The 922,746-nt window shown below is 37.8% G+C and carries 879 protein-coding genes, 3 other RNA genes, 32 pseudogenes and 6 riboswitches (2 of these 920 only partly in view); of the genes and pseudogenes, 255 read left to right on the plus strand and 659 right to left on the minus strand.

Annotation, left to right across the window (positions count from 1 at the left end; genetic code table 11):
- The 9 genes from msrA to ilvA form a co-directional block, all read right to left on the minus strand.
- Window positions 1–464 carry the 5' portion of a peptide-methionine (S)-S-oxide reductase MsrA gene (gene msrA, locus R4Z09_RS16920; RefSeq protein ID WP_338447923.1) on the minus strand. Its footprint begins 73 nt before the window's first position, so the window shows 464 of its 537 coding nt (coding positions 1–464); its start codon is at window positions 462–464; its stop codon lies beyond the left edge, outside the window.
- Window positions 465–500: 36 nt separating this feature from the next.
- A complete protein-coding gene (locus tag R4Z09_RS16925; RefSeq protein ID WP_338453293.1) occupies window positions 501–1,094 on the minus strand; it encodes a YpmS family protein in 594 nt (197 codons plus the stop codon).
- Between the two features lie 9 nt (window positions 1,095–1,103).
- Window positions 1,104–1,934 carry an SGNH/GDSL hydrolase family protein gene (locus tag R4Z09_RS16930; protein ID WP_338447924.1) on the minus strand — a complete coding sequence of 277 codons (831 nt, stop codon included), beginning with the start codon at window positions 1,932–1,934 and terminating at the stop codon, window positions 1,104–1,106.
- Window positions 1,935–2,016: 82 nt separating this feature from the next.
- A complete protein-coding gene (locus tag R4Z09_RS16935) occupies window positions 2,017–2,589 on the minus strand; it encodes an SCO family protein (protein ID WP_338447925.1) in 573 nt (190 codons plus the stop codon).
- 110 nt (window positions 2,590–2,699) lie between these two features.
- Window positions 2,700–4,313, minus strand: a complete 1,614-nt coding sequence (locus tag R4Z09_RS16940; RefSeq protein WP_338447926.1) for a HAMP domain-containing sensor histidine kinase — start codon at window positions 4,311–4,313, stop codon at window positions 2,700–2,702.
- 289 nt (window positions 4,314–4,602) lie between these two features.
- Complete coding sequence (locus tag R4Z09_RS16945) at window positions 4,603–5,448, minus strand: DegV family protein (protein WP_338447927.1); 846 nt, start codon at window positions 5,446–5,448, stop codon at window positions 4,603–4,605.
- Between the two features lie 130 nt (window positions 5,449–5,578).
- Entirely contained in the window at window positions 5,579–6,340 is a 762-nt protein-coding gene (gene tatC / locus R4Z09_RS16950) for a twin-arginine translocase subunit TatC (protein WP_338447928.1), read from the minus strand.
- A 152-nt stretch (window positions 6,341–6,492) separates the two neighbouring features.
- On the minus strand, window positions 6,493–6,705 hold the full coding sequence (locus tag R4Z09_RS16955; protein ID WP_338447929.1) for a twin-arginine translocase TatA/TatE family subunit: 213 nt from the start codon (window positions 6,703–6,705) through the stop codon (window positions 6,493–6,495).
- Window positions 6,706–6,882: 177 nt separating this feature from the next.
- Entirely contained in the window at window positions 6,883–8,151 is a 1,269-nt protein-coding gene (ilvA, locus tag R4Z09_RS16960) for a threonine ammonia-lyase IlvA (protein ID WP_338447930.1), read from the minus strand.
- 334 nt (window positions 8,152–8,485) lie between these two features.
- Here ilvA and R4Z09_RS16965 point away from each other — a divergent pair, with 334 nt between their 5' ends.
- A complete protein-coding gene (locus R4Z09_RS16965) occupies window positions 8,486–8,785 on the plus strand; it encodes a hypothetical protein (RefSeq protein ID WP_338447931.1) in 300 nt (99 codons plus the stop codon).
- A 52-nt stretch (window positions 8,786–8,837) separates the two neighbouring features.
- On the opposite strand, the gene R4Z09_RS16970 is transcribed toward R4Z09_RS16965, so the two are convergent.
- The 3 genes from R4Z09_RS16970 to R4Z09_RS16980 all read right to left on the minus strand — a co-directional run bounded on the left by R4Z09_RS16970 (window position 8,838) and on the right by R4Z09_RS16980 (window position 11,131).
- Window positions 8,838–9,323: a dihydrofolate reductase gene (locus R4Z09_RS16970; protein ID WP_338447932.1), complete on the minus strand. Its 486-nt coding sequence runs from the start codon at window positions 9,321–9,323 to the stop codon at window positions 8,838–8,840.
- 36 nt (window positions 9,324–9,359) lie between these two features.
- Window positions 9,360–10,316 carry a thymidylate synthase gene (locus R4Z09_RS16975; protein ID WP_338447933.1) on the minus strand — a complete coding sequence of 319 codons (957 nt, stop codon included), beginning with the start codon at window positions 10,314–10,316 and terminating at the stop codon, window positions 9,360–9,362.
- A gap of 113 nt (window positions 10,317–10,429) precedes the next feature.
- Window positions 10,430–11,131, minus strand: a complete 702-nt coding sequence (locus tag R4Z09_RS16980; protein ID WP_338447934.1) for an anthrax toxin lethal factor-related metalloendopeptidase — start codon at window positions 11,129–11,131, stop codon at window positions 10,430–10,432.
- A gap of 46 nt (window positions 11,132–11,177) precedes the next feature.
- Here R4Z09_RS16980 and R4Z09_RS16985 point away from each other — a divergent pair, with 46 nt between their 5' ends.
- Both R4Z09_RS16985 and R4Z09_RS16990 read left to right on the plus strand, forming a co-directional pair.
- A complete protein-coding gene (locus R4Z09_RS16985) occupies window positions 11,178–11,555 on the plus strand; it encodes a GIY-YIG nuclease family protein (protein WP_338447935.1) in 378 nt (125 codons plus the stop codon).
- Between the two features lie 123 nt (window positions 11,556–11,678).
- The gene (locus R4Z09_RS16990; RefSeq protein WP_338447936.1) at window positions 11,679–11,918 is read left to right on the plus strand and encodes a hypothetical protein; all 240 of its coding nucleotides are present in this window, start codon (window positions 11,679–11,681) and stop codon (window positions 11,916–11,918) included.
- A gap of 102 nt (window positions 11,919–12,020) precedes the next feature.
- On the opposite strand, the gene R4Z09_RS16995 is transcribed toward R4Z09_RS16990, so the two are convergent.
- The 7 genes from R4Z09_RS16995 to R4Z09_RS17025 form a co-directional block, all read right to left on the minus strand.
- A complete protein-coding gene (locus R4Z09_RS16995) occupies window positions 12,021–12,605 on the minus strand; it encodes a YpjP family protein (protein WP_338447937.1) in 585 nt (194 codons plus the stop codon).
- Between the two features lie 296 nt (window positions 12,606–12,901).
- Window positions 12,902–13,675, minus strand: a complete 774-nt coding sequence (locus tag R4Z09_RS17000; RefSeq protein WP_338447938.1) for a class I SAM-dependent methyltransferase — start codon at window positions 13,673–13,675, stop codon at window positions 12,902–12,904.
- Window positions 13,676–13,747: 72 nt separating this feature from the next.
- Window positions 13,748–14,182 carry a BrxA/BrxB family bacilliredoxin gene (locus tag R4Z09_RS17005; protein ID WP_338447939.1) on the minus strand — a complete coding sequence of 145 codons (435 nt, stop codon included), beginning with the start codon at window positions 14,180–14,182 and terminating at the stop codon, window positions 13,748–13,750.
- A 261-nt stretch (window positions 14,183–14,443) separates the two neighbouring features.
- Window positions 14,444–15,571 carry a conserved virulence factor C family protein gene (locus tag R4Z09_RS17010; RefSeq protein ID WP_338447940.1) on the minus strand — a complete coding sequence of 376 codons (1,128 nt, stop codon included), beginning with the start codon at window positions 15,569–15,571 and terminating at the stop codon, window positions 14,444–14,446.
- Between the two features lie 126 nt (window positions 15,572–15,697).
- On the minus strand, window positions 15,698–17,578 hold the full coding sequence (locus R4Z09_RS17015) for an ABC-F family ATP-binding cassette domain-containing protein (protein ID WP_338447941.1): 1,881 nt from the start codon (window positions 17,576–17,578) through the stop codon (window positions 15,698–15,700).
- A 102-nt stretch (window positions 17,579–17,680) separates the two neighbouring features.
- Window positions 17,681–18,940, minus strand: coding sequence for a coiled-coil domain-containing protein (locus R4Z09_RS17020; protein WP_338447942.1), 1,260 nt, complete (start codon window positions 18,938–18,940; stop codon window positions 17,681–17,683).
- Window positions 18,941–19,328: 388 nt separating this feature from the next.
- A complete protein-coding gene (locus R4Z09_RS17025) occupies window positions 19,329–19,853 on the minus strand; it encodes a hypothetical protein (protein WP_338447943.1) in 525 nt (174 codons plus the stop codon).
- A 130-nt stretch (window positions 19,854–19,983) separates the two neighbouring features.
- Between R4Z09_RS17025 and metA the strand changes: the two genes are divergently transcribed.
- The gene (gene metA / locus R4Z09_RS17030) at window positions 19,984–20,892 is read left to right on the plus strand and encodes a homoserine O-acetyltransferase MetA (RefSeq protein WP_338447944.1); all 909 of its coding nucleotides are present in this window, start codon (window positions 19,984–19,986) and stop codon (window positions 20,890–20,892) included.
- 98 nt (window positions 20,893–20,990) lie between these two features.
- Here the strand turns inward: metA and R4Z09_RS17035 are convergent, their stop codons facing one another.
- Window positions 20,991–21,692: an AIM24 family protein gene (locus R4Z09_RS17035; RefSeq protein WP_338447945.1), complete on the minus strand. Its 702-nt coding sequence runs from the start codon at window positions 21,690–21,692 to the stop codon at window positions 20,991–20,993.
- A 252-nt stretch (window positions 21,693–21,944) separates the two neighbouring features.
- On the opposite strand from R4Z09_RS17035, the gene R4Z09_RS17040 reads away from it, so the two are divergent.
- A complete protein-coding gene (locus R4Z09_RS17040; RefSeq protein ID WP_338447946.1) occupies window positions 21,945–23,285 on the plus strand; it encodes a serine protease in 1,341 nt (446 codons plus the stop codon).
- Between the two features lie 229 nt (window positions 23,286–23,514).
- Window positions 23,515–23,727, plus strand: a complete 213-nt coding sequence (locus R4Z09_RS17045; RefSeq protein WP_338447947.1) for a DUF3892 domain-containing protein — start codon at window positions 23,515–23,517, stop codon at window positions 23,725–23,727.
- Between the two features lie 65 nt (window positions 23,728–23,792).
- Here R4Z09_RS17045 and mntR read toward each other — a convergent pair whose 3' ends face one another.
- The 12 genes and pseudogenes from mntR to R4Z09_RS17105 form a co-directional block, all read right to left on the minus strand.
- The gene (mntR, locus tag R4Z09_RS17050) at window positions 23,793–24,224 is read right to left on the minus strand and encodes a transcriptional regulator MntR (protein ID WP_338447948.1); all 432 of its coding nucleotides are present in this window, start codon (window positions 24,222–24,224) and stop codon (window positions 23,793–23,795) included.
- Window positions 24,225–24,646: 422 nt separating this feature from the next.
- Window positions 24,647–24,776: pseudogene (locus R4Z09_RS31115) on the minus strand (transporter); the annotation flags it as partial.
- 520 nt (window positions 24,777–25,296) lie between these two features.
- Window positions 25,297–26,034, minus strand: a complete 738-nt coding sequence (locus R4Z09_RS17060; protein ID WP_338447950.1) for a peptidylprolyl isomerase — start codon at window positions 26,032–26,034, stop codon at window positions 25,297–25,299.
- A complete protein-coding gene (locus R4Z09_RS17065) occupies window positions 26,034–26,177 on the minus strand; it encodes a hypothetical protein (protein WP_338447951.1) in 144 nt (47 codons plus the stop codon). Before R4Z09_RS17065 ends, R4Z09_RS17060 begins: the two co-directional genes overlap by 1 nt.
- A gap of 181 nt (window positions 26,178–26,358) precedes the next feature.
- Window positions 26,359–27,033 carry a PspA/IM30 family protein gene (locus tag R4Z09_RS17070; RefSeq protein WP_338447952.1) on the minus strand — a complete coding sequence of 225 codons (675 nt, stop codon included), beginning with the start codon at window positions 27,031–27,033 and terminating at the stop codon, window positions 26,359–26,361.
- Between the two features lie 5 nt (window positions 27,034–27,038).
- Window positions 27,039–27,551: a hypothetical protein gene (locus R4Z09_RS17075; RefSeq protein WP_338447953.1), complete on the minus strand. Its 513-nt coding sequence runs from the start codon at window positions 27,549–27,551 to the stop codon at window positions 27,039–27,041.
- 168 nt (window positions 27,552–27,719) lie between these two features.
- A complete protein-coding gene (locus tag R4Z09_RS17080; RefSeq protein WP_338447954.1) occupies window positions 27,720–29,129 on the minus strand; it encodes a HAMP domain-containing sensor histidine kinase in 1,410 nt (469 codons plus the stop codon).
- Window positions 29,119–29,823: a response regulator transcription factor gene (locus R4Z09_RS17085; RefSeq protein ID WP_338447955.1), complete on the minus strand. Its 705-nt coding sequence runs from the start codon at window positions 29,821–29,823 to the stop codon at window positions 29,119–29,121. The genes R4Z09_RS17080 and R4Z09_RS17085 overlap by 11 nt, the downstream gene beginning before the upstream one ends.
- Window positions 29,824–29,986: 163 nt before the next feature.
- Complete coding sequence (locus R4Z09_RS17090; protein ID WP_338447956.1) at window positions 29,987–30,658, minus strand: PspA/IM30 family protein; 672 nt, start codon at window positions 30,656–30,658, stop codon at window positions 29,987–29,989.
- A gap of 16 nt (window positions 30,659–30,674) precedes the next feature.
- Window positions 30,675–31,136, minus strand: a complete 462-nt coding sequence (locus tag R4Z09_RS17095) for a hypothetical protein (protein WP_338447957.1) — start codon at window positions 31,134–31,136, stop codon at window positions 30,675–30,677.
- A 47-nt stretch (window positions 31,137–31,183) separates the two neighbouring features.
- Window positions 31,184–32,458 (minus strand): S1C family serine protease, encoded by a 1,275-nt coding sequence (locus tag R4Z09_RS17100; RefSeq protein WP_338447958.1) that lies wholly within the window; start codon window positions 32,456–32,458, stop codon window positions 31,184–31,186.
- 183 nt (window positions 32,459–32,641) lie between these two features.
- The gene (locus R4Z09_RS17105) at window positions 32,642–34,000 is read right to left on the minus strand and encodes a TrkH family potassium uptake protein (RefSeq protein WP_338447959.1); all 1,359 of its coding nucleotides are present in this window, start codon (window positions 33,998–34,000) and stop codon (window positions 32,642–32,644) included.
- A 246-nt stretch (window positions 34,001–34,246) separates the two neighbouring features.
- Here R4Z09_RS17105 and R4Z09_RS17110 point away from each other — a divergent pair, with 246 nt between their 5' ends.
- The gene (locus R4Z09_RS17110) at window positions 34,247–34,444 is read left to right on the plus strand and encodes an alpha/beta-type small acid-soluble spore protein (protein ID WP_338447960.1); all 198 of its coding nucleotides are present in this window, start codon (window positions 34,247–34,249) and stop codon (window positions 34,442–34,444) included.
- Between the two features lie 85 nt (window positions 34,445–34,529).
- Here the strand turns inward: R4Z09_RS17110 and R4Z09_RS17115 are convergent, their stop codons facing one another.
- Window positions 34,530–36,110, minus strand: coding sequence for a peptide chain release factor 3 (locus R4Z09_RS17115; protein WP_338447961.1), 1,581 nt, complete (start codon window positions 36,108–36,110; stop codon window positions 34,530–34,532).
- A 183-nt stretch (window positions 36,111–36,293) separates the two neighbouring features.
- Entirely contained in the window at window positions 36,294–36,881 is a 588-nt protein-coding gene (locus R4Z09_RS17120) for a cell wall hydrolase (RefSeq protein ID WP_338447962.1), read from the minus strand.
- A 197-nt stretch (window positions 36,882–37,078) separates the two neighbouring features.
- Window positions 37,079–37,190: riboswitch (TPP riboswitch) on the plus strand.
- A 146-nt stretch (window positions 37,191–37,336) separates the two neighbouring features.
- Here R4Z09_RS17120 and R4Z09_RS17125 point away from each other — a divergent pair.
- Genes R4Z09_RS17125 through R4Z09_RS17145 form a run of 5 tightly spaced genes read left to right on the plus strand, consistent with a single transcriptional unit; the run spans window position 37,337 to window position 40,910 of the window.
- Window positions 37,337–38,338: an ABC transporter substrate-binding protein gene (locus R4Z09_RS17125; protein WP_338447963.1), complete on the plus strand. Its 1,002-nt coding sequence runs from the start codon at window positions 37,337–37,339 to the stop codon at window positions 38,336–38,338.
- Window positions 38,339–38,350: 12 nt separating this feature from the next.
- Window positions 38,351–38,641, plus strand: a complete 291-nt coding sequence (locus R4Z09_RS17130; RefSeq protein ID WP_338447964.1) for a thiamine-binding protein — start codon at window positions 38,351–38,353, stop codon at window positions 38,639–38,641.
- Window positions 38,641–39,405, plus strand: coding sequence for an ABC transporter permease (locus R4Z09_RS17135; RefSeq protein ID WP_338453294.1), 765 nt, complete (start codon window positions 38,641–38,643; stop codon window positions 39,403–39,405). Before R4Z09_RS17130 ends, R4Z09_RS17135 begins: the two co-directional genes overlap by 1 nt.
- Window positions 39,402–40,136: an ABC transporter ATP-binding protein gene (locus tag R4Z09_RS17140; RefSeq protein WP_338447965.1), complete on the plus strand. Its 735-nt coding sequence runs from the start codon at window positions 39,402–39,404 to the stop codon at window positions 40,134–40,136. The genes R4Z09_RS17135 and R4Z09_RS17140 overlap by 4 nt, the downstream gene beginning before the upstream one ends.
- 6 nt (window positions 40,137–40,142) lie before the next feature.
- Window positions 40,143–40,910, plus strand: coding sequence for a TatD family hydrolase (locus R4Z09_RS17145; protein WP_338447966.1), 768 nt, complete (start codon window positions 40,143–40,145; stop codon window positions 40,908–40,910).
- A 58-nt stretch (window positions 40,911–40,968) separates the two neighbouring features.
- Here R4Z09_RS17145 and R4Z09_RS17150 read toward each other — a convergent pair whose 3' ends face one another.
- From R4Z09_RS17150 to R4Z09_RS17165, 4 genes are all read right to left on the minus strand, one after another.
- Window positions 40,969–41,109, minus strand: a complete 141-nt coding sequence (locus R4Z09_RS17150; protein WP_338447967.1) for a YjcZ family sporulation protein — start codon at window positions 41,107–41,109, stop codon at window positions 40,969–40,971.
- A 56-nt stretch (window positions 41,110–41,165) separates the two neighbouring features.
- Window positions 41,166–41,273 (minus strand): YjcZ family sporulation protein, encoded by a 108-nt coding sequence (locus tag R4Z09_RS17155; RefSeq protein WP_338447968.1) that lies wholly within the window; start codon window positions 41,271–41,273, stop codon window positions 41,166–41,168.
- A gap of 189 nt (window positions 41,274–41,462) precedes the next feature.
- Entirely contained in the window at window positions 41,463–42,983 is a 1,521-nt protein-coding gene (locus tag R4Z09_RS17160) for an SPFH domain-containing protein (protein ID WP_422392196.1), read from the minus strand.
- Window positions 42,984–42,995: 12 nt separating this feature from the next.
- Entirely contained in the window at window positions 42,996–43,505 is a 510-nt protein-coding gene (locus tag R4Z09_RS17165) for an NfeD family protein (protein ID WP_338447970.1), read from the minus strand.
- Window positions 43,506–43,768: 263 nt separating this feature from the next.
- Between R4Z09_RS17165 and R4Z09_RS17170 the strand changes: the two genes are divergently transcribed.
- Together R4Z09_RS17170 and R4Z09_RS17175 are read left to right on the plus strand one after the other, a co-directional pair.
- A complete protein-coding gene (locus tag R4Z09_RS17170; RefSeq protein ID WP_338447971.1) occupies window positions 43,769–44,074 on the plus strand; it encodes a hypothetical protein in 306 nt (101 codons plus the stop codon).
- Between the two features lie 147 nt (window positions 44,075–44,221).
- Window positions 44,222–45,415 (plus strand): MFS transporter, encoded by a 1,194-nt coding sequence (locus R4Z09_RS17175; protein ID WP_338447972.1) that lies wholly within the window; start codon window positions 44,222–44,224, stop codon window positions 45,413–45,415.
- Window positions 45,416–45,480: 65 nt separating this feature from the next.
- On the opposite strand, the gene R4Z09_RS17180 is transcribed toward R4Z09_RS17175, so the two are convergent.
- The gene (locus R4Z09_RS17180) at window positions 45,481–46,317 is read right to left on the minus strand and encodes a YitT family protein (protein WP_338447973.1); all 837 of its coding nucleotides are present in this window, start codon (window positions 46,315–46,317) and stop codon (window positions 45,481–45,483) included.
- Window positions 46,318–46,548: 231 nt separating this feature from the next.
- Between R4Z09_RS17180 and aspA the strand changes: the two genes are divergently transcribed.
- Complete coding sequence (gene aspA / locus R4Z09_RS17185) at window positions 46,549–47,976, plus strand: aspartate ammonia-lyase (protein WP_338453295.1); 1,428 nt, start codon at window positions 46,549–46,551, stop codon at window positions 47,974–47,976.
- A gap of 535 nt (window positions 47,977–48,511) precedes the next feature.
- On the plus strand, window positions 48,512–49,462 hold the full coding sequence (locus tag R4Z09_RS17190) for an amidohydrolase family protein (protein ID WP_338447974.1): 951 nt from the start codon (window positions 48,512–48,514) through the stop codon (window positions 49,460–49,462).
- 27 nt (window positions 49,463–49,489) lie between these two features.
- On the opposite strand, the gene R4Z09_RS17195 is transcribed toward R4Z09_RS17190, so the two are convergent.
- Window positions 49,490–50,950 (minus strand): transposase, encoded by a 1,461-nt coding sequence (locus R4Z09_RS17195; protein WP_338447975.1) that lies wholly within the window; start codon window positions 50,948–50,950, stop codon window positions 49,490–49,492.
- Between the two features lie 292 nt (window positions 50,951–51,242).
- Here R4Z09_RS17195 and R4Z09_RS17200 point away from each other — a divergent pair, with 292 nt between their 5' ends.
- Together R4Z09_RS17200 and R4Z09_RS17205 are read left to right on the plus strand one after the other, a co-directional pair.
- A complete protein-coding gene (locus R4Z09_RS17200) occupies window positions 51,243–52,271 on the plus strand; it encodes an LLM class flavin-dependent oxidoreductase (protein ID WP_338447976.1) in 1,029 nt (342 codons plus the stop codon).
- A gap of 175 nt (window positions 52,272–52,446) precedes the next feature.
- Entirely contained in the window at window positions 52,447–53,463 is a 1,017-nt protein-coding gene (locus R4Z09_RS17205) for an LLM class flavin-dependent oxidoreductase (RefSeq protein WP_338447977.1), read from the plus strand.
- 68 nt (window positions 53,464–53,531) lie between these two features.
- Here the strand turns inward: R4Z09_RS17205 and R4Z09_RS17210 are convergent, their stop codons facing one another.
- A complete protein-coding gene (locus R4Z09_RS17210) occupies window positions 53,532–54,695 on the minus strand; it encodes a TIGR04053 family radical SAM/SPASM domain-containing protein (protein ID WP_338447978.1) in 1,164 nt (387 codons plus the stop codon).
- A 224-nt stretch (window positions 54,696–54,919) separates the two neighbouring features.
- On the opposite strand from R4Z09_RS17210, the gene R4Z09_RS17215 reads away from it, so the two are divergent.
- The 3 genes from R4Z09_RS17215 (at window position 54,920) to R4Z09_RS17225 (ending at window position 58,055) form a co-directional block, all read left to right on the plus strand.
- Window positions 54,920–56,248, plus strand: coding sequence for a UDP-glucose/GDP-mannose dehydrogenase family protein (locus R4Z09_RS17215; RefSeq protein WP_338447979.1), 1,329 nt, complete (start codon window positions 54,920–54,922; stop codon window positions 56,246–56,248).
- A 100-nt stretch (window positions 56,249–56,348) separates the two neighbouring features.
- The gene (locus tag R4Z09_RS17220) at window positions 56,349–56,876 is read left to right on the plus strand and encodes a phosphatase PAP2 family protein (RefSeq protein ID WP_338447980.1); all 528 of its coding nucleotides are present in this window, start codon (window positions 56,349–56,351) and stop codon (window positions 56,874–56,876) included.
- A 36-nt stretch (window positions 56,877–56,912) separates the two neighbouring features.
- Window positions 56,913–58,055 (plus strand): glycosyltransferase family 1 protein, encoded by a 1,143-nt coding sequence (locus tag R4Z09_RS17225; RefSeq protein WP_338447981.1) that lies wholly within the window; start codon window positions 56,913–56,915, stop codon window positions 58,053–58,055.
- A gap of 79 nt (window positions 58,056–58,134) precedes the next feature.
- Here R4Z09_RS17225 and ssuE read toward each other — a convergent pair whose 3' ends face one another.
- The 3 genes from ssuE to R4Z09_RS17240 form a co-directional block, all read right to left on the minus strand.
- Window positions 58,135–58,662: an NADPH-dependent FMN reductase gene (gene ssuE / locus R4Z09_RS17230; RefSeq protein WP_338447982.1), complete on the minus strand. Its 528-nt coding sequence runs from the start codon at window positions 58,660–58,662 to the stop codon at window positions 58,135–58,137.
- A 96-nt stretch (window positions 58,663–58,758) separates the two neighbouring features.
- Entirely contained in the window at window positions 58,759–59,442 is a 684-nt protein-coding gene (locus R4Z09_RS17235) for an alpha/beta hydrolase (protein ID WP_338447983.1), read from the minus strand.
- A 105-nt stretch (window positions 59,443–59,547) separates the two neighbouring features.
- Entirely contained in the window at window positions 59,548–60,111 is a 564-nt protein-coding gene (locus R4Z09_RS17240; protein WP_338447984.1) for a GNAT family protein, read from the minus strand.
- A 258-nt stretch (window positions 60,112–60,369) separates the two neighbouring features.
- Between R4Z09_RS17240 and R4Z09_RS17245 the strand changes: the two genes are divergently transcribed.
- The 6 genes from R4Z09_RS17245 (at window position 60,370) to putP (ending at window position 65,490) form a co-directional block, all read left to right on the plus strand.
- Complete coding sequence (locus tag R4Z09_RS17245) at window positions 60,370–60,588, plus strand: hypothetical protein (protein ID WP_338447985.1); 219 nt, start codon at window positions 60,370–60,372, stop codon at window positions 60,586–60,588.
- A gap of 139 nt (window positions 60,589–60,727) precedes the next feature.
- Window positions 60,728–61,552: an EcsC family protein gene (locus R4Z09_RS17250; protein ID WP_338447986.1), complete on the plus strand. Its 825-nt coding sequence runs from the start codon at window positions 60,728–60,730 to the stop codon at window positions 61,550–61,552.
- A gap of 303 nt (window positions 61,553–61,855) precedes the next feature.
- The gene (gene proC, locus R4Z09_RS17255) at window positions 61,856–62,704 is read left to right on the plus strand and encodes a pyrroline-5-carboxylate reductase (protein WP_338447987.1); all 849 of its coding nucleotides are present in this window, start codon (window positions 61,856–61,858) and stop codon (window positions 62,702–62,704) included.
- Window positions 62,701–63,825 (plus strand): glutamate 5-kinase, encoded by a 1,125-nt coding sequence (gene proB, locus R4Z09_RS17260; protein ID WP_338447988.1) that lies wholly within the window; start codon window positions 62,701–62,703, stop codon window positions 63,823–63,825. The genes proC and proB overlap by 4 nt, the downstream gene beginning before the upstream one ends.
- Before the next feature lie 50 nt (window positions 63,826–63,875).
- Window positions 63,876–64,028, plus strand: coding sequence for a hypothetical protein (locus R4Z09_RS17265; protein ID WP_338447989.1), 153 nt, complete (start codon window positions 63,876–63,878; stop codon window positions 64,026–64,028).
- The gene (gene putP / locus R4Z09_RS17270) at window positions 64,018–65,490 is read left to right on the plus strand and encodes a sodium/proline symporter PutP (protein WP_338447990.1); all 1,473 of its coding nucleotides are present in this window, start codon (window positions 64,018–64,020) and stop codon (window positions 65,488–65,490) included. Before R4Z09_RS17265 ends, putP begins: the two co-directional genes overlap by 11 nt.
- A 107-nt stretch (window positions 65,491–65,597) precedes the next feature.
- Here the strand turns inward: putP and R4Z09_RS17275 are convergent, their stop codons facing one another.
- Entirely contained in the window at window positions 65,598–65,792 is a 195-nt protein-coding gene (locus R4Z09_RS17275) for a hypothetical protein (protein ID WP_338447991.1), read from the minus strand.
- A 289-nt stretch (window positions 65,793–66,081) separates the two neighbouring features.
- Complete coding sequence (locus R4Z09_RS17280; RefSeq protein ID WP_338447992.1) at window positions 66,082–67,908, minus strand: APC family permease; 1,827 nt, start codon at window positions 67,906–67,908, stop codon at window positions 66,082–66,084.
- Window positions 67,909–68,026: 118 nt separating this feature from the next.
- Window positions 68,027–68,171: riboswitch (cyclic di-AMP (ydaO/yuaA leader) on the minus strand.
- A 113-nt stretch (window positions 68,172–68,284) separates the two neighbouring features.
- On the opposite strand from R4Z09_RS17280, the gene R4Z09_RS17285 reads away from it, so the two are divergent.
- Window positions 68,285–68,437, plus strand: coding sequence for a bacitracin ABC transporter ATP-binding protein (locus R4Z09_RS17285; RefSeq protein ID WP_338447993.1), 153 nt, complete (start codon window positions 68,285–68,287; stop codon window positions 68,435–68,437).
- 44 nt (window positions 68,438–68,481) lie between these two features.
- Here the strand turns inward: R4Z09_RS17285 and R4Z09_RS17290 are convergent, their stop codons facing one another.
- The 5 genes from R4Z09_RS17290 to R4Z09_RS17310 form a co-directional block, all read right to left on the minus strand.
- The gene (locus R4Z09_RS17290) at window positions 68,482–69,930 is read right to left on the minus strand and encodes a tryptophanase (protein WP_338447994.1); all 1,449 of its coding nucleotides are present in this window, start codon (window positions 69,928–69,930) and stop codon (window positions 68,482–68,484) included.
- Between the two features lie 338 nt (window positions 69,931–70,268).
- Window positions 70,269–71,435 carry a tryptophan synthase subunit beta gene (trpB, locus tag R4Z09_RS17295; protein WP_338447995.1) on the minus strand — a complete coding sequence of 389 codons (1,167 nt, stop codon included), beginning with the start codon at window positions 71,433–71,435 and terminating at the stop codon, window positions 70,269–70,271.
- 261 nt (window positions 71,436–71,696) lie between these two features.
- Window positions 71,697–72,038 carry a hypothetical protein gene (locus R4Z09_RS17300; protein ID WP_338447996.1) on the minus strand — a complete coding sequence of 114 codons (342 nt, stop codon included), beginning with the start codon at window positions 72,036–72,038 and terminating at the stop codon, window positions 71,697–71,699.
- A 374-nt stretch (window positions 72,039–72,412) separates the two neighbouring features.
- Window positions 72,413–75,031: a bifunctional acetaldehyde-CoA/alcohol dehydrogenase gene (adhE, locus tag R4Z09_RS17305; protein ID WP_338447997.1), complete on the minus strand. Its 2,619-nt coding sequence runs from the start codon at window positions 75,029–75,031 to the stop codon at window positions 72,413–72,415.
- A gap of 289 nt (window positions 75,032–75,320) precedes the next feature.
- Window positions 75,321–75,650, minus strand: a complete 330-nt coding sequence (locus tag R4Z09_RS17310) for a hypothetical protein (RefSeq protein WP_338447998.1) — start codon at window positions 75,648–75,650, stop codon at window positions 75,321–75,323.
- 70 nt (window positions 75,651–75,720) lie between these two features.
- Window positions 75,721–75,827: riboswitch (SAM riboswitch) on the minus strand.
- A 202-nt stretch (window positions 75,828–76,029) separates the two neighbouring features.
- Between R4Z09_RS17310 and R4Z09_RS17315 the strand changes: the two genes are divergently transcribed.
- Together R4Z09_RS17315 and R4Z09_RS17320 are read left to right on the plus strand one after the other, a co-directional pair.
- On the plus strand, window positions 76,030–76,290 hold the full coding sequence (locus R4Z09_RS17315) for an alpha/beta-type small acid-soluble spore protein (protein ID WP_338447999.1): 261 nt from the start codon (window positions 76,030–76,032) through the stop codon (window positions 76,288–76,290).
- Between the two features lie 241 nt (window positions 76,291–76,531).
- Window positions 76,532–76,717, plus strand: coding sequence for a hypothetical protein (locus R4Z09_RS17320; protein ID WP_150441159.1), 186 nt, complete (start codon window positions 76,532–76,534; stop codon window positions 76,715–76,717).
- A gap of 35 nt (window positions 76,718–76,752) precedes the next feature.
- Here the strand turns inward: R4Z09_RS17320 and R4Z09_RS17325 are convergent, their stop codons facing one another.
- Window positions 76,753–77,544 carry an SPOR domain-containing protein gene (locus R4Z09_RS17325; protein WP_338448000.1) on the minus strand — a complete coding sequence of 264 codons (792 nt, stop codon included), beginning with the start codon at window positions 77,542–77,544 and terminating at the stop codon, window positions 76,753–76,755.
- A gap of 104 nt (window positions 77,545–77,648) precedes the next feature.
- Window positions 77,649–78,467: an adenosylmethionine decarboxylase gene (speD, locus tag R4Z09_RS17330; protein ID WP_338448001.1), complete on the minus strand. Its 819-nt coding sequence runs from the start codon at window positions 78,465–78,467 to the stop codon at window positions 77,649–77,651.
- Between the two features lie 268 nt (window positions 78,468–78,735).
- On the opposite strand from speD, the gene R4Z09_RS17335 reads away from it, so the two are divergent.
- Complete coding sequence (locus R4Z09_RS17335; RefSeq protein WP_338448002.1) at window positions 78,736–80,409, plus strand: AarF/ABC1/UbiB kinase family protein; 1,674 nt, start codon at window positions 78,736–78,738, stop codon at window positions 80,407–80,409.
- A 31-nt stretch (window positions 80,410–80,440) separates the two neighbouring features.
- Here R4Z09_RS17335 and R4Z09_RS17340 read toward each other — a convergent pair whose 3' ends face one another.
- On the minus strand, window positions 80,441–82,144 hold the full coding sequence (locus R4Z09_RS17340; protein WP_338448003.1) for a methyl-accepting chemotaxis protein: 1,704 nt from the start codon (window positions 82,142–82,144) through the stop codon (window positions 80,441–80,443).
- Window positions 82,145–82,447: 303 nt separating this feature from the next.
- Here R4Z09_RS17340 and R4Z09_RS17345 point away from each other — a divergent pair, with 303 nt between their 5' ends.
- Window positions 82,448–83,719: an ATP-binding protein gene (locus tag R4Z09_RS17345; RefSeq protein ID WP_338448004.1), complete on the plus strand. Its 1,272-nt coding sequence runs from the start codon at window positions 82,448–82,450 to the stop codon at window positions 83,717–83,719.
- Window positions 83,720–83,771: 52 nt separating this feature from the next.
- On the opposite strand, the gene R4Z09_RS17350 is transcribed toward R4Z09_RS17345, so the two are convergent.
- The 3 genes from R4Z09_RS17350 to R4Z09_RS17360 all read right to left on the minus strand — a co-directional run bounded on the left by R4Z09_RS17350 (window position 83,772) and on the right by R4Z09_RS17360 (window position 85,754).
- On the minus strand, window positions 83,772–84,554 hold the full coding sequence (locus tag R4Z09_RS17350) for a TPM domain-containing protein (RefSeq protein ID WP_338448005.1): 783 nt from the start codon (window positions 84,552–84,554) through the stop codon (window positions 83,772–83,774).
- The gene (locus tag R4Z09_RS17355; RefSeq protein ID WP_338448006.1) at window positions 84,554–85,129 is read right to left on the minus strand and encodes a LemA family protein; all 576 of its coding nucleotides are present in this window, start codon (window positions 85,127–85,129) and stop codon (window positions 84,554–84,556) included. The genes R4Z09_RS17350 and R4Z09_RS17355 overlap by 1 nt, the downstream gene beginning before the upstream one ends.
- Before the next feature lie 175 nt (window positions 85,130–85,304).
- Window positions 85,305–85,754: a DinB family protein gene (locus tag R4Z09_RS17360; RefSeq protein ID WP_338448007.1), complete on the minus strand. Its 450-nt coding sequence runs from the start codon at window positions 85,752–85,754 to the stop codon at window positions 85,305–85,307.
- A 250-nt stretch (window positions 85,755–86,004) separates the two neighbouring features.
- On the opposite strand from R4Z09_RS17360, the gene R4Z09_RS17365 reads away from it, so the two are divergent.
- Window positions 86,005–86,598 carry a hypothetical protein gene (locus R4Z09_RS17365; protein WP_338448008.1) on the plus strand — a complete coding sequence of 198 codons (594 nt, stop codon included), beginning with the start codon at window positions 86,005–86,007 and terminating at the stop codon, window positions 86,596–86,598.
- Between the two features lie 86 nt (window positions 86,599–86,684).
- Here R4Z09_RS17365 and R4Z09_RS17370 read toward each other — a convergent pair whose 3' ends face one another.
- From R4Z09_RS17370 to R4Z09_RS17380, 3 genes are all read right to left on the minus strand, one after another.
- Complete coding sequence (locus R4Z09_RS17370) at window positions 86,685–87,140, minus strand: DinB family protein (RefSeq protein ID WP_338448009.1); 456 nt, start codon at window positions 87,138–87,140, stop codon at window positions 86,685–86,687.
- 196 nt (window positions 87,141–87,336) lie between these two features.
- Complete coding sequence (locus tag R4Z09_RS17375) at window positions 87,337–87,699, minus strand: group 1 truncated hemoglobin (RefSeq protein ID WP_338448010.1); 363 nt, start codon at window positions 87,697–87,699, stop codon at window positions 87,337–87,339.
- Between the two features lie 132 nt (window positions 87,700–87,831).
- Window positions 87,832–88,206: a DUF488 domain-containing protein gene (locus R4Z09_RS17380; RefSeq protein ID WP_338448011.1), complete on the minus strand. Its 375-nt coding sequence runs from the start codon at window positions 88,204–88,206 to the stop codon at window positions 87,832–87,834.
- A 119-nt stretch (window positions 88,207–88,325) separates the two neighbouring features.
- Between R4Z09_RS17380 and R4Z09_RS17385 the strand changes: the two genes are divergently transcribed.
- Window positions 88,326–88,592, plus strand: coding sequence for a hypothetical protein (locus tag R4Z09_RS17385; RefSeq protein WP_338448012.1), 267 nt, complete (start codon window positions 88,326–88,328; stop codon window positions 88,590–88,592).
- A 289-nt stretch (window positions 88,593–88,881) separates the two neighbouring features.
- On the opposite strand, the gene R4Z09_RS17390 is transcribed toward R4Z09_RS17385, so the two are convergent.
- Genes R4Z09_RS17390 through R4Z09_RS17405 form a run of 4 tightly spaced genes read right to left on the minus strand, consistent with a single transcriptional unit; the run spans window position 88,882 to window position 92,318 of the window.
- Entirely contained in the window at window positions 88,882–89,178 is a 297-nt protein-coding gene (locus R4Z09_RS17390) for a ferredoxin family protein (protein ID WP_338448013.1), read from the minus strand.
- Complete coding sequence (locus R4Z09_RS17395; RefSeq protein ID WP_338448014.1) at window positions 89,178–90,473, minus strand: FAD-dependent oxidoreductase; 1,296 nt, start codon at window positions 90,471–90,473, stop codon at window positions 89,178–89,180. Before R4Z09_RS17395 ends, R4Z09_RS17390 begins: the two co-directional genes overlap by 1 nt.
- Entirely contained in the window at window positions 90,457–91,491 is a 1,035-nt protein-coding gene (locus R4Z09_RS17400) for an electron transfer flavoprotein subunit alpha/FixB family protein (protein ID WP_338448015.1), read from the minus strand. The genes R4Z09_RS17395 and R4Z09_RS17400 overlap by 17 nt, the downstream gene beginning before the upstream one ends.
- 2 nt (window positions 91,492–91,493) lie before the next feature.
- A complete protein-coding gene (locus R4Z09_RS17405) occupies window positions 91,494–92,318 on the minus strand; it encodes an electron transfer flavoprotein subunit beta/FixA family protein (RefSeq protein WP_338448016.1) in 825 nt (274 codons plus the stop codon).
- 314 nt (window positions 92,319–92,632) lie between these two features.
- Between R4Z09_RS17405 and R4Z09_RS17410 the strand changes: the two genes are divergently transcribed.
- Complete coding sequence (locus R4Z09_RS17410; protein WP_338448017.1) at window positions 92,633–93,796, plus strand: acyl-CoA dehydrogenase family protein; 1,164 nt, start codon at window positions 92,633–92,635, stop codon at window positions 93,794–93,796.
- A gap of 95 nt (window positions 93,797–93,891) precedes the next feature.
- Here R4Z09_RS17410 and R4Z09_RS17415 read toward each other — a convergent pair whose 3' ends face one another.
- The 10 genes from R4Z09_RS17415 to R4Z09_RS17460 form a co-directional block, all read right to left on the minus strand.
- Window positions 93,892–94,710, minus strand: coding sequence for a glycerophosphodiester phosphodiesterase (locus tag R4Z09_RS17415; RefSeq protein ID WP_338448018.1), 819 nt, complete (start codon window positions 94,708–94,710; stop codon window positions 93,892–93,894).
- A 232-nt stretch (window positions 94,711–94,942) separates the two neighbouring features.
- The gene (locus tag R4Z09_RS17420) at window positions 94,943–95,659 is read right to left on the minus strand and encodes an ABC transporter ATP-binding protein (RefSeq protein WP_338448019.1); all 717 of its coding nucleotides are present in this window, start codon (window positions 95,657–95,659) and stop codon (window positions 94,943–94,945) included.
- Window positions 95,656–96,801, minus strand: coding sequence for an ABC transporter permease (locus R4Z09_RS17425; protein ID WP_338448020.1), 1,146 nt, complete (start codon window positions 96,799–96,801; stop codon window positions 95,656–95,658). The genes R4Z09_RS17420 and R4Z09_RS17425 overlap by 4 nt, the downstream gene beginning before the upstream one ends.
- Window positions 96,785–98,026, minus strand: a complete 1,242-nt coding sequence (locus tag R4Z09_RS17430; RefSeq protein ID WP_338448021.1) for an ABC transporter permease — start codon at window positions 98,024–98,026, stop codon at window positions 96,785–96,787. Before R4Z09_RS17430 ends, R4Z09_RS17425 begins: the two co-directional genes overlap by 17 nt.
- Before the next feature lie 15 nt (window positions 98,027–98,041).
- Complete coding sequence (locus tag R4Z09_RS17435) at window positions 98,042–99,922, minus strand: zinc ribbon domain-containing protein (protein WP_338448022.1); 1,881 nt, start codon at window positions 99,920–99,922, stop codon at window positions 98,042–98,044.
- 289 nt (window positions 99,923–100,211) lie between these two features.
- Complete coding sequence (locus R4Z09_RS17440) at window positions 100,212–100,430, minus strand: YdbC family protein (RefSeq protein WP_338448023.1); 219 nt, start codon at window positions 100,428–100,430, stop codon at window positions 100,212–100,214.
- A gap of 128 nt (window positions 100,431–100,558) precedes the next feature.
- Window positions 100,559–101,347 carry an ABC transporter permease gene (locus R4Z09_RS17445; RefSeq protein ID WP_338448024.1) on the minus strand — a complete coding sequence of 263 codons (789 nt, stop codon included), beginning with the start codon at window positions 101,345–101,347 and terminating at the stop codon, window positions 100,559–100,561.
- A 3-nt stretch (window positions 101,348–101,350) separates the two neighbouring features.
- The gene (locus tag R4Z09_RS17450) at window positions 101,351–102,124 is read right to left on the minus strand and encodes an ABC transporter ATP-binding protein (RefSeq protein ID WP_338448025.1); all 774 of its coding nucleotides are present in this window, start codon (window positions 102,122–102,124) and stop codon (window positions 101,351–101,353) included.
- Window positions 102,125–102,150: 26 nt separating this feature from the next.
- Window positions 102,151–103,191, minus strand: a complete 1,041-nt coding sequence (locus R4Z09_RS17455; RefSeq protein WP_338448026.1) for an ABC transporter substrate-binding protein — start codon at window positions 103,189–103,191, stop codon at window positions 102,151–102,153.
- Between the two features lie 260 nt (window positions 103,192–103,451).
- A complete protein-coding gene (locus R4Z09_RS17460) occupies window positions 103,452–103,925 on the minus strand; it encodes a CarD family transcriptional regulator (protein ID WP_338448027.1) in 474 nt (157 codons plus the stop codon).
- Window positions 103,926–104,191: 266 nt separating this feature from the next.
- Between R4Z09_RS17460 and R4Z09_RS17465 the strand changes: the two genes are divergently transcribed.
- Window positions 104,192–104,755, plus strand: a complete 564-nt coding sequence (locus R4Z09_RS17465; RefSeq protein ID WP_338448028.1) for a TIGR00730 family Rossman fold protein — start codon at window positions 104,192–104,194, stop codon at window positions 104,753–104,755.
- A gap of 57 nt (window positions 104,756–104,812) precedes the next feature.
- Here the strand turns inward: R4Z09_RS17465 and R4Z09_RS17470 are convergent, their stop codons facing one another.
- From R4Z09_RS17470 to R4Z09_RS17510, 9 genes are all read right to left on the minus strand, one after another.
- The gene (locus R4Z09_RS17470; RefSeq protein ID WP_338448029.1) at window positions 104,813–105,301 is read right to left on the minus strand and encodes a DinB family protein; all 489 of its coding nucleotides are present in this window, start codon (window positions 105,299–105,301) and stop codon (window positions 104,813–104,815) included.
- Between the two features lie 112 nt (window positions 105,302–105,413).
- Window positions 105,414–107,186 (minus strand): ABC transporter ATP-binding protein, encoded by a 1,773-nt coding sequence (locus R4Z09_RS17475; RefSeq protein WP_338448030.1) that lies wholly within the window; start codon window positions 107,184–107,186, stop codon window positions 105,414–105,416.
- 165 nt (window positions 107,187–107,351) lie between these two features.
- A complete protein-coding gene (locus R4Z09_RS17480; RefSeq protein WP_338453296.1) occupies window positions 107,352–108,419 on the minus strand; it encodes an NAD(P)/FAD-dependent oxidoreductase in 1,068 nt (355 codons plus the stop codon).
- Between the two features lie 60 nt (window positions 108,420–108,479).
- A complete protein-coding gene (locus tag R4Z09_RS17485) occupies window positions 108,480–109,652 on the minus strand; it encodes an ABC transporter permease (RefSeq protein ID WP_338448031.1) in 1,173 nt (390 codons plus the stop codon).
- Entirely contained in the window at window positions 109,652–110,335 is a 684-nt protein-coding gene (locus R4Z09_RS17490) for an ABC transporter ATP-binding protein (protein WP_338448032.1), read from the minus strand. The genes R4Z09_RS17485 and R4Z09_RS17490 overlap by 1 nt, the downstream gene beginning before the upstream one ends.
- Window positions 110,335–111,219, minus strand: a complete 885-nt coding sequence (locus R4Z09_RS17495; protein WP_338448033.1) for an efflux RND transporter periplasmic adaptor subunit — start codon at window positions 111,217–111,219, stop codon at window positions 110,335–110,337. The genes R4Z09_RS17490 and R4Z09_RS17495 overlap by 1 nt, the downstream gene beginning before the upstream one ends.
- Before the next feature lie 256 nt (window positions 111,220–111,475).
- Window positions 111,476–112,954: a PAS domain S-box protein gene (locus R4Z09_RS17500; protein WP_338448034.1), complete on the minus strand. Its 1,479-nt coding sequence runs from the start codon at window positions 112,952–112,954 to the stop codon at window positions 111,476–111,478.
- A gap of 177 nt (window positions 112,955–113,131) precedes the next feature.
- Window positions 113,132–113,782: a response regulator transcription factor gene (locus tag R4Z09_RS17505; protein ID WP_338448035.1), complete on the minus strand. Its 651-nt coding sequence runs from the start codon at window positions 113,780–113,782 to the stop codon at window positions 113,132–113,134.
- 3 nt (window positions 113,783–113,785) lie between these two features.
- On the minus strand, window positions 113,786–115,249 hold the full coding sequence (locus tag R4Z09_RS17510; protein WP_338448036.1) for a PAS domain S-box protein: 1,464 nt from the start codon (window positions 115,247–115,249) through the stop codon (window positions 113,786–113,788).
- Between the two features lie 220 nt (window positions 115,250–115,469).
- Window positions 115,470–115,649, plus strand: a riboswitch (Lysine riboswitch).
- A gap of 124 nt (window positions 115,650–115,773) precedes the next feature.
- Here R4Z09_RS17510 and dapA point away from each other — a divergent pair.
- From dapA to R4Z09_RS17535, 5 genes are all read left to right on the plus strand, one after another.
- Window positions 115,774–116,679, plus strand: coding sequence for a 4-hydroxy-tetrahydrodipicolinate synthase (dapA, locus tag R4Z09_RS17515; protein ID WP_338448037.1), 906 nt, complete (start codon window positions 115,774–115,776; stop codon window positions 116,677–116,679).
- Between the two features lie 152 nt (window positions 116,680–116,831).
- The gene (locus tag R4Z09_RS17520) at window positions 116,832–117,680 is read left to right on the plus strand and encodes a carbonic anhydrase (RefSeq protein WP_338448038.1); all 849 of its coding nucleotides are present in this window, start codon (window positions 116,832–116,834) and stop codon (window positions 117,678–117,680) included.
- A gap of 111 nt (window positions 117,681–117,791) precedes the next feature.
- An RNA gene (gene rnpB / locus R4Z09_RS17525) (RNase P RNA component class B) lies at window positions 117,792–118,182 on the plus strand.
- 66 nt (window positions 118,183–118,248) lie between these two features.
- An RNA gene (gene ffs, locus R4Z09_RS17530) (signal recognition particle sRNA large type) lies at window positions 118,249–118,514 on the plus strand.
- A 204-nt stretch (window positions 118,515–118,718) separates the two neighbouring features.
- Complete coding sequence (locus R4Z09_RS17535; RefSeq protein WP_338448039.1) at window positions 118,719–119,438, plus strand: toast rack family protein; 720 nt, start codon at window positions 118,719–118,721, stop codon at window positions 119,436–119,438.
- A 63-nt stretch (window positions 119,439–119,501) separates the two neighbouring features.
- Here R4Z09_RS17535 and R4Z09_RS17540 read toward each other — a convergent pair whose 3' ends face one another.
- The 3 genes from R4Z09_RS17540 to R4Z09_RS17550 all read right to left on the minus strand — a co-directional run bounded on the left by R4Z09_RS17540 (window position 119,502) and on the right by R4Z09_RS17550 (window position 122,314).
- Window positions 119,502–120,260 (minus strand): DUF3050 domain-containing protein, encoded by a 759-nt coding sequence (locus tag R4Z09_RS17540; RefSeq protein WP_338448040.1) that lies wholly within the window; start codon window positions 120,258–120,260, stop codon window positions 119,502–119,504.
- Window positions 120,261–120,343: 83 nt separating this feature from the next.
- Window positions 120,344–120,910, minus strand: a complete 567-nt coding sequence (locus tag R4Z09_RS17545; RefSeq protein WP_338448041.1) for a class I SAM-dependent methyltransferase — start codon at window positions 120,908–120,910, stop codon at window positions 120,344–120,346.
- A gap of 144 nt (window positions 120,911–121,054) precedes the next feature.
- A complete protein-coding gene (locus R4Z09_RS17550; protein WP_338448042.1) occupies window positions 121,055–122,314 on the minus strand; it encodes a benzoate/H(+) symporter BenE family transporter in 1,260 nt (419 codons plus the stop codon).
- Window positions 122,315–122,455: 141 nt separating this feature from the next.
- Between R4Z09_RS17550 and R4Z09_RS17555 the strand changes: the two genes are divergently transcribed.
- The 4 genes from R4Z09_RS17555 (at window position 122,456) to R4Z09_RS17570 (ending at window position 126,834) form a co-directional block, all read left to right on the plus strand.
- Window positions 122,456–123,889, plus strand: coding sequence for a PLP-dependent aminotransferase family protein (locus R4Z09_RS17555; RefSeq protein WP_338448043.1), 1,434 nt, complete (start codon window positions 122,456–122,458; stop codon window positions 123,887–123,889).
- Between the two features lie 174 nt (window positions 123,890–124,063).
- Entirely contained in the window at window positions 124,064–124,633 is a 570-nt protein-coding gene (locus R4Z09_RS17560) for a biotin transporter BioY (RefSeq protein WP_338448044.1), read from the plus strand.
- 108 nt (window positions 124,634–124,741) lie between these two features.
- Window positions 124,742–125,386, plus strand: coding sequence for an MFS transporter (locus R4Z09_RS17565; protein ID WP_338448045.1), 645 nt, complete (start codon window positions 124,742–124,744; stop codon window positions 125,384–125,386).
- A 197-nt stretch (window positions 125,387–125,583) separates the two neighbouring features.
- The gene (locus tag R4Z09_RS17570) at window positions 125,584–126,834 is read left to right on the plus strand and encodes an erythromycin esterase family protein (protein WP_338448046.1); all 1,251 of its coding nucleotides are present in this window, start codon (window positions 125,584–125,586) and stop codon (window positions 126,832–126,834) included.
- A 74-nt stretch (window positions 126,835–126,908) separates the two neighbouring features.
- Here R4Z09_RS17570 and R4Z09_RS17575 read toward each other — a convergent pair whose 3' ends face one another.
- Entirely contained in the window at window positions 126,909–127,310 is a 402-nt protein-coding gene (locus R4Z09_RS17575; protein ID WP_338448047.1) for a hypothetical protein, read from the minus strand.
- A gap of 96 nt (window positions 127,311–127,406) precedes the next feature.
- On the minus strand, window positions 127,407–127,688 hold the full coding sequence (locus tag R4Z09_RS17580; protein ID WP_338448048.1) for a DUF2325 domain-containing protein: 282 nt from the start codon (window positions 127,686–127,688) through the stop codon (window positions 127,407–127,409).
- Window positions 127,689–127,973: 285 nt separating this feature from the next.
- Here R4Z09_RS17580 and R4Z09_RS17585 point away from each other — a divergent pair, with 285 nt between their 5' ends.
- The gene (locus R4Z09_RS17585) at window positions 127,974–128,219 is read left to right on the plus strand and encodes a DUF1450 domain-containing protein (RefSeq protein WP_338448049.1); all 246 of its coding nucleotides are present in this window, start codon (window positions 127,974–127,976) and stop codon (window positions 128,217–128,219) included.
- A 92-nt stretch (window positions 128,220–128,311) separates the two neighbouring features.
- On the opposite strand, the gene R4Z09_RS17590 is transcribed toward R4Z09_RS17585, so the two are convergent.
- A complete protein-coding gene (locus tag R4Z09_RS17590) occupies window positions 128,312–129,826 on the minus strand; it encodes a catalase (protein WP_338448050.1) in 1,515 nt (504 codons plus the stop codon).
- A gap of 238 nt (window positions 129,827–130,064) precedes the next feature.
- Between R4Z09_RS17590 and R4Z09_RS17595 the strand changes: the two genes are divergently transcribed.
- A complete protein-coding gene (locus tag R4Z09_RS17595) occupies window positions 130,065–130,427 on the plus strand; it encodes a PadR family transcriptional regulator (protein ID WP_338448051.1) in 363 nt (120 codons plus the stop codon).
- Window positions 130,399–131,397, plus strand: coding sequence for an HAAS signaling domain-containing protein (locus R4Z09_RS17600; RefSeq protein WP_338448052.1), 999 nt, complete (start codon window positions 130,399–130,401; stop codon window positions 131,395–131,397). The genes R4Z09_RS17595 and R4Z09_RS17600 overlap by 29 nt, the downstream gene beginning before the upstream one ends.
- A 38-nt stretch (window positions 131,398–131,435) precedes the next feature.
- Here the strand turns inward: R4Z09_RS17600 and R4Z09_RS17605 are convergent.
- Window positions 131,436–132,439 (minus strand): annotated as a pseudogene (locus tag R4Z09_RS17605) (PTS transporter subunit IIC).
- A 279-nt stretch (window positions 132,440–132,718) separates the two neighbouring features.
- Here R4Z09_RS17605 and R4Z09_RS17610 point away from each other — a divergent pair.
- Window positions 132,719–133,807 (plus strand): hypothetical protein, encoded by a 1,089-nt coding sequence (locus R4Z09_RS17610; protein ID WP_338448053.1) that lies wholly within the window; start codon window positions 132,719–132,721, stop codon window positions 133,805–133,807.
- 228 nt (window positions 133,808–134,035) lie between these two features.
- The gene (locus R4Z09_RS17615) at window positions 134,036–134,470 is read left to right on the plus strand and encodes a hypothetical protein (protein ID WP_338448054.1); all 435 of its coding nucleotides are present in this window, start codon (window positions 134,036–134,038) and stop codon (window positions 134,468–134,470) included.
- Between the two features lie 78 nt (window positions 134,471–134,548).
- Here R4Z09_RS17615 and R4Z09_RS17620 read toward each other — a convergent pair whose 3' ends face one another.
- Complete coding sequence (locus R4Z09_RS17620) at window positions 134,549–135,913, minus strand: polysaccharide deacetylase family protein (RefSeq protein WP_338448055.1); 1,365 nt, start codon at window positions 135,911–135,913, stop codon at window positions 134,549–134,551.
- Between the two features lie 350 nt (window positions 135,914–136,263).
- On the opposite strand from R4Z09_RS17620, the gene R4Z09_RS17625 reads away from it, so the two are divergent.
- A complete protein-coding gene (locus tag R4Z09_RS17625; protein WP_338448056.1) occupies window positions 136,264–136,839 on the plus strand; it encodes a hypothetical protein in 576 nt (191 codons plus the stop codon).
- A 69-nt stretch (window positions 136,840–136,908) separates the two neighbouring features.
- Here R4Z09_RS17625 and R4Z09_RS17630 read toward each other — a convergent pair whose 3' ends face one another.
- From R4Z09_RS17630 to ssrA, 5 genes are all read right to left on the minus strand, one after another.
- Complete coding sequence (locus tag R4Z09_RS17630) at window positions 136,909–137,439, minus strand: CueP family metal-binding protein (RefSeq protein WP_338448057.1); 531 nt, start codon at window positions 137,437–137,439, stop codon at window positions 136,909–136,911.
- A 244-nt stretch (window positions 137,440–137,683) separates the two neighbouring features.
- Window positions 137,684–139,312 carry a ribosomal protection-like ABC-F family protein gene (abc-f, locus tag R4Z09_RS17635; RefSeq protein WP_338448058.1) on the minus strand — a complete coding sequence of 543 codons (1,629 nt, stop codon included), beginning with the start codon at window positions 139,310–139,312 and terminating at the stop codon, window positions 137,684–137,686.
- Window positions 139,313–139,678: 366 nt separating this feature from the next.
- Window positions 139,679–140,047 (minus strand): cytochrome c, encoded by a 369-nt coding sequence (locus tag R4Z09_RS17640; RefSeq protein ID WP_338448059.1) that lies wholly within the window; start codon window positions 140,045–140,047, stop codon window positions 139,679–139,681.
- A gap of 158 nt (window positions 140,048–140,205) precedes the next feature.
- Entirely contained in the window at window positions 140,206–140,955 is a 750-nt protein-coding gene (locus R4Z09_RS17645) for a hypothetical protein (protein ID WP_338448060.1), read from the minus strand.
- Between the two features lie 290 nt (window positions 140,956–141,245).
- Window positions 141,246–141,599: a transfer-messenger RNA gene (ssrA, locus tag R4Z09_RS17650) on the minus strand.
- A 307-nt stretch (window positions 141,600–141,906) separates the two neighbouring features.
- Here ssrA and R4Z09_RS17655 point away from each other — a divergent pair.
- A complete protein-coding gene (locus R4Z09_RS17655; protein ID WP_338448061.1) occupies window positions 141,907–142,986 on the plus strand; it encodes a PQQ-dependent sugar dehydrogenase in 1,080 nt (359 codons plus the stop codon).
- Between the two features lie 88 nt (window positions 142,987–143,074).
- On the opposite strand, the gene R4Z09_RS17660 is transcribed toward R4Z09_RS17655, so the two are convergent.
- From R4Z09_RS17660 to R4Z09_RS17670, 3 genes are all read right to left on the minus strand, one after another.
- Complete coding sequence (locus R4Z09_RS17660) at window positions 143,075–143,806, minus strand: YjjG family noncanonical pyrimidine nucleotidase (RefSeq protein ID WP_338448062.1); 732 nt, start codon at window positions 143,804–143,806, stop codon at window positions 143,075–143,077.
- Between the two features lie 160 nt (window positions 143,807–143,966).
- A complete protein-coding gene (locus R4Z09_RS17665; protein WP_338448063.1) occupies window positions 143,967–144,305 on the minus strand; it encodes a nitroreductase family protein in 339 nt (112 codons plus the stop codon).
- A 129-nt stretch (window positions 144,306–144,434) separates the two neighbouring features.
- Window positions 144,435–144,734, minus strand: a complete 300-nt coding sequence (locus tag R4Z09_RS17670; protein WP_338448064.1) for a hypothetical protein — start codon at window positions 144,732–144,734, stop codon at window positions 144,435–144,437.
- Window positions 144,735–144,898: 164 nt separating this feature from the next.
- On the opposite strand from R4Z09_RS17670, the gene R4Z09_RS17675 reads away from it, so the two are divergent.
- The 3 genes from R4Z09_RS17675 (at window position 144,899) to R4Z09_RS17685 (ending at window position 147,325) form a co-directional block, all read left to right on the plus strand.
- Window positions 144,899–145,948, plus strand: coding sequence for a UvrB/UvrC motif-containing protein (locus tag R4Z09_RS17675; protein WP_338448065.1), 1,050 nt, complete (start codon window positions 144,899–144,901; stop codon window positions 145,946–145,948).
- Between the two features lie 112 nt (window positions 145,949–146,060).
- Complete coding sequence (locus R4Z09_RS17680; protein ID WP_338448066.1) at window positions 146,061–146,234, plus strand: hypothetical protein; 174 nt, start codon at window positions 146,061–146,063, stop codon at window positions 146,232–146,234.
- Window positions 146,235–146,455: 221 nt separating this feature from the next.
- Entirely contained in the window at window positions 146,456–147,325 is an 870-nt protein-coding gene (locus R4Z09_RS17685) for a LysM peptidoglycan-binding domain-containing protein (RefSeq protein ID WP_338448067.1), read from the plus strand.
- Between the two features lie 93 nt (window positions 147,326–147,418).
- On the opposite strand, the gene R4Z09_RS17690 is transcribed toward R4Z09_RS17685, so the two are convergent.
- The 15 genes from R4Z09_RS17690 to R4Z09_RS17760 all read right to left on the minus strand — a co-directional run bounded on the left by R4Z09_RS17690 (window position 147,419) and on the right by R4Z09_RS17760 (window position 161,521).
- A complete protein-coding gene (locus R4Z09_RS17690) occupies window positions 147,419–148,174 on the minus strand; it encodes an AAA family ATPase (RefSeq protein WP_338453297.1) in 756 nt (251 codons plus the stop codon).
- A 175-nt stretch (window positions 148,175–148,349) separates the two neighbouring features.
- A complete protein-coding gene (locus R4Z09_RS17695) occupies window positions 148,350–148,580 on the minus strand; it encodes a hypothetical protein (protein ID WP_338448068.1) in 231 nt (76 codons plus the stop codon).
- 89 nt (window positions 148,581–148,669) lie between these two features.
- On the minus strand, window positions 148,670–149,575 hold the full coding sequence (locus R4Z09_RS17700; protein WP_338448069.1) for a TIGR01777 family oxidoreductase: 906 nt from the start codon (window positions 149,573–149,575) through the stop codon (window positions 148,670–148,672).
- Window positions 149,576–149,807: 232 nt separating this feature from the next.
- Complete coding sequence (locus tag R4Z09_RS17705; protein ID WP_338448070.1) at window positions 149,808–150,131, minus strand: BC1872 family protein; 324 nt, start codon at window positions 150,129–150,131, stop codon at window positions 149,808–149,810.
- 375 nt (window positions 150,132–150,506) lie between these two features.
- Window positions 150,507–151,595 carry a metallophosphoesterase gene (locus tag R4Z09_RS17710; RefSeq protein WP_338448071.1) on the minus strand — a complete coding sequence of 363 codons (1,089 nt, stop codon included), beginning with the start codon at window positions 151,593–151,595 and terminating at the stop codon, window positions 150,507–150,509.
- Between the two features lie 210 nt (window positions 151,596–151,805).
- Window positions 151,806–152,606, minus strand: coding sequence for an ABC transporter permease subunit (locus R4Z09_RS17715; RefSeq protein WP_338448072.1), 801 nt, complete (start codon window positions 152,604–152,606; stop codon window positions 151,806–151,808).
- A gap of 38 nt (window positions 152,607–152,644) precedes the next feature.
- The gene (locus R4Z09_RS17720) at window positions 152,645–153,442 is read right to left on the minus strand and encodes an ABC transporter permease subunit (RefSeq protein WP_338448073.1); all 798 of its coding nucleotides are present in this window, start codon (window positions 153,440–153,442) and stop codon (window positions 152,645–152,647) included.
- A gap of 6 nt (window positions 153,443–153,448) precedes the next feature.
- Window positions 153,449–154,333: an ABC transporter ATP-binding protein gene (locus R4Z09_RS17725; protein ID WP_338448074.1), complete on the minus strand. Its 885-nt coding sequence runs from the start codon at window positions 154,331–154,333 to the stop codon at window positions 153,449–153,451.
- 16 nt (window positions 154,334–154,349) lie between these two features.
- Window positions 154,350–154,973 carry a TetR/AcrR family transcriptional regulator gene (locus tag R4Z09_RS17730; RefSeq protein ID WP_338448075.1) on the minus strand — a complete coding sequence of 208 codons (624 nt, stop codon included), beginning with the start codon at window positions 154,971–154,973 and terminating at the stop codon, window positions 154,350–154,352.
- Window positions 154,974–155,155: 182 nt separating this feature from the next.
- Window positions 155,156–155,698 (minus strand): glutathione peroxidase, encoded by a 543-nt coding sequence (locus tag R4Z09_RS17735; protein ID WP_338453298.1) that lies wholly within the window; start codon window positions 155,696–155,698, stop codon window positions 155,156–155,158.
- Between the two features lie 506 nt (window positions 155,699–156,204).
- Window positions 156,205–157,920 carry a metallophosphoesterase gene (locus R4Z09_RS17740; RefSeq protein ID WP_338448076.1) on the minus strand — a complete coding sequence of 572 codons (1,716 nt, stop codon included), beginning with the start codon at window positions 157,918–157,920 and terminating at the stop codon, window positions 156,205–156,207.
- Window positions 157,921–158,077: 157 nt separating this feature from the next.
- Window positions 158,078–158,737 (minus strand): hypothetical protein, encoded by a 660-nt coding sequence (locus tag R4Z09_RS17745; protein ID WP_338448077.1) that lies wholly within the window; start codon window positions 158,735–158,737, stop codon window positions 158,078–158,080.
- Between the two features lie 237 nt (window positions 158,738–158,974).
- Window positions 158,975–160,426, minus strand: coding sequence for a DUF4173 domain-containing protein (locus R4Z09_RS17750; protein ID WP_338448078.1), 1,452 nt, complete (start codon window positions 160,424–160,426; stop codon window positions 158,975–158,977).
- A 128-nt stretch (window positions 160,427–160,554) separates the two neighbouring features.
- Entirely contained in the window at window positions 160,555–161,193 is a 639-nt protein-coding gene (locus R4Z09_RS17755) for a hypothetical protein (RefSeq protein WP_338448079.1), read from the minus strand.
- Window positions 161,174–161,521 (minus strand): PadR family transcriptional regulator, encoded by a 348-nt coding sequence (locus tag R4Z09_RS17760; RefSeq protein WP_338448080.1) that lies wholly within the window; start codon window positions 161,519–161,521, stop codon window positions 161,174–161,176. Before R4Z09_RS17760 ends, R4Z09_RS17755 begins: the two co-directional genes overlap by 20 nt.
- Window positions 161,522–161,723: 202 nt before the next feature.
- Between R4Z09_RS17760 and R4Z09_RS17765 the strand changes: the two genes are divergently transcribed.
- On the plus strand, window positions 161,724–162,338 hold the full coding sequence (locus R4Z09_RS17765; protein WP_338448081.1) for an undecaprenyl-diphosphatase: 615 nt from the start codon (window positions 161,724–161,726) through the stop codon (window positions 162,336–162,338).
- Between the two features lie 71 nt (window positions 162,339–162,409).
- Here the strand turns inward: R4Z09_RS17765 and R4Z09_RS17770 are convergent, their stop codons facing one another.
- Entirely contained in the window at window positions 162,410–163,336 is a 927-nt protein-coding gene (locus tag R4Z09_RS17770; RefSeq protein ID WP_338448082.1) for an aldo/keto reductase, read from the minus strand.
- A 363-nt stretch (window positions 163,337–163,699) separates the two neighbouring features.
- On the opposite strand from R4Z09_RS17770, the gene R4Z09_RS17775 reads away from it, so the two are divergent.
- From R4Z09_RS17775 to R4Z09_RS17785, 3 genes are all read left to right on the plus strand, one after another.
- Window positions 163,700–163,825, plus strand: coding sequence for a hypothetical protein (locus R4Z09_RS17775; protein ID WP_338448083.1), 126 nt, complete (start codon window positions 163,700–163,702; stop codon window positions 163,823–163,825).
- Between the two features lie 212 nt (window positions 163,826–164,037).
- Window positions 164,038–165,540: a hypothetical protein gene (locus R4Z09_RS17780; RefSeq protein WP_338448084.1), complete on the plus strand. Its 1,503-nt coding sequence runs from the start codon at window positions 164,038–164,040 to the stop codon at window positions 165,538–165,540.
- A gap of 253 nt (window positions 165,541–165,793) precedes the next feature.
- The gene (locus tag R4Z09_RS17785; protein ID WP_338448085.1) at window positions 165,794–166,144 is read left to right on the plus strand and encodes a DUF805 domain-containing protein; all 351 of its coding nucleotides are present in this window, start codon (window positions 165,794–165,796) and stop codon (window positions 166,142–166,144) included.
- A 47-nt stretch (window positions 166,145–166,191) separates the two neighbouring features.
- On the opposite strand, the gene R4Z09_RS17790 is transcribed toward R4Z09_RS17785, so the two are convergent.
- The 4 genes from R4Z09_RS17790 to R4Z09_RS17805 all read right to left on the minus strand — a co-directional run bounded on the left by R4Z09_RS17790 (window position 166,192) and on the right by R4Z09_RS17805 (window position 170,265).
- Window positions 166,192–166,602 (minus strand): hypothetical protein, encoded by a 411-nt coding sequence (locus R4Z09_RS17790; protein ID WP_338448086.1) that lies wholly within the window; start codon window positions 166,600–166,602, stop codon window positions 166,192–166,194.
- A gap of 370 nt (window positions 166,603–166,972) precedes the next feature.
- Complete coding sequence (locus R4Z09_RS17795) at window positions 166,973–167,896, minus strand: AEC family transporter (RefSeq protein WP_338448087.1); 924 nt, start codon at window positions 167,894–167,896, stop codon at window positions 166,973–166,975.
- Between the two features lie 176 nt (window positions 167,897–168,072).
- The gene (locus R4Z09_RS17800; RefSeq protein WP_338448088.1) at window positions 168,073–169,056 is read right to left on the minus strand and encodes a ketoacyl-ACP synthase III; all 984 of its coding nucleotides are present in this window, start codon (window positions 169,054–169,056) and stop codon (window positions 168,073–168,075) included.
- 174 nt (window positions 169,057–169,230) lie between these two features.
- A complete protein-coding gene (locus tag R4Z09_RS17805; protein ID WP_338448089.1) occupies window positions 169,231–170,265 on the minus strand; it encodes a low specificity L-threonine aldolase in 1,035 nt (344 codons plus the stop codon).
- A 271-nt stretch (window positions 170,266–170,536) separates the two neighbouring features.
- Here R4Z09_RS17805 and R4Z09_RS17810 point away from each other — a divergent pair, with 271 nt between their 5' ends.
- The 3 genes from R4Z09_RS17810 to R4Z09_RS17820 all read left to right on the plus strand — a co-directional run bounded on the left by R4Z09_RS17810 (window position 170,537) and on the right by R4Z09_RS17820 (window position 172,838).
- Window positions 170,537–171,133, plus strand: a complete 597-nt coding sequence (locus R4Z09_RS17810) for a DUF502 domain-containing protein (RefSeq protein ID WP_338448090.1) — start codon at window positions 170,537–170,539, stop codon at window positions 171,131–171,133.
- Between the two features lie 262 nt (window positions 171,134–171,395).
- Window positions 171,396–171,815, plus strand: coding sequence for a hypothetical protein (locus R4Z09_RS17815; protein ID WP_338448091.1), 420 nt, complete (start codon window positions 171,396–171,398; stop codon window positions 171,813–171,815).
- Window positions 171,816–171,998: 183 nt separating this feature from the next.
- Complete coding sequence (locus tag R4Z09_RS17820; protein ID WP_338448092.1) at window positions 171,999–172,838, plus strand: chemotaxis protein; 840 nt, start codon at window positions 171,999–172,001, stop codon at window positions 172,836–172,838.
- 39 nt (window positions 172,839–172,877) lie between these two features.
- On the opposite strand, the gene R4Z09_RS17825 is transcribed toward R4Z09_RS17820, so the two are convergent.
- Both R4Z09_RS17825 and R4Z09_RS17830 read right to left on the minus strand, forming a co-directional pair.
- Window positions 172,878–173,657: a Cof-type HAD-IIB family hydrolase gene (locus R4Z09_RS17825; RefSeq protein WP_338448093.1), complete on the minus strand. Its 780-nt coding sequence runs from the start codon at window positions 173,655–173,657 to the stop codon at window positions 172,878–172,880.
- A 213-nt stretch (window positions 173,658–173,870) separates the two neighbouring features.
- Window positions 173,871–174,011: a hypothetical protein gene (locus R4Z09_RS17830; protein ID WP_338448094.1), complete on the minus strand. Its 141-nt coding sequence runs from the start codon at window positions 174,009–174,011 to the stop codon at window positions 173,871–173,873.
- Window positions 174,012–174,322: 311 nt separating this feature from the next.
- Here R4Z09_RS17830 and R4Z09_RS17835 point away from each other — a divergent pair, with 311 nt between their 5' ends.
- Both R4Z09_RS17835 and R4Z09_RS17840 read left to right on the plus strand, forming a co-directional pair.
- Window positions 174,323–175,102: an enoyl-CoA hydratase/isomerase family protein gene (locus R4Z09_RS17835; protein WP_338448095.1), complete on the plus strand. Its 780-nt coding sequence runs from the start codon at window positions 174,323–174,325 to the stop codon at window positions 175,100–175,102.
- A gap of 88 nt (window positions 175,103–175,190) precedes the next feature.
- Window positions 175,191–175,952, plus strand: coding sequence for an IclR family transcriptional regulator (locus tag R4Z09_RS17840; RefSeq protein WP_338448096.1), 762 nt, complete (start codon window positions 175,191–175,193; stop codon window positions 175,950–175,952).
- Window positions 175,953–176,000: 48 nt separating this feature from the next.
- Here R4Z09_RS17840 and R4Z09_RS17845 read toward each other — a convergent pair whose 3' ends face one another.
- The 3 genes from R4Z09_RS17845 to R4Z09_RS17855 all read right to left on the minus strand — a co-directional run bounded on the left by R4Z09_RS17845 (window position 176,001) and on the right by R4Z09_RS17855 (window position 178,237).
- Window positions 176,001–176,465 (minus strand): hypothetical protein, encoded by a 465-nt coding sequence (locus R4Z09_RS17845; RefSeq protein ID WP_338448097.1) that lies wholly within the window; start codon window positions 176,463–176,465, stop codon window positions 176,001–176,003.
- 128 nt (window positions 176,466–176,593) lie between these two features.
- Window positions 176,594–177,811, minus strand: a complete 1,218-nt coding sequence (locus tag R4Z09_RS17850; protein WP_338448098.1) for an MFS transporter — start codon at window positions 177,809–177,811, stop codon at window positions 176,594–176,596.
- A gap of 15 nt (window positions 177,812–177,826) precedes the next feature.
- Window positions 177,827–178,237, minus strand: a complete 411-nt coding sequence (locus R4Z09_RS17855; RefSeq protein ID WP_338448099.1) for a MarR family transcriptional regulator — start codon at window positions 178,235–178,237, stop codon at window positions 177,827–177,829.
- 463 nt (window positions 178,238–178,700) lie between these two features.
- Here R4Z09_RS17855 and R4Z09_RS17860 point away from each other — a divergent pair, with 463 nt between their 5' ends.
- Window positions 178,701–179,636 carry a LysR family transcriptional regulator gene (locus tag R4Z09_RS17860; RefSeq protein WP_338448100.1) on the plus strand — a complete coding sequence of 312 codons (936 nt, stop codon included), beginning with the start codon at window positions 178,701–178,703 and terminating at the stop codon, window positions 179,634–179,636.
- 218 nt (window positions 179,637–179,854) lie between these two features.
- Here the strand turns inward: R4Z09_RS17860 and R4Z09_RS17865 are convergent, their stop codons facing one another.
- From R4Z09_RS17865 to R4Z09_RS17880, 5 genes are all read right to left on the minus strand, one after another.
- A complete protein-coding gene (locus R4Z09_RS17865; RefSeq protein ID WP_338448101.1) occupies window positions 179,855–180,139 on the minus strand; it encodes a hypothetical protein in 285 nt (94 codons plus the stop codon).
- Between the two features lie 290 nt (window positions 180,140–180,429).
- Window positions 180,430–180,624, minus strand: a complete 195-nt coding sequence (locus R4Z09_RS17870) for a hypothetical protein (RefSeq protein ID WP_338448102.1) — start codon at window positions 180,622–180,624, stop codon at window positions 180,430–180,432.
- A complete protein-coding gene (locus tag R4Z09_RS31120; RefSeq protein ID WP_422392305.1) occupies window positions 180,608–180,733 on the minus strand; it encodes a hypothetical protein in 126 nt (41 codons plus the stop codon). The genes R4Z09_RS17870 and R4Z09_RS31120 overlap by 17 nt, the downstream gene beginning before the upstream one ends.
- A gap of 31 nt (window positions 180,734–180,764) precedes the next feature.
- Window positions 180,765–180,914 carry a hypothetical protein gene (locus tag R4Z09_RS17875; RefSeq protein WP_338448103.1) on the minus strand — a complete coding sequence of 50 codons (150 nt, stop codon included), beginning with the start codon at window positions 180,912–180,914 and terminating at the stop codon, window positions 180,765–180,767.
- A gap of 290 nt (window positions 180,915–181,204) precedes the next feature.
- Window positions 181,205–182,488: an SLC13 family permease gene (locus tag R4Z09_RS17880; RefSeq protein ID WP_338448104.1), complete on the minus strand. Its 1,284-nt coding sequence runs from the start codon at window positions 182,486–182,488 to the stop codon at window positions 181,205–181,207.
- A gap of 658 nt (window positions 182,489–183,146) precedes the next feature.
- Between R4Z09_RS17880 and R4Z09_RS31125 the strand changes: the two are divergent.
- A pseudogene (locus R4Z09_RS31125) lies at window positions 183,147–183,280 on the plus strand (transposase); the annotation flags it as partial.
- A gap of 205 nt (window positions 183,281–183,485) precedes the next feature.
- Window positions 183,486–183,896, plus strand: a pseudogene (locus tag R4Z09_RS17885) (LysR substrate-binding domain-containing protein); the annotation flags it as partial.
- 249 nt (window positions 183,897–184,145) lie between these two features.
- On the opposite strand, the gene R4Z09_RS17890 reads toward R4Z09_RS17885, so the two are convergent.
- The 14 genes from R4Z09_RS17890 to R4Z09_RS17955 form a co-directional block, all read right to left on the minus strand.
- Window positions 184,146–185,654, minus strand: coding sequence for an aldehyde dehydrogenase family protein (locus tag R4Z09_RS17890; RefSeq protein WP_338448105.1), 1,509 nt, complete (start codon window positions 185,652–185,654; stop codon window positions 184,146–184,148).
- 226 nt (window positions 185,655–185,880) lie between these two features.
- Window positions 185,881–186,171, minus strand: a complete 291-nt coding sequence (locus tag R4Z09_RS17895) for an acetone carboxylase subunit gamma (protein ID WP_338448106.1) — start codon at window positions 186,169–186,171, stop codon at window positions 185,881–185,883.
- Window positions 186,172–186,193: 22 nt separating this feature from the next.
- A complete protein-coding gene (locus tag R4Z09_RS17900) occupies window positions 186,194–188,113 on the minus strand; it encodes a hydantoinase B/oxoprolinase family protein (protein WP_338448107.1) in 1,920 nt (639 codons plus the stop codon).
- A 48-nt stretch (window positions 188,114–188,161) separates the two neighbouring features.
- Window positions 188,162–190,291 carry a hydantoinase/oxoprolinase family protein gene (locus R4Z09_RS17905; RefSeq protein ID WP_338448108.1) on the minus strand — a complete coding sequence of 710 codons (2,130 nt, stop codon included), beginning with the start codon at window positions 190,289–190,291 and terminating at the stop codon, window positions 188,162–188,164.
- A gap of 99 nt (window positions 190,292–190,390) precedes the next feature.
- Window positions 190,391–191,149 carry a 3-oxoacyl-ACP reductase family protein gene (locus R4Z09_RS17910; protein ID WP_338448109.1) on the minus strand — a complete coding sequence of 253 codons (759 nt, stop codon included), beginning with the start codon at window positions 191,147–191,149 and terminating at the stop codon, window positions 190,391–190,393.
- A 281-nt stretch (window positions 191,150–191,430) separates the two neighbouring features.
- The gene (locus tag R4Z09_RS17915; protein WP_338448110.1) at window positions 191,431–193,077 is read right to left on the minus strand and encodes a thiamine pyrophosphate-binding protein; all 1,647 of its coding nucleotides are present in this window, start codon (window positions 193,075–193,077) and stop codon (window positions 191,431–191,433) included.
- Window positions 193,078–193,128: 51 nt separating this feature from the next.
- Window positions 193,129–194,337, minus strand: a complete 1,209-nt coding sequence (locus tag R4Z09_RS17920; protein ID WP_338448111.1) for a Gfo/Idh/MocA family oxidoreductase — start codon at window positions 194,335–194,337, stop codon at window positions 193,129–193,131.
- Between the two features lie 20 nt (window positions 194,338–194,357).
- Complete coding sequence (locus tag R4Z09_RS17925) at window positions 194,358–195,086, minus strand: class II aldolase/adducin family protein (RefSeq protein ID WP_338448112.1); 729 nt, start codon at window positions 195,084–195,086, stop codon at window positions 194,358–194,360.
- Window positions 195,087–195,101: 15 nt separating this feature from the next.
- Complete coding sequence (locus R4Z09_RS17930; RefSeq protein ID WP_338448113.1) at window positions 195,102–195,239, minus strand: hypothetical protein; 138 nt, start codon at window positions 195,237–195,239, stop codon at window positions 195,102–195,104.
- A 190-nt stretch (window positions 195,240–195,429) separates the two neighbouring features.
- Window positions 195,430–196,686 carry an aromatic ring-hydroxylating dioxygenase subunit alpha gene (locus R4Z09_RS17935; protein ID WP_338448114.1) on the minus strand — a complete coding sequence of 419 codons (1,257 nt, stop codon included), beginning with the start codon at window positions 196,684–196,686 and terminating at the stop codon, window positions 195,430–195,432.
- 238 nt (window positions 196,687–196,924) lie between these two features.
- On the minus strand, window positions 196,925–197,872 hold the full coding sequence (locus tag R4Z09_RS17940; RefSeq protein ID WP_338448115.1) for a DMT family transporter: 948 nt from the start codon (window positions 197,870–197,872) through the stop codon (window positions 196,925–196,927).
- Window positions 197,873–198,003: 131 nt separating this feature from the next.
- Window positions 198,004–199,017 (minus strand): TAXI family TRAP transporter solute-binding subunit, encoded by a 1,014-nt coding sequence (locus tag R4Z09_RS17945; protein WP_338448116.1) that lies wholly within the window; start codon window positions 199,015–199,017, stop codon window positions 198,004–198,006.
- Between the two features lie 67 nt (window positions 199,018–199,084).
- Complete coding sequence (locus R4Z09_RS17950; protein WP_338448117.1) at window positions 199,085–201,022, minus strand: TRAP transporter fused permease subunit; 1,938 nt, start codon at window positions 201,020–201,022, stop codon at window positions 199,085–199,087.
- A 495-nt stretch (window positions 201,023–201,517) separates the two neighbouring features.
- Window positions 201,518–202,465: a metallophosphoesterase gene (locus R4Z09_RS17955; RefSeq protein WP_338448118.1), complete on the minus strand. Its 948-nt coding sequence runs from the start codon at window positions 202,463–202,465 to the stop codon at window positions 201,518–201,520.
- Window positions 202,466–202,882: 417 nt separating this feature from the next.
- Here R4Z09_RS17955 and R4Z09_RS17960 point away from each other — a divergent pair, with 417 nt between their 5' ends.
- Window positions 202,883–204,097 carry a metallophosphoesterase family protein gene (locus R4Z09_RS17960; protein ID WP_338448119.1) on the plus strand — a complete coding sequence of 405 codons (1,215 nt, stop codon included), beginning with the start codon at window positions 202,883–202,885 and terminating at the stop codon, window positions 204,095–204,097.
- A gap of 95 nt (window positions 204,098–204,192) precedes the next feature.
- Here R4Z09_RS17960 and R4Z09_RS17965 read toward each other — a convergent pair whose 3' ends face one another.
- The 3 genes from R4Z09_RS17965 to R4Z09_RS17975 form a co-directional block, all read right to left on the minus strand.
- Window positions 204,193–204,756 (minus strand): CBO0543 family protein, encoded by a 564-nt coding sequence (locus R4Z09_RS17965; protein ID WP_338448120.1) that lies wholly within the window; start codon window positions 204,754–204,756, stop codon window positions 204,193–204,195.
- 153 nt (window positions 204,757–204,909) lie between these two features.
- On the minus strand, window positions 204,910–205,236 hold the full coding sequence (locus tag R4Z09_RS17970; RefSeq protein ID WP_338448121.1) for a hypothetical protein: 327 nt from the start codon (window positions 205,234–205,236) through the stop codon (window positions 204,910–204,912).
- Window positions 205,237–205,507: 271 nt separating this feature from the next.
- On the minus strand, window positions 205,508–207,061 hold the full coding sequence (locus tag R4Z09_RS17975) for an MDR family MFS transporter (protein ID WP_338448122.1): 1,554 nt from the start codon (window positions 207,059–207,061) through the stop codon (window positions 205,508–205,510).
- A gap of 115 nt (window positions 207,062–207,176) precedes the next feature.
- On the opposite strand from R4Z09_RS17975, the gene R4Z09_RS17980 reads away from it, so the two are divergent.
- Window positions 207,177–207,644 (plus strand): MarR family transcriptional regulator, encoded by a 468-nt coding sequence (locus tag R4Z09_RS17980; RefSeq protein WP_338448123.1) that lies wholly within the window; start codon window positions 207,177–207,179, stop codon window positions 207,642–207,644.
- Between the two features lie 92 nt (window positions 207,645–207,736).
- Here the strand turns inward: R4Z09_RS17980 and R4Z09_RS17985 are convergent, their stop codons facing one another.
- From R4Z09_RS17985 to R4Z09_RS18030, 8 genes and pseudogenes are all read right to left on the minus strand, one after another.
- Window positions 207,737–208,906: a sulfite reductase subunit alpha gene (locus R4Z09_RS17985; protein ID WP_338448124.1), complete on the minus strand. Its 1,170-nt coding sequence runs from the start codon at window positions 208,904–208,906 to the stop codon at window positions 207,737–207,739.
- Window positions 208,907–209,338: 432 nt separating this feature from the next.
- On the minus strand, window positions 209,339–210,277 hold the full coding sequence (locus R4Z09_RS17990; RefSeq protein ID WP_338448125.1) for a magnesium transporter CorA family protein: 939 nt from the start codon (window positions 210,275–210,277) through the stop codon (window positions 209,339–209,341).
- Between the two features lie 373 nt (window positions 210,278–210,650).
- A complete protein-coding gene (locus R4Z09_RS17995) occupies window positions 210,651–210,914 on the minus strand; it encodes an MFS transporter (RefSeq protein ID WP_338448126.1) in 264 nt (87 codons plus the stop codon).
- Window positions 210,892–212,080 (minus strand): annotated as a pseudogene (locus R4Z09_RS18000) (MFS transporter). The gene R4Z09_RS17995 and the pseudogene R4Z09_RS18000 overlap by 23 nt, the downstream one beginning before the upstream one ends.
- Window positions 212,081–212,558: 478 nt before the next feature.
- The gene (locus R4Z09_RS18015; RefSeq protein ID WP_338448129.1) at window positions 212,559–212,894 is read right to left on the minus strand and encodes a hypothetical protein; all 336 of its coding nucleotides are present in this window, start codon (window positions 212,892–212,894) and stop codon (window positions 212,559–212,561) included.
- A gap of 140 nt (window positions 212,895–213,034) precedes the next feature.
- The gene (locus tag R4Z09_RS18020; RefSeq protein ID WP_338448130.1) at window positions 213,035–213,994 is read right to left on the minus strand and encodes a sugar ABC transporter substrate-binding protein; all 960 of its coding nucleotides are present in this window, start codon (window positions 213,992–213,994) and stop codon (window positions 213,035–213,037) included.
- A 126-nt stretch (window positions 213,995–214,120) separates the two neighbouring features.
- Window positions 214,121–215,014 (minus strand): sugar phosphate isomerase/epimerase, encoded by an 894-nt coding sequence (locus R4Z09_RS18025; protein ID WP_338448131.1) that lies wholly within the window; start codon window positions 215,012–215,014, stop codon window positions 214,121–214,123.
- Complete coding sequence (locus R4Z09_RS18030) at window positions 215,011–216,156, minus strand: Gfo/Idh/MocA family oxidoreductase (RefSeq protein ID WP_338448132.1); 1,146 nt, start codon at window positions 216,154–216,156, stop codon at window positions 215,011–215,013. The genes R4Z09_RS18025 and R4Z09_RS18030 overlap by 4 nt, the downstream gene beginning before the upstream one ends.
- 177 nt (window positions 216,157–216,333) lie before the next feature.
- On the opposite strand from R4Z09_RS18030, the gene R4Z09_RS18035 reads away from it, so the two are divergent.
- Entirely contained in the window at window positions 216,334–217,164 is an 831-nt protein-coding gene (locus R4Z09_RS18035; protein ID WP_338448133.1) for an AraC family transcriptional regulator, read from the plus strand.
- A gap of 175 nt (window positions 217,165–217,339) precedes the next feature.
- On the opposite strand, the gene R4Z09_RS18040 is transcribed toward R4Z09_RS18035, so the two are convergent.
- On the minus strand, window positions 217,340–217,738 hold the full coding sequence (locus tag R4Z09_RS18040) for a hypothetical protein (RefSeq protein ID WP_422392306.1): 399 nt from the start codon (window positions 217,736–217,738) through the stop codon (window positions 217,340–217,342).
- A gap of 326 nt (window positions 217,739–218,064) precedes the next feature.
- On the opposite strand from R4Z09_RS18040, the gene R4Z09_RS18045 reads away from it, so the two are divergent.
- A complete protein-coding gene (locus tag R4Z09_RS18045; RefSeq protein ID WP_338448135.1) occupies window positions 218,065–218,556 on the plus strand; it encodes a hypothetical protein in 492 nt (163 codons plus the stop codon).
- Window positions 218,557–218,712: 156 nt separating this feature from the next.
- Here the strand turns inward: R4Z09_RS18045 and R4Z09_RS18050 are convergent, their stop codons facing one another.
- Entirely contained in the window at window positions 218,713–219,120 is a 408-nt protein-coding gene (locus R4Z09_RS18050; RefSeq protein WP_338448136.1) for a hypothetical protein, read from the minus strand.
- A 143-nt stretch (window positions 219,121–219,263) separates the two neighbouring features.
- Between R4Z09_RS18050 and R4Z09_RS18055 the strand changes: the two genes are divergently transcribed.
- Window positions 219,264–219,614, plus strand: a complete 351-nt coding sequence (locus R4Z09_RS18055) for a hypothetical protein (protein WP_338448137.1) — start codon at window positions 219,264–219,266, stop codon at window positions 219,612–219,614.
- Between the two features lie 67 nt (window positions 219,615–219,681).
- Here the strand turns inward: R4Z09_RS18055 and wrbA are convergent, their stop codons facing one another.
- The 4 genes from wrbA to R4Z09_RS18075 form a co-directional block, all read right to left on the minus strand.
- The gene (wrbA, locus tag R4Z09_RS18060) at window positions 219,682–220,293 is read right to left on the minus strand and encodes an NAD(P)H:quinone oxidoreductase (RefSeq protein ID WP_338448138.1); all 612 of its coding nucleotides are present in this window, start codon (window positions 220,291–220,293) and stop codon (window positions 219,682–219,684) included.
- A 204-nt stretch (window positions 220,294–220,497) separates the two neighbouring features.
- Window positions 220,498–220,896, minus strand: coding sequence for a DoxX family protein (locus tag R4Z09_RS18065; RefSeq protein ID WP_338448139.1), 399 nt, complete (start codon window positions 220,894–220,896; stop codon window positions 220,498–220,500).
- A gap of 63 nt (window positions 220,897–220,959) precedes the next feature.
- Window positions 220,960–221,388: a MarR family transcriptional regulator gene (locus R4Z09_RS18070; protein ID WP_338448140.1), complete on the minus strand. Its 429-nt coding sequence runs from the start codon at window positions 221,386–221,388 to the stop codon at window positions 220,960–220,962.
- A 135-nt stretch (window positions 221,389–221,523) separates the two neighbouring features.
- On the minus strand, window positions 221,524–222,486 hold the full coding sequence (locus R4Z09_RS18075; protein ID WP_338448141.1) for a LacI family DNA-binding transcriptional regulator: 963 nt from the start codon (window positions 222,484–222,486) through the stop codon (window positions 221,524–221,526).
- 88 nt (window positions 222,487–222,574) lie between these two features.
- Here R4Z09_RS18075 and R4Z09_RS18080 point away from each other — a divergent pair, with 88 nt between their 5' ends.
- A complete protein-coding gene (locus R4Z09_RS18080) occupies window positions 222,575–222,745 on the plus strand; it encodes a hypothetical protein (protein ID WP_338448142.1) in 171 nt (56 codons plus the stop codon).
- A 66-nt stretch (window positions 222,746–222,811) separates the two neighbouring features.
- Here R4Z09_RS18080 and R4Z09_RS18085 read toward each other — a convergent pair whose 3' ends face one another.
- Window positions 222,812–223,459, minus strand: a complete 648-nt coding sequence (locus tag R4Z09_RS18085; protein ID WP_338448143.1) for a cyclase family protein — start codon at window positions 223,457–223,459, stop codon at window positions 222,812–222,814.
- A gap of 184 nt (window positions 223,460–223,643) precedes the next feature.
- Here R4Z09_RS18085 and R4Z09_RS18090 point away from each other — a divergent pair, with 184 nt between their 5' ends.
- Window positions 223,644–223,874, plus strand: a complete 231-nt coding sequence (locus R4Z09_RS18090) for an ABC transporter (protein WP_338448144.1) — start codon at window positions 223,644–223,646, stop codon at window positions 223,872–223,874.
- 131 nt (window positions 223,875–224,005) lie between these two features.
- Here R4Z09_RS18090 and R4Z09_RS18095 read toward each other — a convergent pair whose 3' ends face one another.
- Both R4Z09_RS18095 and R4Z09_RS18100 read right to left on the minus strand, forming a co-directional pair.
- Window positions 224,006–225,181, minus strand: coding sequence for a DUF4317 domain-containing protein (locus R4Z09_RS18095; RefSeq protein ID WP_338448145.1), 1,176 nt, complete (start codon window positions 225,179–225,181; stop codon window positions 224,006–224,008).
- 247 nt (window positions 225,182–225,428) lie between these two features.
- A complete protein-coding gene (locus R4Z09_RS18100; RefSeq protein WP_338448146.1) occupies window positions 225,429–225,923 on the minus strand; it encodes a CarD family transcriptional regulator in 495 nt (164 codons plus the stop codon).
- 140 nt (window positions 225,924–226,063) lie between these two features.
- Here R4Z09_RS18100 and R4Z09_RS18105 point away from each other — a divergent pair, with 140 nt between their 5' ends.
- Together R4Z09_RS18105 and R4Z09_RS18110 are read left to right on the plus strand one after the other, a co-directional pair.
- On the plus strand, window positions 226,064–226,348 hold the full coding sequence (locus R4Z09_RS18105) for a hypothetical protein (RefSeq protein WP_338448147.1): 285 nt from the start codon (window positions 226,064–226,066) through the stop codon (window positions 226,346–226,348).
- A 78-nt stretch (window positions 226,349–226,426) separates the two neighbouring features.
- Window positions 226,427–226,867, plus strand: a complete 441-nt coding sequence (locus R4Z09_RS18110; RefSeq protein WP_338448148.1) for a MarR family winged helix-turn-helix transcriptional regulator — start codon at window positions 226,427–226,429, stop codon at window positions 226,865–226,867.
- 56 nt (window positions 226,868–226,923) lie between these two features.
- Here the strand turns inward: R4Z09_RS18110 and R4Z09_RS18115 are convergent.
- From R4Z09_RS18115 to R4Z09_RS18150, 8 genes and pseudogenes are all read right to left on the minus strand, one after another.
- Window positions 226,924–227,279: pseudogene (locus R4Z09_RS18115) on the minus strand (DNA topoisomerase IV subunit B); the annotation flags it as partial.
- Window positions 227,280–227,306: 27 nt separating this feature from the next.
- Entirely contained in the window at window positions 227,307–227,942 is a 636-nt protein-coding gene (locus R4Z09_RS18120) for an O-methyltransferase (RefSeq protein WP_338448149.1), read from the minus strand.
- Complete coding sequence (locus R4Z09_RS18125) at window positions 227,929–228,312, minus strand: hypothetical protein (RefSeq protein ID WP_338448150.1); 384 nt, start codon at window positions 228,310–228,312, stop codon at window positions 227,929–227,931. The genes R4Z09_RS18120 and R4Z09_RS18125 overlap by 14 nt, the downstream gene beginning before the upstream one ends.
- A gap of 175 nt (window positions 228,313–228,487) precedes the next feature.
- On the minus strand, window positions 228,488–229,492 hold the full coding sequence (locus tag R4Z09_RS18130; protein WP_338448151.1) for a peptidoglycan recognition protein family protein: 1,005 nt from the start codon (window positions 229,490–229,492) through the stop codon (window positions 228,488–228,490).
- Window positions 229,493–229,673: 181 nt separating this feature from the next.
- On the minus strand, window positions 229,674–230,381 hold the full coding sequence (locus R4Z09_RS18135) for a DNA alkylation repair protein (protein WP_338453300.1): 708 nt from the start codon (window positions 230,379–230,381) through the stop codon (window positions 229,674–229,676).
- A gap of 293 nt (window positions 230,382–230,674) precedes the next feature.
- Window positions 230,675–232,762, minus strand: a complete 2,088-nt coding sequence (locus tag R4Z09_RS18140; protein WP_338448152.1) for a histidine kinase dimerization/phospho-acceptor domain-containing protein — start codon at window positions 232,760–232,762, stop codon at window positions 230,675–230,677.
- Window positions 232,737–233,423, minus strand: coding sequence for a response regulator transcription factor (locus tag R4Z09_RS18145; protein WP_338448153.1), 687 nt, complete (start codon window positions 233,421–233,423; stop codon window positions 232,737–232,739). The genes R4Z09_RS18140 and R4Z09_RS18145 overlap by 26 nt, the downstream gene beginning before the upstream one ends.
- Window positions 233,424–233,744: 321 nt before the next feature.
- The gene (locus R4Z09_RS18150; RefSeq protein ID WP_338448154.1) at window positions 233,745–234,521 is read right to left on the minus strand and encodes a DUF3891 family protein; all 777 of its coding nucleotides are present in this window, start codon (window positions 234,519–234,521) and stop codon (window positions 233,745–233,747) included.
- A gap of 198 nt (window positions 234,522–234,719) precedes the next feature.
- Between R4Z09_RS18150 and R4Z09_RS18155 the strand changes: the two genes are divergently transcribed.
- A complete protein-coding gene (locus R4Z09_RS18155) occupies window positions 234,720–235,052 on the plus strand; it encodes a hypothetical protein (protein ID WP_338448155.1) in 333 nt (110 codons plus the stop codon).
- Between the two features lie 526 nt (window positions 235,053–235,578).
- Here the strand turns inward: R4Z09_RS18155 and R4Z09_RS18160 are convergent.
- From R4Z09_RS18160 to R4Z09_RS18175, 4 genes are all read right to left on the minus strand, one after another.
- A complete protein-coding gene (locus R4Z09_RS18160) occupies window positions 235,579–235,887 on the minus strand; it encodes a hypothetical protein (protein ID WP_338448156.1) in 309 nt (102 codons plus the stop codon).
- A gap of 42 nt (window positions 235,888–235,929) precedes the next feature.
- The gene (locus R4Z09_RS18165; RefSeq protein WP_338448157.1) at window positions 235,930–236,889 is read right to left on the minus strand and encodes a nitronate monooxygenase; all 960 of its coding nucleotides are present in this window, start codon (window positions 236,887–236,889) and stop codon (window positions 235,930–235,932) included.
- A 147-nt stretch (window positions 236,890–237,036) separates the two neighbouring features.
- Complete coding sequence (locus tag R4Z09_RS18170; protein WP_338448158.1) at window positions 237,037–237,834, minus strand: LysM peptidoglycan-binding domain-containing protein; 798 nt, start codon at window positions 237,832–237,834, stop codon at window positions 237,037–237,039.
- 80 nt (window positions 237,835–237,914) lie between these two features.
- Entirely contained in the window at window positions 237,915–238,571 is a 657-nt protein-coding gene (locus R4Z09_RS18175; RefSeq protein WP_338448159.1) for a hypothetical protein, read from the minus strand.
- Window positions 238,572–238,788: 217 nt separating this feature from the next.
- Between R4Z09_RS18175 and R4Z09_RS18180 the strand changes: the two genes are divergently transcribed.
- The 3 genes from R4Z09_RS18180 to R4Z09_RS18190 are packed head-to-tail and all read left to right on the plus strand — an operon-like array spanning window position 238,789 to window position 241,364.
- On the plus strand, window positions 238,789–239,787 hold the full coding sequence (locus R4Z09_RS18180) for an ABC transporter ATP-binding protein (RefSeq protein ID WP_338448160.1): 999 nt from the start codon (window positions 238,789–238,791) through the stop codon (window positions 239,785–239,787).
- Window positions 239,784–240,575: an ABC transporter permease gene (locus tag R4Z09_RS18185; RefSeq protein WP_338448161.1), complete on the plus strand. Its 792-nt coding sequence runs from the start codon at window positions 239,784–239,786 to the stop codon at window positions 240,573–240,575. Before R4Z09_RS18180 ends, R4Z09_RS18185 begins: the two co-directional genes overlap by 4 nt.
- 3 nt (window positions 240,576–240,578) lie before the next feature.
- Window positions 240,579–241,364 carry an ABC transporter permease gene (locus R4Z09_RS18190; protein WP_338448162.1) on the plus strand — a complete coding sequence of 262 codons (786 nt, stop codon included), beginning with the start codon at window positions 240,579–240,581 and terminating at the stop codon, window positions 241,362–241,364.
- A 90-nt stretch (window positions 241,365–241,454) separates the two neighbouring features.
- Here R4Z09_RS18190 and R4Z09_RS18195 read toward each other — a convergent pair whose 3' ends face one another.
- The 11 genes from R4Z09_RS18195 to R4Z09_RS18245 form a co-directional block, all read right to left on the minus strand.
- Window positions 241,455–242,168, minus strand: coding sequence for a gamma-glutamyl-gamma-aminobutyrate hydrolase family protein (locus tag R4Z09_RS18195; protein WP_338448163.1), 714 nt, complete (start codon window positions 242,166–242,168; stop codon window positions 241,455–241,457).
- The gene (locus R4Z09_RS18200; RefSeq protein WP_338448164.1) at window positions 242,165–242,425 is read right to left on the minus strand and encodes a hypothetical protein; all 261 of its coding nucleotides are present in this window, start codon (window positions 242,423–242,425) and stop codon (window positions 242,165–242,167) included. The genes R4Z09_RS18195 and R4Z09_RS18200 overlap by 4 nt, the downstream gene beginning before the upstream one ends.
- A 209-nt stretch (window positions 242,426–242,634) precedes the next feature.
- Window positions 242,635–244,140, minus strand: coding sequence for a glutamine synthetase family protein (locus R4Z09_RS18205; protein WP_338453301.1), 1,506 nt, complete (start codon window positions 244,138–244,140; stop codon window positions 242,635–242,637).
- 48 nt (window positions 244,141–244,188) lie between these two features.
- Entirely contained in the window at window positions 244,189–244,785 is a 597-nt protein-coding gene (locus R4Z09_RS18210; RefSeq protein ID WP_338448165.1) for an aromatic-ring-hydroxylating dioxygenase subunit beta, read from the minus strand.
- 18 nt (window positions 244,786–244,803) lie between these two features.
- Entirely contained in the window at window positions 244,804–246,120 is a 1,317-nt protein-coding gene (locus R4Z09_RS18215) for an aromatic ring-hydroxylating dioxygenase subunit alpha (protein ID WP_338448166.1), read from the minus strand.
- A 137-nt stretch (window positions 246,121–246,257) separates the two neighbouring features.
- Window positions 246,258–247,241, minus strand: a complete 984-nt coding sequence (locus R4Z09_RS18220; protein ID WP_338448167.1) for an ABC transporter permease — start codon at window positions 247,239–247,241, stop codon at window positions 246,258–246,260.
- 20 nt (window positions 247,242–247,261) lie between these two features.
- Window positions 247,262–248,755, minus strand: coding sequence for a sugar ABC transporter ATP-binding protein (locus tag R4Z09_RS18225; RefSeq protein WP_338448168.1), 1,494 nt, complete (start codon window positions 248,753–248,755; stop codon window positions 247,262–247,264).
- A complete protein-coding gene (locus R4Z09_RS18230) occupies window positions 248,752–249,807 on the minus strand; it encodes a sugar ABC transporter substrate-binding protein (protein ID WP_338448169.1) in 1,056 nt (351 codons plus the stop codon). Before R4Z09_RS18230 ends, R4Z09_RS18225 begins: the two co-directional genes overlap by 4 nt.
- A 176-nt stretch (window positions 249,808–249,983) precedes the next feature.
- On the minus strand, window positions 249,984–251,696 hold the full coding sequence (locus R4Z09_RS18235) for a hydantoinase B/oxoprolinase family protein (protein WP_338448170.1): 1,713 nt from the start codon (window positions 251,694–251,696) through the stop codon (window positions 249,984–249,986).
- Between the two features lie 15 nt (window positions 251,697–251,711).
- A complete protein-coding gene (locus R4Z09_RS18240; RefSeq protein WP_338448171.1) occupies window positions 251,712–253,838 on the minus strand; it encodes a hydantoinase/oxoprolinase family protein in 2,127 nt (708 codons plus the stop codon).
- Window positions 253,831–255,003 carry a M24 family metallopeptidase gene (locus tag R4Z09_RS18245; RefSeq protein ID WP_338448172.1) on the minus strand — a complete coding sequence of 391 codons (1,173 nt, stop codon included), beginning with the start codon at window positions 255,001–255,003 and terminating at the stop codon, window positions 253,831–253,833. The genes R4Z09_RS18240 and R4Z09_RS18245 overlap by 8 nt, the downstream gene beginning before the upstream one ends.
- Before the next feature lie 363 nt (window positions 255,004–255,366).
- Here R4Z09_RS18245 and R4Z09_RS18250 point away from each other — a divergent pair, with 363 nt between their 5' ends.
- The 3 genes from R4Z09_RS18250 (at window position 255,367) to ahpC (ending at window position 259,160) form a co-directional block, all read left to right on the plus strand.
- On the plus strand, window positions 255,367–256,083 hold the full coding sequence (locus R4Z09_RS18250) for a FadR/GntR family transcriptional regulator (protein ID WP_338448173.1): 717 nt from the start codon (window positions 255,367–255,369) through the stop codon (window positions 256,081–256,083).
- A 753-nt stretch (window positions 256,084–256,836) separates the two neighbouring features.
- Window positions 256,837–258,366 (plus strand): alkyl hydroperoxide reductase subunit F, encoded by a 1,530-nt coding sequence (gene ahpF, locus R4Z09_RS18255; protein ID WP_338448174.1) that lies wholly within the window; start codon window positions 256,837–256,839, stop codon window positions 258,364–258,366.
- A gap of 230 nt (window positions 258,367–258,596) precedes the next feature.
- Window positions 258,597–259,160 carry an alkyl hydroperoxide reductase subunit C gene (gene ahpC / locus R4Z09_RS18260; protein ID WP_338448175.1) on the plus strand — a complete coding sequence of 188 codons (564 nt, stop codon included), beginning with the start codon at window positions 258,597–258,599 and terminating at the stop codon, window positions 259,158–259,160.
- A gap of 62 nt (window positions 259,161–259,222) precedes the next feature.
- Here ahpC and R4Z09_RS18265 read toward each other — a convergent pair whose 3' ends face one another.
- The 22 genes and pseudogenes from R4Z09_RS18265 to R4Z09_RS18370 form a co-directional block, all read right to left on the minus strand.
- Entirely contained in the window at window positions 259,223–259,768 is a 546-nt protein-coding gene (locus tag R4Z09_RS18265; protein WP_338448176.1) for a 2,4'-dihydroxyacetophenone dioxygenase family protein, read from the minus strand.
- A gap of 102 nt (window positions 259,769–259,870) precedes the next feature.
- Window positions 259,871–260,617 (minus strand): glucose 1-dehydrogenase, encoded by a 747-nt coding sequence (locus R4Z09_RS18270; RefSeq protein ID WP_338448177.1) that lies wholly within the window; start codon window positions 260,615–260,617, stop codon window positions 259,871–259,873.
- Between the two features lie 28 nt (window positions 260,618–260,645).
- Complete coding sequence (locus R4Z09_RS18275) at window positions 260,646–261,713, minus strand: 2,3-butanediol dehydrogenase (RefSeq protein ID WP_338448178.1); 1,068 nt, start codon at window positions 261,711–261,713, stop codon at window positions 260,646–260,648.
- A 33-nt stretch (window positions 261,714–261,746) separates the two neighbouring features.
- A complete protein-coding gene (locus tag R4Z09_RS18280; RefSeq protein ID WP_338448179.1) occupies window positions 261,747–263,024 on the minus strand; it encodes an MFS transporter in 1,278 nt (425 codons plus the stop codon).
- 376 nt (window positions 263,025–263,400) lie between these two features.
- The gene (locus R4Z09_RS18285; protein WP_338448180.1) at window positions 263,401–265,320 is read right to left on the minus strand and encodes a XylR N-terminal domain-containing protein; all 1,920 of its coding nucleotides are present in this window, start codon (window positions 265,318–265,320) and stop codon (window positions 263,401–263,403) included.
- 141 nt (window positions 265,321–265,461) lie between these two features.
- Complete coding sequence (locus R4Z09_RS18290; RefSeq protein ID WP_338448181.1) at window positions 265,462–266,940, minus strand: aldehyde dehydrogenase family protein; 1,479 nt, start codon at window positions 266,938–266,940, stop codon at window positions 265,462–265,464.
- 68 nt (window positions 266,941–267,008) lie between these two features.
- A pseudogene (fdhD, locus tag R4Z09_RS18295) lies at window positions 267,009–267,859 on the minus strand (formate dehydrogenase accessory sulfurtransferase FdhD).
- Between the two features lie 54 nt (window positions 267,860–267,913).
- A complete protein-coding gene (fdhF, locus tag R4Z09_RS18300; protein ID WP_338448182.1) occupies window positions 267,914–269,971 on the minus strand; it encodes a formate dehydrogenase subunit alpha in 2,058 nt (685 codons plus the stop codon).
- A 64-nt stretch (window positions 269,972–270,035) separates the two neighbouring features.
- Window positions 270,036–271,250 (minus strand): formaldehyde dehydrogenase, glutathione-independent, encoded by a 1,215-nt coding sequence (fdhA, locus tag R4Z09_RS18305; RefSeq protein WP_338448183.1) that lies wholly within the window; start codon window positions 271,248–271,250, stop codon window positions 270,036–270,038.
- A gap of 272 nt (window positions 271,251–271,522) precedes the next feature.
- A complete protein-coding gene (locus R4Z09_RS18310) occupies window positions 271,523–272,167 on the minus strand; it encodes a GntR family transcriptional regulator (RefSeq protein ID WP_338448184.1) in 645 nt (214 codons plus the stop codon).
- A gap of 203 nt (window positions 272,168–272,370) precedes the next feature.
- On the minus strand, window positions 272,371–273,732 hold the full coding sequence (locus R4Z09_RS18315) for an MFS transporter (RefSeq protein ID WP_338448185.1): 1,362 nt from the start codon (window positions 273,730–273,732) through the stop codon (window positions 272,371–272,373).
- Window positions 273,733–273,960: 228 nt separating this feature from the next.
- Complete coding sequence (locus tag R4Z09_RS18320; RefSeq protein ID WP_338448186.1) at window positions 273,961–274,722, minus strand: SDR family NAD(P)-dependent oxidoreductase; 762 nt, start codon at window positions 274,720–274,722, stop codon at window positions 273,961–273,963.
- Window positions 274,723–275,424, minus strand: coding sequence for a 4-carboxy-4-hydroxy-2-oxoadipate aldolase/oxaloacetate decarboxylase (locus R4Z09_RS18325; RefSeq protein ID WP_338448187.1), 702 nt, complete (start codon window positions 275,422–275,424; stop codon window positions 274,723–274,725). It abuts the gene before it with no gap.
- Entirely contained in the window at window positions 275,421–276,161 is a 741-nt protein-coding gene (locus R4Z09_RS18330) for a PIG-L deacetylase family protein (protein WP_338448188.1), read from the minus strand. Before R4Z09_RS18330 ends, R4Z09_RS18325 begins: the two co-directional genes overlap by 4 nt.
- A 93-nt stretch (window positions 276,162–276,254) precedes the next feature.
- Window positions 276,255–277,079: an alpha/beta hydrolase gene (locus R4Z09_RS18335; RefSeq protein ID WP_338448189.1), complete on the minus strand. Its 825-nt coding sequence runs from the start codon at window positions 277,077–277,079 to the stop codon at window positions 276,255–276,257.
- 79 nt (window positions 277,080–277,158) lie between these two features.
- A complete protein-coding gene (locus R4Z09_RS18340) occupies window positions 277,159–278,121 on the minus strand; it encodes a hypothetical protein (protein ID WP_338448190.1) in 963 nt (320 codons plus the stop codon).
- An 87-nt stretch (window positions 278,122–278,208) separates the two neighbouring features.
- Window positions 278,209–278,598 carry a RidA family protein gene (locus R4Z09_RS18345; RefSeq protein WP_338448191.1) on the minus strand — a complete coding sequence of 130 codons (390 nt, stop codon included), beginning with the start codon at window positions 278,596–278,598 and terminating at the stop codon, window positions 278,209–278,211.
- A gap of 230 nt (window positions 278,599–278,828) precedes the next feature.
- A complete protein-coding gene (locus R4Z09_RS18350; protein ID WP_338448192.1) occupies window positions 278,829–279,350 on the minus strand; it encodes a 3-phenylpropionate/cinnamic acid dioxygenase subunit beta in 522 nt (173 codons plus the stop codon).
- 49 nt (window positions 279,351–279,399) lie between these two features.
- Complete coding sequence (locus R4Z09_RS18355) at window positions 279,400–280,758, minus strand: aromatic ring-hydroxylating dioxygenase subunit alpha (protein WP_338448193.1); 1,359 nt, start codon at window positions 280,756–280,758, stop codon at window positions 279,400–279,402.
- A gap of 70 nt (window positions 280,759–280,828) precedes the next feature.
- Window positions 280,829–281,737, minus strand: coding sequence for a DUF1932 domain-containing protein (locus tag R4Z09_RS18360; protein ID WP_338448194.1), 909 nt, complete (start codon window positions 281,735–281,737; stop codon window positions 280,829–280,831).
- A 45-nt stretch (window positions 281,738–281,782) separates the two neighbouring features.
- A complete protein-coding gene (locus R4Z09_RS18365) occupies window positions 281,783–282,232 on the minus strand; it encodes a GlcG/HbpS family heme-binding protein (RefSeq protein WP_338448195.1) in 450 nt (149 codons plus the stop codon).
- A 347-nt stretch (window positions 282,233–282,579) separates the two neighbouring features.
- Window positions 282,580–283,221, minus strand: a complete 642-nt coding sequence (locus tag R4Z09_RS18370; protein WP_338448196.1) for a GntR family transcriptional regulator — start codon at window positions 283,219–283,221, stop codon at window positions 282,580–282,582.
- Between the two features lie 208 nt (window positions 283,222–283,429).
- Here R4Z09_RS18370 and R4Z09_RS18375 point away from each other — a divergent pair, with 208 nt between their 5' ends.
- Together R4Z09_RS18375 and R4Z09_RS18380 are read left to right on the plus strand one after the other, a co-directional pair.
- On the plus strand, window positions 283,430–283,849 hold the full coding sequence (locus tag R4Z09_RS18375) for an FUSC family protein (protein ID WP_338448197.1): 420 nt from the start codon (window positions 283,430–283,432) through the stop codon (window positions 283,847–283,849).
- Window positions 283,850–283,905: 56 nt separating this feature from the next.
- The gene (locus R4Z09_RS18380) at window positions 283,906–284,475 is read left to right on the plus strand and encodes a hypothetical protein (RefSeq protein WP_338448198.1); all 570 of its coding nucleotides are present in this window, start codon (window positions 283,906–283,908) and stop codon (window positions 284,473–284,475) included.
- Between the two features lie 20 nt (window positions 284,476–284,495).
- On the opposite strand, the gene R4Z09_RS18385 is transcribed toward R4Z09_RS18380, so the two are convergent.
- Window positions 284,496–285,617: a hypothetical protein gene (locus R4Z09_RS18385; RefSeq protein ID WP_338448199.1), complete on the minus strand. Its 1,122-nt coding sequence runs from the start codon at window positions 285,615–285,617 to the stop codon at window positions 284,496–284,498.
- Window positions 285,618–285,659: 42 nt separating this feature from the next.
- On the minus strand, window positions 285,660–286,127 hold the full coding sequence (locus R4Z09_RS18390; RefSeq protein WP_338448200.1) for an Hsp20/alpha crystallin family protein: 468 nt from the start codon (window positions 286,125–286,127) through the stop codon (window positions 285,660–285,662).
- Between the two features lie 483 nt (window positions 286,128–286,610).
- Here R4Z09_RS18390 and R4Z09_RS18395 point away from each other — a divergent pair, with 483 nt between their 5' ends.
- Genes R4Z09_RS18395 through R4Z09_RS18410 form a run of 4 tightly spaced genes read left to right on the plus strand, consistent with a single transcriptional unit; the run spans window position 286,611 to window position 287,651 of the window.
- The gene (locus R4Z09_RS18395; RefSeq protein ID WP_338448201.1) at window positions 286,611–286,856 is read left to right on the plus strand and encodes a hypothetical protein; all 246 of its coding nucleotides are present in this window, start codon (window positions 286,611–286,613) and stop codon (window positions 286,854–286,856) included.
- Between the two features lie 15 nt (window positions 286,857–286,871).
- Window positions 286,872–287,123, plus strand: a complete 252-nt coding sequence (locus R4Z09_RS18400) for a hypothetical protein (RefSeq protein ID WP_338448202.1) — start codon at window positions 286,872–286,874, stop codon at window positions 287,121–287,123.
- 11 nt (window positions 287,124–287,134) lie between these two features.
- Entirely contained in the window at window positions 287,135–287,371 is a 237-nt protein-coding gene (locus tag R4Z09_RS18405) for a hypothetical protein (RefSeq protein ID WP_338448203.1), read from the plus strand.
- Between the two features lie 43 nt (window positions 287,372–287,414).
- Window positions 287,415–287,651, plus strand: a complete 237-nt coding sequence (locus R4Z09_RS18410) for a hypothetical protein (RefSeq protein WP_338448204.1) — start codon at window positions 287,415–287,417, stop codon at window positions 287,649–287,651.
- A gap of 571 nt (window positions 287,652–288,222) precedes the next feature.
- On the opposite strand, the gene R4Z09_RS18415 is transcribed toward R4Z09_RS18410, so the two are convergent.
- The 5 genes from R4Z09_RS18415 to R4Z09_RS18435 all read right to left on the minus strand — a co-directional run bounded on the left by R4Z09_RS18415 (window position 288,223) and on the right by R4Z09_RS18435 (window position 294,731).
- Entirely contained in the window at window positions 288,223–288,900 is a 678-nt protein-coding gene (locus R4Z09_RS18415; RefSeq protein ID WP_338448205.1) for a CoA transferase subunit B, read from the minus strand.
- On the minus strand, window positions 288,897–289,592 hold the full coding sequence (locus R4Z09_RS18420) for a CoA transferase subunit A (RefSeq protein WP_338448206.1): 696 nt from the start codon (window positions 289,590–289,592) through the stop codon (window positions 288,897–288,899). The genes R4Z09_RS18415 and R4Z09_RS18420 overlap by 4 nt, the downstream gene beginning before the upstream one ends.
- 154 nt (window positions 289,593–289,746) lie before the next feature.
- Window positions 289,747–290,250, minus strand: a complete 504-nt coding sequence (locus tag R4Z09_RS18425) for an acetone carboxylase subunit gamma (protein WP_338448207.1) — start codon at window positions 290,248–290,250, stop codon at window positions 289,747–289,749.
- A gap of 26 nt (window positions 290,251–290,276) precedes the next feature.
- The gene (locus tag R4Z09_RS18430) at window positions 290,277–292,553 is read right to left on the minus strand and encodes a hydantoinase B/oxoprolinase family protein (RefSeq protein WP_338448208.1); all 2,277 of its coding nucleotides are present in this window, start codon (window positions 292,551–292,553) and stop codon (window positions 290,277–290,279) included.
- Between the two features lie 42 nt (window positions 292,554–292,595).
- Complete coding sequence (locus tag R4Z09_RS18435; protein WP_338448209.1) at window positions 292,596–294,731, minus strand: hydantoinase/oxoprolinase family protein; 2,136 nt, start codon at window positions 294,729–294,731, stop codon at window positions 292,596–292,598.
- Between the two features lie 571 nt (window positions 294,732–295,302).
- Between R4Z09_RS18435 and R4Z09_RS18440 the strand changes: the two genes are divergently transcribed.
- The gene (locus R4Z09_RS18440; protein ID WP_338448210.1) at window positions 295,303–297,279 is read left to right on the plus strand and encodes a sigma-54-dependent Fis family transcriptional regulator; all 1,977 of its coding nucleotides are present in this window, start codon (window positions 295,303–295,305) and stop codon (window positions 297,277–297,279) included.
- A 128-nt stretch (window positions 297,280–297,407) separates the two neighbouring features.
- Window positions 297,408–298,652, plus strand: coding sequence for an MFS transporter (locus R4Z09_RS18445; RefSeq protein ID WP_422392307.1), 1,245 nt, complete (start codon window positions 297,408–297,410; stop codon window positions 298,650–298,652).
- A gap of 110 nt (window positions 298,653–298,762) precedes the next feature.
- Here the strand turns inward: R4Z09_RS18445 and R4Z09_RS18450 are convergent, their stop codons facing one another.
- The 6 genes from R4Z09_RS18450 to R4Z09_RS18475 all read right to left on the minus strand — a co-directional run bounded on the left by R4Z09_RS18450 (window position 298,763) and on the right by R4Z09_RS18475 (window position 304,289).
- Window positions 298,763–299,668: a VOC family protein gene (locus R4Z09_RS18450; protein ID WP_338448212.1), complete on the minus strand. Its 906-nt coding sequence runs from the start codon at window positions 299,666–299,668 to the stop codon at window positions 298,763–298,765.
- A gap of 21 nt (window positions 299,669–299,689) precedes the next feature.
- Entirely contained in the window at window positions 299,690–300,169 is a 480-nt protein-coding gene (locus R4Z09_RS18455) for an aromatic-ring-hydroxylating dioxygenase subunit beta (protein ID WP_338448213.1), read from the minus strand.
- Window positions 300,166–301,449, minus strand: coding sequence for an aromatic ring-hydroxylating dioxygenase subunit alpha (locus R4Z09_RS18460; protein WP_338448214.1), 1,284 nt, complete (start codon window positions 301,447–301,449; stop codon window positions 300,166–300,168). Before R4Z09_RS18460 ends, R4Z09_RS18455 begins: the two co-directional genes overlap by 4 nt.
- Before the next feature lie 38 nt (window positions 301,450–301,487).
- Window positions 301,488–302,486 carry an amidohydrolase family protein gene (locus R4Z09_RS18465; protein WP_338448215.1) on the minus strand — a complete coding sequence of 333 codons (999 nt, stop codon included), beginning with the start codon at window positions 302,484–302,486 and terminating at the stop codon, window positions 301,488–301,490.
- A 39-nt stretch (window positions 302,487–302,525) separates the two neighbouring features.
- On the minus strand, window positions 302,526–303,302 hold the full coding sequence (locus R4Z09_RS18470) for an SDR family oxidoreductase (protein ID WP_338448216.1): 777 nt from the start codon (window positions 303,300–303,302) through the stop codon (window positions 302,526–302,528).
- A gap of 171 nt (window positions 303,303–303,473) precedes the next feature.
- Window positions 303,474–304,289 carry an alpha/beta hydrolase gene (locus R4Z09_RS18475; RefSeq protein WP_338448217.1) on the minus strand — a complete coding sequence of 272 codons (816 nt, stop codon included), beginning with the start codon at window positions 304,287–304,289 and terminating at the stop codon, window positions 303,474–303,476.
- A gap of 353 nt (window positions 304,290–304,642) precedes the next feature.
- Between R4Z09_RS18475 and R4Z09_RS18480 the strand changes: the two genes are divergently transcribed.
- Window positions 304,643–305,521 (plus strand): LysR family transcriptional regulator, encoded by an 879-nt coding sequence (locus R4Z09_RS18480; RefSeq protein ID WP_338448218.1) that lies wholly within the window; start codon window positions 304,643–304,645, stop codon window positions 305,519–305,521.
- A gap of 84 nt (window positions 305,522–305,605) precedes the next feature.
- On the opposite strand, the gene R4Z09_RS18485 is transcribed toward R4Z09_RS18480, so the two are convergent.
- The 25 genes from R4Z09_RS18485 to R4Z09_RS18605 all read right to left on the minus strand — a co-directional run bounded on the left by R4Z09_RS18485 (window position 305,606) and on the right by R4Z09_RS18605 (window position 338,329).
- A complete protein-coding gene (locus R4Z09_RS18485; protein ID WP_338448219.1) occupies window positions 305,606–306,325 on the minus strand; it encodes a lactate utilization protein C in 720 nt (239 codons plus the stop codon).
- Window positions 306,326–306,327: 2 nt separating this feature from the next.
- Window positions 306,328–307,737 (minus strand): LutB/LldF family L-lactate oxidation iron-sulfur protein, encoded by a 1,410-nt coding sequence (locus R4Z09_RS18490; RefSeq protein ID WP_338448220.1) that lies wholly within the window; start codon window positions 307,735–307,737, stop codon window positions 306,328–306,330.
- Entirely contained in the window at window positions 307,737–308,462 is a 726-nt protein-coding gene (locus R4Z09_RS18495) for a (Fe-S)-binding protein (protein WP_338448221.1), read from the minus strand. The genes R4Z09_RS18490 and R4Z09_RS18495 overlap by 1 nt, the downstream gene beginning before the upstream one ends.
- Window positions 308,463–308,634: 172 nt before the next feature.
- Window positions 308,635–309,156: a gamma carbonic anhydrase family protein gene (locus R4Z09_RS18500; RefSeq protein ID WP_338448222.1), complete on the minus strand. Its 522-nt coding sequence runs from the start codon at window positions 309,154–309,156 to the stop codon at window positions 308,635–308,637.
- 59 nt (window positions 309,157–309,215) lie between these two features.
- Window positions 309,216–310,676 carry an aldehyde dehydrogenase family protein gene (locus R4Z09_RS18505; protein ID WP_338448223.1) on the minus strand — a complete coding sequence of 487 codons (1,461 nt, stop codon included), beginning with the start codon at window positions 310,674–310,676 and terminating at the stop codon, window positions 309,216–309,218.
- Window positions 310,677–310,732: 56 nt separating this feature from the next.
- Entirely contained in the window at window positions 310,733–312,472 is a 1,740-nt protein-coding gene (locus R4Z09_RS18510; protein ID WP_338448224.1) for a GMC family oxidoreductase, read from the minus strand.
- Between the two features lie 24 nt (window positions 312,473–312,496).
- Entirely contained in the window at window positions 312,497–313,255 is a 759-nt protein-coding gene (locus R4Z09_RS18515; protein ID WP_338448225.1) for a gluconate 2-dehydrogenase subunit 3 family protein, read from the minus strand.
- Between the two features lie 57 nt (window positions 313,256–313,312).
- The gene (tatA, locus tag R4Z09_RS18520; RefSeq protein ID WP_338448226.1) at window positions 313,313–313,531 is read right to left on the minus strand and encodes a twin-arginine translocase TatA/TatE family subunit; all 219 of its coding nucleotides are present in this window, start codon (window positions 313,529–313,531) and stop codon (window positions 313,313–313,315) included.
- Between the two features lie 147 nt (window positions 313,532–313,678).
- A complete protein-coding gene (locus tag R4Z09_RS18525) occupies window positions 313,679–315,043 on the minus strand; it encodes an aromatic acid/H+ symport family MFS transporter (RefSeq protein ID WP_338448227.1) in 1,365 nt (454 codons plus the stop codon).
- Between the two features lie 173 nt (window positions 315,044–315,216).
- Complete coding sequence (locus R4Z09_RS18530) at window positions 315,217–316,410, minus strand: iron-containing alcohol dehydrogenase (protein ID WP_338448228.1); 1,194 nt, start codon at window positions 316,408–316,410, stop codon at window positions 315,217–315,219.
- Between the two features lie 35 nt (window positions 316,411–316,445).
- Window positions 316,446–317,951: an aldehyde dehydrogenase family protein gene (locus R4Z09_RS18535; RefSeq protein WP_338448229.1), complete on the minus strand. Its 1,506-nt coding sequence runs from the start codon at window positions 317,949–317,951 to the stop codon at window positions 316,446–316,448.
- Window positions 317,952–318,090: 139 nt separating this feature from the next.
- The gene (locus tag R4Z09_RS18540; RefSeq protein WP_338448230.1) at window positions 318,091–318,957 is read right to left on the minus strand and encodes a R2-like ligand-binding oxidase; all 867 of its coding nucleotides are present in this window, start codon (window positions 318,955–318,957) and stop codon (window positions 318,091–318,093) included.
- Window positions 318,958–319,089: 132 nt separating this feature from the next.
- On the minus strand, window positions 319,090–319,959 hold the full coding sequence (locus tag R4Z09_RS18545; RefSeq protein WP_338448231.1) for a R2-like ligand-binding oxidase: 870 nt from the start codon (window positions 319,957–319,959) through the stop codon (window positions 319,090–319,092).
- 170 nt (window positions 319,960–320,129) lie between these two features.
- Window positions 320,130–320,993, minus strand: coding sequence for a R2-like ligand-binding oxidase (locus R4Z09_RS18550; protein ID WP_338448232.1), 864 nt, complete (start codon window positions 320,991–320,993; stop codon window positions 320,130–320,132).
- A gap of 388 nt (window positions 320,994–321,381) precedes the next feature.
- The gene (locus tag R4Z09_RS18555; protein ID WP_338448233.1) at window positions 321,382–322,602 is read right to left on the minus strand and encodes a CoA transferase; all 1,221 of its coding nucleotides are present in this window, start codon (window positions 322,600–322,602) and stop codon (window positions 321,382–321,384) included.
- Window positions 322,603–322,782: 180 nt separating this feature from the next.
- A complete protein-coding gene (locus tag R4Z09_RS18560; protein ID WP_338448234.1) occupies window positions 322,783–323,988 on the minus strand; it encodes a hypothetical protein in 1,206 nt (401 codons plus the stop codon).
- A gap of 260 nt (window positions 323,989–324,248) precedes the next feature.
- Window positions 324,249–325,235 carry an electron transfer flavoprotein subunit alpha/FixB family protein gene (locus R4Z09_RS18565; RefSeq protein ID WP_338448235.1) on the minus strand — a complete coding sequence of 329 codons (987 nt, stop codon included), beginning with the start codon at window positions 325,233–325,235 and terminating at the stop codon, window positions 324,249–324,251.
- Window positions 325,236–325,254: 19 nt separating this feature from the next.
- On the minus strand, window positions 325,255–326,022 hold the full coding sequence (locus R4Z09_RS18570; protein ID WP_338448236.1) for an electron transfer flavoprotein subunit beta/FixA family protein: 768 nt from the start codon (window positions 326,020–326,022) through the stop codon (window positions 325,255–325,257).
- A gap of 53 nt (window positions 326,023–326,075) precedes the next feature.
- On the minus strand, window positions 326,076–328,208 hold the full coding sequence (locus R4Z09_RS18575) for an acetate--CoA ligase family protein (protein WP_338448237.1): 2,133 nt from the start codon (window positions 328,206–328,208) through the stop codon (window positions 326,076–326,078).
- Window positions 328,209–328,319: 111 nt separating this feature from the next.
- Entirely contained in the window at window positions 328,320–329,549 is a 1,230-nt protein-coding gene (locus R4Z09_RS18580) for an acyl-CoA dehydrogenase family protein (protein ID WP_338448238.1), read from the minus strand.
- 318 nt (window positions 329,550–329,867) lie between these two features.
- Window positions 329,868–330,644: an ABC transporter ATP-binding protein gene (locus tag R4Z09_RS18585; RefSeq protein ID WP_338448239.1), complete on the minus strand. Its 777-nt coding sequence runs from the start codon at window positions 330,642–330,644 to the stop codon at window positions 329,868–329,870.
- Between the two features lie 26 nt (window positions 330,645–330,670).
- Entirely contained in the window at window positions 330,671–332,755 is a 2,085-nt protein-coding gene (locus R4Z09_RS18590) for a (Fe-S)-binding protein (RefSeq protein ID WP_338448240.1), read from the minus strand.
- Between the two features lie 110 nt (window positions 332,756–332,865).
- The gene (gene meaB / locus R4Z09_RS18595; RefSeq protein ID WP_338448241.1) at window positions 332,866–333,999 is read right to left on the minus strand and encodes a methylmalonyl Co-A mutase-associated GTPase MeaB; all 1,134 of its coding nucleotides are present in this window, start codon (window positions 333,997–333,999) and stop codon (window positions 332,866–332,868) included.
- A gap of 2 nt (window positions 334,000–334,001) precedes the next feature.
- On the minus strand, window positions 334,002–336,167 hold the full coding sequence (gene scpA / locus R4Z09_RS18600) for a methylmalonyl-CoA mutase (RefSeq protein ID WP_338448242.1): 2,166 nt from the start codon (window positions 336,165–336,167) through the stop codon (window positions 334,002–334,004).
- Entirely contained in the window at window positions 336,164–338,329 is a 2,166-nt protein-coding gene (locus tag R4Z09_RS18605) for a methylmalonyl-CoA mutase family protein (protein WP_338448243.1), read from the minus strand. Before R4Z09_RS18605 ends, scpA begins: the two co-directional genes overlap by 4 nt.
- Window positions 338,330–338,535: 206 nt before the next feature.
- Between R4Z09_RS18605 and R4Z09_RS18610 the strand changes: the two genes are divergently transcribed.
- Complete coding sequence (locus tag R4Z09_RS18610; RefSeq protein ID WP_338448244.1) at window positions 338,536–339,441, plus strand: LysR family transcriptional regulator; 906 nt, start codon at window positions 338,536–338,538, stop codon at window positions 339,439–339,441.
- Window positions 339,442–339,723: 282 nt separating this feature from the next.
- On the opposite strand, the gene R4Z09_RS18615 is transcribed toward R4Z09_RS18610, so the two are convergent.
- The 17 genes from R4Z09_RS18615 to sfsA form a co-directional block, all read right to left on the minus strand.
- Window positions 339,724–340,857: an NAD(P)-dependent alcohol dehydrogenase gene (locus tag R4Z09_RS18615; RefSeq protein WP_338448245.1), complete on the minus strand. Its 1,134-nt coding sequence runs from the start codon at window positions 340,855–340,857 to the stop codon at window positions 339,724–339,726.
- A gap of 76 nt (window positions 340,858–340,933) precedes the next feature.
- Complete coding sequence (gene caiB, locus R4Z09_RS18620) at window positions 340,934–342,169, minus strand: L-carnitine CoA-transferase (RefSeq protein WP_338448246.1); 1,236 nt, start codon at window positions 342,167–342,169, stop codon at window positions 340,934–340,936.
- A 276-nt stretch (window positions 342,170–342,445) separates the two neighbouring features.
- Window positions 342,446–343,951, minus strand: a complete 1,506-nt coding sequence (locus R4Z09_RS18625; protein ID WP_338448247.1) for a tripartite tricarboxylate transporter permease — start codon at window positions 343,949–343,951, stop codon at window positions 342,446–342,448.
- An 11-nt stretch (window positions 343,952–343,962) separates the two neighbouring features.
- Window positions 343,963–344,415 (minus strand): tripartite tricarboxylate transporter TctB family protein, encoded by a 453-nt coding sequence (locus R4Z09_RS18630; RefSeq protein ID WP_338448248.1) that lies wholly within the window; start codon window positions 344,413–344,415, stop codon window positions 343,963–343,965.
- 224 nt (window positions 344,416–344,639) lie between these two features.
- On the minus strand, window positions 344,640–345,644 hold the full coding sequence (locus R4Z09_RS18635) for a tripartite tricarboxylate transporter substrate binding protein (protein ID WP_338448249.1): 1,005 nt from the start codon (window positions 345,642–345,644) through the stop codon (window positions 344,640–344,642).
- A gap of 183 nt (window positions 345,645–345,827) precedes the next feature.
- Window positions 345,828–346,808 (minus strand): NADPH:quinone oxidoreductase family protein, encoded by a 981-nt coding sequence (locus R4Z09_RS18640; RefSeq protein ID WP_338448250.1) that lies wholly within the window; start codon window positions 346,806–346,808, stop codon window positions 345,828–345,830.
- A gap of 216 nt (window positions 346,809–347,024) precedes the next feature.
- Window positions 347,025–347,798: an SDR family NAD(P)-dependent oxidoreductase gene (locus R4Z09_RS18645; protein WP_338448251.1), complete on the minus strand. Its 774-nt coding sequence runs from the start codon at window positions 347,796–347,798 to the stop codon at window positions 347,025–347,027.
- 29 nt (window positions 347,799–347,827) lie between these two features.
- Complete coding sequence (locus R4Z09_RS18650; RefSeq protein WP_338448252.1) at window positions 347,828–348,748, minus strand: VOC family protein; 921 nt, start codon at window positions 348,746–348,748, stop codon at window positions 347,828–347,830.
- Between the two features lie 24 nt (window positions 348,749–348,772).
- Window positions 348,773–349,264 carry an aromatic-ring-hydroxylating dioxygenase subunit beta gene (locus tag R4Z09_RS18655; RefSeq protein WP_338448253.1) on the minus strand — a complete coding sequence of 164 codons (492 nt, stop codon included), beginning with the start codon at window positions 349,262–349,264 and terminating at the stop codon, window positions 348,773–348,775.
- A 19-nt stretch (window positions 349,265–349,283) separates the two neighbouring features.
- Window positions 349,284–350,579: an aromatic ring-hydroxylating dioxygenase subunit alpha gene (locus R4Z09_RS18660; RefSeq protein ID WP_338448254.1), complete on the minus strand. Its 1,296-nt coding sequence runs from the start codon at window positions 350,577–350,579 to the stop codon at window positions 349,284–349,286.
- Window positions 350,580–350,608: 29 nt separating this feature from the next.
- The gene (locus tag R4Z09_RS18665) at window positions 350,609–351,487 is read right to left on the minus strand and encodes an alpha/beta hydrolase (RefSeq protein ID WP_338448255.1); all 879 of its coding nucleotides are present in this window, start codon (window positions 351,485–351,487) and stop codon (window positions 350,609–350,611) included.
- A 249-nt stretch (window positions 351,488–351,736) separates the two neighbouring features.
- The gene (locus tag R4Z09_RS18670) at window positions 351,737–352,414 is read right to left on the minus strand and encodes a GntR family transcriptional regulator (protein WP_338448256.1); all 678 of its coding nucleotides are present in this window, start codon (window positions 352,412–352,414) and stop codon (window positions 351,737–351,739) included.
- Between the two features lie 95 nt (window positions 352,415–352,509).
- Entirely contained in the window at window positions 352,510–353,511 is a 1,002-nt protein-coding gene (locus tag R4Z09_RS18675; protein ID WP_338448257.1) for an amidohydrolase family protein, read from the minus strand.
- A gap of 138 nt (window positions 353,512–353,649) precedes the next feature.
- Window positions 353,650–354,438 carry an enoyl-CoA hydratase-related protein gene (locus R4Z09_RS18680; RefSeq protein ID WP_338448258.1) on the minus strand — a complete coding sequence of 263 codons (789 nt, stop codon included), beginning with the start codon at window positions 354,436–354,438 and terminating at the stop codon, window positions 353,650–353,652.
- 235 nt (window positions 354,439–354,673) lie between these two features.
- Window positions 354,674–354,853: an aspartyl-phosphate phosphatase Spo0E family protein gene (locus tag R4Z09_RS18685; protein ID WP_338448259.1), complete on the minus strand. Its 180-nt coding sequence runs from the start codon at window positions 354,851–354,853 to the stop codon at window positions 354,674–354,676.
- A gap of 348 nt (window positions 354,854–355,201) precedes the next feature.
- Window positions 355,202–356,395, minus strand: coding sequence for a chromate efflux transporter (chrA, locus tag R4Z09_RS18690; protein WP_338448260.1), 1,194 nt, complete (start codon window positions 356,393–356,395; stop codon window positions 355,202–355,204).
- A 196-nt stretch (window positions 356,396–356,591) separates the two neighbouring features.
- Window positions 356,592–357,284: a DNA/RNA nuclease SfsA gene (gene sfsA / locus R4Z09_RS18695; RefSeq protein ID WP_338448261.1), complete on the minus strand. Its 693-nt coding sequence runs from the start codon at window positions 357,282–357,284 to the stop codon at window positions 356,592–356,594.
- A 305-nt stretch (window positions 357,285–357,589) separates the two neighbouring features.
- Between sfsA and R4Z09_RS18700 the strand changes: the two genes are divergently transcribed.
- Both R4Z09_RS18700 and R4Z09_RS18705 read left to right on the plus strand, forming a co-directional pair.
- A complete protein-coding gene (locus R4Z09_RS18700) occupies window positions 357,590–358,819 on the plus strand; it encodes an MFS transporter (RefSeq protein WP_338448262.1) in 1,230 nt (409 codons plus the stop codon).
- Between the two features lie 183 nt (window positions 358,820–359,002).
- Complete coding sequence (locus R4Z09_RS18705) at window positions 359,003–359,389, plus strand: globin (RefSeq protein ID WP_338448263.1); 387 nt, start codon at window positions 359,003–359,005, stop codon at window positions 359,387–359,389.
- 116 nt (window positions 359,390–359,505) lie between these two features.
- Here the strand turns inward: R4Z09_RS18705 and R4Z09_RS18710 are convergent, their stop codons facing one another.
- A complete protein-coding gene (locus tag R4Z09_RS18710) occupies window positions 359,506–360,234 on the minus strand; it encodes a creatininase family protein (RefSeq protein ID WP_338448264.1) in 729 nt (242 codons plus the stop codon).
- A 226-nt stretch (window positions 360,235–360,460) separates the two neighbouring features.
- Between R4Z09_RS18710 and R4Z09_RS18715 the strand changes: the two genes are divergently transcribed.
- Complete coding sequence (locus tag R4Z09_RS18715; RefSeq protein WP_338448265.1) at window positions 360,461–361,183, plus strand: CBS domain-containing protein; 723 nt, start codon at window positions 360,461–360,463, stop codon at window positions 361,181–361,183.
- Window positions 361,184–361,267: 84 nt separating this feature from the next.
- Here R4Z09_RS18715 and R4Z09_RS18720 read toward each other — a convergent pair whose 3' ends face one another.
- The 3 genes from R4Z09_RS18720 to R4Z09_RS18730 all read right to left on the minus strand — a co-directional run bounded on the left by R4Z09_RS18720 (window position 361,268) and on the right by R4Z09_RS18730 (window position 363,471).
- On the minus strand, window positions 361,268–361,393 hold the full coding sequence (locus R4Z09_RS18720) for a DUF4395 family protein (RefSeq protein ID WP_338448266.1): 126 nt from the start codon (window positions 361,391–361,393) through the stop codon (window positions 361,268–361,270).
- A 374-nt stretch (window positions 361,394–361,767) separates the two neighbouring features.
- On the minus strand, window positions 361,768–362,943 hold the full coding sequence (locus R4Z09_RS18725) for a transposase (protein ID WP_338448267.1): 1,176 nt from the start codon (window positions 362,941–362,943) through the stop codon (window positions 361,768–361,770).
- A 303-nt stretch (window positions 362,944–363,246) separates the two neighbouring features.
- Entirely contained in the window at window positions 363,247–363,471 is a 225-nt protein-coding gene (locus R4Z09_RS18730) for a DUF4395 family protein (RefSeq protein WP_338448268.1), read from the minus strand.
- A 193-nt stretch (window positions 363,472–363,664) separates the two neighbouring features.
- Window positions 363,665–363,760: riboswitch (guanidine-I (ykkC/yxkD leader) on the plus strand.
- Window positions 363,761–363,824: 64 nt separating this feature from the next.
- Between R4Z09_RS18730 and R4Z09_RS18735 the strand changes: the two genes are divergently transcribed.
- Window positions 363,825–364,166, plus strand: a complete 342-nt coding sequence (locus tag R4Z09_RS18735; protein WP_338448269.1) for a DMT family transporter — start codon at window positions 363,825–363,827, stop codon at window positions 364,164–364,166.
- Window positions 364,166–364,480, plus strand: coding sequence for a DMT family transporter (locus tag R4Z09_RS18740; RefSeq protein ID WP_338448270.1), 315 nt, complete (start codon window positions 364,166–364,168; stop codon window positions 364,478–364,480). Before R4Z09_RS18735 ends, R4Z09_RS18740 begins: the two co-directional genes overlap by 1 nt.
- A 94-nt stretch (window positions 364,481–364,574) precedes the next feature.
- On the opposite strand, the gene R4Z09_RS18745 is transcribed toward R4Z09_RS18740, so the two are convergent.
- Window positions 364,575–365,213, minus strand: coding sequence for an NAD(P)-dependent oxidoreductase (locus R4Z09_RS18745; RefSeq protein WP_338448271.1), 639 nt, complete (start codon window positions 365,211–365,213; stop codon window positions 364,575–364,577).
- Window positions 365,214–365,398: 185 nt separating this feature from the next.
- Here R4Z09_RS18745 and R4Z09_RS18750 point away from each other — a divergent pair, with 185 nt between their 5' ends.
- A complete protein-coding gene (locus R4Z09_RS18750; RefSeq protein WP_338448272.1) occupies window positions 365,399–365,854 on the plus strand; it encodes an Rrf2 family transcriptional regulator in 456 nt (151 codons plus the stop codon).
- A 146-nt stretch (window positions 365,855–366,000) separates the two neighbouring features.
- On the opposite strand, the gene thrC is transcribed toward R4Z09_RS18750, so the two are convergent.
- The 15 genes from thrC to R4Z09_RS18825 form a co-directional block, all read right to left on the minus strand.
- Window positions 366,001–367,413: a threonine synthase gene (thrC, locus tag R4Z09_RS18755; protein ID WP_338448273.1), complete on the minus strand. Its 1,413-nt coding sequence runs from the start codon at window positions 367,411–367,413 to the stop codon at window positions 366,001–366,003.
- Between the two features lie 194 nt (window positions 367,414–367,607).
- Entirely contained in the window at window positions 367,608–369,689 is a 2,082-nt protein-coding gene (locus R4Z09_RS18760; protein WP_338448274.1) for a (Fe-S)-binding protein, read from the minus strand.
- Between the two features lie 56 nt (window positions 369,690–369,745).
- Complete coding sequence (locus tag R4Z09_RS18765; RefSeq protein WP_338448275.1) at window positions 369,746–370,729, minus strand: electron transfer flavoprotein subunit alpha/FixB family protein; 984 nt, start codon at window positions 370,727–370,729, stop codon at window positions 369,746–369,748.
- Window positions 370,730–370,779: 50 nt separating this feature from the next.
- On the minus strand, window positions 370,780–371,550 hold the full coding sequence (locus R4Z09_RS18770) for an electron transfer flavoprotein subunit beta/FixA family protein (protein ID WP_338448276.1): 771 nt from the start codon (window positions 371,548–371,550) through the stop codon (window positions 370,780–370,782).
- Between the two features lie 244 nt (window positions 371,551–371,794).
- Window positions 371,795–372,130, minus strand: a complete 336-nt coding sequence (locus tag R4Z09_RS18775) for a DUF3870 domain-containing protein (protein WP_338448277.1) — start codon at window positions 372,128–372,130, stop codon at window positions 371,795–371,797.
- Between the two features lie 48 nt (window positions 372,131–372,178).
- Window positions 372,179–373,456 carry a HAMP domain-containing sensor histidine kinase gene (locus R4Z09_RS18780; protein ID WP_338448278.1) on the minus strand — a complete coding sequence of 426 codons (1,278 nt, stop codon included), beginning with the start codon at window positions 373,454–373,456 and terminating at the stop codon, window positions 372,179–372,181.
- A 104-nt stretch (window positions 373,457–373,560) separates the two neighbouring features.
- Window positions 373,561–374,517 (minus strand): hydroxymethylglutaryl-CoA lyase, encoded by a 957-nt coding sequence (locus R4Z09_RS18785; RefSeq protein ID WP_338448279.1) that lies wholly within the window; start codon window positions 374,515–374,517, stop codon window positions 373,561–373,563.
- Window positions 374,518–374,585: 68 nt separating this feature from the next.
- Window positions 374,586–375,362: a cupin domain-containing protein gene (locus R4Z09_RS18790; RefSeq protein WP_338448280.1), complete on the minus strand. Its 777-nt coding sequence runs from the start codon at window positions 375,360–375,362 to the stop codon at window positions 374,586–374,588.
- Between the two features lie 41 nt (window positions 375,363–375,403).
- Window positions 375,404–376,288, minus strand: coding sequence for a fumarylacetoacetate hydrolase family protein (locus R4Z09_RS18795; RefSeq protein ID WP_338448281.1), 885 nt, complete (start codon window positions 376,286–376,288; stop codon window positions 375,404–375,406).
- A gap of 154 nt (window positions 376,289–376,442) precedes the next feature.
- Window positions 376,443–377,231 carry an enoyl-CoA hydratase/isomerase family protein gene (locus R4Z09_RS18800; RefSeq protein WP_338448282.1) on the minus strand — a complete coding sequence of 263 codons (789 nt, stop codon included), beginning with the start codon at window positions 377,229–377,231 and terminating at the stop codon, window positions 376,443–376,445.
- A gap of 34 nt (window positions 377,232–377,265) precedes the next feature.
- Entirely contained in the window at window positions 377,266–378,618 is a 1,353-nt protein-coding gene (locus R4Z09_RS18805; protein WP_338448283.1) for an acetyl-CoA carboxylase biotin carboxylase subunit, read from the minus strand.
- A gap of 20 nt (window positions 378,619–378,638) precedes the next feature.
- Complete coding sequence (locus tag R4Z09_RS18810; RefSeq protein WP_338448284.1) at window positions 378,639–378,848, minus strand: acetyl-CoA carboxylase biotin carboxyl carrier protein subunit; 210 nt, start codon at window positions 378,846–378,848, stop codon at window positions 378,639–378,641.
- A gap of 80 nt (window positions 378,849–378,928) precedes the next feature.
- Window positions 378,929–380,506: an acyl-CoA carboxylase subunit beta gene (locus tag R4Z09_RS18815; protein ID WP_338448285.1), complete on the minus strand. Its 1,578-nt coding sequence runs from the start codon at window positions 380,504–380,506 to the stop codon at window positions 378,929–378,931.
- A gap of 118 nt (window positions 380,507–380,624) precedes the next feature.
- Window positions 380,625–381,617: an NADPH dehydrogenase NamA gene (gene namA, locus R4Z09_RS18820; protein WP_422392197.1), complete on the minus strand. Its 993-nt coding sequence runs from the start codon at window positions 381,615–381,617 to the stop codon at window positions 380,625–380,627.
- Window positions 381,618–381,773: 156 nt separating this feature from the next.
- Window positions 381,774–382,946, minus strand: coding sequence for an acyl-CoA dehydrogenase family protein (locus tag R4Z09_RS18825; RefSeq protein ID WP_338448286.1), 1,173 nt, complete (start codon window positions 382,944–382,946; stop codon window positions 381,774–381,776).
- Window positions 382,947–383,622: 676 nt separating this feature from the next.
- Between R4Z09_RS18825 and R4Z09_RS18830 the strand changes: the two genes are divergently transcribed.
- The 4 genes from R4Z09_RS18830 (at window position 383,623) to R4Z09_RS18845 (ending at window position 387,540) form a co-directional block, all read left to right on the plus strand.
- The gene (locus tag R4Z09_RS18830; protein ID WP_338448287.1) at window positions 383,623–384,897 is read left to right on the plus strand and encodes an MFS transporter; all 1,275 of its coding nucleotides are present in this window, start codon (window positions 383,623–383,625) and stop codon (window positions 384,895–384,897) included.
- 39 nt (window positions 384,898–384,936) lie between these two features.
- The gene (locus R4Z09_RS18835; RefSeq protein WP_338448288.1) at window positions 384,937–385,629 is read left to right on the plus strand and encodes an EthD family reductase; all 693 of its coding nucleotides are present in this window, start codon (window positions 384,937–384,939) and stop codon (window positions 385,627–385,629) included.
- 189 nt (window positions 385,630–385,818) lie between these two features.
- Window positions 385,819–386,541, plus strand: coding sequence for an EthD domain-containing protein (locus R4Z09_RS18840; RefSeq protein ID WP_338448289.1), 723 nt, complete (start codon window positions 385,819–385,821; stop codon window positions 386,539–386,541).
- 99 nt (window positions 386,542–386,640) lie between these two features.
- Window positions 386,641–387,540, plus strand: coding sequence for a LysR family transcriptional regulator (locus R4Z09_RS18845; protein WP_338448290.1), 900 nt, complete (start codon window positions 386,641–386,643; stop codon window positions 387,538–387,540).
- Between the two features lie 136 nt (window positions 387,541–387,676).
- On the opposite strand, the gene R4Z09_RS18850 is transcribed toward R4Z09_RS18845, so the two are convergent.
- The 4 genes from R4Z09_RS18850 to R4Z09_RS18865 form a co-directional block, all read right to left on the minus strand.
- Window positions 387,677–388,447, minus strand: coding sequence for an SDR family NAD(P)-dependent oxidoreductase (locus tag R4Z09_RS18850; protein ID WP_338448291.1), 771 nt, complete (start codon window positions 388,445–388,447; stop codon window positions 387,677–387,679).
- Window positions 388,448–388,559: 112 nt separating this feature from the next.
- The gene (locus tag R4Z09_RS18855; protein ID WP_338448292.1) at window positions 388,560–389,303 is read right to left on the minus strand and encodes a glucose 1-dehydrogenase; all 744 of its coding nucleotides are present in this window, start codon (window positions 389,301–389,303) and stop codon (window positions 388,560–388,562) included.
- 60 nt (window positions 389,304–389,363) lie between these two features.
- On the minus strand, window positions 389,364–391,097 hold the full coding sequence (locus R4Z09_RS18860; protein ID WP_338448293.1) for a class I adenylate-forming enzyme family protein: 1,734 nt from the start codon (window positions 391,095–391,097) through the stop codon (window positions 389,364–389,366).
- Window positions 391,098–391,171: 74 nt separating this feature from the next.
- A complete protein-coding gene (locus tag R4Z09_RS18865; RefSeq protein ID WP_338448294.1) occupies window positions 391,172–391,627 on the minus strand; it encodes a MaoC/PaaZ C-terminal domain-containing protein in 456 nt (151 codons plus the stop codon).
- Between the two features lie 538 nt (window positions 391,628–392,165).
- Here R4Z09_RS18865 and R4Z09_RS18870 point away from each other — a divergent pair.
- Complete coding sequence (locus R4Z09_RS18870; RefSeq protein ID WP_338448295.1) at window positions 392,166–393,107, plus strand: LCP family protein; 942 nt, start codon at window positions 392,166–392,168, stop codon at window positions 393,105–393,107.
- Between the two features lie 155 nt (window positions 393,108–393,262).
- On the opposite strand, the gene R4Z09_RS18875 is transcribed toward R4Z09_RS18870, so the two are convergent.
- The 19 genes from R4Z09_RS18875 to R4Z09_RS18965 all read right to left on the minus strand — a co-directional run bounded on the left by R4Z09_RS18875 (window position 393,263) and on the right by R4Z09_RS18965 (window position 413,769).
- Complete coding sequence (locus R4Z09_RS18875) at window positions 393,263–393,805, minus strand: DUF1259 domain-containing protein (RefSeq protein ID WP_338448296.1); 543 nt, start codon at window positions 393,803–393,805, stop codon at window positions 393,263–393,265.
- 198 nt (window positions 393,806–394,003) lie between these two features.
- Window positions 394,004–394,303, minus strand: a complete 300-nt coding sequence (locus tag R4Z09_RS18880) for a hypothetical protein (protein WP_338448297.1) — start codon at window positions 394,301–394,303, stop codon at window positions 394,004–394,006.
- A 182-nt stretch (window positions 394,304–394,485) separates the two neighbouring features.
- Window positions 394,486–394,938: a pyridoxamine 5'-phosphate oxidase gene (locus tag R4Z09_RS18885; protein WP_338448298.1), complete on the minus strand. Its 453-nt coding sequence runs from the start codon at window positions 394,936–394,938 to the stop codon at window positions 394,486–394,488.
- A gap of 75 nt (window positions 394,939–395,013) precedes the next feature.
- Window positions 395,014–395,853 (minus strand): alpha/beta hydrolase, encoded by an 840-nt coding sequence (locus tag R4Z09_RS18890; RefSeq protein WP_338448299.1) that lies wholly within the window; start codon window positions 395,851–395,853, stop codon window positions 395,014–395,016.
- A gap of 84 nt (window positions 395,854–395,937) precedes the next feature.
- Complete coding sequence (locus R4Z09_RS18895; RefSeq protein ID WP_338448300.1) at window positions 395,938–397,848, minus strand: XylR N-terminal domain-containing protein; 1,911 nt, start codon at window positions 397,846–397,848, stop codon at window positions 395,938–395,940.
- An 85-nt stretch (window positions 397,849–397,933) separates the two neighbouring features.
- On the minus strand, window positions 397,934–398,242 hold the full coding sequence (locus tag R4Z09_RS18900) for a 2Fe-2S iron-sulfur cluster binding domain-containing protein (protein WP_338448301.1): 309 nt from the start codon (window positions 398,240–398,242) through the stop codon (window positions 397,934–397,936).
- Window positions 398,243–398,369: 127 nt separating this feature from the next.
- Complete coding sequence (locus R4Z09_RS18905; protein WP_338448302.1) at window positions 398,370–399,218, minus strand: FAD synthetase family protein; 849 nt, start codon at window positions 399,216–399,218, stop codon at window positions 398,370–398,372.
- 162 nt (window positions 399,219–399,380) lie between these two features.
- Window positions 399,381–400,583 (minus strand): acyl-CoA dehydrogenase, encoded by a 1,203-nt coding sequence (locus R4Z09_RS18910; protein ID WP_338448303.1) that lies wholly within the window; start codon window positions 400,581–400,583, stop codon window positions 399,381–399,383.
- A 102-nt stretch (window positions 400,584–400,685) separates the two neighbouring features.
- Complete coding sequence (locus R4Z09_RS18915; RefSeq protein ID WP_338448304.1) at window positions 400,686–401,600, minus strand: catechol 2,3-dioxygenase; 915 nt, start codon at window positions 401,598–401,600, stop codon at window positions 400,686–400,688.
- 357 nt (window positions 401,601–401,957) lie between these two features.
- Window positions 401,958–403,892, minus strand: coding sequence for a sigma-54-dependent Fis family transcriptional regulator (locus tag R4Z09_RS18920; RefSeq protein WP_338448305.1), 1,935 nt, complete (start codon window positions 403,890–403,892; stop codon window positions 401,958–401,960).
- A 143-nt stretch (window positions 403,893–404,035) separates the two neighbouring features.
- Entirely contained in the window at window positions 404,036–405,505 is a 1,470-nt protein-coding gene (locus R4Z09_RS18925; protein ID WP_338448306.1) for an aldehyde dehydrogenase family protein, read from the minus strand.
- A 23-nt stretch (window positions 405,506–405,528) separates the two neighbouring features.
- Window positions 405,529–406,629 carry an NAD(P)-dependent alcohol dehydrogenase gene (locus R4Z09_RS18930; protein ID WP_338448307.1) on the minus strand — a complete coding sequence of 367 codons (1,101 nt, stop codon included), beginning with the start codon at window positions 406,627–406,629 and terminating at the stop codon, window positions 405,529–405,531.
- Window positions 406,630–406,967: 338 nt separating this feature from the next.
- On the minus strand, window positions 406,968–407,624 hold the full coding sequence (locus R4Z09_RS18935) for a DsbA family oxidoreductase (RefSeq protein ID WP_338453303.1): 657 nt from the start codon (window positions 407,622–407,624) through the stop codon (window positions 406,968–406,970).
- A gap of 210 nt (window positions 407,625–407,834) precedes the next feature.
- Window positions 407,835–409,142 (minus strand): MFS transporter, encoded by a 1,308-nt coding sequence (locus tag R4Z09_RS18940; protein WP_338448308.1) that lies wholly within the window; start codon window positions 409,140–409,142, stop codon window positions 407,835–407,837.
- Between the two features lie 133 nt (window positions 409,143–409,275).
- On the minus strand, window positions 409,276–410,142 hold the full coding sequence (locus tag R4Z09_RS18945) for an alpha/beta hydrolase (protein WP_338448309.1): 867 nt from the start codon (window positions 410,140–410,142) through the stop codon (window positions 409,276–409,278).
- A 28-nt stretch (window positions 410,143–410,170) separates the two neighbouring features.
- Complete coding sequence (locus tag R4Z09_RS18950; RefSeq protein ID WP_338448310.1) at window positions 410,171–411,148, minus strand: hypothetical protein; 978 nt, start codon at window positions 411,146–411,148, stop codon at window positions 410,171–410,173.
- A gap of 20 nt (window positions 411,149–411,168) precedes the next feature.
- Window positions 411,169–411,996 (minus strand): FAD synthetase family protein, encoded by an 828-nt coding sequence (locus R4Z09_RS18955; protein WP_338448311.1) that lies wholly within the window; start codon window positions 411,994–411,996, stop codon window positions 411,169–411,171.
- 19 nt (window positions 411,997–412,015) lie between these two features.
- Window positions 412,016–412,498, minus strand: a complete 483-nt coding sequence (locus tag R4Z09_RS18960; protein ID WP_338448312.1) for a flavin reductase family protein — start codon at window positions 412,496–412,498, stop codon at window positions 412,016–412,018.
- An 83-nt stretch (window positions 412,499–412,581) separates the two neighbouring features.
- Complete coding sequence (locus R4Z09_RS18965; protein ID WP_338448313.1) at window positions 412,582–413,769, minus strand: acyl-CoA dehydrogenase; 1,188 nt, start codon at window positions 413,767–413,769, stop codon at window positions 412,582–412,584.
- Between the two features lie 251 nt (window positions 413,770–414,020).
- Here R4Z09_RS18965 and R4Z09_RS18970 point away from each other — a divergent pair, with 251 nt between their 5' ends.
- A complete protein-coding gene (locus tag R4Z09_RS18970) occupies window positions 414,021–415,226 on the plus strand; it encodes an MFS transporter (protein WP_338448314.1) in 1,206 nt (401 codons plus the stop codon).
- Window positions 415,227–415,299: 73 nt separating this feature from the next.
- Here the strand turns inward: R4Z09_RS18970 and R4Z09_RS18975 are convergent, their stop codons facing one another.
- Window positions 415,300–417,162: a XylR N-terminal domain-containing protein gene (locus tag R4Z09_RS18975; RefSeq protein WP_338448315.1), complete on the minus strand. Its 1,863-nt coding sequence runs from the start codon at window positions 417,160–417,162 to the stop codon at window positions 415,300–415,302.
- Window positions 417,163–417,412: 250 nt separating this feature from the next.
- Here R4Z09_RS18975 and R4Z09_RS18980 point away from each other — a divergent pair, with 250 nt between their 5' ends.
- Both R4Z09_RS18980 and R4Z09_RS18985 read left to right on the plus strand, forming a co-directional pair.
- On the plus strand, window positions 417,413–417,793 hold the full coding sequence (locus R4Z09_RS18980) for a hypothetical protein (RefSeq protein WP_338448316.1): 381 nt from the start codon (window positions 417,413–417,415) through the stop codon (window positions 417,791–417,793).
- Between the two features lie 179 nt (window positions 417,794–417,972).
- Window positions 417,973–418,263, plus strand: coding sequence for a HesB/YadR/YfhF family protein (locus R4Z09_RS18985; protein WP_338448317.1), 291 nt, complete (start codon window positions 417,973–417,975; stop codon window positions 418,261–418,263).
- Between the two features lie 96 nt (window positions 418,264–418,359).
- Here the strand turns inward: R4Z09_RS18985 and R4Z09_RS18990 are convergent, their stop codons facing one another.
- Entirely contained in the window at window positions 418,360–419,394 is a 1,035-nt protein-coding gene (locus R4Z09_RS18990; protein ID WP_338448318.1) for a zinc-binding dehydrogenase, read from the minus strand.
- Between the two features lie 26 nt (window positions 419,395–419,420).
- Entirely contained in the window at window positions 419,421–420,929 is a 1,509-nt protein-coding gene (locus tag R4Z09_RS18995; RefSeq protein ID WP_422392198.1) for an aldehyde dehydrogenase family protein, read from the minus strand.
- Window positions 420,930–421,211: 282 nt separating this feature from the next.
- Here R4Z09_RS18995 and R4Z09_RS19000 point away from each other — a divergent pair, with 282 nt between their 5' ends.
- The gene (locus R4Z09_RS19000) at window positions 421,212–421,907 is read left to right on the plus strand and encodes a response regulator transcription factor (RefSeq protein ID WP_338448319.1); all 696 of its coding nucleotides are present in this window, start codon (window positions 421,212–421,214) and stop codon (window positions 421,905–421,907) included.
- Between the two features lie 129 nt (window positions 421,908–422,036).
- On the opposite strand, the gene R4Z09_RS19005 is transcribed toward R4Z09_RS19000, so the two are convergent.
- Both R4Z09_RS19005 and R4Z09_RS19010 read right to left on the minus strand, forming a co-directional pair.
- A complete protein-coding gene (locus tag R4Z09_RS19005) occupies window positions 422,037–423,425 on the minus strand; it encodes a M28 family peptidase (protein ID WP_422392308.1) in 1,389 nt (462 codons plus the stop codon).
- A 250-nt stretch (window positions 423,426–423,675) separates the two neighbouring features.
- The gene (locus R4Z09_RS19010) at window positions 423,676–425,259 is read right to left on the minus strand and encodes an amidohydrolase (RefSeq protein WP_338448321.1); all 1,584 of its coding nucleotides are present in this window, start codon (window positions 425,257–425,259) and stop codon (window positions 423,676–423,678) included.
- Window positions 425,260–425,531: 272 nt separating this feature from the next.
- Between R4Z09_RS19010 and R4Z09_RS19015 the strand changes: the two genes are divergently transcribed.
- Entirely contained in the window at window positions 425,532–426,176 is a 645-nt protein-coding gene (locus R4Z09_RS19015) for an SDR family oxidoreductase (protein WP_338448322.1), read from the plus strand.
- A 226-nt stretch (window positions 426,177–426,402) separates the two neighbouring features.
- Here the strand turns inward: R4Z09_RS19015 and R4Z09_RS19020 are convergent, their stop codons facing one another.
- From R4Z09_RS19020 to R4Z09_RS19090, 15 genes and pseudogenes are all read right to left on the minus strand, one after another.
- On the minus strand, window positions 426,403–427,611 hold the full coding sequence (locus tag R4Z09_RS19020) for an MFS transporter (RefSeq protein WP_338448323.1): 1,209 nt from the start codon (window positions 427,609–427,611) through the stop codon (window positions 426,403–426,405).
- Window positions 427,612–427,807: 196 nt separating this feature from the next.
- Window positions 427,808–428,311: a hypothetical protein gene (locus R4Z09_RS19025; protein ID WP_338448324.1), complete on the minus strand. Its 504-nt coding sequence runs from the start codon at window positions 428,309–428,311 to the stop codon at window positions 427,808–427,810.
- A gap of 63 nt (window positions 428,312–428,374) precedes the next feature.
- On the minus strand, window positions 428,375–428,740 hold the full coding sequence (locus R4Z09_RS19030; protein ID WP_338448325.1) for a DUF2294 domain-containing protein: 366 nt from the start codon (window positions 428,738–428,740) through the stop codon (window positions 428,375–428,377).
- A gap of 103 nt (window positions 428,741–428,843) precedes the next feature.
- Window positions 428,844–431,465: a DUF2309 domain-containing protein gene (locus R4Z09_RS19035; protein WP_338448326.1), complete on the minus strand. Its 2,622-nt coding sequence runs from the start codon at window positions 431,463–431,465 to the stop codon at window positions 428,844–428,846.
- Complete coding sequence (locus tag R4Z09_RS19040) at window positions 431,440–432,981, minus strand: NADH dehydrogenase subunit 5 (protein ID WP_338448327.1); 1,542 nt, start codon at window positions 432,979–432,981, stop codon at window positions 431,440–431,442. Before R4Z09_RS19040 ends, R4Z09_RS19035 begins: the two co-directional genes overlap by 26 nt.
- Window positions 432,982–433,425: 444 nt before the next feature.
- Window positions 433,426–434,163, minus strand: coding sequence for a glucosamine-6-phosphate deaminase (gene nagB, locus R4Z09_RS19045; protein WP_338448328.1), 738 nt, complete (start codon window positions 434,161–434,163; stop codon window positions 433,426–433,428).
- Window positions 434,150–435,355 (minus strand): annotated as a pseudogene (gene nagA, locus R4Z09_RS19050) (N-acetylglucosamine-6-phosphate deacetylase). The gene nagB and the pseudogene nagA overlap by 14 nt, the downstream one beginning before the upstream one ends.
- A 181-nt stretch (window positions 435,356–435,536) precedes the next feature.
- Window positions 435,537–436,970, minus strand: coding sequence for a sucrose-6-phosphate hydrolase (locus tag R4Z09_RS19055; RefSeq protein ID WP_338448329.1), 1,434 nt, complete (start codon window positions 436,968–436,970; stop codon window positions 435,537–435,539).
- Window positions 436,971–437,032: 62 nt separating this feature from the next.
- Window positions 437,033–438,436 carry a sucrose-specific PTS transporter subunit IIBC gene (locus R4Z09_RS19060; protein WP_338448330.1) on the minus strand — a complete coding sequence of 468 codons (1,404 nt, stop codon included), beginning with the start codon at window positions 438,434–438,436 and terminating at the stop codon, window positions 437,033–437,035.
- 253 nt (window positions 438,437–438,689) lie between these two features.
- Window positions 438,690–439,679, minus strand: coding sequence for a LacI family DNA-binding transcriptional regulator (locus R4Z09_RS19065; RefSeq protein ID WP_338448331.1), 990 nt, complete (start codon window positions 439,677–439,679; stop codon window positions 438,690–438,692).
- Window positions 439,680–439,825: 146 nt separating this feature from the next.
- A complete protein-coding gene (locus R4Z09_RS19070) occupies window positions 439,826–440,362 on the minus strand; it encodes an HXXEE domain-containing protein (RefSeq protein ID WP_338448332.1) in 537 nt (178 codons plus the stop codon).
- Window positions 440,363–440,695: 333 nt separating this feature from the next.
- Window positions 440,696–441,244 (minus strand): hypothetical protein, encoded by a 549-nt coding sequence (locus tag R4Z09_RS19075; protein WP_338448333.1) that lies wholly within the window; start codon window positions 441,242–441,244, stop codon window positions 440,696–440,698.
- A gap of 461 nt (window positions 441,245–441,705) precedes the next feature.
- Window positions 441,706–442,047 carry a CBO0543 family protein gene (locus R4Z09_RS19080; RefSeq protein WP_338448334.1) on the minus strand — a complete coding sequence of 114 codons (342 nt, stop codon included), beginning with the start codon at window positions 442,045–442,047 and terminating at the stop codon, window positions 441,706–441,708.
- A 33-nt stretch (window positions 442,048–442,080) separates the two neighbouring features.
- Window positions 442,081–442,227 carry a hypothetical protein gene (locus R4Z09_RS19085; protein ID WP_338448335.1) on the minus strand — a complete coding sequence of 49 codons (147 nt, stop codon included), beginning with the start codon at window positions 442,225–442,227 and terminating at the stop codon, window positions 442,081–442,083.
- A 236-nt stretch (window positions 442,228–442,463) separates the two neighbouring features.
- Window positions 442,464–443,684 carry a benzoate/H(+) symporter BenE family transporter gene (locus tag R4Z09_RS19090; protein ID WP_338448336.1) on the minus strand — a complete coding sequence of 407 codons (1,221 nt, stop codon included), beginning with the start codon at window positions 443,682–443,684 and terminating at the stop codon, window positions 442,464–442,466.
- Between the two features lie 337 nt (window positions 443,685–444,021).
- Between R4Z09_RS19090 and R4Z09_RS19095 the strand changes: the two genes are divergently transcribed.
- Window positions 444,022–444,636: a TetR/AcrR family transcriptional regulator gene (locus tag R4Z09_RS19095; RefSeq protein WP_338448337.1), complete on the plus strand. Its 615-nt coding sequence runs from the start codon at window positions 444,022–444,024 to the stop codon at window positions 444,634–444,636.
- 139 nt (window positions 444,637–444,775) lie between these two features.
- Here the strand turns inward: R4Z09_RS19095 and R4Z09_RS19100 are convergent, their stop codons facing one another.
- The 3 genes from R4Z09_RS19100 to R4Z09_RS19110 form a co-directional block, all read right to left on the minus strand.
- Window positions 444,776–444,919 (minus strand): hypothetical protein, encoded by a 144-nt coding sequence (locus tag R4Z09_RS19100; protein WP_338448338.1) that lies wholly within the window; start codon window positions 444,917–444,919, stop codon window positions 444,776–444,778.
- A 280-nt stretch (window positions 444,920–445,199) separates the two neighbouring features.
- Window positions 445,200–445,628, minus strand: a complete 429-nt coding sequence (locus tag R4Z09_RS19105; protein WP_338448339.1) for a hypothetical protein — start codon at window positions 445,626–445,628, stop codon at window positions 445,200–445,202.
- Window positions 445,629–446,001: 373 nt separating this feature from the next.
- Window positions 446,002–446,451, minus strand: a complete 450-nt coding sequence (locus tag R4Z09_RS19110) for a hypothetical protein (RefSeq protein ID WP_338448340.1) — start codon at window positions 446,449–446,451, stop codon at window positions 446,002–446,004.
- 227 nt (window positions 446,452–446,678) lie between these two features.
- Between R4Z09_RS19110 and R4Z09_RS19115 the strand changes: the two genes are divergently transcribed.
- From R4Z09_RS19115 to R4Z09_RS19140, 6 genes are all read left to right on the plus strand, one after another.
- The gene (locus R4Z09_RS19115) at window positions 446,679–446,996 is read left to right on the plus strand and encodes a hypothetical protein (protein ID WP_338448341.1); all 318 of its coding nucleotides are present in this window, start codon (window positions 446,679–446,681) and stop codon (window positions 446,994–446,996) included.
- A 180-nt stretch (window positions 446,997–447,176) separates the two neighbouring features.
- Window positions 447,177–448,007 (plus strand): ABC transporter substrate-binding protein, encoded by an 831-nt coding sequence (locus R4Z09_RS19120; RefSeq protein WP_338448342.1) that lies wholly within the window; start codon window positions 447,177–447,179, stop codon window positions 448,005–448,007.
- Between the two features lie 63 nt (window positions 448,008–448,070).
- Window positions 448,071–448,733, plus strand: a complete 663-nt coding sequence (locus R4Z09_RS19125; RefSeq protein WP_338448343.1) for an amino acid ABC transporter permease — start codon at window positions 448,071–448,073, stop codon at window positions 448,731–448,733.
- Window positions 448,730–449,452, plus strand: coding sequence for an amino acid ABC transporter ATP-binding protein (locus R4Z09_RS19130; protein WP_338448344.1), 723 nt, complete (start codon window positions 448,730–448,732; stop codon window positions 449,450–449,452). The genes R4Z09_RS19125 and R4Z09_RS19130 overlap by 4 nt, the downstream gene beginning before the upstream one ends.
- Before the next feature lie 11 nt (window positions 449,453–449,463).
- Window positions 449,464–450,660, plus strand: coding sequence for an amidohydrolase (locus tag R4Z09_RS19135; RefSeq protein WP_338448345.1), 1,197 nt, complete (start codon window positions 449,464–449,466; stop codon window positions 450,658–450,660).
- A 251-nt stretch (window positions 450,661–450,911) separates the two neighbouring features.
- Window positions 450,912–451,829, plus strand: a complete 918-nt coding sequence (locus tag R4Z09_RS19140) for a LysR family transcriptional regulator (protein WP_338448346.1) — start codon at window positions 450,912–450,914, stop codon at window positions 451,827–451,829.
- A 75-nt stretch (window positions 451,830–451,904) separates the two neighbouring features.
- Here the strand turns inward: R4Z09_RS19140 and R4Z09_RS19145 are convergent, their stop codons facing one another.
- The 4 genes from R4Z09_RS19145 to fabG all read right to left on the minus strand — a co-directional run bounded on the left by R4Z09_RS19145 (window position 451,905) and on the right by fabG (window position 456,130).
- Window positions 451,905–453,212 (minus strand): MFS transporter, encoded by a 1,308-nt coding sequence (locus R4Z09_RS19145; protein WP_338448347.1) that lies wholly within the window; start codon window positions 453,210–453,212, stop codon window positions 451,905–451,907.
- Between the two features lie 87 nt (window positions 453,213–453,299).
- Window positions 453,300–453,431 carry an FbpB family small basic protein gene (locus tag R4Z09_RS19150; protein WP_338448348.1) on the minus strand — a complete coding sequence of 44 codons (132 nt, stop codon included), beginning with the start codon at window positions 453,429–453,431 and terminating at the stop codon, window positions 453,300–453,302.
- A gap of 47 nt (window positions 453,432–453,478) precedes the next feature.
- Complete coding sequence (locus R4Z09_RS19155) at window positions 453,479–455,071, minus strand: acyl CoA:acetate/3-ketoacid CoA transferase (protein ID WP_338448349.1); 1,593 nt, start codon at window positions 455,069–455,071, stop codon at window positions 453,479–453,481.
- Between the two features lie 312 nt (window positions 455,072–455,383).
- Window positions 455,384–456,130, minus strand: a complete 747-nt coding sequence (fabG, locus tag R4Z09_RS19160) for a 3-oxoacyl-[acyl-carrier-protein] reductase (RefSeq protein ID WP_338448350.1) — start codon at window positions 456,128–456,130, stop codon at window positions 455,384–455,386.
- Window positions 456,131–456,761: 631 nt separating this feature from the next.
- Here fabG and R4Z09_RS19165 point away from each other — a divergent pair.
- Entirely contained in the window at window positions 456,762–457,064 is a 303-nt protein-coding gene (locus R4Z09_RS19165) for a hypothetical protein (RefSeq protein WP_338448351.1), read from the plus strand.
- Here R4Z09_RS19165 and R4Z09_RS19170 read toward each other — a convergent pair.
- The 4 genes and pseudogenes from R4Z09_RS19170 to nagZ all read right to left on the minus strand — a co-directional run.
- Window positions 456,984–457,154: pseudogene (locus R4Z09_RS19170) on the minus strand (DUF2812 domain-containing protein); the annotation flags it as partial. The gene R4Z09_RS19165 and the pseudogene R4Z09_RS19170 overlap by 81 nt on opposite strands.
- A 15-nt stretch (window positions 457,155–457,169) precedes the next feature.
- Window positions 457,170–457,484, minus strand: coding sequence for a PadR family transcriptional regulator (locus R4Z09_RS19175; RefSeq protein WP_338448352.1), 315 nt, complete (start codon window positions 457,482–457,484; stop codon window positions 457,170–457,172).
- A gap of 216 nt (window positions 457,485–457,700) precedes the next feature.
- Window positions 457,701–458,570 carry a hypothetical protein gene (locus tag R4Z09_RS19180; protein ID WP_338448353.1) on the minus strand — a complete coding sequence of 290 codons (870 nt, stop codon included), beginning with the start codon at window positions 458,568–458,570 and terminating at the stop codon, window positions 457,701–457,703.
- A 95-nt stretch (window positions 458,571–458,665) separates the two neighbouring features.
- Window positions 458,666–459,949, minus strand: coding sequence for a beta-N-acetylhexosaminidase (gene nagZ, locus R4Z09_RS19185; protein WP_338448354.1), 1,284 nt, complete (start codon window positions 459,947–459,949; stop codon window positions 458,666–458,668).
- 292 nt (window positions 459,950–460,241) lie between these two features.
- Here nagZ and R4Z09_RS19190 point away from each other — a divergent pair, with 292 nt between their 5' ends.
- Window positions 460,242–460,736 (plus strand): CBO0543 family protein, encoded by a 495-nt coding sequence (locus R4Z09_RS19190; RefSeq protein WP_338448355.1) that lies wholly within the window; start codon window positions 460,242–460,244, stop codon window positions 460,734–460,736.
- A 129-nt stretch (window positions 460,737–460,865) separates the two neighbouring features.
- On the opposite strand, the gene bla is transcribed toward R4Z09_RS19190, so the two are convergent.
- A complete protein-coding gene (bla, locus tag R4Z09_RS19195) occupies window positions 460,866–461,726 on the minus strand; it encodes a class A beta-lactamase (RefSeq protein ID WP_422392309.1) in 861 nt (286 codons plus the stop codon).
- 599 nt (window positions 461,727–462,325) lie between these two features.
- Here bla and R4Z09_RS19200 point away from each other — a divergent pair.
- Complete coding sequence (locus tag R4Z09_RS19200; RefSeq protein WP_338448357.1) at window positions 462,326–464,119, plus strand: BlaR1 family beta-lactam sensor/signal transducer; 1,794 nt, start codon at window positions 462,326–462,328, stop codon at window positions 464,117–464,119.
- A gap of 40 nt (window positions 464,120–464,159) precedes the next feature.
- Window positions 464,160–464,555, plus strand: coding sequence for a penicillinase repressor BlaI (blaI, locus tag R4Z09_RS19205; RefSeq protein ID WP_338448358.1), 396 nt, complete (start codon window positions 464,160–464,162; stop codon window positions 464,553–464,555).
- A gap of 133 nt (window positions 464,556–464,688) precedes the next feature.
- On the opposite strand, the gene R4Z09_RS19210 is transcribed toward blaI, so the two are convergent.
- The gene (locus R4Z09_RS19210; protein WP_422392199.1) at window positions 464,689–464,883 is read right to left on the minus strand and encodes an SDR family oxidoreductase; all 195 of its coding nucleotides are present in this window, start codon (window positions 464,881–464,883) and stop codon (window positions 464,689–464,691) included.
- A 435-nt stretch (window positions 464,884–465,318) separates the two neighbouring features.
- Here R4Z09_RS19210 and R4Z09_RS19215 point away from each other — a divergent pair, with 435 nt between their 5' ends.
- Complete coding sequence (locus R4Z09_RS19215; protein WP_338448359.1) at window positions 465,319–465,804, plus strand: hypothetical protein; 486 nt, start codon at window positions 465,319–465,321, stop codon at window positions 465,802–465,804.
- 147 nt (window positions 465,805–465,951) lie between these two features.
- Here the strand turns inward: R4Z09_RS19215 and R4Z09_RS19220 are convergent, their stop codons facing one another.
- From R4Z09_RS19220 to R4Z09_RS19270, 11 genes and pseudogenes are all read right to left on the minus strand, one after another.
- Entirely contained in the window at window positions 465,952–466,641 is a 690-nt protein-coding gene (locus R4Z09_RS19220) for an ABC transporter permease (protein WP_338448360.1), read from the minus strand.
- Entirely contained in the window at window positions 466,634–467,557 is a 924-nt protein-coding gene (locus tag R4Z09_RS19225) for an ABC transporter ATP-binding protein (protein ID WP_338448361.1), read from the minus strand. Before R4Z09_RS19225 ends, R4Z09_RS19220 begins: the two co-directional genes overlap by 8 nt.
- A 131-nt stretch (window positions 467,558–467,688) precedes the next feature.
- Window positions 467,689–468,624, minus strand: a complete 936-nt coding sequence (locus R4Z09_RS19230) for a sensor histidine kinase (RefSeq protein ID WP_338453305.1) — start codon at window positions 468,622–468,624, stop codon at window positions 467,689–467,691.
- Between the two features lie 2 nt (window positions 468,625–468,626).
- The gene (locus R4Z09_RS19235) at window positions 468,627–469,325 is read right to left on the minus strand and encodes a response regulator transcription factor (protein WP_338448362.1); all 699 of its coding nucleotides are present in this window, start codon (window positions 469,323–469,325) and stop codon (window positions 468,627–468,629) included.
- 475 nt (window positions 469,326–469,800) lie between these two features.
- Window positions 469,801–470,010: a hypothetical protein gene (locus R4Z09_RS19240; protein ID WP_338448363.1), complete on the minus strand. Its 210-nt coding sequence runs from the start codon at window positions 470,008–470,010 to the stop codon at window positions 469,801–469,803.
- Window positions 470,011–470,677: 667 nt separating this feature from the next.
- Window positions 470,678–472,031 (minus strand): annotated as a pseudogene (locus R4Z09_RS19245) (TrkH family potassium uptake protein).
- Window positions 472,032–473,136: 1,105 nt separating this feature from the next.
- The gene (locus tag R4Z09_RS19250) at window positions 473,137–473,886 is read right to left on the minus strand and encodes an ABC transporter permease (RefSeq protein ID WP_338448364.1); all 750 of its coding nucleotides are present in this window, start codon (window positions 473,884–473,886) and stop codon (window positions 473,137–473,139) included.
- Complete coding sequence (locus R4Z09_RS19255; RefSeq protein WP_338448365.1) at window positions 473,887–474,648, minus strand: ABC transporter ATP-binding protein; 762 nt, start codon at window positions 474,646–474,648, stop codon at window positions 473,887–473,889.
- Window positions 474,649–474,796: 148 nt separating this feature from the next.
- Window positions 474,797–474,936: pseudogene (locus R4Z09_RS19260) on the minus strand (DUF1048 domain-containing protein); the annotation flags it as partial.
- Between the two features lie 52 nt (window positions 474,937–474,988).
- Complete coding sequence (locus R4Z09_RS19265; RefSeq protein ID WP_338448366.1) at window positions 474,989–475,330, minus strand: DUF1048 domain-containing protein; 342 nt, start codon at window positions 475,328–475,330, stop codon at window positions 474,989–474,991.
- Window positions 475,327–475,671, minus strand: a complete 345-nt coding sequence (locus tag R4Z09_RS19270; protein ID WP_338448367.1) for a PadR family transcriptional regulator — start codon at window positions 475,669–475,671, stop codon at window positions 475,327–475,329. The genes R4Z09_RS19265 and R4Z09_RS19270 overlap by 4 nt, the downstream gene beginning before the upstream one ends.
- A gap of 739 nt (window positions 475,672–476,410) precedes the next feature.
- Between R4Z09_RS19270 and R4Z09_RS19275 the strand changes: the two are divergent.
- Window positions 476,411–476,809, plus strand: a pseudogene (locus R4Z09_RS19275) ((deoxy)nucleoside triphosphate pyrophosphohydrolase).
- 266 nt (window positions 476,810–477,075) lie between these two features.
- The gene (locus R4Z09_RS19280) at window positions 477,076–477,807 is read left to right on the plus strand and encodes a protein kinase domain-containing protein (protein ID WP_338448368.1); all 732 of its coding nucleotides are present in this window, start codon (window positions 477,076–477,078) and stop codon (window positions 477,805–477,807) included.
- Between the two features lie 16 nt (window positions 477,808–477,823).
- Here the strand turns inward: R4Z09_RS19280 and R4Z09_RS19285 are convergent, their stop codons facing one another.
- The 3 genes from R4Z09_RS19285 to R4Z09_RS19295 form a co-directional block, all read right to left on the minus strand.
- Complete coding sequence (locus R4Z09_RS19285) at window positions 477,824–478,138, minus strand: hypothetical protein (RefSeq protein WP_338448369.1); 315 nt, start codon at window positions 478,136–478,138, stop codon at window positions 477,824–477,826.
- A gap of 153 nt (window positions 478,139–478,291) precedes the next feature.
- Window positions 478,292–478,993: a serine/threonine protein kinase gene (locus R4Z09_RS19290; protein WP_338448370.1), complete on the minus strand. Its 702-nt coding sequence runs from the start codon at window positions 478,991–478,993 to the stop codon at window positions 478,292–478,294.
- Window positions 478,994–479,036: 43 nt separating this feature from the next.
- A complete protein-coding gene (locus tag R4Z09_RS19295) occupies window positions 479,037–479,759 on the minus strand; it encodes a phosphatase PAP2 family protein (RefSeq protein WP_338448371.1) in 723 nt (240 codons plus the stop codon).
- 421 nt (window positions 479,760–480,180) lie between these two features.
- Here R4Z09_RS19295 and R4Z09_RS19300 point away from each other — a divergent pair, with 421 nt between their 5' ends.
- The 3 genes from R4Z09_RS19300 to R4Z09_RS19310 all read left to right on the plus strand — a co-directional run bounded on the left by R4Z09_RS19300 (window position 480,181) and on the right by R4Z09_RS19310 (window position 480,879).
- A complete protein-coding gene (locus tag R4Z09_RS19300) occupies window positions 480,181–480,399 on the plus strand; it encodes a DUF1659 domain-containing protein (RefSeq protein WP_338448372.1) in 219 nt (72 codons plus the stop codon).
- Window positions 480,400–480,433: 34 nt separating this feature from the next.
- Window positions 480,434–480,652: a DUF2922 domain-containing protein gene (locus R4Z09_RS19305; RefSeq protein ID WP_338448373.1), complete on the plus strand. Its 219-nt coding sequence runs from the start codon at window positions 480,434–480,436 to the stop codon at window positions 480,650–480,652.
- An 86-nt stretch (window positions 480,653–480,738) separates the two neighbouring features.
- Window positions 480,739–480,879: a YvrJ family protein gene (locus R4Z09_RS19310; RefSeq protein ID WP_338448374.1), complete on the plus strand. Its 141-nt coding sequence runs from the start codon at window positions 480,739–480,741 to the stop codon at window positions 480,877–480,879.
- 345 nt (window positions 480,880–481,224) lie between these two features.
- Here the strand turns inward: R4Z09_RS19310 and fabZ are convergent.
- A pseudogene (fabZ, locus tag R4Z09_RS19315) lies at window positions 481,225–481,649 on the minus strand (3-hydroxyacyl-ACP dehydratase FabZ).
- A 48-nt stretch (window positions 481,650–481,697) separates the two neighbouring features.
- A complete protein-coding gene (locus tag R4Z09_RS19320; protein WP_422392200.1) occupies window positions 481,698–481,895 on the minus strand; it encodes a hypothetical protein in 198 nt (65 codons plus the stop codon).
- Window positions 481,896–482,453: 558 nt separating this feature from the next.
- Between R4Z09_RS19320 and R4Z09_RS19325 the strand changes: the two genes are divergently transcribed.
- The gene (locus R4Z09_RS19325; protein WP_338448375.1) at window positions 482,454–483,161 is read left to right on the plus strand and encodes an MBL fold metallo-hydrolase; all 708 of its coding nucleotides are present in this window, start codon (window positions 482,454–482,456) and stop codon (window positions 483,159–483,161) included.
- A gap of 13 nt (window positions 483,162–483,174) precedes the next feature.
- Window positions 483,175–483,753, plus strand: a complete 579-nt coding sequence (locus R4Z09_RS19330) for a TetR-like C-terminal domain-containing protein (protein WP_338448376.1) — start codon at window positions 483,175–483,177, stop codon at window positions 483,751–483,753.
- Between the two features lie 553 nt (window positions 483,754–484,306).
- Here R4Z09_RS19330 and R4Z09_RS19335 read toward each other — a convergent pair.
- Entirely contained in the window at window positions 484,307–484,729 is a 423-nt protein-coding gene (locus R4Z09_RS19335; protein ID WP_338448377.1) for a hypothetical protein, read from the minus strand.
- A 566-nt stretch (window positions 484,730–485,295) separates the two neighbouring features.
- Here R4Z09_RS19335 and R4Z09_RS19340 point away from each other — a divergent pair.
- Window positions 485,296–486,132 carry a hypothetical protein gene (locus R4Z09_RS19340; RefSeq protein ID WP_338448378.1) on the plus strand — a complete coding sequence of 279 codons (837 nt, stop codon included), beginning with the start codon at window positions 485,296–485,298 and terminating at the stop codon, window positions 486,130–486,132.
- A 132-nt stretch (window positions 486,133–486,264) separates the two neighbouring features.
- Here the strand turns inward: R4Z09_RS19340 and R4Z09_RS19345 are convergent, their stop codons facing one another.
- On the minus strand, window positions 486,265–487,983 hold the full coding sequence (locus R4Z09_RS19345; protein ID WP_338448379.1) for an ATP-binding protein: 1,719 nt from the start codon (window positions 487,981–487,983) through the stop codon (window positions 486,265–486,267).
- A gap of 550 nt (window positions 487,984–488,533) precedes the next feature.
- Here R4Z09_RS19345 and R4Z09_RS19350 point away from each other — a divergent pair.
- Window positions 488,534–488,674 (plus strand): YvrJ family protein, encoded by a 141-nt coding sequence (locus tag R4Z09_RS19350; protein ID WP_338448380.1) that lies wholly within the window; start codon window positions 488,534–488,536, stop codon window positions 488,672–488,674.
- A gap of 520 nt (window positions 488,675–489,194) precedes the next feature.
- Window positions 489,195–491,879 (plus strand): Mur ligase family protein, encoded by a 2,685-nt coding sequence (locus R4Z09_RS19355; RefSeq protein WP_338448381.1) that lies wholly within the window; start codon window positions 489,195–489,197, stop codon window positions 491,877–491,879.
- Between the two features lie 453 nt (window positions 491,880–492,332).
- Here the strand turns inward: R4Z09_RS19355 and R4Z09_RS19360 are convergent.
- The 8 genes and pseudogenes from R4Z09_RS19360 to R4Z09_RS19395 all read right to left on the minus strand — a co-directional run bounded on the left by R4Z09_RS19360 (window position 492,333) and on the right by R4Z09_RS19395 (window position 500,225).
- Window positions 492,333–492,613 (minus strand): annotated as a pseudogene (locus tag R4Z09_RS19360) (hypothetical protein).
- Window positions 492,614–492,623: 10 nt separating this feature from the next.
- Window positions 492,624–493,012, minus strand: a pseudogene (locus R4Z09_RS19365) (SHOCT-like domain-containing protein).
- 278 nt (window positions 493,013–493,290) lie between these two features.
- Window positions 493,291–494,319 carry an aldose epimerase family protein gene (locus R4Z09_RS19370; protein ID WP_338448382.1) on the minus strand — a complete coding sequence of 343 codons (1,029 nt, stop codon included), beginning with the start codon at window positions 494,317–494,319 and terminating at the stop codon, window positions 493,291–493,293.
- A gap of 162 nt (window positions 494,320–494,481) precedes the next feature.
- Window positions 494,482–494,679, minus strand: a pseudogene (locus tag R4Z09_RS19375) (transketolase-like TK C-terminal-containing protein); the annotation flags it as partial.
- A 63-nt stretch (window positions 494,680–494,742) separates the two neighbouring features.
- A complete protein-coding gene (locus R4Z09_RS19380; protein WP_338448383.1) occupies window positions 494,743–496,131 on the minus strand; it encodes a sugar porter family MFS transporter in 1,389 nt (462 codons plus the stop codon).
- Between the two features lie 292 nt (window positions 496,132–496,423).
- On the minus strand, window positions 496,424–497,848 hold the full coding sequence (gene araA / locus R4Z09_RS19385) for an L-arabinose isomerase (protein WP_338448384.1): 1,425 nt from the start codon (window positions 497,846–497,848) through the stop codon (window positions 496,424–496,426).
- 48 nt (window positions 497,849–497,896) lie between these two features.
- Window positions 497,897–498,592 (minus strand): L-ribulose-5-phosphate 4-epimerase, encoded by a 696-nt coding sequence (locus tag R4Z09_RS19390; protein ID WP_338448385.1) that lies wholly within the window; start codon window positions 498,590–498,592, stop codon window positions 497,897–497,899.
- Window positions 498,593–498,614: 22 nt separating this feature from the next.
- Window positions 498,615–500,225 carry an FGGY-family carbohydrate kinase gene (locus tag R4Z09_RS19395; protein ID WP_338448386.1) on the minus strand — a complete coding sequence of 537 codons (1,611 nt, stop codon included), beginning with the start codon at window positions 500,223–500,225 and terminating at the stop codon, window positions 498,615–498,617.
- Window positions 500,226–500,792: 567 nt separating this feature from the next.
- On the opposite strand from R4Z09_RS19395, the gene R4Z09_RS19400 reads away from it, so the two are divergent.
- Both R4Z09_RS19400 and lepB read left to right on the plus strand, forming a co-directional pair.
- Window positions 500,793–501,881 carry a GntR family transcriptional regulator gene (locus R4Z09_RS19400; RefSeq protein WP_338448387.1) on the plus strand — a complete coding sequence of 363 codons (1,089 nt, stop codon included), beginning with the start codon at window positions 500,793–500,795 and terminating at the stop codon, window positions 501,879–501,881.
- A gap of 1,022 nt (window positions 501,882–502,903) precedes the next feature.
- A complete protein-coding gene (gene lepB / locus R4Z09_RS19405; protein WP_338448388.1) occupies window positions 502,904–503,452 on the plus strand; it encodes a signal peptidase I in 549 nt (182 codons plus the stop codon).
- A 68-nt stretch (window positions 503,453–503,520) separates the two neighbouring features.
- On the opposite strand, the gene R4Z09_RS19410 is transcribed toward lepB, so the two are convergent.
- From R4Z09_RS19410 to R4Z09_RS19425, 4 genes and pseudogenes are all read right to left on the minus strand, one after another.
- Window positions 503,521–503,802 (minus strand): hypothetical protein, encoded by a 282-nt coding sequence (locus tag R4Z09_RS19410; protein ID WP_338448389.1) that lies wholly within the window; start codon window positions 503,800–503,802, stop codon window positions 503,521–503,523.
- A 10-nt stretch (window positions 503,803–503,812) separates the two neighbouring features.
- Window positions 503,813–504,202: an SHOCT-like domain-containing protein gene (locus R4Z09_RS19415; RefSeq protein WP_338448390.1), complete on the minus strand. Its 390-nt coding sequence runs from the start codon at window positions 504,200–504,202 to the stop codon at window positions 503,813–503,815.
- A 12-nt stretch (window positions 504,203–504,214) separates the two neighbouring features.
- The gene (locus R4Z09_RS19420) at window positions 504,215–504,580 is read right to left on the minus strand and encodes a DUF2089 domain-containing protein (RefSeq protein ID WP_338448391.1); all 366 of its coding nucleotides are present in this window, start codon (window positions 504,578–504,580) and stop codon (window positions 504,215–504,217) included.
- A 570-nt stretch (window positions 504,581–505,150) separates the two neighbouring features.
- Window positions 505,151–505,697: pseudogene (locus R4Z09_RS19425) on the minus strand (TetR/AcrR family transcriptional regulator).
- A gap of 171 nt (window positions 505,698–505,868) precedes the next feature.
- Between R4Z09_RS19425 and R4Z09_RS19430 the strand changes: the two are divergent.
- Complete coding sequence (locus tag R4Z09_RS19430; protein ID WP_338448392.1) at window positions 505,869–507,332, plus strand: DHA2 family efflux MFS transporter permease subunit; 1,464 nt, start codon at window positions 505,869–505,871, stop codon at window positions 507,330–507,332.
- A 208-nt stretch (window positions 507,333–507,540) separates the two neighbouring features.
- Here R4Z09_RS19430 and R4Z09_RS19435 read toward each other — a convergent pair.
- Window positions 507,541–507,749, minus strand: a pseudogene (locus R4Z09_RS19435) (DUF6262 family protein); the annotation flags it as partial.
- A gap of 221 nt (window positions 507,750–507,970) precedes the next feature.
- Between R4Z09_RS19435 and R4Z09_RS19440 the strand changes: the two are divergent.
- Window positions 507,971–508,297, plus strand: coding sequence for a PH domain-containing protein (locus R4Z09_RS19440; protein WP_338448393.1), 327 nt, complete (start codon window positions 507,971–507,973; stop codon window positions 508,295–508,297).
- Between the two features lie 75 nt (window positions 508,298–508,372).
- On the opposite strand, the gene R4Z09_RS19445 is transcribed toward R4Z09_RS19440, so the two are convergent.
- Window positions 508,373–508,873 carry a DoxX family protein gene (locus tag R4Z09_RS19445; protein WP_338453306.1) on the minus strand — a complete coding sequence of 167 codons (501 nt, stop codon included), beginning with the start codon at window positions 508,871–508,873 and terminating at the stop codon, window positions 508,373–508,375.
- Between the two features lie 518 nt (window positions 508,874–509,391).
- Here R4Z09_RS19445 and R4Z09_RS19450 point away from each other — a divergent pair.
- Window positions 509,392–509,850: a cohesin gene (locus R4Z09_RS19450; RefSeq protein ID WP_338448394.1), complete on the plus strand. Its 459-nt coding sequence runs from the start codon at window positions 509,392–509,394 to the stop codon at window positions 509,848–509,850.
- 128 nt (window positions 509,851–509,978) lie between these two features.
- On the opposite strand, the gene R4Z09_RS19455 is transcribed toward R4Z09_RS19450, so the two are convergent.
- The 3 genes from R4Z09_RS19455 to R4Z09_RS19465 form a co-directional block, all read right to left on the minus strand.
- Window positions 509,979–510,338, minus strand: coding sequence for a zinc-binding dehydrogenase (locus R4Z09_RS19455; protein WP_338448395.1), 360 nt, complete (start codon window positions 510,336–510,338; stop codon window positions 509,979–509,981).
- The gene (locus tag R4Z09_RS19460) at window positions 510,319–510,933 is read right to left on the minus strand and encodes an alcohol dehydrogenase catalytic domain-containing protein (RefSeq protein WP_338448396.1); all 615 of its coding nucleotides are present in this window, start codon (window positions 510,931–510,933) and stop codon (window positions 510,319–510,321) included. The genes R4Z09_RS19455 and R4Z09_RS19460 overlap by 20 nt, the downstream gene beginning before the upstream one ends.
- Before the next feature lie 723 nt (window positions 510,934–511,656).
- Window positions 511,657–511,932 (minus strand): hypothetical protein, encoded by a 276-nt coding sequence (locus R4Z09_RS19465; RefSeq protein WP_338448397.1) that lies wholly within the window; start codon window positions 511,930–511,932, stop codon window positions 511,657–511,659.
- A gap of 604 nt (window positions 511,933–512,536) precedes the next feature.
- Here R4Z09_RS19465 and R4Z09_RS19470 point away from each other — a divergent pair.
- Window positions 512,537–512,746 (plus strand): hypothetical protein, encoded by a 210-nt coding sequence (locus R4Z09_RS19470; RefSeq protein WP_338448398.1) that lies wholly within the window; start codon window positions 512,537–512,539, stop codon window positions 512,744–512,746.
- A gap of 883 nt (window positions 512,747–513,629) precedes the next feature.
- Here the strand turns inward: R4Z09_RS19470 and R4Z09_RS19475 are convergent.
- From R4Z09_RS19475 to R4Z09_RS19490, 5 genes and pseudogenes are all read right to left on the minus strand, one after another.
- The gene (locus tag R4Z09_RS19475) at window positions 513,630–514,103 is read right to left on the minus strand and encodes a hypothetical protein (RefSeq protein ID WP_338448399.1); all 474 of its coding nucleotides are present in this window, start codon (window positions 514,101–514,103) and stop codon (window positions 513,630–513,632) included.
- A 280-nt stretch (window positions 514,104–514,383) separates the two neighbouring features.
- The gene (locus R4Z09_RS19480; protein WP_338448400.1) at window positions 514,384–514,854 is read right to left on the minus strand and encodes a hypothetical protein; all 471 of its coding nucleotides are present in this window, start codon (window positions 514,852–514,854) and stop codon (window positions 514,384–514,386) included.
- A 440-nt stretch (window positions 514,855–515,294) separates the two neighbouring features.
- Complete coding sequence (locus R4Z09_RS19485) at window positions 515,295–515,795, minus strand: DoxX family protein (protein WP_338453307.1); 501 nt, start codon at window positions 515,793–515,795, stop codon at window positions 515,295–515,297.
- A 323-nt stretch (window positions 515,796–516,118) separates the two neighbouring features.
- Window positions 516,119–516,399: pseudogene (locus R4Z09_RS31130) on the minus strand (zinc ribbon domain-containing protein).
- 387 nt (window positions 516,400–516,786) lie between these two features.
- Complete coding sequence (locus R4Z09_RS19490) at window positions 516,787–517,323, minus strand: DUF1259 domain-containing protein (protein WP_338448401.1); 537 nt, start codon at window positions 517,321–517,323, stop codon at window positions 516,787–516,789.
- Window positions 517,324–517,597: 274 nt separating this feature from the next.
- Between R4Z09_RS19490 and R4Z09_RS19495 the strand changes: the two genes are divergently transcribed.
- From R4Z09_RS19495 to R4Z09_RS19505, 3 genes are all read left to right on the plus strand, one after another.
- The gene (locus tag R4Z09_RS19495; protein WP_338448402.1) at window positions 517,598–517,756 is read left to right on the plus strand and encodes a hypothetical protein; all 159 of its coding nucleotides are present in this window, start codon (window positions 517,598–517,600) and stop codon (window positions 517,754–517,756) included.
- A gap of 361 nt (window positions 517,757–518,117) precedes the next feature.
- A complete protein-coding gene (locus tag R4Z09_RS19500; protein WP_338448403.1) occupies window positions 518,118–518,516 on the plus strand; it encodes a (deoxy)nucleoside triphosphate pyrophosphohydrolase in 399 nt (132 codons plus the stop codon).
- Window positions 518,517–518,660: 144 nt separating this feature from the next.
- On the plus strand, window positions 518,661–518,918 hold the full coding sequence (locus R4Z09_RS19505) for a hypothetical protein (RefSeq protein WP_338448404.1): 258 nt from the start codon (window positions 518,661–518,663) through the stop codon (window positions 518,916–518,918).
- Between the two features lie 362 nt (window positions 518,919–519,280).
- On the opposite strand, the gene R4Z09_RS19510 is transcribed toward R4Z09_RS19505, so the two are convergent.
- The 3 genes from R4Z09_RS19510 to R4Z09_RS19520 form a co-directional block, all read right to left on the minus strand.
- A complete protein-coding gene (locus R4Z09_RS19510) occupies window positions 519,281–519,529 on the minus strand; it encodes a DUF3006 family protein (protein WP_338448405.1) in 249 nt (82 codons plus the stop codon).
- Complete coding sequence (locus tag R4Z09_RS19515; protein WP_338448406.1) at window positions 519,526–521,094, minus strand: S-layer homology domain-containing protein; 1,569 nt, start codon at window positions 521,092–521,094, stop codon at window positions 519,526–519,528. The genes R4Z09_RS19510 and R4Z09_RS19515 overlap by 4 nt, the downstream gene beginning before the upstream one ends.
- A gap of 316 nt (window positions 521,095–521,410) precedes the next feature.
- Window positions 521,411–522,040 carry a DUF421 domain-containing protein gene (locus R4Z09_RS19520; protein WP_338448407.1) on the minus strand — a complete coding sequence of 210 codons (630 nt, stop codon included), beginning with the start codon at window positions 522,038–522,040 and terminating at the stop codon, window positions 521,411–521,413.
- A 453-nt stretch (window positions 522,041–522,493) separates the two neighbouring features.
- Here R4Z09_RS19520 and R4Z09_RS19525 point away from each other — a divergent pair, with 453 nt between their 5' ends.
- Window positions 522,494–522,631 (plus strand): hypothetical protein, encoded by a 138-nt coding sequence (locus R4Z09_RS19525; protein ID WP_338448408.1) that lies wholly within the window; start codon window positions 522,494–522,496, stop codon window positions 522,629–522,631.
- A 279-nt stretch (window positions 522,632–522,910) separates the two neighbouring features.
- Here R4Z09_RS19525 and rpmG read toward each other — a convergent pair whose 3' ends face one another.
- The 6 genes from rpmG to R4Z09_RS19555 form a co-directional block, all read right to left on the minus strand.
- Window positions 522,911–523,060: a 50S ribosomal protein L33 gene (gene rpmG, locus R4Z09_RS19530; protein WP_338448409.1), complete on the minus strand. Its 150-nt coding sequence runs from the start codon at window positions 523,058–523,060 to the stop codon at window positions 522,911–522,913.
- A gap of 41 nt (window positions 523,061–523,101) precedes the next feature.
- The gene (locus tag R4Z09_RS19535) at window positions 523,102–524,286 is read right to left on the minus strand and encodes a GTP-binding protein (RefSeq protein ID WP_338448410.1); all 1,185 of its coding nucleotides are present in this window, start codon (window positions 524,284–524,286) and stop codon (window positions 523,102–523,104) included.
- Window positions 524,287–524,357: 71 nt separating this feature from the next.
- Window positions 524,358–524,579 carry a hypothetical protein gene (locus R4Z09_RS19540; protein WP_338448411.1) on the minus strand — a complete coding sequence of 74 codons (222 nt, stop codon included), beginning with the start codon at window positions 524,577–524,579 and terminating at the stop codon, window positions 524,358–524,360.
- A gap of 282 nt (window positions 524,580–524,861) precedes the next feature.
- Entirely contained in the window at window positions 524,862–525,761 is a 900-nt protein-coding gene (locus R4Z09_RS19545; protein WP_338448412.1) for a TIGR03943 family putative permease subunit, read from the minus strand.
- A gap of 13 nt (window positions 525,762–525,774) precedes the next feature.
- Entirely contained in the window at window positions 525,775–526,782 is a 1,008-nt protein-coding gene (locus R4Z09_RS19550) for a permease (protein WP_338448413.1), read from the minus strand.
- A gap of 161 nt (window positions 526,783–526,943) precedes the next feature.
- A complete protein-coding gene (locus R4Z09_RS19555) occupies window positions 526,944–527,933 on the minus strand; it encodes a GTP-binding protein (protein WP_338448414.1) in 990 nt (329 codons plus the stop codon).
- A 326-nt stretch (window positions 527,934–528,259) separates the two neighbouring features.
- Between R4Z09_RS19555 and R4Z09_RS19560 the strand changes: the two genes are divergently transcribed.
- From R4Z09_RS19560 to sufU, 3 genes are all read left to right on the plus strand, one after another.
- A complete protein-coding gene (locus R4Z09_RS19560; protein ID WP_338448415.1) occupies window positions 528,260–529,297 on the plus strand; it encodes a metal ABC transporter solute-binding protein, Zn/Mn family in 1,038 nt (345 codons plus the stop codon).
- A 388-nt stretch (window positions 529,298–529,685) separates the two neighbouring features.
- Window positions 529,686–530,081 (plus strand): (2Fe-2S) ferredoxin domain-containing protein, encoded by a 396-nt coding sequence (locus R4Z09_RS19565; protein WP_338448416.1) that lies wholly within the window; start codon window positions 529,686–529,688, stop codon window positions 530,079–530,081.
- A 104-nt stretch (window positions 530,082–530,185) separates the two neighbouring features.
- A complete protein-coding gene (gene sufU / locus R4Z09_RS19570) occupies window positions 530,186–530,605 on the plus strand; it encodes a Fe-S cluster assembly sulfur transfer protein SufU (protein WP_338453308.1) in 420 nt (139 codons plus the stop codon).
- Window positions 530,606–531,155: 550 nt separating this feature from the next.
- On the opposite strand, the gene R4Z09_RS19575 is transcribed toward sufU, so the two are convergent.
- From R4Z09_RS19575 to R4Z09_RS19590, 4 genes are all read right to left on the minus strand, one after another.
- Window positions 531,156–531,674 carry a CBO0543 family protein gene (locus R4Z09_RS19575; protein ID WP_338448417.1) on the minus strand — a complete coding sequence of 173 codons (519 nt, stop codon included), beginning with the start codon at window positions 531,672–531,674 and terminating at the stop codon, window positions 531,156–531,158.
- 325 nt (window positions 531,675–531,999) lie between these two features.
- Entirely contained in the window at window positions 532,000–532,995 is a 996-nt protein-coding gene (locus R4Z09_RS19580; RefSeq protein WP_338448418.1) for a DUF3231 family protein, read from the minus strand.
- 666 nt (window positions 532,996–533,661) lie between these two features.
- On the minus strand, window positions 533,662–534,048 hold the full coding sequence (locus R4Z09_RS19585; protein WP_338448419.1) for a YybH family protein: 387 nt from the start codon (window positions 534,046–534,048) through the stop codon (window positions 533,662–533,664).
- Between the two features lie 163 nt (window positions 534,049–534,211).
- A complete protein-coding gene (locus R4Z09_RS19590) occupies window positions 534,212–534,442 on the minus strand; it encodes a hypothetical protein (RefSeq protein WP_338448420.1) in 231 nt (76 codons plus the stop codon).
- Window positions 534,443–535,032: 590 nt separating this feature from the next.
- On the opposite strand from R4Z09_RS19590, the gene R4Z09_RS19595 reads away from it, so the two are divergent.
- Both R4Z09_RS19595 and R4Z09_RS19600 read left to right on the plus strand, forming a co-directional pair.
- Window positions 535,033–535,491, plus strand: coding sequence for a LytTR family DNA-binding domain-containing protein (locus tag R4Z09_RS19595; protein ID WP_338448421.1), 459 nt, complete (start codon window positions 535,033–535,035; stop codon window positions 535,489–535,491).
- On the plus strand, window positions 535,488–535,898 hold the full coding sequence (locus R4Z09_RS19600) for a DUF3021 domain-containing protein (protein WP_338448422.1): 411 nt from the start codon (window positions 535,488–535,490) through the stop codon (window positions 535,896–535,898). Before R4Z09_RS19595 ends, R4Z09_RS19600 begins: the two co-directional genes overlap by 4 nt.
- A gap of 299 nt (window positions 535,899–536,197) precedes the next feature.
- Here R4Z09_RS19600 and R4Z09_RS19605 read toward each other — a convergent pair whose 3' ends face one another.
- The 3 genes from R4Z09_RS19605 to R4Z09_RS19615 all read right to left on the minus strand — a co-directional run bounded on the left by R4Z09_RS19605 (window position 536,198) and on the right by R4Z09_RS19615 (window position 540,193).
- Window positions 536,198–537,172 (minus strand): alpha/beta hydrolase, encoded by a 975-nt coding sequence (locus R4Z09_RS19605; protein WP_338448423.1) that lies wholly within the window; start codon window positions 537,170–537,172, stop codon window positions 536,198–536,200.
- A gap of 531 nt (window positions 537,173–537,703) precedes the next feature.
- On the minus strand, window positions 537,704–538,912 hold the full coding sequence (locus tag R4Z09_RS19610) for a M20/M25/M40 family metallo-hydrolase (RefSeq protein WP_338453309.1): 1,209 nt from the start codon (window positions 538,910–538,912) through the stop codon (window positions 537,704–537,706).
- Between the two features lie 231 nt (window positions 538,913–539,143).
- Window positions 539,144–540,193: a hypothetical protein gene (locus R4Z09_RS19615; RefSeq protein ID WP_338448424.1), complete on the minus strand. Its 1,050-nt coding sequence runs from the start codon at window positions 540,191–540,193 to the stop codon at window positions 539,144–539,146.
- A gap of 235 nt (window positions 540,194–540,428) precedes the next feature.
- Between R4Z09_RS19615 and R4Z09_RS19620 the strand changes: the two genes are divergently transcribed.
- Complete coding sequence (locus tag R4Z09_RS19620) at window positions 540,429–541,529, plus strand: lactonase family protein (protein ID WP_338448425.1); 1,101 nt, start codon at window positions 540,429–540,431, stop codon at window positions 541,527–541,529.
- Window positions 541,530–541,699: 170 nt separating this feature from the next.
- Here the strand turns inward: R4Z09_RS19620 and R4Z09_RS19625 are convergent, their stop codons facing one another.
- Window positions 541,700–542,326, minus strand: coding sequence for a spore coat protein (locus tag R4Z09_RS19625; RefSeq protein ID WP_338448426.1), 627 nt, complete (start codon window positions 542,324–542,326; stop codon window positions 541,700–541,702).
- A 393-nt stretch (window positions 542,327–542,719) separates the two neighbouring features.
- Between R4Z09_RS19625 and R4Z09_RS19630 the strand changes: the two genes are divergently transcribed.
- Both R4Z09_RS19630 and gerQ read left to right on the plus strand, forming a co-directional pair.
- Complete coding sequence (locus tag R4Z09_RS19630; RefSeq protein WP_338453310.1) at window positions 542,720–543,139, plus strand: cell wall hydrolase; 420 nt, start codon at window positions 542,720–542,722, stop codon at window positions 543,137–543,139.
- Window positions 543,140–543,162: 23 nt separating this feature from the next.
- On the plus strand, window positions 543,163–543,630 hold the full coding sequence (gene gerQ / locus R4Z09_RS19635) for a spore coat protein GerQ (RefSeq protein WP_338448427.1): 468 nt from the start codon (window positions 543,163–543,165) through the stop codon (window positions 543,628–543,630).
- 104 nt (window positions 543,631–543,734) lie between these two features.
- Here the strand turns inward: gerQ and R4Z09_RS19640 are convergent, their stop codons facing one another.
- Complete coding sequence (locus R4Z09_RS19640) at window positions 543,735–544,235, minus strand: DoxX family protein (protein WP_338453311.1); 501 nt, start codon at window positions 544,233–544,235, stop codon at window positions 543,735–543,737.
- Window positions 544,236–544,959: 724 nt separating this feature from the next.
- Between R4Z09_RS19640 and R4Z09_RS19645 the strand changes: the two genes are divergently transcribed.
- From R4Z09_RS19645 to R4Z09_RS19655, 3 genes are all read left to right on the plus strand, one after another.
- Window positions 544,960–545,295, plus strand: a complete 336-nt coding sequence (locus tag R4Z09_RS19645; protein ID WP_338448428.1) for a YrdB family protein — start codon at window positions 544,960–544,962, stop codon at window positions 545,293–545,295.
- A 193-nt stretch (window positions 545,296–545,488) separates the two neighbouring features.
- Entirely contained in the window at window positions 545,489–545,824 is a 336-nt protein-coding gene (locus R4Z09_RS19650; RefSeq protein ID WP_338448429.1) for a L,D-transpeptidase, read from the plus strand.
- A gap of 290 nt (window positions 545,825–546,114) precedes the next feature.
- Complete coding sequence (locus R4Z09_RS19655; RefSeq protein ID WP_338448430.1) at window positions 546,115–547,437, plus strand: IS110 family transposase; 1,323 nt, start codon at window positions 546,115–546,117, stop codon at window positions 547,435–547,437.
- A 710-nt stretch (window positions 547,438–548,147) separates the two neighbouring features.
- On the opposite strand, the gene R4Z09_RS19660 is transcribed toward R4Z09_RS19655, so the two are convergent.
- The 3 genes from R4Z09_RS19660 to R4Z09_RS19670 form a co-directional block, all read right to left on the minus strand.
- Window positions 548,148–549,854, minus strand: a complete 1,707-nt coding sequence (locus tag R4Z09_RS19660) for a hydroxysqualene dehydroxylase (protein ID WP_338448431.1) — start codon at window positions 549,852–549,854, stop codon at window positions 548,148–548,150.
- Window positions 549,855–549,961: 107 nt separating this feature from the next.
- Window positions 549,962–552,586, minus strand: coding sequence for a phosphoenolpyruvate synthase (gene ppsA / locus R4Z09_RS19665; RefSeq protein WP_338448432.1), 2,625 nt, complete (start codon window positions 552,584–552,586; stop codon window positions 549,962–549,964).
- 149 nt (window positions 552,587–552,735) lie between these two features.
- Complete coding sequence (locus R4Z09_RS19670; RefSeq protein ID WP_338448433.1) at window positions 552,736–554,418, minus strand: GMC family oxidoreductase; 1,683 nt, start codon at window positions 554,416–554,418, stop codon at window positions 552,736–552,738.
- A 315-nt stretch (window positions 554,419–554,733) separates the two neighbouring features.
- Here R4Z09_RS19670 and R4Z09_RS19675 point away from each other — a divergent pair, with 315 nt between their 5' ends.
- The 4 genes from R4Z09_RS19675 to R4Z09_RS19690 all read left to right on the plus strand — a co-directional run bounded on the left by R4Z09_RS19675 (window position 554,734) and on the right by R4Z09_RS19690 (window position 560,660).
- Window positions 554,734–555,021 carry a heterocycloanthracin/sonorensin family bacteriocin gene (locus tag R4Z09_RS19675; protein ID WP_422392201.1) on the plus strand — a complete coding sequence of 96 codons (288 nt, stop codon included), beginning with the start codon at window positions 554,734–554,736 and terminating at the stop codon, window positions 555,019–555,021.
- 154 nt (window positions 555,022–555,175) lie between these two features.
- Window positions 555,176–557,119: a putative thiazole-containing bacteriocin maturation protein gene (locus R4Z09_RS19680; protein ID WP_338448434.1), complete on the plus strand. Its 1,944-nt coding sequence runs from the start codon at window positions 555,176–555,178 to the stop codon at window positions 557,117–557,119.
- Window positions 557,119–559,059, plus strand: a complete 1,941-nt coding sequence (locus tag R4Z09_RS19685; RefSeq protein ID WP_338448435.1) for a TOMM precursor leader peptide-binding protein — start codon at window positions 557,119–557,121, stop codon at window positions 559,057–559,059. The genes R4Z09_RS19680 and R4Z09_RS19685 overlap by 1 nt, the downstream gene beginning before the upstream one ends.
- A 23-nt stretch (window positions 559,060–559,082) precedes the next feature.
- Window positions 559,083–560,660 carry a SagB family peptide dehydrogenase gene (locus tag R4Z09_RS19690; protein WP_338448436.1) on the plus strand — a complete coding sequence of 526 codons (1,578 nt, stop codon included), beginning with the start codon at window positions 559,083–559,085 and terminating at the stop codon, window positions 560,658–560,660.
- A gap of 98 nt (window positions 560,661–560,758) precedes the next feature.
- On the opposite strand, the gene R4Z09_RS19695 is transcribed toward R4Z09_RS19690, so the two are convergent.
- From R4Z09_RS19695 to R4Z09_RS19705, 3 genes are all read right to left on the minus strand, one after another.
- A complete protein-coding gene (locus tag R4Z09_RS19695) occupies window positions 560,759–560,944 on the minus strand; it encodes a hypothetical protein (RefSeq protein WP_338448437.1) in 186 nt (61 codons plus the stop codon).
- 13 nt (window positions 560,945–560,957) lie between these two features.
- Window positions 560,958–561,158: a hypothetical protein gene (locus R4Z09_RS19700; protein ID WP_338448438.1), complete on the minus strand. Its 201-nt coding sequence runs from the start codon at window positions 561,156–561,158 to the stop codon at window positions 560,958–560,960.
- Between the two features lie 281 nt (window positions 561,159–561,439).
- Complete coding sequence (locus R4Z09_RS19705) at window positions 561,440–562,012, minus strand: TetR/AcrR family transcriptional regulator (protein ID WP_338448439.1); 573 nt, start codon at window positions 562,010–562,012, stop codon at window positions 561,440–561,442.
- 363 nt (window positions 562,013–562,375) lie between these two features.
- Here R4Z09_RS19705 and R4Z09_RS19710 point away from each other — a divergent pair, with 363 nt between their 5' ends.
- A complete protein-coding gene (locus R4Z09_RS19710; RefSeq protein WP_338448440.1) occupies window positions 562,376–562,888 on the plus strand; it encodes a hypothetical protein in 513 nt (170 codons plus the stop codon).
- A 218-nt stretch (window positions 562,889–563,106) separates the two neighbouring features.
- On the opposite strand, the gene R4Z09_RS19715 is transcribed toward R4Z09_RS19710, so the two are convergent.
- From R4Z09_RS19715 to R4Z09_RS19745, 7 genes are all read right to left on the minus strand, one after another.
- A complete protein-coding gene (locus tag R4Z09_RS19715) occupies window positions 563,107–567,609 on the minus strand; it encodes a lamin tail domain-containing protein (RefSeq protein WP_338448441.1) in 4,503 nt (1,500 codons plus the stop codon).
- A gap of 370 nt (window positions 567,610–567,979) precedes the next feature.
- A complete protein-coding gene (fdhD, locus tag R4Z09_RS19720; RefSeq protein ID WP_338448442.1) occupies window positions 567,980–568,789 on the minus strand; it encodes a formate dehydrogenase accessory sulfurtransferase FdhD in 810 nt (269 codons plus the stop codon).
- A gap of 20 nt (window positions 568,790–568,809) precedes the next feature.
- Window positions 568,810–569,172, minus strand: coding sequence for a DUF2294 domain-containing protein (locus R4Z09_RS19725; protein ID WP_338448443.1), 363 nt, complete (start codon window positions 569,170–569,172; stop codon window positions 568,810–568,812).
- A gap of 93 nt (window positions 569,173–569,265) precedes the next feature.
- Window positions 569,266–569,745: a DUF1641 domain-containing protein gene (locus tag R4Z09_RS19730; protein ID WP_338448444.1), complete on the minus strand. Its 480-nt coding sequence runs from the start codon at window positions 569,743–569,745 to the stop codon at window positions 569,266–569,268.
- Window positions 569,745–572,720, minus strand: a complete 2,976-nt coding sequence (fdhF, locus tag R4Z09_RS19735; protein ID WP_338453313.1) for a formate dehydrogenase subunit alpha — start codon at window positions 572,718–572,720, stop codon at window positions 569,745–569,747. Before fdhF (R4Z09_RS19735) ends, R4Z09_RS19730 begins: the two co-directional genes overlap by 1 nt.
- A 310-nt stretch (window positions 572,721–573,030) precedes the next feature.
- Window positions 573,031–573,846: a formate/nitrite transporter family protein gene (locus R4Z09_RS19740; RefSeq protein WP_338448445.1), complete on the minus strand. Its 816-nt coding sequence runs from the start codon at window positions 573,844–573,846 to the stop codon at window positions 573,031–573,033.
- A 1,079-nt stretch (window positions 573,847–574,925) separates the two neighbouring features.
- Window positions 574,926–575,918, minus strand: coding sequence for a DUF3231 family protein (locus R4Z09_RS19745; protein ID WP_338448446.1), 993 nt, complete (start codon window positions 575,916–575,918; stop codon window positions 574,926–574,928).
- Between the two features lie 1,088 nt (window positions 575,919–577,006).
- Between R4Z09_RS19745 and R4Z09_RS19750 the strand changes: the two genes are divergently transcribed.
- Both R4Z09_RS19750 and R4Z09_RS19755 read left to right on the plus strand, forming a co-directional pair.
- Window positions 577,007–577,396, plus strand: coding sequence for a hypothetical protein (locus R4Z09_RS19750; RefSeq protein ID WP_338448447.1), 390 nt, complete (start codon window positions 577,007–577,009; stop codon window positions 577,394–577,396).
- Window positions 577,397–577,436: 40 nt separating this feature from the next.
- On the plus strand, window positions 577,437–577,895 hold the full coding sequence (locus R4Z09_RS19755) for a hypothetical protein (protein ID WP_338448448.1): 459 nt from the start codon (window positions 577,437–577,439) through the stop codon (window positions 577,893–577,895).
- A gap of 313 nt (window positions 577,896–578,208) precedes the next feature.
- Here R4Z09_RS19755 and R4Z09_RS19760 read toward each other — a convergent pair whose 3' ends face one another.
- Entirely contained in the window at window positions 578,209–578,676 is a 468-nt protein-coding gene (locus tag R4Z09_RS19760) for a hypothetical protein (protein ID WP_338448449.1), read from the minus strand.
- A 201-nt stretch (window positions 578,677–578,877) separates the two neighbouring features.
- Between R4Z09_RS19760 and R4Z09_RS19765 the strand changes: the two genes are divergently transcribed.
- Together R4Z09_RS19765 and R4Z09_RS31135 are read left to right on the plus strand one after the other, a co-directional pair.
- On the plus strand, window positions 578,878–579,471 hold the full coding sequence (locus tag R4Z09_RS19765) for a TetR/AcrR family transcriptional regulator (protein ID WP_338448450.1): 594 nt from the start codon (window positions 578,878–578,880) through the stop codon (window positions 579,469–579,471).
- A gap of 138 nt (window positions 579,472–579,609) precedes the next feature.
- Window positions 579,610–579,837 carry a YrdB family protein gene (locus tag R4Z09_RS31135; RefSeq protein WP_422392202.1) on the plus strand — a complete coding sequence of 76 codons (228 nt, stop codon included), beginning with the start codon at window positions 579,610–579,612 and terminating at the stop codon, window positions 579,835–579,837.
- A 161-nt stretch (window positions 579,838–579,998) separates the two neighbouring features.
- Here R4Z09_RS31135 and R4Z09_RS19770 read toward each other — a convergent pair whose 3' ends face one another.
- Window positions 579,999–580,901: a LysR family transcriptional regulator gene (locus R4Z09_RS19770; RefSeq protein WP_338448451.1), complete on the minus strand. Its 903-nt coding sequence runs from the start codon at window positions 580,899–580,901 to the stop codon at window positions 579,999–580,001.
- Window positions 580,902–581,024: 123 nt separating this feature from the next.
- On the opposite strand from R4Z09_RS19770, the gene R4Z09_RS19775 reads away from it, so the two are divergent.
- Window positions 581,025–581,804, plus strand: coding sequence for a class I SAM-dependent methyltransferase (locus tag R4Z09_RS19775; protein WP_338448452.1), 780 nt, complete (start codon window positions 581,025–581,027; stop codon window positions 581,802–581,804).
- Between the two features lie 257 nt (window positions 581,805–582,061).
- On the opposite strand, the gene R4Z09_RS19780 is transcribed toward R4Z09_RS19775, so the two are convergent.
- Together R4Z09_RS19780 and R4Z09_RS19785 are read right to left on the minus strand one after the other, a co-directional pair.
- Window positions 582,062–582,262, minus strand: coding sequence for a cold-shock protein (locus tag R4Z09_RS19780; RefSeq protein WP_338448453.1), 201 nt, complete (start codon window positions 582,260–582,262; stop codon window positions 582,062–582,064).
- Window positions 582,263–582,767: 505 nt separating this feature from the next.
- On the minus strand, window positions 582,768–584,594 hold the full coding sequence (locus tag R4Z09_RS19785) for an APC family permease (RefSeq protein ID WP_338448454.1): 1,827 nt from the start codon (window positions 584,592–584,594) through the stop codon (window positions 582,768–582,770).
- Between the two features lie 255 nt (window positions 584,595–584,849).
- On the opposite strand from R4Z09_RS19785, the gene R4Z09_RS19790 reads away from it, so the two are divergent.
- A complete protein-coding gene (locus R4Z09_RS19790) occupies window positions 584,850–584,999 on the plus strand; it encodes a bacitracin ABC transporter ATP-binding protein (RefSeq protein WP_338448455.1) in 150 nt (49 codons plus the stop codon).
- A 48-nt stretch (window positions 585,000–585,047) separates the two neighbouring features.
- Here R4Z09_RS19790 and R4Z09_RS19795 read toward each other — a convergent pair whose 3' ends face one another.
- The 9 genes and pseudogenes from R4Z09_RS19795 to R4Z09_RS19835 form a co-directional block, all read right to left on the minus strand.
- Entirely contained in the window at window positions 585,048–585,314 is a 267-nt protein-coding gene (locus R4Z09_RS19795; protein WP_338448456.1) for a heterocycloanthracin/sonorensin family bacteriocin, read from the minus strand.
- 501 nt (window positions 585,315–585,815) lie between these two features.
- Window positions 585,816–586,265, minus strand: coding sequence for a C40 family peptidase (locus R4Z09_RS19800; RefSeq protein WP_338448457.1), 450 nt, complete (start codon window positions 586,263–586,265; stop codon window positions 585,816–585,818).
- A gap of 237 nt (window positions 586,266–586,502) precedes the next feature.
- Entirely contained in the window at window positions 586,503–586,889 is a 387-nt protein-coding gene (locus R4Z09_RS19805) for a DUF4262 domain-containing protein (protein ID WP_338448458.1), read from the minus strand.
- Window positions 586,890–587,083: 194 nt separating this feature from the next.
- A complete protein-coding gene (locus R4Z09_RS19810) occupies window positions 587,084–587,443 on the minus strand; it encodes a hypothetical protein (RefSeq protein ID WP_338448459.1) in 360 nt (119 codons plus the stop codon).
- Between the two features lie 137 nt (window positions 587,444–587,580).
- Window positions 587,581–588,066, minus strand: coding sequence for a hypothetical protein (locus R4Z09_RS19815; protein ID WP_338448460.1), 486 nt, complete (start codon window positions 588,064–588,066; stop codon window positions 587,581–587,583).
- A gap of 427 nt (window positions 588,067–588,493) precedes the next feature.
- Window positions 588,494–588,943 (minus strand): DUF1569 domain-containing protein, encoded by a 450-nt coding sequence (locus R4Z09_RS19820; protein WP_338453314.1) that lies wholly within the window; start codon window positions 588,941–588,943, stop codon window positions 588,494–588,496.
- Between the two features lie 626 nt (window positions 588,944–589,569).
- Window positions 589,570–590,866 (minus strand): annotated as a pseudogene (locus R4Z09_RS19825) (IS110 family transposase).
- A gap of 213 nt (window positions 590,867–591,079) precedes the next feature.
- Entirely contained in the window at window positions 591,080–591,538 is a 459-nt protein-coding gene (locus R4Z09_RS19830; protein WP_338448461.1) for a CBO0543 family protein, read from the minus strand.
- 513 nt (window positions 591,539–592,051) lie between these two features.
- A complete protein-coding gene (locus R4Z09_RS19835; protein WP_338448462.1) occupies window positions 592,052–592,525 on the minus strand; it encodes a hypothetical protein in 474 nt (157 codons plus the stop codon).
- Window positions 592,526–593,026: 501 nt separating this feature from the next.
- On the opposite strand from R4Z09_RS19835, the gene R4Z09_RS19840 reads away from it, so the two are divergent.
- Window positions 593,027–593,578, plus strand: coding sequence for a fused MFS/spermidine synthase (locus R4Z09_RS19840; RefSeq protein WP_338448463.1), 552 nt, complete (start codon window positions 593,027–593,029; stop codon window positions 593,576–593,578).
- Between the two features lie 921 nt (window positions 593,579–594,499).
- Here R4Z09_RS19840 and R4Z09_RS19845 read toward each other — a convergent pair.
- The 6 genes and pseudogenes from R4Z09_RS19845 to R4Z09_RS31140 all read right to left on the minus strand — a co-directional run bounded on the left by R4Z09_RS19845 (window position 594,500) and on the right by R4Z09_RS31140 (window position 600,657).
- Window positions 594,500–594,967: a hypothetical protein gene (locus R4Z09_RS19845; RefSeq protein WP_338448464.1), complete on the minus strand. Its 468-nt coding sequence runs from the start codon at window positions 594,965–594,967 to the stop codon at window positions 594,500–594,502.
- Window positions 594,968–595,094: 127 nt separating this feature from the next.
- The gene (locus R4Z09_RS19850) at window positions 595,095–595,223 is read right to left on the minus strand and encodes a hypothetical protein (RefSeq protein WP_338448465.1); all 129 of its coding nucleotides are present in this window, start codon (window positions 595,221–595,223) and stop codon (window positions 595,095–595,097) included.
- An 867-nt stretch (window positions 595,224–596,090) separates the two neighbouring features.
- On the minus strand, window positions 596,091–597,335 hold the full coding sequence (ltrA, locus tag R4Z09_RS19855; RefSeq protein ID WP_338448466.1) for a group II intron reverse transcriptase/maturase: 1,245 nt from the start codon (window positions 597,333–597,335) through the stop codon (window positions 596,091–596,093).
- A gap of 664 nt (window positions 597,336–597,999) precedes the next feature.
- The gene (locus R4Z09_RS19860) at window positions 598,000–598,536 is read right to left on the minus strand and encodes a reverse transcriptase domain-containing protein (RefSeq protein WP_338448467.1); all 537 of its coding nucleotides are present in this window, start codon (window positions 598,534–598,536) and stop codon (window positions 598,000–598,002) included.
- Between the two features lie 570 nt (window positions 598,537–599,106).
- Window positions 599,107–599,673, minus strand: a pseudogene (locus R4Z09_RS19865) (DNA gyrase subunit A); the annotation flags it as partial.
- Window positions 599,674–600,426: 753 nt separating this feature from the next.
- The gene (locus R4Z09_RS31140; RefSeq protein ID WP_422392203.1) at window positions 600,427–600,657 is read right to left on the minus strand and encodes a thermonuclease family protein; all 231 of its coding nucleotides are present in this window, start codon (window positions 600,655–600,657) and stop codon (window positions 600,427–600,429) included.
- 603 nt (window positions 600,658–601,260) lie between these two features.
- Between R4Z09_RS31140 and R4Z09_RS19870 the strand changes: the two genes are divergently transcribed.
- The 6 genes from R4Z09_RS19870 (at window position 601,261) to R4Z09_RS19895 (ending at window position 605,655) form a co-directional block, all read left to right on the plus strand.
- Window positions 601,261–602,889, plus strand: a complete 1,629-nt coding sequence (locus R4Z09_RS19870) for a flavin monoamine oxidase family protein (protein WP_338448468.1) — start codon at window positions 601,261–601,263, stop codon at window positions 602,887–602,889.
- 36 nt (window positions 602,890–602,925) lie between these two features.
- Window positions 602,926–603,468, plus strand: a complete 543-nt coding sequence (locus R4Z09_RS19875) for a Rid family hydrolase (RefSeq protein WP_338448469.1) — start codon at window positions 602,926–602,928, stop codon at window positions 603,466–603,468.
- Window positions 603,469–603,498: 30 nt separating this feature from the next.
- On the plus strand, window positions 603,499–603,732 hold the full coding sequence (tatA, locus tag R4Z09_RS19880) for a twin-arginine translocase TatA/TatE family subunit (protein ID WP_338448470.1): 234 nt from the start codon (window positions 603,499–603,501) through the stop codon (window positions 603,730–603,732).
- A 56-nt stretch (window positions 603,733–603,788) separates the two neighbouring features.
- Window positions 603,789–604,517 (plus strand): twin-arginine translocase subunit TatC, encoded by a 729-nt coding sequence (gene tatC / locus R4Z09_RS19885; protein WP_338448471.1) that lies wholly within the window; start codon window positions 603,789–603,791, stop codon window positions 604,515–604,517.
- Between the two features lie 265 nt (window positions 604,518–604,782).
- On the plus strand, window positions 604,783–605,097 hold the full coding sequence (locus R4Z09_RS19890) for a MerR family transcriptional regulator (protein WP_338448472.1): 315 nt from the start codon (window positions 604,783–604,785) through the stop codon (window positions 605,095–605,097).
- Window positions 605,098–605,202: 105 nt separating this feature from the next.
- Window positions 605,203–605,655, plus strand: a complete 453-nt coding sequence (locus tag R4Z09_RS19895) for a hypothetical protein (RefSeq protein WP_338448473.1) — start codon at window positions 605,203–605,205, stop codon at window positions 605,653–605,655.
- A gap of 196 nt (window positions 605,656–605,851) precedes the next feature.
- Here R4Z09_RS19895 and R4Z09_RS19900 read toward each other — a convergent pair whose 3' ends face one another.
- On the minus strand, window positions 605,852–606,253 hold the full coding sequence (locus R4Z09_RS19900) for a thermonuclease family protein (protein ID WP_338448474.1): 402 nt from the start codon (window positions 606,251–606,253) through the stop codon (window positions 605,852–605,854).
- Between the two features lie 377 nt (window positions 606,254–606,630).
- Here R4Z09_RS19900 and R4Z09_RS19905 point away from each other — a divergent pair, with 377 nt between their 5' ends.
- Window positions 606,631–607,497, plus strand: coding sequence for an amidohydrolase family protein (locus R4Z09_RS19905; protein WP_338448475.1), 867 nt, complete (start codon window positions 606,631–606,633; stop codon window positions 607,495–607,497).
- 453 nt (window positions 607,498–607,950) lie between these two features.
- Here R4Z09_RS19905 and R4Z09_RS19910 read toward each other — a convergent pair whose 3' ends face one another.
- Both R4Z09_RS19910 and R4Z09_RS19915 read right to left on the minus strand, forming a co-directional pair.
- Window positions 607,951–608,769, minus strand: a complete 819-nt coding sequence (locus tag R4Z09_RS19910; protein WP_338448476.1) for a mechanosensitive ion channel family protein — start codon at window positions 608,767–608,769, stop codon at window positions 607,951–607,953.
- A gap of 621 nt (window positions 608,770–609,390) precedes the next feature.
- The gene (locus tag R4Z09_RS19915) at window positions 609,391–609,888 is read right to left on the minus strand and encodes a DUF402 domain-containing protein (protein ID WP_338448477.1); all 498 of its coding nucleotides are present in this window, start codon (window positions 609,886–609,888) and stop codon (window positions 609,391–609,393) included.
- 199 nt (window positions 609,889–610,087) lie between these two features.
- On the opposite strand from R4Z09_RS19915, the gene R4Z09_RS19920 reads away from it, so the two are divergent.
- Entirely contained in the window at window positions 610,088–610,402 is a 315-nt protein-coding gene (locus R4Z09_RS19920) for a metalloregulator ArsR/SmtB family transcription factor (protein ID WP_338448478.1), read from the plus strand.
- A gap of 134 nt (window positions 610,403–610,536) precedes the next feature.
- On the opposite strand, the pseudogene R4Z09_RS19925 reads toward R4Z09_RS19920, so the two are convergent.
- Window positions 610,537–610,764: pseudogene (locus R4Z09_RS19925) on the minus strand (DMT family transporter); the annotation flags it as partial.
- Window positions 610,765–610,872: 108 nt separating this feature from the next.
- Between R4Z09_RS19925 and R4Z09_RS19935 the strand changes: the two are divergent.
- On the plus strand, window positions 610,873–611,370 hold the full coding sequence (locus R4Z09_RS19935) for a DMT family transporter (protein ID WP_338448479.1): 498 nt from the start codon (window positions 610,873–610,875) through the stop codon (window positions 611,368–611,370).
- A gap of 149 nt (window positions 611,371–611,519) precedes the next feature.
- Window positions 611,520–612,548 carry an NADH:flavin oxidoreductase/NADH oxidase gene (locus R4Z09_RS19940; RefSeq protein WP_338448480.1) on the plus strand — a complete coding sequence of 343 codons (1,029 nt, stop codon included), beginning with the start codon at window positions 611,520–611,522 and terminating at the stop codon, window positions 612,546–612,548.
- A 77-nt stretch (window positions 612,549–612,625) separates the two neighbouring features.
- Here the strand turns inward: R4Z09_RS19940 and R4Z09_RS19945 are convergent, their stop codons facing one another.
- The 5 genes from R4Z09_RS19945 to R4Z09_RS19965 are packed head-to-tail and all read right to left on the minus strand — an operon-like array spanning window position 612,626 to window position 618,807.
- On the minus strand, window positions 612,626–613,036 hold the full coding sequence (locus R4Z09_RS19945; RefSeq protein WP_338448481.1) for a Zn-ribbon domain-containing OB-fold protein: 411 nt from the start codon (window positions 613,034–613,036) through the stop codon (window positions 612,626–612,628).
- Window positions 613,033–614,202, minus strand: a complete 1,170-nt coding sequence (locus tag R4Z09_RS19950) for a thiolase C-terminal domain-containing protein (RefSeq protein ID WP_338448482.1) — start codon at window positions 614,200–614,202, stop codon at window positions 613,033–613,035. The genes R4Z09_RS19945 and R4Z09_RS19950 overlap by 4 nt, the downstream gene beginning before the upstream one ends.
- A gap of 13 nt (window positions 614,203–614,215) precedes the next feature.
- Entirely contained in the window at window positions 614,216–615,586 is a 1,371-nt protein-coding gene (locus R4Z09_RS19955; RefSeq protein WP_338448483.1) for an MFS transporter, read from the minus strand.
- A 49-nt stretch (window positions 615,587–615,635) separates the two neighbouring features.
- Window positions 615,636–617,204, minus strand: coding sequence for an AMP-binding protein (locus tag R4Z09_RS19960; RefSeq protein ID WP_338448484.1), 1,569 nt, complete (start codon window positions 617,202–617,204; stop codon window positions 615,636–615,638).
- Window positions 617,205–617,220: 16 nt separating this feature from the next.
- Window positions 617,221–618,807: an AMP-binding protein gene (locus R4Z09_RS19965; protein ID WP_338448485.1), complete on the minus strand. Its 1,587-nt coding sequence runs from the start codon at window positions 618,805–618,807 to the stop codon at window positions 617,221–617,223.
- Between the two features lie 231 nt (window positions 618,808–619,038).
- On the opposite strand from R4Z09_RS19965, the gene R4Z09_RS19970 reads away from it, so the two are divergent.
- The gene (locus R4Z09_RS19970) at window positions 619,039–619,626 is read left to right on the plus strand and encodes a TetR/AcrR family transcriptional regulator (RefSeq protein ID WP_338448486.1); all 588 of its coding nucleotides are present in this window, start codon (window positions 619,039–619,041) and stop codon (window positions 619,624–619,626) included.
- A 111-nt stretch (window positions 619,627–619,737) separates the two neighbouring features.
- Here the strand turns inward: R4Z09_RS19970 and R4Z09_RS19975 are convergent, their stop codons facing one another.
- Together R4Z09_RS19975 and R4Z09_RS19980 are read right to left on the minus strand one after the other, a co-directional pair.
- A complete protein-coding gene (locus R4Z09_RS19975) occupies window positions 619,738–620,790 on the minus strand; it encodes a zinc-dependent alcohol dehydrogenase family protein (RefSeq protein WP_338448487.1) in 1,053 nt (350 codons plus the stop codon).
- A gap of 72 nt (window positions 620,791–620,862) precedes the next feature.
- Complete coding sequence (locus R4Z09_RS19980) at window positions 620,863–622,359, minus strand: aldehyde dehydrogenase family protein (protein WP_338448488.1); 1,497 nt, start codon at window positions 622,357–622,359, stop codon at window positions 620,863–620,865.
- 190 nt (window positions 622,360–622,549) lie between these two features.
- Here R4Z09_RS19980 and R4Z09_RS19985 point away from each other — a divergent pair, with 190 nt between their 5' ends.
- A complete protein-coding gene (locus tag R4Z09_RS19985; protein WP_338448489.1) occupies window positions 622,550–622,750 on the plus strand; it encodes a TetR/AcrR family transcriptional regulator in 201 nt (66 codons plus the stop codon).
- 5 nt (window positions 622,751–622,755) lie between these two features.
- Window positions 622,756–623,121 carry a TetR-like C-terminal domain-containing protein gene (locus R4Z09_RS19990; RefSeq protein ID WP_338448490.1) on the plus strand — a complete coding sequence of 122 codons (366 nt, stop codon included), beginning with the start codon at window positions 622,756–622,758 and terminating at the stop codon, window positions 623,119–623,121.
- A gap of 439 nt (window positions 623,122–623,560) precedes the next feature.
- On the opposite strand, the gene R4Z09_RS19995 is transcribed toward R4Z09_RS19990, so the two are convergent.
- Together R4Z09_RS19995 and R4Z09_RS20000 are read right to left on the minus strand one after the other, a co-directional pair.
- Complete coding sequence (locus R4Z09_RS19995; protein ID WP_338448491.1) at window positions 623,561–624,169, minus strand: hypothetical protein; 609 nt, start codon at window positions 624,167–624,169, stop codon at window positions 623,561–623,563.
- Between the two features lie 276 nt (window positions 624,170–624,445).
- Window positions 624,446–625,201, minus strand: a pseudogene (locus tag R4Z09_RS20000) (SDR family NAD(P)-dependent oxidoreductase).
- 206 nt (window positions 625,202–625,407) lie between these two features.
- Here R4Z09_RS20000 and R4Z09_RS20005 point away from each other — a divergent pair.
- Window positions 625,408–625,788, plus strand: coding sequence for a hypothetical protein (locus tag R4Z09_RS20005; RefSeq protein WP_338448492.1), 381 nt, complete (start codon window positions 625,408–625,410; stop codon window positions 625,786–625,788).
- 376 nt (window positions 625,789–626,164) lie between these two features.
- Here R4Z09_RS20005 and R4Z09_RS20010 read toward each other — a convergent pair whose 3' ends face one another.
- The 3 genes from R4Z09_RS20010 to R4Z09_RS20020 are packed head-to-tail and all read right to left on the minus strand — an operon-like array spanning window position 626,165 to window position 628,514.
- Window positions 626,165–627,562 (minus strand): nucleoside recognition domain-containing protein, encoded by a 1,398-nt coding sequence (locus R4Z09_RS20010; protein ID WP_338448493.1) that lies wholly within the window; start codon window positions 627,560–627,562, stop codon window positions 626,165–626,167.
- Window positions 627,534–628,259, minus strand: a complete 726-nt coding sequence (locus tag R4Z09_RS20015; protein WP_338448494.1) for a FeoB small GTPase domain-containing protein — start codon at window positions 628,257–628,259, stop codon at window positions 627,534–627,536. Before R4Z09_RS20015 ends, R4Z09_RS20010 begins: the two co-directional genes overlap by 29 nt.
- A gap of 12 nt (window positions 628,260–628,271) precedes the next feature.
- A complete protein-coding gene (locus R4Z09_RS20020; RefSeq protein WP_338448495.1) occupies window positions 628,272–628,514 on the minus strand; it encodes a FeoA family protein in 243 nt (80 codons plus the stop codon).
- A 669-nt stretch (window positions 628,515–629,183) separates the two neighbouring features.
- Between R4Z09_RS20020 and R4Z09_RS20025 the strand changes: the two genes are divergently transcribed.
- The 5 genes from R4Z09_RS20025 (at window position 629,184) to R4Z09_RS20045 (ending at window position 632,973) form a co-directional block, all read left to right on the plus strand.
- A complete protein-coding gene (locus tag R4Z09_RS20025) occupies window positions 629,184–629,477 on the plus strand; it encodes an HMA2 domain-containing protein (RefSeq protein WP_338453315.1) in 294 nt (97 codons plus the stop codon).
- Between the two features lie 15 nt (window positions 629,478–629,492).
- On the plus strand, window positions 629,493–630,041 hold the full coding sequence (locus R4Z09_RS20030; RefSeq protein ID WP_338448496.1) for an HMA2 domain-containing protein: 549 nt from the start codon (window positions 629,493–629,495) through the stop codon (window positions 630,039–630,041).
- Entirely contained in the window at window positions 630,034–632,136 is a 2,103-nt protein-coding gene (locus tag R4Z09_RS20035) for a cation-translocating P-type ATPase (protein ID WP_338448497.1), read from the plus strand. Before R4Z09_RS20030 ends, R4Z09_RS20035 begins: the two co-directional genes overlap by 8 nt.
- A complete protein-coding gene (locus tag R4Z09_RS20040; protein WP_338448498.1) occupies window positions 632,108–632,683 on the plus strand; it encodes an HMA2 domain-containing protein in 576 nt (191 codons plus the stop codon). Before R4Z09_RS20035 ends, R4Z09_RS20040 begins: the two co-directional genes overlap by 29 nt.
- A 68-nt stretch (window positions 632,684–632,751) precedes the next feature.
- Window positions 632,752–632,973, plus strand: a complete 222-nt coding sequence (locus tag R4Z09_RS20045) for a hypothetical protein (RefSeq protein WP_338448499.1) — start codon at window positions 632,752–632,754, stop codon at window positions 632,971–632,973.
- Between the two features lie 68 nt (window positions 632,974–633,041).
- Here R4Z09_RS20045 and R4Z09_RS20050 read toward each other — a convergent pair whose 3' ends face one another.
- From R4Z09_RS20050 to R4Z09_RS20070, 5 genes and pseudogenes are all read right to left on the minus strand, one after another.
- Entirely contained in the window at window positions 633,042–633,470 is a 429-nt protein-coding gene (locus R4Z09_RS20050; protein WP_338448500.1) for a metal-dependent transcriptional regulator, read from the minus strand.
- Between the two features lie 12 nt (window positions 633,471–633,482).
- Window positions 633,483–633,746: a metal ABC transporter permease gene (locus R4Z09_RS31145; protein WP_422392204.1), complete on the minus strand. Its 264-nt coding sequence runs from the start codon at window positions 633,744–633,746 to the stop codon at window positions 633,483–633,485.
- Between the two features lie 124 nt (window positions 633,747–633,870).
- Entirely contained in the window at window positions 633,871–634,293 is a 423-nt protein-coding gene (locus R4Z09_RS20060; protein ID WP_338448501.1) for a metal ABC transporter permease, read from the minus strand.
- Window positions 634,268–635,029: pseudogene (locus tag R4Z09_RS20065) on the minus strand (metal ABC transporter ATP-binding protein). The gene R4Z09_RS20060 and the pseudogene R4Z09_RS20065 overlap by 26 nt, the downstream one beginning before the upstream one ends.
- Before the next feature lies 1 nt (window position 635,030).
- Window positions 635,031–635,911, minus strand: a pseudogene (locus tag R4Z09_RS20070) (metal ABC transporter solute-binding protein, Zn/Mn family); the annotation flags it as partial.
- 446 nt (window positions 635,912–636,357) lie between these two features.
- On the opposite strand from R4Z09_RS20070, the gene R4Z09_RS20075 reads away from it, so the two are divergent.
- Both R4Z09_RS20075 and R4Z09_RS20080 read left to right on the plus strand, forming a co-directional pair.
- Window positions 636,358–637,479 (plus strand): YibE/F family protein, encoded by a 1,122-nt coding sequence (locus R4Z09_RS20075; protein ID WP_338448502.1) that lies wholly within the window; start codon window positions 636,358–636,360, stop codon window positions 637,477–637,479.
- Window positions 637,476–638,228, plus strand: a complete 753-nt coding sequence (locus R4Z09_RS20080) for a YibE/F family protein (RefSeq protein ID WP_338448503.1) — start codon at window positions 637,476–637,478, stop codon at window positions 638,226–638,228. The genes R4Z09_RS20075 and R4Z09_RS20080 overlap by 4 nt, the downstream gene beginning before the upstream one ends.
- A 167-nt stretch (window positions 638,229–638,395) precedes the next feature.
- On the opposite strand, the gene R4Z09_RS20085 is transcribed toward R4Z09_RS20080, so the two are convergent.
- Both R4Z09_RS20085 and R4Z09_RS20090 read right to left on the minus strand, forming a co-directional pair.
- Complete coding sequence (locus R4Z09_RS20085) at window positions 638,396–638,545, minus strand: hypothetical protein (protein WP_338448504.1); 150 nt, start codon at window positions 638,543–638,545, stop codon at window positions 638,396–638,398.
- A gap of 281 nt (window positions 638,546–638,826) precedes the next feature.
- Window positions 638,827–639,063, minus strand: a complete 237-nt coding sequence (locus R4Z09_RS20090; RefSeq protein WP_338448505.1) for a spore germination protein — start codon at window positions 639,061–639,063, stop codon at window positions 638,827–638,829.
- Between the two features lie 587 nt (window positions 639,064–639,650).
- On the opposite strand from R4Z09_RS20090, the gene R4Z09_RS20095 reads away from it, so the two are divergent.
- Both R4Z09_RS20095 and R4Z09_RS20100 read left to right on the plus strand, forming a co-directional pair.
- On the plus strand, window positions 639,651–640,124 hold the full coding sequence (locus R4Z09_RS20095) for a flavodoxin (protein ID WP_338448506.1): 474 nt from the start codon (window positions 639,651–639,653) through the stop codon (window positions 640,122–640,124).
- A 15-nt stretch (window positions 640,125–640,139) separates the two neighbouring features.
- A complete protein-coding gene (locus tag R4Z09_RS20100; RefSeq protein ID WP_338448507.1) occupies window positions 640,140–640,940 on the plus strand; it encodes a hypothetical protein in 801 nt (266 codons plus the stop codon).
- A 333-nt stretch (window positions 640,941–641,273) separates the two neighbouring features.
- On the opposite strand, the gene R4Z09_RS20105 is transcribed toward R4Z09_RS20100, so the two are convergent.
- From R4Z09_RS20105 to R4Z09_RS20120, 4 genes are all read right to left on the minus strand, one after another.
- Window positions 641,274–642,962, minus strand: a complete 1,689-nt coding sequence (locus tag R4Z09_RS20105; RefSeq protein WP_338448508.1) for a DL-endopeptidase inhibitor IseA family protein — start codon at window positions 642,960–642,962, stop codon at window positions 641,274–641,276.
- 4 nt (window positions 642,963–642,966) lie between these two features.
- Window positions 642,967–644,382 carry a sensor histidine kinase gene (locus R4Z09_RS20110; RefSeq protein ID WP_338448509.1) on the minus strand — a complete coding sequence of 472 codons (1,416 nt, stop codon included), beginning with the start codon at window positions 644,380–644,382 and terminating at the stop codon, window positions 642,967–642,969.
- On the minus strand, window positions 644,379–645,086 hold the full coding sequence (locus R4Z09_RS20115) for a response regulator transcription factor (RefSeq protein WP_338448510.1): 708 nt from the start codon (window positions 645,084–645,086) through the stop codon (window positions 644,379–644,381). The genes R4Z09_RS20110 and R4Z09_RS20115 overlap by 4 nt, the downstream gene beginning before the upstream one ends.
- A 77-nt stretch (window positions 645,087–645,163) precedes the next feature.
- Window positions 645,164–645,697 carry a sigma-70 family RNA polymerase sigma factor gene (locus R4Z09_RS20120; RefSeq protein WP_422392310.1) on the minus strand — a complete coding sequence of 178 codons (534 nt, stop codon included), beginning with the start codon at window positions 645,695–645,697 and terminating at the stop codon, window positions 645,164–645,166.
- A gap of 229 nt (window positions 645,698–645,926) precedes the next feature.
- On the opposite strand from R4Z09_RS20120, the gene R4Z09_RS20125 reads away from it, so the two are divergent.
- Complete coding sequence (locus R4Z09_RS20125; protein ID WP_338448512.1) at window positions 645,927–646,403, plus strand: C40 family peptidase; 477 nt, start codon at window positions 645,927–645,929, stop codon at window positions 646,401–646,403.
- 564 nt (window positions 646,404–646,967) lie between these two features.
- Here R4Z09_RS20125 and bphC read toward each other — a convergent pair.
- The 7 genes from bphC to R4Z09_RS20160 all read right to left on the minus strand — a co-directional run bounded on the left by bphC (window position 646,968) and on the right by R4Z09_RS20160 (window position 654,500).
- The gene (bphC, locus tag R4Z09_RS20130) at window positions 646,968–647,849 is read right to left on the minus strand and encodes a biphenyl-2,3-diol 1,2-dioxygenase (protein ID WP_338448513.1); all 882 of its coding nucleotides are present in this window, start codon (window positions 647,847–647,849) and stop codon (window positions 646,968–646,970) included.
- Window positions 647,850–647,910: 61 nt separating this feature from the next.
- A complete protein-coding gene (locus tag R4Z09_RS20135) occupies window positions 647,911–648,240 on the minus strand; it encodes a non-heme iron oxygenase ferredoxin subunit (RefSeq protein WP_338448514.1) in 330 nt (109 codons plus the stop codon).
- A gap of 86 nt (window positions 648,241–648,326) precedes the next feature.
- Window positions 648,327–649,307 (minus strand): fumarylacetoacetate hydrolase family protein, encoded by a 981-nt coding sequence (locus R4Z09_RS20140; protein WP_338448515.1) that lies wholly within the window; start codon window positions 649,305–649,307, stop codon window positions 648,327–648,329.
- An 18-nt stretch (window positions 649,308–649,325) separates the two neighbouring features.
- On the minus strand, window positions 649,326–650,171 hold the full coding sequence (locus tag R4Z09_RS20145; RefSeq protein ID WP_338448516.1) for an FAD synthetase family protein: 846 nt from the start codon (window positions 650,169–650,171) through the stop codon (window positions 649,326–649,328).
- 81 nt (window positions 650,172–650,252) lie between these two features.
- Complete coding sequence (locus R4Z09_RS20150; RefSeq protein WP_338448517.1) at window positions 650,253–651,434, minus strand: acyl-CoA dehydrogenase family protein; 1,182 nt, start codon at window positions 651,432–651,434, stop codon at window positions 650,253–650,255.
- 112 nt (window positions 651,435–651,546) lie between these two features.
- A complete protein-coding gene (locus R4Z09_RS20155) occupies window positions 651,547–652,395 on the minus strand; it encodes an alpha/beta hydrolase (protein WP_338448518.1) in 849 nt (282 codons plus the stop codon).
- A gap of 224 nt (window positions 652,396–652,619) precedes the next feature.
- The gene (locus R4Z09_RS20160; protein WP_338448519.1) at window positions 652,620–654,500 is read right to left on the minus strand and encodes a XylR N-terminal domain-containing protein; all 1,881 of its coding nucleotides are present in this window, start codon (window positions 654,498–654,500) and stop codon (window positions 652,620–652,622) included.
- Between the two features lie 491 nt (window positions 654,501–654,991).
- Between R4Z09_RS20160 and R4Z09_RS20165 the strand changes: the two genes are divergently transcribed.
- Window positions 654,992–655,762: an ABC transporter ATP-binding protein gene (locus R4Z09_RS20165; RefSeq protein ID WP_338448520.1), complete on the plus strand. Its 771-nt coding sequence runs from the start codon at window positions 654,992–654,994 to the stop codon at window positions 655,760–655,762.
- 129 nt (window positions 655,763–655,891) lie between these two features.
- Window positions 655,892–656,614 carry an ABC transporter permease gene (locus R4Z09_RS20170; RefSeq protein ID WP_338453316.1) on the plus strand — a complete coding sequence of 241 codons (723 nt, stop codon included), beginning with the start codon at window positions 655,892–655,894 and terminating at the stop codon, window positions 656,612–656,614.
- Between the two features lie 465 nt (window positions 656,615–657,079).
- On the opposite strand, the gene R4Z09_RS20175 is transcribed toward R4Z09_RS20170, so the two are convergent.
- From R4Z09_RS20175 to R4Z09_RS20195, 5 genes are all read right to left on the minus strand, one after another.
- Complete coding sequence (locus tag R4Z09_RS20175) at window positions 657,080–657,355, minus strand: hypothetical protein (RefSeq protein ID WP_338448521.1); 276 nt, start codon at window positions 657,353–657,355, stop codon at window positions 657,080–657,082.
- Window positions 657,352–658,350 (minus strand): aryl-sulfate sulfotransferase, encoded by a 999-nt coding sequence (locus tag R4Z09_RS20180; protein ID WP_338448522.1) that lies wholly within the window; start codon window positions 658,348–658,350, stop codon window positions 657,352–657,354. The genes R4Z09_RS20175 and R4Z09_RS20180 overlap by 4 nt, the downstream gene beginning before the upstream one ends.
- Window positions 658,351–658,578: 228 nt before the next feature.
- A complete protein-coding gene (locus R4Z09_RS20185; protein WP_338448523.1) occupies window positions 658,579–659,754 on the minus strand; it encodes an endonuclease in 1,176 nt (391 codons plus the stop codon).
- A 425-nt stretch (window positions 659,755–660,179) separates the two neighbouring features.
- Complete coding sequence (tatA, locus tag R4Z09_RS20190) at window positions 660,180–660,407, minus strand: twin-arginine translocase TatA/TatE family subunit (protein WP_338448524.1); 228 nt, start codon at window positions 660,405–660,407, stop codon at window positions 660,180–660,182.
- 51 nt (window positions 660,408–660,458) lie between these two features.
- Window positions 660,459–661,898 carry an alkaline phosphatase PhoX gene (locus R4Z09_RS20195; protein WP_338448525.1) on the minus strand — a complete coding sequence of 480 codons (1,440 nt, stop codon included), beginning with the start codon at window positions 661,896–661,898 and terminating at the stop codon, window positions 660,459–660,461.
- A 723-nt stretch (window positions 661,899–662,621) separates the two neighbouring features.
- Between R4Z09_RS20195 and R4Z09_RS20200 the strand changes: the two genes are divergently transcribed.
- Both R4Z09_RS20200 and fabI read left to right on the plus strand, forming a co-directional pair.
- Complete coding sequence (locus R4Z09_RS20200; protein ID WP_422392205.1) at window positions 662,622–664,178, plus strand: IS1182 family transposase; 1,557 nt, start codon at window positions 662,622–662,624, stop codon at window positions 664,176–664,178.
- Window positions 664,179–664,521: 343 nt separating this feature from the next.
- Complete coding sequence (fabI, locus tag R4Z09_RS20205) at window positions 664,522–665,301, plus strand: enoyl-ACP reductase FabI (RefSeq protein ID WP_338448526.1); 780 nt, start codon at window positions 664,522–664,524, stop codon at window positions 665,299–665,301.
- 172 nt (window positions 665,302–665,473) lie between these two features.
- Here fabI and R4Z09_RS20210 read toward each other — a convergent pair whose 3' ends face one another.
- Window positions 665,474–666,682, minus strand: coding sequence for an MFS transporter (locus R4Z09_RS20210; RefSeq protein ID WP_338448527.1), 1,209 nt, complete (start codon window positions 666,680–666,682; stop codon window positions 665,474–665,476).
- Between the two features lie 160 nt (window positions 666,683–666,842).
- On the opposite strand from R4Z09_RS20210, the gene R4Z09_RS20215 reads away from it, so the two are divergent.
- The 6 genes from R4Z09_RS20215 to R4Z09_RS20240 all read left to right on the plus strand — a co-directional run bounded on the left by R4Z09_RS20215 (window position 666,843) and on the right by R4Z09_RS20240 (window position 674,821).
- On the plus strand, window positions 666,843–667,733 hold the full coding sequence (locus R4Z09_RS20215; protein WP_338448528.1) for a LysR family transcriptional regulator: 891 nt from the start codon (window positions 666,843–666,845) through the stop codon (window positions 667,731–667,733).
- Window positions 667,734–667,914: 181 nt separating this feature from the next.
- Window positions 667,915–668,940, plus strand: a complete 1,026-nt coding sequence (locus tag R4Z09_RS20220) for a DUF3231 family protein (protein WP_338448529.1) — start codon at window positions 667,915–667,917, stop codon at window positions 668,938–668,940.
- Between the two features lie 886 nt (window positions 668,941–669,826).
- Complete coding sequence (locus R4Z09_RS20225; RefSeq protein WP_338448530.1) at window positions 669,827–671,890, plus strand: cation:proton antiporter; 2,064 nt, start codon at window positions 669,827–669,829, stop codon at window positions 671,888–671,890.
- Window positions 671,891–672,173: 283 nt separating this feature from the next.
- Window positions 672,174–672,536, plus strand: coding sequence for a Na-translocating system protein MpsC family protein (locus R4Z09_RS20230; protein WP_338448531.1), 363 nt, complete (start codon window positions 672,174–672,176; stop codon window positions 672,534–672,536).
- A gap of 131 nt (window positions 672,537–672,667) precedes the next feature.
- Window positions 672,668–673,687, plus strand: coding sequence for a Nif3-like dinuclear metal center hexameric protein (locus tag R4Z09_RS20235; protein ID WP_338448532.1), 1,020 nt, complete (start codon window positions 672,668–672,670; stop codon window positions 673,685–673,687).
- An 18-nt stretch (window positions 673,688–673,705) separates the two neighbouring features.
- On the plus strand, window positions 673,706–674,821 hold the full coding sequence (locus tag R4Z09_RS20240; RefSeq protein WP_338448533.1) for a hypothetical protein: 1,116 nt from the start codon (window positions 673,706–673,708) through the stop codon (window positions 674,819–674,821).
- Here R4Z09_RS20240 and R4Z09_RS20245 read toward each other — a convergent pair.
- From R4Z09_RS20245 to allC, 18 genes are all read right to left on the minus strand, one after another.
- Entirely contained in the window at window positions 674,818–675,294 is a 477-nt protein-coding gene (locus tag R4Z09_RS20245; protein WP_338448534.1) for a hypothetical protein, read from the minus strand. The genes R4Z09_RS20240 and R4Z09_RS20245 overlap by 4 nt on opposite strands.
- 114 nt (window positions 675,295–675,408) lie before the next feature.
- Window positions 675,409–675,951: a DUF2179 domain-containing protein gene (locus R4Z09_RS20250; protein WP_338448535.1), complete on the minus strand. Its 543-nt coding sequence runs from the start codon at window positions 675,949–675,951 to the stop codon at window positions 675,409–675,411.
- A gap of 275 nt (window positions 675,952–676,226) precedes the next feature.
- Complete coding sequence (locus R4Z09_RS20255; protein ID WP_338448536.1) at window positions 676,227–676,466, minus strand: Fur-regulated basic protein FbpA; 240 nt, start codon at window positions 676,464–676,466, stop codon at window positions 676,227–676,229.
- A 160-nt stretch (window positions 676,467–676,626) separates the two neighbouring features.
- Window positions 676,627–677,166 carry a (2Fe-2S)-binding protein gene (locus R4Z09_RS20260; protein ID WP_338448537.1) on the minus strand — a complete coding sequence of 180 codons (540 nt, stop codon included), beginning with the start codon at window positions 677,164–677,166 and terminating at the stop codon, window positions 676,627–676,629.
- Window positions 677,160–679,424, minus strand: a complete 2,265-nt coding sequence (gene pucD / locus R4Z09_RS20265) for a xanthine dehydrogenase subunit D (RefSeq protein ID WP_338448538.1) — start codon at window positions 679,422–679,424, stop codon at window positions 677,160–677,162. Before pucD ends, R4Z09_RS20260 begins: the two co-directional genes overlap by 7 nt.
- Window positions 679,402–680,277, minus strand: a complete 876-nt coding sequence (locus R4Z09_RS20270; RefSeq protein WP_338453317.1) for an FAD binding domain-containing protein — start codon at window positions 680,275–680,277, stop codon at window positions 679,402–679,404. The genes pucD and R4Z09_RS20270 overlap by 23 nt, the downstream gene beginning before the upstream one ends.
- Window positions 680,278–680,279: 2 nt before the next feature.
- A complete protein-coding gene (locus tag R4Z09_RS20275; protein WP_338448539.1) occupies window positions 680,280–680,921 on the minus strand; it encodes a nucleotidyltransferase family protein in 642 nt (213 codons plus the stop codon).
- Window positions 680,918–681,952, minus strand: a complete 1,035-nt coding sequence (locus tag R4Z09_RS20280) for an XdhC/CoxI family protein (RefSeq protein ID WP_338448540.1) — start codon at window positions 681,950–681,952, stop codon at window positions 680,918–680,920. Before R4Z09_RS20280 ends, R4Z09_RS20275 begins: the two co-directional genes overlap by 4 nt.
- 723 nt (window positions 681,953–682,675) lie before the next feature.
- A complete protein-coding gene (locus tag R4Z09_RS20285; protein ID WP_338448541.1) occupies window positions 682,676–684,931 on the minus strand; it encodes an arylsulfatase in 2,256 nt (751 codons plus the stop codon).
- 17 nt (window positions 684,932–684,948) lie between these two features.
- The gene (locus R4Z09_RS20290; protein WP_338448542.1) at window positions 684,949–685,776 is read right to left on the minus strand and encodes an ABC transporter permease; all 828 of its coding nucleotides are present in this window, start codon (window positions 685,774–685,776) and stop codon (window positions 684,949–684,951) included.
- 14 nt (window positions 685,777–685,790) lie between these two features.
- A complete protein-coding gene (locus R4Z09_RS20295) occupies window positions 685,791–686,564 on the minus strand; it encodes an ABC transporter ATP-binding protein (protein WP_422392206.1) in 774 nt (257 codons plus the stop codon).
- A gap of 16 nt (window positions 686,565–686,580) precedes the next feature.
- Entirely contained in the window at window positions 686,581–687,603 is a 1,023-nt protein-coding gene (locus R4Z09_RS20300) for an NrtA/SsuA/CpmA family ABC transporter substrate-binding protein (protein WP_338448543.1), read from the minus strand.
- Window positions 687,604–687,625: 22 nt separating this feature from the next.
- The gene (locus R4Z09_RS20305) at window positions 687,626–688,561 is read right to left on the minus strand and encodes a formylglycine-generating enzyme family protein (RefSeq protein ID WP_338448544.1); all 936 of its coding nucleotides are present in this window, start codon (window positions 688,559–688,561) and stop codon (window positions 687,626–687,628) included.
- A gap of 5 nt (window positions 688,562–688,566) precedes the next feature.
- On the minus strand, window positions 688,567–690,021 hold the full coding sequence (locus tag R4Z09_RS20310) for an aryl-sulfate sulfotransferase (RefSeq protein WP_338448545.1): 1,455 nt from the start codon (window positions 690,019–690,021) through the stop codon (window positions 688,567–688,569).
- A gap of 114 nt (window positions 690,022–690,135) precedes the next feature.
- Window positions 690,136–690,624 carry a MarR family winged helix-turn-helix transcriptional regulator gene (locus R4Z09_RS20315; protein WP_338448546.1) on the minus strand — a complete coding sequence of 163 codons (489 nt, stop codon included), beginning with the start codon at window positions 690,622–690,624 and terminating at the stop codon, window positions 690,136–690,138.
- A 378-nt stretch (window positions 690,625–691,002) separates the two neighbouring features.
- Window positions 691,003–692,379 (minus strand): allantoinase, encoded by a 1,377-nt coding sequence (locus tag R4Z09_RS20320; RefSeq protein WP_338448547.1) that lies wholly within the window; start codon window positions 692,377–692,379, stop codon window positions 691,003–691,005.
- Window positions 692,380–692,396: 17 nt separating this feature from the next.
- Entirely contained in the window at window positions 692,397–693,647 is a 1,251-nt protein-coding gene (locus R4Z09_RS20325; RefSeq protein ID WP_338448548.1) for an alanine--glyoxylate aminotransferase family protein, read from the minus strand.
- Window positions 693,648–693,662: 15 nt separating this feature from the next.
- Window positions 693,663–694,913 (minus strand): allantoate deiminase, encoded by a 1,251-nt coding sequence (gene allC / locus R4Z09_RS20330; protein WP_338448549.1) that lies wholly within the window; start codon window positions 694,911–694,913, stop codon window positions 693,663–693,665.
- 199 nt (window positions 694,914–695,112) lie between these two features.
- On the opposite strand from allC, the gene R4Z09_RS20335 reads away from it, so the two are divergent.
- The 5 genes from R4Z09_RS20335 to uraH all read left to right on the plus strand — a co-directional run bounded on the left by R4Z09_RS20335 (window position 695,113) and on the right by uraH (window position 700,698).
- Window positions 695,113–696,759 carry a PucR family transcriptional regulator gene (locus R4Z09_RS20335; protein WP_338448550.1) on the plus strand — a complete coding sequence of 549 codons (1,647 nt, stop codon included), beginning with the start codon at window positions 695,113–695,115 and terminating at the stop codon, window positions 696,757–696,759.
- Between the two features lie 176 nt (window positions 696,760–696,935).
- Window positions 696,936–698,261, plus strand: a complete 1,326-nt coding sequence (locus R4Z09_RS20340; RefSeq protein WP_338448551.1) for a nucleobase:cation symporter-2 family protein — start codon at window positions 696,936–696,938, stop codon at window positions 698,259–698,261.
- 9 nt (window positions 698,262–698,270) lie between these two features.
- A complete protein-coding gene (gene uraD, locus R4Z09_RS20345) occupies window positions 698,271–698,771 on the plus strand; it encodes a 2-oxo-4-hydroxy-4-carboxy-5-ureidoimidazoline decarboxylase (protein ID WP_338448552.1) in 501 nt (166 codons plus the stop codon).
- A gap of 38 nt (window positions 698,772–698,809) precedes the next feature.
- Window positions 698,810–700,267, plus strand: a complete 1,458-nt coding sequence (locus R4Z09_RS20350; RefSeq protein WP_338448553.1) for an NAD(P)-binding domain-containing protein — start codon at window positions 698,810–698,812, stop codon at window positions 700,265–700,267.
- Between the two features lie 74 nt (window positions 700,268–700,341).
- Window positions 700,342–700,698, plus strand: a complete 357-nt coding sequence (gene uraH / locus R4Z09_RS20355; RefSeq protein WP_338448554.1) for a hydroxyisourate hydrolase — start codon at window positions 700,342–700,344, stop codon at window positions 700,696–700,698.
- Window positions 700,699–700,809: 111 nt separating this feature from the next.
- On the opposite strand, the gene R4Z09_RS20360 is transcribed toward uraH, so the two are convergent.
- From R4Z09_RS20360 to R4Z09_RS20370, 3 genes are read right to left on the minus strand one after another with little or no spacing between them, the layout of a single operon-like run.
- Complete coding sequence (locus tag R4Z09_RS20360; protein ID WP_338448555.1) at window positions 700,810–701,829, minus strand: ABC transporter substrate-binding protein; 1,020 nt, start codon at window positions 701,827–701,829, stop codon at window positions 700,810–700,812.
- A gap of 52 nt (window positions 701,830–701,881) precedes the next feature.
- Window positions 701,882–702,742 (minus strand): ABC transporter permease, encoded by an 861-nt coding sequence (locus R4Z09_RS20365; RefSeq protein WP_338448556.1) that lies wholly within the window; start codon window positions 702,740–702,742, stop codon window positions 701,882–701,884.
- Window positions 702,742–703,524 carry an ABC transporter ATP-binding protein gene (locus R4Z09_RS20370; protein WP_338448557.1) on the minus strand — a complete coding sequence of 261 codons (783 nt, stop codon included), beginning with the start codon at window positions 703,522–703,524 and terminating at the stop codon, window positions 702,742–702,744. The genes R4Z09_RS20365 and R4Z09_RS20370 overlap by 1 nt, the downstream gene beginning before the upstream one ends.
- A 488-nt stretch (window positions 703,525–704,012) precedes the next feature.
- Here R4Z09_RS20370 and R4Z09_RS20375 point away from each other — a divergent pair, with 488 nt between their 5' ends.
- Both R4Z09_RS20375 and R4Z09_RS20380 read left to right on the plus strand, forming a co-directional pair.
- A complete protein-coding gene (locus tag R4Z09_RS20375; RefSeq protein ID WP_338448558.1) occupies window positions 704,013–704,381 on the plus strand; it encodes a CidA/LrgA family protein in 369 nt (122 codons plus the stop codon).
- The gene (locus R4Z09_RS20380; RefSeq protein WP_338448559.1) at window positions 704,378–705,064 is read left to right on the plus strand and encodes an LrgB family protein; all 687 of its coding nucleotides are present in this window, start codon (window positions 704,378–704,380) and stop codon (window positions 705,062–705,064) included. Before R4Z09_RS20375 ends, R4Z09_RS20380 begins: the two co-directional genes overlap by 4 nt.
- A 123-nt stretch (window positions 705,065–705,187) precedes the next feature.
- On the opposite strand, the pseudogene R4Z09_RS20385 reads toward R4Z09_RS20380, so the two are convergent.
- The 5 genes and pseudogenes from R4Z09_RS20385 to R4Z09_RS20400 all read right to left on the minus strand — a co-directional run.
- Window positions 705,188–705,354: pseudogene (locus R4Z09_RS20385) on the minus strand (chromate transporter); the annotation flags it as partial.
- A 93-nt stretch (window positions 705,355–705,447) separates the two neighbouring features.
- Window positions 705,448–706,626, minus strand: coding sequence for an amidase (locus tag R4Z09_RS20390; protein WP_338448561.1), 1,179 nt, complete (start codon window positions 706,624–706,626; stop codon window positions 705,448–705,450).
- A gap of 131 nt (window positions 706,627–706,757) precedes the next feature.
- The gene (locus R4Z09_RS31150; RefSeq protein WP_422392311.1) at window positions 706,758–706,946 is read right to left on the minus strand and encodes an FCD domain-containing protein; all 189 of its coding nucleotides are present in this window, start codon (window positions 706,944–706,946) and stop codon (window positions 706,758–706,760) included.
- A 113-nt stretch (window positions 706,947–707,059) separates the two neighbouring features.
- A complete protein-coding gene (locus R4Z09_RS20395; RefSeq protein WP_338448562.1) occupies window positions 707,060–707,332 on the minus strand; it encodes a GntR family transcriptional regulator in 273 nt (90 codons plus the stop codon).
- 237 nt (window positions 707,333–707,569) lie between these two features.
- A complete protein-coding gene (locus R4Z09_RS20400; RefSeq protein ID WP_338448563.1) occupies window positions 707,570–707,752 on the minus strand; it encodes a Fur-regulated basic protein FbpA in 183 nt (60 codons plus the stop codon).
- A gap of 272 nt (window positions 707,753–708,024) precedes the next feature.
- Here R4Z09_RS20400 and R4Z09_RS20405 point away from each other — a divergent pair, with 272 nt between their 5' ends.
- The gene (locus R4Z09_RS20405; protein ID WP_338448564.1) at window positions 708,025–709,503 is read left to right on the plus strand and encodes a gluconokinase; all 1,479 of its coding nucleotides are present in this window, start codon (window positions 708,025–708,027) and stop codon (window positions 709,501–709,503) included.
- Window positions 709,504–709,610: 107 nt separating this feature from the next.
- Here R4Z09_RS20405 and R4Z09_RS20410 read toward each other — a convergent pair whose 3' ends face one another.
- Complete coding sequence (locus tag R4Z09_RS20410) at window positions 709,611–710,381, minus strand: SDR family oxidoreductase (RefSeq protein WP_338448565.1); 771 nt, start codon at window positions 710,379–710,381, stop codon at window positions 709,611–709,613.
- Between the two features lie 523 nt (window positions 710,382–710,904).
- Window positions 710,905–712,308 (minus strand): glucuronate isomerase, encoded by a 1,404-nt coding sequence (uxaC, locus tag R4Z09_RS20415; RefSeq protein WP_338448566.1) that lies wholly within the window; start codon window positions 712,306–712,308, stop codon window positions 710,905–710,907.
- 199 nt (window positions 712,309–712,507) lie between these two features.
- Between uxaC and R4Z09_RS20420 the strand changes: the two genes are divergently transcribed.
- Window positions 712,508–713,689, plus strand: coding sequence for an ROK family transcriptional regulator (locus tag R4Z09_RS20420; protein ID WP_338448567.1), 1,182 nt, complete (start codon window positions 712,508–712,510; stop codon window positions 713,687–713,689).
- Window positions 713,690–714,148: 459 nt separating this feature from the next.
- On the opposite strand, the gene R4Z09_RS20425 is transcribed toward R4Z09_RS20420, so the two are convergent.
- From R4Z09_RS20425 to R4Z09_RS20435, 3 genes are all read right to left on the minus strand, one after another.
- Complete coding sequence (locus tag R4Z09_RS20425) at window positions 714,149–715,564, minus strand: glycoside-pentoside-hexuronide (GPH):cation symporter (protein WP_338448568.1); 1,416 nt, start codon at window positions 715,562–715,564, stop codon at window positions 714,149–714,151.
- 350 nt (window positions 715,565–715,914) lie between these two features.
- Window positions 715,915–718,038, minus strand: coding sequence for a glycoside hydrolase family 3 protein (locus tag R4Z09_RS20430; protein ID WP_338448569.1), 2,124 nt, complete (start codon window positions 718,036–718,038; stop codon window positions 715,915–715,917).
- Window positions 718,039–718,268: 230 nt separating this feature from the next.
- Window positions 718,269–720,455 (minus strand): beta-glucosidase family protein, encoded by a 2,187-nt coding sequence (locus R4Z09_RS20435; protein ID WP_338448570.1) that lies wholly within the window; start codon window positions 720,453–720,455, stop codon window positions 718,269–718,271.
- A 321-nt stretch (window positions 720,456–720,776) separates the two neighbouring features.
- Between R4Z09_RS20435 and R4Z09_RS20440 the strand changes: the two genes are divergently transcribed.
- Window positions 720,777–721,067 (plus strand): hypothetical protein, encoded by a 291-nt coding sequence (locus R4Z09_RS20440; protein WP_338448571.1) that lies wholly within the window; start codon window positions 720,777–720,779, stop codon window positions 721,065–721,067.
- Between the two features lie 245 nt (window positions 721,068–721,312).
- Here the strand turns inward: R4Z09_RS20440 and R4Z09_RS20445 are convergent, their stop codons facing one another.
- The 8 genes from R4Z09_RS20445 to R4Z09_RS20480 all read right to left on the minus strand — a co-directional run bounded on the left by R4Z09_RS20445 (window position 721,313) and on the right by R4Z09_RS20480 (window position 729,590).
- Window positions 721,313–721,756 carry a hypothetical protein gene (locus R4Z09_RS20445; RefSeq protein WP_338448572.1) on the minus strand — a complete coding sequence of 148 codons (444 nt, stop codon included), beginning with the start codon at window positions 721,754–721,756 and terminating at the stop codon, window positions 721,313–721,315.
- A 5-nt stretch (window positions 721,757–721,761) separates the two neighbouring features.
- Window positions 721,762–722,601: a DUF3100 domain-containing protein gene (locus R4Z09_RS20450; RefSeq protein WP_338448573.1), complete on the minus strand. Its 840-nt coding sequence runs from the start codon at window positions 722,599–722,601 to the stop codon at window positions 721,762–721,764.
- 15 nt (window positions 722,602–722,616) lie between these two features.
- Window positions 722,617–723,810: a M20 family metallopeptidase gene (locus R4Z09_RS20455; RefSeq protein ID WP_338448574.1), complete on the minus strand. Its 1,194-nt coding sequence runs from the start codon at window positions 723,808–723,810 to the stop codon at window positions 722,617–722,619.
- 367 nt (window positions 723,811–724,177) lie between these two features.
- A complete protein-coding gene (locus R4Z09_RS20460) occupies window positions 724,178–724,708 on the minus strand; it encodes a chromate transporter (protein ID WP_338448575.1) in 531 nt (176 codons plus the stop codon).
- Window positions 724,705–725,286 carry a chromate transporter gene (locus R4Z09_RS20465; RefSeq protein WP_338448576.1) on the minus strand — a complete coding sequence of 194 codons (582 nt, stop codon included), beginning with the start codon at window positions 725,284–725,286 and terminating at the stop codon, window positions 724,705–724,707. Before R4Z09_RS20465 ends, R4Z09_RS20460 begins: the two co-directional genes overlap by 4 nt.
- Window positions 725,287–725,350: 64 nt before the next feature.
- A complete protein-coding gene (ggt, locus tag R4Z09_RS20470; RefSeq protein WP_338448577.1) occupies window positions 725,351–727,006 on the minus strand; it encodes a gamma-glutamyltransferase in 1,656 nt (551 codons plus the stop codon).
- A gap of 136 nt (window positions 727,007–727,142) precedes the next feature.
- Window positions 727,143–727,790: a GntR family transcriptional regulator gene (locus R4Z09_RS20475; RefSeq protein WP_338448578.1), complete on the minus strand. Its 648-nt coding sequence runs from the start codon at window positions 727,788–727,790 to the stop codon at window positions 727,143–727,145.
- Window positions 727,791–728,111: 321 nt separating this feature from the next.
- A complete protein-coding gene (locus tag R4Z09_RS20480; protein ID WP_338448579.1) occupies window positions 728,112–729,590 on the minus strand; it encodes a DHA2 family efflux MFS transporter permease subunit in 1,479 nt (492 codons plus the stop codon).
- Between the two features lie 195 nt (window positions 729,591–729,785).
- On the opposite strand from R4Z09_RS20480, the gene R4Z09_RS20485 reads away from it, so the two are divergent.
- Window positions 729,786–730,346 (plus strand): TetR/AcrR family transcriptional regulator, encoded by a 561-nt coding sequence (locus R4Z09_RS20485; protein ID WP_338448580.1) that lies wholly within the window; start codon window positions 729,786–729,788, stop codon window positions 730,344–730,346.
- A gap of 68 nt (window positions 730,347–730,414) precedes the next feature.
- Here R4Z09_RS20485 and R4Z09_RS20490 read toward each other — a convergent pair whose 3' ends face one another.
- The 5 genes from R4Z09_RS20490 to R4Z09_RS20510 form a co-directional block, all read right to left on the minus strand.
- Entirely contained in the window at window positions 730,415–732,352 is a 1,938-nt protein-coding gene (locus R4Z09_RS20490; protein ID WP_338448581.1) for an LTA synthase family protein, read from the minus strand.
- Between the two features lie 339 nt (window positions 732,353–732,691).
- On the minus strand, window positions 732,692–732,835 hold the full coding sequence (locus tag R4Z09_RS20495) for a hypothetical protein (protein WP_338448582.1): 144 nt from the start codon (window positions 732,833–732,835) through the stop codon (window positions 732,692–732,694).
- Between the two features lie 26 nt (window positions 732,836–732,861).
- A complete protein-coding gene (locus R4Z09_RS20500) occupies window positions 732,862–733,068 on the minus strand; it encodes a capping complex subunit for YIEGIA (RefSeq protein ID WP_338448583.1) in 207 nt (68 codons plus the stop codon).
- Window positions 733,069–733,071: 3 nt separating this feature from the next.
- Entirely contained in the window at window positions 733,072–733,980 is a 909-nt protein-coding gene (locus tag R4Z09_RS20505) for a YIEGIA family protein (RefSeq protein ID WP_338448584.1), read from the minus strand.
- Window positions 733,981–734,219: 239 nt separating this feature from the next.
- On the minus strand, window positions 734,220–734,423 hold the full coding sequence (locus R4Z09_RS20510) for a hypothetical protein (protein ID WP_338448585.1): 204 nt from the start codon (window positions 734,421–734,423) through the stop codon (window positions 734,220–734,222).
- A gap of 245 nt (window positions 734,424–734,668) precedes the next feature.
- Between R4Z09_RS20510 and R4Z09_RS20515 the strand changes: the two genes are divergently transcribed.
- Window positions 734,669–735,622, plus strand: a complete 954-nt coding sequence (locus tag R4Z09_RS20515) for a hypothetical protein (RefSeq protein ID WP_338448586.1) — start codon at window positions 734,669–734,671, stop codon at window positions 735,620–735,622.
- Window positions 735,623–735,723: 101 nt separating this feature from the next.
- Here the strand turns inward: R4Z09_RS20515 and R4Z09_RS20520 are convergent, their stop codons facing one another.
- The 23 genes and pseudogenes from R4Z09_RS20520 to R4Z09_RS20630 all read right to left on the minus strand — a co-directional run bounded on the left by R4Z09_RS20520 (window position 735,724) and on the right by R4Z09_RS20630 (window position 757,649).
- Window positions 735,724–737,016 (minus strand): SLC13 family permease, encoded by a 1,293-nt coding sequence (locus tag R4Z09_RS20520; protein ID WP_338448587.1) that lies wholly within the window; start codon window positions 737,014–737,016, stop codon window positions 735,724–735,726.
- A gap of 284 nt (window positions 737,017–737,300) precedes the next feature.
- Window positions 737,301–737,792 carry an aromatic-ring-hydroxylating dioxygenase subunit beta gene (locus R4Z09_RS20525; RefSeq protein ID WP_338448588.1) on the minus strand — a complete coding sequence of 164 codons (492 nt, stop codon included), beginning with the start codon at window positions 737,790–737,792 and terminating at the stop codon, window positions 737,301–737,303.
- 24 nt (window positions 737,793–737,816) lie between these two features.
- Window positions 737,817–739,064 carry an aromatic ring-hydroxylating dioxygenase subunit alpha gene (locus tag R4Z09_RS20530; protein WP_338448589.1) on the minus strand — a complete coding sequence of 416 codons (1,248 nt, stop codon included), beginning with the start codon at window positions 739,062–739,064 and terminating at the stop codon, window positions 737,817–737,819.
- Between the two features lie 80 nt (window positions 739,065–739,144).
- Window positions 739,145–740,134, minus strand: a complete 990-nt coding sequence (locus tag R4Z09_RS20535) for a dihydrodipicolinate synthase family protein (RefSeq protein ID WP_338448590.1) — start codon at window positions 740,132–740,134, stop codon at window positions 739,145–739,147.
- Window positions 740,131–740,973, minus strand: a complete 843-nt coding sequence (locus tag R4Z09_RS20540) for a hypothetical protein (protein WP_338448591.1) — start codon at window positions 740,971–740,973, stop codon at window positions 740,131–740,133. Before R4Z09_RS20540 ends, R4Z09_RS20535 begins: the two co-directional genes overlap by 4 nt.
- 35 nt (window positions 740,974–741,008) lie before the next feature.
- The gene (locus tag R4Z09_RS20545) at window positions 741,009–741,263 is read right to left on the minus strand and encodes a hypothetical protein (protein WP_338448592.1); all 255 of its coding nucleotides are present in this window, start codon (window positions 741,261–741,263) and stop codon (window positions 741,009–741,011) included.
- A gap of 43 nt (window positions 741,264–741,306) precedes the next feature.
- Window positions 741,307–741,831, minus strand: coding sequence for a cupin domain-containing protein (locus R4Z09_RS20550; RefSeq protein WP_338448593.1), 525 nt, complete (start codon window positions 741,829–741,831; stop codon window positions 741,307–741,309).
- A gap of 17 nt (window positions 741,832–741,848) precedes the next feature.
- A complete protein-coding gene (locus tag R4Z09_RS20555) occupies window positions 741,849–742,382 on the minus strand; it encodes a 3-phenylpropionate/cinnamic acid dioxygenase subunit beta (RefSeq protein WP_338448594.1) in 534 nt (177 codons plus the stop codon).
- A gap of 17 nt (window positions 742,383–742,399) precedes the next feature.
- Window positions 742,400–743,740 (minus strand): aromatic ring-hydroxylating dioxygenase subunit alpha, encoded by a 1,341-nt coding sequence (locus R4Z09_RS20560; protein WP_338448595.1) that lies wholly within the window; start codon window positions 743,738–743,740, stop codon window positions 742,400–742,402.
- A 22-nt stretch (window positions 743,741–743,762) separates the two neighbouring features.
- Window positions 743,763–745,217, minus strand: coding sequence for an aldehyde dehydrogenase family protein (locus R4Z09_RS20565; protein ID WP_338448596.1), 1,455 nt, complete (start codon window positions 745,215–745,217; stop codon window positions 743,763–743,765).
- Window positions 745,218–745,279: 62 nt separating this feature from the next.
- Entirely contained in the window at window positions 745,280–745,717 is a 438-nt protein-coding gene (locus R4Z09_RS20570; RefSeq protein ID WP_338453319.1) for an ATP-binding protein, read from the minus strand.
- A gap of 90 nt (window positions 745,718–745,807) precedes the next feature.
- A pseudogene (locus R4Z09_RS20575) lies at window positions 745,808–745,924 on the minus strand (hypothetical protein); the annotation flags it as partial.
- Between the two features lie 18 nt (window positions 745,925–745,942).
- Window positions 745,943–746,584, minus strand: coding sequence for a LytS/YhcK type 5TM receptor domain-containing protein (locus R4Z09_RS20580; RefSeq protein ID WP_338448597.1), 642 nt, complete (start codon window positions 746,582–746,584; stop codon window positions 745,943–745,945).
- 83 nt (window positions 746,585–746,667) lie between these two features.
- A complete protein-coding gene (locus R4Z09_RS20585) occupies window positions 746,668–748,008 on the minus strand; it encodes a CapA family protein (RefSeq protein WP_338448598.1) in 1,341 nt (446 codons plus the stop codon).
- A gap of 159 nt (window positions 748,009–748,167) precedes the next feature.
- Window positions 748,168–749,286 carry a CapA family protein gene (locus R4Z09_RS20590; protein ID WP_338448599.1) on the minus strand — a complete coding sequence of 373 codons (1,119 nt, stop codon included), beginning with the start codon at window positions 749,284–749,286 and terminating at the stop codon, window positions 748,168–748,170.
- 32 nt (window positions 749,287–749,318) lie between these two features.
- Entirely contained in the window at window positions 749,319–750,308 is a 990-nt protein-coding gene (locus R4Z09_RS20595; protein WP_338448600.1) for an electron transfer flavoprotein subunit alpha/FixB family protein, read from the minus strand.
- Window positions 750,295–751,062, minus strand: a complete 768-nt coding sequence (locus R4Z09_RS20600; RefSeq protein WP_338448601.1) for an electron transfer flavoprotein subunit beta/FixA family protein — start codon at window positions 751,060–751,062, stop codon at window positions 750,295–750,297. Before R4Z09_RS20600 ends, R4Z09_RS20595 begins: the two co-directional genes overlap by 14 nt.
- Window positions 751,063–751,085: 23 nt before the next feature.
- Window positions 751,086–752,570 carry an FAD-dependent tricarballylate dehydrogenase TcuA gene (tcuA, locus tag R4Z09_RS20605; RefSeq protein WP_338448602.1) on the minus strand — a complete coding sequence of 495 codons (1,485 nt, stop codon included), beginning with the start codon at window positions 752,568–752,570 and terminating at the stop codon, window positions 751,086–751,088.
- A gap of 88 nt (window positions 752,571–752,658) precedes the next feature.
- Window positions 752,659–753,966, minus strand: coding sequence for a TRAP transporter large permease (locus R4Z09_RS20610; protein WP_338448603.1), 1,308 nt, complete (start codon window positions 753,964–753,966; stop codon window positions 752,659–752,661).
- Between the two features lie 72 nt (window positions 753,967–754,038).
- On the minus strand, window positions 754,039–754,650 hold the full coding sequence (locus R4Z09_RS20615) for a TRAP transporter small permease (protein WP_338448604.1): 612 nt from the start codon (window positions 754,648–754,650) through the stop codon (window positions 754,039–754,041).
- A gap of 31 nt (window positions 754,651–754,681) precedes the next feature.
- Window positions 754,682–755,722: a TRAP transporter substrate-binding protein gene (locus R4Z09_RS20620; RefSeq protein ID WP_338448605.1), complete on the minus strand. Its 1,041-nt coding sequence runs from the start codon at window positions 755,720–755,722 to the stop codon at window positions 754,682–754,684.
- Between the two features lie 64 nt (window positions 755,723–755,786).
- Window positions 755,787–756,950 (minus strand): cytochrome P450, encoded by a 1,164-nt coding sequence (locus tag R4Z09_RS20625; protein WP_338448606.1) that lies wholly within the window; start codon window positions 756,948–756,950, stop codon window positions 755,787–755,789.
- A 90-nt stretch (window positions 756,951–757,040) separates the two neighbouring features.
- Complete coding sequence (locus R4Z09_RS20630) at window positions 757,041–757,649, minus strand: hypothetical protein (RefSeq protein WP_338448607.1); 609 nt, start codon at window positions 757,647–757,649, stop codon at window positions 757,041–757,043.
- Window positions 757,650–758,104: 455 nt separating this feature from the next.
- Between R4Z09_RS20630 and R4Z09_RS20635 the strand changes: the two genes are divergently transcribed.
- Window positions 758,105–759,019 carry a LysR family transcriptional regulator gene (locus tag R4Z09_RS20635; RefSeq protein ID WP_338448608.1) on the plus strand — a complete coding sequence of 305 codons (915 nt, stop codon included), beginning with the start codon at window positions 758,105–758,107 and terminating at the stop codon, window positions 759,017–759,019.
- 88 nt (window positions 759,020–759,107) lie between these two features.
- Here the strand turns inward: R4Z09_RS20635 and R4Z09_RS20640 are convergent, their stop codons facing one another.
- Together R4Z09_RS20640 and R4Z09_RS20645 are read right to left on the minus strand one after the other, a co-directional pair.
- Window positions 759,108–759,428, minus strand: a complete 321-nt coding sequence (locus R4Z09_RS20640; RefSeq protein WP_338448609.1) for a 2Fe-2S iron-sulfur cluster-binding protein — start codon at window positions 759,426–759,428, stop codon at window positions 759,108–759,110.
- Window positions 759,429–759,456: 28 nt separating this feature from the next.
- On the minus strand, window positions 759,457–760,371 hold the full coding sequence (locus tag R4Z09_RS20645) for a catechol 2,3-dioxygenase (protein WP_338448610.1): 915 nt from the start codon (window positions 760,369–760,371) through the stop codon (window positions 759,457–759,459).
- Window positions 760,372–760,833: 462 nt separating this feature from the next.
- Here R4Z09_RS20645 and R4Z09_RS20650 point away from each other — a divergent pair, with 462 nt between their 5' ends.
- Window positions 760,834–760,965, plus strand: coding sequence for a hypothetical protein (locus R4Z09_RS20650; protein WP_338448611.1), 132 nt, complete (start codon window positions 760,834–760,836; stop codon window positions 760,963–760,965).
- Between the two features lie 141 nt (window positions 760,966–761,106).
- Here the strand turns inward: R4Z09_RS20650 and R4Z09_RS20655 are convergent, their stop codons facing one another.
- From R4Z09_RS20655 to R4Z09_RS20710, 12 genes are all read right to left on the minus strand, one after another.
- Entirely contained in the window at window positions 761,107–761,388 is a 282-nt protein-coding gene (locus R4Z09_RS20655; RefSeq protein ID WP_338453320.1) for an ABC-2 family transporter protein, read from the minus strand.
- A gap of 119 nt (window positions 761,389–761,507) precedes the next feature.
- Window positions 761,508–762,305, minus strand: coding sequence for a PepSY domain-containing protein (locus tag R4Z09_RS20660; RefSeq protein ID WP_338448612.1), 798 nt, complete (start codon window positions 762,303–762,305; stop codon window positions 761,508–761,510).
- A complete protein-coding gene (locus tag R4Z09_RS20665) occupies window positions 762,302–763,657 on the minus strand; it encodes a sensor histidine kinase (protein ID WP_338448613.1) in 1,356 nt (451 codons plus the stop codon). The genes R4Z09_RS20660 and R4Z09_RS20665 overlap by 4 nt, the downstream gene beginning before the upstream one ends.
- A gap of 2 nt (window positions 763,658–763,659) precedes the next feature.
- A complete protein-coding gene (locus tag R4Z09_RS20670) occupies window positions 763,660–764,346 on the minus strand; it encodes a response regulator transcription factor (RefSeq protein ID WP_338448614.1) in 687 nt (228 codons plus the stop codon).
- A gap of 16 nt (window positions 764,347–764,362) precedes the next feature.
- On the minus strand, window positions 764,363–765,814 hold the full coding sequence (locus tag R4Z09_RS20675) for an SLC13 family permease (protein ID WP_338448615.1): 1,452 nt from the start codon (window positions 765,812–765,814) through the stop codon (window positions 764,363–764,365).
- Window positions 765,804–766,997 carry a glycerate kinase gene (locus R4Z09_RS20680; protein WP_338448616.1) on the minus strand — a complete coding sequence of 398 codons (1,194 nt, stop codon included), beginning with the start codon at window positions 766,995–766,997 and terminating at the stop codon, window positions 765,804–765,806. Before R4Z09_RS20680 ends, R4Z09_RS20675 begins: the two co-directional genes overlap by 11 nt.
- Window positions 766,998–767,343: 346 nt before the next feature.
- A complete protein-coding gene (locus tag R4Z09_RS20685) occupies window positions 767,344–768,132 on the minus strand; it encodes an ABC transporter permease (RefSeq protein WP_338448617.1) in 789 nt (262 codons plus the stop codon).
- 1 nt (window position 768,133) lies between these two features.
- The gene (locus R4Z09_RS20690; protein WP_338448618.1) at window positions 768,134–768,907 is read right to left on the minus strand and encodes an ABC transporter permease; all 774 of its coding nucleotides are present in this window, start codon (window positions 768,905–768,907) and stop codon (window positions 768,134–768,136) included.
- Window positions 768,897–769,877 carry an ABC transporter ATP-binding protein gene (locus R4Z09_RS20695; RefSeq protein ID WP_338448619.1) on the minus strand — a complete coding sequence of 327 codons (981 nt, stop codon included), beginning with the start codon at window positions 769,875–769,877 and terminating at the stop codon, window positions 768,897–768,899. Before R4Z09_RS20695 ends, R4Z09_RS20690 begins: the two co-directional genes overlap by 11 nt.
- Before the next feature lie 354 nt (window positions 769,878–770,231).
- A complete protein-coding gene (locus R4Z09_RS20700; RefSeq protein WP_338448620.1) occupies window positions 770,232–771,578 on the minus strand; it encodes a TrkH family potassium uptake protein in 1,347 nt (448 codons plus the stop codon).
- A gap of 18 nt (window positions 771,579–771,596) precedes the next feature.
- Entirely contained in the window at window positions 771,597–773,174 is a 1,578-nt protein-coding gene (locus R4Z09_RS20705; RefSeq protein ID WP_338448621.1) for a cation:proton antiporter, read from the minus strand.
- A 230-nt stretch (window positions 773,175–773,404) separates the two neighbouring features.
- The gene (locus R4Z09_RS20710; protein ID WP_338448622.1) at window positions 773,405–774,445 is read right to left on the minus strand and encodes an NAD(P)-dependent alcohol dehydrogenase; all 1,041 of its coding nucleotides are present in this window, start codon (window positions 774,443–774,445) and stop codon (window positions 773,405–773,407) included.
- Window positions 774,446–774,794: 349 nt separating this feature from the next.
- Here R4Z09_RS20710 and R4Z09_RS20715 point away from each other — a divergent pair, with 349 nt between their 5' ends.
- Both R4Z09_RS20715 and R4Z09_RS20720 read left to right on the plus strand, forming a co-directional pair.
- Window positions 774,795–775,211 carry a MerR family transcriptional regulator gene (locus tag R4Z09_RS20715; RefSeq protein WP_338448623.1) on the plus strand — a complete coding sequence of 139 codons (417 nt, stop codon included), beginning with the start codon at window positions 774,795–774,797 and terminating at the stop codon, window positions 775,209–775,211.
- A 254-nt stretch (window positions 775,212–775,465) separates the two neighbouring features.
- Entirely contained in the window at window positions 775,466–775,954 is a 489-nt protein-coding gene (locus R4Z09_RS20720) for a MarR family transcriptional regulator (RefSeq protein ID WP_338448624.1), read from the plus strand.
- A 66-nt stretch (window positions 775,955–776,020) separates the two neighbouring features.
- Here R4Z09_RS20720 and R4Z09_RS31155 read toward each other — a convergent pair whose 3' ends face one another.
- Window positions 776,021–776,617: a CBO0543 family protein gene (locus R4Z09_RS31155; RefSeq protein WP_422392207.1), complete on the minus strand. Its 597-nt coding sequence runs from the start codon at window positions 776,615–776,617 to the stop codon at window positions 776,021–776,023.
- Between the two features lie 248 nt (window positions 776,618–776,865).
- Window positions 776,866–777,474, minus strand: a complete 609-nt coding sequence (locus R4Z09_RS20725) for an HD domain-containing protein (RefSeq protein WP_338448625.1) — start codon at window positions 777,472–777,474, stop codon at window positions 776,866–776,868.
- A 291-nt stretch (window positions 777,475–777,765) separates the two neighbouring features.
- Between R4Z09_RS20725 and R4Z09_RS20730 the strand changes: the two genes are divergently transcribed.
- Window positions 777,766–778,440: a TerC family protein gene (locus tag R4Z09_RS20730; protein WP_338448626.1), complete on the plus strand. Its 675-nt coding sequence runs from the start codon at window positions 777,766–777,768 to the stop codon at window positions 778,438–778,440.
- A gap of 195 nt (window positions 778,441–778,635) precedes the next feature.
- Here the strand turns inward: R4Z09_RS20730 and R4Z09_RS20735 are convergent, their stop codons facing one another.
- From R4Z09_RS20735 to R4Z09_RS20750, 4 genes are all read right to left on the minus strand, one after another.
- The gene (locus tag R4Z09_RS20735) at window positions 778,636–778,761 is read right to left on the minus strand and encodes a hypothetical protein (protein WP_338448627.1); all 126 of its coding nucleotides are present in this window, start codon (window positions 778,759–778,761) and stop codon (window positions 778,636–778,638) included.
- A gap of 10 nt (window positions 778,762–778,771) precedes the next feature.
- On the minus strand, window positions 778,772–779,794 hold the full coding sequence (locus R4Z09_RS20740; protein ID WP_338448628.1) for a DUF3231 family protein: 1,023 nt from the start codon (window positions 779,792–779,794) through the stop codon (window positions 778,772–778,774).
- Window positions 779,795–779,898: 104 nt separating this feature from the next.
- Window positions 779,899–780,435, minus strand: a complete 537-nt coding sequence (locus tag R4Z09_RS20745) for a CBO0543 family protein (RefSeq protein WP_338448629.1) — start codon at window positions 780,433–780,435, stop codon at window positions 779,899–779,901.
- A gap of 93 nt (window positions 780,436–780,528) precedes the next feature.
- On the minus strand, window positions 780,529–780,870 hold the full coding sequence (locus R4Z09_RS20750; protein ID WP_338448630.1) for a hypothetical protein: 342 nt from the start codon (window positions 780,868–780,870) through the stop codon (window positions 780,529–780,531).
- 107 nt (window positions 780,871–780,977) lie between these two features.
- Here R4Z09_RS20750 and R4Z09_RS20755 point away from each other — a divergent pair, with 107 nt between their 5' ends.
- Window positions 780,978–781,139: a hypothetical protein gene (locus R4Z09_RS20755; RefSeq protein WP_338448631.1), complete on the plus strand. Its 162-nt coding sequence runs from the start codon at window positions 780,978–780,980 to the stop codon at window positions 781,137–781,139.
- A gap of 108 nt (window positions 781,140–781,247) precedes the next feature.
- Here the strand turns inward: R4Z09_RS20755 and R4Z09_RS20760 are convergent, their stop codons facing one another.
- From R4Z09_RS20760 to R4Z09_RS20780, 5 genes are all read right to left on the minus strand, one after another.
- Complete coding sequence (locus tag R4Z09_RS20760) at window positions 781,248–782,033, minus strand: hypothetical protein (protein WP_338448632.1); 786 nt, start codon at window positions 782,031–782,033, stop codon at window positions 781,248–781,250.
- A gap of 153 nt (window positions 782,034–782,186) precedes the next feature.
- Complete coding sequence (locus tag R4Z09_RS20765) at window positions 782,187–783,404, minus strand: hypothetical protein (RefSeq protein ID WP_338448633.1); 1,218 nt, start codon at window positions 783,402–783,404, stop codon at window positions 782,187–782,189.
- Window positions 783,405–783,419: 15 nt separating this feature from the next.
- The gene (locus R4Z09_RS20770) at window positions 783,420–784,250 is read right to left on the minus strand and encodes a hypothetical protein (protein ID WP_338448634.1); all 831 of its coding nucleotides are present in this window, start codon (window positions 784,248–784,250) and stop codon (window positions 783,420–783,422) included.
- Entirely contained in the window at window positions 784,247–784,936 is a 690-nt protein-coding gene (locus tag R4Z09_RS20775) for an ABC transporter ATP-binding protein (protein ID WP_338448635.1), read from the minus strand. The genes R4Z09_RS20770 and R4Z09_RS20775 overlap by 4 nt, the downstream gene beginning before the upstream one ends.
- Before the next feature lie 12 nt (window positions 784,937–784,948).
- A complete protein-coding gene (locus tag R4Z09_RS20780) occupies window positions 784,949–785,323 on the minus strand; it encodes a GntR family transcriptional regulator (protein ID WP_338448636.1) in 375 nt (124 codons plus the stop codon).
- 412 nt (window positions 785,324–785,735) lie between these two features.
- On the opposite strand from R4Z09_RS20780, the gene R4Z09_RS20785 reads away from it, so the two are divergent.
- Window positions 785,736–785,984 (plus strand): hypothetical protein, encoded by a 249-nt coding sequence (locus R4Z09_RS20785; RefSeq protein ID WP_338448637.1) that lies wholly within the window; start codon window positions 785,736–785,738, stop codon window positions 785,982–785,984.
- 198 nt (window positions 785,985–786,182) lie between these two features.
- Here the strand turns inward: R4Z09_RS20785 and R4Z09_RS20790 are convergent, their stop codons facing one another.
- Complete coding sequence (locus R4Z09_RS20790; protein ID WP_338448638.1) at window positions 786,183–786,728, minus strand: ECF transporter S component; 546 nt, start codon at window positions 786,726–786,728, stop codon at window positions 786,183–786,185.
- A 255-nt stretch (window positions 786,729–786,983) separates the two neighbouring features.
- On the opposite strand from R4Z09_RS20790, the gene R4Z09_RS20795 reads away from it, so the two are divergent.
- Entirely contained in the window at window positions 786,984–787,832 is an 849-nt protein-coding gene (locus R4Z09_RS20795) for a pyridoxamine kinase (protein WP_338448639.1), read from the plus strand.
- Window positions 787,833–787,915: 83 nt separating this feature from the next.
- Here the strand turns inward: R4Z09_RS20795 and R4Z09_RS20800 are convergent, their stop codons facing one another.
- Entirely contained in the window at window positions 787,916–788,278 is a 363-nt protein-coding gene (locus R4Z09_RS20800) for a winged helix-turn-helix transcriptional regulator (RefSeq protein WP_338448640.1), read from the minus strand.
- A gap of 196 nt (window positions 788,279–788,474) precedes the next feature.
- On the opposite strand from R4Z09_RS20800, the gene R4Z09_RS20805 reads away from it, so the two are divergent.
- From R4Z09_RS20805 to nspC, 4 genes are all read left to right on the plus strand, one after another.
- Entirely contained in the window at window positions 788,475–789,689 is a 1,215-nt protein-coding gene (locus R4Z09_RS20805) for an MFS transporter (protein ID WP_338448641.1), read from the plus strand.
- A 38-nt stretch (window positions 789,690–789,727) separates the two neighbouring features.
- Complete coding sequence (locus R4Z09_RS20810; RefSeq protein WP_338453321.1) at window positions 789,728–790,570, plus strand: aldo/keto reductase; 843 nt, start codon at window positions 789,728–789,730, stop codon at window positions 790,568–790,570.
- Between the two features lie 1,278 nt (window positions 790,571–791,848).
- Window positions 791,849–793,099: a saccharopine dehydrogenase family protein gene (locus R4Z09_RS20815; protein WP_338448642.1), complete on the plus strand. Its 1,251-nt coding sequence runs from the start codon at window positions 791,849–791,851 to the stop codon at window positions 793,097–793,099.
- Window positions 793,089–794,216, plus strand: a complete 1,128-nt coding sequence (gene nspC / locus R4Z09_RS20820; protein ID WP_338448643.1) for a carboxynorspermidine decarboxylase — start codon at window positions 793,089–793,091, stop codon at window positions 794,214–794,216. The genes R4Z09_RS20815 and nspC overlap by 11 nt, the downstream gene beginning before the upstream one ends.
- 196 nt (window positions 794,217–794,412) lie before the next feature.
- Here nspC and R4Z09_RS20825 read toward each other — a convergent pair whose 3' ends face one another.
- From R4Z09_RS20825 to R4Z09_RS20840, 4 genes are all read right to left on the minus strand, one after another.
- Window positions 794,413–795,525, minus strand: coding sequence for a transposase (locus tag R4Z09_RS20825; protein WP_338448644.1), 1,113 nt, complete (start codon window positions 795,523–795,525; stop codon window positions 794,413–794,415).
- A 213-nt stretch (window positions 795,526–795,738) separates the two neighbouring features.
- Complete coding sequence (locus tag R4Z09_RS20830) at window positions 795,739–795,915, minus strand: hypothetical protein (protein WP_338448645.1); 177 nt, start codon at window positions 795,913–795,915, stop codon at window positions 795,739–795,741.
- 341 nt (window positions 795,916–796,256) lie between these two features.
- Window positions 796,257–797,159, minus strand: a complete 903-nt coding sequence (locus tag R4Z09_RS20835; protein ID WP_338448646.1) for a DMT family transporter — start codon at window positions 797,157–797,159, stop codon at window positions 796,257–796,259.
- A 105-nt stretch (window positions 797,160–797,264) separates the two neighbouring features.
- Window positions 797,265–797,534, minus strand: coding sequence for a hypothetical protein (locus tag R4Z09_RS20840; RefSeq protein WP_338448647.1), 270 nt, complete (start codon window positions 797,532–797,534; stop codon window positions 797,265–797,267).
- A gap of 882 nt (window positions 797,535–798,416) precedes the next feature.
- On the opposite strand from R4Z09_RS20840, the gene R4Z09_RS20845 reads away from it, so the two are divergent.
- The gene (locus tag R4Z09_RS20845; protein ID WP_338448648.1) at window positions 798,417–798,989 is read left to right on the plus strand and encodes a TetR/AcrR family transcriptional regulator; all 573 of its coding nucleotides are present in this window, start codon (window positions 798,417–798,419) and stop codon (window positions 798,987–798,989) included.
- Between the two features lie 102 nt (window positions 798,990–799,091).
- Entirely contained in the window at window positions 799,092–801,344 is a 2,253-nt protein-coding gene (locus R4Z09_RS20850; protein ID WP_338448649.1) for a YhgE/Pip domain-containing protein, read from the plus strand.
- Between the two features lie 97 nt (window positions 801,345–801,441).
- Here the strand turns inward: R4Z09_RS20850 and R4Z09_RS20855 are convergent, their stop codons facing one another.
- Window positions 801,442–802,167: an HAD family hydrolase gene (locus tag R4Z09_RS20855; protein ID WP_338448650.1), complete on the minus strand. Its 726-nt coding sequence runs from the start codon at window positions 802,165–802,167 to the stop codon at window positions 801,442–801,444.
- A gap of 97 nt (window positions 802,168–802,264) precedes the next feature.
- The gene (locus R4Z09_RS20860) at window positions 802,265–802,453 is read right to left on the minus strand and encodes a hypothetical protein (protein WP_338448651.1); all 189 of its coding nucleotides are present in this window, start codon (window positions 802,451–802,453) and stop codon (window positions 802,265–802,267) included.
- 221 nt (window positions 802,454–802,674) lie between these two features.
- Here R4Z09_RS20860 and R4Z09_RS20865 point away from each other — a divergent pair, with 221 nt between their 5' ends.
- Window positions 802,675–803,856 (plus strand): MFS transporter, encoded by a 1,182-nt coding sequence (locus tag R4Z09_RS20865; RefSeq protein ID WP_338448652.1) that lies wholly within the window; start codon window positions 802,675–802,677, stop codon window positions 803,854–803,856.
- 165 nt (window positions 803,857–804,021) lie between these two features.
- On the opposite strand, the gene R4Z09_RS20870 is transcribed toward R4Z09_RS20865, so the two are convergent.
- Window positions 804,022–804,633 (minus strand): FMN-binding negative transcriptional regulator, encoded by a 612-nt coding sequence (locus R4Z09_RS20870; protein WP_338448653.1) that lies wholly within the window; start codon window positions 804,631–804,633, stop codon window positions 804,022–804,024.
- 90 nt (window positions 804,634–804,723) lie between these two features.
- A complete protein-coding gene (locus R4Z09_RS20875; protein WP_338448654.1) occupies window positions 804,724–805,713 on the minus strand; it encodes a glycerophosphodiester phosphodiesterase family protein in 990 nt (329 codons plus the stop codon).
- A gap of 163 nt (window positions 805,714–805,876) precedes the next feature.
- On the opposite strand from R4Z09_RS20875, the gene R4Z09_RS20880 reads away from it, so the two are divergent.
- A complete protein-coding gene (locus R4Z09_RS20880; RefSeq protein ID WP_338448655.1) occupies window positions 805,877–806,554 on the plus strand; it encodes an FHA domain-containing protein in 678 nt (225 codons plus the stop codon).
- Between the two features lie 129 nt (window positions 806,555–806,683).
- On the opposite strand, the gene R4Z09_RS20885 is transcribed toward R4Z09_RS20880, so the two are convergent.
- The 3 genes from R4Z09_RS20885 to R4Z09_RS20895 form a co-directional block, all read right to left on the minus strand.
- Window positions 806,684–807,151, minus strand: a complete 468-nt coding sequence (locus R4Z09_RS20885; protein ID WP_338448656.1) for a sugar O-acetyltransferase — start codon at window positions 807,149–807,151, stop codon at window positions 806,684–806,686.
- A gap of 207 nt (window positions 807,152–807,358) precedes the next feature.
- Window positions 807,359–808,462 (minus strand): MBL fold metallo-hydrolase, encoded by a 1,104-nt coding sequence (locus tag R4Z09_RS20890; protein WP_338448657.1) that lies wholly within the window; start codon window positions 808,460–808,462, stop codon window positions 807,359–807,361.
- Window positions 808,463–809,077: 615 nt separating this feature from the next.
- Complete coding sequence (locus R4Z09_RS20895) at window positions 809,078–810,040, minus strand: aldo/keto reductase (protein ID WP_338448658.1); 963 nt, start codon at window positions 810,038–810,040, stop codon at window positions 809,078–809,080.
- A gap of 191 nt (window positions 810,041–810,231) precedes the next feature.
- On the opposite strand from R4Z09_RS20895, the pseudogene R4Z09_RS20900 reads away from it, so the two are divergent.
- Window positions 810,232–810,438, plus strand: a pseudogene (locus tag R4Z09_RS20900) (NADPH dehydrogenase); the annotation flags it as partial.
- 292 nt (window positions 810,439–810,730) lie between these two features.
- Here R4Z09_RS20900 and R4Z09_RS20905 read toward each other — a convergent pair.
- From R4Z09_RS20905 to R4Z09_RS20925, 5 genes are all read right to left on the minus strand, one after another.
- Entirely contained in the window at window positions 810,731–811,747 is a 1,017-nt protein-coding gene (locus R4Z09_RS20905) for a pirin family protein (protein ID WP_338448659.1), read from the minus strand.
- A complete protein-coding gene (locus R4Z09_RS20910; RefSeq protein WP_338448660.1) occupies window positions 811,737–811,877 on the minus strand; it encodes a hypothetical protein in 141 nt (46 codons plus the stop codon). The genes R4Z09_RS20905 and R4Z09_RS20910 overlap by 11 nt, the downstream gene beginning before the upstream one ends.
- Window positions 811,870–812,457, minus strand: a complete 588-nt coding sequence (locus R4Z09_RS20915) for a CBO0543 family protein (protein ID WP_338448661.1) — start codon at window positions 812,455–812,457, stop codon at window positions 811,870–811,872. Before R4Z09_RS20915 ends, R4Z09_RS20910 begins: the two co-directional genes overlap by 8 nt.
- 147 nt (window positions 812,458–812,604) lie before the next feature.
- Entirely contained in the window at window positions 812,605–812,835 is a 231-nt protein-coding gene (locus R4Z09_RS20920) for a YjcZ family sporulation protein (protein ID WP_422392208.1), read from the minus strand.
- Between the two features lie 116 nt (window positions 812,836–812,951).
- Window positions 812,952–813,782 carry a protein-glutamine gamma-glutamyltransferase gene (locus R4Z09_RS20925; RefSeq protein ID WP_338448662.1) on the minus strand — a complete coding sequence of 277 codons (831 nt, stop codon included), beginning with the start codon at window positions 813,780–813,782 and terminating at the stop codon, window positions 812,952–812,954.
- Window positions 813,783–814,034: 252 nt separating this feature from the next.
- On the opposite strand from R4Z09_RS20925, the gene R4Z09_RS20930 reads away from it, so the two are divergent.
- The 3 genes and pseudogenes from R4Z09_RS20930 to R4Z09_RS31160 form a co-directional block, all read left to right on the plus strand.
- Window positions 814,035–814,628 (plus strand): DNA-3-methyladenine glycosylase, encoded by a 594-nt coding sequence (locus R4Z09_RS20930; RefSeq protein WP_338448663.1) that lies wholly within the window; start codon window positions 814,035–814,037, stop codon window positions 814,626–814,628.
- A gap of 25 nt (window positions 814,629–814,653) precedes the next feature.
- Entirely contained in the window at window positions 814,654–814,803 is a 150-nt protein-coding gene (locus tag R4Z09_RS20935) for a hypothetical protein (RefSeq protein WP_338448664.1), read from the plus strand.
- Between the two features lie 40 nt (window positions 814,804–814,843).
- Window positions 814,844–815,011, plus strand: a pseudogene (locus R4Z09_RS31160) (DNA gyrase subunit A); the annotation flags it as partial.
- Window positions 815,012–815,484: 473 nt separating this feature from the next.
- On the opposite strand, the gene R4Z09_RS20945 reads toward R4Z09_RS31160, so the two are convergent.
- From R4Z09_RS20945 to R4Z09_RS20995, 11 genes and pseudogenes are all read right to left on the minus strand, one after another.
- Window positions 815,485–816,759 (minus strand): MFS transporter, encoded by a 1,275-nt coding sequence (locus tag R4Z09_RS20945; RefSeq protein ID WP_338448666.1) that lies wholly within the window; start codon window positions 816,757–816,759, stop codon window positions 815,485–815,487.
- 206 nt (window positions 816,760–816,965) lie between these two features.
- Window positions 816,966–817,870 (minus strand): annotated as a pseudogene (locus tag R4Z09_RS20950) (SDR family oxidoreductase).
- Between the two features lie 224 nt (window positions 817,871–818,094).
- The gene (locus R4Z09_RS20955) at window positions 818,095–819,075 is read right to left on the minus strand and encodes an alpha/beta hydrolase (protein WP_338448667.1); all 981 of its coding nucleotides are present in this window, start codon (window positions 819,073–819,075) and stop codon (window positions 818,095–818,097) included.
- Between the two features lie 71 nt (window positions 819,076–819,146).
- A complete protein-coding gene (locus tag R4Z09_RS20960) occupies window positions 819,147–819,902 on the minus strand; it encodes a type II CAAX prenyl endopeptidase Rce1 family protein (protein WP_338448668.1) in 756 nt (251 codons plus the stop codon).
- A 239-nt stretch (window positions 819,903–820,141) separates the two neighbouring features.
- Entirely contained in the window at window positions 820,142–821,254 is a 1,113-nt protein-coding gene (locus tag R4Z09_RS20965) for a transposase (protein ID WP_338448669.1), read from the minus strand.
- 109 nt (window positions 821,255–821,363) lie between these two features.
- The gene (locus R4Z09_RS20970; protein ID WP_338448670.1) at window positions 821,364–821,726 is read right to left on the minus strand and encodes a DUF4260 domain-containing protein; all 363 of its coding nucleotides are present in this window, start codon (window positions 821,724–821,726) and stop codon (window positions 821,364–821,366) included.
- A 173-nt stretch (window positions 821,727–821,899) separates the two neighbouring features.
- The gene (locus R4Z09_RS20975) at window positions 821,900–822,523 is read right to left on the minus strand and encodes a helix-turn-helix domain-containing protein (protein ID WP_338448671.1); all 624 of its coding nucleotides are present in this window, start codon (window positions 822,521–822,523) and stop codon (window positions 821,900–821,902) included.
- A gap of 178 nt (window positions 822,524–822,701) precedes the next feature.
- Window positions 822,702–823,142, minus strand: a complete 441-nt coding sequence (locus R4Z09_RS20980; RefSeq protein ID WP_338448672.1) for a BsuPI-related putative proteinase inhibitor — start codon at window positions 823,140–823,142, stop codon at window positions 822,702–822,704.
- A gap of 99 nt (window positions 823,143–823,241) precedes the next feature.
- Complete coding sequence (locus tag R4Z09_RS20985) at window positions 823,242–825,521, minus strand: ATP-dependent DNA helicase (protein WP_338448673.1); 2,280 nt, start codon at window positions 825,519–825,521, stop codon at window positions 823,242–823,244.
- A gap of 352 nt (window positions 825,522–825,873) precedes the next feature.
- The gene (locus R4Z09_RS20990) at window positions 825,874–826,032 is read right to left on the minus strand and encodes a hypothetical protein (protein WP_338448674.1); all 159 of its coding nucleotides are present in this window, start codon (window positions 826,030–826,032) and stop codon (window positions 825,874–825,876) included.
- 396 nt (window positions 826,033–826,428) lie between these two features.
- Window positions 826,429–827,334, minus strand: coding sequence for a LysR family transcriptional regulator (locus R4Z09_RS20995; protein WP_338448675.1), 906 nt, complete (start codon window positions 827,332–827,334; stop codon window positions 826,429–826,431).
- Between the two features lie 132 nt (window positions 827,335–827,466).
- Here R4Z09_RS20995 and R4Z09_RS21000 point away from each other — a divergent pair, with 132 nt between their 5' ends.
- The 5 genes from R4Z09_RS21000 to R4Z09_RS21020 all read left to right on the plus strand — a co-directional run bounded on the left by R4Z09_RS21000 (window position 827,467) and on the right by R4Z09_RS21020 (window position 830,466).
- A complete protein-coding gene (locus R4Z09_RS21000) occupies window positions 827,467–828,168 on the plus strand; it encodes a CoA transferase subunit A (RefSeq protein ID WP_338448676.1) in 702 nt (233 codons plus the stop codon).
- A 27-nt stretch (window positions 828,169–828,195) separates the two neighbouring features.
- Window positions 828,196–828,849: a CoA transferase subunit B gene (locus tag R4Z09_RS21005; protein WP_338448677.1), complete on the plus strand. Its 654-nt coding sequence runs from the start codon at window positions 828,196–828,198 to the stop codon at window positions 828,847–828,849.
- A gap of 35 nt (window positions 828,850–828,884) precedes the next feature.
- Entirely contained in the window at window positions 828,885–829,997 is a 1,113-nt protein-coding gene (locus R4Z09_RS21010) for a citrate/2-methylcitrate synthase (protein WP_338453323.1), read from the plus strand.
- A gap of 81 nt (window positions 829,998–830,078) precedes the next feature.
- A complete protein-coding gene (locus R4Z09_RS21015; protein WP_338448678.1) occupies window positions 830,079–830,255 on the plus strand; it encodes an aspartyl-phosphate phosphatase Spo0E family protein in 177 nt (58 codons plus the stop codon).
- A 73-nt stretch (window positions 830,256–830,328) separates the two neighbouring features.
- Window positions 830,329–830,466 carry an FbpB family small basic protein gene (locus R4Z09_RS21020; protein ID WP_338448679.1) on the plus strand — a complete coding sequence of 46 codons (138 nt, stop codon included), beginning with the start codon at window positions 830,329–830,331 and terminating at the stop codon, window positions 830,464–830,466.
- A gap of 867 nt (window positions 830,467–831,333) precedes the next feature.
- Here the strand turns inward: R4Z09_RS21020 and R4Z09_RS21025 are convergent.
- Window positions 831,334–832,113, minus strand: coding sequence for an enoyl-CoA hydratase/isomerase family protein (locus R4Z09_RS21025; RefSeq protein WP_338448680.1), 780 nt, complete (start codon window positions 832,111–832,113; stop codon window positions 831,334–831,336).
- Between the two features lie 119 nt (window positions 832,114–832,232).
- Between R4Z09_RS21025 and R4Z09_RS21030 the strand changes: the two genes are divergently transcribed.
- Complete coding sequence (locus tag R4Z09_RS21030) at window positions 832,233–833,615, plus strand: PLP-dependent aminotransferase family protein (protein WP_338448681.1); 1,383 nt, start codon at window positions 832,233–832,235, stop codon at window positions 833,613–833,615.
- A 71-nt stretch (window positions 833,616–833,686) separates the two neighbouring features.
- Here R4Z09_RS21030 and R4Z09_RS21035 read toward each other — a convergent pair whose 3' ends face one another.
- Window positions 833,687–834,304, minus strand: a complete 618-nt coding sequence (locus R4Z09_RS21035; protein ID WP_338448682.1) for an HAD family hydrolase — start codon at window positions 834,302–834,304, stop codon at window positions 833,687–833,689.
- A gap of 178 nt (window positions 834,305–834,482) precedes the next feature.
- Window positions 834,483–834,878: pseudogene (locus tag R4Z09_RS21040) on the minus strand (flavodoxin domain-containing protein).
- Window positions 834,879–835,295: 417 nt separating this feature from the next.
- Here R4Z09_RS21040 and R4Z09_RS21045 point away from each other — a divergent pair.
- Window positions 835,296–836,519: a benzoate/H(+) symporter BenE family transporter gene (locus R4Z09_RS21045; RefSeq protein ID WP_338448683.1), complete on the plus strand. Its 1,224-nt coding sequence runs from the start codon at window positions 835,296–835,298 to the stop codon at window positions 836,517–836,519.
- Between the two features lie 91 nt (window positions 836,520–836,610).
- Here the strand turns inward: R4Z09_RS21045 and R4Z09_RS21050 are convergent, their stop codons facing one another.
- The 3 genes from R4Z09_RS21050 to R4Z09_RS21060 all read right to left on the minus strand — a co-directional run bounded on the left by R4Z09_RS21050 (window position 836,611) and on the right by R4Z09_RS21060 (window position 837,781).
- On the minus strand, window positions 836,611–836,994 hold the full coding sequence (locus R4Z09_RS21050; RefSeq protein WP_338448684.1) for a DUF1398 family protein: 384 nt from the start codon (window positions 836,992–836,994) through the stop codon (window positions 836,611–836,613).
- A gap of 214 nt (window positions 836,995–837,208) precedes the next feature.
- Window positions 837,209–837,418, minus strand: a complete 210-nt coding sequence (locus R4Z09_RS21055) for a hypothetical protein (protein WP_338448685.1) — start codon at window positions 837,416–837,418, stop codon at window positions 837,209–837,211.
- Window positions 837,419–837,442: 24 nt separating this feature from the next.
- Window positions 837,443–837,781 carry a hypothetical protein gene (locus R4Z09_RS21060; protein ID WP_338448686.1) on the minus strand — a complete coding sequence of 113 codons (339 nt, stop codon included), beginning with the start codon at window positions 837,779–837,781 and terminating at the stop codon, window positions 837,443–837,445.
- A gap of 342 nt (window positions 837,782–838,123) precedes the next feature.
- Here R4Z09_RS21060 and R4Z09_RS21065 point away from each other — a divergent pair, with 342 nt between their 5' ends.
- The gene (locus tag R4Z09_RS21065) at window positions 838,124–839,053 is read left to right on the plus strand and encodes a DsbA family protein (protein WP_338448687.1); all 930 of its coding nucleotides are present in this window, start codon (window positions 838,124–838,126) and stop codon (window positions 839,051–839,053) included.
- A gap of 14 nt (window positions 839,054–839,067) precedes the next feature.
- Complete coding sequence (locus tag R4Z09_RS21070) at window positions 839,068–839,373, plus strand: monooxygenase (protein WP_338448688.1); 306 nt, start codon at window positions 839,068–839,070, stop codon at window positions 839,371–839,373.
- A gap of 312 nt (window positions 839,374–839,685) precedes the next feature.
- Here the strand turns inward: R4Z09_RS21070 and R4Z09_RS21075 are convergent, their stop codons facing one another.
- Window positions 839,686–840,825 (minus strand): 2-methylaconitate cis-trans isomerase PrpF family protein, encoded by a 1,140-nt coding sequence (locus R4Z09_RS21075; RefSeq protein ID WP_422392209.1) that lies wholly within the window; start codon window positions 840,823–840,825, stop codon window positions 839,686–839,688.
- A 149-nt stretch (window positions 840,826–840,974) separates the two neighbouring features.
- Between R4Z09_RS21075 and R4Z09_RS21080 the strand changes: the two genes are divergently transcribed.
- A complete protein-coding gene (locus R4Z09_RS21080; RefSeq protein WP_338448690.1) occupies window positions 840,975–841,838 on the plus strand; it encodes a LysR family transcriptional regulator in 864 nt (287 codons plus the stop codon).
- 241 nt (window positions 841,839–842,079) lie between these two features.
- The gene (locus R4Z09_RS21085; protein ID WP_338453324.1) at window positions 842,080–843,393 is read left to right on the plus strand and encodes a citrate:proton symporter; all 1,314 of its coding nucleotides are present in this window, start codon (window positions 842,080–842,082) and stop codon (window positions 843,391–843,393) included.
- 150 nt (window positions 843,394–843,543) lie between these two features.
- On the opposite strand, the gene yyaC is transcribed toward R4Z09_RS21085, so the two are convergent.
- On the minus strand, window positions 843,544–844,134 hold the full coding sequence (yyaC, locus tag R4Z09_RS21090) for a spore protease YyaC (RefSeq protein WP_338448691.1): 591 nt from the start codon (window positions 844,132–844,134) through the stop codon (window positions 843,544–843,546).
- Between the two features lie 72 nt (window positions 844,135–844,206).
- Entirely contained in the window at window positions 844,207–845,343 is a 1,137-nt protein-coding gene (locus tag R4Z09_RS21095) for an AbrB family transcriptional regulator (protein WP_338448692.1), read from the minus strand.
- 149 nt (window positions 845,344–845,492) lie between these two features.
- On the opposite strand from R4Z09_RS21095, the gene R4Z09_RS21100 reads away from it, so the two are divergent.
- Window positions 845,493–846,359, plus strand: coding sequence for a LysR family transcriptional regulator (locus tag R4Z09_RS21100; RefSeq protein ID WP_338448693.1), 867 nt, complete (start codon window positions 845,493–845,495; stop codon window positions 846,357–846,359).
- Window positions 846,360–846,459: 100 nt separating this feature from the next.
- On the opposite strand, the gene tcuA (R4Z09_RS21105) is transcribed toward R4Z09_RS21100, so the two are convergent.
- Window positions 846,460–847,968, minus strand: coding sequence for an FAD-dependent tricarballylate dehydrogenase TcuA (gene tcuA, locus R4Z09_RS21105; RefSeq protein WP_338448694.1), 1,509 nt, complete (start codon window positions 847,966–847,968; stop codon window positions 846,460–846,462).
- A 380-nt stretch (window positions 847,969–848,348) separates the two neighbouring features.
- On the opposite strand from tcuA (R4Z09_RS21105), the gene R4Z09_RS21110 reads away from it, so the two are divergent.
- Together R4Z09_RS21110 and R4Z09_RS21115 are read left to right on the plus strand one after the other, a co-directional pair.
- Window positions 848,349–848,660, plus strand: a complete 312-nt coding sequence (locus R4Z09_RS21110) for a hypothetical protein (RefSeq protein WP_338448695.1) — start codon at window positions 848,349–848,351, stop codon at window positions 848,658–848,660.
- A 123-nt stretch (window positions 848,661–848,783) separates the two neighbouring features.
- A complete protein-coding gene (locus R4Z09_RS21115; protein WP_338448696.1) occupies window positions 848,784–849,029 on the plus strand; it encodes a hypothetical protein in 246 nt (81 codons plus the stop codon).
- A 585-nt stretch (window positions 849,030–849,614) separates the two neighbouring features.
- On the opposite strand, the gene R4Z09_RS31165 is transcribed toward R4Z09_RS21115, so the two are convergent.
- From R4Z09_RS31165 to R4Z09_RS21120, 3 genes are all read right to left on the minus strand, one after another.
- Window positions 849,615–849,950, minus strand: a complete 336-nt coding sequence (locus R4Z09_RS31165) for a GGDEF domain-containing protein (RefSeq protein ID WP_422392312.1) — start codon at window positions 849,948–849,950, stop codon at window positions 849,615–849,617.
- A gap of 4 nt (window positions 849,951–849,954) precedes the next feature.
- Window positions 849,955–850,089, minus strand: a complete 135-nt coding sequence (locus R4Z09_RS31170) for a diguanylate cyclase domain-containing protein (RefSeq protein ID WP_422392313.1) — start codon at window positions 850,087–850,089, stop codon at window positions 849,955–849,957.
- Window positions 850,090–850,313: 224 nt separating this feature from the next.
- Window positions 850,314–850,814 (minus strand): hypothetical protein, encoded by a 501-nt coding sequence (locus R4Z09_RS21120; protein WP_338448697.1) that lies wholly within the window; start codon window positions 850,812–850,814, stop codon window positions 850,314–850,316.
- Between the two features lie 170 nt (window positions 850,815–850,984).
- Between R4Z09_RS21120 and R4Z09_RS21125 the strand changes: the two genes are divergently transcribed.
- Window positions 850,985–851,758 (plus strand): NUDIX hydrolase, encoded by a 774-nt coding sequence (locus tag R4Z09_RS21125; RefSeq protein WP_338448698.1) that lies wholly within the window; start codon window positions 850,985–850,987, stop codon window positions 851,756–851,758.
- 93 nt (window positions 851,759–851,851) lie between these two features.
- Here the strand turns inward: R4Z09_RS21125 and R4Z09_RS21130 are convergent, their stop codons facing one another.
- Together R4Z09_RS21130 and R4Z09_RS21135 are read right to left on the minus strand one after the other, a co-directional pair.
- Window positions 851,852–852,925 carry a nitronate monooxygenase gene (locus R4Z09_RS21130; RefSeq protein WP_338448699.1) on the minus strand — a complete coding sequence of 358 codons (1,074 nt, stop codon included), beginning with the start codon at window positions 852,923–852,925 and terminating at the stop codon, window positions 851,852–851,854.
- 10 nt (window positions 852,926–852,935) lie between these two features.
- Window positions 852,936–853,574 (minus strand): HAD-IA family hydrolase, encoded by a 639-nt coding sequence (locus R4Z09_RS21135; RefSeq protein ID WP_338453325.1) that lies wholly within the window; start codon window positions 853,572–853,574, stop codon window positions 852,936–852,938.
- Between the two features lie 350 nt (window positions 853,575–853,924).
- On the opposite strand from R4Z09_RS21135, the gene R4Z09_RS21140 reads away from it, so the two are divergent.
- Window positions 853,925–854,071: a hypothetical protein gene (locus tag R4Z09_RS21140; protein ID WP_338448700.1), complete on the plus strand. Its 147-nt coding sequence runs from the start codon at window positions 853,925–853,927 to the stop codon at window positions 854,069–854,071.
- A 46-nt stretch (window positions 854,072–854,117) separates the two neighbouring features.
- Here R4Z09_RS21140 and R4Z09_RS21145 read toward each other — a convergent pair whose 3' ends face one another.
- Both R4Z09_RS21145 and R4Z09_RS21150 read right to left on the minus strand, forming a co-directional pair.
- Window positions 854,118–854,294 carry a hypothetical protein gene (locus R4Z09_RS21145; protein ID WP_338448701.1) on the minus strand — a complete coding sequence of 59 codons (177 nt, stop codon included), beginning with the start codon at window positions 854,292–854,294 and terminating at the stop codon, window positions 854,118–854,120.
- Window positions 854,295–854,795: 501 nt separating this feature from the next.
- Window positions 854,796–855,743: a D-2-hydroxyacid dehydrogenase gene (locus tag R4Z09_RS21150; RefSeq protein ID WP_338448702.1), complete on the minus strand. Its 948-nt coding sequence runs from the start codon at window positions 855,741–855,743 to the stop codon at window positions 854,796–854,798.
- A 176-nt stretch (window positions 855,744–855,919) separates the two neighbouring features.
- Between R4Z09_RS21150 and R4Z09_RS21155 the strand changes: the two genes are divergently transcribed.
- Window positions 855,920–856,843 (plus strand): DUF4405 domain-containing protein, encoded by a 924-nt coding sequence (locus R4Z09_RS21155; RefSeq protein ID WP_338448703.1) that lies wholly within the window; start codon window positions 855,920–855,922, stop codon window positions 856,841–856,843.
- 128 nt (window positions 856,844–856,971) lie between these two features.
- On the opposite strand, the gene R4Z09_RS21160 is transcribed toward R4Z09_RS21155, so the two are convergent.
- The 28 genes from R4Z09_RS21160 to R4Z09_RS21295 all read right to left on the minus strand — a co-directional run bounded on the left by R4Z09_RS21160 (window position 856,972) and on the right by R4Z09_RS21295 (window position 884,592).
- Entirely contained in the window at window positions 856,972–857,625 is a 654-nt protein-coding gene (locus R4Z09_RS21160; RefSeq protein ID WP_338448704.1) for an ABC-2 transporter permease, read from the minus strand.
- The gene (locus R4Z09_RS21165; protein WP_338453326.1) at window positions 857,609–858,478 is read right to left on the minus strand and encodes an ABC transporter ATP-binding protein; all 870 of its coding nucleotides are present in this window, start codon (window positions 858,476–858,478) and stop codon (window positions 857,609–857,611) included. The genes R4Z09_RS21160 and R4Z09_RS21165 overlap by 17 nt, the downstream gene beginning before the upstream one ends.
- A 17-nt stretch (window positions 858,479–858,495) precedes the next feature.
- Window positions 858,496–858,867 (minus strand): GntR family transcriptional regulator, encoded by a 372-nt coding sequence (locus R4Z09_RS21170; protein WP_338448705.1) that lies wholly within the window; start codon window positions 858,865–858,867, stop codon window positions 858,496–858,498.
- A 163-nt stretch (window positions 858,868–859,030) separates the two neighbouring features.
- Window positions 859,031–860,788: a phosphomethylpyrimidine synthase ThiC gene (thiC, locus tag R4Z09_RS21175; RefSeq protein WP_338448706.1), complete on the minus strand. Its 1,758-nt coding sequence runs from the start codon at window positions 860,786–860,788 to the stop codon at window positions 859,031–859,033.
- A gap of 137 nt (window positions 860,789–860,925) precedes the next feature.
- A riboswitch (TPP riboswitch) is annotated at window positions 860,926–861,041 on the minus strand.
- A gap of 93 nt (window positions 861,042–861,134) precedes the next feature.
- Window positions 861,135–863,000, minus strand: coding sequence for a XylR N-terminal domain-containing protein (locus R4Z09_RS21180; protein WP_338448707.1), 1,866 nt, complete (start codon window positions 862,998–863,000; stop codon window positions 861,135–861,137).
- A gap of 164 nt (window positions 863,001–863,164) precedes the next feature.
- The gene (locus R4Z09_RS21185) at window positions 863,165–863,497 is read right to left on the minus strand and encodes a 2Fe-2S iron-sulfur cluster-binding protein (RefSeq protein ID WP_338448708.1); all 333 of its coding nucleotides are present in this window, start codon (window positions 863,495–863,497) and stop codon (window positions 863,165–863,167) included.
- A gap of 42 nt (window positions 863,498–863,539) precedes the next feature.
- Entirely contained in the window at window positions 863,540–864,454 is a 915-nt protein-coding gene (locus tag R4Z09_RS21190) for a catechol 2,3-dioxygenase (RefSeq protein ID WP_338448709.1), read from the minus strand.
- Between the two features lie 32 nt (window positions 864,455–864,486).
- Window positions 864,487–865,512 (minus strand): NADH:ubiquinone reductase (Na(+)-transporting) subunit F, encoded by a 1,026-nt coding sequence (locus tag R4Z09_RS21195; RefSeq protein ID WP_338448710.1) that lies wholly within the window; start codon window positions 865,510–865,512, stop codon window positions 864,487–864,489.
- A 126-nt stretch (window positions 865,513–865,638) separates the two neighbouring features.
- The gene (locus R4Z09_RS21200; RefSeq protein ID WP_338448711.1) at window positions 865,639–865,923 is read right to left on the minus strand and encodes a hypothetical protein; all 285 of its coding nucleotides are present in this window, start codon (window positions 865,921–865,923) and stop codon (window positions 865,639–865,641) included.
- A 22-nt stretch (window positions 865,924–865,945) separates the two neighbouring features.
- Window positions 865,946–867,451, minus strand: coding sequence for a YHS domain-containing protein (locus tag R4Z09_RS21205; RefSeq protein WP_338448712.1), 1,506 nt, complete (start codon window positions 867,449–867,451; stop codon window positions 865,946–865,948).
- 11 nt (window positions 867,452–867,462) lie between these two features.
- Window positions 867,463–867,759: an MmoB/DmpM family protein gene (locus tag R4Z09_RS21210; RefSeq protein WP_338448713.1), complete on the minus strand. Its 297-nt coding sequence runs from the start codon at window positions 867,757–867,759 to the stop codon at window positions 867,463–867,465.
- A gap of 16 nt (window positions 867,760–867,775) precedes the next feature.
- Window positions 867,776–868,897 carry a toluene hydroxylase gene (locus tag R4Z09_RS21215; protein WP_338448714.1) on the minus strand — a complete coding sequence of 374 codons (1,122 nt, stop codon included), beginning with the start codon at window positions 868,895–868,897 and terminating at the stop codon, window positions 867,776–867,778.
- A gap of 312 nt (window positions 868,898–869,209) precedes the next feature.
- A complete protein-coding gene (locus R4Z09_RS21220; RefSeq protein WP_338448715.1) occupies window positions 869,210–871,063 on the minus strand; it encodes a XylR N-terminal domain-containing protein in 1,854 nt (617 codons plus the stop codon).
- 151 nt (window positions 871,064–871,214) lie between these two features.
- The gene (locus R4Z09_RS21225) at window positions 871,215–871,547 is read right to left on the minus strand and encodes a 2Fe-2S iron-sulfur cluster-binding protein (RefSeq protein ID WP_338448716.1); all 333 of its coding nucleotides are present in this window, start codon (window positions 871,545–871,547) and stop codon (window positions 871,215–871,217) included.
- Window positions 871,548–871,592: 45 nt separating this feature from the next.
- On the minus strand, window positions 871,593–872,507 hold the full coding sequence (locus R4Z09_RS21230; RefSeq protein WP_338448717.1) for a catechol 2,3-dioxygenase: 915 nt from the start codon (window positions 872,505–872,507) through the stop codon (window positions 871,593–871,595).
- A gap of 18 nt (window positions 872,508–872,525) precedes the next feature.
- Window positions 872,526–873,551, minus strand: a complete 1,026-nt coding sequence (locus R4Z09_RS21235; RefSeq protein WP_338448718.1) for an NADH:ubiquinone reductase (Na(+)-transporting) subunit F — start codon at window positions 873,549–873,551, stop codon at window positions 872,526–872,528.
- Window positions 873,552–873,644: 93 nt separating this feature from the next.
- Complete coding sequence (locus R4Z09_RS21240; protein WP_338448719.1) at window positions 873,645–873,923, minus strand: hypothetical protein; 279 nt, start codon at window positions 873,921–873,923, stop codon at window positions 873,645–873,647.
- 14 nt (window positions 873,924–873,937) lie between these two features.
- Complete coding sequence (locus R4Z09_RS21245) at window positions 873,938–875,431, minus strand: YHS domain-containing protein (RefSeq protein ID WP_338453327.1); 1,494 nt, start codon at window positions 875,429–875,431, stop codon at window positions 873,938–873,940.
- Between the two features lie 24 nt (window positions 875,432–875,455).
- Window positions 875,456–875,752, minus strand: a complete 297-nt coding sequence (locus R4Z09_RS21250) for an MmoB/DmpM family protein (RefSeq protein WP_338448720.1) — start codon at window positions 875,750–875,752, stop codon at window positions 875,456–875,458.
- A gap of 18 nt (window positions 875,753–875,770) precedes the next feature.
- The gene (locus tag R4Z09_RS21255; protein WP_338448721.1) at window positions 875,771–876,892 is read right to left on the minus strand and encodes a toluene hydroxylase; all 1,122 of its coding nucleotides are present in this window, start codon (window positions 876,890–876,892) and stop codon (window positions 875,771–875,773) included.
- A 272-nt stretch (window positions 876,893–877,164) separates the two neighbouring features.
- Window positions 877,165–877,848 carry a class II aldolase/adducin family protein gene (locus R4Z09_RS21260; RefSeq protein WP_338448722.1) on the minus strand — a complete coding sequence of 228 codons (684 nt, stop codon included), beginning with the start codon at window positions 877,846–877,848 and terminating at the stop codon, window positions 877,165–877,167.
- A gap of 32 nt (window positions 877,849–877,880) precedes the next feature.
- Complete coding sequence (locus R4Z09_RS21265) at window positions 877,881–878,855, minus strand: DMT family transporter (protein ID WP_338448723.1); 975 nt, start codon at window positions 878,853–878,855, stop codon at window positions 877,881–877,883.
- 6 nt (window positions 878,856–878,861) lie between these two features.
- On the minus strand, window positions 878,862–879,098 hold the full coding sequence (locus R4Z09_RS21270) for a hypothetical protein (RefSeq protein ID WP_338448724.1): 237 nt from the start codon (window positions 879,096–879,098) through the stop codon (window positions 878,862–878,864).
- 93 nt (window positions 879,099–879,191) lie between these two features.
- The gene (locus tag R4Z09_RS21275; protein ID WP_338448725.1) at window positions 879,192–880,484 is read right to left on the minus strand and encodes a Rieske 2Fe-2S domain-containing protein; all 1,293 of its coding nucleotides are present in this window, start codon (window positions 880,482–880,484) and stop codon (window positions 879,192–879,194) included.
- A 252-nt stretch (window positions 880,485–880,736) separates the two neighbouring features.
- Complete coding sequence (locus R4Z09_RS21280; RefSeq protein WP_338448726.1) at window positions 880,737–881,543, minus strand: ABC transporter permease; 807 nt, start codon at window positions 881,541–881,543, stop codon at window positions 880,737–880,739.
- Window positions 881,543–882,358, minus strand: coding sequence for an ABC transporter ATP-binding protein (locus R4Z09_RS21285; RefSeq protein ID WP_338448727.1), 816 nt, complete (start codon window positions 882,356–882,358; stop codon window positions 881,543–881,545). The genes R4Z09_RS21280 and R4Z09_RS21285 overlap by 1 nt, the downstream gene beginning before the upstream one ends.
- 44 nt (window positions 882,359–882,402) lie before the next feature.
- The gene (locus R4Z09_RS21290; protein WP_338448728.1) at window positions 882,403–883,425 is read right to left on the minus strand and encodes an ABC transporter substrate-binding protein; all 1,023 of its coding nucleotides are present in this window, start codon (window positions 883,423–883,425) and stop codon (window positions 882,403–882,405) included.
- A 414-nt stretch (window positions 883,426–883,839) separates the two neighbouring features.
- Complete coding sequence (locus R4Z09_RS21295; protein ID WP_338448729.1) at window positions 883,840–884,592, minus strand: IclR family transcriptional regulator; 753 nt, start codon at window positions 884,590–884,592, stop codon at window positions 883,840–883,842.
- A gap of 210 nt (window positions 884,593–884,802) precedes the next feature.
- On the opposite strand from R4Z09_RS21295, the gene R4Z09_RS21300 reads away from it, so the two are divergent.
- Both R4Z09_RS21300 and R4Z09_RS21305 read left to right on the plus strand, forming a co-directional pair.
- A complete protein-coding gene (locus R4Z09_RS21300) occupies window positions 884,803–885,795 on the plus strand; it encodes an ABC transporter substrate-binding protein (protein ID WP_338448730.1) in 993 nt (330 codons plus the stop codon).
- A gap of 15 nt (window positions 885,796–885,810) precedes the next feature.
- Window positions 885,811–886,896, plus strand: coding sequence for a zinc-binding dehydrogenase (locus tag R4Z09_RS21305; protein ID WP_338448731.1), 1,086 nt, complete (start codon window positions 885,811–885,813; stop codon window positions 886,894–886,896).
- Between the two features lie 516 nt (window positions 886,897–887,412).
- Here the strand turns inward: R4Z09_RS21305 and R4Z09_RS21310 are convergent.
- The 12 genes from R4Z09_RS21310 to R4Z09_RS21365 all read right to left on the minus strand — a co-directional run bounded on the left by R4Z09_RS21310 (window position 887,413) and on the right by R4Z09_RS21365 (window position 903,350).
- A complete protein-coding gene (locus R4Z09_RS21310) occupies window positions 887,413–888,105 on the minus strand; it encodes a phosphatase PAP2 family protein (protein WP_338448732.1) in 693 nt (230 codons plus the stop codon).
- 180 nt (window positions 888,106–888,285) lie between these two features.
- Window positions 888,286–889,989, minus strand: a complete 1,704-nt coding sequence (locus R4Z09_RS21315; protein ID WP_338448733.1) for an acyl-CoA dehydrogenase family protein — start codon at window positions 889,987–889,989, stop codon at window positions 888,286–888,288.
- A gap of 2 nt (window positions 889,990–889,991) precedes the next feature.
- The gene (locus R4Z09_RS21320; RefSeq protein ID WP_338448734.1) at window positions 889,992–890,417 is read right to left on the minus strand and encodes a thioesterase family protein; all 426 of its coding nucleotides are present in this window, start codon (window positions 890,415–890,417) and stop codon (window positions 889,992–889,994) included.
- Window positions 890,418–890,432: 15 nt separating this feature from the next.
- Entirely contained in the window at window positions 890,433–891,986 is a 1,554-nt protein-coding gene (locus tag R4Z09_RS21325) for a class I adenylate-forming enzyme family protein (protein ID WP_338448735.1), read from the minus strand.
- Window positions 891,987–892,169: 183 nt separating this feature from the next.
- The gene (locus R4Z09_RS21330; RefSeq protein ID WP_338448736.1) at window positions 892,170–893,345 is read right to left on the minus strand and encodes an acetyl-CoA C-acetyltransferase; all 1,176 of its coding nucleotides are present in this window, start codon (window positions 893,343–893,345) and stop codon (window positions 892,170–892,172) included.
- Between the two features lie 21 nt (window positions 893,346–893,366).
- Window positions 893,367–894,146 carry an enoyl-CoA hydratase-related protein gene (locus R4Z09_RS21335; RefSeq protein ID WP_338448737.1) on the minus strand — a complete coding sequence of 260 codons (780 nt, stop codon included), beginning with the start codon at window positions 894,144–894,146 and terminating at the stop codon, window positions 893,367–893,369.
- A gap of 21 nt (window positions 894,147–894,167) precedes the next feature.
- Window positions 894,168–895,028, minus strand: coding sequence for a 3-hydroxyacyl-CoA dehydrogenase family protein (locus R4Z09_RS21340; RefSeq protein ID WP_338448738.1), 861 nt, complete (start codon window positions 895,026–895,028; stop codon window positions 894,168–894,170).
- A 270-nt stretch (window positions 895,029–895,298) separates the two neighbouring features.
- A complete protein-coding gene (locus R4Z09_RS21345) occupies window positions 895,299–897,512 on the minus strand; it encodes a helix-turn-helix domain-containing protein (RefSeq protein WP_338448739.1) in 2,214 nt (737 codons plus the stop codon).
- A 52-nt stretch (window positions 897,513–897,564) separates the two neighbouring features.
- The gene (locus R4Z09_RS21350) at window positions 897,565–898,017 is read right to left on the minus strand and encodes a DUF3237 domain-containing protein (protein WP_338448740.1); all 453 of its coding nucleotides are present in this window, start codon (window positions 898,015–898,017) and stop codon (window positions 897,565–897,567) included.
- Between the two features lie 231 nt (window positions 898,018–898,248).
- Window positions 898,249–899,505 carry an anaerobic sulfatase maturase gene (locus tag R4Z09_RS21355; RefSeq protein WP_338448741.1) on the minus strand — a complete coding sequence of 419 codons (1,257 nt, stop codon included), beginning with the start codon at window positions 899,503–899,505 and terminating at the stop codon, window positions 898,249–898,251.
- 38 nt (window positions 899,506–899,543) lie between these two features.
- On the minus strand, window positions 899,544–901,826 hold the full coding sequence (locus R4Z09_RS21360) for an arylsulfatase (RefSeq protein ID WP_338448742.1): 2,283 nt from the start codon (window positions 901,824–901,826) through the stop codon (window positions 899,544–899,546).
- A gap of 150 nt (window positions 901,827–901,976) precedes the next feature.
- Window positions 901,977–903,350, minus strand: coding sequence for an aromatic acid/H+ symport family MFS transporter (locus R4Z09_RS21365; protein ID WP_338448743.1), 1,374 nt, complete (start codon window positions 903,348–903,350; stop codon window positions 901,977–901,979).
- 550 nt (window positions 903,351–903,900) lie between these two features.
- Between R4Z09_RS21365 and R4Z09_RS21370 the strand changes: the two genes are divergently transcribed.
- Together R4Z09_RS21370 and R4Z09_RS21375 are read left to right on the plus strand one after the other, a co-directional pair.
- Window positions 903,901–904,305 carry a sporulation protein gene (locus R4Z09_RS21370; protein ID WP_338448744.1) on the plus strand — a complete coding sequence of 135 codons (405 nt, stop codon included), beginning with the start codon at window positions 903,901–903,903 and terminating at the stop codon, window positions 904,303–904,305.
- A gap of 22 nt (window positions 904,306–904,327) precedes the next feature.
- The gene (locus R4Z09_RS21375) at window positions 904,328–905,095 is read left to right on the plus strand and encodes a TerC family protein (RefSeq protein WP_338448745.1); all 768 of its coding nucleotides are present in this window, start codon (window positions 904,328–904,330) and stop codon (window positions 905,093–905,095) included.
- Window positions 905,096–905,150: 55 nt separating this feature from the next.
- Here the strand turns inward: R4Z09_RS21375 and R4Z09_RS21380 are convergent, their stop codons facing one another.
- Window positions 905,151–906,080, minus strand: a complete 930-nt coding sequence (locus tag R4Z09_RS21380) for an MBL fold metallo-hydrolase (protein WP_338448746.1) — start codon at window positions 906,078–906,080, stop codon at window positions 905,151–905,153.
- Between the two features lie 283 nt (window positions 906,081–906,363).
- Entirely contained in the window at window positions 906,364–907,152 is a 789-nt protein-coding gene (locus R4Z09_RS21385; protein ID WP_338448747.1) for a hypothetical protein, read from the minus strand.
- Between the two features lie 312 nt (window positions 907,153–907,464).
- Between R4Z09_RS21385 and R4Z09_RS21390 the strand changes: the two genes are divergently transcribed.
- Entirely contained in the window at window positions 907,465–908,733 is a 1,269-nt protein-coding gene (locus R4Z09_RS21390; RefSeq protein WP_338448748.1) for a flavin-dependent oxidoreductase, read from the plus strand.
- Window positions 908,730–909,023 carry a Dabb family protein gene (locus tag R4Z09_RS21395; RefSeq protein ID WP_338448749.1) on the plus strand — a complete coding sequence of 98 codons (294 nt, stop codon included), beginning with the start codon at window positions 908,730–908,732 and terminating at the stop codon, window positions 909,021–909,023. The genes R4Z09_RS21390 and R4Z09_RS21395 overlap by 4 nt, the downstream gene beginning before the upstream one ends.
- A gap of 68 nt (window positions 909,024–909,091) precedes the next feature.
- Here the strand turns inward: R4Z09_RS21395 and R4Z09_RS21400 are convergent, their stop codons facing one another.
- The 3 genes from R4Z09_RS21400 to R4Z09_RS21410 all read right to left on the minus strand — a co-directional run bounded on the left by R4Z09_RS21400 (window position 909,092) and on the right by R4Z09_RS21410 (window position 911,460).
- Window positions 909,092–909,652 carry a DNA-3-methyladenine glycosylase I gene (locus R4Z09_RS21400; RefSeq protein WP_338448750.1) on the minus strand — a complete coding sequence of 187 codons (561 nt, stop codon included), beginning with the start codon at window positions 909,650–909,652 and terminating at the stop codon, window positions 909,092–909,094.
- Window positions 909,653–909,713: 61 nt separating this feature from the next.
- The gene (locus R4Z09_RS21405) at window positions 909,714–910,982 is read right to left on the minus strand and encodes an MFS transporter (protein WP_338448751.1); all 1,269 of its coding nucleotides are present in this window, start codon (window positions 910,980–910,982) and stop codon (window positions 909,714–909,716) included.
- A 157-nt stretch (window positions 910,983–911,139) separates the two neighbouring features.
- Window positions 911,140–911,460 carry a hypothetical protein gene (locus R4Z09_RS21410; RefSeq protein WP_338448752.1) on the minus strand — a complete coding sequence of 107 codons (321 nt, stop codon included), beginning with the start codon at window positions 911,458–911,460 and terminating at the stop codon, window positions 911,140–911,142.
- A 226-nt stretch (window positions 911,461–911,686) separates the two neighbouring features.
- Between R4Z09_RS21410 and R4Z09_RS21415 the strand changes: the two are divergent.
- Window positions 911,687–912,535 (plus strand): annotated as a pseudogene (locus tag R4Z09_RS21415) (5'-methylthioadenosine/S-adenosylhomocysteine nucleosidase).
- 104 nt (window positions 912,536–912,639) lie between these two features.
- Here the strand turns inward: R4Z09_RS21415 and R4Z09_RS21420 are convergent.
- The 5 genes from R4Z09_RS21420 to R4Z09_RS21440 form a co-directional block, all read right to left on the minus strand.
- The gene (locus R4Z09_RS21420) at window positions 912,640–913,356 is read right to left on the minus strand and encodes a vanadium-dependent haloperoxidase (RefSeq protein ID WP_338448753.1); all 717 of its coding nucleotides are present in this window, start codon (window positions 913,354–913,356) and stop codon (window positions 912,640–912,642) included.
- 195 nt (window positions 913,357–913,551) lie between these two features.
- Window positions 913,552–915,117: a BCCT family transporter gene (locus R4Z09_RS21425; RefSeq protein ID WP_338448754.1), complete on the minus strand. Its 1,566-nt coding sequence runs from the start codon at window positions 915,115–915,117 to the stop codon at window positions 913,552–913,554.
- Window positions 915,118–915,247: 130 nt separating this feature from the next.
- Window positions 915,248–916,339, minus strand: coding sequence for a tartrate dehydrogenase (locus tag R4Z09_RS21430; protein ID WP_338448755.1), 1,092 nt, complete (start codon window positions 916,337–916,339; stop codon window positions 915,248–915,250).
- Window positions 916,340–916,369: 30 nt separating this feature from the next.
- On the minus strand, window positions 916,370–917,824 hold the full coding sequence (locus R4Z09_RS21435) for an aldehyde dehydrogenase family protein (protein ID WP_338448756.1): 1,455 nt from the start codon (window positions 917,822–917,824) through the stop codon (window positions 916,370–916,372).
- Window positions 917,821–918,903 (minus strand): aromatic ring-hydroxylating dioxygenase subunit alpha, encoded by a 1,083-nt coding sequence (locus R4Z09_RS21440; protein ID WP_338448757.1) that lies wholly within the window; start codon window positions 918,901–918,903, stop codon window positions 917,821–917,823. Before R4Z09_RS21440 ends, R4Z09_RS21435 begins: the two co-directional genes overlap by 4 nt.
- A 350-nt stretch (window positions 918,904–919,253) precedes the next feature.
- On the opposite strand from R4Z09_RS21440, the gene R4Z09_RS21445 reads away from it, so the two are divergent.
- On the plus strand, window positions 919,254–920,612 hold the full coding sequence (locus R4Z09_RS21445) for a sigma-54 interaction domain-containing protein (RefSeq protein ID WP_338448758.1): 1,359 nt from the start codon (window positions 919,254–919,256) through the stop codon (window positions 920,610–920,612).
- An 86-nt stretch (window positions 920,613–920,698) separates the two neighbouring features.
- Here R4Z09_RS21445 and R4Z09_RS21450 read toward each other — a convergent pair whose 3' ends face one another.
- Entirely contained in the window at window positions 920,699–921,100 is a 402-nt protein-coding gene (locus tag R4Z09_RS21450; RefSeq protein ID WP_338448759.1) for a carboxymuconolactone decarboxylase family protein, read from the minus strand.
- 16 nt (window positions 921,101–921,116) lie between these two features.
- A protein-coding gene (locus R4Z09_RS21455) for a thiamine pyrophosphate-binding protein (protein WP_338448760.1) crosses the window boundary here: on the minus strand, window positions 921,117–922,746 show its 3' portion. It continues 68 nt past the right edge of the window; 1,630 of the gene's 1,698 nt are visible here — the last part of the coding sequence; its start codon lies off the right edge, out of view; its stop codon occupies window positions 921,117–921,119.

The following is a 922,746-nucleotide window of genomic DNA, read 5'->3' on the forward strand; positions in this document are numbered from 1 at the left end:
GGGTTTTTCTTGTAATAATGCTGATGATATTCTTCAGCCGGATAAAACGGTTTGGCTGGCAGAATTGCTGTTGCAATCGGCTTCGAAAACCGTCCGCTTTGCTCTAATTGGCGCTTTGACTCCTCTGCCATCTGTTTCTGATTTTCATTATGGTAAAAGATGGCTGTTTGGTAAGACTGCCCGCGATCGTAAAATTGACCTCCGGAATCTGTCGGATCAATTTGCTGCCAATAAATCGACAATAGCTTTTCATATGAATAAATCGCTGGATCAAACGTGATTTGTACTGCTTCAAAATGTCCCGTTGTTTCAGAACAAACCTCTTCATAGGTTGGGTTTTCCTTTATTCCTCCGGTATAACCTGATATTACTTTCATAATTCCCGGCTCTTCATCAAATGGTTTGACCATACACCAAAAACAACCGCCGGCAAACGTTGCCAATTCATACTTCTGATCTGTCATCTATAACACCTCTTTCCATTCCTTTTTGCCCAGATTTTATCTATTCATACTTTCATTCATTGGGACTCGTAAAGAAAACAATATATCATCGTTTTTCAACTGAAATTCTTCCACCCTGACTTTAAAATTACTTTTCAATTTCATATTTTGTAATGATAAATAGATTTTTTCTTTGTCCGGTTGGATGACGACCCACTCTGGCACTTCATAACTATCTTTAATGAATTCTAATACTAATGGTACAGGAAGTGATAATTTGCCAATCGACATCGTTTTCTGTTCTAATTCGATGTCTCCATTTTCAAGTGCATGAGGTTCAAAAGTCATTTTCATTTCAACCTCGCTGCTAAAAACAGGGAGTGATCCATATAATTCCACTTCATCTGTTAAAATCAGTTTATAGTCAATTTTTCCGGATAACTCCTCTTCTAAATAATGATTAATTACTTTATTTAAATCCTGTTTATTTGTTCTTACCTGAAAATAAACATCGTTTTGATCCAGTGTTTGCTTTGGAGGCATCACATCTTCAGCAGAACGACTGAACAACAAAGCCCCAAAAACAAAAATAACGATCAACACTGCACCATTTATTCCCAAAAGCAGGTAAAATAACCTTTTCCAGCGCACTGCCTTCAATTAAAGCTCCCCCTGTTGTTGAACTAACCATTTTTGCTCAATTACTTCTTCAATCGCATCTTTCTCTAATTCCTCATACACTTTTCCAGCAATTAATTCATACCCCCGATTATTTGGATGAAAATAATCAGTATATAATAACTCCTCTTCATCATTCTCAAATAGTGACATAATTTCTACATAATATGTATCTGGATATTGCGCCAATATTTCTTGGCTTGTCACATTCCAATCGCTAACCACTTCATTCATCTCTTCTATATCTGGAAACCACTTATGAAAGGGATTATATAGACCAACAAGAACGATATGAATGTCTGGATTCTCACTTTTGATGACTTCTAAAATCGCAGATAAATTTTCCTTAAATAAATCCCGCTGCGCTGTAAAGTCCCCCTTCTTCAAGCTCGTAATATTTTCTCGAACCACTTTCATCATATCATTTCCGCCAATTGTCATAATAACCATATCCGCTCCCTTAATAGCGGCTAATACATCTTTATTCTCCACTTTTTTTACTAATTGATCGGAGCGATACCCCTTTATACCGAAATTTTCAAAGTCGACTTCCTTAATATTCCTCTTTTCCTCAAGTAACGACTGTAAATAAGGCAGGTAGCCGCCTTTCTCGGTAATATCTCCAACCCCTTCTGTCAACGAATCTCCTAATGCAACAATTTTGACATTTTGCGGCTGAACTACTGCAGGGGCAGCCTTAATGAATTGATTGGTCTTTTCAGCTTTATCTACATTTGTAGCGATAAAATATATTCCGATACATGAAAAAATAGAGAGTATGGCAAGAAATAGAAAGATGAGCCTTTTTTTCATCTCCTCACCCGCCTTCTTGAAGTACATTCATTATACCACGTTGTTAATATATATCAGAATTAAAAAAGGCCTAAAAATAGGCCTATTGTAAACTCTTAATATCTTTTATCAGCTGCTCCATAGGGAATTCCGATAAACCGGTGTAATCCTTCAAGACCTTGCCTTCTCCATCAATTAAATAGAAGCTTGTCCCATGTACCACCTGGTCACCGGCTTCAGGTTTCTTCACAAATGCTTTAAAGCTATCTAATGCAAATTTTTCAATATCCGACTGCTTGTATCCAGTAAGGAAATACCAATTGCTGTACTCAGCATTAAACTTTTTCCCGAAATCATATAATACCTGGGGTGTATCCACTTGAGGGTCGACACTGAAGGATACAAATTGAATATTTTCTATACCTTCCTTATTTGTTTCATCCTGAAGCTTTTTCATATTTGCAGTCATCGGAAGACAAACATCTTCACAGTTTGTAAAAATGAAATTCGCTACCCATACCTTCCCTTTTAAATCCTTTAATCCAAAAGGCTCTTCATTTTGATCCGTATAAGAAAAATCTGATACAGGCCAATTATAAGGATTTTTTATGCCGCCGCAAGCCGTCAGCAATAAAGTAGTTGCTGCTAAAATTAACAAAAGAATCCGCCATTTCACATTGTAACCCCCGTTCAAACGATTCATAATTGTTATTATTTTAGCAAAATTTAATGAATAAAAAAAGAGAAATGCTTGTCTGATTTTGAACATCATACAAGCAGCAAATATTATTCACAAATAGGAACAAAAATCTTAAATGTCGTTCCTACCCCTTTTTCACTCTCAACTTCAATTCTGCCTTTCATTCTTTCAATAATTTGATAACATACCGTTAACCCCATACCCGTTCCTTTTTCTTTTAAGGAATAAAAAGCAGTCCCAAGCCGCTGCATTTCTTCTTCGGTCATACCAATTCCGGTATCACTGATTTCAAACACGCCGTACCGGTCTTCTTGATAAAGGCTTAATCGTAATTCTCCTCCGTCCTTCATTGCTTCAATGCTGTTTTTCAACATATTAATTAATACTTGCTGAAGTTCATTTTTAATTCCTTTAACGGTGACATTTTCCAAAACAGGTGTCATCATAATAATATTTTTGGACATCATGGCATAGGAGTTCATTAAATCCATTACTTTTTCAGAGAGCTCTTTTCCAGCTATGCTTTCAGCTTGTTCCATATCCGGCTTTGCTAAGGATAGATAATCATTAATAATCGTCTCAGCACGATTCATTTCCTCAATCATCAGTCGAATATACATCCGCTCTTCTTCGCTCATTTGATCTTTGGCAAGGAAAATTTGTAAAAAGCCCTTTACGACGGTCATTGGATTTCTAATTTCATGGGCAACAGATGCAGCTAATTGTCCAATGGCATTCATTTTCTCGGCCCGCTGCAGCTCACGAATCAGCTTTGAGCTTTCAATAATGTTCTCCACTTCATCAAAAACCTCTTCTAAATTATGTACGGGAATCTGTTGGTCCGATGTTCCTTTTTTATCAGAAGTAGCAGGTAATTTATCAACAAGAATGGACAATTGTTTGACCATTAGATTAAATCGGTCGCATAACATACCCAGATCTGTATTATCTGTCACTTTAAGATTTATATCAAAATTACCGTTACTTACTTCATTAAACCCTTTTATTAATTCATGTACTGGCTCTAAGGCCTTATTAAATCCTGTTTTCAAAATAAAGAAAATAAATGGAGTCATAGCTAAAAACAAAGCAATTAAAAAGAAAGCATATTTCTTTTGCGCCGCTACAATAGAGTCTGCCTGTATATCTACCCCGAACAAGGCAATCATTTTTCCTTCTTTGTTTACGATAGGGGAAAAAGCAGTAATCCAAGATCCATTTTCATCGCGGTATACCTTACTGTGAGCAGCTTCTTTTGATTTCACCGCTTGATTATAGCCTTCCATCCATTCTTGATTCGCTTTATAACTTGTTAATGAAAGCCAGCCGTTCTTTCTTTGTTTTTCATCTGATGTGATAATAAAAACTTCATCTTTTTTTGTAAGTTGACTGTCTACAATAAAGCTATTTAAATAAAGGATATTTTTATCCGTAAAGTTCGACAGACTACTTTTCAATTTTATAAAATCAGCATTCCTCTCATTTTTTGCATTCAAAACGGTTTCGACATCCTCTGATTGGATCGTTGTACTCCATAATGCCGCAGCATCCATTGCATGTTCAGATAAAAGTTCCTCCATTTGCTTGGACTGTAAATAATAACTAAAGGCTGAGGTAATTGCTACAATCATAAACGTAAGGAAAAAAGATAATATAAGTAATTTTTTAAACAGTGATATATTTTTGAGAAAATCTGTCATAAGCTTGTCCTCAATTCCTTTTCACTTGTCTATATACTTCAATTCACTATTGTGAATATTGTAAAAATATCCTTCTAGTAGATTCGACAATCCACGATACAATTCCTTCTAATAAACTTATTTTTTTATTCGCACTATTAATACCATAAATTAAATACTACAGAAAACAACAATACTTAACTTTCATTCTATCATTATCTGTTTTAGTATCAAAAGAAACTTTGTCAACAAAGACTACTTTCTTTAGCACGAAAAACCATTTGAGGCTAGTCAAATGGTTTATTACTAATTATTCAACATAGTACATGAAACCTATTGCACCGGGCCCTGTATGGGTACTGATAATTGGAGTTGTTTCATCTATAGCTATTTCTTCATAGCCTATTGTATCGGAAATAGCGTTCTTAATTTTTCGAGCGAGTTCATTTCCATCAGCATGAACAAGCCCTACGCCCTTAATTATTTTTTCTTCTGAATCTTCAGCAAATCGGGCAGCCAGATATTTGGCTACTTGGGCATGACTTCTTACTTTCGCAGCAGGTGTATATTCGCCATTTTCTAATGAAGCAATCGGTTTGATATTTAACAAGGAGCCAATTATCGCTTTCCCTTTCCCTATTCTTCCTCCTTTAACTAAGTTGTCCAATGTATCAACAACGACAAAAAGCCGTGTATTGCTACGGATTTCGTCTAAACGATTTAAAATCGATTGAACACTTTTTCCTTCCCGTGCCATGGCTGCCGCCTCGATTACTTGAAAAGATAACGCTTTCGAAATAAAGCGTGAATCGACTACAGTTACATTGGTTTCTGTCATTTTAGCCGCACTTTCTGCAGACTGTACTGTACCGCTCATTCCTCCCGTCATGTGAATCGATATCACATCATAGCCCTGTGAACCAAGCCTGTCGTACATTTCGACAAAAGCACCTGCTGAGGGCTGAGAGCTTTTTGGTAATTCTTGTGATGTTTTCATTTTTTTCATAAACTCGCTGGGAGTAATATCAACTCTATCTGTATATGTTTCCCCATCGATACTAATCGTTAATGGGACCACATTAATATCCAATTGATCCAGTTCTTCCTGAGTAAGATCCACTGTTGAATCAGTTACTATTCTAATTTTTTTCGTCAATCCATTCACGCCCCTTTTGCAATTAGTTACCATTATACTAAGAATAGTAATTTTAGGGAAATAATATTTTAAGATAATTTATTGATAGAAAAAGTCTTCGAATCCTACGATTCAAAGACTTTTTCTACTCTTATTCAGTTAGCACTTCTTCATCATCGCCAAATTCAGCTTCCCGCTGCTTTTCCTTTTTTAATTTTCTTTTATAAACAAACTTCGATAAATTCACACTGATTTCGTAAAGGAATAACAGTGGAACAGCAACAATAAAATCTGACATAAAATCAGGTGGTGAAATAACAATTGCTACAATAATTAGAACAAAATAAGCATATTTTCGGATCTTAGATAGGACGTATGGATTCACAATTCCAAGCGATGTTAAAAACATTAACACAACAGGGAGTTCAAATAGTACCCCAAACGGAACGGTTGTCGTTAAGATAAAGCGAAAATATTTTTCCGCTGTAAAGTTTGTGGCCATCATCTCTCCGCCTAGTTCAATTAAGAAACCCATGATGGTTGGAAAAATGACAAAATAACCAAAACAAAGACCGATGATAAAAAGAAAAAATAAAGCTGGAACATATGTTAATGATACTTTTCTCTCAATTGGCTTTAAAGCTGGTTTAACAAAGAGCCAAATTTGCGTCGCCAAAACCGGAATGGTTCCTGCCACAGCAATTACAGTAGCTATCATGAAATAAACCCACAGGATATCACTAGGTCCCAGTACAATAAGCTTTACATCCAAATCCTTTGTTATCCATTGATAGAGCTCTTCAACATAAAAGAAGCCAACGATGAAAAAGACAATAAAAGCGGCAACCGAAATAATAAGTCTTTTTCTTAATTCATCTAAATGATCTATTACATTTAATTCTTTATCTTCCATCTACTTCCCCTGCTTTTTTCTTTAATCACGAAAAAATGTAGGACACTAACAGTTACATTTACAGACTGAGCGATCCCCTTACATCTGGAATGATACATTTAATAATGATACATTTAATATAGAAGAAAAAGGTGTAAGAATAATCTCACACCTTATTTAGTCACTTCTTTCACTTCTTTTACTTCTTTTTTCACTTCTTCTACTTCATCGATAACATCACTAGTGAGATCGCGTGTAGATTTTTTAAATTCACGCAGTGTTTGACCAAAAGCACGTCCGATCTCAGGCAATTTCTTTGGACCAAAAATAATAAGAGCTAAAATAAGGATTAATATTAATCCAGGAACCCCGATATTTGATAACATCTGATACATCTCCCTTTGTCATTACTTGTCTAACTACCATGATTATATTACACTGGCTATCATTTTGGGAAATGAACGGTAAATTTTCATGTAATCTTCACAAAAAACATTATTTATTTACAAAATGTGATGTTTATCATTTTTATTATTTGCAGGTAGAAACCTTCAGCTTAGTGACTAGATTAATAAATGAAAAAGCGTGCTGTCGTTATTGATTACAGTGTAAGTAAAGCCTTTTTTCTGCATTCTGTCAATTAAATCATTATAATCATCTTTGAATTTCAATTCAATACCAACAAGGGCTGGACCATTATCCTTATTATTTTTCTTTGTATATTCAAAGCGAGTAATATCATCATTAGGCCCCAATACTTCATCTAAAAATTCACGAAGAGCACCGGCACGCTGAGGAAAATTAACGATAAAATAATGAAGCAGCCCCTCATATAATAATGATCTTTCTTTAATATCCTGCATCCGGCCAATATCATTATTTCCGCCACTGATAACTAAAACAACTGTCTTGCCTTTAATTTGTTCTTTATAAAAGTCCAATGCTGCAACAGGAAGTGCACCTGCAGGTTCAGCAACAATTGCATGTTGATTATATAATTCTAAAATGGAAGTACATACCTTTCCTTCTGGAACCACAATAATATCATCAAGAAGCTCTTCACAAACAGCAAAGGATTTTTCCCCAACACAGGCAACCGCAGCACCATCAACAAAACTGTCAATTGCATTTAGCGGTGTTACTTCGTGATTTTTAATAGACGATTTCATAGAAGGAGCACCGGCAGGTTCAATTCCAATCATTTTTGTTTCTGGTGAAACACTCTTCATGTAAGTACTCATCCCTGCCATCAATCCGCCGCCGCCAATACTGCCAAACACATAATCGATTTTGTCTTCACAGTCATTCAAAATCTCAACAGCAACTGTCCCTTGACCGGCCATAACCAATTCATCATTAAATGGATGAATAAACGTTCTGCCTTCCTCTTCAGCACAAAGAACAGCCTGATTATAGGATGCATCAAATGTGTCACCAGCCAAAACAATTTCAACATATTCTCTTCCATGCATTTCGACAGAGCTGATTTTTTGTTTTGGTGTTGTAGTAGGCATGAAAATTTTGCCTTTAATTTTTAACTTTCTGCATGCATAAGCAACACCTTGAGCATGGTTTCCCGCACTTGCACATATAACGCCGTTAACAAGCTTATCTTGTGGAAGCATTTTAATTGAATAATACGCTCCGCGCAATTTGAACGAGCGAACTACTTGTAGATCCTCTCTTTTCAAGTAGATATTACACTCATATTTTTCGGATAATCGTTCGTTTTTTTGCAATGGCGTCTGGGTAACGATATCTTTCAGATGTTGGTATGCTATGAGAATATCCTCCACTTGCAACCATTTCTTTTTCATTACTTTCTGTTCCATATCTTCACCCTCAATTCATTCTATATCCTAATATTTTAATCAGTACATTATATCATGAATTTAGAGATTTTCCATTACCCATTCGTAATATAAATAAAATTCTGTTAGCTTTTCTTGAAATATTTGTAAAATAATATTTTTAAAATTTGAAATCATAAAATTTTCTATCAACTTCCTGACGGTTTTTAAAGAATATTGTCTTAATTCGTTGAAGAAAGCGCTATAAATATGATATATATGTTATATACATTAAAAATGTTTTTAATAATTTATCTCTATTAAACATTTTAAAGAATAGAACTATAGTATAGTAAATCTGAGGAGGATATGAGAAATGAGTAAGCTTAAAACAGCAGAAATGGTTGCAGACATGGTTGGATTGGATTATGGATATGTAGTTGAAGCAATTGAATATTTTAAAACAATTGATGAAGCATTTAACTGGGTTTTTCTCTCAGAAGAAAACCCAACACGTCCATATACACAAGAACAATTAATTCAAAAATTAGCTTCTGTAACGAAGGAAGACATGGAGGAATTAAACGCAAAGACGGCTGGTGAATATTTAGTCATTGACGCCGACCATACTTATATTACTCCATATGGTGTAGCTTATATTAGAATTACTAGATAAGTTATAAAATAAAAAGCAGCCCATGTTGGCTGCTTTTTTATTTTTTGCTGTATTATTTACGTTCATAAATAGTAAAGAAGTAATCATATGGGTTTTTCTCATCTTTTTCACCCTTCTCCTGTGAAACTAATACCCAATTTGATTCATTGAATTCCGGAAAATATGTATCTCCGGCAAATTCCTCTTCTATTTTTGTAATATAAAGTCGGTCTGCCACAGAAAATGTCGCTTGAAATAACTCTGATCCGCCGATTACAAATACTTCCTCATCTTTTCGGCTGGATAAATCGAGCAATTCTTTAACAGAATGAATGATTGTACAGCCTTCCTGCTTATACTCTTTATTTCTAGTGACAATAATATTTTCGCGGCCCGGTAGTGGCTTTCCAATCGATTCAAATGTATTCCTTCCCATGATTATAGGATGTCCCATTGTTACCTTCTTGAAAAATTTCAAATCTGCCGGTAAGTGCCACGGCAACTTATTATCCTTCCCGATTACCCGGTTCTTATCCATTGCAACAATAAATGAAATCATCGAATGCCTCCTAAAGTATGTTTTTTTACAAATCCATTACACGGCAACAGGTGCTTTTATTGTTGGGTGTGGGTCATACCCATCCAATGAGATATCTTCCATTTCAATTTCAAATATTGAATGCTTCTCTTTATTAATATGTAAACGAGGCAATGGTTTCGGCTCACGTAAAAGCTGTGTTTCAACTTGTTCTACATGATTAAGATAGATATGAGCATCACCAATTGTATGAACAAAATCGCCGACTTCAAGCCCGCATTCATGTGCAATTAAATGGGTTAACAATGCATAGCTGGCAATATTAAATGGAATACCAAGGAAAATATCTCCGCTTCTCTGGTACAATTGACAGCTCAATTTTCCATTAAACACATAAAATTGAAATAATGTGTGACAAGGCGGCAGCGCCATTTTTGGTGTGAATTCAGGTGACCATGATGAAAGAATCAATCTTCTCGAATCAGGATTACTTTTAATTTGTTCAACTAAATCCTTCAGCTGATCGATTGTCTCTCCTGTGGTTGTTTCCCAGGCACGCCATTGCTTTCCATATACAGGACCTAGCTCGCCATATTGACAAGCGAACCCCTCATCCTCAAGAATTCTATGAATAAACTTGTCCATTTCTCCTTCATACTGCTTGCGAAAGGCCTCATCTGTCTGGCTTCGCAAGCCAAAATCTGTCATATCAGGACCATTATATTCATCGCTTTCAATCCAATTTTTAAATGCCCATTCATTCCATATATGGTTATTATGCTGGAGCAAATAACGGATATTTGTATCACCTTTAATAAACCATAGCAATTCACTTGCAACTAAGCGAAAAGGAATTCGTTTTGTTGTTAGCAATGGAAAGCCTTTTTGTAAATTATACCTCATTTGATAACCGAAAACAGATAATGTTCCTGTCCCTGTCCGGTCGCCTTTCTTATTGCCGTTTTCTAATACATAACGACACATATTTAAATACTCAATCTCTGGATGCTGCAAATCATTTACACTCCTTTTTGTAAAAAAGCCGATAAAATAATATATTCGGTTACTTTTTCAAATCTTCCTTTTTCGTTTTGTAAAAGCAATACTAATATTCATTGTAACAAAAACTACGATAAATTTTGAATCATTTGGAAGGTTTGCGGTGCATTTCTTTTCAGCTCTTCACGATACTGTCCTCCCAGGTAATAATAAGCAAAACATTCAGCAAAATACTCTTCTGGATACGTTAAAAAATAATTCCTTCCTGGGAAGAGCTTTTCTTTTTCTTGATTCCAAATATCCAAATAACTTTGTTTACTGCGAAGTCCATTATATACTTGTTTGTCAATGGAATGGGCTAATTCATGTAGTTCCAAATTGACTGAATCATGGCCATGTCCTTTGTCACTGGACCCAATTTTTACAAGGACTGTTTTCCCTCCTCCCATCCCTGGTACATCATCCCAGGTTGTTTTATGCACATATCCCCGCGGGACCAATTTAGTAAGATGTGATGCAGCTTTATTATCAGTTAACTTACCAGTAAATAGTTGAATGACTATCCCCTTTTCATTAATTTTATCTAATAAAGACTTAGGCAGTTTATCTACCCGAGATATCATTTCTGCAGCTTCCACTTGATTAAAAGGTGTTGAAGGCAGGATAATTATTTGGCTAAGAGCCTGTTCAGACCTTAAATTCATCGAAGTTTTTAAAATGGAATGTTCTGAGAATTTAATTAGCCTTATTCCTGTTTTTTCTGCTTGAGAGTTTCCCATGAGCAGTAAAGAAAGTATGATTAAGAGCAAAAGGAAATGGTTTTTTTTCATTTATGTCAGTCCTTGTCATTGTCAAATCTAGGAGGTTATGAAAAATATGTTTGAATCTATTAATCTCGAACATACATTTTATTCGATCCAGTTATCAATAGCGGAAAATCAGCATATTACAATTGGAAAACTGGGGACGTTCACTTTTCAAAAGGGAACATATATTTATGTAGGCAGTGCCAAAAGGAATATTAGACAAAGAATTGAACGGTATAAAAGAGTAAACAAAAAGAACCATTGGCACTTTGATTATCTTCGTCCATTTGGGGTAATTACTAGAATTATAACATATGATGCTAGTTTTAAAGAGTGTGATCTTGCTGAGAATATTAGGAAACAAATGAACGGTACCCTTCCTTTCAATGGATTTGGCTCTTCGGATTGTAAATGTTTTTCACATCTTATTTTTGTTGAAGACAAATAGGCACCATTTATTCACCGTTTACCCTTCCAATGCATATACTCGATAAGTAACGAATAAACTATTGAATTACCATCTATATAATGGAAATATAATTTAGTAGGATGACATAAAGGGTGAAACAAAATGAGGTTCATGTTTAAACGGGCTGCAAGAGAAGAATTGCAGACCGATTTAAATATTGTTCAACAAACATTAAATTCAGGATATTTTATGCTCATTGATCTATTATTTTGGTCACTTCTGTTAACTATTTTTACAACGCCAGCACACCATTCCTTCCTAATGGCGGTCATTATTTTCTTCGGATATTATATCTCAGGCATCAGTATTTTTTTGTTATTAAGAAGTTTGTTAAAGGAATAGCCTCTAACAATTTCTGAAAGCATATGAATAATAAAGGAGGAATGGATTTCTCATCCATTCCTCCTTACTGCTGAAAAATTTATTTTTTGAGGCCTTTCCCTGTCAACTCATCCATTTAGGAGGTGTATTTTTAGCCCAATTGATACTCCCTAAATCATGATGTGTTTGAAAATGATCGTGACTTGTATGATAGTGAAAGTTAAATACATAATCCTCTTGTGGCGGATGGTCTCTTCTTACATGAAAACGGATTACATCTTTCTTTGTCTGATTATCCATTATATGAAAAATTCTTTCCGATACACCACCGCTTGGAACTTCACTAACAATTAATTGATTTAAATTCTCATCAGGATAATGTGATGTAACTTCGGCTATCGCCTTTTCCATGTTTGGTAAAATGACATCTTTAAATTCATCTTGAATAACCGGTTTAATTCTCGTACCGAATTTTGCAAAAGAATGCTCTTCGGCTGCTCTAACCATTTCATTAATAAACTGCTCTCTGTCAGAAAAAACTTGTGTTTCAAAATAATCTTCATTAATAGACGGGTTGGCTTCATATGTGTCCCGCTTTGCCTGCTTATCTTCGTTAGGAGAATCAGTCAATAATGCTTGTGGCGTTACCAATCCAAATGTTGCAATCGTTACAAGAACCAAAAGCGATTTCCGAAGCCATTTCGGCATTTGATCTCATCTCCTTTTTTCTCCGCTTAAAGAGTTGATAAAAAAATTTCTTATTCATTATTGTACTATATTTTCCTCTATTTCTACGAATAAAAAGACCGTATAGTTTCATTTTTTTCTTGCAGCGTGCATAAAATTGATATGAAATGAAACGTTAAAGTAATAAGCTATTTTTTCATTTAGAAAATAACACAAGGAGGTACATAAATGGATTGGTCCATTACAATCGCCATTGGTATGATTTTACTTATGGGTTACTATATCTATTTGTCAGTCACAGATTAAGGAAACAAGGCTTATTTTTCTAAAATCCCGAAATGAAACTTAGCTGTTTTTCTAATTTGCACGTTAAAGCCAAATTGCTTAAATCTATCACTGCGAAAATGATCTTTTAATACAACACGATCGCTCGCAACCCGGTATGCATGATGGATCGTTTCTTCTGTTAGTGGTTCGTAAACTGCCAGCTTTTTGATTCCCTTAATTCCATCCGATTCAGATATGTTTTCTTCAAACATCGGATCAAAATAAACACAATCATAGCTGTCAGCTGGCAAACCCTTTAATATCTGTAAAGCAATGCTTGCTTTCAATTCGATGCGCTTCATGGCAGCAAGTATAGCTGGATCTCCATCATCCCATGTTTGCAATCCCATACTCATGATATAGGCAAGATAACGATTGCCTTCACAGCCTGTAACACTTCCTTTTTCTCCAACGATGAAGCTAGCTGTGATGCTGTCAGAGCCAAGCCCAAATGTACAGTCAAGCAGCTTCTTTCCAAATGATAGATTGCAGGCTTCAATAAAAGGGTCCCTTTCGCCGTTTTGTAAGCGCTTTATGCGAAACATTGCCGAGTTTGGATGAAAAAAGCATGGTTCCTGTTCGCCTAAAGGAAATAATTCAAGTCTAGTTTTACCAATTACTAAACAATCATCATGGACCTGTTGCTGTACAGCTTGAATAGATCGCTTTAATCTTGGGATATATGGAACCTGAAGGATGTTTGCTGTCTCTTCGGCACGCATAATCATTTCTTCATTTGTTCTCCCAGCAGTTGTTACAATCATACGAGACAATCCTTTCATAACGTTACATCATTTGATAAAAGAAAAAAAGGGTGCTATGCACCCTTTTTTATTTTAACAGTTTTCTGCTAATGCTGTCTGTATATTTTCCATAATCGTTTCTAGTGGCTGACCTTCAATATCATGACGGTGAATAAAGTGAACCACATCTTTTCCTTTTAATAAAGCCATTGAAGGTGAAGATGGTGGAATTTCACCAAAATATTCGCGCATTTTTGCTGTTGCTTCTTTATCCTGCCCTGCAAAAACCGTTACCAGATGATCAGGCTTTTTATCGCTTTCTGCAACAGCGGCAGTTGCTGCCGGACGAGCTAATCCTGCTGCACATCCACACACAGAATTAACAACAACAAGAGTTGTTCCTTCCGCATTATCCATAAACTGTTCAACTGCTTCTACTGTTTCTAATTCTTTAAAGCCAGATTGTACTAGTTCTTCACGCATTGGCTTCACCATTTGTCTCATATATTCTTCATATGCCATTGACATAATTCTCATTCCTCCTCGTTTTTTTCAATATAAGCATACTATAAAGTATGAATATTAGGCAATGTTATCCTTATTTTAAATGGGTCTGTTAAACTTGAATGTTGATTTATGTTCCAGGAACTTCGCTTTCCGCGGGCGACCGCCGAGCCTGTCTCGCTACTCCCGCAGGAGTCTTCGTGCCTTCCACTGCAATCAACATGTGACCAAAACCAACCTTACTCTTATACATAGCCTCAATAAAAATAAAAACAATCTAAGAGTCTATTTCTCCATTCTGGCATCTGTCATTTGCTTCCAGACGGATCCCATTGCTTTTTCTCCTTTTGCAATCCGCTCGATTGCCATCTTTATTTGCAGACTAACTTCAAATTCAGGATCCTTTTCAGCTGCTTTTAAAACAGGCAGCGCTTCTTCATTTCCCACTTCATATAAAAACATCGCTGCCCGCCAGCGTACAAGCTTGCTGTCGTCTTTTAATGCCTCAATCATGGCATCCATCGCCTCAATATATCCCAAATCCGACAAGGTATCCCCTGCTGTCCGTCTAACTGTTACACTTTTATCTTTCAAGGCTTTATATAAATAAGGCAGCACAAGCTTCTCTTCAATCATTCCAAAATAAACTACTGCTAATCTTCTAATCGATGCTTTTTCATCCTGTAATGCTCTTTCAAGAACGGGGATATCTTCTATTGTTGGATCCTCCATTTGCTCTAGTAACTGATAGCGAACTCTCCAGTCCTCTACAGCAAAATCGGATAACTGAACTTTTCTTTTTAATCTGTGCTGATGTTCCTTTTGGCTTTCCGGGTTAATGGCTAATTCTACTAATGTGCTCAGACGGTCCATTGGATAGGCGGCAAGTATTTCTTCAACAACTGTTTTCCCGACCTCATCGATTTCTCCATAACGATTACCGAAATCCTGCCATTTTCGCCCCAGTATATAATTATCCCCTGGAAGCTGTACCTTTTTGACGGATTCAACAAATTGCTCAGATAATCCAAGCCGTTTTTCCTCCTGACCATCCATTAGTTTCACTTGCAGCGGGATCCCTTTGTACATTTGAACTTGAACTTTGATTTCACCATAATGATCATTGATTTTTGTTTGATTTCGTGTTTCCTCAACCTCTTCCCCGAAAGCCTCCCTAACCTTTTGCAAAATTTCCTTCCAATCAAATTTTGCATTTCGTTCCAAAGCTAAAAAGTCTGCGACATGGTAGACACCCTTTACACCATCTATTTGTAAAATTTCCTTTATTACAGTTGGTGCGCCATCTGTCTGATCTTTTTTATAATTATTGCTTTTTCCCATAGGTAATTCTTGGTCAAGAATGACTTTCATTGTATTAGGGCTTGGTGTTGGTTCGATTGATTTAATTTTCAATCCCATCATCCTTTACAACATATTCATATTGTTATATATAGTTATTCTAACACATGAAAAATGGCTGATAAAAATAAACAGCCTGACATGTAAAAATCAGGCTGTTAACAGATAAATTACTACTAACTATATTTGTTCGGCTAATTCAGTTAGATACGTCCATCTTTCAATTAGATATTCCAGTTTTTCATTTAGCTCTGTTTCTTCGTTTGCCAGCTTTTGCGCCTTTTCAAAGTCGCTCCCCGTATTATTTAACTCTACTGATATTTCCTCTAGTCTGTTTTCAACTGCTGCGATATCATCTTCAATCGTTTCGAATTCTTTTTGTTCCTTATATGACATTTTCTTTTTCTTAGGCTTTTCTTGAATCTTTACTTCCTTTGGTTCCTCTTTTTTCTTTTCCGGCTTTATCGTCTGCTTCTCAAGAAAATCAGAGTAATTACCGTAAAACATCTCTATATTCCCTTCACCCTGCAGGACAAGAAGCTGCTCTGCCACTTTATCAAGAAAATAGCGGTCATGGGATACGGTAATGACAACCCCTGAAAAGTCTTCTAAATAGTCCTCTAAAACCGTTAATGTTTGTGTATCCAAATCATTTGTCGGCTCATCTAACAGGAGGACATTCGGTTCCAGCATTAATATTTTTAGCAAATACAATCTTCGCTTTTCCCCGCCAGATAGCTTACGGATAGGGGTACCATGCGTATACGGAGGAAATAGAAAACGTTCAAGCATTTGCGAGGAAGATATCGTTTTTCCATCAGTTGTATGAATGACTTGGGCTGTTTCATTTAAATATTCAATCATACGCTTATTCTCATCCATATCTTCGCTTTCCTGCGTGTAATAAGCGACTTTTACCGTTTGCCCGATTACACGTTCCCCAGAGTCAAGCGGAATCTTACCCGCTAAAATATTTAACAACGTCGATTTCCCTGTTCCATTTTTACCAATAATGCCAATCCGGTCTCCTGGCTTCACAAGAAGATTAAGATGATCAATAATCGTGCGATTTTCAAATTTTTTCGAAGCATCCTTCAGTTCAAATACTTGTTTTCCCAGACGGCTTCCTTTCAATGAAATGTCAAGCTTATCGGTTGACTTCACCGCCGATAATTCTTCATCCAACTGTTCAAAGCGCTGAATCCTTGCCTTTTGCTTTGTTGACCTTGCTTTTGCCCCTCTTCTGATCCATTCAAGTTCCTGTCTAAACAGATTTTTTTGCTTATCAATCGTAGCGGCCTCATTTTCTTCCCGGATCGCTTTTGCCTCTAAGAATGCTGCATAATTTCCTTTATAGCTGTACAACTTGCCGCCTTCAAGCTCAAAAATGCGATTGGTTACAGCATCGAGGAAATAGCGATCATGTGTAACGAGAAGTATTGCACCATGATAGCGACTTAAATATTCCTCAAGCCATTTGACTGATTCGAAATCAAGATGGTTTGTCGGCTCATCTAATATCAATAAATCAGGTGATTGGATCAAGACCTGCGCAAGCGCGACACGTTTCTTTTGACCGCCGGAAAGTGCACCAATTTTATGGTTAAACTCTTCAATGCCAAGCTTTGTTAAAATGGTTTTTGCGTTTGTACTGACATCCCATGCATTCAATGTATCCATTTCTTTTTGTAATTGAAAAAGTCTGTCCTGTATCTCCTTACTCTCTGGCTGTTCATTTAATTGGATAAGAGTTAATTCATAATTCTTGAGTAAGCGAAAGATTGGCGCATCTCCCTCAAAGATTTGCTCAAGAACGGTTAAATCTGGATTTAGTTCAGGCTGCTGGGCAAGGTAGGAAATCTGATAATCCTTTGCATAGACAAATTCACCCTCGTCAGGCAAATCAATACCGGCAATTAATTTGAGCAGCGAAGACTTTCCTGTACCGTTTACGCCAATTAAGCCTACCCGTTCTTTTTCTGATATGATAAATGATATATCTTGAAATAACGTTTTTTCTCCATATGTTTTCGTTACATGTTCTATCGAAATTGTTTTCATTTAGACCATTCCATTCATTGAATAATAATATGTGTAAGTCTATCTATTATAACAGATAACAAAAAGCAGGAGTAAACACTCCTGCTTTTTTCTGTCATTCTATTAATTCATTACTCTCATTACACGTCCATTAAAGGTTTGCGCCCAGTAACCACTTGACATGTTAGCAATCGCGACACCAGTGGAGCTTTGGGAACCGATGAATTTCCCGCCGCCAATATAAATTCCGACATGACCGTCTGTTTTATAAGTATTAAAGAATACCATATCGCCGGGACGCATTTCACTAGCAGATACGCGTGTACCTGTGTTTTTCAATACTTCTGTGCTGGCACCTACCTTTACACCAGCCTGTCCAAACGCCCAAGCAACAAATCCTGAACAGTCAAAACGTCCATTCGCAATATCTGATGCATTTCTTCCGCCACCAAAGACATAGACGGAATTCCCAATATATTTATATCCGGCATTTATTACAGTAGAAATACTGCCGGATGCATTGACAGGTGTTGAACTGCTTGTATCCACTGGAGCGCTTGAACCAGCCTTATTACTGGCAACACTGCTGCTAGTCGAAACAGCTTGAGCAGCTGCTGCTTGAGCTGCAGCTTGAGCGGCTGCTGCTTGAGCTGCAGCTTGAGCGGCTGCTGCTTGAGCTGCAGCTTGAGCGGCTGCTTGCAATTCTGCAATCTGCTGCTGATAGTTAGCAATATCTGCTAATTTATCACTCGCTTGCGAGTCTAGCTGTGCCTTTAATGATTCATTTTGACTCTTTTGCTCTGCGGCTTGCATTTGCATTCCTTCAAGCTCGGTCTTAAGATTCGTCAGATCAGCCAACTTTTTCTCTACTGAAGCCTGCTTCTCTTCTAATTCTTTTTTATCATTTTCATGATCCTGAATGATGCCCTGATCAGCTTCAACAATAGTTACAACTGCACCAATACGATCAATAAAATCACCGAAAGTCTTAGAACCAAGAATCACTTCTAAATAGTTTATTTGACCTCCGTTTTCTTGGAAGGACACAGCACGTTCCTTTAAAATTTCAGCACGGCTGGCAATTCGTTCTTCAACTGCAGTAATCTCACTATTTAATCGATCAATTTCCGCCTGTGTTTCAGCCATCTGGGTATTTGCTTCTTCAATTTTAATCGAATTATCCTTTATTGCTTGTTCCATTCGAGCAATTTGAGCTTCTAAATCCGCTTTTTGTGCTTGAATACTGCTTAAATCATTTTGCGCTTCAGAAATCTCGGTTTTAATACTATCAATTGTATCTGCCTTTACTGCCGGCACGGCTAATATACTTCCCATTCCAAGCATAAAAGTAGTACTGAGGGTAACAAATTTTGTTTTCAACACGAAAATCCTCCCTGCGCTCTGCAGCCAAACCTTTAAGTAATTATGTATGACTCGTTTACAATCTTGTATTTTATGTACAAAACTTATGTATAAAAGATTTAACGCTTCCATTTCATAGTTATCTAATGAATCTCAGAGTCTATTTTTTATAACAGTGCTAGTATAGCATCCTATCTTGTCAGTTTTGTAATAGAAATATTACAATTATATTTCAATTTCTACCTTTTTCGACATTGTTAGTAAAATTCAAAAGGCTTAATCTATTATGATTAAGCCTTTCTCTGTCAATATTTTGTAATAATAGTTACATGAACCTGAGTTTACTTTCAAGCAAACCGTAATATTTTCTATGGATTCAGAGTAAATTGGAACCCATATAAACCTATTTTTACAAGACCTCCTCTAACCTTTCGAGTGTCTGAAGCATGTAATCTGTCATAACGATTAAATCATCGATCTGGTCTTCTGTAATCATGCGGTCAAAAGAAATTTGTGCTTGATAACTCCCTTTTTGTCCGGGTAAAAGAGGTTTATAACTGTAGGTCAGCGTAATCATTCTTTTCTCGCCCCATATTTGCTTTAAAATTGTTTCTATTTCATTTACCTTTAACCCATCAAATGTTTGTTCAAATATAAATTCAATGGTTACCATGCATCCTGCATACTTGTTTGATTGAATGGAGGGCAAAAGCTCTGCTGTTAAGTTTTCTATATTTGCTTTTAAAGAAAACCTGCATGTCACTAAAGGATCGGCCCGAGACAAATGGAAGGAAAGGTCATATGTCCGGGATAACTTAGCTGTGTTGATGCAGTCATTCCGATCGACAATGACCATTTCTCCATTTAAATCCTTATCATAAAAGTTACCTTCCATTACGATTCTCATATTTTCGAAAGCAGTTGGGTCAAACATGAAATCCCCCCGTTTATTTATTAATAAGATTATTATTAAATTTCACTTTACTTGATTAATTAAGATTGCGACAATTGTTAAAGGTTATTATAATGAATTTATTGAAAAAAAGGAAAAGAGGGATGATTCCTTGCCTATAAAGCTACCAAAACGATTACCAGCGCGGGAAATACTTGAAAATGAAAATATTTTTATCATGGATGACGAGCGAGCAAGCCAACAAGATATCCGTCCTTTAAATATAGTGATTTTGAACTTAATGCCAGAAAAAGAAAAAACGGAAACACAATTGCTCAGGCTGCTTGGAAATACGCCTCTGCAAGTTAATATTTCCTTTCTCAAAACGGCAACGTATGAATCGAAAAATACGAGCCCAATGCATTTAGAACAGTTCTACACTACATTTGCTAACATTAAAGAACGTAAATTTGACGGTATGATTATTACTGGTGCCCCTGTTGAAATGATGCCATTTGAAAATGTCGAATACTGGGATGAGCTAATCAAAATTATGAAGTGGACGAAAACCAATGTGACATCCACCTTACATATATGCTGGGGAGCCCAAGCCGCCTTATTTTACCATTTTGATATCGACAAATTTGAACTTCCAGAAAAATGTTCAGGAATCTATTCGCATATCATCAATGATCATTCCGAAAAATTACTCCGCGGTTTTGATGATGTGTTCCTTGCTCCACATTCAAGATATACGGATGTTGCTCTAGAGGATTTAGAAAACTGTCCTGAGATTAAAATATTGTCCTCCTCACCAGAAGCAGGGCCATTTATTATGTGTGCTAATGGCGGTAAACAAATTATGGTTACTGGCCATTTGGAATACGATGCCCAAACGTTAGCGGAGGAATACAGCCGTGATTGCAGCCGGGGAATTGACGTAAAACTACCAGAAAATTATTTTCCGGATGATAACCCTGAAAATCAGCCGTTAAATCGCTGGCGTTCCCATGCCCATCTATTATTTTCAAACTGGCTTAATTACTATGTATATCAAGCAACACCATATGAGTGGAATTGAAAAGGTAAGAAGCTTTTGAGTTCTATTTAAAATAATACAATGAACCCTTGAATTCGTAAGAAAAACGAATCAAGGGTTTTTTATTAATTAAATATAGTTTATCCCATTGAATTAGTCTGCTTTAAATAAACTTCTTCAAACGGTTGAATAACAACAAAGCCATTCCCCGAAAATTTCATTTGAATCGATTCACCGCTTCCCCGGCCAATAAATGTTTTAAAGGAAATATCTGTAACAAATTCAGTCTGCAGATTTCCAGACCAGGCTACCGTTGCATTTGGGTCTGTAAAAACGGGATTGTCAGGGGTAACCAGTAAGGTAAGCGGTTCGTAATGGGAAGTGATGGCAACCAAGCCCTCTCCCTCTAACTTTACATTAAATAAACCGCCCGACAGCATCCCAGCTATTTTCTTCATCAATTTAATATCCCAATCAATGGTTGGCTCAAAAGCCAATAGATCATTTCCATTGACGAATATCGATTCTCCGTTTAATTGCAGAATCGATATTTTCTTTCCTTGATCAGCTACATATAATTTTCCGGTTCCAGTTGCTTTCATCAATGAAGTTCCTTCACCGGTCAGTGTTTTTTTAAACATTTTCCCTAACCCGTGCTCAAAGACACCTTCTCTTTCAAATTTAATATTTCCGCGATAAGAAACCATAGCACCCGCTTTTGTCCAGATTTTATCCGTCAAATTAATTTCTAACAGCCTTTGAGTTTCCAATTCAAATAGACCTTCACCCTTATCCTGTTGTTTTGTTTCTGTGACAAATTCCTGAATTGAATATCTTTCCATCGTGTATCATCCTTTCACGAAGTATTTTCAAATCATTCTTGCAGGATCCTTATGTCGTTTCTCATCATTATATATTCTTTGCCGTTGTTCTAATTCCTTTTATTAACCCGATTCCCCAATCATTACATTCATCACCTGTTTCCCTCGTCTGCTCACGGCTTATTTATTTAAGTGTACAAAATTTATTTATTAATTTTCTTGAATATATTAAATTTGATTATTAGTGCCCATTATCATCCATAAGAGGTGAGCATGATGAAAAAAAGAGCCTTTATTACTGTACCAATCAGTATTTTGCTTATTGCAGTAATCGTAACATCCTTCTTTTTATTTAATATTAAGCCTGACACTTCAAAGATTTCTCAAGCCCAAAAATTATCTGAATATTCAAAACCGGCAGTGGTTCGGATTATTGATTATGCTATTGTAGATTGGCAGTTTTATGATTATTACACGGATGTTGGTCTTGAAGTAGATGCTATTCTGCAGCAGTTAAATTATCAAACGATTGTCGGCGGCTCCGGTTCTGGTGCAATTATCAGTCCGAACGGATACGTTGTTACTAATGCACATGTTGTAGAGACCTCCCAGATGGAAGACGTCGATATTGCAACAGCAGGATTAGAGCAATTGGCAGCAATTGTAGCAGACTATTATCAAGAGGATTATAGTATTGCCTATGAATATTTATGGAATTTCCTCGAGTACACAACGGTAACGAAAGTACAAAAAGTGGTTTTACCTGGCGGGGATATTCTGGATGGTGAAGTCAAAAGCTATGGTGCACCATTTAATGAAGGGAAAGACGTCGCAGTCCTTAAAATTGAAGGAAAAAATCTCCCAACTTTACCGCTTGGCGATTCAGAAACGATCGAGGACCAAAATAATATCTGGGTCATCGGTTACCCCGGTGCAGCTGATTCGGAACTTCTTTCACCTGACTCGGCTTTAGAATCCTCTATGAATGGCGGTCAAATCACAGCTACTTCCAAAGCGCTTGAGCAAGGCGGAAGCCCTGTCATTCAAATCGATGCTGCCGCAACACACGGTAACAGCGGCGGACCAGTTATTAATGAAAAAGGAGAAATCATCGGTTTATTAACTTTTGGTCCTGAAGTACAAGGATTTAATTTTGCTGTCCCTGTTAATACCGTGAAAGAATTTGTCAATCAGGCAGGAGCTAAAAACACAAGCAGCTCTACTAACAAACTCTTTAAAGAAGGTTTAGAACTATATTGGGGCGGCTATTACAAAGATGCATTAGAAAAGTTTGAGGCCGTTCAAAGAATCTACCCTAATCATTCAGAAATCAAGCAATATATTACGAATGCAGAGAAAAAAGCCGGGGATAGTAAAATTCTTTGGTCCGACTATAAATTATTATTCTATATTATTGATGGCGTGTTGGCACTCGTCATAATTTTTCTAATGATTTTTACCTTTGTCCTTAAACCAAAATCAACTGCTGTAGCAGCCGGTCCAACCGTATCCACTGATAACATCCCTGACTTAAACCGGGATGGGAAGATTGATATGGAAGATGTCCTTCTTGCTCTGAAAAAACAGCAGGATGAAGAAAAGGAAAAAGAATAAGATTGTATAGCCATTAAACGTCCCGAGTCCTTGCTTTCTTCTTGGGACGTTTTTAATAGTGAAAAGAAATTATTTATCGATAAAATCCTCCCATTAGGAATAAGCAGGTCACAGGACGAGTATTTGTAATATAAATAGGTTTCACTGCTCTTTATCCTTTTGTGAATGATTAACAGATCTTTTGACCAACATAATGTAATGGAAAAACAAAATGGACTGGAGGAGTATCATGGTTGAACAATTAGTGGCGATTCAGCGTAATTATTTTGGTGAAATTATTAGTTTCCAAACGTCGACAGGTAGAGTGATCTCCTATCGAAAAGCATTACAGGAAGTGGAAGAAGGAATGATTGATGGAGTAAATATTAAAGAAGGTCATGATGGAAGCAGCTACCTTACTCCCGGCATGATCAGTTCTTTTGATGAATATCCATTATTTTAAATCATGACTGCCTTATCTTAATAGTAAAAAATCCACCCTAATTTTTTAAGGTGGATTTTTTTATGTTACTGCTGTTGATGTTCTTCATTTTTTGATTGAATTTTCCTTAATTCTTCGATTCGTTTTTCATCTTCATCAAAATATTGGACCAGATCAACGATGCGGTCAATAGATTCCCAGCTTAAGTGATGTTCAATTCCCTCTACATCCTCATAAATTGTTTCTTCTTTAACACCAATAACACGTAAAAATTGTTCGAGAAGCTCATGACGATAGACTAAACGCTGGCCAACTTTCTTTCCTTTAGATGTCAGACTTAATCCTCTGTATTTTTCATAAACAAGATATTTATCTTTATCCAGCTTCTGGACCATTTTTGTTACGGAAGAGGGATGCACTGATAAATTCTCAGCAATATCAGATACTCGTGCATAACCTTTTTCTTCTATTAATAGATAAATCTGTTCTATATAATCTTCCATACTAGGTGTCGGCAACAATTTTCCCCTCCAAATAAGAACCAAAACTTCAACGAAAATTTGCGGTCATCCGTGTGAAGCAGATGCAATTCACTTCATAACCCATAAGCGGTTCATTCTACTATAAATATTACTATAGAAGTGGAAGGGAAACAAGAACAATTCCAAATTGTTGGTCTAGAGCAAAAATGTTTACCTTATAAAAACACCCCAGTGCATTACTTAGTACTCCTTGACACAATACTTATTTTAATTCTCATCAAGCTTTAAAAAACGTTCTTCATGGAAAGGGAATAATTTTAGCTTTACTGCTTCTTCACGATGGTTTGTGAAGATTTCTTCTACAATTTCATGTGTTGTTTTCCCTTTTGTCTCTATTCCTAACTGTTTTGCGCCATCAAGTATTCTTTTTTCCCTAACCTCATGAGCAATTTGATGAAGCTTTTTCCCTTCGATTGAAATACCCAATTCCCCCGCTTCCTTTTTGATGGAAGTTTCATGTACTTCACGGGACAGGTCTGAAAGCTCCTTCCCTTCTATTTCAATTCCGAGTTCCTTCGCTTTATTCTTTATCGCTGTTTCTCTTACTTCCTGTGCTAACTGCTGAAGCTCCTTTCCTTCTGTCGCAATCCCTAGTTCTTTGGCTTTCTTTTTGATAAAAACTTCCTTAACTTCCTTGGCCAAAGTGTCTGTATCTTTTCCATTTGTATCGATTCCTAATGCTTTAGCTTGTTTTACTAAGTAGACCGCCTTAATCTCCTTTACGATTGTTTCTATATCTTTACCCTCTGTACTGATTCCTAGTTCTTCTGCACGTTTTTTAATAAACTCAGTATTATGCTTAAGTCTATCTCTATGGTTTGCTTTATCGTTGATATGTGCACCTTCACTTAGCTCCATTGCATCAGTATGATGAAATCCAATCATTAACCCTAATGCCAATACAAAAAACATCAATAGCCCTTTCATCTGTAAAATCCTCCTAAGCTTTATATTTATTTACAGATGATAGATTGCCCAGAAAGTATGAAAAAATGATGAACAAAACATGAAAAATTAGAGAAAAGATAAAACTTCTCTCTAACTTGTTTTACTCCTCATTTGATAATGTATTTTTGATGTCAAGTTTTTCTCTTTTTTCAGTAATCCATGTACTGTACTCTGTTTGAAGCTCTTGATCAAATAATGTTTGCTTAATTTCATCTTTATAATCCTTTAATTCCGCTTCTTTTGCTGCTTTTTTATCAGTCACTTTTATAATATGAAATCCATAGTCTGTTTGAACAGGGTCGCTAATGTCCCCTTTATTCATCGAAAAGGCTGCTTCTTCAAATTCAGGTGCCATTTCACCTTTTGAAAAGTATCCAAGCTCGCCTCCATTTTCTGCATTCGAAGTGTCTGTTGAATATTCCTTCGCTAATGCAGCAAAATCCTCTCCTGCTGCAAGCTTTTCTTTTACTACATTGGCAGTGACTTCATCTTCAACGAGAATATGACTTGCTTCAACCTGCTCCGGCTGATTGTATGATTCTTTGTTCTCTTCAAAATAACTTTCAATTTCTTTGTCAGTAATCTCAATCTTTGATTCTAGAAGCTTAACGATCCTTAGATAATTGACGATTTCAGACTCAATATCAGCTTTTGTAACACCTGATTGCTCCAAAGCTGAATTAAATTGTTCTTCTCCTCCGTTAGCTTCTATATACGTTTGCATTTCCTCATCTTTTTCTTTATCCGATATCGTTATACTTTTCTTTTCAGCCTCATGTTCAACAATTTTGTTATCAATTAAATAGCTGATCGTGTTTGTTCCGTATTGTTTTACCATTACATCTCTTTTGTAATTGGGTTCCCTTCAACACTGGCAACCACTTCTTTTTTGGAAAAAGCTATCCCAATGACAACAATTAAAACAACCACTGCCACACCGGCAATAGCTAATAATGATTTTTTATTTTGTAATTTCCTCAAAACAAATAACCTCCATGTATTCTTTGATCCATAATCTTGTACCTATCTTATCGATAAAATATGAACAATTTATTAACAAGTTTTGAATGGGCTGTTAAAAGCAACTATCATTTGCTAAACAAAATAGCTATGGTAAATCCGGTGTGTTCCCCATTTACCATAGCTGAATGAATCATTATCTTTATTTCATTACGTCGGCTTTTTGTTGTTTCACTCTTTCAAGTTCTTTATCTACTTCGTCATTGAACATTTTATCCAGATTATTTAATGGTGCTAGAAGTGATGTATTAGCTAGATGCATACTTGCTTGAGCCCTTGCCTCATATTGTAGAATGCGGTCTTCCATTCTGGCAAATCCTCTTGCCGCTTTTTTAGGTGTATTTGTCATCAGTGTTTTTCCAATTTCACTTGAAATCTTCGCCGCGTTTGCTCGTGAAATGAGAACCAGCTTCCTATTTTGCAGTTCTTCGTATTTTTCTTTTAATTTTTCCAGCTGCTCACAAAACATTTGAGTTTGATTTTGAATGGATGCATACTGTTGCTGATAAACAAGTAGTTTTTCTTCGTGTTTGATTCGGTCTGCAATCGCCAGCTTCGCGATATCGTCCTCGTTCTTTTCAACGGCAAGCTCTGTTTGGCGATTCCTTTTTACGATGATCTGTACCGTTTCTTCTATCATTTTTTCATATTTATGTTCGATATAAAGCTGTTTTGCTAATGCCTCATGTGCTTTATCAATATCATTTTGAAGCTCACGCAAATATTGCTTAAGCATGCTGATTGGATCTTCTAATTTATCAAGCACATCATTTATGTCAGCTGAGGCAATATCTTTTATTCTTTTATATATTCCCATTTTTATTAATCCTCCTTACGAATTGTCTTTTCCCACTCATCAAGGTAATCCTTTGAATAATTCAGACTAGAATAATAACGGTCAGCAGCTATTTCTTCAAGAGTGAATTCTTCTGCAATTGAAGTTTCAGATTTTAATTTTTTATAAGTCAAGTAGAAGATTACGATGATAATAGGTATGGCAAGAATATCAGGCAGCAGCCAAAGAATACCAAGTGAAAGAAGGATGGCACCTGCCAATTTTAGATTCTTGTTTTTTATTAATCCCAACATCAATCCTCCTACTGTAATTAATAGTATTTTGCATATGGAAACCAGCCATCCCAACCCCATAAAAGGAGTAGCTTGCTGTACGATTATATATTGGGAAGCGTGCACTGGACCAAATACTTCACGGTGAAAATGTCCACCCGAATAAAGGGAATGGGCAGCTGCACTATGCTCGCCACTAAAACCAATTAACACCATAAGAAGTAAGATAGGAAGAAAATACAACACAGACTTCATTGCTTTATTCAATTTAATCACCTCCTTGATTAAGCTTGTCTTAATCATAATGAGAAGATATGACGAAATTATTAACAAAGTTTTAATAGCAGTGGAATATTTCAGTACTAAATCTAGTCATTTAAAGGACAACAAAAAAACTGCATGGATGTTCATGCAGTTTTTTTAAAACTCATTTAATTACTTTTTCAAATGATTAATAGGAAACCGAATGATGAATTTTGTTCCCTTTCCTTTTTCACTAACAACGTTAATCTCTCCATTGTGGAGCTGAACAAGTTTTTTCACAATAGATAGCCCAAGTCCAAATTCACCGTAAGGATTGGTCGTTCTTGACAGATCTGCTTTATAAAACCGGCGCCAAATATTTTCTACATCCTCTGGATCAATTCCAATTCCGGTATCCTCAATTTCAATCATTGTTTCTTGATAACCGTTAAGGCCTCGCAATGTAATGATACCGTGATCAGTGAATTGAATGCTGTTCTTTGTAATATTAATCAGAATTTGAATAAGCCGATCATAATCTGCATAAATCATCACATTCTCTTCAACTTCGACTACTATTTCATTCTGTTTTTTCTCAGCTATAATGTCTAATTGATCTTTAATAATCTCTAGCACTTCGACTAGCTCTATTTGGGTTTTGTTCAGTTTCACTTGGTTGGATCGAATCTTTTCATAGTCAAGATTTTCATTCACTAGCCGGATTAAACGATTGGTTTCCTTACTGACTAATCTTATACTTTTTTCTCTCTCTTCATCCGGTATCATATTATTTTTTAATCCTTGAATGACACCGTTAATCGTCGTTAAGGGAGTACGAAGCTCATGGGAAACATCCGCCATAAATTGACGGCGTCTATTTTCCAGACTTTCAATCTCTTCATTTGATTCATTCAGTTTTTGTACCATCTCATTGAAATCCTCTGCCAGTTCACCAATTTCATCAAAATTAGATGCAGGCAGTTTGATACTGTAATCTCCTGCCGAAACCAAAGACGTTGCTTCTTGAAGCCGCTTAATCCGGTTCACATGAACTTTTGACAGCACCCAGCTGAGGATGATGGCTACAATAAGTGCAGCTAATACGGCGTACCATAAGTATTGATTAATTTGTGAAATCATTTCTCTCGAGCCGCTGATCGGAGAAGTCAGCAAGATGCCGCCAATAAATGTACCATGTTGAATATACGGTAACAGTACGAACGTAACGGCTTGTTCGAATCGGTTCCTTTCTTGTTTTACGGTAACGGTCTGCCCTGCCTGTATTTTATTCCATTCTTCATCTTTCAAAAGAATCCGGCCGCCGGTTGGATACACAATTCTACGGCTTTCATCAAAAATCATATATTGTATGTTCCTGCCGCTTAATACATGATTATATTCATCTAATACCTGCTCCCCGCCATCCCGGCTCCGCTGGAGGTCATAGATGATATTTTCACCATACTCCGTTAATTCATCAGCTTTATTCGTATAGATAAGTGTTTCAACATAGTGCGTAAACAATATACTTAAAACAAGGAAAGCGACAACAAGAATACTAATATGACTGATGATTTGCTGGTAAATATACTTAATTTTCATTGGCGGTTACGACCTCGTCAAACTTATATCCTACCCCCCAAACGGTATGAAAAAATGGTTGGTTCGGTGTACCAACTTTTTTTCGCAGCCTTTTAATATGCACGTCCACCGTTCGTTCATCTCCATAAAATTCATAGCCCCATACATGCTCGAGCAGCTGCTCTCTTGAAAAAACCTGTTTCGGATGCTGAGCAAAATAATACAAAAGATCAAATTCCTTCGGTGTTAAGTTGGGAACGGACTCTCCATTAAGAAAAACCTCTCTTGTATCCTTATTAATTTGAAAATGCTTTGTTCTTAACGTACCAGTATCTACCGAATCTAGATGATTGGATCGATAACGGCGAGTCACAGCTTTTATTCGCGCCATTAATGTCAATGGGCTGAAGGGCTTTGTCACATAATCATCTGCCCCCATTTCAAGTCCGAGAACCTGATCTGATTCGCTGTCTTTCGCTGTCAGCATAATGATAGGTACCGAACTTTTCTCTTCCCTAATCTTGCGGCATATCGTCATTCCGTCCATACCTGGAAGCATCCAATCAATGATTAATGCATCCCATTCACCAGATTTATAACGATTATAGCCTTCTAACCCATCCGCAATAAACTCCCCTTCAATGCCTTCTTTTATAAAAAACATCTCTAACATCGATGCAACACTTTCATTATCTTCAATAACTAATATTTTCATCTACTCCATCTCCTAAACCGCACAAATATTTTCTATGTAACAAACTTAAATCGAAATTCATGATTAATCAACTATCTTCTCTATTATTTCCTGTTTCTGACTTTGAACGGCAAAAAAGGAAGCAACTAATGCTCCCTTTTTTATGAGATTTCCATTCCAAAAATCAGACCTGTTTGGCTATACCTTCTTTAAGTTTTGCTAACTCTGCTTCAACCTGGGCATCAACTAAATGAGGTAATTTTTTGCTATTATCTACGGATGATGATTTTATAAAATAATGACTGGCAGAAGCATTAGCTTCCATCTCGAGGATCTTATCTTCTGCACGAGAAAATCCTTTTAAGGCGTTTTCAGGATTTAGTGGAATAATCGATTGATCGAACTGATAAGAAGCTTGTGCAGCCGCAGCTCTTGAAATAAGTGTTAATTTACGGTTCGTTAACTCTTGATATTTTTCCTGAAGCCGTTCCAGCTGCTCTATTAAAACTTCCGTTTGTTTTTTTACTGTATCTAATTGAGTTTGATAGAGTGCTAATTTATTCTCTTGATTAATCTTTTCTTCAAGAAACATTTTCGCCATATCCTCTTCATTTTGACTAATGGCAAGCTCCGCCTGACTCGCTCTTTTTTCAATGGTTTCGTTTGTTTCTACGATTAAAGCTTCATATTTTTTCACAACGAATAATTGCTGTGACAAAGAGTTTTTACCTTTTTGAATTTCTTTTTCTAATTCACTTAAGTATTGTTTCATCATTCTGATTGGATCCTCAATTTTGTCTAAACGATTATGCATATCTGCTGAAGCAATATCCTTCATTCTTTTGAAAATTCCCATTATTTTATTCTCCTTCTTAGCGAACTGTGTTTTTCCATTCATCCAGGATAGCAGCATAATTTTTCTGATCCTCAATTAAAATGGAGTCACTTGTATTTTTCTGTATTCGTTTTTTACGATTTATTTTATGAAATGCATATCCGATAAACGCGGCGAAAATGATCATTAGTACGGCAAAGATACCCGGTAAAAATGATAAGCTTACAGTCAAGAAAAGACCTGCCCCCACCCATTTACCAATATGTTTTGATTGTTTCCACAGGTATAGACCAATTAGAATAAGAATGATTTTTCCAATCAACCTAGCAATCGATGTTCCTAAATCAATGTAATAACTGAATATTTGCCACTTTTCACTGTATGGAAAAGTATTAAACCAGCTGTCTGCCATAGGTAACCAAGTTGCAGTCTTATATCCCAATATAAAAGCGATCGCAATGGCGGTTGGAATGAAAATCCAACTCAATAGCCTCCTCAAAAATTATCACCTCCTTTCAATGAAAGAAGTACTTTCTGTAGATATACTTAATTAGATCCGCTGCTAGTCAGGGTTAGTTCGATGGTCAAATTCTTAATGCCACGATATACGTCTAATGACACTTTATCCCCAACTTCCAACTTACTATATAAATATTTTCTTAATTCATTTGGATTCGTTACTTTCGAACCATTAATTGAAACGATTACATCCTGTATTTGAAGTCCTGCTTTTGCTGCCGCTGAGGCAGGATCAATACTTGTGACCATTGCACCGCCTTCTACATTATTCGAAAGGTTTTGCGTATACATTTGCGGAACTTCTTCAAGACTTGCTAGGCCAACACCGATATATGGACGTTCGACCTGACCCTTTTCCATAATTTCATTGATAATCGGGACAAGATCATTACTTGGAATCGCAAACCCTAGTCCTTCCACTCCATCTTCTGCAATTTTCAAACTATTCATCCCGATAACCTGCCCCGACGTATTGACTAAAGCACCCCCGCTATTCCCTGGATTGATGGCTGCGTCTGTTTGGATTACATTTAAATCCCAATTTCCTGCAGACGTTGGTACAGAAACTGTCCTGTCCACAGCACTGACAATCCCTTGTGTCACCGTATTGGATAAATCTAAACCAAGGGGGTTTCCAATGGCAAGTACTGTATCACCTGCTCTTAACGTACTTGAATCTCCAAATGCCAATGCTTTTTCTGCATATTTAGCATTGATTTTTAACACCGCTATGTCTGTCAGCGGATCTGTCCCAATTAATTCTGCAGTTGTTTTCTCCCCCCCATGCACTGTAATCTCAATCTCTTCAGCACCTTCTATCACATGATTATTTGTTACAATAAAGGCATTGCTATCATCAATTTTATAAATAACCCCGGTGCCCGAACCGCTTGCTACTGCATCCGAGCTATTGTTTGTCCCATTAGGAGAACGAAAGTTTTGCACTTGTGTCTGCATATTGACGATACCAACGATCGACTTTGACGCCTCTTCTACCATATCTGCAATAGATGTAGAAGATGAAGCAGTGTTTTTTGATGCTGCAGTCTTCTGTACAGTAACAGCTTTTGATGAAGAAACATTATTAACTGCTTCTTGAGAAAATTGCGATACCTGCTTCTCAACCGTTGAATACATATCCTCAATATAATTTGTGTGTGGAATGATTGTGATCGTAAGTACAGATCCAATAATGCCACCTGCAAGAGTATTCATAAAACCCTTTAATCTTGACTTTCCCGTTTTTTGCTGTTTCAACTCTTTTTCCATTGGACTCTGTATGTGATGATTATTATAGTCCATGTTAATTTCCTCCTTATCAGTCGATTATCGTATGAAAGAATAATGACTGGTTTATTGCTTGATTTCATCATAAGTTGAAAATATGACCAAATTATTAACAAACTTTTACTAGAGAGAGAATAATGATGAAAAAAAGCGAAAAACGAGCAGGCTGTTGAGCCTGCTCGTTTTTCGCTTTTACTTTTACCCGATGATGATTCTTTCCTTCGGATAATGATAATTTACATCCTGTTCTTTCCCCCGCAGCAATAATAAAAAGGATACCAAACCAATTCTGCCAATAAACATCAGAATCATGATCACCCATTTTCCAAAGGTTGATAAATCTGGAGTAATTCCCATTGACAAGCCGGTTGTCCCAAATGCAGAACTTACTTCAAAAATAATGCTTAACAGTGAATGATCCTCTGTAATCACTAATAAAAGGACAGCGGAAAAACAGATAATAACTGCAAGAATTGTAACTGCCAATGCCTTTGTTATATCATCCTCATGGATTTCTCTTTTAAAGATCTTGATATTACGCTTCCCACGGGCAAAATGGAATAAAAACAGAATGATAAGAGCTAATGTTGTTGTCCGGATGCCACCCCCAACAGAGCTTGGTGACGCACCAATAAACATAAGCAAACTAACCATCAGCAATGTCGGCTCTGAAAAATCACTGATATCCATTGTGCTCAAACCGCCGCTTCTTGTTGAAGCAGATTGAAAAAAGGCATAGAAAAAGGCTTTGTGCCAAACCATATCCTTAAAATAATGATTAAATTCGAGAATAATAATGATGAGCGTTCCAAAGAAAAGCAATGCCGCAAAGGTTATCGTTGTGATTTTGGTAAAAAGAGAAAAGCGAAAGGGCAGCTGGATTGACTCTTTTCGAAATAGATAGTTCTTAAATTCAATTAACACCGGAAAACCAATGGCACCGAGTGTAATCAGGATAACGGTAATTAATTGTACAAAATAATCATTTGCATAAGGCTTGAGCGATGCACCTGTAATATCTAAGCCAGCATTTGTCGTAGCACTAATGGATGCAAATAACCCATGTAAGAAGGCATCTGCTGGATTTGGGTAATAATGGAGAAAATGCAAACCAAGTATGACAGCACCGACAAATTCAATCAATAATATGATTTTAATGATCTCTCGAATAAGGGAAACAAGTCCAGCTAAATTCGGCTGATTATGGTCAATCATGATTAACTGCCTGCCCCGTAAACCAATTTTCTTCCCTAATATCAAATAAAAAAATGTTCCAAGGGACATGACACCAATTCCACCGAACTGGAACACGAACATAAGGACAAAAATGCCAAATGTACTATACGTATCGGCAATATTTAGAACCGATAAACCAGTTACGCTTACAGAGCTAATGGCAGTAAAAATGGTATCGAGTAATGAAACTTCCACTCCTTCTTTATGTACAGCTGGTATTCGAAGTAATAATACTGAAACTGTTACGGCTATAAAATAGAAAGTTATAATAGCTCGCGCGGGTGTAATATTATCAAGGCTATATTTAAGCTTTTTCCACATGTCAGAAATCCTTTCGCTAGTAACTAATCCTATCTTAAAGAATATTATCCGCTTTTAAAAGGACTAAGAGAAATTTCGTCAAAGACATTTTTCACTCTTGTTATTCGTCTAACAAACTTGATAAGTTGTTCTTCTATTTTGTGCGAAAACATTTCCACTTATGTTTTCTATACTTATATCCATAATACTAATACAGAGAAGAATTTCTCTGCATGTAAAAATATAGTCCTTAAGGGGTTGAAACGTATGTCTAGAAGCAGTAATAAGCTGCTTGTTCCTGGTATAGAACAATACCTAGACCAAGTAAAATATGAAATTGCACAGGAATTTGGTGTACATTTAGGCTCTGATACTGTATCACGTGCGAACGGATCAGTTGGCGGTGAGATTACAAAACGTTTAGTTCAACAGGCACAATCCCAATTATCAGGGAGAAATCAGTAATTCAATTTCATATTAAAACGAAAAAGTCCGGCTCTAAACCGGACTTTTTTTATAAACGACATCTATTGGCTCGATTTTTCTCTTATTATGATGATGTGTCCATTGGGTTATATAATTTAATATCCGGATTCTTCTCTTGAAACCATCTTAATGCAAAATCATTTTCAAATAAAAATACTTTATTACCATAACGATCGTTTACAAGTAAACTACGTGAGCTGGATAAAGATTCATCAATATTCTCATTTTCAATCCAACGGGCAATCTTAGATCCTTGGCGTTCCAATACTACATCTACATTGTATTCATTTTTCATTCGATGCTCAAACACTTCAAATTGTAATTGGCCTACCGCTCCAAGCAAAATTTCTTCCCATTTAACCGTTTTATACAACTGAATAGCACCTTCTTGAACCAATTGATCAATTCCTTTATGAAAATGCTTCTGCTTCATAACGTTCTTTGCTGTTACACGAACGAATAATTCTGGTGTAAATTGCGGCAGTTTTTCGTATTGGAAGGAATCCTTTCCTGATGTTAATGTATCACCAATTTGGTACGTGCCTGTATCGTACAAACCAATAATATCTCCACTTACTGCTTCATTAACAGTACTGCGGTCATCTGCCATAAACTGGGTTGACTGTGCCAGCTTAATTTGCTTTCCTGTTCTTGGAAGATTGACCGTCATACCTCTTTCGAATTTCCCTGAACAGATACGAAGGAATGCAATACGGTCCCGATGCGCAGGGTTCATATTCGCTTGAATTTTAAAAATAAATCCAGAGAAATTTTCCGAAAGTGGATCGATTTTTCCAGCTGTTGATTCTCTTGGCTGTGGTGAAGGAGCAAATTGTAGATATGTTTCTAAAAACGTTTGAACTCCAAAGTTTGTCAAAGCACTTCCAAAAAACACAGGTGTTAATTCTCCATTCGCAATCCGTTTACTTGAAAATTCATTACCAGCCTCATTCAAAAGAAGAATCTCTTCCAACGTTTGATCATACAAAGCATTTTGCTTAATGTAATGGTCTCCCTCAATCTCTCCCGCTTCATTTAAATCAAGGAAGCGCTCAGATTCATCAACACGGAATTGCTCAATCCGATTATTGTAACGATCGTAAATTCCTAAAAATTCTTTTCCCATCCCAATCGGCCAGTTCATTGGATAGGATTCAATTCCCATTACTTCTTCAAGCTCCGCTAATAATTCCAGCGGCGGTCTGCCATCACGATCCAATTTATTAATAAAGGTAAAGATAGGAATCCCCCTTAAGCGGCAGACTTTAAAAAGCTTTAATGTTTGTTCCTCAATCCCTTTTGCCGAATCAATAATCATCACGGCACTATCCACAGCCATTAAAGTTCGATACGTATCTTCACTGAAATCCTGGTGACCGGGAGTGTCCAAAATATTAACACGTGCACCATTATAATCAAATTGCATAACACTGGATGTAACAGAGATTCCCCGTTGTTTTTCAATTTCCATCCAGTCACTTGTAGCATATTTTCCTGTTTTTTTTCCTTTAACCGTACCGGCATCACGAATGGCTCCTCCGAATAGCAAAAGCTTTTCCGTTAAAGTCGTTTTCCCTGCATCCGGGTGAGATATAATCGCAAAAGTGCGGCGTGACTGCACTTCATCTATAAATGTTTTCGCCATGAAAATTCCTCACTTTATTCCATTCAAATTTTTCTCATAAGTAAAATCTTATCTCTATAGACGCTAGTTTGCAATAAAAAATAATAGAAATTTAGTATATCGCTATTTCTCATCCTTACAAATACGTATAGTTAAGTAAAGATATTCTATAACATAAAAAATAACCCCGCTTTAAAATCGGAGTTATTTCGTAAACACATGATTTCCAATAACCGCTGTGACAGTTTTAGATTCATGCCACTTACTTTTTACAATATCTGGATTATAGAAATTTAGTGAATCACTATTCTGCCCCTGTTCGACCAGTGCTTCATTCACCGCTTGTTTCGCTTCCGGTGTAGCTGGCTGATTGATCATCCCATTTTCAACCGGTTCAAACTGCCGTTCCTGATAAATAACCTCTTTGATTGTATCAGGATACTGTTCATTTTCAACCCGATTTAACACAACGGCTGCTACCTCCACTTTCCCTTCATATGGTTCACCTTTTGCTTCAGCCGTTACGAGCCGGGCTAACAAATCTTTGTCTTCGTTTGTAATCGATTCAGGAACAATTAATTTTTCCCCTGTTTCAAGTGATGTCTGATCATTTACTTTCTTTAATTCTTGCTCTGAGACGCCATGTTCCATTCCAATTTCATAAAATGAATCGCCCTGTTTTACTTCATATATATCCACACTATCGAGTGTTTTTGCAAATGTTTTAGCATCTGGGTATAAAAAAAGCGGAAGTATGGCGAACAGAGCTGTAAAGATGAATATTTTCTTCATCCTATCTCCTCCTTATCGTTTCTTCTGCCTTAGTACCGTAACATGATTAATGAGCAAAAACCACACCTCAATCATTACCATGGAATGTAAGCGATAATTTTCCATGGTAATCTAAACCAGAAAGTTTTCATCATTATTCCATTTTTCTTTTCAAATTGTCGAAATTTGTTATAATTGGATAGAGTTAATTGAATAGGTAAGAATAGTAGGGGAACTGGAAAGCCGGTTGAGAGTGCATTCTGAATAGATGCTAACCCTTTGAACCTGATCTGGTTAATACCGGTGGAGGAAACATATTCTAGACAATCATGCCATTGTTTTAATATGCACCGGTCCAGTACCGAGTGCTTTTTTTCTGAAATTTTCCACTTGATACAGCACTCCCTGGTTAATCCTTTATTCTGCTCTAAGGCAATTTTCATCAATCAGTTATACATTATAGAGGAGGATTTCAAGTGAAGAAATGGTTCATGATTCTTATCGTGATTCTTTTTGCAGCAGGCTGTAGTACTGAGAAGCCTGACGAAAAGTCCGCTGATACGAATAACAAGGAAGAAAATCTAAAAAAGGTAACGCTTGTCCTTGATTGGACACCAAACACCAATCATACAGGATTATATGCCGCAAAGGATCTAGGCTATTTTAAAGATGAAGGACTTGATGTTGACATTATTATGCCGGGAGAATCGGGGGCAGATCAGCTTGTCGCTTCTGGTAAAGCAGATTTTGGCGTCAGCTATCAGGAAAGTATCACCCAGGCCCGAATACAGGATGTTCCAATTGTTTCGATTGCTGCTGTAATCCAGCATAATACTTCAGGCTTTGCTTCACCTGCTGAAAAAAATATTAAAACACCAAAAGATTTTGCCGGCAAAGCTTACGGGGGTTGGGGCTCCCCTGTTGAAGAATCTGTTATTGCCTCTTTAATGAAGCAGGAAAATGCGAACCCTGAGGATGTTTCAATAATTAATATTGGAGATACAGACTTTTTTACAGCTGTCAAACGGGATGTCGATTTCGCCTGGATCTACTACGGCTGGACCGGTGTTGAGGCTGAGTTGCGCGGTGAAAAGATTAATATGATTTATTTAACTGATTACAGCGACAAACTTGATTACTATACACCTGTACTTGCAACAAATGAAGAAATGATTAACAAAAATCCCGACACTGTTAAGGCCTTTATGAAAGCAGCAGCTAAAGGCTACCAATATGCCATTGATCACCCGGATAAAGCAGCCGATATACTCCTTGCCGCTGCACCTGATCTTGATGCAGAACTAGTGAAAAAGAGTCAGGAATGGCTGTCACCAAGATATCAGGATGACGCTTCCCGCTGGGGTGAGCAAAAACTCGAGGTTTGGGAAAATTACGCTAATTGGATGTATGATAATGGCTTATTAGAAAAACAGCTGAATGCTGATGAAGCATTCACAAATGAATTTTTACCAGAATAAGGAGAGAAAAGAATGGCAAACTCATTAGTTAGTATTCAAATTATCCCAAAAACCCCAAATGGTGAGAATGTTATTCCATTTGTCGATGAAGCAATCAAAATCGTAGCAGAATCAGGGATGAAATATGAAGTGCACCCGCTTGAAACAACAGTTGAAGGAGATATAGCTGCCATCTTTACGATGATCACAAATATGAATGAACGAATGATAGAAATGGGAAGCCATAATGTGATTACACAAATCAAAACATTATATCAGCCATCTGGGATTCAAATGGTTGATTTAACGGAGAAATATCGTTGATGACGTTTTTTACAAAAAGCTGGAGATCCTTATTGGCTCTCCTTCTTTTATTCATATTTTGGGAGATAATTGTAAAGGTATTAGAAGTACCGCAATGGCTTCTACCATCCCCGGCAAAAATTTTTCAAGAAGCAGCCTTACACTGGAGTGAATTTTCTGTTCATCTTATTTCAACACTTCGTTTAAGTTTAACTGGATTTGCCATAGGAACAGTCATTGGACTTTTAACCGCCATTTTATTATTTTTAATACCAATTCTAAAAGATACTTTATATCCATTATTAATTCTGTCACAGAACATACCGACGATTGTGCTTGCCCCGTTACTGGTCATTTGGTTTGGCTTTGGCGTGCTGCCTAAAATGATTGTGATTACATTAGTTTGTTTTTTCCCTGTGACAGTGGCAGCACTTGACGGCTTTAAGCAGACACCAGTTGAATTAAAGGACTATTTAGCCATGGCAGGGGCAAATAAAAGCCAGCTCTTTTGGAAGCTTGAATTCCCCTCTTCACTTCCAGCGATTTTTTCCGGTTTGAAAATTTCTGCTACGTATAGTGTAATGGGGGCTGTAATCTCTGAGTGGTTAGGGGCAAAAGAAGGAATCGGTGTTTATATGACTCTTGCTTCTTCTTCTTTTCGGACGGATCGAGTGTTCGTCGCTATTTTCGCCATTATGATTCTGAGCCTGCTGTTCTTTGCCATAATTATGGTTATCGAGCGGTTTGTTATTCGTTGGAAGACGAAAGGAGACGATTCCGTATGAGTAGTTTATTAAGTTTGACCTCGATTACAAAAAACTTTGGCTCAAAGAAGATTATTGATCATTTATCACTTGATATTCAAGCAGGAGAATTTGTATCTATTCTTGGACCATCCGGCAGCGGTAAAAGTACATTATTCCATTTAATTGGCGGGATATTCAACCCTGACGAAGGGGAGATTCAACTTCATGGAAAACGCATCAATGGACAAAGAGGCTCTATCAGCTATATGCCGCAGTCCCCTTCCCTTTTACCATGGAGAACCGTTTTACAAAACGTTCTTCTTGGACAAGAACTGCAAGGAAAAAAAGATGTTGACACCGCAGTGAAAATGATTGAAAAGGCAGGTCTGTCTGGCTATGCAAATGCCTATCCTTTGCAATTATCTGGGGGAATGAAACAAAGAGTTTCCTTTATTAGAGCCCTATTAAGTCCACAGCCTGTTATTTGTCTCGACGAACCGTTTTCTGCACTTGATGAACTAACTCGGCTGGACATGCAGAAATGGCTCCTTTCCATGTGGGATGAACATAGAAGAACCATCTTGTTTGTAACTCATAATATCGATGAAGCTTTATTTATGTCAGATCGAATTGTCGTTATGTCAGCTCAACCTGCATCAATAACAGCAGAATTTAGCCTTCCCTTTCCAAGACCACGCCACGAGGATTTCTTTCTTACAGAAGAATTTCTTGCTTGGAAGCGAAAGATTTATTATGCAATAAGGAAGTGATGATTCATGAATAAGATTATTGATGCACATATCCATCTTGATCATTATCAACCGCAGGATATAGAAGAGATAATCTTTCGAGATTCCACTGTTGAGGCACTCATTGGGGTTTCATATGACCTGAATTCATGTATTAAAAATCTAGCCTTTACACGAAAATATAAAAAATTCAAGTCTGCCTTTGGGTGGCATCCTGAACAAATGCTCATTTCAGACAACGATTTTTCGCAATTGATTGACTGGATGACAGTGAACAAACAGGAAATGATTGCGATTGGTGAGGTGGGGCTCCCCTTTTACTTAAGGAAAAAAACAGAAATTCCACTCGAGGGATATTTAGAGCGTTTGGAATCCTTTATTCGTTTAGCGAATATATGGAATAAACCGATTGTCCTCCATGCCGTCTATGATGATGCACCGGTTGTATGTAATCTGCTTGAAAAGTATTCGATTAAAAAGGCCCATTTTCATTGGTTTAAGGGAGATGAGCAGACAATTTCTCGATTGAATCAAAATGATTATTTTATTTCTATCACACCAGATGTGACATATGAAAATGAAATTCAAGAGCTTGTCCGCCATTATCCACTAGAAAAAATGATGGTTGAAACAGACGGGCCATGGCCGTTTGAAGGATTGTTTCAAGGTCAACTCACACATCCGACTATGATCCATTCATCCGTCACCGTGATTGCTGAGATTAAAAAACTGCCTATCGGTGAAGTTTACAGGCAGCTCTACATGAACACAAAGTCTTTTTATAAGCTAATATAAATGAAGGAAGGAGGCAGCAAGTCGCCACATCTTCCTTCCCTCTTCTTTCACAAAGTGTTTACCATTTAAAGCATGCTGCACCAACAATGATCAGCAAGATGAATAGAACAACGATTAGCGCAAAGCCGCCGCCATATCCAAAACCGCCGCCGTATCCGTAACCACAGCATCCAGCACCATATCCTCCGTATCCGAACATATAAACGCCTCCTTTTAGATTACATTGAATTAACTTAAAAATTATTTACGAATTACTTAACAAAATCCACCGTAGCCCCAAGAAGCTCCGATAATAATTAACAAAATAAACAACACAACTAATAACGCGAAGCCACCACCGTAACCATATGCTCCATCTGCCATATAAAAAAACCTCCTTTTCTCATTTCCCTATATCCTATTCACCTGCATTCGATATTGCGATAGACAAATACACAATTTTAGGTTTTATCCCCAAAACACAAAAAAACACGCAGACAACTAAACATCTGCGTGTTTTGAAATTCATATTACTTTTTTGGCTGCTGGAACTGCATCTAACACCATATGTTATTAGTATTCTGTTTTCTCCTGTTTCTTTAGCTCTGTCGATAAATCGTCAATGCTTTGACGAATATTTCTTTTTCCCGACAGGTTCTCCAAAAGTTCTTTTACATCTACACCTGATGATGCCTTCAATGACTCCTGCATTGTGGCCATTAAATTGGTTGCATAGCCCGTTACCCGATTAGCACCGCCATTCTGACTATCACTGCCGGTATCAACAACTGTAATTTTATCAATATTATTAAGCGGACTTGCCACCTGCTTTGCATATTCCGGAAGCATTTTAAGAACCATATCCAGGACAGCCGCCTGTCCAAATTGTTCAAATGCTTCAGCAATCTTCCGTTTTGCTTCCCCTTCAGCCAACCCTTTCAAACGAATGATCTCTGCCTCTGACTCCCCTTGTGCTCTTTGTGCATCTGCTTTTGCTAATCCATCTACCCGGACTCTTTCTGCTTCTGCTTTTGCCTGTGACTCAATTCGATACTGATTAGCATCGGCTTCGGCAATTCGCTTACGTTTTTCCGCTTCTGCCGCCTGTTCAACTGCATAACGGTCTGCATCGGCTTTTTTCTTAACCTCTGAATCATATTGACGTTCTCTTCTTAAAATTTCTTTTTCTTCTAATTCAATTTGCTTCTGTCTTTCGATAATCTTGATTTGCATTTCCTGCTCCGTTACTTCCTGCTTGGCTTTTGCTGTTTCAAGATCATACGCCTGGTCGGCACGTGCTTTAGCAATATCCTGCTCACGTCTAAATTCTGCCATTTTCATTTGATTTTCTTTTTCGGATTCAGCAATTTCGGTGGCTCTTTCCAGCTCGGCCCTTTTTGCATCTTTATCTGCTTCAGCCCGCTTAATTCGTGTTTCCTTTTCGGCCTCAGCTGTTGCAATATCGGCATCTCTTTTCACTTGAGCAATTCGTGGTTTCCCCAGTGACTCAAGGTAGCCATTTTTATCACGGACATCTTTAATCGTAAATGATACAATCGTAAGCCCCATTTTGGCCAAGTCCTGTGAAGCAACCCTTTGCACCTCTTGTGAGAATTTATCTCTGTTTTTATATATTTCCTCGACTGTCATAGAGCCAAGAATGGAACGTAAATGTCCCTCTAATACCTCTCTTGCCTCATTTTCACGATCCTCTTTTGCTTTACCAAGAAATTGTTCTGCTGCAGTAGCTATTTCCCCAATTGAACCGCCAATTTTAATAATGGCAACACCATCTGCCATAACTGGAACACCTTGTTCTGTATAGACCTCCGGCGTTGAAACTTCTAGTTTACTAGATAACAGACTTATCGGTTCTGCCTGTTGGAAAACGGGCAGGACAAAAGCTCCGCCTCCGCGAATGATTTTAATTCTGTTGCCTGATTCATCGATGTGAACATTTTTACGACCTAAATAGCTTCCTGTAACAATCAAGGCTTCATCAGGTCCTGCGGTACGATATTTGGCAATAAAGACACCAAGTAATGCAATCAATAAAAAGACGACAATTCCAATGACAATAAATAATCCTAGCATCAAAATTCCTCCTTAATATAAGTCATCATACAAAGAGACATATAATACACCGTTTTTTATTGAAACAATGATTACAGCTTTACCTTCCTGAATGGCTTCATTTTTTAACCCTGCAGCAGGCTTTGCAATTCTTCCGCTGGCATTTTCAATCAATACCTCCCCGTACCCATCCTTCGGAATTGAGGTAATAACCTTCCCTACTCTCCCTTTTAACGATTGTTCCGTATAGGCTAGTGATTCTTCCGCTAAAGAAATAGGTATAAGGACAAAAATGTTTAAGCATGTGTCGATGATGAACGCAATCACACATGATAGAAAAAATATAAGAATACTATTTAATGAAGAATATTGTTCAAATAAATATCCGCTTGCAGAGGCAATTGTAATAAAAGCAAGAATTAATGTCGGATTAAAGATGTCTCCAGCAGCATCTAAAAAATCTCCGAATAACATATAAAGAAGTATGGATATTCCGGATATGATAAGTGCAATTAAGTAAATGGTTTCAATCGATACGACCACATTCGTCCTCCTCCTTTCCTTTTATTGTAAAACTTAATTTATATACGAATTATTTTCAAAAAGGTTCCAATTTTCTACAAATACTATTTATTTTTCGTCGATTTTGAACTATAATTTTAATAATTCTAAATATTCTTCATAATAGCTTATCCATTTATTTTGTCATTTCTTTATCTATTTCAGCATATCGTATTGTTGGGATTCATAACCAGCTAATTTATGCATGCAAGAAACGAACGTATTACAAAAGGGGATTTGATGAAATGCTAAGTCAAAATGAGCAGGTATTCACAGAAACGAAACCGTGGTTTAAACTTTGGTCTGTTTATATACTTGGATTCTTAATTATAATCCTTGTGGGTCTTTATCTTTACTCCCAAAGTTTAATAAGAGTTGAAGCACCAAAAAAAGAGCTTGGTGAAAAGGTCGTTATCACCATGCCATCAGGTAAAACGGTCTATACCTACGAAAACTTAATTGTTGAGGAAGATGGCAAACTTCTTTATAAAGGAGAAATAAACACGATTGATTTAACCGGTGGAGTTGTTGAACATCAAGACTGGGAGTAATATTTTGAAGGGCTTGATTCATTATCCATAATCGAGCTCTTTTTTCGTTTATCAACTGCACGTTCAAACGATTTTAATAATAGCAGGTCAGATATAAATAAGTTACAATATATTCACTATCATATGAAAGAAGGTCCTATATAATTAATGGAAAATATACAGATTAAAGAAAGCAACCAGGGATCCAATAAGATTTGGACAAAAGATTTCAGCTTAATTGTCATGGCAAACTTTTTTATCTTTCTTGGATTTCAAATGACATTGCCAACTATCCCGCTATTTATCGAGCATTTAGGTGGAAATGATCAACTAATTGGATTAGTGGTAGGAATCTTCACCTTTTCGGCTCTTATTATCCGTCCCTTTGCAGGACATGCCTTGGAATCAAAGGGCAGAGCCTTTGTTTACTTAACTGGTCTAGCAATCTTTGTTATTTCGGTAGGATCTTATGCTTTTGCTATGAGCATTACCTTCTTGTTTTTGATGCGGATTGTTCAAGGGATTGGCTGGGGTTTATCAACAACTGCATCCGGAACGATCGCAACCGATTTGATTCCAGCTCAAAAACGCGGCGAAGGAATGGGGTATTATGGACTTTCTGGAAATCTTGCCCTTGCATTTGGCCCTTCACTAGGACTGACGCTGTCGGGAATCCTCCCCTTTCATCAGCTATTCTTCATTTGTGCCGGGCTTGGTTTAGCTGCTTTTCTATCATCCTCTTTTATTAAATACAAAAAAGTCATTCCAAATGAAGAAAAAGAGAAAGCGAAAAAATGGGATTTATATGAAAAAAGCGCAATTCAGCCAGCGGTCCTTATTATGTTTATTACCGTTACCTTTGGAGGGATTGCAACATTTTTACCACTATATACAGCAGAAGAAGGAGTTTCAGGAATTCAGTGGTACTTCCTTTTATATGCCTTAGCACTTATGGTATCAAGAATATTTTCCGGTAAGCTTTATGATAGAAAAGGACACCGGGCAGTTTTTATTCCAGGTACCGCCCTGATCATCATTGCTATGCTCCTATTAGCATGGCTTCCGAACAAAGAAACTTTATTTACTGCTGCTATTCTTTATGGATTTGGGTTCGGCACTGTCCAGCCAGCGTTACAGGCATGGTCAGTTGAAAAAACATCGGTAGATAGACGTGGAATGGCCAACGCTACCTTCTATTCCTTCTTTGATTTAGGGATAGGTCTCGGAGCCATGTTTTTTGGCCAAATCAGTCATTTATTTGGTTATAAAAGTGTCTATCTTTCCGCTGCAACTTCAGTTCTCATAGCCATTCTTATCTATCTTTTATTAGTCATTAAAGGATCGCAAAAAAGGACAAATTAATATAGTCACTGGTAAAAAACAACAAAACTGTGGAAGTTTTGTTGTTTTTTTTTGCAATCAAGCTTTTAATTCCTGTCAAATGCCCCCATTACTTCTTTCGTTTCGGTTATATTAACAAAAGCATGCGGGTCAATTTCACTTATTAATATTTTCGCTTCTGTCAATTGATAGCGGGTAATCACCATCATTAATATTTTCTGTTTCTCACCTGTATAAGCTCCTACAGCGTCTAGAATGGTAATTCCCCGATAGAATTCAGCAAGCATTCTGTCTTTTATTGCGTCACCTTTTTTTGTTACGATCATCAGTGTCAGCTTTATATGCTTTGTATGAATCATATCAACCATTTTCCCTGATGCATAAATTCCTACGAGTGTATGTAATGCTGCATCCCAGCCAAAGATAAACCCAGAAAAAATAACAACAACAGCATTTAATGCAGACAAAATGCTGCCAAGCGGAAAATCCCTTTTTTTCGTTAACAACACGGCAATTATATCAAAGCCGCCGGATGAACCGGATGCCCGAAAAATAAGTCCTCCTCCGAGGCCTGCAATGACACCTCCAAAAATGGAAGACAATAAGGGTTCTGACGAAACGGCTGTAACAGGGATGATGTACAAACCAATCGTCAACACGACGACTGAAATAATGGTATAAATGATAAATCGCTTTCCAAGCTTAAATACACCGATGATTAACAACGGCAGATTTAAAACAAAGTTAATTGTTCCCGTTTCGAATGGTGTAATTAAACCAAGCAATATCGCAATTCCGCTTAAGCCGCTGCTTAATATTTTATGGGGAATAAAAAATAAATTAAAGGCAGCACTAATAATCAATGTCCCTAAAATAATCAATATTAAGTAAAACAGCTCATTTCTTCCTTTTGCCTTTGCCATATAATCACTCCCCCTGTATTATCTGTTTTAAAAATAGTATCTTATTCGTTATTTTGCCTAAAAATGATGCAGTTATCGTGATTTGCGAAATTTCCATAAGAATGTTTAATTGCATTTTTACGTTTTCAAAAGTGTAAACGCTTTAAAAAAAGATAAGGATAAGTTACGATAGTGATATTGTACAGCTATTCAATAACGAATCTAAAGGGGGAGCTTTTCTTGTCGATACCCGTGTCAAATGGATCAAAAAAAAGGATTGAAAAGGATTTCTTAGGTGAAAAAGAAATCCCATATGATGCTTATTATGGGATTCAAACGTTACGCGCAGCTGAAAACTTTCCTATTACACAATACCCGCTACATAAAGAATTAATCCGTGCATTAGCTATGGTCAAGAAAGCAGCAGCCTTAGCCAATATGAAAACAAAAGGTCTTTACGAAGGTTTGGGAAAGGCCATTGTGGAAGCAGCAGATGAAATTATTGCAGGTCATATGCATGATCAATTTATTGTTGATCCCATTCAGGGCGGTGCCGGTACATCTATCAATATGAATGGAAATGAAGTCATTGCAAATCGCGCTTTAGAAATATTGGGTAAGGACAAGGGTGATTATACTCAATTAAGTCCAAACACACATGTTAATATGTCGCAATCAACCAATGACGCCTTTCCTACTGCGATTCATATTTCGACGTTACATTTATTAACGGAACTCCTTGAAACAATGGAATATATGTATTCTGTTTTTCAAGAGAAAGCAAAGCAATTTGACCCAATTATAAAAATGGGCAGAACTCACTTGCAGGATGCTGTCCCAATCCGGCTTGGCCAGGAATTTGAAGCATACAGCCGTGTACTAAATCGTGATATTAACCGCATCAAGCAATCACGACAGCATTTATACGAAGTAAATATGGGAGCAACCGCTGTAGGAACTGGCTTAAATGCAGAGCCTAAGTATATTGACTATGTTGTCGAATTTTTAGTCGATATCAGCGGACTCCCTTTGAAAAAAGCAGAGCACTTAGTGGACGGAACACAAAATACAGATGCCTATACAGAAGTGTCTTCTGCTTTAAAAATCTGTATGATTAACATGTCCAAGATAGCAAATGATTTACGTTTAATGGCTTCAGGTCCGAGGGCAGGATTAGGAGAAATTTCTTTAACTGCCCGTCAGCCTGGTTCCTCGATCATGCCGGGTAAAGTGAATCCGGTCATGCCTGAAATGATTAATCAAGTCGCCTTCCAAGTGATTGGAAACGATCATACCATCAGTATGGCATCTGAAGCTGGACAATTAGAATTGAACGTAATGGAGCCTGTGCTTGTCTTTAACCTCCATCAGTCAATCAGCATTATGAACAATGCATTTCGCGTCTTTACTGACCGCTGTTTAAAAAGTATTGAAGCAAATGAACAGCGCTTAACTGAATATGTTGAAAAGAGTGTCGGGCTTATTACCGCCGTAAATCCACATATTGGTTATGAAGTTGCCGCAAGGATTGCACGTGAAGCCATTGTCAAAGGCCGCTCTGTCCGGGAGCTTTGCCTGCAGTATGATGTGTTAACAGAAGAAGAATTAGATCTTATTCTCAACCCTTATGAAATGACAAACCCAGGTATTGCAGGGGCCTCCTTGTTAGAAAGAGATTAATGAAAAAAGGATGACTTCAAAAAGTCATCCTTTTTTCGAACCGTTCAGTTATTGATCAACATTCATATGTGGTTTACGCTTCCCCAAGCGTTATTCCCACTACCCCTTATTCCATAAAAATATTCCCTTTGTTATGCACGTATTTATTATGACAAGGTTATTATATAATAATTTTGAATTTATTACAAAATATAAACAATATTTTATTTTATGTCATTTCAATTTAGTTTCAAATAATGAAATATTAGATCTATTTATCATTATTTTATGCTTTTTAACTAACATATCTACTATATATATAATGAATTCTATGTGTTTTTAAAATTTTTAGAATATTTACTTTTCAAAATATTATTTTTGGTGTATAGTTTTATCTATAAGATAAAATATTTTATCAATATGTATTGAACTGACTTTTTAAAAGTAATAGGTATCGTTAAAATATACGGAATATTTTTTATATTTATAAGATTTAGTCGACCTTACCTTATTTCAGTCAATAACTATCTTTTATATAAATAAGGAGTGGATTCACATGCATGATTTTCATACTCATTTCATCCCTAGTGAAGTACTAGATTGGATAAAAAATAATAATAATACGGTTAATGCTCGATGGATCGTTAAAGAAACTACGAATGAAGAATCCCTCGTCATAAATGACAAGTACAGAATTGAATTAAAAAAGAATTCCATTCATTTGGAAGCGTTTTTACAAGGTCAGAAAAATGCTGGTATCCGCCATTCCATGGTCTCACCTGTCCCGCAGCTTTTTTTATATGACTTCCCTGCCGATATCAGCACGGAACTATCTAAAGTCTATAACCAGGCTCTAGCTCAGTTGGCAGCTAATCACCCAGATGAGATTTCTGCTTTAGGAATGGTTCCATTAGCTAATCCAGTCAAGGCAGCACAAGTATTAAATGAAGCTGTCAATCACGGCTTGAAAGGTGCGATTATCGGAACTGGATTTGATAAACTTATGCTTACGGATCCTTTCTTTAAAGCATTCTTTGAAGAAGCGAACCGATTGAAGGCCATCCTATTCATTCATCCGTTAGTAAATAATGATCCTCGTCTAAAAAGAAGAATGATGCCTAATTTAATAGGAGAACCATGGGATATAACTGTTTGTGCAACAGATCTAGTATTAAGCGGATTCGCTGATAAATATCCTGATGTAAAAATTATTTTTGCCCATGGCGGCGGATTCCTTCCATACCAAATCGGACGATTAGATAAAGGATATGAACAATGGGAAGTCGTTTCTGTCAATTTACAGGCTCCACCATCCCACTATCTGAAACGTTTTTGGTATGATTCCGTTCTTGGCAGTCAGGAAAGCATTGACCTTTTAATTAAAGCAGTCGGTGAAGACCGGGTCGTTCCTGGTTCAGATGCAAATCCTGCACTCTGGGAAGGCTCCTTAAATATTAGTGATAAAGGTGTTCATTCTTTATTAGCAGAGTCTATGAACCTCTCATGACTAAAGTCACGAGTTTCAGGGTTTATGCTAACGCACATTGACCACTTGAGGCGTGGAACACACAGCCGCTATCCCATTGGTGAAAGCCTTTGGGATTACTTTTCGTAGAATATTTGCTGCTCCGTTGACATCCGCATCTATAAGGAGCAGATTTTTTGTTCGATACATCCCTCTACTTATTCGTTTTCCGCTAAAGATGTGTTTCATAGTATTCCCAGATTGATAGGTTGGAATATCATCCTTATCTAGAAAAATAGCCTTTGATGTATAACTTTCCTCTGTTAAGATCACTGCAATACCTTCAGAGTTTGCCTTGTACGTAATAAGTTCGATTAACAGACAATGAGGAATTTGAACAAAGTTTTGATTATTTTTCTTTCCAAGATGGACTTCTTGTTTCCAATGCTCATTTTTACCAATCACAATGGTATCAATTTTGTTTTCTTTTGCTATTTTAATGATATTAAAACTTACCTTATGCAAGAAATCTTTTACTTTTCTATATCTATACTTATCTAATTCTATCAATCTTTTTGACTGGAAGGACCCATCATGATTCTTTTTACCGTTACGGAGTATAGCGTAATAGTGACTCCGCATCTTGTTATACCACTGATTAATAGATTTTATGATTCCTCCCTTAAATAGAATCGGAGTCATACCTGAATTGGATATAACTGTGCCGATATTATCAAGACCTAAATCAATCCCCATACATCGTTCTTTTTTGGCTAATACTTCTGCTTTTTCTCCATTAAAAATGACCAATTCTACTGTAAAAGAATCATATTTCGGTATGATTCTTACCTGTTGAAAACGGCCATTCAAATGGGCAAGTTTTCCGATGTTCAACTGGAATTTTGTTTTAGGAAACTTTAAATACTTCCCCTCTTTTATTTTACAAATTCGGTTAGAAAGTATGGTTTCTTTCCGACCACCCTTTGGTAAATAACCGGGAATAGAGGGTCTCCTACTATACTTTTCCGGATGAATTTTATAATCTTTTAGGCTTACAAAATAACTTTTCCAGTTTTGAACAACATTTTGGAGGACTTGCTGTTTTATTTGACCTGGTAAAGAATAATAATCTTTTTGTTTCATCGTTTTAAACAAACAATCAAGAAAGTTATAGCCAAGAAATGAATTCTCTTTTGTCGGTAAACCAAATAGATTTTTCTTTATTTCTTTTCGTTTTTCTTTAGGTTTAAGTGCCTCTTTTTGTAATTTTTTAAGGTAAGCATTTGATTGGATGTCATTCATTTTTTGAAGGTTGTTTCGGATCGTATCCATTACTTCTTTTTGTAAGGGTTGCAACTCCTTTACTTGGTTCAAAGCAGTATAGACTTGTCGAATATAGAAGTTAGTTATGTTATAGAGGTTATTGCTATTTAAACAGATTTCATCGAAATATTGATATAATTTATGTCCTTTTTTAATATCTATTTGATAGGTTCGATACTCTTTTTTCACTTCATTTTCATAGCTCATACGTTTATCCCCTATAAGAATATTTTATCAAACAGAACATTTGTTTGTAAAATTATATTCATTCAACGTTTTGAAAAGGCAAAAGCCATTTCATCCCACGACTGAAGTCACGGGTCTTCTTGGCTTTTTTACATAAAAAATTAATCCCCCATCTAGATTCTAGTGATCTCCTTTGGGGGATTATTTTATTTGCATTAATAAAGTATTTTCAATAGAATAAATTATTGTTAGAATATTTGTTATAAAAGATGATTATAAAAATATGACCACAACATAGAAAAGAGATGAACAAATGTCAAATCTAGCACGAAAAAAATTAAGTGATTTAGCCTATTCTGTATTGGACTTAGTTCCCGTATTAAAAGGCGGTTCTGCAGGCGATTCAATAAAAAACACAGTTGATCTGGCCAGACATGCAGAAAAATGGGGATATAAACGCTACTGGATGGCGGAACATCATAATAATCCTGGAATTGCCAGCTCCGCTACTCCTGTATTAATCGGACATGTTGCTGCCCATACTTCTTCCATTCGTGTGGGATCAGGCGGTGTTATGCTTCCAAACCACTCTTCACTCGTCGTTGCTGAGCAGTTTGGAACACTCGAGTCCATGTTTCCAGATCGAATTGATCTCGGTTTAGGACGTGCACCAGGCACGGATCAGTTGACTGCCCAGGCCTTAAGACGTGACTATCGAAGCGATGGTCAAGATTTTCCTGAGCAATTGGCAGAATTACGGGCCTATTTTCAGCCAGATACACATGCGAAGGATACGAGAGTCAGAGCCTTCCCCGGACAAGGATTACAAATACCGATCTGGCTGTTAGGCTCAAGCGGCTTTAGTGCCCAACTGGCAGGTTTACTAGGACTTCCGTTTTCATTCGCAAGCCATTTCTCACCTGAGAACACACTGCCGGCCCTCGCGTTGTATCGAAATAGCTTTAAGCCTTCAGATGTTATTGACAAACCTTATTCAATGGTGAGTGTAAATGTCATTGCAGCTGATAGTGATGAGGAAGCGCAAAGGCTTGCAACCACTTTACAGCAGTATCACTTAAATATCATTCGGAATACTCGCGGTCCACTGGAGCCGCCTGTTGACAATATTGAAAGCATTTGTAACGCTTATGAAAAAGCCTACCTAGATCAAAAGCTTGCCAAGTCCATTATTGGAAGTCCTGTAACGGTAAAAGCAGAGTTAGAAAGATTCTTGGAAGAAACACAGGCTGAGGAAATCATGATTAACAGCCAAATCTATGAACATCAAGCTCGATTACATTCATTTAAAATTGTTGCTGACATCTTAAATAGTGAGGCTTAATATATAGTCAGTGTCCTTAAACAACCGGTAAAAGTACATTCACCGGTTGTTTTTTTTACAAGTTTATCCTTTCTTCTTTGACGATAGCTATAGATTAGTTCCTTTGAATTCATGTGTATTAATTGATAGAATGTTTGTATAGTTCGAGATTAATTAATAGAAAGTAGATGAAATTATGACGAACCCAGCTTTCAGCGTTCCATACTCTGTACTTGATTTGTCGCCAATTATACAAGGCGGCACGGCAGCAGATTCTTTTCAACATACGGTTGATTTAGCGAAGCATGCTGAGAAATTAGGATATAAACGTTACTGGCTGGCAGAACATCATAATATTCCCGGCATCGGCAGCTCAGCTACAACCATTTTAATTGGACATGTTGCCGCTCACACTTCAACAATCCGTGTGGGATCTGGAGGAATTATGCTCCCAAATCATGCTCCGCTCATTATTGCAGAGCAATTTGGTACACTAGAGTCTTTATTTCCAGGAAGAATCGATTTAGGTCTTGGACGGGCCCCTGGTACAGATCAATTGACAGCCTATGCCCTGCGACGCGATCGCAGAAACGATGGTCAGGATTTCCCTGAACAATTGGCTGAACTGGAGGGATATTTCCGAACAGAAACAACTCCAACAAAACCGAGAGTCAGGGCAATTCCTGGTCAAGGCTTACAGATTCCTATCTGGCTGTTAGGTTCAAGTGGTTTTAGTGCTCAACTGGCGGGTCACCTTGGGCTTCCGTTTGCCTTTGCCAGCCACTTTGCACCAGAAAATACATTCCCTGCCCTCCATTTATACCGAAATAGCTTTCGCCCTTCCAACGTATTGAATAAGCCGTATACGATGGTCGCAGTCAACATCATAGCTGCTGACACTGATAAAGAAGCCATAAGATTATCAACGTCGCTTCAACAGCAGCATCTGCATCTCCTTCGAAACAATCCGATACTTTTACAGCCTCCGGTTGATGATATGGATGAGCTTTGCAGCGAATTTGAAAAAGCGATTCTACAACAGAAGCTAAGTCACTCCATAATCGGTGGTCCATTAACGATTAAAGAAAAACTAACCAAATTCTTGCTTGAAACGAAAGCGGATGAAATCATGATTAACGGACAAATTTATGACCATCAAGCTCGTTTACATTCCTATAATATTATAGGAAACATCATGAATGGTTCAATATAAAAACCATAAAGGAGCCTATTTCTAATAAGGCTCCTTTCATCTAGTTATTTTCTATTGGTATCCATAACTTATTGAAGAATGGATTGTTCTCTGCTTCGAAGTGATTCCGGGATATAAATGCAGAATGGTTCGCTTTCTAAATAATCACCTGTTATCGCATAGCTTCTTGACCTGGAACCCCCGCAAATATTCCTGTATTCACACACCCCACATTTCCCTTTGTAGTATTCTGGCTGTCTTAACTCTTTAAATACTTTTGCTTCCCGATAAATAGCTGCCAATGGGGTTTCCCTCACATTGCCTGCTTTAATAGGAAGCAAGCCGCTTGGAAATACATCACCAATATGAGAAACAAATGCAAAACCATTCCCGTCATTTACCCCTTTTGGTGCCCGTTTTAAGCCGTCATTTCTTGAAGCCATATCTGTCGTAATGCTATCCTCATAGTGAATGATGCCTTTTTCGATTTTTTTCTCCCACATTTTTTGTTGTAATACAACACGACGATAAGCTTGAGCCGCAGTTGTTTTAATATCAAAAGGGGCCGTTTTACTTAATTCATACAGCCAAAGAAATACCTTTTCATGCTCAACAGGACTTATGCAGTCATACAGTTGTCCCCTTCCGGTTGGAACCAAGAGGAAAATATACCACATAACCGCTTTTAATTCGGCTACTAATTTTGCCATTTCTTCTAAATGTTCATAATTATAGCGTGAAATCACTGTATTAACTTGGACCGGCATCTTCAATTCATTTAAATATTTTATTTTTTCGATGGTTAGATCAAACGACCCTGGCGTACCGCGAAATTGATCATGAATTTCAGATGTTGGTGCATCAAGACTAAAGCCCCACCGTGCCAAACCTACCTCTTTTGCTTGCTCCATTTTCTCTTTTGTCACATTTTCAGTTGCACTTGGCGTCATCGAAACCCGCATACCTTTATTAACGGCATATTGGGCCAGCTCAAATAGATCCTCTCTTAACATACAATCCCCACCCGTAAAAACAAGCATCGGATTGTTCATTTCATAAATCTCATCAATTAGTTTAAGGCCTTCCTCATGTGTTAATTCCCGCGCGTCTGGAGTTAACTGTGCATTAGCTCGACAGTGGACACATTTCAATTGACACGCCCGGGTTACCTCCCATATGACAATAAAGGGATTTTCGTTATAATCAACTTTGATTCCATGCGGATGTGGATACGGCTGTTTTCCCTGTTTCATTACAATCACCAGTCTTTTAATATTTTCACTACACTATTCCCTTATTTTAAGATAAGAATCAGCTTCTTTAAGCAACTTTTATCACACTTGATCTTTAGAGATAATGTAAACTTTCATATAATGAAAAGAATAATCTTTACAGTTATTTAACAGGAGTTTAAGAAAATAATTGATTTCTCCCAATATAATAAATTGAAAACATTTAATTTATTGAGGGGGATTACATGAGAATTACCATTGCAGGCATTGGTTATGTCGGTTTAGTGACTGGTGTTTGTTTAGCAGAATTAGGGCATGAAATCACCTGTGTCGATCTACAAGAAAGTAAAATCGCCATGCTTAATGCCGGCCGTTCCCCTATTTTCGAACCAGGTTTAGAATCCCTTCTAGCAAAAAATATGTCGTGCGGCCGCCTGCAATTTACAACAAATCCAGAAATGGCTTATAAACAAGCAGAGATCATATTTATTACCGTAGGTACACCCGCTAGCGACGACGGTACGGCAGATTTACGCCACGTTACAGCTGTTGCCGATACCATTGCCATGTACATTAAAAATGATGTAATCATTTGTATAAAAAGTACGGTTCCCGTCGGTACAAATGAAAAAGTAAAACAAACCATCGATCGACAAAAAAACGCTGATAGCAATACAACTGTGATTTCTAATCCCGAATTCCTTCGCGAGGGTTCTGCTATTTTCGATTTCTTTCATGGAGACCGAATCGTCATAGGTTCAGATAACCCAGAAGCCGCAGCAGTGATCGAGAATCTATATGCACCCTTACATATCCCTGTCATTAAGACAAATATTAGAAGTGCTGAAATGATTAAATATGCTTCCAATGCTTTTTTAGCAACTAAAATCAGCTTTATTAATGAAATTGCTGTGATTTGTGAAAAGCTGAATGCCAATATTGATGAAGTGGTTATGGGTATCGGCAGTGATAAAAGGATTGGTGATCAATTTCTGAGAGCAGGAATCGGATACGGTGGGTCTTGTTTTCCGAAGGATACGAATGCTCTCGCACAGCTTGCCGGGAATATGCAGCATCCCTTTGAATTACTAGAAGCAGTCATCAAAGTGAACAATCGTCAACAGTCTTTACCCATTAAAAAGGCTAAAGAAGTTATCACCTCATTAGCAGGAAAAAAAGTATCTGTACTTGGTCTTGCTTTTAAGCCTGGCACTGACGATATACGTGAATCCGCTTCATTGAAAATAATGAAAGAATTACAGCAAGAAAAAGCAATTGTCACGGCCTATGACCCAGTAGCTGTTCCTAATATGAAAAAAGAATTAGGAAATGATTTCTCTTATACAGATGATATCCGCGAAGCGCTTTGGAACAGTGAATTAGCGATCATTGCAACAGAATGGGAACAAATAAAACAGTTCCCGATATCTTTGTATGCTGAATATATGAAGGAACCTATCATTATTGATGGACGGAACTGTTATTCAATTGATGAAGTCAAAAAGCATTCCATCCATTATGTATCAATTGGCAGACCGTCCCATTCTCCTAAAACTCAAAAAGAAAATCTCTAGTCACATTTATATAAAATTAACATTCCTTTATCATTCGCTAAACAACCATTCTGTACCATATAACTATAATTCACACCATGATGGTAAAGGAGTGCAGACCATGCCAAGACTACTATTATCTTTTTATCAATTTGAATGTCTAGTATTTCAAAAGGTAAACTCCCATTTTGATAAAAAAACACTCAATATCTTCTTTAGTACCATTACACATGCTGGAGGAGCTGTATTTATAATTGGTTCTACGATCCTATTAATTTTATTAACATCCAATCAGATAAAAATAACAGCTATTTCAAGTGCTACTGCCTTAGCTGTCAGTCATCTGCCTGTTCAATTGATTAAAAAGCTCTTTCCACGGAAAAGACCTTATTTAACATTAGAAAAGACAAAAGTTCCACTGAATCCATTACAGGATCATTCATTTCCATCAGGGCACACAACAGCCATTTTTTCTGTTATTATTCCCTTTGTCCTGTTAAATCCATATCTTGCGTTGATTCTCATCCCACTAGGATTTTGTGTCGGTTTGTCGAGAATATATTTAGGCCTTCATTATCCGTCGGATGTCATAGCTGGAATACTGCTGGGAACTAGTGTGGGAACCCTTTCTTTTTTGCTATTTTTTTAGCTTAAAGCTTTAAAATCATCTTAAGGGGGTAGTAGGATGAAAGTGGCTATTTTCACAGATACGTTTTACCCGGAAATAAACGGAGTTGCCCGGACGTTAAAGAAATTTACCGATCATTTATCTGAACAACATATTGACTTTAAAGTCTTTGCCCCCAAAACCTCCTCTAGTGAATATGTCACAGAAAATATTCACCGTTTTGGAAGTCTTTCTTTTTTCTTGTATCCCGAGTGCCGTATCGCACTTCCAAATGTGATGAAGATAAAAACGGAATTAGAATGCTTTTCTCCTGATATTATTCATGTTGCAACACCTTTCAACTTAGGACTTTGCGGGATTTATTTTGCAAAAAAATTCGATATTCCGCTTGTCGGTTCCTATCATACTGACTTTGATCAATATTTAGCCTATTATGAGCTCCATTTATTATCCAAATGGGTTTGGAGTTATATGGCTTGGTTTCACAATCAGCTTGAAACCACTTTTGTCCCGTCAATTGAGACACGCCAGCAATTAAAAGAGCGGAATTTTAAGAATTTAAAAATATGGCCGCGTGGAGTAGATTGTCAGCTTTTTCACCCTTTTTACGATAAAAGTTCCGTTCGAAAGAAATACGGCCTTTCAAAAAAATATCTGCTTTCGTTTGTCTCAAGACTTGCACCTGAAAAGGATGTAAACACTCTCCTTCACATAGCAAAAACAATTCCACAAGAAATAAATAAGGATATTGAATGGTTATGGGTTGGAGATGGACCAATAAGGGAGGTTCTTGAAAAAGAAGCACCAGAAAATGTGACTTTTACTGGCTATTTAAAAGGAAAGGATCTGGCCGAAATATATAGTGCATCTGATTTATTTGTTTTTCCATCTCCGACAGAAACCTTCGGCAATGTTGTCCTCGAAGCACTCGCAAGCGGGACACCTGTTATTGGTGCGGATTCCGGCGGCGTGAAAAATGTGATTACTTCAGGAAAAACCGGTTTTTTGTGTGCGCCAGGTGAAGCGGATGAATATAATCAGGCAATCGTACATCTATTATCCCATGACAGCTTACGGTGGCAAATGGGGATGGAAGGGCGAAATTATGCCTTAACACAGCGCTGGGAAAACATTTTTAACCAGCTTCTCAGCGATTATCATCATGTAATAAGGAAAGTAAATCGTGAAATTTATGCCTAAAATAATAAAAAGGAACAGACTGGAGCTTTATCGAAACCAGCCTGTTCCTTTTTATTAGAAAGATGTGATCTCTCTACTATTACTTTATAATCTTACATAATTTTTCAACAGATGCAGTTAAACGATTATTTACTTCCTCTTCTAATGTTACTTTTCCATCTTCCGTCCAAAGGGCTTGCGAATCATGGATAAAGACTCCTGCTTCAATATGATTCGCACCTAAAACGGATAGGACAGGTTTAAGCGCATATTCCATCATAAGAAGATGCGCCTTTGTTCCTCCCATTATAATAGGAAGTAATACCTTATTTTCTAATCCTTTTTCAGGAATTAAATCTAAAAAGGCTTTTAGTATTCCTGTATAGGAGGCTTTATAGATTGGTGTAGCGATAATGACAGCATCAGCATCGGCTATTTGTTGATTGGCTGCTTTAATAACTGCGCTATTCCAATTAGCATGAAGTAAATCCTCTGCAGGTAAATCAACAACATCAATATGATCCACTTGACATCCTTGCTGATTAATTTGTTCTGCTACATAGTCAACGACACCGTGTAGACGTGATGGTTTCGTTGGTGTCCCTGTAATAATAACAATATTCTTCAATAAAATCTCTCCTTATTATTACAATATCAAACAAGATCACAAACTTAGTTACTCATGAATCCTTCTTAAGAATGATCCTACATGGTAGATTACGCTTTAGAAATGATTTTGCTTAACCGGGTTCTCTGGTCTGCTTACTTTTTTTAGTTCATGACGCAGCCATGCCACTACATCAATCATATTATTTCTGGTCACTTTATGCTCTGTAGGATAAATCGTAAATTTTACTGATCCTGCCTTGTCCCGGAAGTAATCATAGTTAGCCTGCCCTACAGGTAACGGGAAAATGGGGTCATTTTCACCCTGACAAAGGAAGACGGACAAATGTTCCAGTGGTTTTAATGAGGATGCTGTTTTAATAAACTCTGGAATATACCCATTCATTGGTACAATCCCATTAATCTTTTCTCCTAACAAAAGCGCTAAACTCATACTAAGAATTGCACCTTGACTAAATCCTATTAAATAAACACGATTCTGATCGATAGGATAGGTTTCAAAAGCATATTCAAGATAACTTTTCAATTTCTCAACTGCGCTGTCAAACTGATCGCGTTCTGGATTTCCATATCCCTTAAGATAGTAATAGGCATAACCTTTTTCATAAGGTAAATCACCACGAACACCAATGATAATATAATCTTCCTGCAGCTCTCCGACAGCATCCATTAAAAACTGCACATCATAGCCAATTCCATGTAGGGCAAAAATAACTGGGTATTCTCTACCGTTTTCGATGTTTTTCGGTAATGTAATGCTATATTCATAGGGACTATTCATCACGATTTCCTCCTATATAGTAAAATAGCCTAAATAATGACTGGTTCCTCGTCTTTAAAGACCCAATACGTCAATAATTCCATAATTTTTTGAAAAAACCCTCTTTTATTTATCCATTTTATCAGAGGCCTGTTTTGAAAAATCCTGCTTAAGTATGGAATACAACATGACATCAATAAAACCATCCTTTGTCTTTTCAGATTGTCGAAGTAGACCTTCGTAAGAAAATCCCAGCCTTTCTAATAGCTTTATTGACCGCTCGTTTTTTGGCGCAACTTTCGCCTCGATTCGATTCAAGTGTAACTCTTGAAAACCATATCTCAACAATGTCATTACGACTTCAGATGCAAATCCCCTGCCCCAATACTCTTTCCCTAAATCATAGCCCACTTCTGCTTTCGCATTATCATAATCAAAATAATTGAAACCACAGCTGCCAATGATTTCATCATTTTTCATTGTGATAATCGTATAGCGGTTTGCCTGTTTCTTTGCCGCAAATTTATTTAACAGATCAATCATTGTAATCGCTTCTTCTACAGTCGTAAACGTTTCAATATTCATATAGCGGGTCACCATTGGATCTGACCAAAATTTGAACAATGCAGGTGCATGTTCTCGTTCTGACTGGACCAGCTTTATTCTTTCTAATTGTAATTGTGATTTCACATATGATCCTCCATTCATGGTGACACAAGGATTTTACATAGTTAAACAGGTAAAAACTCCCTTTTTGATCACTACAATAATTTTACTAAATTTTTCCTAATAATAAAATCAGATCAATGTTAATTTATTAATTATTTGTTAAGGGAACGCAAACTACAGTTTAAAGATTATTAATTATCTGAAAATAACCTTTTTTTTGCCTCTTTAGCCTGTATACTAAAAATGCAATAAATCTTGCAACATTCAAGGAGGTAAACAATGATGAAAAACTTCAAACAGTGGCTTTTAGTTTTATTAGCAACCTTTATGTTTGTAGGTGTTGCTGCCGGATGTACGAACGAGGAACCAACAGAAGGAACAGAAACAGAAGAAAATCAAATTGATGAAGGTACTGAAACAGAGGATGGTACTGAGGATGGTACTGAAGAAGGTACTGAAGAAGGTACTAAAGATAATACTGAAGAAAAAGCTGAATAATTGGAATCAGAGAGCTGAACTCAAAGGAGTTCAGCTCTCGTTCTTTATCGGCAAAATAATTATATGAAAAAGGCATTGCCATAATGAAACTTTTCCTTTAGATTTACGTACTAGTTAGTATTCTATTTAAAGGGAGAACATGCAAGTGACTGAATCTAAAAAATGGTTAACAGAAGAATTAACAAAAGTGGAGTCTTGGGAAAAGGATCAAGGTGATTTATGGTTCTGGGAAAAACTTGGACGGCTTCCGTTTAAAATCATCGATAAATGGACACCTGATTTTATTCAGAAAAAAATTGGTGTCATCATCGATGAATTGGGACAATATGTGCAAACCGGCGGGAGCTACTTAAGCTCTGTCTCTTCCCTCTCCTCCTACTATCCTGATTTATCGGTACATAGCTTAGAGGATGCAGCCAAACTGGACATTTCCACAATGGATCAAGCTGTTGAAAAATTATCAGGCACAAGAAAAAAGCTTGCGACCATACAAGGGGCCAGTACTGGAATTGGAGGGATTTTCACGTTAACGATTGATATTCCCCTCCTCCTCGGTCTGCAATTAAAAACATTACAGGATATTGCTATTTGCTATGGCTACGATCCGAATGATAAAAAAGAACGTTTATTTATTGTAAAATGTCTTCAGTTTGTTTCTGCAGATATTGTAGGTAAAAATGCCATCCTTTCACAATTATCAACATTCGATCTTAAAGATGATACAGCAAAAAGAGAGGCATTATCAGAACTTCAAGGCTGGCGTGAAGTGGTATTCACTTATAGAGATCAAATGGGCTGGAAAAAGCTCTTTCAAATGATCCCTATTGCCGGACTCGTTTTTGGTGCATTTATCAATCGATCGGCAGTCAATGATGTCGCTGAAGCAGGAATGATGCTCTATCGTAAGAGAAGAATTATCGAAAGACTTTCCGCAGAACCTAAAACCGTTTTAGAAGAGTCTTGATTTCCCTCACCTGGAAATCAGGACTCTTTTTTGTCTTTTATGAAGCAAAAAAAGACTAGCTTCTAGGTTTATAACGTCCATTTTCACAAAAATTTAATCTCCATATTCCGTGCTGAGCAGTGATATTTGGCCCTGAGAGCCGATTATACTCATTTAGCATTACATCTCTTCACATATCCTCACTAATTGAATCGAATACTCATAACTTTCGTAAAATTCCTTGATTATGTTTTTTTTGATTGTTAGTATAAGAGCGTTGAAACAAAACAAGAACAAAATTACGAACACAACGGGAGAGGTTGCATGTTAAAAAAGAAAAGTATTGCCTTTATTGGTGCTGGATCGATGGCCGAAGCAATGATTTCAGGGATTGTAAAAGCCGAGAAAATACCGCCAAATCAAATCGTCATTTTAAATCGAAGCAATCAAGAACGTCTGAAGCAGCTCGAAACCGCATATGGAATTAAAGGTGCTGTAATTCACGAACTGGATTTCAGCAAGATTGATATAATAGTCCTCGCAATGAAACCAAAAGATGCACAAACAGCACTACACTCTATTCGTGACTACATTCAACCACATCACATCATTTTATCTGTTTTAGCTGGGATTACAACCTCATTTATTGAACATTTCTTCCCTTCCGGGCAACAGGTGATTCGCGTTATGCCGAATACCTCAAGTATGATTGGAGAATCTGCAACAGGCATTTCTTCCGGAAAGCACACTCTCCAAGACAATCTGTTCATTGCCAAAGAATTATTAGAATGCTTCGGTAAAGTATATGTCATTCCAGAAGACAAAATGGACCTATTTACAGGAATTGCCGGCAGCGGCCCTGCTTATTTTTACTACTTAATGGAGCATATGGAGAAGCAGGCAGTTGCCGGAGGTTTGTCAGAAGAAGCGGCCCGTCAAATCATTGCTCAAACCATATTTGGTGCGGCAAAAATGATTTTGGAACAGAACGAAACGCCGGCTGCCTTAAGACAAAAGGTCACATCACCAAATGGAACTACTGCCAAAGGATTACACGCACTCCACATCAACGGCGCTGGTACCGCAATTAAAATAGCCATTCAAGAAGCATCTGGCCGTTCTAGAGAAATAACTTCAAAGTTTAATAAATTTAATACAGGGGTGATTAGATGACCTCGAATGCAAAGCTGCAGAGAATTGTGATCAAAATTGGCAGCAGTTCTTTAACCAGTCGTCATGGAGAAATTAGTCATAAAAAACTTGAAAAATTAGCAGATGAAATTGTGCATCTTAAGGATCTCGGACATGAGGTTGTACTTGTTTCATCAGGTGCTATTGCAGCCGGCTATCGAAAACTAGGCTGTCTGAAACGGCCCAGTTCATTGCCGGAAAAACAAGCAGCTGCCTCTATCGGCCAAGGTCTCTTAATGGAATCCTATTCGAAGCTATTTCTATCAAACGGCTACGTTGCATCGCAAATATTAATCACAAGAAGCGATTTTCTAGATGAAGACCGTTATAAAAATATGCGAAATACATTAAATGTTTTATTAGAAAGAGGCATTATCCCGATTGTTAATGAAAATGACACCGTAACAATTGACCGCTTAAAATTTGGCGACAATGATACGCTATCGGCAAAAGTTGCAGGAATAATCGATGCAGACCAGTTAGTTATTTTATCAGATATCGATGGGCTGTATGATGCTGATCCAAGTAAACATCTTCATGCATCATTAGTGGAACATGTCAATGAAATTACCGCTGAAATTGAAGCTTCTGCCGGTGGTTCCGGGAGTTCTGTTGGCACAGGCGGGATGAAATCAAAAATTGAGGCTGTCAAAATTGCCATGGCTTCAGGAATCACAACTTTTTTAGGCAACGCAAGCAAGAAAAATATTGTGAAGGATGCTGTTATAGGTAAGGCAAGAGGAACTTACTTTAAAGCAGATACACCTGCCCTTCATTTAAATCAACGAAAAAAATGGATTGCCTTCCATTCACATCCTGAAGGTGAAATCATTATTACCAAAGAGGCAAAAATACGTATGGTGGAAGAACATAAAAGTTTACTGGCATCAGGAATACAAGATTTGAATGGTCAATTTGAAAAAGGTGCAGTTATTCGAATAATTGACACATCTGGTCATGAAGTTGGTTGCGGCGTTGTCAATTACTCAAATGAAGATTTACTTTACTTATCCAAACATAGTTCAGATACAAGAATTAGCCAGCCATATGTAATCGATATTAATCATTTTGTCTGTCATTTAGATGTACCAATTACGGTTTAAAGGCTTCTTCTGACCTCATTACGTCGATATCTTTTAAGGAGGTGATATGAATGGAAGAATTCGCATTGACGGCTGCAACCTGGGCATGGCTACTTATTCCCATGCCATTATTAATCATCCTTTGCATCATTACTTATTTTACTGAAAAAAACTCTTCAAACTATACATTAAAAAAGGAGAGGATGGAACAGAATGGATATTAATATCCCCACGTTAACATCTATTATTATTTATTTAGTCGGGATGATGATCATCGGTATTTATGCTACTATGAAAACAAAAGATTTGTCTGATTATGTGCTGGGCGGCAGACAGCTCGGCGGAGGTGTGGCTGCGCTTAGTGCAGGCGCCTCTGATATGAGCGGATGGCTGTTATTGGGACTGCCTGGAGCCATGTATGTAGGCGGTATGAGTGAAATATGGCTTCCAATCGGGCTCGCAGCCGGCGCTTATCTAAACTGGCAGTTTATTGCTAAACCATTACGTGTCTATACTGAAGTCGCAAATGATTCGATAACGGTACCTGATTATTTTGAAAATCGATTCCATGATCACTCCAAAATTCTCCGCATTGTTTCAGCCATTGTTATTCTTGTATTCTTTACATTCTATACCTCATCAAGCCTTGTCGGCGGAGCAATATTATTAGAGAATTCTTTTGGAATGGACTATAAGCTTGCCTTATGGGTTGGAGCAGCCGTTATCCTTTCGTATACGTTATTTGGAGGGTTCCTTGCAGCAAGCTGGACTGACTTTATTCAAGGAATCTTAATGTTTTTGGCATTACTCATTGTTCCTGCTGCAGCGATCTATGAGCTTGGCGGCTGGAACGAGACGGTCCAAATGATTGGCAGCATTGATACCTCCCATCTTAATGTTTATTCCGGTGCAACTGCTGTTGGTGTTATTTCCTTGTTGGCATGGGGATTAGGGTATTTTGGCCAGCCGCACATTATCGTTCGCTTTATGGGTGTTAAGTCTACGAAGGAAATTCCAAAGGCCCGTTTAATTGGGATGGTTTGGATGATTCTATCCCTTTTTGGCGCTATTTTTGTTGGGTTTGCCGGGATCTCCTACTTTGCAGATTCACCGTTAGAAAACTCTGAAACGGTTTTTATTATGTTTTCCCAAGTTTTATTTAACCCTTGGGTAGCAGGCTTTCTCCTTGCAGCCATTCTTTCAGCAATCATGAGTACAGTAGACTCACAATTACTTGTTTCTTCAAGTGCATTAGCAAATGACTTCTATAAAGCAATGTTTAAAAAAGACGCTTCCCAAAAGGAAGAAATGATTGTTGGAAGAATTGCTGTTTTCGGTATCGCAATTATTGCGATCCTATTGGGCTATGATCCTGATAGTAAAATTCTGGAGCTTGTCAGTTATGCGTGGGCCGGTTTTGGAGCAGCTTTTGGTCCTGTTATTATCCTCAGCTTATTCTGGAAACGTATGACTAGAAACGGAGCCCTTGCCGGTATTATAGTCGGCGCATTAACGGTAATCATCTGGGCCAAGTTGACAGGTGGACTATTCGATATTTATGAGCTAGCACCAGGCTTTTTATTTGGAACTTTAGCCATTGTCATTGTCAGCCTGATTGATAAAGCTCCATCTACCGCTGTGAAAGAAAATTTCGATATGTATAAAGCGATTGTAAAAGAAACCTAATCATATGATTAGGTTTCTTTATTCTTGTACCTACTCTTTTCTTTTTGATTATTCAGGTAATTGTTTATATGGGGGGATTTTTGGTGATGAAGACTTTCTATGAAGTATCAGCTCTGATTAGCAGTGGTTTTCACAAGTTCTTTTTCTTTTACTGGAAGCGGTCTGAAATAGAATAAACGATATACAGCTTTATCCATACAGAATGCACAATTAGTATTATTCTCTGGTGGTACTTTTTCGATATGCGGTGCAGAGATTTCTTTTAATCCATCTGTTACATGATTTCTACAAACTAATAACATTCCGATCCCCTCCAGGAATTTTTTGGACAAATGTCATTTTAATATAGCAAATGAGTTTTCCAATTTAATAGAATAAATATATTGTTTTACGAAGAAAGTATTAAACTAAACCATAAATATCGAGTGTTTATGGTTATATTCTATCAAAATCTCTTAATTATCGTCAAATAAATTTTCCAAATATTTAAAATAGTTAACAACATTTCCATAGTGTAAAGTATTTTAAAAAAATATCAAACAAAAAAGCCAAGGTAAAGTCCTTGACTTTTTTGTTTGATATTAATTTTAGTTATTTTTTTAAATGATATGGTACTGTTGTAATGACTACATTCTTCCGATAAAGCAAAATCGCCCGAATCAAAATACTTGACTGGTTATGAAGTATATTATGCCAGCCCTTCTTCAAAATAAATTGCGGAATGATGACAGTCACGCAGTAGTTGTTTTCTGCTGCTTTATGTTCAACTGTATCGATAAACTTTGTTAATGGTTGAATAATACTACGATAATGCGAGTGTAACGTTACTAACCTCACATCCGGCTGCCAGTTTTTCCACTTTTCCTCCAGTTTCTTTTCAGCATCTCTTTCAAAAGAAACATTAACGGCAATGATCTGATTGGGAGAAAGTGATTTTGCATAGTTTAAAGAGTTCTCCACAACCTTTGTTATACCAGCTACCGGTACAATGATCACATTTCCTTCAATTGGTGTTTTTTCCATACTTTGAGCAATCCTTAATTGTTCTCCAATCGATACATAGTGCCTATTAACTTGATGAAAGATAGCAATGATAATTGGTAAAAAAACTATAACTGGCCAAACCTGCGGAAACTTTGTCAAAAAGAACACAATGGTAACAACAAAGCTGATTAGAGCGCCAAGTGTATTGATGCAAAGCTTTGTTTGCCACCCGGCAGGTTTTTCACGAATCCATTTTACAACCATACCTGTTTGCGCCAAAGTAAATGGAATAAAAACGCCTACTGCATACAGAGGAATAAGATGTTCTGTTTGACCGCCGAATCCAATTATTAATATAATAGAAGAAAGTCCTAGGATGATAATGCCATTTGAATAGCCCAGGCGATCGCCTCTAATCGTAAACATTCTAGGGATAAACTTATCATTTGCCAGATTCACAGCAAGCAGCGGAAAAGCTGAATACCCTGTATTGGCAGCCAGTATTAGAATCAAGGCTGTTGTTCCTTGGATAAAGAAATACATGAAATGACGGCCAAAAATCTCTTCTGCAATTTGCGATACAACCGTTACCTCTTCCCTAGGCGAAATTCCGTAAAAATAAGCAAGGCAGACAATTCCCGAGAATAATGCTGCAAGTAATATACCCATTGCAATAAGTGTCTTTGCTGCATTGTTTGGTGCAGGCTCTTTAAAGTTTGGGATCGCATTTGAAATGGCCTCAACCCCTGTTAATGCAGAGCTTCCAGATGCGAAAGCTCTTAAAAGGATAAATAAGCTGATTCCTGCTACCGGAGTACCAATCGGAGCAGATAGCTCAGGAGACACTCCTCCAGTTATGATTTGATATAAACCAGAACCAATTAAAATAAGGAGTGCCAGCACGAATAAATACACAGGATAAGCCAAAACAGTTGCTGACTCCGTAACACCTCTCAAGTTTAAAATCGTTAAAATGAAAACAAAGAATATTGCAATTGGGACATTATATTCATGTAAAACAGGAAAAGCCGAGGTTATCGCATCCGTTCCGGCAGATACACTAACTGCCACAGTTAAAATGTAGTCTACCAATAATGAACCCCCAGCTATTAAACCAGGGTTTACACCGAGATTTTCTTTTGATACAACATAGGCTCCACCGCCGTAAGGATAAGCAAAGATGATTTGCCGGTAAGATAAAATGAGAGCGGCCAAAAGAATCAAGACGCCCATCGCAATCGGAATTGAATACCAGAACGCGGCTGCACCAATGGTTACTAAAACAATTAGTATTTGTTCAGGACCATAGGCAACCGATGATAAAGCATCTGAAGATAGTATGGCTAATGCTTTTGTTTTATTCAGCTTTTGTTCCCCTAATTCAGTTGATTTTAATGGACGTCCGATCAGTAATCTTTTAATAGAAGAAACCATTTTTATTTCACCATCCAAAAAGCGTAAAAATATACTAAACTTTAAAAATAAAAAAATGCCTACAAGTCATCGAGAAATAGACCTGTAGACATTATGTTTTTTGTCTCACAAGCTCCACCTTCCTTCTCATATAACGCTTACGAGGTTAGCTGTCGGATTCGGGCCATTTGAGTAGCCCTACCTAAAAAGGATTCACCCCATGGATGACGTATCATCCTGTAAAATGGTTCCCCCGCACCTAAAGGTTTCAGCGATTTAAGAATTTGAAACTGATGATTATATTACTCCTGTTAGATAAAAATGTAAATAAAAATTTTCACTCTTTGAATAAATTTCTTCCAGTGTTAGATAAAGTAATAATAATTGGAGGTATGACATGTATAAAGACAATAAAGACAATAAACCTTTATTTTCTGATGAATTTTTAGAGGAGTTAGCCAAGGACATTAATGAACTATATGGCAGCCATCCTGATAAGGACGCAGAGGAGGCTCAGGAACCATTTGAAAAAAATGAAGGGACAGCCTGACAACGTTTAAAACGTTTTTAGGCTGTCCTTTTGTTAAAAAAATCTTATAAACTATCCCCAAAATCAGCCCTGAATTTTCCTACTAAATCCGATTCCCAATTTGAAGTTGTGTCCAATTTCCCAAAGAAGAACCGCAATACACTTGGTTCTTCAACAAATTTCAAGCCCCCGATCAACTTGCGATTTTCATAGAGCCAAGCAATTCTGTCTATTGCATAGTTGACTTGTGACAGGGTATATACTCGCCTTGGCATTGCGAGACGAACCAGCTCCATGTTGGAATACGTTTCATTACCATCTTCGTCCCTTTGTTCAGACAACGTCCCTCTTTCCATCCCGCGGACACCACTCACTAGATAAAGAGCTGCAGCTAATGCTCCTGCAGGATATTCCTTTTGCGGAATATGGTCAACAAATTCCATTGCATTTATATGACAGCCAAGACCTCCTGGAGGCGTTACGACTGGTACCCCTTTTTTCTGCAATTCCTTTGCCATATAAGCAATAAACTCAGGACCCTGATTGATCATTTCTTCATCCATTGTTTCATCAAGTCCTACGACTATAGCTTCCATTTCACGAACGGACATTCCTCCATAGGTTAAAAAGCCTTCATACAGAGTAATATACTCACGCATTTTCATGTAAATCTCTTCATTATTTGTACAAATTCCGCCCCCGCGGGCACATCCAAGCTTTCTTGCGGAGAAATAGATAATATCTGAAAGATCTGCCATTTCGCGTGTAATCTCGCGAATACTATTATTTTTGCAGGCCACTTCACGTGTTTTTATAAAATGAAGATTATCTGCCAGCAAGCTCGCATCAAGGACAAGGATTATTCCATACTCATCACAAACTTTACGAACTTCACGCATATTTTCAAGTGAAAACGGCTGACCACCGATTAGATTCGTTCCCGCTTCAAGGCGGACAAATGGAATATTTTCTTTTCCATTTGTTTCGATAACATCCCTTAATTTTGCAATATCCATATTCCCTTTGAATAGATCATCACTTGTAATTTTCAATGCTTCATCTTTAAAAACTTCCTCTACTCTTCCGCCATTTATTACAATATGGGATTTTGTCGTTGTAAAATGATAGTTCATTGGTACAACGGAGCCTTTTTTCACGAATGATTTCGAAAGAATATTTTCGCATGCCCTTCCTTGGTGGGCAGGAAGGAAATATTTCTTGCCAAAAATCTCGTTAATTTTATTCTCTAGTTTGGTAAAGGTACCGGATCCTGCATAGCTGTCATCTGCTTCCATCATCGCTGCCTGCTGTTTATCACTCATCGCATTAACACCGCTGTCTGTTAACATATCCATGAAAACATCACGGTTCTTTAATAAAAAGGTATTATAGCCAGCTTCTGCAATCGCGTCCAAACGGCGTTCGATTGGCGGTAAATTTAGTTTTTGTACGATGCGCACTTTGTGCATCTCAAGCGGGACATCATTTCCGTAATAAAATTTTATGTTTGACATGGTTTCTCCACTCCCAGATAAGATATTTATTTGTCTAAAATAAAATAAATACAATATGATAATAATAAATCTAAAAATATAAATAGCTGCAATTTCTGTTTTTTATTACTATACTGCGTTAAAGCGTTTATGCAACAAATACCAATTAAAATATTACTATATTATTAAAATTTTTGGAAGAGTTTGCAGAAAAATATATCTAAATTTAACGAATTTTGTAGAATTAACTATTATTATATTCTCTATAGTGCTTTAAAGGATTGGGGGACTGTCCCCCAATCCTTTAAAGCACTAAAAAACGCCTATCAAAACTGATAGGCGCTTTTCCTTTTTTATCTTTATTTCGTTAACATTTTATAGACTTGGTCAACGTCTTTATCTCCGCGTCCGGATAGGTTGATAATGATGATGTCATCTGGAGTTAGTTCTTTAGCAAGCTTGATACCATGTGCAACGGCATGGGAGCTTTCTAAAGCTGGAATAATTCCTTCAACTTTTGATAGAGTTTGGAAAGCATCCAATGCCTCTTGTCCAGTAACAGTCACATATTCAGCTCTACCGCTTGCTTTTAAGTAGCTGTGCTCCGGACCAACGCCAGGGTAATCCAATCCAGCGGCAATAGAGAACACCGGTTTTGGCTCTTCGTTCTCATCAAGTAAGGTATAACTCTTAAATCCGTGAAGAACAGCTGGTACTCCTTCAGACATTGTTGGAGCTTCTGATGGTTCTGCACCGATTAAACGCACACTTTCATCTTCAAGGTAATTGGCAAAAGCACCGATCGCATTACTTCCGCCACCTGTACAAGCAACAACAGCAGTAGGTAATTTTCCTTCTTTTTCAAGAATTTGCTTTCTCGACTCTTTACTAATAACTGCTTGGAAGTGCTTTACGATTGTTGGATATGGATGCGGACCGACCGCCGAGCCGATTAAGTAAAAAGTATTTTCATAGTTTGCCACTAAATCATTTAACGCTTCATCGACTGCATCCTTTAATCTACCTTGGCCTTTTTCAACTGGTACAACCTTTGCTCCTAACAGCTCCATACGGAACACGTTAAGTGCTTGGCGTTCAGTATCTACTTTCCCCATATAAATAACACATTCCATATCAAACATCGCACATGCTGTAGCAGTTGCTACTCCATGCTGTCCGGCACCTGTTTCCGCGATGATTCTTTTTGCCCCCATTTTTTTAGCTAACAGTATTTGACCAAGTGCATTATTAATTTTATGGGCACCCGTATGATTTAAATCTTCTCGTTTTAAATAGATCTTAGCGCCGCCAATTTGTTTTGTTAAGTTTTCAGCGAATGTTAATGGGTTCTCTCGACCGACATATTCTTTTAAATAATAGTCTAATTCCTTTTGAAATTCAGGATCATCTTTATATTTCAAAAATTGTTCTTCAATGATATCCATTACTTTTTGAAGTTCAGCTGGTACAAAGCTTCCTCCAAATTCTCCAAAATATCCTTTGCTTTCTACGCTAGTTCTTGCCATTCTCAACTCGACTCCTTTTATGCCGTTAATTAATAGACTATTAAAATAATTTAACAATTATATAATAGCGGTAAATCATCTATATTCCAAATATTTTATACGATTCGATAGAAATAATAATTTATTATGTTCATATAAAAACCACTTTCCTTTCTGGAAAATGGTTTTAAGTCTATTTATTATATTTTTCATCTTATGCTGAAGTTTTTTTTTCAGCAGAATTGTAAGCGCTTAAAATTAACGAATACCCTATTCACATTTTTATAAAATATAATGTCTGCTCTTTTTTTCATCGCTATATAGTTTTCGGCAAACAGCCACTTTTTCCTTTTTCAAAACAGAAATCTGATCCTGCAATTGTCCGTTATCAGGATCCTGACGCAATTGACGATAAAGATCAAGCAATTCAGTATTTATTTTTCTATGCTCTAACCAAAGATTGTGAATCATTAAGACGGGATCTTCTTCCACTTCATTTTTTTCATAATTATTAAGCGCTTCCAAAATCTCTTGCTGCCATGCTTTATCACCCATTTGTCCTGCAAGCAGGTACAAATCTAAATAATCATCAACCTCTAAACTTACTCCATTTACTAACATCATTATTTTCCCCTTTCGTATACAAAAATGATCTTCTTAAGAAGAGAACTATTTTTGTACAAAAGAGATCTCTTCTTATCCTTCTGACGAAGGTCCTATTAGATTTTTTCCATCCACTTGATTCATATAACTATAGTAAGTTATATAGGATAGTCTCTAAATCGTTTCCATTAAACTTGTAAAGCGCTTTCATATTTGATTAAACTTATTATAACCTTATCTATATATTTATTCAAAGGATTTTGCCTCAATTTTGTCACATTTTTTTTAAAAAAATAGTTGATTTACTTCTATTAAAGATTTATATAAAAAGAAGCCAAGCCACTGGGATTAGTGGTTTGGCTTTTTCTATTAATCAAGTAATCACCATGATCCAATCAAACACCTTTATATGCTTGACGATAGATTTCCGCTAATTCACTAACAAGTGGCAGCTTTGGATTTGCCGTTGTACATTGATCTTCAAAAGCTTTATCTGCCAAAAATTCCACTTTACTTTCAAACTGATTTTTATCAATTCCGTTTGCTTCAATGCTCATAGGAATATTCAAGTCCTTTGCCAGCTTAATTACCGCCTGAATAAAGCTTTCAACCCCTTCCTCTGTTGTACGGGCAGTCAATCCAAGTGATCTGGCAATTTCCGCATAGCGTTTATCTGCGATGAATTTTTCATATTTAGGAAAAGCTGCAAATTTCTTCGGTTTCGCTGCATTGTAGCGAATGACATGTGGTAACAAAATCGCATTTGCACGACCATGGGCAATATGGAATTCTGCGCCTAATTTATGAGCCAAGCTGTGATTAATTCCAAGGAATGCATTTGCAAATGCCATTCCGGCAATCGCTGAAGCATTATGCATTTTTTCACGCGCCTCTTCATCATTGCCGTTTCGGTACGACCTTGGCAGGTATTCAAAGACAAGCTGAATCGCTTTTAAAGCTAAACCATCTGTATAATCATTAGCCATGATCGACACATAGGCTTCTACTGCATGTGTTAACACATCCATACCAGTGTCAGCTGTTACAGCCTTAGGCAAAGACATGACAAATTGCGGATCAATAATGGCAATATCTGGTGTTAATTCATAATCTGCCAACGGATACTTCATATTTGCTTTCTTGTCTGTAATGACAGAGAAGGATGTTACCTCTGAGCCTGTACCAGAAGTAGTTGGAATTGCAACAAGCTGTGCTTTTCTTCCCAATGCTGGGAATTTAACAATCCGTTTTCTAATATCCATGAACTTTTGTTTTAGTCCAAAGAAGTCTGTATCAGGATACTCATAGAACAGCCACATTCCTTTGGCTGCATCAATAGCGGATCCCCCGCCTAATGTAATGATGACATCAGGCTGAAACTTCGCCATCATCTCTGCACCTTTCATAACCGTTTCAATCGATGGATCAGGCTCCACCTCAGAGAACACCTCACATTGAACATAATCCGGACGCTTTCTTAAATAGTAAAGGATTTTATCAACATAGCCCAATTTGACCATCAATGGATCTGTGACAATAAAAGCCCTTGAAATATTTTGCATGGCAGCTAAATATTGTATGGAATTCTTTTCAAAATAAACTTTTGCCGGAACCTTAAACCATTGCATATTTACCGCCCTTTTTGCCATTTTTTTCGTGTTCATAAGATGAATGGCCCCAACGTTTGATGATACAGAGTTGCCGCCAAATGTACCGCAGCCAAGTGTCAGCGATGGCAGAAAGGCATTGTAAATATCACCAATAGCCCCTTGTGATGAAGGTGCATTAACGATAATTCGGCACGCCTTCATTTTAAGACCAAATTCCTTCATGACTTCTTCGTTTGTCGTATGTATCACTGCAGAATGGCCCAAACCGCCGAACTCTAACATTTCTTCCGCTCTGCGAAGCCCTTCATGATGATCATTTACTTTATAGCAGGCTAATACTGGACTTAATTTTTCTCGAGATAGCGGGTAGTGCGGGCCCACACCTTTCAATTCAGCAATTAATATTTTTGTATCCTCAGGCACCGTAACTCCTGCCATTTGAGCAATTTGATAGGCTGGCTTTCCAACAATTTCTGCATTCACGGCACATGATCTTTCATTAATAACTAGCTTCTCAACCTTTACCGTTTCTTCCTCATTTAAAAAGTAACAGCTATTTGCGATCAATTCATTTTTAACTTTTGTATAGATCTCTTTATCAATGATAACAGCTTGCTCAGATGCGCAGATCATTCCATTGTCAAAGGTTTTAGATAAGATCAGATCATTGACAGAACGGCCAATGTTGGCTGACTTTTCAATATAGCAAGGAACATTCCCAGGGCCAACACCAAGAGCTGGTTTTCCAGAGCTATACGCAGATTTGACCATTCCTGAACCGCCTGTTGCTAATATAACGGAAATTTTAGCGTGATTCATTAATAATTGCGTTGCCTCTAATGAAGGCTTTTCTATCCATTGAATACAATTTTCCGGCGCTCCAGCTAGAACTGCTGCTTCTCTTAAGATTCTTGCAGCTTCACTGCTGCATTTTTGTGCAGATGGATGGAAAGCAAAAATAATTGGGTTACGAGTCTTAATCGAAATCAATGCTTTAAACATAGTAGTTGATGTAGGATTTGTCACTGGTGTTACACCTGCAATCACACCAACGGGTTCAGCAATTTCATAGGTTCCTTCCAGTTCGTTTTCATTAATAATCCCAACTGTTTTGTCATATTTGATATTATTGTAGATATATTCAGTAGCAAACATATTTTTAATAATCTTATCTTCATATACCCCTCGGCCTGTTTCCTCTACCGCAAGTTTTGCTAAGGGCATATGCTGATCCAATCCTGCTAAAGCCATTTGTTTAACAATCTCATCTATTTGTTCTTGATTGAAGTTTTGAAATTCCGCTAATGCTTTTTGACCATTTTCAACAAGTTTATTAATCATTTCTAAAGTAGATTCATTTTCTTTTACAACTTTTCCTGTTAATTCTTTTTCTTTTAATGCCATTTTAATCTCCTCCATTTTGTGAAATATTTCACAAGTTGTCTTAAAAAAATAAACCATTGCTAAATTATTCTCCATAAAATGGATTCACTGGCTTTTTTTCACTCCTTTGTTTTTCTATGGTTATAGTATAACACATACATTCTATAAAAGTATGTGAAATATTGAACAAAAAATGAACTTTTTTTCACAAAGTTTTTTTGACAGCTTCCTTTACCTTATTAACGTACTGAGGGACAGTCCTGTGGCGCTTTAACGCGCCACAGGACTGTCCCTAGATATCTGTTTTGCTTTATTTTATTTTGATATGTTGATGTTGTGTTTTCTTTTGTTCATGTTGAATTTGGCGGTTTAATATAAGACGCTGCTGTTTTAAAGCACGGATCTTTGTCATTAAGGCTTCATTAGATGAATCCTCTTGTAATTTGCGATAAAGATCGAGCATTTCCATATTTACTTTTTTGTATTTATTCCAGAGCTGGCGAATCTTTATTGTGTGTTCAGCGATAAATTCGCCATTTCTAAGCTTTTCCATTATTTCGTCTTGCCATAATTCATCTCCAAGCTCCCCTGCAAGATGATATAAATCTAAATATTCATCAACCGTTAAAAGTTTCGTCATATATTTCCCCTTTTCTCATACAAAAATGATCTTCTTAAGAAGAGAACTTTTTTGTATAAAAAGACATCCCTTCTCATCTTTCAAAGCATTGCTTTGCTGGAATTAGCACCATTCAATCTTCTAAATGCGGTTGCTGAGGTTTCATCAGGCCAGTCCCTACACCTCTCTTGATAAGAAAATTATTTTTAGTACAGGATTAGTTTTTACAATCCTAATAAACACACTAGGAATTGTCAAGAGTTATTATGCAAATAATATCATTATTCTTAAAAAATATACAATTTAAATGCTCATGCTTACTTTTCTTTATGGGAATATACATTTTACGAAGTAATTCTCCTCCCCTTTTTAGGGCATTCTAAAATAAGGAGGGATGATCATGACACGAAGAAATAGAAATAAGATCCTTGTTCCAGAGGCAAGACAAGGACTTGATCAATTAAAAGCTAAAGTTTCTGGAGCTAACAGTCCGGAAAATGCAAAATTTGAAGCAGCTGAGGAGGTCGGTGTTCCTCTAACAAATGGTTATAATGGACGGCTCACTTCAGAACAGGCTGGCAAGGTCGGTGGAAGACTCGGCGGAAGCATGGTAAAGGAACTTGTTAAAATGGCACAGGAAAATTTAATAAATAAAAAGTAAGTACTGATTAAGCTCTAACTTAAATACCCTAATGATTCATCATCATTAGGGATTTTTCAATTCCATTTAATAGCTTCATTCGGAACAGGATATCCATAAAAAATGCGATTTTGTTGAAGCAACACTAATCGAAACCGATTTTGCTGATTATTGTAGATAAATTTCCATGATTCTTGGCAGGAAAATCGGTGCTCTTTCGATAAATTATTAAGGAGCAAATTAAGGAAAGGTGGTCATTACTATGAGCTCAGAACCAACCTTACAACAAATCGCAGAAAGCGTGACAAGATCCGTTCTCAATGCCAATGATAAAGATTTAGAGGGCTTTCAAAAAATTATTGATGAATCAATTAAGGTGAGAGAAAGTCATCGAAATTTACAAAAGCTAGTTAAAAATTATTCAAATTCTATGATCCAGCGATCATAAAATAGAAAAAGCTGTTGAAAATTCAACAGCTTTTTCTATTTACCAGCTTTCGCTTGCTTTAGCATTCTGTTAAAGATATTCAAAATAGTCTGTCCATAATTTCCTCCAGGAACAGCCCATTTTCCATTTAAATCTACCCAGTTAGGAGCACTGCCTCTTTTGACTAAATGAAACCGAGGATCAACTAATGGATATTGATTCGGCAGTGGACTTTGTGAAGCATAGGCAAATAAATGCTGAATATGTCCCAGCACCCCGTCACTTGGAGTCTTAAATATAGCTCCAGAATCATCCGGGCCAGTTGAACCTATCCCTGCGAAATTATTTTGATGCGGCTGTACAACTCCTGTAAAACGGAAATAATCTGTTTCAAGAATGGCTTGAGCAAAAGCGATATCCCCTCTTATTCCATAATGGTTGCCAAAATTTACATAGTAACTTCCTAATTCAATCACCAGGGGATTCGTTTCATTTACAAAAGAATTCAATTGTTCTGCCGAAAGAAATATGCCACCCATAATCGATTCTTGTTCTTGTACAGGGTTTTGACTGTCCACAGGGTTTTCAGCAGTAATGAAAGCATCTGCAATTCCGGCATTGATTACTGCCAAAAGCCTTCTTTCGGCATTTTCTCGTACCGAGAACGCGCCTGCCTGAACACGAAACATCTGTTCATCCGAAACAATCGTGGCTTGTACAATAGCTTCAATCCCTTTTGCTTGTAATAACAAAGCACGATTATCAGCATTTTCCTTCATCTTAAATGATCCCGCAATTACTTTGTAAACGATATTTTCTCCTTCAGAGCTTGCATTAGAATTGATCATTACATTTCCCCATTCATTAAAATGATTACTACCATAATATAATATGGGAAAAGGCTGTACCGAGTGTTAAGTATTATCTTTGGATTTATTTATTAGTCCACAAATTATTGAATAAGACGATTCATATTTTTTCCGTAAAAAATTTCATCCATCTCGGTCGTCAAGTTCGCAGTGATCTCTTCAATTTCTTCTGGATTCAGCTTATCTTTTGAATAGGCAAATAAGTAATTATTTAAGTCAAATTCCTTCCGCTTACATTTTGTATGGAAAATGTTTTCCTGATACACATTTACATCTATCATATCGTACAATTCCTTGATATTGTCCGGGATATAATTTTGAATCGAATTAATATCATGATCAATGAACAGCTTATGTCCGTCTTTCGCTCTTGTGAAGCCTCTTACACGGTAATCAATTGACATAACATCTGTTTCAAACGAATGTATCAGGTAATTTAATGCTTTTAGCGGGGAAATTTCTCCGCAGGTGGATACATCAATATCTGCCCGGAATGTACAGATTCCCTCTTCCGGATGGTACTCTGGATACGTATGTACGGTAATATGACTTTTATCTAACTGTAAGACAACGTTGTCCGGGAGCGGACCTGGCGTTTGTTCATAGGTGCCTGTCGGGACTTCAACAACTGGACCTTCGGAAACTAGTACGGTAACGCTGGCTCCCTGTGGCACATAATCCTGTTTTGCAATATTTAAGACATGAGCCCCAATAATATCCGCTACATGCTTTAAAGTATTTGTTAATCTATCTGCATTGTATTGCTCATCAATGTATTCGATATAGGCTTCCCGTTCCTCTCTCGTACGGGTATAACAAATATCATACATATTGAAGCTTAATGACTTTGTTAAATTGTTGAAACCATGCAGTTCAATGCGCTGTTCCGGTGTAAGTTTCATTTCTTTTGCCCCTTTCTGGTAATAGCCTATCTAGAAATCGTGGCAAATTTTTTCTTAAATATTAATATATTGCCCAATCCATATAAAAACACGCATAATAAAAGGAAAAAGGAATGTCACTATTTTATTAATTAGCGTACGAATGAAGAAATATGTTGTATCATAAAAAGGAAGATCATCTTAGACAAACCCTATGACAAAGAAAGAGCCTTGAAGTAATAGTGCGATAAATGAACAGATTAGAAATTCTTGGTTTGGGGGAACAATCATGCTTGGCAAAAGACTAAAACATGCACAAAGATATCAAGAAATCAGCAATGCATTTCTTCGCAATGGATTCAGTCATTTAGTATATCGTTTAGGAATAACGAAGCATAACTTACCGAGCAAAAACCAGGAATCCGATGCCCAATTGAGTAAGAAGTATGCCGGGATTAAGCTTAGAGAGGTACTGCAAAGTTTAGGACCAACATTTATCAAACTTGGACAAATTGCCAGCACGAGACGCGACCTGATCCCCATTGAAATAGCGGAAGAGTTAGAAAAATTGCAGGATCAAGTCTCTTCATTTTCTTTCCAGCAAGCGCGTGAAATGATTGAATTAGAGTTAGGAGAAACCATCACTCAACTATTTCATTCTTTTTCAGAAATACCACTTGCCAGTGCCTCAATTGGTCAAGTACACGAGGCTGTTTTACATACTGGTGAGAAGGTGGCTGTAAAAATTCAACGTCCAGATATCAAACCAATTGTTGAAACAGATTTAGAAATACTCGATGATTTAGCTAGACTCATGGAGCAAAAAATTGCATGGGCCAAAACGTATCAGGTTCGTAAAATTATTGAGGAATTCGCAAACAGTTTAAGAGCCGAGCTCGATTATCAAATTGAAGGAAGAAACAACGAACGAATTGCTCATCAATTCACTCATAAAGCAGAAATTTCTATTCCAACGATTTATTGGCATCTATCAACCAAAAAAATCCTTACAATGGACCTTGTAGAAGGAATTAAAGTCAATAACTTAAAAAAACTGGATGAAAAGGGCTACAACCGTAAACTGATTGCTGAGAGAATTACAGAATCCATGCTTCATCAAATTTTGATTGAAGGGTTTTTCCATGGTGACCCGCATCCAGGTAATATCTACATCCTGCCTGGGAATCACATTGCCTTTTTAGACTTTGGCATGGTTGGGCGATTAAGTGACGAAACGAAATATCATTTTGCTTCATTAGTCATAAATCTTCAGCGTAAAAATACAAAAGGTTTACTAAAAGCCATTTCAGCAATGGGAATACACTCTGAGGAAACGGATTTGACTTCCTTATACAATGAAATAGATGAATTTGTCATGAAATATTCTGATGTCCCATTAAGCAAGTTAAGCATAGGCACAGCCTTGAACGACCTGCTTACGATTATCCATCTTCATCATATCCAAATTCCTTCAGATTTGACGGTATTGGGAAAAACCCTGCTAATTATTGAAGGAGTTGTCAAGGATTTAGATCCTGACCTCAGTATAATGGACACAGTAAAGCCATTTGGAGAAAAATTGATACGTCATCGTTTTGAACCGAAGAAAGTGATACAAGGTACATTGAATGAATTGGTTGAAAATCTCCAATTATTATCAAAGGTTCCAAAAAGTCTTAAAGACTTAACTGCAACGGTCCAAAAAGGAAAGCTGCATTTTGAAGTAAGTGTACCTGAATTTAAACAATTTTTACTCAGACTAGATAAAATTAGTAACAGACTTGCATTCAGTATCATCCTTTTGTCCTTTAGCATTCTAATGGTCGGACTGATTATTGGCGGTGCGATAGCAGGACAACGGAATCTAATATGGGAATTTCCCGCCATTGAAATTGGCTCTATTGTAGCCACGCTCATGTTCTTATTTATTCTTTATGCGATCCTCAAATCTGGTCGAATGTGAAAAAGGACGGAAAACTTTCCGTCCTTTTTTCTTATTCTGTTTTAAATTTCTTAATGATGACCTGTAATTCATCTGCCATATTAGCAAGTAGACTTGCTGAAGCAGAAATTTCTTGCATTGATGCCAATTGCTCATCCGTTGCAGCAGCTACTTGCTGTGTACCGGATGCGGCCGTTTCTGTAACATCCGTGATTAATTGCATTGATTGCACCATTTGTTCTGTTCCTGTAACCATTTGCTGAACGGCTGTTGATACTTTTTGAATTTGTTCATTCACTTCATTAATTGATTCCTCGATATTTTCAAAGGACCCTCCTGCTTCATTGACAATCCCAATACCTGAAGCTACCTCTTTCGATACAATTTCCATTGAAACAACCGCTTTACTTGTCTCTTCCTGAATGGCGGAAATTAACATAGAAATTTGTTTAGCTGAACCTGCAGATTGTTCTGCCAATTTGCGAACCTCATCGGCAACCACTGCAAAGCCACGTCCGTGTTCCCCTGCCCGGGCTGCTTCAATTGCAGCATTTAAAGCTAATAAATTCGTTTGCGCTGCAATTCCAGTAATAACCTCTACAATCTGTCCAATCTCCTCCGAGCGTACACCTAATCCCTTTACTGCTACAGCAAGCCCTGTAACCGTATCTTGAATCGAGTTCATTTGCTGTACAGCAGTGTTTATGGCATGTCCGCCTTCTGCCGCTTTCTCGGAGGCATTCTTTGCCGTACACGTTACATTTTGGGCATTATCAGCAATTTGATAGACACCATCTGATATCTCATTCACTGTCTGTGAGGTTTCTTCTACACTCTGCGCTTGCTTATCCACACTGACAGCCATTTGACTCATTGTGATGGAGATTTGCTCTGTAGCATGGTTTGTTTGCATGGCAATTTGATGCAGATCCTCAGAGGAAGTTGACACACGCTCAGCGCTGGAACTAACCTGCTGTATCACCTCGCGGAGGTTTTTTGCCATAAAGTTTAAGGCATTGCCTAATTCGCCTATTTCATCATTGTTTTTCGTTTTGATGTCTTCAGCCGATAAATCTCCACTTGCAATCTTTTGTGCATATTCAATTAATTGGGTAATTGGTTTAGTCCTTCTTCTAATCATCCAAATGGTGATCATACATGCAATAATCATCGGTAATAGACCTAAAATAACCGTACCCTTCACAGACTCCCATGTTCTTTCCGCAACAATTTTTGCATTGAAATCAATCGCATTAAAAGCAATGATTTCTTTATTTGGATCATGGTCTTCAAAAATCGGAGCATACCCTGTTAAACGTTTCATTCCGCCAAACTTATAGATTTCAGAGTAATGTGGATGTTTTGTTTCCTTTATCGTCTCGATGAGCTTTTTATCAAGATAGAATTTATCTCCCGCTTTAAAGCCTTGCTTTTTCAAGTTTTCATCAGCAGCAACAATAGTGCCGTCCAATAGAATAATATATTGATCTTCAAAAAGCTGTTTATGCTTGACTGTCCAGCTAATAGCCTCTTCTAAATCCTTTCTTGTCGCTTCGTCCCCCTTTAGAACCTTCTTAATATCATCCGGGGAAATCAAACCGGTTGTGATATTCGCACATCCGACAGCTTCAATACCAGCCGCCTCATATGTATTTTTATACGTTACCCAGTAATTGGATAAGGACGTAATCATCATTGAAACAAATAGGACACAAACAATGATGATCCCCAGCTGCCAAGTGATCCCTCTTTTCATTAGTATTTTCTCTCCCTCATTTGTTTGCTAGTTAAATTTCATTCTTTTTGATTTTCCTTCAAATTTCAGAATAGTACTTTTCAACTATAAAAAAAGTGATAAATATCACATCTAATTATGATTTCATCATAAAATTCAAAGTATTTTATTTTTCTCATAACAAATGAAATCAATTGCTGAAATTCATGAGTCTATCTTCCTATCACTTACCCTTTTTATTTGCTATTTTTATCTAGCAAAAAGCTGTGTCTATTTGTATGATTTTATTATAATTTGTGATAATTCTAAAGGCGCGGTGCAGCTATGGATCTTGTAACAAAAGATTTGCTTATTAATTTTTTATTTATACTACTAGCATTATGTTTAATGCAAATCCTGTTTATGATTAAATATGCCTATCGATTAGAAAGTGTACGTGATTGGACTCTCTCAATATTTCCAATCATTTCTCTCATTCTCTGTATGATGTTTCCTGTTTACACAAATGAAGGTTTCATTTGGGATTTGCGTTGGGTTCCATTTATCTTAGGCGGACTCTATGGCGGATATAAATTGGGCTATTTATTAATCCTTTTAACGTTATTAATCCGTTATTTTCAAGGCGGAGACGGTTTTTATACAACCATGGTTACCTTCACCATTATGGGCTTTGTCATAATTTTTATCTCCAAATTTTATGCAAAATTAGTGCTGAAGCATAAAGTAGTGTTAAATCTGATCCTGACTTTTATCGGTATTTCCTTTACACTATTGTTAGCAAAAGTTCAATTCAATTATGAAATTAGTGTTGCCTTTTGGATTGAGCTGGCAGTTATCCATACGATTGCGATGTCAATCGCAACCTTTCTATGGGAAGGAATTAAAACAAATTTTCAAGTACTACAAAAGCTAATTAAAGCGGAGAAATTACAAACTGTCAGTCATTTAGCTGCGAGTATTTCACATGAGGTTCGGAATCCTTTGACTGCTGCACGGGGATTTATACAGCTGTTATCAAGTGATATTCCTGATCGTACACGAAAACAGTATAGTGATATCGCTTTAAAAGAATTGGACCGGGCAACAGAAGTAATTAATGATTATTTAACATTTGCCAAACCAGCACCTGATCGAGTTGAAAAAATAAATATAAATGAGGAAATTCAGCATGCAGTGAACGTTGTCATACCTTTAGCAACGATGAATGGAACTGAAATCAAACTCTCGCTTTTGGATAAGGATTATTTTACAAAAGGTGAAAAAAAGAAATTTCAACAATGCTTAATAAATATATTAAAGAACAGCATCGAGTCCATGAAGTCTAATGGAGAGCTTAAACTCACACAAAGCTTTACAGACGGAAAAATTAAAATTGATATCGAAGATGAAGGCATCGGTATGACGCAGGAACAAATCAATCGTCTTGGTGAACCTTATTTTACAACAAAGGAAAAAGGCACTGGATTAGGAATGATGGTTTCCTACAGTATCATCAAAAGCATGAATGGGACGATACATGTTGAAAGTGAATATGGGAAAGGGACCTGCTTCACATTAATTCTTCCAATCTTTCAAAATGATTACTTCAATAACTAAAACGTTTTCATAAAAACAGAGCACTTCTATTATGAAGAGGTGCTCTGTTTTTTTACCAGCCCCTGCTGGCTCCGCCACCGCCAGAGGAACCGCCGCCACCGCCGCGGGGACCATCTCCACCCCCGCCCCTGCCACCGCCGCGGGACAAGATGGACAGCAGGAGATGGGTAAGGAATCCGCCAAAAAACTTAAAATCTAGAAACAATACGATGACAACAATAATAACTAACAGCCACGAAGGAATGCCTCCTCCTTCATCTTCTGTTGTCTGTACATTTGGCTGTTCAATGGTCGGCTTTCCATCTTCAATGCCATACTCGGTAAATACTTCATTTGCCAGCACTTTATAGGTTTCTGTAATAGCCAAATTCGGCTGTTCATTCTTCAAGTACGGAATCGTGATGTCATCAAGAATCCGCCCAACTTTCCCGTCTGGCAGACGACCCTCTAAGCCATAGCCGACTTCAATTCTTAACGGCCGTGTCTCCATTCCTGGAGAAGGATTCATCCCAATTAGGAGTAATACTCCGTTATTCTCTTCTTCATTACCAATTCCATATTGCCGGAACACCTCGTTGGCGTATTCTTCTACCGTACGCTCACCAATTGAATCAACAGTTAAGACAACAATTTGTGCTGTCGTTTGGTTTTCAACTGACCTACCTATACTTAGTAATTCTTGCTTTTCTTGATCGGATAAAACGCCAGCAAAATCCTGGACATATATATCCCCAATCGGTGAAGGAATTTGAGCATCCTCAGCAGCTGCTATCCCTTGAAAAAAGAAAAAAGGAAGCAGCAGGAATAGGGTGCTGAAGAACCGCAATGCTTTCATTATTGATTGCCTCCAAAGTCCACCTTTGGTGCTTGAGCTGCATTAGGGTCGGCTTCGAAATACTCCTTTTCATCAAATCCAGTCACATTTGCGATGATGACCCCTGGAAAGCTTTTTACTTTTTTATTGTATACTGCAACCTGATCATTGTAGTCTTTACGGGCAACTGAAATTCTATTCTCTGTCCCTGCCAGTTCATCCATTAACTGAGTAAACTGCTGATCTGCTTTCAAATTCGGATAGTTTTCAACGACAACAAGTAATCGGCTCAATGCACCGGATAATTCCTCGTTAGCTGTAGCTTCTTCTTCCGGTGATGCCGCACCTGCCAGCCTTGCCCGGGCGTCAGAAATCTCCGTTAAAACAGCTTCTTCATGTGCAGCGTACCCTTTTACCGTACTGACAAGGTTTGGAATTAAGTCAAGCCGTCTTTGCAGTTGATTTTCAATTTGGGCATAGGATTGGTCAACATTTTCTTCTAAATTGACAAAACCATTATAGCTTGAAGCAAGCATAATTCCCAATATCACAAACACGGCAACAACGATCCCAATTCCGAGAAAGCCTTTTTTCATCAATGTACACTCCTTTCAATTTACATTGTACTTTCTAATCATTTCTAGCTATGCAATCAAACTCTATCTATAGTATATAACACTTAGGAAAAAGCTTTCCTGTTATCGTTTTGAGACATGATTCTTTGAAAAAAAAGAAAAAAGCTGAATGAATATCAGCATTTTTTCTTTCTTCTTACCGTTTTTCTAAAAGCTTTTTCATGGTATGGACTTGTCCGACATGGGTTAATTCATGGAATGAAGTAAAGCTAGCTAATTCACCAAATGTTGAATTACCTAAAACCGGCTCTAGCAGTTTGTCATTAAAACGTTCATTAGGAAGTTCTTTAATCTTTTCAAGCTGTGTCTTTAGCTGTTCAATGAGTGTTTCAACACTTGGCACTTCATTCTGCCAAGCAGATGGCTTTGAACCATATCCAAATAACTCATTATATTGGAAAGGAAGCTGCTTATCCATACCAAATAAAAAGTTATCAGCTGCAGTTAAAATATGTCCAATCTGCCAATGAAGCGTATTTGGAAGTCCTTCAATTTGAACATCAAATAATTCTTTCGGACCATCTTCAATATCTTTAAATAAACTTCCTCGGCCTATTTCAAATTGCTTTTTAAGCAAATCACTCATACGATAAACCTCCACAATCATATTTTCTTCTCTCATTATGGATGAACAAAAAAAATAAAACAACTATTCAAACCTTTTCCATTCTCTCCTAACAAATTCCCTCAAATACCTTCAATGATACATATGCATCTAAGTTGAAATAAAATGACTTTGTTAAGTTGTAAAGTTCAAATATTCACTAAACCATATTTAGAAAAACAGGCGCATACAATTTAGTGTGACAAACAAATCCGTATTGAGGTGATTAATCATGACATTTGCAAGTTTGCTTCGCCTTTTTGGATTAAGTTCGATAGTAGGAGGATTGGTAATAGCATTTGTTCAAGTTTGGTTCTATTTTGATCAGGATTCATTTATAGCAACTTATTTTGATCAGGTTGGATATAGTTTCATTGCCTTTGGAATCATTGGACTTTATTTATCCCAATATAAGAGTTTTGGAGGATTCGGTCTCTTTAGTTTTATCTTCTTATCTCTCGGTATGTCTCTATGGCTTGGCCTTAAATGGTTCCAAACCTTTGCAGTGGCAGATATTACGAAAGGTGCACCTGAATTATTGGAAACGGGTATGCATACGGCCGTACTTGGGATGAATCTTTCACTTTATTCTTTATTGATTGGTGTATTGTTATTCTCAGTGATGTCCTTTTGGAAAGGTGTCGTTTCAAGATGGGGGTCTGCCTTTCTCGTCCTTGCAGTCCTAGCTGAATTAGTTCCATATGGTTCACTAGTATCGCAAATTATTGCTGGAATTGCTTTTATACTGCTTGGATCTTCTTTATGGAAAGGGAACAACGAAGATGTAATAAGAACAAAAAACAATGCCCAGGCAGGCTGGGATTAATCATTTTAAACAGCTTCCATCATCATTTTTTCAAACAAAAGCTGAATTCACATTTGAATTCAGCTTTGTTCACTTTGTTATTTAGATTAGGCTAATGAAGCTTCAACAGTGCGTTTCATAGCCATAATTTGACCTAAATGATATGACTCATGAAAACAGCCGAAAACAGCAAGCTCACCTACTGTTTCATTTCCTAATACAGGCTCTGCCAGTTTTTCATTAAATTTTTCATTTGGAATTGCCTTCATTCGATCATACTGTTCTTCTAATTGCTGAACGAGTGTTGCGATTGTTGGAACCTCACCATTCCAATCAGATGGCTTTGTACGTGGAGCAAATAACTCTTTATACGTTGCCGGCAGGTTACCTTCTTCAGGAAATAGAAAGTTTTCAGTCACTAATAATACATGCCCGATATTCCATCGGATATTATTATTAAATCCTTTCGGTTGAATATCTGCGATTTCATCGGGTATTTCTGCTAATCTTGCATGTAATCTAGTTCTAATAATCTCAAACTCTTTTTTAATAACTTCTCCCATTTTTAAACCCCCATTATCTTTTCCTGCTAATATGTATGAAAACATTTTCACATAAACTAATACTAGTATATCAAGATTTCGCAAATAATTCTAGCTTTTGAAATTTTCATCTTATTCAAAACTAATATAAAACTTTTAAGTATATACAAGCAAAATGCCGGCATTCCAAAAAGACTGCCGGCGTTCCGATACTGCTTTACTTATATAAAATATCATCCTTCAATGTGGCTACTTTGGCCAATGCAGTATCTATATCACTTTCTTCGACTCCAAAATGAGCCAGTGAATCATGTAAATGATTCGCGATTGCTTGAAAATGCTCCGGCTGCAGGTTCATTCCTTCATGGGCCTTTGCCATTGATTTACCGCTATATTGTTTTGGTCCCCCTAAGGCAAAACTGATAAACTTAGTTTGATGACTGCGCTGTTTTTCCATATCGGTATTATCGAAAAAATGTTTAACTGTTTCATCTTTTAACACTAATTCGTTATAAAAATAGTCCACTACCTTTCCAATTGCTTCTTCCCCGCCTACTTTTTCATATAATGATTCTGCCATGCTATTTCACTCCTCCTTGTCAATTTGTACTTGAATATTTTGCCAAAGAGGATGAATTTTTATCCAATAATTATTTTACAAAAAATCCCACCCGCCGGACATTTCCTTTTGAAAACACGGAATAGACTTATTTTATTCAATTTGCTTTAGTCTACGCTGCATTTCTTCCCACAAAACCCGGGCATGATTATGAATGGGATCTTTAGCAGCGTATAATAAAGTTAGTGTTTGATTTATTGACCGTTGGCAAAGCTCCGTAACTTTTTCTGATTTTTGCTTTTCGGTTCGCAGTTCTTCCAAATACCTTATTTTAAATTCTTCAAAAAGCTCTTCTTTATGACAAAACCATTTTCTAAGTTCGCTGCTCGGGGCAATGTCTTTGGCCCATTCTGTTAATTTTGCCGCTTCTTTGCTTATGCCTCTCGGCCATAATCTGTCGATCAGGATGCGGTCTCCATCCGCTTTCTCATACGGTTCGTAAATTCGTTTTAAAAAAATTTGAGCCATCGTATCACCCTTTTCTATTCATACAAGCATTATCCCATTTAGTATATGACTTTTCCTTTAAAAATTTTAAAATCTGGACATACTTATTGAGGAGCATTTTACTAAAGGAGGAACATTTCATGACAAATAAAATTCAAACAAAAATGGAGAATATATGGCAAAGAATTTGCGGATCTTGGGAAAACTGTACTGACACTAACATTCAGTCTTTTTTGGCCGAATGCCTAGAAAGTAATATTGACCCACAGTATTGCATGAGCTGGGTAGAAAAACATAAAGATCAAATTCCCGGATGGTCTTCTGTATCACAAGTATCTCTTGATTGGATGAATCAACATTCAGCAACTGGATCACCTGTTTCAATGAATGATCAAAATATAAAATAAAAAGTGGAGAGCTGCAATACTCTCCACCTTGATGTGACATCCTCTTTATCTAGAAACGCGCTTCCTGTTACAGGTTTATCGTAGAACATTTATTATTTTAAATATTGCTATATATTTCCCGGAAAATATTTTCTGATAATTCAATATAATTAGTGCAAAAGATGCAAGATTATTTCTAGCATGATTCCTTTTCCTCTTACTCTTTTTCATTCCTATTTGACTACTATGGTCAATGAAATAATAATAAAGAGGACTAACTTCCTGTTAGCCCTCAATAATCATATATAGATTATCCTAACCTGAACACAATTCCGTGGCCGCCTTTCGGGTACTCCCATTGAATATTTTGATGCGGGCAGCCAATACGGCAGCTGCCGCATTCATGACAGCCTTCGTAACCGACATGCATGCGAATATCTTCCCATTTATAAATTTCAGCAGGACAGAAAATCGTACAAATTTTATCAGGACATTGGGTTAGACAAATATCTGTATCTTTTACATGGAGATGTGACTTTGTGTCAGCATTAAAGCGAACAAGATACTGTTTTTCTTCGATAGACTGATAGTTTTTCTGATCACTCATTATTTCATCACCTTCCAGGCTTTATACATATCGCGTGCCAATTTCATTTTATCCTTCGTTCCGCCAAGACTGCTCAAGATATTCTTTTGCTTCTGCCATTTAGAAGTCCCGTCAACCGTAAACATTTGACTGAAGGCCTTATTCGCCATTGGAATATACTGCTCAAAATATTGTGGAAACTTATCAAAATGATGAGTAGAATCCTTGTATTTTTTCATATCCTGTCCGACAAAACCATTCAATAGGTTCACTCGGTAGCTGTCAAGACTACCTTCAGAAAAGTCTTCTGCTTCCATTGCCAAAAGAATTGTTTCAGCTGCCAATCTTCCTGATGTCATGGCTAAATTGGAGCCCTCACGGTGAATGGCATTAACCAATTGTGATGCATCTCCAATTACAATCACTCCGTCCCCGACTATTTTTCCCATCGATTTATAGCCGCCTTCAGGAATAAGATGTGCTAAATATTCCTGCGCTTCTCCGCCTTGAATATACGGGCGGATCATTGGATGATTTTTTACATATTCAAGCAATTCATATGGCTTAATTTTATGCTTGATTAAGCCGGAAAGCAGTGTTCCGACCCCGATATTTATCGATTCTTTATTTGTATATACAAATCCTGTTCCAAGGATTCCTTTCGTCGCATCGCCAAAAAGCTCAATAGTACAACCCTGATTTTCTTCCAAATTAAAGCGGTCTTCGATGATTTTTTTATCAAGCTTTATCACTTCCATTGTCGCCAAGGCTACCTCATCTGGTCTATATTCTTTATGAAAGCCTAGTTTCTGCGCCAATAGTGAGTTTACACCATCTGCTAGTACTACAACATCTGCATAAACATCACCTCCCGGCCGGTCCGTACGAACCCCGACAACTTTTCCATTTTCAACAATACATTCTAATACGACAGTCTCATTTATCAGGATGGCTCCCTGCTCGACAGCCTTGTCGGCAAACCATTGATCAAACTTCGCCCTTAAAACGGTAAAATTATTATACGGCTCCTGGTACCACTCCAACCCTTTATAGCCGACTGTTATCGCAGACTCCTTATCCATCATCATAAATCGTTGTTCAACGATTGGGCGCTCAAGTGGTGCTTCCTTATAGAACTCCGGAATAATATCCTCCATCATTTTTCGATAAAGAACACCGCCCATGACATTTTTTGAACCGGGATACTCTCCTCTTTCGATCAGTAATACATTTGCACCGCCTTTTGCTAACTCATAGGCACAAGATATTCCTGCCGGGCCTGCTCCAACGACTATACAATCAAACTTCTCTGACATGTGCTAGCCCCTCTCTTTTTAATGCCGTTTTAAAATGATCAATTAATAATGGTACAATTTCAAAGGCATCACCAACTATTCCATAATGACAAGTATTAAAAATCGGAGCATTACTGTCTTTATTAATCGCGATGATTAATCCGGAATTCTTCATCCCGACGATATGTTGAATAGCTCCTGAAATTCCAATAGCAATATAGATTTTCGGAGTGACCGTTACTCCTGTCTGCCCAACTTGATGGGGATGCTCAATCCAACCAGCTTCCACAACATCCCGGCTTGCCCCCACTGCCCCGCCAAGAACATCGGCTAATTGATGGACAAGCTGAAAGCCCTCACTGCTGCCAAGTCCTTTACCTCCGGCTACGATAATGTCTGCTTCATCAATTCGTACCTTCTTAGTCGTTGCCTCAACAATCTCTAATACCTTTGTCCGAATATCATCTTCCCTTAATGAAATCTCTTCTTCAATCATCGTACCTTTTCTGCCAGGCTGAGGTTCCAGTGCTTTCATGACCTTTGCCCGTACTGTTGCCATCTGCGGCCGGTACTTTTTACATAAAATAGTAGCCATAATATTACCGCCAAAAGCAGGTCTTGAGGCAAGCAATAATCCTGTTTCCTCATCCACATCAAGCTCGGTTGTATCGGCTGTCAAGCCTGTTGGGAGATCGGTTGCGACAGCACTTGCTAAGTCTTTCCCGGTTGAGGTTGCACCAAAGAGAATAATCTCAGGTTTGTATTTATTGGTACACTCTAGGAGCGCTTTCATAAAGGATTCTGTTCGATAATGTTTAAAAATCGGCTGATCATAGACATACGCCGTATCTGCACCGTATTCAAACACAGTATTTGCCAATTGTTTTATGTTTTCCCCTATAATGACACCTGCCAACTCCACGCCCCGTTTGTCGGCAAGCTTTCGACCAGCACCCAGGAGTTCCAGTGAAACCTGGGAAATAACTCCATCCTTTTCTTCGATAAAGACCCAGACACCGTTATAATCTTTGAAATCCATGATCATCCCTCCTTTGTACTAAATAATTCTTTCTTTTCAAGCAGGATAGACAGCAATTCCTCTACCTGTTGCTGCGGATGGCCTTCAATAAAGGTTCCTCCTTCTGGTTTTGGCGGTGCCCATACTTTTGAGACAATCGTTGGCGATCCCTTCAAACCAAGCTGTTTGATATCTACATCCTCCAAATCATCAACAGACCATATATGCGGTTGATATTTTGCTGCTTTCAGCATGTTTTGGAATGATGAATAAGGTACTTCATTGATTGTTTTCTCAACAGAGAATAAGCATGGTAAAGTGGATTGGACCACTTCATATCCATCCTCAAGCTTCCGATGGATAACTGCATATCCCTCATCTTTATTGATTTCGACCACCTTATTCACAGATGTTAATGGCGGTATATCAAGCCGTCGTGCAATTCCCGGACCTACTTGTCCCGTATCACCGTCAATAGACATTTTCCCACAGATTACAAGATCAACAGGCTTAATCTTTGAAATTTTCTCCAATGCTTTAGTAAGCGCGTAGCTGGTTGCCAACGTATCTGCACCAGCAAACCGGCGGTCCGTAATTAAGTACCCTTCGTCGGCACCAATTTCAATACATTTTTTTATCGCTTTCACTGCCGGCGGCGGTCCCATCGATAATACGGAAACCATACCGCCATATCTTTCTCTAATCCGCACCGCCTCTTCTACCGCATGGGCATCATAGGGATTTAATATAGCAGGTGCTGTCCTTCGGTCCATTGTATTTGTTTTCGGATTCATTTTAATAATCTTGGTGTCAGGTACCTGCTTAATGCAGGCAACAATATGTAGCATGTTACCCCCTCCATCTCGTCTAAAGCTTACTGTTTCCCTTTCATAAGTAGAAACATATAAAGCCTGTTTACATTAACTTTATTAAAGAACCACCGTTTACATGCGGAAATTTTAGATATTTTTTCATTAATAAAATTCGGCTTCGAATAATCCCACTCGGTATAACGATTTTTCAAAAAAGAAGAAAACCCCCTGTCCTTCCTTTACTGTAAAAGCTGTTATAATAAAAATATAACTTCAAAAAACATGTGTTCTATAAATGAAAACACAGCATCTATTTTTGGGAACGTAAATCAATAAAGGAAGTGTTGGTCTTGTTAAAAAGCTTATTTATTAAAAATGACTTTCAAAAAGAATGGATACATAAGCTCACACAACAGAAAAAGCTGTTTATGAGCCGATCTAAAGAAACCGATGAAAAAGGAAAATTCCCAAAGGAAAATATCCAAACACTGATAGATATGGGTTTTACAAAACTGCCATTGCCAAAGGAATACGGCGGTGAGGGAATCAACATATCCGATCTCGTGCTTCTTCAAGAAACCATTTCCAGCTTTGACGGTGCGACAGGTTTAGCTATTGGCTGGCATCAAAGTGTAATCGGTGAACTATACGAGAAAAGGCTATGGCAAGAAGAGAAGCTGACTAGCTTTGCAAAAGAGGTTTGTCATGGAGCTTTGGTGAATAGAGCAGCTAGTGAAGCGCAAACAGGCAGCCCTACAAGAGGCGGGCGTCCTGGGACATATGCAGTGAAGAAAGACAACAAGTGGATGGTTTCAGGTCGAAAAATTTTTACAACCATGTCGCCTGTCCTTACTCATTTCTTAGTAACGGCATGGATCGAGGAAAAAGAAGGTACAGGTATTTTCTTAATCGATAAGGACACCGCAGGACTTTCCATCGAAGAAACATGGGATGTTATGTCCATGAGAGGAACTGAAAGTCATGATCTCGTTCTTGAAAATGTAGAGGTTTCTGAGGATAACTTTGTTGAGTTTTTTCAAGCACCAAGGGGAAATAATGTAAACGCCTGGCTGCTTCATATTCCTGCCTGCTACTTAGGCATAGCCCAGGCTGCCCGTGACTATGCTGTCAAATTTGCGACAGAGTATTCTCCAAACAGCATCAGCGGTACGATCAGCCAGTTACCCAACGTGCAAAGTTTAATTGGACAAATCGACCTGGAATTAATGAAGGCAAGACACTTTTTGTATAGTGTGGCTGAAGTTTATGATGATCAAACACGTCGTCCATACTTGACTAATGAGCTGGGAGCGGCAAAGCATATTGTCACAAACTCAAGCATCAAAATCGTTGACCAGGCCATGAGAATTGTAGGTGCTAAAAGTCTTCATCTCTCAAACCCGCTCCAACGATATTATCGTGATGTAAGAGCAGGTCTTCATAATCCGCCAATGGATGATATGATGATCGCAAAAATCGCACAAACTGCCCTGAAAGAGATGGATAACAACTAAAACAAAGTAGAAATATTTTTGCTTTTTTATTTAATTGCCCGACCCCTGAGAAAAACATAAATCCGGGTCGGGCAATCTTTCTATAGAAATGGATATTATTGTAAAAGAACATAATCGGGATAATCCGTTGCGACAGCATCAATATTATAACTTAAAAGAAAATCTGCTGCTTCAGGACTTCGGACTGTCCATGACAGCACTTTCATCCCTTCTTCCTTTGCTGTCCGAACCATGTCGTCTGTCAAAAGCTCAAAGCTTGGATTGTAGTAGTCAGCATAAGAGGAGAAATCCTTTATTGCCTGCTCTGTCGTATTTTTTTTCTTCGAAACTAGAACACCGATCTGTACATCTGGTAAAAGCTGCTTCATCTTTTTCATCGATTTAAAATTGAATGACTGTATGATGATTTTTTTGTGTTTATCCAGATTAAACTGTTTCAGTTTGTTTACAATTTCCTCTTCAATGCCGGGATAGAGCCCTGGTGACTTTAATTCTATTAAAATGCCAATTTTCCCTTTATACCGGGCAAGGACTTCCTCAAATAAAGGGATTTTCGCTCCAGAAAAATGCTTTCCTTTCCAGCCTCCCGCATCTAAACGTTGTAATTCCTTGAATGTTAGATCCTTAACAGCTCCGGCTCCATTTGTTGTACGATTGACAGTTGTGTCATGGATGATGACTAATTTGCCATCCTTACTTCTTTGGACATCGATTTCAATATAATCTGCTTTCATTTCGACTGCTTTGTCAAATGCATAAATTGTGTTTTCAGGTGCATAACCGGAAGCGCCTCGATGAGCAATGGTAAACAAATGCCGGACTTCTCCTGCTGATTTCGGCACAAACACAAACTGAAGCATACTGAATAACAAAGTGAACACCAACACAGATCCAAATATAGTATGTTTCTTCATCGCTGTTCAACTCCTATTTGGATAGTGATCTTACTTTCATATTATTGAAGGTTCATGGATAAAATATGTAAATATAATGTAAGTTTAATGAAGAAACTGTAAAATCATTTCATGTTGATTTAATGAATACTCCACATAATCTTGTAACGAAGCAAATGTCTGTAAGATAAGCTAGACAAAAAAAGAGCCTTCACAAAGTATGCTGAAAGCTCTCTTTATAAAATAAATAATTTTAAGATAATAATTGATAAACCACTTCTTCTATTTTCATCCTATTAGACTGTTCAAAATTACTGCGGGCATCCTCTAATGTTCCGACAAATTGAAGTTCTCCCCTACTTAGAACTCCAATCCGGTCACAAAGATGAATGATTTCGTGAATATCATGTGTGATATAGACAATCGTTTTTCCTTGTTGAGCCAATTTCTTTATATAATCATTTATCTCAAGTTTAGACTGAAGATCAATTCCAACTGTCGGCTCATCCATTAATAAAATGGTTGGATTATGAATTAATGCGACGGCAATATTCAGCTTACGCTTCATACCTCCAGATAAAGTAGAGACTTTTTCATTCCATTTATCATGCAAGGAAACTGCTTCACATAACTCCCATAACCTTTCTTTGGGTGGTCTAACTTTTGCGAATCGACTCCAATAGTGGAGGTTTTCTTTAACAGAGAAATTCTCCCATAAAGCGATTTCCTGAGGAACAAAGCCAATCATTTGGCGTATTTTCTTTTTCTGCTTTTCTATGTCTAAACCATTCATGGTAATAACTCCGGAGGAAGGTTTCATAACGGTGGCAAGAATAGAAATCAAGGTTGATTTCCCTGCTCCATTTGCCCCGACTAAGCCGAAGATCTCACCTTCATTGATGTCCAGTGAAACATCACGCAACAAAAACCGGCTTCCATATTGTTTATTTATTTTTTTAAGACTGATCACCTTATGTTTAACCTCCATACAATCCTATGCCAGAAAAGGAATGAGGATCCAATGATGAGAATAGTCATTCTAATCCATTCAGTATCATCCGTAACTGCGAAAATATGCTGCGGCAGCCAACGTGACACAACTTCAAGTGTCGGCGAAAGCTCGGAAACAGGAAAGAAACTTCCACCAAGGATGGCTATTATAAATGAAATAAGTATACCTGCAACATAGTAGCTTCCTAGATGTTGGATAAGAAAAGCCAGCCAGACGCTTATTGATATTGAAAATAAGATAAAAAGGATCATCGCAACAAGTAAGATGGAATTTTCCTCAATTAAGCCAAAATGTGATAACAGCCAAAGGCTTAGTGCGGCCTGGACTATTTGATAGACGAAATAGGCTCCAGCAGTCTGTATCACAAAGGAAGGTAAGCCTGTGAAGGTACTTCTTACACGGGAAAATAAAATAAAACGTTCCTTCACAATCCAATCACACATAAAAAAACAAGTAACCATGGTCATAAAGCTCCAAATTCCTAAGTAAAGAGACTGAGGAACAGCTTCATTATCGCTTCCATTTTTCTTTATTTCCGCTACTCCATATCTGCTGGCAACATCAATCGTCATTAACGGCTTCGGTTCCCATTGTTGAAGCGCATAATCATAGGCATCTTGCCAAACCGGCAAATCTATCTGCTCTTTCTTATATAATCTCTCTACAGTATTGGCTGCTTTAATAGCACTTGAAATTTTAGTTACCTGACTTGCTACCACCTCTTGAACAATTCCGACAGCAACAGAGCGTGGGGATTTCCATTCCTCAATCACACCTTCCCTCTCCTCATCCAATAATCGATTTTGGAATTGCGGGAGAATCACAAATACACTATCGAGCTCATTCCGTGCTAAAAGACGATCTGCCTCTTCAAGGGATATTTCATGGACAATCAACATGTCTTGCTTTTTCATTTGTTCAATAATTGATTTCGAAAAAGGACTCTGATCCCCATCCACTATCCCGATCGGAACTACTAATACTTTTTGCTGTTTTTCTACAAAGGAACCGATTAAGATCGACACAACAAGAGGGATCATTAGTAATAGCAAAAATCCAGGTCTGAGCAATCTTTTCACTTTTTCAAACAAGATTCTCATGATTAACACCTTTACCTTCCCTAAGATACAATATGAGCCCTGATATCATGCTACAACCTAATGAAAAAAGGAAAAGATAGAGTCCTAACATGGCAGAAGAATGGATTGAATATTCCTCTAACAATGAAAACGTCCATTTAAGAACCCAGCCATTTAGTGAAAACTCGTTCAAATTGAGAAGTCTTTCCGAAAAATAGACAGCAGGAATAAAATGCCCACCAATAACAGCACCTGCAGCAATCAGCAGAATTCCGAAAATCGGATAAATTTTTTCAGAAACAAGCATCGTTTCGATAAGCACAAACAGACTTAGAAAGACGAATGCAATCAGCATCGTTGCACCGGTAAGCTCCGCAATTAGAGACCATTCCTTAAAGCCTTTCCAGAACAAAATCGAAAGGAGTATCACTAGAGAGCTGCAAACAACTAGTAAATACCCGGCCATCATGCGGGAGAATACCAGTTGTAATTTGGTAAAGCCAAGTCCTTTCAAACGGAAATGAATGCTTCTATTTAGATTATTCTTTATAAGAAAAAGACTCATAAAACACCAAATCATAATGAGAAGAATAAAAATCGAAACTGCATAATATTGCCATATATTTTCCTGAAAAAGATAATGTTGCTCTATTTCTGCAAATATTTCTCCTCTTCCTAGTACGTGAAGTCCAAAAGACAGAACATTTCTTTTAAATTGATCCTTTTGATCTTCTTTTGAAAAATCAGCTTCAGACATAAAATGATCAATTGTATTAATCCCGCTTTGGGCAGCAGATGTATAGTTTGCAGCACTTTCCATTACATAAGTAATGAGCCTTGACTGTAAAGGACGTTTACCATTCCCAATGACTATTACTGGTGTATTTTTCCCCTTTGCTACATCTCGGCTAAAGCCCTTTGGTATCTGAATGATCGCAGCTATTTGATTATCACGCAGATAAGACTCTGCTTTGTTTCTATCGACTTCCACTGTAGTAATCAATTTGTTTAAATGTGGACTTTCCGTAAGCTCGCGAACGACAAATTCCGTTTCAATTGTTTGATCTTCATTAACAATAGCTACTTGGAAAGGCTGAACAAATGATTCTTCCTTTAACAATTGCTGGCCAATCAGAGCCGCTCCTAATAAAAAGAAAATAGGTGTCAGCCACAGAAATACGGCTGACTTCCTATTTTTCATAAAGATTTTTAGATAGAGTTCGGTAAGAATAAAGATGTTTTTCATAGAAAACACCCAATTTTAATAATAGTAATCTTCTAAAGGTATATCATAGTATGCATCCATATCCGTTCCATACAGCTCTTCTTCATATCCATAATAGTAATCCTCTGGAATGAGCCCGTATTTTTCTCCGAGCGTTAAAAGATTTGTTCCAACGGCTTCACTTATTTCAAGCATTTGTTCATCAGAAATCTTGACTACATTGATCCCTTCAGCAGAATTCGTGTCAAAGCTTGGTACCGTAACTTTTTCCTCAAGCTTCGTTTTTGAATCAAGGTTTAACGTAAGGGCACCGGAATCATAATCATCTTCCATCAAAAGCTTAATCTTGAACGTTTCATTTTGATAATTTTTCTTTAGGTTTAGATCACTGACCTGTTCGATTTCACCCTTTAGTTCATTTGGAACATCGTAGAAACTGTCTCCGTTAAAGGCAAGGGAAAACTCACGATTAATATCCTGTTTGCTTCCTGCTTCCCCTTTAATATTACTTGTCAAAGTGAACGTAATATCTTCTTTTTCGCCGAATTCTTCCAACATAGCAGATGCCTTAAGTTTTTCGGTAACTGTTTCTTTTCCATTCTTGACATCGTTGCTGATTTGGAAAACCATACTTGAATCCTTGTCTGCTTCCGGAGACAAAGTTAGTTTCCATTCATTAAATTTCTGATTGTCACCGTACGGAACATGCTTGCTAGTTATCTCAGCATTTACCTGTTCACCATCAATACTTATCGCCGCTTTTACGTTTCGGTCAATAATGATTTCATTTTTATCAATTAATAGTGTTGATGTAAAACCGTTCGGATAATCAACCGACTTCATGTCATCCTTTACATCTTTAAGAGCAGCAACCATTTCCTCAATCATTTCATTCTTTTCAGGAATTTCAACATCTGAATTTTCTAATGAAGCAGCTTTCGCGAATTTTTCAATTCTTGTTGCTATCATATTATGAAGCTCTTTATCTTCGATAATATAATCCATGAATTTATTTAATAATGCCTTTGTTTCAGCTTCTGAAAGGGATAGTGTAACCTCCCTAAGTTTCATGCTTTCTCCTTCATACTCATAATCAATTCCGTTTTTAATGTCAAAGTTATCATCCTTTAATTCTCCTAAAAGAAAATCAGCATAGCGTTTTTGCAGATATTCCTTTTCTATATCCGTTATTTTTAACTCCTGAAGATCAAGTTCAGACATCTCTAATTTTTCCGGACCTTCATAATAAGGATCGAGCATACGCATGAAATCTCCATATTCATCTAAGTTTAAATAAAAGAACTTTTCGTATAATAATGGAACCTTTATTCCCATTTGTTCTTTTGATTGGAACATGTCAATATCAATTGCTTTTTCCTTCTCAACATTTAATGCTAATGAATAATGACTTTCTTTTTGAACAGGGTCTTGAACTGTTTTAGCTGAAATGGAAGTTGATTTCAACAATTCCCTTACCATTTCAAAATCAGGATCATCCCTCAACGAATCCAGCTCCATATCACCGCTTAATACCACTTCCGAATTTGACGGTGACTCAAGTAATTTTTCTTGGAATGTGATTGCATCCCCATATTTAGTATCCCACCCCTGCTTCGCCTCCTGATAGGATTTATATTCAGAAAGCAAGTACAACTCTTTCGGAGACTTTTTAAGCAACATTGCAGCTGCCCCCGACGCACCGATGAGTAAAATAATAAGCGCAATGATAATGGGTTTTTTTAGAAAAAAGCCTTTTTTGTTTTTCATTTCTGCATGTTGTGATCTTGTTTCTGCTTCTAATGCTGCACTTGTTTGCTTCTTTGATAGTTGTTCCTCTTGATTGACTGGTGCCCCACAGGATGGACAAAATTTGGTATCCTCTCCTAATGACTTGCCGCATGACTGACATGTTTTCATACTTTCTCCCTCTCTCCCCTTACAAATTACCTAATATCACAGTCGAACAGACCATTATTCATGATATACAACTTTCAACACCAATTCTATATTTTCGCTAAATTTGGACATTTTTCTTCATTTTATTTCCAAAAACTGAATAAATATTAGGGTCTGATGTCTAATATTCCAAACCAAATCATACCAAATATACCAGGTATAATTTATCAGCTATTTTGACTGATATAAATGAAACTATTAAAAAAGCTGTTATAAGTTAGTTATCATCATATAACAGCTTTTTCCGTCATCATTCAATTGTGTTTAATAACTCTTTTAAGGCTTTTAATTCCTGATCCGTTAATGTGACACCTTTTCCCATTTTGCTATGGTCTCTTGCCCAGTCACGCAAATCATATTTAGGTTCATTGCCACTCCAGCTGATTAGGTTCAATTCCTTATTCCAACCTTTCGGTGAGGTTGAGATTGTTCCTATTGTTTTCGTTATTTCAAATTTGATTTCGGCCATGTCATTTCCTCCTCATAAATTTCTCGATTCATTTTACCACATAACTTGGTTATTATTTACATAATTAAAGGGTACAAAACCATTTGATTTTGTACCCTCTACTTATCTTAAAGAATGATCCTAATTTTTTATTTCCACGGAATCAGCTTTCTTTCTAGCCATTGTAACCCTCGGTTAAAGAGCAAACCTAGTAATGAAAGCAGTAACACACCGACCATTAATTTTGTTGTGATCATTAAATTCCCATAATGTAAAACCATTGCGCCAATTCCTTTCTCGGCTGCAATCATTTCCGCAGAAACAAGTAATAACAACGAAGTTCCGGCAGATAATTTTAATCCGGCAAAAATAGTTGGAAGTGCTCCAGGTAAAATAACTTTTCGAATAACATTTAGATGATTGGATCCGAATGTAACGGCAGCTTTGATTAAGATTGGATCGACATTTTTGACACCAGAAAACGTGTTGATAACGACTGGGAAGAATACCCCAAGAGCAATGATCGCAACCTTTGGCATTTCACCAATACCAAACCATAAAATAATCAGCGGCAGTAAAGCTATTTTCGGAATTGGATAAATAGAATACACGATTGGTGTAAATATGGCATCAGCCCATTTAGAGAAACCCAGTATCAATCCAATTATAATTCCTACAATGGCACCAATCGCATAACCCACTACTATCCGGTAGAGACTGGCAAACAAGTTTTCATGCAGCTCACCAGTGCTGATCATTTCCCAGCCAGCTTTAACGATTTCGGTAGGAGCCGGCAGAAATAATGGCGGGACAATTTGCAGTCGGCAGACAATCTCCCAAAGGATCAAAAGAACTGTAATCCCTAATGCGGCTGCGTATTTCGGAATCTTTTGCTCTAAAAAAGCCACCCGGTTTTTAATAACTTGTCTTGATTCCATTTGTTACGCCTCCTTTAGCGCTTCTTGCGCATCGTGGCGTATTAAATTCCAAATCTCATTGGAGTATTGTTCGAATTGGAGGCGGTATTTTTCATTTCCGCGTTCCATTTTCGGCATATCAATATTGATTATACTTTTAATTTGACCTGGATGACGGGATAAAACAATGACTCGATCCCCCAAATATACAGCCTCTTGTATGTTATGGGTAACATAAAGTGTACTTAATCGCGTACGATCCCAAATGGTTAACAACTCTTCCTGCATAAGTGTACGAGTTTGTGCATCTAAAGCAGAAAATGGTTCATCCATCAATAATAAATCTGGTTCAACCGACAAAGCCCGGGCAATCCCTGCACGCTGCTTCATACCGCCGGATAATTGTTTAGGGTAGGCATTTTCAAATCCTGTTAATCCAACCATATCAATATAATACTTGCCTTTTTCTTCGCATTCCTTTTTGCTTGCACCGTTTTCCTGGAGACCAAAGATCACATTTTGATACACAGTCCGCCAAGGGAATAGAGCAATCTCCTGGAAGACAATCCCTAGTTTTGGATCCTTCCCGCTTCCCCCTTCAAAATATACTTGTCCAGTACTGGGTGACATTAATCCGCCGACAATATTTAATAATGTTGATTTCCCACAGCCGCTTGGACCTACAAGCACAACAAATTCTTGTTGTTCAATGGAAAAATTAATGTCCTTAAGTGCTGTTACTTCGTTTTTCTTTGAATCAATAAACGTTTTTCCTACATCCTCAACTACGATTCTCATGCTGTCACTTCCTAACCTCTTACATCCTATTCTTGTAATGCTTCCTCTAACAACTCGGTATTAACAATTTCTTTACTATCAATTGCTTTTTCAATTAATTTCTTCTCTGCATACCAGTCAATCTGTGTTTGAATATCTTCTGCTAGTAATTTACCATCACGGTCCATATATGGCAGGCCTTTTTCAATCAAAGCAGGTTCTTGGTCTGTATATTTAGCAATAATATCAACCACTTCATCGTAATTTTCACCTTTTACAAGCTCACCGTCTTTTTTCGTTAACACTGCATCATAGTAGTAATTTGTTGCTTTTATATATGCCTTTAAAAAACGTACCGCTGCATCTTTATTTTCTGCAAACTTTGGTGAGAAAAAGATTCCAGATGTTTGATAATCCATTTCCTCTCCAACTTGAGTAATGACTTTACCATATCCCTCATCAACAACCATCGAAATATTCGGTTCATTCAATAAAACTGCATCCACTTGTTTACTTTTTAAAGAATCCATTAAACCAGGAATACTGTTTAATGGTACTAATTCAACATCTTCTAATTTTAATCCATGATTTTCTAAAATTCTTCCAGCCATATAATGGAAAGTTGAACCGGTTTGTGTAATTCCGATCTTCTTACCCTTCAATTCTTCAACTTTTGTTACGGCTGAATCACTCGGAACAAGTAATGCTGTAGAAGAAAATCCTTTCTCCTCTCTTCCTTTATCAGCCACAATCCATAGCTTTTGTCCGCCAGCAGCCATGTTATAAAGACTGGCTGTTATTCCGGTTGCACCAACATCAACACTTCCGCCTGCTGTGGCAACAGCGATCGGCTGTGCAGCTTCAAACCATGTTGCTTTTGCATCGATATTCTGCTCTTCAAAAAAACCTTTTTCTAAAGCAATAAATAATGGAGCAGAACTTGTTAGTTTCAGCATTCCGATATCTACCGAAACCTTTTCAGAGGCATCTCCACCTTTAGTCTGGTTTTCCTCCTGCTTTCCACAGCCAGCTAATGCTAGACTGATCGTTAATAGTGCAATACTCAATAAGATTGCTACTTTTTTCACTTTAACCCCTCCATCTTTTCTTTGTTGTATAAGATCACGAAAAACGAAATCTTTAAATCTTTCTTATTCGACATAATTTTCAAAAATCCTTTTCCAAAATAGAATTATTTTATTAAGAATAAGGCATTTCTGTCTAATAAGAAAGATTTATTCCATAAATATGTATATCATATGCACCAAATAAGAATATTATAAAGACAAAAAAGAGGGCTGTTTCAGCCCTCTTTCTTGATTATGGATAAACAAAGATTCCTAACTTCTTAACTAGTTAGTTTTAGGAGATCTGCTGCTTGATTTTCGGTAAGATCTTTTACTAATATCATTTCACTAATCAAAAATCGCTGCACATCATGAAGCATCTTTTTTTCACTTACATTCAGTGTTTTTTCCTTATTTCGCAGTAAGAGATCATGGACTACATGAACTGAATCACGCATATCTCCTGTCTGTATTCTTTGTGTATTTAATTTAAACCTTTCTTTCCATGGAAGAGCATCGTCCTCCTCTAACTGTTGGAAATCTGATAATATCTCATCCATCACTTCCTGATCAACAATTGAGCGAACTCCTAATTTTTTTAAAGAGTTAACGGGGATCATAATGTCCATGTTACAAATAGGAATGTTAATCACACAATATTGTTGTATTTTCCCTAATACAGTTTTTTCTTCTATCGCTTGAACAATACCTGCACCATGGTTTGGATAAAACACCTTTTCACCAATTTGAAACAAATCAGCACCCCCATTTATATTCAATTTATATGGTAACACAATTTCAAAAAATAATCAAATTTATTATTTTAACACGCATTATAATTACATGTCAATATTTATTTTCAACTGTTTTTCATATAAAACAACTTCAAATTTTGAATTTCTGCTGCTATTTTCTTATTTTTCCAAAAAATAATAGTAGGATAATTAATCTTATGAATATCAATCTGTTAGAATAATTTTATATAATAAATGATAGAAACAACTTCAGGGGGTGAATGAACATGAAAGGTTTAGCCGTTTTTTGCGGATCAAGAAATGGAGCTTCTGATGTTTATATTGAAGGGGCCAAAAAACTAGGAAAGGAATTAGCGAAACGAAGTACAACGCTTATTTATGGCGGTTCAAGTGTAGGTATGATGGGGGCTGTGGCTGACTCTGCATTAGAAGCCGGAGGAAGAGTAATCGGTGTGATGCCTCGATTCTTAGATAATCGCGAAAGATCTCATAAACACCTTACAGAGTTAATCATTGTTGAGTCCATGCACGAGAGAAAAGCAAAAATGATTGAGTTGGCTGATGGTTTTATCGCAATGCCGGGTGGTCCTGGAACCTTAGAAGAATTCTTCGAAATTTTTACATGGGCACAGGTTGGCTTACATCAAAAGCCAATCGGTCTTTTAAATATTAATCAATATTTCGATCCAATTGTAGATCTATTTAATCATATGGCCGATGAACATTTCATGGATGAAAAATTTCGTACATTAGCATTGATAGATGAGAAAGCAAGCAGCTTGTTAGATCAATTTTCACATTTTAATGCAAATCTTTACTCCCGAAAATAAATGCGTAGTATGTCTACGAAAAAAGCACCATCCTTTTTAGGATGATGCCTTTTTCGATTATTTATTTTCGAGGTCTCTTAGATATTGAATATAATCAGTCGACGTGCCTTTATACCCGTTGTCCCTAATCATTGATGCAATATTCCCCCTATGGTAGGTCCCATGGTTAGCAAGATGGTGCATAATTTCATCAATATGATTTTTAAAAGTTGTGCCTTTTGTATTTTGATAGACAATTTCAGATAATCCATCATAATGAATTGTGATAGAATCAATCATTATTTGATGAAGTTCTTTAAAACTCTTCTTTGCCTGCTCGATATTGTTAAATGCAATAATATTTTCATTTACTGCAAGGTCTGGAATACATCTTTTAATCCAAATCCGCTGGCCCCTAAAAATATGGTAAAACGTTTCAGCAATTGATGGAAATACACTATTCATTTGTTTATGAAAAAGGTCTTCTGATAAACTGTCGATATGGTCCAATAATTTTATGTTTGCCCAGTAATCATAACGAAGCATATTAATGCCGTGATCTTTCACATTAGTTCCCTCCGATCATTTCTAATATTCTTAGTATAATAACACTAGATTCATTATATCTAAGATTTATTCTTAAAGCCTTATAAATTGACCATTTGTATTCATTTTTTTATCATCCAGCTGCCATTTTCAATCTGTCTGTATTTGATTCTGCTTGTTTCGAATAGAGTTCTTTATAATATCCATTTCGTTTTAGCAGGCTCTGGTGGTTACCACTTTCTACAATTTCTCCATTCTTTATAACAAAAATAGTGTCAGCATTCACAATTGTCGAAAGTCTATGAGCAATAATAACGATGGTTTTATCATGATGAAATTGATTAATCGATTCTTGGACCAGCGTCTCACTTTCATTATCAAGAGCGCTTGTAGCTTCATCTAGTATAATAATGGACGGATCCTTTAAAAATACACGAGCAAGAGCAATACGCTGTTTTTGACCACCGGATAACTTGATTCCTCTTTCACCAATTTCGGTATCGTAGCCTTTAGGTAACAGGGTGATAAACTCATGTGCAAAAGCTTTTTGAGCGGCAGCAAAGATTTCATCCTTTGTTGCATTCGGCTTTGCTATTTTAATATTTTCTTCAATTGAAGTACTGTACAAAAAGTTTTCCTGAGTCACTATTCCCATATGGTCCCGCAAGCTGGAAATCGAATAATCTTTTAAATCCACGTCATCAATAAATACCTTCCCATGTGTTGCATCATACATTCTTAATAGAAGTTGTAAAATGGTGCTTTTGCCTCCCCCGCTTTCACCAACGAAAGCATACGTCTTTCCTTTTTCCATTTTCAAAGAGACATTATTGATAATCGACTTTTTTCCATCATAGGTGAAAGAAACGTTTTTGAATTGAATCGCATGACTAAATTCTTTCAACTCAACAGGATTTACTTTTTCTTTTATGGTTGATGGGGTATGGAAGAAATCAAAAATCCTTTGTAACGCAACGCTGCCTTCTGTAATAGCTGGATAGGCATTCACTAAGGCTGTAACAGGACTTCTCATTTTATCGACATAAGCAAAAAATGCAATTAAACTACCAACCGTTAAACTATCATTAATCACATAAAGACTTGCAATGATAGCGACAATAAAAGGAGTCATGTCACTTAACACGTTGACTGCTGATAGCATCACTGCATTTACCTTAGCATGCCTATCTGTTAGCGTATCGAAATGAACTAAGTGACGATCCAATTGTTCCCTGTCTTGTTTTTCGGAGGAAAATAATTTAGATATGAAAGCACCTTGTATTTTTTCAAATACAAACCCATTCATTACGGAACGGTAACGCATAACGTCTCGGGTTGTTTTCTTTAACCGTTTCGAAAGGAAATGAGCAAGAACAAACTGAATACTTACCAGTACGATAGAAAGAACCGCTAATGTCATATGCATCGTTAGCATGACGACAATAATAAACAATAAAACAATAATTTCAATCCAGATGTTCCCAAACGCTGCAGTTAAATAACCTTTGACCTTTTCGATATCATCGAAAAACCGTGTTCCGATTTCACCACTTTTATTTTCAACAAAATACTTAGCATCCAATGCGTGTACTTTTTTAAATGCATCCTTGCGAAGTTGTTTCATAATATTATTGTTAGCCTTATGAATACAATATTGTCTTACATATTCCATCGGTGTTCTTATTAATAAAAAGACTGCCAACATTCCTACCGCAATAATCAAAAGCTGTTCTAGAATCTCATTTGGAGAAAGGGAGTCATTTTGAAGCAGTTGATCAAAAATATATTTTAAAATCAATGGAACAAAAAGCGGAATAAGAAAACGGAAAATGCTCCCTAAAAAACCTATTAAATAAAATTTACTTTCTCGTTTCACATAGGGTAAAAACAATTTAAATTGATTCAATGGAAAGACCCCTTTTATCAGTATTTGATGATATTATTCTACGAGTTTCTTACCCCATTCGCTCCGCAACTTTTTGAAGCAGTACCGCACTCTTTTTGAACATAATTACCAATTTCTTGAGTCATTCCGCCAAAATTCTTCGGTTTGTACATATAAAAAAACCCATCAATCAAGATGAGTTTTCGTCAGTTTTGAAATTTGTTTTGCCAAATATTCTGCATCATCTCCGACTCCCAAGAGGAGAGCTGATCCTCTGCGGTGTTGCCATGGCATGCCTAAGAAGTATAATCCTTCAATATTAGTAATTCCCCTGTTATACATTATTTTACCGTCTTCATCCAACAATTCCGGTACATCAATCCATGAATAATCCTGGGTATATCCTGTTGCCCAAATAACATTCTGAACCTTTATTTTGGTTTGATCCACAAAGCAAATCTCATCTTTTTCAATGGAAGCGGTTCTACTTTTAACCTTTATCTGTTGGTTCTTTATTCTCTCCTTTAGTTCAAAACCAAATATCGGATCTGGCTTCCCTTGAACTTTTTTACCAATAAATGAATCACGGTTCGATTGTAAAATACCTAATTTTTCACACCACCAAAAGAAGCTTTTATTTCCAATGGATAATGGAAGGAATCGAAGTTTATGACTTACAGATAGGTAAGTTTCATGGGTTTGCGATAATTCCACTGCGATCTGTGCGCCTGAATTTCCTCCTCCAACAACTAATACTGCACCTTCGTTGAGCTGTGACTTGTTTTTATATTGGGAAGAATGAAGTTGAACAACCTGTTCTGGGAGTTCTTTTGCAAATGCTGGAATTCTGGAAGTATGAAAAGGACCTGTTGCAATAACGACTTTCTTTGTTTTTATCACTGTACCTTCATTAGCTGAAATGATAAATAAATCATTTTCATTTTGAATTCGTTTCACATGACAGTTTGATTGAATGGGTAAATCAAAGGTACGAGCATAATTTTCAAGATAATTTGCAATTTCATCTTTTGTTGGGAATCCTGAAGGGTCGCCTTTTAGTGTCAATCCTGGCAATGAGCTGTATGCTCTAGGTGTAAACAAGATCAGTGAGTCATACCTTTTTCTCCACACATCTCCAACCACATTTTGATTGTCTAGAATTATATAAGATAAGCCTGTTTGCTTTAAATAATACCCCATTGATAATCCTGCCTGGCCGCCGCCAATAACAACCACATCATACACCATCGTAATCACTCTCTCTTATATTTTCCAATAATTTATATCTATTAGTAAACTACTTATATAGACTGACTAAATACTTCTCAATGCATCAATCGGATTCAACTTGGAAGCCTTTCTCGCAGGTGCAATTCCAAAAAGAATACCAACTGCTGCGGAGAATCCCAGTGCTAACAGCACTGTCGAAGCAGAAAGTGCAAATGTTGTTCCAATTAGCAAACACACGATATAAGCTACTATTGTTCCGAGTGTTAATCCAATAACACCACCAAAAAGGGATAGAAACACCGCTTCAATTAAAAATTGCTGTTGAATCCTCTTAGGTTCAGCACCTAGAGCCTTTCTCAAACCAATTTCTGTAGTTCTTTCTGTTACAGACACAAGCATCATATTCATAATTCCAATACCGCCAACGATTAGAGATATAGAAGCAATCCCTCCAAGCATAAATGACAGCATACTTGTCATCTTCTTGATAGATGTAAGCATATCCTGCATATTCATGACGGAAAAACCATCTTTTTTATCATTAAATGCTTCATTTAATACCGATTCAATCTCTCTTGTTACTTTATCCGAATGGTTTGAATCTTCCATGTACACATCAACACTTGATATATATCCCGTCCCTAGTAAACTCATTGAAGTGGTATATGGAACGATAACGGCATCGTTTGTAGATGAACTTGAAAAGGAACTTGACTCTTGTAAAATACCAATAATAGTGTAAGTAGAACCGCCAATGATCATCTTTTGACCAATAGGATTCTCACCATAGAACAAATCTCTCATAATATCAGATCCAATCAAACAAACTTGATTTTTATTTTTGACATCTAATATGTTGATACCCCTCCCGGAATCTACAAGAGCTTTTGTTCTTGAAAAATACACCTCATTTTTACCCTGAACGGTTACATTTGTTTTCTCAACCCCTGAGCTGACGATCGTTGTTTTACCTGAGGTGGTTGGCGAAACGCCAGCAACATTTTCGATCTCACCTAGCTTTTGAATGTCACTATCAATAAGTCCTTGCTTAAGCGGGGTTCCCATCGCCTGCACCGTTATTTTATCTGCACCAAAGGAAGCGAACTCGTTTGTCATCTCATTTGTTGAACTTTTTACAATGGTAATCAGTGCAATGATTGAACTAACTCCAATCACAATCCCAAGAATCGTTAGGGCAGACCGCATTTTGTTGTGAATCACATTCATCCAGGCCATTTTTACATTTTCCTTAAACATCACACACACTCCTCGCTAAGCTGACCATCCAAAATATGAACAATCCTGCTTGCATGCGTTGCAATCTCTTTATCATGTGTAATCATAATGATTGTTTTTCCTTCATCATGGAGCTCATGAAAAAGCTCCATGATCTGTTGACCCGTTTTTTGATCCAGCGCCCCAGTCGGTTCATCTGCCAGTAAAATAGTCGGCTCTGTAACCATCGCCCTTGCAATTGCCACTCTTTGCTGTTGACCGCCAGAAAGCTGGTTAGGCAGGTTTTGTAATTTATCAGCAAGACCTACCTTTTGAAGCATTTCCTTCGCACGCTCCTTACGGATTTTTTCCGGCAGTCCTCTGTAGACAAGGGGCAGCTCTACATTTTGCCATGCATTCAATCGCGGAAGTAATTGAAATTGCTGAAACACAAATCCGATTTCTTTGTTTCGAATAGAAGCCAACTTCGATTCATCTAATGTATCTACCTGGTGATTTGAAAGGATATATTGACCGCTTGTCGGAATATCCAAACATCCTACAATGTTCATGAGTGTCGTTTTACCTGATCCTGATGGTCCTAGAATGGCTACAAAATCCCCATTATTTACTGTCAGGTTGATCTGATCTAATACCGTTTGTTCTTCTTCACCCATGTGAAAGTTTTTTGTTATTTGGTCCATTTTAAGAATTTGCCTGTTCATTATTGATTACCTCCCCCGTGCATCGATGCAGCAGCATCGCTATTATTCTCTGAGGTTGTATTTGGGACCATAACCACTTCTCCTAAACGAATTCCACTCTTAATTTCAATAATCGTCCCATCATGGATTCCTATTTCCACATATTGTTTTGCTGGTTCGCCTTTCTCAGAGCCCTTTAAAATATATGGTCTGTTTTTACTATCGAACTGAATGGCTTTCATTGATACAGTCGTAGCATCAACTGCCTTATGCTTTAGTATCTTTACTTCTGCACTCATTCCTAATCGAATAGCAGGATCCTCCTCGAAATCAATCATGGCTGTAAAATATGAAATCCCGTTTTCGTTTATCGCTTCCTTTGAAACAGATTGAACGGTTCCTTTCATGTCTTTTCCCAAAGCGTTCATACGAACATCTACCCTTTGACCAACTGTAACGTATTTTAGGTCATACTCATCAACTTTTACTTTAATCTGTAATTGGCTGTAATCGACAATATCCATCAGCTGTGACCCTTTTAAAGCATGTGAATTACTTTTTGTAAATAACTTAGAAACCTCTCCATCGATTTCAGCTTTTATTTCCTCTCCTTCTGCATTCCTCAACAATACATCACCCGTTTTTACCAAATCCCCTTCATTCACTAAAACTTCTTCAATATGCATTTCCTTCTGACTGATAACATTTTGCTTCTTCGGTGCTTCTACTGCACCGGTAAAACTGTAGTACGTTGTAATGTCCGCTTTTTCAGCTTTTTCTTCTTCAAAAGCACCTGCTCCTTTTGGTGCAAATACAAACACAGCAACAAGAGACAAAAGTAATACTCCGACAATAGACAAAATCATTACTTTCTTTTTACCTGACTTTTTTTGTATGGAATTCATATCCTTACCTCCGAATCTTTATTATGAGCCGTTAATTTTTACAACTAAGGTTCCTCTGATGTATTGGTTAATCTCATTGTACGGCGTCTCTACCCCTTCCAATCCGCAGACATTAAGAGTAACTACCGCAGATATTTCGTGTATTCCCCGCAGATTCTTCGGGACCCACAGCAAGTGTTTTCAGTTCTTGCGCAGGCAAAAAACCTTAACGCAAAGAGTTAAGGTTTGAATGTTATGATTTATTTATAGGGCGTTTTTAAGAAAACTGAATTGGAAAGTCCATTCGAATTGTTACCCCTTGACCTAGGACAGAATCAAACTCAATTTTGCCATTTAGGCTTTGTACACGTTGTCTAATACCCGTTAATCCCATGCTGTGAAATGTAGGATTCAGCTTTTCTCTTTCAAAGCCGACACCATTGTCATAATAGAAAATTTTTAATGAATCTTGTTTACTCATTTTAAAATGCAGCATAGAAGCCTTTGAGTGTTTCGCTGCATTATTCAGCAGTTCTTGTGTGATTCGATAGATTCCGATTGTTAATTCTTCATCTATCGTCAAATGATTGATCATATCCGTTTCGAATGTAATTTTAAATATCGATGAAAGCTGGGTGTATTCAAATAAGTTCTCTAATGCACGTTCAAGTCCGAGTTCTCTTAAAAGAGGAGGCCTTAACTCATTACATGTCATACGAATTTGATGAATAGTATCCAGCAAGCCCTGCCCGATTTCTTTCAGTTGATCTTTCCATTCATATTGTAATTCATTTTGTTTTTGGAGCGCCTCCAGCCTTCTAAATAAATCAACTTGATCCTGTAAAATGGTATCATGTAAATCGCTAGATAAATTTTGACGTTGTTGCTCTTGAAGGTTAAATAACAGCCTTAAGACCCACTGTGGCGTTTCATTACTTTGTATAACTTCTTCCAACTGGTTCATTAGATTCTCTATCACATTTAAATTTTCAAACACCATGACAGTAAAACAAATGAGTGTTTCAAGCCAGATGGAGTCCATTGCTTCATTTATAGATTGTAATTGTAGTACTAATATATACGAATATTCTCTCCGATCACCAATCCTGATATATGTTTTATCTGATATTTGGACAATTTTCCCCATCGATAATTGAGCCAGATGAGCCTCCACCTCCGTAGACAGCCCTTCCTCCACTTTTTGCTCTTCACGATGAAATTTCAATAGATACGGTTTAGAGTTTGGTAATATATAAGTTATTTCTTTTCTGAGTCTTTCCTCAAGATCAGATAATTTCATGACTGAAGAAAGATCCTTTGAAAATATTTTTAAACTATTTTGTAATTCTTCATATCTATTCTTTCTAGTTTCCAGTTCATTTTCCATCATTTTTCGATCTGTTATATCACGAATCGTAACAACTGCAAGTCGATCAGGATGATGGGGTACAGGCATCACTCTTGATTCAAAAAATTTAATTTCCCCATTCGCATCAATCACTCGGTATTCATTTGTTTTAGGAATTTGCAATTTTAACACTTGTCTGTGTGCTTCCATTAGATTTTCTTTATCATCTGGATGTACCGGATCAAATACATTTGTTCCCACAAAGCCTTCATGGTCCAATCCAAAAATAGTTCGTATAGATGGGGTTACATAACGAACAATCTGATTCTCGTCTATGATAATAATAATGTCCAATGTATGTTTTGCGATTGTCTCAAATTCCCAACTGAAATTGTTTGGATTCTCCATCACATCACCACTCATATTATATTTAGAATTTTCAATCATTTATTTATATAAAGTATATCTATAAATCATGTTATTTGAAAATGAGAAACAGAAAAAAAGTCATGGTTTTTTCCTTGACTTTATAAACGTTCGAAAAAGAATTTCGCTTCAAGAATATGTCATATGTTTCATGAAGGTTTACTTCAATTCTTCTTCCGGTATTAAACCTAATTCTTTCGCTTTTACTACCGTATCCACTCTTGTTCTAACCCCAAACTTTTGGTAAAGCGAAGTTAAATTATATTCTAAAGATCTTTGGCTCATGGCTAAGGTCGAGGCAATTTCTCTTGTACTTTTGCCTTTGGCTAGTTCGCTTAGAATCTTTTCCTCTAATTCTGTGAGAATCACTTTTTCTTGTTTATTCTTTCCACTAGAAATAATTCCTGGTCTGCGTAATTCTCTTACCAAAGTAAGCGGTAAGATCACTTGCTGGCGTAAGGCCGCCCTTATCCCTGCGACAAGTTCCTCTCTTGATGAGGTTTTTGATAAAAATCCAGAGGCGCCGGCCTCCACTAATAAATTAAAATGTGGTTTAATATCAAATCCGGTATAGATTAAAATAATCAAGTCCGGGTTATAGGCTAAAGCTTGTTTGGTCAACTCTAGTCCATTAATGTGCGGCATATATAAATCAAACAGCAATACATCATAGTCATGAAGCTTGATCTCATCTATCGCTTTCAATGAACTATTTTCTACCGTTATATGAAAATCAGGCTCTTGTTCTAAAAGCACTTTTGTTCCTTCGATGATCGATAAATGATCATCAACAATAAGAATATTTATCATCTCTCATACATCTCCTAATAACTTAATCGGAAATTTAATCATCACTTTTAACCCTTGACCTGGCTTGGAATCAAATTCTATTTCTCCATTTAGACTTTGAACTCGCTGCATCATACTTGATAAACCCATGCTATGAAAAGACGGCTTTAACTTTTCTAGAGGAAATCCCACCCCATCATCACAATAGAGGATTTGTACAGTTTCATCTATTCTCATCTTAAAATCTAGTAATGATGCCTTAGCATGTTTAACTGCATTGTTCAATAATTCTTGAATGATGCGATAGATTCCAATGGTTACTTCTTCATTTAAGGATAAATTACTTGGATTTTCTGAAAGAAATGTAATTTTAAAAGTTGATGAGATCTGAATGTATTCAAATAAGTTTTCTAAAGCCTTTTCAAGACCAAGTTCCCTTAAAAATGGAGGCCGCAGTTCATTGCAAGTCCTGCGAATTTGATGGATCGAGTCAAGTAATCCCTGCTCAATCCCCGAAAGTGTTTCGATTAATTCCAGCTTAATGTCTTTTCGATATTTGAGTACTTCCAGCCTTCTGAATAAATCAATTTGATCCTGCAATACTGTATCATGTAAATCACTTGATAACTGTAAACGTTGTTGTTCCTGTAAATTGAACAATAGTCTTAATACCCATTGTGGTGTTTCTTTACTTTGTAAAGCCGCTTCTAATTGGTTCATTAAATTTTCCATTACATTTAGATTTTCAAACACCATTACGGAATAACAAATCAATGTTTCAAGCCAAATGAAATCCATCTTTTCCATCATGGACGATTCATTTAAGGACAAGATATAAGCTCTTCCGTTTCGTTCGCCTATTTTGAAGTGAATCTTATTATTAATTGATTCTAATTTTCCTAATGTTAATGAAAGCAAGGTTTTTTCCATTGGATTTTCACTTTCTAAGATGTGAATGACAGGTTCAGAACCTGGTGTGATGGATTTTATTTCTTTCACCAATCTATTTTCCAGATCAGAAACTTTCATAATGGAAGTGAGGTCTTGAGAAAAAACCTTCAGGCTATTCTGCAGGGCTTCATAGCGATTTTTTCTCCTCTCAAGCTCCATCTCCATCTTTTTTCTTTCAGATATATCTCTAATGGATACGACTTGTAGATATTCTTCCGTATCAGGTAAAGGAGTTGTTTTACATTCAAAGTATTTAATGACACCAAATTTATCTATCACTCGATATTCTGTAGAGGAAGGTCTTCCTGTTTTGAGAAGTTTTTTGTGTCTTTCTTCCATGTATTGCCTGTCATCTGGATGAATCGAGCCGGCAAATATATCCTTGTAGCGTAACTCTTCAGGAGTACTGTCAAATATCTCATAAAATGAAGGTGTTGCATATAATACATTTCGCTGTTGATTTACTATTAATAGGATATCTAATGTGTGATTCGCAATGATTTCATATATCCAATTATGTTCGTTCGCTGTTTCCATTGATCGTAATCACCTCTCTTTTTTCATGTCCTTACTATTGAGTTTACACAAAAAAGCATTAGTCTGAACCGAAAAGTTTTTGCGTGAGGATGCAACTTATTGTGGTTTGACCATCGTCATATATTTGAAAGATAAATTATTACTTACTTTGCATTGCATTTCATGTAAAACTGTTATATTATTTAATTAATTATATATTTTCTTATTTCAATACTTTTGAAGTAAGGATAGAGGCGCAAAGACCATAAGTACACAATAGGAGGATAATGAGGTCTGTAGAAGATTGTGGAAAGGGGAATTTGCCGAAGCTGAGAGAATCTCATTCTTCTTGAAGCTGGTTCTGTTATTGAATAAATACAGAACTGTCATATAGGTAACTATATGGAGGGCTATCTTACGCACGGAAACGTTTTTCTTATATGTTTCTACTGCAGCAGCGAACCCTCGGTGCTGCTTTTTGCGTTTACTTAACAAGTGGCCTTCTCCCTCTAATTTTAAAATAATTAAAAGGAAGTGGAGAAGAAATGAATTTCGGACAATTATTAACAGCAATGGTGACCCCATTTGATCAGAACGGTGAAGTTGATTTTACTGCGACAAGAAAGTTAGTGAATTATTTAATTGACAATGGTACGGAAGGTTTAGTGGTAGCAGGTACAACAGGTGAATCACCAACCCTAACTGCGGAAGAGAAAGTTGAATTATTCAAAGTTGTCGTTGAAGTCGTTGATGGAAGAATCCCTGTTATTGCCGGTACTGGCTCATATAACACAAGAGAGTCCATCCACTTAACAAAGCTTGCTGAAAAAACAGGCGTAGACGGAGTGATGCTTGTTGTTCCTTACTATAACAAGCCATCACAAGAAGGCCTATACCAACATTTCAAAGCAATTGCTGAGTCAACCACATTACCAGTTATGCTTTATAATATTCCTGGAAGAACCGGCATTAATATGACTGTTGAAACGACTGTACGTCTTGCACAGCTTCCTAATATTGTTGCAATTAAAGATGCCAGTGGCAATTTAGATGCTATGTCTGAAATTATTAGGCAGACTCCCGAAGGTTTTTCATTATACAGCGGTGATGATGGTGTAACAATACCAGTATTATCGATTGGCGGGGCTGGTATAATTTCAGTTGCTTCCCACGTGATTGGAAATGAAATGCAGACGATGATTAAGCACTTTATGAGCGGAAATCATCAAAAGGCTGCAGAAATGCACCGCAGCCTGTTACCAGTCATGAAGGCATTATTCGCTGCACCAAATCCAACACCGGTTAAGGCAGCATTAAATTTAGCCGGTGTCCCTGTCGGCGGTGTACGTTTACCGATGGTTCCATTAAATGATGCGGAACTCAATGCCTTAAAAGAAGTTTTAAACCGGTTACACGAAAATGATGAAGAAATGGAAGAAGCAGTTAGCTGAGGTTGACTATAAGTTTTAAGAAGGCTTAGACAATTGTCTAGGCTTTTTTTATTTGTCCCCCCTACTTTGGCTTCTGTATAAAAAAGGAACAGAAAACGAATAATGACTTATGTTGTGAAATAAAGACCCCTGCTTCAAAAGGAGGATTTTTGATGAAGACAAAAGCGAAATTATTATCTATTGCTCTGATATTAAGCGGTTTTCTGGCTTCTTGTTCCGAGCAGACGATTCCTATTGAAGAAAATGTTAATGATGTGAAAGCAGAACAAACAACTAGTCAACTGGAAACTGAGGTTAAAGAGGCAAATGGCAGCCATCCTGCTGATTGGTCTTATGAAGGAGATACAGGACCGGAATATTGGGGAGAGTTAGATCCCTCATACGCAGCTTGTTCGAAGGGAAAGGAACAGTCACCAATCAATATTGAATCTTCCCAGATAAAAGATTCTGACACGAAGGCTGATATGACCATACAATATGAGCCAACAACTGTTACACTTGAAAACACCGGATATACGATACAAGCAAACCCTATAACAAAAAGAAATATAATTGTATTGAATAATAAAGAATATGCACTAGAGCAATTTCATTTCCATACCCCTAGCGAACATCAGTTTAATAGTAAAAACTTTCCTATGGAGCTGCATCTAGTTCATAAGGATCCCTACGGAAAACTTGCTGTCCTAGGTGTTATGATTCAAGAAGGAAATGAAAATGAGAAGCTTGCAGCTGCTTGGAATGCATTACCGAAGAAAGCATCAGAAAAGACAATTGTGAAAGAACCTGTGGACGTAAAGTCATTGCTGCCACAAAAACAAACAGCCTTCCACTATGACGGCTCATTGACTACACCGCCATGTACAGAAGGAGTAAAATGGCTTGTTTATGAACAGCCGATTTACATGTCAAAGGATCAAATTCAAGCATTTAAAGAAAGGTTCCCTGATAATCATCGGCCTGTTCAGCCAATTAATGATAGAGAAATCATTAAAAATTAAACTCCTGCATTATCAGGCGATAATTTCCATGTCTGGGAGTGATACACTAGTGACATGGTCCTATTTCATATGATAAATTAATACATGTAAGAGATGAACAACAAAACATGAAATGGTGAGTAGTCGCGGCTCATGTTAGACATGAGTTGAGGAAAGTCCAGGCTCGCCCGGTGCTGAGATGCCCGGAGTGTTCGTGCCATCTGCAAAGGTGGGCAGAGACTTTTAGTCTCTGACGGCGGAAAAATCATGCTAAGTCCTCCTCGAGGATATGCTGAGAGTATCCTGAAAGTGCCACAGTAACGGAGTTCCTCTGGAAACGGAGGAAATGGAACGGGGTAAACCCCACGAGCGAGCAACCCAAACTTTGGTAGGGGCACCATCCGGCGGGAATCATGAACCAAAAGGATGGATCGGTTGAATTCAATCGATAGTTATATGACTACACCTGCAGTGCGAGCTTGGCATCGTTTGAGCACGCAGGAACAGAACCTGGCTTACAGCCATTTCATGAGCCGAAGTCATCTTTTTTAATTGTACACATAACATAGGTATGTTTTTTCTATACATACCGTGCTAGACGGGGAGTTGGCGGTGCCCTGTAACCCGCAATCCGCCATAGCGGGGTTGAATGCCTGCTTGAGGTTTGAACATGTAAGGACTGCCTTGTAAAAGTGGTGTTGACAATTGGGTCCTGCGCAATGGAAACCTATGAATTTGGTCAGGTCCGGAAGGAAGCAGCCATAAGTAGACTATTCCATGTGCCGCAGGGTTGCCTAGTTCGAGCTTTCTTTTACAAGTAACGCTTGGTTGTTCCTATCGAGAGCAGGCGCACGGTGTTTACTGATTTCTATTAAACAAGAAGTACATACAATTCCTAACGATTCAAGAGGTTGGCTAATAATCATAAGTCAGCCTTTTTTCTTTTTAACTTAGCTGCAGTACGTCTCTGGTCTGATTTACAATTAAAGCTCAAGCCGTTTTCTCCTTTTGATTGACTCTCTTACAATAAAAGTACGATGAACAAGGGGGAATTTCAAAATGAATAAGAAAATAGTTGGAAGTATGATAGCAGCTTCATTTTTAGTTATCGCAACGGGATGTGGTACTTTTTTCGATGGAAAAGATGAAAGCAGCACTATCCTGATTGAGAAGGATAAAGCAGATGAATTGAAGCTTGAACTCAATATCGGTGCAGGAGAATTGCATGTCACTGACGGTGCAGCGGAATGGACGGAAGGAACCATTGAATACACGAACAATAAGCTAAAGCCAGATATCACATACAAGCTTAAAGACAACACAGGAAATGCCTTGATTGAACAAGACGATGGAATTTTCAAAAACATCAATCTTGGCGATGTAAAAAACAATTGGGATCTTAAGTTAACTAATGATATACCACTTGAATTGACTGTGAATGCAGGCGCTTCCGAATCTAATCTGGATTTAAAAGGATTGCAAATTCAGGACCTTGAAGTAAATGCCGGTGTCGGTGATATGACGATTGACCTTAGCGGCAGCCACGACGAAAGCATTAATGCCTCCTTACACATGGGCGTTGGAGAGTCTACGATTATCCTTCCGAAAGATGTCGGAGTTAAAATTGAAGCATCTAATGGAATTGGAAAAGCAGATTTTGACGGTTTCATTTCCAAAGGAAACGGAATTTATGTAAACGAGGCATACGAAGACGCCGAGGTTGTTATTAACTTAGATACGGAATTAGGTGTTGGAAAGGCTACCTTTAAAATGGAATAATCCTCATAAAGGGAAACTGGTTAGTAGATCAGGTTCCCCTTATTTGTTATAAAGATTATCCTTTTATAGATTTTTATCTCTAATCTCTGTTAAAACGCCGTCCCATAGCTTTGAGCGTGCTTCCAAGCATTTTTCTCCAATTTCATTTGCCCTTTTAAGTTTTATCGGATCATTTTCACATAACTCCAGCAATAGTTTTTCAGCCAGGGGACCATGATGTTCTTCATCCACTTCAATATGTCTATTCAAATAAAATACTAATCTTTCACTAGAAGCATCAGTCTCCATTAAAGAGTCTACCAATGGTTTGAACATTTCTGGAATCAAGCCTTCACGTCCATAGAAAAAGGCAGCAGCTACTTCATATAGTTCCCCATTCAAGGCTAAATCTAAATTAAATGAAACAAATTGTCTGACACTCTCAGGAAAATTGTTTTCAGCAAAAACAATTTGATAATCTTTGCCCTCTTTCAGTGGGTTTAAGAACGATTCAAACATTTTCGCATCCGCACCACACTCCTCCATTGCTTCCAAATACAAAGCAAAATGACTAGTGTATCCCCCTCTCCCATCAATATCTGATTCCTCTGCCACAACAATTTCATTAATTAAACGGGAAAAAAGCGGTTTTTCATATGGAAACCATGGTACGTCCACAGAAGTGACGGATCTTTGCAGCCTTTTTAATAAACTCATAAAATCCCAGACTGCAAACACATGATGTTTCATAAACACTTTTACTCTTTCAGGTGTTGTGATTTCTTGATAAATAGGGTGTTGTAATAATGTTTTTCTAACAGATTCCAATTGTACTAGACTCATTGCAAGTTCTCCTTTTTCATGCAGATGTATTCAAGAACTATCTTAAACGAAAAAGTTAATCATTTCCATATTTTCTAATATTTTTATTCCTTATGTTTTTTTCTGCAAAAGATGGTTTGTCTACCTTCTAGTTCATTTTCTTCATAATAAAGAACATGCCAGTCTCCAAACTCCGAAAGAAGTTCATTTGATTTCAGTTTGTATTGACTAGATACTTTTTGTTCACTTTTAGGTGAAAGATAAAATGTCTCCATAAAGAAATATCCATTCTCCTTCAAAATCGATTCGACCAACGGAAAAATGGAGCGATCTAAATAATACGTGATGACAACCAGATCAAAGGAATTCTCCAAAAAGTCAAGGCTTTGCCAATCTGTCAAATCGGAGATTCGTGGATGAATGGAAAGCTGCTTTTGATCTGAAAGTAATTGAAGATATTCGATTGCCACTTCTGAGATATCCACTGCCTCTACTCGATAGCCAAGGTTAGCTAGGAATGTGCTGTTGCCGCCAAGGCCGCAGGCAAGATCAAGAGCTGTTCCTCCGTTTAGATAGTTGGACAATTCTTGTAGTCTGACATTTAGGATTGGTTCTTCACTCTTAAGAAGTTTTTCTTTATACTTTTCGTTCCATTTCTTTTTTGCATCCATCTAGCACTGCTCCTTGGGTATTTTCCATTTATACTCTATTGTACCATCCTTATTCAGACATACTAAAAGAACCTCCGACTGAATCAGAGGTTTCTTTTATTAGGAAATTGATTAGACATGGATTTCTAATCTAACTTCTCTATATTAAGCTGTTGTTTCCACTTTTCCTTTTTTCACTGCTTTGACATTTTCGGCTTCTTGCTTTGCTTTCGAGGTGAAGTGGTCCTTCTCAACAAGGAAGGAAACTAATAAGCTTCCAAGAATCGCCCATAACGGAGCTCCAATGTTGAAAAAGGTAATACCTGACATCCCGATGATTAAAGCGAAAAAGGCACCCATTTGGAATTTAGTATCGGAAAAAGCCGTTTTTAGCGAGTTGATCAAAACACCCAGCATCGCAAGTCCAGCGATAGCTGTCACAATTACACTTGGCATAGCAATAACAAATGGAACAACTAATGAAGCAAATAGGCCAAATATAGCAAAGAATCCACCATTTGCAAACGAGGCTGCATAACGGCTGTCTTTTTCCCCTACTTCTTTCGATGAACAAATGGCTGTCATTGGACCAGCGATATTGATCGCATGTCCGCCAAACAATGCACCAATTAGGCCAACAATGGATCCGTTCCAGGCCATCGCATTATTAGGCGGATTGTATCCTTGAGCCATTAGTACACCTGTTGCTTGAGCATTTTCTGTACAAATAATCAGCAAGGCCAACGGAATGCCGATTGAAATGATGGCATCGATACTAAATGACGGCATCACTAATTGTGGTAATATGAGTGTATCCTGAACATTCTGAACCTTGAACGCACCCGTTACAACAGCTAACACAACTGCGACAATTAATGCTGATAACACTGGCGGGACCTTTTTCAAAAACCGTGTTGAAAGCATAAATACAATAATAGCAGCACCAGCCAATAATGGCGAAACAGTAACAGAGTGGATCATATCCGTAGCAAAACGAATCATCACTCCAACAATCATCCCCATAACAATTGGAAGCGGGATGAGCTTCATTACTTTATCGATTAATCCTGAAGCACCAAGAATAATGACAATAACATGGGCGACCAAATAGGCCCCTACCGCCTCATTTATTGTAAAATGAGTTAAAGATCCAGCAACTAACACAGCACCCGCAATGGAATGCGCAACAGAAATCGGCTGCCGGTATTTAACCGCTAAGAACATTCCAAGTAATCCGCTAAAGAAATAAACGGCAAAAATCCAGCTAATCGTTTCTGCATAAGTTAAACCGCCATTTGTCGCACCGCCGATTATAATTAACGCCGGACCGGTACAGCCAAAGATAGCAGCAACTAAACCGGCACTAACGGTATTTACATTAAGGTTTCTACGTAAATCCTTTACGTTTGTACGAAATGTATTCATTTCTATCTCCTTTCGAACATTACTATTTAGTGATAATATGTAATTTATATGATAAGTCAAAAAGTTCTCTTTGTACCCATCCAATTGGCTTGTCCTAGTATAATCCAATTGGATGCATAATTGGCTGAGGTGGTTGATTAAATGGAATGGAAAGTAGATCGCGATGCTGATAAACCACTTTATCAGCAAATATTTGAATATATAGAAGAAAAAATTTCATATGGCGAATATCCGCCTGAAACCCTTTTGCCCTCTGAGCGGAAATTAGCACAGCAATTAAATGTGAATCGGATGACCATTGCGCATGTATATGATGAACTCCAGGCATCAGGGCTTGTTGAAAGAAAAAAGGGCAGTGGAACCCGTGTCAGCTCCCATAAATGGGGTATCCTGCCGAAAGGCGTAACGAATTGGCGCAAATATATTGAAGGCGGCTCCTTTATTCCTTCCTATCCGTTGATTCGACGCATCCGCGGCGAAGCAAAGGTGATGGAGAACGGCTTTAATTTAGCAAGCGGGAAATTATCATCAGACCTATTTCCTTCAGAGTATTTACAGTCTGTACTCTCAGAACACACGTTTCCAAGCGATTTAGGCTATGAGCATCCACAAGGGTTGTTATCGCTTCGTGAGACTATTGCTTCTTATGTGAAAACATATTACAACATCAATACAACGAGTTCTTCCGTTCTCATCACTTCAGGTGCCCAGCAGGCACTGCATTTGATTACACAATGTTTGCTCAATCCCGGTGATGCAGTCGCAATAGAAGCCCCTTCCTATTGTTATTCATTGCCGCTCTTTCAATCTGCTGGTCTGAGAATCTTTGGGCTTCCTGTTGATGCAAATGGAATCAATCCGGATGATATTGTTACATTATACGCGAAACATAAAATCAGGATGATATTCCTAAATCCTACCTATCATAGTCCAACCGGTGCCATTCTTAGTGATGCACGTCGTAAAAAAGTGTTGGATATAGCTGCTGAACTCGGTATACCCATTGTGGAGGATGATCCTGTCAGTTTGATTTCTTTTGACAATGAACAATATGCACCGATTAAGTCTTACGACCGAAGCGGTAATGTTCTATATGTTGGATCGCTTTCAAAAGTTATTGGCTCCAGTTTGCGAATTGGCTGGCTCATTGGTCCGCAATCAGTTATTAACAGATTGGCTGATGCCCGCGAGCAGATTGATTTTGGCTTAAGCGTCTTTCCGCAGATGATTGCCAATCTTTTATTACAGTCACCTGAATACCCAAAACATCTCGTCTTTCTCCGCCAAGAGCTGCTAGAACGAAGAAATGAAATGATAGATGCTCTCCGGGATATCCTAGGCGAAAAAGTTGAGTTTACGATTCCAAAAGGCGGTCTTTTCATTTGGTGTAAAATAAAGAAGAAGGTGGATGATCAAAAACTGGTTGAAGAAGGAATCAAGCATAAAATTCTCTTTATGCCAGGAAGTGTGTATGGGGCGCCGAACGGCTATGTTCGTTTAACCTTTGCTCATTTAAAAAAGGAATCAATCAGAGAGGCTGTTAAACGATTGGCTATTGTGCTGGATCATATTTGAAACTGAAAATAGATAGGATGAGGGATCAACATATGAACCTGTTGGTCCTGTTCCCTTTTCTATGTTATCTATTAAAATAATATTATCTTATTCTATTGACAAATATTTCTGCCAACTTTATAGTTTAAATGTAAACTTTATTTTATTTTAGTTAACATAAAGGAGGTATGTTTAATGACAAAAGATCAAATTAAATTGAGATCCATGATCATGATCGCTTTATTTGCTGCTATAATAGGGATTCTTGCTCAAATCACGATTCCACTGCCGCTCGTTCCAATTACTGGGCAAACGTTAGCCATTGGAATCGCAGCAACCATTCTTGGATCCAGGAATGGTACCTTAGCTGTTCTATTGTATTTAATCATTGGTTCTGCCGGTGTTCCAGTTTTCGCTGAATTCTCCGCAGGAATCTCAAAGCTTGTAGGTCCAACCGGTGGATTTTTAGTCGGTTTTATCCCAGCTTCCTTTATTATCGGTTTTTATATGGAAAAACGAGGTTTTACATTTACAAATGCCCTTATTGCTAATATTATCGGGATGTTCATTACACTTGCTTTTGGTACTGCTTGGTTAAAAATATCTGCTGATCTGTCATGGACTGCAGCATTGGCAAGTGGCTTTACCCCATTCATCATTGTAGGATTGATTAAAGCTGCCCTTGCTTCGTGGATTGGCGTCGTTGTGAGACAACGATTAATTTCCTCAAAGCTTTTAATATCACATACAAATGTGAATATGTAAGACTGCCCACCTGTTGCAAAAGCAGCCATCCATTTTTTGGACGGCTGCTTTTGCTTTTATTTTTATACTTAATAAAAATAATATATTTAAAAAGATACTGTTCAAGTTGTGAATGATCAACAAAAAGAAGAAAAACTCCAAAGAGCAGTTATTTTATATGAGGTAAAAAATAAGAATATTTGGTGGGCAGCACTTGCCTTTGCTTCTTTTACCTTTACATTCTTTTCCTTTAACACCTGGATTACAACTTATTTAACAGAAGAAACCTCTATGAGTCTTATGATCGCAACGCTTATTCCAAGCTTAGTGGCAATATTAACAATGGCAAGCAACCTTTATTCTGGTGTACTGTTGAATAAATTAGGAAATTCGCTGTTCGTTTTTTTAGTTCCTGCCATTGCTTTTACTATTGCATGGCCGATTTTCACATCCAGCTCGCTAGGTGTTCTTTATGGCATTGCCCTTATTCTTGGACTGTTTAGCGGATTTATCCCAACCATTGTTTTTGCTGCCGCTCCACTCTTAGCCGAAAGGAAAGAAACAATCGGTATTGCCATGTCTATCGTCATTATCGGTGAAAACGCAGGAATCCTAATCGGCCCGGAAATATTCGGCTACCTCCGCCAATGGACCGGAGAGTTTACACTTCTGGACACTCTCCATTGCCAGTCTTATCATGATGACCGCCAGCCTAAAAATCTGGAAATCCGGTGTGTTTGCGAAGCAGAGGGACGGTTCTCTTTCTTCCAATAAGGAGCTAGCAGAAAGCTCTACGGCTAACCAGAAGCTGTCGAACTAATACTAAAAATCGTCCATATACAGTTTGACTATCCTCACATGCAAATGTGAATATGTAAGATTGCCAAAGAAAGCAGCAGGAGCATCCAGTTTTTGGACTGTACCTGCTGTATTATTTTTTTGTACATACTACTTCATAGAGGTGAAAAGTATTGCTTAAAACTGTCCAAATAGAAGATGAGATAAAAAAGTATGCTGTTTCTTTTTCATCCTTATCCGAATTAAATCCTTTAGTAACCGAAGCCAGCCAGGCAAAATTCGTCCTTTTCGGTGAAGCGAGTCATGGTACTAGTGAATTTTATACCATTCGTGCCGACTTAACAAAGCAGCTTTTACAGGAGCATGGCTTTTCTTTTATAGCTGTTGAAGGGGATTGGCCTGCCTGTTATGAGGTAAACCGTTTCGTAAAAGGCATAGCTCCAGAGTATTCTTCTGCAAAAGATGTATTAAAGGCATCATTCAACCGTTGGCCTGGATGGATGTGGGCAAACAAAGAAATTGAAGATTTAATCGACTGGCTCTACTCCTATAACCAAACCACAACGAAAAAAAAAGTCGGCTTTTACGGAATTGATGTTTACAGCTTGTGGGAATCAATGGAGGCTATTGTTGACTACCTGCAAAAAAGCAATTCACCTGCATTAGAAAAAGCCTTACAGGCCATTGAATGCTTTGATCCATTTGAACGAAAACCTGAAAAGTATGGAATCTCAGCGGCCTTTTATGGTGAAGATTGTAAGGATGAAGTGTTAGAACTTCTCAATTCAATATGGAAATACAAAGAACTCATCCCAAATGATCCTGATTCAGAGCTTAATATGAAGATTAATGCCATTGTTACAAGTAATGCCGAGCATTATTACCATACGATGATTACCGATGATAACGAGTCCTGGAATATTCGCGACCGTCATATGGTGGAAGCTCTTGACCATATCGCACAATTTCATGGTACAAGTGCAAAAGGGATTGTTTGGGAGCATAATACACATATTGGTGATGCACGGGCTACAGATATGGCTAGCGAAGGACTGGTCAATGTCGGACAGTTAACACGTGAAAAATACGGCCGTGAAAACATTTATGCCGTTGGCTTTGGAACCTATCAGGGAACGGTTATTGCTGCAACCGAATGGGGAGTCCCTCATGAAATCATGGCCGTTCCTAACGGTGCTGAAGGCAGTTGGGAAGAAGCGATGCATCATGCTAATGCATCGAACCAATATCTCATGTTTACAGCACAAAACAGGAATGTGTTTCGTGATGTAATTGGACACCGTGCCATCGGAGTCGTCTATCACCCGCGTTATGAGCATCATGGTAACTATGTTCCTTCACGACTTTCTGAACGGTACAATGCTTTTATTCATGTGGAGATGACAAAAGCATTATCTCCATTGTAGGAGGTATTTTATAAAAAGGTAACCTCGAATCTGTCGGGGTACCTTTTTTGGAATGATATCCTTCTATATACAAATTATAGCGCCAATTTATGTACATAATTCTCAATTTTCAATATTAATGCACGGGTTTCAATAAATTTCTGAGTAAAATGGCAAAATAATTCTTCATCAACCGTATCCAATGCTTCATTAATTTTATATTGAAAATAATTAAGCGATAATTCAATATCCGCAGTTGATACGATTATCCCCTTTGCATAATAGTGTTCCAAGTCTTCAAGTGATAAATAGAATTCATACAAGTTATTCAAACTAATTAAAAAATACCAGCCTTTATCAACGATATATTTGCGATCATTGATGATTTCTATAATATCTCCTTCATGAATAGTAATTCCATGTGCATGAGCTTGATCTCGGCAAAAACATTCTTTTCTATGTTTAACCGTTTTTTTCACAATAAAATGCCGATACATTACCATCTCTCCCTTGCATTCAAACTATTTATCATTTTGAATTTTTAGCATTTTCCATTGATAACAATTCTCATTAAGGAATAAAATTTTTTTAGCCTATATAACTCCTTTTAGTGCTTGATGGATCGAAGACCATGAACGCTTTGCATAAAAAATAGGGATTGATTTATTTTTAGCCCGTCTTTTAATTACCGTTGATAGATTGTGATTTACGTAGTCTGTTAAGACAAGGATACAGCTTATATGTTCGGGAATTTTTTGATTAATCATTTTTACCTTTCTCCCGTTCGTATGTAAAATTTCATCAAAACCATACGAAGATAATTTATCCGGAATTACTCCTAAACTATCTCCACCAATAATAAGCAGGGAATTCACGTCTATCTCCTCCATTTTTATTTTCGGTTATTCTTCTAGATTTCTATTTGTTTGATTTTAATTGAAAATGATTATCATTTATATATTTACTATTCTAAGTGATAACGATTATCATTGTCAACTTTTTCTAAAAATTTAAGTCAAAGAAGCAAAGGAACCGTCCCTCTGCTTCCAATTTAAAAATATTGTGAAATATTTTCAAATGGCTTAAAATGATTAGAAAATAAGGTTTAATTTATTTGATTCGTATTTTGTGAAAACATAGTAGATATGGAGTGTAATAGAATGACAAAACCAAAAATTGAATTTTGTATGTTGAATTTAGAGAGAAAGGATGGATCGAAAAAGGCCCGTCAAATAATTGAGAGGGATTTAAATATAGAAACAACAGCATATGGATGTATGACGAATTGTTATAATTGCGCCAAGTCTTTATATGCAGTTGTAAATGGTGAGTATGTATATGCTGAAACCTCTGAACAGTTGGTTGAAAAAATTTATCAGCAGCTAGAAGTAGAACCAGCTCGTTAAACGATTATACAAAAATTAATACCTATGAATCTTGGTAAAAACCAATGCCCTTCTCCTGTTATAAAAGAAAGGGCATTGGTTTTATCCTTATATTAATTTCCGTTTGCTGCCTCTATTTCACTCATTGGAATGCCAAGTGCTTTCGCAACCCCTTGACCATAAACTGGATCTGCCCTATAGCAGTTGTTTATATGTCTTAATTGAACTTTTTTCGTCGTTCCTTGCATATTACGAGCTGTGTTTTCAAATAATCTTTGCTGCTCGTCTTTTGTCATTAGATTAAATAATTTACCCGGTTGTTCATAATAAAGTTCATCATCATCACGGAAGTTATAAAAATCAACACCGTCTTGAAGATTTAAAGCCGGTTCCTGATGTTCCTTTGAATCCTGCCATTCACCATTGCTATTTGGCGAATAGGATACAACCCCTTCGGTAGCGTTGTGGATTCGCATTGCCCCGTCACGATGATATGGGTGGAAGTTCTTCGTATTTTTTGGATAGTTAACAGGAATTTGCCAGTGGTTAACACCTAGTCGATAACGCTGCGCATCACCATATGAGAACAAACGCCCTTGCAGCATTCTATCAGGTGAGAAACCAATGCCCGGTACAATATTAGTTGGAGCAAATGCTGCCTGCTCTACTTCTGCAAAGTAATTTTCCGGATTTCGATTTAGCTCCACTTCCCCTACTTCGATAAGCGGAAAATCCTTCTTATACCACACTTTGGTTAGATCAAATGGATTATATCTCAGCTTAGAAGCTTGTTCATCTGTCATCACTTGAATGTACATCTTCCATTTTGGATAATCTCCTTGTTCAATCGCTTCGAATAAATCCCGTTGATGACTTTCACGGTCTTTTCCAATGATTTCAACTGCTTTTTGGTCAGTTAAATTCTTTATTCCTTGCTGTGTAACAAAGTGGAATTTAACCCAAACACGTTCATTATTCGCATTCATCATGCTGTATGCATGACTGCCAAACATATGCATATTTCGGTAGGAAGCAGGAATCCCACGATCACTCATCGTGATGGTCACTTGATGAAGAGCTTCCGGTAATGAGGTCCAAAAATCCCAGTTTGACTGCGCACTGTGCATATTTGTTCGAGGATCCCGTTTTACGACGTGGTTCAAATCTGGGAATCTCTTAGGATCCCTAAGGAAAAATACCGGTGTATTATTACCAACAAGATCCCAGTTCCCTTCTTCCGTATAAAACTTCATCGCGGTTCCACGAATATCGCGCTCAGCATCGGCTGCCCCTCTCTCCCCTGCCACAGTAGAAAAGCGGATAAACATGTCGGTTTTCTTGCCAACCTTTGAGAAAATAGCTGCTTTCGTATAGTTTGTAATGTCATTTGTAACTGTAAACGTACCGTATGCTCCCGAACCTTTCGCATGCATACGACGTTCAGGAATGACTTCTCTGTCAAAATGAGCAAGCTTTTCTAGAAACCAAACATCTTCCATTACCAATGGACCTCGTTTACCTGCTGTTTTGCTGTCATCATCATTTGTTACAGGAGCACCAAAGGCCGTTGTCATTTTTTTAACCTGTTTTTTATTTTCATTTTCGTTTTGGTTATTTGTATCAGTCATTCAGAGATATCCTCCTTACTTAGTTAGATTAATTATTAAAAGATATCTAATTTATATGAAAAAAATTCCATTATAAGACAGTATGCAGTTATTGTTCAAGTTATCAATATTATTTTTATTTATTAAATATTTAAGGTTATCGCTGATTTTCAATTGTTGTAGGAACAATAATAGTGTATGATACATAGTATAAGGTATATAGTGTATGACATATAGTATTAATAAATGAGGTGGGTGAATGAGTACATTACTAAATTCATTATTGACAGAACTTAGGAGAGGAACATTAACGTTGGCAGTGCTTAGTCAATTACGGACACCGCAGTATGGCTATTCCCTTGTTCAGTTATTAGAGCAATCAGGAATTTCGATTGATCAAAGTACTTTATATCCCTTGCTTCGCCGATTAGAGAAACAAGAGCTGGTGACAAGCAGCTGGGATACTTCCGAAAGTCGGCCGCGAAAGTATTATGTGTTAAGTGATTTTGGTTTAGAGATTTTTTTACAGCTGAAAGAGGAATGGATTAAGGGCTCTAAGGAGCTTTATGGATTATTACAGGGGGAGGAAGAAGATGAATCTAATTGGGATTTATATTCATGAAGTTACTCGCAGGCTGCCGGAGAAAAATCGTGAGGACATCGGTCTTGAGCTGAGGTCAACCATTGAGGATATGTTACCAGATGATTATTCGGAGGAAGATGTTAAATCCGTTCTTGAAAAATTAGGGAGTCCCGTTTTGTTAGCCAGCCGGTATCGTGATCAGCCCATGCATCTGATTGGGCCGCGATATTATGATGTATATGTCTCGTTATTGAAAATGATTTTACCGATTGCAGGAACGATTGCCCTTATTTCGATGATTGCTGCATATTTTGTCGGCTATAATGGTGAGGAAGCGGTTATGAATGTGATCATCACAATTTTTTCTAAAGGCATTTGGGTACTAATTGAAGTCGGCATGCAAGTCTTTTTCTGGTTTACACTCACTTTTGCGATTATTGAACGAGTCGATAAAAGTAATGATAACTTACCTTTGACAAAAAACTATAAACCATGGACCCCTGATGATCTGAAAGACATCCCTTATATACCAAAGAAAAAGGCTATTACGAAATGTGAAGTGTTTGGTGGTTTTCTATGGACAGCAATTTGGGCCAGTATATATTTTTATGCTGATCATTTAGTTGGTGTCTATGAAGGCGGTGGAGGCCGGCTTGATTTCATTATGCCTGCTTTAAACCAAGAGGTGCTGCTTTCTTATTGGCCGGCTGTTGTAGCTGTTATTGTGATTGAGATTGCGCTATACCTCTACAAGTATATAAAAGGGCAGTGGACACAAAAAATGGCCATATTAAACACTGCTCACGAGATTATTGCTACTGGTTTATTCATTTTCATCATCAGTAACAACGACCTATTACAGCAGGAGTTTGTTTCGTATATGGCCGAAATCTTTTCTATACTGCCAGAACAATTTACTGCATGGCTGACTGGCGGTATCATTCTCATGTTTGTAGTGTTTTCTATTATCACAATCATTGATGGATTCCGGAAAGCTCGAATTCGGTAAAAAATAAAAGAAGCGAACAATTCAGTTCGCTTCTTTTATTAATCAAATGATAATTTGTAATCTTCTGCTTTGATCATTTTTAGTTTTCTTGAGAATAGATAGATTTAAACGACGTTTAATAAGATTGGCAAGATAAACAATGTACTTAACATAATTGAAATATTTTTTAAAGTCCATCCTCCCTCTGCTAAATTGATGTAATTCAACGGTCCAACTAGACCGGAAAGACCGAAACCTGCACTGTATGGTGTGCCTTGCATATTTAAGATACCTGCTAAAGCACCAAGAATCGCCGCCGTAATGATCATTGGAAACGCAATTTTTGGTTTCATAAAAAAGTTCCTCATTTGAATTTTCGGAGACCCAATTACATGTGCCAATGCAGTTCCAAGTGAATTTGCTTTGTAGCTTGCAATGGCTAAACCTACCCCTGCTGCCACAATTCCCAGATTCGCTGCACCCGATCCAATTCCTGATAGCATGATGACAGTTGCCACTCCAACTGTGGATATAGGTGATAAAATAATGAGGCAGAAATTACAGCAATAATCGCTCCCATGAGGACAGGCTGCCATGTTGTTACATTGGCAATTGCCACGCCTAGTATGCCTGTTGTAGTTTTGACATAAGGCAATAATAGGTATCCTACCATCCCTGGCACCAAAATACTTAATGTTGGTAGTAAAAGAATGGAATAAGCTTTTAACTTATTGCCTAACAATTGAACAAATAAGACGGTTAAAGCAGCAGTAATTCCTGTATTGATAACAATACCAATCCCATTTAGAGCAAATAATCCATCAGCTGTTTTTTGGATAGCACGCTTCCGACCATAGCTGCAATCCCGACACTTGCCGTTTGAATCGGTGTCAACTTGAACGCGATCCCGACCATGACACCAATTAAAACAGGTAATAAACTCATCACATACATTGTTATATCAAAAACATGCTGTAATGAAGGAAAATGAGGAATCAATAATTTTAATATCTCCCCTAATAACGCATTTCGGAATCAAAGCTACAACTATTCCAATACTCATCCCGTTTAGTAACTTGCTGAAGAAGTCTTTAAATTTAATCGTCTCCTATTCCCGATAATATATTGGGATAATTATAGAAAGCATTCTGACAAATATCAACAAAAAAATTTAATTACTTTAACGCGTATAAGCATAAAAGTTCAAAAGTAAATTTTTTTCTCAAAAAACAGCATAAATGTTATATAATACTATTAAAACTATCAAAATAGTGGAAATTATCATTTGGATAACTTTTTTAGAACAATAAAAAATTTTTTATGAACATCTAGGAGCTAAAAAATGACTTTTGTACTTTTATTCATTACGATTCTTCTAATAGCTGTTATCGTTAACCTGAAAGTGGACCGTCTGACCATTTCAACTGTTGCAGGTGCGCCAATCATGGCAATGGGCATTATGCTGAAAGGGGTTTTTACGGGGGCAGGTATTCCATTAGTATATGATATTCTTTTTTACTGTCTCATTGGTATTGCCTATTGGGTGATCATCCATTACACGTTTGATCTGCTGCATGGGGTATTTTTTTCCTCACATATAAAAGATCCTCTTGCAAGTTTTGCAACAGGCACCTGGATTGCTGCAACATCCATTATGACTGTTTTACTTACAGACAAAGAGTTTCATCTTTTATCACATATCCTTTTATTTATGAATTTGTTCTTTTGGTCTTTATATGTGGTTTTGGTTATAAGGAATTACCTATTTATCTTCCGAAAAATAAATAATTATCTGCCAAACATTCATGGAGGATTGCTCTTATCATGTGTTGCTACCCAGTCACTTGTCATTTCTGGATATCATTCGTATGGAGATTCATTTCCGCAAGTTTACGCAAATATTCTTCTAACAATTGGCTTCATCTTTTACTTATTGAACCTATGTCTGATTGTCTATCGCTATATCAATATGCAAAATAGGGATTTAACTGACAGCTGGAAAAATACAAATTGTATCATCCATGGAGCGATTTCGATAACAGGGGTATCCTTAATCACTTCACATGTAGAAGCAGTCGGCTTCATTGAATCTATCTGGATCATTTCCTTGACCCTTTTCTTTACCATTGAGGCGATTGAAGTGATTTGGGCCGTTCAGCGTATCAAAAAATTGGGCTGGAAAGAAGGATTATTCATCTATTCCCCCACTCAATGGGCGAGAATTTTTACCTTTGGAATGTTTCTCTTTTTCACAGAAAACCTGCCAATAAGCAATCCATCCCTACTAGAATCTCTGCAAAACCCAGTGCTGTTAGTGTTGCCAATTATTATGATCATCCTCATCCTCATCGAAATGTATCTATTAGCGGCACACTATTACAAGAAGCTGAAACCAAAACACATCCAGCCTTTACATTCTCATGAAATGTGAAGCAATTCCGTTTTCAAAAGCACTGGTTAATTCCAGTGTTTTTTTACATTATCTATTCAAAAGGAAAAATCCCCCTCAATGTAACCATTAGCATTTTTCACCATACTATATCATTGTTTCATTGCATACAGATTCAAAGATATAAATGGACTTAAAAGTTCTGCCTCTTAACCTGCAATCAGTCAGTGCTTCGCAACTTGAACAAATTCAATTGAAGGAGGAACTCCTTTGTATTACATTCAGTATCCTATATTGGTTAGCCCTTATTGCTATCCGCCTGGAATCGTTAATATACCTGTTCGATGTATTCCGGCATACATCCAAGCACCATTACAAAGCTCGCATCAAATACAGCCGCAAAGACAATATCAGTATCCTGAGGTGGATATTCAACAGTTCGAAAAATCTGCCCAAAGTTTTCAGCAGCTCATAAAACAAGCTGATTTACTTATAAATAGGCTGGCAAGATCAAAAGAATTTGCTCGTGAACTAATGTCAGCAGCACAAAAGTCAGATGACAAAAAAGTCAATGAGTTAATTAAGTCAACGGGGATTACCATTAAGGTTAAAACCAGTTTTACTCCAGACGGGATTCGGATCATCTTGGATAACTCCAAGCTTGAAGGACATTGCTGCCAACTATTAATTGCCTTACGCTGGTAATCATTCTGCCGAACAGCTTAGCCGCTGTTCACAGATTTTTTCACAAAAATAGGACAAGGTAGATAAACCTTGCCCCATTTAATTGGAAACTCCATAATATGGACCGATTCCCCTTACCCCCTGTAAAGTAAGCAGTTCGGAAACAGTAACAAATTGGTACCCTTGATTTTCAAGTTCTGTCATTAAAATCGGTAAGGCATCTGCTGTTGATGGATGTATGTCATGTAAAAGTACAATGGAGCCTGGAAAAATCGTTTTCTGTACGATCTTATTGACTCCCTCAGCATTCCGCTTTTGCCAATCAAGGGAATCAACAGACCATAAAATAATCTGCGCGTTATTCTCGGAGGCAACTTTTTCCACAAGGGAATTGTACACACCATATGGAGGACGAAAACACACGGGCGAACGGCCGATGACCCCTTCAATCATTTGATTTGTTCCAACTATTTCCTGCCAAATTTGTGCTTCACTCAATTTAGACAAATTTGCATGACTGCCGCTATGATTCCCAATTTCATGCCCTTCCTCAGCTACTTGCTTAGCAAGTTCAGGATAGTATTGAACCCTATTTCCTAACATAAAAAAAGTGGCTTTTGCTTGATGCTGCTTCAATGTTTCAAGAATCCGCGGTGTCACCGTAGGACTTGGTCCATCGTCGAAAGTAAGCGCAATGTATTTCCCATTAGGATCTAGAGTGCTTTCAAGTTCCTCTGGGGGTGCGATTTGTAATCGAGTCATCATATTCTCGTTTAAATATAAGCGCAATCTTTCAACTGGAACCTCAACTTTGACGAAAGGGTCTTGTGCCTGCAAAAATAGTGTGAAAACATTTTGATTAATATGCCAATTTAATTGATTAGGCCGCTTGAATAACTCCTCCAGCCCTTCACTTCGACTGCTTTCATCTGGAATATATTCTTTTAAAATAGAATAAAACCCATCGAGATTGCTATCATCTAACTGAAAGACGTCTGTTAAACTTAAAATCTTGTTATCTGTTAGGTTCAAATTAAAAATTTTGATCCCATCTTGAAGTTCAGTTTCTTTATTTTTCAAATTGAACGTTATAGTATGTAAGTCATCTGTTACGGCATTTAAATGAACAGTAATATGTAATTTAGCAAGATGTTCTTCATGAAAGTTTCGCTTATTTTTTTCAACAAATGCAAGAAACTGGTCCATTTCCTTTTCAGTCCACATCTGAATGTACTGATTAATTGGTTCACTTTTCGTTAAAATAGTACTTATCGAAAAGTAGTAACTATTTGTTTCTTCTGTACTTGTCTTTCGCTGAAAATCGGGAAAGTCACTTACAACTTCAATATTCTCCGTCGTAACAACTGGAGATCGAACCACTGTTTCCTGAGCAGTACCTGCAAACGCTACCATAATAAATAAAATAAAGCCAGTTCCAACTATCCAACCTATTCTTCTAATCAAAAATTTTCATTTCCTTTCAAATCGGTTATGAAAATTAACAAAATGTTTTTCCCCTCTTCGTTGTAATTCACTCCATTTCTAGGGATAACGTAATGTTATTATCATTATATTTAACTTCAACATTTTCATACTTTGAATCTTTTACTTTTAAAATAATCCCTCCTTTATCAATTTTAACCAAAATTATACAATAAGAATATAGAACAAGAGACCCATCCAAAAGGAGTGCTTTTAGTAGGAAGCAGAGGGACGGTTCCCTTGCTTCCTAGTTATTTGAAAGAAGCGGCAGAACCGTTCCCCTGGAACATTTTTTAGTTTCGTTACGTCCATATAAATGAGGTGATTGTTTTATGAGAAAATGGTTGTTATTTATTTGGATTCTAGCGTTATTTGTATTTGTCAGTGGTTGCGGTACGGAAGGAAAGAGCAGTAATCATCCTGAAAAAGAGTTAGATCATTATGATGTTGTCAATATGAAGGCTGAAGTACAAGAAGGTGATTTTATTTATCGTCTTGTTTCTGAACAAAAGGAATATCTCGATGGTCAGTCTGTTATTTTGTATGGGGAGTTGGAATATGTCGGAGATCAGTCAGAAATGACAATCCAGCATGCAACCTCACCGTTTTATTTTCCAATAGAAGAAAAAATCCGTGGGATTGACATTCCTTATCCCATGCCGGAACCTCTAGTAACTACGACGCTGAAAAAAGGCGAACCGCTTAGAACTGAATATACAGGCGGCGGTGCTTATAGTGAAGAAGACAAGAAAGCTTATGTTGAATTTATGAAAGACTTTATCGAAAATGGTTTTCCTACAGGCTATTATATTGTAAATGGCTATGCTGATTTTCTAGTACCTAAAGATGGCAGTCAAGAACCTGATAAATATTATTTAGAAGCACAGGTTGATTTTAAAGTGAAATAATTTGCAAAATAAAAAACAGCTCAGTCCACTAGAACAGAGCTGTTTTTTATTTTTCTTTTTGCGCATTGCCTACATTAACTGCATGTCAGTAATACAGGTATTATCACCTTTAAACGTGGAAATCTCTGATTCTACCGATTTATCACCCTGTTTAATTGTAACATGATAAGTATTGTCTCGTGGCAGCCACAAGTCAATAAAACCGTTAGCTTGAGACTTCACGGTCTCGTCCATAATCACATTGCCTTCTTTGGCTACAATGTATAAGGCAAAGTCCTGCTCGACCAATTCACCTTGACAACCTGTCAAGTTATGGGCTTGTCAAGGATGGGTCTCATAGATATAAGGAGCAATCGAAACAAAAAATTCTTCTTCCGATAGATTATAGACTTCCTTCGTTTCATCACTGTTCGTTACGATTAATTCATTCGATGTGATGGAAGCTGATTTATCTTTTATGTTTCCTTCAGTGAAATCCTTCACCAATTCCTTGATATTAGCTGTTTCCTTTTCCGTTACTGTTTTTTCTTCATTTGACCCGCAAGCCGCTAATAGGGAAATGCTAACTAATAATAGAATACCAAAGAGCGTTTTTTTCATGTTGTATTCACCTCTCATTCTATCGCTAATTTTCTCCTATACTTTGTAAATGTTAAATCTATTAACCTTGTATAAACTTATTCTATTATAAAATAGTATGATTACAAATTAAAACTTTGTGAAATATCTGTTAACATATCAATTTACTATTATATATTTAAAATATTTCTAGGAGTATCTCCCTATTTGGCATCTTTGGAAGCAAAAGAACCGTCCCCCTGCTTCCAAGGGGGACATTGATTTATTACAGCTCTTTTATTCTTTTCGTAAGCTCATTAAACCTTCTGTCTAATTCCTCGTAGGCTTTATCCTTTGGTGTCATATAGCTGAGCTTTCCCAATATTTCCTGTCTTTCTGTTTCAAGCTTTAAGCGTAATTCTTCCCTATCGTCAATTGTTACAGGCTTTACTTTAAATTGTTTATGAATTTTGCCATTTGCAAGAGTCAATTCAGTATTCGTTGTCTTTTCAAGAAAATAGCGATCATGCGAAACAACTAGCAGTGTACCGTTGTATTGCGATAATGTCTGTTCAAGCTGTTCACGAGATGGCAGATCAAGGTGGTTGGTCGGCTCATCTAAAATCAAGACGTCTTTTTCTTCAAGAATATAGGCCATCAGCTTGCACTTTACCCGCTCACCCATGCTCATATTTCCAATTGACTCCGTCCACTGCGCTGCCGTAAATCCTAAGTGCTTCATTAAATTCTGTACCTTGCCTCTTTCTGCAAAGGTTTCTTTGTAAAAAAGCTCTGCGGGTGTTTTTTCAAAAGGTAAATCAAAAACCTCCTGTGTTAAATAACCAATATTAGCAGCTGGAGAAATCCATACATCGCCTTCAGCGCTTACCTGTTCCATGATGACTTTAAGGAGAGTTGTCTTTCCACTTCCATTAGGCCCAATGATCGCGACCCTCTCACCATGCTGAATAGTAAAATTGACATTTTTAAATAAAGCTAGCCCATCGAAGAACTTGCTTAAATCCTTCACTTCTAAGAACCTCTTCCCGATTTTGTTATTGGCTTTAAGAGAAAACTGTACTTGATAGTCGGGCTCAAGACGTTCAACCTTTGCCTGTTCCAGTTCTTTTTCGAGGCGTTTTCGTTTTGATTTCACCTGTGAATCCAATCGCTTTGCTTTTACACGGTGATATTCTTTAAAGCCCTCCTGTTTCGTCGATTGAGCATGTGCCTTATTCGACCAGGAAGTAAGCTCATGCATTTGTGCCTCAATACTCTCCACCATTTTTTGCTGTTTTTCATATTCGCGTTGCTGCGTCAAGCGTTTCTGTTCCCGGGCCTTCATATAACTAGAATAATTACCCTTATGCTCAATCAACCGTTTATTTTCAATTGACCAGATCTTAGTTGCCACCTCATCTAAAAAATAACGATTATGTGAAACAAAGATAATGGTACCTTGATAACCCTTCATGAGATTTCGAAGGAGTTCCGTACTTTGCTGATCAAGATGGTTGGTAGGCTCGTCTAAAAGTAACAATGGTGCTTCTTGGGCAAACCCCTTTGCCAGTCGTGCTTTTAGCTTTTCTCCACCGCTTAATTGATTAAAATCATGAGCGGGTACATGCATTTTCTCTAATAAGGTTTCTTCTAGAGGTGTCACCTCTGCAAACGAATGAGACTCCGTTTCCTGTTCAACAAAGACAACACTCAATTTGTCCTCAAACCATTGTAACTGTCCTTTTGTCGGCATCATTTGTTTATTCAACAATTGCAGTAAAGTCGATTTCCCGGCTCCATTTTTCCCAATTATTCCGATGATATCACCTTGATGCACACTGGCATTGACGTCTTCAAATATGACTTGTTCCATTATTTCATAGCTGATATTTCTTAATTTAAGTAGTTCTTTCATCCAATCATCCCTTTCTTAAGGGGAGAATTAAAAAATCCTCCCAAATTAATTGGAAGGATTAGTCGCATTTTAATAAGCCTAAATAAGCTATTACATTAGATAGCTCAATAATTTATTATTGAAAAATGGGCAGACTAATCCTATTTTGTTTCATTTGAAATATGCTATTTCAAACTGTTAAAAATAAGATTAGTTAATCATCGTCCACCCATCACCTCTTTAACATTAGTAACCTCATTGTAGCATACCTTTTTTTGAATTTAAACTGTTGTATAAGAATTGGGTTCTTGTTCTTTCCAATCTCATTTTGTTCTGTATCTGAATAAAAAAGCCGGAGTAACCCCATCCGGCTTTTTATCTGCGTACTTATTTTTGTTCCCACAAATATTTTACAACTGCCTCATATTCTTCCTCCGATAGGGACCCTGGTGCTGACATCGGCATTCTTTCCGAAACAAAGGCTAGCAGTTCCTCTTGCGTCTTAAAATTTGATTGGATGACAGCAGAATCTAACCTAGAATTCCCTCCGGATATATCACCAGAACTGTGACAGGAAATACAGCTTTTTTGAAAAATTTCATTCCCTGCAATGGATGACCCCGATTCATTTTTATTATCTTCAACCTGTTCATTCGAGGATTCTGCTGCCTCACCATCAGCCTTCTCATTGCTATTGCATGCACTGATAACAGCCAACAAGAAAAGAAACAATAAAATCCCAAATAGCCTCTTCAAATCAGCCACCTCGATCCAATCATAATAAAAATCCCTAATATCCTGAATATATATGGATCTTATTATTTGAATATTCCTTTAGAAGCAGAGGGACGGTTCTTCTGCTTCTAAAAATAAAAGAAAACGGACTTACTATGATTTAGCAGCCCGTTTACTAATTATAAATAGCACAAAATAGATTTCTCAATCCAATACGTAAATACTGTATTGGGACATTGGTTTTCATACTGCTTCATTTTTAAATACATATCTTTGCCGTCAGATACATCATGCCATAAATCTGTAAAAACAAAATCATAGTTAGCCTTTGGCATGTGTTTTTGCGCGTATTCAAAAGCATCCGCTTTGATAATCTGGACCTTCTCAGGATTTGTAAACTGTGGCAAATTATATTTAGTAAATAAATGGATCACATCTTCATTGACTTCAACAACTGTGATGCTTTCGACATTTTCTTTTTCGGAAACCATGTATGCAAAATAACCCAGCCCAAGTCCATATGTAAGAACATTCCCGAAAGCCTGGTCAACCGCCTCTTTCATCGTTTCGATTTCATTAGGGGTAATGGTCATCCAGATTCGATCATTTTCTAAAATGGCTGGAAACTTGAATTCAGTTTCAAAAAAACCAATTTGTGGAATTTGTCTTCCCTCCTTTGTTTCGATGATATCGTTACAAACAAAACCTTCAAAAGGTTTAAATTGATCATATTTAAGTTCACTATTCCCGATTTTCATCTCCGGGATCTTGATATTTTTATAATAAGGATTTTGATAAAATTCATGTGCATCAAGCTGATGTATCATCTTTTTAAAATAGTTATTAAACAAGTCCTTATCTTCTTTATTATCAACAATATCAAGTCCGAAAGCTGCGGCCAATATGACAGCAAAACTCGTAAGAAACATCGCTTATTGCTATTTCTTCAATTTCTTGTTTGTCTATTTATTCAAGTAATTGCTTAACATGGCAAAAACCTTGTAATTATCCTCTATGATTTCATTTTTTATTATTTTATCGCGTTCCATAACCTCACCTGATTTAATCATTTTTTATCAATCCATCACTAAATTGAAATAGACCAGATGAAGATGCCATCTGGTCTATTACTCTTATCATATTCTATCTAAATCTGAACGTAAGTTATATTTATAATTAATAAATTGTCATATTGTGATGAGCCACCATTGCATATGTATGGTGGAGACGGTGGGAGTCGAACCCACGTCCAAAGATATCGGCACTTAAGCTTCTACGAGTGTAGTCGATATATTTGCATTTCGCCGCACCATATGCCTATCGACGGGCGTCGTGGCTTGGCTAGTCTGATTGTTCTCTTCCTTCTCCCTCAGACGGCGGAATCCGGCGTATCCTGCTAAATTTGAGTCCGCTACCTTACCACGCAGGCAATGGAAGGGCGAACAGCTGACTTAATTAGGCAGCTAAAGAAAGTTGTTTGTTGCCAGTTATAGGCTTTGACGTTTTAACGAGGCCGATCCCCTCGACTCGCAACCTAAGCTCAAACTACCCCTGTCGAATCCGTAGCGTCCCCGTTATGAGAAAATCGCTGATAAAACTAATTATCAAATCGATTTGCGCTAATTGCGCTGACGTTCGGAGGCTCAAAGGCCGAGCAAAGATTAAATGTGTCAGTTCTTGCTGTATTATCATATCACAAATTATGCTCTTTTCAATTGTAAGTTACTGGAAAGCAATCTTATGAAATGTTTCTAACACTGGACTCATATATTTTTATTTTCTTTGTTTTAACCTTTTAATTAGCAGGAATTTATCTTTCATACATCGAAAAACAGATTTACATCTAAGTTTAAATTTTATTCAATGGAGTTGATCGTACATTGAAGAATGCTTTGGTTTTGGTACTTTCCTTTATTGCCATTCTCTTATTTACAGCATGCTCTAAAGAAAACGATAAAAAATCAATAGAGGATGAGCCGGTCATTTCCCCTCAAGCTGAAGTGGAAATCATAACAGATCATCTAGATATTCCATGGTCCATTGCAAAATGGGATGAAACCTTCTATTTATCTGAGAGGACAGGAAGCATTGTTAAGGTGGAGGCTGGAAAAAAAGAAAGGCAAAAGGTTGAACTAAAAAAAGTTTTATCAACCGCGGCTGAAGCTGGGTTATTAGGATTTGTATTGGCCCCTGATTTTTCGAAAACAAATCTAGCTTACGCCTATTATACATATGAAAACAGCTCAGGCCAATTCAACCGAATTGTTACATTACATATGGAGGATAATATATGGAAGGAAGAAAAATTGCTTCTTGATAAAATTCCAAGCGGGCCCGTTCATCATGGCGGCAGGCTTAAGATCGGTCCTGATGGTATGCTCTATGCAACAACAGGTGATGCGGCAGAAGCTTCCATTGCACAGGATACCACAACGTTAGGCGGAAAAATATTGAGACTTAATCTAGATGGATCTATACCGGAGGATAATCCATTCCCTCATGCATATGTGTACAGCTATGGACATCGGAATCCACAAGGGATTGCCTGGTCATCGGACGGCGTGATGTATGCCAGCGAACATGGAAATTCGGCAAACGATGAAATTAACCTCATTGAAGCAAGCAAAAATTATGGCTGGCCGATCATTCAAGGTCCTGAGGAAAAAGAATCTATGATTACACCGCTCTTTACTTCAGGAGATAAAATGACATGGGCGCCGTCAGGAATGGCTTATTTTGAAAACAAGCTGTATGTAGCCGCCTTAAGAGGTAATGCGTTACTCGAATTTAATCTGCAGTCCGGTGAAAAACAAGAAGTGGTTACAGGTCTCGGAAGAATCAGAGATGTTTATGTTGAAGGTCATTCTCTTTATTTTATCAGTAATAATACAGACGGACGCGGCGTGCCGCAAGAAAACGATGATAAACTGTATCGTATATCGCTTTTGGAAAAGAGATGAGGAGAAATTCTTATAACAAAAAAGGACTTACCATTATGGTGAGTCCTTTTTTCTTTTGGAAGCAACAGAACCGTCCCCCTGCTTCCTCTTAAACAGACATGCAATCCTGAGGCTGACGGCCACCTATATTATCTACCCCTAAAATCGTATATAATTCATCTAGCCTTTGAATCTGAAACGTTGGTACTAAATCTGTTCCATTTGATTGTTCTTTCGGATTAAACCAACAAGTGTCGATTCCTGCCTGCTGTCCTCCTTTTATATCCGAGCTCAAGGAATCACCGATAATTAAGGTTTCCTCTGCTGAATAGCCAGGAATCCTTGCAGATACATAATCAAAATACTCCTTCATTGGCTTTTGATAACCTGTGTCCTCGGAGACAAAGATATCCTGGAACAATGGGAATAATCCAGAATCGTGCAGACGTTTTTGCTGTGTTTTCGAAATACCGTTTGTAACAATATATAAATCATATTGTTGCTGCAGATTATGAATTAATTCCAAGGCACCTTCGATGAGCTGATGCCCTTCATCTAAATAGCTGCGGTATTTCTTTTCTAGTAACACTCCATCAACTGCTTGACCTAGCTCTTTAAATAAAAGCGTAAAACGGGTGTTCACAACCTCATCCCGTTCCATTTTCCCTTCTTCAAAGGATTTCCATAGACCTTGATTTATTTTTTTATACTGTTCCTCAAGCTGCGGTGTAAATGTAATTCTTTGTTCCTCAAATAGTAAGCTTAGTGCTGACTTTTCCGCCTCATCAAAATCCAATAACGTATTGTCCACGTCAAATAATAAAGTCTTGTATTTTTTCAATGATGATCTCTCCATTTTTAACATGTCTATGCTGTTTACTATTATACCATGAAAACTATAATCCTCTTGATTCTTACTATAATTGGCAGTTTGATATAGACAAAAAAGGGATTCGCAGTGTACGATTCCCTTTTTAGGTTCAAGCAATAACCATGTTTTATCATAATCTTTTAACTTCGCTTTTTCCCGACAGCGGCAAGAAGACAAACTCCTCCTCACCGTCCAATTCTAATAATTCATCAATTCGCTGTTGGTCATAGATTCCAATAGCACATGCACCAGCCTCGACTGATTCACTGGCAAGATATAGATTTTGACAGACACGTCCAATGTCTATCAATATTTTTTTATGGGCAGAAAAATCGTACTTCCATTCAGAACGATAGGAAGTTGTACTCCAAGCAAATACTACTGCAGCCTTTTTCGCAAAGTTAGGAACAAACGGCTGCTCGAGTGTAATATCATCGATTTTCTGATCTATTTCATCCAACTTAAACATAAATAATAGTTTATGCTCTAGCGGCAGCTACCGATAGCCCCCCTGCTGCAGCCCTTCCACACGCATAATGAATAAATAGGTTTCAAAGGAATGGGTTGCACCGCTGCATGGAACCGTACGAAGGGTCGATCATGATTTATTTGTAGAAGTAATTCCCTGTGTAGCCCTTAAAAGATACGATAGCTCCGAAAGACTAATAGAATCCTGACTATAAAATCTTGTACTTCTTCTTTCTTTTATACACTTAAAAACATTTGAACTCTTAACAACTTCCTCGTTTACAACCGGCAAATCAATGATCGTTGAAGATAGATGATAGGGCTTTACATTCCGTGGTTTTGGGATTCCTTTCATTTTGTCCGTTTTTATCTTCTTAAATTCAAGAAAGTTCGATTTTATGAAATTTTTTTGTTGTTCATATCCTGTCATGTTAAGCCCTCCCGTGATGTCTTTACTAACCTATATCATAACTTCTCATTTATATTTTTCTGTGTCTTTTATCACGGGTATGGCTTGACATATTAAGAAGACACCTTGCCCATTTTAACCTATTCTATTAAAATCAATCTATCATTAAATATGAGGTGGAATTCATGAATCATCTATTCGACAAAGTAAAAAATCTCCCCTCAACACCTGGTGTCTACCTTATGAAAGATTCACGTGCTGATGTCATTTATGTTGGCAAGTCAAAGAATTTAAAAAGCAGGGTTCAATCTTATTTTTATCACTCAAAGGCACATTCCCGTAAGGTTGAAAAGCTTGTAAAAACTTTACAGGATTTTGATTTTATCCAAACGGACACAGAATTTGAGGCATTTATGCTGGAATGCCAATTAATTAAAGAAATGAAGCCTTATTTTAATAAATTAATGAAAAATCCTCTATCTTATACGTATATAGTGATTAAAAAGGATGAAGAGATTCATAGAGTTGAAGTTAGTCATTCTATTAGTAAAAGTAAAAAACAGCTATATTTTGGTCCATTTACAAGTAAAAGTACGGTAGAAAAGGCCCTCGAAGGATTTAAGGATTGTTATAAAATAAACTGCAGTAGTGTTACTTATTCACCCTGCCTTAATTATGCAATAGGCAAGTGTATTGGTATGTGCCGAGGCGGTACTGCAATTGATCAATATCATGCCATTGTTGAAAAACTTATTTCATTACTAGACAGAACCGATATGAGCCTGATTGAGGAAATGCAAGAAAAAATGGCAGCGGCAGCAGAAAGTTTCGATTTTGAAACAGCAGCCAAATACAGAAACACTATAAAGTATTTGACCACACTTATTAATAAGGAAAGAATGATAGAATTTACAGAGGAGAATCATAATCTTATTATGGTCGAACATATAAGTGAAGACTGTTGTAAAATATTCTTAGTAAAAAGAAATAAAATATTATTTAGTGAAACCTATTCTACTAGTGATGATACTATCTTTACAAACATTACATCAAATATTATGAAGTATTTCCGTACACCCTGCTCAACGGAAAAACTCACCCCAGAAGAAATCGATGAGGCTCAAATCATCTATCGCTATTTGAGCAGTACTAACTGCAGCTATAGAATCCTTTCAGAAAAATGTCTCCACTCGGAGAGTTTGCTTGAAAATGAGATTAGTAAGTTATTTTCATAGTTAACAATGCTTTGTGATGCTTTTAGAATCAAAAGAATCATCCCCTGCTTGTATGTTTTTTCTGACATTGTCATAAAATAGAATGTTCAAATACTATGTAGGAGGTTTTATGATGTCGGATATGAAGCAAACCTATAACGGAGCGTATGAGGATAAGTCCCGAATTTTTAAAAACGTTAATCAATCAGCAACGAATTATGTTCAAAATGCGATTGAGAATATGACAGAAACTCAGGATGCAACGCAAAATTTAGTCAATGCTACCATGAAGAAACGAATTAAATAGTAAAACGATGACGATGCTTCTATTGATATAGAAGCATTTTTCTTTGAACACACTTTATATTACATACTTTCCGGATTTTTAATAGATTGTTACATGTTGTTATCTTTCTGTTATGAACGTTATCTAATTAATACCTCCCTGTTCTTATTCTGTAAAACTACTATGTTACTATAATTGACATAAATACGGACAGAACAACACAACTATGGGAGGTACAGAAATTGAAACGAAAATGGCTATCGATTGCTGCAGCATCAGCATTTTTTATAGTAGGGACTACTAATGTACATGCAGAACAAGTTGTTGTACATAAGGGTGATACTTTGTGGGGAATCGCAAAAGAAAATGAAGTATCTGTTGAATCCATCAAAGAATGGAACAATCTATCAAGTGATCTCATTCATCCAAATGATCTTCTTGAAGTATCACCTATTAAACATTTACTTGTCACAAAAGGGGACAACCTTTGGAATATTGCCCAAGTCTATGGCGTGTCAGTCGATGATCTAAAGACATGGAATAATCTCACAACCGATTTAATCCATCCTGGTTTAGATTTGACTATTTATACGAGTGAAAATGCTGTTCCAGTAGCTGAACAAGCTGTTCCAAGCAATCCGGCACCAACAGAATCCGCTGCACAGGCTGCTTCAAGTAATCAAGCACCAACGGAATCCGCTGCACAGGCTGCTTCAAGTAATCCAGCACCAACGGAACCCGCTGCACAGGCTGCTCCGAGCAACCCAGCACCAGCTGAGCCTGCAGCACAAGCAGAAACAACATCAAGCAATGGGCCGACAGGTAAAGAAGTCATGGTTGAAGCAACCGCTTATACAGCTAATTGTGAAGGATGCTCTGGTATTACAAAAACAGGTGTCGATTTAAACGCGAACCCAGATGCAAAAGTGATTGCCGTTGATCCAGCTGTTATTCCTTTAGGTTCAAAAGTCTATGTAGAGGGATATGGTTATGCAACAGCTGCAGATATTGGAGGCGGCATCAACGGTCACGAAATTGATATTTACGTTCAAAACCATAATGACGCGATCCAATGGGGCAGAAAAACAGTAAAAGTGACGATTATCGATTAAATCAGGAGCTTATCTTCTCCTTTTACTCTTAACTTAACAAAGAAAGCCTTGCAGAACTCTCTGCAGGGCTTTTTTATTACTCTAGGGATGGTTCTACTGAAATAGATGATGCAGCATGCGTTCTTTGTCATCGAAAAACTGTTTCATCATAATGTAATGGTTGGTGTTTTCGAGTGTTGTTTCGATTATTCCTTCTTCTGTTAGCTCAAAGATTTTTGCTTTGGGGTATGCCATGATGATCGGTGAATGTGTCGATATGATAAATTGAGATTCTTGATTCACTAGTTCATTGATTCTAGCCAGCAACGATAGTTGTCGCAGTGGGGAAAGTGCTGCTTCAGGTTCGTCTAGAATATAAAGACCTTGGCCTTGAAATCTTTCAATAAAGGTAGCAAAAAATGCTTCGCCATGTGATTGCTGATGCAAGGATTTTCCGCCAAAACGATCGATAATTCTTCCCCCGCCGCCCGGCTCCCTGTCTAATTCCTCGATATTGGTAGCTAAATTATAGTAAGATTCTGCACGGAAGAAAAATTGATCCTCCGCTCTATACACGCCTTTTGCAATGCGAAGATACTGCTCTAGATTGGAATGTGAATCATAGCTTGAAAAATTAAAATTTAATGACCCGCCTTCCGGATTAAAACCTAATGCGATCGCTATCCCCTCAAGCAAGGTCGACTTACCCATTCCATTTTCTCCAACAATATACGTGACATTTGGGTGAAAAAGAATCTCGTGAAAGTTTTTCATAACAGGCAGACTAAGAGGAAAATGATCGAATGAGGAAATATGCTGTTCATTTAGAGATACACGTTTGATATACTGCGTTTCTTTTGTCAGTTTCATCATTTCCAACCTCCCTGCCCCATATCTTACCATATTTTAATTAAGCATGGGCTGTCCATAAACAAAGGTGTCAGCACCACAATATAATATCTAGTATCACTTTGCTTAAAATCGCACATGATATAGATGCTTTGTGGATGCCTGACACCTTTTGGGTCAGCCCTATTTAATCTGTTTAGATACTCTTTTTTACATCCTCTCTGATTGACTCAACGATGTATTCGGATAAATTTGCGGGTAAGGAAGTTCCATCGCCTTGGAATAACCAGGTATTTATGATTTCGAGGTCTGCTTTTCTGAAGGTGATGCTGTATATTTGATTTTCGTGGGTAAAGTCTGTCGTGACGTATTCTTCACCATCAAAATCATCATCGATGATCATGTTATGTATTTCGTATGGCTTCACTTTTATTCTCCTTCTATTTCATTTCTCTCTATATAGGGTTAACGATCCATTTAAGATTATTCATCATTTAAAAGAAACATTTATTCATCCTATTTTTTTACAAGCAAATCCTCTAGGGCATGAAAAAGGAACGGAAACATAAATTCAAAGCCTTCATTCATTAGTTTTTCAGGTATGACATGCTGACCTTCAAGAACAAGTGCGCTTTTTTTCCCAAGAACCATTCTCATGATAAATGAAGGCACTGGAAGCCAATGAGGGCGATGTAAGACAGTACCGATGATTTGACCAAACTGTTCCATTCTAATTGGCTCTGGCGCAGTGACATTTACTGGACCGCTCATTCTGTCATGTTCCATTGCAAAAAGGATAGCTTGTACGACGTCTTTTACATGAACCCATGACACCCACTGTTTTCCAGAACCAACGGTCCCGCCAGCAAATAATTTATACGGCAGCACCATCAGCGGTAACGCCCCGCCTTCATTGCCGAGCACAACGCCAAATCTCATAATTACAGTGCGGACAGAAAACTCATTTACCTTTTGCGCTTTTATTTCCCAATCGGAAACCGTTTTGGCGAGAAAATCCTTTGCTTTATTTGCAGATTCCTCCGTGTATACAGCGTCAATTGAGGCTGGATATATGCCAATAGCACTTGCGTTAATGAATACAGAAGGTTTTATAGGCATCGCTGCAATGATTCTTAACAACTCATCAGTTGCAGTCATGCGGCTCTCATAAATCTGTTTTTGGTGGTTTGCGTTCCATCTTCCCTCATTGATTGAAACACCAGCTAAGTTAATAAATGCATCAGCATGTCTGATTTCTTTTTCAGGGACTGCATCTTCTGAAAGCCATCTAATATATGATACATCTCCGGCTTCAGGCCTTGGCTTTCTTGTTAATATGACGATCGTATGACCATTGGCAAGTAAGTTCTCCATCAATTTATGCCCGATAAAACCGGTTCCGCCAGCAATGACAATTTTCATTTATAGCCTCCCTAATTTTCATATAGAGTACTCATTTTCCATTTATAAATCGGATTCACACGGTATATTTATTCCTATTATTAGCGGATATCATTTGTCGATAGGCTTTTATTTCTATAAAATATTCTATTTTCCTCCTAAGAGACAAAATTAGGTATTGGTTTCAACGTAAAAAAGAAGTTCACTTCCTCGAGGTGAACTTCTTTTACGTTTTTTATTAGATTGTATTTTTTTAGCAAAGTTGTGCCCAAATATCGCTGGTATCTTCTACTGATGTAAGTTCGATGACGTTGTAGGCAGCGTTCGTGATGGCTTCTGGTAATGTATTGCCGATTGCTGTGATGTTATTAAAGCAAACTTCGGTGTTGTCTTTTATTGAAAATTTATAGCCAAACTTTTCTAGTCTCTCTACGATTAGCATGGCATGGCCAAGATTTTGTTCTGGTTGAAAGTCAGAGTCATGAATGAAAATACCATTTTCATTGTCATACCATCTATCCCATCTATTTAACTTCCAACCTAATATTCTACGAGCAATTGAATTTGTTTTTGACATGTTACATTCCCCTTTTCTCTTCATTTTTATTATTAATTTCTTAATATTTTCTTCAGTATGTATGTCATCAGCTGTAAATAAATAATTGATTCTTAAAGGCTAACTAGTCTGTTATATGTCACATCCATTTTTTTGTTTCTGTTTGATTGTTATAGTACAATTTATTAGGATTAATGAAATTATATAACAGTTACGAAACAATTTCTACTATTATTTTGAAATTTTTTGAAAAAATATTATGTTTTGATCCTTTTCTACAAATTTTCACAAAACAATAGGCCCTTTCCGTTCTGAAGGACCTTGCAATGGTTATTTTTCTTTATAAAAAAGAAGCATAAACTATATGCCTCAAAATACAAAGATTTTAACTTATCTCTAATACCCAAATTGTAAATCAATTACCATTACTTCGGATCGGCTGCCCATTCTTAGAGGCGGTCCCCATGTTCCATAACCTGAAGAGACAAATGAGTGTAAGCTTCCTTTTTGTAAATAGCCGCCATCATTTTCAAACAGCATTCCTGTAATCAGATTAGCCGGGGCCAGCTGTCCATTGTGAGTATGGCCTGATACCATGAGATCAACTCCATATCTTTTAGCCTGATCCAATTCGGTCGGCTGATGATCCATCACAATAATCGGTTTACTTTTCTCCATACCTTTTAACAGTGCTTGAATTTCTTTCCGGTCCCCTTCCGCAGGATCTTTTCGGCCAGTTAGATACAATTGATTATGAACAAGGATTGTTTCATCTCGCAGAACTTGTATGCCTGCTTTTTCTAATTCCTGTTCCAGCAGTGGAAGGTCATTCCTATAAACATCGTGATTACCAGAAATAGCATACACACCAAGTGGAGCTTCCAATTCATTCATGAGCGCCTGCATATTTTTTTCGAGAAATGGATCGATATCATCATCAATCGTATCACCGGCAAACAAAATCAGATCTGGTTTCACTTCATCAGCAATGGCGACTAATTTTTGCAGATGCGTGACTCCGACGATCGGGCCTAAGTGCAGGTCAGAGGCAAGCAGGATTTTGATGGACGGCTGCTCAGCTTTCTTCGGAATGTTCACTTCATAACTGCGTACAATTGGACTCCAGGCATTGTACGACCCGATGCAAAAGATGATGACAAAGAACGCGATGATTCCAAGTCCGTACCACTGAATTCCTTTCTTTTTAAAAAGAAAATACAGCAAATTGGCGAACGGCAAGAGAATAAGACTGTACCCGATTACGGCCATCCAATAACCGCTGATCCAGGCAAATAAAGGGAAGGAAAATGCTTGGGCTAAAAACGGGGAAACCGAAAACAAGAAAAGGAGGAGAAGATATCTTTTTCGATATTTCCCTTTTGTATATAGTTTCAGCCATGCCCGGATGTTTTTACTTATGTAAATACAGAGAAGAAAATAGACGATAACGAAAATCAGAAAAAATAAACTGGTAGTTAATGACATGTTTTCTTCCCACCTCTTTTCTTTATAAGGAAGTCACTGTTGATAACATATACAAGTATATACTAGCCTTCTATTGTTAAGCTAAGATTTACTCCGTTGATCAAAAACTAAATGTCTTATAAATAAAAACAGTTGGTATTTGATCTTTTCCTATATTTGCTGGCATTGAAAAAGAAGCAGAAGAACCGTCCCTCTGCTTCCCTGCTCTGTTTAGGCATTTAGGTCTCGTTTTTGGAAAAATGTGTAGGTGATGATGATCAATCCAGTAATTAATACGGCTGACAAAACGATGTAGATGGTTTCAAGGCCGTTGCCAAATATGATATTGGTTGCATCAAAATATTTAAATGGTGTTAAGTATGTTAAGTTTTCGATGTTCTCATTTAAATCGATCGCGACGGAAAGGATATAAGTCAATATTAGAATCCCTGAGGCCTGCGATGCAGCCGTTTTTGGTTTCTTTTTAATGGAAGCAAGTGCTGTTCCTATAACCATAAATAATATTTGGGCCATGAACATGCCAATCATCGTTAGGGTAATGTTTTCATTCACTGCTTCACCATGGGTATTGTATTTACCTAATATAACAATCAATGAAAGAAAGGTTACTAGATTAAAAACCACAATATTGATGAAAGCTGCCATTAATTTCGCTGTAATGATCATATTTCTTGATACGGGCTTAACGAATAAAAACTCAGATGTTTTATCACGTTCTTCTTTAGCAATAATCATGGCTCCAAGCATTGCTGAATGAATGGTTGCCATTAGGAGCAAATAAATAAACAGGATTGAATAGTAGCCATTCAACGTTGATAAATCTACATCACTAAAGCCCAAGACAGCCTTTAATGATTGCGGGAGATTGGCAACCAGATCATTAATTGATTGGCCCTGGGAAGAATAGGCTTCATATTTACCCATTCCTGAAACAACCATGAGAAAAACACCAATACTCCATATAATGAGTGATTTTCTATGAGATTTTAATTCTTTTAGAAAGATATTCATGACGACCCCTCCGTTTAGCTTGTAACCAGGCTATCCTCTTATACAGAATGGATATCCTTTTTAAGATAGATGAAATAAGTTGCCGTTATGGCAAAGACAAAAATGACAGCACCTGCAATGATAAATGAAGTTTCAAAGCTTTCATGCTTTAAAATATAGGCATTGTCAAAATATTTAAACGGTGATAGATATCGTTTCGCTTCCTCTCCCGTTGTATCGCTGAACATACCTAGAAAGTAAAAGGCAAAGACGACACCAAGAGACACAGGGAGTACGGTTTTCATCTTTGGAATCAGAACGGAAAGAATGAACCCAAGTGCTAAGAAAATCAGCTGAATAAAAAACATCGTAAGCGAAAGCATGAGAAATATTTTATAACTAAAATCATCTGACATGACTTGGAAGACCATGATGCTTGCTGTCGCTATATACAGGATATTCGTGATGACAAGGGAAGCCAGCGCTGCCATTAATTTTGCCGTAATAATGGTCGTTCGTGTAACAGGTTTCGTTAAAAGAAAATCAGCTGTTTTCTCACGAACTTCCTTACTAATTATCGAAGTTCCGAGATTCATTGCCTGTATCGCCCCGCAGAGGGTTATAAAGGTTAATGGAAAACAATAGAATCCTAGTATCGAAAAGAATGTTCCCAGGTTAACCCCTAACAGGTTTCGTACTGCTTCCGGATACCCTTCCATTATTTTTGTAAAATCCTCTGCATCTTTTGAAAAGGCAGGATAAAATGACATGAACAACACGACAAGCAATAATAATGATATTGACCAAATGATGGTTGATTTCCCGTTGGCTTTTAATTCATGCAGGAACATGTTCATAGTTTCCTATGCCTCCTTTTCGTAGAAATGCAAGAAGATTTCTTCAAGGTCAGGCTCTTCGATCCAAAGGTTTGCCACGTCTATTTCGGCAATCCTTTTCAAAACAGTATTGATATCTCCTTTGAATAAGAAACTGACTGTCGTACCTTCCACCTCTAATTTTGTTACCCCATCCAGTTGAAAGTATTGTTTATTTAAAATGGTTTTTGTTTCAATTTTGAACTTTTTATAGTTGTTTTCCTGCAGTGTTTTAATTTTTTCAACGGTTACGATCTTTCCTTCCTTAATAATTGCGACTCGATTACATAATCGCTGAACTTCCGTTAAAATGTGGGAGGAAAATAGAATCGTGGCACCTTTTTTATTTTCCTCCTCGAGTAAATCAAAGAATTTTTGCTGCATCAATGGATCGAGCCCGCTTGTTGGTTCGTCAAGAATGATCAGTTTTGGTTCATGAAGCAGTCCTTGAACAATCCCGACTTTCTTTTTGTTCCCTAATGATAAATCATCAATTTTTTTCGTTAGATCAAGATCCATGATTTCCGCTAATTCTTTGATTCTCAGGCTGCAATCCTTTTTATAAAAACTTGCAGAGTATTTTAATAGATCGATTACTTTCATATTGTCATAGTAGAAAACTTCTGAAGGCAAATAGCCAATTTGCTTTTTTATTTCAGGGCCATACTTAACACAATCCTTGCCAAAAATCTTTGCACTTCCACTTGTAGGATAAATCAAGGACAAGAGAGTCCGTATTGTCGTTGATTTCCCAGCACCGTTTGGACCAATGAATCCGAAGATCTCCCCTTCTTCTACAGTAAAGCTAACGTCCGTAATTCCTCTTGCCTTTCCATACGTTTTGGTCAGATTGTTGATTTCAATGACGTTCATCGTAATGGCCTCCCACTTATTTATAAAAACTTCTTTTTAAAACTTTTAAATATTCTTCTGCTTCTAGACGAACTTCTTCATAATTGATTTCATGTCCAGGTGCCAGCTTCGCTTTAAAAAGTGTCTCATCGCTTAATTTTTCGAATGTGAAGGTGATGATTTTTAACATAATGGGAAGATTGACATCATCTCTGAACTTGGTGTAATCGATCCCTTCAAAAAATTTCTCCATATTGATATCGATGAATTCTTTTCTCTTTTTTTCCAGCTCCGCTTTTACTTCTAATGACTCCTCCAATAGAGCCTCTTCCATAAACTTAAAAAGATCAGGATAACTTGTCATCAATTCCATTTTGATCATGATGGCCTCACTAGTTCTTTTAAAGAAATCCTTCTCTGAAAGATCTACCTTATGATAAAACTCCCCCACAATCATGCTATAGCAATAATCAAACAAGAATAAGTACAGCTGCTTTTTGTTCTTAAAATAATGAAACAGCAATCCCTTTGAAATCCCTGCTTCCTTTACGATTTGATTGGTCGATGCTAAATCATATCCTTTCTGGGCAAACTCCTTCATCGCCGCATTGACGATACGGTCTTGTTTTTCCGAATCCAGATTTAAAAACTTTGAATACATAAGCAGCAGCTCCATCCTCTTCATAATCCCTCTAGATGTTGACCACATCAGTCAATTACATTGTAATCCCGCTGACCCATCTGGTCAATAGAATAATAAACACTATTTTCCAACGATCGCAAAAAAGCATGGGGACGGTTCTTCTGCTTCCTTGGAAGCAGAAGAACCGTCCCCATGTTCATTTATTTCGTTAACAATTTTTCTATATCGTTTTGTATTTCTTCTGGTGTAGTGGTTGGAGCGTAGCGTTCTACAACACTGCCATCCTTGTCAATTAGGAATTTGGTGAAGTTCCATTTTATGTTGGACCCTTCAAGGAGTTCAGGAGCGTTCGTGCTTAAGTGTTTGTATAAGCCGCTATTTTTATCAAGATTTTCGTCCTCTGGTGCCTCTTTACGTAGGTATTGATACAGTGGATGAGCATTTTCACCATTTACATCGATTTTTTGGAAAATCGGAAATTCCACTTGATAATTTAGTGAGCAAAAAGAACTGATTTCTTCATTTGTTCCCGGCTCCTGTCCACCGAATTGATTGCATGGAAAGCCCAATACAGTAAAACCTTTGTCTTTGTATGTTTCATATAATTTTTCCAAGCCTTCATATTGAGGTGTTAGACCGCATTTACTTGCCGTATTAACAATTAACATGACTTTTCCCTTATAAGAATCAAGTCCGATTTCCTCTCCGTTTGATAATTTCGCTTTAAATGAATGAACTGACATACTTACACTCTCCTTCTTTTCTTTTTTTACATGAACAGCAAACGTAACAGGTGTCTCATTCGGATGTTGTTCATTTAGATATTCGAGAAAGAATCGGTCATTACCTTCCTTCGGAAATTCAAAGGCATTTCCGGTGCGAATCAAATTGTCATTAGAGGTGGTCACTTCATGAATCCCATTATTCCACAAGTTGATTTGAGCAGTATTTGTAGATGTTCCAGCGGCATATGCTGTGCTCAAATCACCGCAAATGGTCACAATTGAAATGAGGAAGATAAAGATTAACATATTTCTAATCATAGAAAATAACATGATCATCAGGTAGATTGCCTCCAGGTGTTTTTCCAATAGATCGTTATTCCGCAACAATTTAAAGTGATTTTCATTGAGTTATTTTCTCTCATTTTGACCATATATTTACCCAAAAATACAGGACAAAAGGATTTCCTTTTGTCCTGTATTTTTGGGTAAATATATTTTTGGAAGCACAAGAACCGTCCCCCTGCTTATTCAACCTTGAAGGTTATTGATGCTACGGCATCGTAACCACTTCCGTAGAAGTAAATCAATTTATAGGTTGAATCTTGTTTGTAACGGGCAGGATAGATGTTTTTGCTTGGATCATAGGTGAATTTTACCGTTCCATTCGTTACTTGTGTATACATCCACCAAATGGATGCCACTTTTCCTGGATCTTCATTCATTTCATATAAACCGATCCAATCACTTTTAGGTGCTCTAACATTTTCCACCGTAACCTCAACCGTATCTTTTACCCCATTTAAGCTAGCTTTAGAAAGAGTTATGGAGACTTCTTTTCCTTCTGCAGTTTTTCCTAAGACCTTTAAAGAATTTGTACTTTCTTTTCCATAGGCATCAAGAGCAAATACTTCAATTTCATATAAGGTAGCAGGCTTTAGTCCATCAATGGTAAACGTGATAGGATTTGGTACAGGATCTCTATAAAATTCTGAGAAAGCCAGAAATTCTTTTTCTATCATGCCATTATCCGCTCGTCTCGCAACGATTTTATAATCGTGAACAAGAAGATTATCCTTTGCTTGCGTTAACATCAAAGCTATGCTAACAGATGTTGTTTGATCCTGAACGACAGAAATCATGGCATCCTTTGTAAAGTGAGGGGCCATTTTATTCCTTCTTTGTTCTGTGTACTTAAAATTATTCTTGTTTGCCGGTAAGCTGATCTCAAATGGTTCCCCGGTCCAGTCATTGTTATGTATGTCACGCCGCTTTAACAATACTTTATTTTGATATACCTCTACAATTAGTGCTTGATTTAGGAAATCTGCTCCCTCGGGTACTTCCCCTTGAATCCGCCCGGCATCAAGCCATAAATAGGCACCCGTTGAGGTTCCGATACTAGTAAAATCCTCTTGGTGTATAATTCTTGGATCATCTAATGGATAATGCGTATGCCCTGAAAAGGATATAACTTGTGGATATGGTTTCAACGTATCATAGAATAAATCTCTATTTTCATGGAATCCCCATTCGCTTCCATAAACAGTTCCTATTATTGGCTGATGATGGAAAACAAAAATTGGATTTTTCGGGTCGTCAGCAGTGGCTGCTTTCAATTGCTCACCCAGCCATTTAATTTGGTTAACTGAAAATCTCCCTTCTGTTAATCCATCCTCTGTTCCAAGGACGATAAAATGAAAACCGTTGATCACCTTATGAAAGTAAATAGATTCCATGCCAGTTTTATGTAGAAATAGCTTTTGGGCATCTGCTGCAGATAATCCATTCCAATAATCATGATTTCCTATCGCCATTAATGACTCAGCTTGTGATTGTTTACTAGAATTAAAAGCAGACATGAAACGGTCATATTGAGCTGAATCCCCATACTCAGTTAAGTCACCTACTACTACAAAAGCATCATGCTTAGGAGCAACTTTATTCAATTGCTCTAAAGTAGTTTTAAACTTTTTTAAGTTTTGATCATTATCTGAATAAATATGAACATCACTTATAACGGGAAAAACCAAATCTGGTGTATTTCCGTTTGAGTTCATAATAGATGATTTTGATGCTGCACCAACAGTCAATCCATCAAACGATCCTAGTAATGAAACACCTAATGCAGCTCCCGCCATTTTTGTTGTTCTTCCTAAAAAGGAACGCCTGTCCATTCCCTTTTTAAAAAGTTCACGTTGTAGAGATTGATCAACATCAATAGTAAAATCTTTATCTTTCATCTTATGTACCTCTTTTCACATAATATAATTGTTTCCAATCTACTTTTAAAGAATAATCAGAAACTATTAATTTTGTATTAATGCTGAATAAATTTATTGTTTATTTGTAAAAAGAAAAAAGGCATCCAAAAATGAATGCCTTTAATATGATAATGGATTAGATAATCTCTTTTATTTTTGTTAGCAGTTTGATTTGTTTTTCTTTCAGGATGGGATTGATGTGATAATAGAATGGTTTTGTGCTAGATTCAATTCCTTTTATTCGATCTGGGGGTAATTTTAATAAAGCTTCACCCGCTAAGGTTTCGAGAATTCCGTTTGTTCCCCAAGCAAGAAGAATCGGGACATAGGCAGTAGATAATTGGGATTGAAGTTCTTTTTCTCTTTCAACTGAAAATATACTGTGAAAATGAAACCCGCTTGCCTCTGCTTCCTGTATTAGTTTATTAAAATCTTCCGTATTTCCAGCACATAAATCGGATAGGTTTAGAATAGAAACACGTGTCCACCCCTTTATTTTCATTAACCGCATCACTTGATATTGAGTAGGATCCGGTTTTGCCTCAATATAAGGAATACAGCTCGGCAGCTCTAGATTAAGAGTTGGTACAAATGATTCCTTTTTTCTTGGCGAGGATGTTCCAGGATTCATTAGAATCAAGATGGCATTTACTTCATGATTCAGTTGGCTCCCTTTTCGGATTACATATGCATGGCTCCGGCAATAAAAAACCTTCCCTTTTACTTTCTGGTTGTAAAAACTAGCTACGACGTTAAATTCCTTTTTCAGCTGTTCGGCATAAACGTATTCTACCATCTAATACCTCCCATTCTTTCTACTGGAAAAAAACTGTTCATATGCAACTATATAACAAAGTTGGCGCGAAAAATTGCACTCCTTGTATGTAACCATTCAGTTATTTTCCTCATCAAGTGCTTGATTCTAACAATATTTATCAAAATACATCCTTGCCTAAACAATAGAAAAAATAGCAAAGGAACGGTACCTTGGCTTCATGATAACCACAGCACCGTTACCTTGCTTTAAATTAATTTATAAATCTAGTTTTTCAAGCTTTTCATAAACTTTTTCCCTAGTCAGATTATATGACTGCCATGGCCTGTTTGGGGAATATTTTTTTTCTTCTTTTCGTTGTTGAAGCACTTCCTCCAATCCGGTTACGTTTGGATTTTTTTCATACAGGTCAATCAATCCAAGAGTTCCGGTAGGCGACATATAGTTTAAATAATGGATATCGATCTTCCCTGTTTCCTCATAGCGTGCAATATTTCTGTCTACCACCATTCTGTCTATGTTTATTACATTTATGCCCACATAATAAATAAGTGCAGATATGAAATAGAAATGGAACAAGGAAAGCTTTTCTAACCATATTTTCACAAGTGTATAAGCAAAGATGATAAGTAAGAACATCATAAAAGATTGCACCAATACCCTAGTAAATGTAAATCCATATGCGTCCTCATACATGGCCATACGCATGAAGGCGGAGATGAGAAGTACGCCGCTTGACAGGACAAGAATGCTTAGAGCCGCTCGGATTGCGTTCTTTATTATTCCTTGAACACTTTTCGTCAAGCTAATGACCGTTGTCGTTACGGATAAATTTATCAAAGTAACGAAAAGCAATTCAAAGAAACCGCGGCGGGCATATTCTGCATAGGTATAGCCAGCTTCCAGGGTGCCGCTGAAGAAGTATTTAAATTGCACAGCAACAAACAGAATATACACTAAATCCAGGAGAACCAGAACCGTCAAGGCTATGATGCCATCGATCGCCATTGGCATTAATCGAACTTCCTTATTATGACTATTTTTTTGTAAAAGAACCTGCATGTAGCCGAAGAATCCGAAAGTATAGATGAAGATGATGATGACACGTAAAACATAATCGGTACGAAAGCTTAGTAAATCTGGAAGACTGTTGACCAATCTTTCAAATTGAGTGTCTGCTTCAATTAATAAATTAAGGATGATAAATAAAAATGGGACGGAAATCAGGAGCCCGATCAAGATTTTTTTCCAAACAACATACTTTTTACCATCACCGCTTCCCTTAAACATCGTGGTAAAATGCTTTGCAAAAAGGGCATTGTAGCGGATACTGTCAACGAGACGAAAAATCATGTGATAAATGAAAGATAATTGACTCCAGCTCATGTTTTTAGGCGACGTAATCAATGCAAGATGAAAGATAACAAGACCTGGAATCGCAAGGATATTTAATGTATGAAATAACGGGATGTCATACAAAAAATAGCTTGCAGCCAAAACCCAGATAACGATCAATACGAAATATCCAAGCCGCTGGTGCGAGAATGAAAACAAACGGAATTTCCAGAAAAATGCCGAATAAAAAACTACGATAAAGATAAAATAAGAAATTCCAATCTGACCTCTAAAGAAGGCCTCCTCTGCAACAACCCCTAGCAGCAAACACATGAAGAAAAAGACCCAGTCTTGCTTTCTTATTTTCAATTCCATATCGAAACCTCCAATTACTATATTTGATTGATTTAGTACACAGAAATTCTATGTATATAAAGAAAAAAAATAAACAGTATTTGTTTTCTATGTATATAGAAATTCTAGGTAGATTGGCAAAAAAAAGCTTATATTGAAGCTTTTTTTCCCCATTGATAACTAATCAGACAAATCGGGTATAAAAGAATGGTGAGAAATATACAAATGGCCATAAAGGTTTCTGTCAACAAAGGATTAAACCATTTATGCGGTATAATTTGGAAAACGGTTAATACCATTAATGTTAAATTCGGAATTAAGGCTAAAAGGAAAGTTCTTTTCATCAGTTTCTTTCCCTTATGTCCAAAGCCCCTGCCAATTTCATAACCGAGTAACGCCCAGAAAACCATGTAAATCAATGCAATTAAGATTGGAATCGACGTTAACTGAGACCATAGTTTAGTGAGCCATTTCCAATCAAATACATTATGAGCGAATGTGAGAATCGATCCCCCACCGAAGAAAAAGATATTTACCGCAATAAACAGCCATTTCATGTTACTTGGTGTAACAGAGAGCTCCTCTTTCCACATCGCTGCAATCTCTCCTGGTGACCCCAATCTCGTATAAATGTTATCTTGCATTTCAGCTTCATCTTCTATATTTTTAAGTTCAATAAGTAATTCATCAAGATGTGTTTCATACTCAATTAAGATCATTTCTTTTTCCTGGTGGCTGCCAAGACATTCAGCAAGTTCTCTTAAAAAATCATTCTTTAGCCGTTCCATGATTTTTTCTCCCTATTACCTTGTTAATAACAGAAACAAAGTCATTCCATTCACGGGTTTTTTCCTGAAGCATTTCTTTACCCGCCTCGGTAATCTGATAATATTTTCGGGCCGGCCCTTTTTCCTGCTCCTGCCAATAGCATTCGATGTATTCCTGCTTTTCAAGCTTATGTAACGCTGGATAAAGCGTTCCCTCTTTTATAGAAAACTCGTTGCCGCTCCGTTTTTCCAGTTCTTTGACAAGCTCGTATCCATACATATCCCGCTCACCTAAAAGCTGTAACAGCAAAAGAGACGTGCTTCCCTTCACCAGTTCACGATCAAACATTTCATCACCTACCTAGAAATTTTAGGTACATAGAAATTCTATAACTATTCATGAAATTTGTAAAGTAGGTTTTCGGATTTGGGCTCCATATATTACAAATTTGTCATATTTTGCATTGAAATTGTAAGAAGAATCGATGGGGATTCAGATGTCTTTTTTCTAAAATAAAACTATGAGTTTTTTTTGGAAGGAGATGTGTGGTATGGATTGGATAGCAATAAATATTCATTTATTTAGAATGATTAATGACTTAGGGAAAGAATATGCATTCTTAAATCCAGTTATGATTTTCATTGCAGAGTATCTGACATTATTTTTAGCTGCAACGGTAATGCTATTTTGGGTTTCTAGGGGTAATAGGAACAGAATAATGATTTTTTGTGCAGTGATAACGTTTATTTTGTCGGAGATAACGGCAAAAATAGCCAGTTTTATTCACTCCAATAAGCAGCCTTTTGCTGAGTTACCAGACGTAAATCAATTAATTGAAAAGGCTGTAGACAATTCCTTTCCAAGTGATCATACGATTTTGTTTTTTTCATTTTGCGTTACTTTTTCGTTATTTAACAAAAAAATTGGGTTTTTATGGTTGATACCAGCTTGTTTTGTAGGTCTATCACGCATCTGGGTGGGTGTCCATTATCCTTCAGATGTAGTAACGGGAGCATTTATCAGTATTATTACAGCCCTAGTTGTTTTCCTGATCATGCCAAAATTCGGTTTCACATTGAAACTGTTGAACCTTTATGAATCTCTGGAACACTTCGTACTTTCCCCTCTGCAAAAACCAAAAAAATCGAATTCAAAAGACTATTAAATCTATTGTATGTAACACAAAGGGACCTCTACAGGAGAAGTCCCTAATTCTTATTTTATTAAAACCCACTACTATTGAAAAATCCGATCAATCTCTTGGATTTCCTCCTCAGTTAACTGAACCTCTAACGTTTTAAGATTTTGCAAAACTTGGTCTGGCCGTTTCGCGCCTGGAATAATAACATCAATCACATCAAGTGTCAGATACCAGGCAAGAACAACATGGGCTACTTCTGCACCCTTCGTTGACGCTAGCTTACGAAGCTTTTCTACTTTTACTAGGGTAGCTTCAAACAATTCCCTCTCAAAGAACTTCCCGCGTTTTTCCGCTAAATTTGTTTGTTTATCATATTTTCCTGTTAGTAATCCTGAAGCTAATGGGAAGTAAGGAATAAAGGAAATCCTATTTTCTACTGCATAAGGAAACAACTCTTTTTCCGCCGCACGATTTAATAGATTGTACTCATCTTGAATCACATCGACATAGCCATCCTTATTGGCTTCTTTTATTTGTTCTATGGTAAAATTCGATACCCCAATGGCACGGATTTTCCCTTCATCCTTCAGTTGTTTCAATGCCCCGACCGCTTCATCCTTCGGTGTATTAGGATCAGGAAAATGTATGTAAAATAAATCGATATAGTCCGTTTGCAGACGTTGCAATGCTTCCTCTACTGACTGGATTAAAAATGCAGGTGAATTATTAATTTTGATATCATTCCCGATAAATTGGTGCGCAGCTTTTGTGGCAATCACGATTTCAGATCGATTCGCCCTTTCCTTTATAACTTCACCAATAATTTCTTCGGAGCGTTTTGGTCCATACATATAAGCTGTATCAATAAAGTTGATTCCATTTGCTAAGCCTTTACGTACTAATTCTCTACCTGCCTCTTCATCAAGATTTGGGAATATATTATGACCGCCGACTGCATTCGTTCCCAATCCAATCGGATTAACATAAAGCTCTGTTTTGCCAATTTGAACCTTTTTTTCCACTGGTAATCATCTCCTTTTTCCCTCTATAACTATCATATCAAACTGCTTGATCGAACCCAAACAAATCGTTTGTATCCTAACAATATTTAAAAATTGCGCTGAGAGTACATATTTTAAACTGCTCTGATCATTATCTCTTTTGCTATTTTAAGATATTATGGAGATCAAATCTATCAAGTAATGCCTCTATTCCTGAACAAGGACTTAATACAACACATGTACATGGTCATACAGCACTTTTTGGTGTATACGGAGTCCTTGGCATTAGTTTAATGCTGTTCTGTTTAAAAGGTTTGGAAAACGAAATTGCTCAGCTTTGCTTTTTGGTGTATTAATACTGTACAAACCTTTATTTGGCCTTGAATGATAGGAAACACAATTTTTGGAATAGGAGCTCTAGCACTTGGCTGGTTTATTTTAGGTTTAAAAACAGGCTGGTCCATTAAGGATGGGACAAATGAAATAAATCAATCCATTGAAAAAAATTAACATGCCACTTCAGCGGATAGTCACTTATGTGATTGTCCGCTTTTTTATGGACTTTAAGTATGTATCAAAAATGTCTCCTTTTCCTTTCTGTATGCCCCACTTTGTTTTCGGATACGCCTTTTCATCATTTTTCGGAAAAATGGGTTGGTAGCCTTGTACAAGTAGGTCATCTATTACATATTCTGATTTCAGAATGGAAGGGGATGGATCTAGTGGTTAAAAAGAAAAAAGACAATAACAAATTAAAACAAAATATTTATGTTCAATATGGGCGTAATAGCACAAATAATTATGACACAATTTCTAGCGAATATAGTGGAATTGTTCGTTCAAAAGATATTTCTGCAAACATTTGTTCGAATGGTTTTGCTGAAAGCAGCACGCTTTCTGTTAATACGAAACATCATTTTGTTCCAATCAGCTTTCACACTCCTTCTAGTTACACAACAGCTGAAGGAACCTTTTTAGTAGTTTCGGGAACTGGCATGGCTACTGATCCTAAAACAGGAGGACAGACATCAGGAGTTTTTTCACTTTTATTACAGAAAAGTCAAATAGGAAAAAAAGATTTTGCGATGTTTAATTATTCTGGTATTAATCCTATTAGCAAGAAAAATCTATCATTTTCTATTTCAAAGACTCTTGCAGGAGAAAATCTAACCATTTCTCCTATTCCTCACACGAATCGTAATGATAATACGTCTGAAAGCCAAACATTAACACAATTTGCTAATATAATTCATCCGATTCTGCAAGCGATCAATCATAGTTTAGAAAAATTGACTGCTATTAATCTTGAGCTTTCAGGATTGGGTAAACATCAGAACAATGAAATTATGGATCATACGATAACTGGCATTCCATCTGATAAGAATGACGATGTTTCTAGCAATGACATTATTAATGATGTATCCGATGAGGAATTAACAGTGGATGCTCCTGTTGAGGAATCTATCAACGTTACTCCTCCTGACCAATCAGTTACCGCTGAAGCTGATAACGACTTAGGTGCAGTTGCTCCTGTTGTGGAACTTGTCGACGTTGTTCCCCCTGACGAATCAAATGTCGATGGTACTAATAACGACTCAGGTACAGTTGCTCCTGTGGTGGAACCTGTCGACGTTGCTCCTCCTGACGAATCAAATGTCGATGGTACTAATGACGACTCAGGTACAGTTGCTCCTGTGGTGGAACCTGTCGACGTTGCTCCTCCTGACGAATCAAATGTCAATGCTACTAATGATGACTTAGGTACAGTTGCTCCTGTTGTGGAACCTGTCGACGCTGCTCCTCCTAACGAATCAAATGTCGATGGTACTAATGACGACTCAGGTACAGTTGCTCCTGTTGTGGAACCTGTCGACTTTGCTCCTCCTAACGAATCAAATGTCGATGGTACTAATGACGACTCAGGTGCAGTTGCTCCTGTTGTTGACTCGGTGGAAGACTTGTCTGACAATGATACAGCAAATGATTTACCTGGCACCGAAATAGTTGTTATATCTAATTATGAAATAGAGGAAGATTTAACAGTCAGCAACACAACAGAGAATCTACCGGACCTTCAATTAGTTGAGGAAGTCCCTGTCGACGACACCAAGGAAGACCTGCCAGCTATTACGTCTCCAGAAAACATATCAGACCAGCTGACAAAGGCAATAATGATACTACTGCAAATGAAAAAAAGCTTAACTATAGACGATCATAAAGACTGATTATTTCATTATATTTTATAAAGACATGCATTAGCCTTGATGATATGAATTCTAGAGAGTTCTTTCTTAAATTGTTAACACTTATCAATCATTTCATATGCAAATTTCCCTACCCTGTCACACTCACCCTATTCTATAACGCTCTTTTTCTTTTTAACAAATCATTTTGAAAAAAAGTTTGAAGTGATAAGTATGGAATCTCGGACATATATTTTATAGACTTCATCGTTCACTACAGGGGGGCTGTATGCATATGCAATGGTATCTTAAGGTTTTAAAAAATTATGTAGGTTTCGAAGGCAGAGCAACACGTCAGGAATACTGGATGTTTATTCTATTCAATTTTATTGCAGCATGTATCCTATCTATTGTGGAATTAGTACTCGATATCCCTGGAGTATTAACCGGACTTTACGGCTTAGCTGTTTTCCTTCCTTCGTTAGCCGTTCTTGTTCGAAGATTACATGATACTGGTAGAAGCGGCTGGTGGTTCTTGATTTCCTTTATCCCCTTTATTGGAACCATTGTGTTAATTGTATTTGCCTGTCAAGACAGCCAGCCGTTGGAAAATCATTATGGTTTAAATCCCAAGGGTTCTTATTAGTTATGAAAACCGCCTTATATAAGGCGGTTTTATAATTATTCTATGAATTATTTAAATCCTTCCCCGAGGATACCTGCATCTTTTCTTTCAGCAGAACCAAGCAGCTTTTGTTTATGAATATTTTCTTTTTGCTCGATTAACGGTTCCCGTTTGCCTCTATATACATATTTCTTTTTCAGGATTTGTTTTTTCTTATTATAAAATAGGACAAATCGCTTTAATGGTAAATTAGGGTTCGTGTTTATCCAATTAATTTTAAAGGAGGCTGCCTCTTCCCATTCTTCTACAGAAAGCATATGAGCTAAAATCTTTAGTTGTTTTAAATTAAACTCCGGAGTCAAACGCACTTCCCTTTCAAGCAAAAGAGTTGGATCTTCCAGTACCGGCGGCTGTTTCAACACGACATCCTCATCCTTAATCTTTTGTTCTAATTGTGAAAATTCGATTTTTGGATACAATTTACCAATCAACTCCTCATAAAATTTAGCGAAATAATAATTACGAATTAATTTCAACTATAAAAAAATGGATAATAAATCTAATAATGGACAAAATGCTTCTTAAAACTCTATTTGAAACAATATTTGTTTTATACATTTAGTATAATAGTTTTCTTCAGTATTATCATAATATACTTTATAGAAGTTACCAATAGTGATGCTTCTCTTCAATTGATACTTTTTTATTTTATTACACTTCACGATTGTACACTGTTTTTTATTGATATCGCAACATTTCAACTTAAAACCATTAGAAAAAACAAAAAAGACTAACCTGAGTACAGTTAATCTTCTTTATTAACAGCTTTCTGATAAACAAGGTAGTTGATTACTTGACTAGAACGATTAGAAACGGTAATACAATAAAAGATAAGAGGGTTGTCCAAAGAATGCTTTTTGTCACGATTTTTGGAGAGGCATCAAACTTCGCTGCTAAAATCCCTGCATTCACAGCAACCGGCATACATGCCAAAATCAATAATACTCGGAATAAGAGCCCGTCAATTTTAAGTATAGATAAACAAATTAAGGCGATTGCCGGCGATACAAGCAATCTCATTCCTATACCTGCCCAATAAGCGGTATGCGTTTTTCTTTCCAGCTTTTCTGTTTTCACATTCATCATTTGGGCGCCTAAGATAGCTAATACAATAGGGGAATAAGCATCTGCAATCATCGAAAATCCACTTGCTATCCCGCTGGGTAATGGAATATCGAAGCTGCGAAACAAAAATGCCAGTATAGCTGCATAGATTGCCGGTAGAGAAAATACAGACTTAATGGCATTTTTAATATTAAAGTGCGAACGCGCTGCAAAGTAGATTCCTACAGTATTAACAATAATCATTTGCAAAACAATAAACACCGATGCCTTGTCCAGCCCGAGCTGCCCGAACGCGAGTAAAATAAGCGGAATCCCGTAGTTGACACAGTTTGTAAATGCTGAAATAAGCGTAAGGCCTGCAATATCATTTTGTGATAATGCAAGCAGTTTTCCTAATCCATTTGCTGTTCCCCATAGTAAAATTAGATTTAATAGCGAGAAAGCAAAGGTTAAATAAATATCCTCATGGGACACTTCTGCATTTATTAACGTATCGAAGATGACGATGGGAGTAAAATAATATAAAACTAAAACTAAAAGCGGTTTAATATCAAGCTGCTTGTATTTACTAAGCAACGTCCCGGCAATGACGGGTATCGCAAGCGGCACAAGCACTTGAAAAAGGGTGGAAAAGACATTTTGAATCATAAGTAATAAATTCCTCTCTGACTGCTTTATTCTATATTCCAACATTATACTACAATATTCATAATAAAAAGAAGATTAAAGATAGTTACTTATTTAAAACGAAAGGCAGCCTCGAATGGAAACGAGACTGCCTCTATTTATAAATTGATTTTCAAAACATCTGCCATCAGCTTTTATTAGATATTCCATCGTACAATCAATCCTGCATGCGTTAAACCACCACCGAAGCCGTATAATAACAGAATATCTCCATTTGTGATTTTCCCTTCCCGAACCCCTTTATCAAGTGATAATGGAATGGTTGCTGCGGACGTATTGCCGTATTCTACCAGGCTATACAATGTTTTCTCAATCGGAAAATTTGTTTTCTGACAGATTGATTCAATCATCCTTAAATTAGCACTATGCGGCACAAACCAATTTACATCACTTAATGGCATTGATGCTTTCTCTAGAACCTCTTTCATGCCTTTTGGTACGGTGGTAACTGCCCATTTGTATACCTCCCGCCCATTTTGAACAAATTTATCGCTCTTGATAATTTCTTCTTCAAACATTGACTTTGATAAATCGGAACAATATAAGTTTTTTCCTTTTTCCCCTTCAGAACCTAGATGGTAAGAAAGGAAACTTGGCTGTTTTTCATCATATTCTACAAGTACTGCACCACCGCCATCTCCAAATAGAATACAGGTGGAACGATCTTCATAATCTGTAATTTTCGATAGAGTTTCTGCACCAATAACGAGAATTTTCTTGTGTAAACCAGAAGTAATTAAGCCATTAGCTAAATGCAGCCCGTAAGCAAACCCAGAACATGCAGCGTTTAAATCAATCGCACCTGTTTGTTTGATTCCTAGTTTTGCTTGGACTAATGAAGCTGTGCTTGGAGTTTTGAAATCAGGAGTCATTGTACAGGCAATAACCAAATCAACATCTTCTAGGGATTTATTATAGCTTTCGACCAAGTTCAATGCGGCTTTATAACCGATATCACTTGTATGCTCGTCTTCGCGTGCAAATCTTCGTTCTTTTATACCAGTCCGTTTTACAATCCATTCATCATTCGTTTCTACCAATTTTTCTAAATCATCATTTGTTACTATTTTTTCAGGGACATATGAACCAATTGCAGTTATACGAGCTTTTGAAAAAGTCATTGAATACCCCCTTGCTTTTTGAATTTTGACTTTTATTCATTTTACCACTTATTACTAATACTAGATACTAATATGATACCAAAGTAGAATAAAAGAGCAGCATCTTCCATGCTGCTCTTTTAAAGCCTTTTGTAATCTAAATATTTTTATTATTAATCAAAAAAAAAACATTCATTATAACTTGATAATGGTCTTTTTAAGATCATCAATGAATTCCAACACAGCCTCTTCTTTCGTAGCCCATGATGTAACCAAGCGTATCGCAGAAGTACCCGAATCTATTATTTCCCAAATCAAAAAAGCGTACTTCCTTTGAAGCTCAGAAATGATGGAATTCGGCAAAATAGGGAAAATCTGATTTGACGGGGAATGGGTCAGAAACGTAAAACCTGCATTCCTTATTTCATCCCTGATCATATCTGCCATCTTATTAGCATGCATCGCCAGGTCAAAGAACAGATCATCCCGAAAAAGTTCCAAAAATTGAACTCCCAATAATCTGCCTTTGGCAAGAAGCGCCCCCTTCTGCTTAATATGAAAGCGGAAATCATCTTTAAGTGAGTCCCTGCAAATAACCAATGCTTCCCCGAGCAAAGCCCCATTCTTCGTACCGCCAATATAAAAGGCATCTACAAGTATTGGAAGATCACTTATCTTTAGGTCATTTTCTGAGGAACACAAAGCAGAACCTAGTCTTGCGCCATCCATATATAGAATGAGGTTTTTCTCCCTGCAGAATTGACTTATCTGTTCCAATTCCTCCTTATTGTATATAGAGCCTATTTCAGTTGAATTCGATAGGTAAACGAGCTTTGGCTTAACCATGTGTTCATCAGTATGAAAATCAAGTACATTCTGTAATTGCTCAGTGGTTAATTTCCCATCGGCGGTTTCAACCGCTATCACTTTATGCCCTGTTGCTTCAATTGCACCTGTTTCATGGGTGAAAATGTGACCTGTGCTCGCTGCAATCGCTGCTTCATGTGGTCTTAGAAAAGCAGAAATAGCAATTAAATTTGTTTGAGTACCACCTGTTAAAAGATGAATATCCACGTCAGCCTGTCCTAATTTTTGTTTAATAAGTTCGATTGCTTGGCGGGAATAGTGGTCCTCCCCGTAGCCATCTTCCTGGACAAGATTTGATTCCATCAGCGCAGTCAAGATTCTTGGATATGCACCTTCGCTGTAGTCATTTTTAAAACTGTACATATAACCGCTCCTAGCTTGATGTTTTTTACTATTTTACCATAATAACTAAATGTCATATCCTCTGTTCTTAGCCTTATCTATTCTTGTTCTAATACATATAACATTTGCAATTGGAAAAATATCTGAATGGTTCTTGATTTATAGCTGTACATAAGGATTAATAAATAAATAACTATCTTATGATTGTTTTTGACTGAAGCTAAGCTTGATTCAATAACAAGTTCACGAGATAATAATTTAGTTAGGGAAATGTTATAAAGGGAGAAGATGTATGAAAAGGATTTTACAGAATTTTATTAAAGGGTTATTAACGATTGTTCCCATTATTCTTGTGATCTATGTTGTCTTTAAAATTTTTATGTTTTTAGACGGCCTGCTTGGAAATTATTTAAAACCATATTTAAAGGATGCCTACATACCTGGGATTGGATTATTATTTACCTTTATCTTGATCACCATCTTAGGCTGGCTGTCTACTAAGGTATTTACAGGTACCATTTTCCGGATGATTGACAAACTGCTAGAAAAGATTCCGTTTATTAAAACCATCTATTCCGTTATTAAAGATACTTTTCAATCTTTTCTTGGAGAGAAAAAGTCCTTTTCGAAAGTAGCCCTTGTTACGATCCCAGGTACAGAAGTAAAAACAATTGGATTTATCACGACAGAGGACCTTGAAGGCTTTTATCATCCATTAAAGGATTATGTGGCTGTCTATGTTCAACAAACCTTTCAAATTGCAGGTGTTACCATATTAATTCCGAAAGGCCAAGTGGAGATTATTGATATAAAGCCTGAGGATGCAATGAAATTCGTGTTGTCGGGTGGAATGACGTCTAATCAAGGTCAACAATCGCCGGAAAAGTGAAATAACAAAGAAGCTGTCCCCATTAAGTGTCAAGCGTCTACAATTGGTTTATAGACAGTAATAATTTTCAACAGTGATACTTTATGACTTTGACACATAAAAACATGACAGTGAAAAACCGTTTAATTATTGTTTAACTGTTTAACCTAGAGTTAAAGCATTATCCTGTGTCTTTGACTTCATTCTATTTAAGCTGCAATATACTGCTAGGAATTAAGTTCAACTTCCTTTATGTAGTTATTAACATGAGAAGGTGATAGTCGTGTCATTTCGTGGGGATGCTCATAAGTTGTATCTTAAAATGAAGAAAATAGAACTCAATGAATTCATACATACAAAGGAATTGGCGGAGGTTCAAGAAATTCGAACCTTTTACCAATCAGTTGAAACTGCTTTATTAAAATTAATCTATTATCGAATGATCAAAGAGAAAAGTGGTTCGGGGATTATCCCCGTATTCGTTACAGCTATTCCATGGTTTATATTTCTATTTGCAAGCAAGTTACAAGAGTTTCTTTTTCAAAAGGGAGGAATTCTTTGGCTTCCGTTTAGTGTGATTTATATGTTTGTACTAATCATTAGTGTTATTATTCATTATCGCGAAAAGGCCTGGGCCAGTCTGCATATTGAGATCATTCAAGATGTGATTAAAGAGCGAAATGACCCGCACAATGAATCTTGACCGTGCTAATCACAATATCATTTTTTAATTCCATACAGGCTAGAAATGAAATAGTAATTCCTGGACACTTTTTTAGATCCCTCATCCGAATGGTATACTTTTGAATATTCAGTAAAATAGGTCTGTTTTAAAAGGCTGCAGCAATATATATTTAGTAAGACCATTTTTGAGGAGGAATGATTTTTGTCCAAAAAGATTGCTGTGGCCATCATACATGGGATTGGAACACAGACAGATGATTTTGCTCTGGTGATGGAGGAGAAAATAAAAAAACAGTTTATCAAACGTTTAAAGAAATTGAAGCCTTCCGTCACGTCCCCTGATGCACAATTGGTAATTAAACCGATTTGCTGGGCCAATATTTTCGAAGAACCCGAGCACATTCTGTGGGAGAAATTCCAATCAAGCAAACTTGATTATTTGCTTTTGCGTAATGCCATGATTCATGTGTTAGCCGATGCCATCGCGTATCAAAGATCACCCTCTCAAAAAAACTTCTATAAAAAAATCCATACAAAAATAGATGAAAAATTATATGAACTTTCTCGCGAAACTGGTGACGAAGAAGCGCCATTATGCGTTATCGCTCATAGCCTTGGAACGGTTATTACAAGTAATCATTTTTATGATCTACAGCAAGGCAAAAGAATGGCAGATCCGTTGGAAAATCCTCTCGTAAGAGGAGAAACCTTAACACTTTTTTATACAATGGGAAGCCCGATTGCACTATGGAGTATCAGTTACGATGAATTTGACCGGCCGATTGAAGTACCGGCAAAATGGATCCAAGAGTGCTATCCAAATACTGGTGAATGGATCAACTTTTACGACAAAGATGACATCGTCGGCTATCCGCTAGAACCTTTATACGGCAGCCAATATGTTAAAGACCGTCAGTCTGCTGTTGGCGGAATCCTGACCGGCTGGAATCCGCTTTCCCACAATCAATACTGGACTGCTCGCCAAGTCATCAACCCAATCGTTGATGGACTCATCCGAACATGGATTACGATTAATAAATGATTAAAGCATGGGATAACCCCATGCTTTTTCAATCACGTCTTATAACAGTCCTACCATTTGCAGGCCATGGTAAATACCATCTTCTTCAACGGACTTTGTAACAAATTTTGCAGCTTCTTTTACTGTGTCTTCTGCGTTCCCCATCGCAATACTATTTTGTACGGTCGACAGCATCTCGATATCATTCAGCCCATCACCAAAAGCGTATTGATGCTCCGGAGGGAAACCAAGCTTGTCCACAATTTTCTGAATGCCCCTTGCTTTTGAGCCGCCCTTTGGAAGTATATCTACACCAACAGGATGCCATCTAATAAAATCAAAATCGTGAAATTCCTGTTCATATTGTTTCTCTTCCCCTTCCTTACAAAAGAGGAGTGACTGATACAGTTCACGCTCCTTGTAATAATAAGGATCATGGGTAGGAAAACGGTCAATTTTCAATGAATCAATGCCTTCCTTTATGTAAGAATGCTCAGGGACATTCGCTTTCATATCTTTATGGTCCATAAAAACAACAGGATGATTATTATGAAGAGCTGTTTCTGTCAATTTTACAAGCGATGGAATGTTTAAAGGATTTGTATGTAACACTTTGCCATTTAACACGACAAATTGTCCATTATAACTAACATACGTATGAATATCCAATTCTTTTCGCAGATCCTCGAACATAAAGGGAGCTCTTCCAGTAGCAATAGCAACTACATGTCCAGCTTCCTTTAGTTGAAAAATGGCTTCTTTTGTTGCATGAGGCAATTCTTTATCATGGTCAAGCAGAGTTCCGTCTATATCAAAAAAAATTACACTTTGTTCGGTCATTATTCGCCCTACTTTCAAGTAAAATTTGATCATTTGTTTTGAGAATCGCTTTTTCATATAAAACCATTGTTCCTTCAAAACAAAGAATCATGATTCCCATAGAGTTTTCTTTTTTGTTTTCTCATCAATGGTTCGAGTGTAACTTATGAAACCCGTTTCATGTCAATTATTTTGACCAAATCTCTTACTAAAAGCAGGGCGCTGTATGCTTGTTTATTTTTGATCGTTCTTTTGATCAGGATGTGGATTCGCTCGTTCTACGATTTGTCTCAGTTCTCCTTCGTCTCCTTTTGCATTGATTATTTCCATTATTTGATTGAGCCCTGCGCTTGTTTGATCAGTATCATTTTTCAATGGCTGCATCCTGCCTTTCCTATTGTTTTCGTTTTATTATTTCCTCTTCTGCATGGTATATGATTCTGTTCACGTATTTTCGAAAGTATTTTTGTTTATATAAAAAAAGGAAAAATTCACAAAATTAGTTTACAAGGTTGTTTTCTTCTTGATATCATGAAATATGCAAGTTACGATCAGTAAACACTATTCACTAATCGTGAACAACTTTGAAAGTTGATTATCTTGTTTTATCTTTTGAGATTAGTGTTGTTCATATTACATGGATAATGGATTTTGTTTAACAAATAATATTTTATGGAGGATTACATATGAGCTATCAATATTTACTTTGTGATATCGAAAATAAAGTGGCGGTTGTTACGATCAATCATTCACCAGGTAACAAATTAAACACTCAGGTATATCAGGAAATCACTCAGATTATGGGAGAATTGGAAGCGAATCCAGATGTACAGGCTATTGTCTTGACAGGAGCTGGCGATGAAGCATTTGTAGCTGGAGCAGATATCAATGAAATGGTGGATTTAGATACCGTTGGAATGATGAATTTAACCCAAGTTACGAGAGTGTCTTTTTCAAGAATTGAGAATTTGACGAAGCCGGTAATTGCTGCAATCAATGGGGAGGCTCGTGGAGGCGGCTTTGAGCTTGCATTAACATGTGATCTACGGATTGCTTCTGAAAAAGCACAATTTGCTTTTCCTGAAATCAACTTAGGCGTCATCCCTGGCGGCGGCGGTACACAACGGATTCAAAAGGTTGTCGGACAAGGCACCGCGAAAGAATTATTATATTTCGGAAAAATAATCGATGCAGAACGGGCTTATCAGCTGCAAATTGTCAATCTAGTCGTTCCCCATGATCAAGTCCTATCAACTGCAAAAGAATGGGCTGAAGAGCTTGCTCAGAAAGCACCGGTTGCATTAAGAATGATGAAACTAGCTGTTAATACTGGCTCTAATGTTGACCTTGAATCTGCTTTAACAGTTGAAGCTGCATGCTATGACGGTGCTTTTGCAACACAAGACCGCAGAGAGGGCATGGCTGCACGACTTGAAAATAGAACGCCTAAATATGTCGGTAAATAATCATAACGTAAGGCTGTCCATTTAAGCAGGACAGCCTGCTTTTACTTCTGCGATTTAGTTTAAACCCGATCAGAGAGGAAAACGGACCATGGTAAAAGAAGAAACTAAAAGTCAAGGGATACAATCGATTGAAGTCGGTATAACGATATTAAAAAAGATCGCCGAAGCGAGAAAGCCTGTATCTATCTCGGAAATTGCCATATTATGCGAAACATCAAAAAGCAAGCTGCATCGTTATTTGACAAGTTTTGTGAGAACAGGAATGCTAAAAAAAGACCAGAATGCTAAATATATGCTGGGAACCGAAATACTTCGCTTAGGATTGCAAGCATCACAAATGTTAAATATCAAGGATATTGCTGCGCCTCACTTATTGGATATTAAAGAATCGTTGAATGAGACCACTGCCCTTTCGATCTGGGGAGAAACCGGTCCGTTTTTTGTGAGCTGGGAAGAAAGCAATCGGGCAGCAAATATCGGGATCAAAGCGGGTTCCCAGGTCAGCCTTACGAAAAGTGCTACCGGCAGAGTGTTTGCAGCTTTTTTACCAGCAGAAATGACGACCCCTAAAATTAGCGAAGAACTTGCCATATCCTCTATAGATGAACAACAATTTCACGAAATAACAGAGCTGATTAAAAAAAATGGCTATGCCTATGTGAATAGCTCTCTCATTCCTGGAATCAATGCAATAGCCTCCCCAATTTTTGACCAATCTTCCAAACTGGCAGCTGTCCTCTCCGTTGTAGGTATAGAAAGTACATTAGATACATCAGAACATTCACAAGCCGTTCAGTTAATTAAGGTAAAGGCTTCTATCGTGTCAAAAATGTTAGGGTTTTCTATGTAAATCGAAGGGCTGGGTTTACTTGTTTCAAAAGAAAAACCCCAGCCCTTTTTATTGGTTATTATTGTTTTTATTGGTCTGAAACATATTTTTCGACACAGCATTAAGCTTGTTGATAAACCGGTTGAACCCAAATCCAACAAAGAAGGCAATACTGATTTGTGCATAGGGAGTTTCACCATAATCGATGAACTCAATTAACAATATTCCGCTGTCAATTAACAAAACAGCTATGACCGCTGTACCGGTTGCAAAGATAGGATAGAATATATACATAATCCATTCACGGTAATTGGTCAACTCCCCTTTCATGTAGTGTGAACAAAACATGTAGAGATGTCTTAAGGACCCGCCGATTGATCCGGCAAAAAAGTAATACAAAAATACTTTAATCTCTGAAACAAATGGCAGGGACTTTTCTAATGCACCTGTCCATAATAAACCAACCATGATAAAACTGCCAAAAAACAACAGGGAAAGGTAGGCCAGTATGAATACTTTTAACCACGTCTTCACTACATCACCCCCGCCTTGGATAATCTATCCTATGAGGTATGCGTAAAGATCGTTCCACTAGAAAACAGATGAGGCTGTCCCAAAAGGCCTTTATAAAGACCTTTGGGACAGCCTCATCCTTTATTTTATTAACTAACCTGTACGTCTTTTGTATGTTCATTTTCTTTTTGGAGAGATGATGCTTTTTTACCGTGTACAAGATAATATAAGAAGATACCGAGAAAAACAATGGCTGCCATAGTGACATATAAGCTGCGGAACCCTACTAATGGCAAAATAAATCCTAATAAGAAGGGTCCAACCCCAATACCAAAATCGTAGAATACAAAAAAGGTTGATGTTGCTAAACCGCTTCTATTTCTCGGTGCCAGATTAACAGCAACTGTTTGCGCGCTTGATTGGAAGGTTCCAAAACCGATTCCAATTACAGCTCCTGCGATAAGTAGTGTAACAGCATTCTGGGCTTGGCTTAGAATGATCATCCCTGCACCAAAAGCAATAATGGATGGATAGATCACCTTATTTTCACCTTTTGAGTCAAACCACTTACCTGTAAATGGTCTGGATATCAACAGGAAGGCAGCGTACATGACAAAGAAAAAGCTGGCTGCATCCACTAGGTTGATTTCTTCGGCATACGAACTTAAAAAAGCTAAAATACTTGAGTAAACAAACCCAAAAATAGCGACAAGAATAGCAATCGGAATGGATCTCTTTTCAAAATAATCGCTGATCTGAAATCCTTTATTCATTTGAATCTGTTTTGTTCCCATATTCACCTTTGGTATCGTTAAAAATACCGCCGCTGCAATCGCAACAACAGCAAAAATGGATGTCACAACAAAAATGACTGAATGATCGAAGTGTTGACTTATGAATAATCCTATAAAGGGACCTACAGCCATGGCTAAATTCATACTTGTTGCGAAATACCCCATCCCCTCACCACGGCGGGATAAAGGAATAATATCGGCAGCAATTGTACCTGTGGCTGTTGTAGCTATTCCAAAAGCAAATCCATGTAAAAATCGTATAAGGAATAAAAGCGATAGGCTATTAATTGGAAAATACAATAACATCATGATGAGGAATAAACTCAACCCCAAAAGCAACAGCTTCTTTTTCCCCACACGTTCAATGATTTTTCCAGCAATCGGTCTTACAATAACAGCACCAAGGACAAAGATACTAGATGCTAGACCAGCTTCACTTTGAGAAGCATGAAACTTGTCTATCGAATAAACAGCTAATGTTACCATTAAGATATAAAATGAGATAAATAATAAAAAGTTAGAAATTGAAACCATAATAAAGTCTTTAGTCCATAATTTAGTTTTTTGATTCATTTAATCCCTTCCCCATTATCTAAGTTTTTCCTTTAATAGTTGAACGGTTCTCACCGTTGTCTCTAAGTCTGCTATGGAAATTTCCTCCAACAGCTTATTTTCAAACTCTTCGACCACCTTTAATGCTTCCTCATATACAAAATTCCCCTTCTCTGTTAGTTGAATCTTCCGTTCCCGCTTATCCTTACTTGGAACTTTCTCGATTAGCTGCATCTCATCTAACCGATTTACCGTTCGAGTGATCGTAGGTTTTTCTACATCATTATATTGGCTGATCTCCACAAGAGTAGATGCACCAAACTGTTTTAAATAGTAAACAATCATCCATTGTGAATGATATAAACCGACACTCGCTAACTGTTCATTTAATTTTTTTGTAAAAGACCGGGAAAACTGTAAATGCTGGTGAAAAAATGATAGTGCCAAGTTAAAACCTCCGAGCGAAATTAGTTACCTAGGTAACTAATATACTCCTTTTTTCACCATTTGTCCATATTTAGTGGCTCTCGAAGGAAAAATAGACTGTATCCGGCAGTCAGTTTAGTTTTTAGGCTACCGAAATACAGTAATCAGGTCAGGTTTTGGTAGCTTTCAAAAGTTTCACTTTACACTTCCCGCATCTTTTGGCGGTTTTTCTAAATTTTCACTGAATACCTTTATGATAGAAATGAAGACCCATTAACATAAATTATGAAAATAATTTATAAAGTAACTTTTATTCAATTTACTTATACTAAGGAAACATATAGCTTTCTATACAAACGGAGAAATGTTTTTGAACTATCTAAATATTATAAATTAATTGAAGTATCATTCCTACTTCCTATATAATAGAATTATCTCTAAAAATGAAATAATATATACTATTCTATATAAGCGGGGATGAATCATGGACACACCTGTAAACCTTCATCAAATTCAACTTTTTTGTTATGTAGTTGAGTACGGCAGTTATACACAGGCTGCTCAAAGTCTGCATATGACACAGCCAGCCTTAAGTATGCAGATCAAGTCGTTAGAAAATAGATTCGGGGCTAAGCTTTTTGTACGGAAAGGGAATAATATTGAACTAACTGAAGTCGGAGTCCTCGTTCATCAATATGCTTCACAGCTGCTCAGCCTGGATAAACAATTGCGTTCTACCTTAAAAGAATTAATTTCTGGGGAGGCCGGTGAAATTGCCATTGGTAGTAACCGTCCCATTGGCCGCTTCTTATTGCCTACATTCATTCTTAATTTCATGAAAAAATATCCAAAACTAGAAGTAACAACACACTATGATAATACAAAACAGATTTGCCAATACGTTTTAGAAGAGAAAATAAATGTAGGTTTTGTGATGTTTTCCAATGAACAAACGCTTCCTCCAGGACTTGTCACCTACCTGATCCAAAAAGATCACTGGGTACTTGTATGTGCAGCAGGTTCTGAATGGGCCGCATGGAATGGATCGATTCAAGAAATTTTACGAAAAGCCCCCTTGATTGGATCATTGCCTAAAACTGCTCATGGTGAAATCATTGAGATCGAACTGCAAAAACTGGGGGTAAAACTGAAAGAATGTAATATCTCTCTGCGGCTGGATGAAATTGAATCAATCAAAATGGCCGTTATCTCCCAGTTAGGAATCGGCTTTCTTCCCCGTATGACAGTTGAACGAGAGCTTAACAATGAAGAATTAGTTGAAATCCCGATTACGGATACCTATAAACCTGAAATAAATAATTATATGATCATGAAAGAAGATGCGTATTTGACGCCAACTATAAATACCTTTAAAAATTTTATTTTGGAAACAGCAGCTGAAACCCTTCAGTTGATCTAAATTTCAAAAGTTAAATACAGTAAAAAGAAAAAGTCGATTTAACTTTTAGGACTACCGAAAGTTAGATCAACTTTTTCCTTTATTCAGGCAACACATATCCTGCTAATAAACTTGTACATAAATTAAAGTATATAAAAAATAGTAAAGGTTCTATACGTACCTGAAAAAATAAAAAACAGCTGTTTGAAGAATAAGACTTTCAAACAGCCGTTTTTATATTACTTTACATATTCTTCTTCTGAATTCTCATTCCCATCGGATACCATTGTTTTCGAAAACGTAATGATCGGGTTCCAGCTGCCGGATGATTGAGCAGCAGCATAATAGACTGGATTGCAACCCTCATCAAGGAGACCAAACAACATCGCTAAATGTCGGCCGCTCGATTCAACTTTTGCCATACTTGAAAACTGTGGCAGCATATCATAGGCAGCACGATAGTCTTTATACATAATGAAATCAGCAAACTGTTTATCCATCGCATGTTCAGCAAAAGTTGGCATATGATGTCTTCCGCGGACTATATTATGGGCAAGCTGTCTTATTATTCAGGATCTTTTCTAAATACATATCTGAAAATTGTGACTTTCGCTAATATATTATAATTTAGTATTTATCTTTGGTTTTCCGCAATCCTGACAAAATTTTGGTTGGGCGTATATAGATCATTTACTTACGGTAAACTCACTTATTTAGTAGATAGAAAGAGGCGCCCTTTTCCCTGTCTGACATCTACCACTCCAAAATATACATTGGTATGGTTGCACTGATTAGAGAGCCTCTTCGCTCTTTCTTAGATGTTAGAAAGAACCTTTCCACCTTTACAAATTTCATTAATTTCATCCAGGTTAGGGGCATAACGTGTATTCCAATCTTTTGCTACCCCTGACAGTAATCCCCCTTCACTAAACTTATTTTCTTCTTGAGGCAGTTTAATGTTTTCGTTTATCTCTTGATTCCAAATCACACATTTAGGATCCTTCTCCATTCTCCATCTTCTTCAATTCTCTTTGCAGCATTCGTCGAAACATGATAATCCCTTTATCTGAAGTTCCTAGTCTTTCTGTTGTTCGGTCAGCAATCCGGTCTTGAGTAATTCATGCCATCATATTCTGTCCGTCTATATAATCAACGACATACTTTTACCTTTTTTGTTGTGCCAACTTTTTCGACCTCTGAACTTGCCGCAATCGGATGCCAATATCTTCTTAATAATCTCCCCATTGGTGTACCTGAACCAACCTGTGTCAACGTTTTGTTTTGTTCTTGAGTTAACATAAAAAAGCCAACTCATATTTATTTTTACAGATAATTTGTTTTATAAATTTTAAAAATAGTTAATATTCAGTTAATTAATCACATACTGAAAACCATTATCACAGTAGATAGATAGTTTTCATCTTATTTATAGAATAAAACATCACTCGCTATAATTCTAATTTGAATTATGATATATATTTATATAGAATTATTTATGAATCTAGTTAGACAAAATTTTTATCTAATTAGAACTAAAAAGATTCAAACGAGTTTACTTATTGAACATTCTAAATCTTTTACACAATAAATTACCAAGGCGTCCCTATTACCACGAATAAGAGCCATGCTAATCCCGGACCAGCGGCAATGAATACGCCGGTAGTCATCAAGAGCTGTCTGAAAAATACCCTTTCTTTTATCCCTTGTACATTGGCAAGTAAAATGGCACCTGCTGAAGAAAGCGGACTTAAGTCAACGATACTGGATGAAGCAGAAATAGCTGATATTACATTGACAGATGATAAATCTGGATTCATCAAGACTGGTTCTGCAATTGGGATAACAGAAGCTAAGAAACCGGTGGTTGAAGCAAAAGCGGAAACGAATCCTCCAACATATGAAACCGCGAGTGTTGCTAAGACAGGGCTCCCCATATCGGCAATCATATCGGTAACGAATTTCATTACACCTATTTTCTCCATTACCCCGACATAGGTTACAATTCCTGTTACTAAAAAGATAACTCCCCAAGGCATTACTTTCAGCACTCCATCTTGTTTACTAGGAGCGATTAAGGCTAGTACCAACCCCACTAAAATCGCTGCAAAACCAAGATTCATATCAAATCCAATTGATAGAATAGCTAAGACTGCGATCGCTGCCAAGCAAATTCCTTTATATAGATCTAATCCTTTTTTTCTTTCTGGTAGGACATGATCAGCTGGCACTCCTAACGAAGCAACGTATGGCAATCCTGCTGAATCCCGTTTTATTAAGCGAAGTCCGCCAAATAGAAGGAATGCTATTAATGCAACAATACCAAAATAGATGAAACAATTTAGCAGCAAAAGTGCTGGCGAATGCTCAAGACCTCTCGTCTGCATGCCTCCGTTTACAATGACACCAAAAATATTTAATGGAGAGAACGAGCCGGCCTGCATCCCCATAATAATCATGATGCTGATCATGAGCGGGCTAATTTGACATTTATGGGCAATTTTTAACGCAATGGGTCCTAACAAAGTAACAACTGCGATGCCATAGGTTCCAACACTGGCCAAAACTGAACTTAATGCAAACATAAGCCACGGTATTAGGACGAGTTTGCCATTTACCAATTTCAATCCCAAATCGGCAATTAAATCAATTACACCACTCTTTTGAATAATCGCAAACATATAGGTGATTCCTACGATAAAAATAAACAGTTCCACCGGAAATACACTATATACTTCATCCAAGCTAAGACCGCTAATAAGTATCCCAACGATAAAAGTAGCAGCAAGACCTAAAACTCCAATATTTATCGGTAAGATTGCCCCAATGACGAATATAGCCAGTAGTACTAGAATAGCAATGATTTCTATACTCATAAAATTCACTCCCTTTTCTTTCATGTGTTGTCGATCATGAATAAATTTCTATCTGCCATTATAAACGCTTTCATTTTGTTCTTGCCATGATTCCTTCTTAAAAGTGTTTGACTAGTAATACTTGTATAGTCGCTAACTTACACCAGTTAATAAGTATAAGATAAACTTTTGCTGCCTATTCTTTTTGCTTGGTATTTACTCGGGCAGTTGCTGCTTTTGTCAGGATCATATTTGATGAATAAATTTAATGCGAGAAATACCAGCACTTTCATATCAAGGTGGTGGTGTATGATATGTAACTACTATTTTCCTAATAATAGAGGGACCCAACTTGCTTTGTATTGATACCTTGTCATCTAAATACACAACCTAAACGAAAGAATCTATTTATTTTTGACTTACTATATCAATCCTCCTAAATAGCCTGTGAATGATCATTCGCAATTAAAATTTTTACTATTATTAATAATATGAATATAGTGATTAATCTGTAATTTATTATATATTAGTTTAGAGCCATAAATCCAATTAATATTTCTTGATATAGTTATATATGTATATTTATAACTATGAAAAGTGAAATAAAAAGAATTATATATTTAGATTCCAACTAGGATTCAATTATTTTTACTAATTGGCACATGTTTCAGGGGATAAATGGTATAGCTTTACGAAAAGGACTTTCCTGGACCTTTGGCAGTCGTAAAATATCTTGGTCGTTACAACCATCGGATAGAGACTTCCAACCATTGTATCCTTTCGGTTGATAATGAGATCATTAGTGTTTTGGTTTAAATTCTCTTAAAGCGTGACGTTACGATTTGTACAATATATATAAAATTATATATAAAGAAGTTTACTCATTGAGAGTACCATGAGTAAATCCAAATTAAAAACCATTTTAAAAAGCCTCTTTAGTTGGGAGGGGGAAACTATGCCTAAATAAGCATTTTATAACTATGAATCCCACCAATCAGTATCAAAAACGACACATAATACGAAACAAATCTGCCTATACGTATTAGAGGAGAAAATCAATGTTAGTTTCGTTATGTTTTCCAACGAACAATCTCCTCCGCCAGGAATTGTAACCTATTTAATCCAAAATGATCATTGGGTGCTCGTGTGTGCATCCGGTTCAGATTGGTCTGTATGGAATGGATCGATTCAAGATATTTTACGAAAAACCCCCTTGCTTGCATCACTTCCTAAAACTGCTCATGGCGAAATCATTGAGATCGAGCTGCAAAAACTGAAGGTAAACCTTAACAAATGTAATATCTCTCTGCGGTTGGATGAAATTGAATCTATCAAAATGGCCGTAATCTCGCAGTTAGGAATTGGCTTTCTTCCCAGGATGACGGTTGAACGGGAGCTTAACAACGGAGAATTAGTGAAACCCCGATAACGGATACCTATTAACCTGAAATTAATAATTATATGATCATGAAAGAAGATGTGTATTTGACGCCTACGATTAATACTTTTAAAAATTTCATTTTGGAAACACCAGCCGAACAGCTTCAGTTTACGTAACATGCACAACTCATTCAGATCCAAAATAAAAAAGTCAATCTAACTTATTAGCAGGACAGCGTAAGTTAGATTGACTTTTGCTACTTAATTAGGTATTACAAAAGGCTGCCACTTAAACCTTTCACTCAACCATAAAATTAATCGTTTTAACCTGTGTATAACTTAGGATTTCCTCCAGCCCCTCCTCAGAACCAATCCCGCTATTTTTATATCCTTGATAGGGGACACCAATAAAATGTCGTGAACTGCCATTCACCCACACAAATCCAGCTTCAATCCGGTCAACTGTTTCAATTGCTGTAGGGAAATGATTCGTCCATATCGAGGCAGTGAGTCCATAAGGAAGCCTATTCGCCTGTCTAATTACGTCCTCCTTTTCCTTCCAGCGGACAATAGATAATACAGGACCAAAGATTTCATCCGTAAAGATACTCATTTCCTCCGTGACATGGGTAAATACGGTCGGCTCGACAAAGAATCCATCTTTAAACTTGTCACCCTCTGGTTTCCCGCCGCCGTGAATCAATTCAGCACCTTCTTCTTGACCCAATTGAATGTATCGCATCACCTTATCATATTGTGCCTGCGAAACAAGGCAGCCCATTTCTGTTTCCGGCTCAATTGGAAGACCTATTTTTAATTCTTTTATTCTATTAATTAATTTTGAAACAAACTCGTCGTAAATATCTTCATGTAAAAATAAACGAGAAGTGGACCCGCAAGATTGTCCCTGACACCACATAAAGTTCATCCCGCGAACAGCACCTTCCACGGCCTTAGAAAGGTCTGCATCGGGGAAAACAATCATTGCATTTTTTCCGCCCAGCTCTAATGAAAGGTGCTTAATGCCCACCTCTGCCGACGACTTTAATACCGTTTTGCCGGTTTCTACACTTCCTATTAACGCAATTCGTTTTATATCTTTGTTCCGTACCAATTCATCACCAGTCGTTCTTCCGTCACCTGTTATAATATTGACAACCCCTTCTGGTAAAAACTCTTGGCATAGTTCTGCAAATAATAATGAAGAAAGCGGGCATTGATCAGGGGCTTTCAAAACAACGGTGTTCCCCGCAATCAGCGGAGCAATAATTTTAGATGCCGCGAACATTATCGGATGATTGTAGGGAATAATTCTGCCAATTACTCCATACGGTTCTCTTTTGGTGAGGTGCCAATTAGAACCACTTGAAGGAATTGTTTCTCCTTTTAGTTCAGTAACTAACCCAACAGTATATTCCATCATGGCGGCTGCCAATTCAACATCCGATACCATCGCTGAAACAGGATTTCCTCCATCTATAGCATCTAGGACGGCATACTCATCAGCAAGCTTTTTAAATTCTTCAATTAACACTTTTAATATCTTTGCCCGCTCTAATGGAGGTACCATTTTCCAAGACTCAAAGGCTTGTTTTGCAGCTTCAACGGCTAATTCAACATCTTCTTTTTGTGCAAACGGAATATCAGCAAGAAATTCCCCTGTAGATGGACTATATGTTTCATATGTCGTACCGCTCTTGGAATCTACTAATCTTCCGCCGATCAACATTTTCCACTCACGATTTAATAGCCTCTCTTTTAATGCATTCCAATCAATAGAATATGTAGAATTCATTGTACTGCTCATTTTTCTCCTCCTTTAAAACCAAATTGTTTAACCATAACATAGTTGTTGTAAAAATAGTTCAAAAAAAACACAATGAGGGTTATCTTGTTTTTTAAAATCTCGAAAATACAAGATAACCTCCCACTCTTATTAATTTTTATTATATTCAATAGAGTTTCAAACGCTTAATTAATGTATTTATATACATTACGAAAATAGTAGGTTCGCTCTCAGAATATTTATCCTCCTAAACTAATTTTATATCCCAAATTGGTGCTGCACCTTTAACATTGATTTCGGTTTCAAATAAGACTGCACAATTCGGACAATAAAACTGTCTAAATACGATATCTTCATCCACATATTGACGGGAATCATAGTTTTGTGGATTTGCTGATTTAATTGAATCTTCTTTCATGGCCGAAAAAATTTTATAATTTTCGTCTGCTGAGCAAATATAATGAGAACATTTCTTACATTGAATCTTTTTCTCTGGATATCCAGTAATTTGTAAATATTCTGATATTTCCAAAGTCATACAACCCTCTCCTTTCGAATAATTAAGCTAACCTTTCCTTTCGAATTCTTTCCCGCTGCATATGTGTTTTATTTTCGTTAACCTCACCGGTATCATTAATGATTACACCATACACTTCTTTTGCCACTTTATTGCTTACTTTTCCGTTAAGCACATCCTCTGCTACTTTATTAGGATCCCTTTCGAGTGGATCTCCATAACCGCCACCGCCTTGTACGCAATAATAAAATGCATCACCTTTTTGTTGAATTAAATCCGTTTTTGGTGGCAACACCTCCAACTTACCTTGGAGATTAGAAAAATCCTGAGGAATCTTACTTTCTTTGAAAAGTTCAAGAACATTCGTTTGTCTTATAATGTTAACTAATGACGTATTCGAAGGGTATCCACCTGTAATTCCAGCAGAGTTTGGAACGGAGGATCCAAATGAACTAACCGTTAATAACAATTGTTCTGTATCATGTGGTACCCAGGAAAGTTCAACTCCCATACCACCGCGATATTTACCCGGACCACCCGAATCTATTTTCTCACGTCGATACAAGTAAAGAATCGGAAAGAAAAGTTCGTTACTCTCAACATTTGGATATTGACCGCTAGGAGTGCATAGTAACCCGCCTGTATCAACTCCATCTGCAAAGCTCCTTGCACCAAAACCACCGGCCATAGAGTCCATAATCATTGTTAAAAAAGGATTTCCATATTGATCAAGCCCCATCGGATTTACTGTTACCCACGAACCGGCAGTACCTGCCACTAACCGTTCTTTGTGTTCCGAATGACCCATCAGCAACTTTGAAATAGTAATATTCGCACAATTTCCTGCAAGCCAAGCTGATCCCGTTGCACCCATACTTACTCCTGCTGGATGTTCTGCACTTAAGATGGTTCCAGGTTTTGCTTCCACTTTAAAAACGCGCTTAATCCCGCCTACAGACCATGGGATGTCATTACACAATAATTGCAGCACCGCTTGTAAGACTGCTCCAGAAGTACCTGAAATAAGTGGAGCATTAATAATTCCTGTTTGGAGATCTGTTTCTGAATAGTCAAAAACTAACTGATCATCTTCCTTAATCATCGTTAATGCAATTTTGTAGATTCCCCGATCTCCCTTTTGGGAAACATCATGATAATCAATATGTCGAAAAGTTCCATTGGGTAATTCTCTTAAACGATTACGTAAACGAAGTTCAGCATAATCCATTGACTTTTCCATTACGGCCTTTACTGTATCTGCTCCGTATCGATCAATTAATTGCATAAGCCGTGATTTCACTACATTTATTGAAGCTATGTGAGCTCTTAAATCAATGGCTAATAGAGCTGGGGCCCGCGTTTGACGCATCCATAAATCTTCTACATCTGATTGAATTTCACCATTTTTCACAATTTTAATAGGTGGCCATGGCTGGCCCTCCGCGTAAAGGTCATTTGCATCAATACAAAAGCTTCCAGGATTTACACCACCAACATCAACTTGGTGAATCGTTGAGCCTGTCCAAGCAAATAATTTTCCATCAACAAAAATAGGTGCCATCATAGCCATATCATTTTGGTGGAGAGCTCCAATCCATGGATCGTTGCAAAGAAATACATCCCCATCATGAATTCCTGGATTCTCAGAACGGTTTTCTAGGATCCATTTAACCATTGAATCCATCCCGCCCCCTAGCATCACGACACCTGTTCCTAATACAACAATGTCGCCATAGCTGTTTGATATCATGACGTTAAAATCATGTGCATCTGTTGCGATTGGTGATCCGGAGATTTTTTGAATGGTTTTTTCTTGTTCATCTGCAATTTGCCATAATTTATGGAATATGACCTGATAAGTGATTGGATCCACTTTATAGTTGTCATCAATTTTATAAATAGGTGTCTGGTCGGAAATCTTTAATTCTGAATTCTCCTTTAGGGTAAATACAAATTTTGACATACGGACCCTCCCACATATTTTCTGCTCCTCTTGATTTACTAAAGTTTTTTATAGATATACTTCCTTCTCTCCAGCGATAACGCTTTCATTTCTTTGATTACGAACAACAAGACTTCCTAATGGATCTACTGTTACTGATTGACCAGGATAAACTGGAATGGTTGTTGTCGGAAGTTCAATAATGGACGGACCTTCCACTTGAATGTCTAAGGATCGTATATTCCCACGATATACTTTTGTTTCCACATATCCACCTAATTCTCTCCAATATACAGGTCGAACAGTTTCTATTAAATTTGTTTCTACTTTTTTTGCTGCTTCAATAGAAGGCTTAGGGAGTTTCCCATATGAATTGACCCGGTAGCTGACAAGTTCAATCCCTCCTTCTTTAAAGGCTGCACCTTTTCCATACATTGATTCATAACGTTTTTCAAATTCTGATATAACCTGATTGATAACGTTTTCAGTAATTACACCGTTTGGGAAAGGGACATCTACTTGATGAACTTGACCTTTATAACGCATTTCAATCCATCGTTCTAGTTGAATATTTCCTTCCGAGATATTTTCGATAAATAGCTGCTCAACTGCTTTTTTCTCTAGTTTGATAAAGTTCTCACTCACCAATTCCAGATCCCATGGAGCTTGAATAGGGTCTGAGATTTCGTATACATGAGAGATATCTGAACTAGATATTCCAAATGCAGAATACACTGCTGCTGTTTCTCCTAAAGGAACAATCATTTCCTTCACACCTAAATCTCTTCCATAAGCAGTTCCATGTGTTGGACCTGCACCGCCGTATAAGAATAGAGCAAAATCCCTTGGATCGTATCCTCGTTCAATAGACATCTTCCGAATTAAGTCAGCCATTTGTGAGTTAGCAATTTCAACGATTCCAGCTGCAGCTTCTTCTACAGAAAGACCTAGAGGTTTTGCAATTTTTTCCGAAATAGCTTCAACTGCTTTATCTTTGTGAAGTTCAATCGCACCATATAAAAAGTAGTCTGGATCAATAAAACCTAAAACGACATCTGCGTCTGTTACCGTTGGTTCTGTACCTCCTTTTCCATAACAAACTGGTCCAGGACGTGCACCTGCGCTTTCTGGGCCAACATGTAGGGTTGAACCAACATCAACTCTAGCAATACTTCCGCCGCCGGCTCCAATTGATTCGATATCAATCATTGGTAATGAGAGATTATATTGATTCATAACAGAGGTTGAAGAAATGACTGGTTCACCATCAACAATCAATCCAACATCAAAGGTAGTTCCACCAACATCAGTACAAATAACATTTTTATATCCGTACCGGTGCCCTAAAAATTTGGCACCCATAACACCACCTGCCGGCCCGGACATTAATGTTGTAACCGACAACCTTTCAGCTTCATATGCCGGCATTAATCCCCCTATTGATTGCATTATCAGAAGCTTAGAGGTTAGTCCATTCTCCTGAAGTCTTTTTTCTAGTTTCTCAACATATCCTGCCAGCAATGGAGCTGTATAGCTATTTATTACGGTTGTTGCACTTCGCTCATATTCACCGATTTTAGGTACAATTTCACTAGATAAAGAGATTGGAATATGAGGAGCCATTTCTTGAAAGAGTTCCTTAACCTTCTTCTCATGTTCAGGATTCTTAAAAGACCATAATAGTGAAACAGCAATGGAATCGACATCTTGATTTAATAAATTCTGAATCGCCTTTCGAGTATAGTTTATATCGAGAGGGACGACCACACTTCCTTTGTAGTCGATTCGTTCTGGTATTTCTTCAATGAGACTTTTCGGTACAATCGCGTCTGGCTTAAATGTTTTTGATAATTGAAGCTGATTTACTGGCATCCCAGCGGTTCTACCCATGATTCTCATAATATGGAGGGCATCTTTATGACCAAGTGTAGTTAAAAATCCGACTTTTACACCCCTTCTTTCAATCATTGCGTTTGTTGTTACCGTAGTCCCGTGAATAAACTGTACGGTACGAGAAAGCAAATTTTCTAACGATAAACCTATTTTTTCTGCTGTTACTCGAACCGATTCGATTACACCTTCTGAGAAGTCAGGCGGAGTCGAATGACTCTTACCTACTGTAATTTCTCCATTATTATTTACGATGACACAATCAGTAAAAGTTCCTCCCGTATCTACAGCAACAATATATTCCTCCATCTATGACGCTCCTTTCATTTGTCAAATTTGATTAGTAATTTCCCAGCAGAGGTTATTATTCTAGGAACCATCTTGTCGAACCTTAATTAACATTTTTCTTTATAAACGTACAGTCATACCGCCGTCTACATTAAAGGTTTGACCTGTGATAAAACTTGCATCATCTGTACAAAGAAAAACCACCACACCGCTTAAATCTGAAGGCTCTTGCAGCTTTTTTATAGATTGTATTTTCAACAATTCCTTTTTTTGAATTTCACTAACGGTTTCTCTAGGAATTTCCGTATATGTAGGACCAGGGGTTATTGAGTTAACCGTAATGTTAAATTCACCAATTTCTCGTGAAAGTGCACCAGTGAATCCTAAAACACCTGCTTTAGAAGCGACATAATGAATATAATCTGGACGTCCGAGATAAACCGCTGCTGATGAAATATTTATGATTCTCCCATAATTTTGTTTTTTCATTATTGGTACAACGGCCTTACAGCATAGAAAAATCCCCTTTAAATTTACATCTAGAACAGAATCCCATTCACCACCGCTAATTTCTTCCATTTTTTTCATCTTAATTGTTGAAAAAATGGCTGCATTATTAATTAAAATATCAATTTTTCCATATTGTTTTTCTATTTGCTTTGCCATATCGATTGTACTTTGTTCATTTGAAACATCAACTTGTATGGCTGAAGCTTTTAAGTTTAATTCTTTGATTTCATTAGCAACTTGAATTGCCTTGTCCATATTTAAGTCAGCAACTATTACGTGAGCACCTTCTTTGGCCAACCGTCGTGCATATTCACGCCCAATTCCCTGTCCTGCGCCAGTTATAATAGCAACCTTTTCTTTTAATTTCATTATTTTCCCCCTCAGCCTAAAGTAAAAAGATACTTATCCTCATTTTGAATTTTTAGAATATTTAAACTAATTTAAAGTATATTTATTTTAATCTGATTAATCAAATAATTCTTTTGTGGTATAGGCATAAAGGATTGTATATAACCATCGAGCTTTTTAATCCCCTGAAATCCATTAAAAATTATTAAAAAAACACCCCACTCTTAGCACTTCTACACAATTGCATTCAAGAATGAGGTGTTTATGGTTATTAGTTAAGAAATTCTTTATAATTTAATATTCTATTTTGAGACAGCAGGAACCGCTCCAGGAGGGAGACCTTCAAACGGATCTTGGATTACGTCAATAATGGCCGGCTTTCCAGATGAAATAGCACGAATTATGGCTTCATAAAGCTGTTCAGACGATTCCACTCTTTCACCATAGGCCCCTAATAATTCGGCATATGCTGCAAAATCGATATTGTTATAGTGAATGCCTACATATCTTTCATCATGGGCCGTCTTTTGCCGGTCGCGAGTATTCCCATAACAAAAGTTATTTAATACGAGATTGATTACCGGAATGTTTTCCCGAACAGCTGTCTCTAGATCTTGCGCAACCATCCAGAATGCACCATCACCAGTAATATTGATAACTACACGATCAGGATTTGCTAATTGGATCCCCATAGCTGCTGGGAATCCCCAGCCCATCGACCCTCCAGCTGCTGCATAAAAGCCACCGGGCTGAAATTTTCCGAACCGAGTCAGCCAAGGCCCAAACGTAGCAGCATCCTCAACAATGATCGGATTCTTCTCCTTAACGATCTCATTAACGACAGTCATAACAGCTGAAGATTCAACTGGAGAAACGTTTGATGGGATAGGTAAAGTTGTCTCATGAGTATATTTAGGATAGAGACCCTGATACAATTCACGATTTTGAATCTTACCTTTGACAGGACCTAGTTGATCAATGATGTTCCGTATTGTTTCCCTTGCATCACCTAGTAGACCAACATCAGGGACGTAAATCTTCCCTAATTCCTCCTCGTCTACATCTATATGAATTAATTTGGCATCGACTGATATAGCAGTCCATCTCTTTGTTGAAAATTCAGAAAAATGAACACCAACTGCTAATACCAAGTCTGCCTTTTCAAGCATTTCCCAGCACACAGGCGGGCATCCCGGTCCAACATTTCCAAAATAGAGTTCATGATCATTTGGAAACACATTTGGCTTTCTCCAAGTAGTCACAACAGGGATGGATAGTTGTTCTGCCAATTGAACCAGCTCTTCTGTTGCATTTGAAATGGCGACTCCTCCACCTGCTAAAATGACAGGATTTTTTGCCATTTCTAGTAAATTAGCTGCTTCTGGAATTCTATTAAGATCGATAACACGAGAATCTGTCCGATAAACAGGCCGATATGAAAATTCCGCCACTTCTTTTATTTGAACATCTAACGGTAAAGAGACGGCAACAGGTCTAGGTCTTCCAGAAAGCGCGGTTTTTACTCCCCTTTGTAACAATTCCGGAATCCTTTCTGTTTGGTGAATCTCCATTGACCATTTCGTAATTGGTTCAAAAAACTTGACCAAATCCATTTCTTCAAACGCATCTTTATAATAAACACTTTCGGAAACCTGTCCAAGTAAAGCCATTACAGGAACTGACTCAGCATACGCATTATGTACTCCAATGGTTAAATTGGCAGCTCCCGGACCTCTAGAAGCCATGCATACCCCAATCTCTCCTGTTGATCTTGCAAAACCATCTGCCATAAAGGCCGCTATCTGTTCATGACGAACGGAAATATAGCGAATCTCTTTTTCATCATATAACGCATCAAGTAAATGCATAATGGTTGTCCCGGGCAGACCAAAAATATACTTTACCCCTTCCCGTTTTAACGTCTCGATAACCGCTTGTGCTCCATTCATGGAATCTCTCCCCTCCTTCTTCCATTAATTATGCTAGCTGTAATCACCTTTTTAATTAACGGCAGCTTTATCAACAACTGGCACTTGATATTGTAAAAGTAATTCTTTTCTTTCTTTCGAAGATTGCAATGCTTTAATACATACCTCTAAATTCGCTCTCGCCCAATGTCCGTCATGGACCGGCTTTTCCTGTTTCAAAACGGCCCGATACAGCTCATCCAGCACATTTAACCGTCCCGTTTCTTTTTTCGAAATCGGAACCACATATTTCTTATCTTCCCCATATATAAGTAATCCGTCCGGGTGCTGACGGATCACACCTTTTTCACAGCTGACAATCGTTAAGCCGAAGAAAGGATGATGTTTTTCCGCTCCATCATAATTTTTCGTCCGTTTTCCACCATAGCCGGCTTCAGCCTTTAATGCAGCCTCCTGACTTTGCGACCCGGTTTCTTTGATTGCTCTTCGGGATGCAGCATATTGGGTAGCTTTTTGCAGCGGCCCGCCTTCTCCAATATCAAAGGTCAATTCTGTCGTATGGAAATGATCATAGCCATTATAGACAGCTGTTGCGGCAATGCCATTTTCAAATTCTAAAAAGACCGTATGATTCCCTTCCGTTGGTCTTGCTGGATCACATACCCCTGTTACAGCACGGACACTTCTTACTTTGCCTCCGCCCAGCAGCCGGATAATATCAAATTGGTGGGCACCCTGCCGGTACGTAACACCGCCGCCAAGCTCTGTTTGAAGCTCTTCAGGTGTTCGCGGACGGTACAGCCAATCATTGTAATACCAATTGTGAATCATCGTAACTCTCCCAAGTTCCCCGCTTTCAATAATTTCTCTCATTTTTTGAATCGGAGGCTCGAAACTATGTGAATGACCGACAATCAGCTGGACGCCATTTTCTTCTGCTGCCCTAATCATTTCGTCTGCCTCTTCAAGAGTAACGGCTAATGGTTTTTCAACGATAATATGTTTTTTTGCTTCAGCAGCAATTTTTACATGATCTTTATGAAATTCAGTTGGTGTCGCGATATAGATGGCATCGATCGATTTGCTTTTACATAATTCATCTATCGTAAAATAGGTTTCAGCTTGATAATCTTTAGCAAACTTTTCTAATCTTTCTTTATTTCTAGTAGCCACTCCTGCAAGTCTAACATGCGGATGCTCAAGGATCGCTGGTATCATGGATGTACCAGCAATACCGAGTCCTACAATTCCTATATTGATGATTCTTTCTTGATTCGGCATCTCCAAACCCCTCTCTCTGCTTACTTTTCTGATTCTTGTAACTTTTTCACATAATAACGCCAAACCCACTTAGCATTAAACTTTGTACCAAGATCAGGGAGTTCTGCAATATCTTCTTCAGAAATAGGTTCAGCTTCCCTTCCAGTTTTCGCCACTTCCAATGTGATTTTCGCTAATGTATTAAAATTCAAGGCATTAATGGTTGCTTCTTCAATGGTTGCCCCTGTAGCCGTAATGCCATGTCCTTTCATTAAACATATATGCTTATCTCCCATTTTTTCCAGTAAAGGTGCCGCTAATTCAGGTCTTGTGACAAGGTAAGATCTTGGAAAAACAGGAACACCCTCTAAAGCCATCCGCATAGCAGGAATATTAAACGCGCCAAAGATCGGCCGTAATGGAAGGTTTGTAATTCCGCTGATTAACGCAGCAGGTGGATGGGCATGAATCACACAACCCACATCCGGTCTAGCTTTCATGACTTCTCCGTGTATGGATAACTCTTTTGGAACCTGGTAGATTCCTTGTAGATCTTCACCGTTCCCATCAAAATCAACTCTTCTAATCGCATCAACAGTCGTATATCGGACTCCGTTTTCCTCTTCCCCTCTGCAGCGGATCAACATCTCATTTGTACCGGGAATTCTTGCACTGACATGACCCAATGTTTCATCAACAAGGCCTTCCATTGCTAAAATTCTGCATGAAAGTGCTACCTTCTCTCTTAGTTCTGCTAATGACTCTGTCATTCATACCCCTCCTTATTAACTGCTTGCCAGCTCTGGTGCAATAACACGGCTAATTTCTACAATTTCTCCTGTCCAAGAACATTCACTGCAATAACAAAAATAAGCAATGTCGTCTGACACCCAATATTCATTTAATAGACTCTTAGAATTCATCAAAGATTCTCCACAATTTGGACAAAATTTTGGTTTTATTTCGTACTTTTCATTCACAGCCACGGTGACTCACTCCTTTGATAGATAAGAAGAGGCGTGCCCAATAACAATCACTATTCCAAAACGAAAGTCATATATTATGGAATTGTATTGTCTAACATCCCCATTCTGGCAGCCTCTTCTCTCATTCTTATAGGTTAGAAAGAACCTTCCCGCCTTTACAAATATCAATAATTTCATCTAGATTTGGTGCATAACGTGTATTCCAATCTTTTGCAACTCCTGAAAGTAACCCGCCCTCACTAAATTTGTTTTCTTCTTGTGGAAGTTCAATATTATTATTTATTTCCGGATCACGAATGACGCATTTTGGATCTTCCCCATTTTCCATCTTCTTCAATTCTCTTTGAAGCATTCGTCGAAACATGATAATCCCTTTATCTGAAGTTCCTAGTCTTTCTGTTGTTCGGTCAGCAATCCGGCCTTGAGTAATCCATGCCATCATATCCTGTCCGTCTATATAATCAACGACATACTTTCCATTTTCATCCGTAATAGGACACTCGTATAAAGAAATTGGATAGTTCTCCGGCACCTTTACGCCTTCTTTTGGAACAAAGCATGTATACCAGAAATGCAATGTTGTCTCATCATCCATTGGAACGCGGATTTGGAACGAATGCGCGCCGCTGTCACCTACACGAAGCATGGTTGGAAATACGATTGGATGGCCGATAGCCCAATCTTCATTTTCTTCCGTTTGTCCTTCTAACACACGTCTTTTAATAATTCCCCAATCAAATTCGTCAAAACCGATTTTTAAGTGGTGCTTTGTGATTTTCCATTCATCTTGCGGTCTTCCCTGCTGTTCGAAAACATGCTCGAAATAATGTCCGTGCAGCCATTCTAAGTGGGTTGGATCTAAGGAGTTTTCCATGATTTGCAGCCAATTACAAGGGATTTCAGCAAATCCAATTGTACGAATCACATTATCCTTCACAAATAAATCCCATTTTGGCAGCTCTGGTGCAGGAGCAGGTCCCATGTAAGCAAACACTAAGCCTCCTACTTCCCTTACTTCATAGCCGGCAATTTTAATTTTATTTTTGAAATTACTTGTCTCGGGTTCATTTGGCTGGTCCGTACACTGACCTAATCGATCATATAGCCAGCCGTGATATTGACAACGGATTCCGCATTCTGTTGGAAAACCATATTCAAGTGATACGCCTCTATGGGCACATTTGTCTCCAACTAATCCCAAGTTATTTGATTTATCGCGGAATAGGACAAGCTCTTCTCCCAATAACTTCACTTTTTTCGTTGTTCCAATTTTTTCTACTTCTGTACTTGCTGCAATCGGATGCCAATATCTTCTTAATAATTCCCCCATCGGTGTACCTGAACCAACTTGTGTCAATGCTTTGTTTTGTTCTTGAGTTAACATATGAAATCCCCCTCTTTATCAATTATTTTTTAAAATTAGAAAAACATTTAATTTTCAGTTATTTATACTTATTTTATTACTAATTCATTTTCATCTTTTGAAAGGATCCCCTCAAAACTTAAAGCGCTTTATTAACTTATTTATAGTATAAATTATAAGTTGTTATAATTCTAATCAGTATTTTAATACCTTTGTATAAATAATCATTTATAACTTTAGGCAGGTAAAAATTTTTCGACTATAAAATGATTAACGTAATTCCACATAATACGAGAATTATACCTACAATTGTGATGTACGTAACCTTCTCCTGATTCTTGAAAAGAAAATAACTTAAAGGTGTAACCAAAACTGGTGTTGAAAGTGTAATAAGATTGGCAATCGAAATCGGTATATAATGCATCGACGCAATCACTAATATTTGTGCTGTAATCGTAATACAGCCGCTTACAGCAAACAAAGTTACCCCTAACGGATTTGCCTTCTTCATCTCTGTTAAAAAATGACGTGTGTGCTTGTTTGTAATGGTATGTAAAACAAATCCGGCAAACGCTCCAAGAACTCCTCCTAGTATAGGCTCTTGCCAGCTTTGAATAGCAACCCCTCTGACAATATTCCCAAGTGCATAGGATAGTGAACTTAGAAATGCAAGCAATATTCCAGATTGAATAAGCCACTTGATCGATACTACCTGCTTCAGCTGATTCTTAGATGCTAGCTGTTCCCTCCCCGCAGCGGCTTCCTGTTTAGCGGCTGCTTGCGGTACATAGGAAACTAAAAACAAACCAAAAAGAATGAGAATAATAGCGGAAACATCGATCCAATGTAAAATTTCACCGAGAAACAACCAAGCAATGATTGCCGTAAATAATGGATTACTGGTTTGGAAGGCACTTGCCCTTGTGGGTCCGAATTTATCAATCGTTTCAAAGAAAAACCAGCGTCCCAAATATGTGCTAAATACTCCTCCCAGCAAAAAAAGGAAAAATCCCATTGTATTCCATTCCATTTGATCTTGTCTGAAAAATAAGAGTTGTACTGATAACAGCAAAGAGCCAAAAAATATATTCATTCCAACTGAAATGAGAAAGCCTAAATTCATATTTACCTTTGTTGAAGCTATTTTTGTGATAATAATATTGCTGGAGAACAAAACTAAAGCAAAGATAGCTAAAAGTTCACCCATACCTATTTCCTCCTGTTCCTTTCCTTATTCTCCGTATACTCCTCCTTTCTTATCATGAAACAAAAAGGAGAGGATGACATTGCTTTTTCTATTGACTGCCATCCAATCAAATTTATTCCAATGAAGAAACTTTATTTCAATATCCCTACTTCTTTATAAAATTTTTCTGCACCTGGGTGTAAAGGTGCCCCAGATACTTCAGCAATGGTTTCTTCTGTCATTGCTTCAAAGGATTGATGAACTGTGTAAAGATAGTCAAGATTTTCATACATTGCCTTTGTAAGGTTGTATACTACCTCATCTGGAACATCTGAACTTGTTACAAGGATTGTATCAATAGACACAGTTGGAATATCTTCTTTCACAAATGGATACGTACCAGCCTTTATTGTATATGGCTTAGCATCTAATTCTTTTTCCAAATGTTTAATGGCATTATCAGAAAGCGGAAGAACTTTAATTGCCTTGCTAGAATTTAATTCCATAAGATTTCCTGCTGGTGTAGGAAGCGGAGAAACAGAACCATCCATTTTATTGTCTTTTATTTGATCATTTGCTTTTGAGACCGCTGTATACTGGATTTTTCCACCATTTTTTTCTATTTCCTTATAATTGGTACCGTATGCATCAAAAACGATGCGATTTGAGATTTCCATTGGTGAATCTTTTGTATTCACAGCTAAAACAGCCGGAATTTTTTCCTCACCGATTTGCTCAATAGAATTGATTCCTGAATCTTCACTAACGGTGAAGTGATATGGCATTGGATGCAGGAATGCAACGGTTCTTACTTTATCTATTTTTGAAGAATATGGTTTTTCCCCATTATAAGCCCATTTTGCAGCAGCAGCACTGACAATTCCAAAATCGGCTTGTCCTGATGTAACAGTCATAATGTTTGCTCCATCTTGTCCCGGCTGATACGTAAATGTCGTTCCTGGATACTGTCTTTTAAGGGTTTCTCCAATACCCTCCCCAATTGTACTCCACAAGCCGCCTGCTGAACCGCCGGCAATCGTTACTTTCATCTCACTACTTTTGCTATCAGCCTGCGCCGTACTTTTTTCGGTTTTTTCCCCGCCACAGCCTGCAAGCAGCATGATCGACGTTGAAAGAATGGCTAATCCTTTTACGAGTTTCTTCATTTTTTTCCCCCTATAATTTGACTATTTTTTAATAGAACTTTAGAGCGCATTAAAAGTTTGTTATCTTTTACTCAGCAGCTTGCTCTAGTTGGATATTTTGCCCTTTAAAATCTTTTACAAATGCCGGAATTTTAGGGACTAATACTAAACCAACTCCAATTAATCCAATAATGCTGGACAAAATATTTGGATAGATTAATAGAATTCCGCTAATAATAAGGATCAATTGTTCCCATTTTTTCAGCTTTACCCCAAACCATCCCTCTAATCCTGCTGCTAAGGTGATGACGCCAATGGTGGCTGTAATGATCGCAATGATAATAGAAGTTGTCGAACCAATTAACAATAAAGATGGATCGTACACAAACATAAATGGAATGATAAACGCAACCAATCCTAATCGACAGGCCAGGAAGCCTATTTTCATTGGATTCGCATCTGCTATTGCAGCGGCTGCATAGGCAGCAACAGCAACAGGAGGTGTGATAGCTGATAAACAAGCATAATAGAGAATAAACATATGTGCCTGCATCAGATCAATTCCAACTTCAATCATAATTGGTGCAGCTAATACAGCCGTTAGAACATACGCAGCTGGAGTAGGCATCCCCATTCCGAATATAATACATACAAGCATTGTGACCAGCATTGTCATAAAGATACTTCCGCCGGACGCTGCATGAATAAGACTAGAGAATTTCCCTCCCAAACCAGTGACTTGAATGATACCAGCTACTACACCTGCAGCAGCACATACAGCAACTAATGGAGAGATTCTTGTTGTCGTTTCAATCATCGTTTGGAATAACTTTTTTGGCGTTAATCTAGTTTCTTTTTTAAAGTAACTAACAATAATAGTAGCTACAGATGCAAGAATCGCACCCATTACAGGGGTTAAGCCTTGTTCAAGTGTGATAACTAGGACAAGAATCGGAATCATAAATTGTCCCATTTCCTTCATAACACCCTTAACAGTTGGTATCGTCTCATCGCCATAGCCTGCCATTTTCAACTTTTTCGCCTGGAAATGAACCTGACAAAAAATTGCCAAATAGTATAATAACCCTGGAATTAAGGCTGCCATCGCGATAGTAGAATAGGAAATACCTGTCATTTCAGCCATTAAGAAAGCAGCCGATCCCATTACAGGCGGCAAGATACTTCCTCCCGTTGCAGCAGTAGCTTCAATCGCACCCGCATAAACTGGGGAGTAACCGACTTTTTTCATAGATGGTATCGTAAAAGATCCTGTTGTCGCAACATCTGCTGTTGGACTTCCAGAAATAGAACCATACAAACCACTGGAAATTACAGCAACCTTAGCTGGACCTCCAGCAACACGTCCAGTTACAGCCTTTGATAATGCATAGAAGAAGTTTCCGCCGCCCGATGCATTAAATAAATTTCCAAAGAGGACAAAAAAGAAAACATATGTGGCAGCAACACTCGCAATTGAACCATAAACGCCATTAACGGTATAAACCATTTGATCAACAAATTGCATAACGTTATATTGTTCGTGACCAAACCCACCCTTGATTAAATGTCCAAAAAAAGCATATAGAACTAAAACGCTTACAATGACTAACATACCAAATCCTAAGGTTCTTCTAGTAACCTCAAAAACAATCATTAGCATGATCGAACCAACAATAATTTCCATTGTAGTTAATGGATCTGCCAAAGGCCAGCGTGTAAGAAAACGCTCAGAATTTGCCATCATAAATACGCCGATGCCGATTAGTACGAATGAAATGGAAATGTCGTATATCGGGACTTTATTTCCCTTCTTTGTTCCATTAAAAGAAAACACCAGGAACGTAATCGCTAACATGAAGGTTATGAAAATAGAGTTATGTAGGAATGGATCCATTGCTGAGAATAATATTACATAGAATTGGAATATAGTAATTCCAATTATCAGCAATAGCAAAAACTTTCTTAGCCATCCCTCAGGCTCCCTAATAGAACCTGTACTGAACAATGATCCAATTATTTCTTTCATTTGCAGCCTCCTAATTTAATAGTATTTATTAATTTTCTTAATATTTTTTTGTTATTAACTAAACATTAAGAAAATTCTTAATTTATTTAGATTATAAGATAACTTATGTACTATTACAAATAACGAATTTAACACTATCTATATAGTATTATTTATGACCTTTGCTTGTATATTGGAAATTTCAGACCATGTTTTAGTGAAATGTATACTTTTCAATTGAAAGCTTAAAGAGCCGTTCTCCTTCGTAGAGAGAACGGCTTTGAAAGTTCTATTTTATGAGTTCGTTCGATATTATCTTAATCTTGTTCCATGTCCCTTATCAAAATCCTGGTTTATAAAATATTTTTTTGTTCAAGAATAGGCAAAAAATTTCTAAAGGAATCAATATAATAGTCTGCTTCGATTGTTTGATTTTGAAATGAAACGGTAAACAATACAAATAGTCCCTCTATCATGTCAGAGGGACTTCATCATGAATGGATAAGTTACATTTATCTATTGGATTGTTAACACACGATCAGCTTCACGTCCATATCCATCAACTTCTATTCGGTCTTTAAAAACACGAACGATTGAGTAGGAATTCGTATTAGCAGTATCTACCATCCCTTTTAGGTTTACATAATGGATTCCATTTTTCACTCCATAATTCCCTGCATGATTATGGCCATTGAAATAAGCCACAACATTGCCGGCTGCTTCTAATTCTTTTATAACTGCTTCAGAATTCCAAACATTGTGCTCATTTGCAGGATAGACTGGCATATGTGAGATAACAACGACCTTTTCTTGTGTTTGTTTTGCTCTTTCAAGGACGCCGTGAAGCCAGGTTAACTGTTCATTGCTAACTCCGCCATTCCAGGTTTGGGCATTGATAGCATTAGCAGCCTTTAATGAATTGTACATGACTTGTGCTTGTTGGTATTTTTCAGAGCCTGCAGGATTAGCGTAAAGGCTAAGGTCATTTGTATCAAGTACGACAAAGCGCCAGTTTTTATATTTAAAATCATAGTATTGATTTGGCATACCAAGAATGTCAACAACCTGGTCGGTTGTCACAGGAAAATCGTGATTGCCAAGAACATGATATTTCGGACCTTCTATCCTATTGTAGATTGGAAGAATTGTTTCGAAACTAGAGAGATTGCGATCGATTAAATCGCCAGTTTGAATGGTGAAATCAACATCCTCCTCGTTAAATGTTTGTGCTGCCTCTGCAAGCTTGTCCAGTGAATTTCGATAATAACGGATACCACTCGTATCACAATCGCAATATTGAGCATCCGGTACAATACCAAATTCAATTTTTGGTTTTTCTTCACTTTTTGCTGAGGCCGATCCAATTGGACCTAAGGCTGTTAAAGTAATCCCAAGTGCAGCAGCTGCTGTAAGACACCTTAACTTCTTTCTAAATCCTCTTTTTCCCTTTAGATTTGTGACCATATAATTTTCTCCTTTCCCTTGTCAATACATACTCGTCTTTCATGGTAGCCAGTTTTTCTAGAATGTTATCGATTCTACTATATCTATAAATTCTTTATATAATTTTCGATATATGTAAATTAATTATGAAGTGGTACAAAAAAAGTAAAGAAAAATGATAGAAAAGTGTTGGGTTAAACTGATTAGGTTTTGAATGACAATAAGAAATTCGTCTCTTGAATAGGAAAAGTATTAACTATTTTTTACTGAAATCAATTATTTATTAGTTATAAAGAAATGGAATTTAAAATGCTATATTGTTCATAATCGGAATAACAAATTAACATTGTTTTACAAATCCTTTATCTTTCAGCAATGCTCTCTTTTCATTGTCGAATTATGATGAAAAAGTAGTTTTATAGAATGGAGGATTTCAAAATGACAAATCAGGATGTAGTGGATAGACGAAAATTTATTAAAATTGGCGGAATGAGTACACTTGCCTTAACACTTGGAGCTACTGGACTGCCTGGAGATTTATTTAATACGTCTACAACAACCGCATATGCTGCTAGTAACGAAAACATAAAGCTGAAGTTTCAGCCAAATGGAAAATTTAAGATCGTACAATTCAATGATACACAAGACGATGAAAATATTGACCGCAGAACCATCGAGTTAATGGATAAAGTCCTTGATACTGAAAAACCTGACTTTGTTGTCATTAATGGCGATGTAATTACTGGCGGACCTGATACGCCAACAGAAACTAGACAAGCCATTAACAATGTTGCACAGCCAATGGAAAAAAGAGGAATTAAATGGGCCATTACATACGGAAATCATGATGAAGATTCCACACCGAAAAGCGGTCTTAATGAAGAAGACATGCTCCAAATCTATATGTCTTACAAACACAATGTCAACATGCCGAGTGATAAAGGGATCACAGGAACAGGAAATATGAATCTACTTATTCAAAATTCGAAGGGAAGTGACGCTGCCTTTAATTTATGGCTGCTTGATAGCGGCAGATATGCTCCAGAAACAATAGCGGGTCAAGATTTTGAAGGATATCCTACATGGGACTGGGTCCGCGGCAATCAAGTAAATTGGTATTATGAAACATCTAAGAAACTAGAGAATCAATTCGGTCGTAAAATCCCATCTCTTATGTTTATGCATATCCCGTTATGGGAACATCGGTTTATGTGGTTCTCAAGCGTGGACGATAGGTCAGCAGCAGCACATGAACGTGCGGTGATCAAACACAATATTGTCGGAGAAAGAAATGAAGATGAATGTCCGGGTCCATTCAATAGCGGCATGTTCTCAGCCATTTTAGACCGTGGTGATGTCAAAGGGGTCTTTTGTGGTCACGACCATATTAATACCTATCATGGTAATTACTATGGAGTTCTACTAGGCTATGCCGGAAATACCGGGTTTGGTACTTACGGTCTTTCAGGTGCAGAGAGAAATAGACTGCGTGGTGCGAGAGTATTCAATTTAGATGAAAATCAAGAAGGCGTTCTTGTCGAAACCCATATGGTTTTTGCAAAAGACTACGGTATCGATTTAACAGCAAACGACCAAAGTGATAGCCCGGCACCACTTGAAGAAAACAAAAAATTGGACAGAATTCTAAAATAAGAAACATAGGGTTCTCCTGCTTCGCTTTTTATCAAAAGAAGCAGGAGAGCCAGCTTTATAGCAGATAAAATATTCCTAATCGACCATCTTTCCTTCTATGTTAATGGTTCAAAATTTTTCACTTTACTTAGTCTATGCGCAATTAAGTAAATGACAATATAGGCAGGGAAGGAATAATAGATATGCCAATCCTTCATTACATAGAAACCTAACCATAGAAATATCGGCTCACCTACCCATGTACTCACGCCTGCAAAAATCAAACTTTTTAGGAAAGGTGATAATTTTGGTTTTATTTGGATTAAGGTCATAACAAAAACAGGAAGGATAGACCAATCCCACGGTACATAGGAAGGGATTGAAGGAATAACTTTTCCAGTATAATACCACTTCCCATATTGTACTCCTAAAAAATCAAGCCATGATGCAATAATGAAAACAAACATCCCTGAAAATATAAGTCGGTTCGAACTTTCCTTTTTTCGAAACTTAATCCAAAATAGGATCGGCAGAATGGTAAATGATAGGGATAACCAAAAATCCCAATGAAACAAAGTATCCTTTTTCCAAAGATTAAAATATTCTTGATTCGCTGTCGAAACCTGATCGTATACCTTATTAACACTCTTTAACTTTTCATCTGATTGAATTGGTTTCAACTTTATCGTTCCTTACTATTTTTTGTTAGTATTTGAAAATGAAAAATAGTTATGCAACCAGCAATTCTGTTGCAATAAAAAAAGAAGAAGGACATGAACATTCATGCCCCTCCTCTATTCTCAGCTTATGTAACTCGATTTTAACATTCGTTTCTACCACATGATAAAATCTATATAATTTCCCTTTCCTTTCACAATCGAAATTCCTTTGTTCTGTAATTCCTTCCAAATTTTTCGATCTATTTCATATGGATCTTTTCTTTGAAGAGTTTTAATGATGTTTTCGGAAAAAGAGATTTCACAATAGGCTTCATGATATTTGACAATAAATTCATAGTCTTCTAGCTTCATGACCATAACTTCATAATCAATATCCCATTCTTTCAATTGCCGTTCAATATCCGTTGCCACATGAATGAAGAAATCCTCTAGCGTCATATTTTGAGCTAGACTCCTTCTTTCTGGTCCGTTAATTTCCATGAATTACTCTCCCCTTTATAAAACTCAGATTGTGTTGGAGCCATTCATTACATCGTCAAAACTACTTCGCTATCTTATTAATAGGTAAATAGAACTAGACTATATCAATTATTATACAACAATTAATTTTCCATGTCTTTATAATAGTACAATGTTTAAAAATTATATAAAGTTTTAGAAATCTCATGTTCCTAACAAAAAAGAACGGTCTAGCTTTACGAAGAAGCCAAACCGTTCATTTTTCACTTTGTCTATTAAAATACATCATGTCTTAATGGTCTTGAGCCATTTCTTTACTTGGCTGTATGGAAGACTTCTTATTCTGAACCCGAGCATTGCCCATCAGGAAGACAAATACTGCAGAAATGGCAATTGGAATGAGTGCCAGTAAAAACGTAACAGTAATGGACTCAGACATCGCGTTCACGATTGGATCCAGAATGAAATCAGGGATTTTTGCTCTTTCACCTGCTTGAAATAGCAGCTGCGGATCTTCCATTGTCATAGTAGAGGGTATTGCTCCACTTTGTGTTCCTTGCATTCCACTAAAAGCTGCTTTCAGTTTATCTGTAAAAGCATGACTTTGAATGGCACCAAAAATGGTAATACCTAAAGTCATCCCAAAGGAACGAAGAAATGAGTTAGTCGAGTTTGCGGTTCCTCTGTAACGAGGATCCAGATCATGGATGGAAGCAGTCGGTAATAGTGAAAAAGAGAATCCCATGCCGAAGCCCACTACTATCATATAAAGCGTAAGCAAAAATCGACTCGTCTCCGGTGTCAGTGTACTTAGGCACATCATGCCAAGAAAATAAGCGACAACCGAAATAATCATTAAATTGCGGAAACTTGTTTTCGTCTGAAACGCTCCACCTATTCCGCTTCCCACAACGGACCCCAGCATCATCGGGGTTAGGATAAAGCCTGCATTCGTAGCCGATCCCCCATATACGGCTTGAACAAAAATCGGAATATAAACAGTCAAAATGATTAACGTCCCGCCATATAGGAAGGCAAGGATTTGGGATGTAGCAAACAGACGTTTCTTAAACAGCCAGAACGAGATGATCGGATCCTTTGCCCTTTTTTCAATGAAAAAGAAGGCTGCAAAGAAAACTGCAAATACAGATAATAATGTAATGATTGGAATAGAATCCCAAGCATACTCCCCGCCACCTAATTCAAGGGCAAACATAAGGCTGACGACGGCTACGATTAAAGTAGCCGCACCCCACCAATCGATTTTCCGTTCTTGATGCTCAAGAGATTCCTTATAATATTTAAGTATCAAGAATAAGGAAACAATTCCGATTGGAACATTGACATAGAAAATCCAATGCCAGCTGATATAATCCGTTATGTATGCTCCCAATAACGGTCCGAGTACACTAGAGGCTCCAAAAACAGCTCCCAATAGCCCTGTCATTTTCCCACGTTTTTCAGGTGGGAAAATATCAAAAATAATGGTAAATGCAATCGGCATCAACGCACCGCCGCCAATCCCCTGGATGGCACGGAAAATACTTAATTGAACAATGCTCCCAGAAAGACCGCACAATGCAGATCCAAGTAAGAAAACGGTCAAGCCAAAAACGAAGAATCGCTTTCTTCCATACATATCGGAAAGCTTTCCGAAAATAGGCATTCCTGCCATTGTGGCAACCATATAAGCTGACGTTACCCACACAAATTTGTCAAAACCGCCTAAATCAGATACAATCGTCCCCATAGCAGTGGCTACGATTGTATTATCCATAGCAGCCATGAGTATACCCAGCAATAGACCAGTAACGATAAACTTTTGATTATTCTCTTTAATAACCATTTTGATCTCCTTTACTATTTCTAGCCAATGCATTTATTTTAATAATAATAAACACTCGATAATCAATTATCTCGATTATCAAGATAATTTCAAGTGTAATAGGGAGAGTATGTCCATGTCAAGCAATGAAAAGATAAAAGCAGATTTATTAGATGACATTAACCAGCAGCTGCGGAAATTCAGTACCCGTAATGTCCTTTTCCAACAAAATATCGCTCAATCCATGGGGTTAGTACATACGGATTTAAAAACAGCCGATATATTAAATGAAACAGGGCCACTGACTGCCGGTGAAATTTCTCAAATTACTGGGCTGAGTACTGGCTCTGTTACGGCCCTGCTCGATCGCCTTGAACACGCAGGCTTTATCAAACGAGAAAAAGACCCCAATGACCGCCGCAAAGTGATTATCGTACCAATAAAAGAACAGCAGGACCTTATCAAGGCACGCTACTCATCGATTTCAAAAACAACGAAGGAATACTGCCAACGATATGATGAAAAAGAATTAAAATTGATCCTGCAATTTACAACCGATATCACCCATATCATTGAAGAGGAAATCAACAAAGTACGCACATAAGTAGGCTTAATAAGAAAGAGGAAAGATAAATAAAAAAGAGTGATTCCATTTATCCGATAAGGAATCACTCTTTTAATATTATTTACTCGTTCTTAGTAAACATCACGCTGGTAACGGCCTTGCTTTTGCATATCATTTAAATAAGCTTCTGCATCTTCACGTGACATCGCGCCTTCTTTTTCAATTACGTCAATAAGCGCACTGTGGACATCCTTTGCCATTCTTTGCTTATCGCCGCAAACAAAGAAGTATGCTCCGTTTTGAATCCAGTCAAACAAATCTTTGCTGTTATCAAGCATTTTATTTTGTACGTATACTTTTTTCTCAGTATCACGGGACCATGCAGTTTCTAACTTAGTTAAAACTCCATCCCTTTGATACATTTCTAATTCCTCTTTGTAAATGAAATCTGTAGCTTCATGCTGGTCGCCAAAGAATAACCATGATCTTCCAGTTGCTTGTGACACGGCACGTTCTTCAATAAATGAACGGAATGGTGCAATGCCTGTCCCAGGACCAACCATGATAATGTCTGCAGCTTTATCTTCAGGCAGGTGGAAGTGTTTATTTGGCTGTACAAATACTGGAAGTGTATCACCTTCTTGAATACGTTCAGCAACTTGTACAGAGCATACGCCTTTACGGTCACGGCCATGTGCTGTGTAGCGGACAGCACCAATTGTCAAATGAACTTCATTTGGGTGCGCAGCAATACTGCTCGCAATTGAATAAAGACGTGGAGTCATTTTTCTTAATAGCGATACAACATCTTGTGCAGATGCATTCCATGGTCCGAAGTCACGGAGCATATCAAGTAAATCCCGTCCGTTCGTATACTCTTTCAGCTGGTCAGCATTTTCAGCCAATGTTAAATTTTTCAATTCTTCGTTTCCTGTTAATTCCGACGCTTGTAGTAAGATTTTTTTCGATAATAAAGTAATTTCAAAGTAGGATGTCAACGCTTCCTTTAATGGTAGAGTTTCACCCTGCTTATTAATGACAACAGATGTATCTGCATCCCATTTCATTTCTTCAAGAATGGCTGAAACCAATTCAGGATCATTGGAAGGAACAACACCAAGAGCGTAACCCGGTTCATAAGATAAACCTGAACCTTCTAATGATAACTCAATATGTCTTATTTCTTTCGCAGAACCTTCAGCGTTAAGATTTATATTGTTAAGAACCTTAGCAGAGAATGGGTTAGTTCTTGAATAAGCTGCTGATGTTTTATTTTCAGCGTTTAGTACAGTGTTTTGCATAATCTCACCTCAACAAATTATATAAACAAAGGATAACACAGGATGACAAAATACGATATGCCTTTTCGTTAAATTCGAAATAATACGTATAAAAAAACTAGTTCGTCAACATATAATATTATACAAATTTGACCGGCTTTGCTCAATAAAAAAGTTCAGTTTTAGACAAAAATCCGACACATTTCATCAACATAAACCTTTCTACCTAGCCCTTATTATACAGTATTCGCTATTTAGTAAATTATACACCTCTAATTTCAAAGGCGGTAAGTCTGTGAATTTTTGACCAATCATTCCCGCTAAAAATTATTTTACTATAACTAAACTAAAAAGTTCTGTTGCTTCCATAGTACATAAGGAAGCAACAGAACCATTTGGGAAAATATAATTATGTGCTGTAACATTGACTGTATCTTCGGGTATAATTTAAGTTTAAAAAAACCTTTTTTTCCAAAAAATAACTGCTGTAATACTAGATAAAATAAATGAAATGATGATTGCAATGATAAAAGAATAGTTGTGCTCCTGAAAGGGAATTGGAACGTTCATTCCGTAAAAGCTTGCTACCATTGTAGGCAGTGAAAGAATAATCGTAATCGATGTAAGAAATTTCATCACGATATTGACATTATTTGATATCACTGAGGCGAAAGCATCCATCGTTCCGCTTAAAATAGACGTATGGGTCTCCGCCATCTCTATCGCTTGTTGATTTTCAATGATGACATCCTCCAACAATTCCTGGTCATCTTCATACATCTTTAAGTAATTGCTTTTCAACATTTTCTGCATCACAATATTGTTTGACTTTAGCGAAGTTGTAAAATAAACTAAGCTTTTTTGTAAATTAAGCAAAGAAAATAGCTCTTTATTTTTCATTGATTCATGTAATTCTTTTTCTATGGCATCTGTCTTTTTACTAATCTGTTTTAAATACCTCAGATAGCTTGTTGCCATGGAATAGAGTATTTGAAACGAAAATCTTGTCCTTTTATACGTGAAAAAGTTCTTTACTTTCCCTTCTGAGAAAGTTTGAAAAATTGGATTGTCCTTCAAACAAACGGTAACAAAACAGTTTTTTGCAATAATCATCCCTAACGGAATGGTGTCATATATGGGTATATTATTTTCATCTATTGACATCAAAGGAACATTCACGATGATAAGAATATTATCGCCGTCTTTTTCAATCCTAGACCGTTCTTCTTCATCTAACGGGTCTTTTAAAAATTCACATGGTACGTCCAATTGAATGGATAAATCACGAATTTCCTGTTCAGTTGGTGCAATGACATGAATCCAGCACCCATTCTCGATGTTTTCTATTTCGCGTAGAGCTCCTTGCGCATTGGATAGATAAATATTTAACATGGTAAAACCTCCTCTTATTTTGAGGAAGTCAAAAATCTATGCCATACAAAGTTGAATTTTTACCAGTATTCAAACTTTTAAGGAATGGTGCATTCATGACTTCCTTGTTGTTCGAATCGGGTTCAGGTTCATTACCATATTGACTACTCATAAAAACTCAACTCCTTCTCCTATAAAAATATGATTACCCTACAATATTGTACGTTATAATTCCAGGTTTGTAACTAAAAGAATCGATAATCAGGCTTTTGTTTTCGAAAAAGTTTATCTCAGCTCATAAGAAAAAACGTGTGAGCTGACACACGTCATTTCCTATCTTCATTATGATCAAGTTAATCTTTACCATTCCAAAAAAGTCCAAATCTAACTACGATCACTTTTTGCTTTTAAAGTTATCCTCTATTTGTTCTAATGTTAAGCCTCTTGTTTCAGGCAGATATTTGGCTATAAATATTACGCCCAAAATAGCAAACACAGCGAATAAGAAAAATGTTGCAGAAAGTCCAACTTCATTTAAAAGTATAGGGAAGAATAGTCCTACTAAGAAATTGCAAAACCATAAAAACAATACAGCGGTTCCCATGCCTAGACCACGTACACGTGCAGGAAATATTTCAGATAGTGTCATCCATGTCATCGGACCAATCGCACCTTGAAAGAAAGCTAAGTATAGTACTGTCATGGATAAGACTATATATGGAAGTAGGAGAATCGGCAAGTGTTAGAGTCGAAATTCCAATCGAAATAAGCGCTATTGTTACACCAATTAAACCGGTAAGGAACATTGTCCGTCTATTAACCTTGTGCATAATTGACATACCAACAATAACGGCAATAACAGAAATGAATCCGTTAGCTACATTTGCAATTAAAGCTGTTTTTGTTCCAAAACCTGAATTTTGAAGAATTTGTGTTCCATAATACATGATAGAGTTTATCCCTACTAATTGCGATATTGCTCCAATTCCAATACCAAGAATCACAATACGTCGAATCCAAGGGATCTCCAAATCTTTGAATGTTGCTTTTTTCATTTTTTTCTGCTCTGAAATACGTACTTTAATTTCATCTAATTCTTGTTCAGCCATACCCTGATTACGTATTTGTTGAAGTATTTTCATTGCCTCAGCCATTCTTCCCTTGGATGCCAGCCAACGCGGGCTTTCAGGTAAAATTAGGACTCCTAGCCAAAGCGCAACGGCTGGTAATGTAGCAACCACTAACATGTAACGCCATACATGCCCCGTATCGCCAAAAACATTTCCAATTACTGCATTAAAGACATAAGCTAGAAACTGTCCGGTAACAATCATTAATTCATTTTGTGTAACCATCCTACCACGCCGTTCTGAAGGTGACATTTCGGCAAGATAAGATGGAACAATGACCGATGCACCACCAACAGCAAGTCCCAATAGAAAACGGAAAAAACCATGATCGTTGTGTTTGGAGCTATGACGCAGCCAACTGCAGAAAAGAAAAATAATATGGCCAGATACAAAATAGCTTTCCGATGACCTTTATTATCCGATAAGCGGCCGCCAAATAATGAACCAAAAGCAGACCCAATACTAAAGAACTTGCGACTAAACCCTCAGTAAATGGATTTAGATTTAATTGATTAGGCTGAGCCATGAATGGAAGTACACCATTAATGACTCCTGTATCATACCCAAATAATAATCCTCCAAAAGTTGATACAATGGTGACTAATTTCAAAAACTTTTGCGGGTCCTTTTTCTTAGAGAGTTCCATTTGGACTGAATAATCTTCAGATAACTTGAAATTATTGAAATTATTCATATTATTATCCCCCTTTTATTAAAAATAATGATCCATCGAATCATCCCTCGCACCATCAAAAAAATTTCATTATTGAGTTTAATATTATTTTTAAGTTCTTAACTGAAGTAAAATAATAATATTTTCAAATTACAATTTCCTATCCTTGTTATTTCACATCCCTAAAATGGATGCATTTACAATAATCCATCTATTTAACACTAACTAGTTCATTTTTTTGTCTCATCGTCATGTCTCCTTTATTGTTAATGTTTATTGCTACCATGTGTATATTCTATTAAACTATGAAAACGATGTTATTACTGAATATTTGCAAAATAGTATAATATTCTTGCTTTTTAAAATTCTAGTAATACTATTGGTAAATATTCACTATTTAAGAACAGAAAAAATAGAAAAACCTAAATTGCATTCTTCAAAAAATAAAGAAATACAATTTAGGTTTAGTTTTTAACTTGACAATAAATCTGATAAACTTTTATCTCAAAATAGTTTCGCTCCGTTCCTCACTTAAAGGGAAATCCTTTGGCATTGGACTTGGCTTTGAGCATGTACTTTTAAGAGTATAAAACTCTCCAAGAACTGACGATCGTACGATACCTGTCATAGCTTCAAGAGAATGATAGGCCATTTCAGAACTTGCCCGTTCCTTACATGCTTTAGAAATATTGTATTCAGCGGCCTTTTTTTTAGCCTTTTCTATATTTCGGCTAGCACAGGCTTTTATTTGCATGATTTCAAATGTTTCACATGTTTGAAAGTAAATATCACTAATTTCTCCGCAGCCTAAAATTCCTACATTATACTTTTTCAACGTTATCTTTCTCCTTTTCTTCTTGATTGGAAGACTATTTATAATACTAGTTAAATAGATCCTTTTTACCATTTTGTTGACGAAGAAAAATTCGACATGGCCACACACAGCCATGCCGAATTTTTATATTGCTTTCCTTATCATTGAATTTCTTCTAAATGTTCTTTCGCATTCTCTTTTGTAACAACTTTGATTGGTGTTGGAATCCGATTTTCTACTTTCTCGCCTTTAAGAGCTTTGACAGCATTTTCAACACCCATGTAGCCCATATCATATGGACTTTGGGCAACAGAAGCAGCTAGTTTCCCCTCAATAATTAATTTAGTTGCTTCATCTCCTCCGTTTATTCCTACAATTGGGATATTCAATTTCGCTTGACTTGTTGTACTTAAAACACCAATCGCCATATCATCGTTCGCTGCAAAGACTCCTGCTAAGTCGCGGTGATTTTGTAATACTGCATCAATGACACCGGCCGCTTTAAATTTATCACTATCTGCTGGCTGTTGTGCTACAATCTTCATTCCTGCTTTTTCTAATGCCTCTTTAGCACCTCTAATTCGCTCATCTGTAGCTAGATTTCCTTTTGCTCCTTCAACTAATGCTACTTTGTCACCCTTTTTTAACAGGGAAGCAAGATAGGCGCCGCCCTCTTTACCTGCAGTATAATTATCCGTTCCAATAAAAGTGACTTTATCCTTCCAATCTGCATCTGTGTCAACAAGCAGAACAGGAATATCCTTTGCTTTAGCTGAATCAAATACATTTGAAACAGTGGATGGTTGAGAAGGTGAGACGATAAGTGCATCCGTACCTTGGCTTATAGCATTATCCATCATATTCACCTGATCAATTATGTCACCTTCTGATGGCGGACCATTCACTTCCACACTAACCCCTAAATCTTCTCCTGCTTTCTTAGCTCCTGCCTCTACACTTTTCCAATACGGATGACTTAATGTTTTTAACACCACATGTACTTTTAAATCACCTGACTTTTCTTCTCCTGATGCAGTTGTTTCGTTGGATGAATTACTACAACCTACTATTAGAAAAATACTAGTACATAACAATGCAATGAATACTGATAGTCTTTTCATTGGAAAACCTCCTCTAATTAATAAACAACTACAATAGGTGCGCTTACAATAAGTGTTGATCATTCGTGAGAAAATGGCTTTTTCTCACGAATGATCAACATCATTTTTTTGGAATATTCAATAAATTTAACGTACGTTTACTTTCTTACTTATTTTATCTAAATACTCTTTTGTTCTTTTAGCAATTGGGTATGGCTTATCAAACGGCGCAGGATACATATCCTGTTCAACAATGGCCCAGCCATTATATTGAATGTCCTGCAAGACTTCAAAAAACGCTTCCATATCGACAACCCCTAGTTCAGGTTCACACATCACGTCTTCACTAACCGCCTTAGCAAATGACCATCCTTCTTTTTGCATTTTTTCTCTTACCTTTAAGTCACAGCTTTTAATATGGAGATAAGGAATACGGGCATGATGTTTGTGCATAAATGCTACCGGGTCTCCATCTGCATAGGCATGATGACCTGTATCCAAACATAGATCGATATCTGTGTCACGTAATAATCTCTCAATCTCTTCTTCCGTCTCAACATGACTTTGTGCATGTGGATGAAAGACCACCTGAAGACCATATTTCGCTTTTGCGTGGTTTTTGATTCGATTGATATTCTTAATGAACTTGTCCCATTCAGCATCATTTAATACTTTTGGTCGAATAAGTTCACCGGTGAACAGATCTGTATAGCAGTCATCAATTAACACCACATATTTTGCAGTTGGAAATCGCAGTTGGAGCCCTGCCATAGCATCGAGAAGAGCAATCAATTCTGATGTTTTTTCATCAGATGTAAGATCACCGACAAGTGTCGTAGCAGTTAGCTTTAAGTTTCTTTTAGCAAGCTCTTCTTTTAATTGTTCGTAATCATTAGGAAGGTAACCCCAAGGGCCAAGTTCAATTCCTTCGTAACCTGATTGTGCCATTTCATCCATGCAGCGTTCCCATGGAATTTGTTTTTCATTTTGAGGAAACCATACTCCCCATGAATCTGGCGCTGTTCCGATTTTTATCTTCATACAGTGACGCCTCCTTTGTTTTTTACTTGAACCCAATTTTGTTTAGCAACAGATTCCAAAATCGCATCCACCGTTTGATCAATCTGAGCACCAAACTCAAAATCACAAGTGTATGAAGTGTTATTTGTAACAGCTGAAAGCAATTCATGCGCTTCAATTACTTTCATATCGTTATAACCGATGGCTATTCCAGCCGCTGGATAAAATGCACTATATCCCTTATGATCCGGGCCTAAAAATACAGTTCGGAAGCCTCTGTCGGCACTATTATCAGAAGTAAAATATACATTTACTTCATTCATTCGTTCTAAGGAATAATGAACCATACCTTCTGTTCCTTGGATTTCATAGGTTAAATAATTTTTTCTGCCTGCAGCAATTCGGCTTGATGAAATGGTACCTGTGGCACCATTTTCATAGTTAGCTAGGATCACGATCAAATCATCATTTTCTACATCTGCAAGTTCTGTTGATCCAGGTGATACTGGTCTCTGTTTAATGACCGTTTTAGACAATGCGTTAACGCTTTCAATATTACCTAAAATAAACTGTGAAACACTTAATAGATGTGAACCAAGATCCCCTAGTGCCCCTGAACCTGAGAATTTATTAATATGTCTCCATGTAATCGGCAGACTTGGATCAAGCAAGCTATCCTGAGCATATGTTCCAAAAAATCCGATAATTTCTCCGAGCTTCCCTGATTGAACAAGGTCTTTTATATATGCGTTAGCTGGATTCATGACATTATTGTAGCCTACATAATTAACCACACCTTTTTGTTTAGCAAGTTCGGCAAGTTCTAATGATTGTTCCGCAGATAGTGTAAGTGGTTTCTCACAATATACATGTTTTCCATTTTCCAACGCAGCTTTAGCTACTTCGTAATGGAATGCATTCGGTGTTGCGATATCAACAATGTCAACTCTTTCATCTTGGACAACTTCCTTCCAATCAGTTGTCCATCTAGAAAACCCAAGCTGCTCACTTGCATTTTTTGCTGCTGCTTCACTAACATCAGATACTACTTCAAAAACAGGCTTCCCTGCTTCGGGACCAAAAGTCATTAAAGCATTATTAAATGCATTTGTATGTGCCTTACCCATCCATCCTGCGCCAACAAGTCCAACTCTAATTTCCATCATCATTACTCCTTTATTAATTAATGATTATTGCTGCTATGGGTTTATTGTATTAAACTATAAATACAATGTCATTACTGATTATTGGCAAAAAACATAATATTCTTGCTATTAATAAAATGAAACTATTATTATATTAAAATCTTTTGTCAGGAACAAAAAAGGAAGGATGTCTGTATGATTGAAAAAGGAGTATTACCACATTCAAAGATGTTTTTTCATATGCCTAGTGAATTTGCTAAAAAAGCACTTTTTCACTTAATTTACTCAGGTTCCTTTTATTGCACGAAAGAATACATCGTAAAGCGGGATAATTGGGATAGCTATCTGTTTATGTATGTAAGGAAAGGGAGTATGAAGATTCAATATGATTATAAAGAATATATCGCTGCCGAAAACTCATTTGTCTTCCTGAACTGTTATAAACCACATCTCTATCAGGCTGAAGAAGATACGATATTTGATTGGTTCCACTTTTCAGGAAATGCCAGCGAAGATTATTTTGAATATCTTTTTAATAACAGCGGATGCGTATATTCCATTTATAATAATTTTGTAATTACCGATTGCATGTCTAGTATTTTAGATATGGCTGAAAAAGACAATTTAGATGAAGATGATATATCGATCATGATCCATAAAATTCTATTTGAATTAAAGCAGCTTTCCAATCATGCAGAAGAAACCCATATTAGTTCAATTAGAAGCGCTATTAAATATCTCGAAAGTCATTATCAGGATCAAATAACCTTAACTGATCTAGCTGATTGTGCGAATTTAAGTCCCTTCCATTTTTCAAGAGTCTTTAAAAAACACATGAACTGTTCACCTTATCAATACTTAATCAGCTATCGTATTAACAATGCAAAAAAACTTTTACACAATACAAATTTATCCGTTCAAGAAATCTCATATGCCAGTGGGTTTAACAGCGTTCCCCATTTTATAAAAATTTTTAAACAGCATACAAATGTATCACCCAAAAAATTTAGAGAACTACAATTTTAGCAATTTTTTAAAATTTAGCTTTAAAAATAGCGAGATATTAATAAAGTACGATCGATATACAGAATTGTACTTTAAGCATCAGGTGCTTAAAGTAAATAGCATACAAAAAAATCACCGTACGAATGACGATGACTTTTTTGTATGCTATTTACTTTTCTTGAAATCCCCTTACTTATTAGTAACAAGTAAACGATTGGATTTGACGTAAGTCTATTCCATAATAAACCCATCTATATCCAGTCCAACGATATCCTGATACTGAGTTTCGCCCGACAAATGTTGGATAAAACCAAAATTGTTCAAATCCCCGAAGCCATACATATGTGTATCTGAATAAACACCTAGCAATACCGCCGGGGTCAACTGCATATGCCCCTACTTCTTGTGTCTGTGTTGGGACAAAGGATGGCGGTGGTGAAGTTGGCGGTCCACCAGCTGAACCTTGACCCGGTGGTGCGGACGGAGGCATTCCGCCAAATTGTCTTTCATCAGGTGCCGCATAGTAATAATTCCCCTCTTGGAAGGGATCCGAATCTACATAAGCTGGATGACTATATGGATGGTTATTATACAGAGGTATATGCCTATGATACATAATATGAACTCCTTTACTCTTAATCTCACACCATCATATTCTTTTGTTATGATCCGCTCAGCTTGTTTACTGGAAATGTGTTTTTACCTAATGAAGAAGTTATTTTTTAGTGGACTCCATAAAACCTTCAAAGGTCCTTTCTTGTTTTACATTACCTTCACAATTTTCATTACTGATTCCCATTAGCCAAACTATACTGAACGTTTTCTTGGCGCTCATAGGCAGTCACACAGTCATATAGGTATTGACCCACATATGGTATTCCAAGTATATGTATTATCTTTCTTAAAGAAATGGAGGTTTATATGACAAATTTTTATTCTTTTCACGGGACTGTTACGATGATTAATGATTTTCACACAGGTCAACCTGGTATAGGAGAAGGCTGTAATAAATTAATATCAGTAGAAAATGGATTGGGAGCAATAGTGAATTTCGTGGTGTCACCTGCTACTTACTTTGTAGACCATGTATTGATAACAGTAGGAGACCGTGTGACTGGATATTATGACGGAGATGCACCTGCCATTCTAATTTACCCGCCGCAATATCAAGCACTTGTGATGGTAAAAGATAGCCCCTATCAGAATGTTAAAGTAGATTATTTTAATAGTAATTTTGTGAGTAGTGATGGACAATTACAATTAAATATTTCTCCCTATACCCAAGTAGTACTAACAAATGGCCAACTCTTTTCAAAAACCCCTGTGAACCGAAATCTAATTGTTATATACGGACCTGCCACTAAAAGTATCCCCGCCCAAACCACACCCTATAGGATTATCGTTTTGTGTTAGGGATAATTATTGAAAATTCAAGTTTAATATTTTAATTGATCGATAAAACACAAAAGACTCGTCCATTTCGGCGAGTTTTTGCATTTCTATATACCCATAAATACCGCCATTCATCGCAATTTTGTAAATGTACCAATTTGATTCATCGGTATAGTATTAAGATTTAATTACATATGAGGTAATCTCGTTTATCTTTCCGTTTTTCCCTGCACTCGTGAACAGAAAAATATGACAGAAGGCATATTTTTCATTATTTTCATAAGTTGCTTTACCGTCCACCGCACCTGTGTTACCATGTGTAATAATTGTTTTGATTTCGACTTCCAACATTCTCCTGCTGGACATTTGTTGCAGCATTTCTATTACAGATTCTTTTCCTTGGAACTTGTTGTAACCAATAATATTCCATTGAATATTGTCTGAAATTGTCTCTGCTATGAAGCTTATTTCTTTTTTTACAGAAGCGATAACAAAATCCTTTAGAATGATTTTTTTCGGTGCGTTTCCACAATCCTGCCGGCAGAGGATTTTTATATCCCTTTCATCGTTATAATTGGTATCCATTAGATTCTCCTTTCCATTCAATCAAATTTGAATAAGATTTAGAATCGATTTTAATTCGCTTTAAATTTATACATATGTTACCTTATTTAAGGATAAAAGAAAAAGACAGATTTTTTGATACAGATATCAAAGGAGTAAGCAGCATGTTTAAACGAATGGATAATCAGGATATACAAATTTTCTTTTTAATCCTTTTTAGTATAGGATGTTTTGTTCTGACCGCTATCAAAATAATAGTTGATGTATTAGGTTTCCAGGAAGCTGGGCGTATCATTGAGATGATTCTATCCGGGTTCAACGGGGTTGTTATCATCGCTCTTTTACGAAGCTGGAGAAGCCTGAATCAAACGATTAAAAAGGAAGAAGATACATATCCCGAAAACAACGAAAATACCGACGTCATTACCCCAAGTAAGAAACGAATCAAGCTGAACATCTCACTCACTTTATTTCTTACCATAAACATCCTTTCCTTATGGTTAAATTTGTCATAGTACCTCCCCCATGTACATCTGATAAATAAAAAATGCTAATCGAATAAATTCGATCAGCATTTTTTAATCATTGATTTCCTTTTTTCACCCATTCAGCTACTGTTACTGTGCGTTTTGCCTGGTGCTTGACTGCAGCTTGAACGTCCTCAACCATTTTTCCATTTTGGTCTACTGATACGCTTGTTCCGTATGGATTTCCTCCCGCCCCAAATAGAACTGGGTCTGTATAACCAGGAGGTACAATAATCGCACCCCAGTGCATCATGGAAGTGTATAGTGATAATATGGTTGCTTCCTGACCGCCGTGCGGGTTCTGTGCAGATGTCATTGCACTAACTACTTTGTTTACTGTCTTACCTTGTGCCCACAGTCCGCCTTGGATATCAAGGAATTGCTTCATTTGTGATGGCATGTTGCCAAATCGAGTTGGAACACTGAAGATGATGGCATCTGCCCATTCAATATCGTCCCCTGTTGCAACAGGAACATCTTTTGTTGCTTCAACCGTTTTTTTCCATACTTCATTTCTTTCAATAATGGAGGCTGGAGCCAGCTCTTCTACTTTTAATACTTTAACCTCAGCACCGGCTTCTTTTGCTCCTTCTTCTGCCCATTTTGCCAGCTGATAGTTTGTTCCACCCATACTGTAAAAGATCACTGCTAATTTTACATTTGCCATTTTTTCTGTCTCCTTTATGGTTGATTTTCCAAATAAATTGGATAAAAAACCTATTTTATCCACCACCTATTGTGTCAATCCTCTGTGGTACATATTCATTATCCCCTTGTATAACAAAAGTTAACTATTTTTACCTTCAAATGTTTGAAGGGATAATTTATCTTATTTTTACTTTAAAATAAATATTCTTTAATTCGAGATACTTTATAATAAAAATGCATCTAATGCATATTGGCCAGGACCGATTAACGCGATACCAATCGTTACAGCTAGTACTGTTAAATTATATTCATATCCATTTGATGTAGACCATAAACCATTCGCTCCATGCACTTTTACAATCGCCATAACCATTGTCCCAGCAATAATAATACCAGCTAATGGAGTTAATAATCCTACTGCAAACAAGATACCGCCAATCAATTCAGCCAAGCCGGCTAAAAGAGCCAATCTTACTCCCGGTTTTAAACCGATGGATTCGAACCACCCTCCTGTACCCTTTAATCCATAGCCGCCAAACCAGCCAAATAACTTTTGCGCTCCATGACCAATAAATATTAATCCAATAACCAAACGAATAAGTAATAATCCAATGTTTATCATGAAGATTTCCTCCTAAAGTTTTGTGTATTTATCTCGAATTCGAGATATTAGGTTAATAAAAAATTAACTTTCTACTTTTTTCTTTACCTTTTGCAGCAGTTCAACAATCAGTTCTTTTTCATTATTTGTTAACGAAGCAAAAATAGATTCAACTAGCTCCTCATGTTCAGGCATGACCTTTTCTAACGTCTCATTTCCGGCATCTGTTAATGTGACATGAATAGCCCTGCGGTCGTTCGGACAGGCAACTCGTTTCAACAAGCCTTTTTTTTCTAACTTGTCGATCACATAAGTCATTGAACCACTTGATATGAGCACCTTGTTCCCTATTTCGTTAATCGTCTGCCTTCCTTTGTGATAAAGTACTTCTAGCACAGAAAACTCAGTGATACTGAGATTATTTTTTGTCAATTCCAGCCTCATGCGCTCTTGAATTGCTTTAGAGGTTTGCAAAAGAACAAGAAAGGGCAAGTTTGAGCATTTTCTCTCCATATGAATTTGTCACCCCCTAAAATTACCTCGAACCAATTTATCTTTAATTCGAGATAATTGTATAACGTAAATTTTACTATGTCAACTTTTTGTTTTAAAAAGGCGCAAACATACGCCTTTTTAGTTACGCAGTCACTATACTGTTTCTCGTTCAATAAGTTTTACAAAAACCTCTTCATGTGAAGGTTCAGAATTATCAATTGCCTGTAAAAATAGTTTTCTACCTATTTCCACTAAAGGGATTTCTAGTGTGGTGATATGCATAATTTTAGCAATCGGCTGGTTGTCAAATCCCATAATGGCAAGATCCTCTGGTATCTGTATTTCTTTTTCCTTACAAAAAGTCAAAATTCCAGCAGCAACAATATCACTTGTTACCACTAACGCTGTCGGCGGGCTGCTCATTTTCAATAGCCGCTCCACGACATGAACCCCATCCTCAAACTTTAAACAATCATAGAAAATATACTCAGGATTGAATGGTTCATTCATTTCCCGTAAAAATTCCTTGTAGGCTTTTTCCCTTAGTTTACTATTTGTACCCGACTTTCTGAAGATACTGTATCCAATTCTTTGATGTCCTTTATTATGTAAATACATTAACGCTTTAGAGAAAGTTTGATATTGATCAATAAAGATCGATGAAACATTTTTCCCCCTCGCATCTTCACAAAGAACAATCGGTCCATATGCTACAAATTCCTCAATAATATCCATGCCGCAGATTCTCGAGCAGATGATTAGAGCGTCAATCTGTTTGAACTGCAGCATCTGTAATGCTTCGACTTCTCTCTCTTCCTCATAATTGGTTTGAAACAAAACCAGTTTATAGTTATTTTTAACGGCCTCATTCGCAATCCCTTCCAATAACTGGCCAAAATAAGGATGGTTTATAAAAGGAGTCACCACACCTATTAGAAGCGTTTCCCCCTTACTCAAATGAACAGCATTCAGATTCGGCTGATAATTACATTCCACCATCGCACTTCTTACAGCTTCTCTTTTTTCTTCACTTACATATGGATGGTTATTCAATACTCGAGAAACGGTTGTGACAGACACTCCTGCCATTTTCGCAATATCTTTTATATTTGCCATGAACTCACCTTTTTTAAAAACTTTTTCTTGCTCTGAAATGCGTTTCATCCTTTATGCTTTAGATGTAAAAACAAAGGAGGTATGCTAAATGTTTATATTAACTGGAATTTTGTGTCTTGTTTTCTTGTGTGCTTCTATCTTGATATTATCATCATATCCTATTTCTCAATATGAAAAAAACCATCCTGTCCAAAAGAAGGCTAATAAAAATGTGATGGATTATTACAGCAGGTTTTTTGATGTTTATGAAGACCAATGATCATGACCGTGATAGAACAATATAACGGCGCACTGATAGCTATCAAGCTAATCGTGCGCCAAAACACTATTCATTTAATACAGCGACGGCCCGAATCGGCGCTCCATCTGCGTTTTCATATTTGAGTGGCATAGCATAGAAAGTGAAGAGCTCGTTTCCGATTTCCCCTAATCTCGTCAGATTTTCGATTACAACAATTTCGGTTTCAGCAAAAAGCTTATGGTGAATCGTCAGATTTCCATCAGATATAGGGTCAATTCCAATTACATCTAACCCAACACCCTTTTTCTTCGTAAGGATTAAATAATCAGCAACCTCTTCTGTAATAGCTGGATAATCTCCGAAATAAGAATCCGTCCCCCAATGTTTGTCCCAACCGGTATAAAATAAGAGAAATTCCGCCTGATTGGCTTTTTCCTTAACAGCTTCAATCTGTTTCATTGTAATTCTTTGCCCTTCCCCTAGATCACTACAATCAATGACCAGTCCTTTTCCTATGAATTGCTCGACTGGAAAGGCATCTAGCGTTGTACGATATTCAAATATATGCGATGGGGCATCCATATGGGTACCAGTATGAGAAAAAATGGTTAGCAGCGTTTCCTTAAAGCCGCTTTCCTCGTATGTATTTGCCACCTCTAATTTTGGGAGATCGGTGCCAGGATAAACTGGCATATCTTCTGAAATGGTATGCGTTAAATCAATAACCTTCATGTAAAAACCTCTCTTTCAAACCAAATATAGGATGAATACCATTTTACAAGAGTTTAAGAAGAACCAAAATATATAAATCTAATAGTTATTATAAGAATATGCCCATTTTAGTAATATTGATAAACAAGTTTTATTCCAGCAGCATACTTTAATAATGAACTAGCACTTTTAGGAGGTGAATAATATGAGCTTATCTTCCTCCAGCACTTTTGGAATTTTCCTTGGCTTTTTAACAGGTGCAATTTGGTTATTCCTTGCAGTATCAGGAACCATTAGTGGCTTCTTAGGTTTACTGGGACTAACCGGAATACTCCTAACCATTATTAATGTTCTAGTTGCGCTATGCGGTTTCATTTGCTTTCTAGTATTCGGACTATACGTTTTCAAGAGAGCATGGCACCATTGCCGCGACTAAACATGTAGTCATTGCAAGGACTCATCCTAACAGTCTCTTTAATAGAGGCTGTTTTTTTAATATAAAAAGGTTGGCCCCTGTAACCAGAGAACCAACCGAAATGTCATCATATAATAAAACACGGGGAACCTTTAGAGTGTCCCAGATTCTAATTTAAATCCTTCGACAACGACATCCTCATCTACCTCCAGCAGGAGACAGCGTTTACCCTCAAACGTAATATATTTGATATATTTCAGATCTTTTGGGCTGATCGATACATTAGCTACCTTCGTTTCAATTTTAATTGTTTTCGGAACCAAGCTGCTTGCTTTGAATTCATGTGTTTCATCATCTACAACCGCTTTAAAAGCATGTTCGACTTTGGCGGCACTGACATCCTCAACACCGCTGACCGTTAATATGCGTTCGATATCCTGATGATCCAGCATAGGGGCCTCAGGTTCATCCTGTTCTTCCTTCTCATCTTCTTCTTTCTCCTGCAGCATCTTATCGATCTCTTCATAGACATTGGAAATGACTTTCGTATCCACTTCGTCCCCAATCACATTTTTCAAGATAAGCTCGAAGCAGTCTTTCTCTTCCGCAGCCGTGATGAATTCCTCACAATTTAGCACTTCATCAATAAAACCAAAATCTGGCTGATTGGCTTTTCCTGCAGAATAGAGAAGATGATTCACATCCGCTGAATTATCTGTAAAGGCAGGGAATAAAAAGCCTGATAATGGTGAGGCAATATTAATGATCGGATCAACGGTGTGATTTGGTTTGAATTCTTTTTCAATATAATCAAACAAGAGTGTTCTTTTCGGCTGATCAATTTTATTTAAACTGCAAAGGATAAATTGGCTCGTGTAAACCTCATCATCCCCGCCTTCCTCTGAGTCCATATCCCGTTTTCGCGTTGGCTTGCGATATTCTGCACGGATAAACGTCACCACTGTATCAAATTCATATATGGTATGTGTAAACATTTTCATGACAATTTCAAGCATAGATTGGGTCCAATCATCGGTTGTGTCCGCATGTAATCCTTCAAAAAGAATGGCCTGCGTACTGTCCTCCACATCCCGCTTGAATTTCAGCTCAAACAATTTAGAATCCAACTGACCTGTCAAAACTTTTTTAAAGTTTGCCAAAAACAATTCCTGGATTTCCTGCTCCAGCATTTCAAACGGCTGGCTGACATAATGGTAAATCTCTCCTGATTCACTCTTTACATAGACATTAAAAATTTCTCGAATTTGTAGCTTGTAATTATCTAGTTTAAATTCCTTCCGGATATTTGCAATGTCTTTTTTATTCATATGTACTATCAACTCCCATTCCTTGATTATACTGTTCAGACAAGAAAATAGTAATACTTGATATTTTCAGTTCTTATAAGAATTGGATGAGAGATCGTAGGTTGTATAGGATTTAGAAAATTTGAAAGGTTTTACAAAAATAAAACCATTCGCAAAGTCTCACCTCCACAAATGGTTTCTCACTTTTTCTATTCACGATTAATAGTAGAAATCGTTTATTATCTAGAAAAGTATTCCTTAAGTAAAATTATTTCATAATCAGCTTGTTGACCCTGTCAACAATTTCCTCAAAGGGGGTGCACAAAGCTAAGGCTAATTCTTTATACAATATATTTTGAATCGTGTGCAAGAGTTTACGATCTTGATCATATATTCTCTTGTTGTTCAACCTCAGTTCATGGTCTTTTCGCATCAAAGTATTGGCGATTCGGGCAATTTCCTTACGATTTCCAGTTTTAACAAGACTATTATATTTCATGCTGCGCTGTTTAGCTTCCTCAATCCAATCAATCCCCGGCTGTGTAAAAGAATCTAGAATTTCTTCTGCAGCATCGCGTTCCATCGGCTTCATCATAATGACTTTATCATTATCTACTGGTGTACTAATTTTCAATGTCAATTCCGCTAAAGGATGCAATACATAATACGTTCTTGTTATCCCGGCAAACGTTTTATCACAAATCTCATCAATTTGACATAACCCGTGCTCTGAATAGACAATCACATCTCCTATATCAAACATAGCATTTCTCCTATTTTATAATATTATCAACTAAGTTTACAATATTAATTATGGGGTATTTTTCACTAATTGTCAACTCAATTGACAATTAACCATGTGTTTTGTATAGTTAAAAGTGTTGAAAACCAGGAGATGAAATTATGATAACATTCAAAGAAGAACAAAAAAATCAGCCACAGGAGTACGATTCCCTATCGACGATAAAAATCGAAATAGGAGAAAAAGTAACGATAAAAAAGATAGACAGTGAAATGAAAGAAAAAATGGAACCAGAGGATTATTTCTATATAAAGGACTTTGAAAATAAGACGGGTATCATCAGCGAAGAAAATGAAAGTAAATCGGGAGAACATTGCTACCGAATTGACTTTGATGAAAACCATTTTGGGTACTTTTACAGCAAGGATTTTATCTTGCTAGAATAATACATACAATTGTCAATCTGGTTGAAATTACATTCAGGATTTTGTATAGTTGCCTTAAGTTAGAAAGGAATGAGTTTGTTGAGTTCTGAATTTCAGCATTTAGATTTATTTGATATATTAAGTGAACGCCATTATCTGCTGCGGAGCATAACGGAAAAATTATGGAATGACAGCAGTGAAATTTATATTTCAAACTCAGAATGGTTTATTATGGCTAGAATCTATAAAAAACAGCCTACCATCGCTTATGTATCAAAACATGTAGACATTTCACGACAGGCCACTCATAAGTTTATAAAAAGTCTTGAGTCAAAAGGATTAGTTGAGATTCAAAACGTTGAAAATAATAAAAAGGAAAAATGCTTACGTTTAACTCCATTAGGAGAAGAATGCTATGAAAAAAATAAAGCCTTAAAAGCTACGTTGGAGAAAAAAATCGAAGAGAAGATTGGGAAAGAAAAATTGTTCCTCTTAACAGAGATATTAAAATTAGACTGGGGATTATCAAACGAAAAATAGAAATATATAAAACGAGGGTATTCGTTATGGAACACCCTCCTCTTCTGTTTCAGAAACTATACATCCAGATTTTTAACATATAAGGCGTTCTCTTCTATAAATCTGCGTCGTGGTTCTACCTGATCCCCCATCAGCATTTCAACCGTTTCATTCGCTAAAATAGCGTCCTCTATGACTACCTGCAGCAGCGTTCGAGTTTCAGGATTCATCGTTGTGTCCCATAACTGCTTTGGATTCATTTCGCCAAGTCCCTTATAGCGTTGCATATTTGGCTTTGTCAAACTTGGCAGTGACGACAAGACTTCTTCAACTGATGTTCATTATAGGCATAATGAATCTCTTTTCCTTGCTTTACTTTATAAAGCGGGGGCTGGGCGATATAAATATATCCATGTTCTATGGCTGTACGCATGTTTTATATAATTTTTTCGAACAGTGGTTATTTCACTCTTGAAAGAGTCAGCCCGTCACCAATTGGAACAAGTACAGACTCTAATTGAGGATGATTAGCCACCGTTTGATTAAACTGCTTCATAAATTCTGTATGACGTTTCGGTTGGGCATCAGGGTCTGCGACGGTCCCGCCAGCCAATACATTATCAATGGCGATTAATGCACCGGATTCAGCCAATTGAATACAATATTCTAGGTAATTTTCATAGTTTCCTTTATCAGCATCAATAAAGAAAAAGTCGAATCTCTTCTCTTCAGCAACTAGTTTTTCAAGGCTTTGTATAGCTGGCCCTGTTAGATACGTTACTTGATCACTAAAACCGCCTTTTGATAGATTCGTATTGGCCAGTTTAGCGTAGTTTTCCTCTAATTCAAGGGATGTTAATGTTCCCTCGCTACCGAATCCTCTTGCAAGACAAATGCCGCTATAACCGCCGAGTGCTCCAATTTCCAAAACCTTTTTAGCTCCAGAAATAGATACAAGCATAGTCAAAAGCTTTCCTGTTGAAGGTGATACAGAGATGTTTCGCATTCCGTTTTCTTTTATAGACTCAAGGACTTCCTTTAATAAATCATCTTGTTTAGTAAATAGCGAATCAATATAAGTATTAATTTGTTTCATCTCTTTTCGTCCCCTTTTCATCAATGACCAAGCAATCTCTATCTTTTGAAGCAGTTTCGTCAGGATCTTCCTTTTTCTTATTCGGCGTTTCCATTACTTCACTTTCTTCTATTTCAAATAGCTGACTAAATTCGTTCATCATCATATCAATGGCTTTTAATTCGCCTACCAGCACTTGCTGGATTGACTGAAATTCAGGCTTGTCTAACTGCTCCATAATGGTTGCACGTTTTACCTTTAATCTCTCTAAAAAGGCAATCGCTCTTCCGCGCCGAAAGGTTTTTGCCCCGCGGTGGTGAGAATGTTCTTTTCCTATATTACCTGAACGGTGTCTTGATTCACGATGTCCCCCAAAATCATTGTTTTTCATCATTTCAACTCCTATCTTTGTATAATTCGTATACAATATTTAATAATTATAGTGTATACATTTGTATACACTAAGTCAATTATTATTCTAAATCATCAGACATTTATTGCATAAAAAAGCATCCCAAAATCGTTTAACACGAGTTCTTTGGAATGCTTTTATAAAGACAATACTATTATTTCATAGATGCCAATATTTCTTGCATTTTTTGAGACACTAATGGATAAAAATGGCTTTTGGCATCAGCAGTAGAATTACCGCCAAAAAAGCCAGTACCAGGACATGTTTTAATTGCATGACCTTCACCGTTATCCAACACTCTTTCGCCTGAATTAATATCCCACCAATGATGGTATGTGATGCTGTCAATGGTTGGAGTTAAGCCATATTTTATCATAAGCAAGGCAGTGACTGTAATAATCGTTTCCCTTTGCTCAGGGGTCATTTGTTCATCATCAAAGTTTCCTAAATTTTCAATTGCTAATGCATCCGCCTCGATCGCATGCATCACCGTTTTATTAAGTAACCCAAATGAACCTTCTGGAGGTGTATTAAATGGTCTGCCTACCGCCACTGTTCCATCTGGAAATGTCGTCAATTGCTGGCTGATATCACTCCAACCCATTCCATTTACATGATAATCCTTCATTCCGCTTAATAAAGTAAAATGATTGGACCCGTTAAATTGCTGATATGACGGCTGGTACGTATGATGAATCTGAACTTTTCCTACTTTTCGGGTGAACTCATGGTTTAATATCCAATCCTTAAACTCTTCCCTTGTCATTAGAATAAACTGACCTTGCATGTTCAACGGATATGGAGGAATCCTTAGTTGCTGCCCTACATAAATGATATCAGACGTAAGTCCATTTGCTGTCTTTATTAACTGGACCGTGGAATTAAATGTTTGAGAAAGCTTCCACAACGTGTCCCCGGGGACTACCTTGTACATAATAGGTACCCTTAATTTCTGGCCGACTAAGAGAAGATCTGATTGTAATCCATTAATTCGTTTCAGGTCCTTTACTGTGGTCTGATAGGAATTGGCAACTTTCCATAAGGTATCTCCTGACTTTACATCGTATAAATTCCTTAGATTATTCGCTGCAGACGCAGGGGCCACACCCAGCATAATAGAAAAGATTAAACTTAAAACAAGCACAACATATTTTTTCATCTTCACTGTCCTCTCATGATGACTTTAAAACAATACCTTATAATAATCTGTAAATAAAAATGAAATTATTCTGGTTCATTAAGCGTTGGTCCAGTTGTTCTACTTTTATCTTAGTACTAGAGACTTTTCTCTATACAAAAAAAAGCGAACAGCTTAACTCTTCGCAATAGATCATCCTTATTTAACAAATACAAGTCTTCTTCTTTTTTCCAATTCGGTCCTTGAGTTCTACTTTCTTAATATAATCCGTTGCAAGAGGAACCTTACATGCTGTATTGCCGACGTCTACGTACACTTTTCCTATGAAATCTGCGACTTGTTTCGCTTCTTCTGTCAACTCTTTTACAAAGCTGCCGACCGAAATGACAAAACCATTCATTACATACCGTACCCGATTCCGTTCTTCATGAATCGTCTCTTTGATTTGGTTCAATAAAGATCTAATTTCAGCAATATCAAGTAGTTCATCCGGGGTAATGGATAAATAGTTTGCATAGGTACTCCAGCCGCAAACTGCAATCATTTCTTCCTCCGATTTCATCCATTCTTTTGCTAATTCAAGAGCATATTCACTTTCAGCTGCCACTCCGGCAACTGTGTATTCCGCGAGCATATACCAGTATGCTTTTCTAGCCCACTCCTGTATGGTCTCCTTTTTCATTTGCTTCGGATTGATTGAAAGACCAGCCAAATACATGGCATCAGAATTGCCTGAATCATATAATCTCAAGGCCAACTCGTGATCCTTTTTCACATACTTCACCAGTTTTTTTAAATCTCCAACTTTTACGCCAAAACAAGGCTCCTTTACGCCATGATTCGAAAAAGTTCGCTTTGTCTGCTCGGAGCCTAATTCTTCAAGCTTTTGCATGATTTCCTCATACGTCATACTCTTCACCTTCTCTTCACCTTCTCTTACCTTCTTAATTACTTACAGCAATCGATAAAAAGATATCCTCATCATATCACTCAATACCTTACATTAATTCGATGTTCACTGAAAAAGTCCTTTCATTAATAATAGCCTTGTATCGACAGAAATCCATACTCTAAACGAAGTGCAGGTAATCTAGCCGGAAGCCATCGCATTATTGAATCAAGCATCGGAACATAGTTGATTCTACACAAAAGGAACAGGACATCACTTCGATATCCTGTTCTTTCTGAACTTTTACCATTTCACTACTGATGACTTCCTTTGTATTTCGGCATATAGATCACGGCTTTAAATAAATCACCGTCCACTTGTATGAGAAATCTCCCCTTTTGAATTTCAATCAGGCTTTTAGTAATCGATAGTCCTAAACCGCTGCCTTCACTTAACCTGGATTCATCACCTCGTGTAAAACGCTCCATTAATTCTTCCTCTGAGATGTTTAACTCATAGGCTGAAATATTTTTAAAGGTTAGCAAAATTTCATTCCCTTTTTTTTCGATATCGATATACACTCTTGAGCCTTTTAGTGCGTATTTGAATATATTGGACAGCACATTTTCAATCGACCTCCAGAGTAATCTTCCATCTGCAGACAAATAGACTTTCTCCTGTGGATGGTTCATCTTAAAGGTTAATTCGGCTTCTTCGATTTTGTCGCTGACTTCACCTAGGCCCTGATTCATTAGTGATACGATATCAATTTTCTCCAAATGCACAGGAATATTGCCGCTTGAAGCTTTAGCTGCTTCAAATAAATCATCTGTCATCACTTTCAGACGCTTTGACTTCTGCTCAAGCACCTCAATATATTCTGCTATCTTTGATGGGTCATTCTCATGTTTCAATAGATCCACATAAGTAATGATCGAGGTCAATGGTGTTCTTATATCATGTGAGACATTCGTGATCAGCTCCGTTTTTAACCGCTCACTTTTCAGTTCATTATCAACGGCCTTATTCAACCCATCTGTGATGCTATTAATATTCGCTGCAAGTCTGCTAAACTCTCCTTTTCCACTTACCTCAATGCTATGGTGAATATCTCCATTCTTTATTTTCTCTACCCCTTCCTGGATCGCTTGAAATGATTTAATTTTCTTTAGGGCAAACCAAGCTGCAAACCCAATGGTTACCGGGAAGATGAAAAAAGTTAAAGCGATCAGAATCGGATATCCAATAACAAGTAAGACCGTTTTTAAACCGACACTGCCGCTCGCATACACATCCCTAATAAATGAAGCGAACTTATAGAGCAGAATATAGATGAATGAATGCTTCATGAAGGTTCGATTTTTTATATGCCGAACCAATGATAGAACTAACATCAATCCTACTGAAGCAATCGGGACTGTTATGGGAAGAACCCATCTACTGATATTTCCAATTGTAACAGCCTCCATTAAAACAACCCACAGTGTGATAAGTCCTAAGCATAGTGCAATATTGATGTCATTATATAACTTGTCTAAAGGATGTAACTGCACTTCTTCATCCTTAAACGATTTCCGTCCGATTACTAGGATCAAATAGACAAACGATAGAATGAAACCAATGGAAAATCCGATTAAACGATATACGCTTTTTACAGCAGCCGCTTTATTATCCTTCCACTCAGTTATATTTTCTTGTAAAAACTTCTCCGTAAAAGCGATATACATAACATGGCTTTCCGGATCCAATTCATCCATATAAGATATTCTGCTGAACAAATGTTGATTCTCTTCTATTTCTTTAGGATATAACTCTCTTTTATAATTCTCAAACAGCATATAGGACGGATACGTCTTGAAGTATTCTTTTTCGCCTTTTGCACTGTTTGTATAAGTAGTAACACCATCACTTACATAAAATAAAGGGTCCTTGTATTCTTCTATGCGTTGCAGTAATTGATGATAAACCTTTAAATCATCCTTAATTAATTGTTCTTTTTGTTGGCCAATCTTTTCAGCGTATTCTTCTTGAAACATTTCATGATTTTTCGCTTCACTTGCGTCCGGATTGTATTGGAGAGAATTCGCTTGAAAATCGTAAAAAAGATTTTCTTCTGCTAGTCTTAGTTCCTCTTCACTGATCGTTCCGCTATTTACGATATTTTCTTCGCTCTTGTATTCTGTTAATAAAGTGGTCAGGTCGCTAATAAGACCTTCACTTTCCTGCACAAATGAAAGGCTATGAAAGTAATCTTTTTCAAAAACGATACTGAAATTACTATCCCTAATGATAACTACATCAACAAACGCTTTTATGGCACCTGTAAAACAGAGGATCACCATGATAAAAACTAGTATTTTTGTTACTAGTGAATGGCTATATTTTTTCAACTTTGTATCCAACTCCCCACACCACCTTAAGATATCTTGGCTCTTTCGGATTAATTTCAATTTTCTCACGAATTTTTCTAATATGAACAGCTACGGTATTTTCCGGACTATAGGCCGTTTCATTCCATACCTTTTCATAAATCTCCTCAATCGAGAACACTCTTCCCGCATGAGCCGTCAATAGCTTCAAAATTTTATATTGTACCGGGGTAAGATGGACTTCATCCCCATCGACGTTAATAGTTTTGCTATCATCGTCAATCAAGAGACCGCCTGAGTGATAAACATTGTTTTTGCTCTCAAGACCTCCTAATGTGGTATATCTTCTCAGCTGTGATTTCACCCTTGCAATCAGCTCTAACGGATTAAAGGGCTTCGTTATATAATCATCCGCTCCAATATTTAAACCCAATATTTTGTCGTAGTCCTCTGATTTGGCCGAAAGCATTATCAGCGGAATCTTATGATCTTCCCTAATCTTCCTTGTAGCTGCGATTCCATCCATCTTAGGCATCATAATATCCATAATGACCAAATGAATCTCAGTATCATCGATCAGCTGCAAAGCTTCTTCTCCGTTAAAGGCCTTAAGCACTTGAAAGCCTTCATTTTCCAAGTAAATTCCAATCGCATCCACAATTGCTTTATCATCATCACAAACCAAAATGTTCATGAAAAACCACCTCTATATATATAATCGTACATTATCTATCACCTCTGTATTATCATCTAAGAGAATCATATCAAGCAAATCTTAACAAACCCCTCATATAAATCTTAAGATTTTCTTACGATTGGGTCGGAGGGACAGGTCCGTTGATCCAGTATGCCTCTGTTTGGCAAATTATTTTGGGCAGTACACCCAGTTAAGTGCTTATTGGAATGAACATATAAAAACGCATGGATCATAATTTCATCCATGCGCTTTTTTACACCTTGTTCTTCTAGTTTTAAAATCCAATTGGAGTATTGAGTCTAATTCTAATTAATCAGGTTACAATCCCCTGTCTGGAACAATATCTACTTCAACTTCTTCATAAGGAGTTTCCTCATAACTTTTGATAAATCCATTTCTCATAATTTCTTTTTTACTGATTACTTTTTGGATAATCTTAACCGAAACCTTATCTTCAAAAGGAAATGGTCGAATCGAAACGGTATGCTGATCACTCCAGTTAAGCGTCATTTTCTCCGTCACTTCTTTCCCTGGTTCCTTCGGAAGTGCGATTCCATTTTGGAAAAAGTAATGTTCGTTTTCCTTTGAAACACCTGGTTCATTCAAACAGAGGTAAAGGGAAAAATCATCTCCTAATCTTAACATTCCATAATGAAAATCAAACAAATCCGTGTCAAAATCCTCAAGAGATTCTATAATTCGCTGCTGCCGTATCCTCTCTTGTTCAATAAAGGCAGCAGCAGCTGTAGATGAATCATGCAGTAAAAATCGAGAATAATGTCTGCTGCAAAGAAGGGCTGCATAAGGGTCATGTTTTTCCACTTCGTCAATGCCAAACGTATAGATAACCGTTTTAGGTGATAGAGGATAATTTGCAAATGTATACGGTGCCTGTTTATGATCATTCCAAAATGGCTGCTGATCAAAAAGTCTCCAACCGTAGTCATGATATCGAGTGGCATAATCGACGGACTGCCTATACTTCTTTCCATGAAAAAGAGAACCCATCCATTTCTTCATGATTTCACCAGACACGATTGCATGGTTGTCTTGTTCGATCAGAATAAATTCGTTCTCTCGCTCTCTTACAATCATGGTACGTCCCCCTTTTATTCAAAATAACCTTTTTATTTAGATAACCTACTATAATTTCTTCTTTTCGTTCTTAACGATGCATATAGTGATAAGAATCAGTTTTCATTGTCACAGTCATTCCATTTTGAAACTGACTAGTGCTGTGGAACTTTAGTAGCTTCAAGTATTCTATATTCAGCAAAGGATGTGTGGAACTACATGAATTTAAAAGCGTTTATTAAATTATATCAAGATTTTTTACAAGAGAGTGAACAGAAGGGTTGGAAGATTGAAGTTCTAATCGAGGAGTTCGGGAATTACCTCGCATCCATAAAAAATATTGAAGGAATTGAAGTTCAATTCTTTATCGAACTGGACTTAGAAAATAGTGAAAAGCTAAGCGATACAACGAAGCAAAGCAACCTGAATTATGGCGTGATAAGAAAGAAAGGTGAAGGTGATGCATTTGCCAAAGAAGTGTTGGATGCTTTTCACGAATATTGGTCAAAGCATTCAGTAAAACGGAAAACGTTTATCATCTATAAACCATAAGCAATGAATTTTAAGATGTCTTTGGAAAATAAACGAGCGATTCCTCTTAATCGAAGGATCGCTTTTTATTTAAAATACGCTTGCATGTCAGAAATGTAAATCGTCATAAGGATTCCAGTCTTTCATTTTATCGATTAAGTATTGCACTCCCTATAATAAATAGGCTTTATAGTGTAAGTAGAAGAAAAACTGCAAAAGACTTAATCGATTTAGTCGAATGATTTTCAACTTTTTCAATACATCATTGAAAATTAATAATCTCAAATAACAAAACAAATGCCTGAAATAGAATATCGTTTTAAACTACGTTTACCCATTAATAGCATGGTTAACCACGGGATTAATATAATGGACAAATTAAAAACCAAATGCCTCTTTTTTGCCATAGCCCTTCACCTCAACTGCTTATTCTACTCCTTCTTAAAATATCCAATTTCAACAAAAAAACCGCCCTTTTTGAGCGGTCACTATACCTTCCTATCTATTGAAAACAAAAAGAGATGACCATGTTCAGCAATCACTCCCTTTATCTTCTCTTCCCCAATCGATATCCTGTAAGAAAAACAGCTAATGTAAAACCGCTAAATACAAGTATCGGGCTTAATTCTTTCTTATGACGATTCCAAAACTCTACATAAAAACTAACTAATTGATTTTCTGTTATCAAATAATAATGAAAAACAATAACCCCTGCCAAAAAGAGCATAATCGAAAATCTAAACAAAGTTAACCAATCTATCTCATTCTTTTTCTTTCTTCTTTTACTCTTTGATTTTTTATTTTCTGAAGATCTAGGTTGGTCTACTTTTTCTAGAAGAGATTTTCCTTTTGGCATAGATTGACTCCTTTCAAAGGATAATCAACGATTATTTTTTTCTTAAAAAATCTTTCCTAAACGATTGATGCCTTTTTCAGATGTAAGAATCATGTCATCAAACAGCTCTTGAACAGTAGGAATGGTGTCGATCAAACCGATTACCTGTCCTGCCCAGCCAAAGCCTTCTGCTTCATTTCCTTCGTAGATAAAACGGCAATTTGCTGACCCGCTAATCATCTCTTTCAGATTTTCATAGGTTGCACCTCTATGCTCACGTTCGATTATTTCCTGAGCATATCCTGATTTCAGTACCCGTCCCGGTGCTCCTAATGTTTTCTTAATAATCACTGTATCCGTTTCTTTTGCCTGAAGGATCGCCTGCTTATATTTCTCATTTGCATGAATGCACTCTTGAGTAGCAATGAAACGAGTCCCCATTTCAATCCCTTCTGCTCCAAGTGTCAATGCAGCCAATAAACCGCGTCCATCGCCAATTCCTCCGCTGGCTAAGACAGGAATGGATACAGAATCAACGACACGGGGAATCAGTACCATCGTACCAATGTCATCACGTCCTAGATGCCCCCCGCCTTCCTGGCCGACTGCCATAACTGCATCCGCACCAAGTTCTTCCGCTTTTTGTGCCTGTCGGACTCCCGAAACCAGTACGAGCGTTCGAATATTTTCTCCTTTAATCCGTTCAAATACAGGCTGAGGGTTTCCTCCTGTGATCGAAATGGCCGGTACCTTTTCCTCAATGGCTACCTCCAGTAAGTCCTGATATTTCCCATCATGCCGTGCAATGGCAAAATTGACACCGAACGGTTTATCTGTAAGGGAACGCACTTTACGAATTTCTTCACGTAGTTTTTCCGGTGTCCCAAGCGTCGCAGCTGTAATTTGTCCAAGTCCTCCTGCATTCGAAACAGCAGCCGCCAGTTCGGCATATGCAAGGTAAGCAAGACCTCCCTGTACTATTGGGTATTTAATGCCAAAAATTTCTGTTACACGTGTTTTCAAAATGTCTCTCACTCCTTATCGATGTTAAAGCTGTCTGGTTACATATTCGACCCAAAGAGTTAGAATCCTGTCATTATATGTACAAAAAAACAGACTCTGCAAAAAAGAGTCTGTTTTCTTCTTTTATTACGTTTTTTCACTTAAATATTAATAATACACGGTCGTTTTGACTAAATCCTGGATACTTCCATCTTTTGCACTTCTTGTATATACCCAAAGTTCGCCAGTGTTGGATGAAGGATTTCTATCAAATGGCACCGTACTACTAAAAGTTCCATATGCAGGAGCACCAATATCAGCCGTTGTAAAACGTTCGTTTGAAACGATAACTCCGTTATCATCTCTTAATTGATGCAGCACATTGGCCTCAAAAGCCCTTGCTTGCCCTTCTACACTTTGTCCAGAAGTCACTTTTGTTCCTGGCAGCGGGTTCCACACGAAAATATTTCTTGAGGTATTTTGGGGAAGAATTAGCTGGTATCCCGCCCATATCACGTCTGGTTGAAATCCCGGTCGTCCTTGGTTCGCGCTTATGATGTTTTGTAGAGGAATCCCAAACCTCCGCGAAATACTGAACAATGAATCCCCCATTTGAATTTCATAGATAAATGCAGGGATGATTAATGATTGACCAGAGTAAATAATATTTGGATTTTCTATATTATTAATACCGGCAACTAAATCTACAAACGTACGAAACTTATAAGCAATCGAATGTATGGAATCTCCAGGGTTCACAATATAAGAAACCTTTCCTGTAGTCGTTAGGTCTGGAACTGCTAATAGATTTCCTGGAAAGATAAGCCCTGGATCGGTAACAGGAGGAAACAAATGATTTATTCTCAAAATTTCTTGAACAGAGCTTCGATACTTTTGTGCGATTGAATAAAGAGTATCTCCGGGCCGAACGGTATAAAGATAATTTTTCCTCGTGATGATTGGCACAGTTTTCACTCCATTTTAGATTTCATAAAACAAGATTCATCTTGTAATCGTGAATGCAGTAATTTAAGAATGTATTAGAATTAATATTTAAATACCCCAAGGCGGGTAAAATGACGATTACCGAAATCAAATCGAACTGGATATCCATATGCTTCTGTCAGCTTATCTAATAACTCTTGATTAAAATTAAATGCGGCACCAGGAGGGTCATAGATGGAACCTGGCTGAATATGTTCAACATGTATCACACCGAACTTCTTTTCATCCTCTTCCGTTTCCGTATAAACTTGGTAACCCATTTCTGGCCTAATGATATACGGAGTAATCATGTCATGAAGCTGTTGATTTGTTAATTTATTCATCGGATTGGCAGGAGGATGCTCTATCATTTGTGTTTTCAATGAAGTCATACACCCTTTTAGCGACTCCTTACAAGCAGCCAGCTCATTTCGAATCTGATAATAATCTGTTGTAACCGAAAGTGTAAGTGTTTCCTCATCCCAATTCACTTTTGCTCCTACTTTTGAAAACTGTGAAATAGGGACATAAACATAAGGATATTGAGCCCCTTCAGGCTGATAATTAAGGGCTTGATACGGAAATACATTAATATTTTGGTTATTAACATTAACCGGCTGGTCAACTGTATAGGCCGTTACAGGCTTGTATTGCCGATAATCATATCCACCACTACTTGAATACCAGTTCCCTTGTGGAACATATGGGAAGTAATTCATGTCAGGAACTCCTTTATCCACAGAAATTAATTGGCCATATAATGTATTCCCCTATTTTCTTTTGGTTACTAACTGTAAAACAACCTTATATCCCGACTTTTCTGTTTCTACTAAGTGCACCATACTTGCTAGAATACTATCCTCACGTTAAAATTAAATTTTGCGAACATGATTTTCACACTTAAATGTTTTCGTAGTATATCTTAGGGGGATCGACATGAACGTAATAGAGGTTCAGAATTTACGGAAAGAATTCAAATCGCACTTAAGCCGGTCCGGGTTATCCGGGGCATTTCGCGACTTGTTTACAAGAAATTATAAAATCCATGCGGCCGTTGATAATATTTCCTTAACCGTAAAGCAAGGAGAAATGGTCGGCTATATCGGGGAAAATGGTGCCGGAAAATCTACGACAATTAAAATGTTGACAGGGATTCTTACACCCACATCAGGTTCCATTATCGTAAATGGGATGAATCCCCACAAGCAGAGGGAAGAATTTGTTAGAACAATCGGTGTTGTATTCGGACAACGGTCACAGCTATGGTGGGATATTGCCGTTCAAGAATCGTTCCGGTTATTGAAAAAAGTATACCGCGTTTCGGATGCGGAATATAATCGGCATATGGGCCATGTCATCGAAACATTAGAAATTGGTCCATTATTAGATAAACCTGTACGAAAGTTGTCACTTGGCCAACGTATGCGCTGCGAATTAGCTGCCGCTCTGATCCACAATCCTCCCCTCCTCTTTTTAGATGAACCGACAATTGGACTGGATGTTTTAGTCAAATTAAAGATTCGTGAGTTTTTGAAAGAAATCAACAAGGAATATAAAACAACCATATTGTTGACGACACATGACTTAACAGATATCGAAGCTCTTTGTGAACGGGTCGTCTTATTGGATGAAGGTAAAATTATTTACGATGGGAAGCTGAATCAGCTCCAGACCCATGCAGTGGAAGGAAAACAAGTCGAATTCGAATTTTTAGCAGAAATGACAGGAAGCAGTCTGCCAAGTTTGAATCAAGTTCAATGGGAGCAAAAAGATGCGACAACCTGGCTGGCTAATATTGATGGTGACGAACAGCTTGTATCTCATTTAATCAGTTCTGTAGTACAAAAGAATCCAATTAAAAACGTGAGAATCAACGAGATTTCTACCGAAGAGATTGTCCGTAAGATTTATGAAGAAGGAATGGCCCTTTCATGAGTATGTATATCGAAATGATTCGAGTTCGTTTTTTAATGATGCTAGCCTACCGGACAAACTATTACAGCGGCATTCTCATTTACAGTATTAACATCGGAGCCTACTATTTCTTATGGTCTGCGATCTATGGCGGGAAAGAGGAGATTCAAGGATTATCGATTCTGCAAATGACGACCTACGTAGCTATCGCCTGGATGGCGCGGGCTTTTTATTTTAACAATATTGACCGTGAAATTGCGGCTGAAATTAAAGACGGGAAAGTGGCAATCGAAATGATCCGTCCCTATAGCTATTTAGGGATGAAAACCATGCAGGCCTTAGGTGAAGGAATCTTTCGCTTATTGTTCTTTTCTGTCCCGGGTCTGATCATTGTGGCGCTGATTTTTCCAATCAGCTTTTCAGCGAGTCCGTCAACATGGCTGTTTTTCTTCGTCTCGCTCCTATTTAGTTTTATCGTGAATACACAAATCAACCTGCTGACAGGTATAATGACATTCTTTTTATTTAATAACGCAGGGTTAATCCGTGCGAAACGGGTCGTCATCGATTTATTCTCAGGACTCCTGCTCCCGATCTCATTTTATCCTGGGTGGGCTCAGGACCTGATGACCTATTTACCATTTCAAGCAATCAGCTATGTTCCTAGTATGATTTTTACAGAAGGCTTTGCGGGCCAGGAAATTACGAACGCGCTCTTGCTTCAGGCTGTCTGGGTATTGATCCTGCTGATTCCGATTCGCTTGTTATGGTCGCTGGCAAAAAAACATTTAATTGTACAAGGAGGCTGAATCATGTTTTATGTTTCGATGTTCTTTCAATATGCCTCTCAGTATTTAAAAACAAGGTTCACCTATCGTGTCGATACGGCTGTTGAAATCCTATCAGACTTATTGAATCAAGCCGTGAATTTAATATTCATTTTAGTCGTCTTTGGTCACACATCACTATTAAGCGGCTGGAATCGCGATGAAATCATTTTTATCTATGGATTTTTCCTTGTTCCCTATGCATTATTTTCTGCATTCTTTAACATATGGGATTTTAATGAAAGGTATATCGTAAAAGGAGAAATGGACCGCGTCTTAACTCGTCCCGTTCACAGCCTGTTCCAGATCATTATGGAACGGATGGAGCTGGAATCTTTATTTGGAGTGATAACTGGACTTGCCGTAATGGGGTATGCCGGAATGAATTTAGGCTTAGCCTTCACTTGGTATGATGTATTGATCTTTCTTATCATGGTGATTGGCGGGATGTTTATTTATGCCGGTATTTTTCTTTCCATCGCAACAATAGGCTTTTGGTCAGACAGCCGGACTGATATTATGCCGACAATGTATAATATCAGCAATTACGGACGCTACCCTGTTAATATTTATAACAAGATCATTCAATTTGTCTTAACATGGATCCTCCCCTTTGCCTTTGTCGGGGTCTATCCTGCTTCATATTTCTTAAAAAGAGAAGAATGGTATGGATACGCCTTTTTAACCCCTGTCATGGGAGCCGTTTTCTTTGGATTGGCTGTTCTGTTATGGAATACGGGTGTTAAAAAATATCGCGGGGCTGGGAATTAATTTGATAAAAAATTTAAAAACGAGCTAGGGTTTGTATGGACCTTAGCTCGTTTTTAGATAGTTTAGCAATAGCCTTATTTAAATAATTATTCATTGGCAACTCTGGAATTTCTCACATCGTCTCAGATATGATTCAATTAGTATAAAGCTATTGTCATCTACAAGTAATTCTGGATGCCATTGAACAGCAAACAAAGGAACCCCATTATCTTTTAATTCGTATGCTTCCACCAAACCGTCCTCCGCCCAGGCAAGAGGCGTCAGTGCTTCTGCAAGCTGATCAATTCCTTGATGATGATAGGAATTCACCTCAATACTTTCTCCTAGTAAATCCTTCATCCAGCCTCTCATTTCTACGGAATGGACCGGTTTACTATAACTGTCTGAAATATGTGGAATACCACTCCCAACCTCTGAAAGCTCTTGATGCAGCGTACCGCCTAACGCTACATTAATAATCTGGAATCCTCGACATATCCCGAGTACAGGGATTCGTCTTTTTATCGCAAAATGAACAGCTTGAATCTCAAACAAGTCCATTTTTTTATTACAGTTGACCGTTAATGGATGTTTGGCAGCCCCATACAAACTAGGCTCAATATCTTCAAAACCGCCATTTAACACCAATACATCCAAGCGTTGAAGAATTTTCACATCATTATCAATATCAATAATTAATGTTTCGTAACCTAATTTTTGAAAAAAGGTCAATAAACTGGTTGGTACAAATGTAATCGGCAGCGGTGGTGACGCATTATTTAACCAATCTTGACGCCCAATAAAACCAACGACTCCTTTATTCATCTATAATGCTCTAACCTCTTTTCCATACTAGATTTCCATGGCTTCATTCTCACTAATCCATGGATATGCTTCATAATCAGTTCATAATCCTGACGATCAATCGCCAGCCAATTGTCATCCGGAATTTCTTCATATACCGAATAATCCCACACTTCTGCCCCTAGTAAAGCAGAAGTGAGATTTTCATATTTGCTTAATTCCTCTTTTAAACGTTGGTTTTCCAGAAATAGATCCTTTTCCCGTAAATGTTCCTCCATCCTTCCTCTCCTTTCAAAATCAAATTCGCTCCGTGAGAATTTGCGCCCGGAAATTTATCGGGCTCGCTCGATAAATTTCCCTTAAAAAATCCGAGGCATCCGCCGGAGGCTTAACTTCATTCAGCAGGTTTTGAAGCCCTACAGAATCAGAAAGCCTATTTGCATTCATCCCCTTAACTTTATAAGTGAAGGAGTTCTACTGAATGAAGTTAAAGAACTTCAAAGTATTCTCTCTGTTCCCATTCAGTGGTTTCTACCTCGGCATTTGGAATATTTTCTTCTTGAACATATTTTAAATAACGTCCATATTCACTTTCCTTCACAGCCACCATATATTTCACAAAGCTTTCGCCAAACTCTTCTTTAAATAACTCACTTCTCTTCAATTCATTTACCGCTTCTTGTAAGGTGTTCGGAAGCTTTGTACGATCGTTATCATATGGAGTTTCACTTGGTTCACCCGGTTCAATCTTATTATCAACTCCGTATAAGCCTGAAACGATTTGCGAAGCCATATACAAATATGGATTGGCTCCTGGTTCGCCGATACGATTTTCAAAATGAGAGGAAGGATCCCCTGCGTTTCCATGTACATTAATCATGACACCGCGGTTAAAAATTCCCCAAACCGTACTGGTTGGCGCTAATGAATTTGGTTTTAATCTCTTATAGCCATTAATGGTAGGCGTTGTAAAGACGGATGCTGCTCTCGCATTCTCTAGGATACCTCCAATATAATGCCGGCCGAATTCACTGATTGCCTGATTTTCATCCATAAATATGTTGTTCCCCGTATTTTTATCGATAATCGATTGATGTAAATGCCAGCCGCTAGAACAGAACCCTTTCAAATGTGGTCTGCACATGAAAGTCGCCATATACCCATATTTTCGCGAAATTTGTTTCGTTGCAATTTTAAAATACATCATCGCATCCGCTGCTTCCATTCCCTCTAATGGATCAAACACAAATTCATATTGCCCCGGTCCCAATTCATTCTCCATCGTCCGAAGCGGAATGCCCATTTTTAATAGATTCTCCGCCAAAATATCCAGGATTTCGTGAATTTCTTGATTATGTGGCTCCGCTTGATACCATAAACCATGTTCGACCGTACTGACCTTCGGTGCTGCCGGCGGCAAACCTAGATCACCGTTATGTTCGATCGCAAGCATTGGGTCCTCAATTTTAGTCAAATACCACTCAATTTCTAACCCAACCATACTCTCCATTCCCCGCATTTTTAGTTTATCTAAGGCTTTCCGATACACCTGTCTTGCCGAATAAGGAACGGGCTGGCCATCATTGAAATAAATGTCACACATCACCATGGCCTGTCTATCTGCCCATGGAATCAATTTAAAGGAATGAGGATCTGGTACAAGAGTGATGTTTGGACAGCCTGTCATTTCAGGAACACCATAGCCGCCGCCTGGAATGAACGGGTTAAAAACAAGAGCATAGGCAGAATCAAAAATAAAGGTACCTGTGCTAATATTTAAACCATTTTTTAACGACTTAATAAAACCTTCTTTCGGTACTCTTTTACTTTTTAACACCCCTTGGTGATCCACCCATGCAATACGAACAATGAGAAAATCATGATCCTCCAGCTCTGCTACTATTCTTTGAGCCGCTTCTTTTTGCTCCTCTGTCCATAAGCGATGATTACTAATAAATCCACCCTCTAATTTTGATAGAATGGTTTCAGCCATACCTCTCACGATCCTCTCCTATTATTTTTCAATTGGTTATTGGTAGATTTACAGCATAAACGTCATATTTTCATGTCCTTGATCGGAATTAATTAAATTCACCATTTTTACGGCGATTTTCCATTGGTCCTTATCTTTTTGTAATTTATAGCCATACCAGCCGCTGTATTGTCTTAACTCTCCTACTCTCAATTCCGCAAGAGTAAAATTACAGCGGGCAAAGACGGTATCCTGACTATCTCCAAAACCTAATTCAAAGTTGCTAACCAGCCTTCGCGTTCTTGACATCGGCAGCTGGGAATACGCATAGCCCGTACGTAACCGGTAAATGCGGTCTTCCAATCTTCTTCGATCATCAAATGCATGACTAACCTCGATTCGAGGGTCTCCTCCACCAGGTGTAATCGGAATCCAGTAGAGAGATTTGTCGGTATAAAGCGAAAGAAATTCATCAAAACGATATTCATCCAGCAATCGGCATTCTTTAATAATGAGCTTCGTACATTGGTTCACTGTCTTGCTATCGTCCATCTCTAAATCAGTATCCCATATGGCTAATTCTTTGATTAATTCACTGTAAAAGGTATCATTAATATAATAGGAATATAGTGATGTATTCGATTCCTGTGCTTGTTGATTACTCAAAAGTATTTCTCCCTTCCGCTATTTAATAGACTGATAGTTAGTTGCAGAGGCATTGCTCATAATCCTTTTCCATTCATTGAAATATCCTCTCATCGGCAGCTCATCAGTTACTGGTGCGGTAATCACTCCATTTGAATCAATATGATGTGTTTCCGTTAAAGTTAAGCCCCGATTGAAAAATACCCATTCTGCTTCAGGAATAGACAACCCTCTCTGTCCTTCTGCCCAGTTCGTTACATCATCCGGTTCTCCAAAGGCAGGAAAATCTTCTTGCGTTCTCATCCGCAGGTTATTAATTTCATCGGGATGGCCATCAATTGTAGTGGCATACCAAGTAATTTGTGTTTTATCCACAGCAATTGGTTCAATTACTTGTATTTGGTTCCCGACAAAAAGGAGATTCGGGAAAATCGTTAAATTCATTTGTGATCCTACAGCTTGATCTAAATAACGATAAGCTTTTTCTCCATATTTCTCGATCATCTGTTCTTCAAATACCTCTCTTCCCGGCTGTGGTCTTTGCTGATTCCACATACTTCCAGCTCCACCACGATGGGCTGGCCTTTGATCAAGGAAGATATGGCCATTTCCTAGATATTGAACGTACATAGGTCCATCATCTGGCTTTTGAGTAAAATAGACCATGTCTTTATCTTCTATCCCTTCTTCCTTATATCTCTCGTTAATTCCCAGCAAAGAACGATGGGAAAAAGTAACATGATAGCCATCAGCCGCATTATCATAGACAAATTTCCAATTACAGCTCATTAATTTTCGATGCGCATTACTATTCACCCGAAGCTTTTCAGGACCACCGTTATGCTCCATCCATTGATCAATAAGCTCTTTGGCATTACCTAAATATTCCTCCAAACTTGGACCGTTCTCGTTTAAGGTTCCAAAGATTAACCCTTGATACGTTTCGACCCGAATCTGTATTAAGTTAAATTCTGGAGAATGTAATTGATCCCCATAGGCTTTCGGCCAAGGAGCCCCGATAAAGGAACCATCGTTTTTAAAATTCCAGCCATGATATGGACAAGCAAATTGCTTTGAATTCCCTTTTTCCACCCGACAAAGTGTCGATCCTCTATGGGAACAACGATTGAATAACGCACGGATTTTTCCTTTTTGGTCCCTTACAATGATGATTGGTCTTTTTCCGAGATATCCTGTTTTATAGTCATTCATTTTCGGAATTTCACTTTCATGGGCAAGATAGACCCACGTGCTTCTACCGTATATTTGTATCATTTCTTCTTCAAAAAGCTGTGGATCTGTATAAACAGAACGGTGGACCCGATCCTTTTGAACCAACTGTTCCCAATTATGCATACTCTAACCTCCATTGAATCATTATTCATTACCATCACTCTCTATAAAAATACTGAATCTTCTGTCTATTGTAAACTGAATCCATTGTAATAAATCTTTACACCTAGCAGATTTTTATTTATAAGATCAAGGCTATATTAAACTTGTTTTACCTTAAAATAGTTTAATAGGATAGCAAAAATAAGAATTACACCTGTAATGACTTCTTGCCAATAAGAGGATATACCTGATAGACTTAGTCCATTTTGAAGAACACCAATAAATAGAACACCTAAAGTCGTACCAATCACGGTCCCTTCTCCGCCTTTAAAAGAGGTTCCTCCTAATAGAACTGCAGCAGCTACTAATAACTCCATCCCCGAGCCTATGGTAGGAGAAACAGACGCTAACTTCCCAGTATTAATGATTCCGGCAATCCCTGCGTATAGAGCACTAATCCCATAAACAACAATGAGGATGAATGATACCTTAATTCCCGCCAATTTGGCTGCGATTAAATTCCCCCCTACAACATAAATCGCTCTCCCAAATTGGGTGTATTTTAAAAATAAATGGGTCAATACAAATATTGCTGCCATAAGGACGATAGGAACAGGAACCGGCCCAATTGAACCATTTCCTAGAAAACTAACAATTGGAAGATTTTCAGCATACTGAGTTTGGCCATCTGTCCACACATATACCGCACCACGAAACAAAGACATCGAGCCGAGTGTGACTACAAAAAAGTTTAAGCCTAACTTTCCAATCAAAAACCCATTTGTCAGCATCCCAAGCAGCAGGATGGCAATCAATGTTATCGCGATACTTACAAGCTCTGGAACACCAGCGGTCACTAAGTTGACAAGAATTAAACCGCTAAAAGCTAAGGTTGCCCCCACTGATAAATCAAAACCACCAGAGATTAACACCAACGTCATGGCCATCGCCATAATCCAGATAGCCGCAATGGAATTCAAAAGATTAATCCAGTTATTTGCAGTTAAGAAAGAGGGATTCATTAGCGTCATAATGATGCAAAGCAGGATTAATAGCGGACCAATTCCTACCAATTTAAAGGCATTCTTTTTTATCGTATGGTTTCGTTTTTGTAACTCTTGTTCCACAACCACATTATCCATGGTACGCCTCCTATAAAATCTTAATTTCCTGTCGCATAATACATCACCTGTTCTTCGGTCATTTCCTCTTGCTGCAAGATTTTCTGTAAGTTACCGCGGAACATCACCCCTATTCGATCGGCAATGCCGATCGCCTCTGGTAATTCAGAGGTCGAAACAATGACTGTCACTCCTTGCTCTGTTAATTCACGCAACAGCTTATAAATCTCAGCTTTCGCACCCACATCAATTCCTCTTGTTGGTTCTTCCAATAAAAGAAATTTAGGGTTTAACGCCAAGGCACGTGCTAGCACCACTTTTTGCTGATTCCCCCCTGATAAAGTTTTAATTAACGTGTGAATCGAAGGTGCTTTAATTTTCATATTTTCTTTCATCCGAAGAAACAGATCCTTTTCCGCTTTCCTCCCAATCCATTTCCAGAATGCTTTTTGACTGCGATGACTGATCATTGCATTTTCCATAATCGACATTTCAGCAATAATGCCTTCTGCCTTTCTCTCACCAGGGATATACGAAAATCCTTTATCAATTGCCTGCCTTGGGTTCTTAAAAGTTATTGACTGGCCGTTAACCTCTAATCCCCCTTTTGAAGGAAGTACTCCGAATAAACCTTTTAACAGTTCACTTCGGCCGCATCCATCCAAACCGGCAAAAACAAAGATTTCGCCTTTATTAATGGTGAACGAAACATTTCTGACTTGCTTGCAATGAAAATCACGAAAAACAATTACCTGTTCTACAGAAGGAATCTTTACTTTTGGAGGATAATAATCCTTTAATTCTCTCCCTACCATTGAAGATACAATTGAATCTTCATTTAGCTCTTGTTTTTTCAAATGACAAATATAGTTGGAATCCCTTAAAACGGTGACTGCATCACATAAGCGAATATATTCTTTTAAACGATGTGAAATAAATAGAATGGCAAGTCCCTTTGCTTTTAACTCATCTAATAATGTAAAAAGCTTCATCGTCTGGTCTTCTGATAAAGAACTTGTCGCTTCATCTAATAATAAAATTCTCGGATTAGAGGCTAATGCACGTGAGATTAATATTAATTGCTGTTTGTCAGGTGATAAAGTTTCAACAGGACAATCCAAATCGATTCCTGGCACTCCTAAACGTTCTAGATATTCTGAAGCTACCTGCTTATATTTTTTCCAATTCACAAACAGTTTGAAATCACGTCGTTTCCCCATGGCAATATTTTCTGCTACTGAAAGAGAGTTCACTAAAGAAGGTTCCTGCGTTACCATGGCCACTTCTCTCTGAAGAAGTCTATGTGACTCTTTTAAGGGTTGACCGTCATAGACGATCTCCCCCTGATCCTGTTTCTCCATCCCGCTAATGATTCGTAACAAAGTTGATTTACCTGATCCATTTTCGCCCGCGATTCCATGGATGCTGCCCCATTGGATTTTCATGGAAATATGGTTTAATGCCACGACACCTGGATAATGCTTTGTTATATTATTAACATCTAAGGCAAACCGACCGTTTTGTTCAAAAATCATTGGGCACCACTCTCTTTTAGTGCATCATATTGACGATCCTTTACTAAATCTAATTCTTCCTCCCAAGAAACAAATTCATCGACATTGGATGGATCAATTAATGGTGATGGAACAATCATTTCTTTGGCGATTGAATCTTTTGATTTTTCTACTACATACTGGTTGATAAAATCGACTTGAATGGCCCCGCTTTTGACTGGATTTATATTAAAGGTTGCATACACTTTTCCATTTTTCACAGCTTGGATTCCACCTTGTTCTGCATTAAACCCAACGACCATAATTCCATCCTTTTTATCTTCCGAATATAATTTTCCACCAGCATTACTAATCGCCTGTGATGCGCCAATCGCACTTTCATCGTTATAAGCAAATACCGCTTTGATATCTGGATTTGCTGTTAGTAAATTTTTCATTAAAGGTTCTGCACCTGCGATATTATCTGACGGATTATCCTGTTGACCCGCAAAAGTTAAATTGTCATAGTTTTTAAGTTCAGATTTATATTTATCCATGACAAAGAGATTTCCCGGAACAGGAATGGCAAAGCCGATGCCTGCCACTTCTGCGTCTGAATAAGAATCAGCGAATAATTGGGCAACTTTAATGGCAGCTGCCTCACGTCCAAGAATTAATTGATTAACCATTCCATAATCATTTCCGCCTTTTTGCACATTAAAATCAATCCCAAACATCGGAATATTCTTTTGTGCTACGCGGTCTAAAGCAGGCTGCAATGCTTTAGAATCTAATGGCCAGACGATTAATGCGTCAATGTTCTGCCCTAATAAAGTATTAATATTACTCGATTGTTTGCTTGCGTCGCCTTGGGCATCAATTCCCATTACTTCAAAACCATAGACATCAGCCCTAGCCTGGATGGCTTTATACCAGGTCTTAACTGAATTATTCGCCTCCATTGGAATCGAAACACCAATTTTTATATCGGAGGAGTTATTGTCTGTTCCCGAACTCACAGTAGATTCTGTTTTTCCACAAGCAGAAATGAATAAGATACTAATCATAAATATGATCATCAACTTTAGTTTCATATTGTTTCCTCCTAATAGTTAAGAAACGATTCATTCAAATAATCGAGTTTTATAAGGTCGGTCTAGAAAATGCAGTAAGGAAACTACTATCATTTAACACTTTTAAAAATACTTTTAAACCTTGATAGTCCAGCATGGGTCTATCAAGGTTTAAAGTATGTCATGGCGACTATTTATTATCTCAACAGCTGTTCAATTACGCCTTTCTTTTCATCGGGAATCACAACACCATATTTTTCTTTCGCAAACTCTTTTGAGATATATCCATAGCGAACCTCTTTTGCAACAATCTCAGCAGGGCGTTTTTTCGGGTCACCGTACCCGCCGCCGCCTCCAGCGAGTTGTCGATAGACGCTTCCCTTTGGTATATCAGAAATCAAATCCTTCGTAAAACTCTTGTATTCCCTTCCATCCGGAAATTGAATAGTAATATCATTCACAGCCCCATTGGTTCCCCCTAGGATGCCAGGAGCAGCTGTTGCTTCGCTGCCGCCGTCACCAAATACACTGGCTTGAACACCGTCTGCCTGAATCGTGAATTCCACTTCAACACCTAAGCCGCCTCTCCATTCGCCTGCACCGCAGGAATCTTGCGCATATTCATATTTGTGCAGAGTTAGAGGCAGGGTTAATTCAAACATCTCTGGATCCTGTGCAGCTAAAGCGCCCCCAGAAGCAATTAATCCAATATGGTCATAGCCGTCTGCCCCTTTTGTTCCACCACTTCCCCCTTTACTTCCATTTAATAGAATATCAACGAAAGGCTTTTGCGTGCGTTGGTCAGTTCCGTTTAAAATCGCACATAGCAGTGAATTCCATCCAGCTGTCACTTGGTCTGGTAAGGCTTTGGAAAGAGCAATAAAGATAGCTGAACAAATTTGATCACTTAAATGATTCCCAAAACCTGAGGCTGCTGGAAATAAAGGATTCAGCATGGTCCCCTCTAGTACATGGATTGAAATACACCGTTGAATTGCCTCATTATGAGCAATTTCCTGCTCAGTTAGCATGAAGAAGGAAATCATGACCGAGGAAATGGTAACAGGTAACGGCGCATTGACATATCCCTTCGTCTGTTGTGAAGTTCCTGTAAAATCAAAGTGCATATGTTCATCCTCTACGCAAACGGTCACTTTAATTTTCATCTTGGCCTCGTGATCAAAGCCATCATCAACGACTAGCCATTCCCCTTTATAAACCCCATTTGGAATGGTTTTAATGATCGACTTTGCCATTTTTTCTGTAGAATCAAAGATTTCGGAGATCGCTTCATTGACTATTTTCACACTATAATGATCAAGCAGTTTGACGAGTTCCTTTTCACCAACAGTACAACCGCCGACCATTGCTAAAATATCATCACCAACAACAGGCAATCGAACATTCCCCATCACTAAATCCCAAACATCTTTCAGCTTTTTCCCTTGGCTGAAAATTCTTAAAGGTGTGATGCGAATCCCCTCCTGCCATAAATCCGTCGCATATGGATTATAAGAACCTGGAACCGCACCGCCAACATCTGCTTGATGGGCAGTAATAACGGTCCAGCCAAATAATTCTCCCTTGTGAAAGACAGGTTTTAAGACCTTCCAATCGGAGTTTTGGTTTCCTCCTGTGAACGTATCATTATGAAGAAAAACATCTCCTTCATAGACATCACCTTTAAAATATTCCACTACTGCCTTTACGCCAGGTGCTGCTGCATATCCTAATATCGGAATATATTCAGTTTGCTCGATTAATACTCCGTCAGAGGTGTAGATCCCTAAAGAGAAATCTCGTCCTTCGACAAGCAAGGGCGAATGTGCACTTCTTTCAATAACGGCTCCCATTTGTCTCCCAATTGCTTTTAATCTATTAGAAATGACTGATACTAAAATTGAATCCATAGTGGTTATCCCTCCTTAATTGTCGCTGGAAGCAAACAGAAGATTATAATCCTTCATTTGAGACCCAGTATCTTTCATGATAAAATTGCCATTTTCATCTAATTTCATTTCAAATTCACTTGGGACAATAATGGTGGTAGTCGTCAATTCTACAATTGCCGGCCCAACGATTTCAGCGCCTGCTTTCATATAATCACCTTCATACACCGGAACGTCTGCCATAGATTTTTCCACTGGGTCAAACATTTTTCGGTAATGTTTCACCTCAAGTTTTTCTTCCTGAGACATGGCTTCAATTTTTCTTGGTGAAAATGAAACAAAATCTCCACGACACGATAGACGAATATTAATAATCTCGATGTCATGTCCCTTTAAATGAAAACCGTAAAGCTTTTCGTGCTCTTTATGAAACTCTTTTTCTACCAATTCCTTTTGATTTTTTAAGACAATATCTTCATCCACTTCAATGGTCACCTCATAATGCTGACCAACATAGCGCAGATCTAAGCCAACTTTAACAATTTGCTTATCCTTAGAAATCCCTTCAGAAAGCAATGCTTTCGTTCCTTCTTGCTTATCATCAGCAAGGGTAGAAAGAATTTCAGCAAAGTTCGCACGATCCCAGCTTCTATGGAAGCTTTTCACAAAATCATGACGTAATTGAGACGCAAGCATACCGACAGCACAAAGGACAGAAGAGAAGGTAGGAATGATGATTTCCGTAATATCAAGTTCTCTTGCAATCATCGCTGCATGTATCGGCCCGGCACCGCCTGCAACCACAAGCGGGAAGTTTCGCGGATCCTGACCATTTTGGATGGTTACTTCTTTTACCCCGTTCGCCATATTTAAATTCGAGATTTGATAGATTCCAAAAGCCGCTTCCTCTAGACTCATATTCAATGGTTCGGCGATATTTTTTTGGATGGCATGATAGGCTAATTCCTTATCTAACGACATTCCCCCGCCAAGGAAGAAGTCAGGATTCAAATATCCTAATAACAAGTTGGCATCCGAGCAGGTTGGAAGTTCTCCGCCACGTCCATAACACGCCGGACCTGGAGCAGCTCCAGCGCTTTGCGGTCCTACCTGCAGCAGCCCGCCCGAATCAATCCAAGCGATACTTCCACCTCCTGAACCGATGGTATGAATAGAAACCATTGGTAAAGAGATAAGATTCCGATTGATTTCTCCTTCTCTGCGAATATTGACCTCGCCGTTTTCTATAATTGAGGCCTCAAACGACGTACCACCCATATCGATGACAATTGCTTTATCGAAGCCTGATGCTTTTGCAAAAGCACTTCCAGAAACCGGACCTGCAGCAGGACCTGATAAGACAGTCGTTGCCGGGAGCTTTGATACGATAACTGGATTAGTCACCCCGCCATTGGATTGCATGATTAATAGTTCTCCATTTGTAAAACCTTTTGATTCAAGCTTTTCCATTAATTTATCCATATAAGCTTTTAGTATTGGACCGACATAAGCATTCATGGCAGAAGTACTTACACGGTTATATAATCGAATGATCGAGGAAACATCTGTTGAAATGGTTACATACGCTTCAGGCATATACTTTTCGACAATTTGTTTTGTCTTGATTTCGTTTTCAGGATTGGCATAGGAATGCATATAACAAATCGCTATCGATTCCACTCCTTCTTCTTTAAACCAATCCAGGGCTTCTCGTATTTCTTTTTCATCAATTTCTTTCACAATCTTACCTTCTGCATCTGTTCTTTCGTCAATTCCTATGACTAAATCTCGTGTAACAAGCGGTTTAGGAGCCTGATATTTGTTATTATAAAGATGCTGTCTGCTTCGCACCCCTCTTCTCATTTGAAGAACATCACGGAAACCTTTCGTTGTCAATAATCCTGTTTTCGCCCCGTTACTAGTTAAGACGGCATTCGTTGTCACCGTTGTTCCGTGTACAATTAAGGTTGTATTTTCTAATAGCTCTTGTATCGTAATCCCTAATTTTGCTGCAAGATTCTCAAGTCCATTTGTAACCCCAATAGAAGGATCTTTAGGAGTAGAAGAAGTTTTATCAATGATTTGTTCATGTGTATTTGAATTAATCAATAATAAATCAGTGAAGGTTCCACCAACATCAATACCAATTGTATATTTATCCAATTCTTTCACTCTCCTTTTGGGATAAATAAGTCAAATACGGAAGCTTACTTAAGGATTCCGCACCATCCTTTGTAACGATAAATACATCTGCAATACTTGCGCCGAATTCTTCTGTAGCATTTGCAAAGTTCGGGTGTACACTTAGCACCATTCCTTCTTCGATCACTTCTTTTCCGTTATCATAGATAACTGGTAAATCATGATCGACTCCAACACCATGTCCATGCCAAATCCCAATATTGACATCAAGATGTTTAATATGGCTATTAATCGCATCGGCAATATCTCCAACCGTTTTTCCTGGTTTGATCGTCTTTTTCACTTCTTCCATCGCTTGTACACAGGCATCAGCAAGTTCCTTCATCTCTTTACTAATATTTCCTACTGCTATAAGACCGCCTTTTTCAACCCAATAACCATTTTCATCGATTAATTCCACATAACAAGTAACGAGTGCATTTTCACTAATGACTTTCTTAGTTGGCTTTCGAAGGAAAAACGGACCCTCCTCAATAAAGACAAGGGTATCAATTGCACCATTTCCTCTTGCAATTTTTTCGATTTCCCCTGCAATTTCGGAACAAGTTTTACCCGGTTCGATCACTTCCTTGAAAGCAGCATAACTTTTCTCAGCAAGAGTAAACGAATTCTTTACCATTTCAATTTCTTCCTGTGACTTATAACTTTTAATTTTGGCCAACATAGCTGTACCATCGACAATTTCACCTTTAATATGATTCATTAAATACTCATATTGTTTGATATTCATATTTTCTTTCAAACCTACAATGCTAACTCTTTTAGGTGAGGACGCATTAATGACATTAGCAATTTCGACTAATAGAGGATCCTCTGCTTGAATAACATCACCCGTACCAACATAACGAACATCTTTAATCGTCCCTTTTTCTTTTGCTAAGAAATAATCAGCTCTCGTATTGTAATAAGCAATAGGTTCTTGCCCCTTCATTTTGATGACAAAGCCATGTCTAAGGATTGGGTAATAGCCGCCAAAATAATACAAATTTCCATATTGAGTAATGATTCCTTTTCCATATATCAAAACTACATCTAAATCTAATAATTCCATTTCATTTTCAATCTTTTTCCATCGTTGATTCATTATTTCACTTTTAATGATTTCTATTGAATTTGCTGTTGACATTATAGCACTCCTTTAATAATATTATTGTGAATTATCTAAAATATCTGTATATTCAGATATTTTTACTTATTAATCGGCTAGTGATTCTCGATTGATCCATATTTTCTATCCAATTGTTTGACCTCGTTTCTGTATTCTAAATTTACAAAATATTTTGTCACCAATCAACCTGTTTTGCTGTAATAAAACTTTCCACCCTAGCTAGTGTATTGTAATATTTTTTTACAACCTTAAAGATACTTGTGAAAACCAATGAAACAATTGATATATTTTGTTAGAAAAACTCACATGCTAATTTACTTGTGAACAATAAAATTATAATATCTCAAATAATAGAACAAATATGGGAGTGTGAATGGTTTAATGATGTTTTCCAATAATGTTGAATTATTATCAATTCCTGAACAGATCGCTAATTCAATTAAAAAAATGATTATTGAAGGAAAGATTAAACCTGGTGATATGCTCCCATCACAACTAAGTCTTAGTAAAGAATTCGGCGTAAGTAGACCAACGATGAAAGAAGCCTTTAATTTTTTAGTAGAGTGTCACATTATTAAACCCTATGACAGTCAACTAGGCGGATATTTAGTCAATGATTTTCTTCCAGAAGATGTAAGCAATAATATTTATGAACTAATTATGCTTTCACTCCATTCAAAAACGATTACACATCCCGATATATTCGAGCTTAGAAAAACAATCGAAATCCCCTCGGCAGGCTTAGCTGCATTGAGGAGAACAGAAAAGGACCTCCTATTTTTAAAAAATTGTCTAAATGAGATTCGCCATAAACAGCTTACAGTACAAGAAATGTTAAAGATTGATAGTTCTGTTCATTTTCTGCTGGCAAAATCCACTTATAATCCATTAACGGAAGCAATCATGAATGCAATCATTATGACATACCAACAAAATACACCAAATATCCAGGAAGAAGACAAAAAGTATATATTAATAGGGTTAACAGACGTCATTGAAGCCATAATTGATCAAGACGAAATGAGTGCGCAAAAGGCAATGGAGGAACATCTACTATATTCCAGAACCTATTTACAAATAAAACGATTAATGAATTGATAAAATTGATAAGATACTTTAAAAACGAGCTAGGCTTTTTGTAGGGTCTTTTTTATCTTGGCTCGTTTTTTATGTTTATTCTAATTAAGTTATACGCTTGTAATTGAGAATTTTCGAGGTTGGAATCTCAGTAAGTCCAGAACTACTGTTATTCATCTTTCCTTGTCCGAATGAAGCCTGTATTCCGACTCATGCCTCCGGTTTTCAACTTTTCTTGTCTGAATGAAACCTGTATTCTGACTCATATCTCAGTTTTTCAACTTTCCTTGTCTGAATGAAACCTGTATTTGGACTCATGCCTCCGGTTTTCAACTTTCCTTGTCTGAGTGAAGCCTGTATTCGGACTGATGTCTCCCTTTTTCTTCTTTCCTTGTCCAAATGAAGCATATATTTAGACTACTACCTATTTTTCTTAGATCTTTTTACAAAATCGATAATTATTGATAAAAATCAGTGTTTGAAAATTGAGGTTTACTGCATTACCCTGTTACAATTATGAATAAAGCATAATCTTCCATATGGGAAAAAGCTTGTTTCCTAAATTATAATTAATATTGTTAAGAAATAATTATAAATAAACGTTGACAAACAGCGAACATTAATCGATAATAATAATCAGTTAATAATTATTTTAATTTAGAAACAAACTTTAACGATCATAAAATCAATACTACAGATTATGTGTAAACTATCCTAGCTAGGTTAACCTTTTAAACTAAGCCTAGATCTGGTGGAAATAAGGAGGAAAAATAAATGTTACTTGATGCAGATATTAAAGCACAATTAAATCAATACCTTCAAATGATGGAAGGTCCAATCGTACTTAAAGTAAATGCGGGATCCGATGAGGTCTCTAAAAATACACTAGAGCTTGTGAATGAATTAGCTTCCATGTCCTCTCAAATTACAGTTGAAAAAGCGGAACTGCCTAAAACACCAAGCTTTAGTGTCAATCGTCCCGGCGAAGACACTGGCATTACTTTTGCCGGCGTTCCACTAGGACATGAATTTACTTCATTAGTATTAGCTTTATTGCAGGTTAGCGGCAGAGCGCCTAAAGTGGATCAAAAAGTCATTGATCAAATCAAAAAGATTGAGGGCGAATACCATTTTGAATCCTATATCAGCTTAACATGCCATAACTGCCCTGATGTTGTTCAAGCGCTAAATATCATGAGTATTCTTAACCCAAATATTACACATACTATGATTGATGGTGCGGCTTTCAAAGAGGAAGTAGAAAGCAAAAACATCTTGGCGGTGCCAACTGTTTACCTTAATGGTGAAGAATTTGGCGGAGGCCGTATGACAATTGAAGAGATTCTTGCCAAAATGGGTACTGGCCCAGATGCATCTGAGCTGTCTGATAAAGACCCATTCGATGTTCTTGTCATCGGCGGCGGACCTGCTGGTGCAAGTGCAGCAGTCTATGCAGCGCGTAAAGGTATTCGTACTGGTATTGTCGCAGAACGCTTTGGCGGTCAAATCATGGACACATTAGGTATAGAAAACTTTATCTCTGTAAAATATACAGAAGGTCCTAAGCTAGCTGCGAGCCTGGAAGAACATGTGAAACAATATGACGTTGATATTATGAATACACAGCGTGCAAAACGCTTAGAGAAGAAAGATTTAGTCGAAATTGAACTTGAAAACGGTGCGGTTCTAAAGAGTAAGACGGTTATCCTTTCAACAGGTGCCCGTTGGAGAAATATCGGTGTCCCTGGCGAAGCAGAATTTAAAAACAAAGGTGTCGCTTACTGCCCTCACTGCGATGGTCCATTGTTTGAAGGTAAACACGTTGCAGTAATTGGCGGCGGTAACTCTGGGATTGAGGCAGCAATTGACCTTGCGGGTATCGTAAGACATGTTACTGTTCTGGAATTCTTACCAGAGCTTAAAGCTGATTCCGTTCTTCAAGAACGCCTTCACAGCCTGCCAAATGTAACAGTGATTACGAATGCGCAAACGAAGGAAATTACCGGTAATGAAACAGTTAACGGCATTTCCTACATTGATCGTGAAACAAACGAAGAACATCATATTGAATTAGAAGGTGTATTCGTACAAATCGGTCTAGTACCAAACACAGATTGGTTAGAAGGTACGGTTGAGCGTACGAACAGAGGCGAAATCATTGTTGATAACCATGGAGCTACAAATGTTCCTGGTGTGTATGCTGCTGGGGACTGCACAAACAGCGCATACAAACAAATCATTATCTCTATGGGATCAGGTGCGACTGCAGCATTAGGAGCATTTGACTATCTAATTCGAAATTAATGATACGGGAAAAAGCTCCCGGCAATCGCTGGGGCTACCTCCCTTCTATCATTTATCATAACCTGATTGTTTATATTTCGTGTTATTTTTATAAATTTTGACTGAATTTGTCCTTTTCATTTGACAATTTATTTATATTTATAGATAATAATAATTAGTTAATAATTAATATAGTTTATAGGTCATTTTGACTTATTTACATAAAATATTTTTTTAGGAGGAATTTTATAATGTCTCTAATTGGAAAAGAAGTACTACCATTTAAAGCGCAAGCATTCAAAAACGGTGAATTCGTTGAAGTTTCTGAACAATCTTTCAAAGGTCAATGGAGCATCGTTTGCTTCTACCCAGCAGACTTCACTTTCGTATGCCCAACTGAACTTGAAGATTTACAAAATAACTACGAAACATTCAAGCAATTAGGAACAGAAGTATACTCTGTATCAACAGATACTCACTTCGTTCATAAAGCATGGCATGATTCATCTGAAACAATCAATAAAATTACTTATACAATGATTGGTGACCCTAATCACCAAATCAGCCGTAACTTCGACGTTCTTATCGAAGAAGATGGTGTTGCTGACCGCGGTACTTTCATCATCGATCCAGATGGTGTAATCCAAGCTCTTGAAATCAACGCTGGTGGAATCGGCCGTGACGCAAGCACTCTTGTTAACAAAATCAAAGCAGCTCAATACGTTCGCAACAACCCAGGCGAAGTTTGCCCTGCTAAATGGCAAGAAGGCGGAGAAACTCTTAAGCCAAGCCTTGACCTTGTAGGTAAAATCTAATTAAAATAACATCTTGTTATAATATAAAAGAAGCTGGTTTATCATTAACCAGCTTCTTTTGTTTAGATATACAGCTCCTTATTGATCGGAATACCATGCTCACGGCAGTAGCTTTCATAGTGATTGATATACCACCAAACATCGCACGTCTCAAGGAAATTGGCGTCCTCGTCGTAAAACTCGATCGCTCCATTGAGCCAGCCAAACAGCTTCACACCTTCTGGGTGGTCGGTCACTAGCGTATGTGTTTGTCCAGGTGTTTCGTAGATGAAGCCACCAGGACCAGCAACCCAGTCATATTCTAGATAGCGCACGCTTCCTTCCAGGCAAAGCATCACCACCGTACCCCTGTGCTTATGTGTACCGATTACGCCAGGTGACTTAATCCATAGAATGTTACTGAAAGTATTGTTACGGACGTCGAAAGCAAGATGTTTAATGGCAGCATTATCACCGAACGGCACCCATGGGCTATCCTCGTCCGAAACGAATTTACCTTCAACACCATGTTGTTTGATTACATCAGCATAAAGTTCGGGAACATCGACAATTTTGTAAGCACTGCCTGGAGCCGTCATTCTTTTTAAATTGTTTGTTGTTTCTGTCATAATTTTATCCTCCTTGGTTACCTTTAATATTTTATGATTAATAGATTACTAACTCCCAAGAAACGGTATTTCCCCTACTTACTGATCCATTTCATCTTAAATCTATTGAGCGCAATATCCGCCATCAATCAATAGCTGACTGCCAGTTGTGAACTTTGATTCATCCGAAGCCAGATAAAGAATTCCATTTGCAACATCAATGGGTTCTCCAAAATGCCCCACCGGAAGTAAGGACTTTACGTATTCCACATCCTCAACATTTGCCATTAATGGGGTTTGAATATACGCCGGATGAACCGTATTTACCCTGATGTTCAGACCTTCTTTAGCGCAATAAAGAGCGGCAGACTTTGATAATTGATCTACTCCTCCTTTACTTGCGCCATAAGCTACAAGTCCTGGATCACCAACCATTGAAGCGATCGATGAAACGTTTATGATAGATCCCCGCTGCCCCGTTTTCTTCATCGCTTCAATACCATATTTAGTGCCTAAAAAAGGGCCATCAAGGTTTATGCTAATAACTTTATGCCACAGTTCAAATGTTGTATCTTCAATTGTTGCGAATGTACCAATCCCTGCGCAATTTACAACTACATTAAGCTTGTCATAGGTTTGGAGGGTCGTTTGGATTACTGACTTCCATTCTTCTTCCACTGCAACATCATGCTTTATAAATAATGCTTCGCCGTCATTTGACTGAATAATTTCGATCACTTCTTTTGCCATTTCTTCGTTAATGTCGGTTATGACTACTTTTGCACCTTCCTTAGCAAATAAAATGGCTGTCTCTCTCCCGAGGCCCGATGCGCCTCCTGTAATCAATGCAACCTTCTCTCGTAATCTCATTGAATTCAATCCTCTCAAGAATACTCTCTTAAATATTTATAGATTTAGGTGTAACTAGAATCTTCGAGTGAGATTTATCAGTCAAAAGGGTGTTAAAACCTTCTTCAACTATTTGGTCTAAATGAATTTTTTTAGAAATTAATCCCTTTGTATTAATTTTTCCATTTGCTATTAACGAGATTACCTCAGGAAAAACGTGCCGATATGCACAGGAAGAGCGAATCTTCCGTTCTTTTAACACAAGCAGATTCGGATTAAATGAGACGGGATTTTCCCATAAACTTACGATCACTGTTTCCCCATCCGGCTTTACGCTTTCAATTGCATCTAAGAAAGAACTTTCAACTCCAGCGGCTTCATAACTTACATCCACGCCCCGATTGTCGGTAATACGGTGAATCATTTCCACCGTTTTGTCAGTTTTTGGATTAATTACATGGGTGGCGCCTAGTGCTTCTGCTTTTGCTAATCGGCTTTCGGATACTTCCACGGCAATAATTTTGCTGGCACCTGCAGCTTTAGCAGCTTGAATGAGCAACAGACCTATTGGGCCGGCGCCAAACACAGCACATGTATCTCCCACCTTTAAACCACTTTGGCGAACGGCGTATACAGCCACCGCTGCAGGTTCAACTACCGCGCCTTCTTCATACGAAATGTTATCAGGCAGTTTATGTACCAGCTGAGCCGGTACGGTTGTATATTCCGAAAATCCTCCTCCATTTGAAGTAAGGCCGTGAAATCCTAGCTTTGGACATAGATTATAACGTCCGCTTTGGCAATACATGCAAGTCCCACAAGTTAAGACAGGTTCAACGGTTACTCGGTCACCTACTTGCACATTTGACACCCTATCACCTATTTCAACCACTCGTCCTGCAAACTCATGACCTAGGATGACTGGTGCTAACTGTCCTGTCAATGGATGCGGTTCCTTAACAGGGATTGTCATCGGGCCCGATACATATTCATGAAGATCGCTGCCACAAATCCCGCCCCACTCTACCTCTATCTTAACCATTCCTTCACTTACAACAGGTTCTTCTACCTCTACTACCCGGATATCTTCTAATCCGTACCACATTGCAGCTTTCAACTTAATCCTCTCCTATTCCACAGTTAATTGATTTTATATATGAGTCGGATTCTCTGATACAGGAGAATTTTGTAACTCTTCTCTCTTTTTCAGCTTAATTGGTGATGTTTCAGTTAAAAACATTCCGATAAAAGCACTTATAAGAGCAAATCCAGCTGCCATCAGCAATGGAGTCGCAATACCAAAGCGGTCGGCAAGAACACCACTTAATGAAACAATTCCAACGCCACCGATTAATTCACCGGCGCCCATCGTTAATCCCACAGCGGCTCCAATATATTTAGCTGGAAGGGCTTCAGACGGAATAATGGACATATAGAGAGCCATTGGCCCCGGTCCAGCGCATCCGATAATAACAAGTAACATCAACAACCAAAATGGTCCGTTGAAGTATAAGATGGATAATGGTCCCAACATGGAAATTAACGAAAATGTAATCATTGCTGGCTTTCTTCCCCACCGATCAGATAAAGCCGGTACAACAAATCCCCATACGGCTGCACTTAGACCAACAGCCGCCATAACATAACTCATAATATTAGGAGAAACTCCTTTCACTTGAACCAAATACAGTGGAGCAAAAGCAAATAACAGCGTATACCATGGGATTAGGAATACTCCTATAACGGTACATAATACGATATTTTTATTTTTTAACAGCTCCGTGAGACGAACCTTCTCACCTTTGTTTTGACTATCAGTTGACATTGATTCGTTTTGATTTGCAGCTTTTGGTTCACTAACATATTTCCAAATTAAAAGTGCTACGATAATACCAGGAACTATTGTTAGCAAGAACGTACTTCTCCAACCTATTGCCGCGGCAACAGCAACAAGAACGATTGGTCCTAAAATCCCGCCTAAGAAATTAGATGAAAAGTTTTGCAGAAATCCTAAGTTGAATCCACGTCGAGATTCAGACGATTCAACAGCTAAAATGGATGTACCCGCAGGAAAGAATGGTCCTTCAAATAGCCCCATGGCCATACGAATAATGAGTAAAGACATGAAGGATGTTGCAATACCTGTCGTAAATGAGCAAAGTGAAAATAGCAGAACCGTGAAGATTAAAACCGTTTTTCTTTTCCCCATTCGATCTGCTAAGGAGCCTCCAAAATATCCCCCTAGCGCCCAAGTAAATGAAAATGCAGCAGCAATCAAAGTGATTTGGGTGTTTGTCATTTGAACATCTTTAAGAATAAACGGCATTAAGTAATTTAGTCCTAGTCGATCAAAAAATAGAAATCCCCATCCCAATGACAGAATTAAAAGCAGCCTATTTTCGTAATTCCAAAACTTCCTTTTTTCCATGCCTTTTCACCCTTTCATCACTGATTTTCTTTTCATAGATTGTGTGCAAGTTTGTTTTATTTTGTTATTCCTCCCCACTTTGTTTCCGCTTTCATTTTTTAAAAAACTTTTTATGCATCTTTATTTCTTATCTATGATCTCCTCCTTTTTTTAAAAAGTATCGTTAAGTTATTTCTTATATTATTTGAATTTTCTAATAAATAATAGTACAGAAAGTGTTAACATTCATGTCTTCTTTTAGCAATAACTGCTTTTAAGCGTATATTTGTAAAAAAATGAGTCTACCAAAATAACAACTAGTAAACAGGGTTTTCTGAAAATAAATAAAAGGCCAGATAGCTGGCCTTATTGAACACCGAGGTTCTGTATCGGTTGTTTAGTTAAATTTCATCATTCCTAAGAAACTATATACTTGCACGGCTAAATGAGCATCAAAAAAGTCTTGGCTATTTGTTAAATCCAAATCACTGAACTCCTGAATCCGTTTCATTCGGTATCTGATTGCACCCATAGATATATTCAATTCGCGTGAAGTTTTTTGCATATTTCCTTGATTCTCAATAAAATAATAAAGTGTCTTTAATAATTCCAAATTATATTGCTCATCATATGCCTTTATCTCATTTAACAACTCACAGGCATGATTTTCAAGGTCAGCTAAATTCTCAGAACAGAAGATTTTCCCAATGGATCCTAGTTCACCAAAAAAAATCACCCGCAAAGGACTTCTCTTTAATTTCAAAATCTCAATTGCTTTTTCCGCCTCTTCGAATCCCTTTTTCAACGTTTTTATCTGTTTGCACAGGGAACTAATTCCCAGCATAATATTAAAATTTCCAAATCTATTAGTGATGCTGTTAAGGATTGATTGGCCAAATTCATTTACCTCAAGCTTAGACCTTTTGATCATTTCATGAGGCATAAGAAGAACAATTTGATTTAGATTTGTTGACATAAGACAAGGTTCTCCAAAATTTCTTACTTCAGTGTCAATCATTTCAGAAATTTGTTTCTTCACCTTAATAAAATACTCTTCACCCCCTTTGAGCTCATCATTGTACTCTATATTAAATAAGAACACATAATATTCTTGTTTGAGGTTGTATCCTAAAATTCGTATGCGATAAGTAATCTCTTCTTCATTATATGAACCTCTTATCAGTTCATTGAGGAATTCACCTTTTATTTGTTGGATCGTTTCAATTGCTGTCCTTTCGTTTAACAATTGAATGGCACAGATCGTTGAAGCTCTCTCCAAGGAGATGTATTCCATCTCATCATACCTACCAGATTCTTTAAGGAAAGATATGTAACCCAAAATCTCATTTTTTATGACAATGGGTGAGATAAGCCGTTCGTGCTGCCAGCCGAATTGCTCAGGAACAGTTATATGAACTGTTCTTTTTTCATTTATTACTTGATTCATTCGTTTTCTTAGGGTTTGATCATGTTTCGGGAACTTGATAAATTCCATAAAGTTATGATTTTTATATCCTCCATTCGATTCTAATCTATTAAAATTCTTATCCTCTATAATCACAGTATGGTTTAATTCTTCTCCCAAAACTTTAACAACAGATTGCAATCCACCGCCTGCCAGTAATACTTTCGATAGTTTTTCATTGATTTTTAATGCTCTTTTAAAAATTTCTTTTTGTTTTTCGATTCGAAGAAATGCGCGATCCAACTCCTGTGCTAGATTTTCCTCTTCATAATAATGTAATTCAGTTTCGATATCCTCTCCCCAATCTTCAATTGATTTTCCAATTAAACGACAACGCAAATCTCCCTTTCCCACACATTCAATTTCCTTAAAAATAATTTTTCTCCCAACATGGGTACTGACGTAACCTCCTGCAGTACCTACAAGGTTAAAGCAGACTGGTTCGTGATGATTTCCAAATTGTTTAACATGCTGTTCAGCTTCGACAGAATCATACCAGTAGCATTCCGAATAATACTCCTTTGTAGCTGGATCATACTTGAGTTCTTTGACCTCCACCGAAACATAACCAGTCATACCGTGGACATAACCTCCGGCAGAAAGCCAATCAATTTCCGAGTCAAAAGGAAAAATTTCTTTTAATTGCTTTGCAACATTAATTCCATTACTCCATCCATGACGCAGTAAAAAGCCTTTTGCCCTGTCAATGCCTAAAGATGCGATGAGGTCTCTTCGCAGTGTACCGTATGCATCAGCCTCCATTAATATCATCCGTTTATTGTTTAAATGGATCCGACCGGATTCAGGGTAGAATTTGATTATTTCTTCAATATTTTGTGTATTTGTAATCATATGGTACCCCTCTCATCGTAATTGGCCATGTTAAATAAGTATAAAAAATAGAGTATGAGAAAGAGAGTATCCAACCGAATACTCTCTTTCCGAACACCCCAATTAACTTTATCAGAGTGATTAGGATATTAATTTGATAAATTATTCAGGGATATATGGCAGATCTAAAGCATTAGGAACGTTAATAACATGTGAATGAACATAAGATAATAGGCCTTCATCACCGTATTCACGGCCAATTCCTGATTGTTTTACTCCCCCGAATGGGAACCTAACATCTAGGCCCATAATGGCTGCCGTATTAATCATGGTTGTACCTGCCTCTATGCGGCGTGCCACCTGGATAGCATGTTCCTGTTCTCCCCATACTGAGCTGGTAAGGCCATAGATACTTTCGTTTACTAACGCAATAACCTGTTCTTCATCATCGTATGGAAGAATAGGTATCGCAGGCCCAAACTGTTCTTCCACCACAATTCGTTCATGATAATCTGCATTTAAAACTAATGCTGGCTGCATAAAGTATCCGTTCTCAAAGACATCCTGTTCTAGGATCTTTCCGAGCGGAATAACCTTAGCTCCACGGTTTTTGGCATCTTCAAGTAAACCTTTTACGAAATTGAGCTGGGCTTGATTGTTCACCGGTCCCATCGTAGTCTCTTGGTTTAAAGGGTCTCCAATACGAATCCACTTATTGGCTGCCTCTATATACTTCTCCACGAATTGATGATAGATGGAACGGTGCACGTACACCCGCTTGGCAATCATGCAAATTTGACCATTATTGAGGAAATTGGCAATGACTAATCGACGCATTGCTTGCTGGTCGTTCACATCAAATTCAGGAAGGAAAATGGCTGCATCGTTCCCTCCTAATTCAAGGGTCAAATTCTTTATGGTATCAGCAGCTGATTTCATAATATGCTTGGCTGTTTCCGTACCGCCAGTAAATGCAATTTTCGCTACCTTCGGATTGGAGGTTAGTTCCACACCCACATCTGATTCCCCATGCACCATATTAATGACACCTGGCGGGAACTCTTCAGCTATTATTTCGATTGCTTGACTGACAGCAAGCGGAGCGTACGGACTTGGCTTTAACACTACTGTATTGCCAGTTAACAGTGCCGGAGCTATTTTAATAGTTGAAAGTGAAATGGGATAATTCCACGGGAAAATCGCCGAAACAACTCCCATCGAATCATAACTAATAATTGTTCTGCCGTTTTCATGTTCCTGTACTTTTTCCGTTATTACTTCTTTCACTCTGTTGCAGGCATATTCCATCCACATTGTGGATACAAATATCTCCCCTTGAGCATCATAGAGAGGTTTCCCATGCTCACGAGATAGAAGTTCTGATAGCTCAGTCCCTCTATCCTTCAACTTTTGGATAGCACGCTGCATCCGTTCAATCCGTTCATCTAACGATGTTTGTGCCCATGATTTGAACGCATCCGAAGCTGCTTCAATTGCCGCAATTGCATCCTCCCTTGGATTGATTGGGGCATAACCCACGATCTCGTCAGGGTTTGTTGGATTCTCTCGAGAATATTGTTTTTCAGTTGGCTTTTTTTCACCGTTTATGATGGAATGTACAACAAGAGGTTTATGTTCCATAGAATTATTACGCTCCTTCAAATATGTCTATTACAGCGCTATCACCTTTACCTGTTTTGAATAAGCTTCTATCCAATAAACGAACAATTATCTATTTTTTCAGATAAATGAGGATGTATATCGTTCCCTTCGATTCCTTTGATTCTACCAGCATGGGTATAAATATTTAGCGATTCTCCTCTAACAAACCAATTGTTGTTATGCCTAATTCTTCTGCCAGATCTAGTGCCAATTGCGTTGGGGCAGACTTTGATATAAGGATTTCACAACCGACTTTGGCACATTTAATCAAGATTTCAGATGAAATCCGGCCGCTAAATACAAGTACTTTATCAGCTAAAGACAGGTTGTTTTCTAAACAATAACCATATATTTTGTCTACAGCATTATGCCTGCCGATATCCATTCTGGAAACAACGAGACCATTTTTATCGCAAAGGGCAGCATTATGTACACCCCCTGTTTGATGAAAAATAACCGCTGATTCCTGAAGCAGCTCCATCATTCGAAAACAATCATCGATTGAAATAGATAAGGAGTATTGATCCATCACCTTGGCCGTTCTGGCATCATTTAAAAAGTAAAAGCCTGTCCGGCCTTTTCCGCAGCAAGAAGTGATATATCTTTTGGCAAAAAATTTTTTATGAAATTCATTCACGTATGCAGCCTCCACATGGGCTGTACCTTGTTTTTCGTCAACCCATATGGATCGGATATCGTCTACACTCTTTACAAACTTTTCTGATACAAGAAAGCCAATCACTAATTCTTCGATATACTCAGGAGTACATACAATAGTGGTATATTCTTCTCCATTAATTTTGATCGTACAGGCAAATTCTGTGGCAACCTGATCTTCTGTCCACTTTCCTCCATCTTTTTTATAGGAATAAACCTTTCTCTCTACAACAGGTTTAATTTTCAAGCTTTCCACTTCCTTAACGTTTCAGTTTCATCAGCCATTTCAAGACATTTATTGTATAGGCTCTATCTTCACCGCACAGGCTTTAAATTCAGCAGTCCCAGCGATTGGATCGGTTGCTTGTATGGTTAACAGATTCGTGTTCGTAAGTTCAGGAAAATGGAAGCTCATAAAGACTAGTCCCTGGTAGACTTTATTACTAATCCGGACTTTAGTTGTAACGGTTCCCCGTCTGGATGAAACCTCTGCCATGTCTCCATCTTTTAACCCTAATGAAGCAGCATCCTGTGTACTGATTTCGAGGTATTCTTCATTATGTTTGATCTTTTGGTAGTCTTGTGTTTGCACACCCGTATTATAAAAGGATAATCTTCGTCCAGTCGTTAAAAGATATGGATATTGTTCATCTGGCTCTTCCGCAGGCGGTTGATAGTGGGTCGGTTTAAACGGTGCTTTATCCTTCACTTCAGATTCCCATAATCTTGAATGGAGATAACGTGTACCCGGATGTAATTCATCCGGACAAGGCCACTGTAAACCGCCTTCGTTATCTAGGCGTTTGTACGTAATACCGGCAAAGTTTGGGGCCACTTTTCGAATTTCTTCCCAAACATCTTCTGCGCTAGAGTAGTTCCAGGATGCACCCATAGTATTGGCAATGTCCTGCACAATAAAATGATCTTGTCTTGCAGAACCTGGAGCTTTAATTCCAGAACGGACCCTCTGGATTCTTCGTTCAGAATTCGTAATTGTTCCATCATTTTCCGACCAGCCCGCAGCCGGTAGTACAACGTCTGCCATCTGCGCCGTTTTGGTCATTAAGATATCTTGTACCACTATGAAATCAAGTTCATTAAATAAATGTTCCACATGGTTTCCGTCTGCATCAGATTGCACGGGATTTTCACCAATGACATAGAGAGCTTTTATTTCCTTCTTTTCTATGGCCTCAAGCATAGCTGTCTGGTGTTTCCCAGCCTTTTCCGGCACTTCCGCACCCCATACTTTTTTAAATAAGGCCCGGGCTTTTGTATCATCATAATTCCAGCCCCCTGTTAAACGGTTTGGAAGGGCTCCCATATCTCCTCCGCCTTGGACATTATTCTGTCCTCTTAAAGGATTAACACCTGACCCGTATTTACCAATATGGCCTGTCAATAAAGCTAGATTAATAAGAGAGAACACATTTTCTGTTCCGTTATGATGTTCAGTAATTCCTAACGTCCAGTTGATGATGGCTTTGTCAGCCTTTGCATAAAGTCTTGCTACATATCGGATATCTTCTGCAGGTACACCTGTAATGTTTTCGACCGCTTCCGGACTATAGGCTTGAACATGTTCTTTATAGTTTTCAAAATCAAGGGTTGTTCTAATGATAAACTCTTCGTTATAGAGTTCTTCTTCGATAATCGTATAACCCATAGCATTGGCCAAAGCAATATCTGTCCCAACCCTTACAGGCAGCCATGTATCTGCCAGTTTGGTTTGATCGATCTTTCGCGGATCAATCACGATAAGTTTGGCTCCCTTTTTAACTCCGCGTCTCATATGGTTAAAAATAATTGGATGACATTCCTGCGTGTTGCTTCCCCAGGTAATAATCACATCTGTATTTTCAAGTTCTTCATACGAAGTAGTAGCAGCCCCCGTTCCAAATACAGTCACCAGACCGGTGACACTAGGTGCATGTCAGGTTCGGTTGCAGCTGTCGATATTGTTGGTTCCAATCACCGTTCTCATAAACTTCGCCGCTATATAGTTTAATTCGTTTGTTGAGCGGGATGAACTGAAGCAGCCAAAAGCATCTGCCCCATATGTTTCTTTGATAGAAGTAAATTTACTTGCAATCAGCTTTAAGGCTTCATCCCATGAGCTCGGTACAAGACGGCCGTTCTTTTTTATTAACGGTTCTGTCAATCGTTTAGAACTATGGATATATCCCCAGCCCAATGCCCCTTTGACACATGTTTCGCCATGGCTTGATGGATTGCTCTTAAGACCGCGTACCTTAACGATTTTGTTGTCCTTTGATTCAACCACCAACCCACAGCCTGTACCACAAAAGCTGCAAATTGTTTCCGTTGTATGTAAAGGTGTTTCTGTACTCAATTTCTAACCTCCTCCACTTTCCCTAAACGGGGAAATCGACTTTCCCCGTCAGGAACCAAAAAAGTTATCTTACGAGACCATGCGGGTCAATAACAAATTTTCTTGCTACTCCACTGTCAAAAGCCGCATATGCTTCAGGGGCTTCTTCAAGCGAGATAAGAGTTGCATTGACTGCCTTTGCAATTTGGGCCCTTCCATTTAAGATGGACATCATTAAATCACGGTGATATTTCATCACCGGAGTTTGACCGGTAACAAAGGTATGAGCTTTTGCCCAGCCTAAACCAAAGCGAACTTTTAACGTACCCTGTTTCGCGTCATTATCAATCGCACCAGGATCTCCTGTTACATATAATCCTGGAATTCCTAGCTGTCCCCCAGCACGGGTGACTTCCATAATGGAATTAAGCACAGTTGCTGGTGATTCCGCATGGTTCTTACCGTGACCATGTGCTTCAAAACCAACACAGTCAATGGCTGAATCGACTTCAGGCACTCCTAGAATTTGTTCAATTTGCTCACCTAAACGATCATGCTCACTTAGGTTAACGGTCTCACAGCCAAAGCTTCTTGCCTGTGCTAGACGTTCTGCATTTAAATCACCAACAATAACAACGGATGCACCTAACAATTGGGCTGAATGAGCTGCCGCTAATCCAACCGGTCCGGCACCTGCTACGTAAACCGTGGAGCCTGGTTTAACTCCAGCAGAAACAGCACCATGATAACCTGTTGGGAAAATATCCGAAAGCATGGTCAGATCAAGGATTTTTTCCATCGCTTTGTCTTTATCAGGAAACTTTAATAATTGGAAATCAGCATAAGGAACCATCACATACTCAGATTGTCCTCCAACCCAGCCTCCCATATCCACATAACCATAAGCTGAGCCGGGACGATCCGGATTAACATTTTCACAAATATGTGTATTCTGTTCTTTACAGCTGCGGCATCGACCACAAGCTATATTAAACGGAACGGATACAAGATCACCTTTTTTAATAAACTCTACATCACGGCCTACTTCAATTACTTCACCGGTTATTTCATGTCCTAATACCAACCCTTCCGGTGCTGTCGTACGTCCGCGAACCATATGCTGGTCACTTCCGCATATATTCGTTGTCATGACTTTCAGAATAACACCATGTTCACACTTACGGCCGACATTTAAAGGGTTGACACCAGGACCATCTCTTAGAATCAAATCAGGGTAGCTAATATCCTCTACCGCTACACGTCCTTTACCTTTATAAACTACTGCTCTATTACCTGCCATGTTGTTCCTCCCACATCTTTTTTATTTGAATCTGGCTATCTAAAATCTTCTATCAAAAAAAGGAAATATTTAATTCCTTATAAGAAGACGGTTACATTTTTTGAGTTGTTTTCTATAACCTCCTTTTTAATCTATAATGAGTTCTTATTTGTTGAACAATATTGCGCTAGATTAAGTATACTTTTATGATTATTTGTTTGTCAATATTGAATATTTATAATTATCTGAATATAAACTAAGTAGCTGAGAAATGCTTCAACTTCTCTTTTTCATTAAACTAAGTAATTATAGTTACCCTGTATTAATTCACGAAGATTCATTACATGTTTTTTTACGGCTTCCTCACATTTGACTGGATCTCTGCTCTGCAACGATTTTAAAATGGCTCCATGTTCTTTAATAGACTGCTCCTTTCGGCCGGGAACCAGGATCGTTCGAAAATAGTATCGATTTAATTGTGTTTTTATGGTATTAATCATTTTTACAGCTTCTGGATTTTCCGATGCCTCATAGATGATTTGATGAAACATCCGATTTTTCTTTGAATATTCATCAAAGCTGTTCTGTTTAATCAATGTACTCATTTCATTATAAAGTTCCTCAAGCTGCAATAATTGATGATCTGTAATGTTGAGGGCCGCTTTTCTGCCAATTAGTCCCTCTAAAACTTCACGAACTTCTAAATAATTCAACATTTCTTCCAATGTGAAAGACTTGATGGTGGCCCCTTTATTCGTTTCAACATACACTAGATTTTCTTTTTCAAGCATCATCAGGGCCTTTTTGACCGTATTTCGGCTCACATTAATTTCTTCTGCTAGTTTATTTTCTGTTAATTTTTGAGATGGTTTAAAAACTCCATTTAATATTCTTCGCTTAATAAATTCATAGGCAATTCTCGTTTGTGTCGTGGACATAATGAACATCCTTCCCCCTCTCCATGGATTAAACATTATCCCTTTAAGTAATAAAAATAAGGCTGTCTCCAAAGAAAAAGTTAACCAGGCTCTACGATCCAATTATTAGAAAAATTCACTCACTAATAATAAAGATTCAATGGGCACCAGACACATAAGAGACAGCCTCATTCTGTTATAAATTATAATAAGATATGGAACTTTTATTGGCTAACGATTGATTCTGCCTTTACATCGCCTTCTTCCATTACTTTGTCAAAAGAGGCATACTTTTCTTGAACCAGCAGGTAACCAAGAGCCACAAGAATACATGGTACGGCAAACAAAGCAAAAGCCACTTTGGTATCAATACCAGTTGTAATCAGCATAGCGATTAATGTTGGTGCAAGGATGGAACCAATTCGTCCGACAGCTAGCGAATATCCTGATCCAGTAGCACGTATTTCACGAGGATAATATTCGGCAATGTATGGGTTCGCTAGGTTCATGCCTCCAAATGTACCAACACCTGCTAAGAAAATCAAAATGTACACAAATGCAATGTTTGACGTAAGACTCATGCCTATAAACGCAGCAATACCCAATACAAATGAAGTGACAAGAACCCACTTATGTCCTATTTTGTTGGCAAAATAGCCGCCTACCAACGTTCCGACAATTTGACCAAAGCTAACAACCATATTAAATGACAAGCTTGATTTCATACTAAAACCTACATCCTGCATTAATTTTGGTAGCCATGTATTAAGTCCGTATACAATCATCATCGTACAAAATACAGCCATCCAAAAAGCGATTGTACTGAATGCCCGTTTGTTGGTAAACAACTTTTTAACCGGAAAGCCTTTACTTTCATTTGCCGCCTCAGCTAATTTATAATCATATGTTTCTTTAAAATTCCCTTCAGGTTTTACTTTATTTAGGATATCTACGACTTTTCCAATCTGCTTTCTAGCTAAATAATAGGACAACGATTCAGGAAAGTATTTAATAAATAGAGGAATTGTCAGTAATGGAATCCCACCGATATAATACAATACCCTCCAGCTTGTCTGTTGAATCAAAAACATTCCAATTAATGAAGCCAAAATCCCCCCCAAAGCATATCCAATATAAATCGATCCTACAAGGATCGGTCGGTTCTTTTTCGGTGAATACTCTGTCATAAGGGAAATACAATTTGGCATCAAGCCGCCCATTCCAATAGCTGATATAAAGCGCATAACCGTAAACCAAATAAGATTAGGTGCGAATCCGGCTGCTAACGTAAAGGCACTGAATAAGAACATACATAGTACGATGGCATTTTTGCGGCCAAATTTATCAGCCAGAGGAGATAATACGAGTGCTCCCAACATCATCCCAATTAATGAATAGCTTCCTACCGCTCCTGCCTGAATCGGAGTTAAATTCCATTCTGCCATCATCGACGACAGTCCAACACCATACATCGCAATATCATATCCATCAAAACCTATGAGATAAAAACACCAGGCAAAAACCAATAAATGAAAGCGGTTAAATTTACTAGCAGAAACAACGTCTTGTGCATCAATTGTACGCATTCTTATTTCCCCTTTTATTTTTGTATTGTTAAAATGAAAAGAGGCTATTTCAAGATGTCTAGCACTACTATACACTATTAAACAGTAAAATTTACCCATTATAATTATTGTAATTGTCGACACTTTAACAGCCTCTTTAGATAGAAAATCTAATGAAAAATCTATGATATTATTAGCACTACCGATCTAAAAATCGGTTATTTATTAATCTTTTAAATCACACCATTACTAAATCATCAAGCTGCCGCCGTTTACATCTAATACAGCACCATTCACGTAACTTGCTTTATCCGAAACAAGGTAAAGAACGGCATCAGCGACTTCGGCTGGCTGACCTATTCTCCTAAGCGGTGTCCTTAATGCGGCCTGACGGCTCAATTCTTCATCTACACTCTGGGTCATTGGTGTATCAATCCTGCCTGGTACGACTACATTCACTCGAATACCTTTCGGACCATATTCGCCAGCAAGCTTGCGGCTTAATCCTAAAAGTCCAGCTTTACTCGCGGCATAATGCGCAGATGTAACAGGGCTAAAGGTTCTAGATGCTTGTGAACAAATATTAACTATAGCACCTTGGCCTTGATCGACCATCATGTCTAAAGCCGCCTGACTGCAGAGAAACGCACCGTTTAAGTTAATGGAAATAACTCGATTCCAGTCTTCAAATGTAATATCTTTAAAAGGAATAGCACCATTAGGACCCTTTGGTGAGATTCCTGCATTATTAATCAATATATCTACTTTATTGAATCGTTCTTTAATCTTTTCTCTCGCATCGGACACCGATTGAGGATCAGAAATGTCCATCGGAAGAGCCAACACATTGATGTCAAACCTTTTTAGTTTCTCGGAAAGCTCGTCCAAAGCTTCTTTATTGATATCACTTAAAACAAGATGACTTCCTTGCTGAGCCAACTTTTCAGTTATGGATTGTCCAATACCCCCGGCTGCCCCTGTTACCCAACTAACCTTATTCTTCAGTTCCATTTAGGACTCCACCTTCACATTTTCCTTTTCAACATAAGTTACACCTAGATTTAGTAATTTTTCACGAAGTCCATATATATCTAACCCAAGCTCCCCTTTTGCAAGACGTTGTCTAACTTTTGCTTCACGATCTTCACGTTCTTGTGCAGCTTGTGCCACTTTTTCAACATCCTCTTTAGGTACCACTACGACACCATCACGATCACCAATAATGACATCACCCGGGTTTACAATTGCACCTGCACATACAACCGGAATATTTACTGAACCTGGTGTTGCTTTAACTGTACCCTTTGCAGAGAAAGCCTTCGCCCAAACTGGAAATTTCATTTCCGTTAATTCCGTTGTATCGCGTACCCCTGCATCAATGATTAAACCTTCAACACCTTTTGATTGTGCAGATACGCCAAGGAGCTCCCCGAACATGCCATCCGTACTATCAGAAGTTACCGTCACTACTAGAACATCTCCTGGTTGACACATCTCTATTGCCGCATGGATCATCAAGTTATCACCCGGATGAGAGGAAACGGTAACAGCTGTTCCACATACTTTAGCAGTATCATAGATGGGGCGAAGGTACGGGTTCATTAAGCCCGTACGTCCCATTGCTTCATGAATCGTTGCTGTTCCATATGATTTTAACTTTTCAATTGCATTCTGATCGGGCCGCTCGATGTTTTTTACAATAACATGGCTCATACAAGTGTACCTCCTACGGTTGGAAAATGACGTTGATAGGCTTCTGCATATGTGATCTTACTGCCGGAAAGGTTAATTGCACTACCGATGTTACGGCCAGCTTGCATACCGCGGCGCTTCGCTAATTCGGAATAATACTCCCATAGATGTTCTTGTGCATTCATACATTCCATTGCCCTTCGTTTACGATCAAACACTGAAGTAATATCTAAAAAGGCATTAGGTTTAAAATCACATTGTTCTGGTTGATGCGGCTCAAATGAGAAGACTTGAGGGGCTCCCAATATTCCGTGTTCTGAAGGATAGCCTTCTGCTTGTGCAAGAACACGGCATTCAAGAACAAATTCTGCTGTTCGCTTATGGTCAAAATTATATGGATCCTCAAGTGAATGTGTCAGGATGATTTCTGGTTGATGCTCTCTGAATTCATTTACAACAATATCCTGTAATTCTTTAGTTATTTGTAAAGGATAATCCCCTGCGTCTAAGAATCGAATTTCCGCACCTAGAATCTTTGCTGCTTCTTCTGACTCAGCACGCCGTTTTGCTTTGATTTCTTCTAGTGTTTTTCCATCTTTCCATAAACGGGCAGACTCTCCACGTTCACCAAAAGATAAACAGATGACACGTACTTGATATCCTAGATCATGATATAAGGCGATTGCCCCACCACTACGCCAAATAAAATCTGCTGAATGGGCACTTACGACTGTGATTGTTTTTTGTTTATTAGACATAATTTATTTCCCCTTCACAATAATGTTCGAATGTTCAGTCTTTTTATAATTGGCAATACCAATTATAATGATAAGTATACTTTTATTTGATTATTAGTTTTTTAAGGTTTGTAAATCAGCATGTTTTTGTATAAACTGTATAACTTGTTTATTGAATTCTTGCGGAGCCTCACTAGGAAGAAAATGTCCAAAAGGCAATACAGCCATTTTAGAATTTGGAATAAGTGAATGTACTTTCTCACCCATACTTAAGTCATTTACTGGATCCTTTGATCCCCACACTACTAAGGTTGGCACCTTGATATGAGGCAGCCTTCTTTGAAGATTATATCTAGCCCTATGCAAAGGTTGATTCATATGATTTAAGATTTTTTGATAGGCTTCAACAGCATCTGTTATCTTTGTACGCTCATACCATCTTTGAGCCGTTTCTTCTATATTAATGCTTCCTGGTTCAGTCGTTTGCTTAACATGTTGTAAAATGTCTTCGTAAGAAGGCGGAGTAAAAGCGGTCATTGTTGATAAGGTTCGAGTTGAAATGCCACCATTTCCTACTAATGTTAGTGTCCGAACACGTTCGGGACTTTCATATCCAAAAAGGGCTGCCACCCATCCGCCCATGGAATGACCTACTACGTGTGTTGATGAAGCCCCGATAGCATCCTGAAACTCTCTTACAAAATCTGCTAGATACGAAAATGAATACTCTACCGGGAGCCGGTCTCCGTTACCCCATCCGACAAAATCTGGAGCGTATACATGGAAGTACTTGCTAAGTTCTTCTATATTTTTTAACCAATAATCGCCTCCTGTATAGAAGCCAACCCCATGAAGCAGGATCAGCGGCTCACCCTGACCTGCTTCTAGGTAATAAGTTGTCCCGTGACTTAATTGAATCTGCTGCTCTTTAATCTCCATCATGTTCCTCCTTTTCTAGTCTTCTTGTATTATTAAGTAAAGCAAGATCGAGTTTTATTAAGAACTAGATTTATATCAATTACTTCCAGACTGCAAATGTCATTCCTACTCCCGTACCAGCAGGTGAACGGTAGCCTGCAACATATTCTAAGTAATCGATTTTCTTATCTTCTAAAGCTCCCGCTGCAACAATCCAATTCAAAATCTCTCCAGAGGCTCCCTCTAATTTTTCTCTTGGGATAGACTTAAGGACTTCCGCATCTCCTCTTTTTAAACCATCGATTACCACTTCATCTAGTTTTTCATCTAGTTTAAAATGGCTTAGACCACCGGATCCAATGACCACGACACGTTTATCCTCTCCCCAAGATTCGATAGCTTTTTTCAGCGCTTTACCAAATTCATAGCATCGAGCTGGTGTCGGCTTATTTGGCGGGAAGAAACAGTTAACGAAGACTGGAACCATTGGGATTGCTTTATTAGATAGGAGACGTCTCCTTACAAATGTATACGCATGACCGATAGAACGTCCTTCTACTTGTGTTGTACTCTGCGAAACATCAAACCCATCTAGCATCATTTGTTCGATAATATGATTTCCAAGCCCACTATCTGTTGGATAAATATCCATATCTTCTGTGGTATGCCATGCCCAAATGACGGGACGTAATGATGGATGAAGATCATCTAATTTCACAGGAAAATCTTTCAATTCTGTTCCATTGAATACCCCAAAAGTAGGCTTTGCTTCATTCATAAACAGTTCTTCCTGATCATCTCCAATGACAACTAAAATATCAGGATCTGCAGCAAGGATTTCTTTGTTAAGATAATCTACTGCCACATTACACATTTCGTATTTCTCTTGCCAAAGTTTTGGGTCTAAATGTCCTTCCAGCGTTGCAGCCAGCTCCTGTGAACGTTCTTCATAATTTGTCTCAGGATTCAAACGATCCCTGTCTGCATGCATGGACCAAACTTCCGCTGGACTGCTAACTTGAGGACTATGTGAAGAACCAATCCCTAGTACAATTTTTGCCATTTAAACCTCTCCTTTTTACCTTTATATTTTATAAAACAATTAAATTCGTTATCTTCTAAGTCCTTTGTCCATCACTGGAAATGACTATCATTCAGGTAAAACCGCGATAATCTCCAATTGTACTACTGCTCCTTGTCTTAACTGGGTCACTTTAGAATGTCGAGCAGGCCTGCTTTCGGGATCTGGAAACATTTTGATCCACTCTTCATTAACTAAATCTCGAATGCTTTCATCCTGAACTAATACGGTCACTTTCCCAATATGTTCTGGACTCCCTCCAGCAACTTCCATAAAACTGCGAACGTTTTGAAAAACATACTTTACTTGTTCTGCGGGTTCCTCTGGAATCAACCCTGTAGCAGGATTATTACCAGCAATAGCTGAGGAAAAAACCATATTGCCTAGTTTCGAACCCAATGGAATGGGTGTGTTACCATGGGCTACCCCTTCAATTTCAATACTTTTACGATAAGTCATTTCGTCACCTCATTAGCTTAACTCTTTATTATTTTTACGTCTATAAAACGCCCTCATAAATGAGTTCAATATTGTTCAACACTTTTGTGTATAAATTTAGTATATTTTCTAATTATTAATCTGTCAATAAATAATATTTTAAATTTTCTAAATACTTTTTTTAAAAAAATAACATGCCTTAGAGAAGCCATCACATCATGCTTTCACCTCTCAAAGGCAGTCATATCTGTTTATAAAAACGTGCTTAGATTCATAACGGTTAAGATAGATTGGTCAGGGTAAATACAGCGAGAAGCAATTTTCCACTCTCCGTTGACTTTGCGCAGGACATCTACACGCTCACCAAAAATTTCTTCTGCATTGTGATCCGTACCTCTGCTTCGTTTTGTTAAAAAATAGCTTTTTACAATAATTTCATTGTTCTCTAATCCTGGTTCAATTCCAATATTAGAAACAAAATGACGGGTGTGTATAGGCGGATCTTCCGCCCAGGCTGAAGTCGTTCCAAATCTAAGTACACGCGTTGTTAAAGATTTCTTACTTTCTTCAAAATAAGTCATTGCATCGTCTTTACCTGTCAAATCCTTTGATTCCCTTGTTACACGGACAGGCATACGGTAAACAATGTCATCTGTAAGCAATTCCAGCCAATCCTTAAAATTTCGATCGTCTAATAGTCTTGCTTCGTAGTTAAGCAAATTAGTAACCTCATAAAGTACTTCCATATTTATCTTGAGCTCTTGTACTTCCATATACAATCTCCTCTCCCATTAACTACTTTATCAATTAAACGCTTACAACTTATTCATCCCGCTCCGATGACAATAATCCGAGCCAATAATCATGCATCCCCCTTAATGCAAAGTCCGTAAAACAGGTTGGGTAAGCAATACCAGGGCCCGGCCATGATTTGTCCGGCTCAATTTTATCCATGCCCATCATATAATTCAGTACATTATTAAAGATTAGATCACGATCTCGCGCCATTTTTCCTTTACTTGCTTTTGTCACACGGGTCCAAATTTCTGTATCATCTGCTTCCAAGGTTCCTGATGGGCCGAAAGAAGCTACATACCCTTTATAAGAAGCTTGTTTATACTCTTCAGGCGCAGCCTTATCGATTAAAAACCATGCCCAAATTTCAGTTTTATCCGGTGCGATCGGTCTCCAAATGCGTAGTGTTAAATAGTTATGCAAATGGCCTTCGTTTCCATGTACTGGACAGTGGAAAGCAAGATTTGGAAAACAGTTTCCAACGATAACTACTGTTTTTTTATATACTTCTAACTGTTCTTTCGTTAGATTTTTCTCAAACATTGGCCACATTTCTTCTGGAAGCCCTTGATATGGGGGTACATTGAGTCCATTATCAGAAGAACTAACATTGATTGCGTGTCCGTGATTTAATTGAACCTGATGTCCATAGCTTGCATAAAGCGGATCCTGTGGACTGATTCCAAGCTCAACAGTTGATTTATGTGTGGTCGCTACATGGTACGGATCTCCACCAAAGTTTTCTGCCGCAATCTTCCAATTCGTATTGACAACCCAACGCTGCGGGGAGCCGACTACTTCCATCCCGCCATCACTTCGCGCTAGGAATAAATCAAAGTACCATTTAAGTTCACCAAGATAGTCTTCAAGCGGCATCGCATTTTTATCTAAATTTCCGAAGATGAGCCCTTTATAAGTCTCAACCCGTGGAATTTTTCGTAAATTCCATTCTGGTCTTACCATTTTTTCGCCAAAGACTTTATTACCAGCAATGACTCCCATTAATTCCCCATCTGTATTAAAGCTCCAGCCATGGAATGGGCAGGTAAAGGTCTTTCTATTTCCCACATCTGCGGCGCATAAATGAGTTCCACGGTGAGAGCATGAGTTTAAGAATACATTAATTTCACCTTTTTTATTTTTTACTAACAAGACGGGATCGTCCATTAACCATCTTGTAACGTAATCCCCAGGCTCCTTCAGTTCAGATTCATGTCCTAAATATTGCCATGTATAACCAAATACCTTATCCTTTTCTAATTCAAAAATCTCAGGATCACTGACCATCCATTGCGGAAACAATCCTTGGTCAAACTTTTCTCTAATATCCTCTAATTTCTCTTTCGTAAGTACACCATTTGAGTTTGGTTGACGTGTAATACTCACTTAGACTCCCTCCATTTTACAAATATTTAAAATCCCCAATATGAAACTCTCATACTAGCAAACACTCAGTCTATCGTGATTGCTGAACAATATCTTGTTTAAAAATCGCTTCTAAAACCTTGATAAAATGATCTGGACTTTTATAATCAAAATACTCATTCAATCGTAAATCAGCCAATTTCTGTAATTTCTTCTTTGTCGCTCGGGACATCGTATCATCAAGATCACTTTCTCGTATCGTTTCTATCACTTCTGACATTTCTGAAACCCTTCGTTCAGCATGGATAGCTGTTCGGGTCAACAGCATATTGGTCAGCTCTTCAATAGGCTGATTACTCAATGTCTTATTAATAGACTCAATGATTTCCTTTTCAATACCTGACTTATAAGCAGCGGTTAGCGTTTCTAATAAAAGCGAAGTAAATCCCTTCATAAAGATACTCCGTACCATTTTAATTGCAGATGAACTTCCCGCTTGGTCATTAATTACCGTAATATTCATTCCGAAGGGCTGTAATAAGGCATACAATGAGGATGCCCCGGAACCACTTACATAAATTGGAACCCTATGTCCGTGAGGTGGAACAGGGTCCATTACAGATCCATCCACAAATAATCCAGCACCTTTACTAACCATCGAAGAAATCTCTTGTTTAATTTTAGGAGATGCTGCATTCAAATCAACATACATCTGATCTTCTTTCATATGCTGGGCAACTTCTTCAGCGATTTTGAGAGCGAATTTTGCACTCGTTGCACAAAAGATGATACTGCTCTTTACTACAAGATCCTCTAATGTCATTGTTAAATGAACATTTGCTAAGTGAGCTCTTTCCCTTATTCGTTGCCCTATAATAGGATCAGTTGCCATAACATCAAACGCTTGGATTTGTGTAAGACCTTCAGAACCTAATCCTTTACAGATATGATAGGCAGCCTCTCCAAACCCAATAAATCCTATTCTAGGATTAGACATCATGTTTTAGCTCCTTTACCTAGTTGTTTTTCCGAAATACTCAATCATTTAGAAATATACAATCCCTTCTTCCTCTAAAACTTTTTCTATTACCGAAATAGCAGCTTTAGCACATTCACTATCTTCCTCCGCTGTACCGCCGGAAACACCAACTCCACCAACTAACACGCCATTTAAATGAATCGGCAAGCCTCCGCCAAATATGGCTAGGCGTTTGGTATGTACAATCCCATGAAGAAGAGCTGGATTATCCTTAATGGTTGGATACCAATCTTCAGTAGCTCTGCCTGAAGCTGATGTGAAAGCCTTATTTTGAGAAATTTCTAAGCTTAACAAGCTGGCCCCATCCATCCTCGAGAATGATTTCAAATTTCCACCATCATCACAAATAGCTACAGTCACTTTTATATTTAACTCTTTTGCTTTTTTACAAGCTGCAATGATCATTTCCAAGGTTAGTATTTGTGGTAAAATTGGTTTTTGATAGCTAGATTCCATTTTTTCAATCTCCTTTCTATATAGAAACAGCGTTGTGTTTTACGTAACATACTTTTAAAAGATTAACTTAATTAGAGCAAAATTGATTAACAATTTTGTTTCCAATTTGAGTATAAATTCTGCTTATTTACATGTCAATATTAAAACTTAGAATTTTTAGAATTTTTATTTATTTTTGCTCATTGGAAGGCATTTCTATAAATCCTTACCATTTAAAGAATTTAAAGTTTTTTTTGAAACAGAATAAAGCCCTGAGAAAACTTATCCCAAGACTTTTATACATATTACGAGAAAATGCAAACTGTTGAATATCCATAGATAAATAGGGTTCCGTCCTTTTTCTATTTTTACTGAAGAAATTGATAATTGTGGACAATTACTTGCCGTACATGATCAACATGGTGTTCAACAGCTTCAGCAGCTTCTTTCTCATTTCGATTTTTTAATGCCTCATAAATCCTTATGTGCTCCTGCAGCGATTCCTGATTTCTTCCAGGAAGTAATAGGCTTCTAAAATTGATTCTTTTTAATTGGTTTTTTATTGTATTAATCATTTCAACAGCTTGCTTATTTTCTGAAGCTTTATATATAATTTCGTGAAATTCATTATTTAATAATGTATATCGATCGAAATCATTTTCTTCTGTATACGTTTTCATCTGTTGAACAATTTGTTCAAGTACTTGTAAATCTGAATCTGTTATTTTTTTTGTTGCGTTTTTAGCTACTAGCCCTTCTAACACTGCCCTAATTTGCATGTAGTTAACCACTTCCTCCATAGTATAGGACTTAATGGTTGCACCCTTATTTTTCTCAAGCTCTACTAAATTTTCACGAGAAAGCATTAATAACGCTTTTTTGATTGTATTTCTACTAACTCCTACATCTTGAGACAACTGTGCCTCTATCAATTTTTGTGATGGTTTATACGTACCATCTAGAATTCTTTCTTTAATGAAATGATATGCTGTTTCCGTTTGTTGACTCATAATTTTACACTCCACCTGTTTATTATTATCATAAAAGTTCAACAATATTGTTTAAAATTATCTTACATCTTATTAGAATATTTCGTCAACGCTATTTAAAAAATAGTATTACTCGCTTTTTTCACTTATTGTATGTACAATTCATCGAATAAAGGTACCATAATATATCAACACTAACCTTGAATAGAAAGTCTTTGGGAGTAAGTAAATGAAAAAGATAAAATTAACCTTCTTCGAAAAAATAAATCTAATGATAAAACTCGTAATTGGATCAGCAATTTCATGGGAATTAGCTATTTTACTTGGTTCTAAATATCCCTACCTAGCCCCTATTTCTCTGATTCTTTGTTTGCAAATAACGATGATAAAATCGATTCAATTTGGAGTGGCAAGAATTTTAGGCACTGTCATAGGAGTTGCTTTCGTCTCCTTGCTAGCCCCTTCTCTTCATGCGAGCGCCTGGTCAATCGCTGTTATCATGTTCGTCAGCCTGTTGATTCCGCTTTTATTTGGCGCAAATGGTAGAATTCTTCATCAAATTGCCCTAAGTGTCTTACTCGTTCTTGAATTTGAGCATAAGCTGCAAGGCTATGGATTCGATCGAATTAGGGATTCAATCATTGGGTAATAACTGCTCTGGTGCTTCACTGGTTAGTAAGACCGCCAAACTTTACAAAAAGAGTGATGTCAAAGATGGAAGGCTTGCCTTTGCTTTTAGTGGAAAAACTGAAATCTTTAGCTATATGGGTGGAGGAAGGTTTGCCTGAAAAGAACTTATTCGAACAAGATTTAATGTTCATTCGGAAGAAGCTGTTTGAAACAGAAACTCTAATGAAAAAGGCTGAAAAAAGCTTGAAATTCAGCCCTTCAGCCAAAAAAAGCAAACCGTTATTACAGGAAATGGAGTTATTATTAAACACGTTATATCAAATGCATAGTGATATAAAAGCGATGTTTGAAATACTGAATGAGCGGAATAAAATTGTTCCGTTAACAAAAGAAATCAAAGAGGAATGGGTTCATAATCTTTACTTATTAGAAGCTGCTATTCGTAACTGGAATGAAGAGAAAATCATCTCAGATACGAATTTGCTTAAGTATAGTTCGAATGAATCATTACTCTTGCCTGCATTTTGGCATGGTGAGCATCTAATTTCTATTCTTAAACATCACCTCTTCCAACCTTTCACCATAAAGATTCATTTGCTACAAACAGTGATATTTAATAAATGGTCCCTTCCCTTTTGTAGTTGAATGACTAGTTTGGAAACAAATCATTCTGATGAAGATTCTTCGTCAGTAAAGGAATCTTCAATTTGGATTTCAGTGAAAGGCATTTCTGTTTCTGGTGAATATGACTGATTATTCGCTGTGGACTCCTCATCCATAGGGTCGCTTGATTGATCTGGCTTTGTTTGATTTTCCATTTCTTCTTTTGCCTGCTTCATCTTTGCTATATCATCTTGAACCTGCTCAGCTATCGGCATCGGCACGCTTCCATATGTCGCACCAATATTCAGCGCCCCGCTAAGATGATTAATCCCCAGCTGAGCAAAGTTATTATTTTGTTCATATTTATCTAGATAAAGCTTGTCTATATATAAAGTTCTAAAAGCTGGGTCTGAGTGTTCCTCTTTCCCATTATTATTTTGGTAATCCGTACATTTTCCCATCAGATCATTTACTTGTCTAAGCAGTAACGCTTGTCCTTCATTTAACACACGATAATTTTGTTCCAAGGAAAGAAGCCTTTGTTGAATTTCAAAATAAACAGACTCACCGTACTCTTCGCTTTCACTTTCTACGTCCCCATCAAATCGTGACTGTTCAGCCGTAAGCCTTTCAAATTCAGATTCATCAAAACCACTTCCCTGCTGAACCTGAGTTTGTTCATTTTCTACTTCGATCATTTTCGAAACCTTGTCTTCTAACATACGTATTTTGGCCTGTAAGTTTTCCTCATTTTTCTTCATATCAGCAAATTTTTGGGCCAGTAAGCTCTCTACTAGATCCTCCACTTGCTTTTCTATTTTCAAAGAATCAAGATGCCGTTTTTCAATTGAAGGTATATGATCTTGTATAAATTGTTCTAACTCGTCCACTCTTCGGGCTAATTCATCTATTTTTTTCTTAAAGAACATTTCTATTTCAGACGTTTTTTTTGATAAATCCGGTAGATGAGAGCGTTGATTCGAATCGAACTTACGATGTTCAGAAGCCTTTTCCTTCTTGCTGCGTTCAACTGAATGTGACATGGAACGCCGGATCTCATTTTCAAAGTTTAATAATCTCTTTATATGAACTTCATGAGCATTGACTTTTAACATGATTTTTTCGATTTCATTCATATTAATTTTCAATTGTTCCCTTTGTTTATCTTGATTAAAAAATCCCATAAATTGAGCCCTCACATCATTTTTTATTTCATTAAAAGCTGATTACTCAATAGGGACTTCTTCCTCTTGAATAAATTGTCTTTTATAGGAGATGAAAAGAAGTCCATCTTTAAAAGTTGCACGTATTTGATTGGGGAGCGTTGGCTCAGGGAGTTCAATTACTCGTTGAAACGGGCCTATAATTCTTTCCTGCTGCACTGGATTACCTGGAAAAACGGTATTGTTGTTTCCCTTTATTAAAAGCTTTATCCCAGAAATAGATAATTGAATATGCTCTTTTGAATAACCAGCTAATTCTGCTATTAAAAGAACCTCTTGATCCGTTAGGTAGATATCTATCGGAGGAAAGCATTTATTTTTTCCATTTTCAAAAGGAGACTCCGTTCCTGAACTTTCTTGACTATTCATAAATTGTTCAAAGGAGGGGTGCTCAAAGACCTCTTTCCAAAAATCATTGGTTTGATACTTTTTTGCCAAATCCATCCATTGAAATATTTTATTCATATCCATGATGGATCGCCTCCTTGCTGTGCTCGTCATTAAATCAAATTCGCCCCGTCGAATTTGCGTCCGGATTTTTATCACGCTTCAAAACGCCACATCCGCATGTCTAGCCTGTCTAGGACTTCCTGTCCGTCGTCGAGCTCGCTCGATAAATTACCATTAAAAATCGCAAGACCCGCCGGAGGCTTAACTTCATTCAGCAAGGGTTTGAACCCCCACTAAACGAATACCCATTTTCATTCATCCCCCCACTTGCAGAAGTGTAGGACTTATGCTTAATGAAGTTAATGGGTCTATACTTTGTCCATCTATAGTTAATCATATTTATTTTTTATTAATTCATTCTTAAAAGTTGGCTTGAGTGTTTAGTTATCCGTTTATTCATCATGATAACCTCTCGTTTCTTTAAGATTGTTAGTCTAATAACATAATGTAATACTGTTGCGCATATCTTTAAATAATCTGGTAAAAAAGAAAGGATAACTGCTGATGTCATTTATGCCAATCAAGATAAATATTAAGGATATCAAACTGAATAATATTGACCACTTATCTGCTGTATCTTTTGGTGCTACGATAAAGACAAATAGAAATGTCAGTGCAAAAAAAAATCAAGGATTTGGGCAGCAATTTGCAGATGGCAGTATAAGAATCGATACTGCGTCCTCTGTTCTAGATAATGAAACCCTGGATTCCTATAGTCAAAAAACAAATAACAACTTAGCAAAATCATAATGAAGGAGGTATATAATGCCTGGTCCAGTACCATATATCAACATCAATATAAATATTATTAAGGTCAATTCATTCGAAAATGCATCAGCTATTAACGTTGGCCAAAACCTCTTGGCTGAATGGCATAATTCAGATAAAAAAAATATGGGGTTAGGCCAAAATATGGGAGACGGAAGCAATTTCTTTGGTACGAGGAGTTTTGTAGATGACCGGGATCAGCTTGATTCCAATTCTACCTTTGAAACAGCGAATCTGCCAAAGCCCTAAGGAGTGGAAAAATGACATTATTTACACCAGTGGCTATCAATATAATGGCCGTCAAGATTAATGCAGTTGACAATGGTGCGGTTGTCAATTTTGGTCCTAGTGAGCATATGGACATGTTCGTTTCTTATAAAAGAAATCAAGGATTCGGTGAACAAAACGGGGATTACAACCCCATCCTACAGTCTTATTCGTGGGTATGGGATATGGATTTACTCGACAGTTTGTCTTCAAAATCAAGTATCATATAACCATGCCTCTGGACTATCTTTCTAAAGATGGGAGTGCTTTTTTATGGTTTTAATCTCACCAACAGTAGTTAATATCCTTGGCATTAAAATCAATACGCTAGATAATGGAGCCACCTCAAATACAGGCTCACTTCAGATCATCGACCAGCTGGTAACCTATAAACGGAATCAAGGTTTTGGTGAGCAAAACGGAGACCTATCCCCTGCAAATATCATTACCCCTGCCGTAGTTGACCCTGATGTCAGTGATAGTAATGCGGTTAAGAATAGTGTTGTCTGATTGATTCATTATGGTTTAGGACACAAAGAGCTAGGTTTAAAGCTCGGTAGTTCCGATAATGTGGAGAAATCACAACAGAAAAATCAATAGAAATAACAAACAGTTACGCATGGATAAAATAAAATCCATGCGTTTAATTTTTAAATGTATGCTTTAACTTTTTTGTGGACATTGAGTACGTTATTATCATAAATAAATCTAGTTTGGAAAGCTTGTGGACACTGGGTACGTTATTTGCTAAAAATTACGAAAAAATAACAACCTTTCATATAAATATCGGAAATTATGTCCTATAAGAATGTAAAATCACAATTATTCTACAAATAACGGAACGTGTGTGCTGTTAAGATGACAATAGTTATTATCACCATGTTTATTTTGTGTGTTATTTGCTATAATTTTTAATAGGCTAAAGTTCGATATTCATTGAAATAACAAGGATTATAAACACCTAAATTACTTTACGATTTAGCCTGTTAATTAATTCCGTTTCTCCATAAAAACTGAACTACCTAGGTTTAACCTAACTCTTTTTATTAATAATATTCCCACGCATTTTATCCATACTAAACTAATAAGCATCCAATTTTATATATTGATCAATTATAAGAGCAGGCTCCGTAACCGACTGAATATCCTCAATAGTATACCCTTTTGCCACTTCCACTAGCTTTAAACCAGATTCTGATACGTCCATCACTGCTCGTTCTGTAATAATTCGGTTGACAACTCCTTTACCCGTTAAAGGCAAGGTGCATTGTTTTAATATTTTAGGCTTCCCGTTTTTATTTGTGTGATCCATGATAACGATAATCTTTTTGGCTCCATGAACAAGGTCCATCGCTCCTCCCATGCCTTTAATTATTTTTCCAGGGATCATCCAATTGGCAAGGTCACCTGTCTGGGAAACTTCCATTCCTCCTAAAATTGCTACATCAATATGCCCACCGCGAATCATGGCAAACGACTCTGCACTGGAAAAATATGATGCACCCTTACTAGCTGTAATGGTTTCTTTCCCTGCATTAATTAAATCGGGGTCTACCTCTGTTTCTTTGGGGTAAGGACCAATACCAAGCAAGCCGTTTTCAGATTGAAGAACTACCCGTTTATCCTTACTTATTAAATTGGCAATTAATGTGGGCATCCCAATGCCTAGATTCACGTAATTCCCTGATTCAATTTCCCTTTCCGCCCTTTTCGCGATTTTCTCCCTAATATCCAGTGTTTGATCGATTGGAGTACTCATACCCTTTCCCCCACTTTCTGTACGGTTCGTTTTTCAATCCGTTTCTCTTTCCTGCAAACAACCATTCGTTGTACATAAATACCAGGTGTCACAACATGCGAAGCAGGAACATCACCCATTTCTTCCACTTCCGCGATTGTAACTGCCCCAGCTGCTGCCATGATTGGATTGAAATTTTGTGCCGTTTTGCTGTAAATTAGATTTCCCATTTCATCTGCTCGTAACGCTGATACTAAGCTGAAATCAGCCGTCAGTGCGCTCTCAAGGATATAGTCTTTCCCGTTGAATGTACGAACTTCTTTTCCGTCTGCAACAATAGTTCCTACCCCTGCAGGTGTATAGAAGGCGGGGATCCCGGCTCCTCCAGCGCGAATTTTTTCTGCTAATGTGCCTTGAGGCAGGAGCTCTACCTCGATTTCGCCTGATAAAAACTGTCTTTCAAACTCCTTATTTTCACCAACATAGGAACTAATCATCTTTTTGATTTGTTTTCTTTTTAAAAGAATTCCTAAACCCCAATCATCAATTCCGCAGTTGTTCGAAATGACTGTTAAATTTTTTACACCTGTTTCAGAAAGAGCTTGAATCAGGTTCTCAGGAATCCCACAAACGCCAAAGCCGCCAACCATAATTACAGCACCATCTTGTATGTCTTTTACCGCTTCTAATGAAGAGCTGCATATTTGTTTCATTCTCTACCCTCATTTCTATCATCATTATTTTCAAGCATTCTAGTTATCTCCTAAATTAAAGGAAGATTCGGCACTCCTCAGAAGAGCAAAGGAAATAAATAGAGGGAAACCCTTAAGGGTCTCCCATCCTAGAGAATCACCGTTTACAATCTAATTAACTTTTAACCGTTGGCAATGGTTTCTTCAGCCACTCCTTATAGAACGTATCGATATCTGGTTCGAAATCAAGAATAATCGGGTACCAAGGCGGAACGGCTTCAACCTCCAGCTGCGCGGCACATCCCGGGCAGTAATATTCACGAATCACCTGCCACTCGGGATCTGGCGACATCAATTTCGGATAAATTTCATTCATTTTCTCCTCTGTATCGCGGACATAAATTCGTGCTTGCAGCTTCCAATTTTCTCGATAATCACAGAATTCATGACCGCAATCACATTTCACAATACGATCTCCGTTTGCCTTTTGCACGATATAGAGATGCAATCCATATGGCAGCAGAATCGGATCGTCCCAGCTTACACGATCTTGCAGCACTTCGCGATAGATTTCAAACCGCTCAGGGTCTTTGTGGCTTGTCATCATATCTTTTAACTGATAAAATTCCAGAGTTCCATCTATTAATTCACCAATTCTTTTTTTATCGTATTTTGCCACTTTCCTCACCTCTTTGTTTCAATTTATTATTTTTTCTTTTTAAATCGATTGATACGTGAACCTAGTGTTGGTACACCTAAATCATCCTCATAGATCATCCATTCTTCGGGAATGCTCCAGAAGCTCTTGAATTCATTTGTAAACTTTTCACTTAAAGCAAAGCTTTGTGCATACATATGTTTCACCTGGATGGCAGCTTCTTCGTTCATAATCTTCGTTCTTTCGCCTTCCATCCATTCTTTCGTTGGCTGGCTGCGGTTTAAACGTTCCATACGAATTTGCTTACGTTTTTCTTCAGTTGCCTTAAGATCAACTGAATAAACGCCATTTTCCTCTGTAAAAACACATCCGTATACTTGTTCTGCATAACGAAGAAGGATATATTTTTCATTCAAGTCTGTTTCAACTTGCTTTGGATCCCTTTCAAGAGGATCACCAAAGCCAGGACCCCCGCGAAGGTAGTTCATAATCACATCATAGTCGCCAAATTGCTCCTGTGTTGATACCGCCTGTCTGTCACGGTGGATAACCTCGGCCTCCATATTTTCCTCATAGGTTGGATTGTCTGGATCGACATCACCGCCTAACGGGATTGGAAGACCTTTCTCAATTCGTTCTTTGATGTTTGTTTTATTTGCTTGGAATCGATAGCCTGCAGAAGCCGGGTATCCTCCCATGAGACCGCAGTCTGTCGCCATAACTCCAGAGCCGGCAACAAACATCGTCCATTCCTCTGCACCCCATCCTAAACGAAGCGATTGCCAGCCATTTCCGCCACGGTATTTACCAGCCCCGCCTGACCCAGGTAAAATTTGTCTTCCAAGGAAGATCAGCGGTTCAAGCAGTTCCCAAATTTCCATGTCTCCCATGTCTCCCTCTGGATTCCAAAGAGCAGCTGAATGGCTGATTCCATCTTGAACAGCACTTGCCCCAACCCCGCATGAGGAGGTCTCAAAGCTGTTCATAGCAGATAATTGACCATATTGATCATATCCTCCGCCCATCAGCCAGTTAGAGGTATGCGCATTTCCAGCGTTTACTTCCTCCAAATATCCGCGTCCAAAGTAAGATCGGCTCAAGCCGCGCCATAAAGGTGACCATGCTGCCACGAGAGCATGCCATGTATTCGAGTGGGCAGAACGAATATCATCCGGATTAAACCAGGATCCATATGGAATGCCAAACTTACTTGCGTAATAGGCACCATCATTAATCCGGTCATTTGGTACAAGCGTTTGAGAGAGCATGACCCAGATTCCACTCGTAATCGAAACAGGCGTGGCATTGAATGGGTGCCAGCCCCAGCGGTTTGCTCCTTCAAAATCAATCTCAAACTTAGCATCCTTATGAACGGTAATTTCAGAAGGTGTATGAATGATCGTATTCAGCTTCGCAAATGAAGGAAGATCTAAATCTTTAAACGGTACATCAACAAATGATGCTTGACGATATTTTCCTGGAATTAACATTGTTTTTACTTGGTTAACGAAACCGCGGCGTCCATCCTCAATAATCTCACGCATAAATTGTTTATAAGCGTCAACGCCTTCTTCCTTAATGACATCTAGTACAAGGTCACGGATCATGTGACATCCGGCGATACGTGTTTTTTCATCCAGGGTCCAGTATTTAACGGCACGTACGGACCTTGTGCTTTCAAGCAGCCAATCCTTTGATAACGTGTCATTTTGACCAATTTTTCGGCATGTGACTTGATAACCATCATCATATCGCTGTACAGGACCCATTGGCATACTTCCCGGTGCAGAGGCACCAGTATCAATTACGTGCGTTACACCGCCTGCCCAGCCAACCACTTCTCCTTCCCAGAAAATAGGAACAAGGGTATGAACATCACAGGTATGAACATTTCCTACATGGTTATCGTTATTACAGAAAATATCTTTATCGGCAATCCCGGGATTATCCTCATAATCGTTTTCAATCATAAATTTGATCGCGGCACCCATTGTACCTACGTGAATAATAATCCCGGTTGAAGTGACAATCGAATCGGCTTCAGGTGTGTACAAACTAAAGCACAGTTCGCCTTCCTGCTCAACAATTGGCGATGCAGCAACCTTTTTTGCCGTTTCCCTTGCATGAACAACACCGCCGCGCAGCTTGGAATAAATTTTTTCAAAACGAATCGGATCATTTTCTTTAAAAGGAAGTGTGTTTAATCCAGCGTAATGGCCGGTTTCCCTACTAATTTCATCCATTTCCTTCCGCATTTGCTTTAGCGTTTTTCCGTCCCAGCCAATCGTTTTTTTACCTTGAATATCCTCAAGAGTTTTTGCCAAATTTAGTACCCCCTTAAATTGAATTGAATGGATTAAAATCGATTATTTTAATTCCCTTAAATGGAAAATACGATTGCCATCAAGATATGCTTCAAATCCAAGCGGAACAACCAAGGTAGTCGCCGTGGATTCAAGAATAGAGAAGGCTGAAATCCGGTTACCAGGCAGTAATTTTTCCATTTCATAAATTTCTGCTTGCAGGAACTCACCATCCCAATAAATTTCACGGTAACCAATGAAAGCGTCACGAGGCGGTGTTTCACCTGCTAATGGCTCCTGTGGAATTTGCGGTTTTGCTACCTCAACCACACCACGAACAATCGCACCCGTAATAGAATAGCCAAGCTCTGGTGAAAGAGCAGCTTTTGCATAAACACGTGCATAGGTCTCTTCAAAAGTTCTCACAAGGCTTTCCCAATCTTCGACAGAATTAAAGGAAGAAATCGGTGCTTCAATTTCTAAATCATTCAATTGTCCTTGATATTGCATCCGGAATAACAGACGGAAATCAACATCCTCCGGCTGATAATCATTTTTCCTAAATTCCTCTGTTACTTTGGTCTTTAATTCATCCCATGCGGCTTGTAATTCTCTGCCCGCCATCAGTGCATCGGAATCCTCTGCACCATCATCGACATTTAAATCCAATGTTTTGTCATAACGATATTCGAAATCTGCCGCGCCGCAGCCAAATGCTGAGAATCCGGCAGCCCAGGCAGGGATTAGAACATCTTCAAACCCGAGTCCCTTCGTATAGCCTGCTGTGTGCAACGGACCACCGCCACCATATGAGAAGCAAACATATTGAGATGGAGAATATCCTTTTCCTAAAATCATCGACTCAAGGTAGTTTCGAAGCTGTGATTCTAATAATTCAATTACCCCATATGCCGCATCCTCAACGGTTAATCCAAGCGGATCAGCAATTTGTGTTTTAACTGCTTCATAGGCTTTTGCTTTTGAAAGCTTAATCACACCGCCAATGAAATTATCAGGATTGATTAAGCCAAGTACAACGTGACAATCCGAAACAGTCACCGTATCGAGGCCGCCTTCAGGGTTACAGACACCAACGCGTGATCCTGCACTATCAGGTCCTAGCGTAATATTTCCATAGTTCGGATCAATTCGAACAAAGCTTCCAGTTCCCGCACCGGTTGTATCCATGGAAACAAGCGGCAATGACAGCACAAGGCGAGCCATATCAGGACTTGCATTAATCGCTAATTCTCCTTGGGTAATCAATCCAATATCAAAGCTTGTTCCGCCGATATCGGAGCATGCGACGTTTTTCAAACCTAGCTGTTCCGCTAAATATTTAGCACCAACCATACCTCCAATTGGTCCGGAAACGCATGTTCTTGCCAATTCATTTGCTTTGATACTGATCGTACCTCCGTGACTTGCCATAATCCTTAGATCAAAGTCGGTCCCTGCTTCCCTTAATGCTTTATCAATGTTTGCTAATGTTTGACGTGAAGGTTCCGCCGCATAGGCTTCAACAATGGTTGTATTGGTCCGATGCGATTCCTTCCGTACTGGATAATAATCCACTGTTGCAAATACCTTAATGTCTTTATTTGCCTTTGCTACAATTTGTTCCGCAATATCACGAATTCTTCTTTCGTGGGCAGGATATTTATAGGAATGCAGTAGGCTGACAACAATTGCTTCCACATCCTCATCAATCAATTTTTGGATGGCTGGTTCGATCTCATGCTCATAAAGTGGAATCACCACATTTCCGAAAAGGTCTACCCGCTCTGTTACACCGACGGTCCACTTTCTTGGTACAAGAGGCGGGTCAAAGTGATGGGTATTAATATGAATTTTGTCAGAGTAGGAGTAACCAAGAAACGACTGCAGACCTCGTCCCATACGATGGTTATCCTCCATCCCTTTATTAACAACTAGTCCAACTCGCCGCCCAACCCTGGAAACGAGACGGTTGAGCATTGCAGTTCCAGAATAAACCCCTGCAAGCAGGTTCGGGAACTCATCTTCCATTTTTGCATCCCATTGGCTCAAAGCATCTCTAGCAGAGTTTAATAGTCCAATATGTTCGTCTAGCGGAGTTGTTTGTGCCTTCCCGACGACAAAATCTCCTTTTTCATCAATAATGAACGTATCTGTCATAGTACCGCCGGCATCAATAGCAAGAATTTGAGATTTGGCCAAATAAAACGCTCTCCCTTCAATTGAAAGTAAAATGGATTAAACAGCAGTTTATGTAACATGGCAGTCATATTTATGCTGTTACTTTTATATTTGCAAGTAGCGTGCCAATAGTTTGTAATTTTTAAATTTTTTTTAAAGGGTAGAGTTTTATTCGTTGCTTACGCTCATCATCCACAGTGTTGAAACCCTATGTGAAATGTTCATTTCACAGGTTTTTCAGCATTTCTAAAAGGCTGCTGTATTGTCAAAAAAATTAACAATACAATTTACTAATGCAAACGAAAAAGCCTTCCGTCATATTTTAACTAGGTATCCACCATTATTAGAGCTAAATCAAGTTCAATAAAACTGTAGTGTTTTGCAACACTTGTAGCGCTACAGATTGTTTTATCAAAACACACAATAACTCTTGATTTAGCTGACGCACTCGTTTAATATTTTAAATATACTGAATATTTTAAATATTAAACATTCCTGTTATTCTCATTGTTTCAGATCTTTTGTTATACGATGCCTTGAATTCAATGATAAAAAATGTTCTGAATACAAGCCTAAGGAGGTTTCAAGCAAGTTGGATAACCCTTTTCTCTCTATTTTTTCCACACAGGATTTATCGAATAAAGTTAGCGAGATCAAACATAAATGGGAAACCTTCATTACCAATCCTGACAATTACGAAAGCCTGGAAAATGTCGTCCGTCGCGAAATCCTGCATTCATGGAGCCGTTGTCAATCGATCGGGATTAACCCGGAACAAAGACAAGCAAGAACAGCCCTAACCTCTTTTGAACTCGAAACACTTCTTTCAGAATCCGACCTGTATCATGCAGCTAAACCGATAATCGATAGTATTTATGATAAATTAATTGGTACTGGCTACTTAATTACCCTTAATGACGAAAGTGGAAAAATGATTTATTTAAAAGGAGAAAAGGATCTTATAAAGAAAACGGAAAAGATTAATTTTTTGCCGGGAATGGATTGGAGCGAAAGTGCTGCAGGAACGAATGCCATTGGTACAAGCATTGTTTCTAAAATGCCAATCCAAGTATTTTCTGCTGAACATTTCTGTGAAGGCTTCCACCCTATGACCTGTTCTGCATCACCTATATTTCATCCCTATACCAAAAATGCCATTGGAGCAATCGATTTTACAGGATTTTGGCCTAGCACCCAACCCCACACACTTGGATTAGCCGTATCCCTCGCACAGATGATCGAGCAGCAGCTTCTTTTTATCTATCAAAAAAAATATAAACAATTGGAAGAATATTACCACCAATATACATTTAAATGGAAGGAGCATGCTGTTCTTGTCATAAGTAACGAAGCCGTTCTGGTTAATGGCGACCGAACATTAATGAATACCTTACATTTGAAAAAGGAAAAAACATTTGATAACCATGTAAAAATACAAAAACTTCTTCAAAATCCAGCCGATTTCTTTAAACAAGCGAAAGGTTATCAATTCATCCATTTGGACCCGATCATCATCAATCATGAAGAGATTGGTTACCTAGCGATTTTTCAAAAGACTACAGGAGCGTCATCAAGTATGCTAGCCCAATCAAAGGATCAGCAGCACCAGCTGATTGGTGAGTCTCCGGAAATGAAAGAAATTTTACATAAATGCCGGCAGATTGCATCGGTCACCACCCCAATCCTGTTAACCGGTGAAACAGGGACTGGAAAAGAATTAATTGCCAGGTATATTCATGAAGTGAGTTCAAGAAGTGATAAACCTTTTATTGCGATTAATTGTGGTGCCATGCAGAAAGAGCTCATCGGCAGTGAACTATTCGGTTATGAAAGTGGAACGTTTACCGGTGGAAAAAAAGAGGGCAAGAAAGGAAAATTTGAAGAAGCAAACGGCGGTACCATCTTTTTAGATGAAATTGGAGAAATGCCGCTCGATATGCAGGTGCATTTACTAAGAGTTCTTCAAGAAAAAGAGTTTACAAGATTGGGTTCGTCAAAGACAATTAAAATAGACGTAAAAGTGATTGCTGCCACGCACAGAAACTTAGAGGCGATGATTGAAGAAGGATCATTTCGAAGTGATTTGTTTTTCAGGCTGAATGTCATTTCGTTTACCATTCCCTCCTTATCAGAAAGGAAAAGTGATATCATTCCGATCAGCAATCACTATTTACAATTGTTTACCGAAAAATATCATAAACCTTTGTCATTCCGTTTAACAGAGAAAACCAAATGCTTCTTTTTAAGCTACAACTGGCCGGGTAATATTAGAGAATTAAGAAATGCCCTGGAACATGCAGTTATCTTTAGCAGTTCAGCAGAAATTGAACAATGGCATTTACCCGATTATCTTTCCAATTTGCCGCATCAGCAATCACTTGTCGAGGCTGGACACACAAGCTTTTCGATTATGGAAAAAACAGAAATGGAGCAGATAAGAAAGCTTTTAATACAAAGCAAATGGAATATTTCTGCTGTTGCCAAAGAATTGAAAATGGCACGATCCACCTTATATCGGAAGCTTAAAAAGTATCATTTAAAAGAACTGAGTCATGTTGAGATTCAATGAAACAATGCTATTGATTTTATAGGAGGACGTTTTGATTCCAGTTCCTTCGGAAAGAGGTCAAAATGGAATCATACAAAACAGATGAAGCAAAAGCTTTAGACAGAAAGCCCTCATGGGTAAAGAGTTACATGGATTCAAAAGAAAAACAAAGGCAGTTATATCGCCGTACGTTGATTATTGTTGTGATTTCACAAATTTTCGGCGGCGCTGGTCTGACAGCAGGTATAACAGTTGGGGCCCTTCTTGCACAGAATATGCTAGGAGCAGAGAGCTTTACAGGGGTTCCGACAGCCTTATTTACCCTCGGTTCTGCAGGGTCTGCATTTCTTGTAGGACGGATTTCGCAGCGTTTTGGGCGGCGTCCGGGACTTGCAGCTGGATTCTTGACTGGAGGAATTGGCGCGATTGGGGTTGTTATTTCAGCCTTAATGAATAATATCCTCTTACTTTTCGCTTCCCTGCTTATATATGGGAGCGGCACGGCGACCAATTTACAGGCACGGTATGCTGGGACTGATTTGGCAGATTCGAAACAAAGAGCAACAGCCGTCAGTATCGCGTTGGTATCCACTACATTTGGTGCGGTTGCTGGTCCCAATTTGGTTGAGGTAATGGGTGATTTTGCAACGAAGATCGGTGTTCCTGCTTTGGCAGGCCCCTTCATTCTTGCCGCTGCAGCGTTCATTCTTGCAGGGTTGGTGCATTTGATTTTCCTTCGACCGGATCCTCTTATAGTGGCGAAAGCTATTGCAGAAGAACAGAAAATAAATGAGGCGGCTCTATCAAATACAAATACTCAAACACTGGCAATAAACAAACAAGGAGTTTTGGCCGGAGCTTCAATCATGCTCATAACACAGATTATAATGGTTGCCATTATGACGATGACTCCCGTGCATATGCGGAGTCACGGTCATCATTTAAGTGCAGTAGGTTTAGTAATCGGCTTCCATATCGGAGCCATGTTCCTCCCCTCCCTCATTACTGGTATTCTTGTAGATAAAATTGGAAGGGCGAAAATGGCTATTGCATCTAGCATTACACTGCTTGCAGCTGGCGTAATGGCTGCAATCGCACCTGCCGATTCGATGTTTGTCCTTATCATTGCACTTTCCTTGCTTGGTCTTGGTTGGAATTTTGGCTTGATTAGCGGCACTGCCCTTATTGTAGATTCTACCAATTTGCACAACCGCGCGAAGACACAGGGTACTGTAGATGTTTTAATTGCTTTGTCTGGTGCATCTGGAGGAGCACTTTCCGGGTTAGTAGCAGCTCATACGAGTTATGCGGTACTTTCACTTTCCGGCGGGATTCTCTCACTGCTTCTTATTCCTGTGATTATTTGGTCTAGAAGTATCCAAAAGGTTGATTAACAAGAGTTACATTTTTTATATTACAATTAGTAAAGCAATTGTTAAAACTTTTTGTAACTAAATAGAAGCAAGCTTAGGCCTGCTTCTATTACTGTCTATTAAACAAGACTTTATTTTTCTATAAGACTTAACTTTTCCTCAATCTTTCCATATGACGCAAATTCAGGACTTGGTTTGCCACCCCATCGATCCAGCGTCCATGGACTTGGCTCAAGTAAGCGGGCATCTCTGGCATTGTCTTCCGGAAATTCTTCCATCCCAAAACTATATTCCATTGTCATTCCATCAGGATCTAAGAAATAGAAGAAGATGCTTTCAGATGGCTCATGACGTCCCGGTCCAAATGCGATAGGAACATCACTATTTAAAACACGGTTTCTCGCAATTCCAATATCATCAATATCTTCCACCATAAAATTAACATGATGTAATTTATTCTCTGTATTTTTAATCAAAGCAAAGGAATGATGATATGGATTTGGGAAACAGCGCATCCAAACATTTTCACCCAAATGATCTGATACAATAAAGTTTAGCTTTTCGGTAAAAAACTTAATCGTACTATCCACATCGACTACATTTAAAACAACATGTCCCAATCGTTGTATTTTCGTATGTTTCGGAACAAAGTTTTTAATCATATGCATCATTTTGCTGTAAAACTCTAACTCTAATCCTGTATTCGGTTCAACAATACGGAAGGAGCGCCCTTGTTTCAGTTCCTTTTGCTCCTCCTGTGAGACTTCTCTTGGATTTAAACCGTTTTTGACAAACGATTGATAGGCAAGTTCGAGCTGCTTATCATTTTCTAATTGAAAGCCTACTCTTTTGATTCCTGGCTCCTGTGACGGGTACAAGATAACATTATGATGGTCATTGCTGCAACGGAAGAATGAAAGTCCCTTTTCATTTGTCTCAACATGCTGCAAACCAACCATTTTATCATAGAACTCTGTTGATTTCTCAATATCACTTACATTTAATGCTACATAGCCAATTTTTTTATATCTAAACATCTGAATCTCTCCAATCTTTTCTTATAAAATTAAACTTACTTTTCCCTGTGGACGTAAACTTTCAAGCTTCAATACTACTTTCTTTTCCTCAATCTTTAATTCGCCATTTTCGATTACCAATTTAAACTCTAAGACGCCAATGAAAGAATCAAGATCTGCTCGTTTGGATCGATAGGTCGTAAAATTGCATTTCACAGAAATAGAGTTCTCATCCTGGTCCTTAATTCGAATATTATTGTAATTTCTCAGCGTTGAAGAGTGCGGATATTCTACATGGGCCTCTTTTTTTAACAATCGTAATGCCCTTTGCTCAAGCCGTGCTCTATCATCGTTCACAAGATATAGAGACTTAGCTGAGTCTGCATTAGGATTTCCAATCGGCGGGATGAGATAGGTGCCCTTTGCTGAAAATAAAGCCGCCCACTCTTCTAATTTCCACTCATCCAAAAGCTCGGCTTCCAAGTATAAGAAATCCTCTATAGCTTGACGTGTGATATTCATCCTTTCACCTTCTCTTCTTCAACATTTTTAGAAATTGAATTAGTAAGGATTTCATTGTATTTTCTCCAAAATCCACGCATTTGTTCTTCATCATTAGAAAGTGGCTGCTCCCTAATCATTCCTTTAGAAATATCATTCCATTCTACCTCTTGATTGTTTAAGAACCCTTCCTGACAAAGCTCAAGCGCTTCATTATCATCCGGTGTAGCAAAACCGCCAGGGCCAATAAACTCTAGGAAATTATCATTTCTTCTACGTCTAAATTCCTCATTTTCTCCTTTAGCAGCTAAAGCATAGCCTGTCACTTCCATATATCCTGGTTCAATCGGATAGAACGTACGAATAGTGATTGCCATAATATCATTGATAACTAAGTTAGGAAAAATAAGGAGATTGCGATTCTTTTTGGTAATCCTTTCCGCTCTTTCTTTTCCAAATTTATTTTCTAATTTACGTGTGATTTCATCGATTTCCTTTTGACCTTCTTCTCCCCAGGCTGGAATCCAACGTCCGACAGGTCTGCCCCAAGGTGCTGTATATTCCACTACTGCGTGGCCGTTACCTAAATCAAGTCCCACTCCCTGCAGATCACCCTTAGACATTTCACCGCCTCGTGTTGAAACAATTTCAAAATAAGTCTTGTGCGTTGGCATGCCGTGATAGGAATCTACGCTATTTTCAGATAAAAGCTTCCAGTTTGCACGGACACTATATTCCTGTGGATCTAGTAATACTTCCATACCTAATTCTGATTGGTCAGCAACTAAATCAAGATACTCTTTTGCATTTCCTAAATAGTCCTCCAGTGAAATCGCGTTATCATCAAAATTGACAAAAACAAATTCACGATAGGATTCAAGTCTAGTAACCTCTTTTAAGTTTTTGGAACCATTGCAATTAAAGGATTCAGAAAAACCATCTTTACCTGGCATTCCAACTAATTCACCTTTATTAGTAAAGCTCCATGCGTGATAAAAACAGCGGAATACCTTTGTATTCCCTTTGTTTTCGCGACAAACTAATGCACCGCGGTGTGTACAAGAATTATATATTGCTCTAACCACACCATCACTGCCTCTTGTAAATAATAAATTTCTTCCGCCTACTTTTCTGCGAACAAAGTCTCCGTTTTTCGGTATTTCAGATTCATGACCAATATATAACCAACACTTATTGAAGATTTCTTTTTTCTCTCGTTCTAAGATTTGCTGATCTGTAAAAACACTACGATGAACTAAAAATTCAGAGTTCAACTTATCTTCAACAACATACTTTTTCATAAAAACTCCTCCTTAGCATTATATATTTTATTAAAATTTCATAATATTCCGAATATATTGCAGGCATTTTTATACATCAACATTTCTTTTTCTTCTTTACTTAAGTTCAACTCATGAATCCAATGGCCTGGGTTTTCCTCTCTGATTAAAAAAGGATAATCCGACCCTACCATTAATTGACTGGATCCGAACTGCTGGATTAAAAAATGGAGCGTGTCGATGTCATATACTAGGGTATCGTAATAGATTTTCTTGGCATAATAGCTTGGAGGATGAGGACAAATTTTCCTTATTTCCTCCATCTTTTCCCAGCCAAAAGTTAAACGAGGTAATAAAGCAGCGAAAGAGCCTCCGCCATGACTAACGTAAATTTTTAAATTTGGAAACTTTTCTAGGATTCCCCCTGTAATCAGAGAGGCCACAGCATAAGCATTTTCAGTTGGAAAGCCGATTAGAGCTGATAAGGCAGGAGGTCCAACGATTCGCTCTTTACCAATCGGATGCAGGGCATGGATAAAGATTGAAATATCTTCAGCTTCCGCTTCTGCAAAAAATGGTGTGAAAAACGGGTCTCCAATCGATCTACCGTTAATATTCGTACCTATTTCAACGCCTTTTAAACCAAACTCATTTTTTAATCTTTTTAGTTCTTTGGCTGCTAATTCAGGATCTTGTAATGGGACCATTCCAAGACCAATAAAACGATTTGTATCATTTTCGATAAACTTCGATAATTCAAAATTGATATAGCGTGAGTAATCTAGCGTATCCTCTGCTTTAAACCAATAGGATAATAATTCCGGCATAGGTGATAACACTTGAATCGTTACATCCTCTTGATCCATATCTGTTATTCTTCTTTCAGTACTCCAGCATTGGTCGGTAATCGTTCTAAAGCTTTTCCCAGAAATCATGATCTGTTTATGGTGAGTTTGCCCGCATACGCACTTTACAGCAGGCCAGCGATCTCCACCAAACCGATCACCCATGTCAGGTAAGTGTTCAGGTACAAAGTGAGTATGAACATCAACAATCATTTTACCTTCCACTCCCTTCTTTTTAATCTCACTGTGAACTTAAAGCATTGTACTGCCACCATTGACACTTATCACTTGACCTGTAATAAAAGTCGTATTTTTAGATGCTAGAAAAAGAACAGAGTCAGCTATTTCCTCTTCATAGGCACCTCTGCCTTTAGGAATGATATCAATCATTTTCTTCGCTGTTTCCGGTTCTTTTTGTTTATATAACTCTAAAGCTCCTGACTCCACCGCTGGCGGTGCAACTGTATTGACCGTAATATCATAATGTGCAAACTCTCGAGCCAGTCCTGTCGTTAAGGCATGCATACCGCCTTTTGCTGCATTGTAGGCCGAGTGCTCCCATAGTCCGTTTCGGACAGAATCTGCGCCAATGTTAATGATTCTTCCATACTTTTGCTCAACCATATAAGGGAGTACCTTATAACAAGACCACAAGCATGTCCAAAGATTTCGATCGACTGTCGTTTTAAGGGTTTCTGGAGTTTGCTCTAAAAATGGTCTTATAACCCCGCCGCCAGCATTATTAACAAGGATATCAATTTTCCCCCATATATTAACCGTTTTCTCTACCATTGCAGTAACAATTTCTTCAACCGAAAGATCACCAACAAAATAATCAATATCTCCTGCCGACTGTTCAGCAATATCAGCTGCCGCTTGTTTAGTTCGCTCCTCCTCGGTACCCGTTATGAGAACTTTTGCCCCTTCTCTTGCAAAGCTTTTTGCAATGGTCTTACCTATTCCACGCGATGAACCTGTGACAATCACAACTTGACCTGCGAAGGAAGGGTGATTTGTAAGAATTGACATTGCGCAACACCTCTTTATGTTAGATTATGAATTCGCTTACATTTTGCATTTTAGAACTTAACGATTTGATAGAATCGCATGGATATGGCTGCCCGTAAAGGAGTCCTACTCTTATCCATCCTTCCATGCAGGGTCCTATGGCCTTACATGGGACAGCCTCTCCATTATGCATTACTTCCGAAGAAAGAAGTTTTCACAAAGTTCGGCAAATTCGTCCTTTTTCTCAATTTGAGTCCAGTGTCCACATTTTGAAAAAATATGAAGCTCAGAATTTGGAAGTAATTCAAAATATCTTAAACTTGTTTCTTTATAAGGAACGACAATATCTTCCCTTCCATGAATCATTAATACAGGTTGTTCAATTTTCTTAATCTGCTCCTCAGTCAAGGCAAGTTGATTCAGTTTTTCTTGACGGGGTTCAGCAAACATTTTTGAGAAAGCTTCCTGTAAGCCTGGTTGAATACTAGCTTCATATCGTAATTGAGCTAACTCATCTGTAGCAAATTCTTGGTTGTAAGCAAAAATTTCTAGTAATCTCTTCATATTTTCTACACTTGGTTCATAGCCCCAGACTTTATCTAATCCGTAAGTCACCATAAACGGCAGTCCTGCTGCCCCCATTAGGACCATTTTGCTCACTAAATCAGGTCTCTTATTAGCAATATGTAAAGCTAATGCTCCCCCAAGTGAATTCCCGATAATATGAACTCGACTTTCTCCAACCGCTTCGATAAAACTAATTAAGTGATTCGTCCATGTTTCAACTCCATATTGGATATCGTCAGGTCTTTCTGTATATCCAAAGCCTACAATATCTGGTGCATATACATGAAAATTCTCGGAAAGTCTAGGGATAATTAATCTCCAGTTAGCCTCAGCCGTAACCCCTGGTCCTGATCCATGTATTAAAAGAATCGGTTCGCCTTGCCCGCTTTCAAGATAGTGTGTAGAGATGCCATTAACGTCAATGTTTTTAGATTGATACATTGTAATCCTCCTTAAATGTTTAATGAAGTATACTTCTAACTATAAATAGAGAAGCGCATAAATTATTTGTATTACTATTTCGATAATAGGGTTTTGATTATAAGTTATTTGATATTTCACATCCCTACAATTAAAATAGTATATAACTATATTTTATAGATAGAATGATTTGAATTTTCCATCTGTTTGACTTAACTAAAGTATAGCTTCATTTTCTATTAAAATCTAACAGAAAAAACTTATCAGAAATGTAGTTTCCTCTAAGTTTTTCCTTTAGATTATTGTAAATCTTTTCACTTACATTCACACTTTTGATTTTCAAAATAAGTATTCTATGATAAGGAGCACTTTTGATGGACACAGTACAATTAGATACATTTTTTTCGGTTATCGAACATAAAAGTTTTTCCAAAGCAGCAGAAGCATTAAATGTCTCACAACCTACTGCATCAGCAAGAATTAAAAATTTAGAATATGAACTAGGATGTAAATTATTTGAAAAAGATGGGAAAAATTTGACTCTTTCCAAGGAAGGCAAAGTATTTCTGGATTATGCAAAAACAATCATAGCCAATATGAAGCATTCTATTGAGGCTACTCGACATGCTAAATTTCATCATATAAAGGTTGGTTTTTCTCCCGGCTTTTCCTATTCATTTTTAACTGAACTAATCACCTCTATATTATCTATAAAGGATTTAGAGGTTTCTATCTATGAAGGGATAGATTCTCTTCGGTTAAACGAGCAAATTATTTCCGGGGAACTTGATATTGTTTTTACAAGGAATTCCTTCACTCAACAACCTGATATCGTTTCGGAATTTTTATTTGAAGATCAGCTTATCTTCATTTGTGGTAAAGAGCATCGATTGGTAGACAAAGAAATCATTTTACCAGAGGATTTGGAAGGTGAAACGCTGATTTGTTATCAGCGTCACACACCTATTTGGGCTGAAATTGAAAAACAGCTTATCGGGGTACAGCAAATAAAAAGAATTGAAGTTGGAAATAACGAAATGGTGAAATCAATCGTTGGAAGTGGAGTTGGAGTAGGAATTACGGCCTCACTTGGAGTAAATGAGTTTGATAAAATGAAAGTCGTGATGAAACGAATAAAAAAAATTGAAAATGTACCTAATAACATTTATGTACAATACAGAAAAAACTCACGTATTGAACAACCTATAAAAAAGATCATTTATTCTGTTATTAATCATGAAATACAACAGTAATAGAGGGGTTCTCCCCTCTATTTATAGCAATTATAAATACACTGTTTGACTTCCACCCATTATTCACCATTTAGAAAGAGCTTTTTATCGATCATTCAAAACAATATAAGTCGCCTTAATCGGACCATGCACCCCTACAATTAAATTTAATTCGATATCTGCGCTGTTACTTGGCCCCGTTACAAAATCAATACAAGATGAGATCCTTATTCCATTTTGAACCATTCGACTAATATGAGTAGTGGCCTGAGTCATTCTTGGAACAATTGTGCTTTTTGGGATAATAGCAATATAGGTTTTAGGTAGTAAACTAACCAATCTTCCCTTATTTTTATCCGTGAATAAGACCACAGTTCCTGATTCTGCTAGCGTAATATCGCTGAATGTGATCCCGACATCTGCTTGTTCCGCTATTTCGATGTTTTTTTCTTTTAACATTGGATTCCACATGTGGAAGTCAATTCCATAATCATATAATTTTGAAAATAATTGTTCATCTAATCCATAGGTTTTATATCTTTCGTCGTCCCAACTAATCGCCTTATTAACGTCGTATTCTTTAAATACCTTTAATAATTGTTGTGGTAATTCCTTTGAAGTCGTTTCGATTATATCGGTGTGAATCAATTTACATTGATTCCTTAATACTTTCAATAGTTCGTCCTGGGTTAAGTTCTTTCCAACCTCATATTGGGGTATTTTCGACCATGCTGGTTTTATAACCTTTGTGATTCTTGACCGATTTAACTTGGCTGCTACATTGTTTAAGAAAGATTCTCGATGATATACTTGGCCACATCCCATTCTTACTCACCCCTTTTTTTATACCAATCTCGGAAACTTTCTTTGCTAGGAGCAGGCAAATCACGTATTTCGGTCCAGGCCTTTATAGGACCAGACCCCTTTTGTAAACCATTTTCCATATGTCCCATCAAACTTGATACCGTCTTGATCCCAACTTTATAAACTCGAGATGAACTCGTAGCCATTTGATAACCCTTCATAGCCAATTTTTCTGCAAGCGGAGATTTTTTTTCATCCTCTACAATCCTTCTACGGTGTTTAATCAATAATTCATGAAGAGGTATTTTGACAGGACATGCATCTGTACAAGCTGCACATAATGAAGATGCATATGGTAATTCTTTATAATCGTCATACCCTCCTAATAATGGAGTTAATACAGCTCCAATTGGTCCCGAATAAATGGAACCGTAAGAATGACCGCCAATTTGACGATAGACAGGACACACATTAATACATGCAGCACAACGGATACAATGCAGAGCACTTTGAAATTCCGTCCCTAGGATATTAGAACGTCCATTATCCACGATAACCAAGTGAAATTCTTCAGGACCATCCACTTCTCCTTCCTCTTTCGGTCCTGTTAGCCCGGTAATATAACTCGTTAACTTCTGACCGACTGCACTTCTGCACAATAAACTCACTAAAATATCTAACTCTCCCCAAGTTGGAACAATTCGTTCCATGCCCATCACAGTAATTTGGGTCTTCGGTAAAGCTGTTACTAATCCTGCATTTCCTTCATTGGTAACCAAGCAGATGGATCCGGATTCAGCGACAGCAAAATTACATCCCGTTATTCCTACATCCGCACTTAGGAATTCTTGACGTAGTTGTTCTCGGGCAAAAAGAGCAAGCTCTTCAGGCACTTCTGACCTTTCATAGCCTTTTTTCTTTTTAAAAGTATCACGGATTTGTTCTTTATTTTTATGAAGTGCCGGAATGACAATATGCGATGGTGGATCGTGATCATCCAGTTGGAGAATATATTCTCCTAGATCCGTTTCAATCACCTCACAGCCAGCTTTTTCTAATGCCGCATTTAAATGAATCTCTTCCGTTACCATAGACTTTGCCTTTACGACTTTTTTTGCTTGTTTTTTCTCTACGATGGACGTAATATACTCATTTGCTTCTTCCTTTGTTTCTGCAAAAAAGACGTGGCCTCCAAGTCTTGAGATGTTTTCACTTAATTTGTGTAAATAGTAATCTAAATTTTCAATGGTATGGGTTCGAATCTCTTCCCCAAGTTTCCGCCAATCCTCCCAATTTCCAAGTTCTTCCGCTGACGACAATCTTTTACCTTGCATCCTTTCTTGTGCGGCTACAACAGCCTTTCGCATAAATTCATTTTGAACACCTTTATCGACTCGTTCAAAAAAACGGTCTTCACCAATTTTCATTGCCATCAATGATCAACCTCACTATTTAGGACTTCAGCTATATGCATGACCTTTATTGGTTTTCCTTTTCGATTGATTCTTCCCCCAATATTCATTAAACAGCCGCAATCTGCACCAATGAGTACTTCTGCCCCCGTTTCTTCTATATGCTTAATTTTTTCATCTACCATCTGCTCTGAAATGGGACCCATTTTCACTGAGAAAGTCCCACCGAAACCACAACAATCATAATGATTGGATAGTGGTTCCATTTCTAAACCTTCAACATTCTCCAACAATTTCGCAGGCGCATCCTTAACACCTAATAAACGAGTCATATGGCATGAATTGTGATAGGTTGCACGGGCAGGCAGACGAGCAGATACATTTTCTACTTTTAATACGTCAACTAAAAATTGCGATAACTCATATGATTTATTTGCCAGTTTAACAGCCTTCTCTCTCCATTCAGGCTGATTGTCAAATAAATTCTGATATTCATGTAACATTGTGATACAAGAACCTGAAGGGGATACAACATATTCAGCATTCTCGTACGTTTTAATCATATTTTTCGCAACTTCTCTCGTTTCTTTATGATAGCCCGTGTTAAATGCCGGCTGCCCACAACAGGTTTGTTGTTCTGGAAAATCCACTTCACATCCTAGTTTTTCTAACAATTCAACTGTACTTTTTCCGACATTTGGATAAAAAACATCGGCTAGACAGGTAATAAAGAGTGAGACTTTCATGTTCGTCCCTCCATTTCGTAATAGTCTTGGCGAGTGATTAAGAATTCCTTTTATAATGCTTGTCTTCTATATAATGGAAAAAGGGAAGAACTTACGCCTCCCCCTCCCATGGACTTTTATGACTCAGCTTCTGATGACTCTATGAAACTACTTTAAATCTCTTTTAACTTAATTATTCAAGAATGTTTTGATCCCTGAAGCGTTTTCCATTTTTTTGATAAAATTCAGCACCCCTTTTCACTCGATTAATCAGCTCGTTCGAAAGAACTTTTATAGGTTTCGCCGGAATTCCTACGGCGAGCATTTTTCCTTCAATTATTTTCCCTTCTCCAACAAGAGCACCTGCTGACACAAACGCCTGCCTTTTAATAACAGCTCCACTCAGTACGGTAGCATTCATACCGATCATGGCATTCTCTTCAATAGTACAGCCATGGATGACACATTGGTGTCCAATCGAGGCATTTTTTGCAATCGTTGTTGGAAACCCAGTATCTGTATGAATAATCGCACCATCCTGTACATTCGCTCCTTCGCCAATGGTAATTTTCTCGACATCACCACGTAATACGGCATTAAACCAGATCGTTGCATTTTCCTTAATTTCTACATTTCCAATAATCTGGGCACCAGGTGCAATATAAGCAGATGGGTGAATCTTTGGTGAAATTCCATCTAATGAATAAATACCCAAACGGATCTCTCCTTTTCTTAAAAGTGGTTTGGAAAATCTTTCTCCACAACAGCTTCCTATTAAATTGGATATTCTCGCTTTTCCGCCTGAATAGATACCCATTTGGAAGTTGTAAATTCCTCAATAACCCATTCATAACCAAATCGGCCTATTCCACTTTGTTTTACTCCACCAAATGGAACATTACTTTCCTCATTAGCTGTTGCATCATTGACATGCGTAGCACCTGCTTCGATATCAAGCGCTAATCTTTCTCCTTTTTCTATATCTCCTGTCACGATTGCAGAAGAAAGACCATATTCAGTATCATTTGCAAAACGCATAGCCTCTTCATCGGATTCGCATGGAATAATCGTTGCTATTGGACCAAATAATTCTGTACATGCAAGCGGGGCATTATTTGGAACATCCGCAAACACGAAAGGTGAAATAACGTTGCCATTTCTTTCTCCCTCGACAACCATTTTATAACCAGCCTTTTTAGCATCATCTACAAAACCCATAATTTTATCTGCCTGACGTGAATTAATCACTGGACCTATAATGGTATTTGGATTTTTAGGATCTCCGCAAGTTAAGCCTTTTACCCTATCTACGAATTTAGTAATAAAATCCTGATATAAATTTTTATGAACTATAATACGGTTTGTTATGGCACAAATTTGTCCACTGTGAAGGAATTTACCAAATACAGCAATATCGACGGCATGGTCAACATCTGCATCACTTAAAACGAGCATTGGATTGTTCCCACCCAGTTCTAATGCAACCTTTTTCAACATGCCTCCTGCAATTTTACCAATATGTCTGCCGACAGCAGTTGAACCAGTAAAACTAATTAAGGAAGACTGTGGATTAGTCAGGATGGCATCGCCTGTTTCTTCAATATCAGTTAGGATGGAATTGAATACTCCTTTAGGAAGACCAGCTTCCTCCAAAGCTTTCGCAATGATTGAGCCTCCAGTTATTCCTGTTTGAATATCTGGTTTATGCACAACACTATTACCTAATGCAATGGCTGGAAAAATCGTTCTAGTTCCAACATGGGTTGGAAAGTTAAAGGGTGCAATCGAAGTAATTACGCCTACAGGCAACTTATAAACACGATTTACTTTTCCAGGTGTAACAGAAGGATAATCCTTAGGTGTATAGGTTTTATCTACCATTTTTAAGGCCTCATCCAAATCAGAAAGGGCTAACATGAGCTCAAAGCTGGATTTTAGGACGGTTCCGCCTGCTTCACGGATAAGTAATTGAACAATCTCATCTCTATTACTTTCAAGAAATGCTTTCGCATTAAATAATACTTCCCTTTTTTGTCCTGGGGTGGTCTTTGCCCATTCTTTTTGAGCTTTTTCCGCTGCCTCAAAGGCTTCCCTAACTTGATCTACATTTGCTAAACGAACAGTTGTAATAATGGAATTGTCGTACGGATCAGTGATCTCATAATTTCTTTGACTTTTTCCTTCCACCCATTCACCATTAATAAAGCTTTTATTTAAGTTTTCAAAGCGCTGCATACGTCAAACTCCTTTCGAAATCAACAAATTTAGACGGAATTTTCAAATAATACAAATTAAACAGATTCAATTTTTTCTCTATTAACTAACAGTCCGCCGCCATTTTTCAAGTATTCTATCATTCCTTCGGTTGCTCTGTATGTTAATGCCCCTAAGGTAAGGGTTGGATTTGTAGGCCCAAAGTGTGGAAAGGCTGAAGCACCACATACAAATAAATTTTCCATATCCCACATTTGTAAATAGTTATTGACTGCAGATGCCTCTGGGTCATTTCCCATAATCACTCCGCCGCCACTATGCTGAAACACATTTACAGGAAAATGATGTTCAGCTAAAACATTTTCATCAATAATGTCTGCTCCCATTTCCTTTAATATTTCAGTACATTTATCGATCAGAAATCGTGATTGTTTGTGTTCTTGGTCCGTGTAATCCCATGTAACCCGCAGTAATGGATCACCTGAATCATCTTTATAGGTTGGATCCAGGTCTAGGTAGTGATGTTGTCTAGGCATAGTAGCCATTTGAATTATAATGTTTAAAGTGCGGTTAAAATAATGTAAGGACTTTTCCTTAAACTCTTTGCCCCATAATGGAGTACCCCTTGGCACAGGGTTAAAAGCAATTGGTGCATTCATCATATGCCTTACCTCTATATGTCCACCATGGATAAAATCAACTTTTGAATGATCAAAATTATCTGCATTAAAATCTTCTATTGTCATTCCTAAAGTACCGGTTGATACATATAAATTAAATTTTCGATCATTAAAGAAGCCAGTTGAACCAATAGAATAGTGATGATCGACAAAATTCTTCCCTATTACGCCTTCACCAGTTAAAGGATTATAAGGTTTGCCAATTTTCGATAATAATAACAATCTAGCATTGTTAAAAGTAAAACTAGACAAAACTACTATGTTTGCTGGCTGCTCAAATTCCTCACCAGTTTGTGTATCGACATAGAGTACTCCTGCTGCCTTATTTCCTTCATATATTATTCGTTTTACATTTGCTCTTGTACGCAGCTCGAAATTCCCTGTCTTTTTCGCAGTTGGTACAACCGTTACAACTGGATCCGCCTTAGCTCCATATTCACAACCATATTCAATACAAAATGCACAATATTGACAGGCATTCAACTTTTCTCCATCTGGGTTTTCATAAGGTTCTGTCGCTATTGAACTGGGTATGACATAGGGATGATAACCAAGTTTTTCAGTCGCTTGTTGAAATAATTTCATCGCTGGTGTTTTTTTCATAGGTGGATTAGGGTAAGGGCTAGAGCGTTTGGGACCTAATGGATCTTCTTCTCCTGAAGCACCAGCCATTTTTTCAAAACGATCATAGTAAGGTTCTAATTCGTCATAAGTTATACCCCAGTCCTGAAGAGTCATATCCTTTGGAATTTTCTTTTCACCATATCGTTCAATCGTTTTACTACGGATTTCGAAATCATAGGGAAAGTAACGATGTGTCTGGGCACCCCAATGACTTCCTCCCCCACCAACACCTGTTCCTACGGTATAATAAAATTGATCTCTAATCGGTAAAGCAGTTGAATCCAAGTTATTTCTATAGGTAATGGTATCTTTTGACAAGCTATGCATCATTTCTTTTCGATAAGCATACTTTAATTCGTCATGACCATGCATATAATCTTCTACAGATCGATCCTCACCACGTTCTAAACCAACTACCCTATATCCTGCTTTAGAAAGCTCTGCTGCTACAATACCACCAGCCCATCCTACTCCGACTGTAACAACATCTACTTTTTCTAATTTAGTTGCCATCATCTTCCTCCCATGTAAAAAATGTTAATTATGGTGATGTAAACTAATTGGTTCAATCACTTTAAACTCTTCTTCTTCAACCATATGACTATATGATATTTGTGCACCAGGGAACTCCTTCATCTTCCAACCTTCCATATTTTTATTTCCCCCATACATTGGATCTGAATAAGCACCCTCTAATGTAGCTTGTCTTAATAAGGCAAAAAACACAGCAGATGAAACTTTATTCATTTGAACTTTACCGCCCTCAAAAGCTTTTAATATTTCTATTTGCTGATCTTCTTGAAGTTTAATAAAGGGATTACTAAATTGCTTTTTGCTTTCCTCATTTATTTTACGAACACCTTGTAAGAAAATTTCTCCCCTGTTTAAAGGAGATTGCTGGTCAGGATTAAAAAAAGGACCTCTACGGTAATCTTTTGTATTACTCCCCCATTGTCCAGCCAATTGTTTATCAATAAAATATGGCACTCCTAAGCCAATCGCTCCCGGTCCAATCTCATCCTCAGGAAATATGTGCTCTGTAGCCTTTGCTAGGACTTCGAAGTCTTCTTTACGTTTGAAAAACATTCTCGCTTCTTGGTAATCAATAGGTGGTTGAACTGCCTTTTCAGTCGTTGTGACAGGAGCTGTTTGAAAACGATTACCGATAAACCCACCAAAGAGAGATCCAGCAACAACACCTCCGGCTACCATTCCACTATTTTTCAAAAATTTTCGTCTACTGAATTCTTTAAATGATTTTTCCCTCTTATCATTATTTGAATTTTGTTCAGACATGCTTACAGCCCCCTATTAATGATTGTTGTTTACGAGAAAGTCCCTAATAGAGAACATCTAATCATCATTACGATTTTCTATTATGTCAGATGATTCTTCCAATTTTGTTCCACTTTTTAGATCATCATCTAATATTTCTTTTGTGGATTTTCTGAATGCTGTCAAAGTCTCCCCAAAAGCAGCGCCAATTTGAGGCAGTTTCTTGGGACCAAATACAATTAAAGCTATGACTAAAATAAGAATTAATCCCGGTATGCCAATGTTACTTAATCCCATTACAATCACAACCTCACTCTTAAATATGACTTGAATTGAAGCAAATGTTTATCCAAAGATACTTGTAGAAACCCCGAGAAAAAAGTGGTTAGGAGCAAAACTCCTAAAACCACCTTTACTCTATGAACTTAATATCTTTGTTTGTTTTCAATCATTAGTAATAACTGGGTCTTGTGAAACACTTGGATTTAAATCCTTCATATTTTTTGAAGCAGTATCACTACTTCCTTTAATTAATAAATAAGTGATTGCTACAATAACTCCAGGAATGGCTAATATTAGGAAGTTAAATTTGAATGGTAAATTCATCGATAATAAAATCCCGCCTAAAGTTGGTCCTAAAACTGCACCAACACGCCCCATTCCAATTGCCCAACCGACTGCAGTTGATCGCATACTACCAGGGTAATATTGAGAAATATATCCGGTCCCTACTTGATTTGCTCCAGTTGCAGTTGCCCCTGCTATAAAAATTAGAAGATACAAGATAAGAAAATGGGACTTGAAACTTAGTAAAACAAAGAATATAGAAGCAATAATCGAGAAAAGCATAACCACCTTTCGCCCATTCCACTTGTCTGCTAGCCATCCCCCAATCACTGAACCGAAAATAGCACCAAAGTTAAAGAGTAGCAAAAATAGTAAACTTGATCCTAATGGAAAACCACCCATTTCCATTAATTTTGGAAGCCAGGTATTCAATCCATACACCAATAATAAACCCATGGCCATAGCAAACCAGAACAAAAGAGTAGTCATTGCTCTACGATTGGTAAAAAGATTAACAAAAGGAATGGCTGATTTCTCATTATTAGGTATGACAAATTGATCATTTTTTCCAGGTAAATAACTAGGGTTGGTCCGACGTAATGCATTAGCTAACTTATCCTTCTGATTACTCGCTAATAAATAAGAAGGTGAATCGGGTAAAGACTTATACATTATTGGAACAAATAACAATGGAATTATGCCTACTAAAAAAAGCACCTTCCATCCAAATACAGGTAATAACCATATAGCAATCCCAGCAGAAAGTACACCACCTAGGTTATATGCACTAGTAACAATTGTAACTAATATCGTTCGTAGATTCTTTGGAGCATAATCAGTTGTTATGGCAACAACATTAGGCAAGAGTCCTCCAAGTCCAAGTCCCGCTATAAATCTTAAAATTCCAAAACTAGTAGGTGAGTTGGAAAACCATAGCATTGAAGTAAAGACACTAAAAATAATGACGCAAGTAGTAATCACTTTTTTCCTGCCAATTTTATCTGCCAAAGGTCCAAAAAATAATGTACCTATCATGGTTCCAAATAATGTGTAGCTCCCGATTGCACCTACTTGAAGAGGAGAAAGACCCCATTCTTCCATAAGTACTGGAACTACAGACGCAAATATGACAAAATCGTATCCATCAAATATAACAATTAAGCAGCACCAAAATAAAATCATAAATTGGAAGGGACCAAATTTGCTCTCTGCAATTAAATTGTCTACGTTAATTTGTTTCATCTAAAAACCTCACATTCATATTTATTTGTGCATTAATGGATAAACAACTTTTATTCATAACCTCTGTAGGATAGGCATTCTCCTTAATATTTTTTGACAATTCAGAAATTAAACTCAAAAATTTTCCACCCTCATAATTAATTAGAGAGTGGATAAAATGAAACATGGAATATTTAAGCATTAACCGTTAAACCAGATACTTTATAAGCAACCTTTTCAATTACGTTTGCTGGAATTTTATAGCGAGCTGTCGGGTCATTATGAACGGCTTCAACAAAACCTGCTAAGCTATCAATCTTGAAATCAACAAAAGAATTTGGTAAACCTATTTCCGCACTAAATTGTCGAATAAAGTTCACAACTTCAGATAAACATTGTTGATCATTTTCAGATGGATTCTCGATTCCTATTACTCTAGCAAAACTTTTAATTCTTGCCAGATAAAGATTAGGCAGTGATTCCAGTATCTCTGGCAGCAATATAGCATTGGCTAAACCATGTGGTACGCCAAATTTAGCTCCAAAAACATGGGCCATATTGTGAACAGGAATTCCACTAGAAGTCTGAGTAAATGCTAGGATTGCCATCGAACTTGCTAGCAGCATATTGGCCCGAGCCTCAACATTTCCCCCTTCTTTCACCGCTATTGGTAAGTTTTCCAAAATTATTTTTATGGCCTGCAGTGCATATGCGTCTGTCAACGGATTCGCTTTGGATGAGAAATATCCTTCGACCGCATGTGTTAAGGCATCCATTCCAGTAAATGCTGTAATTCGTGGAGGTAGACCAGTCGATAGTTCAGGATCTAATAGGGCAATATCTGGTGATAGATATGGGCTTACCAAACTTGCTTTAACCTTAAGATTTTCATTATAAACCAAGGCTGCAATTGAAACCTCAGACCCTGTGCCCGCAGTTGTCGGAATGGCAATAAACGGAATGTTAATCGGTTCCGCGTCTGGCCACTGTTCTCTAACCATTACAGTTAGACCTTCTTGGATATCAGAATATCCTTTATGAAGTGCCCATCTTACACTTTTCACCGTATCAAGAACACTTCCCCCGCCAAGGGCAATCAATGTATCTCCATTACGTTCTCTTACAAATTGAATAGCACGATTAATATTTTGAGCTCTAGCATCCTGTTCAATGTCATCAAATATACCCGCAAGCTGAATTTGACCTGAAAGCCCACGAAACACCTCAGTGACTTGACTTGTAACACCCGCATTATTGAGACCTTTATCCGTAAATAAAATGACTCGCTTTCCGCCAAGCCCTTGCACGAGACTAGGCAATGTCGTTCTTATTCCAGCCCCGCTGTGGATCGCTGTTCTTACAGCATATTGAAAATAAGATAAATTCATATGATCACCTTTCTCAAATTAAGTTTATAGCCTTATTAAAAAATACTATAGGCTGGTCTTTGGTCTAGTTCACGTGCCAGAGATGTATGAACATGTTTCGTTTGAGTATATTCATACAAAACATCTTCCCCAAGTTCGCGGCCTATCCCGCTTTGCTTATAGCCTCCAAAAGGAGCATCGAATCTCATTGTATGCCAATCATTAATCCAAACCGTTCCTGCCCTTAATTCTTTGACAATCTGTTTAGCTGTCACAACGTCTTTCGTCCAAACTCCAGCAGCCAGACCATAAATAGAATCATTAGCCATTTCAATTGCTTCTTCAAGAGTTGAATATCGGATGACTGCTAGAACAGGTCCAAATATCTCTTCTTGAGCAATTCGCATATCATTGTGAACATCAGCAAAAATAGTCGGCTGAATATAATAGCCTTCTTCAAGACCTTCGACAATAACACGTTGACCGCCATATACTAATCTAGCACCTTCCTGAATACCTACATCAATGTAACCAAGAATGGAATCAAGCTGACCTTTTGAAATAACGGGTCCCATTCCTGTGTCAGGACTTTGAGGATCCCCAACCTTAATCGTTTCTGCACATTTGGCTAAACGGTCGAGTACTTCCTCATAGATGGAATCATGAACTAATAATCGGGTTCCTGACATACATATTTGTCCGGAATGGAAACAAAAACCATGTAGAATGCCTGGAATCGCTATATCCAAATCTGCATCTGGCAGAACAATAGCAGGTGATTTTCCTCCTAATTCCAGAGTCACCCGTTTAATCGTATCAGAGGCTTGTGCCATTATGTTTTTTCCTATTTCTGTCGATCCCGTAAACGCAACCTTATCAACGCTTGGATGCGTTGTAAGTACATCTCCTACCTCCGCTCCGGAACCAGGAACCACATTAAATACACCATCCGGAATACCAGCTTGCGTAGCTAATTCAGCCATTTTTAAAGTGGAAAGAGGTGTATTCGAAGCAGGCTTCACGATAATCGAATTTCCCATTGCCAATGCAGGAACTACCTTTAGCATGGCTAACATTAAAGGTACATTCCATGGAGTGATAGCTGAAACGACCCCAATCGGCTCTCTCCAAACTTCATTATGATTCGAACCAACGGTTGGAAGAAACTCAACATGTGCAAATTGGTGAAGCTTCTTCACCATCTGGTCAATTAAATCTGCTGCCCTAGCAGGATCTGAATATGCTTTACGTCTTGTTGCTCCTGAACTCAGAATATCCAACTGAGCGATTTCATCAATGTTTTTTCTGATGATGCTAGCAAATTGTGTAAGCACTTCTCCCCTTTCTTGATAGGATTTTCTTGACCAAACGCCTGAATCAAATGCCTTTCGTGCTGTAGTTATAGCCTTTACAGTATCATCTTTACTTGCTTTAGATACTTTTGCAATTATTTGACCATTTGCTGGATTATAGACATTAAAAGTTTGATTATCTTCTGCAGATTGCCATTTTCCGTTTATATAAAGTGAAAATTCAATTAATTGTTCCGTTTCATTAGGCATGAACTTCCCTCTTTCTTGTTTTAGCTTTATGATTAATATAGAAAATACTTTAGAAATTACCTTTTATCAGATAAGGGATGACTAATCGGTTGCCTTGATGCTGGTAATAGAATATCCCCTATTCAAATCAGTTTATTTTTTATAATAAATTTGCAATATATTTGTCTGAATCTACTGCTCTCCTTAATACTTCAAGTCTTACATCAAATTGCCGTTTCGCAAACTCATACACTTCACTAATTTTAATTCCAAATGCATCCACTTCAGTTGAATTAATATTGTTATTAAACATCAACTTCTCAGCAATCGGCCACCATTCATTCATTTTATCTTCAACAAATTGGTAGATCTCTGGTTCCTCACGAATTAATTTCTGAAGAAGATAGGTGCCAAAAGAAATATGTCGAGCTTCGTCTCTCTTTATATTCTCGATGCCTTGCATTAAACCAGGCATCAAACCAAGGCGATTTACACCTTCATACATTAAAAAGTAGGCCGTTTCGGCTTGAATACCTTCTTGGAACATATTATAAATGGCTGAGGCTTCTGCTATTTCTTTATTTGTTGGATTGTCTAACAATTTATTCATGATATTTGGCAGGACATTTAACCACATGTCTAAATGTTCTTCACTAGAATAAGCTATACTCCCTGTTTCCCCGAGTTCTTTTAAAATAGTACTAAAAAATTCAACGTGTTTTGCCTCTTCCCATAAGAAAGAAGTTAAATAGATTTCATCTTCTATCCAACCTTTTTTTCCAAGGGCGACAATCATTGGAGTAATTTCATGTGTAACTGATTCTTCTCCAACAAGAAACTTTGAAAATCGTATCCTTAATGTTTCTTGTTGCTCAGGAGTAAGCTTTTTCCAATCTTCTTTATCTTGACTAAAATCAATATCCCTAGGATTCCAGACACCAAATTTTTTAGCCTTTTGAAACAATTGATAGGTGAATGCGCCTTCATCAATTCCTCTAGCTAGAGTTACAATTTTTTCTTTGTTCATAAATATTTCAACCTACTTTCATCATTTTTATAATGGTAAAAAGATATAATAGTTTCTAATTAAATAATTACTTCTCTTCATCATTTCTACCAATAATTATTCAAGGCTCTATATTTAGAACTATACTACTAACTATAGTTGTGCTTTTTCCCTTAATGGGCTGGCATCATAAGACTTCTTGAGAATCGATAAACGAACCTCTAACTGCTTTCTTGCAAATGCTAACATATCAGAGATTTTCATTCCTAATCCATCTGTTCCTCCATTTTGTGCGAGAGTGCCCCATGTGTATTCAGTGATTGGCCACCATTCATTTCTTATTTTGTTTTCAACAAAATGATAGATTTCTGGATCCTCTTCTGTGATTAAACGATGTAAAATATGATTACCAAAGGAAATATGGCGTGATTCGTCATGCTGTAAATTACGGATCCCTTCAAGTAAACCAGGCAGTACATTGTTTTTCTTACAAAAACTAGTAAAAGTGTGATAACTTGTTTCTGCTTGGATTCCTTCTTGATAAATATTATAGATTGCTGCAGCTTCTGCCATGTTTTGTGGGGTGGCATCATTTATTAAGCGGTTCATGATAGTTGGTAATGTTTCAAACCAAGTTTCTCGATGTAAACCAGATGAATAATTAATATCCCCAGGTTCACCAATTGCGTCCATAAAAAGTCTAAACATTTCAACATGCTTCGCTTCTTCAAAAACAAATGTCGTCAAATACATTTCTTCTTCAAGCCAACCCTTTTTTGCACAGGCCATAATCATTGGCAGAATATCCATTGTAACGGCTTCTTCTCCGACTAAATGTCTTGAAACTTTTATTTTGATTGTTTCTTGTGTTTCAGGTGATAACTTTTTCCAATCCTCTTTATCCTGTGAAAAGTCAATATCACTTGGGTTCCAAATTCCAAATTTTTTAGCCGTTTGAAATAACTGGTACGGAAATGATTCCTTGTTAATTCCTTTTGATAAAGATACAATTTCTGTTCTCATAGTTATCCATCCTTTTATAAGTTTTGTATTCTAACTTCTTAACTGTTAAAAGAGGAAATAGCCTTTATTTTATTTGCTTACGATTAAATTATTGTTGATTGTCGACATTTTTAAATATTGTTTAGAAAAGTATTTATCTTTTCCACGATTATTTTATCTATAGTTATTAATTATTTTGTCATATTTAATAGTTCTGTTTCAGTTGCCTTTTTTAAAATACTTAATCGGACATTCATTTCATTTCTAGCATATTCTAAAATATCGGAGATTTTCATCCCGAACCCATCAGTGGCACTATCATCAAGAGCATTTGAACTCCATGCGCCTTCTGCGTATGGCCACCATTCATTACGAAGTTTATTCTCCACAAAATCGTATAATTCGGGCTCTTCTCGAATCAAGCGCTGTAAAATATAGATACCAAAAGAAATATGACGGGATTCATCTGTTTTTAATTTATCAATTCCTTCCATCAGCCCTGGCATGATGTTCATTTTCCGAACGCCTTCATACATCAAATAATAGGATGTCTTAGCTTGAACTCCTTCAAGGAAAAGGTTATACATCGCAGCTGCTTCTGCTATATTTTGTGGTGAAGGATCAGTCAAAAGGCGATTCATGGTACTAGGCAGCATTTCGAACCAAATTTTCTTGTGATCCTCATTTGAAAACGAAAGATCCCCCATTTCACCAATTTCCTTTAAGAAAATATTAAAGAATTCCACATGTTTGGCTTCTTCAAAGATAAAGGAGGTTAAAAACATTTCCTCTTCAAGCCATCCTTTTTTAGCCACTGTCATGATCATGGGAAGGATATCCATGGTGACCGATTCTTCTCCAATAATAAATCTGGATACACGGAGCTTCAAACTCTGTTTCTGTTCAGGAGATAATCTCTTCCAATCTTCTTTATCCTGTGAAAAATCAATGTCACTTGGATTCCATGTGCCAAACTGTTTCGCTTTTTGGAAAAGCTGATATGGAAATGAATTCACATCTATTCCTCTAGATAAAGACATAATTTCTGATCTCATTTATCAAACTTCCTTTCATTCTCATTAAAATCCTTTTCTTTAATGTTGATTGTCGACAATTTTTAAATGCAATAATTTATAAAATATTTATATAAATTTATTCCCTCCCACTCTCTTATTAATCTACCTTTTTTAAATTTTTGTTGAACACTTTCAGATAATAATTTTGAAAGCGTTATTAATAATTGAAAATATTAACATATAGTAAATTTATCTAGAAATACTATTGTTTAAATTTTCATAATATTGTAATAATTCTATACACTATGAATATACTTGTCAAGTATTCAACTAAAATTTAATGGATAATTTAAAGAATATTTAAATAATTAAATACCTTCATGAAAGAGATTTTTTGTTCCTTCATCTTCTTTCTCTAGTAAAATCTTCATTTCATTAATGCTGAAATCAGATGGGATGAACTTTTTGTTACCCCTTTTTTCTCAAGACTCCTTATTTCCTCTTTTGAAAAATTCAAAGTTGAAAGAATCTGATCAGTATGCTGTCCTAATAATGGAGCTGGTGTACGAATTTCTCCTGGCGTTTCTGACAAGACGGTTGGAATACCGATTGTTTTCATTTTTCCAATAACCGGATGTTTGATTTCCTGAATCATACCTCTTTCTAAATAATGCGGATCCTGCATAGCTTCATCAAAACGATTAATCGGTCCTGCAGGAACCCCAGCATTTTCACAGCGAGTTAACCAATAAGTATTATTTTGAAGGACTAGAATGTTTTCGATTTCGCTCTCCAAAAGCTCGATATTTTCCATTCTCTTTGTATTATCCATGTAAAGGGGGTTTTTAATCCAATCTGGTTTCATAATTACATCTGTACAGAATTTTTCCCAATTTCGCTGGTTTGCACATCCTAACATGAGATAAGAATCTTTCGTTTTAAAAGCTTGATATGGAGCTAAGGAACGATGACGATGTCCAGTTGCCTCAGGTACTGTTCCGTTTGTAAAATAGTGGGCAGATTCCCAGGCAAACCAAGGTAAACCTATTTCAGCTAACGACAAATCAATATGTTGTCCTTGACCAGTATTTATTTTATGAATGTATGCAGCCAGGATTGAGTATACAGCCGTAATTCCTGCCCCCATATCATACACGGCAACCCCTGACTTAAAAGGCCTTTTCCCTTTTTCACCCGTCATACTCATCAGTCCCGTCATCCCTTGAGCAACTAAATCGAAACCGCCTTTATGAGAATAAGGACCTGTTTGACCAAATCCAGAAATGGAGCAATAAATAATCCCCTTGTTTACGTTTTTAATTGAATGATAGTCTATCCCTAGCGAAGCTGTTACACCTGGACGAAAATTTTCAACGACGACATCTGCCTCTTTTACTAATCGGAAGAAGATTTCCTTTCCTTCTTCTGTTTTAAGATTTAACGCAATGCTTTTTTTATTTCGGTTTATTTGAAAAAAACTGACGGATTCGCCATTAACAAATGGTCCTGTGAGGCGTGTATCATCGCCGCCATTTACCTTTTCAACTTTAATAACCTCTGCACCAAAATCAGCTAAAACCATCGTACAGTATGGTCCAGCCATAATCTGTGACAAATCAATTATTCTTAATCCATTAAGAGCTCCCAAAAAAATTCCTCCTTTGTAATGTAATTCAACTATTGTTGATTGTCGACATTAATAATATCATATAATTCTGAAATTTTAAAGTATAATTCATTCCGTGACCTATATTTGAATTAATTGAACCTACTCTTTAAATGGTATTGGCGATAAACAAAAAGGGTAAGTGCCCTCCTTTTCACTAACCTAAGAAAATTTAACTGCAGTAAATACAATCAAACTAACTAAAAGAAAATAATATATGCCAAAAACGGTATTCCATTTGGCAACTTGAAGGGAAGAAGAGCCAGTAAAACTGGATATAATGGATGTTGAACCATTAAAAGGACAAACCATAATCCCGATGACCATTGCCGTCATCAACGAACCACCCCATATAACTGGATGTATCCCAATAGTTGAAGGATCCACAATATGCAACACAATAATATATGCGATTAGAGGATGCATTCCCATCATTGAAAACAGAATCACAACCAGCATGAATACACTAACCAGCAAACTAGGATTAAGGTTATTGGATAACCATATGAGTCCGTTCGTTATGAATTCAAATAATTGTGAAGACTCTAGTACTCCTACGAAATAACCCGCACTTAATAGCAGGGCAAACATCCCAAACAGATTAACTAATTCATTTTGAATATAAGAAGAAACCTCTTGGAAATATTCATTCCGTTTCTTCAATAGAACACTCCATACGTATGAAAATGGAATGGATAGTATAGAAGTTAAGTAGATTAAACTTACATTTAAGTTTTCATTAAGGAGTATGATACTTATAACATAGATCGTGATTGGAATACATAACCACATGATAGATTTATATGAGATGTCATTCCCCATACTATTTTGTAGTTGAACAGGAATATAATTCAATCGTTTACGGTCTAATAACTGCCCAAGTATAAGACCTAATACAGAAAGACATAAACCAAATAAAAAAGCAGGTATGAACTTTGCCTCAGTATGATCGACCATTTGTGAAAAACCAATACTCAGTGGACTAAAAAGCATGGACAATGAATATCCTTGTATAATAGCAATTCCCATATATTTATCAGGAATGCTCAACTTCACACTAGATTCTTTCACTAAAGTATGTGTCATGTTCATGGCAGCCATATGAATGACACTCCCTGTAATAAAAGCTAATACTTGAGTAAAAGAAAAAAACTGGCTTGATTTTTTAATTTTTTTCAATGACAATTGTTCAATTGATGAGGCGTAACCGGATAGCTTCACAGGTAATGTTAGTAAGGGTACTAATGCGATAAGAGTAATGACATCAGCCGTATTAGTAAAATAAACCATTTGGTATATAAAATTCTTTTCTTCAATAATCGTAATAACAATACCAAACAATAAAAATATCAATAAAATAGATAACATGATCCCTCTCAATCTTGGTAAAGAGAGTATCATACAAAGGAATGAAAATATTGTTAAAATGACAGAAATCAAAGTAGATGGAAACGGTATACTTAATAAATAAAATATAAAAGTAAAAAGAAAGGATACCGTACAAATTTTTTTATACAACCATTCTCCCCTTCTTCCTTATGATAAGAGGATTGCAAAATGCAAACAGAAAATTGACAATAAGAAATAGTTTATTGCCAATCTACTGTTGAAGATTCTATTCAAAATGTTTAAATAGCATGGGCCTCTGCTAATAGATTTTTTAATTCCTCTGTCAGCATTGGAACCACTTCAAACAAATCACCAACAATTCCATAATCTGCAATCTGGAAAATTGGCGCTTCTGGATCCTTATTGATAGCAACGATGATTTTTGAATTACTCATACCTGCAACATGCTGAATTGCTCCTGAAATTCCACAAGCAATATACAGATCAGGTGTCACCACTTTGCCGGTTTGTCCAACTTGCATCGAGTAATCGCAAAACTTGGCATCGCAAGCTCCCCTCGATGCACCAACAGCTGCACCTAAAACTTCGGCTAATTCATTTAATGGCTGGAATCCTTCCTTGCTCTTGACACCACGACCGCCAGATACGATAATTTTTGCTTCTGTTAAATCCACACCTTGAGTTGCTCGTCGAATTACATCTTTAATAACTGTGCGGATATTTGTAATTTCGGTATCGAAATGAATAACATTAGCTGTAAGACTCGTATCTGCTTCATTTGGCTCAATGTTATTAGGACGAATAGTAGCAAAAATAGTTCCTTCTGCAACCTTCTTCTTTTGGAATGCTTTACCTGCATAAATTGGACGAATAAATTGAATATCGGAATCATTGACCTCAAGACCCGTACAATCTGAAATAAGTCCTAAATCTAATCGTGCAGCCACTCTTGGAGCTAAATCCTTACCAATAGAAGTGTGTCCTAAGATGATTGCATCTGGCTGGATTTCATTAATGATTTGAGTGAATGCTTGTGTATAACCATCTGTTGAATAAGTGTCTAATTGACTATTTTGGACAACATAAACCTCATTAGCGCCATGCTGGGCAAGCTGATTAACATGGTTTTGGGCGTTACTGCCAAATACGGCAGCAATCACTTTCCCTCCGTCTGAGACTTGTTTTGCAGCGGCAATGGCTTCAAAAGTTACATTACGTATATTTCCATCTCGAGTTTCAGCAAAAACTAATACATTTTTACTCATTTTGATCAGCCCTTTCTTTTTATATTACCTTTGCTTCTTTATATAGTAATTGAACTAATTCATTGACTTGGTCAGATAATTCACCACTTAATACCTTTCCTGCCTCTTTTTTAGGAGGAAGATATTGTTCTGTAATAACCGTTTTTGAAGGGATATCATCAGCATCAATATCTAAATCATCCGCTTCAAGTCTTTCTAGAGGCTTTTTCTTTGCTTTCATAATCCCTGGTATAGAAGGATAACGCGGCTCATTTAATCCTTGTTGAGCTGTAATGAGAACCGGTAATGATGTTTCAATGAATTCCGTCTCCCCTTCCACATCCTTTTGAACCTTTGCAGTTCTTCCATCAATTTCTAGACCAGTAACCGTAATGATATGCGGAATATCTAACAACTCTGCTAGTCTTGGCCCTACTTGCGCTGCTCCATCATCCACGGCCATATATCCACCAATAATAATGTCATAGGAATCTCTTTTGATTACAGCAGCAATGACTTTAGAAATTTTATACTCATCTCCAAATAGATCCTCATCCTCAACAAGAATAGCTTTGTCAGCACCCATCGCAAGAGCAGTTCGGAGCGCATCCTCTGCACGATCAGGTCCTACTGTGAGCACGGTTACCTCCCCACCATGTGTTTCTTTTAACTTAACAGCCTCTTCAACCGCAAATTCATCATAGGGATTAATGATAAATTCAACACCATCTTCTTTAATTAAACCATCTTGAATGACGATTTTTTCTTCAGTATCAAAGGTCTGCTTGAGTAACACTAAAATATTCATTTTGTATTTCTCCTTTCGATGAAATCTTATTATTTTTTAAAAATTCCGTAAATTTAATTAACACTTTCTAATACCTGTTTATTCAATGTAATTAAGGCATCAGCTGTCTTAACTCCATTACCTGCTGGATACACCATCACTGGGTTTAAATCCACCTCTTTGATTTCATCTGCATAGTCTATAACAAGGTGACTGACGGAGGTGATCAATTCAGTAAGTGCTTCGATATCTGCTGGAGGCTGCCCTCTTAATCCATTTAAAATGGAAGATCCTTTTAACTCTTGAATCATCGTTAATGCTTCGTTTTTATCAACAGGTGCTTTTCTAATTGAAACATGTTTAAATGCCTCTACAAAAATCCCCCCTAAACCGACCATAACCATGGGTCCAAATTGAGGATCGTTATTTGACCCTATAATCATTTCGGCAACAGGACGATCCAGCATCTCTTGAACTAATACACCTTCAAATTCTGCATCCTGTATCTGCGAAATCGTTTGACGAATGTATCTAAATAATTGAATTACATCCACATCATTCGTAACATTTAAGTGAACAAGATTGGCATCTGTTTTATGTAAAATCTGTGGTGACATACCTTTTAATACGACAGGATATCCAATTTCATTAGCCACTTTAACGGCCTCTCCCTCTGTTTTAGCCATCATTTCAATGGTAACGGGAATATCATAATGTTTTAGTAATGATTTACTGTGTACTTCCGTCAAAATATTCGATTTAAATAATGTGAAATTAAGATTCTTTTTTATCCATTTTAATTGACCTTTTATAGATTGATCGAAATGATTGCCCAAATAGCACAAGGCGTTCGCTACTTTAACCATTGTGATTGGATCATCAAAAACAGGAATTCCCGTTTCATGTATCTTCTTTTTGGTTTCTGGTGTAAACAAAGTTGTCAGCAGCTGCGGAATATGTGGGTATTCTTTTTGGATGTCTTTCATGGCAGATAAGAGTTCCTCAAAAGCTTCTTTTTTATAACCTTGTATGCCTGTAAAGGTAACAATCATATCATAATGTCCGTTATCTAGTATTTCTCTCAAAAATTCCCCAAATATCTTCGGGTTATTGACTAAATGTCCTGTAAAATCAATTGGGTTTTGTACAGATGCAAACGGAACAAGTTGAAGTAGTTTTTTCCTTACATTTTCATCAGGAATAGGTAAATGTACATCTTGGAACGCGAGATAATCTGCCATCATAATTCCTGCTCCACCTGACACGGTAAAAATGGCGATATTTTTTCCTTGTGGGAGCCGTCCAAAAGAACATGCATAGGAAATATCTAATAATTCTTGAATACTTTCTACCCGATAGGCACCAGCTTGGTTGAAGATCGCATCATAGGAAGCATCCTCCCCAACTAATGAGGCTGTATGAGATAATGCCGCCTTACTTCCAATTTCTGATTTACCAGTTTTTAGAATAATGACCGGTTTTTTATTTTTCTTGGCCATTTCTAATGCTGCTATTAACTTTTTCCCGTCTTTACAGCCTTCTAAATAGACAGCGATTACGTCTGTATGTTCATTTTGAGCTAAATAGGCAATGCAGTCTGCTGCATCGATATCTGCTTCATTACCAGTGCCGATAAAATAACTAAGTCCAATTTGTTTTTGGGCGGCTAGTGTATAGATGTATCCGCAAAATGCTCCGCTTTGACTGACCATCCCAATTCTCCCTTTAGGAACCTCTCCTAAAGAAGGTGTGAGCGCAAAATTGGCAATGGCTCCCTTGTGTAAGTTAAACATACCAACTGTGTTTGGTCCTAACACTCTCATTTGATAGTTTTTTGCTATTTTCGTTAGTTCTTCTTGATCTCTTCTCCCTTTATCCCCAATTTCGGAAAAACCAGAACTCATAATGAGAACGGACTTAACCCCATGTGCACCACAATCACGAACAGCTTGTAAAACCATAGAATTTGGCAAGATAATAATTGCTAAATCAACTTCAGCAGGAATTTGATTGATATGGGTATAGCAGGTTAAACCTGCGATTTCGTTATATTTAGGATTGACAGGAAAAATACTTCCCTGATAGTTAAAATCTACTAAATTCTTAATAGGAAGTCCTCCAATTTTGGTTAAATCAGAGGAAGCTCCTATTATGGCAATGCTATTTGGATCTAGTAAGGGCTTTAGCGTATCTAATTCTAATTTCATTGTTTATCTACCCTTTCTAATAGAACCCGCTATGTCTATCATTGTGAATGATTTAAAATCGGAAGGTTTTACAATTTCATCCAATAAAAATTGTAAAACCTTGTCAATTGATTATTGATATACAACGCTGTCCTTTATACTAGGCATTAACTCACTTGGCTTGATTTGTTCATCAAGTAAATGTTTTGCAATCGTACGGCGAAGCATTTCATCTGAACCTTCATATACTCTCCAAACACGTAGATTACGGTACCAGCGCTCAATAGGGAATTCTTTTGTGAAGCCCATACCGCCATGGATTTGAATAGCTCTGTCCACAACACGGTTAACCATGTTCGTCCCATAAAGTTTTGCCATGGAAGCTTGATGTCTAAATTTGATGCTATCATTTTTATCAGAGTTCCAAGAACCTTCTTGATCAGCCATCCATGCGGCACGGAACATGATCCATTTTGCTGCTTCTATTTCAGTTTGAGAATCTGCTATCATCCATTGAATCGCTTGGTTTGTTCCGATTGGCTTTCCGAAAGTAACACGAGTATTCGCATAATCAATACACATTTCTAGTAGTCTTTCTGCAGCACCAACACTTCGTGCAGGAATCACCCAACCACGGTTATGATTGATGAACATCATCGCATATTTAAAACCTTTTCCTTCTTCACCGATGATATTTTCTTTCGGTACACGAACATTATCAAAAATTAATTGTGCAGGCTCCCATGTCCCACCCATTGTTTGAATTGGTTCAGATTTAAAACCCATTTCGCGGTCTACAAGGAATGCTGTCACCCCGCCGCTTCTTCCTTTTGATTTATCAGTAGAAGCGAAAACGATTGCAAAATCAGCTTCCATACCACGTGTGATGAATACTTTTTCACCGTTAAGGATATAATAGTCCCCATCTTTTACAGCAGTTGTGTTCATTTGTGGGTCGGATCCACCACTTGGTTCAGTTAAAGCAAAACAAGGAACCTTATCACCTTCTATAACTGGTACAAGATATTTTTGTTTTTGTTCTTCGTTACAAGCGTATAGAATATTATTGGCATGTCCACCAAATTCAAACGGAACAAATGTTCTATACTGCTCCATTGTAATAATAGCACTTGTAATAGGATCGAGGTTAGCACCGCCGTATTCTTCTGGTGTATTAATTCCCCAGAACCCAGCCTTTTTTGCTTTCAATTGAAGCTCTTTTAATTTTTCTTTGGATAATCCCGGTCTACCTTCACGCTCATTTTTTAGAACGTCCATTTCTAGTGGAATTAACTCCTTATTAACGAAATCCCTTATTGTTTTTTGTACCATTCTTTGTTCTTCAGTTAATCTAAAATCCATTTCAACTTCCTCCTTTTGTTGATTGTCGACTATCATTTTATTATTTTGTTCTTCGTTGATTGTCGACAACTTTATGTTTTTATTATACGATTCATAATACTTAAAGTAAATTAGATTATTCTGAATATTACTTTAATTTTTCTGAAAGATAGAAATTCTGTGAATCATCTTTAAGTGAGAGTATCTTCCACGCTATGATAATTTGTTACGCATATTAGGATCCTATTTTCACAGATATTGAGATGTGCGCTTGGTTAAATGAATAGGGCTGTCCGAAAAGTAAAAGTGCAGACACTTTTTTTGGACAGCCCTTTTTTATTATGCCCGTACTAGCGCAGGTCGATCGTGATTCCATAAGACTTCAACATCTAAATGAAAGAAATCTGATAATCTAGCACTGGTCAAAACATCCTTTGTCTTACCGGTTGCAAATACTTCTCCCTTTTTTAATAACAGAGTATGGGAGAAGACAGGCAGAATTTCATCCACATGATGGGTAACGTACAGTAAGGTCGGTGCGTTTTCAGTTCTGCTTATTTTGTCAATCGTATCCAATAGCTGCTCTTTTGCAACAAAATCTAATCCGTTTGTCGGTTCGTCTAAAATTAACAGCCCCGGCTCGGCCATTAAAGCACGACCTATCAGTACACGTTGTTTTTCTCCCTGTGACAAGGTTCCATAGCTGCGGTTAGCATATGGCATGCAGCCTAGCTGCTCCAATAAAGATATCGCCTTTTCTCTAATTTCCTGTGTCGGCTTTTCGTATAATCCAATTGATGCATAGGCCCCGCTTAAAATAATTTCAAAAGAATTATACGATAGATTAAATTTTTGCTGCAGACTGGATGAAACAAAACCAATTTGTTTGCGCAGCTCTTCACCTAGCATTACCTTGCCAAATTCTCTTCCCAATACCTCCATTTTCCCTTTCGTAGGAAAATTGTAGGCACAAAGTGTATTAAGCAGTGCTGTTTTCCCGGCACCATTTAAACCATATACCACCCAGCTTTCACCTTTATCTACCTTCCAATGAATGTCTTTCAAAATCCATTTACCATCTTTCATTAAAGACACATTTTCCATATCTATAATCATTCTATAATCTCTCCTCTTTACACCTTTTAAAATACTGATTTTTCAAGGATTTCAACCACATCTAATGTTTGGACTTGTCCGTCCACCTCTTTTGCCTTTGTTCCATCATTGATCATGGTCAAGCAATAAGGACAGCCCGTTCCAATCATGGTGGCGTTCGTTTCAAGAAGTTGTTCGGTTCTGGACAAATTAATACGGGTTCCCTTATCTTCCTCCATCCACATCCGTCCACCACCGGCACCACAGCACATGGAATTCTCACGGTGCCTTTCAGGCTCTACTAATTTAACTCCTGGAATGGATTTTAAAATTTCACGAGGTGCATCATATATCTTATTGTAGCGACCTAAATAACAAGAATCATGATACGTAATCACTTCTTCCATTCTGTTCTTCGGTGTTAATTTTCCTTCTTTAATTAATTTTTCTAGTAACTCCGTATGGTGATACACTTCTGCTTCTAGACCAAACTCAGGATATTCATTTTTCAGTGTGTTAAAAGCATGTGGATCGATAGTAACAATTTTCTTAACATCATACTTTTTGAATGTTTCAATATTACCTGTTGCCAATTCCTGGAATAAGAACTCGTTTCCAAGACGACGTGGTGTATCTCCAGAGTTCTTTTCTTCATTTCCTAGAACGGCTACTTTTAATCCAGCCTTATTTAATAGACGTACAAACGATTGCGTTATTTTTTGACTACGGTTATCATAGGAACCCATTGATCCAACAAAAAATAGAATATCAAACTCTTCTCCTGCTTTTTTCAATTCTTTTGCGGTTGGAATCATTACTTCTTCCTCTAACGAATCACGCCAATTAGCCCGTTCCTTACGGTTAATTCCCCAAGGATTTCCTTGACGTTCAATATTGGTCATCGCGCGCTGAGCATCCGGATTCATTTTTCCTTCTGTCAAAACTAGGTAACGGCGTAAGTCAATGATTTTATCTACATGCTCATTCATAACAGGACATTGATCTTCACAGTTACGGCATGTCGTACAGGCCCAAATTTCTTCTTCTGTCACAACATCCCCTATTAAACTTACATTTTCAAGAGTAGCTGCTGCTTCGCTAGAGCCAGCTCCAGCAAGAGCTAGTTGATTAGCTTTTAAGTTTTTGAAGATAAAAGCAGGTGCCCATGGCTGTCTAGAGGTCACTGCAGCACCTTTTTCTGTCAAATGATTTCGCATGTGTACAATGAGATCCATCGGAGAAAGTGTTTTACCCGTTCCTGAAGCAGGGCACATATTGGTACATCTTCCGCACTCTGCACATGCATACAAATCTATCAACTGCTGTTGGGTAAAATCCTCAATTTTCCCGACACCGAACTCTTCAGCTGTTTCATCTTCAAAATCTACTTTCTTTAACTTTCCAACTGGACCGGTTTTTCTAAAGAAAATATTAATCATAGCAAATATCTCATGAAATTGCTTTGACTGTGGTACAAACACAAGAAATGAAAAGACTGTCAACATGTGAATCCACCAGAATACGTAGAACGATACCGTTGCTGCTGTTATTCCAATCCCTGAGAATAATAAGGCAATTAGGCCTGAGAATGGTGCATAAATGAGATTTGGTTCATGACCTAGCATTACCGCTTCAAATCCTAATGCAACGAGAATTGACGAGGTTAGCGTGAATAAGGCAATATAGACAAAAAGTGCTTTTCCGTCTCTTTTCCACTGTAACCTTTTTAGTTTCTCTCCATAACGTCGATAACAGCCATAGACAATTGCTAACATCATCAGAAAGTTAGTCCACTCCTGTAAAAAACTAAAGTATTTATGTGCTTCACCAAAAGGAAATTCATACCCTTTAATAAATCCCTTTATGATTAGTTCGATAAGTCCTATTTGTATGATAAAAAATCCATAGAATAATATTAAATGCATCGTACCGCTTTTTTTATCTTTAAATAATTTGGACTGACCGAAACCATTCACTAATACACCATTGATTCGTTCTTTGAGGTTCGGTTCAAAATCAGCTTTCTTACCAAGCTTGATAAACAAATAACGACTGTATAGCAAATTAGCAAATAGATAAACAGCATATCCACCTACAGCAATAAACGCCAAAAGGTTTATAAGTGCAAACATGTTATCTCCCCTTGCTCTTCAAGATTGATTGGAGGGAAAGAAATATCCGCCCTCCCACCTTAAAATTCTATATATACTCGATTTGTTTTCGTACCTTAATCGATTCCTCTTTAATTAAAAATTTTCTCATATGTTTTCAACAGTTGTTTTGCAGCCATGGTGGCAGACATTTCACCGTTTATCAATGCCTTTTCAATTTCCGGAATGGATCGGCTCACATCTGAATCGTTGAAGAAGCTTGTCCGAAGATAATCTTCCACCATCGTGTACATCCAATCAATGGTTTGCTTCCGGCGCCGCTTCCAAAATACACCTGATTCAGATGTTTTGTTCTGGAATTCTTGAATCACCTGCCAAATATCAGAAATCCCCTCACCCGTTAATGCTGAACATGTATAGGCTTTGGGATTCCAACCTTCTGTTATGGGCTGTAAATAATGCAGAATTCGATTAAACTCAGACTTTGCTGTCAATGCACGCTGTTTATTATCTCCATCCGCCTTATTAACAAGGATCGCATCAACCAGCTCCATGACACCCTTTTTAATCCCTTGAAGTTCGTCACCGCCGCCTGTCAACATGACCAATAGAAAGAAGTCGACCATAGAACGTACAGTCACTTCACTTTGCCCGACCCCTACGGTTTCTACAAGAATGACATCAAAGCCGGCTGCTTCACAAACAAGCATCGTTTCCCTGCTTTTCCGATTTAGCCCACCAAGGGTTCCTCCTGAGGCCGACGGCCGGATAAATGCATTGGGATGACGTGACAGCATTTCCATCCTCGTTTTGTCCCCAAGAATGCTGCCTCTTGTAACCGTACTGCTCGGATCAACAGCAAGAATTGCCACTCGATGTCCTTGCTCACAAAGCATGGTACCCAACGCTTCTATTAATGTACTTTTTCCAGCACCAGGAACACCAGTAATTCCGATTCTTATCGATTTTCCTGTGTAGGGAAGCAGCTGCTTCAACACTTCTTGAGCTTTTTCCATATGCTTTGGGTTATTACTTTCAACCAAGGTAATGGTTTGGGCGATAATGGTCCGGTTCCTTGAACGTACCCCATCGATATAGCCACTAATCGATAAACGATTCCGTCGTGGTGTAAGTAGTGGTGATGCATGATTTACCTTTTCTTTCCGTTTAGAGTCTTCCCCCATAACCCCTTCTACCACTCGAGAAGTGAATTCAGCTCCCCCATCTACTGGTACCCATTCAGGTTTTTTATACTTTTTATCCATACTCAGATCTCTTCCTCAAGACGGCGGTTGATCTCTTCCAATACTTTTTGTGCGGCGGCAGGTATCACTGTACCAGGTCCAAAAATGGCTGATGCTCCATTCTGCTTTAAAAATTCATAATCCTGTGCCGGAATCACTCCGCCTATAACCACAACAATATCTTCACGGCCAAGTTTTCTTAATTCTTCTATTAACTGTGGCAATAATGTTTTATGACCGGCAGCAAGCGAACTCATACCTACTACATGAACATCATTTTCTACAGCCTGCATGGCTGTTTCCTCCGGAGTTTGGAATAGTGGACCGATATCGACATCAAAGCCCAAATCAGCGAATGCTGTGGAAATAACCTTTGACCCGCGATCATGACCGTCCTGTCCCATTTTGGCAATCAGGATCCTTGGGCGTCTCCCTTCCCGTTTTTCGAATTCGTCCGCCATCTTTCTTACTTGCTCAACCTGTTCGTCTTCACCAAACTCCGCACTGTATACTCCGGATATGGAACGAATGACAGCCTTATGTCGGCCTGCTACCTTTTCATATGCATCTGAAATTTCCCCAAGGCTTGCTCTCGCCCTTGCTGCTTCAATCGCTAAAGCTAACAGATTTCCTTCCCCTGTCTCAGCTGCCTTCGTAATGGCATCAAGCGTTGATTTCACTAATGCTTCATCTCTGTTTGCACGCAATTCTCTCAATCTCTGAAGCTGTGCCTCACGTACAGCCGTATTGTCTACTTCAAGAATTTCAAGCGGATCTTCCCGCTCTAAACGGTATTGATTGACACCGATGATTGATTCCTTACCAGAATCAATTTGAGCCTGACGTCGGGCCGCTGCTTCCTCAATCCGTAATTTCGGCAAGCCTGTTTCAATCGCCTTTGCCATACCACCAAGTGATTCAACCTCTTGAATATGTGCCCAGGCGCGGTTTATCAGATCCTTAGTAAGGGATTCCACATAATAGGACCCGCCCCACGGATCGACAACCTTACAAATCCCTGTTTCATCCTGCAAAAATAGTTGGGTATTACGGGCAATCCGGGCTGAAAAATCCGTTGGAAGAGCAATCGCCTCGTCCAGTGCATTCGTATGAAGCGACTGAGTATGACCCAATGCGGCTGCCATGGCTTCCGTGCAGGTCCTTATCACATTATTAAAAGGATCCTGCTCAGTGAGACTCCAGCCGGAGGTTTGACTATGTGTCCTTAAAGCCATTGATTTTTCACTTTTTGGGTTAAACTGCTTGATGAGTTTAGCCCAAATCACCCGTGCCGCACGCATTTTTGCGACTTCCATAAAATAATTCATCCCGATAGCCCAGAAGAAAGACAGCCGAGGTGCAAATGAATCGATATCGATACCAGCTTTTAGTCCTGTCCGAACATATTCCAATCCGTCCGCCAACGTATAGCCTAATTCAATATCCGCAGTCGCTCCCGCTTCCTGCATATGATACCCGGAAATACTAATGCTGTTGAACTTCGGCATATACTGTGAAGTGTAGGCAAAAATATCAGCAATGATCCGCATCGAAGCCTCAGGTGGATAGATATAAGTATTCCGTACCATATATTCTTTTAAAATATCATTTTGGATCGTTCCGGTCAGTTGTGATTGATGAACTCCTTGTTCCTCTGCAGCAACGATGTAGAAAGCCATAATAGGAAGAACTGCTCCGTTCATCGTCATTGAAACAGACATTTGATCCAATGGAATGCCGTCAAATAATATGTTCATATCTAAAATCGAATCGACTGCAACACCGGCTTTTCCTACATCTCCTACTACACGCGGGTGATCGGAATCATAGCCGCGGTGTGTAGCCAGGTCAAAGGCAATCGAAAGCCCTTTCTGACCTGCAGCCAGATTTCGTCGATAGAAGGCATTGCTTTCCTCTGCCGTAGAGAAGCCGGCATATTGACGAACGGTCCATGGCTTTGTAATATACATAGTCGGATATGGGCCGCGTAAAAATGGAGCAATTCCGGCAACATACCCAAGATGTTCGATCCCAGTCAAGTCTTTATTGTCGTATAAAGGCTTGACATCAATCTGTTCCATCGTCTTCCATATATGATCGTCTAAAGCAGCCATATCCATCTGCTCTGTAAAAGCTGATACAGATGTTCCCTTATAATCAATGGCCGTAAAATTCGGATTACTAATCATATTCCAACTCCTTTCCGCTGTTGAAGCTCAAACAGCATGTCATAACAATTCGATTGCATATGAACAAATTCATCCACACCTGCTTGCTTGAATTGTTCCGCTTGTTCTGGATTTGGAAGACCCGCTACGAAAAGAATAATGTCCGGATTTTCCTGTTTAAGCTTTTGTGCCAATTGTGGTACTATTTCAGGATAAGCTGCGTCATTCGAGCAGATTACGACGATGGAGGTACCAGACGTAAGGGCAGCCTGAACTGCTTGATCAACCGTTTCAAAACCGTTATTTGAAATCACTTCAAACCCGCCAACCTCGAAAAATCCAATTGAGAAATCAGCACGCGGTTTATGCTGTGAAAGTGGACCCATATTCGCAAGAAAGACTTTTGGATATGAACCGTTCCTTTCTTTATAGATTTCTGCCTTCACCCTTAAAGCTTCAAAGTGTTCCGCTCCACGGTGTATATTTAATGCTTGAATGGTCGGTGAAATCTCATCAGTTTGGCTAATTGCCTGAATCCATTCGCTTAAAGTGGCACCACCTTGGATGGCTTGCAGAGATAGAGGCACGATTCCTCCTTTAGATATCCTCAATTTATTAAGCATTGCTTCCTTATTACTTCTATCATTTGATCTTCGATTATTTCCTATCTCTACACATCGGGTTTGATAAACATATTGCCTGTCCTCTTTATTCTCTGAAAGCTTTTGTTCACTCAAGTTTGAATACATATTTGTTCCTACAAATTTATCTTTACGCAGACCAATATTGTTAAGCCGCTTGTCTGAAATATCTTTGATCTCCGCTTGCACATAACCGCTGTTAAGTGTCTTGAACATACCGCCTGCACTTTCAATATACTGGAATTCTATCCATGCCTTTTTAGCAAGAGCATCCGTAAGAGATTCAACGTACCAGGAGCCGCCGGATATATCGGCCACTTTCGATAAGTGAGCTTCTTTTTCCAAAATGATTTGCGTATTTCTTGCAATCCGTCGAGAAAATTCATCAGCGGGGCGAATCGCTTCATCAAAAGGTGATACATGAAGACTATCAACCCCGCCAATAATGGCTGCAAAGGCTTCCGAAGTACCACGAAGAATATTGACATACGGATCATACTTCGTTTTGTTCCAAGCAGACGTTCTGGCATGAATGGTCATTTTCTGTGCTTCTTCATCTCCGCCAAATGCAGCAATGATCTGAGACCAAAGTAACCGAGCGGCACGCAGCTTAGAAATTTCCATAAAGAAATTTGAGCCAATCGAGAAAGAAAAGAGGATTTTTGGTGCAATTTCTTCAATTGACAACCCTCTTTTTCGTATTTCCCGAATGTATTCAACACCGGAAGCCAAAGAGAATGCTAACTCTTGAACAGCATTTGCTCCGGCATTATGATAAGGATCTCCCTGTACTAGAATCGTCTTTAATCCTGGGGTTTCTTCTTTCGCCCAAAGGGTAAGGTGGGCCATTAAATCATATGCTTTCTCCATAGAAAACGGGAGCTCACCTTCTTTTACAAGCATTCCAAACGGATCCATACCTATACATCCGCGCAGCTTGTTAATATCCATTCCTGCCTGTTGGGCATGTTCAATAACCATGCAATAAATTGGTAACCCTACACAACCCGCCTGAATAAGAAGCGGTGTTTGTTCAAGGTCAATCCCGGCAAAGGCTTTATTTAGATCCTGTAAGGAACTAATTGATACTCCTCCCTTACCTACTTTTTCAGGTAAAGCCTGATTCGGATCCTGTCCTAAGGAGGAGGCTTGATCGAGTACAAGGTTTAGCATCGTCTGACCTCGTTCCAGGTCATTTTTAGCTGCCTCATTAAATTCTAAAGGGGTACTATAGACAAGCTCTTGACATACCTCCCAGGTTTTTTCTCGATAACCTAATGCCCGTGTTCCACGTACATAAGGGGCAGCTCCTGGCAGCGAAGAAAGATGCGATAGACCCTCTATATCCTCTTTTCTATACATGGGTTGCAGTAATATTTCTTCATAGGTTTTCAAAACAAGCTTCTCTTCAAAGGAGGCGCCTTTTAATGATTGCTCTGCTGCTTTCCTCCACTCTTGATAAGAAGGAAATGGAAATTCACGGAAGAGCTGACTTCCTTCATGTACCTCTTGATCTACTTGCTTATGAATAACTTTTGTCATACGTTATCCTCCTCTCTTTCATCTAAAATCGATTTCACTAATTGGAATATAAAAAATTTGCCTGACAATATTAATAAATTATTTATAAGATAATAGTTGTTGATTGTCGACAATTTTATATATTTATTATATAATTCAAAATAGTCAAAGTAAAGTATATTAATCCGAATATTACTTTAAATTCCCTGAAAGATAGAGGTGGAAGCATGCATATTGAACAAATTGAATACATTGTAGAAGTAGCAAAGGTGGGGTCTATTTCCAAGGCAGCTGAAAACCTTCATGTATCAGTATCTACCATCAGCCAATCCATTACTAGTTTTGAAGAAAGATATAGTGTTCAATTATTTAAACGCTCCAGATTAGGAACTATACCGACGGATCAAGGAAAAAAAGTGATTAATAAAGCCTTTGATGTTTATTTAAAGTTAATCGAATTGGAAAGAGAGACCCAGAACCATCATGATAGTACAAACAATCAATTAAGTATCGTTAGTAGTCCAAGTATACTATTAACTTACCTGCCAGACACCATCCCAGTCTTTCAAAAAAAATACCCAAATGTAGATATTACGATAAAAGAGCATTTGAATATTTTAGAAATTTTAAAACAAAATGAAACGGATATCGGATTTATTTCTTTAAATGAAGTGCACTGGATTGAATGGGCTGCGCAATACAAAAATAACTTCTATTTTGATACTTTATCCCAAGGAAGACTATGTGCATGTGTGAGTAAGGATTCCCCACTCGCCTTTAAAGATAGTATTACACCTGAAGAATTGCTCGATCAGAATCATGTCGTATATTCCAGTACGAAACATGTTTATGAAAATATCAGCCAACAATATGGGCCATTAAAAATCCTTTACGACACCTATAATACAGAAATCTTAAAAAAGTCAGTTCAAAGCGGAATAGCAGTCACACTTCTTTCTGATATTATTATGAAAGATGATCCTAGTGTAAAAAATGGCGAAATCATTCCGATTCCACTTACCAACTATGAAAAGGCTAATTTAACTTATGGAATCGTACGATCTAAAAAGAGGAATTTTTCATCACAAGCTCGTGATTTTATTAAAACGATGAGAGATCAGATCGAAAAGTGAATAATATATAGTAGATAACCGGTTCAGGGAGTATGATTACTTTCTGATAATTATGGAAAATAAAGAAGGGAAACCACTTATATGGCTTCCCCCTTATCAAACCGTACGTGCCTTATTTAGGCATAAGGCTTTCCACATATGTTACAATGTTTATCAATAGGATGCGTTCCAGGCATTCTGCATCTTTTGGAGTCGGTGAGGAGTAAAACTCTACGCCTTTTTCCTTCCATCGCTTATTGCATTTTGTTGTTTAGAACCAAAACTAATTAAAGTAAATCCAAATTAAAATACGATTGGTTCTTCTTTACGATAGGTTTCATCGATTATTATAATTGGTTTAATGGTTTTTCCGCTATTTGAGTCTGCAGCTGCTAGATTAATATCTTCAAATTTGTAAAACTTGACTAATTTATCAAATGGGAATTTCCCTTCTTTATGATATTGAATAAGCTGCGGGATAGCAATCTGTGGAATCGCATCGCCCATTAGGACACCGATTAGCTTACGATTTCCTAGCACTAAGTCCATAAACGTATTCATTTCTAATGAGTTTGGCGTTACTGCTACAGGTGCTGCAGTACCGCCAACACCTAAAACATCAATGGACGCTTTCATAACATCTGAAACCCCGGTTGTATCGACAGAATAATTCACTCCCTGACCACCAGTAATTTCTGCAATACGCTCAGCAAGATTTTCGGTTCTACTATTAATCGTATGTGTTGCACCTAGTTCTTTTGCTATTTCTAAACGAGAATCATGAATATCAATGGCAATTACGTTTGAACAGCCTTCAATAACAGCTGCCATTAGTGCACCAAGACCAACTGCACCTGTACCAAATATGGCAATGGAGGAAGAAGTTTTTGGTTTTAATCCATTCATGACTGTTCCACTGCCGGTTACAAAACCGCATCCTAAAGGTCCTACTAATCGTAAATCTACTTCCGGATCTACTTTAATTAAATTATTTACATTTACAATCGAATACGTGGAGAAAGAACTTTGCGTGTATAAATTGGATACTGGTGTTCCATCTTCTTTAATAAAGGTATGGCTGCCATCTTCGCGAACACCGCTCAAATTCAAGACTCCCCAATGATCACAAGAAGAAGGATGTCCGGTACGACAACCTGGACATGTACCACAATAATTGTAACCAAGCACAACCTGATCGCCTACAGCAAAGTTTTTGACCGCGCTTCCAATTTCTTCAATTATCCCTGCACCTTCATGGCCCAAAACTGCAGGAAGTGCATATGGCGTATGTCCCAGACGTACTGTCTCATCTGAATGACAAATTCCTGATGCAACCATTTTTACAACTACTTCGTCTGGACGAAGTTCCCCTAGTGTTAGTTGCTCTAGTTTGTAATCTTCATTTACTCCATTCAAAACTGCTGCTGTCACCTTCATAATAAATACCCCCTATTTAATCCTAAAAAGTATATAAAACTTATTAATCTATTAATAAAAAACTACGCAGCTTGTGTTATATATTTTGTTTTTCCTTTTCTTTAGACCTTCTTACAGTCCTTTTTTTGTAAAATCGATTAATATCTTCACTAGAGTAACCTAACTCTGTTAAAATCTCTTCATTATCCATTCCTATATCCGGCATCGCTCTCCAGGTTCTTCCTGGATTCTTTTTAAATTTAGGAACAACATTTACACCTTTTATGACATTTCCTTCGTTATCTTCCCATTCAGTGAACACTTCCCGAATCTGTACATGTGGATCTTCTGATAGGCTTTGATAATCCATGATTTTGCTGCATGGAATGCCTGCTTCTAATAGGATTTCCTCCACTTCACTGGCTGGTTTACTTTGACAAAATTCTTTTAATCTCTCTTCTACCATATCCCCCGCAGGTGTATTTAATCTAATCGAGCCTGTGCCTTCTGGTATTAAATCAGTCCCATATTCCATCCCTAATAATGGAAGACCCTTTTTCAATGTACCTGCTCCCATCCAAAAGACATACACATATTCCCCGTCTTGACATGTATACAGCCCAACAGCCGCAAAATCTGTATGGTGATTTCCCTGTCTTCCATATTCCTTCCCTCTAGTTAAATAGTCAGTTGCCCAGTACTGTGCACGTAGAAGGACTTCATATTGTGCAACATCAATGCTTTCACCTTCACCTGTCATTTTTGCACGATATACTGCAGCCATTCCTGCAAAAGCAGCATAAACCCCTGTCATATAATCTCCAGTGAAAGGCTGTGCAGCAATTGGTGGACGATCCGCAAAACCATTGACACTCATATAGCCGCTAAATGCTTGGGCAAGTGCATCGAAGGAAGGGCGTTTGATATATTTGTCTATCCCTGTTTGACCAAAACCGGAAATATGAATGATGACAAGCTGTGGATTGATCTCCCATAAATGCTCATCAGTTAATCCCCATTTTTCATATTGTCCTCCCTTTGCCGCTTCAATAAAGATATCCACTTCTTTAATTAGCTTTAAAAAGATTTCCTCTCCTTCAGGTGTAGGAATGTTTAATGAGATCGTTCTTTGATTCCGACGCTCTTGTGGTGCTTGCATCGTACCTGCAAAACGAGATAAGTCCGGTGTTACCGCATTCTCAACCCAAATAACATCTGCACCAAAGTCAGCAAATAATTGTGCACAGTGCGGACCCGCTAATACTTGGTCAGCATGCAATACTTTTATACCTTGTAATGGACCAAATTCAGGTAAATTATTATTAGCTAACATATAAAACCTCTCCTTTTCTTCTAGAAAACAGATAAGACTGTCCATAGGGTGTCTGACACCTTATGGGACAGACCAGATAAATCGTCAAAGATACTTTTTACCATGTTTGTGTATTAACTAAAGAACTATCCGAATAGTCAAAATTGTAAGAAAATTAATAACATAAATTACCAACTAGTAATTACTAAATCCATAACTATTTAACCAAAACGGTAGAAAAAATTGGGATTTGTGATTTTTATTAATTTCAATATGCATATCTATTAGATTAATAAGTTACATTTCAACATCGCTGGCTAACATAGCTCTTTTATTTTTAATTCCACTTAGGATACTAATTACTAAGACTATAATGGAAATAGTCATAATTGTACCTGAAATTGGTCTGTCAAAGAAAATCATGAAACCATTTTTAGAAATTGAAAGTGATTGTATTAATGATTTTTCAATTTCTGAACCAAGCACAAATGTTAAGATAGTAGCTGCAATAGGGATATCTAATTTCTTCATTAGATAACCGATAATTCCACAAATGATCATTAAGGTAACATCAAATAAGCTACTTCTTAGACTGTAAGTTCCAATCAATGTTAGTGCTAGAATTAGTGGGAACAGCAGTTTATATGGAATCAAAGCAATTCTTGCCCAAACACCAGCTAGCGGTAAATTCATAATCAATAGAAGCACATTTCCAATAAACATACTGGCTATGACACCCCAGACAAACGTTGGATTATTTGAGAATAACGCTGGTCCAGGAGTTAAACCATGCATGACTAAAGCTCCCAACATGATAGCCATAACAGGCGAACTTGGAAGACCTAAGGTAAACAAGGGAATAAGAGCGGCACCGCTATGAGCATTATTGGCTGTTTCCGGTCCTGCAACTCCTTCAATGGCTCCTTTTCCAAAACGGCTTGGATCCTTAGCAATTTTCTTTTCAGCCGAATAAGATAATATTGAAGAAATAACTGTATTTGCTCCCGGTATCAATCCAAGCAGCATTCCAATTCCTGTCCCTCTTCCAATTGAAGCGAGGGTTGGTTTCCATTCCCCACGCTGCGGAAGAAGTCCAGATATTTTTTCTGGTTTCTCCATTTTCATAGACCGTTCAGCGTTGATAAGGATTTCTGAGATAGCAAACAGTCCCATTGCTGCCACTGTGAAATCGATTCCTTCCATTAATTCCGGTTGTCCAAAAGTGAAGCGAATTGCTCCAGACATTGGATCCATCCCAACCATGGCAATCAATAAACCAACGACTGCTCCAATTAATCCTCTCACTAATGATTTTCCCATTAAAGCTACCAACATTAGTAAAGCAAGCATCATAATGGCAAAAAATTCAGGTGGTCCAAATTTCAAAGCAAAATTAGCTAAAGATGGTCCAATAAAGGTTAATGCTAATACTGCAACAATTCCACCAATAAACGACCCGATTGCCGACACCCCTAGCGCTACCCCTGCTCGACCTTGTTTCGCTAATTGATGACCATCTATACAGGTAATAAGAGAAGCGGCCTCACCTGGTACATTTAATAGTACCGATGTGATGGTTCCTCCATACATGGCGCCGTAATAGATTCCTGCAAGCATGATAATAGCAGATACTGGTTCCATGCCAAATGTGACAGGTATTAAAAGAGCGGTTCCTGCCACTGGTCCAAGTCCAGGCAAAACTCCTATTAGCATTCCTATTGTTACGCCAATAAAGCAATATAGAAGGTTCCACCAAGTGAAAGCTGTTTCAAAACCTTGTAATAAAGCGATGAGTGAATCCATTCTATAGCCTCCTAAAATAAAATTCCTTCTATTGGTAGAAGTACCCCTAGTAAATCATTGAATAAGAAGTAGAGTATAAACGTGATACCAGCCGACATTATCAAATTCGTATACCATTTATATCCTTTGAAAAACAATACAAATAAGAAAGCAAAGCAGGCGACAAAGAAGCCAAACAACAAAAATAGTAAAACAAATGCAAATAAAGCGATCAAAAGTAATAATATATTTATTAATTCAGCTTTTTCCGGCCATTTTTCTTCACTTTCATTTCGCTTTTGATAAGACTCAGAAATATATATTACAGAAAGAAGAATAAGCAACCCGCTCAACCAAATTGGAAAAAATCCTGGACCGGGACCTGCATCACTCAAGTACGAGAACTGAAAGGACAGAATGAAAAACACGGTGCTAAAAATCAATAAAACGGTTCCTGCCCACATTCCTGCATTCATTTTACTCATGAAATCACCCACCTTATTATTGGGAAAATTACTTACCCATTAGAAATAAATATTAAATATTATTTAATTGTTAAAATATAATTTTAAGCCTATAGAATGTAAATGCATTAATTTCTTGTAATACAGATAATAGTCATCAGTGGATAATTGACTATTATCTGTATTTTACAAAAACCTTTACTTAAATTTATTAAATCAAAATATTCCGTTTTTAAAGAAGGGAGTTATTTGATCATTCCAATTTCTTTTAAAATTTTCTCATTCATTTTATAATTTTTTGTGATTGTTTTTTGAAAGTCTTCTGGTCCTTCGTAATTAGGTTCAATAAATGTTTTCTTTAATTGGCCTATTACCTCAGGATCTTCAAGTGTCTTTTTAAAAGCGTCATGAAGAATATTCTGTTCTTCTTCTGGTAATCCTTTTGGCGCTACAATTCCGAAAAAGCTATCGAAAGTTTTATCAATTCCAATTTCAGGCAAGAGTGGAATGTCATTAACGTCGTCATTTTTTGTTGCCCCTACATTTACTAATGCACGCACTTTCCCAGCATCTAGTTGCGGTTTAGATGTGATATAGGGAACAATGGCTCCGTCTGTATGTCCACCTAGCAGAGCATTTACCATTTCAGCCGCCGCATCAGTTGAAAGTATATTAGTTTTAACACCTTTTTCTTTATTAATCGCTTCAACTGCAACGTGTCCGTTTCCACCTTTACCGGTTATCGCGAATATGAATTTCCCAGGGTTTTGTTTTACATATTCTAACCAATCATCATATGTTTTCAATGGAGAATCATTTCTTACAAGTAACAAAGTCGGATCAGATGTTACTTTCATAATTGGCGTGAAACTATCATGAGTATAAGTTGCTTGACCATAATGTGGTTGCAATGTAAGTGCAGCCGATTGAACTAAGCCTATTGTATATCCATCGGGTTTTGCGTTGAATACATCAGTAGTCCCAATTATTCCTCCGCCACCAGGCTTGTTAACAACAACAACAGTAGCTTCCTTAGGTAGGTACTTTGTGACTCCATTTGCTAGTACCCTAGCAATCGTATCTGTAGTACTACCTGGACCTAAAGGGACAATTAACTCAATTGGTTTTTTAGGAAAGTCGGATTTCTTTACTGCACCGGATGCTGTATTTTGTGTTGAGTTAGAACAGGCCCCTAATAATAAAGAAAAACCTATTAAGCAAAACAACAAGTATTTAGTAATCTTTTTCATGGAATTCCTCCTATTGTTTATTAAAATTTTTGTAGTAAAAATTTACTCTCTTGAATTCCTCGTTTATATATTTCTTTTATTTAATTTTAGTTAAATAAAAGAATCTGTAAGCGTTTAAACTATTAAACACTCAGCATTTACTTGATTTAATTTGTCTTTGTAATCCCAGTCATTCTTTTACCTCTAGTTAATCTCTAAAATTACCTTACCAAGACTTTTTCTATTTTCTACTAAACTATGGGCATCTGCAGCGTCTTTGAGGGAGAATACCTGTCCAATTTTTATGTTCAATTTTTGGTCAGCTAAATAACCAAGGACTTTATCTGCTGTTTCTTTTAATAGATGAGGGCGCTTATTTCTTGTTGTGGTGATACTGAATCCAAGAACAGATCTACAGCTGGAATGTAAATCCTTTGTTTTGATTTGGGCGATCGATTTACTTGCATTTCCAAATATAACCGTCCGCCCATAACCAGCTAAACATTCCATTCCCTTTTCCGTTACCCAACCAGAGATAGGATCAAGAATGACATTTGCTCCTTCTCCATCTGTTAACTCATTTACCTTGCTGGCAAAATCCTCTTTTTCATAACAAATGACATGATCAGCACCAACTTCTAATGGAGTTGCCATTTTGCTTTCACTTCCAACGGTCCCAATGACCTTTCCAGCACCTAAAATTTGGGCTAATTGAATGGCAGTTGTTCCGACACCGCCAGCAGAAGCATGGATTAGAACGGTTTCACCTGGTTCGAGCCTCGCAACATCAGCAAGGAGCTTATAGGCTGTAAAGGATACTAATGGACTTGCTGCAGCCAGCTGAAAATCAACATGATCAGGCAGAACAAAGGTTAGGTTCTCATCAGCAACGATATATTCAGCATACGACCCATTTTTTGGAAATGCTATGACCCTCTGTCCTACTTTTAAATGTTTAACCTCAGAACCTACTTTTTCAATAACTCCAGCTGCATCTAATCCTGGAATAAATGGAGGTTGTTTACCACCATGATACTTTCCATATCTTGAACCAATATCTGCAAAATTAACACTTGTCGCTACAACACGAATGAGCACTTGATTTGAACTGATAGTTGGAATTTCTAAGTCCCTGTATTGAAGTACGTTCGGTCCTCCAAATTCACTTACTACGATCGCTTTCATTCTTTCAATTCCTCTCTTTTATTCTATAAAAATAACTTAACAATATAGAAATACTGTAAACTAGACAATATAAAACTTTATGATAGCTGCTATCATAAAGAGAATAGGTTCATCTGAAATCATATAGAAATTTCGAGATGAACCAATGTATAAGAACTTTTACTATATTATTAGATAGTGTTCTTACGTACAAACGTTTCATTTTCTTTTCCTATTTTAAAGCATAGTACTTCCACCATTTACACTAATAACCTGACCCGTGACAAAAGAAGCTTCATCTGTTGCTAAAAAGCTTACAACTGCAGCTACTTCACTCATGTTGGCAGGTCTTCCTTTGGGAATAATACTTTTGAATTTCGCATTTAAATCATCATCAATTCTTCGTAAATTGTCAGCCTGTAATTTTCGATCTGTTAACACCTGTGGAGGGGCAACACAATTGGCTGTAATATCATACTCCGCAAATTCCCTGGCAAGTCCAGTAACAATTGCATGAACACCTCCTTTTGCTGCATTATAGCCGGCATGGTTCCACAATCCATTTCGAACTGAATCACCACCAATGTTAATAATTCTGCCATACTCTTTTTCTACCATATGAGGTAGGACAGCTTTACAACCCCAAATAGTTGTCCATAAATTCCGATCAAGCGTCGTCTTCAGTGTTTCAGCAGTATGTTCTAGAAAGGGTAGAATTACACCTCCACCAGCATTATTAACGAGGATATCTACTTTCCCGAAACGATCGATCGCTTTATTGACCATCCCATAGGCATGTTCTTCTTTACTAAGGTCTCCAATATAATAATCTGTATGGACATGATACTCTTCCGCGATTGTCTGGGCATTTGTTACAACCGGATCAGACGTTGCTGCTAATAATACATCCGCTCCATCCTCTGCTAATCTTTTGGCAATGGCAAGCCCAATCCCCTTTGATGCTCCTGTTACAATTGCCACTCTCCCTGCTAATTTTTTGCATGTATTCATATGTTAGAGCTCCTCCTGCTAGACCTAGATTAATTATTCACTAAGCTATTAATCTCTTTTAAATTTTCAACACTTCCAAATGCGGCTTTTCTTGGATCTGGAACCGTTCCCCAAATATCGATTGATTCAATATGCGGCTGCAAATAGCGCGGTTTACGAGGACCATCTTCAGGAAACGCTTCCATCCCCATTGTAAATTCTACTGTTAAATTATCCGGGTCAAGGAAGTAAAGGAAAATACTTCCAGATGGCAAATGACGTCCAGGACCATGGACAATCGGAACATCATTTTTCTCCATTCTTGTTCTACCAATACCAATATCATTTATATCCACTACTTTAAAGGCGATATGATGAAGCTGTGGTTTTGTTCCATTTGCTACGGCAAAAGAATGATGGTAAGGATTTGGGAAACAACGCATAAAGGTAATTCCGTTACCAACCATATCAGATACTTTAAAATTTACTACTTCTTTGTAAAACTTTACGGCTTTTTCGTATTCTGGTATTTTCATAACAACATGACTTAATGTTTCAAATTTCGTGATTTCATTTTTGAATTCATGAGGTAGATGATATTGATAATTGTAAAACTCTAATGTAGCCCCTGAGTAAGGTTCAGTAAAACGAAAGGTTTTTGTTTGCTTTAATAAGCTTTGTTCTTCTTCATCAATGTAATAAGGGTCTAAATCATGTTCTTGAAAATGTTTGAATGCAATTTCAACTTGTTCTTCACTCTCTAGTTCAAAACCAATTCGCTTAAGTCCAGGCTCACGATCTGTTTGATAAAGAATGAGATTATGGTGGTCACTCGTACATCTTAAAAATACTGGTTCGCTTTCTTTAGCTGAAACACACTCTAATCCGACCATTTTCGTATAAAAATCTTTTGATTTTTCAATATCTGATACATTTAGGGCAACATAACCCAATTTTCTATATCTGATCATCCCGCTCTATCCCTTCTACTATATTTATAGAATAATACTAACCTTCCCTTGTGGTCTTAAAGCAGCCAAGTCTAGAACCACTCTCTTTTGTTGAATCTTAATATTCTCTCCGTTGATCACAAGCTTGTATTTGATTTGGCCTACATAGTTATCCATAAATTCCCTTTTAATTCGGTATGTTGAAAAATTACACGTTACATTTGTTACTCCGTCAATCGTATCGTGTACCCGAATATTTGTGTACATATGACGTGTAGTAGAATGAGGATATTCAACATGCGCTTCCTTTTTAAGTAACCTTTTTGCCCTCTGTACTAATCGATGATGATCATCAGCGATTAAGAAAAGGTCTGTTTCATGATCCCCATCCGGAATATCTGTGGATGGTACTAGATACGTACCATCCTCAGTGAATAATTCCGACCACTCTATTAATTTCCAGTCATCTAATAAATCCGCCTCTTCATATAAAAACGCTTCCACTAAATCTTTCGAAACCGTACTTGCAACCGACATTTAAAACGACTCCTCCCTATTATTCTTCTGACATCATTTTTTCCCATTGAAGCCAAAATGCACGCATATGGTATTCATCGTAGTTCTTTGGAATTTCTCCTTTTAATTCCTTATGCATACCCTTTGACAAGTCATTCCAGCCTTCACCATTAGTGGCTTCATACCCTCTATGGCATAATTCAAGTGCTTCATTATCATCAGGTGTAGCAAAACCACCGGGTCCTAAGAATTCTAAGAAGTTATCCAAGCGACGATGTCTTAGCTTTCTGTTTTCCTCTTTTGGACCAATTGCCCATTGTGTTGACTCCATATAGGTTGGTGATTTTGGATAAAAAGTTCGAATCGTGATTGCCATAATACTGTTAATAACAAGGTTCGGGAAGATAATCATATTAAAATCATGCTCGGCAATTCTCTTTGCTCTTTCTTCTCCATAACGGTCTACTAATCGTTGTTTAATCTCGTCAATTTCTTTTTTTCCATCTTCTCCCCACGCAGGAATCCATTTTGCCACTGGACGTCCCCAAGGGTACATACCTGCTTTTTCTGTTACCACATGTCCATTTCCTAAATCTCTTGCTATACTTAATTCTTCTTTATTTTTGTCATATTTAACATTATTTGTTTCAATCACGTAGTCAAAATAGGTTTTGTGTGTTGGCAGTGCATGATAGCCATCAGCACTGTTTTCACAAAGAAGCTTCCAGTTTGCTCTTACACTGTATTCTTGTGTACCACGAACAATTTCCATTCCAATTTCAGACTGATCTGCAACTAAATCAAGATACTCTTTAGCACCAGCAAGATATTCGTCTAAACTTATGGCATCCTTATCAAAATTCACAAAAACAAATCCTCGATAACTTTCTAATCTTGGAACTTTAAATAAGTTCTTTGATCCATCCGCATTATGATCCTCACCGTAACCATTTTTTCCATCTGGAGTTCCTGCTAGTTCGCCTTTGCTATTAAAAGTCCATGCATGATAGAAGCAGCGAAAAACTTTGCTATTTCCTTGACTCTCACGACAAACCATTGCTCCCCGGTGCGGGCAAGCATTGAGAAACGCATTAATTTGTCCATTACTGTCTTTATTAAAAATTAATGGTCGTCCAGCAACCGTTCGTGTTTTGAATTCGTTTTCTTTCTCAACCTCAGATTCATGACCTAGATAAAGCCAGCATTTATTAAAAATCTTATCTCTTTCTTGCTCAAAAATATCTTGATCAATAAAAGCTTTATGTGGCACGTTAAATACACATTTTTCTCTGTCTATTTGCAGATATTTATGTTGAACTTGTAAATCCTGACTCACAATAAAACCTCCCCTTTATGAAAATTAACTCATCCAAGTACTTCCGCTTTAATCCCGAATCTTAGGAAATCAATATGAATTTTATTAAATTCTTCAGGATTCTCCCATTGCGGCCAATGTGCTGCATCCTGCTTCATTAAGTAAAATTTGTGATTTGGAAATTTTTGTGCATGAACTTTTGCTTCTTCCCAAGAAGCACCTGGATTATGGTTGGACCAAAAAACTAATGCTTCTGTTTCAATGTCAGATAGGAAGCTGTTGTCTCGATCAGTTGATTCATTACTAATAACCCCTTCTGTAATTTTGTACATAATCTGTGCAGCACCCGGTTGGTTATAAATGTAATGTCTTAACTCGATTAATTCTTCAGTCACATCATTTGGATCATACATCAGCCATTCTAATCTCTTTTTCACCGCTTCTCTTGACATAGTAGTAGCGGCACCCTTTGCTCTAGTTAGCATATCATTTAGCTCCTTCATCCCTTGCTCAGATCTTGGAGCAATCATTCCCGTGTTAATGACAATTCGATTGACTAACTCTGGATATTTATAGGCAAACACGATTGCTACCTGTCCGCCAAGAGATTCTCCAGAAATATTTACCTTTTCTGCCCCAATGGCTTCAACAAAATCTTTTAGATGCTGAACATAAGTATCGAGATTGTAAACGATGTTTTCAGGCTTATCTGTAAAACCATGACCAATCATATCTATTGAATAAACATGGAAATGTTCAGCGTGAGCTACGATATTTCTAGAGTAAGCTTCAGCGTGTCCGCCAGTTCCATGTAAGAAAATTAACGGTTCTCCCTGACCTGCTTCAATGGCTCTTGTACGAACATTCCCTGCTTGATAAAAAGATTGCTTCACTTCGTGACCGATAAAGTTATTCCAAATTGAATTCATGATTTGCCTCGCTTTCTTCTATTCTTAGAATAGGATTATTATTTTTAGATATTTCATGATAACGCTTTAAAGTGATGATTTGTTTAATTTGTTGATTGTCGACAATCATCATTTAACTCGATTATAAAGACCTCATCCTAATATGTCAATATTTTTTGAAAATTAAAACTTATATATTTCTTTAATCTCCACAAACCATAAAAAAACCGGCAATCCAATTAAGTTTGCCGGCAGGTCTTCTTCTATTAGTTAACACTGTTGTTGAACTTCGTTTTTCTTCTTCAATAAATGGATCTTGATGTTTTTCATAAAAGACTCATTACGATCATTTAAAACCTTTTGAGCTCCAACAAAATCTTCTTTTTCAAGCTTTTGAATAATAAGATTGTGATTAGTATATGGGTTACCATTGTTTTCGTTTTCCAATAATGTAACTAACGATAATGACAATAATAATCTTGCAATACGACTGTACATTGCAATTAATACATCACTCTTAGCTTCTCTAATGATCCGCATATTGAATTCTTGGTTAAGTTTGACGTACTCTCTTGAAGAATTATTCTTCTCCATTTTCCTTTCAATTTCCTTTAAATCCCTTACTAATTCTGAAATCTGGTTACTTTTTTCCAACCTTTCTAAAGCAAGGTCTGTTAGAAATTTTCGTATTCTGACAAGATCCCAAATTTCTTCATCAGTATACCCTTTCACAACACTTTCTTTCCGAGGTATTTTTATGATGATACCTTCGATTGCCAACGTATTAAAGGCTTCTCGAATTGGTGCCCTGCTAACACCAAACTTTTCTGCATATTTCGCCTCAATTAACTTATCTCCTGGCTTTAATTCGCCAAGGATAATATCATTCACAATGTCTTCCATAATAATATTTGAAATAGAATGATTATCAAGATGATGATCAGTCATTTTAACCCCTCCCAAAACCTACGAACAAATCCTAAATATTTTATCTTAAAAATTATTATATACCTTTTAACAAACTAGGTCACTTAGGTTTAAAATTATATGGATATATCTAATAGCCGTAATGCATTCTTATACATAATTTGATCTTTGATCTCTTGTGTTACTTCTAAATTATTAAGCCAATGTCCTGGATTTTCTTCTCTTATGATATAAGGATAATCCGAGCCCACAATTAATTGTGTAGGTCCGTATAAGTCTATTAGATACTTTATTGTTTTCACATCATAAACAAGTGTATCGTAGTAAATCTTTTGTGCATAGTAAGTCGGTGGGTGCGGGCAGAATTCTCTAAATGGGTGATTGATATTCCACCCCTGGTTCAATCTTGGCAGAATTGAAGAAAAAGAACCTCCACCATGACTAGAAACAATTTTTAAGTTTGGATACTTTTCTAATAAACCACTGGTTATTAAAGATGAAATAGCCAAGCCATTTTCGGTAGGAAAACCAACTAAGTTATTGACTAGAGGTGCCCCAATAAATCTTTCTTTTCCTTGTGGATGTATGGCATGAATAAAAATGACCATCCCCTGTGCTTCTGCTTCTGCAAAAAAAGGGTCAAAAAAGGGATCTCCGATTGATTTTCCGTTTATATTTGTCCCCACTTCCACTCCAACCATTCCATAATTCCTTTTTAAAGACCCCAATTCTTTTGCGGCCAATTCTGGGTCCTGAAGCGGTACCATGCCCAATCCATAAAACCGCTTTGGATCTTCAGCGATGACAATAGCTAATTGTTCATTGATATATCGGGAAAAATCTAGAGTATCCTGGGCATTAAACCAATAGGATAATAGCTGTGGCATTGGTGAGATGACCTGAATATCCACGTTTTCCTCAACCATATCAGCAATACGCCTCTCTGGGCTCCAAGATTGGTTTGTGATCGTACGATAGTTTTTCCCAGATATCATGACATGTCTATGGTTAGGCTGACCACAAACACATTGAATCGCTGGCCATTTTTCTCCCCCTACCCGATTAGACATATATGGTAATGTTTCGGGAACAAAATGAGTATGAATATCAATAATCATGTTTTCACTCTTTTCATAATATAAGTTAAGTTATAATTAAAATATTTCAAAAATATTGAACTAAAATCCAGAGTCAAATACCTCTAAGAAGATATAGGTTTTGCCCATGTGCAACTTCACACATGGGCTATTGTTTCATTATCGATAAGTAAACGTTGGTTTCCGTTTTTCTAAAAACGATTTTACACCTTCTTTATAATCACTCGATGTAAAAGACTCAAGGATAATTTGGGCTGATTCTTCTGAATCCTTTACAGCACCTTCTAATATTTCATTGATGATTCGTTTTGAATTGCGCACGGCGAATTGAGCGTTATTGCTAATTAATTTAGCATATTGATAGGTTTCTTCTACAAGATTATCAGAATCAATTATTCGATCAATCAGACCAATGTTTAATGCTTCTTCAGCAGATAGCAAACGACCCGTAAAAAGAATATCTTTTGCTTTAGATGGCCCCACAAGATCAACAACATTCTTGGTCCCAGGTGTGTTATATACCAGTCCTAATTTGGCAGGTGTAATACCAAATACCCCAGATGAATCAGAAAAACGGAAATCACATGCCACTGCAATTTCACAACCGCCTCCAACACAAAACCCTTGAATCATAGCAATACTCGGCTTCATACTTTTAGCTATTTTCTCTTCTAATATCATGGTAATGTCATTATATTCGGCAGCCCCTTCTGCCGTGGAGCGTATCGTACTAAATTCGCTGATATCAGCACCTGAAGAAAACGCTTTTGGAGTGGTGCTTCTAAAAATGATAATTTTCACATCTGGATTCTCATTACATTCATCCACAAGATCAATCAATTCTTTCCACATCTCCAATGAAAGTGCATTCCTTTTTTCAGGACGATTCACATAGATTGTTCCGATTTCCTCTTCTATTTTCATATAAACTTTCTTCGTTTGTTCCAAGTTAATCAGTCCCCCATCCTTTTATTATTATTAACTCTATTAGATCCAAATGGTGGATTGTCGACAATTCATAAATTCATAATATTATTAAAAAAGATATAAGTCAATATAATTTTCAAATAATTTAGAGATATACAATTGTTGTCATTTCAGAATAATCGAGTATCATGATTTAAGTAGAACAAATAGATTTTCAATTCTATTAGAATGATGCATGACAACAAACAATAAGCACCTAAGAGAAATTTTGATTGTTTGTTTTTAAAAGATATTGTTGATAAATTATGATGAGTTGATCTAATTTCTGACTGATACAAATTGTATTTATACTGTTAAAACCAGTTTCAGTTGCAGTATGAATCATTTCTTTTCTCAGCTGCTTGATCCTGTGCTCTAATTCATCTATTAATATCATATAAATGCTCCTATCCTTTCATTAAAGTAAACCCATAATTCAGAAATCACTTTTCAATACTTGAACTCTTCTATTGTTTTTCAGTTAATCATGTCCCAATTAATTACTTCGTTTTTGTTGATTGTCGACGATATAATTATTATATAATTCTGAATACATAAAGTAAATATGATTTTTACGAATATTAATTCAGGTTATTTGAAATAACAGATTGAGTTAGATTTTGGTAAACATTGTTATGATAATCTTTTCCACCCCCCTTTCTTATCTATCTATTTTATATTTGTAATATAATAAAGTTTGAAATAGAAATAGCGGACTACCTAGATAAGATAGTCCGCTATTCCTTTAAAGGAAGGTCATAAGTGAACCGCCGACCGCCCCAGTCACCACAATGATCCATGGCGGAAGCTTCCAATACACTAACATGCTGAATAATATGGCGGCAAAAGCAAAATCAATCGGAACCAATATAGAGCTGGTAAAAATAGGCTGGTAAAAGGCAGCAATTAAAATCCCGACAACTGCCGCATTCACGCCCATTAATGCTCCCATTACTTTTGGATTACGGCGTAATGAATTCCAGAAAGGCAATGTACCAAAGACAAGCAGGAACGCAGGTAGAAATATCGCAGCCGTTGCCAATAATCCTCCCTTCCAGCCATCCATTACAGCTCCAAGGTATGCTGCAAATGTAAATAAAGGACCCGGAACGGCTTGCGCAGCACCATAACCAGCTAAAAACGCTTCCTCAGTTAACCATCCAGAAGGCACAAATTCCCGTTCAAGCAAAGGCAAAACAACATGGCCTCCGCCAAACACTAAGGAGCCTGAACGATAAAAACTATCAAACATGGCAATCCAACGCAAAGAGCTCACTTCTCTTAAAATCGGTAAAAGGAACAGTAAACTAAAAAATAAAATCAAACACGTTACGGCAAATCCCTTCGAAATTGGGAAATGGACGACTGGATTGTTATGATCGAAATGCTGTTTAAATAGAAGAAAGCCAACGATTGCAGATAGGAGAATCACACCGACTTGCGTAAAAGCTGTCTGCCACAAAAGCGTTCCGACTAAGGCAAATAAAGCAATCGCTTTTCTTTTTACATCTGGAGTTAGATTTTTCGCCATTCCTAATACCGCATGTGCGACGACTGCGACAGCTACAATTTTTAAGCCGTGAATCCAGCCGGCATTCCCTATATCAAGACCTTGAAGAATAAGTGCGAAGATAATGAGTGCAATAACGGAGGGAAATGTAAAGCCAATAAAGGAAACGATGCCGCCTAAAATACCTGCCCGCATAACCCCAATTCCGATCCCTACTTGACTGCTCGCTGGACCGGGCAAGAATTGACATAAAGCAACTAAATCAGCATAACTTTTTTCATCCATCCACTTTCTTCTTCGGATGTATTCGTTATGGAAATAACCGAGGTGTGCAATCGGTCCTCCAAATGAAGTGAGACCAAGCTTCGTTGAAACCAAAAGGATCTCTAGAAGAGACTTAATAGCTCTTTTCTCACTAGTTTGTGTCATTAGTATCTCCTTTTATTAGTCTATAAAAATCTTATAGAGTTTCATATGAAGTTAATTCTTGTTTTAGAATGTACAATTTCAATATCAAGAGAGTACCATGATTCATTCAATACTCCAATAAGGGAGCCAGAAAATTTACATAAATTTTACAGTAGAATCTTAGAACACAAGATGACTATTTGTTCACCTATTCTTCTCATGATAAACAAACTGGAATAGGCTGATCCAAAACCAATCCATTATCTGTAACAATTGAATCATAGGCCAATATTTGTACACCCTGGCGTGATGCTTCTAATAAGGCCTTCGTAAAAGGTTCATCCATTAGGCTGTTAGGTGCAAATGAACTACAGCCTTTCATTTGTACGACAAAAAGGATTGCACATGTGTAGCCTTCTTGGACTGCTTTTACTAATTCCAATACATGCTTTGTCCCCCTGGCAGTAGGTGCGTCCGGAAACAAAGCAATTCCATTTTCCTCAAGGGTTACGCCTTTTACTTCAATGAATCCTCTTTTATCATCTTTTTCAAAATAAAGATCGAAGCGGGAATCACCAAAAGTCACTTCTCTTTTTACCAAATTAACCGAAGCAAACTCCTGCAATTTTCCAGCGTTAAGTGCTTCATAAGCAACCGCATTTGGGGCCTGGGAATCAATATTCACCCAGCGTCCGTTTTTATTAGCGGCGATTAGAGAGAACCTTGTTTTTCTCTTTGGATTATCACTCCATTCGAGCAAAACTTCCATATCTGGCTGCATGAGCTCTGTTAAGCGTCCGGTATTTTTAATATGTACCTGTTCTTTTATCCCCTCGATAAAGACCTCTGCAATAAAACGGTTTATCTTTCTATCTAGTCGGCCATGTACCACTTTACCATACTTCATCATTCAAGTTTCTCCTTGGATTTTTTCTTTTAATGGTTTCACTCTTCTTAGTTTTTGCCTTTCGTTCCTATTATAATTTTTAATTTTTAAAAAGTAGAGCCACTGAATTTTTCTTTTCTCAGTGGCTCTTTTAATTCAAAAAAAACAGCTAATTTACCAAACATTAAGGTATACCATTTTTATTGAAAACAACTCTAAATATTTTTTAGAAATAAGAGAAGAATAAATTTGTCATGATTTAAAAACACTTTTCACGTATAAATAATCACTATTTTTAAAAATTGCCTTGAAAGGCGGTCCTAAATATTATGGGTAAAGAAAAAGTTAAACTGTGGACAAACCAATATTTAACCATTGTATTATTGTCTTTAGTAATGTTCGCTTCTTTTTATATGATTACAGCAGGTTTCCCAATTTATGTATCAACCATTAGTGATAATCCTGCGATTGCAGGAACCATGACCATGACCTTAATGTTAGCATCATTAATTACACGCTTCTTTGCTAGTGTAATTATCCAAAAAGTTAATATGAAATGGCTACTCATTATTTCTCTTCTTTATTTTTTAGGCACGATCGGCCTTACCTTTTTAAATGACTCCATCGGATTTTTAATATTCATTAGAGCATTACAAGGTATTGGGTTTTGTATGCTTACGAATTTAGTCTTTACGATATCAAGTAATATTGTTCCTAAATCACGATTAGGTGAAGGCCTTGTTTATTTCGCACTGTCTACAAGCGTTGGGACGACACTTGGGCCGCTAATTGCTATTTCTTATCTTGCAAATTATTCATTCCGATCGATGTTGATGTTAACTCTTGGTCTTATGTTTTTTTCATTTGTGTGCAGTCTTTTCACAAAAAATACGGTTAATAAAGAAAAGGAAAGTCCACAGTCGGCAAATAAAGAACCTTTCTATAAGTACATGTTCGATAAACGAGTCCTTCTTCCATGTATTTTGGTAGCACTCAATTATGTGACAATTGCAGGAACTGTGAACTTTATTGGGGCGTTTGGTAAAGAGATCAATGTTGGCGGAAGAATTTCACAGTTTTTTATCGCACAAGGGATTGCAATGGTATTAGTTCGTATCTTCTCTGGTAAGGTTTTCGATAAATTCGGTCACAGAATCCTTATTATTCCAGCCGCTATTTCAGGGGCTGGAGGTTTAATTCTTTTAGGCTTCTCTACTAGAATGTGGATGGTTTTGGTTTCAGGGGTATTATTCGGAATCGCTTATGCCGTACTCCAGCCAATTATTCAAGCTTGGGCATTAACTCTTGTTCCACCAGAGAAAAAAGCAACAGCCAATTCTATGCTTCTAATTTTTATTGATTCTGGTATGGCCATTGGATCAATCGGACTTGGATTCTTAGCAAAAAGTGTTGGGTACGGCATGACTTTTAGCTATTCTGCAGCACTTATGATTGCTATTCTGATCTTATATCTAGTTGGAAGCAGAAAAACGGCGCCAGCTGAAGCCAAGAAGAAAAAACCATCCTTAACGAAACATCCTAGCTTACGAACGGAATAAATCATAACAAACTGGGGCTGTACCATTGTCAGGATTGACTTTTGGAACAGCTCCTATTTTTGCTAATTCTAATACATAGAACATTTTTAATGCTTCCAACCATTTTTTCTATCGTATGATATAAATCACATCGAAAATAAAATGCTGGTTTATAATATAGAGATAGTGAAAAAGGAGGTTAATATGGTGAATGAATCAAGCTTAAGCACCCTATATAACCAAATCGGTGCAGAAAAAATACAAGAATTAGTTCGTGCTTTTTACCCGAAGGTATACAGCGATCCGGATTTAAGTCCTTTATTTGAAGGGAGCATAAAGGAAATCATGCGGAAACAACAATTGTTTCTGACCCAATTTACAGGAGGCCCTGCTCTTTACAGCCAGGAATTCGGGCCGCCAGCTATGAGGCAGCGTCATCTTCCCTTTGAGATTACTCCATTACGGGCGCAAGCTTGGCTTAATTGTATGAAAGAAGCCTTTGAAGAAGTTGGATTGGATCAACATCCTGCAGGAGAATTTTTTTACAGCCGATTACAGCAGGTTGCAGGAATTATGGTTAATTCAGCATGATACACAGGGATGGTAATCTCATGATGATGGGGAACTTAAAGTTTTTCTTGTGACCCAGGTTGAGATACCATCCTCATTTTTTTACATATCTAGCATTATTTTTCTCCGTAACATCATTAACCGCTATTTTCATTTCCTTCAAAAAACTTCTGAACATCTTTCTCCATTCTAGACACTATTGCCTCCACTATTATTCTCCCCTTCTCTGCTGTTGCCAATGTTGGAAATCCAATGATGCCGCTATCTGTATAATGATTGATACCAAATAGATGTAAAAAGGTTCGATCTTGTACATTCACATCTGCCATATTTTCATTACTTACGAACTCAGGAAAGTATTGAAGTAAAATTGAGGTTTCCAGCTCTCCTCCATGCATGTCACTGCTTCCTTTTGGGGTTTCAATACGAGCACTCACTTTTGCCTCCTTCCATTGCTGGTCAGTGGGAAACAACATCACCTTTGGTCCATCGATGTTCAACTCTTGAGCGAGATTACTCAAAACATAATTACCCCCATGACCATTGACAATGATTAATTGATTAATATTCGATCGATTAAGAGAAGTATAAATATCTTTTATCATCCTTATAAGAGTTTCAGCCGAAATAGATATCGTTCCAAAAAAGCTAGCATGTTCATGGGAACACGAATACGTTATGGGTGGTAATAATAGTCCATTGCATCTTTCCGCAAGCAGTTTGGATAATAAACTTGCAATCAACGTATCAGTTATTAGCGGGAGATGATGTCCATGCTGTTCACAAGACCCGACTGGCAGAACAGCAAATTTCTTATCTTTTATCATTAATTCTTGGTAGGGTTCGGGATTAAGTAGATTAATCATCTAAAAAACGTTCCTCCTGATAAATCTTCGTTTATTTTAGCTCTCTAATAACTATATCCTATATTTCACAAGAAATCTTTTGACAATGCCCACCTGTTAACTTGAACTTGCTACAATTGATAAGCGTGTCATCCTTTGTTAGAATATTAGTACAACATCGATTTCTTACTATTTAAACAGTATTAACAGATAAAGGGAGATTTTTATTTTTGGGGGAAATAAAGAAATGTCAACAGCAGTAGAGAAAAATCTTTCTGAAAGATTTGAAGTTGCTTTTAATCAGATTCATAGCTGGTTAAGAAAAAATATTAGAGACGCTCGTTCAGATAAATTTACAGATTTATTGAAGAATGGCTTTCCACAACATTCATTGATTCGAAAAAATTATCATGATTTAAAGATGTTTGCCCGTTTACGCAATTCAATCGTGCACGAAAAAATTGATCAAGGGTTTTATATTGCGGAGCCTCATGAAAAAGTGGTCGAGCAAATTGAGACGATTGCGTCACTGTTATTACAACCTAAATATGCTCATTTAATTGGTTCTAAACCGGTATTTTATTATCATGAAAATACAGTACTAGTAGATGTATTACGTGTAATGAAATCAAAGCCATATTCCATTTTCCCGATTTATGATGAAACTGGATATAAGTGGCTATTAACAGCAGAATGTATCATTCAATGGCTCGCACTCAATCTATCTGATCAAACCATTCATTTAGAGGATATTCAAGTGAAGAACTTATTTGGCATCAGTAAAGTACGGCCTGTTGAATTTGTTGATAAAGATGCGGATATGTTTGAGGTAGAAGAAATTTTTGAACAATATCATCAAAACAACCAAAGACTAGAAGCTGTCATCATTACAACTACAGGCAATAAAGCGGAAAAACCATTAGCTATCATCACACCTAGGGATTTAGTTGAGATGGATACGATTATTTAGAGAGTTTTATATTGTACTAAAAAAACTGCCTACACAATTCATATACTGAACTTTGTAGACAGTTTTTGATGTTCGAACTCTATTCTAATGCTGTGCACGTCTATATTGATACTGTTTCCATTGGTATAGAATAAAACAACCAATGCAAAATCCCAGAATAGCGATGAATGCGGCTGTCGCAACCATTATCGTAAAGATGTATCTGGCCACATTCCATCCGAATAAAAAGCTTAGAAAGCCTGCTCCTAAACAAAAAAACCGCTATCTTTTGATTAAATTGCTGCTGCTCCCAATCCTCTGGAATATAGCTCTTCATTGGTTTCTATGAACCTCCCCCACCTAACCATTCGGTTTGAGGAAGGGGTTTCTCGTCCTAAGGAATAGACTAGTCGAAACGAAGCAATGCTTCAAGTGTCGTCAACACCTCCAACCAGACTACCCTCTGACAGATAAGAGTGTTCACCCTTATCTAGTGGTGCTTTCGTTAGATGTTTCTCAACATCCAACTCCCACCGTAAGCAACATGCGCGTTTCCCAACTCACAAGGGGCGGTTCTGCCCATCTACTAACGTCCTTTTGGTCAACTACCCCAAAGTTACAGGTCGTAGATACGTTGCACGCTTAATAGGGAGATAGATCATTTTCCCATGCAACTCTTTTGTTAAGATATTTCTTGCACCATGTATATCACGATGCTCCTTGTACCCGCATTTGCATGTATAGTTTCTCCCTTTTGCTTTATTGCGGTTTCCGCAGACAGGACATGTCTGGGATGTATAGGATTCATCCACCTTTTCGATCGTGATCCCTTTTGCCTTTAATTTGTATTTCAATAAATTGTGTATTTTTCCAAAGGACCAATTGGATAATTTTTGAGTCGTTTTTTTTTGTTTTTTCTTTTTCGTCTTTCGTTGAACGCCTTCGGGGTTTCCTATTACAACATGATTTACGTCATGCTGCATACACCAATCAACGAAGTCTTTAGTCGTTTTATGCAGAGCATCTTCTAATTGAGATTGACTTTTTGATCGTACGTAACGTTTAGCACGATTATATTTTTTCCATTGACGACTTCTTTTTTTACAGCGACTCATGAGAATTTGCAGTTCCTTTAATTTCTTATTTCTTAACTGATGGATGCTTCTCATATATCTTCCTGTAATGATACAACTATTCCCTTTTTCTGTTACACTAGCGATCGTATGAATCTCACCAGGATCAATACTTGCTGTAACGCCATCTTCTTTTTGTTTCGGTTCTATCCCATCATCGTAGGAAAGACAGGCATACCATTTTCGATCATAGACTAACTCGACTTCTTTAACCGATTCCGCAGGGACCTTATTCAACTGAATACGCAGAGGTTTTTGTCGTTTGCCCTTCCAATTCCCAAGCGAAAGAATCAATGTTTTTCCCTCAACCGAGAACGAATCATCTACCCATTTAGGATTGAACACTAATTTATGTTTCCAAGGATATCCGACGTTTTTGTGACCCTTTTTCCTTGCCTCTCTTGTCCCCACTCTTGCTGCTAAAAATTTATGGGCTACAGCTTGTATCGTTTGACTGTGAAGGGGATACAGCAGTTTTAATTCTTTTTGCAGTTCGGTTTGTGTGATCCACTTATTCCCCAATCGATAATAATAACGAGCCAGTTCGACACAATCATTCCATATGGTTCCACTTAATCTACGAATATTGAATAATTGCTGAATCGTTGTCTGACTAGCACGAAACGGAGTTTTTAAGGTTCGATACACATTTCCACCTCCTAACATTTGGTATATATCCATTATACCAAACAGAACATGTGTTTGTCTGTAGATTCAAATATTTTTTGGAAAAAGATTGCCGAGATATGAAGCAGGAGAGGTCGAAAAACAAAGAATTTAGTGAGCAGGCTTTATAGGGATAAACTTGGAAATTACATTACGTTCCTAGTAAGTTATACAAACAGATCAATCTGAAAGGTAGCGAGCTTCCCTATTACAATAATAATTGGCAAAATGTCGAGAATCTTTAGGCTATCGCCTAACCGAAATTCTTCTCCCACCTACTCACTGTCATTCCTTGAGGATGGGAGACTTCTTTCGGAAATCCGTTAAAAACTTTTTCGCTAATTGCATTATCGGATTATATCCAAAAAGGATTCCTGATAAGCCAGCCAATAATGGAATGAGCAAAATCCATTCCATATGTGTAAACCATGTTAATAAAACACTTATGACAATAACGGATTGGTTTGTTTTAACCAACGGCCGTGGAATCGAACGAGGAGTTTCAGACATAAAGTCATTCCTTTCCTATTTGTTTTATATATTATATCTCTATTCATTCCTATCGTTACTTATTATACTCCAACCATGAAAATACATTTTTATTGTCAAACATGTCATTTCATTCATGTAACTATTAACATACCTTTTTATTCCTCTTCCATTCATGATTAAATTTGTGTATAATCGATGGTAATTGTATATCTTAAATGTTTTCTAGGGTTCCGCAATCCTTGTATTGGACTGGTCCGAGAGAAAACTCACGCTTGACGTGCCACGGAAGGATAAAAGCCTGGGAGATACTGTTTAACAGTGATCTCTCAGGCTTTTTTGTTTTCGTAAAAATTAATTGGGGGTGCTTTTAAATGAATCGAAACTGGATGAAAGTATTTGTTCCCGCATTTTTGGAAGTTTTTTGGGTAATTGGATTAGCCCACTCATACGACTTTTGGACTTGGACTGGAACCATTTTTGCCATCATTATCAGTAACTATTTAATGATTACTGCAGCGCAAGTTCTTCCTGCTGGAACGGTCTATGCTGTATTTGTGGGATTAGGAACAGCAGGTACAGTCCTATCGGAAATTCTCTTTTTTGGTGAACCATTCAAGTGGGAAAAAATCCTATTAATTCTATTATTGTTAATAGGCGTGCTGGGTTTGAAATTAGTTACAGATGATAAAGTCGAGAAAGGAGCTGAATCCTAATGGCTTGGTTTTCTTTAATCATAGCTGGCTTACTGGAAGCATTTGGTGTTGCCATGATTAATCAGCTGCACATCAAGCGGAATTGGCAGACTGTCGTTTTTTTAATTTTAGGATTTAGTTTAAGCCTTGCACTATTAAGTTATTCCTTAAATTTTATCCCTATGGGGACAGGTTATGCCATTTGGACAGGAATTGGTGTCGTTGGCGGTACCTTAGTCGGGATGATATTTTATGGGGAATCCAAAGATTGGAGGAGACTAGTTTTTATAGCACTGGTTTTATCTGCTGCAATGGGACTAAAACTTGTTTCTTAAACTGTAAAAAAAAATCTCATATTAGCTAAAAAAGATAATCTGTTTACACAACGCAGATTATCTTTTTTAGTGATCCTACTTTAATTACTGCTGATTATTCCGCTTCACCGACAACTGTGAATCGTTCATTTATATGTTGTGGATTTTCAATTTCATCTAATACTGCAATGGCAAAGTCTGCATAGCTGATATAACTTTCCCCTTTTGAATTAACAAGAAGATGATCTTTTCCAGACTGATACGTTCCAGTTCTTTTTCCTTCCGCATCAAATATGGCAGAAGGACTGACAAATGTCCATTTCATATCAGCTGTTTTCTGTAATTCATCCAGGTTTCGTCCTTGTCCTTTTGCTGTAGGTAAAACGAAATCTGGAAAATCAGGTGTGTCCATCACCTTAACGGTTTTATTTTCATCTACATAAAGACTTCCTGCTCCACCAACGATGATTGCTCTTGTATCTGTACCTTTTAGTGCAGCAATTAAAGTATTTCCAGCATCCACGTGTGCCTGCTCTTCACCGAGAGGAGCACCAAAAGCATTCACCACTACGTCAAACGGTTTTACATCATCTGATGTGAGGTCAAATATATTTTTTTCAATCACTGCAACATCTTTATCTTTAATTTTTGAGCCATCTCTTACTATAGCTGTTACTTCATGACCTCGGCTTATTGCTTCTTTCAAAATGAGACTACCTGCTTTTCCACTTGCCCCAATAATTCCAATTTTCATTTTATATTCCTCCAATTGTTTTTACTTGTAACTAATTTAATTACCTGTAATCATAATAATTACATGTGGTTCATTTGTCAATACTCTAATATTATCTTTGGATCAGATTAACGATCGTATACTTGTAATATAACTAATTACAGGTGTACTATAATGATGTGATTAATTAAAGTAGGTGAAGAAAATTGTCTATTAGCAGTCGTTTTGCTGTGGGTATACACATTTTGGCTCTAATTGAAATGAATAAAGATGGAGTTAGCTCTTCGGATTTTTTAGCGCGGAGTGTAAATACAAACCCGGCTTTAATCAGGAAAATTATGGGGATGCTTAAAAACGCAGGATTGGTAAAAGTTCGACCAGGTGTGGCAGGAGCTGAGTTAGCAAAGGATTTATCCTATATTACATTGCTGGATGTGTATAAGGCAGTGAATGTTGTGCAGGAGAAAGAGTTGTTTAGCGTACATGAAAATCCCAATCCTCAATGTCCCGTCGGTAGAAATATTCAAAATGCCATTGTTCCACTTTTTGAAACTGCTCAATCGGCCTTGGAGAAAGCTCTTGGAAATGTAACCATTGAAGATGTAGTAAAGAATATCATGGAAAAAGAGCAATTGAATAATAACACACTATTAAATGATTAATGAACGACATATCTATACAAATGTCGTTTTTTATCTTGTCGGTTCCTCAACAGATTGTCCAGGAATAATTCCATCTGAACATAAAAGTAATAAAAACCAGCAGTTGGAAGCGAACTTCCACTGCTGGTTTTTATCATTAAGATCATTTACTTCACATCTGCAAGAGAAGAACGAAAATGCTTTTCTAATTGACGGCAAATTTCTTCGTTACTTGCCTCAACCACTTCTAGGTATTGTGGTTTATCAAACAAAGCTTTGATTTCTTCTGGATAGTTTTGTTCAATGTCACATTTCTCAATGGATTCATTGAATTTAGCCGGATGTGCTGTAGATAGGGTCACACACACCTCATCTTGACCATTGCATGCTTCATATGCAGCCACACCGCAAGAAGTATGTGGATCTAATAAATATTTCGTATCTTCATAATACTTACCAATTGTGTTCAGGCACTCTTCACCTTGTACACCGTGTGCTGCAAAGTCCGCTTGTACTTGACGCAGCTGCTCTTCATTAACTGTAATTTTACCTTCTGATTTGAACTGATCCATTAAGGCAGAAGTTGCACTTGAGCTTTCTCCCAATAGATAGTATAGATAGCGCTCAAAGTTGCTGGCTACTTGAATATCCATTGAAGGGCTATAGGTACTGTGGAACTCACCTGGCTGGTAGACACCTTCTTTAATGAAACGCTCTAAAATATTATTTTCATTTGTAGCGACAATCAGCTTTCCAACAGGAAGACCCATTTTCTTCGCTAAATATCCGGCAAAAATATCACCGAAGTTTCCAGTCGGAACACTGAAGTTTAAGCTATTAATGTCTTTTTCCTTTGCCACTTGGAAATAAGCATAGAAATAATACACTGTTTGCGCTAAAATCCGGGCAAAGTTGATTGAATTAATCGCACGAAGATGATATTTGTTTTTGAACTCTAAATCAGCAAAGATTTCCTTGATGATTCGCTGGCCGTCATCAAACGTTCCTTCAATCGCTAAATTTAACACACTCTCATCATGAACGGTGGTCATTTGCAGCTCTTGCACCTTACTTACTCTTCCATGAGGATGAAGAATACAAATGCGGATTCCTTCTTTTCCTCTTACTCCCTCAATCGCAGATGCACCTGTATCACCAGAAGTTGCACCGAGAATATTGATCGTTTCTCCTGTCTTCTTCGCAATATAGGAATACAAATTCCCTAAAAATTGCAGCGCCACATCTTTAAAGGCAAAGGTTGGGCCATGGAATAATTCAAGCACATACATGTCATCCTTCAGTTTGACAACCGGAGTGACCTCAGAAGAACGGAAAGTACCATAGCTTTGCTGAATTAATTCCTTCAGTTCGTTTTCTGGAATTTCACCATCAACATAATAAGAAATGATTTCAAAGGCTAATTCCTGATAGCTTAGCTTGGACAATTCTTGAAGCTTTTCTTCGGAAAGCTGCGGAATTTGTTCTGGAACTAATAGGCCTCCGTCTGTTGCCAGTCCCATTAAGACTGTATCAATAAAACCAATTTTGTTTACATTTCCACGTGTACTAATGTATTTCATAACATCCTCCAAGATTTTAAAAAATATATTCTTATCGTTACCTAAAATTCGTTTTGAGTCAATGATAATTATACTGAAATACCAGAATTTTTCTATATTGCTATTAATATTAATTCATTTCTTTCAAAAAAAAAAGACTTCATTTATAGCTGAAGCCTTTTTTTTGAAATTATTTTTTTCATAAAATTGTTTTACTAGATGACTGACCTTTCAAGAATCTCAACAACGTCCAACGTCTTGACTTTTTCTTCCACTTCTTTTGCTTTTGTTCCATCACTGATCATCGTTAAGCAATATGGACAGCCTGTACTAATGATCGTTGGATTAGCTTCAAGAAGCTGCTCAGTTCGTGATAGATTAATACGTGAACCCTGATCCTCTTCCATCCACATTAATCCGCCGCCGGCACCGCAGCACATCGCCGTTTCACGCTTCCGCTCAGGTTCTACCATTTTTACACCCGGAATCGCTTTTAAAATTTCTCTTGGTGCCTCATACGTATTATTGTAGCGTCCTAAATAACAAGAATCATGGTAAGTAATCACTTCATCTACCGTGTTCTTTGGCTGCAGCTTCCCTTCTTTGACCAATTTTTCAAGCAGCTGCGTGTGATGAAAAACCTCTGCTTCTAAACCAAACTCTGGATATTCATTTTTAAATGTATTAAAAGCATGAGGGTCCATCGTCACAATTTTCTTCACATCATACTTCTTAAATGTTTCAATATTGGCATTCGCCAGTTCTTGGAATAAAAACTCATTCCCAAGTCGTCGCGGTGTATCCCCTGAGTTTTTTTCTTCATTCCCGAGGATTGCAATCTTTACTCCAGCCTTATGCAAAAGACGGGCAAAGGACATGGTAAGCTTTTGACTACGGTTATCGTAAGATCCCATTGATCCAACATAAAACAGGTAATCAAACTCTTCTCCTGCTTTTTTCATTTCTTTTGCAGTTGGAATTACCACTTCCTCTAAAGCATCACGCCAATTGACACGTTCCTTACGGTTAAGACCCCATGGATTTCCTTGACGTTCAATATTTGTCATCGCACGTTGGGCATCAGAATTCATTTTTCCTTCTGTTAGAACGAGGTAACGGCGTAAATCAATGATTTTATCCACATGCTCATTTGCAACGGGGCATTGGTCTTCACAGTTACGACAGGTTGTACAGGCCCAAATCTCTTCTTCTGTAATCACATCACCTATTAAACTAACACTCTCCATGGTTGCTGCAACTTCCTGAGCACCGCTGCCCGCTAGAGCAAGCTTGTTGGCTTTTGTGTTTTTAAACGCAAAGGCAGGTGCCCATGGCTGCCTTGATGTAACGGCTGCTCCTTTTTCTGTCAAATGGTCTCTCATTTTTACAATCAAATCCATAGGAGATAATGTTTTACCGGTTCCTGATGCAGGACACATATTGGTGCATCGGCCGCATTCTGCACATGCATACAGATCAATCAACTGGGCTTGAGTGAAATCCTCGATTTTCCCGACCCCGAATTCTTCAGCAGTTTCTTCCTCAAAATCAATCTTCCTTAACTTCCCAACTGGTCCGGTTTTCTTAAAGAAAATATTGATCATCGCGAATAACTCATGGAATTGTTTTGACTGTGGAACAAACACAAAGAATGTGAAAACAGTCAGCATATGAACCCACCAGCAAACATAGAACACCACCGTTCCAGTCATTGTTCCAATCTCTGAAAACAGGAGCGCAATCGCACCGGAGAATGGAGCATAGACTAGATTTGGTTCATGATTCAACATCACTGCTTCAAATCCCAATGTAAGAAGGATAGAAAAAGTCAATGTACATAAAGCGATATACACAAAAGCCGCTTTGCCGTCACGCTTCCATTGCAACCGCTTTAACTTTTCACCATAACGTCGGTAAAAACCATATATGACAGCCAAAAGCATTAGGAATGTTGCCCATTCCTGCAGCAGACTGAAATATTTATGGGCTTCACCAAAAGGAAATTCATACCCTTTAATAAACCCCTTTATAATTAGTTCAATAAGGCCTACTTGAATGATAAAAAAAGTATAAAATAAGATTAAATGCATGAAGCCGCTTTTCTTGTCTTTTAATAATTTAGACTGACCGAAACCGTTGGTTAATACGAGATGGATTCTTTCTTTTAAGTTTGGTTCAAACTCTGCCTTTTTTCCAAGCTTAATAAATAAATAGCGAGTGTATACTAGATTGACAAACAAATAGACTGCATATCCAGCCACGGCTAGGAAAGCAAGTAAATTCAGTAATGATAACATCCCTTATATCCCCCCGATGACAATTCTGGGAGGATTTCACTCCTCCCGCTAATCACTTAGACACCCGCACCAACGGTGATTTTTTTGAATTCTTCCGTTAACAAAGGTACAACCTCAAACAAATCACCCACAATACCGTAATCAGCTACATTGAATATCGGTGCTTCCGGATCTTTATTAATGGCTACAATGATTTTGGAATTGGACATACCTGCTACGTGTTGAATCGCTCCAGAAATTCCGCAGGCAATATATAGATCAGGTGTCACCACTTTACCGGTTTGACCAATTTGCAACGAATAATCACTATACCCTGCGTCACATGCACCACGGGAAGCTCCTACTGCTCCACCTAACACATCTGCTAATTCCTGTAATACAGTAAATCCTTCCTGGCTCTTCACCCCGCGGCCTCCGGATACGATGATTTTCGCTTCTGTAAGATCAACCCCTCCCGCTGTTTTTCGAATCACATCCTGTACAATCGTGCGTAAATCCTTTACTTCAACATTTATGGACGCTACTTTCCCTGTAAGTGATTCATTCTTTTCAAGTACAGCAATATTATTCGGACGGATTGTAGCAAAAATCAGTCCATCCTTGATCACTTTCTTCTCAAATGCCTTCCCCGAATAAATAGGCCGAATAAAGGCAACTTCATCTCCATTTACCTCTAGATTAACCGCATCTGAAATGAGTCCCGCTTTCAACTTTGCCGCCATTCGTGCAGAAATTTCTTTTCCAATTGAAGTATGTCCTAGAATAATAGCATCAGGTTTTTCCGTTTCTACTACCTGTGTAATAGCCTGTGTGTATCCATCGGAAGTATAGCTCCATAAATGAGGATGTTCAGGAATGACAATACGGTCAGCCCCATATTGAATCATCGTTTCGGCAATACTTGCTGCCTCGCTGCCTATTAATACTCCTACTACTTCGCCTCCGTCGGCAATTTGTTTTGCGGCTGCAATTGCTTCAAACGAAACTTGACGCAAATCCCCTTGACGTATTTCACCTAACACTAGTACTTTTTTTGACATATTGGTCCCTCCTCTAATATCTTCTAATTATTGATCTACTATAATACCAGTTAAATTACTTTTGCTTCTGTTACTAATAACGATGTAAGCTCCTTAACCTGCTGTGAGATTTCTCCTTCAAGAATTTTCCCTTCCCCTTTGACAGGAGGTAAGAAACGTTCAACCACTTTTGTTTTTGCTTCAACGCCATCTTCATTGAGATCTAAATCCTCTAATTCTAATTTTTCCAGCGGCTTTTTCTTTGCCTTCATAATACCTGGGAGGGAAGGATAACGAGGCTCATTGAGCCCTTGTTGACAAGTCACTAGCAATGGAAGCGTTGTTTCAATCGTTTCAACATCTCCTTCTGCATCACGTTCAATCACGGCTTTATTCCCCTCAATGGATAACTTCGTAATGGTTGTTACAATCGAAATCTCTAATTCCTCAGCCAGTCTTGGACCAACTTGTCCAGATCCGCCATCAACGGTTACGTTTCCTGCTAAAATAATATCTAAAGCCTTTTCTTTAAAATAAGCGCTCAATATAGCCGTGGTAGAGAATTCATCTCCCTCTTCCAGCTCTTCCTCATCAATTAGAACTGCCTTATCTGCACCCATAGCAAGAGCCGTTCGAAGTTCTTTCTCCGCTTCCTCTTCTCCAATAGTGACAACAGTCACTTCCCCGCCATGCTCTTCTCGTAGTTTAAGAGCTTCTTCAATCGCATATTCATCGTAAGGATTAATGATAAATTCTGCGCTTTCCTCACTGATTTTTCCATTTTGAATCGAAATTTTTTCTTCTGTATCAAATGTGCGTTTCATAACAACATAAATATTCATATATTTTCCTCCTCGTCTTCATTTATTTATTTTTCTATATAGTAAAATTCTGTTACCCAGTTATCGGGTAGTTTTCGATGGTCCATTAAATATTTACTACAACCATAGACTTCCCCCTATTCTCAAACGAATAGATAGAGGCCCAGCAACAATAAGCCTTTGCTTATGTTGCTGGGCCTCTATCTATTATTTAAGAAAGATTTTGGACTTTCCCCATAGATAACCAGCACTTCTTATTCATAATTTATATTGCGTAAACTACTGCCTTCGACTCTTTGTATCGATCCCAAGCCGATTTAATCGATTGGATGACTGCACCTTGTGACGGTGTTAATACACGACTCCGAAGAATATCAATTAAAGGATTAATTCCTTGTTTTAAATCATATCCTCTGACAAGTGAGGTTAAATAATAATTTTGTAAGTCCGCGATAAATGTAAATTCAGCATCTTCAATCACTTCTGTTTCAACATTAATAATTAAAACGACTGCTAGTGATTGATATTTTTCAGACTGCGTAGTTCCTTTTGGAAGCTGAGCAAAGCCAGTGGTTAAGATCGTATTATTATTGATCATCATTATAACCTCCCTGTTATCTATATTTGTATTTTACACTAGTTTAGGTTATTAATTCAATAACTTTTTATAATTTTCCCAATATTCTTTCGAATTTGGGTTGCTAGGAAAAGAAATGAGAAAAGTTGTTCCATTACCCATTTCACTTTTTACTTTTATACTCCCTTTCATTGCCCTCACAATGCCAAACGAAACCATCATACTTAAACCAGTTCCCTTAGGCCCGCTTGTCAAATAATAAGGCTTCCCTAGCTGCTCTAGCTGTTCCGTACTCATACCTGTCCCTTTATCTTTAATTTCAATGATGACATTTGAATGGTGTAGTTGGGTGCAAACAATTAAACTCCCACCTGATGGCATGGACTCAATCCCATTTTTTATAATATTAAATAAGCATTGCCGAAATTTTTTTATATTCCCTGTGATCGTTCCAACTGATAAGTAGCTAGTATAAAAATTAACAGAATGTTCTTCAGCTAATGGCCGCAATGTACTAAGGACGTGATTTAACTCTTGGTTTACATCAATTTCTTCAACTTGTTCCGTAAACTGTCGTGAATAAATCAGATAATCTTTAATAATTAACTCTGCTGAATCCAGCTCTTGCTTTACCATCGTAAGGTATTGCTGCCTTTTGGTTTTATCAACTTCTGTTTCTTGAAGAAGCTGGACAAATCCGATTGCCGTTGTAAGCGGGTTCCTTATTTCATGCGCGATTGCGGCTCCCATTTGTTCAAGTGCAATCGTTTTTTCCGAATCAATGACTCGATTATATAAACGAATATTTTTTAAAGAAAATTCAACTGAATAGGAAAAAATAAAAATTCCGAGAGTTGGAACGAATATATAAGCAAATAAGGCATCAAAATCAAGAGAAACCCAATCAATCAATGGTAAAAGTAATACCGTTAACAAACTAAAAATAATAGCTAAAATAACTGAAAAAGATATCCGTCTTTTTGGATGTTGTCTCATAAACCAAGGATGTAACATTATTAAAAGGAAGGTTAATGAACCGTATATCGTTAAACCCACAAAAAACCCTTGATCCATGCCATAAAAAGCTCTAACAATAAGAACGATTATTGTCAGTAATGGCCCAATTCCGAAATATAAACCGCCAATTAAGACGGGAATCAGTCTTAAATCGTATGAAACATTAGGAATAGGTTGATAAGAAAAAAGAAAACATACTACTATTGAGCAGATGAAACTGCCTATCGTTATAAATTTAGGCATATTTTTTCTTCTTTCTAACCACATTAAATAGAAAAACAAAATAACTAATAATAATGATAAGTTGAATAAAAGATGTCTAGTTATTTCCATGTTTACACCATCCAAGGAGCTATAAAAAAAGCAGCATAATAAAAATTGGAGCAACGCTTCCTATTGAAATGAAGGATAGGACGACGTACTCCAATTTGAGTTCATTAACGCGAAGGCACCTGCCGATAAGAGGCTAAGCTTCCCCCTTTGGCCACCTTACTTGGGAGGTCGCGACCAAGAATTCTTTCTGCTTCCAGGGTTACCTCTATAAGCTTGTCTAAGTCAATTCCAGTTTCAATTCCCAGCTCATGACACATGTGAACAAGATCTTCCGTTGCAATGTTTCCGGCAGCACCCTTTGATCCACCGAATGGGCAGCCACCTAACCCTCCTACGGATGAATCAAAATGTGTGACCCCCATCTTTAATCCAACATAGGCGTTGGCCAGCCCCATCCCACGGGTATCATGCAAATGTAAGATGATTGTTTTGTCCGGCCACCTTTTTTGCACCTCACCGACAAGGTACTCGGTAGACACAGGATTTGCCCATCCAACTGTATCACCAAGTAGGATACGATCCGGATTAAACCCATGTGCGTTTGCCTTTTCAAATGTTCTTGAAATCAGTTGAACCACATGTTCCGGATCAACATGTCCCTCATAGTTACAACCAAAAGCAGTCATAACAGCAACGGTACTCACCGGAACATCAAACTTACGTAAAACGGCAATTCGTTCATCCATTTCATCAAATGTCTCTTCGATGGACCGATTTGTGTTCTTTTTGGAGAACGTTTCACTTGCAATGATACTAATAACACCTTCCAAATCAAATTTCCCAGTAGCTTGGGCCCTCTCAATTCCCTTTGAATTCAGGTAGATACACTGGTACTCTGTACCTGGATTCCTTTTAAAGCCTTTAGCAATCAATTCCGCGTCTGCCATCTGCGGTACCCATTTCGGACTCACAAATGAAGTCACTTCAATCACGGGAAAATTACATTCAGAAAGCAAATCTACTAATCGGATCTTATCTTCCGTAGACACCGCTGTCTTTTCAATTTGCATGCCTTCCCTTGGCCCTACTTCGCGTATGACTACCTTTTTTGGAAATGCCAATATAATCCCTCCAATAAATTCAGGTTATTTAATATGACAGCGTTTGCCATTTTCGTTCAAATAAATGATTAATTCTTTAAATTGATAACAATGTTTCCTGGGTGCCGTGAAGTAACGAACACAACCGACTCAGTATCACTCATATTTTTTTCAATATGCTGTACATTTGGAGGTACATTGAAGAAGTCACCAGACTCCAAATCGACAAATTCTTCATAGTCTTCACCAAAATATATGCGCAACTGTCCGCTGAGTATATAGCCTCCTGACTGTGCCTCACCATGATGGTGTGCACCTGAATCTTTTCCCGGTGCAATGACTTCATAGCCCTTCCATAGGTTCGATGTGTCCAATGCCATCTGCCTTACTATATTTTCTGTTTGAACCGTAGCAGTATTTAATTCATTGGCTTTGACTACGATGAGGTCATCATACTTTTGAGAAAAGACAGATATGTCGTTTACGTCCAAATTGACAACAATATTCCCCTTTGTTCTAGAAGTAATAAATACCACCGGCTCCGTCTCGCTTAATGTTTCCTCAATATGCGGGATAAACGGCGGCACATACAAAAAGTCACCCTTTTCTAAATCAACATACTCTTTATAACCCTCACCATAGTAAATTCTTGTGGAGCCGCTCAGAATATATCCTGCTGTCTCTGCTTCCCCATGATGATGCGCACCTGATACCTTTCCTGCTTCTCCCATTACTCGTCCCATCCAATAATTTGGTGAGTCAACACCTGTGACTCTTGGCAAGTTATCGGATTGGGCTGTCTGCTTCGAAAGATCAGCGGCTTTAACAGCAAGAACTTTCTTGTTACTAGTACTTTTCATAACCATAGAAGCACCCCTCTTTAGTGATAAAATAGATTCTTAGATAATCAAACTTCTAGCTTAATAGATTCATCAACCGTTACAATTCCATTCTTAATACTGCCAATTCCTGAAATCGCTACTTCGATAACATCCCCTGCTCTTAAAAACAACGGAGGATTCCGTTTGGCACCGATACCGCTCGGTGTTCCAGTTAGGATAATATCCCCCGGCAGAAGCGTCATTCCCTTTGAAAGCTCGGCAATAATACGGTTGACAGAAAACATCATTAAATTTGTATTACTTGACTGAACCGTCTGACCATTTACTTTGCAGGTGACCTCTAAGTTTTGAACATCTTCTATTTCATCCTTCGTAACCAGCCAAGGGCCCATAGGACACGATTTGTCCATACTTTTCCCCATAAACCATTGACCGCCATGAGCTTGCTGTACATCCCTTGCAGATAGATCATTCGCACACATGTACCCGAATATATAATCGGATGCCTCTTCTTCCAAAATATTTTTTCCTTTGCGTCCAATGACAACAGCAAGTTCTGCTTCATAGTCAAATTTTTCTGTAAAGTTTTCCGGGAAAGGGATTCCCTCATAAGGACCTGCGACAGACTCTGTGGCTTTTGTGAAGACCGTTGGTTTAGCCGGCAAGTCAATATCCTGGCGGAAACGTTCGTTAAAATGTTCTAAGTAATTCCACCCGACACACATGACGTTTCGTTCTAATTTAGGTATGGGTGATAATAGACTCTCAATTTTTAACGGTTTTCGTTCAACATTAGAATTTAGTATCCTATCAATCTTATCTAGCCCATTACTTCCTGCTTTAATGATGGATAAAACATCGGGAAATTCATGGCTAACATCAACCACAGTATTTTCTTCAACGATCCCGACACTCATTTTATTTTCATTCTGGAAAGAAATGATCTTCATTGGGAAACTCCCCTCCTTTATCATAAATTCTCATCCAACTTAGTTGCTCTCAGAAGCAGACTAAACAAGGTTTCAAAGGGTTTATAACCAATTTGTTATCAATATTATTTTTTATAGCGTTTTAGGTTATAAACCCTTCAAAAAAATTTTTTAATTACCTTCCGCTCCATACAGGCTCTCGTTTTTCGAGAAAAGCATTCATACCTTCCTTTGAATCCTCGGTTTCACCTAAAATAACAACTTGATCACGCAGGTAATTCAATGATTTCTCATAATCCATTCCTTGGATCATCTGCATCGCTTCTCTGCCTAACGTTAATGCAGTTGGATTTCGTTTGGCCAGTTGACGGGCAAATTGGGTTGCTTCCTCTAATAATTCGTTATCAGGATAAACAGTGTTTACAAGCCCGATCTCTTTTGCTTCAAATGCATGAATCTTTTTCCCTGTGTAAAATAATTCATACGTTTTTTTGGAACCAATCGCTCGAATTAATGGTGCACTGATCATCATTCCCCAAAGACCTACATTAATTTCCGGTGCTCCAAACAATGCACCTTCCTTTGCAAAGGTGATATTACATACTGCAGCGAGTCCTAATCCTCCTGCCAATGCATAGCCATTAACTGCGGCAATAATCGGTTTTTTCAATTGATGAATAGCAAGCAGACAATCCCTATATTTTGATACATGTCCCTTATAGGTTAAAATATGCTGCTCATTATTTTCACTCATGCCGCCTAGGTCGGCCCCTGAGCAAAAGGATTTTTCTCCTGCACCTGTCAATAACAGGACACGAACATCAGAGTTAGCATTTAATTCATTTAGAATCGAAACAAAGTCTTCCATCATATCACCAGTTAAGGCATTATGTTTTTCCGGTCTATTTAACGTAATGGTCGCGACGTGATCCTGAATCTCAACTAAAATATGATTCTCTTTCACTTAAAACACCTTCTTCCAATCGAAATATGTGCGATTAATTTACCTTCGTTGCTTTTAAGTAGCTGTCAATAAAATTGGTTGTTGTATTTCCAGCCTTATATTCCGGATGATCTACAATTCTCTTTAAGGTTGGAATATTCGTTTTAATCCCTTCTACTACATATTGATCCAATCCTTCACTCATATTGCTTATCGCTTCGTTACGAGTGTTTCCTTTTACAATTAGTTTGGCAATCATCGGATCATAAAATGGCGTTACTACTGATCCTGATTTAACAGCCAATTCGTGACGAATATTTTCTCCGTAAGGAATACTTAAGTTTGTAATTGTTCCTGGTGAAGGGAAGAACGTATTTGGGTCCTCCGCATATATTCTTACTTCAATCGCATGTCCGTTTAATTGCACATCCTCTTGACGAATGGACAGCGTTTCACCATTTGCAATCCTAATCATTTGTTCTACTAGGTCTAAACCAGTGACTTCTTCTGTAATCGGATGCTCAACCTGTAATCGAGTATTAACCTCTAGGAAGTAAAAATTCTTATTCTCATCCATGATGAATTCTACAGTCCCAGCATTTTCATATCCGATTGCTTTTGCTGCACGAACCGCTGCTCCGCCCATTTCTCTTCTAGTTTCTTCATCAATAAATGGTGAAGGAGCTTCTTCGACTACTTTTTGATGTCTTCTTTGAATCGAGCATTCTCTTTCCCCTAAATAAATCGTATTACCCTCTTTGTCTGCTAATAATTGAATTTCGATATGGCGCGGGTTTAAAATAAGTTTTTCTAGAAACATCGCTCCATCGCCAAAAAAGTCTTTTGCCCGTTTTTGGTTCCCTTGAAATGCCTTTCTAAGTGCTTCTTCATCATCCACTCGCTGCATTCCAATACCCCCGCCTCCAGCAGAAGCTTTTAACATGATCGGATATCCGATATTTTTTGCTTCAAGAACAGCCTCTTCCACATCTGCTAAAGGAGCGTCTGTGCCGGGAACAATTGGAACACCTGCTTGGCTCATTAATTTTCTAGCCTCAATTTTGCTGCCCATTTGTGAGATCGTGGCAGGAGAAGGCCCGATAAAGACAATCTTATTTTCCGTACATTTTCTAGCAAATTCTGTATTTTCAGATAATAAACCATATCCTGGATGAATCGCATCCACGTTTGCGTTTACTGCCACCTCAATAATCTTTTCCATATTTAAATAACTTTCATTAACTCTTGGAGGACCAATTAAATAGCTTTCGTCTGCCATTTCTACATGTGGAGCATGTTGATCGGCCTCAGAGTATACTGCTACTGTTTGAATCCCCATTTTTTTACACGTTCTCATGATACGTGCGGCAATTTCGCCTCTATTTGCAATTAAGATTTTCTTAAACAATGTTTTCTCCCCCTAAGAAGTTATTTCAACTTAATGACAACATCACCATCATTTACGAAATCGCCTTCGTTTACGACAATCTCATCTACAATGCCGCTTACCTCTGCACTTATTGGAATTTCCATTTTCATAGATTCTAAAATCACTACATCCTGACCTTCACTTACTTGATCACCTGGTTGTACAACTACTTTCCAAACGTTTCCAGCCATATTTGTTAATACTTCCATTTTTATTCACCTCATATTTTGTATTGTTTTAAATGTAAGATTCTAGTTTACTTTTTCGCTTTCATACAGCTTGCTGTTTTTTATCCTCTTCTAACAACTGTTTTCTTTTGTGCAATACCTTCTAAAATGTCTCTATTTTGAGTGTATAAATCAAAACGTTGAATCAAGTCCTTACGTAAACGGTCACCCGGTACAACATCATCAATATAAAGTTCTGATGCAGGACTCCACACATTAATGTCATCATTGTATTTTTCACGCTGTTCTTGAATGAACTGTTGACGTTCCGCAGGATCCTCAATGGATTGAATCTTGTTATAATACATGGCATTGACAGCAGCCTCAGGACCCATAATCGCTGGCTGTGCTTGCGGTAGTGCAATACATGCATCCGGCTGCATGGAAGCACCTGACATCACAACATATCCAGCACCATATGCCTTTCTGACAATGACAGCAATTCTTGGAACAGTCGCATTGGCAACAGTTGAAAGCATTCTTGCTCCTCTTCTAATAATCGCTTCCTTCTCCACCTTACTTCCTACCATAAAGCCAGGTAAATCTACTAGGAACAGTAAAGGAATATTGTATGCATCGCAAAGCGAGATAAAATGGGCCGCTTTTTCAGCAGATTCAGGAAAAATAACGCCGCCCTTCACCTTTGATTGGTTCGCTACGATTCCAATCGATCTTCCGCCGATTCTACAAAAACCTGTAATCATTTCTTTTGCATATAACTTTTTAAATTCAAAGAAGGAATCCTTATCTACAATTCTCTCAATAACTGGATACATATCCATTGGAATCCGTTGATTTGCTGGTACTAATTCTTCAATGCTCTTTCCATCAACTGGAGGTTTTGCTTCAACAACAGCTGGAGTCTTTAACCAATTCTGTGGAAGGTAGCTTAAATATTTTTTCGCAGCGTCAAGTGCTTCCTGCTCATTTTCTACTAACATATCCCCTAATCCACTTACTGTATTGTGCATACGGGCGCCGCCCATTTCTTCCATTGACACCTTTTCCCCCGTTGCCATCTCTGCCATTCGTGGAGAACCCAAGTAAACGCTGGCATTTTTATTCACCATGACAACGAAATCACATAATGCAGGTAAATAGGCACTTCCTGCAGGTGATGGACCAAATACTAAAGCAATTTGCGGAATTAAACCTGACAATCTTGCCGTATCATAAAAGATCTTTCCAGCATGACGACGGTCTGTAAATGTTTCAAATTGTTCATTAAGCCTTGATCCAGCTGAATCAATCATATAAATCAACGGAATCTTTCTTTTTTCAGCAAGTTCTTGCATTCGAATGATCTTTTCAATTGTTTTCTTTCCCCATGTTCCTGCTTTAATTGTTAAATCATTCGCGATAATAGCGACTGGCTGACCATTTATTTTTGCCACGAGCGTAACAACGGCGTCACCTGGAAGAAAGTCTTCATCCTTACAGCGTGCGAATAAGCCGTCTTCCACTTCAAAACTATCTTCATCTACTAAATACTTAATTTTATCGCGGACAAACATTTTGCCAATAGGTTTCATTTTTTCATAATATGGACGATTGGCTGATGTTTTGATTTCATTAGCTTTTTCATATACGATTTGATCAATGCTTTTTTCTTTCGTTAAAGTGGTTTTTGTCTCTTCCATTATAGTAACCTCCTAAAATAATCCTCTACTTAGTTATATTTAATATAGTAGATAGTAAAACATGTACCTACTATGATTAATCATGATTTGAATGGTTGCTAATCATATCAGTCAACAGTTAATTTGGATACCATATTTCTTTTCTTGGAAAGGCCTCTTCCCATGCTTTTAAATACTGACCTGGTCCAGTGATACTAATTCCTAATTCACTGGCCGCTTTTAATGGCCAATAAGGATTACGCAATAGTTCTCGAGCGATAAAAATTAAATCTGCCCGATTATTTTTTACGATTTCTTCTGCATGAAGAGGGTTCGTGATTAATCCAACTGCACCTGTTGCTACTCCAGCTTCCTGGCGAATTTTCTCAGCAAGAGGAACCTGATAGCCAGGAAAAACATCAATCTTTGCAGGTACAATGGCCCCTGAACTGCAATCGATTAAATCGACGCCCTGCTCTTTCAGTCTTCTAGCAAAATAGACCATGTCATTAATGCTGTTTCCTTCAGGATGGTATTCATTTACGGATAAACGGACAAATAATGGTCCATCCCAAACCTCATTGATTCCATCTACAATCTCTTCCAAAAACCGATAACGATTTTCTCTAGATCCGCCATAATGGTCATTTCGATCGTTTGATAAAGGTGATAAAAACTGATTGATTAAATAACCATGTGCTCCATGAAGCTCAATCACATCAAATCCTGATGCTTTTGTTCTTCTGGCTGCTTCTTTAAATTGTTGTATAATTTCTTCTACTTGAGATAAGGATAGTTCTTTTGGTACCAGTTGACCTTGTTTATATGGTATAGGAGAGGGAGCGTAAATTTCGCCTTCAACATCTGCCTTCCTGCCTGCATGCGATAGCTGAATCCCTGCCTTACTTCCAAATCGATGAATCTCTTGGACAAGTTCACTCAAGCCTTCGATGTGATGGTCATCCCAGATTCCCAGATCCTTCATAGAGATTCTTCCTTGCGGCTCAACCGCTGTCGATTCAAGGATAATTAATCCAACCTGTCCCATTGCTCTGCTTAGATAATGCATATGGTGAAATTTACTGACATGCCCATCTCTATTAAAGGAAGAATACATACACATCGGTGACATGACGATTCTATTTTTTAGGACGACATCTTTTATCGTAAATGAAGAAAATAACTTTACGATGGTCTTTCACTCCTTTCACAGAGAATGAGTTTTAGTTTCCTCTAGAGATTCAGCATTAGTTTCTAAAGTGAAACGCTTGCATTTTTTTTTTTAGAATTATAAATCCATCTCTTTGGCAATGATTTCCTTTTGAACTTCGTCAGTGCCGCCGCCAATTCTCATTAAACGGGCATCACGCCATTCTCTGGAAATTGGATATTCGTTCATATAGCCATAGCCGCCGTGAATTTGTAATGCTTTATCGGCCACTTCATAATAAACCTTGGAAGCCAATAATTTTGCCATGGATATTTCTTTAACTAACACTTCCCCTTTATCATAGTGAGCAGCCGTATTATATAAAAGAGCACGGGCCGCTTCGACTTCGGTGTTCATTTCAGCCAGGTAATGTCTAAGGACTTGGTTCTTTGACAAGGATCGGCCAAATTGTTCCCGTTCTTTTGCATATTGCACGGCTAAATCCAGACACCTTTGGGCACCCGCAACACAGGCAGTCGCTTGAATCAAACGCTCACCATTTAATTGCCACATCAACTGCTTAAATCCTTCTCCTTCTTTACCTAGCAAGGCACTATCAGGAACAAAGACATTTTCCAGGAAGATTTCGGCAGTATCTGATGCGTGCATCCCGACCTTTTCTAGCTTTCGTCCAACCGTATATCCTTCTAGATTGCTGTCCACTAAAAAGATACTAAATAACGGTCTGCCATTTTTTTCTCCCGTCTTTGCGATTAGGATTTGATAATCAGCTCTTATTCCATTTGTAATAAAAACCTTGGATCCATTTATAATCCAACCGCCATCTGTTTTCGTAGCTGTTGTCCGTAATCCGGCTACATCCGAACCGGCAGAGGGTTCAGTAATCCCAAGTGCAGCTATTTTTTCACCGGCAATGGAAGGCGCAAGATAGTTTTGTTTCTGTTCTTCTGTACCGAATTTCAAAATGGGATTCGTTGCCATTAATGCCTGTACATTAAATGCCATCCCTAAACCTGCACATCCAGATGAAGCAATTTCCTCTGTTACAGTCATGGCTGCGAAATAATCCATGTTGCTGCCGCCATATTCCTCAGGGTAGCGTACGCCAAATAACCCCATTTGCCCCATTTTTCTAAAAATCTCATTTGGAAATCCATTCTTTTCCCATTCTTCAATATTTGGAACAATTTCCTTTTGGACAAATTTGCGAACGGTCTTTCTTAATTGCTGATGATTCTCCATTACTTCATACTTCATTTGAATTCCATCCTTTACCTTTTCAAATTTCATTCAATCATGCTCCATTTATCGGGTTAACAATCCCTATTCCACCTAAGCAACACAAAAAGCCCAGCAAAAAATAGCATAAATGCATTTTTTTGCTGGGCTTATTTACGAAGAGAGATTGGCTTTTTTGAAGAGTCAACCCCAATAAATAACAGCTTTTATTTATTTCTTGACTTTATTTTATAAATAAGCCAGTTTAAAGTCAAGATTATTTTCGGAAAATATCAAAAAATGTAATAATTTTATTTAAATCTATATAAAAAACCGCTTTTCTACTTATATAACTATAGTTCTTTTTAAAACGATAAATTTCATCATTGTTTTATTTTGGATATTGACAATTATAATTATTTATCATAAGATTCTGATAGTTCAAACAAATATGAAAGCGCTGTTATTTACGGGGATATACAAAAATATTTCTCTATTAGTAAATAAGTCCAGCATAAAAGTATCTATTTACTTTATGCTGGACTTATTTTTTTCGGATTTGAAACGGTTGTACCATCCCCTATTGGGATGTCACAATATAAAGCGTTTGTCCAGGACAAGGACACATGCCGGAAATTACATTTCCATAAGTTTTTTTGTCTTAAAGGAGGAGATCTGTTAGTGGACTCTACATAAAAGGCTTTAACTGTATGTATGTATAAAACTAAAAAAAAGGGGTTGAATGATTGTGTCGAAAAAGAGTAAAAAACTACATTATGCATGGTGGATAGCAATTGCCTGCTGTGCCATTTATGCTGGCAGCGTTGGAATTATTGTTGCATGCGCCGGTCTATTCTATAAGCATGTAAGTACTGAATTGGGAGTCGGTACAGCCGATATTGTGTTTTATACGACACTTATGTATTTTGTGATAACCATTACCCTTCCTTTTGCTGGAAAAGTCTTTGACAAAATTAATATGCGCGTTCTATTATCTGTTGCTGCGCTAACGGATGCCATTGCATTTGGATTAATGGGTACCTATACATCTGTTTATCAATTTTATGTTTCTGGTGTAGTACTTGGAATCGCCAACTCCTTTTTAATTTATGCAGCCGTGCCGTTAATTATTAACAACTGGTTTAAGATCAAAATGGGAACCGTTCTCGGACTATCCATGACATTTATGGGAATAGGCGGAGCAATCTCTGCCCCATTTGCCGGATATCTCATTGAAACAATTGGATGGAGACCTTCTTATATGGTGCTTGGAGCGATTGTTGCCGTCATCACCCTTCCATTTACCATTTTTGTCATTCGAAAAGATCCAAAAGAAAAGAACATGACTGCATATGGAGCAGAAATTGCTGAGGAATCCGCTAAAAATGTTGTTGAAGAAACAGGAACTTCTTTGAAACAAGCGATTAAATCCATGCCCTTCTACGCATTATTTATTTTTACTGGATTTTTAGGTCTAGTGGTAACAGTAAATTTCCACATTCCAAATCATCTACTATCAGAAGGATTCTCTACCACATATGCAGCTTCTGTTGTTACGTGTGTCATGATTGGACAAACATCCGGAAAATTCCTTATAGGCTGGTTAAACGATAAAATCGGGATTAAACTTACGAATGTGATTGGAATCGGTTCAGGTATGACAGGAATCCTGCTTATTTTATTTAGCGGAACCTTAGGTGGCGCTTCTATCTATATTGGAGGACTAGCTTTTGGAATTGGTTATTCCTGCAGTACTCTATTACCACCATTCATGATCAAAGAAATTTTTGGAAATCGAGATTATGCATCCATCCTTTCTATGATCATGTCAGCGTCTACTTTAGCAATTGCTCTTGGAACCACTATTTTCGGATTTGCTTATGACTTAACTGGATCCTATTATACTGTATTTCTCAGCGTATTAGCTATACAGGTATTATCTATTCTAATAGGATTCATGGTACTTAGAAGAAAAGCTGTGAGAGCCAATAATGAAACGATTTTAGCTGTTAATGAGAATTAATACATGTTATGCAGGGATTTTGTTAGCAGGAGGAATAATATGTATGTAAGAACCATCATTCTTCAAAAAAAAGATCATATAACAACTGAGGACTTTCAAAAATATTGGCTGGAAAAACACGGACCATTAGCAAAAAAATTATTTTGTGGAGGACTCAAACATTATTATCAAAACCACATAACAACTTCAAGCAGGTTAGGAATTGAGTCTACCAGAAGCAATTATATTGCAGATGGATTCGCTCAGCTATTCTTTGAGGAAGGAACTTCTTTAAAGGAAATGGTAAATGAAGAAGGATTAAGTGTTCTTAAAGAAGATGAAGCTCATTTTATTGGGAGCATGCAGATTGTCATAACAAAACCCAATAGTATTGTTAATCCGAACAGAAATAGACCTTTAATAAAAACAATATCATTACTAAAACGCAAGAAAAATATAGATATTGATAGGTTTAAAAAAGAGTGGTTGCAGATTCATCCAGATCACATTCTTGCAATGTCAGGAGTGGAAGGTTATATTCAGCATTTTGTTGTAGATAGAACGATAGATAAAAAGAATTCAGCCACCTATGATGAAGTTCCTATTGATGGAATCGAAGAACTTTGGTTTGAAGATACGGAAAGCATGGAGAGAGCTTTTCAGTCAGAGAACGGGTTAAAAATGATGGAACATTCAAAGTCTTTCTTGGAAGAAAAAACTACTTTTATCGTTCGAGAACATAAAGTGTTTTAAATCGAAAATAGCAGAATGATCAATTAGTCAATCCATATTTATTTTAATGACAAACTTTTTTTCCTTTGGCTGATTGTATTCAGTCTATGATGGTAAGTGAGCCCAGCCAAAAGAGGTAGAGTTTCCTCACCTCTTTTGGCTGGGCTGTTTTATATTATAGGAAAACAAAATTTTACGGTGGTGTTTTATATGATAAAAACGATGGTCTTACTTGGTGCTAACACTGGACAAGGCAGTGGAAATTTCCAATCCTCTTATCTTAATTCACATGCAAAAAACGTGGCTGGTAATGCCCATATAAAAGAGTATATAGCAAATGTAATCACTGAACCAACGCAGGAATTGATTAATGCAGGCTGGGGCTGGGGCGGAGACGATAATACCGGTATTCTAGCCATTGATGAGGTTTGGACAGACGGTATGATTGATGTTCTTTCTCTTTATAAAGGCATGAACGTTATTGGCGCATACGAAAGCAAACAAATAATCCTACGTCCTTGTTCTCCAAATTGGCCAATTGGAGAAAATTCCCGCTGGATAAAACGAATGGGTTTATTAAAATGCTTTGACGAGCAGCGTCCGGAGGATTTCTTTATGTATTGGGAGCATATCCATGCTCCGAAAGCATTGTTACATCATACCGGCGCAGGAATTTACGCACAAAATCATTTTATCAAAACCATAATACCTGCTTCGACCAAATGGAATGGATCCGTGTCGCTTTGTTACTGGAATCTCGATGCTTTTCAATATGGTCATTTCAGCAGGCCGGATTCTATGGATGTGATCAAAGAAGACGGTTCTCATTTCATGGATGTGTTCAAGGCACTTTATGCAGAGGAATATATCATGAAAAAAGTGCTAGAATGTGATATCACGGTTATGACTGCAGATTCCTGTTCCAAAGTTTAACATTTTTTAGGATAATAAATCCTCTTAGTTTTTATATCAATATATTCATGTATAATAGATTATATATTGACATTATTCAGTATACAAAAGGAGTCCAACATGGAACTTTTACATTTAAAATATTTTCAAACAGCAGCTAAATATGAACATATGACAAGAGCTGCCGCTGAGCTTAACATCTCACAGCCGGCATTAAGTAAAACGATCGGACGATTAGAGGATGAGCTGGGCGCTCCTTTATTTCATAGACAAGGAAAACAGATTTATTTAAATGAGTTCGGGAAAGCTTTCCTTGAACGAGTAAAACGTATTTTTTTGGAATTAAATGAAGGCGCCCTTCAAGTGCAGGATATGAATAGTCCTGATAAAGGGATTATATCGATAGCTATGACTCTTCCGCATATCATGCCCAAATTTTTTGGCGATTTTCTTAAAGATCATCCGCAAGTCAAAATCAAGCATAAACAAGCTTCCATTTCCGAAATGAAATATCAATTAGAAAATGCTGAACTTGACATCTGTATCTCTACCAGTCCAATAATAGGTGAAAATATTGAGTGGGTTCCGTTACGGGAAGAAGAAATATTTTTATCTGTGCCTCCTACCCACCGATTAGCGAACCGTGAAACAATTGATCTTCGTGAAGTTTCCGATGAAAGGTTTATAAATCTATCACAAGGCTATGGATTTAGGGACATTACAGATAAATTTTGTAAAGAAGCCGGATTTACACCTAACGTGGCGATTGAAGTGGAAGAATCCTGGACAATTCAACCATTAGTAGAATTAGGTCATGGAATTTCCTTTATCCCTAATCTCTCGGTACTTCGTGATTCAGCACCTAATACTGTGCGCATTAAAATTAGTCATCCAGATTGTAAAAGAACGATAGGGATTGCTTGGAATCCAAATCATTATCTATCAAAGGCTGCACTAGAGTTTCGTGAATTTTCTATAGAATTTTTTAAACATAGGGTAAATGAATATATCAAACAGTAAATAAAAAGAATCCATTTTGAAAAAAGATTGATCAAAATGGATTCTTTATTGCGTATTTGATTACAATTTTATACAAAAGATAGGTTATTTTCTGTATGCGAAATCTTAATTAATACCTAAAATAAACTTTCACTTCTTACAGAGCTCCCATCCCACCATCTACTCGATATTGTGCACCTGTGATAAACTTGCTTTCATCCGATGCAAGGAATGATACTAATGCCACAATATCGCTTGAATCTCCATAACGACCTAACGGAATCGCTTTAGAATAAGCTCCTTTTACAGATTCAGGATTATCCGGATTTGCTTCGGCTTCTATGGAGCGCATCATCTGCGTATCTACTGGTGATGGGTGGATGGAATTTACACGGACATTTTTTCTCGCTACTTCTAATGCAGCCGTTTTCGTTAATCCTACTACAGCGTGTTTAGAAGCTGCATAAGCCGACATTTTAGGAGATCCCCTTAAACCATCAATAGATGAAGTATTTATGACACTACCATTTTCTTGTTTGATCATGACCGGAAGTACATGTTTAAGACCCAAGAATACACCCCGAGTATTTACAGCATACACTTTATCAAAATCCTCTACTGTCTGTTCGATTAGAGACGTTCTTTTGCCTGTTATACCCGCATTATTAAAGAAAATATCAATTTGTCCAAACTGTTCCACAGCTTTCTGTACATAATTCTTAACATCTTCCTCTTTGGATACATCTGCCTGAACGGTAACTAACTCTCCATAAAGATAAAGCTCATCCTTCACTTTATTAAGAGAATCCTCAAATAAATCGACTAAAACTACTTTGGCACCTTCTTTTAAAAAAGTGACCGCTGCTTCTTTACCGATACCGCCAGCTCCACCAGTGATTACCGCCACTTTACCATCAAATTTCCCCATCACAATCTCTCCCACTCTATATAATCTTAAGGTCTTACATTAATGTGCCTTGTTGCTAATATAGTACAATGTCTTTAGAACAAGGAGCCCCTTGTCCCACCAAACATATACTTTATTGCGCCGTATAACCGCCATCAATGACTAATTCAGTACCAGTGACAAAACGTGACTCATCAGAAAGTAAGTAGATAGCACCGTATGCAATATCTTCTGGTGTACCTAGGTTCGGCCAAGGTGTCTTCTCTTTTAAAGGATGTTGACCGTTTTGTACTTCTGCCATGGCTGTTGCAATAACACCAGGATGAATTGAATTTACTCGAATATAATCTTTCGCTAACTCTATCGCTGCTGATTTCGTCATTAACCTTATAGCTCCTTTAGAGGAATGGTAGGCTAAAGAAGTTGGACTTCCGACAAGACCCCAAATCGAAGAGATATTAATAATCGATCCACCGCCGTTTTTTTTCATTAGCTTAGCACCATGTTTCATTCCTAGGAAAGTACCATTAGTGTTAATGGATTGGATTTTCTCAAACTCTTCAAGAGATGTATTTAAAATACCGTTTCTAATTAATATCCCAGCATTGTTTATTAATCCGTCTAGTCTTCCAAATCTGCCCTCTGTTTTCTCAACAACGTATTCCCAATCCTCTTCCTTTGAAATATCATGTTTTAGCGTGAGGATGTCTTCATGATGATCCTCAATTAATGAAACGGTTTCATTTAGACCGTCCTCATTCACATCTGTTAATACTAGCTTTGCACCATGTTTTGCAAACAATTTAGCTTCTTCTCTACCTTGTCCACCAGCGGCTCCAGTTATTAGGATTACTTTTCCATCTAACCTTTTACTCATTCTTTATCCCTCTTTCCAAATTGAAGTCTTTATACCTCGATATCTGTCAATAACTTTCAATTAAAATACTGATTTGATCTTTTCTTTTTCTTCTAAATACCATTCTTTTAATTTAAACTTTTGTATTTTTCCCGTTCCATTGACTGGAAGTTCCTGTTGGGTTATAAACCTTATATACTTAGGAATTTTAAACCTTGCTAATTTATCAGATACATATGCCAGCATTTCTTCTTTTGCTGCCGTTTCGCCTTGCTCCAAAACAATCCATGCCATTCCAACTTCGCCCATTAATGCATCAGGTACTCCTATTACATAGGCTTGATTTACTTTAGGATGACTTGTAATAATATCCTCAATTTCTTTTGGTGCAACATTCTCCGCACCAATCCGATAAATTTCTTTGATTCTACCAGTCAATGAAATGTATCCGTTCTCATCTATTACACCCAAATCACCTGTATGCAGCCAGCCATCAGCATCGATTGTTTTTAATGTTTCTTCCGGTTTGTTGTAGTAACCCTTTGTTACCATCGGTCCTGTGCATATCAATTCGCCTTCCTTTCCAAATGGAAGGATTTCACCAGTATCAATATTAACTGCCCTAAATTCAATATTTTTTCCATTCAGCTCTTTTAAACCAACATGTCCTCCTGGGATCGGGCGGCCAACATATTGATTTAAATAAGGAAGCTCATCGGTCGGATCCGTTTGTAATACGCCGGCGGCAATTTCCGTCATTCCATACCCCGTATTTAATTCTTCTATGCCCATTTCCTCTTTTAAACTCTTCCAAATATGTGCAGGCACTTCTGAACCAGCACAGTACATCGATTTTAAACTCGTGATATCATACTCTTTTAATCGGTAGGCATTTAGTAGTCTAAGCCCAATCGTTGGTACACATAGAATATCTTCAACTTTGTGTTTCTCAATGATAGATAGGGCTTCATATTCTTCAAAATCACGTTGTATGATGACAGAGCCGCCTACCATCGATACGGCTACAATCCCTACGATATAACCAAAACAATGGTAGAATGGAATCGGCACAAATATTCTTCTTTCTTCTTGATAGCCTCTGCTTATCGCTGTTCCTAGAGCACTTCGCCAAATCATATCATGTGTAACCAATACTCCCTTAGGTAATGAAGTGGTCCCGGAGGTGTACATAATATCTGTTACATCCAATACATGATCGTTACTATCTTTCTGGTATCTTAGTAAAAATTCTTTCGATTGTTCATCGGTTATCGAATAAATTAGTTCATAAAAATCTGTTGTTCCAGTATATTTTTTTCCTTTAGGTGAATAAACAATAATTCCTTTCAAATTTGGAAACTTTGCTGATTTTTTTCCTTCGAATACTTCAGGACAAAGATCTTTTAAAATAGATACATAATCAAATTGATTCCATTTGTCCAGCGTAATAATATAATTAGAGTCTGATTGACTAATTAAATAACTTAATTCTTCCTTTTTTAATCGGTAATTTAATGGCACGGTGACACAACCGGCGATGGCACTGCCCAACTTAGAAAAGATGAATTCAGGGTAATTAGGAAAAATTAATGCGATATGCTCTCCTTTTTTCACCCCTGTATCAACCAAACCTGCAGCTAATTTTATTGATACATTTTTCGTCTCATCATAAGTCCAGGATTGTTCTTCACCGATAATATACACATTTTCTTTATACTTATCTGTCATCCTAAAAAATAGGTCCTGAATAGGTTCTGGACTCCAATTTTTAGATTGATCTTCGAATTTCTTTCTTCTCAACGCAATCGCTTCCATTTTTTCTCTCCCTATTACCATTTTTCTTATTTTGCCTTCTAACGTTACAAATTTAATTTCCTAACTGTTATCGATTAAATAGTCGGAATACCTATCCTTTTCTTCATTAATAAGACAATTTCTCCCTCTGAAACGATTTCTTCTCTTTGGTTAAAAACAAGAACGGTCCTTGTTAGCACACCACGATCTTTTTTTGATGTTTCTTGTTTGTCTTTTACGATAAATTTTGCATAAATGGTGTCTCCAGGAATAACTCCTCTTTTAAATCTCCAATTAATTTCTAATAGACCAAGTGTTGATCCATTTACAATTCCCATCATTGACTGCAAACCTGTTATAACAGACACGGATAATAATCCATGGGCCACTCTTGTTTTATAAGGTGTTTCTTTCGCAAATTCCTCATCAATATGAAGCGGATTATAGTCACCTGAAAGTCCCGCAAACTGTACCACATCCGTTTCCGTTATCGTTCTACGTGGTGTGATCATTTCATCCCCAATATGAAAATCCTCAAAAAACATATCCATTTGATTGCCTCCATTTTTAGTTATAAATTGATAAGATAAAAAACAAATAGGCCCAGCAAAAAGGTGGAGATATCCACTCGTTTGCTGGGCCTATTTACGATACGAGATTGACTGTAAAATCAACCCCAGTAAATAACAGCGATAATCATTTATTTTAGATAAATTAGATTTCTGCTTAATTACAGCCCCTTTCGTAAGTAATTAAAGTAAAAAAGCCCAGCAAAAAAGTATAATAGCTTATACTCATTTGCTGGGCTTATTTACTACATAGATTGACTTTTCACGGTAATCAATCCTCGTAAATAACAGCTTACTATTTAATATAATCTAATATTAAATAGACATTTGAGTTTTGTCAATTATTTTTTGTATTTTTAGAATATTTTAATTATATTTGGGTCGATGAACCTGTCCCCTCGACCCATGTAATCATAATTTCAACATAATGTAATGAAATTTTTAATGGTATGAAATCTTTTTATGGAATAATTATGAATTCGGTAGTCTATCAAAATATATTTTCTAAGGAGGTGAAAGCTTGTCACGAGCAAAAAAGAAAAGAAGAGTAAGATGGGGCAGGATTATTGGTGCCTTCTTTTTCATTGGAATTTTTATGATTGGTCTTTTCAATGTCATTCAGTACATTAGCGAAACGATCATTGCCCTTAACCAGCCATTGAATAAAACGGAAAATACTCATTCCTTTCAAGGAAAGAAAACGGAAAATAAATTAGAACCGGTAAATGTTCTTTTATTAGGAAGTGATTCCCGCGGAGAGGAACAAGCTCGAACGGATACCATAATGGTTGCCCATTATAATCCACAATCCCATAAAGTAAAGCTTATTTCTCTCATGCGTGATATGTATGTCACTATACCTGATTATGGTCAGCACAAACTAAATACTTCCTTTTCACATGGTGGTCCGGATTTACTTAGGGAAACGATTAAAGAAAATTTCGGGCTCGATATTAATTATTACGCCATCGTTGATTTTAAAGGGTTTGAAAAGGCTGTCGATATCCTTGCTCCAAATGGAATTGAAGTTGATGTACCATATGAAATGTCTTATGGGATTGGCATGACGTTAGAACAAGGAAAGCAGCGGCTTCATGGGAACGAACTGCTGGGATATGTTCGTTTTCGTCATGATCGGTTAAGTGATTTTGGACGGATCCAAAGGCAGCAGGAAGTGATTTCGAAATTAAAGGATGAGGCGGTAAGCTTAAATAGTGTTGCGAAACTACCAGAGTTATTAGATCTTTTACATACATATGTAGATACGAATATAGAAACTTCTACCCTTTTGCAGATCGGAAAAAGTATCGTAACGGACAAAAGCGGCGCGATCGAAACATTACGTATTCCTGAGGATGGCAGTTTTCAAAATAACCGTTATGAAGGAATTGGAGAAGTTTTAGAAGTTGACTTTGATCAAAATAAGGAAAGCATTAATAAGTTTTTGGCTAAAGATGAGTAATATTAATTTAAGAATGGAAAAGTAAAAATAATTAAACAGCCTAGGAATATATTGGTTATTTGTGGAGTTGAGGGACAAATTTGCCCCTCAATTTTGCCTTTTATAAACTGCATGACTTTAATAAGTCCGGTCAGGACAATGTCACTATGTTCCACTTAAAACAAGCCGGCTGCTTTTGCAGCTTCAAAGCTCATTCTTGCAAATTCGAATGGGTCTCCAACATTCTCCCAGTGCATATACATTAAACGCGGCTCTTCAAACAGCCAGTGGTTATGGAGTGCTGTCACAATGATTCCTCTTTTACGTAACTCGGTGATGAATGGATTAATTTCCTTTTGAAGAATAACCGTTTCTCCTAGATTAAGTGTATTTCTGCTATGATCTTCAAAGGAAAGTGCAAATGGCAGGGCTAGCGGGGATTGAGTACGACGGCCTAAAATCGTTGCATTAATATCCCGAAGCCGCTGCACTAGACAGACAGGGGTACTTGTAATCACTTCTCCTCCAATAATGTCTGCAAGCTTCTGGCATGTAGACCGATTGATTCCTTCAACATTCCCATGTGAATCCCTTTTGTGACGCTTTCTTTCATCAAAATCAGATTGGACATCAGAACTTTCATCGAAATTTTCATGAGGATGAGGACGGCGACGATTTGAACCTCCGTACATAAAATTCCAAAAATCTCTTTCTTCCATTTAATACAACCCCTTATTTCAGAATCTTTAAATCTTTAATTAAGGTATTCAATCCTTTTGGACATGCATAGTCTACATACCTACGAAAATTAAGGTTAGGTTGCAAAATGGACAAATGTTTTCTTCTTACTCGAAACTTGAAAAATAGCACTAAAAAGAGATGCATCTTTTCTCAGACGCATCTCTTTTTTAATTTTTTTACATTTCAATAAGTAACACAGCTTTGTTTTCGCCTTGAGTAGTTAACACAATCTCATACGGCAGATCAACATCTTCTTTTCCAACGACTGACACGGTGATCTCACCGTTATTTTCCAACACTTCTGGAAGGGGTTCCACAGGAGTCAGGATATCCAATTCATTTCCTGCTTCGTCGTATGCTTTCAGACCTGGATTCAATAGATCAGATCCTGTTTCATTTATAATTTTTAACGTTCCTTGTAAATTAAAGAATCCGCCAAATTCAAAAGCAATGCCATTTTCTTTGTTAAAATACATAGTTCAAATCTCCTTTAATAATTTTGAAAGTTTACACTATTATTATATATTTTAATCTAATAATATTCAATTTTTAAAGTAATATATATTTTGAAAAAACAAATCTATAAAGAAAGCTTTTCAATCGCTTCCCTATCAAAAAAAATAGACCCCCTATTAAAAAGGGGCCTAAAATAAATTCTTTATTCTTTTGAACTTAATAGTTGATAAACTTCATCATCTAATTTCTTAGCTAATTGTGGATCATATGTTTTTTCATATTTAGGAAGGACTGTTAATTTTCCTCCATAAAACATAACGTCTTCTACTTCTTCCACATCAACTGTAATGACCCGATACTTCATAGTTCCTGTATGAATGTCAGATACGGATGCTTGGCCTGCCACTGAATAGCAGCTTTCAGGTCCGATAATTCCTAGGGTAACAAAAGGATCTGCTTGGATGTTATTGATGCTAGAACCTTTATGCCCAACAGCAATTTTAATTTGTTTTCCATCTTCCGTTGCAAGTACCCATGATACGACTGTTAGCTCCGGTCTTTTGGTTTCAGAATTAATCGTAATTAAATTAACGATTGTTTCCCCTTTTAACAATTCAATGATGTTAGAATCTAATACTGTTTGAACTTTAGACATAATTATCTCTCCTCGTGTTGAATAGTTGAACTACATATATATAATAAAAATTTTACAAACAAGTTAGTGTTCCGCTCATACTAGATTGGCTGTTTCTGGTTGATTCAAAAATCCAATCACTTGAGCAATAAATTCCTGAGTTTTCTCTATTTGCACCCAGTGTCCACAGTGTGGAAATACATGAAGCTGAGAATTCGGGATTAACTGAGCAATTTTCCAGCTTGTTTCTTCTAGAGGAATGACTTTATCCTCTCGTCCATGAATTAGTAATACGGGCTTCTTAATGCTCTTTAGTTCATCATCTGTCAATGCCATTGCATCTAAATGTCTTTGTCTTGGTGCTGGGAACATACTAGAAAAAGCCTCTTGGAAACCTTCTTGAATACTAGCCTGATAGCGCATTTCTACTAAATTATCATTTGCCGCATTACTTTGATCATAGGAGAAGATCTTAATAAGATTTTTCATATTTTCAAAGCTTGGTGTATACCCCCAAACGGCATCCAAACCATCTGAAAGCGTTGACTTATTTCCTACACTTCCCATCAAGATGACTTTATTGACAAGATCAGGACGACGATTAACTAAATGAAGCGCAATAGCTCCCCCAAACGAATTCCCAATAATGGAAACTTTACGTTCACCAATAGCTTCTATAAAATCTATCATATGATTGACCCATACATCAATAGAATACTCCTGTCCCTCTGCTCTTTCTGTATACCCAAAGCCAACAACATCTGGTGCGTAAAGATGGAAATGCTCTGAAAGTGCTGGGAAAGCTAAACGCCAGTTCGCCCATGCTGAAACCCCTGGACCAGAACCATGGATTAAAAGAAGCGGTTCTCCCTGCCCATCCTCATGATAATGTGTTTGAATTCCTTTGACATTAATATATTTTCCTTGTTCTACCATTTAAAATTCTCCTCCCATTTCGTTCCATCTACAATGTATCATTATTAATCAATGGAACAGTCATTTCATTTCTTCTATATATAATTAACCATTATCACTTAAGTCAGTTGAAGTGCTCACATCTATATCCAATTCACCCCAATAAATCATGAGTTTAAGCGATAAATAAATTTGATAGCCCACATCAGGTACATTTATATCCGCTTCAAGCAGTTCATTTATTTTTTGAAGACGATATCTGAGACCGCTGATCGAAAAATTCATGGCCCTTCCTGTTTTATTAATATTACAGCCATTATTTAAATAGTGAAAAAGGGTTTTGGTCAGTTCCATATCCTTTTTCTTATCTTCCTCTATTAAAGTCCCTAATTTCTTTTTAATAAATTTTTGCAGACGATCATTTTCCGCTTGAAAAATGATTCCTTCAATCCCTAAAAATTCAAAGAAAACAACCTTTCGATAATGGTTGGCAATTTGTAATGCTGAGGTGCTCTCGTCATATAATTGGGAAGCCTCTTCGATCTTGGAGGAACTTGAGCTAATACCAAATTTAAAATCATATGATGGATACTTCTTTGAAAAATAAACTTGCATGGACTGACAGATCTTTTTCTTACTATTTTCACTTTTCAGCGCCAAATCTTCGGATAATAGGATAATCATTTTCCCTGATTTTTGCCCCAACAATGCATTGATTTTTCTATCCTTAAGGAATTGAGATATGTCATTAATTAAGCGATCATTCAACTCTAGTTCGTCCCTTATCGTTAACTTTTCCTGATTAGGACAAATAGCAATCATGAAATAAGGAGCGTTTATTTGAAAGCCCACATAATAGGCCTTTTTAGATATTTCTTCAAACGTCATTCGATTGGAAAGAATATTATCCAGAAGGTTGCCTTGCATACGTAGCTCAGTTTGAATTCGTGTACGCTCATGAAACAAATAGAGAGAACAAGCCAAGGCCCCTTGTTCTAAAATGAGCTTATCAACCTCCTGTGGCTCTGCATCTGTATATAAAAAGGAGCAGTATGCTACTACTTCTTTTTGAAGGTAAATAGGCGTAATCAGCCTTTTATAATCATCAAAATCAGTTATCAATTTAGCCCTAGTTATTTTGTTTAAATCTTTATTCCTTTTGTTATGCATGAAATGGCTTAATTGTTCAGAATAAACGTTACCCTTTTCCTCACAAATTCCCGCTGCTGCTAGAAGATCCAACGTTACGTCCTCAATTAGAACAGGTAATTGTGTATGTTGATAGAGGGCATTTGCTACTCCGTTCAAGTCATTCTCTTTTAGTAATTCTTCTACCATTTTTTGATGCACATCATACGCTTTACTTAAATTATCTCTTTCAATTTTAAGCTTTCTAAACGTATCGTTTAGCTCATCAATAATAGATTCTTCTTCATAATATTTTAATTCTAGTTCAATTTCTCCATTCCATTCTTCAACCGTACGGCAAAGAACCTGACAATGTTCATGGCCCATCGCTTGACATTTTACTTCTTTCGCAATGACTTTTTTTCCGAGAATGGTAGTTAGGTAACCGCTCGCATAACCTGTCAATGTGTGGCAAACAGGTTCATTACTATAGCCGTACCTCTTTATATGCTCCTGTGCTTCATATGAATTTCTCCATATGGCTTCGTGATAAATGTTTCCTATATGAAAATTTGCTTCTGCTCTAAGATTGGGTGCTTCTTCAATATAACCGTGCAATGTATGCATTTTAGGACCAGCTAACAACATCTCACGTGGATCCTGCCAGGATAACTCCTTCACCTTTTCTGCATCATACGCTCCTGTATGCCATCCATACCTTAGAAGAAACCCTTTTGTTCGTTCCAGTCCAATCGTTTCAAGAAGCTCATGCCGAAGCATTCCTATTGAAGCTGCTGGAATGGAAACCATTCTTTCCCGAGGATCCTTTTGATTAAATGGATTTGATTTTTTATAAAATTGTTCTAGCTTTAGTTCATCAGCTTTCAAAATCCCACCACCAAGTAAAAAGAATATATCTGCTTATCAAGCTGACAAAACCTTTGGCATCTAGAGCTAGAGCATTTTTCTCAACTTAGCTGCTCATCTTTTCGTTTTGTCTAGATAGATCTAATTGTATCTGTATATTACCTTTTGGATATGTTTTACAAGCGAGTGAATAGTTACGTTCTCTTTCGTCATGAGGCAATACAGCTACTGAACTTGGCCCTCGTTCAAATTCGCCATTTTCAATCCGTATTTTACAAAGCCCGCAGCCACCGCCTTTACAGGCATAAGGGATTTTCACTCCATTCCTTTGTGCTCCATCAAGTACGCTTTCCGTTTCACTACTTATCCATTGAACATTAGCTTTATCGTTATCGGTTATTTTGATTGTATACATGGGTATCCCTCCATCTATGTATCAATTCATCGAAAGGGATTCCTACTACTATCATAAGTCAATTGAATAAAAAATTCAAATATTCTCTATTTTTCGACTTAGATCCCCTTTTTTGTTAGCTATTCCTTTACATTTGCTTCAATTGAGCATTCTCTATCTCAAAACTTCTAATCCATTTTAATTTAATGGTCTGGTATTCTTGATGTTTAAATGAACCATCTAAAGAAAGTTTTATTTTATTGGCGTATACAAGTGCACTTCCTTGATAAATATGATCTCCCATATCCATCTCTATTTCATAGATACCATTTGATGGTAAGGTATAATAGGGAAGGGTCGAAATATCCGCATAAAAACGTTTTCCTATTCGACTGCGATAATAGGAAACAACTTCTCCCCTTGTTTCATAATAATCCCCAAGATACGAGGCAATTTCATTCACCTTACCATTTGATAATAGATTCCTTATGGAAGTCGAACTGATTTTTTGACCTCTATAATCAAGTTTAGAAATGACGGTTACAAGAAATTTACCCTCACCGTCCGTGCTCATTGTTTTCATGTTTCCTTTTCCTTTTTGACCATACGTAAAATCAAAACCTGCGACAACATGTTTCACGCCAAGACCTGTTACATAGGTATCAATAAATTCTTTTGGGGAAAGTTCGGCAAAGAATTGGTCAAATTTAATGACATAGACAATATCAACCCCAAGCTTCGAAAATCTATTTAATTTGACTTCTAACGGAGTTAAATAATTCATCTTTTCCTTTCCACAGCTAAGAACTTCTTTTGGATGAGGGAAAAAGGTCATGACTGCCAGTTTAACCTTTCTTTTTCTAGCTATCTTTTTAGCCTCTAAAATCACTTGCTGATGTGCCATATGAACTCCGTCAAAAAAACCCATTGCCATGACACAGGGCTCTGGCTTTGGTAAAAAAGATTCCGGACCATGGGTAAGATAGACAGTTTGCAAATCCTTCAGCCCCTTTTTACTGGAACAGTTATTTTACTTTGTTGATTCTTGGCTCATTTAAATACATATATGAGCCAAGAATCTTTGTATCTATTCATCTATTTTCATTCATTTCATTGTTTACAAAGCGTTTATTTATTAATATTTAGGTGTGAAATTTAATTACCAAGTCGGATGTGCCGGTCCGCCAAATTGCGTACTTCCGTATGAGCCCATCGCATCCTCCCAAAGCTGTGTTGGATGTGAAGCAAATGCGATGACATCCCTTACAAATAACTCGACTGGGTCTCCTTTGAAGATAGAAGTTCCGCCTAGTGTTATAATCGCTTTCAAAGCCATTTCTGCAGCCATTTTAGCAGCCTGTGATCGTATCGCAAACAATTCCATACGTTCTTCTTCAGTGGCAATGGTTCTTCCTTCCTCTTGGAATTGTTCAAGTACTTCAATATAACGATTCATCAGACCCTCTACTTGACGACGTTGAATTTTCATTTCAGCGAGGACACGTTGACTGCCAGAACCGTTCTTCTCGTTCTTGCCTCCATTAAAGACCCGAACACGTTTTTCGGTACGTTCTTGGAAAATTTCAATGATACGATCCATGGCACCTAATGACGTAGCAGGGAACGCTGCCAAGAACATCTGCATAAATGGCATACGGTAAATAGGGTCTTGTGGATCATATTCTCCGCCCGCCGGTTTTCCGAGACCAAATATATCTTTCCCACGTAAGATGAGATGTTCAGGGATATATGCACCTTCCACATGAACCCCATTACTTCCTGTACTGCGTAACCCGAGTGTATCCCAGTTTTCAATCAGTTTAAGGTTTGGATCTGAGGTTCTTAGTACAGGCATAACATACTCAAGACCCTCTCCTAGATCAGCCATTGCACCTAGACCAATCCATTCACTCCATAAAACACCGCTGGCAAAGTTCCATTGACCGTATAGGCGGTACCCATCTCCATCCTTTTCCATACGTCCAAGCGGCGCAAAAACATCCGCAATTAATTCATGTTTACCAAGAACGTCTTCTCTGCCTTTTGGAGGAAGATAACCAGGCCAAATATCATGTATCGCGAAAAAGTTTGTTAACCATGCTGCAGCCATACTATGACTTGCAACCTTTCTCACAATTTTTGTAAAAGGTTCTACACCGATAAATGTACCGCCATATTGTTCTGAACGCATTAATTTATTAATTCCGCCTTCAACAATCGCTTCCGCAACCTTTGGAGAAAAATGACCATTTTTATCGGCCTCTAATGCTTCTGCCTCCGCAACTTGACCAATTCTTTCCGCTACTTCTAACCAGTGCTTCATATCTACCGTTTCTTTAGTTAATTGATTTGTCATTGTCATTTAAAATTCCTCCTCTATGGTATATGAAATATTTTTTCTAATCATCAAAGGGTAGTAAACGTTTTCAATTTTCTCCTATATTTATAGACTTTAAACAAACAATTAAGTAAGCGCTTTAACAAAAGAGTCAATCATTTCTTTTCTATGATAGAAGATTCCATGTGCAATTTTATCCTCTGTCCAAGTAATGGTAGGAAAATCTGGATAGGTGATATATCCGCCGGAATAGGCTTCGTTTCGGTTTCCAGATGGATCAAAGAAATAAATAGTTTCTGCTCTTGTAATGGCATGACGAGTTGGTGTGACTTCAATCGGTACATCATATCTTGACAAAAGGTCAGCTGCCTTTAACACGTCGTACCAATGTTCAACCTTGAATGCGGCATGGTGCAATTTAGCATCCGGCCCTTTAATAAAGGCAATATCATGAGCCTTTCCATTTTGAGCGTGCATAAAGCTTCCAACCATATCTTCGCCATCCAAAGTCATGATTTTTTCACTTTGGAATATCTCTAACGCTTCTGTGAAGAATCTCGTAACCGTTTTCACATCATCGCCAGTTAATAGAACATGATCCAAACGATGTGGAGCAATCCCTCTTACTTCATCCGGCCATGGATGTGGATTTAAAGTACCTGTCTTCTTTCCCGTTTGTTGAATGTCGTGATAAAGTTCCATTTGATGTCCTGTTGGCAGCGTCACGCGAATCGCTTCTCCTTCAGCTAGCCGTGTTCCTTTAGAAATACGTTTCGTTGTGCAGCCGAATTGCTCGATTTTTCTTTCGTAATATTCAAGATCCGTTTCACTTCGCACTTTAAAACCAAAATGGTCAAGACCCGGTGAATCCGCTTCTTGCAGAACAAGGCTATGATGATCATATTCATCCCATGCCTTTAGATATGCTCTACCTTGGCTTCTTCCAACTACTTCTAATCCTATAATATTTGTATAATATTTTATTGATTCTTCAAGATCGAGAACTCTTAATTCAGCTCTACCAATACGCATGATTGTCATGTTCATCTACTCCTTATCTTGGTTCGTTATGTGTTTATTTTATAATTTTAAATTTTCAGAATATACACTTAATATAACTAATTTTCTGATAATTTATTGGTTTTTTTAGTATGTTTTATACTAAATTTATTATTAAAGGAGATACTTTGAGCTTATTTTCAACTTTTTTTTGCACATCCCACTTTAATATCAACCTATCTTCACCCTCTTCGTAGCCTTATTCCAGGTTGAACCGCTCACTCTTTACAAAGAAAAAAACCTAATTAAGCAAGGCTTTTGTTACACCAAAGCCAATGCGTAATTAGGTTTTCCTGTCTGACAGAACAATCTATCAATAAAAACATCTCCGTGCCCTTTCTACGTTAGTTGGTACTTTTTCATTTTTTTATATAATGTCCCTCGAGAGATTCCCAGTTGTTGGGCTGTTTTGGATATATTATACCGATTCAAACTCAGGGCTTCTGCAATTTGGGCCTGCTCGTTTTCAATCGGGGATATTAAATGCCCTTGTGATTGTTCAATATTCTTATTCAATGATTCCCTTATGTAGTCTGGTAAGTGCCATGGATGGATCTGGTTCTTGTCAGCGAAAACAACGGCATATTCCATTACATTTTTTAGTTCTCTAACATTTCCCGGCCAATTGTACGAACGCAATAGTTGAATCGTCTCCGGCATTAAGTCATAATCAATCAGGTCTTGGTTATCATTACTTAAAAAGTGCTCTGCTAACAGGACGATATCTTCCGGACGTTTCCTAAGTGGCTGAACCTTTAATTCTACTACATTCAACCGGTAATAGAGATCTAAGCGGAATGTTCCTTCTTCTGTCATTTTCTTTAGATCTTGATTCGTTGCAGCAATGATTCGTACATTCACAGGACGAGGACGATATTCTCCGATACGGGTTACTTGTTTTTCTTGCAGCACCCTCAGCAGCATCGCCTGAATCGGAAGCGGCAGTTCAGCAATCTCGTCAAGAAACACTGTTCCGCCATCTGCTGCTTCAAAAAGACCCGCTTTCCCTTCCTTTACTCCACCTGTAAATGTACCAGGTGCATACCCAAACAATTCGCTCGCCACAAGGTCATGTGCAAAGGTAGCACAGTTAACGGCTGCAAACGGTTTGTTTTTTCTCAGGCTATTTTCGTGTATGTATTGCGAAAGCACTTCTTTTCCTGTCCCGCTCTCTCCAATCAAAAGCACAGACATATTACGGTTGGCAACCTTTTGTAATTTTTCCAGTAAAGCTAGCCATTTAGGAGAATTTCCTAGCACATGATGCTTGATTGTATCATTAACTTTGTTAGATGAAAGCCCACTATGATTCTTTACCGTTTGATTCATCGTTCGCGTTGGCTGCCGGCGTATTTGGATAAGAGCACCAACGATCTGCTCACGAAAATACACGAGTTGTAGAAAGCCTTCTGATGAATCTGATGAAAAAGGCAATGGACGCTCATTAGGCAAGACCGAGGCAGAAGGTTTCAATATTGTTTGTTCTTGACTTGTTTGAAAGAAATGATGCCAATCAAATTGTCTTGTCCAATCCTGCCCCTTAATATAATCCGGATGATTGCTCCGAACAATCTGCCCGTCCAGATCAACTGCGATCAGAATATCATCAGAAGTCCGTAAATCTTTATCCAAATAAGAATTTTCGAGATATAGTCTATGAATCTGCATTTGACTAAATACTTCCATCTCCAAACTTTTGGCTAGTGTTTCTGTTATTTCCAAAGCAGTGACTGGAAAATCCTCAGGAAAACTAGTTAGGTCCAAGACACCGATAATGTTTCGGTTAGTTGGATGAAAAATCGGGACACCTGCACAGGAAATGACCTTCCAATTCTCACAAAAATGCTGCGCATCCTGGATCACAACTGATTTACCGGCAGCAAGCGTCGTTCCAAATGCAGTCGTGCCGCATATATCCTCACTCCACACCCCGCCTGGAATCGCATTGAAGGTTTTAAGCAGCTCCATCAAGCCCTCCTTTGCATAGACACTAAGCAGTCTTGCTTCGTTATCTGCTAAAAGGAAGGAATAATTCGAGTTGGAAAATGATTTAATTTTTGGAATAAGCGTTTGAAAGGCATGGTAAAGCAGGCTGGATGTCTGTAATACTTGGGTTTCCGTTGAAGAAAGTACTTTAGGAGATTTGGTCAAATGGAAATCTACATTATACGATAAACTACGATTCCAAGATTCAGCGATAACCAATGGAGTATCAGAATCTATTTGCCTGCGGGTGAGGAAATTCTCTCTAGCTAGAATCCGATTATTCTTCATGGCAATGCTCCCTCCAATTTCTTCTATTAAACTATTATAGCGTACAATTATTATTATCATCCACTTGTAAACCTGTCTGACATCATGAAAAAAAGAAAGTCCCTCGGTCAAACCAAGGGATTTTCTTCCTATCATACAGAGTCTTAGAACGGAAACGGACGGTTCTCCTTCTGTACAGATACCCAGCGTGTCGTCGTAAACTCCTCAAGAGACCAATGACCGCCATAACGGCCTAATCCAGAGGATTTTTCACCTCCAAATGGAACGTTTGACTCACAGTTTACACTTTGGTCATTCACATGGATCATACCAGTGTGTATTTGTAATGCAACCTCCACACTATGTTCTAAATCACCTGTAAAAATGGAACCGCTTAAACCATATTCACTTTCATTCGCGATTGCAATCGCATCTTCTTCACTTTCTGCTGGTATAATGGCAGCAACAGGTGCAAATTGCTCATTCCTTGCGATAGCCATATCATTTGAAACATTTGTTAGAATGACAGGCTCCATTAATGTTCCTTTCACATTGCCACGTTGGATGCATATCGCTCCTTCACGGATGGAATCATCAATCCATGCTTGAACTTTATCTATTTGTTTCTTAGAAATTAACGGTCCAACGAATACTTCAGGATCAGCAGGATTTCCCGATTTGATCATCTCCGTTTTTGCCTTAAATACTTTAACAAATTCATCATAAATATTCCGATGTACGATGATTCGATTCAATGCCATACAAATTTGGCCTTGATGTAGAAACTTTCCAAACACCGCCGCACTAGCTGCCTGATGGATATCAGCATCCTCAAGGACAATCATCACATTATTTCCACCGAGCTCTAATGCAACTTTTTTAAGGTTTTTTCCACATAATTCACTGATATGTTTCCCAACTGATGTGGATCCAGTGAAGGAGATTACTTTTGGAATAGGATGCTCAACAAATGAATCCCCAACTTCCGAAATATCAGCAACGATAACATTAAAGAGACCCTTAGGAAGTCCTGCTTCTTCTAGTATGCTCGCAATGATAAGACCACCCGATATAAATGTTTGTAAATCAGGTTTAACCACCACACCATTCCCGGCAGCTAAGGCCGGAGCTATAGCACGCATTGATAAATATAATGGAAAGTTAAATGGGCTAATCACACCCACTACTCCGACTGGCAAATGATACACACGGTTTTCTTTACCAGGGATTACAGATGAAACAACTTCCGTTTCCATTTGAAAGGGCAATCCTGCAAACTCATTTATATCAGCAATCGAAAAGTCCACTTCAGCGTTAGCTTTGGCAAAACTGCTTCCAGATTCTGTAACAAGAATCTGGACAATTTCATCTCTGCGATTTTCTAACACTTCTGCTGCTTTTTTCAAGATAGCTGAACGTTTTTCCGGACTTGTTTTTTGCCAGTCCTTCTGAACTTTTGCTGCTGATTGGTACGCAGCATCAATGTCCTCAACGGAAGCTAATTGAATTTTTACTAGCTCAGAGTGATCAAATGGATTTTGATTACTATTTACACTATGACTTTGCCCTTTTCTCCATTCTCCTCCAATATATTGGTTACTCCATTGAGTAAATGTTGTAGTTATTGTTGTCATATCTTACAATCCCTCCTAAGTTTTTAGCCCATTTTAATGATTGGTTTGATGGTTGTACCATTTTTAGAATCTATAACAGCCTGGTTAATATCTTCAAAGTTATAAAACTTCACTAGTTTATTAAACGGAAATTTTCCTTCTTTATATAACGAGATTAATTGAGGGATGAAAATCCGCGGAATGCTATCCCCTTCAACGACTCCTGTGATGGTTTTATTTAATAGCAGCAGGTCATTCACATCTATTTTTTCATCTGTTCCAAGCGGCGGCGCTCCAATTTGGCATACCACCCCGCGAATACCTAGAGAATCAACAGCTTGTCTTAAAATACCCGGAACTCCCGCTGTTTCAACGGCATAGTTCACACCCCCGGCGACAATCTTTTTCACTTCTTCCGGAACCTCAACATGACGTGCATTAATGGTGTGTGTTGCTCCTAATTCTTTCGCAAGCTCAAGTCGGTTGTCATGTACATCCACAGCGATAATCGTTCTGCATCCTACTGCTTTTGCAGCCATGAGTGCACTAAGACCAACTGCTCCTGTTCCAAAAACAACGATGCTGGAACCGGTTTCAGGTTTTAAACGGTTTAATACAGCACCGCTTCCTGTTTGAATGCCACAACCAAGAGGTCCAAGCAAAGCCAAATCGACATCTTTGTCCACCTTCACAACGTTACGCTCATTTACAACTGTATAGGTACCGAACGAAGACTGACCGAAGAAAATAGATAAATCATCATTTGAGTGATTGTGATGACGGCAAGTTCCATCCTCCATTTTTCCGGCAAAATTCAGTTCAAAAAACCTCTCACATACATATGGATGTCCTGATAAACATTGGTTACATTTTCCGCAATGAGCAAATCCCATAACCACATGGTCCCCAGGTTCTAATGTTGATACACCAGGTCCTACCTTTTCGACTACTCCAGAACCCTCATGTCCTAAAACGGCCGGGAGGGGAACCGGGTATTCTTGATGCTGGGCCACCATATCGGTATGACAAATCCCTGATGCGACAAGACGAATTAGTACTTCCCCTGCTTTCGGCTCATCAAGTGTAATCGTTTCAATACGAAAATCCTCACCTTTTGAACTTGTGACTGCTGCTTTAATTTGCATATATCTTCCTCCTTAGGATTTTTTAACATAAAAAGTGTGAGAATATTTTTTATCTCACATTGTATATATGCAATTCCCGTGCCAATTAGTTAATTATTTAGATTAAAAATAATTTTCTGAATCGTAATACCGTGGCTAGTACGTCTATTTTTAATGAAAAGATTCTAGTCGGGGGTGATTTAGGTGAATAAACAAGTGTACATTCTGTTCACTTTGAACAATCTGTTCATCTGAGGGTGAACAAATTGTAAAAGAGCATGGGTTCTCCTGCTGACTAATACAGGAAAACCCATGCTCTTTTCAAACTACGCACTTTATTAAAAAAAAGGAAATTAAATCTAATCCTTTTTAGGAATTTCACAACCATTCTCATCACAGTTCAGTCCGTCTTGATTGTTCAAAACGACGATCTCATCTTCTACGATCACCTTTTTCAATGCCTGTACAAACGTCTCTGTTGGCTGGGCACCGGTTAAAGCATATTTTTTATTAATAAGGAAGAATGGGACGCCTGTTACACGGTACTGTCGCGCTAATTGTTCTTCTTCCCTAACGACATCTGACATTGCTTCGCTTGAGAGCATGTTCTTCACTTCATCCCGGTCAAGCCCTACTTCTACGGCTAATTCTGTTAGAGTCTCATGGTCTCCAATATGCATGGATTCAGTAAAATAGGCACGCAGAATCCGGTCTGTCATCTCTTTCATTAAGCCTTTAGTTTTGGCATACATCGTTAAACGGTGCGCATCAAAGGTATTGGTTAAAATCAGCGTATCCATCTGATAATCTAAACCAACTTCCTTTGCCATTTGAACAACGTTTTGCGTATTCGCTTTTGCTTGGTCTATAGTCATACCATATTTCTTAGCTAAGGCCTCGTACATATTTTCTTTTACATCTTTTTCCATCGTTGGATCCAATTCAAAGCATCGATACGTCACTTCGATTGGATGATCAATTTGTTTAATAGCGTCCTCCAGACGCTTTTTGCCAATATAGCAAAATGGTCAAGCGAAGTCTGTCCACATTTCGATATGCATTACAATCCCCCCTACTCGGTTACTCTCAACTATTATACGGGAATATCTTTTGTTTTACACATGATATGACTTTAATGGCGCACTAACTTCTTCTTTTACAAAATAAGAACAAAACAAAGAACGCTTGAGTGTGTGTTGTACTCAAGCGTTTTACTGCAAACTATTTCAAACAGTTTCCTGTAATTCTTGGCCGGTAACAGGAACTTCAGACTTTTTCGGTCTTACGAATGCCCATACAAGCCCGCCAAAAACAAGCAATACCACTCCGCAAACAATAAAGGCAAATTCAAACCCTGCAGCAGCGCTTGAAGAGTTTTCGATTAAATAGCCGGTTACATAAGGACCAACAATCCCGCCTAGTGAAGTAATGGCCATGAACCAACCTTGAATTTTCCCTTGATGTTGTTTGGGAACAAGCTCCATTAAAATGGCTGGGCCTAATACCAACGTAATACAGCCAAATGTTAATCCAAGTGATAATAAGGCAATGGCTAGAAGATTCGAACTTGTCATGGACCCGATAAAATAACAAACTGCTCCAGTTGCCATGACGGGACCTAGTACGAACACACGGCCTTTTACAACACTCTTCGTTTTATGAAAAAGACGATCCGAAATCATCGAAAAAGATATTTGGGACAAAGTAATTAATATCCATGGAAGCGCAACGACGATTGATAATATTTCTGGACTTAACTTACGAACATTTTCCAAATAATTAGGCAGCCAGTTTAAACCAATTGTAAATGACCAGTATGTAGCAAATCCACATAAAGCAATGATGATAAAGTTTTTTGACAGAAGGACAGATAAAAATTTAGTATTCCCTTTGTCTGCTGACTGGTTTACATCTAATTTCGATACAATGGATTCCTCCGCTGATTCCTTTTTCTCCTTAACAATCCACAACCAAACAACGACCCAGATCGCTCCAATGATTCCAGTTACAATAAAGGCTGAACGCCAGCCATAATTGGTAATCATACTCATTAAAATAGGAGCGGAAATGGCTACTCCCAATGGTCCGCCAATGGAAATAAATGAAATCCCGATTCCTCGTTTTTCCTTCGGCAGCCATTTGGATGCCGCTGTCATGGCTAGAGAATAGGAAGGTCCTTCACCAGCACCCAAAATAATTCTTGTAATCAATAAAAAGGCAAAGCTTGACACAAAGATTGTTGAAACTTGGACAACTGACCATACAATGACCATTCCTGCAATAACAACTCTTGTTCCAACTTTGTCAGCAAGCATCCCTCCAAGGACAGCTGAAAGCGAATACAAAAGAAAGAAAACACTGCCGACTATTCCCCACTGCTCAGCGTTCAGCCCTAATTCATCCATGATAGGAACAGAGGCAAATCCGATGATCGCTTTATCTGCATTACTGATAACCGTTAATAAAAATAATAAAGTAATGACAACCCATGCTGTCTTGGATAGTTTGGATTTCTCCGCACTTTTCTGCTCCATAAAGTTAAACCTCCTATTTTAAGAGAAACTATTTAATTCTAAAGATTCAGATAATATAATCGAAAAAAGTAAGAGAAAAACAAATCATTGTTCTTCTCTTATTCTAGGTGTTTTTTCAAACAGCTTCTATTTATTACTGAACAGCAACTTTTGTGGTTTCCTCTAACAAGAAATTGATCACAATTTCATTAAACTCTTCTGGCTTTTCCCACTGTGGCCAGTGTCCGGCATCCTTAATGACAATAAATTCACTTCCAGGAATCATTTCCTGCAGCGGTTTTCCTTCTTCAACCGTTGAGGTTGGATCATGATCTGTCCACGCTAGCAACGTAGGACAATTGATTTTCCCGCACCAAGAAGAATCCCATGAATACTTTTCTCTTATTTTAATGTCTTGCAGACAAACGATATTGTAAACTGCTTCCCTGTATTCTGGTCTTGTATAGATATTATAACGGCATTGAATAAGCTCTTCTGTTACTTGACTTTTGTCATACATTAACCATTCAAGTCTTGTTTTCACATTTTCATAGTTCGCTTCAATCACTGCTTTAATCGTTGATTCCTTTAATTTTGCCATCACTTCTAGCTTGTTTTTCACATTTCCAGGTGTATTTAAAACCATCGCTTTCACATACTCAGGATGTTCAGCCGCAAACCATGCTGCTACCCAGCCGCCTAATGATTCACCTGACAGATAGACTTTTGATAAACCAAGTGCTTGAATGACGCCTAAAAGATGTTCACTATAAAAATCAATTCCATATTCACGATTTGGCTTATCCGTATAACCGTGACCGACCATATCAATACAAATCACACGAAATTTTTCACTTAATCCTTTCATGTTTCTAGCATATGCTTCAATATGACCACCTGTACCGTGAAGCAAAATTAACGGTTCCCCTGTACCTGCTTCCAATACCCTTGTCTTAATTCCGTTTGCATCCAAATAATATAATTTATATTCGATATCTGCTAGATCTGTCCAAATTGTCATTTTCAACTCTCCCTATTATTAAAGTATTTTAAACACTCATTGTTTCAGCTGTTGACGGCTGTTTTTGCTCAATCACATTCGCAAACTGCACAATCGCCATGCCAGTTACCCATTCGGGGATTGGCTCATAAAAAGCCACTTGGTTTTCAAAGTTTTGCAGTGCTCCCATAAGAACAAGCCAATTGTGAATTTCCTGTCCGCCATTGCCCCCATTTTCTTCAATATAATCGGAAGTCCAGCTTCTTAAAGACTGATAATCTTTTTCCGTAATCAGATTTAAAAATTGACGATCCCATTCTTCATTCACAGGCCCTGTTTTCAGGCTCGTCACTCTTGTTTTTCTTGTTTCTAAATATTCATCAAGCTGCTCAATTTCCTGACGGCCATTTTTTAAAATTTGAACCAAGCCCTGATCTTCTTCTTTTTGACTATCTATTTTAGGAATCGGAACCCAGTGTGATAAACCTCCTGAAGCCACAATCGCTACCTTTTTATCAGATTCCCAGGATTCAATGGCTTTTGTCACCAATTCTCCTACTTGGAAGCAGCGATCCATGGTTGGAAGAGGAGGTGCGGCAGTATTGACTGCAATAGGTACAACAGGAATATCTAACTCTTCATTTAAGAAATAGATGGCCTGTGTATGACCATGGTCCACTTTCATCCTCATCGTAAACGCAAAGTCAACATTACTAGCCAATCCTGTGTTGAGAATATGCTTCGCTAAATCTTTTTCAACCGGAATATCATATTCTGGAATTTGCCAATCACCCCAACCCTCACAACGATCAATTCCAATCGTAAATGATGGCATATGGTCATAAAAATAACTATTAAAATGGTCATCCGAAATCAGAACGATAATCTCAGCACCACTTTCCTTTAACCACTTCTTCATTTCGGCAGCCTTTTGTAGAAAGCGTTGTCCTTTTTCTCCTGCAGCTTCCTCGCTTGTCATAATCATTGGACTATGTGACATCGCAATTCCCGCAATTAACTTCGCCATTTTCTCACTCCCATTTCCATTTAGATGGTTACTAACATTTTTTCATTTGAGATTTCATTATTTGAAATTTGATGGTGCCAAAGGATCGACATTTCCCCTACCAATTGATATGGAAGCTCACTACAGGTCTGAAGCATTGATTCCTTGGTCACAATCAATTCAGTTTCAACAGAATGCAGCCCTTTTTTCATTGTTACTATGTAACGGCCTGGGGCAGGCAGGGTATAATAGGATTCGAGATTGATTGTTATTCCATCCCAGATTCCCTTCACTTCATATGGACGGCCTAGAAAATTGGGAATTTCTTCTACCAATCCTTTTACAAGCCTTTCCCTTATACAGGTGGAGCTAATTTTTTCACCCTTGCAGGCTACTTTTTCTACCTTTGTCACTTCAATCAACCCACCGGAATCATTTTTTAACCGGTCTAGATTTCCAAGCCCGCGCGATCCATAGGAAAAATCAAAACCAGCGACTGCATGGACAACACCGAGCTGTAGCAAATATTGATAGACAAATTGTTCGGGCGATAGGGAACCAAACTCTTTATCAAATTGAACAATATAAAAGATATCCACTCCAAGCTGCTCTAACATCTTTTCTTTTTCAGATAAAGGCATTAAATAGCAAACTTTCTTTTTTCCATTAGTAATAACAGTTTTCGGGTGTGGAAAAAAACTCATAACTGAAAGCTTCATATTTTGTTCCTTTGCCTTTTTTAAAGCAGTTTGGATGACTTTTCGATGTCCTTGATGAAGGCCATCAAAAAACCCTAGTGCCATGACAGATGTTTTCGCTGACCTTTGCCTACTCGCAAGATTTTCTCGGGTTATAAAAATCGTTTCCATGCAGTCACTCTCCTTTTACTTAGTTTGTGACAGGCTGAACACTTAGTAATGAACGGTATCTGCCGCTATAAAAAATAAGTGGCTCTGCCTCATCATCAATATGTATATCCGTCACTTTTCCGATAAACAAAGTATGGTCACCCTCGACGTGCTCAGCAGAAACTTCACAAGCAATTTGTGTCACAGCCCCAGGAATGACTGGCTTTCCATCAAGACGATCAAACTCTACTTCCTTATCTTTTATTTGTCCCGCAAAAATCATAGAGACTTCTTGTTGATCGGCACTTAATATATTGACTGTAAACGTTTGACTTTCCTTGATTTTATTTAATACTTTCGCTTTTTCCCCAATTGAAATGACAACTAATTTTGGATCAAGGGATACGGACATAAAAGCATTTGCTGTCATACCATGAATCCCTTCTCCGGCCACCTCTGTTGCAATTACTGTGACACCTGTTGAAAACTTTCCCATTGCTGTACGAAATTGACGATCATCCATTTTCTATTACTCTCCAAAGTTGAATTTCCATGTACCAAGCCGGTAACTTGAAACCAACTTGGTACATATGATGCTTTCCTTTCTTAACCTCTTACACCTGAATCGAATCCAAATAGTTCTTGGCCATAAGCAGCAACTGAATCTTCATATAAAGAAGTCTTATGAGTTGCAACGGATAAAATATCTCTGATCATAAGCTCAATGACACCGCCTTTATAAAGAGCACCGCCGCCTAGCGTTAATAGGATTCTTACTGCGATATCTGTACATGTTTTCGTAATTTGAGTTCGAATCGCAAAGAATTCGGCACGGCTTGTTTTACGACCATCTTTATCATAGTTTTCTAGCAGTGTTAAATATTTGTCCATTAAGCTTTCAGCAGAATGGAACTGTGTCATAATTTCCGCTATTACCCTTTGACTGCGAGGTGATTCACTTTCTCTTACGCCATCCATTAAACGAACACGATTTTCAGTAGCTTTTTTAAACTCTTCAATTAATCTTTCTGCTCCGCCTAATGCCATGTTTGGAAAACCAAGATAAAAGGCTGGATAAAATGGAACATGGTATAATGGGTAATCCTTATCGTAATCTTCTTCAGGCGGTCTTCCTGTTGCATCCGCTGCAGTTAGGCGTAGGATTCTTTCCATTGGAACATACACATTATCAGCAATGACTTGGTTGGAACCGCTTCCTCGTAACCCAAAGGTATCCCAGTTTTTAACAATTTCAACTTCTGATGCCTTTAACATCGGTAAGCAAACTTCTGGTTTGTCACTATCAGGGAATTGAATCTCTACACCAAGTCCGATCCAATCACTATATAAGCAGCCGCTGGCAAAATTCCATTTACCACTGATGCGATATCCATCCCCATCTTTTTCTGCTTTCCCTACTGCAGCAAAAACATCACAGATTAGTCCGCCTTGGTTGACGATTTCATCGCGTCCTTTTTCAGGGAGATAAGCTGGAAGGATATTGTGTAATGGATAAAGATATGTCAACCAGCCAGCTGAAACATTATGATAAGATACCGTACGAACAATTTTAGCGAACGTTCGTAAGTCAACTTGCGGACCGCCATATTTCTTCGGTAACATAATTCTAGAAATTTGTGTTTCTTTTATAAGATTGACGACGTTTTCAGAAATGGTGGCATTTATTTCAGCTTCTCGTGCTTCCTTTTCAGCTAATTCCCCAATTCTTTTTGCGCCTTCTAATAGAATTTCTTCTACTGATTTTGTTTGAGTTTCAACCATTTGCGTTACCATATGAACAACCCCTTTTTTAAGTAATGTTTATGTGTTTATTGTTATCGCTTTCAACATTTACACTTTGTTTATGTTGTTTTGTTGATTAACTATAGTTTAATTAATTCTTAATTTTCAGACTAGAACAAAAATTATTCATCTTTGATCCTTCCAATGAACACTTTTTGTTCATATTGAAAATTCCCAATTCATTTTACTGAATAGGCATTTTTATCTTGTTATACTATTTCAAATAAAGGAGGGAACTGAATGTGACAAAACCAAAACAGTGGACAAAGGATTTTATCCTTATTTCTTTAAACAATTTTTTCACCCATATTGTGTTCTATATTCTAATGGTTACAATAGCTCTGTATGTCACAAAGGAATTTAGTGCCAGTCCTAGTATGGCTGGGTTATCGATTGGAATTTTCGTACTTGCCTCACTTGCGGCACGCATTTTTGCAGGAAAATATATGGATCGAATCGGTAGAAAACGTGCAATGATTGTGGCTTTAATCGTATTTGTGGTTGCGATGTTTCTTCATTTACAGGTGAATCATTTTGTGCTTTTCATGCTGATTCGTGTGATTCATGGTGCCTCACATGGTTTCATTACAACGATTGCAGGTGCCATTGCAGCAGACTTGATACCAAATGAACGACGCGGAGAAGGAACCGGTTATTATACAACAAGTATGAACTTGGCGATGGCAATTGGCCCGTTTATCGGGTTATACGTCATTGAACATGCAAGCTTTCACATCATTCTACTAATTGGAACCGTGGTCGCTGTCATTGATTTCATTATTTCATTATTTTTGAAAGTACCTGAAGTGAACTCCATCCATGATACAAAAATAACGAAATGGCATTGGAAAGACTTTATTGAACCAAGGGCTCTTCCTATTTCCACTATTCTTTTGATTATTACGCTAGGCTATGCGAGTCTGCTATCCTATTTATCGCTTTATGCTAGAGAAATAGATTTAGTCGAAATATCCAGCTATTTTTTCATGGTATATGCAGCAGCTTTATTAGTATCAAGACCATTTACGGGAAAATGGTTTGACAAATATGGAGAAAATAAAGTGACATACCCGTTAATCATTTGTTTAGCGATTGGGTTCATCCTTTTAAGTCAAACACAGAATGCGTTAGTCTTTTTGTTATCCGGGGCTTTGATTGGAATCGGCTATGGTACGGTCCTTTCAAATTTCCAAGCCATCGCTATCCAGCAATCTCCATCAAATCGAAAAGCATTAGCCACCTCGACTTTTTTTATGTTCCTTGATTTGGCTAATGGGATTGGGCCTTATTTAATCGGGATCTTGATCGGATTCATGAGTCTACAGCATTTATACCTATCGGTAGCCATTTGGATGTTACTTTGTATGGGGTTTTATTTTTTTGCACACGGAAAGAAAGCTTCTATTAAAAGTCCAGTAGAGGAAAAAATGGTAGAGCAGAATGGGTAACTTGTCTATATAATACAAAAGCAAGTAGTGGAAAGCATTCGCCTTCCACTACTTGCTTTATTTTTACGTATTTTTAATCAATAGAAATTTCTCCTAAAGCAATCAGCGCTTTTAAGATTAATAGTAATTGGTGCATTTCTTCCGGATCACGTAAATCTTTTTCTAATAATCCTTCAATTCTTCGTATTCGATGTCTAAGACCGCTCATGGAAAGAACCAGATCACTCATCGTTTGCTCCAACTTCCCGCCATTTGACAGAAATACATATAAAGTTTTCAAAAGCTCGATATTCCTTGGATCATCCAGTTGATAGAGGTCTCCAAGCTCCTTTTTAGCGACCATTTTAATTCCCTTAAGATTATTCGAATTAATTAAAACTCCGACAATCCCCAATGAATCAAAAGAAACAATGTTTTTTTGTAAAGTTAACTTTAACGCAATAGAAGCTTCTTCGTAATAAGCAGCGGCATCCTTGATATCATGCCCCTCATTACTAACCCCTAGTTTAAATTCTCCGTGTGGAAACGCACGTTTCAAAAATTGGTATAGTTCGTCAATAGCTGTTTGAATAGAGAAATTTTTCTGCTGTTTAATCATGAATAATATTAATTTACCTTCTCGCTGACCAATTAAATTTTGATACTTATGATCATTAAAATACTCAAAAATTACTTCTAAAATCTGCTCCTGCAGAAAAAACTCTTCTTCCATCGATAACGTAGATTGTTCCGTTTTCCGATACTCCATGGCCACCACATAATAAGGCTTGTCCAAATCTAGATTTGCATATTTTCCCCTTTGAATGATCTCATGAGCTGGAATTTGTGCTTGGAGAATTTGTTCTAAAAAGTTTCCTTTCATCCGTTCAAACGATTCAAATCTCGTCTTTTCATTTAATAAAATCAATGAGACAGCGTTTGCAAAACGATCTAATATTAAATAATCCTTTTCTTCATTATGAGTTTTCCCATCATTGTATAAAAACGAACAATATCCAAGGACCTTTTTTTCTACATAAATAGGTGAAATCAATTTTTCTTGTCTGTCTGTTTTAATGGTTTTCTTCCCGATTGGTAACAAGTTTTGACTCTTACTCTTCCGCATATATTCTTTCATATCCAAATCTAGTTCACGATACATGTCTTCTGATAAACCTGCGTATGTGATGGTTCGAAGTTCCTTATCTTCAACAAGAATGGGAATTTGTGTGCTGTCATATACCTTGCTGGTAATCGATTCTAAGTCTGTTCCATTGGCAATCTCTTCGTTTAACTTTTTTTGGAATTCTGTTAATTGTGTCAAAAAGCTCTGTTGTTCAAGGAGTTGTTCATAGGTATACTCTAACTCCTCCATGATTGGGGTTTCTTGATAATAGGATAGTTCGTCCTCCATCATACGATCCCATTCTATCTTTGTTCTTGTGATCCAAGTGCAAACGGGATCTCCTTTTCCAACACAAGTGATTTCCTTAGCTAAAACCGTTTGCCCGCATATCGTTGTCATAAAACCGCTTGAATAGCCAATCAATGTATGACAAACTTGCGTGTCCGATAACCCTAATCTTTTCACATGTTCTACAGCCTCGTAGGAATCAATCCAAGTCCCGCTTCCGTGCAATGAAACAACTTCGTCATGCTCATTAAATTCTGCTGAACACTCATGTGTAAATCCACGAATATGTCCGCTCTTCATATGTACGATAGGACCTTGTTCAATCAATGTTTTGACAGAAATATTCTTTTTTAATGCTTCTTTCGCATCATTTACACCCATTTCCCAGCCAAATCGGACTAAAAATCCTTTGATCCTTTCAATTCCGATATTTCTCACAAGCTGGTGCCGCATAATCCCTAAAGCACTTGAAGACGTAGCCATCGGCCGCTCATCTATAACCATTTCATCATTGTATGCTTCATCATTTATATTAATAATCATCTATTACACCTACTTAATAACCAGTGATAAAAAACTTTATATTAACAATTTTCATATATTAAATTATATCATAATAGGTTCATAAGAAGATGGACGAATTAAAAGGTGCCTTCCCCCGCTGATTTATTGGATTATTGCAGCGGAGGTTTGGCGCCTTTTTGTTTTATTAATGGTGAAGAAAAAACTGAGGAATAGGATGAAATGAAACTAATACACATATTAATAGCTTCCTAATTTAAGGGGGATGACGATGAACGAAACTTCAATCCCGTTTTTATCAAATATTTCTTCGTTTGTTAATACTGATGGCTATACAAAGGAAATAACTAAGGATTTGATGATTCTAGTCCCCGCTATAGAGGATTACCTACAGGTTAAATTAACTGCAAAAGTATTGGTGTGCAAATCCTTTATCAGCCATTTGTCTAGATTGCTGGAGCGAATATACGGAAATCAGCTTATTCAAGGGGAGCAAAAGAGGATGAATCCTGTTGTTCGATGTGATTTCGATCGGCACCAGGATAACATACGAATGATATTTAACCTTCTCTTCCCTGATATCGAATTAACGTCGATTGAGATTTATTTTTTAGTACTTTACTTTGCGCGCTTAGAGCATGAGTTAAGTTAAGTTGAGTTATCTACTATAGTAGAATTTATGAATGATAGATAAATTTATATGATTGTTATCGAAATGATTCACATACTGTACACTTTTTATTGGTAATGGTTGTGCTATACTAAATTCAAGAAAAACTTTGTGAGAAAAATCACAAAGTGATTCTTATTATTTTAACGAGGTGAGAAATCATGCAAATTACAATGTCTGAAAAAGTACTAGAATGGTATAAAGAAGATTTATCATTAACTGAAGGTGATTTTGTTCGATTTTATATCCAATATGGCGGTTTCAACTCGTTTGTTAAAGGATTCTCTTTAGGGATTGATAAAGAGACACCAGAGCAGTCCCACATTCTTATTGAGAAAGATGGGATTACATTTTTTATTGAAGATAATGATACTTGGTATTTTGATGATAAAGATTTAATTATTGACTTTAATGAGCAATTAGAGGAGCCTGTTTTTTCACAGGGTATGTAAAAGAATAAAGTGCCAGACACTGTCCAATCTGGATGGTGTCTGGCACTTTTCTTCTACTCGGTCAATGAACCTGCCCCTCGTTCTTTTAAAGATATCTTAAGCAAACTTCGTTACAACAAATGTTCCGGTTGTCGCAAAGTTGCTCATATCTTCAAAAATGGAATTCACTTCTGAAAGGGATACTTCTCGGTTGACCATTCTACCAGGATTTAATCTTCCTTGTGCTACGAGTGGGAGCATCGATTTGAAACGGTGTGCAGGCATCCCTAAGGTGGTCTCTAATCTAATTTCATTCATCACCATTTGGTCAATTGGTAAAGAAATAAATCCTGCTTCCTCCTTTGTCGTAACCCCAATTTGCAAATGACGGCCTTTCTTTCTTAAGCTATTGATAGCATTTACACATGTTTGACTGATTCCTAGTGCATCAACAGAAACATCTGCGCCCCCTTTTGTCAATTCTTTTACTGCTTCAACAGGATTGTTCTCTCTACTATTAATGGTATAAACCGCCCCCATGTTTCTAGCAAGGTCTAGGTTACTTTCATTAATGTCGACGCCAATTACATTCGCTCCGACAGCAGTCGCAATGTTGATCGCAGATAATCCTACACCACCACATCCATAGACAACGACCCATTCTCCAGGTTGTACATTGATTTTACCGACAATCCCTTCAAATGCTGTCATAAAACGACATCCAAGTGCAGCTCCATCTGTAAAACTCACTTCTTCTGGCATATGAATCACGTTACGGTCGCCTAGTGGTACTGCTACATATTCACCATAACCGCCTGAATAGGCTAAACCCGGCACTAAGAATGAATCACAAAGATGGGTATGTCCTTGCTGACAGTGAGGACAGGTTCCATCACTTCCTGAAAATGGAACTATAACTCGATCTCCTCTTTTGAAGTTTCTTACATTTTTCCCAACTTCCTCAACAATCCCGCTTAATTCATGCCCCATAACTCCCTGTGAAATAGGAAGATCACCTGCCCAAACATGCCAATCACTACGACAAACTCCATTGGCTTTTACATTTACGAGCACACCATTTTCGTCAATTGTTGGATCTGGAACATCCTTCACAACCATTTTTTTTACATCTTCTACTACTAATGCTTTCATTTTCTTTTCCTCCTCTATTTAACTATTTAATTTAAATCAATCGTGACACTTTTTGTTTTTGTATAGGCCTCTATTCCTAGATAACCCATTTCTGCTCCAACGCCGCTTTGTTTAAATCCAGCTAATGGAACTGCTGAGTTACTATTCATATAGCCATTCACCCAGATCGTTCCAGCATTCAATTCATTGACGATTTTATAGACTTTATTAACGTCCTTCGTATAAACACCAGCTGCCAATCCATATTCTGTTAAATTCCCACGCTCGATGACTTCATCAATATCATCAAATGGTAAAATACAGAGGACAGGACCAAAGATTTCTTCTTTTACGGCTGTACAATTTTCATTAAGGTCAGCAATAATGGTCGGTTCCAAATAATAACCATCTGCAAGATTGCTATCACTCGGAGATTGGCCTCCCACTAAGATTCTTCCGCCTTCTTTTTTTGCGATTTCAATATAATTTTTTACGCGTTCTAACTGTTCCTTGGAAACTAATGGGCCCATTTCAGATGTTGGATCGAATGGATCACCCACCTTCATATTTTTGGCCATTTTTACTAATCTATCTGTTATTTCATTGTATATGCTTCTTTCCACATAGACACGGGAACCTGCTGCACAGACTTGTCCTTGGTTCATAAAAATTCCCATAAAGGCACCTTGAACGGCCTTTTCTATGTCCGCATCTGCAAAAATGATATTAGGAGATTTTCCTCCTAACTCAAGTGTAATTTTTTTCAATGTATCCGCTGCTTTACGCATAATTCCTTTTCCTACTGAAGTTGATCCTGTAAAAGCAATCTTATCAATATCAGGATGGCTTGTGATCGCTTCACCAATTGTTCCACCTGGACCCGTTACGATATTGACGACACCATCTGGAAATCCTGCTTCTTTGATTAGCTGACCTAAATAGAGTGTACTTAAAGATGTTTGTTGGGATGGCTTTAATATAACCGTATTTCCTGCAGCTAGTGGTGCAGCCAATTTCCAACAAGCCCCAAGCAACGGGAAATTCCAGGAGGTGATTTGTCCACAAACACCGATTGGCTCTCGTTTTGTAAAAGCATGGACATTCCCGCCTGTTGTCAATTCAATCGTTTCTCCATTCAATTTAGTGGCCCAGCCTGCATAATAGCGAATATGTTCTGCGGCTCCTAACACCCATCCATGACGTGATAAAGGTTCAATACTGCCAAAATCGATCGTTTCAATGTAGGTTAATTCGTCCACATGATCTTCAATTAAATCAGCTAATTTATTCAATAAACGAGAACGCTGTGCTGGTGAGTATGTAGACCAAGGACCTTTGAATGCTGCTCTTGCAGCGCGTACTGCTAAGTCCACGTCTGTTTTGTCCCCTTCATAGATTTTTCCAATCACTTTTCCATTCGCTGGATTTATGGTTTCATAGATTTTTCCTGAATTAGATGGTACCCATTCTCCATTAATAAACATTTTTCTAGTTGAAGATAAAAATTGGTTCACTCTTTCCTGTACGGTATCCATAACTTTTTCCAAACTCTTCATCTCCTTATCTAATGAATACGATTGTTCTTTAACCTTGTTTAAACCTTCAGCTTTCTAAAATAAAAAACAATCTGAACTGAAAAGATCAGTTCTTTTTGGTCCTGACTATTATGTTTTTACTCATCCAATCCAATATTGAAAACGTTGTCAAAAAAGGATGAACATTGTAGACAAAATGAAGTTATGAATTTATTGAAATGTCTACCTAAAGGTTATCAATTTGTTTATAATTTTAATATTCCTAATTTTCTATCTATTATATCCCCCAAAAGGAGTGATTTTTTGATCTCTTTCAATACCCTACAAAATAAGGTTAAAGTTTTAGAGACTGTTTCTAGTCACGAAGAACAATTATATAAAATCCTTGAAATCTACATGGATTCCTTTCCTGTCTTAGATGCACATTTATTTCGCTATTCCCCTTTTGGCTATTTAGCAGAAGGAATCCTAGCGATCACTCCTTCTGGATTAATACATATTCGAGAAATGAGAGAAGATATCCGCTCACTCCCAATTATCTATTCTGCAATACAAGAAAGAAAAGCCAAATATTGTTGCGGAGTCGACTATTTAATCCAAACAAACAGCAAATACATTATTTCTTCCAATATCACTTCCATGACAGTAACTCCGATTTGCATGGACTCTGTTGTGATGGGATATATTTGTAGTTCTGAGTTTGAAAACAATACTCATATAGAAGATAGTTGGCTCAATTCTTTATCTCAATATGGAAAACTAATCGGTAAAGTATTTGAGAGATCCACTAAGGCAGACAGTTCTCCTCTTTTAAGTAGAAGAGAATTAGAGGTTATGAAAAGAATTTCATGGGGTGAGAGCAATAAAGAAATGGCAGTTACGATGGGATTAAGCGAATTGACAATTAAACAATATGTCAAAACTGCCATTGATAAAATTGGAGCGCTAAATCGAGCACATGCCGTTTCGGTGCTTTTGAGGAAGGGAATTATTAATTAGATACACGGGGTCGATTTAGCGTTTCTTTTAACATAACGAAGAGTGCCAGCGCCATGAAAATAAAAGCAAAAATTACGTCGTAAGCTGTGAATATAAAGAGGATAGGAAATAATCCTATCCTCTTATCAATTATTCTTCTAATTCTCTTTCCTCAAAATTGTAATCAACTACTTTTGGTGCAACTTTAGCGTTTTTTAATGCAGGTGTATCCGGGCGTAGCACTTGATAGACAGCAGCACCGACGATAGTAGAAACTTCTTTTAGCTTATCTAAACTAATTTTATCTAACGTATCTGCTGGAGAATGATAATGAGGTTCAACCGGTGCATGGATAAACAAGGCTGCAGGCAGTCCTATTTCTGCAAATGGAACGTGATCACTCCGCCCTTCCATCCCATATGGAGTGGCTTCCCCCGTGTTAGATAGACGTGCACCCGCTGCTGCTCCAAGATCTGTCACGATATTTTTCTTCCCATCATTTGTGTACATAATTAATGGACCAGCATCCCTGCTTCCAACCATATCCATTTGGAACATTCCGACTGTGCGATTATAGTCTTCTTCAGTCATTCTATTTACAAATTCATAGGAACCCAATAAGCCATTTTCCTCAGCCCCAAATGTGACAAAACGAATATCCGTATCGGTTGGAGCATTGGCAAATACACGTGCAAGCTCAAGTACAGTTGCGGTACCCGAAGCATCGTCATTTGCTCCCGGCGCTCCATCAACGGAATCATGATGAGCACCTACCAGAACTAATTGATCCGTTGATTTTTGTGTTGCTTTTTTTGTTGCTACGACGTTATGGGAAACAGCCTGGTCTGTTTTTGCTCCATCTACTTTTAAGGTTGCTGTTACGGCACCATCTTTCATAGCTTCTATTAAAGCTGCCCCTTGTTCTTTCGTGATTGCTAGAGCCGGAACGTAACCATCGTTGGGTTCACCAAGGGTTCCGTTAATTACGCCATCTACATTGTTATAAATAATCACACCTGCAGCTCCTGCTTTTGCTGCATTCAAGATTTTTTCAGCGAAGGAAAAGCTACCGCGTTGGATTAGAGCAATCTTCCCTGTTACATTTTTGCCCTCAAAATCACTTGGTGCTCCTATACCAGCGGAGACCAGTTCACTCTTAACCTCACCATTCACACCATAAGTAAAGCCCAATGGTACCGGATCAAAGATCATACTACCAACACTTAATTCTATTAAACTAGGCTCTGTATAACTATAAATATTGAATTCTTGTACTTCCGTATCATATCCGTAAGATTCAAATTGTTGTTTTATGTATTCCACTGCTGCATCCTCGGCTGGTGTACCAGCAACACGCGGTACTTTTGAAAGCTCAGCAATATGATTGTAAATGTTTTCTACCTTAATTCGTTTCACAATCTTGTTATCAAACGCCTGATCCGATTGCAGATTGGCTCCTTGTGGCGGTGCTGCCCATACAGCTGTTCCTCCTAAGGAAAGGCTTGCTGCCAGTAAAATTGATATAGATGTTTTTCGTATCAACTAGGATACCTCCTTCTTTTTTCTAAATTTTCAAAATCTATAACTTACATCAAAATACTAAAGGTATTTCTATAGTTTGTCTAACATAATTTTTCGCAAAATTCAGACATCCATATTGTGGAATTTTGGCTAGGTTAGTGTATTTTTAACTTTAACTGTCGAAACAAGAAAATAAATAAAGGAGTAAAATCGTTATGATCTCACTCCCTTATTTTTGTTCAATTGCTCATTCATGTATTTCAAACTCTTATTGCTTACGCTCAAAAACAATTCTCCCGGCAACAACCGTTTTGACGGCTTTTGCTTCAAGCATTTCTTCTGATGTACCTTTAAATAGATCACGGTCAAAAATAGAGAAGTCTGCTGTATAGCCTGGTTTAATTAACCCGCGTTCATGTTCCTTACTAATGGCTTGGGCACTGCCGACCGTATAAGATCGGATCGCTTCAAAGCGGGATATTTTTTGTTCAGGGATATAACCATTATGCGCGTCACCTGGTTTTTTTCTTTCAACTGCCGCATAAATACTTGCGATTGGATTAATCTCTTCTACGGGTGCATCTGTCCCGGAAGCACACATAATCCCTTTATCTAATAAAGTTTTCCACGCATAGGCATATTCAAGACGGTCTTGACCTAGCCGTTTTTCTACCCATGGGAAGTCAGAAGGCACAAACAAAGGCTGGATGTCCACCACAACTGGTAACTTAGTCATTCTTTCGACTAGATCTTCACGTAAGACACAAGCATGAATTAACCGGTCTCTTTTTCCGCTAGGTACAGGATATTTTTCTAATAGGCCAATGATTTGTTCAGCCCCAGCATCCCCAATGATATGAGCGGCTACAGCTTCATTATACGAACGTGCCAGCTTAATTAACTCTTCTAGCTCCTGGTCTGTTTGAATTAAAATCCCTTGATTATTTGGGTTATCAGTGTAAGGCTTGGATAAGGCTGCCGTTGAACCGCCTAATGCCCCGTCCGTAAAGATTTTCATTGCACCTGGTTCGATAAACGGTTCATCAAAATGGACATGATTTTCCATCATTTCTCCAAACACGGCATGATGACGCAATAGATTGACTCGAAAATGATGCTTTTCTCCAACTGTACGTAAAAAGGCCTTCAATGGATTGGTATAATGACCAAAGTAATGCATATCTTCTGTATGACCGCCTGTTAACCCTTTTGATAACATATCATCAATGCAAAGATTCAGTTCATTCACCAATTCTTGGATATACGCTTCCCCAACCCTTGGGATCGCATTGGTTACAGCCATCATTGCATTATCGTAAAGTAGCCCATTTATTCTTCCTTCAGAACTTCGGCCAATTTCACCGCCCGCAGGTGACGGAGAGTTTTCGGTAACACCACCTGCCTCAAGGGCTGCACTGTTTCCTAATACCACATGATGGCACACTCTTGTTAAAAGGATGGGTTCTTTTCGAATTTCATCTAATTCCTGTTTTGTCGGAATTCGACAATCTCCAAAGTTATTATCGTTCCACCCTTCCCCTAATAACCACTTATCTGGTGGGGTTGCCTTTGCCGCTTCTTTAAGCATTTCGAGCATTTCGTCAGCAGAAGACGCTTTAGACAAATCAAGACGAATTAACTTTTCTCCTTGAAAAATCATATGCAGGTGACTATCAACAAAACCTGGGTACATGGCAGTACCTTGTAGATTGATTGTTTCATCCGCCTGATCCATTAGTACCTCAATAGAACCGACAGCTGTGATTTTGTCATTTTCCACAAGGACAGCTTCAACTGTTTCGTTTTCTTTATCCATTGTATAAATGGTCCCACCATACCAAAGTTGTTTCATAAACAATTTCCTTTCCCGATACATTAAATTAGAAATAGAGTGATAAACCTGTTGTCCCTTTATACCATTCTTTGTACCATAATTTTCAATTTTCTTCCAATGCATTTCTTTTGAATCTACATTGTTGGGGAATTTATTATTATTTGTTTTTTCTAATTTATTTTATAAACATTGCTGGACCGATGTACCCTCGACCCATTCATTTGTACTTCCTAATACACTATGAAATAATAAAAATGATAATAATGAATGGTGGAAAGGGGAAATGGCAGATGAAAGTTTTAGTCGTAGGCGCTAATGGACAAATTGGCAGGCAGCTAGTCGAATTATTGGAGAACAGTTGTGAGCATACACCTAGAGCGATGGTACGAACAGAGGTGCAGGCAGATGCTTTTCAAAAATCAGACATTCAAGCTGTGCTAGGAAATCTAGAAGGCAGTGTCGACGAAATTGCCGAGGCCGCTAAAGGCTGCGAGGCGATTGTCTTTACTGCAGGTTCTGGCGGGAAGACCGGCCCAGACAAGACATTACTCGTCGATCTCGACGGTGCCGTGAAAACGATGGAAGCTGCTGAAAAAGCGGGCATCAGCCGGTTTATTATGGTTAGTGCACTTCAAGCGCACCACCGAGAAAATTGGAATGAAGCGATTAAACCATACTATGTTGCTAAGCATTATGCGGATAAAATGCTTGAAGCAAGCAACTTAAATTATACCATTATCCGCCCAGGCGGACTTTTGAACGATCCGGGAACCGGGAAAGTAGCCATCGCTGAAAATGTCACGCGAACCACGATTCCACGTCAAGACGTCGCAAAAACCATTTTCGCTGTACTAAACAATGAAAATACCTTCAAACGTTCCTTTGACCTCGTTTCAGGCAACACCCCTATTGAAGAGGCGCTACTAAGCTTATAGGAAGCACTCTTGCTTCCTCAGTTCATACCCGTTATAACATATTGATCGTAACTTGTTTGATAAGGATTTTATTCATCCAATATTCCTTATTCGCAAAAAAGCGAACAGCTGGGCTGTTCGCTTTTTTATATGGTTGGCGAGGGAAAACAGGGATAGACCCTTACCAGCCTAGATTCGATCTTATAATTTATTGGGTCGATGCACCCGTCCCTTCGACCCATTTTTTTTAAGCTAACTCTCTTTCTTTTACGCTTTCTCTTAGGCTGCGGCTATCTTTTCCATGCAGGTAGTGATAAACAATTATACCGGCAAGGGCAAATATGGAACTATAAAAATATAAGGAGCTGTATCCAATTTTTGCTCCAAGGATCCCAACGATTACGGAGCCGATCCCGATACCTGCATCCATTGTTGAATAGAAGGTTGCAGTGGCAGCTCCCCTTTTTTCAGGAGCAGCAACTGAGATTGCAATGGTTTGGACAGATGGAAAAATTGTTCCCCACCCGAGTCCGATAAAAGCTGCAGATAATAGAAAAATTAACGCACCGTTCGCTTGACTTAGCAGGAACATACCAATGGCAAAGCTTATTATAGATGGAATGATGATAACATTTGCTCCGTACTGATCGAACCATCTTCCAGTAAACGGTCTTGAGATAATCAGCGCGACCACATAAACAATAAAGAAATAGCTTGCTACCTCTGTCAATTGAAGCTCCTCTGCATAAACGGACACAAATGACACAATCGATGAATACACAATTGCAAAAAAGAAGCAGATCAGTGAAACACGAAAGGCTGACAATTCAATTAAATCATTTATATTCAATCCTTTTTTCTTCAATCCCTTTTCCGTTACAGCCTTTTTCTCTTCTTTAGGAATGCTAATGAAGAGTCCTGTTAACACTCCAATAATCACACTGACGAAACTTATGGCAAACATCATGGATGATCCCCATTGGTTGATGGCGAGAAGTCCAAAAAACGGTCCTAATGCCATGGAAATATTCATCATTAAGCCGTAATATCCCATCCCTTCCCCTTTTCTATGTTGAGGGATCAGGTTTGCCACAATCGTTCCCGTTGTTGTTGTGACCATTCCAAAACCTATTCCATGAATCACACGTAAAATCATTAAACTCATAAGCGATGCGGTAAAGAAATACATAAAGGCCGCACCAATATAAATAATAAGTGAGGCTAGAAAAACCTTTTTAAGACCAAAAGATCCTATCCATTGACCTGCAATCGGGCGAATCACAATCGCAGCCACATAAAACACCAAAACAAGTAAACCTGCTTGTGCCGTATTACCTTGTAAATCCTGAATTAAATAAATCGGTATGGTTACAAGCAAATAATAATAATTTAAGAACATAAAAAAAGTAGTCAAACAGACTAGTATATAATCTTTCGTCCATAGACGATTGACCATGATCATTCCTCCCCGTTCAAACATGTTACTCCTAATGTTATCATAAATTCAAATATATTTAAATAATGTTATTAATGTATTAATAGTGTAATAATAGGCTAAATCCCATTACATGACTCATTACTGAAGATATTCCACACAAAAAAACAGACATGCTAATTGGCACACATCTGTCTTTTTTCAATAAATTGTTTTCTTAAAAAGCTTCAATATCAAACTGTGTTTCGTTATCTTTGCCCAACCGTAATTCTGTAACTTTTACAGAAGACGGCATTAATGGATGGCGGCGAATCACTTCTATTTTGTTTTGAATATCCTCTATCAATCTATAATTTCCTTCAAGCCATTCCCTTATCGATCCTTCCGGGAATTCTGGGTTGGCATTACCAAACAAATAATCTAAAGTATGTTGATTATGTTGCAAGGCTTTGCTTTTCTCCATAATACTTTTAATATCTTCTGACTTCTTTCGATCCTCTTTGTCGTGAACGATAAAAATATCTTCAATATTTTTTTGATATACATGTAAAAGAATATCCCGCATTAAATCGCCGTAGGGTTGTATTCGATCTAGTTCATCGCTTTCTATGATAAGGATCTCTTCTGGAAGAATATGATATCTTTGTTTTACATAACGAAAATCTATTTTCTGTTCCATTCCGACTACAAATAGTACTTTCTTATTCACTTTTAAATGCATCAAATCCCTCCTTGGATCATTCAAGCTGACAGCTATATATGTAATACGATTAAAATAGACCTTTTAAACTAATTGATGTTGTAAATCACCTGACAATTTAAAGATCATGATTCGTTCTCCTGTTTGTGTACTAATATCGGTGTAAAAACTTAAGACATCAAAACCGGTTGTCTCAAAAATAATTTGCTTTAGTTCTTCGACACCGGATTCCACTAAGCTATTTCGGTTTTCTTTTACAGTTAATAGCCCCTTTTTGTCTTTACATAGTGAATATTCAGCAGGAGTTAGGATTCCGCGAAGACTGACAATGATCATATCTCGTAAAATGTCTGATTTGACAGATACCGAACCCCTTCCAAGATAATTCTTCTCCCAATGGGTTAGAGTTTTACTAATTTCTGCTTCAAGGGCCCCTTTTGTTTTATCCATATACCTTCACTTTCCTCTTTCCTAAAATCAAGATAAAAAATTCGTCCAAAATAGTTAATATAATTTACTATAAGCAGAACATACCTTTCAACTGGGAAAGTGGTTAGGACCAGCTTACCCAGTTGCCATCATCATCAATTGACGCAAGACGAATCCATCCGTTATAGACTTTTTGATGAAAGGTATGGTCTTGCTTTAATAACTTTTCGATATACTCCTTAGGAGCCTGGATGACCACTAACAATCTTAATGGAATATGATAAAGCTCATGATCAGAAGTCATGACAGATTGCCATGGAAGTCCTGGTAATAAGTCACTGGAGTTCCCTTGCATCACACCAATACCGGAAGTCACTGTTTGCGTTCTTTTATTCCCGCTTCCATAATAATGCGGAGCAACAGTGGATGCATAATATTGCAGGTTAATCCATTGGGTTACCGTTGCAGGTCCTTTAATAATGTTAGCCAAAATCGTACCATTATTATCCTTCTGCCAGTTATAATTATGGAGAAATGCTCTTCCTTCTAACTGACACTCTTTCGTGAGCTCACGTTTTCCAATAATAAATGCAGCATTACGTGCAAGGCCCCATTCCGGCCGTACCTCGCTCCAATCTTCTGCAAATCTCTCAGCTTCAAGCGTTGGATGTTCCCCTTTATATCCAATATTCGGAAGCTGCATCAACCGTTCCGCACTCACTTCCTCTCTCACCTTAGGCAGTACCGTTTGAATTTGCTCAAATGCTTCCCTTGCTTTTTCTGAAAGCTCTGGGACATAGATGAAGCGTAATTCATCAGTAGATGTTACATGCTCGGCAGCAATAAAAATCGTATCCTGCGGAATGATGATTCCTTCCATTGCAAGAGCCTGCCTTACTTCCTTTAGATTACACAGAGCAGCTAATACTCGTGCATTAAATTCACTGGATGCCCCGCCGCACGCACCACAGTCAAGTGAGGAAGCATATGGATTATTGGTACTGTGACTTCCATGACCGCAAATAACCACTAATGGAGCAAAATTTTCTGTCAGTCCCATCATTTTCAGTGCCTGTCTGGCATAGGTTACTTTTTCCTTCTCAGTAAAGCCGATGGATAACTCTGTATCCGATTGGCCGATGTTGAGTGTGAGTTCCGCAGCAGGTTTACGAAGCCAATTTTCACGAACTTTTCGGAAGGCAGCTCCAGCTCTCCGCGGGACAATACTGCGGGCAAGTGTTTGGAAAGTAAGCCATGGACCGCTTATTTCCGGTAGCATTAAGCCTGCAAGTACATGATGTTTCATGCCCTTAAAAGTACTGCTGGATGCATGTACTGCTCCCAATCGCTGTTGAAATGGTTCCAACTCGGGCTCCCTTGAAATTTCTTTTACTTGCATTTGCGGTTTAAACATCACCGGTAATGAAGGGTGGCGATGTTCACTGCCCAACTTGCACGTTTCGATTGGTAATCCGAAAAATCCGGCTGTTCCAAGGGTCGCAAATGGACCTGATGCTTCGAGCTTACGGCGAAAAGGCTCTGAACGGACATCAATGCAAAAGGCCAATTGTACAAGTGCTGACTGATTTTTGCGTTCGGCTTCATGGTTTACATTGGATGAAATCAATTTTTTCAAATCATCCTCGTACGTTTTTTCCCATGCTTCCAGCCAAAGTCGATTTCGCAGAATATTATCAAAACGATAGGCAAGTGTTAAACGTGCTTTTATTTCAGTCCCAGAAAGTTGAGCCCAAGATTCAATGGGCATATCCCCCCATTGAATCCATTTAGCGATTAACGGCTCTAGTGTCATTTGATTCGCCTGTTTTTGCTGCTGCAAAGGCAAATAAGGTTTAATAATAGCCCATTCCAGCCATAGACGAACAGCTAAATATTCTATTAACAAAGTTCTATCCTCATCTGATTGCTCCGTTCGCCAAAGCATCATGCCCGCCCATCCTGGTAAAGCAAGCAGATGAGCTTCTAGATATTCTTGTATGTCTGTAAAAGGAATTTCTAATCTCAATAAAACTTCCTCCAAAGCACGATCTGCCTCATCTGGTATATTACTTAATCTTTCGCGTACAGTAGGCTTCAGCGCTGGATCATGTTTAACTAGTCCCTTCCATGCAGAATAAAATCCCTCTTTGCGGTTTGGCATCGACCATACAGCCTGTGAATCCAAGTATAATTTACACCACTTGATCATATGGGAATTGAGAACTTTTGCAACCGTCGTCCGCTCTTGATTTTCAAGAAGCTGACTGTAGGTTTGAACTAAATGTTTTTCAGTCATTTTGGGCTTAAAACGATTTAATTTCATTGCCCAATTTTTTAATTCGGCTATTGATATCGATTCAGTAGATGGTTTATCCCCTCTGAGGGCAGCCAAGCAGTATTCTTTTGCAACATCACGGGATAACGCAAGGTTCTGATCATCAAGCCACTTTTCAAGTCCTATTTCAAGAAATTCTTCCTTAATTTCTCCATGTTCCAAGCCTGATTTTATCAAAGATTCATTCGGATAAATATCAACATCGCCAATATTTTTTAGAAAACGAGCGGTCTTCTCAAATGTTTGATGTTCCATTCCTGCCCATGGATGTCTTGCCGCAAACGCGGTGATAGGTCCTAATGGCACGATGACGGAGCTTGCTGTCTCCACCAGTTCATTCACATTCAAATCAAGCTCGTTTAACTTTTTTTCAACATGTAATGTCTTATTTAATGTTAATACTGAATTCATCCTTTTTCCCTCCTTGCGACATGTATTGCGTTAAATACTTAGGATGGCTTTCAACCGCAGCTTGATTTGGTTCTCCTAACTGTACAAGCCAAAGATAGAGAATCGTAAACCCTCTTGAAGTTCGATTTCGAGACAGCCATAGACCGATCGCACTTCCGATGAACAAAATAAACATAAGGCATAGGAAAGCCGGTATGGAAGGCTGTGCTCCTGTTCCAATGGTTTCATGTAACAGATGATGAAATCCTGTATGCACTAGGCCATATACCAATGCACCAGCGATAAATAGTATTAATCCAGAAATCCGACCGATCCGTCCGTGTCCAAATACGATAAGCTGCATCCAAGCAAACGACACGGAAAAGCCTAAGATGATGGCACTAATCAGCTGATAAGCATCTTCAGGAGAGGCCGCCCAAAAACCAATCGCTGCTAAGATTCCAAACATGATTCCCGAAAATTTCCCTATGAATGAGGCTGGCTTTTTTGACTTTTTCAATGGTTGATCATGATGAAGGGCAGAGCCTGCCTGCAAGAAAAGAGTTGATTTAAAGAGACCGTGTAGTACAGCATGAATAATCGCTGCAATATAGGCACCTAACGCACACTGAATCAGCATGAATCCCATCTGTGCAATCGTCGATCCTACCAGCTGTCTTTTATAGTCCACTTGAACGAACATAATGCCCGTTCCAATTAATACAGAAACGGAAGCTAGAATCAGCAACGGAATCTGTGCGATGGATCCGTTAAATAACGGGGCGAAAAGAGTTAGAAGGATCCCGCCAGCATTGACAATACCAGCATGCATAACTGCTGAAATAGGAGTTGGAGCAACTGCTGAGTCTAATATCCAGCGCTGAAATGGCCATTGCCCTGCCGGAATTAAGACAGATATGACCAGCAGCAGGTTAATACAGGTTTTTTCCCATGTCTCTAAAAGTGCTAGACTATCTTGGGTCATCACCTGTGACAGCTGCCAGTATCCTGTTGTTTGAGTTAACCATAGGATTGCTGCAAGCAGGACAAACCAACTAATTGTAAAATAACGACCCATCGTGGATGCAGCCTTTTTTGCTACTTGCCATTCTTTTTTTAATCTGATGGTTAAAGTCAGGCCAAGAAGTGTTGTTCCCCAACAGATTAATAGAAGACGAAGATCGTCGCTGAGCCAAGCAAGTGAGCCGGCAGCCGTAGTAAGTGTCAAAAGAGAAAAGTATTGACGATAGGAGCGGTCACCAACTAAGAAATGAACGGAGAAGCGTTGTACAATGAGACCCACTGTCAGAACAAATACGGCCATCAGCCATGTTAAAGTATTAAAATGTAAAGGTCCCCATATGATATTGTCCACATGAAAAATAAGAGCAAGCAGAGCAACAAGCGGAGGCAGTGTTAGCACTCCAATGTGGATTCGAACATAATTCAATGAGACCTTTGGTATTAATAGAATGATAGAACTGCATAATGAAATGACAAGAAAAATACTGTATAAAATTGGCAGGTATTCTAACATCTTCCCCCCTCCCTTTCATGCATGCGATAATGGTTTTTCAAATCCTTCATGTAGCAACTTCCTTTCAAGCTCATAATCTTAAAAAAACAAAAAACCGACAACTTCAATGATTTAATAGTCAGTTTATGACCATTAAATACATAGGAAATTGTCGGTTTACTATCAACTAGCCCTTTTAAGGCTTTTATCAGTCTACCTTCATATGAAATTATCAGAAGGGGAAATATCCCCAAATTACTTTATCGAATCCCTGTTTATATAGATTTATTTTTTCATCTACTCAATGATGATTCATTAACTAAATGCTAAAATAATCGTATATTGATAGGAAAAATTTATAAAATTAATATAGGTGTTATATTACTCTTGTTCAAAGATTCTGTCAAGTATTGACTTTTGATTTTTTGCTTTTTTTTATACTAGTTCCTCAGACTTTACTTTTGTTTAACAATGAACCTTTTTCGCTGCGAGTGCTGCATGATCCGCAATAATTGTTACGTTTAGATGTTTTTTTAATACAGATACAGGATTTTTTTCTGTTATGTCACCTTCAAGCAGTTGTGCTAAAGCCTCACTCTTTTTTTCGCCTGAAACAAGGAGCAGAATTTCCCTTGCCTTCATAATGGTAGCAATCCCCATTGAAATTGCCTTTGTTGGTACTTGTTCCAGACTGGAGAAATACCTGGCATTAGCTTCCCTTGTAGATGGTGTCAACTCAACTACATGTGTCTTCGAGTCAAATGGCGTACCCGGTTCATTAAATCCGATATGTCCATTGCTTCCAATTCCAAGCAGCTGCAAGTCGATTCCGCTTTTGTCTTCAAGCAGCTTTTCATAGTCCAGGCATTCTTGCTTAATATCACGGGCGTTACCGCGAGGAACATAGGTGTTTGATTTCTGAATATCAATATGGTCAAACAGCTTTTTATTCATAAAATAACGATAGCTGTTCGGATGATCCCCTGCAAGGCCGACGTACTCATCCAGATTAAACGTTGTCACATGGCGATAAGATGTATCATTCTGCATGTAGTCTTCAATTAAATTGCGATAGGTACCTTCGGGTGTACCGCCGGTAGCCAGTCCAAGCGTGATTTTTTTCGATGTATGGATTTTATTGGCAAGATATTCTGCAGCCTTTGCACTCATTTCCTCATAGTCTTTTGCTTCAATCAATTTCATGGCCCATTTCCTCCTTTTTATATGCAAGCACCCCGCGGCAAAATGTCATGACAATGTCCAAGTTCTCATCAAGAATAACGATATCTCCGTCCTTCCATTTTGCAATGCTGCCTTTCCGATCAAAAATGTTTAATTGTTTTGCCGGATTCTCCGAGGCCATTTCAATCACCTCTTCAAGTGTACATCCTGTGTAGTTCAATATATTTTTTGCGGCGGTCCCGAGTTTTAGAATACTGCCTGCCAGTGTCCCATCACGAAGTACAGCTTTCCCATCTTGTATGGTAACGTCCTGACCTCCTAAATCGTAGTGGCCGTTTTTCAAGCATTTTGCCCGCATCGAATCCATAATTAAAATCAGACCATGACTGCCTTTTTGCTTATAGGCAAGCTTCACCTTTTCAGGCCGTACATGAACGCTATCAACAATGATTTCTGCCTTCAATTCATCTGCAGGAAGGCTGCTCCGACGACGCCTGGTTCACGATGGTGCAATCCCCTCATTTGGTTAAATAGATGTGTCACATGAGTAGCTCCTGCCCTACCGCTTCCATTACCTCATCATAGACCGCATCCGAGTGACCGATAGAAGCGACAACCCCTGTTTCTTTTAGATAACGTACCAGCTCATACCCTCCTGTTTGTTCGGGAGCCAAGGTGACTAGTTTATTCTATCCTTTGCTATAGACTGTTATTTCTTAAATAGTTCAAGGTTAGGATCAACAATATGATCTTTTGGTTGTACGCCTGCATTTTTCGGATTGACAAATGGGCCTTCTAGATGAATGCCCATAATTTCCGCTCTGCCAGCCTCTTGTGGTCTTTCCATATACTTGTTTGCATTTGAAAGTGCCTTTTCAATTTCCGAACGGGTTTGTGTATTCGTAGTGGCTAAAAAACTCGTTGTCCCTTCAGCAGGAAGTGCTTTTGTCATCATGTCCAGTGATTCCGAGGTCGCATCCATCTCGTCTGCACCACTCACACCGTGAATGTGGACATCAATGAAACCGGGAACTGCTATATAGTTGGAAGAAAGAGCAATGATCTCACATGGCTCCTCCTCTACTAATTCCTCCAATGGTCCAATCTCGATTACTTTTTGCTCCTTTAGCTTTATATATCCGTACTCTATTTTCCTATTCTCAGAATAAATTTGAATACCCTTTAGTAAAATGGTTCTATTAGGCTGATTCATCTTTATTTCATCCTAACAATTCCGTTCATGCATTTCATCATTTACGCGGGAAGCTCCTTTTGACTCTTCAATTGAAAAAAGGATAGCAAACACACTATCCTCCAAAATGGCTTAACGGTTAATAAAATGATGGTTATAATAAAAAGATTAAATTAACTATGTCAGGTCATTTCATGCCCACTTAACCAAGGTTCCACTTGGTTATCTTAAACTCCCCCTCACCGTGAATGATAATCGTATCGTCCTTTGGATTTGGAAAGTAACGGGCGGTAAAAACCTCTTCACCCTCATTAATAAAAATCTCTAATGAAGAGTGATCCATAAAAATATGAAGATTTGATACAGAAGATATTTTGCAGGTTCTTGTTTCTAAAGCACTAGTCTTTAGATTTCTCCTTTGCAAACGTATTTCCCCTTTATCCGAATCAAGAATGAGGTTGGCTTCATTCCGGAAAGAGATTTGAAATGGTTCTTTTCCCATGTTTAGTAATTCAAGGAGTAATTCGGATGATTGACCCCCTTCAATATGAACAGGTTTTCCTTTCATCTTGTCTATTTTCACTTCTAGCTTATCTTTTCGAAGCGTTTTTAATTCGTCCACCGGAGCTTGATAAATTTTGCCTTCTTTAAGCTGTAATACTCTTGGTATCGTTAAGGCATGCACCCAATGATTAGATATCGTCGGTTGATAGATTTCCATTTCATCTGTTATTCCCATCCAGCCATAAAGAATCGTTCTTCCCGATTCATCTGTAAATGTTTGCGGGGCATAAAAGTCAAAACCTCGATCTAACTCTGTAAAAGACCCATGCTGAAAGTCCGAATGATCATAGTCTAATTCTCCAATAAAATACCCTGATTGAAATAAATTCTGGTATATATAGCCGGATGGCTTCAGCCCCTGTGGTGAAACCAATAATACATCCTTCCCATTTAAATGAATAAGATCTGGGCATTCCCACATATAGCCGAAATCGCCAATCCCATTCATTCCTGAGCCAGCAATGTTTCCTAATTCCTCCCAATGATATAAGTCTTTTGAAGTGAACAAAACGACAGTTCCTTTTTCATCCAACGTCTGGGCACCAACAACCATATACCAGCGATCATCTTTTTTCCAAACCTTCGGGTCACGAAAATGCGCAGTATAGTTTTCCGGAAGCTTTAGGACGGGTCCATGTTTTTCAAAGTGGACCCCATCCGAAGATACCGCTATGCATTGATAGGTTTCTCGTGTACCGTCTTCTCTCTTAACATTTCCCGTATAAAAGAGATAAAGCTTTCCATCCGATTCAACGGCGCTCCCCGAATAACAGCCGTTTCTTTCATACCATTCACTTGGAGCTAGTGCAATGGGTTCCTCCTGCCAATGAACCATATCACTTGACGTGTAATGCCCCCAAAACTTCGCTCCATGCGAGGTCTCAAATGGGTTCCATTGATAAAACACATGGTAAACGCCTTTGTATTGAATTAATCCATTTGGATCATTTAACAAACCAACTGGAGGCATAAGATGATACGCTAATCGGTAAGGATCATTCTTAACTGTTTCTCTGAATTTTTCCACTTCATTGTAAGCCTTTTGAACAAGGAGACCTTCTTTCTCTTTCATGGCTAACCTCCCTAGCTGTGTCTTCAAAAAGAAAAGGCAAGATTGAACTTGCCTTCCCCATCCTATTGTTCAATTTCATTCTTTACTTTATCTGAATAACCGAACATCCAAGTCAGGATAAAGGCTACAGCAATCGCAATGACGTTTACTAAAATATATTGGAGTATTTGTCCATTTAAATAAAGCAGGGCGCCGGGAATCACTGTCACCGCCATACCTGTTGCCTTTAATCCAAGAATTGAGGCAGTAAATCCACCTGCCGCACCGCCAATTAGTCCCATAATAAATGGTTTACCGTAACGCAGGTTAACCCCGAAAATAGCTGGTTCCGTAATTCCTAAAAAGGCTGAGAAAGAAGAAGGCAGGGCCAGTGCTTTTAATTTAGCGGACTTTGTCTTTAGTCCAACTGCTAGTGCCGCTCCACCCTGGGCAGCAACCGCGCAAGTTACAATGGCGTTGTAAGGATTATTTTTGAACTCAGCTAGCAATTGAATTTCTAACATGTTGAAAACATGGTGAACACCTGTTATAACAATAAGCTGATTCAACCCGCCAATTAAAAATCCACTAATCCCAAACGGCCATGAAAGAACGTATGTCGCCACGGTTAAAATTCCTTGTTCCACAGTATGGAAGATCGGACCAATGATTAATAAAGATAAAACAATCATAATTAGAAGTGTAAGAAACGGCGTAATAATTAAATCCAAAGCTTCAGGCACGCGTTTTCTTATCGCTCTTTCAAGTTTTGCTCCAATAATTCCGGCAATAAATGCTGGTATGACAGAACCTTGGTAACCAACAACTGGAATAAAGTCAAAGAAACGAAGGGCCTCTGCATCACCGCCTGCAACCGCATACGCATTCGGTAAAGCAGGTGAAACAAGCATCAGTCCTAGTATTAATCCAATAATCGGTGTTCCTCCAAAAACTCTAAAAGTTGACCAAGCAACAAGAGCCGGCAGGAAAACAAAGGCTGTATCTGTCAACACTTGAGTAAATAGCAGGAAGTTCTGTGAAACATCGTCAGGACTCATGCCGAATAAAGCTAGTATTTGTTCCTGCATGACTAATCCGCGCAGGCCCATAAATAGCCCCGTAGCTACCAGGACAGGGATAATCGGAACAAATACATCCCCAAAGGTTCGAATCGCCCGTTGAAATTTAGAACCGCTTTTTACTGCTTCTTTTTTTAGATCAGATGTGGACTTTGTATCCAGACCAAGGCTGGATACTTCTTCATAAATTTTATTGACCGTACCGGTACCGAAGATAATTTGATATTGTCCGGAATTAAAGAAAGCTCCCTTTACCTTGTTAATCTGCTCAACTTGTTCCTGGTTGATTTTTTCCTTATCATTGACCATTATGCGAAGTCTAGTTGCACAGTGGGCGACCGATTGAACATTCTCTTTGCCCCCGACTGCTTCTATCACGCTTTCCGCAATTTTTCGGTTTTCTGACATGTTATTCCCCCCTATTTTACATTTGAAACCGATTCCATAATTTCTATATAATTTATGAATATCTTTTGGAACGATATTCATTATTATTCTTTTATTTTCGTAGGGAATCGATTCCATACCTTTTAAAAAAATAGAATATTGATTAATATTGAGTTATTTTACGCGTTCATTATGGAATCGATTCCACAAAACTTAAAAATAAAGTGTAATCGTAAAATCCATTCTGCATAGTATGGAATCGATTACACTGTTATTATATACTGGACCGTTCTAGAAGTCTATACTTAATCGTCCTAATTGTTTCATGGTAATTCCCACCATTTATTTGCTCTAACAATAAATTAGCCGCCTCACGCCCTGCATCTTCTATTGAAAAATCGATCGTTGTTAACGCTGGGGTAATAAATTTAGATAGTTCAGACGCTCCCATCCCTGCAACTGCGATATCATCAGGTATAGATAAACATATTTCTTTGATATATTGTATCGCTCCAATCGCCAATCGGTCCGTTACAGCAAGTACTGCATCGGGCTTTTGTTTAGAAAGAGCCATAATAGCCTTCATACTTTGATAACCGGAAACTACGTCAAATTTTCCTTTTTGGATCCAGCTTTCCTCTACAGGTAAATGATTTTCTTTCATTGCATCTAAATAGCCTGATTTCCGACAATATCCAACAGATCTATCCTTTTCGTCTACCCCGATAAAGGCAATGTTTTTATTCCCTTTTTTAATTAAGTAATGAACCATTTCTTTGGAAGCTTGATAGTCATCAAAGAGGACATTGGCTAATCCGGAGATATATTGTCCAACTGTAACAAATGGGATTTTTAACTTGAAAATCTCTTCAACTAATGTCCGATTGATATTAGTCGCTGATAAAATAATTCCATCGACATGTCTGCTTTTTAGCAGCTTTAAATATTCGATCTCTTTCTCAGGTTCAAGATTTGTATTCGTCAGTAGAATTTGATAACCTTCCATTGCAAATATTTCGTCCAATCCCTTTACAAGACGACTCGATGTTTCCGTACTAATTTTAGGGAGAATGACGCCAATCACCTTTGTCTTTTTTGTACGTAATGCCTTAGCATTTTCACTAGGAATGTACCCCGTCTCTTCAATTACCTTTAATACTCTTTTTTTAGCTTCCTCACTAACATAACCAGAGCTATTTAGGACTCTGGAAACCGTTGTCCGAGATACATTTGCCCTTTCAGCTATTTCTTTAATCGTTATCATGTAATGTCCCCCGAACCACAACAATTGTCATACAACTATTTTACACAAATTAGCATAAAAGAAAAGAGGCCAGAAAAGAACCAGAGGGACAGGTCCCTTGTTCCAATTAGTTAGATTTTGGGACGCAGTGCCTGTCCCTGTGTATCTTAATCTGGTAAAATTTTGACTGACAACTGATGACCAAACCATACAATCGCGATACTAATGAGTCCATATGGCAGATTAATAGCCAAATCCATAAAGCTAATAATATCTTCATTCAATAATCTGTAAAATAAGTAGACGGAATACGGCAGCGTAACGATTATGGCACTGCCCACTCCAAGTGCATAAACACCAAAAAATAGGGTTTGACCGATATGAGAAAATATGTGGAGAAAAAATAATACATTTACTCCTAAGAATAAACCGTAAAATCCTTGTTCAGCGGCAAGATACGAAGCGATGATGTAGACAATAAATTGCATAAAGACTGGAATTGAAAATCTTGCAGCATTTGTTTTTGATAAATCCTCAAATACTTTAATCATCCTTCCTGGCACCTTTGGTTTTAACCTTACATAATTCTTTTTAAACCAAGCCTCTACAAAAATAATTTCTTCAAAATCATGCAGTAAAAACGTAATCGGAAAAAACCAAATTAATGTATTCAGGCTAATTTGCGAATGAAGCCATTCCAGCATTACAAGCTCCCCTTTCTTAAAGTTGAACCTGTTCATTAACAGGAAAAGAAATCAACACTTCTCTTAAGTTTATCTAAAGTTATTATACTTTATCTCCAGATTTTACTAATATACAATAATCTTACTTATCCCTCCTTGGCAAGGATAATTAGGCTATCTAAAAAATAGAGCAAAAACCCCTGCTTTCAAAAAGCAGGGGTTTTCATCCTTTCGTCATAAGAGCTTATTCATACCTTTTTGACGGGAAAAATATCGTTAGGGAAAGATCATATTAAATTGAATCAAAGGAGTTTAGGCAGAGACTCCAGGTTTATAGTCCAGTCCCATCTTCTATTATCTGTCATTCATACGGGACAATGAACCTATGTCCTTATTTTTGTGGTGGAAAAGAAGGAACTCATAATACACTAGGAATAGAGAAATAACGAGCAAATAAGTGGGAAAAGAATAGGCCAATCTCCAACCATGATAGGTAAAGACATGTAATCTTACAATGACAAATTCAAAACCAATAGCAAAGAGGGCCCAGCATAAAATATAAAGGACAATCTTCGTTTTCTTCGGTCTAAGCCACTCATAAAAATAAACGCAAAGAAATCCGAACGGAATATAAACTCCACTTAATAGAATATCAAACACTTCATACTTCTCCGAATCATTAAGTCGATATACATCATAGGGAGATATGGCAGCAATGCTATGGTCGATGATGTTCGGGATAGCCAGACTTAATAGGACAATTAAGCAAGAAACTTCGGCTGGCATTCTTTTAGGCAGCTTCACCAGGAAAAGACTCAATATTAGAACAATGATAATAAACCATTCATTTTGATCAAAGTGTTTCGGTAAATATAGAAACATGGGTACCAAAACTCCTTTCACATAAATTCCCTCCTAAATCTCATCCATAAAAAGTAAGAAACGAGCAACGTAAAAGAATTCTCAATAAAAGAATAGACAATATTCCACTTTACCTCATGATAAACTCCCATTTTGAGCAAAGCATATTCATTAAGAATGAAAATGAATATTGCCACAAAAAGAATGGTATATTTTGCCTTTTTTCGATTGAACCTCAACGAAATCTCAAAAAAGATCACTGTCAAAAGCGGAAGTAAAATTAACCTATCATTTGCATAAGTCCAAAAATCCCCTATTTTCGTTGAGATTTTTATCCAAGTTAAATTCACGTATATGATCCAAGATAACGGGTGCATGAGCAGCCATACGACAAGCCAGATAAAAATGATTTCAAAAATATGCATTTTTTTAGTCGTTACACAAAAAGTAATCAAAATGAGTAGAGTGATGGAGGATAAAATGGATATATTCATAAACTCCCCTTATTTCAACAAGTTATGGGATAAATCAAAAATATTCCATAAAATAATAAGCCACGTAATGGAATATGCCCAAGCTAACAGTGGTTTATAATGATGGACCCAAAGAATAACAAACATAACAAGATCAAAAATCAATGACCACCAAATTGTCCATCCGTGGAAATGATGAATCAAATCATACTGAAGATTAATGGCTTCCATGATTATGTAAATGAAAACCAAAAAAAGAATCCAATAGATTTGCTTACTCTTTTCATTGGGAAATTTCCCGAGATAAATCAAGATCGTAGAGGGATAGTTAACTGCCATGACAAGAAAATTGATCACTAAATGTCCAAACAAAATCTAATCTCCAAATATCGTTTCATGATATTCCTACATTCGGTAATCATGCAGTAAAGCGTTCTTTAAAAGATCCCCGCCGATAAAAAATAAGATGGTAGGATAATACATCCTCCAATTTAGCCAATCTCCCCATCTCATAGCTGCAAGTAAAAATAACAACGCATGGAAAAGATGCATATTGTAACCACCCAACTATTTTTCTTAATTATTATCATTATTTCTAAAGAGATAGGAATTAACCAAAGAAATTGTAAAAAGCGGCATAAGCAGTAGAAACTTCCTGTCAACACTCACTTTGTTCATCAAAACAAACTTTTTTAAATCTGCCTACTTCCTGAGAAAAAAGATAAAAGGAAAGGTGCCAGACACACAATCCACTATTGGGACGGTACCTGGCACCTTTTTCCTTCTATTTACCCATCTGCCTTTAATTTCATACCCAAATGCTCTTTTTCTAGTAAAAAGGTAACCATCAGACTTCCAATAATCGCCCACAATGGTGCGCTGATGTTGAAAAAATTCACGCCTGACATGCCAATGATCAAAGCAAAAAAAGCACCCATTTGAAATTTACTGTCAGAAAAAGCGGTTTTCAGTGAATTAATTAGAACACCTAACATGGCCAATCCAGCGATTACCGTCACGATTACGCTAGGCATGGCGATAACAAAAGGAACAACAAGGGATGCCAATAGTCCGTATCCCGCATAAATCACTCCATTTAAGAACCCCGCTGCATACCGAACTTCTTTTTCTCCTACCTCTTTAGAAGCATTAATCGCCGTTGCTGGTCCCGCGATATTGATCGCATGAGCACCAAAGAAAGCAGCAATCACTCCGATAGCTGAACCGAAAATAGCCATGGCATTGTTCGGTGGATTGTACCCTTGAGCCATTAGAACTCCTGATGCCTGTGCATTTTCAGAACAAATGATGAGTAATGCAAGTGGAATACTGATCGATACGATGGCTTCTATACTAAATACCGGCCAGATTACCTGCGGAAGGATAAAAGAACCTCCCATATCTTGAAATTGAAATGCATCCATAAAAAATGCCAACGAAATAGCCACTACTAAGGCTGATAATACAGGCGGTACCTTTTTGAAAAATCGTGATGAAAGTAAAAATGCCAAAATCGCTGAACCTGCAAGAATGGGTGAAATTGTAATCGATGTGATCATATCTATCGCAAATCGAATCATCACACCAACAATCATTCCCATAACAATTGGGATAGGCATCCACTTCATTAGTTTATCAATTAGGCCTGATAGACCGAGTAAAATGACAAGAATATTGGCGACGATATATGCTCCGATCGCTTCATTCAAAGAAAAATGGGTTAAAGACCCCGCCACTAAAACCGTTCCCGCAATCGTATAGGCACCTGTGATAGGCTGACGATACCTTAATGCCAGGTACATACCAAGTAATCCGCTGAAAAAATAAACAGCGAACAACCAACTGATTGTCTGTTCATACGTCAGACCGCCGCTCGTGGCAGCTCCAATAACAATTAAAGCAGGTCCTGTACTGCCAAAAATAGAGGCCACGACCGCTGAACTCACGGTATTGATATTGATTGTATGGCGTAAATCCTTCAAATTCGTCAGGAAATGATTCTCCTTCATAGATGCTTCCTCCCATATTATATTTTGACTATGTATATTTAGTTTTATTTTTAAAATTTGAATATTTCGATTGAAGCAGTTCGCCAATAAACTCGATCGGAACACGAAAAATGGATAAATAGGATAGGACAGATTGTAATACATATCCAAACTACACATTATGACTATTAAAATACAAATATATTTCGAAACGATACGTTCTGTTTTATATTATATATAAAAAGGGAATTTTTGCAATATTAATATCTTTATATTTTTCATTGAGTTTATAGTAACGGATTGTATACAATCATTGTAATGAGGTTGAACGTAGGAACAATATTCATGTAAGCGAGGAATGAAAATGGCTGAAAAAAAACGATCGAAACAGCACTCACCTGGGAGACCGCGAAGTGAGGCGTCTAAAACCGCAATTCTAGAAGCAACCGTTGAATTACTAGAAGAATCGGGATATGCAGCATTGACCATTGAAGCGATAGCTTCCCGTGCAGGTGTTGGCAAATCCACAATCTATCGCTGGTGGTCTAACAAAGATTTTGTTATTTTTGATGCTTTTCTGCTCTCGACCGAAACCACCTTATTCTTTCTTGAAGAAGGCTCACTTCGTGAAAATTTCCGGCAGCAGCTTCAAAGCCTTGCCACAACGTTGAACAGTGCCCTTGGACGAACAGTTGTTGGTCTTGTAGCAGGCAGCGGGGACAAATCAGAAATCGCCGCGGCCTTCCACAACCATTTTCTGAAATCCCGCCGAGAGGACGCTAAACGAGTGATAAAACGTGCCATTACGGAGGGTGAAATCCAATTCACCCCTAATTTGGATATCGTGGCGGATATGTTCTATGGACCCGTCTACTATCGACTGCTTATTCAAAAGAAAAATGTTGATTCCACTTTTATTGATACATTAGTAGATCAAGTAATGAAAAGTATTTGTGGGTCTGAGGTACGTTGACTAGGTCTGATTTTCAATAAATCAAATTTAGGTCAATGTCCTTTCTTCAATCTAAAACAAATAAAAAGGGACCTCGTTGATTCTCGAAAGATTCACAAGGTCCCTTGCTATGAGATAATTTTCATTATTATATTTCCCTTCAGTTTATCTTCTTTGATTTACACTCTTTGAATTGAGTCTGACTGCGAGGGTTCATTTGCTTCATTAGATACTTCAGGTATTGATTCAGGTCAAATTGATCATCCTTAATAAAATGTTTTAATACAGCTTTACTTTTTCTCATTTTCTCCTCCTTCCCACGACTTTCGCTAATTTATTTCTTAGCCTGATAAATTTAAAATAATATTTTATTATGGTACTAGCCCCACCTTCGCCGTAATACCATGATGGCCACGCGCGCCATTTCCCTGTGTTTATTATAAGTGGAAACGTTTCCAGTACTCAAGGATTTCCGTACCTCATGTTTCGACAGGGTCTTTCTACAAGGTTTGAGGCTTTATTGGTTCAATCCATATCAGAAGCCGAAAAACATTCATGATTGTAGTCACCACAAGTGTTTTCGGCTATTTCATTAATAAGTAATAAAAAAATAGATGAATAAGGATTGACACGGCTACCACATTGTACCAATTAATGACGAATTTAGTTTCTTTTGGCTGGATTACACCTAATGCGACGATATTCCAAAATAATTTAGAATAAAGCCACTTTCTTTTTTTTATATCTTTTGATTCTTTTAATTTTCTATTTTGAGTTCTTGCCCATACGATGACAATGATAATGTCAAGAACTGCTCCGATTGTAACAGCTATCATGACAAATTCGTTTGAAACCTTCCACTTTCTCTTATTCTGTTTTTCCACTTCTTGTTGTTTTTCATATATTTCTAATGCATCTTTAAAGGTTGGATCCACTTCTTCTGAAATAATGGATTCATTGATTTTAGGAAAATCAATGAATGTTACACTTGCAATGATGGAAAACATAAACAATTAATAGCCTGCAAAAAATAGGAGCGTCAGGTTGTTTGATTTTTTAGGAAGACTCACCTTTATCAACCTTCCTCTTTAAGTGTTTTAATTTTTTTCTCAAATGTAAAAACGCTTTTGTTTTCTTCCTTTATGGTGGCTAATTCCTTTTCATTTATCTTACTATTTATCTACAAAATAAGTATACATTTCCAATTTTAAATCACTCTTAAGATTAACTTAATTGAAACTTACAAAAAAGTATTGGGCACCATCCAAAAAATGTGAAAGGCAGCTTTTCTTAATCGATCGTTACCTGCTTAATATTCTCGTTAGCAATGTGAGTCATTGCCTTTTCTCCTAAAGGGTCTTGAAATTGAATGATGTAAAATACTCCTTAGGACGTTCCATTGACCTCAAAACGAAGTCCTTCCCCCACATCTTTTATTCCATAATAACCAACGACATTCTTGGACAATTTCACCTCATTTTCTATGAACATTGTTTTATATTTCTCTTCATTTTGAAAATGATACTCTGTTTTAGATTGGATGATATTCAATTCCTGTTTTTCTTGTTCATTCAAGTGTCGAATCACAATCTTGTGCGTTTTCTCCTCTTCAAAATTTACAGTATGCAAATCGTAGCTTTTCTTCTGTACATCAAACGGCAATTTCTTTACATCAGGAATCTTCATTCCTGATTCTTCTTTGACCGTTTCGTATCCGGCATCATAACGGATACTAGAACTCGTTGCCGCTTTGCCTTCTAGAGTGAATGTTAGGAGACAAAGCAGTAGAAGAGCCAGAAATAAACCAGCTATTACGAACATATCTTTTTTTCCCATTAGAAAACTCCCATAGACATGTTTACTCTTACAAAGGGGGAAACAGTTATTTGATTATTCAAAAATTTGCATATGATCTTCATGCAGGCCAAATACTTCCTTACTTTTCTTCGCTTCCCTGCTATAGTAGAATAAGATGAACCATGAAAGATATATAATTGAAGACTGTTACTTGAGTTTTTCTTACTAGTTGTTGGTTTAAAGTATGTTTTTTTAAGAGGAGAATCATGATTAGAAAACTTTTTTTATCATTATTAACTTTATTCTTAATTTCCACGTTATTTGCATGTAACAAAACAGAAGTAAACGAGAAATCCTATGCGGAATACTGGAATGAACTGGACATGAACCAAAAACAATGGATCGTTGCAACTGAATTGGAGAAGTTAAAAGCCATTGGATATACCGTAATTGTAGAAGAATATTATTTTATTGATAGGTTGGATGTTTACTATAACGACAACCCTCCCGGCGATTTACCAGTGCCCAAAGCTTTAAAGAAAATAGGATTTTCTACCGGAACGTTACAAATGTCAGCCAAATGATGCATGGGGACGGTTCTGCTTCCTTTTATGGAAAATACTTACCATAAAAGGAAGCAAGAGAACCGTCCCTTTGCTTCCAAAAAGGTCTTGCACTTTAATTATTATTTTAATAGAATGAATTTATCATTATTCTTTATTCCGCTAAATAAATAAAGTAATAAATTGTTAAAGGAGATTAATATGAAAAAAATTATTCTAACATTCTTATTTGCTGCACTTGTTGTAATCGTTGCAGCTTGTGGTACACAACCAGATTTACCGGAAAATTCAAAAGCCTCAGGGAATGATAGTGAAACGAGCGGGGATACACTTGCTCAAATAAAGGAAAAAGGTGTGCTTACGATTGGTGTGGATGATACATTCCCTCCAATGGAATATCGTAATGATAAAAATGAATTAGTTGGTTATGATATTGAATTTGCTGAAGCACTTGGGAAAGAGCTTGGTGTAAAAGTAAAATTTGTTCCATCTGCATGGGATGGAATCCTTCCAGGCTTGGATGCCAAACGATTTGATATCGTTCTTTCTTCTATGAATATAACGGAGGAAAGAGAAAAAGAAGTGGACTTTGTTAAATATTTCGGTGCTGGGCAAATTATCGCAGTGGCATCAGGAAATCCTTTAAATATCCAATCAGTTGAAGACTTAAAAGGAAAAGTTGTCGGTGTTCAAATGGCATCTACTGGTGAAACAGCAGCTGAATCGATTGAAGGAATTAAAGAAATTAAAAAGTATAACACCAATACAGATGTTTTTAATGATATGGGTCTTGGCCGTGTTGACGCTGCTGTTATCGGAGAAATGGTTGGACGTTATTATATGACGACAAAACCTGGTGCATTTGAAGTGGTAGGAGAATCATTCCAAGTACAGCCAATGGGCATTGCAGTTCGCAAAAGTGATCCTGAGCTTAGCGATGCATTAGAAAAAGCTGTACAAACACTTAAAGACAACGGAACTTTAAAAGAGATCAGCCAAGAATGGTTCGAAGCTGATATTACACAAAAATAAAAAAACATAACGGATAAAGCGGACAACCGGTTTATCCGTTTTATTTTAAAAGGAGCGTAAGAAATGAACGAATTCATATCGTTTTCTGCCACCTACCTGCCCTATCTTTTACAAGGTGCACTCATTACAATAGAAATCGCAGTCATCTCCGTCCTCTGTGGAAGTATTCTAGGAATTTTGGTCGGACTTGGACGAGTTTCAAGGAACCCTATTTTCTCCCAGATTAGTAGATTTTATATTTGGGTCATTCGCGGAACCCCTCTTTTGTTACATTTATTTATCGTCCATTTTGCCATTCCATCTGTCTTCCCTGCCCTTACGATGCCACCGTTTGTTTCAGCCTGTATTGCATTGTCCATCAATGCGGCAGCCTATATTGCGGAAATTGCCCGCGGTGCCATTGAGTCGATTGATAGGGGACAAACAGAAGCGGCACGTTCACTTGGGTTAAGTTCAAGTCAAGCGATGAGACGAATCATCATCCCGCAGGCCTTTCGCCGGATGCTGCCGCCTTTAGGAAATGAATTTATCGCTTTAATTAAAGAGTCATCCCTTGTTTCAACCATTGCCTTGTATGATTTACTCCGTACCGGACAACAAATTATTAGCAGTACGTACCGTTATATGGAAGTCTTTTTACTTGTCGGTATCATTTATCTATTTTTAACAACCATCATGTCTTACATCGTGAAGAAAATTGAGAAGAAAGTGGGTGCATATGAATGATCTCATGCAAAAATGTTGTCAAAACGTTCAATGATCTCGAAGTGTTAAAAGGCATTGATTTAGACGTTGCAGCCGGTGAAGTTGTGGTTATCATCGGTCCAAGTGGTTCTGGAAAAAGTACCTTTCTTCGCTGCATGAATTATTTAGAAACCCCTAATAACGGAACTATTACCATTAATGGAAAAGTAATCGAACCAAAGGAAGCCTCATTAAATCAACTGCGCCAGGAAATCGGCATGGTGTTTCAGCAATTTAACCTTTTCCCTCATATGACAGTGATGGGGAATGTCATTGAAGCGCCTGTTCTGTTAAAGAAAATGACAAAGGATCAGGCGAAAGCAAAAGGCATGGAGCTTCTACAAAAAGTAGGACTAGCTGAAAAAGCAAATGAGTATCCGAACCGATTATCAGGCGGACAAAAACAACGGGTAGCCATTGCCAGAGCATTAGCCATGGAGCCAAAAATTATGTTGTTTGATGAACCAACCTCTGCCCTTGACCCTGAATTAGTCGGTGAAGTTCTATCCGTTATGAAGCAGTTAGCCAAAGAAGGAATGACCATGGTGGTTGTTACCCATGAAATGGGCTTTGCCAAGGAAGTAGCGGATCGTGTAATCTTTATGGATGGCGGTTATATTGTTGAAGAAGGAACCCCGGAAGAAATTTTCGAACGGCCAACACATGAAAGAACAAAAGAATTTTTAGGTCATTTGAAATAGGAGTGTCAAATATGAATCAAGTTTCAACCAAAGAGCTATCCGCTCTAGTAGAGGAAAAAGTTGATCGTTTATTCCCTAGATTAGTAGAAATAAGAAGACATCTTCACATGAATCCTGAACTCAGTAACCAAGAATTTGAAACAACCAAACGAATCAATGAATGGTTAAAAGAATTTGGAGTCCCCCAACTATCAGCAAATGTAAGAACTGGAACGGCCGCTGAAGTTACAGGCAATATAGAAGGTCCAACGATTGCACTGCGTGGGGATATTGATGCCCTTCCTATTCAAGAAGAATCCCCTCTTCCGTTCCGTTCGAAAATAGACGGTGTCAGCCATATGTGCGGCCACGATGTTCACACAACGATTGCATTAGGTGCTGCGATTGTTCTGCAGGAATTACGGGAGATCCTTCCGGGAAATGTCCGGATTTTATTCCAGCCAGCCGAAGAAACCGAAGGCGGGGCCACATCGATGATTGCAGCTGGACTATTAGATGGAGTTTCATCCATCATCGGTCTGCATAATTCTCCCGATCTTCCAACGGGCACGATCGGAATCAAAGACGGATTTTTTATGGCAAGTGTCGACGATTTTACACTTACAATCAAAGGGAAAGGAGGACATGCTGCACAGCCTGAAAGAACCATTGACCCGATCGTCATCGGCAGTGCCGTTGTCAGCCAACTCCAAACGATTGTCAGTCGAAATGTCCCTTCCAAAGAATCTGCGGTTATCAGCATTGGTGCCTTTCAAGCAGGTGCCACGAATAATGTGATTCCAGATAAGGCAATTCTAAAGGGTACCGTTCGAACTTCAAATGAGGAAGTAAGACAAAATGTCTATGAGACTTTTAAAAAGGTCGTCACCAATACAGTAACTGCACTTGGCGGAGAAGTGGAAATCGATTACCAATTTTTAATTCCTGCCGTTGTCAATGATGCCAAAATTACAAAAGTCGTACGTTCCGCAGCAGTATCGGTTGTCGGCGAAGAAAAGACACTTGTGTCTGAACCTAGCATGGGAGGCGAAGATTTTTCCCACTATCAGAAAGTGATACCAGGAAGTTTTGTCTGGCTGGGCTCAAGAAATGAAGAAAAAGGAATCATCCACGGCCTCCACCACCCGCAATTTATGGTGGACGAAGAAGCCATGAAAATCGGCGTCAAATGGATGGTCCAATCTGCCTTTCAGTTACTGAAAGAATAAGGTGAAGGAGACAGCTTGACGGTTCATTTTCCCAAGCAGCCTCTTTTCAAATTCTTTGAATTCGGTTCAATCCTGTCCCTTCTTCTCTCCGAGAAATCGAAAATACCAGTCACCACCCAATTGCTGGATGTCGACTGGTATTTTCATTTGAGATAAAAGTTAATGTTATACCGATATGATTTCCCCTATTAATATAGTAGAATCAAAATGTGATAATATACAAAATGAAAAAATGGTATAAGGATGATCGTATGACAAAAGATTTATCAAGTGAATATCTGAAAGCGGTTGCTGAACATGGAAACTTTTCTAATGCAGCCAGAGCTTTATTCATATCCCAGCCTTATCTAAGTAAATTCGTAAAGAAGTTAGAGGATGACCTGGGGGTTGAATTAATTAATAGAAATGTGACTCCCATCAGCCTTACTTATGCAGGTGAACGATATTTAGCTTATATGAATGAAATCGAAAAAACATATCAAAATATGAAAAACGAAATAGAAGCCATTACCAATATGAAGAAAGGTCGTCTTAAACTTGGAATTAATCCTATATTAGGATCTCATACACTATATAATTTATTACCTCAATTTATAAAGACATACCCTGGTGTGGAGATCGAGTTAATTGAAGAAACCTCTATTGTCATAGAACAATTATTACTTCAACGTAAAATTGATATTTGCTTAAATTTGCTTCCTATTTTTAATCCAGAAATCATGTATGAGAGTTTATTTGAGGAAAAAATATTCCTTGTGATTCCTGAAGGACATAAATATTATCGTCCAGATTTAGATACCAACAAAGTAAATTTCCCTATGGATATCCATAGTTTATCGGGAGAAAAATTTATTTTACTTAAACAAGGACTTGGTTTAAGAAGAATTACAGACCAAATCTTTTATGACTATTCCTTGAAACCTGATATCATCTTGGAAACAACAAATATTGAAAATGCTTATAGATTAGCGAATTATGGTATCGGTCTAACCCTGGTACCAGAGGTAATCCTAAAGAACAACCTACTCTCTAAATCAAATATTTATACAATAGGTAACCCACCTGCTAAATATAATTTGGTTGTTGCTTATAAAAAAGGCGAAGTTTTATCAGTTCCAGCACTAGCTTTTCTCAAGATGGCAAAAGATAATTATAAAATACACAGTTAATTGGCAATAGGAATGGCAAAGCACCACAAATCATTTGTGGTGCTTTTGTTCATTTTCCTTCGTTACTTTTTATTATTAATTAACTTTTTCTAAAGATGAATCTACTTGAATGCTTTGTTGAACTTTGTTTCTCTTCATCATTAAAAGTGGTAGAAAAGCAATAATTAAAAGAACTCCTATAAAAATCATTCCTCCGGATAAATCAAAATATCCTAAAATGGTTGGTCCGAAAAATCCTCCGAGACTCGCAAGCGTATTTACAGCAGCAATTCCGACAGCTGCTTCTTTTTCATTAAATCCGAAGGACAACATCGCAAAAAATGGACCAGTAAAACTATATAATCCCATCGATGCCAATGTAATAAGGACAATAGCTGCCACAGGACTATTTATCAATCCTGTACCGGCAAAACCTACAGCGGCCAAAATCATTGGAAGAATGACATACATTCCCTTGTCTAGTTTTTTATCTGAAAATCTTCCCCAAATCACCATAGAAGGTATAGCGGCAAGTGAAGGAATCATCGCAATGAATCCAATTGTCGTATTCGATAATTGTCCTGAAAAACTAGCAATAATTGTTGGAAGCCAAAACGATAATGCATAAACTCCTGTATAAACGCCAAAGTAAGTAAAAGCAAAGATCCATGTTTTAGCCTTTTTAAATGCAGCCAGCTTAGATGTTTTTACTCCTGTTTGCTTCATTTTTTCATTCTCTAATTCTTTTTCAATCCAATCTCGCTCCTCACTTGTAAGCCACTTAGCGGCTCTTGGACGATCCGTTAAATAAAAGAGACATACGATTCCTAGTACAATCGTTAAAATACCTGCAATAATGAACATCCATCTCCAGCCTGATAAAGAAAACCAGCTAATATTGTCCATAATCCATGTTGAAAATGGAGCTCCAACCAATCCTGCAAGTGGCATAGAAATAAGGAACAAGGAATAAGCACGTCCTCTTTCTTTTGCTCTAAACCAGTAGGTAAGGTAAAGAATAATCCCAGGGAAAAAGCCTGCTTCTGCCACACCAAGTAAGAAACGTACGATATACAGGTGAGTCGCTGATTGAACAAAACCAGTTAATCCAATAACTAATCCCCAAGTAACCATGATTCTAGCAATCCAGATTCTTGCACCAAAACGTTCCATCAATATGTTACTAGGAACTTCAAAAAAGAAGTACCCCACAAAGAATATACCAGAAAGAAGCCCAAAAACTTCAGCCGACAAAGCAAGTTCAGCATTCATTTCAAGTGCTGCATAACCCATATTGACCCGGTCTAAAAAGGCAATAATGTATAATAGTAATACAAAGGGCAAAATACGTTTCATAATTTTTGTAATCGTTCTCTTTTCTAAAGAAACCAACTGATCCTGCATATTGCTAATCCCCCACTTTATTTTATAAGTTTTTTGATTTTAAAAACTTGTGATTATTATGAATTTTTAACATAAAATTTTTACCTGTTATTTTGCTTTACATATATATTTGTTTTCTAATTTTGCTTCAATTTTCTCAATGGCAGATTGATCCTGTAATAATTGAAGCTTATTTTCATTAAACAGTTCCTCCAAGGAACGCTTTTTACGTTTATTCATTTTTTGTTTAGCCCCCTTTTATTCGCCATTTTTATTTACTAAAGAATTTAGTTATACGCAAGAGTAAAGTTTTTCTTTTCCTCAATTATGTCTTTAAGATTTCCCCATTGTTCCTGAAAAATGGCTGGATCCATCATCTTCAAGTTTTTAGCAATTAACGGTCTGAAATCCATCCTTGCAATAATATCTTGTTCCAAGTCCACCCCTGGAGCAATTTCAATTAATCTTAGTTTTCCGTCTACAACATCAAAGACGCCTCTTTCTGTGATATATAAAACCGGAGTGCCTGCTTTCGATGCATATTCACCGCTAAATGTAATCTGCTCTACATGATCAATGATTTTTTTCCCTTTGCCATGGTCTTCGATAATGATTTGACCGTTTTCAAATCTTTCTTTTGATCCGACAGCAAACGTACCCATGAACACAACTTTTTTGGAAGATTGACTAATATTAATAAACCCTCCCGGTCCCATGAGTCTTGGACCGAATTTGCTGACATTGACGTTCCCGTGCTGATCTAGCTGTGCTAGTCCTAAAAATGAAACATCAAGTCCGCCGCCATCATAAAAATCAAACATGTGATCATGATTAATAATGGCATCGGGATTATAAGAAGCGCCAAAATCCATACCTGGGGCAGGTGAGCCCCCGAAAAGACCAAACTCGATCGTTAATGTCATTTCATCAGCAACGCCTTCTTCTGTCGCAACAGCAGAAACGATTGACGGCATGCCAACCCCTAAGTTCACAATCGATTTTGGAGATAGTTCCATGGCCGCACGTCTTGAAATGACTTTTTTCGCATCCAGCTTCACCGGTTTGATGGATTGAAGCGGTACTCTTAGCTCTCCGGAAAGGACTGGATCATAGGCTCTAGCCATTGTTTGATAGTGATATTCCGGATTTTGTGATACAACTACATAGTCAACCATGACACCAGGTACGCGAACCTGTTTTGGATTAAGGGACCCTGCCTCGGCAATTTTTTCAACCTGTGCAATGACAATCCCGCCATTATTTTTAACAGCCGTCGCCAGTGATAGGATTTCAAAATTTGCCACTTCATGTTCCGTTGTAATATTTCCATTTACGTCTGCTGTCGTTCCGCGAATAATCGCAACGTTAACAGGGAGATTATGATAGTGAAGCCATTCTTCCCCATTTAATTCCACCACACTGATCAAATCTTCCTTTGTTACCGAGTTAATTTTGCCGCCCTGTATTCTCGGATCCATCAGCGTATTCAAACCAACCTTCGTGATGACTCCAGGCTTTTTACCTGCGATGGAACGCCAAAGCTGAGTAATCACTCCTTGCGGAAAAAAGTATCCTTCAATTTTATCTTCCGTGATTAATCTTGACATACGGTGAGAGAAACCGGCATGACCAGAGATGACACGCTTGACCAAGCCTTCGTACGCAATGTGATCCATTCCTCTTCCTTCTGTGTTTATTCCAATTCCAGAGCCATTCATAAAAGTGATATTTTTCGGACTTTGCTTTTTTTCATATCTTGCTCCAATGCTGACAAGCAATTCTTCAGGTAAACCGGCTAATCCTGAAGTACCTGTAGTCGCTACGAAGTCATTATCTTTTATTAATTTCGCTGCTTCTTCTGCTGAAATAATTTTACTCATGTTTGTCATTTCCTTTACTTTGTTTTTTGAATATTCAAAAATTTTATCACAAAGGTGTCTTGCTCATTCGTTACAGCAGGAACAAGCAATCTGATATTCTAGCATTTGGATTTTTAATTAACTGAGGCTGGATCCAGATTATTAGATCTTTCTAGCACCTTTAATGGCAGTTGCTGCTAATTCTTCTAAAGGGGACTGTGTTTAATCCGCCAAGAGAGACTCCTACTGCCGTTCTAGCTCCGCTTGTAATAACTGCTTTACTCATTTTGAGCACTCTCTCTATTAACCTAAGAAGACTTTTTGAATACTAAATTACATTAACACTCCACCGTTAACAGATAAGATTTGACCTGTGATATACCCAGCTTGTGTGGAAGCTAAAAAAGCTGTAGCAGCTGCAATATCTTCTGGTTCACCGATTCGATTGACTGGAATTTGAGCAATCATACTACTTTTAATCTCTTCTGGAATTTTATCTGTCATGGGTGTTCTAACAAACCCAGGCGCAACTGCATTGACAGTTATCCCTTTTTTCGCGTATTCGATCGCCATTGTTTTTGTTAAACCAACGATACCAGCTTTTGACGAAGCATAGTTTGCTTGACCAAAATTACCTTGCAGCCCTGAAATGGACGAAATATTGACAATTCTCCCATATCCTTGATCAGCCATCACTTGTAAGACTGCTTTAGAAGTAATAAATGATCCGACTAAATTTGTATCAAGTACGAATTTAAAATCTTCAACGGTCATTTTTTTCATGGTTGAGTCTCTTGTAATCCCCGCATTATTCACTAGAATATCAATTCTGCCAAATTCTTTTACTGTATTTTCAACTAGTTTAGATACTTCGTCTTCATTCGTTACATTTGCTTTAAGGGCAATTACTTTTCCACCTTCTGAAGCAATTCCTTGAACAATCTCTCTTGCCCTTTCCTTTTCAGATTCGAATGGATAATTGATAACTACTGAAGCACCTAGTCTTGCAAAATATTTTGCCATTTCAGCACCAATTCCTTGACTTGACCCAGTTATAATCGCTACTTGATTTTCTAACATCTTAACACCACCTCTATACACTTCTTAAGATTTTGTGATCGTTTTCATTTTCATTTTATAGATTGTTAGATCTACTTTTATAGATATTATCGACTGAACTACTAAAGTAGATTACATAATAATAATCTCAAAATTCCAAACTTTTTAAAAATACCTTTTTCAGCATCAAAACTATAATCAATTTGTTATAAATAAATTGAGTCTTAACACATTTTCCACCATTAAACTTATACTTTTCATTAAATAGTAAAATTCGAACTTACCTCTGTTTTTCTATTCAATTGAAAAGGTATAACAATATAGGAATAGTTTTTATTACTATCTTATTATTGAATTAATTGAACCAAGCATATGAGTAGAATACTTTTCCCACTATCAGAAAGTGATACCAGGAAGTTTTGTCTGGCTGGGTTCAAGAAATGAAGAAAAAGGAATCGTCCACGGCCTTCACCACCCGCAATTTATGGTGGATGAAGAAGCCATTAAAATCGGCGTCAAATGGATGGTTCAGTCTGCTTTTCAATTACTACAGTGAAGCACGGAGACGGTTCTACTGCTTACTTTTATAATGAACCTTTTCCCCTTCTCGTTTGTATAGTTAGCAAAGTAGGAAGATGGGAGTTGTTTAGAGATGGATACAGGTTGGATTGTTTCTTTGATTGTTGCGGGGGTTTTGATGATTTTTATTTTAGCGATTGCAATTCCAATGGATCGCAAACATGTTATCCGTGAAAATGGTAAAATCAATTATAAGAAAACGAAAATATATTTAAGATGGAATGTGTTTGATACACTGACGCTTAGCTTAGCCATTTATTCCATTATCTGTGTTCAGGCTCTTAATTTTTTAATCTCTGGTGGAAAAACGGTGGAGATAATCCACTCTTATTGTCGTATCCTCAGGTTCCGCTCGACGAAATTTGTAACCAAATGATTTGTCCTTTAACTGATAGCCCTGTTTAGCCATTTCGTTTAACCATTTTTCCTCTTTATCAAAGTCAATAAAGTATTTAAATTTTCTCATCTACATCCCCTCACCTTATGAGTTTAATAGATCTTTCGTAATGCTGATCATATGCTGCATTCTAGCAAAGTCTAACTGTAGGACCCCTTTGCCTTTTTCTGTAATGACATATGTTTTCCGCCGCTTATCTTCACTTTTCACAGATTGTATTAATTGCTGCTTAAGTAAATTCTCAATCGCTCCATACAGGGTACCGGCGGCTATCTTTACCTGTTGGTTACTTAATTCCTCCACCTTTTGCATAATAAGGTATCCATGGGCAGCTTCTAATAATGATAAAAGAATATAATAAGTGGTTTCTGTTAATGGTAAATTTTTATCTCGATTCATACGTCTCTCCGATTTACGATCATTATATAGACTAACTATATAGTTCAACTGTATAGTTTTTTTATATACAGTTGAACTGAATATTGTCAAAAGTAAATGTTCTTAAGCCATAAAAAAAGGCGTAATCCTTAAAAAGGACCACGCTGATATCGGAACGATTCTGCCGTTTATTCATGGGTTTATTCTCCAATGATGTAACGGCAGAATCGTCCCTTACTATTCTTTAATCAATGATTTATAAATTTCTAAAACAGTTTTCTCAATATTTGATTGTCCATTCAAATAGAATAGTGATGTATCACTATTACTTAATTCCTTCATAATTTTTTCATAAAAAGAATGGGCAAATACACTTATATTGATAAAAACAGCGTCAACTCGTTTTATCTTTGAAATATCCCGATTTTTCTCATTCACATCAATAAATTCCACGCTTGGCAGGTGCTCTTTTAATTTTTGTCTCCAATTTAGAGGTCCGCCAAATAAAACGACTCTCTTTGATTGGATAAAATCAATCATGGTTTTAAAAGAGAGAGAATGATCCGTTTTCGTTTCCTCCAAATGTTTCGAATGGACATAGTTTCGAAGAGCGTGTACCTCTCTTGTGTGCTCCTCCATATTCTCCATTTGCTGTTCTAGTTTACGAATTTTGGCATACGCTTCACGAAGTTCGCTTTGTAATCCTTCTATTTCTCCTTGTTGTCTTTTAAATGTAAGCTGCCACTCCTGCTGTTTTCGTAAAAGATGAGCTTCCTGCTCGATTATTCTTGCTTCTTTCGCTTTCATTTCTACATAATAATCTTGTTTCGATTGGTCCAAGTACAGCCTTTTTGCTTTTTGAAAATGCATACTTAAACATTTTAGATAGAGACAAGAAATAAAAAATAAGTCTTGATCCTCATTACTGATGTATTTGTACTTTTTTGCATACAACAGTTCCAAAAAGACCATGTCCAAATCTCTTTTAGTAAATCGCATTTGTTCTGTTGCTTCCAACTCATGAATGCCGAGTGTTTTCAACCACCCACCCAATGCTCCTTGTAAAGGATGTTGAGCACCGCCACTGAAACGTACCAAACTTGACATAGTTTAACCACTTAATCTTCATAAGATCAGTCTTCCGCAAACAAACCCGATTGTAAAAGAAGTCATCCTATTAACCCACAAACCTATGCAAATAATTAAGGTAAATAATTATTCAGAAGACTATTGATTGAGTCATTTATTTCATTTATGTTAGGATTTTCTACTGTCGTATCGTTAATGCTATATTTCCTTTTTAGTTGAATAATTCTTTCTATACTTTCATTTAATCTTTGTTCGGAAATTTCCCCATTTTGAACAGCATTTTTTAACGAAGAGATAATTTTTACCACATTATTATAATCATGGCCTACTAAAATAATATCACTTCCTGCCTTCACTGATTCTACCGCTGCTTGGCCAATATCAAAATGTTCTGTAATTGCACCCATTGTCATATCGTCCGTTATGATTACTCCATTGAAACGAAGTTGGTTTCTAAGAAGATCCGTCATGACAGCTTTTGACATGGACGATGGATTGGTTTGATCCAATTCAGGCAATAAGATATGGGCGACCATCACGACATCTGCTCCCTGATCAATTGCACGTTCAAACGGAATTAACTCTAGTTCTTGAAGTTCCTTAAGGCTTTTATTTACAATTGGAAGTTCCAGATGGGAATCAACCGATGTATCTCCATGTCCAGGAAAATGCTTAATGGTAGGGATGACGTTTTGCGACTGAATTCCTTTCATCGTTTGAATCCCAAGGTTACTTACTATTTCCGAATTTTTCCCAAATGATCGATCCCCGATCACAGGGTTATTTGGATTGCTGTTAATATCAAGAACAGGTGCAAAATCGAGATTTAAACCAAATTCTTTTAATTCACGGCCTAAAAGTGTTCCGACTTTATAAGAAAACTCAGGATTATTAACCTGTCCAATCTGACTATTTGGGGGAAAGTTAGCAAGACCTCCTGGCAATCTGGTCACACGTCCCCCCTCTTGGTCAACACTTAAAAAAAGCGGTAGATTCGAAGTATTTCCAGCCTTCAGTTGATTTACAAGTTGAACGGTTTGTTCAGGGGTTTCGAAATTATTTGCGTAAAAAATAATTCCTCCGACATGGAATTGGCTTATTAAATTTTTTGCGTTTTCATCCATCGTGGTCCCAGCAATCCCAGCAAGAATCATCTGCCCAATTTTATCTTCTACACTCATGTTAGAAATTTCTTCTAAAATGATTTGATTTTCTTGTTGATTTGGTGAATTCTGATCATTCTTCGAATCTAATGTTTTTTTACCGGATGGGTCTTTAACTGGCGTCTTCTCGCTGCCGTTTTCTTTGATTGCATAAACGCCAATGATCAAGGCTAATATTAAAAGTGGAATCGTAAAAATAAGTAGCTTATTCCGGGGATTCCTTTGTTTTTCCATTTTTCATTCCCCTTTCTACCATTTTTATGGTGCGATTTAAGTTTTTATTTTACCGTTTATTTGTCATAAAGCCAATCAGTTCCAGCAATATTCCTAGGCGAAATGTTCCTTACATGAAAAAAAGAGCGTTTAATATCATTTTTTATGGAGATTAAACGCCCGTTTGTTGAAGTATAATATTTCACAATTTTTCCTGCCTTCAATATTTTTCTTCAGATCTCCATTTTATTAAAATAATAATTTTAATAAAGCATATATAGAGAAGGGAATACTCATCCATAGAGGTATTATTATGAAAAATCAATCTTTAGAAATGAATATATTAAGGGTTTTGTTAATTTTGGGTATCATTACCATTATAAATTTAATTCGAAAACCACCAGTAAAAGATTGGTTTTTCATATTTGTATTAAAGGGTTGTCTTTCTTCGATTTTAGATACATTAGTTGTAAAAAAGGGGTACATCAAATATCCTGTTACCCTTTTGAAATCTGTTAGTATAAGCTTTGGATTTGATTATTTACTTTATCCAATAGCGTGTGTTTACTATCACCAAATCACTAAAAGCTCCAATATTGTGGGTATTCTTATTAAGGCTTTATATTTTAGCATTCCAATGGCTATAACCGAATACTTTTTAGAAAAGAAAACAAACTTAATCAATTTTAAAAAGGGATGGAACTCGTTTACTAGTTTTTGGACAATGACCATTACTTTTTTAATTTCACGCTTGATTATAGCTTTAGTAAGGAAATGTGATAAAACCCCCATACCAGAAAATTTTTAAAAATCCACCGACATCACCGCCATATCAGTGAATTTTTAAAATTTCAAGTTGCATTGAAAAATGTTGACAAACTATTAGCTGGTTTTGTTAAGGACTCCTAGGATCTAAATTGTCCAAAATTTCCAATCTTTACTTTAGACCGTTTAGAGTAACCTTGGCAGCCTTTGCTATCAGCTCATCGTCATATTTGGCATCGGCCGTATCATGGCGGGACATAATCGCAATAACGATTGGTTCTCTTTTTGGCGGCCAAACAACAGCGATGTCATTTCTCGTTCCGTAACTTCCAGCACCACTCTTATCACCGACTACCCATCCTTCAGGTGCGCCTGCACGAATGAGTGCATCTCCTGTAGCATTGCCTTTTAACCAATCGATAAACAATTCACGTTTGTCTTCGGAAAGTATATCTTTGAGTGCGAAAGCCTGAAGATTGGTGGCAAGAGTTTTCGGTGTGCTGGTGTCTCGAGTATCTCCCGGGGTGAATGCATTTAAATCTGGTTCAAAGCGATCCGCCTGGGTAACGTTATCACCTATTTGACTTAAGGCTTGTTCAAATCCTTCAGGACCGCCCAATGCCTCAAATAGGAGGTTTCCCGCGGTGTTGTCACTGGACCTGGCAGCCGCCTCACTTAATTCCAAAAGGGTCATCCCGGTATCCACGTGTTTCTCTGTAATCGGAGAATAGGGAACTAAATCATCCTCGGTGTAGGTAACCACATTCCTAAGCTCGTCCAAAGAATTCTGTTGCAGCAAGATGGCTGCGGCTAAAGCCTTGTAAGTAGATGCAAAAGCGAAACGTTCTTCTGGTCGATATTCGATCGTCTGATTCGTGCCTGTATCAATTGCATATACACCAATCGAAGCGTCAAACTCTTTCTCGAGTTGGGCAAACTTTTCATCTGTATTTACTCTTTGTTCCACTTCATTCTCCTCTTTAGACGGAGCATTAGTCGAACGGTCTTTTTCCACGCAAGCAGTGAGTGTCATAACTGCGACTAACAGAATAAGTAGTGCAATGCGGAATTTGTGTTTATATGTTTTTATCAAATTGATAACCTCTTTCTAGTTTTTATCTTTCTAATATATAATTGGCTTCTTTTGCCAAGCACTGATGAAGTATGTACTTGTCTTCAATGATTGCCAAATGAAATCATTCATTTGTTGGCTGTCTGCTGTACATTTACTTATAGCACTCATTCAAAATCATAGATGTAGCCATTAATAGCCAATCTTAACCTCCTTCTCATTATTTATCGACTACAACTGTAGTCCAATATTACAACTGTAGTCAATGAAATGTCAATCCTTTTATACTAAAAAAATTGATCGCTCTTCCTTTCAGAAAAGTTCATCATGCTCTAAGGCTATTAGTTCCACCCTTTTTACTAAAAATTGATAGATTGATATACTGATAATGAAGTGTTAAAATTAAATGTTATAACTATAAATGTTCCGGGAAAATAGGAAACAAATTGGTGATCACTTTTATGAAATAAATCACCATAAAAGTTGTTGAAATTTCTTGAAAGGAAACCACGGAAAGTAAAGTATGATAGTGATACTTCTGAAAAAGGAGGTCAAGAAGTATGTTCTTCACTCATTTAGTCACAAGTTTTATTGTATCCTCTACTACTATAGTAGTTATTTTGCTTATTAGGAGATTATTCTCTGGGCAACTTTCAGCAAAATGGCAATACAATCTATGGTTTTTATTGTTAATCGCATTGACACTTCCATTTATACCGAAGCAGTTGATTCATTTTGACAATCACTTTCATTTATTCAATATCAATCAAAGTAATAGTGTTAGTGACTCTTCTATTAACACTACCGAACTTTCTAGGCTCGATAACACAAATTGGATGCAGGACTTTACGGTATCTGTCCATCATCTTAATCTGGATTTCTTGAATGTCGGATTAACTAATATTTGGATTGCAGGCATGATCGTTATGTCTTTTCTGTTCCTGCATGCGTGGTTCAAATTAAAGAAAATTAAAAAGACGACTACAGTCTTGAACAACAAAGACATTTTACAAGTATTTGAACGATGCAAGCATCAGCTCAATATATCTAAACCTTTAATCGCAGGAGAATCACCACTTGCCAAATCTCCAATGACATTCGGTCTGTTTAAAACCTATGTTGTGCTGCCAATACATCTTGACGAATGGATGTCTAAAGAAGATATCAAATACATTTTTATGCATGAACTGCATCACTATAAATACAAAGATATAGTAACGAATTACCTCATGATTATTTTTCAAATTTTGTACTGGTTTAATCCGCTTATATGGATTGCTTTTAAAAAAATGAGGACAGATCGTGAGGTAGCTTGTGATATGGCTGTCTTAAAATCTTTGGATGAGCATTGTTATGTAGATTATGGGAATGCCCTTATTCATTTCGCAGACCTACTATCACATTCAAAAGATTTTACTTGGGTCAATCAGTTTAACGGTCCCAAGAAGCAATTGAAAAAACGAATTGAAAAAATCGCATCCTTTACCATGGAGTCGAAGTGGATGAAGCTGAAGAGCATTTCAATCTTTACCCTTATAGGTGTATTTGTAGCCTGTCAGGTTCCATTTGTTTCTGCCATGACCACGAATAATGACCGGTACGATTTTAATCATGAAAGCACGCTTTATGAAGATTTAAGCGATTATTTTGTTGGATACGATGGAAGTTTTGTATTATATGATATGAAAGCTGGTCAATATAGCATTTATAATAAAGATAAAAGCACGCTGAGAGTTTCCCCGAATTCTACTTACAAAATTTATAGCGCATTAATTGGATTAGAGTCAGATGTCATAACAAGTGACCATTCCACGATGGAATGGAATGGAACGAAATATCCTTATGAAGCTTGGAATAATGACCAAAACCTATCCTCTGCCATGAGAAATTCAGTAACCTGGTATTTTCAGAAATTAGACCAAAGAATCCCGCAAAATACCATCAAAGCTTATCTAGAACAGATGGACTATGGAAATGATGATCTTTCTGGTGGGTCAAACTATTGGCTGGAATCTTCATTGAAGATTTCTCCAGTTGAACAGGTTCAATTACTATCAGCGTTTTATACCAATCAAATTGGTTTCAAGGACAAGAATATCCAAACCGTTAAAGATTCCCTTGCTTTAGAGGTATACGACGGTTCCCGGCTCTCCGGGAAAACGGGTACTGGCAACGTTAATGGCAAGAATATAAACGGTTGGTTCATTGGATATGTAGAAACCAAAGACAATACTTATTTCTTTGCAACAAATATACAAAATGAAGATAATAGTTATGGAAGCAAGGCTGCGGAAATTACGTTATCCATTTTGAGGGACAAAGGAATCTATAAAGGAAACATGCGAATGAGTTGAAGCATGTTGCACGTCATCCATAAGATGGAGGAGGATAAGGTTGAAGAAGGAAATCCCCAATATTTCAGAATCAGAATGGGAAGTAATGAATGTTCTGTGGAAAAAGGCTCCACAAACGGCCAATGACGTTATATCCTCCTTGCAGGAGCATACGGATTGGAAGCCGAAAACGGTACGCACTCTTTTGGATCGTCTCGTTCATAAAAAAGCAATAGGTGTGAATAAAGATCAGAGGGTCTATACTTTTTTCCCGCTTTATTCGCAAGATGAATGTCAGCGCGCCGAAGCACAGTCTTTTATTAAGCGAATTTATGGTGGAGCGCTAAAGTCGATGCTCGTTCAGTTCATCCAGGAAGATTCCTTGTCGGAAGAGGATATTAGGGAATTACGTTCCATTTTGAACGAAAAGCCTAAAAAAGGCAATCCAAAAGTATGATGGTACTTCTCACAGTTGTGAAAGAACAAAAGCCTAAATTCTCATTAATACTGAGAATTTAGGCTTTTTTATTGCTATACAATTAGGTAAAGGTTTGAAGTTATCACAACAAGTACAAATAGACTTAGAAAGATCAGTCGAATAATAATGGACGAGCCATTTTACTAAAGACGCCCCCATCAACCCTTAATGTATGACCGCTGATATAGGATGATTGGTCAGAAGCAAGAAATAAGCAGGCGTTTGCAACATCTTCGATTGTCCCAATTCGGCCAAGCGGTTGGAAAGCAAATAATCTTTGAACCATGCTCGCCGAGTTTTTGTGCAATCCCCTCTCCAATCCCTTTAGCTGCTCCTGTTACAATTGATACTTTGTCTTTTAAGCTCATATCTTGTACCACCTTATGAATTAATCTAGATTTAATTATTTCAAATTTATTCTATAGATCTTGTCATTTTCAGGATCTGTTCACCTATCCTTCTTTTTCATCATTTCGTGTTTACTTGACTCTTAACTGCATTTCCTAAAAGATAATCCATAATTTTCAAATTGTTATACTTATTTTACAGCAAAAATAACAATAATTGCATGTTAGATTACCATTCTATTTGGGTTACGGAATCAATTCGAGGAATGAGGGACATATATGTGTAAAACCACCTATTTATCCATTTTTTTACTTAATTTTGAAAACTCAGATATTCATTTTATATTTTTCATAGTAAAATTTTATTGATTCCATTGGAGAGGAGAATAGATAATGTGAGAAAATGGGTAAAGCATGAGGATCCGGACAATAAATATGGTGCGACCTTTACACTAGGAGATAAACATAGTGACCTTCCCAAAGGTGCAATTGTTTCAGTTACAAGAGGAGAGAATTTTAATATTCCACGGTTAATGATCAATGGAATCCTCAATCAATTTATCATGAAATCTTTAGCTAAGAATGAAAATCTTATCTATGCAGAGCTAACAGGTCAGCTTCAAGGCGGAGTTGGTCAAACTCTAACTGTATGGAGAGATCCGAAGTTGATGAATACGTTCCGAACAAAAGGATTTCATCAATTCTCAAGAAGATTCTTTAGTTGGGTGTTTTATAGCGGAAAGGTTAAAGCCTACTTTCATACATGGAAAGTAGAAAGTATTCCTACCTCACAAGAAGCGGAAGCCTATGCCGTTAAAAATGGTCGTTATTTTGAAGGTGGAAAGCTCATTCGCAAGGCAAATTATCGGAAAATTGACTAATTTGTAGATCTCCTAGACAAGGTGCAAGGCATCATCCATGGCGGAATGTTTTATAAATGGAGCCTAAGTATACAAGAAGTGCATAAAACCTTGTATATCTTAAGCTCTTTACTATTTTACCATTTTGTGTTAAAGCTACCCCTTAGTTTATATATCTACTTTTTCTATGTTCCTGAAGGCGAAGTAGGCGATGAGGCAGCCGATTGCTGCTAGAGCAAGTGGGGTTGCAATAAAGGAGAAGAGACTTGCACCACCTGCAGTAGAGTTAATCAGTGAAACCAAAATAATCGCTGAGATGATCGTTGCCGGAACGGACTTTTTTCTCATTCCTAAGAACAAGGGAATTAATGCGATCCCAGATGAGGCAACCGCGCCAAGTGTCATGCCGGCCAAACTATCCTTTAGTGCTTCGGTTGTTAATGCTTCAGGCATAAAGTGAAAGTAAGAATCGACTAAATAAAACACACTGCCAATCAAGAGATTGGATAAAACAATGGTTAAGAATGTAAAGCACGCCACAATCGTTAGCTTGGCAACCATGATTCTTTTGCGACTAATTGGATACATGAACAGCAGCATAATGGAATTACTTTTATACTCATCAATAATGAGCCGGGAAATCAGCGCCGCTGCAAAGATGATAAACACAGGCCGGACGATAGACTCAATTGCCGCGAACGCCATTTCATAATTGTCAAAGGTGATTATCCCTTCACTTTTTTCGACAAAATACATTAAGGTTAGTAATCCCATGATGGCTATGTTGGCAATGGCCACACCTTTTAGATAGGAAAATAGCTTAAACTTTTTTATTTCAAGTCTGATTAATTTACGCACTGATTCCGCCCCCATTAATTAATGTTAAAAAGTAATCTTCCAGTGAATGGTTCTTCTTATTGATTTCTTCGATCATGACTCCGTTTAGTATTAACTCTTTGGAAATTTCTGATTGGGATATCCCAGTATCATAGATTCTAAAGCGTGATGCTTCGACTGCTTTAAAATTCTTCAGTTTTAGAACATCCGCTAACACATAAAGAGCCCTGTTCATATCGTCAACCGCAAGTTCAATATACTCAGTATTTTGCTTATGAATTTCGTCCATCGAAACTTCCTTGATTAATTTCCCCTCACTAATAACTCCGATCGTATCAGCTATTTGCTCAATCTCGCCAAGGATATGGGATGAAATTAACATCGTAATCCCATATTCCCCGCAGAGCATAGAAAAAAGATCACGAAGCTCCTTAATTCCTAACGGATCAAGACCGTTTATCGGCTCATCTAGAATTAAAACTTCCGGTTTTGTCATAATGGCACGGGCGATTCCGAGACGCTGCTTCATTCCAAGTGAGAAATCTTTCACTGACTTATCCTCAATATTTTTTAATTTGACTAAATCCAGTGCTGTGTCAATGGCCTTCTTGTCATAATAGCCCATGTATTCGCAGTGGAGCTCGAGATTTTCCCTGGCAGTCAGCCGATCATAGAAAACAGGATATTCGATAATGCTTCCCATTCGCTTTAACACTTCATAAGAGGTGTTTGTCAGTTTTTCACCAAAGATTTCAATTTCACCGCTTGTCGGCTTCACCAGATTCGTCAGCATCTTCATGATAGTGGTTTTACCGGCCCCGTTTGGTCCAAGGAATCCGTAAATCTCCCCTTTTTTCACCTTCATATTCACATTGGAAACAACTTCCTTGCCTTTGTAGGCTTTCGTCAGTTGATTGGTTTTAATGATGTAACTCATCAATTCTTCAACTCCCTTTCGTCTTAACTAATCTTATTCTACTCAGCAGAGTTTTCTTTTTTATTAATCAAATCTTACAAAAATCTTAAGAAAGAAAGGGTGCCTCCATTCCCGAGGTACCCTTAGCTGTTCTAATATGTGATTCGCTTTAACTTGACGGTAAAAGTCGTTTTATCATAGGGCTTGCTGGTGAGGAGTATTTGCCCGTCCATTTTTTCCACGAGTCTTTTGGTAATCGTCAGTCCGAGACCGCTTCCTTGGAAGGATTTGTTTCTTGAGTCTTCAAGTGTGTACATTCTTTCGAAAACTAAATCCTTGTGGAGCTCACTGATACCTTTGCCCCGGTCCCACACGTCAACGTAAACAGACTGTTCATCATTCCTGAGTGCCATCCCAAGCATCTTCCCATCACCGCCGTATTGGATGGCATTGGAAATCAAATTATTCAAGACCCGGTCCAGTTCCTCCTCATTCCCAAGCGCATAAACAATCGTTTCCGGCAGCTCAATCGAAACGTCAAATCCTTTTGAGGTCAATACCTCATAAAAATGTAAAATATTTTTCTGGCAGACTTCATTCATATTCACCCTTGTCAACGGAATATTCTTATCACCGGACTCCAGTTTCGCCAAATCAAAGAACTTCTTAATTAACTCCAAAACCTCCAATGTCTTCCTATGAACCTTTAGCAGCAGGCCTCTCGTTTCATCCTTGCTGAATTCCACGTCATTCATCATAATCTCAAGATAACCAAGTACTACCGTGAGAGGCGTTTTTAAATCATGTGAGATGTTGGAGAGCATTTTTCGCATCGAAATCTCCGTTTTATTGTAAGTCGCCATCATTTTTTGATTATGCTCAAGTAGCCGATTAATTTCGATTAAAATCTGTTTTATGTCCTTGTCATCCGTATGTAATAGAAGCTTTTCATCCGTTTGATCATCAATGATCCGCTTCAGCTTCGTATGTATGTAGCCTAAATTACCCTTATGATTTTTTCCCGATTTATATTGAAAAAAATTTAACCCCGCCAAGGTGATGATGATGATGGATAAAAAAATAATCATCATTAAAACTCCCCAAGCTTATAGCCAATTCCCCAAATTGTTTTAATGTACCGCGGTTTTGACGGGGTGTCCTCAATTTTCTCGCGAAGCCTTCTCATATGAACATTAATAACATTTTCATCACCATAATACTCATCTTTCCACACTAGGCTATAAATTTGCGCCTTTGTATAAACACGATTCGGATGTAAGATAAATAGCTTTAAAATATGAAACTCCTTAGCTGTCAACTTAATGTCTTTCCCGTTTTTTTGTAAGGAAAAATTGTCGAGGTCAAGGGTCAAGTCTCCGATCGTCATGACTTGGTTCTCTTGACTCTTTTCCGTTCGTGAATAATGGGTCGCCCTTCTGATGGCCGCTTTCACTCTAGCCGTCAGCTCAATCATGGAAAACGGCTTGGCAATATAATCATCGGCTCCAAAGCCCAGACCTAAGGCTTTATCCAAGTCCCCATCCTTTGCCGACATGATCAGCACAGGGATCATACTTTTTTCACGAATGATTTTTAGAAATTCCATTCCATCAAGCTTTGGCAGCATCAAATCGAGAAGAATCAAATCAAATGGTTCGTTGGCAAAAACCTCAAGCGCCATTTCTCCATCAAACGCCGGAACCACTTCAAATCCTTCCTTGATACATTGCCCCCTGACCATATCGCTGATGGCTACATCATCTTCGACTAATAATATTTTATATTGCATCGACACTTTCCCCCGTTCAATTCACTATAGTGTATTTCCATATCCTTTCTAAAAAATCCTTTTTTTGCTAGAATAGGAAAGACTCATTATACTAACGGAGGAAGGACTGTGAACTGTTCTGAATTTTGGTGATTTTTTTAAGAAGGGATGGATTGATTAAGGTGATTTGTCTTTTACTATAGGCCGTTCGAAAACGAGCATAATCGTCATCACGATCAAGTTTTCCAATGATAATTACTAATATTTATGTAGAATGGATCCCATTTCCTCCATTGTTTCCTTGGATTTCCCCATAAACTATCCCCCTTAGACTTAATGAATAATGCCTCGTTAACAATAATTCGAATAATTAAATTTTACGTAATTTTTTCGAATTATTTAAACAGATCCTAAAAAGGCGTCTCTACTATTGTAGAAACACGCCCTTTCACAGATTCCTCTTGTCATAATTATTTGGTCGGTTTTATCAGAAATCTTAGTATGGATTGTAATAGTGGTGGTGGTGATACGGGTAGTAGTGGTGGTGATGGTATGGGTAGTAGTGATGATGGTGGTACGGATAGTAGTGATGGTACTGTGGATAGCCAAAACCGAGACCTGGAGCTCCAAAACCAAGTCCTGGTGCAAAACCAAATCCTGAACCTAGTCCACCTAAACCAATCCTTGCATTATTGGCATTAATCATACAATAGTCATCCTCCTCAATTCAATTACATTAGAGCATATGCGTTTTTGGGTAAAGACTCTTGGGTATTTGTCTAGAATTCTGAATTTAAATGACCTATGTAACCTCCAACAGATGAAATGGACTTTTTTACCCGGTAAAAATATTAAAATAAGATATATAGGTATCCTGCATCATTCATACCTTCCAGTTGCATAATTCTTGCAGAAGGATAGTGGAAATAGTATTTTTAAATCGATCTAGTTGTAGCAAAAATAGGAAATATTAATTTAATACCATTAAGAGATCGGTGCCTGACACGACCCGAGTTTTACCACCCACGTATTGTCATAATGAATCATCTCCCTTTTATTAACATAACTAATTTTAAATTCAATTCGTCTTATTAAATGATTCATTACTCAAAAGTTATGTCGCTGTGCGTTCTTAAGAGATCAAACAAGCCGATTTCTAATTTGAAATCAGCTTTAAAATTCATTTGTTCAATTAAAGCGCCTCGATTGTTGAATATCTTAATAATAAGGAATAAATATTTTAGTACTATTTCTATTTCTCTTGAACTAACGCCCTCGTTCAAGAAGAAAAGGATTTTCAATACAATCATTACACTTATGTATGTTAATTTACCGTTTATATCCTTTGTAATTGGATTACCTTTGTACATGTTTTATCCTATAATGATGCGCTCTTTTGGATAGTGATACGCATGTTTATCTGCTTTACCTCCCATAAAGAATAAGAATGTAAACATCCCGATTTTCCCTATAAACATTAAAAGCATGCTTACGACCTTCCCACCCGTACTTAATTCCGGTGTAATGCCAAGCGAAAGGCCTACGGTACCAAAAGCAGAGGAAACTTCAAATATAATTTCCATTAAGGAAAATTTTGATTCAATGCACGCAAGAATGATTACTGCCACACTGCACAGAATCATGCTAGTTGTGAAAACGATGAATGACTTGATGATATCTTCCACATCGATCTCTCTTTTGAATATTTTTATTGCTCTGTTCCCAATCGCATAGTTGTAAATGGTAAGCAGCATCACAGCAAACGTAGTCGTTCTTATCCCACCGCCAGCACTGCTGGGGGATGCCCCTATGAACATAAAAATACTCAGTAACAAAATGGTAGGTACTGAAAGTTCGTTGATGTCGCTAATCGCCATTCCGCCAGTCCTCGAAGATGTCGAATAAAACAGAGAATGGAAAAAGGAGCCGAGCCAAGTCTTTTCTGAAAAGGAATGACCATACTCAAACAGATAGATGAAAATGACTCCAATTACAATCAGTATGAAAAAAGTTACGGTTGTAATTTTTGTGAACAAGGAGAACCGAAATGGCATCTTTCCCATATGCCTTAGCCACTCATTTACCTCCATTAAAACAGGAAATCCAAGGGATCCAAAAATAAAGAGTACGATATTAAGGGTCAGGACAAAATAATTGTTTGCGAACGGAATCAGTGATTTTCCTGTGATATCAAAACCAGCATTTGTTGTAGCAGCCACAGAGGCGAAAAAACCCTGCAAATAAGCCTCTTGCCATGTTGGAAAATACTTCAGAAAATATGTACCAAATACAACAGCACCCAATAACTCAATCATGACAAAGAAAAAAAAGATCTTTCGTGTAAACCGAATAATCCCGGAAAGAGTCAAGCTGTTTTGTTCTGTTGTTATGAGTATTCTTTCCCTAAGTCCTATTTTTTTTCCTGATACAAGCCATAGTATGGTTCCGAAAGCCATGACCCCAATTCCACCAAAGTCGAGGATGATTGCAAAAATAAACGTACCGGGAACACTAAGCAACTTGCTTACATCTATAAGTAGATAATCCTGTTACAGTTACCGCACTAATAGAAATGAATACTGCATCAATAAGTTCGAGCTCTGCATTTTGCTTTTGAGTAATAGGTAGTAGCAATAAAATGGTTGAAACCACTACAGCTACTAGGTAATAAAAAACAATTATTTGAGCAGCAGATAGTCGTGTTAAGTTCTTTATTTTATTTTTCATTTCTCTCCAACTTCTATATGCTTTTTGACAAAATTATACCTAATTTTCTATTAACGTACCATTGTACAATTTCAACTTACCATAATTTGTCCACTAAATAAGAAAATAAACTTCCCTATTGCTTAATATCAATTATTTCAAAATAATGCGATTGACCCAATAACCTAATATATTAAATAAGACGCTTTCATTGTTCTGGATAAGCGCCCTTTTGTTGAAGATCGTTATTGAAGTAAAGTCACCTAAAACCGCCTTCAAAAGACCAGGTTTAAAACTATCTATTTGAGCACAAGGATTTCGTAAGCCTGTTATTTTTACAATTGCACTTTTACCAATATACAATATCGTGTCAGTAGGTAGTTCAAGAAGATTTATTCAAGACAGTTGTAATATTTTCACCCATTTGTTCATGTTCTATAGTAAAGCTACTTCCATCATTTACATAATAAATTAGTTTAAACCATTTATAGGATGAAATGGTTCGAGGGTTTAGAAATTCAATTCCCCTAAAACATATATTCCATAGAAAAAGGGGAATTTGTTTTAGAGAAGGCTTAGGAGAACGTAAAAACAACGACTTATTTGTGACTTTCTTTTTTATTTGGCGAATGTAACTTAATGACTAATGCTCAATAAGCCATATTTAATTAAATGGCCCTATAATGAAAAAAGGGCGCTTATCCTTGTTCCAGGATAGCGCCCTATTATGGAATAACTAAAATATGATTTGAACCTCCTACCAAAGAAAAGTAGCTAAATTAAAACTTTTCATATTATAAGGTAGTTCTTTGTAGAGACGTGCACTTTATTTCCTTAAGTTAATGACATTGATTATCAAGTGGACTCTTTACTGTCAATTATACTATGGGCTTTATTCTTTTACTTTCTCCTCCTGCGACAGAGAACTACCCGCTGTAAATTCTTCAAAAGCAATATGGCAAACCTCGAGTTGAATAAGTGATCGATCCGCCTCCAACCACACTATTTTTGAGGGTTTCTATGATTTCATCGATGGTTGCACCGCATTTAAGCAGCCTTCCATGTGTAGCAAATGCATTCATCGCAGCGATTGACTATTGATATGGTTAATCCCATAATGGTGCACTTACCCTAACTGGCGTTTAAATTGTTTACTGGCCAAGAAGTAAGCGATGACCATGATGCCGACGCACCAGGCAAGCGCGATCCAGATATCTTTGCCAACAGACCCTTCATACAAGAGGGCACGAATTGCATTTACGATTGAAGTCACAGGCTGGTTCTCAGCGAACGCACGGACAATTTTGGGCATGGTTTCGGTGGGGACAAAGGCCGAACTGATAAACGGCAGGAAAATAAGCGGGTACGAATAGGCTGTCGCCCCTTCCATAGACCCTGCTTTCAATCCGGGAATGACCGCCAGCCATGTCAGTGCCAAAGTAAACAACCCGAGTATCCCAGCTACCGCGAGCCAATCCAGGATATTAGCGCTGGAACGGAAGCCCATCAAGAGCGCGACAAGGATAACCACCACGACAGTAAGCGCATTGGAAACAAGCGAAGTCAACACGTGAGCCCACAATACCGATGAACGCTTGATGGGCATGGTAATGAAACGCGCCATCAGTCCACTCTTTACATCGTTAAACAGCCGCAAGGAAGTGTAAGCGACGCCGGAAGCGATAGCCATCAGCAGGATTCCCGGCAATAAATAATTCACGTAGTTGTCCGTACCTGTCTCTATGGCGCCGCCAAATACGTAGACAAACAGCACCATCATCATAATCGGCGTAATTGCCACCGTGATTATTGTATCCGGGCTGCGCATGATGTTGCGCATTAAACGCCCTAGTAATACCCCTGTTTTGCTTTTCATTTACATCTCCTCCTTTTTGCCGATGATGGCGAGGAAAATTTCCTCCAATGTCGGCTGCTTCTCGATGTACTCCACTTTCGCTGGCGGGAACATCTCTTTGAGTTCAGTAAGGGTACCGGTCGTGATGATTTTTCCGCCATGCAGGATGGCGATACGGTCCGCCAGTTGTTCGGCCTCCTCCAGGTACTGGGTTGTCAGCAAGATGGTCGTGCCGCCGCCGGCAAGCTCCTTGACGGTATCCCAGACTTCAATCCGCGCTTCGGGGTCAAGCCCTGTCGTCGGTTCGTCGAGAAAAATGACTGCTGGGGTCCCGATCAGGCTCATGGCGATGTCAAGCCGGCGTTTCATCCCGCCGGAATATTTGTCCGCCCGGCGGTTGGCCGCGTCACGCAGGCTGAATCTTGCAAGCAGATTATCGGCGACTTGAGCCGGATTGGAAACTCCCCGCAACTTGGCAATCATCATCAGGTTTTCCCTTCCTGTGAGCATGTCGTCTAAAGCTGCGAACTGCCCTGTCAGGCTGATACTCTGGCGAACATGATCCGGTTGACGCTGGACGTCAAAGCCGCAAATACCTACTTCACCGCCATCGGTCTTAATCAGCGTCGAGAGGATGTTAACCGTCGTCGTCTTGCCCGCTCCATTTGAGCCCAGCAGTGCGAAAATTTCGCCACGCCGCACCTCAAAATCAACCCCCTTTAAGACTTCCTTATCTTTAAAGGATTTTTTTAATCCTTTTACAGCAATCGCTGCATTGCTCATACTTTTTCCCCCTTTTAAAAAGCGCAGCAAGGCGCTCGAATTGCCTATCCTTCACTACTCAGTCTGACTGATAATCTGTATTACTTACTACATGGTTAAAAATATAACTGAATAGTGAAGGTGACACATTACATTTGTAACCAGCTATTCAGTAAGAATTATCTATTGAATTTACTTTTCCCAATCGCTTCATGATACTCTGATTCAAATCTTCACGATACTTGTCAACATAGGTTTTAGCGGTAGCCACTAGTTCGTCGGAAAGGAAGCCAAGTCGTCCCCAGTGACGGTTTGCGTGGTTATTGTCGATGCTAGGCGAAATTCCACTTGGAATTCACCGTTAGCCACGACCAATGGTATCGTTCAACTTCTTGCGATATTTGTCCTTCCAAGTTTGCTCATCCTTCACCAAGTCGTCGCAGAAAGCCGCCACGTCCTCGCCCGTAAGGTCAGTGACTTTCTTGCCTTCCGCTGCTCCTTCCTCGAAGAGGTCGAGAATGCCGACAAAGATACGGCTGCTGCCCTTCCAGTCGGTGGGACCACCACCAGCAGTCCACATATATTTTTGGATAGCTTTGTAAGCGTTGCGGTACTCACTTGGAAGTGCCTTCGCACGTACCTCCATTGCCTTCCATTCCCGCTTGTCATCTAGACTTCCAATAATTTTTTCAAAAATACTCATTTAACTTCTCCTTTTAATTTTATTTTTGTTTTGAGTTCGTTCATTTTACTTGAGATAAATTCCCACTTTTTCCAAAAAACCTCAAGTTGTTCTTGACCTGCTGCGTTGAGTGTGAAAAATTTTCTCGGCGGTCCCATAGTGGATGGCTTTTTCTCGATATTCACCAGATTGTTTTTCTCAAGCCGCATGGTAATCGTATAAACGGTTCCTTCTACTACATCAGTGAAGCCAAGTTCTCGCAGCTGTTGCGTGATTTCATAGCCGTAAGTTTCGCCACGGCTGATGATTTCAAGCACACATCCCTCAAGCACCCCTTTCAGCATTTCCGTGATATTTTCCAATTTTTTACCTCCATTTATATTTTACTTATATTTTTTTTAGTACTCTGTTACACAGGTATTTGGTGATACCGATATTATGTGTTACTGACTACTAGTATATAGTATTGCTAAATAGCATCACTTGTCAATAAAACTTTTCGTCAAAAAAGCCCATTTTTACGGCTTCAAAGGGGTTTTTATCAAATTTGACAGCTTAGACTTTAGCCAGACACGTGATTATTCTCAAGAAGATCTAAATAATTTAAAAATAACTGGTGAAGAGTTGATGACCAAGAACTCGCTCATTTTGGTGGACCTGATTTACATGTTAAAGTGACCAAAATGATGATTAGTCATACATACGGTCTCGACTTCACAAAAAAAACAGGCGACTATTTAGTTACAAACGCATTGAGACAATTTATTTGCTACGTTTGTTATTTTAGCGATAGGCTTATGAATAAGTTTGTGAAGAAATTAACTTAAACTAAACTGCCGTTAATACAATAAGCACAGCTTGACAATTATGTAAAAATATAAGCATCTATACAGTTTCTATTTGAGTATTAATTCAAAATGATTAATAAACATACTGCAAAAAAATATACATCATTTAATTGCCAAAATACAGATTCCGATTCCTCCTATGCTTCTCAGGAAAACTGCTCCGACTATTAATCCTCATGTATGGTGATCAAAATAGTTTCACCTTAAGAAGATTTGATATAAAATACATTCAGCATAAATTTTGGAGGAAAACATGAAAAACCTTTTCAAAGTCGTTGCAGCCATTATTGAAATTGATCAAAACGAAATCTTATGTGCTCTTAGATCCCCAGTGATGTCCATTCCTAACAGATAGGAATTCCCAGGTGGCAAGGTAGAAAAAAATGAAGATATCTATTCTGCGCTAGAACGAGAAATTTCGGAAGAGTTGGGATGTAAAATTGAAACAGATCATCAAGTGTTTAATGATAATACCCATGAATATGACCTATTTACGATTAATCTAATTTCAATTAGATGTAAGATTGTAGAAGGTTCTCCTAAAGCCAGAGAACACTCAAAATTAAATTGGCTATAGAGAGAAAACTTAGAATCACTACAATGGGCTCCTGCTAATATTCCCGCAGTTGAGCAGCTGATGAATGAAAAATAGTTCTCAATTGCTACATTTAGATCCATTACCCGGTAAAAATATGAAAAAAAGATATAGTAAGTAGGTATCCTACATCATTCATACCTTCCAGTTGCATAATTCTTGCAGAAGGATAGTGGAAATAGTATTTTTAAATCGATCTAGTTGTAACAAAAATAGAACAATTTAATTTTTACCATTTGGAGGCGAGAGCAGTTTCAGTTTTACGTGCCATTCGAAAATGTTATCAATTTTTTGTAGACAAACCCATTAAAAAAGGGTTAATTTTGAAAAATCGCTATGAAGTATTACGTGTTATAGGAATGGGAAGCTATGGGATTGTATATCTGTGCAGAGATTTAAATACAAACGAGAATAGAGTGGTCAAACAGCTTCGTCCAAGCAAGCGCCGGAAAGAGGTGGAGATGTTTGAACATGAAATCTCTATTTTACGTATGCTAAACCACAAAAATATACCAGAGCTATATGAAGCCTTTTCAACGAACGGTTCCTTATTTTATGCAATGAGTTTCATTGCAGGCGATAATCTGGAAGATCAGATTTTTTTAAGGGAAAATACTTTTAATGAGAACGAGTCTCTACTCATTCTTTCCCACCTGCTAGATTTAGTGGATTATCTTCACAAAAAAAACATTTACCATCAGGATTTACGTATACCAAACATGTTACTAAGAAACAAGGAGCTTTTTTTGATTGATTTTGGTTTGTCAAAGCACAAAGTGGTACCCTTTCATTCTTCACCTAACAAACATGATGAAATTCTAGAGATGAAACTGCAGGACTACTTTGATTTAGGAGAAATCCTGTTATATTTGCTTTATACGACGTACTCTTCAAAAGGCAAAAAAGCCCTTCCTTGGACAGAAGAACTTTCTTTAGAAAAGGAAACGGTTTATTTGCTAAAAAGACTACTACAACTGAAGGAACCTTATTCAAATACGACTGAAATTTCAACTGACCTTCAGGCTGCGCTTAAAGCAACAGAAAAAAGAAATTAACCAATAGGAAAGAGGCTTAGCTACTGCTTCGGCCTTTTCGTTTGTAGTAGCTACTTCCACTCATTGGAGATTGTTTATAACGTCGGTTACTGCTGCTGCTACCGCGGCGATAGTGATCATGTCTTCGGTCACTACTGCTGCCCCGGCGATAATGATCATGTCTTCGGTCACTACTGCTGCCCCGGCGATAATGATCATGTCTTCGGTCACTGCTGTCTCGGCGATAATGATCATGTCTTCGGTCACTGCTGTCTCGGCGATAATGATTATGTCTTCGTTCGCTGCTGCCTTGGGAAAGTTGCTTAATTTGTTTCATTATTTTTCTAAACATGGTTTACCTCTTTTCATTTTTTAGTTAAATTGTTCATCTATATATTTTTTCATAGAAAAAATTAGAATATCTATTCATTTATCCTCTAAAACCATTTTATCCATTTGAATGATCCACAAAATTGAACTCCCCTTCCCGCCTCTCTCCTGAAAATCACTTATTAAGAATTTCCCTCTTATTTCCTAATCGTTGTAAAAGACGTGTGGTATGATCCATAAACGCTTCAAAAGTAAAAAATTGATTGCTCCTATCATTATATCTTTTTCGAATCTTTTCTATTAATTGGAGTGGAACCTTTTTCCCCTCAATGAAATGGTAATAATGATCATATCCTTCTTTCAAATGCTCCCATCTTAAATCATTTCCTGGCTGAACATATTCGGACACATCAATGATTTTGGCTCTTCCATTTTGCAGTAAAATATTTTTCAAGTGGATGTCACGTGGATTTAATCCTTTTTGACGCGCATATTCCCTTGCTTGATCAACATCTTCAATCACCTGTTTTGGAATTGGAATTCCTTCAAGCAAACAATCATATAAAGTGGTTCCTTTCTCGAAGTTTAGAACAAGGTAATTATCTTTATAACCAAAACAGGTTGAATAATAGGGTGAGTCTTCTAATAATTCATAGACTTTCTTTTCTATATGAATTTTTTGAACTTTATCATTCGCATACATTTTAAATACATAAGCTGGAACATCAATGGATTGAAAAACAGCCGCATCCGTTCCTATACCAATAATCTTTAAATGATCAGAGTATCCATTGATTGATACAGGCTCGTTGTTTGGATTGGAAGAAATTGAAATTTTTGATAAGTGTTTATGAGCAACTATCCACTCCTCTCCCATTAACCACATCTCCTTTTTAAAAGTTTATTTCGTTCGTTTTTAATTAAGATACCTCCGTTTTCTCTTGCATACTTTTTGTAGGATATTTATTTTCTTTATATACATATACAATTTCTAGTAAACTAATACATAAAACGAGCCAAACACTTCCAGCCATGTAGCCAGCCAGTACATCAGAAGGATAATGGACCCCCAAGTAAATACGGCTGATCCCTATCAATAAAATAACTATTCCAAACAATATGACCAAGCCTAACTTTGAAAGAGGCTTGTACTTACTTCGTATCACTAAATAGCCTAAAAATCCGTAATAAGTCATGCTGCCCATCGAATGACCACTAGGAAAACTGAGCCCATCCGCTTCGACGATTCGATTGACGTTGGGACGTTCTCTCCCAAAAAAGTTCTTTAACCAAAGATTTAATAGACCTCCTCCTGCTACAGTAATGAAGCAAAATAGCATGCCCCATAGATTGTTACGTTTCACACATAGCCAAATCATACTAATTACGAGAAGAAGACCAAGCATAAAGGATGATCCCATGTCTGTCATAAACACCATGAACCCATCCATTGCTGGTGAAGCATACAATCTGACTGTATCAATAACTTTTTGATCAAATAGGAACGACCTTTTTTCCATTAAATCATTTGATAAACGAATAAATAGGTATAAACAAGCACCAATAAAAAACAAACCAGTCATTCCCCAAACTGTAACTAGAGGGGAAACAGAGATTCCCACTATACGTTTCCGAAACAGCATACATCACTCCTTCCTATTGATATGTAATCTATTCATTTTTAATAATAAAAAATAGATACCTTCTATAAAATTGAAAAGACCTTTACTATTTGTAGTAAAGGTCTTTAAAAATAAACAGACCTTTACCAACTATACTGGTAAAGGTCTCGCTAACAATGGACATTGCTAACAAAGCCGGAGACTCTCATCCCGAAATGACGACTTTGTTATTAAAGCTACTCCCCTTTAGAGGATCCTATTTAATTACGATACTAATATTGTAACGTGAAAATAGTTAACAATCAAACAATTTCAATTCACATATTTAAAGATATTAAATAAATTTTCATTTTATGTATTTGCACTAAAAAAATAAAAAATTCATGGGACACTTTTAACCTCTTTCTCTATATAAAGAGTACGAAAGGAGAGGATGATGAAAATGGCACAGACATTGATCAAATCTATGAAGCTGCGTTTGACTTACGAGACAGGGATGGACGAAGGTGGGAAACCCATTTTTAAGACGAAGACCTATAGTGGTGTGGTGGAAACGGCTACGGCTGATCAGCTTTACCAGATTGGGCAGGCACTGGCTTCCCTTTCGATCCATCCGCTTGCAACAGTTGAAAAGAATGGTTTGTATGAAGTACTTGCCTAAGAAAGAACGAAGTTAATAGGAGAGGATGACGGATATGGCAAAAACACTCGAGTTGCATTTTACAACGGGTTTGGGGAAAACTTCAAAGCTGACAATTGACTATCCGAAGGAGCCGGTCGATAAAGCAGCTGTAAAACAAGTGATGGATATGATTATTGCAGCCAACATTTTCGGAGGCGGCAATCAAAGTTTTGTCAGCGCGAAAGAAGCGCGTCTTGTCGAGCATAACGTAACAGATTACGAGATTGTGTAAGGGTTCATAAACGTTGAAAACATAAGGGCTGCTTTCCTTTAGGAGGCAGCCCTTTCTACAATTAATGTAGAAATGAGGTGACCATCGTGGAACAATTCATTCCACTCATAAGTGAGGTCGGCTTTCCGATTGCCGTTACCCTGTTCTTGCTTTATCGAATTGAAGCAAAACTGGATAGCGTTGTTCAATCGATTCAAAGCCTTCCGGAACGCTTAAGCGGAAAATAGGTGCCGATGTGATCTCTTTTATTCAAGTTCTATTAAAATATCAAAGCCCTGACATCAATAATTAAACAACTATTTTTTAACCCCGTGCTAAATTTTAGAACGGGGTTATTCTTGGTGTTAAATTAAATAACTACAGTATCCCCATTTGCCGATTTAAATGGATTAGATAATTCCCCCATCCCCACTAATTTTAAACCTAATATTAACATAACCCGCTAAAAATAATGAATTCGTACATACTTAGGCTAGTGGACTACACTAAACTGAACCGTTACTTTGATAAGATTAAAGGTAATCCTCCGATATAGAAGAATTGTACCTGTTAAAAAATAAATAAACCAATAGTTAGTCACCAAATGCAAAAATCAAATCCGTCTCGCATACTATTTCTCCTCAACCGAAGCAATACCCTTACCTTTTCCAATACGACCTTTAATACGGGTAATTTCAACCTCAAGACAGAGTTGATCTCCAGGTGTCACTTGCCTTTTAAAACGGCATTTATCTATACCAGCTAACAGCCCTAATCTTCCTTTGTTTTCTTCTTTAGTTAACATCACTACTGCACTTACTTGAGTTAACGCCTCCACAATTAATACACCTGGCATAACAGGATAATTAGGGAAATGCCCCCTAAAAAAATTCTCATTGGCTGTCACATTTTTTATACCGATTGCTCTTTTTCCTTCCTCTAATTCTAAAATCCTATCTATTAAAAGAAATGGATAACGATGTCTAATTACATCCTTGATTTCTTGAGAATCTAACATCATCACAGCCCCTTTATCCAATATTTGAATCGCATAAAACTCCGGTATTTAATTATATAAGGAATATGTCGCATATAATTCATATGTAAAACCTGCACATGCAACTTTTAAATCCATTGCACCAGTATTGTTAATATTCAGTCTTACCTTAATAGATGAAGCAACGCTTGGGGTTTTGAAATCAGGTGTTAGTGTGCAAACGATAATCATATCAATATCTTCAACTGTTTTGTCATAACGTTCCATTAAATTCTTTACTGCTTTATAGCTTATATCGCTTGTAAACTCATCTTTATTTGTTATTCTTCGCTCTTTACTACCAATACGTTGTACAATCCATTACCTCAAATTTTATATTGGCCACACCATTTTATCACTTATTACTATGACTTAGTACTAATTTTTGGTAAAAAGTTCCCTTCTTTAAAATTTGCATCATAACATAAAGGCTATGCTTCTAAAGCATCTTTCACATAAAGAATTATCTTGTATTTCTAATACAATTGAACTACCCTCCCCTTTACTTCAATAAAAAATGCCATACGCCCGATTGTTGAATATCGTTATTGAAGTAAAGCCCCCGTTTGTTTATGTACAAATCTTCACAAATCTTTTCCTAAACAAGTACTTCCACGTCAATCAACAGTGAGGAAAAGCCACCCAAAAAATTATCTGGATAATAAAGAACCCACTTTAGGAATGAATTTACGGAATAGCTTCAAAAAAAAGGAAAAAAGTTCTTGCTAAAACTAATATCGTTAGTTAAAATTTAACTAATGATATTAGTTAAAGGAGTTAAGGAACATGAGGATGATTAAAAAGGGATATCTATATCAATTAACTTTTATGCCAATTCTTTTTCCGGTCAACTGTTACTTTGTTGAGGAAAAAGAAGGATTGATTTTGATTGACACAGCCCTTGGCTTTGCTGCTAAGGGGATTCTTCAAGCTGCTGAAACGATAGGTAAGCCCATTACAAAAATTGTTCTGACTCATGCTCATGAAGATCATGTTGGCGCACTCGATGCAATTAAAGAAAGATTTTCGAATGTTCCAGTCTATATCTCACAAAGAGATCACCGCTTAATGAATGGAGACCGTTCACTTGAAAGCCACGAAGACCAAACGCCTATTAAGGGTGGAGTGCCGAAGAATTTAAAAACTCGGGCGAATGAGTTATTAAAGGAAGGGGATCAAATTGGTTCGCTTAAGGCTTTTGAAACACCGGGACACACCCCAGGTTCAATGTCGTTTCTTGACATTAGAACAAATGCAATCATAGTCGGTGACGCTTTGCAAGTAAGGGGAGGGATTGCGATTGCGGGGGATGTGAAACCGTTGTTTCCATTTCCTGCTTGGGGCACGTGGAGTAAAGAAACGGCATTAAAAAGTGCTAAGAAATTAGCAGGCATACAGCCAACACTCCTTGCAGTCGGACATGGAAAAATGATTGAAAATCCACTAAAGCTAATGGAAGAAGCAATTGAGAGTTTAGAAAGGAAATTAAAATAAAGGAGTAAATGAAATGTCACCAAGACCAAAAATCGGACTTGATTTAGCGTCAATATTAGAAGTAGCTGGGATTCTAGCAGACCAACATGGAATGCAGGAGGTCACACTTGCAAATCTAGCTAAAAAACTAAAAATTCGTCCGCCTTCACTCTACAATCATTTCAATGGATTGCCAGACTTAAGAAAAAAATTAGCGATTTACGGACTCGAAAAGCTTTATGCTGAATTATCACAGGCAGCGACTGGGGCTTCAGTCCACGACGATATACTAGCGATAAGCAAAGCCTATGTTAGCTTTGCTCGTAAACATCCGGGAATTTATGAGGCAACACTGCTCGCTCCTGATCCTGAAGATGTAAATGTTCAATTGGCAGGAGAAAAAATCGTTGACCTTGCCGTTCAAGTATTAAAGGCATTAGACTTAAACGAGGATTATACCTTGCATGCTGTCAGAGGATTGCGAAGTATACTACATGGGTTTTCAGCTTTGGAGCAAAGAGGCGGATTTAAAATGTCGTTGGATTTGGACGAAAGCTTAATAATAACGATTAAAGCCTTTTTTGCCGGAATGGAAAATATAGGAGGTAGATAGTCTATTTAGCATAGCCCCGAAAGTCATTTCCCCTTCCTCGACAATAGTACGGGAGTTGAATTCTTTCTCGTCTAATTGTTGGCTCAAAGTTAGCAATGATTGAATTACATGCTTTAATTTGCTGAATTATGGCCTCCTTGTTTTCGTTTTCTTTGACAAATTTTAATGTCCTTCTTGTGATTGATGAAATATAGGATGAAAGTAATTTTCGAGCTTCTTCTACATCAATTGGTTTTCTTCCAATATCAATGCTAGAGTCTAACAAATTGGGTGCCAGGCACCATCCAAATTGACACCAAATGCTTATCAGACATCGTCGACACTCCTTTTTAGTTAACTTATAAGTTTTGTGAAAGCAATGGTTAACACATTAATCTTAACGAAAAATAGAGCGACACCCTAGAAAACATCAGGACATTACTCTATTTTTTCTTGTATCTCATATAGGGGAATGGATTACAAGAATTTACTGTGAACTAACTTTGTGAATGGATAATGATTCTTTCGATCTGATTAGGAGTTCCTTTTAGATTAACGACTTTTAGACAACCAGCTAATGCTTGTTCCAATCTTGCAAGAGCGTCAAAAAATGTTCCATTCGACTGTTCTGTAATCTTATCATTCTTTCAATCTGATTAGGAGTTCCTCTTAAATTAGCCACTTCTAGAGAACCAGCTAATGCTTGTTCTAATCTTGCAAGAGCGTCACGAGATGCTCCATTCGACTGTTCTGGAGTAAAATTTCCTTCTTTAAGAATAGAACTTTCGGCATTAATATCATTAGCTAAAGTATTTTCAATGTCGGTAGCAGAGGAATTAAGTTCGCTAAGGCTTTCTTTACATGATTTTTGATCATTGTCGAAATACCATATCCGACTTTCTTTACATGATTTTTGATCATTGACGAAATACCCTATCCGTCTTTCTTTACATGATTTTTGATCATCGTCGAAATACCCTATCCGACTTTGTAACACAGTAATCACATCCATCTATTTTTGTAGTTGCATCTAAAATTTTTTGATTTCTCATTTTTTCATTCCATTTGAAACAAATATACTCATAACTTATTCTTGTTTAGTTAAGAATGTATAAACTATTGTCTTATAGTCTTCATGATTGATTGTAGGATAATAACCTCATGATGTACTGGCAGAAAAAATAAACTTTTTGTAAACGATCTACAAATCCAGTTTACATAACAATTTCAAGAACCAAAACAGCCTTTTTAGGAACCCTGATATACCTGGAAAGGCTTTTTACCATTTGCAAACGAAATTGGAGCGACCATTTTTTTGACGATACAAAAAATAAATAAAAAAGCATGAACCCCTGTTTATGGCACGGGAACTTTGAACATAGTGGCAGCACTTCTCTTCTTACTTTGCGGTCTGTGAAAGCTACGCTGGTACTATCCCTTGTTCCAAATCAATCAAAATTCCAAATTTCCCAAAAATAGGACAAAGATTCCACTATACTACTAGTCCAATATAAAAACGTTTCAATATTATATAAAGTAAATGAAAAAAAGAGGTGAAAGAGAATGAGCGAAAACCAAAACCAAAACCCAGTTGATCCTACTGTTGCGAGTGCTATTACAAGCATTATTAATTCCATCGCAACGGAAGAAAATGCTTTAACGTTTATGATTGCAGAATTAGCTGCTGAAGTAAATGCTGTTGTAGGGACAAATCCAACAAGTCTTACGACATTAACGACAGTTGATAACAATGTAAAAAGAAAGCTGCAACTCATCTTAAAGAAAAATATTGTGTTGGAGAAAAAACTGCGCGATGCTGTTAACTTTTTCCCAAACCTGACATTTCTACCAGGTGAACTGGCGGCTTTAATCACCGCTCTGAATAATGTGATTGGGTCTGTTGCGAATGAAGAAGCAGCCCTTGCAGATCTAATAAGAGCAGAAGCCGCAAAAGTTAGTTTTGTGGCTACCCATCCAACTACTTTTACGGCTTCCGATCTTGTTACTATTAACAATAATGTCGATTCGGTTATACAATTGATCCTCGACAAAAACATTGTATTGGAAGAAAAACTCGAGGATGTGCTTAGGGGGTTTGCAAATTTAGGTATAACGATTACAAACCCTACCTTTGGTCCTTTAATTAGTTCTGCATTGGCAAGTGTTATTACTTCTATTGCGACAGAAGAAGCCAGTTTTGGGGCATTAATTAGCGCAGAAGCAACAAAAATTGGAATTATAACATCGGGTGTAACTAGAGGAACAAATACACCAGCTCAATTGAGCGCTGTGAATGCCAGCGTTGAAAATATGTTGCACGACATCCTGAACAAAAACATTATATTAGAAACAAAATTAAAAGATGTTCTAGATTTTCTGACTCCTCCGACGATGATCTAATTTAGTTTTATATGTGATAAAAAGGACCGCTGTTCTGCTTAAATAAGGTGCCAGGCACCATCCATTTTATGGATGGTATTTGGCACCTTATTTGTCACTTTGATGGTAGAATGAAAAATCTCTAAACTTACTTTATGTAAGTTTTTTTTGGTTCGCTTGAATCGGCAAACAAATTTCTACCTCTGTTCCCTGACCTAACTGACTGGAATAACGAATCGTTGCTTGGTGTTCCGCTAAAATTTTATAACTGACCGTTAATCCCAGTCCTGTTCCTTTTTCTTTCATCGAATAAAAAGGTTCTCCAAGATGTTGGATTCTTTCTTGATCGATGCCACTTCCGTCATCTTTTATTATGACTTTTACGAAGTCATCTTTGGTTTTACTTAGTATAATTTCGATCTTTTTCGCTTCCGCTTCAATAGAATTTTTAATCATATTTATGAATACCTGTTTTAAACTGTTGGGGTCACAATCTATTTCTGGAATAGGGTCCAACGCTTTGATGAACATATTTATACCATTCATGTTAGATTGAGGTGTTAATAAGGTCGTAACAGACTGCATAACTTCTTCAATATTCCCTTTGACCATTTGTAAATTTTGTGGTTTGGCTAGTACAAGAAGTTCGCCAACAATTTGATTGATTCGATCCATTTCCTCTAACATCACTTGATGATAGAAAGAATGGGTTTTGTCTTCGGATTGTAATAATTGGATAAACCCTCGTATAGACGTTAATGGATTTCGAATTTCATGTGCAACACTGGCAGCCAACTGGCCGATAACCGATAATTTTTCTGCATTGTGCAACATTTTTTCTGTTTCTTTTATTTTGGTAACATCTCTACCAGATATAAATGTACCCATAACCTTTCCGTTGATGATCATAGGAAATAATGTTGCGTGAACATCGAGGATGGTTCCATCCTTCGTTTTTATTTGAATATCCTTCCTGGTAGTTAATCCTTTACGAGTTTGTTCAATTCCGTCTTCCATTATGCTGCGACTTTCCTCTAGTAAAAGAGTAGAAGGTTTTTCATAAATAAAATCAGACTGACTATACTTAGTGATGGTCTCAAATTGGGAATTAGATTCAATAAAATGACCTTTCTGATCTAAAACATATATATAGTCAGGAGTGTTTTCAGCTAGAGATTTGTATTTCTGTTGGCTTTCCACATACTCTTTCTCAATTACTTTTTGCAATATGATGTAAGCAATGATAGAAGAAAGTAAAATAATCAGGAAGCTTACTAATATAATAACCTGTTTTACTTTGAAGAGAATATGTTCTACATATTCTAAGGAAAAATCAACACCTATAAATCCATAGACTTTACCTGTTTCATCGTCTTTTATCGGGGTAAAACCAGAAATGATGGGGCCCCATATTTTATCTTGGATGACTTCTTTTGTGTAGATAGGTACCTCATTATTGTATGTTTTTATTTTGAGATCGGACATTCCTTCTTTTACACCTAATACGATACCATCCGCGTCTATTATATAAACAATTTCATCATTAGATACTCGTTTTTCTGTATATATATACTTTGCTCCTGTTTGCTTTTTTAATCTTTCAAAAAGTTTTTGCATTTTATTATAGTAAACCTTATCATAGGATCCTTCTTTGTATTCTTTGGCATCATACAATTTTTTGTATGATGCCAGATCCTGCTCAATAAACTCTGCAATGGTCATCGAAGTATTAGCCGCATTTTTTCCAATTTCATTATTAACTACATCTTTTAAGTGGCTATATAGTGAGAATGCAGGGATGATTACTGAAATGGTAATCACTATAATTAAAAGTATTAAAATGTACTTTTTTTTCCTAACATGTGTGTTCAAACAAATCAATCCTTCTTGTTGACTTATCTCTTTTGTTTAAGGGAAGGGTTTTTATTCTTTCAAAAAGATAATTATACGTTACTATATAATATTATAATAGTACAATGTTACTTTTATATAAATGGATAATTCGAAAGACTCTAACAAGAAAAGATACTACTTATACTTTGGGACAACAAAACCTTGTCCCATGCAAACAAAATCGGCTCGGTTTCTAGCGTTTTTATAGGTGGCCACAGTTCATCCCATAACTAAATTTGGTTCAAAGTGTAACAGTTAAAGAATTCTTTTCTAATATAGAATAGGGACACTTCTGAGATTATGGGAGGATAAAAAAATGGCAGTAAGAAAAGTATCAAAAAGAATTAAGACAGGCAGTAGGCAATCAAAGCTTTGTTAGTGTGAAGGAAGCGCGTCTTGTCGAGCATAACGTAACAGATTACGAGATTGTATAAGGGTATCCCCCTTCATAAACGTTGAAAACAAAATGGCTGCTTTCCTTTTAGGAGGCAGCCCTTTCTGTAATTAATGAAGAAATGAGGTGACCATCGTGGAACCATTCATTCCCCTCATAAGTGAGGTCGTCTTTCCGATTACCGTTACCCTGTTCTTGCTTTATCGAATTAAATCAAAACTGGATAGCGTTGTTCAATTGATTCAAAGCCTCCCGGAACGCTTAAGCGGAAAATAGGTGCTGATGTGATCTCTTTTATTCAACTTCCATTAAAATATCAAAGCTCAGCTGAACCAAAAAAGCAGGTAACATGAACGAAAAATAGACTGTTTTTGGCAATTAATATTTATACAAATTTTGTTACTCTGTGCTTATTGAACAATCGGTCCATTTAAAGGAATAAGCAAAATATTATGATCTTTTAATGAGTGGGTAATCGTTTGCCGTGTAATGAATATGGGCATCTGAGCCATCTTCATTGTATAACGTTTGCTTACTGTAAAATGCCTTACTCCCAGAGTTGCTTCCGACAAATCGCCAATGTAAGGTTCAGGATTGTCCGGAGAGATGGTGTGATATCCGATAACTTTCTCCGGATAGTCCAAGCACAACAATAAAGGAATAATTTTAATTCAAACAAATATAAATATAAAATGATGAATATTACTTTATCTTGATAATTAACTACAGCATAACAATAAATGGAGATTATATATACAAAATAACTAAACCTTTTTATTAAAAGGGAGTGCTTGGAATGCAGACAATTATTTTTATTGGTACCTACATGTCAGGAAGCAGCAGAGATGGAATGAGGGCTGCGAAAGAACTGGGGTATTACAACATTTTATTTACCGCAACCAAACTATATCAAAGGATGAGGGGTGAATTTACGGAAGTCGATGAATTAATTTATCTGGAGGATATGAGTTTAGCAAATTTATATAATCAGTGTAAAGCCATTCAGGAGAAAGGATTCGAAATCAGACTCTGTATGAGCTATATTGACCCATATATTTCAAAAGCCGCAAAGTTATCCGAACAGCTAAATCTTACCCAGGCATCGACAGAAGCGCTGGCTAAAATTGAAAATAAAGCCAATGTGAGGGATATATTAAGGGACCATCCATCCACACCCTTCTTTAAAGTCTATACCGGTAAGGAACCGATAGAGCGTGGTTTACAGGAATACAGTGAACATTTACCATTAGTATTAAAATATCCGGATTCCAATGGATCAAAAAATGTTTATTTCGTGGATTCGGAAGAAAAATTTAAAAATAGACTGAAGGATATGCGGAGTAAACGAAGGAAACCAGTACTCATAGAGGAGTATGTAACCGGAACCCAATATATTATTGAGGTTTTAGTTTATAAAGAGAAAGTTACCATCGCCGGGGTCATTGAACAGGAAATCAATGAACATTTAGTCGTGACCGGTTATTCTTATCCAGCTGTCCTTGAGAAGGAAGAACAATGGAAATTACAGGAGAGTGTGAAAAGCATTATAACCAACTTAGGGCTCCAAACAGGCAGCTGCCATTTGGAAATGAGATGGAGAAATGGCGAATGGAAGTTAATTGAAGTCAATCCCAGAATGTCCGGCCGGGCGGTGAATGACATCATCAAGGAAGGTACCGGAATTGATCTGGCAAAAGAGACCTTGAAATTATATTTGGGAGAAGAACCGGAGGCTGAATTTAAGAGCAAAAAATATGTGTTTGCTCAATATGTAACAGTTAACCAAAAAGGCCGATTGATAAAAGTGACTGGGCAGGAACAGGCATCGAATAGGAAAGGAGTAACCAAAGTATCTGTCATTCCCCGAAAAGGTGACGTTTTAAGACCCCCTACCGTTATGGGTTTTCGATATGCTTATGTGATCGCGGCTTCGGATAATCCGGACCAATCAAAAGCCATTGCTAAACAGGCCGCACAAGAAATAAAGTTCCATCTCCAGCCAATTGGATACAACGAAATTTTACCAAAGGAGACCGCTAAAGAGCACCTTGAATTCCTGCCGAGTTCCCTGACTAAGCTTAACGGTGGCAGAACCAGTTTTATGAAAAATCTATATTTGAGTCAGATTATTCCGATTATTAACGGAAGCATCATTAGCCAAATTGAAAATGACCCTTTAATTCAACATGTCAGTTTTTGGAATTATAATCCAATCACAACCGGTACATTGGTATTTTTCCCTAATAAATCCAGACTGGAAAGGAATCTTAACTTAAAATCCTCTGTCATTGTAACCCAAAATCCCCTTTTGTTTCAGGACTTGAATAAATCTTATACAATTGTGGCGGTTAAGAATTCTAAAGTAGCTTTTGAAAAATTTATAAAATTTTACCGAAGCCTTTTTTCAATCCCGGTTATCGGTATTACCGGAACTGCTGGAAAAACGACAACAAAGGATTTGGTTGCTCACATTTTAGGAGCTGACTGGAATGTAGTAAAAACGATCAGGAGTCAAAATGGCGGTTATCAAAACCTGCGTAATTTACTGCAAGTCAATGATCAGACAGATGCAGCGGTGTTTGAATTTGGGGTAGGGGCACGGGGTGTAATGGATTATTTCTGCAGAATTTTCCAACCAAGCATAGGCGTTATCACCAATATCGCTACAGACCACGGATCAGGTTTTAAATCACAACAGGATTACACCAATGAAAAAGCTAAATTGGCAGCAATTATTAATAAAAATAACGGAACCCTCATATTAAATAGTGATGACCAAAATATTCAGAATTTGGATTTAGGCTATTTTGAAGGACAAATCATCACTTTTGGACTTAGTAATCATGCACAGTTTAAAGCGGATCACATCCGATATACCGAAAATGGCATGGAGTTTTCTGTACCTTACGGCAATGAAGTATATGAATGCAGGATTAATGCTTTTGGAAAACATAATGTCTATAATGTGCTTGCTGCATTTGCAGTATGCAAAAGTCTGGGATTACAGTTAAAAGATATGGTTAAAAGGTTGGAGAGCTTCCACCTTTTGGAGAGACATTTGGAAATTAGAAAAGGAATTAATAATTGTACACTAATTGATGATACATGGAATACAAATTCTATATCAGCTGAAGCTGCTCTTGAAGTTCTCGCAAATCTTTCCAAAGGAAGAAAAACAATTGCCGTACTAGGAGATGTAGAGGAACTGGGGCATTTTTCAGAGAGCGAACATAAAAAAATCGGTACATTTGTTCATAAATATAAAGTCCATACACTTGTTACCGTTGGAAAACAAGCCAAATATATTGCACAACAGGCGAGAAGTCTCGGTATGGACGACAGAAACATTTTTATGCTTGAGAATAAAGAAGGATTGGTTTCATTACTTGAAAATATCTCGGATTCCAACAGTATTTTATTAGTAAAGGCATCGATGAGAGATTCTTTTGGGGATACCATGAACAAACTAATTGCTGAATGAACGTCGATCTTACAAATGTTTTATTAATACAATCGGCTTTGTTCATTGAATAATGAAGGCAATTGGTTTTTATATTTATTCTTTATATATTAATGGCTCCATGTATAAGAACTTGCAAGTATTAATTTTCCTGTAAGATTTAAACTTCTATTACAAAATGTGGTAAGAGCTATAAATGATTACTTCAACAACCGGGCGCTATTGTTGAATAAAACTTAGATATTCAAACGACTTTATCCTTATATTTTTTAGAATAATGAAGTAGCATATATCAAAAATTATACAACTATATTATAACCCCGTGCTAAAATTTTAGAACGGGGTTTTTCTTGTTTGAGCCTTTAAAATTAAATAACTTTAATTGCCTTTTTACCATTTTCTCGGTATTGTAAGCACAACATTATGCTTTTTCTTCAAAATGATATTCAGTGGGTCGGTTTATTCAATAATAAATTATAGTTTAACTTTAACCTCAGTACCGTCCTTAGCGTTGACATCTACTAGCACGATCCCTTTATAATTTTTCAGTTCCTTGACGATAGGCTTTAATATTTTTTGTCTATTAGTGGAAAGGTAAAGTCTATTTTTTTTCTTTCGAAGTGCTCTTTTGTCCAATTGTTTACATTTTGCTGAAAAAGTTTTGAATCCACAATTGAAATAACAACGTTTAAAATAGCATATGGAATTGGGATGGTAAACCGAACATCCTTTGCTTTCACTTTTACATGCATCATAAGCTAATCACTAATCAACGATGACCGAAACGGTATCCCCGTTTGCCGATTTGATATCAACAATTTGGCCATCTAATTCGTTTTCGATTGCTTCAATAATAAGGCTTATGTCTATGTCTTTAACGTATTTTTCCGATTAAGGAATGCTCGCTACGATGCTGTGTCCAGCCATTAATACTACCTTAACAAGTTTTATAGGCAGATTAACCGTGACGTTGTCATTTTCGGCTGATACAACACGAATTTTTAATGTTTTATCTAAATAGTTATTCAGTTTTTCAAGAAACTTCTTACCTACTTCTACTTTCTCTTTTATAATTCAAGCAGTTCTGATCCCTTATCTGCATCAATCTTCCCTTCTTGAACCATTGTTAACACTCTTGTAATTTCCTCTTTCATGATCCTTTCCTCCCTATTCATCTTTTTAGAGCTTAAACCGTATAACTTTCTTTAAAACGGTACATCTTTTTTATAAACGGTACGACTTTATTTAAAATCTACCTATATAAAACTATGTACTATTTCTACTCCTATATAGCGTACTGCCACATAGCCATCAAGTGAAAATTTTGCAGCACCCCCAGAACGAAATTTTAAACCTTCTTCAAACAAAGAAGCCCGTTTTATCGTTTTGGGGTGACCTGTTTTCTTGACTTGATGGGCATGTAGCTGCACACCTAAAAAACTATTTTGTATTTTGTTTGGGAAGTGTATTTCTCGTCTGCAAGAAGAATGATATCTCCAAAATCTTCAAACTCGATAGCTCCTGGAGCAACTTGGGTTTCAAACGTAATTCCACCGTGTTGAATTAATTTTTCTCCGTGCATCATTGGAACACCTTCAACAAAATTCGCAGTATAAACGACTATCGTAGGCTCTTCTGTGTATACCTCAACTTTTATTTTCTCATCAGGACTAATTAATTTCGCTGCAATTTGATAAAGACTTGAGCACGAAAGGAAGAATGGATGATCTATCCCTTGAACCTTTTTCACCTCTGTATCAAAGGAATCAAAGGTTGATTTTAACTTCTTCGGGGTTCGAAAATCATATGGCGTGCCAATTACGCTTCGCTTTTCACCAGTTACTGTGGTATCCTCATTTACTGGTGAAAATTCTTCTGAAAATAATTGTAAGGAATGATCATCGATTGGATTGCTGGGATGTCCTGTTAAGTTAAAATAGACGTGATTGGTCGGATTAAAAATTGTATCTTTATCACTTTTTGCTTGATAGCTCACTGACCAGATATTTAAGTTATCTAATGTATAAGTCACACTTACTTTCAAATTCCCCGGAAAACCATTCTCGCCATCAGGTGATTGGGTTGAAAAGACGATTGATGCATTTTCATCCGTCTTATTCACTTCATAATCCCAGATTTTTTCATCGAATCCAGGGTTGCCACCGTGTAATGTATTCCCTAATTGATTTACAGATGTTTGGTAAAGTGATTCACCAATTGAAAATTCACCATCTTTTATTCTTCCAGCGACTCTTCCTATTGTTGCTCCGTAGTATGTTTCTTTCTTGTAATCCTCAATCGAGTCAAATCCCAATACTATATTCTTATGACCTGATTCCGTTGGAACGAAAAGATTGACGATTCTGGCCCCAAAGTTTGTAACTTCTAATCGCACTCCATTATCATTTTCAATAGAAAATAGGAAGACTTCATCACTAAATGGACTTTTTGTTAATTTCATTTTTTTAGACTCCTTTTATCATTAAATTCTTCCACCATTCTGATAAATAAAGGCCGAAACAGAAGTTCCGACCATTTCTAGAAAGGAAATTAAATGAGCGCATTGAGTCCTCATTGATTTCATATATGATTAAAAACGAGCTGAGGACCAACTATCAAACTTTTATATTATGATATTTTCAACTGTGAAACCAAATTTTTCATAAACAATTTTTCCAGGAGCTGAAACACCGAATGTATCGATGATGACAGCTGCCCCATTTAGCCCTACATATTTGTCCCAACCGAAGCTTGAGCCTGATTCAATTGCTACACGTTTTATAACACTTGATGGTAATACCTCTTCTTTATAGTCAGTTGATTATTTAAATAAGGCCGAAGCAGCAACTCCGGCCTTAAGTAAGGAATCCTATAAGAGGTCTATTTACGCACTCTTTCCGTTAACTTCTCTATTTTCTCCCATTTTTTCAATTTCCTCTAAACTACGACCGCGAGTTTCAGGAACGCGTGTCCGGATAAATAAAACCCCAAGGAAACAAATAACACCGAAGATGGCAAAAACAGCTTCTTGAGCCATCGAAGCGGTCATGATTGGAAATAGCAATCCAACCAAGAAAGAACCAATCCAGTTAAAAGATGAAGCTAATCCTGACGCTCGTCCGCGAATGGCGAGCGGGAAAATTTCTCCAACGATGACCCAAGTTAAAGGAGCCCACGTAAATGAATATAGTGCTACATAAATACTTAAGAAAACAACCATCATCATCGGATTTGCATTAGGAATTAGTACATTCAATATTGCCGGTAAAATAAAGGATAGTCCCATAATCGTTCCGCCAACCGTTAATAAAGTACGGCGATTAAATTTGTCAGCAATCATTAGGAATACAAATGAACCTAATACGAGAATAACTCCTTGAATAATTGGCCACATTAATGCTGAACTAGCTGCATGCCCTGTTGCGTTTTCTACAATCAAAGGAATGTAATAAAAAATTGCGTTTGCACCCTGGAATTGTTGAAAAGCAGCAACACCCACACCGGCAATTAATAAATAACGGTATTTATTACTAAAGAGTGTACCCCATGATGCTTTTTGATTTGCTTCCAATTTGGCAGTTTCTTGAATTTGTTTTATTTCAGAATCAATTTCTTGTTTGTTAGAGCGAAGATACCCCAACACCTTACGAGCTTCGTCAAGTTTATTGTTCTTTATTAGAAAACGAGGTGATTCAGGTAACTTTAACATTCCAACAAATAAGATGATAGCAGGTACAGCAGCCAAGCCAAGCATCAATCTCCATGCCATTGTTTCTGGTAAATCCTTCAATAAATAATCGACAATGTATGAAAGCAACATTCCAGAAACAATCATTGTTTGGTTAATTCCTGACAGACGTCCACGTAAACGTGCCGGAGCCATTTCTGACATATAGGCTGGGACCAACGCAGAAGCAGCACCAACGGCCAATCCCAATAAAATCCGAGCAACAATCAAAAAAAGTATCCCATCATGTGGGGAGATTCCTGACAAGACGGATCCAACAATAAAAATGATAGCAGATAGTAAAATCATTTTGCGCCGTCCTAAACGGTCAGACAGTTGTCCGGCCAGCGCACCTCCAAAAATAGCTCCTAGCATTACCGAAGAGGTAATCCAACCAATAGCGCCAGCGTCATTTTGAAGGCTCCAGTCATGTTGCAGAAAGGGCAAAGCACCCGTCATAACACCTATATCATAACCGAAGAGAATTCCGGCAAAAGCCCCAAAAAAATAAATAAAGCCACTTGAGATTTTCTTTTCATTAACCATTAAAGGTTCCTCCTCCAGGTATTAATATTATATTGTTATAAATCCCACTACTAAAATATTGATGGCTTTTTAAGAAATAATAAAAGTGTTTTTAAACTGTTTTTCCCCATAAATCACCGAGTTTCATTTCGCTATATTAAACGCTTTCATTTTTTTTCAGAAAACCACGAACACACTTACAATAAATAGGATCATGAATATTTTGCTAAAGGTTCCCATTTTCATTCTTCAACTACTGGAATACCTATTTTTTACCTCCAAGGAAGCAGAACCTCCTCGGAGATTAGAGGTATTACTTAATAACTACGTATTCCAGGTCTACTAGCTTTGCATAGGTGATAATTTGGTCTGTTGTTAAATTCAATGAAACAACCGTGTGGTGACCGCCACCATTCTCAACCCATGCTTTCACTCCATCTTGGAAGTTTGGCTTCACTTCCCAAAGTACACGGGCCACTGGAAGATTGGGTGCTGGAACAGTTGGCTCGAATGCAGAAACTTCATTAATCAACAGCTTAAAATGCGTACCAAAGTCAGCCATTGAAACAACCACACCATCTCCTGCTTTTCCGTCGAATACTAAACGTGCCGGGTCTTCACGATCACCAATACCTAATGGAGATACGATAATTTTTGGTTTATTACTTGCTAAAGATGGGTCTACTTCAAGCATATGTGATTGAAGGATTGATTCTTGACCAGCAGCTAATTCATATGTGTAATCTTCCATAAAGCCAGTCGATTGATTATGGCTCATCACTTTCAGTAAGCGATCGAGTGCTGCAGTCTTCCAATCTCCTTCACCCGCAAAGCCATATCCTTGTGCCATCAAACGTTGGACTGCAAGACCAGGAAGCTGTTTCATCCCATATAGATCTTCGAAGTTAGATGTGAAAGCTGTGTAACCACCATCATCAAGGAAACGTTTAATAGCGATTTCATAGCTTGCTTGTACTTTTACGCTCTTCTCCCAGTCTTCATGACTGTAATTACCATAATCAAATTCATAAAGATCTGCGTATTCTGCAAATAAATCATTAATTTCTTCGTCCGTAACAGCATCCACGTATTGAACAAGGTCTCCAATACCAAAGTAGTCAACTGTCCATCCAAATTGGATTTGTGCTTCAACCTTATCCCCTTCGGTCACTGCAACGTTACGCATATTGTCACCAAAACGAGCGACCTTGATGTTGAAGCTTTCGTTATATGCAACTGCTACGTCCATCCAGTCTGCAATTTGTTGTTGTACTTCAGGACGCTCCCAATAACCTACGACAACTTTATTTTGTTTTTTCAAACGGGCATTGATAAAACCATACTCACGGTCACCATGAGCAGATTGGTTCAGGTTCATGAAGTCCATATCAATCGTGGACCAAGGAATGCTTTCATTAAATTGTGTTGCTAAGTGAAGCAGTGGTTTTTGTAATAATTTTGTTCCTCGAATCCACATTTTCGCAGGCGAGAAAGTATGCATCCAAGTGATGACACCGGCAACTTCGTCACGATAGTTTACTTCTTTCATAATACTTGTGATTTTATCAGCACCGACAGCTAAATCTTGTAAAACAAGCGGATAAGGTAAAATAGCGCTTTCATTTAATGCATCGGTCATTGTTTGTGCATGTGCTTTGACTTCTGCTAACGCTTCTTCCCCATAAAGGTGCTGTGAACCTACGACAAACCAAAATTCTTTTTTTCCTGTTGTTAACATAATAATCCTCTTTTCTTAATTTAATAGTTTAGTAGTTTGATGTTGATATTACTTTTGACCATAATAAGCATTTTTTCCATGTTTTCGTAAGTAATGTTTATCTAAAATACGTTGTGGTAATTCTTTTGCAAAATGATTTAATTCTCGTGTAAATAAATTCATTTTCGCAACTTCGTCCAACACCACACTATTCAATACTGCCGATTTTGCGTCTTTGCCCCAAGTAAATGGACCATGACCATGAAGGATGACACCGGGAACTGCTAAAATATCTAACCCACGCTCTTCAAATGTTTCAATGATTACATTACCCGTTTCTTCTTCGTAACCACGATCTATCTCCTCTTGTGTCAGGTAGCGAGCACATGGTATGGAACCATGGAATGTGTCTGCATGAGTGGTCCCCATCGCTGGAATATCAAGGCCTGCTTGAGCCCAGATTGTCGCCCAAGTTGAATGAGTGTGTACAATACCTCCAATTTCTGGATAATTCTTATAAAGTACTGCATGAGTCGCTGTATCTGATGAAGGCCTCAACTCTCCTTCAACAACATCCCCATCTAAATCAACAACCACCATATCATTAGCTTTCATCGTTTCATAATCAACACCACTAGGTTTGATAACGAATAAACCAGTTTCACGGTCAATGGCACTTGCATTTCCCCATGTGTATTTCACGAGTCCATATCTAGGTAAGTCCAAATTTGCTTGAAATACTTTTTCTTTCAGTTGTTCTAACACGTCAATTCCTCCAGTTTTCCATTCATAAAATCAAATGATCTACAGCGGCCTGCTCAATCATTAAACCTTTTTTGTATCGTTCGATAAATGCTTCAAATCCTTCAACATCTAATTGATCAGGATAAATTTCTTGCCCTTCAACCTCTTCAAAGACTTTTTTATCGAGGAAGTCTTCTAAGCTTTCTTCTTGATCTTTGTTCATCATGTAAGAAGCAAGAATAGCCATTCCCCATGCACCGCCTTCTCCAGCTGTTGCCATAACTGATACTGGCGTATTCATTGCTGCTGCAACCATTTTTTGTCCAACAAGAGGGGTTTTAAATAAACCACCGTGAGCTAGAATGCTATCAATTGCAACATTTTCTTGGTTTGTCAAAATATCCATTCCGATTTTCAAAGCACCAAAAGCTGTATAAAGGTGTGTCCGCATGAAATTTGCTAAATTGAAATGACTCTCTGGTGAGCGGACAAATAATGGTCGGCCTTTTTCTAATCCTGTAATATTTTCACCTGAGAAATAACCGTAGCTTAGTAAACCCCCACCATCTGAGTCGGCTTCCAAAGCTTTATTTAACAACACTTCGAATAATTTATTCGTTTCAACCTTTTGTCCCATTGCCTCAGTAAATTCACGGAACAATCCTAGCCAAGCATTGATATCACTTGAGCAGTTATTCGCATGAACCATTCCAACTGGACTACCGTTAGGGGTTGTGACTAAATCAATTTCTGGATATACTTTTGAAAGTTCTTTCTCTAATACAATCATGGCAAAAACTGAAGTTCCCACTGAGACGTTTCCAGTACGTTTCCTTACACTATTCGTAGCAACCATTCCTGTACCAGCATCACCTTCTGGTGGACAAATTGGAATGCCTGGTTGTAAATTTTTTGATTGATCCAGAATTTTTGCTCCAATTTCGGTTAATTCACCTGCTTGCTCGCCTGAAATATAAACTTTAGGAAGAATGTCTTTTAGCTTCCAAGGATAACCTTTGTTCGAAATCAGTTCATCAAACTGCTTAACCATCGATTCATTGTAATTTTGCGTTGATTCATCAATAGGGAACATGCCCGAAGCATCTCCAATGCCAATTGCTTGATTACCAGTCAGTAGCCAGTGAATGTACCCAGCTAAAGTGGTGATATAATCAATGCGAGGCAAATGCTTCTCTTCATTTAATATTGCTTGATATAGGTGAGCAATACTCCACCGTTCAGGGATATTGAATTGAAATTTATCAGTTAATTCTTTTGCAGCAACACTGGTTGTTGAGTTACGCCAAGTTCGAAACGGAACAAGTAGCTCCCCTGTATTGTCAAAAGCCATATACCCATGCATCATTCCAGAAAATCCAATAGAACCAATTTTTCGAATGGTGATACCATAATTTCGTTCAACTTCTTTCTTCATTTCACTGTAAGCTGTTTGCAATCCAGTGATAATATCCACTAAGTTGTACGTCCAAAATCCGTCTTCCAAGATGTTTTCCCACTCATAACTTCCAGTTGCAATTGTTTCAAAACTACTATCAATCAACACTGCTTTAATACGTGTGGATCCGAATTCGATTCCAAGTGAAGTTGCTCCCTCAGCTATCGCTTTTTTTATGTTTACTCGATTCGTTCTCACAATAATCCCCTCTCTGATAGCCATTTTAATTTCTATAATCGAATGGAGGCGCTTTCTTTTTATTTACAACCTCAGTATATTTTTTGTACGTACATTTGTCAATAAAAATAAAAGTTATTCGAACAAATGAACTTCAATGATATATTCTGTCCTTTTTTCTTTCTATTTGTAATAAAAGGGATTCATGTGACATGATTTGTTTTCATGTTAATCCCTTCTCTGACAGCAATTTTAATATCTATAATCAAATGGATACGCTTTCTTTTTTGTTTAACTTTTACAGCCTTAGTATATTTTTTTGTACGTACATTTGTCAATAAAATAAAAATTGTACAATCAAATAAACTATGATGATAAATTCCGACCTTTTTTTCTTAGTACTGTAAAAAATGGATTCAGATGACATGCAACCTAAGTAAAAATAGAAAAAATTGTAATTGTTTGTTAATTTGTATGAAAATAAGGTGAAATCTATTAATTTATTCAAAACTACGATATAATATGTACGTACAAATATATCGATTAAAAAAATTAGAACGTGAACAACTATGAAAGAAGTGAGTTAAAATGAAACCAAAGTATCAGGTCATCATTGATGATATAAAAAGTAAAATTCTTTCAGGAGATTACAGCGTAGGAAATCAAATTCCTACTGAATCCGCCATGCAAGAAGAGTACAAAGTTAGTCGACACACTGTTCGAAAGGCCATTTTAGAACTATCGAAAGAGGGATTCTTAAGAAGTGAAAAAGGATCTGGCACTTATGTTAGTAACCAGTATCAATCAAAATCTGGTGGAAATTCCAATAATAAAACAATCGGTGTAATCACGACCTACATTTCTGATTACATTTTCCCCTCAATTATTCGTGGAATTGAAGGGCGATTGAATGAGAATAATTATTCGTTACTATTAGCTAGTACAAATAATGATGTCAAACAAGAAAAAAAAGCTTTGGAAATGATGTTGTCATTTGGTGTAGATGGTTTGATTGTTGAACCTACGAAAAGCAATCTATACAATCCTAATATTGCTTACTACCTATCGTTCAAGGAACAGGATGTTCCATTCATCATGATCAATGCTTATTATGAAGAATTAGATGTTCCTTTCCTTTGCCTCGATGACGTGCAGTCTGGCTATCTCGCAACAAAAGAATTGATTTCAAAAGGACACACAAAAATTGGACTCATTTCAAAAACGGATGATTTACAAGGAAAGTATCGAATGAAGGGGTATATAAAAGCGCTTGGAGAAGCCAAATTACGATTTCAACCAGAGCATGTGCTTTCGTTCAATACAGAGACGAGGTTGGACCTATACCCTAACTTGAAGGAGTTCCTAAATGAAAATCGAGACGTGTTGACTGCAATTGTTTGCTATAACGACGAGGTAGGGTTGGAAGTGATAAATGTATGCAGACAACTTGATATTTCTGTTCCGGAAAAATTATCAATTATTGGCCAGGACAATTCTTTCATTGCCAAAAATGCTAATATCAACCTAACGACATTGACACACCCACAAGAACAAATGGGACGTGATGCAGCTGATTGGGTCATTAAGAAATTACAAGGAAAGAAGGATTTACCAAACGAAACCTATTATCAACCTGAGTTAATTGAAGGCGAAACTGTACAAGAGTTAGAAAATTGAAACGTCGGAACGTTGCTGTTTCAATAATCAACCAAACTATGCGGAGTTTATTCTCTTCAGGTAATTTTTTGTTTTTCTTCAAGATAAACTTGTACCATACCAAATCCTCAAGCAGAAGCGCGAAAATCGTCCCCACGTTACCCAAAAGAGAAAACTTAGCATCACTGCAATGGGCTCCTGCTGAAATTCCTGCAGTTGAGCAGCTGACGAATAAAAATAGGCTGCTCTATTGCTAATTTGGGCTATTAAATTTTGTTAGTAATATTTGTTCATAGATCCCTTTTCTTAACCATTTGTATTCCTCTTTTCGTGTTACCATGTCGTAATTTTCCGAAAAGTTCTGAAGGATTAAAACAGATAAAAAAACTATTCACGATATGTGAATAGCCCAATAAACAAGTATCTCCTCTGACAACTTTGCTTCACAAAATCATCAAATTAATAATAGTAGTACAATTTCCTTTATGCATTCGTTAAACATGATCATTTATTTTAGTTTAGATAAATCATCCTTCTTAATTCTTACTGTAACATATTCATCCATTACAATATTCCCGTTTGGTACTCGATTTTCATACAAATACATTTCTTCATTTACTACTTACGGCCTCATAAAAAGAATGATAATACTACTAATAACTGTTTAAACGCTAAAAACAAAGAATAAGTTAACCCAGTAACCCACATAGGGATTGTTTATGTATGCTTCTGTCAGGTGTTCTCCTTTAATTCCATATGCAATCAAATAATTACAGACTGTAACAAAAAACAGAATAATCGTTCCAACTAAAAAAATAAAAAAATAATTCCTACGATGTTCCTCATCCTTGCCCGTCCACTCCCAATCTACAATCATCCACTTGTATTATATCATCAAACTATTTTTCTGTAGTATCGTTCATTGGAACAATCAATGACAAATCCCGTTTTTCTACCTACACCTTTTGATACCAGGAATCATCCATATTTTGTATAATAGAATAAAGAATTCTTGCCCAAAAATCATACAATGGAGGAAAAACATGGCGGAAAGCACAAAAAAGGAAATCTATTCTTGGTTAAAAACACTTGGATTTGCCCTCATCATTGCCTTTATTTGCAGAGAATTTATTTTTTCACCAACAACTGTATTCGGAGAATCCATGACACCAACCTTTCAAGATCATGATAGGGTGATGATTAGTAAGACTTCAGAAATTGATAGATTTGATGTGATCGTGTTCGATGCACCGGATGTTCCTGGTGAACACTATATTAAAAGAGTGATCGGACTTCCTGGAGATCGGATTGCGATGCAGGACGATGTGCTTTATATTAATGGAAAAGCATGGGATGAACCCTATTTGCAGCAAAATAAAAAAGACAATCCTTTTCCAAAACTGACTGGGGACTTTTCACTGAAGGAAAAAACCGGAAAAACGATTGTGCCTAAAGATAAGTTATTTGTTATGGGGGATAATCGTTTAATTAGTAAAGACAGTAGAATTTTTGGCTTTATTCCTTATCAATCTGTTATAGGAGAAGTCAAGTTTCGAATTTACCCGCTACAGGAAATCGGTATAACAAAATAAAGTAGAGGCAGCAGGTAACATTCACTATTAGGCGAAAAAGGTGCTTGGCACCTTTTTCAATAAAAGGTTCATAGTTTAACCTTAACCTCAGTACCGTCCTTAGCTTTGACATCCACTAGTACGATCCCCTTATAATTTTTCAGTTCCTTGACGATAGGCTTTAGCATTTTTTTGTCTATTAGTGGAAAGGTAAAGTCTATTTTATTTCTTTCGAAGTGCTCTTTTGTCCATTTGTTTAGATTTTGCTGAAAAAGTTTTGAAGACAAAATCGAAATAACAAGGTTTAAAATAGCATATGGAACTGGGATGGTAAACCGAACGTCTTTTGCTTTCACTTTTACATGCATCATAAGTAAATCACTAATCAATGATGACCGAAACGGTATCCCCGTTTGCCGATTTAATATCAACAATTTGGCCATCTAATTCGTTTTCGATTGCTTCAATAATAAGGCTTATGTCTATATCTTTAACGTATTTTTCCGATTGAGGAATACTCGCTGCAATGCTGTGTCCAGCCATTAATACTACCTTGACAAGTTTTATCGGCAAATTAACCGTGACGTTATCATTTTCGGCTGATACAACACGAATTTTTAATGTTTTATCTAAATAGGTAGTCGATTTTTCAGAGAGCTTATTACTTGTTTCCTCTTTTTCTTTTAACAATTCAATCAGTTCTGATCCTTTATCTGCATCAATCTTCCCTTCTTGAACCATTGTTAACACTCTTGTAATTTCCTCATTCATGATTTATTCCCCCTATTCATCTTTTAAGAGCTTAATGGCTTCTTCTGGTGTGATTTCTCCATTTTCCAACATGGTGATCACTTTTTTCTCGTCTGCTTCATCTTTCTTCTTCTGCACATATCCAAGGGATGAAATGATGTCTGTTAGCTTGCCTCGAACCGTTGGATACGAAATCCCCAGTTCCTTTTCAACTTCTTTTATATTCCCTCTACAGGTTAAAAATACTTCCACAAAATGAAGCTGATCCTTTGATAAAGATGCCAGCTTAGATAATTCAAACTCATTTTCAATCGTCGTGTGACAATGAGAGCACTGCAACTTTGTAATTTTCAATGTTTTACTGCAGACAGGACAATTTGTAATTACTTCATAAGCCATAATGAAATTCCTTCCTTTAATTTGATTCCATTATATAACAATGAATTAAAAATATAAATAATAAAATTAAACTTTTTGATTTTAATAATTAATAATATTAATTTGATAGTTAATTTTATTGATTATCTGTTTTCGTTATTCACTCAAGGATTAAATTTTGGAACTGATCCTTTGGGGATACACGAAATATTCATTCATAAAGGGATTTTGAATCATCAGAGGTTGTAGGAGGAGAGTTATTTCACATGATCTTGTTCATAGTTTGGCAACACAATACCTCAACCATTACCTTTTTATATTTAGGTTAAATAAGTGTAACAGTTGATATTAAAAAGACCACACATTTTAGACATATCTAATATGTGTGGTCAAATTCATTTTCATCTTAAACTAAAGCACCCTTAAGCTTAAGTACACTATTTCACAAACTCAATATAAGGGACCGTAAAACGTGATTGTAATATTTCCACCTTAATTAGGTAACGACCTAAATCCATTACTAGACCTGAATCTCTCATGACTGAAGTCACTGGCGTTCTGGGATAATTCATAAATTTGACTGATTAAGAATCATTGCACTCTGTACATTAAATAAATTTGATCTGAAATATATTCTGAACTATAATGAAGCCCCTTCTGATCCACCACATGATGACGCCTACCAAAGAGGCAGTTTTGATTTCAATCGCAACATACTCCGCAGGTATATCTTTCTCGATATTCTCCCTTCTTGTTTCTATTAACTCCTCTAATAGTAAAAACAATTGCTCCTCAAATTGATTTATATTGAGTAAAGTAAGTAAATAATTTCGATGGATATATAAATAGTCAAGCAGATGTGTTAGTTGTTGTTTTTCTGATAAATCTTTGGCATGTATTAAAGCAACAATTTTATCCGAAAGCTCATTTATAATCTCTTGGGTAATTTGCGTTAATAAATCTTGAATATCCTGGTAATGTAAGTAAAACGTTGTCCGATTTAATCCTGTTTTGCGGCAACTTTTTGCACGTTTAAATTGGAAATGGCAGGATCCTCACATAAAAGAGTAAGAACTGCATTTCTAAACATTTCTTTTGAACGAATTGTACGTGGATCTTCTTTTTTATTACTAGACATTCATAAACTCCTTTGTAGATTTTTATTTGACTTTCCCGACATCATATAATCTATATGTCGATTAGTGAACATTCTCAAACAAACTGTTCATGGTCAGCAAATTATATATTTGTTACTATAGATTTTATCGACATAGTGTTGATAATGCAAATAGGATAAAGGAGTTTTTAAATGGAAAAGGAACTAACAGAAATAAATAAAAAAGTCTTATTAATTGTACTGATTACTGGCTGCTTTTTATCAACATTGAATCAGACTTTATTAAATGTAGCTATGAGTGGTTTTATGGACATATTTCATGTAACAGCTGCAACTGTACAATGGTTATCAACAGGATTTATGTTAGTAAATGGTGTTTTAGTACCGATTACGGCGTTTTTAATGAAACGTTTTTCAACAAGGCAGCTATTTATTAGCTCAATGTTCTTTTTGTTATTCGGGTCTGTACTTTGTGCATGTGCAATAAACTTTGGGATGTTGTTAACGGGGAGAATGATTCAAGCAATTGGTGCCGGGATCATTCTACCGTTATTGATGACAGTTATTTTATATTTATATCCTAGCGAAAAGCGTGGAAGTATTATGGGAACAATTGGATTTGCGATGATTTTTGCACCAGCCATTGCTCCTACATTATCCGGTTTTATTATCGAATACCTTTCATGGAGATGGCTATTTATTGGGTTAACCCCTTTTGTATTGGTCGTTATTGTTCTTGCATTCAAATATTTAATGAATGTTGCTGAAACAACAAAAGCGAAATTAGATATTACAAGAGTTATATTATCAACGATTGGTTTTGGCTCTATTTTATTTGGATTTAGTAGCGCAGGAAGTAAAGGGTGGGAAAACCCTGTTGTCATTACAACAATTATAGTCGGAATAATCGTTACGACTTTATTTTGTTTACATCAAATGAAATCCAACGATCTATTATTAAACTTATCCGTATTTAAGTATAAAATTTTCACTCTCACATCGTTCATAAATGTACTAATTACAATGATTATGTACGCAGATTTAATTCTTTTACCGATATATTTGCAGGATGGAAGAGGTTTTACAGCTTTTGAAGCAGGTTTACTTTTATTACCTGGAGCTGTGATTAATGCCTTCTTATCACCTGTCACAGGTAGAATGTATGATAAATACGGAGCTAAACCACTCTTTGTTACAGGTTTACTTTTTATCATTATTTCCATGTGGGGAGTCATTGATTTAACCGAATCTACAACCTATATGTATTTAATGGTTCGTACCTGTATTTTACGAATTGGATTAAGCTTCATTACTATGCCTTTAAATACAGCAGGATTGAATGCTTTACCAAGAGAATTGGGTTCACATGGTTCAGCAGTAAATAATACTGTTCGCCAATTAGCAGGTGCTATAGGGACAGCGGTTGTGATTACAGTGTATACGGTTCAAGCAACTTCACATGCCTATCAGCTATCTATGGAAAATGAAAACATTTCAGCTATGCAACTAGAAAAACTAGCTTCTATCCTTGGCTCAAGTAATGCCTATATATTTATGTTAGTCTTATCATTTGTGGCGTTTATTTTAGCATGCTTTATGCCTGCTAAAAAAACTGGAAAACAAAAAAGTACGTCTAAAAAAACAGTAATGCAATAAAGCCGAAGTTAATCACATAACGGATTTACTTAACATTACTATCCACCATTTTGAAAAGGTAAGCATATCTGAGATTTGTTTGATATGCTTATTTTTCATGTAATTAAAAATTCAGCAACGCAAGTATTAAGGTGCTTTCTCACTTTCGTTAATGAATTCCTTCACTAAACTTTCGAGAGTCTATAAACCCTTTTTCCTGTTGATTTCATAAGAAATTTATGCGTTCTTTAAGCTCTGAGTGATTATATAAAGTGACTTTACTTATTCCAGCTTCTTCTGCCACGCTATTGAAATTAATCGCTTTTGAGCCCTTCGTAAGGCGTTTTATGGCAGCTTCTACTTTTTCCTTTGTCATTTCTTTTGCTTACGTTTAACGTGTAACTTCCTTATTGGCTCTTCATGTTCAAAATTAGCCATGTTTAACACCATCCCCTTCCTTTCCTTGCCTTCTAACTGTCTCTTCAATTTACCACCCGATGAAACTTATAAATCTTTAAGAACGTATAGTATGGTAATGAACGGAGGGTGATAAAATGTATTTTTCGTCAAAAAAAGACTTATGGATGACAATCATTATTTGATTGTTGGCCTTTCTGTTTATTGTTCCACCCGTTTTTTTTCCAGAGTTTGGCGCTTGGATGACTCCTGAGTTTTTAGACAAGCAATGGATTAAAATTATTATCTTATTTCCAATTGGTTTTGGTTTCATGTGGATTTGGTTCAAAACGGGATATACAATCGAAAACCATTTTCTCAAAATAGAATACGGCCCTATTAAAAAGAAAATAAAGATTGATGAAATTCACAGTATTAGGGAAACCACAAATCCATTTACAGCCCCTGCATTGTCAATGGATAAAATAGAAATTACTTATGCAAGATTTCATACGATTTCCATTTCACCAAAAAAGAAAATGGAATTTGCTCGTCTATTACTAAAGCAAAACCCATATATAAAAACTTGATAAAAACTTTAAAGAACATTGAAACCAAAAAAGCCTTTATTCCTTTTGAGTATAAGGAATAAAGGCTTTTTTAAATTAATGTTCTGCTGAAACTTTACCACCAACATCGGTAGTTTTCTTGTTCATAATGTGACGGATATGAGATAATACCCAACGATCTAGACCGATTTTCCCTGCATTTGTACCAGCCACAAGAAGAAATATGCCTAGTAATGCCATGAGTGCATTCGGATTGGCTACGCCTGAGAATAGAAAAGAAAAGTTCATGACCACTCCAAAGAATGCAGCAGTTGTTGTTAAGCAGCCTAGGATTAATCCAAGTCCGACTATAAATTCACCCCATGGAACTAACACGTTAAATAGTTCGACATTTGGAATGGCCACTCCACCTAGGAAGGATGCCCACCAACTTTCAACTCCTGGATTCTTTACTACCCCTTGCAGGAAGCCTGAAGCATCAAAACCACCGCTGATCTTTTCCCATCCATGAGTCAAAAATGTATATCCTAAGTACAATCTAAATATTGTAAGTATAATAGAAGAAACATGACTTTCTCTTAACCATTTTACCATTATTACCACTCCTTGTATGTTAACTACCTTACAAATAGATTGTACTACATTAGCTTGAATTAAAAATAAGTTTGTTACTCTTTTCACATAATTGAAAAGTATCTTTGACAATTTTTTGAACTATAGTTTTTATCTATTGATTTTTTGTTAAATACCCGTTTAGGTTCCATTAAAAATATGGGATATTGAACAAACGCACCCGTTAATTTAAGTGTAATCCTTTACAATCTCTTCTACACCTTTATAAACCCCTATCCCTATTAAGTGTTGTTCCAGAATCCAGTACAATACAAAAAGACGCCTTCTTATTCAAGAAAAGCTCCCGATTGTGGAATATTGAAAAACACGAAACTAACGTTGTGGGTATTATGTTGTATCAATAACGACGAATTTATGAAAAAAAGCAAAAAAATATCGAATTGAATAATGCACAATGAAAGATTTTCAGCACTAGATGTTTTGACAAACCTTTCTTGACATAATTACATTCGCCTTTTCTCATATTAAGTACCGAGGAGGTGATGACATTGTCAATATTCGATCATAAGAAAAATAAAAAAAGTGGTCAGACAAATAAAGGTCAATCAACCAATGCTAAACCTAAAAGTCAGGAAGAGATTGCGAAAGAGTTCCTTCCTACAAACAGTCAAGCAAGTAGAATGTCAAATGCGTTTGCTTCATTGAAATCACTACCGAAGAGCCCAGAAGAGATTGCGAAAGAGTTCCTTCCTACAAACGGTCAAGCAAGTAGAATGTCAAATGCGTTTACTTCATTGAAATCACTACCGAAAAGCCATCAAGAGATTGCGAAATATTTCCTTCCTACAAACGGTCAAGCAAGTAGAATGTCAAATGCGTTTGCTTCATTGAAATCACTACCGAAAAGCCATCAAGAGATTGCGAAAGAATTTGCCCCTTCTAAAGGCCAAACATTTAAGCATGATGATGGTGCAAATTTGGGTAATCAGAAACCTAAGTAAGGATAATTTTATTTTAAAAATATGAAAGCCTGTGAAATTTTACTTGTTGTAAAATTTCACAGGCTATTTCATTACAGATGAGAGTTTTGTCTCAACCTCTCCACCTTTATTACAAAGAAAACTTATATTTATTCAAATACGGCTACTAAACGACCTTTTACTTCGTGATTTTTTAGTTTTTCTAAGCCTTTGTCGATTTCTTCAAATGGGATTGTGATAAGAGTTGGATTCATTTTTCCAGTAGCGAAGCAATCATATACGCCTTTTAAGTCTTCTACTGTCCCACCATTACTTCCCAGAAGCTTGATTTCTTTTGTAATCATTAAATAAGTATTGATATTGGATTCTAATTTACCCATACCAACAATCACAACTGTTCCTTGTGGTCTCACGGCTTCCAGTGCATCAGCAGTTGTTTGTCCAAAACCAGCAAAGTCAACAATGACATCGCATTCCGCTTCTTTCATATCAAGAATAGTGTCGTACACTTTTTTTACTACCAAGTTCTTCAGCAAGTTTACGAGCTTCTGGAGAAACATCAGTAGCGTACACTTCGCAACCTTTAATTAATGCCATTTGAAGAGCAAATTGCCCAAGACCACCGATTCCGATGATGCCTAACTTTGTACCTGCTTTTGCTTGTCCAATACTGAAAAGAGCACGATAAGCTGTGATTCCTGCATCAGTTGAAGCAGCACCTTCTACAAAGGACACGTCATCAGGAATTTTGACGCATTGATGAGCAGGAACACGCACTTTTTCAGCATAACCGCCGTCATAGTTGTACCCAGCAGTTATTTTCGTTGCTCTATCCATTGGGTTAACTCCAACGCGGTCTCCAACCTTGATATCTTCAACGCCTTCACCAACTTCAATAACAACCCCTGCAAACTCATGCCCCATAATAACAGGACCATTTGGGAAAAGAGGCATCCAACCTGGATCTTGTAATGCCGCAACGTCCGAATGGCAAAGACCAGCAGCTTTCACATCAATAACAACGTGATTTGCAATCGCTTTTGGATCTTCTTTTTCAATCAATTCTAGTGGAATATTTGTGCCTGTAAATTGCCAACCTTTCATACTATTGCCTCCAAATTGATTTACTTCTTTATTGCACGATAGTATTATCTAGGTTATCTTTGATTCAAATACCTTTAATTCATGATATCTTATAAATAAATTTTTCTCTTCATCTTACTATTTGTCATCAAACTAAACTTTTTGTTGTTTCATATCTTTGGAATCATCTTCTCGTGAAACAGCATTTTAACCGATTTCACATCCTCGTTCGTAAATCCCACCGAAACAGTAATTTCCTTATTTATATTCCAAAAGATAGTTATGGTTGAACAGCAATGTCGTATGGTTGTTGAACTTGTGAAAGTATCTTTTTATTCTAGGCAATTTCGAGACCATATGTTAAAAACAACTCGCCATACTGTTTGCCATGTAACAACACCAAAGATGTACTATCACTGCTACTGTCTAAAAAGTTTGTAACTGGATTCACTCATATAAAAACTCCTGAATTTAAGTTTCTCTTACCGGATTTATCATTTACAAAAATGTAGGAATTATACATCCTTTTATCGTTTAAGACTTCAACACAGAACTGATATCTCCCAACTGTTCCTTCAGGGAGTTGAATTATTTTCATGTATTGCATCAGCTTACTTCTACTTCTTTCCTACCCCTTTCTTTACTCCACAAAATGGCCCGATTGTTGAACACAAGTTAAACACCACTTTTCAACTAAACAGCCCCGTTTGTTCAACAAGAAAAAAGACCGCAGCAGCAGCTGTATTATTTGTCTGTTATAAATACGATTTTATAATCTGAGCCTAATTCTTCTCTCATTTTTCCAGCAAGATTTTGCCCGATTGCATTATGTTCATTAATAGGAATTTTCTTATATTGTTTAGTCCATTGATATAATTCATCTTTAAGATTATCTGTCAACGGAAAATCATCAATATCGAGATTCCAGCCACATACGTTGCACCATATTGGGTCAGCCACAAAATCCGCTTCAAGTTTATATGAATTGGTAAATTCGCATTTACACGCATCTTTTAACACAAAAGTCATCTCCCGAAAATCTGATCATTATCTTTAGGTAGAATTTCTCCACCCCAATCTCAGTAAAAACAATCTATTCCCCATCCATTGACAGACACCACTACTTCATCTTTTTTTCCTTCGTTTAAAATAAGACTTGTGAATAATTTAAGATATAATGATTCATCAATTAGTTCTTTTCCACAATTAGGGCAAAACCTTGGTTTCATTGTAAACTAAACCCTTTCATTGGTTATATTTCTCTTAACAATATAACAAAAAAATTTTGTTTTTTACTTCAACTAACCTCCCAGTTAAATAACAAGTATAAAATACTTTTATAAAATGGTAAAAGCAGTGTGATTTCATATGAGAAACCACACTGCCTTATAGTTGTTTTTATAATTACTTTTTTCTATCCTGGTACTTTAAAAGAGATTGGTTGCCCTGTTTTCAAGCGGTTGGACCTATAGCCTATCCTTTTTTGTTTAAAGAAGAAAAAATGGTAATATGTGATTTAAATAATTATTTAGGAAAAAAATAAAAAACGGACGTTTCCCATCACGCAAGCGTGGGCAGCGGATTCATTTGCACCAAAGACAATAAAACAAAAGGGGAGATATAAATGCTCTATAAAACAGCCCAAGTTGAAATGGGTAAGGAAGCAGAAGTTCAAAATTATTTAAACAGTCTCGGTCTAAAAAATGAACCATATACATCTGACGGAACTACTTTTATTGAAATTGAAGCTCCAACTGATTCAATAGTAGAGGAAATTAAGAAATTGGAAGGTGTAAAAAAAGTAAAGGATACTGTTTTCTATTCGGGAAGTTAAAAAAGAGAATAAAAACGGAGCCGCCTCATGTGACCATTTCTAAAAAGACCGAGATGATTCACAGTCTAAAGAAGCCAAAGATATGTTTTCTGTATACACATTAGGGAGTTAAAATCATGATGAAACACGGCTGGCTGGAGGAGCCGCCGCAAATGGAGGACCGAACTCAAATCATAAACAATGGATAAATGAAAAGGCAGCACTTATCATAGTGCTCGCCTTTATTCAGGCTGTTTTTATGCATCAGTTGTACTTCCACTCTTCTGATCGCTACAAATGATACTCATTAAACTAAAGCTACCCGTTTGTTTAAGTGGAACCTTTCACAAACTTTTTTAAAAATGAATACACATGGCTTTAAATTAACCAGTGTATCTCAAATTTTAATATTGTCTTTCTCCGTATGCTTGTATAATTCTGTAAAATATCACCCAAAAACTTTGTACCAATAAATAAATAGCAAAAGAATAATAGATGTTATATCCATTTCGATAATGAAAGATCCCTATATATACACAAAATAACTCTATTCCAACACTTACAAACGCCCACACCAATATGTATAACAAGGAAAAACGTGGCTTTATATTGAAGAAGTCATATATATAAAAGAAAAGATAGCTGAATGGTGCATACATAACATGGGATAAAAAATCCATGAATTGAAAGGAGGAACTATCATTTATATCATAATAACTAACTGGTAACACACCTAAAACGTGATCGAAAAAGAAACCAGTAAACACGCCACATAAGAGATAAACACAGGTTGTCTTTTTTGTAAAACGTTTTGGCAGTATTAACACCAATAGAGTTCCAACGAAGATTGAAATGATGATACACCACTCGTTTGCATTAAAACTATGATCATATCGAATTATATTCATGTTGATTTGAATTCTCCCTTTTCTAAGCCAAGAAACCATCTGGATATGCACCATCCTATGACAATAAATACCCCATACATAATAGCGGAATAGAATTCATTCCAACTATGATAAGTAATGAGCCCAGCCCACAAATATATACGGTCAGCTGCGCATAAGGATGATACGATTGCCAAGGATAAAATCCATTTCCCTTTCGCTTTTAAATGCGAATTGAGTAAGCATACAGACAATAGAATATGAAAAGGTATCACAATAAAACGGTCAATATACATGGCAAATGATCCTTCTACACTTCGAGTGAGTGGAACCAAGTGCAAATTGACATCTAGTATGGTGAATAGGGTAATTGTTATTATTACGATAAGAAAGTACAAAAAAGCCATGTCAGTAAGAGTTAGCCCTTTAGGAACAATAGCGAATACTATCAGCACTAACCAAGCTAACAAGGCTAGAACAGCGATGGACATGGCGTACATCCTTTCTATTGGCAGTTACACATATTATTACCAAATAACTTTAAATTAATTTAGTGCACTAGAGAAACAACGCCTTTTCCTTCTTCAACTAACCTGTCATTTCCTACAACAAAAAACGAGCTGCATAGCAACTCGTGATCATCAACTAAAGCCCCTGTTTGTTAAAGTACATTCCTTCACAAACTTATAAAACTTTGAATAAGAAAATGCTTAACCTCTTTAAAGTAATGTAACAAAAGGGAAAAGAGTTATATTACTGTTGGATTTTTTCTCAATAATTATCCAACAGTTTCTTTTCTAACTTACATATCACCTTATAATAACCTAATAAGATAAGTATAAGAATAGGGATAGCAAATACATCATACCACAACTTCCACCATCCCAAGTGAAAGAATCCCCAAGGTTCAGGAAGTAAGACAAGTGCTTCGTAAACGATAACACCTACAGTCCAACAGGTTATATAAATAGCCTGTTTAAAAAGATTGGAGTTAAAAGGAAACCAACTTAACAGCAGTATGTTTACTGGAGGAATTAATACAGTATGTGCAACAATTCCAATCCAATCTATACCTTTATCAAAATACCAGTACCCATTGTACTTAAATTCAACAATTACATCAAAGACAACCTGAAATGCAATAGTAAAGGTCCATATACTAACATTTCGAATGGACGGTATTTTATTTTTTATTAATGCAATTAAATTGAATAAGAAAATCGAAATAAAAAACAATACCATATTTTTTTCCTTTTTTCCTTTTTTACTTTTTATTATTAAATTATCCTGTACAAATTGATTAATACCTGGCTGGCTCTTATTTAACTATACTGCCCGGTTGAATAAGGATTATAATTTCGTAAAGTATTCAGTAAGCTTTTTATATTCTTTTTCATGCAATCGTTTATTTTCTTCTAGAGAAGCGATAACTACGTTTTGATTGTTTTCGTCTCGTTTTATTCGAGAGTCTATAAACCCTTTTTCCTGTTGATTTCGTAAGAAAAAAAACTGATAAAGACTTTGAAGATTACTAAGGAGAGTTAGTATACTCTTTTAATTTTAGGCTCTGTTAATCATATTGTTGGTTAGCGAGTGAGGACTTCTAAAATTACCGTCTCTTTGTTTCACAACCGAAAAAGCCTTTATTCCTTTTGAGTATAAGGAATAAAGGCTTTTTTTAATTAATGTTCTGCGGAAACTTTTCCACCAACATCGTTTGTCTTCTTGTTCATAATGTGACGAATATTAGTTAATACCCAACGATCTAGACCGATTTTCCCTGCATTTGTACCAGCCACAAGAATAAATATGCCTAGTAATGCCATTAGCGCATTCGGATTAGCTACGCCTGAGAATAGAAAAGAAAAGTTCATGACTACTCCAAAGAATGTAGCAGCTGTTGTTAAGCAGCCAAGGATTAATCCAAGTCCGACTAAAAATTCACCCCATGGAACTAACACGTTAAATAGTTCGACATTTGGAACGGCCACTCCACCTAGGAAGGATGCCCACCAGATTTCAATTCCAGGATTCTTTACTACCCCTTGCAGGAAGCCTGAAGCATCAAATCCACCGCTGATTTTTTCCCATCCGTGAGTCAAAAATGTATATCCTAAGTACAATCTAAATATTGTAAGTATTATAGAAGAAACACGACTTTCTCTTAACCACTTTACCATAATTACCACTCCTTATAAGTTAACTACCTTACAAATAGATTGTACTACATTATCCTGAATTAAAAATAAGTTTGTTACTCTTTTCACATTATTGAAAAGTTTCTTTGACAATTTTTCGAACTATAGTTTTTGTCTATTGATTTTTTGTTAAACATCCTTTTAGGTTCCTCTTGATATTGTTTTTTTCTTTTAAAAAGGCTCTGTTAAATTTTAAAGTTGATAATTGCACAAAAATAATGGAAACCCTATATTAGGGTTCCCTCCATTTTTATTTAACAAACACCCAGTTTGTTTAAGCGTTTTGCAACTTCGATTTTAAAAAAGGATTATGCTTTTTTCCAATGTTTTAGAGTAGGTAATAGTGTTGTCAGTTCTTTTCTTGCTTTTTCTTCGCCCATTGCTTCTCCCAAAACAGGTACAAGCATCTCAATCATTTCTTGCATAGATAGATTGGGGTGAATAAATTTCCATCTTGATAGCAATTTGTACAGTAAATACTTTCACTACCGTCTGGTTCTTTTGCTATGAAATGTGCGTGTTCTTCGTTAAAAGGTAAACCACAACTTTGACACATTGTTACTTTTGTCATTTTTATCATTCCCATCATATGGTAAATAATTTAAATTATTTTAATAAGTTACTAAACACTTTTTCCATCCTTACTGCCCAACCCGAATGTTTGTTCTCAGAAAGATTATACTATGGATTTCGAAAGGTATCAAATATCAACAATATACATTAACAGAGCCTTAAAAAAAGTGCCTGGTACCAACCAATTAGAGCGTAATTTTCTCAGAAAGTTACACTACCTCTTCTATTTCATTAAACAAATATACACTAAACTTTCCCAAAAGATCTAGATTGCTATATTTGACAATCCCAAATTGCGTACTTATGAAAGGAGGAAAAAATTCGATTTATACAAATTTGAACAATAGATGTTTTTACTTAGTAAAACAAAAAGACCTTCCAAGGAAGGTCGAAGTACTGTAATTTAAAAAAGTCCAGCTTCTCTTGCTGCTTCAATACTATTTCTGGCAAATTCAAATGGATCCATTCCAACGTTTTCCCAGTGCATATACATTAACCGTGGTTCTTCAAACAGCCAATGGTTATGAAAGGCTGTAACGATAAGTCCTCTTCTTCGTAATGCATCGAGCATTGGATTAACTTCTCTTTGAAGTAGTACTGATTCGCCTAGGTTAAGACCATTATTTTCAAAGGATAACATAAATGGAAGTGCTAATGGGGAGCGGGTGCGGCGTCCTAAAATAGTTGCTCTGATATTTCTAAGCCGCATAACAACACAAACAGGTGTGGGAGTAACTACCTCACCACCAATAATATCTGCAAGCTGTTGACAAGTTGACGCATTTATTCCACCAACATTACCAGGACTTCTACTTGGACGACTCATTTGGGATCCTGACCTTACTTCTAATTGATTATCAAATTCATCATTTCTTCTGTTGGTATTTGAACTCCTATATAAATTTTGATTTCCTAAATTATCGAATTCATTTCTGTTCATTAAAACATCTCCCTCTTTAATCTTATTAAACAGTTTATTCGGAGATGTTGGACAAGTATAAACTGATACATTAGGAAAGCAACCCTTTTATAATAAAACTTTGTTAAAATTATACAGGTAAATATTACCTTTCCAAAGCTTATTAACCATGTGCTCATCAACTTTTATTAAGTAATATGATGAAAATTTTTTGCCTAATTTATCCATAAAGAATTTCAAAATTATTTGTTTAAGCATATTTTGATATATAAAAATTTGGAAAGAGGTATGACACTTGACATATACCATTGTAACTGGAGCATTTCCTGGTCTTCCAGGATATGATATTGCCCATTATTATCCTGGTTTCCATCATTTCCTTTATCCATATTACTATCACAATCACATAACACATATCGTGCAACCTTATACACTTGTTCCTTATCATCTTTGATACCATAAGAAAATATATTGCTTTCACAATTTGAGAAAATCTATATTACAAGAGCAAGCCTATTTAAATTTCACCCCACCTTTTTGAAATTTAAATTTTGGCTTGCTCTCCTTCTGTTGCGCAATATAGGTCAAATGAGACATATAATTTCCTTCTTACTGGAATACTGCCCGTTAACACAATAACTAGTAAACGTACTGCCAAAATATACATATTTAACTGTCAAAAACACAGATTCCGATTCCTAGTCCTAAGCCCCTCAGGTAAATTATTCCCGACTTTTAAACCTGGCTATTACAATCATTTCACCTCCGAGTTGAAATGTCTTAAAATAGAATGAGCATAATTTTTGGAGGAAAATATGAAAAAGCTTATTAAAGTCGTAGCGGCCATTATTGAAAATGATCAAAACGAAATCTTATGTGCGCTTAGATCACCTGTGATGTCTGTTCCTAACAGTTGGGAATTCCCAGGTGGCAAGGTTGAGAAAAATGAAGATATCTATTCAGCACTTCAACGAGAAATTTTTGAAGAATTAGGATGTAAAATTGAAACAGATCACCAAGTGTATAATAATCATACACATACATACGATATCTATACTGTTAACCTAATATCGATTAAATGTAAGATTGTAGAAGGTGCTCCTAAAGCCAGTGAACACTCAAAACTAATTTGGCTAAAAAGAGAAAACTTAGAGTCACTGAAATGGGCTCCTGCTGATATTCCAGCGGTTGAGCAGTTGATGAGTGAAAAATAGGCTTCTGAATTTCTATTTAGATTAGTAAATTTTTTATTAAATTAACTAGGTGAAAAAGGATAAAACGAATTATAAAGGGATACGATACATGAAAAGACTCTCCTATATTAAACCCCAAATGGAGAAATAAATAAGGTGATAAAAATGAGTTGGATTATAAAGGCAAAACATCTAAATGATGAAAATAAAGTTATTGGATTAGAAGTTGAGGATAAGGAAGGCATTTTTGATGCAAATTTAAGATGGGACGGATTTATGGAGATTAATATACGATCCAAAACCGAAGAAAATAATGAATTTGAGGATACAATCCATACATCTGACATTAATGGACTCATTACTAAGTTAAGCGGCCTAAGACAAGTTTGTGTTGACCATTTTGACAATTGGATAGAAGATTAACATTAAAGGTGCCAGGCAGCCCCCAGAAAGTAAATGTTGTCTGGCACTTGATATTGATCAGAGACTTTCTCAACCGAAAACCCTTTTCTTTAAAGCGGTCTTTTTTATTACCCTTCTGATTACTCGTATTAACCCTACTACTGTACTAACGTTTCTCTAACCTTTTTTACCTCATTTAACAATAGTCCTGTATATTTTACAACTGCCTCATCAGAAAAACTTTCATTTTTAGTATTTTTATGATGGTTCCTCTGTTTATTTGATTTAAAGCTTATTTTTATTGATAAAAAATGAGATTTGTACCTTTGTTTTTCTTTTATTATTGCAAAAAAACCTCTAACCAAAAGATTAGAGGTTTATATTTATTGATTCCTATTTTTCAACTTTTCCATAAGACTTGCGGCTTGTTCCCTTCTTTTCTCAGTCTCCATTTTAAGCGGTGTCGAAGAAATTTTACCATCCTCAATTTTGATTAAAAGCACGTCACTTTGATGAACCGGATGATTAAACTGGTCCCTTTTTACAACTTCTTCAATTTCCTCATTTTCTGCGAAAAGCAGCTTAACCAATCCACTTTCAATTGAATCTATAATGTATTTTCCTTCTCTCATGGTTCACAAGCCCACCCATCATGGTCACGATCCATTTTCGATTGATACGCTGGATGACTGCTGTTTACACCCTTTGGATATACAGCACGTAATTCAGTACAATTGGCAAATCCAGTTTGAATAGGAGGCTGCGGTGTCGGTGTCGGCTGTGGTGTTGGTGCCGGCTGCGGCACTGGTTTCGGTTCCTGTGCTGCCTTCGTCTCTTCCCATTGTAAAGGATCTGCGTTGATCGAATAACTACTACCAATTGAATTAACCGTTATTGTACCTTGTTTATAAGTTGAGTAGATATTTACGTCATATAGTATTAAATCATTTACTACTTGATTATTTGGATGACCATAAGAGTTCTCACCATATGAAAGGATTGCTTCTCGTGGGTCTACAGCTTCGATAAAGTCACCGCTTGTACCTGTATTCGACCCATGGTGTGACACTTTTAAAATTTCCGCTTCTACATCGAAATTCGCCATTAGATAGCTCTCAACTTCTATTCCTGCATCGCCTGTTAGTAAGATGTCTGTCAATCCATATGAGAGCATAATAACAATGGAACCATCATTTAGATCATCTGAATTACTATTTACGGATAATACTTTTGCAGATACATTTGAATCATCTGTAACATTATCACCAATTTGTGGTACTACCGGCTCTATTCCATTTGCATTAATAATATCTAAATAATCCAGGAACGTTTGGGTTGTATGAACTTGACCACTATCAATGACCCTTTTCACTCCATAGTTTGGAATTACATAATTTGCTCCACCAATATGATCAGCATCCGGATGTGTAGCAATAAATGTATCAATCCGGGTGATTCCTTCTGACCTTAGCGCCGTTTCAATCGCATCATCAGAACGGCCTGCATCCACTAGGGCAGTTTTGCCGTTAGGATATTGAATAAAGATGGCATCTCCCTGGCCGACATTGAGGAATTTCACAACCATCGGTGGCTTACTTCTATAGGTAGGTTCCAATGTACGTGCCATAAATGCTGAAAATTGCCCGCGAGTAACTGATTGATCTGGACGATACGTTCCATTCGGATAGCCGCTTGCAATTCCTGAAGCAGATACGTTTAAAATTGCCTGATAAGCTTTCATATTAGACGAGATATCACGAAAGCTATTTGTTTGACCGGTAGTCAGTGGATAAGCCCGATCTAGAAAAATGGCCATTTGTCCACGATTAACGGGTTCGTTCGGACGATATGAGCCATCAGGAAAACCTGTAATAATTCCTTTCTCAACGGCGGACGCAATATATCCTGAGCCTGTTACGTTCGTATTAACATCCGTAAATTGAGTATTTCTCGGTTTCCCGTTTAATCCAAGCGCTCGGCCAATCATAATAGCCGCTTGAGCCCGTGTAACTGGATTATCCGCCTTAAATGATTCATCTGGGAAACCTGTAATAATATTTTTTGACGAAAGGTATAGAACCTCTTCATGAAATATATATTTGTTTGATAAATCATTAAAGCCTGCTGCTTGGCCTTTCATAGGAGTTACTGAACCAATTAATGATACAATGATAACTAACTTAATGAACCACTTCAAAACTCTTCCTCCAGTTTTATATTATATGACTATATTTAATAACATCCCCAAATCAATAAAATATTGACATAATATAAACAAATGAATACATGATATTTTTCCAAAAGATCGAGATTCCTGTATTTTAGCAATAATAAATGCTGTTTATGGCGGTATGTTTTTTTGAAAATAAATAAGCCGAAACTATGGAAGTAATGAATAAAAACTTGTACAGTTTCGGCTTATTAAAAATTGGGGAAATTCAACAAACACTACCGTTTAGTTGAGAACAATGCTTAAATATGAGTTGTCCTAACGACAAAAAAAGATAGCTTATTTAATTTATCGGAGGTATATTTTCCACCATGTCTCCCTCGTTATATGCTTCTTGAAATAATGGTGGCGTTTTCGCTTGAGACTGATTTTGTGATGAGGGACGAATACCATTTTGAGCTAATATATCCAAAATTTTTTGAATATCTTCTTTGGTTGCAGGTGCTTTGTTTGGCTTTACGGTAGTCGATATTTTACCATTGGACTCTAATATCGCCAATTCTACATCTTCGACATTGCCTATGTTTTTTAGGCGAAGTGAACCTTGTAGCTCATCAGTCGTTAGTCTGGCTTTTTTCAGCTCTTCTAATTTCATCTGTCCATCACTAATTAGTACTGATGGTACTCCATTAATAAACTTTCTGGATTTTGGTATCCATATTTGTATTTTCGCTAGTATTACAATTCCTATAATAAGCAAAGTTCCAGCATATATTGCTTGCCATTCATTTTTTAATGCTAAAGGTTGGATTAGTACAGCACCAATCGAAATCCTCAACACCGCTTCCGAAACTGTCGTTTCTGCAAGCGATCTCTTTCCTGCGATACGCAAAAGCATAATTGCAGCAAAAAAAATTAACAATGCCTTAAATATATAAGGTAAGGTAGGTAGATCGTTGAAAAAATCCATCATTTCTCTCATTCCTTTAAATTTTTTGTTATTATTTGTTAAATGCATGCCTAATATGTTGATAGCTTTAGAAACTAGATAATAACAAAAAATTTACATATAGGTGTTTTTTAGAGTAAGAATAAGAGCGAATAACCTAGTTTCTACTTAAACCTGCTCGTTACTACAATATGCCTTCATTAAGCTAAAAAGGGCAATAATTCCTTTAAAAATATGTTTACATAGAGAAGGAATTAAATTGTTATAATCGATGAAAAAGAATAAATCGAGTTTTAAAAGGATACAATACATGAAAAGACACTCCTATAATAAACATCAAATGGAGAAATATATAAGGTGGAAAAATGAAATTAGATCATAAAATCAAAACATGTAAATGATGAAAATAAAGTGATTGGAATAGAAGTTGAGGATGAAGATGGCATTTTTGATGCCAATTTATGATGGGACGGCTTTATGGAGATTCATATACCATCCAAAACTGAAGAAAATAATGAATTAGAGGATATAATCCATACATCTGACATTAATGGACTTATTACAAAGTTATGCGGTCTAGACAGGTTTGTGTTGACCATTTTGACAATTGGATAGAAGATTAACATTAAGAGTGCCAGGCACCCTCCAGATGTTTCCTTTAACTTCCTAATTTGTAGGGGCTTAGGTTGGCACCAACCAATTTTGGTTCCTGCTGAAAATCCAGAAGTTGAGCAACGAATGAATGAAAAATAGTCTTCTCAATTGAGAAGACTTAGGCATTCTAAATTGGTTTTGCATTAAAGTAAGTGTTAAAGTGATTATTCAACAAATTACGCCCCCATCCTTCCCCCCTTGTTAACAACACTCGTTTGTCGATTTCTTCATAACTCATGTTTATTTTGTTTCACGGTGTAAAGTTCGTCTTTTTAATCGTGGACAATACTTCATCAGTTCAATTCTCTCAGGTTTATTTCTCTTGTTTTTTGTTGTGATATAATTACGGTCACCTGTCTCGGTGCATGCTAACGTGATTTTTACTCTCATTTCTTCTTCCTCCTTGATTTTATGTTTTAAAAAAATTTTAATTAAGCAACATGAAAGCTGGGAAACTTATCCTCAAATTGAGCCCAATCCATTTCCATTTCCTCATCTGTTAATAAACATTGATCCAGTTCAGACTCTATTTCCTTTTGGTCCATATCCACCCCAATGAAGACAAGCTCCGTCATTCGATCGCCGAATTGCGGGTCCCATCTCTCAAGTAAGTCTGGTTCGTCCTTTAGGATTTGCTCCCTTTCCTGTTCAGGATAGGCAGCGATCCATTCCCCTGCTCCTTGAAAAACGATGGAGGGGCCTGCTTGGGACAGTAACCCTGTCATATCATTTCGTGATGCAAGCCAAAAGAAACCTTTTGCCCGTATGATTTCAACAGGCCAGTTCTCCATCCATTGCCTCCATCTTTCAGGGTGAAACGGTCTCTGCCTGCGATAAACAAAGGAGGAGATTCCATACTCTTCTGTTTCCGGTGTGTGTTCCTCATTCAGCTCCTTTATCCACCCTGCTCCCTGGCTGGCCTCTTCAAAATTAAATAAGCCTGTATCAAGAATGTCCATTAACAGAATCTCTGAATGAGAACTTTCGATAATCTTAGCTCCCGGATTAAGCTTTTGTAATACTTCCTTTAGTTCAAGTACACTGTCTTTATCCACTAAATCAATTTTGTTTAAGACTAACACATTGGCAAATTCAATTTGGTCAATTAATAAATCCACTACTTCACGAGCATCCGTTTCATCCTTTGCCTGCTTTCGATCTAGCAGGCTCTCTCCCGAGGCAAAGTCATGCCAAAACCGTTTTGCATCAACAATTGTTACCATCGTATCAAGCTTGCAATATTCCGTTAGGTTAATGCCAAGATTCTCATCAATATAGGTAAAGGTTTGAGCAACCGGAATCGGCTCTGAGATTCCCGAGGATTCAATTAAAATATAGTCGATATCACCCGATTGAACGAGCTTTTCCACTTCAATCATTAAATCTTCTCTCAGGCTGCAGCAAATACAGCCGTTTTGAAACTCTACTAATTTTTCATTTGTTCGTGAGAATCCACCTTGTTTGACTAAAGAAGCATCAATATTTACTTCACTCATATCGTTCACAATAACAGCTATTTTTTTATTTTCCCGATTTTTTAATACATGGTTCAATAATGTTGTTTTCCCCGCACCTAAGTAACCACTTAATACGGTTACAGGAATAGTTTTGCTCATTTGTTTCACCTCTATTTGATAATTGAAATCATTACGATTTAAAGTTTATAGACTGCTAACAATTTTTTCTGCTACATGTCTAGCCCCGGATATATTTCTTGCAATCGGTCCACCAGTTCAGCTAGCGGACCCGTTACATAAAGTTGAGGATGCCATTCTAACGTTTTACTTATAATGGGGTATCCACATTTGGCACATGGCAAGTCTAAATCCTTGATGATCTTACCAAGCCAATTAAATCCTGGCGGTGATGGTATAAATCCGGTTGCAAGTAAGATATTATGTACATCCATTTCTTTCTCCATTTTCAATGTAATTTTATTGTTGTTTGCATAAGCTGATTTCACTTCCTTATTTAAATCGTAATAATTTCGATTTAAATTCTACAAAATATCTTTAGTTATAGCAAGTTTTTTTATAAATTAATCTTAATGCCATAGATTTTTGGGTCTGAATAAAAGCATAGATGTCGGAAACCCCTTTATATAACTATTGTCTAATACATAAAAAAACACCAAATATTGGATTCTTCGTGAATGACAGACACCTTATGAGAAAGTGTCAATGAAAAACCATTACTCCGATACTTTTATTAATATTGGATAAATATATGGCTCAGCTGGCTCTTTTATTACTGTCCATTTCTCCGCTTTTATCAATGGTAATTCAATTCCATTGTAGGTGGTTACTTCTAGAGTTCCTTCTATTTCAAGCCACGTGTCTTGATCAAATTCACTAGCTTGGTTAAATTCAGCTATCAATCCAGTGATACTTGCATCCGCAATACAATGGGTGATAAGAAACCTTGATAGTACAAGCTGGTTCTCCTTAAGTCCCTCTTCCTTATAAACAAACCCGCTTACTTTTATTTTCCTTCCTTCAAAATCATTTGGGTTCATATTCATAGCTTCAACATAAGAGGAATACATCCCGTCATTCATTTGAATCACCTTTGATTCCTCCAGTTTTTTCATTTCTTGATTATATTCCTCTTCTGAAAAAAAGTTATTATTTGGTAAGACTCCTTGTTCCTCTTGGATGCCAGTTCGATCGTTTTCTGATACAGACTCCTCTATTCCATTATTTTCATTTCTATTAATCTGTGGCAGAATCGTTCCTTTTTTCGCGGCAATGGTGGAATCCAATACGGTTGGAGCAAATGAAAAGCCAGTCAATAAAGGAAAAATAAGAATGCAGTAACTCATTAACCTTTTGGACAAGGAACCAGAATACCCATGATCATGGGTACAACCTGGTGAACAGTGAACATGGGAATCCTCCTCCTTCTCCCAGATTCGAAAAATCTGAATACAGAAAAAAAGAATAAAAACACCTGCAGCAATCATACTCATTCCATCGTACTTTGGATTGATATACTTTTTTATATCTCCCGTGATATGAAGTCCGATAAAGTAAATAGCAAAGGCGGCTAATACCACAGCTCTTATAAAATGTTGAAAACGGACGCGAATCATCCTAGTTTACCCCCTAAAAGAAACTTATAAGGTTGACACAGATAAATACAATCATAGTGATTAAAAAAAGCAAGATGAAGACAAACTTTGCTCTAAATACACTCAATAGCATGATCGTATTTTTCAAATCTATCATTGGACCAAATATTAAAAAGGCTAATATGGAGGAAGTTGGAAATAAATTTCTAAAGGAAGCACCTATGAAAGCATCTGCCTCCGAACATAGTGATAAGAAATAGGCTAGTCCCATCATCACAGTCGTAGATCCTACAACTCCCTCCCCAAAAAGGAGTAAGGATTTTGCAGATACATAGGTTTGTACAAAGGCAGCAATAAAAGCACCCAGAATTAAGTATTTTCCCATATCAAGAAACTCATCAATGGAATGTTTCATCATTTCTTCTACTCGTTGAATAAAGGACTCTTTCTTCTTTGTATTATCTATAGATGAAGTAAAGTCGGATACAGCATGTTTCAATTGGTTTGACTTAAATAGATAACTAATGATAAGGGTTATAATGAAGGCTGCTACAAAGCCTACCCCCATTCTTAATCCAGCCATTTTACTGTCATTCCCGAAGGCCATATAAGTAGAGAAAATGACAATGGGATTAATTAATGGACCTGTCAGAAGAAAGCCGATTCCAGCATGTATAGGTACACCTTTTGATATTAACCTTCGTACGATAGGCACTATTCCACACTCGCAGGCAGGAAATACAGCTCCTACCACACAACTCATAATGACGGCTAAGAATCTATTTTTTGGAATCAAACGACGAATATGATCTTCCGTTACAAATATTTGAATAAATCCTGCAATGAGAACTCCAATTAAAACAAATGGAATCGCCTCTATTAAAATGCTTAAAAAAATCGTATTTAATTGTAGAAAAGAATCCGGTAAATGAATGGACAACTCTTTTCCAGCTAGTTGACTAATCGTCATAAAATAAATCACTATACCAATAGCTATTATGCTAGTAAAATCAATAAGATATGAATGAATCCAACGCATCATATAGTTCATTCCTCCACCTATTCACTGCTTCGATTAAGATCTTAGATCAATATCCTCATTGTAATAATATGATTATCTTTCTTAAAAAATGTCCAAGCCCCATAAATCTTAGAAGGCATGTCAGAGAATACGAACTCTGTGATCATGCCTTCTTAATCAATTTAAACGCTTTTCGTTTTAAATGTACGATTAAAGCTATGAAGAACTTCTTCAATATTTAATCTATCACCAATTAAGATAATAGTAGGTTGGATGTAAGCGGTCTCTTCCATTTTCTCTACTATTAGGTTACCTGATGAAAACTGAAAATTATAAAGACCTGAGCTGCCCTCTAATTTAATGATTCCCTTACCTCTTAGAACGGTTTTAGGCAGCTTTTTCAACCATGTTTCTAATTCTCTTTTTTTCATTTCAGGTAACTGACTAATCTTTAAAGCATTGATGGTAGAATGATGGTGCTCACTTTTATATTCGTGTACAGGGCTGCTTTCTAAGGTTTTTTCTTGATGAGCTTCCGCTGTATGTACATAATATCTTTTTAATAAGAGTTCTTTTATTGAAATATTTCCAAATGTGGTTCTGAAAATAGGCACTCCAGACTTCACATTCTCTTTTATTTTTTGCTCGATCTTTGATAAGGACTTCTCTTTTACAAGGTCAACTTTGTTTGCTAGAACCATAGTGGAACTTGAAATTTGCTCCTTCAGCAATTGACGAACTTCAGCTGTACTCGAAAAAATGCTTTGATATTCTAAAAAGTGGCTTGCATCTATCAGACTAATGATTGAATGTAATTCATAGTAATCTAAAAACTCAGGGCTCATTAAGGTCTCTTCGATCTCTTGCGGATTGGCAACGCCTGTCCCCTCAATGAATAATAAATCTATGTGATTCCTTTGAATTTCTTCTATAAACTGGCGGAATGTTTCCTTTAAATCATCTTGAATCGTACAACATATACATCCGTTTAATAATTCTTTTACCTGTTGATTGTTAAACAAAAAGCTCTCTACATTGACTTCCCCTAGTTCATTTAAAATAATTCCTGGCCTTTTTTGATTTCTTTCACACTCTTTAATCATATTTAACAGTACAGTTGTTTTCCCACTTCCTAAAAATCCGCTAATGATATATACGGGTATTTTTTTCATTAAAAATGCTCCTTTTTTCGATTCTCTTTATTTTCTATCAGTAATCACTCTTCTTGAGTAGAAGTTGCTAAATCATCATAAATCGTAAGTATTCTGATTTATATTATAAGTAATTACAAATTATTACGTTTTGTTGAGCAATCTAATTTTTTTAGTTGCTTGCAATCTGCGATTATATTTCAGTGCTTTACCGCTAATTACTAAAGTAAAAATATTATCAGACTAAATATAATTATTTTATAAATCAAAATGATTACTATTTACAAATCGTAATCATTACGATAATATAGAGAACGAAAAATTATAAAAGGAGATGTTAACACAAAATGAAATTAAAATACATATCAATTGGGTTTATTTTAGTGCTTTCTATTTTTCTATCAAGCTGTAACACCAAACAGACTTCGAATGAAAATGGAACTAAAACTACTCATCAAGAAGAAGCAGAAACATTAAAAATATACACGACGCTTTATCCATTGGAGGATTTTGCGAAAAAAATTGGCGGCGAGTATGTAACCGTTGAAAGTATAATGCCTACAGGAGCTGATGCTCATACTTTTGAACCAACAACAAAGCAAATGACAGCAATTGCTGAAGCAGATGCCTTTATTTATAACGGCTTGGGAATGGAACCTTTTGCTAAAGCAATGGCCGAAGCTCTTAGTAGCGAAAAAGTTAAAATGGTAGAGGCTACGCATGGTATTGAAACAATCGTTCATGATGAAGAACTGCATTCTGATGAAGCTCATGCTCATGAAGAAGAAAAACATTATGATGAGACTCATGCTCATGAAGAAGAGGCAGAAGCTGAAAGTGATTCACACGGACATGATCATGGTGACTTTGACCCTCATGTATGGCTAGATCCTTATCGTTCTATTTCTCTCGCTGAAAATATAAAAAATACTCTTGTTGAGTTAAAACCGGATGCAAAGGAAGAGTTTGACAAGAATTACGAATCATTGAAAGCCGAGCTTGAAAAGCTAGATGAAGAGTTTCATCAATTAGTGGATTCTAAGAAAAATCCAGAGATGATTGTTTCTCATGCTGCTTATGGATATTGGGAAGAGGTTTATGGGATTCATCAGATTCCAGTAGCAGGTCTCTCCCCTACGGATGAACCATCCCAAAGGGACCTTGAGGAAATTATTAAAGTTGCTAATGAAAAACAAATGAAATATATTCTCTTTGAACAAAATGAAACACCAAAAATAGCTGAGATTATTCGACAAGAAATTAATGCAGAACCTCTTTACTTACACAACTTAGAAACTTTAACAGAAGAAGATAGACAAAATGGAGATGATTATTTTAGTTTAATGAGAAAAAACCTAGAATCATTGGATAAAGCTTTAAAGTAAGTAATAAAGGGAAGTGATCTTACATTGCACTTCCCTTCTATTCTTTAATACTAATACTTCGATGAAAAGAACTTTACCTGAAATATGAGTGCGGTATAGAGTTTTTCAAATATAATCTATTTTATTCAATTCAATTTAACTTTTTAGACAGATAACCTTCATTCGATTCAGAATAATAATAACCATCCTGCTCTTCTATTTGCATTTGACATTAAAAAGAGATAAAATCACAAAATAAATCGTAATTATTACGTTTTATTTTTCATATGCTTTATAAAGAGAGGAGACGTAAATTTGCACACGCTTTTAGGGAGATAGCATTCAAAAAATAAACAATGGTGTCTTTTAAATCGTAATGATATCGTTTTATTAAGGAGGGAATGTACATATGGCGACATGGGATTTAAGCAGTACGATGCATCACATCCTCATATGTAACGGTAGTAGTTGTAATCGTGTTGGGGCAGAGGAACTTACTCAAGCCATTCGGAAAGAAATTTCAGATCGAGATTTAGACAATACCATCCATACCACTCGCACACGGTGTAATGGAAGATGTCATGATAAGTGTGTAGTCATTCATTATCCAAAAGGAACATGGTATAAGGATTTAAATTCTGAGGATGTCTCCCCTTTTATTGAATCAATTCTTATTAACGAAGAGTATTCAGAGAAATTAAGCCATACATTTCATGGAGAAGGTTTTCAACGTTCTCAAGGAGTCATCACTGGGATCCTTAAAGACAAAGAAAGGGTAAGCAAAGTATCAAAAAAACAAGGATAAGTGAACTTGTTTTTATTGGGAGGACTTAGATAAAGAGTCATCACATATTAGAAGTGTACTTGTGTAGAATGATTCACTGACAATGAAGGGAGCAATTGATTACCATGCTTGAAGACCTGTACCGACAAGTGATCATGGATCATTATAGACGAAGGAGAAATTTTGAAGAATTAACAGGAGAAAATGTACGAAAAGTACATTATAAAAACCCTACTTGCGGCGATGTCATGACTTTATTTTTAAATTTTGAACAAGATCGAATTAAAAAAGCAGCCTTCCTTGGTGAGGGCTGCAGCATAAGTATGGCATCAGCATCAATGATGACAGAACTTATACAAAACAAATCATTAAAAGAGGTTTCTTCCCTTCGTCGTGCATTTGAGAATTTAATTCGACATGGAAAGGTACCAGATAAGATAGATTTAGGCGATAGTTTATCGTTTCAAGGAGTCCATAAGTTAAAAGTACGACATAATTGTGCATTAATGGCTTGGCACGCCTTAGACAAGGCTTTAAAAAGTTAAAAACTAATTCTTTTAACCTGGGTGAATAAAGTTATAGAATGCACCTCCTAAAAGTAGAAATAGAAATAAAAAATGATGAAACCAATAATGGATCCATCCTCTCTACAGTGATAAATAACGGATATTTTTAAATATCCGTTATTTAGAATGTTTCTTCTTCATCATTTTACTTTTTTATAAATTCCTTCTTACCTTTTGAATAATCTATCCTTCATAAACAGTATTCGCTATCCAATCAAATACTCCCTTCATTGTAGGAAAAAAGGCCAGGCACCCTCCAGATATTTTTAAAAAAGGTGTCTGGCACCCAGCCACAATTGGAAGTAAAGTTACTCGAGAAAAAGACGACACTACGAGCAGAAAAGTTTTTTTCTGTGAAAAAGTCTGTTCACCAATAAGGGTTTTAAATTTGTTCTTGTATGTTTTTTGAATATAAATAAGCCATAACTATGCAAGTAATGAATAAATACTTGTATAGTTTCGGCTTATCAAAAATTGGGATATTGAACAAACACACCCGTTAATTCAACAAGATCCCTCTAGTTCATTTTCATTCTGCTATTGGAACATTAAAATAAATAACAAAAAATAAAATGATTGGAATGGAGATAAGTAAAGCTGCTGTGGGGTATTTATAATGCAGTCTTAGCATTGAGAACATTATCATATTGAATACAGTTGACCATCTCATTGTCCAACCATGATAATGGGACACTAAATCTAAATATCGCAAGTTTATGTATTCTATTATCGAAAATAAAGCCACCCAGAATAATATCCATATCACAATATTAATTGTCTTCTTTGGGAATCTCCCGAGATAAATTAAAACAGTGGCTGGATAACAAACAAACATAATTAATAACGAAATAACCGTATGATTTGGTAAGAGATTTAGACAAAATATGCTTTCCTTATACTTCCACATGATATAGTCATGGCACAGAAGGTTATAAAGTAAATCACCAAACCATAAGAACAAAATCGTGGAATGGTATTTGTTCCAATTTCTCCAGTCTCCCCATTTTATTCCCGCAATTAGAAACAAACCATTGAAAAGTAAATGCATTTTTTTAGCTCCGTATTCCCATCTTTTTGGAAAAAATCTCTAATTTCCCCATATAATATTTTTCCTGTTCTTTGCATATATATGTATTAGTAATAAAAAATAACTATTAGATTGTACAAATATTTTTATTAATGCTATTGATGTTCGATACAATCATCTTATATCTACAAGCACTTAAAAAAGACTTTCTTGGACCGTCTCGGTTCTTTGACTAAAGCCCCCTTTACTTTAAGTAAAATCATTCACGTACACTCTCCAATAATAGTAATATAGTCCACTTCTTCAGCAAAATAAAAAACTGCCCATTGGCAGCCTTATTAGATAGTCACCTCTCTCGGTCCACTACCTTTGGAGGTTGTTCTATCCATTCTCTTTCAATCATTAAATTCATACCATCTTCCACAAATGTGACTGTTTTGGTTATAAAATTTGCATACATTGCACTTATATCTCTACGCATGGTTGCTGATAACCCTGCACCATAACCAGTGATTCCTAAAGTAGACAGAATGCCAATTATATATAACATAAATTGATCAGAAAAAGGTGCAATAGTGGAATTGGTGATACTCTGATCCCATGACACTCCAATTGGTACATCACTTTCTTCCAATACATCATAAATTGAAGTTGAGATATGCTTACATAATTGCTTCCCTCTTAGGAAATAATCTTGTATTTCTTTATCTTGAGTTACTTGTGAAAAACCAGTACATATTACCTTTCCCATATCATTTTGGATTCCATTAATTGTTAAATGTGTGACTTCAATTCCTAACAATGGACGTCTTCTTCCGAACCAACCTGTGAGAATATTTTCTTTGTTAATAAAGTCAATTTCCGATGGATAATTCATAGAAGGCATTCTTATATAAATTCCTTTTTCCTGCATACAATTAACAACCCTATTGTATAAATGTGAAACGTCATCGATGAATTCCTTAAACATTTTCCTAATATCTTCTCTTGCAGAAATTGTAAAGTTCGCTGTATGTGAAGCAACTCCGAATCTACACATTTGTAAAACAGACTGTATGTAAAATACGTCCGAAAATAGTTTTGGTGCACTAGTGACAACATGTTTATCTACTTTATAACCATTTGGAATAACAATTTTTTCCTTTAAAAATAACTGTTCTACTTCATTTTTATGTTTTTGGGCAAAATGATTGCCCTCCTTAAGTATTTCAAGAATATCAGGGTCATTGCAAGTTTCTAGAAAGTGAGTCATGAAGCAAATTACCACACTTACATTCATATATGTTGACCATAACCCAGAGATTTCCGCACTAGTTAATTTAACTATCTCGACTTTTTCCACTCAATACATTCCCTCCCTTTTTTCTTAACTTCCCCTTATCAAGATGAATATATTCACAATCTACTCAGGCTTCAGTGATTGATATATGATCTTAGCTTTTGTTCCGTAATTTAATAAGACAATTTTGATATTCATTTTCATCTCCAAAATCTAATTATCTGTACCAAAACTAACAATGAGCGAATCCCTGCGAAAAGAATTACATACTCCATTTACTCATATCAATAGGTACAAAACCCATTATTTTTACAATCTTATCTAAGTATGTATATGCATTGAATTAGCAATAAATATAGGGTAACCCTTCTTAAACTTTCCCTGCCCTGATAGTTAAAGCACAACCTTTCACAATCTTTCTTGTAGAAAAAGAAAAAAGGCGACCTTCTTTTGAAGCATCGCACTCGTTACTATAAGCAAAAAAATTTTATATACCCGAATTGACCAAATGCGAAAAAGTGGATGGTGTCTGCACTTGATATTGCATAAGTACTTATCAAAAAAAGCTGAGTACACTCATGAGTGAATTCACAAGCATTCCCGGCTTTTTGATAAATATGTAAAACTTTAATGTAGATATTTGTATACAATTAAGGGGAGCTAATTCTTAAAGGTTCCCCCATTCTTTCCGAAAGTTGAATAACAAAATCCCTATCCTTTTGAACCCTATTAATTGATTAATTCTGTACCATATGAATTATCTATTGCACAAAGCCATTCACCTTGTAAATTCTTCTTAAACACATATGTTGCCCTTCTATCCATTGAAAATTCCGAATCCTCTTTAGCAGCATCAAGAAGAGTTTGAGATAAAACTAAAGCAGTGTCCCCTGCTTCTAAAATAATCATTTCTCCTTGTGTTGGTACTATACTGTTATTAAAATATTTTGCAATTGCAATAAATGCTTTTTTGATTTCCTCTTTGCCTTGTGCAATCATTCCAGGCTTTACTACTAAAATTGCATCATCTGTATAGTAATCCATCAATGTTTCAAAATCCTCTTGCTTTATTGCAAGATCACACTTTTTAATTAGCTCTTTTAAATCGTGTTCCATAAAAGACTCCTCCACCTAAATAGTATAATAGATAAATTTACATCATAACCATCTGTTAAACTACCGATTTATTCATTCTACTGGTTGTGCTAATCAGAATTAGGACTACACATTGAATTTTGTTTCGTATGCTTTTGCTTACACTCTGAAACACTTTAGACTTCTAAGGTGTTTTTTCTTCAAAACCGTTATCGAGATTTTGCACCGATTTATCATTCTCGATTTTCTTCATTTCTAAATCAAGTCTTTTTTGTTCTAATTCCATTTCTTTCATTTTTAATTCATGTTCCAATTCCATTGTTCTTCTTTGTAATTCATATTTCTTTTTATTTTCATGACCATAATAAAGAAGACTAAGCCCGATAATAAATGTAATGTAGAACCACCAATCCAAGATTTTTCACCTCGTTTTTCAAGTCTCTGATTTTCAACAATCTACAAGGTTGTCTATCATAGCCAATCCAAAATGGTTAATACCAATACCTGTATCTTAAACTTTAACATTAAACTAAGTAAATTTGGACTATATTTCCAATCATCTTATCATTCTGTATCCTCCGCTACTCGTGTTTTTTTCAACCAATGGTTTTAACTCATGATACCATTTGTCCTCTGCTCTCCTCGGTAACTGTAATATATGGTCAATAAATATGAACAATTTCTGAATATATTCTCGCTTTAGTTCTTTTTCCTTCATTTTATTCTCTAAAGCACTCACATCATTTTTTATTTAAATTAATATTCTAATTGGAAATATGATTTCGCTTACTCCGTAACTTCCTTTCATGTAAGTTACTAACCATTTTCTTCGGGTTACCGTTCATTTTCTACCACATACTTGAATTGTGAGACTTGTTTGAAATATCCACATATAATTTGATTAGAGTGATATTGAGAGGAGTGATTAATAAAATTTATTGGCAGGCATCAAGTGATTGATTGATTGATCGATTATACTTTTAGATGAAAAGAGGTGTCTGAAGATTGAAACTATTCCTAAATATAGATAATGCATTTCAAGAAACGAAGATTACCATTGAAGGTCCTGAGTTAGATGATCATATTCAGGAACTAATAGACTTCATTCACGGCAGGGAGCAACAATTCCTGATTGCCAAAAAAGGTGAAATGCAACATATTCTTAAGCCCGTAGATATTCACTATTTTCATACAGAAAAAGAACATGTTGTTGCCGTAACAGGGGCGGAATCGTTTATTTTAAAAGAAAAGTTATATGAGCTTGAGGCCCTGCTGCCTTCTACTAAATTTATCCGCATTTCAAAATCAGTTATTGCCAATTTACATGAATTGAGCCGTTTTGAAGCTTCATTTAATGGTACACTCTGCGTTTATTTTAAATCTGGTAAGAAAGAATATGTGTCTCGTACCTATGTCCCTGTGATTAAAAATGCTTTAAAACTTAATAGGAGGAAAACAGAATGAAGACATTAATACTTCGTAGTTTCATCGGTATGTTCTTTGGCGGCTTCATTACGGTGGTTTACAGCAATGTATTAATCCTTTTCGGAGGTTTCGAAATGTTAGATGGGAGCCTATTTGTTAAGAATTCCATAGGTTCCATTCTTTGTGGCTGGTTTTTTACGGTTAGCTCTATGTACTATGAAAACAGAAATTTAAAACTTTATCAACAGACCCTTTTCCATTTTTTTACCATCATGATCCTATACTTTATCGTGGCCATTACAATCGGATGGATTCCATTTACGATTAAAAGTATTTTGTTAACACTCTTAATCTCCATCTTCGTTTTTACAATCTTTTGGTTTGCCTTTTACCTTTACTTCAAGAATCAAGCCCGGAAATTAAATGATGATTTAAAGAAACTATAAGAAATGCCATAAGGACGTTTTTGTTTCTTAGTGAGATATCCTGTCCACAAGATCCTTCCCAATGGAGATTCTAATATTTTATACTAACAATCTTTTATCTTTTTTGAAACCAGGCAGCTAAGCTTCCTGTTCTCTTATTCCGCAAAACAATAAAACAAATAAGGATGTCATTGTCAAAAAGCAAAAAAGGCTGTCCATTCATTAGCAATCACTGACTTTTTGGACAGCTCCTTTCGTTTAGGCACCCGTTAACGGATATTTACTTTACATTAAAAACCTTTCTTCATAATTCCTCACAATTATGAAGAATTAATTGTTTCAATAATTTTTTGCGTAAATTTCTCAAGTTCCTCGTAGTTAGGGGAATGAGCAGATTGTTCAAAAAATACCCATTCTTTATTTGGCGACTGGAGTTTTTCAAAAAACTCCAGTGTGGGTTGGTGAGGGACCGTTAAATCATGTCGTCCCATGATCATTGTAACTGGAACATGGACCAACTGTACCTCATTGTTTAAATCAAATTCTCTGAGTTCAGTAATCATCGTTTTCATGCTAAATAATTGACCTTTCACTTGCCTTGCCAGGTCGAATAGCGTATATTCTTTACTTTTGATTAACTTTTTTACAAAGTCCTTTATCAACTTCCCATCATGGGAAATTCCTCCGCCCAATTCTTCTGTGTATTTTTGATGAATCCTGTCAGATTTTAAATGGTCCCAAGGAGGTTTTCCTATTTCCTTTAGCTTTTTAACTGCCTCTTCATGGTTTCGTTCGATTGCCCTCTCCACCAAGAGGTCGTATGATAAAGCTTCCGCTATACTCATACTTACCACCTGGGAAACACCAAAATAATGAATATAGTGCTCCGAATAGTTATGTATTGCTAACATACCGAGAAGGCTGCCCCATGAATGCCCAACCAAAATTATTTTTTCTTTTTGAAACTCTTCTTTTAAATATACGGTTACATCAATCAAGTCATGTAAGAATTGTTTGATATTCATGGTTTCTACCGGGACTTTTTTGGAATAGGATAAACCAGCACCCCTTTGATCCCAATTAACAACAATAAAATGTTTTTCTAAGTCTTGTTGATAGTCTCTATTAAAGCCAATTTGTGCGGCACCAGGACCTCCATGAACCAATAACAATAAAGGATTGTTTATATTTTCACCTCGAATCAACAGCCATTGCTCCACTCCACCAATTTTGATTTTTCTCAACTCAGATACAGGGTTTATACCTTCAATTTTAGGAGTTGTTCTTCTAAACAAATGGTTTTTCCCCCTTTCTTTTCTCAATTTTACTATCTATGAAAATCTAAATATATTTACAAATTTTGAGTCTTATAGCAAGTTCTTTTGGGATATTTAACGTTATTTTCTTTGATCTGTTACTTTTTGGCAGTAAGACTAATGCGTATATTACAAAATATCTAGTGCAAGAAAAATTCTTTCTAAAATAGTAGGTCATTCTTCATTAAAGTGTATATATTCTATGGAAATTAAAGGAATTCCTTCTTTCGTAAACCTGTCCGTTCATACAATAAGCACAGCTAAACCTTATGTAGGGTCATTCCCATCATTCACCTTCATGAAGATTTAATATTAAACAGGTTTGTGTTGACCATTTTGACAATTGGATAGAAGATTAACATAAAGGGGCCAAGTCCCCCCAAAAAATGGCTAGTACCTGGCCCTTTAATTACAATAGCATTTCAGCATGGTCTGTCGCAGATGCTGGAGTAATAGTGAGGAATGAAATTTCATTGCCCCATTCTCTTCCAAGTAAGAACCCTTGCATGATTATGAAACCCGCTCTCTCCTTTCCCCATTCAGCACCCGCCGCAGCTCATTCCCTTTCTCAAAGAAAGCCTGAATCAATCGCACAGTCCGGTAACAAGCCCGAACATTCAAACACTCATCTTCCGTATGCTCATTGTTATAACCAGCTGAAAGATTCACACTTTGAATTCCATGCTCTGCCCAAATCCTCGTATCACTACTGCCGCCAGCGGTACATTGCCAGCCAACCAGCCCTTGCGATTTTGCAACCTCTTCAATAAATCGGCCATATGGCTCCTCACAAAATGGAATGTAGCCGCCGCAGGATGTGGCGATATCCCCAGTACCGCGCCGTTCAACGACAATGGCTGCGTCCGTTCCCCATAGGAAGTATTCATCCACATTACGTGCACCGACAAGACCAATTTCTTCTTTTACGGTAAAAATGAATTTCACCTTGCCAGAAAAAGACGTTTGAGACAACGTTTCGGCTATATGAAGGATAGCTGCTACTCCCGCTCTGTCATCCGCACCAAGTATGCCCTTGCTGCTTGACCAGATGCCGTTATCTTTTATAATCGTCCGATTCGATACCATTTCTTTCACCGTATCCAGATGGGCATTCAACATAATCGTTGGACCATGCCCGGATCGGTAGTTTTTTTCTGCTAATAGATTTCTGTTACGGTCGACTGTGATATAGTCTACTATCGGTGTTAACTTTTCTTTTACAAACTCTCTGACTCTAGCTTCATTGCCGCTCGCCCCGGGAATGGACAGCAGCTGATCTAACAGATGATAAAATAATTGCTCTTTGATATATTCGTAACCTCGTGTTAGCCACGCTTCTTCAACCAGACTCATTTTTTCAGCCAAATCAAGAAGTTCAGTTTGCTTCATTTGGAACGGGTTTGAATAGCCTTGAGCGGTTTCGCGAATATGCACCCGCTTCATTCCAAAGGCTTTCAGCATTTGGACCAGCTGATTGATGTCCTTTTCATTTTTTACAATCATCACATAAGCCCTTCTTCTGCCATGACCGTCACAGGAGCCGTTTGTATAATAGCCTAGTCGGTTCAGCTGTCGGACCATTCCGCAGATATACGTATCCAGCTCTTTCACTATTGGCTCCTCCTGACCAGGTTCGAACCATAGGAAGCCGCCATGTCCTCTTTGTTTGAAATCAATGGTTTGCAGCCACTCGGCTTCGGAAATGGGGTCACGTTGCATGACCAATGTTTTCTCATCCCACTTATAGGGCACGTTTATCTGGTCTAAACTCTCTAGTAAAAATTGCATGTTTTCTCTGTTTCATGACGACAGTCGAAAACATTCTCTTCCGTTTTTTTGATTAACCAACAGCTTCGTACCAATAAATTGATTCCAGTTTTTCATTCATCATCATCCCTTTCTTCTTTCTGCATTCATTATTGCATAGGGATGATGACAGACCTGTCATCGCTAGAGCGTGAAGCTGTGGTCACTTCGATGAATGATGGTATATGGAATCGTTTGGTTGTAATAATACCCAGTTTGCCCTTGATAGCGTTTATTGGTAATGACCGGATGCGTTCCAGATAAACTCTCTATCTTCTTTTGTATTCGTCTGACATTTTGTATATAGGTATTCGTTGGGATTTCTCCCTTCCCTCGCTGGTTTTCTGAAAATATCCTCTCAAAATGATATTTTGTTGCCGGTGACTGTTCAGTTGTATGAAGGAAAAAGAAACGCAAGATTTCTGCATGATTGATGCTTAAACGGACATTTTTTCGATTGAAGTATAAGGAATGTTCCCCGTCTGAGAAATACAGAATGAAGGTATCTGGCAGCAGATTCTCCACAATGATGTTTTCACATTCTTCCTTCGAACACAGTCTTGATTCACCTGCCGAAACCACTGTAAATGCATGAGCATGGAGGAAGGCTTCGTTTTGACTGATTAGTTGAAACAGCGGTGACTGTTCATAGGAAGGAGCCTTCGCGCTCAATTCTTCAGACTCTATTTCCTTTAAGTAAGCATTAGCTGTATCTGCAATGTAAAGAGCACTGTTTGATTTGTAGAGTTGCGCGTTATACAACTGCTGCTGGTTTAACAGATATACCGTCTGACTGCATTTCTCTTGGTAGTCGATAGCAAGTTGAAAATGGGTAATGGCTTTGAGGTAATCCCTTTGTTTATAGCTTAGGAAGCCATGACGATAATATGCGAGCGGCAGCTCTTTTTGATACATTATTGCTTTTTTCAGTGTACTTGCAGCACTGTGATCATCCTTTTGATATTGAGTTTTTAAATAGGATCCGTAGCGCACTAGATAAGCCACTAACGTCTTTTTAATCTGGTCCAGGCTTGAGGTATACTCACTCTTTCGATCAGCGGAGATTTTCCTGAAGAGTTCTTCGTACAATCTGATCAATTCAACTAATGAATTATCTTTTTCATTTTCCTTTGCCTCGATCAGCTCCTCTTCGAGATCAAGGAGTTCTTCGATGGTTTTGTCTAGCAGCAGCATGTGATCCCTGCTTTCTTTTTTAACTACTACTATCATTAAACATTATAAATAACTATAACTGAAGGTCTAGATTGATTATTAAACTTTGTGATTAAATGCACTAAAAGTTATGATCCGGTTAGCGGAATAAGTGGATGTTAGTCCATCTCTCATTTTGCAAACCAATTTACTTCCAATTTGAGAATTTAAAAGACAAAAGAGCCATATAAAATGATGAGAGGGGGATAGTCATAAAATGAACAATTATTTTCGTGCGCGTGCGAGTATGGTGTACATGATGACCAATAATGAAAGAATGAACCATATCATTGCCTTTTACAGGGACATGAATGGAATGCTTACCTTTGTGGGTTCCTATCCCACTTATGGCAGAGGTACCGGTACAAAAGAAGTCTCGAGTGCAACAGCTAACGACGGTGTGGATCCACTTGCCTCACAAGGCTCCCTTACTTTGTCACGTAACGGACGCTTTCTGTTTACGGTGAACGCAGGAAGCAATAGCATCAGCAGTTTCATCATCAACAACAGCGGAGCACCTGTTCTCGTTGATGTGAAGCCATCAGGAGGAGCTCAGCCTAATAGCATTGGTGTGTTTGGTAACCTTCTCTATGTATCCAATGTAGGGAATGCCGCTAATCAATACTCCTCCAATATCACTGGTTTTCTCATTGATGCACACGGACGCCTCACACAAATTCCAGGATCTACCCATTCTCTTAGCACTAATAATGCTCAACCGGCGCAAGTTCTATTTACTCCAGATGGCAATAAAATCCTTGTCACCGAACTAACATCAAACCATCTTAGTGTATTCCAACTAAATAAAAATGGTACGGTTAGGGAACCGATTGTTAATGATTCTTACGGTCAAGGACCATTGGGCGCTTATTTTCTTTCCTCTGGAATCCTATTAGTTACAGAAGCTGTTTCAAACGCGGTGTCTTCCTATTCTTTGAGCAACGACGGTACGCTTCATGTGATAAGCGGTTCCATACCAAGCGGTTATGAAACTGCTTGTTGGGTTGTCACAACAAAGGATGAACGCTTTGCCTATACGACTAACACCTTGAGCGGCACCATCTCCACCTACCAAATTGATCCAAACGGAGAACTTTCGGTGGTAAGGCATATGACCAGTACACCGAAAGGTACAGCACCAGGTCTTCCAATGGATGTTGGAGTGAGTAAAGATGGACGGTATTTTTACACCCTTAACGGAAATCAAGGTACAGTATCAGTATTTAATATCCAGGATGACGGCAGGCTATTAAGATTGCAGGTTGCTGCCTGGACTAAAGTTCCTTACTCTGGGTCGCAAGGTTTAGCTGTACTTTGATTCTGTTATACAACATACTGTGTCGAATAGAAAAATACAGTAGTTGCTAAAAACAACCGCCAATATATTAGCGGTTGTTTTTATAACAGAGAAGGTGCCAGGTACGTCCAAAAAATGGATGGTACCTGGCACCTTGTTGCTTCCCGTTGCACTGTGATGCTTCCTGCTCCCTATTGATAAAGCTGACCGCTGTTTCCGGCTGTTGGGTTTTGGTAGTTGGCCATGTATTGTTGGATTTGCGGTTGGTTTTCTGGAACAACCTGATACATCGCTCCAATTTTTGCGATATCTGCTGGCTGGGCTTGTTCAACTGGGTAATAGCCTTTGGATGCCATGTACTGCCACGTATCATATGCGTGAGAGCAGCTCATCATAAAAGCGGTTTGGCAGAAGGAACGGATTTCTGGATTGACCATCTCCATCGCAGCCCAGGCATACTCGCGGCCAGCTCTTTTTAACGTTAATAGATAAGCTGTCGCCATTTCACGATCGGTCATATTTTCCACAATCGTTCTTGGCTGAACAGCTGGTGCAGGCGGTGCCATTTGTAAGGCTGCATCTGTAATCTGCCTGTCCTCCTTCAACAAAGGCAGCTCCTTTTTAGCCCCTTGCGTTTTATTTAAAAATTCCACCTTCATATTATAGTCTCTTACATGAAGCGGAAAGTGTCTTTCAAGAATCTTTTTAAAATCAGGATCTTGAACATGATGCAGCATATATCCCATGTTCGTAATTGAGTTTACACAGCTCATTGTTAATTCATTCAAATCAAATAATTCGTGTGCGGCAAATTGCATCTCAAACCCTCCAACGTGTGATTTTCAACAACATATCTTATGATAATGAAAATAGACCGAAAATATTCTGTAATAATGTGAAGATTGATTGAAGTAATGAATCGGCAATACTGGTTCACAGCAAAATTCCTATAAGAACTAAAAAAACTACTGGTTGAATTGTAAATTACTCCGTTTTTGACAACACCAACGTAATTCAAGATGAACACCGTTCAACTCCACATCATTTTTCAAAAATAAGAAAATTAAATATGCTTTTAAGTTGGGCTGATAGGCAAGTTACCAAAATGCTCTTTCGGCAATAAATTACTTGTATAAGCCGAAGGGAGTAAGAAAATGGGTAGACGAATTAAACATACTTCACGTGATGTGGAGGAGTTAGCGAGGCTTATGATGGCCGAGGCGGTCGGTGAAGGAGTCCAAGGAATGAATATGGTGGGATCGGTTGTGGCCAATCGGGTCGAAGCTGACTGTGCTCCCGACTTCAGAGGGTTGCGCAATATCAGACATGCGATCTATCAAACCATACCTGGAACTGGAATTCCCCACTTCGAGCCTGTCTTAAATGGAACATTGTATACACAACGTCCCAGAGAAGCTGACCTCCAGAGAGCTAGGAATCTGTTGCATGGTCATAGGGAACCTCGGGCCAGAATGAATCTGTGGTTTTTTAACCCCAGTCCAGGGAAAAAGTTTCGAGCTCCTTGTACGCCCACGATGCCAAGATCCCCTATGACGAAGTTCGATTTTGCGCATAAGAGTCATTGCTTTTATGTCGCTGTCCCTGGTTATTGCAAAGAGTTTTATAGATGAAATAAAAAGGAGCTAATCTTGTCATGACTTATGGATACTCTAATTATTATCCAATGAATTATTATTCTGGTGTTTATCAACCTTCCACGGTGCGAACCAGTGACCCACAACAATCTGGCGGCACCCCTGCCACTATGCAGCATTCTGGACCCGCGTTTTCCATTCCAGTGATGCCGCTGGGAACTGGACAGCAATTTCCGGGAGGCGCGGTGGAAGAATCATTTATCGAAAATATTCTACGTTTCAACAAAGGTAAGATCGGTACATTCTACTTTACTTACCAAGGAAATAACAAATGGAATGCAATGGTTTACCGCGGGCGTGTAGAAACGGCTGGGCGTGATCACATCATCATCAGCGACCCGTCCAGCGGAAAACGCTTCCTGCTGATGATGGCAAACCTTGACTGGGTAGAATTCGACGAACAAATTAACTATCCTTACAAGGAAATTAATCCAGAAGTCCAGGCGACCCTGACAACATCGGAGTGAGTTTGTAGATCACTAAAAATCCACCTACTTTCTTATTTGGTTTCTACAACAAAAACCGAAAAGCCTTTATTCCTTTTGAACTCAAGGAATAAAGGCTTTTTCAATTAATGTTCTGTGGAAACTTTACCACCAACATTGTTTGTTTTCTTGTTCATAAAGTGACGGATATTAGATAATACCCAACGATCTAGACCGATTTTCCCTGCATTTGTACCAGCCACAAGAAGAAATATGCCTAGTAATGCCATGAGTGCATTCGGATTGGCTACGCCTGAGAATAGAAAAGAAAAGTTCATGACCACTCCAAAGAATGCAGCAGCTGTTGTTAAGCAGCCTAGGATTAATCCAAGTCCGACTAAAAATTCACCCCATGGAACTAACACGTTAAATAGTTCGACATTTGGAATGGCCACTCCACCTAGGAAGGATGCCCACCAGCTTTCAACACCAGGATTCTTTACTACCCCTTGCAGGAAGCCTGAAGCATCAAATCCACCGCTGATTTTTTCCCATCCGTGAGTCAAAAATGTATATCCTAAGTACAATCTAAATATAGTAAGTATAATAGAAGAGATATGACTTTCTCTTAACCATTTTACCATAATTACCACTCCTTTTATGTTAAATACCTTACAAATAGATTGTACTATATTATCTCGAATTAAGGGCAAGATTGTTACTCTTTTCACATATTCGATATTTTTCTCTGACAATTTTATGAACTCTAGTTTTATCTATTGATTTTTACCTAATTTTCTCCTAAGGGTCTGAGGGACAGGCACCTCGATCCATTTTTGATAGTAATGGTGTTCAACACGGTCATTAAATAATAAGGTTTATGTCCAATTAATAACACGATTGATATATCATACAATGTTAGTATCATATTTTCAGAACTTTATGGTCTTTATACTGACAGGTTTTTGTTAAAAAATAACCCTAGAAAAAACTCGTAATTTAAGGGACAGAATAACATTTGCCCAGCATCCAATCCATATTCCCTTTAGGGTAATTGAACTGTTCGAGTTACGGAAAAGTACTTGTTTGTAAGGATAAAACGTACATTTTCTACTAAATATAGTAAATACGCGGAGCTTATGTTCTTCATAATGAAGGGTATTCGACTTCGTTTTTCGTTAGCTTATCACCCTTATTGGCTACCGGAGCAAGACCTTGTTTCCTTGTTCAGTAGCCTATCACACTTATCACAATTGATTTCGGTCATCATCAAATGATATCATGCAGTACCTGTCTATAATCGCTAACGAAGTAACTTTTTCAGCGGTCTCGAACTGTCCAGTTTACCCCACTCCCAGGAGGTTTTTAACGGTGATACTTAAAAATATTAATTTAGTAATAAGATTTCTAATAGAATTGTGCGCCCTAGCATCACTTGGATATTGGGGGTTTATTACTGGAAAAGGAATAGTAGCAAAGTTTTTTCTAGGTATTGGCGCACCTGTCATACTAGCAGTGATATGGGGAGCATTTGGTTCACCTAAAGCGGCAGTCAAATTATCCTTGCCATTCCATTTACTCCTCGAATTAATCATATTTGGCATACCTGCCCTTGCCCTATATGCAGCAGGGAAACCTCAGCTAGCATGGATTTATGGATTTTGTGTGGTATTGAATCGAACTTTCATGTTCATCTGGAAACAATAATAAGAGGGTTTGTTTATGCTTCGTGCAATCCGTTATCGTTATCACAAAGAAATTACCCGCAAAAGTATTAAGGTGCCAGGATCCCCTAGAAAATGGGGATACCTGGCACCTTGTCTCGTATTTTTTTCAAGTTGTCCCTAGTACCTACAGTTTATTAACATCATAAAATATTTAAAAAGCGGAGTTGATCTTCATGGTAAGATGGATTGACGTATCTACATCAAAACATCAATTAAAGCTTTTTGATGGAAACAGACTGATAAAAACTTATCCCATTGCAGTTGGAAAAATATTGTCACCCTCACCTTCTGGGACGTTTACAATTATCAACAAACAACGTAATCCAGGCGGACCATTTGGGGTGCTTTGGATGGGATTGTCAAAACCTCATTACGGGATACACGGAACAAATAATCCTGCTTCAATCGGGAAGAACGTCTCCCACGGATGTATTCGAATGTTTAATCATGATGTTTTAGAATTATCATCAAGAGTTCCAATTGGTACTAGGGTTGCTATTCATAAATGACCTTGCTCAATTTTATTCCTTTCCTGCATAGTGGTTCAAAGTCTTAAAGAAATTAAGGTGCCAGGTACTATCTAAAAATTGGATAGTGCCTAGTATAGTAAATAGGTCAGATATAAGAAAAAAGGCCACCGTTTTCATTGTAACATGGAAGTACCTATCACAGAACTTCCAATATTACTACCCCCACCCAAGGAGTTGAAAACGATGGCATATTCACTATTTAACCATATACAGGTAAAAAAGGAAGCCGATGGGCAGAGTTTCTAAGGGAGACGGGAACAGAGAATCTAATGTTAGTGGCGATCAATGCGGCGAGGTTTACCCAGAAAGCACTGATTTGTACATTTTATGGGGATATTTTAGTAAAACCATTTGAGTTTGATGCATCCATGACAGGTTTCGAGTATCTTAAGAAGATTATTCAGACTGAAAAGGAGAGATACAAACTTAAAGAGGTTGTGGTGGGAATTGAAACCACAGGGCATTATTATGAGGACTTAGTTAGAAGATGTCATTTAGATGGCTATCATGTTAGAACTTTGAATGCAGCGACTACCGCCCAGGAAAGACAAGCCCTTTTAAATTGGTCTAAAACAGATAATCTCGATCTAATGGCAATCGTTCAATCGATGATTCATGGTCGGGGAACATCAAATGAATTAGCCTCTGGTAATGTTCTCACCTTACAAAAGCTTACACGTGCTCGTCGTGAGTTAGTTAACGAACGAACAGCTACGCAAAATTTGATATGTATGCATATGGACCATATTTTCAGAGAATTTCAGGGAAAAAGCATTTGGTTAAATGGAAAACGTACACATGTAAAACCATTTAGCATATTAACTGGTAAAGCACCTCTTTATCTTATGAGATTCTATCCGCATCCCAGTGACATTCTGACACTTGGAGAGAAAGGATTACGAGACCTTTCGATTCGAGAGAACCTTAAATTAAGGGATAAGACGATACAGATTTTAATTGAATTTGCACAACATTCTATATCACAATCAAAAGAGCTATTGGAGGGTGACATCTATCTTTTATCTCAAAAACTAGACCGGTTTGTGCTATTAAATAATCAAATCAACGCACTAGAGCGTAAGATTGAAGATTTATTTGTTGAGATGGAGGGTGCTGTCATTCTAAGCGTTTCTGGTATTGGCGTGGTAACAGGTGCCGAATTATATGCTGAAATGGGGGATATCTCTGATTTCGAACATGCAGGGCAATTAATTAAATTGGCAGGGACAAATCCGATTGTAAAACAATCGGGAGGAAAGAAGCCTTCTTACCACTGTATTTCTAAACAGGGAAGGCGAACATTTCGAAACATCACCTACCAGGTAGGTAAATCCCTAGCAGTTAATAACCCTGAAATGAAACAGAAATATTTGGCCTTAAAGGAACGCGGTAAACACTATCGTCAAGCATATGTTGCCCTAGGAAACCGGATGATTCGTTTAGCCTTTTCAATGATTCGAAAGAAGACCCTATACCGTACAGACCAGGAGAATTACGTATTATTAAATGAACTAAGTAAAAAGCTACGATCAGCTAACCTAAAAAAATTCTATGAATTACACGTCTCTTCAACACAATGTCTATCAGCTTGATATAAAAGTTTAACAGAAATTAAGACTTTTCTTTAAGTATTCCTTTTGATTAAAATGGGGCTCCTCTAGGACGTTAGATCACATTGTTTTTTTGTGCCTGAGGCTCTTGACCTCGCGTGCCAGCGTTATGGATCTTGTCCTGCAAATACAAATAATACGTGAAAATTAGAGTTTACATTTGCTAGGTGGTATCAAATTTAGGACGAAATACAACGCAAGATCCTTTCACGTTCTAGAGGAGCCCTATATAATGTCCTGTGATAGTTGAACCTTCCTAAAAATGGAAAATGGGGGTTCTGCTTAAGATTGGCCTTTTTACTTAAATTAACCCTATTGACTTATTTACCATTATACGCTGGCACCTTAATTTCGATTTAGTATACCAAAATACTATTTCCTATCCTTAATTTCTGGGTGATAGACTACTGAAAAAGAAAAAAGGCCTTGCTTAGGTAGCTTATATGGGTGATAGGCTACTGAAAAAAGAAGAATGATTTTGCTCCGGTGGTAGTCTATAAAAGTTATAAGCTACAGAAAAGGAAGACGCTAAACCTACATTAAGAACAAATGCCTCGCGCATTTACTATATTCAGTAGAATGTACGATTAATCACACAACTTTTTCAGTTGTCTCACACTGGTACCTTTCCCGAGTCGAATGGTCAGTAACTTGGTAACCGGGTCGCGGTGCCTGTCCCCCCGACCCTAAGTCTACGAAAACCACTTGAACTGTTGTAACTTTCCCCAAGCATATTTACCTGCATAAAGAAGTAAATAGATCATCCTTGAACCGAAAGAGGATTCTCCATCCCAGGGAAGCCCTTTCCTGTAGCGCACCCAATCGTGAATGTGCCATGGGGTTAAAAGGTCAAACTGGTACATGTCCCATATTTTGCACTTACGTTTTTTTGAACCAGCCGCATCCAGTATACTATTGACTGCTCGGCGGGCTGCCTCATTTGCTGCTTCCATCGACGCCAGATCCGTGTTTGTACGTACATAATCGGATGCCAGGAAGAAATTAGGAATCCTTGTAAAAGCATAAGGCCGCAAGCTCCACGCAAACACTTTATTGATTAGTAATGGCTCTCTATTGATCATTTTGCCAGAATCATTGAAGTCGATGTCCGGATCCAAAAACCAAGAGTGAACATCCTCATCCCGAAGCAATACCTTTTCGTGATTTAAGGCTTTTTTCAGCTGTGACCATACTTCCTCTTTAATTTCTTCTCTGGTGCATTCAATTGCCTTTTTTCCAAGCAAAATGCCCGGTTTGTTCCATTCGGATATATCAACGGAAATAATGCCCTTAACCTTTCCGTCCCCATACTGCTGGAGATCCTTCCCGCTCCAAAATTGCTTTTGTGAAATGGCCGTAATCGCCCATGGAGAATCCATAATGATCAGATGACCGTTGACAATGGGTATATCCCGTTTCATAAAGAACTGGATTCCGTTCATCCAATCTACATCATTGGCTAGCTGCTTTAATCCTAGCAGTGTCGGGTCGACCCGAAGCATATCAGAGGAGACCAATGGGGCCATTGCTTCCACGGGGAGAGTACTTAAGTAAAAATCTGCCTTGACCAACACGTCTTCTCCATCCTGATGGATCTTGACGCCTGATATGCTGCCTTCTTTAAGCTGAAAGCCACATACAGCTGTATTGGTATGATAGAGCATTCCTTTTTCTTTTAAATAGCTGAGCCATGGTTCAATCCATACCTCATTCGTCGGTCCGTTCAGGACACGGTCCGAATCATTCGTCGGCGTTATGATCCCTAGAAGGAGTTGGGAAAGAACCGTACCAAAGGTCTTGGCGCTTGCTTCGGTTGATTTCGCTGCGACTAATGACCGGGAAATGGAAGCAAACACTTCATGGAAATTCTTTGATTGGTTATCTCCATCCAGATAATCCCACCAGCTAATCCTTTCATATTCATCCATGATGCGTTCCCTGCAGCTCGTCATCACCTGCCAAACCCGCTCCGTGAAAAAAACCACTTCTTTCTCCGAAAGTCCCCAATCGGAATCGAACAAAGCTTTCAGGTTCTTTTTGATACCGGTCATGGATTTCGGAATGGAAGTGGAGATAGCAACCAGCTCATGATCAAAACGGGCCAGACCCATCTCCCGAGCCGTAACTAATTGATCATACACGCTTTCTTCTTGGTCATAAGGGATTCGTTTCATCGTATCCATGATATGGCGGTAAAAACCGGGAAAGCAGCGGAACCCGTGTTCACCGGGGAGATTCTTCCTGCCTCCCTTACCTGAATGCGGAACAGGAATCGACCGGGCTTTACCACCGGGAATCGTTTGGCTTTCATATACCGCTACATCAAATCCTCTTTCAATCAGTTCATGTGCAGCACTAAGGCCTGCAACGCCGCCTCCTAAGATGGCCACTTTCTTCATGGACTCACTTCCTCACATAGTGGATAGATTAATCCATTATATGCATCAGACTTTAGGGGTGATTGAGATTCAGAAACAAGTCATTCAAACGTGGAAGGTACTTTTAATCAAAGCAGTTCGATATACCCTTCCGTACCGTTCACCCGGATTCTCTGTCCGTCCTTTATTAACTTCGTGGCATTTTCCACCCCTACTACTGCCGGAAGACCGTATTCGCGCGCAATGACGGAACCGTGTGTCATCTGCCCGCCTACTTCGGTCACTAAGCCTTTGACAGATACAAACAGCGGGGTCCAGCTGGGATCGGTAAAGGTGGTTACGAGGATATCCCCATCCGCTAAATCAATGTCCTCCATTTTTAACATAACACGTGCGCGGCCCTCAATGATGCCGGATGATACAGGGATTCCTGCCAAGGCACCTTGAGGGATATGGCCGGAGTGATATTCACCTAATATCACCTCGCCCTCTGACGTCATCACCCGCGGCGGGGCCAGCTTCTCATAGACTTCATAAACCGCTTTTCTCTCGAGAATCATCCTATCATCCAAATGGTTCGTTCGAACCGTTTCACGGAGCTCATCAAAGGATAAATAGTAGATGTCTTCTTTTTCTCGGATGACCCCCTTTTGAACAAGGAGAGCGGCCTCCCTCATCAGCGCCTGCTTGTATATGTCAAAACGGCGAATGAAAGCATACTTCGGATACTCCCGATAACCGACGTAATTTCGTAAAACACTGATCATCTTCTTTGTCTTTTTTGCTTTTCGTTTTCCGCCGGGCAATTGCTCCAAGCGTTTCAGAAGCTCCTGCTCCTTCTGATCTGCCTCCCTCCTGCCTTGCTCAAATTTGATTTTGCTTGAATAAGGTTCAACATTCTTAATAAGGCTGAGGATCATCGGGATGAGTGCGGCTGGCTCTTCCCTCCAACGCGTCCTTGTAATATCAATCTCTCCGGTACAGCGCATTCCGTATTTTTCAAGATACCCTCTGAAAGCATCGATGAGTCTATGTCCGTCTTCGAGTTTTGCCATGTCCTCGAAAAAGGTCTCATCATTGGTATGCTGAAGTACTTCAATTACCTCAGAATAGGGGCGAACAATATCCGATAATTCCATGAGGGCAAATCCCATTTCAGATGTAACGTTATTTGGCACCGATTGCGATAGTGTGTCGGCCACGTTCTTTTCCCCCAGCCAGCTTTCGATTTTTTTATTAATCCATTCCCACGCTAAGGCCCCAACAACTATGGCTCCTAAGCCGCGAGGATCGTATAGAAGTTCTATTAATTTCTTAATGTCTTCTTTAATGAATGTAAACAGTTCATCACCCGATAGTTCTGCCATCCGTTTCTGCAGGTCCGTTAAGGATGCCTCGTTTAACGCGATGAGATCCTGAAGAACAGAAGGGTCGTTTTTTCGGTAGAGATTGATCACCTGCATGGGGAGTGTCCAGAATAGCCCTCCAGCACCGAAGCTGAATACTCTTTTTCCCCGCGGCAATGCATGCATGAAATCTTTTCTCCTCATTAGGCTTTGTATGGCATTCTTCATGAGAGAGTCGTGCGATCCTATTGCAGAAAGCAGAATCCTTCGGCCATAGGATGAGGCCAGGTCGTAAGTAACCTCTAAAAACAGTCTTCCACCCGCTTTATGAAATGGAAATGGTTCTGTTATATACTCTAAAAAGGACAACCCCAATGGTCTTATGGCATCTGTCATCATCTGCAGATGACCAAATGACAAATAAACCCTATTCAGCCCATCGCTTCTCTCTGGGATGGGGAATAAGGTTGTGATGGGACGGCTTTGAACGATATAGAACGTTCCTTCAGAAAGGCACCATTCGATGTCCTGCGGGCAGGAAAAATAAGCCTCAATTTTTCTTCCCACTTGTTCTAACTGTAAAATCTCCGAATCTGTCAGGGTTTGCTGATTTTGTTGGTCCCACTCGATTTCTTTTTCTTCTATACCCCCTTCTTCCAATGCATGAATGGCTAGTTTCTTGGCAGAGATCGTCTTTTCCACAATGGTTCCATTCCGAACCTTGAAGTTATCTGCACTCACTAAACCGGAGACGAGTGCTTCGCCAAGTCCAAAGCTGGCATCAATGGATACGATCTTCCTGTTGGAAGTAACCGGATCGGCCGTAAACAAAATCCCTGATGCTTGTGGAAAAATCATCCTTTGGATCACGACAGACAAATAGACATTATGATGGTCGAATCCATTCTGAATGCGGTAGATCACTGCTCTATCTGTAAACAAGGAGGCCCAGCACTTGCGGACATGTCGAAGAATTTCCTCCTGACCTCTAATATTCAAAAACGAATCCTGCTGGCCTGCAAAGGAAGCAAGCGGCAAATCTTCTGCTGTAGCACTCGAACGAACCGCGTATGCCTGCTCCTCGCCAAACTCTGATAAATACCGAACGATCTCCGTTTCGATAGCCAGGGGTATTTCCGCTTTTTCGATCAGGCTGCGAAGCTTTCCGCTCACCACACTGATTTCTCCCCTATCATCTACCCTTATCTGCCTGAGTTGATCGAGGAGATCGCTGAACTCTTTATTATCACCGATGATTTTTTTATAAGCTTCTGTAGTAATGCAAAAGCCATCTGGTACTTGAACCCACTCAATCCTCGACAGCTCCCCCAGGTTCAGCCCTTTGCCCCCAACAGCCGTAAGCTTTGAATCGTCAATCTCGTTAAAACCCAACACATATTTCTTCATCCCAGACCCCTTCCCAAAAAAATAATACCTTCCATTATTTTATGGAAAGTATTATCAAAAGGGTCGGGGCGGACAGGCACCGCGACCCAAAATGGGTCGCAGGGATAGTTAGAGACTGCTGAACAAGTTATCGTAGTACAAGTTCGGACTTATTTTTCATCACGAATAAATTGAACCGCATTTAACCCAATCATTTGGGATGGCATAGAAGTATTGCCATCTGGCAATATAGGGGAAATGGAAAGATCAGCCACTTTCAGATTTCTGGTACCAAAGACATTCAAAAATCCATCTGTGACTCCGTTTCGCATACTTCTGGCCATCCTGCATTGACCTCCAAAGTGAGCGAGATTACGATAAGAAGCTCTGACATACCCTTCTAATTGTTTACGCTGTTCTTCTTTATTCTTTATTTTAAAGACATTTTCCGGCGGGTAGACAACCTTGTAGATACCCTCAGGATCGAGTTCACGGGCTCTTTTCATAATGCGGTAAGTTTCCATATACTGTTCCACCATGAAATCCATGTCATCAGGATCCCCCAGTGGATTAAGGTCAATGGTAGGATAGGCCTCAGGATCGCTATGAGCAGCCGTGATCGTCCCTCTGCTTGAAGGGTTAAGGTCAAAAATCCCAATGCTCATGATATTGCTCTGTTTTGCACGATCAAACCCCCAATGATTTTCCAATACCTCTGAAGTTGGAACAAACGAAGGGGTTGCAGAGCCATATAATTGCAGACGGCGTCCCCCTTGTCTGCCTTCTCCTTTAAAAGCACCCAGTGGAAATGGATTACTCGGGTCAGCGGACATGAGCTCTAAAATTCGATTTGTTTCTACTTCTACACCCAGCCCAACCGTAAAATGAGATTGAAAATTATGCCCTACATTTGGATTGTCAATTAATGTTTCAATGCCTGCTCTAGCCAGATCATCAAAGCTCCCTATTCCAGAACGCTGTAAAATAACAGAGGAAAAATTACCTGCACAAAGGATGATCCCTTTTTTGGCATAAGCAATTTTTGATTTACCGTTTCTTACAAATTTAACGCCCACTGCAACCTGATACCTTCCAGCCTCTTTAAATAGAATTTTATTTACGGTTGTTTTTGCTAAAATGATTAACTTTCTTCTGCCGACACCAACTTCATAGGGGTTAAATTCATTCCCTTGTGTCACAATATTTTTATTTAGGTACCCTGTTGCAGTAGATGAACGAAACAATTGTCCATTTACCTCTTCATTTAAAAACTGTGATTTGTAGAATGTGCAATCCCTTATCCCTGTATTATAGTCTTCAACAATAGGAATCCTTAAGACATCTGATGTTGCTCTAGCTAAGGTTACGGTAAGCCCATCCATAGGAATAGTTTGTTGTCTTACAAAAATGGGACCTTTTCTTCCTCGTTCTTCCGGTTCTTGTGTCCTTCCTGTGTAAGTTTCATTCTTAATGAATAAAGAGCTAACATGGTCGTAACTCCATTGGTGTCCAACGAGACGTGCCCACTCATCATAAATCTCACTGCTTCCCCGTACGGCATACATCGCATTATGCTCTGAGCTTCCCCCTATCGCTCTGCCACTTGATACTCGAAGCTGCTGATTACCAATATTGGGTTCTGCATTTGTCATAATATTGAATGAATGCCTGTTATCCGTGGCTAAAATACCAGCTACTGCACCAGAAGGGTTACTTAACTCTTCAACCATATTTGTTCCTGGTTCAAGGACCAGTACAGAAGTCCTTTTGTCATCAGATAATTCTTTCGCAATTACCCCTCCAGCCGTTCCAGCCCCAATCACGATATAATCAAAAGTATATTTTTTTGACACACGTATACTCCTCTCAAATACTTGTTTTCTTTTCTAAATCTTTGAATTCTAATACCCTCAATATATATATGATTTTGTACACATTTGTGCACTTGTCCCCATCACATTCCGCGCAGCAATGAAGTACTTTTATGATCTCTATCACGTGAAATAGGCTCTTAAAACAGTAACAACGACCTAAAGAAAACATAATTTGTTGATGAGAGGACGGCGTATCGGATGGTTTATGATTTCCTTAACAGAAAACACAAATCAACATCGTTGAAGTCTCTTGTCAAATATTTATCATAATTAAATTCAATGAGGAGGACAAAAATGCAAAATTTTCAAAATGAACTACAAATGTTAGGGATGGATCATTACCAAACTGGTGAATTAATATCTATGGATCAGGGTGTAGATGAGCGCATATTTGGCATGGGTATGGGAATGCGTTGCGGTGGCATGATGTGCGGAGGTTTCCACCGCTGCGGAGGTTTCCATCACTGTGGAGGTTTCCGTTGCGGCGGCTTTAATTGTGGAGGGTTCCGTTGTTTTAGTTGTTTTAATTGTTTTAGCTGTTTTAGCTGTTTTAGCTGTTCCAACTGTTGGGGTGGCTGGTAATTCTATAAAAATATGGTTGTGTAATGAAAAGGTAGTGCCCTGGCATGATCTGCTGCTGGGGCACTTCTTTTTTCGCTATACATATTGGACAAATAATTCCACATAAAATGAATAGTGCATACTTAAGACCGATTTAATTAAAGGTGGGAGCGGAATGACGAAACTAAAATCAACCTCTCGTCTCAAGGTGAAAAGAGATACATTTTATCTGCCTGATCCACAAGGAGGTGTCTACTTTAGAAATAACGTAAGCTCATTCCAAATGGAAGGCACTACCATCTATCAGTGGATTGAAAAACTAATCCCTATGTTCAATGGGGAACAATCGTTAGCAGAATTGACAAAGGGATTAACACCCCCTTATCGGAACAGGGTATATGAAATTGGAGAAACATTGTACAAGAATGGCTTTGTTCGGGATGTGAGCCTCGATCGGCAGCACCAATTAGAAGCAAGAGTGCTGGAAAAGTATGCTTCACAAATTGAATTCATTGAGAATTTTACAGATTCTGGTGCGTACCGTTTTCAAGAATATCGTCAAGCTAAAGTTCTGGCTATTGGCTCTGGACCCTTTCTCGTTTCATTGGTGTCTGCCCTAATCGAATCAGGACTTCCTAAATTCCATTTCATGGTAACCGATTCAGTACCAACCAATCGATTACGGATCATAGAACTGTTACAGAATGCCAGCAAATCGGACTCCAAGGTGGAGGTATTGCAGGTTCCATTTGAAAAAGGAGCAAAGAGAGGCTTTTGGCAGCATGTTTTGCATCCATATGATTGGATTCTGTATGTCTCTCAGGATGGAAATGTAAAAGAACTAAAAGAACTAAATAGTCTTTGTAAAGATCAAAGGAAGTTATTTCTCCCCGCCATCTATTTAGACCAGGTAGGTCTTGCTGGTCCGTTGGTTCAACCGGAATCCGAGGCCTGCTGGGAGTCAGCATGGCGCAGGCTCCATCAATCATCATTACAAAAAGATCGGGAGCCGCAAGCTTATTCTTCGACAGCTGGATCGATTCTGGCTAATGTGACCGTATTCGAATTCTTCAAGAAAGTGGTAGGAATTGCTGGTTCAAGTCAGAGTAATAAGATTTACCAACTTGATCTTGAAACGCTGGAAGGAGGCTGGATTTCCTTCATCACACATCCATTGGTTTCAAATAAAAGATTTTCACCTAAACTGGTGAAAGATCTTGATGTAAGACTGAAGCAAGAACAGAGTGGAAACGAACGGCATAGCTTGGATTATTTCAATTTATTAACCTCAGAAGAAACAGGGATTTTCCATACCTGGGAGGAACGAAACTTGAAACAGCTTCCCCTCTCTCAGTGCTATGTTCAGGCTGTGAATCCAATATCAGAGGGACCCGCAGACCTTCTCCCAGAGATTCTCTGTTCTGGACTTACACATAAAGAGGCAAAAAGAGAGGCTGGGCTCAAGGGAATTGAAATGTATGCTTCACAAATGTTCAAGGACTTCAAAAACCAGAAGAATCAAGCTAATGCGAACCTATCAGAGGGATTTTTTGGAGTAGGTGCTGGAGAAACAATCGCAGAGGCTGTTTGTCGAGGGCTGCAGGAATACCTGGATGAAGAATGGAGAAAAAGAAAGGCAGATCAACAGAATCCCATTTTCATTATCCAGTTGGGAGCCATAGAAGAGCAGCGGTGCAGATTTTATTTACAGGCTCTAACTACCTTGAATGGCAGTGCACCAGCTATCGGCTTACATGAGAATCTAGTCGGCTTCCCTGTCCTATCAGTCTGGTCGAATGGCACTTGGCACACTAGCGCAGGTCTAAATATCACATTGGCATTAGAAAATGCCTTGCAAAGGGCACTTTTGGATGCTCAAAATGGGTTTTATGAAACAGATACGAAAGCAGAGTCAGCTGTGTTTTCGGAACAAGAGCCATTGAAGCTAGACATCCCCTCTTGTGCAGAATTAACAAAATGGGAGCTATTAGACTCTTCCATTCAGATCTTAAACCGAAACAACAAACATCTTTTCGTGTATGATCTTACGTTCGAACCTTTTCTAAAACAAGAGCTGACAGGAGTGTTTGGTGTTCAGGTTCGAGAGGGGGAATCCTAATGGCTGCCCAAATTTTAATTACCGGACATGGTTTATTAGCGGATTTTGTCTATGATCAATTATCTAGACACCATCTTGTTGAGCGTCAAAGCGAATTAGAACAGGTTCCCGAGGAAACAGAATTAGCACTTGTCCTTCATGACTCTTGGTATCCATCGGCACATCAGGAAGCGGAGGAAAAATTCAGGACTGGTGGTATCCCGTGGCTCCGTGGCTTCGTTTCGTTTGGAGAAGGAATCATTGGTCCATTCGTACGTCCTCATACACCCGGCTGTTCTCGTTGTGCCGACTTCCGGCGTATGATTGCTGGACCTGATCGCCAAAAAATGTGGGATTTTCAGATGAGAATGGCATCAGAAGAAAGTGAACGGCAAGATGCATGGGCATCACGAACAGGACTATCGTATTTGGCAGCTTTGATAGGTAACGAAGTTCAAAGGGTTCTAAAATCAGGGCCCAGCCTATTAGAAGAAAGAGTGTTCATTACGAATCTGAGAACATTAACGAACTCTTCTCACCTTTTCTTACCCGATCCTTTGTGTCCAAATTGCAGCGCATTACCCGTTGATACAGCAGAATTAGCTCAAATTAAATTAGAATCTAGTCCAAAAATGAATGGCAGTGGTTATCGGTGCCGATCAATTGATGAATTAAAAGCGGTGCTGGTCAAAGATTATCTCGATTATCGTACCGGGGTCATGAATGGGAAAATGCAGGATGTAAGGCTGCCATTTGCAGATGTTCTGATGAACATGCCATTGTTTGAAGGTGATGAGGGTGTGGCAGGAAGGTCTCATTCTTATGAGATGAGTGAGCTAACTGCCATTTTGGAAGGCTTGGAGCGATATTGCGGGATTGAGCCTCGAGGTAAAAGGAAGATTGTTCGTGATAGTTATGATCACTTAAAGAATCATGCACTAAATCCTACAAGAGTAGGTTTACATGAAAAGGATCAGTATGCTAAGCCACATTTTCCATTTAAGCCGTTTCATCCTTATGAGCCAATGAATTGGGTCTGGGGGTATTCGTTTTTACAAGAACGTCCGATTCTCATTCCCGAGTTACTCGCCTATTACAGTTTAGGCTATAGAGAGGGTATTGTTTACGAAACCTCCAACGGATGTGCATTAGGAGGAAGCATGGAGGAAGCCATTTTCCATGGCATCATGGAGGTCGTCGAGCGGGATTCATTCTTACTAACCTGGTATGCCAGACTTCCCCTTCCCCGTCTTGATCTTCGTTCCGCTAACGATAAAGAGTTACAGCTAATGGTCGATCGTATTCAAGAGGTAGCAGGATATGACCTTCATTTTTACAATTCAACGATGGAGCATGGGATTCCAAGTGTTTGGGCAGTGGCAAAAAACAGAAAATCAACGGGTGTAAACCTCATTTGTGCAGCCGGAGCCAGCCTTGACCCTGTGGGGGCTGTAAAAAGTACCATATATGAGCTTGCAGGAATGATGTTTCGAGATGACCAAAAATTGGAGGAAAACCGACAGAAATATGAAAAAATGCTGGAGGATTCATTCGCCGTACGTACGATGGAAGACCACGGCATGCTGTACGGTCTGCGTGAAGCAGAGGAAAGGCTGAGTTTTTTATTAGATGAGAATCTTCCTTTACGAACGTTTGCTGAGGAATTTAAGCCAGCACCGAAAAATACAGACTTAAAAGATGACCTTCAAGAAATTCTTCAGACATTCCGGGACTTAAACCTTGAGGTCATTGTCGTCGATCAGTCAACACCTATAACGAAACGGAATGGATTATTCTGTGTAAAGGTATTAATTCCAGGTATGCTGCCGATGACATTTGGGCATCACCTTACCCGTGTGAATGGGCTGGAGAGAGTGCTTGACGTACCAATGAAGCTTGGTTTTATGAAGCAGCCGTTATCCTATGAACAGCTTAATCCTTATCCTCATCCATTCCCATAATGAAAAAGCAGGAGGGGATAAGATTGGAACTTGAAGCATTTCTACACGATCTCCATTTTGACTCGGATAAAATTTTCCCTCCGGATTGGCAAGTCGATTGGGAAGACGCACCTCTCCCCTATAAAATATACCGCGGCTTACCAGAGATTCCCCTATCCGGAGAAGTGCCATTAACATTAAAGAGAAGAACTCATGTCAAACCCAGCCTGACAGAGTTAGGTCATTTCTTATGGTATGTATACGGTATTACCCAATGTTCCCAAATGGTTTTGAACCCACAAGAAAAGGCTGTGAGCTATACCCAGTCATTACGCAGATTTGTTCCTTCTGGAGGAGCATTGTACCCCAATGAATTATATGTGTATATTTCGCTTGATGACGCTCCAAAGGGAATTTACCATTACGATGCCGCACACCATCGCCTCCTTTTGCTGCGGAAGGGAAATTACGATTCCTACTTATCTAAAAGTCTTAAAAATCATTGTCCTATTTCAGACTGTTTTTGCACTGTGTTTGTCTCCACTCTTTTTTGGAAAAATTTCTATAAATACAATAATTTTTCCTATAGACTTCAGGGATTAGATGCAGGTGTCATTATTGGGCAAACGTTAGAAGTGGCCAATCGGATGGGGTTATCTTCAACGGTTTGCTACCAATTTCTTGATCGTTCGATCAATCATTTGCTTGGACTATCCGAACAAGAAGAAAGTGTTTATGCGGTTATTCCATTATCTACCAATCAATCGTTCCATTTTGCTAACAGAGATCATACTAGAGAAGAGGTCATGGTTTCTGCTAGTGATTTGTGCCAAGAAATACCGCCGCTTGAGCATGTTACTTATAACCGTTCAAAGAGAATCATCGATTATCCGATGCTGATCAAACTCAATGAAGCTGCAAAATTTGAAACAACCCAATCATTCCTGAAGCTAAAGGAAAAGAATCGAGTCAAGGGCTCCATAGGTTCGGAGATGATTCTCTTGCCCTTTACGAAGTACCTTTCCTATGATTTCACGTCCATTTGCAGGAAGCGGCATTCACCTGATATTGATTTTATCATGGAAAAAGTGAGCCAAATCCAGCTATCTGCTTTGTTCAAAGAAATCTTTTCCTTCTCCTATCGGAATGATCTTGATGCCGCATATGGAAATATTGAGACTCGTGTTTCATTGTTTGCTAGTTTGTATAACGTGGAAGGAGTTCCAAATGGTGCCTACTCTTATGACAGTGGAGCACATGGACTTCAGAGAATAACCCTTGGGGATTACCGGCAATTTTTACAAGAAGGATTAACCATGCCAAATGTAAATATGTATCAGGTTCCTATCTGTATTCATGTGGTTGGAGACAGGGACCACCTCAAAGAAAAATTGGGATATAGAGGATATCGGATTCAACAGATGGAAGCAGGTATTCTGGTGCAGCGGCTGCTCTTAGTATCGAGTGCTTTAGGAATGGGAGGCCATCCACTGCTGGGATTCAATGCGGGACAATGTGATGAACTGTATGGGATCGATTCACAAGGAAAAACAAGCTTGATCCAGATTCCGGTGGGTCACTACCGCCCCCGTGCCTGGTTAAAAGGGAGTTTGCATAGTTAGAAGATAAAGCGCCAGGTATCATTCAGAAAATAAATGTACCTGGCACTTTTGTCTACTTCATTCTCTCTGGGACAACGGACTGTGCCAATGTCCTAGGTTTAGGAAAGCTCCTCTTGTTGAGAAGTAACCCCTGCAGTTTCTTGAGATGATATCTGTTTCTGCGCTTCCGCCACAGGATTTCGCATTTGATGCTGCTTTTTTTCTACAGATTGAGACTCTGTATCGATTCGTACTTTAGGCATTTGTTTTTGTACTAAAGTACCACTCGTTTCGAATTCTTTCAATTTTATATCTCCTTTATCCGTTTTTTGGTTCATCAAGGACCAATGAATCCGTTGGGATACCTGCATCCATTGACACCAATCGGTTTAAATCCTTACTACTTTTATCCGTTGCTTGAGAATCGGAGCTTTCAAATTTTTGATCATCCCTCATTACTGCATCAAGTTCAGCTGAAAATGGACTAGGAATATTGGGAAATTCATTCTCCTTAGGCATTTTTCCACCTCCTTCTATTATTTTCTTCAATAACATTAAAAATATTTTCCTTTTGTCCCAGCTGCTGCTTTTTAATCTTAATAAATAAACCTATGTTACTGGGAATTCATGAGCATTGGTTTTATACATCAAAAAAAGAGACAGTCACCATCCATTTTTCTTGGTAGTGACTGTCTTTTTTACTTCACACAATATCATAGCTAGGTGCCAGGCACCATCCTAACGATCTATTTGTTTAGATTGTTACGGTCTTTTTTCTATTATCAATAAAGCCTTAAGCATCACTTATTTTTAGAAACAAAATCAATCCCTGAAAATATAAACGGAATAGCTGATTGGATAAATTCTTCCGGCGGTATTTGCTGACTATTTCTTCTCCACTCTACAGAAGCTCCGTACATTCCCCAGCTTAGTATGACAGCAGTCATTTTAAGAGTTTCATCCTTTTCTGTTGTATTTTGTTTCAACAGCATTTTATAAAATATGATTTCGAGCTGTTCCTTAATAATACGGGCAATCGTATCTTCGTATCCTCTATGACAACGAGTTGATAGAGACTTTTGAAAGTTCGTTATCGCTATGAAGATACGAATTAATAATTCTTCGTTTATTTCATTTTTCTCGTAGATATGACCATCCAAATTAATCGATAATACTTCTGATAATACCTTATCTAATAAGTCGTATATATCTTCAAAATGATAGTAAAATGTGGCACGATTGATCATCGCCTCTGTTGTAATATCCTTAACGGTGATATCCTTGAATTCTTTTTTTCCCGAAAGTTCAATAAACGAATCCATAATTAATTTGCGAGTACGAAGAACTCGAGGGTCCGTCTTTGGTTGAACCATATCCCTCTACCTCCCATTTTAAACCATTTATTACATATATTGGATAAAAAACCAATCCAATGATCTATAGGTGTCCTGATGGTTTCATTATCGATAAAATACAATCATAAGGCAAGACGATTATAAAGACAAGGTGCCAGACACCATCCAGGTACGGTTGCTTGTCAAAAGAACTTCATGCATGCAATATTTACTCAATAACCTAAGATCACGCTCTTCCCTTTTTCAAAAATGAAGTGCTTTAACTACCAGCCAACAAGTTCCCTCGAATTAATAATAATTTCAAATTCATTTCATTTTATTTGTTATGAATCTCTCAATTACTTCATATGTTTTACTAATTAACAATAAAGGGGATATTCTATGCAAAGAGTATTTACAATGCAATTGAAAAACGCAAAAAGTATTGCTTCCTTCGTTGAAACCGATTCTTCCTTTCGATTAACTATCTTTAAATCTTCTTACAAAGATGAATATTTCCAAACACCTTCTAATTCAATTACAATAAATGGAGAAGATTCTGTTAAAAGGCTTTATAAATTTTTGGTCAAAGCTGATTTAGAAGATTGTTTTAGGGAAGTAGAAAGTACAAATAGTTTAAAATATGACTATGAAACTGTACAAACCCTTAGTCATAACCAACCTACCATTGTATGTTGTATTTCTAGTGGAATCCTAACCTTTTACGAAGCTGATGACACTAGCGGCGATACTTATAAACCAACCAAGGAAATTAATCTAAACGGACAAGAAGTAATTAAAATTTATTCACTACTAACTTATATCTTTGGTTCGCCACTATCAGTAAAAAGAAAAGCTGGTTACAGAGAAATTAGAAAAGAAAAACAACCATCCGGCTGGGAGTTATTGAAGTAAAGGGCAAATTGCCTTTTACTTTTTTGTTCCACTAGAAAAGGGGAAGCAATCCGAAATTTTTTAAATGGGTTTCTCTAAAAGAACCTAAATTTTTCATATCCAAAAGGATGACTTTTTAGAAGCGTGGACCTCTATTTCTTAAAAAAAAGGAAAACCAGTCATGTTATTGACCAGTTTTCCACTTTACTTTATTACCTCACATTATAGAATTCAAACTTCTAATTTTTCGAACGATTTCCATCACCAGTGGTAAAAGTCCAAATGTCGGAAACGGTTCTTCCTGTGTAGTCATCCTCGACTACAGCATACCAGGCATAACGTTTGTTTAATTCTAATTGATTCCATGGAACTTGTACGTCTTTTCCGCTTTTCACGTTATTCTTCTGGCCGATTAGTGTATCTGTGTAGACATTGACCGTAAAGTTATCAGTTGCAATTCTCTTTTGCTGTGCTTCAAGGGTCAAATCAATCACAAACTCGTCTTTTTCCGGATACTTGTCATTATCATAAAAATTATAATCGTTCATGTATGGTGAATACGTATTAACGATGATTCGGTTTTGATCTTGATCAAAGTGAAGCAGACGCATGTATCCTTGACCGCCTTCAGGACCTGCTTGATAGTCAGCAAGCAATTGATATACCTTACGATCTGGATTTCCGTCCCCGTCATCATCAATCGAATCGACTAAGGTTTGGGCTTCATGATAGTGTCCTGATAAAACAGCTATGACATTTTTGTTTGGAACGACGATTTGGTTGTATAGCTTATCGCCCAGCGGGTGTCTTGTCCCGGTTGAAAGTAAATATTCATGGAAGTTCAAGATTGCTTTTCGGTCTGGGTGCTCAGCTAACACTTGATTGATCCAGTTAATGGATTCATCATCCACTCCCCAGCCCATATACACCATGATATAGTCATTGCCGTTTGCTGAAATTAAATCATAGTGGCCGCGGTTATTTTTGTACGAACCTCCATAGTAAGGACGGTCTTTATAGCGGTCCTCTCCAAAGAAACGGTAAAATTGGGTATAATCAGATGTTTTATGATCCACATCATGATTTCCCGCCAAAACTCCATTTGGAATGTTCGCATCATCAAGAGTTTTCATAAATTGATCAGCGTTATTCCATTGCTCTTCCTTATCACTTTCATCAACTAAATCCCCTGTATGGAATACATACTTAATCTTCATAGCCTCTTGATTTTCTACAATCCATTGGGTTTGACGGTCAAATATGTACGGAAAGCTTTCTGAATAATACTGGGTATCCGACATCCAGACAAATGTATAATCGTAGTCATCTGGAGAAACTGGAATTTCATCTTGTACAAGAACATTGATTTTACGATCCTTGACAAATTCCCCTGCATTCACATTTTCCTTCAAGGTAAAATCTTCTTTTCCTGCGATGTGGTGATCAAGCATGATCCATTCATTTTTTTCATGGCTCCACGCATACATAGATACTTTTCTGCCTTCTAATGAACGGCCTTCCCATACCAGTTCCACCGTATCAGATTCATCAACAGAATCGTCAATCGTTACATCAAAACGATGATACGGAAATTGAGTTTCGGAATCTGTGACTAAATAGTCATCGTCAGATGCAGAGATTTTTGAAATTTCCTCTTCTACAAGTGCTGTCTCCCCTGCAGGAACCATTTCATTTGGAGGTTCAATATCGGCAGCGTTTTTAAATACCTTTACTTGATCCGTATTCGCTGCGTTGTACTGGAAGCCTTTATAAAAGGAAACCATTAGATTATCGTTCGTTGGATCGGTTACATTGATTTTTAAATGGGCCGTTTGTTTCTCATCATTGGCTCCGGCCTGTGGTGAAATGAGTTTCGGTTTTGCAGGTAATTCATCTACAACCGAAAATGGCACCTCTAGCTCTGTTTTGTTTCCAATTTTATCCTCAGCTGTAATCGTCAATGTATGTTTCCCTGGAGATAATTGAGCAGATGACGTTTCATATGGTACTGTTATGACTTCATCATCCAGTTTAATTTCCGTTGTTTCCACCCCGGCTAATGCATCATGAATGTTTGCTTCAATCGTAAACTTCCCTTTATATTCTTTATTTTTTTCCACGTTCGTTGCAATCACAGGTGCCGTGTTATCCACTTTCACTTTTACATTCACTTCAGGATTCACAGCATCTTCCGCATGGATTGTATATTCACCATCCTCTGCTGTTGTGGTATCCCATTTATATGTTTTTGATAACATTTTTTCTGCTGGAATGTTCATCGAGAAGTCAACTGCCGCATTCGCATCATTCATGGCAATCACTTCTTCCGGATTCTTGTAGCTTGAATCTTGAATCACCGTGCCATCCGCTAACACAAGCCGTACGTTACGTAAGCTGTAATTATCACGGTTTTCGCCATTTTCTGTTGGAAATGGTGTCGCTTTATCCCCTGAACGAATCGTAAAAACATTGGCCCCTTCTTTTAATTTATCCGGCTGGATCGGAACGGTGATGGTTTTCCATTGCGGAATCCAATCGTCAAAAATGCGAAGGACCTCATCGCCCATTGTTACACCATTTTGGAAGAAGGTATTAACCCCGCTGACTTCAAAAGCAAAATAGCTCTCACCTTCAAGGGAACGGTACGTGTTGTCCGTGATTTCCTTTTCAGCGATAAAGAGTTTCACCTTTTCGGGTGCCGCCGCATTAGATGTTGCTTTTACTGTTTTTTCTCCTGAAAGAAATTCTTCATTTTTCAAATTGAGTCTTAAAGGATCAGGATTTTGATCACTAGTGATATTGACTTTATACGTTTCGGTTTTGAAAATATTTTTACCATCCGAGACCATATAGTAGTATTCAATAGATTGTTTTGCAATTAAATCAGGTGAATAGACGGTAAAATGATAGAGCAGATCATTATAATCCTGCTGTAACAGTACCTTTTTATAGTCGGATTGCTCATTATTTTTATAAAAAAGAGCAACTGTTTTTACCATTTGATCATCTTTAGCATCGGCAGTTAAGATTAAATCTTCTTTTTGATTGTTTTCCGTCTTTCCTGTTAGATCTTCTATTGTTGGTGCACTCGTATCATCAGGAACTTGTACGGTTTTGGCTGGAACCTGCGCCTGCGAAACCTTACCAGGAGTTGCTGCTTCTTTGCCTGCACTCATTTTAACCATTTGATTCGTTCCATCAACAGGGTATTTGTAGAAGATTCCCTTATCGGCATTGGTATCGTCTACACCTGATTCTTCATTATAGTAAGCAACAGAGCTTTCCATATCGGTATTCGTTGCCACCAATATTCCTCTGGTGCTGCCATTAGCCATCCCTGCTGAGTGAATTTTAACAATATCCTTATTTTCTACAATGTTTGTTTTGTAATGGGCATTAAAATCAGCTACTGTTTTCTTCCTATTTTTATCATTGATAATCCAGAACACAACGGTTCCCTTTGATGGAATTTCAAAGTCATCAGGCACCGACTCCCAAATCACATCGGTTTCAGGATCTGTACCATAACGATATTGAATCTTGTAATCTTCAAATTTTATTGACTGATTGGTATTATTATAGATTTCGATAAATTCATACCCGTCCGCACCGTCCACATTCGCAGAATCCGGCACTACTTCTGTCACAAGCAAGGCTGGTATTCTATTAAAATCAAGATTCGGCTGAGCAACGGTGATTTGATGTTCTTCCGTTCTGCTTGAATTCTTCCCATCTGATGCCTCGATATAATAAGTCAGATTGGATTCGACATCCATACTCGGAATGGCTATAGTAAAATGGGCAGGATTTTCTGCAGCCGCCTTCATTGATAACGCAGTGAAGGTTTCATCGCCCTCTTTTTTATAGTAAAGAGTCGCATATGGAACAGACAGATCATCTGTTATTTTGGCTTCCACCACAATATCTATGTAGGCCTCACTACCTGTCACCGGTGTATGTTCAATCACTGGTGCTACAAGATCTTCGGGAATCTCATCCAGATTCACTGGTATAGCAGGAACCTGAATTGACTCAGATGTTCCTGGTGTCGGATTGGCTAGTGTGGCCAGCTTGTCCATTTCTGTATTTGTTTTTGGATATTGATATTGAACGACCTTGCCGGCACCGGTTTCACCAGGTAGATAGCTGGCAGAAACGATTGTCTGACCTGCTTTATTTTTGATTGCTAATCCCCTGTTTCCCCCATTCGAAAAACCAGGAAATTGGTCTTTATAAGAGATGATTTGCTCTTCTGGCAGATTGGTATTAAAAAAGGCATTAAAATCAGCTGGAGCCTTTCCTTGATTGTTAAACCAAAATACCAAGGTCTGTTGCGGCTGGATCACAGTGTTTTCCGGAATCGGAAAAGCTTTGTCCGCAGAACCTCCATCTGTATACACATAAGAAAACGTATAATTATTTAAAGATAGCGGTTGATTGGTATTATTATAGACTTCGAAAAACTCGTAGTCATCACTGCCCGCTGAATCCGGTGAGATTTCCGTAATCAACAGAGGCGGATAGACATTGGAATTTTCCTGAACTGCAGATGGTGAATTTATATCTGCTGCAGTTGAATTTGCTGCCTCTTTCGTCGACTTCACTTCAGTATCATTTGAAGATGGATTCTCTCCTCCCTCTTCAGCATGGACGATTGATACAATTGGTGTTAGTTGAATAAAAATAAGACAAAAAACGATTAAATACTTGAAAAATAAATTCATTTCCCCTTTTTTCTTCATGACATCCTCCTAGTTGTCCTGACAAAATATTTACACTTGTCAATTTTACTTAACAATTTCTAATAGAATGTTAATTCCATGTTAAGTAATGTAAAGATGGAGGGTCAGAGGGACAGGCACCGCGACCCAAAATGGGTCGCAGGTACCTGTCCAAGAGTATGTGTGCAGCATCTATTTATGCTTCTTGCATTTGGATAAAAAAACTCCAATATTTAGATAGTATGAATAGGATCATTTATCTCCCAGTTACTCAATGGCGATGGGCGTTCGTATTCCTTGAAACGGGACTCTTCCTAGGAAACCCTTCCCCATAACTCAATATTACTTTTTTTTGGTAAATGACCACTTTGCTTAGATAGAGTGGCAGCTGTTATTTCGCCATCTCAGACGTGATAATTCGTTCAGGATTTGTATAGATATTTAAAGTTTTGTTACGAATAAAACCGACTGTGGTAATACCAAGTTCTTCTGCTAAGCGCAATGCCAGTTCAGTTGGTGCAGATTTTGAAAGGACAATCCCACATTTAATTTTTGCTGCCTTTAATAATATTTCTGATGAAATTCGGCCGCTGAATGCAATGACTTTATCCTCTATTGATATAGAATGTTTAAGACAATAGCCATAAATTTTATCCAATGCATTATGTCTGCCAATGTCAGACCTGGCGACAACTATGTCATTTTCATCACATAGGGCTGCATTATGAACACCGCCCGTATTTTGAAAAACCGTTGATGATTTTTGCAATTTCTCCATGAGGCGAAAGCAATCCTGAATGGAAAGCACTTTATTTTTTGTTTCAATCGGCTTTACCGTTCTTGCATCATTATAAAAGTAAAAACTCTGACGGCTCTTGCCACAGCACGATGTCACATACCGCTTGGAGTGGAACATTTCATTCAATTTATTTACACGATTTGTCGTAACAATAGCCTTGCCTATTGTTTCAATCACTTGAATCTCCTTTATATCCTCATAGCGGCTAATAATCCCCTCTGATGCCAAAAATCCGACTACAAGTTCCTCCATATCTTCTGGACTGCATACTAAGGTCGCAAATTCTTGACCATTTAACATAATTGTAACCGGAAATTCTGTTACGATTACATCCTCAACAAGGTGAACTTCTCCATTTTCAAAACGCAACACTTGGTTGGTTACGAGCATTTGCCGATCCATAGTCCCTGCCCCCCCTTGTCTCATTTGGCTTTTAGATCAACTGATTGATCGAATACAAAAACAGTCATCGCAATATCTTCATCAATATTAATATCTGAAAAAAGCCGCAGCACCTTTGCTCCAACTAATGCTTCGAACTTATCAATTACCTCTGGCTTCTTATAGATTTCCTTTACCATTTTAGTCCGTGCCTCATGTACCATTTGCTTACCCTGTTCAGAGCTAATCATAAACTTTTCAACATTAGTGAGGTTCCCTTTCATCTCACTAATTGCCCAGTTTCCAACAAAGCGGGTACTGATTTCCTTCGGTCCATTTCCAACAAATTCCTTTCTGATTTCCCGAACAAGCATACTAAATTGATGTTCCAAATTTTTCCCCATTGTTTGCATCCCCTTGTCTGCGTCTCCGAATAGTTTCTAACCATACATGGAAATCCATTCGTTCAGTCATAAACAAATGGATTTCCTTCCTTCTTATTCCTTTAATCCTTCACCGACACCTTTTAGGAGATTTAAACCGAATCCAATGGCACGATTCAGGTCCGGATCCTTTAATGCCTTCATTAATCCTAGTATGCCAACTTTTGAATTAGATTTAAGTCCTTGTTCTGCTTTTTCCAATCCTTTTTTCACACTTCCCATTAACTTCTTTGTCATCTCAGGATCAAGCTCCGTTAATGCTCCGCCAGCAGCCATTGCATTATTAATAATGTTCGTAACTGGCTCGCGTGTCATTTGTCCAACAGCAATTTTTGCCACTTCCTCTTTTGCTTTAACAAGACTGTTAATGGCCTCTAAAATACCGCTGTTGTGAAGTTCCTGTAATAGGTGGAGAGTATCTAGCAGGGAATCTTTATTTTCTGCAACCTCAGAGAGAAGACTCTCCAAGGATTGCGACTGTTTTTCCTCTTCACTAAGCTCGACTTTTTTTATCATTTGAATCGGTTTTGCCATTACGCATTCCTCCTGTCATACAAACCAGGTGTTATATGTTCGTTAATACTTGCGATAGGAACATAGTCACCGCGTTCCCATTTTCGGTAAATTTCAAGACCCATTTGCGGTGTGCGTGTTGCGTTCCGTGGGTTGAATTTCGGAAGTGGATTTTCCCCCTCTGCTTCAAGAACTTCCATTCGAACCTTCGTTTGTTTATATGCAGGTGTGTGTGTCACGACATCCACTGCGCCCCCTGTCAGTAGATTCACTGCGCTCTCATGGCTTGATGAGTGCATGGGTACATAGACCGTTTTGCCTTCCATACGGTCTGTAACTAGTACAGGAACCCGAATGGCACCATATGGAGAGACCAGACGGACAAGCGCCCCATCCTTCACACCGCGTTCTTTCGCTAACTCAGGTGAAACTTCGACAAATACCTTTGGAAACTTGTATTGAAGCCCTTCTGATTTATGTGTCAGGTTTCCTTCATGAAAATGTTCAAGCAAACGACCGTTATCTAGTGACAGATCGAACTCTTTCGGGAATTCAACTGGCGGCACATAGTCAAACAAGCCGAAACGGGCCTTCTTGTCAGGGAAGTTAAAGCCGTTAAGGTATAACACTGGAGTATCTGTTCCGTCAGGTGAACCCCAAGTAAAGCTGTTCCAGCCTTCAAGTACATCGTAGTTACAATGAGAAAAGAATGGCGTTAAACTAGCCATTTCCGCAAAGATTTCACTTGGATGCTCATAGCCCCAGTTAAAGCCCATGCGATTTGCGACCGCTTGAAGAATCCACCAGTCTGGCTTGCTGTCACCTGTAAGCTCTAATGCCTGGTATAAACGCTGTACACGGCGTTCCGTATTGGTAAATGTCCCTTCTTTTTCAAGGGAAGGTGCTCCAGGTAAAATCACATCCGCAAATTTAGCCGTTGTTGTTAAGAAGATTTCTTGAACCACAAGGAAATCGAGTTTAGAAAGCATGTCTTGTGTATGGTTGGAATCGGCATCAACCCATGCCATATCCTCACCGACAATATACATAGCTTTCATTTGACCTTTTTCAATGGCTTCAAGCATTTCAATATTATCAAGGCCCTGTTTTGCAGGAAGTGTCACACCATATGCCTTCTCAAACTTTGCACGAATTTCGTCGTTCACTACTGACTGATATCCAGGGAAGATATTTGGCATCGTCCCCATGTCTGCTGCACCTTGTACGTTGTTATGACCACGAAGCGGGAACGCACCTGCATTCTTTCGCATCATATTTCCTGTTGCAAGAAGAAGGTTTGCAATGGCAACAGATGTATAAGAACCGGCAATGTTTTGGGTAACACCCATACCCCAGCAAATCGCAGTGCCGTCAGCAGCACGAATCATTTCAGCCATTTGGATCAAGTTCTCTTTTGAAATACCAGTAATCTTCTCCGCTTCCTCTAACGTATAGGGAGAGATCATGTTTATAAATTCATCATATTGATTCACATGTTGTTGAATGAACGTTTCATCATGCCATCCTTGATCAATCATGTACTTCGTAATGGCGGATAGCCATACATAGTCAGTCCCTTGCTTTGGACGAACAAACAAATCAGCACGGTCTGCCATTTCATGTCTGCGTACGTCCACTGTAATTAATTTTTGGCCATGAAGCTTATGCGCACGCTTTATGCGTGTAGCCAGTACAGGGTGGCCCTCCGCCGGAGCACATCCAACAAGGATCACAAGTCCAGCACCGGCAATGTCTTTAATCGATCCAGAGTCGCCCCCGATTCCGCCTGTTTGCTGCAAGCCCCATGAAGCTGGTGATTGGCAATAACGGGAACAGTTGTCCACGTTGTTTGTGCCAAATACTTGACGGGTTAGCTTTTGAACTAAGTAGTTTTCTTCATTTGTCACTTTAGAAGAGGAGATAAATCCTAGTGCATCGCTTCCGTAAGTATCTTTAATACCGCCTAATTTTTCTGCAACAAGATCTAATGCCTCTTCCCAGCTTGCTTCAACAAACATATCACCTTTACGAATTAATGGTGAAGTAATCCGCTCTGGTGAGTTAACGAAATCCCAGCCGAATTTTCCTTTGACACATGTAGAGACACTGTTAACCGGTGCGTTTTCAGATGGTTCAATTTTTAAGATTTCGTGATCTTTTGTCCAAACCTCAAATGAACAGCCTACACCGCAGAAGGTACAAACGGTTTTTGTCTTTTTTGTACGCGTATCACGCATCGCAGCCTCTACTTCAGAAACCGCAAAGATTGTTTTGTAATCAGGCTCTACCGCTTTTACAAGATCAATCATTGGTGTAAGTAAGTCATCATTCATCGATGTCATAAAGCCTGCATTTCCGAGCATAGATTTTTCCATTAGTGCATTACAAGGACAAACGGTGACACATTGTCCACAAGAAACACACGAAGATTCGTTAATACTTTTTCCGCCATCCCATAAAACACGGGGCTGGCCGCTTTCCCAGTTAATAGATAATGTTTCATTCACCTGCAGGTCTTGACAGGTTTCAACACAGCGTCCGCACAAAATGCATTGGTCCGGGTCGTAGCGATAAAATGGATGTGACATATCCACTTCATAACCCTTAGAGCGATGCGGGCGTGATTGATGTTCGACTCCCATCATTTCGGCTGTATTATGGACACGGCAATTTCCGTTGTTATTATCACAGACCGTACAATATAATAAATGATTTTCTAAGATTCGGTCCATCGCTTCTTCTTGCGCATTCTTTGCAATCTCAGAGGAAGTAAGAATATTCATTCCTTCCTCTATCACAGTAGAACAGGCCCGCATAATACTGCCATTTACTTCACACATACATGTATCACAGCTTTGAACCGGACCTAGTACTTCTGAATAACAAATATGCGGATGCTGTATCTCCTGAGAAATAAGGTAATCTAAAATTCTTGTTCCCTGCTCAACCTCATGAGCGATTCCATTTATTAAAACATTCACTTTTTCCGACAAAATAATTCCCTCCTATAAGCAAAAAAACCCCATAAAACAGCCTCTATACCTTCATTGGTAGAGCCGTTTTGTGGGGGGAGAATATCTAAGCATGTTCTATACTAGCGATCGTACCCGCCATATCATGTGTAAGGAACAGGATATCAAAGCAATACCTATTACTCGACCTCAATGTTCCTTCACTATTTATTAACATCATTAACACTATTAATATAGTATTTTTATTTTTTGCGAACTTAATAAAACCGATCATGATAACGAAGTTTTATCATGAACAGCTTCTCTATACAATATATTATTCTATTAAAATAAATTACACTGCACTCTTCATTCTTTCCTCTACTTGAGATTGAATGCTTCGTAGTGACTCTTTATAAACCATCCAGTACATCAAACCGACGAATACTCCTCCGCCGATCGCATTGCCAATAAACACTGGGACTAAGTTAGAAAAGTAATCTGTCCAGCTCAAGCTGCCTGCAAAAATGGCAGCAGGGATAACAAACATATTTGCAACCACGTGCTGGAATCCGATAGCAACGAATCCCATGATTGGGAACCAGATCGCTAGTATTTTTCCACCAATATCTTCTGCACCATATGCCATCCATATAGCTAAACATACTAGCCAGTTACATCCGATTGCAGACACGAAAGCTTTAATAAATGTATCATCGATTTTTGCCTGAGCAATCGCGATTGTTTTCGTTAAAAAGGGCCCTGTTTCCGTTAGACCAACAACATGACCAAAGAAATAGGCGACAAATATGGCCCCAGCAAAATTACTTACTAGAATAAGTAACCAATTTCTCCCTAGCTGACCTAATGTAGCACGCTTTGCTAATATCGCCATCGGCAATGCTAACATATTCCCCGTTAGCAGTTCTCCCCCGGCAATAACAATCAGCATAAGTCCGATTGGAAAAACAGCCCCTCCAAGCAGCGAGCTGAAAGAACCCCATTCCTCTGGCAGGTTTCCGATTACACGAATATCTAATAGAAACCCTAGTGCGATAAATGCTCCACCTAAAAATCCTAATATCAATGTGTTACGAACCGGCATTTTTGCTTTTTTTGCACCAGCATCTACCACTTGCTGGACAATATGATTTGGACTATTAAATGCCATATTCCATCTCCCTTTATGCGCTTTTATTTCCTCTTTATCTTTTTCCGACAGAAGACTCCCACTTCAATTTTGTGCAGGGCATAGCCCAAAAATAAGTGGGAGATGAATGCCGGTTGGCGATAGGTAAAACACTTGTTCGCATGGTATAATATTCCTGTGAGTTGTTCTTTGAAAACTGGATATATAGGGTTAGTGCGAGAAAGGCTTCGCACTGTAAAATATCCAAGCACCATTCGCCTCCACGCACACCGAAGTTGCGAAAACCAAGCTAAAGTAGGGTGCGTGGCGAGTTCAACGTACAAGTTTGAAACACTTGCAGGAGGCTCACGCCACTTGTACTGCTAACCGTCGGTGCGACGGGGATAGCCTGCTAAATAACTAAGGGATACCTCGGTGTTCCCAGGAATCTCCATCTTCAAATTTTCGTTAGAAAATTAAGGTGGAGTAGTTCAATCAAATAAACATCATCCCTTTAAAAGATAGATCGATAAAAATAATGGGTCGATTACTCTTTTATAAAAAATAATATCTATCTGGTTCATGCAACAGTCATTTATTTCTGGCTATTAAAGCAAAAAACCCACCATAAAGCGGTTTCTATGCAAAATGATTCGCATAAACCGTTTTATGGTGGGTTAATATCTAAGCATTATGTAATACCAGAAATCCATCCCGCCACTATAGAACTAGAAAACCAGGATAAAGATGCAACTCTTTGTTACATTTCATCAATGAATTTCTACTTCCTAATAACATTATAATATATTATCACATTTCCATATAATTTGTGAATAAATTGTGACGCTTTTTAAATTTTAAATTTTGTCTGATAAAATAGTCAGAGAGTCAGAGGGACAGGCACCGCGACCCAAAATTATTTTCAAACAAGAACAGTCCATCTCGATCTATTGTTTCAAAAAAACCCCGAACCCTTTACTGTATTTGATACAAAAGGGCATCAAAAAACCTCCAGTGTTGCAGGATTGAAATAACTATATCTAAATTTAGCTCTGTTTAGTTAATAATTTCCACTTTGGGTCAACGGACCTGTCCCTTCGTCCCATTCCTTAATTCTGTAATCATTTGTCATGGTCGACTGCTTGTGGAGGTTCCTCCATCCAGCCGTGTTTAATCATAATATTAGCTCCATCCTCGACATATAGCGCGACTTCTGGAATCAATGACATATATTTAAGTCCTAAATCTCTCCTTAGACTTGCTGCTATCGCCGTTCCATAATATCCAATTCCTGCTGCAACCATGGTTGTAGTATGAAACATCATTAGCTTATCTGAAAAAACACTTGCGGTTGTATCTAAAACAGCCGAACCTAAACTTATAGGGGCAGGCAGATCCTCCTTGGTTAAAAAATTGCTAAAACTATCTACATATTTTTGGGCAAGTTCTTTTCCTCTTAAAAAATACTGTTTTACATCTTCGTTTTGAGCAGTCTGGGCAAATCCCGTTACTAATTCTTTACCGATAACATTTATTAGGGTATTTAAGTATAAATGAGTGATTTCATGTGAATTAATTGACCTCTTTTTCCCAAAAAAACCGGTTAAATAATATTGTTTTTCTACAAAATCCACCTTATCAGGAATAGGTATAGTAGGAGGTTTTACATATATCCCTTGTTTTAGCATTAAATCGCGTGTTCTGTCCTGCAATTCGACCCCTTTATTCAATATACGTTTATGAAAAGTAATAACATCTGGACGTGTCGAAACTGTTAGTGCCGCACTGCTGGCTGTCATTGCAAATACAGCCAGTTGACTTAAATGCTTTAAGATAAAAGTATCTGTAAAAAGTCTTGGAGCCTTTGTATTGACATCTTGTTCTGTAAATCCAATGGGTATCGGGAAATTCTCTTTTTGAAACAATTCCTGCATAATGGAAATATTCTCTTTTGCTGTATCAAGTGTCCATTCAATAATAGGACGTATTTCTTCATCCTCTACTTTTTCCAAGAAATAGCTGTTCATACAAACAACTATTGTATCGCCTATGTATTGAGTCCATAAACCAGCCATTTCCGCAGCAGTTAAATGAATATTGGTTTTATCTTCCATTAAGAAACCTCCTATTCAACTCGTCAAAGAATAATATCTCCAGAATAGGAAAAAATATGAATGAACGACCTATACAATACGTCGAATGAAAAAGGGTCTTAGCAAATTAACTAGCTAAGACCCTTTTTGTTTATCTTCAATCTTTGACTTATCTATTTTTTGGAAAAAGATCACTAAAATAGATTGATATTCAGTAAGGTTATTGATGTTTAAAAAGCAGTCGGGTGAGAAAATCGAGCTCCAATAGGTGGTATTGATGGCCGAAATAGCGGGTTCATAAAAAATTCGTGCTCCAATACGAGTTATTGAAGCCCGAAAAGGCGAGTCCAAGAGAAAAACGTGCATCAATAAGAGGTATTGGAGCCCGAAAATGCCAGCGCGAGAGAAAAACGCACTTCAATAAGGGTTATTGATATCCGAAAAAGCAAAATTAGTTTTATTAAAAAGATTGATCATTTTTACCTGTATTGCTCAATAATCACACTTTTTCTGTAATAAGCAATAGGCCTATTACGAATTTCCCCCAAAGCTAGGTAAACTTATTTGCTCTTATTTTCATTGTTTCAAAAAAATAACCGAACCCCTTACTGTATTTGATACAAAAGGACATCAAAAAAACCTCCAATGTTGCAGGAGGTTTGAAATAACTATATCTAAATTTATGCTCTATTTAGTTAATATTATCCACTTTGGGTCAACGGACCTGTCCCCTCGTCCCATTCACTGTAACAATTTCTAATAGAATGTTAATTTTAAGTTAAGTAATGTAAAGTTATCATTCTTTTTAAACATGGGGACGGTTGTCCCGCTTCATTTAATTGGAGCTTATTCCCAAGGTAAATAGCGGCAGGCACCATCCATTTTCTCAATGATCTTCTCATCAATTTCCAAAAAATTAATCTGTTCTTTTTTAAATTTCTTCTAAAAATGTATCAAAAATATATTTTTTGTTACTAAATACGGAATCCTTTCATACATTAGATACTGGTTAGTTTGTATTTATCTAACCATGGTTGTCGGGATGTGTTGAGCGTGGACGGGAAGGATTATCTTGTGAGCTATTCTAATTTCAAAGGAGGAAAGGGAGAGTGAAAAAGCTAAAAAAATCTCTTGTTCTTTTGTTGGTTGGTTTTGGTTTAATTTTCGGTCTTTCAACCCAAACAAGTGCAGATACTTGGAACTTTACTACTCATGATGGAAAATGGGACGGTGCAGCTAATCCAACTTATAGTAAGCCGAATGTACAAGTGGATGTTTATCCGTTACAGGGGGAGATTGGTAGACCTGGTTTTGAGTTAGAGGTTCGCTTATGTAATGCTAATACAGGTAATTGTACAGTCTTTAAAAATGTCCAATGGATTAAAAGTGGTTATGGAAGAGTACATTTTACAAATATGAAACCTGGAAAATATTTTGTAGATATTTGGGATAATGTGCCTGGTCCAGTGAGTGGCATTACCACCACGGTTGAATATTAAAATAACTTAAAAGTAACAAAGGCGATAAAGGAGAGAGGAAATGTTTACTAATTTGTCTCAAAAATGTAGTTGGAAGAAAATGATCGTATCTTTTGTTATGGTTTTCGTTGCACTCGTCGCTTTCGTGTTTAGTTTTGGTAAACCAAGTTACGCAGATACTTATTATCAGGAAACTTGGTTTGCTACGGAAGACGGTAGATGGGATAAGACGATTAAAACAACTAGTACGGATAACGATGTTCGTGTTAAATTCGGAAAATTATGGAAAGTTAATAAAAGTACGGGTTACACCATTTTTTATGCCAGTGACTATCTTCCACTAGAGGGAAGGCTTTGCAATGCGTATACAGGGGCTTGCACCCAATACAAATCCTTTAATGGTAATGACTTTGGAGCCATTTCATTCACAGATATGAAGCCCGGAACTTTCTATCTTGATGTCAGAGATTGGGAGTCAGGATACACCTATCAAGGGTATGTATCAGCCTCTGTAAAATAAAAACCTATGTAGCCTTTAAAAATTGATTAATCTTATGAAGTGATAAGTGAAGGTGGCTGCTCTTTTCGAAGGGTGGCTCTTTTATTTTGAGGAATGTAACAAAAATTCATATTTTTATATAATTTTTCCTGCAACTAAATTGAAAAAATAGTGGAAAAATCCTCGCTGTACAAACACTATCTTTTGCTGGGGAAACTTTTTCTTGTTTAAGTATGTTAATGGACGTAACGGTTAGAATCCACATAATAACCGATAAAAAATTAAAAAGATAGCCTACTTAACAAAGCAGGCTATCAGTGATGATCATAAGATCTTAGTACCAATTACCGTGAGATGCAGACCAATAAGCCGTATCCCCATATACAAATCCTGGATTATAATAGTCTTTTATATCTAGTCGATATGTTCCAGGTATCATGTTACTAAAAACAGCTCTAGCATTATAATTATTACCCTTTTGGGCAAATCCACTATAGCCTGTACAATTTCCCGTACTTGCACTACAAAGTCTAACGGCTAAATTATGATGACTTGCAAGACCTGCGCCACCTGATGATGAAGTTTTATAACGTAAGCTACTTACATCTACATCGACTACAACATATTTGTTCGTGCGAGTTGTCGTTACAGTCCCATCCCATTTTCCATCTGATGTGTGGAAATAACCCCAACCATTAGAACCGGATGCACTTGCTTCTTGAGTTGGTGCAGCCAATGTGAAACCAGTTGCTAACAGTGTGACAGCAGCTATCATCATTGCCCATTTAATAAGCTTTTTCAATACAAATCTCACCTTTCCCCCATTTAACGTGCACAAAGTCGATAAATGGTTTATTTTTCTTTAGACAAAAGTTCTAATTCATACAAACTGATTCGTATTTATTGTATTAACGATTTCCATTTTCATTAATAAAAAAATTGAATTTTCACACTTTTTAACGTAATTTTAATAATACAATATACTAAAAGGAGTTTTTGCCGTGTGAGATACAATACTGGAGAAGAAACGAAAGCAAATATTATTAATGCTGCTTTTAAGTTATTTGGAACAAAAGGATACGACGGTACAAGTATAGATGACATTTTAAAAGAAGTAGGAAAGACAAGAGGTGCGTTTTACAGTCATTTCAAAAGTAAGAAAGAATTGTTGTTGAAAGTAATGCATCTTCGAATGGAGATTCATATCGATGATTTAGAAATTATGTTTGAGCAGCGAGTCAACCAAGGTTCATTTGAAATTAAATCTTTTATTGAAGAATTTCTAAAAATAGCATTTGCTACAACTACCACTCGTCCTTATTGGACAGGCGTTTATTTAGAATTGATTAAACAAAGTAGTGAATATAAAGAGATACAGGAATGCATTAATTATGCATATGAAAGTTGGATTGCTCTCTTTATGAAAATATTTAACAAATCGAAAGAAATAGGTCAGCTTAGATCAGACGTAGATGAAAAAATATTAGCCACCTCATTAGTAGCACTATATGAAGGATACGAAATTCATAAGTATATCAATCCAAGTGTTAATTTGCATGATCAAATCATGATTCATGAATGGTTATTAACAAACTAGTTTTGCAAATTCTATAAATATGTAAGAATAGTAAAATTAATTATAAAACCATGAACTGTCCACTTGACCCACTCCCAGGAGGTTTTTAACCATATACTTAAAAATCTAAATTTAGTATTAAGATTTCTATTAGAAATTGTGCGCCTTAGCATCCCTTGGATATTGGGGGTTTCTTACCGGAAAAGGTATTGTGCAGTTAAGTTTTTTCTAGGTATTGGTGCACCTGTCTTACTTGCAGTGATATGGGGAGCATTTGGTTCACCAAAAGCGAAAATTAAGTTATCATGGCCCTTACATTTATTCCTAGAATTAATCGTATTTGGCATACCTGCCTTGCACTATATGCAGCAGGGAAACCTCAGCTAGCTTGGATTTATGGAATTTGTGTGGTAGTAAATCGAATATTTATGTTGCTATGGAAACAATAATGAACCTGGATTTGTTTGTTTTTATGGAAAACCATCATAATAATTAGATATAGAGGATAAATGGGTTTACCGTATGCATATGGTTCACCCATTTATCCTCTAATCCTTTTGGGTCAGACCTATCCCCTCGTCCCATTCCTTCGAAATCAATTTTTTCATAAATCGAATAAACGTAATAGCTTCAAACGTTTCTACTTTTGTTAGTACATATGTAAATGATCGTGGCGGCAAGATTTTATCTGGCTTTATTTGAATCATTTTATCTTCATTTATTTCATCTATAACCATTGAAAGTGGTAAATATGATGCCCCAAGCCCTTCTTCAATGAATCGCTTAGTTACTTCTACTTGGTTAACAGTCATCGTTTGCACCTTTGGATAATGCCTTTTCACATTATTTAATAGACTATCCCAATAGTCTGGGTGATTATGAGTAATCAGCCGATATGTTTGCAGAATCGTATTTTCGGATGGATCGCTATTCCCCTCATTTGGACCGACTAACACTACAGGTTCCTCATGCACAATCTCACTTTTGATATTGGGTTGAATAGGCAGAATTCTGGTCAATCCAATATCAGCCTTTGATAAGCTAATTACCTCACCAATCTCATAAGAGTTTACAATGTTGATGGTCACTTCGATATCTGGATATTGATCAATAAAACTTCTAAGTATTGATGGTAGAAAGGATGAAGCAATTTGTGGTGCAGCCGCAATAATTAGCTTTTGATTATATCCCTGTTTCCACGATTCAAACTCCTCCATCCCCTGTTCATATTTGGCTACGATTTCTTTAGCAACCGGAAGGAATTTAAAACCTGCGGGTGTAAGCGTCACAGCTTTTCCTATTCTATGAAATAATTCAATTCCAAGATGTTCCTCAAGCCTTTTGATATGCTTTGTGATAGCTGGTTGAGTTAAGAAAAGGTCTTCAGACGCCTTTCTGAAATTCTCATACTCAGCTGCAATCATAAATGTTTTAAGCCATCTTATATCCATGAATACTCTCCTAATTACAAATCGTTATTAATTTCTTCATTTTTTGTTATTTTTCATTATAACTCCTGTGAAATATAATGAAAAGTAACAACATTATGAAAATAGCTTTAGGAGGGAATGAGTATGAATAACCACAGGATTACTGATCAATGGGATGCCAATTTATATGACAACAAGCATGCATTTGTCTCGAAACTAGGATCTGATTTAATTGATCTGCTTGCACCGCAGAAAGGTGAAGACATTCTTGACCTAGGCTGTGGAACAGGTGATTTGGCAATGAAATTATTTGACTTTGGAGCTAACGTAACGGGTGTTGATCAATCAGAAAACATGATCCATACTGCCAAAAATAAATACCCCTTTATCCAATTTATCGTTCAAGATGCAGTAAACTTAAATTACCATCATGAATTTGATGCCGTTTTTTCAAATGCCACCCTTCACTGGGTAAAACCGCCAAAACAAGCTTTACAGGGTATATTTAACGGATTAAAGCATGGAGGCAGATTTGTTGCCGAGTTTGGCGCAAAAGGCAATGTCAAAACCATTACAGATGAAATCATCAAAGCGATTAAAAGATTCGGGTTTGAATATAAAATGGAGCACTTTCCATGGTATTACCCAAGCTCTGGGGAATACACAAGCTTAATGGAAGAGGTAGGATTTGAGGTTGTTTTCGCACAGCTTTTTGAAAGACCGACATCCCTAGAGGGTGAATATGGTTTAAAGAACTGGATCGAAATGTTTGGGAACAGCCTATTTGAAGGGATACCAGAAACCTCCAAAAGGGAAATTATTACAAATGTGGAACAAAGATTAATGCCTGATTTATATAATCAGGAGGCTCAATGTTGGGTCGCTGATTATAAAAGAATACGTGTTATTGGAATGAAAAAATAATGAAAAAAATAAAAAGGTACCACAGTCCATCTACAGTGTGCTATAATTAGTCTACCATTTTTACTATTACTGATTGTGTTTCATGATTGTTGCATAAGCCCTATTCATTAATTGAATAGGGCTTCTTTTCTGTTGTTAAAATCTCTTGTTCCGTTTATCATCTTGAATCGGCAATCCTACTTTCCATTCATCCAGATAGAACAATTTAAGCAAATAAAAAACAGACCCATAATTTATGGGTCTGACATCTGCCATTATTAAGCTTTTTGAACGTTTGTAGCTTGTGGTCCACGTTGACCTTGTTCAACTTCAAAAGTTACACTTTGACCTTCGTCTAAAGATTTGAAGCCTTCGCCTTGGATTGCTGAGAAATGTACGAATACGTCATCTCCTGCTTCACGCTCGATGAATCCAAAACCTTTTTCTGCATTAAACCACTTAACTTTACCATGTTCCATAATTGTAGCCTCCTCGTGTGGGTCTCCACACATTGTGTTACTATCCTTGCTCAAATACCTTAGACGAAAAACAAAATCTATCTGAAAAAGTGAACAAAAATAATTCTTCCTAAGAATAACAGACTCATCATGAAAAAGCAAATGGTATAATTCTAATTTCCGATGAAAATCATCCTATATAATCTGAATTTAAATTATTTGCCTGTACCACTGTTACTAAATCTAGGCTATCATCCCACAAAATGCTTCAATTATGGAAAGTTTGTTCAATATGAAATAGGCATCACTTTTTAACTACTCCACCTTAATTTTCTAACCGAAAATTTGAAGATAGAGATTCCTGCGAACAAATGTTTCGTCTATCACCAACCGACATTCATCTCCCACTTATTTTTGGGCTACGCCCTGCACAAAATTGAAGTGGGAGTCTTCTGTCGGAAAAAGATAAAAAGGGATGCCCAAGTCATAACAAAAAAATATAACCATACTACAAGAGGATTACATATTATTTTTTTAAATGATAAGGTACTGTTGTAATGACCAAGTTTCTTCTAAACAACAATAAGGTACGAATCATTGTGCCTGATTGATTATGAAGAATATTGTGCCATCCCTTCTTCGGTATAAATTGCGGGATGACTACTGTGACTTGGTAATTTGCTTCACTCGCCTTATTTTCGACTGTATCAATAAATTTAGTAAGGGGATTAATGATACTCCTATAATGAGAGTGCAGCGTTACCAGCCTTACATCAGGCTGCCACTTTTTCCACTTTTCTTCTAGTCTTTTTTCATCCTCTCGATTAAAAGAAACGTAAACCGCAATAATTTGGTCAGGTGAAAGACCTTTGGCATAATTTAATGAATTCTCCACTACAGTCGTTATTCCAGCAACCGGAACGATCACCACATTTCCCTCTATAGACAATGTTGACTCTTTTGTTCTAATCCTAAGCTGATCGCCTACATCATCATAGTGCTTTCTAATTCGATGGAAAACAATAACGATGATTGGGACAAAAACTAAGATCGACCAAACCTGTTGAAATTTGGTCATAAAGAACATGATCGTTACGACAAAACTGATGAATGCTCCAATCGTATTAATAATAAATTTTAAAACCCAGCCTTCAGGTTTTTCGCGTAACCATTTTACCATCATTCCTGATTGAGACAATGTAAACGGAACAAAGACCCCTACTGCATACAATGGAATAAGATGCTCTGTTTCTGCCTGAAAGAAAAGGATTAACATAATGGACGCCAACCCAAGTATGATAATGCCATTTGAGTATCCTAAACGGTCCCCTCTGCTAAGAAACATCCTCGGGATAAATTTATCCTTTGCCAGGTTGACCGCAAGTAATGGAAACGCAGAATAGCCAGTGTTTGCAGCAAGAATTAAAATCAACGCAGTTGTACCTTGAATAAAGAAATACATGAAATTTCGTCCAAAAACGGACTCTGCTATTTGTGAAACAACGGTTACCTTGGGACTTGGTGCAACGCCATAATTGTAGGCTAAAATGACAATGCCTGAAAAAAGGATCGCCAGCAAAAGCCCCATCGCCATTAATGTTTTCGCTGCATTTTTAGGTGCCGGCTCCTTAAAGTTCGGAATGGCATTTGAAATCGCTTCGACTCCTGTTAATGCGGAACTTCCTGAAGCAAATGCCCTTAACAAAATAAATAAAGTAATTCCCTGAACAGGTGTACCAATTGGGCTGTGTAACTCAGGAGGAACGCTGCCTGTAAGAATGTTATAGATTCCAGCCCCAATTAAAATAAACAAAGCTACAACAAATAGATACACGGGGTACGCTAAGACGGAAGCAGATTCCGTTACACCTCTTAAGTTTAAAATCGTAATAAAAATCACAAATATAATCGCAATTCCCACATTATATCCATGTAAAGCAGGAAAGGCAGATGTTATCGCGTCTGTACCAGCAGACACACTAACAGCAACTGTAAGGATATAATCCACTAACAGGGAGCCTCCGGCAATTAAGCCTGGATTTACCCCTAAATTACTTTTCGAAACAACATAAGCTCCTCCTCCATGTGGATAAGCATAGATGATTTGTCTATAGGACAAGATGAGGGCTGTTAAAAGAATTAATACCCCAATCGCAATGGGAATCGAATACCAAAAGGCTGCTGTTCCAAGTGTAAATAATACGATCAAAATTTGTTCTGGACCGTATGCCACTGATGATAAAGCATCAGATGAAAGAATCGCTAATGCTTTCGTTTTCGTTAATTTCTGTTCTCCCGCTTCAGTAGATTTTAAAGGACGGCCAATTAAAAGCCTTTTTGCTGTTAGGATCATTTTTGTTCACCTTCTATGTAGGATTAATAGGTTTATGGTGCCCAATTTCCAATCATTTCTCAAAGGATTTATTTAACACAATAAAAAAAGTGCCTACAAGTCATAGTAAATAGACCTGTGGACACCCTATTTTTTAGCGTCATAAAAATTATTTGTTACAGATTGAAATCCTGGAAAAACGGATAGGTTAGTAAGGCAGATATTCTTTTTTCTTTAGAAAATTTTGAAAAGTTCTAACATCAAAGGAGAATGTACGTGGTCAAAGAGAAAAAACCTTTACTATCCGAAGAATTTTTATGTGAGTTAGCTGAAGAGATAAATGAGTTGTATGGGGGACCCAATTACGAAAAAAATGCTGAAATTGTAAATAATAATGAAAAAATCAGTCCAATAAATATAGAATAACAAAAGCTGCCTTCTGTGGCAGCTCCAAACTTAACTATCCAAAATTCCTTAATCAGATTCATCTTTTACCAGGGGTTGAGTAGGTTCTGGGGATTCGGGAGGTTGTCCCCCACACCTAAAACAAGTATAGCAGCTACTAGGGCATCTACTTACACATTGTTTACCGCCAATGTCAATATCAATGTCTATATGGATGTGGATATCATTTTCGCTTCCTCCGCTGCCGCCACTTCCTTTAGAAGCAAGATGAATTAACTTACCAACTTGAAAATCGTCCATTCCCAAATCGTGTAGTTCGTCTTGGAAATTCTGCATTTTTTCCCTTCTTTGTATATCATAATTAGGTTAAACATGTAATCTGACAAAAAAGAGTTAGATATTCAGATTTGTAAAAATAGATCAGAAACTGCTTGTACCTCTCTTTCAATTTAATATGACTCCTTTGACCTTTTTGACTGATTTAAAGGTCTATTATTCGTTCGTTTCTTAGCAGGATTGCTCAGGATCGAGGCACTTTTGTTCCAAGGGCTAAATAATATTGCTTGTTTTCATGCTATGCTGAGAAGATCGAGAGAAGGTCTTACTAGGCATCTATTTAGTAATTGTTTTCACTTTGCACATCCAGACTCCATGGTGAAATGCGGGGACATTCTCGCATTTAAAAAGCTCCAATATTCCTAATGGGAAACGTCAGAACCGTCCCGACGTTTCAGAAATGACGTCTCTGTCAGATAAAGGAAAAGAAGAGTGTCGACTTGGTCAATACTCCATGCGACTGCCCGTCGCACAAAAAAAGACCATCGTCAACGATGATCTTTATACTCGCTTTACTCCAATATATCTAGAATGCCAATATGGGTTGCTAGTGTAGGTTATAATGACCCCTTTTGAGGAAGATGCCATGATCATTTTCCCATATCCGATATAGATGGCAACATGAGTTGGGGCACTTGCTTTAGTCGGTGCATAGAACAGTAAGTCACCTATCTGCAAATCAGATGGCCTATATCCGTTTCCATAGTACATTTGGGCAGCGGTGCGATTTAATGTTATTCCCGCTTTTCCGTAAGAATACTTCACCAGACCTGAACAGTCAAATCCGCTCGACGAAATCCCGCCCCATCTATATGGAACCCCGAGGTTTGCTTTAGCAATGGAAATTGCTTTTGTATGATAATATGCCGCTTCCGCTTTATCACCCTCGGCGGTGAACAAAGAGCCACAAAAAGCTAAAATGGTAAAGGCTACGATGAATTTCTTTAGCATGATTGTTTCCTCCTAGAGCGATTTGATAGGTTAACAATACTAGAAAGGTATAACAGACTCATCACAGCAATATGATAATTTCATTACAAAGTGATTCTAATATAATTTTAAAGCATTGGATAATTATTCTTTAGCATGTTCAGCGTCGTATTCTTTTTCCATTAACCTGCACCGTTAGAGCTCAATAAAAAAAGGTACTTAATCCTTCTTAAAGATAAGCACCCGTTCAATAACATTTTAATCATTACCATCAAAATCATAGTCATCAAGCTGAGTTTTATAATACTCATCACAATTCTCTTCAGTTGGAAGAATTCCGTCTTCATCAGGTAAAAGAACCCTTAACACGTCCCGTCCCATTTCTCTATACTGTTTAAACGTCACTTTAAAGCCTTCTAATATGTCAGAGTATTCTTTGCCTTCTTCAAACCTTTTACCTTTGTTTATGTCATCAATCAAAGTAAAGAAAATATCATTTGCCACTTCAGGGTCCATATTAAGCACTATTTGAAAATCCATATGATTAAAGTTCTCTTGAACTCCGTGTGTATGATAATTAGCGTGTATTTCATCGTATTCTTCAGCAAAAATGGCATCCATATACCAGCCATATTCTTCTAACATCTGTTGTTCCCATTGTTCATTAAGTGATTTACCCCCAAAACATTTTCTTACTTATAACATTCGTTGTTCAACAAACTTGCCAGTTACTTCAATAAAAAAGATGCTGCCCGTAACAACACCTTGTCTCACTCAAGCTACTCGTTAGTGAAAGAAGGACATTTCAACATCGTCTCAGGGTTTAAGTTAAAAATTTGTCATTTTTCCCGATATGCTGAACAATGTTCATCAGAAATACGGTAATTTTCCCTGCCTGTTAAAGCTGCTACTTCCACTAATTTATGACCAAGACTGTCCCATACCGAAACTGCATTCAAGGATTCCCATTCAAGATTTCCCCGTGCAAGCCGAAAGGAATAATAATCATTATCTGTTGTTACCAAGACTTCTTTATAAGTAATCTGCTTGTTTTTTCGGTTTTGAATCACCAAAACAAAGTCTAGCTTTTCTTCTTCTTTGGGTATCTGGATAATCCGTGCTACAAACATTCCGTTAGGGTTCTTCTTTGTTATATAAATTTTTTCTGCTTCTATTATTAGTTCTGGTCTCCCCTTCATAATCTCTCCCTCCATACTTATATTTTATCCGATGATTTGTACAAATTCCCAGCCAGTCATAATAATCCACTTTCAACTCCCTGAACCGTTACTTAGAAGAAGAAAAAGGCATTACCGTTGATCCAGTAATGCACCAGTTAGTTCAATAATAAATTTTTCACTAGCTTTTTTGAAAGTAACCCTAAAAACCAAGGAAAGAAGAATCTGTAAAATATAAAATAAACAGGTATCCCATACCAAGTTTCCCAATTTTTATTTTCCATGTATCCAACTTTAACTAAGCCAATTTCCAAAACAAAAGATAATAAGGTAAAAATAGACGAAAAAATTAAACCTTTCTTAAAATTATAGAAATTAACATAAATAGTTGAAATACATGCAGGAACAAAGCTAATTAAAAAAGCATCACTAAGCTCTATTGTGTTTTTCTTTGCAAGGTCAAAAAGGTCAAATGCACCGCCTACAAGGGAATCACTAATCCAAGTCAAATGCCCAGCTACACCCAATGTAATGAATACTCCAATCCATGTTAAATTTTTTTTGGGCATAAGTAATACAGTAAATACTGAAATTATCACTAATATCCAGACATACCACTCACCTTCATACCTCATAAATTCCATAAAATTACCTTCTTTCTTCTCTATATCCACTTTTGTTAAAATCTTAATTTTATATGTTTATCTTGGTTGAATTAGTTAAGTAATATACCAATACTACTTGAACTAAACTGCTTCTATAGTTTGAGTATATCCCTTCACAGTCTCAATCAATTTTAACAAAAATACCCCATAATCTTTTGGGGAAGATCCTCCAGAATCTGGCCCTAGAATGAAAACGAGCACCAATTTCTCATGAATGGCGCCCTATTCTAGAAGATCAGAAGATCATTATGTAAGATAAAGGATCCACAGATGATAAAGAAAAGTATCCTTTAGTTGAAGAAAGAATTTTCTTTTTAACAATAAGGTAATTATTTATTTCTAAGCCGTTAAGGCATTTAATTACTTTTCTCTTTGGTCAACTTTTATTTATATTTCTAAAAACTCACTAAACTCCAAACTGTTTTAAATGATGGTTAAGGTGCTTGTATATTCCTTTTCCCCATTGCTCGGAAGTAAGTTTACCGAAAAAAGGATGTGGATGAGTCGTACACTTCTCTGGACCATTATTTTGGAAAGTAATAATTTTTTGTTTCAGTTTTTCCTTCTCTGTTTCAAATTCTTTTTCATCTACAATCAAAATGGTCGGAATTGTGGACATATTTTGGGCTAATGGCTTGTCGTTATAAAAAATTGGTTTCACAAAGTTTCCTATTAATATTCCTAACCAACCTCTCGCTGGAAAAGAATGTCCCATTGCAATATCTTGAAAGGATGAGCAATGTGCTAGCATTTGGGCAACATCCATTTTACCCCATTGGGGTTTTGAACTTGGGCTTAATTTGTCAATACGGTTTAAAATTTCCTCTGAATGCAATTGATTAAAAATATTTTTGATTTGTGCACCTCCCTCTACCAATCTACCTCTACATCACTACAAAAAATCATTTATTCTGTTCTGCTTCTGTTTCTTTAGATAGCAATTTTTTCTCCAAAATCTCAAAACAATAATAACATAATAATCCAATTTTGTTCGAAAATCTTATTCCATTAAATGGCCCCAATTGTTGAATAAAAGCTAAAGACGATTCTTCAACTAAACTCCCTCAATAAACAAAGTGAAAACTCGCGTTTTCTCCAGTATTCTCAGTATTTTATAAAATGTTATTTTGATGTTATACTCTCGCGGTCGTGGTTGGATTTATCTTTTAAGGATAAATTTGGGCCATTGAAGCCAAAAGACTGATCGCTCACTAGCCACACACTTACAATAAATGGTGGATGAGTTAAAATATGATCGCACTGGTGGATCTCCACATATCTCATGGAGGTCAACCCTCCCATGCCTCACAGAGTCTTTGCTCTCAAATTCCTTCGTCCAACCTTTCCACGAGGTGGATGTCAGTCATGCTGCCCCACAGGGTCCTTGCCCGAAGTTTAGTTGCTTTGCTGACTAATCCGTGCTTCAAATGTACGAGACTTATAACACTAAAAATCCTTTTGTACTCTACTTTTCCTACTGAATTAAGCTGCTTTTTCAACTTCTATTTTTGCTCTCATATGAGGGATATCCTTTAACATTCTCTCTTCACTAAACTCAAATTGTTTCTTTCCAATCGCAAAGAGTATGCGTATTAGTTTATTACACAAGGCAATCAGAGACTGCATTTTCTTTAGAGGATTGTCCGGACGCTGCGTGTAATAGGCATGCAGAGCTTTAAAGGCCGAGTTCTTCGCGACCATAATCATACATACCCTGAAGAGGAGAGCCCTTAGCTTCTTTCTTCCCCTTTTTGTGATCTTTGTTCGCCCTTTATGCTTACCAGAAGTGTTCTCTTTCAAGCTTAATCCAGCTAACTTTATGATTTGTCTAGGGTGCGAATACTCTTGTAGATCTCCCACTTCTGCAAAGAAGCCGGCAACAGTATCTCTTCCCACTCCCTTGATGGCTAACATTTGCTGGACACCTGGGATATGTTCAATCAAGTTATCTATCTTCTGATCCAGTTCTTCGAACTTCTCTTGTATCAAGTCATATTTATCAAGCAGAGTGGCCAGTTCTAATTTGGCCATACCAGAACCTTGACAAAGTCCGATGGACTCTTTAGCTGCTTTTTTTAACTCTTGTATTTTGTTTAGTCCTACACTGCGACTAACTGCTTTCCGTAAATGATCCAATAAGTATTGATCAGAGAAACGGATCAGTTCATGCGGTAAGGCCCCTAGCCTTAAAAACTGCAAGGCTGCTTTCCCTTCCCAACTCTTAAAGACAGTTAAAAACTCAAGAAAATAGCGGTCTAGCCAGTTGTGAATCTGGCCTTGTACCGTTTGAAGGTCATCAGTTAGGAGATCACGTATTTTTTTCGCCACACGGAGTTCTGCATAAACACCTTGTGGAATTGTTGGTTCAGCATATCTCCCGTCCTTGACCAGCTGTGAGATAACTTTAGCGTCTTTCACATCGTTTTTAGTCGGTGAGTTACCGTCGAGTTCCTTACTTTTCTTTACATTGTAACGGGTTTACTGCCACAAATTCTATATCGTTTGCTTTTAGAATGTGGGCTAGGTTTAACCAATAGTGGCCCGTAGGTTCCATACCAACAACCACTTTATTCATGTGTTGTTCTTCTTTTATTTTGAGGATCCACTCCAGAAATATCTGAAATCCCGCCTTTGAATTCTCAAAATAACAAGGAGATCCAAATTCTATTCCTCGGAAGTCCTGTGCTCGTGCCACATGCTTGAACTTCGCAATATCTACACCTATAATAAGAGTCTGAGAAGTAATTTGAGCAATCTTTTCATTTTGGTTATAATTCATTTTATAAGCCTCCTGGTAATTGAGTTTGTCCTTTTTGCGTGCCGGCTTTAGGACTCTCTCATTCTACCAAGAGGTTATTTTTTTGTTCAAACTCCATTTTCCTTCATTACAGGAATGCTGCCCCCTTAGTGGAACAAGAAAAAAGAGTTGCAGAAGCAACCCCCTATTTAACTCTTGCACATTTTATCTGTAAAAAGCCCCAAAGTTAGCTTTTTATGCCTTCTTTTTATGTTCTAACCAACGTATTAATTTTAGGTTTCCTATTAACAAAGCGTATAAAAAAGGATAAGAAATAGCAGATAACCAGATATTCCAATTCTTATGATATAAGAATCCCATTTTTAGACATAACCATTCGTAAAGGGTAGAAAAAACAGACCAAAATAATATGTAGTAAAGCTTATTTATTAATGGACGGTTGAAGGGATACCAATTAATAATAAGCATAGTTGCAGCTGGGTAAATCCCTAAAATAACAAGTAAAGACTTAGCTTCTATAAAATATGGTTCGAAAAATCCATACATATTATATTTATCCGTAAATCTATCAGCTAACTCGGCATTAAATAAGCCCCAAAAAATACTTGCATAATACTCAATAGGACGTAATTTTTTTTTCATCAGAAATGCAGTCATGTTAAACAAAACAATGGATACATAAAGAAACAACACAGAATACATCCCAATCTTAAACACAAAATTAAGTTCTTTTATAGGATATACACCTAAGAATCTTTTTATTAAAAAATTCATGTGACATTAGTATTGTTCAACTAACCTCCTCCGTTAGCCATCCATGCAGCCGAACTGCACCACAAAGAATGAAAATGGTTAAGAACTGTCAATACTGATATTGACCTTAATCCAGTCACGCCCTCCTCTTTTTTTTGACGATTGAGCAGGGTCTTCTTAAGTATTGCCTTTTTTCATATCTGAAGGAAACTTATTTTCATGGTAGTTTAAGTGAAATTTTTTACAATAATATTATGAAAGTGAAAAAAGAGCTACCTAAGTAGCACTTAATAAAGGAATTTTGATTAAAGTTCCTTACCATTTGATGTTATAACGTTTTTGCACCAAAAAAATGACTTACGTTGCCGCTCGGTAAAACACCAGGTGTACGGCTTTTCAAGAAGAAATTAAGTACAAAGGACTATCCAATTAAAGATAATCCCCCGTCTGCCATTACAATTGGATATGCGTTACTACAAATGAAAATGGCATTAAACTTGGAGTTTGTTCTATAGTTGCTCCAAATACGGAAGCCAAAATTTCCAAGGTATATACATGTTGACCAATGGGGGCGGGAACATCTGCCCAAATCGGGGTTAGTGCAATACGTTGATATTCAGTTTCAAAAGAATTGGAAAGTGCAGTATTACCGGTAAAGATTTGTTGCCCATCTCGAAGGAAGCTCATATTAAGGTTCATACTAAATGGTTCTGTTGTCCCAATCGGGGCATAAACTTCGAGAGCAGTTGAGGCTTCTAACTTTACTACTTGATTTGGTCTTGTAATATCAAGAGAAACAGGAATACTTATTTGAGCAGAAAAACTACCACTACCATCAGGAGTAAGGGGAGTAGCAGTAGTAGGTTCCCCTCTCACAACGACATTTAGAACACTACCACTAGGAACAGGTCTTGCCGTAATAACCACCTCCTTTTCAATTTATACTATTTATTTAATGTTTACACCGAATAATTGCTTATGTGTTAAACCTGCTTGTCCAAAATAATATAAAAATGAATAATACGTTTAATGGGAGCACTCAAATTGCAAACAAATAAATGCTTATTCTTATACTAGATACTATATAAGACGTAGGATGCACCCGCCTTATCTGACTGACTTTTTATAGTCAATTTTTTCAATAGAACTTACCGTATCAATACTTATGTTTAACTGATTAAACTAAATTGCCCCGTTAGCGATCCATGAGATACTAAAATATATAGTTTTCAATAAGAGTTGGTACAGATTAAGTTAGTAGGGTTAAAGTGGATTTTGCATCACGTAATCCTAACCGAGCCCCCATTTGTTAATAGGAGGGCATTTTTTTAAATAGAATAGATTTTTCCTATGAACTCTATGCTATTTATTCAATCGAGTATTTGACAAATGAATACTCTATAGTGAGCAAGCTATGGAGGTGTAATTATGGATCAGTTAAATAGAGAAGAAGATTTAGAAATATATATTTCTAGTTCTGGTTCAAAGTTGATTTATAATGATTCAAGCTCTTATCAAAATATATACGTTATAGATCGAAGTGAATTCAGTGGAATGCGAGGAAAATTTCGAATACTGCAATTTACTTCCGATGCTATCCAAGGAATAATGAATATGGAACAACCGGATCGCCCGATTGCTGAATTCACTCGAATCACAGTTGATCTAATTGATCACTATGCCCCAAATTTAAAAAAAGGATTTATTATTGGTCATGGAATTGGCACCGTAAGCTCTTATTATTCGCATAAATATTTATTAACGGCGGAAATTGACCCTCTCGTCGTTGAAGTATCTAAGAAGTACTTTGGTCATACAGGAAAGAACGTGATAGTCGGAGATGGACTAGCGCTATTAAAAACAGAGGGGGATCAATCTCAGGATATCATTTTTTTAGATGCGTTTAGCAGCACTGATATCCCGTTGCACCTAACTACGAAAGAGTTTTTTTCTCTGACAAATGAAAAAGTTGACCGATAAAGGAATTCTAATCATGAATTATATAGGACAGTTAAAAAATGATATTCAATTGGAAACGCTATATGCTACGATTTCAGGAGTATTTCCCTACGTTAAGCTGTTCGCTACCAATCCTATGATAGAATTGCAACAAAATATATTTTTCGTTGCAAGCCGGCGAGTTCTAAAAAACAATAATTCCATTCATATTTCATCTTTTCCACCCAATGAGAATCTTTGTTTAAACATTAATTATTAATGTACCTAATTTTTCTTCAACTATCCTGCATCGTTTTACAAGAAGCGATTGCTCTAATTGAACAATCGCACCGGTTAGTGAAAGAAATGATAATAAAGTGCAACGAGATAATTAACAATTATAAAAATGGAATAAATTTCAAATATTAATACAAAAATCCCTTTGTCTTTTCGTGTGAAAATTACGTAGCCTATACAAAATATCAGTTGGATATTATACAAAGGGGCTACTGCAAGACTTGAGTATAGTTCATCAAAAGATGTTTCCATAATCTTGTCATTCACTTGAAATTCTCTCCTAAATTATTGCTACCCGTTAGCTTAATTACACTCTTTCACAAAGTCACATATTTTCGTTTGAACCTGGAACAAGAAAAAGAGTTGCAGCAACAACTCTAAAAGACTCATTGTTTAAGAAATACTCAACAATTTTAGTATCTTGGATATTAACGTTGATGTCTTTTTGATTTTTTCCTTTGATACAAATAAATTGTTTGAAGTAATAAAATGATAATAAAAGCTAAATCAAAATAATCTGCATAATCCTTATATAAAAATCTGCCAATAACTATAATACCAAGTATAAATAAAAAATATGGGTAAAGATTAGGTATCCTCAGCAAGATTAACACCATCCAAAAATCCATAATATATCTTAACAATGGCAATCTGACTTTATGTTTGCTAATTATTTTTTTCTTCCCAAACTTTCATTAAATTATTGTGAAATTCCTTTGGCTTTTCGATTAAAATCCAATTAATTGAATGTGCAGATGTTGGCAGAAACTTCTTACGACGCATTCTTATTTTTTTGTGATTTGTATAGTGAGGGTAAATTACAGTAGCCTTTGAAAAACTGGTGGTACTACTTTTAAAAAATTGAATGTCTTCAATTTCATCCCAATAAACCTTATTTCCTTTTAAGTCGATTACAATTCCTTCATCATCCCAATAAAATCCTTTACCTTCATTTCTTTTTCGCCAAAGATAAATTGAAGAACCTATCGTGAAAGTTGAAAAAATAACCATCAAAATTGACATAATGGGGGCAGCCCTTAAAGCCATAATGGACAATATAAACAATAATATTCCTGCAACCATAAAAACCAATATTAATAGCAGAGATATTCTGTACAATCTTACTTGTCCCACAAAATAACAACACCTTTTTAAATTTGATTTATAGCTATTTTATCAGTTGTTCCTCTTCAATTAAACTGCCCCGTGAGTGAAAAAGCGTTCCTGCTTTTTGCAGAAACGCACGGTTACTTAAATATTCTTACTTTTTCACTTTCTTGAAAATTTTAATTAAAAACACAATCAATGAAATCAACAGTACAATTATAAAAATTTGATAACCTACATCAAACCAGTTAATTTTGCTTCCAACATTAATTACTTCACCCAAAGAAAAATCTCCCCCAGAAATACTTAAATAATATGGCAACTAAAATTTAACCTTTTAATGTCCCCTTTTCAATTTGGAATTTTTTCCAATTATTCCCGATTTCCTATTCAACTAGTCGAGTAGAAGGGAATCTCTCTACCTCACGGTAGATTGTATTCCTCTCCCCTCACAGAACCGTGCTTGCGCAATTAACGCACACGGCTCCTCCTAGTTATCATTCACATAATGTAGCTAATCTCTTTTCTTAAGTCATATATGTTAACCTTAATTCTTGCGTAAGGTAATGGGTATTTATTAAGAAAGAGTCTGAATTTATCCCAATTAAATGATTTCCTTTGATCTCTTCTATTGAGCCATTTATACAGTAAGTATCCGATTTTGTCTCTGAATTTGTTTACACTTTGGGTATTATCTGTGATGCAATAATAATGGTAATAACCTATAAGAGAGCGTCTAAATCTATCCATAATGATATGAATATCTTTATTTCTATTAATCTTCAACCATTGCTTAGATTCTTTGAGTTTGCCTTGGACTTTCTTCCTACTTGACTTCCGTTTCACTCGGAACTTACCTTGTTTGCTTTTCCCACAATAGTGTGTAAAAACTAGGAATTCAAAGGTTGAGGGTTTACTGTTTCCCTTTTATTTTGCATCTTTCTCCGCAAACCTTCCGAAGGGAATAATTTTAGTTTTATCCTCAGCTATTTCTAAGTTAAATTTCTTTAGTCTCAATTTTAATGATTCAAAGAATTGTTCAGCTTCACTTTTAGATTGAAAACTACAAACAAGGCAAGTAGACCACTGGAACCTCCCCAGTAGCCCCTCTCAGAACCGGACGTGAACCTCTCAGCTCATCCGGCTCCCATTATTCAGCCGTAGGTTTAATACCTATTTCCCAATGTTTAAATAACTTGGGATTCTGATTTGCAATTCTACCTAAGAAATGTTCTGCTCTTTTCTTGTGACGAGCTAACCTTTTGTATTTCTTTCTTGCCCACATTATTAAGGCTTTGTTGATGTGCCTTAATGTTGGGTACATTTCTGATTTGTAGAATTTCCCATAGAAATTTATCCAGCCTATTATCTTTGAGTTAAACATATTTGATAGGTCAGTAAGGTCCTTATCAGCTTTTAACTGTAGCTTCCAATCCCTTACTTTTTGCCGAATTGATTTCTTAGATTTGTTACTAATCGCTGGTGTAAAGTTAATAAAATGCTTTCCCCATCTATTCTTAGAACGTCTTGGCCTGAACGTATATCCTAGAAAATCAAACGAAATATTTTCGTGATATTCTTTCCTAACTGCATCTTTACAATATACAATTCTTGTTTTAGTTGGATGTAGTTCAAGTTTACATTCGTTCATCCTATTGCTTAATGATTCAAGCAGTCTTATTGCCTCAGCTTCTGACTTGCAGTGAATGACAGCATCATCTGCATATCTCGCAAATGGATTATTAGGATGGTTAATTGTCATCCATTTATCAAATGTGTAGTGTAGAAATAGGTTCGCAAGAACTGGACTTATGACTCCACCTTGCGGTGTGCCAGAAGTACGTTCTTTTACTCCTTCTTTTGTTTGAAAAGGTGCCTTTAGCCATCTTTCAATGTATAGCTTCACCCATTTAATACTTGTGTGTTTTTCCACTGCTTTCATTAATAACCCATGATCAATGTTGTCGAATAAGCCCTTAATATCAAATTCCAGAACCCAATTGTATCTCCAACATCTTTTACGAGTTATTTCCAATGCTTGGATGGGACTTTTATTTGGTCTATAACCATAAGAGTCCTCATGAAAGAAAGGTTCCACTGAGGGTTCAAAATACAGTTTCACAACCATTTGTGCAATTCTATCTGTAACAGTTGGAATTCCTAATGTCCTAGTGCCACCAGCTTTCTTTGGAATCTCTACAGCTTTAACTGCTGGTGGAAAGTAACTACCTGAGGACATTCTGTTCCACAGTTTGTAGAGATTATCCTTTAGGTTCACTTCAAATTCCTCTATTGACTCATGATCAATTCCAGCTGACCCCTTGTTTGCTTTAACTCTAAGAAAGGCTTCATAAACTGCCTTTTTGGATATATTGTACGGCTTTGTCTTATTCATAAGTTCCTCCCAATTTAATGGTTGACCTGTTAATAAAACTGAATAACATAACCCCTTTGCTCCATCTCCGTTAGAAGGTTTCATAGCTACTACGAGTTATTCCGCCCCTATACATGGCATTGGTACTCTGATTCTTGTGGGGCTCCCACTTGAAATCTCTCCCTTAGCATCCATGTCGTAGGTTCCCACGTTCCACACCCAAGCCTATATTAAGTTCACGCCGCCTTTATACCGGTCACCGAACGGACAGTAAACAGGTTTCCTCCGAACTTATCCTGAGTTAACGACTCCCCCTCAGTTTTGATGACATCCTTACGCTTTCGATACTTCTTCAGCGGTTCAGTGGTTTTCGTCTCCTTAATACGTACCTGACAGAGTCTTGCTCTGCCTTTTCCCTAACGCTCAATACCATAGCTTTTGACTACAGCACCTTAGGGTGGTTTGCAATCTCTACCTGTATAGCGATTGCGAGAGGCCTACTCTCATCTCAAGTGCAGCATAGCTTATTGGGGGTGCCGTTAGGCACACTTTCCTTGCTTTCGTGGCACACAATCATCTGCATATCTCACTATGTATGCTTGTCCTTTGCACTGTTTTCTTACCCTTTTCTCAAACCATAGGTCTAGGACGTAATGGAGATAAACGTTAGCTAATATCGGAGATATTACTCCACCTTGCAGAACTCCATCATCCATGTGTGGTCAACGTTGTCGAAGAATCCTTTGATATCTACATCAACTATATAATTTACTGATCTCTTTTCAATGTAATAGTTCAGTATTTTCAAAGCATCATGGCAATTACGGTTTGGACGGAATCCAAAGGAACAGTCTAGAAAATTATTCTCATAGATCGTATTTAATATCTTTGTAATGCCTTTTTGTACAACTTTATCTTCATGTTCTGGTATTCCCAATGGTCTTTTTTTGTCTGAATTGAGCTTTGGAATATACATTCTCCTTACTGGAACAGGACGATAACTTTTGCTTTTAAGCCTATTTACTAAATCCTCTATGTTTTCTTTAAGATTTTCACTGTATTGCTCTTTAGTTGTACCATTAACCCCAGTTGCCTTTTTGTTAGGTAACTCATGATGACATTGAATTAGTGATTGCTCATTTAATAAATGCGTAAGAGATGTAAATTTCATTTTAGGATCAGATTTTGCAAACTCTGCTATCCTTAGTAGTTTTGTTTCCATTTATTATCCCTACCTCTGTGTGTAGTAAATGTGTCCCTAGTAAGGGTGATAACTGGTAGCTAGCCTTTCCTCCATTGGCATTACCCAACTTCATTGGTACTACGCTGCTATCCGACTCCCTAATCGGCATTTGGTTTCCTTACTTTGTATCGCTTGTACACCATACTCTTCTAACAAGAAAAGACCGATAGGGTCTCCCGAGTTGCCGTATCATATCAATGTGTAACGTGCCAAGGTCTCTGACCCCAGAGAGGTTCCATTCTTCTTGCCATTACGAATAATGAAATGTTGCTTTCTGTCGCAGTTAAAACATCAGCCCTCTCGATTTACTAACATTATGAGGCTCAATCCCTTCAACCATATGGCTTTCGGCCCATTACCTAACTGTCTACGCTTAAAGACTAAAGTTACCTTTAGCCCTCCAAGACTCGCTACGAGTGAATGGCTAGTTCTTGCTCGACGGGAATCCCACCCGTTATATGATACGACCTATGCTCGGCCGCACAACTACCAGTTAGTTGAACAACTCCATGTTTTATTTAAACTGTTAATAATTTACTTAGGATTAGAGATACTTCGCATCCCTCTACGGTCAGACTCATCACGAAGATCCGTTATTCCATCGATTTTCTTCTCGCGTACCAATTCAGCAATTCTTTCAATAAGTTTTGCCTTATTAACCTGATATGGGATCTCATTAACGATGATAACTTCTTTTCCATTCGATTTTTGCTCAATTTCAACCTTAGCACGAACTTTTATCGTACCTCTGCCTGTTTCATAAGCTTTTCGGATACCGCTTCGTCCAAGAATCATCGCACCTGTAGGAAAATCCGGACCAGGAATAATATCCATAAGCTCCTGCACTGTGATCTCTGGGTCATGGCTGACAGCAAGAACTCCGTCGATAACCTCACCAAGCTGATGCGGCGGGATATTCGTCGCCATTCCAACCGCAATCCCGGAAGTACCGTTCACAAGCAGGTTAGGAAAACGAGATGGCAATACAACAGGTTCTTTCTCTTCGCCATCATAGTTATCTTGATAATCAATGGTGTCTTTATTGATATCTCTTAATAACTCCATTGATATTTTAGACATACGCGCCTCTGTATAACGCATGGCAGCTGCTGAGTTCTTAATAAAAATAGTTGCCCCATCCTTAAACAATTTTATATAAGCTTCTTCATTCATATTTGAATGTAGGAGGGCTAATAGGCATACATCCAACCCAAGCTTTGACCCTGAGAATAAACTGGTTATATGTCTAATTTCAATAAGGAGTGAACCTCGAATTATGGTATATATACGACAAAATCCAACCTATGCGCAGAGTCCCTGGGGTCTTGAAAATTGTATCTTTCGTTTCACGTATTTGTGGCTTAGAAACGGAGACAATTTCTGGTTTTTTTTGACGACTGTCGGGCATCAAAGAGTTTATGGCTATAGGTTTTTCGGCGGAAGATGGAATCAATATTCGGTTGCTTTAAGAGATATTGTTAACTTCCATTGTTCTCATCCAACTCCAACTCTATATTAAAACACTGCTCCTGACCTTCTAATCGTATCGTTCAGTCTTACTTTAGAAGCGTCTGGGCTTTCGCATAATCAGAGATCGTTTTATTGAATCTAATACTGTGATCAATCCGCCACCTACGTGTCCCCTTCCATCATGTATAGAACGTTAATCATATCGGTTAGCGTTCTTTATAATGAAATTAGAATATATTCCAAAATTAAAAATTCAATTTGTTATTATTCTAGGGGTGGTTAAAGTAATCCTTCTTAAAGTAAACTGCACCGTTACTTTAATTACATTGCTTCACAATCTCCTTTAAAATCTTCAATTTAAAAAGTTGGATATGATCATTTATTACATATTTAGTTGTGTTACCTTCCCCTCCATATCCCAACTCTCTTTTCCTGGGACTTCCTTTGAATGACCTTGAACATTTTACCATCAATACGCACATACGCCAGCAAGTGCCCGTATTTATCCCGTTCACATACATCTAATTTAATCCGGATTATTTTTCCATCAAGAGCGATACCTCTAACATAGGAGCACGATACTTTTCCGTATGGCTGCACCTGTTTTTCAGGACGTACGCTCTCCGGCATATCAAAGGGTACCTTAACTTCAAAATGCTAATGGTAATATTCTACCATTTTTAGTCTCTACAACAGAGTTCCTTCAAATTTCTTTTGAATTGGTCAACAAATCATAAGGTGGCAATACTAAAATCAGTTCCTTAATCCTGGGTGTTTAACAGTAAACCTGCGGTAATAAATGATCCTGTGTTTACAATAGCAATCACAGATAAACATCCTATTTTATAAACCTTTGATTAACCTTTCCATTTAAAGTTTCCATCCATCTTCTATCATCCATTAGGCATACCAGATTACCATCCCTTCTCCCCATAAATGAGTGACCAATATTACATACTCCCCTAATAATATCAGCCAAATAGTTTTAAATACGATTTCTCATTATAGTCTTTTCGTTCCTATAATTCTTTCTTTTATGATCTAAAACTATGAAAAAATAACCTATTCTAGCATTTTTTCATTCATAATTTGCAATGTTATATTTTCTCACATGATTTGAGACACTTGGAGTTTTTCGAACTATAATCAGCTTGTAAATCTACTTAACACAGCAATAATCGAATAAAACTTGTTGTGTTACTAGATTTAATTTATAACCAGGGGTGATGGCAAATGGAAAACAATCAAAGTAAAGTCATTACAAGAAGAGATTTTCTTAACTATGCTGGAAAAGTCGGTGGTACGGTAGCCGTTTGGGGAGCCATGGAATCCTTAGGTTTGTTAGGTCACTCTTTGGCAAGTGCCGAAGAATTCCAAGCGCCGAAGAAAAGTGATTTAACGATGGCCAATAAAAATGGCAAAAAAATTATCATTTTAGGTGCAGGTATTGCTGGAATGACCGCAGCTTATGAATTAAGAAAGGCTGGTTATGATTGTACAATCCTTGAAGCAAGAGATCGTACCGGTGGCCGAAACTGGACGGTTCGAGGGGGGACAACTGAAACAGAAATTGGCGGTGTGAAGCAAACCGCTAAATTTGATAAAGGACTTTATATGAATGCAGGTCCTGCCCGAATTCCACAGCATCACATCACGATTGATTATTGCCGGGAGCTAGGGGTTGAACTTGAAGTTTTCGCGAACTCAAATGAATTCACTTACTATTATCAAGAGAATGCAGGTCCCCTTTCCAATACCAAAATCCGAAAAGGGACCATCAAAACGGATGCTCGCGGGTATGTATCCGAACTATTAGCAAAAGTGGCAGATAAAGCCTCCCTTGATGCCCCACTCTCAAAAGATGATATTGATAGATTAAGAGATTATTTAAAAAGAGAAGGTGGACTGTCGAGTGATTTTACATATCACGGGTCAAACCGCAGGGGGTATAAAATTTTGCCTGGTGGAGGACTTCAGCCAGGAGAAGTCGATACCCCTTATAACTTTAGCCAGCTTCTTCAATCAGGAATGATGAATAACATTAGTGGTGATTATAGCTTCCAACAGCAGCCAATGATGTTCCAACCGGTTGGAGGGATTGATCAAATACCAAAGGCACTTGAAAAACAACTGCCTGGAGTCATCACTTTTGGTGCTGAAGTTCAAGAAATTAGACAATCTTCGGATGGCGTTCGGATTGTTTATCAAACAAAAGCAAACGGAAACACAAAGGAAATCACAGGAGATTATTGTATTTGTACCATCCCGCTCCCTGTACTGAAAAATATACCAGCCGATTTTACAGAACCTATGAAAAATGCGATTAAGAATATCCATTATGCGGAAACGGGAAAAATCGCCTTCCAATTTAAAAATCGATTCTGGGAGAATGAAGAACGTATTCTTGGAGGAATTACCACCACAAATATGGACATCGCACAAATTTGGTATCCATCTAGCGGCTATTTAACACAACAAAAAGGTGTGTTGATTGGATATTATAATTTTGGTGAAAATGCTGTGAAATACGGTAATCTATCCCTTTCTCAAAGAGAAGCTCTTGCATTAGAACAAGGTGCCAAAATACATCCACAGTATAAGAAAGAAGTTGAAAATTCCTTTTCGGTTGCATGGCATAAAATTCAATATAATCAGGGCGGATGGGCTGAATACACCGAATCGGATCTTAAAAACTACTACCCTATTTTAAATGAACCTCAAGGCCGAATCCATCTAGCTGGAGAACATCTTAGCTATTTAACGGGATGGATGGCAGGTGCTTTTGAATCAGCCCGAATTGTGGTAAGCCGAATTCATAAAGAAGTGTTAAAAGAAGGCAAGTCTCCTGCTACTGTGGGCTAAACCAAAATAATTTAAATTGGATAAGGAGCTAATTTTATGAAAAAAAATACGAAATCCATGATTGCTGCAACGATTATGGGGGTAAGTGTCATAGCAGGTGCCACCATGGCTTCTGCAGGGAATGTCATCGACCTGCTAAAAATCAATAAAGTCACCTTTTTTGGCTCACCGACTTCATCCATTTCTAGTTCAGTAGCTGTTCCGCAAAATTATAACCGAATTTCGTATAGTGGAACCGTCCCTCCCCTTTTAGATAAAAACGGAATAACAACCTATGAAAAATATGGGAATACTAAAACACAAGCCATCGGCATTTTAACGAAATTGGAAGAAGACTTGGCGCAAAAAGGTCTTTCCCTTAACGATGTGACCTATCTTCGTGTGTATGTTGCCCCAGATCCAAACAAAGGAAATAAACCAGATTATCAAGGCTGGTTTGATGCTTATGCCGAGTTCTTTAATACAGAAGAAAATCCAGTGAAAACAGCTCGTTCTACAGTTGGTGTGGAAAGTCTGGTAAGCCCTGATTATCTGATTGAAATCGAAGCTGAGGTTACTTTTAAAAATAAGAATAAGTAATATCCGAAACTAGAAAGGAAGTGAATCCTATTGTTACAAAATATTGGGGTACCCGGTTTAATTATCATTCTCATTATCGCCCTTGTTATTTTTGGACCATCTAAATTGCCTGCTATCGGACGAGCCTTTGGTAATACATTAGCCGAATTCAAGAATGCAACGAAAGGTCTGGTTTCCGAGGATGAAAGTGAAATTAAGCAAGAAAAAATGAAGCCTGAATTAATAGCCGTTGAAAAGAAAGAAGAAAAATCAGTTGTATCCTAATTTAATCATGGGGTAGACGGGTCAACCGTCTACCTTTTTTCTAAGGGGGCATTAGGGTGAATCAGAAAGAGCTGAATCTCCTTGAACATTTAGAGGAACTTCGGAAACGAATCATCGTGGTTTTAATCGCATTTCTGATCTTTTTTGTGGGAGCATTTATCTTTATCCAGGATATTTATCAATGGATTCTTCGAGACTTCGATGGGAAACTAGCCGTTTTGGGCCCGAGTGATATTTTGTGGTTATACATGATGCTCGCTGCTGTCGTTGCAATAGCAGCAACCATCCCTGTATTTGTCTATCAAACATGGAGGTTCATTGTTCCTGGATTGACAAAACAAGAGTCAAAAATCATATTAAGTATGATCCCTGGATTCTTCCTTTTATTTATCATCGGCATAGGCTTCGGTTATTTTGTTTTGTTTCCACTTGTACTTGGATTTTTAGTCAATCTTTCTGCGGGTCAATTTGAAACGATGTATACAGCAGATCGATATTTCAAATTTTTGATTCACATTAGTTTACCATTTGGCTTTCTGTTCGAAATGCCATTAATCGTATTATTGCTAACAAGGCTAGGAATTCTCAATCCAGTGAGGCTGGCAAAAGCACGGAGAGTTTCCTATTTTGTTCTCGTTGTCGTTTCTATTGCCATTACTCCCCCAGATATCATCTCTGATTTCTTGGTCACTGTTCCCCTCCTACTGCTATACGAATTAAGTGTTGGCATTTCTAAGATCGTTTATAAAAAGAAGGTATCAACAGAGTTGGGAATGGCCAATTAAATACACGTGATGGTTTAAGTACCAAGGAAACACTTACTTCAGGACTCAAAATGGTTTTAGCCCGTTGCAAACACATGCTGGGGAGGAACGTGTTGGTATTTACGGCAGAGGATTAGCAGAACTTAGACTTCCCACCAAATTTTAAAAAGATAAATATTGATAATTAAGAATACAATCTTAATATTTTTAAGGATAGATTTCTAATTATAAAGAAAAATCAAAAAACTATTGACATTGGAGTCAACTCAAATGATATTCTGGATTCATGGAAAAACATTACTCAATACAAGAGGTTTCGCAGATAATTGGGGTGTCCAAGGAAACACTTCGGTATTATGACCGGATTGGGCTCGTATCGCCGACTCGGAAAAGCAATCGGTACCGCTGGTATTCAAGGGACGACCTCATAGACTTGATGAATATTCAGATTATGCGGTATGCAGACTTTTCTCTTGACGAAATCAAAGAAAATTTGAGTTTCCGCAAGATGGAAAATATCTATTCTGCGAAGAGTTTGCTGCGTTCCTCGATGCAAAAAACGCAGAAACGCGCAAGAAGATTAACCATCTGGAAAAGGTGAGCCAACTGCTTAACATTGCTGCTGATACATTAAGGGATTTTAATAACGAAAGCGATCAACGGTTGGCAGAATTCGTCCGAGAGCTCTACAAGGATATCCATGAGAATGAACCGGGAATTTCTATGGAGGGTTGTGATCCACATCAAGATTAGGAATTTTTATTATCTGATTGCTGGCCTTCTTGCGATGCTGTTCGCCGTCACGCATGCATGGAATGGGCATTCCTCGCTCGACATTAGGGGGATGTCCATGGACTCCCGGGTGGTGTTCATGTATGTTTGGCACATTATCACGGCGGAAAACCTGGTCTTCGGGATCGCATTCATATTCATGTCATTCCAAAGTGAGCGATTAAAGATCCGTTTTGCCGCATGGATGATCGTAGCGATTCTGTGCGTCCGACTGATCGTCATACTTGGCGTAACGGCAATACTTGACATTTCGGCTCTTACGGATACGGTAATAGATCTGATTGCCATCGTTATTTATGTTGCATTGATCATACTAGGCACAACTATGAAGAAAAAAAGTCCAGCAATTAACACCAAAGATGTCTAAATACAGATTTAACATAAAGACACAATATTTGTCATTTCCCCCTTTGGATATGCTTTGTCTAAAGGGGGTTTTTGGATATCAGAGTTATGAACCTCCCATGTTTGAAATCACAGGTTTCAGAGTTAGTGAACTGCACATTGACCACTTTGTTTTTAAGATTACAAGATGAAAGTTTTTTGCTCACCTTTCTAGATTATTATAGTACCTTCCCCCAAATCCCCACTCCTCGCTCCTGAGCCTTCCGTTCAATCTTCCTAAATCTCTCCACATACCTTGTGTTCGGTGGAAACACATATGCCACTCGCGCCAGTCCCTTTTCAAGCAGTAACTCATTGAGCATGATGCCATCCACATACACATATGCCAGCAGGCGTCCATACTTATCCCTTTCACATACGTCTAATTCAACCTGAATTTCTTTTCCAATTGGGGCAAGACTCCTGACAAAGAAGTACGATCCTTTGCCGTATGGCTGCACCTGTTTTTCAGGATGAACACTCTCCGGCGAATCGACAAGCAGCAAGCGGATGGTTTCCTTTTTTCCATTAAGGTTGATCGTTAAGGTATCACCGTCGGAAATGAACAGAACGATTGGCATTTTTTTAAGTTCCCTTTTCCGATTCTTCAGTCATCCTCATTTTTCAGACTTCTTCTTTCTGAACTATCGTTTTATCCACTTCACTCACCAGCATTCATTTGGATTTTGTACAAATGCAGAAGTTACTCGAGACATTGATATAGTTCTGACTCCAATCCCCTTAAGCGCCTTTTCCTTTTTGGGTCAACGGACCTGTCCCTTTGTCCCAGGTCGAGCTGTCCCTAAGTTCTTCCCATCCGAAAATAATTAATTAGTAGTTGCTCTTCATTGCTTCATATGATGATATCATGATTAATATAGATTTATTGTACTTGATATGTGATACGTTAAGCAGATAATGAAGAGAATGATATGATCATTCAGAGAAGAGGATGAATATGATCGTTGATTGCCATTTTCATATAGATGAAACGATGTTGACACTAGAAAAAATGATAGAAGGGATGGATCAAAATGATGTAACGAAAACGGCCTTGATTGCGCCAATGAACGAAACGATGTTTGAAGTGGATAGCACCATTCAACACCATATACAAAACCTATTCCGTTTCCTCATCCTACATGTTCCTCCTATAGGTTTTCCTATTTATGATGGATTGGTTCGTGACGGCTTTTTCAACCTTTATGGCCGATCATACAAAATCTATAAGAAACCAAACAATGATCTCGTAGCTGCGGCAATCAGGCTATTTCCAGATCGTTTTCTAGGATGGGCAGCCGTGAATCCTAAGATTCCTGAATCCGTGGAAGAAGTCGAATACTTTCTCAAACAACCAGGTTTTATTGGAGTCAAGGCTCATCCATTTATGCATCAATATTCTATTAGGGCACTTGATCCTGTTGCGGCTATGTGTGAAGCAAAAGGAATTCCAATGATTATTCATCTGTCATCTGAAAGAGATTCCTATAAATACTTTCCGGAACAATACCCTGAACTTAAGGTCATTTACGCACACGCTGGACTCCCATTTTGGAGGAAACTATGGAAATATACAAGAGATAAATCAAATGTATTTGTTGACACCTCAAGCGATTATCTGACACCATCGATTGTGCAGGAGGCAGTGGATACCTTAGGTTATCGAAAAATTCTTTATGGCTGTGATGGTCCCTATGGCATGAAACAATTTAATCAAGATGATTATGGTGAAAAGAGAAGCTGGATCGATTCACTTCAAATTCCTGTTCTTCAAAAGGAATACATACTAGGAAAAAATTTTTTGGAGCTGATTGATTCATTCTAAGACCTTTATTTCATCAAATTCATATTTTTATGAAATAACCGAGAACACTCGTGACTAAGTCATGGGAGGTACAGAAAAGACATAACAGTAATGAGATAAATGCCAATGATACCTTACTTAAACACTTTTATATAGCCTTCAATAGGATGGAACTGTTTCTCCCGATCGTTATCCTTTCCATACTTTGTTTTTTCATGAGTCATGATGCCTCAGTTACATTCTAAATCATTTACATCTAACTGCTAGGACGCTCTAGTAAATGGAAAGAGACAGTCACCATCCATTTCTGGATCGTCACTGTCTCTTTTAATTTCAGCAATATATTTAGATTAAAGCATTATCACACAAAAATGAATCGCAGGAACAATGGACTGTCCATATGTCAAAATTCTATAAAAGGTCCTCTTGTTGTGAAGTAACACCTGCAGTTTCTTGAGAGAATTTTTGTGATTTTTAATGGCTTGTGTTGAGGCTCTCTGCCATCATCAATTCGTTCTTGTAGGCAGCCATCGCCAGTTCATATCTTACCTTTTTGCTAGCTTCCACAAAATCCGCTTCCTTCACAAGACCTGATAATGAATACCGGTTACCCATGAAATCCACGTTCAGTTCGGTGATTTGGTTGAATTTGAACCACTCCACTGGAACGCCGTTCTCATCCTTTAACAGGTATTTACCGTATTTCTCGTTGCATGTTTGTGCCACTTCCTCCATCACCTTGAAGGCATCGTCGGGATTTTGCTTATAGTTCAGTACAAGGCTTTCGTTCACCCGGCGCATCCCTCGGTTCCCGTTCTGAAGTTCCGTGATGCTGCTATAGGAGACCGTATAAAGGTATCCGTCATACTGGCGGATCTTCAGGTGGCGTATGCTGATTTCCTCGATTTTCCCCTGACGGTTTCCATTGATTATGACATAATCTCCATGATAAATTTGGCGTTCAAACAAATAGGTCAACCCCATAATGTAATCGCGGATGATATGCTGGAGGATTAATGCCAAGGCACCTGCCACCACCACCGAACCAGTGACGAGCTTTCCTAGGTCGAAGTAATGGCTAAGCACATAAATAAAGAAGAAGACCAATCCCAATACCTTTGTCACCTGTTTGGCGAAATGCATCAATGTCTCTTCCCGCTTTTCATCTAAGATACTCGTTTTGTCAAAGAAAAGCTTGATGGATTTACGGATCAAATAGACCGTTAGTATAATCAGCAGTGCCACCGTTAAAATTTTTACGGGCAACTGCTTGAATAGTTCCAAGAAAAACATTCAATCAACACCTCATATTTCTATCTATACAAAATTTATGTGGATAAGGAGAAAAAACTTCCTTTCCTAACAAACCTACGATAACATGGTTACATTAAAAAAAGAAGCTCTATTTGGGGTTCTTGAGGAACGATTATATTGCCATAATGTGTTTTCCGCTTCTAAATGGAAATTAAAACAAAAACAAGGTACCCGGCACCTTGTTTTTATCACTTCTTTGTACCTGCATTTGAGAGGACATTTAATCTATTTCATTAAATATCAAAATATTCCAACTTTTAAAACTGTAACCTATGACTTTAAAGAGATATTAGTTAGAAGCGATAGAGGAACGAGGTTTGAAATACGAAGTTGCTGCTCGAAATAATAATGCAAAATCGGAACTTCCATACAGCAATGGGAATTTAGTTTGATTTTTGGAAAGGGATGCAATCCTGATTCGTAAAGACGATAAATTAGACGTAATAAGAAAACAGGAAGCTAATCTCCAAACAAATCAAACTGAGATACACGGGGACGGTTCTGCCGTTTCATTCAATTTGAGATGATATAGCAGACCGTCTCTGTGTTTCCAATCAACTAAAGCCACTCGTTAGTTGAATAATGAGGTTTTAATTAACTCTAATCTAACAAATTAAGAACTTCATTGTTAAATGGGAATTCTTTGTTAATTACTGTCCTTTTCAACTTTTCTAAAGCTTCCAAAGCACTTTCTTTCAGCTTAGCTGAATAGTCATATTTAGAACTATTAAGTTCGAACTCATCTACATCTACGACTTTCCAAGTCTCATTATGCTTTTTTACAAAATCCAAATCTAAATCTACGAAACTGATTTGGCTATTACTTATTACTGGAGGTAAAGCAACATTACAATAATAAGTAATTATCTTTCCATGTTCAATTTCTATTGAAACTGTGTACCATTCTTTTATAAAGAAAAAATCAAGCCAATCATTGTTTGTTGTGTATGTCCTGTTTTTTGTGTGATGTATAATTTGCGTTCCTGGTTTACAGTGAACTATTACATAATCAGATGTTTGTTCAATTAGTTCTCCTTGCCACTCGTAGTGAGGAATATCTGGGTGTTTTAATGCTTTTATATTAATGATTTTTTTCATTTTATTTCCCCATTCCACTAAAAACTTATAAATTATTTTATCAAATATATACTATACTCCCTCTTTAGTGTAAGATTCGGGCTGCCATAGTTGAAGTACATTACTTCACATACTCATTCAGAAACAAAAACTGAATATAGTAATAAACTTTAATTTTCAATATTGACATATCGAAAAAAATCGATATATAATTTGTAACATGGAACCAATCGATATTTTTAAGGCATTGTCAAACGAAATCCGACTTAATATTTTACAGTGGTTAAAGGAACCAGAGAAGCATTTCCCTAAACAAGGCGCTCATCTGCCAAAGGAGGTAAGCTACAAAGGCGGAGTATGTGTAGGGGATATACAAGAAAAGGCTAAAGTTTCTCAATCTACGGTGTCCCACTACTTAAATATGATGCAGAAAGCTGGTCTACTTGAATCAGTTCGTCATGGTCAATGGACCTATTATAGAAGAAACGAAGAAGTTATTCGTCAGTTTGCTGAATTTTTTAAAACAGAAATCTAAGTTGAATGATTTCTGTTTTTTACAAAAACTTATATCGATTATTCTAGATATATAAATATATAGTACTTAGGAGGATTTATTAGATGCGTTACTTCTCATATCTACTAGCGTTATTAGCCGGTGCCGCACTAAGCTTTGAAGGAGCTACTCATTACCAGTTGACCAATAATGACTGCAACCATTGTTATCCCAACGCCAACAAAAGGAACACTAACCACAATAGATGTTAAATAAACTACCCCTAAAACACCCCCAAGCAGTGACCATTTAGGTGCTTCAACAGCATATGAAAGCTTACCTTTCCCAAAGAATAGCCATAATAGGACCATGATGATTGATCCCATAAAAAAGTTGGTTATTGAACATTATGGTTGGCTTGGCAGCAAAAAAACAAGAATCAATAAAGAGAAAATATTTGCTGTTATATCAATGATGGTAGCACTTATTTTAGTTAACTAGGAGGTCTAAAATTGGGTATATTAATGATTCTATTTACCATATTTGGAGGTATTACACGAAGCGCACAATCGTCTATCAATGGTACATTTAGTCGAAAAGCCGGAACAATTGAAACTACACTTTTAACCTTTATAACTGGAACAATGTTCTTAGCCATTTTTATGCTTTTTTTTGGTCAAGGAAATATACTTGCGATTTCGGAGGCACCCAAATGGCAATTAAGCGCTGCATTTTTAGGGACATTATACTTACTTCTCACTGTCATGGCGGTACCAAGAATTGGCGTCATTGCAACCAATATTGCTGGTATAGCTGGTAAGCTGGTAATCGGTATGCTTATTGATCATTTTGGGTGGTTTAATAGTTTAGTAATAGCGCTAGATATTAAACGCACCTTCGCATTACTTTTTATGGTTATTGCCCTATATTTTATCTATAAAGGAAATAAACGCACAAGCGAAGAAACAGATGCACAACATGTAAAATCATACAAAAATGCTGCATTATAGGGTTGAAGTGACCCCAAAAAGTTAGACAGATTTTTTTACTAATTAGTTTGTTGAGTAATAATTAGTGTTGACTTGCGTTCATGATATTTTTTTATCCCGTAAAATCGTAGGTAATATAAATAAAATTATTTGAAAAAGGAGTTTTTATTATGAAACATTTATTTAGTCCCTTTAAATTGAAAGGGCTAGAAGTAAAAAATCGTATAGTTATGCCTCCAATGTGCCAATATTCGGTGGAAAAGAAAGATGGAATTGCTACTGATTGGCATTACTTACACTATGTAAATCGAGCAATCGGTGGTGCTGGTTTTATTATCATTGAAATGACAGATGTAGAACCTGACGGTCGTATTTCAGACTTTGACTTAGGATTATGGTCAGACGAACAAGTTCCTCCTCTAGCACGAATTGTTGAAGCTTGTCATCATTATGGCGCCAAAGTGGGTATCCAGATTGCTCACGCTGGACGTAAAGCAGAAGATACTGAAGAACCTGTTGCTCCTTCTTCTATTCCATTTGATGAAAATTCAAAAACACCTAGGGCACTTTCAACTGATGAAGTAAAAGAAATGGTAGAAAAATTTCGTAAGGCCATACAGCGTGCAGTAAAAGCAGGATTTGACGCAATAGAAATCCATGGTGCGCACGGATATTTAATTCATCAGTTCCATTCTCCTTTAACAAATAAGAGAGAAGATGAATATGGTAAGGATCGAACTAAGTTTGGTCGGGAAATTATTGAAGCTGCTAAAGACGAAATGCAAGAAGATATGCCTTTAATCATGCGCATATCCGCCAAGGAATATGTTGAAGGTGGATACGGTATTAACGAAAGTATTGCATTTGCGAAAGAATATCAAAAAGCAGGAGTAGATATCTTTCACGTCTCTTCAGGTGGAGAAGGTCCTATTGGTGCAGGTGGAAGACCTGGTACACATGCTGCTTATCAAGTTCCACTTGCAAGGGATATTAAGAACGCCCTTAATGTTCCAGTGATTGCAGTTGGAAGATTGGATGACCCTATTTTAGCTAACTCTTTTATTGGAAATGAAGATGCCGATCTTGTAGCTATAGGAAGAGGAATGTTAAGAAACCCTCATTGGGCATTAGAAGCTGCAACTATACTTAAAAAAGAGACTTCTATACCAAAACAATATTTAACCGGATTTAATATTTAATTATCATTGAAGATAAACACTTATAGGCAATCCTCACAATATCAGGATTGCCTTTTGTTTCTAATGGGTCAAGTATCTTAATCCCTTGGTTCAAAAACTGGTACTAAAAAGTCCTCTCCCCAATTTTTAAACGTTACTTCCACTTTCATCCCGCAATGGACTTCATTTAATGGACAATTGATAATATTGGTCATCATCGTGGGGCCTTCGTTTAATTTTAGGATGGACAAGATATAGGGAGCTTCCTCTTTATAGGCATCCAAAATCGGTCGATGAACAATTGTATATGTGATCACTTTTGCCTCACCGCTTACTTCCGTCCATGATACGTTCCGACTGCTGCATTCCGTACACATGATACGTGGATAAAACTGTATATGACCGCAGGCCTCACACTTTTGAACAGATAATTTCTTCTGTTGACAGGCATCCCAATATGGTTTCGTTTCAATTGTTGGCACCGGGATCAGTTTCGAATGTTCCATCATGACACCTCACGTCCTAGAATTAATGTGGTATGACTTGACATTATGCCGCCTTGACCATGAATAAGACCGACTTGTGCATTTTCAACCTGTCTTTCACCCGCTTGATGTCTTAGTTGTCTAACCCCTTCTGTTAAGGCAAACATTGAACCAGGATGACCTGGATGGCAATGTGAAAGCAAGCCGCCATGCGTATTGATAGGTAACGAACCACCCAACTCAATGGCACCACTATCTACAAAGGCTCCACCATCTCCTTTTTCACAAAAACCTAAGTCTTCAAGTTCGACTAAAACCGTTGGCGTGAAGCAATCATAAAGTTGTGCAAAGTCCATATCTTGCGGTGTTAAACCAGCCATTTCATAAGCAAGTCTCCCTGAATCTTTTGCTCCAGACGTTGTTAGATTTAATGCTTGGCTAATATGTTCATGGTGGTGACCTTCCCCTACACCGAGCATATAAATGGGTTTTTGTTTGAATTCAGAAGCAAGTTCTGCACTCGTGACAATGACCGCTGCCCCTCCGTCCGAAATAAGAGAACAGTCTAATAAATGGAGTGGATCTGCAATCATACGAGAATTGACCACATCTTCTACCGTAATTAATTCACGCATCTGGGCAGCTGGATTTAAGTTGGCGTGTTTCCTACATGCGACTGCAATTCTGGCAAATTGCTCCGAAGTGGTCCCATAACGATCCATATGGGCTCTTGCAATTAGTGCATATAATGAAGGCACTGTAGGACCATAGGGTGACTCAAATTGACTGTGACCTGTTGATGCTTGCGTATTCATTGCTTTTTCCTTTGTTAAACCACTGCGAAGACTGTCTGCTGTTGAAATAAGGACGGTATGACAAATTCCAGAAGCAATGGCAGCTGCCGCATGTTCAATTAAGGAGAACGTTGTTCCGCCGCCCGTTAAAACGCTATAACATAATTTGGGTTTGATTTGTAGGTATTCTGCCATGGCTTCTGCATGGTATAAAATCGGTTCAGCCCACGAATTACAGGTAATCAATCCATCGATGTCTTCTTTTGTCATCCCTGCATCATCCAACGCTTTTAACGCAGCATCTATACATAACTGGTTCGCGGATAAATGAGGAACAATTCCTACTTCTGTATCCCCTACACCGACGATTGCTACTTTTCCTCGTAAACTTTCCATAACTTCATCCCTTTCATGGTTTCGCTAATTCATCAGCAGGTACATCTTGCAGTAAGATTGATTTATCAAGATTCTTTGGTACGCGTTTGCTATATTTATCCTGTACGAATGAAATGGCAATGGCAGCAATGATTCCTGGGATCGCAAAAACTAAAAAGTTCGCATAAAGAGGGAGAGAAGAATCTAATACGAGTCCTCCAATCATCGGTCCGACAATGGCACCAAAGCGTCCAATACCAAGGGACCAGCCGACACCAGTGGAACGCATATGCGCCGGATAAAACTCAGAGGCATAAGCATTGTTGACCGCTTGCCCTCCCGTTGTACAAGCACCTGCCACCCCAGCAAGTAAATAAAGAATAATCGCTTCAAATGATAAACCGAATAGTGCAAGCGCTACTGCACCGGTTGTAAACATGATCGTAAGCACCTTTTTTGAACCATTCTTGTCCGCTAAAAGGCCTCCACCGATTTGACCAAACATCGCCCCAAAATTAAGTGCAAGTAAGAACGTTAAACTGGATTCAAGTGCATACCCGGCGGAAACCATCAATTGCGGCAGCCAAGTTCCTAAACCATAGACCATCAGCAGTAAGCAGAACGTGGCAATCCAAAAAGAAACGGTAGAACGTGCGCGTTTTTCTTTAAATAAATCAGCTATCGGAACACCGCTGTTTTTCCCTTTCTCTGCGATAAATTCATCATCACTCATCGGCTGATAAGTTGGATCTATTCTTTTCAGAACAGTTTCGATTTGTTTTCGATCTTTCTTTTTCATATAATGCCCTAATGAGTCTGGTAAAGTTTTCATAATGAATGGGATGAAAAGAAGTGGAATTCCCCCTAAATAAAACATCCACTGCCAACCAAGATTCGTAATCATATTAGATCCAACTAGAGCCACTAAAATCCCACCTACCGCAAAACCTGTAGAAGCCACACCCACCAGCATGCTTCGAACAGATTTTGGGGCGTACTCAGAGGTTAATGAAACGACACTCGGCATTACCCCGCCGAGTGCAATTCCGGCAATAAACCGATAAATCGCAAAATCAATCACTCCCGCTGCGAAACCACAAAGGACGGTAAAAATACTAAAACCAGCTAAACAGATAATAATTGATTTTTTTCTTCCCATCATATCTGCTACTACACCAAACAATAAATTCCCAATCAAACCACCAATGAGTGTTAAACTCCCGATCAGGCCAGCTACGCTGGATGACATCGACCATTCATTCATTAAACTCGGTATGACGGAACCATAGACCATTAGATCATATCCATCTGCTAATAATATAAAGAAACCCCAGAAAACAATTAATAAATGGAAACGATTTACTTTACTTTCATCAACCATCTTGACCACGTTTATCTTTGCCATCGTATTCCCCCTTAATTAGTTAAATCGTTATATCCGGGATCCTGCTTTTTTATTTCATCACTTTATAGCCAACCGCTTCACGGTCCCACGTATCAGATGTAATTCCTTCTTTTCGAAGCTTATATTTTTCAATCCGTTGGGATGGTGTTTTCGGAAATTCCTTAATGAAACGAATATATCGTGGTACAGAAAAATGTGGTAACCTATGCTCGCAAAATGAAAGGAGTTCTTCTGGCTCTAACTCTGCCCCTGCTTGCAATTTAATCACGGCCAGAACTTCTTCCTCGGTTAGTTCTGAAGGAACACCGACGATAGCACTTTCATGTACGGCTGGATGATCGTTTAGAACGCGTTCGACTTCGTAGGAAGAAATGTTTTCTCCTCTTCGTCTTACGACATCCTTTTTGCGGTCAATGAAGTAAAAATAGCCATCCTCATCCACCATGCCTCGGTCACCCGTATGGAACCACAAATCTCTAAACACATTCACCGTTTCTTCTTCCATTCCGAAATAGCCTGAAAACATGATGGAAGGTTCTTTTGGTCTCACGACAATTTCCCCCGTAATATTTGGTGGACATTCGTTGCCCTCATCATCTTGGATTTTGACATCAAAGATAGGGATGATTTTCCCGCAAGAACCTTTTCGGAACGATTTCGCCCGGTTGGCTAAGCAGATTCCTACCTCCGTTGAACCATAGGCTTCTGTTATTTCAATATTAAAACGTTCTCTAAACTCGTCATAAATTTCTGCCGGACAAGGAGCTCCTTGAATCATGCGTACTGGATTATCTCTATCATCGTCTCGTTTTGGCTGTTTTAATAGAATCGTAATTAACGTTCCCATATAAGTGAAAGTGGTGATCCCTTCCGCACGACAGATATCCCAAAAACGTGAGGCCGAAAACTTATTATGCATAACAACATCGCTTAAAGATATTAACGCTGCCAAAATAGTCGAATACCTAGCATTCACATGATAAAGTGGGAAAACAGTAAACAAACGATCTTCTTCCCTATAATTCATAATGTCTATACACGATCTTGATAGGGCAAAGTTTGCTTTATGGCTTAAGATAGCTCCTTTGGATGGACCGGTTGTGCCAGACGTAAACAAAATAAGAGAAGGGTCTGTCGGACGTACATCAATCATTACCTCCTCACGACTGGATTGGGCCAATAAATGATCAAAGGAATCAAATTCATGCTCGCCTTCGCCAACAACTAGGACTCTTTCTAAATAGTGCAGACTATTTTGAATTTGTTTCAAGCGGTCGATCCATTCATGTTGAATAATAAGGACTTTACATTGTGCTTGATTTAAAATAAATGCTAATAAATCTCCGCGAAGTCCCGTATTAATTGGTACCTCAATCCCACCTATGCGTGCTATTCCCAGCCAGGATATTAAGAAAGCAGGATTACTTTGTAACATGACTGCACAACGGTCTCCCTTTTGAACACCTAATCCCAATAACAGATTGGCCGCTTGATTTCCACCTTCGTGAAATTCCTTATAGGATAGGTCTTCTTTTTCAAATCGAATAAAGCGACGTTCCCCAAAACGGAGTGCCTGTGTTTTAACTACTTCTCCAAACGTTTCTACTCCTTGATACATGTTCCTTATCTCCTCTCTATCGCTTTACTTGATAGTGGACTTTCTCACGATCCCAAGTATCTACCGTCACGCCTTCTTCTCTGAGCTTATATTTTTCTACGCGCTGAGAGGGTGTTCTTGGTAACTCTTGCACGATTCGGATATATCGTGGAATAGCAAAATGGGCTAAATGATCCTCGCAGTAGGTAAGCAATTGTTTAAGTTCAATATCTTTATTGGGTTTTAGCACGAGGACAGCCATCACCTCTTCTTCCGATAATTCAGAAGGAACCCCGATAATGGCACATTCTTGTACATGAGGGTACCGGTTAATGACACTTTCGACCTCATAAGAAGAAATATTCTCTCCTTTACGACGAACCACATCTTTTTTACGATCGGCAAAGTATACATAACCTTCCTCATCCATCCAACCAACATCACCCGTATGGAACCACAAATCTTTCCATGAATTTACAGTCGCTTCTGGGTTCCCATAATAACCGCTAAACATCACTGCCCCCTTTTTCGGGCGTACGACAATTTCTCCACGTATGCCCAGCTCCACAGGATAACCTTCCTCATCATGGATCGCTATTTCATAAATAGGCACTTCTTTCCCGCAAGCTCCAATTTTAAAACGATCTGGTACATTCGCAGCTGCTGTACCTAGTTCTGTTGATCCATATACTTCCGTAATCGTCAATTCAAATCGTTTTGTAAATGATTCATACAGACCTGGTGGTGTAGGTGCTCCATATATTTTCTTAACAGGATTATCTGCGTCATCCTCTCTCTCAGACTGCTTCATTAAAATCGTTAACATCGAACCCATAAAATTAAAGGCTGTTACCCCTTCTCTTCGGCATATATCCCAAAAACGAGAGGCAGAGAATCGATTGTGTAAGACAACCTTGCTGCCAGCTAGCAGTGCAACTAAGACTGTTGTGTAGCGAGCATTTACATGAAATAACGGAAACATCGAATATAAACAATCATGTTCGTCATAATCCATTAATTCACAGGCGGTTTGGGCCACACTAAAATTCGCACGATGGCTCAACACGACCCCTTTTGAAGGTCCTGTTGTACCTGAAGTAAATAAAATAACAGCAGGGTCTTGTGGGCTAATCGAGACTTTCGGTTGTGTATCTTGAGCTTCTTCGAATAATTGTTCGAACGAGAACCACCGGAGTGATGTCTCCAATCCTTCTGGACAGCCACCATCAACGATTACGTATTGCAACGTTTCTAATTGATCTTGCACAAACAAAATTCGATTAATCCATTCTTCTCCAATAATGATCGCTTTGCATTTTGCTTGATTAATAATATGGGCTAGTAAATCACCTTTATAAGCCGTATTGACAGGCACTTCAATCACCCCTAGTTTGGATAACCCCACCCAGGAGTACAAAAATGTCTCGTTATTAGGCAGCATAACCGCGCAAGTATTCCCTTTAAGAAAGCCTAGCGACGTCATAAATGATGCGACTTTGTTGCCATGTTCATTCAGTTTCTTGTAAGTAACTGTCTTTTCTTCAAATTTAATAAAACTTTGTTCTCCCTTTTGTTGTGCACGGAACTCCACAACTTCATGGAACGTTGCTATTCCACTGTACATTTCCAGGCCTCCCCTTTTGATTCATAGGCATAATCACAAATATCTAACAAAAAATCGCCGTTTATTTTTATAAGTTTCTGAATATTCGTGATATAATACGTTGTAAGTTTACTTTAATCGGTATTGAAAACGCGTTCAATATGCAACAAAGTAGAAATTGTACAATATCAAACAACCATATACCTTTTTGTATAAGAAAAAATGAAAAAGTTTTTAGAAGGAGTTTTGTTCATGATGAATGTTCCAGATAAACGAATGAGGCGGACAAAAATGATGTTTCATGAAGCGTTGTTAGCTCTGTTACAAGAAAAAAACTTTGAAGCTATTTCTATTTCTGAAATTGTCAGAAAGGCAGGGGTCAATCGGGGAACGTTTTATTTTCATTACCAGCAAAAAGAAGATTTATTAGAAGAAATGGTCAACACCATGTTGGCTCAGATGATTGCAGCCTACCGCAAGCCACACAAGTCCTACCAAGAAATGACCATTACAGAGATTTCAACATACCCTCTTTTTGAACATTTTATGGAAAACAAATTATTCTATCAAACCTTGTTAAACAGCAGCTTCCCAATCAATTTGCATGAGCGTATGCTGCAAACGATGGAGCATCACTACCATCAGGACATAGACTTCTTCTTACCTGCCATTTCTAAAGAGATGAATCTAGATTTATTCTGCTCCTATCGGGTCCATGGACTCATTGGTTTTATTTTAAATTGGATTAAAAATGACTTTGACCATCCTATCGAATATATGGCCGAGCAACTAGTCAAAATCGTCACGATCAATACACAAAAAATCTATATTAAACGCTGAAAAGTACTGATGAATAGTCATCAGTACTTTTTTAGCGTTTAAGCTACTGTCTTTTATTCATTTCCTCACTTTCAGTCTATTTCTTTAAAAGACTCTTTTCAAAATAAAATCTTACCATCTATTTAACACGGTAATCCCAGGAGTTTTGAACTCTCCCATATCGACGAGAATGTCAGCTGCTTCTTCTAATCCAACTGTTCTGGTAATCATTTTTTCCGGTTGCAGCATGCCGCTTTCGACCATACGCATCATATCTGGAAAACGAGAAACCGGCATATTAGCGGAGCCGATTAACTCCAGCTCTTTGACCACAATTAAATCAATTGGCAGTTCAATTTTTCCTTTTTCATCTTTGGATGTTAAACCCAATTGTAAATGTCTGCCTCTTTTCCGCAGACTATTGATGGCATTCTGGCATGTTGCCGCAACGCCAAGTGCATCTACTGCTACATGGGCTCCTCCATCGGTTATTTCCATAATTTCCGCAACAGCATCTCTGTATCTACCGTTTATTGTAATATCAGCTCCAAATTCCATTGCTAATTCGAGAGGTTCATCATTAATATCTACGGCGATGACTCTCGCACCAATCGCTTTGGCAATATGAACAAGAGAGAGTCCAAGCCCGCCGGCACCATGAATTGCCACCCATTCACCAGGTTTCACTTTTGCTTGGTCCACCAAACCATGAAAGGCTGTCATAAATCGGCATCCTAAAGCAGCGCCTGCTTCAAAGCTTACGTTATCAGGCAATTGAACGACATTTCGGTCTGCTTCCAGAACATGGACATATCTTCCATATCCTCCCCAGTAGGTAGTACCGGCTATGCTGCCATGGTCACATAAATTAGAATGGCCGGTTACGCAATATTCGCACGTTCCATCTCCATGGGCATGCGGAACTACCACCCGATCTCCCACTTTAAATTTCTTTACCCGGCTCCCGACTTCTTCGACCACACCGGAAAATTCATGGCCAAGAATATGCGGTAATTCCGCCTGCAGGCCAATCCAGTTCCAATCGCCCATCATAAAATGCCAATCACTTCGGCATATACCATTCGCTTCCACGCGAATAACAACACCTTCATCGGTTAAACCAGGCCTTGGCATTTCTTTTACCTCTAACTTTTTCCCGATTTCTGTCAATACTAGTGCTTTCATGATTTATCCCCCTCTTAAAAAAAATGGCAAATTTCTGACGTTCTTTACATTCCCATTGAGAACTTACTATGGTTAGTCTAAATTCATCCAGATATTTTTAATTTCTGTGTACATATCAATAGAAGCTGCACCATTCTCACGGCCAAGTCCACTTTGTTTATAACCGCCAAATGGAGAATTTGGTTCTGTGATATTGTAAGTATTAACCCAGACATTACCTGTCCGAAGCGCATGGGCTACTTTATGGGCTTTGCGGAGATCGGTTGTACAAACTCCCCCTCCTAAGCCATATACCGTTTGATTTGCGAGTTTAATCATTTCATCCATATCATCAAATGGAATACCTGATACGACCGGACCAAATATTTCTTCCCTTGCAATCGTCATATCATTATGAACATTGGCTAGTACCGTCGGCTTAACAAAATAACCGCTTGCAAGCTCTGCTTCAGTCGCTTCCCCGCCAATCAGCATTTCCGCGCCTTCGTTCCGGCCGATTTCTAAGTAATTCAGCACTCGTTTTTTCTGCTTTGCCGAAATGAGCGGTCCAATCACTGTTTCCTTATCAAAGCCATTCCCAACTTTATAGTTTTGGGAATAATCAGCCAAATCAGCTAAAAATTTATCGTAAATTTTACTCTCGATAAATAATCTCGAACCGGCAAAGCAAACCTGTCCAGAATTAAAAAAGATCGAATTGGCTGCATTGGCAAGGGCTTGTTCATAATCGGCATCCGCAAAAATAATATGGGCTGATTTACCGCCGAGCTCGAGCGTTACTTTTTTAATGTTACCGGCGCTCTCACGAATAATTGACTTTCCAACTTCCGTAGATCCCGTAAAAGCTATTTTATCCACGTCGTGATGGGCTGCCAACGCAGCACCAACAGTAGGTCCATGACCGGTTACAATATTGACAACACCATCAGGGAAGCCAGCTTCTTGAACCAGTTCAGCAAATCGCAATAAAGAGATTGGTGTCTCCTCCGACGGTTTAACAATCACTGTGTTCCCGACCGCAAGCGGTGCTGAAATTTTCATAATCGCATTCATTAATGGTGCATTCCACGGAACAATCCCAGCACAAACACCTATCGGTTCACGTCTTGTATAATTGAAAATATTTCCTGGAGTAGAAGAAGGAAGAGTTTCACCTGTTATTTTTGTTGTCCAGCCTGCATAGTAACGAAAATTGTCAGCAGCTGCTGCCGCAAAACCAGTCGTTAGCGATACCGGCTGTCCATAATCCAGCGTATCTAAATGAGCTAATTCCTCAGCGTTCTCTTCGATTAAATCTGCTAAATTTAACATCAGCCTTGCACGTACATTCGGCTTCATTTTTGGCCATGGTCCTTCTTCGAAAGCCTTTCTTGCCGCTCTAACCGCAAGATCGACATCTTCTTTATCCCCTTCTGCAACGGTTGTAATCAACTCACCATTTGCCGGATTTCTTATTTCGGTTCTTTTCCCGCTGATAGCATCGACCCATTGGCCACCAATAAACATTTTTAATGGTTTTGACGTAAATTCTCTTGCTTTTGGATTTAATGAAATTAAGGTTGTAGACATGCGAAACTCCTCCTTTTATTTCGAAAGGTTACTGGTAGCCAGTACTATGTAAGTAAGTTTATAATAATAAAAGGATAAATATTTTTCAATAATCAAAATATTCAGTAATGTTGATTATTGAACAACTTCACTGACAATTGTTTATTAAAAAAAGAAAAAAATATAAACCTTTTAAATGGGAGAAATGCTGATGAAAAAAAACGAAAATAAAAGAGTCCAAAGAACAAAAAATTCATTAAAAAAAGCGCTGCTATCTTTACTGAAAATCAAGACCTTTGATGATATTACAATAACGGATATTATCAAAGAAGCCGATTATAATAGAGGTACTTTTTACATTCACTATGAAAAAAAGAAAGATTTATTGGATGATTTAATGAAGAAATATTAGCAGAAATGCTTATTTCCATTAGAAAGACGTATTGGAGTTTAGAAAAGGAAGTATTCATTACGGATCTAACCCTTACAACCATCTTTGATCATTTTTTAGCCAACAAAGATTTCTATAAATTAATGCTCAGATCTAATCTTAATCATGACTTTCGCGAAAAACTGATTAAGCTAATGAAACAGCATTTTCGAGAGGATATTGAGTTTATAACTGATGAACAAGTGGATCTAGAACTCTTCTATTCCTTTCGGGTACACGGTTTAATTGGCTTCATCTCAAATGGATTGAAAACGATTTCAACCATTCTAAAGATTACATGTCAGAACAAGTCGTTAAAATTGCCAGCTTACATACCAATAAAGTTTATGTGAAATTGGGGCTTAGTGACCGGACGTAGGGACAGGTCTGTTCTTAATCCAATTTTCTGGGCTGATTTAATTTTCATGACTTCTGCACCACCCTTTCACCATTGTTATATAGACAAAGGGGTCCAAAACGTCCCATCAATTTAGGGAAATTGTTCAGTTTTGTGAAAGGGCCGGAGTGACATTCATCGTCCCAGTTGCAACTTTTTTCTCTTTTGTAAAAAACTCCTGTTTTCTAGGAATACGAGATACAATTTTTTGTGTAACAAAAAAGAAACAGTCAACATTCATTTTTGAATCGTGAATGTCTCTTTTCATTTGTATTGTCATCATTCTCAAAATGATTTTTATAACTGTTCGCTTTACCTCTAGTACTACCGGGGTCGTCTATTCTTTTACTAGTTGTTCTTACTGAAAAGCTGCATTCATTACTATTCCTTGATTTTTAATTTATTTGGGTTATCTGTAGCGGATTTCCCGCTAAAATTTTCTCCACATCCTCATATCCCGGTAGAAAAGCATAGTTGTATCGTGCAGGAAGGGCAAACACATAATGATTGTTTCGACCCAATTCAGTTGGGTCCAAAGGAGCCGCTCCTATATGAAATTCTTCTTGCTTAAGTGAGTTCCACTGATTTAGTGTAAATACCATAATCGGGATATCCTGACGCGGAGTTTCCTTCGTCCACTTCGGATCTCTAATAGATAGAATCGGACCTGTTTCAACTACCGTGCTTCCGCTTGGACCTCCATTAGCAGCGATCCCCTCCCACTGATCAGTGATAATTGAATAACCACTCCAACTTAAAGGAAGATTAAAGCTAAAACCGTATTGTGTATTTTGATAAACAATTGATTTGGATGCATCAGATGAAGCGGAAGAAGATGGGTCAGGTTTGTCGGAAGTAGTATTTTGCCTTTCGCTGGTGGTGGGGTTTTCTTGATCTTGATTACCGCTCGTCGGATTACTGTTTCTTGAACATCCGATGATAAGAAATAGAACTGAAGTTACGAGAGCCCATTTAAGGATAGTTTTTTTTAATGCAACGTTCATAATCATTCTCCTCACATTAAAATTTTCAAAAACCCCGTATACACTTAAAGTCTTATGAAGCTCTGTATTCACTATTATTTTACCATTCATCGTCTATCTGCGGATATTCTTACCTTCATGGATACTTATCAATTATCATATTCCAATCTTCATCTATCGTATTCCAATCTTTATAATGTATTTCACTATACCCATTTAAGTAAAAAAGACCACTACCTTCTATATTATATGTAGAAAGTTAATGGTCTTTTTATTATCTTGACGAACAACTTTATCTTATTCCCCTCCAGTAACGCCAATCGCTTCTCCAGTGATCGCAGCTGCGCCGTCTGAAGCTAAGAATAGAGCTGTAGCTGCATTTTCAGAAGGTTCAAGTAAACGTTTCATCCATTGAGCACCTAAGATGTGGTGGTTTAATGCTTCTTCAACCGTTGTTCCATCTTTTTCTGCAAGTTTTGGTAATTGTTTTTCGATTAGTTCAGTACGAGTCGGTCCAGGTAAAATCGAATTAGCTGTAATCCCATTTTGTGCATTTTCCATTGCTACTACGTTCGTAAAGCCGATTTGGGCATATTTCGCTGCAACGTAAGCGGATTTTTACGCATCAGGTCTTCTGCCGTGTCCTGAAGAAATCGTAATGATACGACCATATTTTTGTTTCTTCATAGCAGGTAGAACATGTTTCGTTGTTAAGAATGTCCCTTTTAGAATAACACCGACAACTAGATCCCATTTTTCTTTTGGGAACTCTTCAACAGGAGAAATAAACTGAACTCCTGCATTGTTAACTAGGACATCAACGGTTCCACGTTCGGCAATAACTTGTTCAACTGCTGATTTAACACTTTCTTCTTTTGCCACATTTGCTTTGTATCCTTTTGCATTTCCTAATTTTTCTGCTGCACTTTTGGCAGCTTCTTCATTAAGATCAAAGATTGCAACAAAGTCGCCATTATTATTAAAGCCTTGAGCAATCGCAAAGCCAATTCCTTGAGCTGCACCTGTAACGATTACTGTCCGTTCTTTTGCCATAAGTAATACTACCCCTTTATTCGTTCGATTTTTGTCTATAATTAAGATATTTTTTTCAACACGTAGCTATTTCGCCCTTTTTGAGTCAACGGACCTGTCCCCTCAACCCATATGTTTTTCTACTGTGCTATAATTGATGGTGAAGGTATATCCTACTATTTAAATTATTTAACATGATGAAACTTTGGTGAAAGGTCGTAATATCAATGGATTCAACAAATAATACTATCGAAGTGATTTTGCAGCAGGGACAGAATGTCTTAGAAAGCACGAAGGATTTAAAGCGTAGTGCTAAGAAAAAAGGTAAAGAGCGTTCTGACTTATATGAAAAATTTTGTGCGAATCAACATTCGTTTAATGTGTATACATATATTGATCCAACTATAGATCAATTGGCTGAGATCCAATTATTTCAACAAAAAATGGAATTATTCAGGGAAGACTTTACAGGCGTATTAAATAACTTTGAAAAAGAAGTCAATTTGCAGCATATTGAAAAAACTTATGTAGAGGTGTTCATTGCATACGATGCAATGGTTAATGCATTAGGATATCCTAAAAAAGCTTTAAATGCAAAAGGATATTAAGAATCCTTTTCGTTATTAATGAGCATTCAATATAAGAGGCTGGTTCTCTTGCTGCCTAAACAGCCGTAGAACCAGCCTTTATTTTCATTCCATACTCGTTTTCAGTTTTTCTTCTGTTACATGGGGACGGTTCTGCCGTTTTAGGCAGCTTGGGCTGCCAGCAACCCAAACTCTAAGAAATAATTACACGGAAGAGCGTACTTACTATTCTTTAAAACCATTCAATATGACTAAAATGGTACTTCCCTCATGTCCAATCAAAACTAGTAAAAAATCCACCCTAATTGATAATATTTATAATCACCATATTTAAAAATGTACGAAAGCTGCCATAAGTATGGCAGCTTCCAATATATAATCATCGATTTTTATTTTCCTATACCCAGCCAAAAAGTCGAACAACAGTAGCTGTTAGGAATGTAACCCCAATGGCGATAGCTGTTGGAATCGCAAACGACATAAAGGTCCATTTCTTACTTTTCGTTTCTTTATAAATATTAAATAGTGTTGTTCCACACGGAAAATGCAATAACGAAAATAACATCATATTTAAGGCCGTTAACCAGGTCCAGCCGTGGTCTATAAACACTTGCTTTAACCTGCCTAAATCCTCAATTTCAAGCATAGCCCCTTGAGATAAATAGGCCATGATAAGGATAGGGACGACAATTTCGTTGGCAGGCAGCCCTAGGATAAAGGCGGCTAAAATAAACCCATCTAACCCCAAAGCCTTTCCAAATGGATCTAGGAAGTTAATAAAATACATTAATATACTTGTATCGCCAATAAACACATTCGCTAAAATCCATGTGATAATGGATGCCGGTGCCGCTACTATGACTGCTCTTTTTAAGACATTCCAAGCTTTATCAATACTTGCCCTTACTATCGTATTTATTATCTTTGGCCTTCTAAAGGGAGGAAGCTCCAGTGTGTAATGAGAGGGAACTCCTTTTAAAGCCGTTTTAGAAAGTACCCACGATACAGTTAAAGTAACGACGACTCCGAAAAGGACAAATCCCATTAATATACCTGCTGTTGCTAATGTGCCCCCCGCTCCAGCAAAACCAGCAGTCATGAAAAGAGAGGCTAATAAAATCAACGTGGGCCATCTTCCGTTACATGGGACAAAGTTATTGGTTAGAATCGCCAGCATCCTCTCTCGTGGTGATTCTATAATTCTCGTAGATAAAATGGCTGCTGCGTTACACCCAAAGCCCATTGCCATCGTGAGTGCTTGCTTTCCATGCCCGCCTGCCCGTTTAAATAAACGGTCCATGTTAAATGCTACCCTTGGTAAATACCCGTAATTTTCCAACAAAGCGAAAATTGGGAAAAAAATAGCCATTGGCGGCAGCATGACGCTTATGACCCAGCCTGTTCCTCTAAATAACCCAAGAACCAGAATTCCGTGCAGCCATTCAGGTGCATGGTTCGCCTGAAAACCCGCTGTTAGCTTGCCCTCTGCCCAGCCAAAGCCTTCAGCAATCAGGGAAGAAGGTACATTTGCACCTGCGATGGTAACATAAAAAACCGCACCAAGCATGAGCAGCATAATAGGAAATCCTAAGAGCCGAGAAGTGAATATGGAATCCAAGATATCTGATCGGTTGGACTTTACTTTCTGATATGTTACCGTTTCTTTGCATAACGATTTACTTGTATCATAAATACTGCTTACAATATCATCCCTAATAGCCGTATTTATTTTCGATTTTCCCTCATTGATTAAACTGTCTAATGAATTACGAATGGATGATGGTTCCGAATTCATATGGCTTCACCTCACTTCCGTTACTCTTTATTTGTTCGTGGAGCTTCTTTAGCAAGGCTTCATCTCCATCTAGAAGTCTCAGTGCGATCCACCTTGATGGATATCCATCACCTATCAACTCACTAACAATAGGTTCTAATTGATTAATTTGTTCTTCAATTTCCGCTCGATAGGTCAGTCGATAGGGTTTTGTTTGAATATCGCCCTTTAGCAGCCTTGCAATTGTATTAAGTAAAGTATCGATTCCTCGTTTGTTACGTGCCGATATCTTTACAACAGGAACGCCAAGTTTAGACGACAGTTTTTCCTCGTCAATCACAATGCCTTTTTTCTCCGCTTCATCAATCAGATTAATACAAATGATGACATGATCTGCCATCTCTAAAACCTGGAGGGCTAGATTAAGATTTCTTTCCATTGATGTACCATCTACTACAACCAATGTGACATCTGGTTTCTCAAATACAATGTAATCCCTTGCTACTTCTTCATCCGTTGAGTTAGAAAACAAAGAATAAGTACCGGGTAAATCAATGAACAGATACTCTTGTCCCTGATATTTATATGTCCCTTCTGCATGAGAGACCGTTTTTCCTGACCAATTACCTGTATGCTGCTTTAATCCTGTTAAGGTATTGAATAATGTACTTTTCCCTGTGTTCGGGTTACCTGCAAGAGCAATTCGATTAACTTTCACTTAGACCCCTCCTCACACTTCACCCAATATTTTTGAACTTTCCTCATTCCGAAGAGCTACAGTTGTGCCACTAACCCGAAAGGCGGTTGGGTCTCCTAATGGACTTTTTTGAAGCACCAAGACCTCTGCACCTTTTACAAAACCTAAATCTAATAATCTCCTTCTCATGACCCCTTCTAGTTTTAACTCTTGGATGACAAAGAGCTCTCCCTTTGAACAGTCAGACAGCGGTTTTAAGCTTTTTGACAAAGGCATGTTTAGTTCCTCCATGATCTAAATTAATTTCCCATAGAAAAAAATGTTTCCCAAAGGAAAATCTAAAGGTAAAAAAAATAAACATTTACCTATAGATTTCAAAGGACCTTCTTTTTCGTTGTATTTATTGATTGTGATTTGACTAAACAGGTTAACAATTGAATAATACTCTTCCTCGTTTAACACACCGAAAACTTTACAAAGATAGGCATTTACGATAATTTTCTTTTTGATCCGATTAGATAGATACATTTTAAATCAACTCACTTTATTCTTATTTTATTTAGTAATGTTAAAATGTTTCCTAAGACCAAAAATAATTCTCGACTTTAAATTTATTTAACAAAACCAATTCTCTCTTTCCACCTTTGTATTTTTACTAATTAAAAACCCTATAATCAATTTCCAGTAAATTCTCTTTATTATTAACAATATTATTTTACCTTGTGCAACTTTTTAAGTCTATAGAAAAAAAGAAGTTCTAAGGTAATTTTTTTAGATAAACGAAATATATTTAGAACTTAATTATTTAACGGTTTTGCAGTCAATAGTTTTATATCTAACTTTTAAAGAATTCAAATTGTTAGATTATTTAAATAAATGAGTTGCCTTAAGGAAACATATTTGGTAAAGTATAAAAAAGACAGGGGAGATTTCATGTTGGGGAAAATGAAAGATTATATTTTATTGAATTACATAAAACAAAAGCTTGTGAAATATGATATTAAGATCGTTCACTTTATCCCGGGACGTATACGTCTTCAATCTTTACAATGGAGGACAAACAAAACCCTGATGGAGACAGTCATAAAAGAATTACAAGCACAATCCATGATTTTTTCTGTTCAACCAACTTTTATAACAGGAAGTTTAGTCATCACCTATGACACTTCCTATATAACAAATTTACAAGAACTAGATTCATGGTTTCGCGTGCTTGATCAAGTGTACCTATTAAAGTGAATGAACTAAGGAGAGATGAAAAGATTGATTTCTACTCTTATGGGAATAGGGATGTCCTTAGTGGCTCCTAAAATAATGTCACAGTTTCGAGATCAAAAAATAAAAGTGGTTCACGCCATGCCAGGAAGGCTTCGGATACAATGTGATAGTTGGAAAAATGATACAGTCGCTAATGCTTTAAGCAAAAAAGTAGAAAAACATCCTTTCATTTTATCTGCTAAAGCATCTTCTATTACTGGAAGTCTTACAATAGAATTTACCATGCCCCATATCAGCCAACAAGACCTAGATGAAATCATGCAATGTATTGTCCAAACGGCCTCGGATGCTATCGTTCACACAGATGCTAAGCTTATGAGGGGATTTCAGAAAACTATAGGTACAGTGGACAAAGGAATTAAAAGGCAAACAAACGGGTTGGCTGATTTCGATAGTTTATTCGTTCTGTTTTTACTGGTAAAAGGGGTCCAATCATTCAGTCATTCTCCTGCTTTTTCATCAAGTATATTGTATTGGGCTTATACAATCATAAAAGGAAAAGGAAGTGAACAACCACATGCTTAGTGTGGTACACTCTTTACCCGGTCGGACCCGTATCCATCTAGAAAGTTCCTTAACTCCTTCTGCAATTGAATGTTATATTCGATCACTTCCTTATGTCTACTCCGCTACATACACCAAAGAAACAGGTAACGCTCTCATTCACCATGATACTTCTCTATCCTTGTATACGCTTAAAAAGTTCATTCGACCAGTATGCAGCAAAAAGATTCAACCTCTCCCATGGAGAGATTTTGTCCCTATTGCCGCATGTGGAGCTATGTTTCTAGCGAACTGGTATATCCAGAGTCGCCCTGTTTCTTTAGTGATGAAAAGAATTAGCCATTGGGCAGCTATCCTCACATCTATTGCTTCATCCCTTGGTGTGATAAAAAATGGGACATTGAGTCTGATCCAGAATCGAAAAGCAAATGCGGATACGTTAACAGCTGCTTCTATTTTTGCCGCTCTCTATTTAGGAAATCCAGGGTCTGCCCTTGTGATAACGATGATGTCGTCCATTAGCGAGCTGTTAACAGAACATACGTCGCAAAAGACGAAAGAGTATATCCATTCTGTCATGAGTCTTGATACCACTTATGCTTGGAAAGTCAATGAACAAGGAACCGAGGAAAAGGTAGCACTCGATGAAGTTCAAATTGGTGATAAAGTCATCGTGTTTACTGGCGAAAAAATTCCTGTTGATGGGGTTGTCACCGAGGGACAGGGAATCGTCGATGAATCCTCGATTACAGGAGAATATATGCCAAAGCAGGCTGGAAAAGAGGATCAAGTTTATGGAGGAAGTATTTTACAGGATGGCCATCTCGTCGTTCTCGTTGAAAAAGTAGGTGACGATACCGCAATCTCGCGAATTGTCAAATTATTAGAAGAAGCGCAGGATAAAAAAGCACCCATTCAACATATGGCTGATCATTTAGCTCAAAAAATGGTTCCTGTTTCATTTGGTTTAGCCCTGATGTCCTTCCTATTCACGCGAAATGTCAATCGAGCTCTCAATATGTTAGTGATTGATTTTGTTTGTGGCATTAAATTGTCCACGGCTACGGCTCTTTATGCTTCGATTGGAAAGGCCGCCAAAATGGGAGCTGTTGTTAAAGGAAGTAATCATATCGAAGAAATGGCGAAGCTGAATACGGTTCTTCTTGATAAAACCGGTACGATTACAGAAGGAACACCTTTTGTCCAGCAAGTAGTCCCTTGTGAAGGGTACAATCAAGAAGAAGTGATTCGATTGGCCTCTGCAGCCGAAAAGAATTCGTCTCATCCAATAGCAGATGCCATTATTAGACAGGCAAAAGAATGGAACATTGAGATCCCTAACCGAGACGACCATGCCAAAGTAGACAATATCATCGGAAAAGGAATTCTAACTTCTTTGCAAGGGAAACAAGTGGTAGTGGGCAGCCTTCGCTTTATGAAAGAACTAAAAATTAAAATGGATCATTTTGTTCAAAAGCTTGAAAAAGACGGAAACTTCATTTATGTGGCCTATGATCAAACGCTAATTGGTGTGATCAGTATTTTTGATCGAATTCGTGTTGGGATGGACCGTGCCGTTCAGAAATTACGACAGCATGGGATTCAGGACATTGTGATGTTAACGGGTGATAAACATACAGTTGCAAGACAGTTAGCACGCAGCCTGCGCCTTAATGCGTATCATGCAGAAACCTTACCCGAAGATAAAGCCAAATTTGTCAAGCAATATAAACAAAATCGTACAGTCATGATGGTAGGAGATGGAATTAATGATGCCCCTGCTTTAGCTTATGCAAATATTGGGGTCACGATGGGAAGAAAAAGAACCGATATCGCCTGCGAAGCAAGTGATATTATGATTACGTCCGATAACCCAAAAGTGCTTCCGGAATTAGTTGGATTATCCAAAAAAACCATGAATATAATTAAACAAAACTTCGTTGTTACTTTTTTGATAAACGGAGGAGCTGTAATACTCGGGGCACTTGGGATCATTTCTCCAGTTGCAGGGGCAGCAATCCATAATGCGGCTACAATTGGAGTGGTGCTGAACAGTGCGAGAATTTTATGGATGGGAGATGAAAAATTTGAAGCACAAATTCTATCTTCTTCATGATCTTCCAGGACGCCTGCGTTTGCATATTCCAGCAATAGAAAATCAGAACTATGAAGAGGTTCAATCGCTTTTTTCCTCTTTAAAAGGGATTGAACAGGTACGCATTGAGCCTATAATTCAAACGATGCTGATTCAGTACAACTCAGATGAAATCTCGCGAAACCATTTACTAAGAAGTGTGTCTTTATTTTTTCATCAAGGGACTTTTAATCCGCTAGATAGGTTTATCGGTCACATTAAACCTAATGTTCGCAGAGGAATATTTCGTTCCCTTATAGCAGGTGGTTTATTACTCGTTGCCTACTTGCAAAAATCATCTTATAAACACCCGACTGCTTTAACCTATTGTGCCGTGATTGCGACTGGTTATGCTGTTTTGTCACATGGAACGAAGAATAAACTGCACCACCCCGATATTCTTACGGGGATCTTAAGTTTAGGATCCCTCGGACCAGCCAACATCCTGCATGGGGCTTTAGTGACATGGGCCGTTAATGTATTAGAGTTAGTACATGAAATGCGAGACAATCAAGTAGTTTATCTTTAATGATAGATATTTTCATACATAAATGTATGATGATATAACAAAAAAAGATACAATAAGGGGAGATCATAATGGCATTAAACAAGGACTTTTTAATGGGGTTTTTATCTGGAACCGTGGCTGGTGCGGTTGGTTATCGTCTATACGAGCAAAATGGCGGTCAACTGCAGCGGTTAATCCAACCACAAGGAGCTTTTAATCAAACGATGTCTTCTTATCAACCTTCTTTAGAGGAGTTAGTCGCTCAAAAGGAACGTTTAGAAGATATGATTGCGGAAAAACAAGTAAAATAAGGGAAAAAAGGAGAAACAACAGGCTGTTTCTCCCTTTTTCTTCTATAAAAATATAAGGGGCATACATGTTAATTACAAAATTTATAAAATGACTGAATACGGGATTGATCTTGGTTAAAGTACTGATTCAGCATGTTAATCCTCTCTATAACACAAGTACTCATATTAAATTCAATCTCTTCCATTTCGTTTACATGGAGTTCCTCGATACCAATAATGTCCAAGAATTGTTTTAATACTTCATGTTGTTTGACAAGAGCCTTGCCTAGTTGTTTTCCTTTTTCGGTAAGATATAGTTTCCCATAATATTCATACTGGATCAATCCATAATCAGCTAATTTTCTCGTCATTCGTGAAACAGCAGAACGGTTAACTCCAAGAGCTTTTGCTACAAGTAAGGGGGTTACTTGTATAGCGCCATCTGATAATAAGTATATTTGCTTCATATACTGTTTCATTCCGGAAGTAAGCATTTCATTTTCACCAATCCTTCCCATTCAAACAACTTTTTACTCCATAGTGGAAGCTCTTACTGGCTTTACATACTTTGATATTAACCCAAGCTTGGGTGAAAAGATAAAACTAATTACAAAGAGGATACCTGTTACAAAAGCCATGGAACCTGAGATTGAAGTGTCGATCAGAGCTGCTATATAATAACCAACTATCGCAGAGATGTTCCCAAATAATCCACTTAAGACCAGCATAATGGAAAGTTTATCTGTCCATAAATAGGCTGAAGCAGCAGGTGTAATTTGCATAGCCACCACCATAATGGCACCAACCGCAGGCAAATGTTGTAATGGAGACAAGATTCATTAATACATAATGCATCAATAAAGTATGAATTCCTAGGCAAGCTGCAAGTGCAGGATCAAAGGTGGTAATTTTTACTCTTTATAAAAGGCCACAATAAACAAGAGCACGATCACAAAAACAAGAGCCAGTAAATCCGCTTTGATTTCCAACCGTCCGATTGGCTACTGTGAGGAGCATGATCCCAAAACCATAAAAAATAGATAATATCATGCCCATGGCTGCATCTTCTTTAATTCTTGTGGATGATCGGATCCACTCAATAAAAAAGGCCCCTATTAACGCACTGACTGCAGCTCCACTAATGAGGATCAATAGCTGTTTCTCCTGAAACAGAAGGAATACAAGAACAACACCAGGAAGTGCTGCATGAGCAAGAGCATCACTCATGAGACTTTGTTGTTTCCAATAGGACAAGCATCCCACTGTTCCTGCTGCTACCACTAAAATCATGGTGCTAAAGAATACCCATTGTGTATTACTGTTTAATAGAATGGACCACATTTTGTCTTATCCCACCCATCCAGCGAATATTTCCACCGTACGTTTTGGCAATATTATGTTCAGTAAACACTTCTTCTGTATTTCCATGCTCAACAACCTTGCGATTTAAGAATAAAACATGGTCAAAGTAATCCTCTCAACGGTTTGTAAGCTATGATGAACAACCATAACTGTTTTTCCTAAAGCTTTTAATTCTTTCAAAATGTTCATAATGGCGCGTTCTGTTGCAGCAACTACTCCAGCCAAAGGTTCATCCATAAAATACAAATCAGCATCCTGTACTAAAGCCCGTGCCAAAAAGACCAGTTGTTGCTGACCACCGGAAAGTTGACTGATTTGCCGATTGGCATAATCAGCCATTCCCATTTTTTCTAATGCTCTAAAAGCCTTTTCTTGGTGTAAACGGGATGGCCTTTTCAGCCATCCAATTTGTCCATATAATCCCATCGTAACGACATCAAGAGCGACTGTGGGAAAATCCCAATCCACCGATCCTCTCTGTGGTACATACCCAATTCGTTTCTTCATTTTTTTAAAGAGGATCCAAAAAAACATTGCCAGTTAAAGAGGGATGGAGATTCAATAGGGTTTTAATTAACGTTGGCTTTCCCGCTCCATTCAGACCAACAATACCAGTTAAAGATCCTGCCTCCACCTCAAAATTAACATGATGCAATACAGTATTTTTGAAATATGCTGCTGCCAAATTTTTGACATCGAGTACGATTTCGCACATTTTACTCATTCCTTTCCTTCAAAGCCTCGTAGATGGTGTTCATATTATGACGATACATCCCGATATATGTCCCTTCCTCTGTTCCTGCTTTACCCATAGCATCAGAGAAAAGTTCTCCTCCTAACTCAACATTTACTCCGCCACTTTTCGCTCCCTCAATGACAGCCTTGATGGAGCTTTCATTAATACTGCTTTCAACAAATACGGCAGGTACCTGACATTCTGTAATCATATCAATTGTTTTTTGAATATCTGAAACACCTATTTCCCCATCGGTGCTTAATCCTTGCAAACCAACCACTTCCATATCATGCATGTTTCCGAAGTAACCAAAAGCATCATGAGCTGTTACAGGAATCCTTTGTTGTTCTGGAATTTCATGTAATTTTTTAGTTTCCTTTTTTAATTGTTCTAATTTGGAAAAATAACCCTTTTTGTTTTATTCAAAATAACCTGATTTATTCGGAGAGTATTCTTTTAATTTTTCTACAGCTGCTTCAATTGCTTGTTTCCAAAGATCAATTTCAAACCAAATATGTGGTCTACTGCATTATTCTCATCTTTTAACAGCAATTGTTTGTCAATCGTATCGCCTACGGCGAGAACAGGTTTTGATTTAGACAGTTTCTCTAAAATATCGACCATATTCGCTTCTAAGTGCAAACCATTATAAAAAATCAAATCTGCTTTTGCGATCGTTTGAATATCTCCATGCGTTGCCTGATAAAGATGTGGATCCACAGATGGTCCCATTAAACTTATTACTTCTAAACGGTCCCCACCAATAACAGATAATGGTTCTCCGATTTGTGCAATTGTCGTGACAACAGTAATTTTTTCATCCTTTGATTGCCTAGATGGTGTATCACTGGATTTAGATGCTCCTTCATTTGAACTTGGGGTACTTTCATTTTGGCTACACGTGGTAAATTAAAAAATAAAACTCAACACAATAAACTCCATAACTTTTTTCTTAACATTATGAGAGTTGTCCTCTTCCTCATTTTTTGTATTGGAGAAACTTTTCTGTTAATTACAATATATAAAGACAGATGGATTATGTCAACATTTTTTTCTAATAACAATTATGTTTGCTTAAGGAAACTTTTTAGACATAATTAAAATTTTAAGATTTAAAACTTCCTATATTTTATTGTTATTACTAGTTAACAATCCTGCTAACTAGACAGATTGCGATGAAGATAGCTTCAATTGCTGATTGTTTATTTGACGGATTCAAACCATTCTTGATATTCTAATTAACTAAGTGGCTTATTAATAATCCAAGATTATCCAAGCAGTTCCTGCCTAAATTATGGAGGTTTTGTATGTCCAATATATTTAAAAAGCTTTGTTCTTTACAAATCATCCTATTAATCCTTTGTTTTGTCGCTTCTTTGCTGTTTGTTTATCATAATCATTCATTCTATGAACGACCGATCGCTAAAGTTATTGAAACAAAAGTGACAGATCATAAGGAAGTAATAGATATATATGAAAATAAAGATAGACTTTTCACTCAAGGTATCCTAGCGGAAGTGAAAAATGGACCGCATAAAGGACAGAAGATCCATTTAACCAATCAGTATTCGTTATCAGGGGCTTATGATCATGAATACCGTGTTGGCAGCGAAGTGTTTATTTCGATTGATCAAGTGACAGAGAAAGAATCAGAGTTAACTGGGACGATCAAGGACGTGAAAAGGGATAAATATCTTCTCCTAGTTACATGGATGTTTATTTTTACATTGCTGTTGGTTGGGAAAAAACAAGGGCTGTTATCAATTATAAGCTTAGCCATTAATGCCTTATTGCTATCAATTGCCTTAGATATATATCTGAACACATCAGACATTAGTTTGTTATGGATTTGTGGTATCAGCATTATTTTATTTACGGTAATCTCGTTGTTACTCGTGAATGGTTTTAATGAAAAAACCTATGCAGCTATTATAGCTACGCTGCTAGGGACGTTCCTTTCGTTATTGATTACATATGCTGTGATGTGGTTAACATCCGAACGAGGACTGCGGTATGAAGAAATGCAATTTATTACGCGCCCACACAAATTGGTTTTTATGGCAGGAGTTTTTATTGGATCCTTAGGAGCTGTTATGGATGTTGCCATTACCATGTCATCTTCCTTATTTGAATTATTTGAAAAAAAGAATGATATATCGGTACAGGCACTTAAGAAGTCTGGTATGGATATTGGTAAAGATATTATGGGAACCATGACCAATATTTTGTTTTTTGCCTATATTAGCGGTTCCATTCCGATGATTATCTTATATTTTAAAAATGCCTCTTCATTAGGATTCACTCTTTCAATGAATCTATCACTGGAGTTGGCACGAGCACTTGCAGGGGGGATTGGTATTGTGTTAACGATTCCGATTGGACTGTACATTACTCTTTTCTTCATTCGGCAAAAGAGGGCCAAAGCATGAATGTACTCGTTTGTTTAGCTGTTATTTTGTTTTTATTAATGAGATGGATTGGCGGAAAAAAAGGAACAAGATCCTTTTTGGCATTATTTTTTAATTTTGGTGTTGTACTAATAGGTTTTCTATTTTTGACACATCCCGGGATTAATCCAATTATTTTCACAGTGTTGGCCTGTATTGTAATTAGCTGTATCACTCTTTTTTATATTAATGAAATCAATAGTAAAACTAAAATAGCCTTCCTTTCTACGATGGTCACCATTGGTTCTTTACTATTGTTTATTGTTCTAATAACGAAGATAGCGATGATTCAAGGGTTTGGTGAAGAAGAAGTAGAAGAGCTAAGCGTCTTTTCCCTTTATATTGGAATCGATTTTGCGAAACTTGGAGCTGCTGTGTTGATTATGGCTGCCATCGGCGCGATTACAGATACGGCCATGGCGATTTCCTCACCTATGTACGAAGTATTTCTTCATCATCCCACCATTAGCCGGAAGGAATTATTCACTTCTGGACTAAGAATTGGCAGGGATATTTTAGGGACAAGTGCGAATACTTTATTTTTCGCTTTCTTTGGAAGCTACCTAGGATTAATCCTATGGTTTAAAGAGTATTCCTATTCATTCGGAGAAATCGTCAATTCCAAAGTATTTAACACTGAAATGATTTCCATTCTATGTACCGGAATCGGAGTAGCCCTCGTTATTCCCATCACTTCATGGATTTATGCATACTTTTTAGTAAAAAAATAAATGACGGTTCTGAAAGTTCATCTTCCCAGTTGCAATTGTATTACTCTTTTGTAAAGAGCTCTTGTTTCTAGAGATTTATTATATGCAAGGTTTTTGTGTAACAAAAAAAGAGACAGTCACCATTCATTATTAGAATGTGACCGTCTCTTTTTTCTTGAAAGAAACGCCTATTCTTCCATAAAAATACGTGCGTAGTATTCTGTTTCTTCATCTAATTTGTTGTCTTTTCTCAATTCATCAATAGCATCTTTTCTGTCATCTGCAATCACTTGAAAACTTCCTGATATATTTGGTGCTTTCCCTTTGTTTTTATCCATAAGTTCACTCCTACATTTCATCCTATTTATATTAGTTTTTACATTCCCCTTTATTTTGCGTTTAAATTTAAACTTTATTCGAAAGGCTCATGATGATTTTTACAATAAGACAATGTGTCAGGCTCCATCCGCTGAATATTTTGTTCACTAAACCTGCTCCATTCGAACAATAATTACAACGAAAAAAACGTCAATCCTTCTTGAATTAACGTCCTCGCTTCCAATATGGTGGTTCTTCTATTTAATTCTAGACATCTGACTAAGGATTCATGAGCTATTCTCTAATTGTTTTCTGATGAAGATGGATTTTCGATTTGGCCTTGATCGCATATATCAGGATCTTGAATCACCGTAATAATCAGGGATTTTGCAGGTGAAAAATCTCCCACTGAAAAATTAGCACCAAATAATTTTACGTTTGCCGTATGGCTATTTTGTAATGTTCTTCCAATATTAATGTTTGCATTTTGTGTCATCCCGTTTACGTACAGGTTGAAAATATTAATTTGATTAGACATAAGGGCCTCCTATTATACAAGCCTTTTGAATTTAATATAAAATATGTTAAACAAGCATTATAGGAAATGGACAAACATGGAATTTAGTATATATAGTTTATTATCCTATCTTATTGAAGAAACAAACCAGCGGGGAACACAGGCGGATTCTCGTGTTTCAACTGTAGTTATGATGAAATTAAAAAGTAATCCCTGCAAAGATTAAACTTCACAGGGATTACCATCTAATGATGGAAACAACAAATCCTTCCTTTATTTCTGAAAAGTACCTGGCTCCGATGAAATTTTCCATCCTGAAGCAGTTTTTAGACTAAATCGAAAAACCGAATAATGACATGAGGAACAAATGTCGCATGGTCTTCTTCCCGCCCCTTATAGAAACGATTTTTTTCATTAAGTGTTGCAACTAGTGGCAACACTCATCCGGGGCATCATAGTGCCAATAATTAATTATCAATTTATTCTTGCAATTTTAATTGATAACGATTATCATTATTATTGATAATGATTATCAATTTCAACAAGATTCCAATAAATCACTGTTCCAAACCTAAACAAAAATATTTTTTATTGAGAGGAGAAACATAATGTCTGAAATGATTATGATTTATGCTTCAATGACTGGAAATACTGAGGAAATGGCCAATGCAATTGCAGAGGGAATACGAGAATCTGGAAAAGATTTAGAAATAAACGATATCTTTGATAACCCTTCTGCTTCAGAACTTGAGAAATACGATGGGATTTTGCTCGGTTCCTATACATGGGGCGAAGGCGCTTTACCAGATGAGTTTTTAGATTTTTATGAAGAAATGGATAAGCTTGATCTATCTGGAAAAAAGGCTGTTGTATTTGGTTCCGGGGATACCGTATATGAAGATTTCGCTGGTGCTGTAGATATATTAATAGCAAAACTACAAGAACGTGGAGCTGAAGTCGTTCTTAATGGATTAAAGGTTGATACAAGCCCTTCACCGGAAGATATTGAGCAATGCAAACAGTTTGGAAGTGAATTTGTTAATCATTTAAATCAACAAGAAAATTGTCAAATATCTAAATAAACAGGAGGAATTTTTATGAAAAGGAAGAACCATCTGATCTCTATAAAAACCCTTACCGATAATCATTTAGAATCCTTCATAAGATGCCCTAATAAATTTTATCATCAATATATTTTAAGAAAAAATAGTAGTGGTGAGGATCTTGGAAGACAGATGGTTGAATTCTTTGTTCATAAAATCATCCTTGATTATTATCGTTTGCCCTTAAAGGAACAAAATGAACTAAATTTGTTAAAGATCATTGTTCAATATCGAGACTATATTCATCCCAGTTTATTTGAGAGTAAAGTTGAGTACTATGTTACTTTGGCAAAAATAACTGATCATTTGCTCTTATTTTTAACATCCAATCAACAAGATGAACCACCATTGTTTTTATATGAAAGACTCCAAGTTCCCGTGAAAGAACTCAAAACAAATCTTTCTTTAACAATCGATATGGGAGAATGGTGTAAGAATACGTTCACAATCAAAAAATATATACTCGATACCGATGATAGAATTGTATCCTTATACAAGTATTTATTGGCCGTATTTGCAAAAAAAGCTTTTGGGGTCCTTCCAGATCAAATTGAATTATTCTCCCTACTGGATGGCAATCGTCATACCATGACTCCAACTGAACACGATGTTGCTAAAGGGTTAATGTATCTTGAATTGGTGAAAGATCACATTCAGAAGCCAGAATATTATGTAAAGCGGAATTGTGATCATTGTTCAGAATGTATACATAACAAAGAATATGACCATCCTGAAGCTCAAAATGAAAACAAATCCAATTTACTAGCTGCGTCTTTCAAAACAGTCCTGCATTAAGAACGCAGGGACAGTCCCTTGACCGAGGAATAAAAGTGTAATAAATACCTATATGAGAATATAGAAGAGCTCGATTCAATTTTTATTTGGATGGCTAAATAAAGATTTATGAGGATTCATTCGATCATAAAATTCAAAAAGGAAAGTTCTTCAGAGAATCTATTTTCTCTCAGAACTTTCCTTTATTATTTATTAAGCCCGGATGAGTCCACCATTTATTTTTGGATTGAATCCGTCTCTTTTTTATTTGAAATTTTCATTAAGATCCTGCAAAGAATAAACTCCACAGGGATTACCATTTAATAACGGAAACAACAAATACTTCCTTTATTTCTAAAATGTACCTGGCTCAGATGAGATTTTCCATCCTGAAGCCGTTTTTTGAAACTCGATGTGAATATACTCATAGGATAAACTAGTACCCAGAGGGACTTTAAGATCAAATTCTTTTTCATTACTATTCCCTTGATAGGCGACAACTGTAGCTTTCTGATAATTTAGCAGTGAACCGCCATCTGCATTGGGCTGCGCCAGTTTTCCGTTATGTGTAATGATACCCGCTCTTTTTGTATAGGCATTGATTGCGTCTAGTGTATAGGATTCTTCGAGAAAAGCAGTTAATTTCTTAGTTGAGTTTAGTTCCGACCCCATGTAGCGGTAGTCCAAATCATTAAACAAGAAAGATTCAATCGCACCTTCCAAATTCCCTCCGCTAGTGACATACCAATACTTATTGACAGCCTTTGTCAAAGCATCTACAACTTGTTTTTCCTCCATACTGCTATAGGAAGGGTCGGCACTTTCTGGTACAATAGTGGAAATCATTTTTTCTCTTAAAAGCAAGGCTTTCTCATAATGAGAATCAGATTGTTTCCATGCTTCATTCGCTTTCCCCTCAGTAAGGTAATAGACAAATTGGCTTGATTCGGCTATTTTTTGAAGCGGTAATTCTTCATACAGCATTTCTTTTGAATAGACTTCCACAGCAAAAAGCTTTTCTTTTTGTTTATTGTCATTCGTATAATAGACAGACACAATAGTATTTGTTGAAGGGCCATTCTCTTCTTCAATAAGGAGATAAGGTGAAAGCTCCCTTGGGATGCTCATGTTCATTCCTGCCTCTGGCAAATGATACGATACAGGTGCATCTCCCTTTAATAATTCAATTTTAATTTTGTTTTTTAATTCCTCGAATTCATGGAAGGAAGGAACCACGATACGATTGTTCATTCCTTGATTAATCGCCATTAGCGCTTCACCTGGATGATTGGCTTTTAGATGGGCATCAGCTAGATAGTACCAGTATTGTGCTTGATCAGGAACCGCTTCACTCCTCTTTTGGTAATACTCAACGACTTTAGGATAATAGAACGGGAGGCTTGCTTGATCGTCCTCAAACTGATTCTTTTCCCACTTTAGAAGCTTCACATCAAAGATATCATTCATTTCTTTCTGCCAAACCGCCAATTTATAAGTCTTTTCCCCTTTTAGGCGAATGACCTCCAATTCATGATAGTTCTGTTTCCCAATCAGCTTGAATTCTTTATTCTCCCATGTATAAATTTCAAGCACATTTCCAGCCATATTACCGATCTTCCAGCCGATGAGCAATTCATCATGACCATCACCAGTCAGATCACTTGTTGCCTCATAACTAATCTCATATCCAGGTCCCTTTCTTGAAAAAACCTTTTCAAACCCTCCGCCTTTTTCCTTTAGCACGATTGCCCCGACATCACGCGTATTATTAAGTGACTGGTAAAGAACAACCGATTCCATCTTACCGTCCCCATCAAAATCAGAAGGAAGAATGGATTGATTCCCTATAGGGGCATTAGCTATGACAGGAACTGTTCCTTTTGGAAGATAGTTTTCTGCGACAGATGTTATATTTTGCATGCCGGCACTCGCCATTCGGGGAGATTGTATTAAGCTGGAAGGCTCTGGCAAAAAGCCGCAGCCCGTTAAAAGGATGGAAAAACCTATGATAAAAAAAGTGAGCAAACGACTCTTTCTTTTCATTGCTTCACCGTCCTTTCATTTCTTTTTTATACAAAGGCAGACTTATATGCACCGTAGTTCCTTTGCCTTGTTCACTTTTTAGAATCAATAAACCATTATGTGCTTTGATGATTTCCTCACAAATAGCCAGTCCCAAACCCGTTCCCGCTCCTTTTTCCTTCCCTTTAACAAATTTCTCTTTTACTACTTTCAATTGATTTTGTCCTATCCCAATCCCTGTATCTTGTATGGAGAGAACCGCTTCATCTCGAGTTTTCTCAAGAGTCACGGTAATTCTCCCTCCTTCTGGCGTAAATTTTAAGGCATTGTCAAGCAGGTTGATAAGAGCCTGTTTTAACCGGTTAGGATCCCCATTGATTTTCAAAGTAGACAATGAATTTGAAGTAGATGAAAACATTTGTGATTGGAGAGAAATCCCCTTTTTGTCAGCCCGGGGTTTAAGCTGTTGAACCACTTCATTGGCAAGGGACACTAATGAGACTTCAGTAAATGTAAAACTCAGTTTTCCGCTTGTTAAGCTTGAAAGGTCAAGTAAATCACTGACCATGATCGTAAGCCGGTCACTTTCATTGGAAATAATCTCTAAGCCTTCTTTTAATAGTTCGTCTTGTGTCATCGAATGCAGTGTAACAGACCAGCCTTTGATGGATGTGAGAGGTGTTCTAAGGTCATGACTAACAGAAGCAATAAATTCATTTTTCATTTGTTCATGTTTCAAAACCTGTTGTGCCATGTAATTTAGCGTGTCTGCAAGCTGACCAATTTCATCGTCCTTTTCTTTATGAATTACTGTGGAAAATTCTCCAGCTGCCATTTGTTGCGCCGCTTTTGTCATCGAACGGACGGGACGAGTAATCGTATGGGCTAGGAAAAAGCTCAAGATAAGTGCGAACAGAATAACGATTCCTCCGATAGAGAGAAGTAATGTCATATTTTTCAAAAACAATTCATGAAACTGTTCCATGGAGGTCGTAAAACGGATCACACCTACATTTTCTCCTCCTATTGCTAAAGGAATTGAGACACTTAACGTCCTCTCTCCATTCCATTCACCTGAGTAATATCCTTGTTCTCCTTTTAAAGCTGCTTGAATATCCTCGTATTTTTGAAGATTGGATTGCTCGCTTTTTTCTCTTTCCGCTATGATGTTCCCTTCACGATCAATAAGCTGTACCTGTGCATTAACCAAGAACTGATAGCGCGATAAATATTGCTGGGCATTCTCTTCAAATTGTTCACCACTCAATTCAAGCTCATAAAAGGAGATAAACATTTTCCCTTGATCGCGTAATGTTTGTTTGATTCCTTCCTGATAATACATAAATAAAGCAGATAAAATAATCGTTTCGAAAACGGCCACAGTAAAGATGATTAAAACTAAATAACTCCAAACTAACCGGTTTTTAATCCCTTTTTTCATTCAATATTCTCACCGCCTAAAAAGGCATACCCGAAGCCCCAAACTGTTTTTAAATAAATGGGCTGTGACGGATCCTCCTCGATTTTTTCTCTTAATCTTCTAATATGAACATCTACTGTTTTCGAATCGCCAAAATAATCAAGACCCCATATTTCATCTAAAAGATCGTCTCTTGTTATCGGTTCATTGGGCCTTTCCATAAACAATTTCAGCAAGTGAAACTCTCTGACAGTGAGCTTGAGTTGTTTCTCTGATTTAAAGACTCTTTGCGTCTTTAAATCAAGCACAAATGGCCCGTTTTTTAATTGATCAGAGACCGTCGGCTGTACATACTTTACTGTTCTTCTTAAGACAGAGCGAATTCTGGCTACTAATTCCAGCGGGTTAAAAGGTTTCACCATATAATCATCGGCACCCAATTCCAGTCCCATGATTTTTTCCATGTCCTGCCCTCTTGCCGTTACAATAATAATGGGAAGTTCTGGCTTTTCTTCTCTTAGCTTTGTGCAAACATCAAAGCCATCCATATCAGGCAATGAAAGATCAAGCAAAGCCAGCGAGATGTCTTCACGCTTAATAATCTCCAATGCAAGCTTTCCTTCACCCGCTTCCATTACGTCAAAATTAGAGCGTTCTAGATTAAATTTGATTAGTTTTCTAATCGAAGCTTCGTCTTCAATTAATAAGATTTTTCCTTCTTTCATTATCTAACCTCACAAGAAAAAGACATTTACCTTTATTATATTTCAAAATATAGGTAATTTGCGGAAAATTCATACTATCATCCGATTCTCTTTATTTGGTATTCCATGGTTCCTCCCTGTTCTGCTTCCTGTATAAAACTTTTTAATTTCTTCATTGCCCTATGTTGTGTGGTCTTCACCTTCCCTTCTGTCCATCCTAGAACCTTTGCCGTCTCTAAAATGGATAAATCTTGATGAAAACGAAGTATAATTACTAATTGATGGTCTAATTTGCATTGTTTTAAACAAGCATAGATCTTTCTCATTTCGTCTCTTTCAATTGCCATTTCTTCTGGTAACTCATGAGAAATTTGTAGAGATTCAAGTTCCACTTTGTGCACTAGCGTACCCAATAATCCTTTTTGTTTTCGAAACCAGTCAATTGCTACATTTCGTGCAATCGTGTAAATCCAGGTCTTTTCGCTGCTTCTTTTTTCAAACTTACTATAAGCCTTAAAAACGCGGATAAATACTTCCTGAACAAGATCCTCTGCCAGTTCTCGACTATGGACCATGTAAAATAAAAAGCGAAACAATTCATCGTAATACTTTCTATATAATTCCTCAAACATTTCTTCCAATGCCCATCCCCCACTAATCTACAGTTCCAAATCGTTTTATTTTGTCTTCATAATGCTTTCCATCATTAAAAGGGTTACAGGAAGGTAACAGTTTTTGGGCTAAAATCGTTACCTTTTAGTAACTATTTTTAACTTTTCTGTAACCCATTTCTTTCCAAAACCCTTTACTATTTGGTTTGTAGGATCCTTACAAAAAAATGAAGCGAAAGCAGGGATTGAAATGGCAAGTGCAAATGTAAGAAAACAATCGATTTTATTTTTATTATTGGCAGCTTTATCGTTATGGTTTACTAGTTTATTTGGTGTTCAAGCAGAAGCAGCCTCACAAACACAAGGTCAACAAATCGTCTCTTATGCCAACACATTAAACGGAAGTCCATATAAGTATGGAGGAACAACGCCAAAAGGCTTTGATGCATCTGGATTCACTAAAAACGTATTCGAAAATAGTGTGAAAGTAAAACTTCCGCGTACAAGTGCAGATCAATTCAAGCAAGGAACAGCAGTAAAAGTGAACGAACTGCAGCCAGGAGATCTTGTCTTCTATAAAACAAATGGAAAAAGCGTTTCATTTGTAGGAATTTACATTGGAAAAGACCAATTTATCGGGGCTACTTCAAAAGGGGTAAGAGTTCAATCCATGAATACAGCCTATTGGAAAAACTGCTATGCAGGAGCGAAGAGAATGGTGAAGTAATAGAAAAATACAGAGGTCAAAATGAAAATAGGAAGTTTCAATATAAGGTTATATTAAAAAACGAGGCCGCTTGAAACTAAGTAGTTACGAAAATGTGGAGAAAAATGTAAAAAACATTCGAAATCACAAATAGAAACGCATGGAAATCCATGCGTTTTATTTTTAATTGTATGATTCAACTTTTTTGTGGACATTGAGTACGTTATTATCATAAATAAATCTATTTTGGAGTGCCTTTGGACACTGAGTACGTTATTTGCTAAAAATTAAGAAAAAATAACAACCTTTCATATAAATAGCGGAAAGTATGTCCTATAAAAGGTAAAATCACTATTATTACTGCAAATAACGGAACGTGTGTCCTGTTAAGATAACAATAGTTATTGTTACTATGTTATTTTGTGTGTTATTCGCTACGACTTTTAATATGGTAAAGTTCAATATTCATTGATATAACAAGGATTATAAGCACCAAAATTACTATGCGATTTAGCCAGTTAATTAATAAGATATTTTATCCTTTTCTCCACAAAAATTGAACTACTTAGCTTGAAATACGGCCTCTTAAACTTTTAAGGTTTGCTTGAGCGGCTTATGCCCCCATGCACTGATGGTGTCATGTCTTACTACACTCCAATTATCATCAACCGGTCTGCCATCCCACCCATACTCGACTTCAATTCCAGATGGTGTCATCGCATAGAAAGATATCATATGATCATTGCTATGTTTTCCAAGTGATAGAGTAATAGCATCCTCTTTGTCAAGACGATCGTAAGCATGCCCCACATCATCCAATGATTTCACTTCAAACATGAAATGCTGAATCCGCTTCGGCATTGGCATACTTGCAAGAGCAAGCGTATGATGACGTCCGTTACAGTGTAAGAAATAGATAGGAATCACCACTGGTCCTACGCTCATCTCAATAATGTCGGATAACTTAAAGCCTAAGATTTCCGTATAGAATGACATAGCCTCTTGTACATCTGGAACATTTCGTACAATATGTCCCAGCCCTTGTTCACTAGTAAGGAAACCCGACACTCCTGCTGGCGACACAAACGGTTTATTGAACGCTTCGGTTGCACCGTAGTAGATTTCTAGCGGCAGACCATATGGATCTGTTAATGAAATGATATCTAGTACGCCGCGTTGTTTTGCTAATTCAACCTCTCCTGTCTTTACTTCAATTCCTGTATGGATCAACTTCTCCGTCAGTTGTTCTAAACTTTGAGCGTTGGCTACTTCAAACCCAATATAAGAGACATCATCTTCTTCACCATAATCCACGGCAATTCTCCATGCTCTTGAATCTAAACGAAAAAGAGCAGTTCCATGGTTACTTTCTACTTCTTCCAATCCCAGCCCACTTGTTAATAGATTTCTCCAAGCAGGAACGTCTTTTACCGAAAAACCTAAATACCCTAATTGTTTAATAGTCATTTTGATCATCCTTCCTTTTATTCTTTATTCGCATTCTATCATTCCTATTTTTATGCTTATCCTATTCCGCAATGTATCCTTCATCAAAAGCAACATAAACGTCTTCCCCTTCAACGCGAGCCGGAAATTTTTTCAGCTGCTGGTGGGGCGGTAATGATTTGACCTTGCCTGAACGAACGCAAAACTTCCCCATATGCAAGGAGCATACAACCTGGTCACCTTCCAGGTACCCAATTTCCGATAATGACCAGAGCCCATGTGAGCAGAGGTCCTGTGTCGCAAATACTTTCCCCTCAACTTTGAAGACGGCTGCACTAGTCTCTCCATCCTCCACCTTTAAACCTTTATCTTCTGGTATATCCTTTAACGTACATACTTTTGTAAAAGCCATCTCCATTTCACCCTTTCCATATGAATTTTAATTGGATTAAAAGAGTACATTCAGATTGTTTAGACAGGAAATGGTGTTTTGATCGATTAGACTTGTATTGATATATTCGATATGACCTTATTTATTTGTTCACCCAGGTTGATGATTCCATCTTCGCTTTTAATTTGACAACGGATGATATCTCCATCTTTGAGGTATTTTCCATGTTTCAATTGACTCTCTAGCAATAAATCCATTTTTTGTTGGAAGGGGACAGCCGGATTTGAGACTTGACCAACTATTTCGGAGGATAGATTTAAGGCCACACCACCCGTTGTTCCAGTTAAGATTAAATCCCCTTTTGATAGATCCATAATCTCGGAAATTTCAGTTAAAGTTTCAGCTGGTTTGAAAAGCAGTTGATTTGTGTTGGCTGATTGACGAAGTTCATTATTCACCCAAAGCTTTAATTCTAACTCATGAATTTTCGAGACCTCATCTTTATCAAGTAAATATAAAAATGGACCTGTAGGACCAAAAGTCCGATAACTTTTTCCTTTTAACCATTGACCTTGCGACATCTGTATATCACGAGCAGACACGTCATTTACGATAACAAGGCCTACTACATATTGATGGAGATTGTCGTCTGTTACATCTATAGGACCTGAAATATCCTTTCCAATGACTAACCCCAGCTCAATCTCATAATCTAATAATTTGACATGCTCAGGCCGCACAATTTCACTATTTGCTCCACAAAGAGAACTATCTGCTTTACTAAAAAACATATTAAAGGGAGGTCTTGCTGCTTCTAGTCCAGCTTCAGTTCGATGTGATGTATAGTTGGCCCCTTGACATACGATTCGACATGGTTTTGTCACTGGACTAAGAAGCTCTACCTCATTTAATAAAATCCATTCTCCATTTGTTTCGTCCTTTAAAACTTTTGCTTCTTTTATCCCTTCCTCTAGAAAATCTTTCAAAGAAGCATAATCTCCTTTTAATACTAGAATCCTATCTTCTCCTGATATAACTCCCCATTGTTCTTTATTTTCCTTTTTAAAGCGAACAACCCTTATTCCCATCCATATAACCCTCCCAATTTAAAAATATGGTAAAGAAATTCTCTCCGACAATCTATAATGATCCTCCTCCATCATGCGTTGAAGCCAAACAATGGAAAGTCTACCTGTCATGAATGTTGGAATCTCAGACAAACATGTTAACGATAATCCATCTACTGTTTCTGATACGATTATTTTTGTTTGAATGGACTCCATTTGATTTTTTAGTGTCACACGATAGCAGCCGGGAGTAGGAAGTGTATAATATGGTAGAATGTCTAATGCATTCCCGTCCCATACGCATTCCACCTCGTAAGGCCTTCCGAGAAGTGATGGTAATTCTTCCACACACCCTCTCATCAATTTTTCCCGAATGCAAGTTGAACTTATTTTCTCTCCATGAAACTCTAATTTTTCCACTTTTGTTACATCAATGAGTCCAAAGGAATCCTTTTGTAATCGATCCATATGTCCAGTACCGTTATAGCCATAAGCAAAATCAAAACCAGCGACTGCATGAACAATACCAAGATTCAGCAAGTATTGAGCTATAAATTGGGCGGGGAGAAGAGAAGCAAATTCTTTGGTAAATTCAACGATATAGAATGTATCGACACCAAGAACACGGAGTCTTTCCTCCTTTTCAAACAAAGGCATGAGATAGTTCACTTGTTTTTTACCGTTAGAAATCACTTCTTTTGGATGAGGAAAAAAGCTCATTACCGAAAGAGAAAGATTTTTCCTTTTAGACATTTGGGAAGCCGTTCGAATTACTTCCTGATGTCCTTTATGAATCCCATCAAAACAACCTAAAGCTACGACACTCCGTTTTGCTTTCCCTTGCCAATAGGCCAAACTATCTTGGTTTAAATAAATCGTTTCCATACAGTCTTCTCCTGAGTTTTTATTTTATCGATTAATTATTGCATTAGACTAAAAATTTAAGCTGAATGCAATATGAATTCATTAACCATTCCGTGTTGTTGCGTAACCAAAGAGATTTTTTCCGTAATCGGCAACAGCATCTTCATATAATGCAGTTATGTGAGTAGCGACAGCTAAAATATCTCTTGTCATCAATTCCACAATGTCACCTTTAGAAAGTGCCGCACCACCTAATGTTAAAAGGATTCGATTCGCGATTTCTGTACAATGTTTGATAGCTGTTGCCCTGATAGCAAAAAATTCTTCTGCTGGTGTCGGATTGTTTTCATTAAAATTCTCCAACAATTCAATATAATGATCGACCAATAACTCAGCTTGTTTATACTTGATCGTTAGTTCTGAAAGCACTCTTTGGCTGCGTGGAGATTCTTTTTCAGGTGTTCCGTCAATACGAATCCGTTTTTCCGTACGCTCTTTAAATTCCTTTAACAGACGCTGTGCTCCGCCAAGTGCAATGTTTTGGAACCCAATATAGAAGGCAGAGAAAAATGGTTTGTGGTAAAATGGATAATCCTTATCATAGTGTTCAAACGGCGGACGTTTCATTTCTACCGCTACTCGATCTAAACGCAAGATCCGCTCAATTGGTACATACACATGATCAGCAATAACAGAGTTACTTCCAGAACCTCTTAAACCAAAGGTATCCCAATTATTTAAGATTTCTACTTCAGATGTTTTCATGAGTGGCATACAAAACTCAGGTCCTGTGCTATCCGGTAATTCCATGATGACCCCAAGACCAATCCATTCACTATGCAAAACACCACTGGCAAAATGCCATTTTCCTGATATGCGATATCCGTCGCCATCCCTCTCTGCTTTTCCTACAGGGGCAAAGACATCAACGATTAATCCTTCTGATTTCGCAATTTCGTCCATCCCTTTTTCCGGAAGATAAGATGGCAGCGAATTATGAAGCGGGTATAAATAAGTCAACCATCCTGCAGAAATATTATGATAAGAAACCATTCGAATAATTTGAGCAAATGTTCTTAGATCAATTTGAGGGCCTCCATATTTCTTTGGAAGTAACATGCGTGAGATTTGAGTTTCTTTAATCAAATTGACAACGTTTTTAGAAACGGTCCTATTTTGCTCTGCAGCTTGCGCTTCCTGTTCTGCAAGCTTACCGATTCTTTCAGCACATGCTAGTAACTGGTCAACCGTCATATTTTCTGTCTTTAATAGTTCTTTTGACATTAAAAAAACCCCCTCAATTAATTTTGTTTGAATTTTCAAAATATTTATTTCGGGTATATGCCAGGCTTACGTTCAACCTGCCATACACGATTCTTAAGCGATTTGATCTATATTAATCTAAATTCCCTTCAAAAAACTGAGTTAATAGATTTAAGAATATTTCACGTTTTTCAATTTGCATCCAATGGCCGCAACCTTTAATTAGATGCAGCTGAGCGTTTGGCAGATGCTGAAGCAATGATAAACTGCTTTCTTTTGCAACAAATCGGTCTTCCACGCCATGAAGTAATAGAAATGGCTGTTCCATTTGTCTTAAAGCATTTGGCGGAATAATACTCTCCCCTGGCATGGTTGGGAATGCATTACTCGTATAAGACTTTCTAATTTCAGGGCGCATCACGTTTTCATAACGCTCGTTTATAACCGCTTCTAGTTCCCCTCCCAAACTCTTTTGATCATGAACAAACCAAGTGGTTAAATTCTTTAGTGCCGAATACGTTGGATTTTTATAAAATCCTACCATTCTCGCTATCTCAGGGGTTGGAGCCGCTTCGCCCCCTCCGCTGCCCATTAAAAGAACTTTTTCGAATCGTTCTGGTGCCGTCATCACCAAGTTCATTGAAATGACACCACCCATTGAATTTCCTACAAGCTTTGCTTTTTCGATATTTAAATAATCCATTAACTCTAAAATCTGCTCCACTCGGCAATTTGTCCACTCCCAAAAACTCTTTGGCGGTGTCTCAGGGTGATCAGAGTTACCAAATCCGAAATAGTCAGGTGCAATCACGTGGTAGCGATCCGTTAATGCGGGAAGAATATTTCGCCAATTCGTCTCTGAATTCGCTCCCGGTCCTGAACCATGAAGAAAAATGATTGTTTCGGAGTTTGATTCTCCACCTTCACAGAAAAATGTATTGTACTTTCCGGTATTCACTTTTTTAGTCTCATATGAACCCATTGAATAAAACTCCCTTCTCATGGTTTGATTAGAATTCGCTTTCAAGTTATCGTGTTGTAAATCACGATTGTTCCAAGTTCTACCTAAATAATATAAAATTTAAAATAATCAGACTATAATAAAAAATGTTTAAAATACTGTCCTTTTTAGTAAATTTTTATTGGTGTATTATTCAGTTAAATATTTTATAAAAAAATAGAACCACGGGAGTGAATCGTAGCTCTCTATATTCTTAATTCCCCCAATGCGATCAAAGATTCTATTAGAAGTAGCAATTGATAGGCATCAGTAGGATGACGAAGATTTTTATCTATTATACTTTCAATTTTTTTTATTCTATACTGCAGGCCGCTCATTGAAATGGATAGATCACTGAGTATCTGCTCAAGCTTTCCACCATTTAACAAGAATATGTACAGAGTCTTCAGCAACTCTCCCATTTTAGGATCTTCTTCATTTAGTAAGGGCCCTAGCTCTTGATTGGCTAACATTTTAATGCCACTCATATTATTGGAGTTAATCAAGAGTCCAACAATTCCTAGAGATTTAAATAACACCACTTTTTCTTCCGTATTAAGCCTTAATGCAACAGAGGCCTCCTCATATTGCTGCTGCAAATTCTCTATCTTGTGGCCTTCATTACTGATCCCCAGTTTAAACTTAAATTTCGGATATTTCTCATTTAATTCCTGGTAAAGTCCCTGCATAATGGACTCAATGTTAACCTTTTCTGTATCCTCTCTTGTTATAAAAAGAATGATATTTCCTTCATAGAGCCCAATTAAACTATTTATTGCCTCCCTCTTAAAATATTGAGCGATGGTTTCAAAGATTTTTTCTTGAAAATGAAATTCCTCATCCATTGCAAGGGATATATTTTTAGATTCTAAAATAGCTAAATAGTATGGTAACTCCAAATTGAGTCCTGTATATCTTCCTTTGGCGATAATTTCATTTTTAGAAGAGATCGTGCCGTTTAATACCTGTTCAAGGAATATCCCTTTCATTCTTGCAAAGGATTCAAATCTTGTTTTTTCATTTAATAAGATAAGAGATGCAGCATTTGCCATTCGAGCCAATAGCAAATAATCATCTTCAGTATTCGCAGTATGTATGTCGTTATAAAGAAAAGAACAATATCCAAAAACCTCCTTTTCTACAAGAATGGGAACAATTAAATGCCCCTGATGATCCATTTGAATGGTCTTTTTTCGAAAAGGCAGTTGATGCTTCTCTTTTCGAGTTTGAGGAAACATTGCTCTATTTTCCTTCATGTAACGATTCATTTCATCCTGATTCCTATTACATTCCTCCTGAGATAGTCCTGAATATGCGATACATCGAAGGTCTATGTCATGAATCAGGATTGGAATTTGAATTAAGTTATACACCATATCGACAATCGTTTGTAAATTGCTCCCATTAGCAATCTCTTCCGTTAAAACCTTTTGAAACTCCATCAATCTCGTCACCGTATTTTTTTGTTCAAGCAATTGTTCATACGTATACTGAAGCTCTTCTACGATGGGTTTTTCATTATAGTAGGGAAGTTCATCTTTTAGTTCATCATCCCATTCATTTTGAGTCTTCAATACATAACAGCACTTTGAATCTCCCTTGCCGATACAGGCTACTTCTTTTGCCAAAACCTGCTGCCCACTAATGGTTGACATAAAACCACTTGCATAGCCAATCAGGGTATAACAAACAGGATGTTCAGATATTCCGTATCTCTTCAGATGATCCAAGGCCTCATACGAATTCTCCCAAGTACCTCCTCCAGTTAAAGAGATAATCTGATGATGTTCATCTATTTCAGCACAACCCTCGTACTCTGTTCCGGAAATCTGTCCATTCATGCAGTGATAAACGGGTCCTTGTTTAAATAAATCCTCTAATGTGAGCTTTTCCTTTAGGGCTAGTTCGGCATCATACACTCCCATTTCCCAGCCAAAACGAATGAGGAATCCTTTTAATCGTTCTTGTCCAATATTTGAAACCAGCATTTTCCTCAGAATCCCAAAGGCTGATTCTGGAGTTACTATTTGCCGGTTATGAATATCTAAATCATGATTGTAGCTTTTTCCTGATGTATGGATGATCATGTGAATTCCTCCCCTTCTTATTCATTTGCAAATGTAAACGCCACCATAATACATTATTTTATCCTTAATAGATTGATATTTCTATTATACTTGTTAAATCGACATCTTTAATAATTTCTAGTTATTTGGAATTAAACCTCAGCACAATATCGAATGGTTCCTGCGTTCTTCTGGATGGTGCCTGGCATTTTCATTTCGTTCCCTAAGTATTTATGGAAATATAATCCAATCAAGAAGGATATTTTGTCGAAAGTCTAGAATGTATTAAATGGATAGTCAAATTGTATGATGATTGAAGGAAGACCCATTCATTTATATTTAGTAGAAATATACTATTAAGGAGCTTTGACTATGGATAAGATCATTGATATAACAGGTCTGAAAAAATCCTTCGTTTCACTTGAAGCGGTAAAAGAAATTAATTTTTACGTGGAGAATCACTATTTGCCTTTTTAGGCCCGAATGGTGCTGGAAAATCAACGACAATCGATATGATCGGTACCTTATTAAAACCGGATGGAGGGACGGTTTCAATAGATGGATACACACTAGGGAAGGATGATAATCAGATTCGCTCCATACTTGGGACTGTATTTCAAGATCATGTCTTAGATAATCTGTTGTCGGTAAAAGAAAATTTAATCACACGGGGAAGCTTTTACTATTCTAATAGAACGGATTTGCTGGCAGCCTTTCATCATGCAGCGCAAATTACAGGTGTGACAGAGTATTTAGACCGCCCATATGGCAAATTATCGGGAGGTCAGAAAAGGAGATCTGATATTGCCAGGGCACTTGTCAGTTCACCCAAAATTCTCATCTTAGATGAACCAACAACTGGACTTGATCCACATACGAGACAAGATGTATGGCAAGCCATTGAACAATTGAAAAATGAAAAAAACATGACCATCTTTTTAACAACCCATTATATGGAAGAAGCTGCAAAAGCTGATTATGTTGTCGTCATCGAAAAAGGAAGGATTGTCGCAAAAGGTACACCTGCAGAAATAAAAGAACAATACAGTTCGGATCATCTAATCCTCTACCCTTCTAAGATGGAAGAAGTCATCGCTATTTTAAAGAATTTAGAACTTTCCTATAACATCAAGGTCGATACCGTCACGGTTGAATTGGAATCAACGTTAAAAGCACTTCCGATTTTAGAACGATGTAAAGATATGCTCAGAGGCTTCCAGGTAGTCGAAGGAAATATGGATGATGCATTTATTGCCATTACCGGGAAGGAGTTACAAGCATGAGATTCTTAATTAAACGTAACTTATTGATTTTTTTTCGACAAAAGAGCAGCGTATTTTTCTCACTTCTTGGCCGTATTTATCATTATTGGTCTCTATGTTTTATTTTTAGGTGATATGCTGGTGCAAGGTATGACTGACATGAAAGGTGTCAGATTTTTAATGGATAGCTGGATCATGGCCGCTTTATTAGCTGTAACACCCGTTACTACCTCCTTAGGTGCGATGGCAACAAGGGTAGAAGATAAAAATAATCACATATACAAAGACTTCATAGCTTCCCCGCTAAAAAGAAGTACCTTGGCAAGCAGTTATATCATTAGTGGATTTTTCATTAGTTTAATTCTAACGTTTATTACCTTTATTCTAGCAGAACTATATATTGTGATATTTGGTGGCGAGCTGTTGTCTATAGAAGCGATGTTTATGGTCATCCTTCTCATTATTTTTACAACGGCAGCCTCAAGTCTGATGATGTTCTATCTTGTATCTTGGTTTAAAAGTATTAACACCTATACTACAGCAAGTACAATCGTAGGAACGTTAATCGGATTCCTAACAGGCATTTACATTCCGATTGGCAGTGTTCCCGAAGCCGTACAGATGGTGATCAAATTATTTCCGACTTCCCATGCAGGAGTCCTATTTCGAAGCGTTATGATGAAGCAGGCAGAGAAGGTGACATTTGCAGATGCCCCCGCTTCTGTATTGGAAGACTTCCGGCTAAACCTAGGTGTTTCCTTTAAGGTTGGGGATACCATTCTACCTATTTATTCTAGTATTCTATATATTCTTATTTTCATGGTACTATTCTTTGTCTTATCTTTATTTCAAATTTCGATAAAGGAAAAATGAATGAACGAAAAAGGCGATTTCCAAGATTGAAATCAGCCTTTTTCGTTTCACATCTTCCAAAAAATAGAGAAAAACCAATAATAATAATAATACCTAGTATGAAAAACACAACACTTACAACCGCGTTATTATCTCTAGGGTCTTTTTGTTGGTTTTTCATGTTTTTTCACCTCCTTTTATTAAGTGTAATATTTTATGTGAAAATTTGAATTTAAATTGTATAATTATCTAAATATTGTGATCTTTAAATAAAATAGTTTTTATCTACTGTACAATACACTAAATATAGCTCATTCAGGATATTAATTCATAATTGTTAAGCTTTTACTCCACAAAATACCCTTACAAAAAAAACGCTTCTTTACTCAAGAATAGCGCCCGATTGTTTAATATCCTATTTCTTTTGTCTATCTCACCATAAGTAGAGAACTATTTATTAACATGAATGGTTTAAACATACTTTATCTATTTTACCTTGCTTTTTTGTGTCCCCTTATTGTCTCTAAAAACCCTGTAAACTACACTTGTTTCCTGTGTAGGCAAATTTACAAACATTAATTCCTTATTGTATTTAAATGAATATTCATGGAAAGAAATTTTAGGATGTCCACCACCATAAGCAATGTTAAATATTTCATTTTCCTCATCGATTAAAGTGGCACTTCCTTGTGATTGGCTTTTTCCATATGGGCAAACATACTCTTTTACTTTTATTGCCGTTAATTTTTTCTCATCAATCAATATCTCATAACTCTTGCGTTATCGGTTGTACTTCCTGAATCATCAAATAAAGTAATCGAATGATCGTAGTTATAACGGGCATCGTGTTGCATAGACGGAATCATTTTTTCATCGATCCCTTTAATATCGCAGCGATTTTTAGCAATCATCCACATAATTGCACCCGTTTTTCTGTCAATTTTCAAAATTCCAATATGTTTAAATGACACAAGTAGATTCAGGTCCCTTTCATCTATAAACATTGAATTTATATGAGCGAAATCTAAATATTTCTCCCCTGTTGACGGGCATTCCGTTGGGTCATTAAGATAATGACTTAGTTCATATAATTCAGGATAATCAATGGATTCCCAATGGAAAACGACTTGGTTATTTTTCACTTCTTGGATGACATTATTAAAAACTTTATATGAACCGTTAACGTTCGGAATATTGTCCACTGTATTTGGGTAAGCAGTAGGAATCATGTAATGTCCATCATCAATATAGACATAATCATGGTTTTCCATTGGGTAATCATCTCTAATTCTTCCAGAAGCTTTCATTCTTTGGCGATCAATTTCCTTAAAGTTTTCATCCAGAACAACTAACTCACATAACCAATATCCCGCATTTCCTTTTGGCATTGGTGTGTCGTGTACTTGCACCGTGTAGACATAGCTATTTTGGCCTAATTTATTCTCAAAACGTCTAAAATTTTGGATGTTATTTTCCTCTTGAATCCAATGCTTAACATAACCATAATGATTCATAATCACCGCACTTCTGCCCTGGTAGTAGTAAAAGTCATTTTCATCTTTTGAATATCCAATTGCTTTATATGGTAAGTGCCATTTCGGGCGTATAAAATGAACTTCTGGTACAGCCACAACGCTGCCATTACTTTTTACACCTAATACATAGTTCGTACCGTCGGGTGATATACTTTGAAATGGAGTTACATAATTATCTTCATTTACTAAATTATTCATCAAAAAGTTTTTGTCCGTCTCCATGCTAGTCTATCTCCTTTTTGGGAACTAAGTACTCTATATTATTAGGTGACTTTTTAGTTTATATGTATCGGTAATGTACCAAATATCATTAAATTCTTACTTAAGAATCTGGCCCGTTTGTGGAAGAAGACAAAAAATCCCCATCCACTTATAGACCTCTTTACAACTAACATATAAAAGTAAAAGAACCCATTTTATCGTATTGGGTTCTTTTACTTTTATTTTTAATTATTCCCAGATTACTAATGCCCACTCGGGGTGATCAATAAATGGATTACGGTTTTGTTGATAATTAGTGTAAATGATTTCGTTTCTTTCCCTTTCAAAATCATCAACTGGATCCTCTTTATGCCATTGAAGCAATACAGATAGTTTTCCATGATAAGGGTTAGAACCGTTGTTAACTAGATTATTTAATTCTAAATCCGGTTCTCCACTATCCCCTTCATAACGTACTGCCATATAAAATAACATACGGGCAACGTCTCCCTTTACGCTATCTCTAGGTTCCCAGGAGTCTGAGTCATAATAGTTTCCGTCTGCTTCTGCATGTTCAGTACCCCCATTATCAAAATCAAGATTACTTCTTGAACTGTTAACGCTAACGTCTGTTGGACGCAGATGATGTAGGTCTGTGCCTGCACCCATTGTTGTTCCAAAGTCTCCGTGTGATTTTGCCCAAACATGTTCTCGATTCCAATCGTCTGCATCTGAACCATTCGTGTATTTTCCTTGTGAGCGTCCCGTATACAGAAGGATCACATTATTGGAGTTATTAGGATCTTCATCCGTCACTCGAAGTGCATCCCAGACATTTGAATAGGATATTTCTTTATGATCATCAATAATATTATGCAAAGCTGTTTTTAACGCTTTTCCTGTTTTTCCATAGGCAGCATCATAATAACCATCAGTTGATGAAATAGGATCTGGTTCAGGATCAGGAGATGTTGTACCTTCCCCTTGCATTTCGAAAGCTGTACCATTTTTTAATCCGGCATGAGAAAAATAAGCTGTAAGTGTCCCAGTTACTTTCATGTTTTCCCCCATTAAGGAAGGATTCGAGTATAAACCATAAGAAGAACGAAATGAAGAAGGGATTTGAACATAAATCATATTTGCAGTATTTGTCTCTGATGGACTATCCGCTAATGCTAACGCATAATCATTGGGGAAATCACTTGTAATGACTGTACTTGTTGAGATAGGTTGACCCACAACATAACCTTGAACGGTTTTAATTGAGTTATTTTGACTGTTAATGGCCTGAGAAACAGAATAAGGTGAGGACCATGATCCATCCCCGGTTGCTGCATTAGTTAATGAATATTGGAGTGGCTGAAGTAAAATGAAAGCAATAAGTATCAAAGAAAACAACAGCCTTTTTTTTCGATTATTTAGCATGTATTCTCCTCCTAGAGTTACTTTATTTTTTTCTTTTCAGATTAAATCAGCCAAAGGACGTCCAACCTATCAGGATATTATCTTATTATTATTAATATTTAGCGTATTATTGATGAAAAAACTGTAAAGTTATTTAAAATTAAAGTATAAAAGTTTTATATATTAGAGACGATATAACTAAAAATTCAGAGCATAAAGGGATTATTGGCACTTCTTCACGAACTTATACGTTCTTATTGTTAAATGACAAGAAAGTCTTTTAATTATAATACTCCAAACACACAGAACACCGTTCAGAGAGAAGTTCCTTTTTTGATAACTTGAATAAAAGTATTTACGCATATAAAAATATCAATATGTGAATCGCCTTTATAAAAAAAGATGTAAGCAGAATGCTAAAATTCTGACCTACATCTTGAAGTTGTTTAGTTTCCAATCTTTTCAGATTTTTCAAGAGCTACAAGTTTATTTTTTTCTTCAGAGTTCGTTTTCTCTTCTTTATCATTGCTAATCAAGTCATTTGTTGCTTTCTTAAATTCTTTCAAAGTGTTTCCAAAAGCTCTCCCGATTTCTGGTAGTTTAGAAGGGCCAAAAATAATTAACGCAATGACTAGAATTAGGATTAGGCCTGGGATGCCGATATTAGATAACAAACTTTCACCTCCTAGTACCAGGATGGTTTGTTAGTGATTCAAAATGATCCCTTATAAAATTGGCATTCCATGACGATGTAGGGCGGCTGCTTCTAATAAAGACATACCTTGTTCTTCTGCAAATGCAGCAAGTTTATCCGAAACAACAGGAGCAAGACTAGCTGGTGGTGTAGCTAGGTTCATTTCACGTCTACGAGCTGCACTTCTGAGTACAAATGGTCCCCAAATCGCAAAGGTAATACCTGGTGTTTGCATATTTACAAAGAATGTACTTCCATCTGTAGAGAATGTTGGTCCGGCAAACTCTGAATCATTTAGTGTGTTTTCAGCAAACGTATAAACATTTGCTTCTGGAGTTAGACCGATGATACGATTAATTCCGTCACCGTCTTCGGCGATCCAAAGATCTCCCCAAGGAGTGATGGTAATATTGTCAGGTGATTCTAAATTATTTACATCAGAAGATTCATAGAATAGCTCTAATGTATTTGTTGCTGGTGTGTAGCGGTAAATACGGCCAAGCCTTTTTTTACCTGCACTAGTATCATCAAACCAGAAGGTTCCCTCAGAGAAATAAGCGCCTTCTAAACGGCTAAACTGCATACAGCCTTTATCTCGTGCATCCTGGTTCGCAATTTCAGGATTTAATTCTTTCCAAACAACTCCAAATTTTTGCCCAGTTCTTAATTGACTTGCCTGCGGTAATTCATCAATCGCTGCTGCATACAGCTTACCGCCTTTTTGTAGAGAACCTAGCTTTTGACTTGGGTCATTTGGGACAAAACGATAAAGGAAGCTTGGACTTCCGTCTTCTGTTAAATACCAAATTCCTGTTGCTGGGTCAACATGTCCAGCTTCATGAGAGAAGTAACCCATATCACGGATCGGTGTTCTTGACATTTCGTTTTCAGGATCAAGTGGATTCACTTCAAATACAAAGCCATGTCCCATATCACGAGTTTCTTCCATCGTTAGCCATGTACCCCATGTAGTAGAGCCGCCAGCACAGTTGCGGATCGTTCCTGAGCTTGATACATATTGATCAACAATTTCTCTATCTGGTCCGAGGATTAAAGTAGTTGTACCACCAGCTGCACCATTACTCCATGGATTTTTTCCGTTTACAGGATACTCGGCATTTGTGCTATTTTCATGGTTTCTGACAAGAATTGTTGTATCATTCGCCCCTTTAAAAGCAGCCATTCCGTCATGCATGGATGGGACTAGGTCGCCATTTGGCATTTTTTCTCCAGTTCGAGAAAGCATTTTGTACGTAAATCCCTGTGGAAGGTCTAAGATTCCATTTGGATCCTTTACTAATGGACCATATCCACCAAATCCGCTTGTTAGATTGCTAGATTTCGCTGCAAATCCTTTTGAAGCTACTGAAAAAGAATATAACCCCGTTGTACCAAGTGTTAATGCTAATGTACTCATTCCGCCAACTTTTAAGAAATCACGTCTGTTTAAACCGCTATTGCTAGATTTCATCAACATTACCTCCAAAGTTTTTTTAAGGGATGCTATATTCCATATAGTGAACTCTATCATTAAAATTAACAGGCCTTTATAAATGCTCTGTTAATTACATGTAATTTTGTTCCTATAAATGAAAAATAACCCAGAAGTCATGTTCTATATGAAAAACAAAGGGAGTTTATTACCACATTTGCGACATGTAAAAGGTAGAAATCTGACGGTGTGTGTTGAAATTAGAAGGAAAAAACTAAGGCTTTTTTCAAATAGGGCGATGTAGATTATTCAAGTTTTATTAATAGTTTGTAAAAATCAGGGGCTTTTCAATTTACTTAGGTTATTGAAGAAGGGTAAACTTTTCCAGTCATAACATCGTTTAAGCTCATCCTATCAATGCTAATGTTAGCAAGTACAAACCTTCACAATCTCTTCTAAACTTTAACATAGATATCTAATTTTCTTTAAAGGAGTTGCTCTACAATTTGGCCCGATTTTGGAAAACTGATCTTATTGAAAATCATTCAAATTTGGATAACAATTATAACATTTTTGTTTCTCAAAACTATGTTTTCTATCTTTTATCACCAGTGAAACAAGGGGACGGAGCGAGACTGCTGAAAAACACTTCCAAATAAATGGAATTAAATACTTGCCGTAGATCTCTTTATAAAAAGAAAAATCCCCCACTTTTGGTATAATAGAGTTGACTAGAAACTACCACCAAAGTGAGGGATTTTTGTGCTTAAAGACAATAATATGCAATTAAGCTTCTATTCATTATTATACTGGAAAATTCCAGAGAATCATACTCTAAAATTACTGAGCGATTCAGTAGATTTTAGTTTTATTAATGACTATCTTCAAGACTCTTATTGTAAATACCATGGCAGACCAGCCAAAGAACCAGAGCTAATGGTTAAGCTGCTGGTTCTTCAACGTCTTTATAATTTATCAGATAGACGGGTGATTGAAGATGCCTCCTTAAATCTCGCCTATATGTATTTTCTTGGGATAAACCCCGACGATGCATTACCTCACCCTAGCCTATTAGCTAAATTCCGAATGAATAAATTAGAGGATGTTACATTAGATGACTTCATTATAGAAATCGTCAAACAGTGCGTCGATAAAGGAATTATAGAAGATACTGGCCTAACTATAGATTCTACCCACTCAGATGCCAATACATTTAAGATGACCCCGGAACGAGTGATGAAAGAACTTGCCAAGAAAATCTTTAAAACGGTTTGTGAAGAAGCTGGCGAAGTCCCAGATTGTATTAATCAAAAGATTCCTAATTATAAAGAAATCGAAGATCATAAAGAAGCCAAAAAGATCATGGATTCCTTTCTAAAAGATACAATAAAAAAGGTTGAAGATAGTATTGATACAGACAAAAATCCAAAAACAAAAGAGATTTTAGAAAAAGCAAAAGAAATTACAAATGACCCAAAATTTCTTGAACAAAAAGGAGTTCGGTCAACGGTCGATCAAGAAGCCCAAGTAGGACATAAGAGTAAAACTGATCACTTCTTTGGGTATAAAACTGAATACACCATGACTACACAATCAAAATTGATTGCCGCTGTATCAGTAAATAATGGGGCTTATGTAGATGGAACAGAATTTAAGGATTTATTAACATTAACGATAAAAAGTGGTTTAAAAATAAAAGATATCTTTGGTGATAAAGCTTATTTTAAGAAAAAAATCTTAGACGACATCACAAGTGTCGGGGCAAAAGCTTATATTCCAGTTAGTGCGATGGCTTACAAAATTGATGAGGAACTTTTCAGTTACAATAAGGATTCAGATGAATGGTTTTGCGATCAAGGAAATAAAACGATTAACAAGAAATACAAGAAGAATAATAAAGGGAAAGAGATCTATAAATATTACTTTGAGAAGGAGAAATGTAGACATTGTCCACTTCGCGAGAAGTGTATCCAAAAAGCCGGAACTGTTGGGAAGATATTAACAGTTGGGATTAATACGCCTAAATTCTATGAATATAGTCAGGAACAAAAAACAGAGACATTTAAGGAAAAATATAAACAGAGAGCTTGCCAAGAAGGAAAAAATGGTGAGATGAAAAATCTACACGGGTTAGATCGTGCCAGGGGGTACGGTCTAAAAAGTATGTCCAGACAAGCTAAATTAACCGCTATCGCGGTTAATTTAAAGAGGATAGCGAAAATACTATCCTCTTTAAAGGGTTCCTCTCATCAATCTACTACCATTTTTTTGAAGATTATAAAAAGAAACAATGGGTTTCGAAAAACTCCGTTTTTTTAATTATTATTTAATCAAAAAAAGGTGACTTTTTCAGCAGTCTCGGACGGAGCTACTGTTTCATTTAAAGGAAATTATTTTCCATTGATGAAACATAAGATCCATCTCCTCTGTTTCCCATACCTTTCTATTATACTAGAAAAAATATTGCCCAAATACCTTGCATTTTTATTACGTGGCGAACGCTACAGTATGAGTATCCTTGCAGAAAAAGAACATCGACAGTTATTAAAGCCGTAACAAAGCATTTTAGTTTGGTAAGGAAATATGATATAGTAATTATTAGTACCTGGTAATAAAACCAGATATAACTATATTGACTTTTTAGTCAACTTAGGAGGACAAAATGGAAGATTTGCTTAAGTTAAAGGGTAAAAATATTGTAGTAATGGGCGTTGCTAATGAGCGTAGCCTTGCTTGGGGTGTGGCTAGGTCACTTTATCAAGCTGGTGCTAATCTTATTTTTACCTATCGTTTAGAACGTTCACTTGGAAAATTAAATAAATTATTAATGGAAAATAACCATTCTGCTCAATTAATCGTCCAATGCGATGTAAACAATGATGAAAGTATTAAAGATGCCTTTCAAGAAATCGGTGAAAAGGTAGGAACAATCCACGGAATTGTACACTCAATAGCCTTTGCACACTCCGAAGATTTAAAAGGTGATTTTATAAATACTTCAAGGTCTGGATATGCTTTTGCTCAAGATACTAGCTCGTACTCACTAATAGCTGTCGCAAGAGAAGCAAAACCTTTTATGACTGATGGCGGCTCTATCGTTACAATGAGTTACCTTGGAGCTGAAAGAGCGATTCCTGGCTATAATGTGATGGGAGTAGCAAAAGCAGCTCTTGAATCATCAGTAAAATATCTAGCATTAGATTTAGGGAAAGAGAATATTCGTATTAATGCCATTTCTGCTGGAGCCATTCGCACGCTTGCTGCCAAAGGAGTTGGTTCCTTTAATGAAATACTTCATAAAATTGAAGAATCTGCACCATTAAAAAGAAATGTAACACAAGAAGAGGTCGGCGATATGACTATCGCAATGCTTAGTAATCTATCTAGAGGAGTTACAGGTGAAATTATTTATGTAGATTCAGGGTATAACATAATCGGCTAGTCGCCTTCAGCAAAAGGTGCCAGGCGCGATCCATTTTCTGGATCGAGCTGGCACAATGATAACAAAGCCAAAAGGTTTAATACTTGAGTTATTCTTTAAATTCAATAATAAAAGCCGAGAACTTTTCTCGGCTCATTTGTTCTTGCTTTGCTGTTTGTCCCTCTATTTACTTTCATTTCCCCTCAGTCATCGATTCGACTGACTGTCGAACTTCCTTTTTCTTTCCGCTCGCCAATGTAAGGTAAGCAATACCTCCAGCAACAATAAGGACGATTCCAGTAATAAAAACACTGCTATAACCAAATGATTTTGCTGCAATTCCCAGCACGAGAGCACCAATAGCCATGCCTAAATCCATTGAATTAAAGAACAACGAATTAGCAATTCCGACACGATGTTTTTCAACCGAACTGATAATCTGTGTTTGAAGGATGGGTGTAACAGAGCCATACCCAATTCCAATAATCGCACCTGCCATAATCATAATGACTGCTGTTTGAGGCAATGAGAGCATAACCATCCCAATGGCAAATAAAACAATACAAGGATAAACGATTTTGTTTGCCCCATAATGGTCAGCCCAGACACCTGTAAATGGTCGGAAGACAAACATTAAGCCCGCATAAAGAATAAAGAATGTACTAGCCGCTTTTACAAGATTAATTTCCTGTGCATACAAAGCTAAGAATGAAGCAATACCGGAATAGGCACATGCTAAAATAAATACGACAAGTGCAAATGGGGCAGCTTTTTTATCAATCAAATCATTGAAATTAAATCTTTTGCTTGTATTAGAAACCTTCGCTGGCTGCCGTTGCTCTGGAACATGTATAACCATTGATAACAAGATATTTAATAATGAAATAACAATACAAAGATTGTAAGCTGTGTTGTATGCCCCAATGTTAGCTAAGTTCAGACCAATAACAGGCCCAATAACCATCGCTAGTCCCATTGCTAATGAGAACCAACTCATTCCCTCCCCACGTCTTGAATCTGGGATAATCTCAGCGCTGATGGTTCCTTTTACAGTGGTAATAACCCCGAAAGTTAATCCATGAAGAATTCTCAGGATAAATAATATCCATATATTTGTTACAAATGGATAAAATAGTGTGCCAACAAAAAATGCTGTTGCAGAATAAATAAGTATTTTCTTTTGTGAACCTATACTTACCCACTTTCCTGCAAATGGCCGGACAATGATAGCCGCAATTAAAAATAAGGTTAATAATAACCCAGCCTGATCCGCACCCCCGCCAAATTCTTTAGTTAGTTGTATTGGAAGTGCTGTTAATAGGATATAAAAGGCTAAAAAGATAAAAAAGCTGATAGTAGTGATTTTTATGAAATCCTTCGTCCATAGTTTTGGTTTATCCATATCATGTTCCCCCCTAATTTTTTTTGGTCATCTATAAGGTAATATCCTTGAAAAAAGTAACATATTTAGTATATCTCTTTTTGCTATGCATACATAATTGTATTTTTTATATTATCCATGCATAATAGTAATATCATTGATATACCAAGGAGAATGTCAAATGGATTTTGACCAGCTTTTTTATTTCCATACCGTTGCAAAATATCAGAGTTTTACCAAAGCCTCCGAAGAATTAAATCTTTCACAGCCAGCGTTAAGCCGTTCCATTTTGCGGCTTGAAGAAGAAATTGGTGTCCCTTTATTCGAAAGAAAAAGCCGCGGAGTCGTATTAAACCAATATGGGAAGGTCTTTCTCAAGGTAACAAACCAAGTACTATCAGAAATGAAAGAGGGAAAGCAAAAAATCCATGATATGGTTGATCCAAACTATGGAACCATTTCGCTTGCATTTATCCAAACACTTGGTTCGAGTTTTGTACCAGATTTAATCAGCGATTTCCAAAAGGAATTTCCGAACATTCATTTTCGATTATCGCAAAATATTTCAAGCAAGATTTTAAAAGGAGTAGAAGATGCAACCATTGACATTGGTTTCTGTTCCCCGCTTGAACCGCATGAAGGTCTTTGTTCCCTGCCCGTTTTGTCCGAAGAATTATTCCTAATTGTTCCAGCTGGCCACAGGCTGGCGGGCAAAGAACAGGTAAATTTAAGTGAAGTAGCCGATGATCCGTTTATCTTTTTCAAGCCTCAAACAGCCCTACATGATTTAATACAAAATCTCTGTATTGAAGCAGGATTTCATCCAAGAAAGATTTTTGAAGGCTATGAAGAGAGGACAGTCTCAGACCTCGTAAAGGCCAATATGGGCGTTGCTATTGTACCGTATATCCCCAATCTTGACGAAAGTAAAATTTCAATGATCCGCGTCCAGTCACCACCATGCTTTCGAGTCATCCAAATGGTATGGAGGAAAAATGGATATTTGTCTCCTGCGGTAACGAATTTTAAGGAATTTGTGGAGACGCGGGTGAAGGGTATGTCAATAGAGTAATTTGACTCAAAAAACTGCAGTGTAAAAGAAACCGGTACTCTACTAATTGAGTACCGGTTTCTTTTACATACTAAATTTACAATTTTGGAACCCTCTTCCCTTCCTTTTTCACGTAAAAAATTAATATTTTCCTATTGCTGGAACAAACTAATGATGAGTATAGATTTTGGAAGGAGTCGTTATGCGTACAATTAAACCAATTAAATTAGGCTCATATAAGACAGACATTAGCGAACCATTAACAGCGGCAGAAATGGGGAAACTTTGGGCTGCATATATGGGAAACAGCATGGGAATCTGTATTTTGAGTTATTTTCTTAAACATGTGGACGATAAGGATATTAAAACTCTGTTAGAAAATGCCTTGACTTTGAGCGAAGGATTTTTGAAGGAAATTGAAGATATTTTTAAAAAGGAAAATTTCTTTCCACCTAAAGGATTTAGTCTGGAGGAGGATGTCAATCTAGGTGCTCCTCGTTTATTTCAGGATGAATACTATCCGCATTATTTGAAATATATTTCAAAGGCAGGGCTTAGTATTTATAGCATTGCGATCCCTCTAGTCTATAGAAAAGATATCAAAGAATTCTTTACAAATTGTATAATCTCGACAATCGAATTAATGGACCAAATTAAAGAAATCTTAATGAATAAAGGGCTTATCAATAAACCACCTATCATTCCAGTGCCGGATAAACCAGATTTTGTTACTAACGATTTTCTAAACGGTTTCTTTGGACACGTGCGCCCTTTACATGCATTAGAGATCACTCATTTTTACGATAATATTGAAAACAATGTCACAAGTAAAGCCCTTATTACCGCTTTTGCCCAAGTGGTAAAGGATGAACGGATTCGGAAATTGTTTGAAAAAGGAAGAGAGATGACGGCTGAAAATGTTCAGCAATATATGCAAATGCTGCAAGATGCCTCTTTGCCTGCCCCATCCCTTCTTGACGATTTAATAACAACCACCACTTTTTCTCCTTTTTCAGATAAAATCATGCTATTTCATAAGATGGATATGTTTTCTATGAAAATAAGGGCGTTTGGAAATTCAGTCGCTGTCAATGGAAGGCACGATGTTGGATACTTATATACAAAATCGTTCTTGAAGATTGGCAAATTTGTTGAGGATGCAGCAAAATTGATGATTGAGAATGGTTGGATGGAACACCCGCCAATTGCACCGGAAAGAGGTCAATAAACTATCGGTGAGACGTAATTCTTCATTATTAAAGCGAAAATAAAAAAGCCATTGACCCAATCCTAAAGATCAATGGCTTATGTTTTCTAAGTGCATATTCTGCGTTACTCCTTTTTCTAACCATCTGCTGCCAAGAGTATTAAATTGGATGTACCTTGAATTCAGCCTTTGTCCAAGAATAAGCCTATGTTTGTTGTTATGCACTAATCCCGAGTAATTTTATGCAATTTTAATAATTAATATTACTCATAAACAATAAGTAAAATTAATAAATTGAATAAAGTAAAGGGTTAATAAATAACAGGGAATTTGGCTTTCATATTTGGTGTTTGGGATTTTTAAAGTGAATAATTTAGGGTTTAGACTAGTTGCAGCATTCTATTTTTTTGCTCTTTTTCCAAGAAAAGCACCTGATTGATGAAGGTTCATTCTTGCATGGTACGCTACCCATACTGACTTGATTTTTTTGGAAGCTTTTTTGGGACATCAAAGGAAGGATTTAAAACTTATCGATTAAAAGAGCAATAGCAATCACTAATATGACAACGTATATCCACGGTGATTCACTTCCATGTTCTCTGTCGGCCTTTCTATGTTTATGATCATTCATTTAATCAGCCTCCTAATAGGGGTACGCCAGCGAAACCCAGATGATTAACAATAAGCGAAATGATGGTACTACCCCGTATTGAATTAAACGACCCTTCAATCAATCGTATACAAAGCCATTTTATCTTCAAACTTTATTTTTTCACCTAGAAGGATAAATGGTTATAATGGCTTTTGAGACCAATAGGTTTAAATATTAAATTATCTATAGTACATTATTATTCACTTAAAAAACTTATGCTAAAGTTAGCAAGTAGAAAGTGAGGTTGGGATATCTATGCACTTCCCTCTAGAAGAACCAGTTCTTATATTTGGTTTTGCTGTGTTAATTTTTTTAATTTTCCCTATACTCATGGAGAAACTAAGAGTACCCGCTATTATTGGACCCATTTTAGCAGGAATTATCGTCGGACCAAACGGGCTAGAAATATTAGCACGAGATTCAACAATTGAATTGCTTGGAACAGTCGGATTATTGTTTATCATGTTTATAGCAGGTCTTGAGCTGGACCTTGATGGTTTCAAAAAATACCGAAATCGCAGTATTTTATTTGGCTTCCTCTCGTTTTCAATACCATTTATTCTGGGAATAATAGTAGGATTATGGCTTGGTCTCAGTAAGCTATCAGCCATTTTATTTGGCAGTATTTTCTCTTCACATACCCTTTTAGGGTATCCTGCCATTAGCCGACTTGGCGTTGCGAAAAACAAAGCTGTAACAACAGCAGTTGGCGGTACATTATTAACAGATAGCTTAGCATTGCTTGTTCTTGCTGTAATAACAGGGGCATCTGAAGACCATTTAACCTTTGGATTTTTAGTATACTTGATTATTGCCACAACGCTTTTTGCAGTAGTCATTCTCATTTTTACCCCTTATTTGACTAAGTGGTTCTTTAAACGCTCTAATCATGAAGGAACGATAGAATTTAACTTTGTTCTGGCCATTTTATTCGTTGCAGGGGCCATATCATTATTCGTGAAATTAGAACCAATTATCGGGGCATTCTTGGCCGGTCTAGCCTTAAACCGTTACATTTATGATCATGGCCCATTAATGAATAGAATCAGTTTTACGGCAAATGCATTGTTTATTCCGTTTTTCTTGTTATCTGTGGGTATGTTAATGGATCTTCGTGTTCTTATATCCAGCCCTGATGCATTACTAACAATCCTATTAGTCTCAATTACAGCAATTGGCAGTAAATTGCTTGCCAGTTGGGTTACGAGTAAAGTATATGGTTATTCCAAGACAGAAAACAAGGTGATCTTTGGACTTTCCACTACACATGCTGCAGCAACATTAGCAATCACACTTGTTGGGTATCGACTTGGATTATTTGACCAGCAAATAATCAATGCTGTAATTGTTATCATTTTAGTTACTTGTATTTTGGGCCCATACTTCTGTGAAAAATATGGCAGAAAACTGGCCGTTGTACAAGATAAAACGGTACTAGACGATACACTTCCTGAACGTATATTAATCCCGATGGCGAATCCAAAAACAATGGAATCTCTACTGGATTTAGGATTTTTGTTAAAAAAGGCAAAAAAGACAGATGAACCACTTTATCCATTAACAATCGTTCAAAAGGATTTAAAACAGGCAAGCAATGAAGTAGCTCAAGCTGAAAGTATGCTTGGACACGCGCTCATGTATGCATCAGGGGCAGATGTTTCTGCTAAGATATTGACACGTGTGGATCATAATATTGGATGGGGAATAGAACGTGCTGCTACGGAAGAAAGAATCACAACAATCATAGTGGGATGGGATGGTGTAGATGTAGGGAACCAAAAGGTCTTCGGGAAAGTTATTGATAATTTTCTTGAACATACCTATCAACGCTCATTCATAACAAATATCAGGCAACCGTTGAATACGATCGAACGGGTGATTCTTATTCTGCCAAATAATATCGTATACAAGCCGGGTTTTGAAGATTCAATTTCAATTATTAAGGGCATTGCTTCACAACTCAGCGCGACAATTAGAAGCCTTGTCATTCGCGATGACTTAGAATCTTATAAAAAGGTTTCCGAAAATGTACATCCTAATGTTAAAGTTGAATTCCAATCCATTGATAGCTGGAATTCACTTTATAAAAATGATTTAAATGATGTTAAATCAACCGATCTTGTGATTTTCTTAAGTGCTAGAAGAGGAACTGTGGCATGGCACCCAGACTTAGAAACGATACCGAAAAAACTAGCTTCAATGAATCTTGAGAACTTCATCGTGTTCTACCCAACAGAAATGAAGGAAACAGACATTCGCGGCTCACGTGGTACTGAAATTCCGAAAGAATTACTTTTTAAAAGTGATTATGAAGACTAATAGATTTTATGTATTGCAGTGTGGTCTAACCCTCGTTGACTCCAATAAGAGTTATCGAGGTTTTTTTGTAAAATTGGACTACATGCGATTCTTTAGTATTTCTTTCTGGGGTTGCCCCATAATTATATTATTTATTATCATTATCTTACCATGTACTAAGATAAATACTTCTAGTACTCTACCAAATATTTTAAATTAATATTTACAAATAAATAGGTGTATGCTAAGATTGAAATCATAAAATTCTAACAATTCGAAATAATAGTAAGTCAAGGTGATGAACATGACCTTGTCAACCGGTCAATTTAAGCAAGAGTTAATTAAAGACTATAATACGATAAACCTTAGGATGTTTGACATTGGTGTCAAAAGTCAAAAGGTTGATCTATTAGGGGAAAAAGTGATCATTTTTGCCAATCATAAACGAATCTCCTCTCTCAAATATTTGGACGAAAATAATCGCTTGATCACTCGGTTAGTCGATGTGGCCATCATTGATTCTTTCAAAATGGAATTAAAGACAATCATGGAAAATAAATACGGGATGAAGGTCCTTTCAATTATGAAAGATTATGACCCAGATATTGAAACTTCTGTAACGATTATTATCCTTGATCAAGATGCTAAAAACTATATTTCCGGTTAACACCAAAATCGTGACTGGTAGAATGAACTCTTAATCGAGTGCAGTACAACCGTCAATACGATCTAACAGATTAATTCTGTTTGATTTGTATTGGCGGTTTTTATTTTTTCTATAAAAAAGGAGGAAATGGAATGCAAACAGTAAGGGATGTATTAGAAGCTTTGGATCAATTAACAGGTGGCAGGGTGGTGAAATCGCTGGCGGATATATCAAGCGGTGATCATCCATTTGTGATCATGAAATCCTCCAATCTTCCAGGAAAGGATATCATTGAAACGCCGGGCCTCGTCTATGGCAGCCTTGATCAAAAGGTGAACAAAATCGCTGTAACCATGACCATGACAGAAGGCAGTATTGAATTGGCTGGCGCGACAGGAGTGGATGCAATTATTGCCCATCATCCGATAGCAGAAGCTGCTAATTCAGGAGGTGTCACTCTTAAAAATTATCTAGACTTATATAACATTGCCGCCTTTGAACTTCATGAGGCCTTCCATGGATTACATCCTGGAATCTCCTATCTGCACGGCCATCAAGCATACCGCACAGAAATATCCTATGGCGGGAATCATGGCAATGTATTATTTGTTGGCAAAACCCTTGATAACGTGAATACACTTGGAGACATATTAAATCGACTCGATCAGTATATGGGATTAAACGAAGAGGAAGCCTTATTATTTATGGAAAAAGAAATTCGCGGTGCCTCATCCATGACTGAAACGAGCTTGGTCACAAAAGGAAGAATTTTGCTAGGTAATGAGAATAGTCCTGTTCAACATATTTTGCACATTTTTCCTCATACAGGATTTTCACCGGAGAATTTAAGACAAGCCGTAAAGGAGCATCCAGAAGCAGACACAGTGATGGCGTCCATCAGCCGAGTATATGATGGACATGCATTAATTGAAACCGCCAAAGAGCAGGGACTCAATTTTATCGTCGGTAACTGTCATGTGTTGGAAATTTTGGAAAATGGGCTGCCCCTTGCCTATGCTCTCCAGTCGCTACTACCTTCTGTTGAAGTAGTCATTTTTCGTGAAAGAATTACGAGTACATCATTAAAAACAGTGGGAACACCGGAAATGAAGCAATATGCACAAGAGATGGCTTCACAGCACCTATTACCGAAAGCAATCAGTAATCAATAATTGTGAGGAGAGATGTAAATGAGTGAATTCAATGCTGAAACTGTACAAAAGATCCAAACCGTCCCAGCCCAGCAACCGGATAAGCGCAAATGGACACGAATCGAGCTTGTTGGGGTAGTTCTGGTTATTGCATCCTTGCTTGTTTTATTAATCTCACCTGGTACTCTCGCCGGTCTCTTTAACTCTGTCGTTGACCATGTATTTCCGACGGTTGTGAATGTCTTTTTAACAGGGACTGTCGGTGTCGCTATTATTGTGAGTGTTATTATCGGACGAACCTTGGAAAGATTAGGCTTTACAGACGCTTTGATGAGGCTGTTTATTCCGATTACGAAGCTTATGAAGATTAATTCTTCCGTTGTGATACCAAGTATTTATAATATCCTCGGTGATATTAATGCTGCTGGAAAAATTGCAGGCCCGATCTTAGTCCGTTCAGGAGCAACAAAGGATGAACAGAAAATTGCGGTGGCAACAATGGTTCAGTCGCAGCAATCCTTTTCCACCTTTATGTTAGGACTAGTAGCCTTAACTGCTGTTGGAGTCAATGCCTTTATCATTGTGGTATTAGCAGTGTTTATTCCCGTTATTGTTGTCCCTTGGCTCCTTTCCAAAACGGTTTATCGTAACACAAAAGCAGTGAAATTGGAGGATTTGCCAACGTTCACTCCTGATACAAGATTTTTACCTACTTTGTTTAACGCTGCCCGGGAAGGTGCAGAGCTTTTGTTCCTGCTTATTATCCCTGCTGTCGCAGTCGTCTTTGCGGTGATTGGGGTTTTAGACTATATTGGTATATGGTCATTTATTGAATCTGGTCTTTCCACCGTTCTTCTGGCCTTAAATATCGATCCAGGGACGGGCATCCTATCCATTTTAGCAAGCCCGACTTTAGCGATGGGCAAACTAGCTGAAATAGCAACGACATTGGATCCTCGATTAGTGATCGGTTCCTTTATTTTGGCATCATCTGGGCTTCCGTTATCAACCGTATTTGGACAAATTCCAGTTATATGGGCAGCAAATTCAGATTTAAGTGAAAAAGAAGCCATGGGAGCTGCAGCGTTAGGTATTGCCATGCGTCTTATCACAGCCTTTTTACTTGTATTGATCCTTTCGCCCATTTTACTTTAGGTGAATGGAATGTGCTTCTCGATTTGACCTGAAATATCTAAGTGAAAGTCAGTAGGTGAAATGGTTTTGAATGCATGTGGGTCTAGATAAAGAGGAACGCGAATTTCATCCTTTGCGTCTTGTATAACAAAGTGGAGAAAACTGATTTTTTTCATCTGCGCTGCCAGTTTTTCATTCGAAATGGTTAACGCTAGACCTAGATTGGGTCTCTTCTGGTCAGGATATGGAATAGGTACACAAGGAATCGATTGCAGCGGCTCATATGAATTGGTCGTAATGGTTGATAAATGATGAATTCGGCCAGTTGCCGCTATTCTTTTATTGGGTAAAATCAATCGATCCACTTGGTAAACATCCTTTCCTGCAGAAGAGGCCCATTTTTTTCCTTGTTGTATTATATACATCGAAAAATGATAACCAGGCAGAACGGCAAGTGCTTGATGAGCAAACAACTCAAATCCAATGGATATCAACCCTATCTCCCCCACTCACGCATGTTAAGGGTCAGAGGGACAGGTCCATCGACCCAGAAAGCTTTGATGCTGCTATGCACCCTGGTGTAGATTCTATTAAAAGGGACCACGACATTAAATATACCTAATCGTTTTTTTCCTTCGACGTTTTTTCATAGCCTTTAAGATAAAACCACCTTTAAAGTATCTTGGTTCATAAGCAATAATAAACGCTTGAGGCTCATATTCTTTAATCATTTCAATTAAACCTTCTTCTTGGTTTCGCTTTGTAATGATCTCTAATTTATAACGGTCAGCATCTTTTCCTTCGGCAACATAAACCGTAACGCCATATCCTTCTTCGCGCAATTGATCAATTAACGCTTTGTTTCTATTGGTCAAAATTACTTGTAACGTAATGTATCCAATTGCCATTTCTTCTTCAATTTTTGAACCGATTAAAATACCGACACTAAAGCCTACTGCATAAACAATCATCGAAATTATGCTTTGTTCCCCCGTTAACACAATGGACAAGCCGAATACATAAATGACTGATTCTAAGAAACCGAACAAACTTGCATTAACTCGGTATCCTTTAACAAGCATAATGGTACGAAGACTGAATATCGGGACATATATCAATTGCAGAAGTAAAATTAAAAGAACATCTTTCATTTTTATTACCCCGCTTTTATGATTAAATTGAGACAAATCATAACTAGGTTGAACCCCTCGAAGAAAAAAAGAACCTACCAGAAAATTCTGAAGGATTTATTCATAAAACAGATTTATGTAGAGGTCATTAACACTAAATATATGAAATAAAAAATCACATTATACATAAAAAAGTGCACAGGCAGCATCCCCTTCTGGATGATGCCTGTGCACTTTAATATTTATTTTGGGTCAACGAACCTGTCCCCTCGACTCACTAAATATTATATGGATGACTATTGCTTTGATTTTCTACTATTCCATTTTATAGAGCCAAATGTATCGTGAGGATGGGCTTGTGATTGAAGTTTTCTATATTCATTCTCTAATTCTGAAAGTAATAACCCATAAAGATGCTCGTCATCTTTCTTATAAACATCATAAGCAATCAGTTTCTCGATTAAGTTTTTCCGCCTCTCTTCCACACCTTTCCGAAGAATATCACCCATGCCAATCACCCCTTCATATTCATTCATAAAAATATGCATCCGCCTATCTCTAATGTATTGTTATAGTCCTAAAAATATTTGAAATAATAAGCCTATTATTTTTTAAAGTTTGTAACATAAAAAAATCAAATAAGTTAAGTATGAATTAAATGTATAATGTTTTAGTAAGTGGATGTCGCCTGGCACCTTATTGTTTTGGACCATATCGGGACGAGAAATCCGTCCCCATGGACCTTAGTTTTTGAATACTCCTAATAATCCCGCCATAGCCTGTGCAGCGGCAAAGATTCCCGGATAATGCATCGTGGATTTGCTCATCGTCCGGCACCGGATTCTTTTCAAGCAGAGCTTTTACCGCCATAATCATTCCCGGTGTACAATAGCCGCATTGATATCCCCCTTCTTCAAGAAAAGCCTTCTGAATCGGGTGCAAGCCATTTTGACTTAACGCTTCGATGGTCACAATTTCTTTTTCATCTAATTGGTAAGCCCGGACTAAACAAGAGTTTACCAGTTTCTCATCCATTAAAACGGAGCATGCACCACAGCGGCCAATTTCACACGAAATTTTCGTCCCTGTTAACGTGAAATCCTCTCTCAAAATGTCTACCAGACGTTTTGTCGCTTCCACTTGCAGTTTCTGTTCCTTTCCGTTCACAATCAGAGAAATGGTTATGATTTGCTGTTCATAGGAATGCTGTGGATACTTCGCCTGTTTTTCTACCATTCGATCATCCTCCTTGTTTGCAGAAGCTCTTCTCGAGCAACTGGCAATTTCGTTACCCAATGACCGGTTGCGTTATAAATCGCTCTTGCAATTGCAGGGGCAAGGGCGATTGTTCCAATTTCCCCAACTCCCCTTGGTCCATATGAATCGCCTTCCCATAATTCTTCAATGGCCTTCAAATGCATATTCGTAGGAATGTCTTGAATCCCTGGTATCATATAGGTGTCAAGGTTTTCTGTTACATACCTGCCTTGGATCATCCGCGCTTCTTCTAAGAGGGAATAACCCAAGGCCATAATTGTTCCACCTTCGATTTGGCCCAAATAACCATTTGGATTCACAACCGGGCCAGCGGATACAGCTTGGTCGATATCGACGACTTTTACCGTACCGGTTAAAAGATCCACTTCTACTTTCACCGCCACTGCAGCAAACGAATATAAAAAATGTCCACCTGGGATAGAATCAGGAGTTGTCGGAAAGTCGAATCTCGTCTCTACACTAATCGATTGATCCATTGTTTCATAAGAAAGCTGTTTAAAAGTAACAGCCAGTTTTTCAACCCCATTATCACGGAGCCAGACACCGTTGTCGTTAAGAAATAATTGTTCTTTCGGATAACCTGAAGCTTGTGATGCCTTTTCAAGCATTTTCTCAATAAATGGGCCCTTTAGCAGCTGCAGACTGTGCCATACCATACTCGTTCCTCGTGATGCTGTTGAAGAACCTGAGGACGGAACTTTATCCGTATCACCAATCACAATGACCAAGTCCGCAGGTGAACAGCCGATGATCTGTGTTGTTAAAGTCTCTATAACTGCTAATAGACCTTGGCCGATTTCTTCAAACCCAAAAGAGATTTCTATTTTGCCAGCTTTATTTAAAGATATTTTCCCTCCTGCCGGATCTAATCTCCCGAATCCTAGACCGCCTCCATGCATGCTGATTGCTGCCCCAACACCGATTTTCTTCCAGCTTTCCTTTTTAATTTCTTTTTCCATTTTCAGTAAAGGAGACTTAGAAATCTCTTCTAATACAAGTGCATCTCCGTTTGTTGGAGCTATTTCTTGACCGACAGGGCCTGGATCGGTTGGTTTACGGAGATTGATCCTCCTCATCTCGATGGGACAAATGCCAAGCCGATCGGCTAGTCGATCGATTTGTCCTTCCAAAGCAAAGGTAATCTGGTTTCCGCCAAAACCACGGAACTCACCAGCTACCCCATTATTAGTAAAAATGGAAAATCCTTCTGTTTCTATATTCGGAATCCTGTAAGGACCGGCTGCATGTTCTACTGCAAAATCCAGCACAGCGGGTCCAAGTGTGGCATACGCACCAGTATCTGCAATGATTCTTACCTTGTGCGCAAGTATCTCTCCTGTTTTAGCCACACCTGTTTTCATGGTTATCTTCATCGGGTGTTTTTTTATACCTGATCGAACAGACTCCCGTCTTGATTGATGAATTTTTACCGGACATCCGGTTTTGAACGCTAATAGTGCTCCATAAGGCTGAACATTCAACTCATCCTTCCCTCCAAAGGACCCGCCCATCGGACTTGAGATTACTCGAATCTGTGTTTCGGGTAGATTTAAAATGCGAGCCAATTGAAAGCGATCCTTGTATCCATGCTGTGTTCCAGCATAAATGGTTAATCTGCCATCTTCCTCCGGGACAAAAACCCCACCTTCTGTTTCCATATAGGCATGCATTTGCCTCGGCAGCAGATACGTTTCTTCCACGATCACATCACATACTGGAAATGCTTCCTTGACATTTCCATTCACATAGTTGGCATGGTGAAGGATATTTCCGTTTGGATGAAGGGGAATGCTAGAGGGATCGAGTGCTTTCTCGGGATCTTCAATGATTGGGAGCGGTTCATATTCAACTTCAATCGCTTGAAGGGCCTTTTCAGCTATTTCCGGCGTTACAGCAGCAACAGCGGCAACAGCATCTCCCACATAACGTACAACTGTATCACAAAGTACCGGTTGATCTGGAAAAATCAAACCAAACCCATTGAGGCCAGGCACGTCCTTACTGATAATAACAGCCTTGACACCCGGAACCTGTTCTGCTTTTTCTACTGATAGGTTACGAATTTTTGCGTGGGGATATTTACTGCGAAGAATCTTTCCGTAAAGCATTCCTGGAACATGTAAATCTGTTAAATAGGATAGACCTCCCGTCACTTTTTCGAATCCATCAGGACGGATACGGGATGATTTTAAATTACTTGACGTATGTTTCACCATTTTCTTCCCTCCAGTTTTCCCATTCCGCCATAAAAAGGTTGGCAGCCACTTTTCGTCGATAGTCCGCTGAAAAAAATGCATCTGAAACCAGCTCGTATTCCTTTAAAAGTTCTTCATAAATTTGTTGGGGCTTGATGGTATCTACTAATTGATTGTTTAATAGCCTTTCGCTCCTTTTCAATCTTTTCGGCACTGAGTCTCCTCCGCCGGCTGCAAGATGAATGAACTCAACTCGATTCTTATCGATCGAACATACTCCTGCTATCGTAACGACAGAAGCGGAAAAAGCCTCCCTTCGTCCAACCTTTTTAGAAAATTGGTAGTTTCTGAAAGATGTTTTTGGCTCAGTTAAGATAATCTCCAAAATAAGAGAATCTTCGTTCTTTTGCAGCCAGCTCTCTAATCGTTCTCTTTTGATTTCATTTCCGTTAAAGTAAGAAACCTCTGCATCCAATGCTAATAAAGCGGGAATCGTATCACCCGTGCGATTGGCAATGTTCCCACCAATTGTTCCGATATTTCGAACGGCAGGGGCAGCAATCGTTCCAATCATGTCAGATAATAAAGAAAAGGTTTCTTTTATCAGTGGATGATTCTTGCATTCTGCCAATTTAGCGAAAGCACCAATATGAATTGTAAAGGAATCTTTCTCTAACCTTGAATCTATCTGATGGTATTCCCTTATGTCCCCAAGATTAATTAAGTGAGGCGGATATGGTACTCCCTTTTCCCATTTTGTCTGCAAAAAGGTTCCTCCAGAAATAAAAACAGCCTGGTCCTGTAAGGATGTCTTTATATCCCATGCTTCCCCTATATCTTTTGGTGACCATACTTTTGTTTCTAATATCCTCATATTCAAACCATCCCACCCTCCTTAAGCGCTTTTTGATAATCTGCTTTTGTATCAATATCAAAAAATGCCTTCTGATCACCACCTGTAATCGTAATGCCAGCATATCTGTTATTTCTTATAAGCTGTCGGGCTCCTTGGTCACCGTTTAGTTCTAATAGTTTCGTAAATACACTTTTTGAAAATAAGACAGGCGGTCTTTTCAATCCATCGTATTCGACGGCTACATATTCAGGTAATCCTCCAAGTTCGATTGTCCTCCGATAGGTACAGATCATTTCATTTATCAGTTTTGATGTTAAAAAGGGTTGATCACCTAATAAGATAACGACGGCATCTGCTTCACGTTTTATCGCTTCTTCTATACCCGCTTTTAATGAATAGGCCTGACCTAGCTGGGAATTTTCACATGTACATGCTGTCCAGCGACTTTTCCAATCCTCTTCCTTTAAACGAGAATGAATCCAGTCTGATGAATCCTCTTTCTTTTTCACAACGAGTACATGATCGAGCTTGGATTGAATGGCTGCCTTTAGACTTAAACTACCAATATTTGGCGACCCAAGAGGCAGAGCAAGTTTATTCACTCCCATTCTGCGGCTATAGCCGGCGGCTAACAAAATACCGATGATTTGAAGCCTGCTCATATCACAGCCTCCCTTTTCGTTTTCACGATCGTTCGATTTAACTGTATCAGTTCTGCCATGACACTAATGGCGATTTCCTCAGGACCTTCTGCACCAATTGCTAATCCAACCGGTGAGTATACATTTTGCGGAAGTTCTTTTCCACCCATTAATCTGGACGTCCGTTCCTTCGATCCAATAATGCCGATGTACTGTAATGGCTTACCTAGCAAATAATGCAAAGCTTCTTTATCACGTTGAAAGTGATGGGTCATCAAGATGACAAAATCATGGGGATGAAACTCGAATCCTGGAAATATTTCAGTTGGAAACCCCGTCAATAACACATCTGCATGTGGAAAGGTTTCTTTATTACACAGTGCAGGCCGCCAATCTGTAATCGTCACTGAAAATCCTGTTCTACTGGCAAAATAGCTGAGTGGAATCGCGTCTGGACCCGCTCCAACGATCAAAAGACGGGGTTTTGGATGAAACCAGTGAAAAAAGCAGTGACAGGAAAGTTCCTCTATGTAGTGAATTCCGCTGGCTGCAGAATCGACGTTCTTCATTAACAACAATACTTCTTTTACAAAATGATTTTCCCCATTTCCCCAGTAATTGTCTTCATCCACTATAAAAACAGATTCAGAAACCGAGTATTCAGACGAAAGCTTTTTGACCGTTAATACAGATTTGCCTTTTAAAAGCCGTTCGTGCATTTTTTGAAGATACAGCCTAGAAGGGGCATCTATTTTTTCCAACAACACCCGAATCCCTCCGTTACATCCGGCTCCCTGCCCCCAATCTAGGTCGTTTTCACTTTTCATATTATAGAAAAAAGATTGCGATTGGCCTTTTTTCAGTCCTTCAGCCCGCAACCGTACATCTTCTTCTAAACAACCCCCGCTTAACATTCCTACAAGTTTTCCTTGTTCCTGAATCAGCATCGTTGTGCCTTCTTTTCGATAAGCAGAGCCCTCCACATCGATCACCGTAGTTAACACATCATTTTCAGAGGGTGCCACCTGTAAGATCTGATGAATATTATCCATCTATCTGCACCTCTTTCATTTCGGGTTTGTGGTATGTTTGATTTATTTGCTGAATTCCCCATCCGCACCCCTTACCCCTATTAGGTGCTTTAAAGATCTATATTTTTCAAATATTATGTCTTATTTCAAATTTCATTTCCACTTTTGCGTAAGATTTTCTTACATAATCATTCACGTAAATATAAACATGGGGACGGTTCGAGATTGCTGAAAAGTTTGAATTTCAAGTGGTGATATTTATAGTAGGGCATCAGATTGATATGACATGCCTATTAGTTTTTTTGGAAAATCTTTCAGTAAGGACCCTCTATTTTGACAACCTTAATCGATTACCATTGAAGTCTGTCAGAATCATCCCTCTTTTTTGACCACACTAATAGTTTTCTGGAAAATTCGTCTCAATAAAGCGTGTACCCTCATAATCAATTGTAAAAACGCAAATTAACCTTCACAAATTTCTGTATTGTTTCAATATCATAGGAGTACTTTATAGAAATTATTACAATTTTACTCTCTTAAAAGTCCGGCTTTTTCAGTGACCTCGGACGTTTATTGCTTTTCTAGGGCATTATTCGGTGATTCCCAATATAAAAAGCAATCCCTCTAGAGATTTAACTCTAGAGAGATTGCTTTATTTGATGATTAAAACAGCAGATCCTTCCCGACGGGTTATCTAGGAATCACCGAATCGCTGGATAGTTCACTTGAGTTCTATACTTCACCCTATTCAACAGCTAATTCCTTTTCAATAACTTCTTTTAAATCAATTTGGTATTTATCCGTTCGAATGCTTACTTTTCTTAAATTCTCACCCAATGAAAATGGATCTTTATAGTATGGTGTAATGTAACTTAGTTCATTGTATCCGATATGAAGCATCCCGTTAAAGAAACCTAAGGAATCAATATTTCCGATTACTCCTTCGCCGATAAGCACATCATTAGCATATAATGTAATTTTCCCTTGATTGTTTGCTAGTTTTTCATGTCTTATCGATAGACGATAATCTCCTAAACTAAACTTTTCTTTAGAATGTATGACATACTCTTGAATATTTTGATTATTAAAGTAGAAATAAAGCTGGCCTTCTTTAATAAAGCAGCTAATGCCGCCACTATTATCGCCATGGGCGAGAATAACTCCTTCAGTCCCTTCTGTAATATGAACATCAGCTGAAATCTCAAAGTCCTTATTTCGCAAGTCCGGAGCTACGGATCCATGGAATGGGGCTTCTGTCGGATATAACACTCTGAAAGTTGGCTCAAAGGACTGCCTTTTCAATTTGTTCATTCCTTCAAGCTTCTTATCTAATGTGCGTCCATCTAATGGAAATACCCCATAAGTTTCAGCTTCTTTATTCCAAAGGTTGATCAATTCCTGAAGTTTTTCAGGATATGCATCAGCTAGATTATTCATTTCTGTAAAGTCTGCATCTGTGTGATATAATTCCCAAACATCTTGATCAAAATCTCCATTCGGAGTATGAGCAGAAACAGCTTTCCAGCCATTGTGCCAAATTCCGCGATTTCCAATCATTTCGTAATATTGAGTTGTTTTACGAGTCTCACCATTTTTTTCTAATGTGTAAAGCATACTTGTACCATGAACAGGTTGTTGCTTTACTCCTTTATACTGCTTTGGCATCTCTAATTCTAGTAATTCTAGTACAGTAGGAACAATATCAGTCACATGATGATATTGCGTACGAATGGTACCAGGGTCTTTGATTTTTTCAGGATAACGGATAATTAACGGATCACGGACACCGCCTTCATGTACATAGGATTTATACCATTTTAATGGTGTGTTTCCTGCATAAGCCCATCCCTTTGGATAGTGGTTATTTGCTTTTGGGCTGCCAATCTCATCAAGACGAGCTATTTTGGATTCAAGGGACTCATTTCTTCCATGCCAAGTATTAACAGTACCTTCCTCCCCACCCATTGCGCATGCACCATTATCAGACAAGAAAATAAATAATGTGTCTTCCAGACGGTTGATTTCCTCAAGGAATGAAACAAAACGACCAATATGATAATCCGTATGTTCTAAAAACCCTGCAAACGCTTCTTGAAGCCGAGCATATAGTTTTTTCTCATCATCTGATAGTTCATCCCATGCTTTAATATCTGGATTGCGTTCTGGCAGCACTGCATCTTTTGGAATTAAGCCAATCTCTTTTTGACGCTGAAACCATTGTTGACGAATCACATCCCAGCCTTGATCAAATTTCCCTTTATATTTATCAATAAACTCTTTCGGTGCATGATGCGGAGCATGTGGTGCTCCATAGGCTAAATAGAGAAAAAATGGTTTATCTGGTGCTTCTGATGTTTGATTTTTGATATAGGAAATAGCTTTATCTGTTAAATCCTCCGTAATATGGTAGCCTTCTTCCGCAGTATTAGGCTGACGAATTCGATGGTTATCTTCAACTAAGTCCGGATTCCATTGGTTCGTCGCCCCTGGTAAGAAGCCATAAAATTTTTCAAAGCCTCGACCAAGCGGCCAATTATCAAATGGCCCTTTATTCGTTTGTTCCTTTCCTGGTGCTAAATGCCATTTACCAACGGCAAATGTATTATAGCCGTGCTCCACAAGAACTTCACTTAATAAGGCACTATCTTTTCTAATTTTTCCACGGCTATGCGGAAAGCCGCTATCGTATTCTGATACAAAGGAAACTCCCACAGAATGCGGATTTCTTCCTGTTAATAAAGCAGCTCTAGTTGGTGAGCAAATGGCTGTTGTGTGAAAGTTATTATAGCGAAGTCCTTCTTTAGCCAGTTGATCAATATTGGGAGTTGAAATGGTTGACCCATAGCATCCTAATTGTGAAAAACCAAGGTCATCTAAAAGGATGACGACTACATTTGGTTTTTTCTCGGATGAACTTTCGTCACCAGGCCACCATGGTGTTGATTCTTCAACAGTTTTAGCAATCTTTCCTTGAAATGTTTCATCTATATATCTGCTCATTAACGTTCCTCTTTCCTTTATTTTTTGACTACGTTATATCGTTTTAAGACAACTTTTCCAAATTGATTAAATACACGATCCATCAAGAAGCCCATTAATCCAAGGATAATAAGACCTACAAAAATCCAATCTGTTTTAAAATACAAACGTGCATTCCAAATCATATAGCCAATCCCTTCATTGGCTGCGACCATTTCTGCCCCAACAATAGCCATGAAAGAGGATCCCATCGCAAGTTTTGCACCAGTGAAAATATAGGGAAGTGATGCTGGTATGATGACATGGACCATGATTTGCCACTCAGATGCACCCATACTTCTGGCTGAACGAATTTTATCATCTTCAACCGCCTGCACACCTGTAATGGTGTTAATCGTGACAATAAAGAAAGTTGCATACATAATAAGAAAGATTTTAGATTGTTCACCAATCCCAAACCAAAGCATAAATAACGTAATAAAAGCAAGCGGCGGGATGAAACGAACAAAATTGATAATCGGATCAAATAACGATCGAAGAAACGAAACACGACCAATTAATAGTCCAATTGGAATGGCCACTAGATTTCCTAGTATCCACCCGGTAATTACCCTCAAAAAACTGACCCATATATATAAGAAGAGGGAGCCGCCCTGACTAAGGTCAATAGCTCCTTGCCAAACAGCTAATGGACCTGGTAGAAATTGAGGATCCGAGAAACCTGCGGCAATACTCCATATGACAAGGACAAGCACCCAGGCAATTACACCGCTTTTTAATAACTTTTTTACAAAACCAAAACTAGGATTCTTCTTTTGACGAACAATCTCTTGCTCTATGATTATTTCATTTTTAACCGAACTCATTTTTTTGCCTCCTTTCAATCAAAATGAGCTTGAATGTTTTGATAATAACGATTGAACTCTTTATCAGTGAAACTTCTTGGAAATGCAAGCGGTATATCATAAATATGATCAATTTTCGATGAAGGTCCAACAGACATAACACCAATCCTTTGACCTAGTAATAACGCTTCTTGAATATCATGGGTAACGAAGATGACTGTTTTATTCGTTTCTTTCCAAATTCGGACTAGCTCCGTTTGCATCGTTCTTCGAGTCATGGCATCAAGTGCCCCAAATGGTTCATCCATTAGTAAGATGTCAGGATCATTTGCTAAGACACGTGCTAATTGAACGCGCTGCTTCATTCCACCAGAAAGTTCTCTTGGGAATTTGTTTTCATGCCCTTTTAAACCGACTAATTCAATAAAATAAGTCGATATTTTATTACGATTATCCTTTGGTGTTTTTTTCATTTTTAATCCAAATTCCACATTCTCTTTAACGGTAAGCCATGGAAATAAGGCTGCATCTGCCTGCTGGAAGACAACTCCCCGATTTCTTCCAGGCTTTTTTACTTCCTCCTGATCAACAAGAAGATCTCCAGATGTTTTTTCAATGAAACCAGCAATCATACTAAGCAAAGTAGATTTACCACATCCGCTTGGACCAAGCAATATAAAGAACTCACCACGTTGGATCGATAAATTAATATTTTCTAATACATAATGACTATTATTAAAGGATTTAGATAAGCCCGAAATCGAAATAGTTTCAGGAGCTTTAATGACTTCCTCTATTAAAGTACTCAATTACCTTCACTCCTTGTTATTGATAGGTTACTAACTCTGGAAAGGCCTGTTTTAAAGGGTCCAGCATTAATTTATCTTTCAAATCAAATGACTCTTTTAGCAGTCCTTTCTCTTCTATCCAATTTTTCATCTCTTCAAGATGCTCGACATCTTCTTTCGTAAAACCAAGTACATAGTTCTGTCTTTCAATATCTTTCAAAGCATCGTCTGCTGGTATTTTTAATTGCTCAAAGGCTAGGTTTGCCGTATCTTCCTTATTACCTTTTACATAGTCAATTCCTTCATTTAAAGCTTTGAATAGATTTGCAATGGCTTCTGGATTTTGTTCTACAAATGTTCGATCCGCAAGAAGGTAGCTATCAATGCTTACTCCTGCTCCAAGCAAATCATCTATTTGGTGAACACCCTCAATTGCTTTAAATTTCTCTAAAAGAGCGCCACTCGCCCAAACGGCTTCGATATCACCCTTTTGCATACCCACAATGGCTTCATCTGGCGTGCTGTATGGAACAAACTCAACATCTGTCTCTTTCAATTGATTTTTTTTCAAATATTGAGACCAAACATATTCGTTTACCGTTCCTTTATTAACTCCTATTTTCTTCCCTTTCAAATCACTAGGTTTGTTTATATTGCCTTTTACAAGGAGCTGTTGTTCTTTGGATGATTTCTCGTTAGCTCTTGTAAGTGTTCCGATAATGACTAAATCTCCCTTAGCTATCGAATTGATGGCAACATAATCTGCTGCCAGCCCAGTATCTGCTTGTTTTGTTAAAACAGCATTGATTGTATCAACCCCCATAGCAAAATTAGAAATCTGTGCTTCAATACCATACTTTTCAAAATATCCTTGTTTTTCAGCCGTTCGAAATTGAAAAGAGCCGCCTGCTGCCGTATCAATCGCCATTCTTACTTGAACGGTTTCTTTTCCACTGCTTTTCTTACCACTTGTAGTTTCACTTGAAGAACTAGAGCATCCAGCTATAACTAAACTGGCAATGATAGATAGAGCGAATAGAAATAAACGTACTTTTTTCATCCTGTTTTCCTCCGAATGTTTATTATTTTGCACATCGAAATCCCATGTGCCCGGTAGAACTGTCTATTGTGTTAAACGTGCGTGCAGAAATTCTGTATCGGTTGCAATATGATTCATGACAAAGATAAGAACCGCCTTTTATGAGTTTCATAGAATCATCTGTGAGAAAAGAATTCTTGTTGCCCGGTTGAGTTGAGAAGGTATCTTCACACCATTCCCATACATTGCCTGACATGCTATATAGGCCAAATTCATTCGGTTGGAAGTGATCGACTGGAGCGGTACCTAAAAACCCATCTTCTTTTGTATTAACATGTGGAAATTCCCCCTGCCAGATATTACAGTGATGTTTATCATCTTGATGCAACTCATTTCCCCAAGGATATTTCCGATCTATTACTCCACTTGAAGCGGCATATTCCCATTCCGCTTCAGTTGGAAGACGTTTCCCTGCCCATTTACAATAAGCTTGTGCATCATTCCATGACACATGGATAACCGGATGATTCAAACGATCAGCAATAGACGAATGGACACCTTCTGGATGCTTCCAAGATGCACCTTGGAGGGCAAACCACCAAGGTGTAGTTTCTGGTGAACCAATAATATCCTTTTTATGATCTTCATTTACAAATAAATGAAAGACAAATGACCAACCGTATCTCTCTGCATCTGTGCTATAACCTGTTTCCTGGATAAATTGATTGAATTGTTCATTGGTAACTGCATATTGGTCCATATAAAAGGATGGGACCATGACCCTTCTTCGCGGGTATTCCCCATCTTCACCAGAGCTATCTTCATCCTCTGAACCTAGTAAAAATTCACCTGCAGGAATCAATACCATATCACTGGTATTGACGCTCATACTGGTTTCAGAAATACGATCCTCTTTATCTATTAATAACGATTGATTTCTTGAAACGGAGCAACAAGATCTGCTATTGGATGTTGTCATTTCAGTCACACTCCGTTGTTATCTTTCTTTTTCTTCGTTTCATCAGTAGTTGCAACGCAGAACGCTCCCTCTTCATAGGAGAAAGTACCTTGAACGGTCACCACAGATTCAGTGCCAATCCCTGCAGCATTTGGTACTCTAAATACTGTAATATCTAGAGGCGCAATTTCTTTTTCAACTGGTTTTTCCAGTTGTGGAACCCATTCATATGGAACTCGATAGGCACGGTAAACCATGTTGGAGTTCCTACTATTTTTATAAGGAGATAGATACTCCCAAACAAGTTCATGTTCACGAGTGACTTCGAATATTCGCCCATCCGCACCTTCAGTAATTAATGTGTTTCCGTTTGGCAGTCTTTGTGCTGAACTAATATAAGGACTGTAAAATCGATAAGAATCCAATGGTGCTTGGAAACCGGCTTCCGTTGGTGTATATTGCCACTCGATTTCAAGTGTGACTGGATTAATTTCTAATATTCTTGAATGATCTCGGACAGCATTCTTTCCACCATAAGGAGAAGCAGGATTTGGAAGTCCATAGCCTGCCCAGCCACCGTTATCAAATACAAGTAGATTGCCTTCACCAGGCAAACCTTTCGGAATGATATGCGCATGATGCTGACCAATAATCCATCCTAGGTGCTTCACATCAGGTGTTGAATAATCAGGTCCAAGTTTCCAAACAATATTTCCTGTCTTTTTATCTATTATGGCAATAATATTCGATTCTCTCGCATCCCAAATAATATTGTCAGGGTGGAATCGTTCGTCGCCTTGATCATAAAATTTATTTGGTCCAATCGTTGACATCGAATTTATATGCATCCAATCTCCAGCAGTATTTCCGAATAATCGTATGTTCGGATCTCTGAATAGGACATTTTTTGCACTTTCGTCAAAACCAAGCTCTTCAAAGTGATCACTGACCGCCCACTCCCAGATAATATTCCCTTCCCAATCCACTTCGAGAATCACATCATCTAATAGTGGTTTATCGGAGATTTCCGGTTTTTGAACATTTCTATGTGCTAAAATTAATGTTTTTCCTTCATTGGTTTTTGGCTCCAAACCTGGGACATAGTATCCAACTGGGTTCCCTTCTCGTTGATAATCATGGTGTTGTCTTGCCATCCACTGAGGCTCATGGTCAGGGTCTTTAAGGAACTCATGCCGATCAAATTTCCAGACGATATTTCCTTCCCAATCAACTTGAACAAGATCAGCTTCATCCTGGTATCCATACTTTGGATCTCTTTCAGATGTACTTCCTAAGACATAACCACCAGGTAATATTTTGTTAGGAAAACCGCGGAGTCCCTTCCATAAGTGAACTTCACTGCCATTCATATCAATTAATAAAGCTCCTAGATTTGCAGCTTGATAGATTGTATAGCCACTCCATGCTTTTTTCGGATTATAAACTGTTGCTCCCGTCGGATAAATTGTTGGATGCCCCATCACTTTCCACTCCTTTTTGCTTATTTCATTAGACATTTTTAGTTTTAGTGAGTTAAGATAAATTTCATTATTTTTAATATTAAAAATATTGTTTGTGTATTTGGAAGCAATACGTCAGATTTTTTTCTTACACTCATTCTCATTTGCTATTTCATTTATAGTAGTAGAGAATCGTTCTATATTCGTAATCAAACGTCGATACCCATTGATCTGTTCCTTCATCTCTTCCTGTGAAAATCCATTGAACAAAACGGAAATACTATTCATTTTCAAGTAATAGTTTCTGTTTATAAAATCGCGGCCATCACCAGTAATGTCCAGCCACACGATCCGACGATCCTTCTTATGTCGTTTCCTAACAGCCAATCCCCTTTTTTCTAATTTATCGCAAAGTGCTGTGATTGCCCCTGAGGTAAAATCAAGCTCCTCTGCTAAGTCAGTTAATCTTTGCTCGCCATCCTTCATAATTTTTTCTAAAATCACGAAACTTGGCAACATAACACCTTCAATTTTAATTTTGTCGCGTTCCTTTACAAACTTCCGAACCATTTTACGAAACAACATATCAGCTTCTTCCAACAGTTCTTGCTCATTCGTTTCCATATCACCTTCACCCCAACCCTTATATAAAGAAAAAAGGCACGAATACCTTTCAGACATTCTTCATACGCGAATGTTGAAAAGTATTCGTGCCTTTGGTCGTCCAATCGGCTCCGAAACTATTTTATTGGCAAAATAATGAATAGTAAAATATTTTCTATATACATATTAATCAAATAATTCATATCTGTCAACTATGAATTAATTTTTTTATATTTCTTTTTTTATTCTTTGATGCTTTTTCTTTTACAAACCTTCAGTTGATGTAAAAAACAATACTTAATACCAAATCTGTATGTAAGTGTTTCTTTAAATAGAAGTCACGGATTAATAGGGAACACCAAAAAGAGAAGGAATCCGTTCCCTCTCTTTTTGGTTTTATTATGGCGTATTCATTTGATACTTTCCCGGCTTTAACCACTTTCCTCTTCGATTCTCATCAATAATTTTGCCATTTTCATATACGATTGACCCCTTGTTCATCGTAAGCTTAATTGCACATGGAAATGTATGCCCCATATAGATGCTTTGTTTATGTTTAGCAAAGAAGTTATCTTCTGTTACTGTAAATGACTCCTCCAATGATACAATGGCTAAGTCCGCATCCATTCCGACTCCGATTTTCCCTTTTGAAACTAGATCGAACCTGCTTGCAGGAGCACCAGCTAGTAGTCTCGCAACTTTTGTAATTGGAATCCGATATTGAACAGCTAATTCAATCAATGCTAATAAGGTAAATTGACCCCCGCTGATACCGCCCCATGCGTCAAATAAATGATGTGTGGCCGGATCTTTCATTGAATAAGGGGATGGAGAATGATCCGATGTAATCATATCGAATTTCCCATCTATCAATAACCTAATCAATTTTTCTTGTTCCCTTTTCTCACGTAATGGAGGAGCACATTTCGCAACAGCGCCTTTTTCCACTAAATCGTCATGATTGAATAACAGATAATGGGCACATGTCTCAACGGACACATCAATCCCTTCTGCTTTCGCTTTTTCAATTTGTTCAACTGCTGCAGCAGAGCTGATATGAACAAAATGCAGGGAGCAGCCCGTTACTTTTGCATAAGATAATGCACGATCCACCGCTTCTACTTCAGCAATAATCGGCCGGGATGCTAAATAATCATCAGCTGTTACTAAACCCAGCTCTTTCTTTTCCTTTGTTAAAAAGTCAGTTATCGCCGCACTTTCAGCATGCAGAGCAAGAATTTTATTTAATGAAGCAATCTCTTTCATGCCTTCTAACAAGGTAGGATCATCTACCCGTTCGAAATCTTCATTCCCACTGTCAGATAGAAAGGCCTTAAAACCAATGACACCATTTTCTGCGAGCCCTTTTAATTCACCGACATTTCCTGGTACTAGTCCACCCCATAAACCAAAATCCACAAGTGATTTTGCCTTACCATGCGCCGCTTTTTCAAATAATGCTGTCTTATTGACCGTAGAAGGAATTCCATTTAACGGCATATCAAAGTACGTCGTACCACCGCCTGCAGCCATCATGTTCGAACCTGTTTCAAAGCCTTCCCAAGAGTCCCGACCAGGGTCATTAAAGTGGACATGAACATCAATCATTCCTGGGAAAATATATTCACCTTCTGCATCTCGTTCTTCTTTACATGTCCCTGAAAGCTTATTTCCAATCTCTGCGATGACGCCATCTTTTATCGCAAGATCCGTTTTTATTACTTCATCAGGTAAAACTACGAAACCATTTTGAATGATGTGATCGTATTGTGCCAATTGTTTCAACCCCTTTCTTAAATTGCAGCCGTCTGTATACGTTCTGCCTCGTACACATCCAGTGCAGCTTGCAAGGCTTCCCCACGGTTCACACTTACTTTGTGGCGAATTAGAACAGCTTCTAATCCTCCAAGAACGGCAAGAACATTTTCTTTCCGGCAGCTATAACCCATCGTTCCGATACGCCAAATTTTCCCATGTAAAGGTCCAAAAGAGGAAGCAATCTCAATGCTAAATTCTTCAAGCAGCATGCTACGAACGGATTCACCATCTACCCCACTTGGAATTTCAACACATGCGACACCAGGAAGCTTATGATGAGCATCACCAAATTGCTTCAACCCCATCGCCTTAATACCGGCCACCAATGCTTTCTCATGAAGCTTATGACGGGCAAACCGGTTGTTTAACCCTTCTTCCAACACAAGACGCAATCCCTCATGCAAGGCATAAATCATCGAAGTGGCTTCGGTATGATGATTCAAACGTCTTGGGCTCCAGTAATCCATTAACATTCCTAAATCAAAATAATTGCTGGCAATGGCTAATCGACTGCGGTTATATTGTTGATCCTCTTCTGTTGCAATACCAGCCTCCACCTTTTTGCGCTCCAAGATGATTTTTTCGATTCGATCATTGAACGTGATCGGTGCCATTCCAGATGGAACAGACAAACATTTCTGCGTGCCGCCAATGATTCCATCGATATACCACTCATCTGTTTTTACATCGGCACCGCCGATCGACGCCACAGCATCGACAACTAGTAATACATCCTGTTCCCGGCATGCTTTTCCAATTTTGGCCAAAGGCTGCATCCTTCCAGTAGAAGTCTCACCATGTACGATAGCAACGATCTTAGGAGAAACCTTTTTCATTTCTTCAATCACGACTTGTGGATCAAACACTTCTCCCCATGGACACTGGATCGAATGAACTTCAGCACCATATCTTTCACAAATTTCTACGAGTAAATGACCGAATCGACCATATATAGGCACGAATACTTTATCACCTGGTTCAATAATGCTGGCTAAGAGCGCCTCATTTCCCGCACGTGATGTCCCATCGATTGGAAATGCCCAATGGTTGCTTGTTTGAAACACCTCACGCAGCATCTCCATTACTTCATTCATCAATTTTGTAAAAGCCGGATCGAACTGACCTAATATTGGATTGCTCATCGCTCGTAATACGCGAGGGTCAACCTCGACCGGACCTGGTGTCATGATCGTTCGATTTGGTGTATTCAATTCAAAATATGCCATTTGATTTCACTCCCATTAATAAGCTAATTGATATAAAACCTCGGTTAAAAGTTCGATTCCCATTTCTAACTCTTCTAAACTTGTAAACTCCTTTGGATTATGGCTGATTCCATCTTTACTTGGAACAAAGATTAAATTGGCAGGAATTTTGCTTGCAAAGACTTGCGCGTCATGGCCAGCACCACTAACGATATCTTGAAAAGGAAGATTTTTTTGTACAGCTATGTTCCTTATGACCTTTAGCAATTGTTCATCCATTGCAACAGGCGTAACGTCCATCCATTGCGAAAACTCGATTTCAGTATTTAAAGCCTCGGATAATTGGCGGCACTCTGAAAAAATCGCTTGACAATATTGATCCAATATTTCAGCCTTATGATGACGGATATCTAAACTGAACTTCACTTCCCCTGCCACCACATTTGGGACATTCGGAGAAACCTCTATTTTCCCAACAGTGGCGACTAAATGCGAGTCGATTTCCTTGGCTTTATTTGTTAAAAACGAAATAAGCTGTGATGCGGTCACTACTGCATCCTTTCTATAAGACATGGGGGTTGTCCCTGCATGATTGCTTTCCCCTTTGATCCGAACAAGGTAACGCCGCTGACCGACAATATGGGTAACAAGCCCAATCGTTTTTTGATTTTTTTCCAATACCATTCCTTGTTCAATGTGAACCTCTATAAATCTTTCAATATCCTTTCGAATAGGCGTTTGATAATAGGCAGGGTCAAAGCCTGCTTGCTTCATGGCCTCCAAAAAAGAGATCCCCTCTGCATCTGTTATGTTCCTTATATGATCAAGAGTATAAAAACCATTCGTATTTCTTGAACCCCAAAAGGTCAGCGGAAAACGACTTCCCTCTTCTTCACAAAAAGAGACAACTTCAATGGTTTTTTTTGGATAACCATAGGTTTCGAACAATCTTGATACAGCGATAAGGCTTGCAATGATTCCATAGGCTCCGTCATATTTACCGCCTTCTACCACTGTATCAACATGGGAACCTGTTAATATACAGGGACTTTCAACAGCAAGCCCCTGCAATTTTCCAAATAAATTACCTACACAATCAAAATAAGTATTCAGTCCGATTTGTTCCATTTTATGTTTTAAAGCCCTTTGTGCTTGGCACCAGGCTTTTGAATATAACAATCGAGTGACGCCTTCATTTTTTGTTTTTCCAAACGATGAAAGCCATTCAATCATTTCTTGGGTATTTTCCTTTTCCGCGTTTTGCAATTCCTTCGCATGAATGGCCATTCCCTTCACTCCTCCTTTTATTTATGTTATATTTTATAACATATTAATGTATTAATAGTTTACATACTTTTTAAAAAAACTTCATTAGCAGATATGTACAAATTTTCATATTTTTTTGTGCACGTTAACTAAATTGTGCTATTATATTCATCAAAATACTGAATTTTCAGAGTTATATAGCGAAAGAGGGGTTATTGTCATGAGGATTACTGAGCTTTTATCAGTCCCTTTATTAAAAGAAATGAGGTTGATTGCAGGTGAGTCTGGAAAAGAACGTGAAGTACATACCATTAATATGATGGATGCACCTGACATCATTCCATTTTTAAATCCGAATGAGTTCTTAGTGACAACTGCCTACCACATAAAGGATCAGCCCCATAGGCTGATTGAATTGATCAAAGCCATGTCTGATCAAGGCTGCGCTGCGTTAGGAATTAAAACAAAAAGGTATTTAGAAGCCGTCCCACAAGAGGCTTTAGATCTTGCTAATGAATTGTCTTTACCGATCATTGAACTTCCATTAGAATTATCACTTGGCGAAATTGTCAATTACACCTTACGAGCGATCCTAGATAGCCGGGCTGCAGAATTATCATCTGCCATAGAGTCCCATAAACAATTCACAAATATTATTATGCAAGGAAAAGGAATCCAAGTCTTACTTCAAGAATTAACGAAGCTGATCCATCGAAAGGTCAACTTAGTCGATCAGCACCTAATCCCTCTTCTTCAACCATACACAAAACTAGAAATTTCTATTATAAAAAGCGACCTTGAAAAAGAGATAAAGGGCTTTCCGTTATCAAACAACACGAATATTACCTTTTCAATGATTGCATCAAAGGAAACATATACCCTATTCCCTGTAAATATGAGCGAGAAAAAAATCGGTTTTCTTTTAGTAGTAGGAGCCATCCCACAAGAAGATCATTTAACGATCCTGACAATCGAACAGGCGATTAATGTACTATCCTTCACTCTCATGAAAGAACATGCACTAAAGCAACACGCAAGAAATATCCGTAATGATTTTTTTCTTCATTTTTTAGACGGAGCATTTTCCGTTCATGATGAAATCATCAATCGAGCAAAAGAATTTTCCCTTCAAAATGAGCGTGACTATATTTGCGTGGTTGGAAAGATGGACAATGATGAAAATTCCTATTATACGTATACCCAGCGCCAACAAAAAGCGGACAATCTATTCGAATATATGGAAGATCTGATTCATCCTACCATCTCAAATGTCCATGTCTTTACAAAAAGCGAAAACTGTATTTTATTATTTGAGGTTCATGATCAAAACGTAACACCTCACCAAGGACATGATCATATATTACGGTACATCCAAGAAAAAATAGCCGTCGCATTTGGTCACACCGTCTCCTTTGGCGTTAGCAACATTTGTCATTCGTTTATCCAACTTAGAACAGCCTATCAAGAGGCGTTTGAAGCTCTCTCACAAGGTGAGTTAGCAAAGAAAACCGGATTCATCCATACCTTTCGAACAAAAGATATCATAGAATTATTGCGGCTTATTCCTGAAAAAGAAATTAACAGCTTTTATCAATATACCTTTAAAGGATTCTCATCCATCAAACAGGATGAAAAAGAGTCACTACTCCAAACCCTTTCTGTTTATTTAGAAACACATTGTCAAATCTCTGAAACAGCAAAAAGATTGTTTGTCCATCGAAATACGGTTGTCTATCGGATTGATAAATGCGAAGAGATTCTTAGTAAGAGTTTGAAAGATCCAGAGACTACATTACAGTTAAGGATCGCTTTCCGAATGAAGAAACTTCTCGATTCCTCATTTCTGCACTCTTTAACAAAAACCTAAGGAAATCCCCTTTGGTTTTTGTTTTTCCCCCATTCCTCTTTATGCACTTTGCATATAAAAATTTGTGAATTTTAGCCAATACGAACAATGACAATAGCCAGAAAATTTATTATTATGTGAATTAAATTAACATATTATGTTATATTTATTAACATAGACATAAAGGAGGATATAACATGGGAGAAAAAATCAATCCATCGAAAATTTTCTCGTTAGGTTTGCAGCATGTACTTGCCATGTATGCTGGAGCTATTTTAGTACCTATCCTTGTAGGAGGAGCATTAGGTTTTTCTCCCCAGCAGCAAGCGTTCCTCATTTCCATTGACTTATTAACATGCGGGATCGCAACCCTATTCCAATCGGTGAAAAATAAGTATTTCGGAACTGGACTACCCATTATCATGGGAACCTCTTTTGTGGCAGTATCTCCAATGATAACAATCGGAAGTCATTATGGTATTTCCGCAGTATACGGGGCCATTATTGCTGCAGGTTTATTCATTATTTTGTTTTCAAAAGTGTATGGAAAATTAGTGAAACTATTTCCTCCCATTGTAACCGGTACAGTTGTCATCATCATTGGATTATCGCTCATTCCTACAGGAATCAGAAACATGGGAGGCGGCGCAAGCAGTTCTGATTTTGGCTCTGGAGAAAACTTAATCCTTTCTTTTGGTGTACTAGTCGTCATTTTATTCATGAATCGTTTCTTCACAGGCTTCCTACGCTCCATTTCTGTCTTATCCGGCATCATCCTTGGAACCTTAGCGGCTGTTATTATGGGGAAAATTGATTTTCAATCTGTAGAAAATGCATCATGGTTTCATCTCCCTGCCCCCTTTCATTTTGGAGCCCCGACGTTTGAAGTCGTTCCGATTTTAACAATGATCTTAGTAGGTACAGTTATCCTCGTTGAATCGACTGGCGCCTTTCTCGCCTTAGGAAAAATGAATCATAAAGAACTAGAAGAAAAAGACATGGCACGCGGGTACCGCGCGGAAGGAATGGCCTTCACTCTTGGAGGAATCTTTAATGCTTTCCCATATAGCACGTTTGCCCAAAACGTTGGACTTGTACAACTTTCTCGCGTGAAAAGTAATAAGGTCACAATTGCGGCAGGACTTATTTTAATCAGCCTTGGTCTTGTCCCAAAAATTGCTGAATTAGCCACACTTGTACCGACTGCTGTGTTTGGCGGAGCAACTGTTGTTATGTTTGGAATGGTCGTATCATCAGGTATTCGAATGCTTCATAGTGTTGATTTTTCAAATCATAGCAATCAGCTCATTATTGCCTGTTCTATTTCATTAGGACTTGGTGCTAGTGTTGTTCCAGAACTATTCGATATTCTACCCGAAACACTCCGTATCATCGTTGGCGACGGAATCATTACAGGAAGTCTTACTGCAGTTATGTTAAATCTGCTCTTAACAAAGAGAAAAACGAAACATGCCGAACCGTTACATGACTCAAGAATCGAACCTCATTTAAAAAGCTCATAGGAGAGGAGTATGACTTTGCTTACCATTGATCAACTAAATGATTTAGAACCTGTACAATTTATCGAACTTCTAGGAGGTATTTTTGAACATTCACCATGGATTCCCGAAAAAGCTTTGGAATCAAGGCCATTTTCCTCTTTCCAACACCTTTACAATGAAATGGTCCATGTGGTTGAATCAGCCTCTAAAAATCAAAAACTAGCACTTATTCAAGCGCATCCAAATTTAGGGGACCGTGTTCAAATGAGCGAAAATTCAGTTAATGAACAAAAGGGCGCTGGATTGAATAACCTCACCCCTGAAGAATATACCAAGTTTATTTCTATGAATCAACAATACATGGATACATTTGGCTTCCCTTTTATCTTAGCTGTCCGTGGAAAAAACAAGCATGACATTTACCAAGCAATGGAGGCAAGAGTTCATAACGAAAAAGAGATTGAATTTGAAACAGCTTTAAAGGAAATCTATAAAATTGCCTTGCTGCGATTAGAAGATAAATTGATGTGACTAACTTTTTTAGGAAAGTATGGAAAGGAATGAAGAATATGAGCTTAGAAGAGTTAAATGAACGAGTGAAAAAGGACCTTTCGTATTTGAATATTGGGGCTGAAGATTGGGTTCCACCACTGCAGCATCCAGATGGACATGTCTATGATGTCGTGATTGTTGGCGGAGGACAAAGCGGCTTAGGTGCTGGCTTCGCTCTATTACGTGAAAGGATTTCTAACATCCTTATTATTGATGAAAATCCTGAAGGCTATGAAGGCCCTTGGGAATCTTACGCCCGAATGGTCACGTTACGAACACCAAAACAAATAACATCAATCGACCTTGGTCTTCCATCCCTCACCTTCCGCTCCTGGTGGGAAGCACAAGTTGGGCCGGAAGGTTGGGAGAAAGTAGATAAGATTCCTCGCGGAGACTGGATGAATTACCTTCGCTGGTATAGGAGAGTCCTTCATTTACCTGTTATTAATGAAGTAAAATTAACATTAATTGAACCACAAAAAGAAGGAATTCACCGCTTGCATATCGAAGGACCAGGGGCTCCTTATGCTCAGCTATTAGCCCGCAAAGTCATTTTAGCAACAGGCATTCAAGGCGGCGGAGAATGGCATGTACCATCGATGATTTCTGAAAATTTACCGAAAAGTCTATATGCACACACGTCTGAATCCATCGATTTCAACCTATTAAACGGAAAGAAGATTGCTATTTTAGGCGGCGGCGCATCGGCTTTTGATAATGCAAATTTTGCCCTGTCAGAAGGCGCTGCTGAAGCACATGTTTTCGTCCGCCGGAAAGAAATGCCTCGAATCAATCCGATCCGTCAAATGGAAAGTTCAGGTATGATCGAACGTTATCACTCCTTATCGGACGCCAACAAATATGCCGTAATGGCTCATTTCTTTAAACACAATCAACCGCCAACAAATGACACGTTCAGCCGCGCCGCCTCTTGGCCTGGTTTTAGGCTCCATTTAGGTGCCCCGTGGCTTGATGTGGCAGCTACAGTTGATGGAGCTAGAGTCACGACTCCACAAGGGACATTCACCTTTGATTTTCTCATCATTAGTACAGGTCTTCTGACTGATCCCGCTTTACGGCCAGAGTTAAAACTTGTGGAAAAACATATCCTACGCTGGGGAGATAGGCATCAAGCTCCATTAAAACTTGCTAGTCCTGTACTTGATGCTCACCCATACCTTAGTCCAGGCTATTCTTTCATAAGCCGTGATGAAGCTGGTAAAAAACTTCTACATGGACTATATGCGTTTAACTATTCCGCATTAATCAGCTGCGGGATCACCGCCTCCGCTCTTTCGGGAATGAGATTTGGATTACCCCGACTGGCAAATGCTGTAGCGGATGAACTTTTCCAAGATCATAACGAACAAATTTTGAAAAGCTATTTTGAGTACAACGTAACGGAATTTGTTGGTGAATGGCCAGAAAAAGACCACAAGGATCAGGACAGTACTGTTTCAACGATAGAAAAATAAAAATAATAATCTACCTTGTTATAACAGCAAGGTAGATTTAATATTTATAACTGCAATAAGAGAGGGGTAAAAATATGACCGGATTAACCACACATATATTAGATCTAACCCATGGTACACCTGCTAGCAACGTAACAATTGAACTATTCATACAAGAGGAAACTACAGAGTGGAAACGATTAAAGACAGTTGTCACCAATAATGATGGTCGATTAGATCATCCCCTTCTCACGGAAGAAGAGATGAAAATAGGAAACTATGAACTTATTTTCCACGTCGGAGAATATTTTCGTAAAAAAGACATCATCCTTCCAGATCCTCCGTTTTTAGAACTTGTACCTGTTCGTTTTGGGATTTCAAATGAAAACGCACATTACCATGTTCCATTACTTGTATCGCCTTGGGGATATCAGGTGTATCGCGGCAGTTAACAAATATGTAATAAGTTCCCCACCTCAGTACTCTGGGGTGGATTTTCTTTATTTATTAGACTATAGAAAAAGCCAGGTACCTATCTGGCACCTAGCTTCGATTCATGAAGTTTATTCGCTTGGTAAAAATTCTGTAGTAAATATTTCCTTTGCAGCAAATTTTTCTTTTACTAATCCTAAATCATATAATTGTTGGATTAACGTACTCCAACGTTCTTCTGTCATATATCCAACACCATGCTCTGCAGCATCCATTCCATATACAAAATCAGCTTGTGATTCTGCTTCAAACTTTAATGATTCTAATTCAATATCCGGATTATCTTGTTGAATGACTTTATTGATATCTTCATATGAATCTTTATACATGTTCCAGCCTTCTACAAACGCCTTCGTAAACGCTTCGACCGTTTCTTTATTTTCCGCTAAATAATCTTTCGTTACATATAACACAACATTGTATGGATCATACCCTGCATCAGAGATTAACTTCGTTTCGACGTCTATATTTTCTAGTTTCATAAAATAGGGCTCCGAAGTGACAAACGCTTGAGAAACGGAATCCTCATCATCAATAAAGTTCACATGCTGCCCAGAATAGGCCAACTCTTCGACACCACTTAAATCATATTGTGTTTTTAAGTATTCCCAATAAACAATACCTGGTTGAATATAGACTTTTCTTCCATTTAATTCTTCAAAATCTTCAATTCCTTTTCCTTTATGAAACATAAAGGCTTGTGGACTTCCTTGCATTGCGGTCGCGACGGCTACTAATTCAATCCCTTCATTTCGTGCCATCACAATTTGATCAGCATGTGCTAGTCCAAACTCGGCGTTACCTGAAGCAACCATATTAATAGAAGAAACTTGCGGTCCACCTGGTTCAATCGTCACATTCAAGCCATTTTCTTCAAATAATCCATTTTCCTTTGCAGCATATACACCGCCGTGCTGCGCTTTAGCAAACCAGTTAAGAACTAGTTTTACATCTTTAAGCTCTTGTTTTCCTTTTTCAGCGCTGCTCTCTTCTGTTGTGGAGCTGCTTGATTCTTGCCCGCTGCAAGCAGCAAGAATCAAGAGTAATACCATTCCTATTGTAAAAAATTTCATTTTTCTGAATACATTCATAGGACTGTCCCCTTTTCTATTTTTATTTTTTATAACAATGATAAGAATCTACTTACTTTTCAACCTTCATGGCTGACTCATGCCAGGATGAAAGCATGAATCGTGAGAACCAGCTGACAGTAAGATAAAACACGATTCCAAAAACAGCTCCCGAAATGCCACAAGCAAATAAATAGGGTGTTTTTAATTGTACAGCTGCTACTGTAATCGCATATCCTAAACCACCTTTCCCTCCACCAATTCCAGCAATATATTCACCTGTGATCGCACCAACAATCGCCAATGTACAGGATATTTTTAAACCTGACATGACATAAGGCATAGCTGCTGGAATGCGGAGCTTCCACATCATTTGCCATTTTGAAGCATTATATAAGGTAAATAAATCTCCCATATTTTTATCAACTGAATTTAACCCCATGAGCGTGTTGGATACAACTGGGAAAAACCCAATTAAGAACGCAATCATGACAATGGAATTAAAGCCTGAACCAAACCAAATCACAACAATCGGAGCAATGGCAACAACAGGAATCGTTTGTAAAATGACTGCATACGGATAAAGACTGATTTCTAATATTCTCGAACTTGCTAACAGGATCGAAATGCCGATTCCAATTACAGCACTTAGTATAAATCCAATGACTGATTCTGTAATCGTAATTTGAATGGCAGGCCATAATAAATTCCAATCTTGGATCGCCGCGTTTAGAACATCGGTTGGTTTTGGCAAAATAAAAGGTTTTATATCAAGTATCATCGGAACAAACTGCCATAATCCCATGAAAACCACGAAAGCGATCATTGGACCAATCAAGGTGCCTCTTCGTATTCCTCTATCTTTTCCTTTCGCTTGTTGTACAGACTCCGTTATGATTTGATTATTTTTTGTGGCTGCTGTTTGTACAGTCATTATCCCCACTCCTTTCTGCCCATACTGTGTTCAAGACTGTTAGAAGCAAGATCTACATACTCTGTAAATTTACTATTTACACGTTCACGCAGATAAGGCAGGTCTACATCAATGACGGTTGACAATCTTCCTGGACGTGCTGACATGACGGCAATTTTAGATGATAGATAAACAGCTTCGTAAACATTATGAGTAACGAATAAAATGGTGGTTTTCTCTTTCTTCCATATATCAAGTAAATCCTTTTGTAATGTTTGTCTAGTCATTTCATCTAACGCAGCAAAAGGTTCATCCATTAACAGCATTTTCGGTTTTGCGGCTAAAGCACGTGCAATCGACACCCTCATTTTCATTCCGCCTGAAAGCTGTCTAGGATAGGCTTTCAAATAATCTTTTAAACCAACCATCTCTAAGACTCTTATCGCGGACTCTTTTCTTTTCGCTTTATCCAATCCCCTTAATTCAAGCGGAAGCAAGACATTATCAAGTACCGTTCTCCAAGGCAGTAAATTGGCCTCTTGGAAAACAAAGGCGATATCATTGGATTTTGTAATTACATCCTTTGGATTTTGTCCAAAAACTTCTACTTTCCCCCTTGTCGCTTCACCTAATCCCGCTACAATTCTTAATGCCGTTGATTTTCCGCAGCCTGATGGACCTAGGAAACTAACAAACTCTCCTTCCTGTATCGATAAATCAAATTGACATAACGCTACGATCCCAGTGTTATAGACTTTATCGACACTTTGAAATGAAACCACTTCGTTATGAATCGCTCCCATTGCCGTTCCTCCTTTTTTAAAAAGTCATGTATGATTATTTTAATGTTATAAAACCTAACATAAAATTAAGATATCATCATTATATATTTTTCAGAATCATTTGACATTAGCTAATACTCACAAACTTAATCCTAATTTTTAGTTAAAATAACTAATAACGATCTATTTTTTATACTAAAACGAATGAAATATTGTTTTATTCACTTTAAAACGCGTTAGTTTTTATTACATGATTTAATATATGGGGTCATAAAAAAGCTGCTAACTATTTACGGCTAACAGGTTTTCTTCTTGCTTTTTCCTCTTGCCTTTTTCGGTTTGTGCATCAGTTTTTTTATCTATTCAAGAATTCCGCCGGACCAGGCTGAGGTTTACGGGGAATCTGACATGAATATAAAAACTACGTTAAGTTTCCTGACAGAAAAACTGACAATTGCTTTCATGAGTTCTATACTAAATCTATCCAAAGGAAAGGAGGAGGAGATGGAATGATGAAACGAAGTTGGATTTTGCAGCTTTTACTCTTGATTGGCTTTCTTTTGATTGGCAACTTAGTTGTCACTTTTTTACCCATTCCCCTTCCAGGCAGTATTGTTGGCATGCTGCTGCTCTTTCTTTTCCTGTTGACAGGAATAATTAAACTCGAGTGGGTGGAGAAATTAGCTTCTTTTCAATTAAAACACCTGCAGCTATTATTTATCCCGCCCATTGTCAGTCTCTTAATTTCCTTTCACTTTCTTGAGATTTTAAGATGGAACATCTTCTTAATATTATTGATAAGCAGCCTTTCATGTTTGTTAGGAACTGCCTATACAGTGGAATGGTACGAAATGAGAAAAAAGAGGGAATGCAAATGAATGTATTTTTGATTTTACTATTCTGTATCCTGATCACACTTGGAAGTTATTGTATATGTACCGTTTTCTATCGGAAATACAAAAAAGGCTGGCTGAATCCATTATTTTCTTCCTCTTGTTTACTAGTGCTGATGCTGCTGCTTTTTCATATTCCTGAAGAAACGTATAGCCAAGCAAGCTCTATTTTTCGTTTTCTGTTACAGCTGGTCGTTGTTTCTTTAGCGGTTCCGCTTTATAAACAATGGGCTTTTATAAAAAGAAATTACAAAAAAATCCTTATTGGTGTAATGGCAGGAACATCAATGGGATTATGGACTGTTGTTTTGCTAGCACATTTCTTTCATTTAAAAGATCAGCTGCTCGCTTCATTGATTCCTCGATCCGTTACACTTCCGATTGCACTAACGATTTCAACTAATCTAGGGGGATTATATTCCACAACGATTCTTTTTGTTATCATTTCCGCTCTCATTTCTGTTTTTATTGGACCAACTTTGTTGCAGCAATTGGGGATTAAAAGTAAAGCAGCAAAAGGGCTGGCGATGGGCACTACGGCTCAAATGATAGGAGCAAATACTTCCTCTATTTGGGGAGAAGAAGGATGGATAATGGGAAATGTTGCGATGACCACATCCGCTTTACTTTTAACCTTTGCTGTGCCAATCATTAATTTAATTTTTTGAGATGAACGCAAAGATGCAAGCGATGTTAACCATTTACAGTTAACACTGCTTGCCTTTTGTCATCCTTTTTAGCAGCTGTACTTTTACGATAGAAAGATCGCCCGAAAAACCAAGCCTCCGACTAATGGGAACCACTGCATGGGTCATTCCTTGGACTCTTGGGTTATCTTTGAATTGATTAAAGGAGTTAATAGTGCCAGCATCAAAAGAACCGTTGGTAACGCAGTAGCTATCAGAGCAACGATTAATCCCATTATTCCACCTACTCGATAGCCAATATAACCCGCCATAGCTTAATGTCTTCTCTTATCAGAATCTGATCCCCTTTCTGACAGAATCTTAACTTAAAGACCTTCCTCTATAACATTTTCAACAATCCCAGACTACCCCCTTGATTCAATTAATTTAAGGGCACATTTTATTAAATTAAGATCTTGATTTTGGTTGGCAATGAAGGATAATCCGATTGGGATCCCATTTTTATTTTTAAAAGGGACTGTTATTTGCGGAAATCCCGATAAACCCGCCATACAGGTCAGTTGCATGGTTCTCGTACGATGTTGTTCTAACTTCTCTTCCTGCGTATTTCTTAATGGTGCTACATCAGGAGAAGTTGGAATAACAAGTAACCCGTTGTCTTTTAGGATAGTTGATAAGTGCTGTCTTATATTTGCCTGTCTTTCCATTAAAGAAGGAAGATCTTCTTGTTTTAAGGTGGAAGTCCATTTAAAACGTTCTGCTATACCCGGACCAAACTCAGGATTTTCTTTTTCGATCCACGTACCATGCTCTTTCCATATTTCGATACCTTGTATCGAACGAAAAAGGTCGGCCCAGTTCGAAAGGCCATCAGTTGAAACTTTTAAGGACTGTTTTACAGAACCCATTTCTTCAAACACTGCAGCAGCTTGTAATAAAATGTTTTTGGAATCTTCATCGATGAAATTCCATGATTCTTCTTCAAAAAATAAATAGGGAAATGAGTCATGAGTGGGAACTTGATGATCAATGAGTACTTCCCCTACTTTTAACAAGATGTTAAGATCTTTTGACATCCAGCCAACCGTATCGAAACTCTTTGCAAGTGGAATGACTCCATTGATATCAACTATTCCATGTGTAGGTCTAAATCCATAAATACCACAATAGGATGATGGAATTCGCACAGAGCCGCCCGTATCTGTTCCAATTGCAAAATCTACTATTCCAGCAGCAGCTGCAACCGAAGAACCACTTGAAGAACCCCCCGGAATGCGATCAGGAGCATTTGGGTTCAAGGGTGTTCCATAGTGGGAATTTTCCCCGTTTAAACTGTACATTAACTCGTCAGTATGTGTCGTTCCCGTTAGACGTGCCCCATTTTGTAGAAAAGACTCGATAACTGGTGCATTTCTTTTGCCTAGAGAATGCGTGCGGTACCAATCAGGATTCCCAGCCGTATTTTTATAGTTTTGAATTTCAAAAACATCTTTGACCGCAAAGGTTAATCCATCTAATGCGCCCGTACCTGTGGGTTCTAAAATGAGATCCTTTTTTATAAAAGCATTCCAGTTATCTTTCAATTCCAATCACCTACTGATCCATATTTATTTATTTAAAATCCGGTATAGCTTCTTTAACGATTATGGTAACTATTCTAAAACTGCATCACATGTTTTATGGATATGATCGATCGTTATTGAAAATAATAAATTCAATTCTTTTTTGCCGTATAGTCAATCATTTGATGATGTTCTTTTTGTGATAATGATAGGTAAAAGGACGAAGTTGAATATATATTCATATAGGGTTCCACTCTTCCCCATACTGTTTTCAAAATCTCTAACATTGGTTTAGAATGGGAATAAGAATAAATCTTTGTATGAAATTGTTTGTTTAACACATTCCATTCAATAGGCAAATGAATTTCTTAATCTATTTCTTTAACCATTTTCGTTAATACTTCAATTTCCTTCTCTCCGATATTTTGATAAGCCCATTCCATGGCCATTTTTTCTAATTAATACGGATTTTAAAAATTTCAATCAATTCTTTTGCTGAGAGTTGACTGAAATAGATACTTCTTCTTTCAAAATGGACAAAACCCTCCATTTGTAATTTGTTGAGTGCTTCTCTCACTGGCATTGTGCTAACGCCATATCTTTCAGCGATTTTTCGCATCGCATTCTTTTCACCCGGTGAAAAACCGCCATTCATAATGCTTTCACGCAACCGCGAATAAACCTCTTGAGCAAGGGTTGGGACCGCTACCATTTGATTTTGATCCATATCGGTGGATTCACCTCATTTTGTGATATGTGATCACACTTTATAATTACATCATACATATGTAAATTTTATCTTCAATATGTCTGTCAGAAAATCTGACGATATCTTTTAAGATGGCCGGGGATCATCTGTCCAGCTGCAACGATAAACTTAACTTCTTGGAGTTTATGAGATGTAATGGTCTTAGGCAAAAAAAAGAGACAGTCACCTTTCAGGGTAGTGACTGTCTTTTTTCCTTTACGTCCATCTAATGGAGCTAAACTCGCCATGTGGATGGTATTGTGCTTGATATTTTCGATATTCACGTTCTAAGATTGAAAGGGGTAATTCATAAAGCTGCTTACCTTCTATTTTAAACACATTCAATACAAATAGTTTATTGATTAGTTTTTCGCGTCTTTTTTCCACAGTATTTCTCATTTTAAACACTCCCTTAAAACTGTTTGTTTTCATTTCGTTATGTCGTTACAATTATCAATTTGTGATTTTTTCAAAATTAATTCCGATAAATTTTATATGATTAGTTTATTAACTTTATTATAACTTATAATTCCTATGAGTCAAGTATGAATTTATAAAGACCCTATATTTCCGCTTTTTTCATGATTGAAATACCTTTTACTCATTCTGGTTATAATTCATGGGCCACTTAGTTAGAATAGAAAATGACTTTATAGTAAAGGATGACAAGGATGAATCATGAATATGTTATTGGTCTCGATATTGGGACTACAAGTGTAAAAGCTGTTCTTTTTACAACAGACGGAAATGTGGTTTTGGAAACGGAACAGCTGAACTCCACTTTATACCCTAATCCTGGCTGGATTGAACAGGACCCGGCAGAAGTGGAACATGCATGTAGGACCGTTTTAAAGGACATGATTGCTCAATCAACGGATAAAAAGGGACAAATTCTTGGCATTGGGATATCATGTGCCCAGCATTCACTTATCTGTGTGGGACAAAATGGAGAACACCTTTCCAATATGCTTATTTGGTCGGACGGAAGGAGCAGTGATCAAGCCGAAAAACTGATGCATACACCAGATGGGAAGAAGATTTTCATGGAAACTGGGACACCGATTCACCCTATGTCTCCCTTTCTTAAACTGCTTTGGATGAAAGAAAATAATTACGAACCTTATCATAAGGCTACCTATTTTATGACCATGAAGGAATATTTGCTCTTCAAATGGTATGGAGTGCGAATGGTTGATCATGGAATGGCCGCTTCAACGGGTTTATTAAATTTAATAACGTTGGATTGGTCTGATCAGGCTCTCGAAATGACAGGTGTTCAGAAAGAACAATTATCCCAGGTCGTACCCCCTACTGAGATTTTAAGAAAAATGAATCCGCAGCTTGCTCAAGAGATTGGCATCCCTGAAGATTTTCCTTTGGTCATTGGTTCCGGTGATGCAGCTTTGGCGAACCTAGGCAGCGGGGCTATTTTGCCGGGTGAATTGAATATTTCCTTAGGTACAAGTGGAGCTCTCCGCCAGTTTACAAAGGGAGCCCCAATCAACGAAAGTGCTGAAACCTATACCTATGCGTTCAATAACGACTTTTCCATTATTGGCGGTCCAACTAATAATGGCGGAAATACCCTGCAATGGGCATTGGAACTATTTAATTTTAAAGGAAGTTTCAATGAATTTCTGGAAGGTGCCGGAAACATTCATGCTGGTGCAGACGGCATCATCTTTCATCCTTATTTAAGCGGGGAACGCGCACCATTATGGAATCGGCGTTCACGGGGCAACTTATTTGGTCTCACCATTGAACATACTCAGGATCATATCGTTCGGGCCATTTTAGAGGGAATCACCTTTAATTTATATCAAATCGGTATATCCTTAGAAAAAGTAGCAGGAAAACCTGAAAAAATCACCGTTAATGGCGGTTTGACCCGCTCCGATGTTTGGTTACAAATTTTAGCAGATGTATTTGGCCAGGACATTTATGTTTCGGAAACCCATCAAAATGCAGCATGGGGCGCAGCCTGGACGGCACTCGTTGCCATCGAAAAAGCTCCAAGCTTCAGTGCGATAAAAGAAAGTCTGCCAAAGGAAAGGGTTGTGAAATCAAACAGCCAGAATCATCAACTATACCAAGAGATCTATAAGCAGTACATAAAACTCGGTGAGAATATACAAGAGCATTTTCATTAATTAGAAGGACCAAAAGGACAGTTCCTCGTCCGGCGATATTCAGCCGTACAGACGAGGAACTGTCCCTTTGTATCTGCATTTTCTCTAAGAGGCGATGGATTTCCCTGTTAAATAGTCATGGCACCGAATCCGCCATCGACACGAATCATTGCCCCTGTTACAAAGCTTGAAGCTTTATCCGAGGCAAGCCAGACTGTTGCCCCTTGAAGCTCTTCTGCTTCTCCAAAACGCTGCATCGGTGTATGTTTCATAATCGATTCAATCCGGTCATCGTCCAGGATTTTTCGATTTTGTTCCGCTGGAAAAAATCCCGGAATAATCGCATTCACACGAATTCCATGTGGAGCAAATTCACGAGCTAAAAACTGTGTAACGCTATTCAGTCCTGCTTTCGATACGGAATACGTGAACACTTTTGAAAGGGGGGTTGTTGATGAAACAGATGAAATATTGATAATACTTCCTTTTCTGTTCTGCTCAATCATTCGCTTGATAAAAATTTGGCAGGTGATAATAATCCCTTTTAAATTAATATCCATAATCCGATCATATTCATCCATGCCAAGCTCGAGAAATGGTGTCGTGCTATTTGTTCCCGGAGCATTTAACAGGATATCCCAGCCTCCGGACCATTGTTCAATTTCATTTGCAGCTTGTATAAGTGAATCCATTGAACTGACATCTGCGACAAAAGCCTTCGCATCCCCGCCGTTCTCCACGATTTCTTTCACAACATTTTCTGCGGTTTCAAGGTTGCGTCCAACAATCGCCACTTTAGCCCCATGATCCGCCAATCCTTTTGCCATCGCAGAACCTAAAACACCATTTCCGCCAATGGCCACCGCTGTTTTTCCAGTAAGATCAAATAAATTCGACATTTGTATGCTCTCCCTGTTCTCTAGATTAGATTTCCTTTATCATCGAATGATAATGGTTTGAAATCAGGTCGATTCCTGCTCCAGTGAAGTTCTTCTTTTCTTTATTTAGTATTTCTCATAATCTTTGTTTCATGTAGTTTCCATACCCGCCCTGAGGCTTTTTACGAAAATATTGAAACAGTGTAACGAATGAATTATCAAGGAAAACAGAGAAATAATGAGAAAAACCAATATGATACCCGTTTTCAACCAGTTTGTTTTCGTTTTCATCGTGATTGTTTCCGTTTTCAATCGTTTTGTAAAAAAGCCGTCTATTCCCTATAATGAAATTATCAAATCTGGAGGGAAATAAAACATGAAAAACCTTTTACTTACAATTCTTGAAAAAATTGAAGAGTATGGAGAATATATTCCGTTTGATTGTTCAGAACCGGTAAAACCAATTCACAAAGATTAAAATGTGAATTGGTTTTATTGACATATAGAAGTACGATAGCTACCTACATTTACTCCTAAATCACTTTTATCGCTCCAAGAAATACTTTTCCGCATTGTAATAGCCAATATTTCTAACCATTTGCTCAAGGATTTCAAAATCATCCGGCACTAATCCTCTTTCCACCCATTCGCCTAAAATGTTGCAAAGAATGCGGCGGAAGTAATCATGGCGGGCATATGACAAGAAACTGCGGGAGTCCGTCAGCATTCCAATAAAGTGACTTAATAGACCAACGTTTGCATAATCCTTCATTTGTCTTTCCATTCCATCAATGTGGTCAAGGAACCACCATCCGGAACCGAATTGAATTTTACCTGGAATCCCTTCCTCATAGAAATTGGCCATCATTCCTGCAAGAACCTGGTTATCTTTTTGATTTAAGTTAAACAGTACCGTACGAGGAAGTGCGTCCTGTTGATCAAGCGCATCAAGGAAATGGGAGATACCTTCGGCAAAATTACTTTCGCCTATTGAATCAAAGCCTGTATCAGGTCCAATCTTTTCTTTCATTTTAGTATTGTTGTTACGCAACGCACCCATATGAAGCTGCATGACCCATTGTTTTTCAGCGTACATTTTTCCGAGTTCAGTCAGCAGGAATGCCCTGTACAGAATTAATTCATTTTCTGTTAGCTCACTGCCATTCATGCGTTTTGTAAAGATTGGCTCAACGTCTTCTTTTGTCGTTTGGACATACTCCATTTTTTGGATATCATGATCAGAAGCACGTCCGCCATGCTCATGGAAGTATTCCACTCGCTGCCTTAATGCTTTTAAAAACGAGTCTAACGTATCTACCTTTATCCCAGACACTTCCGATAATTTACCAACCCACTCTGTAAAGGTTGGACGCTCAATGAAAAGCGCTCCATCTGGCCGGAAGGTTGGCGCAATAATAGCCTTAAATGTTTCGTCATTCTTCAATAATTGGTGATATTCCAATGTTGACACCGGATCATCCGTTGTGCCGATAAACTTTACATTTGATCTCTCGATGAATGCCCTAGGTCTGAAATCAGGCTTTTGCAGCTTTTCATTACATTCATCAAAAATTTCACGTGCTGTTTCCGGACTCAGCGTTTTTTTTATTCCAAAGTACATTTTTAATTCCATGTGTGCCCAGTGGTATAGCGGGTTTCCAATTAAATGAGGAACAGTTTCAGCCCAAGCGGCAAATTTTTCCCAGTCTGATGCATCTCCAGTAATCAATTGCTCACTAATGCCATGCATGCGCATGCCCCGCCACTTGTAATGGTCGCCGCCTAACCACACCTCTGTAATGCTGCTATAAGGATTATTTTCCCAAACTTCTTGTGGATTCAAATGACAATGAAAGTCAAAAATCGGTAATCCATGGATCGCATTTTCATATAATCTCACTGCTGCTTTAGAATTTAACAAAAAGTGTTTATCTAAAAATGCCTTCATCCTATTCCCTCCCAATCTATCTGTAAGCCCTTTCAATTATTGTTAAATAATATGTATTAATTTGTTTAGTGAACAAATTAATTGTATACTTAACTTAACATGTTTAGTATGCTTCGTCAATTAACGGATTATGAATGAACATTTATAAATCTTTGTTATAATAACATCAAGGGAGTTGGCTTTGAAATGGAGGATATAAATGATAACCGGTGATGCGGCATACATAAAAAAAATCAATCGTTCTTTCATTATTAAAGAGATTATTAAAGAAGGCATGATTTCAAGAGCGGATTTATCCAAGGTTACTGCCTTGACACGAGCAACGATTTCCGCACAGGTTGCGGACCTCTTAGAGGAAGGGTTGATCGTAGAAACCATGCTTGAGCACAATACTGTCGGCAGGAAACCCATCATGCTTTCTTTAAACGGCCAGGCAGGCTACGCTCTTGGGATTGATCTGGATTACGGAAAAATTTCATTTTCATTATCCGATCTTTTGGGACAGCTTGTTCATTCTACAATCATCGAAATAAACACAACCGAATATACCGAGATTCTTCAAATTTTATTGGAGCAAATGAAAAAATACCAAGCAGAGTATACGGACAGCCGCTACGGCATTGTCGGGGCAGCCATATCGATACATGGACTTGTAGCCAAAGATGAGGTCATTCACTTTATACCACGGCTTGGCTGGAACGAAATTGATTTAAAAAATGATTTAAAAAAAGAAATCAGTATAGACGTATACATAGAAAACAATGCAAACTTAAGCTCCTTTGCTGAAAGGGTATATTGCCACCATGAAACAGAAAACCTGTTATGTGCGACCCTTTATTCAGGCATCGGACTTGGGATGATGATGAAGAATGATTTTTTTCGCGGGCATGATGGATTTGCCGGTGAAGCCGGACATATGATTATCGTCCCCGAAGGAAGACCGTGCAAGTGCGGAAATAAAGGGTGCTGGGAGAGATACGCTTCCGAATCAAGCATTTTTGAATATCTAGCAGAGAAAAAACAAATCAAAAACCTCAGCTATGAACACATTCAAAATTGGCTCGATGAAGGCGACGAGGAAGTAATGGAACTGATGGAGCAATCTATTTACTATCTCTCCATCGGATTAAATAATATGATCAATATGTACAACCCTGACGTACTGGTGCTCGATAGTGAATTATTGAGAATGTATCCCGATGCACTGGAGAAAATCAAAGGAAATTTACATTCTTTCATGAGTCATTATCGTGAATTATCGATCTCGTCCATTGGAAAAAAATCATGCATACTTGGTGCCTGTGCCATGGCGATTAAACATTTCCTTGATGTTCCCATGCTGAATTTACCTTATGAAACGGGAAAACTGAATGTTAATTAACGGGTTCTCAGGTGTAAAACAGTAAATAGGGTGCGAAATCTCAGTAATTTTCTCACCCTATTTTTTATTTGATGTTATATTATTGGCTCTCTGAATGTTGATTTCCCTGTATTTGAAAAATAAAGAGAGTTTTTCCGTTTATATTATCCAAATCTTTAGATTTTGTCTTATTTAGAGCAGTTAACCGGAATATCTCCGATTATATCTGCTTCTTAAGCCCCTACTATATACATTAGCCGGAAATTCTCCGCCTATGAATTCTCATATCTCTTTCCTCCTAATATCTTAAGTATTTTCAAGTTACATAAATAACTTATTTCCTTTTAAAAAAACGTTGATTTTAGGTTTTATATGGGCTTAGAGAAATATAAGATTACCATGCTTTTTGCACATCAAAATTTTTAGGGAGTTTTTTATTAAAAAAGAAGATAGTCCTCTGACTATCTTCCCCCTCTTCTCCTATTTAGTTTTTCTCTTTTCAGCTAAGTCGGCAGCAAGCTGAAGTGTGCGTTTCTTATTTAATGGATATAGGAAAACTAAAATTAAGAAAATCACTACTAAAACAACGGCAGGCACTAATGTACCAAGGGCATGAATCCCTTCTAGTGTACCTTGTGATTGATGTGGATTTCCTGCCTGATACCCAACTGCTGCTATGGCAAATCCGCCGACACCCCCGGCAATTGCTTGACCGACCTTACGAGCCATAGAATAGATCGAATAAACGGTTGCATCTTCACGTAAACCAGTTAGATATTCATGATAATCAATAACGTCTGTTACAAATGCCCAGATGACTAAATTAAACAATCCATAGCCAAACATGGCAATTGCTAAAATCCCGATAAATTGTGTAGAAGACAAGTTTGGTAAAAGGTATAAAACACCATATACAACTGCTGCTAGCAATATACCGCTTGCTGCGACTTCTTTTTTCCCGAATTTTGCTACCAGAGGTTTAACCAATGGCATACCGACAAATACTGCAACCGATTGAAGGAGCCCCACGATACTTAATGCTTTTGCGTTGCCAAAATAATCTTTAAATAAGTAAACGTTTACAACGCCGATTAACATAAAACAAACCATAAATATTAATGATGCAATGAGAATCCAAAGTAATGGCTTATTTTTCAAAAGACCTTTCAGGGTCTGTCCTAAATTTAATCTTTCTTTATCTGATTCAGGCATAACAATACGTTCAACAGACATTTTATAGCATGCCATATAACAAGCCAATGATAAAATACCGAATAAAATGGCTCCGAATAAGAAACGGTCAGAAACTGCTTTATTATTAACAAATAGAATCATTGGACCAACTACGTTAATGATTAATCCGGCTAAGTTTGCTCCTAGCGTACGGAAACTTGATAAAGATGTACGTTCAACAGGATCACTTGTTAGGACAGAAGCCATGGAACCATATGGAATATTCACAGTACTATATAAAGTTCCCCATAAAATATACGTTACAAATGCATATGCTTCATAAAATCCGGTGGACATCCCTGGAATATGCACGAACATTAACACGCCCATGATTACAAGCGGAAATGACATTCTAAAAATCCACGGTCTAAACTTACCATTTTTCCCTGTTTTTCTTGTGTCAATAAAGCGTCCCCATGCAACATCGGCTACGGCATCCCATAATCGTGCAACTAAGAAAAGCGTTCCGACAAATGCAGGGTTAAGCCCATAGACGTCTGTATAATAGACCATTAAGAATGAGGCTACTAGCATAAAAAAGAAATCGTTTCCAAAATCACCAAACATATAACCTAATTTATCATTAATTCCAAAAGGACGATATGCTGTTTCACTCGTATTTGGAGCAGAAATATCAGTTAACTTTCTTGCGGCTTGACCCATTTGTATCTCCCCCACTTTTTAAAATATTATTTGTTTTAACGTTAAATTGAATACCAATGAAACCCTTAAAGTAAGATTCAAGTTTTGTCAAAATTTCCTCCCAAGGTACGACATATGGAAATTTTTTTCAAATATACCCATCCATCTCGAGATTGGTTAATATTACTAATTAGTTTGTTTAATGAACTAACAAATTAACTGTAGACTAAGAATATCACCGTCCGATTCATCCGTCAATAACTTTTTTGAAAGCGCTTTATGTAAGATTTTGGGTCGAGGGAACGGTTTCATTTATATATCTCCCCTTTGGTCTTTCTGCGGGAAGATGCAGCCCCTGACCCATGAGTTAATTAATAGGTTAGTCCATGACCAAGTTTATAGATATTCCCATCGCTGTCCTTGTATGCATATTCAAGGCCTTCAGGCATGTATTTGTCCTTGTCATAGCCTGGTACATCGTTTCTTGATACACAATTGCCTTTTTCATCGACGGCAATTACAGCTTCACTTGCTGGCAGTGTCAACGGTAATACACCGACTGGCATGAAATTGTTCGCTATCACCTCAAAATGCGCCTTATAGTACGTATCATATCCAGCAATTACTGCATCTGCTAAAGGTTCCACATTTCCAAGTATCCATGGCAGGATGAAATTCACACATATAATGACTTTTCCTCCTCGAACATGGACTGTGTCGGCAACTTCCTTAAGATGATCCATACCAGTTAACGTAGTTTCTTGATAAGTGGACCCATCTATAGCCGTTAATGTTTTATTCTCACATATTTCAAGCTCTAAAAGTCCAGGTGTTGCGTTGAAATACGCTCCAGATTTTGGACTTAAAAATAAAATAGCAGCATCGGCTTCTTCATAGTTATCGGTTAAGGTAAATTGGCCAAACTCCTGACATTCCTCCCTTGCCTTTTCCGTGTAAGCAGCCGCTCGTTCTGGTTCCTTGTGGAAAACTTCAACATAAACCTTCTTATTTCCATGCTTTTCAGTTGTTAAAGGTAATGTTTGATGATGATTTTTAAGGACGGTTACCGACTTTTTATGAGCTTCATAGGCGGCCTCCCAGTTTGCTGGATTACTTACCACAGAAGCAGCATTTTCTGGTGAAACATAAGTGCGGTCATCGAATAATCCTAGCGCAAACATTTCTACTAGAAGTCGTATATTGGCTTCATCTATGCGTTTTTCGCTAATCCAGCTATTTTCGATGGCTTTTTTCAGGTTTACGATATCATTTATATCAGAAATAAGATCCGTCCCCGCATTAATCGCTTTTGCAAAGCGTTCCGCCTCGCTTAGGTTTTCAACACCCCAACTCATTTTTTCCGTTATGCCGCTGTCGCTATTGACATAGCCTTTGAATCCTAATTTTCCTCTTAGGATATAGTTTAAGAAATAATGATTAAATGTAAAACCGACCTCTTCGAAAGGAATGTCTTCCCCTTCAAATTCTTGAACCACACTTTTCTTGATACTAGGAATAGAATAATACGGCATAATCGATGAGGTTCCATGTTCAACCGCTGCCCGAAACGGCGGCAAGTGATAATTTTCTAAGCTTCCTGGGGTTGGGTATAAATTCCATTTTCCCTCTTCATAATGAGGATCAAACCCATTTTCTCGTGCTCCGCCTCCCGGAAAATGCTTTGTAGTCAGGGCAATGCTATCCTCTCCTAATTCCTCCCCTTGAAATCCGTCAATGAGGCGGCCAATCACATCTGAAATAAATTCCGGGTCCTCGCCAAACGTCCCGTAGATTCGCTGCCACCTAGGGTCTGTAACCGTATCAGCCATATACATATAACCTTTTCTGATTCCAACAGCATTCCACTCTTCACGTGCGACTTTAGAAAATTGGCTGATAAGTGTAGCATCACCACCATTTTTTATATCTCCTTTCGCTGCGGCGGCGAGTCCTAATGTTCCAGGCCATGTAGAAAAAATCCCCGCTGCATCATTCATCCCAAAGATGAATTCAGTATTTTCGTTTCTGGAATTCGATGCGATCAAACAAGGAATTCCAAGACGAGTTCCCTCACATACTTCATTCATTTTATTAACCCATTCTGCCATTTGAGCGGGGCTCCAATTATCTCGAAGAATGAAATGACGCAAATGCATATTTTCAATCGTATGGGTTGTTCCATAGATTTTGGAAATAGCAAAAATCGTTTCACCTTTTTCCATAATCCCTTCGTCGAGTACACCATCATGACTTGTCTTACTCTTATCTTTTTGAGAGAGCCCCATCTGACGTGTATTGATAAGCATCATGCCGATCTTTTCATCAATATCCATCAATGAGACTAGGTTCTCCGCCCGTTCTCTTGGACTTAAACGCCAATCCTCGTAAGGATCAAGTTTCCCATTATTATTTAAATCTTTAAATTGCAGCCCATTATCTTCAATGATATTCTTCACCCGGACTTCTAAATCAGGTTGTATATGCTTATGTTCCAATGAAATGCCTCCTAAGGTTTTTAATTAAAAGAAGGGATTGTTGTTCAAAAAACAAAGGTGCCAGGTCCCACCATTCGGTTTCACTTTGTATCAAAGTCAGAACTGGATATCGGTTCGTTGTAGGTACCTGACACCTTATGGAACGGATCCTTCTCAAGAAGGTTATTTTTCTATCATGCATTTACTTTTCTTTTTTCCTACTGAATCCGTTTCTTTTCATAGATCTAATGTTAGACAACGACTACCGTCGCTTCGAAAGGAGTATCTTCGCTGGATGTACCTAGGTAAAGTGTATATTCGCCAGGCTGCACGACGAAATCACGGTCGCAGTAGTCCCACACACCCATTGGATGATTTGTGGCGGACGGGTCAATCGTGATCGTAACATCCTGTGACTGCTCCGGCTCAAGAAACAGCTTCTGGAACCCGACCAGTCGCTTAGGCGGCTGCCCTGCTAAAGGAATACCTAGATAGACCTGGACAACCTCAGCCCCTGCTATCTTCCCAGTATTGGTCACGGTAACCTTCACCGTTATCGGAGCCTTGCCATCCGACTGGGCCGGCGTTACTGAGAATCCGGAAAGCCCAAAGGACGTGTAGGACATACCGAAGCCGAACGGAAATAGCGGCTTGATTCCCTGGGATTGGAACCAGCGGTATCCCATGTTGAGACCCTCAGAGTAACGGATGACCGGAAAACCATTGCCTTCGTCGGTGCCGGGATAGCGTTCAGGGTAGCCGGCGTACAAGAGCTCTTCCTCAGATGCCGCGTAGGTAGTAGGCACCTTGCCAGATGGATTGACAACGCCGAAAAGAATGTCGGCAACAACATGGCCATCTTCAGTCCCCTGGTTCCACGCTTCCAGAATCCCCGGGGCCTTGGTAATCCATGGCATCATCACAGGGCTGCTGTCCTTCATGACCAGAACCGTGTGCTGGTTAACTTCCAGGAGTTCGTCGAGCATACGGTTTTGATCGTTAAGCATATTTGGACTTGGCAAATCAGCACCCTCGGATGCGACCAAGCCAGCCATCAGGATGACTAAATCGGCTTCGGCTGCAGCCGACTTCGCCTCCTCAAGGTTTGACAGGTCTTTTTCGACTGTGACCTTGCTTACTGTTGCGTCCGAACCAAGACCGCGCAGGACTTCCTGCATGCCCTCAACTGGTGGAACCGTGTAGAGCGGAATGACCTTTGACGAACCGCCGCCGCCATTGCAGGCGTCGTCGACGAACTCAGACTGACCGATGATCACGATCGAGCCATAGGCTTTCGGGTCGAGCGGCAGGACTCCGCCTTCGTTCTTCAGGAGGACAGCTGTCTGCGAACCGATTTTCCGGGAGATGGCTCCATGCCCCTTCGCATCGATGACTCCAGGGTTGTAAGGGCGCTCGAACTGATCGAAACGGAACATCTGGGTGAAGCGGCGAACCAACGCCCGGTCTACGGTCTGAATCTCGAGGCTGGTGTCCTCGAGCGCATTCTTGACGTTTGTCTCATTGCACCACTTGGCATCTGGCATTTCATGGTCCATGCCTGCGGTCAGCGACGCAGCAGTGGATCGGCAGGACCAGAAATCGGACTGCACATAGCCTTTGAACCCCCACTCGTCACGGAGAATGTCATTCAGCAGGTAGCGGTTCTCGGTGGCGTAAACGCCTCGAACGCGATTGTAGGCACTCATGATCGCAGCAATCTCGGCATCTTTGACCAGCATTTCGAACGGCAGCAGGTACAGCTCGCGGAGCACATGCTCATCCACTTCGACACTTGTGCGGAAGCGCTCGTACTCCTGATCATTAACCACATAATGCTTGCCCATAGCAATCACATTATGCGCTTGGATGGCCTTAGTCACTTCGACACCCATCACCCCGGAAAGGTACGGATCTTCTGAGAAATACTCGAAATTACGACCGGCAATCGGGGTTCTGTGCAGACAAACACCCGGCCCTTCAAGCACGTGCTGACCAAGCGTTGCTGTCTCCGAACCAATGATGTCCCCATACTCACGGGCAAGCTCAGGATCAAATCCGGCAGCCAGACCAATGGTCATCGGCAATGCTGTAGCGGGCGGGCTTGGGTGTCCGTCACCCATCCCCACACCTACCGGCCCGTTTGTAATTCGAAAGCGCGGGATCCCTAGCTCTTCAATCCCCTTTACATGGCGCTGCACTTGGAGCTGGGCAAAGAGCTTGTCTTGCTCCTCCTGACTCATAGCATTCATTTCATCCGCAGTCGGCAAGGCGTAGATGTTGATTGTCTCCATCGCACCGTGAAGCTGGGCGATCTTCTGCTCCAAGGTCATGGCAGCTACGAGCATCTCGGCACGCTCTCGTGGAGGCAGCGACTGATCCATCCACGGAAACGAACCATTTTGATGAGAAACAGAGTCAGCAGTATGTTCATTCTTCATAGTAGAACTCTCCTCAAACATTGTTTTTTATTGAAATAAGTGGTAACTTTAGTATCTATTTAGCCTCTTTACAAAATCCTTCCATGCCATCATAATCTTAACCATTTCCAATTGAAATATGTATCTTTAGTGTCAAAGGGACAGGTTCATTGACCCGGTTATTTCGACTAATCTGAAATAAAAAGAATCGATTACAAAAATAAATTTTTCCAATTAATCAAAGGAAAAATATTAAACCATTCTACATTTGGGATAAACTAAAATTAGTTTTAAAAAGCGGGATAACTGTGGATTTTATGAACTTATATAAGGAGAAAAGTCATGTTTAAAGAAGAGTATGAACGGCTGTTAAAGAAATCGGTTCAGGCGGCGCCAGATTGGTTAAAGAAGGATGTCGAAAGCATTGTGAGTAAAGAACCTCATGCCGGCATGAGCTATGTCATTTCAGAATTGCATCATACCTATACATTTAGCATTAGACATATTTTATCGGCCAGCCATCTATCCAGTGAGTGGTCACAGGTTTCAAGAGAACGACTGAACTTTATTGATAATAACATTGATATTATTGTTGGCCTTTTCCATGAAATAAAGAATGGGTCAAGGGGATAGATATCTTGACCCAGCTACTACTATTTTTCTCATCGTAATATTTCAGGAGATTCATGGAATACGGTGGTTTTATGCATAAAAAAAGACAGTCCCCATCTCTTTTTCCTGGGAGTGACTGTCTTTTTTGCTGTGTATAAAAATCAAAAACATGCTAATTTATTACCAGCTACCAATACATTGCTTTCCTAAAATTACAGCTTCATTTTGGGTCAAGGGGCCTGTCCCATCAACCCATTTCGATCCAATCATCCGAATTTCCCTGTGATTCGGAAGCCTATTTCTGCGATAACAGTAGCAAATAGGAAGGTTCCTGTGTATACGACTAGTGAAACAACGACAATCCGCCAGCCTAGTTTTTTGAATTCTTTTAAGTCTTTACCGAAGGATAGACCCGCATAGGCTAAAATCGGTGTTGCTAATGCCATGAAATTGACCAGAGCTGTTTTTTCAGCAAAGTATGCATTTCCAGGGAAGATGGGGCTTGTAATTAAAATGGCAATAACTGATACCCATACGACAACCGGGATATGGAATGGTAGGATTTTATCGATTACAATACCTAAGATTGAAATAATGATAATAATGACAATTCCCGGAAGTGCATCGATTGGTGAAATATCATACCCGATCCAGTTCCCGATCAGGGCGATGATGCCGACTAAAATAAATGTGTATGTTTTATCCAACATGGTTCTCAACTCCCAATTTTACTATCTCGTTGCACTTCTGTACCATTCTTTTTCGAACGTCTGCCTAAAACGGGTTCTAATTTTTTATATAAATAAGCTGTTAATGGCAATGAGAAGAAAACACAGACATACGTGCCAACAATAGATGTAATTAAATTGGCTGCTCCTGCAAATATGGCGACGTCGTTTGCTGCATCAGGAAAGATGGAAGAAATCGCACCTGTCATCGCTGCCATCATACTGCCGGAACCAACTCCGGCTCCCATTGCCAAGGAAATCGGATGAAACCAGCCTGTGCTTGCAATGATACTGGCAACAATAGCTAAATAGATAGCACCAAACAAGGTACCGCATACATATACCCCTAAAGCGCCTCGGGTTTCAGGTGAATCCGCACCGTATTTTTCCGAAATAATCGCTAAATTTGGCTCACGATCAATCGAGAACGTTGCACCAATGGCTTCCCGCTTCATCCCAATCCATAATGCGATAGGCAGCCCTAGGGCAATGGTTCCTAAGAAATGGCCAACCTCTTGTAAAAGTAAAATGACACCAGAATCAAGAATGGATGAAATGGATGGTCCGATTTGTGTGCCTAATTTCACAACAAATATCATAAAGGACACGCCAAGAATACTAGATGCTGCATTCATTTCTGGCAGTTTAATAAAATTAAATTTAGGAAGGCTGAGGATTGCCCCTACAACCAGCACATAAAGCATTGGGAATAAGGCGATTGTACCAATCCCAAGGTCAAACTGCTTCACACCGACCCATTCTGCCAAACACACTAAAACGAGAACAATAAGATGGATTCTCCAGTTTTTTAACACTTCACTTTTCATAGTTTTCCCACTCCGTTAGTTAGAATATGGATTTAATGCCAGAGCAATATATAAGGACATTCCGTATTTCATGGCTTCTTCCTCAGGTAAGAAATGGTCATTGTGCAGCTTATAAGCGCCGCCTTGATCATCTTTTACCCCAAGGAACATAAAGGATCCTGGAACATTTTCCAGATAATAAGCAAAATCCTCACTGCCCATACTTGGAATTTCTAGATGTTCAACTGCCTTTTCGCCAAAAAGCTCCGCTGCCAAGTTTCCAGCGTGTTCTGCATGTTCGAAGGAATTGATCGTCACTGGATAATCAGAGGAAAAGGAAATTTCCGCTTCTAATGCCATTGCTGAAGCAATTCCATTAACAATTCGTCTGAAATCATTCTCGACGCGATTACGCGTTTCCTTGCTTAGCGTTCGGATTGTTCCATTAAATTGGGCTGTTTCAGGAATGATATTAAAACCATCTCCTGCCGTAAACGTACCAACTGTAATAACGACTGAATCGAGCGGGTCTGTATTCCGGCTGACAATCGATTGCAGGGCTGTCAAGATTTGCGCACCGCCGATGATGGCATCAATCCCCTGATGCGGCTGGGCCCCATGTCCTGAACGGCCTTTTAAAGTCACTTGGAACGTATCCATGCTCGCCATAATTGGGCCGCCTTTGAAGCCGATTGTACCGAGCGGCAGATCAGGCCATACATGGAAGCCATAAATAAAGTCCACATCCGGGTTTTTTAACGCGCCGTCTTCAACCATTTTTCTTCCACCGCAAAGCATTTCCTCTGCCGGTTGAAAAATCAATTTAATTTTTGCGGGGATCTGGTCTTTAATAAGAGACAATGCTTTCGCTGCCCCAAGCAATGTTCCCATATGCATGTCATGCCCGCACGCATGCATAACATTTTCATTCTGCGAAGCGAATGCTGCGTTTGTTTTTTCTAAAATAGGCAGTGCATCCATGTCGGAGCGAAAAGCAATAACCGGCTTCTCTTGCGTTCCTCTAAGAACCCCAACGACACCTGTACCTGCCAGACCTGTTTGTACTTCATAGCCTAGTTCCTCCAGGTAAGTAGAAATCGCCGCGGAGGTTTTGAATTCCTGATACCCTAACTCTGGGTTGGCATGAAACTGCCTTCTATACCGAACCGCATCATCAAATGCCCTTTCTACTAATCTTTTAATGTCATCATTTAATAGATCGAATGACATATAAATCCCCCCTAAAACTACAACTGTATTTTTTGAATGAACAATAATTTGTTATTATACTATCGCAAATATTATATTAAGTAAATATTTATTGAATATTTCATATATAAAAAAGGTTATATTTTTTTAAAATTAATAGGATTACTGGTGTTCATTACCACATATGGAATAAAATGATTGGTATTTCAGAATAAAATTATCAAGTGGGTCGAGGGGACAGGCACCGCGACCCAGTTCGTTAGAGAAGGACATAGAATGGGTCGCGGTGCCTGTCCCTCCGACCCACCTCCGATCCAATAAAAAAGATGCTAACCATTTGTGGTTAACATCTTTTTTACCTGAGTATTGTTTATCAGCAGCCTTATTTTTACGCTAAGAAGATCGCTCCAAAAACAAGTCCTCCGATAATGACAAATGCAGGATGCACTTTCCATTTTTCTAATAACAATAAGGTTAAAATCGCAATAAAAATCGTTTCCCAAAGTCCGTTTGATGAATAAGCTTCATGGAAAAAGTCAAAGGTAAGAGTTCCCATTAATATCGCCACAGCAGGTAGAACCACTTTTGACAATCGCTTTACCCTTGGTGAATCTTTGTAGCGATAGATCAGACTTAATAATAACACCATTAAAATCAAGGATGGAGCCACCGTGGCAAACAAGGCTACAACCGAACCTAATACTCCTCCCACTTCAAACCCAATATATCCTGCCATTTTCGTCGCAATGGGGCCCGGTAAGGAATTTCCTAATGCCAGCACCTCACTAAACTGACTGGTTGTCATCCAGCCATAACGGTTGACAACCTCGTGTTCAATTAACGGAATGGAAGCAGGGCCGCCTCCATATCCAACGATTCCAGGGATCAAAAAGGCTAAAAATATTTGTAAATAAATCATAAGCTCTCACTTTTTCCTTCGACATGTACTTTGATTTCCTTTTTCTTTTCTGGTAAAACTAAAGCCCCAACTAATAACAACCCAATAACCACTCCTGGATGAATGTGAAGAACAACAATACTGATTAAGCATCCGATTAAAAGAATGCTTCCATTTTTCCAGCCCAACCCACTCTTTGTCTTTTTCAAAAAACTCCAAGTCAATACACCCATCATGACGCCTACAATAGGAACCACTGCATGTGTCATTCCTTGTACTCTTGGGTTATCTTTGAATTGATTAAAAGAGGTTAATAATGCCAGCATCAACAGAACGGTTGGTAATGCGGTTGCAATCAGCGCAACGATTAGTCCCATCATGCCGCCGACCCGGTAACCAATATAACCGGCCATTTTCGTATTAATCGGACCGGGTAACGTATTTCCCAGCGCTAATACATCACTAAATTGTTCATCATCCATCCACTTGAAGGTACCGACCACTTCTTTATGGACCAATGGAATCGCTGACGGGCCTCCTCCAAATCCTAAAATTCCAGATCGGAAAAATGCAATAAATATATTGATATAAAGCTTCATTTACTAAACCACCTTTATTCATTTAAAACGATCATTAAATATGAGAGTAAAAGTTTCAATGCTATTAAAATCCTATCGCTGCCCCGTCCCCCCTTGGATCAGCACCTCCGAACTTCACTCCCGTTTTCTCATCTATTTTTATGGCTCCAGCATGACCCATCACATCTGTAAATTCATCAAGAACCTCTACTTCATGACCTCTACGTTGGATATTCAAAACAACCTCTTTGTCAATCCTTCCTTCCAGCTTCAAGCTGTTTGACGAAGCACCCCATGTTCTTCCATACAGCCACCTTGGAGCTTCAATCGCGGCCTGAACAGGAAAATCATAATCAAGAATTCTCGTCACAAGTGCTGCTTGTGTTTGCGGCTGTCCTTCTCCTCCCATCGTGCCATACACTAAGTAAGGTTCGTCATTTTTAAACAACATGGCCGGGTTTAATGTATGGTAGGTCCGTTTTTTCGGCTGCAAGGAATTTATATGGTTCTCATCTAATGAGAAAAAGCTGCCCCGGTTTTGTAAAACAATTCCTGTATTTTTAGGGATAAAACCAGAACCAAATTCATGGTAAATACTTTGAATCAACGAAACCGCATTCCCCTCTTGATCCACGACTCCCAGCCATATCGTATCTCCTTTTGGGTCTAACTGTTTTTCTAGCTTTTTCACACGAGTAAGATCAATCAAACTGGCTAAATCCATTCCTCTTTTTACAGATAATAATTCATCCAACGGAATGTGGGAAAAATCCGGATCGGTTAAATATTGATCACGGTCAGAGAATGCTAGTTTAGTTGCCTCTGTAAGTAAATGATAATAGTCAGCAGAGCCTTCTTCAATATAAGACAAATCAAAATGATTCAAAATGTTCAGGATGGAAAGCGAAGCAAAGCCTTGCGAATTTGGCGGGACATTATAGACCTGGCAGCCCCGATAACGGATGGAAATGGGATCCACCCACTCAGAGCGGTGATTTAGAAAATCCTGATAGGTTAACAAACCGCCATTATTTTGAAGATCCTCAGCTATTAATTTAGCTAGTTCACCTTGATAAAGATAAGCACTTCCCTCACTGGCAATGCCTTCTAATGTTAACGCTAAATCATGTTGTTTCATCAATTCTCCAGCTTGATAAGCTAATCCATCCGGCTTTAAAAAGATTCTTTGAAACTCCGAAAAACGTTGCAGATGTCTAAATTCATCATCTTGTTGATCGAGATTGACATTTGTCCAGTATTCCTGACTAGGTGTAACTGGAAAGCCCTCTTTTGCATACTGAATAGAAGTTTGCAGCAATTGGCCCCAACCGTACGTTCCATTCATTTCTGTTTGTGAATATTGAAACGCCTTTTCCCAGCCAGCTACTGCCCCAGGAACGGTATTTGCAGCAAGCGCTCCTCTAGCTGGAATTTTATTGTAACCCTGATTCTTATAAAAGGAAATACTTGTCTTTTCTCCTGAACGTCCACTGCTATTTAACGCCTTTAATTCTTTCTTTTTCTTATTATAGACAAGCCAAAAATTATCCCCGCCCACTCCATTCATATGCGGGTAAACCACACCGATCGTTGATGCAGCTGCGATAGCTGCTTCAACCGCATTCCCTCCTTCTTGAAGAACCTTCAACCCCGCCTGAGAAGCCAAATAATGCGGAGTCGTAACCATCGCATTCGGCGCCATAGTAGTCGGACGATAAGACTGCTTAATTCTGTAATTCATACCCATCCTCCTCATTTAAGAAGCAGAGGGACGGTTCTCCTGTTTCCCTAATATTCTCCATTTCACAAAACAAGAAAACTGCCCTCACCTTCTCCCCCTTTTGTTTTAATTTTTTAAAAACGTTTCTCCAAAGTGATTAAGGTAACTTTTCTAAAATGGCATCACATGTCTTTTGAATATGATCAATCGTTAATGATAATAATAAATCCAATTCTTTCCTCGCCATATAGTCAATCATTTGATTATGTTCTTTTTGTGATAAAGATAAGTAATAAGCTGATGTGGAATAAATGTTCATATAGGGTTCAACCCTTCCCCATACGGTGTTCAATATCTCTAACATCGGTTTCGAATCGGAATAGGAATAAATCTTTGTATGAAATTGTTTGTTTAAAACATTCCATTCAATAGGAGAATGAATTTTGTGATCCATTTCTTTTACCATCTTCGATAACTCATCTATTTCCTTCTCTCCGATATTTGGGTACGACCATTCCATCGCCATTTTTTCTAAGTTGATTCGAATCTTAAAAATTTCAATTAATTCTTTTGCTGAAAGTTGACTAACATAGATACTTCTTCTTTCAAAATGGACAAATCCCTCTGATTGCAATTTGTTCAGTGCTTCCCTCACCGGCATCGTGCTAACGCCATATTTTTCTGCGATTTTTCGTATCGAAATCTTATCACCTGGTGAAAAATCGCCATTCATAATGTTTTCACGCAAACGTGAATAAACCTCCTGAGCAAGAGTAGGGACCGCTACAATTTGTTTTTGATCCATGTCGATGCATTCACCCCCATTTTTTGTGATATGTGATCACACTTTATATTTAATTAATACATATGTTAACTTTTTCTGCAATATGTCTTAGGGTCGGGGGACAGGCACCTCGACCCAGATCACTATATATTCCTCAGGACAATACATCTGTCTCAATTGAGCTTCACGAATGAATCCTTTGAAGCAAAAGCCACCACAAAAAAAGACCCCTTAACCTTCTATATAAGATGATAGAAGGAAGTGGTCTTTTTAACTTTCCTATAATAAAAACGTAATATCGTTCCCATACTTCAAAAACAGCAGTAGAACCAGCTTCTATTTTCATTCCGTGCTTGTCTTCAGTTTTTCTCCGCCTACTACATTACTTTGCTCTTCCCCAGCCTTTTTATTAGGCATGAATACCGTAAAAAGGAATGTTACGACACCTAAAATGACCATAAAAAAGTAAGCATCGTTTGTACCAAGAATGGAGGCCTCCTTCAGCAGCTGAGCTTGGGACATTACATGGCCGGACTCCATCAATTCAACCGCATGACTCTTCGTCCTCGTTGTCAAAATCGTAACAACCAGTGCCGTTCCTATCGCGCCGGCAAGCTGACGAACTGTATTAGTAGCAGCAGATCCATGAGCATTTAGATTTTTCGGAAGTGCATTCAGCCCGGCAGTATTGATTGGCATGGTTAAGAAACTAAAACCAATACGCAAAATAATTGTCCTCACCATTAGATAGGTAAAACTGGTCGTATCACTTAGATGCGTGACTTCCCAAGTAGCATAGGTTGCAAGACAGAGACCAATCAGCGCTAAAGGTTTAGCACCAAATTTATCGAATAAACGGCCGGTGATAGGTGACATTAACGCATTGATGAGCGCTCCAGGCAATAACAGTAAGCCCGTATCAAGGACCGAGAATCCTCTGCTTGTCTGCAGGTAAAGAGGAAGTAAAATCATATCTGCATACATGACCATCGTATTTAACGTAAGAATAATGGACGTTAATGTAAACATTTTATCCTTGAAGACTTGTAAATTGAGCAAAGGATCAGCCGAAGTCATCTGACGCCAACAGAATAGGATGAGAAAAATAATACCTAACCCCAAATAGATTAATACTTCTGCACTTCCCCAGCCTTTATCACCTGCACTGCTTAAGCCAAACAAAATTCCGCCGAACCCAATTGTGGATAGAATGACACTGATCGTATCGAGTTTTGCCTTAGAAGTTTCCGATACATTGACAAGGAATTTCAGTGCTAACAAGATGATAATAGCGACAAGCGGCAGCATCCCGATAAATAACCAGCGCCATGAATAATGCTCGATCACAAATCCGGACAACACAGGACCGATTGCCGGTGCAAATATGATGGCAAGCCCGATCGTTCCCATAGCCGTTCCGCGGCCCTCTGCAGGGAAAACGGATAGGACAACCATCATTAGCAGCGGCATAATAATCCCAGCACCAGCTGCTTGAATCAGACGCCCTGTTAGAAGAAATTCAAAGCCCGGTGCAATAGCGTTTACGAACGTACCGATTAACAACAAACACATAGAACTGATGAAAAGCTGACGGGTCGTAAACCTTTTCATTAAAAAAGCGGTCACCGGCACTAAAATCCCATTGACCAGCATAAAGCCAGTCGACAACCATTGGACAGTTGTAGCAGCAATCTCAAATTCCTTCATTAAGTCTGGTAACGCGACATTTAATATCGTCTGATTCAAGACGGATAAAAAACAGCCTACGAGCAAGACCGTTAGAAGAATTCCCTTTTTTATTTGTTTTTCTGGTTGACTCATATATTTGATTTCACATTCCTTTCACATGACCCTAATTGACAAGTAGTTAATTAATTGATACCGTGTCGATAAAATAGATACTAACATGTGAATGAGCAAAAGACCATTTACATTATTGAAAAATATGTATACTAATTGACAAAGTATAGAAGATTTGTTGATAAAGTAGAAGAATATAGATAAGGGGATAAAATAATGTCTAACCATAAGAAAGTAAAGGTCGATCCTCGAATTTTACGTACAAAAAGAATGTTTAAGGAAGCACTCATTTCCTTGCTTACAGAGAACGTTGATAAAAGTAAGTTAACCGTTCAAAAAATAGCAGAGCGATCAGAACTAAATCGTGCTACCTTTTATTTGCATTACCGTGATATTGAGGACTTAATGGAGCAAATGACGGATGAAATTCTTGGAGAGCTATCTGAAAAGATCAACCCACATTCCGTTGAAAACCCGTCAAAGGGGTACCCCCCGCTTGTCTCTTTTCTAGAGCATATTTATCAGCATGGAGGGCTCTTCCATGTGATGCTTGAGAATAAAGATTTCCGCACTAGAATTTTCAACATTCTACTAGAAATTATTACACTTAAGGGCGAAGAAAAAATGGCGAAAGGCAATCCATTCCTGGTTCCAACTGAAATCATGGCTTCTTCGACACTAGGCATCGTGACATGGTGGGTTCAGGCGGAAATGCCTTATAGTCCGAGCTATTTGGCAAAGCAAATTATCTTGATGTACAGCAAAAAGAAAGAGTGAGTTACATTTTTATATTAATTTTATATAAAAGAAGGCTGCCTGAGTTAAACCCAAGCAGCCTTCTATATTTATTTAGATGTACTTTCAGTTTTATTGTAATCATACTTTGTCCGATCAATTGGCTTAAAGCCATCAGGTGCGTAGAAACGTAATAAATCGCCATTAACAACTTTATCGGACATAGCCAGCTTGTGATCCACAATTTCGTGATACTTTTTCGCTTCTTCCAACTTGTCCTCAGGCAACTCTAATCCAGTTGTTGAATCATAATACTTGTCACCAACAGCTGTAATAGATGGACTTACATAGTCGCCATTTCGGAATGGCACAAGTTCATCGTGCTGTTCAGACAGTAAATCCGTACCGAACTGAACGTATTGTTTTGAATCAATTCCTAACAAATGAAGAAGTGTTGGAAGAATATCTACCTGACCGCCGTATTCGTGATTAACCCCGCCTTGAATTCCAGGTACACGAATAAATAACGGCACACGCTGAAGTCCTGCGCTTTCAAATGGAGTAATTTCTTTTCCAAGCACTTTTTCCATTGCTTTATTATGGTTTTCGGATATTCCGTAATGGTCACCGTACATAATAATAATGGAACGGTCCAGTAAACCAGTTTGCTTTAAATAATCAAAGTACTCTTTTAACGCTTCGTCCGCATAACGGGCAGTTTGGAAATAATCATCGACTGAAGCATCGCCTGTTGCAGCAGGTGCGATAGTCGTTTGAGATTGGTCCATTTTATACGGATAATGGTTTGCAACTGGAATAAATTTCGCATAAAACGGCTCTGGCAATGTTTCCAATAATGCCGTCGATTGTTGATAGAACGGCTTATCCATCATTCCATATTCCGCTTTATTTTCTGGACTTAATTGATAGTATTTACTATCAAAAAATTTGTCATAACCAAATGATTTGTAAATTTCATTGCGGTTCCAAAAGCTTCCTGAATTAGCATGGAATACTGCAGAAGTATATCCTTGCTGACCTAGAATTCCTGGAGCCGATTGGAAAGTGTTCATACCTTTCGTTGTAAAGGCAGCACCTTGCGGCAGGCCGAATAAAGAGTTTTCAAGCATAAATTCAGCATCTGCTGTTTTCCCTTGACCTGTTTGATGGAAGAAATTATCAAAATAAAGGGTATTGGCATCATTTGTTAATGAGTTTAAAAACGGTGTCACTTCTTCCCCATTAAGCTTGTAATTAATAAGGAAATTTTGAGTTGACTCCAAATGCAAATAAATGACGTTCATTCCTTTAGCTGCACCAAAATAAACCGGATTCGGCGCTGCATAATTGGAATTGGTGTAGTTCTTCACTTCAGTGATATCGTCGCTGCTAGCCATTACACGCTGAGCTGATGCTTTTGTGCTTTTCACTGCATCGTAAATAGTATAATTGTACATACCTAAATATTTAACAATATAGTTTCTGTCAAATCCTCTTGTTAATAATTGTGGACGATCTACCTCCGCCATTGAGAGATTGGCACAGGAAATGGCAAGTGCCATGGAGAATAGAGCAGCCACCTTTTGACGGCTCATATCTTTTTTCTCGATTTTCACAATCCGAAAAACAAGTAATGCCACTAATAGAATCGTATCAATAAAAAATAAGAAGTCATATGGTTTCAATAAAGATGACACACTTCCGCTGACATCGCCAAAGTTTTGTGTCTGAGTCAATGTTGGAAGCGTAATGAAGTCATTAAAGAATCGATAGTATACCACATTGGCAAACAATAAGAACGATAAAAGAAAATCAAACACAATCAGCGCAATATATTTTTTTCTCCCTTTAAATAAAGCAGAGATTCCTAAAAATATTAACGCTGAACCTAACGGATTGATAAATAATAGAATCTTTTGAATAAAGTTTTGTATTCCTAAGTCAAATTGAGTTAATTGGGTAACATATGTTTTCATCCAAAGAAGAATGACGGCCAAAAAGAAAAAGCCAATATATTTTTGGAAAATACCATGAGCTTTCAATTTCATTATGAAACACCTACCTTCTAGCGAACAATTATTACATAATCTTACTTAGATTTAAATATAAGATTTATACTATTTAGGCCATTAATTAGTTTAAATGGAAAATATGAACAAACTATGAATATAAGAAAAAAATTAAATGTCATTCTTACAGGATAGTAACTATACTACTTCTGAATATAAAAGACAATACTTTTTTAGAAAGAAATAGCGATGCTTCTATAAGCATCGCTCCACGTAAGTACACTCCTTAACATCCTTCTATTCTACAATGATTTAGTTAAATGCGTGATGTAAACCATCGCTTAAAGTTCTTAATTAGCTAACACTATTTATACAAGCTCATTTTTTTAGGTTATTCCTTTGCTCTTTTTCCATTTCAGGGAAATCGCCTTCATCTACTCGATCATTCTCCAAATTTTTTCTAACACTAACCGTGTACTTTCCTTCTTTGTAACTTTTTACTCTCCATGATTGATCACTCATATTGTTACTCCTTTCTCTTATATGTTCTAAACTCTTATAACTAAATAATCGCCTGATTTCATTTGCACTACATCCGCTTTTAATGCTTTTGCAATGTCAGCTGTCAATGTTTTTTGCTCCTCTTCATCCTTAGCTAATAGGGACAATTGTTTTCCACCTATTATTCGAGTTTTATCTAAGGTTATAAGAGCGAGAATATCATAATTAGGCTTTGCACTTGCTTCACGTCCCAACTTTTATTCACTCCCAACTATATTCGAATTCATTACAGCATGGCTTTTTTTAGTGCTTTCTAGTAGTGGAGTTTTCTTTACTGCTTCAATCAATTTATCTTTATCATTAATAATAGGTACTAAAGCGATCACAACTCGACCATCTTTAAAATCCCGGCGGGTAAAATGATGCCGCTTCACCCCCAAGGTTCTAGTCGCTTCAAATAGGGCAGCCTGTCTTTGCCCGAAGTTTTCTAATGTCACTCGAAAATGATGTTCCTTTGGATGGATCACCACTGCTCTGCCCTCTTCTTGAAACAATTTTGATGCATTCTCTGTACCAAGAAGGTTTGAAACATATATCCCCTCAACAAATAGCTCATGATTTTTCACTTCAATTTTTCCTTCCTTAACCTCTGCAATATCCCCTATCGTTTTTCCTTTTGAAAAGCGTTTTAATATAAAAAGAATGATTAGACCTACAACAGAACCAGAAATAATGTTTATCCAAGAGGATTGACTATCGACAAGCTGCATCGTAATCGCTGTACCTAAAGCAACAAGAAGAGCAAAGTAATTTCTTGATTCAAACGTTTTTGAAATACCATCAATATAAGCATCCCCTCGATAGGCAAATTCTGTGTTTTCTAAGTCCTTTAAACTTTCCCTTTCAGACTTTCTGACATCCCTAAACTGCTGGATAGCTAAGGTTAAAAAAGTAACCGCCACGAAATTTTTTGTCATTAACGCAGGGATGGCAATTGCCCCTAATGATGCTGCTACAAACCCAGTGACTAAATGGATCATATACCCATTAGGATAACTTGGATACTGTCTAAAATCTTCTTTAATGGTTAAAATCCTTGCTAACGTACCTACTATTATTGACGTAGCAATTAATATCAATTGTTCTTTTGAAATTAGACCCCCCATTAATAATCCCCCATTCTTTATTTGTAGTTTAAGGAGATATTTCGATTATAATTAATAAAACCTGGTGGTATATTATGGAAAGGGTCGAGGGGACAGGCACCTCGACCCAAAACATCAACATTTCCAAAAAAAGACCGTCACGATGTTTTTTTGATCGTGTCGGTCTTTTTTACTTAATGGTTCTGTTAAACTATGTTGTTAATTATGCTTTTGATGAAAAAATTCAATCTATACCAAGCCTACTTAATTCTCTCTGCCACTAATTTTCGATTGTACATAAATTTCAATAGAACAACGGCAAACATTCCAAGGCTAATCTCAGCGAAAATTAAGCTGAAAAGGATTTTTATATCCAGGAAGGTGACAAAAGTAAAGGTTCCCATGGCAATTGTAATGATAAGATAACTAAAAAATAACAATGTATCATGCTTCATTCCATTCACTTGAATCCCTCCTTTGTGATTCTATAATTACTATACGAATAACCGATAGAAAAGGTTTCAATCACTATAGAAATTTGTCGAAACTTTCAATAATAACCCCTGCTTTATACCATTATTTTTACCTTAAATTTCCTTAATGTTTTATAATTAAATTAGGATAAACCATTATTTCATACACGCTTTCGTTATTTCTTACAAAATTTAAGAGAACAGTAAAGGTGGTGGAAAAATGATTAAAGAATTACTTGTATCTATTATCATGGTCTCTCTCTTTCTTTTTACCAGGTTGTAGTAAAGATGACCATACTAGTATTCCACAACAAGATAATCAATCATCCTCTGTATCAAATGATACCGTTCCAAACTCTCCTGAGGAGACTACACCTCCAGTACCAACGACAACAAGCGATACAATGAATTATAGTCAATATGTAAAAAAAACGTGGATGAAGAAAGATGAAAATAGCTCCAGCTTAAAAGAGAAGGTTTATTTTTCTATTTCAAAAATTGAAAACGGGAAAATAACAGGTAAATTGAGTGTTGTAAGCTTTGATCAAACGGATCAGACCCTACCTTTTTTTGAGTCCGATTTTAAGGGAACCATTAACGAAGCTATCGCTGAATGTCACTATAATGATTCAAAAGGTAATAATGGAAAACTCGAGTTAGTCTTTAAGAATCACAATAAAATGGAAACAACAATTACTATTATTGATAAATCGACAACCACCATTCAACCACCTGAAGGAAGTTTTGAGTTTTCACCAGAAAATATTAAAAATATAAAGTATTTTAGACCAATTGAAAGCCAATCTTTTACGGTGAATTTAAATTCTTGGGGTAATGTTCAATTTGTATCAGGAACACTTGAAACGGGTAACCATATACCAACAGTATTTTATTTAACGAATCAGGAGGGAGATATTCTTTATGATTTTGTAAATGTAACAAACTTTCCCTATAGTGTAGATGTCAAAGCTGTTTCATTTAAAGATGTTAACAAAGACGGGCTAAAAGACATTATCATTATTGTTGTTGATAACTATAATGGTTCTAATGGGCACATAGCTAATGTCTACCTACAAAAGACTGATGGATCATTCACTAATGATTATAAACTGAATGAAGAAATCAATCATTCCGGGAATAATCTAGATGTAAAAAGCATAACAAACTACCTTTCCCAAAAATTCCAATGATAGTTGTGGGTCGGAGGTGGGTCGGAGGGACAGGCACCTCGACCCTGCTTCTCAATATATTATCTCTTTGAAATAATGGACCTGTCCCCTCGACCCAGTCTTTACCAAGGCATCCCAATCACAATAAATAAAAGCCATGCCAATCCTGGCCCAAAGGCAATGAATATGCCAGTGGTCATCATAAGCTGCCTAAAAAATACTCTTTCCTTAATCCCTTGGACATTGGCAAGCAAAATGGCACCTGCTGAGGAAAGCGGGCTTAAGTCAACAATACTGGATGAGACCGAAATCGCTGATATTAAATCAATAGATGATAAATGAGAATTCATAAAGATTGTTTCTGCCATTGGAATAATCGAGGTTAGGTAAGCGGTTGTGGAGGCAAACGCGGAAACAAATCCGCTAACATACAAAACGGCAAGTGCTGCTAAGTCAGGATTCCCCATATCCGCAATGAAATCTGTTACGTAATCCATCACTCCTATTTTTTCCATTACCCGGAAATAAGTGAAAATTCCCGTTACTAAAAGAATTACTTCCCATGGTATCACGTTCAGAATTCCAACATTCTTATCAGGGGAAATGAAAGAAAGGACCAATCCTACTAAAATTGCCGCAATGCCTAGATTCATATTAAATCCAATCGAGAGGAAACCTATAACAGGGATCGACGCAAGACAAAATCCTTTATATAAATCTAATCTTATTTTTCCCTGTTTAATCCAAACCTCTTCGTCTATCATCTCTTTCGATGCAGCAACGTATGCCATTGACGTTGATTCCCGCCGCTTAAATAAGCGAACTCCACCAAATAGAAGAAAGGTGATAAACGAAACAATTCCAAAATAGATGATACAATTGAGCAGGAGTAACGCTGGTGAATGTTCGAAACCTCTAGTCTGCATCCCACCATTGACAATGACACCAAATATATTTAATGGCGAGAACGCGCCTGCCTGCATTCCCATCATCATCATGATGCTGATCATGAGCTGGTTTGTCTTAGTTTTAAAGGCTATTTTAAAGGCAATCGGTGCCAGCAAAGAAACTACTGCGATTCCGAAGGTTCCGACACTTGTCAAAACCAAACTCAAAGCAAACAGAAGCCAAGGAATGAACCCCAGCTTCCCGTTTACTAATCGCAAACCAATAGCAGCTATCAAATCAACAGCTCCGCTTTTTTGAATAATGGCAAATAGATAGGTCATACCCACTATAAATATAAACAGCTTTACAGGCAACACACTAGAAATCTCATCCAAGCTAAGCCCATAAATAAGGATACCGACGATAAAAGCAGCTGCAAACCCCAAAACGCCAATATTTATTGGAAGGATTGTCCCAAGAATGAATATGATGAATAATACAAGAATAGCTATTATTGCTATACTCATGAGCATCCCTCCCTTTTCATTTATCGTTCAGATCCTATTATTTTGTTGTCGATCCAACCAAAAACAACTTAAACATGATTAAAAATGTAAATTTACAGATTAATCTGTAAATTAATTATTTAATAAGTATAAGATATATAATCAAATTTTCATACAGCTTTTTATGTAAAATAAACAAGGGTCGATTCTCCTGCTTATAAAGCAGAGAAAATCGACCCTTGTTTAATAAGCCTTCTCCCCAGATTTTTAAAATAACCTTAGTGATTTTCCCCTGATCCATTTACCTAAATTGGTGTTACAAGTAAACTAGGTATATTTAATGTGTCGTAGACGACTAAGCGTTCTTTCAACTTAGGCTTCCCTTGTTTGAAAACGATTTGGTCAATATATTTTCCAGTATTATAGACTTCTGTATTGCCATCTAATTTTGTTTGAAATACGACATAGTTGGATTGAACCTGATAGACTCCATTTGTCTCATCCACTATCAGGCTGTTACTAACAATATGACGGTAAAAATGGGCTTCAAAGATATTCGCATTTCTATGAGCAGACACACGATCCTTTAACATGCCTTTACTCTTACAATAAATTAAAGCAGATGGCAGGTTTCTCGCATAATTTTCCCGTGAAATAATTTTATAGGTACAATCTTCTGTAAAAAACTCCGGCCATTCCTCTAAACGATCATCATCAATACAATGAATATACTGGTCATTTAACAGTTGGATCTTTTCCCTAATCTCACTCATGCCAAGCGTTTCCTGCTTACTCATAAGAATTCCTCCCCTTCTATTCTCTTAAACTCCCATTAGTTCTCGATAATACTTCCAGAAACCGCGAATGGATGTTTCCGTAATTCGGTAGTTTTCACTTTTCACATCTCTGCCGCCCATTTCAATAAAGGCCGTTTTCTCTTGATCCCTTACAATCGCTTTTTGAACCATTTCCCCAATGCCGCCATCTTCGAGCGAGACAAAGCCTGCCGGACCAACTAAATTATTTTGCTTTAAGCGCATCTCGATTTGCTCTTCGCTATCGTCTTCATAGCCAAAAAAGGTCCAAACCAGTTCACATTCACCCGGTGCTTTGGGCAGTAATTGACGGACTGCTAATGTATTATGAATTTGCTGAATCACGACTCCTGGAAAGATCGACTGAATCGCAAGCGTAATGCCGTCTTCAAATTCATTCCAGCCATCTAGTAGGGATGGATCATCTAACGTATATTTGGAATAAGAACGCACCTTTTCATTTTTATAGACATTTTCATTCTCATTTTTATTCCCAAATGTATAGCTGACATGATGCATGCCACGCTCATCTAAATCAATTCCGCCTTTTTGCGACAGACGGTTAATGCCAAACGTCGTAAAGAACAGATGAAGGAGGCTGGCATGATAAGAATCCTTTACATTTTCAAAATAAAGCTTCCAATTATTCTGCATTTTTTGACGCTGATAGCCTAATATTTTAATAGGTCGGCCATTAAAGACACGCTGCACATAGTGCCCCATTTTTTCCCCAATATACTGGTCAATCGATTCAAGTGTTTCATCAAAGGTTCCAAATAGCATTCCGTGATAGTTTTCTACTCTGACCTTTGTCATGGACAGCTTGCTCGTGTCAAAATCATCCGGCATCCCGCCGTTACCATTCACGCCATTTTTAAATGGAACGCCCTTCAAATTTCCTTTGTCATCATATACCCATGCATGATAGACACATGTAAAATTCTTGCTATTGCCGCATGAATCCATACATACGGTTGCCCCGCGATGGGCACAGCGATTGACAAAGGCGTTGAACGTCCCATCTGATGACCGTGTGACAACCACTGGTGTATCCCCAATAAAGGTCGTCTTATAATCATTCCGATTCGGCAGCTCAGCTTCTAAGCATAGATAATTCCAGGTTGGACCGCGGAAAATATTTTTTTGCTCTTCTTCATATACTTTTTGATCTAAAAAAACTTGATAAGGAACTCTAGTAATTCCTTCTTCCGGCCACTTTAGATTTAAATTCTGATTCGTTGCTGCTGATTTCATCCTTTCACAACCCCTTTTCTATTTTGATCAATTGCTAGTAATCATTTTTGTGAAATATTGTGTCGTAACATGTTCACGACTCACTTTCGTTTATTTGGGGTCAACTGGCCGCCATACTTTTTCCGCAATTGCGCCAGACGTCTGCCCGCTTCCCTTGCACCTTCTGCATATTCATCCGGTACTTTCGTATAAGGCGGCCGGCTTGGACCTGCATTGATATATCCTGCTTCATTGATGCGGATTTTTTCTAACTGAATATTGTACTTTGCAAACAGTTTGAAGTCTCCGTTTGGAAAAAAGGTCCGTGAGGCATGCTGCATTCCCTCTGTAATTTCCTGTGCCTTTTCCTCTTCACCGTTAAAAATACTTCGTTTTAACTCAACGGCAGCCTGTGGTCCACAGGAAGCAGCACCGCTCCAGCAGGCAAGAACCTCATCAGGCATCGCTTTCCATCCTTCATACCAATCCCGTTCCATTGGCAGCATTCTCATGTTTCCTTTGACAGCTTCTACATCAGCCAAAAATTCCGGTCCGATAGAGGTACATTTAGCTGCAATGATGGTTGGGATTTCAGCAAGCCTCGCATAAACAGCTGAACTAATCTTTCCTTTAAAAGCAACCGGATTGTCGTACACAATAATGCCTAAATCTGGAATAGCTTCTGCTACATCGCGGTAAAAGCTAACAATGGTTTCATCATCACACTCACACCACATCGGCCGGCCTAATAATAATCCGGAAACACCCTTTTCTTGAAAAGCCTTTGCTCTTACGATGGTATCCCTTGTATTAAGAGTCGTCGCCCCAGCATAGATAGGGACGCGTCCTTTGGCTGCTTCAACAACAATTGTGACAAAGTTTAAATGTTCTTCCCATGTAAGTGTTGCCGCTTCACCGAAAGTACCCGTAGTCATAATCGCATCGACGCCGTCTTCAATCATTTTATGAACCGCTCTTACCGTTTCCTCATAGTCTACTGTATCTTCCGTTGTGATTTGATCTGCTCCAGGTAAAGCAGGAGTAGGCATAATCGCATAAATTCCTTTTATATCATGAACAGTCTCTCTCAAATTCGAACACCTTCTTCCACTTTCATTTCAACAAAGCCCAGCCCTGTTACCCATTCCTTCACGTTTTCATAAGCAATCAACTGTCCATGATTGGATAAAGAAGCTCCAACAACTACCGACCATGCACGAACCTCTTCTGCCCCATTACCGGCAGGGATGATTTCCTCATCATTCATGCAGGCAAATTCCTTTGCCCGGCCTGCTCGAATCAAATCTAAGACGCGTCGGTCCCATTCTTCATTAACGGTTCCCATTTCTTTCGTACCGACCCAGTGAGACAAGCCGCCCGTCCCGAGAATGGCCACCCTTTCAAAGATTTCCTGCTCTTCAATTGCTTCTCGCAGTACTTTTCCAAATTCATAACACCGCTTCATGGACGGCAGTGGCGTCGTGATCCCATTCAACACGACAGGGATGACCACAACTTCTTCTTCTCGCGGTTCCACAAAATGCAATGGTTGAATGATTCCATGATCAAGGGCCAACTCTCCCGCCATTGCCACATCAAAATGATTTTGATAAAGCTTAGACAGAAGGAAATGAGAAAATTCCTGTGATCCTTTATATTCCTTTTGCGGAATGCCGATCCATTTATCAAGCGGGCCTATATAATTTTCGGCCACACCTAATGTAAAAGGAGGGATTAATTGCGGCGACAGTGTGCTCATATGCTCAGCAGATACAATGATAATCACCTGCGGTTTGGCCTCTTCTAGAATAGCCCTGCATTGATCATATGCCGCTTGTACTCGTTCCCGTTTTTCGATGGGCGGAGCCGTTGGAATCGATGGAATTAACGGGCTGTGACTCATCGCAAGGGCAGCTACCAATTTACTCATACTTCAACCTCCATAATGTTTTCCTTTTTCATCTATCAATCTCCTGATCTTAAACTTTTTAACATTTCCGGGACCGGAACCTGATGAACATCCTTGATTCTCATTAAAATAAGACCATTCACTCCATATTTCGTAAGAGCGGCAAAATCATTGTCTTGTATCATCTTTTGTTCCTGTTCGTTCAAATGATATTCTTCCATGACCGTTATCGGATTCTGGACATATCTCTTCTTCACTTCCTCATTCACGGATATGGCATGAAATAGTTTGTTGATTTCATAAGCAGACAAGCTCATTCTCCTTCCATTCGCGTTCTCACATATGAGCAAAACTTTACCTTCGAAGCTCAGCGTTTTTCTCTTTTAACCGTTCCTGAAGTTCTGTATAATCAATCGAACCTTCCGATTCTCGATAATTCAGCCCAAGGTGTTCCAATAATTTCGAATTCTCAACAAGGAACATTCGAACCGGCTCCTCCTGACTGCTGTTGTAATGCCGGTGCCAGACCATTGGCGGTGTATAAACAAAGTCACCCGTTGACCAATGATAGGTTTTATCACCAATCTCACTATAGCCCGTCCCTGACATCACATAATGAACGGATTCATGGTGATGGCGCTGCATATCTGAGGCAGAACCCGCTTCAATTTCCTGTAAAAAAATTTCAAAGCTTTTTACCGGTAACCGAAGAACAGGTCCTAAACGAGAAGGATTGGTTTCCTTCCCCGGACTGTACCAAGGTATTTCATCTGCATGAACAACGACATGGTCCCATTCATCCTCCGGCACCCTCGGTAATGGTTTCCGCTGCTCTGAAATCACCTTCCGAAATTCCGCTAAACTTTCATCTTTCACCATTCTAGTCCACTCCTCTATTAGAAAAAGTTGTGCAGGTTTTGTGTTCCAATTACGGCATGATCAGGATAGATAGTTCTTTTAGCAATTTTCCAATCATGGCCATCTCTTTGTAAAATATCCACTCGTTCACCTGTTAGTTGATCATTTATTATTTGATTGCCCCGATTTCGGACAAATTGAAAATAGCTTCTTACTTCTAATTCATTTTCGTTCCTGCCCTTTCTGATACGGACATGACTGATAAAATGGCGGGTGCGTGAAGGCGGATCATTGGACCATGCTGATTTCGTATACAAGCGGTCAACTCTCGTTTTCATTGTTGTATAGTCATCTTCAAAGTAGCTCATTTCATCAATGATGTCAGGTCCGCTTGAGCTCTCACGTGTCACCCTTGCAGGCATGCGGTAGATAATGTCTTCGGAAAGCATCTGAAACCATGATTGATAATCTCTTAAATCTAATAGCTCTGCTTCACGATAGTAAAACAGCGTGATTTCATTTTGTAATTCTAAATCCAGGACATATTGATTTTGCTCCTGTATTTTCACCATGAATGTACCTCCTCTAATCATGATTCTTTTGAAAGTAATTCCTGCCAGTATTCATAAAAGCCTCTGTGTACCACATCAAGGAAGGTTGTCGGATAAGCAATTCCCGGCCCTGGAAAATCGTCAACAGGTTCAACGAAATCCATTCCCATTAAATAATTCACCACATTATTGAAATGTAGGTTCTTATCCCGAGCGGTTACTCCTTTGCTTGCATCCGCAAGCCTTGTCCATAGTTCCGTGTCATCCTGCTCCAATGTTCCTCCTGGGCCAAAAGTGTTCACGTATCTTTTGTAAGAATTTTCTTTAAATTCTTGCGGTGCCTCTTTATCAACCAATATCCATGACCATGCTTCAATCTTGTCCGGCCCAAGCGGACGCCATTGCCTAATGGTTAAAAAGTTCGTTAGGTTCTCATGCTCTCCCTTTCCATGCATTGGACTTAAGAAAGAGAGATTTGGAAAGCAGTTCCCATTGAACACCATGGTATTTTTAAATACAGATAGCTGCTCTTCTGTTAGATTTTCTTGAAACATCGGCCACATTTCTTCAGGGAGACCCTGATATGGCGGAATTGAAACAGATGCCGGCGGCTGAATCACGTTTAATCCATGACCGTGCTCTAATTGAATTTGATAGCCGTTACTTGCAAATAACGGATCCTTTGGACTGATTCCAAGTTCAACGGTAGAGCGGTGTGTCATCGCTGTATGATAGGCATCACCTACAAACACTTCCGCGCTTACCTTCCAATTGGTATCCACTACCCAGCGCTGCGGTGCTCCGATGACTTCCATTCCTTTATTACTGCGGCCCAGCATAATATCAAAATACCATTTAAGTCCGCCTAGAAATTCTTCCAATGGTTCAGCATCCGGATTAAGGGCGGCAAAAATTAATCCATGATAGCTTTCAACCTTTGGAACTTTCCTGAGCCCCCACTCCTTTTTATCCATTTCTTCACCATATAATTTATTTCCAGCAAGAATCCCGACCAGTTCTCCTTCAATGTTATAGGTCCAGCCATGATATGGACATGTAAAGGTTTTCTTATTGCCTAGGTCCGCTGTACACAGGTGAACACCGCGGTGTGTACAAGAATTGATAAATGCGTTTATTTCCCCCTCGCTATTTCGAATTAACAAAACAGGGTCATGTACAATCCATCTGGATACATAATCTCCTTTATTCGGAATTTCAGATTCATGAGCGACAAAATACCATGTTTTACTGAAGATCTTTTCAATTTCTAATTGATGGATCTCCGGGTCGGTCATAATCCATTGCGGGAGTTTTCCCGTTTGAAGCTGGTCTTTAATAGTTGATAAATGGTCTTTATTAACGGTTCTATTCAATTTCATTTCACACCCTTTTTATATGAATTTAGCATTCTTTCAGCATACGAATGGCTTGATATTCGACGTATTCAGAGAAACCGATTTCTGTCCTTTCTCTGCCAAGTCCGCTCTGTTTAACACCGCCAAACGGCATATCTAATGAAAGGGAATCCACATTATGACTGTTGATGAAGGTACCGCCCGCTTCTATTTTCCGGGCTACGGCTAATGCACGCTCTTGATCCTCTGACCATACGGAAGAACACAAACCAAATTCAGTTCCATTCGCCATTTCAATCGCTTCATCAATTGAGTTGTATGAGATTAAAGGAATAACAGGTCCAAATTGCTCACTCACAACCAATTCATGACGAGGATCAATATCCCGAACAATCGATGGCAGCATATAATAGCCGTTTTGCCATTGCTCTGAATCGACTTTTTTCCCTAGCTGTCTGACCGTCGCACCTGATTGCCGTGCTTTTTCAGCTAAGCCTTGAACATAATTATATTGCTTCTGATTAATTAAAGGCCCAAATGTTGTTCTTTCGTCCAAACCATGTCCAACTTGATACTCATTGACGATATCAGACATCGTTTCATATACGGCATCCAGCATATGGTTTGGAACATAAACGCGCTTGACAGCAAAGCAGATTTGACCTGCTCTAGTGAAAATTCCTTTACATAACCTAGGCATGATTATATTTACATCTGCATCATCCAAAATAATTGCTGGGTCATTCCCCCCAAGCTCTAAACTGACCTTTTTAATCGTGGATGCTGCACTAGCCATGATGGAGCTGCCCGTTTGCGTTCCACCAGTAAAAGAAATTTTTCCTACTAAAGGATGTTCGGTTAATGTAATCGTGACATTTGATCGTCCATTCACCACATTGATCACACCATGCGGAAGAACTTTCGCCATCGCTTTTAAAGCTAAAGTCAAGGCAACAGGAGCATCACGTGAAGGCTTGACAACTACTGTATTTCCGGCTAATAATGCTGGAGCTAATTTGGACATGGTCAATATGATTGGAGAATTCCATGGGACAATTAAGCCAATGACCCCAATCGGATTCTTTTCAATGCTCATCCAGCTCACTGTATTTTCAAACCTTGATGGTTCGAGAAACGCTTCTGCGCGATCTGCCATATTGTGAATCATACTAGCCCCTCTAATAAAATCTGCAGTGGATTCCTTAACAGTCCCCCCATTTTCTCTTATCAGTAATGGTCTTAAGGATTCTGTTGATTCTTCCAATACGACTGCTGCCTGCTTAATCAGCTTGATTCGTTCTGCAACTGGGACTTCTCTCCATTCCCGAAAGGCCTGAAATGCTGTTTGAACAGCCTGGTCAGCCGTTTCACTTGTGCCTTTCGCTACCTTTGCTACTATATCTGTAAAAATCCCTGGATCATAAACATCGAAATATTCAGTCGATTGAACTTCTTGATGACCAAAAAAATTATCAATTTTTTCTACTGCAGCTTTGATCAAGATGGAATACCTCCTTAATATCGTTTTTATACTAGATTTGAAGAATGCATCTTATCACTTCATTAAGAATGCATTTGGATTTCTCTTCGCGACACTCTTTGGTCAACATGAACCAATTCATCCTTTTCTGCTGAACAAGGCAGATAGACATGAAACGCTGTTCCTTTCCCCTTTTCACTGTTCACTTTGATTTGTCCGTTTAATTGCTGAATCACTCGATAAGCCACCATTAACCCCAATCCAGTTCCTTTCTGGCCTTTCGTTGTAAAATATGGTTTTCCTAAGCGCTTCATTTGCACTTCGTCCATCCCCAACCCTGTATCTTGTATCACAATTTCATGTTGGTTCTTATGCTTCTTCATCGTAATGATTAATTCTCCACCATTTGGCATGGCTTCGACCGCATTTTTCATCATATTTAAGAGAGCCTGCTGAACCACTCTTTTTTCACCTATAATGGAAAAAGGAAGAAGATCCTTTTTCACTTCAATGGAATTCATATGAGAAAGAGGATTAAGAATCTCAATTAATTCCGTCAGTAATTGTTCTACGTTAATTTTTTCCACCTTTTCTGGTGCTGGTTTGGCAAAGGTGAGAAAATCGCGAATGATCAAATCCGATCTTTCCAGTTCATTTAAAGCAATTTCGATATATTTCTGTTTTTTGGGATCCTTCTCGTCCTCTTGTAACAGCTGGATAAAGCCTTTGGCACCTGTTAAACCATTTCAAATTTCATGTGCGACGGATGCACTTAAATGACTGACCATTTCCATTTTTTCCATTTCAAGCAATTCATTTTTTAAGTGATGATTTAAAATGATTTTTTCGTACGTCCAAACCGTCAGGATGATACATACTAATTTAATCAAGGCACCCATTAAAATAATGTTGAAAGGAGCTTCTAAGTGAAACATGTAATTATTAATCAACACACTGAAGAACATATGAATGAATAAAATACCAATTGAAATCCATAATTTTTGACTCCTACGGGCTTTTAAAAAAGGATGGTAAAAAAGGATGGTTAATAACGGGATTAATGCATAGATAGATGCTGTAATCCAAGAGGTTTCATTAATCCCTAAACATAGCCGGACAAAAAAACCACAAATATATAAGCAAAAACTGGCTAAGGGTCCCCCATAAAGACTAGCGACAATAAACGGTACAACACGGATATCATAATTAATGCCTTCATTACTGGAGAATGGAAAAAAGACGAAAAAGATAAAAGAAACCAGTCCTGATAAGAATACAAATAATTTGATATCCTTCTTTGTAAATTCTTTTCTGTAAACCTCTAGAAAAAGCTGTGTCAAAAAAAGCATGACGAGGAGAAAGAGTACATTGACCAAAATATCGCTCATAAGAAAAATCCCAAACATTTAAAATCTAATGATCTAGTTAGTCATTCGATCCAAGAATCAGTGAGATTTTAGATCGACGATAATTATTTAACTGGATGTTTTAATCGTATCAGCCCTTTACCATCGCTGTATTCAACGCGCGTCCCAAATGGTGCTGACAACTCTCCTAAATATTCAATAATCTGTTCTCCTAACTCCCCTTCAGCAAGCCTTGGAATGCCGCCGGTCGAGCGCGGTTTATGATCCATGGTGACTGGATAAAGGACTAGTTCGGTAAATTCTCCTGCCTCATTAAACGTACACACAGGGATGATAGAGCCGAATACTTTCACTGCAAAATGTCCACCCGGCGGGTTTAATGGTTTTGGCAGAGCATCACGGGCATCGAAACCGTCTGCCGTCGTCGCATGGCCGTTTTTCAACTCTGGTGCATAACCTGGTCTGGCAAAGAAATCAGCCGGCAGTCTTGTAACGGTGCTGCTCATGGCAAAGAAATCACCTGGATCATAAAAGATTGGTTTGCCGTTATAGATTTCAATTCCTCTTAATGGCGCATGGCTGCCCTGTCCGACAAAGACACTTGCACCTGCGTCAATACATGACTTAGCAAAGGATTGGACAAACTCTGCCGGTACATTCAAGCCTTTTTCCGGATGCATTTCATGACTATGCAGGGCGACAATCACATGATCTGCCTGTCTTGCCGCTTCTTTGATCGCTTTTAGATTCCCTACTGCATCGTCCTCATCCACTACAGTTGTAATCCCCGGTTCATCTCTTTCGACAAATCGTTGAATTGCCATCATCAATCCAGGCGGGTTAAAATACCATTCCTTTCTATTATTTGCAATTCCCCAGCCCATCTTATAGGCAAGATCTTTCACCGTTTCAATAATCGTACGGTCTGCACTATAGTAATAGCGAAGCGGATTTAGTCCCGGTCTGCCCTTCACATCCTGCCTTGTTTCTCCTGCTCTCGCCCAGCCGGTGAAAGTAGAACTCATGGATATAAGAGCGACTCTTCCTTTTGGTGTCTCAAGATATTTCGGTTCCCTGGCTTCTCCCAAATTTCTGCCTGTGCCAGCGTGTACGAGACCTGCTTCATCAAGAGCTTTCCAAGTAGAGAATAAACCTCCGTAGGAATAATCTAAGCAATGGTTCGAAGCATGTGAAACCATATCAAACCCTGCCCATTTCAATTCATCAGCTACAAAACGAGGTGAGCGCATCCACGTCCAGCCGGCCTCCGCGGCAGGATAGACTTCAGGTCCGTCATAATCATGAATATTAGATTCAAAATGAGTATAGGATACATCTGCATTTCTAAGTACATTGACTAGCGATAGAAATCCTGGATCTTGTTGAACGGATATCCGGCGGTTGATAATGGAATCACCTGTCACTGCAATCTTAAAACCTTTCATAAGATACCTCCATTGAATATATGTATTTTTTGCACCTCTCCGGTAAGATGCCAGGGGAGTAAAGAACAAGCATGATACTTTGTAAAACCTGACATCTTAGCGAGTGTGTAGCAAAAGCTTTTATCAATCATAGATAAGCAAACTAACAGTCTAGTAAAACTACTCTCCTGGTTGGATTAATACTTCGTCTCCGTCCCAGCTAAACTTGACAGAAAGGTTTTCACTCTTTGAAATATCTTCTATATAGTTAAACACTCCCTGGGCTAACTGATCATCTTTTACCACGATTTCCGGTTCACAATTATTGTTGATATAGCAAGGAATATACGTAACCTTCTTAATTTCTCCGTCCTCAATATAGGCCTTGGCAATCATCGTGTTTCTTGCCTCACGGGAAACATAGCCCTTTGGCATCTCCGGATCAGCCGTTACATTATATCTCTCTAATAATCCTGTTGGAGGTCCTCCTGGTCCATCAGCAGTACCAGGTCCAATCTCTGCTGCAAAATTACCTGTAGAGTAGAAAATGGCTTTTCCTTTATACATTTCAATTCCTTTTGCAATATGGGTATGAGTGCCGAGAATTAAATCCGCTCCTGCATCAATCGCAGCATGACCGACTTCATGGCAATACATTGGAATGACTGCCGGAATCATATGCTGGCCCCAGTGATAGGACACGACTACAACATCCACTTCCTGCTTTAATTTCTTGATATCCTCAACCATTGCCTCTAGATCTTCCTTATAGGCCATGGATACAATCCGTGGAGGTGTTCCAGGCTGATAGTCAATCTGATCATAAATGGTCCAAATGCGTACAGGGGCGAGACCTGATTTTTTCGCATCGGCTTCAAAGCCTTTAGGATGAACGCAAGAGTAGGCTAAAAAGCCAACCTTTGTCCCATCTCGATCCAGAATCACTGGTTTTCTAGCTTCCTCAATATTCCTACCCACACCGCAATACGGCAGGTTGACCTCATCTAATTTGTCCATGGTGTCAATTAAATTTTCTCTGCCCCAGTCTAACGTGTGGTTATTCGCTAATGAAAGGACATCAAAGCCTCCGTAAAGCAGGGCTGGAATATTGCGGCTGGCAGAATAGGTGGCGCTGCCGCGAATTGCATAACCAATATCGGAATAGGTTTGATCACAATTGGCAAACGTAATATCTCCTGCGCGCATCACTTCAGCTACATGCTGAAATATTGTTTCTGGTTCTTCCCGGTCAATGATGACATCTCCAACTCCAAGGACCGTAATTGGTTTCTTTGACATAGTCTCTCCTCCAATTTTCCACTTTGTATTTTTTAGGCTTGTGGGACGCTTTCCAAAAAGGCCGGAACCACTTCCATAATGTCACCGACAATTCCGCAATCAGCTACCCTGAATATAGGGGCATTCGGATCGTTATTAATCGCAATGATATATTGTGAATCAACCATCCCGGCCACATGCTGGGAAGCTCCTGAAATTCCTAATGCAATGTAAATTTTCGGACGGACAATCCGGCCTGAAATCCCCACATGGCATTCATGCGGCAGCCATCCCATATCTGTAATTGGCCGGGAGCCGCTCACAGTTCCATTCAGCTTTTCAGCCAATTTTCTTGCCAGCTCGATGTTTTCTTTCGTTCCAATCCCCCTGCCAACAGACACCAGGATTTCCGCTTTTGTGATATCAATTCCTTCAATGGTAGGACTAAGTATGGATAAAATTTTGGCTCGAATTTCTGCAGCCTTTTGATCCTGCTGGACAGCGATGACTTTAGCAGGCAGAAAACTTCCTTCGATGGCCGGTAAGTAATTTTTCTGTACACTTGCAATCAGCGGTAATTCGTTCACCTCTAGTTTGGCAAATACATCACCGTTAAACATCGGTCTTGTCATAAACAGACTGTTATTTTCATATATGATATCCACACAATTACTGAGTAGGTTTGTCCCTAATCGTTTAGATAAAATCGGTCCTAATTCCATGCCTAAATACGTATATCCAACTAATAATAAGGAAGGTTTTTGCACTTTCATGAATTCGGTAACGGTATTTACATATACTTCAGGGTGATAGGGTTCAAACTCTTTATCATCCACCACATAGATATGATTGAAGCCTTTATCCGATAATTGATGGACAGGGGACTCAAGGTCATGACCTAAAATCAATGCGTTGAGTTCACACTCCCATTGATCGGCAAGTTGTCTGCCTCGGCTTGCCATTTGCAGGGCCAATGTATCTAGTTCACCATTTTTTGCTTCCGCTAATATGAAGATATTGTTATATTCCTTATCTGGCTGCATCAGCAATCCTCCTCATTAAGACAGTTGAAATTTCTTCAAGGTTTCCTTCAATGATTTCACAGGCCTCATTGACTGGCGGATCAAATAGATCAACAATGCGAAATGCATCACTCGAATTTCCGTCTTGATTCAATCCCAGGCTATCAAGAGTCATGGATTCTACTTTCTTCTTTCGAGCCTGCAGTACTTTCATAACAGATGCTTGGCTAATCGGCTTTGTCGTCGATTGAACAGATATTAATGAAGGAAATGGTAAACCAAGCACTTCATATTGACCCTGTCCAAGCTCAGAGGTTGCCTTTATGATAGGCTGATCCTCATCATAATCAATATTTGTCACCACAAAAGCATGGGGCAGCTGTAATTCTTCAGCCAGCAGCATCGCTGTTTTAGCTGCCATTGCATCGCTCGATTCCACGCCAGTGAGGACAAGATCACAGTCAAGCTGCTGAATGGCTTTTGCTAAAATCTCTGCGGCTTGATCGGCTTGATCGGAGCTGACCCTAATGACTCGGTCAGCCCCCTTTGCCATTGATTGATATAACATTTCCTGCGACGTTAAACCGCCCACTGTTAAGACAATAACCTCTGCACCATATTCTTTTTTTAGAAATAAGGCTTCTTCTAAAGCTGCTTCATCCGATTCATTCATCACTAACGCACTGCCGTCATAGTTAATTTTCTTGTTTTGTTCATCATATTCGAGATTATCGACCCAAGTCGGAACGGCTTTGCAGCAAACTACAACGCGCATTCTATCACTCCTTCAACACTGTATTAATTTGTTTTCACCATTCCGTCAGCCAATGCAGCATGTTTCCCAGCCTTGCGTCCTAAAACTAAATTTCGTACGATGCCCGAGCCGCCTGGGTAATTTCCGATATAGAAGCCACCGACCAATTCACCATTGGCATACAGTCCTTTGATTGGCTGATCTGTTACATCAAGCACTTGGCCGTTCTTGTTCACTTTCACTCCGCCAAACGTGAAGGTGATTCCAGATGTTACAGGGTAAGCTCTGAACGGAGCTTGATCAATTTTCTGTGACCAATTGGATTTATTTATCGCAAGACCCTCTGTGTGCTTGCCATCACGTTTCGCTTGATTAAACGGACCATCCTGAACAGCCGTATTATATTCTTCTACTGTCTTTTTGAATGTCTCAACTGGAATATCCAGTTTTTCCGCCAGTTCCTCAATAGTATTCGCCTCTACTGGAGTTTGGTGGGAATAATCGCTCATAAGTAAGTCAAATACTTTCGAATCAAACACTTGAAATGCGATTCCATTCGGCTGATCACGTGTGATTCTTCCTAATTTGGCATACGTATAGCCGTGGAAATCCTCGCCTTCATCAAAGAAGCGTTGTCCATTCGTGTTGACTAAAATGCCATACGTATAAGATTTACGGTCAGTACTTAAACCGCCGCCGACATCCTCAGCACTAAGGTCAATTTGCGTACAATGGGAGCCGCTCCACTCTCCTGTAGCTTGAGCTCCCACATCTAACGCCATTTTTATCACTTCACCGGTATTATGCTTAGAACCTCGAACCTTAACTAAATCCCAGCCTTTGCCTAAATATCTGGCCCGCATTTCTGCATTGGCAGAGAAACCCCCCGCAGCAATAATAACCGAGTTGGCGTAAATATCTTGACCTTCACCTTTACTGATCGTTCTTACTCCGCAAACAGCTCCATCTTCATCGACTAATAATTTTGCTGCTCTTGTTTCAAAGCGGACCTCCACCCCTTTTTTAATGGCCACTTCAATCATTGAATCAACAAAACCTTCTCCGCCGCCCTTGACATTCAAAGGAATGGCTCCTTGCGTAAACACCATCCGTTCTCCTACTCTTGTTGCCATATCATAGTTAACATCCCAGCCCAGGTTTAAAGAATCTACCCATTTAAACGCTTTATTGGACTCTTTCACAATCATTTCTGTTAAACTAGCATCAGCCATCCCATTTGTTACACGCATAATATCGGAATAAAATTCATCTTCCGTGTATTCATTAATATCAATTAATTGACGCTGACTTTCTGGGATTGCCGTCATATAGTCATATAACTCGGAATTTCCTTTATGGACAATTCGGAAGCCTCCTCCTGTATAACGCCCGTTACCGCCTGCTTCACTTTTCGGTGCTTTCTCGATCATAAGAACTCTTGCCCCTTTTTCAACGGCAGTTATAGCTGAAGCAGATGCAGCAATCCCTGCACCGATTACGACGACATCAAAATGTTCTTTTTGTTTCATGATTATTTCTCCCTTCGTTTAACCTAATTATTTTACTGAATTTTCTGAAATATAGAGATAAGATACATCCTGTTCTATTCATGCCACGCTAACTTTTCATCGTTTCCGGCAGCCATAGTACGATATCTGGGAACGCCACTAAGATTGCAAGAAAAATGACCATAATGACAAAGAACGGCATCGAACCACGGAAGATTTTTGACATTGGAACATCCTTAACAGCCCCTGCTAAGGCAAACACAACCATCCCGAGCGGTGGTGTGATGTAGCTCATTTCAATCGTAATAACTAGTAAAATCCCAAAAAGAACTGGATCGACACCAATCTGCTCAATCACTGGAAATACAAGCGGCAGCGTTAATAGAATCATCGCCAATGAATCTAAGACACAGCCTAAAAGGATATACATGAATAGAATCATAATTAAGATCCCTGTACTGCCTAGAGGAAGACTTGTAAAAAATTCCGCCAGCATACTCGTTACACCACTAACGGTCATAAACTCTCCAAAAATCATCGCTCCCGTAACAATGAGTAGAATCATAGCTGTAGTAAGGACGGTGTCTTTTAGTCCTTCTAATATTGCACGGATATCAAATCCTTTTAACATCACAAGCGTCACTAGGGCAAAGAAAGCACCAATTCCACCTGCTTCCGATGAAGAAAAGACACCGCCCCAAATTCCACCTAGTACGATAAAAACTAATAGAAAAGGCATCCATAGTGATTTGGACGATGCTAGGATTTCACTTAAAGACGATTTCTCCGCAGCTGGTCCAAGTTCCGGCTTAATTTTACATTGTACATAGATACCTAACATAAACATCGCTGACAACAATAGTCCTGGGATGATTCCACCAATAAACAAGGAACCAATGGAAGCACCTGTCATAATGGAATACACGATCATCGGTGTACTAGGAGGGAGCAGAATGCCTAATGTTCCTCCGGCAGCTATTGCACCTAATGACAATTTGTCATCGTAATTGTATTGCCGCATCGACGGCAGGGAAACTCTTGTCATCGTTAGTGAAGTTGCTAAGCTTGAACCTGTACAGGCTGCAAAGAGGGTACACGTGGCAACCGATCCCATTGCGAGTCCCCCAGGTAAGCGGCCGATTGTTTTCTGAACGGCAGTAAATGATTTTGTCATCATGCCGGAATGTGACAGCCATTCTCCCATTAAAACAAACAGAGGCAGAACACTAAAGGTGTAGCTTGCAACCGTTGAATAAGGTACCCTCCCCAATTGATTTAACGCTCCATCCACACCGGATATGACCGCGAAACCGCCGAATCCTACCAATGCCATCCCAAGACCTAACGGCATTCCTAGAAACAATAATGTAAACATTACAAAGAATCCAATGATCCCAATCATTCCTGGATCCATCATACTCACCACCATTAAGTTATTATCATAGCATTACATTCTCTAAAGTTCTGTGTATGGAATGGTTTTATTTGTTTAATCTTGCGGTGATGGAACGGCTTCGCTTTCGTTTATAGTACTTTGAAAGTGTGCAGCTTTCCCAAATGCCAATTTGACTGACTGATATAACCATGTACAAAGCTGTATTGCTAATAAAGCACTTCCAAAAGCGGCAAAGGCAATAAATGGCATGAGATCCCAGCCATAATAGCTTGTTGTTGGTCCTGGTGGATTATTGATGATATTGACTGCTCTCTCTCCCAATTGCCATGAAATCAAAGCCACAATAAAGATACTTAGAATGGAAGTGAAAATGTCCACATAGCTCTTTACTACTTTTGAAAATCGATCGTATAGGAAATCAATCCTAACATGCTTGTTTTCCGTAGCACCGTAAGCAAAACTGCTATATACCATGATGATCATCATGATTTCGATCATATCTGTTGAACCATCAATCGGTTTATTGAAAAAATAGCGACCGCCAACATCAATGGTTACAAGCAGTACCATTCCCATAAGGACTGCCATTCCTACATAACTCCAATATCGTGTTAATTGGTTAATCATATTCGTTTTACTAGGACTAGAGGACTGATCTACCGTCTCAACAGAATGATTCTTACGTGGATTAATCGTTGACTTCATCCATTTACCTCCAACATCATTTTTTCAGTCCTTATTTACCAGCTGCTTCTCTCATAGACTCTAATGCTGCTTTACCTGGATAGCCTTGTTTTTCAAGCTCTTCTGCATACTTTTCCGCTACATTTTTTGTTTCTTCATGCCATCTTTTTTGTTCTTCCTCTGATAAGGTATAGACTTCCATTAAGCCTTCTTTCTCAAGCTTATCCCATAATTCTTTATCCATCGCATCTACCCGCTTAAGCTCCTCAGCCGTTACTTCATCTACCACTTCTTGTACAGTATCTTGTAATTCAGGAGTTAGAGAATCCCATGTTTCTTTATTCATCAATAAGGTAAAAGTAGCTTCATATAATGGTAGCTTTAGTGCATAATCTGCTGTTTCATATAATTTTCTGTCGAAGATATTATCAATTCCTGTCAGGGTACCATCGATCACACCGCGGTCAAGACTCATATACACTTCTGAACCCGAAATCGTTACTCCTGATGCCCCTAATGCTGAAAGTGTTTCTGCCTGTGTGGAGGATACAGCTCTTACTTTTAAGCCTTTTAAATCTTCCATTTTTTCTACTTTTTTATCACGAAGGAAAAGGTGACTAGCTGAAATCGGTACATATCCAAGAACTTTGAAGTTATCTGTCAGTTCCGCCAAATCTCCTTCTTCTTCCCATTTCTGAAGTACCTTTAATGTTGTATCTGGATCTGTTACTTCAAAGGGAAGCGCTATCATATTTGTCACAGGCATACGGGAAGTATTATAGCCTTCAGCTGTGTACGTCATTTGAACTGTATTGTCTTTCGTCATATCCCATGCTTCAGTCGGCTTACCAAGTGTATCTTCATGGATCGTCATCTTAATGGCACCGTCTGTCCGCTTATCCAGCTCATCCTTTAAATTATGGAGCACTTTATTCATATTGTGGCCAGCTGGAAAACTTGAAGTAAGGGTCCAATTGTAGCTTTTACTAGCTCCCCCTTCTCCACTTGAGGATGAGGATGATGTGGAAGAACAGGCTGCCAGTAATGAGAAAATCAATAAGAATACTACAGTGACAAAGAAACGCTTTTTCATCTTTTATTAACCCCCTAATAGAATGAAATTCTCGAAACTCTTACCTTCTCTTCCAGCCCAATTTCTATTTTTCGATTAGAATTGGCAGGGAACTAACTCCATAACGGGTAAAGCCGATGCGATGAATTTCTCCATTTAAACGGAATGTATCCGTTCTCTTTAACAGCTCCTCGATGACAACCCTCAGCTGCGTTCTGGCAATCGGAGCTCCAATACATTTGTGAATCCCTGAGCCAAAGACAAGACTTTTCTTCGTACTTCGATCGAGGATACATTGGTCCGCATTCGGGAATACTTCTTCGTCGCGATTTCCTGCTCCCCATTGTAAAAATACCTTTTCGCCTGCTTTGATCTCCTGATCCTGTATCACAGTATCCTTTGTCACGGTACGAGGGTGAAATTGTACCGGTGATTCATAGCGCAAGATTTCCTCAATCGCATTAGGAATTAATTCCGGATCTTCCTGCAATCGCTTACGGTCTTCTGGATGGTTTGCTAGATAATTGATAATGATTCCTAAAGAACTTGTGGTCGACTCATGTCCTGCTGTAAGCAATAAATGAAGGGTTCCCACAACTAGGTTCTCAGTAACGGTTCCGTTGTCATCTTCTGCGCTGCTATGTAACATCTTACTGAGTAAATCTTCTTTAGGATCCAGCCTATTTTCTCGTCGGTCAGCGACTGCGGCTCTGCAGTATTCTTCCAGTTCATCTGCCGCAGCCTTCCTTCTGTCAAGGTCTCCTTCTGCCGCACTGTAGTAAAGCTCTTCAGCCCAATGCATGATACGCGGCCAATCTTGATCCGGTAGATTAAGAAATGCCATGATACCGCGGACTGGCAGTGGATAGTTGACTTCTTTTGCGATATCTCCATATCCCCTGTTCAATACAGGTTCTAATAACTCAATGGCAATCGGTCTGACTTTATCTGCAAAGATTTTCATTTTCTTCTCCGTAAAAAACTCCTGCATGACTTTTCGATAGGGTGTATGAAGCGGCGGGTCTGCTTCAAAAGGGAACCTTGGCATATGTGGATATCTAATGGCACCTGCGTTTGAAAACGTGCCTGGATCAAGAGCTGTTTTGACAATATCCTCATGTCCGATTATGTTCCAGCCTCCGCCAAATCCATCTGTATGAGAAATGGGACATTTCCCACGCAGCTCTTCAAATTCCAAAGCAGGATTCTCAAGATTTGGATTATCGAGTTCAGTTTTATAGTTTTCCATTTTTACCACCTTTCATATAGTAGCTGTAGGAGAATGGCTGATCTCTTAATTCTCCTACGGTTATATTGACAATCAATATTGACTAGTCCTTCACTCTTCTTCACCCAGTTGTTTAAAACCTGGCGGCAGCATGCGAACGTGGACATTGCTAAGCACTGGAGAATCATAGAATACTACCCAGCTTATCGGGCGGGCAAAGTCGTTTACCTTACGAAAAACGAGCGGTCCATGAACAAGTCCTGCTGGTATATGAACCATTGTCGGCTTAGTAAATGTAAATTTTTCAGCTTGATCACCGAGCCCCAGCCAAAGCTCCACTTCTCCGCCTAGATCTAGATTGTCGTATGGATTTGTACCAGTAAAGAGATACACTTCGTCATACGTATGATAATGCGGTGAATTATCCAACATAGACGTCTCATCATCTTCAGCAAACATTCCAGGCGGTCTGCAGTCTAGGTGCTTATGAATTCCCCCCTTAGGACTCATTGCACTAAAGGCCTTTGGCTCAGGAATCACCCATGATTCAATATGATGTGTAGCTGTAGGTAAGTTAAAGCCATCACCAATAATTGGAGGGGTAATTCGCTTTTCTACCACTTCTTCCCTTGTTAGATTCCTAGATTCAGGCCCCCAGCCGATCTCGGCAACGTACTTCGAATATTTCTTCTTTTGTTCTGTCATTTGGTTTTCTGCCATGTTTTAAACTCTCCCCTTTATCATTTGTTTTTTGACGAAGTCCACTTTCGCGATTATCACCTGTATACGATAGTCATGATTTGAGCTTTATCCTCAAAATAAAATTTGAATATTCAAAATTTACAGGTCATCAACTTCTATACAAATCATAAAACAAAACGCTTTCATCTACTATACCGATTTTTCTTAACATACTTTTAAGAAAAACCTTAATAATATGCCGCTTTTGGGTAAAATATGGTACTTCTTTACAAAGTTACTGTTCGCATATGACCCCCATCCCGCAAGATAAACTGTAAAAAGTCAGGATTCATTGCGAATCTTTTATATTGATAGGGAAAATTTTATTATTAAGTAGAAAACATTGAAGGACAAAACGCTTATTTGTCGAATACTATTTTTAGTAATTGTCTAAATATTCGATATTTTCTATAAAATATCTTTGAGGTGATGGAATGAACTTCTACAACTTATCCGTTTTTTGTAGGGTGGTGCAATTAGAGAGTATCTCAGAGACAGCAAAGGAGATGCTGACAAGCCCTGCAGCTGTCAGCGGACATATTAGAGAAATTGAACGTCATTTTGGGGTTAAATTGACTGAACGTTCCGGAAGAAATATTAAACTAACACCTTCTGGTTTAGAAGTATATAAATATGCTCTAGACATTGAACAAAAGGATAAAGAATTAAAAGAACAGCTTTATCATATGAAGCAGCCAGCTCAATCCGTATCTATTGGTGTTACGCATGTATTATTTAATTTACTCAACCAATCATTGAGTCAAAAAAATCATCCATTTATTTCATTGGAATTAAACTTAAATCCTTCTCCTTCTTTTGATACCTGTAAACTCGTCGAAAAGGAATCTTTAGAATTTGGATTAGTTTCAACGCGCATGATTGCACAAGTCTATCAAACCAATCAACTAGAACATGATATTATTTTTTCCATTCCGTTAATTATTATTTGTTCACCGGGACATCCGTTTGCAGGTGATAGAGGAATATTAAAAAAGGATTTGGAAAACCAACCCTTTCTCATGACTCCGCATGCTAAGAAAAGGGCAAAGTTTACCCAAAGCGGTTTAACCTTTCTTAAAAACATTGTAGAAATTGGAGATATCGAAACCATTAAAAATGCAGTGATGAGTGGTAAAGGTTTATTTGCCATATTAAGTTATCCAGATGTAAAAAAGGAAATCGAAAGCGGAGAGTTATCGATGGTACACGTTCAAGATTTTCAATTTGACACTCGCTTTTCCATTATCTATCGAAAGGAAAATCAAAAGAACAGTGAACAGATCAGACATCACCTGCAAAAAGTAATGTCACATGATTTAAATCAAACATCTCTTTTACTCAGTAAGTGACTTCAACCATTTTGAGTCTTGATAGATAAAAAAAGGCATAACTATGTTTAATTGCTAGTTATGCCTTTTTTTCATTTTCATTTCAAATTCAACCAATTGTAGATTCTAATTTTTCTTGTTTTATATAATCTTCTACTGTCATGATGGTCATATCACTTTTGGGCACCATACAGCAGGCTAACGCATAGCCATTATCTAATTCAGCATCCGACAAGGCCTCATGAGAACGAATGATATCCTGGATATATTCTCCCTCAAGCACCTTTACTTTGCACATTCCACAGCCTCCCCGCTTGCAGCCTGTTGGAATAGGAATGAACTGATCTCGGGCTGCTTCTAAGGAAGTGACCGTTGCTAAACAGGAATAGTCAAATTGCTGTCCTCGTGCATGTAATTTCACTTTATACATGAATTCCCTCCTTCATCCGTTTCACCCATTAAGTTAATGCCTTCATAAAGGACTCTGATAATTCTCTGCGGTGATAGAAAATCCCTTGACCAATTTTGTCTTCTGTCCATGTAATGGTTGGAAAATCTGCATACGTTAAATAACCATTGGCAAAGGCCTCATTGCGGTTTCCTGAAGGATCAAAGAAATAAATTGTTTCTCCCCTTGTAATCCCATGCCGTGTTGGCGTCACATCAAATGGAACTTCATACATGGATAGGATATCCGCTGCTTTAAATACGTCATGGAGAGAATCTACAAAGAAAGCAGCATGGTGAAGTTTCGCATCCGGTCCTTTGACAAACGCTAAATCATGTGCCTTATTGGTTGTAAATAAGAAGGTACCTAATAACCCTTCGCCATCGACAGATGTGATTCTTTCACTTTGTCTAAAGTTCAAGGCTTCAATGAAGAACCTTGTGACTGTTTTCAAATCATCTCCAGTTAATAAGCAATGGTCAAGACGATGCGGCGCAATTCCCTGTTTTCCTAATTGCCATGGATGTGGATTCAATGTTCCTACAGCCGTTCCGAGAAATTCCATTTCATAATAAAGTTCACAGTGATGGCCTGTTGGTAAAATAAAATGGACGGCTTCCCCTTCAGCAAGTCTTGTTCCATGAGAAATTCGGGATGTTTTACACCCAAATTGCTCAACTTTCTTTTCATAGTAAGCTAAGTCATCCAACGTCTCCACTTTAAAAGCAAAATGGGCAATCCCTGCCGTGTTGGATTTAGTTAGGATTAAGCTGTGGTGATCATATTCATCCCACGCTTTCAAATAAACACTATCCCCAAAGCGGCCCGTTTCTTCCAAACCAATAATTTTTGTATAATATTCTACTGATTTTTCCAAGTCCAATACCTTAAGTTCCACTCGACCCAGACGCATGACTCTTGCCATTCATTTCCCTCCTTCATTTGAAACAAAGATTATGAGTAAATAAAATAGGAACATCGTTTTTCTCGAAAATGTCCAAGACTCTCTCTAGTTCCAAGTTAATCGAAAATCACGAGAACGACTATACCGACTTTTCTTAAAGAACGATTAAGAATTTCCTTAAATTTATTCATGATGGGGAAACTATACCAACAAAAATGAGTATTCCTGTTTAACCGGATGTAGAGCAAAATCATAGGAATAAATTGAATCAGCTTATGCTGTATTTGAAGAATTAAGAATACTGTTACATAACGAGAAATAGAAGCTAATGCCAGTCTATCAAATATCTTCATTACATTAGGACATTTTTTTAATTATAAAAAACAGGAATTACCAAAAATGTATCGAAATAACGCATGTATCAGATCATTGGATTGCAAGCTCACGGACTCGTTTCAAAAGAATTTTTGGTGTGGTAAACATATGCATGAAAGAAAGGAGAAAAAAGAAAAAAGGATGATGTTGAAAAATTTAGCGCCAATTGTCATTGCAGGATGTATGTGGGGATCTGTTGGACTTTTTGTGATTAAATTTTTTCTTAAGACAAATCAGTAAAATGATCTAGAGAGGTGATCTAATGATTAAAGTTAATGATATTGTCATTTATAATAATGCAAAACATCATGTTCTCTATGTCACCCGTTCGGGTTACTGTAAAGTCAAAAAACTTGAAAACCCTAAATATATAGAATTAGTTCATCGAAAAGATTTAAAACCATATAAAGAGGAAAAGATATAATAATTTGGGTCAGTGGGACAACACTGACCCATTTTAACTGCGGCACTCGTGTAATTCGCAAGGGCAAACTTCCAAAATCTTCGTGCCAACCAAAAGAAAATGATTGCGACAAGACCCGAGGCAATCGTTGTTTGTACATCCCACATTCCAAGTAAAGAACTTGCCGGAGTAAAGGTAAAAAACGCGGCAGGCAATAGATAAGTTAATGCCATACAGATCCACCCTTTGTACATCGTGATGGGGAAGCGAGTGGTTTATTAATCTATCAACAATTTTTTGCCTCTCCAAACTCTGACTCTAAGTATTTAAATTATGGACTTTTACAGGAAAATACATTTAAGCGCAAATAAATTCGTACCTAGTCATCACTTTCATCATCAGCATCGTCATCAGCCTCATCCATGCTGTTATCATCATTTTCATCATCAGCATTGTCATTCATCATGTTACTTGGTTGTTGTCGTGTTGTCGGCTGCTGCTGTTCTGAATACCATGATATGGATGATACTTTTCCTGTGTTTGCTTGAACATATACATGGGCACCCTCTGAATAATCGTCTACTGTCACTTTATAGTGCCTTCCATTTTGAGTATTTACGATGGATAAATTTGTGATTTCACCCTTTATTTGTTGTAACGCAATATCTTTTGCTTCCTGTTCTGATATATTTGGCGGGTTGCTTACACTACTACTAATTTCTTTATTAGAAACAATGGTTTTCTCTTTCAAATCATATTCTATAAGATAATGCTCGTTATCTTTCACAATAGTTGCTTCTACAAAAGGCTGACCTTCTTTCTTGATTTCTTTCAATTGACTAACCTGGCCACTTAATTCTTTCTCTATATTTTTTTTAGCATCTTCTATGGTGATCAAGGCTTCTTTTTTCTCAATAAGTCGTATATTACTAATTTTCTTCGTTTCACTATCAACTGAAACCTTATAAACTCCTTTGTCATTTTCAAATATAAGTTGATAGTTACGCTTCTCTTGTTCTAGTTTTGCCTTTAAGACTTTTCCTCCATAGAAATTTGTAACGATTGATTCAGCTTCTTTTTGTGAAATTGTTGTAGGATTATCTTTTATAAAAATAAGAAATAAGGAATAGGATAAGCCTAAAATGATAAACGTAATAAGGCAAATTTTTAATTTCATCTTATTACACCCCCATTTTTCGGCAATGTGATTGTAAAAGTCGCCCCATATCCTTCAGCACTTTCAAGGTTTATGTAACCATCATGTTGTTCAACTATTCGCTTGGCAATGGATAGCCCTAAACCTGATCCTCCGGTTTTTCGGCTTCTTGTTTTATCAACACGATATAATCGATCAAAAACATGCGCTTGGGCTTCAAATGGTATTCCGATTCCTTTATCCGTCACCTTAATACTCACACTTTCTTCCCACTCTTTTAACTCTACCTTAATATGATCATCACTATATTTTTTTGCATTATCTAATAAAATGACAAGTACTTGAACAAAACTCGGTTCATGTATATTCATATGAATCTCTCGTTGTTCATTTTTTAAATAAATTTCATGCTTAAAAGCTTGCTGTAATCGATGAATGGTCTTCTCGACGATTGGTACAATGTTGGTTTTTAACTTTTCATTTTCAATACATTCTTCAGATTTTGCTAATAGCAGCAATTGCTCAGTTAAATATTTCATACGGCTTGATTCAGACCCAATGGAGTCAATGGCTTCTTCTAATATATCAGGACGCTCTTTCCCCCAGCGTTTTAATATTTTCACATAACTGTCAATTACCGTTAAAGGTGTCTTCAGTTCGTGGGAAGCATCTGAGACAAACTGTTCCTGCTTTAAATAACTTTTTTCTAATTTTGTGATCATTCGATTAAACGTCATGGCCATTTCAGATAATTCGTCTTTCGAATCATTTGCAACCAATATTTTTTCAAATGATCCATCTTTTTCAATTAAGTTCATCGTTTGAGTCAAACGTTGAATCGGAAACGAAATCATACGTACTAATAACCTACTGGTTAAAGATAAAATGATAATGACAATAATCGTTGTGTATAAAAACACCCATTTTAAATCATTAATGTTACCAAATAGAACATCGACATTCTCAACAACTTGTAAATTTACAATTTCTCCGTTTTCATTAATCGTAGGAATGGAAACAACCACATACATAGAGTCTTTATATTGGACTACTTCCTCAAATTGATCGTCGTCATATTTACTAGGTATCTTAAAATAGTCACTGTTCGTAGCCGCTTGAATAATAGGATTGTGGCTGCTATTAACAACACGAATCATTCCATCACTAATTAAATAGGCCTGTAGCACTTGTTCCATAGATAAATGTGAATGGGTATTGAGTTCTTTAACCGTATTAACCGTTGTATTTGTTAATCGATTAATTTCAGAACTAATCACGGAATTTTTGAATATAAAATAAATCAATGTATTAGCGATAATGAGTACCATTAATACAACAGTCGCTGATAGTTGAATCCGCGTTCTTAATCTCATAATTAATCCTTAATCATATAGCCGACACCGCGAACAGTTTGGATAAATGGATCGTCCTTTGTGTCAGTTAATTTTTTTCTTAAATATCGAATATACACATCTACAGCATGCGTATCACCATAATAATCAATTCCCCATACTTCATTTAAAATTTGTTCACGCTCAAGTGCACGATTTTTGTTCTTAACTAAATAAATCAGGAGATCATACTCCCGCGGTGTCAAATCTATCAAACAGTCGTTTTTAAACACTTCTCTTGTATTTGTATGAATCGAAATGGAGTGAATAAGGTAGACGCTAGAATCTTCACTTTTTACACTCTTAGGCTTAAAGCGAAGATTGGAACGGATTCGTGCAAGCAATTCTTCGATTTCAAATGGTTTTGTCATATAATCATTCGCACCTAAATCTAATCCGCTTACTTTATCGTAAACTGAATCACGTGCCGTCAGCATAATAATAATCATTTCGTTATTCTCATGACGAATTCGTCTTAACACTTCCATTCCATTTAATTCAGGTATCATTACATCTAAAAGAACTAAGTCAATCTCTTCCTTCTCTAAAATGGATAGCCCTTCTTTACCTGTATAAGCAATACTTACTCGATAACCTGCATATTCTAATTCTAGCTGAATCACTCTTGCGATTTTCTCATCATCTTCAATAATTAAAATGTGACTATTCATTCTTTCACCTCATGATTTATAATTGCAACCCCATCCACTGCCAATAAGAAAAATAAAACAACATCATGATTAGTATATAAAGAGGCATGAGTATGGCGCTTATTTTTAATAGATGACTAGCATCATATGAGATTTCACTTTCCTCATAAAAGAGGAGTAATGCTTTCGAGCTAACTGGAACTGTAACACAATAGTTCATCCCTATTAAACTTAAAAAAACAACCGTCGAAGGGTTAACTCCTATCGTTTCACTAAATAATAATAAACCTGGAATAAAAACAATTGCACGTGTTGTATGTGATGTAATGTACAAATGACTTGATACAGTTAAGAGTAAGATGATTAATACAATTAGCCATTCTGGCGCGCCTATAAACAAATATAGAACATTTAGCATTTTGGTTTCGATCCATTTTACTGCACCTGTATCAACTAACACTTTTCCAAGCGCAGTTGCTGCGGCAACAAATACAATTAAATTCCAAGATACTGACTTCATTCCCTGTTTCCAACTAATAATTCCGTAATTTGGTGTCATGACTAAAACCGCACCTATCATCGTAATAAATGCTATATCATAGCCATGTATCCTTTCAGTCATCCAACCCAAGATTAAAAATGAGATTAAGATAATGATCTTTTTTTCTTTTCCATTAATCGGCCGTTTTACCATTATTTTTTCTTCCGTTTGTACATATTCCGCTTTCCTAAATCCATCTTTTGGCCACAAAATCCATTTTATTATAAAAAAGGATACAAGCGTTATAACTATAGCAAATGGTACCCCCAAAATGAACCATTTGCTAAATGAAATGGATTGATCAACCGTACTTTCAAGTAAACCGATTCCTATTAAATGAGAACCTGCTCCTATTAATGTTGCTGATGTACTCATTAATATGATCACAGGAGCTAGAACAGCCAGCACTCTTTGTTCTTTAGTAGAAAATTTTTCACTCAGCTGTTGAATAATTGGCATTGATAACGCTGCTCGCCCTGAGGTAGAGGGAATAAAAAATACGGATGCAAATAAAATTGAACTTAACCCTAAGAGAACATTGCTTTTTTTATGACACTTTCTCAATATAGATACGGTTAATCGTTCTGCTAACTGGGACTGCTTAACGGCTTCACCAATAATAAAAGAGCCCACCATTAACCATACCACTTCTTCAGATAACGAATCATATAACAAATCAGGGTTTGCAGCATTCATGATCACAATGAACATAATGAGTGAAATAGCTACAAATCCAGCGGGTATTTTAGTTGTGATCCATAAGGTCATTGCTGATAAAAATGCAAATATGGAAATCTTTGCATCATAGTTCAGACCATCGATTAATACGATGACCAATAAGATTATTACGTGTAAACTGATAATCACTAATGACCTAGTAGATAATTGATTGATCCACTGTTTGATTCTGTTATTCTTTTCAGCATGTTTCTCTATTCTAGTTATCATTTTTGATAACCGCCCTCTTTAAGAACTTTTTTTTTGCAATTCCTAAACCGATAGCAACTTGTCTTAACACTGACTCCGTACTCTCTTCGATCCATTTTGGTGCTTTTCTCATTGCCCTTTCTAGAGAAGTTGGTTGTTGAATAATACTGATATAGGCATCTATACCTGCCCGATAGTTTTGATCTGCACCTTTACCGATTGTTCCTGCAATGGCAATTACTGGGATGTTATACTTTTTCGCAATTCGTGCAACTTCCGCTGGAATTTTTCCGTTTGGTGTTTGGAAATCTAAACTCCCTTCTGCAGTGAGCACAACATCTGCTGTTAAAATTTTATCTTCTATATTGATGTAATCCATAATAATATCGAATCGTGGATGTAATATGGCTCCAGTAAAGGCAATTAGTCCTGCTCCTAACCCGCCTGAAGCTCCACTGCCTGGTAATGAACGAACATCTATCCCTACAGTTTCTTGAATTAACGTTGCATAATGTTCTAAGGCTAATGATAATTTTTCAACTTGCGCTGGTGTCGCACCTTTTTGCGGTCCAAAGATTCGTGCAACACCTTTTTCTCCACATAAAATGTTCTGCCAGTTACATGCAACATTAATAGATACGTTTTGTAAACGCTTATCCAATTTTGTTAGATCAAGAGAATACACTTGCAATAAATCCTCTCCACCGTTGATCGGAACGAATTGATGGTTCCTATCCAAAAAACGAACCCCTAATGCTAGCGCCATTCCTGCACCACCATCTGAAGTACCAGAGTCACCACACCCTATTAAAATATTATCTACCCCTAAATCAAGTGCAGATAAAATTAACTCTCCTACACCATAGGTTGTTGTTTTCAATGGGTTTCTTTGATCATGAGGGACTAGCTTCAATCCAGATACAGCTGCCATTTCAATTACAGCAGTTCGTTTATTGTTCTCTACAAATATTCCAAAATAACTCATAACTTTCTCGCCGACTGGCCCTATCACTTCATTGTATATCAATTCTCCACCTTTCATGTTAGTGATTGCTTTCGCAAATCCTTCACCGCCATCAATCATCGGAATAACTTCCAAGTCAATGGACTGATCAAAATTCCTCACACCTCGTGCCATCGCTAAAGCCACTTCCTCAGCATCTAGACATTCTTTAAATCCTGACGGTACAATTACAATTTTCATTAACTCTTCCTCCAAATATATATTTATTACTTTGTAATGTACTATCAAAAAACTAACAGGGACTTAGAGTATTATTAAAAAATGATTAGAAAACCATTTAAATAGGAAGTACCTCCAAGAAAAGGGAAAAATAGATTAATTCATTTTTATAGAAATGGACACTCTAACTTTTGTCATTCATTCGACAAAAATAAAAAAGAGGTAGCTTAGGCTATCTCTTTTTTTATTTTTGTTAGCTTTGACCAATGAGTCTTCTTCAAGACCTAGCCAACCTTCTAAAATTGAAAAACTCACAAATTAGTTGATGTGAGGGGCTTCTCATTCAGTCGAACATAGGAAAAATGAATTAACTGCTGGCACTCGTGTAATTCGCAAGAGCAAACTTCCAAAATCTTCGTGCTAACCAAAAGAAAATGATCGCGACAAGACCCGAGGCAATCGTTGTTTGAACATCCCACATCCCAAGTAAAGAACTTGCGGGAGTAAAGGTAAGAAACGCGGCAGGCAATAGATACGTTAAGGCCATGCGCATCCACCCTTTATACATCGTGATGGGGAATCGAGTGGTTTCAAAAAAGGAAGTGAATAGGAATGACAAATCATCCATCCGAATCACCCAAAAGGCTGTTGTCATTAGCAACATCCATAAAGAATAAATGATCAATAAGGCAGAAAGGATGGTAATGAAAAAGAACACCACATCAAGGAAAACTGGGAAAAATTGCTTCTCCACCAGACCATAAACAATTAATCCAAGCCCTAATAAAACATCAATCAAACGCCAGAAGTTAAGATGACGCAGGCTCACGAAAAACATACTATCAACCGGTTTTGTTAATACATAATCAAGCGTTCCCATTCGAATATGCAAAAGGAGTCTCGGCATATTTGGCCGAAGTGCGAAATCAATCAGACCTTGCAATGTGTTGTAAATCCCGAGAAGAATCAGAACATCCGCATAGGCCCAGCCCCCCAATTGATCCGTTTGATAGAAAAAGATTTGCACCATTAAAATCGAAACAATAATACCAAAAAGACTCGATAAAAGATTTCCAATAAACTCGCTGCGATATTCAAGCTCCTCTACCAGACAAGTACGAAAAAATTCTTTAAAAATATGCCAATATCGTACCATACTATCCACCCACCGCCTGATTTTTCTTTAATCCAGCCTTCCATAACCAGCTAATGGCCCCGATAAGAAGAACAGACCAAATCATCGCTCCTGTAAACCCAACAACTAGGGTATGAGTATCATAGGCGCCTGTTAAAATTTCTAATGGAAATCCAATCATATAGCGATAAGGCAGGAAAATGCTGATTTGCTTCACAACGGGCGGCAAGAGTGAAAACGGCGCGATTCTTCCTGAAATGAATAAGGAAATCGTCTCAAACATTGCATAGAGTGCGGTCACCTTTGTCATCCAAAAACCCAAAATTCCAAACAGAAAGCTGACAGAAAATCGGATAACAGCTCCCAATAACAGTGCAGCTAAGAACAGTCCCCATTGTGCTGCCGACAACTGTAACTGCAGGGAAGGAAGAAAGATGGATAAGGCAACCCAGCACGGAACAAGAACCACTAAAAACAAGCCTTTATACACAATATTTTCAGCAATTGCCCAGTGAACTGGATGAAACGGCCGCACGATTTGATAGGAGAACGTTCCTTCCCGAATTTGACGATCCATTTCCCAAACGTCCCATGCACTTGTCAGCCGCTCGACCATAATCAGGGAGATAAAATACAATATAAATGCGTCTCCTTGGTCTGGATAAATATTCATCCAAACCATCATCGTAATTAAAGGCTGGACCATCGTGCCGAACATCCAGACCATCGTAGAGAGCTGATATGAAAACATCTCTACATATTTCATTCGCAAAATCGCCCGATATTTAGCTAGCATGGGATTCCTCCTGGAAGGCTAGCGTAATGACTTCTTCCATTGGCGGCTCTTGGATATTGAGGTCATGAATGTCAAAATTGGCCAGCAATTCAGATGAGACCATCGGTACCCGACCCCTTGCCACTCGCAGCGTCAATTTTCCATCCTCAAATGAAACCACCTCACCGAAAGATTCCCAAGCAATATCAGACATGGAAGAAAGACGAACCTCTAGCAATTTATACGGCGTTAATCTCTCTGTTAAAACCTGTAGCTCTCCGTCATAAAGAAGTTTCCCATGATTAATGATCAGTACCCGATCACAAAGGGCTGTCACATCTCCCATATAATGAGAGGTTAAGAGAATCGTTGTTTTGTGTTCCCGATTATACTTAGCAATGAATTGGCGTACTTTTTCCTGCGTATCGACATCCAATCCAATGGTCGGTTCATCTAAAAAAAGAATCGATGGACGATGTAATAACGAAGCAGCCAGCTCACATTTCATCCGTTGACCGAGACTAAGGTTGCGTACCGGCTTACCTAGCAAAGGCTCCAGCTCTAAGAGTTCAACCAATTCATCTAAGGTTTGGCGAAATACTTTTTCTTCAATTTCATACACGCTTTTATTAACGAGAAAGGTTTCCATCGGCGGGATATCCCAAATTAATTGACTCTTTTGTCCCATAACCAGACTCATGATTTTTTTGAACTCATTTTTCTGCTCCTGCGGTTTAAAGCCGCTCACATCTATCTTTCCAGAAGTAGGATGCAAGAGACCGGCTAGCATCTTTATCGTGGTTGTTTTTCCCGCTCCATTCGGTCCTAAAAACCCCACGATCTCCCCGGTATCAATGGTAAAGGACACATCCTTCACGGCCTGAACCGTTTGGTATTCCCGTTTGAACAAACTGCGCAGCGCTTCTGACCAGCCTTCTTTCCGAACATGGACACGAAACGATTTATTTAAATTTTCAACTTGAATGGACATGTTTCCTCCAACTATGAAATAATGATTACTTTAAAAGTTTAGTAAAAATATAGAAGAAGTCAATAATTAATATTTGTGAGCGTTGTTTGTGGCATAGTATCGCTTATTGCAACGATTACATAATCAAAATTTCGGCTCTCAATGGATTTTGTGATTCCTCTTCTGTAAAATCAAATCAAGTACAATAGCATGTGTGAGCGATAAACTACTATCTTCAATTTGATCATCATCTAAATCTGTACTTCTTGTCGATCTTCGTATCTTTGATGCAATACTTGTTCCGAATCTTCCTAAACTTAAACAGCCTAGCTTTGGCATTCACCCCAGGATAATATTAATTATAATTAATTAAACCTACCCGATTAATATTTTTTCTTCAGCATATCTAATCTTTGCTTCTTTTCGATTGTTTAAAAGTGCAAATGCCATTGTTAATGGTCCGATCCTTCCAATAAACATCATAATCGTAATTAAAACTCTTCCTATAGGAGACAGTTCAGGTGTGAAATTTGCAGACAAACCTACTGTAGCAGAGGCAGAAATGGTTTCAAATAATAGCTTGCTCATATCAGCTTTCTCGGAAAAAGTTAATAAAAAGAATATCAGGAAAATAAAAAGAATTGCTGTCACCACAATTGATAATGATTTATTTACTAATTCCCACGAAATCCTGCGTTTAAAAATATTTACATCATTCCGATTCGTTACCACTGTCCAAAAAGCTAAAATAATAATGGCAAAAGTAGTTACTTTAATACCTCCACCAGTAGAGCCTGATGAAGCACCAATAAACATTAGAGCCATCATGAAAACAAGGGAAGACAAGTTCAAGGCACCAATATCAATTGTATTAAAACCTGCTGTCCTTGTTACGACACCTTGAAAGTAGGATGCCCATAGCTTATCTCCTAACTCCAAATTTCCAATAGTTGCAGGATTACTGTATTCTGAGACCAAAATGATTAAAGGTCCTATAATATTAAGTATTAATGTCATGAGCAATACGACTTTAGAATGAAGGGATAATTTGCGTAAAGATCTTTTATGAAAAAGATCGAGAATTACTGTAAAACCAATACCCCCAGTAATGAAAAGAAGGGTAACCATTAGATTAACTGTCGGATCACCTACCCATTTGCTAAGATTGTCAGATTCAAGCCCAAACCCAGCATTATTAAAGGCTGATATGGAGTGGAATATACCATAGTAAATGGCTTTCCCTAGCGGCATTTCAAATGACCAACGTATTGCTAAAGTAGCAGCACCAATTAGTTCTACAATAACAGTAATGAGAATGATACGTTTTACTAGGCTAACGACTCCTGAGAGAGTAAATACGTTTAATGAATCTTGTAATAATAAGCGTCCCTTGAGTCCAATCTTTTTACCTAAGATAATATACATGAATATACCTGTGGTCATAAAACCCCAACCACCAATCTGAATCAAACAAAGAAGAACAATTTCACCAAATAACGTAAAAGTTGTTCCAGTATCCACTACTGCCAAACCTGTAACACAAACAGCAGAGGTAGCTTCAAATAAAGCATCAATAAAGCTAAGTCCATGTCCTTTTTCATTTGTAGCAATTGGTAGCATGAAAAGCAGGGTCCCCAAAAATATTAGACAACCGAAACCAATTACAAGAATTTGGGCAGGATGCAAACTGATTAAATTCCCTTTTCTTTTAAACAATTTCACATTACTTACTCCCTTTTATTAGATTGAATCTTCTAATTTTACTAATTCGTCCATAATTTGACTACGTTCATGCTCAGCGACTTCATTAGAGAGAATGTCTTCCTTGTTTAATTTATCAATGGTTTCGTATTGTGCGTATAATGCATATTTTTGTAAAATGATTTGTTGTTTCTCTTTTAGATTAGGATACTTCTCAAAAAGTTGCTCCAATTTGTTCTTTAATTCCGATAGTTGTTGTTCGTATTGTGTAATAATCTCATTCGAAGCAGCTTCAGTAATAAACAACCTCTTTCTAACCCTGTTTATTTCCGTAATAGCCGTTTCGAATTTATGTCCTCGTGCTACAATTTCTTCATATTCTTTAAATCCCTCTGCTTTTTTATTTACTCCTAGGATAGATAATAGGGGTTTTATTGAAAGTCCCTGAAATACCAATGAGAATAACACTACACTGAATGCAAATATTAGAATTTCCTCCCGACCTGCAAAATCTCGTGGCAGGCTTAAAACAAGGGCAATTGATAATGATCCCTTAAGCCCTCCCCAATTGATTACGTGCTTCCAACTGGTGAAGAAATTCTTAGTGAATAGTAAACTTGCATAAACGGAAATACTTCTTGCCACAAGTACGATTAATATCGCAAGAAAAATATACCCCCATTTGTCTGTTACGTTAATCCTGGTTATTTCCAGCCCTACCATTAGAAATACAATTGAATTAGCTAATAGTGCCGTGACTTCCCAAAAATTATTAATATTTAACTTTGTAGTCGGGCTCATTCCAATTTTTGCCCCGTAATTTCCAAAAATCATAGCAGCAACAACAACAGCAATTACGCCAGAGGCATGTACAGCTTCGGCAATTAAGAAAGATCCATAAAACAGAATAACACTAAAGATGATTTCCAAAGGATAATCGTCAAAGTAGCTTGTTAATTTTGAAAAACCAAAACCAAGCGCACCTCCAATGATTAGTCCAAGGAAAATCACTTTAATAAATTCCCATATTCCATATCCTATACCCGCCAATCCAATATCAAGATATGTCAGCAAATAAAAGGCGGAGATTTTAAAAAGGACTACCGCAAGTCCATCATTAAATAGACTTTCTCCTTCAATAACAATTGCCAGCCTTTTGTTTACGCCTAAGCTTTTAAAAATTGAAAGAACACTTACCGGGTCTGTGGCACTCATTAAAGCAGCAAAAACAAATGCTGTTTGAATGGAAAAACCTAAAAGCCATATTGAAGAAAAACCAACAATAAGAAATGATAGAAGCGTCGCTCCAAAAGCTAGAGCTAGAATCGGCTTTTTATTCTCTTTTAAATGAGAAAAGGAAAGCTTTAAAGACGCTTCACCTAATAAAGCAGGCAAAAACAGAGTAATGATAACAAAGTTGAAGATTTCACCTTCTGTAATAAAATCCTTTAAAGGCTCAAAAATTGGGATGTTTATAAGACCAATAATTGTACCTACAATTACTAATGCAATCGGGTAAGGTCGGTTGAGTTTTTTGGCTATAGCTGTTGTTCCAGCTGCAATCATTACTAAAATAAGTCCAAGTTTGAAAATATGATGTAAATCTACGTCATGCAAATTTCATAACCCCCTTTAGGTTCTAGTATTCCAAAAGGGAGTTGTTTGTATCAGTTTTATCCGAATGAAACAAATAAAGTTGCACCATCTCAGAAGTTGATGGTGCAACTTTATTAATGTTAAGACCAGTTTTTATCCTTACTGTTTAAATTCTATGAGTAAAAGGGTGTCCTAAAATCCTAAGCATTTGGAACAAACCTAATTACCATTAAACCAATTATTGACGCAAATTACATTGTGCTAATGTCTATCACGAATCGATACTTCACGTCTGAAGCTAATACACGTTCATAGGCTTCGTCAATTTGATCGGCTGAAATCACTTCTATCTTAGGAACAATGTTATGTTCTGCACAGAAGTTTAACATTTCCTGCGTCTCACGAATGCCACCAATCATGGAACCTGCAAATGAACGGCGATGACCGATGAGAGAGAACACATTTAGTGACAATGGCTCTGCAGGAGCACCAACATTTACCAGAGCACCATCAAGAGTGAGCAGCCCTAAATAAGCATCCAATTTAATCTGTGCACTTACCGTGTTAATAATTAAGTCAAAATGTCCGGCAAGTTTCTCGAATGTTTCTGGATCGCTTGTTGCATAGTAGTGGTCCGCGCCCAATTGCAAGCCATCTTCCTTTTTCTTCAATGTCTGTGAAAGAACTGTGACCTCGGCACCCATGGCATGGGCAATTTGAACAGCCATATGACCAAGACCGCCCATACCAACCACCGCTACTTTCTTACCTGAACCAGCTCCCCAATGATTTAGTGGAGAATATGTCGTAATCCCTGCGCATAGTAATGGTGCGGCGACATCAAGCTCAATGCTATCAGGAATTCTTAGAACGAAATCTTCCTGTACAACAATGTGAGTAGAATAGCCTCCTTGAGTAGGTTCGCCGTATTTGTCAACACCTGCATAGGTTTGGATATTTCCCTTGAGACAGTATTGTTCTTCTCCTTTAAGGCAGTTCTCACACTTGCCGCAAGAGTCAACCATACATCCGACCCCTACCCGGTCACCAACCTTGTATTTTGTCACCTGTGCCCCTACTGCCGTAACAATACCGGCAATTTCGTGTCCAGGTACGAGAGGATAGTTCACGGGCCCCCATTCACCGTGAGCAGTATGAATGTCAGAATGGCATATGCCGGCATATTTGATTTCAATTAGAACATCATGAGTATCAAGATCACGTCGTTTAATTTCAGCTACGCGGAACGGTTTGTCTGGACCATCGACAGCTCTGGCTTTAGCAGTTATCATATGTAAAACCTCCAATTATCTAAACTTTTCAAGAGAATATGCTTGTATAAGGGAAACGATTCCCTTCATTTTCTATCACTGTATATTTCTCTTGCAAAACCAATGTTAATCCCTATAGTTAACTCTAGGTCAAGTGATTCAGATATTTTTCTTTTAAAAATCTCCCCGGCCATACTGGTTTCCTATCATCGATTTAACTGTTTTTTTAAAGAAAGTATAACTCTATTAAACAAGCAAATTTATACATTCCTTTCATGTGACTTTAATATACAGCAAATAACTTGATAGAATCCCGTCATAACATTAGAGTTTACTCGAGGTCTATATTATTTAGAAAGGAAGATAAACATTGAAGACATTTTCGATCAGCGAAGTTGCTAAAGAATTGAATCTTACCGTCTATACCTTGCGTTACTACGACAAAGAGGGACTTATGCCTTTTGTTGAGCGGACAGCCAGCAGAACACGATTGTTTAAAGAATCCGATATCGACGCTTTAAAAATAATTGAATGTCTGAAATCCACCGGGATGCCTATTAAGGAAATAAAAAAATTCATTGAATGGTGCTTTGACGGGGACTCCACGCTGCAGCAGCGATATGACATGTTTATGGAAAGAAAATCCAGTGTAGAAGCACAGATGGAAGAACTAAAAAAAACAATGAAACTCATCGAGCATAAATGTTCGTATTACAAGAAGGCTTTGGAAGCTGGTACAGAAGATATTCATAAAAACAATAAAATAGAGATTCCTAGTACTAATTAAAGAAAACCACCTGTCGTTCATAAAATTTATATAGGAATGACAGGTGGTTTTTTAGAATGAGGCTCTTATTCTGACAGACTCTTCTTTTTTCACTTTCTCCTTGTCAGAATGAGGTTCCTATCATAGAAGGAAGTGGTCTGTTTAAGTAAAAAAAGCAAGTTAATAAAAATTGTAACCTTATGCATACTTTATCCATCATTAAGGATACTATTACTTGTATTTACAATTGTAGCTACAAGTGAGGATCATGCATAATGAATTTTTTGATTCAGCAAAAAATGGTTTTGACCATAAGAGCATTGTATTTTTGTTTGGCAGAACAATGGTCTACATTAGGGAAAGATTATGATATATCCCCTGCCCAGCAGCATATTTTATTTTTACTTACAGTCAACCCTTCCCTTACACCTACTCAAATAAGTGAATTAGGCTGTTGGCATATCTCTACTGTAACGAGACTGCTCAAGCCTTTGAAGGAAAATGGTCTTATTTCTGTTTCGCCTGATCCTACGCAGCGGAAATGTAAAAAGGTCTCTATCTCCGAAGAGGGGAAAAGTCGCTTTAAAGATATAATTCAATCCATTCAAATGAAAGAACACTTTCCATTTCCGATGGACCATTTATCAGAGAAGGAATTATTTCATTTTTTAGATTGTGGGAAAAAGATTCTTGATGTTATGAAAGGAGAAGATTTTTACAGGAAAGTCGTTATGGCGAAAATTGAAGGTGTAGATTATATATGAAGTTAATTCTCAATCGAAAATGACAGAGCAGCCTCAAGAGCTACTCTGTTATGAAAATATAAGAAATTATAGTAAATCTTCCAACTTCGAATGGTAAAAGCAATCAACAATGGTGTCAAATCTACGTGAAAACAGTTGTTTGCTTTTGATTGGTACTTTAAATTTAATAATGAAAAATACAATTGAACAAACGGAGAGAAAGAACGTTAATAGTGGTCTTTTAGTAAACAGAGAACTAAGTATATACATCATTGCGTAGAGTACGCTTGACCAAAAAATGTTCCAGCCATGTTTGTACTGAATCATTTTTTGCTTGTGTGCGATGTATTCAACAATACTAGAGGACAAAACCCATTTAACAAGATAACAAAGCTGTTTCCATCGAGCTTTTGGATACTTAGAAAGAAATAAAAGGACTAGTGATGGTGTGACAATGAAAATATGAATAATTCGCAATAACCTCCAATTAAAATTCGAAGGTGTAAATTCCCAAACAAGATGCCTTTTACATAATTTGTAATAAAGCACATGCACAATAGTAACATAGCTTAAGGATTTGTAATGCTTCGGAAAATCACGCCATGCCTTCCCACAAACGCTTAAAACTAAAACAAGCAATATTAAGACAATATGCTTCCATTTCAATATTTGTTTTTTGCTCATACATTCCACCTATATTTATTTAATACAAATAGTTTCCGTATTGCTTTACAAATTATGTATTTCATTTCGCGGGTCGGAGGGACAGGCACCTTGACCCAGGAAATCAATTTCATTTAGTTATACACACCATCGTTTCAGTTAACCAAAACGTGTTATTCAATCTTCCCATTTAATAAAAGTATGGGTAGGGTTCTTTTTCTTCAATTGACAGAAACAAAGAACTCTCCCCAGGATGTCACATCAAACTATTATTCTTTTTCATTTAAATACCCTTTATTGACCGCATCGGTGATCAGCCATTCAACGAACTCCTTTAGAGCCTTAGAGTTTTTAGTTGCACCTTCAATTCGTGCAAGCACTCGATCGGACGTCACTTTATTCTTTTTCCAGGAATATCCCTGTGTATAGTAATTCTGCAGCAATGGTTGGACCAAATCTAAGGCAGCCGCAAATTGTGCTTCATTCGTCTCCCCTTCTTCAAATTCCAACCACAGCGCCATCATTTCATCACGTTGATCATCCGGAAGCAAACCAAAGATACGGGAAGCAGCCCTCCCTTCTCTTTCAGCCTTGTCTAGATTACCAACCTGGTCATAGGCAAAGGTATCCCCTGCATCGATTTCAACAATATCGTGTATCAATGCCATTTTCATAACTTTGGCGATATCAACAGACTCGTCTGCATATTCACTAAGAATCACCGCCAGCATAGCAAAATGCCAGGAATGCTCTGCTGAATTTTCCCATAGTGATTCATCTTGTGTGTCTCCAATAATTCGACTTTGACGCATGACTCGTTTCAATTGATCAATTTCAACAATAAAATCAATTTGCCGTTTCAATCTCTCATTATCCATTTGCATACCTCTCTTTTCAGCCTGACAGTAGTCTATTTTCCTTCATTTTATCTCTTCAAAATGAATAAAAAAACAAAAGACAGAATATTCTTGACGGGTTCCGTTTCCTATCAACTTTTGAAAGTGAAATTTATGAACTTATTCGAAATAGAAAACCATTAGTTAGCATATTGTATTATTTAGGCAGCACTTTTATCGGCATCATTATGATTTATATTGCAGTAATATTTTTTCATGCTTTTTCAACAAAAAAATAAATTAAATTGGTAGAAATTCAGGAGGAATTGGATTTTGAGTGATATTATAAAAATATTTTTAATGAATAGTATTAACGATCTTGACAACCTTCTTATTATCTCAGCTGTTATCCGAAAATATGGCTATAAGATTGGAGAATTGTTCATTTACATTATTTTCAGTATAACCTTAAGCCGAACGATATATGTAATGGTTATTCATTCGTTAGCTGAATTTCCGGGTTTGAGATTCATTACAGGGGTAATTATTCTATTTATTGCATTTCGGTTAGTATGGTCTATTGAGAATGACAGCAAGGCGAGACCGATTCCAAGTATATCGATTTTTCGAATGATGTTGATTGTTCTTGCTACAGATTTTTCAGTTTGTTTAGATAGTGTAATAATCACAGCCGAACTCTCATCAAACCCCCTTTTTATAATAATAGGTATATTCTTAAGTGTATCTGCTGTTTTTTTCTTATATAATTCGTTTTCGGACATTTTAGGAAACACATCTTGGATTCAAGTAATCACAAGTGGATTATTAGCCCATATTGCTATTTTAAACATAGTTAAAGACCCCATAACAAAAATACCAATACTCTTTATTGAAAATTTTTTAGAAATACAAATTAACAGTTGGATAAATGTTTTTGCATTAGACATAGCCATTATTGTGATTATAATCGGGGTTATAAGGAGATTCCAAAATCGAACGATCCTTTAGGAAGTTTAAAAGCTTGGTATGAACACCAAGCTTTTTTGTTAAAACCGCCGCAATTAAAAGAGATTTTTTCATCATATTTAATCATACTTCCTCTCACATAATTATCGATGACAGGGCCCTTTGTCATTTCATAGATAATAACGAAGCAAAATTAATATATAACATGATGAGCAAAAAAATTTTGGAGGCAAGGGGTTAGGCGGCTTCAAAAACATGAAAACCTCCAAGCCAAGGAGGTTTTTGTCTTAATGAAGAATTATTTCTACTGATAACAAATACATCATCAGCAATCAGGATAACCTGTACGAGTCTATTCTTCACTCCTCGCGTCTCATTCCTGCGAACCTTTGGCAAGTGAATTTCTATCAATCGCTTCAGGCTGTTTTTCTAACCATCCATGCTTAACCATAATAGTATAACAAAGAGCTCCCGCCTGCAGTGCATGGTTAAATACTCCCTTGTAGTTAAGGATGATATCTGATCTTAGACTGGAACCCATTGCAGCCCCATAATAGGATAGAGCCGTATTGACTAATAACGCTGCATGAAACATCATCAATTTGTCTGAAAATGGACTTACCGTCGAATCGGTGATTTCAGCATCCCATCTCTCGGGTATTGGAAGATTATCCTCCTGCAGGATCGCTTCAAAGCTTTCTGCATCTTTTCCCGCTAATTTCACATTTTTGATCATAAATTGGCGAACTTCTTCCGCCACTGCCACCTGACTAAAAGCCAAACTTAACGATCTGATAAATCCAGTTTTCCTAGAATTAAAGAAAAGGTTGCTGATTTCAGAACTATTGAGCGGTCTTTTGTCACCAAATAAATTGGCAATGATTCCTGTTGAATCAAAAAATTCCACTTCATCCGGCGAATCAACGGTCGGCACACTTGTAAAATGGAATTTGGTTTTAGCCAATTCCATTATTTTTTTGTACAATTCTCTAGATGATCCCACACATTCAAAATAAAAATCTTGGATGTCTTCTCTCTCCACATTGGTAATAGCTAGGCTGTAGGAGGTTAACCCATGGATTGTCATAATATAAGAATAAAAAAGTAAAAATTGGTCAGAAAACAGACGCGGAGCTTTCAGATTCACATCTTTACCTGTAAAGCCAATTGGGATTTGGTAATTCGCGCTTTTCAAGATTGTAGTGATTTCCGTGACATGATTTTCAGCTAATTGTAAGGCAAATTGTAGGATAGACTTTATCTCTGCATTTTCAACAATTCTCAAAAAATATTTATAAACACAGATTGCCATACTATCACCCATATACTGAAGCCATAAAGCTGATATTTCCGCAGCAGTTAAAGGATTTTTCTTTGTATTTCCAAAGATGCCCAAAAGAATACCCTCCAATTTTTATTAATTCTGGCAGCATGGGGACGGTTGTTTTGCTTCATTTTGCGTGACTGAAAAAAATTGGTCCTCTCTTCTTATACATTGGGTCAAGTTACTTCTGGCGGTTCGAGATTCCCAGCCCGGTGCCAAGGTGCCTGTCCCTGTGTCCCATTTTCTTTTATAAACCATTTGTAAAATCTATGTGAAAGATAATTGGAAAACCAAATGGTCATAAAACTCCAATACCATTTCCAATTTTTATAACGAATTAACTTAGAATATTTAAGAATCAATACTTCAAGAGCAGTGATCATTGACGCATGAATAAACTGGTATAAAGTCTTGATCAAAGCATTTCTCTTTTCAGGGTAATAAAGGTTAAATAAAATACTAAGTACAGGATAAAAGAAATATTCAAAACAAAAGCTTGCTTTATAAGTTTTTTTAAAAAATGGACGATAGGGATACTCAATTAGTTTCTTTTCAACAACGAGTAATCCAAAAAACCAAGTGATAACCTGTTTAAAAAGAAAAATCACCGTTGCATGCCGAATTTTATCTTTCGGGACAAATTTAAACAATAAAAGAGCATTTAAGATATAAATAGAAATGATAATGTTTTTTTCCTTTTGATAAGAAGCCATTCACAAAACTCCCATAAGAAATATTATCATTAATATCCACCAAATTTTTGAAAGTATTCTCGAAAGGGTTGTGGTGCTCCTCCTGCGACACAGTTATTTATTTAAAAAGATCGTACCTATTGCAATGAGAAAAAGTCCAATAATCGAAAATACCGAAATCTTCTGGTGTAAAACTAAACTAGATAATAATGCAACTAGAACTGCATATGCCCCAGTCTGAATACCTCCAAGCATAACCGTATTTCCAAATATTCTGCTGCCTTGAATGAAACCCCAGGATAGTACAATGTTTCCTAAAAAAGAAAGAGGAAGAAAATACACATTAAATTTAATGCTGTCTTTTATTGTTGGTTGAAAAAAATGTGCAGATAGTATGGGTAATAAAGAAAAAACAATAGAACCTAATATAATTGCACCAATTACAAGAAATTTCATACAAACCCCTCTTTTACTTTTTAGTAATACTTTATCCTAAGTAGGAAAGCCTATTCTTAAACTAAGGGTCGAAGGGACAGGCACCGTGACCCACAAGGAGGGCTTTTATGCAACAGGATAATCAACAAACAAATGAGAATTTGAATTCCATTATGCAACCAGGATTTGCCGGAACAGAGGCACAAAAGGTGAAACAGGAAATTCAAAAAGATGTAAGCCAAGGACAAGGAGCCATGACTTCCCGGGAAGCAGGTGCAATGCGCGATTAAAAAACCGCTCATTGTCCTGTTACAGAACAAAGGATTGTGACATAACCGCAGCCTTAACGTAAAAAAAGGAACGCTGTTGACGTTCCTTTTCCCCTCTTTATGCTACATTCACTCAACAATTAGCTCCTCATCTGACAGGGCTGCCCTATGAATAAACACAAATTTTCCATCCTGATTGAGATAAGCCTTTATTTTGTCTATGTTTTCCACGACAAATCTTTCTTTTTCTTCCATTGTTTTCTTCTGTATTTCGTCCAGCTTCTTCAAATATTCATCCTGCGAAGGAAAATCAGAGCTGTTTGTTATGATCGTATCTGCAAAATAATCGATGCCGAAAAAATCCTGCTCCGTTTCAGGTTTACTTCCGTTTATTTCCACCTGTCTATTTATTTCTGCAATCAGTCTTTGAGGATCAAATTGATAGTTTTCCAGTAAATCTTTCGTACTTATCTCTTGATCGTTGTCTATCTCATAATTCACTGCATAGATTCCTTCTGGCCCAGTTTTATTTGTATCCATCACAACCGATATAATTCCGTCATTTAAATACGCTTTTGAGCTTACTGAAAGAGGTATAAGCTGGCCATCATCCATTCGTTCTTCCAGATCCTTTATCAAATTGAGAAACGTTTCATTTACCCTTTTCGCTCCAGGTTTATCAATATGGATAATTGGTGCTTCATATACATACCTCACCTTTTCACCATTTGGAGAAATGCCTTCTTTATTTACTATTTCCTTTATGGTTACAAGGTCGTTAATATCTCGTTTCTCCTCTGTTGCCTCCTTTTCTTCCGTCATCGTTTTATTGTCTACCTTTTTACTTTCCTCACAACTAACCAAAAGTGATAAAGCTGCTATTGACGTAATGAACACTTTTAAAAATTTTTTCACCTTACAGCACCTCCATTTCAATATCAAATTCTTCTAATCGGCGACTCCCAAATAAATACATTTCTAATTATATTTTACATTAAAAACGGGACAGAAGGACAGGCAAACGCGTCTCGAAACGCGGTGCCTGTCCCTCTGTCCCATTCATTTTTATTAAAGAGAGTTAACTTCATGAAAATACAGTTGATATTCTTTTTGAACATCCCTTTGATTTTTAACATTTAAGTTTCCTTCATATAAGGACTCTCCTGTTTTGACATCTCCTATAAAAAGCGTATGACCGTTACTGGTTGAACGAATGAGGTACATTTTTCCATTCATGAATTTGATATATGGCTGATCCTTCTTATTTGCAGATAGCGGCAATTCAAATGTCAATGGATTCTCCCATTCTTCCTTTTCCATATCATATTGATTCACTTCGATTCCATTTGCTGATCGATTGTGAATAAAGATGGTAGAATCAACGATCGAATACGATTCGCCTGATTGCGGTAATTCATCAGGAATTTCTAGTTTTTTCAATTGATTCTTGTCTATACGGTAAACAAAAGCTTCATTTTCTACTAATTTTGGTTCACCATCATAGGATGTCATTTCCCCATTCTCTTGTACCCTTTGAGCTTCATATGTCTCCGTGAGAATAAGATAATGGTTTTGTGGCTGAATTGAGTTATAATCATGGATGATTCTTATATCTGTCCACCTCTTTTCTGTCGTTTGAGTGGAAACAATCGTCTCATCCTTTACCAATTTTTGCTCATCTATGTTAAAGGTATAATAACGTAAATCTTCTCCACCATGGATTCCAAATCCTCGTACCATTACCTTCAATTCACCATTTATAACTTGAACATCTTCCACATTCATAAAGCTATACTTTTCCTTTTCTGGTATATCTGACTGGAATACCATTTTTTTCCCTGACTTTTTATTGAAAATCTGAATATCAAATTTGATATTCCTCATTGGATACTCATTTGAATCCCCTTTTAAACCCGCATAGACTAATAAATTTTCATTTTCATAATAATTAGCAGGAGATAACTCCTTGCCGCGCAAAAAACCCTTGTGCTCTTTCATTAGATCCTTAAAAACCGGGGCAAAGCGACCCGTTGTCATTCTTTGTAAAAAGGATTGTTGATTCTGATCGATCGTTTCCTCACTTGTAATTTTTAATGATTGATATAGATTACCAACCGAATAATCACCGTATAAAATAAGATCCTTTACTTCATTCTCATCACCTTTAACTCTATCAAATTTAATTTGGATATTTGTCTGATCAGCAAAGCTGGATTGAATATAAAAAGTGCCAACCACGATGATCGATAGGGAACAAAGTAAGATGCTTTTCCAATATCGCTTCATATTTTCAACCTCCTATCAAACCCTTACTTTATTCTTTAATAAATAATTTCCTGTCCAAATGGCACCCGCTAGAACAATGATCCCCGTTCCAATTTCCATGAATAATATCTCAAGGGGATAAAAGTAGTTTTTTAGTATAAAAGAATCCACCAGGATGGGGGCCAAAAAGATGAAAAGAGAACAAGCACAATAGAGAATCCCAAACACAATCCCCTTCATGCGGTAAGAACGTTCAAACAGAATCGCATTAAACACAATAAACACTGCTGTCATTCCGCCTCCATATGTTAAAAGAAATTCAATAAAGGAGGGTGGAAATAGGATACTTAAATAATCAACCTTCATTATTTGATTAACAGTGAGTACGTCAAGGTATTCTTTCGGAACCATCAACTGTAACATTCGGTTTTCAAGCGGTATTAATACTAGTTGAAGTGCTAAAAGTCCAAGAATCAATAGGAAAATCACCGCTCCCTTTGCAAAGTAGACATTCAAGCGTGATGTCGGCAACATGAACAATCGATAAATAAAGGTGCTTTTCCCAAACCAATCGCGATACCAAATAAAAAAGACATAAATGAGTAAAGCCGCAATACATAGGGTAATCGGTCCCATGAACCAAAAGGAATGGACCATCTGCATAAACGAATAAGTACCATATTGTTCGATAAACTGTTCCATTGGCATATATTCTTTGTAAATGAGTTGATTGGCTCGGTTTACATAATTCCGTGATTCAACTATTACACCAATCATTTGTAATAGAATTGTTATTCCCATTAACACGAGATAAAGTTTCAAAAATCGATGAAACTCAAAATGGACTAGCTTTAAAAACCGATTCATCCTTTATACACCTCTCTCATGACATCCACTACCGATTTTCCTTCCTTTTCTCGGACTTCTTCTGTTCTAAATTCTTTTAAGACAACACCGTTATCCATTAAAACGGCTTTATCAATTAAATGCTCAATATCATTGATTTCATGAGTTGTGATAATAACACCACGGTCTTCAATTAAATGACTGGTAAATACATCGGTGATTTGTTCACGGCTGAAAATATCGATCCCTGAAAATGGCTCATCCATGAGGATATAATCGACATCCAGCGAGAGACCAAGCATCAGATTTACCTTGGCCGTATTCCCTTTCGACAGTTCCGAAATGCGATCACTTTCATTCAGCCTGAAAAATTGGAGAAGTTCATTTGCTCTAAGCTGATTCCAACCGCCATAAAAGTCAGCCATGAAAGTAAAAGCGTCTCTTATTTTCATCGATGGCGGCATCGTAATCGTATCAGGAATAAAGGAAATTTTTTCATAAGTCTCTTTATGTATTTTTACCCCGTCAATCAGGACTTCTCCGCCGTCAATTGGTGTTAAAGCCATAATTGCTTTCATAATCGTGGTCTTCCCTACCCCATTAATGCCAATTAAACAGGTAATCTCGCCTTTATCCGCAGTGAAGGAAACCCCATTTAACACGTTCTTTTTTCCAAATTTTTTCGTTACTTGTTTTACTTCAATCACTTAATCCCCTCCCTATTCGTGTCTTTCCTTTTCATACTGATCCTTCACTAGATTCAACACCTCGTGCAGCGGAACATTGATGGTCCGAACGGAATGCACAAATGTATCAACCGCTTCTAAAATCAATTCCTCTCGCACCCTTTTCAACAGCTGATCATCCTTCGTAATGCGGCTTGGTAAATTCCCTTCCGTAAAAATCAATCCCTGTTCCTCCATTTCTTTGTACGCTCGCTGCGCCGTATTTGGATTAATCTTCATCTTATTCGCCAGTTCCCTTCTCGATGGAATCTCCTGACCCGGTTCAAAGTACCCTCTAGCAATTTGTTCTTTAAAATGCCGCATAACTTGCACATAAACGGGATCTCGATGATTAAACTTTGCCTCCATAGACCCAACTCCTAAAACACATAGTAAGTTTCTTCTGTATTAAATGATTAATACAGTAAAAACAAAAATAAATGGCTTTCGATGTGAAAGCTGTTCAAACCTAAAAAACCGTGGAGAAAAAATAAATATTTTCATTGCCTCTGACTGTATTACACTTATGCAGTTGTCCTGTGTAAAAAAAATAGTCAAAAACAAGTTCAGCTTAGTGTATTAATAGATTAATACACTAACGGTACAAGGAATTGTCATTTCTTATAAAAATGTATTAAGGATATAATACACCTTCTGCCTTGTATTATACCCTTAATACACTACTAGTGTCAATTCCTGGTTTGTTTGGCGTATGGAGTCTATACGGGCACACTTTTATATGAATAAACTATATGGACGCCAATTTCCAGGAGGTGAGTCGATGTCGACGCGAAGCATATTGAATTGTTGTATTGGAGCGGGCTTAGCCTTATTAGGCTTTATAGGAATCGGTTTGGGCATTGGTCTATCAGGAGCAGCAGCTGCCCTAGCCATGGCCAACCAACCTGAGCTTGCTCAAACAATAATAAACTTCCATTTTTGGTATGTAGTTATTCCAGAGCTGATTTTGGCATTCATATTAGCATGGATTGCTTGGAAGCTTACAAAATGTGGATGTGACAAGGATTAAAAATAAGTGAGTGTCAGCCAGAAGAAACAGTTATCTTCACGGAAACACAGGGACAGGCACCGTTTACCAATCTATTAAATAATACTTATTTCTTTTAGGTCAATGAATCTGTCCCCTTATCTCCCTGCCCTGGGTCAGGATACCCCTGTTCCGCTCATGAAAAAACCTCCTAAGCAAAGGAGGTTTTCATCCATTATTTTACTTAAAATAAGGAACTTTTTTCAATGCAGCACACACTGGAATGGCAATGATAATTCCTAAAATATTTTGAACAAGGTCACCAGGTATCGAAGCTAATGGTGCAATCCAATTGCCGTAAAGAATTCCTTCCCCAATATAATAAACAGCAATCATAAATGGCATGGAAACGATGGTTGCAGTAATATTTAAACCAAGACTATTGCCTTTGCTGCCCTTTGACCAAGCGATTTTACCAACAAGGTATCCCTGCAAGCCACGCGCCACAATGGTGATAGGTGCCCATACCAGCCAGCCTCCGACCATATCGAATAATCCCATTCCTATTGCACCAGCAAGCGCCCCTTTTTTAGGACCAAATAAAATCGATGCAATAAAAAGCATCGCTGTTCCTAGATGCACTAAACCCCCATTTGCCGTAATTGGTAGTTTAATATTCAAAAAGACCGTAGAAACAAAAACAAGTGCAACTAACATAGAGGTTAAAATTAAATCTAACGTTTTGTGGCCTGGCTTTACATAACTTTGTGTTTGTGTTTTTTCCATATATCTAACCTTCCTAAGTTGAATTTACCTATGACTTTAGCAAAAGGCTGGAATATATAAAAGAGCCATTTTTTTATAAAAATTCAGTCCATATTTTTAATAACAATTTAAACATAGTGATTACAAGCGTTTTAACAACTGCGCTTGGTATATTTTGTAAGAGCTTCCACAGCATTCTTTTAGAATTTTCGAGTTTCTTTTTTTGTGGTAAGATAAATAAGGTTTAAGCTTGATTGGTTTTTATGGAGGTTTATAATGAAAAAAGTTGCAGTCATACAGGATTTATCATCTTTTGGAAAATGTTCATTAACAGCTGTGATTCCGGTTCTTTCCGTCATGGGTGTGCAGGCATGCCCGTTACCAACGGCTGTCCTCTCGGCGCAAACCGGTTATCCTAGTTTTTTTTGTGAAGATTTGACATCAAAAATGAACAATTATATCGAGGAATGGAGAAAGCTTGATGTAACCTTTGATGGAATCTATACCGGCTTTGTTACGGGTGAAGAGCAAATCCAAACGATTTTTCAATTTTTAGATACATTCTATACAAAAGAAACCCTTTTACTTGTTGACCCGGTCATGGGAGATACAGGAGAAGTCTATAAACTTTTTACCAATGAATTGTTGGTACGAATGAAAGAACTTGTAAAGCATGCAGATGTGATTACACCAAATGTGACGGAGTGCTGTTTGTTAACCGGATTGTCTTATGAAAAGCTGCATAGCTATTCAAATGAAAAGGACTATATTAAAGCGTTAGAAGAAGCTGGGAATACATTGCAGCAAGAAACTGGAGCTCAGGTGATCATCACTGGAGTAAATCCCCCGTCAGCAGATTCAGATAAGCAGTCTATCGGCAATATGTATTTGGACGGAAATAGAACCTTTTATACTGCAATGGAATATAACGGTGATAGTTATTCTGGTACAGGTGATTTATTTGCATCTGTGATAATGGGAAGCATGATGCGTGGAGAGGACCTCGAAGAATCTGTCCAGCTTGCAGTGAAATTCCTTACAGAGGCCATCAACGACGCCTCCTTCGAGCACGTTCCTCATGAAGCAGGAGTTAACTTCGAAAAATACTTAAGAATGTTATTATAATTATTTAATTTAAAAAGGACACTACCTCTTTAACATAGCAATTAGGTAGTGTCTTTTTTAATTTTCTAGTTCTTGAAACAACATTAATTATTTAAAATACTTTCCTCTAAAACCTTTGATTTATCTCCATAAACTTTAATAATATGATGTTCTCCCCAAGTACATAAAGCACTTAATATTTGTTCGAGACTTTTTCCATATTCACTTAATTCGTACTCTACTTTTGGAGGGACTTGATTATAAACAATCCGATTAATCACGCCATCTTCTTCCAGTTCCCGGAGCTGCTGGGTTAACATTTTTTGTGTGATGTTCGGCATCAGGCGTTTTAATTCACTTGTCCGTTTCTTTCCATGCGTAAGATGGCAAAGAATTACGCATTTCCACTTGCCTCCAATCACCTCTAATGTGGCTTCAACTGATATATTATATTTCTTTTTTTCCATGAAATGATCCTCCTGCTTATAGGTACTAAAAAGTACCTATATTACTTATAAGTATCTATATCACTTAAAAGTGCGTACTTCTTTTTTTAACTCAACTATCTCATAATAACATTTGCCGGCCGATTTATACTATCCTTTCTTCATTCGTATTTACGAAAAAGAAAGCTGCTATTCAAACAAATAAGGAGGAAAACTTATGGCTTTAGGTAAAAAACAAAGTACATTGGCGCTGCTTGCATTAGCAGTCAGTGCATTTGCAATAGGTACCACAGAATTTATCAGTGTCGGATTACTGCCGCTGATCGCTAAAGATTTAAGTATACCGGTAACCACTGCAGGGTTAACTGTATCCTTATATGCGCTAGGGGTGACTTTTGGAGCTCCGATCCTGACTTCGATGACATCGAAAATGTCTCGAAAAACCTTATTACTCTGGATTATGGTTGTCTTTATTATAGGAAACAGCCTCGCTGCATTCTCTCATTCTATTGGTTTATTACTAGCTGCTCGCGTGATATCTGCCTTCTCACATGGTGTTTTCATGTCAATAGGATCAACGATTGCGGCTGATTTAGTGCCCGAAAATCGTCGTGCCAGTGCGATTTCGATTATGTTTACAGGGCTTACAGTGGCTACTGTTACAGGAGTTCCTTTTGGTACTTTTATTGGCCAACAGCTGGGTTGGAGAGCTGCATTTTTTACCATTGTCATCATTGGTATGATTGCACTATTTGCAAATAGCTTTCTCGTCCCATCGCATTTAAGAAAAGGAGTAAAAACAACCTTTCGTGATCAGGTCAAGCTCGTGACAAATAGCCGATTATTACTTTTATTTACCATTACAGCATTAGGATATGGCGGGACCTTTGTTGTCTTTACGTTCTTATCGCCGTTACTTCAAAATATAACGGGCTTTAAAGAAGAAATGGTAGCCATCATTTTATTCGTGTATGGAATAGCGATTGCCATTGGCAACATGATTGGCGGAAAGCTTTCGAACCAAAATCCGATTCGTGCCCTATTTTATATGTTTATCGTACAAGCCATCATTTTATTTGTGTTGATGTTCACAGCTCCCTTTAAACTCGCCGGGTTCATTACAATTATTTTCATGGGATTATTAGCCTTTATGAACGTACCGGGTCTGCAGGTATATGTTGTCATGCTGGCCGAGCGCTTTGTTCCAAGTGCAGTGGATGTTGCGTCAGCTATTAATATTGCTGCCTTTAATGGAGGAATAGCCATTGGTTCCTATCTAGGTGGAATCATAACAGATTCAATTGGAATTATTCATACTTCATGGATTGGAGCACTAATGGTATTAGCTGCTGCCATTCTGACTGCGTGTAGTAGAGCTTTGGAACGAAAATCCCCGTCTGTTGAAAGGGCAAAATTGGAAGTTTCCTGTTAGAGATGAAGATTTTAGAAAAAAATAATTGGAGGTTTAACATAATGAAACATTTACAAGATACAACCACTTTGCATAACGGTGTAAAAATGCCTTGGTTTGGCATCGGTGTTTTTAAAGTCGAAGAAGGCCCTGAATTAGTGAACGCAGTCAAGACCGCGATTAAACATGGATACCGAAGTGTTGATACAGCAGCAATTTATGAAAATGAAGAAGGGGTTGGAAAAGGGATTAAGGAAGGCCTCATGGAAGCAGGCATATCTCGAGAAGCACTGTTTGTCACTTCAAAGGTCTGGAATGCCGATCTTGGATATGAATCAACGATTGCTGCTTATGAGAAAAACTTAAAGAAACTTGAGTTAGAGTATTTAGATTTATACCTGATTCACTGGCCTGTTGAAGGAAAATACAAGGAAGCTTGGAGAGCGCTGGAAACTCTTTATAAAGAAGGTCGAGTAAAGGCGATCGGTGTGAGCAATTTTCACATTCACCATCTGGAAGATTTAATGAAGGACGCTGAAATAAAGCCGATGGTCAATCAAGTGGAATACCACCCTCGATTAACTCAAAAAGAACTGCAGGCTTTTTGTCATGAAAATAGCATTCAGCTTGAAGCTTGGTCACCTTTAATGCAGGGTCAATTACTCGATAACGATATTCTAATAGAGATCGCTAATAAATATCATAAATCCACAGCCCAAATTATCCTGCGTTGGGACCTACAAAACGGTGTGGTCACCATTCCAAAATCAACGAAAGAACATCGAATAATTGAAAATGCAAATGTTTTTGACTTTGCCATATCCAAGGAGGAAATGGAGATTATTCATGGGTTGAATCAAAATCTTCGTGTAGGACCAGATCCGGATCATTTTGATTTTTAATCATAGTAATTAGATATTAATAGGCGTATTTAATTATACGCCTATTTTTATATGAGATCATATCATTTGAAGTACCATTGGTGTGCATTTTTATAAAGTACCCTTTAGCTTCTTCTTCCCCAATGCTATTCTTTATCATTTCAATCCTTATTGGAAATTGTGTCCAATAGATAAAAGGAAAAGCAACACTTCGGTTTATTACCATATTATTTGTTAGATATACTTACTCAGATTACTATTTTACATAATTACATAGCTTACCGATACTCTCCACTTCAACCATTGCTAACAAAAACACACCAAATGGTGTGTTAATTAGCATTATGATAACATACATTTCAAGGTACTTTAACTATTGGCTATTTTTCTCAATCACTCAATTTATAAAATGTCGCTGGAAACATAAAACCTTTTATTGCAATACGTTTCTCGTCATTATTCACTTCGTGTATTCGCATTCCGTCTTGAGTTTTTCTAATTTGTTTTCCGAGTTTAAAATGATTATAATCACCTGGGTTGATTAACTGTTCGGGTTCGGATGTAAACGTTTGACCATTATAACTTAATTTTTGAAGAGCATATTTGGTCCCCCTTGATTACAGCATATCTACAGCCAATTAATATCAAATATATTATTCTGGATAATGCCCGTTTGCTAAATAAATAACAGCAAATATTCATTACCAATACCAATAAAAAGTTAAAATATACAAACCTATAATACTTGTATCTTATGAAAGCCTCAATCCATGATACATCCTTCTGGTTTTCTGTACACCATACTACATAGTGTTACTTTTTTAATCTCCCCTTTTAATAAAAAAGCACTTAAACTAAACCTCATTTATTATTTCTAACAGCACTCTTATTCATAGACAAAAGCATATACATAGCAATCATTAGAGTCATATATTGATTAAGAAATTAATGTACTTCATTCAAGTACTGCGTTAATTGATGAAAGTTGCAATGAAATGTTTAATGGGACAAGGGCATTTTCCATTTCTATATTATTCAGCAGCGGAGGTGTTACAAAAGTAGTTTTACCACTCTAAACCGAAAGAAAGTATGGAGAATATCTAACTTACTATAAGACTGACTTGATCACGAGAGATAATAATGTTCCGAAGGAAGGTTACATCAAAGACTTAAATGGATTTAATAGCTGATAAATGGTAAGAAGAGACACTACAATCATTTATTTAATCAAGCATCCTAATTAGTTTACTTGGACTACCCTTTTTCATTTACAAAATCGATTAAGTTAGGAGATTAGAGATGGGAAAAGCACTTATTATTGGTTGTGGTGGAGTAGCATCAGTAGCCATCCATAAATGCTGCCAAAACAGTGATATATTTGAAGAAATTTGTATCGCAAGTCGAACAAAATCAAAATGTGATGAGTTGAAGGCCAAATTAGATGGTGGAAAAACGAAAATAACAACTGCTCGGGTTGATGCAAACAATTTAGGCGAGTTAATTACTTTAATAGAAGAAGTAAAACCAGATATCGTAATGAACTTAGCTTTACCTTACCAGGACTTAACTATCATGGATGCTTGTCTAGCAACAAAAACGAACTATCTCGATACAGCAAACTACGAACCGGAAGATACCGCAAAATTTGAATATAAATGGCAGTGGGAATATCGTGAACGTTTTGAAAAAGCTGGTATAACAGCTCTTTTAGGAAGTGGATTTGACCCTGGTGTAACAGGTGTATTCTCTGCTTTTGCCCTCAAACATCACTTTGATGAAATTGAATATGTTGATATTCTAGACTGTAATGCAGGGGATCATGGTTATCCGTTTGCAACCAATTTCAATCCAGAAATCAATATCCGTGAAGTCTCTGCTAACGGAAGGTATTGGGAAAATGGGGAATGGATTGAAACAAAACCAATGGAGATTAAACGCGTTTATGACTTCCCGGAAATCGGTGAGAAAGACATGTATCTTCTTTACCATGAAGAACTGGAATCTCTTGTTCAAAACATCCCAGGACTAAAGCGTATCCGTTTCTTCATGACATTTGGTCAAAGTTACTTAACTCACCTAAAATGTCTTGAAAACGTTGGAATGACTTCTATTGAACCAATTGAATTTGATGGAAAACAAATTATTCCACTTCAATTTTTAAAAGCTGTATTACCAGATCCAGCTTCACTTGGACCTCGTACTAAAGGGAAAACAAACATTGGCTGTATCTTTAAAGGAAAAAAGGACGGACAAGATAAAACCTATTATATCTACAATGTTTGTGACCATGAAGAGTGCTATAGAGAAGTGGGTTCTCAAGCCGTTTCTTATACAACAGGTGTACCAGCAATGATTGGTGCAGCGATGATCTTAACAGAAAAATGGAATAGACCAGGCGTATATAACATTGAAGAATTTGATCCCGATCCATTCATGGAAGCACTAAATAAATGGGGACTTCCTTGGAATGAAGACTTTAACCCAGTGCTTGTAGATTCTGAGACTGTAAAACTCATAGAGCCGGAGAAGGATGGTAAATATGAGAATTGAAGAATTACCAACACCATGTTATGTGATCGATGAAGTTCTTTTGGAAAAAAACCTAGAAATCTTAAACGGAGTCATGAAACGTACGGAATGTAAAATTCTTTTAGCACAAAAAGCTTTTTCAATGACGACCATGTATCCTCTGATTGGAAAATATTTAAGTGGTACGACAGCAAGCGGCTTATACGAGGCTCGTCTTGGTTATGAGGAAATGGGTAAAGAAAATCACATTTTTTCCCCTGCCTATCGGGAAGATGAAATTAATGAAATCATTTCTTTTTGTGATCATATCGTCTTTAATTCCTTTTCACAGTTGGAAAAATATAAAGAAAAAGTTCTTCACTATGGTAAAAAGACTGGCTTACGTATCAATCCTGAATATTCCACACAAGGTGGACGTTCCCTCTATGATCCATGTGCACCCTTTTCCCGATTCGGTGTAACCAAAAAGCATTTTCGTCCCGAGTTGCTTGAAGGTGTTTCAGGGCTTCATTTCCACACTCTGTGTCAGCAAAACTCTGATGATTTAGAAACAACGCTTGATGTAGTAGAGGAAAAGTTTGAACCTTGGCTGTCACAAATGGAATGGATCAACTTTGGCGGTGGTTATCATATCACAAGGGAAGATTATGACATCCCGAGACTTGAAGCTTGTATTATGAGAATGCAGGATAAATACGGTTTAGAAGTTTATCTTGAACCAGGAGAAGCAGTGGCTCTAAACGCAGGATATCTAGTTGCTACTGTACTTGATACGGTTCAAAACGGAATGGAAATTGCTATTCTTGACACTTCTGCAACCTGTCATATGCCAGATGTGTTGGAAATGCCTTATCGTCCGCCTCTACTTGGATCTGGCGAAGCAGGAGAAAACCCATATTTGTATCGTCTTGGTGGGCAAACCTGTCTCTCAGGCGATACGATCGGAGATTATTCTTTTGATCAGCCATTAAAGAGTGGTGATCGTCTAGTTTTTGGTAATATGGCGGTCTACACTATGGTGAAAAACAACACTTTTAACGGTATGTCATTACCATCCATTGCCGTTAAAAATAAAGATGGGGAATATCATATTGTACATGAATTTAGCTACTCAGATTTTAGGATGAGACTCGCATAAAAGATAATAGTGGGACATAGGCACCATGGACCAAAAGTTGTTCGACGTGCCTGTCCCTATATACACTTAGGTGAACTACCCACCACTTAGCTAACCTTACGGTCTGCTTGAAGTGGGGCTTCTCGACTTATCGATGCTTTTACTAGCCAACGAAAACTGACCGAGCTAAACCCTCTTGTTCCAAGAGTTTTTGTTTCTATGATAATGCCAGTAAGCGTAATCCTTCATTTTTGATATTGACGGCAGAATTATAGTTACGTTCTGCTACATAGCCACAAGAACATTGATAGGTGCGTTCAGATAGCGACATAGGCTTTTCTGCACCGCAACAAGAACATTTTTTAGTAGAAGGAAACCACTTATCAATTTTTACTAGCTGTTTACCCTGTTCTTTTAGCTTGTACGCTAAGAAAGTAGTGAACATGCCCCACCCATTGTCGTGAACACTTTTTCCAAAGTGAAGGGCTTGAGACATTCCTTTCATATTCAAGTCCTCAATCACGACAGCATCAAAGTTGGAAGCTAATTTTTTTGATTTGTGGTGAAGATAATTCATACGCTGGTTCGCTACTTTTTTATGTAATTTAGCCACTACTAAGCGTTGCTCGTTCCAACGTGCAGAACCTTTCTTACTCTTGGACAGAATGCGTTGTGCTTTTGTTAATTTTTCTGACATGACATGATAGTAGCGAGGATAATTGGCTTTCTCATTCTCGCTACTCACATATAATTCAGCCATAGCAAAATCTAACCCAACGACATTTTCTATTTTTTTAGGCTGTATGTCTTTTTCATATTCAGTTAGAACAGATACATAGTATTTCCCTGACTTCATTCTGGAAATGTTGCAGGATTTCAATTTATAATCAGCAGGGATTTTCCTATGCTGTTTGATTTTTACCAGTTTTAGTTTTGGGAGTTTGATATGACCGTCTTTTAATTCGATGTTTCCATTGACTAAATTAGTCGTATAGGATTGTTTTGCTTTACGGTTCTTGAACTTTGGAAATTCAGCATTTCCTTCAAAGTAATTCTTATAAGCAGTCTGCAAGTTGATTTGTGCATTCGCTAAAGCTAGTGAATCCACTTCTTTTAGGAATGGAAATTCACCTTTATATTTTGCAGGAGTCGGAAACTTTTGCTTTTTAAGCGTTTCTTTATCATCCTTGAACTTTTCATAGGTTTCCTTGCGTTCTGCCAACATCTTATTATAGACAAAACGAACACAGCCGAAAGTTTTAGCTAATAACACTACTTGTTCTTTGTTTGGTAACAACCGAAATTTGAAAGCTTTGTTTTGCTTGGTCATATCCATTCACCTCCTAGTAATATTATAGAACATTTGTTCTTAATTTACTATTATTTTGGCTAAAGCCAACCGAAATTCATCTCCCACCTCATTGGGCTGTCGCCCTTCACATTCCTTGAGGATGGGAGACTTCTTTCGGAGATCGTTAAAATTTTTCGTTCTCTTATACATAGGGACTGTTCTGCCGATTCATTTTGTTGAGCCTATTCTTTATTAATGAAACGTGAGAACTGCCCATTCCTCTGCCACTGGGGCTTCAGGCGTATCTGCTGGATTCTCTGTTCCTTTCTCTGCTACTTCTTCATCAGTTTCTTCAGTTCCGTCATCTTCTTGACCTTCCTCTGTTACTGGTGCTTCTTGTATTCCCACTAGAATCTCCATTCGTCCCATTCTGACTGATTCTTCCCTTAATCATGAATAATAAACCGATTGTTCGTCCGCAGCTATTGTAGTGATTATCTTAGCGCGATCCCAAAACGGTTATAGACAGGTACCACTATAAAAAACACATTATTTGTTGTACAACTGTCGCCATCGATACCTGACTAACTCCCTCGTCCATCACGACTTAACCGTCGGAAAGAAACCTTAAACCGCCAAATTAGCATCCATGCTTGCCAGTAAAGTCTTTTCCCTAGGATTTGATTAGACCAGAGGACTTTGTGTAGATAAGGATCGTTAAAGGTACGCCAAATACAAAAAACGCACACCCTCGGGTGTGCGAGCACTATTTACTCCATTTCGCCATATTTGGATGTCAAACTGGAATTGCTAAATTCAGTAATATAGATTCCAGTAAGCAAGAGCAAAACACCAAACAAAATGCTGGAGCTCACTGGCTCTCCCCAGATTAACCAAGAGAAACCAAATGCGAACACGGACTCCAAAGAAAAAATCAAGCTCACTCGCATCGGACTTACGTTAAGCTGCACATGCATCTGGACCATGTAACCAAGTAGGGTACCAACTATAACCGCAAACAGGTAAGCAAACCAGCCGTAGCCTGACAAATTTGTCGGTACCGGCTCCAGAAACAGGGCGATGATCATATCAATCACCCCTACTGTAGTAAGTTGCACTATGGTGAAAAGCATTGGATCCAAATCAGGTAATTTTATATACGTGCGATCGACATATACTAAATGAATGGCAAAAAAGACTGCGCAGATAAGCACCATCAGATCCCCAAGGTTCACACCTTGCCAACTGCCATCCCAAGATATGAGGCACAAGCCGATAAAGGCGCTGACGCAGCCGATGATGGGTCCCTTCTGGATGTGCATGCGTGAAAAAATAAAATAGAGAAACGGAACGATCACGACACTGGTGCTAGTGATAACACCTGCTTTTCCGGGGGTGGTCAAACCAATGCCAAAAATCTGAGCTGTATATGCAACGCAGAGAAAGACACCGGCGAGACTGCCAGCTTGTAAGCAGAGTCGATTCATGTACTTAAGCTTTTTCCACTGCAACAGTCCCAAAAGGATTGCGGCCAGTAGAAAACGAGATCCGGTGTAGAAAAGTGGGGTCATCTCTACCAACAAATCTTTTGCCAAAATAAAGCTATATCCCCAGCTTATCGTAATCAATAACATGGAGAGGTCGGCGAAAAGCATTTTTCTTGAACCATACACGATATCATTTCCTTTTTACGATTCTCATAAATGTGTTGTTACAAGTTAACGAATCTCCTAAATGGTGATGTATTTTCTTATCAATGACGCCATTTCATAACCTGTTTAAAGTAGCTTCCAGCCTTGTATATTAAATGCCACCATTAATGGACTTGTTTTCGTAATCACGTTCCATTCCATACCACGAACTTTCAGGCATTCGAAAAACAAAACTGGATCAATCAACTCAGGAGAGATGCATCCTTTTAGTGTCAAGGTTCTCTTCGCGATTAAATCGACAGCTGCAATTGGTGGTACACCTGTTTGCCAAACCGTTGCATGAAATTTGGTTTTCTGGAATACCTCGTCATGGTTCGCCATCGTGTAAACAAACATTTCTACCTTTTCGCCGCTTGTTCCTTTACGAATGCGCTTACACAAGAATAAACATGAATTTTACCGGTCAGGCCAGGTATGCTGGCTTTGGCATGGTAATTACTACCACATCTCGCAGTGCGACTTGTACACCTTTGGCGTTGATTTTCTCATTAGAATCAAGGCCTAGGTAGCTGAGCACCTGCAGTGTGTTGACGAAATCACGATATTTGAAATCAACGTATTTGCAGCCTTTTGCACGACCGTTCGTTTCCCCGAGGGTCGTTGATTCCCAAGCTCTACATTGTACGTATTCGAAACAGACATGCTTCAAAGCAAATGATGTTCCTCGATTTGTCCCCTCCCCAACTTACTGATCTCAAGCATGATTCTCTCCTCCTTTCTAACTAAATAGACTCTCGGCATACGTCGAGTCAGATGGGATAAGGAATCCCTTGCCCCTCCCATTTGCTTTCTCAGAAATACCGAGAGTGTACTCTAAGGGATGTTTTAATGGTATCTTTCTTTAAGAAGACAAACATCGCTTTTTTGTTGTATTATTATGACTTTTCTGTCTATATATATATATTCAATTTTATTATAAGAGGACAAAGAATTAGGTAGTATTTAAGCAATAATTTTGAATAGTATCCATTAGACTTTAAATGAGAATGATAACTATTGTTAATTAAAAATAAGCTACAAAGCTTGTAGGATATCATTAACAGTGAAATAATTGAAACATCTTCATTGACGGACTTGCTTCACATATTAAAAAGATCTATTTTATAATTGATATATCAAAATTACTTGCAAACAGGAAATTCCTGTGTTATATTTCTTAACGCTAAATAAGTGACTAAATTATTCATTCGGTCAATTTATAAATGGGGTGACTCTTTCTTGGCTATTGATAGAAGACAATTAATTATTGAGGCTGCTACCAATTCCTTCTCGCTGTTCGGCTATAAAGCTACGACAATGGATCAGGTTGCCAAGCTCGCGAACGTTGGAAAAGGTACGATTTATACCTTTTTTAAAAACAAAGAGGAATTATTTGACGAAATCATCAGTACGTTGATTCGGGACATGAAGAATGTAGCTGAAGAGGCCATGGATCGAAACCTCACCTTTTTTGAAAATGCAAGCCGGGTGTTATTTCGCCTGCTGGAGTTTCGTAAGTCACACCAATTAACGATCAAGCTTTTTCAAGAGGAAAGGGATATTGGTACAAAAGCGGTTGTGGATGTTGTGCAGCGAATGGAACAAGCCATCATCCAATATATGAAAAATATTATTCAAGAAGCGATTGACCGCGGCGAAATCAAACCATGCAACCCCGAAATTACAGCTTTCGTTATGTTAAAGCTTTATGTATCCTTAATTTTTGATTGGGAACAGTATCACGCACCACTTAACAAAGAAGAAATAACGAATCTCTTTAAATTATATTTCTTTAATGGATTAGAAAAATAACCTCAATTCAACTTGGGTCCTCGTCATGAAAGAGTACCCTGCTTATTTGGCCAAAAATGACCAATTGAATAAAATGGTCAATTGTTAATAGGAGGTTATTTTGTGAGAAAATCATCTTTTTTATCTGAGCTCAAAGCTATTCTCTCCAATCGAAAAATCCTTATCCCCATTATAGCCGTAGCATTTGTACCTGTACTTTATGCCGGAATGTTTCTGTGGGCATTTTGGGACCCCTATGCTCATATGGAAGATTTGCCGGTAGCGGTTGTTAGTGAGGATAAGGGCGCAGATTTTGAAGGAGAACATTTGGAAATCGGTCAGCAGTTGACCGATAAGTTGAAGAATAATAACCAATTTGATTTTCATATTGTGTCGAAGGAAAAAGGCTACAAAGGGTTAGAAAACAGGGAGTATTATTTGTTAGTGGAAATCCCTGAGGACTTTTCAGCAAATGCTACAACCCTTTTAGATACTAACCCGCAAAAATTAGAATTAATCTATGTACCAAACGAAAGTACAAACTTCTTATCCTCCCAGATTGGGGAAACAGCCGTAAAAGAAATAAAGGCTGAAGTTTCGAAGAATGTTACTGCAACATATGCCGAAACGATGTTTGGTAAAGTGGATGAATTGGCCAATGGGTTGACACAAGCAAGTGATGGCTCAGATCAGCTTGCCAATGGCGCAACACAATTAAATGATGGTTCGAAAACCTTAAGAGAAAATATTGAGGTATTGGCATCCAAATCAATCGAATTTAAAGATGGGGTTGAAAAAGCATCATCTGGTGCAAGCGGCCTTGCCGATGGAACAGATCAAGTAAAAGCTGGACTTCAAGAGATCAACGAAAAAGTACCTGCCTTAGTTTCAGGTACCACTCAGGTACAAGATGGTATAGGAACGATGAAGGAAGAGCTGCCAAAGCAAATTGCAGCTGGAGTAACAAACCAGTTAACAGGAAGTGTCGACAAAGTTGATAGTGGCATGGATGAACTAGAATCACAGCTTAGTACCGGCCTTTCCACCCAACTAACAACTGGGATTGCCAAAAGCCTATCAGCGCAGCTTGCCAGCCAATTAACGACATCACAAACCGAGCAAATGTCCCAGCTGAAGGATGCACTTGTAAACGCTCAAGTTATGGATGAGGCGCATGCTTCTGCCTTTGTAGCTCAAATGGCTCAAGGTAAGCCAACGAAAGAACAGCTTCAACAGCAATTCGAACAGCAATTGACAGTGCAATTACAGCCTAACATCTCTGCTGGTATAGCAAATGGACTTGACCAAGGCTTTACACAATTTAAAACAGGCCTGCATGAATCATTATTATCATCAACCGCAGGATTAGAGGATCAATTGAAATCACAAACGAGTCCCTCTTTTGACCAATTATTATCTGGAATTCAGCAAATAAATGCAGGACAGCTTGCCTTACAGCAAGGTATCGGTCAGTTATATAATGGTTCCGTTGCACTAGATACGGGTGCACATGAGTTAAGTACGGGAATGGACCAATTAACAAATGGTTCCGCACAATTACAGAACGGTGCCGGCCAGCTTGCAGAGGGCTCAAAAGAATTAGAAGATGGTACGGCTCAACTAGAGGATGGGTCAACAGAACTTTCTAGTAAACTAGCTGAAGGTGCCGAGCAGGCTAACTCAGTTGACGCGACCGATGACACTTACGATATGATGGGCGAACCTGTTACAGTTAAAAAGGAAGAAGTAAATAAAGTGCCAAACTACGGCACTGGTTTTGCACCATACTTTATCTCTCTTGGCTTGTTTGTCGGCGCACTATTGATCTCCATTGTCTTTAAGCTTAAAGAACCTGTCATTCAGCCAAAAAATGCATTTCAATGGTTCCTAAGCAAATTTGGAGTATTAACGATTTTGGGAATCATTCAGGCCGTACTAGTCGACTTCATTTTATTAACTTTCTTAAAAATTCAAGTGGCAAGTATTCCATTATTCTTTGTCACATCTCTCATTACAAGCTTTGTGTTTTTAAGTTTAATTCAATTGCTTGTAACAACACTGGGAGACCCTGGCCGCTTTATTGCCATTGTGATTCTGATTTTGCAATTAACCACAAGCGCTGGTACATTCCCGCTTGAGTTAATTCCACAGGCAATGCAATCAGTAAATGCTTGGCTGCCAATGACATATTCCGTACAATCGTTTAAAGCAGTTATTTCAAGCGGTGACTTTTCATATATGTGGCACAACAATGCAATTCTCTTAACCTATATGATTGCCTTTATGGCCATGACCATTGGGTATTTTGCCATCCTATTAAAAAAACAAAACCATCAGGCTGAAGAGATGGATCAAAATTACAGTTCAGCACATTAATTAATCCTTTTAGTTAGGCTGTCCCACACAAATGGGACAGCCTCTTTTTTATAAACCCGCTGTTTAAGACTTTTACAAACAACACAGACACTTATTCTTAGTGAATATGCTGATTAATAACATCCGGTACCTCCTGCAATGAATCGATTTGATAGAATCCACTATTCGGCTCCACGTTGATGTCGACCTCGTTGTATTTCCATTCCATTTCGGCCGGAATATGAATCGCATTAATATTTAGCTCCAACGCGGGTACGATATCCGTTCTTAACGAATTTCCAACCATCCACGTAATAGCAGGATCAGCATGAATCGTTTTTAAAATATCCGATAAAGCCGTTGTGTCCTTATGTTCAGTTATGAAAACACGATTTTCGAAAAAGGTCGTCAGTTCCAATTGGGAGATTTTCCTGCGCTGATTCATTTCATCTCCACCCGTATGTAAATACAGTTCATGACCGGCATCCTTTAATTCCTGGAGAGTTTCATTCATATGAGGAATCGGTTCAACCGGGATTTCAAATACTTTGTATCCCAACTCCTTTACATCATCCATTTCATTCTTTTTCTTCTCTTTACCCGTTTGATCACAAAAGTATCGGTAGGCACGAACAAAAGACTCAGGAAAGCGGTCCGAATCTAAACCGTGAACGCTGATGGCTTCAATATCCATTTCAAGCTGCTTCTGCCTGATTTCCTTCTTTGTCAATGAAGGAAACCAGCCTGTCATTAGATCCGTATATTCACCGATAACCTGATTGAAATACCTGTTACAATAGGCCAGCGTATCATCGAGATTAAATAAAATGTTTTGTTTTTCCATGGTTACCCCTTCGTTATATGGTTTTCCGTTCTATTTTTCCAAAGAAAATGGATTAATATTACGTCTATTTACAATAAAGATGGGGACCTACATTTCTTTAAAAGATTTCTTTTATGAAAATAAAATGCTTAAGCAATTCCCTTTCATTAATCGATATTCGATCCGTTAATTCCTTCGTTCGCAATACAAACTCTTTCACTCCGATGAATTCTGATTCAGCAATTAAATAAAACTCTGTTCCTTTTTTATATCCATTAAACGACTTTTTTAGTGTGTATAACTTCATTGAATAACCTCTAGTGATAAAATTTGCGCTTTGATTCATAAGTGGAATTATACCATTAATCATTAGCAAAATTGGATATTTCTACTTACTATCACAAATGGTGACAGTGGCACCATTTGTTCTTCCTATTTCCGGAAGTTCTTTTCATTGTTTATCCGATTGAACAAAGCTATAATATAATTTATTTAGGATTACTAAATTTATAGAAAAGAGAAGATTGCATGAAGCTTTCCAAAAAATTGGCACTATATATTTTAATGTTTGATATGTTTATCACCTTTAGTGCGATCGGCCTAATTCTCCCCGTGATGCCTGCCTATTTGAAAACCTATGGTGCTGCGGGACAAGCATTAGGCTTTATTATTGCGATTATCGCATTTGCCCAATTTATTTTTTCTCCTGTTGCAGGAAATCTATCTGACCGCCATGGTCGAAAAAATTTAATTATCTTTGGTCTTTTCGTGAGCGGCCTTTCCCAAATTGCCTTTGGATTGGCTGATGAACTATGGATGCTTTACCTTTGCCGATTTTTTACAGGACTTGGCTCAGCCTTTATCGTGCCACCTGTTATGGCCTATGCTGCAGATATCACAAGCAATACAGAACGCGGAAAAGCAATGGGCTGGCTCGGTGCTGCGATTTCGTTAGGCTTTATGATTGGTCCAGGAATTGGCGGATTTTTATCAAATATCAATTTGCATTTTCCTTTCTTTTTTGCAGGCTCCGTGACGATCCTTGCCGGAATATTATCATTCCTATTCCTTCCAGCAATCAAACCTGTCGTGAAGGAACTGTCAAAGGGAGAAAACATCTTCCAGCAAATGGCCCGCTCCTTTAAGACCAGCTACTTTGTATTATTAATCGTTGTGTTTGTATTCTCATTTGGAATTTCTAACTTTCAATCCACATTAACCATGTTTTTAACCTATAAATTTAATTATACACCAAATGACATTGCGATTGTCATGACCTTGGGCGGCTTTGCCGGTGTGATTGTCCAAGGGTTTGCACTCAACAAATTATTTAATCGATTCGGTGAAATGAAGATTATTTTATTCGGTCTGCTTGTTGCAGCCTTCAGTCTTTATGGCATGTTATATGTCAACGGCTTTTATTTCATTTTATTGGTTGCCACGATTTTCTCAACAGCAACAACACTCATCCGTCCGGCCGTCAATACGTTAATTTCAAAAACAGCCGGAGATGAGCAAGGTTTTGCAGCCGGGATGAACAATTCCTACATGAGCTTAGGAAATATGATTGGACCTGCATTAGCTGGAACCTTATTTGACTGGCACCAGAGCATTCCTTTTACATTTGGCGCTATTATTTTACTTGGCTGTTTCTTCCTCGCCTTTATTTGGACAAGGAAGTCTGTGGCCAAACAGCAGAAAGCATCTTGATTAATAATGGAGCCGCTTTTGAAAACTAAATAAGCAAGGTTTTAAACAAAAAGGCTTGGTTCTATGTTATTAAAACCAAGCCTTAATTTGTAAATGGATTTTGGAAACCGATATTCGATTAATACACCCATTAGTTCAACAAGACAATGTTGAATAGCCTGAACTTCATTTATGTAGATTTTTCTTCATTAGGGATGCCACCTGTATATTATCTTGGTTAGATGTGTTTTCTAATTGTTTAATAATTAACGCTTGTCGTTCCACAGGATGATTTTGACTTAATTTAGCTTTTGCTTCAATTTTTGTAATATTTATTTTGAATGCTACAATTCCTCTACTCATTCCTTCGATAAAATTGGAGTCTACATCATTTAAATTGTATGGACTATCCGGACTCTCATATTTTTTTACCATTTCATTTAAAGAATCAACAATTACGTTTTGATTTTCAATGATCTCCATCACTCCATAGACATGGATGGATACATAATTCCATGTGGGTACTGCCCTCCTTGTTTCGTACCATGAAGGAGAAATATAACAATGAGGACCTTGAAAAATAACAAAAATTTGTTGATTTTCAGTATCCCTCCATTGTTCGCTCGGATGTGCAAAATGACCATATAAAGCATTTTCAGATTTATTTAATATCAGCGGAAGATGGGTAGCGTAAGGCTCTCCCTTATGCTGAGAAAATAAAGTTGCAAAGCTATACTTTTCTATAAAATCGTAAATAGTGCTTTCATCATTAATTTTAAAATATTTGGGAATATACAATTCGAGTCCACCTTTTACCATATAATTATTTTACTTTGTAAAAAATTGAAGTTATAGCTTTTTAATAAAAAAGCCCATTAACAGGTTCCACTACTTCTCGAATGATTTTTCATTCATAATCGGGGCAATCACATCAATTCGATTGGTCCAAATCATACCGTTAAAATTAGCTGGAAGCCGTTCAATGTCTTGCGCTTCATCAAAACCTTCCGACCATTTGCCATTTCCTGCAACGAGAACCACTCTCGTATTTGCCGCATCCATTCGGTTAAGAAACTTAGTGGGAAATCCCCATAACCACGGGGCGATTTTTTCTGGGATATGTATCTGTGTATTTTCACAGGCTGAAGGAGTGTATCCAGTCCATCCTACTGCGATATAAGGAATCAAACAGCTCTTCATCGATTCCATCGACATGACTCGAAGGTTCGGTAATCGCTGTTTTAAGGCGGCAATTGGCCGATCACCTCCATAGGCAGATAATTGACTGATTCTCTCGTTGGAAAAAGAAGTCAGATAATCTGCTAATTTGGCTCCTTCATCAGGATCATCGCTTTTGATATTAATCAAGAATTGTTTGTCCGGGAAATAGGTGAGCACCTCATGTAGGGTGGGCATTAATCCAATCCCTTTGCCACGAAAAGGATAGGTCTTGCCGTTATCCGCGGTATAGCCGTAACCAACATCCAGCTTCTTTAACTCCTCCATTGTATGATCCCTTGTGACGCCTTTTCCATTTGTTCTACATTCCAGGTTCCAATCATGAAAAACAGCAAATTCCCCATCATTGGTGGGATGGATATCCAACTCTACTACATCTGCCCCTTCCTTAAATGCTGCCTCCATGGATGGAATGGTATTTCCAATATAAGGATGCTCCGGTTCATAAATCCGCTCAGCCGTACACGTATCCCCGGTTAGGCCTTCCATCGGATAGGTTTGTGACAGCCCAGCATGGGCAAGAAGAACAGGGTCTTCACTTCGTTCCTTCGTGAATAGACTACTATTATTAAAGAAAATAAATAAAACAAACAAGAGAAAAATAAGTGCTATTCGTTTTATTACTTTTTTATCTTTCACTTTTCAATCCTCCTTATTCATTATAAGATGAGATAGGCTTTGATAATTTCAGCATGTACACTATAGTAAATAAGCTGCTATTCACACAATGGATAGATAATGATAAAACTATGATAATTTACTAATAAAATAGAATATGAATGATGATGTTTAGGAGATACTTATGAAAGCATTAGCAAATATAATTGTTGAAAGTGGTTCCCCTTTTGAAAAAGGAACCTTTATTCCCTTGAATCGTTCACAGATGATTATTGGCAGAAGGGGGGATAACTGGGAACCTGATATAGCATTTAATAATATCTTTGTATCAAGGAAACATTTATCTATTTCCTTAGAAAACGGCATGTATCTCATTAAGGATTTAAATAGTAAACATGGTACATTCGTTAATAATCAGCGATTAATTCCAAATGAAGAATTCATCCTTAAGGATTCTACAGAAATTTCGATTGCTAATCATCTAATTAAACTAAGCTTTTCCTCTTCAAGTATAGAACAGACAGCAGATATGGTTCCAACTGTACAAATGTGTAAATGGGTAAATAACCTGGCTTTAGATCCATTGAGGCAAGAATTATCTATTCAAGGAAATACATTTATATTCTCTGACAAAGAATATAAATGTATCGAACTCCTTTTAACAAAAGTCAATCAAATTGTACCGATTGAAGACATGAAGAAATGTGTATGGAATGAGAGGGCACAAACAGAAAGCGCCCTGCTAGATGTCAGCTCAGACGAAGTAAATGCATTAATCTACCGGGTTCGTAAAAAAACACAAGATATTGTACAGATTGAAAATATCAGAGGAAAAGGATATATTCTATCATTTAATAAATAGGATAACTAGAAGGCTTATATAATCTAGGAAACAGGTTTATTCGAATGTCCTTTGCAAGGTTAACACATGAAAAGCCTTTTGAATCAAAACATAAACGATAATCCTACTTGGATTATCGTTTCCTTTAGCTTAGTCTATATAATTATTAATTTCTTTCACAACCTTTGCCGGCACTCCTGCAACAACCGTATTTTTTGGAACATCCTTTGTTACAACTGCTCCTGCTGCAACAACAGAGTTGTCACCAATTGTCACACCTGGCAGTATGGTTGCGTTTGAACCAATCCATACATTTTCGCCAATAGTAACGGGAGATGGGTATGTTGTATTTCTTGTTTCTAAAGATAGCCCATGATTCAATGTAGCAATTGTGACATTCATCCCAATCAATGATCCGTTTCCTATACTAATGCCGCCTCTATCTTGAAAGGAACAACCTGTGTTAAAAAACACGTTTTTCCCAATCATAATATTTTTACCAAAATCTGTATAAAATGGCGGAAAACACATAAAAGATGGATCCACTTTTTTACCTGTCAGTTTACTGAAAATCTTTACTATTTCTTCCTTTGAATGATAGGATGTATTCAATTCCATCGTGATCTTTTGGGCATTATAACTACATTGAGTTAATGCCCGTGTAATACTTTGTCCTCACCTGAAATGGGATTGCCTTTCCTGCAAAAATCTATAAAATCTTCCATGTCCATTTTTTAACCCACCGTTTTTACTTATATAACCACACTTCTTATTATGTTAATCAATAATCATATCTCCAGGCAATGAATAAGTAATTCATTTGCATCATTTTATATCATTCCACCATGGAAAATGTGGAATAGAAAAATCTCCTTTTAATGGAACGGTTTCGCAAATTTTAGGAGCAATTAGTAGTACTCCTTCTGTGTCTGCTGCTTTTATTGCCCTTTCTATAGGATCTGTCCATCCATGATACGCAAGTGTAAATGCACCCCAATGCATTAACATCATAATCTTTCCATATACATCTTTATGCGCTTGGACAGATTGTTCGGGAGTCATATGAATCCCTTCCCACCTCTTATCATATTGACCGCCTTCGATTAAAGTAAGATCAAATGGTCCATATTTTTTCCCAATCTCATTAAAATGACCACCATACCCACCATCACCGCTAATATATAAACGTGTTTGTTTTCCTAGAATCACCCAGCCTCCCCAAAGGGTTGTATCTCGATTAAAAGCTCCTCGTCCAGAAAAGTGTTGGGAAGGAGTCAATGCTACGGTTAAACCCTTATACTTTATTTCATCCCACCATTTGAGTTCTGTCACTTTTTCTTTGGGAATTCCCCACCTGATTAAGTGAGCACTTACCCCACAAGGAACATAGAAATGCCCCACCTTATTCTTTAGCTTTCGGATGGATGGATAATCTAAATGATCATAATGATCATGCGTAATGAAGACCGCATCAATCGGCGGCATATGATCAATAATTGGCAAAAGATCTTGACTATAGCGTTTACTTCCAACAAAAGAGACCGGGGAAGCAACAGGTCCAAGCATAGGGTCAATGAGTATCTTTGTATTGTCGATACTTAAAAGAAAAGCAGAATGACCAAACCAAGTTAAACTGTCTTCTTTACTGTTAATTAGGTTCCAATCAATCTCGGATACTGGAACTTGACGTGCGGGTTTGATCTCTTTAGCACGTGTGATGGATTCCTTCATCATCGAAAGGAATTCGGAAGGACTCATGTTCATTTTTGTTAGGATAGGATTGATAAATTTCCCTTTATGAAAGTTATCAATTGTTTGATAGACTTCTTTTTCTGCTTTACTTGGGTTTCCACCAAATGCTGGAGCAATGAATAAAAACAATAAAAGGGCTGCACATAATAATAGTAAAAATATAAAAATATATATCATAACCTTTTTTACCAATCCTTTTCTTACAAGGGATTAAAGAGAGAAAAAAGAAGAGTGCAAGTCCAAACTTGTGCACCCTCTTCTTCCTTACTATATTTATTATAATAATTGGACTTAAGACCATTTACCAGTTAATACCTCTGTTCGATCAGTTGCAGGGGCAGGTGTTCTTGACAAACGTGATATTTCATCATACAGTTCCTGCATATGAAGCAGAAACTACTTCGCCAAATAGCTGTTTGTATTTTTCCTTACTTTTTCAACATTTTCCATAAAAACACCTTCTGTTTGGGTTTAATTTATCATTTATAATCAACATTTGTTAATCACTTTCTTGAATGAATCATCGAAGAGTATCATGCAAAAGTATAATAGAAGGAAAATTCAAGGATAAATAGAAATAATATTCTTCCTTTTTTACCAATCATTCTTAAATTCAGTAGAATGGTGATTCAAGAATGGAATGACTTTTCCAGCTTGTGTTATGGCAGAACAAACCTGGAACATTTTTAGATTGGAATTTGGAATAATCCTTTAAAATTTATAAGAATGAATAAACCTGAGTCCCTATTTATACAGGGCTCAGGTTTATTATTGCTGTTGATTCATATTGCCTTAATGCATTGGATTTTCCCAAGCTCCTCTAACCTCAACACCGGTTTCTTTCGCTGCTGTTTCAAGATCGTGGATTTCTTGCGCTGTCAGACTAACCTTAGCGGCTTTTATAGCAGCTTCAATATGAGACGTTTTCGTAACGCCGATAATCGGCACCGTCCCTTTCGCAATAGACCAAGCTGTTGCAATTTGTGCAGTGGACGCATTGTATTTACCGCCGATTTTCCTCATGACCTTCATTAAACCTTCAAGCTTGGCAAGCACATTTGCGCTAAAAGCCTCGCCTCTTCTAGTACCACTTGGTAGAGGGTTCTTCGCACTGTATTTATCGGTTAAAGCCCCTTGTTCCAATACCATATAAGAAAAGAACACAATTTCATTTTCGTGGCAATAATCAATAATTCCGGCTTCTTCAGATGAACGGTAAAGCAAGCTGTAATGGTTTTGTACAGCGGAAAGTTTCAGCCCTGCTTCCGCTAAAATGCTGGATGCCAATTTAATTTCTTCCAGATTATGATTGGAGACACCGGCATGCTTTATCTTGCCGCTTTTCATCAAAGGGATTAATTTTGGCGTCCATCTCTTTACATCTTCCGGGCTATGTATCCAATAAATATCAACATGGTCCACCCCGAGCCGGTTAAGGCTTCCGTCCAAAATTTCCTCAACAGCGTTGTCATTATAGCCTGCCATTCGTGGAGTAAATTTCGTTGAAATCAGGACATCATCGCGTTCCTTGATAAAACTCCCTAAAATCATTTCAGAGGCGTTCATCCCATATACAGCCGCTGTATCCCATAAATTGAATCCTGCATCCATTGCCGCGTCAAATACGGGTCTTAATTCCCTTTCTGTGAGATGATTTCCAAAAACAGCATCCCCTCCGTTTGCCCCAGTCCCCCATGACCATGTACCAAAAGCAATCGGGGGAATTTCTTCGTTTTCAAATTTTACTAATTTCATTGTGTTTCAACCCCTTTCTCTATTATTCGGGCAGCTAACAGCTCAAGTTCGATTCAACGCATATGCCTCGTAATCCTTCGCACTTAGCTATAGCTGCTCATCAGACAACTACAACACTCCATACATGATAATTGGTTTCAAATAACTAGTATCGATCCTGCTGAACTTAACCATTCATTCCCTTCTTTTTCATGTGTCAATATTAAGTGGGACAGAAAGATGGAATTGCTACTGGTTGGCATTACTTACACTATGTAAATCGAGCAATAGGTGGGGCCGGTTTTATTATTATTGAGATGACAGATGTAGAACCTGACGGCCGTATTACAGATTTTGACTTGGGATTATGGACAGACGAACAGGTTCCTCCTTTAGCACGAATTGTTGAAGCTTGTCATTAGTATTGAGCCATGAAAAAGACTTTATCGAACTAATTATTTATGTATCTAAAAAGGCTAGGTATGTTTGCTACCTGGCCTTCTTATATGAAAAATGATTGATGGAGAATGTTCTTTTGTTCTATCAGATTTTTTAAGAGGAATTATAATATCCTCTCCATCAAAATTCCCGACTCTTTTGCAAGAGACTTAGGTGGTATAGGCTTCTCTTCCTTTAACCATGGTTAGTCATAGAGACAAATTACTTGACCCGGAATGGGTCAAGTTACCTGTGCTGCGGCCCTCTTACCGATTATCTTTTTTCAATTGTCCCGTCAGAATAGCGGGCAAATCTTCCGGAATTCCGTTCATTCACTGGATCCGGACGGCCCCATGGCCAGCCGCCAAATTGTGTTTGCTGATAATCCCTGAATGCTTCACGAATCTCCTCTTGCGTGTTCATGACAAATGGACCGTATTGAGCAACCGGCTCTTGAATCGGCTCCCCTTCCAGCACTAATAGATAACTTTCGGCAGATCCATTGATGATAGTAGTTTCTGTGCCACCAGCAAGCTTGACACGATTCATACTTGTAATCACTGTTTCGCCAATGCTTATTTCATTTCCTTCATAATAATATACATTTCGATTCAATGTTTCAGAAACGGCTGGAAATGTAAAGGATGCTTCCGGCTCCATTTTAATGAGATAGATCCCGACATGATTATCCTTATCTTTTGCCCAGGAAGCCTTGCTTGGCTCTAAACTATCTTTGCCCAGCAAATTCCCGGCAATCAGCCTGACCGTTGATTTTTTTCCATTATCCACAACAGATTGAATCACAGGAATATCCTCAGCCCATAGCATCTTATATTCCGGCTCGGCAAATTTATTTTTCGCAGGGAGATTTAACCAAATTTGAAAAAGTTCTAACGGATTGCCTTTATCCTGATGGACAAGTGGAAACATCTCCGTATGTAGACAGCCTTTTCCCGCTGTCATCCATTGCACATCCCCGTTGCCGTAGCGGCCTAAAGCACCTGTTGAATCAAAATGGTCTACAAAACCTTCCAAGACAACTGTTACAGTTTCAAATCCTCTATGCGGATGATATGGAAATCCCGGTACCTTTTCTCCATGATACATCCTAAAACCATCTTTTATAGTAAAATCTTCTCCTAGATTTCTTCCAGCTAATGACACATTCGGTCCTTGTTCCTCATTTCCTGCAGGATAGGCATCTCGATGATGCATCGTGACAAGGAAGGGGCTCTCAGCCTGCCATTGAAAACCTAATTTTTGTACATGTAGTATATTCCTATTTTCCAAATACTTTCTCCTCCAATTCATATAGAGATATCTCGATTTCAAGATAATAATAAAAGGAATATCCAACAATGTCAATTTTATAGGCCGCAGGGTCGAGATGTCCCTGTGGACCCACTTTAGTGTTATTCACGGTATAAACTCCATTTTCTTGTTTTACTTAAAAAAATAAAAAAGTCCGTTATCCATTTTGATATTAGTGCAACCACCGCATACCCCCAAAATAGCATTAAAAAGTTCTCTTTTCCACCGAAACGAAATAGACCTATACCGACCATAAGCGGTTTTAGAATAAAAGCAAGAGCAAGGCAGAGTAGTAATATCCAAATATAATAATTCTTCCCTTTGTTAAGGATGTATTGATACAAAAGAATAAAAGTTACTGGAACAAATGACGAATCCAGTGAAACACTAGCAGGCAGTGCTGGAAATATTTTATACGGATATATCCATAAGCCCTTTATAACTCCAAATGCATCTATCATCGCGAAAAATATATGTATTCCATATCCATAAAAGCCTAGATGAAAGATTTTTTTTCGATCTATAAAGAGAATTAATATGACAAGTGGAATGACAAGCATTGCTATGCATAACCAAAATTGCCAAACAGAGGGATTAGAATATTCCAGCCAATAATTAATCCATATATCACTCAATTTAATTTCAGACTTTCTAATCTTTTCAAGTAGTTTTAATTGGTCCTCTTTCACAATGGCACCTCCTATTTTAGTTAGTATCAATTTTTAAAAGGAATATTATTCCTAACTAAGTGGCGCGGGGACGAAACTGTCCCCCTATAAAATGAAAAAATTCCTGCTCGTGTATACACTCACAGGAATAAAAAAAACAAAGTTAAATTAGCAAGCGCCATAGCCGTAGAAGCTTGCACCTACAATAATTAATAAAATAAACAATACTACAATTAACACAAAATTATAGTGTCCATGACAGCCGTAACCATAAGCAGGAGTTAGACAGTCATAACCATAAGCAGGAGCTGAATAGGTCGGCATTGGCGCCACATTTGGTGCTATATTTGGCATAACATTAGCACCAATATTTGCTGGTGCATTAAGGTTTGGATACATTTTTACACTTCCCTTCGAGTAAGGAATTTCTATATATAATACTCCCGAAGGTGAGTTTGGAGCCCGTCTATAAAAAAATGGGTGAATGTCAGGGTTTGGGCGATGACAAAAAAAAATCAAATTGAATAATAAAGATAGTGAGCATATGAAATGGAACTTTTATTATGATGTACGATCAGACGCTGCATTTTGTATGTTCTGCTACTTCTATTCCAACTTGACACTCTGAATAAATACTTAAAAGAAGGCCTTGTCACTAATCTTGATACATATGCTGATAGATGACTACCCGGTTTTCTTTTCTCATTCAGAATTTGAATCATTTCTTCTACTGTCCTTATATTAAATCCATGACCAAAAAATCTTCCATCATTAAGGACAACAGCATTTAAACCTCTGAACCATGGTGTTTTGGGATCAAAATCAGGATTATTCAGGTACACGACATCTCCAGGTAATAAATGATGCGAATAAAAGGTGATGATCCCTAGGTCAGTATCTGTATGCCAGCTGTAAAGATACAGATTTTGAAAAAGTGAATTAAATAAATTACTTCCTATACTATTCAATATGGCATGGTAATAGATGATCGGAATAGCGGTTGCACATTCAAATGCATAGAGCGAACTGTTCCGAAAAACATCCAGAATCGCATCAGATGGCCGCACATCTGGTCTTAAAAGAAACCCGCCTGCTCTTGTCAATTGCCAATACCTGGGATTACAGCGGGCATATTCAAAGGCTGTAAACACGGCTTTACCTTTGTTCATTTCGTTCGCACTTTTGATAATGTTCTTTCGCACTTTAAGTTCAAACAATAATTCATCCACGGAATAATAAGTATATAAATCGGGAGCGTTCTGCATCATTTGAATAATTGTTTTTTCAATACTTCCAAGCTGCCAATTTTCATTCGGTTGAAACGGGACCCCTGATATTTGGATCATACAATCCCCCATTCCTATTTCACTTTTCATCTTCATTCATATCTATCGTATTCTCATTTTTATTAATCATGTTAAATATTAACTGGGAGGGGTCAGGGGGACAGGCACCTCGTTCCAGGTTCAAAAAATAAAAAAAAATGCCGCAGCAATCCCATTCTCCTCATACCCGTTTCGTAATTTTCGCAATATTTTAACTATTAGAAACTCGAAAAATAAATGATAATAGTAGAACAATGAAAAAATGCTTCGGGGGTGACTGAATTGAAACCATTATCAATCGATTTTTTCCAACAGCCTACACTTGAATTAGCCCAAAACTTACTTGGGTGTCTTCTGGTAAAAGAAACAGAAGAAGGCATCGCATCAGGATACATAGTGGAAACTGAAGCGTACATCGGACCAGGTGACAGGGCTTCGCACGGTTTTGGAAATCGTCGCACTAAAAGAACGGAAATTTTGTTTGGAGAGGCAGGCTATGTGTATACTTTTGTCACCCATACACACACGCTTGTGAATGTCGTAAGCGGTCCAGCCGAAGAATCTGAGGGCATTTTGGTTCGGGCCATCGAACCGGTTGAAGGGATTGATTTAATGCGAGAACGCCGCGGGATAGATAATCTAAGAAATTTAACCAACGGACCTGGAAAATTGACCAAAGCGCTCAAAATCAAAATGGATGATTACGGGCTTCCCATTACAAAACCGCCGTTATACATTACCACTGGAAAGATTCCAGAAGCCATTTCAAAAGGACCGCGGGTTGGCATTGAAAATTCAGGTGAGGCAAAACATTACCCTTGGCGGTTTTGGATAACTGGAAATCCCTTTGTATCAAGGAAAGGTTGAAAAATGAGTCAGGGGGACAGGCACCGTGGCCCAAACTATCATTCATTCATTTCGTTTCGGACATCCTGACCTTTTTCCTTATTGTAAAAAAAGTATGGAGGGGATTGACCATCAAACATTAAAAGAAGCATCTACTTTTTATGTCATAAACGGAACGATAGAAAAGATTCAGTGAGGTGAAAGATTGTATATTCAATTTGGATAGAAACCATTATAAGGATGCGAATGCCAATGTATTATTAAACAATCTTTATAAGCATACGGCCTTACAAACTACATTCGGTGTTATTCTGCTTGCACCTGTGAACGGTGAACCAAAGGTTCTGAATCTGAAGCAATGTCTTTTTTATTATCTTGACCACCAACAAGTGATTATCCGCAGGACACACGTTCCGTTATGTGTAATAATAATTGTGATTTTACATTTTTATAGGACATACTTTCCGCTATTTAAATGAAAGGTTGTTATTTTTTCGTAATTTTTAGCAAATAACGTACTCAGTGTCCAAAGGCTCTCCAAAATAGATTTATTTATGATATTAACGTACTCAATGTCCACAAAAAAGTTGAATCATACAATTTAAACTAAAACGCATGGATTCTACCTGTAATCCATGCGTTTCTGTTTGTTATTTCTATTGATTTTTCTGTTTTGATTTTGAATATTTTTTTACATTTTCTCCACTTTATCGGAACTACTTAACCTAATAAGCAGCTCTTTTTTATATTTGATGTACATTCACCTTCATTAATTATTAAAAATGTCACCTAAATTGATCGACTACACAATAATTACATTTACCACAATGTTTTTCATAGTAAAGATTCAATCAGACGATGAAACCCCATAGACCCCCTACTTTGCCTTTTGGGTCAATGAACCTGTCCCCTCGACCCTTTGTTGTTCTTTTATCATCATTCCTCCTATTAGGCCGATAAAAGTAAACAACACCGGGATCAGCATTCCGTAGTGGTAACCTACTTCAATGGGAGCCTGATGAAAGTGGTCCAGCATTTTACCGAAGAAGAATGGCAGCAAAACAGCACTGATAAATCCTCCAGTGTTGGCAAATCCTGTTACTACACCTACTTCCTTCACAGAAAAAGTTTTTCTAACAATGGCAAACGTTAAAGGACCTCCACCATGCCCAAATCCAATCAAAAATAATAATAGGATAACCATAAATACCGGCGGCTTCTCCATGATAAATAAAGCGATCCAGCAGAGAAAAATCATCAATTGAATGAGTACATAAGGACGCTTGACTGCTTCCAATCTACTTGTAACCCAAGTAATGACAAAAGAGCCAATAATCACTCCGATTAGACCATACATCATCAGCTGACTGGCACCTGAACGGCTGATTTCAAGGACATGTATTCCATAAGGGACACCCCATGAACCAATAAATCCAACATAGGTACCCACGACACCAAAGTGACAAAAGAACGTCGCCCATGCTTGCCGGCTGGAAAGCATTCTTTTAAGAATCGTCCATGTCTTTTCATGTGTTTGAGTTTGACGGACGTTTGATTTCGAAATGTGTTTAGATTCTTGTCCAGGTTTCTTCTCAAGAACAAAATAAAGAAGAATGGCGATCACGCACAATAGAATACCTGTTGATAAAAATATTGGTCTCCAACCTGCCAGCGCAATGAAATATGAAAAGGGAACGGTTGCTAAAAGCGATCCAAGACCTCCGGCCACACCCGCAAATCCAAGTAATCTAGTAAACTCCCCAACTTTAAACCATTTACTTAAAATTAAAACTAAATTGACCCAAATGGTCGCGTCTCCTACCCCTACTAACAACCTAGAAAATAATAATATATATTCATGTGACGCTAAACTATAGATGACCGTACCTAAACCATTTAAGAGCGTTCCAAAGATAAGAAAGTAGTTAGGACCAAATCGGTCTGATAAAAGACCAATTGGTATTTGTAATCCGGAATAGGCTACAAATTGAATGCTTGTGATTAACCCAACAACTGTTGCAGAGATTTGAAAATCCTTCATTACCTGGTCTGTAATCAATCCCGGAGCTGTTCTTTGACCCACAATCAAGAAATAAGCAAGTAATACTGAGGCAAAAATGATCCATCTGTAAGAACTATTTTGTTTATCCAATTTATTTGTTCTCCTAAGTTTAATTCCATAAATAGTATACTCCTTTATATGATTATAATAAAAAACAAATTTTACCAATTAGAGCAAAAATAATGGTGCAGGCTCCATCTATATTCAAGACAGGTTCCTGGCACCCTTGGTATTTGGAATTCAAAAAATAGGTGCACTGCCACCTTTTGTCCCTTTGCCTCCTACACGTAAGAGACCTAAGTGTAACGAATTTTACCTCCATTAATATGAAGAACCTGGCCTGTGACATAAACGGATTCAATTGAGGCTAGGTATACGTTGAAGCGATTTCAAATGGCTGTGCTGCGCGGCCCATGGGAAGGTCAGCTCCAAAGGTGAGCTGATTTTCAGCAGGATAAGTACTTACAGTTAGTGGAGTCCACGCCGGTCCAGGAGCCACTCCATTTACTCGTATGCCCTGATTTACAAGCGACATAGCCATGGTCCGGGTGAAAGAGACTACGGCCCCTTTAGATGCTGAGTAATCGATCACACTTTTCTCTCCTTCATAAGCGACCCTAGATGAAGTATTAATAATGCAACTCCCTGGCTTTAAATAAGGCAATGCGGCTTTCGTCAAATAAAACAAAGGGAAGACGTTTGTGCGGAATGTATTTTCAAGTTGTTCATTCGAAACGTCCAGTATACTTCTTGTGTATGGTTGCACTGCCGCATTATTCACTACTATATCCAATCGTCCAAATGTTTTGATTATCTGTTCTACAGCTGCCGACGAAGTTGCGGGATCCCTTAAATCCCCCGGCAGCAACAGGCATCGTGCACCTAATGACTCTACATATTGTTTCGTCTCATTCGCATCACGATGCTCATTAAGGTACATAATCGCTAAATCAGCGCCTTCCTTCGCGTAAGCTGCCGCTACTGCACGTCCAATTCCACTGTCACCACCGGTAATAATTTCTACTCGATTTTTTAGTTTGTTGTTACCGGCATAACCAGGATAATCAAAAATAGGACGGGGCTGCATAACCCACTCCAGACCCGGTTGTCTATTCTGATGTTGTGGTGGAAAAGTAATCGGTTCTATCACTACGCGATGCGTGACTCCTATGTACGGATAGACTGGATAATTTTGATCCATGATTTTCCCCCTCATAGCAGCCAATTCATTCTCAAAACACGATATCCTGTAGAAGAATATGACATAAAACTAATAGATATTCGCTAATTAGGCATTGTGCCGCCATCATACCAATCCTTTCATAATAGTCGACATGAAATAAAAATAAGCGCTAATCCTGATGCAGGAAAGCGCCCTTTCTCAATATTCAACATGTACAAAATTATATTCTTGCTTATTACGCACTATTCATTTTCAAATGTTGTTGTAAAATCATTTACATGATTACTTATTGTTTTCGCTTGAGTCCAATGAAGATAGTGATGACCTTTTAAGATGACCACTTCACTTGAAGGATGATTCGTTAATTGGGTCTGATAAAAAGTGACATTGGATTTACCTTCTTCGTTTACTTTATCCTCTTTCGTCGTAAAAAACAGTACTGGCATATTAGAGGGAAATGACATATGAACTGTTTTTTCGATATTCTGTTTAATTTCATTTCCTTCCTGCACTACATTCCTGTTATTGCCTTTCCAAGCAGAAATGGCTTTGGTCATGTCTAGATTCTCTTCAGAATACGTACCTTCCTCCGCTATTGGCAGGAAGTTATCGGCCATCAAATAGACAGCCAATCTTGCTATCCCAGTTGGGGCAACATAACTCCAATAATTGGGCATCAAAGGGGCAGCTTCATGAAAATACTCCAGTGCCTTTGGCAAAGTAGGATCAATCCCGATAACCGCTTTTACTTCACTAGGATATTTGTTGGCATAGTACATGCTGTATAACCCAGAAATCGAGTGCGGCATTAAAATAAACGGTCCTTCTATATTCGATTGATTAAGAACTGATCTGATTTCCCCTACAATATTTTCCACGGTTCGTTCTTTATTGGTAGCATCACTCCAGCCATACCCAAACGCTTCTACAACTGCTACTCTATTATTCTTTGCGAGTTCATTTATGAGGGGTTCGAAATCTAACACAGGTGCAGCTGTCCCTAAGCCGCTCATTAACAGAATCGTATTTTCTCCCTCTCCTTTTGTATAGATATGCATCTTCTTCCCGTCAACTTCCACTAATTGACCTGTAGGCGGATATTTTTGATGTTCATAGACAGTCATTCCTTTATGGAAAAAGAACCACAACAGGAGTACTGCTGCCATAAATAACAGTATGTTTCTAGTCATTACCCTAAATCGAGATTTTCCTTTGGTTTTCATTTTCTCTCACTTTCTAGCATTTTGAATATTATTCTATCACTTTATTTTTAAGACAATATTAACGTTCTTTGTTATGAGATCGAATTGATAAACATCTGTGAAACCAGCTGGAGATCAATGATAAAATGAATGATTACAATCGGTACTATCCGTTGCTTCTTTGTATAGAAAATCCCTAAAAAGATAGCTAAAGGAATAAACGAAAGCAGTCGCCATAACATATAATCTGCCTCCAGTACGATCGGAAGAAATACATGTTGAAGCGCCAGGAAAAAACCTGCAATCAGGATCGGCATATAAATTTTCCCTGTGATTTGCTGCAATCTTGGCAATGCATATCCAATATAAGTAGGAGTTTCAACTAACGCATTAGATAACGGAAAGAGGATGAGCGCAATAACTGCATAACCGATTGGAAGTGCCTGAAAGTGCGTGTCAGGCGGTGGGATAGCACCTAACAGCAGGTAAGAAAACAAATACAACGGAACAGCCCCTCCGATTACTGCTGCTAGAAAAAGTACCGCATATTCCCGGACAGTTTTCCGATTTTTATCAACCGGTGCTCGGAAAAGACTTCTGTAGGAACGACCTTCTTTTTTTAGTAATTGATTAATAATCAAAAAGGAAAATAAATTAGCAAAAATCACTTGAAACGGCCACCATTTTTCCGCATCATTAAAAGGCTGGTCACTCCCCTGTAAAGCTAGTATTCCTACAAATAGTATTCCCATGATAAAAAATAATACGGTTCTCAATATCAACGAAAAATACACATGATGGACTTTTTTTGACACGGACGACATGTTAACCGGTAAATCAGTTTGCATTCATATTCCCCCATTTATTTGGTTTGCGGACATTTTTCCGCCGTTTGAATCTTTTCAGAATCTCAATGGCTTCCCCAAGGTTTCCATTTTTCATGTTTTGTATATGCGTATGAGTGAACTACCCACCACTTAGCTAACCTTACGGTCTGCTTGAAGTGGGGGCTTCTCGACTTATCGTTGCTTTTATTAGCCAACGAAAACTGACCGAGCTAACCCTCTTGTTCCAAGAGTTATTGTTTCTATGATAATGCCAGTAAGCGTAATCCTTCATTTTTGATATTGATTGCTGAATTATAGTCACGTTCTGCTACATAGCCACAAGAACATTGATAGGTGCGTTCAGATAGCGACATAGGCTTTTCTGCACCGCAACAAGAACATTTTTTAGTAGAAGGAAACCACTTATCAATTTTTACTAGCTGTTTACCCTGTTCTTTTAGCTTGTACGCTAAGAAAGTAGTGAACATGCCCCACCCATTGTCGTGAACACTTTTTCCAAAGTGAAGGGCTTGAGACATTCCTTTCATATTCAAGTCCTCAATCACGACAGCATCAAAGTTGGAAGCTAATTTTTTTGATTTGTGGTGAAGATAATTCATACGCTGGTTCGCTACTTTTTCATGTAATTTAGCCACTACTAAGCGTTGCTTGTTCCAACGTGCAGAACCTTTCTTACGCTTAGACAGAATGCGTTGTGCTTTTGCTAATTTTTCTGACATGACACGATAGTAGCGAGGATAATTGGCTTTCTCATTCTCGCTACTCACATATAATTCAGCCATAGCAAAATCTAGCCCAACGACATTTTCTATTTTTTTAGGCTGTATGTCTTTTTCATATTCTGTTAGAACAGATACATAGTATTTCCCTGACTTCGTTCTGGAAATGGTACAGGATTTCAGTTTATAATTAGCAGGGATTTTCCTATGCTGTTTTATTTTTAAGAGTTTTAGTTTTGGGAGTTTGATATGACCGTCTTTTAATTCGATGTTTCCATTGACTAAATTAGTCGTATAGGATTGTTTTGCCTTACGGTTCTTGAACTTTGGAAATTCAGCATTTCCTTCAAAAAAATTCTTATAAGCAGTCTGCAAGTTGATTTGTGCATTCGCTAAAGCTAGTGAATCCACTTCTTTTAGGAATGGAAATTCACCTTTATATTTTGCAGGAGTCGGAAACTTTTGCTTTTTAAGCGTTTCTTTATCATCCTTGAACTTTTCATAGGTTTCCTTGCGTTCTGCCAACATCTTATTATAGACAAAACGAACACAGCCGAAAGTTTTTGCTAATAACACAACTTGATCTTTGTGTGGTAACAACCGAAATTTGAAAGCTTTGTTTTGCTTGGTCATATTCATTCACCTCCTAGTTATATTATAGAACACTTGTTCCTAATTTGCTATTATTTTGGCTAAAGCCAACTGAAAATCATCTCCCACCTACTCATTGGGCTGTCGTCCTTCACATTCCTTGAGGATGGGAGACTTCTTTCGGAGATCTGTTAAAACCAGACTCATATTTCAATCCATAACCAAGCATGCGATCCATTCCAATATGAGCAATCCAGATCAGGCAGATCATGGTAAGACTATTATCTGAAAAAATAGACCCTGCTAATAAGAGAAGAACAGGGGTGGTATAAGTATGAGCAAAATTATATAGATAAGCTCCAATTTTGTTGTTTACTGTGTAACCGATCATAAATACATCCGGAAACAAGAGCAATAGGAAAAATAGCCACCAGGTATAACCATTGAAAAAATAGAAATATGCTCCTGCCAGTAATAAAATAAAACTTTCGATTTTGATTAATGTTTGATTCATTTTCACCTTTTCCCTTTTTTGAAGTTCATTTTCTAAAAAACTAACGTTCGTTAGCTTAATTCATACTAAATATCCATTCCCATTTCAATTTAAAATGGGTGGATACATTAAAGGATAATCCTCAAAAAAACGATCAAATAATACAAACAAAGCAACTAATGTATCGGTAACTCCTAACTATTGATATTGATGTATTGAAGAAAGTACTGTAAATGTTCGTTCATTTTATTTTCGACGTCTGTTGTATCGTTATCATCATATTTTACAAGTAAGTATTCCGTTATCATCGTAAAAATAGGATATTGATATTGAATAGCCAGCATTCTGGTATTTCCCTGCTTTAATTTATTTTCATTCATAAAAGCTTGAAATGCATGTTCGAGAAAATCAATCGTCCTTTTATACACTTGATTTAAAATGATTTCCCTTGCCCGCTGGTCCCTGAATTGTTCAATATTTAAAATACGCCACATTTTTTCATGCAGCTCATCCGCTACAGACTTTTTAAAGCTCTCCATGCCATCGAGCAGAAATTTTTCAATGGTGGTATTTTTTGCAATAATAGGCAGTTTATCCATGCTTGGAAGGGCAAGGTCATGTTCTGCTTTAAATACTTGGTAAATCAATTCAAGAATTTCTTCTTTTGAGCGGAAATGATTATATAAGGAGCTTTCCTTGATTCCAACGGCCTTGGTTAGTTCCCTCACAGAAACGGCAGAGTACCCTTTTCGTGAAAATAAATCAATAGACGCTTCGAGAATCTTTCTTTTCGTTCCCTCTACAGATAAACGATCCATCTTCAAACCTCCTTACGTGTTTTGATTTTATAGTACTCAATTTAGATTATGTTTTATTATATGAAAAATTATAACTAACGTTCGTTAGTTAGGCAAGATTTATTTTACAACTTTTTGAAAAGTCTACCTAAGTTGAAATCGGAAACATATTCGATGATGTTTCCGATTTTGTATCCTGTTATTTTACTGTGAATTCTTGAGTTATTTGATACGCCTTCCCGTCCTTCGATGTCATCCATACCTTTAGAAGATAGTCACCGGTTTTTAAATCCAATTCATGTAGATCAATCTCGTAGCTTAAGGATTCACCCTGCTTTATGGTCTCCTCTCCTAACACCGCTAAAAACATCGTCAGACTTGAAAACAGATAGATTTGTTCTCCTTTATCTGTTTCTACTGAATAATCAATCCTCTGTGAGCTGGAAAATTCAAACTTAACTTCCTTTTCTGTTTGATTGTTCACTTCATATTGAAAAACCAAGGGACTTGTTTCCTTTAGAGCAGCCGTTATCTTCCCCGCCACAATCCCACTCCCATCATTGTTGGTTTCATTACTGTTTGCTTTCCCACATCCGATAAGCAGAAATCCTAGAATCAAGAGGACCCATGCTTTTTTCATGGCCACACCTCATCTTCAAATAGTATCATTACTTATACTTTTCAGAACCCGGCTAGTAATAGTTTATGATGATATATCATTACTAGAATCTCCCAAACTTCATTTGGAAGCATAAGAACCGTCCCCATGCTTCCATTCCGTCGGAAGGAGCTGGTAGTAAGTTTTTTGTAGGAAGCGGTCGTCGATGAGGACGATTGTGCCGTGGTCCTTTTCTGAGCGGATGAGGCGCCCTCCTGCTTGGAGTACTTTGTTCATGCCTGGGTAGACATAGGCATAGTTGTAGCCGTTTTTTCCCTGTTCGTTAAAATAATCCTTGATCAAGTCCCGCTCAAAGCATAGCTGTGGCAAACCAACACCTACAACAACCACACCGTTTAAACGGTCGCCGACTAAATCGATCCCCTCTGAGAAAATCCCTCCGAGTACCGCAAAACCCAGCAAGGTTTCCTTTTGATTCGGCTGAAAAGCTTCCAAAAAAGCCTCTCTCTCCTCTTCCGTCATTCCTGTTGTTTGAATCAATGTTTTTGTCTCATCATCCTCCTGTTTAAACTGATCATAAACGGTAATTAAATACTGATAGGACGGGAAAAAGATTAAATAATTCCCTGGACGGCTTTGAAGCAAAGCCCTTAGGTTCGAAACGATTTCATCCTTTGTCCGTTCCCTGTCCCGGTAACGGGTGGACAACGATTTGATAAAGACATCAATCTGCTCGCTTGAAAATGGCGATGGAAGCGAAAGATGATAATCATCCTCTTTCCCGCCAAGAATATCCTGATAATACGGAAGAGGCGAAAGCGTTGCAGAGAAAAATACTTTGCTGCGATACCCTTTTCCCATTTTCTGAAGAGAATTAGCCGGATTCATGCAAAAAAGCTTGAGATGCAGGTCATTTTTCTCCTTTTCACCATAAATAACATAGGAATCATCTAGGAGCTCGACAATTTTTAAAAAGTTTTTCACTTTGAAATACGCTTCCAAGAGATCTGGGGAAGCTTCTTTTTTCAGGACCGCCTCAGCTGTTTCCACAAACTCAAAAAGCAGCAGCTGTAAGCTGTTGTCCAGCTCCTCCAAAACAAAATTTTGTTCAGGGGAGGTCTTTATCAAAGCGATAAACCAAGCATTTATATTAGCAGCAAGTTGAAAAACAGCTGTGCCCTTATAGTCTCTTTTTAGCTGAAGAAAGGTCCTTTTATTTAATGAAGCGGAAAACATATCCCGGCCGCGGTCGACCAAATTATGTGACTCATCAATCAGTACGGCAGTCGATTTCTTTTGCTCCTCAAACAGCCGCTTTAATGAAACCCGAGGGTCAAAAATATAATTGTAATCACAGATAACGGCGTCTGCCTCATACGCCAGATCGATCGAAAACTCAAACGGGCACACCTTGTGCTTATGCGCATATTTCTCCAGTACTTCACGGGTTATCCCGTTTTCATGCCGAAGAATATCCAAAATGGCTTCATTGATTCGGTCATAATATCCATTTGCATACTCGCAATAATCCTTTTGGCATATCGTTTCATCCTTGAAACAAACCTTATCCTTGGCTGTAATGGTAATAGTATGGAGACAAAGACCGCCGGCACGCATCCTTTCGAATGCCTCCTCTGCCGTTGTCCGCGTAATCGTTTTGGCCGTTAAGTAAAACAGCCTATTCAAAAGACCCTCTCCCATCGCTTTTACGACTGGAAAAAGGGTAGAAATCGTCTTACCAATTCCGGTCGGTGCCATCGCAAATAGGTTTTTTTCATCCTGGATGGTCTTATAGACAGCTCCCGCCAATTTTCGCTGCCCTGCCCGGTAGGTTTCAAATGGGAAAATTAATTCTTTTATACTTTCATTACGATTCTGAAGATGTTCCTTTCGGAGCAAGGCATAAGGTGCGTACCCTTGAACCATTTCGGCGGCAAAACCTTCTAATTCAGAATATGTGAACTTCTTTTTATAATATTGCTTAGCATCTGTTTCCACATGGACATACGTCAACTGCACAGTTATATCCGCTAATTCATGGTCCCTTGAATACATGTAAGCATACATTTTTGCCTGTGCCCAGTGAACGGGATAACCTTCTTCTGGAAGCTGGTCGAGCGGCTGTGAAAAAGACTTTATTTCATCTATGATAATCTCATCATCACGAAACAAAAGGCCGTCACAGCGGCCATCAATGACGAATAGGAGAGGTTGAAAAGGAATTTCTGTCCGTAAATAAACTTCTTTCTGATCTGTCTCCTGATAGGTTTTTTGTATTTTTTGATGGATTCTCGTGCCTTCTACTAGAGTGGATTGAGAGAGAAAACGAGAATCAATGCTGCCGCCTTGGTACACATATTCCACAAGTGTCCGTACGGATATATGAACGTCATTTGACATGTTATCACCAGCTTGCTAAAAATAGGAATATACGTTTGCTTTAAGTATATCAGAAATTCATGCATGCTGGATAGCTTCAACTGCTAGACGATAAAGTAAGAGTCTGTCGCAATAAGTTGCAAATTCATGAAGTAAGTCATTACAATTACTCAAAATAAATTGATTTTGAATCAAATCATTCAAATTTATTATTATAAGAGTTTCCTACCTTTCAGCATATTTTTCACTCATTCTAGGTGAACAAGATTTCAATCCATTTCTCTTGTTTCAAGTCCATTTCCTGAGATGTAAAAATGAGTATCCTTAGTAATCAAGGCTGTACTTTGTATTAGACGTTGGTTTTTGAATACCTTTATAAACTTTGATAGAATGGCTTTTCTTCATCGAAAAATAATTTTATACGATCCCTTACAAATAGTTTTCCTATTTGCTTAAGTTTTTTATGTCCCTTTGCATTCCCGCCTTTTTGAATACGTTCAATTTCTCCTAATAGTTTTTGTTCGCGTGTCATTTTATTCACTTCCTATCTATAATTTTCAGTGCATGTCTTGCTTACACTAATTGTATAAGCAAGAGTCGTGCCAAATTAAATTTTTAACTAAATATTTTTAATATTTCATCTATTGCCCGTGTTATTACTGTGGAATGTTATTATTTCTGTTTATTTTTAATAGATATTTTTTGAATCATTTTAATTATAAAAGATTACAATTGTTTATTTTTTAATACAGTAGTAAACTTCCTTTTACAATTTTGATTTATCATCGTTCAAAAGAAAAAACTCTAGGCCACTATTTAACCAAGAGTATTTCTTATCAAAATAGGCTAAGTATTTTTCATTTTGGCAGAAAATATAGAAATGAATTTTTCCAAAACAATATAAATAATTCTCATTCATCAAACTATTTCATTCAGATAATGAATTTACTATCCCTTCAGAATCGTTTACAAGTAATTTCAATAATTCTCTTAATGCAAAAGAATGATAAGCCCCTTTTTTTGTAATAATCCCTAGTCTCCATCGAAGAGTCGAATTTTCAATTGGGATGATTTTAACATTACTATTATATTGTTTCTCAAAAATAATTTTTGGTAACAAGGTGATGCCAAGTTTTGATGAGACCAATTCAACGATCAAATCCCACTGTGAGCTTCGATAAGAAACTACCGGAGTAAATCCCCTTTGTTCACATGCTTGAATGACATAGTCATGCAAAGTAAAGCTATCAGAAAATAAGATGAACTTCTCATCTTTTAAATCTTCCAATGAAACAGATGATCTTTGGGCTAGTGGATGATCATTATAAAGAAATAAAACAAATTCATCTTCAAAAAACGGAAAAATATTAAATTTCTTCTGATTCGCTGGCATGACAATGAGACCAAGATCGATCGTTCCATCTTCTACTAGTTTCCCAACCGATTTTGCACCCAGTTCAACTAATTCCAAAGAAATCTTTGGATAATTTTCATGAAAACGCCTGGCAATGTCCGGAAAAAAAAGGATCCCAATTAATGGAGGTATTCCAATTTTTATTTCACCTGCCGTTATGTTCTTGAGCTCATCCAATAGGATCTCCAGTTCTGACAAGGTTGACAGCATTTTCTGCCCCTGCTGATAAACGATCTGCCCTGCATCAGTTAGCTGTAAATGTCTTGTTGAGCGATCAAATAGTTGTACATGAAGTTCCTCTTCTAATTTTTTTATTGCTTTGCTCAATGAAGGTTGTGACAAATAGGAATGCGCCGATGCTTTTGTAAAGCTTTTATGATTGGCAACCTCCATAAATGACTTAATGTCTCTTAATTCCATTCTAGCACTCCCTTATTTATTCTTTTCTTTCATAATATATATTCCTTATATGTATTTTACTTATAGAAATTAGAAATGTAAAATCAGATTAAAGTTAATTCTAAATTTTCAGAATTATAGGGAGGCAGTTCAATGAGAAAAGAAAAAGTGATGAATTCCTTTACGGAAGCGATTTCAGACATTAAGGATGGAGCAACGATCGTTGTTGGTGGTTTTGGCCTATCGGGTATTCCTGAGTATTCAATTCAGGCAATTAGAGAAAAAGGCATTAAGGATTTAACCGTTGTAAGCAATAATTGCGGAGTCGATGATTGGGGACTTGGACTATTATTAGCCAATAAACAAATTAAGAAAATGGTGTCATCCTATGTTGGGGAAAACAAAATATTTGAACAACAGTATTTAAGCGGAGAATTAGAAGTAGAACTAGTCCCACAAGGTACACTTGCCGAGCGAATTCGTGCAGGGGGAGCTGGAATTCCTGGTTTCTATACCCCTACCGGAGTAGGCACTCCTATTGCAGAAGGGAAGGAACATAAGGAATTTAATGGACGTACCTTTATTTTAGAACATGGAATTACCGGAGATTTTGCTTTGGTAAAAGCATGGAAGGCAGACCCTCTTGGAAATCTTGTTTTTAGAAAAACAGCCCGTAATTTTAACCCTCTTGCAGCTGCAGCTGGTAAGATCACGATTGCGGAAGTTGAAGAAATCGTGGAAATAGGAGAATTGGATCCGGATGAAATTCATACGCCGGGAATATATGTACAACGGGTATTATTGGGAACGAACTATCAGAAAAAAATTGAGAAGCTAACCGTTGCGAAAGCCTAAATTATAAAAGAAATGGAGTGTTCAAAAATGAATGAAAGTCGTCAAATAATTGTAAAAAGAGCGGTTCAAGAAATTAAGGATGGGATGAATGTTAATTTAGGAATTGGCATTCCAACGTTGATTGCAAATGAAATACCAAGTGATCTTCATGTATTGCTTCAATCAGAAAACGGGCTTCTTGGTATCGGTCCCTATCCAGTAGCCGGAAAAGAGGATCCAGATTTAATTAATGCTGGAAAAGAGACCATTACGGCCGTTCCGGGTTCATCATTTTTTGACAGCGCTGAGTCATTTGCTATGATTCGCGGTGGTCATATCGATCTTGCTATTCTTGGAGGGATGGAGGTATCTGAACATGGGGACTTAGCAAACTGGATGATTCCCGGAAAAATGGTGAAGGGCATGGGAGGCGCTATGGACCTTGTGAATGGAGCCAAACGTGTAGTCGTTATTATGGAGCATGTCAACAAACATGGAGAATCGAAAATTAAAAAGGAATGTACACTGCCATTGACTGGAAAGCAAGTAGTGCACCGGTTAATTACTGACCTAGCTGTTTTTGACTTTACACCAGAGGGAATGGTTCTTGTCGAAACACAATGCAATGTTACTGTACAAGAAATAAAAGAGAAAACTGAAGCAAGCTTTCAAGTATCAGCTAATCTTACAGCTGCAATTTAATCGATTTATAAATTTCTTAAAAAATAGGAGTGATGATCATGACTACTTCTGGACTAGAAGGCATTACAGCAACTCAATCTGCTATTAGTTCAATTATTGATGACACTTTAACATACAGAGGAATTATTATTGATGAATTAGCGGAACAAGCAAGCTTTGAGGAAGTTTTGTATTTACTATTGAATGGTACACTTCCGAAGACTGAATCTTTAGCTCAGCTAAAAAAGGAGCTTGTTCAATATGGGACTTTACAGGATGAAATTGTTTTATTATTGAAGTCTTTCCCAAAAAGCGCCAAGCCTATGGACATGCTTAGAACAGCAGTGTCTGCCTTATCCTTGTTAGATACAGAAGCGAAGGAGATTTCTTGGGAGAATAATCAAAAAAGGGGTCTGAAAATTCAGGCCCAAATCGCAACAATTGTCGCCGCTATCCAAAGAGTTCGAGAAGGAAAGGAAATCCTCTTTCCTAAACAAGAGTATAGCTTTGCACAAAATTTCCTATATATGTTAAAAGGTGAAGTTCCTGATCAAATAGCAATTGAAGCGTTTAATAAAGCATTGATTTTGCATGCAGATCATGAATTAAATGCATCAACCTTCTCTGCCCGGGTTACTGTTGCAACACTTGCTGATATTTATGCAGGAATCGTTTCAGCTATTGGAACGTTAAGTGGTCCTCTTCATGGGGGAGCAAATGAAGCTGTTATGGAAATGCTTGAAGAAATCGGTGATATTCATCATATCAGGCCTTATATTTATCAAGCTTTATCAGAAAAGAGGAAAATAATGGGGTTTGGTCATCGAGTTTATAAAAAGGGAGATCCTCGTGCTAAACATTTGAAAGCTATGTCTGAAAAGCTCGCTCATATAACAGGAGAAAGAAAGCTATATGAGATGTCTACCATAATAGAGGAAATCATTACAAGAGAAAAAGGATTGTTACCTAACGTTGATTTCTACTCAGCTTCTGTATATAACAGCTTAGGTATCAGTAAAGAATTATTTACGCCCATCTTTGCCGTTAGCCGTACTTCCGGATGGATATCCCACATATTAGAACAATATGAGAATAATCGTCTAATTCGTCCTCGAGCAGAATATGTCGGACCTAGTAAGATGAGTTATATACCTTTAGATATTAGGTAAACTCATAACATCATGAGCTACTTATAAATACTTAAATTGTAATTAAATCACTTAAGAGTATCATAAGGAGGAGTTTAATAGATGTTAATGAACACTAATGTTTTAAAGGATACGATTGATCAAATGAAAAAGGATTTAATCCGAATTGCAGCTAAAAATGGCATAAATAGTCTTGACACCCTTTATTTTAGTCAGAAATTAGATAAACTCATCGTTATTTATCAAAATTGTTCTTTTCGAAAGAGATACGATCATTAAAGAACTTTACTCTTGTATACAATTAAAAAATCCTTTCTTGATAAATAAATTAAGTAGGAATGGTGAAATTAAAATGAATAAACCAAAAAAACGTTCCTTTGCGGAGCTTGTTAAAGAAAACAAACTTGAATTATTGCGTAATCCAGAAGCAATTGAAAAAATCGAAGAAAGACTAGAAAAAAAACATTTAATAAAGCAGAAAAGCATCTAGCATTCTTTCTGATACTTTATATGAGGGGGTATGGAATGGAGTATTTTTTACAATCTAGTATTTAACTATCCCTCATTAAAAGTTTGATGCTCGAGGTGGAAATTTAATAGATAACCCAAAAAAGACATTAAAAATTCTTCTCCAATTATAATAAAAGGAAATGTTTAACAATTACAATTAAAGTTAAGGGAGATTAGGAGTAGCGTCACATGCCCATCAATTTAACTAAAAAAGTTTCCCAAAAATTAACAAACGTTATTCTTTCAGTAAAATACTCGAAAAGGATGACGTTTTTTCATGGTTCTTTCGTTTTTCTGATGAACGACACGAAACTAATTTAACAAGCCTTTTGTTACAGTCGGAAATAGACGAGCTCATCAAATGTATCAAGAACTAAAGATAAACATTTAATTCCCTTCAAAGCTTTTCCTTCCCAAGTTCTTTCAACAATTCCCTTCCTATCGTCTTTGTTAGATAATTCAATTTCATTGTATGTTACTTGCTTACGCAAAATATCCTTAGCATGTGCCTGATGGAATGAATTACAAATTGATCAAAAAGCCAATGCGACTCTTTTGTCCGCCGGAAAGCTTATTGGCACGCGTTCTAGCCTTAAATATTAATCCTGAGACTGGCATCCTTTCAACCTTAGTAAGCCCAACTTTGTACACTTACTGGAATAGATTCCATTGTTTGTTATATAAAGCATAAAAGATATATACAAACATTCGATATCAAAAAAAAGCAGCGGTACGGTTCGATTGCAACCATCCCCCTGCTTATAACATCGGATTTTACAGTCCCTATATTTTGAGTGGTGCTTCATGCCTCTTGTATGAGTTTGAAACTTCCTTCATTCAAATAATGTTACCTGCCCACAAAATTCGGCTTTCTATTTTCAAGACGCGCAGCCATTCCCTCTTTGCAATCCCGTGTTGCGAAGGCGCCATCATAACAAGTTGCCTCTATCGTTAAAGCGGATTCAAGATCCACATTTGCGCCTGTATTAACGGCTAATTTCATCATTCTTAATGCAACAGGTGCTTTTTCCACAAGCTTTCCAGCCCATTCTTTTGCCGTTGCTAACAGTTCATTTTGGGCAACGACTCTATTGACAATTTGCAGCTGATACGCACGCTCGGCATCAATCTTTTCACCAAAATACAATAATTCTTTAGCAATGCCTTGTCCAACCACTTTTTGGATTCGCTGTGTACCACCGCCACCAGGAATCACGCCTAAATTAATTTCAGTAAAAGCAAACTGCGCGTTTTCAGAAGCAATACGCATATCACAGCATAAAGCCAGTTCAAAGCCGCCTCCGCGTGTTTCTCCGTTAATGGCTGCAATCACAGGCTTTCTAATGTTTTCAATTTTAGAAAAAGAAATTCTTGTAATTTGTGTTAAATCCATCATTCCGACTGTATCCAAATCGGCCATTTCATAGATATCAGCTCCAGCAACAAATGCCTCTTCACCAGCCCCGGTAATCACAATAGCCTGTACCTCATCATTGACTTCCAATTCGCTCATTAATTGTGTTAATTCCAAGTAAACTTCTGTATTTAATTGATTGCCAGGTCCGTTGCTGATCGTTACAACCGCTACTTTATTTTCCACTTCTACAAGTAAATTTTTATAATTCATGATCCATCCTCCTATGTAACTTTAAAAATAGATTTCTATTATAAAGGTATAGTATGATAGAAATTGACATTTAAAAAGGTACAATTTTTAAAAAATTAACATGTCAAAGGTGAAATAGAGTGAAAAATACGATTTTTGCTTTGGCGGAGGACTCTCCGAAATACAAACAAATCTATGAACAATTTAAACGATTTATTGAACAAGGCGATATCCTTCCACATGAGCAGCTGCCCTCCATTCGTGAATTGGCAGAATCCCTTCAAGTCAGCCGTAATACAACATTAACGGCATATGAACAGTTGGTCGCTGAAGGCTATATTCGCAGTGAAGGAAGAAAAGGTTATTTTGCCAATGAATTAGAACATGACTTCATTCAGGAAACGAAAGATCTACCAATCGATCCAATTAGTGAAAAGGAAGCCACACCGGTTCTCATTGACTTCCGGGCAGGTGCCGTCGATCAATCACATTTTCCTTTAAAAATTTGGCGGAGAATCTCCAATCAAATGCTCACCTTAAAGGAGAGCTACAAATACGGGGACCGCTTTGGAGAATCATTTCTTCGTGAACAAATTGCAGCCTACTTACTGCAATCCCGCGGGGTGAAAACAGAGGCAGATGCCATTATCGTCGGCAGTACGACACAGCAATTGCTCGTTAACCTTGGATTCATTTTACAAGAGGAATTCCAAAGCATTATCGTCGAAGACCCCGGGTATGATGGAGTTAGAGAGGCCTTTCAACTACATCATTTTGCATTTGAAACGTTACCTATTTATGAAGAGGGAGCTGATTTTTCCCAACTAGAACAAACGACATCCAGACTAATCTATGTCACACCTTCACACCATTGTCCTTACGGAGTAAGTATGTCCGTTCAACAGCGGCAAAGGCTGATTCATTGGGCAGAAAAAAGAAAAGGATATTTAATTGAAGATGATTATGACAGTGAGTTTCGTTATACACAAAAGCCGTTTCCAGCTCTTGCTTCCATAGATTCGGAAAGAGTGATTTATTTTGGGAACTTCTCTAAGTCCTTTCTGCCGGGAATTCGTTTAAGTTATATGGTGTTACCACAGCCCCTATTACATCGTTATAAACATCAATTTCGTTATTTCGAGAGCACCACATCCCTTTTCAGTCAATTAACGATGGCTAAATTTATGGAAGAGGGCGAATGGAATCGTCATATTAAACGGATGCGTCTTGTATATAAGCGAAAAGTTCAATATTTAGTATCCCAATTACAAAAACAGTTTCAGAACAAAATCACCATTATCGGTGAGCAGTCAGGATTGTACTTAATTATCAAAGTTCATATGGATCACACAGAACAGCATCTTATTGAACAAGCAGCCAGTTTGGGTGTAAAAGTTTACCCCACATCCATCTACGTTGTAAACAATCACCCGGATCACCCCATGATTCGGCTTGGTTTTGGAAATCTAACTTTTGATGAAATCCAACGTGGTGTGGAGCTTTTAAAAAAAGCGTGGTCATAAAGCACGGGGACGGTTCTCTTGCTTCCAAAAGCATGGAAGCAAGAGAACCGTCCCCTCGTTTACTCGAATTTCTAAAAGATCCTTACAAGATCATCAACTGTTTCAATGACATAATCATATTCACTTACCTGTCCAAATCCGTACTTGGCATACACAAATGGAATTCCGGCGTATTTTGCTGCCTTTCGATCCCCTTCAGTGTCACCTACATAAACCGGTTGGGATAATTTATTTCTTTCTATAATTAATTGGATATTTTCTCCTTTGGAAAGACCTGTTCTTCCTGGATTCTCGTAATCTATAAAGTATTTTTCTAACTGATGATACTGATAAAAAGCTTCAATATATCCATCCTGACAATTGCTTACAATGAAAAGCTTATATTTTTGCGAAAGGATCTTCAGTACTTCCTCGACCTGTTCAAACAGGATTCCTCCCTGTTTTCCTATAAATGTATTCTCAACTATGCAGCTTTCTTCTAAAAACCGTTTCCGGGTAGCCTCATCTAAGTCTGGGAACAATCTTTTCCCAATTTCCGGTACTTGAAGTCCCATGACTCCTTGCAAATCTTCCTTCGTAATCTCTCTTTTGATTTTCGTATAATCCTTCAGCAAACGATTCCACGCCAAGAGAACCGTGTCAGTTGAATCCCATAATGTCCCGTCTAAATCGAAAATCATGCTGTCCATTTTACAAGCTCCTTCGCCTTATTGTTTTACATTGAAATGAAGCAAAGGAACCTTTTCCTGAGCTTCTCAAATTACCGTTTTTCCATTCTTCACATTATAACAGAATAAGAGGTAATTTCCGACCTGTCAGAGAATTAACACGGTTATTAGTTACCAGCAAACAATTAGAGCTTGTATCCTACTTATATATATTAAATACTGCAGGCTGAGACATAGCGATGATTTTTTTTGCAAAAGAGATACAGTTGGTTTCGATATCGGCTTCTTTCTTCGACCAAGTATCTGCCTTCAATCCCTCTGTGATAATGGCACACCCTTGCTTTCTTAAAGCTTCCTCTAAAATATCAACCGCACTGGCAAAATGTTCATAGGTCGAGCAGCCGGAACCAAATGCTGCAGCCTTTTTGCCTGTCAAATCGATAGAAACCTTTCAGGATATCAATTCATCAGCATAGGCTTCCATCGCATCCTTCATAACAACCCGATCACCCGCTTTTGCTAATTCATCTGCAATCGTACGAGCCATCAGCTCCGTCGTTACCGTCATACTTGCATAAACCACAATCGTGTTCATAATCTCTCCCCCTTTGGGTCACAGGGACAGGCACCGCGACCCACTCCTATTGATTAATCATTAGGCAAGGCTGTCCCATTGTCCCGCGATCTCAACTAGTTTTACCTTGTTAATATTACAAACAAATCATAGATTACAATGATTCAAAATAAATTGATTTGAATCAAATTATTATATAATGCAGTAAAAAAGATGAAATTTTTAATTTGTTCAGCAGCATATAATCTACTATTTTCTTATGTATAAGAATCTGATACTATGTATGATAAGACAAAATTTTTCGACAATAACACAAGCTATATAGCCTTAAATAATGTTGATTGATTTAGAAAAATCATTTGTTGTCAAAACGCATACGTAATCCAGAATATGAAAATAAATATTCTATCACCAGAGAAATGAGGCATAGGGAAATCTATGAGGGGAAATCAATTTATTACTAATTTTAAAGATTTACGCCATAATCTTAATTTAAGTACCGTAAGCACAGCTGTCGTTACAGCTACTTTTGGATGCACTGGCCCTGCTTTAATCATCATTGGCGGGGCTGCAAACGGCGGCTTGACTTATGCACAGACAATAAGCTGGCTGTTTGCTGTTTATTTTTTCAGCGGATTACTTGGTATCTATTTAGCATTAAAATACCGGCAACCGATTGCGGGTGCTTATACCATTGCAGGAGCTGTATTAGTTTCAGGATCATTGATGAATTTTACATTAAATGAGGCAATTGGAGCTTATCTAGTTGCCAATTTCCTCGTTATTATTCTTGGCATATCGGGATTAATTGATAAGGTCATGAAATGGATGCCGATTCCCATAGTCATGGCGATGATTGTTGGCGTCATGATTCGGTTTGCAATTGATATGATTACATCGATAACGATTTCACCCGTACTCGCTGGTTCGGCCATTTTAGCTTTTTTGCTTTCATCAAGATTTTTAAAAAAGATTCCACCTGTATTAACAGCATTAATAGTCGCGGTTCCTTTGGCCTTATTAACAAACGCCTTTCAATTTCAGGGAGGACAGGATTTATTTATCGTACCGCAATTCATCATGCCAGCTTTTAGTGTTGAAGCGATTGTGTCGATTAGTATTCCACTTGCATTGCTTATCATTTGTTCTGAAAACGCGCAAGCAACAGGAGTACTTATGGCGCAAGGCTATAATCCGCCGAATAATGCCATGGCCATTTCCGGCTCTGCTATCGGTCTTGTTGCTGCCTTCTTCGGTGCCCATGCTATTAACATTGCGGGACCAGGAACGGCAATTTGTTCCGCGAATGAGGTAGGAAAAAAAGAAACCCGCTATGCGGCATCCTTTGTGAATGGGATCATCCATACCCTCTACGGACTCTTAGCCTCAATCGTTGTTCCTTTTGTTATCGCCATGCCAAGTGTAATTGTTACCGTAATCGCTGGATTAGCTATGTTAGGTGTTCTTATCAATTCACTTAAGAATGCTTTTTCAAATAGTAAATTTCAAATGGGAGCCTTTTTTGCCTTAATTATTGGAATATCCGGTGTGAGCTTTTTCCATATTAGTGCTCCATTGTGGGCGGTTATTGGAGGTTTACTCATTTCGTTTCTCATTGAAAAAGAACATTTTGGTTTAAGATTAAAAGTAGATATGAAATAATTTCAACTAAATACCCTTTAAATAAGAACAGCATTATTTTATATAGGTAATGCTGTTCTTATCATGTTGCATAAAAAAAAGACTATTATTATTAAACTGTTAACTGCTCTTCAATCGCTTCTTCTCCAATCCCTATGTAAAAAACCTTTTTATCCGGTATCAAGACACGATAACTAACAATTCCTGCTTCGGCTATCTCTTTTAAGAAATCTAAAAAAGGAAGTGAAATGTTCTCGATTGCCCCAAGTGCCTTCGATCTATTAAATATATTCGAAATGACCAAGCTAACTTGAGAATCAGTTTTAAACTCCGAATGAACTCCTTTGTATGTCGCTTGCCCGGTTGCAACTTCTATTTGGTATTCGTTAATGCCATTTTGAGATAATTCATCTAGGAATTCAGAAAAACTGATCTCGCCCATGCTTCTTCTGCGAATAATATCTTGAAACTGATTTTCTGTTAAATTTCCATTCAAAATAAATACCTCCGATTTAAGCTTTTTCTCACTTCATTCTTCATTTTCATTCTAACCATTAAGGAAGTCGTTATCCTCCACAGTACCCGAATTCTACTTTGTGGAACTCGATAAAACAATAAATACTTTCTAGCAGGAAAGGATTAATGCTTTACATCACATTTGGAACGATGGACCTGTCCCTCCGACCCACCTGACTTTAGTCGTAAAAGGTTCATTTCTCATTATCTAAATCTTTATCAAGTAATAATTCTTTTACATTTTTAACTCCATATTGCTTTTCGATATATTGACCAACAACAGACTTATTAATACCTACCTTTACTGCTGTTGAAATGACTAAATAGAGAATTATTAACCCAACAATCCAAAGAATGATAGAAAAAACGAAGGAACCAGGAACCACTTTTAACTCACTTCTCATTTAAATATCCAATTCATCCGTTTATTAAGATTTATAGTCTGATTTTCCTTTCACGGAAAAATAAACAATCAGATTTATTATTCCAATTCCTGCTATTGCTAAAAAAAGGATAAAAGATACTGGGTCGCCCCCTAATCCAATCTCATCAACAACAATTCCATCAAAGTATAATAGTTGACCAGAAACTAAGATTGATACAACCGTATGCGTCAGTACAGTGAATCCGTTTATCATGTTGTTTTGAAATCTAGGAATAATAATGGTGAAAAATAATAGAATCGAGAAAATCAATATGGTAATAAAAATAGATCTATGTAATGTGAATACTCCTAAACTTTCAAAAGAATTATATGTATATATCATAACCACCTCCAGTCATTTCATTAACTCCCTCCCTCAACACTCTTTTCACACGTAACTCAAACCAAATTATACCATATAAAGCATGGGGACGGTTCTCATGGTTCCAAACAATAGCACAAGTTGGGACAATAGATGCAGCTGAAAAAGGATATTTCTCTCATACAAAACACGTAGCCTATTGGTTTGAGTCAAGCCGATCCCCCGCCTACTTTTTCAACAATTTATTCATTGTGTTGGATAAACGACAAATCCAATTATCTATTGGTATGGCTGCTTATCTTTATGAACTAAAATAAAAATATAAATAAAAAACCTAATGAATTCAAAAGGAGGAAAAATAAATTGACAAACAATCCTAATATGATTTGTGATTTAGAAACAGGAGTTTGTGGTGTTACTGGTGAGGAAGAAATGGAGATAATTGATTTTAATCAATCTAAAAAGTCCATCGAAGTTTATTATGTAACAGATCCGATTTGCTCTCACTGCTGGGCGATTGAACCTGTTCTCCGCCGATTTATAGAGCAGTACGGACACTATTTTAACTTCCATACGGTAATGGGTGGATTGCTGGAAAAATGGGGTGATGGTCCTGTTGACCCTGCAAATGGAATTTTTAAACCTGCTGATGTTGCTGGTCACTGGAGAGAAGTTGGTGTCTATTCTCGCATGCCAATTGATGGGTCACTCATGATTGACAATCCCGTTCAATCCTCTTACCCTCCCTCTCGTGTATTTAAAGTGATTCAAAAACATCATAACGATGCGTTAGCCTTTGAATATTTACGCCGTGCAAGAGAAGCTCTTTTTGCCTTTAATCAGAATATTTCCGATGCCAGCGTTATGATTGAAATCGTCAATCATCTTGGGCTTGATGGAGAAGCCATTGTTAATGAAGCTGAACAACCAAACGGTCAGCAATTACTAAATGAAGATTTTAGTCTTGCGAGAAGCCTTGGTGTTAGAGGTTTTCCTACTATTATTATGATTAATGAGGAAAACAAAGGAGTTAAAATTGTTGGGGGCCGCCCATTCGAATACTATGTTGATGGTTTAAAGCAGGTCCTTAATGCAGAAGAATTACAACCAAAACAGCAGCCTTCCCTATCTAATTTACTTGAAAAAGAAAAACTGCTTTTTTCAAAAGAAATTGAAGTGATGTACGATGTTGAACAGTCAGATATTCATACTTTTATTGCAAAAGAGCTTTCACCCGGGAGTTATGATAAGAAGGAAATTCTTGGGGAATCTTATTTTACAACGAAAAAATAACAAGGGGAATGATTATGGCTTACCTATTACAGGTTGATTTTAAGATGGAAGGGCCATTCGGAGATGAAATGGCGGAGGCGTTTTCTGATTTAGCGGAAAGCATTAATGAAGAAAAAGGCTTCATATGGAAGATCTGGACAGAAAACCCCGACACAAAAGAAGCCGGCGGCATCTACCTTTTTGAAACAAAAGAAACAGCTGAAAAATACATCGACATGCATTCTAAAAGGTTAGCCGGCTTTGGGATCACGGATGTAAATGCTAATATCTTTGCCATCAATTCTAAATTGACTGAAATTACAAATGGTCCCGTACAATAATCTAAAAAGGAACAGCTTAATGGCTGCTCCTTTTTTTCCTATAAAACTACCAACTACTGACCTTTTTAAGGCTAGGATCTTGATAATAAAGAATTTCAGATAGAATTTTATACCCATTCATATTCTTGAAAGCTTCCCTTGCCTCCTCTTCTGTATTAAACTCGTACATCTTAACATTTTGCTTTAAGAAAACAGTTATAATCCACACGAATGATTCCTCCAAATTAAATCAACCTTATCATTAAATATTTTTAATTTTCCATCTATTCATAAGACAAATCGTTCTTTATGCAGTCAATAATCTGTTTTCGTTTATGCCAACTTATAGTTCATTGCGGAAATAAACTGATAATTTTTCTTTGTATAAACATACCCTTCCAAAATTATCCGTGCTGTACGTACAACCTTGATTGCTGTCATATTTCCAGCAATGATATCCACCTTTGTTTCCATAATCCCAGCTGGATGTCCTAATCGTACGACTTCTTGCTTTACATTTACCAAATCAGATAAAATGGTGTCTTTCAAAAATGCTCCTGCGGTTGTACAGATCGCACCTGTTATGGCTAGAGCTTGGTGTGGTTTTTGCATGGACATCATTCTAATTGTACAGTCCATATCTTCTGCTTTTCTTTCCATCCCTGTTACATCGATATAATCTCTTGGTGCAGCAATAATGGTCATTTTAGGGACAGCAGGTGATTTTCTTGTTGCTTCTTCTTTTGACGCAAATTGACACATTTCAGCTGCCATCGCTCTAATTTCTTCCAATTCCTTTAGCTTTTCTTGTGTGAATTCATGTGGGAGCTCAGTACCTTTAAGACCAATATCTTGAGCGTTTACAAAGACCAATGGATTGGCTACATCAACAATTGAAACATTGATTGGGCCTTTAGATGAATGAACGACATCAGTTGGGTTTCCGGTTGGAAAGAGTTTTCCTGTCACTGCACCTTCTGCATTTGTGAATGATAGATAGATAGGAGACCCAGTTCCTGGCACTCCCGGGATTGAATAAAGACCTTCCGTTTTTACATGACCATTTTCAACCTCTACCTCAGCGATAATAACCTTTTGTGTATTCGTATTAAAAATTCTAACTGTTGTAATAGGCTCAACTGCTGGTACAAGTCCTTGTTCAATCGCATATGGACCCACTGCTGAAGATATATTACCGCAATTCCCCTTGAAATCTACTAATTGATTTTCAATACTAACCTGGGCAAATGTATAGTCAATATCAATATCTTGTATATCTGACTTTTTGATAATGGCTACTTTACTTGTTAATGAATTTGCTCCGCCTAACCCATCAATTTGTCTGCTATCTGGACTTCCCATTATATCTAATAGAAATTCATCCCAATCTAAACGATCACTTGGCATATTTTCTTCTTTTAGAAAAACACCTTTACTCGTTCCTCCACGCATCACGACAACAGGTACTCTCAAATAGATCATCCACCTTTCTAATCACCCTGAAATACTATCGGTTCTTCTAAAAATATAGTAAAATATGTGCTATCATAAGTAAAATAGATAATTTATTAGAAATTTCGTAAAAAAAACTTATAATCATGAAAGGATTGGAGGGGAATATTTTGGATGAAAAGGACTGGAATGCGATCCAAATTTTATTTCAAGAGAAAAATATCAGCCGTGCATCTGAACGATTATATATTTCACAACCTGCCTTAACATACAGGCTCAAAAATTTGGAAAACGAGTTCGGAACGAAATTATTTTTCAAAATAAAAGGAGGCATTGAATTTACTTCAGAAGGTGTCCATTTGGTAGAGTATGCAGAAGAAATGATCAAGAAGTTACAAAAGACTAAAGACTATATGTTGAATATTCAACAAGATGTCAGAGGAACATTAAGATTAGGAGTATCTAGTAACTTTGCTCAATATAAGCTGCCTAAAATATTAAAAAGTTTCTCGATTCAATTCCCAAACGTGCAGTTTAATATAAATACAGGTTGGAGTAACGATATTATTAACCTTCTTAATTCAGCTACGGTGCAATTAGGGATTCTCCGGGGGAATTACGAATGGTACGGAAAAAAGGCCTTATTACATACAGAAAAACTTTGTTTGATTTCTAAAAAAGAAATCAAACTGGAGGCATTACCTGAACTTCCATTTATTAATTACAAAACGGACAGTTCATTAAAAACTCTAATTAATGGCTGGTGGCATGATCGATATTCTGAACCTCCCTTCATCATGATGGAGACAGATCGACTCGATACCTGTAAAGAAATGGTTAAAAATGATTTGGGGATTGCGATTGTCCCACAAATTTGTCTACAACCTTCAGATAACTTACAAATTCATGAATTATCCTATCATGATGGAGAACCAGTTAATCGATATACTTGGTTAATGTATAATCAAGATTCATTACAACTATCCACTGTGAAGAATTTTATAAACTTCTTAAATGAGAATCCGAATATTTAAATAAGAACTTATATAGAAAAAGAGGAATAGGCTGATTTCCTCTTTTTCTTTTTGCTTAGATTATAAGTTTTTTTTTAGAAATTCGTTAAAAATTTTATAGTTTACTTATTTATCCGTGTATTTTATTCTAAAAATACCGAATATTCCAAAGTATACAAATTTTCTTTAATAAAAGTTGTTATTGTTTACTCTAACATTTAAGAAAATTTGAAAACGATTACTATTTTAGGAGGGGATTCATATTCTTACATTTTTAGGGATAGCAATGGTATTGGTTTTTACTTATTTGATTATGGCAAAAAAGTTATCACCTGTAACGGCACTTGTAGTTGTACCCATCATATTTGCCGTGATTGGAGGATTTGGTTTAGAACTTGGCGGGATGATGCTAGATGGTTTAAAAGAAGTAGCTCCTTCTGCTGCATTATTATTGTTTGCGATTTTATTTTTTGGAATTTTGATCGATGCAGGCTTATTTGACCCACTTATTAATACAATGATGAAATTTGTAAAAGGAGATCCAGTTAAAATAGCAGTCGGGACTGCCGTCATCGCCATGACAGTGGCTTTAGATGGCGATGGTACGACTACTCATATGATTACGATATCTGCTATGCTGGCACTATACCTTCGAATTGGCATGAACCCACTTGTTCTTGCCACCATTTCTCTACTTTCTGTCAGTATAATGAGCGGAATGACTCCATGGGGAGGCCCCGCTACAAGAGCAATTGCCTCCTTAGGTCTTGATGCAAATGAGTTTTTCCTGCCTCTGTTACCTACCATGCTTTCAGGAATGGCTTGTATTCTATTTATAGCCTATGTTCTTGGAAAAAAGGAGAGAGCTAAAATTGGGATTATCCACTTGGATCAAATTCCTCAACAATCATTAGAACTAAGTGAAGTCGCTGCTTCCATTCATATATTGCCAAGTAATACGAAACGACCTCAGTTGAGATGGGTCAATCTATTGTTAACCGTAGCGGTCATGGTGGTTTTAGTAATGGGGTTAGTCTCCGCACCGATATTATTTTTAATTGGATTTGTTCTCGCTGCGATGATTAACTATCCTAATTTAGATGAGCAGAAAGAACGTATTTTAGCGCACGCTGGAAACGCCTTAACGGTTGTTATATTAGTGTTTGCAGCTGGTATTTTCTCAGGTATTTTTTCTGGTACAAAAATGGTAGACGCTATTTCCCATGCATTAGTTGCCATTATTCCAGAATCCGTAGGTTCCTTTTTCCCATTAGTCGTTGCACTAACTAGTATGCCATTTACCTTTGTTTTATCTAACGACGCTTATTACTTTGGGGTTTTACCAATTCTAGCTGAAGCAGGGGCTGCTTATGGTGTAAGTCCATTAGAGATTGCCAGAGCATCCGTATTAGGACAGCCTGTACATTTTCTAAGTCCCCTTGTTGCTTCCACTCTTCTACTAGTTGGTATGGTCAAAACAGATATTGGAGAATTTCAGCGTTTTGCCTTTAAATGGACCCTGTTTTGTTCTTTGGTCGTTATTGCAGTTGCTTTTATAACCAGTGCGATTAGTTAAGTTAAATATTTTCTTCTTTCACGAAAGATACAAATAAAGAGCTATCCAAATTCGACGAGTTCAATTGAATCTGGATAGCTCTTCTTTTATAAAATAACTCGGAAACCGCCATAATATAATATGGTGGTTTATCTCTCTTTTTCCTATTAATCAATTATCCGTCCCCGCTATTTTCGTAATTGCATGTACAATGGTTTTGGCGAGATTCATGACAGTAAATAAGCGAGTATCATTTAAGAACTGGGTTGAGGGCATTGGATCTACATAATTAACAAATCCAACAAAATGATAATCGCCTACTTCTGGAAGCATCTTTTCAAGTGCTTTTCCCGGTGTTAGAGGTCCCTCTTTAAACATCACATAACCTACTAACTTTTTCACTCCAATGGATGCATCAATACTAATAATTAAAGGTTTTTTCATCTTTTTATGGATCTCTTTCAAAATACTTTTTAAATTAAATGCATGTACAGGTTCTTCCAATGTTCCATATACACGATACGGTACATGTTTTTCTGTCAGCATGGTCCCTATTAGCGGTCCTAAAGAATCACCAATATAACGATCCGAACCGATACATAGAAAGACGATCTCCCTATCACTTTCTAACGATGGTTGAATCATTTCTTTCACTTTATGAACAAACATTTCCATCTCTTTTTCATTCGTTCCATTAGAATTTACATAATAGGAACGTCTTTCTTGATTTTTCTTTTCTTTTTCATAATAAAAAGGACACACTAATATCACCCCTTCATTTGATTCATTACCAAACTCATTTATTGATAAGAACTTTTTTCATTATACCGTAAACTAGGCTGATTGATGTGAATGGGCCTTCTTTTTGACCTCCATATACTTTATCAATCGAAATAATGGTGGAAGTGTACTACAGACGGTAACGACTCTTAATACCTGTACGGCAACAACAAAAGTAGAATCCTCATTCAGAACAAGTGCCGTTGTTGTCATCTCTGCAATACCGCCAGGTGCAAAGGCTAGGCTTGCTGTGAGAAAGGTCAAGTCTGTATATCTTGAAACAAAGTACGCACATATAAGCGTAAAAAAGATTAAACCGATTGTATTTAAAAATGAAATCAACAAGATTCTATTTAATCCTCTAAACATATTTTTTTGAAAGCGCGATCCAATGCTTGCGCCAATAACTATTTGCGATACGATAATAAACAATTGCGGCCACCAAGCAATAAGATCAAACCCTAGTAATATGGAACCAAAAGATTTTACAATCGCAACACTAACCATACTTCCAATCAGCCATGGAGCTGGGAACCTCAAAAATTTACCTAAATAATATCCACCACATGCGATCAAAACAAACAAAATCGTCAAAGTCAATTGTTCTAGCCCAACATGTATGACTTCTGTAGGAACTGGATTCAAACGTTCTCTACCCTCAAGATTTCCACTTAAAAAGGACATTGCGACAGGAATCGTAAGCAGTACTAAAAATACACGCATCGTTTGAATAATACTTACAGCACCGGTATTAGCCCCCACCTCTTCTGCAATACCAGGAATGGAAGACAATCCCCCAGGTGCAGTCGCAAAAAAACTGGTTAATAAATCCAAGTTACTATACTTACATAAAATGAGTCCCGAAAAGAAAGTAAAAAGGATTGATAAAAAAAGCATAATGAGAATGGTTAACCAATTTTCCAGAAAAATGTATATAACTGAACTTGTAACCTTCTGACCTAGCTCAATCCCTAAAATACACTGCCCGATATATAACCAATATTTTGGAATTCCACCTTGATGATGTGATAAATGAACTTTTTTCGGTTGTACTATGGTAAGAAAAGTTGCGGTAAGTAGTGTTCCAATCATCCATCCAATTGGAAGACCTGTTAGTGAAAGTAGAAATCCTCCGAATCCACTTAGACATACAAACAATAAGTTCTGAAAAAAACCTTTATGTTTATTCATTCTAAATCCTTCTTTCGATACTGTAGCATAGATTCCTTTTATGGCTTTGCCTTTTAGTTCAACTATAGTATAATTTTAGCAATAATTATAATACCGTTTATTTATCATAATCCATAAATATTTTTTATGTCTAAAGGAGGTTATTGTAAGTGGATGAACGAGATTGGATGGTTTTACAAGTCCTCTATGAAGAAAAAAACATTACAAAAACCTCTCAGCGTTTGTATATTTCCCAACCAGCCTTGACAAACCGCTTACAGCAATTAGAAAAGGAATTTGGCCTAAAAATTGTCAATAGAGGAAGACGCGGGGTCCAATTCACCCCACAAGGAGAATATTTAGCGAAAAGCGCACATGAAATGTTATTAACCATCCAAAGAATAAAGGAAAATGTCCTTAATATGGAAAACAATGTCGTAGGTACATTAAGGTTAGGTGTTTCAACTTTTTTTACTGACTATATGCTTCCAAACCTATTAAAGCAGTTCAAAGAACAGTATCCTAATATTGAATTCAAGGTAACAACAGGCTTTAGCAGCCATGTTGCCGAATTAATTCACAATCAGGATGTCCATATTAGTATTGTTAAAGGCGACTATAACTGGAACGAACAAAAACATTTATTATTTGAAGAGACGATTTGCATTGCTTCCAAAGATGAAGTTGATATTCAAAATCTTCCCAACCTGCCAAGGATTAATTATCATACAGACTTACTTTTGAAACATTCGATCGACAATTGGTGGTCCGAAAGATTCACTCAGCCGCCCCTTGTTAATATAGAAGTAGATAAAGTGGATACCTGTAAGAAAATGGTTGTGAATGGGTTAGGCTATGCGATCATGCCTAGTTTAATATTAAAAGATGTTCATGATCTTTACAAAAAGGATCTTCAAATGATTGATGGAAAACCGATCGTTCGTAAGACATGGATGTTTTACCATAAGGATTCATTAAAATTAAACATTGTAAAGGCATTTGTTGATTTTATGGAAAAGGAATTTACTAGGCAATAAGAAAATTCCAGCTCCTCTTGTCATTTGTAATACAAGTACCGGCACATAATAAAGCATCTGCCCTCCGTTCAGGCAGATGCTATTTGATATTAATGAAGATTTAGGCTAATTCTATTTTTTCTTTCGTATACTGTGCGGCAGAAGTCCCCGCCAATTTACCAAAAACAGCTCCAGACATTAAGCCTGATCCACCAGGGTAATTTTTGTAGAAGATTCCACCAACCATTTCACCTGCTGCAAATAGTCCAGGTATGGATTTTTCTTCTTGGTTTAACACCTCACCTGCATGGTTAACTAATAATCCACCAAAAGCAAAGGTAATTCCACAAGTAACCGGGTAAGCATAGAAAGGTGCCTGGTCGATTCGTAATGCCCAATTGGATTTAGACGGTGTAACACCAACGGTTCCTTTCCCATCTTTTATCGTTGGATTATACACCCCTTCTTGGACAGCAGCATTATATTCGCTAATGGTCCTTAAAAATTGAGTTTGATCCACAGATGTTAATTCCGCTAATTCTTCAAGTGTACCTGCTTTGATACATGTGGCTTCCTCTAGATTGTATTCCTTTCGCAGCATGGAACGGACTTGAGCATCAAAAATTTGATAAGCCATATGGCCTGGCTGTTTTAAGACTTCACGGCCATACTTGGCATATGTGTAGTTCCGAAAGTCAGCACCCTCATCAACAAATCGATTTCCTTCATTATTTACCAGCAGCCCAAGAGGAAATGAGGATTTCTTGTAGATATCTCCTGGCTTATTAAAATCACCTACTTTTGGCGCCTGATAATCGGTGCCAATTGAGTGACAGCCCGTCCACCCGAACTCGCCATATTTTTGTGCTCCAACCGCTAATGCCATTGTAATTCCATCACCTGTATTGAATTCTGTCCCTCTTACAATCGCTGCTTCCCATTCCTTCCCAAGCTGTGTACTTCTCATTTCTTTATTCGCCTCAAAACTACCACATGCTAAAATGACACTAGCTGTATCAACAATCATGACATTCTCTTTCTGTTCAATCTTAATACCGGTAATTTTGTCCTTATCCATCTTTAACTCGATTGCACGTGAGTTGTACCAAATGTCAATGCCAAGTTCTTCAGCACGGTTAAAGAGCTTTTCCATTAGCCCAACGCCCTTGTTTACTGTTTTAATCGGAAGTCCACCCCAAAAATGACGTTTACCTCCCTGTTCAAAGGATTGATTTTCATAATTTAATTCAAATTGAATTCCATGATCATGCATCCAACGAATGGTTTCATAAGATTTGGATATAAGTTGATTGGCGAGGATAGAATTACTTTTTCCTTCTGTCACCCGCATTAAATCTTCATAGAAATCCTTTTCTGTATATTCGGGCATGACAACTTTTTCCGCTTCTTCATCTGTCATTTCAGGGATAATCTTTCTAATGTCCTCTAGATTGTTATAAGCAACACGAATCGCTCCATCCGTAAAAAATGAATTACCCCCACGCTTTTCAATAGGTCCTCGTTCTAAAACAAGTACATGTGAACCATTTTCCTTTGCCGCAATCGCCGCACATAAAGCTGCATTCCCTGCACCAACTACAACAACATCATATTTATTAACAGTATCCATCGAATTCCTCCTAAATGTGATGATCTTTCTTTACATAAATAATAGGATAATTTGAGAGATTCATAAAATACTGTTAATTTATAATATTCCATAAGAAAAAGTTATGTCTGGTTAGGACAGCAACTACTAAATGAAGATTTTAGTCTTTCTAGAAGCCAAGGTGTTGAAGAGTTTCCTACCATAGAAATTGAAATAAAGTACGACGTTAAACAGTCGGATAGAACACTTTTATTGAAAGAGAGCTTTCACCTGGCAGTTATCATAAGTAGAAAATTCTAGGAGAATCCTATTTTACCACTACGAAATAATCGTCAGGCACCTTCTCTATCTTACACATGCTATAATGGTAGTTAATACCATGCAGTAAGGGAGAGGAAGCTTTGCAAAATGCCTTTTTGGCCCGTTCCTTAGATCCTTCGTTCAGAGGAGCTCCGACCTTCTCAGTCGAATCTGTATCAGGCTGGGACAAAGGTTCATCGATGGTTGAAGCGGATATTGACACAGAATGGGTGATTAAGTTTAATGATGAGGTGAATAAGCGAAGCCTTTATAACCATATTTATATTGTCCGTGATAGTGATCAACAAAAAAATTATATTCAACCAATCATTAATGAAGATGATCCAAAAACCGTTAAGCTTCGTTTAAATCAACTTTATAAATTTGATGAAAATTACACTCTATATATTTAGAAAGATGTTCAATCCAAAATAGGAAATCCTTTAACAGAGCCAGTATGCATCAAATTTCATACAAATAAACCTAAATTTGATGTTACAAAGTCGATCGAGCAGGATGGTGTAACATTTGACCTCATGTTAGATCTGACCGAAGAAAAGATTTTCACAAAGGTTAAAGCAACCAATATCACAAGCGAACCCATTCCATATGTAGGGTTTAGTGGTTGTGATCCAGGCATTTCTGCCCGACTATCTGCTGTAGCTGAGGATGGTTCAGTCAAACCAGGCAGTAAATGGCGTATGACAGGCAGCTGCACGCCTGAAGTTCCACTTTATAGTCTGCAGCCCGGTGCATCAATTGAGGTAGTCGAAGTGTTATAATCCACCTGAACAGATTACTTTAGATAATCTTTCTGTAAATGTAAGATTCCAAACCGTAAAGAAGGAAAACAGTTCTGACTATCAGCAAATAGATATTACCATTCCTTTAGAAGATTGAACTACTCCACCTTAATTTTCTAACGAAAATTTGAAGATGGAGATTCCTGCGAACACCGAGGTATCCCTTAGTTATTTAGCAGGCTATCCCCGTCGCACCGACGGTTAGCAGTACAAGTGGCGTGGGCCTCCTGCAAGTGTTGCAAACTTGTACGTTGAACTCGCCTCGCACCCTAATTTAGCTTGGTTTTCGCAACTTCGGTGTGCGTGGAGGCGAATGGTGCTTGGATATTTTACAGTGCGAAGCCTTTCTCGCACTAACCCTATATATCCAGTTTTCAAAGAACAACTTACAGGAATATTATACTATGCGAACAAGTGTTTTGTCTATCACCAACCGACAATCATCACCCATTTATTATTGGGCTACACCCTGCACAAAATTGAAGTGGAAGTCTTCTGTCGGGAAAAGATAAATATCATTCAGTCCATTGAACAATAAAAGCCTCCAAGCTGCTTGGAGGTTTTTTAAACTTTCATTTCTATCTGATTCGTTCCACTAAAAACTTCAACCCGGTTCCGTCCATTATTCTTTGATTGGTAGAGGGCCTGGTCTGCATTTTCTAACAACCTTTCAATATCTAATGGATGTTCCACATCCCCAGTCTCAATCCCAATACTAACCGTCACCCGGTTTGATACAGGTGAATATTCATGCGTAATGCCCAGGTCATATACTGCTTTTCTAATCCTTTCAGCAAGCTGAAAGACTTTTTCTATATTCCAATCAAAAACAGTAATAACGAATTCTTCTCCACCAAAGCGTGAAAGAAAGCCTTCCTCAGGTTTAACCTGTTGTTGGATGGTACTAGCAACTGGATTGGATTACTTTGTCTCCTTCTAAATGACCGTAGTTATCATTAAATGGTTTAAATGCATCAATATCCAGCATCATCAATGAGACATTTCGTTTTCCATGGGTGCTTGCTAATTGATCCTGTATATACTGTTAAAAACCTCTTCTGTTCGGAATTTTCGTCAGCTCATCAACTAATGTGAGATGTTTCAGTCTCTCATTCGCCCTTTTTAACTCTTCATTTATCGCCATGTTTTCCTGAATTTTTAAAGCAAGATTTTGGTTGCTTTCCTTTAGAAGCACTTCATTGAAAAAATTAGCTGCGTAGCTGTTATACAGCATAACGTATCTGTCGATGGTTGAAAAAACGGTTAACCGATAAACAGCACAGCTATCGGCAGGATATATAGTTTCAAGATTGTGCGGTTGGAGGCAAGATATAGAATGGAGACACACATGATGTTCACGGCAAAAGCCATGACGTGACCATATCCCTTTTGATCAACCAAAGTTACAACAGAACCCCATACTAAAAAGAAACAAACAAAACATATTACTCCAAAACGAAACCACTGATATTGCTTTTCTGTCATATCCTTTTTCTTTTCAAACCGGATTATATAGACCAGCATGATGATACTCATTAATAGTAAAAGAACATACAGCCGAAAATAAATATCAAAAACAAACATCCGATGATAGGTGACAAAACTAGTCGTTTGATTCATACAAATAAGGATGAACTCAAACAAAATCACGATCTTTGCGAACAGCTTACAGCGCTGCAGGTTTCTAAAGAACATATCCTTTTCCAGCAATTGCTGTTTTTCAGGAGATACAGACGGTTTAACAAATAAATTAGTTAGCTTCATAAATAACCTCCGATCACGGAAAAATTAGGTCAATAGTACGATTTTTACTCTAATATACTTTATTTCTTGGATTCTAACGATTATTTTGCTCAAATATTTCTTCCATAACAAATGTCACGGTTTTATCATTGAACATACAATATCATCATCGATTTGAAAAGAGGATGATCATGTTCTGCAGAAGAGAAATCCACAGAATTCCCCCTGAAAGAGTAATCGATTTAAATCAATTTTTTCATGAATATGTACTCCCTAATCAGCTAAAAAATGGAGCAACATTGATTGGACGCTGGATCACAGAGGAAGAAGATGAGATCGTAACCATGTGGCACTATCCCAGCTATAATGACTATTTAAAAATTGAAGAAAGAGTAAAAAAGGATCAACTGCATCAGCAAGCACAAGCACAGCTTTTAAAATTTGGGCCGCCTTACTTGGATTATCGCCAAGAATTTTTAACCTCAACAGGTGTTTATCACTCGCCAAAGCAAAACGTGACGGTAAGCGGATATATTACAAATGAAAATGATGAAGCCCTGCTCGTTCAAACCTATTGGAGATCAGATACATGGGAACTACCCGGCGGCGGGGTTGATGACGGAGAGACATTAGACGCAGCACTTTGCAGGGAAATCCTTGAAGAGACCGGAATAAAAGTTAAGTTATTTGGCGTAACTGGTGTTTATTCAAACGGAACTACACTTTCAATCGTATTTCATGGGAAAAAGATTGGCGGAGATTTAAAAACATCTGATGAAACACAGGATGTCCGGTTTGTGAAGCTCGATGAATGGAACGTCCATCAATATATTACACGCGGAAAGTTTCTTCCGAGGGTGATAGATGCAATGAAAGGGAATTCCATACCATATGAATCATTTAAAGTTCGCCCTTATAAACTATTGGAAAGGTTGGAAGGAATAGTCATACGGGATGAATCTTGAAAAAAAGGTTAAGAGAAATACAAAAAGTCCAAAAAAATGGGTTGCCCCAGTACGAAGGCAACCCCTATAAAAACGATGATCTGGCACACACTCTTAACCATTTATAATTTTTGCAGCCTGTGACATAATGTCATTGATGAGTTCCTCAGCGGATAGACTTTTTGCTAATCTCGGACTTTGACCAGACCAAAGCGACATATAGTCTGGATTATTTTGAGCGGCAGATGCTTTTCTAATCGACTGCGTTAAGGTATTCTGAACAGGAAATTCAGGAAAAGCTGTTTCACTTTCCTGCATAGCCGAGATAAATTTATTGTTAATCCCTCTTGCCCATTTACCGGAGAATGCTCGTGTTACCGTGATCTGGTCTTCATCGGATTGAAGAATCGCCTCTTTATGCAGCTTATTCGCTCCGCTTTCTTTACACGTTAAAAAGGCTGTTCCCATTTGTACGGCCCCTGCCCCTAAGCAAATGGCCGCCATTAATCCCCTTCCATCCATAATGCCACCAGCAGCAATCACGGGAATGTTTACACAATCCACAACCTGCGGGATCAACGACATTAAGCCTATCATACTCTCATGTTGCTCATGGATAAAATTCCCCCTATGCCCGCCAGCCTCACTGCCTTGAACGACTATCATATCCATACCGACTTTTTGAATTTCCAAAGCTTCCTTAACCGTTGTAGCTGTTCCAATTAAAAGAATATTTTGCTTTTTTAATCTGCTAAGTATCTCCATTGAAGGGACTCCAAAGGTAAATGAGCAGACAGGCACTTTTTCCTCTATCAAGACATCTATATGTTCATAAAACGTTTTGTTAAGCTTTCCTGCATCCGGCAGATGATAGCTGTCCTCTACTATATTTAATTGATGTTTAATAGACTTTAATTTTTCATTAGCAAAATCGATCTTATCTTGGGGAACATTAAATTCCGTTGGAACAAATAAATTTACGCCAAAATTGTTGACCGTTAACTGCTTTACTTCTCTCATTTGTTCACGTAATTGAGCAGGCGTCAAATAGCCAGCGCCAATCATTCCTAGACCGCCGCTATTCGAAACGGCTGCGACTAATTGGGAAGTTGTTGTCCCACCCGCCATCGGAGCTTGAATAATGGGGTATTTTATGTTCAATTGTTTTGTTACTTCGGTATTGAGCATGGATATCACCTCAATTTATATTTATACTGTCTAATTCTAAACTCAATGTGTCCAGTAGCTCTTTTGGTGAATGTACAACGTATTTCGGTTTTTCCTTCTCAATCATCTCAAATCCATCCAACCCCCAACTAACCCACATGAACGGCACGTTGACTTTATTGCAGGCAATGATGTCCCGCACTTCATCCCCTACATACAATAATTGTTCAGGAGCCAGCTGCTTTTGCTTTAAAAATTTCTTAATGACTGCATCCTTGCCAAATAATTTACTAGATGATAGCACTTGTGCTACAGAATCAATTTTTTCTTGCCGTAAAAGTAATTCTATATTTTCCTTGGCGTTAGATGAAAGAATTGAAATATTATAACCTGTTTGTGCCAGTGTGTCTAACATCTCTTTTATGCCATCGAATAGCTTCACATCTGTCACATGCTCACGAAAGTATCGATAAATTTTTGGCAAAATCATGGGTAATTTATGCATGGGAAAGTGAAATTGCTTCGCCCGCTGCTGTAGGGTTAAATTTCTAGTTAAAATAAAATCCTCTTTTACAACCGGATAATAATCGTACTGTTCCGCATATGTATTCCAAGCCTGCATGAAAACATCGCTAGAATCAGCTAATGTTCCATCAAAATCAAACATCATATATTTCAAAAATTACTCCTCCATTTCAACCGCCTTATCATTCTATTCTATCAGAAACCATATACATATGGGCTGTTCTATTGGTTCAAACAGGATTAAAAGAAAAGACACTTTACTTGTTTTTATCAGTAGTTTTCGGTTGTATATTATATCGGCTAGACTGCCAGTAGAGAATGATGGAAGGTCACGGAAAAGGAGTATCAAATAATGGAGCTTGGAAAAGAAATGGTTGCGGAATTTTTGAGGCTGGAGGAATTAATTAATAATGGCAAACACATTACAAGAGGTTGGTTGTATTAAACTATGTTGTCAGATAAGGCTTATATTAATTTTTAAAAAGGAGAAATTTTTTGAATGAGATGGCATCCAAAGTGCTCGCATTAAAGGATTATAAGTGGTGTAAATATATTTTCGAGAATGCCCAAAAGGGTGAAAATAAAGATGTCAGGCAGCACAAAAGCGGATCAGCTGAATGTGGTGCCTGGCATTATTTTTGACTAACCTTGCTTTACCTCCTGCAAACCGTGTTGTTGAAATCAAGTCTTAATTTTTTTTAAATTGCAATCTAGAATTTGCATTTTTTACATATAAACTATATTTCCTATCTTTTACATGATATTTCATAATCCAATTACGATCGTGAATTTGGATTATCTGTTTCTCATTCTCGATTGGCAGTTCTTCCATTCTATTCTTGCCTACTGAATGAACCTTTCTCATTTTCTCACACCCTTTCGAAAAATACATTTATATCAAAATCTATTACCTGAAAAAGATTCTATTCCTTTTATTCAATTAAAAAATGAAAATTATGAAGTTTGATTAATAGACACAAATATCCTTAGCAACATATTCTTGTATTTATAAACATATTCCTTCCTATCATCAGAATTTTACAAAAATTATGATTAAAGTCCCGCTTCTTTTGAAATGGATTGATCTATTAAAATGACTAGAATTTTATTTAAAATTAAAGATTAAAATAACAACCAAAGATTAACGCTTTTTAGCCAAAAAGTGACAAGCATTCTCCATAAAGTTGGATCATACCTGTCACTTTTATATACTCTTACACTTTTAATTGATAACTAAATAGCAGCGGCCGTCATTTGGCAGCCATACATCTTGTTCCACTTCAAATTTATGGTTATAGCCGTGTACAATATAAAATTTAAACAACAGCTATAATCATATTGGGACAATATTTCTGCCCCCGTGTTCCTAGTACCCCTTCGAGTAATCTACTAGATTAATAAACGGCTTCTGGCCTTTGAGATATACTTTCAAGTTAGGAATAAAAATATCTTCAACAACACGTTTATCATAATATTCAGTTGAACCCGCTGTATGCGGCGTGATGATGACATTGTCCATTTCCCAAAGCGGACTATCCTCTCCAAGCGGTTCTTTTTCAAAAACATCCAAACCTGCACCCGCTATTTCACCTGCTTGTAAAGCCGCAATGAGATCGTCTTCCTTTACGAGCTTGCCGCGGCCGATATTAATAAAGAAAGCTGTCGGTTTCATTAATTGAAATTCCCGGGCTGTAAATAGCTGATAGGTTTCATCTGTCAGCGGCAATGTTAAGACAACATAATCACATTTTGGCAGTAGCTCTTCCAGCTGATCAGGCTTATACATTTCATCTACATTCTCTGCCGGCTTGCCTGAGTGTCGTACACCCAGAACCTTCATGCCAAAAGCCTTCGCAATTTTGGCTGTTTCTTTTCCGATCGCACCAACGCCGATAATTCCAATAGTTTTTTCATGAATTTCCAACTTCATATTACTATGATGCCAAATTTTTGCCTGTTGATTTCTTACATATGTATGTATTTTTCTTGTTAATCCTAACATATAAGCAAAAATCGTTTCAGAGATAGGATAGGCATGAACACCATTTGCACTAGTCAACATAATTTCATTGGACTTAAATTGTTCAATCGGAAAATGGTTGATTCCTGCACTTGAGGATTGCACCCATTTTAGATTTGAAAAATCCTCGAGCTCCAATTTATAGCCAAGCGTTACTTCCGCTTCGTTCACATGCGGTCTCCATATTTCTTTATCCTTCCCAGCAATAATGTCCCAGTCAGGAACAACCCGTTTTATCTGATCCAATAAATCCTCATTCAAATCCTTTGTTATTACCATTTTTCTCTTTGCCACCATGTAATCCTCCCTTTTCATTCCTACTATTACTATACAATTTATTTCATTTTTTTACAGCGAAAAAGACTCTATTTTCGGAATATGCAGATTACTCTTTTAAGGTTTTTTTAAGCTTTCTGCATTACTTTTATATACATCCATTAATGACCATTATGAGGAGACGAAGAAAAACGATGAAAAAAATGAATATTGTGAAGCTTGGATTAGATATGATTATGGCTGTTACGTTCGTATTATTTTTCAATAAACGTGTCTTAGGCGGGTTAACTTTTCACGAAATTGCCGGGCTCGCCATTGGAGGGGTATTTTTTATCCATGTCTTGTTGAATGGAAAATGGGTGAAGAATGTAACACTTAGATTATTTGATTCTAAATTACCATTTAAAACAAGATTTAATTACTTTCTCAATTTACTTTTGTTAGTGACGATGTTATTTGTGATTATCAGCGGGATTTTCATTTCTCGTGTCGTCTTTCCAAATATTAATATTGGAAATGAACAATGGTTTAAGGTGACTCATATGTCTGTCTCATATTTAGCTCTTGTATTAGTTGCTATTCATGTTGGGATGCATTGGAATTGGGTTGTCAATACATTTAAAAATATCCTTAAACTGAAAGGAAAAAGACCTGCTGTTGGGTTTGTTGCAAAATTAGCAGCCGCAGCATTATTAATTTTTGGAAGCTACCAAATGTACTTTTCCCATTTCTTCATGCATTTGCAGGGGGTTGCACAAGTATTTAATCCTTCCTCTTCACAAATGTCAGGTGATGGTTTCGAACACGGAGGAAAACGTGTATTGGCAGAAGGCTTTGAGGACAAACCAGACACGTTTAATCCAGAGGACCTTCCTGATCATGATTCTGAACAAGGAGGAATAAGCGATGATCAAGTGGATCGAGCAGCTATCCATAAAGGAGAATTTGAAGGAAAAGAAGGAGGCATTTCCAGCGCAAATGTGTTCAATGTAATTGGGCAATACTTTAGCATCATGTCTGTTATTATTATTGTTGTTTACTACATGGATCAATTCTTTAGAAGAATGAAATCAAAAAAGAAACAAAAAACTTGGAAGGTAGCCGATTTATTAAAATAATGATAGATGTATTGGATGGCCTACCTGAATATATCCATTAAAGGCAGTGTAACGATTATGCAGAGTAAAAAAAGCAAAGAAGAATACCTCCTTTGCTTTTTTCATTTGTATTCAGTATCGTACTATGTTCAAAATTCCCGATTTTTATAGAATGTTAATGAAAGAAGGTAAGAGATAACTAATATCAAAACCAGCGGGATTAGAATAAGAATAGTTAAATGTGTATCAGACCGTTGATGAATAAATTCGATCACAGATTGACTTAGTTTCTCATCGTTCATAATATTACTAATGATAGGGGTCCCTCCAAAAACAACTATGAAAAAGAGAATTAAGTTAACCATTTTTGATTTTAAATAGCCATACTTAAATACTAACGGAAAAGAGATCGAAAAGAATAACGTGACAGCAAGTAGAGCAATAAGAATCTCCATTCCTGTAATAGGTACCTCAAGCGGCAGATTGAAAAGATTTGCCATAAGAGCAATGATAAAATATACAAGAATAGCATAAGCCGCAAAAATATAAATTGAAACATATTTTGAAAGGACGATCTTGTTTTTCTTTATAGGCAGGCTTACGAGTATCATATCGCTATTATCTTTGTCCTCTAATGCACTCGTACCCAGAACTAATTGATACGTAATAGCAATAATTCCGACAGATAACCCAGCTGTCCCTAAATTATGAACAAGAGTAATTGAAAAAAAGAGCATCAATAAAATGGAAAGCTTTAATGCTTTCTTTTGCATCAAAAAGTCCTTTTTAATAAGATGATACATGATTATCCCCCCTTCTTGTCGAGAACACCATGATGTCCTCTAACGATGGTTTTTCAATGATAACTGAATTACCAAATCGTTCCCTTATTTGCCTTTTATTCACTGCCATTGCCTCAAAGCCATAGGCTTTTTTTCGTAAACCAATCAAATCGCCAAGCTGATGATCAGTAAGCAGCTCATTGCTGCCTTTTACCAGACAGTATTCTTCTATTACCTCATCCTTTGTTTTAGAAAAAATAATTTCACCGTTATTGATGAAAGTAATATAATCTGCAATTTTTTCTAAATCAGAGGTGATATGAGTGGAAAAGAAGATGGATTTATTTTCGTCCTCCAATAATGCTTGGAGCACCTCTAATATTTCGGAACGGACGACGGGATCTAACCCAGAGGTGGGTTCGTCCATGATCAACAATTCGGCATGATGGGATAGTGCGACAGCTAAAGAAAACTTCATTTTCATTCCTTTTGATAAATCCTTTATCCGTTTCTTTAAAGGAAGTCTAAATTCCTTTACATACTGTTGAAATAGGCCTTCGTCCCATTTACGGTAGAAAGGTCGAATCATTTCCTTCATTTCATGAATCGTCAGTTCCTCATAGAAATGATTTTCATCATATACAAACCCGATTCTTTGCTTGATTTCCAACTCATGTTTCTTATGGTCTAACCCGAATATGTTGATCTGTCCGCTGTCCTTTTTGATCAAGTTCATGATTAATTTGATGGTCGTGCTTTTTCCTGCCCCATTCGGCCCGATGAAGCCCATTATATAGCCCTTTTCAAGAGTAAAAGAAATATCCTTTAATGAAAAACCCTTATATTTTTTTGACAGATTCGTAATTTCCAAGATATTTTGATTCATGTTAATCACCCCTCATAAATAAGCTTTAGCATTTCCTGCAGATCCTCTAACGTGAGACCTGTCAGCTTTGCTTCGTCAATCGCTTCAGTCATTTTTTCTTCAATCATTTTCATTTTTGTTTCCCGCAGCATTTCTTTGTTTATCGTGGCAACATAGGACCCCTTTCCGGCAACGGTAACGATGTAACCATCCTTTTCCAGCTCGTCATAGGCTCTTTTCGTCGTGATTACACTTATTTTCAGTTCCTTCGCCAGACTCCTGATTGATGGCAGTGATTGACCTTCGGCAAGTTCTCCCTTTAAAATTTGTTCTTTTATTTGTTTAAAAATCTGTTGATAAATGGGTTCATCAGAAGAATTGGAAAGTAAAATATTCACGATATAACATCCTCTAATTTGTTTTATCTGTTCATATACAGTATATACAGTTATAACAGTCATTGCAACTATTTTCCAATTAAAAAAGCACGGGGATGGTTCTATTGCTTCCAAAGGAAGCAGGAGAACCGTCCCCGTGCTTAAAAAAACCTACACTATTACATTATTGATAGATATTCCCGCCTGTTGCCTTAAATTCTTTAGCTTTTTCTTCCATTCCCATTTTCATTTCTTCGTTTTTGCGGATGTCGTGAGAAATTCGCATGCTGCAGAATTTTGGGCCGCACATCGAGCAGAAATGGGCCGTTTTGGCTCCTTCAGCAGGAAGTGTTTCATCATGATATTCGATTGCCCGTTCTGGGTCCAATGATAGATTGAATTGATCATTCCAGCGAAACTCAAAGCGAGCTTTTGATAAAGCATCATCTCGTTTTTGCGCACCTGGATGCCCTTTTGCTAAATCGGCTGCATGGGCAGCAATTTTATATGTGACAACGCCTGTACGTACATCCTCTTTATTTGGCAGCCCTAAATGTTCTTTTGGTGTGACATAGCAAAGCATTGCTGTACCAAACCAGCCAATCATCGCCGCTCCGATCGCTGAAGTAATATGGTCATATCCTGGAGCAATGTCTGTTGTCAAAGGTCCTAATGTATAAAATGGCGCCTCATCACAAACCTCTAATTGCTTATCCATATTTTCTTTAATTAAATGCATCGGCACATGCCCTGGACCTTCAATCATCACCTGGACGTCATGCTTCCAAGCAATCTTTGTCAGTTCACCTAACGTTTCAAGTTCAGCAAATTGCGCTTCATCATTGGCATCGGCGATCGATCCTGGACGCAGACCGTCTCCTAATGAAAAGCAAATATCATACGTCTTCATAATTTCGCAGATTTCCTCAAAATGTGTATATAAGAAGTTTTCTTGATGATGATGCAGACACCATTGCGCCATAATTGAACCGCCGCGGGAAACAATTCCTGTTACCCGTTTAGCTGTTAATGGTACATAGCGCAATAGAACCCCGGCATGTATCGTGAAATAATCGACCCCTTGTTCTGCCTGTTCAATCAATGTATCTCGGTAAATTTCCCATGTAAGATCCTCAGCAATCCCATTCACTTTTTCCAGCGCTTGATACAATGGCACAGTACCAACTGGAACGGCAGAATTTCGGATCATCCATTCCCGGGTCGTATGAATGTTTTTACCGGTTGATAAATCCATGATTGTATCGGCTCCCCAGCGAGTAGCCCAGGTCATTTTTTCCACTTCCTCTTCAATCGAAGAAGTAACAGCAGAATTACCCATATTGGCATTAATTTTTACGTGAAAATTCCGTCCAATAATCATCGGTTCTGACTCTGGATGGTTGATGTTTGCTGGAATGATCGCGCGTCCTTTTGCCACTTCATCACGGACAAATTCAGGCTTTAAATTTTCACGTATAGCAATAAATTCCATTTCAGGTGTAATGATTCCTTTTCTTGCATAATGAAGTTGTGTTACATTTTTGCCTTTTTTCGCACGTAAAGGCTTACGCTTTAATCCAGGGAATACCTGTTGATTGGCACGCGGATCATCCGCATCTCGGTATCCGTTATCCTGGGGCTTGATTTCCCGGCCTTCATACTCTTCGACATCCTCCCGTTCCTCAATCCAAGGACGGCGAAGGGCTGGTAGACCTTTTGTCAGATCGACTGTATATTCTGGGTCTGTATAAGGGCCGCTTGTGTCATAAACACGAACAGGTTCGTTTTCTTCCTGGCCAAAACTTGTGTTGGTTGGACTTAAGCCGATTTCACGCATCGGTACTTTCAAATCAGGTCTTGATCCTGTTACATATACTTTTTTACTGCCTGGAAAATTTGACATGATCGAAATGTTTTGTTCATTTAGTGAAGGTGTTGACATACTCCTATCTCTCCTTTTGTTTGCACTAAGGACCAGATAGAGAACAGACGAGCATGAGAAGAGGTTTACAAATGCAGAAAAAGCCGGTATCCAATAAATGGTTGGACCCGGCTTTATATATGCAGAAGAAATGTATAGTATGTACATTCAAACTTCCCCACGCTGGTATGAACCAGATCAGGTCCCGAGGGTTAAGAAGCTTTCAGCGCACTTCTCTCTCAGCCCAACTCATTGGACACCCCTAGTTATGCTTATTAAATTCTTCATCATTATATAGGAATATTTCGAAAATGGGAACAACTTTTTCATAAACAGGAAAATAGAACTATGAACCTATGAGCTATTCCTATGCAGGCAACTTCAATTCTCCCAACACAATTAAACATTGGAGTGCTACATAGATTTCATTTCGGTTATGAGCAGTGGTGATGTCTACATGTAATAATTCATTGATCTTTCCTAATCGATAACGCAGACCGTTGACGGAGAAATTCATCGCTCGTGCTGTCTTATGAACATTAGAACCATTTTCCAGATATTGATAGAGGGTAATTAATAATTCCGTGCTTTTATTTTTATCTTCATCCATTAATTTACCCACAATGCGATAAGCATATTGTTCAAGCGCTTCCAGATTATTCATTTGCAACAGCATGCCAACAACTCCTAAGGAATCGAAATTGACAAGACTACGCTTGGAATTTGCCACTTTTAGCGAAGCAATGCTTTCATGATAGAGTTGCTGGGCATCTTCTATGGACGATAGACTTGAACTTACACCCATTTTAAATGAATATTGACCATACATATCAGAACAATAGGTAAGCAGCTTTCGGCAAAAACTTTCTTTTTCCAAATTGCTTTGTAATAATGCAGCATTAGAAAATAAAATAATGATATTTCCCTCTTTTTTCCCGAGCAATCCCTTCACTTGTTTTTTCCGAAAATACTTAAATAGATCATTCATAAATTGTTCGTTAAATTCAATTTCTTCTTTCATCGATGTTTCTTCAAACTTCCGTTGAATGGTCACCATGAAATAGGGTGGTTGTAAATCAAAATCAATATAATGAGCATTACTGATAATTTCAGAGGTGGGTATCCGTTTATTTAGAATATCATCTAGAAAACTGCCTCTAATTGTCTGTTCTGTATTAAAACGGGTCTGCTCATTCAATAAATGTAAGGAACAGGCTAACGCTGCCTGACCTAATACCATTTTATCCACTTCCGTCACTTTATTCTTTTCTGTAAAAATGGAACAATAGCCATAGATTCTTTTGCGGAAATAGATAGGTGTAATAACCCTCTTATGTCCGGGTGAAAGTTCCAGCAATACCGTTTCATGAATCTCATGCTTATTTTTTTTACCCTTCTTACTCCTTTGCTCTGCGAACCATTCTTTTAATTCAAGAGAATATTGCTTAGCCTCCTGTTCAGAAATACCTGCAGTAGCACGGACTTCACAATTGTGGGTTTCCATAATCACAGGTGTTTTCAGCGTTTTAAATAATACATCAGTAATCGGCTGGATCCCTATTCCAAAAATAACCTCTTTAAATAAATTTTGGTGCACTTCATATGTCTTACTTAAGTTATCTCTTTCAAGCCTAAGCTTCTCGTAGGTTTCCTCCAGTTCAGCACTGATTCGGTCTGCCTCATAAAACTGCCGTTCCTTCTCAACCTCGGGATCTCCATTCCATCTGTCCATCGTTTGGCAAACCCAATGACAATGGTCATCTCCCATTGCAATGCAACTTGTTTCTTTCGCAAGTACTTGTTTTCCAATAATCGTCGAAAGATACCCACTCGCATAGCCTACCAATGAATGGCATACAGGCTCGTCGCTAGATCCAAATAGTTTAATATGTTCAATTGCTTCGTTTGAGTTTCTCCAGATCCCTTCAAAATATAAACTCCCTTTATCAAAGTCTACTTCACATCCAGTCGGTTCTACTTCTACATGACCATTCGCTGTATGCATCATAGGCCCTGCCATTAAAATATCTTTTTTACACTCAGGCTTGACCTCCATCATCTGCTTGCAATCGGTGACCCCGCAATTCCAGCCATACCGAAGAAGAAAGCCCTTTGATCGTTTGAAACCCAGCATATCAATCAGCTCTCGCCGAAGCTCTCCAAATGCCGAGCTTGGAATTTTTATCATCGTTTGGTTACTAGTATTGTATATATCCATTTCTCCATTTAACAATGCATTCACCACCAAAGAATGTTTTATGATAATGAAAAAAGAAATCTAGAAAAAGAAATAATCACTTTATACCATGTTCATTTTATATTTTATCAAAAAGGTCATCAAATAACGAATGCATCCCATCTTCAAAATGAGGATAGGATGCATTCGTTACTTATATACTAGTTTCTTACGCTAATGTTTTCCGTACTTTCCTGTTGTATTTTCTCATAATCTTCAACAGTAATGATCTCAAGATCACTTTTTGCTGTCATACAACAGGCTAATGCAAAACCTTTTGCCAATTCTTCATCGGACAAAGCATCGTGAGAACGAATCATTTCCTGCTCGTATTCACCGCCAAGCACCTTTACCTTACAAATACCGCATCCGCCTCTAATGCAGCCGGTTGGAATTGGAATAAACTGATCACGAGCTGCTCTTAATGGCGTTACATCTGGTGTACAGGAATACTCAAACTGCTGTCCTCTTGCTTTAAGAGTCACCTTAACCATTTGGTTCTCTCCTTCTAACTCATTTTTTATAAAAATCTTAGTTTAAGTTAACGCTTTCATAAAGGATTCTGATAATTCTCTACGATGATAAAAAATACCTTGTCCAATTTTGTCTTCCGTCCACGTAATGGTCGGCATATCCGGATAAGCAATGTATCCGCCCGCAAAAGCTTCATTTCGATTTCCTGATGGATCAAAGAAATAAATCGTTTCCCCTCTTGTAATTCCATGACGTGTCGGCGTTACATCAAATGGAACTTCATACATCGATAAAAGATCCGCTGCTTTAAACACATCATGAAGGGAGTCGACATGGAATGCTGCATGGTGAAGCTTAGCGTCAGGACCTTTAACAAAGGCTAAATCATGCGCTTTGTTCGTTGTAAAAAGGAAGCTCCCTAATAATTCTTCACCATCTACTGTTGTAATTCTTTCACTTTGTCTAAAGTTAAGAGCTTCAATGAAGAATCTTGTTACTGTTTTCAAATCATCACCCGTTAATAGGCAATGATCAAAACGATGCGGCGCAATTCCCTTTTTGCCTAACGGCCATGGGTGCGGATTTAAATTGCCAACAGCAGTCCCTAATAGATCGATTTCATGGTACAGTTCGCAATGATGGCCTGTTGGCAGAATAAAATGAACTGCCTCCCCTTCACCCAATCTCGTACCTTTAGAAATACGAGTGGTTGTACAGCCGAACTCTTCGATTTTTCTTTCGTAGTAAGCCAAGTCGTCTAATGATTCCACTTTAAAAGCTAAGTGAGCCAATCCAGCGGAATTTGATTTTGTTAAAATCACGCTATGATGATCGTACTCATCCCATGCTTTTAAGTAAACGCTGTTTCCCATCCGTCCTGTTTCTTCCAAGCCAATAACATTTGTATAATAATCTACTGATTTTTCTAAATCTAATACTCTTAGTTCGACACGGCCGATACGCATTACTCTAGCCATTTTTTTTCCTCCTGCCAAATCGTTTTATATTATTAAAATTCATCATAAGAAATGTCAGTACCCTTTACTCCACCTTTAGAAAGGGCATCACAAGCTGTTTCGATCATTATCGGAGGTCCGCATAGATAAGCGTCCATATTCGACATATTTTCAAGTTTACGTGAAATCACGTCAGCGATAAATCCAACCTCTCCATCCCATTCATCAGCCACGTCAGGCTGTGATAATGCCGGAACAAAGTGGAAATTTGGATACTTTTTCGCTAATTCCACCCATTCATCAACTAAATACAAATCTCTTTTTGCACGTGCCCCATAGAAGAACCAAGCTTCTTTATCAAAAGACTCAGAGAATACTTCTTCAACAAGCGACTTAATCGGAGCCATTCCAGAGCCGCCAGCAATAAAGATTAAATCTTTGTTTCGATTACGAAGCTGCATGTTTCCATAAGGACCTGAACCAGTTACCATATCCCCAACGTTTAGATCACACATATAATTGGAGCCTTTGCCCTCTGGAACCCTCTTAATATGAAACTCAATGATACTTGAGTCTTGATATTTATTTGCTACTGAATAGGCACGTGTTTCGTCAAATCCAGGTATATCAAACTCAAAAAATTGGCCTGATCCATAAGGAATTGCTGCAGGTTCTTGAAGTTTCAGCTTAATCATGTGAATATCATGTGTGTATTGCTTATTTTCAACAACCTCTGCTTCAAAATCATGGACTGCAAAGAAAGGCAAATCTGATTCTTCTTCCTCTACTTCAATCACAAGATCGCTTTCAGCTAAAGTGCTGCACATTAATGTAAATCCTTCTTCTCTCTCAAAGCTCATTAAGGAGTATTCCGATACTCGATCCATGATTTCAAAATCGCCTTCAAGAACTTGGCATTTACATGCAGAACAGCTTCCATGACGGCATCCGTAGGCCACTTGAATCCCGTTACGAATCGCTGCATCCAGTATCGTTTGACCTTCCTTCACTGTGATTGTTTTTCCACTTGGCTCAAGTGTCACTTCATATGTTTCAACAGCTGTAGTTGTATTGCTCATGTTTTTATCTCCTCTCTCATCATCCTATTTATCAACCGCTCTATGCTAAAAAAGCAGAACAATCAAACTGCTGTTTCTCCTTCAAGTAATGTCCTATATTCACCTGAAGGAGAAATATACAGAAAGCTATGCTGAGATGATTTCTAAATAATCCCCGTTTCGAATCCCAGCTTCTTTAACCGTTTGCTCTAAAGAAATCTCTATTTCATAATCGGCACGAATTAATCTTAACGTATAACTCTTTTCAACGTTTGCCTTCCATGCCTCTAAGCAGGCTTCTAACAATTCCTTATTTGTCATATCATATCTGGCTCTAATTCCAATATTTCCTTGAAACAAATCATTTTCTGTGACTTCTTTTAGAACCGGCCACACAATTAAGTGATTGTCTTGTTTCAAATAATTTGCCATCCTTTTCACTCCCATGTCATCTCTAGAAAAATTTCTTATCCAATCCCAAGTGTTTTCGATACTCCAGCCAATGAGCATGCTCCCTCGAAGAATAATGTTCGCCTGCTTCCTCTGGTGATAACCCTGTATATTTGAATAACCCAGCAACTGGGTCATCGCCGAATTCTCCACTTAAATAAGCTTCTGCCGGCCACCAAATTTGCATATATTTAAGCGGCTCCTGATCAAAGATATGTTTACATCCAGGTGAACAAGTTATATATGTTTTATTGTTATATTCACTGTATTGAGTCCACATTTTTGTCGGATTATCTGGATCCGGGAACTCTGTAGGAACCTGGCATACACTACAAACAGTCGGTACACCCGGACTTGACCCAGCCAAGACATGGTTGTCCATGCGGCGGAAATACGGTGCGTAATATTGACTAAATGTATCTGGATATTCTTGCGATAACCATTCGTAATCATCAGGTTGTAATTTGAAACCTCTAAAAAGATTCGCATGCTTATAATGATCTAGGATACGCATAACAGCATGAGAATAGTGTTCCTTTTCTTTGATGCTGTCTTCAGCGAACTTTGGTAAAGTAATGCCGTATTTCCGTAAATCTTTAAACAATCCGTTAAACACTTGTTCTTCTACATACACTTCAAACGCTTTCTTCCATGAGATTGGACGAATACGAGGATAATAGTCAACCAATGTTGCCACAACAGAGAACATACGGTAGGCTCTCCAATACCATTTATCAAGCCAGCCTTGAATAATTGGAACATTGCGGTCATCTTCTTCTAACAGCATTTTTAAAGCAGACATTCCTAATGCCATGTGACGGGATTCATCTGACTGTACGGTTTTACCAACTGCGGCGAAGTTCTCATCTCCGACTGCACCTGCAGAGGAGGCAAATGGCAAGAAAAGAATATTTGTAAATACGTACTCAAATGAGAATGAAATCGCCATTAATGCTTCAAATGGACCTGCTGTCATTGCATCATCAAAAAATGATTTTGGAACGGTATTAAACCACAGGTTTTGTGTTGTATTGGCAAAATTATGAAGTCCGTCAATTTCTTTACTCATATGTGCATAGTGCTTAATTTCAATCTGAGCATGACGTAATTCGTCAATTGCCTGATTAAAAGTAGCAAAGCGGATTGCTTCAATCGGAATGTTGCGGCCGACATAGGCCATCAATCGGTGTGCTGAATACTCTGCTGGCTGAACAGCTGTTGCAAATACTTTTACGCCCTCATACCAGCGTGAATCTACTACTTTTGCATGACCGTCATTTGCTTCAAAAGCATTCCGAACCGCATGATAAATGCCATCTTTTTCTGATTGAATTTTGACATACTGGTTATAGGCCATCCGGAATGGGTCTTCCCATCTACTTGGGTCCTTTAGAATAATTCCTTCCTTTTCCATTAAAGGATATACCCTATTCATATCAAAATCCTTTGGTTCCCACATTAAATCCCTTGTCATTGCATGATACTTTTCTTTTACACCTAATTTAGCCATGATAGTCCTCCTTATTGTGCATCTTCCCACTCAATTGTCAGCTGCTCTTCATCCCAATCAGTAATAAATCCGAAACAGGATGACATGACTATGTGAACTTGATCCATATCAAAGTCTGCCCCGAGGTGCTCCTCAACCGTTTCTCTTTTCAAAACCATTTTTCCGGGTGCTTTTACTTTTTTATAAACGGCAAAATCTTCTACGATAACGCCTTCATTATCTTCTTCAATAGCTGCAATGATCGCGGTTACAACGCTGCCTCCGCTAGTATCTAAATCCATGCCTACATATGCTTTCTTTACAGTCATTTTTATCTTCCCTTTCTTAGCTAAGTGCTATTTCGTATTGTTTAAATGGAAGTTTGTATTTTTTGTAAATTGGAATAATGGCTTCTTCTTCAATCTTTTTCAATGTTGCCGGAAGATCGATATCAATTCCGTGTTTTTCGAATAACGGAGCTAAGGCAAGTACAGCTTCAAATGCCTTCGGATACCATTTATCCACCCAGTCTTGAATGATTTCTTCATTCGAAAGCGTTTCCTCAGGCGTCTCTCTTGGGTCACTTAACGTTCTACCCCAGCGATAATCACCTTCCCAGTCCTCATAGCCAAGGGCTTTTAAATAATCCCAGCGGCTTTCTGCTTTATCTTGTGCTAACATCTTGAAAAGGGAGAATGCCCAATCACGGTGCCAATCTAACTGTTTAGCAATCACAAGGTTCATAATCGATAAATGTGTGTCCCCATGTTTAATCGCTTCCTTATTAAATTCACGGTACATTAGGTTTCCTAGTAAAAGATCTAATGTTAAGTTTTCAGCGACTAGCACCTCAGCCCAGTCATCGGTTACAAGAACTTCTTCTACGTAACGGCGCAATGGCTGGAAAGCAGGCTCATTAAGCAGTACTTGTTTTCCATGAGTTAGAAAATCACCATGATGCTCCTGCATATTCATGGCCCACTGTGAAATCCACTGAGCTCTTCCAGTTTTGTCATATGCCTGATAAGTTGCGCACTGTTCAATCGCTGAACCTAATGCATAACGGATGACATGCTGCATTTGAACATTCTCACCATATTCAAGGTGACGAAGCGGTGTATATAAATTTCTTACTGCATCTGCCCACTCTGGTGAAAGATTTTCAATGACACCAAGTTCATTCGCATAGTTAAAGCCATTTTCAACTTCCTCAGCCATTTTCTTACGATTATTTACATAGGTTGTATACCAAAACTTTTTTGGATCACGGTAAGCTTCCCAATCCGAAGATTTTAAACGTGTATAACGTGGATCATAAATATCATAATCACGCTCATCAAAAATATGGCGATAGTGCATATGGACATATGGCTGTTGTCTGACTGTCACATCTTCATATTCATTCTTTGTTTTATAATCCCAGGCTTGGTCTCGGATTGTTTTTTTGAAATCAGGTTTAGTTGTCATTTCTCTTCCCCCTTTTGTATCTCAGAAAATTACGTTTAAATTTCATGGAAAATTTCATCAGAAGCAGTTTTATACCTTTTTTCTTTCGCTTTTTTGTAAGCGTATTCTAATTTTAGAATGATTTGAATATTTATTATAGAGTTGATGTAACTCAATTTTTTTTGAATTTTGGTATGGTTCATACCAATTTTCATCATATTTACTTTGAATATATTGAAAACAAAGGGCCTGTCCAAAAAATCAATTTTACTGACTTTTTGGACAGGCCCTTATATTTTTAGGTACTATCTGCTTATAGGATTTACTCATGGTTTAATTAGATGGTAGCTTAAGTTCTCCTAAAACGATTAGGCATTGAAGTGCTACATAGATTTCATTTTTGTTATAGCCTTTGTTAAGATCGACCTGCAGGAGTTCATTGATTTTTCCTAATCGATAGCGAAGGCCATTTACAGAAAAATTCATAGCACAGGCTGTTTGATGAATACTGGCCCCGTTTTCTAAGTAATAATAGAGTGTGATAAGCAGCTCCGTACTTTTACTTTTATCCTCTTCTACTAAATTACCTAATACACGATAAGCATAGTTTTCAAGTGTTTGAGGATTCTTTGTCTGAAGCAGCATCCCTACAACCCCTAATGTTTCAAAAAAAACAAGGTTTTGACGAGAACTTGTAACCTTTAATGAAGCCATACTTTCATCATATAATTGTGGGGCATCCTCAATGGACAAATGGCTTGAGCTCACGCCCATTTTAAATGACAATTCCGGGTACTTTTTAGAACAAAAGGACAGCAGATGACTGCAAAAGCTCTCTTTCTCTAAATAATTGGATAATACAGAGTTAGAACATAGGATGATCACATTCCCTGATTTTTTCCCAAGCAAGCATTTTATCTGATTACGTTGAAAAAACATATAGAGATCATTCATGAATTCATCGTTAAATTCAATTTCTTCCTTTATGGATATTTCCTCACAACGCCTATGAATCACTACCATAAAATAAGGCGGCTTCAATTCAAATCCAATATAATGAGCATAATTTACAATTTCAGACACCGTTACCCGTTTATTCAGAATATCCTCCAGAAAACTTCCTCTAATACGCTGTTCTGTATTAAAACGAGTAAGCTCATTCAAAAGGTGTAAAGAACAAGCCAAGGCTGCCTGACCTAACACCATTTTATCCACTTCTGACACATTATTTTCTTTTGTTAAAAAGGAACAATATCCATAAATTTTTTTGCGAAAAAAGATAGGTGTGATGACTCTCTTATGACCGGGTGAGAGCTCCAATAACATGGTTTCAAAGATTTCTTGCTTACTTTCACTTTTTTTGCGTTTAGGCCTAGCTAACCATTCCTTCAATTCACATGAGTATTTCTCTGCCTCTTGCAGCGAAATACCCGCAGCAGCGCTCACTTCACAATTAAGGGACTCAATTACCACAGGTGTTTTCATAGTATCATACAACACATCGGCAATCGGCTGGACACCTGTTTCAAAAATGACCTCTTTAAATAGGTTCTGGTGCACCTCATACGTTTTACTCAAGTTGTCCCTTTCAACCCTAAGTTTTTCATAGGTTTCCTCCAGCTCGGCACTAATTCGGTCCGCTTCATAGAAATGGCGCTCTTTCTCAACCTCAGGATCCCCATCCCATTCATCCACCGTCTTGCAAATCCAATGACATTTGTCATCCCCCTTTGCAATGCAGCTGGTCTCTATTACAATCACTTGTTTTTCTATTAACTCAGATAGATAGCCGCTTGCGTAGCCTACTAAAGTATGACAGACAGATTCGTCACTGTATCCAAATAGCTTAATATGCTCTAGGGCTTCTTGGGAATCGATCCAATCTCCTTCAAAATGTAAGCTTCCTTTTTCAAAATCAACTTCCAAAATATGCGGCTCTACTACCACATGACCATTTTCGGTATGCATTTTAGGTCCTGCCCAAAAAAGGTCCTTTTTGTCCTCCCAATCCAGCTCTAACATTTTCTTGCAATCGGTTACACCGCAATACCAGCCATAACGACGAAGAAAGCCTTTGGAGCGGTTAATTCCTAATGTATCAATCAATTCCCTGCGAAGTGCCCCAAATGCTGAACTTGGAATCTTGATCATATGTTGGTTATCAACAAGTATTTGTCCATATTTCAATGAATTCACCGCCAATGAATATTTTATCTAGAACACTAGCAAATTTAGGACAGTTAACGACACCTACAAATATTATTTTATCAAAAAAGTCAAAAAATAACGAATAAATCCCAGCTCTAAAAGAAGCTGGGATCCATTCGCTACTATTCTACTAGTTTCTTCCACTAATTGTTTCTGTACTTTCCTGCTGTGCTTTCTCGTAATCCTCAACGGCAATGATTTCAAGATCACTTTTTGCTGTCATACAGCAGGCAAGCGCAAAACCGTTTGCTAATTCCTCATCAGATAACGCGTCATGGGAACGAATGATTTCCTGTTCATAATCACCATCAAGCACCTTCACCTTGCACATTCCGCAGCCGCCTCTGATACAGCCTGTTGGAATCGGTATAAACTGATCACGTGCTGCTCTTAACGGTGTGACATCTGATGCACAGGAATACTCAAATTGCTGCCCTCTTGCTTTAAGCGTGATTTTATTCATGCTAATCCCTCCTTTTTTTATAGTTAATGCTCTAAAAAGTTCAAATTAAGTTAACGCTTTCATAAAGGACTCAGACAATTCTCTGCGGTGGTAGAAAATACCTTGTCCAATTTTATCTTCCGTCCAAGTAATCGTCGGCATATCCGGATAAGTAATGTATCCACCCGCAAATGCTTCATTTCGGTTTCCTGATGGATCAAAGAAGTAAATCGTTTCACCACGTGTAATCCCGTGACGAGTCGGAGTCACATCAAACGGAACTTCATACATGGATAAGATATCTGCTGCTTTAAACACATCATGAAGGGAATCAACATGGAATCCAGCATGGTGCAGCTTTGCATCAGGGCCTTTTACAAACGCTAAATCATGGGCTTTATTCGTTGTATATAGGAAGCTTCCTAATAGCACCTCGCCATCAACAGTCGTAATTTTTTCACTTTGTTTAAAGTTAAGTGCATCAATAAAGAATCTTGTAACGGTAGTTAAATCATCACCGGTTAATAAGCAGTGGTCAAAACGATGCGGCGCAATTCCCACTTTTCCAAGCGGCCATGGATGTGGATTTAACGTTCCTACTGCTGTCCCTAAGAAATCAATTTCATGGTACAGCTCGCAATGATGGCCTGTCGGTAAAATAAAGTGAACTGCTTCCCCTTCACCCAATCTAGTACCCTTAGAAATTCTTGTAGTTGTACAGCCGAATTCTTCGACCTTTCTTTCGAAGTACGCTAGGTCATCTAGCGTTTCTACTTTAAAAGCGAAGTGCGCTATCCCAGCACTTTTCGATTTTGTTAGTATCACACTGTGATGATCATATTCATCCCACGCCTTTAAGTAAACACTGTCACCCATTCGGCCTGTTTCTTCTAAACCGATTACTTTTGTATAGTATTCTACTGATTTTTCTAAGTCTAAAACCTTTAATTCGATTCGACCAATACGCATTACTTTCGCCATTTTAATTCCTCCCCATTATTAAAATTCATCATAAGAAATATCTGTACCTTTAACGCCGCCTTTTGACAAGGCATCACATGCTGTTTCAATCATTATAGGCGGGCCGCAGAGATAAGCATCCATATTTGCCATATTTTCAAGGGTGCCTGAAATAACATCTGCAATGAAGCCGGTTGCACCATCCCATTCATCATCAGCATCCGGCTGCGATAACGCAGGAATAAAATGGAAATTTGGATATTTTTCTGCTAATGCCATCCACTCCTCAGCCAGGTACAAGTCCTTTTTCGAGCGGGCACCATAAAAGAACCATGCTTCTTTTTCAAAAGTGTCAGAGAATACTTCTTCAACTAACGATTTAATTGGAGCCATTCCTGAACCGCCGGCAACGAAGATCAAGTCTTTATTGCGGTCACGGAGCTGCATGCTGCCATATGGTCCTGAGCCTGTAACGGTATCTCCTGCCTTCAGGTCGCACATATAAATGGAGCCTTGACCGTTCGGAACTCTCTTAATGTGAAATTCAACCAAACTGCCGTCCTGATATTTATTTGCTACCGAATAAGCACGTGTATGATCTAGACCAGGTATCTCAAATTCAAAAAATTGTCCTGAACCATATGGAACTTCAGCAGGTTCCTGTAATTTCAGCTTGATCATGTGAATGTCATGCGTATATTGTTTATTTTCCACGACCTCTGCTTCAAAATCATGAACCGAAAAGAATGGCAGGTCTGATTCTTCTTCCTCTACTTCAATGACAAGATCACTTTCAACGAGCGTGCTGCACATTAACGTAAAGCCTTCTTCTCTTTCAAAGCTCATTAAGGAGTAGTCCGAAACGCGGTCCATAATCTCATAATCGCCTTCAAGAACTTGGCACTTACAGGCTGAACAGCTGCCATGTCGGCATCCGTATGCAACCTGAATTCCGTTGCGAATCGCAGCATCCAGTATCGTTTGGCCTTCCTTAACAGTAATGACCTTCCCACTCGGCTCTAATGTAATTTCATAAGTTTCTACTGCTGTTGTTGTTTTGCTCATGTTTCTTTCTCACCTCTCATTTATTCTATGTAATTCCATCTATTTAGTAGAGAATAAGCGGATGCTTATCCTCTACTTCTAATAAGTTTTCTATCAAGCAATGACTTGGAGGCAGTCTCCATTTCGCATACCAGCTTCTCGAACGGTCTTATCTAAGGAAATTTCAATATCCCCGGCAGCCCGTTTTAAGACGAAGCGATAGCTTTTTTCTTTATCTGCTTTATATGTGTCTAATATTTCTTTCAGTAATTCATTTGTAGTCATATTATAGCGGGCGCGCATCCCTAGATAACTGGTTCCTAATTTCGTTTCTATTTCCGGTCTGAGTACGAACCAGACAAGTAGATGGTTTTCATCCTTCAAATAGTCCATTCTATCCCCTCCTACTAGAAAAATTTCTTATCGAGTCCTAAATGTCTGCGATACTCAAGCCAACGAGCATGCTCATTTGAGGAATAGTGTTCACCGGCTTCATCCGGAGATAGTCCAATATATTTGAATAATCCCGCTACCGGATCTTCACCAAACTCGCCGTTCAAATAGGCTTCTACCGGCCACCAAATTTGCATATATTTAAATGGTTCCTGTTCAAAAATATGCTTACAGCCAGGAGAACAAGTAATATACGTTTTATTGTTATACTCACTGTACTGTGTCCATAGCTTCGTCGGATTATCTGGGTCTGGAAACTCTGCTGGAACTTGACACACCTGACAAATGGCCGGAACGCCAGGGCTGGCATTGGCAAAGACATTATGGTCGTTGCGTCGGAAAAATGGTGCATAATACTCGTCGAATAAAGGGTATTCGTTTGATAACCATTCATAGTCATCCGGCTGAAGCTGGAAACCTCTAAACATATTGGCATGCTTGAACTGATCCAGAATTCGCATCGTTACGTGAGAATAATGCTCTTTTTCTTTAATGCTGTCTTCCGCATGCTTCGGCAGACGGATACCGTATTTACGTAAATCCTTGAATAGACCATTAAATACTTGCTCTTCAACGTACATTTCAAATGCTTTCTTCCATGAAATAGGACGAATACGAGGATAATAGTCTACAAGTGTAGAGACAACTGAGAACATACGGTATGCTCTCCAATACCACTTATCGAGCCAGCCTTGAATGATCGGAATATTGCGGTCATCTTCCTCTAACAGCATTTTTAACGCTGACATTCCCAGCGCCATATGGCGGGATTCATCTGATTGAACTGTTTTTCCAACAGCAGCAAAGTTTTCATCCCCGACTGCACCGGCAGAAGAAGCAAACGGCAGGAAGAGAATATTTGTAAATACATATTCAAACGAGAAGGAAATCGCCATTAACGCTTCAAATGGACCTGCTGTCATCGCATCATCGAAGAAGGACTTAGGCACCGTATTAAACCATAGGTTTTGTGATGTATTCGCAAATGCATGCAATCCGTCGATTTCTTTACTCATATGAGCGTAATGCTTGATTTCAATTTGCGCATGACGCAGTTCGTCGATTGCCTGATTGAAGGTAGCAAAGCGGATGGCTTCAATTGGTATGTTACGGCCGACATAAGCCATCAAGCGGTGAGCAGAATATTCTGCCGGCTGAACGGCATTCGCAAATACTTTTACCCCTTCATACCAACGGGAATCTACGACTTTCGCATGTCCGTCGTTTGCTTCAAAGGCATTTCGCACCGCGTGGTAAATTCCGTCTTTTTCAGACTGGATTTTCACATATTGGTTATAAGCCATGCGGAATGGATCTTCCCATCTGCTTGGATCCTTGAGAATGATCCCTTCTTTTTCAATTAAAGGATAAACCCGTTTCATATCAAAATCCTTTGGCTCCCACATTAAATCCCTTGTCATTGCATGATACTTTTCTTTTATTCCCATTTTAGCCACGTAACTGATCCCTCCTTATTCTGCATCTTCCCATTCAATCGTCAGCTGTTCTTCGTCCCAATCCGTAATAAATCCGAAAGCAGAGGACATCACAAGGTGCACTTGATCCATATCAAAATCCGCTCCAAGATGTTCTTCAACCGTTTCTCTTTTTAAAACCATCTTCCCAGGCGCTTTTACTTTTTTATAAACATGAAAATCTTCAACGATTACACCTTCATTATCTTCTTCAATCGCTGCAATGATCGCAGTTACAACACTGCCGCCGCTTGTATCTAAATCCATCCCTACATATGCTTGTTTTACAGTCATGATTTCCCGTCCTCTCTATTAGCTAAGTGCTATTTCGTATTGTTTAAATGGCAGTTTATATTTTTTATAGATTGGAATAATCGCTTCTTCTTCAATCTTCTTCAATGTAGCCGGAAGGTTGATTTCGATTCCATGTTTTTCAAATAAAGGAGCTAAAGCAAGGACTGCTTCAAAGGCTTTCGGGTACCATTTATCGACCCATTCCTGAATTATTTCTACATTTGATAAGGTCTCTTCAGGAGTCTCTCTCGGGTCACTTAGCACTTTACCCCAGCGGTAATCGCCTTCCCATTCCTCATAGCCTAAGGCCTTCAAATAATCCCAACGGCTTTCAGCTTCATCTAGTGCTAAAAGCTTGAACAGGGAGAATGCCCAATCACGGTGCCAATCTAATTGTTTAGCAATGACAAGGTTCATAACTGCTAAATGCGTATCCCCCTGTTTCATCGCTTCCTTATTAAACTCACGGTACATAAGATTTCCTAGTAAAAGATCTAACGTTAAGTTCTCTGCCACCAGTACTTCTGCCCAGTCGTCCGTAACAAGGATTTCTTCCACATAGCGGCGCAGCGGCTGGAAGGCCGGCTCATTCAAGAGCACTTCTTTACCATGGGATAGAAAATCACCGTGATGCTCCTGCATATTCATCGCCCATTGTGAAATCCATTGCGCTCTTCCTGTTTTGTCGTAGGCTTGGTAGGTTGCACACTGCTCGATCGCTGATCCTAAGGCATATCGAATTACATATTGCATTTGCACGTTTTCGCCATATTCGAGGTGGCGCAGCGGTGTATAAAGATCTCTTACTGCATCTGCCCATTGCGGTGAAAGGTTTTCGATTATACCGAGTTCGTTCGCCTGGCTGAATGCGTTTTCAATTTCCTCCGCCATTTTCTTACGATTATTTACATAAGTTGTATACCAGAATTTCTTCGGATCACGGAAGGCTTCCCAATCGGAAGATTTCAGACGTGTGTATCGCGGATCATAAATATCATAATCTCGTTCATCGAAAATATGACGGTAGTGCATATGTACATACGGCTGCTGTCTCACGGTCACATCTTCATATTCATTTTTCGTTTTGTAATCCCAAGCAGTATCCCTGATTGTTTTTTTGAAAGCAGGTTTTTCGGTCATTCCGTCTCCCCCTTTTATTCATAATGAAGAATAAATTTTTTCGATAGATTTAGTTCAGTTTTAAGTTTTTGTTTTTATCACCATGTAAGCGTATACTTAGTTTAGAATAATCTGAATATTAAGTATACAGATAAAATCTCTCAATTTTTTATTTGTTTTGGTACAAATCATACCAATTTAAAAATATTGTTACTGTCTAAATAGTTTTAAAGGGTGTCAGTACCACAAAAAGACAAATGGGGACCATTTGTCTTTTTGTGGTGCCTGATACTTTATTTAAGTTTACTACGGTGGTAATCCCAAACCTTCTGAATATTTCTCGACTGCCAGATGAATGTTGCCATGCTTACAATCTCTTCTTCCTCTAAAGAATGAGCATAGCCCAATTGACTTGCCATATATTGACGCTGAGCGTTTTCTTCTAAAAACACACTTCGGACAAAGGTTTCGATAATCGATTGGCCGGTGATGACTGCACCATGAGCTTTTAATAATGCTATTTGATGATCAGCTAGTTTTTCAGCAAGTTCATCGGCAATTTCAACATTACTAATCGAATGAGATTTAGAGAAAACCGGAATGGTTCCCAGCACTGCCCCTTGGATTATTACAGGACGCAATGGAACTTTTGCTATTGTAAACAGCGTGGACCATCGCGGATGGGTGTGGGCGATTGCCTGTACATCCTTTCTGCGCTTAAATATTTGGGTATGAAGTGGATATTCATTTGGCGGCCGGCCTTTTCCATCGACAATATTCCCCGACAGATCTATCGCAATAATATTTTCAACCGTTAAGGAACATCTGCTTGCTTCTGCCGAATTGATCAAAATATATTCGGTTTCAGGTATTCGTACACTGAAATGGCCGTTAAAGTCGATGTGTTCAATATTTTCTAACATTCGGATTCCATCTACCAACTGCTGTTTTAACTCTTCACAATTAGTATTCTTCAAAAAACAGACCTCCCTTCATGATCATTTTCCATCTATCCAACAACAATCATTCCCGCACCAACCATTGCGATAACAGCAGCCAAATAAACGGTTTTTGTTATTCCTTCATGGGTTTTAAAGATAAAAGCTGACAATATAAGGGTAAAAATAACGTCCGTTGACGTAATAATGGCTACTCTCGATACGTTACTGTATGTTAATGCTGAAAAATAGAGAATTTGCCCTAATGAAGTGGCTACTCCTGCAGCAATTAACCATGGATGCGATTGTGTAAATGTGGACACGATTGAATGTTGGAATGTTTTTTTAAACAAGGAAATCATGATAAATATCAGGATCCCAACTAGTGCTCCTATCATCGTTCCGAAAAACGGATCCGGTATTTCCTTCAGCCCTTCTTTTCTAACCACATAACCAACTGAATACGCTAAGGCCGATACGACACCATACATATATCCTAAACTAGCAACTAATTTAAATCGTTTGAACCAATTTCTTTTACTCACATTTTCTGTTTCAGACTTTACAATTTTTGATTCATTCGCAGCAGCAGTCTCATTTTTTAATCTTCTATTAGAAATAATCGTTTCATACATTAAAAACGATGAACTGGCAAAAATCAGCAGCATCCCAAAGAAGACCATAAAATTCATTGATTCGTGTAGAAATAATACACCAATCAGGACAGTAAAAAGTGAATTCAAACGTTTTAAAGTAGAAGCCCGAACGGAACCTAAATGCTGGATAGATGTAAATAATAAGGTTCTTCCGATATAAGCTGTTAAGACTCCAGCTAATATAAACCATCCGATCCCATTTGCAGTGTACTGGGACCAATCTTGAAACAGTCCTTTTATCAGCATAATTATCCCGGCTAAGGAAAAAGTGATCAGAACCGACAGAAAGGCACCATTATTTTTGGAATTTGAGCCTACCCCTTTTTTCACCATGACATTTGCACAGCCAAAAGAAAAGGCAGCTATCAAAGCTAATATTTCCCCTATCATTTCGTACTACCAAACTTGAATAATATCTGCTGATTCTACTGCATCCCAAAGGTTTTTTACCTGAAACCCGTCTCCGTCTGCGTCTGACCATAAATCATCAACAGGCCTTAGCCCGATAACGACCGAGATATCATGATCCCTTAGTAACTTGGCATATTCCCGTCCTTCCCTGCTATAGCCTAGAATCGCGATCGATTTCCCATATAAATAATCTGGTATTACAAATTGCTTTACTAATGGCATTAGCTTCACCCCTCATCGATCAAATTGAGCGATAGTAAAATTCACTCTTTATCTATCGCTCTTTTTCCTATGAATTTACATGTCTGATCACTATCAATTCGTCTTAACAAGCTGATATTTTGCTGTCATATTATCCTTCAAACCTTCTCTCCAATCAAATCCCTTTGGAAGGAAGGCATCACAGGCCCGGACATCTCTGTATGTTTCAGGCTGATTCCCTTTTGGAGACTTACCATTTTCTACATCTCTAGTCGCTTCTAACAATAGCTGTCTTGCTGCAATAATGGCTAAATCTGCTGTGCCAAGACGTTCTTTTGTACGGTCAGCAAACGGTTTTTCCATGGTTTCCTGCAAAGCATAATCTTGAGTATTAATTCCCGCTATTCCCGTAAATGTTTTCGTCCGCTGCACTTCTCGATCAATTAAATAATCATTGGATGGATTCCGTTTTAAACGGTATCCAGGAAGTACATCATTAGGACCTCTCCCAAATAAGATTTCCTGCTGTAAAGAGAATTCAGGATCTAATGGTATGGAAGGATCTGATGTATATTTAAAATTCCACACCCACACATTTTCGTCATCAATTGGGACCCAGAAATGACCTCGAATGGTTGGATATTCCTCTTGACTGCCATCATGCCATTTCAACATCTGACCGCGCATTTGCTGGGACGGCATGATAAATTGGTAAGCACGAACATAATTGCCGTCCTCTTTTAAATCGCGGATTCCTGCATAACGAAACCCATAATCTGTTTTATCTACTTCAAGCTTTGGATTTTTTGAGCGGTTACGCAAAGAATTTTTATCCTGGATATTGTTGTTATGTGCAAACGATGAATGAGATGTATCAATTCCGCCTTCAAGAGCCTGCAGCCAGTTACAGCTTTCATAAGTTTTGGAAACTTGGAAATGAGTTTCCGGAGCTCTCAGCCATTCATAATCAGGATACCTTGGCTGTTCTTCCGTTGGACCCATGTAGGTCCAAACAATTCCGTTTTTCTCCCAGGTTGGATAGGAGGTGAGCTTCACTTTATGCTTAAAATTACTTTCTGCCGGCTCATTCGGCATATCAACGCACTCGCCGTCCCGATTGAATTTCCAGCCATGATATGTGCAGCGGATTCCGCATTCCTCATTTCTTCCCCAGAATAAATGGGCCCGGCGATGTGGACAATAGGCGTCTAAAATCGCCACCTTCCCTTCTGAATCACGGAATGCAACGAGGTCTTCACCCAACAATCTCAATCTTATTTGCGGACTATCTGGTTCAGGTACTTCTTCTGAAAGAATCGCAGGGATCCAGTAGCGTCTGAACACTTCTCCCATCGGCGTTCCTTTACCAGTCCAACATAATTTTTCATTATCCTCTTTCTTTAACATAATTAACCCACTTCCCTTTTAATTATTTTGAATTTATTGACTATTTATATTGAAATTATACGGTGATCAAAAGACTGATTACAGGGAGGGTTCTTGCATATGGAACATAATAAATAAATTTTCATTCTTTTTATAAAATATTTTATACTATTCACTGTGGACAACAAAAAAAATAAAGTGTCAGGCACCACATATGGACAAATGATAGCATCTTGTCTTATTGTGGTGCCTGACACTATTGAGTTAAATTGTTTATAAATTCCTCCAAGGCGCTATTTTCTTTTCGAATATCTTCAACAACTCTGTCAGTAATACAGACAGTACCATTAAAACAGCAACATAAGCTAAATATTGGGCTGTTTGAAACAGCTCTGATGCATGTCTAATGGCATAACCAATACCAATATTACCAGCTAGCATTTCGGCAACAACTACAGCAATCAGCGCTCTTCCGATAGCTAAGCGGATCCCTGTAATAATAAATGGAATAGCTGATGGCAAAATTACCTCTTTAAACATCTGCCCTCTACTTGCCCCATAAGAGCGGGCAGCTTTAATTAAGGAAGGGTCGGTCATTTTCACACCTGACATTGTGTTAATCAAAATTGGGAATATGGATAAGGCAAATACCATCATCACCTTCGAGAGGGTATCTAACCCGAACCATAATACAAATAATGGGGTCAAAGCGATCATTGGTGTTGTATAGAGTGCAGTTACAAAGGGATCAAATGCTAATTCAAGGTTTTTCCAATAACCCATTGCTAACCCGATCGGAATCCCGATCAGCGCCATTGCAAATCCAATTCCAACTTCCATGCCGCTGACAGCAAGATGTGTAAACACCTCTGCCGAGATAAAAAAGGCAATGGCTTCGGTAAAAATTTTACTTGGCCAGCTGAACATAAATGGATCAATAAGTTGTAAACGCCCGCAAATTTCCCAAATGATTAAGATAATTAGAAGTGTCACGGATGGATAGAAAACACTTTTCGGTATCTTCCATGAAGACTTTTTCACAGCTGTTGGAATATTCTTTGAAATCTCTAATTCTTGCATTATGCTTCCCCCTTATTATACTGTCTTCTTACTTCTCCTTTTAGATGATCCCATATCACCTGTTTATATTCCTGATATTTTGGCAAAGTCTTAGTTTCTAGAGTTCTTGGATAAGAGATATCTATTTTCATTTCATCGACTATTTGTCCAGGCCGAACGGACATTAAAATGATTCTGCTGGAGAGAAAGACTGCTTCATCAATGGAGTGCGTAATGAAAATCACCGTTTTCTTTTCATGCAGCATGATTTTCAAAACTTCTTCCTGCATGATTTCCCGCGTTTGTTCATCTATAGCAGAAAATGGCTCATCCATCAGTAACACTTTCGGCTCAACAGCAAAGCCACGAGCGATACCAACCCTTTGTTTCATTCCACCTGAGAGCTGATGAGGGTACTTTTGTTCAAACCCTTCAAGTCCGACCATTTTGATATAATGCATGACTTTATCGCGAATGTCCCGGTCTTTCTTGCCCGCCATCCGTAAACCAAATGCTACATTTTGATAGACTGTCTGCCAAGGCATTAAAGCAAAATCCTGAAATACCATGGCTCTATTTTCATCAGGACCGTGTACTTCCGAACCATTAATCGAAATCTTACCAGAAGAAGGTTTAATTAACCCGTCCAACGTATGAAGAAGTGTACTTTTTCCGCATCCGCTTGGTCCTATGATTGAAATGAATTCTCCTTCATGTATTTCTCCGGATACATTTTTTAATGCATGGACCTCATTCGGTTGACCTTGATTATAAATAACATTTAAATTATCAAATTTTAGAATAGGTGTTTTCGTTTTTACTAGTGTTTTCGTCATCAACTTCACCTCTTAGAAATAAATTAACATAATTACGTTCTAACTTATTCTGCAATATAAGAATCATCATATAATTTCTCGACTGTTACATCACCAGTTAACATTCCGGCTTCTTTTGTTGTATCAATCGCCCATTCTAATCCTTCCACATTGATTTTTCCTTTATCTGCTAAAGCAGGTAGAACAAAATCAAAGGATTTTTGAGCGTCTTCCTGATTCATTTCTAATTTTTCCATAATGATTTGAATCATTTCGTCTTTATTTTCTGGCTTCTTCGCATACTCGGTTGCTTCAGCGATCGCAGCCATAAAGCCTTTTGCTGCTTCCGGATTGTTCTTTAAAAACTCACCGTTAGCGATTAATATGTTATGGTTATAAGTTTTCAGATCATCTCTCATAAGTCCTAACTGATGCATCCCTGCAGCTTCCGCTTTTAAGTCAGTTGGCTGGCTGAGAATGGTCAACTTTGACTGACCTGTTATTAATGACTGAAGACGTGTTGAATTTTCCCCTGCTTCCACAATACGGACATCCTTGTCAGGCTCTAATCCATTGTTCTTTAACCACCAGCGAAGCTGAATGTCGGTTCCGTTTCCTGTACGGTTTGTTGCAACAACTTGACCTTTTAAATCCTCAGGCTTCTTGATATCAGATGTTGCGTAAATACTATACATAGACTGATCATCAAATGTTCCAATCATTTTGATATTTGCACCAGATGCGATGCCGTTAATTACTGATTCTGGCAGACTGGAAATAATCTGAAACTCATTCGTTTGAAGTCCTCTAAGTGCAATAACCCCGCCTTGTACTTTTGTGAAAGAAACCTTTAGATTGTGTTTTTCAAATAACTTATGCTTTTCAGCAACGAATGCTGGCAGGTAGCTGGCATTATAAGAAGGAAATGCCATACTAATGCTGGTCTCGCTACTTTTACTATTACCTTCCGCTACTTTCGTGTTTGATTGCGTTTTTTCTGTGTTTCCACAGGCGCTAAGGATCAATGCTAGAATTAATAATGGTAAAATGAATAGTTTCTTTGAAAATCCATTTACTGCTTTTTTCATTATTTAGCCCCCTTGTTCTTATGTTAGAATTAGAAAATGAATATCATATCAGTAACTATCAATCGTCTTATGCAATCTTCCTCCTTCCTTATTATCAGGAAATGCTTACATTATGTTCATACTTCAGATGATGATCCTGTCCTATTCTAAATTTTCTAAATTTTACAATTATCATATTCTCATAAAACAAAGAGCTCGTTTTCTCGATGTTCTTGTATGTGGAACATATATTTAAAAAAAGTTTTTACTATCGTTATCTTGTAAATTTATACAATAAAATGGTATTTTTCGGACCATATTCATTCTCTTATAAATATATAAATGAAAACCTATAACTCTCTATTAAAAAAGAAAGAATGATTAGTTTCTACTAATCATTTCTCAAGGATTTATATTTAATTCTTTCTATAATTTTTAGTCAAAATAGTCCATACCCATTTGTTCTGTAATCAATCGGCTGCATTGTCTGAGTTCCCGGACGTATTGCTCAATCTGATTTAAAGAAAAAGACGATCTAGGACCGGTTATACTGACAGCACCTACTACTTTCCCTAGATCATTTTTTACAGGCACAGCAACTGAAGAAACACCATTCCGCCATTCTTCCATTGTTAGAGCATACCCTTTCTGTCTAATCCCATTAAGTTGTTCTTTCAATTCCTTTCCGGAAACAATCGTTTTATTTGTATAAAGACGTAAACCGAGTTCAATAACTCGTTCCACTTCATTGTTATTTTGGTAGGCTAACAGCATTTTCCCAACGGCTGTACAATGTGTTGGAATTCGGTCGCCGATTTTCGAAATGGTTGCATTATCCCCATTGGGACTACGGTTCACAAGGTAAACTACTCCTCCATTATCATATACACCAAGCCGCACAACACGGTTAATGGAATTGGACAGCCTCTCAAGAATAGGAACAGATATTCGGCGAAGTTCCATCGAATGATACACTGTGAAACCAAGTTCAAAAGCAGCAATGCCTAATTGATATTTTTGGGTTTCTTGGTTTTTTTCTACTAAATTGGATTCCTTTAATGTCTGCATAAGCCGGAAAACGGTACTTTTTGCCAACCCTAGCCGCACACTCAAATCACTTATTCCTAACTCCGTCTCAGTCTTCGAAAAAGTCTGCAAAATTTTGATTGCATTATGTACGGAAGACAACAATTTTCGCTCCTCACTCTCTGTTTTTAAAGTATTATTATTCTATTATTCTATTATTCTATTATTCCAAATTTAACAAATAATCATTATTTTTTCAATATTTTTACTGCCTAGTGTGCCGTATGAAAGAACAGGCTGTTTCCAACATCAGCATCGATAAGACATTATGAATATATAACTTTTATTAAATGATTGAGAGGAAGTGGCTTTATGTCTAAACTAACACTAAGCTTTGCCTGCTGGGATTACGATCGGATCCAAGCTTTAACTAATGGTTCCGTTCAAGTAGATGGAATAGATTTAAATTGGCTAAATATGCCCGTTGAGGAAACATTTTGGAGAATGATGCGCCACCAGGAATTTGATGTAGCCGAATTATCCCTATCTTCTTATTTAGTTGCTAAGGATCGCGGGTTTCCAAATTTTACTGCGATTCCCGTTTTTATGTCCCGATTCTTCCGCCATTCAGGCATTTATATCAATACGAATTCTGGTATAACAAAACCAGAAGATCTAAAAGGAAAAAGGGTGGGGATTCCAGAATATCAGTTAACTGCATGCCTATGGATTCGAGGTATTCTCCAGCATGATTTTGGTGTTCATCCATCCGACATGAATTGGTATATTGGCGGACAGGAAACAGCAGGCCGCGTAGAAAAGATCAAACTAGATCTTCCTTGGAATATAAACATCAGGCAAATCGACGATAACCAAACATTAAATGAAATGCTTGAATCTGGTGAAATCGATGCCTTTATTGCACCGCGTGCACCGTCTTGTTTTCTTGAAGGCTCTCCAAATGTCCAACGGCTGTTCCCTGATTTCCCGGTTGTTGAAAAGGAATATTTCAGGCGTACTGGAATTTTTCCTATTATGCATGTTGTCGCTATCAAGGATGAAATTTTAGAAAAACACCCTTGGGTAGCCCAAAACTTATATAAGGCTTTTGAGGAGGCAAAACAAAAGGTATATGAAGGTTTCAAGCAAACAGCTGCTTTAAAAGTGACCCTTCCTTGGTTTGCATCTGAATGGGAAAATACGAGAGAATTAATGGGAGAGGATTTCTGGCCATATGGATTAGAGAAAAACCGCAAAACCCTAGAAGCTGCTGTCACTTATTCCTATGAACAAGGGATAATCAAGAACCAATTAAAAGTAGAAGATTTGTTTGCTAAATCTACTTTAGAAAAATACACATTATAAAAAGGAGGCAGATTTATGGGGAAAAAGATTCTGGCAGCAGTCGCTGTTGCTGAAAAGGAAACTGCTCTACATGAATTTGAGCTTCCTGATATTTCACCAGAAGAAGGCATTCTCCGCGTTGAAATTACGGGAATCTGCGGAACCGATGTCTCATATTACCGCCACTTTCAGGAGCCAAAAATATTAGGACACCACGTTGTAGGCTATATTGAAAAAATCGGGGATCTCGCCGCTAATAAATGGGGATTAAAAGAAGGTGATCGAGTCGCGATGGAGGAATACATTCCGTGTGGCCAGTGTAAAGCTTGCCGGACCGGCTCCTATCGTTCCTGTACATTTACTGATCCTCGATCAGGTGGAATTCGTTATGGAACTGTACCTATCACATTGCAACCTTCTTTATGGGGAGGATTCAGCCAATATATGTATCTCCATCCCAATTCCGTTCTTCATAAGATAGCGGACCATGTGCCTGCTGTGGAAGCAGCGCTCACATTGCCATTGGCCAATGGGTTTGAATGGATGAGCATAGAAGGAAAAGTAAGAACCGGCCAGGTAGTCGCCATATACGGGCCTGGACAGCAGGGATTAGCCTGCGGGCTGGCAGCTAAAGCTGCCGGAGCAACGGTCATTATGATTGGACGCAGCTCCAGCCTGCGCCGCTTAACATTAGCACGTGAATTAGGTATGGATTACATCATCAATACAAGTACAGACGATTTGTATTCCAGGATGGAACAAATAACGGAAGGTAAGATGGCTGACCTCGTCTTAGATGTAACATCAGGGGGAACAACACCTGTAACGGATTCTATTTCTATCGCCAAAAAAGGCGGTACGGTTCTTCTCGGAGCATATAAATATCAAACCATACCAGAATTAGATATTGATACAGTGATAAAAAAACAGCTGACTCTTAAAGGTGTTAGAGGGCATAGCTATGAATCAGTTCAAATGGCAACAGAACTGATTTCCAGCGGAAGATTCCCGCTCAGCAAACTGAATTCCCATAATTATAGGTTAGATCAGGTTGACTTAGCATTAAGAACCGCCGGCGGCGAAGGAGAGCCTTCCCCTTTGCTGGTTACCGTTACACCATAGTCTTGAACTACTCCACCTTAATTTTCTAACGAAAATTTGAAGATGGAGATTCCTGCGAGCAGGGGCATCCCTCAGTTATTTAGCAGGCTAGCCCCGTCGCACCGACGGTTAGCAGTACAAGTGGCGTGAGCCTCCTACAAGTGTTGCAAACTTGTACGTTGAACTCGCCACGCACCCTACTTTAGCTTGGTTTTCGCAACTTCGGTGTGCGTGGAGGCGAATGGTGCTTGGATATTTTACAGTGCGAAGCCTTTCTCGCACTAACCCTATATATCCAGTTTTCAAAGAACAACTCACAGGAATTTTATACCATGCAAACAAGTGTTTTGGCTATCGCCAACCGACATTCATCTCCCACTTATTTTTGGGCTACGCCCTGCACAAAATTGAAGTGGGAGGCTTCTGTCGGAAAAAGATATAAAGTGACAGGCACACAATTGTTCGTTTCTTGCATTTTGTCTTTTTGTAGTACCTGTCACCCTTCGTTTAAATTTTTGCACTGTTACTTCAGTTGTTTCATGTCTTCAAGTAGTCTACTGCATTTTTTCCAATTTGTCTTCCTAACTGCAGACCGGCTTCTATGTCTGCTTTAAAATGGACTCCGGCGTATAATCGTGATTGAGCACATTCTTCCATGGTTCTTTTTATGTTAGCTAATTCTCCTGGAAAGAAATGACTTAGGACTGCTTCGGAGCAGCCTGCCATCGCTGCATGACCTGAAGGATATGATGGAGAACGGGGTGTGTAAACGACAGAAAAGGATTCGTCGTTGGTATATTGGATAGGACGAGCAGTATCCCAATGATATTTAAAATACATGGACATCACAAAGGCATCATTGACGGCTGCATAAAAATGGCCTAACACCAAAGAAAGCTTTGTTGTTCCCATATTGTGTTTGGCAGCTAAACGGAAAAGAATCGGAGTGATTTTTTCAATAAGGATCCCGTTTCCCCAATACTCAGCTATTTCTTTTTGCCAGGGAGTTAAGGTGGCTGCTGTTTGTTGGACCATTTCCAGCTCGGACTCCCAATTAATCTGGTTAGGATCCTGAAGGCTCCAAATGACCCTTCTTTGAAAGCGATCGAAAAACTGATTGTTTCCTGACCGATAAATAAAAAACATCTTCCAAAATTCAGGCAAAGGATTGCCTTTTGGTGGAGTTGATTGTCCAGGGTAAGGATGCTCTGACCACTTTTTATACGGCATCAAGATCAACCCCTTGTTAAATTAAGTCTTTACTTTTTATGTTAAGGCGTTGGAGAGTGTGATAAGGATACCTGTAAGAATTCCTTTCTTTGTAAAAGATGATAGCTGTGTTTATTTATTTAAAAAAGCAAGGGGACGGTTCTCCTGCTTCCATGGAAGCAGGAGAACCGTCCCCTTGTATCAAATGATATATTTCTCAGCCTTTACGGTTTCTAAAGCAATCTTTCGTTTCAATTCAATGATATCTACTGGGCTGCTCATAATAAGCCGTTTGGAAATCTGTGAAAATCCTTTATCTTCTACCAAATGATTTAATAGATTAAGAGCTCTAAGCCCCAGCTGCTGAGAAGACTCATGTACATATATCTTCGTACAGTCAATCTTTTGTTGACTTTTTTCTTCTCCCTTTGCTTGAATGGCTTTCTCTGTTCTTGAAATCGCACTTTCCATGGCATAAATATGGATGGCTATGTCGGCCATAAAGGCTGCCGTTTCTTGTTCTTCCTCTAAATTGTCTAAGCCTTGCTTTTTAAGCGTTAAAATAAGTGAATGAAAAAGATTCTTTAACAGGAGAAGAATTTGCTTTTCATGCTGAAGAATACCACCCTCAACATTCTCATTTTCCATTGGCTGCCAATCTTTTTTCAATAATGACGAAGCGATGACGATTCGATTAATCTCATTGGTTCCTTCAAAAATCCGGCTAATTCTGGCATCACGATAGAGTGTTTCAATTTCATATTCTGACATATAGCCATAACCGCCATGAATTTGAACCCCTTCATCTACGACAAAATCTAGGATTTCAGTTGACATCACCTTATTAATGGAGCATTCCACTGCATAGCGGGCAATCGTCTTTCCAATGTCATCACCATTCTGCTTCATTTCAGCAAAACCATCCTGCATCCTACCCGCTGTTCGATAAACAGCACTTTCATTTACATATGTTTTAATCACCATATCGGCAATCTTATTTTTGATTAAATTAAAATTAGATAAAGACTGCCCAAATTGCTTTCGCTCATTTGCATATTTAACTGAAAGCTCAATCACCCGTTTCCCCGTTCCTAAAGAGGTGGCAGCAATTTTATGGCGGCCGATGTTCAGGACATTAAATGCAATCACATGCCCTTTCCCGATTTCTCCAATCACGTTCTCCACAGGAACTTTGACATTATCTAATATAACCGACCTCGTGGAAGATCCATCTAACCCCATTTTCTTTTCTTCGGAACTTGTCGAAACACCTTCATAATCTTTTTCAACAATAAATGCCGTAAACTGTGTTCCATTCACTTTGGCATATACAATAAAAAGGTCAGCAAAACCGGCATTCGAAATCCATTGTTTTTCCCCGTTAACCAGATAATACGAACCACATTCCGATAAAACAGCTGTTGTCTTCGCACTGAGGGCATCGGTTCCAGCAGATGGCTCTGTTAAGGCATAGGCGGCAATTTTCTCACCAGTTAAGATATCCGGCAGGTATTTCTGCTTCTGTTGTTCTGTTCCAAAATAAGCAATCGGTAACGCTCCAATTCCCGTTTGACCGCCAAATGTAATGGAAAAGGACCGGCCCAGTGCCATTCTCTCAGCAATAATAGTGGCCGCTACCTTTCCAAGCTCAAGTCCGCCATCCGTTTCAGGAATATCGGCACTGATTAAGCCAAGCTCCCCTGCCTGCTTTATTAAGTCAACAGTGTGTGAAAACTCTTTATTTTCAATCTCTTCTAAACGAGGTAAGACCTCATTCGAAACAAATTTACTTGTCATATCTGAGATCATGAGCTGTTCTTCCGTAAAATCCTCCGGTGTAAAGACATCATTTGGAGAAATTGCCGCTGATAAAAAATGCTGTTGATTTACTATTTCTTTTAACATCGCTATCCCTCCACAATTAGTTCCGAAGACATAAGTTTGTTACGAACTTCTTCCGGAATCACCTCCGCTTTTGGTTTTCCTTTAAACGATGTCCAAGCACGAACATCATAGCCTTCTGCAACCAATTGTCCATCTTTATAAAATTGATGGTTCACTCTTATAACCTTGTTTCCTACTTCTTCAACTGTGCTATGTAAAACGACTTTGTCTTCATAATAAAGCGGGCTCTTAAAATTACAATGAGTCTCTAATAATGGAAGCCCAATTTTATCCTCAGCTATAAGTTTGGAAACGGGAAAGCCGATGGCAGCAAAAATCTCATGTGTCGATTCATTCATCCATTTATAAAAGTTCGGGAAAAATACAATCCCAGCCGCATCCGTATCTCCCCATTGTACTTTAAATTTAAATTCATATTGAAAAGCCATATTTATCTTCCTTTCTCAACCAATTGTTATTTCTGACGTAACTCGCTCTTTCAGTTTCATCTTTTGGATTTTCCCGCTGGCAGTTACGGGGAACTCCTGTGTAAATACCACTTTACTCGGTAATTTATGTGTAGCGATTCTTTCCTTCAGATAAGTAATAATTTCTTCTTCAGAGCTTTCTTTTCCTTCTTTCAGTTGAATAACCGCACAAACGATTTCACCAAAAATTTCATCAGGCAGACCGATGATCGCCACATCCATTACTTTTCGGTGTTTCGTCAAGACCGCTTCAATTTCTTGCGGATAGATATTTAATCCGCCGCGAATAATCATTTCTTTCTGTCTACCAATGAAGCGTAAATATCCATTTTCATCCATAGTTCCGAGGTCCCCTGAATAGTACCATCCCTCATCATCTGTAATCGCTTTCGTTTGTTCGGGCATTTTATAATACCCCTTCATATTGCCAAATCCTTTAATTGCAATTTCCCCCGTTTCCCCAGGGGGAAGCTGTAATCGATTTTCGTCTACGATTTTCATTTCTACTCCAGGAAGGGCTTTACCAAGTGTTTCGGTTATATATTTTTCATCATCATCATATGGTGTGATGGTGACAGAGCAAGTTTCCGTGATTCCAAAGGATTGGCATAGATTCATGCCGAAGCGATCTCTAATTTCTTTCACTTTATTTGCTGGAATGGGCGAGGCTCCAACAATCCCTGCTCGTAGTGAAGATAAATCGTATGAATCGAAATGATCCACTTCTAATTCTTTAATGAACATCGTTGGAACTCCTGAATGAATCGTCACCTTTTCCTGTTGGACCATTTCTAGCATTAACTGCGGATGATACTTTTCAATTAATACGATTCTTGCACCGGCAGCCACCGCACAAAATAGGTTTACAGCCATCCCAAAAATGTGGAATAATGGCGCAGCAATAAGGAACACATCTTCCTCATTACAATAAAGCTCACTGCCTATCGTATAAGCAGAATTCCCGACAAGTGCTCGATGCGGAACCATCACTCCTTTCGGTACGCCGGTTGTCCCTGAGGTATATAAAAGGCAAAAAAGATCTTCGTTGACATCAATGGTTACTTCTTCTGCACTCATTCCTGTGTTCATAAGATCTTCATACGATTCAAGTCCTTCTAAAACACACCTAACAGTAATGGCCTCTGGCACTAACGTTAATGCCTTTTTAAACGTAACATGATGTTCAAATTCTTCCGTTGCAATCAAAAGCTTCGGCTCTGCGTTTTTCAAAATTCGTTCTACTTCGAAAGATTTATATTTCGGACTAAAGGGAACAACAATGGCACCGATTTTCGCAATGGCAAAAAGCACAACCACATTTTCATACCAATTTGGTAATGAAACAGCTACCCTGTCTCCTTTAACGATCCCTTTCCTTTTTAGTCCGCCAGCCAAGTAATCTACATCGTTTTTCAGTTGTTTATATGAAAATCGTTGCTTTAAATCATAGATCACTTCTTGGTCTCCATACTTTAAGGAAGCCTCCTTTAATAGCTCGTACACAGACATAAGATTCTTATTTTTATCCATATATTTCTCCTCTCCATCGTTCAAGAATCTAAGTTATAGATAACAAGGACGCTAAACTTCTGTGGATCGAATCGTTATTTCTAAGGGGCCAATGATGTCAGGCACCACAATTTAACATAAAGCTGTCCTGAATAAAGATGAATTGTGGATGCCTTACACCTTATGGAACAGCCCCCTCTTCTTTTACAAAGCTTCCCAAATGGCTGCGATTCCCTGACCGCCGCCGATACAAACAGCTGAAGCTCCGTATTTCTTCTTACGTCTTCTCAATTCATAGATGAGAGTCGTTGAAATCCTAGTACCACTTGCTGCAAGCGGGTGACCTAGCGCAATCGCTCCACCATTGACATTTCCAATTTCAGGGTCAAACCCTAATTCCTTTTGACACGCTAGATATTGGGCTGAAAAAGCCTCATTAATTTCGATTAAGTCCAAATCAGAGATGGATAAGCCGGCTTTACGAAGGGCTCCTTGAATCGCTGGAACTGGACCAATTCCCATGTACTTTGGCTCGACCCCAACAACATCCCAGGAAACTAAACGAGCGATCGGTTTTAAACCGTTTTGCTCTGCGTAATCACCTGACGCCAATACAACAGCAGCTGCTCCATCGACCATCCCGCTAGCATTACCAGGTGTCACCACACCATTTTCAACAAATCTTGCCTTTAATTTTCCTAGCTGTTCCATACTCGTTTGACGAATATGCTCGTCTTCCGCAATGACTTTATCTCCTTTTCTTCCTTTCACCGGGACAGGAATGATTTCTTCTTGAAGGTAGCCTTTCTCTCTTGCTGCAATCGCTCGGTTATGACTGGAAAGAGCATGATGATCCACTTCTTCCCTTGTCAGTTCGTATTTTGCTGCCAGGTTTTCAGCTGTATCTCCCATCGAACATTTTCCATATGTGTCGTACAGACCATCCCATACCCAATCTTCGATTACCGTACCGCCTAATGGGCTCCCCCATCTCATGTCGCGAATAACATGTGGAACCTGGCTCATATTCTCGGTTCCTCCTGCAAGAACCACATTGGCTTCACCTGCTAAAATATAGCGTGCAGAAGTAAGTATCGATTCAATTCCTGATCCACACAACCGATTGATGGTTAAAGCGGGAACCGGAATCGGTGTTCCTGCTTTTAAACCAACATGTCTAGCCAAAATATGGGCATTTTTGCTGGACTGCTGTACATTCCCGAATACAACATGATCAATTTCCTCTGCAGTTATCTTTGATCTTTGGATCGCTTCTTTTGCCGCAATCGCCCCTAAATCAATTGCATCGATTTCACGAAAGGATCCGGAAATTTCAGTAAATGGCGTTCTTGCTCCTTCTAATATAACGATTTCTTTCATTTTCCTCACTCCATTTCTTGATTATCGTCCAACATAAACCGGTTCTCTTTTTTCAACAAATGCCTGCAGTCCTTCTTTACGATCGTCCGTTGCAAAGGCTGTCGCAAAACACGCGCTTTCTAAAATTAGACCTGTATCAAGATCTGTATCACTTCCATTGTTAATGGCAACCTTGGCCATCTGTAGGGCAACAGGCGGTTTATCTGCTAACTTTTCAGCCCATGCTTTAGCATTTGGAACAACCTCTTCTACCGGGACAACCTTATTAACAATATGTAGTTCTTTGGCACGCTCGGCACTGAACATATCTCCAAAATAGATCAATTCTTTCGCAAGGCCTTGGCCAACAATCTTTTGTAAACGTTGTGTACCCCCGCCACCTGGAATGATTCCAAGTCCTATCTCTGGGAAAGCAAATTTTGCTCTCTCAGAACAAATCCGCAAATCACAAGCAAGGGCAAGTTCTAATCCGCCGCCAAGGGCTAAGCCGTTAATTGCAGCAATGACCGGCTTATTAGAGTTTTCAATTTTGATAAAAACATTTCTTGAAACACTGTTCATTTTATTGACCCCAACGACATCAAGACCAGCCATCTCATTAATATCAGCACCTGCAACAAACGCTTTTTGTCCGCTTCCTGTCAGGACAATCGCACGAACTTCCTCATTTGCATCTAATTCATCAAATATTTGTGAAAGCTCTTGAAATACTTGTGTGTTTAAGGGATTCACAGGAGGGCGGTTAATCGTCACCACCGCAACCTTATTTTCAATTTCACATAGTAAAAATTCATAACTCATAATCCATTCCTCCAATTTTTATTATTTTTCTTCGTAATCGTAGAATCCTGCACCTGTTTTCTTTCCAAGCCGCCCTGATCGAACTAATTGTTTTAATAGCAGCGGCGGTGCATATTGATCGTTGTTAAATTCATTCTTGAAATATTCCATCACATGGTAGCCAATATCCACACCAGCAAAGTCCTGTAATGTGAATGGTCCCATTGGATAGTTCAATCCCAGTGTTACAGCTTGATCGATATCCTCTGCAGATGCTACTCCTTCTTCCAGAAGCTTGATCGCTTCAATGAACTGTGGAACCATAATTCGATTGACAATAAACCCAGGTGAATCCTTCTTTACTTCCACTGGCGTTTTTGATAGTTTTCTAGACAATTCTTTTAATTCTTCCACTGTTTCATCACTTGTTTGATATCCTCTGACAACCTCAACTAACCTCATTAATTGGGCTGGATTAAAAAAGTGCATGCCTGCCACTCGTTCCGGACGATTCGTTACCGAAGCAATTTCAGTGATGGACATCGAGGATGTATTCGTAGCGAGAATCACATCTTCCCGAGCAATGCGGTCAAGCTCTCGGAACACTTCTTTTTTAAGATCCAAATCTTCAATAACTGCTTCAATCACAACATCTGCTGCAGAGAACTCCTCAAGATTTGTCGTAATACTAATTCGCCCTAAGGCCTCTTGTTTTTGTTCTTCTGTCAATTTTCCTCTTTGCACACTTTTACTCATAAATTGGTCCATTCGTTGTAAGGCGTTATCTAAATACCGCTCCTCAATATCACGCAAAATAACTTGAAATCCATTTAAGGCAGCTAAATTAGCTATTCCAGAACCCATTGATCCCGCTCCAACGACTCCGATTGTTTGAATTTTCATATGAACGCTCCTTCATTTACTATTTGTTTAATTTTTCTATAAATTCATTATAATCTGATAAAATTCCATTTAATACCCGCACTATGTAGGATTAACACTCCTTTTTTCTGACAAAAAGTACAGTAAAACCATTGGCTTCCCCAAACAAAGAAAAAGGTAAAACCTTATAGCCATTTTAAGACACAAAAAAACTATCAAGTTCTGTGTAAATGGTTCATCTTACAAGACTCAATAGCTTTTCATTCAAATCTATTTAGTATTTTAATTGGCTTATTTGGCAGGCGGCATTTCATCTCCGTACAAATCAAAAAGTTTAAAGGCCATCATCAAATTGAGACGAACTTCGGCATTATTTAAATCTTCCCCTATTAACGATTCAATCTTCTCAAGCCGATATAAAAGTGAACTTCGATGGATGAAAAGATCTTCCGCTGTAATTTTGACATTCCCATTATTTTGTAAAAACACATAAAGGGTATGGCATAAATCAATATTCTTATCTTCACTGTACTTTAACAAAGGCTCCATATATTTTTTGAGAAAGAGATGAATCGCCTTCGTTTCTTTAAATTGTGAAAAAATAGTATACGACCCCAGATCTTCAAACATAGAAAATCCATCATCCGAAAAACGACTTTTTACTACATTTAATGCTTGAATCGATTGCTGATAACTTACATGATAATCCTGAATGACTGTTGTTCTTTCCCCAATTCCTAATAGAATTTGGCATTTGCTTACTTGAACCTCTGAACTTTTCTTCAACTTACCATATAGAGTTTTCCAAAATACTCGCGGCTGTTCACCCTCTGCTTCTGCAGGAACAATGAGAATAAAATGATCATCATGGGAAGCTGTGATGATTTTGTCATTGATATCTAAAAGAATGGATTTGATAAATTCCCAAATAGACGTTTTTTTAGCCTGTTGTTCTAATAAATTGGATGTTTCAATCACTTTTTGATGCAGCTTAATTGATATCGTAGAAACACGATGACTGCGAAATAAATCCCACTGGAAGAGATTAGCATATTGGATAATATGGCCTGTATCCTCTATTTTCTCAGCCAATAATTTTCCGATAAAGCTGTCCTTCGCTTGTTCCCTTCCATCTAAAACCAGCTTTTGTTTGATAAATTGGATTGAACAAATATTACGAGCCAGTTCGACTGCCAGCTGATCGTATTCATCCATTTTTTCATTTGATAGTTGGATCGCTAAATAACCAAGTAAACTATTACCGCCAGCCACAGGCCATAATGAATAACGGACTTCTGTATCGCTATTCGTTTCAACAATAAGCGTTTCATCGTTTTTGTCACTTGCTATGGCCTTTTGTGCACCCTTTATGATTACTGACATAAGATTTGGGTCCTGGTCCGCTTCCCTAAAAACATAGGAAATAGGACGTAAAAAACGATCAAATAGGATAACAGTATTTTCAAACAGTTGATAAAGCATTGTTGTTATTCCATCAAAATTATGATCATCTACCGTTTCCTTCACAAGCGCTTGTTGATACTTGATAAGGGATTGAAGCTTTTTTTTATGACTTTTTTCATTATTAAAAAGCCCTGCATTTTCAAGAATGCTTGAAAAGTATTTTGATAGCAGCTCCAGTATTTTTAGATCCTCATCTTGAAAAACATCCCCTTTTATCTTCTCGATATGTAATACTCCCATTGGCTTTACTCCCATAACGATGGGTACGGTCAATTGCCGGCCGCCAATGGTCTCTAAAAACGGGAAGTGATCTTTCAAAATGTAGTGATTCATCAGGATTGTTGCATCGGGCTCGATTTCCCCAAAAAATGGTTTTTGTAATTCAAGACAATCGAGAGAAGCATTGTATAAATAAATACATGCTAAATCTGCATCTGTTCCTGTTCCTGCTCTAGTTGTTAATTCATGAATATGTTGCTCAATCGGCGTACCAAGTGAAAAATTTTGACTGATCCATTCAATGCCTTCTACTTTTCTTAACTGCGCTTCTTTTTGTCTTGTAATAGATATGGCTAAGGCAATATCCTGTCCAAAGTCTTCAAATGTTTTTTCCATATCTAAAAGAGGAACATAGTTTAGAAAACCAAGTACACAAAAACCATAATGATGATGATCATCTTTTAATGGAACACTAAACCATGTTTTGACCTCGTTTTGTTTTAACATGTCTGCAAACCTGCATCCAACGTGTTGAGATTCATCCGTTAGACTATATCGCATAAGTTTAGCGGAGCATTCTTCTACAAGAAGCGGAAACGCATTTGTGACAGAAGGAATATGACCGCTCCATGCCTTTGGGATAAAGAGGTTATCTTCTTTTATAATCACTCCAACAAAGTCACAATATAATTCCAGTCGAAAGGAATCGGTTAAGTATTGTAACGCCTCTTCCTCTGTATTCACTTTGATCAGTTGTCGTGCCGTCTTACGTAAATGTGTTTCGATTCGCTCCATTAATGCATCCTGCTTAGAAACTGACACTTTTGCTCCTCCTTTCTTTTAACATCTTTTATTTCCCCCTAACTATTTCCTATTACTCTACTTGATAAAATCGAATCTGGACCTCTGATGGTTTTCGAATCCCTTCTCCAATAAAAATCATTTTATTAAGAAAATCGTACTTTTTACTTCCTGTTTCAAATACTGGACTCGTTTTAAAATAATAAGAATCATCGGGCACCTCTTCTCCCCGTATAAGCTTATCGATAATCTCTTTTGGGCCATGTCTGTAACCTTTGTTGACTACATAGATTGGAACTCCGTCATCAGTTTGAATCGTATAATGAGCAAGAGCTTCTGTTACACCATCCTGCCGTAAAATTTGATAATCTGCCCCACGAAGGACCTTTCCTTTGAGCAGATCTCCTTCGAAACTGCCGCCAGTAATCGGAATCACCCTCCTATGTCCTTTTCCGCCATCCCCAATTTCAATCGGATTTTCTACCTGTATATGAGCTGTAAATATATGATTTAAGTGCAAAGTCAAGTTTATAACCTCCAATTTAGTTAAAGATCACAAAACATTATCTGAATATTTTAAATCTTACACCAACACAATCATTTCAACAAGCTTTTAAAAGTGAAGCCAGGTACACTCATGTTTGAAATCATGAACGATCCTGGCTTGTTTATATACCTTGAAATCATTATTTTTGTCTATTAGGAAAAGATAATATTCCATTTAAAACCTTATGATGCAAATTTTATTTTTAACATTTTACATTTTAATCACTAAAGGAGACTTAATCGCATCCATCACCATGGAGGCTGGTAAATTATTATTGATCAACTGAACCATCACCTTCATATAAGGATGGATATGGTGAAAATATTTCTTATACCCTGCACATAAATAATTGAGGCCGGGTTCTCCGCTTACTGATTTCTGAAAACGACGTTTCGGGCATTCTCCATGACAAGCAAAACGGACCTCACAGGATTGACACTCTTTTGGTAAGTCTGCCTTTTTGCTGGCACCAAATGCCTGCTGCTCTTTAGAATCAATCATCTCGTCCGGCTGATCGCTTACAATATTACCAAGCTTATAGGAAGGATAGACATAGTGATCACATGAATAAACATCTCCGTTATGTTCCATGACAACCGCCTGTCCGCAGCTCTTGGAAAATATACAAATATTTGACTCTAATCCAAGCCAAGAGGTAAGAGCCCACTCAAAATTCATAACATGAATATCCCCTACATCCTTTCTTACCCATTCTTCAAAAATTTGAATAAGAAAGTCCCCGTATGTCTCAGGTTCTACTGTCCATGCAGTCACTTCCCGGTGGACATTATCTTGTTTAGGAGAGGAAGGAGCTGCATGCCGTAACCCCCAGCCTTCCGCCTCTGTATTCGATGTCCTTTCTACAATCGGTATAAATTGAATAAAACGAACTCCTTGTTCCTTAAAAAAACGATAGATTTCAAGTGGAAATTTAGAAGATTCCTTTGTTACACATGTTAGTACATTAAATTCAACCCTGTACTGCTTTAGTAAAGATAGTGCTTTCATGACTTTATGGAACGTTGGCCTTTGTCCTCTATCCACTCGGTACCGATCATGTATAAATTTGGGCCCGTCTAAACTCAATCCTACCATAAATTGGTGCTTTGCCAGGAATTTACACCATTCCTCATCTAAAAGGGTGCCATTCGTCTGCAAGGAGTTCTCTATCTTTTTCCCATTAGCATATTTCTTTTGAAGTTGAACCACTTTTTTGTAAAAATCTAAGCCAATTAATGTAGGCTCCCCACCTTGCCATACAAACGGAACTTCCGGCGTCCTTTGCGTATCAATATACTTCTTTATGAAGCTCTCTAAAACCTCGTCAGACATTCGGAATGCTGGATTTCCCGAAAATAAGGCTTCCTTTTCCGTATAAAAACAATATTCACAATCCAGATTACAAATTGGACCTGTTGGTTTTGCCAGAATATGAAATCCCTTCTGGGCCTGTGTAAGTTGTTCCATAAAGTCCTCCTTCGTTGCGTTACTGTGTTATTCTAACGTTAATCATTCATTAAATGATATTCAACCTTATTAATCTTACCGCTAAATTTGAAGTCCTTCCCTTTTCCGTAATCCGGACTTACTGGTCGCAGCATATCTCTTCCAATATCAAGACCTTCTTCAGCAAGCGTTGCTTTAAAAGTTTTTGGCATCTCCACTTCCCCAACCTGTTTTCCATTGATCATTAGGAAAGCTTTCCCTTGTAGATTACCAGTCTTCTGGAATTCGAACTGAATGGTAGATTCCCCCACAGGTACTTTTTCTTTCGAAACCATTTTATAAACCGTTCCTAAAAGATTGTATTCATATACAAGCTTGTCGTCTTTTATATATAGTGTATAGCCGCTTAGATGGTCTCCATGTGCCACAAGAACCCCGTCGGTCTTCTTTTCTTTACGATCAATCGTGGCCATAATTGTGTAGGAACGATTTTGAATCTTTGGAGCAGCGTATGTTCCGATGTGCTCCATTCCTTGATAATACGCAAACTGATTTCGGTTATTCACCGCTTTTGGATTTATATAGCCTCTAACTTGGCTTGTTTCAAATTCATAAGGTAACGCGTCATATTTTTCTGCTTCCTCGTACCAGAGCTTCTCTAGTTCCTTTATTTTATCTGGATACTTTTCTGCTAGATTGTTAGACTCTGTAAAGTCGTTCATACGATACAATTCCCATTTGTCATTTTCATATGGTTCCCCTTGCTTATGGTAGGTGACTGCCTTCCAATCGCCATCTACAATGGCACGGCTTCCATAAATGGAATAATACTGTCTTATTCTGGTTGTAGGAACATCCGAATTCTCAAACGAATAAGTCATACTTGTTCCATGCATTGGCATCTGTTTAATTCCTTGATACGTTTCTGGCACCTCTACATCTATAATATCCAATACGGTCGGTGTAATATCTATAACATGATGATACTGTGTCCGAATCTCCCCACGATTCTCTTCGTTAATCCCTTCCGGCCAATGGATAATCAGCGGTACACGAGTCCCTCCATTATGAAGTGATTGTTTGTAATTTTTAAAAGGAGTGCTGCTCACTTGTGCCCAACCAAGCGGATAGGCTGCACGTACTTCAGGACCACCAATTTTATCCTTAACTGCGATTAAATCTTTTGTTTCTGTCGGATTCCCATTGATATAATTTAAAAATGAAATCGAACCGTTTGAACTTTCCCTGCTTGCACCATTGTCGGACACAAGTACAATCATGGTATTATCAAGTTCCCCCATCTCTTTTAACCGGGATATGAAACGGCCGATTTGGTCGTCGGTGTGAGTCATAAAACCAGCATAGGCTTCTTGGAATCGTGCATATAACTCCTGTTCTTCTTTGGAAAGTGAATCCCATGCTTTAATCTCTGGATCCCGCGGGATAAATTCCGTATCTTGCGGAATAATTCCCATTTCCTTTTGCCGCTCAAAACGCTCTTTCCGAATTTCATCCCAGCCCTTATCATAGACCCCTTTATACATATTTATATATTCTTCAGGCACTTGAATCGGTGAATGAGTAGCACCAAAACCTAGATAAAGATGAAATGGCTTGTCAGGGGTAACAGAAACTTGATCTGTTACAAATTGAATGGCATGATCGACAAAATCCACCGATATATGATAATCCTCTTTTTCTGGCGGTTCTACCATATGATTATCGTAGACAAGTTCAGGGGCAAATTGGTCGGTATGACTCTCCAAAAACCCGTAAAAACGTTCAAATCCTTGTCCCAAAGGCCAGTTATCAAATGGACCTGCTGGGGTTATTTCATGAAGCGGGGCAGCATGCCATTTTGTAACGGCAAATGTACTAAAACCATTTTCCTTTAGAATTTCTGCTGATGTGGCTGCTTCCGGCTTAATTCGTGCCTGTGTATGACTTTCCGGACCTAAATCAAAATTCGCTACACTTCCCATCCCAACAGAGTGATGGTTTCTCCCTGTTAAAAGAGATGCCCTTGTCGGAGAACACATAGGATTCGCATGAAAGTTATTGTACCTTAGCCCATCACTTGCTAGTTGATCCATATTTGGTGTCTTTATTTCAGATCCATAGCTGCCCAAATCAGAAAAACCTGCATCATCTAAAACAATATATACAATATTGGGCTTTTCTTTTGGAGAGGTAAATTCATCCTTGATAGGTTTCTCTACCTTTTCAGACCCTATAGCCGTCTTTTCTTTTCCTATTAAAGCAGTAGTTGTAATGGAAGCGGCTACCATCGAGCCAACTGCAGTCACTTTCATCAGTGAAGATACTTTATTCGGTAATTTCAAGTTTGTTCAACTCCTAATCTCTATTTCTTATATAAATATCGTTTTCATGACATCTATTCATCTATCAACTAATGAAGACTCACTCAATGGTTCTCTAAACTAACAATCCCAGGAATCAGCTCTCCCGGGAATGTTAGATTGTTATATTGGCTATTCCGCAATGGTCATTTCTTTATTTGAGCTTGAAACTGTTTTCCCTTCTTGTTCTTGCTGGCCCTTATTATAGTTTCCATGCTTCTCTTGAACAAACAGCATGGCCAAACCGCCAAGAACTGCGGCAGTGGCAATGGCAGCAAAATTATACTGTGGCGCAAGACCTATCGTTAGTAAAATCCCTACAAACGTTGGTGCCACAATTCCTCCCAAACGGCCAAATGCCATTGTACTTCCAAGAGCGGTTGAACGCATATTGCTCGGATAATACTGGGAAACAAACGCATTTGACAAATTCTGTAAACCGACTGATGAAGCACCGACAACGGAAATAAGCGCAAAAACAATAAAGATACTTTTTGAAAAGCCGATTAAGGATAAAGCAATGGCCCCGCTAAAGAATAAAGGAACAAGTACCTTTTTAAATCCAATCTTGTCCACTAATGGACCAAAGATGACTGTACCTAAAATGGCACCAATTTGCATAACAGCTGTTAGGGCAAGACTTGAGCTTAGATCATAGCCTACTTCCATCATGAGGGAAGGTAACCATGTATTCATCGAATAAATTAAGACGAAAGCGCTAAAGCAAGAAATCCAGAACATGATCGTACTGACTCCACGCTTTTCCCCGAAAAGCTTGACAACAGGAGAGCCTGCTTCTTTAGCTGCTGGTTTTACAAAATGAATTTCTGTGACATTTTTTAGTTGAGAGTCGATTCTCCCTAGTGTCTTCTTAGCCTCGACAAGTTTTCCTTTTTGTACCAAAAACTCAATTGACTCTGGAATACTCTTTAGTAAAAAAGGAATAAATAAAATAGGAATTCCCGCGATCCAGAATACCGCTTCCCAGCCAACAGTCGGGATCAAGGAACGACTTGTTAGTGCTGCAGTCATGGCTCCTACGGAATAACCGCAAAAGATGAAAGATACAATAGCAGTACGTACACGCTTAGGAGAAAATTCAGTTGCAAGGGCAATGACATTTGGCATAACGCCTCCAAGACCAATACCTGCTATCACACGAAAGATCGTAAATAAAACAGGACCATTCGCAAAACCGGATAAAAGGGTGAAAAAGCTGAATAAAAAGGTTGTTAATAAAATGATTTTCTTACGACCCAGCTTATCAGAAAGAATGCCAAAAAGGATGGCTCCTATCGCTGTTCCGATAACCGTATAGCTTCCAATTGCGCCTGCTGTTACACCCGATATCCCCCATTCCTTTATAAGTGACGGAACAACCGCTCCATAAATGACGACATCGTACCCATCAAAGGTGATAACCATAAACAGCCAGAATATTAGAAGAACATGAAACGAATGAATACGACTTCTATCAATGACATTCATTGGGTTGATCTTTTGCATTAAATAGCCTCCCTGTTTGGAATTATTTATCTCTATTCATTTCTTTATAAAGGTAACCGCTTTCAATCACCCTTTCCTTTTATAAATATTCAGAATTTTCATAAACCAATTATAATCAATCCAAACCAAGTTTTTTTATCCGCTTATTATAGGAAATAGAAAAAATATTTTCGATTGTTTTGTAGCATATTTTTTTAAGGAAATATGGTCATTCTATTTCTTTACAAAAAGTTAAATAAAAACAGATAAAAAAACAATTGACATTGTTAAACTAGAATTATATGATAAATCTATAAATTAAATCGTTTCTCCTAAAGGGGAGTAGCTTTTACAGCAAAGTCGTCAATTCGGAGTTTGTAAACTCTCGGCTTTGTTGGCAACATTTGTTGTTAGCAAGACCTTTACCTGCACTACAGGTAAGGGTCTTTTCTATTATCAGGCCTTTACCATCACAACCGGTAAAGGTCTTTTATTTTTCAAAGCCTTTACCAACTTTGGTAAGGGCTTTTCAATTTAATTAAAGAGAAATTAATAATTGGAGGATTTATTCATGCTATTAAGAAAAACATTGTCACTTTTAGGTGTAGGTTCCGCAAAAATTGATTTAGTTTTGGAAAAAGAGACGTATGCTCCCGGTGAAAAGGTTTCTGGCTATTTCTTTCTGAAGGGCGGTACGGTGGATCAAACCATCAAAGGGATTCATTGTGATTTGATTATGGTCGATACGGATACAGAGCAGGAAACAGTGGTTGACACCAAAACAATCTTAACTTCAAAGGAGATACAAGCAAACCAGGAGGAGAAATTATCGTTCACTTTCACCATTCCCGAAGATTCTGAACGATCAAAGAAGAACCGATATTATTACTTTAAATCAAAGCTTGTTTTTCAAGAAGGGATGGAAAGTAAAGACCATGACATCATTCATTTAAAACCATCATTAAAAGATAACTAGTAAACTCTAGGAGGATGAATCTATGGAACTATCCATTTTATTTGAATACACATGGGTATTATTATTATTAATTGCGATTGAGGGTTTGCTGGCAGCTGATAACGCGCTTGTCTTAGCCATTATGGTTAAGCATCTGCCGGAGGAAGCCAGAAAAAAGGCATTATTTTATGGATTGGCAGGCGCCTTTGTCTTTCGTTTCGGTTCCCTCTTTGCGATCTCCTTCCTTGTCGATGTATGGCAGGTTCAAGCAATTGGGGCACTCTATCTATTATTCATTGCCATCAATCATATCGTTAGAAAAGTGTTTCTGAAAAAGGAAAAAGACAAAGAAGAGGTTGAAAAGAAAAAATCAGGCTTTTGGGGAACCGTCTTCAAAGTAGAATTAGCCGATATAGCATTTGCTGTTGACTCTATTCTTGCTGCCGTTGCCCTTGCTGTCACCCTGCCAAATACAAGCATGCCAAACATCGGAGGACTTGACGGAGGTAAATTCCTTGTTATTTTTGCTGGTGGAATCATTGGCTTAATTATCATGCGTTTTGCAGCAAACTTCTTTGTTAAGCTGCTTCATACTCGACCAGGCCTAGAAATTGCCGCTTTTCTCATCGTCGGCTGGGTTGGTGTAAAGCTTACCATCTACACCCTAGCACATCCGGAATTAGCGGTATTACCGGAAGGCTTTGCTACATCCCCAGAATGGAAAATTACATTCTATATCGTTCTCTTATTAATTGCAGCTGGCGGATGGTTCTTTACCAAAGATAAAAAGAAAGTCCCTGCCAATCATTAGAAAGATGTCAGGCACCGCAAATGGACATTTACATGCATTTGTGGTGCCTGACACCCTACCTTACATAATACCAAATCCCGTTTTCCTCTGTTCTCTGACACAATCCCTTATTGATTAAATAAACTAAATGCGAGAGTGTCTCACCGATCGCAAATCGTAATTCATGAATAGTTAAATTTTCGCGAAATAATTGTTCACAAACTTGAAAGGCAGTTTTTGGCTGATCCAGGAGCGTAAGTATGAACTCCAGCCTTTCATGATGATGTTTTTCTAATTCCTCTACACGTTGATGGAATTGACTAAAGGGCTCTCCGTGTGATGGAATCACATATTCGACATCTAAAGAACGCATTTTGGATAATGACTGAAAATAGGATTCTAACGGATTACTGTCTCCTGTACTACGTAAGGATATATTCGGTGTAATTTTTGGAAGAATATGATCAGTTGATAGAAGTACTTTCTTCTCTTTGTTATAAAGGACAAATAAACCATCCGTATGGCCAGGCGTTTCTATTACCTCGTATGGATAGTTTCCAAACATAATAGTATCTCCATCCTTTAAATAGCCGGAAACCTTAGGAAGTGGAAAAACTAAAGGATCTGTCAAACTACTTAATTTATTAATTGTCTTATGATCGACCCCACAACTGATATATCTTTGATGTAAGATCTTAGACGAATCATCACTCCATAATAATGGACTTAGGACTGCATCCGTTTCAGACATCCAAACCAGTGCATTTGTTTCCTTTTGAAGCTGCCCAGCATAGCCAATATGATCTGGATGACAGTGACTGATGATGATATCTGTAATATTTTTCCCTGTAAGATGAGGCCTCCAAGTTTCAATGGCTTTTTCATTATGCAGTCCTGTATCAAGTATCTTCCAGCCCTCTTCCCCTTTTGCTAAAAAGCAGTAGATATGGTCGAGTTTAAAAGGCAGATCGATCTTAATTCTTTGTATTCCCAATACCTTTAACAAAATCATTCCTCCAATTTTTCATTTATTAATTCCTATTATAGTTTAATTTTCAAACTATTCTATCATCAATTATTATGAATATTTTTTACTTTTTTCGTAAATTTTAGAGAAATTAAATCATCGCTGGTACTATGCGGCAGGTATATTTACAGAAAGTGTAAAAATTAAACATAAAGAAAAGGACGGCTGTTCTATACCCTATCTGGCAGAACGACCGTCCCTTCTAATTCCTCAAGAATCTCTACTCTTGAGTTTGTTCAGTAAGATCCTCAGTTTTTTGATGCTAAAATGGTAAGTGATTAATTCCTAATTCAGCTAGTTCTGCTTGGGCTTCTTCAATTAAAGATTGTGCTTTCTCTTTTGTGTCCTCATCTAAGCCAGCTAGCATATCCATTTTTCCCACTTTCTCAGGCAGCTCTATCCCTAATTCCGCTAATTGCGCTTTTGCTTCTTCTTTTGTGATCGTTCCTTCTTTTTTCTGTTGCATGATAGATTGTGCTTTTTCTTTTGTTACATCATCTAAACCAGCGAATAGGTCCGCCTTAGCACTGCGCTCAGGTAGCTCTACTCCCAATTCTGCTAATTGTGCTGTTGCTTCTTCTTCTGTAATGGTTCCATCTTTTTTCTGTTCCATAATCGATTTCACTTTTTCTTTTGTTGCTTCATCCAAGCCGGCAAACTTATCCATTTTTCCTGTTCGATCAGGCAGCTCTACTCTCAGTTCGGCTAATTGCGCTTTTGCTTCTTCTTTTGTGATTGTTCCGTCTTTTTGCTGCTCCATAATGGCTTGAGCCTGTGCTTTTGTTTCCTCATCTAAGTTGGCAAACATGTCCTTTTTCCCGCCCCGTTCAGGCATCGTTACTCCAAGTTCTGCTAAGTCTGTTTTTAATTGGTCCATAATCGTCTGAGCCTTTTCTTTTGTTGCTTCATCTAAAGTTGAAGTCCCTTTATCTGTTGTAGCTGTTGCGGCAGTAGTAGCATCGGTAGCTGCCAGAGCTGACATGCCAGCACCCAATATTCCAAACGATAATGCACCTGTCATAACTAAAGAATATAATTTCTTCTTTTTCATGTTAGATACCTCCAATTATTTTTTTTTACTGTTCGAACAACCATCTTGGCCTGCCCGAACAGTCCTAGGTTAGCTGATAGATTCATCATATCCATGAAATATGAACAAGTTATGACCAAACTATTAAAGAGTTCATAAACTTTTTTTCGAAGCATGGGACGGTTCTTCTGCTTCTTTGAATGCAGAAGAACCGTCCCCATGCTTCCTTTTATTCAAATATTTTTTTAAAAAATTTTTAACTATGTGATATTATAATAGTTAAAAATTTATATTTTTTAATTATTATTACAGCTTTAGACGGAGGGGAAGAAATTGAATAAAGAAAAAACAGCGATTATTGTTGGCGGTGGAATCGGCGGGCTTGTTACTGCTCTTAAACTTCACCGCGTTGGTGTGTCAGTCCGTGTATTTGAAAGTGTAGAAAATATTAAAGCATTGGGAGTTGGGATTAACCTATTACCGCATGCTGTTCGAATTTTAACTGAATTGGGGCTGGCAGACAACCTGAAGAAAATAGGTATTCCTACTGCTGAATTAAATTATTATAACAAGTATGGCCAGCAGATTTGGCATGAGCCAAGAGGTTTGAATGCAGGCTATAAATGGCCGCAATATTCGATTCATCGCGGTCGTTTACATATTCTGCTATTGAATGCAGTAAAGGAACAGATTGGAGAAGACGTTATTTTTACTGGTCATCATCTAAAATCCTTCCAATCCTTTGATGATGGCGTGGAAGCCATCTTTGAAAACAAAAAAACGAGTGACATTGTTGGAACGTACCGCGGTGATTTCCTTATTGCTGCAGACGGTATTCATTCGATCGTCCGTAAACACTTCTACCCTAATGAAGGACTGCCTAAATTCAGCGGCCGGATTTTATGGCGCGGCATTACAGAATCTACTCCATTTTTAACCGGAAAGTCCATGATCATGTCTGGATTCCAGGATCAGAAATTCGTTGCTTATCCTGTTTGTCCGGAAACAGCCGCAAGAGGCCGTTCCCTTGTCAATTGGATCGCTGAACTTTCTGTCTCTGGTGAAGTTCCTCCGCGCAGTGACTGGAATAAGAAAGTAGAAAAAGAAGTTTTTGCACCTGCATTCTCGGAATGGGATTTTGGCTGGCTAAATGTACCAAAGTTAATCGAAGAAACAGATACCGTATATGAATTCCCAATGGTGGACCGCGACCCGCTTCCGCAATGGACGTTTGGCAGAGTAACGCTACTTGGTGATGCAGCACATCCAATGTATCCAATCGGATCGAACGGTGCTTCACAGGCGATTCTCGATGCCGATGCATTAGGACAAGCTTTCGTTGATCAGCCGACGGTAGAACTCGCATTGACTGCGTATGCAAATGCCCGCATGGAACCAACTGCTAACATTGTTCTGACCAACAGACAGAACGGTCCGGAAAGCGTCATGCAAATTGTTGAAGAACGGGCACCGAATGGATTTACGAACCTGCATGATGTGATCTCACAGCAGGAGCTCGAGGATATTGCAAACAAATACAAACAAATTGCCGGCTTTGACCGTCAAACACTAAATAACAAAACAGAAGGGGTTGTCAAATGATTGAACATATTGTGTTAATCAAATTTAAGAACGAATTAACAGATGCCCAGCTGGACGACCTGATTCAGAAAACCTTGAATTTAAAGGACTATATTCCGGGAATTATCGATATTCAGCAGGGACGTAACTTTTCTAATCGCAGCAAGGGATATGAGATTGCCTTAACAGCACGTTTAACTGACCGTGCCGCATTAGAAAACTATCTTCCACACCCAAAACACCAGGAACTCCTCTCCCATCTCAAAGAATTAGAACTAGAGGATATCATTGTTGTAGATTTTGAAATTTAATAAAAAAGGTGTCAGGCACTTCAAAAGGACAAAATACATGAAAATGTCCATTTGTGGTGCCTGACACCCTATTTATTACTTGGATGGCAAAAGCAGTCCAAGGTGTGGTCGTTAATCATACCGACTGCCTGCATGTAGGAGTAGCAGATGGTGCTGCCGACAAATTTGAAGCCGACTTTTTTTAGCTGTTTGCTCATTTTATCACTCAGTTCGTTGGTAACCGGTACCTCTTCTTTCGTCTTCCACTGGTTCACAATCGGTTTGTGATCGACGAAACCCCAAATATAATCGGAAAATGAACCATACTCCTCTTGAATTCGCAAAAATGCTTTTGCATTTGTGACGACGCTTTGAATTTTTAACTTATTCCGCACAATTCCTTTGTCTTCCCTTAATGCTTCTAACTTTTCATCACTGTATTGAACAATTTTTTCCGCATCAAAATGATCAAAAGCTTTACGGTAATTTTCTCTTTTTTGTAAAATCGTCCACCAGCTAAGTCCTGCCTGTGCACCTTCCAGGCACAGCATTTCGAATAACATTCTATCATCATAAACGGGCACGCCCCATTCCTGATCGTGATACTCGATATATAATGGCTCATCCGTTACCCATGCACATCTTTTCATCCTGTACTTTCCTTCCATCATACATTTTTTAGACGAACTGTAATCTATTTTCCGACCCTAATCAACCTGGCAGTTCCACTGACTCCGTATTCTTCACCGTTTGTACCTTGTTAGGCTCAGGAAGCAAGAAGTTCATAATGGCGGCTGCCGCTAAGATAAAGATTGAAATATATAAGGAGATGTTATAATTTCCTGACATATTATAAAAATAACCTGGTACATATGCACCCAATGCCGAGCCTACCTGATGGCTTAATGACAAGCACCCTACGATAAAGCCAATGGAATATTTCTTAAAATATTCAGCCGCTAACAATTGCGTCGGTGCAACGGTTGCAAAGTCAACTAATCCAAAAAGGGCCGCGAAAATCAACATTAATACCGGATTGTGAGAATAGACAAGAATCACAATCGATAAAGCACGGGTAAAGTATAAGAATACAAGCAGTTTTCGGCTGCTCCAATAATCAATGATCACACCCGACAAGAGGATTCCAATAATATTAAAGGCTGCTAGGATACTAACTGCAGCACTCGTGACGGTTGTAGAAAATCCATGATTATGCGATAAAGGGATCAAGTGTGTATCCATTAACCCCGTTGTCGTAAAGCCGCATACAGCAAAAGGCAGCAACAGGAACCAAAAGTGTCTTTTCCGCAATACTTCCCCGATTGAAAAATTTGTCTCAGGCTTGTCCTCAAGCTTGATGTTTTCTTCCTTCACAAGGCCCCCAATAGGCTCCATGCCTTTATCTTTCGGATGATTTCGCAAACAAAGCAGAACGACTGGAAAGACAATGATTATTAAAAAGACACCTAATAATAAATTCGTCATTCTCCAATCAACATATTGGATTAATAGAAGAGAGCCCGGAACAAGCAGCATTTGCCCAAACCCAAAGCCTGCCTCCAAAATTCCTAATGCCAGTCCGCGTTTTTTATTGAACCAATTCATGACGAGCACGGTACCTGCCACATTCGATGCCCCGCCAACGCCAAGCGAAACAAACCCATAAAGAACAAATAATTGCCATGGCTGATTCACAAATGTAATAAAAAAGAAACTGATTCCCACTAGTAAAGTACTAACTGATATGATCAGACGGGCTCCATATTTATCTACAAGTCTGCCGATAAATGGCTGCGAAATTCCATAAATAACAAAGCTTAAAGCGGAAATAATTGAGGTCGTTCCTCTATCCATGGAAAGATCCTCTTCCCAAGGTCCTACAAAGGCACCAAAAGCCAAGCGCCCGCCCTGGACAGCTAAAAAGGATAGGAACGTAACAAAAACGATAATCCAGGCATAGTGTAATTTATTTTTTTTCATATTAACTCCTTTCTATAGTAGTCAAATTTTCTTATGTGATTATTTAGACATTTTCCACTCTTTTATTTTATCGTGAAATAGCACTCTCTTCAATTGAGCTTTTTGGCAAAAAGGAAAATCCACCCAAATTGGGTGGATGATAATAGTCTATTCATCTCTATTCTTGTTTCGCACTGGCATCCCCTAATGCCTGTTTTACTTTGATATAGACCTCTAATGCATGCAATTTTTGCAGGAGATAATGTATAAAGCCAAACATAAGACTAATCATAAAGGCAGAATCTAATACACTTGCAGAATCAGAGAACTTTGAACCAATGCCTAAAATAAGAAAAAAGAGAATGATGCACACGATGATATTTGAGATTCCTAAACTGTTATAGATATTATATATTTTCAGATTTCGTTCGTAGCTTTCTTCTTCCCTTGAATATTTCCAATAAAGAATTGACGAAGCTAATTTTAACATTTGATTCACTTACTTTCCTCCAAATCTTTTGATACGGAACAAGAAAATTATATCGCAAAAGCATAATGATTACTACTTATCATATATTTCAGCAATTATTCTGGCAGTTTCATTTTTATGAATAAGTTTTTCCCCTTGTGAAAAAGATAGATTAAGGTTAGGATGCAAAAAAATCATTTTCACAAATGAGAGGGATGTATGATGAAGCTCAACATGGTAAAAAAAATGTGTTTCCATGATAACAACGTTTTTATTTTTATTTGGAGCAGCAGGTATTACTTCGTCCGTACAGGCTCAGGCTCAATCCCAACCAAAAACGGAAGCAACATCAGAAAATGCACTAAGACCTATTATTATTCAGGCTCCTATGCCGATTGAAGGGGAAAACTTTGCTAAAAAGCTGCAAAACGTAAAAGAAGAAAAATCAGGCAGCTTTATTTTTTTGATTGGAACCCTTGATCACTATCCGGTCATCGTCACAAAAACGGGAAAGGGAATGGAAAACACAGCAGCAGCAACCGCAGTTGCGATTGAACGCTATAATCCCATTGCCATTATCAATCAAGGAACATCAGGCGGGCATGATGCAAGTTTAAATGTGTTTGACATAGTATTAGGAAAAAGAGTAACAAACATCGGTTCAATGAAAACTCCGGAACTAGCTGAAGGAGAAGGCAGTGATCCGTTTAAATGGATTCCTATGGACCTCTTGGCCTCTGAAGGAAGTGCAGGAGAAGATCCCAGCGCTGAAAAAATTCGTTACTTTGACGGCGATCAAAAGCTGCGAATGCGGTGAAAAATAACTACACAAAGGGAAAAGTGGTCGAAGGAACAATTGGTTCCGCTGATTTATGGAATAATGAAGTCGACCGCATCAAATGGTTCCATGAAAAATACGGAACATCAGTAGAGGAAATGGAAGGTGCCTCCGCTGCCCAAATTGCAGGTGCCTACAACGTACCATTCTTAGATATCCGCATCCAATAATAAAATGAATCAAGGAAAATATAATCCAAACACAGCGGCAGACAATCAAGAGTATGTGTTTGAAGTGGTAAGACAATATATATCGATGATTAAGTAAGAGCAGGGCTGTCCCACAAGGTGTCAGGCATCCACAATGAATCTATATCCATTACGATTATACGTAAAGTGATATAGAAACTACATTGTGGTGCATGACACTTTTTACTTTTTTCTCCAAATGCTTTGTGTTTTCATAAATTGAACTACAATTTCGCCGATTTGCCTGCCCAGCCTTAGACCTTCATCGTTGTCTATGTTGAAATGTACACCTGCGTATAACCTTGAGAGAGCACATTCTTCTGCAATTTTTTTGATATCAGCTGATTCTCTTGGAAAGATATAACTCATGATGACTTCTGAACAACCTGCTACTGTTGCATGGGCAGACGGATAAGATGGAAACCGAGGCGTGAACATGACAGTGGATAGATTATGATCATATTGATTGGGGCGTGCAACATCCCAAAGAAATTTGAAGTACCAAGACATGACAAAAGCATCGTTGACGGCTGCATGAAACAACGCCAACACTCTGGCAGTCATCGGGGAACCCATTCGATATTTTTCAGCTAAACGGAAAAGGAACCTAGTCATTTTTTCCGTTGCTTCCCCAGTTCCCCAATACTGGGCAATGCGTTTTTGTTCGGGAGTTAGGGAGACTTGCGTTTGTTGAACGAGGGTTAATTCCGCTGTCCAATTGATCTGATTTGGATTACTAATGTTCCACACAATCCGCTGCCGAAAAGGATCAAAGAATTCATTGTTTCCTGACCGATAAATAAAAAACATCGGCCCGTTGGCTGGTGCCGGATTTCCTTGAGGCGGTACTGTATCTCCGGGGTAAGGATATTCTGACCATTTTCTATACCTTGTCGGCATAAAAATCAACCCCCAACTAATATTCTTTTACTTCCCTATGACTGATTTTCTTTGAATATGTCAATCATGCAGGCATTATGCAAAAGATTAATTGTTAGGAGGTGATCGGTACATAAGAAAAAAGGACAGGTAGAATCTATTTTAGATACTGCCTGTCCTTTTTGGAAGCAGAAGAACCGCCCCTCTGCTTCTTATTTAGATCACCTCTTCATTTTTGTTTGTGATGTTTATTTCAATATTTGTTAGAGCCTTGTCTTTTTTTATTGCTTTTGTCTCTTTATTTGTTTCAGTGCCGAAAAGTAGCTTTTCATCTTCCTTAATCCATTTGATAAAGGATGCCATCATAAGGATCATGATAAAGACTAATGGCAGAGCTGTGATAATTGTTAACGTTTGCAATGCGTTTAAGGCATCGCCATACATTAATACAATGGCAATCCCTGTTAATAAAATACCCCAGAATACACGGTACCAGCGGACAGGTTCTTCCCCGCTGCGCAAATTCTTGGAGGCTACGTCTGCCAATGTATAGGCCCCAGAGTTTACAGTTGTAGCAAGGAAAATCGCAGCTACTACTACATATAATACAGTCACAATACTTCCTAACGGCAACGCTTGTAATGATGCAAAAATAGCTGCCGGCGCACCTTCTGCATTTAGCGTCTCAATAATCGGAGCGGCACCTGTAATCTCAAAAAACATACTTGTGTTTCCAAAAACCGCAAAGGACACCCAGCAGCCGATTGTTCCACCGACTAATTGACCAAGGATCAGTTCTTTAATGCTTCTGCCCTTTGAAATTCGGGCGGCAAACATTCCTGTAAATGGTGCATAAGAGAACCACCAACCCCAATAGAAAATAGTCCATGCTTCACTAAAACCGGATTTCCCAACCGGATCCGTGTAAAGGCTCATTCTAAAGAAGTTTTGGAGCAGAATGCCGACACTGTCTGTGAATGTAGCCAAAATAAATGCCGTCGGTCCAAAAATAACTACGAAAATAGCCAATGCAAAATATAAATACAAGTTCCAATCGCTTAACAGCTTCAGACCTTTTTTCAGACCAAAGAATAAACAGATACAGAAAAAGACGGTTAGGCCTAATACAATACTTAAATTCAGTCCGGTGGACTTCTCAACACCAAACCATTGATGAATCCCTTCTGCAATCAACGGGGTTCCTAATGCTAAAGACGTTCCAATACCACCCATTAAACCAAACATAAAGCATACATCAATTACTTTTCCTAACCAGCCATCAGCACGGTCACCAATAATACCACGGCATGCGGTACTCAAGCGAACGGAATTATAGTTTCTTACATATAAAGCATAGGCAATAGGAATGGAAGGTACACAGTAGATCGCCCACGCAGAGAATCCCCAGTGAAACATTCCATAGGTTGAAGCAAACCCTGCCGCTTCCACACTGCCTGACTCTAATCCATATGGAGGTGTATCATAGTAGAAAGCCCATTCAATAATCCCCCAGTACATGATACCGGAACCTATTCCAGCTGTAAAAATAAGGGCAAGCCAGCTAAAAGTTGAGAACTCAGGCTTTTCCTTGCCAAATCGGATTTTTCCGTATTTACTAAATGCCAGCCAAAATAAAAATCCAAAGATTCCTAAACATACCCATAAATAGAATGAACCGAAATTACTTGTAATAAATTTTAATACTCCATTTAAGAAGGCTGTCCCTTTTTCGGGATTAATTAAAATGGGCACTGTGATAACAAGAATCAGTACTAAAGCCATACCCAGGATCTGCCTATCAATCTTGCTCTCCTTATTCATACAATCCCTCGATTCATTATATTTTTAATCTTCCGAATATTCATTTCAGACCATCACATAATCTAGTCCGCATGTGATGGTCTGATGCGTATTATTTTTCTACAACCCGCTGGCCAAGAATTTCTTCCAGATAGCTCACCACTTGATTTCCAACCTGCTCGGTTGTAGCTGTTCCGCCCATATCAGTTGTTAATACCTTCCCGTCAAGCAGTACTTTTTCAATTGCCTGTAAGATGTTTTCCCCATAGTTTTCATAGCCGAAAAAGTCCATCATTTGGCTTGCTGACCAAATCGCGGCCAGTGGATTGGCAATACTCTGTCCAGCAATATCCGGTGCAGAACCATGAATCGGTTCAAACATCGATGGGTACTGGCGCTCTGGGTTGATGTTCGCACCAGCCGCCAAACCAATTCCCCCTGCAATCGCCGCGCCTAAATCGGTTAATATGTCGCCGAATAAATTCGAGGTCACAACCACTTCAAATCGTTTTGGATCCTTGATCATTAACATTGCCGCTGCATCCACAAGATAGGAAGCTGTCCGCACATCCGGGTACTCCCTGCTGACTTCTTCAAACACTTGATCCCAGAAAACCATCGAATAATTCAAGGCATTGCCTTTACTGATGCTTGTCAGTGTTTTTCCTTCTTTTCTGGCTGTTTCAAAGGCATAGCGGATAATACGCTCTGTTCCTTTGCGGGAAAAGACGCCATTTTGCAGGACAACTTCATTTTCTTTCCCTTTAAAAAGCCAATCCCCTGCCCCTGCGTATTCCCCTTCACTATTTTCACGAATAAACAGCATGTTCACATCTTCACGATTCGTATCCTTTAATGGACATGGGGCCGCTTCCAATAAGGTGATCGGTCTGATATTCACATATTGGTCAAAGCCCTTTCGAATTCTTAACAATAAATCCCATAATGAGATATGGTCAGGCACACCCGGATAACCGACTGCCCCAAGGTAAATCGCATCGAATTCTTTTAATTTATCCATACCATCGTCATCCATCATGACACCGTGTTTTGTATAATATTCACAGCCCCACGGGAATTCCGTAAATTCAAATTGAAAGGTTCCATCAACTTTAGCAGTTTTAGTAAGAATTTTAATTCCTTCCCGAATCACTTCCGGCCCAATTCCATCACCTGGAATGGAGGCAATTTTAAATGTTTTCATCGCTTGTCTCCTCTTCATGTTGATCATTGATTACACGTTTTGATTCCAAACAATTAATTTCAATTCTGTCATTTCTTCAATGGCATATTTAATGCCTTCTCTGCCTGTCCCGCTTTCTTTGACACCGCCGTATGGCATATGATCGACGCGGAATGTCGGGATGTCATTGATTAGAACAGCGCCTACCTCCAATTGCTCCGCAGCTGTCAATGCCTGCTTGATATTCTCTGTGTAGATGCCCGCTTGCAAACCATAGCGTGAATCATTGACATACTGGATAGCCTCTTCAACCGAACTCACTTTGTTCACGATGACAATCGGAGCAAAAACTTCCTGGCAAGATACCTTTAACGTTGGATGAACATTAGTTAAAATTGTCGGCTCTAAAATGCCTTCCTGTGTCTGCCCACCCGTTAAAACAACGGCACCCTGCTGACGTGCCTCCTCAATCCAATTAAACGCCCGTTCTGTTTCATTTTTTGAAATGAGCGCAGATATGTCAGTCTCCGGATCAAGCGGATCACCGATTTTTAACTGTTTGGTTGCTGATCCTAATTTTTCCACTAACTCATCATAAATTTCCTCATGTGCATATATGCGCTGCAGGGAAATGCATACCTGACCTTGATTTGAAAACGCACCCATGACACATCTATCTATTATTCTATCCATCTCAACATTTTTATCAACAATTACCGCAGCATTCGAGCCTAATTCCAAGGTTGTTTTCTTTAAGCCGGCTTTATTTCGGATGCCAATCCCTACTGCCGGGCTGCCTGTAAAAGTAATCATTTGCACGCGGTCATCATGGATCAACGTTTCACCTACGACGCTGCCAGAGCCTGTTACGATATTCAGAACACCGTCAGGCAAGCCCGCCTCCTGGAATAATTCCGCGATGAATAATGCAGATAATGGTGTTTGCGAAGCCGGTTTTAAAACAACTGAATTTCCTGATGCAATCGCAGGTCCTACTTTGTGTGCGACTAAATTCAATGGGAAGTTAAATGGAGTGATGGCCCCAATCACGCCAATTGGTTTGCGTACTGTGTAGCCGATCCTGCCAACGCCGCCTGGAGAAGCATCAAACGGGATTGTTTCCCCGTGTATCCGTTTCGCTTCTTCGGCAGCAAACTTGTAGGTTTCAATCGTACGGGAAACTTCAGCCTTCGCAAACGTTAACGGTTTAGCACACTCTAGCGCTAGTATTCTCGCTGCTTCATCTGCTCTTTCTGTTAATAAAGCAACGACTTTTTCTATAATAGCGGACCGTCCAAACGCAGGCATACTCGAAATCTTTTTGAAGGCCTTATCAGCTGCCGAAATAGCCTCTTTTACTAACTTCTCATCAGCCATCGCTATTTCAGCAATTTTTTCTCCCGAATAAGGTGAAAATAAATCCGAATATTTGTCAGCCTCTACCTTTTTTCCATCTATTAATAGATACTTTTTCAACTGTAAAGATTCTTGTACGTTGTTTGTCATTTTCCTAATGCCTCCAGTACCATATCGTGGAATTGAACAATCCCTTTTTCTGATTGAGAGTAAACGCCTTTATTAAATGCACGTGAGCGGAAACCGACTTGCTCTAGTTCTACCAATTCCACATCCTCCTGGCGAACCTGCTCGGCAAAAGCCACTAAATCCTTCTCTTCCTGAGTTAAATCTTCATCTCTAAAATAGTAGGTATAGACACCTAATGTTGTCTCATGGTCAATTGGAATCATTTGAATCGTGGCGATATTCCCTGGTCCCGGATAGATCGTCATCATTAAATTCGGCCATAACCAGAAGAATTCTCCACCCTGCATTTCGGCTTCATTTAAATCAACTGTACCCATTTGTTTATCCGGTTTTACAACCGTTCCTTGGACAGAATAATTTTCACAGGTAATAATTTGATAGTTTTTCATATCCAAAGTAGAAACAAATGACGGATGTGCTACATAGCAGTGATCGCATTCTAAATAGTTATCGATAAATGCCTTCCAGTTCGCTTTAATAATGCGCGTTTTTGCATTGATTCGTTTCAATTCCCCTAAGAATGGATATTTATCAAGTCGGCTATAGAAATCGCCATACGACTCACTTAGCGGCTTTGCGTTATCGTCCAGGTTAACAAAAATAAAGGATTGCATGATTTCCATTCTCACGCCTCGTAGGCAGCGATCACTAATACAGGCTGCATCCTCACCGCTGAAATTAGGCGCTTTATTAAGCTGTCCATTTAAGTGGAAGGTCCAGCCATGATAGCCGCATTGAAGAATTTTCTTTTGGCCGGATTCCTTTTTTTCCAGCTTTGTAGCCCGGTGCGGACAGACATTATAGAAGGAGCGGATTTCCCCATCCATCCCACGGGTAACAATAATTGGTTCACCTGCAACTTCTGTTGTGAAAAATTGTCCTTCTTTTTCCACCTGGCTTGTATGTCCTACCAGCTGCCATGATTTGGAGAAAATTAACTCCTGTTCTAATTCAAATACCTTTGGATCTGTGTACAAATCATATGTCATCGTTCTTTCAAATGTTTTACTCGCTTTATTTTGGACTGGATTGTAACTCATGTTTTTTCCTCCTCATTATGAATACATTTATTTTTTAAAGCTAGTACTCTCTCAAAACGGTTTCTTCAAACAGGTTTATCTGCTACATTATTCTTATTACCACCATCTTTATGTTGTAAATTACTTACTTGTCCTTTATTAATGCAAGTAGTATGCCAACTTTTAAAAAAGATTAAAAATTTATTAAAACCTTATCAAATGGGGATTTTCTATTTTTAATTTGCATATTATTATGAATTTACGGACTTTTTATTGAGTTGTTTTCAATTCACTATGAGTCAATTACAATTCACTTTTCACCTTTTATGTTCATTTATAACAGAAAATTACGAAATAGGAGGCTGACCGACATGAAGCAGTACGCAAATATTCCAATAGACATCGAAATAAATGGACATGTGCTAAAAGATATCTTAGATTATTCTTCTGATGAAATATTTGTCCTTGATGGAGAAAAGCGGATTGTTTATGTGAACCGTGTTTGTGAAAAGCATTACGGTTTAAAACCACAGGAGGTAATTGGGAAGTATAATACAGAATTATTGGAAAGGGGTCTTTGGAAGCCTTCAATTGTCCCTTTAGTTTTTAAAGAGAAAAAGCCTGTGACGATGCGGCAAAAGACATATATTGGAGCAGAACTCTTAACAACCGCTGTGCCGGTCCTGAACGATAACAACGAGATTGAGCTGATTGTGACGACCTCACAGGAGCTGCAAACGTTTATGAGTATGAAAAATGAGAAAGAAAAACCAACAGCATCAGTAGAAGAGTTTCCTAACATCATTACAAACTCAGCTAAAATGAAAGAACTTTTAAAAGTATGTGAAAAAATTGCCAGATTTGATTCAACGATTCTCATTCAAGGTGAATCGGGTACGGGAAAAAGTGTGCTTGCCGGTTATATTCACGAGATAAGTAACCGTAAGGATGAAACATTTTTAAAAATAAATTGTGCGGCACTGCCGGAGGATCTTCTTGAATCTGAGTTATTCGGGTATGTAGAAGGTTCTTTTACAGGAGCAAAAAAGAAAGGAAAAATCGGTCTCATTGAGGCTGCCAATAAAGGGACACTATTTCTTGATGAGATTGGAGAAATGCCGCTATCCTTGCAGGCAAAGCTGCTACAGGTCCTTCAGGACAAGCAATTTATTCCCATCGGCGGTCATCAAACGAAAACAGTTGATATTCGCATTATCGCTGCAACAAACCGGGACCTAGAGGAGATGGTGAAGCAAGGTCAATTCAGGGAGGATTTGTTTTACCGCTTGAATATTATTGACTTACACATCCCTTCACTTCGCGAGCGCAGAGAAGACATTATTCCTTTAGCGTATAATTTTCTCCATAAAATAAATAAAAAATATAATATGAATAAATTAATCTCACAGGAATGCCTTGATCTATTTAATCAATATTCATGGCCGGGCAACATCCGTCAGCTGGAAAATCTGATGGAAAGGCTGATCGTTACAAGTGACTCTATTATTCAAATCCAAGATCTGCCTGAAATCATTGTCGATAAAGTCACTGCCCAAATTCGCGCGGAGCTCCCGACCCATCTCGATGATGCAATTGATGAAATCAAGCGCTCCTTTGTGCGGAAATCCTATACTAAACACCGAAGCACAAGAAAAGTAGCCAAGGATTTAAATATCAGCCAAACAAGGGCTGTCAAACTGATCAATGAGTATTGTCATGATTTAATATAAAAGATAGGTTGTACACTTAAGTTCAAGGGGACGGTTTGATTGCTTCAGCCTGAGCAATCGTACCGTTCCTTTCTGTAATCAAAAACTCAAGGAAGTTTACTAAATTCCAGCCCATTTTCCTTTATTACCTCTTGAATGACTTTTAAAGCACTTAAGGAACGAGGGAATCCAATATATGCTGTGCACTGAATAACAATTTCTAAGATTTCATTCGGTGTTAAGCCCATATTCAAGGCTGTATAAGTATGTGCATAAAGTTGATCAGTTGCACCCTGTATGATAAGGGCCGTTAAGATCACAATGGCTCTTTCTTTTTTCTCCAGGCCTGACCGGCCAAATATATCGGCATAACCCGCAATAACCAAATGAGCAATATCAGGATGAAGCTGCTGCAGCTCTTCAGCGATTTTATCCCCGTTTTTCCCCATCATTCCTTTCATTATTTCAATCCCTTGATCATAACGATTATCCTTTTTATTTTCAGTCATTCTAACATCCCTTTCTTTAACCACGTTTCATTGTTGGAGGAATTTCATATGGATCCACCATAATTTCTACAACAGTAGGACCGTCGTGCTGAAGTGCTAAATCCATTGCCTGGTGAATTTCCTCGATTGTGTTACAGCGGAAACCACGAGCACCAAGAGCTTGTCCAAATAACGCCCCATTTACCGGTACTTCATATTTTGTCCCCACTTCTGTCCCTAAATTTGCAGCCATCCCTTTATTTACCATATCCAAGCTTCCATTATTTAACACTACAAAAATCACCGGTAGATGATAATTGACTGCAGTCGAAATTTCCGTCCCATGCATTAATAGACACCCATCTCCTGTCAGGCTGATAATCGGAAGATCAGGACGTGCGGCCTTGGCTCCCACTGCATAGCAAATACCGTGTCCCATGGCTCCAAAATAGCTGTCAAAAATAAAACTGCCAGCCTCGTAGATTTCTAAATCTCGAATAGCAAAAAACGTATGGCTGCCACAGTCACTAATAATCAATGATTCTTTAGGAATTTTTTCTTGAAACGTTTTTATCGCTATACCGGCAGAAAGAAAAGGATCCTGGTAATAGTTTTCTTGATTTGACTGTACTTTCTCGATTGTTGATTCTTTTTTAACTATTCGATTTCGTGATAATTCAAGTATTTTTTCCGTATTTGCTTTGAGATCACCTAGAACTGGAATGGTTGGCACCGGGATGCTTTTTCCAATAAATGTAGCATCCAAATCAAAATGAACAATCAATTTTGGATGCATGTCTATGGTCATGCCGGCAAGGGTCATATCGGATAACCGTGTCCCCATCACGACCATGACATCAACACCCTGCATTAAATAGCTGTCAGCCTCAGAAGTTCCGCCAAGACCAAATCCCCCTAACGACAATTCATGAGTTGTCGCAAAAGTACCCTTTCCACTTGGTGTGGTCATAACTGGAATATTCCAACACTCCGCAAACTTCTGAACTTCTTCGTACGCCCTTGACGAATGGACACCCTTTCCTAAAAACAACAATGGTCTCTCTGCTTGATTCAGAACCTTAATCACTTCATCTAAATTGGAAGAAATCATTGTATGTTGCATTTTGTACGGTATCGGAATATCAAAAGGCTGTATTTCTTCCATCAGCACATCGGATGGTATATTTAAGTGCACCGGCCCTTTTATGCCTGTAAACGCTTGTTCAAGTGCATGACGGAAATACGTAGGAAACAGATCTCCTCGTTCAACAGCACGGCTGAATTTCGTTACAGGTTCAAACAAACGAACGATATCCGTTCCAAAACTGGATGCATCCTGTCCGAGAGCTGTTCCTGTTGCTTTAATAGATGGGTGACCGGTAATAAATAGGACAGGAGCATGCGAGGACTTGGCTTGAGCCGCTGATGTAATCATATTGGTACCGCCCGGTCCGGATGTACCAATAGCTACTCCTAATGTATGTGAAGCAAGCGCATATCCAGCCGCTTCATAACCGGCTCCCCCTTCAAACTTACTTAATACATATAGAAGTCCTTGCCGATCCATTTCGGCAATTAAAGGAGTTACTGCCTTTCCTGGTATACCGAACACATGTGATACGCCTAATCTTTTCAAATGCATAGAAAGCATTGATGCGACAGTAACA

The sequence above is a fragment of the Niallia oryzisoli genome, assembly GCF_036670025.1.
GTDB classification, from domain to species: Bacteria; Bacillota; Bacilli; order Bacillales; family Cytobacillaceae; genus Bacillus_BD; species Bacillus_BD oryzisoli.

Bases quoted from the DNA above. Each gene is read 5' to 3' on its own strand.
- R4Z09_RS16930 (WP_338447924.1), bottom strand. From the start codon at position 1,934: ATGAAAAAAAGGCTCATCTTTCTATTTCTTGCCATACTCTCTATTTTT.
- R4Z09_RS16940 (WP_338447926.1), bottom strand. From the start codon at position 4,313: ATGACAGATTTTCTCAAAAATATATCACTGTTTAAAAAATTACTTATA.
- tatC (WP_338447928.1), bottom strand. From the start codon at position 6,340: ATGGAAGATAAAGAATTAAATGTAATAGATCATTTAGATGAATTAAGA.
- R4Z09_RS16955 (WP_338447929.1), bottom strand. From the start codon at position 6,705: ATGTTATCAAATATCGGGGTTCCTGGATTAATATTAATCCTTATTTTA.
- ilvA (WP_338447930.1), bottom strand. From the start codon at position 8,151: ATGGAACAGAAAGTAATGAAAAAGAAATGGTTGCAAGTGGAGGATATT.
- R4Z09_RS16965 (WP_338447931.1), top strand. From the start codon at position 8,486: ATGAGTAAGCTTAAAACAGCAGAAATGGTTGCAGACATGGTTGGATTG.
- R4Z09_RS16970 (WP_338447932.1), bottom strand. From the start codon at position 9,323: ATGATTTCATTTATTGTTGCAATGGATAAGAACCGGGTAATCGGGAAG.
- R4Z09_RS16980 (WP_338447934.1), bottom strand. From the start codon at position 11,131: ATGAAAAAAAACCATTTCCTTTTGCTCTTAATCATACTTTCTTTACTG.
- R4Z09_RS16985 (WP_338447935.1), top strand. From the start codon at position 11,178: ATGTTTGAATCTATTAATCTCGAACATACATTTTATTCGATCCAGTTA.
- R4Z09_RS16990 (WP_338447936.1), top strand. From the start codon at position 11,679: ATGAGGTTCATGTTTAAACGGGCTGCAAGAGAAGAATTGCAGACCGAT.
- R4Z09_RS16995 (WP_338447937.1), bottom strand. From the start codon at position 12,605: ATGCCGAAATGGCTTCGGAAATCGCTTTTGGTTCTTGTAACGATTGCA.
- R4Z09_RS17000 (WP_338447938.1), bottom strand. From the start codon at position 13,675: ATGATTGTAACAACTGCTGGGAGAACAAATGAAGAAATGATTATGCGT.
- R4Z09_RS17005 (WP_338447939.1), bottom strand. From the start codon at position 14,182: ATGTCAATGGCATATGAAGAATATATGAGACAAATGGTGAAGCCAATG.
- R4Z09_RS17015 (WP_338447941.1), bottom strand. From the start codon at position 17,578: ATGAAAACAATTTCGATAGAACATGTAACGAAAACATATGGAGAAAAA.
- R4Z09_RS17025 (WP_338447943.1), bottom strand. From the start codon at position 19,853: ATGTTTGACCCAACTGCTTTCGAAAATATGAGAATCGTAATGGAAGGT.
- R4Z09_RS17035 (WP_338447945.1), bottom strand. From the start codon at position 21,692: ATGGAAAGATATTCAATTCAGGAATTTGTCACAGAAACAAAACAACAG.
- R4Z09_RS17040 (WP_338447946.1), top strand. From the start codon at position 21,945: ATGATGAAAAAAAGAGCCTTTATTACTGTACCAATCAGTATTTTGCTT.
- R4Z09_RS17045 (WP_338447947.1), top strand. From the start codon at position 23,515: ATGGTTGAACAATTAGTGGCGATTCAGCGTAATTATTTTGGTGAAATT.
- R4Z09_RS17060 (WP_338447950.1), bottom strand. From the start codon at position 26,034: ATGGTAAAACAATACGGAACAAACACGATCAGCTATTTAATTGATAAC.
- R4Z09_RS17070 (WP_338447952.1), bottom strand. From the start codon at position 27,033: ATGGGAATATATAAAAGAATAAAAGATATTGCCTCAGCTGACATAAAT.
- R4Z09_RS17080 (WP_338447954.1), bottom strand. From the start codon at position 29,129: ATGAAAATTAAGTATATTTACCAGCAAATCATCAGTCATATTAGTATT.
- R4Z09_RS17085 (WP_338447955.1), bottom strand. From the start codon at position 29,823: ATGAAAATATTAGTTATTGAAGATAATGAAAGTGTTGCATCGATGTTA.
- R4Z09_RS17090 (WP_338447956.1), bottom strand. From the start codon at position 30,658: ATGGGAATTTTCAAAAGAATGAAGGATATTGCTTCAGCAGATATGCAT.
- R4Z09_RS17100 (WP_338447958.1), bottom strand. From the start codon at position 32,458: ATGGACTATAATAATCATCACATACAGAGTCCAATGGAAAAAGAGTTG.
- R4Z09_RS17105 (WP_338447959.1), bottom strand. From the start codon at position 34,000: ATGTGGAAAAAGCTTAAATATAGCCTTGATAATATTACACCCGCGCGA.
- R4Z09_RS17110 (WP_338447960.1), top strand. From the start codon at position 34,247: ATGTCTAGAAGCAGTAATAAGCTGCTTGTTCCTGGTATAGAACAATAC.
- R4Z09_RS17115 (WP_338447961.1), bottom strand. From the start codon at position 36,110: ATGGCGAAAACATTTATAGATGAAGTGCAGTCACGCCGCACTTTTGCG.
- R4Z09_RS17120 (WP_338447962.1), bottom strand. From the start codon at position 36,881: ATGAAGAAAATATTCATCTTTACAGCTCTGTTCGCCATACTTCCGCTT.
- R4Z09_RS17130 (WP_338447964.1), top strand. From the start codon at position 38,351: ATGGCAAACTCATTAGTTAGTATTCAAATTATCCCAAAAACCCCAAAT.
- R4Z09_RS17135 (WP_338453294.1), top strand. From the start codon at position 38,641: ATGACGTTTTTTACAAAAAGCTGGAGATCCTTATTGGCTCTCCTTCTT.
- R4Z09_RS17140 (WP_338447965.1), top strand. From the start codon at position 39,402: ATGAGTAGTTTATTAAGTTTGACCTCGATTACAAAAAACTTTGGCTCA.
- R4Z09_RS17145 (WP_338447966.1), top strand. From the start codon at position 40,143: ATGAATAAGATTATTGATGCACATATCCATCTTGATCATTATCAACCG.
- R4Z09_RS17150 (WP_338447967.1), bottom strand. From the start codon at position 41,109: ATGTTCGGATACGGAGGATATGGTGCTGGATGCTGTGGTTACGGATAC.
- R4Z09_RS17155 (WP_338447968.1), bottom strand. From the start codon at position 41,273: ATGGCAGATGGAGCATATGGTTACGGTGGTGGCTTCGCGTTATTAGTT.
- R4Z09_RS17160 (WP_422392196.1), bottom strand. From the start codon at position 42,983: ATGCTAGGATTATTTATTGTCATTGGAATTGTCGTCTTTTTATTGATT.
- R4Z09_RS17170 (WP_338447971.1), top strand. From the start codon at position 43,769: ATGCTAAGTCAAAATGAGCAGGTATTCACAGAAACGAAACCGTGGTTT.
- R4Z09_RS17175 (WP_338447972.1), top strand. From the start codon at position 44,222: ATGGAAAATATACAGATTAAAGAAAGCAACCAGGGATCCAATAAGATT.
- R4Z09_RS17180 (WP_338447973.1), bottom strand. From the start codon at position 46,317: ATGGCAAAGGCAAAAGGAAGAAATGAGCTGTTTTACTTAATATTGATT.
- R4Z09_RS17190 (WP_338447974.1), top strand. From the start codon at position 48,512: ATGCATGATTTTCATACTCATTTCATCCCTAGTGAAGTACTAGATTGG.
- R4Z09_RS17195 (WP_338447975.1), bottom strand. From the start codon at position 50,950: ATGAGCTATGAAAATGAAGTGAAAAAAGAGTATCGAACCTATCAAATA.
- R4Z09_RS17200 (WP_338447976.1), top strand. From the start codon at position 51,243: ATGTCAAATCTAGCACGAAAAAAATTAAGTGATTTAGCCTATTCTGTA.
- R4Z09_RS17205 (WP_338447977.1), top strand. From the start codon at position 52,447: ATGACGAACCCAGCTTTCAGCGTTCCATACTCTGTACTTGATTTGTCG.
- R4Z09_RS17210 (WP_338447978.1), bottom strand. From the start codon at position 54,695: ATGAAACAGGGAAAACAGCCGTATCCACATCCGCATGGAATCAAAGTT.
- R4Z09_RS17215 (WP_338447979.1), top strand. From the start codon at position 54,920: ATGAGAATTACCATTGCAGGCATTGGTTATGTCGGTTTAGTGACTGGT.
- R4Z09_RS17220 (WP_338447980.1), top strand. From the start codon at position 56,349: ATGCCAAGACTACTATTATCTTTTTATCAATTTGAATGTCTAGTATTT.
- R4Z09_RS17225 (WP_338447981.1), top strand. From the start codon at position 56,913: ATGAAAGTGGCTATTTTCACAGATACGTTTTACCCGGAAATAAACGGA.
- R4Z09_RS17235 (WP_338447983.1), bottom strand. From the start codon at position 59,442: ATGAATAGTCCCTATGAATATAGCATTACATTACCGAAAAACATCGAA.
- R4Z09_RS17245 (WP_338447985.1), top strand. From the start codon at position 60,370: ATGATGAAAAACTTCAAACAGTGGCTTTTAGTTTTATTAGCAACCTTT.
- R4Z09_RS17250 (WP_338447986.1), top strand. From the start codon at position 60,728: ATGCAAGTGACTGAATCTAAAAAATGGTTAACAGAAGAATTAACAAAA.
- proC (WP_338447987.1), top strand. From the start codon at position 61,856: ATGTTAAAAAAGAAAAGTATTGCCTTTATTGGTGCTGGATCGATGGCC.
- proB (WP_338447988.1), top strand. From the start codon at position 62,701: ATGACCTCGAATGCAAAGCTGCAGAGAATTGTGATCAAAATTGGCAGC.
- R4Z09_RS17265 (WP_338447989.1), top strand. From the start codon at position 63,876: ATGGAAGAATTCGCATTGACGGCTGCAACCTGGGCATGGCTACTTATT.
- putP (WP_338447990.1), top strand. From the start codon at position 64,018: ATGGATATTAATATCCCCACGTTAACATCTATTATTATTTATTTAGTC.
- R4Z09_RS17275 (WP_338447991.1), bottom strand. From the start codon at position 65,792: ATGTTATTAGTTTGTAGAAATCATGTAACAGATGGATTAAAAGAAATC.
- R4Z09_RS17280 (WP_338447992.1), bottom strand. From the start codon at position 67,908: ATGGTTTCTTCTATTAAAAGATTACTGATCGGACGTCCATTAAAATCA.
- R4Z09_RS17285 (WP_338447993.1), top strand. From the start codon at position 68,285: ATGTATAAAGACAATAAAGACAATAAACCTTTATTTTCTGATGAATTT.
- R4Z09_RS17290 (WP_338447994.1), bottom strand. From the start codon at position 69,930: ATGTCAAACATAAAATTTTATTACGGAAATGATGTCCCGCTTGAGATG.
- trpB (WP_338447995.1), bottom strand. From the start codon at position 71,435: ATGGCAAGAACTAGCGTAGAAAGCAAAGGATATTTTGGAGAATTTGGA.
- R4Z09_RS17300 (WP_338447996.1), bottom strand. From the start codon at position 72,038: ATGATGTTAGTAAATGGAGTAAGTTTAGAGGTTGATGATTATTTAGAT.
- adhE (WP_338447997.1), bottom strand. From the start codon at position 75,031: ATGGCATTAAAAGAAAAAGAATTAACAGGAAAAGTTGTAAAAGAAAAT.
- R4Z09_RS17310 (WP_338447998.1), bottom strand. From the start codon at position 75,650: ATGACGAAACTTTTAACGGTTGATGAATATTTAGATTTATATCATCTT.
- R4Z09_RS17315 (WP_338447999.1), top strand. From the start codon at position 76,030: ATGACACGAAGAAATAGAAATAAGATCCTTGTTCCAGAGGCAAGACAA.
- R4Z09_RS17320 (WP_150441159.1), top strand. From the start codon at position 76,532: ATGAGCTCAGAACCAACCTTACAACAAATCGCAGAAAGCGTGACAAGA.
- R4Z09_RS17325 (WP_338448000.1), bottom strand. From the start codon at position 77,544: ATGATCAATTCTAATGCAAGCTCTGAAGGAGAAAATATCGTTTACAAA.
- speD (WP_338448001.1), bottom strand. From the start codon at position 78,467: ATGAAACTTACACCGGAACAGCGCATTGAACTGCATGGTTTCAACAAT.
- R4Z09_RS17335 (WP_338448002.1), top strand. From the start codon at position 78,736: ATGCTTGGCAAAAGACTAAAACATGCACAAAGATATCAAGAAATCAGC.
- R4Z09_RS17340 (WP_338448003.1), bottom strand. From the start codon at position 82,144: ATGAAAAGAGGGATCACTTGGCAGCTGGGGATCATCATTGTTTGTGTC.
- R4Z09_RS17345 (WP_338448004.1), top strand. From the start codon at position 82,448: ATGGATCTTGTAACAAAAGATTTGCTTATTAATTTTTTATTTATACTA.
- R4Z09_RS17350 (WP_338448005.1), bottom strand. From the start codon at position 84,554: ATGAAAGCATTGCGGTTCTTCAGCACCCTATTCCTGCTGCTTCCTTTT.
- R4Z09_RS17355 (WP_338448006.1), bottom strand. From the start codon at position 85,129: ATGAAAAAAGGCTTTCTCGGAATTGGGATCGTTGTTGCCGTGTTTGTG.
- R4Z09_RS17360 (WP_338448007.1), bottom strand. From the start codon at position 85,754: ATGAGTGATTTGCTTAAAAAGCAATTTGAAATAGGCCGAGGAAGTTTA.
- R4Z09_RS17365 (WP_338448008.1), top strand. From the start codon at position 86,005: ATGACATTTGCAAGTTTGCTTCGCCTTTTTGGATTAAGTTCGATAGTA.
- R4Z09_RS17370 (WP_338448009.1), bottom strand. From the start codon at position 87,140: ATGGGAGAAGTTATTAAAAAAGAGTTTGAGATTATTAGAACTAGATTA.
- R4Z09_RS17375 (WP_338448010.1), bottom strand. From the start codon at position 87,699: ATGGCAGAATCATTATATGAAAAAGTAGGCGGGGAAGAAGCAATTGGA.
- R4Z09_RS17380 (WP_338448011.1), bottom strand. From the start codon at position 88,206: ATGGCTCAAATTTTTTTAAAACGAATTTACGAACCGTATGAGAAAGCG.
- R4Z09_RS17385 (WP_338448012.1), top strand. From the start codon at position 88,326: ATGACAAATAAAATTCAAACAAAAATGGAGAATATATGGCAAAGAATT.
- R4Z09_RS17390 (WP_338448013.1), bottom strand. From the start codon at position 89,178: ATGAGTGATCAGAAAAACTATCAGTCTATCGAAGAAAAACAGTATCTT.
- R4Z09_RS17395 (WP_338448014.1), bottom strand. From the start codon at position 90,473: ATGTCAGAGAAGTTTGATTGTATAGTCGTTGGAGCAGGCCCGGCAGGA.
- R4Z09_RS17400 (WP_338448015.1), bottom strand. From the start codon at position 91,491: ATGGATTTCAAAGATTATAACGGTGTCTGGGTCTTTATCGAAGAAAAG.
- R4Z09_RS17405 (WP_338448016.1), bottom strand. From the start codon at position 92,318: ATGCTACATATTGTTGCCTGCATTAAGCAGGTACCTGACACCAAGATT.
- R4Z09_RS17415 (WP_338448018.1), bottom strand. From the start codon at position 94,710: ATGAAGAAACATACTATATTTGGATCTGTGTTGGTGTTCACTTTGTTA.
- R4Z09_RS17425 (WP_338448020.1), bottom strand. From the start codon at position 96,801: ATGAGAATCTTGTTTGAAAAAGTGAAAAGATTGCTCAGACCTGGATTT.
- R4Z09_RS17430 (WP_338448021.1), bottom strand. From the start codon at position 98,026: ATGAAAAACATCTTTATTCTTACCGAACTCTATCTAAAAATCTTTATG.
- R4Z09_RS17435 (WP_338448022.1), bottom strand. From the start codon at position 99,922: ATGAAAACATGTCAGTCATGCGGCAAGTCATTAGGAGAGGATACCAAA.
- R4Z09_RS17440 (WP_338448023.1), bottom strand. From the start codon at position 100,430: ATGGCCGAAATCAAATTTGAAATAACGAAAACAATAGGAACAATCTCA.
- R4Z09_RS17445 (WP_338448024.1), bottom strand. From the start codon at position 101,347: ATGGAATCAAGACAAGTTATTAAAAACCGGGTGGCTTTTTTAGAGCAA.
- R4Z09_RS17450 (WP_338448025.1), bottom strand. From the start codon at position 102,124: ATGAGAATCGTAGTTGAGGATGTAGGAAAAACGTTTATTGATTCAAAG.
- R4Z09_RS17465 (WP_338448028.1), top strand. From the start codon at position 104,192: ATGAAAGGTTTAGCCGTTTTTTGCGGATCAAGAAATGGAGCTTCTGAT.
- R4Z09_RS17485 (WP_338448031.1), bottom strand. From the start codon at position 109,652: ATGTTTAAGGAAAATGTAAAAATGGCCTGGATGAATGTGATTCACAAC.
- R4Z09_RS17490 (WP_338448032.1), bottom strand. From the start codon at position 110,335: ATGAACAGGCAAATTCTTAAAATGGACCAAATAACAAAAAACTTTCAC.
- R4Z09_RS17495 (WP_338448033.1), bottom strand. From the start codon at position 111,219: ATGAATTCCATACAAAAAAAGTCAGGTAAAAAGAAAGTAATGATTTTG.
- R4Z09_RS17500 (WP_338448034.1), bottom strand. From the start codon at position 112,954: ATGGAGAATCCAAACAATTTCAGTTGGGAATTTGAGACAATCGCAAAA.
- R4Z09_RS17505 (WP_338448035.1), bottom strand. From the start codon at position 113,782: ATGATAAATATTCTTATTGTTGATGATCATTTATCGATCATCGAAGGA.
- R4Z09_RS17510 (WP_338448036.1), bottom strand. From the start codon at position 115,249: ATGGAAACAGCGAACGAACATAATTGGATATATGAAATCATTGCGAAT.
- dapA (WP_338448037.1), top strand. From the start codon at position 115,774: ATGAATTTCGGACAATTATTAACAGCAATGGTGACCCCATTTGATCAG.
- R4Z09_RS17520 (WP_338448038.1), top strand. From the start codon at position 116,832: ATGAAGACAAAAGCGAAATTATTATCTATTGCTCTGATATTAAGCGGT.
- R4Z09_RS17535 (WP_338448039.1), top strand. From the start codon at position 118,719: ATGAATAAGAAAATAGTTGGAAGTATGATAGCAGCTTCATTTTTAGTT.
- R4Z09_RS17540 (WP_338448040.1), bottom strand. From the start codon at position 120,260: ATGAGTCTAGTACAATTGGAATCTGTTAGAAAAACATTATTACAACAC.
- R4Z09_RS17545 (WP_338448041.1), bottom strand. From the start codon at position 120,910: ATGGATGCAAAAAAGAAATGGAACGAAAAGTATAAAGAAAAACTTCTT.
- R4Z09_RS17550 (WP_338448042.1), bottom strand. From the start codon at position 122,314: ATGAATACATTTCGTACAAACGTAAAGGATTTACGTAGAAACCTTAAT.
- R4Z09_RS17555 (WP_338448043.1), top strand. From the start codon at position 122,456: ATGGAATGGAAAGTAGATCGCGATGCTGATAAACCACTTTATCAGCAA.
- R4Z09_RS17560 (WP_338448044.1), top strand. From the start codon at position 124,064: ATGACAAAAGATCAAATTAAATTGAGATCCATGATCATGATCGCTTTA.
- R4Z09_RS17575 (WP_338448047.1), bottom strand. From the start codon at position 127,310: ATGTATCGGCATTTTATTGTGAAAAAAACGGTTAAACATAGAAAAGAA.
- R4Z09_RS17585 (WP_338448049.1), top strand. From the start codon at position 127,974: ATGACAAAACCAAAAATTGAATTTTGTATGTTGAATTTAGAGAGAAAG.
- R4Z09_RS17590 (WP_338448050.1), bottom strand. From the start codon at position 129,826: ATGACTGATACAAATAACCAAAACGAAAATGAAAATAAAAAACAGGTT.
- R4Z09_RS17595 (WP_338448051.1), top strand. From the start codon at position 130,065: ATGAGTACATTACTAAATTCATTATTGACAGAACTTAGGAGAGGAACA.
- R4Z09_RS17600 (WP_338448052.1), top strand. From the start codon at position 130,399: ATGAATCTAATTGGGATTTATATTCATGAAGTTACTCGCAGGCTGCCG.
- R4Z09_RS17610 (WP_338448053.1), top strand. From the start codon at position 132,719: ATGACTTTTGTACTTTTATTCATTACGATTCTTCTAATAGCTGTTATC.
- R4Z09_RS17625 (WP_338448056.1), top strand. From the start codon at position 136,264: ATGAGAAAATGGTTGTTATTTATTTGGATTCTAGCGTTATTTGTATTT.
- abc-f (WP_338448058.1), bottom strand. From the start codon at position 139,312: ATGAAAGAACTACTTAAATTAAGAAATATCAGCTATGAAATAATGGAA.
- R4Z09_RS17645 (WP_338448060.1), bottom strand. From the start codon at position 140,955: ATGTTTCTTACGAGTTTTGCTGTCATATTGGCCGCAGCTTTCGGACTT.
- R4Z09_RS17665 (WP_338448063.1), bottom strand. From the start codon at position 144,305: ATGTTTAAGTTGGATGAAATAGATCAGAAAATCGATGATATTACACTC.
- R4Z09_RS17670 (WP_338448064.1), bottom strand. From the start codon at position 144,734: ATGACAGGATATGAACAACAAAAAAATTTCATAAAATCGAACTTTCTT.
- R4Z09_RS17675 (WP_338448065.1), top strand. From the start codon at position 144,899: ATGAATCATCTATTCGACAAAGTAAAAAATCTCCCCTCAACACCTGGT.
- R4Z09_RS17680 (WP_338448066.1), top strand. From the start codon at position 146,061: ATGTCGGATATGAAGCAAACCTATAACGGAGCGTATGAGGATAAGTCC.
- R4Z09_RS17690 (WP_338453297.1), bottom strand. From the start codon at position 148,174: ATGAAACTGACAAAAGAAACGCAGTATATCAAACGTGTATCTCTAAAT.
- R4Z09_RS17700 (WP_338448069.1), bottom strand. From the start codon at position 149,575: ATGAAAATTGTCATTGCTGGCGGAACCGGTTTTATCGGGCATAAATTG.
- R4Z09_RS17705 (WP_338448070.1), bottom strand. From the start codon at position 150,131: ATGTCAAAAACAAATTCAATTGCTCGTAGAATATTAGGTTGGAAGTTA.
- R4Z09_RS17710 (WP_338448071.1), bottom strand. From the start codon at position 151,595: ATGTCATTAACTACCAGTTTATTTTTTCTGATTTTCGTTATCGTCTAT.
- R4Z09_RS17715 (WP_338448072.1), bottom strand. From the start codon at position 152,606: ATGAATATCTTTCTAAAAGAATTAAAATCTCATAGAAAATCACTCATT.
- R4Z09_RS17720 (WP_338448073.1), bottom strand. From the start codon at position 153,442: ATGAACATGTTCCTGCATGAATTAAAAGCCAACGGGAAATCAACCATC.
- R4Z09_RS17725 (WP_338448074.1), bottom strand. From the start codon at position 154,333: ATGAACGTCATTGAAATCAACAATCTGACCAAAACGTATGGAAAGGCA.
- R4Z09_RS17730 (WP_338448075.1), bottom strand. From the start codon at position 154,973: ATGTATTCAAAGTTTTTAAATCTGGATTCGGAAAAACAAGACCGTATC.
- R4Z09_RS17735 (WP_338453298.1), bottom strand. From the start codon at position 155,698: ATGTCAGTTCATTCATTTAAAGCGAAATTATCAAACGGAGAGGAAATC.
- R4Z09_RS17740 (WP_338448076.1), bottom strand. From the start codon at position 157,920: ATGAAAGATAAAGATTTTACTATTGATGTTGATCAATCTCTACAACGT.
- R4Z09_RS17745 (WP_338448077.1), bottom strand. From the start codon at position 158,737: ATGGTAGAATACGTTTATGCCGAACAGCTGAAAAAGGAATTTAACGTC.
- R4Z09_RS17750 (WP_338448078.1), bottom strand. From the start codon at position 160,426: ATGGAATTGAAAATAAGAAAGCAAGACTGGGTCTTTTTCTTCATGTGT.
- R4Z09_RS17755 (WP_338448079.1), bottom strand. From the start codon at position 161,193: ATGGAACGGCTAAAGAATGATTTTTTAAGAGAACTTGCTGAATGTCTT.
- R4Z09_RS17760 (WP_338448080.1), bottom strand. From the start codon at position 161,521: ATGTTTGATCGTGAACTGGTGAAGGGAAGCACGTCTCTTTTGCTGTTA.
- R4Z09_RS17765 (WP_338448081.1), top strand. From the start codon at position 161,724: ATGGATTGGATAGCAATAAATATTCATTTATTTAGAATGATTAATGAC.
- R4Z09_RS17775 (WP_338448083.1), top strand. From the start codon at position 163,700: ATGATAGGAAACACAATTTTTGGAATAGGAGCTCTAGCACTTGGCTGG.
- R4Z09_RS17785 (WP_338448085.1), top strand. From the start codon at position 165,794: ATGCAATGGTATCTTAAGGTTTTAAAAAATTATGTAGGTTTCGAAGGC.
- R4Z09_RS17795 (WP_338448087.1), bottom strand. From the start codon at position 167,896: ATGATTCAAAATGTCTTTTCCACCCTTTTTCAAGTGCTTGTGCCGCTT.
- R4Z09_RS17800 (WP_338448088.1), bottom strand. From the start codon at position 169,056: ATGACTTTTTCAAAAGCTCGTATAACTGCAATTGGTTCATATGTCCCT.
- R4Z09_RS17805 (WP_338448089.1), bottom strand. From the start codon at position 170,265: ATGTACAGTTTTAAAAATGACTACAGCGAAGGTGCATATCCAAGAATC.
- R4Z09_RS17810 (WP_338448090.1), top strand. From the start codon at position 170,537: ATGAAAAGGATTTTACAGAATTTTATTAAAGGGTTATTAACGATTGTT.
- R4Z09_RS17825 (WP_338448093.1), bottom strand. From the start codon at position 173,657: ATGACCGAACAAAGTGTAATTTTTTTTGATATAGACGGAACTCTGCTT.
- R4Z09_RS17835 (WP_338448095.1), top strand. From the start codon at position 174,323: ATGAGCTATCAATATTTACTTTGTGATATCGAAAATAAAGTGGCGGTT.
- R4Z09_RS17840 (WP_338448096.1), top strand. From the start codon at position 175,191: ATGGTAAAAGAAGAAACTAAAAGTCAAGGGATACAATCGATTGAAGTC.
- R4Z09_RS17850 (WP_338448098.1), bottom strand. From the start codon at position 177,811: ATGAATCAAAAAACTAAATTATGGACTAAAGACTTTATTATGGTTTCA.
- R4Z09_RS17860 (WP_338448100.1), top strand. From the start codon at position 178,701: ATGGACACACCTGTAAACCTTCATCAAATTCAACTTTTTTGTTATGTA.
- R4Z09_RS17865 (WP_338448101.1), bottom strand. From the start codon at position 180,139: ATGCCAACTTTTGCTGAACATGCGATGGATAAACAGTTTGCTGATTTC.
- R4Z09_RS17870 (WP_338448102.1), bottom strand. From the start codon at position 180,624: ATGGAGAAGGATCCTAAATGTGTGATTTGGAATCAAGAGATAAACGAA.
- R4Z09_RS17875 (WP_338448103.1), bottom strand. From the start codon at position 180,914: ATGTTAACTCAAGAACAAAACAAAACGTTGACACAGGTTGGTTCAGGT.
- R4Z09_RS17880 (WP_338448104.1), bottom strand. From the start codon at position 182,488: ATGAGTATAGAAATCATTGCTATTCTAGTACTACTGGCTATATTCGTC.
- R4Z09_RS17890 (WP_338448105.1), bottom strand. From the start codon at position 185,654: ATGAGCAGTACAATGAATTCTACATATTCTATTGATTGGAATGCATTA.
- R4Z09_RS17895 (WP_338448106.1), bottom strand. From the start codon at position 186,171: ATGACTTTGGAAATATCAGAATATTTACAAATTACTGGATATCCAGAG.
- R4Z09_RS17900 (WP_338448107.1), bottom strand. From the start codon at position 188,113: ATGTCAAAATTTGTATTTACCCTAAAGGAGAATTCAGAATTAAAGATT.
- R4Z09_RS17905 (WP_338448108.1), bottom strand. From the start codon at position 190,291: ATGGAGGAATATATTGTTGCTGTAGATACGGGAGGAACTTTTACTGAT.
- R4Z09_RS17910 (WP_338448109.1), bottom strand. From the start codon at position 191,149: ATGAAATTAAAAGAAAAGGTTGCTATTATAACTGGCGCAGGACAGGGA.
- R4Z09_RS17915 (WP_338448110.1), bottom strand. From the start codon at position 193,077: ATGAATGGAGCACAAGCGGTTATCGAGACGTTAAAACGGGAAGGGGTA.
- R4Z09_RS17920 (WP_338448111.1), bottom strand. From the start codon at position 194,337: ATGCCGAATCAAGAAAGAATCATCAATATAGGAATTGTAGGACTCGGT.
- R4Z09_RS17925 (WP_338448112.1), bottom strand. From the start codon at position 195,086: ATGACAGAGTCATTAGCAGAACTAAGAGAGAAGGTAGCACTTTCATGC.
- R4Z09_RS17930 (WP_338448113.1), bottom strand. From the start codon at position 195,239: ATGAATTCTAAGAGTCTATTAAATGAATATTGGGTGTCAGACGACATT.
- R4Z09_RS17935 (WP_338448114.1), bottom strand. From the start codon at position 196,686: ATGTTAACTCAAGAACAAAACAAAGCATTGACACAAGTTGGTTCAGGT.
- R4Z09_RS17940 (WP_338448115.1), bottom strand. From the start codon at position 197,872: ATGGGTGAACTTTTAGCTATCTTTGCTTTAGTTTTGTTCTCCAGCAAT.
- R4Z09_RS17945 (WP_338448116.1), bottom strand. From the start codon at position 199,017: ATGAAGAAACTCGTAAAAGGATTAGCCATTCTTTCAACGTCGATCATG.
- R4Z09_RS17950 (WP_338448117.1), bottom strand. From the start codon at position 201,022: ATGAAAGAAATAATTGGATCATTGTTCAGTACAGGTTCTATTAGGGAG.
- R4Z09_RS17955 (WP_338448118.1), bottom strand. From the start codon at position 202,465: ATGGTCACAAATCTAAAGGGAAAAAGAGGATTTAGAAAGAAGTTAAGG.
- R4Z09_RS17960 (WP_338448119.1), top strand. From the start codon at position 202,883: ATGACAAATCAGGATGTAGTGGATAGACGAAAATTTATTAAAATTGGC.
- R4Z09_RS17970 (WP_338448121.1), bottom strand. From the start codon at position 205,236: ATGGAAATTAACGGACCAGAAAGAAGGAGTCTAGCTCAAAATATGACG.
- R4Z09_RS17975 (WP_338448122.1), bottom strand. From the start codon at position 207,061: ATGGTTATTAAAGAGAATAATCAAAAGTTTATCGTTACTGGTCTATTG.
- R4Z09_RS17980 (WP_338448123.1), top strand. From the start codon at position 207,177: ATGTCAAGCAATGAAAAGATAAAAGCAGATTTATTAGATGACATTAAC.
- R4Z09_RS17985 (WP_338448124.1), bottom strand. From the start codon at position 208,906: ATGCAAAACACTGTACTAAACGCTGAAAATAAAACATCAGCAGCTTAT.
- R4Z09_RS17990 (WP_338448125.1), bottom strand. From the start codon at position 210,277: ATGTTAAATATTTATCTATCCAATGCGCAAGGAGCTCTACGCGAAATA.
- R4Z09_RS17995 (WP_338448126.1), bottom strand. From the start codon at position 210,914: ATGACATGGATGACACTATCTGAAATATTTCCTGCACGTGTACGTGGT.
- R4Z09_RS18020 (WP_338448130.1), bottom strand. From the start codon at position 213,994: ATGAAAAGACTATCAGTATTCATTGCATTGTTATGTACTAGTATTTTT.
- R4Z09_RS18025 (WP_338448131.1), bottom strand. From the start codon at position 215,014: ATGAAGATAAAAATCGGAACAGCGCCAGATTCATGGGGAGTATGGTTT.
- R4Z09_RS18030 (WP_338448132.1), bottom strand. From the start codon at position 216,156: ATGGAAATTAGAGTTGGACTTGTTGGCGCAGGATGGATGGGTAAGGCA.
- R4Z09_RS18035 (WP_338448133.1), top strand. From the start codon at position 216,334: ATGATTGAAAAAGGAGTATTACCACATTCAAAGATGTTTTTTCATATG.
- R4Z09_RS18045 (WP_338448135.1), top strand. From the start codon at position 218,065: ATGACAAATTTTTATTCTTTTCACGGGACTGTTACGATGATTAATGAT.
- R4Z09_RS18050 (WP_338448136.1), bottom strand. From the start codon at position 219,120: ATGGATACCAATTATAACGATGAAAGGGATATAAAAATCCTCTGCCGG.
- R4Z09_RS18055 (WP_338448137.1), top strand. From the start codon at position 219,264: ATGTTTAAACGAATGGATAATCAGGATATACAAATTTTCTTTTTAATC.
- wrbA (WP_338448138.1), bottom strand. From the start codon at position 220,293: ATGGCAAATGTAAAATTAGCAGTGATCTTTTACAGTATGGGTGGAACA.
- R4Z09_RS18065 (WP_338448139.1), bottom strand. From the start codon at position 220,896: ATGATAAACATTGGATTATTACTTATTCGTTTGGTTATTGGATTAATA.
- R4Z09_RS18070 (WP_338448140.1), bottom strand. From the start codon at position 221,388: ATGGAGAGAAAATGCTCAAACTTGCCCTTTCTTGTTCTTTTGCAAACC.
- R4Z09_RS18075 (WP_338448141.1), bottom strand. From the start codon at position 222,486: ATGGCAAATATAAAAGATATTGCGAAAATGGCAGGAGTGTCTGTCACA.
- R4Z09_RS18080 (WP_338448142.1), top strand. From the start codon at position 222,575: ATGTTTATATTAACTGGAATTTTGTGTCTTGTTTTCTTGTGTGCTTCT.
- R4Z09_RS18085 (WP_338448143.1), bottom strand. From the start codon at position 223,459: ATGAAGGTTATTGATTTAACGCATACCATTTCAGAAGATATGCCAGTT.
- R4Z09_RS18090 (WP_338448144.1), top strand. From the start codon at position 223,644: ATGAGCTTATCTTCCTCCAGCACTTTTGGAATTTTCCTTGGCTTTTTA.
- R4Z09_RS18095 (WP_338448145.1), bottom strand. From the start codon at position 225,181: ATGAATAAAAAAGACATTGCAAATATCCGGAAGGAATTTAAACTAGAT.
- R4Z09_RS18100 (WP_338448146.1), bottom strand. From the start codon at position 225,923: ATGTTTGATATAGGAGATGTGATTGTCTATTCAGAGCACGGGTTATGT.
- R4Z09_RS18105 (WP_338448147.1), top strand. From the start codon at position 226,064: ATGATAACATTCAAAGAAGAACAAAAAAATCAGCCACAGGAGTACGAT.
- R4Z09_RS18120 (WP_338448149.1), bottom strand. From the start codon at position 227,942: ATGAAACAAATTAATACTTATATTGATTCGCTATTTACTAAACAAGAT.
- R4Z09_RS18125 (WP_338448150.1), bottom strand. From the start codon at position 228,312: ATGAAAAACAATGATTTTGGGGGACATCGTGAATCAAGACACCGTTCA.
- R4Z09_RS18130 (WP_338448151.1), bottom strand. From the start codon at position 229,492: ATGAAAAAATATGTTGTGCTTGTTTTAAGTTTAATCTTTTCTATTATG.
- R4Z09_RS18135 (WP_338453300.1), bottom strand. From the start codon at position 230,381: ATGACGTATGAGGAAATCATGCAAAAGCTTGAAGAATTAGGCTCCGAG.
- R4Z09_RS18145 (WP_338448153.1), bottom strand. From the start codon at position 233,423: ATGAACATTTTGGTTTGTGATGATGATAAAGCAATTGTGGATGCGATT.
- R4Z09_RS18150 (WP_338448154.1), bottom strand. From the start codon at position 234,521: ATGATTGTAAGAGAGCGAGAGAACGAATTTATTCTGATCGAACAAGAC.
- R4Z09_RS18155 (WP_338448155.1), top strand. From the start codon at position 234,720: ATGAATTTAAAAGCGTTTATTAAATTATATCAAGATTTTTTACAAGAG.
- R4Z09_RS18160 (WP_338448156.1), bottom strand. From the start codon at position 235,887: ATGCCAAAAGGAAAATCTCTTCTAGAAAAAGTAGACCAACCTAGATCT.
- R4Z09_RS18175 (WP_338448159.1), bottom strand. From the start codon at position 238,571: ATGAATTACTTCCCATATGTTCCACAAGGGAACTGGTATTCAAGTAGT.
- R4Z09_RS18180 (WP_338448160.1), top strand. From the start codon at position 238,789: ATGAACGTAATAGAGGTTCAGAATTTACGGAAAGAATTCAAATCGCAC.
- R4Z09_RS18185 (WP_338448161.1), top strand. From the start codon at position 239,784: ATGAGTATGTATATCGAAATGATTCGAGTTCGTTTTTTAATGATGCTA.
- R4Z09_RS18190 (WP_338448162.1), top strand. From the start codon at position 240,579: ATGTTTTATGTTTCGATGTTCTTTCAATATGCCTCTCAGTATTTAAAA.
- R4Z09_RS18195 (WP_338448163.1), bottom strand. From the start codon at position 242,168: ATGAATAAAGGAGTCGTTGGTTTTATTGGGCGTCAAGATTGGTTAAAT.
- R4Z09_RS18200 (WP_338448164.1), bottom strand. From the start codon at position 242,425: ATGGAGGAACATTTACGGGAAAAGGATCTATTTCTGGAAAACCAACGT.
- R4Z09_RS18205 (WP_338453301.1), bottom strand. From the start codon at position 244,140: ATGGCTGAAACCATTCTATCAAAATTAGAGGGTGGATTTATTAGTAAT.
- R4Z09_RS18215 (WP_338448166.1), bottom strand. From the start codon at position 246,120: ATGCATAATTGGGAACAGTTGGTTCAAAAGGATCGGGTCCACCGTTCT.
- R4Z09_RS18220 (WP_338448167.1), bottom strand. From the start codon at position 247,241: ATGGATAATGTGGTTGTGGAACAAGAGTTACAAAAACGAAACCATACG.
- R4Z09_RS18225 (WP_338448168.1), bottom strand. From the start codon at position 248,755: ATGATTTTTGAACAAAACGGTCGGTTTGCCTTAGATGTTAATAATATA.
- R4Z09_RS18230 (WP_338448169.1), bottom strand. From the start codon at position 249,807: ATGAAACTAAAGTTGATGATCATATTTATGATTAGTATCTTATTCATT.
- R4Z09_RS18235 (WP_338448170.1), bottom strand. From the start codon at position 251,696: ATGGATTCAATTTTAGTATCAGTCATTTCTAATAGATTAAAAGCAATT.
- R4Z09_RS18245 (WP_338448172.1), bottom strand. From the start codon at position 255,003: ATGTCAACAGCAAATTCAATAGAAATCATTAAAAGTGAAATAATGAAT.
- R4Z09_RS18250 (WP_338448173.1), top strand. From the start codon at position 255,367: ATGATGTTTTCCAATAATGTTGAATTATTATCAATTCCTGAACAGATC.
- ahpF (WP_338448174.1), top strand. From the start codon at position 256,837: ATGTTACTTGATGCAGATATTAAAGCACAATTAAATCAATACCTTCAA.
- ahpC (WP_338448175.1), top strand. From the start codon at position 258,597: ATGTCTCTAATTGGAAAAGAAGTACTACCATTTAAAGCGCAAGCATTC.
- R4Z09_RS18265 (WP_338448176.1), bottom strand. From the start codon at position 259,768: ATGACAGAAACAACAAACAATTTAAAAAGAATGACGGCTCCAGGCAGT.
- R4Z09_RS18270 (WP_338448177.1), bottom strand. From the start codon at position 260,617: ATGAGATTACGAGAGAAGGTTGCATTGATTACAGGAGGCGCATCGGGC.
- R4Z09_RS18280 (WP_338448179.1), bottom strand. From the start codon at position 263,024: ATGGAAAAAAGGAAGTTTTGGAATTACGAAAATAGGCTGCTTTTAATT.
- R4Z09_RS18285 (WP_338448180.1), bottom strand. From the start codon at position 265,320: ATGATTACAAATACACAAAATATTGAAGAAATAATCAAATTCTACCCT.
- R4Z09_RS18290 (WP_338448181.1), bottom strand. From the start codon at position 266,940: ATGGAACATAAACCTCTTGTTGTACATTCCATCATAAACGGTGAAAAA.
- fdhA (WP_338448183.1), bottom strand. From the start codon at position 271,250: ATGGCAGGTAATAGAGCAGTAGTTTATAAAGGTAAAGGACGTGTAGCG.
- R4Z09_RS18310 (WP_338448184.1), bottom strand. From the start codon at position 272,167: ATGTCCACGACACAAACGAGAATTGCCTATGAATTTATTAAGCGAAGA.
- R4Z09_RS18315 (WP_338448185.1), bottom strand. From the start codon at position 273,732: ATGCGTACAATTGATGCACAAGACGTTGTTTCTGCTAGTAAATTTAAC.
- R4Z09_RS18320 (WP_338448186.1), bottom strand. From the start codon at position 274,722: ATGGAACTGAAGAATAAGGTTAGTTGGGTAACAGGGGCAGCCGGGGGT.
- R4Z09_RS18325 (WP_338448187.1), bottom strand. From the start codon at position 275,424: ATGAGCCATGTTATTGTAAAAAACATCGAGCGGCCCGATCAGAATGCA.
- R4Z09_RS18330 (WP_338448188.1), bottom strand. From the start codon at position 276,161: ATGTCTAATAAACAAAAAACAATCACAGTCGTAAGTGCCCATTCAGCA.
- R4Z09_RS18335 (WP_338448189.1), bottom strand. From the start codon at position 277,079: ATGGAGATTAAAGAGCAGCAGATTCAATTAAGTCACGGGACAACTTAT.
- R4Z09_RS18340 (WP_338448190.1), bottom strand. From the start codon at position 278,121: ATGGCAAAAATTGTACTAGGGATTGGTTCTTCACATAGTCCTCAAGTT.
- R4Z09_RS18345 (WP_338448191.1), bottom strand. From the start codon at position 278,598: ATGACTTATCGTAAAAGTATTGAAATTGAAGGGGTAGCCCATGGTAAC.
- R4Z09_RS18350 (WP_338448192.1), bottom strand. From the start codon at position 279,350: ATGGAAGTACAAGAGCTCAAGATAAATATGGAAGTACTTTATGAGGTT.
- R4Z09_RS18360 (WP_338448194.1), bottom strand. From the start codon at position 281,737: ATGATGTCTAATCCTAGAATAGGATTTATTGGGTTTGGAGAGGCTGCC.
- R4Z09_RS18365 (WP_338448195.1), bottom strand. From the start codon at position 282,232: ATGGAATCTAGCTATCAAAAACCAATTTTACCACAAATACTAACCTTG.
- R4Z09_RS18370 (WP_338448196.1), bottom strand. From the start codon at position 283,221: ATGAGTCAACAAACGGAAACAGCATATCATTTCATTAAAGAAAGAATT.
- R4Z09_RS18375 (WP_338448197.1), top strand. From the start codon at position 283,430: ATGAAAAAGATAAAATTAACCTTCTTCGAAAAAATAAATCTAATGATA.
- R4Z09_RS18380 (WP_338448198.1), top strand. From the start codon at position 283,906: ATGTCAAAGATGGAAGGCTTGCCTTTGCTTTTAGTGGAAAAACTGAAA.
- R4Z09_RS18385 (WP_338448199.1), bottom strand. From the start codon at position 285,617: ATGGGATTTTTTAATCAAGATAAACAAAGGGAACAATTGAAAATTAAT.
- R4Z09_RS18390 (WP_338448200.1), bottom strand. From the start codon at position 286,127: ATGGATATGAATAAAATATTTCAATGGATGGATTTGGCAAAAAAGTAT.
- R4Z09_RS18395 (WP_338448201.1), top strand. From the start codon at position 286,611: ATGTCATTTATGCCAATCAAGATAAATATTAAGGATATCAAACTGAAT.
- R4Z09_RS18400 (WP_338448202.1), top strand. From the start codon at position 286,872: ATGCCTGGTCCAGTACCATATATCAACATCAATATAAATATTATTAAG.
- R4Z09_RS18405 (WP_338448203.1), top strand. From the start codon at position 287,135: ATGACATTATTTACACCAGTGGCTATCAATATAATGGCCGTCAAGATT.
- R4Z09_RS18410 (WP_338448204.1), top strand. From the start codon at position 287,415: ATGGTTTTAATCTCACCAACAGTAGTTAATATCCTTGGCATTAAAATC.
- R4Z09_RS18415 (WP_338448205.1), bottom strand. From the start codon at position 288,900: ATGAGTACTCCAATCGATCAAACACTGGATATTAGGGAGAAAATCGCG.
- R4Z09_RS18420 (WP_338448206.1), bottom strand. From the start codon at position 289,592: ATGAAACAAATATGCAGCTCTTCATTAGAAGCGGTAAAAGACATACAA.
- R4Z09_RS18445 (WP_422392307.1), top strand. From the start codon at position 297,408: ATGGATTCAAAAGAAAAACAAAGGCAGTTATATCGCCGTACGTTGATT.
- R4Z09_RS18450 (WP_338448212.1), bottom strand. From the start codon at position 299,668: ATGTTTAGATATAAAAAAATTGGCTATGTAGCATTAAATGTAAGTGAT.
- R4Z09_RS18455 (WP_338448213.1), bottom strand. From the start codon at position 300,169: ATGAATATCACACGTCAAGCTATAGAGGATTTCTTATACTTGGAAGCC.
- R4Z09_RS18460 (WP_338448214.1), bottom strand. From the start codon at position 301,449: ATGAAAAAGTATGTTGTTGAAGATAAGTTGAACTCTGAATTTTTAGTT.
- R4Z09_RS18465 (WP_338448215.1), bottom strand. From the start codon at position 302,486: ATGATTGTTGATGTTCATACTCACTTTGTACCTGAACACTTACCTGAC.
- R4Z09_RS18470 (WP_338448216.1), bottom strand. From the start codon at position 303,302: ATGTCAATTCTTACAAATCACCCTTCCTTCGCAGGTCAAGTTGTGATT.
- R4Z09_RS18475 (WP_338448217.1), bottom strand. From the start codon at position 304,289: ATGTATCAATCTAAAAACATTGACGTTAATGGCATCTCTACACACTAT.
- R4Z09_RS18480 (WP_338448218.1), top strand. From the start codon at position 304,643: ATGGACACAGTACAATTAGATACATTTTTTTCGGTTATCGAACATAAA.
- R4Z09_RS18485 (WP_338448219.1), bottom strand. From the start codon at position 306,325: ATGGGATGTGGCCAAGTATATCATCGAGAATCTTTCTTAAACAATGTA.
- R4Z09_RS18490 (WP_338448220.1), bottom strand. From the start codon at position 307,737: ATGGCAATGAAAATTGGTGAAGACCGTTTTTTTGAACGAGTCGATAAA.
- R4Z09_RS18495 (WP_338448221.1), bottom strand. From the start codon at position 308,462: ATGAAAGTCTCACTCTTTATTACCTGTCTAGCCGATGTTTTTTATCCA.
- R4Z09_RS18505 (WP_338448223.1), bottom strand. From the start codon at position 310,676: ATGCAGCGCTTTGAAAACTTAAATAAAAGCTTTATTAATGGTGAATGG.
- R4Z09_RS18510 (WP_338448224.1), bottom strand. From the start codon at position 312,472: ATGGCAACTAAATTAGAAAAAGTAGATGTTGTTACAGTCGGAGTAGGA.
- R4Z09_RS18515 (WP_338448225.1), bottom strand. From the start codon at position 313,255: ATGTCTGAACAAAATTCAAATAATGATAAGAGGGAAAAATCATTTAAA.
- tatA (WP_338448226.1), bottom strand. From the start codon at position 313,531: ATGGGATTAAGTAACATTGGCATACCGGGATTAATTCTTATTTTAGTC.
- R4Z09_RS18525 (WP_338448227.1), bottom strand. From the start codon at position 315,043: ATGAAACAAATTAACGTAGACAATTTAATTGCAGAGAGCAAATTTGGT.
- R4Z09_RS18530 (WP_338448228.1), bottom strand. From the start codon at position 316,410: ATGAATTTATCTTATTTTCAATATGCTGTAAGAACAGCGATCCACAGC.
- R4Z09_RS18535 (WP_338448229.1), bottom strand. From the start codon at position 317,951: ATGCCTAATGAAACGGAACAATTAATTGAATTTTCACTTTATATAAAC.
- R4Z09_RS18540 (WP_338448230.1), bottom strand. From the start codon at position 318,957: ATGAACAAAGAAAAAATTGTAACTCTAGCTAGAGGAATTGATGAAGGC.
- R4Z09_RS18545 (WP_338448231.1), bottom strand. From the start codon at position 319,959: ATGAGAACAGAAATTGTATCTTTATCAAAAGGAATTAACAAGGAATCA.
- R4Z09_RS18550 (WP_338448232.1), bottom strand. From the start codon at position 320,993: ATGAGATCAGAAATTATGTCTTTATCTAGAGGAATAGATGTGAATTCA.
- R4Z09_RS18560 (WP_338448234.1), bottom strand. From the start codon at position 323,988: ATGTTATCTATTTTATTGATATTTTTATTGTTTGGTATTGTTATTACG.
- R4Z09_RS18565 (WP_338448235.1), bottom strand. From the start codon at position 325,235: ATGAGTAAAAATGTATTAGTTTTTGCTGAAACTCGAGATGGAAATATA.
- R4Z09_RS18570 (WP_338448236.1), bottom strand. From the start codon at position 326,022: ATGAATATTTTAGTGTTACTCAAGCAGACCTTTGATACTGAAGAAAAA.
- R4Z09_RS18575 (WP_338448237.1), bottom strand. From the start codon at position 328,208: ATGAAATTAGAATTAGATACGCTAAAGCCCTTACTAGATCCAAATAGC.
- R4Z09_RS18580 (WP_338448238.1), bottom strand. From the start codon at position 329,549: ATGGATTTTAGATTAACTGAAGAACAAAGAATGGTACAAAAAACAATA.
- R4Z09_RS18585 (WP_338448239.1), bottom strand. From the start codon at position 330,644: ATGATTATAGATATGGAAAATGTGTCTTTAATGAAAGATGGTAAATGG.
- R4Z09_RS18590 (WP_338448240.1), bottom strand. From the start codon at position 332,755: ATGTTTGCACTTATAAACCTTTTGGCGTTTATTGCTGTAGGTGGATAT.
- meaB (WP_338448241.1), bottom strand. From the start codon at position 333,999: ATGGATAAAAAGTATAAAAAACCTGAATGGGTACCAGTAGATGGGGGA.
- scpA (WP_338448242.1), bottom strand. From the start codon at position 336,167: ATGATTAGTAATCCGAATTTTACGGCCATTGATTATAAGGGAACATCT.
- R4Z09_RS18605 (WP_338448243.1), bottom strand. From the start codon at position 338,329: ATGACAAAAGTTATTCATAAGCAAGTAGATCAAGAGGTACATGAAGGA.
- R4Z09_RS18610 (WP_338448244.1), top strand. From the start codon at position 338,536: ATGCATATTGAACAAATTGAATACATTGTAGAAGTAGCAAAGGTGGGG.
- R4Z09_RS18615 (WP_338448245.1), bottom strand. From the start codon at position 340,857: ATGAAGGTGACAGCAGCAGTTTTGAATGGAGTAAATGAAGATTACAAA.
- caiB (WP_338448246.1), bottom strand. From the start codon at position 342,169: ATGTTAGCTAATAATAATTTACCTGAATTTGGTCCATTACAAGGTATA.
- R4Z09_RS18625 (WP_338448247.1), bottom strand. From the start codon at position 343,951: ATGGATTCACTCATCGCTTTATTACAAGGTTTTGAAACAGCTTTCACT.
- R4Z09_RS18630 (WP_338448248.1), bottom strand. From the start codon at position 344,415: ATGAGTAAAATGAATGCAGGAATGTGGGCAGGAACCGTTTTATTGATT.
- R4Z09_RS18635 (WP_338448249.1), bottom strand. From the start codon at position 345,644: ATGAAAAAGATTACTAAATACTTGTTGTTTTGCTTAATAGGTTTTTCT.
- R4Z09_RS18640 (WP_338448250.1), bottom strand. From the start codon at position 346,808: ATGAAAGCGATCGTAGTAAGTGAATTTGGAGGACCGAACGTACTTCAA.
- R4Z09_RS18645 (WP_338448251.1), bottom strand. From the start codon at position 347,798: ATGAATACATGCAAAAAATTAGCAGGGAGAGTGGCAATTGTAACAGGA.
- R4Z09_RS18650 (WP_338448252.1), bottom strand. From the start codon at position 348,748: ATGATCAGATATAGAAAATTGGGTTATGTTGCCCTAAATGTATCAGAT.
- R4Z09_RS18655 (WP_338448253.1), bottom strand. From the start codon at position 349,264: ATGTCGGTTGCAAGTACGGTTTCGAAAGATTTAGTGGAAGCGTTTTTA.
- R4Z09_RS18665 (WP_338448255.1), bottom strand. From the start codon at position 351,487: ATGAATTCAATTTGGAATAACTTTATCGGTCACGAAGTGAAGCAATCT.
- R4Z09_RS18670 (WP_338448256.1), bottom strand. From the start codon at position 352,414: ATGACTGATCATCATCTTGATAATCATTCTATTTCAAATATTATTATG.
- R4Z09_RS18675 (WP_338448257.1), bottom strand. From the start codon at position 353,511: ATGATTATTGATATTCATACTCATTTTGTTCCCGAAACATTACCATAT.
- R4Z09_RS18685 (WP_338448259.1), bottom strand. From the start codon at position 354,853: ATGATATTAATAGATGAATTAGAGCACAGGATCAAGCAGCTGAGAAAA.
- chrA (WP_338448260.1), bottom strand. From the start codon at position 356,395: ATGACACAAACTAGTGAGAAAAGAGCTATTAAGTCTCTTCTAGAGATC.
- sfsA (WP_338448261.1), bottom strand. From the start codon at position 357,284: ATGATGAAGTATGGTAAAGTGGTACATGGCCGACTAGATAGAAAGATA.
- R4Z09_RS18700 (WP_338448262.1), top strand. From the start codon at position 357,590: ATGGGTAAAGAAAAAGTTAAACTGTGGACAAACCAATATTTAACCATT.
- R4Z09_RS18705 (WP_338448263.1), top strand. From the start codon at position 359,003: ATGGTGAATGAATCAAGCTTAAGCACCCTATATAACCAAATCGGTGCA.
- R4Z09_RS18710 (WP_338448264.1), bottom strand. From the start codon at position 360,234: ATGATTAATCTACTTAATCCCGAACCCTACCAAGAATTAATGATAAAA.
- R4Z09_RS18715 (WP_338448265.1), top strand. From the start codon at position 360,461: ATGTCAACAGCAGTAGAGAAAAATCTTTCTGAAAGATTTGAAGTTGCT.
- R4Z09_RS18730 (WP_338448268.1), bottom strand. From the start codon at position 363,471: ATGTCTGAAACTCCTCGTTCGATTCCACGGCCGTTGGTTAAAACAAAC.
- R4Z09_RS18735 (WP_338448269.1), top strand. From the start codon at position 363,825: ATGAATCGAAACTGGATGAAAGTATTTGTTCCCGCATTTTTGGAAGTT.
- R4Z09_RS18740 (WP_338448270.1), top strand. From the start codon at position 364,166: ATGGCTTGGTTTTCTTTAATCATAGCTGGCTTACTGGAAGCATTTGGT.
- R4Z09_RS18745 (WP_338448271.1), bottom strand. From the start codon at position 365,213: ATGAAAATTGGAATTATTGGGGCAAGTGGAAAAGCAGGTAGTCTCATT.
- thrC (WP_338448273.1), bottom strand. From the start codon at position 367,413: ATGAAATACATTAGTACACGTGGAAATGTAAACAAAATTGGTTTTATT.
- R4Z09_RS18760 (WP_338448274.1), bottom strand. From the start codon at position 369,689: ATGTTATCATTACTGAATTTACTTGCTTTCCTAGCCGTGGCTGGATAT.
- R4Z09_RS18765 (WP_338448275.1), bottom strand. From the start codon at position 370,729: ATGTCAAAAAAAGTACTAGTGTTAGGTGAAATACGTCAAGGGGATTTG.
- R4Z09_RS18770 (WP_338448276.1), bottom strand. From the start codon at position 371,550: ATGAATATTTATGTTGTTATGAAACGCACATTTGATACAGAAGAAAAA.
- R4Z09_RS18775 (WP_338448277.1), bottom strand. From the start codon at position 372,130: ATGATGATCAATAATAATACGATCTTAACCACTGGCTTTGCTCAGCTT.
- R4Z09_RS18780 (WP_338448278.1), bottom strand. From the start codon at position 373,456: ATGGAAATAACTAGACATCTTTTATTCAACTTATCATTATTATTAGTT.
- R4Z09_RS18790 (WP_338448280.1), bottom strand. From the start codon at position 375,362: ATGGTTATGAAAAGTACTAGTAACAAGAAAGTTCTTGCTGTTAAAGCC.
- R4Z09_RS18795 (WP_338448281.1), bottom strand. From the start codon at position 376,288: ATGAAGATCATTTCTTTCCAGAATGAAAATAAAATGAGTGTCGGGATC.
- R4Z09_RS18810 (WP_338448284.1), bottom strand. From the start codon at position 378,848: ATGGAAGTATTAACAAATATGGCTGGAAACGTTTGGAAAGTAGTTGTA.
- R4Z09_RS18815 (WP_338448285.1), bottom strand. From the start codon at position 380,506: ATGGAAGAGACAAAAACCACTTTAACGAAAGAAAAAAGCATTGATCAA.
- namA (WP_422392197.1), bottom strand. From the start codon at position 381,617: ATGTCACCGATGTGTATGTATTCTTCCTTTAATAGAGATGGGCATGTC.
- R4Z09_RS18825 (WP_338448286.1), bottom strand. From the start codon at position 382,946: ATGAAATTTGAAAAGGTAAAGGATGGAATTCAAATGAAGTATGAAGTA.
- R4Z09_RS18835 (WP_338448288.1), top strand. From the start codon at position 384,937: ATGTATGTAAGAACCATCATTCTTCAAAAAAAAGATCATATAACAACT.
- R4Z09_RS18840 (WP_338448289.1), top strand. From the start codon at position 385,819: ATGATAAAAACGATGGTCTTACTTGGTGCTAACACTGGACAAGGCAGT.
- R4Z09_RS18845 (WP_338448290.1), top strand. From the start codon at position 386,641: ATGGAACTTTTACATTTAAAATATTTTCAAACAGCAGCTAAATATGAA.
- R4Z09_RS18850 (WP_338448291.1), bottom strand. From the start codon at position 388,447: ATGGGGAAATTTGATGGTAAAGTGGCGGTAATCACTGGTGGAGCTGGC.
- R4Z09_RS18855 (WP_338448292.1), bottom strand. From the start codon at position 389,303: ATGAGTAAAAGGTTAGATGGAAAAGTAATCCTAATAACTGGAGCCGCT.
- R4Z09_RS18860 (WP_338448293.1), bottom strand. From the start codon at position 391,097: ATGGAAGCGATTGCGTTGAGAAGAAAGAAATTCGAAGATCAATCTAAA.
- R4Z09_RS18865 (WP_338448294.1), bottom strand. From the start codon at position 391,627: ATGGATATGTTTTTTGAGGATTTTCATATTGGGGATGAAATGATCACA.
- R4Z09_RS18875 (WP_338448296.1), bottom strand. From the start codon at position 393,805: ATGGAAGAAAGAGATTTTTGGAATTTTATGTACGGAGGTTCAAATCGT.
- R4Z09_RS18880 (WP_338448297.1), bottom strand. From the start codon at position 394,303: ATGTATTTTAACAAAGAAAATGGCATTGCTTTTGAATTTGGCGGATTC.
- R4Z09_RS18885 (WP_338448298.1), bottom strand. From the start codon at position 394,938: ATGTCTAAAGTTCAAACAGTATTAGATTCTAACATCATTGAATTGTTA.
- R4Z09_RS18890 (WP_338448299.1), bottom strand. From the start codon at position 395,853: ATGGTAGAACAAGGAAAATATATTAATGTCAAAGGAATTCAAACACAT.
- R4Z09_RS18900 (WP_338448301.1), bottom strand. From the start codon at position 398,242: ATGTATACAATCAAAATAACCGATAACGATAAAGCTAATGTTCAATGG.
- R4Z09_RS18910 (WP_338448303.1), bottom strand. From the start codon at position 400,583: ATGACAATGACAAATCAATTAACTAAAGAAACGGTAGATATGAAGCAC.
- R4Z09_RS18915 (WP_338448304.1), bottom strand. From the start codon at position 401,600: ATGACAATCATGCGTATTGGTAGAGCTGAATTAAGAGTTCTCGATCTT.
- R4Z09_RS18920 (WP_338448305.1), bottom strand. From the start codon at position 403,892: ATGAAGAATAATCGGATTCTAGCTAGAGAGAATTTCCTCACCCGCAGG.
- R4Z09_RS18925 (WP_338448306.1), bottom strand. From the start codon at position 405,505: ATGACAACAATAACTACAACATTTACTCAATGGAGTAACCAATATATT.
- R4Z09_RS18930 (WP_338448307.1), bottom strand. From the start codon at position 406,629: ATGCAAATTAAAGCAGCAGTCACAAGTTCAAAAGGTGAGGATTTTCGT.
- R4Z09_RS18940 (WP_338448308.1), bottom strand. From the start codon at position 409,142: ATGGAGCAGAAAAGTGCGGAGAAATCCAAACTATCCAAGACAGCATGG.
- R4Z09_RS18945 (WP_338448309.1), bottom strand. From the start codon at position 410,142: ATGACAATTTGGACAGATCTAGCAGATATCGAATATAAATTATATTAT.
- R4Z09_RS18950 (WP_338448310.1), bottom strand. From the start codon at position 411,148: ATGGCGAAGTTAATTGCGGGAATTGCGATGTCACATAGTCCAATGATT.
- R4Z09_RS18955 (WP_338448311.1), bottom strand. From the start codon at position 411,996: ATGGAAACGATTTTTATAACCCGAGAAAATCTTGCGAGTAGGCAAAGG.
- R4Z09_RS18960 (WP_338448312.1), bottom strand. From the start codon at position 412,498: ATGGATGATCGTCAATTTCGTACAGCAATGGGAAAGTTTTCAACAGGT.
- R4Z09_RS18965 (WP_338448313.1), bottom strand. From the start codon at position 413,769: ATGGTAACGCAAATGGTTGAAACTCAAACAAAATCAGTAGAAGAAATT.
- R4Z09_RS18975 (WP_338448315.1), bottom strand. From the start codon at position 417,162: ATGATTATTAATATAAATGATGAAGCATACAATGATGAAATGGTTATA.
- R4Z09_RS18980 (WP_338448316.1), top strand. From the start codon at position 417,413: ATGAACGAAACTTCAATCCCGTTTTTATCAAATATTTCTTCGTTTGTT.
- R4Z09_RS18985 (WP_338448317.1), top strand. From the start codon at position 417,973: ATGCAAATTACAATGTCTGAAAAAGTACTAGAATGGTATAAAGAAGAT.
- R4Z09_RS18990 (WP_338448318.1), bottom strand. From the start codon at position 419,394: ATGAAAGCATTAGTAGTAGAAGATGTAAAAAAAATGGTTGTGAAGGAT.
- R4Z09_RS18995 (WP_422392198.1), bottom strand. From the start codon at position 420,929: ATGAAGAGTTTGGAAAAAGTTATGGATACCGTACAGGAAAGAGTGAAC.
- R4Z09_RS19010 (WP_338448321.1), bottom strand. From the start codon at position 425,259: ATGAAACAACTTTGGTATGGTGGGACCATTTATACAATGGATAAAGAA.
- R4Z09_RS19015 (WP_338448322.1), top strand. From the start codon at position 425,532: ATGAAAGTTTTAGTCGTAGGCGCTAATGGACAAATTGGCAGGCAGCTA.
- R4Z09_RS19020 (WP_338448323.1), bottom strand. From the start codon at position 427,611: ATGGTCAATCGTCTATGGACGAAAGATTATATACTAGTCTGTTTGACT.
- R4Z09_RS19025 (WP_338448324.1), bottom strand. From the start codon at position 428,311: ATGCATTTAAAAGTGAATAAGAAAGTACTATTTGTAGTCGGAATGGAA.
- R4Z09_RS19030 (WP_338448325.1), bottom strand. From the start codon at position 428,740: ATGGATAAAACAAAAGGGGCCCTTGAAGCAGAAATTAGTAAAACTCTA.
- R4Z09_RS19035 (WP_338448326.1), bottom strand. From the start codon at position 431,465: ATGAATTCAGTATTAACATTAAATAAGACATTACATGTTGAAAAAAAG.
- R4Z09_RS19040 (WP_338448327.1), bottom strand. From the start codon at position 432,981: ATGTTAGAATACCTGCCAATTTTATACAGTATTTTTCTTGTCATTTCA.
- nagB (WP_338448328.1), bottom strand. From the start codon at position 434,163: ATGAAATTGATTGAAGCAAAAGACTATGAGGAAATGAGTGCAAAGGCT.
- R4Z09_RS19055 (WP_338448329.1), bottom strand. From the start codon at position 436,970: ATGAAAGAGAAAGAAGGTCTCCTTGTTCAAAAGGCTTACAATGAAGTG.
- R4Z09_RS19060 (WP_338448330.1), bottom strand. From the start codon at position 438,436: ATGTCAGAAAACCGAAAAATTGCGGAAAGCGTGATAGAAGCAGTCGGG.
- R4Z09_RS19065 (WP_338448331.1), bottom strand. From the start codon at position 439,679: ATGATAACGATTAAAGAAATAGCTGAAAGGGCAAATGTATCTCGGACA.
- R4Z09_RS19070 (WP_338448332.1), bottom strand. From the start codon at position 440,362: ATGCTGGAATGGCTTCATTCGCAAATTAGCCTGAATACATTAATTTGG.
- R4Z09_RS19085 (WP_338448335.1), bottom strand. From the start codon at position 442,227: ATGCATCTTTTCCATGCGTTGTTATTTTTACTTGCAGCTATGAGATGG.
- R4Z09_RS19090 (WP_338448336.1), bottom strand. From the start codon at position 443,684: ATGAAGGAGAATCATTTCCTGACGAATTTGAAGGATTTACGCCATACA.
- R4Z09_RS19095 (WP_338448337.1), top strand. From the start codon at position 444,022: ATGAAAATGGCTGAAAAAAAACGATCGAAACAGCACTCACCTGGGAGA.
- R4Z09_RS19100 (WP_338448338.1), bottom strand. From the start codon at position 444,919: ATGAGAAAAAGTAAAGCTGTATTAAAACATTTTATTAAGGATGATCAA.
- R4Z09_RS19110 (WP_338448340.1), bottom strand. From the start codon at position 446,451: ATGGGAAAAAAAGATATGTTCGTAATAGCTGGTTTATTTCTGGCTCTT.
- R4Z09_RS19115 (WP_338448341.1), top strand. From the start codon at position 446,679: ATGATTAGAAAACTTTTTTTATCATTATTAACTTTATTCTTAATTTCC.
- R4Z09_RS19120 (WP_338448342.1), top strand. From the start codon at position 447,177: ATGAAAAAAATTATTCTAACATTCTTATTTGCTGCACTTGTTGTAATC.
- R4Z09_RS19125 (WP_338448343.1), top strand. From the start codon at position 448,071: ATGAACGAATTCATATCGTTTTCTGCCACCTACCTGCCCTATCTTTTA.
- R4Z09_RS19130 (WP_338448344.1), top strand. From the start codon at position 448,730: ATGATCTCATGCAAAAATGTTGTCAAAACGTTCAATGATCTCGAAGTG.
- R4Z09_RS19135 (WP_338448345.1), top strand. From the start codon at position 449,464: ATGAATCAAGTTTCAACCAAAGAGCTATCCGCTCTAGTAGAGGAAAAA.
- R4Z09_RS19140 (WP_338448346.1), top strand. From the start codon at position 450,912: ATGACAAAAGATTTATCAAGTGAATATCTGAAAGCGGTTGCTGAACAT.
- R4Z09_RS19145 (WP_338448347.1), bottom strand. From the start codon at position 453,212: ATGCAGGATCAGTTGGTTTCTTTAGAAAAGAGAACGATTACAAAAATT.
- R4Z09_RS19150 (WP_338448348.1), bottom strand. From the start codon at position 453,431: ATGAATAAACGTAAAAAGCGTTCCTTGGAGGAACTGTTTAATGAAAAT.
- R4Z09_RS19155 (WP_338448349.1), bottom strand. From the start codon at position 455,071: ATGAGTAAAATTATTTCAGCAGAAGAAGCAGCGAAATTAATAAAAGAT.
- fabG (WP_338448350.1), bottom strand. From the start codon at position 456,130: ATGTTAGAAAATCAAGTAGCGATTATAACTGGGTCAAGTCAAGGAATT.
- R4Z09_RS19165 (WP_338448351.1), top strand. From the start codon at position 456,762: ATGGATACAGGTTGGATTGTTTCTTTGATTGTTGCGGGGGTTTTGATG.
- R4Z09_RS19175 (WP_338448352.1), bottom strand. From the start codon at position 457,484: ATGAATCGAGATAAAAATTTACCATTAACAGAAACCACTTATTATATT.
- R4Z09_RS19180 (WP_338448353.1), bottom strand. From the start codon at position 458,570: ATGTCAAGTTTGGTACGTTTCAGTGGCGGTGCTCAACATCCTTTACAA.
- nagZ (WP_338448354.1), bottom strand. From the start codon at position 459,949: ATGGAAAAACAAAGGAATCCCCGGAATAAGCTACTTATTTTTACGATT.
- R4Z09_RS19190 (WP_338448355.1), top strand. From the start codon at position 460,242: ATGAAAAATCAATCTTTAGAAATGAATATATTAAGGGTTTTGTTAATT.
- bla (WP_422392309.1), bottom strand. From the start codon at position 461,726: ATGACACTCACTGCTTGCGTGGAAAAAGACCGTTCGACTAATGCTCCG.
- R4Z09_RS19200 (WP_338448357.1), top strand. From the start codon at position 462,326: ATGTTCTTCACTCATTTAGTCACAAGTTTTATTGTATCCTCTACTACT.
- R4Z09_RS19225 (WP_338448361.1), bottom strand. From the start codon at position 467,557: ATGAGTTACATCATTAAAACCAATCAACTGACGAAAGCCTACAAAGGC.
- R4Z09_RS19230 (WP_338453305.1), bottom strand. From the start codon at position 468,624: ATGATTATTTTTTTATCCATCATCATCATCACCTTGGCGGGGTTAAAT.
- R4Z09_RS19235 (WP_338448362.1), bottom strand. From the start codon at position 469,325: ATGCAATATAAAATATTATTAGTCGAAGATGATGTAGCCATCAGCGAT.
- R4Z09_RS19240 (WP_338448363.1), bottom strand. From the start codon at position 470,010: ATGATTAATGCCAATAATGCAAGGATTGGTTTAGGTGGACTAGGTTCA.
- R4Z09_RS19250 (WP_338448364.1), bottom strand. From the start codon at position 473,886: ATGAAAAGCAAAACAGGGGTATTACTAGGGCGTTTAATGCGCAACATC.
- R4Z09_RS19255 (WP_338448365.1), bottom strand. From the start codon at position 474,648: ATGAGCAATGCAGCGATTGCTGTAAAAGGATTAAAAAAATCCTTTAAA.
- R4Z09_RS19265 (WP_338448366.1), bottom strand. From the start codon at position 475,330: ATGAGTATTTTTGAAAAAATTATTGGAAGTCTAGATGACAAGCGGGAA.
- R4Z09_RS19285 (WP_338448369.1), bottom strand. From the start codon at position 478,138: ATGTTTAGAAAAATAATGAAACAAATTAAGCAACTTTCCCAAGGCAGC.
- R4Z09_RS19290 (WP_338448370.1), bottom strand. From the start codon at position 478,993: ATGGGAGAGGAGTGGATAGTTGCTCATAAACACTTATCAAAAATTTCA.
- R4Z09_RS19295 (WP_338448371.1), bottom strand. From the start codon at position 479,759: ATGCTGTTTCGGAAACGTATAGTGGGAATCTCTGTTTCCCCTCTAGTT.
- R4Z09_RS19300 (WP_338448372.1), top strand. From the start codon at position 480,181: ATGGCACAGACATTGATCAAATCTATGAAGCTGCGTTTGACTTACGAG.
- R4Z09_RS19305 (WP_338448373.1), top strand. From the start codon at position 480,434: ATGGCAAAAACACTCGAGTTGCATTTTACAACGGGTTTGGGGAAAACT.
- R4Z09_RS19320 (WP_422392200.1), bottom strand. From the start codon at position 481,895: ATGGAACGTTATGACAAAACAGTTGAAGATATTGATATGATTATCGTT.
- R4Z09_RS19325 (WP_338448375.1), top strand. From the start codon at position 482,454: ATGAGGATGATTAAAAAGGGATATCTATATCAATTAACTTTTATGCCA.
- R4Z09_RS19330 (WP_338448376.1), top strand. From the start codon at position 483,175: ATGTCACCAAGACCAAAAATCGGACTTGATTTAGCGTCAATATTAGAA.
- R4Z09_RS19340 (WP_338448378.1), top strand. From the start codon at position 485,296: ATGAGCGAAAACCAAAACCAAAACCCAGTTGATCCTACTGTTGCGAGT.
- R4Z09_RS19355 (WP_338448381.1), top strand. From the start codon at position 489,195: ATGCAGACAATTATTTTTATTGGTACCTACATGTCAGGAAGCAGCAGA.
- R4Z09_RS19370 (WP_338448382.1), bottom strand. From the start codon at position 494,319: ATGAAATTAACAAAAAGTCCATTTAGTGATGAAGTCTTCCTATTTTCT.
- R4Z09_RS19380 (WP_338448383.1), bottom strand. From the start codon at position 496,131: ATGGTTAATGAAAAGAAAATCTCAAGTGGCTTTATTTATTTTTTTGGG.
- araA (WP_338448384.1), bottom strand. From the start codon at position 497,848: ATGTTAACAACAGGAAAAAAAGAATTTTGGTTTGTCGTAGGTTCACAG.
- R4Z09_RS19400 (WP_338448387.1), top strand. From the start codon at position 500,793: ATGAAACCAAAGTATCAGGTCATCATTGATGATATAAAAAGTAAAATT.
- lepB (WP_338448388.1), top strand. From the start codon at position 502,904: ATGGCGGAAAGCACAAAAAAGGAAATCTATTCTTGGTTAAAAACACTT.
- R4Z09_RS19410 (WP_338448389.1), bottom strand. From the start codon at position 503,802: ATGATGCATGTAAAAGTGAAAGCAAAAGACGTTCGGTTTACCATCCCA.
- R4Z09_RS19415 (WP_338448390.1), bottom strand. From the start codon at position 504,202: ATGAATGAGGAAATTACAAGAGTGTTAACAATGGTTCAAGAAGGGAAG.
- R4Z09_RS19420 (WP_338448391.1), bottom strand. From the start codon at position 504,580: ATGGCTTATGAAGTAATTACAAATTGTCCTGTCTGCAGTAAAACATTG.
- R4Z09_RS19430 (WP_338448392.1), top strand. From the start codon at position 505,869: ATGGAAAAGGAACTAACAGAAATAAATAAAAAAGTCTTATTAATTGTA.
- R4Z09_RS19440 (WP_338448393.1), top strand. From the start codon at position 507,971: ATGACTCCTGAGTTTTTAGACAAGCAATGGATTAAAATTATTATCTTA.
- R4Z09_RS19450 (WP_338448394.1), top strand. From the start codon at position 509,392: ATGACATTGTCAATATTCGATCATAAGAAAAATAAAAAAAGTGGTCAG.
- R4Z09_RS19460 (WP_338448396.1), bottom strand. From the start codon at position 510,933: ATGAAAGGTTGGCAATTTACAGGCACAAATATTCCACTAGAATTGATT.
- R4Z09_RS19470 (WP_338448398.1), top strand. From the start codon at position 512,537: ATGCTCTATAAAACAGCCCAAGTTGAAATGGGTAAGGAAGCAGAAGTT.
- R4Z09_RS19475 (WP_338448399.1), bottom strand. From the start codon at position 514,103: ATGTCCATCGCTGTTCTAGCCTTGTTAGCTTGGTTAGTGCTGATAGTA.
- R4Z09_RS19480 (WP_338448400.1), bottom strand. From the start codon at position 514,854: ATGGTATTGTTTTTTATTTCGATTTTCTTATTCAATTTAATTGCATTA.
- R4Z09_RS19490 (WP_338448401.1), bottom strand. From the start codon at position 517,323: ATGAACAGAAATGAATTCGATAATTTAGGAAATCAAAATTTATATAGG.
- R4Z09_RS19500 (WP_338448403.1), top strand. From the start codon at position 518,118: ATGAAAAAGCTTATTAAAGTCGTAGCGGCCATTATTGAAAATGATCAA.
- R4Z09_RS19505 (WP_338448404.1), top strand. From the start codon at position 518,661: ATGAGTTGGATTATAAAGGCAAAACATCTAAATGATGAAAATAAAGTT.
- R4Z09_RS19510 (WP_338448405.1), bottom strand. From the start codon at position 519,529: ATGAGAGAAGGAAAATACATTATAGATTCAATTGAAAGTGGATTGGTT.
- R4Z09_RS19520 (WP_338448407.1), bottom strand. From the start codon at position 522,040: ATGATGGATTTTTTCAACGATCTACCTACCTTACCTTATATATTTAAG.
- R4Z09_RS19525 (WP_338448408.1), top strand. From the start codon at position 522,494: ATGGAGATTCATATACCATCCAAAACTGAAGAAAATAATGAATTAGAG.
- rpmG (WP_338448409.1), bottom strand. From the start codon at position 523,060: ATGAGAGTAAAAATCACGTTAGCATGCACCGAGACAGGTGACCGTAAT.
- R4Z09_RS19535 (WP_338448410.1), bottom strand. From the start codon at position 524,286: ATGAGCAAAACTATTCCTGTAACCGTATTAAGTGGTTACTTAGGTGCG.
- R4Z09_RS19540 (WP_338448411.1), bottom strand. From the start codon at position 524,579: ATGGATGTACATAATATCTTACTTGCAACCGGATTTATACCATCACCG.
- R4Z09_RS19545 (WP_338448412.1), bottom strand. From the start codon at position 525,761: ATGATTCGCGTCCGTTTTCAACATTTTATAAGAGCTGTGGTATTAGCC.
- R4Z09_RS19550 (WP_338448413.1), bottom strand. From the start codon at position 526,782: ATGATGCGTTGGATTCATTCATATCTTATTGATTTTACTAGCATAATA.
- R4Z09_RS19555 (WP_338448414.1), bottom strand. From the start codon at position 527,933: ATGAAAAAAATACCCGTATATATCATTAGCGGATTTTTAGGAAGTGGG.
- R4Z09_RS19560 (WP_338448415.1), top strand. From the start codon at position 528,260: ATGAAATTAAAATACATATCAATTGGGTTTATTTTAGTGCTTTCTATT.
- R4Z09_RS19565 (WP_338448416.1), top strand. From the start codon at position 529,686: ATGGCGACATGGGATTTAAGCAGTACGATGCATCACATCCTCATATGT.
- sufU (WP_338453308.1), top strand. From the start codon at position 530,186: ATGCTTGAAGACCTGTACCGACAAGTGATCATGGATCATTATAGACGA.
- R4Z09_RS19575 (WP_338448417.1), bottom strand. From the start codon at position 531,674: ATGCATTTACTTTTCAATGGTTTGTTTCTAATTGCGGGAATAAAATGG.
- R4Z09_RS19585 (WP_338448419.1), bottom strand. From the start codon at position 534,048: ATGGAACACGATTTAAAAGAGCTAATTAAAAAGTGTGATCTTGCAATA.
- R4Z09_RS19600 (WP_338448422.1), top strand. From the start codon at position 535,488: ATGAAGACATTAATACTTCGTAGTTTCATCGGTATGTTCTTTGGCGGC.
- R4Z09_RS19610 (WP_338453309.1), bottom strand. From the start codon at position 538,912: ATGCAACGTGACCCCATTTCCGAAGCCGAGTGGCTGCAAACCATTGAT.
- R4Z09_RS19615 (WP_338448424.1), bottom strand. From the start codon at position 540,193: ATGCTGCTGCTAGACAAAACCATCGAAGAACTCCTTGATCTCGAAGAG.
- R4Z09_RS19620 (WP_338448425.1), top strand. From the start codon at position 540,429: ATGAACAATTATTTTCGTGCGCGTGCGAGTATGGTGTACATGATGACC.
- R4Z09_RS19625 (WP_338448426.1), bottom strand. From the start codon at position 542,326: ATGCAATTTGCCGCACACGAATTATTTGATTTGAATGAATTAACAATG.
- R4Z09_RS19630 (WP_338453310.1), top strand. From the start codon at position 542,720: ATGGCCGAGGCGGTCGGTGAAGGAGTCCAAGGAATGAATATGGTGGGA.
- gerQ (WP_338448427.1), top strand. From the start codon at position 543,163: ATGACTTATGGATACTCTAATTATTATCCAATGAATTATTATTCTGGT.
- R4Z09_RS19650 (WP_338448429.1), top strand. From the start codon at position 545,489: ATGGTAAGATGGATTGACGTATCTACATCAAAACATCAATTAAAGCTT.
- R4Z09_RS19655 (WP_338448430.1), top strand. From the start codon at position 546,115: ATGTTAGTGGCGATCAATGCGGCGAGGTTTACCCAGAAAGCACTGATT.
- R4Z09_RS19660 (WP_338448431.1), bottom strand. From the start codon at position 549,854: ATGAAGAAAGTGGCCATCTTAGGAGGCGGCGTTGCAGGCCTTAGTGCT.
- ppsA (WP_338448432.1), bottom strand. From the start codon at position 552,586: ATGAAGAAATATGTGTTGGGTTTTAACGAGATTGACGATTCAAAGCTT.
- R4Z09_RS19675 (WP_422392201.1), top strand. From the start codon at position 554,734: ATGCAAAATTTTCAAAATGAACTACAAATGTTAGGGATGGATCATTAC.
- R4Z09_RS19680 (WP_338448434.1), top strand. From the start codon at position 555,176: ATGACGAAACTAAAATCAACCTCTCGTCTCAAGGTGAAAAGAGATACA.
- R4Z09_RS19685 (WP_338448435.1), top strand. From the start codon at position 557,119: ATGGCTGCCCAAATTTTAATTACCGGACATGGTTTATTAGCGGATTTT.
- R4Z09_RS19700 (WP_338448438.1), bottom strand. From the start codon at position 561,158: ATGCCTAAGGAGAATGAATTTCCCAATATTCCTAGTCCATTTTCAGCT.
- R4Z09_RS19705 (WP_338448439.1), bottom strand. From the start codon at position 562,012: ATGGTTCAACCAAAGACGGACCCTCGAGTTCTTCGTACTCGCAAATTA.
- R4Z09_RS19710 (WP_338448440.1), top strand. From the start codon at position 562,376: ATGCAAAGAGTATTTACAATGCAATTGAAAAACGCAAAAAGTATTGCT.
- R4Z09_RS19715 (WP_338448441.1), bottom strand. From the start codon at position 567,609: ATGAAGAAAAAAGGGGAAATGAATTTATTTTTCAAGTATTTAATCGTT.
- fdhD (WP_338448442.1), bottom strand. From the start codon at position 568,789: ATGGATCGGCAAATGCTCGTAACCAACCAAGTGTTGCGTTTTGAAAAT.
- R4Z09_RS19725 (WP_338448443.1), bottom strand. From the start codon at position 569,172: ATGGGGAAAAATTTGGAACATCAATTTAGTATGCTTGTTCGGGAAATC.
- R4Z09_RS19730 (WP_338448444.1), bottom strand. From the start codon at position 569,745: ATGGCAAAACCGATTCAAATGATAAAAAAAGTCGAGCTTAGTGAAGAG.
- R4Z09_RS19740 (WP_338448445.1), bottom strand. From the start codon at position 573,846: ATGGCATTTAATAGTCCAAATCATATTGTCCAGCAAGTGGTAGATGCT.
- R4Z09_RS19745 (WP_338448446.1), bottom strand. From the start codon at position 575,918: ATGGAAGATAAAACCAATATTCATTTAACTGCTGCGGAAATGGCTGGT.
- R4Z09_RS19755 (WP_338448448.1), top strand. From the start codon at position 577,437: ATGTTTACTAATTTGTCTCAAAAATGTAGTTGGAAGAAAATGATCGTA.
- R4Z09_RS19770 (WP_338448451.1), bottom strand. From the start codon at position 580,901: ATGGATATAAGATGGCTTAAAACATTTATGATTGCAGCTGAGTATGAG.
- R4Z09_RS19775 (WP_338448452.1), top strand. From the start codon at position 581,025: ATGAATAACCACAGGATTACTGATCAATGGGATGCCAATTTATATGAC.
- R4Z09_RS19780 (WP_338448453.1), bottom strand. From the start codon at position 582,262: ATGGAACATGGTAAAGTTAAGTGGTTTAATGCAGAAAAAGGTTTTGGA.
- R4Z09_RS19785 (WP_338448454.1), bottom strand. From the start codon at position 584,594: ATGATCCTAACAGCAAAAAGGCTTTTAATTGGCCGTCCTTTAAAATCT.
- R4Z09_RS19795 (WP_338448456.1), bottom strand. From the start codon at position 585,314: ATGCAGAATTTCCAAGACGAACTACACGATTTGGGAATGGACGATTTT.
- R4Z09_RS19800 (WP_338448457.1), bottom strand. From the start codon at position 586,265: ATGCTAAAGAAATTCATCGTAGCCTTTACCATTTTAGCTTTTTGTGGC.
- R4Z09_RS19805 (WP_338448458.1), bottom strand. From the start codon at position 586,889: ATGTTAGAAGAATATGGCTGGTATATGGATGCCATTTTTGCTGAAGAA.
- R4Z09_RS19810 (WP_338448459.1), bottom strand. From the start codon at position 587,443: ATGAAGGGGAGACCAGAACTAATAATAGAAGCAGAAAAAATTTATATA.
- R4Z09_RS19815 (WP_338448460.1), bottom strand. From the start codon at position 588,066: ATGGAATTTATGAGGTATGAAGGTGAGTGGTATGTCTGGATATTAGTG.
- R4Z09_RS19840 (WP_338448463.1), top strand. From the start codon at position 593,027: ATGGATCAGTTAAATAGAGAAGAAGATTTAGAAATATATATTTCTAGT.
- ltrA (WP_338448466.1), bottom strand. From the start codon at position 597,335: ATGAATAAGACAAAGCCGTACAATATATCCAAAAAGGCAGTTTATGAA.
- R4Z09_RS19860 (WP_338448467.1), bottom strand. From the start codon at position 598,536: ATGGAAACAAAACTACTAAGGATAGCAGAGTTTGCAAAATCTGATCCT.
- R4Z09_RS31140 (WP_422392203.1), bottom strand. From the start codon at position 600,657: ATGCCGGAGAGCGTACGTCCTGAAAAACAGGTGCAGCCATACGGAAAA.
- R4Z09_RS19870 (WP_338448468.1), top strand. From the start codon at position 601,261: ATGGAAAACAATCAAAGTAAAGTCATTACAAGAAGAGATTTTCTTAAC.
- R4Z09_RS19875 (WP_338448469.1), top strand. From the start codon at position 602,926: ATGAAAAAAAATACGAAATCCATGATTGCTGCAACGATTATGGGGGTA.
- R4Z09_RS19890 (WP_338448472.1), top strand. From the start codon at position 604,783: ATGGAAAAACATTACTCAATACAAGAGGTTTCGCAGATAATTGGGGTG.
- R4Z09_RS19895 (WP_338448473.1), top strand. From the start codon at position 605,203: ATGAACCGGGAATTTCTATGGAGGGTTGTGATCCACATCAAGATTAGG.
- R4Z09_RS19900 (WP_338448474.1), bottom strand. From the start codon at position 606,253: ATGCCAATCGTTCTGTTCATTTCCGACGGTGATACCTTAACGATCAAC.
- R4Z09_RS19905 (WP_338448475.1), top strand. From the start codon at position 606,631: ATGATCGTTGATTGCCATTTTCATATAGATGAAACGATGTTGACACTA.
- R4Z09_RS19910 (WP_338448476.1), bottom strand. From the start codon at position 608,769: ATGTTTTTCTTGGAACTATTCAAGCAGTTGCCCGTAAAAATTTTAACG.
- R4Z09_RS19915 (WP_338448477.1), bottom strand. From the start codon at position 609,888: ATGAAAAAAATCATTAATATAAAAGCATTAAAACACCCAGATATTCCT.
- R4Z09_RS19920 (WP_338448478.1), top strand. From the start codon at position 610,088: ATGGAACCAATCGATATTTTTAAGGCATTGTCAAACGAAATCCGACTT.
- R4Z09_RS19940 (WP_338448480.1), top strand. From the start codon at position 611,520: ATGAAACATTTATTTAGTCCCTTTAAATTGAAAGGGCTAGAAGTAAAA.
- R4Z09_RS19945 (WP_338448481.1), bottom strand. From the start codon at position 613,036: ATGATGGAACATTCGAAACTGATCCCGGTGCCAACAATTGAAACGAAA.
- R4Z09_RS19950 (WP_338448482.1), bottom strand. From the start codon at position 614,202: ATGGAAAGTTTACGAGGAAAAGTAGCAATCGTCGGTGTAGGGGATACA.
- R4Z09_RS19955 (WP_338448483.1), bottom strand. From the start codon at position 615,586: ATGGCAAAGATAAACGTGGTCAAGATGGTTGATGAAAGTAAAGTAAAT.
- R4Z09_RS19960 (WP_338448484.1), bottom strand. From the start codon at position 617,204: ATGTATCAAGGAGTAGAAACGTTTGGAGAAGTAGTTAAAACACAGGCA.
- R4Z09_RS19965 (WP_338448485.1), bottom strand. From the start codon at position 618,807: ATGTACAGTGGAATAGCAACGTTCCATGAAGTTGTGGAGTTCCGTGCA.
- R4Z09_RS19970 (WP_338448486.1), top strand. From the start codon at position 619,039: ATGATGAATGTTCCAGATAAACGAATGAGGCGGACAAAAATGATGTTT.
- R4Z09_RS19975 (WP_338448487.1), bottom strand. From the start codon at position 620,790: ATGAAAGCACTAGTATTGACAGAAATCGGGAAAAAGTTAGAGGTAAAA.
- R4Z09_RS19980 (WP_338448488.1), bottom strand. From the start codon at position 622,359: ATGTCTACAACCTTAATTTCATTAAATCCAAAAGCAAGAGAATTTACG.
- R4Z09_RS19985 (WP_338448489.1), top strand. From the start codon at position 622,550: ATGAAAAAAAACGAAAATAAAAGAGTCCAAAGAACAAAAAATTCATTA.
- R4Z09_RS19990 (WP_338448490.1), top strand. From the start codon at position 622,756: ATGCTTATTTCCATTAGAAAGACGTATTGGAGTTTAGAAAAGGAAGTA.
- R4Z09_RS19995 (WP_338448491.1), bottom strand. From the start codon at position 624,169: ATGAACGTTGCATTAAAAAAAACTATCCTTAAATGGGCTCTCGTAACT.
- R4Z09_RS20005 (WP_338448492.1), top strand. From the start codon at position 625,408: ATGGATTCAACAAATAATACTATCGAAGTGATTTTGCAGCAGGGACAG.
- R4Z09_RS20010 (WP_338448493.1), bottom strand. From the start codon at position 627,562: ATGAATTCGGAACCATCATCCATTCGTAATTCATTAGACAGTTTAATC.
- R4Z09_RS20020 (WP_338448495.1), bottom strand. From the start codon at position 628,514: ATGCCTTTGTCAAAAAGCTTAAAACCGCTGTCTGACTGTTCAAAGGGA.
- R4Z09_RS20025 (WP_338453315.1), top strand. From the start codon at position 629,184: ATGAAAGATTATATTTTATTGAATTACATAAAACAAAAGCTTGTGAAA.
- R4Z09_RS20030 (WP_338448496.1), top strand. From the start codon at position 629,493: ATGAAAAGATTGATTTCTACTCTTATGGGAATAGGGATGTCCTTAGTG.
- R4Z09_RS20035 (WP_338448497.1), top strand. From the start codon at position 630,034: ATGCTTAGTGTGGTACACTCTTTACCCGGTCGGACCCGTATCCATCTA.
- R4Z09_RS20045 (WP_338448499.1), top strand. From the start codon at position 632,752: ATGGCATTAAACAAGGACTTTTTAATGGGGTTTTTATCTGGAACCGTG.
- R4Z09_RS20050 (WP_338448500.1), bottom strand. From the start codon at position 633,470: ATGGGAAGGATTGGTGAAAATGAAATGCTTACTTCCGGAATGAAACAG.
- R4Z09_RS31145 (WP_422392204.1), bottom strand. From the start codon at position 633,746: ATGGTGGTGGCTATGCAAATTACACCTGCTGCTTCAGCCTATTTATGG.
- R4Z09_RS20060 (WP_338448501.1), bottom strand. From the start codon at position 634,293: ATGTGGTCCATTCTATTAAACAGTAATACACAATGGGTATTCTTTAGC.
- R4Z09_RS20075 (WP_338448502.1), top strand. From the start codon at position 636,358: ATGTCCAATATATTTAAAAAGCTTTGTTCTTTACAAATCATCCTATTA.
- R4Z09_RS20080 (WP_338448503.1), top strand. From the start codon at position 637,476: ATGAATGTACTCGTTTGTTTAGCTGTTATTTTGTTTTTATTAATGAGA.
- R4Z09_RS20085 (WP_338448504.1), bottom strand. From the start codon at position 638,545: ATGGATAAAAACAAAGGGAAAGCACCAAATATATCAGGAAGTTTTCAA.
- R4Z09_RS20090 (WP_338448505.1), bottom strand. From the start codon at position 639,063: ATGTCTAATCAAATTAATATTTTCAACCTGTACGTAAACGGGATGACA.
- R4Z09_RS20095 (WP_338448506.1), top strand. From the start codon at position 639,651: ATGTCTGAAATGATTATGATTTATGCTTCAATGACTGGAAATACTGAG.
- R4Z09_RS20100 (WP_338448507.1), top strand. From the start codon at position 640,140: ATGAAAAGGAAGAACCATCTGATCTCTATAAAAACCCTTACCGATAAT.
- R4Z09_RS20105 (WP_338448508.1), bottom strand. From the start codon at position 642,962: ATGAAAAGAAAGAGTCGTTTGCTCACTTTTTTTATCATAGGTTTTTCC.
- R4Z09_RS20110 (WP_338448509.1), bottom strand. From the start codon at position 644,382: ATGAAAAAAGGGATTAAAAACCGGTTAGTTTGGAGTTATTTAGTTTTA.
- R4Z09_RS20115 (WP_338448510.1), bottom strand. From the start codon at position 645,086: ATGAAAGAAGGAAAAATCTTATTAATTGAAGACGAAGCTTCGATTAGA.
- R4Z09_RS20120 (WP_422392310.1), bottom strand. From the start codon at position 645,697: ATGTTTGAGGAATTATATAGAAAGTATTACGATGAATTGTTTCGCTTT.
- R4Z09_RS20125 (WP_338448512.1), top strand. From the start codon at position 645,927: ATGGCAAGTGCAAATGTAAGAAAACAATCGATTTTATTTTTATTATTG.
- bphC (WP_338448513.1), bottom strand. From the start codon at position 647,849: ATGACTATTAAACAATTAGGGTATTTAGGTTTTTCGGTAAAAGACGTT.
- R4Z09_RS20135 (WP_338448514.1), bottom strand. From the start codon at position 648,240: ATGGCTTTTACAAAAGTATGTACGTTAAAGGATATACCAGAAGATAAA.
- R4Z09_RS20140 (WP_338448515.1), bottom strand. From the start codon at position 649,307: ATGGGAATAAGGGTTGTTCGCTTTAAAAAGGAAAATAAAGAACAATGG.
- R4Z09_RS20145 (WP_338448516.1), bottom strand. From the start codon at position 650,171: ATGGAAACGATTTATTTAAACCAAGATAGTTTGGCCTATTGGCAAGGG.
- R4Z09_RS20150 (WP_338448517.1), bottom strand. From the start codon at position 651,434: ATGTCAAAAGAACTATTAAAGACAGAAAATATGACGGTTGACCAGTTA.
- R4Z09_RS20155 (WP_338448518.1), bottom strand. From the start codon at position 652,395: ATGGGTTCATATGAGACTAAAAAAGTGAATACCGGAAAGTACAATACA.
- R4Z09_RS20160 (WP_338448519.1), bottom strand. From the start codon at position 654,500: ATGATCATCCATACATCAGGAAAAAGCTACAATCATGATTTAGATATT.
- R4Z09_RS20165 (WP_338448520.1), top strand. From the start codon at position 654,992: ATGATCGGTACCTTATTAAAACCGGATGGAGGGACGGTTTCAATAGAT.
- R4Z09_RS20170 (WP_338453316.1), top strand. From the start codon at position 655,892: ATGACTGACATGAAAGGTGTCAGATTTTTAATGGATAGCTGGATCATG.
- R4Z09_RS20180 (WP_338448522.1), bottom strand. From the start codon at position 658,350: ATGGAGACGGACAAAAACTTTTTGATGAATAATTTAGTAAATGAAGAT.
- R4Z09_RS20185 (WP_338448523.1), bottom strand. From the start codon at position 659,754: ATGCTAAATAATCGAAAAAAAAGGCTGTTGTTTTCTTTGATACTTATT.
- R4Z09_RS20195 (WP_338448525.1), bottom strand. From the start codon at position 661,898: ATGAAATCTAGCAATAGCGGTTTAAACAGACGTGATTTCTTAAAAGTT.
- fabI (WP_338448526.1), top strand. From the start codon at position 664,522: ATGGAAGATTTGCTTAAGTTAAAGGGTAAAAATATTGTAGTAATGGGC.
- R4Z09_RS20210 (WP_338448527.1), bottom strand. From the start codon at position 666,682: ATGGATAAACCAAAACTATGGACGAAGGATTTCATAAAAATCACTACT.
- R4Z09_RS20215 (WP_338448528.1), top strand. From the start codon at position 666,843: ATGGATTTTGACCAGCTTTTTTATTTCCATACCGTTGCAAAATATCAG.
- R4Z09_RS20220 (WP_338448529.1), top strand. From the start codon at position 667,915: ATGCGTACAATTAAACCAATTAAATTAGGCTCATATAAGACAGACATT.
- R4Z09_RS20225 (WP_338448530.1), top strand. From the start codon at position 669,827: ATGCACTTCCCTCTAGAAGAACCAGTTCTTATATTTGGTTTTGCTGTG.
- R4Z09_RS20230 (WP_338448531.1), top strand. From the start codon at position 672,174: ATGACCTTGTCAACCGGTCAATTTAAGCAAGAGTTAATTAAAGACTAT.
- R4Z09_RS20235 (WP_338448532.1), top strand. From the start codon at position 672,668: ATGCAAACAGTAAGGGATGTATTAGAAGCTTTGGATCAATTAACAGGT.
- R4Z09_RS20240 (WP_338448533.1), top strand. From the start codon at position 673,706: ATGAGTGAATTCAATGCTGAAACTGTACAAAAGATCCAAACCGTCCCA.
- R4Z09_RS20250 (WP_338448535.1), bottom strand. From the start codon at position 675,951: ATGAAAGATGTTCTTTTAATTTTACTTCTGCAATTGATATATGTCCCG.
- R4Z09_RS20255 (WP_338448536.1), bottom strand. From the start codon at position 676,466: ATGAATGAATATGAAGGGGTGATTGGCATGGGTGATATTCTTCGGAAA.
- R4Z09_RS20260 (WP_338448537.1), bottom strand. From the start codon at position 677,166: ATGGTAGAAAAACAGGCGAAGTATCCACAGCATTCCTATGAACAGCAA.
- pucD (WP_338448538.1), bottom strand. From the start codon at position 679,424: ATGGTGAAACATACGTCAAGTAATTTAAAATCATCCCGTATCCGTCCT.
- R4Z09_RS20270 (WP_338453317.1), bottom strand. From the start codon at position 680,277: ATGAGGATATTAGAAACAAAAGTATGGTCACCAAAAGATATAGGGGAA.
- R4Z09_RS20275 (WP_338448539.1), bottom strand. From the start codon at position 680,921: ATGAGCAGGCTTCAAATCATCGGTATTTTGTTAGCCGCCGGCTATAGC.
- R4Z09_RS20280 (WP_338448540.1), bottom strand. From the start codon at position 681,952: ATGGATAATATTCATCAGATCTTACAGGTGGCACCCTCTGAAAATGAT.
- R4Z09_RS20285 (WP_338448541.1), bottom strand. From the start codon at position 684,931: ATGAGCAGATATATAGATGAAACATTTCAAGGAAAGATTGCTAAAACT.
- R4Z09_RS20290 (WP_338448542.1), bottom strand. From the start codon at position 685,776: ATGAGTTCGGTTAAAAATGAAATAATCATAGAGCAAGAGATTGTTCGT.
- R4Z09_RS20300 (WP_338448543.1), bottom strand. From the start codon at position 687,603: ATGAAAAAAGTACGTTTATTTCTATTCGCTCTATCTATCATTGCCAGT.
- R4Z09_RS20305 (WP_338448544.1), bottom strand. From the start codon at position 688,561: ATGACAACATCCAATAGCAGATCTTGTTGCTCCGTTTCAAGAAATCAA.
- R4Z09_RS20310 (WP_338448545.1), bottom strand. From the start codon at position 690,021: ATGGGGCATCCAACAATTTATCCGACGGGAGCAACAGTTTATAATCCG.
- R4Z09_RS20315 (WP_338448546.1), bottom strand. From the start codon at position 690,624: ATGGAAACGAATGAGCAAGAACTGTTGGAAGAAGCTGATATGTTGTTT.
- R4Z09_RS20325 (WP_338448548.1), bottom strand. From the start codon at position 693,647: ATGGCATATTTTGAATTGAATACACCAAATCGAACGATCATGACACCA.
- allC (WP_338448549.1), bottom strand. From the start codon at position 694,913: ATGGCCATTCATGCGAAGGAATTGCAAAACGCGGAAAAGGAAAATACC.
- R4Z09_RS20335 (WP_338448550.1), top strand. From the start codon at position 695,113: ATGAGGATTACTGAGCTTTTATCAGTCCCTTTATTAAAAGAAATGAGG.
- R4Z09_RS20340 (WP_338448551.1), top strand. From the start codon at position 696,936: ATGGGAGAAAAAATCAATCCATCGAAAATTTTCTCGTTAGGTTTGCAG.
- uraD (WP_338448552.1), top strand. From the start codon at position 698,271: ATGACTTTGCTTACCATTGATCAACTAAATGATTTAGAACCTGTACAA.
- R4Z09_RS20350 (WP_338448553.1), top strand. From the start codon at position 698,810: ATGAGCTTAGAAGAGTTAAATGAACGAGTGAAAAAGGACCTTTCGTAT.
- uraH (WP_338448554.1), top strand. From the start codon at position 700,342: ATGACCGGATTAACCACACATATATTAGATCTAACCCATGGTACACCT.
- R4Z09_RS20360 (WP_338448555.1), bottom strand. From the start codon at position 701,829: ATGAATGTATTCAGAAAAATGAAATTTTTTACAATAGGAATGGTATTA.
- R4Z09_RS20365 (WP_338448556.1), bottom strand. From the start codon at position 702,742: ATGACTGTACAAACAGCAGCCACAAAAAATAATCAAATCATAACGGAG.
- R4Z09_RS20370 (WP_338448557.1), bottom strand. From the start codon at position 703,524: ATGGGAGCGATTCATAACGAAGTGGTTTCATTTCAAAGTGTCGATAAA.
- R4Z09_RS20375 (WP_338448558.1), top strand. From the start codon at position 704,013: ATGATGAAACGAAGTTGGATTTTGCAGCTTTTACTCTTGATTGGCTTT.
- R4Z09_RS20380 (WP_338448559.1), top strand. From the start codon at position 704,378: ATGAATGTATTTTTGATTTTACTATTCTGTATCCTGATCACACTTGGA.
- R4Z09_RS20395 (WP_338448562.1), bottom strand. From the start codon at position 707,332: ATGGATCAAAATCAAATGGTAGCGGTCCCAACCCTTGCTCAAGAGGTT.
- R4Z09_RS20400 (WP_338448563.1), bottom strand. From the start codon at position 707,752: ATGAGAAATACTGTGGAAAAAAGACGCGAAAAACTAATCAATAAACTA.
- R4Z09_RS20405 (WP_338448564.1), top strand. From the start codon at position 708,025: ATGAATCATGAATATGTTATTGGTCTCGATATTGGGACTACAAGTGTA.
- R4Z09_RS20410 (WP_338448565.1), bottom strand. From the start codon at position 710,381: ATGTCGAATTTATTTGATCTTACTGGAAAAACAGCGGTGGCCATTGGC.
- uxaC (WP_338448566.1), bottom strand. From the start codon at position 712,308: ATGAAGGCATTTTTAGATAAACACTTTTTGTTAAATTCTAAAGCAGCA.
- R4Z09_RS20420 (WP_338448567.1), top strand. From the start codon at position 712,508: ATGATAACCGGTGATGCGGCATACATAAAAAAAATCAATCGTTCTTTC.
- R4Z09_RS20425 (WP_338448568.1), bottom strand. From the start codon at position 715,564: ATGGGTCAAGCCGCAAGAAAGTTAACTGATATTTCTGCTCCAAATACG.
- R4Z09_RS20435 (WP_338448570.1), bottom strand. From the start codon at position 720,455: ATGAAGAATGAACATACTGCTGACTCTGTTTCTCATCAAAATGGTTCG.
- R4Z09_RS20440 (WP_338448571.1), top strand. From the start codon at position 720,777: ATGTTTAAAGAAGAGTATGAACGGCTGTTAAAGAAATCGGTTCAGGCG.
- R4Z09_RS20445 (WP_338448572.1), bottom strand. From the start codon at position 721,756: ATGTTGGATAAAACATACACATTTATTTTAGTCGGCATCATCGCCCTG.
- R4Z09_RS20450 (WP_338448573.1), bottom strand. From the start codon at position 722,601: ATGAAAAGTGAAGTGTTAAAAAACTGGAGAATCCATCTTATTGTTCTC.
- R4Z09_RS20455 (WP_338448574.1), bottom strand. From the start codon at position 723,810: ATGTCATTCGATCTATTAAATGATGACATTAAAAGATTAGTAGAAAGG.
- R4Z09_RS20460 (WP_338448575.1), bottom strand. From the start codon at position 724,708: ATGATTTATTTACAAATATTTTTAGCCTTTTTGATCCCTGGAATCGTT.
- R4Z09_RS20465 (WP_338448576.1), bottom strand. From the start codon at position 725,286: ATGAAGCTTTATATCAATATATTTATTGCATTTTTCCGATCTGGAATT.
- ggt (WP_338448577.1), bottom strand. From the start codon at position 727,006: ATGAATTACAGAATTAAGCAGTCTTATCGTCCGACTACTATGGCGCCG.
- R4Z09_RS20475 (WP_338448578.1), bottom strand. From the start codon at position 727,790: ATGGATCAAAAACAAATTGTAGCGGTCCCTACTCTTGCTCAGGAGGTT.
- R4Z09_RS20480 (WP_338448579.1), bottom strand. From the start codon at position 729,590: ATGAGTCAACCAGAAAAACAAATAAAAAAGGGAATTCTTCTAACGGTC.
- R4Z09_RS20485 (WP_338448580.1), top strand. From the start codon at position 729,786: ATGTCTAACCATAAGAAAGTAAAGGTCGATCCTCGAATTTTACGTACA.
- R4Z09_RS20490 (WP_338448581.1), bottom strand. From the start codon at position 732,352: ATGAAATTGAAAGCTCATGGTATTTTCCAAAAATATATTGGCTTTTTC.
- R4Z09_RS20495 (WP_338448582.1), bottom strand. From the start codon at position 732,835: ATGAGTGATCAATCATGGAGAGTAAAAAGTTACAAAGAAGGAAAGTAC.
- R4Z09_RS20505 (WP_338448584.1), bottom strand. From the start codon at position 733,980: ATGGGGGGTCTAATTTCAAAAGAACAATTGATATTAATTGCTACGTCA.
- R4Z09_RS20520 (WP_338448587.1), bottom strand. From the start codon at position 737,016: ATGAGTATAGCAATAATAGCTATTCTTGTATTATTCATCATATTCATT.
- R4Z09_RS20525 (WP_338448588.1), bottom strand. From the start codon at position 737,792: ATGAGTAAGCAGGAAACGCTTGGCATGAGTGAGATTAGGGAAAAGATC.
- R4Z09_RS20530 (WP_338448589.1), bottom strand. From the start codon at position 739,064: ATGAAATCAGCAGCAACGAATCAGAATTTAAATCTAAAGTGGCCGGAA.
- R4Z09_RS20540 (WP_338448591.1), bottom strand. From the start codon at position 740,973: ATGAGTAAATTGGTAGCTGCCCTTGCGATGAGTCACAGCCCGTTAATT.
- R4Z09_RS20550 (WP_338448593.1), bottom strand. From the start codon at position 741,831: ATGGTGAAAGATGAAAGTTTAGCGGAATTTCGGAAGGTGATTTCAGAG.
- R4Z09_RS20555 (WP_338448594.1), bottom strand. From the start codon at position 742,382: ATGGTGAAAATACAGGAGCAAAATCAATATGTCCTGGATTTAGAATTA.
- R4Z09_RS20560 (WP_338448595.1), bottom strand. From the start codon at position 743,740: ATGAAATTGAATAGAACCGTTAATAAAGACCATTTATCAACTATTAAA.
- R4Z09_RS20570 (WP_338453319.1), bottom strand. From the start codon at position 745,717: ATGAATTCCATTGAAGTGAAAAAGGATCTTCTTCCTTTTTCCATTATA.
- R4Z09_RS20580 (WP_338448597.1), bottom strand. From the start codon at position 746,584: ATGAGCGATATTTTGGTCAATGTACTCTTTCTCCTCGTCATGCTTTTT.
- R4Z09_RS20585 (WP_338448598.1), bottom strand. From the start codon at position 748,008: ATGAAAGGTTTTAAGATTGCAGTGACAGGTGATTCCATTATCAACCGC.
- R4Z09_RS20590 (WP_338448599.1), bottom strand. From the start codon at position 749,286: ATGTCAAAGAAACCAATTACGGTCCTTGGAGTTGGAGATGTCATCATT.
- R4Z09_RS20595 (WP_338448600.1), bottom strand. From the start codon at position 750,308: ATGCAGCCAGATAAGGAATATAACAATATCTTCATATTAGCGGAAGCA.
- R4Z09_RS20600 (WP_338448601.1), bottom strand. From the start codon at position 751,062: ATGCGCGTTGTAGTTTGCTGCAAAGCCGTTCCGACTTGGGTCGATAAT.
- tcuA (WP_338448602.1), bottom strand. From the start codon at position 752,570: ATGAAACAAAAAGAACATTTTGATGTCGTCGTAATCGGTGCAGGGATT.
- R4Z09_RS20610 (WP_338448603.1), bottom strand. From the start codon at position 753,966: ATGATGGATCCAGGAATGATTGGGATCATTGGATTCTTTGTAATGTTT.
- R4Z09_RS20615 (WP_338448604.1), bottom strand. From the start codon at position 754,650: ATGAAGTCAACGATTAATCCACGTAAGAATCATTCTGTTGAGACGGTA.
- R4Z09_RS20620 (WP_338448605.1), bottom strand. From the start codon at position 755,722: ATGAAAAAGCGTTTCTTTGTCACTGTAGTATTCTTATTGATTTTCTCA.
- R4Z09_RS20625 (WP_338448606.1), bottom strand. From the start codon at position 756,950: ATGGAAAACTATAAAACTGAACTCGATAATCCAAATCTTGAGAATCCT.
- R4Z09_RS20630 (WP_338448607.1), bottom strand. From the start codon at position 757,649: ATGGCAGAAAACCAAATGACAGAACAAAAGAAGAAATATTCGAAGTAC.
- R4Z09_RS20635 (WP_338448608.1), top strand. From the start codon at position 758,105: ATGAACTTCTACAACTTATCCGTTTTTTGTAGGGTGGTGCAATTAGAG.
- R4Z09_RS20640 (WP_338448609.1), bottom strand. From the start codon at position 759,428: ATGTATAAAGTGAAATTACATGCACGAGGACAGCAATTTGACTATTCC.
- R4Z09_RS20645 (WP_338448610.1), bottom strand. From the start codon at position 760,371: ATGGCAAGAGTCATGCGTCTGGGTCGAGTGGAACTTAAGGTATTGGAC.
- R4Z09_RS20650 (WP_338448611.1), top strand. From the start codon at position 760,834: ATGCATGAAAGAAAGGAGAAAAAAGAAAAAAGGATGATGTTGAAAAAT.
- R4Z09_RS20660 (WP_338448612.1), bottom strand. From the start codon at position 762,305: ATGAAATTAAAAATTTGCCTTATTACGTTTATCATTTTAGGCTTATCC.
- R4Z09_RS20665 (WP_338448613.1), bottom strand. From the start codon at position 763,657: ATGAGATTAAGAACGCGGATTCAACTATCAGCGACTGTTGTATTAATG.
- R4Z09_RS20670 (WP_338448614.1), bottom strand. From the start codon at position 764,346: ATGAATAGTCACATTTTAATTATTGAAGATGATGAGAAAATCGCAAGA.
- R4Z09_RS20675 (WP_338448615.1), bottom strand. From the start codon at position 765,814: ATGATAACTAGAATAGAGAAACATGCTGAAAAGAATAACAGAATCAAA.
- R4Z09_RS20680 (WP_338448616.1), bottom strand. From the start codon at position 766,997: ATGAAAATTGTAATTGTACCGTCAGGATTTAAAGAATGTCTAGATGCT.
- R4Z09_RS20685 (WP_338448617.1), bottom strand. From the start codon at position 768,132: ATGGTACGATATTGGCATATTTTTAAAGAATTTTTTCGTACTTGTCTG.
- R4Z09_RS20690 (WP_338448618.1), bottom strand. From the start codon at position 768,907: ATGCTAGCTAAATATCGGGCGATTTTGCGAATGAAATATGTAGAGATG.
- R4Z09_RS20695 (WP_338448619.1), bottom strand. From the start codon at position 769,877: ATGTCCATTCAAGTTGAAAATTTAAATAAATCGTTTCGTGTCCATGTT.
- R4Z09_RS20710 (WP_338448622.1), bottom strand. From the start codon at position 774,445: ATGATAACTGCTAAAGCCAGAGCTGTCGATGGTCCAGACAAACCGTTC.
- R4Z09_RS20720 (WP_338448624.1), top strand. From the start codon at position 775,466: ATGAATTTTTTGATTCAGCAAAAAATGGTTTTGACCATAAGAGCATTG.
- R4Z09_RS31155 (WP_422392207.1), bottom strand. From the start codon at position 776,617: ATGAGCAAAAAACAAATATTGAAATGGAAGCATATTGTCTTAATATTG.
- R4Z09_RS20725 (WP_338448625.1), bottom strand. From the start codon at position 777,474: ATGGATAATGAGAGATTGAAACGGCAAATTGATTTTATTGTTGAAATT.
- R4Z09_RS20745 (WP_338448629.1), bottom strand. From the start codon at position 780,435: ATGGCTTCTTATCAAAAGGAAAAAAACATTATCATTTCTATTTATATC.
- R4Z09_RS20750 (WP_338448630.1), bottom strand. From the start codon at position 780,870: ATGAAATTTCTTGTAATTGGTGCAATTATATTAGGTTCTATTGTTTTT.
- R4Z09_RS20755 (WP_338448631.1), top strand. From the start codon at position 780,978: ATGCAACAGGATAATCAACAAACAAATGAGAATTTGAATTCCATTATG.
- R4Z09_RS20765 (WP_338448633.1), bottom strand. From the start codon at position 783,404: ATGAAGCGATATTGGAAAAGCATCTTACTTTGTTCCCTATCGATCATC.
- R4Z09_RS20770 (WP_338448634.1), bottom strand. From the start codon at position 784,250: ATGAATCGGTTTTTAAAGCTAGTCCATTTTGAGTTTCATCGATTTTTG.
- R4Z09_RS20780 (WP_338448636.1), bottom strand. From the start codon at position 785,323: ATGGAGGCAAAGTTTAATCATCGAGATCCCGTTTATGTGCAAGTTATG.
- R4Z09_RS20785 (WP_338448637.1), top strand. From the start codon at position 785,736: ATGTCGACGCGAAGCATATTGAATTGTTGTATTGGAGCGGGCTTAGCC.
- R4Z09_RS20790 (WP_338448638.1), bottom strand. From the start codon at position 786,728: ATGGAAAAAACACAAACACAAAGTTATGTAAAGCCAGGCCACAAAACG.
- R4Z09_RS20795 (WP_338448639.1), top strand. From the start codon at position 786,984: ATGAAAAAAGTTGCAGTCATACAGGATTTATCATCTTTTGGAAAATGT.
- R4Z09_RS20800 (WP_338448640.1), bottom strand. From the start codon at position 788,278: ATGGAAAAAAAGAAATATAATATATCAGTTGAAGCCACATTAGAGGTG.
- R4Z09_RS20805 (WP_338448641.1), top strand. From the start codon at position 788,475: ATGGCTTTAGGTAAAAAACAAAGTACATTGGCGCTGCTTGCATTAGCA.
- R4Z09_RS20815 (WP_338448642.1), top strand. From the start codon at position 791,849: ATGGGAAAAGCACTTATTATTGGTTGTGGTGGAGTAGCATCAGTAGCC.
- nspC (WP_338448643.1), top strand. From the start codon at position 793,089: ATGAGAATTGAAGAATTACCAACACCATGTTATGTGATCGATGAAGTT.
- R4Z09_RS20825 (WP_338448644.1), bottom strand. From the start codon at position 795,525: ATGACCAAGCAAAACAAAGCTTTCAAATTTCGGTTGTTACCAAACAAA.
- R4Z09_RS20830 (WP_338448645.1), bottom strand. From the start codon at position 795,915: ATGGGACGAATGGAGATTCTAGTGGGAATACAAGAAGCACCAGTAACA.
- R4Z09_RS20840 (WP_338448647.1), bottom strand. From the start codon at position 797,534: ATGTTTGTTTACACGATGGCGAACCATGACGAGGTATTCCAGAAAACC.
- R4Z09_RS20855 (WP_338448650.1), bottom strand. From the start codon at position 802,167: ATGGAAAAACAAAACATTTTATTTAATCTCGATGATACGCTGGCCTAT.
- R4Z09_RS20860 (WP_338448651.1), bottom strand. From the start codon at position 802,453: ATGAAGTTATACACACTAAAAAAGTCGTTTAATGGATATAAAAAAGGA.
- R4Z09_RS20865 (WP_338448652.1), top strand. From the start codon at position 802,675: ATGAAGCTTTCCAAAAAATTGGCACTATATATTTTAATGTTTGATATG.
- R4Z09_RS20880 (WP_338448655.1), top strand. From the start codon at position 805,877: ATGAAAGCATTAGCAAATATAATTGTTGAAAGTGGTTCCCCTTTTGAA.
- R4Z09_RS20885 (WP_338448656.1), bottom strand. From the start codon at position 807,151: ATGGAATTGAATACATCCTATCATTCAAAGGAAGAAATAGTAAAGATT.
- R4Z09_RS20890 (WP_338448657.1), bottom strand. From the start codon at position 808,462: ATGATATATATTTTTATATTTTTACTATTATTATGTGCAGCCCTTTTA.
- R4Z09_RS20895 (WP_338448658.1), bottom strand. From the start codon at position 810,040: ATGAAATTAGTAAAATTTGAAAACGAAGAAATTCCCCCGATTGCTTTT.
- R4Z09_RS20920 (WP_422392208.1), bottom strand. From the start codon at position 812,835: ATGTATCCAAACCTTAATGCACCAGCAAATATTGGTGCTAATGTTATG.
- R4Z09_RS20925 (WP_338448662.1), bottom strand. From the start codon at position 813,782: ATGATCCAAATATCAGGGGTCCCGTTTCAACCGAATGAAAATTGGCAG.
- R4Z09_RS20955 (WP_338448667.1), bottom strand. From the start codon at position 819,075: ATGAAAACCAAAGGAAAATCTCGATTTAGGGTAATGACTAGAAACATA.
- R4Z09_RS20960 (WP_338448668.1), bottom strand. From the start codon at position 819,902: ATGCAAACTGATTTACCGGTTAACATGTCGTCCGTGTCAAAAAAAGTC.
- R4Z09_RS20965 (WP_338448669.1), bottom strand. From the start codon at position 821,254: ATGACCAAGCAAAACAAAGCTTTCAAATTTCGGTTGTTACCACACAAA.
- R4Z09_RS20970 (WP_338448670.1), bottom strand. From the start codon at position 821,726: ATGAATCAAACATTAATCAAAATCGAAAGTTTTATTTTATTACTGGCA.
- R4Z09_RS20975 (WP_338448671.1), bottom strand. From the start codon at position 822,523: ATGGATCGTTTATCTGTAGAGGGAACGAAAAGAAAGATTCTCGAAGCG.
- R4Z09_RS20980 (WP_338448672.1), bottom strand. From the start codon at position 823,142: ATGAAAAAAGCATGGGTCCTCTTGATTCTAGGATTTCTGCTTATCGGA.
- R4Z09_RS20985 (WP_338448673.1), bottom strand. From the start codon at position 825,521: ATGTCAAATGACGTTCATATATCCGTACGGACACTTGTGGAATATGTG.
- R4Z09_RS20990 (WP_338448674.1), bottom strand. From the start codon at position 826,032: ATGACACGCGAACAAAAACTATTAGGAGAAATTGAACGTATTCAAAAA.
- R4Z09_RS20995 (WP_338448675.1), bottom strand. From the start codon at position 827,334: ATGGAATTAAGAGACATTAAGTCATTTATGGAGGTTGCCAATCATAAA.
- R4Z09_RS21000 (WP_338448676.1), top strand. From the start codon at position 827,467: ATGAGAAAAGAAAAAGTGATGAATTCCTTTACGGAAGCGATTTCAGAC.
- R4Z09_RS21005 (WP_338448677.1), top strand. From the start codon at position 828,196: ATGAATGAAAGTCGTCAAATAATTGTAAAAAGAGCGGTTCAAGAAATT.
- R4Z09_RS21015 (WP_338448678.1), top strand. From the start codon at position 830,079: ATGTTAATGAACACTAATGTTTTAAAGGATACGATTGATCAAATGAAA.
- R4Z09_RS21020 (WP_338448679.1), top strand. From the start codon at position 830,329: ATGAATAAACCAAAAAAACGTTCCTTTGCGGAGCTTGTTAAAGAAAAC.
- R4Z09_RS21025 (WP_338448680.1), bottom strand. From the start codon at position 832,113: ATGAATTATAAAAATTTACTTGTAGAAGTGGAAAATAAAGTAGCGGTT.
- R4Z09_RS21035 (WP_338448682.1), bottom strand. From the start codon at position 834,304: ATGGACAGCATGATTTTCGATTTAGACGGGACATTATGGGATTCAACT.
- R4Z09_RS21045 (WP_338448683.1), top strand. From the start codon at position 835,296: ATGAGGGGAAATCAATTTATTACTAATTTTAAAGATTTACGCCATAAT.
- R4Z09_RS21055 (WP_338448685.1), bottom strand. From the start codon at position 837,418: ATGAGAAGTGAGTTAAAAGTGGTTCCTGGTTCCTTCGTTTTTTCTATC.
- R4Z09_RS21060 (WP_338448686.1), bottom strand. From the start codon at position 837,781: ATGATATATACATATAATTCTTTTGAAAGTTTAGGAGTATTCACATTA.
- R4Z09_RS21070 (WP_338448688.1), top strand. From the start codon at position 839,068: ATGGCTTACCTATTACAGGTTGATTTTAAGATGGAAGGGCCATTCGGA.
- R4Z09_RS21095 (WP_338448692.1), bottom strand. From the start codon at position 845,343: ATGAATAAACATAAAGGTTTTTTTCAGAACTTATTGTTTGTATGTCTA.
- tcuA (WP_338448694.1), bottom strand. From the start codon at position 847,968: ATGGATACTGTTAATAAATATGATGTTGTTGTAGTTGGTGCAGGGAAT.
- R4Z09_RS21115 (WP_338448696.1), top strand. From the start codon at position 848,784: ATGTTAGATCTGACCGAAGAAAAGATTTTCACAAAGGTTAAAGCAACC.
- R4Z09_RS21120 (WP_338448697.1), bottom strand. From the start codon at position 850,814: ATGAAGCTAACTAATTTATTTGTTAAACCGTCTGTATCTCCTGAAAAA.
- R4Z09_RS21125 (WP_338448698.1), top strand. From the start codon at position 850,985: ATGTTCTGCAGAAGAGAAATCCACAGAATTCCCCCTGAAAGAGTAATC.
- R4Z09_RS21130 (WP_338448699.1), bottom strand. From the start codon at position 852,925: ATGCTCAATACCGAAGTAACAAAACAATTGAACATAAAATACCCCATT.
- R4Z09_RS21135 (WP_338453325.1), bottom strand. From the start codon at position 853,574: ATGATGTTTGATTTTGATGGAACATTAGCTGATTCTAGCGATGTTTTC.
- R4Z09_RS21145 (WP_338448701.1), bottom strand. From the start codon at position 854,294: ATGAGAAAGGTTCATTCAGTAGGCAAGAATAGAATGGAAGAACTGCCA.
- R4Z09_RS21155 (WP_338448703.1), top strand. From the start codon at position 855,920: ATGAAAAAAATGAATATTGTGAAGCTTGGATTAGATATGATTATGGCT.
- R4Z09_RS21160 (WP_338448704.1), bottom strand. From the start codon at position 857,625: ATGTATCATCTTATTAAAAAGGACTTTTTGATGCAAAAGAAAGCATTA.
- thiC (WP_338448706.1), bottom strand. From the start codon at position 860,788: ATGTCAACACCTTCACTAAATGAACAAAACATTTCGATCATGTCAAAT.
- R4Z09_RS21185 (WP_338448708.1), bottom strand. From the start codon at position 863,497: ATGGTTAAGGTGACTCTTAAAGCAAGAGGACAGCAGTTTGAGTATTCC.
- R4Z09_RS21190 (WP_338448709.1), bottom strand. From the start codon at position 864,454: ATGGCTAGAGTAATGCGTATCGGCCGTGTCGAACTAAGAGTATTAGAT.
- R4Z09_RS21195 (WP_338448710.1), bottom strand. From the start codon at position 865,512: ATGAGCAATACAACTACAGCTGTTGAAACATATGAAGTGACACTTGAG.
- R4Z09_RS21200 (WP_338448711.1), bottom strand. From the start codon at position 865,923: ATGGCAAATTATTTGAAACAAGACAATCACTTAATTGTGTGGCCGGTT.
- R4Z09_RS21205 (WP_338448712.1), bottom strand. From the start codon at position 867,451: ATGGCTAAATTAGGTGTAAAAGAAAAGTATCATGCAATGACAAGGGAT.
- R4Z09_RS21210 (WP_338448713.1), bottom strand. From the start codon at position 867,759: ATGACTGTAAAGAAAGCATATGTAGGCATGGATTTAGATACTAGCGGA.
- R4Z09_RS21215 (WP_338448714.1), bottom strand. From the start codon at position 868,897: ATGACAACTAAACCTGATTTCAAAAAAACAATCCGAGACCAAGCCTGG.
- R4Z09_RS21225 (WP_338448716.1), bottom strand. From the start codon at position 871,547: ATGAATAAAATCACGCTTAAAGCAAGAGGGCAGCAATTTGAGTATTCC.
- R4Z09_RS21230 (WP_338448717.1), bottom strand. From the start codon at position 872,507: ATGGCGAAAGTAATGCGTATTGGTCGAATCGAATTAAAGGTTTTAGAC.
- R4Z09_RS21235 (WP_338448718.1), bottom strand. From the start codon at position 873,551: ATGAGCAAAACAACAACAGCAGTAGAAACTTATGAAATTACATTAGAG.
- R4Z09_RS21240 (WP_338448719.1), bottom strand. From the start codon at position 873,923: ATGGACTATTTGAAGGATGAAAACCATCTACTTGTCTGGTTCGTACTC.
- R4Z09_RS21245 (WP_338453327.1), bottom strand. From the start codon at position 875,431: ATGGGAATAAAAGAAAAGTATCATGCAATGACAAGGGATTTAATGTGG.
- R4Z09_RS21250 (WP_338448720.1), bottom strand. From the start codon at position 875,752: ATGACTGTAAAACAAGCATATGTAGGGATGGATTTAGATACAAGCGGC.
- R4Z09_RS21255 (WP_338448721.1), bottom strand. From the start codon at position 876,892: ATGACCGAAAAACCTGCTTTCAAAAAAACAATCAGGGATACTGCTTGG.
- R4Z09_RS21265 (WP_338448723.1), bottom strand. From the start codon at position 878,855: ATGATAGGGGAAATATTAGCTTTGATAGCTGCCTTTTCTTTTGGCTGT.
- R4Z09_RS21270 (WP_338448724.1), bottom strand. From the start codon at position 879,098: ATGCCATTAGTAAAGCAATTTGTAATACCAGATTATTTATATGGGAAA.
- R4Z09_RS21275 (WP_338448725.1), bottom strand. From the start codon at position 880,484: ATGTTAAAGAAAGAGGATAATGAAAAATTATGTTGGACTGGTAAAGGA.
- R4Z09_RS21280 (WP_338448726.1), bottom strand. From the start codon at position 881,543: ATGCAAGAATTAGAGATTTCAAAGAATATTCCAACAGCTGTGAAAAAG.
- R4Z09_RS21285 (WP_338448727.1), bottom strand. From the start codon at position 882,358: ATGACGAAAACACTAGTAAAAACGAAAACACCTATTCTAAAATTTGAT.
- R4Z09_RS21290 (WP_338448728.1), bottom strand. From the start codon at position 883,425: ATGAAAAAAGCAGTAAATGGATTTTCAAAGAAACTATTCATTTTACCA.
- R4Z09_RS21300 (WP_338448730.1), top strand. From the start codon at position 884,803: ATGTCTAAACTAACACTAAGCTTTGCCTGCTGGGATTACGATCGGATC.
- R4Z09_RS21305 (WP_338448731.1), top strand. From the start codon at position 885,811: ATGGGGAAAAAGATTCTGGCAGCAGTCGCTGTTGCTGAAAAGGAAACT.
- R4Z09_RS21310 (WP_338448732.1), bottom strand. From the start codon at position 888,105: ATGCCGTATAAAAAGTGGTCAGAGCATCCTTACCCTGGACAATCAACT.
- R4Z09_RS21315 (WP_338448733.1), bottom strand. From the start codon at position 889,989: ATGTTAAAAGAAATAGTAAATCAACAGCATTTTTTATCAGCGGCAATT.
- R4Z09_RS21320 (WP_338448734.1), bottom strand. From the start codon at position 890,417: ATGGCTTTTCAATATGAATTTAAATTTAAAGTACAATGGGGAGATACG.
- R4Z09_RS21325 (WP_338448735.1), bottom strand. From the start codon at position 891,986: ATGGATAAAAATAAGAATCTTATGTCTGTGTACGAGCTATTAAAGGAG.
- R4Z09_RS21330 (WP_338448736.1), bottom strand. From the start codon at position 893,345: ATGAAAGAAATCGTTATATTAGAAGGAGCAAGAACGCCATTTACTGAA.
- R4Z09_RS21335 (WP_338448737.1), bottom strand. From the start codon at position 894,146: ATGAGTTATGAATTTTTACTATGTGAAATTGAAAATAAGGTTGCGGTG.
- R4Z09_RS21340 (WP_338448738.1), bottom strand. From the start codon at position 895,028: ATGAAAATTCAAACAATCGGAGTCGTTGGAGCGGGATCAATGGGTTCT.
- R4Z09_RS21355 (WP_338448741.1), bottom strand. From the start codon at position 899,505: ATGGAACAACTTACACAGGCCCAGAAGGGATTTCATATTCTGGCAAAA.
- R4Z09_RS21365 (WP_338448743.1), bottom strand. From the start codon at position 903,350: ATGCAAAAGATCAACCCAATGAATGTCATTGATAGAAGTCGTATTCAT.
- R4Z09_RS21370 (WP_338448744.1), top strand. From the start codon at position 903,901: ATGCTATTAAGAAAAACATTGTCACTTTTAGGTGTAGGTTCCGCAAAA.
- R4Z09_RS21375 (WP_338448745.1), top strand. From the start codon at position 904,328: ATGGAACTATCCATTTTATTTGAATACACATGGGTATTATTATTATTA.
- R4Z09_RS21385 (WP_338448747.1), bottom strand. From the start codon at position 907,152: ATGAAAAAGAAGAAATTATATTCTTTAGTTATGACAGGTGCATTATCG.
- R4Z09_RS21395 (WP_338448749.1), top strand. From the start codon at position 908,730: ATGATTGAACATATTGTGTTAATCAAATTTAAGAACGAATTAACAGAT.
- R4Z09_RS21400 (WP_338448750.1), bottom strand. From the start codon at position 909,652: ATGAAAAGATGTGCATGGGTAACGGATGAGCCATTATATATCGAGTAT.
- R4Z09_RS21405 (WP_338448751.1), bottom strand. From the start codon at position 910,982: ATGAAAAAAAATAAATTACACTATGCCTGGATTATCGTTTTTGTTACG.
- R4Z09_RS21420 (WP_338448753.1), bottom strand. From the start codon at position 913,356: ATGCCGACAAGGTATAGAAAATGGTCAGAATATCCTTACCCCGGAGAT.
- R4Z09_RS21425 (WP_338448754.1), bottom strand. From the start codon at position 915,117: ATGGCTTTAGTACTGATTCTTGTTATCACAGTGCCCATTTTAATTAAT.
- R4Z09_RS21430 (WP_338448755.1), bottom strand. From the start codon at position 916,339: ATGAAAACATTTAAAATTGCCTCCATTCCAGGTGATGGAATTGGGCCG.
- R4Z09_RS21435 (WP_338448756.1), bottom strand. From the start codon at position 917,824: ATGACAAACAACGTACAAGAATCTTTACAGTTGAAAAAGTATCTATTA.
- R4Z09_RS21440 (WP_338448757.1), bottom strand. From the start codon at position 918,903: ATGAGTTACAATCCAGTCCAAAATAAAGCGAGTAAAACATTTGAAAGA.
- R4Z09_RS21445 (WP_338448758.1), top strand. From the start codon at position 919,254: ATGAAGCAGTACGCAAATATTCCAATAGACATCGAAATAAATGGACAT.
- R4Z09_RS21450 (WP_338448759.1), bottom strand. From the start codon at position 921,100: ATGACTGAAAATAAAAAGGATAATCGTTATGATCAAGGGATTGAAATA.